This window comes from Maribacter sp. Asnod1-A12 (genome assembly GCF_045063735.1).
GTDB lineage: Bacteria > Bacteroidota > Bacteroidia > Flavobacteriales > Flavobacteriaceae > Maribacter.
In genome coordinates this window covers 2,445,687-3,368,432 of record NZ_JBEFNZ010000006.1, presented here as the reverse complement: position 1 = coordinate 3,368,432, position 922,746 = coordinate 2,445,687, and the positions used below count along the sequence as shown (strand labels likewise).

Sequence of the window (922,746 nt, the reverse complement as noted above, 5' to 3'; positions counted from 1 at the left end):
GACTTTTTATTTCGTTTATAGGTTTTCAAAATGCTGGTTTTATTATTGATGATAAAGCTACCTTGGTTGGCCTAGGTTCGCTTAAAGATCCTATGTGTCTTACTTTTTTAGTCGGGCTACTCATTACTGCCATATTAATAGCTAAAAGGGTTACGGGAGCTATGATTATAGGTATACTATTAACTACTATTCTTGCCTGGCCCATTGGCAGATGGTGGGGAGATGCCTCTCTTGTAAATTATGGTATTTCAACTATAGTTAATTACTCAGGAATTTTCTCGATGCCAGACTTCAGCTTATTATTTAAAGCAGACTTATTAGGATCTATTAAATACGCATTTTTACCAGTAATCTTTGTATTTGCTTTTACTGATTTATTCGATAGTCTTTCTACATTCGTAGGTTTATCAGAAGCAGCTGGCTATAAAGACGAAGACGGAAACCCAAAAAACCTTAAAAAATCTTTAATGGTCGACGCGGTGACCACTATATTTTCAGGTTTGATAGGCACGAGTTCGGGTACGGCCTATATAGAATCTGCCGTAGGCATTCGCGAAGGTGGTAAAACGGGACTTACAGCAATTACTGCCGGTATTCTTTTCTTACCATTTCTATTCTTTTCTCCTTTGTTATCCATAGTTCCAAGTATTGCTAGTTCTATTGCATTGGTTTTAGTAGGTTCTTTTATGATGAAACCGTTAACTAAAATTGATTGGAATACAGCAGATGAAGCTATACCGGTTTTCTTTACCATGATTCTAATGCCCTTAACATACAGCATAACCACAGGAATCATTTTTGGTTTTCTAACATATACCTTACTCAAGCTCTTTGTTGGCAAGAAATCGGAAATAAATCCAGTGTTGTTAATTATAAATTTATTATCAATTCTTTACCTATGGCTATAAGACAGTATCTAATTTTTCTGATGCTATTTGCTTTATGCGGAGTAAAAGCCCAGCGTATTGCAATTATGGGTGCTATGGACGCAGAAATGAAACTTCTAAAGGGGCAATTAGAAAACAAAGAAGAAATAGAGAAAAACGGAATTATATTCTATACCGGTAAACTTAAAAATAAGGAAGTTGTTCTATTAAAGGCTGGTATTGGAAAGGTAAATGCGGCATACAGTACTGCAATACTTACTACACACTTTAAACTTAATGCGTTAATTTTTACTGGTGTTGCAGGCGGATTGCACCCAGATATACGACCAGGTGATATTGTTATTGCCGATAGTTTAGTTCAATATGATTTTGGGCAATTAAAAGATGATGAATTTATAACATGGCCAACACGAAATCTTATAGAAAATACTAAAAATCCATTATTTCTCTCTGTAGATAGCACATTGCTTTATAAAAGTAAATTGGTCTCTAACACTATTCAATTAAAAACATTTAAAGGTAGAGCGCCTAAATTCTTTGTAGGGACTATTGCTACTGGCGATACTTTTGTAAGCGACACCATGAAGGCTAAATCATTATACTCTAATTTTAATGCGCTTGCTACTGAAATGGAAGGTGCTGCTGTAGCTCAGGTTTGTACAATGTTAAATTTACCATATATCGTAATTCGCAGTTGTAGCGACAATGCAAATACCGACGCTCATACAGATTACCATAAATTTGTTGAAATCGCCGCTATTAATTCTGCCCAATTAGTTTTGGCTATACTTGAAAATGAACTTTAAAAAACGACTTAAGTTTTCATCTATAAATAAAGCAGGTTAATAGATTTATTAAGCTCATTTGTATATATTTTTTTTAATTACATCTTATTAGGAGTATTTTTGCGCTGAAAATTAAAACACATAACCATGAAAAAAGTAATCGCAGCATTTATTCTTGTAGCAGCTGTAACTAGTTGTAACAGTGTAAAAAATATGAATACCTCAAAGGTTTCTGATGCAGCTACATTATTAGGCTCTTTAAGTTCTAATTCAACTGTACAGCAAGTATCTAGTCTTTTTAGTCTTTTAGATACTAACAATGATGAGGCTATTAGCTCAACTGAAGCTATTGGTGAAGTATCTGAAAATTTTGACGTTTTAGATACTGACAACAGTTCTAATCTCAACCTTACTGAATTGCAAGGCATTCTATCTTTGTTGAAGTAATACACTAAATGATATTTAAAAACGTCGTATTCATTAGAATACGACGTTTTTTTGTTTCTATTCTATACAAAATAAGAACCTCATCGTATATCAAATACCTAAGGATTAAAAGAAGGCAGCTCTACTACATATGACTCTATCGATGTACCATCTTCGCTACCGCTCCAGTCAGAACCAAAAAGTACTCGTGTACCTGTTGGACTAATTACCGCATGTGGTTCACCCCAATAATCGAATTCATCTTCATCTGCTCTATGATGTCCTATTCTGTATACTTGAACATTACCTGGCTCAACACGAGCAATTACCAGTTCTTGATCTAACAATGCCTGACCATCTCCTTCAAAACCAATCATCGATGCAGCAATCCATCCCGGATTTTTATGGGCTACTGCAGAAATATGGGTTCCCGTTTTTGGATAGGCATATCCTAAATCTTCTGATATGACCGGTAAACAATCACCTGTATTTAAATCATAAGCAATAATGTTTCCTTGACAACCGCCATTTGGTCCTGCATTAAAACTGACAGAGAAATCGCTATCGGTACCGTCTACCATTTTTCCTAAACATGAATGTTCTGGTTTACTCTTATTAAGTCTTGCTTTAAAATTACCGTCTGCATCATACGACGATACATTATGATAAAACAAGTTTCCACTAGGTGCGGGCATAGCTGCTGTATAATTAACATCGTCTAAATTAAAGGTTATGAGCTCTTCTGTTGAAAATCTATAGGAGTACGTCATGGTATTATCACATCTAAATCCAATAACATCAGAATCCCAAGACATCATTTGTACATCATTACCCATACTAATGCTTCCGGTACAATTAGTAAGTTCTTTTATATTCACCAGTACTTCCTTATTTCCAGAAGACACTGAGTACCTAATGAACTCATCTGTTACGGAGTCCAAATAATATAAAATATCAGGGTCATTAAAATCCCAAAACAACTGCTCTATATCATCTGGTCTTACATCATCAAGATTTCGAATAAATTCATAACTCATTCCATCTAACAATTGATGTACTCCATTAGTTTGATTATATAAAATCATTCTACTTTCATCGGCGTTCCAAGCTTGTATCGTACTGTACATAGGTTTAATAACTCCACCATTACCAGCATTTGAAATTCTACGAATAATAGTTCCAAAAGACGGATCTACTATAGTCTCTAAATACCCGGGTTTTGCAACATCTTGCATTGGGTGTGATTCTAGATCATTTGCAACAAGTGCTGCAGCTACATCTACCGAAGTTGTATTATCGGTAGTTTCCGATTCTGCTTCTAAGGTCTCTTTTGTAGATTCAGTTTCGCTTTCACTACTTTCTTCTAAATGTATTGCAGCTTCTTCGTTATTACAGGCACTTAGCATACAGCCTAGGCAAAATAACCATAGGAAAGTTTTCATTCTTCGCATGACATTTTAATTTTGGGATTTAAAGATGTACGTTAAGAAATCACGCTTTAGTTGTTAAAACTATGATTTTCTGTAATTTGAGTTTTATTTTACCAACACAAAAGCCTTATAAAGTCAGAATAATATATGTAAGGGGTTTCTTATAAAATTATATTTTATATACTATATTAGTGAACCACGTTTAACAATATTTATATAGTTACAATTTAAAAATCACTATGAAAAAACAAAATCAAGATAACGTCAATAACCAATCAGAATATCTTGAAAGTCTTACTTACGGAGATTTAAATCAGTTAGAGAAAGATAAAATTATTGAAAGGCAATTAAGATTTCAAGAGCTATTAATAAGTATTTCTACTACCTATATAAATTCTGACCTTTCTGATATTGACAAATTAATTAGAACTTCATTACAACAAATCTGCGAATTTGTTGAATCTGATCGAAGCTATATATTTTCTTATGATTTTGTAAACAATACAACATCTAATACTTATGAATGGTGTTCTAATGGTATTGAACCAGAAATAGATAATTTGAAAAATGTACCTATCGACTTTATACCACAATGGGTTGAAGCTCATAAAGATGGTAGAGCATTTTTTGTTGAAGATGTTAGTCAGTTACCTGAAGATGGAGAATTGGGTTTACGTGCTGTTTTAGAACCACAAGGTATTAAAAGTCTAATAACCATACCTAAAATAAAAAACAATGAATTAATTGGATTTATAGGATTTGATTCTGTAAAAAGAATTAACAAATACAACGATCATGAAAAAGATATTCTATTTGTATTCGCAAACATGCTTGTTAATGTTATTCAAAGAAAAGAGAATGAAGAACGTATAAAAGAACAGGAAGCAAAAAAGGAAGAGTTACTACAGTTCTTATCTCGACAAAATGAAGAATTAAATGAATATGCTCATGTTGTATCGCACGATTTAAAGGCTCCATTAATTAATATAAGTACATTAACCGGCTGGTTTATGGATGATAATAAAGACATCTTAGATGAAAATGCATTTTCTCCTTTACAACAAGTCATGTTCAATGTTGAAAAGATGGATTTTTTGATTAAAGGTATTTTAGATTATTCTACAATAGATAAATTAGAAACAGAAGACAAACACATCGACCTCAACCATTTGGTTGACGAAGTTTTACAAACACTGCATGTACCCGATCACATAAAAATAACAATACAAGATAACTTGCCTACTTTATACGGAAATGCATGGAGGTTTAAGCAAGTATTTCAAAACCTTATACAAAATGCCATATTATATAATGACAAAACAATGGGTCTTGTAGAGATTGGTTATTCCGAAAAAAGTAAATACCACGAGTTTTTTATAAAAGATAATGGCATCGGAATTAAAACAGATTACTTTGATAGAATTTTTAAGGTCTTCACCAAATTAGAAAGTACTGGGTCATCATCAGGTATCGGGCTCTCTATTGTAAAGAAGATTATCTCCTATTATAATGGTTCTATTTGGTTAGAAAGTACAATAGGAGAGGGAAGTACATTTTATTTTACTTTTTTAAAATAGGTAGTTTTAGCAGAAAGCTCCATACATAAATGAAATTAAAAAAACCTATTAGAATAAGTACTTCAAATAGGTTTTATATTAATTGATAAGCAATTAAACTACCCTACTTTGTAGTTTTATTAAATTTGTAAGTAACGCCAATATTTAGTCCAAATGAAGAATATGGTACTTTCTGTGATAATTCTTGTGTTGTATCGGTATTCGTATTAGAAAGATTATCTACGTATGTGGTATTCTTATTAATATCATCAGGCAAATTATCAATAGTATAAAGACCGCTAACTGCAACCGTACCATCTGGTAATTTTACATCTGTATTAAACTCAGAAATCTCAGAATCTTTACGCTTTAAACTTATACCATAGTACTCTACTTCTGCAAAAATACTAAATTTGGAATCTAGGTCATATTTATACCCAAGTGCACCCACAAAACCTAAAGGGAAATGACCATGGAAATCTTCCTTATAATTTGTTTCTGAATAAGAACCGTTTGGCACACCAAAAGCTTCTGCTTCTGCTTCAGAAAAAACAGATTTTTGATAGACAACAGCTTCTGTTTTGCCTCCTAATTTTAATAAGGCTCCAAAACGACCATATATTTTATTGGTAAACTGATATACCACAGAGGCAGATGCTCCAAATGCGCGTGCTCTAGCAACTGCATTGACTTCTGTACTAGGTAAATCAACTACCGAAACATCTTGATCTGTGCCGTTTAAATAACCCACACTTAAATCTAGACCAAAAGAATCATCAAAAAAGTATGTTCCTCTAATTTGCACATTAGTACCTTCACCATAACTACCATAAGAATTTTCAGTTTCAGAGACATTAACTCTTTCACCTAGTTTCATCGTTGCACTACCTATGGCATATCCAGAACTCGCAGATACTTGCCACTGACCATAAGATACTGATCCAAGTAAAACTGCTGCACAAACTGCGATTACGTGTTTCATAATAAATGATTTATAAGTTATAAATTGATTCTTTTAACAAAAAACAAACAACATTAATTACTGATTAACAGTATATTAAATAAAAAACCAAAAGTGTTAATACGTTTTTAATTGCAACTTTTAGATTAGTATATCAAAGTTACTTTTTTAAGGAAAATTCCTATATCTATAGAAATTTTTTAACACTCAACCAATAATTTACACTTGATTTAACCCTATATTTTATTAATTAATCAATTTACAAGCATGAAAACGAATTTTCATTCAATTAATTGGGAAACAACCCCTCTCATATTTTCAATTAATAGCTATGCAATAATAGTTTCAAACAAAAAAAACACTATCAAATACTGACAATTGTTAATGTGTGATTGATAAGCTATTCTAAAAACGGATCAGCATATTTTTCGTCGGTAATGAAATCATCATCGGTCAAAGTATTTAAAAAGTCAACCAATGCTTGTTTATCATTGTCCGATAAATTTAAACGACGAACATTATTACCTTGGGTAAGTCTGTTATCTAAATTGGGGTTATTCTGTACACCGCTATTATAATGTTCAATTACTTCTTCTAATGTTTCAAACCTACCATCGTGCATATAAGGACCAGTTAATGCGATGTTTCTCAATGAGGGTACTTTAAATTCTCCCAACTCATTATTGTTACCCGTTATACCACCAACGCCTAAATCTGTAAAAGTGGCGTCCAAACCATTATTTCTGGCATCATCACCCACAAATACATTGGTTGCATGACAGTCGAAACACCTGGTCTGATTACTGATAAACAATTGCTTTCCTCTGTTTTCAGAGTTTGTAAAATTGGGGAAATTATCATCTATATCATTTACTTGAGCCAAACCTTCATCAAATTTAGACTCGTATGAAACCATTGATCTAATGAATTGCGACAATGCTAGCGCTACACGTTCACTAGAAACGGTTTCATCTCCAAAAGCATTTGTAAACAAGATGCTGTAATAGTCTAATTCTGTTAACTTGGCTTCTAATTCTGGCAATGTCATGCCCATTTCCACAAGATCTTGAATAGGAATCAATGTTTGTTCTTCAAGACTTGCAGCTCTTTCATCCCAAAAGAATCTTCCATTTTCGTAAAATCTCGCATTTGCAAGTCCCATAGAGTTTCGTGAGGTTAAATCGCCATCAAAACCTGTACTTAAAGCAGATGGATCGGCAAAGCCATGTTCTTGTATATGGCAAGAGGCACAAGAAATAGTATTGTTTATAGAAAGATTATTATCATAAAACAATACCCTACCTAATGTAGCGCCATTATCCGTAATCTGATTATTGGCCGGAGTGTTATCCTCATTTCTTACTTCGTTATCAAAAAAGAAATTGGGCAACAGAATATTGGCATAATTAAAAGGGGAGTCGGGTAAGATTAAAATAGATGAATCAACAGCACTATCATCGTTGGTAACCGTATCAGCATCTGTCTCATTTGTTTCATCATTTATAAACGATTGTTCTTCGCCTTCGGAAATGTCTATATATTCATCTTTACTACATGAGCTTAAAATAATTACCATAAGGCAAATAGGTACAAAATACTTTTTCATATTACATGTTTTTAAAAAGGATTGATAAAAATTAAAAAGTAGTTTTTTGCCATATAGATGTGAAGTGGGGTCAGGAATATTAGAATTGCGAAAGCTTCGCCATTACAGGCGAAACTTCTACAATAAATAGTTAAGTGTTAAAAATTAGGGGAAAGACTAAAGTTGTTAATAGCTGTAGAAATCTCATAGCCCAAACGCGCTCCTTCATCACTATCCGCTTGAATATGCACACCTAAGGGTATTCTGGAGTATCCGTTTTCCGCAGCCATTTCTGTGAAGGAGTTAAAATTTCTTGAGTCGCTTCTAAATTCAGACCTTCCAGCATGTGTTCTATCCGTAAAATTAATAGCATCACCACCGAATATATCCATAAACACACCCGATGCAACTGCAGCAAATGTCGCATGACCTGAAGGATACGCAGGAAAAGCAGGATTAGGACTAGATATAAATCGTGCTAAATTAGTTTGAAAATCATCGTTTATATATTCTAAAATATACCTACTTGGTCTTTCTGTATTATAGGTGTATTTGTCGTCCCAAGCAGAAACTGCTGCATCGTTCAAAGCAAAACCTAAGCGTAACATTAACTCTAAGGTTTGTTCATAGTCTAAATCTTCTTGTACTATAAGCTGATTGGCTATTGAAAACTGTCGCCCAGGGGGGCTCATCATTAAACCTTCTACATCATCTGACCAAAATTCTGAAATCCACAGGTCTTCATTATCTTCGAGTCTAGCAGTCGTGGCAGAAATTTCCACATCATCCATTTGACCGTAATAGCCACTATTTCTGTTACCATTATGAGAAAAGGGTGGGGGCGTGCTAGATGTCTCTTCGGGGGTAATTACAAAAGTTCTAACTCTATTCCAATAAGGAAACCAGGCACTTTCCCCTTCTGATGCCGCCCATAAACCTTGCCCTACAGGAGCTACATATGATGCAGGATTGGGATCAATTTGTTGAGATTCGGCTTCGGTATCTGTCTGGCTGTAAGCGATGACGCTTTCTGCTACCAATGCACCCCATTCCAAAGAATTTTCTATTGCTTCTGGTGATAAATTTTCGCTTAATTCTTCTTCGAATTCTTCTTCGAGAATTTCTATACCTGCTTTAGCATTGTTAGACACACTGAACATAAAATGGTCAAATACCAAGGCGTAACACGTATTTAAAGCTAAAGCCCTGTCTACATTTTCTGCTCTTTCATCTTGGTCTAGGTTAAAACCTTGCAATCGGTTTTGAATAGAACCATATCCATCCATATCCGCCACTGCGGTTTCATAACCTGCCAAATGAATATAGCCCAAAGCCCTTGCTGTTGTATTGGGTCTTAATCCATCCGTATAACGATCTAATACTAACCATAGATTATTCCAATCCACTATTAGTTGAACAGTTTCTTCTGAGGGGCTTAAGTTATTATTACGATTGTTCTGCCTTCTAGCGGTTAATGAGTCTTGTGTTACCGTATTAAAATCATCTGTGTCAGTCTCACTAATTTCAAGAACATCTAATTCATCTTTTGCACAGGCATGTACCAAGAGTACGGATAGGATTATCAATACCCATCTCATATTATAATCTTTCATAATTCTTTGTATTAAGGTTAATGTTTATCTGAAGGCATTTTTTAGCGCCTTTTCCTTAATACGTTTTAGAGATACTTATACCCAACCCCTAAATTGAAAAAAAATAATAAAATGATTTACATAAATAATAATGCATTAGAAGAAATGCACTACTTACTAATATATATTTAATTAAAATTGAAAACTTAGCTGCAGGTTAGGAGCAAAGTCTATACCCTTTCTATACGGGTTAATAACGGAAGGTTCGTTTTGAAATAGATTTACAATATTGTCTTGATCATATAGGTTTACAAATGAAACTCCCACAATACCTTTCCAAGTTTTTCTCTTATTATTAAATGTGTAGGTGGTCGAGACATCTAATTGGTGTTGACCAGGAAAACGATCTTTATACGGAATTTCGAAATCTTCTTCCGTACCTTCTGCTATATCAAAGTCTGGTATTACTACAGGCATACCTGAAAGGTAACTCCATGTAACGGCAACTTCAAAAGCATTCAAATGCCATAAACCAGTGATATTCAATATATGTCGTTGGTCAAAAAAAACGGGGTTTGTATCATCAAACTTGGTATTCACTTTACTCAACGAATAGCCAATCATCGTTTCTAAATTGTTCCATCTTTTCTTAACAAAAAGGTCTGTACCTATACTTTTTAGTTTTCCTGTTTGAAGTGTTTCTGTATTTGTTTGCAGCGTTATGTTATTCGAATTTCTCAAATAAAATTCAAAATCTATCAACCAACCCGATTTGTTGTACAAAGCTCCTATCATACCCTGGTATCCATCAAGTACCGTAGTGGTTTCGTCAGGTAAATACCAAAATTGACTTTTGTTATTGAAATCATCAAAATCTTCACGTAATTTCTTTTGAATAAATTGATGAGAGCGCCCCATAGAAGTCTTAAAATATAAAGCCTCATTGGCTTGTAAGTTTAATGAAATTCGTGGGTCAGCATAAAAAACTCCGGTGGGTTCATAATAGTCGGTATGTAATCCGAATTCCGCGGTCAGCTTATCATTCCAATTTTTGTTGACATTCAAAAAAGCACTATGTGTAATGGCAGTTTGATCTCTTCTATTATTAATACTATTTTCTTCATTACGTTCATCGAAACTTAGTCCATAATCTGTTAACGTATAACCTGTTTCAATAATAGTGTTCGAGTTAAAATCATATTTAAATTCAGTTATGAAGCGAGTATCTTCTATTGTATTAGCATACTTTTCAAAACTAGACCGCTCAGAAGCCGTAAAACCTTCACTTATATTATCAATATATAATGTAGATCTACTAAATCTTGCTAGTGCTCTTAATTTATCAGATAATTTACCATCCCATTTAAGGGTTAACCCCCAATTATCAAGATTTAAATTCCTGAAATCTTTATTATCCTCATCACCTGCATCCTTCAAAGTAGCCGATAAATCATTCTGAATATTTATAAAGCTTAACGTTGCTTTATGATTCTCATTTATATCATAAATCAATTTAGAATTAATATCATAAAAACCTACCTTAAAATTTTCACTATTCACTTCTTCAGCCACGGTTTCTAATCGACTACCTTGAAAATTAAGAATTGAATATGCCTGCATTTTTGGTGAGTTAATTGTAGGGTAGTTTGACCTTGCCGCTAAATATAAGGCCAGTCTGTTTTTTACAATCGGTGCTTTTATAGTTGCCCCACCATAGACTGAATTGACCTGTACTTCATAAGTTGTTGAATCAGGTACTTTGCCGCCAGTTGTCATATCAATTAATCCACCAACACGACCTCCCCATTTTGCAGACAGTGTATTTCTTTGAATATCGATTTTATCAACCATAGAAGGATTGTATGGTGCAAGAACCCCATAGAAATGACCATTATGATATATAGGAATATCATCTATTTGAATAAGTGATTGATCAAAGGTACTTCCTCTAAAATTTAGACTTCCAGGTTTTCCGCTAGGTGTATGTACACCAGGTATATTTTTAATAACGTTATAGATGTCACCATCTGTATCACCAGCAAGTAATCCTAATGAATTCATGTCTATTTGAATCGTATTATTACTTATTTTGGCATTAATACCTTTAGTGAGATAATCGGTTATAAATACCTCATTTAAATGAATCATCGAATGCTCCATTTTTAATGAAGCATTCAAACTTTCTAAATCTTTTGCTTTAATACTTATGGTTTTATAAAATGCCGCACTAATAAAAATAGAGTCTAAAGGAAAAATATCATCTAAGGTAAATATTGATTGTTTTGCTATCAGTAAACGTTGTTCATCATTATTTACTTGCACTCTAATATCTGTAATGGGCTCAGTGGTCTCATTATCTGATATGGAAAAAGAAATATCAGTTCTAATGGGAACAATCATATAAGAGCTATCCGTATCTGCTAAAAATTCTATATGTGCCTCTTGTTGAATGATATTTAAACATTCTGTCAATTTTTCGCATGTAATAGCTGAAGAAAACGTTACCTGATCTAGTAGTGTATGGTTATAGATAAAATCTACACCGTAAGTATTTGTTAGATTTTTTAAAATATCAACCAATTTTACCTCTGGTTGATTTTGTGCGTAAGAATTAAAAAACAAGAAAATTCCAATAAGAGCAAGATAACTTGATAACGTTCTCTTTTTCTTGTAATTATTTTTCATTAATAATATTTAAGTATTCAACACTATTCAAAAATAACGGTATTATCATCTAGAATACTGTATTTAATTTCCATTGTCGTAAAAATGGTTTCTAAAGTCTGCTGTAGGTTTTTATGTTCTATTGTACCTGTAAACTGTAATGTTTCGTATTTTTCGGGAAGATTGATATCTACAATATAATATCGTTTTAAGTCTGCGATTACGTTTTTTAATGATGCCTTCTCATAAGTACTAAAACCTTTCATCCACTCAGGACTTTGAAAATTATGATCAGACTTTCGAAGTTTGCCATTCTGCAATAGTATACTTTGCCCTTTAGAAATAATTTCTGATGCACCATTGTACGATACATCTATTTTACCTTCGTAACAAAATACTATAAATTGGTCATTTTGGCTTCTGATATTGAACTCAGTTCCTAATACCGAAACTATCGCAGTATTTGTGCTCACCCTAAATGGTACACCGCTAGAAACATTAAAATAAGCCTGTCCAGAAAGGGTAACGAACCTGTTGTTTTTCCAATCATTTTTATCGTAGGTAATGCTTGATGCCGCATCTAATTTTACGAAAGAGCCTGTTGGTAAATCAATAGTTTTGTTTTCGGCAATTTTTGTAGTTATAGTAGTACTACCGGTCGATGACAAATACCAAACCAAGCCGCATGAAAGTAAAATTGCTACACTCGCTGCTATACGCACCCAACTACTATTTTTAGTTTTATTTATTGGTAAAATATATTCATTTTCTTTTTTCAATTTTGCCAGACCTCCCTCAGCATCAAAGGGCTTCATCTTCCAAGTATCAATATCTTCAATGACATTTTTAAGTGCATCTAATTCACCAGAATTCTTTAGCGCTTCTTTTTCTTCGTCACTCAAACTATCATCCATCCAACGGGCAATTAAATTGTTATGCTCCAAATGCTTGCTCATACTTGTATTACGTTTAAAAAACTATTTAACCAACCTGCTAAATAGAAAAATCTTTTATTTCTGTAATCGAATTCAATTTCAGCAATGCTTTAGAAATACGTTTTTCAATAGCTGTTTCACTAACCTCTAATCTTAGAGCTATTTCTTTATATGTAAGTTTGTCTATTCGATTCATTAAAAAAGCCTCTCGCTGCTTTTCTGGTAAATTAGAAATGACAGACTCAAGCTTTATTCGAAATTCTTTTGTTCTTAATTTAAAATAAGGGTCTTCATTATCTTGTTCCTTAACCAATCCTTTTTCAAATTTCAGAGACACTTTTTTAGTTCGCAATGTATCGATCATTAGGTTTCGAGATACACTATAAAGAAATCCGACTACTTTGTTATAAATGACCGTACTACATTTAGACCATAGTTTAACGAATGAATCATGTACAATATCTTCTGCCCGCTGCATATCACCAAACTTGTAGTAAAGGTAATTTCGCAAACCTTCTGCATGGGTTCGATAAATGTTATTATAAACGCTCTCTTCGCAAACCGATGGTTCTTGACCCATTCTTTAATATTAAATTCTAAAAGACCTATTGTAAAGTCATTATCCCAAAAGTAGCTATTACCCCTTTAACTGCAAGATACTCTAAAATAAAAAACCTATAGTTTCCTATAGGTTGTATGAGATTTAATATGCTAGACTAATTTATTTGCTACAGTTTTGATTGTAAAAAAGAACAATCGCAGCTAATTCTGCACCTTTACCATATTCATCATCCTTAAAGTCACTGCCGTTCATTTTTTGAATTAGTTCTTTGCAATCACCTAATTGCTTTTTTACTTTTTTCTTGTATCCTATCCAATCCACATCGCCAACAATTAATCGGTATACTTGTTCAATAGTTTTAGACCCTGGCTTTTTAATATAATACTTAATAATAGTACCTCTACTACTAGGTCCTCTAACAACTCTTCTTGAAACCTGCGAGCTTTGACTTGCTGTTAAATTGCCACTTTGAGCATATGAAATGTCATTTTCAACCTTCATACTACCGTAGTTGGTTTGAATATTACGTGCAACTAGCATTGTTTCGCCAGAAATAATCACCTGAAATTCTTCTAATTTCTTAGATTTTGGAGAGGTTCTAAAATATTCAATATCTCCAGTTTTAATATGTTCGATTTCATCATGTTCAATTTTATTAGGTTCTGCTCCTTCACTTTTATAAAAAAGAATTTTGCTTCCTTTATTTTCAATAATTCCTTCTTTAATATCTCCGTTTTTAAAAGTTACTACACCTTTGTTTTGAGCAAATACATTTGAAATAAAAAGAAACAATACGGCAAATGGTAACATCTTGAAATTCATAGGTAATGGTTTTAAAATTTATGAGATGCTAGAACGGACTTTTATCAGAAAAATTACTTTTTAAAAGTTGCTGCGTTATACTAAAAGTTACTTCACATGTTTTGGCTTTAGACCAATAAACAGTAAAGTATAGATAAGTAAAAGCAGTAAATACCAGGTATTACTTACTAAATCTAAATAATCGATTTTCCCTTTTGAGAAGCTTAAAATCATTAAAACCTGAGCGCCATAGGGTAGTAGTCCTTGAAATATACAAGCAAATATATCTAATATTGAAGCTGTCTTTTTATTATCTAAGTGGTACTCGTCATTTATCGTTTTAGCAATGGGACCGGCAATAATGATTGACACGGTATTATTTGCAATCGCCATATTAATGGTACTTACCAAAGTGGCAATACCAAACTGTGCAGACTTCTTATTTTTAATCAGTTTTTTAATATTGACCAATATGAATTCGATACCACCATTTCTCTCTACCAAAGCGGCTAAACCACCAGTCAATAATGACAATAGAAATATTTCGGTCATATTGGTAAATCCGTTATATGCGATTTTAGTTGATTCTATGAGGTTAAAGTCTCCATAAACAATTCCTAATGCACTTGCTGCAATTGTACCTAATAACAAGGTTACAAATACATTGACTCCCACAATCGAAAGAATAATCACCAATACATATGGCATTATTTTAATAATAGAATAATTGTAAACTGTGCTTTCAGTTACGACGGACTCCAACCCGAATCCCTGAAATACTAAAATAACAATGGTGAATAATGCTGCAGGTACCGCTATTTTGATGTTCTGTTTAAATTTGTCGCTCATTTTACAACCCAAAGATTGGGTTGCCGCAATAGTCGTATCTGAAATTACAGATAAATTATCGCCGAACATACTGCCGCCTAATAGCGCACCACATAGTATTGCTAAATCTGCGTTGCTTTCATTAGAAAAACCCACTACAATGGGTGCCAATGCTACAATAGCACCAACCGACGTTCCTGTAGACACTGATAAAAAACCCGCAATAACAAAGATACCAACGTAAATATATTGAATGGCTATAACATCTAAACCAAGGTTTACAATAGCATTTACACTACCTGTTTCGTTTGTAATTGCGGCAAAAGCACCTGCTAACAAATAAATGAGGCACATGGTCAATATTTTATCATCGCCGCAACCTTTTAATAAGGTGCTTATTTTTGTTGTTATTGTTTGTCTAAACAGTAAAAATGCAACAATAATTCCCCCTATTACAGCAATAGGAGCTGGTAAAGCATAGAAATCATTTTGATAAATACCGACTCCTAAAAACGTAAATACAAATACGAACAAGGGTATTAAAGCTGAAAATTTTGGGATATTCTTTTTAGTACTTTCCATTTCTCTTTCTTCATAATCAAAAAAGGAAATAGCTATAAATTAGAAGAATCATGAGTTAACATTTGTTCCAATTGATTGGCTTATCTATTTAGCACCTTGCTTGTTATTGCAGGTTGCTATCTCCTTGTTTGAGATTCTTGATAATTATTTAAGGCGGCAAATGTAGTGTATTACTAATATTACCAAATCTTAAAAAAAGGTTAAATTATTTAAATAGAATTCCTACACATTTACTTGTGCATAATTACCTTGAACTTGACTTCAATTATTATTTCATTAACAACCTTGCGTATTTAAATGGTCGAAGTTCGGCATCATAATACTAACTAATTCAATTATTTACGCATGAAGAATCATTACTTAAAAGCTATTGCTGTAACATTTTTATTATTGACAGCCTTTTCTTGTACACCAGAAGTTGACAAATTTGGCGAAGATTTTGACCGAGACAATATGGACTTGTTCTTTTCTAGAATTGAAGATAAAAATTTAGGTATGAGCAGTATTTCTATTTTCAAAAATGGTAAAGAAGACGATTAAATCTCTTTTGCTATTATTGATGTCGAAAATTCGATTTTAACAGTTTCGACTTCTAAATATAGAGTTGGCTTCAGTATTCAAATACCCTGATAAGACATGTTATTTAGACAACGGCACTGTAAAAAATACGGTAGTACCAACATTTACTTCGCTGTTGACCCATAACTCACCACCGTTTCCTTCTGCCATTTCTTTACATAAAAAAAGACCAAGACCCGTTCCTTTTTCATTATCCGTACCAAAGGTAGAATCCATATGGGCATTTTTAAAAAGTAATTCTACCGTTTCTGCAGCCATACCGATTCCATTATCGGCAACTGCAATTTCTAAGAAATTATTTTTTTCATTAGCACTAATAGTTATAACTCCTTTAGTATTAGTAAACTTAATAGCATTACTTATTAAATTTCTTAGAATAATTATCAAATGATCTTTATCACTGAAGCAATTGGTATTCATAACATTATTAACAATAGTTATCTCCTTTTTTAGGGCTAGGGGCGTTAATACTTTTATCGTATTTTCCAGAACACTATTAATTTCTAAATCACGCTGTTCAACAATAATACCTTTCATTTGCGCTTTTGCCCATTCTAAAAGATTATTCAACATTACCGAAATACCTTGTATATTATTTAAAGCTTTGGGGATTAACCTGTTATAATCTTCTTTTGACATATCACCTGTCAAGGATAGCTCTAACAGTCCGTAAAAAGAATTTATAGGACCTTTAAGATCATGTGCTATTATAGAAAATAGTTTGTCTTTAGTTTTATTTGCCTCACTAAGTTCTGCTTCATGCTGCAATAATTGACTCTGCTTTTTTTGTAAGTCTTGAGTGTATTTTTGCTGTAATTTATTGTTTCTATATATTAACACAAAAAATATTAAAAGTAAGAGCAGAGCACCAATAGCAAAATAAACGTACTTCTTTTGCTTGGCTATTTCCTTATTCTGATCTTCAATCAATTGTTGTTTCTGGTTCTCAAATTCAATTTTACTTCTTAGAATTCCAAGTCCCTTTTTGAACTTTTCATCTGCACCTAATTTATAAAGTTCTAAATATGCCGTTTGATAAGTGTATGCCTGGGTATCGTCACCTTTTCTATGATATACTTGAGATAATAGGTCATTTGACTCTTTTATAACGGTTTCTACATTAAGGTTATGACCATATTCCAAAGATTTTTTACCGTATTGTTCTGCCTTTTCTAAATCATTCAATCCTAAATAACATTCTGACAAGGCTGAATAAACTAAAGCATAGCCATAGGCGAAGTTTAATTCATCACACAACTTTTCTGCTTTAATTAAATAATTTAAGGCTTCATCATACTTTTTCTGTTTTAAAGCAATACTACCTTTTTGTTCATAAGAATGTGATAACCAATCTTTAATATTACTTTTCTCGAAGAAGACAATACTTTTGTCTATAAATTCATTCGCACGATCAAAACTACCCATGGTTGAATACTGTGAAGCCATATTAATGAATGTATAAGGTATAATTTCATCATCCATCAATTTCAGGCTTAGATTACGTGCAATCTCTAGAAAGGTTATTGCTGTTTGGTAATCACCATTTTTACTGTAAAGTGCAGCTATACTAACGTTTAAATCAATCCTTTTTCCGTTTTCGTTAATAGTATTCGCTACATCTAAAGCTTCTAGAAACCGGGTTAGTGCAAGTGCATCTTTACCTTGTAGCGAATAATCTAGAGCCATATTATTTAGGGCTTTTAATTTCTCTGAACCTAAATTATATTCATTGGCAATTTTTAAGGCATCTAAATTGAATTCTAAGGCTTTTTCTGGCTCACCTTTTTCAAAATAAAAATAACCGTAGGTAGATAATGCCTTGCTTTCACCTGCTTTATAATTAGTTGTTAGACTTAAATCCAGTCCTTCTTTTAATAAAATTGCAGTAGTGTCTGGATTTTCACGAATTTGATCTTTTGCTAAATCAAGTATTAAATCAATGTATTTTGGATTTTTCGCACTAAAGTTTGAAGCTGAACGTAATTCTTTTATTTGAGTGCGTGTATTTTTTTCTGTTTGCCCCAAAAGATTCATGGAGCAAATAAGCATTAATGCTACAAAGTAGAAATCTCTCTTCGATAATAAGGTTCGTGGCATTTTTATTTTTATTTCTGAAAAAGTACAACCAGAAATTTACAATTCAGCTTTTTTGTTGTGAAACAATAAATTTTGTAGGTTATTTCGTACATTTTTGATTTATATAATTAAATTTTCATGATTATCGTTCAATTAATCGGTTTCAATATTAATAACTATTTGATCTAAGAAGCAAAATTATTTTTTCAACAGAAAGTTTCACAAACGTAATAAAATCGACAATTACGATATCATTACCAATTTATAAAACTAACATATACAATAATAATCTTAGTCAAATTTCTTATTTAGAAAGCTCCTTTTCTAGAATTCTATATTAATGTAGCAGAATTTCATATTGCTGTTAAATGTATCGATTAATCAAACCCTAAAAGTTTGCATATTCCTTGCGAAGCATAATTAATTATGTTTAAGAAGTCGTTAGGTAATAGAAAAAAACCAAATCGTTACATATTTCACTGAAGTGGTTCTCAATATAGGTAAATAACATGTTATAATTGTAGTAGCTTTTCGAGAAGTATTTGCATAAATTATATTCATTAATATTGTAATGTATGCAAGAACAGCCGCAGTACATAAAGCTCATTTAATTAGCACATAATATTTTATTCCTTAAATAATAAACGGTGATAGGTATATTTATATACCTATCACCGTTTATTTGAATTTCCTGAGAAACCTAAATTTTGCACTAGATTTTAAACTTATTCTCAATCAAAATAAGATTGCAATTCTTTCTTTAAATTTTTCCATTGGCTTTCATCACCACTTATTATTTGACCTACTTCTTTTATTTTAGAGGTTCCAAAACCTATAGCTTCTTTAATTCCAATATGTGGAGGTAAAGAGAGTGCTCCACTGCTTACTACTGCATCTATTATAAAAGGTTTCTTACTGTTCTTGGCTTTCACGATAGCAGTATCTATATCATTTGTTTTTTCTATTCTAACACCATCGCCTCCACATAATTTCGCATACTCTGCAAAATTAACATTGGTTTCGTGTAATGCGTCTAGACTAGGTGCGAGCCCGACTTGTTCCATTTCCAATTTAACAAAACTAAGCTCAGAGTTATTAAATATTAAAATCTTAATTGGCAACTCATACCTAACAGCTGTAATAAAATCTTGCATTGCCATATTAAATGCACCGTCACCACTTAAACACCAAATCTCTTTCTTAGGATTTGCAAATTGTGCACCAATGGCAGAAGGTAAACCTACAGCCATAGAACCATGATTGAACGAACCTATTAAACGTCTTTGACTATGAAAAGAAATATGGTGTGCTGCCCAAATAGCCGAGGTTCCAGTTTCTACAGTAAAAATTGCATCATTAGAGGCATGTTGATCGACCAGGTCTGCAAATATCTGTGGATTTAAGGGTTCATTATCTCGACTAGGTGAAGCTTCTTTTTTCATATTTTTTCTCCAACCTTTGAAATTTTCCCTTAATTTATCAAGAAACTTAGAATCGTCTTTCTGTTCTATTTTTGGATTTAACATCTCCAAGAAAGAAGAAATATCACTCCAAATGCCAAGAGAAACAGCTGTTCTATTTCCAATATTTTCTTGCCTTATATCTACCTGTATCGTTTGTGTATCATGAGGTAAAAAATCAATATATGGAAAATCGGTTCCTAACATTAACAATAAATCACACTTCATTACCGCATTATAGCCAGACGGATTACCAATCAACCCCGTTAAACCAACTACATTTTCAGCGTCATGGTCAAAAATATCACTAGCTCGTAAACTATGTGTTATGGGAGCATTCAATTTTTTTGATAAATCGATTACATACGAGCGACACTCTCTACAGCCATCACCAGCCAAAATACCGACATTTTTTGCTTTATTCAATAAATTAGCAGCCTGTATTACAACTGCCTCATCAGGTACTAAAGAAGAAAAATATTTTTTAATTGGATGTATAAATTGCTGGTTTTCTGCATCCATCTCCGCCACATTTGCCGGCAGTTCAATTCTACATACAGAATTATTTGCTATTGCAATTTTTATAGCTCTTTGAATTACCATAGGCGCTTGTTCTGGAGTTTCTATAATTGCCTGATAATCACATACGTCATCGTATACTTTTTTCAGATCTACTTCTTGAAAATAGCTTGTGCCTTGTTGTTTTTGGTTTATTTGACCCGTTATTGCAATAACCGGAGTACGAGCTTTTTTAGCGTTATACAAACCATTGATTAAATGAAGAGCTCCAGGTCCAACTGTACCTGCACAAACCGCTAAATTTTGCGTGGTCTGGCTATGACCAAATGCCGCAAAAGAAGCATTGCCTTCATGTTTCATACCTATCCAACTTACATCTTCTCGTTCTTCAATTGCTTTTACAAAAAAGTTTAACGCATCGCCGGTAACTCCATAAACTTTTTGTACGCCAACGTTAACAAGAATATCTAATAACTGCTCTGATACATTTTTGCTCATAATAATTCTATTTATTTTACTTAATAATACTAAGACGACTTCTTCCTCTATCTATATTCAGGGTTCTCAAAATTCCATCTGGTTCCATCATCCCAGTCTTTTCTAGAATTTCCATAAGAAGGGTAACCATTATTAGCTTTTAACATTTTCGCTAAATGCATTAAATTATATGACATAAAAGTGGTATTTCGATTTGTAAATTCAGAGTCATATCCCACTGGTGGATCCATAGACTCTCCATTCCACTCTTTATCTCCATAACTTGGACCCGGACCAACTTTACCGATCCAACCGGCATCAGCTTGTGGCGGAATACTGTATCCTAAATGTTGTAAAGCATAAAGAATACCCATAGAACAATGTTTTACACCGTCTTCATTTCCTGTTATAATACATCCACCGGCTTTACCATAGTATATATATTGCCCCTTATCATTTTGTAGACCACTCATAGCATATAAGCGTTCGATAAGTTTTGTCGCTACAGAAGAACGTTCTCCCAACCAAATCGGTGTTCCGATAACTAGAATATCAGCTTCAATTATTTTCTTATAAATACTCGGCCAGTCATCTTTTTCATAACCTTCTTTGGTCATATCTGGTTGTACGCCCACAGGAATGTCGAAATCCGTGAAACGTAATACCTCTACATCTACACCCTCAGATTTCATAATATTAATTGACAAATCCATCAAATTGCGAGTATGACTTTTTGATGGTGATTTTTTTAGGGTACAGTTAATAAAAACTGCCTTTAAATTCTTGAAGTCCATTTTATAAATTTCTAAATATTTGTATTGTATTTATCATCAATACATTTTCTTTAGAAAAAATAGAACATTATAACATCACGATTTAAACTGCTAAAAAACAATCATTTAAATAAGTTGCATTGTATTTTGTGTTTTAAAGAAAATGTATAGAATAATGAATAACTTAATTCTATATACGGCAAGCTATGTATAGTATTAGGTAACTATTGGTTTAATCTAGTTTATTATTGCCTTTATAAAAAAGGTTGAAGCTAAGGGAGATTAAAAAATGAAAAATATCAAATAGATTGAGATTCCATAACTTTACCAACACCGATAAAAATTGTTATCATATTTCAATTTGTGCTGAACAAAAAGTAATACAGAATTTAAAATGATTTAGACCCAGCTATTTCGACGTATTAGCTTCTTAACTTTTGACACGAGTGAAGTTACTGACCAAACGGCAAGGCCCATTAAAACACAATTATAGGAATAACGGACTTATTCATTTTTAGTATATGAAGTTTTTAAGATCACATAAATCAAAAATTAATTTCCTCATATTTTTTTTGTAATAATAAATATGACAAGTTTATATTAAAAAATTGAAGTTTGCCCATAAAATCAAGCATTTAGAACCCAAGATTTTGCTAAATGCAACAACTCTTTCTTTTCTTCTAATGTACGACTTAAAGGTATTTGGGCCAGCCCAATTAAACGTCTTATAACTTCAACACCTGCAAACTCTTGCATTAATTTTACATTTATTGGTGCAGTGTAACTTTCTACGATCTCTTCTAAAATTTTCGTGTTTCCGGTGGCCATAAAAAGATGTGCAGCCATTACACCGAGGTCAAACTCGGCTACTCCCAAAAAACTAAATTCAGGATCTAAAACAAATACTTGATCTTTTAACCCCATCCAACTACCCGGATAGTAATCACCATGCAGTAATACCCCGCCAGTAGACAAGTATAATTCGCCAAGAGCAGAAATTTTTTCTTTAAGTAAAATATCTTGTTTTAATGGAAGAGACAAAGCTTGTAAACCAACTTGTACTTGATCTAATGAAAAACCGTTTTCTTCTAAAAATGGTAGTACAAAAATGTGTTGATGATTTAATTTACGTAATTCTAGATTTTCGGGGTAAGCACTTGAAACAGCACTTTCATGAATTCCCATGGCTATAGTTGTCAATTGTTCTAAATGACTTTTTGAAATGTTCCTTTTTTCGTAAACAAAAGAAAAATCTTCACTTTCCCCTAAATCTTCTAGAAATAACAAATGATCCTTAGGAAGAAAACCAAGAACTTTCGGTAGGTGTTGGTCTATTGCCTTTTTTTCAATAGTCTCATAAAATTGATGCTCTACCGCTATACGATTTATAGGAGCAGGTATATCTTGATATTTTTGGACAAAAGGTCTAGACTGCTTTGCAATAAACGTTCGCATATTAGTACGTATACGTAATACTACATTCATGTTTCCTTCCCCTGGTTTTTCTGTTGCTTTTACTTTTTCTTCGGCGCTCAGAATACCTTCTTTTCTCAAAAAAGCGCTTAAAAGCTCAATATTAATATCGGTTGTTAATTGCATTATCGTTAATTAAGTAGTGTATTTACATGTTCCCAAAAGTCACTTTCCATTTGATTTACATCTATTTTCGTATAAATCTCAATATCTCTTTGTGTGTTTTCCTTCGGTGTCTTAAAAGTTTCTATTGTTGCCCATTCAGGGTGTATTAAGGCCTCTATGATAGCTACGTCCCACATCGTCCATTTTGTCTTTTCAATATCCTTTTGAGTCCACCATCTAATATAGGTTTCCCAACGGTCAACCAAATAATCGGGCATACCACCTTTTCCTTTTAAATTATTATCTACCCTATTTTTATAAAATATAAGGTGCTGACTTGTAGTTGCGGACATGACACGTACGTTAAGTTTAGGATAATTCATTAGTACATTAACCGCAATACTGTCATTTCTAGAATTAAATTCATTTTTATCATAACTATTAGCCTCTGGATCATGCCAAAATCCTAAATAATTTACCTGTATTTTAGGAACAATTGTGGAATCCAACAAAATAGCGGAAGCTACATTGGTGCAAGACCCTAAGATGACCAACTGTAATTTCTTTCCTTCTTTTAATTCATGGGCTTTCTTAATAATAAATTGTGCAGCATCAGAATCTTGAGGCACATCACTAGCAGTTAAAGCATCATTACTACCCACAGGTAAAGGAATATCTGTACGGTCTAATAGTTCAACCAACCGTTTATTAATTATTTGGCTTTCTACTACAGTACTGTCACTTGCATAAGGTGAGGTGTGAAACTGTGCAGACGTAATTGCCAATAAATCTAGTTTTGGCTCTCCTATAGCTCGAACAAGGGCAAAAAGATCGTCTACCTCATTTGCCGTATCTGCATCTATTATGATAGGTATTCTGTCAGTATTCTGACGCTCCTGACCTTTACATGCATTTATGGTTATAACCATCAGCAACATAAATAAAACGCAATTTTTAATTTTCAACATATACCTTCTGCTTTAAAATTTATAATAGTTCTATTAGAATAAGTACCTCGCACTAAACTGAAACTGCCTTGGTGGCGCTGCGTTTCTTCCAATAATACCACTACCGGCAGGACCTTCTTGTATTTGGTTACTTTGGGTGGCATTATTGCTAAAACCACTTAAGTTTACTGTATTGAAGAGGTTAAAAACATCGGCTCTTAATTCTATTTTATTTCCTTTAGATAGTGCAAATTGATATTGTGCAGCCAAATCGAACGTATACGACCATGGTAGTCGATCACTATTTCTGCTTTCACCAGGCGAGCGATCACTGTTTCCTGTATAATTTTCACCAAAACCAGTACCATCACCATTTAAATCTCGGGTAAGAAATTGCTCAAAATCGGCAGATACAATTGTGGTATTCGGAATTCTATTAATTGGCTGACCACTTTGTAGTAAACCTGCAAGCGTTAAAGAGAGTCCCTTTACCGGGTACAAACTACCAATCGCATTAATAAGGTGAGTACGGTCATTGATAGAAGGTCCAAATTCTAGGTCATAATTATTACCATCCATAGCTCTAAAATTGATTCCTTCAGTATCATTTTTAGATGAGGATAAAGTGTAATTGAAACGGTAACCAAAAATGCCTTCGCCACGGTCCTTTTGATAATTAAGACTTAAAGCAGAGTATCGTGATCGACCTTCACTTTCTGTTATAATAACACTCCTCGCTATACCGGTTACTCGTTGCCCATTAATTGTAGCACCTCCATTCTCTATAGGTATTGGTCTTGACAAATCAGCTTCTGCCGCTGTACGTACATCATCTTGAGTAAAATCTGAATCAATAGTTAATTCTTCGGCAGCGTTTAAATTACGTAGTCTAAACAAATCGCGTGCTACATTATGTACCAAGTCTACATAGAATAAACTACTTTGATCAATTTGCCACTGATAACCCAAGGTAAATTGATGCGTGTACGGATTTTTGTAACCATTTGGGTTTAGAATACGACGCTCATTGCTAAATACACTTTCTCTATTGGCCTGTAACGTTTCTCCAGACGGACCGCTTAAATAACCTATATTATCTGCTTCTACAAAAGAGGCCGTTAAATTACCTTCAAAAGTAACTCTATCAATATCTGTATCTGCCGGTAGTATACCTAAATCAATAAATTCTTGTAGTTGTAAACGATAATCGGCACCATTGGTATTTTGTTGCAGTGCATCACTATAAAGCGCATAATTAATTTTATCATAAAAAATACCATACCCACCACGTATGCTGGCATTATCACCAAGCTCGTAATTAAAATTAAAGCGAGGTGCTATATTATTAACGTCACCTTTTGTACTGCCACCTTTTGAAAGGTTATCATAATCATAACGTAAACCATAAGTAATCTTAAGTTGATTGGTTGCACTCCATTCATCTTCTACGTATATCGAATAAATATTCTGAGTAGCTCCAAAAGACTGAGGTCGTAGCTCTACATCATAAGAAGTAACCGTAGCGTTCGATGGAATGTCATCAATACTCAAACCACTGCCTAAGTTAGCGGTATTCAAAACATCTAGTTGATTTTGGGTTAATCTTACTGAGTAATTACCACTGGGATTACCACCACCAGTAAGACTATGGTTACCAGATATTAAACCTAAACCAGCCTTTAAAGTATGGCTATTAAGGTAAAATTTACCTTTTTGCTGAAATTGAAAAGTATTCTCTAATTCATCAAAATCAAAACCCGGTCGACCAATTATTGCAATTGCTGATGAACCAGGATCTAGTATAGTTACCCGTGGGCTATCCGCATCAATAGGTCTGCCATAATCCCATCTAAAACGTGAATATTGAAAATTACTTTGAAAGCTATATGTGTCACCGATAAAATCATTTTTGAAAGCGATATTTAACGAATTACGATCTTGAAAATTTCCCGCAGAAGGAAAAAGTACACCGCCATCAAGGCCACCACCTTGTCTCTCAATAGTTACTAAACCAACATTGGCACGTAGTGAACTTCGGAAATTTTTAGACCAATTTTGATCAATTTTGGCAGAAATATATGCAAAATCATTATTTCCCCTAACGGTCTCATTTACACCCAACTGTTCAGAATTTAGAAGGTTATCCTTAAGATCTCTTGTATATTCTGCATTAACAAAAAAGAAAGTTTTATCTTTTACAATTGGTCCCCCAACAGCAAAACCTTGCTGATATCTTTGAAACCCATCTTGAACTTGGTTTCCAGAGAGATCGCGTTGTGCAAATGCAGAACTTGCATCAACTGCCGCCCCTGGTCTAGTTACAAAGAACACTTCGCCTTCTATTTCATTGCCACCAGATTTGGTGGTAACATTTATCACGCCGTTATTAGATAATCCAAATTCAGCTGAATAGTTATTTGTCAATACCGTAATATCTTTGGTAAAACCAACGGGAATAGCAAATTTTTGTCCCCCTAAAAAACGTTCGTTATTATCAAGACCATCAATAAGATAGGATGTGTATAAACCGTTACCTCCGTTTATACTTACATTTGGTGCCTCAGGAAAAAAACCTGTAGCCTGAGATACGTTTGGTAATCTGAACAATGCCCTAGTAATATCTCTACCTTCAACAGGTAACTCTTTAAGTTCTGCCTCTTTAAGTTCAAAAGATACCTCTGCAGATTTTCGATTTATACGAGCCCCAGCGATTGAAGAAACTACTACTTCATCTAAACTCTCGGTAATTGTCGAAGACGGAATTAATAAAAATTGCAAGCTAAGCTCTTGGTTAGAGCGAACATCTATAAGCTCTGAAACTTGAGCGGCATATGTGTCATTACCATCGAATACCACTTGGTAACCATTTATAACAGGTACAGAGTTGAAGTATACCTTACCTGAAACGTTAGTATTTTTATTGACCTCGTAGGCCATGTTCTTATTTAATAATGATATGTTGATTCCTTCCATTGGTTGATTTGTGTCAAAATCAATAATGGTTACCACTATATCTTCTTGTGCAGATAGCACGGCACAGCATAGCATAAGAGCTATTCCTAAATATTTTCTCATAAGAATTTTTGAAAGCACCCGTAGAGTGCAATTGATACATTAAATTAAAGCCCGATGGAAAGTTGAGTGTTGGGCGAGCCTTTATTGAAAAAACAGGCTAAAAAATATGTGGAATTAAAATTTTGACTGTATCGGCCAATAAAACTTAAAACTTCTAGTAATTTTTGTAGGCAAGAACCTATAACCTTAAAAGACACACCCAATTGGGCTAGTACTTTTTTTATTTCCTTTACTTCATCTAAATCATAAAAAGCTGGTAGATGATGAATTGTATTCTGTGCATGTGTTACACCTAGAGTTGTAGTAAGATATTGATGAACCTGATTGAAAATTTTATCGGTCTGCCAATCAAAAGACTCAAACGTTTTTGCATTAAAATGATTCTTTGAAAGTGCCAATAAATAAAAACCGCCATCTAAACTAGGACCAATAGTAGGCTGATTCTGTTGTAATCTAAGATACGCCTCTTTAATATGATTAGATTTTAACTGAGGTGTATCATTACCTATAGCGATAACATTTTCATAACCCAAGTCAAAAACAGATGTCATGGCATGAGTAAAACGTTGTGCAAAGGTATTTCCTTTCTGTTCTTTTTCGGTAAAAAGAATACAATCTAAATCTGTAGTCTTGGCTTTTTTTAGACTACTTGCGGTAAGCTTTTCAGAAAGTTCACCAGAAACCATAAAATGCTTATGCTTTCTCTCTTCTTCTGAAGAAAGTGCAAAAACAAGAATTGCTGTTTTGTTTAAATTAGCGATGTTTCTAGGTTTTAAAACTCTTTGGTCGTAAAGTTATCTAAAACAAAACAATAAAAATGATAAATTTTGAAGGATGTAGAATTCCAACAATTCGGAAACCCAAAAAAATATTCGAATAAATCAATGTAAATCAATGTAAATCAATATATTATACTGAAAATTACATCGTTAAAATATCGTTATGTAGTACAATAAAATGGTATAAAAATTAATAATTCCTGTATTCTTATTTAATGGATTTGGATAATTAATTTATGCTATAACTTTAAGTTTAAAAAACAAAAAAGGGAAATGCCTGGTCTGCTAAGGTTGACTGCTAAAATTAGCTGTTACGGCGTTATTACTTTTCTATCATAAATTTGATCGTAAACTAAATCGATAGATTTGTGAAGTTCACTTTTTGTAAATGGCTTGCTTACAAAATCTACACAGCCGAGTTCTCTGGCAACAATTTCAAACTCTTGTTTAGTAGAACTCGATATGAACGGAAGTCGGTCTGCAAACATTTCTAGAAATGAAAGTCCGTGCATACCGGGCATTTCAATATCTGCCATCACAACTTGTGGCTTGGCTATTTGTATGTGTACCCAAGCATCATAAGAATCTTCAAAAGTAAGCACACTACGCACTAAAGGATGTGCTTTGGCAAGCTTTTCTGCTAACGATAACCATAGATGAGAATCATCTACAATAACTAGTTCGAGTTTCATACTATTCGAGTTTAGAGGCGAAAAGTACCCCATTGTCTCAAAATGAAAAATTAATTCAGATAAAAGGCTTGAAAGTGTCTTTAAATGTTAAAATAGAGGTCAATTGTCCCGATAATCAGCACATTTAGATACTTAAAACTTCATATAATATATTAGTTAATCAAAAAAGAGATAATAAAATAAATAATACATAGGCTAGAATTTCCTCTAGCCTATGTTTATCTTATAACTTTCTTAGGTTAACTATAGCTGAAATAGCAATAAGTACTGTTATTAATATTGTAGGTAGCAATAGTTTTAACCAACTAAAACCATGGTCTACTTCGTGAAATTTAATTTCATGATTTTTCCAATCTACTGAACTCGCTGTTTTATGATTGAATATTTTATCATAAAAGCCCAGTCTCAAATTTTCATGAAACTTAGTCAATGCATTTAAAAAATCTAAATGACTTATCATATCTGTACCTGAAAGATTATTTAAAGTTAATTGTGCATGCATGGTAGGTACAAACAGAGCTACGTTTTCACTTACAGAATTTCGTAACTTAATCTTTTCAGTCATTTCTTCACTTGTTTCTTTGGCCGCTATATCTCCCATATGTTGCATTCCATAATACCAAATCCAGCTGAATTTATCTTGCGGCACTTTATATTTTACATACTGTGGATAAGCTCCAATAAAACCATTCATGGTAACATCCTTTTCTAGATCCCATTTTTCATGATAGCCATCTCTTTGCTCTACCATGGCATCTAACGCTTCTGGCACCTGATATTTGTTGATTACATAATTGTTTATTAAAGCAGGAAACAAAATGGTCAATACTACCCAAATAGAAATCAATGCCAAGGCATTAAAACTGGAGTTTTTTAGTAAGGTAACTATCCAAAAGCATAAGGCACTCCAAAACAATACATACAATATACTTTGTAGAAAAATAGCCCAGAAATTCTGCTTCATTGGTATCTGAAGTAGTGCACTTGCTAGAAACATCAAAAAAATCAATACCCCGAATACAAAGAGTATTCTAACGATTAGTTTTTTGAATAAAAACTGTGCTTTCCCAGAGGTTTGTGCCGCTAAGATCCGCCAAGTCCCCAATTCTTTTTCTTCGGAATACAGGTTGAAGGTCATGGCTATTAATACCAACGGAAATAAGTAAATAATAACAAAGCCTAGGTCTAAATTACCCGACATGAGCAATGACGGATTCTCAAAATCGGTATCATATTTTTGCCCTTCCAAACCGCGAATGGTTACGGCTTGTAATAACGGATTTACATCGCTCTGTCCTATAGAAATAGCACTAATGTTTACCGGTTTCTTAACCAAGGTAAATCGTAAGTAATACAACAACAACCCCAGATCATCATGATGGTATTCTAAATTCTTCTTTATACTCTCTTCTTGAAACACCTGAGCTGCAGCAATCGTCTTTTCTTGTTTGACCAAATACTGCTTGCCAATTAAGATGCTGATGACACCAACGGTCAATAACAATACTAAACTAACTAAGAAGATTTTTGTCCTAAAAAATGATTTAAATAATAAACTGTACATCTATATTGCTTTTAGGTTGGTTGATAATCTTAATAGTCCGAAAATGGCTAATACACCCCATAAAAGTAATGCAAACAAAGAGGTCAACTCATTTTTGAATACATCTGAAATAGTCAAAAATTGGTATTCGAACGGCGGAAATTCTTTCCAGTAGTCATTTGAAATCGTATCGGGTCCTGCTTTACCCTTATTCGGAATTAGATCCATCTGTAAACGATTCATTTCTTGGGCTAAATTGAAACGATACGTCTCTGCCTTATCTTTAAAGTGAAGGAAAGATTGAAAATCAGTACCAGAGAACGCCATAGACAAGTTCTTAATTGCAGTATATGGGTTTATAAAGGCAGAATAGCGTTCTAGATTATTTTGCTTGCCATAAACTTTATATAGCTCTGCTTGATGTTCTAGATATACACCTGCACTCAAAGCTTCACCTTTAGACATAACAAAACCACCATAATTAAAGGGTAAATCTGCAACATCGGTTACATTGTTTGCCAGTAGTACAGAATCTTTTAATGCTTTAAAATGTGGATCGTCTGGATTATGGCTATCTCCCAATTGCATTAGGTCATGCTCAACCGCTGTTTCCATTTCTATTTTAGAAGGAGTAGGGTATAGGTAAAAACCAATTGCCTGTAGTGATTTAGGAACTATGATAACGAATAGCAACCATATACCCAACAACTTTACCAAAGCGCCTTTAGCGGTTGCGCTAAAAGCTGAAACCAAAATAGTGATGGCGCTTAAAATTCCGAAAAATAACACGTATGATATCAGCAATACTAAATATCTAGATACACTATCGAAATGTATGCTGTCGTGTGATTCTACCAAAACAAAAAATAACAACACTAAAAATATAGCGCTTAGAAAAATCAATGAAAGACTCCATAAGCCCAACCATTTTCCAAGCACGATTTCCTTTCTTGTAATTCCTTGTCCTATTAAGAGTTTTAAAGTACCATTTTCTCGTTCTTTTGCTATAGTTGCAAAACCTAAATAGAAAATTAGTAATGGTACGATCACCTTTAATAACATAGCCAAACTTACCTCACCAAATCGCAGTAAACCTGTAGACATACTGGCTTCAGAAAAGTTTACGGTGTTCTGTTTGTGTGCTTCCAAGAAAACGGCATTACCGACAAAATTTTCCATTCCCAAATCAAAAACACTGAGAACGTGTTTCAGTCTAAAGGCAAAAGAACCATAGTGCGCCATACGGTGTGGGTGCTTATCCGGATTGTTTTCCCAGCTTTCTTGAACTTCATGTTGAATTTCATCTCGCGCAAAATTCTGGTCATGGTAATTTTCCCATCCGCTGTAAGCAGAGAAAATAAGTAAGAACAGCATCAAAATTGACGAGATTAACATCACCTTAGACCTAAAGGCATCTTGCCAAAATTGCCATGCCAGTAATTTTATAACTTTTTTTCTCATACTTAGAAGTTATACGTTGCATTTAATAAAACATTTCGAGGTGCACCAGGTCCTAATCTTGAAGGGTTAAGACCACCTAACCAATAGGTTTCATCAAATAAGTTATTCAACTTAAGTGTTAATTGTATTCCAGTGTTATTTGGCTTATAATAAAGCGCGGCATCAAAAACCGTATAAGACGGTAATAACAAACGATCGGTATCATAAGTAGGGTTATACCAAGTAAATCTTTCGTCCACATATTGCGCACCAAAACCGATTCCGATACCTTTTAGAGTTTGATTCACAAAGTCATATCGACCCCAAAAATTTGCATTATGCTTTGGTGCACCTCCAATAGGTTCGCCAATAAACTCTTCTATAGCATCTTCTACAATTTCAGCATCTGCAAAACCATAAGACGCCGTAAGGTTAAAATTCGGAGTAACGTAACCAGAAATATCCATTTCAAAACCTCTGCTTCTTTGTTCTCCTCTTGTGGTTAAATTATCTAGATCATAGGTGTCGCCCAATAAAATATTTTTTTGGGTAATATTAAAAATAGCGAGGTTAGCAAATATTTTACCGTTCATAAACTCTCCCTTTACACCAACTTCTGTTAAACTGCTTTCTAAAGGATCAAACCTGCTTGGTGATGTTGACCAAAAGAAACCTTCGGCAGTTGGTGATAAAGAAACCGTATTTGTATGTGGTTGAAATCCTTCTAAATAAGTAGCATAGGCACTAACTGTATTAGTCACTTCGTATGTTAACCCTAGTCTTGGAACAATAGCATCGTTCTTGAACTCTTGCTCATCTCCCTTATAATCAAAAATGTCTTTGAACGTCTCATACCGTAAATTAACTAGTGCCGAGAATTTACCGACTTTGAATTGGTTTTGAATATAGAAACCATTTGAAGTATTTAAATTTGCAGGTATCGATAATTGGGCAAGGTTGTAACTATCTGTATTTCTGGCTCCATTAAATGGATCTTCCAAATTAAAATGAGGCACAGCTGGTACGGGCATAGTAACACCGTCTACAACCATTTGTTGAAAATTATCTGGATTACTAGGGTCATAATTCGACTGACCACCATCAACGGTTAAATATCTTCTAGCACGAAGAAATCCGGCTCCAATTTTTCTTTCCCATCGTGTAGCATCATAACCAACTAATAGTTTGTTGGTAATATTTCCTTTATTAATATCGTAGGTAAAATAAGTGCTAAAATTATCTGTCTCCCAAAATTGCTGTCTTTCATCGTAGCGTAACCTTGCAAGCGTAGTAATTACATTACCATCAATATCTACCGCTGTACCATCAACTCTATGCTCTGCTAAATCTTCGTCCCAAGTTTGTTTCATAAACTGGGCATTGAAACCTAAATTCTCAGTAAACTTATGATTGAGATTAGCCATAAAGATAACCTCTTTAGTTTTGTAATGGTCGCTTGATGCACCTACATTCATCGTAATAGGTGTACTATTTAAATCGTACTCACCATTAATAGACCCAAATATCGGTTGACCTCTATCCAAATTTCCAACGGCATCGTTATAAATCATTTCTACGTTAACCGATGTGTTTTCGTTTGGGATATAACTAAAAGATGGCGAAATTAATATTGCATTATTATTTACAACATCTCTAAAAGAATCCGCTTCTTGAAATGCTGCATTAAAACGATATAACAAGGTTTTAGATTCATTTAATGGCCCTGTAAAATCTGCTGTTGCTCTTAATGTACCATAACTACCCGTGGTAAAACCTACAGAACTTCTTTTCTCTGTCAATGGTTTTTTGGTTACCATATTTACCGTACCACCCGGGTCGGCACTTGAAAAGGTAACAGAAGAAGGACCTTTGATAACTTCTACACGCTCTAAATGAGAGGTAATCGGTTGTAAAAAGTAGTATTGACGTGTACGCATACCGTTTAACATCTGTCCATCATCTGCTTGGGTAATACCGCGAATGTTGTAATGATTATATAAACCTGTAACTGTTATATTACTAACGGTTTTAACAGCATCTGGCAATTGAAAAGCTAGTCGGTCGGCTATTAATTCTTTGGTAACACTAGTGATGGCTTGTGGTAATTCTTTATTCTTAATGGCTACCTTGGTTGCTGAAAAAGAATAATCGCTATTGTAATCTGTTCTAAGTCTGCCTGTAACTTCTACAGATTGTAATTGTTCTACATTCTCTTGAAGGTTGATGGTACCCAAATCATAATCGGTAAATTGGTTGAATGATTTTTTAAAACTTTGGCTTTTCATACCTATATAGCTTATCGAAATCTGATAGTTTCCCGTTTCGGAAAGCGCAAAATCAAATTGACCATCGTCTCCAGTTACAGTACCTCTTTTTTTAGAAGTATTCTCAAGGTTATAGGAAATAGTCGATCCAAAAATGGGAGCTCCTTCATTATCCAAAATTTTTCCACTTACAGTAATTTGCGCCAAGGCAATGTTACCAACAAGTAACGCTAGTATGGTTATATAGTGTCTCATGTTTTAATTATATAGTTTCTAGGTAAAGTTGATTTAATTCATTTGCGTTAATCTCACTGGCTTTTAGCTGTTGTGCTAAAACACCTTCTTTCATGATACCAATTGTTGTACCCAATTCTACGGCATTGAAAATATCATGTGTAGCCATAAAAATGACTTTGCCCATTTGAGCTAGCTCTTTACAGATTATGGTGAATTCGGCGGTCGCTTTTGGATCAAGCCCAGAAGTAGGCTCATCCATAAATATTACTTCTGCATTTTTGGCAAGTGCAACGGCAATTCCCACTTTTTGACGCATTCCTTTAGAATATTCAGATAACCTTTTGTGTTGGGCATCTGCCTGTAACCCGGTCTTACTCAAGAAAGCTTCTAATTCTGATGTAGAATAGGAGAAGCCAGCCAATTTGCTAAAGAAATCAAGGTTCTCTATACCTGTAAGGTTACCGTATAATTGAACCGTTTCGGGTATATATGCTGTAAGCTTATTGGTGTCATCCTTGCCCACTTCTTTATCAGCAACGAACGCTTGTCCGCCATCTTTTTTAATGAAACCTAAAAAGATATTTATAGTAGTAGTTTTTCCCGCACCGTTTTGTCCTAACAAACAAAATATTTCTCCTTTTGAAACCTCAAAGGAAACATCTTTCAATGCCTTTTTTCCATTATAGGACTTGCTTATATTTATTGCTTTTAGCATATAACTATTATGTATTAAAATTGATAGTACTTGTAACAACACATCATTAAACCTTAATTAAAAGGTACATGAGCATTTTAAAATTATTGAAGATTACCTTAGAAGAAAGGCGTTGTCTATTTGGTTATTAAAGAATGATTAGCTTGAAAAAATATAGGCTTGCAAAATTTTAATAACAATGAAAAATGTTGAAACACCTTGAATTAAGGCATCTAAAACATTTCATACGGACTAAATAAATTGTGGAGGAGGCCTAGTAAAGAGATAACTAGATAAATACCTTTGGTTTAAGGCTAAAACTGGAGCAGCAATGGTAATCTTTGGCTCACCATTATAAATTTCTATTTGCGGAAAAACATGCGGTTCTGCTTCTAAGAGCGGAACAAAATTAACAGCAGTGGTAATATGACAAACCTCGCAATGTTGAATGTCGGTATCGTTTTCATGATGAGAAAGCGAGTGCAAGCCGGCTACCTTGAATAATAAAATCAAGGAAACATAAAACATGACAATAAGATGCTTTTTGTTTTTCATCTACAGATTGTAAAAATAAATATTGTTATGATTTAATTAAGAATTAATATTTAAAAACCTCTTTTTATGAAAGACTAGCCTTTTGTTTCAGTAACAATTATATTAAAACTCTAGACATTTATTTTATATTAATTATAGAAAATGTTATACGAAACACTCTTCGCACTTGCCTTGAATCAATAATTGTGAGACTTCAATTTTTCTGTTCGGTATTTGTGGCAGTGGTACAGTAAATGACAAACAATCAACCCTGCCGCAACTAAGACATTGAAAATGGGGATGAACATCTTTATGTTCGGAGGAAGTACAATCATTACATCTTGCATACCACTTCAAGCCTTCTTTCCCTAAAAAAGAATGTAGAATACCATCATCTTCTAGCTTGTCTAATACACGATAAATAGTGGTTTTATTAAATGTTGTTCCTAGCTTACTTATGAGTTTTTTTGCAGAAATAGCTACAGAGCTATTATCAAACTCCTCTAGTAATACTGCCACAGCCTTTGTTTTTCTAATTACTCCCATACAACAAATATAACGCAACCTTGTTGCATTAACAAATATTATATCTACATTTGCAACTCAGTTGTATTAACATAAATTTAAATGATTTTAATAAAACAAAAATCTGACATTTTAGGAACTTTTGCTAGTTCATTATGTCTTGTTCATTGCATTGCCACTCCATTTTTATTTCTTGCCCAAGCTGGTGCAGCAAACTGTTGTGACGGTCCGCCAACTTGGTGGAAATTTATGGATTACTTGTTCTTGGCAATTTCATTTATTGCCATTTTCTGGTCTACCAAAAACACTAATCTTAAATGGACCAAACCAATGCTTTGGTTTAGTTGGTCTGTATTGGCGGCAATAATACTAAATGAAAAACTAGAATTATTTTCTATTCCAGAAGCCGCCGTGTACGTTCCTACAATTACATTGGTCTTACTTCACCTATATAATAGAAAACACTGTAAGTGTAACACTGATAAATGCTGTGTAAATGAATCATAAAGAACAAATAGAAGCTACTGGCGACAATCATTTTTCAAAAAGTATTAAAACCCCGTTACGTGCCGATGCATTTGACAAGACAGATGATGAAAAAATCACTAAAATTCAACATCATTTTAAAATGATCATGGAAGAAATGGGACTAGACCTAACTGATGATAGTTTATCTGGTACCCCATACCGCGTTGCAAAAATGTATGTAAAAGAATTGTTCTACGGATTAAACCCTGTGAACAAACCAAAGCTTTCTACATTTGAAAATAAATATGGTTACAAAAAAATGCTCGTAGAACAATATATAAATATTGATTCTGCCTGTGAACACCATTTTCTACCTATAGTTGGACATGCTCATATTGCCTACATTCCTAAAGATAAAGTAATCGGGTTATCTAAAATTAACCGTTTAGTAGATTATTATGCTCGTCGTCCACAAGTTCAAGAACGATTGGTACTTCAAATATTGAAAGACCTGCAAAATGTTTTAGACACCGAAGATGTTATTGTCTCTGTTACCGCAAAACACCTTTGTGTTTCTTCTAGAGGTATAAAAGACCAAAGTAGTTTTACTACCACCCTTGAATATGGAGGGTGTTTTACCGAATCTAAAACGCGAAACGAGTTTTTAAAAATTATAATGCAAGAGAAGGTATAGCTTACAAATCAAAGCAAAATTGGAATTACATTTTTCTAAATAAATTATGATGGAGTATAATAGAAGAAAATTTATTTCCTTCATGGGAAAAGCGGGTTTAAGTACTGTTGTTATGCCTCAATTTTTAATAGGTTGTGGTAGTACGGCAACACCAATAAAAGGCTTTATAATTACACCCAAAGAAAGACTAAACGTGTTAAAATCATTAGTTTTAGAAGGTTTAGTAGCTTCTGATAAAGATGACCTTTTATTAGCTAACGGATTAGATTATCATACCATTATTAAATGGGGAGATAAAATTAACGATACAGACTCTTTTGGTTTCAACAACGACTTTACTTGTTTTATTCCTTTGGATGATAGCGAACCAAAAGATGGTTTACTTTGGGTAAATCATGAGTACGTAAATCCTCTTTTTGTTTCTGACTTTGATGCTAATGCATATGAAAACCCTTCTCAACATAGAACTAAAGAACATGTTGATAAAGAAATGTACAATGTAGGAGGAAGTATCATACGAATCAAAGAAGAAAATGGTATTTGGAAAATGGTTCAAAACGATCCTCATAATAGAAGAATAACTGCTAAAACACCTATTCAACTAAATTGGGACACCCCAATTAAAGAAAAGACTACCGTAATTGGCACTCATAGTAATTGCTCAGGTGGTATTACACCATGGAAAACATTTCTTACCTGCGAAGAAAACTATGATGGTTTTTTTGGAGAAACAGAATACGACACAAATAATGTAGCTACGCATAGACCTAGTTCTTACGGTTGGGAAAAATTTTATAATTACCCACCAGAACATTATGGTTGGGTTGTCGAAGTAAACCCAAAAGACGGGTATGCACAAAAACATATAGCCTTAGGTAGGTTTGCCCATGAATGTTGTACACTTTTTGAATTAGAAGATAAGCGCGTAGTGGCTTATACTGCTGATGATAGAAATGACGAGCATTTATATAAGTTCATTTCTTCTAAACCAGGTTCTTTAAAGGAAGGAACATTATATGTAGCAGATACGATCAACGGAAAATGGTTAGCTCTAGATTGGGCAAGCCAACCTATTTTAAAAAATAAGTTTAAAAACCAGACTGAAGTCTTGATCAGAGCAAGAGAGGCTGCAAAATTACTTGGTGCGACAAAATTGAACAGACCCGAGGACATTGAAATAGATCCCATTACTGGTCATATTTTTATTTCATTGACCAATAATAAGCCTCAAGGAGATTTTCATGGTTCTATTTTAAAAATAGAAGAAAACAAGGGTAATTTTGATGCGCTAAATTTTAAAGCTTCTACCTATTTGGCAGGAGGAGAAGAAAACGGTTTTTCTTGTCCAGATAACTTAGCATTTGATTTATCGGGCAATCTTTGGATGACCTCAGACATCTCTGGAAGTTCTATGAACAGAACAGACAAACCTTATATGCCTTTTAAAAACAATAGTCTTTTTGTTATTCCACGATATGGTGGTGATGCAGGAAAGGTAATCAGGGTAGTTTCAGCTCCAAATGATGCAGAGCTTACCGGACCTTGGTTTTCTCCGGATGGAAAAACGCTATTTCTGAGCGTACAACACCCAGGTGAACAAACTACAGATTTAAACAAGCCTACCAGTACCTGGCCTTTTGATGCCGATAATATACCAAAACCTGCCGTAGTTGCCATTACCGGAGATTTAATCGAAAAAATGAATAAACTAAATCAAATTGAAGGCAGTATCTAAATAGTCAACTAAAACAATATTATTCACATGGAAGCTATAATAACCGTCGTCGGTTTTTTGGGGTCGGGAAAAACAACTTTGTTAAAATACCTGATCAATAGCTATTTTGACAAAGGGTGGAGTCCATTTGTTATTCTTAATGATTATGAAAATGCCTATCTAGATGCGCAACAGCTCACGAATAAATTAGATGTTAAATCTATAAAAGCACTAAGCGGTAGCTGTATTTGTTGTAGCGGTATCATGGAACTTAGAAATACCGTAAATAGAATACCAAAAAGAGAAAACGGAATAACCTTAATTGAAGCAAATGGAACCTCTGATGCCTGCTCGCTTATGGAATTTCTGGGCGTGGGGCTCCATGATCGTTTTTTACCTCCAGTTCAAATATCTGTCGTAGATGTAAAAAATTGGCAAAATAGGAGAGAACATAATGAACTAGAATCCAATCAAATTCAGGTTTCCTCTCTTCTTGTATTAACTCATCTTGAACACACGACAAAAGATAGACAAACCTTAGTTATCAAAGCATTAAAAGCACTCAACCCAACTGCTAAAATTATTACTATAGACGACTTAGATGTTTCTCTTCTTCCGCTGTTATTGCCCACAAATAATACTGCTACAAAATTCGACCATCAAAAAGCACATTGGTCATCTTGCTCTGTTGATTTACCTGATCTACCTAGTAATATTTGTATTGAAAGCATATGCAAACAATTGCCCAATAGCATACTACGTGTAAAAGGCTGTGCAAAAATTGAAGGAGAAGACAAGTATACCTATTTTGAAAGAACACCAGATGGCAAGGTGTTCATTAGACCGTTTAACGGCATACCTACAATAGGATCTAAACTCTTGACCATAGGGCCAGGAAGTGAACCTACTATTTTAGAAGAAGCAATAAAGACTAGTTTAATTTTAAAAGAATCGAACACATGAAAAAATTACCTGTTACCGTGTTAAGCGGTTTTTTAGGAGCTGGAAAAACTACATTGTTGAACCATGTACTTCATAATAAAAAAGGTTTAAAAGTAGCGGTCATAGTTAATGATATGAGCGAGGTTAATATTGATGCTCAATTTATTGAAAATGAAAATACACTATCTAGAACCGAAGAGAAATTGGTGGAAATGTCTAACGGTTGCATCTGTTGTACCTTAAGAGAAGATCTTATGGTCGAGGTAGAAAAGTTAGCTTCTCAAAATAGGTTTGACTATTTACTGATTGAAAGTACAGGCATAAGTGAACCGATACCAGTAGCTCAAACATTTACTTTTGAAAGTGAAGACGGCGCCATTGATTTAAGTCGTTTTAGCTATATAGACAACATGCTTACCGTGGTCGATGCCTATAATTTTTTAAAGGATTTTTCTAGTTCAGATTATCTAACGACAAGAGACCTCACCAATATTGAGGGTGATGATAGAACCATCGTTAATTTATTGACCGACCAAATTGAATTTGCCAATGTCATCGTCATCAATAAAATTGACCTGGTATCCACAAAAGAGTTAGAAGAGCTTATTGCTATTATTCAAAAATTAAATCCTGAAGCCCGTATAATTACAGCCAATGAATCTAAAGTCGAACTAGAAAACGTACTTAATACGGGGTTATTCGATTATGAAAAAGCAGAAGCCTCTGCTGGTTGGTTAAAAGAATTAGAGAACGAACATATACCTGAAACCGAAGAATATGGCATTAGTTCATTTGTTTTCAGAAGTAAAGAACCTTTTCATCCAGACCGTTTTTTAAACTATTTAAACCAACGTTTTCCTCAGAATATAATAAGGAGCAAAGGTTTGTTTTGGTTGGCATCAAGATCTGACCAAGCATTACTATGGAGCTCTGCAGGAGGCTCTTGTAAAGCAGATTCGGCTGGTGTTTGGTGGGCATCAATGCCCTTAGCTGAACGCGTAGGCTACGGTGCTTTTGCTGAAAATCAAAATCAAATTGAATCAGATTGGAATGTTCTTTTTGGTGATAGAAAAATTGAATTGGTATTTATAGGGCAGCATATAGACAAAGAAGAAATGATTTCTGAATTAGAGAAATGTATTCTTACGGAGCCAGAGATAGACTTATGGAAAGAACAACTATTTCCACAACAAGATCGTTGGCCTATAGCTTAAAAATGCCAGGAAATTATATGGTACACACAGATCAACTTAAATTTCAATATAAAAATAAGGAACAGCTTTTTCGCTTTCCCAATATTACACTCAATGAGCAAGAAAACTTACTCATTCTTGGAAAATCCGGTATTGGTAAAACAACTCTTCTACATCTTTTGGCAGGTTTACAAAAACCCACCGAGGGTTCTATTGTAATAGATGATGTACAGATCAATTCATTATCACATGCTCAAATAGATAAATTTAGAGGACAACACATTGGACTCGTTTTTCAAAAAAGTCATGCTATTACGTCTTTAAATGTATATGATAATTTAAAGGCACGTCTATTTTTTAGCAAAAAAGCCGTCAACCCTAAGGCTATAGATTTTTTATTAGAACAATTAGATTTAACAGAGACTAAAAAAAATAAAGCAAACCAGTTAAGTGAAGGGCAATTACAACGTTTAGGTATTGCACTAGCTGTAGTACACGAACCAAAAATCATATTAGCCGATGAACCTACTTCTAATTTAGATGATGAAAACTGTAATAATGTTTTGAAATTGTTACTGAAACAAGCTTCGATCAATAAGGCTAATCTAATAGTCATTACGCACGATGCGCGTATTAAATCTGCTTTTAATAATGTAATTACGTTATGAACAATTGGACCTTAAGCCTTAAAAACCTTCTACATAAACCGCTCTATGCTTTTCTAAGTATTTTCGCCTTATCGATAAGTGTTGGTTTATTATTAGGTATTCAGCAATTAGACATCTCTATACAAAATCAATTTGAAAATGGATTAGGTGATATAGAAATGGTTGTAGGTGCAAAGGGAAGTCCATTGCAATTAGTACTTTCTTCAGTTTTACATATCGATAATCCAACGGGAAACATTCCGTTTTCTGAAGTCGAAAAGATGTCTAAGAACCCGATGGTAAAAAAAGCGGTACCTATATCTTATGGAGATAATTATAAAGGTTATCGCATTGTTGGATCCACTTTTGATTTTGGAGATATTTACAAAGCAAAACTTTTAAAGGGCAGGGAGATAGAGAATTCTATGGAGGCGGTTTTGGGTAACGATGTAGCACAACGTTCTGGTTTGAAAATAGGTGATAAGTTTGTAAGTTCTCACGGATTGACCCAAAATTCAATTGAAGAGCACGACCAATCTTTTAAGGTCGTCGGTATTTATAAAACCACGCATAAAGTAATTGACAGACTTATTGTAACCAACCTAGAAAGTATTTGGAACGTACATGAACATGGCGAAGAACATATAGAAGAAGAAAATGATGAAGTTGATCATCGTCATGAACATGAAAAAGAACACGATAATCATAAAGAGGATACTAAAGAAATAACATCAATATTGGTTTCTTTTAAAAATCCTATGGGGTATATGACTTTTCCAAGGCGAATTAATACAACAACGAATATGCAAGCTGCCTTGCCTAAATATGAATTGCAAAGACTTTTTCGTTTTACCGGTGTTGGGGTTAAAGCCATATCTTGGATTGCGTATATCATTTTACTTATTTCTTGTATCACTATTTTCATTAGCATATATAAAATGGTCAAAGAACGTGCATTTGATCTCGCATTAATGCGAACTTACGGCGCGAGTAATTTTCAAATCATCTACATAGTTGCACTTGAAGGTTTTGTAATGGTATTAGCTTCTTTATTATTCGGCTTTCTATTTTCTCAATTGGGTCTACTTTTTATTGTCAACATGTTCAAATCACAGTTTCAGCAAGATGTTGTATTGACATTCTCTAGAAATCAAATGATAGAAACCTTACTTATCGTTACGGTGATATCTATACTTTCGATTTTACTTGCTATTCTGCCGCTATTAAAAATGAATATCTCAAAAATTATAAGTGATGAAAAATAATTTCTTCTATCTATTCGTATTTCTATTATCTACAAACGCAATAGGTCAAGTAGATCTTACCTGGAAAGATTTAGCCGATATAGAATACACCGAAAAATATTTTAGAGATTATGACGCTAATTTTCTTTACCCAAAGTTTAGCAAAGAGATGTCTGATCTTGTTGGCAAACAAGTTTCATTATCTGGTTATTTTTTAGATATTTCTCCAAACGGCGATTTAATTGTCTTATCTAAAAACCCTTTATCTTCTTGTTTCTTTTGTGGAAATGGCGGACCTGAGACTGCAGTAGAAATCGTTTTTAAGTCTGATCAAGACTTTAAAACTGACGATATTGTTCTCATTACAGGTATCTTAAAACTAAATAAAGACGACATAGAACACTTTAATTACATACTTACTGACTGCTATGGTATACTATTGAAATAATTAATCGGTTTTTTAGAAAAGTTAAATTAAATATCTATTACAACTTAGTTGCGTTAATTTGAAAAAGGTAATATCTTTGGTAAATATTGTTTGCAAAAACTGACCAATTCGAATAACCACGTTTTAATAGTAATGAAGCTAAGTCGTACAAAACAAAATATCACTTATTTTTTGCTTGTTCTTTTTCTATCCATGAAAATGACAGGGCTTCATTCGTTTTCGCATACAACTGATGATACCGAGCACGACACTTGTGCTATATGTAGCCATGCGGTTACGCATAGTTTAACCGCAACCATTTCTCCTTCTGTTGATAATTTTCATATTATAAACAATCTGTTTGTTACTGAAGCTAAACAAACTAGCGACTACAGTTCTATAGTTGCCAATACTTTGGTTACAAGCGAACTTTTTTCTAGACCTCCACCACCTTTACTATAAGTTTTCTATACATTTTATCTTTTTACAAATTGAATTTTCCACAAACCACTTTTTTATAAAAGTGATTGGAAATCAAATGTTATGTAATCTTTTATTATATAAATGTATAGGCTTTGACATGTTTTTTTTCAGAGAATAACAATTCAAATCTTATAGTATATCATTATGTTTTATAAAATACTGGGTGTATGGCTATTTTCTAGCCTGTGCTCAATAGCTACTGCACAAGAAACTTTTCAAGTAAAAGGAATTGTGTTGCACGCTAAAGACTTAACACCAGCACAAGGCGCATCAATTGTCGGGAATAATCTTTTTGCAGTTTCAACTACTACTGGTGCTTTTTCTATTAACAATGTTTCTAAAGGTACCTACACTTTTACAGCATCTCATATTGGTTGCGAGCCTACAACCATTAGTGTTGATGTGGGGCCGAATATGAAAGAAATTAAGATATTCTTAGTTGAATCCACTACAGTTTTAGATGAGGTAAAAGTCAACGGAAAAACAAAAAATAGGGAAATTCAAGAAATCGCAATTGTTTCTCAAACAGTATCTAAAGAGTTTTTAAATAGCAATAGAGAAAATAGTTTAATGCAAACTTTGAGTAAAATACCCGGGGTAAGCACTATCAATATCGGATCAGGACAATCTAAACCAGTCATAAGAGGCTTAGGGTTTAATCGTATTGCAGTCGTACAGAATGGCATAAAACACGAAGCACAACAATGGGGAAATGACCACGGTCTAGAAATAGACCAGTATGGTATTGAGAACATACAGATTATTAAGGGCCCAGCTTCATTATTATACGGGTCAGATGCTATTGCTGGCGTTGTAGATATACAACCCAATAAAACTCCGTTACCAAATTCTTTTGGTGGTGAAGTTAATATTCTTGGCGAGAGCAATAATGACTTGCTAGGTGTTTCTGCGGGTATTGTTTCTAGAAAAGATAAATGGTTTTATCGCAGCAGAATTACTTATAGAGATTATGGTGACTATAAAGTACCGGCAGATAGAATCAATTATGAAAATTACATATTTGAATTACATGAAAATAATTTAAGGAATACAGCGGGTAACGAAGCAGATGCCAGTTTAGGTATTGGATATGTAACTGAGGGATTCAAATCTGAAACCGTATTTAGTAATGTTAATGCCAAAAATGGATTCTTTGCCAACGCTCACGGTCTTGAAGTACGTACATCTAGTATAGATTATGATAGCTCAAACAGAGATATTGACCTTCCATATCATAAAGTCAATCACTTTAAAATAACTAACAACACCACTGTAAATACTGGTAACCATGAATTATTCTTTGACTTTGGCTACCAGAATAATAATAGAGAAGAGCATTCAGAACCTGTTCCTCATGGTTATATGCCACAACCACCAAATACTAAAGAGCGCTTGTTTATTAAAAACACGTATTCCTTAAATTTTAGAGATGCGTTTAAACCTACCGACCAACATGACATGGTTCTAGGGTTGAACATGGAATACCAAAACAATAATATCGGTGGGTGGGGATTTCTAATACCAGAATACAATCGTTTTACGGCGGGTATTTTTGCTTATGATCAATTTGAAATCAATACCGACCTTCATGTCTTAGGAGGATTGCGTTATGACGTTGGTAGGGTAGACACCAAGGCATATTTTGATTGGTATCCATCAACAGTAAACAACGAAGATGGCTCTACATCATATATATATTTACAACGATCTAAAAACAAAACTATAGATTTTGGCAGCCTCAGTGCTTCTTTGGGGCTTAGCTATATTCAGAACAAAACCAGTTACAAAATAAATGTTGGTCGAAGTTTTAGAATGCCTTTGGCTAACGAGTTGGCTTCGGATGGAGTTAACTATCACATGTATCGCTACGAAAGAGGTGACCTAAATTTAGACCCAGAAGTTTCGTATCAGTTAGACTTATCCTTTGAACACACTGAAAACTCTTTTAGTGTTGGTGTGAGTCCATTTGTAAATATTTTTCAAAATTATATTTACCTAAATCCAACTTCAAGTTATTATGAAACCATACAAATTTATGAGTACACGCAGGCTGAAGTATTTAGAATAGGTGGTGAATTCAATGCAAGCGCTACTATTACTAAAAACTTGCAGTTGGATGCATCTGTTGAATATGTGTATTCCAGACAACAAAGTGGTCCAAAAGAAGGATTTACTTTGCCGTTTTCTCCGCCTTTATCGGGATTATTATCTGCCCGATATCAATTTGAAAAACTTTTGTTTTTTAACCAACCTCAATTGATAACAGATTTTAGAATTACCGCAGCTCAGGAACAAATTGTACCACCAGAAGAAAAAACAGACGGCTATCAAGTATTGAACATGTCTTTCTTATCAGAATTGGATGTGTTTAAAAATAGCTTACCACTAGAAATGCGCGTAAAACTGAATAACGTATTCGACACCAAATATTTTAATCATACTAGTTTTTATAGGCTCATAGATGTGCCAGAAGCCGGTAGAAATATATCAATATCGCTAACCATTCCTTTTTAATATTCAATAATCAATAATCTAATTAAAATTAAGTATCATGAAAACAACTATTTTGAAACCAAACTTTAAATTTTTAGCAATTATCGCTTCATTCGCACTCTTTCTGCAATCTTGTAGTAGTGATGATGACAGCAGCATCGAACTGAGTGCTCCTGAAATTACCAATTTTGAATATGGCGAAGGTCATCATGACGAGGACGAAGACGAAGAGGAAGACCATGACCATGAAACTGAAGAAGCATATGCTTATATAGGTTCAGATATTCATTTAGCCGCAGATATTACTGCAGAAGCTACCGTTAGTAGTATTACTCTTTCTATTCACGCGCATGACCTAGAACTTGAAGAAGGCGAAGTAGAATGGGAATTTGAACAAGTATTTACAGATGCAGACTACTTGGTTATAAATCCAAGTTTTCATGAACATATCGATATACCTACAGATATTCCTTCTGGAGAATACCATATTGAATTATTGGTAACCGACGAATTAGGAAATAGTACAGAAGTAGAGGGGTATGTTCAAATTTTAGATGTCATTACCTTAAGTGATTTTTCTATTGACAGTTCAGTAGCTAGAGGAGAGGATTTTCATGCAGAATTTATGATTAATGCAGTTAACGGTATACATAGCATAACTGTTGATATTCATGCACACGGACTTACAGTTGCAGAAGGAGAAGAAGAGTGGGATTTCGAAGCTGAGTACTTAGAAGGTTACCATGAAGAAACCGAGGTTGAATTCCACCAACATATCGATGTGCCGGCTACAGCACCTGCCGGAGAATATCATATGGTTTTTACTGTTGAAGATGAAGATGGTAATACCGAAGAATATGATACTCATATAGATATTACAGCATAATTCAAAATTTAATACCGCATAGTATTTTAATATACTATGCGGTTTATAAACATATCATATGAAGTCTACTTTCAAATATTTTCTTTTTTTACCCTTATTGCTGTTAATTGCCGCATGTTCGAACATCGATAGTGATACTATCGATGAAGAAAAACCAACAATCAGCATTGATTATACAGAAGGTTTTCCTCAAGGTTGCGAATTACTAACTAGAGGAGAAACCTATAATTTTAGAGCTATGGTAACCGATAATGATGAACTAGCTGCATACAGTATCGATATTCATCATAATTTTGACCATCATACTCATGATGACCAAGTTGGCGACTGCTCTCTAGAGGATTTAAAAACTGCCATAAACCCACTAATTTATATAGAGAACTATTCTATCGAAGAGGGGCTAACTAGTTATGAATTCAATGTATCTATAACTATACCAAACGATATAGATACGGGCGATTATCACTGTGCATATTCTGTTACAGATGCTACAGGTTGGCAATCTAGAACATCCATAGATATAAAAATAATAGAGTAAAAATTATATACACATTTTTTAAATACTGATTGCGGTATCAACAGTTATGTACCATGGCAATCATCACAAGGTTTTGAAAACATGAAATTAATATTAGAATGAATCTTAACTTAAAAAACAAATTACAATTTTCACTACTTTCTATATTTTCAACAATATTATTTCTAACTTCTTGTAATAATAATGAGGAGGTTGAGGAAATCATCTTAATAGCGCCTACCGTGTCAGAAGTTGAAGTAGGATTATTTAACAATGAACTTGGAGTCGTAGGAGAAGATTTTCACTTTAATGCAGAGTTTTTAGCAGGTGATTTATTAAATCTAGTTACTATAAATATTGAGCAAAGAGAAGGAGAAACGTATTCAACAGATTGGTCTTTTGAAATGGTTTGGGATAAATATCAAGGTTTAAAAAATGCTACTATGCATCAGCATTTTGATATACCTGCAGAAGCTCCAAAAGGGATTTATGATTTTATAATAACTGTTACAGACCAAAACGGAACATCTTCAGAAGAAGTCAGAAACATTGAATTGATTGATGCCGCTGATTTTCCAGAAGTGAATCCGCATGTAGAAGTATTTGGAGTAGACAAAATAAATGTAGAAGGCACAGGAGGATTTAATAATTTTTACAATAACGGTGAATTCAGAAACCCTGAAGAAACCTTTTTCGGTGTAGATGAATCTATCTGGTCATCTCTACAAATTGGAGAGATTAAAGGAGATGGTATTTTGTATGGTCTATTAATTAAAAAGAGTCTTAATCACAAACCTGAAACTTTAGAAGCTATCGATTTTTCTAAGGTAATTGTTACGGAAGTTAAAGAACACACAGGGTTTGAAGAAGTAAGAACTTTCTCCAATAGTTTTAATACCAACTTTAATAACCATTATATGTACGGTGTTCCTCTTAAAATTGGTGCGACAGAAGATAATAATTTTCCAGAGACTACAACTATTACCGGAGATTTAGCATGGGAAAACGGCACTTACTACTATGGCGTAGTATATTATAATTTTACATACTTAAAAAGTGCATTTCAATATATCGAATTCGATATTATTATAGAATAATATAATTAGCAGTGTCTGGACTGATATCTTACACTGCTTTTTAATTTTTACTATGATTCATTTCTAAAATGATATAAATCAAAACTTTAATTGCAGTTAGGGTAATTTAACAATTAGAAATGAATAAATTTATAAATATCAAACCTGTTATAGGTTTTGGCACTGTAGCAAAAGCTTGGTGCTTTTGTAAAATCAGAAATTATAAACAGACCAACCACCATACAGGAAGTTCTAAATCAATTAGACAGTATCATTGATAATGCTATAGTAAACAATGACCGCATAGGATATTTTGCTTTTTTATATAGAAGGGTTACTGCTGAAATTCTGAATGAGGTACAATTAGGGAATTTTGAGGATAATGCCCGAATGGAAACTTTTGATGTTGCCTTTGCCAACTACTATATAGATGCATACAACGGTTATAAAACAAACCAACCAATCAGTACATCTTGGCAGTTTGCATTTGATACCAAAAACGACCCACTAACCATTCTACAACATATCATGTTAGGCATCAATACCCACATTAATCTGGATTTGGGTTTAGCAGCAAGCACTGTAATGCAAGGCAAAGAAATAATTGATATTGAAAATGATTTTAATGCAGTAAATACCATTCTTGGCAATATTGTCAATGAAATGCAAGACAGATTAAGTAGGGTTTCTCCCTTACTTTTTCTATTGGACATTGCAGGAAAAAATACCGATGAAGAAATTATCAACTTTAGCTTAGGTAAAGCCAGAGCATTATCATGGTTAAATGCAAATCTACTTTGGGGATTAGGAGATGGTAACCAAGATGCCGCTATTCATCAAATGGACAATACCGTGTTAAGACTTGGCGAATTTATAAAAGCTCCAAAATCTAAAATTGTTACTTACGCCCTAAAGTTTTTAGGCAAGTTTGAAGAAAAGAATGTAGGTCTGGTAATTTCCAAGTTGAGAGAGGATTAGTTTTAATTGCCAATGAAAAACCAATTTTTCCTTTAACATTTTTAATTGCATTTCATTAATAAACATTATTGTTTTGTGTTCAATTATGAAATATTCTCTTTGCAATTATCAAATTTGTAATTGTACGTTAAAACCATATTAAATACTGCCAAAAAACTATCTCATTTCGCTAAATTCAAGCATATAAAATGAATGGATTCTGGTCATATATCTAAAGGATATCCCCCCTTAGTATCGCACTAATATTTTACCTTCCAATCTATTGTTTTATAGTTATTTATAAATTAACATTATCTCAAACCAATCTAACTATGAAGACTATTATCAAGTCCTTTCTACTATTGCTATGCATTAGTAGTTTAGGCCACACTTTGCGTGCGCAAGAAAAAAGCAAAAACCCCTTTGCTGGGCTAGAATTCAGGAATATTGGTCCGGCAATGACCTCTGGTCGTATTGCCGATATTGCCATTCACCCAGAAAATGAAAACATCTGGTATGTTGCCGTAGGATCTGGCGGTATGTGGAAAACTATGAATTCTGGTACTACCTGGAAACCTATTTTTGAGAAACAAGATGTATACTCCATGGGCTGTGTAACCATAGACCCTAGTAACCCACATACTATTTGGGTAGGTACAGGTGAAAATGTAGGTGGTCGCCATGCTGCTTTTGGTGACGGAATTTACGTTAGCCATGACGATGGTAAGACTTGGAAAAATATGGGTTTAGAAAATTCTGAACACCTATCAAAAATCATTGTACACCCTACAGATTCCAATACGCTATGGGTAGCTTCACAAGGTCCATTGTGGAGCAAAGGCGGTGATCGTGGTGTTTATAAAACTACAGATGGCGGTAAAACTTGGAAACGTACCTTGGGCGATGCCGAATGGGTTGGTGCAACAGATATGTTAATAGACCCAACAAATCCTGATATTTTATACGCTGCTACATGGCAAAGACACCGTACGGTTGCTGGTTATCTTGGTGGTGGTCCTGGATCAGGACTTCATAAAAGTACAGATGGCGGAGAGACTTGGAAACCTTTGAAAAACGGTATACCAAAATCTAATCTTGGTAAAACGGGCTTAGCCATGTCGCCTTTTAATTCTGAAGTTATTTATGCAGCGCTAGAGCTTGATAGAACTAAAGGTGGTTTTTATATGTCCAGCAATGGTGGTGAGTCTTGGGTAAAACAATCCGATGCCGTTTCTGGTGGTACCGGTCCGCATTATTACCAAGAAATTATTGCTTCGCCACATGAAGAAGGCACCGTTTATTTTATGAATAATAGTGCCTTGGTTACCAAAGACCACGGTAAGACATTTACGCAAATGAGCAGGTCTAACCAGCATAGTGATAGTCATGCATTGGTATTTAAAAAATCCGATCCTAATTATTTGCTTATTGGTACAGACGGTGGTTTATATGAAAGTTTTGATAATACCGAAAGCTGGAAATATGTAAGAAACCTACCTATTACCCAATATTTTAAAATTGCCGTTGACGATGCCAAACCTTTTTATAATGTGTATGGCGGCACTCAAGATAATGGCTCACATGGCGGACCTTCAAGAACAAGAAGTTCAGATGGTATTGCCAGTGCAGATTGGTGGAAAACTTTAGGTGCAGATGGTGCACAAACAGCAACAGAACCTGGTAATCCTGATATTACCTATGGCGAATTTCAACAAGGGGCTTTATGGCGAATTGATAGTAAAACATTAGAAAGTGTTTTTATACAACCTCAAGCTAGGGAAGGTGACCCGTTTGAACGTTTTAACTGGGATGCTCCAATTCTTGTGAGTCCACATAACCCTACAAGGCTTTATTTTGCTTCGCAACGTGTATGGAAATCAGAAAACAGGGGAGATGCTTGGAATCCTATTTCAGAAGACCTTACCTTGAACCAAGAACGAATGGATTTTCCGTATTATGGAACATCGCAAAGCTGGGATAATGCTTGGGATATCAAAGCAATGTCTAACTACAATACTATTACCTCTTTAGCAGAGTCTCCTAAACAAGAAGGCTTGATTTATGCAGGTACTGATGACGGACTTATTCAGGTTACTGAAGATGGCGGAACAACATGGAGGAAGTTTAGTTTGAACACAATAAAAGGTATACCTAATACTCCGTTTGTAAATGATGTTAGAGCAGACCTTTTCGATGCTAATGTAGTATATGCAGCATTAGACAATCATAAATACGGAGATTATAAACCGTACATTCTTAAAAGTAGCGATAAAGGAAAATCTTGGTCTATTATCAATGGAAACTTACCTAACAAGCTATTGATTTGGAGATTGGTACAAGATCATGTAAAAAAAGATTTACTATTTGCCGCAACAGAATTTGGCGTGTACGCAACGCTTGATGGAGGTGGAAAATGGACAAAGCTTGAAGCTGGTATGCCAACCATTCCGATAAGAGACATTACTATTCAACGTCGTGAGAATGATTTGGTAGCTGGATCTTTTGCTAGAGGTATTTACATCTTAGATGATATTTCACCATTACGTGAATATGATGTTACAGCTACGGCTAAACTTTTCCCTGTTAAAACAGTGCCATGGTATAAACCATCAAGTAGAGTAGGTAGCCAAGGTGATGCGGAATGGATAGGTGAAAACCCACCTTTTGGTGCCACATTTACATACTTCATGTCAGATAAGTTAAAGTCGAAAAAAGACATTAGAAAAACTGCAGAGAAGAAAGGAACAGGCAAATTTCCTGGTTGGGATGCTCTTGAAGCTGAAAACTTACAAGACGGTCCGTCAATCGTATTGGTTATTAAGGATGCTCGCGGTAATGTTATAAATACCGTAAAAGGTACCAACAAAGAAGGATTTAATCGCGTTAGCTGGAATTTAAGTTATCCTAATAAAAATGGAGAGCGCTTAGAAGAACCTAAAGGTAGAAGAGGTCGCCGTAGAGGTGGTATAATGGTTACACCGGGAGAATATTCAGTAACACTAATGAAGCGTGTAGATGGTGTAAATACTGTATTACAAGGTCCGGAATCGTTCAATGTAGAACCTGTTTTTGAAAGCGCATTACCTAGAAAATCAAATGAAGTAGTAGATAGTTTTAGAGAAGCTACTTTTGCTTTTCAACAAGATTTAACAGCCACGGAAATTGCTTTATCTACTAGTCAAAAAACTGTTGATGCCATGTTACGTGCTTTAAATAAGGCATCTAATCCTTCAGATGATTTATATAAAAGAGTATACGCTACTAAAAACACACTGCAGGCTATTGATAAAGAGCTGAATGGTAATAAAATCAAAGAAGAAGTTGGTGAGCGTTCTAACCCTACGGCAAGTGAAGGAAATTCAATAGGTTGGAGAGCCCTTGGAAATACTTACGGACCAACAGATGAACACCAAGCTTTTCTAAGTCGTGTTCAAAGTCAACTTAAGAAAGTAAAAGCTAAACTTCAACCGGTATTAGAAACCGAATTACCAGCACTTGAAAGCGAATTGAAAAAATCTGGCGCACCATGGATTGAAGGACAGGGGCTTATTAAAAATTAATTGTTATTTTAAGTTACACATTAATAGTAACTTTAGACAAGACCTTGAGGATACCGCTTAAAGTTATATTCGTAAAATTTATACGATTAACTTTGAGCGGTATTTTTTTATATAAAATTTTAATTTAATGTAAATTTTAAAAGAAGTTTATGACTCTCTGATAGTTAGTGTAACGAACATTAATTAATTTGTAATAGTATTTTACTAGCATGCTAATTAGTGCAAAACATATTTCGACACCTAAATATGAAGACACCAAAAAAATTCTATTACCTAGTTCTTTTTGCCTTAATATCATTTGCTTTTTCATTCCCTATAAATCATATGCAAGAATTTTTCTACAAGAAGGTTGAATCTAATAATTTTCACAATTTATACAGAATAAACGAAAGTGTATACAGATCAGAACAACCCTCTAAAAAAGGTATGAAAGAACTAAAAGCTTTGGGCATAAAATCCATCTTAAATCTAAGAAGACAACAAACAGATGTAAAGAAAATTAAAGGTCTCGACTTACAATTAGACCGTATACCTTTAAAAGCAGCCACGTTAGATTTTGAGGCCATTTACAAAACTTTAAATAGTTTACAACAAGCAGAAAAACCAGTTCTGGTGCATTGCTGGCATGGTTCAGATAGAACAGGTACCATTATTGCCGCTTATAGAATGGTATTTGAAAATTGGGGCAAGGAAAAAGCCATTAACGAATTTATAGATAAACCCTTTGGGTATCACAAAACAAGGTTTCCTAATTTGGTGACTTTATTAGATACTTTGAATGTTGATTTGCTAAAAAAGAAGTTAAAGCTAGAAAACATGCCCAATCTCAATAGTAATTGAACTCCAAGTCTTTTAACTTACCTTAAACTTATTATAGCTAAAATAGAGAAGTGTACCTTTAGAGTTTTCAGAGGTATATATTTCAACCAATTTTATATTATATTAGCGTAAAATATACGCATAGTATGCAACAATCCATCAAGCTTTCTGTAGACGCTGTCGTTTTTGGTTATGAATCTGAAACGATATCTGTTTTACTTATCAAACGAAAATATGAGCCATTTAAAGGAAAATGGGCTATTCCTGGCGGATTCGTTTTAGACTCAGAATCTTTAGAAGAAGCAGTAGAGCGGGAGTTGAAGGAGGAAACGGGAATTAAAATTAACTACTTAGAACAACTATATACTTTTGGGAATCCAAATAGAGACCCTAGAAATAGAGTGGTTTCCGTTGCGTATTTTGGATTAATAAAACCGAGCGCTTTCAAATTATTGGCTTCCACAGATGCTGAAGAGGCACAGTGGTTTCACATCAACAACTTGCCCGAACTATCTTTTGATCATGCCGAAATTTTAAAACTTGCCATTACAAGGTTACAGGCAAAGATTACCTATGAACCTATCGGCTTTGAATTGTTGGACACCAAATTTCCGTTTTCAGACTTAGAAAAATTGTATACTACGTTATTGGGTAGGGACGTAGATAGACGTAATTTTAGAAAGAAAATTCTAAGCTTAAATGTTTTAGACGAGTTAGACGAAAAAGTTTCTAAAGGTTCTGGCAGACCTGCAAACCTCTTTATGTTCAATAAAAACAGGTACTTCAAGCTTAAAAAAGAAGGAATCATCTTCGAAATATAAACAACTAATTTGCAGTTTGCGTAAAATAAACACAAATAATACTTTGTAAACTTAATTTATATTTTATATTTGCGTTATAAATACGCAAATTGATTTAAATGATGTATACATCTAACGACATACTACCAATAAATAAACGTAACCAACGTTCTATTTTTCTAGCAGGTAGCATGGATCACAAACAGGAGGTGAGTTGGAGAGATGAAATAAGTGCCGAATTTGGTACGTATTCCATTTTTGACCCAACAAATAATAATCATGACCACCTTAATGTAAAAGAAATGAAGCGGCATATCAATTGGGAATTAAATGCGTTACAGCTATCAGATATGATCTTACTTAATTTTCTACCCAATGCACTATCGCCAATTTCTTTAATAGAACTAGGGCTTTACGTAAACTCAGAAAAACTGATTGTAATTTGTCCGAAAGAATTCTACAAAAGCAATTATGTGCATACCCTTTGCGATAAGTACAACACACCAATTTTTAACAACATCACAGAAGCGAAAACACTGTTGAAAAACAGTATTTAAATATATAATTATGAACGGATTACTACTAACAGACGGATACAAAACAGGACACCACCAACAATACCCAAAGGGAACAGAAGAAGTATATTCTAACTGGACACCCAGAAGTAATAAATACGCTCCTAAAGGTTGCGACAAAGTGGTTTCATTTGGACAACAATATGTTTTTCAATGGTTACATGATTATTTTCAGGACAACTTTTTTTCTAAACCAAAAGCACAGGTCTGTAATGAATTGAAAAAAGAGTTATCGCTTTATTTAGGTACAGACTATGACGTAACTCATTATGAAGAACTACATGATTTACAGTATTTACCTATTAAAGTAAAATCGATTGTAGAAGGGGTAGAGGTTCCTATTAGAGTACCTATGGTAACCGTTGTAAACACTGATAAAAAGTTCTACTGGATTACTAATTTCCTAGAAACCATATTATCTACCATGCTATGGCAACCTATGACTTCGGCTTCTATCGCTTTATGTTACAAACGAATTTTCAAAAAATGGACACTTCAAACCGATAAGGACAATTTGGCTTTTATCGATTTTCAAGGACACGATTTCTCTATGAGAGGTATGGGCGGCTTGCAAAGTGCAATATCATCTGGTATGGGTCATGCATCTGTATTTTTAGGATCAGATACCCTTCCGGTAATTAGTAGTTTGCGTCACTATTACAATGCAAAAGGTTTTGTTGTAGGTTCTGTAAATGCTACCGAACACTCTGTAATGTGTGCAGGTACAAAAGATGATGAAATAGGTACATTTAGAGCTTTAATGAACACTTACCCAACAGGAATTTTATCTGTTGTCAGCGATACTTGGGATCTATGGAAAGTACTTACAGAGTATCTTCCACAACTAAAAGAAGAAGTACTTTCTAGAGATGGTAAACTTGTCATAAGACCAGATAGCGGCGATCCTGTGGATATTATTTGTGGTGAATTTAGCACACTTGGAAGTAACACATCTAAAGATAAAGGGGTAGTGGAGCTACTTTGGGATATTTTTGGCGGAACTGTCAACGAACAAGGTTTTAAAGTATTAGATAGCCACATTGGTGCTATTTATGGCGATAGTATTACTACAGAAAGAGCAGAGGCTATCTGCCAACGCTTAAGTGATAAAGGCTTTGCTACTACTAACGTGGTGCTTGGCATTGGTTCTTTTACCTATCAGTTCAATACAAGAGATACTTTTGGTTTTGCTATGAAAGCGACTTCTGTTGTGGTAAATGGTGAACGTAGAGAAATCTTCAAAGATCCTATTACCGATGACGGAGTTAAAAAATCTGCTAAAGGATTGGTAAAAGTGGAGTTACAAAACGGTGAATATGTATTGATAGATCAAGTGACTCCTGAAGAGGAAAACACGGGAGAGCTTCAAGTTATCTATGAGGATGGAAAATTTGTGAACCAAACGGACATACAAGAAATAAGAGATCGTATTAATACCAATCTTTAAAACAAAAACTATGTGGTTCGAAGAATTGACAGGATTTAAAGAAATATCACCTGAATATGTACGTGATAATATCAATATTGACGGACAGAATTTAATTTCTAAAATCAATAATAAATCCTATCAATTCGGGTCTTTAGAAGTTGTTTCCTTAGAACAATTAAAGAAACAACAAACTTTTAATAACAGTATTAGCAAAATAAAGGTCTCTGAAGTTGTTGCCGACATACAAGAATTACATGCCAACCCTAGAAATGAGCACGCGCTATTTCAAGCGGCATCCCAGTTTAATTTACTGGAAATGGTTGGTCCAGAAGTTTCTCCTAAAGCGGGAGTAGGTATTTATGAAAATGACTTTACCCAAGGTCCGGCATGCGCCATAGCTTGTGGTGCAGGCACCATATATAGAAATTACTTTGTGCCGGTTAATGATCAGATCGGGCAAACAGGTACATATCAGATCGATTGTTTAGATTGGATTGGTAAAGAGCTTAATAATGAGGAACTCCAATTGTGGAAAATGACTAATGGTTATGCTGTTTTAAGTCTAGAAGGCTTGCTCAGTATTAATAAGCAGTTAGGAAGCTTTACAGATGCCCAAAGAGAGTTTCTAAAGGGTAAACTAAAGGTTGGTACGCAATGGAATACAGAAGTAACATTGACAGATAAAAAACAAATTGTATCTCAAATATATTGTTCTGCATTGCCCGTTGCATATTCTTTTATTGAATCTTATTATTGGGAGAATTTTGCCAGAATAATTTTAGAAGCTACCTATGAAGCTACTTTACACACGGCATTGGTGAATCTTAAAAACAACAATTCTAATAAAGTATTTTTGACCTTAGTAGGGGGTGGGGCTTTTGGTAATGATCTAGATTGGATATTGGATTCATTATTCAAAACACTAAAGAAATTTAAGAATTCGCCGTTAGATGTGAGTATAGTAAGTTACGGTAGCTCAAACCATATATTAAAACAAGAGATAGAGAATTTCAACAGAAAGAATTAGCATATGAAATACGAAATAAAAAAGTTTAACGACGGACAAGTAACGGCTAAAATCATTGAAGGCGGAGATATTCACATTAAGATTAGAGGTAACAGTTATGAAGATTTGTTCAGAGCTGCTGCCATAAAAGAAGCCTGGAATGCAGAAAATTCTACGAATAAAACTATTGTAGCAACACTTACCATCTTTTGCCTTATCGGGCAACGCTCAGATAGGCGTTTTAATAAAGGGGAATCGTTCGATCTAAAAATCATTTCTAAGTTCATTAATGATATGAAGTTTGATAAAGTATCTATCTTACATCCACACAGTCCTATTTCATTGGCATTAATTGATAATTCGGAGAAAATATCTCATTTCGATTTTGTTGAAAAAGCATATAACCAAATAGGTAACCCAGTATTGGTGAGTCCCGATGCTGGTGCGTATAAAACGACTCATGAAATTGCCGAAAAACTAAATGCCGATTTAGTACCCTCCAATAAAGTAAGAGTAGATGGTGCTCCGGTTATTAGTATACAAGGTGATGTAAAAGGCAAACAATGCTTAATTGTTGACGATTTAGCCGATGGAGGCAGAACATTCAAATTCTTGGCAGAAGCTTTAAAAAAACAAGGAGCTGCCAAAGTATTTTTATATGTTACCCATGCGCAATTTAATTATGGCTTTGAAGAACTAAAGGAAACTATAGACCATGTGTATTGCACTAATAGCTACAAGGATATTGATGATGATTTTGTAACCCAATTTAAGTTAAAAGGATTGTAAAGTTTAAAATATTAACAAAATGAAAATAGCGCATAACTGCGCTATTTTTTTTATATCATTTTAAGATTATTAACGTCAAATAATATGGTTGTAACATAGCTATAATAAGAACTTCTTTTAAAATCTTTTGTTTAATTATTTAAATAAATAGTTAAACATTTTGTATTTTTGTCATGAACCTTGTAAGGTTACATACATTAGAAATAGATAAAGCTATGTTCGGAATATTTAAAAAGAAATCAGAGAAAGACAAGTTGCGTAATCAATATGAAAAACTACTTAAAGAAGCTCATGGTCTATCGACTACAAATAGAAAAATGAGTGACCAAAAAGCTTTTGAAGCCGATGAAATAATGAAAAAAATTGAAAAGCTTTCTTAGTTTCACCTTTTCAAATTAGGAATACTAAAAAAGTGTAAGTAATTCATATGGATAATCAGGATTATAAAATACATATTATAGGTGGTGGTGTCAGCGGGTTAATAGCTGCAACCGTTCTTGAACAAAAAGGATTTTCCCCTGTAATTATCGAAGCCACTGGTAGAGTAGGCGGTAGAGTTAAAACGGATGTATTAGATGGTTACCAACTAGATAGAGGGTTTCAAGTGTTACTTACCGCATATCCTGCAGCTCAAAAATACCTTGATTTCAATTCTTTAGAATTGCAAAATTTCTTGCCCGGTGCATCAATTTTTAAAAATGGAAGACAGCATATTATAGGTGACCCTCTTAGAGATGTAACCCTTTTATTTTCAACAATCTTTGCCAACGTAGGTACAGTAAAAGATAAACTTAAAATTCTCAAATTAAATAAGAAGCTTAAAAATAAAACGTTGTCCGAAATATTTGCTACCAAAGAACAAACCACAAATTCTTATTTGGTGAATTTTGGCTTCTCTACTGAAATTATAAGAGACTTTTTTAAACCCTTTTTCGGCGGAATCTTTCTAGAAGACAAATTAGAAACTTCTAGTAGAATGTTTGAATTTGTGTACAAAATGTTTGGTAAAGGTGATGCTGCATTACCAAAGGGAGGTATTGAAGAAATTCCTAAACAGCTGCTAAAGCAACTGCATAAAACTACTATTAATTACAATTGGTCTGTAGAGTCAATTAGCGAGAAAGAAATATTGCTTTCGAACGGTAAAAAAATAGCAAGTGATTTTATAATTATCGCTACGGAGCCTAGCCATTTCATTAAAAACTTAAAGAACCAAGCAATAGAATGGCAAAGCTGCGACACCCTTTATTTTGAAACCGAGAATAGAGTAATTAAGAAAAATATGATAGGATTGATTTCTGAAAAAAATGCTTTAATCAATAATGTCTTTTACCATACAAGTATTGAAACAACAAAAGGTACTAATAAAGAATTACTTTCGGTTACGGTAGTCAATAATCAAGATATCAATGGTAAGCAACTTATCTCAAGGGTACAAAAAGAATTAAATGATTATTGCGGCATCTCTTCTAGTACATTTATAAAACACTACAACATTCCTATGTCGTTACCTAAACTAAGCGATTTACAATATGAAGTTTCCCCTTCAGAAACTCGCTTAACCGAGACTATTTATTTAGCCGGAGATATACAATTGAATGGCTCTTTAAACGCTGCAATAATAGCAGGTGAACGTGCAGCTTTAGGCGTACTCGAAAATGTAGAAGGGCTGGTCGTATAGTAAACTTATAAAGTAATCGCGACAGAAAACAGTTTGGTCATATTCATCAGCATTACTCAGAACTTGACTCTGTGTTATTCCCAATTATTAGCCCAATCTTTCCAAACCACATCTAGACCTTGGCTTTTTAACATGGCGGTGATGACTTCTGTTGGTCTTTCATCTGATATTTCAAATTGTTCTAAAGATTCTGGTGCTACGTCATAGCCACCAGGGTTGGTTTTAGACTCCGCGCTTATGGAGGTTATGCCCAGATTCACAATATTATTCCTAAACACCTCACTTTCACGCGTAGACATGGAGAGCTCTACATCTTCATCTAATAACCTAAAGGCACAGATGAGTTGTACCAAATCTGGGTCGGTCATTTCAACCTTTGGTTCTAAGCCTCCTGAATGGGGCCGTAATCTAGGAAAGGAGATGGAGTATTTGGTCCTCCAATATGTCTTCTGTAAATACTTTAAATGCAAAGCCGTAAAAAAGCTATCTGCACGCCAATCTTCTAAGCCAAATAAAGCGCCCAGTCCTATTTTGTGAATTCCGGCTTTGCCTAATCGGTCCGGAGTATCTAGTCGAAAATCGAAATTAGATTTCTTGCCTTTTGGGTGGTGCTTTTTATATTCTTCCCTATGGTAGGTTTCTTGATATACCAAAACGGCATACAGTCCATTTTCAATTAACAGCTCATATTCATCTTGCAGCAAGGGTTGTACCTCTATGGTGATATTTGAAAATTGAGAACGAATCAATTTCAGTGCATTATCGATATAATCTACACCAACAATTTTATTGGCTTCGCCCGTAACCAATAAAATATGGTCATAGCCTTTAGATTTTATATATGCTACTTCTTTTAAAATTTCAGCATCGGTCAAGGTTCTACGCGGAATTTTATTGGTCATGCTAAAGCCACAGTACGTACAAATGTTCTGGCATTCGTTACTTAAATACATGGGCGAATACATTTGTATGGTATTCCCAAAGCGTTTCTTGGTGAGTTGGCGACTCAACTGCGCCATTTGCTCTAAATAGGGTTTTGCCGCTGGCGATATTAATGCTTTAAAATCTTCTAAATCTCGCTTTGTGTTACTTAATGCGCGTAATACATCGTGCTCTGTTTTAGAAAAAATACTGGCTAGGGTATCGTCCCAATTATAAGTATCGAATAGGTCTTTGAAACTGCTCATACTTCTAATTCAAAAAACTGGTTAAGGGACTACTTGCTTCGGCTTTTTTATGCACTATGGGTGCCAGTTTCGCTTCAAAAGCCATTCTGCCCGCTGCTACCGCCATTTTAAATGCTTTACCCATTGCTACAGGGTTTTGAGAAACGGCTATCGCAGTATTCACCAAAACGGCATCTGCACCAAGCTCCATTGCAAAGGCTGCATGTGAAGGGGCACCAATACCGGCGTCAACAATTACGGGAACATTGCTTTGGTCAATGATAATCTCCAAAAACTCTTGTGTTTTTAATCCTTTGTTACTTCCTATGGGTGCGCCTAAAGGCATTACACACTGCACACCAACTTCCTCTAAACGTTTACATAGTACAGGATCAGCATGTATATAGGGCATAACTACAAATCCTAATTTAACAAGCTCTTCCGCAGCCTTTAAAGTTTCTATGGGATCGGGAAGCAAATATTTTGGATCGGGATGTATTTCTAATTTCACCCAATTGGTCTCTAGGGCTTCACGAGATAATTGAGCAGCAAATACAGCTTCTTTTGCATTACGTACTCCCGATGTATTCGGTAATAAATTAATGCGATTATGGTTTAAATGGCTTAATATATCATCTTGAGCATCACCAATATCTACCCGTTTTAAAGCCACGGTCACCAATTCACTTTCTGAAACCAGTATGGCTTCTTTCATGAGTTGCGACGAGCTAAATTTTCCCGTTCCCGTAAACAACCTTGAGCTAAACTTCTTATCTGCTATCTGTAACATCTTATTTTCTTTTTTCTTCGGATATCCAACGTTGTTCTACTATTTCGCCACCATTAATGCGTTTCTTAAAATCTGGAATGCTATTAAAATTGCGCGTTATTTCAACGGAAACAGCGATACCATGAATACCCGTTTTCATTAGTTCTAAAACATCATCTATAACAATACCACCTATGGCAATTACAGGAATAGCCGTTTTGAGTTCATCGAGTATGGTCAAGTAACCGTTAATGCCCAAAACGGGACTCAAATTCTTTTTGGTCTCTGTAAACCTAAAAGGTCCCAGACCTATATAATCTACTTTTTTATGGATCAGTGTTTCACAATCTTCGAGCGTATTGGCGGTACCACCAATGACTTGCCAAGAAGCCAGCTCTTTTCTTGCTTTAGTAGGGCAGGCGTCTAATTTACCTAAATGCACACCGTCTGCTTTTACCGCAGCAGCAATTTTATAGTAATCGTTGATAATTAAGCGGGTCTGAAACTTTGCCGTTATTTCTCGTGCCTGTTGTGCGGTTTCAAGTACTACTTTTTCAGGCTGTTTTTTTAAACGTAATTGTACCAATTCTACACCAGAAGAACACGCTTTCTGAATGTTTTCTAAGTGTTCTTTTGGGGTACTGCCTTGTGATATATAATGTAATGTTGGTATCATATAAATGTTTACTTCATGCTATTTCTACTAGCTATTTTCTTCTGTTCAATCCACGCCGCTTCATAATGCTTTTTTAAGGCTACAAAACTTTCAATAGGGTTTTCCATATTCCACACTCCGCCTAAAACGCCAATTCCCTTAAAACCAAGCCTTAGTGTTTGTTGTACTGTTTTATCGGTGATACCGCCCATGCCCACGATTAACTTTTCACTTTGGTTGACGTTGAATCCTTTGCCTTCGTAGCCTTGCTTAGATATAGAAGAAAACACGGGACTCAGTAAATGATAATCAAATTCAAATTCACAATCTTCTAAAACCTTTGGATCGTGAAAAGAAGAGCTTATGGTCTTACCGTACATATCTAAGCTTTTGAAATACTGCCCAGGATTGTCAATATGGTCTATTCTTTTTTGCTCTTGAAAATGAACTCCTTTTAAGTCATATTCATTGATCAATTCATGAAAAAAGTGTACTACAATTCTATTATGATACTTGGTATCGATCGCATTTAAATAATCGCAATGTTCTTGATAGTCCTTCAAAGGTTTTCTTAAATGGTAATATGCCAAACCTTGTTGAAACAACTGATGTAGCAATTCAATTTCATTCGGGATATCTTTTTCTGGAGCTATTAATACGATCATTTATGTGGTTTAAATATTGTAATGGAAATTCTCCTGCTTAATGTGGGTAATACGGGAATAGAAAGCCTGGTTTTCAACCCCCTTGGGTAGCTCTAATGACCAATACTTCATCTTTCTCGTTCAGTGTTTTGGTATGCCACTCTGTTTTGGTAATAATGTTCTCATTTACCGCCACGGCTATTCCGTTGACAGAAATATCCAAACCTTTAATGATTTCATCTAGTGTAACGTTCGGCTTAAATAGGTGAGTGGTGTTGTTTACTTTAATGTGTATCATCTGTTTCACTAGTTAATTGAAGCGTATTCGCCACTATATTTTTTGGTGTAAACAGTAAGAATAGAAAATGATAAAAGGAAAGTACAGGTTGTTGATCCTGATAACTTTTCCCTACGTTGATATTAATCAAATCAGGTTCTAAGGATATTTCTCAAACTATGAAATAGCTACTCCTAAAGTTTACATGGCTAATTTAAGGATTTGAAGGCAGACTTGGGCTTAAGAAAGTAGAATTGTTTTTAGATGAAAATTTTTACTTAAGTCACTGATTTCTTATTCTAAACCTTTCGCTACCATAACAATAAAAATAATCGTACAGTACCAAGGTTATATCGTGTATAACGAATTTATATATTTGCTTTAAAAATTATTGAAATTTAAATAATCATAGATTGGATATTAATAAAATTAAACTAATTGTTTTAAGTGTATTATTTGTAGCATCTTGTAAAAAAGATGATCCAATAGCAATTGAAGTCAATAATTTGAGCTGTTCCGATGAATTAACCATTGAGATACAAACAGCTCTAAACCCTACAGGGTATGCCCCATTATCGGCATTAATATCTTTAACAACAGATATACCTGTTAGCATTACCATGCGTGTTATAGGTAAAAATGGCGATGATTCTAATGTCACTAAAAATTTTCCCGAAATTGAAAATAATATTGAAATTCCAGTTCACGGGCTGTATCCTGATTATGAAAATGAAATAGAATTAACTTTTCATGATAGTGATAATGTTCAATTATGCTCTAGAACACTTTCCATTGACACGCCCCCTCAAATATCCGCCTTGCCCGAAATTATAATTAATGCTGCCAATAGAGAGCAAATGGCAGAAGGCATGACCTTGGTGAACTATTATGGCTATGATACAGAGATACATCCTTTTAGACCATTCATATTTGATTCATACGGTGATATTAGATGGTACTTAAATTTCGAAGAACATCCTGTTTTAAATAATCTACACTATGATAACGGTCCACACCGTCTACAAAACGGTAATTTTTATTTTGGTAATAATGAACCAGACGCTATCTATGAAATAGACCATTTTGGAACTATAATAAATACCTGGAACATGCCTGGTTTTAGTTTTCATCATGAAGTATTAGAGAAACCTAATGGTAATTTTATTGTTTTAGCAGATAAACATGATGCTAATACTATTGAAGATTATATCATTGAAATAGACAGGTCTGCAAACGAAATTGTAAACATCTGGAATCTAAATGAATCTTTAGATAATACGAGAACCACATTAACTACCGATGCCGAAGATTGGATTCATGTAAACGGTGTTAGTTATGACGCTACCGATGACACTATTGTCATTTCAGGAAGAACACAAGGCGTTATAAAGCTTAATACAGCTAATGAAGTTATTTGGATAATGGCACCACATGCCGACTGGGAAACATCTGGAAACGGAAATAATCTTAATCCGTATTTATTACAACCTTTAGATGCTTCTGGTTTAGCAATTACAGACGAATCTATACTTAATGGTTCTCAAAACCATACTGATTTTGAATGGAACTGGTACCAACATGCTGTTAAGGTATTAGAAGATGGTTCTATTATCCTTTTCGACAATGGCGATAATAGAAATTATATTGGTTTTGGTCCATATAGTAGGGCGGTAAGATATGATATTGACGAAACAAATGGCACCATTCAACAAGTATGGCAATATGGTAAAGAACGTGGTGAAGAAACCTATTCTAGAATTGTATCTGATGTAGATTATTTAGAAACGAGTAACCATATTCTATTCTCACCTGGCGCTATTATTTCGGGTACCCAGCCTTTTGGAAAAAGTATAGAAATTGATGTAGAATCGAAGGTCATTATTTTTGAAGCAACCATTATACCGCCAACTTCTTTCGCCAATCAAATTACTTTTCATAGAACAGAACGCTTAACACTGTACTCTGATTTTTGAGTACTTGCATATTACAAAACACAGAACTCTTCAATAAAATTCTTAATAACCCTAAATATTTTACAGCAATTGCTTTCTTAAAAACTGATCATCATACTTTCTTTTAAAAGGTATTATTTGTTGTTTTTCTCTATATTTTTCTGTCTCTAGCGTACTATTAAATCCGCAGCCCGTAAATATTTTTGAAGCATTATCTAATATGTGGCTGTCTATTCCATTTCCACTTATAATTTTAGTATTTTCAAGGATTAGCGCCTTATCTATAACACAAAATGAATAGATATAAATATGTTCATCGGTGCGGTACAATAACGCTTGTTTGTACAATAGCAAAACCTCATCTATAGGAGAGGAGTGCATGACCACAAAATAAGGTTTCTTAAGTATTACTTCTTGCGAACGTTCTCTCGGTTTTTGTTGCAGAGTAAACGGAATCATCTTTTTATATTGATAATTCGCTAATGCAATTCCGTTTTCAAGTGTGTAGATAATATCATAAACCGGACTCCCATATTTTTTAAAGTAGTCTTTGCTTACTATGCGAGCCAGTAATATGGTCTGTACGGAATTAATGTCTGTGATGCTTTTTTCGAGTTCTCCGTAAAATCCCGCAGGAAAAACATCAACAACCAATGTATCTATCTCGTACTCTTTAATGCAGTTTTGTAGAAAGAGGCTGAACCGATCTTGATTCTTAAAAAATACATCTTCTTTATATAGCGTTTTTATATCTTTTGGTACCTGGTCGTGATAGATAGAATTCGTTAATAGCACACAATTCTTTAGCGGAATTTTTTGTGTGTATATATAATTAAGAACCCTATTTATATGCCCAAAACCAGCACCATAGACATAAAACAAATACACTATATCTTATTTAATAATTCTGCTATAATGAACATTTTATGCTCATTAGGTATCTCATCTATTGCCAAAATAGCATACACATAACTTTCTTGGTTTGATGAAAGTGTAAAAGCTTCGGTATCGTTAACCTTTACGATGTTTCCTTCTAAATTCACTCTGTATAATTCTTCACCATCACGTTTCACCTTAATCTTATCATCATAAGGACGGACTTCAAAAGCATTTTCATTCTCTTCGTTATCTGAGATTTTTATCTTGTCTGGGTATATTTTCACTTTCCATAACAAATCAGAATCTTCATCGCGTAATTTTAAACTTCCTTCTTTGAATTTTACTTCATACTTCATTTTTCCGTTAGCATAAAACTTATGCTTATCAGGCTTACTTTTAAAAGTATACGTCGTATTGTTCGCAACGATTTTTATTGGCGATACGTCAAAACCACCTATTAACGCTCCGTCGACGTTTGCAATGGTAACATCGAGGCTATTTGTAGTTGCACTAGCAGTTGTAGTGGTTTCTGCAGGGCTAGACGAGTTCTTATTTTCTGTTTTACAGCTTCCTAACAGAAGTAATGATAGTACAAAAAGTAGGTGTAATTTTCTCATGGTTTTAAAATATTTAGGTAATTTGATATTTCTATTTGTTCTGTATAATTCGTTTTAATTTTCTGATACAATGCCTCACCCATAGCTTCCTTTTCTACAGGTGTCATTTTATGTATTTGCAACAGAATATCTAACAGTTCATTCGCCTGCAAGGGGTGGTATAAAAATCCATCTACTTTAGTTCTAATAACGTCCTTTATTCCTCCAACATTCGCACCGATTACAATCTTTTTTGTTGCTGCTGCTTCTAACAGTACATTTGGCATACCGTCATAAAAAGAAGGTATGGCAACGATACTAATGGCATTGTAAAACGATACAAGTTCATTTTGGTTCGCAAAATCAAAAAACTGAACATTGACCTCTAAATTTAGAATGTATGTTTTTGTTTCTTCGCTTACATCACCTATTAAACACAATACAAAATCATTCTTGTGTGGAAATTTCGCAAAGGTTTCTACAAAGTTTACAACCCCTTTTTTAGCTTTTAATTGCCCAACAAAGGCTATAGGTATTTTAGAATTGAACGACTTCTTTAAATCATCTATTCGTTTATGATGACTTTTGGACGGTTTCCATAACGCGGTATCAATTCCGTTTTGCGTAAAATAAGTATTGTTATGTGTTACTAGGCGGTCAATTTTTTCTCTTTTCTCCTTCGTGACGGTAAATACATAGCTAGAGTTCTCTAGTGCGTATAATAACTGATTTCGCTTCTTTGAAAAGATACCCTCGTCAAAATCATTTCCTCTTATAAAGGTAATAAGTGGTTTTTGTATCCATTTAGATAAAATAGGACCTATGTTAAGCGGTAGGTTGCCTCCAAATACTCCAACATGGGTCAATGTATCTAAATAGGGGAGTTGCTGTATAAATTCTGACGCTAGCGATAATGTAAACTCCTCAGAGTTTTCTAAAGGCACAGTGGAATAGGTTCCTTTTACAACGGTATCTGTTTTGAACTTTTTCTTTCTATTCGTAAAATGAATGATATGTACCGTAATTCCGTTTCTCTTAAAATTACGCACCAAGCGATCACAAGAAACAGCCATACCGCCTTTATTAGGCGGATAATTTTGAGTGATTAACAGTATATTCATTAACTATCAAAATAAGATCCATCATCAGAATCATCATGAAGGAAAACCGTAGAGCTACTATCGAATAAACTACCGTAATCATCTGCCATAAATACCATGTACGGATATTCCGCATGGAATCTATTGATCATTTTTCTTCGCCATACTGATCTATCTTTAGAATAGAGTTCAATATCATTGGTAAGTCGCGCATCAAACTCTACAAAACAACTAATGCATAATATGGCGTTCTTTTTTTTATAAACCTGATGACCACTATTTTGACTTATAATTTTGTTGGCTTTAAACGCATGTATATTACACACATTTTTCTTGCATTTCTCACAAACTACAGTTGCCTTATTTTCGCAATTTCGAACCACAAAAAGCCCTGTATATTCTTCGCAATGTTTTATTGTATCTTCCATAAAATTAAGCACTAGGCGTTACACAACTGTAGCAGGTGTTGATCAGGTTAATAACTTCTAAAGAGAAATAATCTACAGCAAATGAAGAAATACTACTTACTTCATACGGATTGTATTGATCCGGATTTTCTTTTTTAACATCGAATTTTCGGTATACCTTAAAAACGTAATACTCATCATCTTCAGCAAAACTTATTTGTGATGTATCAACGCTTGGGTTTAATTGGTATTTGTGCTTAGGTATTTTCATTTTAATAGTAAATGGGTATGCAGCCCTATACTTGTGTTTTGTTTTTCTTTTACCACTACTACCTCTTTTTTTAATAATACGTTTTCTTGTTCTTTCGCTAAACTGAAAGTAGATTAACGATTCATCATTAAAAAAACAGGAACCTTTACTAATGACTCGTTCATAGTTTTTTTCTATGCCTGATATAAAGCCTCTAGATTCACCGGTGTACGATTCATTTTTTATAAGGTTTTCTTCTGTTACCGTGTCTTTTACATTTGCCTCTAATGTTATTTTAGAATCTAACTGCAAATCTTCTTCAATCAAAGTAAACAAGGCAGAAAAATAATCGGCAAAAAAATCAAATCCTGCGGTAAAATTCTTTTTAAATTTTTTATTCGTTCTATAGGTTATTATAATCGCAATAATTATGGCAGGAAAAACCAGTACCCCTAATGCACCAGGTATTATAGCCAAAACAGGAGAAATATAAGTTAATGGAATTGTCACAAAAGACCCTAAAAATATGCCAAGAAAGATGTACCATGTATTCTTTATTCTTTTGTTTTTAAATTCTTCGGCTATTTCTCGTTGCAAGACACAGGCCCTAAAAAAACGAATCCATTTTACAGGTGTTTTCTTAGAATTAAACCCACGGTGTAAATGAGCTCTTTCTATAGGGGCTCCTATATATTGTTCTTTATTTAATACGTTGCCTTGTCTTTCCATTTTAGGGCATTAAATCTTGGTATATGTTTTTCAATTTCTCTTTTTGATCACTCCATAAAAAAGTACTTTTCACCTTTTTAAAAGCCTTGCCCGTAAAAGTTTTCTTTCGTTCTGGCTCATCTAATATAAACCGAATACAACGTGCCAGATCTTGTTCTCTATCGGGCTCAAAAAGTAAAGCTTCTTGTTCGGTTACCAATTCGGTAACCACAGGTAATTCAGATGCGATTACAGCCGTCTCACAAGCCATACTCTCTAATATCTTTAACGGACAACAACCTTGTGTAATATTTCTGTCGCATGCCTTTAAAGGTGCTATAGAAGCTTCTGCATAGTGCACATAGTTGTACAACTCGTTTTTAGATAATCTAGACTTTAGAATAATACGATCTTGTATACCTAATTTCTCTAAAAGCTTTCTATAGGGCTTAAAAGCTTTTTCTTTTACAGCTAAACAAATGACCAGTTTTAGATCTTCAAAATCTTCTAAATATGTCATGGCTTTAAGCAACACATCTACACCTTGCCAAGGTTGTACGGCACCAAAATAGATAATGTATTGTGCAGGTGCATCAATGGGTCTTTCGTAAGTACTTGGTATATGTGCCCCATTCGGTATCACTTTTATCTTCGCGGTATCAATAGCATAATTAGTTTCTAAAAATGCCTTGGTAACTTCTGAAGGCGTAATAATTACATTCGCTTTTTGTAAACATTGCGATTCTATCTCTTTTAATTTATCTAAAAAAGTAGGCGTTAAATTGGGGTATCTGTAGGGTAGCTCTATAGATGTTAGGGCATTTACCTCAAAAATCGTTTTTATACTAGGTTCGGCAGTCAAGCCCATGCCACTCCAAACATCTCTAAAATGACCTATTTGAATGGATTCTTTATTTTTTTGAATATCAATAAATAGCTGTTGAGAAAAAAGAGATGCTTTTTCTAAATAATTCATCTCTTCTTCGTTGTAATAACGCTTTATAACAATATTACCCTCAGTTTGTACGGCAGGGTAAGCGCTATTACCTCGTAAGCAGAATAATTGCAATTCATCACATTGCTGCGACGATACATTGATCATCTCTTTAATATGTGTTGAAGCTCCTTTTGCGCTCGGGAACACATCATATGTAGCGTATACATTTCTGTTCATCGAAATTAGAAAGAAAATTTAACCGGTTCTTTCTCTTTCGAATTTTCAATTTCAAAAAACTCGCCCTTGTTGAAATTGAACATATTGGCAAAAATATTAGACGGAAAGCTTTCGATAGCGATATTGTTTTCTTTTACCGTAGCGTTATAATACCTACGTGTCATTTCAATATCATCTTCTAATGAAGACAGCTCATTTTGCAATTCACTAAAATTATGATTGGCTTTTAGATCCGGGTAATTTTCGGCAACTGCAAAAAGGTTAACCATAGAATTTTTTAAGGCACTTTCGGCTTTTCCTTGCTCATCAACAGAAGAAGCGTTTTGCGCTAAATTTCTGGCTTTGGTGATATTTTCAAAGGTTTCTTTTTCGTGCGTCGCATAGCCTTTAACAGTTTCTATTAAACCAGGAATCAAATCATATCGTTTTTTTAAGAATACATCGATGCTGCTCCAGCCCTCTGCCATTTCTGTTTTCTTTCTTACCAAACCATTATATACAGAAACGGCATATAAAAACAGAATTACAACAATACCAATGATAACAACAGATACAAGCATAAGGATAGTTTTACGCTAAAATAACAGAATTAATTGACTATTATTATATTAACTAGAAGGATATTGTAAAGTAAAATCCTACATTAAAATAACTCCTACATACATATAATAAAGGGGAACGGTCATAAAGAAATCAAAAATTACGATAAACAGCAGTAAGTCAGTAAAGCATGTTATAATTAACTAATAAATATTACAATTTATATTAAACATTAATTTTCAATAAGGTCAGCAATAATCAACACATATTTAATTTAAAAACGCTAAAAGAATTAAACAGTTACAGTAATTTTGTATTTCACGACCCGCAAAAAGACACCAAAGCTTGCTAGAAAAAAGACGACAATTACCCCAAGAACTATTTACAGATGATGACCATTTCATTTACTGTTTAGAAGGGGTTGATGATATAGAAATAGAAAAAGTTACCGAGGCACAACAAAGCCTAGAACAACTAGCAATGAAATATGGCATTGCAAGCATTTACAAAACTTGCGACACTATTGAAGGATTAGAAGATAGTCTAAACGCATTGGTATTAGACGACCATAATTTTAAGGATTATGAAATCATCTATTTGGTTATGACTGGTGAGGCAAATAGTATTTGCTTAAATGATTACTATTATAGTTTACAAGAAATTGCTGAAATTTTCGAAGGACGACTGAAAGGTAAAATCTTGCACTTTTCAAATGCAAAAATTCTTGATTTAGATGAAGAGGAATCTCAATATTTTTTAGACATTACCAACGCGAAAGCTATTTCCGGCTACGGAAATGAATATAACGGAGTAAGCAGTGCAAATCTCGACAAAGCATTTTTCAACCTATTTAAAGAAGATGATAATATGTTCGATGTGGTAGAAGAACTACACCAAAGACATTACAATGTCTGTAAAATGTTGGATTTTAGATTGTATTATTAAACATAAATTTATTTACAGAAAATTTACTTTTTTAAAGACTCAGAGTTTCTTGACTTTGCAAAATATCCCTCAAGTACGTTATTTCCAAATTAAGAGCTATCGTTCTATACTGTTCCGAATCATATTACTTCAGCTTTAATGATTGATTGAGAATCTTTATTATTAAATACAATATACCTGATGAATGTTGCCAGCATATTTATCGATATTTTTCTAAAAATTCATTAGAATATGCTTTATCCAAACTAACCTAATAGCGAAGTGAGAAAGTGTATGGCATAGGGGTTTAATACAAACATACGCACATCTTTAGTATACCTTTATATTTTTACTTGTAACCTAATTTCAAAAGTTTTGTAACACCATTGTTTTTTCATTGTCCAAGTTATAGATACAATTATAATATGTTCAATTTATTTAAAAAAACAAAAATAATGGGAAAGTTAGAAGGTAAAGTAGCAGTAATAACGGGTGGTGCAAGTGGTATTGGTTTTGCTACAGCTCAAGAGTTCATTGATAACGGCGCTAAGGTCGTTATCTTTAGTAGAGGTCAAAAAGCTTTAGACGCAGCAGTAAAACAATTAGGATCTAATAGTCACGCTGTAAAAGGTGACGTTACAAACCATGCCGATTTAGAACGTTTGTTTTCAGAAACCAAATCTAAATTTGGTGGTGTCGATACATTGTTTATCAATGTAGGAAAAGGAAAACTATCTCCTGTAGCTGATACAGATGAAGCATTCTTTGATGATATGATGGATGTGAATTTTAAAGGATCTTTCTTCACATTACAAAAAGGAATCCAATACTTAAATGATAAAGCTTCTGTAGTTGTTACTACATCATATTTAAATGAAGTTGGTTTTGGCGGTAGTAGCTTATTAAGTGCAAGTAAAGCAGCTTTACGTTCTCTAGTTCGTGTTTCTTCTGCTGAACTTGCAGATAGAGGAATACGTGTAAATGCCGTAAGCCCTGGTCCAATTGGTACGCCTTTCTGGGGTAAAATCGGTTTACCTGATGACGTACTTTCTGGTGCCGCTGAAGCAATTACTGCACAGACGGCATTAAAGCGCTTTGGAGATCCTGATGAAGTAGCAAAAGCAGTATTGTTTTTAGCTTCTGATGATTCATCTTATATCATCGGTGAAGAAATTGCCGTACAAGGCGGAATTAACTCTATATAATTATAATTAAAATCCTCATTTATAGTTCTATAAATGAGGATTTTAAATTTTGTATTATGACAAACTTTTTTCCAGATAACTATACGGATAGTAGTGACACAGAGTTAGTACAGCTATCAGTGGATGGTGACAAAAAAGCACTTCAAACGCTTATTGTTCGTCACCAGCTTTTTGTTTACAATTTAGCTTTAAAAATGGTGGGCAATGTAGCTGACGCTGAAGATGTTACTCAAGAAGTTTTTATAAAAGTAATAACTGCTTTAGCCAAATTTAAGAGTGAGAGTAAATTTAGAACCTGGTTATATCGTATAACGGTAAACCATTTTTTAAATGATAAAAAGAAAAAGGGGCAGTTGCGGGTCGTAAATTTCGAAAGCTATTTTAATGAAATCGATAATGTTCCTAGTTTTGAATTAAATGACCAAGAAGAAAAAGAGTTTAGAGATACTATAGAAGAAATCAGAATAAATTGTACAACAGGCATGTTACTTTGCTTATCTAAAGAACAACGCATGATTTATATTTTAGGCGAAATGTTTGATATAGATCATAATCTTGGTGGAGAAATTTTAGGAATTACACCTGGTAATTTTAGAATCAAATTAATGCGCTCTCGCAAAGAGCTGTATAACTGGATGAATAAAAGATGTGGATTGGTAAATACAAACAACCCATGTAGATGTTCTAAAAAAACTAGAGGTTACATAACAGAAGGTAAGGTTGACCCTGCCAACCTAAAATTTAACACGAGATATACTTCAGAAATTAGCGAGCTTTCTAAGAATAAAGCCACTCAATTTACAAATACGGTAGATGAATTAAATAAAAAAGTGTTTCAAAGTCATCCTGCACAAACACCTATACAAGCATCAAAAATAGTTGATGAAATCTTGAATAACGATCTCATAAAATCAATTTTAGATTTATAAGAATAGTAATAACTTTCGTTATTTAATAGTTTCTTTTTTTAAGAATTTCAGAATAAGCTTGGCAATGTCCCGTGTTTTTTCTTCAGCGGCAAAATGACCTGCATCCAATAAATGTAATTCTGCATTTGGCAAATCTCTTAAATAGGCTTTTGCTCCGTTGGCATTGAATTTTAAATCTTTGGAACCCCAAACAATAAGTGTTTTAGGTTGTGTTTCTTTCAACATTTTTTGCCAACTAGGATAAGCCAATAGGTTATTATAATAATCTTGAAATAATTGTACCTGTATATTTCTATCAGACGGTTTTTGTAAAAAAGCCAAATCATGGGTCCACGCATCGGGGCTTTGAATTTTGTAGTTAAGTGAATCAATATCAAACAAATATTGCTTGTTGATAGTCACCTCTCTACTTGTTATAGAGTACAAAAAATCAACCTGTACTTGAGATGTATCTTGTTGTGCATTTTTAAAAAAATCTTGTCGCTTTGGTGTCAATCCATCTAAATAGGCATTAGCATTTTGAACAATTAAAGCGTTTATTCTTTTCGGGTTTTTCATCATCATTCGATACCCTACCGGAGCTCCAAAATCTTGCATATACATAATGTAATTATCAATATTAAGTTTTGTTAATAATGCTTCGGTATAATCGGCAAGTAGGTCAAACGTATAGGTTGTAGTATCTGGCTTTGGATGATCACTATATCCAGACCCCAAATTATCGGGTGCAATAATATGATAATGATTAGCTAACATCGGAATCAAATTTCTATAACTATGCGAGGAAGATGGATAACCATGTAATAAAACGATAGTTGGTTTATTGGGGTCACCAGCTTCTCTATAAAATAATTTTACATCGTTAACCTCTATATAATTATAGGTGGTAGGTGGGGGAAGGAAAAACGATTCCTCTTCAGCAGTATGTGCTTTAGGGTTGCTACAACCTATTATCACTAAAAATACAGTGCCTAAAATAATATGGTTATTTTTCATTTTTTTGTTACTTGTCTAAGCTCATAATAAGCTAGGTATTGAAAGCTATTCTATAAAATATTAATGGGCACTGGGTAAATTAAACGGAGAAAAATCTATAAATTCTGTATGCACCGCATGATGATTTATGGTTCTAATCCATTGTTTGGTTTCAAAGGTCCAAAATCTGCCCGTTTCACCAGAGGTATGAAAATCTTCATTAGAGTTTTGGTTAAATTGTAACTCAGCAGTACCTGAGAGCTGTAATGTTTCTCCTTTTTTATAATCCACAAAAAGCAAAGCTGCTTTTGGATTTTCATAAATGTTACCTAAAGTGCTAAACATGCTATTCCCTAAATAGTCAGGTACACGTAAATGTCCATTTTCTTGAATTTCAATAAAACCTGGGTTTCCGCCTCTATGTGATGATTCTATATCCCCTTTTTTTGTTTGTGTAGCTATGAAAAAAGTGTGGGCATGACTTATCCACTCTTTCTCCAATTCACCTAAAATGGTTCCTTTTTCATAAGTGGAAACTTCATTTTTTGAATCCTTAGGAATTTCAATGACTTCACGTTGTATGTGCTTGGGGCAACTAGGATAGCCCAATTTTATATCAAAAGAAAGTTGATTTCCTTCTTTGCGCGCCGTTCCCCAAGCCCTATATCGCGCTCTTCTTGCTGCTTCATGAAATAACAAACCAACAGTAGGCTTAGTTGCTATGTTTTTAAAAAAAATATCATCTAGATTACTAGTAACCTTAGATAGGTCTAATTTAATTTCTTGCTCAGAGGGTACCTGTATAAACCCTCTTTCACCAACCAATAAAGACAGCCAGATATGTCCATTGTAATCTTCACTACCAGGAAAAGCCAAAACTTGGTGTTCAATAAACCCAATGGACCTTGGGTGCAGAGAATTCTTAACCATAGGAATTCTACTTTTGGCAATTTCTTCTTCACCTGCTATTTTTTGCACAGCTAATTGTCCCTCATGGAAAATAATACTCATAGTTTTATTCAATGTTTGCAACGTCTTTATTAAAGGCAACCACATTGCTTTCAGGAAAAAAGACATCATTTGTACCCCTAACGGTTCATAACTTAGGCTGCTTGTCCTTTAACTAGTTTTTGACATTTTGGGTTTTGCTAAACGTTATTTTGATAGTCGTAAAACAAGGCTAAACTAACAGCTTGTATCAGTTTTATTTGATGTTTATGACCTTATCTAAAATCAATTTCAAAAAGCAGTAGGAGAGAGGCAAATAAACAAAGCCCTGAGCCATTTTCTTGAAGATTGAAATACCACCAACGGAACACTCAAAACAACCACAAACCGATATGCCACCAGCGAAGATCTAATAGGTTATTTTAGAAAAGTTACGCCAGATTCGTTACAGTATTTGGTAACTGATTTATTTGAAAGTGTTGAGCCAGCGTCTGTCAAATAATAACTTCATTTTAGAAATTTGCTTTAATGCTAGCATCAGAACAATTCATCCCTATTATTTAAAAGTTCAGTAATTCGTGTTTAATATTTACCCAAAGCTAATAGACATTTGCAGTATGAAACTCTATATCATTATAGATATTCATTAAAAAAGAAATCATCAATCACATCAATCATTAATCAAAAAACGAACAATCATGAAAAAAATTAAAATGTTATCAATCAAAAATCAAATCGTATCAAAAATAGCTTGTGTAGCCTTTATATTAATAGCTAGCAATACATACGCGCAAAACACAAATACCGAAACAACACAAAGGGAGGGTTTTATCTTTGAATTTGCAGTAGGAGGAGGTATTATCAGTTTAGAAGATAGTGCCGGTTTACAAACTTTCGACAAATCTCAAGGAACTTTCGTATTTCCAGATTTAAAGTTTGGCTATATGTTAAATGAAAATCTTGCCATAACCGCCGCTATGCCAGGAAACATATATGAGTTTCAGGATAATGATAGGCATTTTGGAGCTTTTGTTCCATCGCTACAATACTGGGTAAAAGATCGTTGGTGGATACATTGAGGAATTGGTATAGCAGTAGATTCGCCAGCACTATACGATATTAAAGACAATGTAAATGACGATTGGAACTTTGGTTGTGCTGTAATGGCAAGTACAGGTTACGAAATTTACAAAAAGAAAAACTTTGCACTTAATCTGCAGTCTAAATTAGTTCTTGGTCGTAATTGATTCTCAGAGATTGATGGCTATTTTATATAATATAGAATTATAGCTTACGAATTTCAATAAACATTCCAGTAAAACGGCTTTGACATAATATCTGATATTATATCAAATGCAAGCATGCGTCGTTTTACACAACTAGCTGTTTTGCACTATAATGTTCTGCGTTATGTAACTTTGCTTGGGTAAAGCAAAGTACTTGGCACTTCACTTCTTTAAATTTTTCTTCTAAGAGCTTCTTATACAGGGTAATGGAACACTTGTTAACTGATCGATGATAGGAGGGAAGGCAATTTGTGTGGAATGACATATTTATCTGAATATTGAATTTTTATTAATTTCTCAGCGATACCTTGAAAGCTTGACTTATCTGTCTAGCTTAGGTACTGTAATTTCCCTTCTTTCATCTATGTTTTTATTGCCATTGAATAGTATCATTACAATGCAATTATCTAAATAATTTAAGCCGTAAACAGCTTGATTATGATTAAAAAAATATGATTAAAAAATATTATTCTTATTAATTCTAAATAAGAATAATAATATATATTTGTCAAAAAATAACCACCAATGAAGAAATTTTATATTCTTTTAGGGCTATTCATAGCCTTAATTGCTTGTTCAGATTATGATGAACAAGAATTTACAGTACTACTACCTAATGCAGGTGAGGATCAAATAATTTTTACAGAAGAGACAGGTACAACTATCCAATTAAACGGAGAAGGTTCTACAGATGTCAACAACTTAGGTTTTACATATCAATGGGAAGTAACAAATGCTCCCGATGGTTTTGAATATACCATTGAAAATAGCGATAGCGCCCTACCTATTTTAACTGTTGCAAACAATGCTTCTGGTCGATACAACTTAACATTAACCATAACGAAAGGCAATCAACAAGCGCAAGATTTTGTCAATATCGATATTAACCCGGTTATAGCTCAGGTGTTATTGGTAAATACCATAGATGCTGACATTGATGCAATATTATCAGTACCTGAACTAGACATTACGGGTAACGCTGTCGCAAAACATTCAGCAGATGATACGTATTATAACATTGATTTGAATGTAGCTCAAAACAGTGATGGAAATGTTGTGTTAAATGTAAATTACAATGGTACTACGCTATCTATTGAAGAAAGCCTAGGAGCATTAAAAAACTATACAATTTATCTGATAGGTACTGAAATAGCACCAGAGTTATTACTTGTTGAAAAAACTAAAAATGCCAATACAATTCCTATTGGTATCGTTGGTTTAGACGCAATCAATCTTTCTCCCGGTTTAGAAAACGTAGAACTTTATATAGATGCGACTAGTTTTAATTTTGGTATCGTTCCTGTTGACCTTCTATTTGGTCAGTTAGGTGTGGTTGAGTCTTTCGGGTTATTATCCTATAAAGATAATTCTGAAATATTCTATAGTGCTACTTCAATTTTTCCATTAGCTATTTGGGGTGCCGTAAATCAAGAAAGAGTTACAAACGACACCTTCATATCTCTCACAAACGGAGAATCAGGAAAGTTTGGAACTTTCGTCATTGTAAAAGACGCTTCTTCAACTGAAGGAAACAAAATAATTTTCATCAACAACAGTAGTTTACTGCCAGAATAACCAACCACAAATGAAATATTTATATTTAATACTCTTATTTACCCTATCGATACCCCAAGCTTGGGCTCAACAATCAAATGTATCTGGTACAATTACTAATCGAACTACCGGAGAACCAATTACCGGAGCTTCAATCTATATAGAAAAACTAAAAAAGGGAGCAACTTCTGATTTTGATGGTGCTTACAAACTAGAAAATCTTCAACATGGATCTTACACTATTAGTATTTCTTATATCGGTTTTGAAACTATTACAGAAAATATTGATATCACAAGAAATCTAGAAAAAAACTACTCGCTAGAAGAGGGCATTTTTCAATTACAAGATGTAGAGATTGTAGGTCGTAAACGTACTAGTTATAAACCAGATGTAACATATGCAGGTACTAAAACCGGTGCTCTAGTTAAAGATGTGCCACAGAGTATTACACTTTTAAACAAAGAACTACTAAAAGACCAGCAAATTTATAGAATTACGGATGTCGTAGATAATGTTGCCGGATTAACAAAAACGCGTACCGGTAATAATTTTACCTCTAGAGGGTTTAGAATTCAACAAAACTATGTTAATGGTAACAGAGCAGTTGTATCACCTGAATTCTCATCATCTTCTATTACGTCACACTTAGAACGTGTAGAGGTCATCAAAGGACCTGCTGCTGCTTTGTTTGGTAATGGTGCACCTGGCGGAGTTATAAATTTGGTCACCAAAAAACCTTTGAAAGAAAATAGGGCTTCGGCATCATATACCATTGGTAGTTTTCAAACTCAAAGAGCCACTATGGATATTACAGGACCTTTAAATGAAAACAAAGAATTACTTTATAGACTAAATGTTGGTTGGGAAAATGCTGAAAGTTATAGAGATTTTATAAAAAATAGAAACTTATTATTGGCACCTTCTATCTCATATATACCAAATGACAAAACAAGTATAAATGTAGATATCGTTAGTAGCCAGGTGAATGATGATGCAGGTATAGATAGAGGAATGCCTATTTTACAAGGCGATTTATTTGCTTTACCTATTAGCTTTAGTGCTGCAGAACCTTATGATTTTAGACAGAGTACCAGTGTGCTTTTTACTGTTTCTGCCAACCATAAATTAAGCGAAAAACTATCGATAAATGCTTCTTATACCAAAACAGATTTTAATCAAACTTTTATAGAAACGAGATCTAACAATGTATTTACCGATGATGGTACCGAATTAATACGACAAATCAACAATAGGGTTACCGATGTAAATGCCGATTTCTTGACTGCTTATTTTGTAGCGAAATTCAATACCGGGGCACTTAAACATGAAATGGTTCTTGGTTTCGACTATTTTGATAATCTTCTAGATAATGAAAGTATAACGGCAATAGGGGAAAGTAATGGTGTGCCTAATCTATCTTTTGATAACAGAAGAATATATAATTCCATTCAAGAATTACAAATAAATTATGGTGAAATACCTGTAGGGTTTGACTCTAGATCAACCTATAGAGGTTACTATATTCAAGATTTAATAACTTACAAAAAGCTGAAAATTATGTTAGGTCTTCGTTATGAAGATTTAACTCAAGATGATTTTTCTGAAGTAGGTTTAAATGAAAATGTAGATAATACAATATTATTACCTCGCTTAGGCTTAACGTATACCGTAAACGATAATGTTAATATTTTCGCAAGTTATTCTGAGTCTTTTGAAGAACAAATTGCACCTTTTGGCACCAATATACTAAACCCAGGAGAACCATTTAATCCATTAGCAGCAAATCAGATTGAATTGGGTGTTAAAGCTGACTTATTAAAGGACAGACTAGCAGCTAACTTATCTTTTTATTCTATTAATAGAAGTGGTCGTTTAATAGATAACCCCGAAGGAGGAGCTCTAACGACTATATTACAATTAGGCGATGAAAAGAGTAGGGGTGTGGAGTTTGAAATAACAGGGAAAATAAACAGTAATTTAAGTATCACAGCTAATGCTTCTTTTAATGATGTTGAAATTTTAGATGACATCGCAGGGTTAGAGCAATTAGAATTAGAGAACAATAACCCTAAAGAGGCTTTTGGTTTTTGGGGTAAATATGATTTTAGAAATGGTCTTCTAAAAAACTTGGGCATTGGTCTTGGCGGTAACTTTGTTGGTAAAAGTCAAATTATAGACTCTTCTGAGAATCTTATTGAAAACACCATAGTTTTTGATAGCTATTTTACCGCAAAAGCTGGCTTGTATTATGCTTATAAAAAGGTCAATGTTTCATTTAATGTAAATAACATCTTTGATAAACGTTATTTTATTGGTGGTCTTAACTCGGGTAGAGTTTTTCCTGGTGCACCAAGAAATTATTTGTTAACTGTGGGGTATTCATTTTGATTAGTATGGCTATAGCAATAACAATAATAGCGGTTATTTTAGGATATAGTACTTCTATGTACTTTCCTAATGATGTTCCATTTATTAAAAACATAGAAGGATCTATTGTAATAAAAAAATGGATCAGTATTATGCTATATATCATTGCCTTAGTACTTTTTATTCTTGAATATGGTAACGGTACCGGAAGCCTCATTTTTCTATTTACCGCTATTCTCAGTTTATGTCTATCTATACTAGCTTTATCCTTCAAACCGAAACTTATATATCCTTTTGGGGTAGTGGCTCTTGTTTATTTAATTATTGATATCGTACACTATGCCAGCTAATAAAAAACACCTTTCAAGTACCGGGCAACGATGGTTAAAAGTTACAGCTGCAATAATCGGGGGGTACTTGGTTACAATGCTGGTTCACAATGCTATTGGTATTCATTTAACCAACAAAGGCGGCATTGCCCTTACCAGTGCGTTTAGTGCTTTTTTTATGTGGGTAGGTTTAATGGTATTGGCTTTTCTAAGTAAAAATGGTTGGAAGGTATGGGGAATATATCTATTAATAATTGCCCTATGTGCAATCATAATCTATTTAGGTAAATGAAATTAAAAGCGTTAAAACCAAGATTGCACAATGTCATGTTCCATACGCATACCGTAGCGGGAATAGTGATTAGTTTTGCTCTATTCATTATTTTCTATGCAGGGGCTTTTGCTCTTTTTAGGGATGAACTGTATCAATGGGAGAACCATCAAGCAAGAGCGGTAGAAATTAAGAACGTAGATAGTGACGAAATTATAAGTCAGGTTGCGGCACAATATCCTAATTTCAAAAAAGAAGGGGAGACCAGTATAGTCTATAACAGCGAGAACCAACCTTATATTCAGTTCTATGCCGATTTAAATACAGATGATATTCGCAATAACCGAATTCGAGCACTTATAAATCCTGAAACTTGGGAAATTACCGATAATTTTAATCCAAAAACCAGTGTTGGTGAAACGCTGTATCATTTACACTATTTTGAGCAAATACCAGAATTCGGCATCTGGCTCTCAGGCTTTGTATCCCTCTTTTTTCTATTTGCGATCGTTACCGGTGTTTTAATTCATTGGAAGAATATGATGCGTAAATTTTATGCGTTCTCCATCAAAAAAAAAATGAAGAATATTTGGACCGATGCCCATACCATGTTAAGTATTATAGGGCTACCCTTTCAGATAATCTATGCCGTAACGGGTTGTTTATTTGGTCTATTGACCTTGTTGTTGGCACCTTCGGTAATTTTAATGTTCAATGGTAATACCGAGCCTATTTATGAAAACATTCGCCCCATTGTAAATGTAAGTCCTAATGAGAATGCCAAAACAGCAAAAATGCATTCTATTACGGCTATTTATGATGAACTGCAGGCTGAGTTTCCTCAACATCGCGTTCTTAGTACCATAACAAAGCATTATGGTTATGAAGACGCCGTAATTGCCTTTCGAGTTGATGATGGTATAGGGATCATGAGTGACGGTAACCTTGTATACAATCTAGTTACGGGAGAACGTACAGCCGAAATTTTGCCCAATGATAAATCTTATACGCAAACCGTTTATAACCTGATGACCAAATTGCATTTTGCAACCTTTGGTGGTATACTGCTCAAAGTACTTTATTTTTTCCTTTCTATGATTACCTGCTTTTCATTGATAAGCGGTATTCTTATTTGGAAAACTTCAAGAGAAAAAAAAGGATATACCGAGAAGCAACAATGCTTTCATCATCAGGTTACAAAAGTATTTCTGGCTATATGCCTAGGCTTGTTTCCTGCAACGGCATTATTGTTTATCGCTAATAAAACCATACCGTTTTCTATTGAAAATAGGGCTTTTTATGAAAATACCGTCTTCTTTGGTGGTTGGGCAATACTCATCATGGCCGGGTTATTTTGGAACAATTTAAAACAGTTGAATAATAGATATCTTATCATTGGTGGGCTGTTGTCTTTAGCTGTCCCATTTTTAAATGGTATCGTTACGGGTGATTGGTTTTTTACCGCTTTTGTAAAAGCTAAATACATCATCGCTTCTGTAGACATATTTTGGTTTCTAACCGGAGTAAGTGCATTGCTAATTGCTCAATTAAGTAAGAAAACAGCTAAAAACATATAATTCGACCGACTAATATTATTTTCTTTTATTGAAATGTCATATTTGCACTATAATGTTCTGCGTTATGTAACATTGCTTTGGTAAAAGCGAAGTATTTTTTAATTCACTTTCTTCTAAAAGTTTATTCTTCATTGGTAATGGAACACTTATTATGCGAGCTGACGGCAGGAGGGGAGTGTAATGTGTGTGGACTGAAAATGTAAATTTTAATGACTATGTAAAGTAAATTTGTACTCTTTAACTGGTTTTGCACCCAATATAAAATGCAACAATAAATAATATTTTAAATAAAGAAAAGTATTTTTACGATATGGAAGTAAAGCTTTATTTACTAAGACAACATTTTGAAGAAATCGTTTCTTTAACTGATGAGGAGTGGAACTTTGTACAATCGCACTTTGAATTTAAAAGTCTTAAAAAACACCAATTTTTAATACAAGTGGGGCAGCCTGTAGACTTTGAATATTGGATAATTAAAGGCTTAGTAAAAGCGTATTACATAGATGATAAAGGCAAAGAACATATTCTTCAATTTGCTATGGAAAACTATTGGGTGAGTGACCATTGCGCTTTTCAACATCAAGAACCAGGGACTATTTTTGTAGATTGTCTTGAAGATTCTGAATTCTTCTGTTTGTCTTTAGAGAACAGGGAAAAGATTTGTTTTGAAGTCCCTGCCGTTGCCAACTTTTTCAGAATTAAATCAAATCACGGTTACATCAATCTGCAACAAAGAATCTTGTCTTTACTTACAATGACCGCAGAAAGTAGGTATGAGTATCTATTAAATAAGCTTCCAACATTAATACAACGCGTTCCTAAAAAATTAATCGCTTCCTATTTAGGCGTTTCCAGAGAGACTTTAAGTCGGTTTAATAGCTAAAAGTGACCTAAATCACTTTTCCATATTGATATACATCACCAAAAATACGTGATGTATGTCCTCGCACACATCTTGGTTTTCATAGAATTTTGTATCGAACAATTAAATACAATGTACTATGAAAACTACAACAATACAGGGCTCCCAAACGGTAGCCAAAAAGAAGAGTCTACCAGCAGCATTATGGGCATTGACCATAAGTGCATTTGCCATAGGAACAACGGAATTTGTAATTGTAGGTTTATTATCTACCGTTGCAAGTGACCTAAGCACATCATTAACCTCAGCAGGATTATTAGTAAGTCTGTACGCTATTGGTGTTGCCATTGGTGCACCAATATTAACTGCCTTAACAGGTAAAATTCCTAGAAAACAATTATTAATGGGTATTATGTTATTATTCATAATAGGTAACGGATTAGCAGCTATCTCACCAAGTTTTGAGTTGTTGCTGTTATCGAGAGTGGTAACAGGTTTTGCTCACGGTGTATTCTTTTCTATCGGGTCTACCATTGCAGCTAGTTTGGTGCCAAAAGATAAACGAGCAACAGCTATTTCTATAATGTTTGCAGGTCTTACTGTGGCTATTGTAACCGGTGTGCCTTTAGGAACATATATCGGTCAGAATTTTGGATGGAGAGCAACCTTTATTGGTGTTGCCCTTTTAGGATTAGTAGGTGCAATAGCTAGTTTGGCTTTGGTTCCTAAAAATATCAAACAATCGGCTCCATTACGTCTTATAGACCAATTAAAAGTGATTAAGAATCCGTCTATTTTATTGGTGTTAGCCATTACCGCATTTGGTTATGGTGGTACGTTTGTCACTTTTACCTACTTGACACCTTTGTTGGAAGAAGTAACCGGTTTCTCTTCGGGTATGACTAGTGTATTTCTTTTAATTTATGGTATCGCCATCGCGATTGGGAATATCATTGGTGGTAAGGTCTCTAACAACCAACCAGGAAAAGCATTATTGGTCATGTTTGCTTTACAAGCCATCGTATTGTTTGTGTTATACTTCACCGCTTCTAGTCAGATTTTTGCCATAGTAACCTTGTTTTTTATGGGAATATTAGCCTTTTCAAACGTACCTGCATTGCAATTATACGTGGTGAAGATGGCTGAAAAATACTTGCCAGGAACCGAAGATGTAGCATCTGCCTTAAACATTGCAGCTTTTAACGTTGGTATTGCCATTGGTGCTTATGTAGGCGGAATGGTTGTAGAATCGAGCTTAGGTATTGAGTCAACACCTTGGGTAGGAGGTATTCTAGTCATCGTAGGATTCCTGTTGACCTTAGTTTTATTGAAAAAAGAAAAAATATTAATATCAAAAACTACATAACTAATAGAAAGCTTCTCTTAATGCTAAATAATTCATATGGTGTCTTAACGGATACCTGATGAATTTAATAAAAAACACATTATGAATCCATTTGATAAACTATACAAACCAGGTAAAATGACACTTGGTATAGAGTTTCCTTTAGATAACGATTGGTCAACCGAAGGCAATCGTAAACGTTTGGAAGACAACAGATCTTTTGGCGTGCCAGACATTTCTAACCATTTAGCATTGGCACAACAAATTGACGAAGCAGGCTTCCCCGCTTTATGGATGCGAGATGTTCCTGTATACGAACCTAATTTTGGTGATGGTGCGCAATTATTTGACACCCTACCGTACTTGGGCTATTTAGCTGCTGCTACCAAAAACATTTTGTTGGGTACGGCTGCCATAGTATTGCCATTACAACAACCTATAAAATTAGCCAAAGCTGCTGCCACCATAGAAAATTTAAGTGGTGGTAGACTATTGTTAGGCTTGGGTTTAGGAGACAGACCTATGGAGTTCCCAATGTATAATATCGACTATATAAAAAGACCTGAAATATTTAGAAGCAATCTTGATATCATCAAAGAAGCTTGGAAAACAAACAGTAATTTAAAATCTAAATACGATTTTTTAACTAACGGTATAGAAGTGTATCCAAAACCGAAAAATGACATTCCACTTGTAATTGCTGGTCATTCCGGACAAAGTATTAATTGGATCGCAAAAAACGCACAAGCTTGGTTTAATTACCCAAGACCTGTTGCCGAAACTTTGGAAAACCGAAAATACTGGTGTAATGCTTTGTATTTTGAAGACCAAGCAGCAAAACCTTATATCTCTGCTATACATTTAAACCTGTCTAAAGACGATAATGCGACTTTTAAACCACAGCGTTTTGGTGGTACGGTAGGCATCAATCATCTTACCGACTATTTAAAGTCCTATGAAAATGTAGGAGTCAACCATATGGCAATCAACCTAAGAAAGTCTGAAACTTCCGTAAGTCAGGCTATTGCTAAAATTGAAGAGGTTGTATTGCCTGAGTTTTAGTCTGTATTAATATATTATTAGATAATATATTAAGTTATTTTAAATTACCGTCTACATTTGCATAATTACTATGTTATAATTCTCCTGCAGGATTTATAACATAACTATGTAAAAAAGCGCGGAAATGAGCTATACACGAAACTATTAAAATTGTACTATAATGTTTCGCGTTATGTAACTTGAGCTTTGATTAAAAGCGAAAGTTGTTGCAATCTTCATTGATTATTTTTCTTTCTGAAAATTTTCTTCTCAAAAAGGTAATGGAACACTTATTATGCGAGCCGACGGTAGGAGGAGAGTGTAATGTGTGTGCAATGGCAACTAAAACGATTATATTATTAAAATAAAAATGTTGAAAGTTTTGTTTATACATAAATCACAACTTCTTCAATTTTACAGATAAACTTCTTAATTTGCATAAAGTTATAGAACACTAAATATACATGGAGCTCAAAGAGAAAATCACACTTGAAGATATAAACGGCAAAAGGTTTAAAATAAGATTGGTAGAGCCTGAAAGTCCAAAAAAAGCTGCATTTACCCATTATTTGCACAATCACAAGAATGGTGTTTCTAAGTTTTACAAAAGTGATGCAATTGAATATGTAAAAGATATTCTAAATCGTAAGAACCCTGAGGAAGAAATTACTAGCAAAGTTGCAGAAGAAGCATTACAATATTATCTTTTTGATTTCAAAAATAATGTTCCGTTTCCTGAACCTAAAAAACCAAAATTTAAGTTCATTGATTTATTTGCGGGTATTGGGGGATTTAGATTAGCGCTTCAAAATTTAGGAGGTAAATGTGTTTTTACAAGCGAATGGGATAAGTATTCGAAACTTACCTATGAGGCTAACTTTGGTGAAATTCCTTTTGGAGATATAACTAAAGAAGAAACCAAAAGTTATATACCTGATAACTTTGATGTGCTCTGTGCTGGATTTCCATGTCAGGCTTTTTCGATTGCTGGCAAAAAGGGAGGGTTTGAAGATACGAGGGGAACATTATTTTTCGATGTGGCAGAAATAATTAAAAGGAAAAGGCCTAAGGCTATTTTTCTTGAAAATGTAAAGGGTCTTAGAAGTCATGACAAGGGTAAAACTTTAGCCACAATACTCAATGTACTTAGAAATGAGTTAGATTATTTCGTCCCTGAGCCAGAGGTAATAAATGCTAAAAATTATGGAGTCCCTCAGAACAGGGAACGAATATTCATTGTAGGATTTAGAAAAGACTTAGGGGTTACAAATTTTAATTATCCAAAACCAACAGATAAAACTAAAGTTTTAGAAGATATTCTTGAGCCAGAAGAGGTTTCTGTAAAATACTACTTATCTAATACATATGTGAATACTCTTCGTGCTCATAGAGCACGTCACGAGAGTAAAGGCAATGGATTTGGTTATGAAATTATTTCGAATGATGGGACGGCCAATGCTGTAGTTTGCGGAGGTATGGGTAGAGAAAGAAATCTTATCCTCGATGACAAATTAACTAATTTTACTCCAGTAACTCATATTAGAGGTGAAGTTAATCGTGAAGGAATTAGGAAGATGACTCCGAGAGAATGGGCAAGATTACAAGGGTTTCCAAATAAATTTAAAATAGTAGTTTCGGATGCTCAAGCATACAAGCAGTTTGGTAATTCAGTTGCAGTACCGGCAATTCAATCGACGGCAAAACAAATTCTAAAAGCTTTACTTTAATGTTAGATGATATTTTAGATTTTAAGAATGGTATTATGAACCGTTCTAATTCAATTATTGACTGGAATACGTTTTATGCTGCTCTACTTCAAGAACAAATTTCAACTAGTTTTTCTTTGAATTCAGATGAACCTCATTGGAATAATTATTTCCATGCAACTTTGGTTTCTGCATATATGCAACTTACAAATTTTGATTTGGTAAATTGGCAGAAGTATATTCTTGAATCTGCAACCTTCAGTTCCTTACTTGGTTGTAGAAATCCAAATGAAGGTGAAGTTTTAGAATTATTTGTAGTCCACTCAATAAATAAGGTTTTTGCCTTCGGTACTAACAATTTAAATATTCATGCCTACCGCGCAAATCATTCATCTAATCCGACCTACCTATCGGATGATGGGCACACTCAAAATGTGCTATCAGCAGAAGATAATTCTAGAATAATAGAAAACTTAAAAGTGGTTATGAAGTTGAGAGGTCAACCGCAAAAGGCAATATGGGGTGATAACGATATTATTGTTACCCTGACTCATAACAGTATTGTTCAGCAATTTTGTATTATTAGCTGTAAAACAAGTTTAAGAGAACGTGTTTATCAATCTATATTTTGGTCTATGCATTCCAGAATGGAAGGAGTTGGAAAGCACGTTTTTGTTACGACAGACAAAGGAGCAAGTGGAAATAGTGAAATAGGTAATAGAGGGGCAAACAATAATGCTAAAAAATCTCGTGATGTCTTAGAGTCAACAATGGATAGGGTTTATGTTTTAAGAAATAGTAGCGAGGTAAATAGGTCTCAAGTTATTAAAGACTTTAGCTTCTTACAACAAGACTTGATTAATTGGGCGAAGGATATTGCAGGCTCATATTAAAATTTGGAAAGTTTTTAATACAAAAAATTATATGAGTGATAATAAGTCTAAATATGAAATGACTATTGACCTAAATGTTTTAAATCATTTGGGCATCAATTTATACAGTAATATTCCATCTGTAATTTCTGAAGTTGTTGCTAATGCTTGGGACGCTGATGCTGAAGAGGTTAATATTCATATAGACGTAGAGAAAGATGAAATTGTGATTACTGATGATGGGCATGGAATGAGCTTATCAGATATAAACGATAAATACTTAACTGTTGGTTATCGAAAAAGGGAAAATAATGAAATAATAACTCCTAAACATAAGAGGAGTGTTATGGGACGCAAAGGAATAGGAAAATTGTCATTGTTTTCTATAGCAGATAAAATTTCAGTTTTTAGTGCTACAAAAAAAGGAGACCGAAATGGTTTGCTTTTAGATTCAAACGAAATAAAAGAGCAAATTTCAACTAAAAGTAAAAACCCTTATCTACCTCAAGACCTTTCTTGTGAAGATTTTCATTTAAAAAAAGGAACTAAGATTGTTTTAAATGAGTTAAAAAAAAATATTGGACAAACATCCAGGCATCTAAAAAAAAGACTTGCTAGACGATTTAGTATAATGGGAAGTAAGAACAGTTTTTTAGTTAAAATTGATGGTAGTGAAATTAAAGTTGAAGACAGGGATTATTTCCATAAAATCCAATATTTATGGTATTATGGAGAGGAATCTAAAGAATATTTGACTTTAGCTAAAAATGCCGAACAAATAGAAAAAAGAGAGAACGTAATAAATAGTGAATCAAAAATAACTGGATGGATTGGACTAGTGAAAGAGTCGAATCAACTACAAGATGAATATGATAATTTAAATAAAATTCCAATCTTAATTAGAGGGAAAGTTTCACAGGAAAATATATTAGAAGAGTATCGTGAGGGAAGTTTGTATATTAAATACATATTTGGTGAAATTAGAGCTGACTTTCTTGATGATGATGATTTACCTGATATAGCAACTTCTAGTAGACAAGGTGTGATTGAACATGATAAGCGATATTCAAATTTAAAGAAATTCATAAATGATGAATTAAAACATATTCAAAAAAAGAGAATAAAGTTTAAAGGTAAAGAAGCAGAGAAGGAAGCATTAAAAAATGTGGATATAGAAATTTGGTATAAAAAGCTTGGAAAAGATTCTAAAAAGAAAGCTAAGGCATTATTTGCTAAAATAAATCAAATAACTGTAGATGATAATAATAGAAACACCTTGTTTTCCCATGCTGTAATTGCTTTTGAAAGTTTAAGATATAAGGATGCGTTAGATGCTTTGGAGAACGTTTCTGTTGAAAATATTGGAGAATTTGTTTCTGTATTTAAAAATTTTGATGACATTGAAGCTTCTTTATATTATCAAATAACTAAACAAAGAATCGAAGTTTTAGAGAAATTTCAGGTGCATGTGCATGACGATAATGCTTTAGAAAAAATACTTCAAGAATTTCTTTTTAACCATTTATGGTTATTAGACCCATCATGGGATAGAGCGACGGAACATCCCTATATGGAAAAACAAATTTCGTCTGAATTTGAAAAAATTGATGCAGGATTAACTGAAGAAGAGGCTAAAGGGCGAGTTGATATTAAGTATAAAAAAGCTTCTGGAAAACATATTATTATTGAGCTTAAAAGAGCAAGTGTAGTCACAAATGTATATGCTTTACAAGAACAAGTTGATAAATATAAATCTGGATTAAGAAAACTGTTGGAAGAAAAAAATGAAAATAATCCAGTAATTGAATGTGTTTGCATAGTTGGAAAACCACTAAAAGGTTGGAGTGATTCAAGAACTAAAGAAAGTGATATCCAAATGATGGCTACTAAAAATACTAGATTAGTCACTTACCAAGAACTGATAAAGGATAGCTATAACCAATATGAAGAATATATGAGTAGTAATACCAATGAAAGTGATACATTGGAATTAATAAAAAAACTATCAGAAGATGAGTGAATTTGGCCTAAGAGAATTTTGGTAAAACAATAGGCGAGGGGAGCGACCATATTCTAGAGGGCTGGTAATACATCATATTGACTAACATAATGTTACAAATAGTACAAAGCAGTCTTAAGAGTTAGAATACTTTCTAGAATATAGCGACTGAGCCGTACATTGTTTCCAAAATTATCTGTAAGCCTTGATTTTTTTGTTTCTTTTTTTATCAAGAAAAAAAGATAAATAAAAATGTTACTGGTTAAAGTGTTGAAATCCTATTTGACATAATGTTACAAGTACATAAAGAAAAACTTCATACATGACGAGGGGTTAGCAAGGGCTAAGAATTTTGCTCGCAGAGAAAATTTTAGCTGTTGCGGCAAGCTGACGAGAATGCTGTAGAAAAAAATCTTGCACACATTTCCTCGAATACTAGAATTTTGAATGAATCTAAAAGGCTAGCTTTTAAATGGCGTTGGCAAGCGGCTGGAAATTGTGTTTAAATGTAAAATGCGTTTTTCAGCATTTTAGAATTTAAAAAGCAATCGAGCGTTTGGCAGCGGCTATTTTACATAACGGCAAATTATGGAACAAATGAAAATATGCGTCGCAGACACCGCTTAAAAGAAGTTGATGACCCTATTGTGAGTTTTAATCAATTCTCAGATCTTCAGGGATATTTTACATAATATCATTATAGCTAACAAACGGGATTTCACCTATAAGTAACAATGTGTTAGTTTTGTTCTATAATTTATATTATGTAAAATAGAATATTTAAAATCGTATAACTCACCTACAGCTTATCTCCTGCATAAAAAAAATATAAAAACATTAAAAAAAAACCGTCTACAATGGACGGTTACAATAATAAATCCGATTTTTTTATCTATTTAAAAAATACTTTGCTACTTCTAGTTCTAGGGCGTAGCATTCCTCTATTTGGCGTTCTACATCAGTCATGCTTTCCATAATAGATATATTATTCATTTTTAAAATAGTTAATAGTGAATCTGTCTTCGTAGCCGTAAGGTTGATGCTTGTTTTTAAGCTTTCTTTTTTCTCAAAACCTCTATGGGTTTGCGGTTCAAACAAATAAGATTCCAATTTCAAAAGTAATTGTGTTACCGACTTTCTTTTATGTTCTAACTCGGTCAGCACCACTACATTTTTATTTCTTTTTGAAACCTTCATAAACCAATTTGTTTTTATATAAAACGGTCCATAATTGAAATGATTGTATTCATAAAAGCTAAACTTGTCTTAAGATTTTAAAATAAAAAAAACCGCTCATTAATGAACGGTTCTATATTTAAAAAACTAGCTTCTATTAGAATAGACCCTTAGCCTTGTTAAGTATACTACCGGCATCACCGCCAACTAATCCACTAAGACTTTCTAAACTAAAAGCGGAATCTGAAGCTTCATTTGATAAAAACTTTTCTTTAAGGCTATTTACCAAATTTGGTGCAACATTACTTGCCTCTGCCTGTGCCTCTTCAGTATTCATCCCTTTATTTTCCAGAATTTCAGCTAGTTTGCCTTTCAAATTTTGAACGATACCACTGTCTTCAGTTGCATTTCCATCATTTGAGAACAGGCTAGTTACCGCGCTTAAATCTCCAGAGCTTACTTTTTCCATAAGTAAGTTAATAAGAGAAGAAGCACCTTCTTCTGCAGCTCCGCTAGTTGTTTCAGAATTTAAAGAATTTGCGCTCATTGTTTCTTGCAATTTTTCAATTGCCATTTGCTTTAATTGATCTAACATTGTGTTTATAATATATATAGTTAATAATGGTATTACTTGTGGTTAACAAGGCGTTACAAGATTGCACTTACCTTGAGATATCTATAAAGATAGTAGACATTTAATGGAAACGGCTGCCTAGCACCGCATTTGGGTTGTGTACCAAATAAAAAGTCCGTCATTGCTGACGGACTTTTTAAAGTTTATTCTATAACTCTAACGTTAACTGCGTTTAAACCTTTTTTTCCTTGGGTTAGTTCGAATTCTACTTCATCGCCTTCGCGAATCTCGTCAACTAATCCTGAAATGTGAACGAAATGATCGTTCGTTGAACCTTCTTCTGTAATAAAGCCGTAGCCTTTTTCATCATTGAAGAATTTAACTGTTCCTGTACTCATAAATGTAGTATAATTTGATATTAATAATTACTAGAATAGAAGCAACTATGATGCCAAAATTAATAATCTAATTTAATTTTACTTTTTAGTATGACCTTCAGATGTGGTAACTTATACAACGGTCAACATAGAAAACTTAAGGTTAGAACCCTTATGGAATAGCCTTTTGTCAAGGAATTTAAAAAAAATTAGGATCAATTAAATAAATACTTTATTTTAGTATCGTAAAATAATAAACGTGACGACCAAACCAAATTTTGTTCTACTTTCTGAAAACAACACCTACTACGTAGAATACCTTATTGGGCATCTTGTTTTAGCGAACAGCATTACAGAAGCCGTTATTTTTGAATCGCAATCTCACGCCATTAAATTTCAAAAATATCTGTATAAGAATTGTAGTGTTCGGTTTTCTGTAAACACATTCATTGCCTAGTTTATTTACTACATAACATCTTAATGGTTAAATGCTTCTTAAGATGTATCAACAGTATTACTTCAAGCACTATCTTCCCTCAAAAATTTATATAATGAAATATCTAGTTCTATTTATTCTTGCGACCACTATGGTTTCATGCTTGTCATCAGATGATAAAACGCCTACGGTTGTTGAACCTATTGATTATACCGCTATTAATGAAGAAGAAATCAATGCATATTTAGTTGCAAACGAACTAGAATCGCAAATCACGTCATCTGGCTTGCATTATATTATTGAAAATCAAGGTGACGGAGCGCAACCATCTGCCACATCAAATGTTACGGTTGCGTACAGAGGATATTTTTTAGATGGTACTGTTTTTGATCAAAGTACTGACGGATTATCAATTGGCCTTGATCAAGTAATCGCCGGGTGGACAGAAGGTATTCCCCTTTTCAATGAAGGCGGTAATGGCGTATTACTTATTCCTTCTCACTTAGCTTATGGTAGTTTTGATTTTAATGGTATACCTGGTGGTTCTGTATTAGTTTTTGATATCGAATTGATTTCGGTTAATTAAACGAAAACGCATCAATAGACATCTTTGCTGTACGTACTTGTGTAACTGAGCCCACTTGCTCTGTCCACGCAAAATAGAGGGTTTCTTCCACTATTTCCATTTGAGGAAATCCGGATTTACGGGAATCTGCCATTTCAGTAATTAATTGTTTCTTGGAAGTTGTGCCATCTTTATGTACAATCATAGCTTTGAATAATGCGGTTTTGTCACTGGCTTCCATCCAACTTACAACAGCTTGATCTTCATCCATCCATAACACATCTACCCGACCCATAATAGCGCCTTCCGCAACTATAATCGGTTTTGTAAATTCCGCGCCACCATCCGAAGAAAAAGCGATTTGTACTTTTTGTTTTTTTGATGCTCCGGTAAACCAAGCTACTACCAAACTATTACCAAGTGCATCTACTTTAGGTCCGTTGACCGGGCAGCCTTTTATCTGCCAATCATCTTCATGAATTACCTTGGGTGCACTCCACTCCCCTTCCACTTGACGAACAATACTAATATCTCGAATTTCATTATCTGAGCGATCTCTATAGATTACAACAGGACCATTATCGGTTATTGCGGAAGTTGTCTGGCAGCAATCGCAGGTTCGTGCATCCAACTCATATTCCTGCAATAGTTCTCCCGTTACAGAAACGACACCTGCTCTAAGTGTCATTGCTCCTCGCTCCCCTACTTCATTTTCTTCGGTATTTCTACCATCTAGCCAATTCACAAAAAAGTTATTGTTATATGGCACTATACTTACAAAACCATGCTCCGTAGGTGTACCATCTGTATGTAAAGGCATGTCTGTTTTCCAAACAGTTGCACCTTTAGGCTTCACGTTTATCTTTATAACATATGAATAGGTGCCTTCAGTAGATTTTTTTAATATATGAGACCATAAACTACCATTGTTTTCGGTAATCATAGGGTAATCTGCCCAATTTACGAACCAATCTGTACCACTCAGTACATTTTGTGCTTCTTGCCACTCGCCATCAATCAATTCTGAAAATCGCATGGTAGAAATAGTATCATTGGAAGTTTCTACCCATGAAAGCAGTGCTACATCTTTATTGGACATTAGGTGTGGTAATGCACTTGATGCTGCAGCGGGAGATTTTATTTCTTGCACCACAGCTACTGGCACTTCTGCCTTTGGTGTTTTTGATTCTTCCTTGCAACCCATAAGCAAGCTAGCTACTACAAAAAGAACTACGGAACTACTATTTAATCGCATTACTGTACTGCTCTAAGTTTTTCAATCATTTCTGGACTATCCCATTTCAATCCGCCATCAAAACGCAATACCTTCTCTCCTGCCTCATTATATATAAATGTTGCCGGAAGCGCACTTACATTTTCTTCTGCATACACACCATTAAATTTTATAAATTCTAACTGAAATCCACGTGCCTCTTTAAACTTAACGATCTTTTCCATGGACTGATCAGATGCAAATAGAAAAACATAATTTTCATTAGCTAAAATGGTTTGGGCTTTCTCCATATCCGGCATTTCTTCTATACATGGTCTACACCAGGTTGCCCAATAATTTAATAATACGCGCTTTCCCTTGTAATCGCTTAATTCTATAGGGTTACCCTCTACATCTTCATAAGTAGAAGTAGCCACTTTTTCTGAAACGGTTTCCTTTTTTTCAGGTTGGGGTTTCGTGGTTTTTTTCTCTTTACAACCTATAATCACAATCGCGGTAGTAAGGAATATCAGTGTTCTTAAATGCATATTCAAATATACTATTTAGCACTATGAAACCTATAGGCTTAGAAACAAAAAAACCGCCTACAAGGCGGTTTTTTCAATAATAATCAATACGTTTTATTGAACTTCAACCAATTCTAATTCAAAGGTTAAATCTTCACCTGCTAATGGGTGATTTGCATCTACAACGATATCATTATCGTTTACTTCCGCAACACGTAATTGTCTTTCGCTACCATCTGCATTTGTTGCCATAAGTGCCATATCTACTTTTGGCTCCATATCTGCTGGTAAATCTGATTTTTGAACTGTTTGAAAAAGCTCTTTTTGCTTTTCACCGTATGCATCTTCTTTAGCGATAACGATAGTTTTCTTATCATTAACCTCCATATCAAGCAATCCTTTTTCAAAACCTGGTATTAAGCTACCTTGTCCTAATTTTACATCTAATGGCTCTCTACCTACTGAACTGTCAAATGTTTGACCATTACTTAGTTTACCTGTGTAATGTACTTTTACTTGACTATCTGCTTTTACTTTACTCATACTATTAAATTCTACTATTTAACTTAATTGAGGTGCAAAGGTATTGTTCTTAATAGGGAATAACGAAGATTATAGTAAAACCTTCCGTTTTTGGGCTCTTCTTAACATAAAACTGCTAAAAAACATTACATAACCGGTTGCAAGCTATGTAATTATAGATCATTGAAATATTTAACTACTCCTCAACTTGCAAAGGTTTGATGTGCCCATTGAACTGTATTGCATTTCTATTTACCATGGTTACAAAGACACTACCCGACTGATCAGGAAAAATATCCATATATACGGTATACCTATCGGACTTATCTGTTATTTGAAAATTAATTGTATATTTTTGTTTATCCGTGCTGAACTCTTGCTTGTAGTTTTCTGGCAAACCTTTGAACTCAATTCCTGTAGCTGAACCATAACCCCCACCAAACTGACGTTCGCCATAATAGGATAAATTTGCAGAAACACTATCTCCAAATATCTTTAAATAATTACCTGTACCCGTTAAATCGATACGAGAAATGCTACTACCAGGGGCTATCAAACCACTATTTGCAACTGCATTTAAATTTTGAGTAACCGTTGGGTTAGCAGACTTTGCAATAAATACAATTTGATCAGATGACATTAAACCATGAATAGCATGTGATTCACTGATTATATTTTTTGACGATGAGCAGCCTAATATAGCACTAAATACGAATGTGCAAAATATTGATGTTCTCATAGATGATATTTTATACCTCTAATAGGCTATGAAATCTATACCAAAAAACGAAGTTTAATTTTCATACGCTTCTTCTTCAAATTCGGTATTTACCAAAACTGACTTTTTAAAATTAATTGTCCGAGATTCTTTGTATAATGCCTTAATTAAACGCTGACGTTTTCTATCTGAAATATTCAAAGTATCCAAAGCTTTAATTTTTTGCTTTAAAGCTTCTCTTTGCAGCATTGCCGTCGTTTCGTAATTTGGTTCAAAATGAAACATTACCGGACCTTCATCTTCTGTATTTGGTTTTAAGGATGTAGAATCGTTTTTTTGGGAATATAACATACCCGTAAATAGGAATGCACAGCCTATAGCAAGCCTCATAAAGATTTTCATATCAATATTATAAGTGTTCTACGTCTAAATTAGTGACATTTTTTTAAAATTTCTTTTAAACACAACACTTAATGGTAAATAAAATACATTTTAACCAATAAACTAGAAAATCGGCATTTAAACGGATTGTCTGAATTTTGTAGTATACTCCATAAAATCAAACTCTAACTCGAAAGTTTCACGAATATGATAATCAACTAATTTATATTGCTCAGGTAATAAATCTTTTGTAGCCTTCATAAATTCTAAAAGCTTTTTATTAGACTCTGAAAGCTTAGTGATTTTATTTTTTAGATATGATTTAGTTTCAAAAAGTGTAATAGTGGTAGGTTCATACATATAAGAATCTACCCTTGTTTTAAACTGTTGAATAGTATTATAGCATCGCTCTAATTTACCTAAACACATCGTTTTATCCTGTTCATTTTCCATAGGAATAGATTTAAAAGTAAATTTGTGGGAATTTTACTTCAATTTAATATAAGCAATTCATTTTTAAACTATGTTTGTACAAGTTTAACTTATTTTTAATTTAGCACCGATTTTGCTAATGTTATAGAAACAAAAGGATTAGCTAATCTTAACCCATATCATGAAAATTATTAAGATTTTTTTAATTGTAATGATTGAATGAAATGAGTACCTTAAACTAAACTTTTAGCCTATGAATATTAATTTTGAATACGACGACGTTAAAGCCAGTAATAGATTAGAGATTATGGCCGCACAGAAATTAGAAAAATTATTGGATAAATTTGATTTTATAGTTAGGTCCGATGTTTTCTTTAAAAAAGAGAATACCTCTTCCCCAGATTCTGGTATGGTATGTAATATACGTTTAAGTGCACCAGGACCTCGTCTATTTGCTCAATCTTCGTCAAGTAGTTTTGAAGCAGCTATCGCTTCATCAATAGAAGATTTACAAAGACAATTAGAAAAAAGAAAAGCAAAAATGCAGTCTCATTAGACTGCATTTTTTTATTGTTCTATAGTATCTTTTGACTTTGTATGGTTAGCAATAACCTCCTTAATTTTTTCTGAGAAAGGATTTCGCTTTAACTCTTGTAATAATCTATTCCGTCTTGCCTCAGAAATATCAAGAGTATCTAAAATACTTTTTGTTTTGTGCTGATGCGCTAAACGACTCTGCTTTAAAGCTACACGTTCAGAAGCGGTAAGTACCATATCCGATTCAAATTGATTTAATAATAATCGCTTTTTTTCCCTAGCATCTGTCTGTAGAGAATCTTGTGCGTATGTGATGTTAGAGCTCAGATAAAAGCACAACAAAACAACACATAAAATGGTTATTCTTTTCATTTACATACATTGTTCTACTCTAAAATTAAGGTAAAAATTCTGAAAAAATATCGATTCCGAAATAAATGTGTTCTTCATCGATAAAAAAAGGGTTCTTTATCCATTAAGCCAAATAAATCAAAAGGCACTCCTTTAAAATATTCTGATTTTCAATAAGTTGTAAAAACGTATAGAAATATTTTCTTTTTCTAATTATGTAGTAACATGATATTGTACAATAAAACAAGCATATTCACTTTCTTTTTTCTGCGACTTTAACTTGCAACGTTAACACAATAACTGTAGTGTAAAATCTACACCAATTTTACAACCTTATTTATCTTGAACATTTGGAAGAATTAAGACACTTCAATTCAAATTTTAATACCTTTGCAGCTTCAAAATTTCTCTATGATAGTCTGGATCGTATTTATTTCCTTCGTTCTTATATTCCTTGCTTTAGATTTAGGTGTTTTTCATAAAGATGAACATGTAATTAAATCTAAAGAAGCCGGAATCTGGACTGCTATTTTTGTAACTGTTGCATTTGCTTTTAGTGGAGTTATCTATTGGTTATTTAATTCAGAAATTATTGCCAACCCAACCGGGTTGACCCCTAATGATGCCGTATTAAAATATATTACGGGCTATCTCATTGAACTTTCTTTAAGTGTAGACAACGTTTTTGTTATTGCGGTGATATTCTCTTCTTTTAAGATTCCACCTTTATACCAACACCGTGTTTTGTTTTGGGGTATTCTTGGGGCGATTGTATTTAGAGCATTAATGATATTTTTCGGGGTTGCCTTGATTACTAAATTTGAATGGATTATATATGTATTTGGAGTATTCTTGCTATACACGGCATTCAATATGCTGAAAGGCGATGATGAGAACTTTGACCCAAAGAACTCTTTCGTATTTAAACAGATAAAAAAGATTTACCCAGTAACCTCCACCATGCACGGTCATGATTTCTTTGTAAAAAGAATGGGAATTAATGCTGCTACCCCCCTATTTGTAGCACTTATTGTTATTGAGCTTACCGATATTCTTTTCGCTTTAGATAGCATACCTGCGATTCTAGCAATTACAGCTGATCCATTTATCGTATTTACTTCGAATATCTTAGCTATTTTAGGTTTGCGTTCTATGTACTTTCTAATTTCTAGAATGTTAGAGAAATTTAAGTATATCAATTATAGCTTGGTAGTAATTCTTGCTTTTGTAGGATTGAAGATGTTGTTCTCCCATTATATTCATTTACCTGAATGGGTTTCATTGACCGTAATCTCAATTTCATTAGTTGCAGGAATACTAGCGTCAGTACTTATTAAGGACAAAGAATAGATTTACATTATAGAGATAACAAGTCTTATTTCTCCGCTAGCTTGGCATCGATAATGACCATGGCATCATTTACTGTTTGCATTTTTTCCATGTCTTCATTTTCTAGACGGATGTCGAAAGCATCTTCTACATCGAGCACAATATCGACAAGATTTGCAGAGTTAATGTTTAAATCGTTCATGAAGTGACTTTCCTGTTCAATATCAGTAACCGCCACGTCTTCGGGAAGATAGATTTTAATAATCTCTTTCAGTTTTTGGTATTTTTCTTCTTTAAGCATATATAAGTTCAATTAAAAATACTATTTGGTATAATTATAGTTTTTATTATTCTTTGGTAAATGCTTTAAATATAACACAAGCATTTACATCCCCGAATCCGAAACTTGCTTTTGCAATTACATTAGGGGCATGTTTTTTTGTTTCCCTTGGGATACAAGATTCCGATATCAACTTTGAAATCTCCGGATGAATATCTTCACAGTTCACATTCTTAAATACAACCTGCTCTTTAAACTGTAATATGGAAGCAACACTTTCAATACTACCAGCTGCAGCCAAACAATGACCCACAGAACCTTTAAATGAATTGATGTACGGAAAATCTTCATGCTCTCTGCCTAACGCTTTACTCCAATTTTCTATTTCTAGTACGTCTTTAGATGTTGCGGTCAAATGGCCGTTAATAACATCTATATCAGATGCTTCAATTCCTGAATGGATTATGGCATTTCTAATACAACGTTGCACCGCCACACTATTTGGTGCAGTCATGGACCCTTGCCCAATTTGTCCGCCACTATTGATTTCTCCTCCCAATACTTCTGCATATATATGGGCACCGCGCTTTTCTGCGCTTTCCAAGGACTCTAATACCAATGCTCCTGCTCCACTACCAGGTATAAATCCGCCAGCTGTTGCACTCATGGGCCTACTTGCTTTTGTAGGGTTATCATTATAGCCTCTAGGCAGAATACGCATAGCATCAAAACCACCCCATACATACGGTCCACTATCACTACAACTACCTGTCAAGATAATTTCGGCTTTCCCTTGACTAATTCGGTCATAAGCCATTAGTATACCCTCGGTACCCGTGGTACATGCTGCGGAGTTTGTGGTAACTTGATTTCCGCAACCTAATAAACCACCTAAATAGGCACTTATACCGCTTGCCATAGTCTGTATTACCGAAGTACTTCCAAGTCTACGGACATTGCCCTCATCAATTAAATGAATGGCTTCCCTAAATTTATCTACCCCTAAAATACCGGTACCAAAAATGATTCCGCGGTCCCAACTTGGCTCATCTGTTGTATTTTTCTCTAAACCGGCATCTTTCCAAGCATCCATTCCAGCGATTACACCGTACACGATTCCTGTTGCATTCAGCCCTCTGCGCTCTAAAGGCGTAAAGTAATTATCAATGAGCTTATCTTTTACCAAAGGTTCTCCCGCTACTTGACAACCAAAACCAAGCTTCTCTAAATTTGGTTGATGCCGTAATCCGCTTTTACCATCTAGCAAAGCATTTGTAAAATCAGTAAGTCCCACACCGTTTGGTGCACATACTCCCAACCCCGTAATTACAACGCGTCTATTCATTTGCTGTACCTATCATGCCTGCTAAAACTCCTTTACAGACCAGTTTATCGTCTTCATTATACATTTTTACTTCACATTTTATTTTCTGAAATCTAAAGTAGACCAACTCCGAAACCACCCTAACACGTTCTCCAGGAAAAACAGGTTGCAAAAATTCCATTTGTGAGCTGCTCATACCTATAGCCATATTCCCTATTTCAGACTCTTTCCCTAATAGATACATACCCAAACATACCAAACCGATTTGTGCACAACATTCAGTCAAAATTACTCCCGGTGAAACAGGATTGTTTTTGAAATGACCTTTATAAAAATCTGCATCGGGCGAAAACCTATAAGTACCCTCAACACCTTTAGCATCTACATGCCTAATCTCATTTACAAAAAGAAATGGTTCCGTATAGGGCAAACGATTCAATATCCAATTATAAGATTCTTTCATCAGCTATAAAAATTACATCAAACTTTCGCCGCCATCAACTTTTATGACGGTTCCCGTAATCCATTTTGCTTCATCCATAGTCAACAAATACACTGCATTTGCAACGTCTTCGGGCATAGTTAGTCTGTTCTGAGGATTTCTTTTTAATGCATTTTCTTTTATTCTCTCGTATCCGGGAATCATAGATAAAGACTTTGTCATGGTAATACCTGCTTGTATGCAGTTTGCCTTTATACCCATTGGCGCAAACTCCAAAGCAATACTTCTGGTCAACGCCTCTAAGGCTACTTTAGCCACTGAAACTGCACTATAATTTGGTAATGCTTTTGTATTCCCCTCACTTGTAAATGATATAATGCGAGCATCATCAGCAAACAAACCAGCCATTGCCAGTGCTTTGGTCCAATCGTACAAACTCAACGCCATAGCATCAAAAGTTATCCTAAAATCGGTATCGACCAAAGTTGGTCTATTTTCTGAATACATGGGCTTCAACGTTCCTTTTGCAACGCTATGTATCATCACTTTTATCTGATGCCCTTCCGGTAACTGTTGCTGCATATCTGAAATGATACCTGCGCGTTTATCGGCATTCAATACATCTACGTTCATTGCTATCAACTCATTACCGTAGGAGCGAATTTCATCAAAATCTTTTTCTATCTCATCCATTACCGCACGGCGATCACGATGCATGATTATAATATGATAGCCATGACTTGCCAATTTCATTGCCGTAGCTAGACCAAGTCCACTACTTCCTCCTAATATTAAAGCCCAATAGGTATTTTTCATAATTGCTCTTTGATTATACTACCATTCTATCAATACCCGTTGTGCCGAGAAACCGGGACCAAAACTCAATATCAATCCCTGCTCACCTGTTGCTATATCTTTTTCTAAAAAACGCTCTAAGACGTATAAAACAGTAGCACTGCTCATATTACCATAAAGACGTAATACCTCACGGGTATCATCAATATTTTTACCTAGAGCACCAAATAGCGATTCTACCGTTTGTACTATTTTCTTTCCTCCGGGATGAAAAATTAAATGGTCCACTTTTTTGATATCACTTCCATACTTTTCTAAAAACGGATGTACAATATCACCAAAGTGATTAGAAATGGTTTCTGGTACAGCCGGATCAAGAATCATCTTTAATCCATGATTGGTTAAATCAAACCCCATCATTTGTGTAGCATCCTTAAAATGATACATTTCTTCTCCTATTATCTTAGGACCTACAGCATCTTCTTCGGATGACAACAACACACAAGCTGCACCGTCTCCAAAAATAGCGGCACTTACCATATTTGCCATTGAATAGTCCTGTAACTGAAATGTTGCTGTGGGACTCTCAACAGAAACCAATGCGATTCGCTTACCAGGATTTGATTTTAAGAAGTTATGAGCATAAATAAGTCCCGATACTCCAGCTGCGCAACCCATTTCTGTTACAGGAAGCCTTACCACATCTTGCCGCATTCCCAATTCGTTTATTAAATAGGCATCCAAGGACGGAATCATAATACCCGTACAACTGACCGTAATAATATAATCAATGGAAGAAGCATCCCAATCACTTTTCTTTAATGCGTTCCTGAGTACATTGGCACCCATGCGCTTAGCTTCCTTACTGTAAATTTTGTTTTTATCTTCAAAAGAAGTCGTTACGAATACGTCTTCAGGTGGCATAATAGAATACCGCTTATCTACAGCAGCACCCTCAAAAATCTTTACGACCTTTCTAGAAAAACGCTCCTCTTGTCCGCTTAGCCAGAAATCTACAAGTGGAATAATATCCTTGGTATCTCTAGAATACGGTGGCAGTTCTTTGGTAACACTAACAATTCTTGTATGATTCATAGTTATTCTTAATCTTCAATCTACCTATTTCTTTTTTAAAATCCACACATATCTAAAAGCCCATTTCCATTTAATGATATGAGATGCATTGATAACCTGGGTAGCAAAATGCTGTAATTCCTTTTTTTTAAATGCCCTACGGATGGATAACAGTCCGTCTTTCTTTGCAATCTTCGTTTTAATGAAAAAGAAACTGAATGCCTTAAATAAATAATAGGCAATAGGACTACGCTCTAAATCATTTATGACCACCCCTAATTTTGCGATATTTACAAACCGATTCACAAACTTAATTACGCCTTCATCCGAAAAATGATGCAAGGTCAAAGTCGTCATTACCACATCAACATCCCATCCAGAAAAATCAGCACTTAAGATGTCGGTATTCATGTAACTAATCTCAGGGTAATCAGCCGAATATTGCTTTGCTAATTGTAAACCCTGTTCATTAAAATCTACACCAATCAACTTAAGGCTCACATTCCGCTTTCTTGCTTCTTCAGCTAGCTTTCTAAGCATAGTTCCTTCCGCACAACCCATATCTAAAATCGTATACGATTCTTTGTTTTCTTTTTCAAGTAATTCAAAAACAGCATCTAAGGTAATACCATAGCCCCCAAGCAACCTATTTACCCTATTAATGTCTTGTAGTATCGTTTCCAACTCATCAGTGGTACCTGAAAAGGTATCCATAATCTCCACTTCACTACTTCTTTGCGTAAAATCTACCATTATGATATTAGTTCTCCATGGGTTTTAGATATAATAAATTTCAATAATGATTTTGATTTTCCAACGGATTTAATTCCCATGGAAACTAATCTTTTATTCATTAAAATGCTCTGTAATTTTCTACCGAACCACAAACGCTTACCTAAAGCTTTTGACCAAGCCTTTTTATAATCCATTTCCAAATCATTGCGATTATAATCAGATTCGATAACATATTTTAAAATTAACTCTGAAGCTATTTTTGCACTATGAATAGCCATTGCCATACCATTACCACAAAGTGGATGTATAAGTCCAGCAGTATCGCCACACATTAGCATGTGATCTACCACATTATCTTTTTCATCAAATGCTATTTGAGCAATGGTCATATGTTTCTCAAAAACAGGAACTGCATTTGTCAGAAATTCTTGTAAATATGGGTTTTCCGCAACCACAGCGGTATTGAAACTTTGAATATCCTTGTATTCTTTAAAACTTTCATAATTAACTAGATAACAAAAATTGACCACTCCGGATTCCGTTTTTGAGAGTCCGCCATAACCACCATTAAAATTGTGTAAAGCCACTACATCTTCCTGAAAATCTTCAAGTTCATAATGTGCCTTAACCGCTAACCAAGATTGCTTTTTCTTACTGAAGTCTCTATTTAAAGTTTTATCAATAACAGAACGTTTACCATAGGCACCTATGGCTATTTTAGAAGAATAGCATCCGGACTTAGTTTTGATTGTAAAAACGTCTTCTTTGAAAACTGTTTCAATCACTTTTTCAAAATAAAACTGTACGCCAAGTTCCTGTCCTCTTATGTACAACAACTGATCAAGCGCATATCTACTTATACCAAATCCGCCCAAGGGTAAATCCGTCTCAGCGATATATCCGTCTACAGTACTTATTTGAAACTGTGAAATATCTTTAGCCCCTTTAGCCTTTAGATCTACACCTAATCGTTTTAAATACGGGTCAATTTCTTTAGATACATATTCACCGCAAACCTTATGATGTGGATATTGTTGCATTTCAATCACAGCGACATCCAATCCTTCCAAAGCCAAATGAATAGCAGCAGTCAACCCTGCCAATCCACCTCCAATAATTAGTATGCCATGCTCTTTCACTGCATGGAAGTTACACCAAAAACAAAAAAGCCCTGCAAATGCAGGGCTTTAATTTTAACTCAATACTAAAATTTATAGCTATTAGTTGGTTTGTGTTTGTGCTTCTTGTTTTAAAGACTCACTAGCAACAATAGCCAACTCAACACGTCTGTTCTTTGCTTTACCGGCTGTAGTAGTATTATCACCTACTGGTTGTGTTTCACCATACCATTTAGTATCAAAACGACTAGCATCTATACCTTGACTGATTAAATAGTTAGTTACAGATTCTGCTCTTTGCTTAGACAAGTTTAAATTATACTCATCTGCACCGGCACTATCGGTATGGCCTTCAACTAAAATATTAGATTGAGGATATTCCTTAAATATACTAACCAATTTATCTAAAGTTACTGCAGATGTACCTTGCACATTACTTTTGTTGGTATCAAAATACACACCGGCATCTTCATTAAAGGTAACGTTAATACCTTCACCCACACGTTTTACTTCTGCACCAGGAATTTCTTCTTCAATACGTTCTGCTTGACGGTCCATTCTATTACCAATATAACCACCAGCGGCACCACCAATAGCTGCTCCTAAAATTGCACCTAAAGCTGTATTGTTACCACTACCAACATTGTTTCCTAAAACACCACCGATAACAGCCCCACCAGTAGCACCTATTGCGGCTCCTTTTTGTGTTTTATTTGCATTTTTTATAGTGCTACAGCTCATTACCAAGGCAAGAGCAAGAACGTAACTAGTTCTACGTAATATCATTGTTTTCATATGCTTATATTAAATTTTTTAGTAGATTTTATTTTTTACTGAATTCGTAAACGACATTTACCAGAGCACCTTCTACCATGACATTAGATTTTAAGGTCATAGCCGACTCTGTAAGATTTTCAATGTTTAAACGGTAACCAGCACCTCCAGAAATATCCTGATTTTTTTCGTTAATAAATTTAAACTGTAACTGGCTAGTGTAGTTCTCTTCCCGTTCCACTACCGACCATCGAATATAACGATCGCCACCAGTACAAAAAGTAGATGGACTTATAGTGTATCTACCTGTACTGTTATTATCACGAAAGAACCACTCACTACCTTCTAAGCATATATCTTCAACATCATTAAATAAAACCGCTTTAACATTACCAGTATTACCTTCAAAAGCAACATCGTTTAATGTCCATGTGCCGCTTAATAAATTTCTTTTGGCTCTTGCATCTTTAGATACTGAACATGAAGATATTAGAAGGACGATACTGAAAAGCAAAATTATTTTTTTCATAAGTAAAATTTTTAAAATTTATCTATTTACGGCGATTATTGTTTTTTGGATGAATTAATTACATATTCGACCAAATAGCAACACAAAGGTGCCGCTAAATATTAATATCTTTTACCTCTTTTAACAATTTTGTTGACGGGTTCACTAATAAGCGATAAGTTCTTTTAATTCAGATTCAAATCTTGATTTCGCAAGATATTGTTGTTCTAAATTTATATTAAATGGTATAGGTGTGTCTAAACTACCTACCCTTTTAATTGGTCCGTCTAAATATTCAAAACAATTTTCCATGACCAAAGCAGAGATATCGCTAGCTATACCACCGAACAAACTATCTTCTTGTAGAATAATTAGCTTACTTGTTCTTACCACAGAGTCGTATATAGCCTTAGTATCTAAAGGCTGTAAGGTCCGTAAATCAAGTAAATCCGCCCTTATGTCGGCATTCTTTTCTAAAACCTCCAAAGCCCAATGTACACCGGCCCCATAAGTAACTATGGTTATCTGATCTCCCTGCTTTAAAAGACCTGCCTTACCAAGTGGCAATGTATAATAATCTACAGGTACTTCTTGATAAATACTTCTATATAAAGCTTTATGTTCGAAAAACAATACTGGGTTTGGATCTTCAATCGAGGTAGCCAATAACCCTTTCGCATCATATGGAAAAGCTGGATATACAACCTTTAAACCTGGCGTTTTGGTAAACCAAGCTTCATTAGTCTGGGAATGAAAAGGTCCAGCAGCAACACCGCCACCGCATGGCATTCTAATTACAACATCTGCATTTTCACCCCATCTATAATAGCTCTTAGCCAAATAATTGACAATTGGATTAAAGCCACTACTAGCAAAATCGGCAAATTGCATCTCCATTACCGCTTTCATGCCATTTATTGATAACCCCATCGCGGTAGAAACTATTGCAGATTCGCAAATTGGTGTATTTCGAACCCGATCTTTACCAAAATCATTGACAAAACCTTCGGTAATCTTGAAAACACCGCCATACTCTGCAATATCTTGCCCCATGATAACCAGGTTGTCGAATTTTTTCATTGACTGTCGCAAACCTTCTGAAATGGCATCTATAAGCCTGATTTTAGTGACAAATCGACTTGGTCTAATTTCTTTTAAATCAAATTTTTGATACACTTCATTTAATTCTTTACTTTTATTAGGAGTAATTGAATCTTCGCTAAAGGCAATTCTTAGATGTTCGTCGATTTCAGCTTGAATATCTGCTTTGTAATTAGCAATACTTTCTTTGGTAAGAAGATTCTCTTCTATTAAATATTTCGTGTAATTTTCTAATGGATCTTTTTCTGCCCAAGTATCTAAAAGTTCTTTAGGTACGTATTTCGTTCCACTTGCTTCTTCATGCCCGCGCATGCGAAAAGTCTTAAATTCCAATAACACTGGTCTGGGATTTATTCTCATATCCCTAACCAAATGAGATACTTTAAAAAAGACCTCTAAAATATTATTACCATCGATAATATGAGATTCCATACCATAGCCGATGCCTTTGTCGGCAATATGCTTGCATTTAAATTGTTCGTTGGTAGGTGTTGAAAGACCATAACCATTGTTTTCAACACAAAAAAGAACCGGTAAATCCCAAACAGAAGCGACATTAAGTGCTTCATGAAAATCACCTTCGCTGGTTGCTCCTTCTCCAGTAAATACTGCAGTCACTTTATTCTCATGCCTCAACTTATGTGCTAATGCTATGCCATCCGCAACACCTAATTGAGGCCCTAAATGAGAAATCATTCCTACAATATTAAAGTCTTGCGTGCCAAAATGAAAACTGCGATCACGCCCTTGAGTAAAACCGCTTGCCTTACCTTGCCATTGGGCAAATAACCTATATAGAGGTAAATCTCGTGCTGTAAAGACACCTAAGTTTCTATGCATCGGCAGTATATACTCATCACTATCTAAAACTGCTGTTACCCCAATAGATATTGCTTCTTGACCAATACCGCTGAACCATTTAGAAATTTTTCCTTGTCTCAAAAGTATCAACATCTTTTCCTCTATCATACGAGGCTTAAGCATCGCTTTATAAAGTTTTAGCTTAACGTCTTGAGTTACTTTAAAATCAGTATAATTCATTGATATAATCAATTTTGGCTATTAAAATATAAATGTAACTAAAATGCATAAAGCAAGTATAGATTATAACAACGCTTGTAAATCCACAATAATTATTAATTTTACGTAAAATCTTTAAAATATGAGCTTAGTACCTAGTGTTGATTTGTCGGATTTTCTTTCTGAGGATCCAAAAAGAAAACAAAAGTTTATTGATGAAATTGGAAAAGCCTTTGAAGAAATTGGATTTGTAGCCTTGAGCGGACATTTTTTGTCAGAAGAATTAGTCGATACGCTCTACGGTGAAATTAAAGAATTCTTTGATTTACCTGGTGATGTGAAAGATGGATACCAAATTGAAGGTATTGGCGGTCAACGTGGTTATACTTCATTCGGCAAAGAACATGCAAAAGGAAGAAAAGAAGGCGATCTAAAGGAGTTTTGGCATTTTGGACAATATGTTGAGGATAATGATGAATTAGAAAAGGAATATCCTGCCAATGTAATAGTAGAAGAACTATCCGAATTCAACAAAGTAGGAAAGGAAACCTATAAAATGCTTGAAAAAACTGCACGATATGTATTACGTGCTTTAGCCTTACATTTAAATTTAGATGAATTTTATTTTGACAACCATATAAAAAATGGAAATTCTATTTTACGTCCTATACATTACCCACCTATTACCTCTGAACCAAAAAACGCAGTAAGAGCAGCAGCTCATGGTGACATTAACTTGATAACCTTATTAATGGGAGCACATGGTAAAGGGCTTCAGGTTCAAAACCATGATGGCGAATGGGTAGATGCTATTGCTAGACCCGACCAATTGATGATTAATGTTGGTGATATGCTGTCTCGCTTAACTAACAACAGATTATTATCTACAATTCATCAAGTGGTAAATCCACCAAGAGAATTATGGGGCACTTCTAGATATTCTGTTCCATTTTTTATGCACCCGGTAAGTGAAATGTCTTTAAATTGTTTAGATAACTGCATCGATGAAAACCATCCTAAATTGTATGAAGATATTACTGCTGGCGAATTTTTACATGAAAGATTAATCGATTTAGGATTAATTAAAAAATAGTCTATATGGATCTTAAAGATCAGTTAAAAAATCTATTTCCGGAGCACGACACAGAAGAAACTCCTGTTGAAAAAACAACGAGTAATTCTATTTGGCTTCAAGATGACCCAATTATTTGCAAGTACGAAAAGCGAAAAGGAAAACCTATAACCATACTAGAAGGTTATACCGGTGCCGATGAAGATTTTAAGAAGTTAGCCAAAGAATTAAAGACAAAATTGAGCGTCGGTGGAAGTTTTAAGGATAATAAAATTATTATTCAAGGAGATTATAGAGACAAAATCATGTCCATATTGAAGGATAAAGGCTTCTCTGTTAAACGAGTAGGTGGTTAACTCTATCAAAGACCAATCATTTTACCTTCTATTTGTTTTCTGTTAAATAATTTTTTAACGTTGTTATTAGTATTATTTTTAATCTAATCAAACTAAATCAAAACTGGTATGAGTTCTCTCTTACACATTACCAATGGAGATGTTTTTACCGAACGTCTTCAAAAATTAAATTTAGGTGGCGATGTCATCACATGGCGCGAAATGTTATGTGAAGGTCAGACATTACCTAATGTAGGCACTGAAACATTTTGGAAAGCTCGATTCGAGTTTCTTCATAAAAACTATAAAGTTTCAAAATCTTGGTTCATAGAAAAGACCCTAAAAGAATACAGGTCTTTATGTAGCCACAAACAACAAGATCATATCGTGCTTTGGTTCGAGTATGATCTTTTTTGTCAGGTAAATATGCTAGCGGTAATAAGCTGGTTGTTAACGCATAGAAAATACGCTCAAATATCATTGGTCTGTAGCGGCAAAGAAGATGAAACCGATAAAATGTACAGCCTAAATGAATTGACAGACGACCAATTACTAGAGCTTTATAAACATAAAAAGGTATTGAACCAAGATGATACCGAGTATGCAGATTATGTATGGCAATTATATTGCAGTAATAATCCTATACGATTAGAAAACTTAACTGACTTCAATAATTATCAGTTTGATTATTTAGGTGATGCCGTTGAATCGCATCTAAAACGATTTCCTAGTATCAATAACGGCTTAAATGAAATGGAAAATACCATTTTACAACTTGCCATAGATCGGAAACCAAAATCTAAAACAGAATACATAGATGTTCTACTTAAAAATCAAGGCAACTTAGGTTTCTCTAATACCCAGTATGATCGTGCATTAACGAGATTAAAACCGTTAATCACTAGTTTAAACCCTGTCCGTATTTCAAAAAAAGGTAAAGAAATTTTAGATGGTCAAACAAGTTATTATTCTTGCATACAAGACAATGATGTGTATTTAGGAGGTGCTTTAAAGTACAATTTCCTATATAATACTACTACTAACCGAATTTTAAAATTATAGCATGCAACTAAAGCCTGCTGAGCTAATCATAAATGAAGATGGTAGTATTTATCATCTCAATTTATTACCAGAAGATATTGCAAACACTGTAATAACCGTGGGCGATCCAGATCGGGTTAGTCAGATTTCTCGTCATTTTGATACGATTGAGGTAAAGAAAGGAAAGCGAGAATTTCATACCCATACAGGTCATCTAAAAGGTAAACGTATTTCCGTTATTTCTACCGGAATTGGTACGGACAACATCGATATCGTTTTGAACGAACTAGATGCCTTGGTAAATATCGATTTCAAGACAAGAACACTTAAAGAACATCACACTTCGTTAGATATTATTAGAATTGGAACTACAGGAGCCATACAACCGGATATTCCTATTGATACTTTCTTGATTAGTGAATACTCTATCGGTTTCGACGGACTTCTACATTTCTACGAGCATGAAGAAATCAACTACCCTAAAATAGAAGATGAATTCATTGCCCATACCTCTTGGCATACCGACAAAGCAAGGCCATACGTACTATGCTACTCTGAAAAACTTGGAAACCTGTTCAAAGATAATCGTATACGATTAGGTTTTACCGCAACAAACACAGGGTTTTACGGACCACAACAGCGTCAGTTGAGAATTAAGCCTAGTCAAATGGAATTGATGGACAAACTCTCTACCTTCAATTACAATGACTTAAGATTAACCAATCTTGAAATGGAAACTTCAGGTATTTACGCCCTAGCCCAATTATTAGGTCACGAAGCAGTTTCTCTGAATTGTATTTTAGCTAATAGGTCAACAGGAGAGTTTTCAGTAACTCCGGCAAAGTCAGTAAATAGCTTGATAGAATTTTGCTTGAGTCGATTGGCTTAACATATTTTTAAAATATTTTGCTATTGTACTTCTTATTTTTACGCAAATCTTACCATGAAAAAAGACAATCTAAAACATAGAGATATTAATTGGCTTTATTTTAACGAACGTGTATTATTAGAAGCTAAAAGCATTGATACGCCTCTTTTAGAACGTTTAAAATTCTTAGCCATCTTTTCCTCTAATTTAGATGAGTATTTTAAGGTACGCGTTTCTCAACTTCGTCAAATTAAACATTTAGACAAAAAGTTTCGAAAGAAGCTAATGTTCAAAGCGAATACCACATTACAACATATATTAAAAATAATCAACGAACAACAAGTTGAGTTCGGAAATATTATAAAAACCACCCTTTCAGAACTGGAAAACCATGATATTTATGTTCGCAATACTTCTAACTTTACGAGCGAGCAAATACGATTCTTAAAAAGGTTGTTCGATGAAAACATTAAGGAATTTTGCGATGTTCACAAAGAGTATCTGGAGTTAACCGATGGTGCGCTTTATTTGGCAGTTACACATACGGATCAAGAGTATAGTATTGTTGAAATACCTATAAAAAATCAACAACGATTTATTAGTTTACCTGGTGAAGGTCATCAATTTTGTTTTTTGGATGACGCCATTAGACTGAATATTCAAAAACTATTACCCAACAAAGAAATCGTTGCTTGTTATTCTATTAAACTTTCTAGAGATGCCGAATTGTATTTAGAAGATGACTATTCTGATATTGAGTTGGTAGAAAAAATTTATAATTCTTTAGATAAACGTTTATCAGGGCAGGCAACCCGTTTACTTTATGATGAAACTATGCCTAGTTGGTTAATAGAATCGCTGAAAGCAGATTTTAAGTTAGGTTCGGTAGACCTATCACCTGGAGGAACATATCATAATTTATCCGATTTCTTTTCTTTTCCTCTTCCAAAGGGAACGGAATACTTGCAATATCAAGAAAAACCGGCGTTAGCGCATAAAGAGTTATCTTATACTGATAATATTTTTGAAAGCATTTACATAAAAGACCAATTGGTACATTTTCCGTATCAAGATTTCAAAGTCGTAGAAGATTTTTTAACTAAGGCAGCTACAGACCCTCAAGTATCTGCCATAAAGATGACTATTTACCGTATTGCCAAGTCCTCTTCTCTTGCAGATGCCATTTTAACAGCATTAAACAATAATAAAGAAGTAACACTATTTGTTGAGGCTCAAGCTCGGTTTGATGAGGCTAATAATATTAAATGGGGACGTATTTTTGAGGAAAAAGGAGCAAAAGTAATTTTTAGTATCCCACAAGTAAAGGTGCACTCTAAAATAGCAATGGTATATAGAAATGAAGATGACAAAGTAAAACGATACGCCTACATAGGTACCGGTAATTTCAATGCTAAAACTTCCAAAATATATTGTGACCACGGACTATTTACCGCCAATAAGAAAATAACAAAAGATTTAGGACAGGTTTTTCAGGTTTTGGAGCGAAAAATAATAGTTCCAAAGCTAAAACGCTTATTGGTTTCTCCGTTTACCACCAGAATTACATTTTTAAATCTTATTCAAAACGAAATCAATGCTGCACTAGAAGGTAAAAAAGCGGCCATTACCGCAAAAATGAACAGTCTTGAGGATTCTGATATGATCAGGGCATTGTACAGGGCCGTTAATGCTGGTGTAGAAGTAAGACTCATTGTTAGGGGGTTCTGTTGCTATCTAACTGCCAATGATGACCCTAGCGAGGGAATGAAGGATAATGTTTTCATCACCAGTATCGTAGATCGTTATTTAGAGCATGGTAGAATTTACCTCTTTGAAAATGGAGGAGACGAATTAATGTACATTGGCTCGGCCGATTGGATGACCCGTAACTTAGACCGACGAATAGAAGTGTTAACCCCAATTCTTGACCCAGATATTTTTAAAGAGTTAAAACACATTTTTTCCCTTCAGCTAAATGATAATCAAAAAGCTCGTATTCTAGATTTAGAAAACTCAAATAGAAAAGTTGGCAAAACTTCTGATGAACCGATCATTCGCTCTCAATATGCCATCTACGATTACCTAAAAAAGAAATTAGATGAAAACCGTTAAGATTATTGGTGTACCCGAACATTTTAACCTTCCGTGGCACTTAGCTATTGAAGAAGGCGCATTTCAAGAAAGAGGCATAAACTTAGAATGGACGGAAGTGCCCGAGGGCACCGGTAGAATGAGCAAAATGCTAAAAAATAAAGAAACTGACCTTGCCATCATTCTAACCGAAGGAATCGTAAAAAGCATAACCGAAGGTAATGAGGTGAAGATTATTCAAGAATATATTTCCTCTCCCCTTCTTTGGGGTATTCATGTAGATGCCGATAGCACTTATACCTCTCTAAGTGATTTAAAGGACACTACAGCAGCAATTAGCCGTTACGGCAGTGGAAGCCATCTAATGTCATACGTTCACGCCACAGAGATGGGCTGGAGCACCGAAAATTTAAAATTTAATTTGATAAATAATTTAGATGGAGCTGTAAAAGGCTTGTCTTCTGGAACTGCAGACTATTTTATGTGGGAGCGTTTCACTACTAAACCTCTTGTAGACAATGGTGTTTTCAAACACCTAGGAAACTGCCCTACACCTTGGCCATGTTTCGTATTAGTAGGCACTAATAATTTTTTAAGGGAGAATAACGGAATTCTTGAGCATATACTTGAGATTATTAACATGTATACAGTCGAGTTTAAACAGATACCTAGAATCGACACTACTCTGGCAAATCGATATCATCAAAAATTAGAAGACATACAAGAGTGGTTGCAAATTACCGAATGGAGCCAAAAACAATTACCAAACGATACCCTGATCAAGGTGCAAAACACTCTTATGGAATTAAACTTAATAGAAAAAAAGATTCCTCTTTCTGAAATATTAAAATAACCTAAACCTAGATAGCGGCTAGACTATAATGTTTTTGAATCAAGGCTTTAAAAGTCTCATCTGAAAGTGGCTTTTGTGCAAAATCCGCGATATACTTATTTGCAACCGCACGTTCCTTATCTTCCTTATTATCACTTATCGTTACTAAAACTATAGTAATTTGGTCTTTAAGTTTTTTAGGAACTAATGACTCGTAAGCATCCATAAACTGCCATCCATCCATTACCGGCATTCTTAAGTCTAACATTACCATACATGGTAGTTCTAACTGCTCTTGACCTTTACCAAGAATAAAATCGATAGCTTCTTGACCATTAAGGGCTGAATTGATATTTACATCCATATCCAGTTTATTGATAAAAATGGAATGTAAAAAGTTGCTTGCGTCATCATCGTCTACCAATAAAATGGTGTTTAACCTATCTAAATTATTCATTATGAAATGTTATTTAAGTTTCTTATTCCGATTAGTACTTTTATCAGTACAATCTAAATTTAAAACATTTATTATTATCTAACTTACCACGTTATAAATTTATTGTTTAAATCTTCCAATATTTTGTTACATGTAGAAAAATGTTTGTTGCCAAACCAATATCCACGATTAGCACTCAAAGGTGAAGGGTGACCCGTAGTTAGTATATGATGCTTACTTGAATCTATTAGTTTAACCTTTTTTTTGGCAAAACCTCCCCAAAGCATGAATATAACATTCCTTTTTTCTTCTGATATCTTTGAAATAACAGAATCGGTAAACAACTCCCATCCTTTTTTTTGATGACTGCCTGCTTCATGTGCTCTAACGGTAAGCGTAGCATTTAATAGTAATACACCTTGTTTTGCCCAACGTTCAAGATTGCCACTAGCAGGGTAATCAATACCAATATCATTCTCAATTTCCTTAAAAATATTTATTAAAGAAGGAGGATGTTTTATTCCTTCCTTTACAGAAAAACACAATCCATTAGCCTGATTTTGGCCATGGTAAGGATCTTGACCAATTATTACAACTTGTACATCTTCAAATGCACAATGGTTAAATGCCGAAAATATATCTGAGACATCTGGATAACATATTTGTTTTTCATATTCTTTCACCACAAATTGTTCAAGTTGCTCAAAATAAGGTTTACAGAACTCTTCTTGCAATCTATTTTTCCAACTATTGTGCAAATGGATGTTCTCAATCATGATTTCAAAATTCCTATTTCTTCAAAGTTAATATTTACCTCAATACTTGACAAAGGCCTTTTCGTCATTATTATGCCAAGTTCATTAATTTTTTATTTAATCGGTATACAATTTCAAGATACACGCCAATAATTTAAATTCATTGTCAATGCGTACCTTTGCGACTTATTATATCATAACGTGGCCAACATACACTCAAAAACTCTACAAGACCTAGAATTTCCATCTGTTTTAAAACAAATAGCAGCTCGTTGTAACACAGAGTTAGGTAAGCAAACAGCACTAGAAATTGCACCTTTTATAACAGAAGAAGTTATAAAAGTCGAACTAGGCAAAACAGCAGAATACCTATCATCGCTTATTAGTGAAAATCGTATTCCAAATCATGGTTTCGATAGCATAACTGCAGATCTTAGATTATTGAAAATAGAGAATACAATTTTAGAATTACAAGGATTCAAAAGAATTGCTAGTATTTGTACCACAGTGGTTCTACACCAGAAATTCTTTAAAAAATTTAAGGTTTACTATCCGTTGTTTTACGATTTTGCATTGAAACTAGAGCCAAATACAGAAATACCAATTTTAATCAACAATGTAATTGATCGATTTGGTGAAGTCAAAGACAATGCTTCAGAACAGCTTTTTACCATAAGACGGCAAATGAACGCAGTACGCGGCAAAATTAGTCAAAGTTTCGGCTCTGCTTTAAACCTGTACCAGGCGTCAGACTATTTAGATGAAATTAGAGAATCTGTCGTTGAAAATAGACGCGTTCTAGCAGTTAAAGCAATGTACCGTAAAAAAATAAAAGGTGCTGTTATGGGTACTTCTAAAACAGGTAGTATTGTTTACATAGAACCAGAAGCAGCTTTAAAATTTAGTAGAGAGCTCAGCAATTTGGAATTTGAGGAAAAAGAGGAAGTTCAGCGAATTCTCAAGCAATTGACCGCTCAAATACGACCATTTAGAACACTTTTAAGCGACTATCAAGAATTTTTAACACAAGTTGACGTAATTGCCGCCAAAGCGAAGCACGCAGATGATATCAATGCACTACTACCCAATATTAATTCGGACAATAGACTTTATTTAAAAGATGCCTACCACCCGCTTTTATTTCTAAATAATAAATTAAAGGGAGAAAAAACATTTCCGCAAACTATTGAACTTCATCAAGAAAATAGAATTATCGTTATTTCTGGACCTAATGCCGGAGGTAAAAGTATAACGTTAAAAACCATTGGCTTACTTCAAGTAATGCTTCAAAGTGGTATGTTGATTCCTGTCCATGAAAGAAGCGAAATATGTTTTTTTAAAAAGATTTTAACTGATATTGGAGACAATCAAAGTATTGAAAATCATTTAAGTACATACAGTTACCGTCTCAAAAACATGAACCAATTTTTAAAACGTTGCGACAGCAACACGTTGTTCTTAATTGACGAATTCGGAACGGGTAGTGACCCAGAATTAGGTGGCGCACTTGCCGAAGCCTTTTTAGAGGTGTTTTATGAAAGAGGATCGTATGGAGTCATCACCACGCATTATGCAAATTTGAAAGCTCTAGCCAATGAGCTACCTCATGTAACTAATGCCAATATGCTTTTTGACGGAAGAACACTTGAACCAACGTTTCAATTAATACTTGGTCAAGCTGGTAGTTCATTCACTTTTGAGGTTGCTCAAAAAAATGGCATCCCCTATTCATTAATCAATAAAGCTAAAAAGAAAATAGAGCGCGGCAAAGTCCGTTTTGATGCTACCATTGCTAAACTGCAAAAAGAACGTAGTAAAATGGCACAAACAGGCTCTAGGTTGAAAGAGGAAGAAGATAAGGCTAGAGAGGAGAACGAAAGATTAGAAAAGCTAAATGCAAAAATAAAATCTAAACTAGAAAACTACCAAGAACTCTACGATCATGATCAGCGCATGATTCAACTAGGCAATAAGGTAAATGTTGCTGCCGACAAGTATTTTCAAGATAATAAAAAACGACCTTTAGTTTCAGAACTTCTTAGAATAGTTGAAACAGAAAACAGTAAGCGAAAGAAGAAAACGGCAAATCAAGCTAAAGCCGAGCGTGTTAAAAAAGCACAAGTAGCCCAAGAAGTTCAAAAAGAAGTAAAGGTTATTCGAGAAAAAAAGAAAGTAGAAAAGAAGAAAGCTATTTTTAAAGAGAAGAATAAACCAAGACCGGTTTTTAAAATTGGTGACCGTGTGCGAATGTTAGATGGCAAGGCTGTTGGAAGCATAGATTCACTTGAAAAAGGAAAGGCAATTGTTAATTACGGTATTTTCACCACAAATGTTAGCGTTGATCAATTAGAAATGGTCCAAAAAAATAAATAACTACTCCTAAATTTATAAGTATTTACTATTTTTTCCGTTATTTTATTGATATTATATCGCTTTTATCAGGTAAAAATTAAATATTATGAAAAATCCCCTGTTTTGTCTTTTGACAATTAGTCTTGTTTTTATCAATTTTTCATGTTCATCTACAGATAGTAATCCAGAAGTTCCTGAAGATGAAATTGAAATTATAGAAGAGGAAGAAACTATAGCCGAAGAAGAAGAAACTGAAGAACCCCAGGAAGAAATTACTCAAAGTATTATTAATTGGGAAAACTGGTATTTATCGGTACCTATAAACAACGGAGACAATAAGGCAACATCTATATTTTATGAAGATATTATAAATGAACAACTTACAAATGAAGAGTCTGAATATTTTTATAAAAATGAAGATGGTACTTATACCATGTTTACGCGTTTTACAGGCTTTACAACTTCAGGGTATTCAGAACTAGGTAATAAGTATTGCAGAACTGAGCTTAGAGAATTTTGGCAAGGTAATCAAAGTACTGATGACAATTGGTACATGGATGAGGGCACACACATATTAGAAACCACTATGAACGTCGACTTTGTACAAGGTAACGGTCGAACAATTGTTGCTCAGATTCATGGTAAAGAAACAGAAGGTATAGAAGGTTCACCGGCCACAGTAAAAATTCGCTGGAACAGTGGAACAATACAATTAGATTATTACCTAAAACCAAATGAAGGCGAACCATGGACAAGCGCCTACGATACTAAAGAAGATATCGCAGATGTCGAAAATGAAATTTTCACTTTTAAATTGAAAATAGAAGATGGTAAATGTTATTATGCGTTACAATGCGAAGCAAAAAACATTGATATAGATTACACCCTTATGTATGATTACGTTGGTAATGGTTATGCTTATCAAAATTATTTCAAAACTGGAAATTACTTTGGTTGGCATGATGATTATGATAAAACTGCCCAGATTACTTTAAGAGAAGTAATAACAGATCATTATTAATACATTTTACAACTCAAATATTCCGTTTATAATTGATTTACAATTATTTACAGTAAATCGTATATGATTTTGTTATAGGTATATGTTTGTTTTCGAATAAGAATTATACCATCAATAAGATAAATAAGAGAACTCATAATTGATTCTTAAATTCTATAGATAATTTTAGAAACTCTGTAGCCTATTGTATCTTTAAATTATGAGAATGGATAAAAAAATAATTTTGTTTGACGGTATTTGTAATCTCTGTAATAGCACAGTGCAATACGTAATCAAAAGAGATGAAAACGATACCTTTCGCTATGCAGCTTTACAAAGTAAAACTGGCAAAAGCTTATTAGCAGAACGAAATATTGATATTAATGATATTGATTCAATTATTCTAATCGAACTAAATATTGCCTATTACATTAAATCAACGGCAGCGCTTGAAATTGGCAAAAACTTAAAAGGTCTCAATACTGTATCGACGATTTTATTATGGCTCCCAGAGTCTTTCAGAAATATCGTATACGATTTTATAGCAAAGAATCGGTATAAATGGTATGGCAAAAAAGAGGAATGCATGATTCCTACCAATGAATTGAAAAGCAAGTTCATTTAATAATATGAAAATATTTCCTGATCAACTTAAGTTTTAATCCTAAAGCTTTTTCTTTTGCCCCAATTCCGTTTTAATTCAATTCCTTTTATCTCTATAACTTATCTTTTCGAAGTTTGATTTAAATAAGGTATTATTATGGATGTAAATAAAAGAAAAAGTTATAAGAAAAAAAGATATGTAGTACCTGTTATACTTATTACACTTTTAATTTTAATTAGATTAGCTCTCCCCTACTTTGTCAAGAATTATGTTAATAAGGTTCTTGCCGATATTCCTGGTTATTACGGCCAGGTTGAAGATATAGACCTTTCAATTATTAGAGGTGCTTATACCATAAATGGTATGTATTTAAATATGGTTGAAGCTAATACTGAAATACCTTTCTTAGATTTTAAAAAAACAGATATATCTATAGAATGGAATGCACTTTTTCATGGTAGAATAGTTAGTGAAATTGAAATGACAGAACCTACTATTATCTACGTTTTTGAAGATCAACAACAAGATACAACAGATCAAGCAGATGTTGAAGATTGGACAAAAGCCCTTACCGACTTAGTACCTATAGATATTAACCGATTAACTATTGAAAAAGGCAAATTTGCATTTTTACAATTACAAGCAGACCCAAATATAGATTTAAATTTATATGATGTTCAGCTTTCGGCAACCAACCTTAGAAATGTTGTTGAAAAAACAAGAACATTACCATCAAACATACATGCTACCGCTACATCTATTGGAAACGGTAATGTGCTATTAGATGGAAATATGAATTTAGTTAAAGAGATTCCCGATATGGACATCAATTTCAGTCTAGAAGATGCTAATGCCAAGGCACTAAATGACTTTACAAACTATTACGCTGGTATCGATTTTGATGAAGGTTCTTTTGACCTATTCGGCGAACTAGCAATTGCAGATGGATATATGAAAGGTTCATTTAAACCCATTTTAAAGAACGCCAAACTTATTGGAAAGGATGACGGCTTTATAAAAACCTTATGGGAAGGTTTTGTAGGTTTCTTTAAATTCATTCTTAAAAATCACAAAGAAGACACACTAGCCACCAAAATACCGGTTGAAGGAGACTTAAACAATGTAAAAACAAAGATTTGGCCTACTGTAACGCGAATATTCAGAAATGCTTGGGTTCAAGCATACAAAGAAATTACAGATGATGATCTGAATTATAAGGATGCTACCGAAGGCGCAGACAAACTTAAAAACAAAAAGTCTAAAAAGAATTAATTCTTTTTAGACTTTTAATAAAACAGTATTTCATTTTTTGTAAATACCCCAAAGGCTAGCAATTAGGTCGTTTATTATGATTTTTTATAATTATCGTCCCAATTTTTAACTTTAGGTTTATTTAGTTTTCCAACAGATTTCGCTACCATCATTGAAACAGTAGCATCACCTGAAACATTTATAACAGTTCTACACATGTCCAACGGTCTATCAACAGCGAAAATTAAAGCTAGACCCGCTTCTGGTATACCTGCTTGAGCAAGAACTATAACAAGCATAACCATACCCGCACCTGGCACTGCAGCACTACCAATAGATGCTAATGTAGCAGTTACTATTATACCTAGTTGGGCAGATAAACTCAAATCCATTCCAAAAGCTTGGGCTATAAAAACCGCTGCAATTGCTTGATACAAGCTAGTTCCGTCCATGTTAATTGTTGCTCCGATTGGCAGTACAAAGCTAGTTACCTCTTCATCTACACCTAAATGTTCTTCAACCCTCTCCATTGTTACTGGTAATGTAGCTGCACTTGAACTTGTAGAAAAAGCTAGAAGTTGAGCTGGCGACATACCTTTCATAAAGGTACTTGGAGGTGTTTTTGTAAATACCCAAACCATTAATATATACACGGCTAACATTAACGATAGTCCAAACAAGACGCAAAAGGCATACCAAGCCAAAGCTTTAAATAAATCTAAACTTGGTGACTCTACAACCAATGCTGCCAATAATGCAAATACTCCGTATGGTGCAGCTAACATTATTAAATCTATCATCTTCAAAATGACTTCGTTAAATCCGTCGAAAAACTTTTTTACAGGATTAGCCTGCTCTTCCGGTATTAAAATTAAGCCTATACCAAAAAATATCGCGAAAAATATGACCTGTAACATATTCCCATTATCGGAAGCGGCACTAAAGATATTATTAGGAACTAAATCTTCTAAAGCCTGTAATGGTCCAGCTTCTTTCTGTTTATCCGCCTTATTTTTAATAGCATCTGCATCACCTTTGTAATTCTCTACTAATTCTACTCTAGTTTCTTCGGTAATAGAAGCTCCTGGTTTCACGACATTTACTACGACCAAACCTATTAGCACAGCTATAACGGTGGTAGCTATATATATTCCTATGGTACGACCACCCATTTGAGAAAGCTTTGAAATATCTTTTAAGTCTGAAACTCCTTTTATTAAAGAACCTAATATAAGCGGAACTGCAATAAGCTTTAGTGAATTAATAAAGATATTACCAAAAGGTTTGATCCAATCGGATATAAATTTCGGACCCCATTCTAATTGGACCATTGCTAATGCAACTAGTACCCCCGCCAACATTCCTAATAGAATTTGCCAATGCAACTCAAGCTTCCTCATAAATATATTAGTTTAGGGAAGTAAGATAGTATTTTGCAAGGAAAAGTACTAAAAACGAAACCTATAATTTAATAGTCCTGTTCAATAGGGTGTAATCTGCTAAAACCAATGCGGTCATAGCCTCTACGATAGGTACAGCTCTTGGAACAACACAAGGATCATGCCTACCCTTACCTTGTGTTTGAATGGTATTACCTTCTTTGTCAATAGTTTCGTAGCCTTGTATAACAGTTGCAACCGGCTTAAATGCCACATTAAAATAGATATCCATCCCGTTACTTATTCCGCCTTGGATACCACCACTATAGTTGGTTTTAGTAGAACCATCATTATTAAATTGATCGTTGTGTTCGCTACCTTTCATCTTAACACCTTCGAAACCACTACCATATTCAAAACCTTTGACAGCGTTAATAGATAGCATTGCTTTACCCAATTCAGCATGGAGCTTATCGAAAACAGGTTCGCCTAAACCAATCGGTACATTTTTAGCCACGCAGGTAATTATACCGCCAATGGTATCTCCGTCTTTTTTAATAGACTTGATATATTCTTCCATCTTTGATGCCATTTCTGGATCAGGGCAACGCACGTCATTAGTTTCCGTTAACGATAAATCTAATTCAGTATAATGCTTACCTAAATGCATGTCTCCTACTTGAGATACAAAAGCTTGAATTTCTACACCTTTCAAAAACTGCTTTGCAATAGCACCTGCCACTACCCTACTTGCCGTTTCACGAGCAGAACTTCTACCACCACCACGGTAATCTCTAAATCCGTATTTTTTATCGTACACATAATCTGCATGCGATGGTCTATATGAATCTTTTATGTGTCCGTAATCTTTAGATTTCTGATTCGTATTATGAATTGCGAAACCTATAGGAGTTCCCGTAGTCTTACCTTCAAATATTCCAGAATAAAACTCAACTTCATCCGGCTCCTTTCTTTGGGTAACTATGGCTGATTGACCTGGTTTTCGACGATTTAAGTCATTTTGTATTGCGTCGAAATCTAATTCTATTTCTGAAGGACAACCATCGATAACTCCACCAATCGCTTTTCCATGTGATTCTCCAAAAGTGCTTACCCTAAATATATTTCCAAAGGTATTTCCGGCCATAATAAATACGTTCTAAATAATGTAATATAAACTGTAAAATTTACAGTTTAACTAATCTCAAAGGTAAATGTTAAATGCTGGAAAGAAAAATTTATAAAGCGCTTAATATTAGCTTAACCTTAGTCATTTGTGATAATGATTATTTAACCTTATGATTAAAGATTATTGACCATACAAGTAGTTGTTGCATATACCATTAGGTTTAATTTTGCTTATAAAATTAGCGACTTGAAAAAACGCCGTCTTGAAATAGCTGTTCTTTCTGATATACATTTAGGTTCATATGCATGCCATGCGGAGGAATTACTTACATACCTCTCTAGTATAGATCCAAAAATTTTAATCCTCAACGGTGATATTTTGGATGCAAAAAAAATGCAGAACAACTACTTCCCTCCTTCTCACCTAAAAGTGGTCAAGAAAATATTTTCTTTAGCCTCTAAAGGAACAATTGTTCATTTTATTACCGGTAATCGCGATGAGCCTTTTCGAAAGATTGATGAAATTTATATGGGAGCCATACAAGTCTCTAATAGACTTATATTAAAACTTAATGGAAAAAACACCTTATTCTTTCATGGTGATATTTTTGACTTTTCATTTCGACATTCTCATTGGTTGTTGAATTTTGGCGGTATTGGTTTTGATACTTTACTAAAACTTGCTAAACTAAAAACAAAAACATTAGAACTCTTCGGCAAAAAAAACAAACCATTCTCCAATTCTGAATTGGAATACGGAGAACGAGACCCAAAACAAATTGCATCGTTTGAAAACAACGTTGCCAAAATGGCAATTAACCAACATTACGATCATGTCGTATGCGGTCATAGCCATTTTCCAAACAAGCAGCTTTTTGAAAATAGAAAAGGGGAATGTTTATACTTAAACTCTGGAGATTGGGTTAAACACATGACCGCACTAGAGTATTCTTTTAAACGTTGGAAACTATACAGATATGAAAATGACAAGCTGGCTTCATTTTATATGGACGAAGAGCTTAAGTCTATGAATATAAACGAGCTTATAGCTACAATCACACAACGAAAAGAAAGAAAACTTAAAAATCAAAAAGAAAAAGACGGTCTAAACGATCTTTAAACAATTAAAGCTTCTTTTAAAATACTAACAGGGTGCTTAGCAATCCTTTTTGTTCCATCAAATATTTGATGCCTACAACTAGTGCCATTGGCAGCAATAATTGTTTCCGTAGATGATTTATTAACGGCAGGAAACAATTTTAACGAGCCAATTTTCATACTGGTTTCGTAATGCTCTTCTTCATAACCAAAAGAACCAGCCATACCACAACAACCAGATGCAATTATGGTAACCTTGTAGTTTGTCGGCAGATTCAATACATCAAAAGTTACTTTTTGATTACTCAATGCTTTTTGATGACAATGATTGTGAATTTTTATATCTCTAGCTTCTTCTGTAAAATCAGAAGAATTCAAATTGCCTTCTGCTATTTCCCTTGCCAAAAACTCTTCTATTAAAAATGAGTTATCGGCTATTTTCTGTGCTGTTTCTTTATCCGAGGTCATACGTTTGTATTCATCTCTAAAAGATAGGATCGCCGAAGGCTCTAAACCTAAAATCGGTAAACCTGCATCTGCGAATTTTTTTAATTCTTGCGTATTCTTAATCGCTAGTTTTTGAGCTTGCTTTAAAAAGCCTTTTGATAGAAATGTTCTTCCACTTTCTGCGTAGTACAATTCAATTTCGTAGCCAAGTTTAGATAATAGTTCAATAGCATCTTTACCTACCTCAATATCTAAAAATTTAGTGAATTCATCTATGAATAAAACTACTTTACTATTTAACTTAATAGACTGATTATCATATTTTTTAAGATGTTTATTAAAATTAAAACTATAAACTTTGGGTAAAGTACGTTCTTTAGCCACTCCGCTAGTCTTTTTCAACAAACCGCCTAGAAATTTGGAATCATAAACGGCATTTGTTAAACCAGAAACCTTACTCCCCAATCCATTTAACTTGGTATTATACGCAAACAATTTACCTCTTAAAGAGTACCCGTTAGCCTCTTGATATTGATATAAAAACTCTGCCTTTAAAGTGGATACATCTACATTACTTGGACACTCAATTGCACAAGCCTTACAACTTAAACATAGATCAAAAGCCTCCTTAATTTCAGGACTATCAAAACTATTCTTTGCCAAACTACTTGAGTTCGTCAAAAACTCCCTCAAAGTATTTGCCCTACCCCTAGTAGTATCTTTTTCATTTTTGGTTGCGTGGTAACTTGGACACATACCACCGTTCATGTGGTGGGTCTTTCTACAATCACCACTTCCATTACATTTTTCAGCTGCTTTCAGTATTCCCTCACTATCCGAAAAATCCATCAATGTCTCTATCTCTGGTTCTTTACGGTCAACTTCGTATCTAAACGACTTATCCATAGGATAGGCGTCTACAATTTTACCTGGGTTAAAAATACCTTTAGGATCAAAATAAGATTTAATCCTTTTTAGAAGTTCATAGTTCTTATTACCTATCATTATTGGGATAAACTCCGCACGGACAATACCATCACCATGCTCCCCGCTAAATGAACCTTTATATTTTTTAGTCAATTTGGCAACATCTGTGGTTATGTTTCTAAACAAACTTACATCTGTTGATTTTTTAAGATTTAGAATAGGCCTTAAGTGCAGTTCACCAGCACCTGCATGAGCATAGTATACCGCGCTCTGACCATAACCTTTCATAATTACCGAAAACTCCGCAATAAAATCCTTTAAATCCGGCAAGGCTACCGCAGTATCTTCTATACAGGCAACGGCTTTCATGTCCCCAACTATATTACCTAACAGACCCAACCCTGCTTTTCTTAGCTCAATCGCTTTTGGTATCTGATCTCCATATAACACAGGATTGGAATAACTGAGTCCAGATTTGGCTATGGTTTTTTGTAACGACGCTACCGCTTCTTTCAATTCAGTTTCTGTATGTGCAGAAACTTGTAGCATTAATAATGCTGCCGGATCACCTTCTACAAAAAAACGATTTGCCAATTGCGCCCGGTTATTTTTTGTACAATCTAAAATGACTTTATCCATCATTTCACATAGTTGCAACGGATGTTCCATTACAGGAACTACATCCATTAAGCAATCTTCCAAAGAGGTATAATGCGTAACAACCATTGCAGATAATGCCGGCGGAAGGTCGTCTAATTGAACGGTGATTTCTGTTGTAAAAGCTAAGGTACCTTCACTGCCGCACAGCAATTCTGCCATATTAAAATACGGTAATTCCCCTCCTAGAACATCTGATTTCAATAATTCATCTACGGCATAGCCAGTGCTTCTTCTGTGAATTTCAGGCTTGGGAAAATGTTCTTTTATTTCAGATGCTATGTCTTTATTATCTAGTTCTTTAAAAATATTATTATAAAGTGATGCTTCAAGTGATTTACCAAGTTGTTTTTGCTTGAAATCTGCTGCTGTTATTCTTCCAAATTCAGCTTCACTACCGTCTGAAAGTATGGTTTTCATTGAAATAACCTTATCTCTAGTTACCCCATATTGTATAGATGTAGTACCAGAAGAATTATTACCCACCATACCACCGATCATACATCTATTTGATGTTGATGTATTAGGTCCAAAAAACAATCCATATGGTTTTAGAAATTGATTCAGCTCATCTCTAATAACTCCTGGTTGAACAGTTACTTGTTTCTTATCCTTATCTAGACTTATGATTTCCGTAAAATGCTTTGACACATCAACCACCAAACCATCACCTACACATTGTCCAGCTAGAGAAGTTCCTGCAGTTCTTGGTATAAGTGCTACGTTTTCATCGTTGGCAAAGCGTATGATTTTTTTAATATCATCAACACTCTTTGGAAAAGCTGCCCCTAGAGGTATTTTTCGGTAAACTGATGCATCTGTAGCGTAAATAGTCTTCGTAAGATTATCAAATCGTACATCTCCCTCTATATCTTGTCGTAACTTTAACAGCGAATTATTATCCAACGTAACACAATTTTGATTGCTAAATTAAGTTTTATTGTGTGAGTCACATTACAAATCGGCTCATTTTTCATCACAAAAAGGAATAACTATATGAAGATTTTAAAAGGTATTACCGTATTCATTTTTATGGCAACCTGTTCGCTTTCCGCACAAGAAATATCTAATCATGCATTAGGATTACGATTAGGCGACAGTGACGGATTTGGAGCCGAAATCAGTTATCAAAAGTCTCTTACACGAGATACCAGACTTGAATTTGATCTAGGATGGAGAGATAGTAGGAATTTTAATGCGTTTAAAATTGCAGGACTTTACCAATGGGTTCGTCCAATAGAAGGAGATTTTCAATGGTATTACGGCGTTGGAGGCGGACTAGGAAGTGTTGATTTCCCTGGAGATGACGGTGGATTATTTGTGTTTGCCGCTGGCGACGTAGGTATAGAATATAACTTTGATATTCCTTTAATTATATCATTGGATTTTAGACCAGAGCTTGGAGTAGTAGGTTACGACGGTTTTTCGGATAATTTTGATTTTGATATCGGACTCGGTATACGCTACCAGTTTTAATCTCAATTATAACAATATTAAAAAGACCTTTAACCATTGCGTTAAGGGTCTTTTTTTATATCCTATATATAAGTACATTTGTAACTTAACCTAAGTGAAATTTATGAAAAATAGTATTTTAATACTGCTTGCAGGCGTTTTATTGTTCAGCTGCAACTCAAAGCCAGAAGGCTTTACCCTAAATGGTAAGTTGAGAGGAGAAATGACAGATGGAACTCGTATTTTCTTGAAGAAAATCGGCGAGAACAATCAACCAATGGAAGTAGATACCGCTACCACTACGAATGGTGAGTTTACCTTTACGGGAAAATCCGATATTCCTGAGCTTCATTATATCTTTGTTGAACAACTACCTGGATATACCGCGGTAATCCTTGAAAATGGCGAAATACAGTTTAGTGCACAAAAAGATAGTATGGGCTTCGCTGAAATTAGCGGCACATTCCAGAACGATTCTTTTTCTGATTATATGGAGCAATCAAGGGAGATATCTTTACAAGCACAATCTATTCAACAAGATATGAAAACTGCTTCTGGTGAGGCTGCATTAGCTTTACAAGATGAAATGAAAGAGCTTCAGGAAGAGTATAAGACCTTTGAATTAGATTATGTTAAAAGCCACCCAAAGGCATTGATTTCAGCATTAGTTCTTGATAGAGCAATTGCTACAAAAGCCATTGGCTTAGAAGAGGTTGAAGGTATTTATAAAACTTTATCTGAAGAGATTAAAAATTCAAAACCTGGAAAACAAATTCTAGATGGTATTGAAAAACTAAAAGCTTCTGAAGCAGCCGGCAAGAACTCAAGTATCGGTGCAATAGCTCCAGATTTTTCAGGCCCTAGTCTAGACGGTACAGAATTAGCCTTAAAGGATGTTATGGGGAAAGTTACGCTTATCGATTTTTGGGCTGGATGGTGCAGACCTTGTAGGGCTGAAAACCCGAATATTGTTGCTGTTTACAATAAATACCATAACAAAGGCTTAAACGTATTAGGAGTGTCTTTAGACAGAACGGAAGAAGCATGGAGAAAGGCAATATCAGAAGATGGTCTAGAATGGAACCACATTTCTAACATAGCTTATTTTGACGATAAAATTGCACAACTATATAATGTTGACGCCATACCTGCCGCATTCTTATTAGATGAAAACGGAGTTATTATCGCTAAAAACTTAAGAGGACCAGCGTTAGAAGCCAAAGTAGCAGAGTTACTAAATTAGATTACAGTTATAAATAAAAAATCCCGAACAAATTGTTCGGGCTTTTTTTATGCGTTGCCATATAACATATGAATTAAAATGCTCCTCTAACGTCTCTAAAAACACCTTCAACCGTAGCATTAGACCCTTTAGTAACACTACCAAAAATATTAACCACCGAATCATCACCTATAAACTCTATAGTAGCTCCTTCATTTAATATTAAATCACCATAAATCGTTAAATTCCCTTCAACTCTCAAGGTTGCCCCTGAATTTATTGCGACATTTCTTCTACTGTAATTTCTACCCACGACCATGGTACCATTCATTTCGAACAAACCATTACTGTTAATATTCACTCCATCACTCACACTCCAAGAACCACATAACAGCAAATTACCACCGACGTTGATATTATAAAATCTTTTATATCCATTATATGCCAAATCATCTCCGTCATTTACATTCAAATATGATGTACCAGAGTACGATATCAAATCTTCACAACGTGTAACCAAACTATCGTCAGGTCTGTTCAATTTAATAATTTGAAAACCAGATTCACCCGATGCCGCAAAAATATAATCATCTTGAGAAGCCACATAGTTTATAGAACCTGTCAATTCTATAACACCGACACCTACTGTCCCATCATCTTTGTTTTCAGACAGACTTAATCCGCCAGCACCGTTAGCCATTAACAAAACCTTCTCATTAACCGCAACGCCATTGGTTACTATTTCGCCTGGCTCTGCATTTTCAGGATTTGTTATAATAGGTAAGTATTCTACAAAACTGCCAGAAGTTGCATTATAAACACCTGCACCCTTTGTTCCTTCAGAAACAATTATATTTTCACTAAAAAAATCTAATGTTCTTTTGGCATCAACACCAAAATCAGAATTAATACTTATAATTCTTAATGTGTTCAAATTTTGATCTAAAAAAGCAACTCCTTGATGAGCATCTAATACTGCCAATTCACTACCACTATAAGCTACTGAGCGTAAATCCGAAAAAGCAGCTTCACCAACAGCACTTAAATCATTTTTATTATACACCACAACGAAGCCGTCTTGTCCACTGGTTACAATAACATTGTTATCTAAAACACGAACATCGGTAGCATTAAAGCCTTCTTGAAAACCATATGTAATGTCTGAAGTATTCATTCTACCACCACTCACTGCTATTTTTGCTATTAATGAATTAGCGGTTGCGGTAACAGATTGCTCTGAATCCACCCCTCCTGCAACATAAATATATCCATCATCGTAAGCTATGGAGTTTAAATCTGCATTCGTGTAATATACTCTTGAGGTCACTCTTGGATCCGTTGGATCACTGATATCAATAACATCAATTGCACCAACATAATCTTGACCAACCGTATTATAAGATACAAAGCCATAATCACCATCTAAAGCAACATGTGTTGCTGCCAAATTTTCGCCATTAACAAAAGATGGAGGAGCAATTTGCGCTACCAATGAAAGCGGATAATCACCTGCTTCTTCAGTTTTACCGGTCAAATTGAATCGTTTTGCCGTTGTCGATGGGTCTTCATAAATATCTAAAACACCTGCACGCTCAAAACTTACACTATTATCAAGTTTTGATTGATCTGTTTCGTTTACTAGATTATCTTCGGAGTTTTCAAAAACTGTTGTTTCATCACTACAACTAGACACAAAAAATGCCGCACTGATAGCCATAAAACATGCTTTTCTTACTGATAGGTTTGATTTCATGTTTGATTCGGGTTTTTGCAATAACGACCCGAATTATTGTAATGTTGTTTACGTACAGGGAATTACGATGAAATGCATAAATTTTTAGAGAAACCCTACATTTTATTCGACAAACAACACAAAGAGGTCTAAATCTTACCCATCTTTTCCAAAACAATCAATAATACTATTGGAAGAGCAAGTAAGCCCACCATCAAAGTTTCTGTTTGTAATAAACTTGGCATAAACAATAAAGTACAGGCGTACCCACCTATCGCACCACCAAAATGTGCCGTATGCCCAATATTACCTATCCTTTTTTTCATACCATATATAGAATACAATAAATAACCTATACCTACTACATAGGCAGGAACAGGTATCGGTATAAACATGATACCTAATTGCATAGTTGGCTGTAGAAGAATTGCCGAATACAAAATACCCGTTACTGCACCACTAGCACCAACTGCCGAGTAATAGGGTTCATCTTTATGGAAACTTAATGCCAACAAGCTACCTCCTAAAAGACTTACGGCATAAATAATCAGAAATTTTGTAGTATCAAACCAATTAATTACAACGCCCGCAAAGAAATAAAGGGTTAGCATATTAAAAAGCAAATGGGAAATATCTACATGCAAAAATCCCGAAGTTGCCATACGATCTTTTTGCCCCGCCTTTATAGCACCAATACTGAATTTATATCGTTCAAAAAAAGTAGTATCATTGAATCCCTTCATTGACACTAATACATTTGCCGCTATTATTGCTATGGTCGGTATATCAATGTTGTACATTATCTGCCCTTTATTTGGCGTCAAATATAACTATATTTGTCCATAATTTTTTTGAGAATGCAACTATTGGCCTTTGTTTTAATTTATCCGTTTTTATGGGTAGTTTCCATTTTGCCACATCGTCTATTTTACGGTTTATCTGATATTGCCTGTTTCTTGATATACCGTGTATTTGGTTATAGAAGAAAAGTGGTACAAGAAAACTTAAACTTAGTTTTCCCTGACAAGTCTAAAGAAGAAATACATCGTATTGAAAAAGATTTCTACAAACACCTCTGTGATATGTTTTTAGAAATGGTAAAAACCATGAATTTAAGCAAGGAGGCCGTTGCAAAAAAATACCACCTTGTTAATCCAGAAGTTTTACTGGAGATAGAAAAAGAACGAAGCATTATTATTTTATGCGCACATTATGCCAATTGGGAATGGAATGTAAGCATTAACAATTACGTTAACTCTAAAGGATATGCGGTTTATCAAAAAATAAACAACTCTTATTTTGATAAATTTATTAGAAAAGTAAGGGCCCGCTGGAATACCACTTTAATTACCCAGGCACAAACTGCAAAAACGGTTATTCATAATTTTAGAAATAATGTCCGTGCTACCTACGGTATGGTCAGTGACCAATCTCCGCAAGCACACAGAGCTCATTATTGGACAGATTTTATGGGTATCACCGTACCAATTTTTAACGGCGGAGAAGCATTGGCACGTAAAACAGGATTGGCTACTGTTTTCCTTAAAGTTAGTAAGGTAAAGCGCGGACACTACAAAGCAGAGTTTACCCCTATTGCTATAAATAGTAAAGAAACCGAAGAACATGAAATCACGGACAAATTCCTAAGACTCACCGAAGAGCAAATTCGAGAAAAACCAGAATATTACCTATGGACCCACAAACGATGGAAACATAGAGGTAAAAAACCTGCAGCATTTGCCGATGTAAACTAAAAGGATAAAAAGAAAAAACCGGAAGTAGTTGAACTACTTCCGGTTTCTTATTTTCACAACTGGTTCTATGATTATAAACCGGCTATAGATTTAATTTCTCCAATAATTCTATCTGCAAGACCATCTGCTTCGGTCTGACTTTTAGCTTCCGTATAAATTCTAATAATAGGCTCCGTATTAGATTTTCTAAGATGCACCCAGTTTTCAGCAAAGTCAACCTTTACACCATCAATCGTAGAAATTTCCTCTGCGGCATATTTTTCTGCCATAGACTTTAATATACCATCAACATCTAATCCAGGTGTTAACTGAATTTTCTTTTTACTCATAAAGTAGCTTGGGTAGCTAGCTCTAAGCTCCGCCACTGTACCACCTTTTTTAGCCATTAACATTAAAAATAACGCAGTACCTACTAATGAATCTCTACCGTAGTGACTTTCAGGATAAATGATACCTCCATTACCTTCACCACCAATAACGGCATTATTTGCTTTCATTTTAGTAACTACATTAACTTCACCAACTGCCGCAGCCTCATAAGTACCACCATGCTTTTGTGTAATATCTCTTAAAGCACGTGAAGATGATAGGTTAGAAACCGTATTACCTTTGGTTTTACCCAAAACATAATCTGCACAAGCCACCAAGGTGTATTCTTCACCAAACATTTCACCATCGTTACTTATAAATGCCAAACGGTCAACGTCTGGATCTACAACGATACCGAAATCAGCTTTTTCTTTAACTACTAAATCGCAAATATCCTTTAAGTGTTCTTTTAATGGTTCTGGATTATGTGGAAAATGACCGGTTGGCTCACAATACAACTCAACGACTTCAACGCCAAATTCCTTTAAAAGTTTTGGTATCGCAATTCCTCCTGTAGAATTCACTCCATCAACCACAACTTTAAATTTCGCTTTTTTTACCACTTCGGCATCTACCAAAGACAGGTTTAAAACTTCATCTATATGTATATCTATATAACTGTCATTCTTATTTATAACCCCTAAATCATCTACATCTGAAAAATCGAAATCTTCTTTTTCTGCGATTTCTAGAATTTTAGCGCCTTGGGCAGCATCTAAAAATTCTCCTTTTTCATTTAATAGTTTAAGTGCATTCCATTGTTTTGGATTATGACTAGCAGTTAAGATGATACCTCCATCCGCCTTCTCCATTGGTACCGCTATTTCAACAGTTGGTGTTGTAGATAAATCTAAATCTACTACATCTATACCTAAACCAACTAAAGTAGAAACTACAAGATTTTGAATCATCTCGCCAGACAAACGTGCATCACGACCAATAACTACTTTCAACTTCTCCTTTTTAGAATAGTCTTTTAACCAAATTCCGTAAGAAGCGGCAAACTTTACTGCATCAATAGGTGTAAGATTGTCACCGGGCTTACCTCCAATGGTTCCACGTATTCCTGAAATAGATTTTATTAGTGTCATATAATCTTAATAAGTTTTTTTTGCAAATATAAACGTATCATACTTATCACTATTGCCCTTCTTTGTAAATTAGACTTTAGAAGCGTAATTTAATCCAATGAATTTTTTAGCACACATATTTCTTTCTTTCAACGACAAAGAAATTACCATAGGAAACTTTATAGCCGATAGCATACGTGCCAATAAATTTGATCACTTACCTAATAAGGTACAAAAGGGAATAAAATTACATCGACATATAGATACCTATACCGACTCTCATCCAATCCCTAAAATAAGCAGTAAACGACTTCATGCAAATTATAGCCATTACAGTAGGGTTATCGTTGACATCTATTACGATCACTTTTTAGCCAAAAATTGGTCTACATATTCAGATATCCCATTGGATGTTTTTGTAGATAATTTTTATGACCTCTTGGAAGACAATTACGAAATATTACCTATTGGGGTTAAAAAGATGATGCCTTATATGATTACCGATAATTGGATTTTCAACTATTCTAAAATGGACGGAATTGCTCGTGTACTGAACGGTATGAACCGTAGAACGAATAATAAATCTAAAATGAATTTTGCCATCATTGACCTTGAAGAACACTATGATGCTTTTGAAGCAGAGTTTACCGAATTCTTTGAAGAGCTAATTACTTTTTCAAAACAAAAATACACTTCACTTATAAATAATAAAAAACCATAAAATACTTATATCCAATATTTAAAAATAAAATAATTAAATAATAAATTTAACCATCTATGAACCAAACAAAATTTGTTTTAATGCTAGCTGTATTGGTTATTTTAGCCAGTTGCAAAGAGAATCCTGCGACACCAACAGGCACAGTTACCGAAAAAGCAATGGTAGTATCTGCTCGCGAAGAAGCCTCTAAAATAGGAAGTGATATTATGCTAAAAGGCGGTAATGCTTTTGATGCCATGGTAGCCACAGAAATGGCTTTGGTAGTCGCATATCCATTTGCAGGAAATCTTGGCGGCGGCGGCTTTATGGTGTATAGAAAAGCAGATGGTGAAGTCGGTGCTTTAGATTATAGGGAGAAAGCTCCTTTATCTGCTCACAAAGAAATGTATTTAGATTCATTGGGTAACGTAATTCCCGATAAAAGTACTTTAGGCGCCACTGCTGTTGGTGTACCTGGTACAGTTGCGGGTATCATTGAAGTGCATAAAAAGTTTGGATCACTTCCTTTAGAGGAAATTATGGCTCCGGTGATTGCTCTAGCGGAACGTGGTGTTGTAGTTACCGCTAATCAAGAAAAACGTCTGGCTAGTCAACGAGATAAATTTATAGAAGTAAACAGCGACAGTACTAAGTTTGCTACTGCATTCAAAACTAATGACACCATTAAATATCCTGCATTGGCAAACACATTTAGGACTATTGCAAAGCATGGTAGAGACGGATTCTATAAAGGTGAAGTAGCCCAGAAACTAGCCGCTTTCATTCAAGAAAAAGGGGGTTATATTACTGAAGAGGATTTAGAAAAATACCAGGCGGTATGGAGAGATCCAATTACCTTCAACTACAAAGATTTACATGTCATTTCTATGAGCCCGCCTAGTAGTGGCGGTGTAACCATCAATCAAATATTCAAAATGATGGAAAAACATGACGTTGCAAAACTCGGTCATAATTCTCCAAAAATGGTTCAATTATTCACAGAAGCTTCTAGAAGAGCTTATGCTGATAGAAATTACTTTTTAGGTGATCCTGCCTTTGTTGAAATTCCTTATGATAAATTATTGAGTGACGATTACCTAACCGAAAGAATGGCTAATTTTTCTTTTGATAAGGCTACTAAATCTTCTGAAGTTGAACATGGAAATATAGAGATCGTAGAGAGTATGGAAACCACCCACTACTCTATTGTAGATCAAGAAGGGAATGCCATATCGGTGACCACAACACTTAACGGCGCTTATGGCTCTAAATTATATTCAGATGAGCTTGGTTTCTTTTTAAACAATGAAATGGACGATTTCAGCTCTAAGGCAGGCGTACCCAACATGTTTGGTCTTGTAGGTGCCGAGGCAAATAGTATTGCTGCGGAAAAAAGAATGTTAAGCAGTATGACCCCAACTATTGTTGAACGTAACGGTAAATTATGGATGGTTGTTGGAACTCCAGGTGGATCTACAATAATTACCGCTGTGGCACAAACTATTTTAAATGGATATGAATTTAAAATGAGTATGCAAGATGCCGTTAACGCTCCTCGTTTTCATCATCAATGGTTACCAGATATGGTCATTTTTGAACCGGACGGATTTTCCGTTGATTTAAAAGAAGAAATGAAATCTAAAGGATATATCATTAATGAAGAAAGAACACCTATTATAGGCAAAGTTGATGCTATTCGCGTTTTAGCAAATGGCAAACTTGAAGGGGGTGCTGATAAACGTGGAGATGATGCCGCTGTTGGTTTCTAATCAACTCTAAATTAAATTTAATAAGGTTCTAAACTTTATACAACAATTTATTATTGAAATATTTAAATACATTATGCTAAAGAAATTATTTAAATTATTATGTATTCTGATTTTACTAGCCATAATAGGCTATGGAGTCTTATATTACCTCTATAACGAACCTTTACCTACAGGAGAATCTGGACCAGAAGCAGATGCTTTAGCATACAGAATGTTCGATGCACTTAATTATAAAAATTATAACAATACAAAGGTATTGGAATGGTCTTTTAGAGGCGATCACCATTACATCTGGAATAAAGAGAAAGAGATTGTTACCGTTTCTTGGGACGACATTGTAGTTCAATTAGATTTAATAACCCCTTCTTCCAGTAAAGCAACTATTAACAATGCACCTGTTGACTATGAAAAAACACAAGACTTAATTGAAAAAGCACAAAGCTATTTTAATAATGATTCTTTCTGGCTTGTAGCTCCTTTTAAAGCTTTTGACCGAGGTACCGAACGATATTTAGTAGATATGAAAGATGGCTCAGAAGCATTATTGGTTACATATACCCAAGGCGGAGATACCCCGGGAGATTCTTATATGTGGATTATTGAACCCAGCGGAAGACCTAAGAGTTTTAAACTTTGGACAAAAATTATACCTATTGGCGGTGTAGAAGCTACATGGGAAAAATGGGTTAAAACAGAAAGCGGCGTCTTTTTACCTACACAACATAAACTTGGTCCACTCTCTATTTCTATGGGCGAAGTTAGTGGGCGCTAACATCTATTTTATTTGTTAAAACATAATATAATATGGCTAACTGAGTTAGTTTAGAACACCAACATAAAATCAATTTCATGCAAGATTATAAATTTCCTCTAGATTTTACTTTCCACATTGGCACTTTATCAAATGATTTCTCAGCCGTAGACGCCAATGGAAAAATGGTTGCTTATGTAAAGCAAAAGCTTTTTAAATTCAAAGAGAATGTTGGTGTTTATGAAAATGACAGTAAAACCAATTTACTATACAATATTAAAGCAGATAGGTGGATTGACTTCTCTGCATGCTATTCTTTTTCTGACCCTACTGGTAAAGAATTTGGAAAAATAGGTCGTAAAGGATGGGCTTCTTTATGGAAAGCGCATTATGAGGTTTTTGATCAAAATAAACAATTAAAGTATACCATTAGAGAAGAGAATGCTTGGGTAAAAGTAATGGACGGTTTGGTTGGTCAAATTCCTATTATCAACCTATTTACAGGTTTATTTCTTAATCCTGCTTACTTGGTCATCAATGGAAACAATGAGACAGTGGTGCGTTTATCTAAAGAAAAATCATTAGTTGGTCGCCGTTTTAAGGTTAGTGAAGTAAAAAAACTGAACGGTAATGATGATGATACTATCATATTGAGCTTAATGATGATGGTATTACTAGAACGTCGTAAAGGTTAAAGTTCACCATTCCAAATTTATTAACCCCTTAAATATTTCAATCTATAATTAACTATAAACGATAGAATAAAGTAACTTTAGGTAGAAATAGAGTACACTATGAATATTAAACTTATTTCTTTTAATGAAGTTACAACAGACCTTCAGTCTCAACTTACCGAGCTTTATAAACAACTCAACTCAGAACTTACCCAATTAGATTTAGCTACCGCACTATCTGATTACAACACCACAGATGTTGTAATATGTATGGACGACAATAGATTAGTGGGTATTGCCATGATGGCAAAGTACAAAGTAGTTTCTGGGCACAAAGGTATGATTGAAGATGTAATAGTTTCTTCTGACTACAGAGGTCAAGGTATAGGCAGAAAGATTATGGAGAAATTATTAAAGCAAGCAGAAAAAGAAAAACTGGATGATGTATTATTATTTAGCGGTCACCACAGAACCGCTGCAATCTCTCTTTATAAAAGTCTTGGTTTTAAGCTGAAAGAAAGCGGAATATATATTAAGAAATATTAAAGTAAAACTTTAATTAACCTTTTTAACATGCTGTAATTGATCTTTTAACTCTTTCATAGACTCTTGTAATTGTCGTAGTAGTCCGCTATCGGTAGTAGCATCTACATTAAACGTTATTTTACTACTTACTTCCCAAATTTCTTGAATTTGAAAAGGCTTAATATCATAAGGTGGATATGTTTCGTTCAAAGAAATTAACGTTACATTATTTGAATTTGGTCGCTTCTCAACCTTTTTAACCATTATAGAATCTTGTAAAACTACCACGTACATTTTGTTTGCGCTTACATAATCTATATGTTCAATTGCCCTAGCTAAAACCCACTCACCCGGATGTAAATTGGGCAACATACTATCACCGTCTACCTGAAACCCGCGATAGGTTGCATTTCTAAATTCTGGAATAGGCAAATCAAAAGCTGGTAATTGTTGATACCAACTGGTATCGGAAATATTTTGTGGATATCCTGCCGCCGCTTTTGCATTCACCAAAACCATGTTATCCCTATTGGCAGAATCTACCGTTACTACCTTAGGTATTACACTTGTCTTAGAAGTCTCTAAGTACTGTTCCTCACTCTCGCCAAATAGCCACAACGGATTAATCTTGAATTGTTTTAATAATTCTGAAACCACTTTACCGGAAAGTTTGGTTCTACCTCGTTCTATATCTGCAGTTGTACTAGAGACCCCGATCAAGGCAGCAAAATCCGCCTGTGTATAACCCAGTTCCCGTCGTAAATCCGTAAATCGTTTTAATGTCAATTCATTTTCCATAATATAGCTTGGTATCAATCAAGTATTTAGCATTCCCGATACTTCAAATATAGTGATTATGGATTATATCCAAAATACTATTTGGATTATTTCCATAACTAGGAATTATTCCATAATTTTGGATTAATTACAAATTGCTATGGATTTTAATAGGATAAAGGAAAAATTAAATATACTGGCGGATGCCGCTAAATATGATGTGTCTTGTTCAAGTAGCGGCAGTAACCGTAAGAATAAAGATAATGGCTTAGGAGATACAGGAAACGGAATTTGCCACACATATACCGAGGACGGCCGTTGTGTCTCTTTATTAAAGATCTTACTGACCAATCATTGCATTTTTGATTGCGCCTATTGTGTAACGCGTAAAAGTAATGACATACAAAGAGCTGCTTTTAAAATTCAGGAGGTGGTGGATTTAACCATTAATTTCTATAGAAGAAACTATATAGAAGGTCTGTTCTTAAGTTCTGGCATATTTAAAAGTGCAGACCATACGATGGAAAGACTTATTTCTGTAGCTCAAAAATTGCGTGAAGAAGAAAATTTTAACGGATACATTCACTTAAAGTCTATACCAGGCGCCAGTGATGAACTTATGTACGAGGCCGGTTTATATGCTGATCGTTTGTCGGTCAACATTGAAATCCCCACTATCTCCGGCCTTAAACTATTGGCTCCAGACAAAAAACATGAAGATTTCATTAAACCTATGCAAAAGGTAAAAGATGAAATTATTCGTTATAAAGAAGAGCGAAAAATCATTAAAAGCACTGCCAAATATGCCCCTGCAGGACAAAGTACCCAAATGATAGTAGGTGCTACAGGCGAAAGTGACAAGGACATCATGTACTCTGCAACTCATTTTTACAAGAATTATAAAATGAAACGCGTGTATTACTCTGGTTACGTACCCATCTCTACAGATAGCAGATTACCTTCTTTAGGTTCCGAAGTTCCAATGCTTCGTGAAAACCGACTATATCAGACAGATTGGCTACTTCGTTTTTATGGTTTTAGCGTGAACGAAATATTAGATGCGGACAATCCTAATTTAGATATGGACATAGATCCCAAACTAATGTGGGCTCTTAGAAACTTAAATTATTTTCCTGTAGATATTAATAAAGCTGAACCACGAATGTTGGCAAGAATTCCTGGTATAGGAATGGGCTCTGTTCATAAAATTATAAATGGTAGAAAGTACCGTAGTTTAAACTGGGAACACCTTAAAAAAATGGGAATTGCGCTTAACCGAGCTAAGTATTTTATCATATGTAATTCCAATGATTGGGAACGTAGAGATTTAGATGCTTCCACGATAAAAGGGATGATTTTACAATCTCAAAATGGAAAATTTAAAAATCAATATAACAATCAATTATCATTATTTAATTAAAGTATAATTTAAATATTATTTTCGACTATGGAAAACCTAAATAACACCCTTAATTCACAGAATTTATCAATTTTTAGTACTGTAGTTGACCGTAGTCAAAGTCAAATTTTAGCCCTAGGATACCAAATGGTATTATTAAAAACTAAAATTAAGAAAAGGCTAAAAATTGTATCTCGAATCTTTTTCTTCAACTTCTAAAACTGTTTATATGAATACTTCAAAAACTTTAGTTTACGATGGTAGTTTTAATGGTTTTTTGACCGCTGTTTTTGTCGGCTTTGAACAAAAATTATCTCATGCCGATATTCAAAAAAATAGTCAATTTCAAAGTGGACTGTTTGCTGATACCGAAACTATATTCACCAATATTGATAAAGCACAACGCGTTTGGAACGGAGTGCGAAAAAAAAGTAATTCGGCAATAAAGAAAATATACTTTGCCTTTTTAAGTGAGCAGAATAATATTGAGGCCCTACTCTACCATTATATTCAAAAGTTAATGGGAGGCAGGTATCTAGGCGCTACAGATTTTAGCGATGCGGGTGTTTTAAAGATTAACCAATTAGCACATAAAGTAGGAAGAGAAAAGCATAGAATGGAGGCTTTTGTACGGTTTCAATTGACCAAGGATGATGTTTATTTTGCCAATATAGAACCAGATTTTGACGTGTTGCCATTAGTATCCAAACACTTTAGAAATAGATATGCCGATCAACAATGGATTATCTATGATTTAAAAAGGAAATACGGTCTTTTCTACGATTTGAACACTGTAGAAATAATATCGCTTGACTTGACAGACATTCATGCCAATAGCACGGAAATGAAATCTGTATTTACGGAAACTGAATATGAATACCAAAACCTTTGGAATAACTACTTTAAAAGCACGACTATTAAATCTCGTATCAATAATAAATTACATGTACAACATGTGCCTAAGCGTTATTGGAAATTTTTATCTGAGAAAAAAGAAGCGGTTTAAATCAATTTCATTATGGTTGACATATATCAGAATTTAAGAAAAATTATAATTTTATTTTTAGCAATAATTTTTAAATAAGTTTTACACTCTATATTTAATAGAGCATTAGTATAGTAGGGAGATTTTCTTAAGATGTAAAGCAATTGTTTTGATTTCTTATTCTTCAGGTCATTTCTTTATTTAATTGATTCTACTGTATTACTTTAATTTTCAACTTAATTTATATTCAATTATGAATTATAGAATAAAGGCATCTTCTGACTATAATATTGACGGTAAAATACATATAAAGCAATCTCATATTGTTTTTGGCACTACCGGTAAAACTGCAAAGACACTACCAAATCCTGCTGAGATTTTTTTAGGTTCGTTAGCTTCGTGTATACTTAAAAACGTAGAGCGCTTTTCATTGTTGATGAAATTTCAATACAACTATACTACATTAGAAATAAGAGCTAAAAGATTAGACAATCCGCCAAGAATGGACAGCATCAATTATCACTTAAACATTTTCAGCGAGGATACTAATCTTAACGTAGATTTACTTAAAAAAAATATTGAAAAGCACGGTACTATTTACAATACTTTAAAACAGGTATGCACTATAAATGGGAATATTACAAGAATTTAAAGTGACTAGTTAAATATATTATTCCAACAACTTTTCGAGTAATATGCTACTCTCAAACAATACACATCTTCGTATTGAATTCTTCCTGTAAGATTATTAATTAGATTTTAAGGAGCTATTAAACATTTAAATTATTGAGAATAAATTATGTTTTGAATAGTTGATTTAAAAGTAAATTATAAACTTTGTATACGAGCTTAGAAACATTTTACCATAACAGTAAAATATAAATTGCCTGATGAAGAGAGATAAAGCTATTCGTACGTTTACATTAGCTGCCGTATTAATTGTACAAATCGTATTTCTGTTTTTAATTTTAAAAAATAATTACGATTCTAGTAATTATGTTGCAATAACAATATTATTTTTTATTTCTGCTACGGTACTGTTTGGTCATGGTTATTTAGACCTACATCATAATAAATATGATTATGAAAAGCTATCTGTTGTTATTTGGGTACCAATTGGTGCAATTGCTTGTCATTTACTGAATGTTAATTATCAATTAGGCAGTGTTTTATCGGCAGGTATTGTCGGTACATTAGGTTCATTTATACCTAATTTAAATAAACAATCCGACTATTTCAAAAAACTTCCTACGGCAATTTATTGTGGCGTATTTGTTGGTATGTCAAGTAATACCATTACCCCAACACTCGGATTTGTAATTGCAGCAGGAACAATCGCCGGATTATTCTTCCTATTATCTAAAAATCTTTTTATTGGTATTGGCGGAAAACTAGGTACCATGGCTTTTCTTGGTGTATTTATTGTATATCTAATCAACTTAATTGCATGATAAATATTTTAATCATAATTATTACCGGTATTTTAGGCGCAATAATGACTTTTTATGTTAGCCATTATTATAAACAAGGTCCAGTACGAGCATCTGCATTGCTTTCATTATTAGTGGGGTTGTTCTTTTATTTTTTCCCAGAAATGTTAAATAATTATCTTACAAAAAATATCCCTGTAGTATTTATAGGTACTTCTTTTATAGGTATGATTTCAACAACAACTAAAAGAAGCTATGTACACTTAGCAATTGCCGGCTTTCTGTTTAGTATAATCTATATAAATAAGAACAATTTATTTCAAGGATTTGGAGGCGCACTTGGCGCTCTCGCTTTTATTGCATTGCTAACCACCTTTGCCTTTTCGTTTGCTTTTTCAAAAAGCGTACATAAATTAAAAGCAGTACTTAGATTGCGAAGGCGTAAATCATCTTAAATATGTTTTTAACGTACTAATCTACCTGTTATATTCCCGGCAATAATATTGTTGACTTCAGTAACCGTGGCAAAATTCACATCACCTTCATAAGTATGTTTTAAAGCGCATGCCGCACTTGCAAATTCCATTGCTTTATAATCATCATATTTCTGCAAACCATAAATCAAACCGGCTGCAAAGGCATCACCAGTACCTATACGGTCAACTACATGTGTAATATCAATATCTTCAGTTTCTCTAAACTCTATACCGTTCCACATTCTCGCTCTAATTTTATGCCATGAAGAATTCAATGAAGTTCTAATTTTATCAAATACTTTTTCTATAGACGGAAACTCTGCTATTAATTGTTTACTAGCTTCAATAAAATCTTCATTGCTATAACTAAAGTCCGTATCTAATACTTCATTAATTTCATTCACGCCGCCAATAAAAATTGTAGAATAATTCAAAAGCTCAATTAGCGCTTCTTTTGGATCTTGACCGTATTTCCATAAACCACTTCGGTAAGTAGGATCTGCAGAAACAGCAAGTCCTTTTTTTCTTGCTAATTTTAGTCCTTCTCTAAGAACATCATACGCTCCTTGAGACAAGGCTGGTGTTATCCCTGTCCAATGCATCCATTCCCCATCCTCCAAAGCATTTTCCCAATTTACTTTTGAAGGTTCAATTTCAGAAAATGCTGAATGTGATCGATTGTAAGAGATCATGCTTGGTCTAATAACAGCACCTACCTCTAAAAAATAAACACCTAAAGGTCTTTTAGATTTTACGATAGATGATGTATCGACCCCAAATTTCTGAATATAGGTCATTGCGGTATCTCCTATAAAATCATCAGAAATCGCACTTATATGTTTTACATTCCCTCCAAAATTAGAAATAGAGATGCCCACATTTAATTCTGTACCACCAAAATAAAATTCTACAATATTAGATTGTACAAACTTCTTGTTACCTCTTGGCGAAATACGCATTAAAACTTCACCGAATGTTATAATCTTACCCATATTATAATTTTAAACCTAAAATAACCATTGTGCAATAAACAAACTCAGGTTATTAAAAATATATCAAAACAGGTATGAAATGAAATATTCCCCTTTATCTTTTTTACTAAAAACATTCTTTCAACATTTTTACTTTCTTTGTAACTATGAATCGAATGTTGAAGCATGAGTGGAGGAAAAAGGAAAAAAAAATTTACCTGCCTCAAGTAAAACCTGAATTGATCACCCTTCCTAAGTTTCAATTTATTTCAATTAAAGGTAGTGGCAATCCAAACAGTAAATTCTTTACCGAGCACATTAAAGCTTTATACAGCGTTGCGTATACTATAAAAATGTCGCTCAAAAAAATGACTCTATTACCAGAAAATTATTTTGATTGGACCGTTTACCCTTTAGAAGGTATTTGGGATATATCGGACAAAGCAAAAAAGCATTTCGATGGACAAATAGACAAAAACGAATTGGTTTTTGAATTAATGATTCGACAACCAAACTTTATAAATAGCATTTTATTTGATCAAATGCTTGATATTGTAAAAGAAAAGAAACCTCACAATCTATTAGAAAAAATACAGTTTAAACAAATAGTAGAAGGTCCATGCATTCAAATGCTTCACATTGGTAGTTTTAATAAAGAAAATGAAACCTTTCAATTAATGGAAGATTATACCAAAAACAAGGGACTTAAGAGAAAGTCAAAAATACATAGAGAAATTTATTTATCCGATTTTAGAAAAGTACCTGAAGAAAAGTTAAAAACCGTACTACGGTTTCAATTGGATGAATAAAATTCTTTTCTAACTTATTTATAAAATTTAATACCTTTTAAAATTACTTTCCTGATTTCTCTCCAATAAAATGATCACTCTTAGCTTTAAAAAGTACATTGAAGGTTGTTAGACTACCATAAATACGTGTTATATACTGCTGTAAATCAACTTTTTCTTGGTCATCTAAATTTTTACTTGAATTGATTTTTTGTTCCATTACACGAATACGATCTCTTACCATAACAATTTTATGGAAGAAAGTATTGATAGGTATTTCTTTATTACTCATACCTACTTCACCAGGTTTTAAAATCAAATTTCCACCTTTCCATTTATCAGCAATAGCCACACGTTGAGTTGCATCGCTCCACTTTTGAAGAATTGCTACCAAAGAACTTTCAACATCGAAAAAACTAACAGTATCAACTTCATTTTCTACAGCCTCTATCACCTCATACTCTGAGTCTATACCTATGGTTTCTAAACCATTATCCATAAATGTAACCCAATACATTGTACTAGATACATTTGTAATTACACCTTTACCGAACTCATTATGTAAAATCCTAGACCCTATTCCTAATAATTTCATTGTATGCTACATTTATTTAGTGCTAATTTAATAGCAGTTTTATTTATGCGCAACAAGAAATACAATTTTTGCACCTAAGTTATTTAAATTTGACTTTTGCCATTTTACTTAGTTCGTGTACATTTAAAGTCAATAACCATATGAAAACATCAGCATGAAATATTTACTGACTGTTATATTATTAAGTTTAGTTTTTACTATGGTAAGGGGCGTGTTTTTCATTCAACACTAGGTCATTTCGACTATTAAATGGAATGTGTTGGTTTTATTACGACTTTATAACGTGGAACTGAATGGGCAGCAACAGGAAAGGTTACTCAAGAAGTTCCTAAAGATTTCCCTTCAGCCGATGTATCAAACTCAAGATCTTGGAAATAGTTTATAATCATTTACCCTGAAACCGGATTACAATCTTCTTTTCTTCTAGAATCAACTAAGTATATAATTTTCCAAACATCTTCATCCTTAAACAACTGAAATGAATTGACCCCACAATGACTGAATTCACCATTGTACCAAAATTCATATGGCGCCCAAACGTGTGCCATACCACCATCAATTTGTATTTTATAATCCAGTATCTTTTCATGAAAACTTATGGAATCGGGTGTGGTAATCATGAAGTTTATAACATCATTTAAATTTGTATCACGAACAATCATTTTGCCAAGCACATTTAAATTTATCGTTTGCATTTTAATATCAGCATCCACAACACGCTTCAACGCAAATTCATTTTTACCGTTGAAGGCATAAAAAAAAGTCTCTACAGCATACTTAACCTTCACTTCTTCTATTTGGGCATTTACAGAACAATATGTTAAAATTACTAATACGATATAGATATTTTTCATGTTTTAGCTTCAATTAAATAAGAACTACAAAATTAGCTAAATATTAATTGTGCTCTTTTAAATGGATTCCATATCCTAAATGTTTAATCTCAGTAAAACTCCTTACTTTTATGCTTGTTAATCAATATTAGTATATGTCTGTAGCTAAAAAAGAATATAAAAGAGTCACGGTAAAATCATTAGTTGATATGAAGAAGAATGGAGAAAAAATCTCTATGTTAACTGCATACGACTATTCAATGGCCAAAATTGTAGACGCCGCTAAGGTCGATGTCATATTGGTGGGCGATTCTGCCAGTAATGTAATGGCCGGTCACGAGACTACCTTACCAATAACTTTAGATCAAATGATATATCATGCATCTTCTGTTATTAGGGCTATAGAAAGATCTTTGGTTGTTGTTGATTTACCTTTTGGAAGCTACCAAAGCGATCCCAAAGAAGCTTTACGTTCTGCTATAAGAATCATGAAAGAAAGTGGTGCACATGCCGTTAAATTAGAAGGTGGTGCGGAAATAAAAGAATCGGTCAAAAGAATTCTTGCAGCAGGTATCCCTGTCATGGGTCACTTAGGCTTAACCCCACAATCTATATATAAATTCGGCACATATACTGTTCGTGCAAAAGAAGAGGAAGAGGCTGAAAAATTGATGGAAGATGCCAAACTATTGGAAAAATTAGGATGCTTCGGTATCGTTTTAGAAAAAATACCTGCAGAACTTACCAAAAAGGTTTCTGAAAGTCTTACTATACCAACTATTGGCATAGGTGGTGGAAAGCATGCCGATGGTCAAGTTTTAGTAGTTCATGACCTTTTAGGAATGACCCATGAATTTAATCCTCGTTTTTTACGTAGATACATGAATTTGTACGAAGAAATGGGCAATGCAATTTCTAACTATGTTAGCGATGTAAAAAGCCAAGATTTCCCTAATGATGACGAGCAATATTAATTCATATTTATTATTTGAAGCGTTCTACATATTTTAACAAGTTCATTATACTAATCATCGTTCTAATGACAGTTGGTTGTGATCAAGCGTCTAAAGAACTGATACGCCAAAAGGTAGAACCTGCTGCATTTATACCTGTAATTAAAAATCACCTGATTCTTACTAATGTTGAGAATACAGGTGCAATGCTAGGATTTGGACAAGACTTTTCTCCTATATTGAAAATATTTCTTTTGCAGGCATTGCCAATGTTGCTATTATTAATAATGCTTTACAGAACAATAAGCAAAACCAATTCAAACCTATTACTTATTTCTGCCTTTTCTTTGGTTATTGGTGGCGGACTAGGAAATTTAATAGATAGAATCGCCTATGGCTCAGTAACAGATTTCTTTCAAATTAGATTGGGGTTTTTACGAACAGGAATTTTTAATATTGCAGATGTTGCGGTTACTGTGGGTGTATTAATGTTCGTTCTTTTAATTGTAAAAGGTAATAGGTTCACTATTTAAATAATAAAATTAAGTTTTGTCAAAAAAAGAACATTCTACCGTAGACAACCTTCAAATATTATTTGAAGACAATCACTTAATTGTTGTTAATAAGCGCCCTGGTGATATTGTACAAGGTGATAAAACCGGTGACCAGCCATTAAGCGAAACGGTTAAAGCGTTTATAAAGAAAAAATATAACAAGCCAGGTAATGTTTACTTGGGTGTCGTGCATCGTTTGGATCGACCCACATCTGGTATCGTAGTATTTGCAAAGACCTCTAAAGCATTACCCAGGTTAAATAAAATGTTTGCTGAGAAAGATGCTAAAAAAACATACTGGGCAGTGGTAAAAAACAGCCCGAACGAAGCTGAGAAAAGATTGGTTCACTGGATGAAGCGAAATACCAAACAAAACAAATCTTACGCAAACATTAAAGAAGTTCCAGATAGTAAAAAAGCAATTCTAACGTATCGAATTCTAAAGAAACTAGACCGTTATTTTTTATTAGAGGTTGATTTGGAGACGGGTCGTCATCATCAAATACGCTCACAGCTAACCTCAATTGGAAGCCCCATAAAAGGAGATTTAAAATACGGTTTCAATAGAAGCAACCCAGATGGCAGCATACATTTACATGCAAGAAAACTGCGATTTACGCATCCCGTAAAAAAAGAACCATTAACAATTATTGCTCCCCCACCAAATGATCCTATTTGGAATGCGTGTCTTTAATTTTATAATCAAAAAAGGTCTGAGTTTACATTATTATCAAACCAAACCTTTTTTTGCTATACTTTAAATAATAGAGCTAATTTCTTATTTCTTAATTTAAAAACTATTGTTACCAATATTAGAATAAAAAGCATTACAGAAACGCCTATCATGAGGTAAGAATAATCTGCGTGATTTTCGTAGACAATGCTATTTTTAAAATCATTTGAACTATTCAAAACCATCTTCTCTTTTATAACGTTGTCTTTATTAAAGCAAAAAATGGTCTGGTGATGGTCATTCTCTTTAAAAGCCGTAACCTCCAAATCAATATTTTCTATTTTATTAGGTATTGTTGAAGTAATGAAAGTTAAATCTGTTTGATGATTACCATACCTTATCCCTCCTTTTTCCAGATTAATTCGGGTTTCATTTATATTGATAAAAATGTTTTCCTTAATGTAACCAACAATTAGCTCTTTAAACTCTTTCCCCGAAAGAGCATTTATATAGTCCGCACCATAAATATCTTTTAAAGATTTATTTAAAGCAGCCTGAGTTAAATATATTTTCAATATTCCACCGTCGTTTTTAGCGTCTAAACGATAAACTGCAGATAAAGGATTATGAGCCATTAAAAAAATAGGACTCATGATAATAAGAAAACTAATTACAATTCTTTTTTTCATAATCTTTTAGTTTGCTACATAAGAATTTAAAGCAGCTACCCCTACTAAACATTTTGGAATATTCGATGCTGTAGTTGTGCTAGCTACATAATGATAAATACCATCTGGATATTCGCTTGTAACAGCTGTAATTCCACCACAATCATCTAAGCCGTCTGGCTCTGTGGCATACGCATAAATCGGGAAACCATCTTTTGCAAAACCTGACAAAACCATATCTGTAGTCTGCTCAACATTGGTACATTCTATTTGATCGATATCGTTAGCCACCAAAACCTGATTAATAACTTCTGGAATCATATGCCAGTGATAATAGCCTGCCGGGTCATTATGACCACCACAAGGGTCTAAAGAAGGAATATTCACAACAGTTATTGTACCTGAATTCCCATTATTAAACATAGCCGGACCGTTAATAGCAGATGGTGGATCTCCATTAATTGGAATACCATCAACCGAAAGCCCAACTAGTTCTATTTCTCCTATATCATTTACCTGATCGGCAATTACCGGATTCACCGGTATTAAGAATGTAATTTCTATACTATCATCATCTAGACCATCTAAACAATATGAATACGTATCGGGATTGCCACTTGTAGAACCACTAAAATCATCTACATGAACAGTACCATCATCATCGACAATATCATAGCCATCATTCTCAATATCATCTAACAATGCTTTCTCCCAAACCCTTAGACCAGGGTCTGTAGCTCCATCATAAAAACTCATTCCGGCTATATCATCTGCTGTTTCTGGACAAAAAGGACCTTTTGCTATATTATCTGGATTACTAGAAAAAACAATTTTATAGCAATCTGCAGTAGTACCGTTTTCTAATTGCGATGTTACAATTTCGAAAGAAATCAATGAAGCTGAGTTCAACAGAGATTCTTGAATAATATAATCTGTTGATTCACTAGAATCATCATCTGTTGAAGATGTATCATCAGTCGTATCTATTGTGTCCATATCATCCGTACTGTCTGTTATATCAGTATCATCTGAACTACATGATATTAATAGACCTGTAAATAATAATACCACCAAATATTTTAGGTTTATCATAACTCTTCTCATTTAGTTGATAAAAAATTCAATATTGCATAAACTTAATTATTTTATAAAAACGTATAATTGGTATTAAGTAAAACCATAAATTCCTTAAGTAAAAACCATTAATCGATAGGTTTTCTTTAAATGAAGATGATGTATTAACATTACTACATATATGTATTGTCATTAAGCCGTTCAGAAAAAAGCTTATATTATATTTTCTTTTACCCTGCTGCAATCGAAATTTTTATAAATAAATAGCAGTCTTATTTTTTTAGTTACTTTTAACTAAAACGTTATGACCATGCTAAAGAAAATTTGCGCTCTAAGTTTATTCTTAATAATTACTTCGTGCGGTAGTTATAACTCTATCGAAACTTTTTATAATGCCCATAAAAATGATAACCAAGTTACCGCTGTGCATGTTCCACAATTTATGTTATCTATGATTAGCGAGATTTCTCCTGAAATGAAAGCTATGGTAGGAAATGCTAAAGATTTAAGATATATGCAATTTCCAAGTGTAACAGCTAAAAGAACTCAATTTTTAAATCAACAAATGAATGGCATAACAGGTAATTCTTTTATTGAAGTATTTAGAAAAAACGATGAATTAAAGAGAAATGTAGTTTCTGTACGTGAGAAAAAGAATTCGGTAAAAGAAATATTAATTTACAATAACAACAACCAAACTGGTTCTTTTTTATATTTCAATGGTAATTTTGACCCGGCAAAAGTTAGGGAGATGGCAAAAAATGAACAGTTCACCAGATTAGGAAATAACATTATCAATCAATTTGGATCAAGTGCGCCTGGTATAAATTCACAGAACTAAAAAATCTCTTCAAATCGATTTTTTAGAACGGATACTTTCTATTACCACTGAACTTAGAATAAGTACACCACCTAATATTGTAGTACCTTTTGGTATTTCAGATAAAAATATTGCACCAATTAAAATACCATAAACAGGTTGAACACTACTTAAAATACTTACTGTAGTAATATTAAAATGTTTAAAAGTCATTAAAAATAAAGTATGACCAATGGCTGTTGTTAAAACCGCGAGCGCTACAAGTATTTCCCATTGACTAAATAAAGTATCTACTGAAACCGTAAATAAAAACGGAGATAGCAAAATACCAACTATGGCGGTTTGATAGGTCATTATCAAAGACCCATTGTATTTTGCCACTTTTTTCTTTAGAAGAATATTACGCAAAGCATAAGCAAACGCAGAAAAAACACCGAAAACTATGGCTATGGTATAGGTGTTTTCAAAATCTAAGGTGGGACTAAGAAAATACATTCCCGTTAATACCAATATGGCTAAAAACAAATGTACCAATTGAAATTTGGTCTTTAAAAGTACTGGTTCTAAAAATGAAGTAATTACGGGATATGTGAAAATAGACAACATACCTATAGCTACATTAGATAACTTTAGAGCATAAAAGTAAGCTACCCAATGCACTCCCATTAAAATACCACTTAAAAATATAACCGGCATATCCTTTTTATCGACTCTTAAACTGAAACCTTTCCATTTACAATATATAAACAATGCTATAAAAGCTAATATTGCACGCGCACCTATGGTAATAGGAACCGACAATTGAACATAACGCCCTAGGGCACCAGAAGTAGCTATGAAGAGCATAGCTATGTTAATTTCCAATAAATGTCGAATATGATTACTTTTCATTAATCAGCTCTTTCTTTAGCGTGTTTTTGCTAAAGCCTTCTCTCTCATTATCTGAGAAACCGGTTTGTTCTGTAAATGACTTTCTAACCAAGAAAGAATATCTAGATATAAGAATGCCCTTTTTTCATAAGGGTGATTCTCATACTTTTTTAATTCATTATATAGCTTTTGAAATTCAGCTTTCAATTGATTAGGATAAATGCCCCCAAGACTTCTTAAAAATTTAATCATCTCTTTTTGAACAGCATGCATGTCGTTCATTTTTAAAAGAAACTTATATGTACTTTTCAATTGAACCTCTAAATGATAATCCATACCAGCTTCATAATGAGCAACTAAACTTAAAACACGTGCAAAACACATTAAGTCTTCACGCATTTTTAAATTTTTATTATCGATGATTTTTTTTAAATATTGAATACATGTTTTATTATCTCCTATACCAAAATAAAGGCACGCAATTTTATAATATAGTACCATGACATGGTGTACATCTATTCTGTCTTTATGCTTATTTATTCCGTATTCAACAATCTTTACCAAGTAAAGACCTTTTTCAAAGGTTCCTTCAAGAAAATGCAAATTCAATTTATTTGCATTTAAATACATAAAAGCTAAAGAGTTGATATTGTCATTATCAGGAAAATTCTTTTCCTTAATAGTAACTTCTAATCGCTCCAAAACTTCTTTAAACTGAGAACTATATTGTACATAAAAAAGAGATTCTAACAAATAATGATTACCCTTTAAGAAAAACACAGGATTCAAATAAATCATGTCTTTATGATCATAAAACAGATCTACCCATTTACTGGCATACTTAAAACATGACAAGAAATCTTGAGTTAAAAAGCTATACCACAAGTAAGCTTTATATAACCAAAGTTTTTCTCTAAAACCAAGGTCTTCTATATTATATAAAGGAAGATGATCATTAAAATAAGTTTTCACCTTTTGATAATCTTCATCGCTACGTACATAACCTACTTTTAACATCATGCCATATAATTGCAAAGAAAGATTTGACAACTTACTTGTCATTACATTATGACCCGATAATTTTTTTGCTTGAATAGCAAGTTCATCGGCACGATCAGGTATACTTCTTGTTATATATTGGGTTTCAATTATCTTCTCAAGTTCAACAATTTCGTAAGCTATATTCTTTTCTTCATTTTCAATAGCTATCCCCTTTACTTTATCTAAAATTTTTAAACTCTGTTTATAAAGACCTTTCTGATATAAAATGGTTGCAAAATCTAACTGTTCCCGAATTTGAACCCTTATATTTTGGTTAACAGGATTTAGTCTAAGGCTAACTAAAATTTGTTTGTAAAGGTGTGCCTTAAGGTTTGAAAGCTGTGCTTTTTTAACAATACCACTTTCTAGTATGGTTTTCTCATCATATTGTTTAATTTTATCCAATAGATTAAAAAGAGCCAAAAATTTGGCATCAGTATTCACCCCTAATCTACCTACGTAAAGCTTAAATTGACGCTTTTCAGATTTAGAAAGTGATTTAACCAAAACGAACAAAGCATCTTTATGCGCATTTGTCATCGTAATAATAAGAGTTTAAATAATTGTAATTCAATGTTTTATATACCTAAAAAACTGACTTAACGTTGTAAACAAGTTAGCGAAATTCGCGTATATTGTGTTTTAGGTTATATATTCGTTTGACGAGTAAAACTACGTAAATATAATGAGTAAAGAGATAGTACAAATATTTGACACTACTTTAAGAGATGGAGAGCAAGTACCGGGCTGCAAATTAGACCGGGAACAAAAATTGGTCATCGCTGAACGCCTAGATTTACTGGGTGTTAATGTGATTGAAGCTGGTTTTCCCGTTTCTAGTCCAGGAGATTTTCAATCTGTCGAAGCCATAGCTAAGCTCGTTAAAAATGCTACAGTCTGTGGATTGACCCGTGCGGTCAAAAATGATATTGAAGTTGCGGCAGAAGCTCTCAAATATGCTAAAATGCCAAGAATTCATACTGGCATTGGCACATCTGACTCTCATATAAAATATAAATTCAATTCTAACAGAGATGCTATTATAGAACGTGCAGTTGCTGCAGTCTCTTATGCTAAGACTTTTGTAGAAGATGTGGAATTTTACGCTGAAGATGCCGGTCGTACTGATAATGAGTTTTTAGCTCGTGTTTGTGAAGCGGTAGTAAAAGCAGGAGCTACTGTATTAAACATTCCAGATACTACCGGGTATTGTTTACCCGATGAATATGGTGCGAAAATTAAATATTTACAAGAAAATGTTAAAGGAATAGACAAAGCCATTCTTTCATGTCATTGTCACAATGATTTAGGTTTGGCAACGGCAAATTCTATTGCCGGGGTAATTAATGGAGCAAGACAAATAGAATGTACCATAAATGGAATTGGTGAGCGCGCCGGTAATACTTCTTTAGAGGAAGTGGTAATGATATTACGTCAACATCCTAACTTAAATTTCGACACAACCATAAACAGTAAATTACTTTATGATACAAGCTTAATGGTATCTAGTAAAATGGGTATGATGGTGCAACCTAACAAAGCAATAGTAGGTGCAAACGCATTTGCTCATAGCTCTGGCATTCACCAAGATGGCGTAATTAAGAATAGAGAAACTTATGAAATCATTGACCCTGCAGATGTAGGTGTAACTGAATCTTCTATTGTTTTAACTGCAAGAAGTGGTAGAGCTGCACTAGCCTACAGAGCAAAAATTGTAGGTTATGAATTGACCAAAACTCAATTAGACGATGTATATCAAGAGTTTTTAAAATACGCAGACACTAGAAAAGAAGTAAAAGATGATGATATTCACCAAATTATCGAAACTTCAAATATAGATTTACAAAGTATTAGCTAATTATGCATTTAGATATTGCTGTTTTAGAGGGAGATGGAATAGGTCCAGAGGTAGTTGCACAATCAATAAAGTGTCTACGTTCAGTGGAAGAAACTTTTGGTCATAGTTTTACTTTTAAGAAAGGGCTAATTGGGGCTTCTGCTATCAAACAAACAGGTAGTCCGTTACCAAAAGAAACTCTAAAATTATGCAAAAGTACAGATGCCACCTTATTTGGTGCGCTAGGTTTACCTGAATTTGACGATAACCCTAAAGCAAAGGTTTGGCCTGAGCAAGGATTATTGAAATTACGTAAAAAATTAGGGCTTTTCGCAAATATTAGACCGGTAAAGGTATTTCCATCTTTAGTAAAACAATCGCCTCTGTCGAAAGAACAAGTTCAAAATACGGATTTGGTTATTTTCAGAGAGCTTTCTGGAGGAATTTACTATGGAGAAAAATCGATAGATGTAGATAAAAATTCAGCAACCGACACCTGCACTTATACAGAATCTGAAATTAGTAGAATTGCACATTTAGCTTTCAAATCTGCTCGTTCAAGAAAAAAGAAGGTGACATTGGTAGATAAAGCTAATGTACTTGAAACATCTCGTTTATGGAGACGAGTGGTTAGATCTATATCTGAGAGTTATCCAGATGTTAAGTTAAATTGTCTCTTTATTGATAATGCTGCCGTACAAATGATTTTGAACCCATCTCAATTTGATGTGATTCTAACTGATAACATGTTCGGCGATATTCTTTCTGACCAAGGTAGTGTTATTGCTGGATCAATAGGGCTTTTACCATCGGCCTCTGTTGGAGTAGAATATGCCATGTTCGAACCAATACATGGTTCTTATCCTGATGCTGCAAGAAAAAATATTGCCAACCCTGTCGCTTCTATTTTAAGCACAGCCATGTTATTACAACATTTTAAAATGGATGAAGAATCTGACGCTGTTATTGCTGCAGTTTTAAAATCTTTTTCTAAAAAAATAGTTACAGCAGATATTTTAGGTAGTTCTAAATATGGTACTGATTATGTAGGAGATTTTATTGCAGATAATATTATGGAATTAGATGGAAGCTTTAATATAAATGACGAAAATATTGGGTTAGGAAAATCTACTATCATTTAAGCTACTCGTTACTCAAACTTGTTACAAATTTGTCAAAATCTTTTTTGAACTCAATAAATTTATTTCCTGTTGCAGGTCCGTTAAAGCCCGTATGAATTTTACGAACTTCACCTTTTTTATCTATAAATATAGTGGTTGGGTAAGAAAGTACATGATTTAACATCGGTAATTTCTCTTGCGCCTTTAACTTGTCATATGTACCATACTGTGCTAATAGAATTGGGTACTTCACCCCTATTCTATTTTTCAACCTTTCAATACTCTTAAAAGCTAATTGCTCGGTTTTAGCAGATTCAAATGCCAAACCAATTACTTCAACATTTTCATTTTCTTTCAAATATTCAACTAAAAACTTAGTTTCATCTAAACAATTAGGACACCATGTACCCATTAATTGTACAACGACTACTTTATCTCGATACTGTTCGTCTGCCAATGCAATCATATTTCCGTCTGTTTCAGGAAAAGTAAAAGCAAGTTCATCATATCCTTCTTTTAAAAATGTAAGCGACTCTGGGTCAGAAAGCTCAAAATTATCATTTCTATTTGCAATGAATGGTTCTTTAAAATGATTACCAGAGTAAAAAAAACCAGTCATGCTCGAATCTGTAACTTTTGCCTTAAATAAAAATGCATGAGCGCCATCAAAAGCTGATAATTTCAATGAATCGCCGTCTAATATTCCGTCTAAATATCTATAATCACCAGTATTAGTTCTGAATGTACCGGTAATTTTTTCATCCTCTTGTAGAAATATACCTTTTCCTACGTATTCCGTATCTAAATTTGGACTAAAATGAGTTTCCCAAATGCCTGTTACATTTCTATCTGTATATTTTTTATTGGAAAAAAATCTATTTTCAATACCATGGGTAGCTATAAATGGTACATTTCTATTTAAACTTTCTTGCACAAACTGCCCTTCAATTTTATCCTTGGTAAATCTGCCAGATAAATAACCTTCAAAAACAGGAGTTTTAATAGTTATAGAATCGCCTTTAACTTCTATTTCATCAACTTTTATAACTTCCTCTGCATTATAAATTTGCATACCATAACTCCCATTATCCTTTTTACTAACCTTAAGATTAAAAGGTAAAACCTGGTTATCCATAACGTTCATTTCTACTAGCCAAAAACCCTCTAAAAGATTGTCATTGCTCTTATCTTCTTTACAACCAACTAATAATAATAAAATGGTTAGTACTGCAATACTGAATCTCATACTCATCTATAATTTAATATGTAATAAACAATTAAAATGGCAGAATTAAAAATTAAAATAAAGACTTCATAGCTTATTGAATGTATAAGGGCATTGTTTTATCTTTGCAACCTATAAATTTTTTGAATGAAAATATCATATAACTGGCTTAAACAGTTCATACAAATAGATTGGGAATCACAGAAAACCGGAGAACTTTTAACCGATTTAGGTTTAGAAGTCGAAGGTGTTGAAAAATTTGAATCTGTTAAAGGCGGATTAAAAGGTATTGTTGTTGGTCACGTTTTAAGTTGTGAAAAGCACACTAATGCAGATAAGTTGAATGTCACAATGGTAGACATAGGGCTAGAAGCACCTGTGCAAATAGTCTGTGGAGCTAAGAATGTTGCTGCTGGTCAAAAAGTACCGGTAGCCACAATTGGCACTACACTATACACTGTAGAAGGTGAAGCATGGACCATTAAAAAAGGTAAAATAAGAGGAGAAGAAAGTTTTGGTATGATTTGCGCTGAGGACGAATTAGGACTAGGCACTAGTCATGATGGTATCATGGTTTTAGACAAGGATTTAATACCAGGTCAACCATGTTCTGAAGTGTTTGATATTGAAGAGGATGAAATTTTTGAAATTGGTCTTACTCCAAACCGTGCGGATGCAATGAGTCATTTTGGTGTGGCTAGAGATCTAAAAGCTGGACTCAAGCAAAAAGAAATTACCAAAGAACTAATAACCCCTTCTACAAGTCATTTTAATATTAACGATCGATCTTTAAAAATTGATGTTGACATTATTCAACCAGAATTAGCCCCACGTTATTGTGGTATTACTTTAAGTAACTTAATAGTTCAACCATCCCCAACATGGCTTCAAAACAGGCTAAAAGCCATTGGCCTCACCCCAAAAAACAATGTTGTCGATGCCACAAATTATGTATTACATGAATTAGGTCAACCGCTACACGCATTTGATGCAGCGAAAATTAAAGGAAACAAAATTATTGTTCAAACATTACCCAAAGGCACAAAATTTACTACGCTAGACGGTGTTGAGAGAACTTTACATGAAGATGATTTAATGATTTGCGACACCGAGAAACCTTTATGTTTGGCCGGTGTGTTCGGGGGATCAGGTTCTGGTGTAACCAATGAAACTACCTCTATATTCTTAGAAAGTGCTTATTTTAATCCGGTATCAATTAGAAAATCGGCTAAAAGACATTCATTAAATACAGACGCTTCTTTTAGGTTTGAGAGAGGTATCGATATAGAGAACGTAGAATATAGCTTAAAACGAGCCGCTTTATTAATCAAAGAAATTGCTGGTGGTGAAATAACTTCCGATCTATATGATCTGTACCCTAAAAAGCATCCGAATTTTGAAGTATTTCTTGCTTTTGAAAAAATCAATAAATTAATAGGTCAAACCATACCCCAAGACACTATTAAATCTATTCTTGCATCATTAGATATTAAAGTTAAAAATGTAACTGAAGCAGGTATGGGGCTTGAAGTACCCTCTTATCGCGTCGACGTACAAAGACAAGTCGATGTTATTGAAGAAATTTTAAGGGTGTACGGTTATAACAATGTTGCATTTAGTCAAAAATTAAATGCTTCAATTGCCACAACAGAATCTACTGCAGACCACACTATTCAAAATATAATCGGTAATTCTTTAGCTTCAAAAGGTTATTTTGAGATTTTAACCAATAGTTTAACAAACCCAGATTACACACAACTGTTAAATGGAGAAAATGATGAACAAAGGTCTATAGAAATAATAAACCCATTAAGTGGAGATTTATCTATATTAAGAAGGTCATCATTGTTCTCGGCCCTCGAAACAGCCAGCTATAATATAAATAGAAGAAGAGCTAATCTTAAATTGTTTGAATTTGGTAAAACGTATTATGCTAAAGGTGATAAGCGAATAGAACCAAAATATTTAAGCATATTGTTAACAGGTGATTCTATTCAAGAAAATTGGACCAATAAAGCTGTTTCCTCTAGCTTTTTTGAATTAAAATCTATTGTTAAGTCTATTTTATTAAGACTTGGAATTAGCGATTTAAAAAGTGAACCGGCAACTTCCTCTATCCTTTCTGAGGGATTGACCTTTACTTATAAGAAAAAACAATTGGTTTCTTTCGGACTGATTAAAAAGTCTATACTTAAGAATTTTGACATTAAACAAGAGGTATTATTTGCAGATTTTGACTGGGATGCTGTTTTGAAGTATATAGATACTGAACCTATACTATTTAAAGAAATCCCTAAGCATCCCGAGGTGAAGAGAGATTTTGCTCTTCTAGTGGACAATAATGCCACTTATCGTGAACTGTACGAGCTTGCTTTTGGTGCCGAACGTAAATATTTAAAAGATATGACTCTTTTTGATGTTTACGAAGGTAAGAATTTGCCCAATGGTAAAAAGTCATACGCAGTTAGCTTTACATTACAAGATGATAAAAGCACATTAACTGATAAGCAAATAGAAAAAATTATGTCTAAGCTTCAAAATACTTACGAACGTAATTTAGGAGCAACCCTTCGTTAATTATAACATTTTTTCAGGAACAAAAACGGCGTCAATTTCATGAATGATGCCGTTTGACTGAATTGAATCTGCAGCGATAATTGTAGCACTGTTGCCAGACTTATCGGTTAATACTATATCAATGCCGTGCATAGTTGCAGTAATTTCCTCCCCTTGTATTGTAGTAAACTTAGCTATTCCATTACCCCTACACATAGCTTTTAAAATACTAGATGCAGATAATTTATCTGCAACGATATGATAAGAGAGCATAGCCGTTAATATCCTTTTATTTTCAGGGTTATATAATTTATCAATTGTAGTTTGCGATAGTTTTTGGAATGCACGATTAGAAGGTGCAAAAACAGTGAACTCTCCATTATAATTCAATACTTTATCTAAGTTAGTAGCTCTAAGCGCATTTAGCAACAAAGAATGATTCGCAAAAGTTTCTGTACGTTCTAAAATAGACTTTTCATCGGTTATACTAGAAATAATTTCCTCAAATTCAAATTCTTCAATAGCGTCCTGTGCATAGGTTTCAAGCCCTAAAAATAAGGCACACAGGACAACGAGGGATGTCCATTTTTTCATAAAAGCAAGTTCTTTAGGGGCAATATTCTAAAAATCGATAAACGGTTCGATTTCTCCGTTAATATACAATTAGATGTCATCGACACCTAAGTAAAATCGCCTAATAAAATACATTTAACATTTTATTAACTTTTATTTAAGTTAAACAAGATTTTGCTGAAATCACTAAATGTTTAACTTTGAGTGTATTGCTAAAAATAGAAGATGTTTTTACCTAAAACTAATATCGAACAAAAGCTTTCTAAGGTTAGAAGTAAGCAGATTTTGCCCGAAGAAGAAAGAATGAAACAAGTCTATACAATTCTTTCAAATTTAGATAATGAATTAGATAGAATTGAACAAAACATTTTTACAAGTAAAGGTGCTTTCAATAATAATTTTAATGCAAATCTATTAGATAGTGCTAAAATTTATCATATTGAAGAAATTAAACAAATTTGCATCGATTATCGTTTACGTTTTTTAGACACTAAATACTTCAAAGGAACCATACCGCCTGAAGCTTTATCAAAAATTAAAAGTTTAGAGAAAGAACATGATTTCGAAATTATTGGTTTTAAAATAATAGCCCCATCGAAACTTTTTAAGCTTGAAGATAAAGATGACCCATTACTGTTTGCTCCAATTGGTAACGGCTATCATTATTTAATACATCAATGGGGAAATGACCTTCATCCATTGCGAAAGTTATTGATGTGGCCTTTTAAAAGTATCTTAAATCTAGCTTTGCTAATCTTAGTTATAAGTTTTATTACGACCATGATGATACCAGATGGACTATTTTCAAAGACGAGTTCAAATGCTCAATTTTGGATTTTGTATTTTTTCATGTTTAAGTGTATTGCCTCTGTAGTAATTTTCTATGGTTTTGCAATGGGTAAAAACTTCAATCCTGCAATATGGAATAGCAAATACTATAATAGCTAGCCGAACAAAAAATCAGTTCGCAAAAATTGTTTGTGGAACCCCTGTCAAATTAATATTATCTATAAATTTAAAATCAGGAGCAGGCGTAATTCTTAAAATACCACCTTCATTTGATTGACCTTTCTTTTTATATCCTATTAAGATATAATTATTTGCCTCATCGTAACTTATAGCTGTATTTGCTTCAATATTATATTTGACCGTAAGTTCAGTTTCGGTTAAAAAATTTTCGAATAGGTATACAACCGTACTATTACTTTCAAAATCATATACAGCAGGAACTTCATTTATTATTGCCGTAGGAACTTTCTTTTGAAAATAAAACCTACCTACAGTATCTGAATAAAAATCCTCTGTAGTTATGAATCCTGGTTCTGTGTTTTCACCATAAGTGGTATATGTTTCATCTAAGGAAATTGGATCAATGGTAGTGTGCAATTTAGGATAGCTGACAAGAATTTGTCCAGAATTATTTTTAAACAATCTTGAAGCATCATAACCTAGATCTAACTCACTCAATATGGTATTGTCATTTAAATCTATTACCGACAAATGATATTCGTTCGACACATATTCATTTAAGGTCAATACAAATAACCTATTAGTCGAAACAACTAGTTCTAAAGGTTTTTTATCTAAAATAATTTCACTAAAATTTTCTGAAGGTTCAGTCAATGAATTTATTCTTACTAAGAACTGCTTGTCTTTACCCAACAGCTCTCTTTCATAAGCTATAAAAGCAGATGAATCGATATGCGCGGTAGCCGTAACCTCTATTGAACATGGATCTAAATCACTAAAAACAGTAATTGATTTAGTAGTCATATTTTCCAAGTTCAACCACTTTAAATTAGCTTCACAATTACTAGTGAAATAAAAACTTATATCTTTTGAAGTTTTAAATTTTTTAGAGCTAGAAGGAATGTCTCCAAAAGAATCGACCATGTTTTTAACTGTCATTTGCTCCTCTACAGACTCAACAATAACTACATTGATTAAATCGTCATTCTTAACAAAGACAGTATAATTTGCTTCTATACTAGTTTTATTTTCTTCAGAAACTTCATCACTAGATTTTTCGCATGCAACGAGAATAAGGACCAACGTAAAGCAGGCCACAAGATTGTAGGTTTTCATAAAACATCGATTTGGGTTAATCTATTCTATGCTTATTCAGCGTACATTTTATTACGCTGGTCTTTTAATGCCTTGTCAGACATGTACTCATCAAACGTAGAATACCTATCAATGTTGCCTTTTGGTGTTAATTCTATAATTCTATTTGCCACAGTTTGAGCAAACTCATGATCATGTGTTGTTAACATTACGGTACCTTTAAAATTCTTTAAAGAATTATTGAACGCCGTAATACTTTCAAGATCCAAATGGTTTGTTGGCTCATCTAACATCAATACATTCGCACGCATCAACATCATTCTACTCAACATACAACGTACCTTTTCACCTCCAGAAAGAACAGTACACTTTTTAAGAGCTTCTTCACCACTAAATAACATTTTACCCAAGAACCCTCGAATATACACCTCTTCTCTCTCCTCTTCGGTCTTTGCATATTGCCTTAACCAATCTACCAAGTTGATATTATCGGTAAAAAAATCAGCGTTATCTGCAGGTAGGTAAGATTGCGTAGTAGTTATTCCCCATTGAAAACTGCCTTTATCCGCTTTCTTATTGCCATTAATAATTTCATAGAAAGCAGATGTAGCCCTAGAGTCTCTTGAGATTACAGCTATCTTGTCACCTTTAGCTAGGTTGATATTTATGTTATCGAACAACAACTCCCCTTCGTCAGTAGTAGCCGAAAGCCCTTCGACATTTAAAATTTGATCACCAGCTTCACGCTCCCTATCGAATATTATAGCAGGATATCTACGGCTAGATGGCTTTATATCATCAACTTTTAACTTAGAAAGCATTTTTTTACGCGAGGTTGCTTGCTTACTTTTTGCAACATTTGCACTGAACCTAGCAATGAATTCTTGTAATTCCTTAGCCTTCTCCTCCGCTTTTTTGTTCTGTTGCGCACGCTGACGTGCAGCCAATTGACTACTCTCATACCAGAAAGTATAATTACCAGAATATAAATTTAATTTACCAAAATCAATATCACCTATATCTGTACAAACCGTATCTAAGAAATGACGGTCATGACTCACAACTATTACCGTATTTTCATAATCTGCCAAAAAATTCTCTAACCAACTAATTGTTTCATAATCTAAGTCGTTGGTAGGCTCATCCATTATTAAAACATCTGGATTACCGAAAAGAGCCTGTGCCAAAAGTACACGTACCTTTAATTTTGAATCCAACTCAGACATTAAGGTGAAATGCAAATCGGCAGTAATACCTAAATTAGAAAGTAAAGCCGCTGCATTGCTGTCTGCGTTCCAACCGTTCATTTCTTCAAATTTCACCTGTAGCTCCCCTATTCTATCTGCATTTTTATCATCATAATCAGCATAAAGGGCATCAATTTCTTTTTTGATTTCGTAAAGAGGCTTGTTACCCATAACAACAGCTTCTAAAACTGTAAAATCATCTGCAGAGTTATGATTTTGTTCTAATATCGACATTCTCTTACCTGGCTCTAAATGGACATGACCAGAAGTTGGATCCATTTGCCCAGCAAGAATTTTCAAAAAGGTAGATTTACCAGCACCATTGGCACCAATAATACCATAACAATTGCCTTGAGTAAAAGCAACATTTACTTCATCAAACAATACTCTTTTTCCAAATTGAACAGAAAGATTAGAAACAGATAACATAGAAACAAAATTTTAAAAATCCGTGCAAAAATACAGAATTTATAGCCGTACGCTACCTAGATTGCCATCAAATTCAACAAAAGATTCTTAAGGTAGCAACATATAACATTTAACTAGCTATTAACAACATCTAGTGATTAGGTTTATTATTTTTGGCTAACACCAGTCCCATTTACTATATGATAAGAATTTTACTCTCTACATGCGTAGCTCTATTAGTGGGTTGTTCCTCCACTAAAAAAGATTCAGAAACAGTTCTATTTGCTGGTGAAATCGTAAACCCAACAAGTAATCAAGTAGTTTTAATGAAAGGTGGGTTAAAAATAGATTCTGCCAAACTTGATGATAAAAATAGGTTTAAGTTTAAATTACCTTCAATAGAAAATGGCTTATACCATTTCAATTTGGCACCAGAACACCAGTATGTATATTTAGAAAAAGGTGATAGTCTTATGGTTAGACTAAACACCATATACTTTGATGAGTCATTAGTTTTTTCTGGCAGTAATGAAGAAACAAATAATTTTCTTTTAGAACTCTTTCTTGCTACCGAAGAAGAAGATTCTGACATGTACTCTAAATATTATGAATTAGAGCCAGAAGATTTTTTAGATAAGATAGAATCTTTAAAACAAGATAAAATTGACAAATTAGCTGAATTGAAAACCGAGAGCCTTATTTCGGAAGAAGCTGTTCAACTATTAAAGGGTAGCATTGATTATACCTACAGTAGATATAAAGAAATATACCCATTTAGACATAAAAGAAAAACTGCTGAAGAAAATTTTCACGATTTGCCAAAAGATTTTTATAACTATAGAAATCATGTCAACTATGGAGACCATAGATTAACGTACTTGAGACCTTACTACGATTTTATGAAAGCTCATTTGGGCAACTTATCATATATGAGCTGTAAAAGCAATTGTAAGAATGCGCATCAAGATGAGAGTAAACAACTACACTACAATAAACATAAATTACATTTAATCGATAGCCTTGTTGTAGAAAAAGAATTAAGAGACAACTTGTTTAGAAATGTTGCTTTTGATTATCTTTTAAGGAAAAAAGATGCTCCAGAGAATACAGAGGTATTCTTGAATGAATTTAAGAACGTATCAAAAAATAATATGCATATTGAAGAGATAGAAAATCTTTACCGAGGTATCTCAAACCTTCAACCTTCAAGAATCATCCCCGATTTAAACGTCATTACCTTTAATAATGAAAGAAAGACATTAACTGAAATTTCAGCAAATAAGAAAGTGCTATTTTATTTTTGGTCTGGAACAAATAAAAAGCAATATGTAGATATTTTCAAAAGAGTTGCTATTCTTAAAGATAAAAAACCTGACCACGAACTAATCGGTATAAATATCAAAACCGAATATGATCAATGGAAAAATATACTCAACTCACTTGGTATTGATTCAACTTCACAATATCATAGTAACGATTTTAGAGAGCTTACTGAAAAATTAGTTTTATACCCCATGAACAAGGCCATAATAACGGATAACACTGTAATAGTTGATGGTTTTTCTAATATCTACAAAAACTAAGTTCTAAAATTTAAAAAACTATATTATTTAGAGTTATGACTTTCTAATAACTTTTCAAACCAACTACTTGGTAAAATACCTTTTAAAGTCAATGAAATTTTTTGAATAAACGAGCCTACTCTGTAATGAGGTTTGGGATTTCGGGTTTCTATAATTTTTGCAATCTTTTTACCTACCTCTGCAGGATTACCACCACTATCTACATCTGCATCTATTGCCTCTAATGTACTCTTATACGAATCTTTATAGGGCGAATTATCGTATACAGGTGTATGATACCTTCCAGTAGCTATGTTGGTTGCAAAATCACCCGGCGCCAAAGTAGTTAGTTTAATTCCAAAAGATTTGGTTTCCATTCTATAACTTTCGGTAACTATTTCTAAAGCCCCCTTAGATGCTGAATATATTCCACGATATGGTAACCCCATGTATCCGGCAATTGATGTAATGTTAATTACTAACCCACTTTTCTGAATTCTCATTACCGGTAATACCTTATTCATCACATTTAACGGACCATTAAAATTTGTTGCAAAAGCTTTTAAGACTTCTTCATGAGGTGTTTCTTCCATTGGCCCCGTAATGCCAACACCAGCGTTATTGATTAAAACATCTATTCTTTTTTCTTTTTCAATAAGTGTTTCAATACAGCTTTTTATAGTATCCACATTTCTAACATCCATCTCTAACAGAGGAAATTCTGAAAATGCCGGATATTTTCTTTTATCACGGGTAGTACCGTAAACTTTGTACCCTAATTTTTTTAAATGTACACCTATTGCTTTACCAATACCTGAAGATCCACCTGTAATTAGAATTACCTTTGTTTTCATTTTATAGAAAAATAAGCGACGCTAAACATTATATAGAATTGGTTTTGAACACGTTACCTTATAACAAAATATTTCACTTTAAGGCACAAAAAAAGGCAAGCTACCTACATCGCACCGCTACGACCGTATACCCTTGCTGCGTTCCCACCCTGGGGGATTCTACAGGAGCTGGTCGTGTAGGACTTGCCGGGTGCAAATATACAATCTTTTAAAACTTTGACAATCCTTTAGTTTCTTATTTTTATGAATTAAATTGCCTATTAATAACAAGAAAGCATTCTTGCACTTTTAAACTAGATTAATTTTAACACCCATTTTCTTAATGAAAATTATCAATTATTTCTGTATCGTTCTTATTACCAGCTTATTTACTGCTTGCGGTAGCGGTAATCAAAAAGCATCTTCCCTATTTGAAATTAGCCTTGAAAAGAATGTTAATCAAGTAAATCAAAACCAAGAAATTGGAATTAGTATTAAAAATAAAAAAGAAAAAGAGATAGAGAATGTTCAATATAGTATCGATGGAACCATAATTCCTTTAAAAAATGATAAAATTCTTATTAATATACCAACTCTAGGTAACAAAGTATTAACCGCAAAAATTACTTTTGACGACCAAACAGTTTCGATTAACAAGAATTTAAAAGTACTTTCTGAGAAAGCTCCAGAAATATACACTTACACTATAATTAATGAATACCCTCACGACACCAAAGCCTATACACAAGGTTTGGAATTCTATAATGACACCCTATATGAATCTACAGGTAAAAACGGACAATCTTTCTTAAGGAAATTAGATTTCAAAACAGGTAAGGTATTTGAGCAAATAGATTTAGACGAAACTTATTTTGGAGAAGGCATCACTATCTTAAAAAATAAAATCTATCAGCTTACATGGAAAAGTGGATTAGGCTTTATTTATGACTTAAAATCTTTTAAAAAGTTAGACAATTTTCAGTACGGAAAAAGTCGCGAAGGCTGGGGTTTAACCAACGACGGTTCCAAAATTTTCAAGAGTGACGGAACTGAAAAAATTTGGTTTATAAACCCTGAAACCATGACCGAAGAAGGTTATATCGAAACCGTTACCAATTCTTCAATTTTTAACTCTGCAAATGAGTTGGAATATGTTGCGGATAAAATATATGCGAACGTTTATCAAAAACCAAGCGTAATGATCATTGATAGTAAAACTGGAGCTATTGAAGGCGTAATCAATTTTAGCGGATTAAGCGACATCATAACTGAAACCGAAAATTGGGATAAAGCCAATAATGTGCTCAATGGGATTGCCTATCACCCAGAGCGTAAAACATTTTTTGTTACTGGAAAATTCTGGAATAAATTGTTTGAAGTGCAAATACAGAAAAAATAATGAATGCATTTCAAAAAAATATCGTTGTTTCAAGTGACGATATTGACGATTTAAATCACGTAAACAATGTGCGATATGTACAATGGATCCAAGATATATCTAAAGAACATTGGCAGGTAACAGCTACTTCAAAAATGCAGCAAGAAGTAATCTGGGTGGTACTTAGTCATCACATAGAATACAAAAGAGCTGCACTTTTAAATGACCCTATCATAATATCTACAAACATTGAATCTAGCTCTGGGGCTAAATGTATAAGAATTGTAGAAATGATACATGGTAAGAGCAAAAAACTATTGGTCAAATCAAGTACAGAATGGTGTTTATTAAATAGTAAAACTTATAGACCTGTTAGAATACCCGAAGAAATTAAAGAAATTTTCCTCTAACTTAGGTACCATAAAAGATTGGCAAACGTGCGTAATAGAATCTTAATTACCTTTTCTATTTTAATTTTTATTCTATGGGGTACTTCTTGTAGAAAGAATTTTGAATATACGCCTAGCAACGGTAATCTATCTTTCTCTAAAGACACAGTATACCTAGATACCGTATTCGCAAATATAGGCAGTAGCACTTACACTTTAAAAGTCTATAATAACACCAAAGATGATATAACCATACCCAATATTTCTTTAAGAAATGGTTTAGAAAGTTTTTATAGATTGAATGTTGACGGAGTGGCAGGTAAGGAATTTAACAATATTCCTATGTACGCAAAAGACAGCCTATTCATTTTGATCGAAACAACTATTGATATTACAAACAACTCTTTAAACGAGCTTTTATATACCGATGCCATTCAATTTGATACCGAAGCCAATAAGCAGACTGTAGAATTGGTAACATTAGCAAAAGATGCTATTTTTCTTTTCCCTGAAGGCAATGATGAGAACTCAACCGAAAATATCATTCTATATAATGATGAGTCTGGTTTACCCATCACAGTTGAAGGATTTGAACTAAATGAAGAACAGCTTAACTTTACAAATGACAAACCTATTGTCGTTTACGGTTATGCCATAGTTCCAACAGATAGCGAGCTTATAATAAATGCAGGTTCTCGACTACATTTTCACCAAAATTCTGGTATGATTATACAAGATGGAGCCACCCTTACTGTAAATGGCGAACTAAGCGAAAACAAAGAACTATTAGAAAGCGAAGTTATATTTGAAGGAGATAGGTTAGAACCAGAATTTGAAGAAATACCTGGTCAATGGGGGGCTTTATGGATAAGTGCCGGAAGTAAAAACAATACGATAAACCACTTAACACTTACCAATGCTGAAATAGGCTTATATGTAGAAGGTAAAATAAATGAACCTGAAAACACCCTCAATATCTCAAATAGCAGAATTTATAATAATTTACGGCATAACCTTTGGACTAATAATGCCAGAATCGAAGCTTCCAACATTATATTAGGCGGATCAAGCAATTCATCATTATTTATTGAAAATGGTGGTAATTACTCATTCATACACGCAACCATAACCAATTACTGGAATAACGGATTTAGATTTTACCCTGCAATCACTATGAGCAATTCATCTACAACCTCAAATGAAATCGGATTTGATTTGATTAAAGCTGATTTTAAAAATTCCATAATCGACGGTAACAGTTCTAATGAATTAAGTCTTCTTTCTAACAACCTAAACACCTTCAATTTTAGTTTTCAGAATTGCTTTATTAAATATAATGCAGTTGCATCTTCTGCAAATGACAATTCGCTTTATAATTTTGAAAATTTAGACCATTACTCCAACATTCTTACAAATGGAGTTTTAGATTATTATTTTCCTTTTCAAAATGATTTTAGAATCGGATTAGATTCAGAAGTTGTTAATAAAGGTGATGTGAATACAGCAAATTCATCACCTTTAGATATTATAGGAGAGTACCGAATACCATTACCAGATCTAGGGGCTTTTCAAGCCAAAGGGAGAGAATTTTAAAAATTTAGTCTATTTTCATTGACAGATTTTTCGTTCACAAGCCTGATAAACACGCATTTTGTAAATATATCCTCGGTTTTTATAAGGAGATTCTAGGTCTACTTTTTCAAACCTATGTTTAATTTCGTAGTATACATTAAATTATTTGAATTATACCTACACCATAATAGACCCTGATGCTGTGTCAAATTTGCAGTTACATGCTTTTTTGGATGAATATGGTGACTTTGAATGTATAAACACTACAAGTAATCCTTCTGATGGATTAAATGATATACTCAAGTATTCACCAGATATTGTCTTTATCAACCTAAACAACGATTATTCATCGGTATTTTTAATGGTAACCGAGATTCATCAGTACATGAATCAATTACCTATTTTAATTGGTGTAGCATCTACAAAAAATTATGCTTACGATGCCATTAAAAATGGGTTCTTTGATTATTGGCTACAACCTTTTAATGAATTTGATATACGTAAATCATTATTGAAGCTACAAAAAAGAATGCCAAAGGAAAAAGCACCTGCTACATTATGCTTAAAGTCTTATAATGACTTTCAATATCTTAATACAAATGACATTCTTTATTTAAAAGCAGACAATAATACCACCGAATTTTTCATGCAAGATGGTACAATTATAAATGCATTTAAAACGTTAAAGACCTTTGAAAGCTCCCTGCCTAAGAACTTTATGCGCATTCATCAAAGCTATATAGTTAACACAAGTTATGTTTCTCGAATAAACTTTGGCAAATCTATTTGTGCATTGAAGACAATTAATGAGAACATTCCTTTCTCAAAATCGTACCGTGAAAATATGAACAACCTAAAAATCATACTTTCAAAAAATACCATTTCAAATCTAAATTAAAGAATTCTTTCAAAACTAGGTCATATACTCACAGAACTCGGCTATTGACTTATCTAATAAGATTCATTACTTGTTTGTTTTAAATGAATATTACTTTGGTAATATAATAAACCAAAAACCCCTAAAAACACACAGTATGAAAAAAATTACAAGTATTTTAGCAGTTGCGATAATGACTATAGGTATGGCAACATCAATTATTCAGAACACAGCTAGTGAATTTGACTTCATGAACGACATTTCAAAAGCTTTAACTTGTAATGATTGTGCTTTACCACCAGAAGATAGAAAACCGCCAAAAGGGATTGCATAAATAAAATTTACAAATACAAAAAAGCCTTTAACATGATTGTTAAAGGCTTTTTTTATACCTTGGTTTTTTCATCATCATAAAATCATTTTTTTTGAACAAGTCCTATTTTTATATATTCACAATCTTTCTACTTTGCCTAGCTTGTTCAAAAACAAAACCTGTAAAAGCACTTCAAGAAACATATAACACAAACGACAGTATCTCTGCTTGGATTTCTGAAAGTAATAAACTTGAGACTTCTAAAGAACAAAAATTAGTGTTACAATTAAAAGCTTTTAACCTAGCGAAAAATACAGATAGTGATTCTTTAAAAGCATTATATTTCTCTAAACTATCGTATAACCCAAATTTCATTACCGACAGTTTACTGTATCGTAAAATAAATAAAAACGCTATTTCCTTCAATACAAGAATTAATGATTCCATAGGTGTAGCAAACACATACTGGGATTTAGCTACCTACTTCAACAATAGAATTGTTAAGGATAGTGCATTTTTTTACTATGGAGAAGCACTAGATATTTTTGAAACTTCTGAAGACAAATTCAGTGCAGGGCAATTGCGGTTGAATATGGCAGTTATTCAAATGCAAATTAAAGACTATACAGGCAGTGAAGTAAATGCCGTAAAAGCTATAAAACATTTTAAATCGATTATAAATAACAAAAAACTATCTGATTGCTATAACCTTTTAGGTATTATTTTAAACGATTTAGAAGAATATGATAAATCACTTTCGTATTACAAAGAATCATTATTTTATCTAAAAAAGTCTTCTAAATCTAATATTGAAGAAGCCATTCTCATTAATAATATTGGAGTATTCTATAGGAACAATGAACAGTACCTGCAAGCGATTGAAAATTTTGAAGAAGTTCTAAGAATCAATAACTTATTCGTAAAAGACCCCACACTATATGCTAAGGCATTAAGCAATCTTGCCACTTCTAAATTATACAATAAAGACACCATTGATGTTGAAAGCCTTTTCATCAAAGCAATTGAAATTAAGCAGAAAGAAAATGACCTAGGTAGCTTATCCTCAAGTTATTATAATTACGCAGAATACAAGGCTTTCGCTAAAGACACTTTAAATGCTATATTCAAAGCCAAAGAATCCGAAAGGTTGGCCAATGCTGGAAATTCAAATGAACAGCTTTTAAAAACATGGCAATATTTAGCGGTTTTAGAAAAGGAAAATGCTACAAAATATTTCAAAAAATTTACTGCACTTAACGATAGTCTACAAAAAGAAGACCGTAAGCAGCAAAATAAATTTGCTCGTATACGGTTTGAAACCGATGAGTTTATTGCCGAAAATATAGAGCTTGAAAGTGAGAAAGAAATACTTTCGAAACAAAAACAAATTTGGATCGGTATTGCGACAGGTTTCTTTTTATTAGGCTTGTCTATTTACATCATTATCAATCAACGTGCAAAAAACCAAAAACTTAGATTCGACCAACAACAGCAAGCAAATAATCAAGAAATATTCAACTTAATGCTGACTCAAAAACAAAAAGTTGATGAGGTAAAAAGAATGGAACAGAAACGAATATCTGAGGAACTACATGATGGCATTTTAGGCAAAATGCTAGGTGCAAGAATGATATTAACTGGCTTAAATAAACGTTCTACCGACGAGGCAATAAAAGAAAAATCTAGAGCAATAGGTTCACTTCAAGAAATTGAAAATGAAATAAGGTCAATTTCTCACGAACTTAGCCATAGTGCATATCAAAAAATCAACAATTTCACAGATTCAATAGAAACTTTACTCTCTAACAACAAGAATAACAATCTTAAAACAATTTTCAATTTTAATGAAGATGAAAATTGGGATAGTTTAGACGGGGATATTAAAATTAACGCATATAGAATAATTCAGGAAACTTTTCAGAATGCACTAAAACACTCAAAGTGTACATGTTTCGAAATCACCTTTTATAGAAATGATGAAATGTTTAATGTTATCATGATAGATAATGGCAGAGGTTTTAACCTGAATAAAGGGAAAAAAGGAATAGGAATTAGAAATATAGCTTCAAGAATACACAAGCTAAATGGAACATTTCATATAGACTCTACAGAAGGAAAAGGTACTACCACCTCCTTAAACATTCCTGTTAAAATGAAACTAAAAAAATAACAAATAATAATAGCTAGTATTAAAACGTTTAGTAAATTACAATACAAGCGCAACTTATGAACACGGTACGAATTTTAGCGGTAGATGATCACGAAATGACAGCTCTAGGTTATAAATACATTCTTGAAGACTCTGATTTTTCAGATATTAATGTAAAAGTTGAAATTGCTACAAGCTTTGAGAAAGGAAAAAATAAAATAGAAATATCTAAACGTGCCATACCTTATGACATAGTCCTATTAGATATTCAATTATTCTCTCCAGAATCAAAAGACCCCAGAACAGGTATTGATTTGGGCGTTGTTGCAAGAAATGAAGTACCCGACACTAAGGTTGTATTCATGTCATCTTACAGTGACAACTATAGAATAAATAATATTTTTAAAACTGTAAATCCTGATGGATATATGGTTAAATCTGAAATTGATGAAATGTCATTAAAAGCAATGGTAGAAACTATTGTTAACGACTCTCCATATTATACCGCAAGTGCTTTATCTGCAATTCGTCGTAGAATGTCAACAGATATTGTAATTGACGACCAAGACGAAAAAATACTATATCATCTTTCTCAAGGAATACACACTAGAGACATCGCACCACTAATTGGCTCAGCCAACACGACCGTTGAAGCAAGAAAAAGACAACTTAAAGCTCTTTTCGATGTTAAGAACGGAAACGACTTAGCTTTGATCAATGAAGCCAAAACCAGAGGATTCTTATAAAATCCACACAAACATAAATAGCTACAAAACAACTAGTTAAAATCCTATTTTTAATTTTATAATAATATCCTCAGAAATTCAGAGGTTATCCTAGGCGAAAATATCGAGTGTTAAAAGTATCTTTATAATAAGGAATGCTATAAATTTTCACTTGTATGCCATTTAATTACGAAAATTTCATTAATAATTCGAAATTAGAATATACCAAAGAAATTATTGGTATTGATGAGTTTCTAAGGTCACTCGGTTTTCATTACTTTTCAAGTGTTAAACTTAATAACAAGCATATTACATTTAACTCTATTAGTTTAGTACTAGAAGTTACTTGTAATTTAGAGCTATTAGAATTGTTATCTCATTTTAATACTGGTAGATGGGGTGATAATGGTAAGAAAGATTCTCCTTTACAAGAGGCATTAGAAATTCTAAACATCAAGAATCGTTATACTATCGATATTGAAGAACTTACGTTTTTCTTAAATGATACAAGTATTGTCATAAAACGTATTTATAATAAAAGTATACCTTCTCAATTAAATGATATTTTAAAGCAAATCGCATTTAATTATGTGTTTTTAACAAGAGGGCTCAATCAAAAACCATATGAGATTTTCGTTCCTATATTTGAAGATATAATTGATAATATAGACGCAAACGAAAATCAAATAAATACAGCTCCTAAATCATATTCAGAATTTTGGGGAATTTACCTCGACAAAGACGACGAAGCATCTATTTATGATGTACACAAAAACACTTACGTAAGTGGAGATTTAGAGTTTTTATCTGAATAAAAACTCTAAATCTATTTTCACTTTTTTAATTATGCATTAAAGATTGGTCTTGTTTTCATCATTGCATTAACTTGACTTCTTACCTCTTTTATTATAGCTTCATTTTCAGGATTTGTAATCACCTGATCAATAAAATCTACTACTTTTTCCATATCACTTTCAACCAATCCCCTGGTCGTAATTGCAGCGGTACCAAAACGGATACCTGAAGTTACAAATGGCGATTTATCATCAAATGGTACCATATTCTTGTTCGCAGTTATATCTGCTAAAACCAACGCTTTCTCTGCATCTTTTCCTGAAATATCTTTATTTCTAAGATCAATTAGCATCATATGGTTATCAGTACCATCTGAAATGATATTATATCCACGTTCAACAAAAGATTTTGCCATTGCATCAGCATTTTTCTTTACCTGAGCTATATATGAAGCATAAGAATCTGTCAACGCCTCTCCAAAAGCAATTGCTTTACCAGCAATAACATGTTCTAAAGGACCACCTTGATTTCCTGGAAAAACAGCCAAGTCCAATAAAGCGGACATTTTTCTTAAGTTTCCATTTTTCAACTTAATCCCAAATGGATTTTCAAAATCAGTACCCATCAATATTAAACCTCCTCTAGGACCCCTTAATGTTTTATGAGTAGTTGTAGTTACAATATGACAATGAGGAATTGGGTTATTTAAAAGTCCCTTCGCAATCAATCCTGCTGGGTGAGAGATATCTGCAAGAAGTATTGCATTTACACTATCAGCAATCTTACGAAAACGCTCAAAATCCATATCTCTAGAATATGCAGATGCACCGGCGATTATTAATTTTGGCTGCTCTTTTGTAGCTACTTCTTGAATTTTGTCATAATCCAATCTTCCTGTTTCTTTATCAACACCATAAAATACCGGAGTATACAATCTACCTGAAAAGTTTACAGGAGAACCATGTGTTAGGTGGCCACCATGAGATAAATCAAAACCTAAAATTTTATCTCCTGGTTTTAAACATGCATGATACACAGCTGCATTTGCCTGAGAACCTGAATGCGGTTGCACATTAGCATATGCTGCACCAAAAAGTTCCTTAGCCCTATCTATTGCTAATTGCTCTACTTTATCTACTACTTCACACCCACCGTAATATCTTTTTCCTGGATATCCTTCGGCATACTTGTTTGTAAGTACAGAGCCTTGAGCCTCCATTACTTGCGGACTAGTAAAATTTTCAGAGGCAATCAATTCAATTCCGTTGATTTGACGTTGCTTCTCTTCTTCAATTAGATTAAAAATTGTGGTATCGCGTTGCATGGTACTTTATCTTTTAAATAAGTGGCAAAAATACAAATAGCACACCTAATGAAATATAAAAAAGAACATAAACACATAACTTTTTTATTAAAATAAGTTAATAACTATATCCTTTTTAGATGCTTATAATTTTCTGCTTTTATGCAGGTCATCGAAAATATACTATTCCTTATCCCTTTACGTTTAATTAAAACCCTTTTATGGCACGGCTGTTGAATAGCTATTATAAATTCTAAAAAATAATAGATATGAAAAAATTTCTACTATTTAGTTTTATCGGACTACTACTTGCATGTAGTGGTGTTAAAAAAACACAGGAAGCTCTTAATTCTGGTAATTATGAAACCGCAATCAATAAAGCGGTAATGAATATTGCAGAAAATAAGACCAAAAAAAGTAATCAGCAATATATAGTTCTTCTTGAAGAAGGGTATAAAAAAAATACCGAAAGAGAATTGCAACACATTAAATTTCTTAAAAAAGATGGCAATGCTGCAAACTATGAGGAAATCTATAATAGCTATGGCACGTTAAAATCTATTCAAGAGCGTATTCGTCCTTTACTACCATTATACATTGAAGATGAAGGTAGAAAAGCTGATTTTACTTTTGAAAATTACGATGATGATATACTTAACGCTAAAGCTGAGTTATCAGAATTCCTTTACTCCAATGCCATTGCGCAATTGAAGGATGGAAATTTTAAAACCGACTTTAGAAAATCTTATAACGATCTTAATTATTTAAATGAAATCAATCCCAATTATAAAGACGTTGTTGCTAAAATCAACGAAGCTTATGAAAAAGGGCTAGATTATGTAATTGTGGATATGATCAATAATACAGATCAGATTATACCAAAAAGATTAGAGGACGAACTATTAAATTTAAATACTTACGGATTAAATTCTAATTGGACAGAATACCATACCAATAGAATACAAAATCAATTGTATGACTACCAAATGGAGGTTTCCTTTCAAGATATCAATATTTCTCCAGAACAAATTAGAGAGAAACAAATTAGCAAGGAAAGACAAATTAAAGATGGTTACACCTTTGTTGAGGACCAAAATGGCAATGTGGTATCTGACAGTCTTGGTAACAGTATAAAGGTTGATAAGTTTAAAACCGTTAGATGTGATTTCTATCAATTTACTCAATTTAAAAGCGCTCAAGTAACAGGAGTGGTAAGCTTCATAGATTTAAAAAAGCAACAGAAGATAAACCAATACCCATTATCAAGTCAATTCGAATTTGAGCATATATATGCAAATTATGATGGAGATAAAAGAGCGCTAGATAATGACCTAGTATCTCTTTTACAACTTGCAAGGGTGCCATTCCCCAGCAACGAACAAATGGTCTATGATGCAGGAGAAGATTTAAAGAATAATCTTAAGACCATATTGAATACACAACGTTTCAACTAATAAAAAGCCCCGTAAATACGGGGCTTTTTTTATACATATTGTTCTAGCTTAATATCTGATATTGCACCATGCGAATCATGAATGACCACTACCCCATTCTTAACTATTAATAGCTGAGGAGATTGATGCATTACCCCAAATTCTGACGCTACTGCATTAGAAACATCCCTATTCGCTAACAAATCTAAAAAATACAGATCCATTTGGCCATCTTCAAGACCATAACTACTTTTAAACATATTTAGCACCATTCTGCTGATCCCGCAAGATGTGGAGTGTTTAAATATAACTTGGGGTCTAGCTTTAGACGCTTCTTTAATACTATTTAGTTGATCCACAGAATTTAGAGGAATCCAAGGAATTCCTGAAGAACTACCTTCATCTTCACTTTTAGAACCAAATAAACTACCAAATATTCCCATATAATTCTTAATTTAATATTGTCATTTCAACAACACACAACTGACTTATTGTCATTCAAATTTTCTAATTTACAGCCATTTTGTCTTGTAAATTCAATTGGTAAGATTGTTGACTATTACATATCAAAAGTATTACAATTAACTAAAACCGAAAGAAAATGAATATAAACAATTTTACTATAAAATCACAGGAGGCTATTCAACAAGCCCAGCTGATTGCCCAAAATCACGGGCATCAGCAAATTGAGAACGAACATTTATTTAAAGCCCTTACCGAGGTTGAAGAAAACGTAATGCCCTTTTTAATTAAAAAATTGGGAATTAACTTTTCTTTGGTTCAACAAATTATTGAAAAAGAGTTAGCTAGCTTTCCTAAAGTGGAAGGTGGCGATATTCAATTTTCAAGAGAAGCAGGTAAAACTTTAAACGAAGCAAGTATCATCGCCAAAAATATGGAAGATGAATATGTTTCTATAGAACACCTCTTTCTAGCTATTTTAAAATCTAAAAGTAAAATAGCCCAAATTTTGAAAGATCAAGGAGCAACAGAGAAGCATCTTATGGCTGCTATTAGCGAATTGCGTAACGGAGATAAAGTTACTTCTCAAAGTGCCGAAGATAGCTACAACTCGCTTAAAAAGTACGCAAAGAACTTAAATGAACTTGCGGATAGCGGCAAACTAGACCCGGTTATTGGTCGTGATGAGGAAATTCGTAGAATCCTTCAGATTCTATCGAGACGTACAAAAAACAATCCTATTCTTGTTGGTGAGCCAGGTGTTGGTAAAACCGCTATTGTAGAAGGTTTAGCACATAGAATAATTCAAGGCGATATTCCTGAAAATCTAAAGGATAAAGTAATTTATTCCCTAGATATGGGCGCCTTAATTGCAGGTGCCAAATACAAAGGAGAATTTGAGGAACGTTTAAAAGCCGTAATTAAAGAGGTTGTAAGTGCAGATGGTAATATTATCTTATTTATTGACGAGATACATACCCTAGTTGGCGCAGGTGGCGGTCAAGGAGCCATGGATGCTGCAAATATTCTTAAACCAGCCCTTGCAAGAGGTGAATTAAGATCAATAGGTGCAACGACATTAGATGAATACCAAAAGTATTTTGAGAAAGATAAAGCCTTAGAAAGAAGGTTTCAAAAAGTTGTCGTAGACCAGCCAGATACTGAAAGTGCCATCTCTATTCTTAGAGGTATTAAAGAGAAATATGAAGCGCACCATAAGGTTCGCATCAAAGATGAGGCGGTTATTTCTGCAGTAGAACTATCGCAACGTTATATTACCAATAGATTTTTGCCGGATAAGGCTATTGATCTTATGGACGAAGCGGCTTCTAAACTTAGAATGGAAATTAATTCTAAACCTGAAGAGCTAGATGTTCTTGATCGTAAGATTATGCAGATTGAAATTGAAATTGAAGCGATTAAACGCGAAAACGACAAGCAGAAGTTAAAGGTCTTAAATCTAGATTTAGCCAATATTAAGGAGGAGCGAAACGAAATTTTCGCCCAATGGGAGAGTGAGAAATCTGTTGTTGACAATATTCAGCAGACAAAATTGGATATTGAGAATTTTAAAGCCGAAGCCGAACGTGCCGAAAGAAATGGTGATTATGGTAAAGTAGCGGAAATCAGGTACGGTAAAATTAAAGAAGCGCAGGAAAACCTGACTAAATTGCAAGATGATCTTGCCGAGCAGCAACATGCAGGAACTCTAATTAAAGAAGAAGTTACTAGTGATGATATTGCTGAAGTAGTCGCAAAATGGACAGGCATACCAGTTACTAAAATGTTGCAAAGCGAACGCGAAAAACTATTAAAGCTTGAAGAAGTGCTCCATAAACGTGTAGTTGGTCAAGAAGAAGCTATTGAAGCGGTTTCTGATGCTATACGAAGAAGTAGAGCCGGTTTACAAGACTCTAAAAAACCTATTGGTTCGTTTCTTTTCCTAGGAACAACAGGTGTTGGTAAAACCGAGTTGGCAAAAACATTGGCATCTTATTTATTTGATGATGAGAATGCCATGACCAGGATAGACATGAGCGAATATCAAGAAAGACATTCGGTAAGCAGACTTGTTGGTGCACCTCCAGGATATGTAGGTTATGATGAAGGCGGACAATTAACCGAAGCGGTTCGTAGAAGACCATATTCTGTGGTGTTGTTAGATGAAATAGAAAAAGCACATCCAGATACTTTCAATATCTTATTACAAGTATTGGATGAAGGTAGACTTACAGATAATAAAGGTCGTGTTGCAGATTTTAAAAATACGATTATCATCATGACCAGTAATATGGGTAGTGATATCATTCAAGATACCTTTGAAAATGCAGTAGACGTTTATAGCGCAACTGAAGCTGCTAGAGTTGAAGTACTAGGTCTATTAAAGAAAACTGTAAGACCTGAGTTTATAAATAGAATTGATGACATTGTCATGTTTACCCCTCTAACAAAAGACAACATCAAAGAAATTGTAAGACTTCAACTAGATAGTTTAAAGAAAATGTTAGACCATCAACAAATTACTTTAGATGCTACAGAAGAAGCTATAGATTATTTGGCAGAGAAAGGTTACGACCCGCAATTTGGCGCAAGACCTGTAAAAAGGACTATCCAAAAAGAGGTTCTGAACAATATGTCCAAGGCTTTGCTAAGCGGAGAAATTAAAGCCGATAGCGTTGTATTACTTGACGCCTTTGACAATGGTCTAGTTTTTAGGAATCAAGAGGAAATTACAGTCTAAATTTTAAAAATTTGTTAGAAAAGCGTTCATATGAAATATATGAGCGCTTTTTTTTATGAACAATTTATACCATACAGTATAGATTATTTATCTTTACATAAAACAGTCTATTATGTCAACCAAAGCCGAAAGAACTACCGCATTCATTATTGAGACTGTCGCACCTGTATTTAACAAACATGGGTATGTAGGCACTAGTATGAGCGATTTAACCGACGCCACCAATTTAACTAAAGGTGCACTTTACGGTAACTTCGAAAATAAAGAGGCTCTTGCCTTAGCTGCTTTTGAATACAACAGAAGTTTATTGCTTACTGCTATTGATGAGCACTTATCAATTGAAGATAATACCATGGCTAAAATTGAAAATCTTCTTGACTTTTATAAAAAGTATGACATTTTTACAATGAAAATGGGTGGTTGCCCTATTTTAAATGTTGGTATAGACGCTCAACACAATAACAAACTACTTGCTGCCGCAGCAAAAGAATCCATTAAGGAAATTGAGGGCAAAATAGCCTTGGTCTTCGAAAACGGTATTAATAACGGAGAGTTTAAACTACCAGTTTCTCCACTACAGTTCTCAAAACAACTATTTACTATTATTCAAGGAGCAATTTCAATGGCTACCATTACAAAGGATCGTAAATACTTATTGAACACGGTTACGTATTTAGATATGCTAATCAAAAGAGAACTAAAGTAAATTTCAATACTATTCTTGATTCTTGGGTTTCTACTAATAATATGATAACGGATAAGTTTTCTACTCACCCGTTACTCTGAAGATCCATATTTTATCAGTGTATTTTCCTCCAAGTTTGGAATCTCTAGCTTCTCTTGCATCTTTTATGAAATTGTATTTAGCCAGGTACACATAATTATATTTATTCTTTTGTCTAAAGAAAGATTTAGCATCAATCCCTTTCTTATGCATATCCGCTAAGAAAGCATCCAAGTACTTTTTAGTACCAAATACATTTGCTATTAGGTAATATCCAGGCTCTAAAGAACCCTCTTTAGTTACTTCTTCATATTTCTCGCCTGCTCTTACCTTTACAACTTCATTTCTCATTGCCAGGGCTTCACTTTGTGCAATTGAATCTTGTCTCTGCTTTTGGGCTAGTGCAACAGCAGCAGCCTCCTTCTTCATTACTGCTGCTATTGAATCTTGCTGCTTCTGCTGTTTTAAAGCATTAGCAGCTGCTATTGCTTGTTCTTTTCTTGCACTTTCTATAGAATCTCTTTTTCTTCTAATATCTCTCCTAGATTCCTTAACAACCAATTTAGAAGTATTCGTGGCATTTTGAATGGAATCTTTAATTCTATTACTTTCTATAAGAGCTAAACGCTCCTGCTTTTTTGATTCTCTTTTAAGAGCTAACTTTTCTGCCTTAGTTAGTTCATTAGACACTATAACGTTTTCTTCTTGCTTAATAAGCGCTTGCTCTTTTTGCTTTTTCTCCTCTGCAATTAATTGTTCTTCAAGTTTTTCTTTCGGAGTTTGTAGTGTTCCTAATTTATAAGATGTTACCAATTCAAATGAAGGGTCTTGACCTTTTAAATCTGTACTTGTACCCACTTCTACTAAGGCACCAAAAGAGAAACGTTTGAAGAAACGACCTCCTACACCACCAGAAAAGCCGTAAAAACTATTATAACCTGCTTGCGCCCAATATTTGTTTGTTGTTAACAATGCCATCATTCCCACTTGATTGTCCAGTCCCGGAATAGTCTTATAGTACAGCATAGGTCTTAAAACAGAACTATTATCCGTACTCAATACACTAACAGGAACATCATAACTTACCAAAGCTTGAAACATTCTATCTTCAGGACTTGTATTTCGTTCATTAGAAGAGAAATTATAGTCAAATAAATTCTCAGATACTAAGCCAATGTTAAATCTATCAATACTCAAATTAACTCCTGGCGCCATCTGTAAAATAAAATCGTTTTCTGCAGAAGTCTGTATTGGGTTAGGCACAAAAAAACGATCATCCGCCAGCTTCTGCTGAAAAGCAAATACGTTTAGACCGACCCCTAATACAACTCCTTCACTTAATTCTATCGCATGAGCATAATTGAGTGCTGCACCTGTATTTAGAAAAATTCCTGTATTGTGCTGAAAAAAACCTACACCAGCAGCAGAAACATCATTAAGTCTTGCTGTATAATTTAAAAATAATGAAGTTGGATCTCCGTCATAAGTTTGCCATTGCCATCTAGCCCACAAAGCCACTGAAGAAGGATTATTACGATCTAAACTATATGCCGGATTAATTAAACTCCCGTTATACTCGGTTAAATTTTGTTGTCTAAAATCTGTAGGAAGTACGACTTCTTGAGCCTTTAGACCTAGAACTACAAAACCAATAAGAAGCGCCCCACAAAATTTTTTCATATGCAAAAAAACAAAAAATAGACTATTTATAGTACTATTTTGAAGTAATTTTAGTTATTAAATTAATACACCAAACAAAATTTCATGAAAGCATTAAAAATTGTTCTTTTAATTTTTCTGGCAATCAATCTTTCTTGCAAAGATGAGCCGGTTATCGATACATCGCAAGAAGAAACTTCAATTTCGACATTTTATCTTATAAGACATGCCGAAAAGAATAGAAATAATCCTGATGATTCCGACCCTGAACTCAACCAAAAAGGCTTAGGTAGGGCTATGCATTGGGCAGAAATTCTTGCCGACACGGAGTTGAATGCTATTTATTCTACAGACTATAACAGAACCGCAATGACAGCAGCACCTACTTCTGTTAAGCAAAATATTGATGTGCAGTATTACGACCCTAGCACTATTGACATTGCTCAATTTAAAGCCGACAATTTAAATAGTAATGTTTTAATCGTTGGTCACAGTAACACTACTCCTGAATTTGTAAATAAATTAATTGACGAACAAAAATATTATGACATTGATGATAATGAAAACGGAACTTTGTTTATCGTTAAAATCATTAATGGCTTATCTTCAGTAGAAAAACTAATTTTCAACTGTAACTGTCCAGATTAAAATAATATCGTTAGCAATAACTTTTAAAAGGCTAAGACATTCATTCAAATGTTCTTACTTTTGCCTGTGATGCATAATACAATAAACATTAAGAACAAAAGAGCTCGTTTTGAATACGAGCTTTTAGATAAATATACGGCAGGTATCGTTTTAGCGGGTACCGAAATCAAAGCTATCAGAGAAGGTCGCGCGTCTATTTCAGAGAGTTTTTGTGAATTCAATGATAGAGATGAGCTATTTGTTATTAACATGCAGATAGACGAATATTCTCATGCATCTCACTTTAACCACAAACCAAAAGCTGCGCGTAAATTACTATTACAGAGAAGAGAACTTAAAAAACTCAGTAAAGAAGTAAATACCTCTGGTTTAACCATTGTACCACTTCGTGTATTTGTAAACGAAAGAGGCTTTGCTAAAATGCAAATTGCATTAGCAAAAGGTAAAAAACTTTATGATAAAAGAGAGTCTATAAAAGACCGCGACAATAGGAGAGATCTTGATCGTATAAAGAAGAATTTTAACGGCTAGTTTTTATTCTCTAACAATGGTACAAATCTAAATGAACCGTATTCTGTCTTAGAGAATTCCTTTTCTGTAGTTCTCACGAACAATGTCATTATCTGTTCTTCAAAACCTATTGGTATTACCAACCTACCTCCTACTTTTAATTGTGATAATAATGCCTTAGGTACTGAAGGTGCGCCTGCAGTCACAACAATCCTATCAAACGGTGCTTCTTTAGGCAAACCCTTATACCCATCTCCAAAGATGACCTGCTTAGGGCGGTAACCCATTTTCTTGAAGAAAATATTAGTCTTTTTAAATAATTCCAACTGTCTTTCAATAGTGTAGACTTTTACCTTTAATTTTAAAAGTACTGCTGTCTGATAACCACTACCTGTACCAATTTCCAAAACTTTTTGCCCTTGCTCAAGTTCTAATAATTCAGTTTGAAAAGCAACGGTATACGGGTGAGATATTGTTTGGTTCGCAGCAATAGGAAAAGCTTTGTTTTGATAGGCATGCCCCTCAAAACTACTATCTATAAATAAGTGTCTAGGTATTTCTCTAACAGCATCCAGAACACTTTTATCAGCTATTCCTTTGTCTATCAATACTTGCGCTAAATGGTTGCGCATTCCCCTGTGTTTTAAGGTATCTTTCAATGGTAGTCGGTTTGTCCTTCAAAGTTAATAAAGTTCTTTAAACGACGGAAGAACCAACGAAAACTTATATTTATTTTTTCTAAAATTGAAATCTTGCATAGGATAAAAGTACCTAAGTATGCGTATTTTTGAGGAAAACGAAACAAATGTTAAAAGTTGGTGTTTTAGGAGCTGGGCATCTAGGTAAAATCCACCTTAGACTTCTAAATGAATCTAAAAAATATGAACTCGTTGGTTTTTACGATGCCGATAGTTCTAATGGAGATAAGGTTAGCTCGGAATTTGGATATACTTATTTCAAAAGTCTTGATGATTTAATTAGTGCCGTTGATGTCGTTGATATTGTAACCCCTACCCTTTCGCATTACGATTGTGCAAAAAAAGCCATCGAAAAAAGTAAGCATATTTTTATTGAAAAACCTATTACACACACCCTAGAAGAAGCTAATTCACTACTTGAACTAGAAGAGGAATATGGAGTAAAGGGACAAGTGGGACATGTGGAGCGTTTTAACCCTGCATTTACTTCTGTAAAGCACGCTATAAAAGATCCCATGTTCATTGAAGCCCATAGATTGGCTGAATTTAACCCTAGAGGTACTGATGTGCCGGTTGTTCTAGATTTAATGATTCATGATATTGACGCTATTCTAAGTGTTGTAAATTCTGAAGTAATACAGGTAAACGCTAGCGGAGTTTCGGTTATTAGTCAATCTCCAGATATTGCTAATGCCAGATTAGAGTTTGCTAACGGATGTGTAGCGAATTTAACGGCTAGTAGAATCTCTTTAAAGAACATGAGAAAATCTCGTTTCTTTCAAAAAGACGCTTATATATCGGTAGATTTTCTTGAGAAGAAAGTGGAAGTCGTAAAAATGAAAAATGCTCCTAAAGAACCGGGAGATTTTGATATGATTCTACAAAACGCCGAAGGTATCAAAAAACAAATTTATTTTGAAAACCCATCTATTGAGGCCAATAACGCTATTCTAGATGAGCTAGAATCTTTCGCAGACGCTATAAATAACAATACAACTCCTGTTGTAAGTTTAAAACAAGGTACACAAGCGCTAAAAGTTGCTCTACAAATTATTGCAGCATTTAATCCAAATAAAATATGAAGACAATTGCAGTTATAGGTGCAGGAACAATGGGCAACGGAATTGCCCATGTATTTGCCCAAAACAAATTTCAAGTTCACCTAATTGATGTTTCTAGAGAAGCTTTAGATAAAGGTCTTGCCACCATAGCCAAGAATTTGGACAGAATGGTAGCTAAAGAAAAAATAACGATATCCGACAAAGAAAATACACTAGCAAATATCAAATCTTTTACAGAATTGAAAGCAGGTGTATCAAAGGTAGATCTTGCTATTGAAGCTGCCACGGAAAATGTAACCATCAAATTAAAAATTTTTAAAGAGCTTGATAATTTCTGTGATGCAAATACTATTTTAGCATCAAACACTTCTTCTATTTCCATAACTCAGATTGCCGCAGCTACCAATAGACCTGAAAAAGTTATTGGAATGCATTTTATGAATCCGGTTCCCATAATGAAATTAGTGGAGATTATTAGAGGCTATAGCACTTCTAACGAGACCACAACCTCAATTATGGAGCTTTCTAAAGAATTAGGAAAGATACCGACAGAAGTGAACGACTACCCTGGTTTTGTTGCTAACAGAATTTTAATGCCTATGATCAATGAAGCTATTGAAACATTGCATCATGGCGTTGCAGGTGTTGAAGAAATAGATACGGTGATGAAATTAGGTATGGCGCACCCTATGGGTCCGTTACAATTAGCGGATTTTATAGGATTAGATGTTTGTCTTTCTATTTTAAACGTGATGCATGACGGTTTCAAAAACCCTAAATATGCACCATCCCCATTACTTGTAAATATGGTAATGGCAGGAAAAAAGGGAATAAAATCTGGCGAAGGATTTTACGATTATTCCGCAAACAGAAAAGCTGAAGTTGTATCAAATCAGTTCACTAAATAAAGCATTCTAGAATTGAAGTTCATATGTCTATAAAAGAAAACCTATTAGCCATTAAAGAAACCATTCCTGATACCGTAACCTTAGTTGCCGTATCTAAAACAAAACCAATGTCATTTATTCAGGAAGCTTATGATGAGGGACAACGTGTTTTTGGAGAGAACAGGGTTCAAGAAATGACAGAAAAGTGGGAGAACCTACCAAAAGATATTGAATGGCATATGATCGGTCATTTGCAGCGCAATAAAGTCAAATACATGGCTGAGTACGTTTCTTTGGTTCATGGGGTTGACAGCCCTAGATTGTTGGCGGAAATTAATAAACAAGCAGAAAAACATAACCGTACCATCTCATGTTTACTTCAGGTACATATTGCCGAAGAGGACACAAAATTTGGGTTTAATGAAGAAGAATTACTTGAATTGGTAGCCAACGAAGAATTTAAGGCTTACAAAAATGTAAAGATTGTAGGTCTAATGGGCATGGCAACCTTTACTGATAATGACGATCAGGTTCGCAAGGAGTTCAGCGGTTTAAAATCACTTTACACAAAACTTAGTAATAACTATACCGATTTTACTACCCTCTCTATGGGTATGAGTGGTGATTATAAAATCGCAATTGAAGAAGGCAGTAACATGGTACGTATAGGAAGTAGTATCTTTGGGTCTAGAAATTAATATCTAAAACATTACTACCCCACAAATTATATTATAATACATGTACGCAATTTTAGATATTGAAACTACCGGAGGAAAATTTAATGAAGAGGGAATCACCGAAATTGCTATTCACAAATTTGATGGACAAAAAGTAGTTGACAAATTCATTAGCTTAGTAAATCCGGAAAGGGATATACAACCTTTTGTGGTTAAACTAACAGGCATCAATAGTAAAATGCTTAGAACGGCACCTAAATTTTATGAGGTTGCCAAACGTATTATTGAGATTACGGAAGATACCGTAATTGTAGCCCATAATGCCCAGTTCGATTATAGAATTCTAAGAACCGAATTTAGACGTTTAGGCTATAATTTTGAACGCAAAACCCTTTGTACCGTAGACCTATCTAAGCTTTTATTACCAGATGCGGAATCATACAGTTTAGGTAAATTGGTACGATCCCTAGGTATACCGGTAAGTGATAGACACCGCGCTAATGGTGATGCTTTGGCAACCATAAAATTGTTTAAACTGTTACTTGCCAAAGATTCTGAAAAAATAATCATTAAAGACACTATAAGAAAAGAAACCCAAGGTGAACTTTCTGAAAAACAATTGGATATTGTGCGAGACCTACCGAACAAAACCGGAGTCTTTTATATGCATAATAAAGATGGAGACATTATTCACCTTAGTAAAACAAGCGATATAAAAAAGAGGGTCAATCAGATATTTACCAAGACCAATGATAAATCTAGAAAGCTAACCAAGGAAACCAAGAAAGTTACTTTTGAACTTACGGGTAATGAACTTGTAGCTATTTTAAAGGAACATGAAGAACTTTTAAAACTAAGACCTAAATACAGTAGCATTCCTAAAAAAAGAATGTATAGCCACGCTATTTGCAAAAGCGTAAACGAAAATGGTTATTTTTCTTTAGACATTAAACCTTATAGAGAATGTAAAGAGCCATTAGGGCTTTTTAACGGTGTATTCAGTGCTAAGAATTATTTGTATAAAATTACCAAAGAATTTGGTCTGTGCGAAAAAGTAAACGGTATCAGTGAAGCTCGAAACAATTGTTCCGGCTATGATGATGGTAATTGTAAAGGCGCATGTATAGACAAAGAAGACATTGAAGAATATAATAAACGAGTTATAGCTGCAACTACACAAAACAGCATTAAGGCTAATAAAGTTGTTGTGGTTGACAAGGGTAGAGAAATTGGGGAACAAAGTGCTATTTTGCTTAAAAATGGTTCTTTAGTAGGCTTCGGATTCTATGATTTGAACTATCAAATAAATAATATTCATATCTTAGAAAGTATAATTACACCAATGAACGGTACTCGTGATGCTAATTATCTTATTGAATCTTATTTGAGAAAGAAGCGGGTACTTAAAATAATTGAAATAAACGATTAGTTTGAAGGAAGACGAAAAACTATCACCTTGGAAACATAAAATTCATGAAATAATTTATGAAGCAGATACCCCTATGGGTAAATTGTTCGATATTATTCTCTTCATAATTATTATTTTCAGTGTTATTCTTATCATGCTAGAAAGTGTAAAAGCTATTGACGCAGAATACCATGAAATTCTATTTGTACTTGAATGGATCGTTACCATTTTCTTTACCATTGAATACATAGCACGAATTATTTCTATAAGAAAACCTAGTGCCTATATATTTAGTTTTTATGGTATTATAGATTTCTTATCTACTATACCGCTATACATTTCCTATATTTTTGCGGGATCACAAGTACTTTTAGCCGTTCGGGCATTTAGATTACTTCGCGTGTTTCGAATATTAAAATTAGCACGTTTTCTTGGCGAAGCCTCACAATTAAAAAGAGCACTTAGAGCAAGTAGAGCTAAAATTACCGTGTTTTTATTTGCCGTATTAATCGCGTCTGTAATGATGGGTACCTTAATGTATTTAATAGAGGGTGATGAAGCTGGTTTCACTAGTATACCGACTAGTATTTACTGGACAATAGTTACACTAACCACCGTTGGTTATGGAGATATTGCACCTATAACGCCACAAGGTCAAGCGATTGCAACAATTATTATGCTATTAGGTTACGGCATTATCGCTGTACCCACCGGTATGGTTACCGCCGAGTTTTCGAAACAAAACAAGGATACTCCCGACTTGAAGACCTCTGGTAGTTATGTTCATATTAATACGCAATCTTGCCCAACCTGTAGCAAAGAAGGTCATAGAGACGATGCTACCCATTGTTACAACTGTGGATCTATATTAAATGAATAAAATTCTAATCTCTATAGTTGGTCCAACGGCCATCGGTAAGACCAAGTTGGCTATAATTTTAGCCCAACACTATGAAACCGAAATCATATCAGCCGATTCCAGACAGTTTTTCAAAGAAATGAATATAGGTACTGCTGTACCAAATTTAGAAGAGCTATCTCAAGCAAAACATCATTTTATTCAACATAAGAGTATTACCGAACAATACACCGTGGGTGATTTTGAAAGAGAAGCCATTCAAAAACTATCCGATCTTTTCAAAATTCATGATGTCGTAATTATGGTTGGTGGTAGTGGACTGTATGTAAATGCCGTTACAGACGGATTAAACAACTTCCCTACTGTAGACCCATCGATTCGTGAAGATTTGAATACCGAATTGGCAGAAAAAGGTATTGAAGCTCTACAAAAGAAGTTAAAACAATTAGACCCAACATATTTTGAAAAGGTAGATATTTATAATCCCCAAAGAGTAATCAGGGCGTTAGAAGTTACCATTGGTAGCGGTACTCCCTATTCATCGTTCTTGAACAAACCAAAAGCAAAAAGAGCATTTAAAGTTCTTTCTGTTGGTCTGAAAGCTGAGCGACCTTTGATCTATGAACGCATAAATCAACGTGTAGACCTTATGGTTGAAGCCGGACTTTTAGAAGAAGCTAAAAACTTAGTTAATTACAAGGACTATAATGCTTTGCAAACTGTGGGCTACAAAGAACTTTTTAATTATTTCGATGATGAATGGATCTTAGAGTTCGCTATATCTGAAATAAAGAAAAATACACGAAGATTTGCTAAAAGACAACTCACTTGGTTTTTAAGAAACAAGGACACCAAATGGATTGAGTATAATTATACACCTAAAAGTCTTTTACAAGAAATTGATAATGAAATTGTAAATTTAAAACATGGTTAAAAAGCAAATCTTATTCTTAATGGGTGTTTCCGGTAGTGGCAAATCTACCATTGGTCAATTGTTAGCAGAGAAATTACAATTTCCTTTTTTTGATGGTGATAGTTTTCATCCAGAAGCGAACGTGAAAAAAATGAGAGAAGGTCATCCATTAAACGATGATGATCGCCAGGGTTGGTTAGAGAAACTTAATGAGGTAGGTATTGAAAATTTAGAGACTGGCGCTGTAATAGTTTGCTCTTCCCTCAAAGAAAAATACAGAACTATACTTGGCAAAAAATTAGAGAACAAACATCAATTTGTTTTTTTAGATGGTAGTTTTGAACTCATAGAAGCCCGACTAAACAAACGAGAAAACCATTACATGCCAAAAGGCTTGTTGCAATCTCAATTTGATGATCTTGAAACTCCAAAAGATGCACTTACAGTTTCTATAGATCAAACTCCCAATGAAATTGTAAAGGATATTATAGAAAAGTTATAAAACAAAAAAGCATCCCAGTAGGATGCTTTTTTATAATAGTTCTTAGTAAGATTACTCTCCTTCAGTCTTTACAACCAAACGGAAACCTTCACCATGTATGTTCAATATTTCAACTGTATCATCAACCTTAAGATACTTACGTAGTTTAGCAATATAAACATCCATACTACGAGATGTAAAGTAGTTATCATCTCTCCATATCTTAGTCAGCGCAAGCTCTCTTGGCATTAAATCATTTTCATGTAAAGCCAACAAACGCAATAACTCATTCTCTTTTGGAGAAAGCTTAATTGATTCTTCATCTTTATATTTCAAGAATCTTAATTTAGAATTCAAGTGAAAACCACCAATTGTAAATTCAAATTTCTTGCTATCCGCCAATCCGTTAGAAGCTTTTCTTTGAAGAATCGCTTTTAATTTCATAAGTAGAACTTCAGAATCAAAAGGCTTGTTCAAATAATCATCTGCACCAGCTTTATATCCTTTAAGAACATCTTCCTTCATTGTTTTTGCCGTCAAAAAAACAATTGGAACATTCTCATTCTTTTCACGAATTTCTTTCGCTAACGTGAAACCGTCCTTATAAGGCATCATCACATCTAAAATACAGATATCATAATTATCTTTTTTGAACTTCTCAAATCCTTCCATTCCATTCTTGGCCAAAGTGACATCAAAGTCATTCATTGACAAATAATCCTTCAATACAATCCCAAAATTTGGGTCATCCTCTACTAAAAGTATTTTCTTGTTTATTGTTTCCATATATTTTTATATTAACGGCAGTTTTATGTAAAATGTACTTCCTTTTCCTTTTTCACTTTCGGCATATACTTCGCCTTGGTGGTCTTCTACTATTTTTTTAACGTAAGACAATCCTAATCCATGTCCTTTAACGTTGTGCAAATCTCCTGTGTGCTCTCTATAGAATTTTTCAAATACTTTCTTGACCACAGCCTTGCTCATACCAGCACCCTGATCTTGCACTTTTATTATAATATAATTTTTAGCTCTTTCTGTAAATACATCAATTTTTGGTGCTTCTTCAGAATACTTGATCGCATTATCCAACATATTTACAATAACATTGGTAAAATGCATTTCATTAGCTAACACTTCACATCGTTCAGCATCTAAATGTGTGTGTATATATCCGCCCCTATCATCAACTATTAATTGAACGTGAGTAATAGCGTCTTCTATAATGTCGTGAACGTTAACCCTATCCTTACTAATATCAAGCTGATTTTTTTCAAGTTTAGAGATTCTTAATACATTTTCTACTTGAGCATGCATTCTTTTATTCTCATCTCTAATCATCTGTAAATAGCGCAAAACCTTTTCTTGATCGGTAATTATCTTAGGGTTTCTAATCGCTTCAACCGCAAGATTAATAGTCGCAATGGGAGTTTTAAACTCATGCGTCATATTATTAATGAAATCTGTTTTTATTTCAGATATCTGCTTTTGACGTATCAACTGATAAATTGCCCCTGCATAAGCTACCACTATGATAATGGTAAATAACAGTGAAAGAAGCGCCAGACCTAAAATAGACTGTACCAAGAATCGTTTTTTCTTTGGAAAGGAAACTAACAAATCAAAATTTGAGACTCCTTCAAAATCTACAAACATGGGAGATTTATAAATGTTTGATTCTGCATATTTAAATTTGGAAGATTTCACCTTGGTCGGTAGACCATTGCTATACACTCCATACTCAAAAGCAATATCAACACCTCTGTTCTCCAATTCTCGTTGCAGCAACAATTCAATTTCTTGCTTGGAAACACGCTTGTGAATAGGTACACGCTTGGCATGAACCATAAACATTTCATCCATGGCAGCCTTTTCCATTTTGTTAAGACCCCCAATTTTTTCAATCCTTTGAATAGGATTAAAACGTGGCGTATTACTTTCTATATCAAAATCTGCCCTAAAAATAGAGGTAGTTCGTTTACTGGTAAAATTTTTAATGATAGTGGTATCCGCACCATCACTACTATCAAAGAACGTAGACGAAATACCATAATCTTCTTCTAATATACCGTGTTCATACAGTAATATTTCATTAGAATTGATATCCCTATCAATAAAGAAAAAATTAGTCAGCTGAGCACCTTTTAGCTCTCCTCCAATACTATCCTTTGCATGTAAATACCTATCAAAGTAGTTTTTAGATTCTCTTTCGGTAATTTTATTGGTGACGCTGTTCAATGCTTCTGAAACACTGCTAGAGAATTGTTCTTCTCCACTATCTATGGATTTGCTAATCCAGAAACTTTGAACGAAAATCAGACCAATAAGTGAAAGGCTCATTAAAACCACTAAGAGCACAAATAACTTTTTGTTCATTGGGTGTTAAAATTAAAGATTTAACAGTTAGAGGGTAGTACGTTTAACCTAACCTTAACAAAAATGTTAAAATTGCTAAATTACTAACAGTCAGAGAGGATAGATGCGTGAACTTGTAGCACTTTTGACCTAGTTCTTTCTAAGTCAGTATTTTCAATTACATAATTGGCTAATTCTAATTTTGTTTCATCATCAAGTTGATTGTTCATACGTGCTTCAACCTGCTCTCTTGTAGTGTTATCCCTATCTAACACACGATTGATACGGACTTCTTTGGGAGCGGTTACCAATATGACTTCATCATAGAGTTCTTGAGCCTTATTTTCAAACAACAAAGCTGTTTCTTGAATTACATAGTTTGCATCTTGATCATTAGACCAATCTATAAAATCTTGCCTCACCACAGGATGCACTATATTATTGAGTTTTGCCAATAACTCTGCATCATTAAAAACTTTACCAGCTATATATGATCTGTTTAACGCACCATCCTTAAAAGCCTCTTTACCTAATAAAGCAACTAATTGGTCATGAATAACTTTGGAAGTATTCATTAAGAATTTTGCCCGTTGATCCGAATCATAAACCGGAACACCTAACTCTTTAAACATAGTAGCTACCGTAGATTTTCCGCTACCTATTCCACCTGTTAAACCTATTATCATCATTCTCTTCGAAGTATAAATTCAACTTCATTTGTGCTGATTACAGCATTATTTAAACTTCTTGGATATTTTACCAATTTTACGGACAAGGTATTCTCATTCTCTTTTGAGAGCGTAGCATAATCTGCCTCTACAGAAAAATCTCCTACTTCCAATTCCTTTAAATGCTCTAAAGTACCCTGACACCGGACTTCAACTATTTCTGGAAAAGTACGAACCTTAACATTTTCTGGTAGGTTGATTACCTGAACAGGAACTTCTATTACTTGTTCAGAAAATTTAACCACCTTACCAGAGAGCCTAACTTTTTTATTTGAAAAAGTTGTTCCTTTTAATTGTTCCGGTAATTGTAAGGCGATTTCATTTGAGAATGCAGTATTTATATAATCAGACTTAAACAATGTCGTTCTTATTTGTTTTATAGTATCAATTTGACTTTTAGGACCTGAAATTTGAATTGAATCCGGCACTACTTCAATCTCCCCTTCCAGAATGTGGTTTGATGCAAAGGTCATATCTACCATTACTTTTACTGGTACCTTCTTGGTTTCTAAAGATGTAAAATCAAAATATATAGCATCACTATCAAAATCTGTTAGTATGCTATAATTATTAAGCTGAGATTCTAACTGAATTCTAATTTGATCTGATGTTAAATAGTAGGCACCGTCTTTATGCATCACCTTACTAACATCTAACTTTACCTGCTTGGGTTTTAATTCATATCCTAAAAATTGAAATCCAGCTGCTTGAAGACGTACTTCAATTTCATCTTTTGGAGTATTTGCCAATAAGAATTCGTCCGGAACATTTACATATTCCACTTGAAAAGTGGTGTTATTTGTATAGGTAAGCGATAACTTATTAATTAACCAAGCAAGTGAAGCACACAACAAGAACACAAGAAAGACTTTTACCTTTCTTTTCTTTAGTCCTGTTTTTATCCACTCTACTAAACGTTCCATCAATTCACTCTAAAAAATAATTTCGGAAAAATTTCCTCTGGCTTTTTATTTGAAGAATTAATATACAAGGTTGATTTTAAAAATCCGTATCCATATCCAAAAAATTGTATCGCTGTTGCCACCAGTGATAAAAATGCCACTTTTAAATTACGAGTTTTGAAAAGCGCATCTATAAACAAAACTAAAAAGTATGTTGAATATATAAACCACGGAATCTTGAAACCTACAAATGCCAATAATACCGAAATCACAAATCCTAAACAAAATACAGTTGGAAACCAATAGGTAATCTTCTTGGTCTCCGGATGCCACTTATTCAATATAGGGCGTACCATACCAAATTTATTCACCTGAATATAAAATTTGTTCCAGTCTATTCGCCTTTTATGATACACAAATGCTTCTGAAATCAATTTAGTTCTATACCCTTTATTCCAAATGCGTATGGTTAGATCTGGATCTTCACCGGGGTGAATATTTCCATAACCGCCCACTGTACTAAAAGCTTCTTTAGAAATACCCATATTAAAGCTTCTGGGCTGAAATTTATCTACTGATTTCTTACCACCACGAATTCCTCCTGTTGTCAAAAAAGAAGTCATAGCATAGTTAATTGCTTTTTGAACGGTAGAAAAAGATTCATGTGCCGCATCCGGTCCGCCGTAGCAATGCACATAATCTTCTTGTAAACTCTTTTCTGCTTCCACAAGGTACTGCCGTGGTAAAATACAATCAGAATCCAATACTATAAAGTAATTACCCTTTGCCCTAGCCATACCATAATTCCGAGAATCTCCAGGACCAGAATTTGGCTTCTTGTAATATGAAATAGCTAGATCATCTACATACTCACCTATGACTTCTTCAGATGAAATAGTAGAACCGTCTTCGACGATAACCACCTCAAAAGTTTTGTCATAGGTTTGTAAACGTAGACTACTCAACAGTTCCTTAATTTCGTTGGGCCTATTATATACTGGAATGATAAAAGAAAACGATAAGTCCATTTTTACGCTCCTTAAATGAATAGGCTCCAATGAAATTGGAATATTAAAATCTTGATTAAAACTTCTCTATAACTTCTTGACTAACTCCTGTATTAGAGAAACCACCGTCATGAAACAAGTTCTGCATGGTTACCTTTCTGGTAAGGTCAGAGAATAAGGTAATAGTATAATCAGCACAATCTTGAGCTGAAGCATTACCTAACGGAGACATTTTTTCCGCATAACTGATAAAGCCGTCAAAACCTTTTACCCCTTGTCCGGCAGTTGTTGCAGTTGGTGATTGAGAAATAGTATTTACACGTACGTTTTTCTCTTTACCAAAGAAATAGCCAAAGCTACGGGCAACAGATTCTAAATACGCTTTGTTATCTGCCATGTCGTTATAATCCGGAAATGTTCTTTGCGCAGCCATGTAAGTCAAAGCAACAACACTTCCCCACTCGTTCATAGCATCCGCTTTATAAAGTGATTGCAATACTTTATGAAAAGAAAGCGCAGAAACATCCCATCCTTTAGCCGTAAAATCATATTTTTCATCTGTGTAAGCACGACCTTTACGTACGTTAACAGACATACCTATTGAATGTAATACGAAATCTATTTTTCCTCCTAAAATTTCAACTGCCTTTGCAACTAAATTATCCAAGTCTTCAACACTTGTAGCATCTGCAGGTATAATTTCTGAACCTGTTTCTTTTGCCAATTGGTCTATCTGACCCATTCTCATAGCAATTGGGGCATTTGTTAAAACAAAAGTACCGCCTTCTGCGTGTACCGTTTGAGCTGTTTTCCACGCAATAGAATTTTCGTCTAATGCTCCAAAAATAATTCCTCTTTTACCTTTTAATAAGTTATATCCCATGATGGTTGATTCTATAGTTAGATTTAAAATTCAAAGATATCCAAAATATGTTAATAGAGAATTGAAGTACTACTTAAAAACCCTAAAACAACAGTCTTAATGTAGTAGCATAAAATCTCAATCAGCACAAGACCAATCACATTTTTCAAAAATGTAATGTTTTATATACTTGAAGATGCACTTAAAAGTTCTTTTGCATGTGCCAATGCAGAATCAGAAAGATCTTTACCACTTAGCATATGAGCCAACTCTACCACTCTTTCATCATTGGTCAATTGCTTTAAATTGGTCATCGTACGTTCTTTACCTTCTGTTTTAAAGACTTTGAAATGGTTGTTTCCTTTTGATGCTACTTGTGGTAAATGCGTAATCGAAAACACCTGTAAATCCGTACTCATATCTTTCATAATATCTGCCATGCGGTCAGATATTTCCCCTGACACACCTGTGTCTATTTCATCGAACATAATCGTTGGCAACTTTTCATACTTGGCAAGTATGGATTTGATCACCAACATTATTCTAGACAATTCCCCACCAGATGCTACTTTCTTTAATTCGCCATAACTACCACCTCTATTGGCGGTAAATAAAAATGAAAGCTCATCTTTACCGGTAACCGTAAACGCCTCCGCAGCGCTTAATTTTATTTCGAACAATGCACTTGGCATACCTAACAGCCCCAAATCGGACTCCAATTTTTTCTTAAGTTGTGGAATTACCGAGTTTCTTTTTTCGCGTAACAGAACAGCCTTTGATTCCAAGACAACTTCCATCTCTTCTATTTCCTTTGTTCTAGCTGCAATTTTATCATCTAAATTGGCTGTTTCAAAAACTTTATCAGCAAGGTCGTTCTTAATGTTAATCAACTCAGCTATATCGCTGACATTATGCTTTTTCTGTAAATTATACAGCAGCTGTAATTTATTATTCACCTGTTCTAGCTGATCAGGGTTCGCCTCTACCCCTTCTTGAAGACGCTGCAATTCTGTACTCACATCATCTAGTTCTATCATTACAGATTTTACACGCTCAAACAAATCTTTGTAGCTAGACCCAAAATCTATCAGTTTTGAAAGTGATTGGCGCATTTCTGTTACTAAAGGTAAAACCCCTATTTGCTCATCATTGAACAATTGGTCTCCTTTAGATAACTGCTCCATAATCAACTCCACATTGTTCAGCTGTTCATATTCTTCTTCCAGCTCTTCAATAACCCCTACTTTTAACGGTGCTTTTTCTAACTCTTCCAGCAAAAACGTGTTGTAATCCTGTTCTTTGTTCGCTGTGCTTTGAAGTTCAATAAGTTTCTCTAATTCCTTCTGCGCTTTACGATAAGTTTTTAAATCTTTTCTATATGCCGTTAATCTTTTTTGATTGTTTGCCAGCGCATCTACTAATTTTAACTGAAAGTCATTTTCAGTAAGTTGCATAGTCTGATGCTGAGAATGAATATCTATTAGGTTTTCACCCAATGTAGATAAGACCCCTAAAGTTACTGGAGTATCGTTTACAAATGCTCTAGACTTACCACTTGGTAAAATCTCTCGCCTAATGACCGTACTGTCATCATAATCCAAATCATTTTCTTCAAAAAAACTCTGGAGTCCGTACGTATCTATCTTAAAAGTACCCTCAATAATACATTTCTGATCTTTAACCCGTAAAGAACTTAAATCTGCACGTTTACCTAACACCAAAGATAGTCCACCAAGTAAAATAGATTTACCGGCGCCAGTTTCACCGGTAATAACCGTGAAACCTCTATTGAAGTCTACTTCTAGACGATCAATTAATGCGTAATTAGAAATGGAAAGGGTTGAAAGCACACGTTAGAATTTTAGATTCACAAAGGTAATCTATAATTCCGTTTTGTAAAATGGTTCAATATTTAATATCGTTCCAAGTTGTAGCGTATAAAGGAGCTATTTTATTAAGGGTTTCTTTCAGCTTTACGATATCAACTTTTGGTCCGTCAGAGAAAATATTCTTTATCTCTTCTGATTTTGCATCAAAAAAAGTTGAAATTAAAAAGGCATTTGGCCTTCTATTGATCATGGTCTGAAAAAGATTCATTGTACCTGCGATTACTTGCTTACCAGTGCTGTTATTATCAGGCAATATATCTAGCCCTTTTCTGTGGTAGTTATACATAGCAATACGGTACTCTCTATAGGTATTCGATAAAAGATTATCAATTAATTCAAATCTACTTCTGTTAGAATCGGCTGACTGGCTCCATCCCGCAGAGTTACTACCTTGTGCCTGTGTAACAATATTCTGTGCTTTTCTATAAAACTCAGTTCCGCCTTCTAAAGAAAACGTATCGGCATCTAACCCTAATATTACATACACGTAATACGCCATGACACTAACCAAATTAGACTCGAACTGATTCTCATTGAAAATCATCGGCTGAAATTCTATGTATTGAAAATTGAACGCATTGTCCTTGTAATTAAAAACTGGTGTAGAATACGAAGTATTATAGACAGGTCTTGAAGACTGAATTTGAATATTACCACTAAAGCTATTGGATTCGTAAGAGGTGATAGTAATGAACATTTGCGCATTTACCCTTTCATTCTCTTTATACACTCTATTTGTCCATTTGGTCTTATTGACAAAATCATTCAGCGAACGCTCTAAAGTTTTAAAAACCTGCTGGTCTCCTTGAGTAAGCTGATCAGAATTGACCGTTACCGCACAAGTCAATTCTTGAGCATTTGATAAAAAACCAATAAAGATAAAAAGTAATAGAAATACCGCTTTACGCATATCGTCTTTTAATAATTTCATTGAAGATGTCCAATGCAACTTCTGCCTTGGTCTTTAATTCAAACGTAGTAATACTAGAATTGGTATCTATAAATGAAATTTTATTGGTAACGCCGCCAAAACCAGCGCCTTTATCTCGCATAGAATTCAACACGATGGCATCTAGGTTTTTACACTTTAGTTTACCTTTTGCATTTTCAATTTCGTTTTCGGTTTCTAGGGCGAAACCAACCAAGAACTGATGCTTTTTATGATCACCGAAGGTTTTTAAGATATCTTTATTCTTTACCAATTCAATAGTAAAGTTTTCTTCGGATTTTTTAATTTTCTGTTCTGCAATGGTTTTAGGTCTATAATCTGCAACCGCTGCTGCACAAATAACAATATCAGATGTTTCATAATGCATTTGAGCACTATGATACATATCGTCAGCGGATACCACATTGACTACGTGAATAAGATCATGAGTAACAGATAAGTTTGTTGGTCCGGTAATCAAATACACTTCGGCGCCAAGGTTTGCAGCTGTTTTAGCGAGCTCAAATCCCATTAATCCAGAAGAATGATTTCCTATAAAACGTACAGGATCAATAGCTTCGTAGGTTGGACCTGCAGTAATCAAAACTTTCTTTCCTGACAATGGTAATCCTTCCGAAAGCTGTTTCTTAATAAAACTTATGATATCCTCTGGTTCTGCCATTCTACCTTCACCATGTAAACCACTAGCAAGCTCGCCACTGGTTGCAGGTATTATTTTATTACCAAAAGAAGCAAGCGAATCTAAAGAACTTTTCGTACTTGGATGTTTATACATATCTAAATCCATAGCCGGAGCAACGAAAACCGGACATTTAGCCGATAAATAGGTAGCCATTAAAATATTGTCGCAATTACCTGTTGCCATTTTAGACATGGTATTTGCAGTAGCTGGCGCAATCAACATCAAGTCTGCCCAAAGTCCCATTTCTACATGATGATTCCAATCTACCGTATTCTCGTCTGTCTTAACAAAATCAAGGACTACGGGATTTTTAGCCAAAGTAGCAAGGGTAAGCGGGGTAACAAAAGAGCTGGCGCTATCGGTAAGTATGACCTTAACGTTAGCGCCAGCTTTTATAAATAAACGAACTAAGAATGTTGTTTTATAAGCAGCAATTCCTCCGGTAATTCCTAAAAGAACATTTTTGCCGTTCAACATATTTCTTAAGCGTCTTTTTCTGTATTTCTATGGTAGATTTTATCCATTAACCACTCTTCTACCGCCATTGCGTGTGGCTTCGGTAATTTTTCGTAAAATTTTGAAACTTCAATTTGTTCTTTATTTTCAAAGACTTCTTCTAAACTATCGCTATAAGTAGCAAACTCTTCTAACTTTTCTAAAAGCTCTTTTTTTATTTCAGAATTAATCTGAACAGCACGCTTTGCAGCAATTGAAATAGCCTCGTATATATTTTCTGTTGGCTCATCAAACTCATTACGGTTAATAGTTACCGTAGATACCGATGCCTTAGAGTTTTTTAAATCGTTCATATTCATTATTAAATTATTTATTTTGATTCAACGACCTGCGCTTGCATACGTTGTAATTCTTTATCAATTTTTTCAATTAAATCAGTAGCTTCCTTATCGAATTTGGATTCCGGAAACTGCTTTTTCATTGCAGCATGAGCAGACTTGGCTTTTTTCAAACGCTCCTCTTTTAGTTGCTCGAAACTATTTACAGCCATATGTGTAAGGGCTTCAACCTTAACAAACATTGCCTCTTCTCTAAACGGAGAACCAGGATTATCCGAAACAAAATTATCACTAGCAGCTACTGCAGATTTAAGCATATCATAATTGAACTCACCCAATTTGTTATACTGCTTTAATATCTCAAACGCTTTTTCCTCTTTTTTTGTTGTAAGCTCCTGCGCCATAGCATTGGCTTCCGCAAAATATTCTGAATCCGAATATGTGTTAATGAAATTTTGCAATTTCAACAACGCTTTCTCAGTATCGGTTTGATCTAAAGAATAATCTGGAGAAAGCTCATAATAACTCTTAGCGCTTAAAAAAGTAGCTTCAACCACTTTATCACTTTTAGGATATGATTTTACAAATCGCTCAAACTGATAGCCGGCCATGTTAAAATCTCCTCGCTGAAAATAACTATTTGACAAAAAGTACATTACACGTTCTCCTTGCGGTTTACCTACATATTTAGGAGCAATTTGCTCAAGCAACCTATTCGCTCTTCTAAAATCACCTTCTTCATAGAAAGCTTCAGCCATGTCGTATTTAGCTTTTATATCATCATGCTTAAGTACTTTTTGGTACTCACTACAAGATTGTAAAGCTATGGCAATCAATAGTATTGAAAAAACTCTCCTCATTTTAAAAAACATTTTGCAAAATTAGTGATTATCAATGGATTTAAAAAACATTTTAAACCAATAAAAATACAGGCTTTATATCATAAGAATGTCCTACCTAGTGAAGATTTAACGAATATTTATGCTGGAATGCGAATCAAAGATTCCATAAAAGAAACAATTCGATGCTTTAAAGTATCACTTGCTGAGATTAACGGTAGCCTTACAAATGGCTTAGCTAAACCTAAATACTCAAATATAACCTTAATACCTGCAGGGTTTCCCTCTTCAAATATCAACTTCATTCCTTCTTGCATTTGATAATGATGACTGTAGGCTACTTCGGTATTACCCTCTAAGCCTTCATTGACCATTTTCGAAAATTCTTTAGGTAGACCTTGACCAATAACAGAAATTACTCCATCTCCCCCGGCTACAATAGTGGGCAATGCCGTAATATCATCTCCCGATAGCACTAAAAATCCATCTGGTCTTTTAGATATCAATTCTTGTACTTGGGTCATATCGCCACATGCCTCTTTTACCGCTACAATATTTTCGAATTTCTTAGCTAAACGCACAACGGTTTCCGGCAACATATTACTACCCGTACGCCCCGGTACGTTATAAAGTATTATCGGTAACGGCGAAGCTTGGGATAGTGCTGCAAAATGCTGATAAATTCCTTCTTGTGTCGGTCTATTATAGTAAGGGGAAACGGATAAAATCGCGTCATATGCAGAAAGATCTGCCGATTTCAATTCTTCTACCAAAGCCATGGTATTATTACCACCTACACCAATTACCAAAGGCAATACACCTGCATTGACCTCTTCAACTGTGCGCATAACCAAAAGTTTCTCTGTCTTTGATAGTGTAACAGATTCTGCGGTAGTGCCTAAAACCACCAAGTAATCTATATTACCTGCAATATTAAAAGCCACAACTTTTTTAAGAGCCTCTACATCTACTGATCCATCTTCTTTAAAAGGCGTAATCAGCGCTACTCCTGCTCCCCGTAATTCTTTCATAATTAAATCTCTTTAAAAATGCCCAGGTACTTTTTCAATTCTTTCTTAAAAATCTGAAAGTCCTTTAAAGGCGTATCTAACATTAAATCATTGTATGTTGTTCCAATTTCTTTAAAACCTACTCTTATACGAGCCTTAGTTTTTAGAGACATTAAATTTAACAACAGACTATCTTCATCGTAATAATTAATTAATAGGTCATATTCTCGTCCTAAGAACTCAAGAGCATAACTGTTTTCTATTTCACCGTTCCAACCCAAATCTTTATCCGAAAAAACCGGAGTGGCATAAGGCGAGTTTTTATCATAAAAACGCTTATAACCAATTATTTTTACCGCATTAGGATGTAGCGACAACTCATCTTGAAACTGAAAAAATACTTCAGATTTCTCAAATTTATCTAAATCTACAATACAGCCTACAGAACGTATACCCTTACTCTCACGTGCCACAGCAACTGGCGATGCCACCAATTGTTTTAAAATTTTACGACCAGATTTCCGTTTAAACTTGTCCTTAATTCCTTTTAAAAACATGTATTTTTACATTTTGACAAATGTAAAAAATATCCCTGCAACTCTATGGCGAAGTTAAAACACTTTGGTAATTTAAAAATAAAACATTATGTTATATTTATAACAATGATAAATTTAACATCTTGCAAGAGCAAACCAGAACAATTAAAAGAACTGACTGGCAAGCAGATAGCCATTGATACTAGTTATACTTCTGTTGACAGTATCCAAAAATTTATTCAGCCATATCATGATCGAGTTGAAAATATTTTAGATAGTACTTTGGCATATGCACCCTATATCATTTCAAAAACTGACGGCACTCTAAATACTACAGCCGGCAATTTGATGGCTGATATTGTATTAAGCGAAACTAACCCTATCTATAAAAAACGTACTGGAAACCATATCGATATGGTACTTTTAAACCATGGCGGCATACGCTCTCTAATATCTCAAGGAGCAGTAACTTCTAGAACAGCTTATGAGGTTATGCCATTTGAAAATTCAGTTGTTGTTGTAGAATTAAAAGGGGAAACCATATTCAAAATGGTCGATTATCTTATAAAATCTAAACGTGCACACCCTATTGCCGGTGCACAATTGATTTTAAACAAAGATAACTCTATTAAGAAATTTACTATTGGGGGCAATTCTATAAAGGTCGATAAATCGTATTATGTAGCCACATCAGATTATTTAGTAACCGGTGGCGATAATATGAACTTTTTTAAAGAAGCCGTATCTAAAACGGAAACGGATTACAAAATACGAAATGCTATGATAGACTTCTTTTCTAAAGTTGACACACTAGCACCTAAGGTAGATTTAAGATATTATCAATTACAGTAATATGGAAAGAAGAAAATTTATAAAAAATACCGCAGCCTCCTCTAGTTTACTATCCATTGGTGGTCTATGTTTAAATTCATGTGCTTTACATACAAAAAAGCATATTACCATTTTACACACCAACGATGTGCACAGCCATGTAGATGCTTTCCCAAATGATCATGCAGATTTTCCCGGATTGGGTGGTTTGGCTCGCAGGGCTGGTTTGGTAGACAGTATCAGAAAAGAGAACCCGAATACTTTTTTATTCGATGCAGGAGACATTTTTCAAGGTACTCCTTATTTCAATTTCTATGGTGGTGAGTTAGAATTTAAATTGATGAGCATGCTAAATTATGATGCTACCACTATCGGAAATCATGATTTTGACAATGGTATAGGTGGTCTGCTAGCACAAATGCCAAATGCCAAATTTAATTTCATTAGTGCCAACTATGATTTTACCAATACTGTTCTAGACGGGTTTACCGAACCGTATAAAATATATGAGAAAGATGGAGTTAAAATTGGTGTATACGGATTAGGAATTCAACTAGCTGGTTTGGTTACCAAGCAATTATATAAAGAAACAGTTTTTCTTGACCCATACGAATTAGCAACAGATATAGAGATAAAACTCAAGGAAATAGAAAAATGTGATTTGGTCATTTGCCTATCTCATCTTGGATATGAATACAATAGCCAAAAACCAGATGATTTAAAGCTCGCGAGAAAAACAAAATATACGGATTTAATTATCGGCGGACACACACATACGTTTTTAGACAGACCAACTGTTGTCAACAATGCGGCAGAGCGAGATGTTCTAGTGAATCAAGTAGGCTGTTTCGGTATCAATCTTGGTCGTATCGATTTCTATTTTGATAACATGGGTACCACAGCAAATGGATACACAATTAAAGTCTAAAATATAGACCATATTATGCTATACTTTAAACGTTATTCAAACGATAATCAAGATTTCAAAGAATTAGTAGCTTTACTTGATGCCGATTTGGCATTGCGAGATGGTAGTGAAAATACTTTCTACGCACAATTTAACGGTATTGAGCAGTTAAAAAATTGTGTTGTCTTTTATGCTAATGAAATCTGTGTTGCTTGTGGGGCTTTCAAAGAGTTCAACAAAGATTCAGTTGAAATAAAACGCATGTATGTACAACCAGATTACCGCGGAAAAGGAATTGCTTCTAAAGTATTAGTAGTATTAGAAGAATGGGCAAAAGAATTGAATTATAGCCATACCGTTTTAGAAACCGGATTACGCCAACCAGAAGCCATAGCACTCTATAAAAAGAACAACTATCAAGTTACAGAAAACTACCCTCCGTACGAGAAGATGGAAAATAGTGTTTGTTTTCGGAAGGAGTTGTAGATTTTAAAAATAATTATACAATATCATAATCTAGATTCTACCCTACAACCCTATTTTAACCTATACCTTTATGTTATTGAAATTCCATTATATAGTTTTACTTATTTTATATATTAGTTCATGCAAAGAACAACATAAGAGACACATTGACAAACAACAAAATACTATTAACAATAAAATAGTAAAGCCAAAATTTCAAATTATAATCAATTCTGCGAATGTTAAGGGTGCTATACTTATATATGATTTAAAGAATGATATTTACTACTCTAATGATTTTGAATGGGCAAACGAAGGAAAATTACCAGCATCTACTTTTAAAATTGCAAACTCCATTATAGGACTTGAAACGGGAGTCATTGAAAGTGACAGCACCATTTTTAAATGGAACGGTGAAGACAGATGGTTAGATATATGGGAACAGGATCTACCTTTAAAAGATGCCTTTCAATACTCATGCGTGCCATGTTATCAAGAGGTAGCCTCAAAAATAAACCCTGAAAGAATGAACGCCTATGTAGAAAAACTACATTATGGTGACTTACATATAGACGCGTTAAACATTCAAAACTTTTGGTTGGAAGGTACATCGCGTATCAACCAAATGCAACAGATCGATTTCTTAAAAAGGTTCTATGGCAACAAACTTCCTATTTCAAAAAGAACAAAAGATATTGTTCAAAAAATCATGATTATCGATACGGAAAAGAACTATACACTCAACGGTAAAACCGGATTATCCATCCGTAGCGAAAAATACAATGGTTGGTTTGTAGGCTATGTTGAAGCAACAGACAATACCTACTTCTTCGCTACTAATATAGAGCCTTTATCTTCTGATATTAATATGAATGAATTTAGTAAAAAAAGAAAATCCGTTACCTTATCAGCCCTTAAAACGATGGATTTATTAAAATAAAGTAAAACAATACCTCAGCTTAATCCTAAAACAAAACACAGGGATAATGTGATTTCAATACATTCACTATAGCAGGGTTGTAATAATCATTAATTTAGTACCACAAATAATTTCACATTAAGATTATAAGCAATGAAAATAATAGGTATAGGAAAGAATTATGTAGTCGATAAATCTGAAATAGACGGATTAAAAAATGATGTTCAACTTATTTTTACAAAACCAGATTCATCTTTGGTTACCGATAGCAAAGATGTCGTTTTCCCATCAATTACCGGTCAGTTAATTTATGAAGTAGAACTAGTGGTTAAGATTGGAAAAACCGCAAAGAATGTTTCTATTGAAGAGGCAAATTCATACATTTCTGAAATAGGTATTGGTATTGATTATACCGCAAAAGATGTACTTACTGCTAGTAGAGAGAAAAAAGGACCTTGGGCTTTGGCAAAAGGTTTTGATGGCGCCTCTCCTATTGCTGGTTTTAAGCCTGTTGCCGATTTTCCAGAATTAGACAACATTAATTTTGACTTAGTTATTAACGGTGAAAAGAAACAGGTTGGTAATACTGGATATATCATCTATAACTTTGCTGAAATCATCAGCTTTGTTTCTACATTTATGACATTGAATCCTGGTGATATGATATTCACAGGAACCCCTGCTATAGGTGCAGGTGAAACATTTAAAGGAGATCACTTACAAGCTTCTATAGAAGGAGAGTTATTATTGGATTTCAAAATGATTTAATACGCTATACACATCATCTAAAAGAATCGAGGTTTGATTAATCTCGATTCTTTTTTGTTTTTACCCTTTTACCCTTAAGACGCTTCTTGAGATTTAAATACCGTTGGGCTAACACCTACATTTTTCTTAAAAAAACGGGAAAAGCTACTGATGGATTCAAATCCTAATTCAAACGCCAATTCCTTTGTAGTAATTTCACTTTTTATAAGCTTTCGTTTTGCCTCGGTAACTTGTCGCTGCTGGATAATCTGCTTAGCGGTCAAGTTCAATTTTTCTTGTAAAATTTGGTTTAAGCGTTTTGTACTAATTCCCAATTCATTGGCATAATAATCTGAATTTGTTTCTTTTAAAAAGTTAACTTCCATTAATTCCAAAAACTGAAATACTCTTTTCTGGTGAATATCTTGAGGTAATAACTCATCGTTCTGAAATCTTATTAAATGTAATAATAGCACCTTTAACAAAGTTTTCAGCATTATGTAAGATACTGTATCGCTATAGTATTCATCTTTCAGTAATTCAATAATCTTACTTATTTGATTTACTTCTTTTGCATCTTGAATATGATACTGCGGAAACTTGTTGAATAACGACATTACATCTAAAGCATACTCTATATCATCTTCGTCAATTAAATCACGTTCAAAATTGATTAATACACCCTGAGTGCTAAAAAGAGTACTCTCTGAAAACACCTCGTTCAATGGTTTAAAATGAACAACCAAGGTTTCATCTGAATCATATTCAAAATATATACCCATGGAATTATCAGATAGCAATTCTGTATTCGATTCAAAATTTACAGTGATCTTTATTTTGGTCTTCCAGCTATTCAAATTCTTTTGCTTTCATAGTAGACTATAAAAGTAAAAAGAATTCAAGCAATATTAGTCGCTGCTTGCTTTTTGAAATTGATAATACATTACTATCGCAATTACTAGTGCCAAAGCAGCTGCCACTCCGTAGATCGCCATATAATTTTTAGAAATATATTCTATAAAGGTTGACAAGAATTGTCCGCCAAAGACCGCCATTGAAAACAACCCTAAATTTTTTCCCTGGTTTTGACTATTACTCACTTCTATGGTCATATGGTTTAGCAGTGGAATGGTAAACCCAAATCCTATTCCAATACAAATAGCTGTCAATATTAGGAAAGGCACACTTGTAGCCAAAGCGAGAACGATATAGCCTAACATAAAAAAAACAAACCCCAAAGTAACCGTCTTTCCATCTCCTAATAATTTAACCATTCTAGGCATTTGACTAGCCGTAACAATAGCAATAACAGAAATGAACGCCATAAGGTATCCTGTTTCAGATTCGCTAAAACCAAAATTTGTTGGCAGATATAATGGTAGGGTTACAAAACCAATGAAAAATAGCATCATAGCCAGTAAGGACGAGGATACAATTATTCGTGTTTTAAGTTTTTCACTTGTAGTAACCTCAGCAAAAGTTTCTTCTTCTCTAACGGATTCTTCAATTTTCGGTAAGGTTTTAAAAACCAATAAAAGACATACTAACGCTATGAGATAGATATAAAAGGGATATTGCCAGAACATCTCACCTAAAATCCCTCCTATTGCCAAAAAAACTACGCCACCTAACTCTATAGCCATTCCTTGCCAAGCAATCATTTTCATACGCGCTTCACCTTCATATTGTGCTGCTATGTATGCGGTGACCGAAACTTGAATCGCAACCGTTGCCGCACCTAGTAGAAAACGATCTAAAATTAAAAGGTATTGATTGTCTATAAAAGCGCCTATTAACCCCAAAACGGCATATGGAACTAGTCCAAGAGCGAGCAATTTAAGCGGACTCATCTTATTCAACAACCAACCTATTAAAGGAGCAAAAACCACAACACCTAATGACGGTAACGTAATTAACCAACTAGGCGAAAAACCCAAATCTTTATGTTGTATAATTCCTGATAATGATGGCGCAATTACGGTACCTACCATTATCGTTAAACTGCTCACTAACAGTAGTGTAAATATTCCGAAGTTTGATATTTTTTTCATACTGCAAAGTTCAAGTTAATTCACTTGAAGTACTTTGCCAATTCTCTAAAATGGTAGTCCAAAATGGAAATTTTCAACTACAACTACAACTACAACTGAATTTTAACATTAAAAAAGGTTAAACAGATAACTTTATGTACTATTTTTCCTATTTTAGAGTTGTTATTTCTTATTACAAACCTATTTAAACTCCCACCAATGAAAAAATCAATTAACCTGTTACTCTTAATTGTTATTGCTACTTTTCAATTTTCATGTTCTAGTGATGATGATAACGAGTCAAGCTTAAACCCAAAAAGTTTTACCTCTTGTGATTTAGGGGATTTTTCTACTACAAGCACTAAAGTTTGTTTCAATGGTACAGACTTTGCATTACCTAATGAAACAATTACATTCGCTACGGAGTTTAATGCTCGTGTTGCAACTATCACATGGACTATTGAATCTGGAAGTATAGAAATTATTAATATTGAAGAAAGTGCAACTGATTCTACTTTAAAATCTATTGCTACCATTAAATTTAATTCAGATTTTAATGGAGATGCTGCTTTTAAAGTGAAAGCTAAAGACTCTAAAGGAAGCGCGGAGTTTACTCACATAGTATCATTGGAAGAAACAAATTAGTAACTCAATTTAATTTTGAATAATATATTCCACAATTACCTTAAGCTCTTCGTCTAAGGTAATTGTGGGGTATTCTTTTTTTGCCAACCTGTACCAATATCCTGCATTAAAACGGTCGCCTTCTTTTCTGTGCAAATAGGCATGTAACCAACTACCTAAAGTATTATGCATATCCTGTGCTATGTTATGAGAAGCTTCCCAATCTCCCTTAGCATCATACCAAGCCGCTTTTAATCCGTCTGACCATTCTTTTGGAACAGTGGACAGTTCTAAACTTCTTTCAAATTCAACATAGGTCTTCGGTATCATTTTACAACTCTTTTAATAAGCTTCTCTACTGTTAAACCTTGTCCAATAATAGAGAATACAACAACTATATATGTGATTACTAGAAATGCATCTCTATGCATTTCATCAGATAAGCCTAATGCCAATGCTATGGAAATACCTCCACGCAAACCGCCCCAGGTCATCACCAAATTAGTTTTCGGTATAAAATCTAGTTTCTTCTCAAAGAATTTAATAGGAATTAATAGCGACAAGTATCTACAAACCAATACTAACGGAATTGCTAACAACCCAGCAATTACATATTCTGTTTTAAAAGATAGTACAAGCATTTCCATCCCTATTAAAACAAACAGTAAAGTGTTCAATAAAATATCTAACAGCTCCCAAAATTTGTCTACGTAGGTTTCTGTAGTTTCTGACATGGCTGAATTACGTACCGTGTCATTACCAACCACCAAACCTGCAGCAACCATTGCCAAAGGGGCAGACAAATGGAATTTCTGCGCTATCAATGTACCTACCATTACCGTTGCCAAGGTGATGATAACCTCTATATCATAATCATCTATAGATTTCATAAGCTTCCATGTTCCCCAACCTAACGCTAGACCTAATGCTAAACCACCTATGACCTCAACTCCAAAAAGTTCTAAAATGTCTAACGGACTAACAGCGACTTCAGTTGCAGATGCAAGCTGAAATATGGTTAAGAAAACAACTACTCCTACCCCGTCATTAAACAAAGATTCGCCCACAATTTTAGTTTCTAATTGTTTTGGCGCTCCTGCCTTCTTCAATATACCCAATACTGCAATTGGATCTGTAGGTGAGATTAAGGAACCGAACAATAGACAATAGATAAAAGAAATATCCATTCCTATCAATTGTAATAAATAATACATGCTAGTACCAACTAAAAAAGTAGACACCAGCACACCTAAGGTAGAGAACACCAATATAGGCCAACGCTGTACTTTTAATTGTTCAAAATTTGTATGAAGTGCTCCTGCGAACAATAGGAAACTTAACATAATATCTAGCAGTACAGCTTTAAAATCTATCTGGGTTATAATATATCGCTCTGCATTAATTAAAGTGTCATCAATATAACCTATTAAAAAAACTGCCAATGTAAACAGAATTGTAATCAGCATTAAGCCAATACTGTTAGGTAGTTTTAGAAAACGAGCATTTATATAGCCAAAAATTGCCGATAGAAATACTAGTACTGAAATTATTGTAAAAACGTCCATAGTTGTTTATGCTAACATGTTTATAAAATCTTGCTCACTGATAATCGGTATTTCCAACTTCTCTGCCTTGGTACGCTTACTTGGTCCCATTTTATCCCCTGCAACCAAAAAACTAGTCTTTGATGATATGGAAGAACCTACCTTACCTCCATTATCTTCTATTTTCTTCTTAAGCTCATCTCTACTTAATATCTCAAAAACACCTGATACTACAAAGGTTTTACCCGCTAAAGTATCGGTCTGGTTTTGCAATTTCTCTGCAGATATTTCTAATTGCACTCCGTAACTACGTAATCTTTCTATGGCATCTATATTTTTTTCATTTGCAAAAAAGTCTATCACACTTTGTGCTATACGATCACCTATTTCATCTACCGAAGTCAAGTGCTCTAGAGTTGCTTCTTTCAGCGCATCTATATTCTTATATGCTTTTGCCAATTTCTTTGCCACGGTCTCCCCTACAAAACGAATACCTAAAGCGAACAAAACACGCTCAAAAGGCACTTTTACCGATTCTGATACTCCTTTGACTAAATTTTCGGCGGACTTCTCTGCCATTCGCTCCAGAGGTAAAATATCTTCTTTGGTGAGTTTATACAAATCGGCATAATCGTCTATTAAACCTTCTTTAAATAGCAACTCTACAGTCTCAGCACCTAAGCCTTCAATATCCATTGCCTTTCTTGAAATAAAATGCTGAATACGACCTGTTATCTGTGGAGGACAACCATATTCATTAGGACAGTAATGTTTTGCATCGCCTTCTGTTCTAGTCAGCTCTGTTCCACATTCCGGACATTGATGTATATACTCCGTTGGAACTGAATCGGCTGGTCTTTTGGTTAAATCTACCGCTATAATTTTTGGAATAATTTCCCCTCCCTTTTCTACAAATACGGTATCGCCAACACGAATATCTAATTTTGCTATTTGATCTGCATTATGCAATGAAGCTCTTTTGACCGTTGTACCTGCCAATAAAACAGGTTCTAAATTCGCTACAGGTGTAATTGCCCCTGTACGCCCTACTTGATATGTAATTTCATTGAGGGTAGTAGATACTTGTTCCGCCTTAAACTTATATGCCATTGCCCATCTTGGAGCTTTAGAAGTAAAACCCAATTCTTCTTGATTCTGAAGACTATTTACTTTAATCACAACTCCGTCTGTTTCATATGGCAATTCATGTCTTTTCACATCCCATTCCTCTACAAAAGCCATAACTTCATCTGTAGTTTGGCAAAGCTTTGCAACGGTTGGCACTTTAAAACCCCATTCCCGGGCTTTCTCTAACATGTGAAACTGAGAATCTATATTCAAGTTTCTATCAACGATACTATATAGCAGACACTCCAACGGTCTTTCTGCAACAGCACTACTATCTTGAAGCTTTAAACTTCCTGAAGCTGTATTTCTAGGGTTCATATATGGATCTTCGCCATTTGCTACGCGCTCTTCGTTCATTTTCATGAATCCGTCAAAAGGCAAAACGATTTCTCCACGTATATCAAACTTCTCAGGGTAATCCCCCTTTAGTTGCAGTGGAACAGATTTTATCGTTTTAATATTATTGGTGACATCGTCTCCCTGAATTCCGTCTCCGCGGGTAACGGCCTTTATCAGTTTTCCTTTTTCATAGGTTATACTTATAGATGCTCCATCGTACTTTAACTCGCACGTAAAAGCCACAGGCACATCGCCTAGGTTACGCTGAATACGTTTCTCCCAATCTTCTAAATCTTCTTTGGAGTACGAATTATCTAAAGAATACATTCTGTGCTCATGAACTACGGTCGCAAAATTCTTAGTGATCATTCCACCAACCCGAAGTGAAGGTGAACTGGCATCATAGAATTCCGGGTGTTTTGCCTCCAAATCCTGTAATTCTTTCAATTTCATATCAAAATCATAATCAGAAATGGTAGGACTATCCAACACATAGTAATTATGATTATGCTCTCGTAACTCTTTTCTTAGTGCTTCTATTTTTGCTTTCATATTCCTTAAAGCTGCTCTTTATTAATCCACTTTGGTGTTGGTAACGGAATGTAATTTTCCATTTTTTCTAGTAATGAATTTATATCATCGTCCACCAAAATAGTATTTATATGTTCTTGCTTTACAAAACCTTCTTTGACCATGTCATGCATCATCTTTAAAAGGGAATCGTAAAATCCGTTTGTATTTAATATTCCTATCGGATATTGATGTAGCCCTAGCTGAGACCAGGTCAACATTTCAAAAAATTCCTCCAACGTTCCAAATCCGCCAGGTAGCATTATTATTCCGTCAGATAGATCATGCATCTTCAATTTACGTTCATGCATGTTTTGGGTAACTATTAATTCTGTCAAGCCCTCATGAACCACTTCTTTCTTTTTTAGAAATACAGGAATTACTCCTATCACCTTTCCTCCATTGTTTAATACTCCTTCAGCTACTTTACCCATGATGCCTATTTTAGCGCCACCATAAACTAATTGAATATTATTCTTCCCAAAAGTCTCTCCTAATTCTGATGCCTGTAAACCATATGCAGAATCAACACCTTCACTACTACCGCAAAAAACTACAATACTTTTCATTTTCTTATTCCTTTTATCATGCGGTCATTACCAAACATATCTTTCCGTAACTCTATAGTCTTAAAATTAGATTCTTCTAATAAACTCATCGTTTTTTTACCCAAATACTGATTAATCTCTAAATACAAACATCCGTCTTCATTTAGATGGTCAGCTGCAAAATTAACTACTGCGCTATAAAACTTTAAAGGGTCTTCATCAGGAACAAAAAGTGCCAAACCAGGCTCATGTGCTATTACATTATTCTGCATTTCTTCTTTTTCTAATTCTCGCACATATGGCGGATTAGATATAATGATATCAAACTTCTGGTCTAATTCTTTTGTTGCCGTTTCTTTATCCAGAGACAGTATATCCGCTTTGAAAAAATTTACGCTAGCACCAAGTAATCGGTTATTTTCATCTGCTACTTTTAAAGCATCCGAAGAAATATCCAACCCGAATACTTTTGCATTTATCAAATTTTTATCCAAAGAAATTGGAATACAACCACTACCTGTACCCATATCCAGAATAGTCAATGATTGTTTTACATCTTTTACATCATCCAATATCCAACGAACCAATTCTTCAGTTTCAGGTCTTGGTATCAATACATGCTCATTGACCTTAAAATCAAGGTCCATAAAATATGATGTTCCAATAATATGCTGAATAGGCTTTTCTAGTTTTAATTCGGATAAGGCTTGAAACATAATAGTCTCCTGTTCTTTATCTATAATTAACTCTGGCTGCATTGCTAAAACAAAACGTTCTAAATCAAAATAATGCTCAATTAGTAAATAGAAGAAACTATTGACCTCGTCCTTACCATAAATAGCATCTAATTCTAAATGAAATATGTTTTTAATCTCCTTTAATAACACAGTTACAATTTTTTAAGCATGAATACGGGACAAGAATAATGACCCGTATCTCCCATTCTGCCTTCTATATATTCAAAGCCCATTTTCTTGTATAATTTCTGAGCAGCTTCCATATTCGGTAATGTCTCTAGATAACAAGAATCAAAACCATATTCTTTGGCACGATTTAAACAAACGCTTATCATTTTATGCCCTAGACCCTTACCTCTAGCCTCTTTTAAAAAATACATTTTTTGAAGCTCACTTACATTACCCTCATAATTATCTAATTGAGCTATACCTGCACATCCCAAAATAGAACCATTCTCTTCTACAACAAAATAAGTTGCCTTAGGTTTCTCATAGTGTTCAAACATGTTATCTAATGAAGGGTCTTCATATGCTGTTCCCACTTTTGGAACACCCATATCCGCCAAAACTTGTCGTATAACTTTGGCTACTTGTGGGTTATCTCCCTTTCTAATTTCACGGATAATGACATTTTCCATAAGAATAAGGCAATAGGTTTTAAAGTACTATTTTTGAGGTGTGAAGATACGTGATATGCATATAATGTTAAAGTTTGATGTCCATTAATAATCTAGATACCAACAATTCAATGCCGTTAAATAGAGATGCGCTTTCTACCGATGAAACCTATATGCTTCGTTGTATACAGATAGCAAAGAACGGACTAGGCTTAACAGCACCCAACCCTATGGTAGGCGCTGCAATTGTACATGATGATAAAATTATTGGCGAAGGGTTTACTAGCGCATACGGTGGTTCTCACGCTGAGGTAAATGCAATTAACTCCGTTACTGATGTTTCGCTTTTAAAATCATCTACCATTTATGTAACCTTAGAACCTTGTTCTCATTACGGGAAAACTCCGCCTTGTGCAGATTTAATAATAAAAATGGGAATCCCTAAAGTTGTTATAGGTTTAAAGGATCCGCATGAAAAAGTAGCCGGTAAAGGAATTAAAAAATTAGAAGAAGCAGGTTGTATTGTACTAGTTGGTATTCTACAAAAAGAATGCGAGGAACATCACAAACGCTTTCTTACTTTTTTCACTAAAAGACGGCCATACTTAATTTTAAAATGGGCAGAAACCGCTGACGGATTTATTGCTCCTGAACCATTAAAACGTGGAGAAGAGAAGAAACCCTATTGGATTACTAATACCAAATCTCGACAATTAGTGCATAAATGGCGAAGTGAAGAGGCTGGTATTTTGGCAGGCACGAATACGGTCTTAGACGACAATCCGCAATTAAACTTAAGAGATTGGGACGGCAAAGCACCAATACGCATAGTATTAGATAGAAGCAAAAAAATAACAACGGATTATCATGTTTTTGACGGAAAACAAAAGACCATTGTTTGTACCGAAATAAATGACCGCGAAGATGATATTGCCGAAGTAACTTATAAAGTCTTAGATTTTAATTCTAACATACCACAACAACTTTGCAATATAATGCACGAAGATCAAATACAAAGTGTCATAATCGAAGGCGGATTACAAACACTTCAAAGTTTTATTGATGCTGGTCTTTGGGACGAAGCACGAATTTTTAAAGGAACAAACAGATTCTCTAAAGGTATTGCCGCACCGAAAATATCAGGACGCAAACTAAAACAAATTCAAATTTTAACCGACCAACTAACCATAATACGTAATGATTAAAAATATCATATTTGATTTTGGAGATATCTTCATTAATCTAGATAAGCAAGCCCCTTTATTAGAAATGGCAAAATTTGGGTTTACCGAATTGACCCCGGAATTGGATACCATTTTTAAAGAATACGAAATGGGATTAATGGAGTCTGATGAATTTGTTAATCAACTACAGGGTATTTTTACCAATGCTTCTAAAGATCAAATTAAAGACGCATGGAATTCTATTATTTTAGATTTTCCTGAAGAACGCTTAGAATTCATTGAAAAATTAAAAAAAGATAATAAATACCGATTGTTTTTATTAAGTAACACCAATGATTTACACATAGACAAAGTGAAAGAATCCATGGGATTGGAACGCTTCAACAGGTTTAAAAACTGTTTTGAGGTTTTCTACCTATCTCAAGAAATGAAAATGCGCAAACCTAATACAGATATTTATGAATTTGTCTTGAAAGAAAATGAATTAAATGCAAATGAGACGTTCTTTTTAGATGACACTAAAGAAAATACAGATGCCGCTTCTAAGCTAGGTATACATTGCTGGAATCTTCAAGTAGGTAAAGAAGATGTTCTAGAAACTTTAAGCCATCTCTAAATGATGTATTTAGCGCTTAGCATTCTTTTCTCAAGTCTAATCTTCGTTATTTTTAAATTGTATGCCAAATATCAGGTTCAAACGATATATGCCATAATTACCAATTACTTTGTTGCTTGCACTGTAGGTGTCATTTATTATAATGAGACCATACACCTAGCTGAAATACCACAGAAAAGTTGGTTTTGGGGCAGTATCGCTTTAGGTCTTCTTTTCATACTGATATTCAATTTAATGGCAGCCACCTCTCAGAAACTGGGAGTATCCGTTGCTTCGGTTGCTACAAAAATGTCTTTAACCATACCGGTATTATTCGGAGTGTTCTTCTATAAAGAATCACTTGGAGTATTAGAAATTATAGGAATCATATTAGCCTTATTAGCCGTTTACTTTACTTCATTAAAAGAAAAGAAGATCAAAGCGGAGAAATGGGCTTTTACACTACCTGTTTTGGTCTTTCTAGGTTCCGGAACTATCGATACCAGCATAAAGTATTTTCAAGATGCACATATGCCCGAAGAGGAATATGCCTTGTTCTCAGCTACTGTTTTTGCCGCTGCAGGTATATTCGGTTTATTCTTCATAGCATTTAAATCTACAAAGCAACGACTTAAAATTAATTTCAAAAATATACTTGGCGGTATTTGCTTAGGTATACCTAATTATTTTTCCATCTACTTTTTATTAAAAGCGCTACAACATCCTACATGGAACAGTGCTTCGGTTTTTACCATAAACAATGTTGCTATTGTTATGTTCTCAACTTTGCTTGGTATTTTACTTTTCAGAGAGCGCCTAACGATCAAAAATTGGTTTGGAATAGGATTGGCTATCTTTAGTATCATTCTGGTCGCTTTTGGTCAGCAACTAATGACTTTCATTTAAAATATACCGATTACTACAATGGACGCCTATAAAACAATCGCTAAACCATCTGGTCCTATTTTGTTCAAAGAGCGAAAGAGCAAGTTTTATGGCTATTGTTTTCCTGTTTCTGATGAAGAAACGATTAAAGAACATATTGAAGCTCTTAAAAAAGAATATCCCACAGCAAACCACGTATGCTATGCTTGGCAAATGGGTATTGAAAAAAAATCATATCGCGCTAATGACGATGGAGAGCCAAACAATTCTGCAGGTATGCCCATTTATGGTCAATTACAATCTTTTGATGTAACAAATACCCTAGTTGCCGTTGTACGTGTTTTTGGTGGCACAAAATTAGGAGTAGGCGGATTAATAAGTGCATACAAAGAAGCCGCTAAACTAGCGTTGGAAAATGCTAAAATAGTAACTAAGGTTTTACAGCAACAACTATCGGTAACTTTTGAATATTCAGAAATGGATATTGTAATGCGTTTGGTAAAAAAATACCAACTGAATATCGTTTCTCAAGATTTACATTTAAAATGCAAAATGATACTCTCCATCAATAAAAGTGATTTTAAAAAAACAATGAAGCTTTTAAAAGCTCATCACAAATTAGAAATAAAGGAAATTGAATAATTTTCAATACCCCAATTTATCTAAAAGTATTTGCGGACATCTAGTAGGTCTTTTACGCTCCATATCCATAAAAACCAACACGGTATTTGCCGTAGCTAATAATTCTCCTGCCTCATTCGTAATTTCATAATCAAATTCAATTCTTACAGCAGGTTTTTCATTCAAAATAACTTTAACTGTTATTAAATCATCATACAAAGCCGACTTCAAATATTTTATGGACAAACTTATTACCGGAAGCATAATTCCGCCTTCCTCCATGCTTTTGTAAGAAATACCTAACGCCCTTAACCATTCAACTCTTGCCAATTCTAAGTATTGAGCATAGTTACCATGATAGACAACCCCCATCTGGTCAGTTTCTGAGTATCTAATTCGAAAAGAAATTTGGTTTGTTCGCATTTATTTCAAGTAAAAAGTATATATTTAAAAGCTCCCCTATTGAGTAAGCGAACATGAGAAAAAAAAAGGTCAAATTCAATGACAATCGATTTTTTTTTTCAATATTTTGTTCACATATTTGCCCAAGTTGAACGAGAACCTATATTGATTTTTTATAATCACCTATAGCTCAACACTAACCATTAAAAGAGTATAATTTATTATGAGTGTTACTGCAAATTCCGTATGGAAAAACTGTTTGGTGTTTATTAAGGATAATATCCAACCGCAGGCATTCAAAACATGGTTTGAGCCCATTAAACCTATTAAACTTTCAGAAAACGCATTAAGTATTCAAGTGCCAAGTAAATTCTTTTACGAGTGGTTAGAAGAGCATTATGTTAAGCTTTTAAAAGTTGCTTTAACCAAAGAGTTAGGTGAATCTGCAAAGTTGGTTTATATCATTAGAATGGAAAACACCTATGGTAACAAAGAGCCTTTTACAGAAAAGATTCCAAGTTCCAACAGAGGTGCAATGGCCGCTCAAGAAATGGATGTCCCAATTAAATCTAAAAATCCAGAATTACGTAATCCGTTCGTAATTCCAGGTATTAGAAATATTAAAATAGAATCACAGTTAAATCCTAACTATAACTTTGACAACTTCCTAGAAGGTGACTCTAACAGATTAGCAAGATCTGCTGGGATGGCTGTTGCCAATAAACCAGGTGGCACATCTTTTAATCCGTTATTGGTTTTTGGCGGTGTAGGTCTTGGAAAAACTCACTTAGCTCATGCTATTGGTGTTGAAATAAAAGATAAATATCCCGAGCGTACTGTTTTATATATTTCCGCTGAGAAATTTACACAGCAGTATATTGAATCTGTTAAGAAAAATACCAGAAATGACTTTATTCATTTCTATCAGTTAATAGATGTATTGATTATTGATGATGTACAATTCTTATCAGGTAAATCTGGTACGCAAGATGTATTCTTCCATATTTTCAACCATTTACACCAAAATGGAAAACAAGTTATTTTAACTTCAGACAAAGCGCCTGTAGATATGCAGGATATTGAACAACGTTTACTTTCTCGTTTCAAATGGGGATTATCGGCAGAATTGCAGAGTCCTGATTACGAGACAAGAATCTCCATCTTAAAGAATAAGTTATATAGAGATGGTGTTGAAATACCTGAAGACATCATAGAATATGTTGCTAAACATATTAAAACAAATATTAGAGAATTAGAAGGTGCCATTATTTCCCTAATAGCACAGTCTACTCTAAATAAAAGAGAGGTTACTATTGAGCTTGCTCAACAGGTTGTAGAAAAGTTTGTAAAGAACACCAAACGCGAAGTATCTATTGACTACATACAAAAAGTAGTTTCTGATTACTTTGAAATGGACGTTGCCACGTTACAGTCTAAAACAAGAAAAAGACACATTGTACAGGCTAGACAATTAGCAATGTTCTTTGCCAAGAAGTTTACCAAAGCTTCATTAGCAAGTATTGGTTCGCAAATTGGAAAAAGAGATCATGCTACTGTTTTACACGCATGTAAAACTGTAGATAATCTTGCCGAAACGGACAAGCAGTTTCGCAAATACATAGATGACCTTACTAAGAAATTTTCTTAAAACTTACGTTACATGAAAGTGTTGATGGTTTGCCTGGGTAATATATGTAGGTCTCCATTAGCAGAAGGTATTCTAAAAAGTAAAGTTGACGCTACCAAAATTTACGTAGATTCGGCAGGCACCGGAGGTTACCATATTGGTAATGCTCCTGACCCAAGATCGATTAAAGTAGCCCATGAACATGGTTTGGACATAAGCTCCCAAGTTTGTAGAAAATTTACCGTTTCTGATTTTGATGCTTTTGATGTGATATATGCCATGGACAAAAGTAACTACGCCAATATCATAAGTCTAGCAAGAAATATTGATGAGGTAGAAAAAGTGAAGCTTATCTTAAATGAAATAAGTTCTTCTGATAAAGAAGTGCCAGATCCATATTATGATGCTGAAGACGGATTTGAACATGTATTTCAAATGATCGACCAAGCTTGCGATAAGATAGCCGCAAGATTACAAAGTAAATAAATGAGTGTGCAAAACGGAAAAATAGGACAAGTATATTTAATACCTACAACATTAGGCGATATGCCACCTTTAGAGGTTTTACCCATTTCAATAAAACAGACTATTGAAAAATTAGACCACTACGTGGTTGAAAATGAAAAAACCGCTCGTCGTTTTATCAAAAAAATCAACCCTAGAAAATCGCAACCAAGCTTAAAACTCTTTGTTTTAAATAAGTTTACCGAAACTGCTGAGATTCCAAGTTTTTTGAATCCGTGTTTAGAGGGTTTTGACGTTGGCATTCTTTCTGAAGCTGGTTGCCCAGGTATCGCAGATCCAGGTGCTGCAGTTGTTAAAATTGCTCATGAGAAGAATATTCAAGTCATTCCATTAGTAGGCCCTTCTTCTATTTTACTCGCATTAATGGCTAGTGGAATGAATGGTCAAAATTTTGCATTCAACGGTTACTTACCTATAGATGGTTCTGATCGAAAAAAATATATTAAAAGCCTAGAACGTAAATCAAAAGAAGATAATCAGTCACAGATTTTTATCGAAACTCCTTACCGCAACAACAAAATGCTAGAAGAGCTTATCAAAACCTTGGCTCCTAGTACCAGAATTTGTGTCGCTGCAGACATTACTTTGGCAACAGAATACATCAAAACAAAAACGGCTATAAACTGGAAAAGCGAAAATGTAGACTTACACAAAAGACCTGCTATATTTATTATTCAAGCATAAAAAAACCTTGACAAACAAATGCCAAGGTTTCCCATTTTCATATCTACTTAAACTCTTATATTCTAGGGTTTCGTTTTGCCTCAACCATAGAAACATCATAACCCGCAAACTTTTTCATATAGTTAGAAATACTGGTGCCATAACCATCTGAAATTTCCATACGTCCATGAGATCTTAAATACAACTTTACGTTACCAGGACCTGCTAAATGGGCAGCAGCCAAAATACCTGATTCAGTTACTTGAATACCATTCATTCGTACACCAACATAACGCTTAATATCTTTTCTTAAAATCCACTTATTTCGAGACGTGTTCACTTGAAATACTTTTTCTTGCAATACTGGGTTTTTCAAAAACTGATTACCGTCATAAACACCGACTAATTCTAATGTACCTAGACCGAATTGATACTTACCTAAATACCCATAAGTATTTGTAACGAAATAATTGCCTTGTGATTCTTTAAAAGCCAATGCCTCTTTGAAACCTACAAATTGACTACCAAGAAAAGGGGGAGCGATTTGATAATTTGCCAATATAGCCTCTTCTTGAGGAAATGAAACTAAAATAGATTCCTTAACTTTCAACTGCTTAGGCACTTCTACCGTAAAAGGTTTAAATCCGTAACCAGATAAAATAAAAATTGCAATAAGAGGACAACTTGCTAATATCCATCTTCTCATATCATATATTTCTTAAGACTTATAGCGACTACTATTTGCTTGCTTAAATTTCTGCCGCAAAGGTAGACCTGAAATTGTCATAGTTTAAGAAGGTTCTGTTAAAAGAATACAGATTTAGTTAACAAGTTCTAAAATTCAGATGAAAGCTTATCTATTGATTTTCTGAGCGTTAATCCATCGGATATACTGTGCTTTATTTCGGTTGTGTTGCGTTAAGTTCTCTGCAAACATGTGATAACCGAACTTTTCTACATTGGCAACAAAATAATAATAATTGTGCTTTTTCGCATTCAAAACAGCATCTATTGCCGTAATATCAGGCATCGCGATTGGTCCTGGTGGCAAACCGGCATATTTGTAAGTATTATACGGCGAATCCATTTCTAAATCTCTATATAGTACTCTTTTAATTATAGTATCAAAATTTCCCGTTTCTTTCTTAATTGCATAAATAACAGTAGGGTCCGCTTGCAGCAACATTCTTTTTTTCAATCTATTTAGATACACTCCCGCGACTGTTGGCCTCTCATCGACCTTTGCAGTTTCTTTATGCACTATTGACGCTAATGCAATTACCTGATTAGGTTTTAAACCAAGTGCATTTGCTTTCTCCTTACGTGCATCTGTCCAAAAACGATTGTACTCTTTTAACATTCTACCCCTAAATGATTCTGCCGAAGTATTCCAAAAGAACTCATAGCTATTAGGGATATACAATGATATTTTATTGGCGTCGTCAAAACCGTTTGTCTTCAAAAAATCTTTATCATTGAATGCCGCAACCAATGAAACACTATCCGCCTCGATTTGACTTGCAATTCTGCCCGCTAAATCATTGATATTTTCTTGATTGTTAAAAGAAACTTTGACCGGTAAGTTTCCACTTCGTAAGGAATTTACAATCTCATTATTGTTCATCCCCTTACCTACTCTATACCTTCCTGCCTTTATATTATCTAAATATCCTTTTCTATCTGCAGCTGACTCAAATGAATTAAAATCTTCCAATACCGGAGAAAGTCGTTCCCTTAAATCGTCAATGGTAGCATCCGTAGGTATAAAAACTATAGCCTCTTCATTATTAAAATTAGTGTTCGGAGTAAAAAAAGTTCCGTAAACGGTATAAGCAAAAATTCCGCCTCCAATTAAACCTAAGAGCACTACGCCCAGTAAAATACGCTTGATGTACATTAATAATTTATTTTTTGCAATAATACTTCATTCTTATAGGTATCCTTAAATCGTACCCAATCTTTCTTAACTCCAATTTCTTGAAATCCTAGTTTTTTGAATAAATGCAGACTAGGTGAATTCTCCTCTAAAATATTTGCGTAAATCTGCTTTAATCCTAACACATTAAACAAGTAATTACACAATAGGGTTATAGCCTCTGAACCTATTCCCTTATTTCTTTGACCCTCATCTAAAACGATTATTCCAATACCTGCCCGATTATGATTTGGATCAAAATCAAAAACATCAATTAAACCGACAGCTTTATGATCTTTTGAACATATTACCAGTCTTAACTGCTTTACATCATAAATATCTCTGTGAGCACTATCTAGATAAAGTTGCAAAACATCTTTAGAATACGGCGTAACCGTACCGCTAACCTCCCAAACTTCGGTATTATTCTCTAAACTATACAGAAAATCGAGATCACTTTGTTCTAGCGCCCTTAGATATATTTGTTCTCCTTTTAATGTTACCACGTTAGTTCTCCTTTAAACACTTGCTTCGCCTCTCCTTTTAAGAAAATATTACTATAAAAACCGTCCTCTTCTTGAAAGGTCACTTCTAAATGACCGCCTAATGCATTGACCGCAATGGTTTTATCCTTTGTATTACCTAGATGATACATACTTAATGCAACTGCAGTTACCCCTGTACCACATGACAAAGTTTCATCTTCCACTCCACGCTCATAGGTTCTTATATCAAATCCACCTGCGGTATTTGCCTCTACAAAATTGATATTACTACCCTTTTCTCCATAGATACCATATCGAATACGTGCACCTTCTTTTGCAACATCAAACGACTTTAGCTTCTTTACCATTTGTACATGGTGCGGTGAACCTGTATTCATAAAAAGGGCATTTGACTTTTCCTTTATTTCGCTTACATCTGTCATTTTAAGACTTACCACATCACCTACAATAGTTGCCTCATGAAGACCATCTACAGCGATAAAAACGGTATCCTTCTTTATGATTTCTAAAAAATGGGCAAAAGCAACAATACATCTTCCACCATTACCGCACATACTCCCTTCATTTCCATCGGCATTATAATACACCATTCTAAAATCTGTAGTCTCATCATTCTCCAACAAAATAAGTCCATCAGAACCCACACCGAATCTTCTATGGCAAATTTTAGCTATTAATTTATTATCTTCTTTCGGAAAATGACCGTTACGATTATCAATCATCACAAAATCATTACCCGTACCTTGATATTTATAAAATATATTTTCCATGTTATAATAAAGTTTCAAAGATAGCATATAATTACGTTTTGCCTGGTAGTTAAAAAGTAGTTAAACGCTTATGCAATAGTATAAAAACAAGTAATTTTGTGCAGAATACGTTAAATTATTAATGAATATGAAAAGAATTGCAAGTCTCTTATTTGTATCTATTTTTGCCGGTGCAATAACATTAGGCGCTTACAAACTATTTTTCGAAAAAGAAAATTTCACCATTATTAGCCAAGAGAACAATAGTGGTATTGTAAATGCAAGCTACACCCCCACTTCTGCCAGAGGTGCCGGTATTAATGAAGTTGATTTCACCAATGCAGCCGAAAACACGGTAAACGCGGTAGTTCATGTTAAAAATATTACCATTAGTAAAGCACCTACCACTATATTTGATGTGTTTTATGGAAATAGCGGAAAAGCTGTGCCTCAAGTAGGTACAGGATCGGGAGTTATTATTTCATCAGATGGTTATATTGTTACTAACAATCATGTAATTAATAGGGCAACACAATTACAGGTTACCTTAAACAACAACAGAACCTATAATGCCGAATTAATCGGAACCGACCCCAATTCTGATATTGCTTTGATAAAAATTGAATCAGACGAGAAGTTACCTTACTTGGCCTTTGGCGACTCTGATCAAACAAAAATCGGTGAGTGGGTTTTAGCTGTTGGCAATCCTTTCAACCTAACCTCTACTGTTACTGCTGGTATTGTAAGCGCCAAAGCCCGTAACCTTGGAAAAAACCAATCTTTCATACAAACTGATGCAGCAGTAAACCCAGGTAATTCGGGCGGTGCACTAGTAAATACCAATGGAGATTTAGTAGGAATAAATACAGCAATTACATCACAGACGGGCTCTTATGTAGGATACTCATTTGCAGTACCAAGTAATATTGCAAAAAAGGTAGTTCAAGACATTTTAGAATATGGTAATGTTCAGAAAGGGTTTATGGGAATAAGTCCTGCCCCAGTGAACACTAGAGATGCTATTGAAAAAGGAATCAATAATATAGATGGTGTATTTATAGAATTAGTAGAAGAAGAATCTGCAGCACAAGAAGCGGGAATTGTTGTCGGTGATATCATTAAAAAAGTGGACGAAATAGATGTACATAAATATCCAGACTTAACCGGATACCTTTCTTCAAAAAGACCGGGCGATACCTTAGCTTTTGTTATTGATAGGGATAAAGAATTACTGACACTGCCATTAATATTAAAAGAAAGACAGAAATTGGTGGTACCCGAAATGGGCTTAGAAGTTAAAAACCTTACTGAGCACGATAAGAAAGTTTACAAGACAACATCGGGTGTAAAAATCACCGGCGTACCTGAAAGATATAGAGGTTATGGTTTATCTGAAAAAGTAATCATTAAAGTAGACGATCATGAGATAGGAAATATTGACGATGCCTACACTGCCTTTGGTAGTATTTCTAAATATGGAAAAACAGTCATTACCATGGTAGGATCTAATGGAGAAAGAGATCGACTTATTTTTCAATAAAAACCCAAACAATACAGCCTTCGTAAAATCGAAGGCTTTTTTTAAAAAATAATTTATTTAAGGGACTTAATTTCTCTAGTTTTGTGCGAATTCTAAAACCAATCAACTTATTATGGCTCCACAAACCACATTTGAAAAAGAGCTAGCATTTCAAGCCGACCGTAGAAAGGCTACTACGGAATTTATCAAAATCGTAAGTGATTTATGGTATGATAAATCTATTGAAATTGTTCTTTTCAAGAATCAGGTTATTGACAAAAACGTAAGTGATATTATTCATCTACATGAATATGCTGGCGAATTTGTTCAAAAACCGATATCTATTTTTGATTCAGTTGAAATTCTGCGCTCCATAGCTGATTTGTTATTACCACCATCAAAGCTTGATATAGGTAAATTAACTTATGAATATCATTCAGACAGTAATATTTTAAACAATGTTAAATCTTTTGTAATCCAAAAATTACAGTCTGCACAAGATTTTAAAAGTATAGAACCAAAAGATGTTGTGCTATACGGATTTGGAAGAATTGGTAGGTTGGTCGCTAGAGAATTAATGTCTAAAACCGGTAAAGGAAATCAATTACGCTTAAGAGCAATAGTAGTAAGAGGTAAACCTAGTATAGAAAACCTAGAAAAAAGAGCAAGCCTTTTAAGAGTAGACTCAGTACATGGAATTTTTAATGGCACCGTTAAAGTAGACTATAATAATCTTAAACTTATAATTAACGGCACCACGGTACATGTTATTTATGCCAACATGCCCGAAGAAATAGATTATTCTACGTATGGTATTAAAGAAGCATTAGTTATTGACAATACTGGGGCGTTTAGAACCAAAGAACAATTAGAAAGACACCTTCAAGCAACAGGTGCAGGTAGAGTATTATTAACCGCACCAGGGAAAGGTGTTGCAAATATTGTTCATGGCGTAAACCATCTAGAATACGACCCAGATGAAACCGAAATTTTTTCGGCGGCATCTTGCACAACAAATGCAATTACTCCAATTTTAAAAGTTATCGAAGAAACACTTGGTATTGAAAAAGGTCATTTAGAAACTATACATGCCTATACTAACGACCAAAATCTGGTTGACAATATGCACGGTAAATACCGTAGAGGACGTGCTGCGGCACTAAACATGGTCATAACCGAAACAGGAGCCGGTCAAGCTGTCACAAAAGCATTACCTTCACTGAAAGATAAGTTAACATCTAATGCCATTCGCGTACCGGTACCAAATGGCTCTTTGGCTATTTTAAATCTTGACGTAAATCAAAAAACGTCTTTAGATGGGATTAATTCAATGATTAAAAAATATGCACTTGAGGGAGATTTGGTCGAACAAATTAAATATTCATTAGATAAAGAATTGGTGTCCTCAGACATCATGGGCACCTCTGCTCCTTCTATTTACGACAGTATGGCTACAATTGTATCTAAGACAGGTAAAAATATCATACTTTATATCTGGTATGATAATGAATATGGATATTCACATCAAGTAATTCGTTTAGCAAAATACATCGCCAAAGTTCGCCGTTTCACTTATTATTAAAAGTCTGTTTGCAAAACATCTATTTGGCAAAATGCAACGTAATTAAATAAACGCATTTAACCTTTATACTTTTTTTTTATAATTCGATATTTATAAAGTACTTTAGTCAACTCTAAATTATTCAAATTAACCTAAGAATCTATTACATGAAGTTCTATAGAATACTATTATTACTGGCATTTCTTTTAGCGAGTAACCTACAATTTGCACAAGACACTGATGAAGAGGATGATAAATTATCATTGGATGAAGGACCAATTAGTAGTCAATTCGATTATGTTGCTAAACGTTCAGGTAATTATAGAGCAGATGGTATTAGATATGAAGTAGTAAAAGAAACCAATCTTTTTAAAATCAGAAAAAATGTATTGGACTCTATTGCAGCTATGAACAAAAAAACAGGCGAACTTAAATCAACAATAGCCGAGCATGAAACAACTATTACTTCTCTAAATAACAAATTAGAGGAAACCACAACTAATTTAACCAATGTGACCGAAGAAAAAGATAGCATGTCTTTCTTAGGTCTACCTGTCTCAAAAGGAACATATAACTTTGTTCTTTGGACAATTATCGGAGCTTTGTTTCTAACCTTAGGATTATTTATTTATAGGTTTAGAAATAGCAATATATTGACTCAAGAGGCAAAACAAAATCTTTCTGAACTCGAGGTAGAATATGAAGACCATAGAAGAAGGGCTTTAGAAAGAGAGCAAAAAATAAGTAGACAACTACAAGATGAAATAAATAAGCAGAAAAAAACGAAATAACTAAAAGCTCCTTAATGGAGCTTTTTTTTGATATGATACAGATAAAAAGAATTACAATAGCAGAGATTAATGACATCTTACCCCTTTTCGATAGTTATAGGGTATTCTACAAAATGGAATCTGATATTGATGCAGCAACCAAGTTTTTAAAAAGTAGAATTACAAAAGAGGAATCCATCATATTTGCAGCATACGAAAACAATAAAGCCGTAGGTTTTGCACAATTATATTATACTTTCTCTTCTGTAAGTTTACAAGAATCCCTCATTTTAAATGATTTGTTTGTTCATGCGGATTATAGAGGAAAATCTTTTGGTGAACAATTACTTTTAAAAGCGCAAGAATTTTGCAAAGAGAATAGCTATAAAGGACTAGCATTAGAAACAGCTATTGATAATCCTGCGCAAAAATTATATGAGAAATTAGGATGGGAAAAAGATTACCATGCTTTTCATTACTTTTGGCAGGTTAAATGATGATGCAAGTTTAAAAGATGCGAATAGATATTATTACCGTATTACCTGAATTACTTACCAGCCCATTTGAAGCCTCTATTTTAAAAAGAGCCATTGATAAAGGATTGGTTGAAGTCCACTTTCATAATATTAGAGATTACACCTCTACTAAATACCGTAATGTTGATGACTATCAATTTGGCGGCGGCGCAGGTATGGTTTTAATGATAGAACCAATAGACAAGTGTATTACCGAATTGAAGTCGCAACGAGAATATAATGAAGTTATCTACATGACGCCAGATGGCGCTACTTTAAATCAAAAAATGGCAAATACACTTTCCATGGTAGAGAACATTATAATTCTTTGCGGACATTACAAAGGTGTTGACCAACGTGTTAGAGATGCCTTTATCACTAAAGAAATATCCATAGGAGATTATGTACTTTCCGGCGGAGAATTAGGTGCCGCAGTACTTTGCGATTCGATTATAAGGCTACTACCAGGTGTATTGAACGATGAAACTTCTGCGTTAACAGATACTTTTCAAGATAATCTTTTAGCTCCGCCAGTATATACACGACCTGCAGAATACAAAGGTATGAATGTACCAGATATTCTATTGAGTGGCAATTTCGGAAAAATTGAAGAATGGCGTGAAAATAAGGCATACGAGCGTACCGAAAAACTACGACCGGACTTACTTGAGTAGCCAATTTTTAATATTAAAGAAAAACCATATAAATACTTGTGGGTTTTAATTTAAATATTATTTTTGCACCCTGTTAGAACAACCTCTGACGATAATCGTGAATGTTGCTTTAATTTAATTCCAATTAAATAGACAATGGAATCATTAATAAAATTTGTACAAGACGAGTTCGTAGCTAAAAAAGATTTTCCAAAATTCTCTGCTGGTGATACAATCACAGTATACTACGAAATTAAGGAAGGTGAAAAAACAAGAACTCAGTTCTTTAAAGGAGTTGTAATACAACGTAGAGGTTCTGGTTCAACAGAAACTTTTACTATCCGTAAAATGTCAGGTACAGTAGGTGTTGAGCGTATCTTCCCTGTAAACTTACCAGCATTACAAAAAATTGAAGTTAATAAACGTGGTAAAGTACGTAGATCTAGAATTTACTATTTCCGTGAATTAACTGGTAAGAAAGCTAGAATTAAAGAGGTAAGAGGATAAACTTCTCTCCATTATAATATTAAGCACTGTTTCATTTTTTGAGACGGTGCTTTTTTTATGAACAAAAGTGAATAACCCCTGTTCATAAAGTGTTGATTAATAAATATTTATAAATTTTACATTTGAATTGTAATTTTTTTGTAAATTGTAGTGTAATCGAGAAATTGGAGTGACGAAAAAACCAATTTTAAAATTACTACGAAGTTTACGTTCTTACGTATTGCTGTTCTACTTAAACATTTAATTAATATTGAATGGAGTAATTTTTAAGACTATAAGCTGTCGCTTATAGCACTTAAAATGAATTGAATTATAGAAAAACTATATACTAGGTTTCTATTTTACAATAAAGACGGCAAAAAAGAAATGATGTGTAGATGTCAGGTTACGTACCTGAGAATCGAAAAACAGTTCAAACGTTGAATTAGTGAAGCGGATGCAATCAAGGGTTGCCGTTTTAATGAGATATTAAAACAAAATGTTCGTAAGCTATTTCTAAAAAGCCATATCATTGTATGCGTACATTGATATGGCTTTTGTTATTTAACAAATCTTCTTCTTCAGGCTGAAATATTAAGACCACTCCCCGCTTTCAAACTTTTAGAAAATCGTATATTTGTTGCGCTTAAATTAAAACAAACCGCAAATGTCCAAAATTTTTTACACAAAAACAGACGAAGCACCAGCACTGGCAACAGAGTCTTTTTTACCAATAGTAAAAGCTTTCACTAAATCATCAGGAATTGAAATTGAAACTAAAGACATTTCTTTAGCTGGTAGAATAGCTGCTACTTTTCCCGAGTTTTTAACGAAAGAACAACAGGTTTCCAATGATTTGGAAGAATTGGGCAACATGGCTAAACAGCCAGAGGCAAATATTATCAAATTACCGAATATAAGTGCTTCGGTACCACAATTGAACGAAGCAATAAAAGAATTACAATCTAAAGGTTACAAATTACCAAACTACCCAGACGAGCCTAAGAATGATGTCGAAAAAGAAATTAAGGCTAAATACGATAAAATAAAAGGTAGTGCAGTAAACCCTGTATTACGTGAAGGTAACTCTGATCGTAGAGCCCCTAGAGCTGTAAAAAATTACGCAAAACAAAATCCGCACAGTATGGGTGCTTGGAGCTCAAGCTCTAAAACACATGTTGCTACGATGGGAGAAGGCGATTTTCAAGCCAATGAAAAGTCTTTGACATTGAACGACGCTACATCTGTGCAAATAAAATTAGTTTCCGAAGGTTCTGAAACCATCTTAAAAGATGATTTAGCATTACTTAAAGGTGAAATTATCGACGCTACGGTAATGAGTAAAACTGCTTTGTTAGATTTTTTAAAGAAAGAAATTAAAGATGCTAAAGACGAAGGAGTGCTTTTCTCTGTGCACTTGAAAGCAACCATGATGAAAGTTTCTGACCCAATTATTTTCGGGCATGTAGTTGAAACATTTTTAAAAGCTGTTTTTGAGAAATATGAAGATACTTTCGATAAATTAGGTATTAGCCCAAATGATGGTCTAGCTAGTTTGTATCAGAAAATCGAAAAACTTCCTGCAAGTGAAAAAGATGCCATTAAAAAAGATTTAGACGAAGCCTTCACAAACGGTCCAGAGTTGGCAATGGTAAATTCAGACAAGGGAATTACAAACCTTCACGTACCAAGTGATATTATTATCGATGCCTCTATGCCTGCAATGATTAGAAATTCTGGTCAAATGTGGAATGTAGAAGGTAAAGCTCAAGACACGAAAGCTGTTATTCCAGACAGTAGTTACGCTGGTATTTACTCCGCAACTATAGATTTCTGTAAAGAACACGGTGCTTTCGACCCTACGACTATGGGTACTGTACCAAATGTTGGTCTTATGGCTCAAAAAGCTGAAGAATACGGCTCTCATGATAAAACTTTTGAAATAAAGCAAAACGGAACTGTTCAAGTTGTTGATGTTGCTACCGGTAATGTACTAATTGAGCATAGTGTAAACAGTGGCGATATTTGGCGCATGTGTCAAGTAAAGGACGCACCTATTCTTGACTGGGTAAAATTAGCAGTTTCTAGAGCTAAAGCAGCGAATGTTCCTGCTATTTTCTGGTTAGACGAAAATAGAGCCCATGATGCCGAATTAATTAAAAAAGTAAAATCGTATCTAGCAAAAGAAGATACCAAAGGTTTAGATATTCAAATAATGTCGCCAATTAAGGCTACCGAATTCACTTTAAAAAGAATGAAAGCTGGTCAAGATACTATTTCTGTATCTGGTAATGTATTACGTGATTACTTAACGGACCTTTTTCCTATCTTAGAAGTGGGTACGAGTGCTAAAATGTTGTCTATCGTTCCTCTAATGAACGGTGGTGGACTTTTTGAAACAGGTGCCGGTGGTTCTGCACCAAAACACGTAGAACAATTCTTAGAAGAAGGTCACCTTAGATGGGATTCTCTTGGTGAATTCTTGGCATTAGGTGTTTCTTTAGAGTTCTTTGGTGAGAAAAATAATAATGCTGCTGCAAAAGTTTTAGGTGACACCTTAGATAGCGCCACCGAGAAATTCTTATTAAATGATAAATCACCTTCGAGAAAGGTCAAAGAAATAGATACTAGAGGTAGTCATTTCTTTTTGGCTAAATATTGGGCAGAAGCTTTATCTCTGCAAGATGATAATGCTGAATTAAAATCGATATTTTCAAAAGTTAGTTCTGAAATAAACGATAATGAATCTCAAATACTTTCTGAATTAATCGATGCTCAAGGATCTAAACAAGATGTAGGCGGTTATTACAAACCAAATCCTATTTTAGTTGAAAAAGCAATGAGACCAAGTACAACTTTAAATGGAATTTTAAATTCCATTTAAGCTCATAAATTTATTTATTAAATACCCTCAATTTAATTGAGGGTATTTTTTTTGAAAAAAATTACGACAATACAGATTAACAAACTAGATACATTAAATAAAGCCAATTCACTTTTCATTCGGTTTAGATTATCTACTAGTTTTGTTTTAGGAGTATTCTATTTCTAAGTATTTTTACAAAAAAAATTGATGAAGGAATATTTTCTATTTATTCTTATCTCACTACTATTTCTCTCATTTTCATCGTGGGGTCAACAAAAATATACTTTAAGTGGCTCTATTACAGAATTGAGTAGTAACGAAACACTTATAGGAGTTACCGTTGCGATACCAGAATTAAGTACCGGTGTAACCACAAACGAATACGGATTTTACTCTATAACCTTACCCAAAGGCACTTATACTATTTTAATTAGTTATTTAGGTTTTGAAGATATTATTAAAGAAATAAAATTAACCGAAAATAGGCGAATAGATTATTCTCTTAACGAAGAAACAGAACAATTAGAGGAAGTAGTGGTTACCGAAAACGTGGAAAAGATGGATATTAGGAAGCCACAAATGAGCGTTAACACACTTTCTGTGGGCACCATAAAGAAAATACCGGTAATTCTTGGCGAGGCTGATGTCATCAAATCCATATTATTACTGCCCGGTGTTACAAATGCTGGTGAAGGTGCTTCAGGATTTAATGTACGTGGTGGCGCAGCTGATCAAAACCTTATTCTTTTAGATGAAGCTATCATCTTTAACTCATCACACTTGTTTGGCTTCTTTTCAGTTTTTAATCCCGATGCCATTAAAGATGTAAAACTTTACAAAGGTGGTATTCCCGCTCGTTATGGCGGTAGAGTATCTTCGGTTTTAGATATTTTTCAAAAAGAAGGTAATAGTAAAGAGTATAAAATGAACGGTGGTATTGGAGCCGTGGCTAGCAGACTGCTTATTGAAGGTCCAATAAAGAAAGACAAAGCTGCCTTTCTAATTGGCGGTAGAGCATCATACGCCCATCTTTTTTTACCTCTATTCGATGTAGACAATACTGCATATTTCTATGATTTAAATGCCAAATTAAATTATAGATTGAACGAAAAAAATAATGTTTTCCTATCCGGATATTTTGGTCGAGATGTCTTTGGCATCAGTGACAATTTTGTAAATACCTACGGAAATTCTGTTGGCAACTTTAGATGGAACCATCTGTTTTCCGATAAACTATTCTCTAATTTATCATTGATTTATTCCGATTACTATTACGGTTTAAAACTGGATTTTGTAGGATTTAATTGGAATTCCGGTATACAGAACATTAATATTAAATACGACCTAAAACACTATGCTACAGATAGGTTGCAAATGAACTACGGGGTCAATAACGTATACTACGGATTTAATCCTGGTAAAATTGAACCTAGTAATTCTGATTCAGGAATTATAGAAGAGCAATTGATTCAAAAATATGCTAATGAATTTGCTGCCTATGTCGATATAGAACACAGAGTTACAAATAACCTAAGTCTTGGTTATGGACTGCGCTTCAGCAACTTTACTAGGTTAGGACAAGAAGAACTCAATGTATATACCGATAATAACCCAGTTGATTTTGACACCGAATTATTAATTTACACAGAGGCTGAACCAATTGGAGTTACCAACCCAGAAAGAAGTTCTACCATTTCGACTTTTAATAATTTTGAACCAAGGGCATCTTTATCATACACTTTAAATAAAACTAGTTCCATAAAGGCAAGCTATACTAGATTAGCACAATACCTACACTTACTATCAAATACCAGCTCACCTACTCCTTTAGATGTATGGACACCGAGCGGACCTTTTACTAAACCACAACTATTAGATCAATATGCCTTCGGATATTTTAAAAATATAAAAGACGGGGATTACTCGTTTGAAACAGAAATTTTCTATAAAGATGTGCAAAATAGAATTGATTATATCGACGGTGCCAATTTAATTGCCAATAACGCCATCGAACAGGTTATACTAAACGGAGAAGCCCGTGCTTATGGGCTTGAGTTCTTATTGCGTAAAAATGAAGGAAAACTTCAAGGGTGGCTGGCATATACCTTATCGAAATCTGAACAACGTACCCCAGGTCGAACTAATCTAGAAACAGGAATTAATTTTGGCAATTGGTACAATACTCCATATGATAAACCCCATGATATTTCTATATTTATAAGTTATGACCTAAATGAGAAATGGAGTTTTAGCAGTAATTTCACTTATCAAACAGGACAACCGACCAACTACCCAATCGGTCAATTTGAATTTGAAGGTTTGACCGTACCTTATTATGGTCTTCGAAACGCAGAAAGATTACCTGCCTATAATCGATTAGATTTATCCGCAACCTTAACTCCAAAAAAGAATAAAAATAGAAAGTTGAAAGGTGAATGGGTATTTAGCCTTTACAACGCGTATAACAGAAGAAATGCAGCATCTATCAGTTTTAGAAAAAATGATGATACTGGTATAAACGAAGCGGTTAGAACCTCTATTTTTGGAGTTGTACCCGCTGTTACCTACAACTTTAAATTATAAAGCATGAAACATTATATCTTTATAATACTAATAATTACTTCATTAGTTTCATGTGAAGATGTTATTGATGTTGAACTTCCAGAAGGCGATAACAGACTAGTTGTTAATGGAGTCATTAGAGTCGATAAGACTCAAGAGTTTCTACCTGTGGAAATAACAATGACAGAAAGTAGTTCTTTCTTCGAAAACAATAGTGTAGCTTTAGTAGAAAGTGCCATAATATTATACGGTACGCCGAACTCAGATGACCCTTTAATATTAGAAGGTGGCGGAATATCAAATTTGGCGGAAGTTGAATCAGGAAGCGGAAAATGGGTTCCCGACCCCTCATTTGATAGCGACCAAAGAATTAGGGTTGGCAATATCAATGAAGGTGATGTTTTTCAATTGATAATCACAACAGATGATGAGCAATATTTAGCTACGACCACCTATGTAAAATCGGTACCAATAGACTCATTAGAGCAAGGTGACGAAACATTATTTTCAGGTGATGAAACGGAGGTTATCGTAACATTTACAGATCCTGGCGAAAGTAATGACTTTTACCTTTTAGATTTAGATTTTGGTGAATTCTTGGTAACTGAAGATGAATTTTACCAAGGTCAAACTTTTGTGTTTTCATATTTCTATGATAATGAATTGGAGCTAGATACAAGTTCAGTGGTAGATATAAGCCTGTTAGGTGTTGACGAATCTTTCTATAACTACATGAATCAAATAATCGTTCAATCTGGCGGTGACCAAGGCCCTTTTCAGACTCCTGCAGCTACAGTTCGCGGTAATATCATAAATATTACAGATATTGATAATGACGAGGTTGTTGATAATGTAGAACAATCAGACAATTTCGCTTTGGGTTATTTCGCGATAATAGAAGAATATAAAGATAGCATTGTAATTACAAATAATGAGACGAACTGATAAAGACTTACTTGTAACTGGCTTAAAGCGATTGGCAATTACAGTACTGCTAATGTTTACAGCACCGATTGTACTATGGCAAGCATTCAAAAATCAAGAAAACCTTTTTTTCTGGCCAGTATGTATAATAGGAATAATTTTAGCCATATATGCCGTATACATGGGCTTTAAGGGTATCATGACTATAATGGATTCGATGTTCGGCAAGAAACCGAAATCATCTTAATCTTTAGGTATTTTGGTAGTTCTCTTCCACTTATTATACAACTTATCATAGTCGTAATCTAATACAGTTTGTTGTCGCTCTAATTTACCTTTAGAGAAAGCACGTTGTAAAATATCTTCAATTAGATAATCTTCTTCAATCAAATCAGGATGAAATTCTTCTTTAATACTAATACTAAAAAGCTTTGCTGTGGTATTGTACCAAAATGCACGCCATCCGTTTCTTAAATCCTTTACTAAGTCAAAAGCCGTAGTACCTGTTTGTCTATAAATGAGTTTAACTAAAATCTGACCCTCTGTACGCGTTAATTTTTTCAACTCTTCAGAAAACTCCTCTTCAATAAATTTCTGTACTTTTTTAGTATACTTTTTACGTTTACGATTGTTCTTCATATTCGATAAACTATCGTTCAACTCAACCAAACGCTCTGCCGCCATTTTTGCGTACGGATATACTTTTTGTGTTTTTCTACGTAAAATATAATACCGTAATTTTTCGTCGTAAGATGAAAATTTAAGTTTACCAAATACGTAAGCTTCTTGCAAGGCTATTGAACTTTGAACTAATGAATCACCAGCAACAATTATCATCTTTTCTGTAATGGAATCAAGTTCCTGTTCCTCAACCTGGGCATTACATATAAAAATGCCGCTGAATAGTAAAATAAGAAGTGAAAAGTTATATTTCATTACCATAGGCTTAACAAAAGTCCTGCCAAAATTAACGATTATTAAAGAAGGTTATTACTAATACAACGCTAATATTCTTAAGTTTGTATTCTAAACTTATTTTGATGGCAAATAAAAAAATTATTACCAAAAAGTCTGAAGACTTTTTTGAAAAATACCTGAATAATGCTGCCCCAACAGGCTATGAGTGGGAAGGGCAAAAAATATGGATGGACTACCTAAAACCTTATGTAGATACATTTATCACCGATACATATGGCACAGCAGTGGGCGTTATAAACCCTGATGCTAAATATAAAGTAGTTATTGAAGGACATTCTGATGAAATTTCTTGGTATGTAAACTATATCACAGATAACGGTTTAATTCATGTCATTAGAAATGGTGGTAGTGATCATCAAATAGCACCGTCTAAATGGGTAAATATCCATACAACTAAAGGAATTGTAAAGGGTATATTTGGCTGGCCTGCTATCCATACCCGTAAAGGAGATAAGGAAGAAACTCCTAAAATCGAAAATATTACGGTTGATGTTGGCGCCACAAATAAAGAAGAAGTAGAAAAGCTTGGGGTTCATGTAGGTTGTGTTATCACTTACCCAGACGAGTTTCAAATTCTTAACAAAGACAAGTATGTATGCAGGGCAATTGACAACAGAGCTGGCGGATTCATGATTGCCGAAGTTGCTCGTTTATTGCATGAGAATAAAGTTGAGTTGCCATTTGGACTTTATATAACAAATTCTGTACAGGAAGAAATAGGTTTACGTGGTGCAGAAATGATTACACAGACTATTAAGCCAAATGTTGCCATTGTAACAGATGTTTGTCATGATACCACCACACCTATGATTAAAAAAGAGGTACAAGGTCATACAGAAATTGGTGCTGGTCCTGTAATTTCTTATGCGCCTGCAGTTCAAAACAAGTTGCGCGAACATATCATTAAAACAGCTGAAGATAATAAGATACCATTTCAAAGAATGGCCGCTTCTAGATCCACAGGTACAGATACTGATGCTTTTGCCTATAGTAATGGCGGAGTTGCTTCTGCATTGATTTCTTTGCCGCTACGCTACATGCACACAACGGTAGAAACAGTTCATAAAGACGATGTTGAAAATGTAATTCGTTTAATCTACGAAACACTCTTAACAATTAAAGACGGAGAAACTTTTAGCTACTTCGATTAAATTTATATAATCCCTCTTTAACCGGAGGGATTTTTTTATTTCTATGGATGAATTAATAGACATTCTTGATGCTGAAGGTAACATGACCAATACCACCGCCATGAAGTCTGAAGCACACAAAAAAGGCTGGTTTCATCAAACCGTTCATATTTGGTTTTATACTTCGGATGGAAATATTCTAGTGCAGCAACGTGGTAAAGACAAAGATGTATATCCGTTACTGTGGGATGTATCCGTTGCCGGACATATTGGTGCTGGAGAAGACATCATAACATCTGCATTACGCGAAGTACAAGAAGAAATAGGTTTGACAATTTTACCTTCTGATTTGGAAAAAATAGGTGTTTTCAAATCTGTAAAAAAGCATTCTGAAATATTAAAGGACTACGAATTTCATCATACATTTATTACTAAGCTAAAATTACCTTTTAGTGCACTTCAAAAACAGGACAGTGAAGTTGAGGCATTAAAACTAGAGTCGATAAAACAATTTAGCAAAGCAGTGAAGGACACTTCAAAATACAATTATGTTCCTCATGATATTTCTTATTATAAGACTATACTTAAAGAAATATCCAGTAGAAACAACAACGTGTAGCCTTTATATTCTTCTGTAAAATGTTCAATTAAAAACCGGATTCTTCAGCAATTTTTACAACACCAACAGTTAAAATTAAATTAGCGAAACGTCGTTGCTCACCTGTTTGAATAATCAGCGTGGTATTTTCATCTCTAATTTTATCATAAAAAGCCCAACGTTCCATTTCATCCCAAGTCACATCTCCCAACAAATTTTTATAGGCATCATGAATTTCTGCATTGGCTTCCGCAGGCTTTTCCATTACTATAGCACCTTGTACAGGACAAACTTCTAATATACCTTCTAACACAGTAAGTGCATCTAACAATCCAGGGCGAAAGTTTAAATGAACTGTTGTAGAATTAGGACCTGTCATTGCACCAACAGGTAAATTACCATCTGCAATAACCACTTGCGCAAAATGACCTGAGCGCCCAAGCGCTTCCATAATTGTAGGATGAATAACCGGAGTCTTAAGCATAATTATATTTTTATAAGTATGAGAATTAAAAACTAGTCGCCCTAAAGCGACTAGTTTTACAATGATTTTATCGAATATTACATGTTGTAAACTCCGCCATTTATATCAAGCGTAGCTCCAGTAATAAAGCCATCATATTCAGAGGCTAAATACAACACAGCTCTGGCAACATCATCTGCATTACCAGCTCTTTGAATAGGAATACCTTTTGTAGTTTCTGCTGCAGATTCTTTGGTGGTATGTGTATTGTGAAATGAGGTACCTAATATAAGTCCTGGTGCAACTGCATTAACTCTTGTTCCCTGAGGTCCCAATTCTGATGCAAGTGCCCTTGTATAGGTTAAAATAGCTCCTTTACTCGTAGAGTATACCAATGATCCAGGGTGACCGCCTTTACGCCCAGCTAAAGATGCCAAATTGACAATGCTACTATTTTCATTTTTTGCCAAATATGGTGCTGCTGCTCGTGTAACGAACATCATTGAAGTCAAATTAATATCCATCACCTTGTGCCAAAATTCTGTTTCCATTTCGCTTAGCAACTTTCTAGCTACTAAAGACCCGGCATTATTTACAAGAATATTTAAACCGCCTAAAGCTTCAACCGTTTTTTCAACTAAGGCATTTGCATCTTCTTCCTTGGTTAAATCTCCAGATATTGCAATTGCTTTTAAACCCTTATCGGTCGCGTACTTTACCAATTCATTTGCAGTATCTGCACTAGAAAAATAATGAATAGCAACATTGGCACCGCTATCAATAAAATGCTTGGTAATTGCTTCTCCAATTCCTTGAGCACCGGCTGTTATGAGTATATTTTTTCCAGATAATTTGTTACTGTTCGTCATGATGTTGTAATTATAAAACTTGATTTAATTTTGATTTAATCCTATATCAATTATACAATGTAGAATTGCACAACCAAATTGGTTAACCAAATATAATCAAAAATGACTCAGTAAACTTTTATCTGATTTTAAAGTAGTTAGCTCAAGTAATTTACAAAGTCTGCAACTTTGTTTAAACTGTACTTTTCTTGTATACCTTCTTTCATGTTTTTTACAACGAATGAATTCTCATCCAACTCTTGTTCCCCAATTAAAACTACATAAGGTACATTACGATTATTGGCATATTTCATTTGCTTTTGCATCTTGGCACTAGATGGATAGATATCGGCTTTGACACCTTGCTTACGTAATTGACTTACCAGTTTTAAGGCAGCCATAGCTTCTTTATCTCCAAAATTGACACACAATACTTGTAGAGATTGGTCAATTGCCTCTGGGAAGAGTCCTAAATCTTCTAAAACCAAATAAATACGATCTAGACCAAATGATATACCTACCCCACTTACATTCTTTAGTCCAAAAATACCGGTAAGATCATCATAGCGACCGCCACCACCTATAGATCCCATTTTCACACCTGCTGGCGCTGCAACCTCAAAAATAGCTCCTGTGTAATAATTAAGCCCGCGTGCAAGAGTAACATCTATAGATAAATTAGCGGATTGCAAGCCTAAAACAGCTATGGTTTCTAAAATAAAACGAAGTTCTTCCAAACCTTTTTTACCTTCTTCAGAATCTTTCAATAAGGCATCTAAACGCTCTAATTGCTCATCGTTACTTCCTTGAGGTAAAAATAATGGAGATGCCTTTTCAATTGCTTCCTCAGAAATCCCTTTTGCAAGCATTTCTTTTTTAACTCCGTCCTCCCCTATTTTATCCAGCTTATCCAAAGCAACGGTAAAATCTATAAGTAAATCTTTAGCTCCTATAACTTCTGCTATACCTGCTAATATTTTTCTATTGTTCATTTTTATGGTTGCCCCTTCCAATTTTAAATCGGAAAATACGGCATCATACAACTGAATCAATTCCACCTCTTGTAATAAGGAATCTGACCCCACTACATCGGCATCACATTGATAAAATTCTCTAAACCGACCTTTTTGAGGTCTATCCGCTCTCCAAACTGGTTGAATTTGATAACGCTTAAAAGGGAAATCCAACTCGTTTTGGTGCATTACTACGTACCGTGCAAAGGGAACGGTTAAATCATAACGCAAGGCTTTTTCAGTAATCTTTGGAGCAATACTGTTTGAATTTTTATCCGCATAAGTAGCATCATCTACCTTTCTAAGAAAATCTCCAGAATTCAAAATCTTAAAAATCAATCGATCACCTTCTTCTCCATATTTACCCAATAACGTATCTGAATTCTCAAAAGAAGGGGTTTCAATAGGCTGAAAACCATACGTTTGAAAGTTTCTTTTAATGATGTCAAATATATAATTACGTTTTGCAATTTCTGATGGATTAAAATCGCGGGTTCCTTTTGGTATAGATGGTTTCTGTGCCATTAATTTTTTATTGTATTACAAATATAGCCTTCAAATAACTAAGACAATATTTCAATAGTATGAATACTAGATTATTATTGTTTTATTTGGTAACGATTACTTTTTCGAACCATTTATACAATTCTCCTTTTGTTATAACCGCTCCTTGCTGAAGTAACAAAAACTTGTCTACATTTTTATCATCAGTATAAGCTTTTGCAGCGGTCAAATATTCTACGAAATCTGATTGCCAATTTCTCTTGAACCAGTCAAAACCTATTGGCGTAGTTAAGTCAATCTCAGGATTCATCACTTTTACCGATATCAATTTCATTTCTTTTTCGGTTAAATGAAAAAGGTGCATTTGCTTGTCTGAAATATTCTCTAAATAAGAAACTTTAGTCAGCACTCCTTCCCATACCAAATCGCTAAAAACATCTAACTCTTCCTCTGCTACTTCTGGTTTATCTTTTTTTATAGTTTCCCACTCATCGCCAGTTATAGATTGTGTTGCCAGAAAATTAATAAATTCTGGATGCAACTCTTCTAATTGTTCTTTTGTTAGCCTCGTATATTTCATTTTGCAAAAATAAAAAGCCCCAACATATTTGTTGGGGCTTTTACAACTTAATTTTAAAAACTTAGAAGATATATCTCAATCCTACTTGTGCTTGCCATCTAGATAATAAACTAGCATCGTACCCAAAAGTTTCTGTTAAATCAGAACTAAACGTATACGTAGGTACGTTTGTATCCGCATCTACAGATACACCAATAGGTTGTACTGCGTTAGGTTGTTGTACTAGACCCCAATCAGAACTGATCATATTACCAATGTTCAACACATCTACACTAAATTGAATGGTATTGGTTTTACCTTCAGATACAGTGATTTTATAATCTTGTAAGAACTTAACGTCCCAACGACCTCTCCAAGGTGCTAAAGCGCCGTAACGCTCTGCATATTGACCTCTACGACCACTTAAGTAATCGTCTTGAGCAATATAAGCATCAAAAGCTGCTCCTTGACCTGTACCTGAGAATTGCATTTGACCTATTTCTGAAGATGTTGGCACATAAATAAGGTCATTGATACTAGAACCGTCTCCGTTAATATCACCACCATACGTATAGTTGAATCTACCACCTTGTGCATATTCAAAAAAGGTAGATAGCGTTGTTGCCCATTTGCCGTACTCCCAGTTTTTACTGGCTACACCAATAAACCTATGCTTATCTCCATATTTAGAATGTGCTAAAACGTCTGCATTTGCATCATTTATAATAGGATTACCTGCAAAAGCATCTGATGTAATCTCAGCTTCGATTGAATTTACATCTTTAGCATCTAAATAACTATACGCCAACATGGTATACAAGCCTGTATCAAATGTTTTTTGTGCTTTAAAAGACGCATTCCATATTCTACCTTTATCAGAATTTGTAAACACAAAAGGTCCAGCTCCCAATCCTTCAGAATTCAATAAATCGTTCGATGTATAAATTGCTCTATTATCTACCCCTGCCAAGCTAGAAGAAGGCGACGTTAATGCCCAATTCTGCACATGAGGACCATTAATATCTTTAGTATACGATACATCTGCAGTAAGCACCATACCATTATCTAAACGCTTATCTGCACCTAAGTTTGTTCTCCATACTTGTGGAAACTTATAATCTGGATCAACAGCCTGCAAGAAAAATACATCTGGTGATGAGATTTGATTTCCTAGCCATACGAATGGGAAACGACCGGTGAACAGACCTGAACCACCACGTAATTGAAATGATTTATCGCCGTTAACATCATAGTTAAAACCAACTCTTGGAGATATCAACCAATCATTAGATGGCATTTGGGTATTATCTATAAATACGGTTTCACCTGTATTAGGATTTTGATAAGGCTGATCTGCAATAACAAAACCTCTATCTATAACATCTTGCGCTTTCTCTGCAGAGTCAAAGAACAAAGGCTTATCAAAACGGATACCATAAGTTAATTTCAATTTTTCATTGACATTCCACTCATCTTGTACATAAAACGCCAATTGACCTACATTCGTTTCTGCCAACGCCCAACCCTCACCATCAGGTACGGCATTGTTTGCATTAAAAGTTGCTAACGGTCCGGCAAAGTCATATGTAGTTGCATCGAAATCAGCTATATCTACACTTCCGAATTTAGAAAATCCGTAAGCTGTTAGATTAAAAGAATTATCGAACATGAACTTCTCTAATGAGAAACCTACGGTATACGTATGATCACCTTTATAGAAATTAAGATTGTTCGTTATCTGAAATACTTTCTGATCTAATCTATTATGTGCAGAAAATGGTTCATGACCGGCAATAATATAGTTAGAACCATCTTTTGAAATATTTATAGAAGGTGCCGGAGTAGAAAATGGATTTCTATAATCGTCAAAGTGGGTATATCCTACTTGTAACTTGTTCGAAGCCGTTTCCGATAAGGTCGAGTTCAATTCAACTTGAATAGATTTTAGGTCATTATTTATTTCATATCCTGAATTCTGAAATTGTAATGTGTTTGCATTAGGACCTCTAAATTGTATTGCTGTTGGGTGTGCAGGTTTCTCTTTTGAAGATTTCAAAAAGTTATAAATAACAGCCAAACGGTTGTTATCATTAATATTCCAATCTAATTTAAGAAGACCTTTAGTAGATTCAGCATCATGCGTAAAACCTTCATAAGCACCTGGATCATAACCCACCGCCAATAACTGGTTTTGTACATTAATTAAGTCACTTTCCAGTACTCTAGATTCGTTAATTGCACCTGAACCTGTATTTGGCACCCATCCGTTAGTACCTAAATCTGTACGCTCATCTCTTTCGAAATTTGCAAAAAAGAAAAGTTTGTTTTTAACTATTGGTCCACCAATACTTACTCCGTATTGACTTTGGTCCAATTTAGGCTTTACGATGTCCTCTCCCTTAATTTTTCCTCCGGTCATATCTTCATTTCTGAAAAAACCGTATACCGTACCATGAAATTCGTTCGAACCACTTTTAGTAACTGCATTTACAGAAGCTCCCGTAAATCCTGATTGCGTAACGTCATACGGTGCTGTAGAAACTTGTATTTGATCTATTGCATCTAAAGATATTGGTTGAGAATCTGTTTGACCACCTGGTGTAGCTGCATCTAAACCAAAAGGATTATTGAAAATAGCTCCATCTAAAGAGAAATTATTGAATTGGTCATTTCTACCTCCAAATGAATTTCCACTAGCGGTAGGTTCTAAACGTGTAAAATCTTGTGCTGAACGTGAAATAGTCGGTAATCTTGTTAATTCTCTTCTACCTACACTAGTTTCTGCACCTGTTCTATCGCTACTAAAAGTACCTGAACGATCAGAAACAACCGTAACCTCGTCTAATGCCTGACTTTCACTCGCCAACTTAACATCAACATTGAACGTTTGACCTAAAGATAAATTTACATCCGTAAGCAAATAAGGCTTAAAGCCTACATAAGAAATTTCAACCGTGTAAGGACCACCAACACGAAGGTTTAAAAGGTTGAATCTACCATCTTCATTGGTGATTGATCCATACTTTGTACCGGTTGGGGTGTGAACGGCGACAATGTTTGCGCCAAATAATGCTTGATTTTGATCATCTAGTACTAAGCCCCTAATATTAGAGGTAGTAACTTGACCGTAAGCAGTTCCTACTAATAGTAGCAACAATACTTGTAAAAACAAGTTGTTTTTCATGTGAATTGGTTTTGAGTTATTTGTGAGTTCTTTAACAAAAATACCAATAAAAAAAGAGCTATGCAGGCATAGCTCTTTTAATCTTATCAACTTGTGATGTGTTAATTATTTTTGTTCGGCAACAACTTCGAAACCAAAATCAACAATTACCTCACGGTGTAATCTAATTTGTGCATTATAAGGTCCAGTTCTTTTTACTGCACCACCTTGAATACTAATGAATTTTTTGTCAATTGAGTGACCTTCTTTTTCTATAGCATCAGCTAAATCACCGTTAGTAACAGAACCGAACAATTTATCGGCAGCACCTGTCTTAGCAGTAATTTTCAATTCTAAAGCTTTTAATGCCTCTTCTACTTTCTTAGCAGCGTCAACAACTTTTTTATCTTTATGTGCTCTTTGCTTTAAGTTCTCAGCTAAAACTTTTTTAGCAGAAACAGTAGCCATAGTAGCCAAGCCTTGAGGTATAAGGAAATTTCTTCCGTAACCGTTCTTAACATTTACTACGTCGTCTTTAAAACCTAAATTTTGTACGTCTTCTTTTAATATAAGCTCCATGATTCTTTTCTTATTATTTTAATAAATCAGCAACATATGGCATTAACGCCAAATGACGAGCTCTCTTTACGGCTTGTGCCACTTTTCTTTGATACTTCAATGAAGTTCCTGTAAGTCTTCTAGGTAACAATTTACCTTGCTCGTTTACCAACTTCAATAAAAAATCAGCATCTTTATAATCTACGTACTTAATACCAGATTTTTTAAAACGACAATACTTCTTCTTAGTGTTGGTCTCAATGTTTAATGGAGTAAGATATCTGATCTCTCCATCTTTCTTTCCTTTTGCCTGTTGTTGTAATGTTGCCATAATACTTAAGCTTTAGCGGTTTTATTTCTTGTTCTTCTTTTTTCTGCCCATGCAATTGCGTGCTTGTCCAATTTAACGGTCAAGAAACGCATAACACGTTCATCTCTTCTAAACTCTTGTTCGTAAGGTGTAACTACCTCACCAGAGTTAGTAAATTCAAACAAGTGGTAAAATCCACTTTTTTTGTTTTGAATAGGATAAGCTAACTTCTTTAGCCCCCAATTCTCTTTAGCTACCATTTTGGCGCCATTGTTAATTAAGAAATCTTCGAATTTCTTAACTGTTTCCTCTATCTGAACATCAGATAGAACGGGATTCAAAATGAAAACAGTTTCGTAATGGTTCATATTATATTTGTTTTTAAGGAGTGCAAAAATAGATATTTTTTTAAAATAATTATAAGAAATATGAATATTCTTCGTTATTGAATGGTAACAACATATAAAATTAATCCAAATCTTAAACATATCATCATTACCAATTACACGATCAACAGTGCATTGTTCACATCTTTTGTTGCAGTTCAGCTTGTTTTTTCGGTTATTTGTCGATGATTTAACCCCACAAATCAGCCCTTATGAAATTAAGAAGTATCATCGTTGACGACTCATCTATGCAAAGGATGGCCGTTGCCAAGTTGGTAAACAATCATCCTAATTTAACTATGGTAGCAGAATATAGTAATGCTATCGAAGCTAAAAATGGTATCAAGAACCATGAGATAGATCTTATATTTCTTGATGTTGAAATGCCAATTATTACAGGGTTCGACCTACTCGAGTCCCTAGAAAACAGTCCTCAGGTAATTTTGATTACCGGTAAACCAGATTATGCCCTCAAAGCATTTGACTATGATGTAACGGATTATTTACATAAACCGATTACCATGGCACGTTTTGACGCATCTGTTAAAAGAGCTGTAGCAAATTACGAACAACTGCACAGAGTCAATGAAGACGAAGAGCACATTTTTGTAAAGAGCAACCTTAAGAAAAGAAAGGTTATTTTAAATGATATTAAGTGGATTGAAGCACTTGGTGACTACATAAAATTAGTAACTGACGAAGCTAATATCGTAATCTTATCAACAATGAAGTCTTTTGAAAAGCAATTGCCAGAAGATAAGTTTTTAAGAATTCACAAATCATATATCATAAACCTAGAAAAGGTTGAAAAATTCAACAGTAAGAATGTTGAAGTTAGCGGTAGATCAATACCTCTAAGTAGAAATAAAAAGACAGAACTAGCCGAAGCGCTAAGTAACGTATAATATATGGTATAATTTTACTTTCAAAAAAGACCGCTAATTAGCGGTCTTTTTTAGTTTATATATGGTCTACATTATATATGACCCTTACACTTCTATACATTGCCACGGCTTTAAACGATTTTTCTATTCGTCTAATATTCGCTTTTGTTTGCGCAAGAGAATGTGCTTTTCGTACTTTGATAACTATATGTTTTAAGTATTGATTTCTAATTCTTGCAACTGGCGGATATTCTGGTCCTAAAACGGTTCCTCCAAAATTGGAACGCAATGCACCTGCAAACCAATCTGCAGCTTCATTTAGAATATTGTAATTTTTATGTTTAAATGTAACTTTGATAATTCTATTTACCGGAGGATATTTAAACTGCTCCCTTTCATATAATTGTTCTGTATACATACCCTCATAATCACCGGTGGTTACTTGTTTTAATATTTGATGATACGGATTATAGGTCTGAATAATTACACGACCTCTTTTCTTGGTGCGCCCTGCCCTACCCGATACTTGGGTCAACAATTGATAGGTCCTTTCATGAGCACGGTAATCTGGGAAATTCAAAAGTGAATCGGCATTCATTACACCCACCAAATTCACGTTTCTAAAATCTAGCCCTTTAGTTACCATTTGGGTACCTACCAAAATATCCAATTCTTGCTGTTCAAAAGCGGTAATTATCTTTTCGTAACCGTGTTTACCTCGCGTAGTATCTAAATCCATTCTACCTACTTTAGCTTCGGGAAATAATCCAGATACTTCTTTCTCTATTTGTTCGGTACCAAAACCTTTGGTATCCAAATCTGGACTACCACATGCAAAACAAATTTCTGGCAATGCTGTATGATGACCACAGTAGTGGCAGCGTAATTGTTTTCTATATTGATGATAGGTTAAACTAACATCGCAATTTGGGCATTGCGGCGTATGACCACACGTTAAGCATTCCATTAATGGAGCAAAACCCCTTCTATTCTGAAAAAGTATGATTTGTGCACCTTCCCTTAACGTCTCTTCCATTTCCATAAATAGACGTTCAGAGAAATGACCTTTCATCTTTCTTTTTCTAGAAGCTTCTTTAATATCTACCAGTTCCATTTCTGGCATAAGCACATTACCATAACGCCTGGTTATTTCTGCATAGCCATATTTACCTGTCTGCACATTGTAATAACTTTCCACACTTGGTGTTGCCGAACCTAGCAGTATATTTGCCTTATGTAAATGCCCTAAAACAATTGCCGCATCTCTTGCATGATATCTTGGTGCAGGATCAAATTGCTTAAAAGAACTCTCATGCTCTTCATCTACAATGACCAATCCCAATTTATTAAACGGCAAATACATTGCCGATCTAGCTCCAATTACTAATTGGGCCTTAGGTTTTGCTTGCAAAACATTTTGCCAAACTTCTACACGTTCTTGTACATTATACTTAGAATGGTAAATAGCGATTTTTTCACCAAAATACTCTTGCAGTCTACTAATCAACTGTGTGGTCAAAGCAATTTCAGGCAACAGATATAATACCTGCAAACCTTTTTCCAAACATTCTTCTATCAGCTTTACATAAACTTCGGTCTTACCAGAAGATGTTACTCCTTTTAACAAAGTGACTTTTCCAGTTTCAAATGAAGATTTAATATCTACAAGTGCAGTCTTTTGATATTCATTTAATTCTTTGGTTTCAGAATTATCTGCTTCACCATCATAATTGACCCGATCGGTCTTTATGTAATATTCTTCTAAAATACCCTTATCTACCAATGATTTTATCACTGATTTAGAGGTATTGCTAGACGCTTCAAGCTCAGAAATCTTGATTGGATGTTGACTTTTACCCTGTAACTGAAATAAAGAAAGTACAACTTGACTTTGCTTTGGCGCCCTGGTCAATGTTTTTAAAAGTTCTTCTAGTTTTTCGTCGGATGTATGTTCTGCACCTAATTTCACATACCTAACCAACTTTGGCTTGTATTGTTCGTAAACTTCCTCTTTTAATACAATTACTTTTTTCTCTAATAATCGCTTAAGAATTGGCAGCACATTTTTACGCTCTATTATAGCGGAAACTTCTTGAACTTTTAATATAGTTTGATGTTGCAAAGCTTCGAACACCAAAAACTCATCATCTAAAAGTTCGTTTTCATCTATTTCGTTTTCCCTATTCCTTAGAACCAAAGTTTCGCTCTCCAATAGAAAAGCACTAGGAAGTGCACTGCGTACCACTTCTCCTAACGAACACATATAATAAGACGCTATCCATTCCCAATGTTTTAACTGAGTTGGGTTTACAATTGGATAATCGTCTAATAATTGGTGAATTTCCTTTGCCTCGTAGACTTCTGGCGGATTCTGATGAATACTCTGAACTACACCGGTATATATCTTTGATTTACCAAAAGGCACTGCTACACGCATTCCAGGTTGCAGTAATGCCGCCTCTTCAGCAGTTATACTATACGTAAAACTTTTCTCTAACGGAATTGGTAATATTACATTAATAAAGTTCGCCATAATTATCCTTCCACCCGTAGCCATGTTTGGGTTCTATAGATAAATGCTAAATAACCACGGACTTTCAACTCATCTGGATTATCTGGATTCAACCATATCTTAAAACGAAAAGTCATTGCTTGTTCTGGGTCAAATAAACGCTTTCCTTTCCATTCCCCATCATCGTGTAACTCACCACCGGTAATAATTTCCATACCGGTTACAGGTTTATCTTTTAAGTCTCCGTCACATTTATCACAAATTCTATTTTCTTGTCCTTCTTCTAAAATCTTAACAACCTTGCCATACATTAATCCATCTTTTTTATAGATTTCAATAACGCCTTTAGGCAGACCGGTGCGGTCATCAATAGTTTTCCACGTACCAAAAACCGATTGTGCAGAAATGCTCATTGAAATAAATAATGTTAAGAGGATACTTAATTGTACAGTTTTATTTATCATTCTTTTTTAGTGATTTTACGTAATGTGTTGAGAGATGCGTTAAGCTCAAACCCAAGTAGCAATATATTAGAATTTAACCAGATGTAGACCATTAAAATCAATAATCCCCCTAAAGCTCCATATAATTCATTGTACCTAGCAAACTTTTCAACGTAAATACCAAAAAGATACGAGGTCAATAAAAACAAAACCGTTGTCATTAATGCCCCAAAAGAAAAAAACTTCGCTTGCTTACCTTCTCTAGTACCAAAATAATAGAGTATGGCAGTTGTGAAATACGATAGAATTATAAAAAACAACACTTTTGCTATTTGTACACCTACCACTTCGTCTTCACCTAATATATACCCACCTTGCTTAGCAGCAAACTCAGATAAATACCCTAATACGTAAAATTCAAAGTATATGTATGCTACAAAACCCACTATAACTAGAATTCCCAGAATTAAACCTACCATCAATGCATATAAATACTGTCTTAAAAAATGTCTTGTTAGTTTTATATGATACGATGTTTCAAAGCCACCGAATATAGAGTTGACCCCGTTGGCAATTAAGAATATTGACAATAAAAATGCCGATGACAACAAACCACCTCGCTTCTGATCTTTTATCTGTGTAAATACTTCTCCAAAATAATCGCCTGTGGCACTCGGCAAAAAAGACTCTAAAAATAACTGGAATTGTACGTCAAAATCACCATGCTCAATACTAATATATGACACTAAAAATGGCACCAACGTCACCATAAAAATTATTAATGGAAATAAGGCCATAAATAAACTAAAAGCAATAGCACTAGCACGTGTAGACAATGTACCTCTTAATATACCAAGCACATACATCTCAATAAGGTCATAAATAGAAAGCCCCTCAAAACCGGGTAGCCTGATTTGTTTCAAAAACCTGACCAACCAATTTACAACGGGAATTTTTTCTAGCTTTTCTTCGACCTCTAAAGACATTAAACCGCTTTTAAACTCAAATCTAAATTATAAACCGAATGTGTTAATGCACCTGAAGAAATATAATCTACACCACATTCTGCATACTCGCGTATCGTCTTTTCATTGATACCACCAGAAGATTCGGTCAAACAAATATCACCTATTAATTTAACAGCTGTGCGGGTATCCTCGTAATTAAAGTTATCTATTAATATGCGGTATACGCCCTCTGACTCTAAAATTTCTTTGATCTCCTCTAAGTTCCTAGCTTCAACGATTATCTTTAAATCACGACCCGTTTCTTTTAAATAGTTCTTTGTCTTATTGATTGCTTTGGTAATTCCGCCTGCAAAATCAATATGATTATCTTTCAACATGATCATATCATACAACGCAAATCTATGATTTTCGCCACCTCCAATTTTTACCGCCCACTTCTCTAGCGCACGTATACCCGGTGTAGTTTTTCTAGTATCCAAAATTTTGGTACCCGTACCTTTTAAAAGGTTAACGAACATATTGGTCTTAGTAGCTATTGCGCTCATTCTTTGCATAGCGTTCAAGACCAAACGTTCAGCTTTTAATATGCTTTGTGAACTACCTTCTACATAAAACACGATATCACCGTGACTTACCGGCGTACCCTCTTCTATCAATTTCTCTATCTTTAAATTAGGGTCAACAAAATAGAAAACAAGTTCGGCAAAATCTACACCAGCAATTATCCCTTCATCTTTTACCAACAACTTAGCTTTTCCTGTTGCTGTATCTGGAATACATGCCAACGAACTATGATCACCATCACCTACATCTTCTCTAATGGCATTTGCTATGATTAATTTTATTTCTTCTTTAAATTGTTCTTCTGAAATCATATGTAATAAATCTATTGTATCGCTAATTTACAAATCCATTTGCGAAATTGATTTACTTTTGGCATATGACTATAAAACTTTTGGCTATTGGCAAAACCGATAGCAAACAACTACAAGAATTAATTACTGTATATCAAAAGCGATTACAGCATTATGTAAATTTTGAAATAGAATTAATTCCAGATTTAAAGAAGACAAAGAATCTATCTGAAGACCAACAGAAAGACAAAGAAGGTGAGCTTATTCTTAAAAGATTATCTACTACAGATGTTTTAATACTTTTTGATGAAAAAGGAAAACAATATACCTCTGTTGAATTTTCTACCTTTTTACAAAAGAAGATGAACTCTGGCATAAAGCAAGTGGTATTCTTAATTGGCGGTCCTTACGGTTTCAGTAACGAAATATATGCGAAAGCTTCCGGGAAAATAAGTTTATCTAAAATGACCTTTTCCCATCAAATGGTACGTTTATTTATAACCGAACAGGTGTACAGGGCATTTACCATTCTAAAGAATGAACCTTACCATCATCAGTAAACAAAAGGGCTAAGCTTGTTTTTCTAAAGATTTTACCATGTTATTGGAAACGACCTCAAGGTCTGTAAGCTCTTCCATTAGAAAAGAGATAAGCTCTTCTTTATGCTCCACATTCTTTTCGATTTTAAGCACATGATTGTAATTCTTAATATTTTTCATGTGAGAATTAAAGGCATGTGTTTGATGCCAGGCAATTTCTTTTAATTTCTGATTTTGAATGGTTATTTTCTTAATTGATGGATTAATAAAAAAGAATATCTCAAGGATTAAAATCAATAAAGAAAAAACGGCCAGTTCTAATTCTATAATCATCAATGTACTAATATCTTCCTCTGAAGCTTTTTGAAATTGCCCCACTATAGTATCCATAATCACAAGAAATTTATTAGCTTCAGCTGATAGTCTTTCCAAATCAACCAATTCTAATTTATTGAAGTCATTTGTTGATTCTAAAATAAAGTTTAGATGTGGTTGTAACCTATCAAAGTTTTTTTGAATTTCATCATTATTCAATTTTGGGATACCTGTTGCATCATTGCCTTTTTGTAACGCTCTATTCGCATTAGAGAATTTTGTCATCGCTAAACGCAACTGTCCATAATCGCAGGTACTAAATCTACATTCATATACACTCTTAACAATTGACTGTGACAGCATTCTTTGCCTACCCGCTACGTTTATTCTTAATGCGTCTTGCCGTTGTCTAGCCAACGAATACTGTATTATCGATTGTATTAAAATAGTTAATACAATTACTGTAAACACAAGTAAATAGTAGCTTTCAAAACTTTTACCAGGTTTTAATTTCAATAAAATCTTTTTTAACATGATTAAAGATATTTCCTACAAAATAAAATGTGTCATTATCATAACCTTTAAGAATTAAAAATGTTGTAACAACTAACAAAAAATTGAACAAAAAAAAGTGCAAGTTTCTCAACTTGCACTTTAGAAAAAATTTTTTTTTAGATACTAAATCATATTTATAAAAAGAAAACTAGTACAATACTCTGAACTTAATTGTATTCTCCACTTTTCTTAAAGCCTTGATTACATCTTTATTATATTCTTTATCTAAATCCGTAATTACATAACCCACTTCACTATCCGTAGAAAGGTATTGACTTGAGATGTTTAATTCATACTCTGCCAAAACCTTATTTATTTTAGCCATAATACCCGGTACATTCTTATGGATATGTAAGAATCTGTGAGATTTATTTTGTTTTGGCAAACGAATATTCGGGAAATTAACCGCATCTACTGTGTTACCTGAGTTAATGTAATCCATTATTTTATTAGGAACAAAATCAGCAATATCACGCTGTGCTTCTTCTGTGCTACCACCAACATGCGGTGTAAGAATCACATTAGGAAAACCTTGTAATTTTGTTTGAAACTCACCATTACTTCTTGGCTCATCTGGATAAACATCTACCGCTGCACCGCCTATATGACCCTCTTTTAAACCATCTGCCAAGGCATCGATATCTACAACGAAACCTCTTGAAAGATTAATTAACATGGCACCTTTTTTCATTTGCTTTATTTCACGCTTGCCAATGAAATTTTTGTTTGCTTTATTATCATCTATGTGCAGTGTAACCACATCAGATACATTTAATAAATCTTCTAACGAATTACATTTAACGGCATTACCTAAAGCCAACTTATCATCTACATCATAGTAATACACATGCATACCCATAGCTTCTGCTAAAACCGATAATTGCTTACCAATGTTACCATAACCAATAATACCCAAGTTTTTACCACGAACTTCTCTTGACCCTGCCGCAGTTTTTTGCCATTGCCCTTCATGAATTTCCCTACTACGATCAAATACACTACGCATTAACATAATAATTTCACCAATAGCCAATTCTACTACAGATCTGGTATTACTGTATGGAGCATTGAAAACTACTACACCTTTTTTCTTAGCAGTCTCTAAATCTATTTGAGTGGTACCTATACAAAAGGCACCGACTACCAATAATTTATCGGCAGCGTCTAAAACCGTTTGTGTAACCTGTGTTTTAGAACGAATACCAAGAACGTGAACGCCCTTAATTTTTTCTAACAGCTCTTCTTCAGATAAACTATGTTTAATCAATTCAACGGAGAAACCGTCTTCTGATAAATTATCAAATGCAGCGGTGTGCACGTTTTCTAATAATAGAACCTTAATTCTATTCTTTGGGTACGAGATATTTCTTGGCAACTTGTTCACAAATAAAAATTCATCTAAACTTGGTGTAACATAATCCGCATTGTTAGCGGCTTTTTCTCTATGTACGTTTTCGGTATATGCAAAAAACTTATCTGCAATACCTGCTTCGCGCATTACGTAATCACTGTATCCATCTCCTATTACTTGAACTTCACCGTCCAAGTCCATCTGCTTTAGGCAATCAATCTTGCCGTTATGCTGAGATAGTACATTCTTTTCATCGAAACCGATGATATTTCCGTCTTGGTCGAATTTAAAAGTATTTGCATACACTCGATCAGATGGTATATTGTATTCTTTTACAATAGGATCAATAAACTCTTTGAAACCGCAAGATATTACATAGATATCATCCGCGTACTTTTCAAAAAACTCTTTATTAGCGGCGATTGACTTAGAAATTTTATTTCTAAGATTTTCTACCAAACCGTCTAAATCTTCTTTTTTAGCATGTAATAACTTAATTCGACGTTCCAAAGACTCGGTAAACGAAATATCACCGTCTATACCTAAATTGGTAATTTTCTGTATTTCTCTAATAACTTCGTCTTTGTTGGATCTTCCTTCTAAAGTCATTTCGGCAAGGACATCTAATGCCTCTACCCTAGTCAACGTACTGTCAAAATCAAAAACGTATTTTCTACTAACTTCTACCATTATTCTCTTTTGGGTGGATAAGAATTTTTGTTATTAAAATAAGTAACAAAAGTAAAAATTTAATTTATCCTGATAAATGATATCTTGTAAATAAAACAAAAAGGTTATGTTATGATGTAAATTAACAAAATGACAAACTTTTAGTCCAAAAATTGAAGAACCGATAATGAGAATTCTTTTGTTTTATATGTACCATTATGATCACCGGGCACTCTTTTTAAGCTACCGTTTCTAAAGGTATTACTTAATTCATGTGCGTTTCCATTATCATTATCATCATCTCCACAAATAACCAATACATCAATTTCAATTTCATTTAGCTCACTTATTGCTGTTACCGGTTGATACTTTTGCTGTAAGTGCAACGAACGTAAATCTGCATTAATAGATTTTGCATAGTCTACCGCACCTTTGGTTATTTCATTTACGTCACCATTAAAAGCTTTAGAGAACATGATTCTTCTGTCCCAATTTGGGTTGGTGAAATCTATTCCCATTCCACCTAAAACCGCCTTCTCTATGCCATAGTCTTCTGTAAGTAATTTTGCCAAAACAATACTCCCTCTAGAATAACCTACAGCCTTATACTTATCAATATTTAGATGATTTATCAATAACAGCAAATCTTTTACTTCGGCATTGTCTTGATACGCTTTTTCATTTTGAGGTTTATCTGAATCTCCATTACCACGTAAATCAGGAATGATTACTCGGTAACCGGCATCAATTAAATCTTTTTTTAGAGTTGTTTTTTCCCAAGATTTTCTAGAGTTTATAAATCCGTGTAACAATAATACCGTCTCACCTTTACCTTCATCTGTATAAACAATTTGTACACCATCAAATGATTTAAATTTGTTTGATTGAGAGTTAATTGCTTGAGAGAAGATTATCAGTAAAAAACAGAGTAAAAAATATCTTGTGGACATTATTTCTTATTTAAGATATATACAGAAGACCAGCCAAAATAGCCAAACCAAAACTTACTAAAGTTCCTATTAAGATATACTCCGTTAGCTTTCTATTATTGCGTTCTTTTAAGTCATTGAATCTAAAAACCGATTTTGCAGCTATCAATAAACCAATAACTTCCCACCTACCAAGCACTATAAAAATTAAAACAAATAATCTTTCTATTATACCAATATACTTACCGGCATTGGGGAGCGATTTGTGATCTGTTTCGATCTGATTAGACATTCCTTCTAAAATCATACCCATTATAATTGCTGCCGGATAGGTTACAAATACAATTGCCGTTACCAAATACCAATCTAAATTTTCGAATAGCGATAAAGTATGAGCATATAAATCGGTATAAAAAGCACAACAATAAATAACAAGAATATGTAATACTTGATCTATAAAAAACGGAACACTTTTACTCTTGAACCATTCATTGGCATACAGTTTTAGCAAATCTATACCAAAATGTGCTATCGTAACGGTCAATGCTATTTTCCAAAGTGACAAGTCCCATAAAAGAAGCATATATAAAGCAAAATGCAATAGTACATGCAGATATAGAAATTTAGATTTTATCTTATTTGATTGTTTGTGAAGTACCCATCTTGTAGGCTGCAAAACAAAGTCTCCAATTAAATGGGCCAATACTAGTTTTATGAAAATCAACATATTTATTTACCGGTAATTAATTCTTTATAATATGACAATACATCTAAAACTAAATCTAATCTTGCTCTTTTTAAACGCTGACTTACAGCTGACTGTTTAATTCCCAACTGTTGTGCAATTTCTTTTTGTGAATAATGAGGATAGTCTAACGACAATGTTACAATTTCTGCAGAAACAACGCTCCAATCATCCATAAAATCCAAAGCTAATCGTAACATTAAATTTAATGTACGGTCATGTTCCTTTTCTCCGGTTGCAATACTTAGGTTTACTTTACTTTCTTTAAGTGTTTCAAAATTACGCCCAGAACGTTGATATGCAGGTCCGTTAGATTCTGTTACACCAGTGCCAATATAGGTTTCCAAACCTATACCTATGCCCATTCTTACATCTAGGCCTTTAATTGTTTTTAGCATTGCTTTTATACGAATAGCCGTAAACAATGCATTTTTCTCTGTAACCTTTAACTGAAATTCATCACCACGATAAATCTCCCAATTCATTGGCGATGCTCCAAATTGTTTAAAATAATTCTTTAGTAAATCCATCCATTGAGCACTAGGATGATTTTCAGAATTAATAATATCTCCGGTGATTATAGCTATCATGATTATTAGTTAAAACGCTAATATATTAAATTATAAGCAAAATAGATAATATTTGCAATTATAAGCGTAGTCGATAATGTGAACAAATAAAACTTAAATTAAAACCAGCGTCTGGTTAATATACAATAATCTTTGAAGGAACGCCCAAATTTATCTAAGAGAATTCGTTCTTCCGGTATAATCTGAAAACGATTCATATAGCTTACAAACCCCGCAGCTATCAACGTGTTAAAAGCATTACCCAAAAATACTCCTAAAGCTAATAGCAAAAGAAGTAGCGCTAGATACATAGGGTTTCTAGAAAATTTAAAGATGCCGTTCACCACTAAGTTAGAAGCTTTATCTGGTTTGGTTGGATCTATGGTTGTACTTGCTTTTCTAAATTGAACTAAAGCAAAAAGTGCGATTACTATTCCCAAACCAATTAAAATCTTTGTTAGTAATAGCCTACCAAAAAAATCGAAATAACCAATCGGTAAAAATTTTGCCAACAGATACATCATTAATCCAAAACATAAAAAAACTAAAGCAGGTGGTACTTTTAACTCCATTTTATAAAATTACTACTTTTGCTGCTGTAAATTCACAAACCAGATTCCAAATTGTTCCCATGAAGCTAGTTTTTGCTACTCACAATCCCAACAAAATAAAAGAAGTTCAACCTTTGGTCCCTTCCCAGATAGAACTCATAAATTTAGAAACTATAGGTTGTACTACAGATATACCGGAAACAGCAACAACCCTTGAGGACAACGCCAAATTAAAAGCGGATTTTGTAACCAATAACTATGAACTATCTTGTTTTGCAGATGATACAGGACTTATAGTGAAATCGCTTAACGGAGAACCTGGCGTGTACTCTGCACGTTATGCAGGCTCCACCAATGATTCTAATGCCAATATGGACAAGCTGTTGACTAATCTAAATGGTAAAAAAGATAGATCCGCTCATTTCAAAACCGTAATTGCACTAAACCTAAGTGGTAAAACATATATATTTGAGGGTAAAATTGAGGGTATAATAACAGAAACTAAAAAAGGTGAAAACGGTTTTGGGTATGACCCTATATTCCAACCGAACGGGTATAAAGAAACATTTGCCGAATTGCCTTTGTCTATTAAAAATGAAATAAGCCATAGAGCACAAGCATTTAAAAAATTGATTACATATTTAAATAGCATTCATGTTACAGGGTAAAAACAACAAAGAAACAGTAGAAGTATCTGTCGCTTCTGAAAGAGCCGAAGCTATTGGCGGGGTGCTTATTGCAATATTTGCCGCTCTTATGGCTATATCGCAAATGGTCAATGGCGAATTAGAAGAAGAAATGATGATCGCGCACAACAATGTTGTAAGCTATTCTGGCTGGTACCAATCTAAAAGTATCAAAGAAAGTTTAAAAGAAGGTGAACTTGATTATTTAAACGCTCTTATTGAAAGTGGTATAGTGACAGAAGAAAAAATACCGGTAATAGAACTTAAAATAGCAGAGGTAAAAGAAAAAATAACCAAATACGAATCAGAAAAAACAGAAATTTTATTAGGCTCTGCTCATGTAGGTAAAGAAAACTGGGTACAGGATATTGAAGGAGAAATGGGGAAAATTAAGGGTGTTAAAGAATGGGAACAACTAACCCAAACCTATGACTACGCTACAAAAAGATTCGATTACGCCTTATTATTCTTCCAAATATGTATCGTTTTAGGCGCCGTCTGCATCATTATTTATGATAATGCAGTTTTACAAAAAGGATTGATTATACTAATGATTGTCTTTGGTATTACCGGAACTTTCCTCTCTATATACGGTTATTCGCTTGCTCCATAGTATTACTTCTCAATAAATTATTCTGATTCAATTATTCGCAGTACCTTTGCCGCTTAATTAACGCCGCTGGTATAGCATGTGTTGCCCTGAGTCTAAATAGGTTATATACGATAATCGCTCTATGCAACATTCATATTTGCGATTTAGTATAACATATTTATGACAAAGTTTGAAGCACTGGGACTGCAAAAGTCCTTATTAGATGCTATTACTGATATGGGTTTTGAAAGCCCATCAGAAGTACAAGAAAAAGCAATCCCTATTTTATTGGAAAGTGAAACCGACTTAGTTGCCTTAGCGCAAACAGGTACAGGTAAAACTGCCGCATTCGGTTTTCCTTTAATTCAAAAAATAGACGGTAATAGTAGAACCACTCAAGGTTTAATACTTTCGCCAACTCGTGAGCTTTGCTTACAGATTACAAAAGAGATGCAAGCGTATTCAAAATACGAGCGAAATATCAATGTAGTCGCCATTTATGGTGGTGCAAGTATTACGGATCAAGCAAGACAGATTAAACGTGGAGCACAAATTATTGTGGCTACCCCTGGTCGAATGAAAGATATGATCAGTAGACGTCTTGTAGATATCTCTAATATAGATTACTGTGTTCTAGATGAAGCCGATGAGATGCTAAACATGGGTTTTATGGAAGATATCAAAGATATTCTTTCTGGTACTCCCGATGAAAAATCTACATGGTTGTTCTCTGCAACTATGCCTAGAGAAGTAGCTACAATTGCCAAAAAATTCATGCATTCGCCACAAGAAATTACAGTGGGCGCAAAAAACTCTGGCGCATCAACTGTACAACATGAATATTATGTTGTTGGTGGTAGAGATCGTTACCCAGCTTTAAAAAGATTGGCAGATACCAACCCAGATATATTTGCAGTTATTTTCTGCAGAACAAAACGTGATACTCAAAAAGTTGCCGAAAATTTAATTGAAGACGGTTATAACGCAGGAGCATTACATGGAGATTTAAGTCAAAACCAAAGAGATTTGGTAATGAACTCTTTTCGTAAGAGACAAATTCAAATGCTTGTAGCGACCGATGTTGCCGCACGTGGAATTGATGTTGATGATATTACTCACGTAATAAATTATCAATTACCAGATGAAATTGAAACATATACGCACCGTAGCGGTAGAACTGGTAGAGCAGGTAAATCTGGTATTTCGATGGTTCTTGTTACTCGTAGCGAACAACGTAAGATTAGAGCTATAGAGAATAAAATCAATCAAAAATTTGATTTGAAAAAAGTTCCTTCGGGAATGGAAATTTGCGGCATTCAACTACACCATTTAGCCAATAAAATAAAGAATACAGAAACCAATTCTGATGTTGACCCTTACCTACCTGAAATCAATGAAATTTTAGAAGGAATCGATCGTGAAGAACTAATAAAAAAATTAATTTCTGCAGAATTTACAAGATTCTCTAACTATTACAGCAAATCTAAAGATTTGAATTCTTCTGATGGTGGTAGAGAAAGAAGTGATGGCAGAAGAGGTGGAGAAATACCAACTAGTGGTGCTGTTCGTTATTTTATAAACGTTGGTGAAAAAGATGGCTATGATTGGATGTCCCTTAAAGATTTTATTAGAGATACTGTTGGCCTAGGCCAAGAAGACGTTTTTAAAGTTGATGTTAAGGAAAGTTTTTCATTTTTTAATACTGAAAGTGAATCTACCCAACAAATTCTTGAGAAATTTACCGAGTTTAAAGTTGATGGAAGATTTGTAAACGTAGAAGTTTCTAAAAACCCTGGTGGTGGCGGTGGTAACCGACGAAGAAGCGGCAGCAGCGGTGGTTTCAGAGGAAAAAGAAGCGGTGGCAGAAGAGATGATGACCGTGGAGGAAGAGGTAGAAAAGATGGTGATCGCGAGTCTAAAGGCAGAAGACGTGACCGCAGCGAATCTAGCAGTCCAAACTCTGGAAAAAGACGCAGCAACAAAAGAAAAGGAGATTTCTTTTAGTTAATTGTATATTAAAAATACGCTTCGGCGTATTTTTTTTATTTTGTTTGCAACTTAATTATGCTTCAGTACAATGAAATATTTTTTATCGCTTACATTTATTTTTCTTTCAGCAATCGGTTTTTCACAAAATACAGAAGAAAGCCAACGTATTAACGCCGTTGTAATCAATGCACAAACTGACGAACCTCTAGAAAGTGTACATGTTGTTAACTTAAACCAAGTTTTCGGAACAATTACTAATGAAAAAGGGGAATTTTCGCTTACCGCAGCAGTAAATGACACCTTATATTTTTCTTTTCTAGGTTTCAAATCACAGAAAATTAGAGTAACCAATGATATGTTTAAGTTTGAAAACACAGAAATTGCGTTAACAGAACTTGCCTATGCTCTAGAAGAAGTTATTGTTAGACCTTATCAGCTAACTGGGTATCTAGAAATCGATGTTAAGAACCTGCCTATAAACAATGCTTACCAATACAGTATTTCGGGCTTAGGGGTCAGCTATGAAGGCGGTAATAAAAACCCAAGTGCAGTTACAAAGGTTTTGGGCGCCATACTAAATCCAGCGGATTTATTACGGAATCTTTTTGGTAAAAAACCCGCACAAATGCGTAAGTTAAGGCAAATGAGGGAAGATGATGATATTCGCAATTTACTCGCTTCTAAATTTGACAGAGAAACATTGACCGAATTTCTTCAGCTAGAGAAAGTCGATATTCAAGATATTTTAAACAACTGTAACTATTCTAAATCTTTTATAACTACTGCCAATGACCTTCAAATACTTGATGCCATTAGCAGCTGTTACGAGGAATACAAAGTTCTTAATAGAAAGAAATAATATTTTTTAAAACCAAATCCTTGTTATAGCTTTAATGCAAATACCAAGGAAATGAAAAATGTATTCTTACTAGGGCTAATATTTATAGCATTGATTTCTTGCCAACCCAAGAGCAAGGAAAAATCAGAAACTATTGCCGTAGCTAAAGATTCCGTAGAAGTCCCCAAAATAAATCCCAATTTTCAATGGGAAGCTGCTACCGTTTACTTCCTTCTTACCGATCGTTTCAATAATGGAACTACTGATAATGATTTAAATTTTGAACGTGATGAAGAAACCGGAAAACTAAGAGGTTTTTTAGGTGGAGACATTCAAGGGATTACCGATAAAATCAAAGAGGGATACTTCACCGATCTTGGTGTTAATGCTATTTGGTTTACTCCTGTAGTAGAACAAATTCATGGCGCTACTGATGAAGGCACTGGAAACACTTATGGGTATCATGGCTATTGGGCAAAAGATTGGACGGCCCTAGATCCTAATTTTGGAACTAACAAAGATTTAGACACACTAATAAAAACAGCTCACGAAAACGGAATCAGAATTTTATTGGATGTTGTTTTGAATCACACTGGTCCTGTTACTGAAGAAGATCCCGTTTGGCCAGATGAATGGGTACGCACCTCTCCTACTTGTGAATTCACTACTTATGAAAATACTACAGCCTGCACATTGGTAGCAAACTTACCAGATATACGAACAGAATCTGATGCTGCCGTAAATTTACCGGATGCCTTACTTGCCAAATGGAAATCTGAAGGTAGATTAAGCGAAGAGCTAGATGAACTTGAATTATTTTTTGATCGGACTGGTTACCCCAGAGCTCCTCGTTTTTATATTATTAAATGGCTTACCGATTACGTTAACAAATACGGTGTAGACGGTTTTAGAGTAGACACCGTAAAGCACGCTAATGAAAACTCATGGGCAGAGCTGTACAAAGAAGCTTCACTGGCATTTGAACTTTGGAAAAAGAAGAATAAAGACAAGGTTTTGGACAACAACCCTTTTTATATGGTTGGTGAAGTTTATAATTATGGGATTTCTGGTGGACAGGAATTTGACCTTGGCGACAAAAAAGTAAACTACTTTGATAACGGCTTCAAAAGTCTTATAAACTTTGAACTAAAGACCGATGCTAAAAAAGATTATGAAACTATTTTCACAAAATATAGCAAACTACTGCATACTAAGTTTAAAGACAAAAGTGTATTAAATTACCTAACCTCTCATGACGACGGTCAGCCATTTGACCAAGAAAGAACCAACCCAAAAAGGGCTGCTAATGTACTTTTACTTACTCCAGGTGCTTCACAAATCTATTATGGCGATGAAACTGCCCGTAGTTTAATCATTGAAGGCACAGAGGGTGATGCAACCTTACGCTCTTTCATGAATTGGGAAGAATTAGACAGTATACCTAAAGTAAAGGAGACACTTACCCATTGGCAAAAACTTGGAACTTTTAGAAATGATCACCCAGCAATTGGGGCAGGTATTCACAAAAGAATCTCAAAAGCCCCATACGTTTTTGGCAGGTATTTCACTAAAGATCAATATGTTGATAAGGTGGTTATTGGTTTAGACCTTCCAAAAGGGAAAAAGACAATTTCAGTAAAAGGTACTTTTGGTGATGGCACAAAGCTATATGACCGCTACTCTAATACCGAAGTTACAGTAGAAAATTCTAAAGTAATTCTAGATAACGATTCTGAAATTGCCTTACTGGAGCTAAAAAACTAAGGGTCACTTACTAGGAATTTGAATGTACGGCAATTTTATTTCCTTCCGTGTCTTTTAATAGACCCATAAATCCGTGTCCTTCGCCTATTTCGGTTTTGGACTGTAATACTTGTCCGCCTGCCTTTTCAACCTTATCCAGTACTTTTGCAGCATCTTCACATGCCAAATATATCAGCACGCCATCAGTTAAACTAGGCACATACTGCTCATGCTGTACTAAAGCCCCGTTTGCCTGACCAATTGTTTGTTTATCCGGGAACAATCCCATTACAAATTCCCCAAAACTATTTACCGTAATGGAAACATCTAAGATGGATTCATAGAACTTTTGAGCTCTCTCCATATTTGCAACAGGAATTTCAAACCATGCTATCATAATCTATTTATTTAAATTAGTTTTTAGATTTTCCAGTCCCGCTTCAAAATCCTTCCCTACCATTTTATCCATTGACATGAACAACATCATAATACTCATAGGAAACTTATTCTTTCCAGAAAAACCCCATGTAACTTTACTTTTATTTACTTCATACTCTTCAAGCGTCATATAACAATCAGATTGAGACTTATAGGGCTTTAAAAATCGTAAATCTTGTTCAATGCGCTCACCTTCCACTATTCTAGTAATTTCTTGCTCCCCTTCACCTACATCCTTATTACCGTTCCAATGGCTGGTAGCACCTACCTCTCCATCAACTCCAGTAAAACTAAGCTCCATATTTGGGTCTTTTCTAGCCCAAGGCGACCATTCTTGCTGTTTCTTTAAAAACTTTAAATGACCCCATACCTGTTCCGGTGGATGTTCTAATTCTATATTTCTAGAAACTTGATAACTTTTGGGAGCTATTATTGCCAGTAAAGTAATCAATACCACAATTACTCCTATAATAATTAATACAGTATACATTTTTTAGTTAATTAGTTGTTGATGAACAAGTTAAACAAAAATTAATTATCAGACATATATCTTTCCAAAATGTCTTCAATACTTTTGATTGACTTTTTTGTCCAATCCAACCGTCTTTCCAACATCTCTTCTTCTGTTAGTCTCCACGCTACATCCGATGCTTTTAATTGCGAGGTTAAATGTTGTAGAATAATAGCCGCAGAAACAGATATATTAAGACTCTCGGTAAAACCAACCATCGGTATTTTTAAATAAGCATCTGCATTTTCTAGCACATAATCGCTTAAGCCGCTTTTCTCGGTTCCAAAAAACAATGCTGTTTTACCATCTAACTTAAAATCTTGTAATAATGAACTATCTGCATGCGGGCTAGTAGCAACAATTTTATATCCCGTTTCCCGTAACGAATCAATTGTTTGTTTTGAATTTTGATACCGTTTTATATCTACCCATTTCTGAGCTCCCATAGCAATTTCTTCATCTAAATGTTGACCGTTTCTATCTTCTATTAAATGAGCGGTTTGCACACCAAAAGATTCACAGCTCCTTACCACCGCACTGGTATTGTGCATTTGAAACACATCTTCAACAGCAACGGTTAAGTAATTTGTTCGTTCTGCCAATATTTCAATAAACCGTTGTTTTCTGTTTTCAGAAATAAATTCTTCTAAATACCCTAAAAGCTTCACATCAATCATACGCCCAAGATAAGAAAAGTATATTTTTATGCATATTTAGAACTTTGCCATGAAAAACATTGTCATATTAACAGGAGCAGGAATTTCTGCCGAAAGCGGATTAAAAACATTTAGAGATGCCAACGGTTTATGGGAAGGCCATGATGTTATGGAAGTTGCCACACCTGAAGGGTTTCAAAAAAATCCGGAACTAGTTTTAGAATTTTACAATCAAAGAAGAAAACAATTACTTACCGTTGAACCTAATGCCGCACACAAGGCTTTAGTTAAACTAGAAGAAAAATTTAATGTACATATTATCACCCAAAATGTAGATGATCTACATGAACGCGCTGGTAGCTCTCAGGTACTTCATTTACATGGAGAATTGTTGAAAGCTAGAAGTATGAATTCTACCAGTGAAATCTTTGAACAAAAAAAAGATATTTTATTGGGCGACACCTGTAAAAACGGATATCAATTAAGACCACACATTGTCTGGTTTGGTGAAGCCGTACCACTTTTGGAAGACGCAATCTCTATAACAGAAAAAGCAGATTATTTGATTATTATAGGTACTTCTATGCAAGTATATCCCGCAGCAAGTTTAATAGATTTTGTTGACAAAGCAACGCCCATTTATTTTATTGACCCTAAACCTGCCATATCAAAAACCCATAAAGACAATTTGACCATTATAGCCGAAACTGCAGTAGAAGGAACTCCTAATTTGGTTGCTTCCCTAATTGATAAATAATTCTGGTTTGTCTAACCCATTCAACTAACTTGACCTCTTCGTTGGCGGTAAGTTCAGAATCTTTATGGAATAGGGTATATTGAGACAACGGCATATTACCATTGACTACTTCTTCCTCTATCTCTTCCAACAAATGATCTTTCTTATCTATAGAATAATTTTCCCACTCAGAAAAATTCAAGTGTTCTTTACCTTCTTTAACATGATCTGCTAGCAAATATGAAATAGGTGCTATATTGTTGTACCACGGGTATTCTGTATTGTTACTATGACAATTATAGCATGATGTTTCAAAAATTTTTTTTAGTTCTGGGGAAGGATTAGTTTCCTCTATAAAAACTGCAGTATGATTACCTGCCGATATATTTTTAGTAGGACTGAAAAACTGCATCGCTATTAATACTATAATAATACCTAGGCTAATTTTTTTTAGTAATTTCATATTTGGGGGAAAATGAGGAATAAAGATACAATTTTATGACTAAGAAAGAACTTTATGAAGCATTGAATTATATAGGCGCTTCAAGAGACAATCGATATAGAATGGCCATTAAGATTGAAGAAAACCCTAATCAAATTCCTATACTTATTGAAATAATTAAAGATGAAATCGACCCTATTTCTTGTAAGGCAGCTTGGGTTCTAGAATATGTCGCAAAAAATAATCTACAACTTATTTTATTGAACATTAATGCATTTGTTGATGTATTAAAACATATTTCATTAGAGTCTTCTGTGCGCCCTGTATCAAAAATATGTCAACTACTAATATTGAGCGAGTTTTCTAAAAAATCAATTAAATCAATACAAAAATTAACCACAAATCACTTAAATGATATTACCGAAGCTGCTTTTGATTGGTTGATCGGTAATTATAAAGTTGCCCCAAAAGCATATTCCATGACCACCCTTTTACTAATAGGAAGAAGAATAGAATGGATCCATCCAGAATTGCAACAAATACTAAAACAAAACTACGAGAGCGGCAGTGCTGCATACAAGGCAAGAGCCAGAATGACCTTAAAAGTTCTAGAAAAAAGTAGCTCATTTAATAACCTGAGATAATTGTTCATTAAATCATTGTAATTGACCATAACTTAAAGCCATTAAGGTTTTAAACTTTAACACGAATAGGTATATTTGCCCCTTAATAATTTAACCATTGATTATGTCTCTTAATGCATTAAATGCCATTTCACCTATAGACGGTCGTTATAGCTCTAAAACCAAATCTTTGTCTGCTTACTTTTCAGAAGAAGCTTTAATAAAATATAGGGTTAGAGTAGAAATAGAGTACTTTATTGCACTTTGCGAAATTCCGTTACCTCAGCTTTCTTCTTTCGATTCATCGAAGTTTGAGGCATTAAAAAAAATATATACCGATTTCTCTACTGCCGATGCAGAAGAAATCAAAGAAATTGAAAGAACCACTAATCATGATGTTAAGGCTGTTGAGTACTTTATAAAGAAGGCGTTCGATGCCATGGGTATTTCTGAATATAAAGAGTTTATTCATTTCGGATTAACTTCTCAAGACATAAACAACACAGCTATACCCCTTTCAATTAAGGAGGCTATGAACGAGGTTTATGTTCCTCAGTATATAGAAGTTCTAGAAAAATTGGAGGAATTGACCAAAGAATGGTCAGAAATACCTATGCTGGCAAGAACACATGGTCAACCTGCATCCCCTACTCGCTTAGGTAAAGAAGTTATGGTTTTTGTTACGCGTTTAAAAGAGCAATTTAATTTATTGAATGATATTCCTAGTGCTGCTAAATTCGGCGGAGCCACAGGTAACTTTAATGCCCATTTAGTAGCATATCCTTCAATTGATTGGCAAGCCTTTGGTCAAAAATTTGTACAAGAAAAACTAGGTCTTCAACATTCGTTCCCTACAACACAGATTGAACATTATGACCACTTAGCAGCATTATTTGATGGTCTTAAACGTATAAACACTATTATTCTCGACCTTGATCGAGATTTTTGGACATACGTTTCAATGGATTACTTTAAGCAAAAAATTAAGGCAGGTGAAGTTGGATCATCTGCAATGCCACATAAGGTAAACCCTATTGATTTTGAAAACTCTGAAGGTAATCTTGGTATTGCAAATGCAATTTTTGAACATTTATCTGCAAAATTACCGGTTTCACGATTACAAAGAGATTTAACCGATAGTACTGTTCTTAGAAACGTTGGTGTTCCTTTTGGTCATACTATAATTGCTTTTCAATCTACCTTAAAAGGTTTGAATAAACTACTTTTAAATAAGGAGAAATTCGAGCAAGACCTTGAAAACAATTGGGCTGTAGTTGCTGAAGCTATTCAAACTATATTAAGACGTGAAAGCTACCCTAACCCTTACGAAGCTTTAAAAGGTCTTACACGTACTAACGAAAAGATTAACAAAAACTCAATTGCAAACTTCATCGATACTTTAGAGGTTTCTGACGAAATCAAAAACGAGCTGAAACAAATATCTCCCAGTAATTACACTGGTATTTAGGGAGGTTTTAATGCATTAAAACTTTTCTTTTGTTCATATACATCATATCGCCCTAAATGGGCGATATGTATTTTAATTTGTTATTCATAACCTATATATTACTCTTGAAAACAAAATGAAAAATATATGCAAACAAATTTCTCAGTTGAAGAATCAGTTGGAAATCTATGGAATAAATTAGACGGTTGGTTAGAGTCAATCATCTTAAAGTTACCAAATTTAGCAATGGCTGTTTTGGTAATGTTCTTATTTTACTTTCTAGCAAGAGGAGTACGCAAGGTTCTTAAAAAAACTATTCTTAGAAAAATTTCTCAAGTTTCTATCCAGGAAATAATTGCCAAGGTTGTATTTGTGGCAATTATTCTAATCGGATTTTTCATTGCCTTAGGTGTTTTAGATTTAGATAAAGTTTTAACAAGTATATTAGCTGGTGCAGGTGTTGTCGGTCTAGCCATTGGTTTAGCATTACAAGGCACGCTAAGTAACACGTTTGGCGGACTTATTCTTTCTTTTATGCCACAGCTTAAAATAAATGATTTTATTTCTGCTGATGGTGAGTCTGGCTTCGTTACCGAAATTAGCTTAAGAAACATTATTCTTAAAAAACCTGATAATAATGTGGTAGTTATACCTAACTCTAAATTTATTGAAGGTTCTTTCACTAATTATTCTATGCATGATAGAAATAGAATTTTTGTTAATTGTGGAGTTAGTTATGAAAGCGACCTACAAATGGTCGAAGATTTAACGGTTAAAATTATTGCTGATACCTTCAAACAGAATGATAATGAAAATGTAGAATTCTTTTTTACAGAATTTGGTGATAGTTCTATTAATTTTATGGTTCGATTTTGGACAGATTGTGTTAATGTAAAGCAAGAGCATGCTGCAAGACATAAAGCGATTAAAATTATTAAAAAGAATTTCGATGAGCGCGATATCAATATTCCGTTTCCAATTAGGACTTTAGACTTTGGAAAAAACAATCTACAAATTGTTAAGGAGTAAATAGGGTAACTGATTATTATATTTAAAAGACAAAACCAAAAAGCCCGTTGAGCAAGTTCAACGGGCTTTTTATTAACTAACTAGACTAAGTTTATTTATTGATTTGTACCTCATGTGGATAAGGGATTTCTATACCGGCTTTATCTAATGCCTCTTTTGTTCCTTCTATCGTTCCAAAATAAACATCCCAATAATCTTCTGGCTTACAGAAAGGACGTACCGCAAGATTTACAGAACTATCAGCTAATTCAGAAACGTTAACCGATGGCGCTGGATCCTTTAATACCTTAGGGTTTGCTTGTAACATTTCAAGTAAAACTTGTTTAGTTTTCTGAAGATCAGAACCATAATCGACACCTACAGTAGTATCTACTCTCATTTTTCCTTCCGTAGTGTAATTGATTATATTTCCATTTGCCATAGCTCCATTAGGTATAATAGCCAATTTGTTCTGTGGCGTAATCAATTTAGTTGTAAAAATTTCTATTTCTTTTACACTACCAAGCACTCCTTGTGCTTCGACTAAATCACCAATTTTATAAGGTTTAAAAATTATAAGTAATACACCACCTGCAAAATTAGATAGTGAACCTTGCAAAGCTAAACCAATTGCTAAACCAGCTGCTGCAATAACTGCTGCGAAACTTGTAGTCTCTACTCCTAAGGTTGAGATAACAGTGATAATCAAAAATATCGTTAATGCCCATTTTACTAAGCTTAGTAAAAATTTCTGCAACGATTGATCGTACTGTTGTGCGGTCATACCTTTTCTAGTAACACCTACCAACTTCTTAATTACCCAAGAACCTACTATATAAATAACAATGGCCATAAGAACTTTTGGTCCATATTCCATTGCTAAATCAATTCCTTTGTCAATCCATACTTGTGCGTTTTCCATTTTTTAAATGTTTGTTTAGGTTGTTATTTAATTGTTCTCATATATTATGACACTATTATTCTTAAAAGGTCACAATAAAAATAAACTTAAACATTAAATAGCACAAACAAACAAACGGCAATATTAATTCAACTTTCTGATAATAAGCATTCTAAATCAACAAATTTAACCTTTAATTAAATTATCAAATAATTTAATTCCTTTTACATTAAAATCAGATTTTTCCATTTTCTTTACTATTTGCACAAAGCTTGCAGGATTCATATCATCTCCTAATACGCGAACTAATATCAATCCTTTATCATCGTTATCTCCATAAACTATTACTTCATCAATTGTATCACCATCTCCTTTAATCTGTATGGTTGCTTTTCCCATTGAAGTATTCATTTTCATAAGCTCATTATATTCTGAACTTTTTAATATCGAGTTAATAGCACTCTTCTGAATTTCATAATCAGCAATATTTTCGATTTTCTTTTGAAATACCAGAACATTCATTTTTTTGAGCGACGCAGCAACCTCTTTTTCTGAAGCGCTTAAATCTACTTTATCTAAATTTAAAAGACTTGATGGTAAATCAAAAGACATGAAGTTTGGATTCTCTGCATTTGCTATAAAATACTGCTGTAAACTTTGTTCTTTTGAACACGATGAAATGGCTATACCTATTAACAAAACAACACTTATACATAACTTTTTCATATCATATTTTTTAAATTGAAAAAAGGTCTTTTAATTTAAAAAAAGACCTTTTAACTACATTATTTATTTACCTGAAGCTTTATTTAAATCTTTAGGTAAATCCATTTTACTCGTTAGTGTGCCAATTTTATTTAAATCAATATCACCAGAAAGACTTACTAACACAGTTTCAACTTTTCTACCATGATTGCCTACCGTTACATTTTCCAAACCACTAACAAACATTAATAATTCTGAAACATGGTCTTTTTTATCGCCATCTTTTACATAGAACTTAACATTGACGTCTTCATCTTTAACACGCATCAATTCTTCTAACTTAGAAGATTTTAAATACTTTTTTACTGTTGATGCCATATCTGCCGAAACAGCTGTATCTTCAGTCATAAACACTTTAACGTTTTTAAGTCCGCTTGCGATTTCAACAAACTCTTTTGCCTCCTTGTCATCGCTCATTCCTCCAAATTTAGAAACAAGATCTATCATTCCTTTATTAACGATTACGGAACCAACATTGTCCATATTTTCATATTTGTCAAATACAGATTGAGAAAAGCCCAATGCGGGTAAAATTGCCATTAAAAATACTACTGCTACTTTTTTCATGATTGTTGTTTTTAGTGCCATTACCTTATTTGGCTTAGGCGATTGATGAATTGATGATTACTTTTTATTTAACACATTGTAATTACCGGGCAAATGCGTTAATTTCTTAATTACCCTTTTTTGATGCTTTACCCAATTGATCACCACCAGGTAAATCCATTTTATCGGTCAATTTAGATACCGATTGTAAATTAATGTCACCGGTCAATGACAAAAGAACTGTTTCTAATTTTTTACCGTTAATATCAATATCTTTTAAACCCGTAACGAACATTAATAATTCTTTTACATGATTACTGTCCTTACCTTCTTTTACATAAAACTTTACATTAGAATTGCCGTCGCGCACTCTCATTAATTCTTCAAACGAAGAGCTATTAAGGCGATTGGTAACCCAGCTATCAACATCTTTAGAAATGGAAGCATCTTCGGTAGTTATTACTTTAAAACTGGTTATAGAATTTACCAACTCAAAAAACTCTTTAGCCTCTGGATCATCTGAACTTACACTCATTTTGCCCAACATTTGAAACATTTTTGGTTGCATGGCAACAAAAGTCACTTTATCATTATCTTCATATTTCTCAAAAATATCTTGAGCACTAATAATTACCGGGGCTAATACCAAAAGGGCTAATATTAATATCTTTTTCATCTTAATTATTTTTTATTAAAAATTTATTCGTTGTTTTTTCAAATTCTTCTAGATAATACAATTGCTCTGTTCCTTTATTAAAATTCATTGCCAATAAAGCTAATGCCTCTTTTGCTGATTCAATTTCTTCAGCTGTATACTCATCAGCTAAAGTAACTGGTGGCGGTGTTGGTTGATAAAAATAGAAACCAACCATAAATATTGCAATTGCAGCAACAGATACCCATTTCAAATAATTTATTTTAGGTTTTAATTGAATCTGTTTGGTAAAACGCTCTTCTTTTACTTTTGAAAAATACTTGAACAAAGGGGCATATTGCTCTAAATGAGGCGCAATGTCATCTTCTGAAAAATATGATTTTAACATTTCTTCTTCAGCAACCGTTGCAGTCGCTTCAAAATACTTTTCTATTAATTTTTCTATTTTATGCAATTCCATAACTATGCTTTTCCATTAATTTTGTTCTTACTGTTTTTCTTGCCCTAGACAAAGCTACTCGTATAGCAGTAGGTTTCATATCCAACATTTTTTCTATTTCCTCATATTCGTATTGTTCTATATCACGCAACTGTAATACCATTTTTTGTTGCTCTGGTAATTCTTCCATAATTCGTTCAACCCAATTGATGCTATCTTTTGCTTCTAACTGACCTTGAAGAGATGTATTTACATCCGTATAATTTGTATGCACCAATTTCAAATTACCGGCTTGCTTAGATTTTAGTCTATCCAAACAAAAATTCTTGGTCATGGTCATTGCAAACGCCTCCACATTATTATAAGATTCCATTTTATTTTTCTTCGACCATAATTTTATAAGAATTTCTTGGGTAGCATCTTCAGCTTCCTCTGTTGAAACCAATAATCTTTTAGCCATACGAAACAACTTGTCCTTTATTGGTAGTACTATATTTAAAAACTCCTTTTGCTTCATTTTGGTCTGGCAATTTGTAAACCTACTTATCGACCTACATTATGAAGACGATTCGGAACAATTTTTGTTACAATAAATATTTAAATAAATAACATGTAAGTAAATTTAACATCCTTATACTAATTAATTACGTACTTACTTAAATGATTATTTTCTATATTTTAATGAACTTTCTAATTAAAGAATTTTCTAAACATTAATAAAATTAAAAAAAGCTATGAAGAAATTTTTCTTGTCCCTCCTTTGTTTAGGTTTTGTTATTACTTCATGTAATAATGATGATGACCAAATTATTGAAGACGAAATTGAAAATACTGAAGAAGAGGAAATTATTCTTGATATTGAGGTTCAGAATTTTTTCTGGCAAACCTTAAATCTTTATTATTTCTGGCAAGGTGAAGTTCCAGATTTATCAGATGATCTTTTTGATACGCAAACAGCTTATGAAGAATATCTTGCAGAAAATGAAGATCCTGTAGATTTTTTAGAAAATAAATTACTTTTTTCTGAAGATAGATTTACATTTTACAGTGATGATTATACTGAATTAGTGAATAGCTCTGCTGGTATTTCTAAAAGTAACGGACTTCAATTTGGTTTAGGTCGAATTACCGGTACAGATGATTTATTTGGATTTGTTGAATATGTGGTTAAAAATTCTGATGCAGCCGGACAAGACATTGAAAGAGGAGATCTTTTTGTTGGCGTAGATGGACAAACAATTACAATCGATAATTATATTGATTTACTATTTGGCGATGATGATACATATACGTTAAATATGGCAGAAATTGTTGATGGTGGTCTAAGTCCAAATGACAAAGAAATAACCTTAACAAAATCTGAAAATTTAGAGGAAAACCCTATTCATGTAACTAATGTAATTACTTCTGGAGATAAAAAAATAGGTTATTTAATGTACAACCAATTTGTTGCTGGTTCTGAGGATGCATTGAATACGGTTTTCTCTGATTTTATGTCGCAAGGTGTTAACGAATTGGTTCTTGATTTAAGGTACAACCCTGGTGGCAGAGGGTCGACTGCTGCCGTTTTAGCTAGTTTAATTAAAGGGACCAATACATCAGATTTATTATTTAGAACTATTTACAATGCCAAGTTGCAAGCGGAATTCGATAGTAGTCTTACAGACAATTATTTTGTAAGTACAACCGGTACCTCAGATGGAAATTCCAATGCACCTTTGAACACATTAAATTTAAATACCGTATATATTATTGCAACAGAAGCATCTGCCTCTGCTAGTGAGCTGGTCATGGTAGGTCTAGAGCCATATATGAATGTTATACATATCGGTGGTACAACTGTTGGTAAAAATCAGGGTTCGGTTTTATTTGTTGACGACCCAGATGGTGGTAATGTTTATGATGCAGATAGAGTAGATGAAATTAATCCGAATGTACAATGGGGCTTACAACCAATTATTAGTAGTGTTGAGAATAGTGTAGGCTTCTCTGATTATGTAGATGGGTTGCTACCAGATATAGAGCTTTCAGAAGATGTTACCAACTTAGGGGTTTTGGGTAATGCGAATGAGCCTTTATTGGCACGAGCGATACAAGAGATAACTGGAAATGGAGCAAAAAGCAGTTTTGAAGTACTTATACCGGCAAATTTAGTTTCCAGTTCAAAACTTTACAACCCGAGAAATACTGCGTTATTACTAAACAATAGTGTTCCTTTGGCAAAAATTCCTTTAACTGAAACGAAATAAATTCAAAACATTTCAGTTTCCCTAATTATGAAGAAGATATTAATATTACTTATTACTATATTATCGTTCTCTTGTTCTAACGATGATGACTTGACGTTGACCAATACTGTAGACCCAGATGGATCTGCAGATGTAGAAGTGCAAGATTTCATGTGGAAAGCAATGAATTTCTGGTATTTTTGGCAAGAAAATGTTGATGATTTAGCAGACGATAGATTTGAAAACACTACCGACGGAAGTGCTGCCTACACTGCATTTTTGGACTCTGAAGATGACCCTGCCGCTTTTTTTGAAAATAAATTACAGTATATCGAAGATCGATTTAGTTTCTATAATGAAGATTATAGAGAATTAACCAATTCTTTAGCTGGTATTTCTAAAAGTAACGGATTGGAATTTGGTCTGGTTCGTTTTGAAGATAGTGAAGAACTATTTGGTATTGTACGATATATAGTTCCGAATTCAAATGCTTCTACAGTTGAAATACAACGTGGTGATTTCTTTACCGGTGTCGACGGGCAAACTTTAACTCTAAATAATTATATAGATTTATTATTTGGCGATAATGACACCTATATCTTAAATATGGCAAATTTCTCAAATGGCAGCATTGTGCCAAATGAAGAAGAGGTTTCCCTTACTAAAGAAGAAGGTTTAGCAGAAAATCCTGTTTTTATTTCAAAGTCTTTTACCATTGGAGGAGAAAATATTGGTTACATCATGTATAACCAATTTACGAATGAATATGATGATGATCTATATGCCGCTGTAGAAGATTTAAAAGCCGCCGGAATAACAAATCTTATTATGGATTTACGTTATAACCCTGGTGGTTCGGTGAACACAACTCGCTTATTGGCCAGTATGATTTATGGTACGAATACTTCAGATTTATTTCTTAGAAAGCGTTATAACAACAAGCTTCAAGATCAGTTTAATGACAGTCAGTTAGAAGTTTACTTTGCTGATAATGTAAACGGCAGCGCTATAAATTCTTTAGGCTTAACCCAATTATATGTTTTAACATCAGCTAGTTCTGCCTCAGCTAGTGAATTATTGATCAATAGCTTAGAACCATATATGGATGTTATTCAGATTGGCGATGTAACCAGAGGTAAAAATGAATTTTCTACTACACTAGTTGATGATCGTGACAATTCTTATTTATATACACCATCGCGTGTAAACAATATTAATCCAGACAATCAATGGGCAATTCAACCTTTAATAGGAAGAAACGAAAATGCCGATGGTTTCTTTGACTTTACAGATGGTTTACAGCCAGATTATGAGTTACTTGAAGATTATGGCAACCTAGGTATTTTAGGTGAAGAAAATGAACCGCTTTTAGCGAAGGCAATTGAGTTGATTACAGGTGCTACCGGCAAAAAAGATTTTACTGTTACATACCCCATAAACGTTATTAGTAGCTCTAAAGAACATAGCTTAATAAGTGGTAAAATGATCGATGATACTTTTTACGACATGGAATTTTAAGATGCTATTATCATCTATTAAAAAAGGACAGCTATTATGCTGTCCTTTTTTTAATTAAATAATTCGAGTTATAAACTCAGATTAAAGCCTAAGCGAACATTTCTTCCTTTTGTAGTAAACGAAACCAATTCTGTATATTCTTCATTTAAGAGATTATCTACCGCTAAAAAGGCAGATAAATTAGTGCAAAATTGATGCTTCAATTGCAGGTTTGCCAAATTAAAACTATCTAACGTTACATCTGAAAACGTAGCAAAATCTATATCTGTTCTATCTGACACATACTGATAAGATAGGCCTAAAAAGGTATTCTCTTTAATAACATACCCTATTGTTGCATTAATTTTACTTTTTGGAACTCTTAATGCTAAACCTTCTTTAGAATTTGTATATGTATAATTGGCATCAAATGTAAGCCCATTAGCTAACCCTGAATTTAAACCTACTTCTACCCCATCAAAATGTGCTGTTTCAGCAGCGTTTCTATATTGACTCTCAAAAGTAACTGGATCAATCGTTTCAAAAACTATTCTGTCATCTTCTCTTCTATTAAAATACACTGCATTGATGGTAAAGACATCCGAAATTTTATATTCCAATCCCCCCTCTAAAGTGGTATCCTCCTCTGGTTCTAAATCAGGATTCGCTCCAAACGGACCATATAATTGCGATAAATTAGGTGCAATGTAAGAAGTTGCATAACTACCCATAAACTTTAAATAGCCTTCATTAATATCTATTCTGTACGATGGATTGATATTATAAATGAAATTAGAACCGTATTCACTGTGATTGTTTAATCGTACACCCGCATTTACATTTAATCCATGAGAACCAACATAAACCGCATTTAAATAAGGATCTACAGTACTGGCATCATACTCTTCGGTAAATAAAGTTTTATTGTCTATATAATTTAAACCGACAATAGTATGAATGTTACCGGAAAAAGTGTATTTATTGAAGACATCCAGTATATATGATTGAGAATCGAAGCTTGATGGAAAATTAGATTCGAACACTCTATTTATTTGATTAAAAGCGGTATTTATATTAATACTTCCGTTTTCATACCCATATTTAGAACCAAGACCAAATCGAGATTGCTCACTAGTAAAATGAAAATCTGCATCTTCAATCGGGAATCCGTTATCGTAGTCACTATTCAACTTATTATAAAACGCAGAACCATTAATTTCAAAGCGATCAGAGAATTCGTATCCTACTTTTAAGTTTCCATCAATTCTAGATACAACATCTTCGTCGGTACCTATAGCTGCAGATAATCCATCGGTAAATTGATGTCCACCAGATGCCAAAACAGAAAGTTTACCCTTCTTTGCCGTAAGATTAATAGTGTTAGAAATATCTGAAATATTATAATTCTGATCTGCCTCAGTTTGGTTAGTACCATAACTAGATATAACCTCAAGTGCTAGCCCTTCTTTCTTAGCTTTTTTGGTCGTAATATTAATAACTGCAGTAGCTGCAGAATTACCATAAAGCGTACTAGCTGCACCTTTTAATATTTCAATACTTTGAATTTGTGAGGTATTCAACAACCTTAAATCATATTCAGCACTTGTACCCGATGGATCAGAAACCTGAATGCCATCTATGACAACCAAGACCTGGCGATTATTACCACCTCTTACATAGGTAGAAAGATTCTGACCTGCATAACTTCTGGTTCCGTTGATTTCGATACCACTTTTGGTATTGATAATTTCGGCAACAGAGCGCCCTTGATTATGTTCCAGTTCTTTTTGAGATATAGTAATTATGGTCTTACCCGAGTTTTCACGTTTCAGTTCAAAACGCGAATCACTAACGACAACTTCATCAAGTTGTAACGTTTTTGTAGAATCTTGCTCTTGCTGTGCCCCTACTTTTGCACATAATAATACAGTGACCGCCGGCCACATCAAATAATTTTTCATTCGTTTAAATTCATAAACGGGAGCGTAGTATGTCTGTACCCATACGCAAACTTTTATCCCGAAAGTTTCACATTGTTTGTTTGAATAAGGCAGGTCTCCTGACTTGTTTAATACTATTTTGCCTTCCCATAATTTCTGAACCGGTTCAGAAATCAAAGTGGCTTTGAAGAAAATAGCACCTTCTTAAAAGAAGTATCAAAGAATATCTATTCGCCAATAGATATATTTTAAATAAACTTACAGTTGCGGGAACAGCTCTAGATTTTCACTAGATTCCCTTTTAATTTCATGACTAAAAGCAATGAAAACCAAAATTCACGGCGAATGTAAACATTTAGTTTAATCTTTCTAAGTAAACTTTTATAATACTACTTTTGAATAATAGACGAATTTCTACCATGCTCAAACATTTGTATTTTATTAGTTGCCTTGTTTTACTCTTCGCATGCAAGCAAGAGAAAAAAGAAATATTACCAACTAACAGCATCACAAATAGCACAATTATTAAGCATGCCAATGGTTTTACCATTAATACACAAAATAATGGTATCACAATTATCAAGGTTTTAAAACCATGGACAAATGCTGAAACCACACACATTTACGCTTTAGTACCTAAAAAAATGCAGTCAAGCATAACCTTAAATAAAGGTGACTATGATGCCATAATATTTACTCCGGTAGAAAATATTGTAGTAACCTCAACTACTCACATTCCTGCTTTAGAGGAATTAGGAGTTTTAGATCAACTTATTGGATTTCCCGATACTAAATATATTTCATCAAAAGAAGCGAGAAAAAAAATTGATTCTGGAAAAATCAAAGAATTAGGCATTAATGAAAGCCTTAACACAGAAGTTATTTTAGCCTTGCAACCAGACCTAATCTTCGGTTTTGCCATTAATGATGGTAATAGTACATACGAAACTATACAACGTGCCAATATTCCTGTAATATATAATGGCGACTGGGTAGAAGAAACCCCTTTGGGAAAAGCGGAATGGATTAAATTCTTTGCTCCTTTTTTCAACAAGGTCAAAGAGGCGGATGTATTTTTTAATGAAATCGAAGAATCTTATCTAGAAGCCAAATCATTGGCCTCTAAAGCAAGTAAAAAACCAACTGTAATTAGCGGAGCTCTCTATAAAGATGTTTGGTACTTACCCGGCGGAAGAAGTTGGGCCGCTAATTTTTTAAACGATGCCAATGCAAATTACCTATGGAGTACCACCGAAGAAAACGGAAGTCTGTCATTAAGTTGGGAGAGTGTTCTAGATAAAGGGCAACATGCCGAATATTGGATCGGACCGGCCCAGTTTACATCTTACCAAGAAATGAAGTCTTCTAGCCCACACTACAAACAGTTTGATGCTTTTCAGAAAAATAAAATTTTCACTACCGCAAATACAAAAGGGGAAACTGGTGGCACCTTATATTATGAACTAGGTCCGCAAAGGCCTGACCTTGTATTAAAAGATTTAATTCAAATTTTACATCCAGGGTTATTACCTAATTATGAACCCTTCTTTTTTAAACCGCTGCTTTAATTGTCTAAACAGTTTACATATAACTTTCATTTTATAGTACTGATGTTTGTATTGCTTACATGTTTTGTAATCAACATTAGTTTGGGCTCTGTAAGCATTTCTTTTTTTGACACCATTAAAGTGTTGTTTGGGTCAGTTTCTGAAGATTCTTCGAATTCGTATATTATTTGGCAATACCGATTACCTAAAGCTATAACCGCCATACTAGTTGGCGGCGGGCTTTCATTAAGCGGATTGTTGATGCAGACCTTGTTTAGAAACCCTCTGGCAGGACCTTATGTTTTAGGCATAAGTTCTGGGGCAAGTTTAGGTGCTGCAATTATAATTATGGGATCTTCCCTATTTACAGGATTTTTTGCTTTCTCAGCGTTCAATGACATTACTCTAGCTATAACATCTAGTATAGGTAGCTTTTTAGTACTAATTCTCGTTTTAGTAGTTGCCGCAAAAATAAAAGACACTATGTCTCTATTAATTATAGGCCTCATGTTCGGTAGTATAACAGCTGCGATAGTAAGTGTGCTATCGTACTTTACAAAAGCTGAAAAATTACAACAGTATATTTTCTGGTCTTTTGGAAGTTTAGGCAATTTAACTTGGTTACAAATTCTCATTGTTGCCTCATGCACTATCACAGGTATTACACTGAGTATCATCACTATAAAACCTTTAAATGCTTTTTTACTAGGCGAAAACTATGCCAAAAGTTTGGGTATTCAACTTCAAAAATCTAGATACTTAATTATTATAGCAACCGGATTGCTAGCAGGCGGTATAACTGCCTTTGCAGGACTTATTGCATTCGTTGGTATTGCCGTACCACACATCACAAGACAGATGTTTCATACAACCGACCATAAAATTCAAATTCCCGCTGTTCTATGCTGTGGAGCAATCTTAATGCTAATTTGTGACACCATAGCTCAATTGCCAGGATCTGTAAGCGTATTACCTATTAACGCTATTACAAGTATATTAGGTGCACCTGTAGTTATTTGGCTGTTGGTTCGTAAAAGAAAAATGATATTTTAATATAAAACTTTAGTTATCAATAGCACCAATTTAAATAATATTTTACAAGTTGCAAACCTATCTATTGGGTATGGAACAGATGTAGTTGCTTCATCGATATCTTTTGAATTACAAAAAGGAGAACTTGCTGCAATAGTTGGTGTCAACGGAATAGGAAAATCTACATTACTGCGCACTTTAGGAAATTTTCATCCTAAAATTCTTGGTACCATACACATTGAGGAAAAGGCTTTAAGCACCTATAACGAACTGCAATTAGCTTCTAAAATAAGTGTAGTTCTCACAGAATCGATTGCTTCAAAGAATTTATCGGTTTACGAACTATTAGCTTTAGGTAGGCAACCTTATACCAACTGGTTAGGTAAATTGACTGATCACGACATTTCAATTATTGATAATGGCATTGCGCTTTTAGAACTAGAACCGTTCTTAAATAAAAAATGTTTTCAATTGAGTGATGGTCAATTACAACGTACACTTGTTGCCAGAGCTTTAATTCAAGATACCGATATCATACTACTAGATGAACCTACTACACATTTAGACCTATATCATAAGGTTCAAATTTTAAAACTTTTAAAATCAATTGCAAATAAAACAAACAAGACCATTTTGTTTACGAGTCATGAAATTGAGATGGCAATTCAACTATGTGATAAAATGTTAATCTTAGATGGGTTAACAAATCCATTTGATGAACCTTGTAAGCTAATAGAAAACAAAAGTTTTGATACACTTTTCCCTGCTGATACTATTTCTTTTGATGCGCATACTGGCTCTTTCAAAATAAAGAAGTAGCTATTTTACATGTACAAGATATTCAATTAGGTATGTTAATTAAAATACACCGACACATTTAAACTATATTACCCAATCAAGTATCTTTACCACATCACTTTAATTCATAAATGAACGAAATTTATATTTACTTAATAATAGGAATCCTTTGTCTTGCCTTAGGATATTTTTTAGGTAATTATATTCAGTTATTAAAAACAAAATCTCGTCAAAGTACCTTAGAAGAACGGGAACAACAGATGCTTAATAATCTTTCTGTTTTTCAAGATAGATTAAAAGATAGCGAGATACAAAAAGTACAACTACAGTCAGACAAAGAACGGTTAGGCAATCAAATAGTTCGTTATCAATCGGATATAGAAAATTTACAGCTTAAGAATAGAGAGCAGAAAGAGGAGGTAGAAAAGCTTCAAGAGAAATTCACTAAGGAGTTTGAGAATCTTGCAAATAAAATATTGGAAGAAAAGAGTTTAAAATTTACAGAACGAAACGAGAAAAATATCAAAGACATTCTTACTCCGTTAAATGAAAAAATACTCCTTTTTGAAAAGAAAGTTGAAGAAAGTCAGAAAGAAAACATCAGTATTCATTCTGCCTTAAAAGAACAACTGTTAAATCTTCAAACCCAGAATATAAAAATTACGCAAGAAGCCGAGAACTTGACCAAAGCACTAAAAGGTGATAGTAAAATGCAAGGTAACTGGGGCGAGCTTGTACTGGAGCGCGTATTAGAAAAATCAGGATTAGAGAAAGATCGAGAATACAGCGTTCAACAAAGCTTTACGCGTGAAGATGGTAGCCGAGTTTTACCAGATGTTATCATCAACCTACCAAATGGCAAGAAAATGGTGGTAGATTCAAAAGTTTCATTGACTGATTACGAACGTTATGTAAATGCTGAGGATGAATTCAGAGAGAAGTTTTTAAAAGACCATATCAATTCTTTAAGAAGACACGTAGATCAGTTATCTGCAAAAAAATATGAAGATTTATATCAAATGGAGAGTCCAGATTTTGTTTTAATGTTCGTACCTATTGAACCTGCATTTGCAATTGCCATTAACCAAGATAGCTCTTTATACAACAAAGCTTTTGAGCAAAATATTATAATTGTTACACCTTCAACACTTCTTGCTACCTTGCGCACGATCGATAGTATGTGGAATAATGAGAAGCAACAACGAAATGCTATTGAAATAGCACGGCAAGCGGGTGCACTTTATGATAAATTTGAAGGCTTTGTTGGCGACTTATTGAAAGTAGGCAAAAAGATGGACGATGCTAAAGATGGATACCGTGGCGCAATGAACAAATTAGTAGGTGGTCGCGGAAATATCATCACTAGTATTGAAAAGCTAAAAAAAATGGGTGCAAAAGCCAAAAAATCAATTCCAGAATCGCTTTTGAATAAAGCTTTAGAAGATGATGATTTTGAAGAAGAACCTAAACTAAAACTTTAATAACTAACCATTAAATCAATATTTAAACTAAACACATGAAAAAGATAGTATCATTACTTTTATTAAGCGTAGTCGTTATTGTCGCTCTATATTATGCCTTTATTTACTTCGTTACTTTTAGCGAAGGTGTACGATCTGGAGAGCTTATAAAAATTAGTCATAAAGGCGTAATAGCAAAAACTTGGGAAGGCGAAATAAGTCAAGGGATTTCTGGTGCCCAAATATTTTCATTCTCTGTACTGGACAAGGATAAAGAGGTGATTGAAAAATTACAAGAATATCAAGGTCAGTATGTAAAAGTAAGCTACGTAGAACGCTATACAACTTTCTTTTGGTTAGGCGATTCTAAATATTTTGTCACCGAAGTTCAAGCAGAAAAATCACCCCATTTTAGAAATTAAGGAAGAAACAACAAGTCTATGGAAAAGTTTAAAAGTGTAAGAGAGTCTAGAGTTTCTATAACGGAGTTGATGCTACCCTCCCATTCTAATTTTGGAGGAAAAGTTCATGGTGGGCACATATTGAACCTAATGGATCAAATTGCCTTTGCATGCGCTTCTAAGCACTCGCAACAGTATTGCGTAACGGCATCTGTTAATCGTGTAAATTTCTTGAACCCTATTGAAGTAGGTGAATTGGTAACCTTAAAAGCAAGTATTAATTATACAGGGCGTACCTCAATGGTCGTAGGTGTTCGTGTGGAGTCTGAAAATATTACATCGGGCACAAAAAAGCATTGTAATTCATCTTACTTTACCATGGTAGCAAAAGGAACAGATGGCAAAAATGTTTCTGTACCAGGATTAATCATTTCTGACGACCAAGGTATTAGAAGATTCGCACGTAGCAAATATCGCAAATTAGAAGCTCAAGAAAGAGATACTAAATTTGAATCTAAAACCTTTAACTCAGAAGATTATATTAAAGAATTGGAAACTGAAAATATTAAGATTGAAATGAAGTAAGAAGTTTTGCAGCAGCAGCATCTAAAAACCAGACCAAGTCTTTTGTTTTAGGTGCTACATGGCTTGCAGGGTATTCTAAATAACCTTCTTCTCTATCTATAATCATCTTAACCTTTTCAGCCTTGCTTTCACCGGTGACCAAAAAAGCAACAGTTTTAGCATTATTGATTATTCTACCCGTCAGTGAAACCCTTCGTTGACCAGATTCTGGATGAATAGCAACTTCACAATTATCAGGTGAAACCCATAAGTTGATTTCATGTGGAAAAATTGATGCTGTATGCCCATCATCACCCATACCAAGAATAACTAAATCGAATTGAGGTAAACCTAATTCTTTTGGTAATTCTTTATCCAACAAATCACCATAAAGCTTCGCTTCTTCCTTAGGGTCGATTTCTCCTTTTATTCTATGAATATTTTCCTCTGGTATATCAACTTTAGATATTAAATGATCAACAGTCATTTTATAATTACTTTCGGCATCATTGGGCGCTACACATCTTTCATCGCCCCAATATAAATGAATAGCACTCCAATCTACATCATTAGCAAACTCTTCTGCCAAAACATCAAATACGATTTTAGGCGTACTACCACCTGATAATGCTATATGAAAAGACTTCTGAGTACCTGACTTATGAATCAGATACTTAGAAAATTCTTCTGCAACTTTTGTTTTATTTTGATAAACTTTTACTTCCATCTTAATTACAATCTTTAATTATCTTAGCAGGTATCTAGCAAATTACACAATAGCCAGATTCGTCTGCTAAATTCTCGCTAGGGTTTCTCCACTCTCCTACCCCTTCAATAAGCTCATTGGCATTCTCAGGCCCCCAAACTCCTGCTGCGTAGCCATACATTTTTACATCTTTACCATTCTTCCAATATTCAAGAATTGGATCAACAAATGCCCAAGCTGCTTCAACTTCGTCTGCTCTTGCGTACAATGTAGCATCGCCCTGCATAGCATCTAACAATAAACGTTCGTAGGCTTCCATTACATTAGTTTCTGATAAACTAGAATAGTAAAAATCCATATTGGCACGCTCCACCTCAAAACCTTGCCCCGGAACTTTTACTCCAAACTTGATTAAAATTCCTTCATCTGGTTGAATTCGAATAATCAACTTATTATCCTTATTACTAATACCAGATTCCTTAAATATTTGATGGTGTGGCGTTTTAAAATGAATGACCACTTCGGTTACCTTGGTTGGCATATGTTTGGCTGTTCTAACATAAAAAGGAACGTCTGCCCAACGCCAATTATCAACAAAAAACTTAATTGCCGCAAAAGTTTCGGTAGTAGAATTTTCATCTACGCCATCTTCTTCACGATAACCTTTTACTTCTTTACCATCAACTTTAGATGCTACATATTGCGCTCTTATCGTATTTTCGAAAAGTGTTTTCTCATCAGTCATTATTTTAAGTGACTTTAGAGCCTTCAATTTCTCATTACGAATTTCTTCTGCATCCGCACTCAAAGGTGGCTCCATTACAATAAGGGCAACTATTTGCAGCAAATGGCTTTGAAACATATCTCTAAGTGCACCAGATTTATCATAGTAACCACCTCGCTTTTCAACACCTACACGTTCTGCATTAGTAATTTCGACATGGTGAATGTAATTTCTATTCCATAATGGCTCAAAAATGCTATTAGCAAAACGTGTTACTAATAAATTTTGTACTGTTTCTTTTCCTAAATAATGATCGATTCTAAATATTTGAGATTCTTTAAAGTACGTATGCAAACCATCATTCAATTCTTTAGCAGATTCAAGGCTATAACCAAAAGGTTTTTCAACAATTATTCTTCGCCATCCAGATTTTTCATCGTTTAATCCTTGATCAGATAAATTTTTTGCTATTGTCTCATATAAGCTAGGTGGCGTAGATAAATAGAACATATGATTACCATTGGTACCATATTTTTGATCTAAATCTGAAATTCGCTTCTCTAAACGTTCATATGAAATATCATAATCCGACCCTAAGTCTTCATAAAAAAGCTTGTTCGCGAACTTATTTATAAAATCCTCGTCGAATTCTTCTCTTTCTTTCTCTAAATAAGGACTTTCTAGAACTACCTTACTTCTAAATTTTAAATCTCCTAAATCACTTCTGCTTACACCAAGCACAACAAAATTATCAGGAAGATCATTTCCCTTATATAAATTAAATATTGCTGGTATTAATTTTCTTGCTGTTAAGTCTCCAGATGCCCCAAAAATTACGAGCATTTGATTTTCTGTCTTTTTCATTATAGGTAGATGTTCATTATTATTCAAATATCTTAAAAAGTAAGCCATTATCGGTCTTCTTTAAGACGGAATTTGGAATTAAAGTCAATATTTTAAATTATTTTTGATTCTATAAATGTTATCGCTGTATCATTCTAAAATAGTATAACATATTTATATATTTTAATTATAAAACAATCAATTTATGTATGATTTTGGTTTAGTAGGTCTAGGAGTAATGGGACAGAATTTTATCTTAAACGTAGCCGATAATGGTTTTTCTGCTTATGGATATGATTTAGATGATGAAAAGGTAGAAGCTCTGAAGACATTAGGTGGAGATTTAGACAAAGTTAGTGCTTCTAGTAACATTAAAACCTTCGTAAAAAACCTTAAACAACCACGTAAAATAATGCTTTTAGTACCTGCAGGTAAAATTGTAGACGGTGTAATAGAATCATTATTACCACATATTGATAAAGGAGATATTATCATTGACGGAGGAAACTCTTTCTTTACTGATACCGACAGAAGAGAAGCTTATTTGCAAGAAAAAGGAATTAACTTTTTTGGCGCAGGGGTTTCTGGTGGTGCAAAAGGTGCCCGTAAAGGACCTAGTATTATGCCAGGTGGTTCAAAATCTGCATACGAGCATATTAAACCAATTTTTGAAGCTGTATCCGCTAAATATAACGGCGAACCATGTGTTGCTTATTTAGGGCCTAAATCTGCCGGTAACTACGTAAAAATGGTTCACAATGGTATAGAATACGGATTAATGCAGTTGACTTCTGAAATTTATGATGTTCTTAAAAAAGGAGGAGATTATAATAATGATGAATTACACAGCACCTTTGCAAAATGGAATTCTGGAAGACTACAATCTTTCTTAGTTGAAATTACTTCTGAAATTTTCGAACGAAAAGATGATTTAACAGATGGTAGCTTAGTTGATCAGATATTAGATAAAGCCAAACAAAAAGGTACTGGTAAATGGACGAGCCAAAATGCAATGGACCTTGGTATTCCTGTTCCGTCTATAGATGTGGCTGTTAGCATGCGTGAACTATCTGCTTTAAAAGACGAAAGAATTAAGGCCGATGCCCTATATGACAGACCAACTGTAGCGCATATGGATAAGGAGAAGCTAGAAGCTCTAACAGAAAACGCATTGTACTTCTCATTTATAATAACCTATTCTCAAGGTCTGCACCAATTAGCAGATGCCTCTAGAGAGTATGGTTACGACTTAGATATTTCTGAAATCGCTAAAATATGGAGAGCAGGTTGTATTATACGTGCTGGTTTATTAGCAGATATTACAGAGGCATTCAAAGCTGAACCTACATTGCCAAATCTATTACTTTCTCCAAATTTTGTAGATAGCGTAAAAGAAACGGTAGGTGCTGCAAGAGAATTGGTTGCATTTGGGGCTAAAAACGGTATTCCGTTACCTGGCCTATCAAATTCACTTACCTATTTTGATGCGTATACATCAAGCAAATTACCATTAAACCTTATTCAAGCGCAACGAGATTACTTTGGATCCCATACTTATGAGCGTTTGGATCGTGAAGGTATTTTTCATACAGAATGGGAAGATTAAATAATATCATTTGAGAAAATTAAATATATCTTTTAGTAGCATTTGCCTTTTAGTTGTTTTCGTAACTACGATACTATCTTGTAAGCAAAAATCTAAAGAAGAGGTTCCTGTAGAAATACTGGATAATCATACTTTAAACAGAACGGCAAATGCTACTTTAAATGATTCTCTTACCAGGCAAGTATATGTTCCTATATATTCTGATATTTACAATCAGACTAGAGATTCAAGAACCTTGCTTACCGCTACTTTAAGCATTAGAAATACCAGCTTAAAGGATAGTTTGTTCGTTAGTAAAATTGACTACTACAATACGGAAGGCGATTTGGTACGAAGTTATATTGACTCCCCTATTTACCTTACCCCAATGGAATCTATAGATTATGTTATTGAACAACAAGATACTTCTGGTGGTAGTGGCGCTAATTTCTTAATTGATTGGTATTCTAAAAAACGATTAAACCCATTGTTTCAAGCTGTAATGGTTGGCGGTTTAGGTGCTCAAGCCTTTTCTTTTACTACGGAAGGAATTGAGATTATCGAAGAATAGTATTTACTACTAAACAGAACTAAAGTCTTATTATCATACTATCCTACATGTATTCTATTTATGTTATTGAATTGTCTAAAAAAGTGTTCTCCGAAAACAGAAAATTTCGGGAAGCTAATCCGCAATTCAACGGAGTATTAGAATGTTTATATGTTGGTATGACAAGCAAAACACCTAAAGACCGCTTTGCTCAGCATAAAAACGGTACTTTAAGCAAAAAAGGGCACAACATTTCTTCTAAAATTGTACAGAAGTACGGTTTGTATTTACGGGGCAGCCTATTTAATCACCTAGACCCTATAAAATCAAGAGCTGAAGCATTAAAAATGGAAGAGCAGCTGGCGCTTGAGCTTCGCCGCAAAAAATACGCAGTTTGGTTTAATTAGGAATAAATCGGTTATTTTGGCAAAGGTGTTACAGCATCTAAAAGTTCATCTTCCATACCGTAATATTTCAGTGCAAAGCCAAATGCTATAACAGATAAAATTACACCAATTAGAAATACGGTATACGTCCATCTTAACAGTCTATATTTTTGCTGCAAAACCTTACCCAAGTAATATAAATCCATACTCAGAGAATCGTAAATCGACTCTTTACTCTTAATTATATCTCTCAATTTTGATTTGAAATCACTCAACTCCATTGTGTGAAAATTCCCAAAGAATAAAAAATTGGTGTCCTTTTTCATAATATCTTTTTCCATCACCTCTGCATTGCTCACTTTTGGTCTTGTAGCCAAAACTGACATAATCATTGAAGCAATACTAAAAAGAACAAATATTACCGTTGGATATATAAGATATGAATTTGAAGGGGAATCTAATTTAGGTATCAGATTTGCCAATAACAACGAAATGATAATTGCATTTACAGACAATAAAATATTCGCCTTGGTGTCTGCAATATCAATCAATTTAATATGATTTCTAAGTTCTATTCGGTATAAGGATTGAATAGCCCGTTGCGGACTCTCATCTTTTAATTTTGCTTTTAATATTTCTTTCTTTTCTGTTTTTTCAGCTTTCTGTAGTCTAGATATTAACGATAAGATATTTTCTTCTTTCTGCTCTTGCCAATTTTCCTTCGCAAAGTCAGTATAATATCGATGCTCTATTCGAAGTTTTTCTAAATAATTTAATCTCCATGTATCTAAATCAGGATTGTTGTCATTAAAATTTTCCAATTCCAGTCGCAATAATTGAAGCATCTCTTCAAAATCTTCAGATGCGTAAAACCAGGTACATACATCCTTTACAATTGCTTCTGCATCATTGATAGGTTTATCATTTTTCCATGCACTTTCTATTAATTGAACTACAACATCGATATCTTTTTGTTCACAATTGTTTCCTTTTAGAAAACTAGTAGCCAATTGTATACTTTCTTGAATATGATTATCGTAATCTATAGCATAACCTGAGTGAAGAAACCATACAGCCAACAGTACATTATTTGCATTTATACTTTCATCAGTTGAAAATTTCAATACCTTTTTGGCTTCGTTGACGGTTTTATTTGAATACCCTTGACTATGAAATAGAAAGTTCTTATTCATCTGTTCAGACAACAATTTTTTTATATATTTTTCAGCTGCTGCTACGGTAGTTTCATTCATAACTTCAAGTTTGTTGCTTTTTAAAATTTTATGTGAAGACTACTCGCCAATACAATTAAAACATGTCATTTGAGCTTCGGTCATCTTCACATCTTCAGACCCTTTTAAAGCTTTGGTCAATACTTCACTTTCTACTAATTCTTGTTGAAATAAGATGGCATAGTCTATAAGATGGTCTCGTCTGCTTTTAATTTTAGCAATGAGTTCTTTTCCATCCAATTTATAAAGCTCATCTGGCCATACAGAGAAAGATGACGCTATAGCCTCATCAGTTAATAATTGCTGTAATTTTTTAGCCTCTTCTTCAAATACAGATTGTGGAATATCTCGCATAAAATAAATATCAAATGGAGAAATAAGACCGGACAAAAAATCGATTTCTTTTTCAAAAGATTGCACTTTTGGCAGAAATGCATTGTTAGAAATTATAGTTGGTAAAACACCTTCTAAATTAAAAAAGGCATTATCTCGATCACAAGGTAACGGAATTGCATTTATAGATTCCCCAACATGCTCTATTGCCCAACCCCATTGCTTGGCATGACGATCCCAATCACCTATCAACAAATCGAATAAACGTGCTCTAACCAAAGAACTTGTATTAATACTAACTCTGTTCGGATATTTAATTTTCAGCTCTTGTAAGTCATCTGTATCCATTAAGGAATCAACATTTTTAATGCTCAACCAGTTTGCATTTCCCTTGGTTTCATATTCTAAGAGAAAAAGTCGATTCCCATATTTAGTATTATAATCTGATAACTGCTCTTGCTTTGGCACAAATACCAACTTTGGATTTGTGTTTAGAATTTTTGCTTTTTCCGAAAGTTTTGCTACAATCAATGCAGCATAAGGGTGTTGTGCAGAAATACCATCCACCACAATATTTTCTATACCCAATGTCTTAGCTACTTTTGGCACTAAAGGCGAAGGGTCTTTAGAGACACTACGCAATGTCATTAAAGTACCATCATCCTTTTGCAGCTTTAAAGAGTGAGTTTGTTTTCCACCACCTTCTTCCAAAACCTTTACATTACCAGAAATATCGTTTAAGTACAAAATAGGAACGCTCACAGGTGTAGACCATGCCTTTCTATACTGCTCGCCCTGCATTACGTTTTTTAAATTATTTCCCTCATATAAAGTACTTGCCGCAATAATTACAAAGTCATATTTTTTAAAATCAATCTCATTAACATCAGCAGCCGCTATAATTTCACAAGTATCAAATGTTTTATCAGTACTAGATAATGACAAATAAGTCAATCCCAAGAATACCAATATTAAAGCGACTACGATGAATACTACTTTTTTCAATCTCTAGAAATTTAATTTTCTTCGAAACAAGTTTACAGATAAACAGTAGTTATGGATTATCTGATAAAATTATTTTTTAATCTAAAAGAGTATACACCACATTATGAGCGAACTATAATACATTCGCTATTTTTAATGTTAAAATTGTAATGATTTCTCATTTTAAATTCATTAAATTTATTGGTCAAGCAATTATTATAACTTAAAAGCATGCTTTTATGAACGGATTAATAATGGATTACCCACTAACCACCACTACCATATTAAATTATGCAAGGAGTGCTTTTCCTGACAAAAAATTAATCTCTTACCTACCGGATGGAAGCCGGCACGAATATACCTACGGTCAATTATACAAACGCTGCTGTCAGCTTGCCAATGCATTGAGGAATAAACTCGGTATCACTAAAGGCGATATGGTAGGCACTTTTGCTTGGAATCACTATCAGCACGTGGAACTGTATTATGGTATTCCTGGTATTGGAGCGGTCTGTCATACGATTAATATTAGATTATCATCTCAACAAACCGAATTTATTATCAATCATTCTGAAGACAAGGTCATATTTGTAGATGCCACCTTGGTTCCCCTTTTAGAAAAAATTGCACCTAAATTAGAAACTGTTGAAAAGTTCATTATCATCAACGCCCCAAAAGGTTTTACTACAACCCTACCAAATATTATACATTATGAAGATTTAATTGGAGAGCAATTAGAATCTATAGAATGGCCTGAACTAAATGAAAATGATGCCAGCGGTATGTGCTATACCAGTGGTACCACGGGCATGCCTAAAGGCGTGCTATACTCCCACAGGTCTACCTATTTACACGCAATGACCATTCTTACACCTAATGCGGGGAATTATAGCAACAGAGATACTATACTACTCATTGTTCCACAGTTTCATGTCATGGCCTGGGGTTTTCCCTACATGTGTCTTTTAACAGGCTCTGATATGGTCATGCCCTCTTTACACTTAAGACCAGATGCTATTATTAGAATTCTAGAAAGCGAGAATATAAATAAGGCCAACGGCGTACCTTCTATTTGGAGAGGTGTTTATGAGGAAATGAAAAAAAATCCACCAAATAAGAAATTGGCATTAGAAGAATATTTAGTTGGTGGTTCAGCATTGTCGGCAAGTCTTATAGAAAACTTTGAAAAGGATTTTGGTATAAAAGGGGTTCAAGCTTGGGGTATGACAGAAACCTCTCCACTTGGCACCGCCAGTAGACTTCAGAAAAAACATGAAAGCCTAAGTGAAAAAGAGCAAATTAAAATACGAGCCAAGCAGGGAATTGAATTTCCAGGTATAGAAATGCGCATTGTTGGCGATGATGGAAAAGTAGCACTGCGAGATGGTAAAACGATGGGAGAATTACAGGTAAAAGGTGCCTGGGTTATTAAGTCTTACTTTAAGACCAATAGCAGAGACAATTTCACTAAAGACGGTTGGTTTAGAACAGGTGATGTAAGTACTATTGACCCAAATGGCTATATGGAAATAACAGACCGTACTAAAGACCTTATAAAAAGTGGTGGCGAATGGATTTCTAGTGTTGCCCTAGAATTAGCTTTAATGTCTCATTCAAATATTAAAGAAGCTGCAGTAATTGCAATTCCAGATAAAAAATGGTCTGAAAGACCTTTGGCAACATTAGTTTTAGCCGATAAAAATAAACATGTTTCAATTGAAGAATTGAGAGAATATTTAGCCAAAGATTTTGCCAGTTACCAAATACCTGACAGCTATGTTTTCATTAATGAAGTGCCAAAAACCAGTGTTGGTAAATTTGATAAGAAAGAAATTAGAAGATTATATGCAGAAGGGAAACTTTAACATAACCAAAATTTCCCCTCTACTTATATCATAAGTTTATAAATAAAACTATTTGCTCAAGTACATTTTACGTCTTGCATAAAGGTTGTAAAACTCATCATCTTTTAAGCTATCAATAAATAAAATGCTTTCTCCTGTACTTTTCATCTCAGGACCTAAATTCTTATTTACATTAGGAAATTTGTTGAAAGAGAATACCGGCTGTTTTATAGCAAAGCCTTCTAATTGAGGATTGAATTTAAAATCCTTTACCTTCTTCTCCCCTAACATTACCTTAGTCGCATAATTTACATAAGGCTCTTTGTAAGCCTTTGCTATAAAAGGAACCGTACGAGATGCCCTAGGGTTTGCTTCAATAATGTAAACGATATCATCTTTAACAGCGAACTGTATATTGATAAGACCTACGGTATTTAAAGCTAAGGCAATTTTCTTAGTATGATCTTTAATCTGTTGCATTACAAATTCACCTAGATTAAAAGGCGGCAAAGTTGCATTAGAATCTCCGGAGTGAATACCGCAAGGTTCAATATGCTCCATAATACCAATAATATACACATCTTCTCCGTCGCAAATAGCATCAGCTTCCGCTTCAATGGCCCCATCTAAATAATGGTCCAACAATAACTTATTATTTGGTATTTTTCTTAGAAGATCAACAACATGTTCTTCTAATTCTTCTTTATTTATTACAATTTTCATTCCTTGTCCACCCAAAACATATGAAGGTCTAACTAGTAATGGAAAATCTAAAGTATCTGCTAACTCAGAAGCTTCATCTGCAGTTTCTGCAATTCCGTATTTTGGAAAAGGAATATCATTCTCTAATAGCATTTCTGAGAACCTACCTCTATCTTCTGCTAAATCTAAAGCATCAAAACTTGTTCCAATAATTTTTATACCGTACTTAGATAATTTTTCAGCAAGTTTAAGAGCAGTTTGACCACCTAATTGAACAATTACTCCCTCAGGTTTTTCATGACGAATAATGTCATATATATGTTCCCAAAAAACTGGTTCAAAGTAAAGCTTATCTGCTGTATCAAAATCTGTAGAAACCGTTTCTGGGTTACAGTTAATCATAATAGTCTCATAACCACACTCAGCAGCAGCTAAAACTCCATGAACACAACAGTAGTCAAATTCTATACCTTGTCCTATTCTATTAGGTCCAGATCCAAGAACTACAATCTTCTTCTTATCAGTAACTATACTATCGTTTTCTACATAGCGAGTACCATCAGGTTTTTCTATTTCTGCTTCAAAAGTGGAATAATAGTAAGGCGTCATCGCCTTAAACTCTGCCGCACAAGTATCGACAAGTTTATAAACTCTATTAATATTTAGCTCTGTTCGTTTGTTATATACTTCACTTTCATAACAATCTACCATATGGGCAATTTGTCTATCGGCAAAACCTTTTTGTTTCGCTTCTAACAATAAATCTTTTGAAAGTGTGGCAATCGTATACTTAGAAATCTCTTTTTCTAAAAAGTAAAGTTCTTCATATTGCTTTAAGAACCACATATCTATTTTTGTAATCTCATGAATGCGACTTAGTGGTATTCCCAATTGAATTGCATCGTAAATTACGAACACACGATCCCAACTAGGTATGGTCAACTTACTTATTATCTGATCGTAATTTTTATATCCTTTACCATCAGCACCTAATCCATTTCTTTTAATTTCTAATGATTGGGTTGCTTTATGCAATGCCTCCTGAAAAGAACGACCTATACCCATAACTTCTCCTACAGATTTCATCTGCAGACCTAAAGTACGGTCAGAACCTTCAAATTTATCGAAGTTCCAACGTGGTATTTTTACAATTACATAATCTAACGTCGGTTCAAATAATGCCGATGTTGATTTTGTAATTTGATTATCCAACTCGTCGAGCGTATAACCAATAGCCAATTTAGTTGCTACTTTAGCGATAGGATAACCAGTCGCTTTTGAAGCCAATGCCGATGATCTAGATACTCTAGGGTTTATTTCAATTGCTATAATTTCCTCTTCTTCGTCCGGACTAACAGCAAACTGTACATTACATCCTCCTTCAAAATCACCTATACTACGCATCATATGTATGGCCATATCACGCATTTTCTGGTAAGTCCTATCAGAGAGGGTCATTGCTGGGGCAACTGTTATAGAGTCTCCGGTATGAATACCCATAGGATCCATATTCTCAATAGCACATATGATAACAACATTATCATTTTTATCCCTAAGAAGCTCTAACTCATATTCTTTCCACCCCATAAGGGCTTTATCGATCATCACCTCATGAATTGGGGAAATCTCCAAACCATAACTTAACTGCTCGTCAAAATCTTCTGGTTTGTAAACAATTGATGCTCCTGCACCTCCTAATGTATATGAAGCTCGTATTACTAATGGAAAACCAAACTCTTGAGCTATCTCTTTACCTTTTAAGAAAGATGTTGCCGTTGCCTGTGGTGCCATGCCAACACCAATTTTCAACATTAGTTCTCTAAATTGCTCTCTATCTTCAGTAATATTAATAGCATCGATATCAACACCTATTAATTCTACACCAAAATCTTCCCAAATTCCTTTTTTATCCGCTTCAATACAAAGATTCAATGCCGTCTGACCTCCCATAGTTGGTAAAACCGCATCAATCTGAGGGTGCGCTTTCAAAATCTCTAAAATAGATTTTGTAGTCAATGGTTTTAAATACACATGATCCGCCATTGAAGGATCTGTCATAATCGTTGCAGGATTACTATTAATTAAAATAGTCTCTATACCATCTTCACGTAACGAACGTAGAGATTGACTACCTGCATAATCGAATTCACATGCTTGACCGATAACAATAGGACCTGATCCTATTAATAAAATGGAGTTTAAATCTTTTCTTTTTGGCATTTTATAACAATTTAATATGGGAATTGGACAAAAAAAAGGTGCTACTTTCAGAAAAGTAACACCTAAATATTTTTAAAACAATGAAATCATTATTTTTTATGGCTTGGCTCAGAGGAAACAGTTAATTTCTTTCTTCCTTTTGCTCTTCTTCTTGCAAGAACTTTTCTTCCATTAACGGAAGCCATACGCTCACGAAAACCGTGTTTGTTCTTTCTTTTTCTCTTTGATGGTTGAAACGTTCTCTTGCTCATCGCCTATATAATTAAATGCTTTGTATTAATTTTGAAATTTGCCCTTTTCATTGGACGGGTAAAACTGGGCGCAAATATACAAAGAGTTTTTGCTTTAGCAAGGGTTATGAAAAAAATATTTTTATAAATCCGTACGTCACAAAACGAAGCTTTTGATTAATTTTGCCCGAATTGAAATTTAGCGCTGTAATCGCTTTATTTTAATAGGGTTTCAATAAAAACCAAAAAGCTTTTTTAACCATCAACTAGATTAATAAACTTAAAATATGTTCAATAAAAATTTAAAATTAATCATAGCCGGACTCATAATCGCCTATTCTGTGTATCAATTTATAGAGGGTAATATTGGAAATGGCATATTTTTAATCTTGTTATCCTTAATTTTTATCTTTCTTTATTTTAGAAACGAGATTATTCTTTTAGCTTTTTTAAGAATGAGAAAGCAAGATTTAACCGGTACTAAAAATTGGCTAGATAAAATTAAAAATCCTGAAGCGGCATTAACTGTTAAACAACAAGGATACTACAACTACCTACACGGCATCATTTTTTCGCAAACCAATTTAACCCAAGCAGAGAAGTACTTTAAGAAAGCCCTTAAACTTGGATTAACGATGGATTATGATGTGGCTATGGCTAAATTAAGCTTAGCAGGTATATCAATGCAAAAACGCCGTAAGAGAGAAGCAACTATGCTACTAAACGAGGCTAAGAAATTGGATAAAAATAATATGTTGACGGATCAAATTAAAATGATGCAACAACAAATGAAGAAAATCTAATTCTATTTAGTTTCTCTATAATATCCTTTATTAGGAATTTCTATAGTATACTTTTTACGAGAATTATTATTTAAATGCGCCTCTCTCAACCAAGGATTGTGGCGCTTTAAAATTTTATAGTTGATTTCATATTCTTGCGCAAAATCAGCAAAGTCACTAACGGGTTTATCTATTTCAACATTGAATGTCGGTACCGCTTCGTACATATCTTCTTTCTCGATATGAAAACCATACTTTTCTGGATTAGACAAGATTTCTTTGATTGCCATAATTCTAAATACATATCTACCGGTTTCACTACCAAGTAATAAATCCCAGTAATTATCTACTTGCTGAATACCCATGTATTTATTAATAGCTCCAGGACCTGCATTATAAGCTGCCGCGGTTAAAGCCCAACTACCATATTTATTTTTCCACCTATTCAAGTATTTACAAGCCACCTCTGTAGACTTTTCTAAATGGTAACGCTCATCTACGTTTGAGTTCACTTCTAAACCATACTCTCTACCTGTTTCTCGCATTATTTGCCAAAAACCCGTTGCACCTGCTGGCGAAACTACATTTGTTAAACCGCTTTCTGCTACAGCTAAATACTTAAAATCATCAGGAATGCCATTTTTTGCTAAAATTGGCTCAATGATAGGAAAGAATTTATTTGCTCTTTTAATCAATAGAACTGCATTAGATTGCCAATACGTGTTTACCAAAAATTCGCGATCTATACGCTCCAATATTTCAGGATCTGACTGAGGAACAACTTCTCCTGCAAAATTTAAATTCTCTGGTATATCTATAGATGATATTTTATATGCTTTAGCTACATTTTTCTGAACACTATCATTTACAACAACTTTGTCATTACTAGCAATACTATCCGTATTTCCCACAGCAAATATCAATGTACCCGCAACAAATACCACACCCAACAACATCAATATATTTTTAATAGTCTTCATGAATTTTATCTTTATATTTTATTTCTAACAACTTTCTTGTCTTTCAAAGGTATATATAGAACTATTTTATTCCAAAATAATTGTTGCCAAGTTCTCGTTAAACCACTTTGCCCTATGTATGATCATGGTATGAGTACCGTTGGATACAGGAATACAGTTACTAATATTTTCTATAGGAAAAACGGTATCTTTTACGCCATGTATATGCACCAACTTCTCACATGGTACCTCTTGCTTCCAATTTACTAGCTCGTTTATAGACCAATCTATATACCCTTTGTCTCTTACGGATAAATACTTTTCATATAATGAGAGACGCTTTGTTACACTTTCACCAAAAGCATACTTTGCAAGTAATTCTACATTATTGACCAAACCTGTTGGAAGAAGTTTATGTACACTCGTATATCTTGCAAACAACATACGTTTTGGCAGCTCATATCTTGTTTTTACGCTAGAAATAATAATCACCTTTCTAACATCAATGAAATTAGTCATTTCTTGAACTAGGAGCCCTCCCAATGACACCCCTAGCAACACCACATTCTTATGCTGTATTTTACTACACATATGTTTAGCATATTCACTAAACGAAATACCCTTTGTAGGAATATTCCATTCTAACAAATGAAGCGTAAAGCTTTCTTTTGGCAATTTTATAAACTCAAAAATAGCAGGACCTGCTGCCATACCAGGCATACAATACACATGAATCATAATAGCTAGTATAGTTACGAAACGTAGTAAAAACTAGGAAATTAAGTAATTTTTAACTACTTTTGTAGGAGAATGCGAAAAATACATCTATTTCCATGTGTTATATTCCGTACAGCATTTATTAAAGACTAATTACGATATGAGAACATCGTAATTTTTTTGTCTAATAACAACACTAAAATTATCTATATGAACGATGTTATCATTAATGACAATTCTTTTCTGCGTCAATTCGAAACTACCGTAAATGGTCATTTAGCCAGAATTGAATATTCTTCTCAAGAACGCAAGGTATTCCTTACCAAATTAGTTGTTCCAGAAGAAATTACAGATGAAGCTTTCAGAGAAAACTTTATCAAAGCCGTTCTAAGTATTATTCAAGAAAGAAATCTTAGAGTTGTTCCAACAAGTCCTCATATAGCAGGATTTCTTCGTAAGAACAGGAGACAGTACAAAGAGATGTTACCAATTGGTATTCGAATCTAAAAAATTTAAAAGCCTTTCAATTGAAAGGCTTTTTTTACGCTTCTATTTTTTCATTTACAAATTCGAATCTCACTAATCCATCTGCATCAATCTCGGTAAGCTTTACTTCATGCAATGTGTTTACTAATTCTGGATTCCATGGAGATTTCACTTTTACATAATTCTCGGTAAACCCGTGAATATACCCTTCTTTATTTTCCCCTTCAAATAACACCGTTAATTCATTTCCAAGCTGACTCTCATAGAATGCACGTCTTTTCTTTACTGATAGTCCTCGTAACATTTTACTCCTTTTACTCCTTACCTTATTAGGTACTACACCATCCATAGTAGCAGCAGGAGTATTATCTCTTTCTGAATACGTAAAAACATGCAAGTAGGAAATATCCAAATCATTCAAAAAATGATAAGTTTCTAGAAAATGTTCTTCGGTTTCACCAGGAAACCCCACAATTACATCAACACCAATACAGCAATTTGGCATTACCTCCCTGATCTTTTCAACCCTTTCTTTATAAAGATTAGTCATATAGCGACGCTTCATCAACTTTAAAAGATCATCACTTCCACTTTGTAAAGGAATATGAAAATGGGGTACAAAAGCTTTACTTTGAGAAACAAACTCAATTGTCTCATTTTTTAATAGATTTGGCTCTATAGATGAAATACGCAAACGATGAATACCATCTACGTCATCTAATGCTTCAACCAATTCTAAAAAAGTATGTTCATGCTTTTTATTACCAAACTCACCTTTACCGTAGTCACCTATATTTACTCCGGTTAAAACAATTTCTTTAATTCCTTGCTCAGAAATATCCGCAGCATTTTTTAAAACATTTTCTAAAGTATCGCTTCTAGATATACCACGTGCTAACGGAATTGTGCAATAGGTACATTTATAATCGCACCCATCTTGAACTTTCAAGAAAGCTCTTGTTCTATCTCCAATTGCATAACTACCAACGTAAAAATCAGCATCGGCTATTTCACAAGAATGAACCTTGCCGTGATCATTTTTGGTTAAATCATTTATGTAGTCAGTGATTTTAAATTTTTCCGTTGCACCTAAAACCAAATCAACCCCATCAACATCGGCTAATTCTTCTGGCTTTAATTGTGCATAACAACCAACGGCAGCCACAAAAGCATCAGGATTTATCTTTTGTGCTTTTTTTACAATAGTTTTAAATTTCTTATCGGCATTATCGGTTACAGAACATGTATTAATTACATACATATCCGCTTCTTCTGAAAAATCTACCCTATCAAACCCCTCATCTGCAAAACTACGGGCTATGGTAGAAGTTTCTGAAAAATTCAACTTACACCCCAAAGTGTAAAAAGCCACCTTCTTCTTCATCTCATTAATCTATTTGAATGCACAAAAATAATTAAACTAAACTCAGCCATAAAATTCCAATTAGCTGAATTTCAGACTTAACTATTTAATACTTTCTCCATTTCTTTGTTAATTCGAAAACGTGGGTTAGAATATCAGCTTCAACTTCATTAAACTCCACCCCTCTTCTAGCCATCATTACCTTAGCGGCATCAAATGCTTTTGCTGGCTGATATGCTGTAAACCCAGAAGCTCCGCCCCAACTAAAACTTGGAACAAAATTTCTAGGAAATCCTGGAACATATATATTGGAATTCACCCCAATTACCGTTCCCGTATTAAACATGGTATTAATAGCGGTCTTACTATGATCACCCATCATAAGTCCGCAAAACTGTAATCCCGTTTGCTCAAAACGCTCTGTTGCGTAATCCCACAAACGGACTTTAGCGTAATTATTTTTAAGATTGGAATTATTGGAATCCGCCCCAATATTACACCACTCTCCTAGTACGGCATTCCCTAAATAACCTTCATGACCCTTACTAGAATATCCAAAAATTACGGAATTACTTACTTCACCACAAACTTTACTATAAGGTCCAATAGTAGTAGCGCCATAAAGCTTACCTCCCATTTTAATTATAGCATTATCACATAGCGCTAAAGCTCCACGTACAAGACTACCTTCCCAAATTTCAGCATTCTTTCCTAAGTAAATAGGTCCGTCAGTAGCATTTAAAATACTAAATTCCACCTTCGCTCCTTCTTCAAGGAATATACGCTCTGGATGTATTAATTGATTGGTATCTGAAATTGGCTGACTTTTTCTATCTTTTGTAATAAAATCAAAATCAGACTGTAAGATATCTGCATTTTTATCGAAAATATCCCAAGTATTATTGATTTGAATCAAATCATTTTTGAATTCTATAACAGTAAAACTACTTAACTCATCAGAATTTCTAACCGATGCACTAGAATAAGCTACTATTAAATCACCTGACTTTACTACCTCATTCTCTTTTAACGAATGAATTGTTTTTATTAAACTATCGGACGGCAAAATCGATGCATCAATAAATATATTTAAATCTTCTAAATTAACCGGATACTTAACACTCAAATATTCTTCAGTTAAAGAAGTTACGGAGACCTTTAAATAAGCTTCCCATCGTTCTTTCAAAGTCATTATACCCACACGAATTTCAGAAACGGGACGCGTAAATGTAAAAGGTAAAAGATGATTCCTACGAGGACCATCAAAAAGAATAAAGTTCATACAAGATGATTTTTTTCAAAATTAACAAATAACCCTAAAGCATCTATACATTATAGATAACTTCCTTTATTTAAAAGTTAAATGCAAAAGAAACGCCTTCGAAAATTTCGAAGGCGTTATATTTAATAGAAGAAATAAAAATACTATTCTTCTTCTTTTTTCTCTTCTTTAACAAATTTCTTGTACTTGTTCTTGAACTTATCGATACGACCTGCTGTATCCAATAATTTAGATTTACCAGTGTAAAAAGGATGAGAAGTTCTTGAAATTTCCAATTTAACTAATGGATACTCAACTCCGTCAACTTCTAAAGTCTCTTTAGTATTCGCTGTTGATTTTGTTAAAAATACCTCTTCATTAGACATGTCCTTAAAGGCCACGATTCTATAATTTTCTGGGTGTATGTCTTTTTTCATTTTAAAAACTTTAACGCACCCATTCCGACGGGCACTCATTTTAAGGCTGCAAAAATAGTGAAATTCTACAAACAGACAATTACAAAACTAAAAAAATATTAAAATTTAATTTTATCAATTTTGTAACATAATATCTAAATACCATACTAATATACAGAACAACCTATAATCACTATTTATCATGGAAGAAAATCAACCTAAAACAGGAAAATTTGCACTGAATTACGGTTTACTCACCGGACTAGTTGGTGTAGTATTCGGAATAATGCTTTTTGTAATGGGAATGCATTATGAGCAAGGTGCTGCTATACAAATTACCCAAACTTTAATTTTAGCTGTAGGTATTATTTTTGCAATCATTCAATTTAAAAAAGCGGGCGGCGGATTTTTAAATCTTTCCAATGCTTTAAAAGTTGGAGCTGGAGTAGCGTTAATAGCCGCCATAGTAGGTCTTCTATATTTCTTCATACTATCTAATGTTATTGAACCTGGCTATATGGATAAGGTATATGAAATTGGAAAAATAAAAGCAATGACAGATAACCCTAGCCTAACTGAAGAACAAGTTGACCAAGGTATAGAAATGAATAAAAGTTTTGCTTGGATTTCCTATCCTGTTTTAATTATAATAAATGTACTTATAGGATTGATAATTGGTCTAATCACTGGTTTAATCTTGAAAAAAGAAGAAGCTGCTTATTAATGCTAAGTAATTGTAGTATTTTTGGAGACAATACCAGAAGTCGCGCATGCAATTATCAATAGTAATTCCTTTACTTAACGAAGAAGAGTCACTTAAAGAACTTCATGATTGGATTGTATCTGTAATGCAATCCAATCATTTTTCATATGAAATACTGTTCGTTGATGATGGTAGTACAGATAATTCTTGGAATATCATTTCAGAATTGTCCAATCAAAATCCTTCGGTAAAAGGAATCCATTTCTTACGTAACTACGGAAAATCGCAAGCATTACATGCCGGTTTTAAAGCCGTAAGCGGAGATGTTATTATCACTATGGATGCCGATTTACAAGATAACCCTGAGGAAATTCCGGAGTTATATGATATGATAACCAATGAAGGTTATGAATTGGTTTCTGGATGGAAAAAGAAACGGTACGACTCTATCATTTTTAAAAACACGCCTTCAAAATTATTTAATTGGGCAGCTAGACGCACATCTGGCGTACGACTTCATGATTTTAATTGTGGCTTAAAAGCATACGCAAAAGACGTTGTCAAAAACATTGAAGTCTCTGGTGAAATGCATAGATATATACCTGTGCTTGCAAAAAATGCAGGTTTTTCTAAAATTGGAGAAAAGGTCGTAAAACATCAAGCTCGTAAATACGGTAAAACAAAATTTGGAATGGAACGTTTCATTAATGGATTTCTAGATTTATTGACCATTTGGTTCGTATCTAGATTTGGTAAACGACCTATGCACTTATTTGGTGCGTTGGGCGTTTTAATGTTTTTAATCGGGTTTGGATTCGCCATCTATTTAGGTATAGATAAGTTATTCATCAACAAGTTTGGAAGATTGATTACAGACCGCCCACAATTTTATATTTCACTGATAGCCATGGTGATAGGAACTCAGTTGTTCTTAGCAGGGTTTATAGGAGAAATATTAATACGTTCTAAAAAAGAAGAAAAAAGATATATCGTTTCAGAAGAATTAAACACAGCACTTTTAGAATAGTAAAATTCTTACTAACTTAAATGCACATAAAACTATAAACCAAATGGATAACATCCTTGATACCGCTAAAACCTGGTTAACCGATTTTTTCGACCCAGCTGTAAAAAAAGAAATTGAACACCTTATTGCTAACGACAAAGAAGAACTGAACGACCGTTTCTATAAAAATATGGAATTTGGTACCGGTGGTATGAGAGGCGTAATGGGCGTAGGCACCAACCGTATTAATAAATATACATTAGGTAAAAGTACACAGGGTCTTAGCAACTATTTAAACAAAGTCTACAAAGGCGAGGAAATTAAAGTAGTTATCGCTTTTGATTGTCGTCATAATAGTGACATACTTGCAAGAACAGTGGCAGAAGTATTTTCTGCCAACAATATTAAAGTTTACTTATTTTCAGATTTACGTACTACCCCAGAACTTTCGTTCGCAGTAAGACATTTAAATTGTCATGCGGGTATCGTATTAACGGCATCACATAATCCGCCAGAATACAATGGCTACAAAGTGTACTGGACGGACGGAGGACAAATTGTACCACCACAGGATGGAGAAATTATTTCTGAAATCAATTCTCTTGATTTTGAAAATATAAAATTCAGCCCCAACGATAGCCTTATTGAAGTAATAGACAAAGAAGTTGATGAAGCTTTTATTTCTCAATCTGTTGCAGCAGGTAATTTTAATGCCGCTGGAAAAGATAACTTTAAAATTGTCTTCACCTCATTACACGGAACTTCAATTACCGCTATTCCAGAAGTATTGAAACGTGGCGGGTATGAAAATGTAACTATCATTGAGGAACAAGCTAAACCTGACGGAAATTTCCCAACCGTTAAATCTCCCAATCCAGAGGAATCAGAAGCACTTTCTATGGCGGTTAAAAAAGCCGAAGAGATTGGTGCAGATATGGTTGTGGGTACAGATCCAGACAGTGACCGTTTAGGTATTGCCGTTCGTAATCTTGATGGGGAAATGGAAATTGTTAACGGAAACCAAGCTATGGTTTTGATGACAAAATTCCTTCTAGAAAAGAAAAAAGAAAAAGGATTTAAAGGCAATGAATTTATTGCGACTACTATAGTTTCTACCCCAATGATGGAAGCTATGGCCAAGGCATACGGCGTAGAGTTTAAAACTTCTCTTACCGGATTTAAATGGATCGGTAAAATGATCAAAGATTTTCCAGAATCTGAGTTTATTGGTGGTGGCGAAGAGAGCTTTGGTTATATGGTAGGTGATTTTGTACGCGATAAAGATGCGGTTACCTCTACCCTATTGGCATGTGAAATTGCTAGTCAAGCAAAAGCTAACGGTAGTTCTTTTTACAAAGATTTAATTCAATGTTATGTTGATTATGGCTTCTATAAAGAGCATTTAGTTTCTATTACCAAAAAAGGAATTAGCGGTGCTGAAGAAATTAAGCAAATGTTGAAAGATTTCAAGGAAAACCCTGTAGAATCTGTAGCGGGTTCTAAAGTAAAGTGGATTGAAGACTACAACACGTCAATTGCTAAAAACGTTTTAACTGGTGAAGAGAAAACTATTGATATTCCAAAATCTAACGTTTTAATTTACGAAACTGAAGATGGTACGAGAATAGCAGCAAGACCAAGTGGAACAGAGCCTAAGGTAAAATTCTACATCAGTACAAATACCAAATTAGAAAAAACTGAAGATTATAAAAAAGTGGCAGCAGAACTTGACAATAAAGTCAAGAGTATTCTTGCTGAGCTTAATTTAGCTTAATGAACTATTTCAAAAAGATTCTTCGCTTTGCGAAGCCTTACAAGATATATGCAATTTTAAATATTATATCTAACATCTTTTATGCACTGTTTTCAACATTGGCAATGATTTCATTATTTCCAATGTTGACAGTGTTATTTGACAAAACAGAAGAAGTTTACACTAAACCGAAATGGAATGGCATATCTAATATAGAGGACTATGTAACTGATTCTTTAAACTTTTTTATAACAGAACAAGGTCAACACATAGACTCAGGGGAAATACTCATGCTGATGGTTGGTTTGATTATTAGCATGTTCTTATTAAAAAATATTTTCAATTACCTAGCTATGTATTTCATTACATTCTTACGTAATGGCGTACTTAAAGATTTACGTAACGAGCTCTACGACAAGACTGTAGAATTACCTATTTCCTATTATTCTGAAAAGAGAAAAGGCGATACTATAGCCCGTATCACCTCTGATGTGCTAGAAATTCAACATTCATTTTTGTCCATTTTAGAGTTGATTGTTAGAGAACCGTTAACAATAATATTTACGATTTTAGCCATGCTAGCTATAAGTGCTAAATTGACTTTGTTCGTTTTTCTATTTCTTCCGCTTTCGGGTTTTTTGATTTCCTTAATCGGAAAATCGTTAAAACGAAAATCTGACAAAGTTCAAAGTGAGCAAGGTTACTTTCTATCTATTCTTGAAGAAACCTTAGGAGGATTACGAGTTATAAAAGCCTTTAATTCAGAATCTGTATTTGCAAAGAAATTTCAAGCTTCAACTAAACGTTTTTTTAATTTTTCAAATAGCCTGCTAAATCGACAAAATTTGGCATCCCCTACAAGTGAATTTTTTGGTATTGCAGCCATTGGCGTAATTCTATGGTATGGCGGACAAATGGTCTTAGTGGAAAAAACTCTTGAAGGCAGTTTGTTTATTACTTACATGACTTTGTCATATCAAATATTAACTCCTGCTAAAGCTATTAGTAAAGCTTCTTACAGTGTTAAAAAAGGTAACGCAGCAGCAGAACGAGTAATGGAAATTTTAGAAACTAAAAATCCTATTTCTGAAATTGCAAATCCTATAAATCAAGAAACCTTTGATACAGCTGTAAACATTAACAACATCTCTTTTAAATACGAAGATGATTATGTATTAAAAAATTTTAACTTAACAGTTGAAAAAGGGAAAACCGTTGCCCTAGTTGGGCAATCCGGTAGTGGCAAAAGTACCATAGCCAATCTTGTTACTCGTTTCTATGATGTCAATGAGGGTGATATTAGCATTGATGGCAACAACATTAAAAACCTTAGTAAAAAGTCTTTACGTGGTTTACTGGGATTAGTTACACAAGACTCTATCTTATTTAATGACACGGTTAAAAACAACATCGGATTAGGAAAAGAGAATGCCACTGATGAAGAAATTATAGAAGCTGCAAAAATTGCCAATGCCCATGATTTTATAATGGATTTACCCAAGGGATACGATACCAACATTGGTGATAGCGGTAATAAACTAAGTGGCGGACAAAAACAACGCCTATCTATTTCTAGAGCGGTTTTAAAAAATCCTCCAATCATGATTTTAGACGAAGCAACCTCTGCTTTAGATACCGAAAGCGAGCGCTTGGTACAGGATGCTCTTGAAAAGATGATGAAGAACCGAACTTCTATTGTTATTGCACACCGACTTTCTACTATACAAAATGCAGATACTATTGTTGTACTTCAAAAAGGAGAAATTGTTGAGCAAGGCACTCATGCAGAGTTATTAGAACTTAATGGCACCTATAAAAAATTGGTGCAAATGCAATCGCTAACTTCCTAAAGAACTACTTCATTGTTTTTAAATTGATATAAAAATAATTTTAAATTAAACTTTTAGCTAACTTCATTGTCTAACCATAAACTAACCTCATTTCTAAGTGATTGAAGAGGAAACCTTAATATTAGATTTAAAAACAGAAAGCAAGCAAGCGCAGGCTTTTGAAGTATTGGTAAATACCTATAAAGAACGCTTGTATTGGCAAATACGAGGCATTGTTTTGAACCACGACGATGCAGATGATGTTTTACAAAACACTTTTATCAAAGTCTATAAAAACATAGATGGATTTAAAGGGGATAGTAAACTTTTTTCTTGGATGTATAGAATTGCCACCAATGAAGCTTTAAATTTTATAAAAAAAAGAGCGAAGCTACAAGGTGTATCAGATACCGATTATCAAGATAGATTAGTTGAAAATCTCGAGGCAGATGTTTATTTCGAAGGTGATGAAATACAACTTCAACTTCAAAAAGCAATTGCAACACTTCCTGAAAAGCAAAAATTGGTCTTTAACATGAAATATTTTCAGGAGTTGAAGTATGAAGAGATTTCAGAAATATTAAATACTTCTGTAGGTGGTCTAAAAGCATCATACCACCTAGCAGTAAAAAAATTGGAACAGTTTCTTAAAGAAGATTAAACCTTTTATAGAATTGAGTGTCAAACTTATATCATGAACAAAAACAATAAAATTCCGTTTAAAACTCCAGAAGGCTATTTCAATAGCTTTGAGGACAAACTAATGGATAAATTATCTAAGCCAGAAAGCACTACCTCAAAAGATAGTGCCTTTAAAGTGCCTGATAATTATTTTGAGTCTTTCCATGATACCCTTAAAGGAAAACTTGAGAATGAGCCAAAAGTGATTCCACTTTTTCCTATTAAAAAAATAATAGCCGTAGCTGCCTCAATTGCCGCTATTGTGCTTATAGTTTTAAATTATAATTGGAATACTTCAAGTGAATTAACTTTTAGCGATTTGGCAAATGCTGATATTGAAGCCTATTTTGAAAATAATGATTTTGAACTTTCACCATATGAAATTGCAGAAGTATTACCTGTAACGAATACTGAATATTCAGATTTTTTAAGCTCACCTATAGAAAGTGATAACCTTTTAGATTACTTAAATGAAAATGTGAGTGATTTTGATGAACTAAATATTGACTACAATGAATAAATTTATAATTACAATATTGTTATTTGTAACTACTTTTTCTTTTGGACAGAGAAACCAAGATTGGGAGAAAATAAATACCTTAAAAGTAGCTTTCATCACTGAAAAACTTTCTTTAAATACCAAAGAAGCTCAGGAGTTTTGGCCTGTGTACAATGAATATCAAGAGAAAAGAAATGCTTTACGTAAAAAAGGTCTTCAAGAAATTAAAAATAAAATTAAGGATGCCGCTTCTTTGACAGAAAAAGAAGCTCAAAAACTCTTAGCGCTTCATATGCAAATAGAAGAGGAAGAAGAGGTCTTAGATAATAGTTTTCTTAAAAATGTAAGTACAGTAATTTCTGCAAAGAAAACACTGCTATTATTGAGATCAGAAGAAGAATTTAAGCGACAATTAATGAAGCAATATCGCCAAAACAAAGGTGGTAAATAACTACTTAAAAATTAATTTAGATATGCGATTTTTACCTGCGGCATATGCCACAGAATCATTCTGAAAACGAATAGTATAAAAAGATTCTTTTGATAGTTCTTTCCAATTTTTACCCATATCTGATGAGTAAGATATACCTGTAAACCCTATAGCCACAATCCCATTTCCATTTGTACCCGGAACAAATTGAACACAACTTTTATAACCCGGTGCAATTCCATCAGCTACCAAGTTCCAGGTTTTTCCTCCATCTTTGGTAATCGCTTTATTAACCATAGCATTATCTGGATCAGTGTAATCTCCGCCAATGGCAAATCCTAAATTTTCATCATAGAAATCGATGGAATAAATACCCTCTGTTGCTTCCGCATTTCTGATAGGGGTTTGATAAGTTTCCCATGATTCACCCTTATCCGAAGAAAACAGAATTCTTCCAGCTGTTGTCGCCATCCAAATAGTACCCCCTATTGTTTTGATATTAGTATTACTTGCAGCAAAAGCTCCTTCACTTTCAATACCTTCCGGTAATTGAGAACACGGCAATTTTGTCCAAGTAAGTCCACCATCCGAAGTTTTAATAACACTTAAACATCCGTTTACAGAATCTCCTATGGCAATTCCGTCTTTATCGTTCATAAAAGTCATGGCATCATAAAAAACACCTTCTCCCTCCTCTTTATAGACTAGCTCCATTCTACCGTTTTCCCCTGTTTTATAAAGAAGTGCAGGCGACTCAATTGAAAGCATAAAAAAATCGGTATTCGTATGAGCTATCGCCCTAAACGAAGGCACACTAGTGTGGTATTTTTCAATATTCGCACGTACTATACCAGTAGCCAAATCCACAGTACCAAACGTGCCTTTATTTGCAGCGAATGCCAAACTATTACCCATCAATTCTATAGCCCTAATACTTAAAGAATCTGAATATATGGTTTCAATATCTATCGTATTAAACGTAGTTGGATGCTTACTTTCTGAACATGAACACATCAAAATGACTAAAAGAAAAATATAACGCATAGGATTATGGTATAAAGTTGCTCAAAAATAAATGGAATCGCTTCTAAAACAATACCTTTGCAGCCATAAATTTTTGAAGAACATAAGCCTATCTAATCGATAATCAATACAATGACGGCTTCAAACCTTCTGATAAAGTAATAATAGCTACTCTAATGAAATTACACAGAAATTTGGTGTTTGCCGTAATAGACGCCTTAAACCTCATCTTCAACGAAAACGAATATGCCGATAAGGTGGTTCAAAAAGTACTACGATACGATAAGCGATGGGGCTCTAGAGACCGAGGTTTTATTGCCGAGACCACTTATGAAATGGTACGCTATAAACGTTTATATACTGAAATAGCAGAGGTTAAAGCTCCTTTTAGTAGACCAGATCTTTTTCGTATGTGGGCTGTTTGGGCAGTTTTAAAAGGTATTAAATTACCAGATTGGAAACAGATAGAACCTACACCTGAGCGAAGAATTAAAGGAAAATTCGACGAGCTTTCTCAAATTAGAAAATTTAGAGAAGCTGTGCCGGATTGGATTGATGAGTTATGCGAAAAAGCTTTGGGTGAAAAATTATGGACCGAAGAGCTAGCCAAACTAAATCAGCCTGCAGAAGTAATCTTGCGTACCAATACTTTAAGAACAAACAAAGAAGAATTGCGTAAAGCGTTATTGGACGAAAATATTGTTGCCGAGCCTATTAGAGGATATGCCTCTGCCCTAAAATTAGTTGAAAGAGCAAATGTTTTTGTTACCCAAGCTTTTAAAAACGGAATGTTTGAAGTACAAGATGCTTCATCACAATTGGTTGCCGAGTTCTTAGATGTGGAACCTGGGCAACGTGTGGTTGATACTTGTGCTGGTGCCGGTGGAAAATCACTACACTTAGCTGCATTAATGGAAAACAAAGGGCAATTGATTTCTATGGATATTTACGGCAGTAAACTGAAAGAACTTAAAAGACGTGCCAGACGTAATGGCGCACACAATATTGAAGTTCGTGAAATAGATTCTACAAAGGTATACAAGAAGCTTTATGGTAGCGCCGATAGGGTACTTATTGATGCACCCTGTACCGGACTTGGAGTTCTAAGAAGAAACCCGGATTCTAAATGGAAAATGAAGCCTGAATTTCTTGATAAAATTGTAAAAACCCAGCACGAAATTATTAGAAACTATAGCAAAATAGTGAAACCTGGCGGAAAAATGGTTTACGCTACTTGCTCTATTCTTCCTCAAGAAAACAGCCACCAAGTGCAGTCTTTCTTGAAGTCTGAAGAAGGAAAAGATTTTACTTTGGTAAAAGATAAAAAGATATATGCTTCTAAAAGCGGCTATGACGGCTTTTATATGGCCTTGCTAGAAAAAAGCATTTAAACTTTAGAAGAACATAAATTAAAAAAGCCTTTAAATTCTAATGAATTTAAAGGCTTTTTTTTGGCGGATAGTATTTAGTTACCTAATCTTTTAAAGTAGGATATTCAATACCCAATTGCTCCAAATAAGTATCGTACTTTGTTTCGTCGTAATAGTATTTTTCCAATTCTGATCTAAATTGGTCTTGCTTATCCTTGTTCAAATAAATTGGAGGTAAATCGCTTTCAGAAATCATAGGGCGGTACTTTGTCTCTTTTTGCTGCTCGTTATTAAAATAATCCCAAGCACCTTCTAATAAATCTGGCTTCAATAAAAAGTCTATTATAGTCATAGCCTCTACTTTTGCACCTGCTACTACCCCTTTATGGGCAATTGGTGTTGCCATTGTTATGGCGTTACTCCAATGATGCCCTTGCAATCCTGGAATGTTAGATGGATACCTCAACGTCACCGTAGGTACCTTCCAAGAAATATCGCCAATATCATCCGACCCTCCACTAATTGGTTCCAAGACCGGCAGTCCTAATTCTGCCAATTCTAGCGGTAAACCTTCTATCTTTTCAGAATTCACTTCTTTTTGCACTGCCTTAGCCAGTTGTTGATCGGCTTCAGACCAATCTGGCAATCCTACTTCTTTTATATTGGAATACATAGTTTCTGCAATGACCTTATTATAATGTCTTGGCCATGCCGTACCCAAAACCTTAGAAGTCATTGTAGTTCCTGTCATCAATGCTGCGCCCTTAGCCATATCATTAGCCATAGCGTACATTTCCATAATTCCCTCATACTTAATATCTCTAAAATAGAACCATACCGCCGCTTTTGACGGTACCACGTTAGGTTGATCACCAGCATCCGTAAAAATAGAATGTGAACGTTTTAAAGGATGTAAATGCTCTCTTTTATAATTCCAAGCAATATTCATTAACTCTGCAGCATCTAAGGCACTTTTACCTCTCCATGGCGAGCCTGCGGAGTGAGCCGCTTCACCATCAAACGAATATTCTACAGATATTAATCCAGTACCTCTTGTTGGTCCATAAGAAACACCAAGATTATTACCAACATGAGTGAAAATGCACATATCAATATCATCAAAACGCCCATCTCTTACATACCATGCTTTAGCAGCCACTAGCTCTTCTGCAATACCTGGCCATACCAGTAAGGTACCACCTATATTTTCGCGTTCCATTATTTTCTTTACCGCAAGGGCCGAAGTTATATTCATAGGAATACCGGAATTATGACCTTCGCCATGACCCGGTGCACCTTCAACTATCGGCTTGTGATAAGCAACTCCTGGATATTGGGATGCCTTAGGTATACAATCCACATCACTACCCAAAGCAATTGTTGGTCCTTCTCCATTACTCCAAGTGGCGAACCAAGCTGTAGGAATACCAGAAATCGAGTTCTCTATTTCAAATCCGTTTTCCGCTAAAATTCCAGTTAGGTATTTAGAAGATTCCACTTCCTGAAATCCTAGTTCTGAAAAGCTAAAAATCTTATCGACCATAACCTGAGCAAGCTTTTTGTTGTCATCGACCAACGCCGCTACTTCGGTTTTTAACTTTTCAATTTTTTTTTTTGACTTTTTCTGCTTCGCATAGGTAAAGCTTAAGGTGAGTAAGCATACGACTGCTAATAGCTTAGTTCTTTGTTTCATGATGGTTTTTTGAATTAGTTGCTAGAAGTTACATAAATTGATGATTACATATGCATAAACAATCAATTTTTGTCTAATTCAAAACCTAAGTAATCTATTTTAAAATAATACGGATTTTACACGGCATTAAAATCCATATTTGAAAACTTAGAATAATTTTCAAATAACTAAAAAAGTGGTAATTGCTGATTTTTTGGAACTTTTGGAGCTTCCTTTATTTCAGCATCTTTTTTAACCTCCGGAATTTCTTGTGCTTTAGGCGCTTCTTTTACTTCTGGTACCTCTTTTATTTCTGACTCTTCGTTTATTTCTGGCTCTTTGCTCGGTTCTGCTACTTTCTTGACTTCTACAATTTCTGAAATTACTATAGTCTCAGCTATTTGCTTTTGTCCCCATTGAGTTATTGCTTCAACAACCGGAAGTAGTGATTTACCTAACGGTGTCAATGTATATTCTACACGTGGCGGAATTTCACCGTACAAGGTACGATCCAAAATACCTGAACGCTCTAAAGACTTTAATTGCTTGCTTAACATCTGCCGATTAATGCCTTCTATTTCCGAAAAAAGCTTATTAAATCTATTGGTACCTTTATTAACGTGATACAGAATAATTGGCTTCCATTTACCACCTATCATTTCCATACCATAATCAAGTGCCTGAGTCTCAATATTTTGTTTTGCCATACTATTTGCAATTTTCCAACAATTAAATTATGCTGTAAATTAATAAACTTAACTTAAGTCTAATAAACATACTATTGATATGTTTATAGTTAAAATCTAATTTTCAGACTTTAAAGTATTGCTTTACGAACACTTTAAAGCCAGCCAATAAAGATAAAACAAAATCTTACTTATTTCATTAACAATTACTGTTTAAAAGTGTTTCAATTTACCGTAAATAGTAGCTAGTAAAGTCTTAATTTTGTAATTCAAAAATCAATACCAGACACACTACAATGATTCACTTTTTTGGGGAACCTAGCAAAAAGGTTTTTGCGGTACAGACCGCTAAGGAACTATCATCTGAAGATATAAGTAAACTTATATGGTTGTTCGGCAACCAACCTAAAATAAATGCGGCGTCTCTTGACGCCTTTTTTGTTGGTCCTAGAGCCGCAATGATTACTCCTTGGAGTACCAATGCCACTGAGATTACTCAAAATATGGGAATTTCGGGAATTATTCGGATTGAAGAATTTAATGCCAAAGCAGAAGAATTTTCAGGATTCGATCCTATGATTTCTCAGAAATACAGCACATTAAATCAAGAGGTATTCGATATTCATATAGCACCAAAACCTATCTTAAATATTGAAGATATCGCTGCCTTCAACAAACAAGAAGGCTTAGCCCTTAATGATGAAGAAGTTGATTATCTAGAAAACCTGAGCAAGAAATTAGGCAGAAAACTTACCGACTCTGAGGTATTTGGGTTCAGCCAGGTAAATTCTGAACACTGTAGGCACAAAATATTCAATGGCACTTTTGTCATTGACGGTGAAGAAATGCCTTCTTCGCTATTTAAGTTGATAAAGAAAACTTCTCAAGAGTTTCCAAATGATATCGTTTCTGCTTACAAAGACAATGTTGCGTTTGTAAAAGGACCTAGAGTAATGCAATTTGCTCCTAAAACTGCCGATAAACCCGATTTCTATCAAGAGAAAGAGTTTGACTCCGTTATTTCCATAAAAGCGGAAACACACAACTTCCCTACCACGGTAGAGCCTTTTAACGGTGCCGCAACTGGTGCGGGTGGTGAAATAAGAGATAGACTAGCTGGTGGTAAAGGTTCTTTGCCTCTTGCCGGTACGGCTGTTTACATGACAGCATACTCTCGCTTAGAAAAAGAAAGACCCTGGGAAAAGGGGATGCAAGAAAGAGATTGGCTATACCAAACACCAATGGACATTCTTATAAAAGCTTCTAATGGTGCTTCTGACTTTGGAAATAAATTTGGACAGCCTCTAATTTCCGGATCGGTTCTGACGTTCGAATATGATGAAGCTTCTACTCCGTTTGAATCTTCAGAAGACAAGACTTCGGCTTCGCTCAGTCACCGTAAGCTGGGTTACGATAAAGTAATTATGCAAGCTGGTGGAATTGGGTATGGTAAAATTGAACAAGCTATTAAAGATAAGCCAGAAACAGATAATAAAATTGTAATTCTAGGTGGCGACAATTACCGTATAGGTATGGGCGGTGCCGCAGTTTCTAGTGCTGATACGGGCGAATTTAGCTCTGCTATTGAACTTAATGCCGTACAACGTTCCAATCCTGAAATGCAAAAAAGAGCTGCCAATGCCGTTCGTGGTATGGTAGAAAGTGATAAAAATACCATTGTTTCTATCCATGATCACGGAGCTGGAGGGCACCTAAACTGTTTATCTGAACTTGTAGAGGAAACTGGTGGTAAAATAGATTTAGATAAGTTACCTGTTGGTGACCCTACCCTATCTGCTAAAGAAATTATAGGAAACGAATCTCAAGAACGTATGGGTCTTGTAATCGGTAAAAATGATGTAGACCACTTAAAACGTATTGCTGACCGTGAGCGTTCGCCAATGTATGAAGTTGGTGATGTTACTGGTGACGACCGTTTTACTTTTGAATCTAAAACCAACGGTGCTAAGCCTATGGATTTAGCGTTGTCAGATATGTTCGGTAGTTCTCCCAAAACAGTGATGACGGACAGTACCGTAAAGCGCGATTATAAAAATGCAGCTTATTCATTGGAATTTTTCCATGATTACCTGGATGCCGTTCTTCAACTAGAAGCCGTTGCCAGTAAAGATTGGCTTACAAACAAAGTTGACCGTTGTGTTGGTGGTCGTGTTGCAAAACAACAATGTGTTGGTCCGTTACAATTACCGTTGAACAACTGCGGGGTAATGGCTTTGGATTTTAAAGGAAAAGAAGGTATTGCTACAAGTATTGGACACTCCCCTATCTCTGCATTGATTGACCCTGCTGCAGGTAGTAAAAATAGTATTGCGGAATCATTGACCAATTTGGTTTGGGCTCCGCTTAAAGACGGATTAGCTTCTGTATCGCTTTCTGCCAACTGGATGTGGCCTTGCAAAAATGAAGGTGAAGATGCACGATTATACAAAGCCGTACAGGCTGTATCTGATTTTGCTATCGATTTAGGCATTAATGTACCTACGGGAAAGGACTCTCTTTCCATGAAGCAAAAATATAAAGATGGTGATGTTATCTCTCCTGGTACCGTAGTAATTTCAGCTGCTGGTAACTGCAGCGATATAACCAAGGTAGTTGAGCCGGTTTTACAGAAAGATGGTGGTGCTATATATTACATCAACCTAACTAAAGATAATTTTAAATTAGGTGGCTCGTCTTTTGCCCAAACTAGAAATAGTATTGGTAACGAAACTCCTACCATCACTGATTCGGCTTACTTCAAAACTGTTTTTAATACGATTCAATCTTTAATTAAAGAGGATAAAATAGTTGCAGGACATGATGTTGCTTCTGGCGGATTAATTACTACCCTGTTAGAATTATGCTTTGCAGACACCAATTTAGGTGCTCATCTTGACCTTACAGGTTTAGGCGAAGTCGATACCATCAAAGTATTGTTCTCTGAAAATGCAGGTATTGTTTTTCAAGCAAGTGATGATAGCGTTGAAACTATATTGAAGTCTAAGAGTATTGATGCTAAAAAAATAGGAACGGTTACTAATGAAGCAACACTTACCGTTAAAAACAACGGTATGGAAATGGGACTAAACATTGAAACCCTTCGTGACACTTGGTTCAAAACATCGTACTTACTAGATAATCAGCAGACTGCAAAAGGTTTAGCAAAAGATAGATTTGAGAATTATAAAGTTCAACCTTTACAGTACAACTTCTTGAATTCTGCAGCTATCGCTTTACCTAATCGTTCTGAAACAACAAACGGAGCTAGACCAAAAGCTGCGATTCTACGTGAAAAAGGAAGTAATTCTGAGCGTGAAATGGCTAATGCTATGTATTTAGCAGGGTTTGATGTAAAAGATGTTCACATGACGGATTTAATCTCTGGACGTGAGAATTTGGAAGACATTCAATTCTTAGGCGCTGTTGGTGGTTTCTCCAACTCAGATGTATTAGGTAGTGCAAAAGGATGGGCAGGAGCTATCAAATATAACGAGAAAGCAAACACGGTCATTAAAAACTTCTTTGCACGACCTGATACCTTATCCGTTGGTATTTGTAATGGTTGCCAGTTGTTTATGGAATTGGATTTGATTAATCCGGAGCACGAGACTCACGGAAAAATGACATATAACGATTCTCACAAGCACGAGAGTAATTTTACCTCTGTAGAAATACAGAAAAACAACTCTGTTATGCTTTCCTCTTTAGAAGGCAGTAAACTTGGTGTTTGGATTTCTCACGGTGAAGGTAAATTCGATTTACCACAAACAGAGGACAAATATGATATCGTAGCCAAGTACGGTTACGAAGGTTACCCGGCAAACCCAAATGGCAGTGATTTTAACACTGCTATGCTTTGCGATAAAACAGGTCGTCATTTAGTAACCATGCCGCATATTGAACGTTCTATTTTTCCATGGAATTGGGCACACTACCCTACTGATAGAAATGATGAAGTTTCACCTTGGTTAGAAGCTTTTAAAAATGCTAAAGTTTGGATAGATAACCAGAAGTAAATACTTTTAAATATATTAAAAAGCAAAAGCTGTGCACTCCCATGCCTGGGGTACACAGCTTTTTTTTACAACCAAAACGTATTATCTAACTAAAAGCCTTCCGCTCCATATTTTCTCATTGGAGTTTTGCAACTTATAGAGGTATAACCCAGGGGCTAAATCTTTTCTTTCTACAACTATTTCATTTTGTCCGGCTACACTTTCACCTTCCATATGGTGATTTCCTAAAAGTCTACCGCTCAAAGAATAAATATTTAATTGATAAGTATCTGCATTTTCTTCATAAAAATATAAGCTGGCTCTTTCTATCATAGGGTTTGGATAAACAACTGATTTATTTAAATCAGAGTCCACAAATTCTTGACCTGGCTCACGATTATGAAAATCTATATTTTGTAACTCCATAGACTTCTCTTCTGCATATCCATTTTCGGCAACTAGATTAAAGGAAAGTACTTTTATATCAGAGAAATCAGTACCCGCATCTAAGTCATTTTTAAAATCGGTTGCAGATAAGGTATATTCACCCATTTCACTATCTAAGCCAATACTAGTCTTATATATTGAACCATCACCCTTTATCAACTGCACATCTAAATTACCGGTTCCTTTTGCCTCAAAACTTACTTTACCATAATCACTTAAATCAACAGCGGCAAACCTCGGACTCAATGCTCGGTACACTCCTAAATAATTACTAGTGGAACCCTGCAATTTTATATTTCTTTCAATAGGATACCCGTCACCAACGTATGGTCCATCTGCTGGTAACACTTCATAGCTCTCTACAGTTGTCTCTTCTGCAGAATCATCTAAGCCCCATGGAGCATCAGCTACAAAAAGATCATCTGGTGTTGTGCCCAAACCTGCGCTTATTCTAAAACCTAAATCGAACAAGGTTCCTGTTTTTAAAGCTACAGAATCTAAATAACCGTCTATATCTGCGGTTACTCCCAATACTTCAGTATCGCTAGTTTCAGTAAGTTTCAAACCTCCTTCTAGATTAATACTTTCTGAATTGTTATTGTTCACTAAATTCAATAAAACTTCGCCATTTTTATAACTGGCAGACTTTACGAATACTGGCGGAGGAGTTGATCCGTTGTACTGCGTGATATCAGCATTAACCTCAAGTAGATTTAAAATTTCATCTGCTAACAGTAATAAATCATCTACTGAATTTGACCATATCTGAAAATTGTAATAAGCAGTATCGCCTGCATAGGCATCAATGTTCCAATGCGACTCAATAGTAAAATTATCATCTACATTTACTCTAGCTGAGAAAGTCAAAGCAAACTCAAGGCTACCATCCGGTTGTTTAATGATCGACTTAATAAAATCCTTTTCACGTAGTTGAATATTAGAAACCGAAAGTAATTGCGCCCCTAGAAAACGGTCACAGATAAACTTGCTATGCTCATAAACCTTGTTCTCTGTTTTAATAACCATTAAAGACCCTAAATTTTCAGAACCGTTTAAATAATCTACAGAGTAAATATCAGATGCATTCGTTAAATCCAGTAAATCGCTTGGTGAAGATTCTATGGTACTTGTTTCACCAACAACACCCAATGGCACTAAGCTATTTAAAGGAATCTCATTCACTTCTGTTTTAGAGCTTAGACCATAAAAAGTATTCTTTACCACCTTCTTGGCATTTATTTTATCAAAAACATAATTGGTTTTTGCTCTATTGAAGTTTCTTTTACTAATTAAGTTAGCCAGCCTATCATTACTTTCCAATCCACCTTTATTGGCGCTAGACGTAGTAACGATTACAGGGCAAGCGGCAACACCTGAACAAGAGGGGTCATCGCAATCTACCAAGCCATCGCCGTCATCATCTATTCCGTTCATGCAATCTTCTTGCGGAACAGGGGCCGACGGACAACGCGCACCGTCATTACTTGATGCGGCAGGACCAAAAGCAAAAATATTAGATTGAATTACACCTAATGTGATATCTTGAACACTATTAATTTTATACACTGAACCAGTTTGGTTAGCCGATATATAGAAATTACCGTCACCATCAAAATACACCGCACCAAAAGTGTAACTTAAACCCTCTAAAATAGGAACCACCCCAATAGTTTTTACAATACCGGTATCAGGATCTATTCTATATAATGTATTTGTTCGACCTTCTACAGTATATAACATACCGTCTACAGCATTAAAAGCCCAATCGGCAATACTTAAATTTTGACTTAATTCAAAGGCTCCTAAATACTCTAGATAAGTTTCTGAATTTGGATTTATATCCAATTTATAGTATGAAGATCCACCGGCTTTAAAATAATAAACACCATCTGTTGAAATATCACCAACATACTTATTACCTGTTGGTAAATCGGGTATAGTATATTGCTCTACCGAATAATCGCTTCCGATACGTACTATCGTACTTGATGGGGTTGATAAATATCCCCATAAAAAACCATCGGTGGAGTTATACCCGACACCATTAACATTACCCGGCGTAATATTTTCAGCAACTAAATACGAACTTCCAGATGCAAGGTCCAATGCATAAATATCATTATACTGAAAGAGATAAGCATTATAATCGCAGTTGAAAGGATCTGATTGCGCAATTGTATTGTAACTAAATAAAGTTAAGGCTATAACCAGAATTGACTTGGAAAAATTAATTAGCGTGTAGTTTTTTTGCATGTTTTCTACAATTTGGGATTAAAATCTATTCTTCAAACCTAATCAAATAAATTAAAGAATTTTCTTACAAATAAGTAAGATGTATACATAACACGTTCAAATACAATTTATTGTAGACCAATGGTTAAAATAGATGACCTACAAGATTCCGCCCTGCAATTAAGGATATAGTAACAAGATGCCAGTTTATTTAACAATACAATTTTAAAATGTGGAGTTCTTTCACTATTTTGCAATACCTATTAGAAATTAAGTATGCAACAAGTTACCCGTCTCTTTGACTTTCCATATTATCAGCTAGAAAAGCATGCCTTAAAAGAGGCTTTGGTGTCAAAAAAAAATGGAGAGTGGATTAAAACATCTACTCAAGAATATATAGATCAAGCTAATGCTATTAGTCGTGGACTTTTACGTTTAGGCGTGAAACCTAATGACAAAATTGCTGTAATATCACTAACCAATAGAACGGAATGGAATATAATGGATATTGGTATTCTTCAATTGGGAGCACAAAATGTACCAGTTTACCCAACCATATCTGAAGATGATTACGCTTATGTACTCAATCATTCTGAAGCAAAATTCTGTTTTGTTTCTTGTGGAGAGGTTTATGAAAAAGTAACTTTAATTCAAGATCAGGTAAAGAGTTTAGAAAATGTTTACTCTTTCGATGAGCTTTCCAATTGCGAAAATTGGAATAAAGTTTTAGAATTAGGCGCTGATAATAGTAACCAAACGGAAGTTGAAAAATTAAAAGACTCTGTTTTACCGACTGATTTAGCGACATTAATTTATACTTCAGGCACAACTGGTAGACCTAAAGGTGTTATGCTGTCTCATGATAACCTCGTAAGCAATGCTATAGAGAGCTCTAAACGTTTTCCAATAGTTGATGGTAATACTAAAGCACTAAGTTTTTTACCACTATGTCATGTTTATGAGCGCATGCTTATTTATTTATACCAATTTAGAGGCGTAACTATATACTATGCTGAATCACTCGACAAAATAAGCGACAACTTAAAGGAAACTAGTCCACATGTTATGACAGCCGTTCCACGACTGCTAGAAAAAGTTTATGATAAAATATATGCCAAAGGAGCTGAGCTTACAGGAATCAAAAAGAAACTATTTTTTTGGGCTGTTGAACTTGGTCTTAAATATGAACCTTACAGGCAAAATGGTTGGTGGTACGAAACCCAACTATCAATTGCCAGAAAATTAATTTTTAGTAAATGGAAAGAAGGGCTAGGTGGTAATCTAAGCTTAATTGCATCGGGTAGCGCTGCATTACAACCTAGATTATCAAGAATATTCAATGCTGCAGAATTTGGATTAATGGAAGGTTATGGACTATCAGAAACTTCACCCGTTATTTCTGTTAATGACATGCGCGATGGCGGTTTTAAGATTGGAACTGTAGGTAAACCTATAGATCGTACTGATGTTAAAATTGCTTCTGACGGAGAAATTTGCATAAAAGGACCGCAAGTAATGCTTGGCTACTATAAAGATGAAGAAAAAACAAAAGAGGTAATTGTTGATGGCTACTTCTTAACTGGCGATATAGGAGAATTAGACAGTGAGGGATTCTTAAAAATTACTGATCGTAAAAAAGAAATGTTTAAAACTTCTGGTGGTAAATATGTCGCCCCACAATTGCTAGAAAATAGGTTTAAACAGTCAAGATTTATAGAGCAAATTATGGTTGTTGGTGAAGGCGAAAAAATGCCTTCTGCATTAATTCAACCAGATTTTGATTTTTTACAGGCATGGGCATCCAAGCATAATATTGATATTGCTGACAATGCTAATATTATTAAGAATGAAAAAATATTAGCGCGCATTCAACAAGAAATCGATAGTGCCAACGAAAAATTCGCCAAATGGGAAAAGGTTAAGCAATTTAGACTTACGCCAGACTCATGGAGTATAGAGGGTGGGCATCTTACACCAACTATGAAATTGAAAAGAAAAATTATAAAGCAAAAATATATTGATCTTTATAATGATATATATGAGCATTAATAAGTAAGATTAAAGCAAAAAAAGAATTTAGATTACGAGCACCGAAAAATAATCCTAAAAAGTTATTGGTTCGGTGCTTTTTTATTTCTCTCTACTCCTATAATTTTTCAATTAAAAATTGAACCATTACAAGATAATCTACCTAATCAACTTAAAATGATCGATACTTATTAATATTTCTAAAAGGTTTTACTAAAACTTTTCAGCCGCAAATTTTACATTAATTTATTATGCATGCATAATAAATTTTCTTATATTTGAGAACCAACTTACAGAGTATGAAAGAAGCAACTATAGATTATGCGTTGAGAGCTACATGGCAAGCGGTAGCTAGAATGTATAATGAAGAAGCAAAGAATTTTGATTCTACTATGGCTGTTGGCTTTACATTATTAAGCATTGATCCAAAAACGGGTACACCTTCTACTTCATTAGGTCCTAAAATGGGAATGGAGGCTACTAGCCTCTCTAGGATTTTAAAAAGCATGGAGCAAAAAGGTCTTATATTAAGAAAACCAAACCCTAATGATGGTAGAGGCGTTCTTATTTATTTAACCGATTATGGATTAGAAAAAAGAACCGACTCAAAAAATACAGTTCTTAGATTTAATGAAGCAGTTAAAGACGAGGTTTCGGATGAAAAATTATCTCACTTTTTTGAAGTAACGGATACCATTAATAAATTAATTGCAGACAAAAAATTATTTTAATTCAACTTATCAAATTAATACAGCATAAATTACATGAACAAGCACATTAAAAAAGTAGCGGTCATTGGTTCAGGAATAATGGGTAGCGGTATTGCCTGTCATTTTGCAAATATTGGCGTAGAGGTTTTATTGTTAGATATTGTTCCTAGAGAACTGAATGACAAGGAAAAAGCTAAAGGTTTAACCCTACAAGACAAGGTAGTTCGCAATAGAATGGTAAACGATTCTTTGGCGGCAGCACTGAAATCAAAACCTTCACCAATTTATCATCAAAAATTCGCTAGCCGTATTACTACCGGCAATATGGAAGATGATATTGCAAAGGTATCTAAAGTAGATTGGATTATTGAGGTTGTTGTTGAACGTTTGGATATTAAAAAACAAGTGTTCGAGAACCTAGAGAAGTACCGTACACCTGGTACACTTATAACTTCTAATACTTCTGGTATTCCTATCAAATTTATGTCTGAAGGCAGAAGTGATGATTTTCAAAAACATTTCTGTGGAACTCACTTTTTTAACCCTGCACGTTACCTAAAACTATTTGAAATCATTCCTGGTCCAAAAACAGATGCTGATGTATTAAGTTTTTTAAATGGATACGGTGAAAAGTTCTTAGGTAAGACTTCTGTTGTTGCCAAGGATACTCCTGCATTTATAGGTAATAGAATAGGAATATTCAGTATTCAAAGTCTTTTCCATATGGTAAAAAATATGGATATGACCGTTGAAGAAGTTGATAAACTTACCGGTCCTGTAATTGGTAGACCAAAATCTGCTACATTCAGAACTGTTGATGTTGTAGGTCTAGATACCCTGGTACACGTCGCCAACGGCATTTATGGTAATTGTAAAGACGATGAACGTCACGATTTATTTAAACTACCTGGTTTCATTAATACCATGATGGAAAATAAATGGTTAGGTAGTAAAACGGGGCAGGGTTTTTATAAGAAATCGAGAGATGCAAAAGGTAAAACCGAAATATTGACGCTTGATTTAGATACGATGGATTATCGTGCTAAAAAAAGTGCAAAATTCGCTACTTTAGAATTAACAAAAACTATTGATAAAGTAGTTGATCGTTTTGCTGTTCTAGTTGGCGGAAAAGATAAAGCAGGTGAATTCTATCGCAAAAGCTTCGGGCAGTTATTTGCCTACGTATCACATAGAATACCTGAAATTACGGATGAACTATACAAGATAGATGACGCTATGAAAGCTGGTTTTGGTTGGGAACATGGTCCTTTCCAAATTTGGGATGCCGTTGGCCTAGACAAAGGTCTCGAGTTTATTAAAGCAGAAGGTTTAGAAGCTGCCGCCTGGGTTCAAGAGATGAAATCTATTGGTAAAGATTCTTTCTACTCCATAAAAGAAGGAAGTACCTATTTTTATGATGTTCCGAAAAAATCTATGGGAAAAATTCCTGGACAAGATTCGTTTATCATTTTAGATAATATTAGAAAGTCTAAAGAAGTATTTAAAAATAGTGGTGTTGTTGTTGAAGATTTAGGTGATGGAATTTTAAATGTAGAATTTCAATCAAAAATGAATACTATTGGCGGTGACGTTTTAGCAGGACTAAATAAAGCAATCGACATCGCTGAGAAAGATTATCAAGGTTTGGTTGTCGGCAACCAAGCAGCGAATTTCTCTGTTGGTGCAAATATCGGCATGATTTTCATGATGGCTGTTGAACAAGAATATGATGAGCTCAACATGGCAATTAAAATGTTTCAAGATACCATGATGCGCATGCGCTATTCATCAATACCAACGGTATCTGCTCCTCACGGCATGACATTAGGTGGCGGCTGTGAATTATCGTTGCATGCAGATATGGTTGTTGCTGCGGCAGAAACGTATATTGGACTGGTAGAATTTGGTGTTGGGGTTATACCTGGCGGTGGAGGCTCTAAAGAATTTGCTCTTCGTGCTCAAGACACTTTCAAAAAGAACGATGTTGAATTGAATGTTTTACAAGAATATTTCTTGACTATAGGTATGGCAAAAGTTTCTACCTCTGCTTATGAAGCCTTTGATCTAGGAATTTTACAAAAAGGTAAAGATGTTGTAGTCGTTAATAAAGATAGACAAATTGCAACTGCTAAAGCATATGCCAAACTAATGGCTGAACAAGGTTATACGCAACCACCTAAACGTACAGATATTAAGGTTTTAGGTAAGCAAGCCTTAGGTATGTTTTTAGTAGGAACAGATTCAATGGAAGCTAGTCACTATATAAGTGAACACGACAAGAAGATAGCCAATAAACTTGCCTATGTAATGGCTGGTGGTGATTTATCTGAACCAACTAGAGTTAACGAACAATACTTGTTGGATTTAGAAAGAGAAGCTTTCCTTTCACTTTGTACAGAAAGAAAGACTCTAGAGAGAATTCAACACATGTTGAAAACCGGAAAACCGTTACGTAATTAATTTACGAAGCTATTTGCCATTGACCTTTGGTTACATGGTATTCTTAACTTAACAACAATTAAATGCTAGAAGCCAAAAGCTTATAGCCAAAAGCAAGATTAGAAATGAAAACAGCATATATAGTTAAAGCATATAGAACTGCGGTAGGAAAAGCTCCAAAAGGTGTCTTCCGTTTTAAACGTACCGATGAATTAGCAGCGGAAACCATTCAGCACATGATGAAAGAACTGCCTGATTTAGACAAGAAAAGAATCGACGACGTTATTGTTGGTAATGCAATGCCAGAAGGTTCTCAAGGTTTGAACATGGCCCGTCTTATATCTTTGATGGGGCTTGATATTGTAGATGTTCCTGGTGTTACTGTTAACAGATTCTGTTCTTCGGGTATTGAAACTATTGGTATCGCAACGGCAAAAATTCAATCTGGCATGGCCGATTGTATTATTGCAGGTGGTGCCGAAAGTATGAGTTCTGTACCTATGACAGGTTATAAAACTGAGTTAAACTATGACGTCGTTAAAGCTGGTCATGAAGATTACTACTGGGGAATGGGAAATACCGCAGAAGCAGTAGCCAATGAGTTTAAAGTATCTCGTGAAGATCAAGATGAGTTTGCTTATAATTCTCATATGAAAGCTCTTCGCGCTCAGGCAGAAGACCGTTTTCAAGATCAAATAGTTCCTATTGAAGTAGATCAAACTTATATAGATGCTGATGGTAAAAAAGCTACTAAAAAATATACCGTAACTAAAGATGAAGGACCAAGAGCAGGAACTTCAACAGCTGTTTTAAATAAATTAAGACCTGTATTTGCCGCCGGTGGTAGTGTAACTGCAGGTAATTCGTCTCAAATGAGTGATGGTGCAGCTTTTGTAATGATTATGAGCGAAGATATGGTGAAAGAATTAAATCTTGAACCTATCGCACGACTTGTAAATTATGCAGCTGCCGGTGTACCTCCTAGAATTATGGGTATCGGTCCGGTTGCCGCAATTCCGAAAGCATTAAAGCAAGCAGGATTAAAACAAGATGACATCAAACTTATAGAATTAAATGAGGCTTTCGCATCTCAATCATTAGCAGTAATGAGAGAATTAAATCTTAATCAAGATATCGTCAATGTAAATGGAGGTGCCATTGCTTTGGGTCATCCATTGGGTTGTACAGGTGCAAAATTATCAGTTCAACTTTTTGACGAAATGAGAAAGCAAGACATGCAAGGTCAATACGGTATGGTTACCATGTGTGTTGGTACCGGACAAGGTGCCGCAGGGATTTTTGAATTTTTAAAATAACTAATTTATATGTTGGTATTAAGGTATCTACCTAATACTAAATACTTTAGACTAAATACTATTTAACAACATGAGTACAGATACAGCAAATAAAGATATTCTAAGAGGAGGACAGTTCCTTGTCAAAGAAACCAGTTGTGAAGATGTTTTCACATTAGAAGATTTGAATGAAGAGCAACGCATGATGCGTGATAGTACCAAAGAATTCGTAGATAGGGAACTTTGGGCACACTGGGAACGTTTTGAAAATAAAGACTACGCCTATACAGAAGAAACTATGCGTAAAGCAGGTGAACTCGGTCTATTAAGTGTTGCTGTACCAGAATCATATGGTGGTATGGGAATGGGATTTGTTTCTACCATGCTTGTATGTGATTATATTTCTGGTGCTACAGGTTCTTTTAGTACGGCTTTCGGTGCGCATACAGGTATTGGAACTATGCCCATTACCCTATATGGTACCGAAGAACAAAAACAAAAATACGTTCCTAAATTAGCTTCTGGAGAATGGTTTGGTGCTTACTGTTTAACTGAACCAGGAGCTGGTTCTGATGCCAATTCTGGCAAGACTAAAGCTGTTCTTTCAGAAGATGGAAAATCTTACAATATTAGTGGACAGAAAATGTGGATATCAAATGCAGGTTTCTGTAATGTATTCATCGTTTTTGCCCGCATTGAAGATGATAAAAATATAACTGGCTTCATAGTTGAAAACGACCCAAGTAACGGGATTACGCTTGGTGATGAAGAAAAAAAATTGGGTATTCATTCTTCTTCTACACGTCAAGTATTTTTTAACGACACTAAAGTTTCAGTTGAAAACATGTTATCTACTAGAGGTAACGGATTTAAAATTGCAATGAATGCATTGAATGTTGGTCGTATTAAATTAGCGGCCGCCTGTTTAGATGCTCAACGTAGAGTAATTGGTGAGGCTACTAAATATGCTAACGAACGTATTCAGTTTAAAACTCCGATTATGAACTTCGGTGCAATTAAATCTAAGATTGCCGAAATGGCCACTAGCGTTTATGTAGATGAATCTGCAAGTTATCGTGCAGCAAAAAACATCGAAGATCGCATCGCAATTCGTGAAGCAGAAGGTAATACTCACCAAGAAGCAGAATTAAAAGGTGTTGAAGAATATGCTATTGAGTGTTCTATTCTTAAAGTAGCCGTTTCTGAGGATTGTCAAAATACTACAGATGAAGGAATTCAGATTTTCGGTGGTATGGGCTTTAGTGCAGATACCCCTATGGAGTCTGCCTGGAGAGATTCTAGAATTGCACGTATTTATGAAGGTACGAACGAAATCAACAGAATGTTAGCTGTAGGTATGCTTGTAAAAAAAGCTATGAAAGGACATGTTGACCTATTAGGTCCTGCAACTGCTGTTGGCGAAGAGTTAATGGGAATTCCTTCTTTTGATGCTCCAGATTTTTCAGAATTATTTGCTGAAGAAAAAGATATTTTAAAAAGATTAAAAAAGGTGTTTCTAATGGTTGCTGGTTCTGCCGTTCAGAAATACGGACCTGAATTGGAAAACCATCAACAATTAATGTTGGCGGCATCTGATATTCTTATTGAAGTATACATGGCAGAATCCGCTTTATTACGTACAGAGAAAAATGCAAAACGTTTTGGCGAAGAAGCACAAGCTACACAAATAGCTATGTCTAGATTATATTTGTTCAATGCTACTGAAACCATCATTAATAAAGGAAAAGAAGCCATTGTTTCTTTTGCTGAAGGTGATGAACAAAGAATGATGTTAATGGGACTTAAACGTTTTACGAAATATACAAACTACCCTAATATAGTTGCCTTACGCACACAAATTGCCGATAAGGTTGCTGTAGATAACGGTTATACGTTTGACTAATTCAGAGTACCTTTTGTTGTTTGGTAACTTGAATATTAAACCGCCCCAATTTGGGCGGTTTTTTTGTTTGTCTAACATGCTAATAGCAATTACTTTTATACCATGTTTAAAAAATTACTAGAACAAGTTTATTCAACTTCTGATTTTAATTCTAATGGTCATCTTTTAATTGACCAACTGACTTCACATTTAGAGGATAAGCTAAATGTATCTTCCCGTAATGCTATTAATTGGAACAATCCTGAAAAGGAATTAGAATTCTGGAAAGATTTTTTATCTAATGGAGATAGTAATGATTTGTTCAAAGAAATCACCAATAGAACCACACATATACATCACCCTCATTACATTGGTCATCAAGTGAGTCCGCCTGCGCCAATCACAGCATTAACTAGTTTAATAAGTTCCTTAATAAACAACGGAACTGCTGTTTATGAGATGGGAATGAGTTCGAATGCTATTGAACGAATTATTTTAGAGCTTCTTTGCAACAAAATCGGTTTTGATAATTTTTCTGGTGGATTTTTAACCTCGGGGGGAACCTTAGCAAACCTAACTGCATTGTTAAGTGCTAGAAAAGCCATTACAAAGCAAGATATATGGAATGAAGGCAATCAAAATCAATTGGGAATTATGGTGAGCGAAGAAGCCCATTACTGCGTTGATCGTGCCGCTAGAATCATGGGTTTAGGCGAACAAGGTATTATTAAAGTACCTGTTACAAAAGGCTTTAACATGGATACCGATGTTCTAGAAACCAAACTTAAAGAAGCAATTGAAAATGGAATTGAAGTATTTGCCATTGTTGGTAGTGCACCTTCCACTGCAACTGGAATATTCGATAATCTTGAAACAATAGGTGAGTTTGCTAAAAAACATCATATCTGGTTCCATGTGGATGGTGCCCATGGTGGAGCGGGAATTTTTTCTAAAAAATATAAGTATACCCTTAAAGGTATTGAACTAGCAGATTCTGTTGTTATTGATGGGCATAAAATGCTGATGATGCCGGCATTGACCACTGCCCTACTCTTTAAAAACGAGATTAACGCGAAAACTACTTTTAGTCAAAAAGCAGATTACCTATTATCTGACTCTGAACATGAAGATTGGTACAACTCTGGTAAACGCACGTTTGAATGTACCAAAAACATGATGGGTATTCACTGGTTTACACTCATAAAACTATACGGAGAAGAAGTCTTTGACGCCAATGTCACCCATCTTTATGATATGGGTGTACTATTTGCAAATTTAATTGAACAAGAGCCAAATTTTGAATTAGCACTGCGACCAATGTCCAACATAGTATGTTTTAGATACTGCTCGCCAAATTCAGATACAGAAAGCCTAAACTCCTTAAATATAAAAATTCGCCAATTTCTTTTAGAAGATGGCGAATTTTATATTGTACAAACGAAGTTAAAAGGAATACACTATTTACGTATTACCGTTATGAATCCCTTTACGACCGAGCAACATTTTAAAGCCCTAATCAATAAAATCAAGGCTTTTGTAATCAGATGATTATTCCCTCAAAGACTCTAGCATTTGGTCTTCACTTTCTTTTTTAGAAAAGTTAATTGCACACTCTATTAAAGCTAAATGCGAATAGGCTTGAGGAAAGTTTCCTAATAATCTCTTTGTCTTAAAATCAATATCTTCACTAAAGAGACCTAAATGATTACTATAACTCAATAATCGTTCAAAATACTCTTGTGCTTTCTTACGTTCCCCTATTTTAAACAAGCTATTTATATACCAAAACGTACAAACTGTAAATGATGATGATGGCAATCCAAAATCATCTTCATTTTTATATCGATACAACAATCCGTCATTATTTAAATCTTTACCAATAGCATGTACAGTACTAATATAACGTTGATCTTTGGCATTTACACAACCGTAAGATTCCATCAATAAAACTGAGGCATCTAGCTCTTTAGACCCGTAAGATTGAGTGTATGCACCAACTTCTTCGTTCCATGCATTATCATAAATATCTTTCCAAATCTCTGCCCTTATAGGCTCCCATTTTTCAATTTTATGTTTTTTATCTAGCATTTCCGCAACCTTAATGGCCCGGTCTAATGCTGTCCAACAAAGAACTTTTGAAAACGTAAAATGCCTATCTTCTGTTCGAAACTCCCAAATACCTTTATCGGCATCCTTCCAGTTGTTACTTACAATCCAAACAATTCCTTTTGTAATCGCCCAAAGGTCTTCACCATTTTCTATATCGATGCTGAATTTTACCATTTGTTCGTAAATGACATCCATCAATATACCGTAGATATCATTCTGTTTTTGATGATATGCAGCATTACCAATACGAACTGGCTTAGAACCTTTATAACCCGATAAATGTTCTAGGGTTTCTTCAGTCAATTTTTTCTCTTTATTAATACCATACATAATTTGCAGTTTCTCTGCCTTATCTGGTATTAAGTCAATAATGAACTGTAAATAGCGTCTTGCAACATTTTTATGCCCCAATTCAGATACGACTTTAATCACCATAGAAGCATCACGAATCCAACAGAAACGATAATCCCAATTACGCACTTCGCCAATGGTTTCTGGCAAGGATGTCGTTGCAGCTGCTAATACCGCACCCGTTTTATCATAACTTAAAAGCTTCAATGTCAATGCACTTCTAGAAATTTCCTCATTATATTTCTTATAGGTCGGGGTAAGATTAGACCAGTTCAACCAATATACTTTTGTATTCTGTAAATCTAAATAGGCTCTTTCTGTGGTAGGCAATAATAACTTTTCGTTGTAACCCATCAGCATAAACTCATCTTGAGTAAGCTCTACTTCTACACTATTTACAACAGATTCCTTATCAAAAGAGGTATATAAGAATACCGTATCAAATTTTACATCGTGGGTTAAACTAGCTATAAAGTCTTTTTTAATAAAAGTTTCTGTCGTTCCCATTGCATACTCTAACTTTGGATCATACAGTATCGAAAAACATGGTTTACCAGATATATGCTTAAAATATCGAACCAATTCTGGCGGAGAATGATATTTTTTCTCTTCCTTTCGATATCTTGGCATAAAATCATGAATTTCAAAATGATTGCTACCTGACTTAAAAGATGTAATCAAAATACTAGTGTATTGTTCGTATTTCTGAGTGATTTCATAACTATCATCAACATTTATTTCAAAACTACCTCCGATTTTTTCATCTAAAAGTTTAGCAAATACTGACGGGCTATCGAATTCTGGCAAGCAACACCAATCTATTCCTCCTGTCTTTGATATTAATGCTGCGCTTCTGCAATTCCCTATTATTCCGTAGTCTAAATTATCCATTCAATAAATTTCTTGATTCATTTGAGGTTTCAATTGCTATTACCCTCCTTTTTCCCGAAATTTAGAGAAATAATTATCAAGAAGAAGCAAAAAATTCTCTTTTATGGCTAAAACTATCATTATCTCAAATAGACTCCCTGTACAATTACAAATTAGCAATGGAGACATTACAGCAGTGCCAAGTGTAGGTGGGTTGGCTACAGGAATGAAATCTGTACACTCTGGCGGCGACAGTCTTTGGATCGGTTGGAGCGGATTGACAGATGAGGAGATACCAGAAGAATTAATACCAAAAATTGATAATGCACTAGCAGAACATGGTTCGTCTAAAGTAAACCTAACAGAAAAAGAAGTAGATGGTTTTTATTATGGATTCAGCAATAGAACCATATGGCCACTATTTCACTACTTCTTAGAGTATTCTGAATTTGAGCTTGAAAGCTGGGAAATTTATAAAGCAGTGAATCAAAAATTTGCCGATGCCATTCTTGAAAAAGCTAATAATGAGGATACCATATGGATTCATGACTATCAGTTAATGCTAGTACCACAAATGGTTCGTGCCGAGAGACCAGATATTTCTATTGGATTCTTTTTACACATTCCATTTCCATCCTATGAAATATTCAGAACACTGCCATGGAGACGCGAGGTCTTACAAGGCTTGTTAGGTTCAGATTTAATAGGTTTTCATACTTATGATTATGAGCGTCATTTTTTAAGTTCTGTTCGAAGATTATTAGGCTTAGAGGTAAGTTTTAATGATATTTATTTAGAGGATAGAGTAATAAAGGTCGACTCTTTTCCTATGGGAATCGATTATAAAAAATTCAGTGAAGCGGCCAAAGAGCATTCTACACGTACCGAAGACGAAAAATCTGAATTACAAAAAAGACTGGATACCCATAAAAAATCTGCCCCAGATGCAAAGTTCTTTTTATCTATTGATAGATTAGATTACACCAAGGGTATAGCAAAAAGATTAAATGCTTTTGAATATTTCCTTAATAAATACCCCCAGTATAAAGAGAAGGTTAGACTTATTATTCTTGCTGTACCATCGAGATCAAACGTACCGCAATATCAATTACTAAAACGTGAGGTCGATGAGTTGGTTGGTCGTATCAATGGCGAGTTATCTACAGTAAGTTGGACCCCTATTTGGTATTTTTATAGATCAATGCCTTTTGAGAACTTAATAGATCTTTATACTTCATCTGATATTGCTTGGTTAACACCAATACGCGACGGAATGAATTTGGTTGCCAAAGAATATATAGCCACTAGAACAGATAAGACAGGAGTCTTAATTCTTAGTGAAATGGCCGGCTCTGCTAATGAAATGAATGAGTCGCTATTAATCAATCCTAATAATTTTGAGCAAATAGCTGATTCGCTATATGAAGCAATCAATATGCCCAAAGAAGAACAAATTTCAAGAAATACTTTATTACAAAAAAGGTTGGAACGCTATAATGTGGAAAAATGGGCAAATGATTTTATGAATTCACTAGTAGGACAAAAAGAAAAAGACCAAACCTATAAGTCTAAGAAATTATCGATAGATCTTATGAATACGGTAATGGATAAATACAATAAAGCCAATAGAAGATTAGTATTTTTAGATTATGACGGCACATTGGCAGGTTTTCATACCGATCCTCAAAAGGCATCTCCTGACGAAGAATTGTATAAGTTATTAGACGAAATATCATCTCAACCGAATACTGATATGTATTTAATTAGTGGTCGTGATAAAGAAACATTTACCAAATGGTTCTTACCTAAAAAATATAACATGATCGTTGAGCATGGGGTATGGATATCTCAGGGAGGTGAAGAATTTAGAATGTTAGAAACGGTCAAAAAAGACTGGATGGAAAAAATATTACCTGTTCTAGAATCATTTGTAGACCGCACACCAGGTAGTTTTATTGAAGAAAAAAATTACTCTTTAGCATGGCATTACAGAAAAACAGATCCTGACTTTGGCCAAAAGCGTTCAGTTGAACTAAATACTGTACTTACAAGTCTAATTGCCAATGACGACTTGAGCGTTTTAAATGGTAATAAAGTAATGGAAATAAAAAGTAGTAATGTAAATAAAGGTCGAGCCTCTATGCGTGTTTACACCGAAAACGAATATGATTTTGTTTTTGCCATAGGTGATGACTGGACAGATGAATTCATGTTTCAAGAGCTTCCAGAAGATGCTATTACGGTAAAAGTAGGGCGCCAAAAAACACAAGCGAGATACTTTGTTGATAATACAAAAAATGTTCGTGCAATTTTAAAGAGATTTTCCGACAAAAGATAGGTTAACCAACCAGATTCTAATTTTCAATGATTTAGAATCTGGTTTAATCTTGTTTTCTATTGAAGCAAAAATCTCACATTCTTCCAGTTATTATACTCTCCCAATTTGCAAGTACTTCAACTTGGTTTGCCGGTAATGCCATAATAGAATCTCTAACCAAACAATTAGATTTTGGTCCTGATATTGTAAGCTACGTAATTTCTTCAGTTCAATTAGGCTTTATTATTGGCACTCTATTATTTGGAGTTTTGATGATTGCAGATCGGTTTTCTCCTTCAAAAATATTTATGTTATGTGCTTTATTAGCCTCTCTTTCTAATTTGGCTCTGATATACCCTCAATTACAAGAAAGCACTTTACTCATGGCTCGGTTTAGTACAGGTTTCTTTTTAGCTGGTATTTATCCTGTTGGAATGAAAATCGCTGCAGATTATTATAAAAAAGGTTTAGGTAAAGCACTAGGCTACCTTGTAGGAGCCTTAGTTTTAGGTACAGCTTTTCCTTTTTTAATTAAAGGTACTCCATGGGCAAACGATGCAGAAAATGTTATTCTGCTTACTTCTGGAATTACAGCCTTGGGTGGATTAATACTCTTTCTTTTGGTTCCAAACGGTCCACATAGAATTGCTAGCTCCAATTTAAAACTAGGCGCGGGTCCTAAGCTTTTTAAAAACTTTGTATTTAGAAAAGCTGCCTTTGGTTATTTCGGTCACATGTGGGAGTTGTATGCTTTTTGGGCATTTACACCAATTGCCATTCAATGGTTTGCACTAAAGTCAAACAGCGATATTTCAGTATCACTTTGGTCTGGTATCGTAATTGCTCTTGGCGGACTATCGTGTGCATTTGGCGGTATACTTTCTCACCGCATAGGTAGCAAAAAAGTTGCACTAATTGCTTTAATATCATCAGGGCTGCTCTGTTTAATTTCTCCATTATTATTTTCACTTCCCGTATACTTATTCTTAACGGGTTGGTGTCTATGGGGAATTGCTGTTACGGCAGATTCACCTCAATTTTCAAATCTCGTTGCATCGGCTGTAGCCCCCGAATTAAAAGGAACAGCACTTACCTTAGTAAACTGTTTCGGTTTTATTATAACAATAATCAGTATTCAACTTCTAGGATCACTTCAATCGATCATTCCTATAACTCTTTTATTTATCCCTTTAGCTATTGGTCCGGTGTTAGGAGTATACTATTTACTGGCAAAAAAGAATAACTAATGCCTACACACTTTGTTTATGATAATTATGGTCAGCCCTATATATTTTACTTAAATTTAGAAACCGATTACCTATACAAACATTACTCACCAAAAACTTGCAATGAAAAAGTTATTATTACTCACTCTATTAACCTCAGCTATTACGCTTACAGCGCAAACAGATCAACGTATTTATGATATTATCGATGCCGTTTCTGCTGAGCGTATTGAAAACGACGTTACCAAACTTGCCAATTTTGGAACCAGACATACTTTAAGTGACACTGTCTCAACAACCAGGGGAATTGGAGCTGCTAGGCGTTGGATCAAAGGTGAATTCGAAAAAACCTCTACTGAATGTCAAGGTTGCCTAAACGTTTTCTTTCAAAAAGATTTAGTCAAAAAAGGCGCAAACGATCGCATTGTAAAAGATGTGGAAGTAGTGAACGTTCTTGCCATACAAAAGGGAACAAAATACCCTAATCGCTATATTATTATGAGCGGTGATATTGATTCTCGCGTTAGCGACCCTACAAACTATACAGATGATTCGCCCGGCGCCAATGATAACGCCAGCGGTATGGCAGGTACTTTAGAAGCTGCTCGTGTACTGTCTAAATACAAATTTGAAAACAGTATCATTTATATGGGGTTATCTGGTGAAGAGCAAGGTCTCTTTGGTGGTAGCGGTATTGCCCAATACGCTAAAGACAAGGGCTGGGAGGTTATTGGAATATTTAATAATGATATGATCGGTAACATCAAAGGTGTGGATGGTACCATTAGTAATGTGGACTTTAGAATTTTCTCTGAGCCCGTACCACCTACTGAAACAGAAAAACAACGTAAAGCCAGGCGTTTTTACGGTGGCGAAGTCGATGGTGTATCTAGACAATTGGCACGCTATGTTCATAAAAATGTAAAGCAATACATGCCAGAAATGAACCCAATGATGATCTATCGTTTAGATCGCTTTGGTCGTGGTGGTCACCACAGACCCTTCAACGATGCTGGTTTCCCTGGTATTCGTATTATGGAAGCTCATGAAAACTATACACAACAGCACCAAGATATTCGTGTGGAAGATGGTATTGCCTATGGCGATGTTCTTGAACATGTAAATTTTGAGTATGCCGCAAAATTAACGGCTGTTAATGCTATAAACATGGCATCTATAGCTTGGGCCCCTCCTGCCCCTGAAACCGTTAAAATTGGCGGTATTGTTGAACCTGCAGCTAAATTTCAGTGGAGTAAAGTTGATGGTGCAAAAGGATATAAAATATACTGGAGAGATACGACATCCCCAACATGGGATTATAGCAGATATGTGGGCGATGTTTCTGAATTTGTTTTGGAAGGTATCGTTATCGATAACTTCTTCTTTGGAGTTTCTGCGGTTAGTGAAGACGGATTTGAGAGTCCGGTTGTTTTTCCTAACGGAATTTTCAGATAAACCAAAACCACGTAACTCATGAAAAAAATTATAGCTACACTAGCTTTAGGCATATGCTCTTTTTCACAGGCACAAACCTTTACCGAACAAGATACACTTAGAGGCAGTATTACCCCTGAACGTGAATGGTGGGATTTAAATTATTACCATTTGGATATTGACGTGAATCCTAATGATAAATTTATCAGCGGAAGCAATACCATTCGCTATAAGGTATTAGAACCTCATCAAGTATTACAAGTCGATCTACAACCGCCTTTAACTATTGAAAAAGTAACTCAAGATGGTGAAGAACTGGAAGTTGTACATCATATAAATGCTCATTTTATTCAACTTGTAAAACCCCAAAAAGAAGGCGATTTTAATGAAGTTGTTGTTACGTATTCGGGTCACCCAAAAGAAGCGGTGAGAGCCCCTTGGGATGGTGGATTTTCTTGGAAAAAAGATTCAAATGGCAAAGACTTTGTAGCTACCTCTTGCCAAGGTCTGGGCGCTAGTGTATGGTGGCCAAACAAAGACCATATGTATGACGAGGTTGACAGTATGTTAATCAGTGTAAAAGCTCCTAAGGGATTAAAGAACGTATCTAATGGTCGTCTTAGAAGTGTAGATAAAGAAACCAATACTTACAACTGGTTTGTTTCCAACCCTATTAATAATTATGGTGTTAATGTAAATATTGGGGATTACGTTCATTTTGGTGAAATATATCAAGGAGAAAAAGGTGCCCTCGATATGGATTATTATGTTTTAAAGGATAACCTAGAGAAAGCAGAAGAACATTTTAAGGATGCTCCCAAAATGATGAAAGCTTTTGAATATTGGTTTGGCCCCTACCCGTTCTATGAAGATTCTTTTAAGCTAGTTGAAGTACCATATTTAGGTATGGAACACCAAAGTTCGGTTACTTATGGCAATCAGTACAAAAAAGGTTATTTGGGTAGAGATTTATCCAATACGGGTTGGGGCCTAAAGTTCGATTTCATTATTATTCATGAAGCCGGTCATGAATGGTTTGCCAATAACATTACCTATAAAGATGCTGCAGACATGTGGGTCCATGAAGGGTTTACCTGTTATTCCGAAAGTTTATTCTTAGACTATCATTATGGTACTGAAGCTGCAAATGCCTATGTACAAGGTAGTAGAAACAACATCAGAAATGACAAACCGATTATTGGTATTTATAATGTAAACCATGAAGGCAGTGGCGATATGTATTATAAGGGTTCAAACATGCTACACACCTTACGCCAAATTGTAAATGATGATAGAAAATGGAGAACCATTTTACGCGGTCTCAATTCAGAGTTTTACCATAAAACGGTGACTACCGATGAGATTGAAAAGGTCATCGCCTTAGAAATGAAAAGAGATTTAAAACCTTTTTTTGATCAATATTTACGAACCACAAAAATTCCTGTTTTCGAGTATAAAGTGAAAGGCAAAAAGGTATCATATCGTTTTACAAATACTGTCGATGACTTCACTATCCCTTTAAGAATGTTCATCAATGACACTACAGTTTGGATAGAACCAACCACCGAATGGAAAACTGAGAAAGTAAAAGGCGACTTCAAATCATTACAAGTAGATCCAAATTTCTATGTTGAAATTAAAAATTAGATCATTGCATTTAACGTACTGATCTTTAACGTTCATGATATGTCAAATAAGGTCAAACTGAATTGTTAGATTCAATTATTTTAGCGTCGATAGTATAATGCCTTCATGAAAAAAACCCTTGTAAAATATAGAAATAGTGCCTTTAGAAGTTTTATTCGCAGGCATTCTAAATATGCACCTATATTGTTCTTTATTGGCGGATTTATCTTTGACACCCTAACCTTAGGTCGAATTGACCGTACCTATGACTTAACGGTATTATGTCTGCATATGATCTCATTATCGATTACGCTATATCTCTATAACCTAGTAGATGATAAAAAATGGAAAAATACCTTTCTAGAACGATACGAAGAGTACTTTCCGCTTGCCATTCAATTTTTTTTCGGAGGGCTATCTAGTGCCTATGTCATCTATTTTTCAAGAAGTGTTTCTTTATCCAAAACAGCATCGTTCTTTATCATTCTTGTTTTAATACTGATTGCAAATGAGTTTTTAAAAAAACGAATTTCAAACAAATACCTTCAATTTGGGGTTTACTACTTTATTAGCTTCACGTTTTTCACATTTATGATTCCTGTATTTTTAAAGGAACTGAATACTACAATTTTCTTGATTTCAGGAGCAGTCAGTCTAATTAGCACATTAATTCTTCTCACTATTATCTATGGTAAAAGCCCAAGTACCAGAAGGGAGATTAAACTGGGTAAAATGGTTTTTATCATCATTTCCATTTACGGTATTATTAACCTATTCTATTTCCTAAAATTGATTCCGCCCGTACCTTTGGCATTAGATAAAGGAATTGTGGCTCATGAAATCATTCAAAAAAACGGTAACTATGAAGTTACTTATGAGTCTGAGGAATCTTTAATTTTTTGGCGTAAACATAAACTAGAATTTAGTTATTCTCCAGACCAGCGTGTGTATATTTTTTCTTCCATTTTTGCGCCTACGGACTTAAAAAAATCTATTTTCCATAGATGGAGAAGGTATAATGCACAGACCAAAGAATGGGAAAACGTGGATGATATTGGTTACGATATTACTGGCGGCAGAGATGGTGGATTTAGAGGATATACTTATAAAACCAATGTTACACCTGGTGAATGGGAAGTACAAGTGCTTACCGAAGAAGAGCAAGTATTAGGTGTTATAGGCTTTGAAATAAAAACTAGAACCAATCAAAAATCTTTGCGACTAAAAACCTCAAAATTTTAAGACCTACACAGGAATTAATTTATTATTTTTTAGCACATTACCTATAACAACGCGATTTGTTTTTACCGGACACTATTAATAAATTTTTTAATTGTTTGGGGTAAGAAAACATAGACTACCTTCGCGCCACCTTAAACGTATAAGTGACAATATATCAAAAAGTTCAAGCGGTAGATCGTATTTTCAACCAATTGGATAAGGAGTTAGGCTCCTTTCAACAATCTACAGGACTTAGCTGTGTAGCCAATTGCGGTCTATGTTGTTTAAAACCGGACATCAATGCTACTGCATTAGAATTTTTACCACTAGCCTATCACCTTTTATTAAATGGCGAAACGGAAAAATGGTTAGACCTATTGCAAAATAATACTGAAGACAAACTTTGCCCTGTATTAAACAAGGTTATTGCTCCCGAGTCTAAGGGTTACTGCTCAGAATATGCACACCGCGGACTTATTTGTAGACTGTTTGGTTTTTCTGCTATGTTGCACAAAAACAATAAACCAATACTAGTTACTTGCAAACCTATTAAAGAACAAAAGACCGAAGCTTTTAATAATGCTAATGCTCATATTGCAGCTAATAAAAAATATCCACTTATCAGTAATTACTATATGCAGCTGCGCTCTATAGATGAATCTTTAGGAGAAGAATTGTTTCCAATAAGAATTGCAATAGAGAAAGCCATCCATGCCGTTTTAGCATATTACGCCTATAGAGAACTACCCAGCAAAGACAATATAGTTTAATGTAGATTACTTAAAAAAAGATTAAGCGTACCTTTATCAATAGTTTAATAATCGTTTCATAAAAGGTTATTTTGAAAATATACGCTATTAGTGGTTTAGGTGCTGACCAAAGAGTTTTTAATCATTTAACTCTAGATTTTGAATTGATCACTATAGATTGGATTACTCCTCTCCACAACGAATATATTAAAGAATATTCAAAAAGACTTAGCGAAGTTATTGACACCAACGTTGAGTTCTGCTTAATAGGTGTTAGTTTTGGCGGATTAATTGCCACAGAAATAGATAAAATACTTCAGCCGAAAAAAGTAATTCTTATTTCTTCTGTACAAACAAAAGATGAATTAAGACCGATTTATAAATGGGTTGGCAAGTCTAGAATTTTAAAATTTTTACCTAAGTTTCTATTTAACCCACCAAGATTTCTTGCTAAATATATCATGGGAGCTAAAAATTCTAAATTATTTTATGAAATATTGGATGATACGGATTTAAGCTTTGTAAAATGGGCGTTACAAGAATTTACTGCATGGCAAAACACAACACAATCCACAATTGTTCTTAAGATAAACGGTACAAAAGATAAATTGATTCCGCCCAAAGGTACCACCAGAACAAAGCTTATTGAAGGTGGAGAACATTTTATGATCGTAGATAGCGCTAATGAAATCAGCAAAATCATTAATTTTGAACTTAGAAATACTTAGCATAAAACCATATGAACAACTCTAAAGAATTTTTGGCTATTGTTAACGCTGAACTAAAGGAGAATACTCCCAGCTGGGACAATCTTCTAAAATTGATCTTAAAGCATTTTGAATGCGCTACCGGCACGTTACATTTTTTAGATAAAGCGTCTTTGCTACAGCTTCAATCTCAAGTTGGTATTCCTGAGTTTTTAATTCCTAAATTATCTACTATTCCTATCGGTAAAGGTATGGCGGGTATTGCGGCAGAAAGAAGAAAACCTGTTGAAATGTGTAATCTACAAACTGATGATTCTGGTGTTGCTAGACCATCGGCAAAAGATACCAAAGTAGAAGGATCATTAGCTGCACCATTAATGTATAATGACAATTTATACGGAACTATTGGTATTGCTAAACCGGTACCTTATGATTTTACCGAAACCGAGATGGACTTACTCATGCAAATTGGTGAATTGATAAGCAAAAAATTAAGCTAACATTCTCACTTTTATAAATAAAAAAAGCCCGCTGATTAGCGGGTTTTTTTATTTATATTAAATCAATCACTATTTAAAGATAGCGCCTGTTAGAGCTACTTGAGCAAGTTCTGTACCTTCTTCCCCATTAAACGTTACATAATAAGGTCCATCACCTGAAACTGTTCCAGTAATTGGAATAGTTAACATGGTACCTTGGGAACCTTTTGGTTGTGCCGTTAATTGCCCGCTACCAATTACCGGTCCGTCAACCGTATTTTCATGTATTTCAAAATCAAAATACATATTCGGTGCTTCTTGCCATCCAGCTGTAAGCGAAACGGACTTCACACCTTTTAAAGACATGTTCTCCAACATAAACCATCCAATTCTTTTGTTAATTAGCAACAGATCCATACCGCCAAATTGTACAGCTTGCATTCCGTCCAATTTCATTTTATCATTGAACTTAACTGTACTACTTGGTATTACAACAGATTTAGAACCTGTTAGCGGTATAGTACCTTCGGCCCCTGCATCGGTATAACTTGCTGTAATAACCATTACATGATCAGGAGCTGATGCTGCTGCGGTAATGACTCCTTTTGATGGTAATGATTTCACTTTTTTATCATCGCCATTTAATGAAAGAATATACAATCCGATCTGTCTAGTTTCATCAGATGTAATATTTGGGTGCGCAGGCATAGTTACTTCTCCCCAAACACCATTACCACCTGTTTTCATTTTACCTTGCAAGTATTTCAAAGCATCTTTACGCTCTTTATACTTCGCTGCTACATCTTTATAATTTGGACCGATAGAAGCTGCTGCCTCTTTATGACACACTTTACAATCCATTGCTTGGGTCAGTGCTTTACCAGTAACAGCCGCAGAAACTTGTTGATGTCCTAAATTCATAGCTACCTTATCCATTCCTTCTAAATAATCAACGCTTACGAATATATTATTTGCATCGATGTCTGTTCCATCTGGATCAGTTACAGAAACATCATAGGCAATTTTCTGACCCGGTAAGTAGAATGCTGGAGTACTAGCCCCCAATGAAATAGCTACTTCCGGTCTTGAGTTTCCTGCTACAATACTGGTGCTTTCGCTAATTGTCTTTTCCCCTTTATCATCAGATACTGTTACTTTTAAGTTGAAAACCCCTGCATCTGTATAAGTATAATCTACAGAAGGTGTTGTAGTCTCTTTACTTTCACCATTACCAAAATCCCACATGTAAGAAACAGTATCATTATCTCGATCTGCAGCGTCTACACTAGCACTAACTTTCAATGGTGTTTTACCATTGGTTATATCAGTAGTTACAGAACTAACAATAGGTGGTCTGTTACCGCCATTAAATTCTATAAAGCCTAATGAAGAATTTGCGTTTTGTGAGAACCAGCCACTACCGTATTCAAGAAGATAGATTTTACCGTTAGGACCTACTTCCATATCTATTAAGCTATTGACTTTAATATTTGGTGCAAAAGGCTCCATCTTACTAAAATCTCCATTTTCATCTAAATGAACGGCAAACATCCATCCACGCATCCAATCATAGATAATCACCTTTCCGTCATAATAACTCGGTAGTTTTTCGTCACCTTGATACATATCTGAGTAGTAGGTAGGTCCTGCCATTGCATTTCTACCACCAGTTACTGTTTGTGGAAAATCTTGAGAATCGTCATACGGATAATACACATATGCCGGCATTGCTGGTGGTAATTCTGTCAACCCCGTATTATTACGAGAGTTATTTATAGGTTTTTCAGGATCAAATGCTGGACCCGTTTTACCCGTTTCATAGTCGTATGCATTATAGGCAAAATTGTTACCTATAAATAAAGGCCATCCAAAATTACCAGCTTTTTTAGCCTGGTTCATTTCATCATAACCTCTTGGTCCTCTTGTCCCTAAACTATCGACTCTTGCATCAGGCCCAACATCGCCCCAGTACAAATACCCCCTTTTCATATCTACAGATATTCTATAAGGATTTCTATGACCCATCGTGTAAATTTCAGGTCTTGTCTTATCCGTACCTACTGCAAATAAATTACCTTCGGGTATATCATACGTACCATCCTCCTTTACTTTAATTCTAAGTATTTTACCTCGTAAGTCATTCGTATTACCTGAAGAACGACGAGCGTCATATTGCTCATGACCTGGTATATCATTCAAAGGAGCAAATCCGTTATTTACATACTTAACGTCTTTCTCATTAAACGGCGTCGAATTATCACCAGTTGAAAGATATAGTAAGTTATCTGGACCAAAAGCTATGGAACCACCGGTATGACAGCAAATCTCTCTCTGGCTGTCTACATCCATAATTACCTGTTCAGAAGCTACATCAAATTTACCATCCATAAACTTGAATCTTGACAAACGATTTACCCATTCATCACCTGTTGGTGAGTAGTATAAGTAAATCCAATGGTTATTGGCAAAATCAGGGTCTTTTTGTAAACCCATTATTCCCTCTTCTGCATTAACGCCAGGCGTATTCAATGTTTTACTGTAGACATCAAGCTTTAATACTTCACTAAGTTCTTTGGTCTCATTATTATATAACATTACTTCGCCCCTACGTTGTGCTACCAAAACGTCTCCATTTGGCAAAACCGTCATCTCTGTAGGTTCAAAAAACTGACCTTCCTTCAAGGTTACTTTTGAAAAACGATCAGCATCTGGCGGTATTTGAGAAGCTACTTTAGTATAATCTAAATTTAAGTTTTCACCTATAGCATATTGAATTCCTCCTAAAAGATGTTTTAAAAACAAATCTTCAGAAAAACTTTCATCTGCATGTCCGCCTCCTGTATAAAATGCGCGTCCGCCATCAAAATCATGATACCATGATATTGGATGAAAATCTCCGTTTTCACCACCTTCATAGGTAGATTCATCAAGGGTTATCAATACATTCAAATCTGGATTGATGTTTTTGTAGTTATACAATTCATCTTTTCTAGTCCATACAGAGTCGGTAAAAAACTGTGTAGCCTTAAAGTTCTTGTCTTTAATAATAAAATCTGCTGTTGGCATCCCTTTAGGGTGACTCAAAAATTGAGCTCCTGCCAAATCATTATACCACCCCCAATCATATTCCGTATCTGCAGCGGCATGTACACCTACATAACCACCACCGGCTTGTATGTAGCGTTCAAAAGCTGCTGCTTGGTACTGATCCAAAACATTACCTGTTGTACTCAAAAAGATTACCGCAGAATAGTTTTTAAGATTTTCATCTGTAAATAGTGCTGCATTTTTGGTAGTATCCACTGCAAATCCGTTTTCTGTCCCTAACTTTTGAATGGCTGCAACACCTGCCGGTATCGATGCATGCTTATAACCCATAGTTTTTGAGAAAACCAAAACCTTAGGTTCTCCCTCTCGTTTATTGCCACCACATGAGACAATAATAAGCGCAAAGCCCAAAAGCAGCGCATTGAAGATTTTTTTCATACGTTAATTGTTGTTGTTTAGTTGATTTTATAATGTATAAAAATAGGGCGTGTATATTTATTAACCAATACTTTTTATATTAATCATTGTACTTTTATGATAAATTATGAACCATTTAGTACTGTTATGCTAAAAATACCTGAGTTTTATTTTAAAAATGATATTGAATTTAAAGATTGGTTACATAATAACCATTCTGAACATACTGGCATTCATTTAATTTTCTACGCTGTTGCCCATGAAAATGAAAGTATGCGTTGGGAAGAAGCTGTACGGGTGGCATTATGTTATGGCTGGATTGATAGTACCGTAAAAAGTTTGGGCAATGGTAAAAGGCGACAATATTTCTGTCCTAGAAAACCTAAAAGTGTATGGAGCAAAGTTAACAAAGATCATATCAAAGAACTGAAATCTAGCGGACTAATGCATGCAGCAGGACTAGCATCTATAAAGATTGCCAAAGCCAACGGTTCTTGGTCTTCTTTAGATGATGTGGAGAACGGTGTTATTCCCCAAAAGCTACAAATGGCATTTGATAAAAACCCTAAAGCTTTTACCAACTTCAAAAACTTTACACGCAGCCAACGTAAAAGCTACCTTTATTGGTTAAACCAAGCAAAGCGTGAAGAAACCAGAAATAAAAGAATTGAGCGAATCATTCAACACGCCGCTGAAAATATTAAATACCGCGATGGTGGCGGTTGGCAATCTGCTAAAAAGTAAAAATTATAGGTCTTTTACTCTTACATTATAAAAAGACCATACGTTCATTATCAATGCAATAATTCAATTTGGATAATAAGACATATTCCAAAATTTACCACATATTCTTTTTACCTTCCCTTTACTAAACTACCATACTACTATGATATTATCGAATGTGATGAAAGCTCTTACTTTCTCATTACTAATAGCACTTACCAGTTGTAAAGAGAAGCAAACCGTAACATATGATGTTGTAATAAAAAATGGTAATCTTATCGACCTGGATAATGGTTCTATATCTATTTCCAATATTCTGATTAATAACAACAGAATAACCAAAATCAGTACTGATACTAGTTTAACTAATATTGTGGCAAAGACTACTATTGATGCTACAGGTAAATTTATAGTACCAGGCTTTTGGGATAACCACACCCATTTTAGAGGTGGAGATTCTTTAATTGCCGCGAATAAAAATTTTCTAAAGCTATTTATAGCAAATGGCATTACAACAGTTCGTGATGCTGGCGGTGATCTTACCTCATCTGTTTTAGAGTGGCGAAAGGCTATTGCGAACAATGAATTGGTAGGACCCACCATTTTTACATCGGGACCAAAAATTGATGGACCAGGAGGTACTTGGGCTGGCTCGTTAGAAGTAGATACTGATGAAACTATTACTAAAGCTTTAGATTCTTTGCAATCTATACCATCTGATTTCGTAAAGATTTATGATAGTCGTATTTCGGGTAAAGATTATTTAAAGGTAATACGAGAAGCAGAAAAAAGAAACCTAATAACTTCTGGACATATGCCTTTTACCGTGGAGCTTGACGCTACTATTGATGCAGGTATTGATGCTGTTGAACATTTATATTACATCATGAAAGGGTGTTCTAACAATGAAAAAGAAATCACCCAAAAACTAATAGATAAAGAAATAGGGTTTTGGGATGCCATGCCCCTGCTCCAATCTAGTTATGCTTATACTACGGCAAATGCTACGTTTAACAAATTAAAAGCAAACAACGTTTTTGTGGTACCTACATTGCACATTGGTGCTGTACTTAGCTATTTAGATGAAGTTGACCACAGCAAAGACAACTATTTGAAATATATGAGCGACGGTATTCAGCAAACCTATAAAGGCAGGATTGACCGTGTAAAAAATGCAACAGATAAACAAGTTGCCGATAGAAAAGCTTTGGATCAATTCTTTGGTAAACTTGCATTGAAATTAAACGAAAACGGAGTATCTCTTTTAGCAGGTTCCGATAGTGGTGCTTACAATAGTTACACCTATCCTGGTATTTCATTACATGAAGAAATGGAAGCTATGGTAGCTACAGGAATTTCTCCGCTAGATGCGCTTAAATCTTCTGCATATAACGGTGCTATGTTTTTAAAGCAAGATGCTGATTATGGAACTATTTCAGAAGGTAAAATTGCTGATATCGTTTTACTGAACAGTAACCCATTAGAAGATATTAAAAGTACCAAAGACATCTTTATGGTAATTTCTAACGGAAATCAACATTCCAAAACTGACTTAGACAACTTATTAACCTCTGCTATTGCCAACTAAATTCAACTCAATTATGAAATCATTTTTATTTGTTTTTATTTTCTCTTCATATGCTTGTTTTGCTCAAACACTCTTAAAACCAGACCGCATATTCGACGGTACCGAAATGCACAATGATTGGGTGGTTTTAGTGGAAGGAAATGAAATTACGTATGCAGGTAGTGCAAACGGAATTTCCCTGCCGAACAACACCACAGAATTAGATTTGACTGGCAGTACTTTAATGCCTGGAATTATTGAAGGTCACTCCCATGTTTTATTACACCCATACAATGAAACCGATTGGAACGACCAAGTGCTAAAAGAATCGCCTGTTGAACGTGCAGTTAGAGGTACTGTTCATGTAAAGAATTCTTTAATGGCCGGTGTAACCACCATGCGAGATCTGGGTGCTGAAGGTGCCGGTTATACTGATGTTTATTTGAAAAAAACTATTGATAAGGGAATTATAGACGGACCACGTTTATTGGTTGCCGGACCTGCAATTGTTGCTACAGGAGCATACGGACCAAAAGGATTTCATGACGGTGTAACTGTGCCCTTAGGTGCTGAACCCGCAAGCGGAGTTGATCAGTGTATTGAAACCGTTCGTAGACAAATGGGTAACGGTGCCGATTTAATAAAAATATATGCCGATTATCGCTGGACTCCCGGTGCCGATTCTAAAGCCACATTTTTACAGGAAGAAATTAATGCCATGGTTGCAACTGCTACTACAGCAGGTAAATATGTAGTTGCACATGCCGCTACGCCGGAAGGTATGAAAAGAGCTATTCTTGGCGGCGTGGAAACCATTGAACATGGTGATGGTGGTACGCCAGAGATTTTTAAAATGATGAAAGAAAAAGGTATTGGCTTGTGCCCTACTCTAGCCGCAGGCGATGCCATAACGCAATACCGAGGATGGAACAAAGGAACCGACCCAGAGCCCGAACGCATTCAACAGAAACGCAAGTCTTTTAAAATGGCGCTGGATTCTGGTGTACAAATTGTATTTGGTGGTGATGTAGGTGTTTTTACGCACGGAGAAAATTATCGTGAAATGGAATTGATGGTAGATTACGGAATGAAGCCTTTAGCAGTCTTAAAATCTGCTACCTCTGGTAATGCCAGTATGTTTCATTTAGACCAATTAGGAAGCCTTAAAGAAGGGTTTTTAGCCGATATTATTGCAGTAAAAGGGAATCCCTCAAAAGATATCTCTTCTGTGGAAAATGTATCTTTTGTAATGAAAGATGGGATAGTTTATTTGGATTAGTTGTTGGTTGTTGGTTGTTCGAGACATGGTCACTTCGGCTACGCTCAGTGACCTTTAAATTTAATATCTTCAACAGATTACTTTGTACTTTTTACTTTGTATTTTATTCAGTACTAATTACATCTTCACTAATTCTACTCGTCTATTTTTAGCCTTGTTTTCATCACTATCATTTACGACCATTGGTTTTTCGGACCCAAAACCTTCTGCTTTTAATCGTGAAATATCAATTCCTTTACCCGCTAAAGCATACATTACCGTATTTGCTCTTTGTTTGGATAACTCTTTATTTCTTTCATCTGTTCCCGTGTTAACCGTATGTCCTTCTATAGATAATTTTAAATCTGGGTTGGTATCTAGTAGAATAAATATATTATCTATAATTTCTAGAGCATCTGGTTTTAAAGATGCCTTGTCCGTATCAAAATTTATATTTAAAATAGCTTTACCATTTGTATCTATATCCTCTTTCATTTCAGATGCCGTAGGTGCTTTAATTGTTTGCACAAAGTCTTCTAATTCAACAACTCCTACCTCTGCCCCATACTTGTTAGACCAAACCTGAAACATTATTTTACCGCTTTTGTGATTTAATGCGTAATGCCTAATTGGATCACTATTATAGGCACGACCAACAATATAATCGCTCTGTGCCATTGGGTCTATTTTATCAAGTGCATACATTTTTTTTCTAGGTACACTTCCTTTAAATATCAATTCTGCACCTATACTTTCCAAATAACCATCTACACTCTTATCAAATATTAATTTGTTAAAAGCTTTTCCTTTTTCTGCCATTCCATAAAGCATTTTAGCCATTTTTCCTTCGGCATTATAAAACGCAGCACCAGTATACATCATTAACTTTCCAAATTCAGAAAACTTGGTCATTCCGTCTTTTGCCGGCTTCCCTTGTTTTGTTTTTACAAAGAAACCTTTAGGTGGTGATAAGTAAGGAAACTCGCCTATTTGAACAGACGATACAGGTATTACAGTCCAATCAAAATTATCAGTAAACAATTCGACCTTTGGCTTATCAGTATTTGGTTCTTTAGCTTCTTGTCTTATTTCAACATCTTCTGTTGTAGGTGCTATTACCTCCTCAGTCTTTTCTTCAACCTTTTTATCAGGTTTACATGAAATGGAAAATGTAATTAAAGCAAATAATAAGGCTAACTTTTTCATACTCAAATATTATTAATGGTATTCAAAAGTAAAAATTTTAATATGGATGGTACCAATACATAAGAATTAAACCTAATACTACAATTTAACCTCAGCACCGGCTCCAATTCTCAAGGCACTACCAACCATAAATACAATAAAAGAGGTTTCTATTATCCGTTGTAAAATTCCTCTGTAACCTGAATTGGGGTCGGAAAATAGCGAGAATATAAAAATGCCACTTATTATTCCCGTGATTATTGCTATTTGAGATAAACGTTCGTAGTTCTCAAACTTTTTAAAACCTAATCCTATGCCAATTAAACAAATTGGAAAAAAGATATAAGTCAATGAAGCCACGGCATTATGTATAAGTTGTGCAAGACTAGAGTTGATGACATCTGTTGGGCACCCGGCATCACACGGAAATATTCCTACCAAAATAGTTCCTAGTCCGTAGAATAATGCTAACCCGAAAAAACCGGCTACGATGAGTTTTGAACTTGGTAGTTTTCTGGGGGCACTAAAACAGAAAATGGTAATGAGAATTCCGCTAGGTATATATCCGAAGTACTGCAAGTATCGTCCGTACTCAGTGTTTATTGCAAAAGATTCACTTATGTACTGACTTACTACACTGTAGTCTTCTATTAATAATGGACCAACGATGGCGGCTATCGCAAATAAACTTACTCCTAAAATTCCTATGTATGCTACTAGTTTATTGGTCATTCTACTGGTGGTTGGTTTTTTATATGACGCTCAAAATACCTTTATGTTACATAAAAATTATACTTCTGCCTTATTATGCTCTTCCCACTCCCTTCTCAAATCTGTAGAAAGCATATTGGTGCCATCATGTTTCCAGCCTGGTGGTTTTGTCAAATACTTAAAGCGGTTTACAATGGAGGTTTTTGAAGTGAAAAAATCGCCCAGCATCTTGTACCACTCTCCAAAAGCAATTTTTAAAGGATTGTAGGTATCGATATTTGTAACCAGACCGTATACCGGTTTTTCCACCTCTGGTTCAAAAGTGCCAAATAACCTGTCCCATATTATGAAAATTCCAGCATGGTTTCTATCTAAGTACTGCGGATTCGTAGCATGGTGCACCCTATGGTGACTTGGTGTATTGAAAACAGCTTCGAACCACTTGGGCATTTTAGTGATGAACTCGGTATGAATCCAATATTGATAGATGAGACTGACGGACATCTGCACCAAAACCATCACCGGATGAAAACCGATGAGAATTAATGGAATCCAAAAAATGAAGGTATAAAATCCGCCAGACCACGACTGTCGTAATGCCGTGCTTAGATTGTAATTTTTAGAGGAATGATGCACAACGTGACTTGCCCAGAAAAACCGACTTACATGACTAGTTCTATGAAACCAATAATAACAAAGGTCTTCTGCAAAAAGAAGTATTAACCAAGACCACCACGCAAAAGGGATTTCAAATAGATGCCAAAATTATATAACAAGTAGAAAAACCCCAATGCAATACCTTTGGTAATTAAACCTATAGCAACATTACCCAGCCCCATAACAATAGATGTACCGGCATCTTTAAACTCGTAGTCATGTAATTTTATTTTTACCGATAGTATAACTTCCAAGATAACGGTCACCGTAAAAAACGGAATGGCATAGTGTATTAAATTAGGGATTTCAGGAATTTGCATGCTTATATAATGTCATATTAACCTCCCTAATTTACGAATCTAATCTGTGAACTACAATTACTTTAAAAGGCAACAATTATCATTCATAAAATTCAATAATAGTATAAGCAAAACATATAGCTTATGTAACTTTTGTTACCCATAAACATTGACTTTGTGCGTAATTTTACATTATAATTAAAACAACAGAATTATGGAAACTTTAAATAAAAACGTGGGATTAGGTCAAGATTATAAAATAGAAATCAGTGATAAACTAAATGTTCTTTTAGCTAATTATCAAATTCATTATATGAATTTGAGAGGTATGCACTGGAATGTAAAAGGGAGCAATTTTTTTCTATTACATGAGAAGTTTGAAGAGTTATACACTGAAGCTACGGAAACCGTTGATGAGATTGCAGAACGCATTTTAACTTTAGACCAACAGCCTTTACATACGTTTGAAGATTACTTGGACAATAAAACCATTAGAATTATCAAAGAAGTGTCTGACGGTGCTACCGGTATTTCTTTACTTATAGATAACTTGAACGAGTTATTAATTCAGGAAAGAGAAATTTTAGAATTCTCTTCTGATAACAATGATGAAGGTACTGCGACTTTAGTTAGTGATTTAATATCCGGACAAGAAAAATTAATCTGGATGCTTAAATCTACATTAAAATAAGCTACATTTTCAGTTATACAAAAGGGCAAAAATCTTGATAGATTTTTGCCCTTTTTTTATTGTATTAAACTTGGCTAGAATTAGTACCGCTGCCTGTTCGCATTTCTATTTCCAAAGCTCTTTTGTAGAACTCACGGAATTGCTTTTTACTATATTTTGCCCGCATAGCAGATAGTACATCAGATAGACCAAGGCTACACCAATCCCACAGCATGGTATCAAAATTATAGGCGTACATTTGATTTTTCACCTCGGCTCTTATAGTATCTACTTCATTTGCCGTGAATCCATTTTCTAATAATCGTTCTAAAGCGCGTTGCTCGTTTTCTTTGGTAAACTCCGTATCTAGAAAAGGCTCTAGAATCCAGTCCCAATTCCAATTTTGTGGTATAAGTCTAACATTGTTACTTTCAGCAAATTGTTTCAGTTTCTCTTTTTGTTCTGAAGAAATAAATATGATATCGTTTTTTACATGCACTTTGCAAACTGTAAAATCAACCGACATGCATTTTATATCCTTAGCCGAAATTATAGCTGTTGGGTAAGCAATTGATGGCTCAAATGGATATTTAGTAATTACAATTTCCCTTTCCCGTATTTCAGATTCCCCAATACCACATAGTAGTTTTTTAACATTAAAAAACTCTAAAGACCTATTAGAATTCAATACAGATTCTTTTTTCTTAAAATTGAATATGTCTTTTAGAAATTTCCACATAGTAACGAAACTAAAATTCTATTGTTGCTGCTGTTGTTGCTGCATTTCTACTGGTTCTAACAGATCCCACAGGTTGCCATAAAGGTCTTCAAAAACCGCTACCATACCATAAGGCATTTTTTCTGGTGAACGCACAAATTTAATTTTACGTTCCATCATTTTGTAATAGTCCCTCCAAAAGTCATCAGTATACAAAAACAAGAATACGCGACCACCTGTTTGATTTCCAACACTTGCCAGCTGTTTTTCATCATCTGCCTTTGACAGTACCAAAGAACATTCTCTTGATCCTTGTGGTGCCACAATAACCCAACGTTTACCATCGCCCAAGTCGGAATCTTCTATTAGATTAAAATCTAATTTCTTGGTATAAAAATCAATGGCTTTATCGTAGTCATCTACTACTAGTGCTATACGTGCTATGGATTGTTTCAATATTATTTTTGTTTTAGTTGAATGTTTTAATCCGTAATCATATTTATTTTAAAGCCATTCAAATGGTTATTATATTATTGTTTTATAATTCTGATGTCATTTTACCAAGATTTATCATCTCAGCCTTTACAAATATGATATCACGTACATATTCCATCTTACCCCATAGATAGGTGTTTCCTTTTAAGCCTTTAGTCATCCGCATTCTTCTATTCAGCCTTTTTGTTTCTTTTTCGGTCGCTAATCTTCTTTCGCCAAGCTCTCCGTATAATTTTACACCCGGATAGTCTGAAAACTTTTCTTTGAACAATGCACCAAGCCAAAAGAACCGACTACTATTGACCCCAAGTAGACATACATTATTATTCGTTTTTGCGTGTAACGGTAATTTCTTAGGGAACTTTTCAAAATAAAATCCTGTTTGATTATCGTTTAAAAACAAGGACCCGATGGGAGTAACCGTAGGGTTATTCTCTGCGTCTACAGATGCAACAGAAATATGAAAATTAGAACTGAAACTCTTATTGAAATGCGTTCGTATCTTTTTCCAGTCTTGAGTGATGTCCATTCTTAAATTATTTAAGTTGCTATTATAACTGTCTGCTTTAAAATTTTACAAATAATTCATATCAATATACATCCAAGAATACATCAACAATTTCAATAGCACTACTACACCGAAGGATGCCAATAAACTGTACCAATACTTCTTACTATTGTTTTTAAATTTCCGATTTATATAATACACCTGAACAGGAATAAATAATATTAAAGCAACAATTGCCAAACCTATGACTGAATATAAATAGAATACCATTGTCATGCTTTCTAAGACACTAAAAATTGCATTAAAGGCTTCTAAAATATCATCTACAGTCTCAACACCACTTCCGCCGCTGTAGCCAGAAGTATCTCGTCTAAACAATACTTTTAATTCAATTATAAAAAGTACCGCATTGAACAATAGGTAAAGTATGAACCAGAATAGCTTTTTAAGTATTTTAATCAATTTATATTCTTTAAATCTTAATCCTATTTGATACCGACAGTATGCTTCATTGATAATTACTCTTGAATAACCCCCTCAATTTCCTTTTGTAAATCTCTTTCTGAAACCATAATATCTTGCATCATTAATATTACTAGTTCTTTTTTGTCAGTACTGGTGTCTTTTATATTTGGGTAAAGGAAATTCATTAAATATTCCGTTTTTGATGTCAATAACTCCTTTTTTCTTCAATATTCACCAAAGTGGAAACTCTATCGTATTCCAACAATTCAATTTTTGAACTAGAAATAGCTTTCCATGAACTAATTCTAATTTGAGGTATTTGAACTCCATTCACTTTCATCATTACATTGAAAATAGAAATTGTGTTATTCTTTTTGTAAAGTTCTAAGGTGTCGATAAGTGTCTGCTGTTGAAGTATTTTTTTCTTAATGTCTTCATTGGTCTCCTTCAACTCCATATCCATTGATATAAATATCTGATTCATATACTTTGCATCTTTTCGATCTTCATTCCAATTATTGATAAAAAGTGCTATCAAAATACCGACAATAATTGTAAGTATCTCTTTGAAAAATTCTATAATAGTTTTATTCATATTGAAAGTTTAGTTGGTATTAAAATATCATGTAATTACAACGCACTTGTTTCAACTTTCAACTTTCTAAAAAATAACACTGTTAGTACAGCAGAAATTCCAACACCTATCCAATTAGAAATTTCAATATCCATTCCTAAACCAACATTAGGGTCATAAAAAATATAGGAACCAACCACGGACGTAATAAAAAATGCCGGAACTAATGCAATGATATAATGCGTTTTCTTTTGATATAAATATACAGCACCAATCCAAAGAGCAATGGCAGCAGTTACTTGATTTGCCCATGAAAAGTACCTCCATAATAGTTGAAAATCCATATTTGTAAGTATAAATGAAACGATAAAGAGCGGAATAGCAACCATAAATCTATTCTTTAATACTTTCTGGTCTATATTCAAATAATCTGCAATAATCATGCGTGCCGCTCTAAATGAAGTGTCTCCTGATGTAATAGGTAATACGATTACACCCAAAACGGCAACGGTACCACCAATGGTTCCTAAAGAAATGGTAGCTATTTTATTCACCACTGCGGTTGGTCCGCCATTTTGTAAAAGCTCATTTAAAGAATCTCCATCCAAAATACTCATTGATGCCGCTGCCCAAACCATGGCAATAGCGGCTTCAAGTATCATCATACCATAAAACACTTTTCTACCATCTTTTTCATTATTGATGGTACGTGAAATTATGGGAGATTGCGTAGCATGAAAACCTGACAGGGCACCACATGAAATGGTCAAGAAAATTACTGGAAAATAAGGTATGTTCTGCGGATGCATATTTTGAAATGTAAGCTCTGGAATAGGATTGCCTACAACGAACATGCCTATGCAAATACCAATGGCACTTAATATGAGCAACAAACCAAGCACAGGATAAATTTTACCTATGATTTTATCTATTGGTAATAAGGTTGCAACTATGTAATAGAGGAATATGGCAAAAAGTACTATGGTCAAATAGCTTGTTTCTGAACCTATAACATCATTAATCATATTTGCGGGAGCAGTTACAAAAACAGTACCTACTAAAATTAGCAGTAATAGCGCAAAGAAGTTTACAACGTGACTAAAAGATTTTCCTAAAAAACGAGATGCCAATGCCGGTAAATGTGCACCACCAAAACGTAACGAGATCATACCGGTTAGGTAATCATGCACTGCACCTGCAAAGATAGATCCAAGCACAATCCAAATAAATGCGATGGGACCATACAAAGCACCTAATATAGGACCAAAAATGGGACCTACACCTGCAATATTCAAAATTTGAATAAAAGCATTTCTATTACTGTTCATGGGTACAAAGTCCACCCCATCTTCCATGGTATGTGCGGGAGTTTCCTCTGTTTCATTTGGTTGAAATGTTTTATCTACAAATCTGCCGTAGGTGATATAACCCAATACCAATAGGATAATGGATGTAATAAATGTAATCATGTGGTTGTTTTAGACTTGGTATAAAATGAATTGAAAGTTTGCTTTAACTAGTGACCAGTATGGGATTTAGAAGAATTTTCAAACCTAAGGTCAAAGCAAATTTAATCCTATTTTTTAAGCCTATCAATTACAAACATTATAACCACTGACAGAATAGCCACTACAATTGCTTTAACCCAGTCGATTTCATCCTTTGCAAAGGCATCATAAATAATAAAACCGGTAGCGAAACCTAATACGAATTTTAAATTTTGAAGGGTAAATAAGTTTTTCATTTTGTGGTAGATTAGGTAAAGAACTAATGTTAGTCATTCCGAGAAGATTCAAACATTGTCCAATTTGTGTTACTTGCGTTATACGTTATTGGCAATAGTATTTTTTACTATTATCTCATTCAGTTTTTGAGAATCAGCTTCCTTAATTTCATTCAAGTCAAACGTAATTGTAATGCCGCTGTCTTTTGTTATTATTAACTTTTTTTCAACCATTTCAGTCTTTTTGATTTGATTAAAATTCAATGATTTTGAAGCCCAAGAGTTAATTCTTATAATAACTCCTTTTTTGTTCCATTGAACATAATTTTTATACAAAACATTTTACTGAAATAAATCACTTGTAGAAAAAATCCAATAGCACTTATTCTTTTGTTCAGTTTTGGATTTTCAAATTCAAATAATTCAAAAAAACCCACCAAAATAAAAATTAGAGAAAGGAATAGAATGAATATCCAAATCCAACTTTTCATATTGTCAAAATGTATCTTTTTCTTTTCCATTTGTGTTCAAATTCTATTATTGCTAACGTCTCCGTAAGATAAGTAGGGTAATTGTGGGCTTAATGTAAAAGTAAGCAAACCTTTCATTTTCATCTTCAAACAGTTATTTTTTCAATATTTCATTAATATATATTGAACGATATTTTTCTGGATATTCAATCTGCACACCGTGTGTTCCATTTTCAAATAAAAACCATTTTTTAGATGGTGCAACAATGGAATCAAAATAAGTCTTTGCCACAGATGTTTCGGTAAAATGATCATTGTCTCCTTGTAATATATAAACGGGTACTTTAAATTCTGGGATATCACGCATTAAATTAATATCTATTGCGGTAGGTTGTAAAATCTTGGCTGCAGGATAGTAGGATTCAGGACTATTCAGCATGTCGGTAAATTTTTCTTTAAACGTCAAGCCATTATCCATAAACATATCTCTAAGAAATGAATAATCGGTGTCTAATTTAAAAGGTGCATATTTCAGCACAATATTTCGTTCTATTTCAAAGGCCTCTGTTACGGTATTGTTTATATTATTCGAATAAGGTGGACGTCCTATTTGTTTTAATTGAGTAATAGAAAGAGTGTCATTATATTTCTCAGCTTCTGACATTGCAAAATCATAAGATAGTTCTTCAGAAAGCGATTGATTCGCCATGAGACCACTACCAATATAGGCGTAATATAACTCAGGCTGTTTTTGAACCATATAAGCAGCTACAGCAGTTCCCCACGATAAACCTTCAATGTAAATCTTATCCTTTTTAAAAGTCTTTTTTAAATGTTCTGATAATTGCAAACCATCATCCACTATATGGTTTAAGGTAATGGAAGAATCAGGTATACTATCATTATAAGCTAATCCAGATCCTCTTTGATCCCAATAACACACCGTAAATAAATCTTCCAAATCAACCCCTGCCAGTTTATATATGACTGGTAAAATTGGCGCACCTGGTCCGCCGTGTACAATCAAAAGTACAGGATTATTTTTGTCTTTTCCCCTAATTGTAATCCTTTGAGGTATTCCATTTATTGTCATGTCCTCGTGCATGGCAATACTATTTGGTAGTACATCTCCCTTTTCGTCTAAAAAAGGTTCTTCTTCTCCAGAACTATTGATTCTAATTATTAGCAATACAACTAAAACAAACGTAACAATTGCTCCCAGTAAAATCAAAAACCACTTCCCAATTTTCTTTACTATTTTCATATGCTCTTAATTAGTTCTGTGGTTTTCTTATTGCTGCCAACGGTCTCGACTATGGCAAGTATCGCAGGCAAGGAAACTTTTCGTTTCCGTCTGATCTACGAGCCAGAGCTTTTTGCTTTGTTTTTATCTTTTTCATTTTAAAAGCCAAATCCAAAAGATTTGGCGGATTTAGCAAACATGCCTAAGTCAGAAAATTTAGCACTTTATGCCCTATTTGCTATAGCCAATGTTGGCAACTGTATTTTTTAATTTTTTGTTATTAAATAATTTACAAAAGCAGAACAAGCTACTAGCATAAATCTTGCCTCTTCAAGTCCAGGTGGGATTTCTTCATCCAACAATCCGTGTCTAATACCACCACTATCCGATGCATAACCATATATCGCACTAAATCCAGATTTCAGACTTTTCGGAATGGGATTTTCTTGTCCAATATCTTTAATGCTTGTCCTAAAGTAGTATTTTCATTTCCAGTGATTATTTTACATAAAGATTCAACAGCTGAAATAGATTCTTTTATTGAGTTTCTATAATCCGGTTTTCTTTTATCTGTCAATAATTCCAGTGCACTCTGAATATGAACTATTACAGGTCTATATTGAATTCCAGAATTTAGAGCATTTTCAATTTCATTTATTTCTTCACGAGAATCTATTTCTAAAAGGCTTAAACCTACAAATCTAAAACCAGATAATTCTCTTTCTAAATATGGATTACAGACCCTAACAAATTCATCTCCAAATTCTTCTGCGCAGAATTCCAAATATTCATAAACCTCATACCATTTAGCACTAAAAAACCAATTTCGAACAAATTTATAGGAATCTTCGCTATATATTCTGCCCTCCGAAATCATTAAATTGTCTATCGGCTTTTTGAAAAAATCTCGCCACAATTTGCGGAAGAAATCTGCTAAATCTGAAAGTCCACCTCCATATGGTTTATGGTTAGATACCTTACTAAATGTTTCATCACAAACAACTGACCACATTGTATTTCTCAAGTGTTCAGGCATTTGTTCCTTTGGAATTTTAGTTTTGGGCTTTAATATTCCTAATCTTTCAGAAAATTTCAGTTTCATTTGTTAATATTGTTTCCTTCTATTGTACATATCACTAATTATAAAAATATATGTACAATTGTAATTATGTCTTATGTGCTAAATTCAGAGTTACTCCACCTCCTTAATCAATACCTCAATAGATTTGTCCAATTGCTCATCAATGCCTTTTGCAATTACTTCCGGCTGATTTTTAATGATAATTTCTGGGTTGGTTTCATTGTTTTCCATCCACTCGCCTGCTTTGTTTTTAGCGCTTACAGGTACAACGCCCCAAACACCACCGTTTGGTAAACGTTCCCAACCAGCAAAGCTACAGGTACCCGGAACAGGCATACCTACGGTTTTGCCAATCTTTAAATCTACATAGCCGCTTGCAAAACAAGATCCATCACTGTACATAGATTCGTTGAACATTGCCAAGGTTGGCTTTGTCCATCGAGAGGTTGGTTCGCCACCTACTACCCTAGCTTCTGTTTCATACGATAAAAATGGTATACCGGTAAAGAACATAGCCAAATCTGCCACCAAGTCGCCACCGCCATTAAAACGGGTATCTACGATAACTCCTTTTTTATCATTGAATTTACCCAACATTTCTTCATAAATGGTACGGTATGGTCCGTCGCTCATACCTGGTATGTGCACATAACCCAAGGTACCGTTACTTTTTGCCAATACTTCTTTTTCGTTATTTTTTACCCAACGGTCATAAAGCAATCCGTTTTCTACGCGTAAAGAAATAGGTTTAACAGTTAGCTGTTTTCTCTTACCTTTTTCATCGACAATATCTAGCAATGTAAAATTGCCCGCAATACGGTTTAGGTAGAAAGCGGCATCGGTAGATTCGACTATAGTTACTCCGTTAATTTTCTCGATTATAGTACCTGGTTGTATATCAAATCCTGCTTTGTCTAATGGTCCGCCTTTAATGACTTCCGTAATTTTCAATCCATCACCTTTATAATCGTAATCCATGAAAATACCTAAAGAAGCTGTTTGATCTCCGTTTTTGATATTGGCGGAGAAACGACCTCCGGCGTGACTCACATTCAGCTCGCCTAACATTTCTGAAACCATTTCAGAGAATTCAAAACCATTACCAATATGCGGTAAGTACTTTTCGTATTCGATACGCATCGCTTTCCAATCTATACCGTGAAAATTTGAGGTGTAGAAAATACCATTGGTACGCAACCAGATATGATCAAACATATACTTGCGCTCAGCATCGGCATCTAAAACCATTTCTGCCTTTATTTTTACAGGTTCTGTCTTACTAGTCGCTACATCAACTTTAGATATGCTACCGTCGGATAATAAGAACAGATGCTCTTTCTTGGCATCCCATTGTAAACTTCCTGATTTCGCATCTAAGGCTATGAGCATTTTGGTGCTTTTAGTACGTATTTCGGTTTCCCAAAGGTTCAATCCTTTTTCAAACTTGGTCAGGTAATACAGTTTTTCTCCGTCTTTAGAAAGTACGGCATCCGACAGTTTAGAGGAGTGTATGGTTAAACGCGCTTTTCTGCGTTCTACATCTTCCAAATCAAATTTCACCGTTTTTACTTCCTTTTTTTCGTCTTTCTTATCTTTCTTCTTTTTATCATCAGATTTGGCTTCGTCCTTTTTTTCTTCGGCAGCCTCTTCTATCATTTTCAACAAATCGTATTCCTCTTTTGTATTATTGAACTTATCCCAAGACTCTTGGTTTAAGAACATGGTATACACATCTGTTTCAAAAGAACCACTTGTGGCATAACTTTTTAATCCGTCGCGATTCGAGAAATAGATAATTTGACTACCATCGTTCACCCATTTAGGTGAAAAATCATAATAACCGCTTTGGGTCAAGTTTTTACGCTGTTTACCATCTTTAGAAATCAACAGCAACTCGGTATTATTCAACGAAACACTCCAATCTACCAACAGCCACTTACTATCCGGACTCCACTGATAATACTGATCACCGTCTCTCATGTGAATCACATTGTCAGGAGTCATTAAAGTAGTAATTTCTTTCGTTTTCAGGTTCTTCACCTTTATCGTTCTTCTACCTTCTACATAGGCAACATAGGTGCTATCTGGCGAGAATTCGGGCAAATAGATATCTTCTTTTGAAGTGACCAATGTATCTTCTTTGAACAACGTTGCGGCAAAGAAATAAGGTTCTTCTTTTCGGACTTTAGAAGATGTAAAGATGCTCCATTTACCATTGCGTTCACTAGAGTAGGCAATAGATTTACCATCGGGCATAAACTTTACAAATCGCTCTTGTTCTGGGGTATTGGTGATACGTTTAGTCAACGAACCATCTACCGATGTTACAAATACCTCTCCCCTGCTGATAAAAGCGATTTCTTTACCATTAGGTGCAACATCCATTTCTTGAACACCACCGTTTACAGATACATATTTTATAGGATTACTGTCTTCTTGCGTTCTAACTATTATTTCTACCTTCTTAGCACCTTCACCGGCTTTTAGCGTATAAATTTCCCCATCATAACCAAATGCCAAAGTATTGTCACCAATACTTAATGAGCGTACCGGATGTGTCTTAAAACTGGTATGCGCAGCAATTTCAGGTTCTCCCGTCAACGACATGGAAAAGACATTAAAAGTACCTTCTTGCTCGCTTAAATAGTAAACGGCTCTGCCATCTTTTGAAAATACCGGATTACGATCTTCTCCTTTAAAAGTGGTAAGTTGTTTATGTTTTTCGGTGGATGGGTCATACGACCAAATATCTCTAGTTATGGCAGATGTATGATGCTTTCTAAAGGTATCTTCATATCCCTTCTTATCGTGATACACCATCTTGCTACCATCAGTATTTACTTGTACATCTTCCACAGGCACAGTCAATACTTGACCAACTCGCCCACCATTTACAGGAACGCTATATAATTCGGGCTGCGAACCTGTTGGGTATTGGCGATGTTCAGCTATATCTAACCGATTTGCTCCAAATAACACCTCTGAATCATCGGCAGAAAAACTATAGGGAGTTTCGTCATTACTATGATAGGTTAATCGTGTTGCTTCGCCGCCTTGGGCATCCATCACATAAACATCAAAATTGCCATATCTATTAGAGGCAAATGCTATCTTTTTTCCGTCTTTACTCCAAACTGCTTTATAATCATGGGCAGAATGATAGGTTAACTGCTTTGCTACACCACCTTCTGCCGGTACCGTAAATAGATTGCCTTTATAAGTAAATGCTATTGTAGTACCATCGGGAGAAATTGCTGGGTAACGCGCCCATTTAGGATTCGTTTGTGCCGTGCATACATAAGTTAAGCATACCGTTAAGGCGGTCAAAAAAGAATATTTCATATGTTTAGTTAGTTGGTCTATAGTAGTTTCGAAAGATAAGGATTACAATTCTTTGCTACAATCTATGTATGTTCATTGGTATGCTTTTGTACATACTTTGCCAAAACCCAACAAATCTGTATAAATTTACTATCGCAGATAATCATGATACCATAGTGAAAGAAGAAGAAAATTATTGGACACAGCGTTATACCGAAAAACAAACAGGTTGGGATATTGGCTACCCTTCTACCCCTATTAAAGAATACATTGATCAATTAACTGACAAGACTATTCGGATTCTAATACCGGGAGCCGGAAATGCGTATGAAGCAGAATACCTGTGGAAAGCAGGATTTAAAAATGTTCATATTTTAGATATATCTAAAATTCCTTTACAGGAATTCAAAAAAAGGAATCCCGATTTCCCGGACGATAATATGCATCAATCAGATTTTTTCGAGTTCAAAGGGCAGTACGACCTTATACTAGAACAGACTTTTTTCTGCTCTTTTGTGCCCACTGACACCAATAGAAATGCCTATGCCAAACACATGGCTGAACTACTAAAACCAAAAGGAAAATTAGTGGGACTCTGGTTTAATATTCCCTTAACCGACAATATGGAAAAACGTCCATTTGGTGGAAACAAAGATCTGTACACCAATTATTTATCACCCTATTTTAAAACGATCACTTTCGATCACTGTTATAACTCTATAAAGCCTAGGCAAGGGAATGAGTTGTTTGGGATTTTTATGAAAATTTAGTTGTTGGTTGTTGGTTGTTGGTTGTTGGTTGTTGGTTGTCACTTCGGCTTCGCTCAGTGACCTGACTAAAATCGTATCCGATCGAGCGCAGTCGAGAACTATCGGTGTTCCAAATTGACAGATTGCCACGTCGCAAATAGCTCCTCGCAAAGACGAAAAAAAATTGCGAACTGAACACTGAAACTGTCTACTGAAATGCGCTCAGTGACCCATACCACTTTTGTCAGTTCGAGTGAATTTCGAGGAACGAGAAATTAGTATCGAGAACCTTTATGTGTTCCAATGGTTCTCGATACCTGCCCGCCGGCAGGCAGGCAACTTTGTAGTTTCCGCTATGCTACAACTAAAAAGCCACTCCTTTAGATTTGTTATCTAGAATCAGTAAATTAAAAACGGAAAAGATACACTATCAAATCACTCCGAGTTCCAAGCTCATAGTTCGATTCAGATCTTTTCCGTTTATGATAAAACTCAAATTAGAAATTCGGGATATAAAGCCCATTATAAAGGAGTTGAGTACTATCTATTTAATCAAGTAAACCAAATTTATGAAAACAGAATTAAAGTTCATCGGAATTGATGTAAGCAAATCCACTTTGGATATTTGTATTTTATCCGACACAACGGAATCCCTGGTCATTAAAAATACCAAACGATCAATCTTTAAATACTTTGGACATCTGCTAAAAAACACTGCTCACGAATATCATATCTGTGTTGAGAACACAGGAAAGTATTCCTGGGAGCTAATGAGGATACTTCCTAGTATGAAGTGTAGTTTTTATGTCGTAAACCCATTGCATTTGAAGAAAAGTCTAGGACTTGTACGTGGTAAAAACGATGTTATAGATGCCGTTAGGATAGCAAGGTTCATTCGTAAGAACCATGATGAAATGGATTGTTACATAGAAAAAAGAAAAGTACTGGAATCCCTACAGGTACTAATGTCGGAAAGAAAATTCAGGGTCAAACAACGCAAGGAAATCAAGACCAAAAATAAAGAAATACTTGTTTTGGACAACGCAAAGCTTGTCAAATCGATTCTCTCTAAAAACCAAAAGCTGATAAAGGAACTGACCAAGCAGATCGGCACTATAGAATTAGAGTTAAAACAACTTGTCGACTCTTGTCAAAGGATTAAGAATATGGCTTCACAGCTACAGTCCATCCCCGGTGTAGGTCCCATATTGTGCTTAAACCTAATTGTAAAGACCAATGAGTTCAAAACTATAAAAGAAGCGAGAAAATTGGCTTGTTATGCAGGTGTAGCTCCTTTTGCGAACACCTCTGGAATATCGGTATTCGGAAGGAACAAAGTATCTAATCTAGCGGACAAGGGACTTAAAAAACTACTCCATTTAGGTGCTCTGAGCGCAATAAGATTGAATAACGACCTAGCTATATACTATCATCGAAAAGTTAATGAAGGAAAAAACAAAATGAGTGTAATAAACGCTGTGAGGAACAAAATCATTCATCTAGTTTTTGCTCTGATTAACAACCAAACATTTTACAAAAACCGTTTGGCAACGTCATAGAAATCGAACTGACATTCTTGTAAACGAATTGTCATCCTGAGCGCAGTCGAAGGGACTGGAGGACTCTCACTTCGGCTACGCTCAGTGACCTAGACAATGTTGTAACTAATAATCATTGAAACATTAATTAAACAGATTGCCACGTCGCAAATAGCTCCTAGCAAAGACGAATAAAAAAACTGCAATCTGAATACTGACACGGCTCACTGAAAACTGAAACGGACATCAACGAAGAACGAACAACGAAGAACGAAGAACGAACAACAAAGAACGACAACGAACAACGGACAACGAACAACGAACAACGAACAACGAACAACGAAAAACGAACAACGAAAAACGAACAACGAAAAACTGTTAAAGAATTACGGATAATTCAAAACCGCATACTGTTAACATCCTTTTAAGAATACTTCCCTTTCTTTTCCGCTATTTTTAAGCACATAACTAACAAACCACTCAAATGACTTCAAGATTACTCTCCTTGCTGGTGCTTTTTGCATCTTTTTTCGTTTCTGCTCAAGAATTTAAAATGGACATGGTACAAGACATGAAACCCCGTAACATCGGTCCCGGTGGTATGAGCGGTCGTGTTACCAGTATTGATGTCGTGAATTCCAACCCTGATATTATGTATGTAGGTACAGCTTCTGGCGGATTGTGGAAATCTACTTCTGGCGGTATAAAATGGGATCCTATTTTTGACAAAGAAGTAACCGCTTCTATTGGTGCCGTTGCCATTCAGCAAAGTAACCCGTCTGTAATTTGGGCTGGTACAGGTGAAGGTAATCCCAGAAATAGTTTGAATGGTGGCTACGGAGTATATAAATCTCTCGATGGCGGTAAGACCTGGAAATCTATGGGTCTTGAAAAAACGAGACATATTCATAGAATTAAAATTGACCCAATGAACCCGAATACGGTTTATGTTGGTGCCATTGGCTCTCCTTGGGGAGAACACCCAGAACGCGGAGTCTTTAAAACTACTGATGGTGGTGAGACTTGGGAGAAGGTTCTTTTTGTAAATAATAAAACTGGGGTTGCGGATCTTATTATGGATCCAACCAACCCAAACAAGTTAATCGCTGCCATGTGGGAACATAAGCGTGAACCTTGGTTCTTTAATTCTGGTGGTTCTGGTAGTGGTCTATACATTACCCACGATGGTGGTAAGAATTGGAAAAAGCTAAGTCAAGAAGATGGTCTGCCTGCTGGCGATTTAGGTAGAATTGGTGTTGCCATTGCTCCTGGAAAGCCCGATGTTATTTACGCTTTAGTGGAAGCGAAAAAGAATGCGCTGTACAAATCTGAAGATGGCGGTTTTAAATGGAAGAAAATCAATGATAAGAATGATATTGGTAATAGACCTTTCTACTATTCCGAAATATATGTAGATCCTGAAAATGAAAATAGGGTTTTCTCGGTATTTACATACGTGAACGTTTCGCAAGATGGTGGTAAGAACTTTACACAACTAATGCCTGCTTACCGTGCCGATAATGGTGTTCACCCTGATCACCACGCATTTTGGATTCACCCAGAAAACGGACAGTTTATGATGGACGGTAATGATGGCGGATTGAATATTTCAAAAGATGGCGGAAAAACATGGCGTTTTGTGGGTAACCTACCGGTTGCGCAATTTTACCATATTGCTGTAGATAACGAGTACCCTTATAATGTATACGGTGGTATGCAAGATAATGGTAGCTGGAGAGGACCTGCTTATGTTTGGAAAGCTCAAGGAATTCGTAATAGCTACTGGCAAGAAATAAGTTTTGGTGATGGTTTTGATGTGGTACCCGATCCTGTAGATTCTAGATATGGGTATACCATGAGTCAGCAAGGTAACGTACAACGTTTTGATCATGTTACGGGTAATAATTACATTGTACGCCCTACTCCACCAGATGCTGAAACTGAACTTCGCTTTAACTGGAATTCGGCAATTAGCCAAGACCCTTTTGATAATAGCACCCTTTATTTTGGTAGTCAGTTCGTACACAAGAGTACAGACAAGGCATTGACGTGGAAAGTAATTTCTCCGGATTTAACTACCAACGATTCTGAAAAGCAAAAACAAAGCGAAAGTGGCGGATTGTCCATGGATGCAACGGGAGCAGAAAACCACACTACTATTTTGGTAATTGAGCCATCACCTGTTGAAAAAGATATGTTATGGACAGGTTCTGATGATGGTCGTGTACATTACACCCAAAATGGCGGAGAAACTTGGACCGAAGTAACCGCAAATATTAAAGGCTTACCAAAAGGAAGCTGGATTCCGCAAATAAAAGCATCTACCCGTAATAAAGGGGAAGCACTTTTAATCGCTAATGATTATAGAAGATTCAATTACACTCCGTATGCATACCGCACTAAAGATTATGGTAAAAGCTGGACAAGAATTGTTGATGCTTCTGATGTAGAAAGCTATGCGTTATCAATCATAGAAGATCCTGAGAATCCGAATTTGGTATTTTTAGGTACTGATGATGGCTTATATGTTTCTTTCAATGCAGGTGAAAAATGGCAAAAATGGACCGAAGGTTTCCCAACGGTTTCTACAAAAGATTTAGCTATTCACCCAAGAGAGCATGATTTAGTGATCGGTACGTTTGGTAGAGCGGCATGGGTATTAGACGATATTCGTCCGTTACGCGCTTTGGCCGCTGATGCAACCATTCTAAATAAAGATATCGAATTATTTACGCCTCCAACGGCATATCAAGCAGCTTATCAACAACCAACAGGAAGTCGTTTTGGTGGCGACGGACTGTATCAAGGTGAAAACAAAAAGTCTGGCGCTATGATTACTTATTATCTAAAAGAAGGTAAGAAAGCCGCTAAAAAAGGAATTCCAAAGGGAGATAAGAAAGAGAAAGATGCTGAAAAGACATCCGAAGAAAAAACAGAGAAAGTAGAATTAACAGGAGTTCAAAAGAAAGACTCCGTCCAGTTCGATATTTATGATGGCGATAGACTAATTCGTACCTTAAAATACAAAACTCCAGAAAAAGCAGGTTTCCATAGAATTTACTGGAGAATGGATGAAAAAGGTGCGGACAGACCTTCAAGAAAAGTAATTACCAAAAAGAAAGAATCTGGCGGTTTAGATGTAAAACCAGGAACTTACACTATCAAAATGCTTTATGGTGACATGGAAGAAGAAACTAAAATCACAGTAGCTTCTGACCCGCGTTTAAATGTCTCTACCGTAGCTATCAACGAAGCGTATGACAACGGGAAAGTTCTAGAATCATACATGCAAAAAGCTGCGGATGCCGTACAGCAATTAGCAAAAAGTAAAGAAACAGCAGAAAAGTTTCAAAAAGAACTAAAGAAGGAAGATGATAAAAAATACAAAGAGCAGATAGATGCTTCTAAAGATATCATCAAACAAATAGATTCTGTAACTGCAATCTATTTAGGCAAAGTTGATAAGCGACAAGGTATTACCCGTAGCAAAGTGATGACGGTAATGCAGCGTTTACAAATTGCAAGACGTTATGTTGGTTCTAGACAAGCAGGTATGACTGCTACAGAAAAGCAGCTTATGCAATTTGCGAAAGAGGAACTAGAAGGGGCTCTAGAGAAAACGAATTCATTTTTCTCTGCGAACTGGAAAGCTTACAGATCAACTATGGAAAGCTTAGAGCTTTCTCCGTTCAAGGAAGTAGACACCTTTAGTTTAAAATAATTCTCATAATATTAGGCATACTCACTTAAAACCATCAATTATGAAAAAACTATTCGCTTGTTTCGCCATAGCTCTTATTTGGAGTTGTACAGAAAAAAAAGAAGTTCAAAAGGAAGAGCAAAAAGAAGTAGAAATCACCAAAATTCCAGATCAATATTCCATTAAACAAATGATGGATAATGAAGCTATTTCTGGAGGTAGTTTTTATCGTGATAATTCTAAATTATTGGTTTCAAGTAATAGGTCTGGTATATATAATACGTATACCGTGCCTACCACAGGTGGTGAGTTAACACCCATAACACAATCTGACAGTGCTTCTATTTTTGCGATTTCCTATTTTCCTAGAGATGAGCGAATGCTTTTTAGTATGGATGGTAATGGTGATGAAATATACCATATCTACATCCGCAATCTAAATGGTAGCCTTACAGATCTTACGCCTGCCAAAGGTGCTAGGGCTAGTTTTCAAGGATGGGCAGAAGATGACCAAAGTTTCTTTTTTACATCAAACAAGCGAGATGCTAAATACATGGATCTGTATCAAATGGATTTTCTTAATTATTCGCCTAAATTAATTTTTAAGAATGAAGAAGGATATGAAATTGGAAACCTTAGTAAGGATGAAAAATATTTGACATTGGGTAAATCTTTAAATACCAACGATTCAGACTTATACCTATATGACCTATCCACAAAGAAGAAAATTAAGATCAATAAAACGCAAAGTGCGAATAGTAGTCAAGATTTTTCTCCCTCTGGCGATGAACTTTATTATACCACAGATGAAGGCAGTGAGTTTTCATACTTAATGAAGTATAACATTGCATCTGGCGCGACCGAAAAAGTGATTACCCGTGATTGGGATATTTTAGGTAGTTACTTTACAGATAACGGTAGTTATTTAGTTACCTATATCAATGAAGATGCAAAGAACACTATTGAAGTGATGGATGTAGCCACTATGGAGAATATTGATTTACCTGAGTTTGATGCTATGGCAATAACCAATGTAGATTTCTCAAAAGACGAAAAATGGATGCGTTTTTACGCAGGTGGCTCGCATACTCCAAGTAATTTATATGTCTATAATCTAGAAACGAAAGAACAAAAGCAATTAACGGAAGTATTAAATCCTGAAATTGAAGCAGAGGATCTTGTTTCTGCTGAAGTAGTACGTTATAAGTCTTTTGACGGAGTTGAAATACCTGCCATTTACTATAAGCCTCACCAAGCAAATGCCGATGCAAAAGTACCCGCTTTGGTTTGGGTTCATGGAGGACCGGGCGGACAAAGTAGACAAAATTTTAGTTCTTTCATTCAATACCTTACTAATCATGGGTATGCTGTACTTGCTGTAAACAACCGTGGTAGTAGCGGCTATGGAAAAACGTTTTACCAAATGGATGATTTAAACCATGGCGATAAAGATTTAAAAGATTGTGTTGAAGGTAAAAACTGGCTAGCGTCACAACCGGAAATCGATGCCGATAAAATTGGGATCATAGGTGGTTCTTATGGTGGTTATATGACCATGGCAGCATTGACATATACTCCTGAAGAATTTGCAGTTGGTGTTAACTTGTTCGGGGTAACCAATTGGATAAGAACACTAAAAAGCATACCACCATGGTGGGAATCTTTTAAAGATGCTCTTTATTTAGAATTGGGAGACCCCTACAGTGCAGATTCGGTACGTTTAAAAGAAATCTCACCTTTGTTTCATACCGATAAGGTGACCAAACCCTTAATTGTCTTACAAGGTTCACAAGACCCTAGAGTATTACAAGTAGAATCTGACGAAATTGTCGCAGGTGTAAAAAAGAACGGTGTTCCCGTAGAATACGTGCTCTTTGAAGATGAAGGTCATGGTTTTGTAAAAAAAGAAAATCAGATCGAAGCGTATAGTAGGGTTTTAGATTTTTTAGATTTGTATTTGAAGAAGGATAAAGCAACACCCATTGAAGAAGGCGATAAGTAAAGCCAAAATTTTAAGTTTCATATTAAATTAAAGAATGAAGAAAGTTTTTACGTTACTAGTATTATTAGCAACTATTAATCAAATAAATGCTCAAAGTGGTGGTACAGGAGAAGACGATTTTGGTAGTTGGTTCATGTATTTTGGAACCAATAAAATTGCCGATAAATGGAGTATACATACCGAAGCTCAATTTAGATATTATGAAATGGCTTCGAACTTTAACCAGTTGTTGCTGCGTACAGGTATCAACTATCACATTAACCCTGATGCTATTGCCACTTTAGGTTACGGATTTATTGAAACCGACCCAACGTTCAGTGAATTTGACGTTATTGGGGGTGATGCTCTCATTAGTAATAACTCTATTTCTGAACATCGCATTTTTGAGCAGTTCATTCTTAAAAATAAAGTGTGGGAATTTAATTTCGAGCATCGCTATCGTTTAGAACAGCGGTTTGTACAAAACAATTTTACAGGTGAAAGCAACACATTGCACAGAGCCCGTTATAGAATTCAAATGACCTTGCCCCTAACCGATATCTTTTTTCTAAACTTTTACGATGAAATCTTTATCAACCTACAAGACGATGCCTTTGGTCAAAACCGTGCCTATGCTGCCTTGGGAGTTAATATAACCGAAGATTTAAGCATACAATTTGGGTATTTGAAGAATCATTTTAGTGAGACTAATTACGATCGCCTTCAAATTGGTTTATTTTATAACACCGATCTGCGTGGCATTTTTAAAAAGAAGAAGTAAATTTATACTATAATTAAAACACATTATCATGAAAAAAATAGCACTTACATTCGCTAGTGCACTTTTAATCGTTTTTGCAAGTTGTAAAGACGCTAAAAAAAGTGAAGAGTCTAAAAGCGTTGAAGCAACAAGCGAAGCAACTGAAATGTTCAGCTTAGTACAAGATTCAACAAAAGTAAGTTTTACCGCTTACAAGACAACAGATAAAGTACCTGTTGGTGGCATGTTCAAAAAGATAAACTTCACAAAAACAAATAGCGGTGCAACTGCTATGGAAGCCTTAAACGGAACTGAGTTTAGTATTCCTGTTGGTAGCTTATTCACTAACGACCCAACAGGAACAAGAGATCCTAAATTATTAGAGTTTTTCTTTGGCGTATTAAAGGATACCGAATTAATTTCTGGTGTTTTTAAAGTTGATGGAGACCAAGGTTCTATTGATGTTACCTTGAACGGAGAAACACAAAACATTCCGCTTGCATATGAAATGAACGGTGATGATAAAATCACCTTCACGGGTACTATGGATTTGGCAAATTGGAATGCAATGGATGCCGTTGCTTCTATCAATAAAGCTTGTGAAATTTTACATACAGGTAAAGATGGTGTTAGTAAAACATGGAGCGAGGTTGCCGTTAAAGCAGAAGTGCTATTGACAAAATAAAAAGGTTAATTTTTACAATATAAAAGAGGAGCTCATGAGCTCCTCTTTTTTTTGCCCTAAAGACAAAAAGGATTGCTCATATCATGTAAATATTTGATTTTGACTGTTTTAAATTATAATTTTCCTATTCACAATAAAAACTATCAAAATGAAAATATTTAAAATTGAATTGGCACTATTGGCACTACTAGCTGTCTTTAGCTGCAAAGAGGTAAAAAAAGAGGCTTCTGACGCCAAAGAAGAAGTTGAAGATTTAATGGATGAAGCAAAAAATGAAATGGATGAGGATGAAACCGTTGTTAAATTCATGCTAGAACCAAAAAGTGATAGTAATGTAAAAGGCGAAGTAACCTTTACCCAAGATGATGAAGAAGTAGAAATGACAGCCATGTTATCTGGCTTATCTGAAGGCGAACATGCCATTCATATTCACCAAACGGCAGATTGTACCGCAGCTGATGGTTCTTCTGCTGGCGGTCATTGGAACCCAACAAATGAACCACATGGTAAATGGGGAGCTTCTGAAGGTTATCACAAAGGTGATATTGGTAACTTTACCGCAGATGCCGATGGTAATGCAAAAGTTGAATTTGAAACAGAAGAATGGTGTATTGGCTGTGATGATGAAAACAAAAATATTTTAGGCAAAGGGGTCATTGTTCACCAAGGTGTCGATGACTATACCTCGCAACCTAGCGGAGATGCTGGTGCACGTGTAAGTTGTGCCGGTATTATTGAATAGAGTTAATAATAATTATAAAAAAAGCTGTTCTTGGAACAGCTTTTTCTATTTTTAACAGATTTAAAAATTTACATATGCAATTAGACCTGCTGGTTGATCAATTCAAAAAGAAAGACCCCTCCGCTTTCGAAAAGCTATACGGTATGTATAGTGATAACATTTGTGGCGTAATAAATACGATCGTAAAAAATGACGCTCGTTCTCAAGAAATTTGTCAAGATGTCTTTATAAAAATTTGGAACAACTGTGAAAGCTATAATTCTTCAAAAGGAAGGTTCTTTACATGGATTCTTAACATCGCTAGAAATGCGGCTATCGATGAAATACGCAGTAGGTCGTATAAAAATGATAAATTGAACCTTAGCGCTGATTACTTCGTAGGTATTTTACAGAACAAGGAGGAAGAAGAAAGTTCTACAGTAGATACGAAAGGATTGAGAAATCTAATAAAAAATTTAAAGGAAAAATGCGTTCAGATCATTGAACTATTATACTTTAGAGGATATACTCAAAAAGACGCTGCTGAGGAATTAGAAATTCCTGTAGGTACTGTAAAAACAAGAAATAGAAGTTGCATTTCCCAATTAAGGGAGAATATGGAGGTGAAGTAGTATGGATGTAAGAAAATATATAGCATCGGGAATTTTAGAGCTTTATGTAGCCGGTATACTTTCAGAAAAAGAAAATCTGGAAATAGCCAACTATGCTAAAGAGTATTCTGAAATTCAAAAAGAAATAGAGGCAATTGAAAGTTCCATTTTAGCACTTTCAAAGAAAGCTTCTCCAGGGTATAACTATTCATTTAAAGCATTGATGGATAGAATAAACGGTGACGTTAAAGTAGTTTCTATAAATGAAAAACGTAACACACCAATATTATCTTATATCGGTTGGGCTGCATCTATATTATTAGCAGTTGGTTTGTTTTGGATGTATCAACAAAATGAAGATTTGAAATCTAATATTCAAGTAGTTGAAAAACAAAATATTGACTTAGAACAGCAAATTGCAGATACAGATTCTTCTTTAGAACAGACACAAGATTTATTGAATACACTTCGTGATAAAAATATCAGCGTTATTTCATTAGGTGGTCAAGAAGTTTCACCTACTTCATATGCTAAAGCGTATTGGAACAAAGAAAATGAAAAAGTTTATATAGATGCCAAAGGTTTACCTGAACCACCAGATGGTTTTGTATACCAAGTATGGTCTTTAAAACTTTCGCCATTAACCCCAACCAGCATGGGTCTTTTAGAAGATTTTGCTATGGATGAAAACAAAGTATTTGCTCTGAACAACCCGAATGAATCGGAAGCATTTGGTATAACACTAGAGCCTGCAGGCGGTAGTGAATCACCAACGCTAGAGCAACTATATACTCTTGGTGTAGTATCGGCTTCGTAACTAATTAAATTTTAAAGTAAAAAGGGCAGTTTTTAGAAACTGCCCTTTTTTTTATTAATTTTCCACCATGGATTTAAAGAAAATTTTTGGAACCGTTTTAACCCTATTAGGTATTGGCGGACTTGTGTATACTGCAATTTTATTTGGTAATAGTACTGGTACTACCAAACAGTTAATCGTTTTTGGCGTATTAGGCGCTATATTTTTCTTCTCAGGAATAGGATTGATCAGGAATACCAGTAAGGGCTAAAAGCCCAAAATTGATAGAATTTACCTATCTTTTTTTACTCTGTGAAAACTTAGGCTCTTCACCAACCATTTTGGTAAGGTTTTTTGAGGATTTCTTTTTTTGAGATTAAGATATAGTCCTAAAGATTTTAAGATAGGTACCTTATGGGTTTCGACCAACTCAATTAATGTACCATTTGGATCCTCCATATAACTGAAATGACCTGCGGCATCACCCATATCAAAACTATTGGCACTGTCTACGGTAAAAGGATAACCATTGGTTTTTGCTTTTTCTCTAATCGCACTCATACCCGACACGTCAAAACATAAGTGAATATATCCTAAATCTCCCCACAATCTATTTTCAAATATTTTAACCGGTGTTCTATCTAATACCTGAATAAGTTCTAACTGTGTAGGACCTAGAAGGTCTCCGAATCCGCCGACGGACTTTCGTTCCTGAGAAATAATTACTCTTCTATATTTCCCTGTGGTATTATCGTTTTCAAGTGTTTCAATAGTATCATATGCTATCATTGAATACCCTAACATTGAACTATAAAATTTGATCGAACTTTCCATATTACTAACGCCAATTACAGCGCCTAGCACTCCCCCATTTTTCGATGCTTGCTTACAAAAAACATAATGATCTTCAACCATTTGTACCCGGTTACCAAAAGGATCGGTAAAGTAAAAACTAGAACGATAAGACCGATTGATTTCCGAGAGATTAGACACTTCTAAATACCTCAAATACGTATGCATTTCAATCAGATTTTCACATCTAATTTTCATTGCATAAATACCTAAATCTCCTAATTGAATTGTATTAATTGCTGCAGTTGGTGTCCGCTCTTTGAACTGCCAAATTTCTAATCCACCACCACCTGTCATATTTAACGACAAGTAGGCTTCTCGTTTTTCAACCTTATCATTGGTATACTTCGCCATTAAAGATGCAACTGCCTCGTCTTCAAATAGCAAAATATCAAAACCCAAATGCTCTCTATACCAATTGAACACTTTTTTTACATCGAGAACGCCTATCCCAACTTGCTGAATTCCGTTTATTATCTCAACCATTGTATGGGGTGCGTATCAATTTATTATGAAGTGTTTTGAGCTTATTACCTGGGTAACCAAATTTAAAAAGAATTACTAAAAGAAAGTTAGAAAGATTTACCCGTAAATAAGAGTTGGAATCGTATTTGCGTGAAGACACTACCAAATCATTATTAACGATGGTATAAGGTACATTTTGTTTTTTCATTCTACCGAAAAACTCAAAATCTTCCATCAACACTTGCTCTTCATTAAATCCACCGAGCACATCAAAAGTATCCTTTTTAATAAATAGGCATTGATCACCGCCACCGGTAAACAAACCGTCTTTAGCAGTAAACGAAGCATTAATTTTTAAATACCATACATCTTTATCAAATTTATATGAAAAGAAACCTGCATCGTAACCGTTTTTTAAACTGTATACTATATTCTCAATGAACTCTTTAGGTGGCAAAACATCGGCATGTAGAAATACAAGTGACTTACCTAATGCCTTTGCCGAGGCTTCATTCATTTGTGCTGCCCTACCCTTATTTTTACAGTGTAGTATCTTTACTTTATGACTACATTCGAGTAATTCAATGGTATCAGAATTAACGGGAGATACAGCTACAATTATTTCTAAAAGCTCTTCATGTTCTAAAAAACATGCAACGCTAAATAATCGTTGCAAGTTATTAAACTCATTATATACAGGTATTATAATACTGATCATAGTAATAGATAAGACGTATTTAGTAGAAAGTTAAAATACATCCTAAAAAATATTTAGGTTTATGCCTTAGATACGCAAATTGATGAAAAAAGTTTTAAAAACAATATAAAAATTTATAAAAAGGTTAACGTAATCTAATTAAGTTAAGCACGACCAAGTGAACACAAACCTTATGGGTCATTTTACGTAAATAAGGTAAACAAAACATATTTATGAAACTAAAATTATATTTTCTTGCCACACTGTTCGCATTGTCATGCACAGCAAAAACTAATTTACAAGCACAAACTGAAAGCACAGATAAAATAGATTACAACGAGCTATCAGAATTGTTCTTGAAACGCATTATCGCTAAAGAAGATACTCAAGAAATACAAGATATCTTAGCTAATACCACAATTGAAGAACTTGATAAGGCGCTTGACACTAATGATAAAAGATTGGCTTTTTGGTTAAATTTTTACAATGCCAATATACAGGTTATCTTGAGAAAAAATCCGGAATTATACGATGACCGCGGAAGTTTCTTCAAACTTGAACAATTAAAAATTGCGGGCGAAACAGTATCATTTGCCAAAATAGAGCACGGTCTAATTAGAAAATCGCAATGGGAATATGGTCTTGGTTATATACGTAAATGGTTTCCTAATAAATTTGAACGTAAATTAAGAGTGAACAAACCTGTTTATAATGTGCATTTTGCTTTAAACTGCGGCGCTAAAGATTGTCCACCGGTAGCGATCTACGAATGGGAAAGATTACAAGAGCAATTAAAAATCGGAACAAAAAGGCATCTTACTAAAACCAGTGAGTATAATAGCGATACCAACGTAGTTAAAATCACCTCTCTATTCAACTGGTTTAGAGGCGACTTTGGAGGAAAAAGTGGTATCAAGAAAATTTTAAAATCTAATGAGATCATACCTTCTACAAAGAATGTAGAAATTGAATACACCAATTATGATTGGACACTATATCTTGATAATTTTATTGACTTGTAGTCGAATAAACTTTTTTAATAATACATGTTATTAAGGTAAAAATGAATTTAAATTCTCTTAATTTATTTGTTTTTACCTTGGTTACAATGTAGAGTGGTAAATTTGCAACCGAATTAGTTTTTATTCTACACTATGAGGTTTAACCTTGGTTTCCTTAAAAAAATTTTCATCGTCCTGTTTATTCTTTTAGGTGTATTAGCTGCCTCTAAACTAGATGAGCTTAAATTTTCATTCGATTTCAGTCAATTTTTTCCCGAAGAAGATCCCGATTTAGCCTTTTATGATGATTATGTAGAAGAATTCGGTACCGATGATAATTTTCTATTAATTGCTGTAAAGAATGACCCGGATATATTTCAGCAAGAGTTTCTAAATAAATTTAAATCATTTTCTGAAGAAAGTAAACAATTTACTCATGTTTTAGAAAGTAGCTCATTGACATCACTTTCTTATCCTCTTAAAACATCTTTTGGTTATACTACGCTTCCAATTATTCATATTGAAGATCCTTCACAGTATCAAAAAGACTGGAATAAAATACAAGAAGATTCCCTTTTTGTAAATGTGCTTGTAGACCAAAACAAAAGTTCTTTGGTACTCGCACTACAGACCGAAGACAATTTAGATTATAAACAATCTGAATTATTATTGAACGCTATAAGAGCCTCTTTAAAAACGAATGGCTTGTCAGAATACCATATTTTAGGAAGAGCTTTTTTTTATGAAGCCATTGTAGAAATGCAAAAAAGTGAAGTATTAACGACCACTATAGTAGCCTCTATACTAGTTTTTATAATTCTACTATTGGTATATAGAAGCATGCCAGTGGTTTTAATATCGGTTTTATCTATAGCAATGTCATTATTACTTTTTATGGGCTTATTAGGTTGGCTCGGAAAAGAATTGAATGCCATGGCCGCTTTTTATCCTGTACTCATGCTTATTGTAGGTACTTCTGATGTTATACATCTTACCGACAGTTATATACGTAAAATACAAAGTGGTATTTCTAGATATAGTGCAATAACCTCATCCTTAAAAGAAGTCGGCATGACAACTTTACTAACTTCTGTAACAACAGCAGTTGGTTTTGTAACACTTTTGTCGTCGAGATTGGTAAGTATTCAAGAATTTGGTATTAATGCAGCAATAGGCGTTATAGTTGCTTATGTCACCGTAATATTTTTGACTGGCTCATTATTGATAAGTCTACGGGAGAAATCATTGACCGGACGAAAGAGTATTTCTGAAAATTGGGTCACATACCTGTTAAAGGTGAATACGTTTACTAAAAACTATCCTAAATCTATAATCGCCGGCACCTTTATATTCACATCTTTATGCTTCTTGGGCATTTATCTTATACAAACCAATCAAGAGCTAAAAAATACTTTACCTGCCGGGAGTGAGATAGCAACCGATTTCGATTACTTTCAAACAAATTATGCCGGATTTAGACCTTTGGAAATTGCAGTAATGAGTACTGAGGGTACTAAGGTGACCGATTTTGAAACTGCTCAAGAAATTGAAAAGCTTACTACATATCTTAAAACCATCGAGAGTATAGGTAATGTGCAATCTGCCAATTTACCTTATAAAATTTTCAATAAAGCCAATAACCTAAATAGTGCTTCTTATTTTGTTTTGCCTGATGATAAGGCTACATTTTTAAAATATCAAAAAGACACACGTAAATTGGCCCGAAAACAACTTGCTAAATTTATTAATGAAGATGAAACGGTTGCTCGTATTAATGGAAGATTACAAGATATTGGTACGGATAAACTAAAAATTGTATACACCAATATTGATAATTTTTCTAAAACAAAATTAGATACTACACTTGTTAAGATAAAGGTAACAGGTAAAAGTATTCTATTGGATAAGAATTCTGAATATATTAGAAGTAGTTTACTTGAAGGGTTACTTTATGGTTTGCTATTAATAGGCATTATTATGGCCTTTGTCTTTAGAGATATTAAAATATTTCTAATCTCTTTAGTACCTAATGTTCTACCCATTTTATTTGCCGGAGGAATTTTGGGTTTTTTAGGAATACCTCTTGAAGCATCATTATCTGTAGTATTTGCTATTGTCTTCGGGATCGCGGTAGATGACACCATTCACTTTTTAGGAAAATATAAACTTGGTATTAGTCAAGGATTGGATAAAGAAGCCGCTCTCGAAAAAACTTTTGCCCAAACAGGCAGAGCATTGGTTATTACAACCATTATTCTCTTCTTTGGGTTTATGGTTATGTTATTCTCTATTCATCAACCGAGTGTTACTATCGGATTGATAATCAGTGTAACCTTAGTGACAGCATTAATACTCGATTTGCTATTATTACCGGTACTTCTAAGAAAATTGCTCTAGATAGAGCTATTGGTATTTTGAAGGGTTTTCTGTAATGATCTATAGGCAACTATAGTTTTGCCAACTAATAAAATCATTAAACTTATCCATAATGTAAAGAGTAGGTATTCCATAACACTAATTGGTTTACTTGGTTACTATTTAGTTTACTTATTTAAGATGCTGGGGCATTTTTAATGTATTTGGTCGATAAATATATGCATTTCATCTATGCAACTGTTAAAAAAAACTAAATTTTCGACGAAATACACAATAATAACAACGCCACGATTTTAATTCGTGGCGTTGAAAAAAAACAATCCAACCTAAAACAAACCTTGAAATGAAAATAATTGGGCAATCATTTTACAAATCATGAACTTGCTTTTCCATACCGGGACCTAATTCATAAATAGCCCCAATTAATTCTCCTTTTAATTCTTTAACTCTTTCTTCTTTTCCATTCGCTTTATATACTTCAGCAGCTTGGAACAATAATGCAGGCTCAAATGTTTTACCATATACGTAGGTGTTCATAATTTCCATTGCTTTCTCTTTGTCTCCATTCTTTAGAAGACTATACCCCAACCAGCTATAAGATTCTGGTGTTGGTCTATTATCCACTTCTCTCTGTGCTAAAATCAATGCACTATCATACTGTTTTGTTTCGCCTATATACAAGCCTAAGTTATATGCATTGTACATATCACCATATGCTGTATTCTTTACTCTAGTGAAGTACTCATCTAAGTTTTTCGTTCTAACCAAATCATCGCCTATATAATCAGCTATTTCAGCTTTTAACAAGAAATAATCTGGAGCATTGTACGTCTTGGTTACCGAATCTAAAATTCTAATTGCTTCAGTAGCATCTTTATCGTTTGAAAATACGATCCAGGCAATACCTTTTTTAGCATATGCATTGTTATTGTCAATTTCCAGGGCTTTTAAATAATGATTGTAAGAATCTTCAATTCTACCTGCATGACCATAATAATCAGCTAAGTTGGTATAACTCCAAAGCATTAAGTCTTTATTTTTTGAACTTTCCGCTTTTGTTCTTGCCTTTTCCATAAAACTTATGGTCGTATCTAAATCTCCTTTATAATCGTTCCATTTTGCCAGGCGAATCATATAACCAAAGTCTGACATGTTCTTGATACTGTCTAAATAGCTTTCTGCCAGTTGATAATTTCCTAATTCCATATGAATATCAAAGAACATACTTTGTGTCTCACTTATATCACCACCAATTGTTGCTGCTGAATCTACTAACTGTAGTGCTTCTTTAAAGCGATGTTGAGAGATATAATTTCGCGCTAAGGCTCTATAAAAACCAGGCTTTCCTATGTTGGCAATATCGACCGCTTTTTTTAAGCTCTTTTCTGCCTTTTTTAAAAACTCAATATCTCCTGTTTGTTGAAAGTATCTATTGTACTCCCCGCCTACTATACCGAAACTTGTAAGCTGCATGCTATCTGGTCTTATTTTAGAATTCCAGAGATCAAAATATTTCGATGTTGTTTTAATCTCGTTGGGGACTAAAAATTTGTTATAATCTTTTTTATCTGCAATTGCGTCCTGATTTTTGGTACCACATGATGATACCAGTATCATTACTATTAAAAGCTTAATTAATTTCATAAGGTTGTTTTTATTTTGGATTGTTTAAAATAAGGGGAGTTTTTCACTCCCCCATTCCCCTCTTTTTCATAAACTATTAGGGTTTTGCCACGTGTACTTATCTCTAAAATAAATACCGTAATGACAACTTTTATTCAGGTGCTCCCAAGTATGGGAACGAAGTACCTACAGTAGCGGTTAGCCCAACGCCATCTGAAGTTAATCTTGGTAAATCTGCAACACCATCACCATCAGTGTCTTGACCGCTAAATCTAATGCCATCAGCACCACCAAACAATAATATCAAAGAAACATCGATAACATCGTCTTGAGGTGTTCTACCAGTAAGACCAATAACAGCAGGATCATTTAAAACATTCCCGTCCATATCAGCATCTTCTCCGGGTAAAAAATATGTAGTCGTTAAGTTTGGAGCTACTTCTAAAACATCCGCAGCTAAATAACCTGTTAATGTTGGCGCATCTAAACCTAAAATGTTGTTCTCGTAATTTACATCTGCTGGATCAGCCCCTAATATGTTTGCATATACATCATGATATGCTTCTAACCTTGCTTCAAAATCTGCTTGAAAAATAGCGGCCATTTCTGAAGGAATAGACACATTATGTGAATCTTTAATAGTACCATCTGCACTTAAAACAGTATTGATACCAGGTCTACCCATAAAATCAACTTGAGCATATGTTCCTGTAAAATCAGGATCTACCGCTTCTTCACATGGTGTGCAAGTGCCACCACAATCTACACCAGTTTCATCTCCGTTCATAATACCATCATCACATGTTTCTGTAACTACTACTGGTGTATTGTCATCATCATCACTGCAGGAAACCAAAGCTACCACTGCTAAAAGAGACAAAAACGTATATTTTATATTTTTATATTTCATCGTTATATTTTTATAAGGTTATAATTATTGTTTAACGTTCGTTGTTACCCAGGTTTTGTACACTTCTAAACCAAGTGCATTCTGACCTGTTGTACTACCTAAAAGACTATTTGGAAGCTCTACAACTATAGACATCGTATTTGAACCGTCGAAAGTATCAACAGCAGTTTCGTCATCGTCGTCAGTAGCGTTTGGATCACCAGCTGGTTTGAAACCTAATGGAGCCGTACCGCCAATAACTTCATTGAATTGAAAGAAATCAAAGAAAAAAGCATCTTGTCTTGGACCTGCAAATAAAGAAACCCCGGTTGACGTAGTTTCTACAATAGCAGTTCCCTCAGAAATATCTACCGAACCTAATGGTGCATCTACCATAATTGCGCCGTTTAACCCTGTTTCACTTGGTGCTACCGGGCCAAAGAAATACATTTTACCATCTCTTGGTATTGCTTGTATTACCAAATCTTCTACCAAATCATTATCGGTATCGATATTAATTTCCAATAATACATTTTCATCAAATGTGCCGTAAGCCAAATCTGGTAGTACATTAGATTGAAGGTCTACCGCAAAAACGGTATTGTCTGAACCCTTTGTAGGTTCAAAAGCATAAAAATCGGCGATATCTGCCGTGGTTCCCATAGCACCTGGCGCATCGATATGATCTGCCGCTACTAAAAGACCTCCGACTAGAGCTAATGCCCCAAGTCCCATAAATAATTTTGATTTTTTCATTATCTCTTTTTTTAGATTAGAATCACCTCTACTTACGCAGCAAAAAAGAGAAGGTTCATTTTTTTCTTAAAAAAAATAAAATTTATTTTCAATCGTTAAATAGTAACCCTAGAGCAAATCCTTATTATAGCGTAGAAGTAACCAGTTTTAAACAGCTGTAAAGTAATATTTAGCTAACTTTGCAACGTTAAATAATTAAGATATGAACCCGTCTTCCTCTGGTTGGATCGAGAAATATGGTTCGGTTGTTCAAAAACACCAAGACGCTTTCCCAACTTTTGAAGCTCTATATGACACGCTTAAAGAAAGCGGATTCGTATACGGACTAAATTCTAGCATACCTAAGTTTATAGAGTTAGAACATACACTATCTGAAGACGAAAAGGCGAAAATTAATTTACTACACGCACTGTTTTTTACCTATAAAATTAAGGGTGGTAACGACTATACCACTTTTATCGAAGAAGTATTTAAGTTTTATGAAATACTGAATATTAGTCGTGCAGGATTTTTTGACAAGTGGTTTACCGGAAGTAAAACTTCTGCCAAGCTTGAAAAACTAATGACTTCAAGAATTTATATTGAAGACAATATTATCAGTAAAACTTTTAATAGTCTTATTACCAACTCCCTTCTATTTATAGATGTTTTGCTTTTTAAGCATTATTTAAATAAACATTCTGTTTTAAAAGAAAAGGCAGCAGAAATCGAGTATTTAGCAATCAATATTACCTACCACGCCCTTAGCTCAAAAGAAATTGATAGAAACGACAATAAGCTTTCTCAGTTATTGGCATCTTCGTTAACCTATATTAATTGCGCAGAGAGTAGTTTTGATGGTTCTTATCGCGAACGACTTTTATTAAATAAAGAGAATTGGGAGAATCGCTATCTGTTAGATATGGCTTGCCTTACGGTTTGGGAAGATCACTCTTTAGATTACACCGAATCTGATTTTATTTTCGGAATAGGAAAAGACTTAGGATTCGATAGAACTGTTATCTCTACATCAATTACCGATGTTACCGAGTTCTTTAAACTCAATTTTGATGTCATACCCTATTTAAAGGAAAAGAACCTAGCACAACAGTTTTACGACAGTATGGGTAAAATTGTAAAGAAGTTGATTCTACGAAATAGTAAACGCCTGCTTAAGGAGCTTTCGCAAAGTGCAGAGTTAGTTGCCCTGTTATCAAAATCTACGGTTAGGGATTTAAGTAATGAAGAAAAGAAAAAAGTACAGAATCAACTTTTAGATATTTTTAAAAGTATTCCGTCTTTAGCTATATTCATATTACCTGGCGGAGCTATTTTACTGCCGATATTCATTAAACTGATACCTAAGCTATTACCATCGGCATTTGATGAAAATAGAATTGACGAGGAAGAAGATTTGTATCGTAAATAAATTATTATCAGAATATTAATTATTCTACTCTAACCAAAGCTTAAAGTCTTTCACCTTTTCTCTACTCACAATAATTTCATGATCAGGATTGTTCTTTAGCTTGATCTGTAATCTAGAATTGGTGTATGAAACAATGTCCTTTATGTGATCTATATTCACAAAGAACTTTCTACTGACCCTAAAGAACATCTGTGGTTTTAGTTCCTCTTCTAACTGTTCTAATGTAGTATCCAATAAATAATTGCGACCATCTTTAGTAGCCGCATATGTACCTTTGTTTTCACTATAAAAAGACTCAACATCTTCTGCATTTATAATTTTTAAATGCTGACCTACCTTCGCTGTAAATCGCTTTTTATACTCGCGCTCGAGCGGATTGACCAATAATTTTTTGATATCTTCAAAATCTAGAGCAATTTTACTAGGCTCATTGGCAGATTTAAACAGCTTTCTATATTTATTGACCGAATGCTCTAGATCTTCATCATCAATAGGTTTCAATAAATAGTCTATACTATTCAATTTAAATGCTTTAAGGGCATACTCATCAAAAGCGGTAGTGAAGATGATAGCACTGTGAACCTCTATAACATCAAAAATCTCGAATGAGAGTCCGTCCGATAATTGAATATCCAAGAAGATTAAATCTGGGTGTTCATTGGTCTGAAACCAATCTATGGCCTCTTCTACAGAATGTAGCATTGTAGAAACGGTCAAATCTAAACTATCTAACATTCTACCCAACCTGCGTGCTGCCGGTTTTTCATCTTCTATTATAATGGTCTTCATGGTCTGGTTTTATGGTTTACTAGAATTGTATGCTTTAATCGTTATATGAATTTATGTATTTCTGAATCTTACGTTCTTCCCACCTCTTCAAATATCCTGAAATATTGCCATAAACAATAATTCCATGAATAGCCAGTATCATCCCCCAAACAATGGTGGTACCGTAGACATTCCAGTTTATCCAATCTAAAAACTCAGGATTACCGAATGCTTCTTTACTTACCAAAATGAAAACGAACTTATGCCTTAAGAAGTACAACATGATATTTATTATTAGAAAAACCAATACGTGATTATAGAAGCGCTTTATACTTGCCACCTTCTCTTTTGCTCTTTCATACTTAGAAAACGTACTGTCCTCTCCATTAAAAAGATGATCGTTTGCTCGTTCAGTTTCCATATTATCTAAATTTTTCAAATTCACGTTTATCTTCCTCCATATATTTGCTTATTTGGCGAGCTTCCCAGTCTCTACCTAAAAACGGATTGTAATCAAAGACTTTGACTGCGTGAAAAACCAAGCCTATTCCCCAGAAAAAGGGCGTTATAAATGTGCCAAAATTCACCAATGCATCATATAAAGATTCCCCTTCATATATTCTTATCATCACATTCATTGCAACTATAATAATGTTTGCCAAAATGTATAAGGAAAAATGCAAATAAAAACCCTTTAAATCTTTAACCTTCTTTTCTGCATTTGCTAATGCATCTGACTCATCTACCATTGAAATTTCCATATTATCTATATTTTTCAGCATCTCGTTCTTCTTGCTCTACATATTTACTGATCTGGCGTTGCTCCCAATCTTTGCTAAAGAAAGGATTATATCCAAATACTTTAGCGGCATGAAATGCCAAACCTATTCCCCAGAAAAACGGAGTAGTTAAAGTACCGATGTTAAATAAAGCCTCTGAAAATGAAGCTCCACCAGACATTATTCCCATAATAGTAATAGTCATAAGAAATAAATTTACGAGTACGTAAACAAGCAAGTGAATATAAAACCCCTTTATATCTTTGACCTTCTTTTGGGCTCTTAATAATTTATCTGTTTGTTCAAATTCATTTAGCTCCATCTTCTTGTATTTTCTTCTTGTTGTAAAAACTCTTGTAATTTTCTTTCTTCCCAGTCTCTGCCCGTAAACGGATTCAAGTTAAAGATTTTATTTGCTTTAAAAAATAAGCTAATACTTAAACCGAATACTACCCAAAGAAACCAGGCATTCCTCCATTCATTAAAATAATAATTGATTGTCGCTACAATGATAATGGTTACGATAGCCGACCCTACTTTTCTATAAAATTTTCTAATTTCTTCAACTCTTGCTTTTGCTCTTGTATATTTTGTGTTTTCCATGATCTTTAGTCTTTTAGGTTATGATTCTTGCATGAATTTTTTGATCTTTCTTTCTTCCCAATTCTTACCGAATAATGGGTTATGGCCAAAGGCATAAAGCCCGTTCATTAATAGACCGAATCCCCAACCAAGTGCCGGAAAAATAAACCAAAGAAAACTTGTAGTATTATAATTGATATATGCCAAAAATGGTATGACGATACAGTAGGCCAATAAATTACCGTAAAAGCCTTTTATAGCTTGTACTTTTTCTTTTGCCTTTTCATACTTATAATTGCTGTCTGGTGTGAAGTTTGATTCCATCTTTTTAAAGTTTTAGTGATTACTAATTTATTTCTATACTTCAAATTTCGGCAGATCATACAGGTTTTGAAAAAATGAAATACCCAGTTGTACTTTTTTACGACTGAATTGTAGAAAGCATGTTCTTAGACTATTGAGAGACCTTAAAATCCGTAGTTTTTCTTTGCGCTGGCAATCTGGTCCTCTTCTGTAGTTTCGGGGAACAGTATGTATTTAGGAGCAATTATAGGCTTAGCACTGGTAATACTAATCTTCGTTATTGAACTAAAAGGGAATTTACCTTTGGTTAGCACCAACAATACATTTTCCATCTTAAGGTACTCTTTACTAGCTGCTGAAATAATTTCAGCCTCTCCTTTCAATTGAAAGCCTTTCTGCTTTAAAATATCTATAAAGCTGATACAGATGTGTTTATTTTGTTGAATATTTTTTACTGTTTGTGGTGAAGCTATATTTGCTACTATAATCATGTTATCTCCAAAACAACTGAATATTTCTTTGGGAGACACATTAGGTATGTTATCAGCAGAAGATGTTGCCAACCAGCATAATACACTATCGCTTATAGCTGCTTTTATCTTTTTTGTTAGCTTCATAGTGTTTTCCTTTAAAATTCATTCAGAATCTATCATCTTCCATATACTGTTTTATTTTTCTTTCTTCCCAGCCTTTACCAAACAGCGGATTATAACCATATGCTTTTAAACCATGGGCAATTAAACCAATACCCCAACCCATAGCGGGGAAAATAACCCAAACAAAACTGGTCGTCTTAAAATTTATATAGGCAAGAAAAGGTATAACAATACAATAAGAAGTAAGGTTACCATAGAATCCTTTAATGAGTTCTACCCTTTCTTTTGCTTTCTCATAGCGCTTGGCGCTTATATGTGAATCTTGTGTTTCACGAAAAGAAATTGCATTTGTCAGCATAGGTAAACGCACCTTAAACTCTTTAGCGGTCTTAAAAATCTGCATTTCCTTTTTGGTAAGAATGGCATACCGCTGACGAATGTTCTGCAGCCCCACACCACTACTCTTTTTAACTACTTGTTTTTCTTGTAAATTGTTGACCACATATAAGTATCCGTCTTCTTCATATATTCTAATATGTAGTGGTTTTGAAGAGGTTACCACATTATGCTTCACTGCATTCTCTAATAACAACTGTAGGGATAATGGTACTATTTTCGCCTCAGGATCTAGTGCCTCATCAGGAATTTCAAATACGATACTATCTTCAAAACGCATTTTTAGAAGTCGCACATAGGTTCTTGCAAACTTTAGTTCTTCGTCAACAGAAATAAGATTTTTGCTCTTCTGCTCCAACACATATCTATATACTTTTGAAAGCGAAGTCGTAAATTTTTGCGCCTGCATAGGATCTTCTTCTATAAGGCTGGTCAATACATTTAAGCTATTAAAAAGAAAGTGAGGGTCTAACTGATTCTTTAGTGCATCGAACTTTGCAGATGCTGAACCTGCAATAATTTTTTGTTCTTTTACCTTGGTATCTTGTAAGGCTTTATAGAAGTAGAAAGCGTGTAAAAACAATGAAACTACTAGAGTAACTAATAACGCATAGAAGTAATATTGTACCCTTTCTCCGGCTACGTATTGTTCAAAGCTTTTACCAAATATATAGATTTCAGTAAACGCTCTTACAGCGCCAAACCCTAATACCGTAAGTACAATAGAGCCAGCGGCACCGTACCATAACCGTTTTTGCGTTTCATTCTCCCATGTATATTTTTGAGAGATATAGTCACTGAAATACATATTCAACATAGATAGCACAAAAGAGTAAAGAAAGGCTATACCGATAAATTGTAATTCGTTATACGTGGTTATATTTTCCCAATCTGATAAAAGCAGTCGAACCAGTTCCATAACCAAGGTTATGATCAATGCTGTCCTTACTACCTTTAAAAAACTACTCATGTTTGTAAGCTTAAAATTGATTGCTTTCTAATTTTTAAAATTAGGGATTTACTTTTAGAAGTCTATTTATTTCTATACTTGCCCTAATAAAAGCAAACATGAAGCTTTTTCTTCTCAATAAATAAAAATATGTTCTGAATTGTACTATCTAGTAGCTGAACTGTATTTTAAAATAACTGAAACTATTGATATCTAATTGATATAGAATCTTCTTGATCGTTAAAAATTTATAAAAGATATATATAACATATGTTTTATATATTCTATATTGGAGGTATAAATAACATTAATGTTATATATACTATTGTTGTGCGCAATATGACAAAACCAATCTGAAATGACAAAAAGTGAACAACTGGCAAGCCGACTTCGAGAAGTAATCCTAAACGGAACTTGGATTGCAAATACGAATATTAAAGACCAAATAGAAAATTTAGATTGGAAAATTGCTACGAAAAAAGTTGAATCTCTAAATACAATTTCAATTTTAGCTCAACATATTCATTATTTCATAGTCGGAATAAAAAACGTATTTGATAATGGAAAACTTGAAATTAGAGATAAATACAGTTTCGATTTTCCAGCCATTGAATCTCAAACAGAATGGGAAGTGTTTCAAAAAAAGTTTTGGAACGACACGGAAAAACTTGCGGAATTAATAGAAAAAATGCCCGAAGAGCAACTGAATGAGGACTTTGTGGATGAAAAATACGGAGATTATCTACGGAATATTGAAGGAATGATAGAACACAGTTATTATCATTTAGGACAAATTGCATTGATAAGAAAGATTATAAACGCATAAAATACTGCACACAACAATGCATATAAAACATAGCTAATATAGGCTATCCGAAAGGCTTTTGTGTATTTTCGGAGACCGCCAAATTTTTAAATTTGGCTTTTAGTAAAATAATGATAAAAAGAAAAATTTAAAAATTCGGCTCGTGTATAATCCGAAACGATAGCGTCTTTTAACACGCTACGTTTCATATACGGAGACGTTGTGTGTAAGCTAAAAAATAAAAGATGAAAAATTCAATTCTTATTTTAACAATTATTTTTTGTGGCATAATCGGAAAAGCCCAATCTATTGAAAAGATTGTACTTGATGAAAATGATGATCTCAGCGGTTATTATTTAGCAGTAAAACCTCAAACTGAAAAAATAGATGCAGTTTTAGTACTTCTTCCTGGTTTTGGACAAAATGCTGAAAGTATTTTTCCTGAAACAAAATTACACAATGTCGGGTACCTAAATAACATTTTGACAATTGGATTTGCATCTGGGACAAAACTATATGCAGACAAAGAAACGCAAGTGAAAATTTCAATTGTTCTTAAAGATGTACTTGATAGATATGAAATAGAGAATACAAAATTTGTAATAGGTGGTTTTTCGGCAGGTGGTACTGTCGCTCTACGATACGCTGAATTATGTAAGCAGTATCCTGACAAATTCCCAATTAGCCCTAAAGGTGTTTTTGTCGTGGATTCGCCTATAGATATTTTCAAATTTTATGAATTACTAGAAGAAAATATTGAAAATAAGTATAGTCAGATTGCAGTTCAAGAAGCTGAATGGGTAACGAATCTTATAAAAGAGGATCATGGAATACCAAAAGACAATATTGATTATTACAAAGAAATAAATCCATTTTCAATGAAAAAAAAATATGGAGAAAATGAAAAATGGCTCAAAGATATGGCAGTTAGAACATATCATGATGTCGATATTGAATGGAGACTTGTTCAACGAAACCAACCTGTAAGTACACAAAGCTATCTAGTAACTTCAGAATTAATAAATCGTCTTTTATTAATGGGTAATCAAAAAGCGGAATTTATGCAATCTTACAAAACTGGCTACAGAAGTAATGGAACTAGACACCCCCATTCTTGGTCAATTGTGGATGAAGTTGAATGTATTCAGTGGTTGAAAAAGATTGTGGAATAAGCCTACACACAACAATACCTAACGTAATGCGGACTTTAGGGTAAAATCGAAAGGTCTGTGTATATTTATGAAGTCGCTAAATCTTATGGATTTAGCTTTATAACAAAAAAAGAAAAAGCAAAACAGTAAGCTTTAGCTTCGTGCTAAGACGGAAACGAAAGGTTTCCTTACTTCCGCACTACGCTTAGCCGAGAGGTTAGCAATAATTAGAGGATGAAAAGACTTTTTATAATCATACTAACTATTTTATGCTTGAGTTGTTCTGAAACTAATCAAAATATGAAAACTGAAATAGATAAATTAGATACTAATCTAAAAGAGAAAAGACCTGAATATTACAGTAAACTTCAAAATCCGCTTTCTGAACAAAAAATATCAGAATTAGAAGCAAAGTATGACAAAATTCTTCCTCCTGATTTAAAGGAGCTTTACTTATGGAAAAATGGACAAAGTCAAGATTGTTATGAAGCATTTGTTAATAACTCAATGTTTGAACCTTTGGAGCATGTATTATCAGGAAATCAAGAGTTTACAGGAATGATAGGGTATGATTTTGAGATAGAAAACTGGTGGAATGAGAATTGGTTGCCCATTTTTTCTAATGGCGGAGGAAGCTACATCTGTTATGACTTGAAAGGAATTTTTACAGGACAAAGAGGTCAATTGGTTGAATATTGGAACGGTGATAATGACAGAGCTGTAATTGCACCAAATCTTGTTGACTTTTTAAATAGTTTGAATCAATATTATGAAAAAAAATCTGCTGATGATTTTGATGAATATTTTGACATTAGCGAAAGTATAACTAAATGGAAAAAAAGATTTATTGTAGATAAACTAATTGAGAAATAACTATTGCCAACAAAGAACTGAGGTAAAAAACAAACAATTTCTTCTTTAATCTGAGACAATATTATTCTAGGCTCATAGATTCTAAAATTATATTCTTGAGCTTGTTTTATTCAATTTATCTGCTATTTATCTCGACAATACAGACACATAAGTTTCATCATATGGCCTACCGGATTTTGCGATAGCAAATGACTGTTTTAATAGTTTGTTGGCAACGGCTATCAGTGCCAATTTCTTGCTCTTACCCTTGTTCACGATTCGCTCATATACCTCTTTGCACGCCTTGTTGTGTTTACAGGCATTGAAAGAACATAGAAACAGTAGATTACGAAGCTTTCTATTGCCGACCTTACTTATTCGCGCACGACCTCTTACGCTGCTCCCCGACTCTCGTATCGTTGGGGGTTATACCTACATAACTACAAAGCTGTGATGCCGTTTCGAACTTGTTGAAACCATCGGTGACCACTATTAGGAACAATGCGGTCTTTTGACCTATACCAAGTATTGACATCAATAAAGTCAATTGCTCCTGTTGGTCCTCTTTTACCAATGATAGAATCTTTGATTCGATTGCAGCTACCTCTTTATTGAGCTGTTTCTTGTTACGTATCAAGGAACGATAGACAAATTTTGAGGGTATACCTAAAACTGCTTCCCCATGTATCTTGTTCTTGGTTGCCGTTCGTTGTTTTAAATAGGTATCCAATAATCGGAACAATTGTAGACATTCACTCTGGGTATCCGTCAAGGCATTGTAAATAGGAACCTCGTTGATCAGGGCATATTCACATATGGCCTTGGCATCGCTCTTGTCCGTTTTTACCTTGGCAAGTTTCATTTGAATGAAACGTTTGATAGATAATGGGTTTACTACTGAAACCACTACTTCATTCTTGTAAAGAAACTGCGCAAGTCTATAATGATAGTAACCGGTAGCTTCCATAACGACCAATGAACCTTTGGGTAATTCCTTAAGGAATTTCTTAAATCCAATTTCATCGTTCTTATACTGGTCGTGACCTATGTTACTACCATGTACATCAAAGACATCTTTACTGATGTCAACTCCAAAAGTTTCTTTATATTTATTCATAAGAAATGTTTTATGAAAGAACCGGCTACTTCTGCTCACAACAACTTGAAAACGAGATCTAAAGTCTCACAGAACTGAACGTGATTTAAGTAGTAAAAGAGAGAGGATTATCAATGTTGTCGAAGTCTGAAGCTTCACCGTATATAGTAACCTTAACTCTCTCTTTTGTTCTTTCTAGTTATATCAACAATTTAATAAGAATCAAACTTAAGATGTATATAAAAAATAGCGAGAACAGTTATAAACGCAAAGGTTCGAGCACTTTTGCGAAGTCGCCAAATTTTTAAATTTGGCTTATTGAAAAAAAAGATAATAAGAAAAATTTAAAAATTCGGCTTGTGTTTAACCAAATGGTTCGTGCATTTTTTCCGCCCTACTATTCTTATACAATTCCGGTTCCAAGAAAATTATAAAATGGCGGGATTTCTAAGAAACGATATCACCCTAAAGTGTATCTAGCCGAGACCTCTCTGTCCCTTCTAATTTTAGCTATTGTCCAATATCTAAGCTACTACTTTTATAAAAGTAGTAGCTAAAGAAGAATTGTTCATCTATGAAACGACATCATTGAAAATGTATCTAGCTCAACCGCTTAATCAATCTACTTTTATTTATATAATTATAGTATCTTCAAACTAAGAACCAAACATACGAGCCGAGACGTTAGGTAACATTAGGAAAATAAAACCTGACACAAAAAAAATATTAATGCAAAAAACCATTTTATTACTACTAGTAGTGTTTCAATTTCAATCTGTATTAGGGCAAAAAACTTTAGAACAACTAATAAACGAAATACCATTTTCTACCGGCTATTATTCTCCTTTTAGCTATTATGATAGTGCAGGAAAAAAACAAGGATTTTCTGTACAAAAAGAAACTAATGTTTTAAAAAGATTAAAACTAAAACCCCTAAAACATAGTGAATATTATATTACAGGTAAGTATGAAATAAATAACTTAATTGTAATTTTCTTCTCAGAATATTGGGATACAGAAGACACTCATTTTGCTATACTTCTAGACAAATCGCTGCATATCATAGATAGAATAGATGAAACAGCTTATGATAATGCTGAAGGTTTTTATGGTGTAAACTCATCGATTGACTATAATATTTTAACCATCAATACTCATAACATATATAACAAACCAGAAAATGTTATAAAGAAATACTCAATTACAAATAAGGGTTTTAAACCCATAAAAAATCAGGTGATCATAAAAACACCGTCAGGAATTAAAATACGTAATAAACCAACAACTCAAAGTGCTTTAATAGCAAAAGCGGCTAATTTAAAAGTTTTTGATTACTTGTCCATCGACGGGAATATAGATTCTACATCAGTATTTGATAACGGTAAATATCTAAAAAATTACTGGCTGAAAATTGCAACAAAAGATTCATTACAACAATTAGGATATGTTTTTGGTGCTTTTGCAAAAAGACACATTGAAATGATTACTAACGATTACAAAGTGATTATTGATGAAATTTCAAAAGAAGATTTTAATACAGCAGAACACCATAAAAAAAGCAAGCCTTATGCCAAAAAAATAACGGACATTAAAACAATTAAAACAATTTTAAAAAATCAATTGATTGGAGAAACCCATGAAAATGGTTATTACACTATAAAAAAAATACTAACAGATAATGGTACAGAAATTAGTTCTTATCTTGATGAATGTGAAATTACGGCATATTACCCAAAGTACCATTATTTGTTACTAGAATGCGGTCATTCTTCAGATTATTTAATAAAATTAAAAAATGGAGAAGATGATATTAACCGAATAGGGAACCCAGACTACTACACGCCATCTCCACAAAACACGTTTCGGTTTAATGGATATTACAGTGGGCAATCTAATGTTCATTTTTTAGAAAAAAACATTGTAAACGATGAACCGGAGTATATGCTTAGTATGTCAAGTATCTTAGCGCTGGACTATATTGAAAATTATTTCTGGATAGATAACACCACTATGTTCCTGAAAATTGAAAAAATATATTATAAAATGAAACTACAAGAAATTTAAATAATAAGGGTTAAGTGCCAAAAACAAAGTTGGTACATATTTACAAAGTCCGCCAAATTTATAATTTGACGTTTAGTTGAAATTTAAAAGTAAAATTGTAAACTTGGCTAAGTACTAAACTGAAAGGAAGTGCCTTTTTAATTCCTTACTATTCTTATACTAAACGTTAGGTAACATTAGGAAAAAACTTATGAAAAAAGCAATACTCATCATTTTATGTTTACAGTGTATTTCTTGCGATTTTGTAGGAAACTGGCTTGAAGAAAATCATAAACAAAGAGAGGAAAAAAGTAAAATAGATTTAGAAAAAAGAACAATAGATTATTACACATCCAACTTAAAAATTATACCAAATAAACAACATCCAAAATTTGAGGTATTAATTAAAGAGTTTAATGATCAAAACCATCGCTTAGCGTTTAATATTTGCGAATATAAATACAACGATCAAAATTTCTTTTTTGGAGATAGCCCCAGAAAAATAGCTTCTATCTTTGGAGAGCCCGATGAGAAAAGTGAAGTAAGAGTTCGTTATGAATCTGAAGATGGATTTTCTGAATATCTTACTGAAGAAGATAAATTGTCTAAACATGATTTCTCAGATCGCAATACGGGGGAAAGATTTTTCAATTACACTTACACAAAACTAAATATAAAGTTGCATTTTAAATCTTTAAGTAATAAAGATTTTAGGTTAGAATCCTTTACTATTCAACTGTCAGATCGTAATGATGAAACTTATAAATATGAACCCTTAAACACATCATTTAATGTAATTTTATTTAGAGAAATACCCTATAAAACTAATATGACTCTCGATGAATTTAGAAAGTTAACCAATGTAAAAGATAATAGACAATTTAGAAGTATCCTTCAAAAAGAATGCCCTGTAAAAGAGGATTATCGAATACATTCTTCCATATATTCAGAGTATCATTACGAAACTAAAGGCGGAGGTCATTTAACTTTTAGTGGAGATTATAAGCCAAATGAATCAGACCCCATTAAAAGTATATCCTTTTCAGAGAGAAATTTAGAATATTATAAAAAAAATGAACCGTATTATTAACGTTAACTAACAATGGCCATAATTAATACGGGTTTTAGGCTTTGAGCTAAGGTCTGTGTATATTTAGAATGCCCGGCAATTCTTTTGGTTTTGGCTTTTAAATAGAAAAAATAAAAACAAACAAAAAGATTCGGCTAATGGATTAAACGGAAACAAAAGCGCACTTTTATTCCCGTACTAATCATAGACGAGACCGGTAACCGTGACTATAGCCAATTAAACGAAATAAATGAGTCTTTTTAAAAATATTAAAGAAGGAATTCCTAAAAAAATAACTATTCCGGTTGAATTAGAAAAATTATGCGAATGGACTGAAAAAAATGGATACCCAATTAGTGGATGTTTTGAATTGAGAGCAGATGACGGGCAAACAATGAAATATTGGCTTGGGTTTGAAAATATTTCGGATAGGTTTGGACTATTCGGAGTTGGGGCTTCAGGTGATATTTTTGCATTTTGGATAGATGATAATAACAAACAAAAAATAGTTCATTTAGGTTCAGAGGGAGAAGCAGTATATGTTCTCGCTGAGAATTTTGTTGATTTTTTAAGATTATTAGCTATTGGATATGATGAAATAGGATTTGCCGATATGACCAAAACTGTCGAGGATTGGAACTTGGAAGTCGGTAACGATGATAAGAATGGAATTAATATTAAATTCATTGACTGGGTTGAGAACGAATTCAACGTAAAAGTACCTAAAATTGGAAACGAAATCGCTGATTTTAATAACACAGAATTTAATGATTGGGTTGAAAAACAAATTGATAAATACTCATAAATAACTGGCTACAAAAATAAATGCCTATAAGCAATTGCTTGTTCTCTCCTATTTTGGAAAAACCTGACGAATTTCCAACTTGGTGTGTACTTAAAAAGTTAAGTGCTAATCAACGTAACTAATCATAGCCAAAGCCCTTGTAGTGTATTTCAGAAAATCTATTATGAAAATAAATATTTCCGTAAAAAAAAACAGTTATAAACCCTATGAGAAAATTAGAATAGAGGTTTTAGTTGAAAACAATAGTCATGAAAATATACAAATACCTAAATACTTAAAATACTATCCATTTTTTAATGGAGAATCTAAAGAAGGAACTAATGGAAAAGAAAGTTTAGAGAACTACAAATCAGAGAATATTCTTTTGCCACAGGAAACCATATGCTATAATTTTGAACAAGCAATAGAATTAGGTTTTATAACAGAAAAAAGTGAAATAAAGCTTTTTGAATTTAAGCTTACCATAGGAATATTTGAAATTAGTGAAACGTTTTGTGAAAAATTTGAAATTGATTTTAATGAATATCATAGATTAATAGCAATAAACGATGAGCCTTCGAATTATTATAAATCAGATGATGTAATTTTCTATTATAGCCCTTATAGCAGAGCATTTGAGGAAGCAACTGCAATTTTAAAAGGGAAACAAAGCGATTATAAAATTCTAAATGAATATTACGCCATTAACGATCAGAAAGTCTACTACAATGGAAGATTAGTAAGAGGCTTCTCGAGTAAGGGGTTTAAAATTTTTAATAGACTTTTCGCTGGAAACAATAATAAAATATTAACGAGATACGGAAATGCGAAAATTGAAAACCCAAAAGCTTTTAAAGTTATTGATAATGGTTTAATGCCTAGCCTTTTTACATACGAATTAGGTGGTTATAGATGCGGTTATGCTGTAGATAATCAATTTGCATATTACTTTGACGAATCTAATTCAACACAGCATGCTATAAAAGTAAAGGCTTGTAAAAATCCAAAATCTTTAAAAAGCTTAAACTTTGGCTATGCTAAAGATGATATAAATGTATACTTAGAAGGTAAAAAAATCACTAAAGCAAAACCTGAAACTTTCGAAATAATAAATAGAAATTATTCAACAGATGGCAAAAAAATATTCTTTCATCGAGATGCAATCGAAAGCATTGATTTAAAATCTTTTGAAATATTACCTACTATCAGCCATCAAAATAGTCCTGATAAAATCCTCAATTCACTTTGGGCAAAAGATAAAAATAATTACTTCAAATATGGTTATTTAAATACCAAAGAAAAATATGAAAAACATCTGAAATCATATAAAACGGAATAAAAACCAATTACAACACAACCTATAAACAATACGGACTTCGGGTTTAATTGAAAGGTTTGCGTAATTTTCGAGAAGTTTTACCGTTCATTTGCTTTTATAAAAACAAACACCATTTTATTAGTTACTTTACTGCCGTAGTTCTTTTAACCTTTTCGAGGATACCTTTACTACTGAAATGTCTAATGGTAACGGTGTAAACGGAGTATCTGTAGAATCCTTTGGAACATTAACTAATTCATCTACAACATTCATCCCTTTTAAAACATTACCAAACACAGTATAGTCACCATCTAAGCGATGTAGACCATCTTTATTTTGCACGATATAAAACTGACAACGTGCCGATAATTTTTCGGCATTGCCATCTCGTCCTGCCCCTACTGCTCCATAGGTATGTGTTAGTTTAGAATCAAATTCTGGAGCTAACAAATATTCGGGATTATTAAACCCTTCTGGAGTATCTGGGCAACCACCTTGTGCTACAAAATCTGGAATTACCCTATTAAAGGTCAACGAATCCCAATAACCTTCATTTGCTAATGCTATAAAACTTGCTTTATGATTGGGAGTCTCGTCATGCAACCAAATTAATATTTCTCCTTTTGGGGTGTCAATTTTTCCTATTTCATATGATTTACATGCAGTAAATAAGACAAATACTATTACATACTTTAAACACTTCATTTTGCTATAATTTAGTAGTCAGTTAAAGTAGTAAAAATTGATGTAAAAAAATTAGTCCTTAAATTACCGACAGCTAAAAAAAAGTTGAGCCTAGACTTGGCTACTAGTACTATTACAACACTAAAAACGAAATAGATTATAATTTTTAAGAATATGATGATCAAAAATTTAATACACCTTATTGCCTTCTCCATTCTTTTTATGCTTACAAGCTGTACCGACTTAGACAAAAAGACGGTAGATCAAAAAGATAATCAAATGCTAAACAATGCACCCCAACAAAACTCAAATAAAGACAAAACCTTAATGTCAATTTTTGCCCACCCAGATGATGAGATTGTTATATCCCCTATGCTAGCGAAGTATCAAAAAGAAGGGGTAAATATTCACTTGGTGATTGTTACCGATGGCTCAAAAGGAGTTACCCCTCATGCAAATATTCCTGCGGGTGAATTATTGGCAAAAACACGGACAGAAGAGGCATTATGTGTTACAAAAACCTTAGGTATTAATTCACCGATATTTCTTAATTATATAGACGGAGATTTAGCACTAAAAGAGAATATTAATTCTTTAGACGAAAAAATCGATAGTCTTTTTACGAAATACCGACCCAATACTGTAATTAGTTTTGGACCTGGTGGACAATACGGTCACCCAGACCATAGAATTGTTAGTAACGTGGTTACCGAGGTTTTTCAACGAGAAACATCAGAATCTTTGCAGAACCTTTTGTATTACGGGTATCCGAAAGAAATAGGTAACACGAATGTTAGCTTTAATACTGATTTAGTACAATGGTTAAACGATAATTTAAAAAGAACTCAAAAAAGATTTCTTACCTATAGAATACCATTCAATAAGGAAGATTTATTGCTTGGGCATACCGCATCAGATTGTCATGAATCTCAATATACACCAGAAGCTATTGATGATTTAATAAAAATTGTAGGGCAAGCCGATTCGGTGATATATTTTAGATCTTGGAATGGCTCGAATGAAATTAAAAACAATATTTTCGATTAAACCTATTTTCCATGTCATTGAAGTATTCCCTTTATGTACTAGCTTTTGTAATGTTTACTTCATGTCAGCAAAAACAAAATAAATCATCTAACCAACCAGCCGTTTACACTTACGGCGCTAAAAACGATTCTGCTGTTTTTTACTTTAATAAAGGTTGGGAGCATATTCTAGATTATGGTCAATGGACGCTATCTGAAAAAGCATTTAGAAAAGCCGTAGCAGTAGATTCTACTTTTATTGTCGGGCAGGCGTTGGTTGGTAAAAACACGACCAATCTCAAGGAAAGAATTCAAATTTTAAACGACCTAAACAATTCTCAAATTAAGGTTCGTGAAGACGACCAACTGATTTTAGAAGTTACCATGATTACGCTAGAACTATTTAATGCACGTGAACAACAAATAAAACTAGAGAAAGATTTTATATCAAATTTCTTGTCAACAGCTGAGAAAAACTATAGAACTTTTATACATAAATACCCCAACGAATCATATATAAAGGCAGAATACATTGAGCTATTGAATGCTATTTACGGACCTGAATTAGCCTTAGATTCGTTACACATTCTTACCACACCTAAACAAAAGAGAATACCATTTTTTATTAGCTATGCAGCTACCTTGGAATCAGATTTAGGGAATTTCAAAAAAGCTCTCGCTATTGCCGACCAATTTAATACCCAGATCAATGACCCGAATATACCTCAACCTTATGTGTTATACGGTAGTATTTATTTAAAAATGGATAGTTTGTCTTTAGCAACTTCAAACCTTGATAAAGCACTTGAATTAGACCCTAATCATATTTTCGCACAACGATTTAAAAAACAGCTTCAAACTAAATTAAACTCCAATATCAGTAATGAATAAAATAATAGATACTCCAGAACAAAACAACCTTAAAATAGGTATGGCTCAAATCTCACCGGTTTGGCTAAATAAAGAGAAGACTATTGATAAAATCAAGGATTATATCATTAAAGCTGGTGAAGATGATTGTGAGCTTGTAGTTTTTGGTGAAGCTCTATTACCTGGCTATCCTTTTTGGGTTTCCATGACGGATGGTGCTCAGTTTGATTCTAAAGTGCAGAAAGAAATTCACGCTCATTATATTAAAAATTCCATTCAAATAGAAGAGGGTGAATTAGATGAAATTTGCGCTCTTGCAAAGCAACATAAAATTGCCATCTACTTAGGATTAATGGAGCGTGCAAAGAATAGAGGTGGTCACAGTATTTACTGCTCCCTTGTTTATATCAATAGTGATGGTGAAATTAAATCTGTTCATAGAAAATTACAACCAACTTACGAAGAGCGACTTACCTGGGCGCCTGGTGATGGTAATGGTTTACGAGTTCACGAGTTAAAAAACTTCACCGTTGGTGGATTAAATTGTTGGGAAAATTGGATGCCTCTTCCACGCACCGCTTTATATGGTTTGGGAGAAGATTTGCATATTGCCGTATGGCCGGGTTCTGATTACAACACTGCTGATATTACACGATTTATAGCAAGGGAATCTAGATCTTTTGTAGTTTCTGTTTCTAGTTTAATGAGCAAAACCGATTTCCCTAAAGACACACCGCATTTAAATACTATTCTTGAAAACTGCCCAGATACTCTGGCAAACGGAGGTTCTTGTATTGCCGGACCGGATGGAGAATGGATCTTACCACCGGTTATTGACAAAGAAGGTCTAATTACAACGACAATAGATTTTAATAGGGTACTTCAAGAAAGACAGAATTTTGATGCTGTCGGGCATTATTCACGACCAGATGTAACAAAACTCACCGTTAATAGAGAACGACAATCTACCGTTGAAATAAAAGATTAAAACAGAGAGCAGTTATTTCTGCCCTCCATTTAATTCTTTCATAATTTCAGCAAACAATTGGTAAGACTTAATACGGTCTTTGCCATCATAAATATTGGTTACCGCAATGAGTTCATCCACTTGGGTATCTGCAATAAATTGTTGCACTTGCTTCTTAACTGTCTCTTTGCTTCCAATAAAGGAATATTTCAACATTTGCTGTACAGACGGATTCTGACTTAACTCGCGTATATCTTCAGTCATATCTACTGGTGGCTGCATAAATCCTCTATTTCCTGTCAACAAACCAACGATCATTTTGTAAAGCGATGTTGAAATGCGTTCTGCTTCTTCATCGGTATCGGCAACGATAATGTTCACCCCTGCCATGGTATATGGTTTTTCTAACTCACTCGATGGTTGAAATTCTTGATGATAAATTTGCAAGGCATTCATTAAGTGTGTCGTTGCGAAGTGACTGGCAAATGCATAAGGCAATCCTTTTTTAGCTGCTAAGTGAGCACTATCTGTACTTGAGCCTAAAATATATAAGGGTACCTCCACCCCTTCCGCCAAAGTAGCACGTACTTTCGCATTAGCATTTTCAGTAGAAAAGTAACGTTGTATTTTTTCAACTTCTAAAGGAAACGACTGTGCTGCCTGAAAAAAATCTGAACGTATAGCCTGTGCCGTCAACTGATCTGTACCTGGTGCGCGACCTAGACCCAAATCTATTCTGTTAGGATATAGAATTCCTAATGTCCCAAATTGCTCCGCTACAATTAATGGGGAATGATTTGGCAACATAATTCCGCCAGACCCTACATGTATCGTTTTCGTTTCTTCGGCAATTTTACCTATTAATATAGATGTTGCGCTACTACCTATAGCTATGGAATTATGATGCTCTGCCAACCAAAAACGGGTATAACTAGCTTCTTCCGCAACTTGAGCAAGAGCTACGGAATGATCAAAAGTGTCTTTTAGCGTAGTACCCTCAGATACGATGGCTAAATCCAATATAGAATATTTTATATTTTTCATGTAGATAAATTCATTTATATATTCAAAAGTATCTATATATCTATTTAAAAAAATTACAGGTTTTGTAACCTCAACAAGTAATTATCCCACACTTCATGATTCAAGGTATAATTATAATTACGACCTATTTTGTGTTTGTTTATCAAGCCTGCTTCTACAAGCTTTTTTACATGGTGACTTATAGATGGCTGTGCTAAATCAAGTAAATTACAGGCTTTAGTACATTCTACCTTACCTTGATTCTTTTGCATGTATTGTAATATTTTTAGACGATTGACATCACTTAATGCTTTAGATATTTTTTCTATTTGTTTTAGCTCCATGATGAATTTAATATATTGATACATGCAAATGTATTTATATTAAACTATATAAAATGGAGATTAACTCTGCTTTAAGATAATTCTGTATTTGTAAAGATTAAATGTGGAGGTTTATTAATGTTTTAAAAATCATCAAACCTAAAACTCTCACTGATATGGTTGCCATTTCTTATCTTAGAAGTTTGATCAATAAAAAATTGCTGTTGCTCAAAACCTTCAGTGTATAAAACAATATAACTTAAGTTCAAATCATCCATATTTATGTTTGGAAACCTTTCCAATAATTCAATTGGTAAACTTCCTAATTCTTGAGTTTTACTACCAGTTGAATAAATATCCCATGAAGTATTTAAACGCACACCTTCACTTTGCACCTCAGAAACATAATTAGTTTTTTTTGTTAATGGGTTTAAATCTGAGGAAAATTCTAAATGGTAAACATCTTCGTTTATTAAAGTAAAAGCAGGTTTGCTAGGAATACTAATTTCCGAAACTTTATCTCCAATTTGGTAATAAGAATAACTGTAATCTAAAAAAGAAATATTTAATCCGAATTTGTAATTAGCATATCCATCTAAGAAACCAATTTCTGGCACTTGTTCGCCGTAACCGAAAATTTCAACAAAAGGTTGCCCTGATCCCCAATAGCTATTTGACTGATCGGAATCAATTCCTCCCGATTGTAAAAAATAGAATAAGTTTTCTGGTAAATTAATTCCTATATAGTCATCAAATTCTAGAAAGTTGCTAAAATCTTGAATATAAATACCTTCATTTTCTGGATTTATCTTAAAATATTTAGTTCTACCGTTTACTCCCCTAATATTTATAAAATACTCAAGATTTTCATACAATGGAATATTGTATAGGTTTAAGGTTGTTTTCCCATCAATTACTTCTGTACTATAATCACCTGGTCGCAATGTATTATACAATGTAGAAATTGTATACCATTCATATCCATTTATATTTTCAATCTTGAAATCAAATGTTCCAATTAGATTTCCTGTTATAAAAAAATTGTTATCATCCCATACACTTTTAACATCAATGTCTGTATATGTTAACACTCTATGATCCTCAATATTACCTTCTTCAGGATTATTATAAGCAAGTTTTGTTACATTAATTTTTTCAGGAACAGAATCTATATCAATTGAAAACTCCATTGAACCTTCTAATTTTTCTCGTCTATAATCTAATAAATTACCATTGACATCATGAATGATTATCCATCTTTCTTGATCAGACAATTCTGTTGCATTATACGTAAAGTACACAACAGTCTCAGGTTCCTCTATAGTTTCAATTTCTTCATTTCTCTCCTCTTCAATTACTTTTTCCGGATTTACCTCATTTTCTTTAGTACAATTAATTATTATTACTAATGAAAAAACAAGAATAAAATATTTAGTAACTCTCATATATCGATTATTTGGCTATATCAGCATTTTAAACGTAAAAAGATAAACTTAGTACAAATCTTTAATTATTGCTATAGCAAAAACAACTTAATTACAACATAACATTAACATTCTTAAATTAATAAATTAATGTAATAAATTAACTTTGTTACGTTAAAATTAAGATTAATAACCACCAATGAATCTTACCATAGAAAACATACTTTTAGTAGGTTCTATTCTGCTATTTATTAGCATTATAGTAGGTAAGACCTCCTACAAGTTTGGGGTACCTACATTAATCCTTTTCTTGGCTATTGGTATGCTGGCAGGTTCTGATGGTATTGGTGGCATTCAGTTCGACGACCCTAAGCTTGCACAATTCATTGGTATAGTATCTCTTAACTTTATTCTCTTTTCTGGTGGATTGGATACCAACTGGAAAGCTGTAAAACCGATTTTAAAAGAAGGTTTGGTACTTTCTACCTTAGGTGTTTTACTTACAGCACTTACTCTAGGTACTTTTGTGTACTACATTACAGACTTCACCATTTACGAGAGTATGCTTTTGGGATCAATAGTTTCATCTACCGATGCCGCCGCTGTCTTCTCCATATTACGTTCGAAGAACTTAGCGTTAAAAAGCAACCTTAGACCTACATTAGAACTAGAAAGTGGTAGTAACGACCCTATGGCCTATGTACTTACACTTGCTTTTCTAACCTTGGTCATTAATCAAGATTTAAGTGTTCTTTCCATCATACCACTATTTTTGCAACAAATGATACTGGGAGCTATAGGTGGATTTGCTTTTGGTAAATTGAGTGAGATTATCATCAATAAAATTAAACTTGGTTTTGAAGGCCTTTACCCAGTATTGGTAATCGCTCTAATGTTCATCACCTTTTCAGCTACAGATGCCGTTGGTGGTAACGGATTCTTAGCCATTTACATTTGTGCCGTATATTTAGGTAATCAAGATCTAATACATAAATCGACCATTTTAAAGATGTTCGATGGTATGGCTTGGTTAATGCAAATTGTATTGTTCCTAACCTTAGGATTATTAGTTTTTCCGTCACAAATTATTCCATATTTAGGCATCGGATTACTAATTTCAGTATTCCTCATTCTAGTAGCAAGACCAGTTAGTGTATTATTGAGCCTCATGTTCTTTAAAATGAAAATGGGACGTCGGTTTTATATTTCATGGGTAGGTTTACGTGGAGCAGTGCCTATTGTATTTGCTACCTATCCCCTATTGGCAGGTATTGACAAGGCGAATATCATTTTTAGTATCGTATTCTTTATATCGGTTTCATCAGTACTAATTCAAGGTACTACATTGTCTATTTTTGCAAAATGGCTGAATGTTGCTTTGCCTGACGAAGTAAAACCTATTGCAGAAAATGACAGGTATATTCTCAATCTACCGAAATCTGCCATGGAAGAAGTTATAATTTTGCCAAATAGTTTTGCGGTAGATAAACGTATTATAGATTTGCACTTACCAAGGGCTGCATTCATTGTTATGATTAAACGAGATGGCACTTTTGTTAGACCCGGCGGTTCTACCATTATAGAAGCTAATGATACTCTAGTATTGCTGCTAGATAATGATGAAAGTTTAAAAGAAGTAAATGTAATTCTAAACCAAGCGGTTATTGCATAATATGAAAAGTACAAATAACATATTTAGAGTGCTATTACTCGTTACAATTTATTGTTACGGGATATATAGTACTGCAAATACGTTACCCTTTTCTAAAGAGGTTGTAATCAGCCTAAACAGCAGTAAGCAATCCTTATTTAAAGAATCTACAAAGACATTATCTCCGCATGCACAGCAATCTGAAACTTCAATTTCTGATGTTGCCGAAGTTTCATCACCGAATTACAAATTACCGTTCACAAGTTTCAACTCACATTTAAATAATAGTGAGTTACGCTTTGTAGCAAGAATAAAGCAGTACCAACTGTTCGCTAATACGTTATTGATAAGACATAGAAAGTCTGATCTCATCTTCCCTTTCCATAGTTTCTGGTAATCCATTTTTTTAAAGGTTATCGTTTTGGTAATCATATGTAACTATTTGATATGATGTTATTTAAAACATCATACAGAAAACAATATATCATATTTAAAAAATTAAAAAATGGAATTAGGAATAGCCGCTATTGGTTTAGCATCTGTTGCACTTTGTGCAATGCCTTTTGTTGTAACTAGCAGAAGTAGAAAAACGAAAGAAAAACAACTGATGACATCTCTTAACAATGTTGCCAGTAAACATAATTGTAAAATAACGGAACATGAAATTTTTGGTCACTACGCCATAGGTGTTGATGCACAGAAAAAATTCGTATTCTTTATTTCAAAAAATGGTGATGTTTTAAATCAGCTATACGCCGATTTATCTACCATTAAGACCTCTGAAATTGCCAACATCGGCAAATCGTATGCTAGAAAAGAGAAAATAACAGAGCGTTTACTTTTGAATCTTTTTTCTAAAAAGGCAAATGAACCCGATACCGTTTTTGAATTCTATAATGCTGAAGTAAACTATCAATTGAGCGGAGAGTTTCAGTCTATAGAAAAATGGAACAAAGTGATTAAAAACTTGCTTAAAAGCAAATAGTATATATCAACAGAGTTTTCTATAATTATAAAAGCGAGTAGATAATCTTATAAAAAAAGGTTAGCTATTCGCTTTTGTTTTTTAAAGCGTTAAAATTTTATTAGCTTGTAAAAGCACATCTGCAAGAATTAGAAAATGAAATTATTCGATATAAAGGTTGACCATAGTAAAAACTTACTTCCGAAGGGTGGCACAGTTAATTACTACGGAAAAATACTTACCCAACAGGAAGCTGAGAATTACCTAGACAAACTACTCAATAACATTGTTTGGAAGAATGATGAAGCTATCATCTTTGGTAAAAAGATTATTACCAAACGTAAAGTAGCTTGGTATGGCGAAAAACCATTCGAATATACTTACTCTAATACTACAAAACTGGCGTTACCATGGACTACGGAATTACTAGAATTAAAAGATAGAATAGAACAAGAAACGGGAGAAACGTTTAACTCGTGCCTACTAAACTTATATCATGATGGTAGCGAGGGTATGGCTTGGCATAGTGACGGCGAAAAGGACTTAAAAAAGAACGGCGCCATTGCTTCTCTTAGTTTTGGCGATGAACGCAAATTCGCTTTTAAACATAAAGAAACCAAAGAGAAAGTAGAATTGGTCTTAGAACATGGTAGCTTATTGATTATGAAAGATGAAACCCAAACTAATTGGCTACATCGACTGCCGCCAACAACTAAAAGTAAAAACCCTAGGGTAAATTTGACTTTTAGAACCATTGTAGAAAAATAGAACTACAATTCTTCTTAGCATTTTTGATTGGCTAGCGTGCTCATCATAATTTTTACTTTAATTTTGCAGCATGGTCAGAAATGTACAGTTGCGGTTAACATTAAAGGAAGAAGGCACACCTAACGGATTAGAAATTCGTGCGGCAAAGTACTTGGGACTAAAAGATGGCACCTTTAAAATTAAGGTTCTCCGAAAATCTATAGACGCTCGTAAACCTAAAATTTTCTTTAATTACAAACTGGCAATTTATATCAATGAACCCGCCCCTAGCGATACCCTTGATTTTAAATATAAAGATGTCTCGAACGCAAAACCAATTCATATTGTTGGTTTCGGACCTGCTGGTATGTGGGCGGCGCTGCGTTGTTTAGAAATGGGTTATAAACCTATTGTTCTGGAACGAGGTAATAACGTAAAAGATCGTAGACGAGATTTAAAAGCCATTAATCAAGACCATCAGGTAAACCCTGAAAGCAATTACTGTTTTGGAGAAGGTGGTGCCGGCACGTATTCTGACGGAAAATTATATACCCGTAGCCTTAAACGTGGCGATGTTCGTCGCATTTTTGAAAGTTTAGTTTTCCACGGTGCTACAGACCAAATTTTGGTAGATGCTCATCCGCATATTGGGACGAACAAACTTCCTAAAATTGTTCAAAATATTCGTGAAGTAATTCAGCATCACGGTGGTGAAATTCACTTCAATACTAAGGTGACCGATTTCGTTATTAAAGACAATACCTTAAAAGCGATAGTTTTAAACGAAACCGATGAAATGGCTGTGGAACGGGTAATTTTGGCAACGGGACATTCGGCTCGCGATATTTTCGATTTACTTCATAAAAAAGATATTGCTCTTGAAGCAAAATCATTTGCTATGGGTGTTCGTGTAGAGCATCCGCAGCATATTATAGATAGTATTCAGTACCACTGTTCTGGTGACCGTAGCGAATTGCTACCAGCAGCTTCATATAGTCTGGTTGAACAAGTGAAAGACCGTGGCGTGTATTCATTCTGCATGTGCCCTGGCGGATTCATAGTTCCGGCTGCAACATCACCTGGCGAGGTCGTGGTGAACGGAATGTCTCCATCCAAACGAAATAATCTATATGCCAATTCGGGTATCGTGGTTGAAATTAACATAGATAAAGATATTCCTAAATACGAGAAATTTGGAGCGCTTAAAGGACTAGAATATCAAAAAGCTTTAGAGCGATTGGCATTTACTTCCGGCGGAAGAACACAAACCGCTCCCGCCCAACGATTGACAGATTTTGTAGAAGGAAACCTTTCTGTGGACCTCAACCCCACTTCATATCAACCCGGACTCAACTCTGCTCCACTACATTCATTATTACCCAAACTTATAGGTAGTAGATTACGCCAAGGTTTTAAAGCCTTCGGTGATAAAATGCATGGCTATTATACGGCTGAAGCCAATATTGTAGGAGTAGAATCTAGAACCTCATCTCCCGTAAGTATTCCACGAAATGAAAAATTAGAACATCCTGTTATCAAAGGTCTTTTCCCTTGTGGTGAAGGCGGTGGTTATGCTGGTGGAATCGTTTCTGCCGCTATGGACGGAGAACGCTGTGCCGAAGCTGCAATGGCAGGACTGTAAAATACAAGCGCAAACTCAAAAATCAAGTTCAAGTTCAAAATGAGTTGTTGGTTGTTGGTTGTTGGAAATTAAAAGATTTAGCAAAGCTAAATATGTCTAATTAGGCAGTAATCAAAAAAATCTATTCTCTATATTCTATTTTCTAACTTCTTAATACTTCTTACTTTGTACTTAATACTAACTAGTGCAATTATGCCATCTTAGGCTTGTTAGCTTTAGTCAAAAAGTTCAAATCTCTTTTAATTCTTGAGTTTTTGAATTTGTATAGTCTAGCTACTTCTGTATTAGATTCAGCTTTTACTTCATTCACAGTTTCTGTAACAATACTCATTTCAATAGTTTCAACCTTTACTTCTTCAGTATTGTTTTGTGCTTGAGCAGTGAAGCTTAAAAAGATGATAAAGATTGTTGCGATTATTGTTTTCATGACTTGCGTTTGTTACAATAATAGAACGCCGCAGACCTTGTTTTACTAGGTGATGAATCGCTGAAAAACCCCTAAAACTCGTTACTTGACACAAGTTCGGGTAAAGTGTAAAATCGCATCGATAAACGACAACAACCCAAATAACACCTTACCGATAATTGATGTCGTTAACCGACAAATGATGTTTTAAATACAAGTTCAAATACAAACGTAAACTCAAAAATAAAGTTCAGAATGAGTTGTTCGTTGTTGGTTGTTGGTTGTTGGTTGTTGGTTGTTGGTTGTTGGAAATTATAAAATTTAGCTACGCTAAATACGCTTGATCAAGAACTAATGAAAAAAGTCTATTCTCTATATTCTATTTTCTAACATCTTAATACTTCTTACTTTGAACTACCTAGTACTTCTTACTTAATACTTTGTACTTTGTACTTTAATCTCACTTTATATTTCCTTACACATTAAAGCGTACCTTTGCATCTTATTAATATTTTATGACATTTAAAGAACTCGGCCTAGCCGAACCAATCCTAAAAGCATTAGAAGCTGAAGGATATACTCACCCTACTCCAATTCAAGAACAATCCATTCCTATATTACTCCAAGGCAAAGACCTTCTGGGAGTTGCGCAAACAGGTACTGGTAAAACAGCCGCTTTTGGTATTCCTATCTTACATCAGTTATACGAGGGTATTAGCTTACGCCAGACAAAACGAAAAGTAAAAGCACTTATCGTAACCCCTACGCGTGAACTAGCTATTCAAATTAGCGAGAGTCTTACCGCATATGGCAAGCATACAGGATTACGAAATACCGTTATTTTTGGCGGAGTAAAGCAAGGGAAACAAGTAAACGCACTTAGAGGTGGCGTTGATATTTTAGTCGCTACTCCGGGTCGCTTATTAGATTTAATGAACCAGGGTTTTATTTCTTTTAGAGATTTAGAGCACGTAGTACTTGATGAAGCTGACCAAATGTTGGACATGGGCTTTATTCACGACATCAAAAAAATCATTGCAAAATTACCTCCTAAAAGACAATCATTATTCTTTTCGGCTACCATGCCAAAAGATATCGTGGAGCTTTCTAGAAAAATGTTGGGCGATTTTGAACGTGTTACTATTAAGCCAGAACAAGCTACAGCAGAAAAAGTTGAACAGGGAGTTTATTTTGTTAGCAAAGCAAATAAGCCTAAACTTTTAATTCACCTAATAAAGGAGAATCCTGAAAATACATTAATCGTATTCTCAAGAACCAAGCATGGCGCTAATAAGATCGTAAAGAAACTTGACCAAGCCGGTATACGTTCTGCTGCCATACATGGTAACAAATCGCAAACGGCGAGACAAAAGGCATTAAAAGCTTTTAAAGAAGGAGATCTTAAAGTTTTAGTTGCTACCGATATTGCCGCTAGGGGAATAGATGTAGAGGACTTATCTCTAGTAGTAAACTACGATTTACCTAATGTATCTGAAACTTATGTTCACCGTATTGGTAGAACTGGGCGTGCAAATGCTAGTGGTATAGCACTTTCATTTTGCGATAAAGAAGAAAGAGCCTATTTACGTGATATTGAGAAATTGATAAAACAATCTGTACCACGTATGCCAGAACATCAATTTGTAGATGCCGATACGCCTTCTGATGATCAACCGATGCCACCGAAAAAAAAGCAAGGTAATTCGCGAAACAAAAATAGAAACAGAAATAGACCTGGTGGTAACAACTTTAGAGGAAAAAACAATAGAAATACAAGTAGACCCAAAAAACGTAATGACTCTAGCAGAAGCGAATAGCTTCTGTTAGCATTATATTCATACTAATACTTCTCATTATGAAAAAGCAAATGGTTATTTACGGTAGCGGTCGCCATACCGTACCATTCTTAAATTATATTGCTAAAGCTACTGGCAAGGAAAAACCGAATATGTGTTTTATTCCTACAGCTAGTGGGGAAGACGAGCAGTATATTGCTTCTTTCTATGATGTTTGCTCTCAGATAGATGTTACTCCTCATGTTCTTTCCGTTTGGATTAATTCTTACGACCAAAAAGAATCTTTCGAGGAAATCATTTCTCGTATGGATGCTATTATCGTTGGTGGAGGAAATACCTTAAACATGCTAGCCATTTGGAAGGCACAGGGTATAGACGTTGCCCTTAAAAAAGCTTATGATCACGGAGTAGTTATGGGTGGTGGTAGCGCAGGGTCCTTATGTTGGTTCAATGGCGGCACTACAGATTCTAGACCAAAAGAACTAAGTATTGTTGGTGGTATGGCGTTTATAGACAAAAGCCATTGCCCGCATTACAATTCTGAAACTTCACGAAGACCTTTATACTTTGAAAACATAAGAACCGGTAAACTTACCGATGGTTACGCCTGCGACGATCGTTCTGCCATTCATTTTATTGATGGTGAAGTACATACTTCTGTTTCACTCAACGACGAAAACCATTCGTACTACGTGTATTTGAAAGATGGTGAAATTGTTGAGGAATTGATACCGAGTACCGTTATTACATAACTTCAATCTAATACTATATTTTTTGTGCTAATTCCTTATTTAGAATTCTAGTTCATCTCTTGCATCTAAGATTCTCAATAAAACACTTTTAAAGTAAAAGTTATTACGTACTTTAAGGGTGTAAAATTCCCCTTTATTTTTCTGATTCACAATATGTTGCTCATCGCCCCCTGATGTGCAGCCCGATTTGTCTTGTGTTTAATTCAAAACATTAAATGCGAATATGAAGTTGTAATCAGTGCTATTTTTTTTAACCAACCACCAATTGTGCATGAAATTAGCTGTAAAAAGGGAAAAACAAGTCGTAGAAGATTATAACACATGGTTACCAAGTTATTTAAATGACGATGTAAAATCCTATGCTACCATTTTTAATGATGACACTTGTTTTAACGGTACCTCGGTTAAAGAGGTGTTTTTAATTCGTTCTTCTACCTCTAATTTCTTTAGAACCATTTTTGAACTAGGTTCAACTAATAATTTAAAAATCAATGATTAGACAATCCCTACTATTCATCACGCTATTATTCTGTATGCTATATACGGCAAGTGGGCAAGAAAACCCGGTAGATAATAATGGATTGGCACTCGATACCATTATACATTTTACGAAAGCAGATGTAGATCCACTATTTGGTTTAACGTTGAAAAATAGAGAAGGTTGGATTTTTAAATCGGGCAATGAAAAAGATTTATCTCCTGTAGAGATTGATTTAGCTGGCTGGGAACGATTAAGTCCTTCTGAGATAACTAATGATATGGTAGATAATTCTGAAAAATTTGAAGGATGGTTCAGATTGCAGTTTACTATTGATAGTGCTATAGCAAAGCTTCCTCTCTATTTAGATAAAGAAGATCATGCTGCAGAGGATATTTATTTAAATGGAAAGTTGTTCCGCCAATTTGGCAAAAAAGGGAACGATAGAGCCTCATTTAAAGAACACATTCAAGATTTTGAAATAAGAACCCCAATATTTTTAGAACCTGATACAGTACATACATTAACGATACACTATGTTGACTATAGCACTTATGGAAACATAACCAAAGCTCTAGTGGGTTCAACCAGAATTGTATCCAACGCGTATTTTGACTATATGAGTTTATTGAGTTTTAAAGCTTTATTTGACTTGATCAGCTCTTTTATATTCTCAATTCTTTTCTGGCTTCTCTATATTCTAATTAGAGATGAAAAGGAGTTATTAATTATAGCTCTTTTTTGCACTGTAATGTTACTAGAAACCATTGCATCGGCATTCTTTGGTGGAGATAGTTTATTTTTCACCCTACCTTCTAACATCATGATTACATTAGATTATGTAAGTAATATTTTATTTTTCTTCTTCCCTATATTATGTCTTTTATTGGGCTATAGGATGTTATATGGAAACCTTCATAAATTGTTGATTCTATTCTGTATAATAGCATCTTTAGCAATGTATTTCAGTTCTTATTCCTACCTAATTACGGTAATTGGGATTGCCATATTTTTACTCATTTTCGCATTAAAATCCAGAAAAAAAGTAATGTCTGTCAGGGTAGTCATGTTTAGTTTATTTTTATCTTTTACTACTTCTTTTCTAGGACTTATATTTAGATGGCTCGCTTCTGGTGATCATCTTAGTTTAAGATTAGTTTCTGTAAATAGTGACTTAATTGGTAAGGGAATTTTTTATTTTGGAATGCTGGCATTTGTCGCTTATCGCATGAGAGAGAAAAATGAGAATATGCGTAAAAATGCAATGGAACTTGTAAAGGTTGAAGCTGAAAAGAGTGCGCTTACTACTTCTCAAAATGAAAAGTTAGAATTAAAAGTTAAAGAAAGAACATCAGAATTAAATCAATCTTTAGAAGAATTAAAAGCCACCCAATCTCAACTCATCCAATCAGAGAAAATGGCGAGCCTTGGTGAACTTACCGCCGGCATTGCCCATGAGATTCAAAACCCGCTAAACTTCGTCAATAATTTCTCTGAAGTAAGCAATGAACTCATTGATGAAATGAACGAAGAATTGGATAAAGGAGATCTTGAAGAAGTGAAGGCTATTTCGTTGGATATCAAACAAAACCTAGAAAAAATAAACCATCACGGTAAACGTGCGGACAATATTGTAAAGGGTATGTTACAACATTCTAGAAGCAGCAGCGGTACTAAAGAACCAACTGATATCAATGCACTTGCCGATGAGTATTTGCGCTTGGCCTACCATGGTCTAAGGGCAAAGGATAAATCATTTAACGCCGAACTCATAACCGATTTTGACGAGAACATTGGAAAAGTAAATATTGTACCACAAGACATGGGGCGGGTAATTCTCAATTTGATTACCAATGCCTTTTATGCGGTAAACGAGAAAAAACAAAAGAATGTTAATTTCAAGCCCATAGTTACTGTCAGCACTAAAAAGTCTGATGAACATATCACCATTAGTGTTTCTGACAATGGTAACGGTATTCCTGAAAAGGTCAAAGAGAAAATATTCCAACCCTTTTTCACCACCAAACCTACTGGGCAAGGTACCGGCTTGGGCTTAAGCATGAGCTACGATATTATTACTAAGGGGCATGGTGGTGAATTGCTGGTGACAACACATCAAGGTGAAGGAACCACTTTTAAAATCATTTTTCCCATAATTTAAATGATAATGAAACATATATTATACATTATTGGTTTTCTACTACCGTTGACAGTTTTTAGTCAAGAAGACAAAGTGTTAGTCATTACAGATACTACTGTTGCTGATAAATGGATGATTCTTGGTGACAATTGGCGTTATCAAAAAGGAGATAATATGTCATGGGCTAATCCAGAATTTGATGACTCTACCTGGAATGAATTCTCTAGTAGTAACTTAAATCTTATTGATGGTAAAAACGTTATTGCAGATAGAGGTGAGATTGTATGGTTTCGTAAACGTATTATGGCAGACCAGTCGTTAAATGATGCTCTAGTCTTAAATATATATCAAGAAGGAGCTTCAGAAATTTATTTAGATGGCAAACTAATTCACCAATTGGGTAAAGTAAGTTCCAACAAAGATGAAGTTATTTACAATAATCCATTTCGACAAATACTTCATATACCTATAGAGAAAAGCAAAGAACAAATTTTAGCTGTACGTTTTGTCAATGCCCAATTCAAATACCCTATCTATTTCCATTATAACGGACTATTTAGAATTTATTTATCGTCTTTGCGTAATGCCAATTCAACTGACCTTATAAAGAATTACCGTGTAGCTTTTTATCGACAATTTATCAATAATTATAATATCTCACTAGGTCTTGCTATTTTAATGTTTATTATTTTCCTATCGTTTTTTATTTTCTTTCCTAAAGAGAGAATTAACGGTTATTTTGCTGCCTCTTTATTATTCTTAATTCTATTTACTTTAGGAGTACTGTCATTCTATCCTAACACTGGTAATTATTTTTGGCTAACGTTTTATTTTGACACTTGCATTCTTATTTCATGCCTTATTCTTTTATTCTGTTTTTATAAAATTTTAGAACAGCCTATAGACATTGTTTTTAAAGCTATTAGTGTTTTATGTTTTTTAACTATAGGTTGTTATTTTTTATATGACCCTGACGTGTTGGCTCCAATCTGGTCAATTTTATTTTATGCTGCTATAATACGTTTAAGTTTAAAATCTTGGAATAAAAATAAAATTGCCAGCTTTTTATTTTTGAGTTCTAGCTGTATTGAACTTGTCTTTTGGACTTTAATACTATGTTTATATATGGGTTTAGTAGAGCAGCGCATAGAGAAATTTATTCCTTTTGCTTTTATGCTCACCAATGTTGTTTTAGCTATTTATTTAGGTTATGCTTTTGGAAAACGTAGCCAAGATCTAAGGTTAAATTTAGAACGTGTTCAAAAATTATCTAAAGAAAAAGAATCCATTTTATCCCAACAAAAAGATACTTTAGAGCAACTAGTAAAAGAAAGAACATCAGAATTAAATCAATCTTTAGATGAATTAAAAGCCACCCAATCTCAACTCATCCAATCCGAGAAAATGGCTTCACTTGGAGAGTTAACTGCTGGCATTGCCCATGAAATTCAGAATCCGTTAAACTTCGTCAATAATTTCTCTGAAGTAAACAAAGAACTTCTTGAAGAACTAGAGGAAGAAATAGTTAATGGAAATTATGATGAAGTAAAAGCCCTGGCACAAAATGTTTCTGCCAACGAAGACAAAATTATATTTCATGGTAAACGTGCCGATGGTATTGTAAAAGGGATGCTACAACATAGCCGAAGCAGTACCGGTCAAAAAGAAATGACCGATATCAATAGTTTATCAGATGAATACCTTCGCCTAGCCTACCATGGTTTGCGAGCAAAAGATAAAACTTTTAATGCTACGTTGAATACCGACTTTGATCACTCCATCGGTAAATTAAACATTGTGTCCCAAGATATGGGTAGGGTAATTTTAAATCTAATTACCAATGCTTTTTATGTTGTTAAAAAGAAAAAAGAAGAAAACCCAAAAGGCTACAATCCTACCGTTTCTGTAAGTACAGAAAAACAGGATAATATGGTACTCATTAAGGTATCTGACAATGGTAACGGAGTACCTAAAGAGGTATTGGACAAAATTTTTCAACCTTTCTTCACTACCAAACCTTCTGGCGAAGGCACTGGACTTGGACTATCATTAAGTTATGATATTGTAAAAGTTCACGGCGGTGAATTAACTGTTGATACTAAACAAGGAGAAGGTACCACCTTCACTATCGCGTTACCAATGAAATAAATGATTTAATGTTCCCCATTAAAATTATTTGAAAATAACAAAAAGACCAACTTATGAAGATATTAGTTGTAGATGATGAACAAGATGTAAAAGTGCTTTTTCAACAGCGTTTTAGAAAAGAAATAAAAAAAGAGGAACTCGAATTTGTTTTTGCATTCTCAGGAGAGGAAGCCTTAAAACTAATGAAAGCAATGGAACATGAAGCCGTGTTGATATTATCTGATATTAATATGCCCGGTATGAGTGGCTTAGAGTTATTGGATAACATTAAAAAGAATTATGTAAAGCCTCCACCAATGGTTATGATGATTACCGCCTATGGAGATGATGAAAATAGAACAATGGCAAAAAACTTGGGTGCCGATGATTTTCTAACTAAGCCTTTAGATTTTTCACTATTAAAAGATAAGCTGATAACCTTAACCTAAGACTATGGCAAAAATAATGGTAGTAGATGATGAGACGGATTTAGAGATACTCATAAAACAAAAATTTAGAAAGCAAATACGACAAAACGAATATGAATTTGTATTTGCTGTAAACGGACGCGACGCACTAGAAAAGATAGTTGAAAATCCGGGAATTGATATAGTTTTGAGCGATATAAACATGCCTGAGATGGACGGGCTTACCCTACTCTCTGAACTACATGAATCTAGTCCGCTAATTAAAGCGGTCATTGTTTCTGCATACGGAGATATGGAAAATATTCGTGTTGCCATGAATCGTGGTGCTTTCGATTTTATTACCAAACCTATCAATTTTGAAGATCTTACATTGACCATGGAGAAAACCTTGAAACATGCCATGGAAATTCGAAAGACTTTACAGGCAATAAAAGAGAATAATATTCTTAGAATGTATGTTGACGAAAATGTGCTCAATTTTATGGGAGGTCAAGAGTACGAGTCTAAAATAATGGCTAATGAAAGTATTGAGGGTACCGTAATGTTTGTTGATGTATGCGGATTCACAAAAATTAGCGAAACCACGAGTCCCGATGTCGTAGTGACCATGCTCAACACCTATTTCGATGCCATGGTAAAAGAGATCATGGAGCAAGATGGTATCATAGATAAATTTATTGGTGATGCTGTTATGGCCGTTTTTAGAGGAGAATACCATTTGGATCGTGCTATTGATGCCGCATTGGCCATTAGAAATCAAGTCAATAGCCTGCCTAAAGAAGAAGGCAAAGAAACATACCAACCAAAAGTTTCTATCGGTATTAAAAGTGGGGAAATGATTTCAGGAAATATTGGTTCGGCTACTCTTAAGCGTCTAGATTACACCGTTATAGGAGATTCCGTAAATACTGCCGCCAGGTTGCAAGATGCGGCAAAAGAAAATCAAATTATTATCTGTGAAAGTTGTTATGAACAAGTGAAAGAAGCCTTTAAATGTGAAAACTTAGGAAGTATCAACATGAAAAACAAAGCACAACCGCTTACCGTATACAATGTGATAGAATAGCTTGTGATATTAAACGAAAAGCCATGACTAAACCAACAAACAATAAAAAGGAAAAAACTACAAAAGTGGAAGTTCAAAATACCTTAACGGCTTTCGAGAAAGGGCTGTTAGATGAATTAAAATCTAAGGGACATGCAGAAGAATTAGTAGATCATTATTGGGGCACCATTAATTATGTATCGGGACTCATAAAGGCTTCGGAATTGAAGGCGGGACTTATACTCTCTTTCTACGGTATTATTCTAAACTTCATTTACCAAAGTGCTGCTCCAGTAATGCATTCTGTTTCAAATGCCATATTGTTCTATATACTAATTGGGCTGTGGTTTGTAGCTACCGTAGTTTCCATTTTTTATAGTGTACGCTGCTTTATTCCGAAACTTGAAGGGAACTACAGTGACAACGTCTTTTATTTCGGAGATGTTATTACCAAGTTTGGCACCATTAAAGAATTCTCCAAAAAATTCTATGATGTAAGTATCAATGAAAAAGAAGTTTTTGAGCAATTAGGGGCACAAATCTATATCAATTCTAAAATCTCTGCATGGAAGTTTAGAAATGTGCAACGATCCATACGGTTTTTAGCTATTAGCCTTATACTACTGTTATTAACAGCAGTTTATTATGGGGTGCTTAGAATTTTATGACATACTTTTAAATCGATAAATTCACTTATTAGAAGTTTGATGCTATAAAACACCCACCCCTAGCCCCTCCCAAGAGAGGAAAAGCTAGTGCTTATATTATAGAATATTTACAGAATTAACATCGTAACCCTAGATTTAAAAGGCACTACTTATTCGCAATTAAATACGAAAAACTTCCCTCTCGGGAGGGGAATAGTTTGAGCATGAATTTTATCTTTATCCAAAAAATTTCTCTAGGCGATTTTAAATTACTTTTTAATCAGATACCCCAATCAAAAAAGTGAATCACCCCTCCCAAGAGGGGAATAATATATACATCCACTAAACCCTTAGTGAAAATTTCATTAGGCTACATCAAATTACATTTTAATCAAATACCCTAATCAAAAACGTAAGTCTCCCCTCTTGGGAGGGGATTAAGGGTTGGGTATTACCGATGATGCATTAGTTTTAGATAGGACTCTAAAAGAATATCGATACCTAAGATTGGAAAATAAAAAAATCATCAAAGTAATTTTGATAGCACTAAAATGATTTATGTTCATAATTTGGTACGCTAAATTAGCGAACCCTTAAATAGCCTATAAAAATTTACCTGACCATACTAATCCAATTGATTTACGATTATATTTAAATATAAGAAATGCAAAAGAGATTACTTTAAAATATAGAATATGAGAAAAATATCCATAAGCCTTTTTATTCTAACTAGTTTAATTTTTTTAGAATGTAAAGATTCTGGAATAATTTTTAAAGACGGATTGATTATTGAGAACATTTCTATAATTGATCCCGAAATAGGTTTACAAGAAAATCAAACCATAGTCATCCAAAACGGCAAAATCATTCAGGTATCCCCTTCAAATGATTTTCGTTTATCTGAGGTAAATACAATTATAGACGGAACTGGAAAGTATCTCATACCCGGTCTATGGGATACGCATATACATTTCTCCTATATAAAAGAACTAGCTCCCAATATGTTCGATCTTTTTTTAGCTAACGGTATAACAAGTGTAAGGGATACCGGAGGCGACATTGATTTTGTAAGGAAATGGAAAGAAAAGTCATTGTCCGACCCTAAAAATTCACCTAGAGTTATGATTGCTGGACCACTATTGGACGGAACGCCAAATGTGTATGATGGCAGCGACCCAGGACATCCGCCTTTATCTGTTGGACTTCAATCCCAAGAGGATTTAATTAATGAAGTCAATGAACTAGACAGTTTAGGTGTAGATTTCCTTAAAGCCTATGAAATGCTTACTTCTGAGCAGTTTAAAACAATTGCAAGACTAGGAAAAGAAAAAGGACTTAAAGTTACCGGTCATGTTCCATTAAGCATGGATGTTATTAGCGCTAGTAATGCAGGGCTGAACAGTATGGAACATCTTCGTAACCTAGAATTGTCATGTGCATCTAATTCAGACGAACTATTAAAGCAACGTAGGGATTTACTTTTATTGGGAAGAGATGACAAAGGTGCTGCCCTACGCTCCAGCATCCATAATAAACAACGAGAAACAGCCATTAAAAACTATGATAAAAATAAAGCTAAAGAGGTACTTAGCGTTCTGGCAAAAAATGACACGTGGCAAATACCAACTTTGGCATTAAGCACAGGTTTTGTGAAAAGACATTTCAATAAAGCTGAATGGCAAGAAAGTTTCAATTATATTCCAAAAGAGATCGCAAAAAATTGGTTGGAAAGTATTGACAAAATCAATCAAATGGAGATTACCCCATTTCGACAGGAATATTCAGATTGGCTTATAGCTATGACAGGGAATATTCACAATACCGGTATCGAAATCATGGCCGGAACCGACACTCCTATTTTCTTTCTAACTCCTGGCAGAAGTCTACATCAAGAATTAGTAATGCTAGTAGAGGCAGGGTTAACACCTTTGGAGGCCATAAAAACGGCAACTGTTAATCCCGCCAAATATTTCAACTTAGAGAAAGAACTTGGTAATATTAAAAAAAACCATTGGGCAGATTTGATCATTCTTGATGCTAACCCTCTAGAAGATATTAACAACACTAGGAGTATCAATGCAGTCATCAAACAAGGAAACTATTTTGATAAGGCGGCATTAGATGAAATGATGAAGCAATTAAAAGAAAAGTAATTTATAGCCCAATTTTACTCGAACTTAAGCTAATAATAATGATGATGTTAAAGGTTAGATGCCATATTTATAATTACATCGTTAATTAGACAACAATTTATAAGCCTTCAACACATTCTCAATCTTAGCCTCTGTTTCGGTATCAATATTCTGATGCTCAGGATTCTCTTTTAGCCACTTTACGGTTCTCTTTATTCCTTCTGAGAACGGAATGGTTGCTTTAAAACCAGGTACAAAGGTTTTAATCTTAGTATTATCAAACAAAACACTTTCTGCTTTATCAGCCAATAACGTTCCTGTAAATGATGGTTCTACTTTACATATAAAATCTGATGCTATATGTACTACTTTTGCTTCTTTTCCTAAGGCATCCGCAAGAATTTTATAAATCATATTCCAACTTAAAACCTCATCTGAAGTAATGTGAAAAGCATGACCAATTGCTGGCTGTAATCCTAATAAACCAACAAATCCTTTTGCAAAATCATCAGAATGGGTAACCGTCCAAAGTGAGGTTCCATCCCCATGTATAATAATTTCTTTTCCTTCTAAAATTCGCTTTGCTGTGTTGTATTTATTGAATCCGCCAATGGCAATAGGTATTACAGTATCATATGTTAAGGAAGGACGAACTATGGTAATGGGAAAACCTTCTTCACGATATGCTTTTTGCAAACGATCTTCACACTGAATTTTACCTTGAGAGTAATCCCACAAATTATTGCAAAGCGGTGTGGATTCCGTTATCACCGGATAACTTAACGGAGTCTGATAACAAGATGCCGAGCTAATAAAAATATATTGCTTGGTCTTCCCTTTGAATAATTCAATATCGCGCTCAATATCATCGGGTGTGAAAGCGATCCAGTTAACGACAACATCCCACTCATGCTTTTTTAGTTCTGTAAGTTCTTCTGGCTTATTGATGTCTCCAATAATGGAATGTGCTCCTTCAATCTCAACTTTGGCTTTCCCCCTATTCAGCACATATAAATCTATTCCCTTAGCAACTGCAAGCTTACTACTTGGCGTACTTATATTTCCTGTTCCTCCTATAAATAATACTTTCATTTTTATATTTTATTTACTGAATATCAACTGATTAAAACTATTCACTTTACATATCTGTATAAAATTATAATACGTTTTTAAACAGTTTATAAAAATTAAACATGTCAATAAAATCCCATTAAAAAAAACAGAATTAGTTTAATGCATGCAGCCTTAATCTTCTATAGTGTGAAAATACGAAAAGCAATAAAAAATCGAATGTTAATACTTGTTCATTTCTCTATTTAAGCCGTTCTTTCTTTATTCATAATTGCTATCTTCATAGCATCATTTCAAACCAAATTCAACACTATGAAAATTTTTATTAAAACACTGTTTCTCTTATTGTTTACAGTATCTGCAACTGCACAGGTTTCTTCAAATCTTGAGCTGACCGACATTTTTAATATGGAATATGTTTCTGACCCTCAGATATCACCAGATGGCAGTAAAATTATCTACGTTCGTAATTTTAAAGATATTATGACCGACAGAAATTTATCTAACCTTTGGATGGTAAATTACGACGGTTCGCAAAACAGACCTTTAACTACTGGCAACCAAAATGACTATTACCCACGTTGGTCGCACGACGGTAAAAAAATCATCTATAAATCGAATCAAACCGATGATAAGATGAAGTTGTATGTTATGTGGATGGACACCAAAGAAATTGCGCCACTTACGAATACACCAAAAGCACCCGGTGCCGTTAGTTGGTCTAATGATGACCGCTACTTGGCATTTACCATGTTTGTACCAGAAGCTGAAGAATCTATTGTAAAACTACCTGCAAAGCCTGAAGGTGCAAAATGGAACACGCCGCCAACATATATTGATAAATTGAACTATAGAGGTGACGGTCAAGGTTATATAAAAGGTGGTCATACTCAAATTTTCACCTTATCTATTGATGGTGGTACTCCAAAACAATTAACGACAACATCGTTTGACCATGGTGCCCCTGTTTGGAGCAAAGATGATAAATCGCTTTATTTCTCGGCAAACTTTAACCCCGATGAGGCTTTTGAGCCTGCAAATAGTGAGGTTTATACCTTAAAAATAGCATCTGCCAAAGTTTCGGCTTTAACATCTAGATATGGTCCTGATAGTTCTCCAAAAGTATCCCCTGATGGAAAAATGATTGCCTACACTGGTACCGATGATAAATTGCAAGGGTACCAGATTACAAACCTTTATGTAATGAATACCGATGGTAGCAACTCAAAATTACTTTCTGGAAGTTTTGATAGAGATATTGCCAATGCGCAATGGGCTAACGATGGCAAGGGGCTATACTTTCAATATGATACGGAAGGGGCTACGAAAATAGGACATATTACATTAGAAGGTAAAGTAACTACCCTTGTTGAAGGGCTCGGCGGATTGTCTTTGGGCAGACCTTATAATGCAGGTGATTTTACGGTTTCTAAAAATTCAAGATTCGCCTATACTTTAGGTAATACCGAACACCCATCTGACCTTGGAGCTGCCAATAAAAAAGGGTCTAAACGACTGACTTTTGTAAACGATGATCTTTTTTCATTTAGAGATTTAGGCAAAACCGAAGAAATTTGGTGGGAATCATCTTTTGACCAGAAGAAAATTCAAGGTTGGGTGGTAACGCCGCCAAACTTTGACCCAAATAAGAAATACCCATTTATTCTTGAAATTCATGGCGGACCTTTTACTAGCTACGGTTCTGTGTATAGTGCAGAAATACAGGCATACGCTGCGGCAGGCTATGTAGTTCTTTATAGTAACCCACGTGGTAGTACCAGCTATGGAGCGGAATTTGGTAATCTTATTCACCACGACTACCCTAATCATGATTATGAAGATCTTATGAGCGGTGTTGATGCCGTTATTGAAAAAGGGTATGTAGATACCGAAAATTTATATGTCACCGGTGGTAGTGGAGGCGGAGTTTTAACTGCTTGGATCGTTGGTAAAACAGACCGATTTAAAGCTGCCGTAGTTGCAAAACCTGTTATCAACTGGACAAGTTTTGTACTATATGCCGATGGTGCCGCATTTTTCTCAAAATACTGGTTCGGTAAAAAACCTTGGGAAGACCCAGAAAACTATTTTAGACGCTCTCCATTAATGTACGTTGCCAATGTTACCACACCAACAATGCTGTTAACGGGTGAAGAAGATTACAGAACACCTATAGCAGAATCTGAACAATTTTATACCGCATTAAAGTTAGAAGGTGTTGAAACCGCTATGGTACGTATACCTGGTGCGGGACACGGTATTGCCAACAGACCAAGTAATTTAATTGCTAAAATTGCAAGTGTACTAGCTTGGTTTAAGAAATATAAGGATGCCGAGTAATAGCTTGAAGACACTAGTATTAATATTGGGATTATTTGTCTCGATGTCTACTATATATGGTCAAGAAGTTGATGTATTGTCATATAACATAAAATATGATAATGTAAACGATTCTGTAAACAATTGGAACGACCGTAAAGGTGCTATGGTAGACTTATTGAACCATTATAACCCTGGTATTATTGGCTTTCAAGAGGTTTTACATCATCAGTTGAGTTATTTAAATGAACAACTTTCTGATTATTCATACATCGGAATTGGGCGTGATGACGGGAAGGGAAAGGGCGAATACTCCCCTATTCTTTTCAACACCAAAAAATATAAGCTTTTACAGAGTGAAACCTTTTGGCTGTCTGAAACTCCCCATGAAATTTCTGTAGGTTGGGATGCTGCTATGGAGCGTATTTGTACATATGGTTTATTTGAGGATTTAAATACAGGAAAACACTTTTTGGTTTTTAATACCCACTTTGATCATATAGGTACTGAAGCACGTAAAAAGTCTGCAGAATTAATAGTTTCCAAAATCCATGAAATAAATGAGAATAAACTTCCTGTAGTTTTAATGGGCGATTTGAATTTGAGTCCCCATGAAGGGCCTATTCAATATTTACAAAAAGCCCTGTCAGATGGTTTAGCAATTACTCAAAAACAATTCTACGGACCAACAGGAACGTTTAGTGGATTTGACCACGCTAAAGTTTTAAACGAACGCATCGATTATATTTTTGTGGAGAATTTCAAAGTTTTAGAATACATGCATATTGATGACAGAATGGAAAATAACAAACATATATCTGACCATTTGCCGGTGTTAACACGATTGGTTATGGAAAAATAGAAACTTATTCATATTCATTGAAATCATAAAAAAATCCCGATTGTTAAATACAATCGGGATTTTTTATTCTATACAACTCTTACTTATTTCTTTAAAAATGAAATCAATATTTCATTCAACTCATCTGGGTGCGTAACATTGAGTCCGTGCGGGGCACCTTTAATAACCTCTAACGTACTATATTTAATACCATCATGTGCCTGTTTTGCAGAAGTCTCAATAGGTACGGTAGCATCAGCATCTCCATGCACTATTAATGTCGGTACAGTTACATTTTTCAACTCTGGTCTAAAATCGGTATGCATCCAAGCTAACGCTGCTTGTATGGTTGCTCTAGGCGATGCGAATGAAGCTATGGTAAAGTCATAATCTAATTGTGCCTGACTTATTCTTTTACCTTCGTTTTCTTCAAAATTGTAAAAACCTTTACTGAATTCTTTTAAGAACCCTACCCTATCTTTTTGAAGTGCATCTATAATTCCTTCCAGAGCATCTTCCGGCACCCCATCCGGATTATCAGATTTCTTTTTAACCAATGGTATTATTGAACTTATCAATGCTGCTTTAGCTATTCTACTAGAACCGTAATCAGTTAAATATCGGACCACTTCTCCTCCACCCATTGAAAAACCAACGATAACAGCATCCTTTAAACCCAATTCTTCAATGATTGCATTTAAATCACTCGCTAAAGCTGAATAATCGTAAGCATCCCATGGTGAAGACGATGTTCCAAATCCTCTACGATCATATGAAATACAGCGATAGCCTTCTTCTACTATCTTCCATACTTGTTGTTCCCAAGACTTACGACTTAATGGCCACCCATGAATTAAAATCACCGGTTGTCCACTTCCGTAATCTTCATAAAATATATCTACTTGTTCTTTTGCTTTTGTATTTGTATTTGTATTTGTATTTGTTATAAAAGGCATATTCTGGTTTTAAAATTCACATACAAGATAATTAGTATCTCGTTAATTATGTAACACGAAAGATTAAATAATTGGTTCTAAAACCATTTGCTCAAAACAGTTATATTTACGCAGAAAACCAGACCAAATGTTTATACCTGAGCACTATAAAAATACGGACATTAAGGAGATTCATGATTTTCTGAAAAAAAATAGTTTCGGTATACTTATCAATACTATAGAAGGAAAACCTTGGGGTACGCACATTCCTTTAGAACTATCAAAGAATTCAGCAGATAAAGATATCTTGGTAGGTCATATTGCAAAAGCCAATTTGCAAAGTAAAAACTTGGTAGATGGTGACGAAGTACTCTGCATTTTCAATGGTCCGCACAGCTACATATCTTCCTCATGGTATAAAGAAGAAGAAGTTCCTACTTGGAACTACATAGCCGTTCATGTCTACGGTACCATAAAAATTCAGACATCAGAAGAACTATTAAAATCATTATATGCTTTGGTAGATAAGTATGAACAACAGTCCGAACATCCTATCTCGTTAAATGACATGTCCAAAAAAACAATGAGACAGGTAACAGGGATCATTGGTTTTGAAATTGAAATCAATGACATACAGGCTGTCAACAAACTATCTCAAGGAAGAGAGCATGATCACCCAAAAATCATAAATGAACTTGATAAACAAGGTGCCTCAGAAAAAGCTGTCGCGGATGAAATGAAAAAACGAACGCTTTAAACTCATTTAAACCAGTTAATATAAAATGGTTTAGAGTGTTTATGCTATCCTCATTTCTTCTACTTTTAATTAAAGTAATTATCTCTTTAAACCTATAATAATGAGCGAAGTGAAACCCATTTATAAATTCGATAAAAATTCTAACCGTAAAGAATGGCGAATTGTCAATGATGGTGTAATGGGTGGTTTATCTATGGGGCTCATTCAAGTGAATCTTGAAGGTAACGGTGTTTTCAGCGGACATGTAACTCTTGAGAACAATGGTGGTTTTTGTTTAGTTAGACACGATTTAGTTCGTATACCAGTAGATGCCTTTTCTAAATTTGCTGTCAAAATTAAGGGTGATGGAAAAAAATATGCTTTCCGCTGCAAATCTGGAGAACACCAAAGACATACCTATAGCTTTGATTTTAAATCTAGCAAAGAATGGCAAACTATTGAGATTCCGTTTGCTGAAATGGAAGCGGTTTTTAGAGGTGAAGAATTAAAATTACCCAACTACCACGGCGACTATCTAGCTCAGATCGCTTTCATTATAAAAAATGGTATTGAAGAAGATTTTAAGCTTGAAATAGATAGTATTGCATTGAAATAATGCGAACCTCATATTTAAATTAATCATTTTAAAAAAATTAAACATTGATTTTTATCATCTGTAAATTCCCTAAATTTTTATAAGTTTAAGTAACCAATACTTAAACCTATGTACCACCAGCTACAACCTATTAAAAAATTAATTATTCCATTTAAGGTAGATGCATTATTGCCTAATGTTCTAATATTGATACCTAGGGCAATCACTGGCTATCTTCTTTCTTTTGTTTTTGCAATAAATAAATTTGGAACTCCATGGACTCCTGCTTCTGTGGATTTAGCGTATTTTGAGGTTTCTGATTGGTTTGTTGCATTAGTGACACAATTTGGAATTCCATTCTCCTTGATGCCAGAACTGTTTGCTTGGTCTGCAGGATTAACTGAGGCTCTTGGTGGTATTCTATTAATATTAGGGTTAAACACAAGAATGACCGCCTTCTTTATTACCGTAACTATGTTCACTACTATAGTGTGCAGGCCATGGGACGGTTCTTGGAATATAATGCCCACATTTATCTTTTTCTGCTTAGGCTTATTTTTTATGGGTTTCGGCTCTGGAAAATTTGGACTTGATTATTTGATTACCAAAAAGATATAGAAATTTAGTCTTTTTAATAATCATAGTTTTTTATACTAGCACTCCCTTTTTACAGTTCAGTAACACATTTCTACAATTGGGTTCATCGCTTTTTTAATAAATGCATTTATAAGGCATCTTTGAAGTATCAATTAATCTTTAAAACCTTATAAAATGAAAAAGTTATTATTTACAATTACCGTATTTGCAATGAGTTTTACAATGAATGCCCAAGAAGAAACAGGCATAACTTTAACTGTAGTTATCCAAAATGTATTGAACGACGAAGGTCACATATTAAGTGGATTGCATAATGAAACTACTTTTATGAAAGCGGAAGGTATTAAAACCAGTAAAGATAAAGCTGAAGCAGGAGAATTAATTTTAACTTTTGAGAACATACAACCGGGAGATTATGCATTTTCCGTATTACACGATGCAAACGAAAATAACCGTATGGATTTTGCAACCAATGGCATGCCTACAGAAGATTATGCTATGAGCGGTGAATCTTTACCAATGGGTCCGCCAACCTTCAGTGATACAAAGTTTACCATTGAAGATGAGGATAAAGAATTAACGCTTCGTTTTTAGTGTACAATTCACGTCTGATTACCTCTCGTCAATAGGTTATAATAATGGTTTTTAGTAATTTTATAACCTTATACTATATACATGACCATTACTCAATTACAATACGTGCTTGCCGTTGCTGAATACAAAAATTTTACACTCGCTGCCGAGAAGAGTTTTGTAACGCAACCAACTTTAAGCATGCAAGTACAAAAGCTTGAAGATGAATTAGATATACTTCTTTTTGATCGGAGCAAAAAACCAATTACCATTACCGAAGTCGGTAAAAAAATTGTAGCGCAAGCAAAAAATATTGTAAACGAGGCGGCACGTATTAAAGATATTGTAGAGCAAGAAAAAGGTTATATAGGTGGGGATTATGTATTGGGCATTATCCCAACAGTAATGCCTACTTTATTACCTATGTTCCTTAAAAATTTTATACAAAAATATCCAAAAGTAAATCTAATAATCAAAGAGCAAAATACAGAAAATCTAATTCAAAATATTGAAGATGGACATATAGATGCTGCCATAGCGGCTACACCTTTGAAAATTGATTTTATTAACGAAAGACCGTTATATTATGAACCGTTCGTAGGGTATGTCCCTAATGAACACCGCTTAGGAAAAAATTCACAAATTACTCCTGATGATTTAGATATTGAAGATATTTTACTTCTACAGGATGGACATTGTTTTAGAGAAGGTGTTCTAAATCTTTGTAAAACTCCGAAAATTGGTGGAGATCATTTTAGCTTACAAAGTGGAAGTTTTGAAACCCTAATTAACCTTTCTAACGAAGGATTGGGAATGACCCTTCTACCCTATTTAAATACGTTGGAACTAGATGATGTAAAAAAGAAAAACCTGAAGTACTTTAAAGAACCTTCGCCTGCACGTGAGGTAAGTCTTATTTACCACAAAAAAGAATTAAAGGTACAGATTACAGAAGCTTTAAGAGATGTTATCACAGGCATTGTTCGTGGTGCAATCGCTTTTCAAGATGTTAAAATCATAAGTCCGATACATAAATAAGACCTATTGCTTTTTAAATCTATACAAGCAACCTTCAACACAAATACCTGGGTAAGATGGCGATAGCGTTAATCTTGTTTTACCCTCGTTGAAATCTGCGCTATACCCTAAAGTATCTTTTTCACCTTCAATGCTAAAATATAGATAAAGCTCTTCATCTGTAATTTCATAATCACCAGAATTAAGTACCTCTTTATTAAAATCGGTTCTTTCATAATTACCGAATTCATCGAAGAAATAGCGATACCCTTCTTCAACATCTTTCCATTCCGTAGCACCACCTGGACTAACATAAGATGCTGTCAAAAGCCACTCGCCTAATAAACTAGGGTTGTCAATTGGTGTGTCATCAAAAGCATCATCACTTTCACAAGCAATACATAATAGTGTACAAAATAGAACAGTAAACTTTAGTTTCATCGTTTCCTTTTAATATTAGATACCAAAATAGGTAAAAGGTTGTCTCAAAAAAAAGAGCCACTTTATGTGGCTCTATATTATGCTTTTAAATAAACTAAACTTTGTTTTAACTCTGGTTTATCAGTTATAAAACTTTCTAACCAAACTTTTAATTCCTCCACCTCTTCAGGTAGTAACGTCTTTAAGGCTTTCCTTAATTCTTTACAAAAAAGTAAGGTATCAAAACTAACCTTCTTAAGTACTGTTTTACTATACTCGAGCATTGACTTAGACATGTTGTTGTTAGATTAATTAATTTGTTGTTGTATAAAGGTAAACAGAAATGCAGGTGCAATATTGCATACAAAAAGTTAAAGTAATTACCTACATGTTAATTTTTTATCGCATTCATAAGTAGTCAATTTTGTAATTTCGAATTCATGAAGAATTTACTTTTTATTATAGTTATTTTAATACTTGTTTCCGCTTGTACTTCTACAAAATCTATTATACGAAAAGATTTTAACCAACAGTTGTCATCTTCATTTTATCAAAATCAGTTTACCGGTGTTTTGGTAATAGATGCAGAAACGAAAGACACTATATATACCAATAACAGTCATAAGTATTTTATTCCTGCCAGTAACACCAAGATTTTTACACTTTTCGCAGCGCTTAAAACCTTGCCTGTTCAGATACCGACTTTAAAATATATTGAAGCAAATGACACTTTATATTTTGAAGGTACTGGAGACCCTTCGTTTTTGCATCCTTTTATAAAAGATTCCACAACTTTAAAATTTCTTCAGATACATACTAACCTCGTATTTGTTGCTAACAACTTTCAAGATGAGAAATACGGACCAGGTTGGGCATGGGACGATTACCAGTGGTATTATTCTACAGAGAAAAGTGCGTTACCTATTAATGGTAATGTAGTGATGACGTATAGGAATCCGGAGGTTATGGTTTCTCCTGCTTATTTTAAGGACAGTGTTTTAGAATTGACACATAAGAATAATAGAAACGAAACTTCAAATTTATTTTATTATCCACCGACAAAAAAGGATACCTTAGAAACTCCCTTTATCACAAGTGATCAGACTACAAAATCAATTTTAGAGAATTTGCTTTCCAAAAAAGTTGGTATTGCTACAACAATGCCTGTAGGCGAAAAACAAACACTGTACGGTAGTAATACCGATTCGCTTTACGCGCGTATGATGCACGAAAGCGATAATTTTATTGCAGAACAGCTTTTACTTGTATCTGCAGGTGTTCTCACAGACACCTTAAATGGAAAACTAACTAGAAGTTATATTTTAGAAAATGAACTAAAAAATTTAAAACAAGAACCTAGGTGGGTAGATGGATCGGGACTCTCGCGATACAATCTGTTTACTCCGCAAAACATGGTCTCGGTTCTAGACCAATTATATAATATGGTTCCTCAAGAGCGTTTATTTTCTATCTTCCCAGCTGGGGGATTATCAGGTACTTTAAAAAATAGATTCGCAGGAGATGAGCAACCTTATATCTATGCAAAATCTGGAAGTCTCAGTAATAACTACTGTCTTAGCGGATACTTGGTTGCAAACTCAGGAAAAGTATTGATTTTCAGTTTTATGAACAATCACTTTAGAGCATCTACATCGGAAGAACGAAATAGGCTTGAACAAATGCTTCAAACACTTAGAGATACCTACTAACTATTGAACTTTTGCTGAAATATGTTTGGCATATTTCTCTTTCAACAACTTAATTTTAGGAGAAATATGTGTTCTACAAAAAGGCTTCTCGGTATCGTTAAAATAGTAATTATGGAAACGTTCTTCAGAGGATTTAAATGCCCCAAATGGAATAACTGCGGTAATCAACGGAGTTTCAAAATCTTGTTGTAACTCTTCCATAATACCCACTAAAGTCTTTTCATCATACTTATTAAAATAATAAATACCTGAACGGTACTTTTTTCGCATAGAATGATTTTCGGTGCTTTTATGGGTGTCTAAATGAATAGCTACCAAATCTTTCAATTCTATAACCGCAGCATTATAATGAATGATTACAGCCTCGGAAAAATCTGTTGGGTTCTCCTTCGGAGCAATGAAGCCTTGTTCCACTTTTTCAACACCGTTGAGTGCCATAAACACAGCTTCGGTACACCAATGACAACCACCACCAAAACCGACTTTAAAGACTTTATGCATATTAGAAGAGTCGCATATAAAACTTTAAACTAACGAAGTCAACTTTGCATGTTGTAACAGCATAATGGTTTTGGCATCTTTAATCTCTCCACTAGCCACCATCTTCATAGCATCATTAAAATCTAATTCCAAAACCTCAATATTTTCAGTTTCATCATCAGCACCACCACCATCACTGACTTTCATACTTTCATCATACTCCCCTACAAAAAGATACACTATCTCGGTCACCGAACCAGGGGACATATAGGTTTGAAATACCTTCTGTACATTACTAATTTTATAACCCGTTTCTTCTTCGGTTTCTTTACGAACACAATCTGCTGGGTTATCGCCATCTAAAAGTCCCGCACATACCTCTATCATCATTCCGTCTTCATTACCATTCACATATGTAGGCATTCTAAATTGTCTGGTAAGCACAACAGTCTTCTTTTTAGAGTTATACAATAAAATAGCTGCACCATTACCTCTATCGTAGGCTTCACGTTCTTGTGTCTCCCAAGTACCATCTGGTCGTTGATATTTGAATGTATATTTATGTAGCGTATACCAATTATCAGAAAGTAGTTTTTTTTCTACTTCTTTTATGCTTCCGTTTTTCAACTCAATTGAATTTATAATTCGATTATAAAGATATAACTAGTACGTTCCAATTCATAAATAAAAAGGGTATTGTCTTCTAGCATAGAACCGTAATAGCCTGAAAATTGTTATCCAGCAAAAACTCTTGCTATTTAAATCTCTTTTTCTTTATCTTTTCAATGCTAACATAAACTTCCACTACCTTGAAACAATTCTACATCTACGCCATTTTACTTTTAGTATGTACCACCTCTTGTAAAGACGATAAGTCATCTGAAGAAATCAAAGAACTACCAAAAATTGCTATTGCTGGTTTAGGCATTGAAAGCAGTACCTTCTCTCCTGCTCTTTCCACTGAAGAGGCTTTTCATGCAAAAGTGGGCGATTCTGTTTTCTCTAGATACCCATTTTTACAACCAGACTCCATAAATAGAAAAAGAGCGGAATGGGTGCCTACACTTGTGGGTAAGTCTTTACCTGGCGGAACAGTAACCCGCGAAGCTTACGAATCTCTAGTTACGAAAAGTTTGAAGCTATTGGAGGAAAACAAACCCTATGACGGACTCTTTTTTGACATCCACGGTGCAATGAGCGTTGTTGGTCTAGATGACCCTGAAGGTGATTTTATAGCTCGTATTCGCGAAGTTCTCGGTAACGATGTATTGATATCTACATCAATGGATTTACACGGTAATGTATCTGAACGACTAGCTCAACATACCGATTTAATTACTTGCTATCGTATGGCTCCGCATGAAGATGCTATTGAATCTAAAAAGAGAGCGGTTACCAATTTAATAGATAGATTAGAAAGCGGCAAAGGAAAACCTATTTATAAAGCATGGGTTCCTGTACCTATACTTTTACCAGGAGAAAAAACAAGTACGCGTATTGAACCTGGTAAAAGTCTTTATGCCAAAGTACCTACGGTTGCCGACCAAGACGGAGTTATAGATGCCGCTATTTGGATTGGTTATGCTTGGGCAGATGAGCCACGTAACCATGCCGTGGTAATGGTTACTGGCGATGATAAGGAAAAGGTTGAAAAAGGTGCCGAGAAATTAGCTCAAAGTTTTTGGAATGTACGTAATGAATTTGAATTTGTAGCGCCAACCACAACCCTGGATGAAAGCTTAAAACTTGCTTTGGCAAGTGATAAAAAACCCTATATGATAAGCGATATGGGCGATAACCCTACCGCTGGTGGTGCCGGTGATGTTACATGGACTTTAAAACAGCTTTTGGCAAGACCTGAGTTTGCATCCAAAAACGGAAAGTCTTTAATCTATGCTTCTATACCCGGACCAGAATTCGTAGAAAAAGCACTAGAAATTGGTGTTGGCGGGAAAATTAAAGCGGAAGCTGGTGCCGCCGTAGATCATAGATTTGCCGGACCTTTATTGTTAGACGGAACGATTACGGCCATTGAAGAAGGTGATGTAAATGCGGAAGTTGAAGTGGTCGTTAAGGTTGGAAATATTGATGTTATCGTAACTAAAAAGAGAAAGCCATACCACCACATGAGCGATTTTACAAATTTAGAATTAGACCCTAAAAATACTGATCTTGTTGTCGTAAAAATTGGCTATCTAGTTCCTGAGTTGTACGATATGCGTGGCGATTGGACCATGGCGCTTACTCCCGGAGGAGTGGACCAAGATCTTAACCGTTTAGGGTATAAAAGAATTAAAAGACCGATGTTTCCTTTAGATAGTTTAATGACACAGCCAGATTTAAAAGTAAGATGGATTCCTGCAGCTGATGCTAAATAACTAAACCGTAATCGCTTTATTTAAATAACGCCTAAACGGAAGCATTTCTTTATAGGCGTTTATTAATTCATCATCAAAAGAAGCCTTGTTGGTTTCCTTTGTGGAAAACTCTTGGAATACGGCAAAAGTCTTATTTTTGAGTAATTCTATATGTTTATGATCTTTATCAAAACCTTTAGGTGCGTTGGTTAATTTGGCATCTTCGAAAAGTCCGCCAAAGCGAGTTTTGAAAGATTTTTTATTCAATATTTTGACAAAGTCCTCTCCATCATAATCAATAGCATCACGAACACTGCGCAATACTTTAGACTCAGGTCGCCATAATCCGCCTGCGAAAATGCAACGTTCAATACCTAGTTCAAAATAGAAATCTGCCGTCTTAGGTTTTTTGTCAAATCCGGCTCCAAAATGGTCTTTGTACACCGGTTTGTTTGGATGAAACATCAGATTATTATTAATACGATTAATGCCCTTTTTACCGGGTGTATCATAGTATTCGTCATCAATATCAGATAGTCTTGTATTCATACTATTTAACCAATCGATATATTCATCACGAACTTGGTGGTACCATTTACGGTTGGCATCCATCCATTCTTTAGAATTATTTTTCTGTAATTCTTTGAGGAATTCTATTTGATTTTTGAAACTCATTCGTTGGTTGTTGGAAAATTAAAATTCAAACTCAAGTTCAAGTTCAAAAATCAAACTCAAAATCAAACTCAAACTCAAACTCAAAAAATAAATTCAAATGTTTTTAAACTTTGTACTTAGTACCTTCTGCTACTGGATTTTGGCTTTTGGGTTTTACTTAAATTTAGCTTCGCAAAATACTATTAAAAAGTCTATTCTCTTTGCTCTATATTCTTTCTACTCTTCTCAAAATATAAACATACTTTTTAATAATCTGTACTTTGTGCTTTTCACCATGTACCTTTTATCTAAGCTTTCATTCTAATACAAAAAAGCAAAATTTTAAACTCCTTATCTCTTTCTTCGATTTTTTTTCTTCCACCAAAGATGCATCCAATAGAAGCTCCAAAAAAAACTATCCTATACCCCTTCTGTAACTTAGCATTTCACTCTTATTCAGATTTAGAATTTATCTCATATTATAGTTCAAATGAAAATTTCTACTAGAGTTATCTTCAGTGAAATCTGATTAACTCTATTTAGCTTGTAGCAACTAATACCACCACTAATGAAAGGTGGATATCGGTATAGGTATCGTTAAAAATGAAGTCTAAATAAGGAATTTGGCTTGCAAAAAGAGAATAACCCATGAAAATTGAAATGTCACCATAAACATCTATATCAATTTAAATTAGATTTATTACATACGATTTCGTTCTTCTTGAGAACCGATTTTACGGTTTCTCTTTTCTTTTAGTTTTCGATTTCCAAAAGGAAAAGAATATGTTGCTTGAAAAACTCTTTCTGAAAAGTTATTATCGCCGTAGGTTTTTATACCAAGTTCTGGTTGATGGTATTCCCAATCTATAATACCGCTTGTAGCTGTAATATCTTGTATGCTAAATGTGAATGAACTCTCGTTTCTGAATTTTTTGCTTATTCCAAAGTTTATGAAGTGTCGCATGACTTGAACTTGGTCTCCCGATATGAACGGACTCATATATCGACCATCAATATTAGCCGTCCATGATTTTCCTAATTCAAAAACATTAGTAAGTTGAGCAGTAATCGTAAAAAGGTCTTTCTCAAAAGGAAGCGGACGATTAGAAACATCTTTTACATTCTTGTAGGCACCATCAAGATTCCAGTTCATTTTCCATAGTTTATTTATTTTGATTGGGAAACTCATACTTAGTAAAAGTCCATCCATACTATCGAAATTAATAGGAATACTAGTTTGTAAATTCTGTTCCTTGTTTACGGTGTTGTAAAAAGATATTGCACCTTTTGTTCTGTTAACTTCAAATGCAACGAGAAAAGAACCTTGGTTGAATGCCAATCTTGCAGCGTTCGTAAACGAAGGCCTAATTCGTGTATTCGATGTCACAAATAAACTCGGGTCAATTAATAAATAGAAACCAGCTAAATTCCAAAAAGCAGGGCGTTCTATACGTCTATTAAGAGAAAGCGTTAAGGTCTTAGTAGAATCTATGGTGTAACTTGTTCTAACAACGGGGAATAAATTGGTGTATGAGATACTAAAGTCATTTTCTCCAGAGGTATCATCCAGTTCGTAGTTATACTGCTCTAAACGAACTCCTAAGTTACTTTCCCATTTTTCATTCCATTTTTTTTGAACCGAACCATGTGCCGCTAAAATAATCTCGCTAATGTCATCATTCATTCCAAAGGAATCATCTTCACTCCAAACACCAGAGTCTCTATTCTTAATACTAGAGATGGTATTCGAATTATTGATGGTGCCTTTAAGACCGGTTTGTATTGTAGTTCCTTTTTCGTTTTTCCATTCAAAATCTCCCTTTACTGTATATATTTCGAATGAAGTATCACGATTAGAATTTGTAGCATCAATATTATCTTGAACCTCTAAATATGAAAGTTGTGAAGAATTTACGACATCTAGCGAAACTCTATCCAGATCCAGATTTAAAGAACTTGCAGGAGTCAACTGCCAAAAATAGTTGAGATTGACAAAGGTATTTGTATTCGGATTATTGCTATTGAGCAGGTAATTTAAATCAGTATTTATAATATTGTTAATTGTACCTATTGAGTTACTGGTATAATCACGACCGGAAGTATTGCTTTTTGTGTACCCAAAAATAGCACCAACGATTTTGTTTTTATCTATTTCAAAATCCGCACCTATAGTAAAACCAACTGAATTGTTATTAGGATTAGTAAATCTTAATTTGTTTTCGTAATAATATTGATCACCTAAATATTCATATTCTCGATAATGATTTACTTGTGACAATGGCGATTTACTCTGAGAACCAGTAAGTGTGCCATATAAATTAAATTTTTTATTTCTATAGTTTAAGTCAATACTACCATTTCCTTTTTTCCTTTTCCCTATTCCAAGTGTTAGACTTGCATTACCATTTAAACCAAATAAATTGTTCTCTTTCATTACAATATGAATAATACCGGCAGCGTTGTTAGCGTCGTATTTTGCAGAAGGCTGATGAATAAGTTCAATTCGATCTATGTTTTCGGCCTGCATGGCTTTTAGTTGTTGAATTAAGACTCCAATAGGAACGCGAGAAATTCTATCATTTATCATGATTAGAACTGCACCTTTATTATTCAAACTTATGCTGTTGGAGTTTTCCTGCACAATTACTCCTGGTGCTTTTTGAAGTACTTGTAGTACGTTGTTCCCACTAAATGTTGGTAAGGAGCCTACATTTAAAATCAATCGATCACTTTTTTGTTCATAGAGTAGTTTTTTACCAACCACTGCTACACCCTCTAATTCTTGGTTTTGGGCAGCTAATTGAATAGTTCCTATTACAATTTCTTTAATAGTCTGGATTTCTACAACCCTAATATTGGGTTCGAACCCAAGTAGAGAAACATTTAGTGTATAGTTTCCTAGGCCGATATCCTCCAGAAAAAATTCACCTTTATCGTTACTAGTAGCACCTTTGACCAAGGCAGAATCAAGTGTGCTTAATAAAAGGACATGGGCAAAGGCCAAAGCTTCTTTATTCTCATCTAAAACGGTTCCTTTAATAGAACAGTTTTGTGCAGATAACACTTGTGCAATTCCAGAAAACAATAAAGTCAATACAAGGCTCTTGTAATATGCGTATTTCATCGTAGTTTTAATTTATGATGAGGAAGTCATCCGTATTTCTACATAATGCTAGTTGCAAAACTATTTTTAGTAAACTACCCCAATGCAAGCCCCCGAGGCATTAAAAGGAATACACTTTGATTTCAAGGCAAGCCTCGAGGCATTTAATCTCGAATATCGAGTGAATAGTAGAAGTTGTTCAAATCTTCTTTTATCCTTTTTTAAATTTGGTAAACGGAAAGATCATCGGCACTCTCTTTTGGTAATTCTCATAATCTTTTCCTAGAAGGTTTCTCAAATCCTTTTCTTCTAAGTATTTCACAGCAATTAGCATATAAGCTGTCGTTACTACGGCAAATAGCAGTCGGCCATAGGTCATGGTAGGTGCTGCCCAAAACGCTATAATAAAACCTAGCATTAATGGATGTCTCACCAATTTGTAAAACCAATTGACTTGAAATTCTGGGTAGGTCAGGGACTGGTCCTTAAAGTTTTGATATATCTGCGTCAGACCGAAAAGCTCAAAATGACTTATCATAAAGGTAGAGAGGAATACAATTGTCCAACCCAAAAAGAATATTGCCATTACAATAAGAGAAACTATATTTTCGGTCTCCCAAACAATTGTAGTCATTGGCTGCCATTTCCAATACATAAAAAGAAGAATCAAACTCGATAATAAAATATAAGTACTGCGTTCCATAGCAGGGTCAATTATCTTAGTAAACCATTTTTTAAAAGCAGGGCGTGCCATAATACTATGTTGAAGGGCGAAAAGACTTAATAAACCAAGGTTGATGAGAACTGCAGGTACCAGGGAAATTTCTTCTCCGGTATCTATTGATTTGGGTACGAAAAGGTTTCCGACAAAGCCGATAGCGTAAAGAAAGGCTACTAAAAAAATAAGGTAAGCAATGATTCCGTAAATTACAATGAGTACTTTTTTCATGATTTTTGTTTTATGGTTATTTAAAAGTTGTTAAACGTGATAATTGAAATGCTAACTATACCTAATAATTACAAGTCAATCATTTTGGAGGATATTAATGATAGAACTTTAACCTATTATTTCAATTAACTCTGGGGCAAAACCAGATATTATTTTTTCAGTGGAGAATGATGCTCAGCAACTATTTTCCATCCTTCATTAGTTTTAAGAAAAAGCAAACTTATTTGATCATTTACCATCACTAAATCTTCACCAAACTTGAGTTCAAAATCTGAGTGAAAAGTCACATTGGCTACATCGCCATAAACTGCAACCTTTAAATCATTCGCATCAAATTTCACTACTTCGGTAACGCCTCCAAAAACAGTCCGTTCATATTCTTCATTGGTTACATCGCCATTACGTCGTTCCCCATTTTTAAATTCTGTAAATTTTGGACCATAGGCATGAAATGAAATCAGCTTGTCCATATCACCATCTTTAAGGCTTTGGGCAATAGTACCGAAGGTTTCCATTATTTGTTGTTGTGCCTCGGGAAATTCATCGTCTAGTAAGTCTACTTTTAAAGATTGACCGTTGCAACAGGTAATAGTTAGCAGTAAAAAAGTGATTACTTTAAGTTTTAAAATTGTTCTCATGATAATGATTTTAACTGGTTGAAAAACTGTTCTTTTTTATGTAGAACTTATGAATATCAAAGATGAAAAGAAAGCATATACAGTGTGTAACAAGCATGTTTCAGTCTTGTTAAGCTTTTATTCAGGTCTTTAAATTATGTTGCAGAACCTTTAACTAATGTTGAAGTTGAAACTTATAAGGTTAATTTGAAGAAGGAGTTTTTATTGGTAAGTTAATACTTGAAAACCCTACCTTTTCGTATATATTTTTATATCTCAGATCATTGCGTATTGGTGCTAATAAAGGTTCTGCGCGTAACCACAACAATTCTACTTCATGCCTGTCGTAGGACTTTTGAAGCCATTCAAACGCTCTTTCGTAGTCTTTTACATGTCCATAATATAGTGCTATAAACCAAGCAGGGCTTCCTGAGGAACCTTTGTCATATTCGTTTTGTAGCTCCGCCAAATATTGAAACGTTACTTTTGAATTACCATCCATTTGTGCATATACAGCGTTCAACCACATTAGAATTGGCGGATAATCTGGAAATTGGGTTGTTATCTTTTCCAGTTGGATTTTTGATTTTTCGTATTCTCCCAGATAGAAATATAGCTTGGTTGATTCTCGCAAATAGAACCAGTTATCATTATACAAAGGATCTGATTGAGTTAGTATTTCATTGGCTTTATCAGTAGCCCCTAAATAGAACATGGCCTCTGCTTTAAAAAATGGGTAAAACACATTTGACGGGTCATTTAGTGTGTAATATTCAATTGCCTTAAGGGTTTCTTCAGGCCTTCCCGTTTTAATGGGATAATCAAGCGAAATAACAGATGGTTTGTTCTGTTTGGAATTGCTGATTTTTTTTTGATAAAACTTCTCTACAACTTCAAAATTCCAGTCATAAAAAAATCTTCCTGTATTTAGTTCTTCCTTAGTTCGTTCATTGTTCGGTTCTATTTTCAGCGCTTTTTCTAATAATACTTTAGCGTTACCCCACGCTATTTGCTCATTGTAAAAACCCCAAACAGAACCGCCCATATGCCAAACATTTGCCATATCTACATAGGCTTCTACAAAATTCGAATCTGCTGCAATAGCATTTCCGTAAAGGTTTATAGCATTAGAATATGATAGTTCGTTCCCTTTGTTTCTTTGAAATTCTCCTTGAAGATAATACGAATAGGCGTCTTTACTTTGAGTTGGATTTTTTTTAATTTCAGCCAATTCATCTTGTGCAATAACCGCATTCATATTAGCGGCAATACCTTCTACTACTTCAGTTTGTAATTGAAAAATTTCATCACTTTTCCATTCCTTTGTATATTCTTCAGACCAAAGGTGAACATTAGAACTACCATGAATTAATTGAAGATTAATCTTAATTTGATTACCTGACATTTGAAGATTACCCTGTAAAATGTTTGATACTTCTAGTTCTTGAGTGATTTCCTTTAAACTTTTATCAGACTTTTTATAAGATTGGACAGAAGTAAACGGAATTACTTTTTTAATGGTCTTTATTTTAGTGAGTCTAGATATGATTGCGTCCGTCATACCATCTGAAATATATTCCAAATCTGGGTTTCCTGTAAGGTTTTTTAAAGGCAAAACAGCAATAGATTTGTCATCGAGCACCTGTATGCCACCAATGTTTACTTTGTCTTTCTTAGCAAAGGGTTTATAAACAAAGTAAGTAGAGCATAATGCCAAAACAATAATCGATGCCCAGATTATTGTTTTGGTATTGGAATTTTTAGTATCAACTGACAGGATTTCTGTCGATGTTCCTAACGATTGATTGTCAACATCTGCGATAATTCCAGATTTTGCCTCCCCAGGTGTATATCCAAAGTAATTATGAAAACAGGTGCTAAAATAGGTAGGACTGCTAAAACCAACACGATATGCAGTTTCTGAAGCTGTAATATCTTCGCTAGTAAGAATTTCTAAACTTCTTTTGAGTCGATATTCTCTAATAAATTGACTCGTAGAAATACCTAAGGTCTTATTTAATTTTCGATGTAAACTCGATCGACTCATCCCAACAGCTTGTGCAAGACTATCGACCCCAAATTGGTCATTGTTTAAATTAGATTCAATTTCAATCAATAATTTGTCTACAAGTGTTTCTTTAGTTGAATTACTTTGCTTCCCCATGGGTAGACTTCGGCTTTAATCAATTGAAATATAATATACTAGAGGGAATTACAAGTTAAACAAAATTGAAGCAGAATAATAAGATTTCTTTGGGTTTTTAATAATTAGATTTTTAAACCTTAATTAATGTATGTCCCACTAAATAGAAGTAAACCACTTTAATAAACTAAAAAAACAAAAAAAAATTTATAGCTTAAGGTCAAATATAGACTAAGGTCTATTTAGCAACACGTTCTTTTATACTTACCGACAAATAATATCCATCTCTAATGTCAGCATTGAAACGTAAACCAAGTTTACTATTAAATGAGTTATGGATACTATTAAAATAAATTACCTAAAAAACAGTGGTGAATTACTAAAATCGATTATCTCCACCAACAATATCACCAAGTGTACCTAGAATACTACCTTCTCCTTTATCTTTTCCTCCTCTTGGTATAGATGCTAGAACTCTACCTGCCAAACGACTAAATGGTAAAGACTGAATGTAGACAGTACCTGGTCCGCGAAGAGTTGCGAAGAATAAACCTTCACCACCGAAAACGGTATTCCGTATTCCGCCAACGAATTCAATATCGTAATCTACTTCTTTGGTAAAACCAACGATACAACCGGTATCTACTTTTAATACTTCACCAGGACCTAATGTCTTTTTAGCTAAAGTTCCACCAGCATGTATGAAAGACATTCCGTCACCTTCTAATTTTTGCATAATGAATCCTTCTCCACCAAAAAGACCACGACCTAGTTTCTTTGAAAACTCAATGCCTACAGATACTCCCTGAGCTGCACATAAAAAGGCATCTTTTTGGCAAATGAAACGACCACCCATTTCAGATAAGTCAATAGGTAGAATTTTACCAGGATACGGAGAAGCAAAACTTACTTGCTTTTTACCCTGACCTATATTTAAAAATGCCGTCATGAACAGACTCTCACCTGTCAACATTCTTTTTCCTGCTGAAAAAATCTTTCCTAAAACACTATTGTCTTGATTGCTACCATCACCAAAAATGGTACTCATTTTAATATCTGTATCCATCATCATAAAGCTCCCAGCCTCGGCAACAACTGCCTCTTGTGGGTCAAGCTCTATTTCAACGTATTGCATTTCTTCCCCAAAAATCTCGTAATCTATCTCGTGTGCGTTCATTTGTGTTTTATATTTGATTGATGCTTATAAGTAGCAAAAGTGGCAACTTTGTTACAAATTACCACTTTACTTTTTTAAACCTAGCTAACTCAAATACTATTGAAAAAGCACTATTCTGCTTTCCTTTTAAATTTTACATGGAGAATATTCTAATAAACCTCCCTATCATTTGTCTTATTCGTGAAGGTATATTTTACCCCTACATTGAAGTAAAAGCTATTAGACATATCAAAATCGTAAATTTCATTATTACTATAATCTTGTATCTGCATACGGTTATATGCAGTGTATCCTCCTTGTGCTGTTGCACTAAATTTTTCCCAAAAATGGACATTATAACCAAGACCTAGTACTACACTTGTTTGCCTAAGTGTACCGCTATAGTCTTCTTTATAGACCTCAACTTCATCATTAATATTACCGGTAAAACCGTTTAAGGTAGCAAAACCTTCAAAATCATGATTATTTGCCAAGGTATACTTAACTCGACTATCTGGCACACCAACCTTATAAGCCCAATTGTCATTCAGTCTTCTAGCATATGTTATTACAGGTATTGGATAGTATAAACCATATTTAATATCATAGGCCGCACCAAAAGTTAACATACTGTTGTTTCTACCGTTATATTTACTTAGGGTAAGCATAGCGTTAAAAAACAAATCTTCAGATGCTATGTTATCATCTCGAAAATTAGAAGATATTTTAGATTCTTGCATTGCAAATATGCTCCAATCGTTTCTTAAATTTCTTTCGTAAGTAAAACGCAAACCAAACGAATTAAAGGTTTCTATTTCTCCAGTTTCAAAAGGTACATCTTCATCTATGTAGTTTAATGTTGTGTTTTGCAAATTACCTCCTACGGTAAATTTTTCTGTATTATTATTAATAATAGGTAAAGCTATGCCCGCTTGCAATCTATAAATGTTAGTAACTTCATCACTTGGCAAAAACTCTGATTGTATATATAAATCATCTGTTTCTTGAGCGTAAGACCAACTTACCATTACCAACATTAAAAAAATCGATACTTTCTTCATATTCTAAACACTAAAAATTATGATTATCAGAATGGACTACCCCACTCTTAAAAGCATAAAAGTGAACATTATCTAAAATATTATCAATCTTAATATATATGTAGAAATAGTATATAGAGCAATGGGTAAATTTAATCTACCAAACAAAATATTTTAGTAAATCTTAAGAAACACCTGAAAACTGGAAGTTTTGGACTTTTTTAAATTCGGAATTATAAAAAGAAAATCAATCAAAATATTGAAAATCATTACATTGTAAAATAAAAATTAATCAATTGCTGATTGCCGTGAGAAGCTCCGCTGGCTTTTGCGACCCAATAAGATATTTTTTACCATTAGTCAGTGTTATTGCGACTACTTCTTTACCCTTTACATTATAAACAGTACCGTACTTCTTAGTTTTTCTGATACCATAACCTACAAAATCATAATTGGTTATTTGATGATTTATTATATGATTTAAACCAATCTCCTTTTTAAAAATAATAAATGACGAATTTTTATTTCCTCATCTATAACCTTAACTGAAAGTTTAGAAAGTAGCATAAATATAACAGTCAAGATATATACTAAAATACCTAGTAAAATATGTAATCGCATTTTTATGGCAAACCAATAAAATGCTGAATCTGATGTCAATTGAGCATAAGTATCAAGTCCGTATTTCAATAATGTTAGGATAATAGGAGCAAGTATAATGAGCCACAACCACCATTATGTAAATTTTTGAGTTTCCTTAAACCGTACGCCTTCTCTCATTTCAACTATTTTTTCACCTTCAATCGAACCGTCCATTCAAAATTAAACGTACTAACCACTACTCCATCTTCATTAACACCAACAGATTTCATCCAAATAGTTTGTCCTTCTCCGGTAGCAATCGTTTTTTCTAAAGCTTCCTTTATTAAATGTCCATCTTCACATTTAAATGTGATTTTACCCGTTGCTTTCTTCGAAAAATTAGCATTATTATTGGCCACCAACATAGATATTTTTTTTCCAGTTGCTTCAATTTGATCGATCATCATAGCTCCAGTAGACAGTTCTGCAGCCATACCCTGTACCGCCCAAAACATTGAATTAAAAGGGTTTTGATTGACCCATCTATGGCGTACGGTGACTATTGCCTTCTTTTTATCTATTTCTCTTAAACGAACCCCGCACCACCATGCAGCTGGTAGTTTTAAAAATGAAAATATGTTGAATTTACTAGCAGTGACCGCCATATTGTATATTTATTTTGATAAAAATAGCCATTATTTACACCATTCTAAAATGTTAAAATATTGTTAAATATTAGTACTATGCGTTACATAGTACCTTTTTTTAGACATATATTTGCATAGGAAGTTAATAGGTAATCAAAGTAATTGGCTTTCGCATAGTATTAAAATCAATCATCATCAGTAACGAATCAATCATGACAGAATCACTAACAAAGCACGAAAGAAACCTCTCTGCATTAATACATGCAAGTACGTTTTCTAAATTCTTTATTCCGTTTGGGAACTTCATCATTCCCTTAGTATTATGGACAGCGAACAAGAAAGAATATGAGTTTGTAGATTATAATGGTAAACAAGCTTTAAACTTTCAAATAAGTATACTACTCTACTCTATTCTTGTAGGTATGGTTAGTATTCCATTTTTCTTAGGCGGATTTTTACCTAACATTTTCGACTTTGATAATTTCGGTTTAGTAAATGTTCACAGTTTCAACAGTATCAACTTCAATTTTGACACCGATGATCTATTTGGTCCGTGGATGGTTCCTGTTGCACTACTAGGTCTTGCACAATCGGCATTATTCATTATCAACATCGTGTATACCATACTGGCTACCATAAAAACAAATGAAGGGGAAGTTTTTGAATATCCTTTCACTATAAAATTTATTAAATAGCATCATCAGCTTACATTATATATTGGGTATTCATCACACCCATAAGAGTTTATTAATCAATCAAAAATCAATCAGGATGTTTATTCATCGAACAAAAAACGAACAGTTAACCTATGCAGACAACAGAGACAATGGAGCAATCCCCCGGGAAAGCGGGACTGCATAAAAAGCAAAAAGAGATTATGAATGTAGAAAATACAAAAGCACAAATGCGTAAAGGGGTTTTGGAGTATTGCATCCTGTCCATTTTAAATGGGCATGATAAATATGCTTCTGAAATCTTAGCTACGCTAAAAGATGCTAAAATGCTTGTAGTGGAAGGTACTATTTATCCGCTACTGACCAGATTAAAGAATGCAGGACTTCTGAACTACCGTTGGGAAGAATCTACTTCTGGACCGCCTAGAAAATACTATACATTAACCGAGACTGGTAAAATATTCCTTAAAGAATTAGATACCACTTGGGACGAATTAAGAAAAGCCACCAACCTGGTAACCAACTCAAAAAACAGCTAATCATGAACAAAACAGTAAATATAAATTTAGCAAACATGCTCTTCCATATAGACGAAGAGGCATACAATATAATGCGTAGGTATTTAGAATCTGTAAAACGTTCTTTTGCCAACACACCGGGCAGCGATGAAATCATTGCCGATATAGAAGCTCGTATTGCCGAACTTTTTCATGACAAATTAGAGAATGAAAGACAGGTTATCACTCAAAAAGAAGTAGATGAAGTTATTGCCATAATGGGGCAACCAGAAGATTATATGGTAGATGAGGACATCTTTGAAGATGAACCTAAAACCAAGTCTGCTTATACTAAAGAAAGAGTAAAAAAATTATATAGAGATACAGAAAAGAAATACGTTGCGGGTGTATCTGCAGGCTTAGCACATTACTTTGGTATTGATCCATTGTGGATTAGATTACTTTGGATTTTCTTGACCATTTTCACATGGGGCGGATTTATCTTCATTTACGGATTACTTTGGATTCTTATTCCTGAAGCTAAAACTACTGCTCAAAAATTAGATATGAGCGGTGAAACGGTCAATATCAGTAATATTGAGCGTAAAGTTAAAGAGGGTTTTGATGACGTAGCGGATCGTGTAAAAAGTGTGGACTATGAAAAAGTAGGCGACACCGTCAAAAAAGGAGGTAAAACAATTTTTGACACCTTTGGTGATATTGTAATGTTCCTATTCAAAATCTTCGGTAAATTCATTGGTATACTTTTGGTTATCATTGGTGCCGCAACATTGATCGGTCTTTTTGTTGGCATGTTCACCGTTGGTATTTTAGATATCATTCATGTACCTGGTATTGACTTTTACAATGTCGTAAACTCTACCAACCTACCTATTTGGGTAGTATCGTTATTGGCATTTTTTGCCATTGGTATTCCGTTTTTCTTCTTAATGTATTTAGGATTAAAGATATTGGTAAACAACTTAAAGTCTATTGGTACGGTTGCTAAATTCTCTTTATTGGGTTTATGGTTGATATCAATTATATGTTTGGTCATATTCGGCATTAGAGAAGCTGCAGCACACGCATATACCGGTAGCACATCTGTAGAAGAGGAGATTACAACAGTAATACCAACTGATACTTTGAACATTAGATTGGTTTCTACAGACGAGTATGACCACGAAAATGATATGAACTTGGGTGATACTTACCTTTCTTACGATGAAGCGGGAAATAAAATTTTAGTTTCTGATGATGTAAGATTTCGTATTCGTAAATCTAAAGATACCCTGGTTCGTGTTCAAGTTAGAAAAGAAGCGGACGGCCCATCTAATAGAGAAGCAAAGGATATCGCCAATCAAATCGTTTATGAATATGAAGTAAGCGGCAATACGATTTCTTTTGATGACTTTTTAACCACACAGGTTCCTAAGTTTAAAGATCAAGAAGTTCGTGTAAACATATTTTTACCTGTAGGTACTATTCTAACTTATGACCAGACAAATTCTAGAGATTGGATTACGACCGTTAATACCGATAGAGATGTTGAAGGTCTAGAAGGCTATATCTGGAAAATGACCGAAAGCGGAGAGCTTGAATGTCTAGACTGCCCTGAATTCATTGAAATGGAAGATGAAGATGACGACAGCTCTAATCGCATCAACATCAACGAAAATGGTATAGACATCAATATTAACGATAATGGTGATAAAGGAAAAATCATCATCAACGAAAATGGAATAGACATTGACGTTAACGATAATGGAGAATCATTTAAAATGAAGTTAGACGAGAACGGTGTAAAGGTTGACACAAATGATAGTATCAATTAATTACAGTTCAGACATCTAAAACAACAATTCAGTATTTAATAGTAGTAAGAGTATAGAAAAACAATCATTTTTACATCATCATAATATATTAATCAATCAAAAAACGAACAATCATGACAACTTTAGTAAGAATAACAGTAGCACTCGTATTAGCCCTATTACTTTCATCTTGTGGCTTTGACATTAACTTCGGCGATTTTGGATCTGGCGAAAAAGGCAACGGTGTAATCGTTGAAGAAACCAGGGAAATTACCGGTGAGTTCACAGAAGTTTCCAGTTCTGAAGGTTTAGAAGTATTTGTTACCCAAGGATCTGATTTTGATATTGCAGTTGAAGCAGATGAAAATATCATTGACTTAATCGGTACCGATATTAAAAACGGAAAATTAAAAATTCACTGTATCGAGAACATTGGTCGTTCTACTAAAAAGATATATGTAACCATGCCAGACGTGACTGGACTTTATGCTTCAAGCGGTTCTCATTTAACTACTGAAAATAAAATTCAGTCAGATAAATTAGAGGTAGATGCAAGTAGCGGTGCCATTATCAATGCAACCGTGCTTGTTACCAATATGGATATAGATGCCAGTAGTGGTGCAAATATCTCTTTAGAAGGTACAGCAAAAGAAGTTTATGTAGACGCAAGTAGCGGAGCAAATATTAGAGCTAAAGACTTAACAACTTTAGTAGCTAATGCAGATGCTAGTAGTGGTGCAAATATTAGCATTGATGTTACGGACAATTTAACAGCTGAAGCTTCTAGTGGCGCTAACATATCATACAAAGGTGACCCTTCTGTTCAAAAGAACAAATCGGTTTCTGGTAGCGTGCACAAATACTAATAATCACATCAATCAATTCAACTTTAAAACCCGCTGAAATATCAGCGGGTTTTCATTTTTTTGTCAATGAACTCATCTTGACTTTTTCTTTTACCTACGAATTATACATTTTGCACCCTAATTTTGTCATTTTTAAGTTCCGTAGCTATGGCTATGCAAATAAAAAAGAACTTCATTAAAGCACAAAAGCCATAATTCTCGGTTCCAAAGAAAAAATCAAGATGAGTTCAATACCTAATCTGTATATTAGTAGTATGCAAGTACACTTAAAGAAATATACATTACCATTAAAACACACCTTCAGTATTTCAAGAGAATCTCATGATTTTCAAGATACTATGATTGCTTCTTTAACTTTAGACGAAAAAACGGGTTATGGTGAGGCAACCTCTAATCCGTATTATAAAATAACTACACAGAGCATGATGGATGAAATCAATGCCATATCCTCTGAAATCGAAGCATTTGAATTCACAAAGCCTGAAGTTTTTCACGCGTTTTTAGTGGGTAAAGGGTTATCTAATTTCGCTATCTGCGCTTTAGACTTGGCTGCTCATGACCTGTATGGAAAATTACTAGGTAAGCCGCTATATGAAATTTGGGGTACCAGTATTGAAAAATACCCTACTACAAATTACACTATTGGTATTGCATCAATTGACGTTATGTTAGCCAAAATGCAGGAGATGCCCTGGCCAATCTATAAAATAAAATTAGGCACTAGCGATGATGTTGCTATTGTTCGCGAATTACGAAAACATACAGATGCTATTTTTAGAATAGATGCTAATTGTGCTTGGACGGCAGAAGAAACTATTTTTAACGCTCCGCTTTTAAAAGATTTGGGAGTGGAATTTTTAGAACAGCCATTAAAAGCAGATGATTGGTCTGGTATGGAAGAGGTTATGCACCATAGTGTATTGCCCGTAATTGCCGATGAAAGTTGTATTGTAGAAAGCGATGTAGAAAAATGTGCGCTTCACTATAGTGGTATTAATATTAAATTGACCAAGTGTGGCGGACTCACCCCTGCCCTACGTATGATAAAAAAGGCTAAGGAATTAGGTATTAGTGTTATGGTTGGTTGCATGACAGAATCTACCGTAGGCATTTCAGCTATAGCGCAGTTGATTCCGCAATTGGTTTATGTAGATATGGACGGTGCTTTGTTATTGAAAAGTGATATTGCAAAGGGAGTTCATATTGAACCTAACGGTAAAGTTATTTTCCCAAAACTTGCCGGTAGCGGTCTACAATTGTTAGATTGATGTTTACGATTGATGAATTTCCTGATAGAACTATTGTCATAAACGGTAAAGAATACCTATACTTTGGTGGTACCTCCTATTTAGGATTACAGACCGATGCTAATTTCCTGTCCATATTCATCAAGAACATTAAAAAATATGGCACAGCCTACAGTGCTTCCCGTAAATCTAATATTAGAATTTCCATCTTCGATGAAGTTGATGCCCACCTAGCAGAAATATCGGGCAGTGAAGGTTGTGTAACCATGTCCTCTGGGTATTTAGCAGGACAATTGGTGTGCAACTACTTCAGTCATCCCGATTACCAATTATACTATGCGCCAAACACGCATTCTGCCTTATACAGAAATCAGCAAGAAATATTTCAAAGTTGGAACGAGCTTGAAAATGCCATTGAAACAAATTCAAACAAAACACCTGTACTCTTTTTAGATAGTATCGATTTTCAAGGGAATAACTATCCGCAGTATAACTTCCTTAAAAACTTAGTATTAAAAAATATAATTCTAGTCGTAGATGATTCTCACGGGATAGGAATTACTGGAGAAAATGGTGGAGGTAGTTTTAAATTTCTACAATCTCTGGCACCGAAAGAACTTTTGGTTTCTTGCTCTTTAGGTAAAGGTTTTGGTATTCAAGCCGGAGCAATATTTGGCAGTAATAATATGATTAATGCGCTAAAAAATACACAGTTTTTTGGTGGTGCAAGTCCGGCAACACCTGCTTCTTTAGCAACATTAAGAGATGCTAGTTCGCTTATAGCAACTAAAAGAATTCAATTGGCGAATAATACGGATCTATTCTTGAAAAACGTATCAAATAGGTCTCTATTTGTCTACGCCGAGGGGCATCCGACCTTTAATTTTCAAAATGAAATCCTTGTCAATTATTTAGAAGATAACGGTATTATAGTGACCAACTTTAGATATCCAACAGAAAATGATTCCCTCATGAGTCGTATAGTTTTAAGCGCTTCTCACACCAATGAAGACATCTTTAAGCTTTGCACTATTCTTAATTTACACTCTTCAAATCCGTATTAATTACTATAATTTATTAATTATCGTTATATTATTCGTAATTATAGTCTGTATTTTTTGTTAAATTCTAATATTTAATTCGTATCTTTTTACTACTCATTCAACTCTTTTATTAACTAACACCTTATCACTATGAAAAAAATTATAGGTTTGGTATTGTTGATGCTTTTATTGGTTTCAGCAGCCTCTACAAATTCTATCAATGAAAACTACATGCACACCATACAAGGAACTTGGGAGCTAGAAAGTTTTTATAATTACGACGGACAAAAAGTTATTGATACCGTACCAACTGCCGATGGATACAGACAGGTTAAAATGTATTATAATGGTAAAATTATGTGGAGCAGATATGTACCTGTTGACAAAATTGGACGATTTGGATATGGAACCTACAATATTACCGACGACAAATTAATAGAAACTCTTGAGTACGGCGACAATGAAATGATACAAGCTATGGATACTATGCGAATTTTCACTTTCGAACTACAGCTAAGCGATGATAGATTCAGTCAAATAAGTTTAGATGAGGAAGGCAACAGAACATTCTCTGAAAACTACGTAAGAATAGATTAATTTAATACTTTAAACAAAAAAATAGCCCATTCTAAAGAATGGGCTATTTTGTATTTTATGCTATACTGATTACTAGTACTTATCTGCAACTGCTTCTTCAACAGAACCAATAGACGCCAAATAGCGTTCTGCATCTAAAGCTGCCATACAACCTGATCCAGCTGCCGTAACCGCTTGTCTGTACTCTTTATCTTGTGCATCTCCACTTGCGAAAACACCTGGTAAATTAGTTTTTGTAGACTTACCTTGTGTAATAAGGTACCCTGTTTCATCCATATCTAATTGACCTTTAAAAATATCGGTATTCGGTTTATGACCAATTGCGATAAATATACCCGTAATAGCTATTTCTTCTTTTTCGCCTGTTTGATTGTTTACCATACGTAAACCTTCAACAACTTGGTCTCCTAAAACTTCGTCTACTTCTGTATTGTAACGTACATCTATATTCTTAATGCTATGCACTCTATGTTGCATTGCTTTGGAAGCTCTCATTTCATCTCTACGTACCAACATTGTTACTTTGTTACAAATGTTAGCCAAGTAAGATGCTTCTTCTGCCGCAGTATCACCCGCACCAACAATAGCTACATCTTGTCCTTTATAGAAAAAGCCGTCACAAACTGCACAAGCAGATACTCCACCGCCACGTAAACGCTGTTCACTAGGTATATTTAAATATTTAGCGGATGCACCTGTAGAAATAATGATAGTTTCAGCTTCTATTTGCTTGTCATTATCTGCAACTACCTTATGTATACCTCCTTTTTCCTTTGAAAACTCTACCGAAGTAATCATACCAATTCTTACTTCCGTACCAAAACGTTCAGCTTGTTGTTGCAATTGTACCATCATCGTAGGTCCGTCAATACCCTCTGGATATCCTGGAAAATTATCTACTTCAGTTGTGGTGGTCAATTGACCCCCTGGCTCCATACCTGTATACATAACAGGTTTTAAATCTGCACGGGCAGCATAAATAGCTGCTGTATAACCTGCAGGACCAGATCCTATAATTAATGTTTTTACACGTTCTATTTTATCAGACATAATATCAAGTGGTTCTATTAAATTCTCTACTACAAAAGTAGGTTTTTGAGCTAAAAACTTACAATATAGTTATCAAAAGTTTTTATACGAATATTAGCTATGAAGATAACTATTTACTATTTTTCGCCTGTTTTTCTAACTTTAAGATAGTATTAAATTAAGAAAAAATGAACTTTCCCCCATTCTTTACGTATGTATAGTAGAACTTATATGAATATTGAATGAAAACCTTTAAATGCGCTATTGTAGAAGACTCTATCACTCAAAGGAAGATTCTAGAACAAATTATCGAGAAAAATAAAAATTTAAATCTAATACACTCCTTTAGTAGTAGTGCCGAAGGCTTAAAAGAGATAAATAGTTCAAAAATCGATTTATTATTTCTGGATATTCAAATGCCAGTGATGAACGGATTTGAATTTTTAGCAGGTTTAACGTATGAACCACAGGTAATTATAACTAGTCACCACCAAGAATATGCCTTAGAAGCATTTGACTATAATGTAACCGATTTTCTACTAAAACCATATACCACAGCACGATTTGATGCTGCCATTACCAAAGCTATCGACAAGGTAAAATCTATAAAAATGAAACAACCAGAAACTAAACTGGTTGTTAAGCATAATCTGAAACAGGTAGAACTAAACGTTCACGGTATTTTATATGTCGAAGCTCTTGGTGATTATGTAAAAGTTGTTACAGATGAACGAAATTATGTAATATTATCTACGATGAATGCCTTTAATAAACGGCTCGGATTAGATAATTTTATAAGAATTCATAAATCTTATATTGTTAATTTGAAAATGGTCGAACGCTACAATCATGAGTTTATAGAAATAAAAAATAAAAAAATTCCTATTAGTCGTGCGCGAATAGTTGAGTTAGATAAGCTACTTAACTACTTTGATTAAACTTAGAATTTACTTATCGCCTACCATATCAATAGTTGCAACTGTTCTAAACCCGGTGTGCTCTAATGAAGAGTCCATACTAGACCCCATTCTGGCAGACACTCGATAACTTGCGCAATATGATTCACTACATAAAAAAGACCCTCCTTTTATCACCCTTTCTTTAGCTAGTTGGTTGGTTGGTGTAAACGGATGTCCCGCTCCCGTAGGGTTGATCAGAACCATATTTTTAGACTTCGTTTCTTTATAGTAATTGGTATTATACCAATCACTCGTCCATTCCCAAACGTTACCCGCCATATCGTACAGTCCGTATGCATTTGGCGGATATGATTTCACCGGCGCACGCAACTCAAAACCATCTGCTATAGTATTTTTCACAGGAAACTCCCCTTCCCAAGTATTTGCTTTTTCCTTTAAAACAGATTCGTCATCTCCCCAGTTATAAATAGTGCCATATGAACCTGCTCTAGATGCCAGCTCCCACTCTGCCTCTGTCGGCAAACGTCTATTTGCCCATTCGCAATATGCCAAAGCATCTTCATAAGATACTTGCACTACGGGGTAATTATCTTTGCCCTTAATACTACTTTTAGGTCCGTTTGGGTGTTTCCAATCCGCACCAATGGTCCAGTTCCACCATTGAGAAAAATCATATAAGTTTGGTACCGACGATTTTGCTTTTTTGAACGTTAACGACCCTGGTTTGAGAATGGAATCGTGAGGTTTTTCGGTACCTGCCGGTACTTGCTTTTTCAACTCTTCCCAATCTATTCCTTTTTCTGCAATCGTAACATAACCCGTTGCTTTTACAAATGCCGCAAATTGTGCGTTTGTTACTTCTGTGGCATCCATAAAAAATCCGTCGACCATAACATCTATGGCCGGTTTTTCATGGTTCATAGCCATTTTATCTGAATTTACGCCCCCTTGTTTAAAAGTTGCCCCAGCAACCCAAACCATACCTTCTGGAGCGGAAACTCCTTCTGGTTGTTCGGTTAATACTATATGCTTAACCGTAGAAGTAGGCTTTTCCACTTTCGCTTTTACTCCTTCTTTTACTACGTTTTTCTTAATTTCTGGCTTACAGTTTACCAAACTTAATAACAGCAAACTCAAGCCTAAAAACTGCACATTTTTATTCATACCCTAAATATACTTTCTACGGTTTAAAATTCTAATCAATAATGCGATTTTAACGTATCGGACTCATTACATAGTCAAATGATAGATTTCAATTTAGAATACTAAATATAGCATTGTAAAAATTTGTATCGCCTAAAGAAATTATGTCCTAATCAATTAACAACCCGTTTTCTAGCAGTGGAATTTGAAAACGTTCGGTCTTTGGCTTGGTATGTTCCCGCTCAAAAATTGTAGCTGCCCTTTTCAAAACTTCAGGATGTTCTTTTGCAATATTGTTCTTTTCGGTAGGATCATTTTTTAAATTGTAGAGTTCTAAGGTTGGTTCCTCGCCATCTTTTAAATGTTGGCGAACCACTTTCCAATCGCCCATTCTTATAGCTATTTGCCCGCCATACTGGGGAAATTCCCAGTATAAGAATTCATGCTCCGCCTGACCTTCTTCCCCCAATAATGTGGGCAAAAAACTAATTCCGTCAGTTGTAGGTTTTTCAAATTCTAACATATCGGTAAAAGTTGCCAACATATCATAATGTGCAGAGGCATGATCACTTGTAGTACCCGGCTTTATTTTGCCTGGCCAGGTAAAAAATGTGGGGACTCTTATTCCGCCTTCATATACAAATCCTTTTCCCTTTCCATATTCAGCATCATAAGGTTTCGCGCTTTCAAAAAATGTTGGATCTGCACCACCGGCATAACTTGGTCCGTTATCTGAAGTAAAAACAATTAAGGTGTTCTCATATATCCCCTCGTCTTTTAATTGCCGCACCAACTTACCAACATTCTCATCAAAATATGAAACCATGGCAGCATAGGCAGCATGCGGAGTCTGGTGTGAAAAATAACCATTACCCTCACCAGACAAATACGGTTCTTCTGGTCCAAATTTCTCTTTGTAATAATCTACCCAGCGTTGTGGTGCTTGTAATGCTACATGCGGAATAGGAGTTGCCCAATACAAGAAAAACGGATTCTCTTTACTATCTGCTACAAAACCGGTAAGCTCTTTAAACATTAAGTCTGGAGCGTAATCTGTAAGCGTATAGTCTTTATAACTATCAGGATTCTTTGGGTCCAAACCTTCTGGGAAAGGTGAACTTGGTGCCACGGTATCATTCTTTAAATGCACGCGATTTCTATTTTTATACAAATGCAACGGATAATAAGTATGTGCTTGTCGTTGGCAATTGAAGCCGTAGAAAAAATCGAACCCCATTTCATTGGGGATGGAATGTGTATGCGGAGCGCCTAGTCCCCATTTTCCAACCAAAGCCGTTTTATAGCCTTCGGCTTTTAAATAATTGGCAATGGTCTTTGTACCTTTTGGAACAGGGCGCTGCCCTTCTAAAGTAGAATCTTTAGCCATAGCTTCATAGCTCCAAACATCACCACGATCGTTCCATTCATCATTACCACGAATAAACGCTTTGCCCGAATGTTTACCTGTAAGAAACATATACCTGGCAGGTGCGCATACGGGTGCACTTGAATAATGCTGGGTAAAAACCATACCCTGTTTTGCCAATGCATCTATATGGGGAGTTTCTATTTTTCCTTGACCAAAAGCACCTATTTCAGCATAACCCAAATCATCAGCCAAAATGTAAATGATATTAGGTTTTTGTGGTTTTGCTTGCTCTAATTTCTTCTCATCATTACAGGATAAAAACGAAACAGCACTAAGAAATAGTAGAAATAGATTTTTCATTTTTTTGATAGGATAGGCTGGTTGTCTTAAAGATACCTATTTTCCTAAAATACCAGAAATCAAACCTTTAAACATTAAGAGTCCCGTATCTATTAACTCATCGGGGAAATCGTAATCGGAATGATGCAAGGCTGATTGATGCTCCCCTGCTCCTATGCCAAAAATGGCACTTTTGTATTTAGATGAAAACCATCCAAAATCTTCTCCAAATTTTAATGACCTCGGATGTTTAACTAACCTAATATGTTGTTGATTCGCTACTTTCCTAATTAATGTTACACACTCGGTGTTATTATCGGAAGCCGGAAAAAATTCAAACCAACCCATTTCCGCTTTTAATTCGTGTTTGCTAGATATAGTACTTACAAGCTGCTTTATTTTTTCTTCTAAAGTTGTCATTACAGCACGGCTCCAAGTGCGTATGGTGTAATGTAGTTCTGCATTTTCAGGAGATATACCATAATTCTTTTCTCCTAAATCAATACAAATGGGAGTTAACAGCGCAAAGTTTTCACTGTTTACATTCGTATCTGCTAAAGCATGTATTTCCTGAACTAATTCAGCTACTGCAATTGCAGGATTCACTCCATTTTCTGGCTCAGAAGCATGGGATTTCTTTCCGGTTAATTGAATGCTGAAGCTTTGTACCGTTGCGGTAAAGTAACCTGATTTTACAATGACAGAATGCATCTTTTCTCCAGGAAGGTTGTGCAGTGCAAAAACATAATCTGGATCGAGGTTTAAAAATCGATCATCTTCTAAAACCTTAGCAGCACCTTTTCCTGTTTCTTCGGCAGGTTGAAAAAGTAATACCACTTTTCCTTTTTTAAACTCAGCCACCGACAACCACTCAGCTAACCCAGCTACTATAGTCATATGACCGTCATGACCACATTTATGCGACACTCCGTAATTATCAGATTTATACTCAAATGTATTCTCTTCAATTATCGGTAAGGCATCTAACTCGCAACGTATAGCAACGATTGGTCCATTTTCTTCAAATTCATAAACAACAGCGACCCCTGCCCCACCAATAGCGCTAATAATTTCCGTAGGGTTATATTCTTTTACAAATTCAATAATACGTTTTGCCGTGTTATGCTCTTTACCTGAAAGCTCAGGGTTTTGGTGTAGTTGTTTTCGAAGCTGAACCAAGGTTTTATTCATAGATTTAAATATACTTATTATAACCAAAAACAAAGGCTGTCAGAGGCTAGTATATTCAATATGAGAAAATTGATTTTTTGAAATTTTTATCTAAACCGGAAAATTAGATTTTCACTGTTCCTATAATTCAAAAAGATCATTAATTCGCCCTATTTTAAAACCTTTATCAAGTACCTTTTGGGTTTCTTCACTATTAGGGTCCAACAACGGATTTGTATGATTGAAATGAATAAAAACTATCTTACTTTTCTCCTTATCATTCAACCCTTTAAACTTCTCTAAACTTTCAACAACAAAGGGATGCGGAATTTCACTGATATCTCTATTATTAATTTCCTTTCCACTATAAAAAGTAGCATCCAAAAATGCATAGTCTACCTTTTGTATTTCTTCAACGATATCTTTTTCCCACTTATCCCATTTATCGATATCAGGAATAAGTAGGGCACTTTTATTCGGACCTTGAATACGATACCCTACCGTTTCTGAATACTCATCTCTGTGCGGTACTAAAAATGGTGTTATCATAATTTCTTGCGACAGTTCAACCGCATTTTGATCAACCATTGCATTAAGAACAACATTTTCTCTTTTTACAAGCTGATCCCATGGTCCATTGTTTAGAAGGAATTCTTCCATTTTAGGCATTACATAAATTGGAGTCGCGCTAGCGTCCATTGCCTCTTTGCCCAAATACATTAAACCGGTATAATGCCCAATGTGGGCATGAGTTAGAAAAATACCATCTACTACTTCATTATCGCTTTTTGATTCATATTGGGTAAGCATTTTCATTTGCTGGGCAATATCTGGAGTAGCATCAAAAAGATAGGTTTTTTGATTGTCGGTATCTATTACACCTAATGAAACTACTCGTCTCTCGGTATCCGGATTTTCAAAAAGTGCTGCACAACACTCTTTTTTGCAACCAATTTGAGGAGAACCAGCATCTTGAACGTTACCTAGAATTACAATGGAGGTATTTTCAACACCACTACTTTCTTCCTGAACAACAGTTTGTTTAGGTGTTGATTTATTAGAACAAGAGAGGAATATCAATAGGATAAAAACTAGAGTGTACTTATTCATTTTTTTATTAAAATCTACCAGCTAGTTAAAGCTTTTGTTGCAATATTTTTTGAAATCAGCTTAGGCTATAAAAGTAATGTATAAGTTAGCATATACTGATAGAATAATTATAAAATCAAAAACTTCTTTAAGCTCATATTTGAGAACATAACACCTATTTAATACTCTTCTAATGCTTGTAAATAAAGCCTATTGAAACTACTACTAGAAAATGGATTCTGACTGGTTACTAAATTTCTATCCTTTACCGCAAAATTTGCTTTCGGTAGACCGCTTTTATATTTAAGACCTAGTTTCTTCAATTGTTTGGCTATTTTTCTATTTGTAGGTTTACCTTTCATTATAAATTTTTCAATAACAAATTCTTCTATGGGAGAAACGGAATTGACCTTGTAGCCTATATACGGGTTTTCGTCCATCGGTATAGCAATTAGTAAGCTTGGAGCGTGACAAATGAGTCCCGTAGGTCTATTATCTTTTGCAAATTGCTTTAGCAAAATCGGTATATATGCATCATACATCAAATCCATCATTAATCCTTGGCCACCAGGTATGAGCAAACCAAAATATTCACTCTCATTTTCAATTGCCTTTTCAAGAGTTATAGGGTTGTTATACGCACTGTCCTTTTTGACAAACGTTAAAGCTTCATTCTTGACTTCTATCTGGTTCTTCCAGTATTTGTCGTTTATACTTTCTTCATCAATTGTAGAAATGAGTCCGTTAGGCGTTGCAAACTCTACCCTATATCCATGCGCAACTACAGATTTGTAAGCCAAGTAAAACTCATTTAAAAAAACACCTGTTTGCCTTTTTTTCTGTCCACTATTAAGCTCTAAAGTATCAGCTGCGCTAAGAACAAACAATACTTTTTTGTTTTGTGAAGCAATTGAAATACTAGCCATAAAAGTCGTTATTAATATTAGTATTTTCATAAAACTATTTGGCTGCAATGATTTCTATTTCTATTAAACAATTAGGTGCTGTAGTCAGAAGTGGTACCGGTACTATAGTACTAGCCGGAAAATTTTTAACTCTCCATTCTTTAGCTGCTACATCAACTAATATTTCTTTTTTATCTGGTGTAAAATCTACAATATAAACCGTCTGCTTTACTACGTCATTTAATGATAATCCCGCAGCATTAAGAGCTGCTTTAACATTAACTACGGCTTTACTTACTTGCTCTTTAAAGTCTTTGGAGATTAATTTGCCGTCACTATCTGAAGCCCATTGACCAGAAAAACAATAGTGTTCTTTTCCTTGTGGTATCTTTACAATATGTGAAAATCCGTTTTGCTGCGGATTAAACAATTCACTAGGATTGATAAAACTGATTTCTTCCTTTTCCATCGTATTCGCTTTTTTAGAGGTTGCATTTTCTGATGCTGTACACGCCAACAAAACGGTTAGCATTAGAATAGAAACTATTCTTTGTGTCATATTTATTATTTAAATGATGAAACAAAGTAAGTACACCCTGTATTGGAATACATTTACATATGTAAAGAAAACTTGCCCAACTTATTTCTGACTTCTAATACGGCTAAGTTGTGTTGGAGTAATACCAAGGTAAGATGCTATTTGGTATTGAGGAATTAGTTGTTCTAATAGTGGATATTCTTTTTGAAATATCGCATATCTTTTATTCGCATCAAGCAGTACTATTTCTACTTCACGTTTTTCTTTGTCTACAAAATAGCCTTCTGCTATCTTTCTCAAAAGCCTTTCCAAATCTTGATGTTGATTTAATAGTGCAGTTATTTTTTTATAGTCACCAATGAGCAATTCACAATCTGTTAGAGCTTGTTGATTTATTTTGTTTGGTTGTTGACTTACCAATGAGGAATACCCTCCAACCATATTATTTTGAACAAAGAAATGTTTGTTATATTCAGAACCTTCATTATTTCTATAAAAGGCTCTAATGACACCCCTTTTAAGAAATCCCACTTTTGTAGCGGTATCACCACTCTTAACAAAATAGTCTCCTTTTTTCAAAGAGTACTCCCTAAAAACACTTTTCACCGCAAGCCAAGTAGACTCTTCAATTGGTGAAATGGTATTAAAAAAGTTGTGTAATTCTTCCAAATTTTGATGTTTTCAAAAATTGTTATCAACGTTTAATGTACGAAACGTAGGACATGTTATAAGCGATACGTTTCGGTTTGGTACTAAGCCAAATATAATATTTTGCTTTTATCTTTTTTTGTTGAGAATGCCAAGTTTTATATTTGGCGACTTTTATAAATAAACACAGACCTTTCGAAAAGCCTAAACCGCCCTATGTTTTTTTATACATTGCTAGTGGTAGTTTTTTTGTTATCACATGCTTTCTCGCTAAGTTGCCAATTTGTTTTAGTGCACCATCTATTTTTTCATTATATGGCTTAGAATAGCTTATTCTAATAAAATTTTTATAATATCCATTTGCTGAAAAAATTTCGCCTGGAGTAATTAGAATTTTTTCTTTCAACACTTTTCTATAAAATTCGTAACCATCAAAAGACGCTGAAAATTCTATCCAAAAAACATATCCACCCTTCGGAATTTCAATATTAATTTCAGAAGGAAAGTAATTTAAAATTGCATTTCCATATTTTAACATATTCAAATGCAGCTGTTTTCTAAGATTTTTTAAATTCAAGTCAAAACGACCTGTTTTCATAAAATCTACTAAAGCTGCTTGTGTAATACTATTTGTGCTTAAAGATAATAGGCGTTTTTGCTTAGCAAATTCTTGTGATTTTCGTCCAGTTATACAATACCCAATTCTAAATCCGGGAGCTAGAGTTTTTGAAAAGGAAGAACAATAATAGACAATACCTTCTGTATCAAACTGCTTTAAAGTAGTTGGCTTATTCTTTTCAAAATATAGATCGCCATAAACATCATCTTCTATAATATTAATGTTATTTTGTGTTGCTATAGATACAATTTTTTGTTTGGCAGAAGTATCTAAGGTTGCCCCGGTAGGGTTGTGGAAATTAGAAGTGATTAAACATAAAGAAATTTTCTTCTCAATTAATACCTGTTCAAAAGCTTTACTGTCAAAATTCAATGATTGGTTAAAGTCATATGTATGTATATTAACATTCTTGTTTTTTAATAATGAAATGATATTATAATAACTAGAGTCTGCTATTAGAATATTATCTCCGTTTTCAGTTAAAATATTTATACATATTCCAATCGCTTCTAAACAACCAGCTGTAATTACTACATCATCAACTGGGTTGACTTTACTTCCTCTAATGGTTTGCAATATTATTTGCTTGCGCAATTCAATAGAACCAATGGGATTTTCATATGGAATTAAATTATACTTTTCGTGTAAAATAGAAGTTTGTAGCGATTTATATAATTTCTTTATGGGTAGCATTTCTACTGAGGGAGTTGCGGAGCTAAAATCGACCTTAATATCACCTAATTTTGAGCGTTCCATTTCCTCTATCATTTCATCTACATTTTTTGCCTTTGTAGCTGAATTTTTAGTGCTAGTGACTTTTTCATTTAAGTGTTTTACTTTTTTTAATTGCGTTGCACTTAAACTTACATAGTAACCCGATTTATTTCTGGCTTCTATTAAACCTTTAGCTTCAAGTTCGTAGTAGGCTTTGAATACAGTAGATGGACTCACCGCAAATTCATTACAGGCTGCTCTTACAGAGGGTAATTTATGACCAACTTCAAATATTCCACGATGAATTTTTTCTTCAATGGATTGTGCTATTTTTTCAAACTTAAAATTATTCATAACAGTAAATCTGATATGGTGTAAATATAAAAATCTGAATCTGTTTTTTTCTATTTAAAAGTTAGAATTTTGGCACTTAATTTAAACTTTAATACACATGAATAGAATAGCTTTTATAACAGGTGCATCATCAGGTATTGGTATGGCGACTGCCAATATTTTTGCAAAGAATAATATAGACTTAATTATTTGTGGTCGAAGCAGAGAAAAACTAGAACAATTAGCATCGACACTTAGCGAGCATGTAAAAGTACATGTCTTATGTTTTGATGTTCAAAATTTTGAAGAAACAAAAGATAACATCGATAGCTTACCTGAATATTTTAAGAATGTAGACATTTTAGTAAATAATGCAGGTGGAGCTCATGGTTTGTGTAGCTTTATTAATAGTGAAATAATTGATTTAGAAAAAACAATTGATTCCAATGTAAAAGGACTACTCTATATTTCAAAATTGATAATTCCGTATATGATTTCCAATAATAAAGGTCAAATAATTAATATGAGTTCGATTGCAGGAAAACAAGCATATCAGAACGGAATGGTTTATTGTGCTTCCAAAGCTGCTGTAGAATCAATTAGTAATAGCATGCGTTTAGAACTTGTTCCATTTGGGATAAAAGTTACAAATATAGCTCCAGGAGCGGTGAATACAGAATTTTCATTAACCCGTTTTAAAGGAGATAAAAAAAGGGCGGTTGCTGTTTATAAAAATTACCAACCCTTAGTTGCCGAAGATATAGCAAAATCTATTTTTTATTGTATTGATTTACCGAAACATGTTCAAATTGCCGATATGACCATTTTTCCTTCAGCGCAAAGCGCTGCAACAACAATTTATAAAAGTTAGATATGTACGAATTTAGTTTTGAGTCGTTTGCTAACAGTATTGTTGGCACTTGGAAAGGTGAAGGTTCAGGAATATTTCCAACAATTAAAAATTTTGAGTTTATAGAGCATTTAGTGTTTAAGAAGGATGAGGAAAGGGCTGTTATTCATTATGAACAAAGAACTTGGCTTAAACCAAGTTCATCACAAAAAAGAAGAAGCTCTCATTGGGAATCTGGGTTTATTTCATTCGAAAATGATGAACAACTTTTTATGAACAATGTACATGAAAACGGTAGAATGGAGTGTATGAATTTGAATGAAATTAAGGTATCAAAAGATTCTTATCAGCTTTTATTCGAATCAAGATTAATTATTAATGATGAAAGGATGCAAACTTCTAAAAGAGAATGGATTTTTAATGATGGAAAATTGAACTATGAAATGTTTATGGGAACTAAAACAGTAAAACAACAACTATTACATCTTAGTGCCTTATTAATTAAAGAAATGTAGTCATTTTGGGACTTATTTGCGAAAGTCAATTTCTAAGTAATGGTCTATATTTTTCTTAAATTACCACCGGTCTAGTATAAGAATAGTAGCGAATTTTGAAATGCTACCTTTTCGGATTAAGCCAAACCATAAATATAAAAAAGCGATTTCGATTAAGCACTGAAACCGCTATTACTTATACAATGTGCCTGTTGCACAACTATAAAATAAGCTTAAAAACCTATTTTTTAAGTTTATCAAAATCATAAACAGCTGGTTTTTTGATGTTTAATTCTATTAAACCGTCTGAATATCATCTATTTATTTTATAAAAGAAGTTGTGCAACGGTTACTTTTGTTGTAAAACGTTATTTTTTTAGATATTCATCTATCCATTCGATACTCGTCAATTTATAAACGATATTTTTTCCATCTTTTAGCTTTAACAAATATCCTCTATCTTCTAAGTCCGTTAAATCTCTACTGGCCGTTTGTCTTACAATATCATGTTTAGAAGAATAAGCTTGAATTGTTATTTCCGAGGTAGGTTTGATAGATAAATATGAAAGAACGTCTGCTTGTCTTTTATTAAAATTCCTTTTTACTAATTCGTACATTAGTTCAGAAGCTCTTTGTCTTTCTGCTCTTTTTTTGTCTCTATAATTTACTAAGTTTTGAAAAGCTACTCTTAAACTTTTCATCGAGTACATTATAAAATATGTTAAGTCGTTTTCATCATTTTCAGTTCTCAAAAAAGCCTTATCATAACTTGTTCTCGAATTAAGTATGGCTTTGGATATTGAAATATGTTTAAGTAATGTGTAACCTTTTTTTATCAAGTACCAATAAAATAAAGCTCTTGCGGTTCTTCCGTTTCCATCTCCGAAGGGGTGGATATAACCAATCATAAAGTGTAATACTGATGCCTTGATTATTGGGTGAATAAAATCTTCCTCATTATTTATGAAATAGATTATACTTTCTATCAAATTATTTACTTCCTCATGTTTAGGGGCTGTAAAAGCAATTTCCCCGTCTATATGGTCTTTTACATAAACAGGATGATCTCTGAACTTTCCTGCATATTTACTTGCTTCAGTTTTAGTTGTCATCAACTCATGAATTTCTAAAATGAACTGAATTGATAAATCTTCTTCTAATCTATTTTCAATTTCTCTAATTGCTCGAAAATTGTTGATTATCATTTGTTCCGACTCATTTCTTGGATTTCGGCCAGATTTTAACATATCACGGGCAACATCTGTTGTTGTAGCTGCTCCTTCAATTTGAGAGGATGCAATCGCCTCTTCTACTAGAGAATTTTTGAAATATTCTTGTTGGTCTTGTGGTGTAATAGAGTTTTTATAGAGACCTCCAATTAATTTTAAATCAAAAAGGTGTAAATCTTTTTGTATAAACGAAGTTAGATTATAAGTGAATTGATGGTTATAAAAATAAAGATTTTTTCCTGAAATTTTTCTATGTGTTTTAACCATTTTCCAAGCGCTTTCTGGGCTATCGAATGGCATATTAGGCCTATGTTTAATTTCTGACCAATAGAAATATCTTTTATCTGCTTCATGTAGAAAAGGTAGAATATTATCATTTCCAATAGAGTCAATATAATCAGTATAATCTATTTCAAATTGAGGAGGTATTTCTATTTTCATGTCACAACGTGTTAAATACAAGGTCTAATTTAACATGTTGTAACAAATATTTGATGTTTTTTACTTATTTTTTTCTAAAATGTTTGATTTTATTAATGTTTTACAACGGTTTAGCTATGAACAGTACGGGAGCAAACTAGCGTTTGCTTTCCGCCACGCGCATAGCGAAATCTTTTGGTTTTGTTTTTTTTTTTTGTCAAAGCGAAATCCCAAAGATTTCGCGACCTCATAAAAATACGCAAACCCTTCTAGTGAGCCCGAAGCCCGTATTGTTTATAGGTTTTATTGTAATGCGTTTTATTCCGCTGCTTGGTTTACTAATCTAACTTTATTTTATCAATATGTTGGAAGTCATTTTTATTTTTAAAGTTGTTCAATTCATTTAATGTGAATGGTCCCTTAGTTTCATTTCCACATCCACAACAAAGTCCATTTGAATTAGCTTCGATAATAAAATGTCCATTAGTTGTTGTAGCAATTATTACTGAGTCATTCCATTCAACATATTTCAAATCCTTTACAAATGGATCGTTTTTAAAAGCAGGATTACACATCAAAACGTTTTTACCATCGATTCGGTTTCTATTATTATCAAAATCAACATAATCAAAGATGTAATAATAATCAACGATTTTTGTTTTTCCATTACCACACCCTAAAACTAAAAGGAGTATGATGCTCACAACCAAATGTCTCTTATATTTCATTTTTTGTTAAATGCATTACAACAATCGTATATGTACACAATTGCACATATATCTTTTATATCCCAACTAAGATAAAACAAAAAAACCATCACTTTTCAGTGATGGTTTTTAATAATAAATTGATTAAATCTTACGATTTAGTTTCCTTTTTGGTAATCTGCCAAGAACTTTGCCAAACCACTATCAGTTAATGGGTGCTTTAATAGTCCAGTAATTGAACTTAAACCACCTGTCATAACATCAGCACCAATTTTAGCACAGTCTATAATATGCATTACGTGACGTACAGATGCTGCTAATATTTCAGTTTGGTAACCGTAGTTATCATAGATCATACGTATATCAGCAATCAATCCTAATCCGTCTGTTGAGATATCATCTAAGCGACCAATGAAAGGAGATACGTATGTAGCACCTGCTTTTGCAGCCAATAATGCTTGACCAGAAGAGAATACCAACGTACAGTTTGTTCTATACCCTTTATCTGAGAAATATTTAATTGCTTTTACACCTTCTTTGATCATAGGTACTTTAATTACGATCTGTGGGCTTATTTTAACCAACTTCTCGCCTTCTGCGATCATACCATCGTAATCTGTAGAAATAACCTCAGCACTTACATCACCGTCAACTACATCACATATTTTCTTGTAATGTGCTAAAATGTTGTCTGCACCTGTAATACCTTCTTTAGCCATTAAAGATGGGTTTGTTGTAACACCATCTAAAATACCCATATCTTGAGCTTCTTTGATCTCGTCTAAATTCGCTGTATCTATAAAAAATTTCATTTTGTCTTATTTTAAATTTATTATGAATGTCTTTTGGGCACCCCCTAAAGATTGTTTACTTTAAAAAATCTACTACTTGTTGATATACTTGATCACCGGTGAATCCGAATTTCTCATCAAGTACCGTTGCCGGTGCAGAATAACCGAAATGCTCTAAACCGAATACTTTTCCGTTTGGTCCCGCTAATCCTTCCAAGTTTACAGGTAGACCTGCCGTAAGACCGAATACTGGTTTGTTTGGCGGAATCACTGCTTCTTGGTATGCTTCTGACTGTTGTCTAAATATACCTTCTGATGGTATAGAAGCGATATTCACTTTTAAACCTTCTTTCTCTTCCAATAATTTTGTTGCAGCTACCAATGTTGCAACCTCAGAACCGTTAGCAATCAATATTACATCTGGATCGGCTACTTCTTGTACCAAGTAACCTCCTTTTTCTGCTCCTAATGCTTCCTCATAACGGTTACCGCTCTTTGCTGGAAGATCTTTTATCCCTTGACGAGATAAAATAAGTCCGGTAGGAGTTTTTTGGTTTTCCATTGCCATTTTCCAAGCTACGTTGGTTTCTTGAGAATCTGCAGGACGCAATGCTACGAAACTTTGCTCGTGGCTATGGTTCTTTAATTTCTCTAACAAACGTATTTGAGCTTCTTGCTCAATTGGTTGGTGTGTTGGTCCGTCCTCTCCTACTCTAAAGGCATCATGCGTCCAAACAAACTTCACCGGTAATTCTTGAATACAGCTTAAACGAATGGCTGGCTTCATATAATCAGAGAATACAAAGAATGTTGCTACTACTGCCATTACCCCGCCGTGAAGCGCAATACCGTTTGCCATAGTCGCCATGGTCAATTCAGCAACCCCAGCCTGTAAGAATGCTCCAGAGAAATCACCTTTCTTTAAAACACTGGTTTTCTTTAAGAAACCGTCTGTTTTATCACTGTTGGATAAATCTGCAGACGATACGATCATATTCTCTACGTTCTGCGCTAAGTAAGCCAAAACGTTTGATGAAGCTGCACGTGTTGCCTGACCTTCTTTCTGTGCTACAGAACTGAAGTCTAATTCTGGTAATTTACCTTCTAAGAAACCATCTAATTTTGCAGATAGCTCAGCATTTTCTGAACGCCAAGCATCTATTTCTCTTTTCTTAGCCTGTGCTTCGTCTTTCTTCTTGTTGATGATGCCTTCGTAGTACTCCTCTACTTTTGAATAGATATCAAAAGGGTTATCTACATCTGCACCCAAATTCACTAAAGTTTTCTCATAATCTGCACCTGTATCGCCAATTGGCTTACCGTGTAGTTCTGTATACCCTTCGTACGGAGTACCTTCTGCAGTTACACAACCTTTACCCATAATCGTTTCACCGATTATTAAAGTTGGCTTTTCTGTTTCTGCATTGGCATCTGTAAGTGCTTTTCTTATTTGATCATGATCATGACCGTCAATAGTTACTACCTTCCATCCCCATGCTTCATATTTCTTGGCAGTATCTTCTGAAGTTACCTCATCTGTTTTAGATGATAATTGAACATCGTTAGAATCGTAGAACATGATAAAGTTGCTTAAGCCTAAGTGACCTGCAATTCTACCTGCACCTTGAGAGATTTCTTCTTGTACACCACCATCAGAAATAAAACCATATATCTTATGGTTCATCCAATCTCCAAAACGTGCTTTCAAGAAATTAGCAGCTACTGCTGCACCAACACCCATGGTATGACCTTGACCTAAAGGACCGGATGTATTTTCAATACCTCTTGCAACATCAACTTCTGGGTGACCAGGAGTTACCGATCCCCATTGTCTAAAATTAGACACATCGTCTTTAGAGTAATTACCCAAAAGATAATACTGAGCGTACATTAAAGTAGATAAGTGCCCTGCATCCATGAAAAAACGGTCACGGAAAGGCCATTTCATATCAGAAGGATCGTAGTTGAAAAATTCAGAATATAAAATGTGCATGTAGTCTGCTCCTCCCATTGGCCCACCTGGGTGTCCAGAATTTGCCTTTTCTACCATCGCTACAGCTAATGCCCTTATATTGTCGGCTGCTAATTGATCTAGTTCCTTGTTCATTATATTATTAGATTATTTTTCAGGTTCGTGTTTATTTTACTATCTACAAAATTCTCCCCCAAAGATACTTTATAATAGGCGCTAATTAAAATATTTCAACTAACATAATTCTATAGTATTCAAGTATTAAACCGCTGATTACTTCTTAATTAACACAATACCTCTCTCGAAAGGGTTTTCGGAAACATTGTTTTAAATCAAAACGACCTTATTGTATCATTAAATACTAAAAGTAAGCTACTTACGACCTACATTTGCACGCTAAGTTTATTTTATTCTCAAATTGATATTAATATGCCAATCTTTTAATTCGTTAACAAACAGCTGCTTCAACTTTTAATTTGTAACGTTTTAGAGGTTTTCTGTTTACTTCGGATACTTAAAAACACACAATTGTAGCTATGATTTTAAAATTTCCATCGCGTTTCACATACAACCCGCTCATAATTATCACTTTCTTGCTTTACTTGAACCCTATTTTTGGTCAAGATGCTCAACAGTTACCTGATGCCGTTCAAATGAAAACCTATAATTATGCCGATACTTTACAACTAGATTTTTATAGTATTCCATCTAATAGCATCGAACCAAAACCTACGGTAGTTTTAGTACACGGCGGCGGATTTACAGCGGGTCAACGGAATGGTGGTGATGAAAAAGGGCTTAGTACTTATCTAGCTACTAAAGGGTTTAATGTAGCTTCTATAAACTATAGACTATCTAGAAAAGGAAAATCTTTTGGGTGCGATTGCCCAGCATCTATAAAAATCGACACTTACGTCGAGGCAGTTGCCGATCTCTCTAAGGCTATTAATTACTTAACTAAAGATTCTTTGCCGTTTAAAGCCGATCCTTCTAAAATATTTTTAATTGGTAGTAGTGCGGGTGCCGAAACTGTATTGAATTTTCAGTTCATGCGATACGATTATCGTTTTAAAAGACTGCCTTACCCCAATGCCACAATTGCAGGTATAGTAAGTATATCGGGCGCCTTATTAGAAGACAATTATATTGATACCACTAATAAAACACCGTTATTATTTTTTCACGGAGTTAAAGATGCCGTGGTGCCTTATGACACGAATCCACATCGATTTTGCAAGCCAACAGATGTTGGCTACTTACAAATAAATGGACCCAAAGCTATTGCCGAAAGATTATCTAAAGTAAATGGAAGCTATAAAGTGTATTTCAATACTGAAGGCGGACACGAATGGGCATCTAAAGGGTTTAAATTTCCTGAATTCATTTTTGAATTTTTAGAAGATGTATTACGCGATAATGCTAATATGAAAGAATTTGAGTCGCTTTCTATTCCACTGAAAAATAAAGAATAAAGCTAAGCTACATTTACACCGAATAAATGACCTATCGCCGCGGTTACGACCATTGCGACAGTACCCCAAAAACTTATTCTTATCATTGCTTTCCAAATATTGGAACCACCTGCTTTTGCGGCGATAGCCCCTAAAATTGCTAAAAAAATGACTGCAAAGGCATATTGCACATATTCCATATGTTCTAATGGTCCAAAATAAGCGACTAACACCGGTAAAAAACCACCGAAAATAAACGATGCCCCAGATGATAATGCCGCTAATAAAGGCTGTGCCTGGGTAACCTCGTTAATACCCAGCTCATCTCTCGCATGAGCTTCTAATGCATTATGAGCCGTTAATTGTCTTGCTACTTGCAAAGCCAAATTTGCATCTAGCCCCCTCTCTTTATATATTAAAGTGAGTTCTTTTAATTCTTCTTCTGGCATTTCTTCTAACTCTATACTCTCCCTTGCCAAATCTGCCTTCTCTAAATCTTCTTGTGAACTTACCGAGACATACTCGCCAGCTGCCATTGACAAGGCACCTGCAACCAAACCTGCAACACCAGCTAATATTACGGGCTCTCTTGTAGTGCTTGCAGCAGCCACACCAATAACCAAACTAGCTGTAGACAGAATACCATCATTCGCACCAAGTACAGCAGCTCTTAGCCAGCCACTGCGTGTTCCATAATGATTTTCGTTTTGCATACCCATTTCATTTTACAGGCGGTTAGCACTACCTTTTTTTAACAATAGCATTTTCACCATTACCAATAATAACCAAATTGGTGGTAGTTAAGAATAAACCTGTTTCGACAATACCCGGTATTGTTTTTAATTGTTGCTCAAGATCGGTCAATTTTATTTCAGTATTCCAAATATCGATATCAATAATATCATTGTTCTCGTCTGTTTTATAATCTTCAGTGCCCCTCATTCGCTGCACGGGACTCAAACCCATACCATCCAATTCTGCGGTAATCAATTGCGTAGCAAACGGAATTGTTTCTATTGGTAATTTAAACTTACCCAGTTTAGTAACATTCTTGGAAGAATCAGCAATTATAATATTTAAATCAGAATTATGGGCAACGATTTTTTCACGTAGCAATGCTCCGCCTCCGCCTTTAATCAATTTAAAATTTTCGTCTACCTCATCGGCACCATCTATAGTTACATCTAACCTTTTTGCCTCAGCAAGTGTAATTACGTTAATACCCAATTTAGTTGCTAGTTTTTCCGTTTCGTTAGAAGTAGCTACTGCTTTGAGTTCCATTCCATTTTGTACCATTGCACCGATTGCCTCTATCATATAAAATGCTGTAGAACCCGTACCCAGACCAATTGTCATTCCTGATTTTATATACTTTACCGCTTCTAATGCTGCTACTTTTTTCTCGTTTACCGCGCTCACTTTTATTTGTGTTAAGTTTATTTAGGCTAAAGATATTTAGAATAACCAATAGCATTGTTAATAGCGTAAACTAAATTTTAGAATTTATATACTGAAAACAACATTATATAAGATTGATTTTATTGACTAACACTTATATTATTTTCAATTAATTGTAATGATAGAATAGGTAAATGACAGCAAAATTTAGACTTACCAACTATAAAATCATTACATAAGTTTCTTAAGTAACTATTTGTATTATTTGAAAGAACAAGTAATTGACAATTAGTCTGATCAACGTACTTTTTTAAAGTTGATGTTAAAGAACTGTTAGTTTCTAATTTAAAGAAATTATGATATATAGAACCTAATTTTTTACTTATGAGCTCGTGATTTAAGTGTTGTAATTCGGTAATATAAGAAGTGGTATTCTGTACACTCCCAATCTGTACAGTACTATTAAAATATCGCGCTAACTCCACTATTGGATTTAATTCAATACCATTAAATAAGTGACTGTACTCTGATACGATTGAAATAGTACTTAAATTTTCAAATTCAACCCTTGATGGAATTACTAATACAGGGCATTTATTTACATTGTTTAAAATTCTTACCGTATTTCTGCCCAAGAATATAGTTTCATCATCTGCCCCTCCACTAGCACTCATAATTATTAGATCTATATGTTGTGATGTTACAACTTCTTTGACCTCATCTACCAACATAGAAAAACTAGAAATACATTCGTAATTATGTAAGGGATTATTATATTCTTTCTTTATTCTAGAAATTGTTTTTTTTAACCCTTTTTCAGATGCTATTTGTGCTGAACAATTATTCAATGTATCTGAAATTCTTCCAGCCATCAAACGATTGCTGTTCAATTCTGGAGTGTATGCATTTATAAAATGAAACTTGCATTCAGATTCAGAAAATAGATTTAGAGCGTACCTAATGGCATTCCAAGCTGCCATTGAAAAATCGGTTGGTATCAATAAGTTTTTCATAAATGGTGCATAGCATTTAATGATAAATGTAGTCTGCTTACAACACTGAAACTATGACATTTATCAGAGTAAAATATAATTTAAAAACCATCGGCTAATTCTTGCAACATACATTCTTCTATAATGCCAATTTTTTTACCTTCGGTCTTTATCAATCTTTTTTTCTTAAACTCTGAAATCATACGAATTAAAGATTCAGTGGCAGCCCCTATAATATTTGCATAGTCATCTCTACTTAATGTTAGTAACAGAAAGCCATTTTCATCTTCCCCGTAATTTTTCTTTAAATAGATAAAAGCTTCTGCTAAACGTTGTTTAACTGTTTTTTGAGACATGTTTACAATAACATCATCAGCTTCTTTTAAGTCATGAGCCATATGCCGTAAAACTTCCAATGAAAAATATGGATTTGTATTAAGTGTGTTAGAAATTACCTCTTTAGGTATAAAACACACCTCCATATCATTAATTGCAGTGGCACTTAAATTGGTAAAGTCTTCTGCAATTACAGAACGTTGACCCATAATCTCTCCTTTATTGGTCAGTTTTACAATTTGTTCTTTACCGTTACTGCTTAACTTAGATAATTTAGAAACACCATCTCTTACACAAAAAACGCCATCAAGTTTTTGCCCTTCTACAAAAAGAGCATCTCCTTTTTTAATTCTTTTAGAAATCTTTGCATCAGAGACTTTTTTTAATTCCTCTTTATTTAACGCACGGAGTGAATTAAACTGCCTGATAATACAATTCTCACATCTACTTTCCATGGTTAACTCATTTAATATTCAACAAAAATAAACAAGCTTGTAAAGATAAAAACTGACAATTATCATGTTTTAGAAACGGTTTGATTTTGACCTTTGCATACTTAGAATAGTTTATAAATATGCAGACAAAAGATTGTTTTCATTGCGGAGATCCTTGTGATAGACAACTTATAACATTTGATGAAAAATCATTTTGTTGTACAGGTTGCAAGACCGTCTATGAAATTTTTTCATCAAACGATTTGTCGCATTATTATGAACTACAAGCTGCAGCAGGTACAACCCCCAAGGCAATTGAAGGAAAATATGATTTTCTTGATAATGAAGAAATTATAGCTAAACTAACAGAATTCAATGATGGTAACATTCAAATCATCAATTTATATATACCCACTATTCATTGTAGCTCTTGTATTTGGATTTTAGAAAATTTGAACAAACTCAACAAACATGTAACGAACTCTCAAGTTGATTTTCCGAAAAAAACAATTCGGGTTACCTACAAACAAGATGGTTTCAGCTTAAAGAGTCTAGTATTGTTATTAGCTAAAATTGGATATGAACCCTACATTTCACTTGAAGATTTTGATGGTAAAAAGAAAGTATCTGACAGAAGCCTAATTTATAAGCTTGGTGTTGCCGGTTTTGCTTTCGGTAATGTTATGTTTCTTTCTTTTCCTGATTATTTTGATTTGGGATCGAGTGCCGCTTCTGGTGGAGAATATTGGCTGAACAAATACCAAGACTTATTTCGGTGGATGATGTTCATTTTTTCGCTACCCGTAATTTTCTATGCTGGGTGGGATTATTTTGTATCAGCATACAAAGGACTACGAGCTAAGCTTTTAAATATAGATGTACCCATAGCTCTTGGTATTTTAGTACTATTCCTAAGAAGTACGTATGACATCGCCTTTAACTTGGGGAGCGGTTTTTTTGATTCCCTCACGGGACTCGTATTCTTTCTATTACTAGGTAAATTCTTTCAACAAAGAACCTACAGCTTTTTATCTTTTGAGCGCGATTACAAGTCGTATTTCCCTATTGCAATTACCAGACTAAATTTAAAAGGTAAAGAAGAAACCGTACCTGTTCAAGAAATTAAAAAGGGCGATAGAATATTGATCAGAAACGAAGAGATGATTCCCGTTGACGGAACATTGGTTTACGGAAACGCACAAATTGACTATAGTTTTGTTTCTGGGGAGTCTGAACCTGTTTCTAAAGTTATTGGAGAACAGGTCTTTGCTGGTGGAAAACAATTAAACGGTGTAATTGAAATGATTGCCTTAAAATCGGTCTCTCAAAGTTACTTGACCCAGTTATGGGGCAATGCCGTTTTTAAAACAGATAAAGTCACTGCTTTTCAAAACCTGACCGATAGTATTGGCAAACGTTTTACTATTGCTGTACTTTCCATTGCCTTTATCGCTACTACCTTTTGGTTATTCTATGACCCGTCTAAAGCGATGAATGTTTTTACAGCGGTATTGATTATCGCCTGCCCATGCGCCATAGCATTGGCCTCACCTTTCACTTTAGGGAATATGTTGCGCATTTTTGGAAAGAAGAAATTCTATATAAAAGACACTCAAACTATTGAGCGTTTGTCAAAAATTGATACTGCCATTTTTGATAAAACAGGTACCATTACCACTTCTCAAAAAAGCACGGCACATTATGAAGGTATGCCTTTGACCCCTGAAGAAGAGTCAATTTTAAAGAACACCATCAGAGCCTCTAACCACCCTTTAAGCAGATCTTTATATGATTTACTTAAAGAACAGAATATCATTACTTTAGATGAGTATGAAGAGCATGTCGGCAAGGGTCTAGAAAGCTCTAAAGACCATATCAATATGAAAATCGGTTCTGCCAATTTTGTAGGGAAAGGTAAGACTAATAATCTTTTGGATACATCTATTTACATTAGCGCTAACAATACATATAAAGGTAGATACGTTTTTCAGAACCAATATCGTGACGGCTTGTCTTCTGTGTTTCAAAATATGTCTGAGACTTTGAATTTGGCGATACTTTCAGGTGATAATGAAGGAGAAAAAGAACGTTTAGAAGCATTGTTACCAAAACTGACGCCGCTCTATTTTAACCAAAAACCAGAAACAAAACTAGACTTCATAAAATCGTTACAAGAACAAGGTAAAAAAGTTTTAATGGTAGGCGACGGATTAAATGATGCCGGAGCTTTGGCACAAAGTAACGTAGGCATTGCCATATCTGAAAATATCAATGTCTTCTCCCCTGCTTGCGATGCCATCTTAGATGCTTCTAAATTTAAGGAACTATACGCTTATATACTTGCTTCTAAAAAAGCTATGCGTATTATAAAAATGAGCTTTGTTTTATCGTTACTTTATAACTGTATAGGGCTTTATTTTGCCATTACCGGACAGTTAGAACCAGTAATAGCCGCCATTTTAATGCCTTTGAGCTCTATTAGCATCGTTATTTTTACTACGCTAATGACAAATCTCATTGGTAAAAGACTTCCTTAAAACGGTTTTAAGTAACATTGTTTTTTTAATTACTTATAGAACGAAATGCTCTGGTAATAATGTAGTAATTTCGATAATCTTTTTTTGATCTTTTTAACATCTATTCAGTCATACCATTCTTCTCAACACATTCGTAAAGCTAACAAAAACAGTACTTTATAGGTGATAAATAAATTTACAACCAACTCATCTTTTTACCTTTTTTAAGAAATTTTTTAAAGTATGACAATTGTCATTTTCTAAGGTTTACATCCCACTTATTTTTACATCATAATTCAGGTAGGTATGGGTGTTATTTATGTTTTACTAGGTATAAGTTTAGTAGTGGCCATTATATTTTTTGTCGCTTTTATAGTATCGGTCAAACAAGGGCAATATGATGATTCTTACACACCTTCTGTACGTATGCTTTTTGAAGATGAACTGGTAAAAACCAAAAAAACCGGTACCAAAGAGTTTAAACAAGAGAAAATCCAACTAAATAAACAAGTATAATTATGGAAGTACAGCAGTTTTATTACGATAACAAAATCGTAAAAAATTTCCTTTATGCCACTATGTTTTGGGGTATTGTGGGTATGTCTGTAGGCTTATTGTTAGCCTTTATGTTCATTTTCCCCAATGTAACCGATGGTATATCGTGGTTAAGTTTTGGTCGTTTACGTCCATTACATACCAATGCCGTAATTTTTGCATTTGTAGGAAATGCAATTTTTGCAGGAGTCTACTACTCCACCCAACGTTTGCTAAAGGCGCGTATGTTCAGCGATTTTCTTAGTAAACTTAATTTTTGGGGATGGCAAGCCATCATTGTCTCTGCGGCCATTACCCTACCACTAGGTTATACTAGCTCAAAAGAATATGCCGAGCTTGAATGGCCTATCGATATTGCTATCGCCGTAATTTGGGTTGCTTTTGGTGTTAACCTTATCGGTACTATGATAAAACGAAGACAACGTCACCTTTATGTGGCTATCTGGTTTTACCTGGCAACTTTTGTGACTGTAGCGGTACTGCATATTTTCAACAATTTAGAATTACCTGTTAGCGCATTAAAAAGTTACTCGGTATACGCTGGTGTACAAGATGCACTAGTACAGTGGTGGTACGGTCATAATGCGGTTGCGTTTTTCTTGACTACACCTTTCTTAGGTCTTATGTACTACTTTGTACCTAAAGCGGCAAACAGACCTGTATATTCATATAGGCTCTCTATAGTTCACTTTTGGTCATTGATTTTTATATATATCTGGGCGGGTCCACACCACTTATTATATTCTGCTTTACCAGATTGGGCACAGAATTTAGGGGTAGCCTTTTCAATTATGTTACTGGCTCCATCTTGGGGTGGTATGATCAACGGTCTACTAACTTTAAGAGGTGCTTGGGATAAAGTACGTACAGATCCTGTTCTTAAATTTATGGTGGTTGCAATTACCGGTTATGGTATGGCAACTTTTGAAGGACCTATGCTTTCCCTTAAAAACGTAAACGCAATTGCACACTTTAGTGATTGGATTATTGCTCACGTTCACGTAGGTGCCTTAGCTTGGAACGGTTTCTTGACCTTTGGGATGATTTACTGGTTAGTACCTAAAATGACGAAGAATAAATTATTCTCTATTGGGTTGGCTAATTTCCACTTCTGGATCGGTACACTAGGTATTATTCTATATACACTACCAATGTACGTTGCCGGATTTACGCAAGCTTTAATGTGGAAAGATTTTAACCCAGATGGTACTTTAGTTTACGGTAACTTTCTAGAAACTGTACACGAAATTATGCCTATGTATTGGATGCGTGCCATTGGTGGTAGCCTTTACATTGTTGGTGCATGTGTTATGATTTACAATGTTGTTCGTACTATTAAATCTGGTAGTATTATAGAAGATGAATTAGCAGAAGCAGCAGCACTTACTACAGTTTCTAAACGAAGAACTGCAGGTGAAACTTTTCATACTTGGTTAGAGCGTAAGCCTATTCAGTTAACCATTTTGGCTACTGTAGCTATCTTAATTGGTGGTCTTATACAAATTGTACCTACCATTTTGGTGAAATCCAACATACCAACGATTACGAGTGTAAAACCATATACACCTTTAGAACTAGAGGGTCGTGACTTATACATTCGTGAAGGTTGCGTTAGTTGTCACTCACAAATGGTTCGTCCTTTTAGAAGTGAGGTAGAACGTTATGGCGAATATGCCAAGGCTGGTGAATTCGTTTATGACCACCCATTCCTTTGGGGTAGTAAACGTACCGGTCCAGATTTATTAAGAGTTGGGGGTAAATACTCAGACAACTGGCACTTAAACCATATGTACGACCCACAAAGTACTTCATCTGGTTCTATAATGCCTGCCTATGCCTGGTTGGTTCGCGACGAGCATGACCGTAGCAATATAAAAACCAAAATGGAAGCGATGGTAACTTTAGGGGTTCCATATACTGAAGAAGAAATTGCAAATGCCGATGCCCTTATGGATGCACAAGCAGAGAAAATCGAGAAGAACTTATATAGTGATCCCGATTTTGCAAAATCTTACGAAGCAGATAAAAAATATGCTGCAGAAAATGGTGAAGAATTTATAGAAATGAGAGACCGTGAAATTGTATCATTAATTGCTTACCTACAACGATTAGGTACAGATATCAAGATCAAAGAAACCGGTGAATTATTATCTGATAACTAAAACGAAAAAATCATGTTCAAATTTGTAAAAGGTTACATGGAAACTATAGAGGGCGTAGCAACCTACCCCATGATATCATTACTTATCTTCTTTGTGTTTTTCACATTGTTATTTTGGTGGGTAATTACAGCCTCAAAATCATACATTAAAGAAGTAAGCGAAATGCCTTTAGAAGAAGATAACCAACAAAACAACCAATTATGAAAAACAATACAGCCTGGTGGTTAAGAATAACAGTGGCCTTTTTCTTGGTCGTTGTACTTATGGAAGTTTACATCGATAGCGGCGATCAACCAGCCTTTTTGGTCTACCCTACAATGATGTTTGGCTTTATGGCACTCATTTTATTGCTTTTGATAGCAATTGCCTTTATAGTACAAGCTATCGAAAATGTACTCTATAATACGCTTGATGAAGAAGCGAAATTACGTTATTTAGAAGCCAAAGAAGAAAAATGGGAATGGACCTGGGGTAAAAAAATGTACAACAAAATGTTGGGCAGTAAACCTATGGAGGCAGAAGGTGAAATTATTCTTGACCATAACTATGACGGTATTCGTGAACTTGACAACAATTTACCACCATGGTGGGTATACTTGTTCTACGCATCTATTGTATTTGGTGTAGTTTACTTGCTTCGTTTTCATGTATTTAATGACTACGACCAAAAACTAGAGTACGAACAAGAAGTTGCTGCCGCACAGTTAGAAATCGAAGCCTATAAAAAAACAGCAAAAGGTCTTGTTGATGCCAATACGGTAGAATTATTGACCGATGCATCTGATATTAGTGCCGGTAAAGGCATTTTTGAAAGTAATTGTGTTGCTTGCCATATGGCAGATGGTGGCGGTGGTATTGGTCCTAACCTAACAGATCAAAACTGGATTCTCGGTGGTGGTATCAAAAACGTATTTCATACCATTTCTGAAGGTGGTCGTGACGGTAAAGGTATGATCGCTTGGAAACAGAACTTAAAACCTGCCGAGATTGCTCAGGTGGCTAGTTATGTTCTAAGTTTTCAAGGTACTACGCCGGCAAACCCTAAAGCTGCCGAAGGTGATATTTGGGTAGACCCTAATGCGCCTGCAGAAGAAGCTCCGGTTGAAGTAGAAGCAAAAGAGGTAGTTATTGATTCTGCAGCGGTTACAATGAACTGAGTACAGTGAGAGAGTAATACCTCTCAAAGCCTATAAAGAGAGAAACAATGTCACAAGATCAAGATAATTTTAGAGATTCAATCGGTACCATTAAAGAAGATGGAAAACGAGCTTGGGTATTTCCAAAAAAACCAAGTGGTAAACTTTACAACTATCGCAAGTATGTAAGTTACGCACTGCTTACTTTCTTGATCGCATCTCCTTTTATTAAAATAAATGGTAATCAGTTTTTGATGTTCAATGTGTTGGAAAGACGTTTCAATATATTCGGATTTCCTTTTTACCCTCAAGATTTTCACCTCTTTGTTATTTCAATGATCATTGGGGTGGTATTCATTGCCCTTTTTACTGTCGCCTTCGGACGTATTTTCTGCGGATGGATGTGTCCGCAAACCATCTTTATGGAAATGGTTTTTCGTAGGATAGAATATTGGATAGATGGAGACCGAGGTTCTCAAATAAAACTGGACAGACAAGAATGGAATGCCGAAAAAATTCGTAAACGTGTACTAAAATGGTTTATCTTTTTTATCATATCGTTTATAATAGCCAATGTCTTTCTTACTTATCTTATTGGTAGTGACCGTTTAATTCAATATGTAACCGACGGCCCTACGCAGCATATAAGCACTATGGTTTCGCTCTTGATTTTTACGGGTGTATTCTATTTTGTATTCGCATGGTTTAGAGAACAGGTATGCATTATAGCTTGCCCTTATGGGCGTATGCAAGGGGTTTTATTAGATAATAAATCTATTGTAGTTGCTTATGATTATGAAAGAGGCGAGGCTGAAAACGGTAGAAAAAAATGGCGTAAAAACGAAGATCGTGAAGCCTTAGGTAATGGCGATTGTATTGATTGTAATCAATGTGTAAACGTTTGCCCTACAGGAATTGATATTAGAAACGGAACGCAACTAGAATGTGTAAACTGTACCGCTTGTATTGATGAGTGCGACACTATTATGGAAAAAGTGAATCTACCTAAAGGCTTGATTCGTTATGCAAGTGAAGATGAGATTACCAAAAAAGAGAAATTTAAATTTACGCCTCGTTTAAAAGGGTATACTGCAGTACTGGTAATATTAACGGGCGTTCTTGTTGGTATGATGTTCTTGAGAAATGATTTAGAGGCTAATATTTTACGATTACCTGGTCAGCTTTACGAACACAAAGAAGGTAATATCATTAGTAATGTATACACCTATAAATTACTGAACAAAACCACTAAACCGGTAGTAGATGTTCATTTTGAATTGATGTCACCAAAAGGTGAAATTAAGTTGGTACGTACTGACAATTTTGATGTTGCCCCAGAAGCACTAGCAGAAGGTACACTTTTTATTGAAATTAATGCATCTGCGTTAAGTGGCGATAAAAACAATCTAAAAATTGGGGTTTACAGTAACGATAAGTTAATAGAGACCACTACCGCTCGCTTTTTAGCACCGCGTAGTTATAAATAATGCTTAAATAGAAATATTATGAAGATTAATTGGGGTACCGGTATTGTAATTGCCATAGTAGCATTCATTAGCTTTATTATGTTTTTTGTAATTACAATGACAACCAGTCATGATGCTAACCATGATTTGGTTACTGAAGAATATTATAAAGCCGAACTTGGCTACCAGAAAGAAATAGATGCTGAAAGAAATGCCAGTATTGCTGCTTCACAAATAGATATTAAAAAATCTCCAGAGGGTTTACTTGTAATTTTTCCCGCTGGTTATGATGATACCAATGTAGAAGGTATCGTATCCCTATATAGACCATCCAACAAGAATTTGGACTTTAATTTGCCCATTAATTTATCAAATTCACAATTGCTCATACCTGACAATCAATTGTTGGATGGTCGCTGGGATATAAAAATTTTCTGGGAATACGCTGGAAAAGAATATCTACATAAAGAAAGTATAACCTTTTAACTTATGTTATTATCTGCACTCATATTAGGTCTCATGGGTAGTTTGCACTGCGTTGGTATGTGCGGACCCATTGCTTTTATGCTTCCGGTAAATAGAACCAATAATTATAAAAAATTCGGTCAGATATTTATCTATCACTTTGGGCGTTTATTAGCCTATGGTATCATTGGTCTTATATTTGGTCTATTAGGAAAAGGATTGGCCATCTTTGGAATACAACAGAAACTTTCTATCGCTATTGGTATTATAATGATTCTGGTTGTTTTGATTCCGTATAACACCTTCAATAAATACAATCTTTCAAAACCTATTTATAAAATCATATCTAAAGTTAAGAATCAATTAGGCAAAGAGCTTAAAAAAAAATCTCCTGACACATTCTTAACCATAGGTTTCTTAAACGGATTTTTACCCTGCGGTCTTGTATACATGGCTCTTTTTGGATCTATTGCAATGGGTGATGCTTTGCAAGGTAGTTTATACATGATGCTATTTGGGGTAGGCACTTTACCACTAATGACGGCCGCCATATATTTTAGTAATCTAATAAAAGGAGGCATCCGACAAAAAGTACAAAAAGCCATTCCTGTTTTTGTCATTATTATTGGTTCACTTTTTATTCTTAGAGGTCTTGGCTTGGGTATTCCTTATGTATCCCCTGCCCCAGTTACACAATTGGTAACTAGTGCTATAGAGTGCCATGACTAATGACGCTGTTCAAATAAATTAATTCATATGAAACCGTTACCGAACGAGATAGTACTTCGACCAAGGTTTCAAATGAATGTACCAAATTCTAAGAAAATAGTACTTTCTAAATTTGAACACACCAAAGAAATTCCTTTCTTAATTAAGCGTTTAGATGAACATTTATTCATTAAATACAATCAAAACCACCATCATTTTTGGTCTCCACAACTACATTTAGAAATTGACGAAATAGATAACGAAAACTGTCGCATTTATGGTGTTTTTGGCCCCAACCCTACCCTTTGGACCTTTTTTATGTTTCTACACTTTATAATAGCAACGTTATTTATCATTATTGGCATTTGGGCATATTCTAGCGCTTCTTTAGGTAAAAACAACCACATTCAATTAGGAGTAATGGTTATGCTAATAGCCTTTTGGTTCGTACTTTATTTTGCAGGTAGAAGTGGTAAGAAAAAGGGAAAACCGCAAATGCATGAACTTTATGACTTTATGATGAAACTTCTTACGGTTTAAATTTTATTTTATGTGTCTAGGTCATTATATTTGGTAAGTAACCATTAGATAACAGCCCACTATATGAAAAGTATTTTATTAGGTACACTTATATTCTGTTTTATAAGTGTAAAAATTACATTTGCTCAACAAGAAACAAAAAATCCCATAGGTGTAGATAATGTAGCCTATAAATGGGGGAAAATGGCGCTAGATGCTACAGCCTCTGACACAGAAAAATTTAAACCAAGACCTACTATTACATCTCGTTATTTAGGTTTGATTTTTATTTCCATTTTTGATGCCTGGTCTAGGTACGACCAAAATGCAATACCTGTTTATTTAAAGGCTACTGATAGAAGACCACCAGGCGAACTAACACTATCTAATAAAGAAATTGCTATTAGCTATGCCGCTTTTGGTGCTATGAAAGAATACTATTATTCTGATACAGAAATGTTTAGATCCTTTATGGTGGAATTAGGTCTAGATCCTGATAATACATCACTGGATGCTACCACTCCCGAGGGTATAGGAAACTTAGCTGCGAAGGCAACTATTGAAGCTAGAAAAAATGACGGAAGCAATCAATATGGTGAAGTAGAAGGTTCTAAAGGAATGCCATATTTTGATTATAGCAATTATTCCCCGGTAAATTCGGCAGATGAAAATACCGACATTAACCGTTGGCAACCTAAATACTTCTCTGATGGAAATGGTGGACAATATGCACCCGGATGCCTTACGCCCTACTGGCAAAAAGTAAAACCGATTACAATGACATCTGCCGACCAGTTTAGACCAGGACCACCACCAATGTATGGTTCCGAACAACTAAAACAAGAAGTAAAGGAAGTTGTTGAATTACAAGCTAATCTTTCTGATGAGGATAAAGCATTAGTAGAGTTTATGCGTGATGGACCACAATCTGTTCAACAAGCCGGACATTGGCTAAAGTTTGCACAGGACGTTTCTCGTCGTGATAATCACAATCTTGATCAAGATGTAAAAATGTATTTCTTAACTGAAATTACCGCTATGGATGCCTTTATAGCTTCCTGGGATTCTAAAATGTTTTACGACTATGCTCGCCCTTATGCTTTGGTTCACGAATATTATAAAGATCAAACTATAAAAGCTTGGGGCGGACCCGGAGTTGGAGTTATAGAAATGAAAGGACAAGAATGGAGACCATACTCTCCAGATATATTTCTTTGCCCACCTTTCCCTAGTTACACTTCTGGGCATAGTACCATAAGTGGTGGTTGCGCAGAAGTACTACGTCTATTTACCGGAGATGAGTACTTTGGTGAATCTGTAGAATTAACACCTGGAACTTTAACTGAAATTGATTCTGCTTTTTTCGGAAAACCAGTAACCATAACTTTTCCCACATTTACAGAAGCAGCAAACATGGCTGGTATGTCTAGAGTTATGGGCGGTTACCACATTCAAGCTGATAATATTGCAGGCTTAGAATTAGGCCGAGATGTGGCTCAACAAGCATGGAAATTTTATAATGAGCATTTGGGTAACAAATAAGTGTTTCCAAAAAACGCCTTAAAATAAATAAACCCAAAGCTTTCGCTTTGGGTTTATTCTTGTTTACAGATTAGGTTAGTATCTATATTTTAAAAGTGATAACTGGTATTCTAGCATGGTTTACTACATCTTCGCCAATACTGCCGTTGAATAAGTGAGAAATACCCTTACGACCGTGAGTAGGCATTGCTATGGCATCCGCTAAAATGGTATTACCATAATTGAGAATACCTTGTTCTACGCTATAATCGTTGTAAATTTCTACTTGTTGTGCCGAGTTGGCCTTGGTTAAAAACTTATTTATTTTTTGATAGGCATCTCTATCGCTCAAGAACTCATCGTTTGGCGTATTAATGAAAACAACCTCCATACTAGCTCCTAACATTTCTGCAAATTCTTTTGCTTTTTGAAAGGCAGGTAAATTATCATCATTAAAATCGCATGCAAATACAAAACGATCTAAACTTAAATTTGTAATCTCTCCTTTAATTACTAAAACCGGTACGGTAGCGTTACGAACTACTTTTTCAGCATTAGAACCAATAAACATCTCTTCCAGTCCGCTAGCGCCATTAGATCCCATTACTATTAAGTCTGCATCATGTTCTTTTGCAATGCTATCCAACTCACTAAATACTTTATAATGTTTAATTACCGGAGTTACAGATAAGCCTTCTAAATATGGCTTTTCTAAAAATTCTTTTAAATTCTTTTCTGCCAATTTCACTAGAAAAACGGTCTGCTCTATATATATACCATCTGGTGATGATAAAATAGCCTGATTTAGTTCTAGCATATGAACTACCAATAGTTCAACGTTATGCTTTTTAGCCAAATCTGCAGCTGCCTTAAGCGCTTGCTCTGACTGTTCTGAAAAATCTGTAAGTACAATTATTTTTTTCATGATAATTTTATTTAGCAATTATTACGATTGGGAATTTCTATATTTTAAATTAAACGGTCATAGAAAACAACTTGGTATCTGGTTTTTTCTTTTGCAATGGCAAATCGAAAGCCATACAAACATTTCTAACAAATGGTCTTCCCTCTTCAGTTATCTGAAGATTACCTTCGGTAATGGCTACTAAACCATCTTGTGCCATTTCCTTTAATCTGACAAGAATACCATTCATTTGCGGCAGATGTAATTTATATTCGCTCCAAGAGGTTTCAAACTGACACATTAAATTTAAGATATGCCTTCTTATAATTTGGTCTTCATCCGATAAAATATGACCTCTATATAATGGAATAATATCGTTTTCCACTAAATTTTGGTATTCTTCAACATTCTTTACATTTTGTGCAAAACCGTACCAACTATCGCTTATACTCGATGCCCCTAAACCTACCATTAAATGGGTATTAGAACTGGTATAACCCATAAAATTTCTATGTAAATCACCATTTTCCATAGCCTTGTAAAGTCCGTCAGTAGGTAAGGCAAAGTGATCCATTCCTATTTCATGATAACCAAATTTCAACAACAGCTCTTTACCTACTTCATATTGTCTTCTTTTCTCATCTCCTGCCGGCAAATCCGCATCGTTATATCCACGTTGACCATTACCTGCTAACCAAGGCACATGCGCATAACTGTAAAAAGCAATACGGTCTGGTTTTAATTCTTTAGTCTTTTCTATTGTATTAATTACATGTTCTAATTTCTGGTGCGGAAGACCAAATATGATATCGTGACTTATGGAAGTATATCCTATTTCACGAGCCCACTCGGTTACATTTTTTACATTTTCAAAAGGTTGAATTCTATTGATTGCCTTTTGTACCGTTTCATTATAATCTTGCACACCAAAGCTTACTCTTCTAAAGCCAACATTATACAATGCTAACAAATGTTCTTTAGTGGTATTGTTTGGGTGACCTTCAAAACTAAACTCGGCATCATTTGCCTTATCGGCTATTCGTAGAATACCATCAATTAAATACTTCAAGTTGTCTGGAGTAAAAAATGTTGGTGTACCACCGCCTAAGTGTAGCTCTTTTATAATCGGTTTTTCATCGAACAACTCTCTATATAATCGCCATTCTTTTAATACAGCTTTTATATAGGGCATTTCTAAATCATGTCGTTTTGTAATTCGCTTATGACATCCGCAGAACGTACACATACTTTCACAAAATGGTAAATGTATATAAAGACTAATACCAGATACAGAGTTACTAACGTGAAAACTCTTTTTTACCGATGCTTCCCATTTTTTTCCTGAAAAGGTATTAATATCCCAAAAAGGAACTGTAGGGTAACTAGTATATCTAGGTCCTGGTACATTATACTTTTGAACAAGCGAACACATAAACTTCTAATTTAGTCACAAACTTACATGTCTAAGTCAGTATAGAATATGATTTATATCAGTTCATAGCACAATGAAAAAAAATAACTTTCCCAGAAATTACAATACTAATAGTTGTTTTATGTAACCTATGTTACCTAAAAAATTATTCAGATCCAATAATTTTGATTTAAAATTTATACCTATGTTACCAGAAGGTTCCAAATTATACAGTATTATATTTCTAAAATGTCCTAGATGTCATAAAGGCGAATTTTTTGAGGCAAATCCTTATAAATTAAGTAACTTCAATAAAGTAAAGGAGCGTTGCCCAAAATGCGATTTAAAATATAGCATTGAACCTAGTTTTTACACGGGTTCTATGTACGTGTCCTATGGAGTTGGTATTGCTGTAGCTGTTGCAGCATATGTTTTAACCTTGATTTTTGGTTTAGAGCTTTCTATAGGCGCATTATTTGTAGTGATAGTTACCGCTTTGGTATTGGCAATGCCTTGGATCGCTGCAGTTTCTAAATCTATTTGGGCGAATATATTTTTTAAATTTGATAAAGAAATAGCAAAGAACATTAATTAACCAAGAATGATTCAAGACCTAAAGGAAGAATACGGAGATATCTTTGAAGAAGAGCTGATCAATGAAATTGTACAGGTAGGTACTTTTAAAGAAGTTCCGGAAGGTTATAAATTCATGGAAATAGGTGACTACATTAGAGGTATGCCTTTATTGATATCTGGAGTCATTAAAATTTTAAGAGAAGATGAAGATGGCGATGAACTATTGCTTTACTATCTAGAAAAAGGCGATACCTGTTCTATGACCATGGCTTGTTGTATGGGCGACAAAAAAAGTGAAATAAGAGCTATAGCCGAAACAGATGCCAAATTGATTATGGTACCTATTCAGAAAATGGAAGAATGGACAGGCAAATATAAATCTTGGAGAAACTTCGTATTCAATAGTTATCATGTTAGATTAAATGAACTTTTAAGCACTTTAGATAATATCGCTTTCCAAAAGATGGATGAACGCCTAATTGGCTATCTAAAAGAAAAAGCCAGAGTAACAAAAGACAATATAATTCATAGTACCCATCAAGATATCGCCTACGATCTACACAGTTCTAGAGTCGTAATTTCCAGGCTTTTAAAGAAGCTTGAAGAAATGGGCAAAATTAAACTTCACCGTAACTATTTAGAAATATTAGATTTATAATGCCACTGTAACCAATGTTACTGCGAAGGTTTCCGCACCGTTCTACTTTTGTGATATCAAATACATCACATGGAAATTTTGCAAATTCTTGGTTATATCAGTGCCTTAATTATAGGTATTTCATTAGGCTTAATTGGTGGTGGCGGTTCCATTTTGGCGGTTCCCGTTTTAGCTTATCTATTTTCAATTAATGAAAAAGCTGCAACCGCTTACTCTCTGTTTATTGTTGGTGCAAGTGCATTGGTTGGTGGTTGGCAACAACATTTAAAAGGTTATGTAGATTGGCGTACAGCTATCGTATTTGGTATTCCCGCTATTATTGGTGTTACTCTGGTAAGATACTATGTAGTCCCTGCAATGCCCGATGTTTTATTTCAAACTGAACACTTTCAATTTACACGTAGAATGGCGATGTTCGGACTCTTCGCCATTTTAATGATTCCTGCTGCTTACTCTATGCTTAAAACTGAAAAGAATACGACCAAAGTTGGAAATGTCTCTTATAACTATCCATTAATCTTATTAGAGGGACTCATAGTAGGTAGCATAACCGGATTAATTGGCGCTGGTGGCGGATTCTTAATTATTCCCGCATTGGTGATATTGGCGAATGTTGAAATGAAAGTTGCCGTAGGTACTTCTTTAATTATAATTGCCATTAAATCTTTAATGGGTTTCTTTTTAGGCGATGCAATGAACATGCTTATCAATTGGAAGTTTCTTGCCATTTTCACATCGCTATCTTTTGTTGGTATTTTTATTGGCAGTTACCTCAGTAACTTCATAGATGGTAAAAAATTGAAGAAAGGTTTCGGCTATTTTATTCTTGTTATGGCGGTCTTTATTTTCTACATGGAATTCTTTAAATAAAATTTCGCTTATGTGACTAATGTCACTGTACACGTTTTAAAGAAAGGGTAATTTTATGTTGTAAATCAAAATATAAAACAACATGAAAGTAGAACAAATTTATACAGGATGTTTGGCACACGCTGCCTATTATATAGAAAGTAATGGTGAAGCTGCAGTATTTGATCCGTTAAGAGAAGTACAGCCATACCTTGACCGTGCAAAAAAAGACAATGCGAAAATCAAATACGTTTTTGAAACCCATTTTCATGCAGATTTTGTGAGTGGACATTTAGATTTACAAAAAAAGGTAGGTGCAGAAATTGTATTTGGTCCTGGTGCAAAACCTAATTATAAAGCTACTACGGCAAAGGACAATCAAATCTTTGAAGTGGGTGATTACAAGGTAAAAGTGATTCATACGCCTGGTCATACAATGGAAAGTACCACTTACTTATTAATAGATGAAAGAGGAAAAGAGCATGGTATTATCACTGGCGACACCTTGTTTATCGGTGATGTTGGTAGACCAGATTTAGCACAACACGTAGTAGCCGATCTAACCGAAGAAAAGCTCGCTGGTTACCTATACGATTCTCTACGCAATAGAATTATGCCACTGAGCGATGATTTAATTGTGTACCCTAATCACGGTGCAGGTTCTGCTTGTGGTAAAATGATGAGTAAAGAAACTACCGATACGTTAGGGCATCAAAAGAAAGTAAACTATGCCTTAAGACCAGATATGACCAAAGATGAGTTTATCAAAGAACTTTTAACAGGACTCACAACTCCTCCTGGGTATTTTCCTAAAAATGTTTTAATGAACATTCAAGGGTACGAGAGTTTAGATAAAATTATGGACCGTGCCACTACCCCATACAGTCCCGAAGCTTTTGAGGCTGTTGCAAATGAAACTGGCGCCTTGGTTTTGGATACCAGAAATGCAGAAGATTTTGCTAAAGGTTTTATTCCTAATAGTATCAATATTGGACTCGAAGGTAGTTTTGCGCAATGGGTAGGTGAAATGATACCAGATATTAAACAAGAAATTTTATTGGTCACTTACAAAGACAAACAAGAAGAAGCCATTACCCGTTTAGCAAGAGTTGGCTATGATCATACCGTTGGCTTTTTAGATGGTGGTTTTGATACATGGAAAAACTCAGGAAAAGGTTTTGAGGTAAGCAAAAGAATTAATGCCGATGAATTAGAAGCTGAATATAAAACAGATAAACCTTTAATCATTGATGTTAGAAAAAAGAGCGAATTTGATTCTGAACATGTGGTTGGGGCAATCAACGTGCCATTAAATGAAATTAACCAGCATCTATCTCAGTTTCCAAAAGACAAGCCCTTTGTTTTACATTGTGCCGGTGGGTATAGGAGTATGATCGCAGCTTCAATTTTAAAACAAAGAGGATGGCAAGATTTTACTGATGTTAGAGGTGGTTTTGAAGCTATTTCAAAAACAACACTATCTAAAACCGCATATGTTTGCCCATCAACACTTTTGTAAAATTCAAGACTAAAACAGCGCTGTTTTTTCAGCGCTGTTTTACTTCTAAATACCTATGTAACCTAAGTTACTGTGTAGTCCTTTTTACCAATGTAGTTTTGTATCAATAATAAATATGAACTTATGAAAGTAGAACAAATATATACTGGTTGTCTTGCGCAAGGTGCTTATTACATTGAAAGCAATGGCGAAGTCGCCATTATTGATCCTCTACGAGAAGTACAGCCTTACATTAAAAAAGCTGCTGCAGACAATGCTAAAATCAAATATATATTTGAAACTCATTTTCATGCAGATTTTGTAAGTGGTCATGTAACCTTGGCCAAAGAAACTGGTGCAGAAATTATATATGGTCCAAAAGCGAATCCGTCTTTTGAAGCTATTATCGCAAGAGATAATCAAGAATTTAAATTAGGAGATATTAGTATTACCGCTTTGCATACACCTGGTCATACAATGGAAAGTACTACGTATTTATTAAAAGATGCATCAGGTAAGGACTATGCTATTTTTAGCGGAGATACCTTGTTTTTAGGTGACGTTGGCAGACCAGATCTTGCTCAGAAAATGGGCGAACTAACTGAGCGTGACCTTGCCGGATTCTTATTTGACAGTCTACGTGAAAAAATTATGCCTTTAGCAGATGACGTAATTGTTTACCCTGCCCATGGTGCCGGTTCTGCATGTGGTAAGAATATGATGAAAGAAACAGTAGATACCTTGGGCAACCAAAAGAAAATGAATTATGCCCTACGTGCAGATATGACGAAAGAAGAATTTATTGATGAAGTCATAGACGGCTTACTGCCACCACCTCAATATTTTCCTTTAAATGTAAAATTGAACAAAGAAGGGTATGAAGATATAAAAGAAGTCTTGGTACGTGGTACAAGAGCTCTTTCTCCAAAAGCCTTTGAAGCTGCGGCAAATGAAACCGGAGCCATAGTTTTAGATGTTCGTCATCAAGATGATTTTGCCAAGGGCCATATTCCACGTTCCATATTTATAGGCTTGGATGGTAGTTTTGCCCCATGGGTAGGTGCATTGATTGCAGATGTAAAACAACCTATTGTACTGGTAACTCCTGTTGGTATGGAAGAAGAAGCGGTTACTAGATTATCAAGAGTTGGTTTTGACGGTACCCTAGGGTATTTAGAAGGCGGCTTCGATGCTTGGAAAAAAGCTGCAATGGAATATGACACTGTAAGTCAGATAGATGCAGGTGAACTTAAGAAAGCTATTGAAACCGATCACGTACCGGTATTCGATGTTCGTAAAGAATCTGAATTCCTTTCTGAACATATTATCGATGCTAAAAATACACCGCTAGATTTTTTAAATGATCATTTAGCCGAGTTCCCAAGCAAAACTTCATTTTATGTGCATTGTGCAGGTGGTTACAGAAGTATGATTGCATCATCTATTTTAAAAAGTAGAGGAATTCATAATCTTATAGATGTAAAAGGAGGATTTAAAGAAATTAAGGAAGCTGGTATACCAGTAACGGAATTTGTTTGTCCTACTACATTATAATTTTTAATGGTTGGTTAAAGAAAGGAACGGTCATATACCAAGACCGTTTCTTTCTATTGTTGAATATTAATTTTAAATAAAATACTATGTCATTTTTAAGTACACTCTTTGGTAAAAAGGAAGAAACCGCAGGTAATATTACTATACTGAACAAGAACGAATATGCTACGCAAATTATAGCTAATAATATCAAACCTATTGACGTAAGAACACCGTCTGAATATAATGGCGGTCATATTAAAAACGCTATAAACGTTGATTTTTTCAACGGTGGTAATTTTAACGCTTACTTTGAAAAAGTAAATAAAGAAAAACCAGTATACGTATATTGTAGATCAGGTGCAAGAAGCCAAAAAGCAGCTCGTAAACTATTAAAAATGGGCTTTACACAAGTATATGATCTTAAAGGAGGTTATACTTCATGGAATTAAAATCAAAAGCTATCTTTAATAGGTAGCTTTTGGCAGTTTTATCTACTGAGGATCATAAAATTCAAAGGCAATCAACATAGTTTAAATGTCATACTTATGAAAAATATCTTTTTAATGTTAGCGATTATTTTTGCAAATGGCTGTAAAGATTCCCCAAAGGTTAAGCAAGAAGTTCTAGAAAATACCGACAATACCTCTTTGACTGAAATAGATACTAAAATAAACGATAGCCTACTTTTAGAAAAATGTAAAATGTATGCCCAAACTACCCAGAAAGTTTTAGGTAAGAATCTTATGCTCAACATTCAAAAAAATGGCCCATTAGGTGCTGTAGCGTTTTGTAATGAAAAGGCATATCCTCTAACAGATAGTATGGCAACTGTTCATCATGCTAAAATTAAAAGGGTAAGCGATAAACCTAGAAATCAAAATAATAAAGCCAATAAAAAAGAGCTTGAGTATATTGAGTTTTTTAAATCAAAAATTAATAACAACGAGTCTTACGAACCTATACTAACAAATGAGAATGGAACAACTAATTTCTATTCCCCTATTGTTACTAATACCATGTGCCTAAATTGCCATGGTGTACCAGAAACAAATATCGACCCAAAGGTTACACAACTTTTGAACGATAAATACCCATATGACGAAGCTGTAGGCTATAAAGAAAATGAGGTTAGAGGCATTTGGAGTATAAGTTTTAAAGACTAACAAAATAAATAAGATATGACATCAGTAATTCCTATTCAAAATTTAAAATGTGGTGGCTGTGCCAAAACAATTATTTCTAAATTAGAAGAGATCCCTACAATAACCAATGTATCCGTATCAGTAGAATCATCATCGGTTTCTTTTGATGCTTTAAAACAGGAAGATATTGCTACTGCAAAAACTAAATTAAAGGCTATTGGCTATCCAAGTCTAGACCAAGATAATTCGGTACTATCAAAAGCGAAGTCCTTTGTAAGCTGCGCAACAGGTAAACTATCTGACTGATTTTGAAAATATAAAGAAGAAGTAATTACGTATTACTTCTTCTTTATTTTAAACCCATGAGTCATCTGCCCTAAAAAGTCTTGCGGTAAATTCTCATCTCCTGGGTAACCTAATTTAACATCTCCGCTATCTTCCGGTATGTAATCGGTTCTAAATATATAATCCCACAGGCTTAAGCTAATTCCAAAATTTACACCGTAAGTACCCTCTGGCAAATCATATGCGTGATGGTACAAGTGCATAACCGGGTTATTTAAAATATACTTCAAAGGCCCCCATGTAATTTTAATATTAGAATGGTTAAAATGACCAATTGCTATAGCGGCAAAATGGACGATATAGGCTTGTTCTGGCTCAAAACCGCCAAGAATCATTACACCAAAAGTCTTCAGCGGTTTGTATAGAATATTCTCCATCCAATGGTAACGCAAATGAGCTGCAAAGCCCATTTCTTTTACACTATGGTGTACTTGATGAAATTTCCATAGAAAGGCGTACCTGTGTAATAATGTATGTGTAAACCATTGCACAAAATCTAATACGATAAAGAACAATAACAACTGCCCCCACATTGGCCAACCAGAAATATCTATTAATGCCAAACTATTTGCTTTTACACCTATATCACTAAAAAACACTTGTAATAATTTATAAATTCCACTTATGGCTATAGCAAATAGAAAGAAGTTGAAGAACATATAAAAACCGTCTAACCAAAAGTCTTTTCTAAACACCCCTTGCTGTTTTCTCCAAGGAAAAACAATTTCTAACAGCCAAACTATAAGCGATATAGATATTAAACCCCAAAAGTAATTAAGATACCAGGGCACTTGAAAAATGATTGATTTCCATGTCCAACTTAAAGTTCCTGTTATCGCATTTAAAAACGCATCTATATATGCTTCCATTCCTCTAAAGCTTTTTGCAAAAATAATGTAATAATTATGGCATTGCTGTAACTAAAGTTACTTTAAAAACCACGGTCAGCCATTAGTTTTGAGCTGACCAATGTCATATGTCAATTTCTTAGTTTATAGTACTTTGGTAAAGTATAAGATGTATCAAGTACATAACTATTGAGTATGTCTACTATACAGTGTCAACATTACAAATAACATTTAAAAACTAGTATCATGAAAAAGAATATGGGAACCACAGACAAATTCATAAGATTTATTATTGCAGCGATACTTTTGATTGCATTTTTCACAGAATCCATAACAGGCGTTTTGGGTTATGTGGCATTAGCAATAGCAGCTATTTTCATTTTAACTTCTTTTGTTAGTTTTTGCCCTCTGTATACACTGTTTGGCGGTAGCACTTGTAAAGTGAAAAAATAGGATTATTACGTAATGAAATTTTTAGCGTCCAACTTTTAGGGCGCTAAAAATTATAATTAAGAATGACATCTAGGTGAAACATATCTACCTTATTAAAATAGAGATTGGCATTGTCCGGTATATCACCATTACCTATTTTAGAAGTCAACAACAGTTCTGGTCTTAAACGCTTTAACTTTTTAATATCGAAGAAAATATCAAGATTAATATGCGTATAATTTGGCATAGCATACTTATTTAAAGTTGCATCGGTTGGATCTGGTTTCCAATGCTTACCGATACTTAAGATCGACATAAGATTTAGATCTTTAAAAAGGGTAAAATCTTTTTTATAATTGAATACTAATGCATGATTGTCTGCTGAACCTTCGCTACGTTCCCTCTTTTGAAAACTGAATAAATCTTCTCTACCCCATTCTCTTGGCGATATAAATTGACCGTGCGGTAATATTCTATTATATGCCAAAGAAACCAGTCCTACTTTATTTTTATACCCAATTTTCAACCCTAAGACATCTGCAGTTCTCTGATTATAATAGCGAAGTGAGTCTACACTGCTACCACCATCACCCACCTTATTTTGATGTAACCACTCCCCTTCTAACGTCAACGATTTAGATATTTTATAAGCAGATTTTATATAGAACGAATTGAATATATTGTCTACATATTGGTTCCATATTTTTACATTAAAATCGTCAGTTACTTCAAAATCGACATTTGCCAATGAAATATAATCAGATACCGTGTTGTCTGTATATTGAGATGCGCTACCAAGTTTATTTCTACCAACTGGGTATGTACCTATACTTTCACCAATACCATAAAACTCTCCTGTGGAGCGTGGTGCTATTTCATTTAATATTCCAAACTGAAACGATGTCTTTTGTTTATTGTATTTATACCAAAACCCTTGTACCAAAGTGGGTATCATTCTACCATCTTCAGGATTAATTAAGGGCGTATTTATTTTCATCCGCCCAAGCGTAAATGAATGATAAGCTAGGTGATATTTTGCATACAGTTCTCCTAATAAAAAAACAGCATCATTTTCTAAATCTATCCTATCAAAAAGTCCTTCCTCGTATCTACTAATTCTTCCGGTTGTTGCATCTGGTATGGTTAAATCTTGTAATCCTAAATTGGTAGCATTATATAATGCAGCACCTATTTCTAAGTTTTCTAGTAGATTATACTGGTACTTTAATTTACCTCCTGTCGCTAAAGCATTAAAGTCTTTTAATTCCCCTTTATTTGACGTCATCATGTAATACGTTCGCCATTGCCCAGATAGGGTTCCTTTTTTCTTTACCGCAACAGTATCTTGTGCCATAGAAAAAATAGGCAAACAAATAATGAACAGATATATTAATCGCATGGGGTTACTTTGTTTTGGTAATTCCGTATTCCTTTTTGTAAAAGTCCATTATCGGTAAAAAAGGTCCGTATTTGTGCTGCTCTGGAGAAAAATCGTCTACCCACGGACCATAAGGCGTAGAAACCGGTTTTAACTTCTTATCAGGATAATCGTTTTCTGTATTTAATTTGTGCGGTCTAGAAAAACTATTGATATATCCTGCTACATGATACGCTTCTTCATCAGTTAGTTTGGGGTTATCCCAAGTGGCTTGTAAATATGGCATGTTACTTTTAATAAATTCCGCGGATGTAATCACCCTATTCATACCTGCACCATCGTTAAAACTATCTGGACCCCAAAGTGGCGGATAGGTGTAGCTTTTACCATCGACCGCATTTAGAACTCCCGCTCCATTTTCACCATGACAGATGATACACTCTTTTTGATACACCTGACTTCCCTTTTCTAGATCTACCGCTACAGCAGGTATCTTTATTTTTGGATATCCTTTAAACTCTGCCTTTCTATTGTCGGGTACATCTTCGCTCAACCAATTCATATAGACCACAATCGCTTTCATTTGGTCAGAATCTACAGGAAGCATTTTGCCGTTCATACTACGCTCCATACACCCATTTATTCTATCTTCAATAGTACCTACTTTATTACCTCGGCCACCAAACTGTGGAAATCGTTCAATAATACCAACCCAAGAACCAGAGCCCGCCTGTGCCCCTTTTTGTAAATGACAGTTGGCACAAGCCAAATTATTTCCACTATATCTATCTTCTGCACGCGCTGCATTCGGTCCCATATACTTTGAGGATTCAGCAATAAGGTAATACCCCTGTTTCACTGTCGCAGACATAGTAGGCAATTCTGCCATGGCATCTTTAGGTTGCCAATCATCGTTAGCTACTATTTCTTCAGCTTCAATAATTACATCATTTTCAGTGCTTGGTTCATAGGTTAACAACCATATAAAGACAAGACCGACTAAAACGAAGATTATAATAAATAGCTTAAAAAGTAATTTCGCAAATACACGTAAATCTTTCATAGATCTGTAATCTTAAGCTAATTTAAATAACGAAACTATAATTTACACATGATTATTACTGTAACCCTAGTTACAGTAACGTTAAATACTTTAACTTACTTTTATTCCAATCAAAAATAGAGGACATTAGTAGTAATCAACATTTTATTTTAACCAAATTATATTCTTTTTAAAATTGACGAACACATGAAAAAAGCACTTCTAATTGCAATAGTACTTATGGCAACACAAATGACAACCGCACAAGATTGGACCACACCCATTATTGATGGTTATGGGAAGATAAAAGAATTTAAGGATGTTGCCGTTCAGGCAGACCCTAACAAAGAATATAATCTTGTATTTGATCTTAAAGATGAACGTGAGTTAGATGGCATTAATGTTGGTTATTTTAAAATTGCTAGAATGATAAATATGCTAGGTGCAGGTGGTGTTCCTGCCGATAAAGTAAATATAATCGCTGCTGTACATGGTGGAGCTACTTTCACTGCCCTAAACGAGACTAAATACAAGGCTAAATACGAAAAGGAAAATCCAAATGAAGCGGTAATAAAATTATTAAAGGATTACGGGGTGGAATTTTATGTGTGCGCACAAGCTACGGCTGCTAGAAATATTACCGCTGCAGATTTAAACCCGAATACAGAACTAGGGCTTTCTGCAATGATGGTACTTGCCAATTACCAAATAGCTGGATATATTTTGATACCGTGAAAATCATATGAACAATATTACTTCAAGTCTAATCCAAACTCTTGGTTGCAAGATATTTTTCATGTTAAAATATGTTAAAAATAGACCTATGTAACTTAGGTTGCGGGAAATTTTACGACAATAGATTAAATTTATTAAATAATTATGTACTCATAATTACAGTCTATTATCAATTCTATATTTTAAAGACAAAAAATCATGCCAAATTCAAATTTATCAAACATCGGTCTAGATAAAAAAGATTCTAACGATATCGCAAATCATTTAAATGATTTATTATCTAATTATCAAATGTTCTACATGAACCTAAGAGGTTTTCATTGGAATATTAAAGGGAAGAAGTTTTTTGAACTTCACCTTAAATTCGAAGAGTTGTATAATGACGCTTTAATCAAAGTAGATGAAATTGCAGAGCGTGTGTTAACGCTAAGCAATACCCCTATTCATACGTTCACAAAGTATATTGATAATTCTGAAATTAAAGCCAGTGAAAATGTGGTGGATGGCGATAAGGCGGTAGACAATATTTTAGATAGCTTAAGTATCTTATTGAAAAAAGAAAGAGCTACCCTTAAAATTGCTGCCGATGCAGAAGATGAAGGTACCGTTTCTTTAATGAGCGATTATATTACGCAACAAGAAAAATTAGTTTGGATGCTTTCTGCATATAAAGACTAAGTCCAACGCTGATATCTATGAATCCCTAGAATTTGTTCATTCAATTTCTAGGGATTTTTCTTTGCCCCCAATTTTGTGAGTGGAGAATTCTGCCCATAAATACATAGCATCAAATAAGAATTTAAATGCATTATTCTATATGCTCTTATATTTTGATTTAAATTCTTATTTATTTTGGTTTTTCTTCAAATATGTAACATTGGTTACCTTTAAAAATCAGGTGTTGGTTACTTTTGTCATCATACTACATATTATAAAATATATAGACTATGGAAGACATGATTTTTTATGATAGATTGCAATTTGCTTTTACTATCACATTCCATTATATATTTCCACAATTAACAATGGGTCTATCTTTATTGATAGTCTATTTTAAATGGAAATACCTTAGAAATAAGATTGAAAAATATAATGATTCGGCTAAATTTTTCATGAAAATTTTTGCTATCAATTTTACCATGGGTGTCGTAACCGGCATACCTATGGAATTTCAATTTGGTACCAACTGGGCAAAATTCTCTGAACTTACAGGTGGCATAATTGGTCAGACCTTAGCTATGGAAGGCATGTTTTCTTTCTTTCTAGAATCTTCCTTTTTAGCACTATTTATTTTTGGTGAAAAATTAATGGGGCAAAAACTCCATCTCTTAACAGGCTTTCTGGTATTCTTAGGGTCTTGGGCAAGTGGTTGGTTTATTTTAGCGACCAATGCTTGGATGCAACACCCCGTTGGTTACGAAATATTAGAAAACGGTAAATTCGTTTTAGAAAACTTCTCTGCACTGTTTAGCAACCCGTGGCTCTTACCTGCGTTCTTACATAATCAACTAGCTTCTGTTGTTACTTCTTCGTTTGTTGTAGCGAGTATAGGTGCCTTTTATATTCTAAGAAATAAGCAAATTGAACATGGTAAGCTGTTTTTAAAAACTGGAGTCATTTTTGGTTTAATTTCTAGTATTTTGGTTGCTTTCCCTACGGGAGACTGGAATTCTAAAAATGTTGCTAAACATCAACCTGCGGCTTTTGCGGCAATGGAAGGTATTTTTGAAACTGAAGAGGCTGGTGCCGAAATAGTGCTTATAGGACAACCTAATATGGTTGAAAAAAAATTGGACAACAAAATTGCCGTACCAAACATATTAAGCTTTTTAACCTATCAAGATTGGGATAAACAGATTGATGGAATGGATAAATTTGAAAAAGAGGAATTACCAGACAACGTACCTGCCCTATATTATTCGTATCATATTATGGTTGGTTTGGGTACCGTGTTTATGGGCATCATGGCATTAGCTGCTTTTCTACTGTGGCGTAAAAAATTATACAATATAAAACCACTACTTTGGACAATTATGTTTCTAGTTCCGTTCCCTTATATCGCAAACCTAACAGGTTGGTACACTGCTGAATTAGGAAGACAGCCATATTTGGTTTATGGCTTATTAAGAACTAGCGATGGTATTTCACCAACCGTTTCTTCTGGTAATACCTTGTTTACATTACTAGGTTTTGTTGCTTTATATATGCTACTTGGACTACTATTTTTAGTCTTAGTCGGTAAAACTATTAACGAAGGTCCTAAATCTAAATTACATTAATTATGGAAATATTCTGGTACATTTCAATAGCCGTTGTTTTAGCTGTATTTTTTATTTTAGATGGTTATGATTTCGGAACAGGAATCATTCATTTATTCTTCGCTAAAACCGAAAAAGACAAAGAAGTAATTGCAAAATCTGCTGGCTTATTCTGGGATTCTAATGAGGTTTGGTTAGTCGCTGCCGGTGGTATGCTTTTTATGGCTTTCCCCACATTTTACGCTTCTGTTTTTAGCGGATTCTATTTGCCGTTAATACTCGTTTTATGGCTCATAATCTTTAGAGCTATCGGACTTGAATTAAGGAGTCAGTTTAAATTTCAAATGTGGAAAGATATCTGGGATACATCTTTTGGAGTTTCTAGTTTACTATTAGCCTTATTCTTTGGTATTGCTTTAGGCAATATTGTAAGAGGTGTTAACCTAGGTGGTGTCGATAATGGAATATCTGTTCACGAAGGACATTATTTCTTTTTACCGTTATGGGATGGTAGCTTTAGCCCTTTGACCGACCACCCTGGAGTTATAGATTGGTTTACAATTATTATAGGATTAATAGCTGTGGTAACCCTAGCTATACATGGTGCAAACTGGATTATCTTAAAAACTAATTCCTCTATAAATACGAAGCTTAAAGGGGTCATTTTTAAGCTAAATATTGTTTTAGCTACTCTTACCGTTTTTTCATTAGTTGTATGGCAAGTAGTGAATCCGAATTCATTAGATAAGTTTGGTGACAAACCATATTTACTCATATTTCCATTAATTTACTTAAGTGGATTGGTAGGATTGTTTTTTATCAAAAAAATAAAAAAAGACAGTCACGCATTTATACTATCGTCTTTATTGATTGTTGGTGGCATTACATCGTCGTTGGCTTCTTTGTTCCCTGTAATATTACCTTCAGTGAACGATACTCATGAACCGTTAACTATTTATAATACTGCAGCATCAGAATACGGGTTGTCTGTGGGCATTTATTGGGGTATTTTAGGGTTCCTCCTTATATTAATTTACATGATCATTCAAAAAAGACTGATGAAGGGTAAAGTCGACAATATGGATTATGGGCATTAGTATAAAGAGACCATCATGACAGGTACGTTAATATCATTGATCAGTATTCTTATAGGTATTATTGCCGCTAACGTTTTTGGTAATTTTAAAAAGAAGTATTCTTTTGGCTTTACCGGCAATACTGTAATTGGTGTTTTTGGAAGTATCTTATTTATAAAAACCTTTGGTCGTTTAGGCTTTAACCCGTGGTCTATAATGAACAATGGAGATTTTGATGGTTTTCGCCTAACCATAAATTTAGCAGTATCTGCTATTGGCGGTGTTTTAGGTCTTATAATTGCAAAAAAGGTCTATCAGAAATTCAATAAATCTTAAACGTCACAACCTATTTATTGTAGAACCAACTTTTCAGTTTAGGTCAGATTTATTCTTTCTCTTCTTTTTTCTTGTTGAATTTATAAATAAGCCAAATAAAACCTACAACAAAGTGAAGTAAGATGATACCTGCAATAACATAAATCAGTGTATTTGAACTTCCTCTCATAGCTACCATATTTTAAGCACATTCTTAAAATTAAGTCTCTTTCCAGCAAAGAAATATGACATTAGTCAATATAATTAAGACTGTCTTTTGATATTTTTATTTGATAACATTTTCCGTACGTAGCTATTAATAATACGGCTGTTCGTTCATGTCATAAAATCATATACCTCAATTCCACTTTTATATAATTAGCATCTGTAACAATAGTTACATTAGAAGTACTTAAAATTCCATTACTTTGTTCTTTCAACAAAATACTATGAATTTACTATATGATCCATGGCCATGGTATGTGGCCGGACCTTTAATTGCCCTCACGATGTTTGTTTTGCTTTTTATCGGCAAAAAATTCGGAATGTCATCTAACCTTAGAACCATGTGTTCTATTGGCGGTGCAGGTAAATACTCTGATTTCTTTAAGTTCGATTGGAAGTCACAAAGGTGGAATTTGATTGTTGTAATCGGTGCTATAATCGGCGGCTTTATCGCTTCTCAATTTATGTCTAATAACAAGGTTATTATAAACCCTGATGTTGCGCAACAACTTTCAACTGATTACGGAATTGAAAGTGCCGACGAAGCATATTTACCAACTGAACTTTTTGCAACAGAAAACCTCAGCGACCCTTTTGTATTGGCTGTTTTAATTATTGGAGGATTCTTAGTTGGCTTTGGTGCTCGTTATGCTGGGGGTTGTACCAGTGGGCATGCCATATCTGGATTAAGTAATTTACAGTTGCCTTCCCTAATTGCCGTTATCGGTTTCTTTATTGGTGGTCTAGTCATGATTCACTTGTTATTCCCTCTAATATTCAGTTAATATGAAATATATAAGTTATTTGACCATAGGTATCTTTTTCGGTATCATCATGTATAAATCTGAAGCTGCATCGTGGTTTCGTATTTATGAAATGTTTCAGTTTGGGTCTTTCCATATGTATGGGATTATAGGCTCTGCCCTTGTTATCGGAGTAATCGGTGTGCAAATCATCAAAAAATATAAGATAAAAGCGATTGGTGGTAATGAAATGAATTTACACCCTAAGACCAAAAGTGTTGCCCGTTATTTAATTGGTGGTATTATTTTCGGATTAGGTTGGGCATTGGCTGGTGCTTGCCCAGGACCAATGTATGTACTTGTAGGTGCTGGCTACTACTCTATTCTGGTTGTTATTGGCGGAGCTCTTTTAGGTACTTTCGTTTACGGATTGGTGAAAAATAAATTACCTCATTAAATTAATAAAGTAGTTTAGCCTTCAGTGGATAATTTTGGCGAAAGCCATAACCACCCTACCCCTAATAAAAAGAGGATATAAAATACTAGTAGAGAAACAGGACGGTCCACAACAACCGTCCTGTTTTTTAGAGTTTCTTTTTTGAATTGATTTTTATTGGCTGCTATGTTTGTAGTACTAGTTAAAGCGTTCCAATCTTTATGTTCAAAAACATAGTATGAGAAGTTCGTACTATCATTTTCAACTTGCATTGAATTCCAACCTGTTTTCTTCGGATAAATAGTACCTGAATAGTGACTAGGCAGCAATGCATTTTGAACAAGCGATATCGAAATACTATCTTCATTTATAATACCGAACTCCTCTAAATTTGTTCGAATCTCAAAATGAAAAGGCTCGTCTATTCTAGGAAATTTCGTATTGGATTGCCAAGAAACTGCCTGCCCTTTCTTCTTTGCTATCTTATCTAAAATAGTGGTCCAAATACCATGATATACTTCACTTTTACCATTCAACAAAAGCTGATAACTATTTAATAATGTGGTAATTGCAATTTTACCTTTTCCTATTTGTCTATACGCTGCCAAGTTTGATGTTCCACCTAAATGAATTGGCTCTACTAATAATTGATCACTGAAATGATACGGGTACTTTTCTGTTTCTGCGGCATAAACTGGTAATTTCACAGTGTTCACCCTATCACGTTTAAATTTAAAATAAGCATTGTTACTTCGGCTTTTAAACAGAAAATCACTTGGCTGAATAAATAGTCCTAAACCTTGTTCTTCAATACTTGTTTCAAACCTTTTTCTAATCAAATTTCCAAGACCCGTATAAGTTTCAGCATCAACAATTACAATATCAAAATTTTTAAGGGTCTCTTTGGTAAACTTATATATTGGTCGCGTAGGCGTATTGAAATATTCAAACTTGTATTTCCCTTTTGTCAACTGACTTCTAACAATAACTTCATGACCAGATTCCGCCAAGAAATTCTTTAGGTATTTGGTCTCAAACGTGGGGAAGGTATTTAAAATCAAAACCCGTAACGGTTCTTTTCTCATTACCTCTATAGGTATCGAATTCGTTTCTAAAACAAAGCCTGCGCTATCTTTAACAGCTAATTGATATACATAAACTCCAGCTAGTTTTGGGCGAGTCTTTAGGTTAAAATCTGCATTCTTATCTTCAGTAATCTGAATAGAGTCTAACCCGTTTTTCCTTGAATCTTGTAGTACTAAAAATGACTTTTCAATTGGTTGAGAATAACTGCCAGAAACCATTAATTCTTCACCTATTACAAGCTGTTCCGTATAGTTCAATTGTGTTACTCCCATTGGAGCAGCATTAGGAATGTAGGTAGTTGGTAGACTATCAAACAAATAAAAATCATACGGTTCTATGCCATCACCTAGTACAATAACACTAGTAAGTGAATCGAGCTCTTTACGAATCGATTTTTTAGGATTATAATCTAAAAACTTTAATCCCTCATAACGGTTTAAAAGACTGTCTTTTAGTATCTCATCAAAATTATTGGTCAACACTACTGCCTGACTATCATTAATTTCTACCTCTTTTGTAGGCTCTAGAATTAACACAACCAAAGCCAAGACGGTTATTAAAGCAACAATAGTATTTACTACAAACCGACCACTACGCTTGGTCTTCCATTCTTTCCAAACATAGCTATTAAAAACTACTAATCCGCCAAGTAAGATGGGGATCATGAGCTCTTTTTGTATAAATGAGAATCCATCAATCATACACCTGTAATTGTTTTAGAAATAATGAATTGATTTCATCTGTATACTCTTTTTTAGCCCCAGGTATTTGTGGTGTTTTGGGTAAAGCTGCTAATAATCCCTTTTGTACGAATTTATAATTAGCCATTGTTCGCTCCGTATTATTCTCAATTCCTTTTAAACCCTGTAACACTCGTAAATACTTACTTGGGTTAACTATAGCCAATTGAGCCAATTCATTGCCTGCGGCTGTAAAAAGGGCATTATCAGCCTCATTAAAAGTGCTTTCTTGCTGAATGAACTGTTCTAAGCGAGCAACTGCATTCTCAAGTGCTTTAAAAGGATTTTCTACCTCTTTAGTTTCGTTCTTTCGATAATTCTCTATATCCTTTATTTTACCGGTAAGTCTACTGTCTTCCTTTATTGGTGGTGGATCAAAACCTATTCTGTGTACATAAATACGGGCACTATTCTTTATTTCTTGAATGTATTTTAAAGCTTCATATTGAAATGGCAATGACTTTTCTGGCTCGTTTAATCGTAGGTGTAATTCGGCATCCCACATAATGCTTAATGCCTTTCGCAATTTTGTTTTCAAAGATTCTTCAAACAGAGTAGACTCCTCAGGATCATCATGATTATGAAGATAGTCGTGTAATGGATCTTCTGCTTCTTCGGTATCATTTTCTTCATGATGTTCATGCTTTTCTACCAGATTATGCTCATTATCACCATCATGGTCATGCATGAATTCTTTTATTACATTTTCTTGATCTTCAGCATGATCATGGTCCTCACCTTCTTCTTCACTTTCAATCTCTTCTGGAGCTTCTTCCATTTCAGATTCATCGCCCATAAACTGACCATATTTTAAGCGCAACGCTTTTTGGTCAAACCCCAGTTCATTACTTCTCGAATTAAATTCGGTAATCGTAATCCTCGGTTTATCTTTTATCAACTTCTCGGTATCGATAATCAACTGTCGCTGACTTCTAAAATAATCGGGCATTTGATCTACGCCCAAGGTTCCTTCCACACCATATTGCTCACCAACCGTATCTTTAATTACAGCGAAGTAGGTTTCGCTACGCGACACATTTCGTTTAGGTCGTTTTTCGTCAAAGGCTTCAATATAAAAATAAAGCTCATCGCCTACTTCCATTTTTAAGGTATTTAAATCCAGCGTTTTAGTTGCTCGTATAGATTTCACACCTTTTGTAATAGCTTGCTTAAAATTCAATTTTTCTTCCCTAAACTTGACCGATTCTCCCGATCCTTTACTTACGGTTGCTATGATATAGGCTTCGTCAATTCCGTAATCATCGGTAATTGTACTTTGTAGTTCGACAACTTTTTTATCTGAAAAATCAAAATACGTGTACTGCTCCAATCCTAAAATCTCTATTTCTGGCGGATTATCGGGTATTGCTTCCAACGAGAATAAATCTGATGTAAATTCAATACCGTCTTCATTCTTGAATTTGAAACTATAGAATCCCGATTCTAACAATACTTGTTTAATACGATACCCGTTTTCGCCTTTTTGCAACGGAATTAGTTCCCCCATGCGGTCTAAGTAAACCTCAGTAACAGAGTTATCAAAGACCAATAGCCACTGAACCGTAGCACCAGCAATTGTCTTTATGTTTGGGTCACTTACAGCAATTGTACCTTTTCGGGTATAGGAAGGATAAGTAACACTAATATCTTGACTAGAAATTTTTGGAATGATGGACTTCTCACTAATACTATCTGTTGCTATAAACTGAATTTGTGTTTCGTTAGTAGCATTCCCTAAAATGCTTTCTACGCTTTTAAACAAGTCTAATTTCTGAACAACAATACCAAGTAATACCAACCCTAGCGTAACCAATACCGCTTGTTTTAATTTGTTTGGCGGATGAATAGCACCTAGCCTTTTGCTAAGCTCTTCTGATACTTTATAGCGTTGTAATTTGGCGAGATTTGATAATGAATCTTCTGGCTGCAACAATAGTCCTGTACTAAACGATGCTTCATCTACATGTGCATCCACATAAGTGCCTGTGGTAGCTAAATTATGTTTCCAAGGCTTCTGTATAAAAAGCACTGCGACTACCGCAACTACAAAGCTTAAAACGCCAAGCCATAGATTTTTAGATGCTAAATAAAAAAGAATGGCAATACCAACAGCATACAAGACAGCTTCTGCGTATGACAAGATTTGCCATCGCCTGTGAAATTTCATCAAGTGTAGTTTACCTGATTCCATTACTGTTTTCGTTTATATGCTACAAAGCGTTCTACAATCAATAATACTAGCAGAACAATCCACAAATACGGATTCAGACTCCAGCTGGCTTGGTGTGTTTTCGATTCTTTATTATCAATGAAATTTGTTTTTAAATCTGTTTCTGTAACCGAGCGAATATCAGCATTAGCTTGTAGTTCACGTAGCTCTTCATCGACATCTAAAATGCTTAGTAGGTTCTCTGTTAATCGCCCGGAGACTGCATTTTCTGTCGTGATTCTTTTTGTTATATAAAAGGTGTCATCATCTTCTCCTTTTATTATCAGCGTATTAGAAATGGAATCGTTTTTAAATATAAGTGTCTTTCCAACCGAAACAGGAATAGGTTTAGTACTCAACCAAATCATTAAATCCGCTTCTTTATTCTCCAATAATTCGCTATCTAAAAAACTTTCGACTTTTATTTCTCTATTTAAGTAAGTCGATAAAGCTGCCAATGCTGCTTCAATATAACTTTTATCTGTACTTAGACTATCGGTATACACCAAAGAAACTTCTAAAGCAGATTGTTGAATTAAAGGAATTTTTACTGAACTTAAACTTGAACTTGAAACCTGTAAACTATCACCATTTGATGTTAGTTGGTATGCATCACCTAGCTCAATAGTCTTCGTTGCTATTTTTGAAACTACCGGACTGTTATTGGCTGTAAATAAAGCTATATTTTTTTCTTTCTGATATGCTAATAAAGGCTTCTCAACAGTTTGAGCCGAATCCAAAACTATCCAATTGATATCATGATTGGTTTCGGGTCTAGCGCCTTTTAGTCCTTTTGCATATCCGTGGGTAAAAACAATAATACTATCTGTTTTTAAGGTATTCATTTCTGATGCTAATGACCAGTAATCGACACTTCTGAAATCTTGTGAATTGACATATTCAATATCGTTTTCAGGCAAACCTGATTGTAATAGTCTTATTTCTTGATCTGCCTGTAAATCAATAAAACGAGCCATGAAATTTTCATTCCGGGCTAATTCAGGTTCAATAACATAGGTCAGTTTACAGTTGTTCACCTTTGATTGCCATTGCGGTTTTGCCATGACCAAAGTAATCAGGGAAATAATTGCCATACGCAGTAGCAACAACCACCATTCGTTTAATTGAATACTACTAGATTGTCTTGATTTTGATTCTGATAGCAGTTGAACACTACCAATTTTTATAGTTTTCGCTTCCTTTTTACTCCATAAATGGATTGCTATCGGAACTAAAAGTCCCAATAAAGCCCATAAATATGAAGGTTGTGCGAATGACATATTAACCGAGTCTTTTACGTTGTTTTAAAAATAATTGTAATGCTTCACCCAAGTGTGCATCCATACGAAAGACATAGTGATCAATGCCGTTTGAAAGTAATTCTTCTTTAACCTTTTTCAATCTACTTTCTAGAGCAGCCAAATATTCTGTTTTAGCTTTTTCGGTATCTACTTTTACTCGCGCCCCTGTTTCCCAATCTTCAAAAGTGATGTTTGGACCGTAATTAAAATCCATTTCAGCTGATCCCATCACCTGTAGTACCACAACTTCATTTCTGGCAGATTTTAATCCTTTGATAAACTTTGAAATCTCCTCGCTGGTTTCATACATATCGGTTAGAAAGAAAATCAATTCTTTTCCTCCTCTATTCGGTATGCGCTTATTAGAAATATGGGTTTCTGGCCATTTACCAGAGTTAGAAAGATTAATTAATTCTAGCAGCAATCTGTTGTAATGCTTTTTATCTGCCTTGGGGTTAATACTGAACACATCATTTTCATTGAGTGCGATAAGACCAACAGAATCTCCTTGCTTATGAGCCATATATGCTAGTGTAGCCACCAAGACACGTACAAAATCAACTTTAGTTAAGTCCTTTTCTTTATGCAGCATTGAAGCACTGGCATCTACAATAAACTTAATAGTCACCTGACTTTCTATCTCAGATTGCTTAATGTAGTACCTGCCCGAACGTGCCAGCATTTTCCAGTCCAACAAGCGTAAATCGTCACCAGGTTCGTAACCTCTGTACTGACTAAACTCCATACCAGGCCCCACACTGGCACTTCTATTTAAACCAGACGTAAAGCCCTCGACCACAATTCTGGATATCAAGGAGAGTCCCTCAACCGTATTGATGACCTCTGGTTTTAATAAATCGTGATAGTCCTGTTTTGCCATGTACTCGATAATGGAGCGTTGTTTATTTGCCTTTTATTTCAATAGCATTTAATAAATGTGATGCTACTTTATCTGAAGTGATGCCTTCTGCCTCTGCCCTGAAATTAACCAACACCCTATGACGAAGCACTGGCAACGCCACACTTTTAATATCGTCTAGCGTAACCGCTAACCGACCTTCTAACAATGTATTAGCCTTTGCCGTTAAGATCATTGCTTGACCTGCACGCGGACCTGCACCCCAGTCTACCCAGTCTTTTACATAAGCATCTGTTGTGGTTTCCGGTCTTGTAGCACGAATCATATCACTCACAAAACTGATTAAAGCATCGCTTATAGAAACTTCGCGAACTAACTGTTGTAACCGTACGATATCATCACCAGAAATTACCTTGTTTAATTTCTTCTTTATACCTCCAGTAGTTGCCTTTAAAATGGTTTCCTCATCTTTCTGAGTAGGATATCCAATTTTTATATATAGTAAAAAACGATCTTGCTGTGCTTCTGGCAAAACAAAGGTTCCCGATTGTTCTATAGGGTTTTGTGTTGCTAGAATGAAGAATGGTTTATCTAAAGGATATGTTTTATCTCCGTAAGTAACCTCAAATTCTTGCATCGCTTCTAACAATGCCGCCTGTGTTTTTGGCGGTGTACGGTTTATTTCATCCGCTAGTATAATATTAGAAAATATAGGTCCTTTATTGAACTTAAAGAACTTTTTACCTGTGGTATGGTCTTCTTCTAATATCTCTGTACCTATAATATCCGAGGGCATTAAATCGGGTGTAAACTGAATACGTTTAAACTTTAAATCGATTGCATTTGCCAAAGTTCTGATCATTAAGGTTTTTGCCAAACCGGGTACTCCCTCTAACAAAGCATGACCACCGGCTAAAAACGTAATCAATAATTGCGATACGGTTTCTTCTTGACCGATAATCACCTTTCCTATTTCTTGCTTTAAAGCATTCAATTTACCGGAAAGCATTTCTACCTCATCTGCAATACGTTGTAATTCTTTATCCATTCAAAAATGTGTTTATGAGGTTAAGGCGTACATGACGATGTTTACCCCAAACCGTGTATTGTCTATTTTATACCAACGTTTATTTCTAAAATCATAATCCCATTCGCAGCCGTAATCTTTATTACTGTACAACACCCCTATTCTTCCATTGATGACAATTGCCTTTAAATAATCATGCACCAAATCATCTCCCCAGCCGTTCAGCTCTTGTGATGTGGTTGGTGGTCCATCTTCAAAGTCAAAGAATATGGTATAGATTTCGTGGTCGTTGGGTATTTTTTTTAATGCGGACGGACCAAATATTTCTTCCATTTGCCTTTCAAAAGATTTAGCGAACAATCCGTCAATGTCATGATTGCAATCATCTGCGAAAACGAAACCTCCGTTGCGCACATATTTCTCAAAATTATCTTGTTCCTTTTTAGTAAACTCTACCAATTTATGTCCTGAGATATAGCAAAACGGACTCTTAAAAATATCATCGCTCGCTAGTGTGATTATCTTTTCTTGGGTGTCTACTTTCAAGGTGGTGTACTCTACCAATGAATTCAACAAATTAGAAGGCATACGTTGATCCACATCCCAATCGCCGGACTCATACTGTAATCTCGTGAAGAAAAATTCGTTGCTCAAGGGCAATTGATTTGTGTTTTTATTCCGATAGAAAAAAGAAAAAACTGGTTGTCGTGACGTGTCACAAACAACCAGTTTAGATATTCATAATGTCATTTATACGGCATCTGAAAGACTGGTGAACGTAAAGTCACGAACCTTCATATACGGTATTAGATTACCATTGATACGTACTTGCTGCCCAAGGGTTTCCAAATTGTTTAACATGATGATCGGACTCTCATTAAACCTGAAGTTTTTTACAGGGTATTTAATTTCTCCGTTCTCGATGTAAAACGTTCCGTCCCTTGTTAGTCCCGTATATAATAAGGTCTGCGGGTCAACGCTACGTATGTACCATAAACGTGTTACCAGAATTCCCTTTTTGGTACTCTTTATCAATTCTTCTAAACTGGCATCCCCACCAGTCATAATCGCATTCGACGGAAAAGGAACTGGCTCAACACCTTTCTCCTTTGCCCAAAAACGATCATACGCCAAGTTTTTAACGACTCCGTTTTCAATCCAGCTTGTCTTTTTAATTGGTTGCCCTTCGCCGTTCCAAGTTGCTGTAGGCACTTCCGGATTCAATGGATCTGAATAAATATTAACGCGTTCGTCAACTATTTTCTCCCCAATTTTATTTTTACCATCTGGTGCAGACATAAAGCTTCTACCTTCATCTGCAGAACGTGCATTTAATGATCTAAACATATTACGCAATAAATCTGCCGATGCAGCCGGTTCTAATATCACTGTATATTTACCTGGCTCTATAGCTTTTGCTTCTCTAGATAATACTGCCTTGTCGATTGCGGTTTTTGCAGCTTCATCAGCATCGAACTTATCTACATCGTTAAAATCTCTTTTAACCCAACCAGAACCGGTACCGTCATTGGTACGCATGGTTACCGTAAAATCAACATCCGTAGATTGGTTGTAAGCGAACAATCCTTTAGAATTGATCATTGCGTTGAAACCCGCGGAATCATTTAAAAAACCTGCTGCTGTAACATCTTTTGCATCTGCAGGAACAATACTGCTGCTCGCTACTTCTGCTCTATATTCTGGAGTTACATTTGCAGTTGATTCACTATACGTAATTGCTTCATCATACATCTGCGGACCTAAAGGTTCCATAAACTCAGGGTTTTCAGGAGATAATTGCGCCAATTCCTCGGCTCTTCTTACTACCTTTTCTAATGATGCATCATCAAATTCATCAATAGTTGCCGTACCTGATTTTTTACCAAAACTAGATTGTACCGCCAAACTTTGATTAGAACTGTACCCAGATGTAGATACCGTATTTCGTGCATATCTTATATTACCGCTGTTATAACCGCTTAAATTTATCTCGCAGGTATCGGCTTTGGAAAAGCTCAATGCTTTCTCCAATATTTTTCTTGCTTCTTCTTTTGTATAAATTGCCATTGTTGTTCTTTTTTGAGTGAAACAATTAAATGTTTCTACCGGTGTTAATTACGTTTACATCATTGAACCTGGCAGTAGAACTACCATGAGATACTGCGCTCACCTGTGAAGGCTGCCCTTTACCATCGAAGAATGTACCGAACAAACGGTAATCATCTTTATCGCAAATCTTAACACATGAATTCCAAAACTCCTGGGTATTTGATTGGTATGCTACATCTTCTAACATGCCCACGATTTCACCATTTTTAATTTCGTAAAAAACAGTACCACCAAATTGGAAATTGTAACGTTGCTGATCTATTGAATATGATCCACGACCCGCTATATAAATACCTTTCTCTACATCTTTGATCATTTCAGAAATAGAATATTTCTCTTTGCCCGGCACTAAAGAAACATTAGGCATACGTTGAAACTGAACATCGTCCCAGCTTTGTGCGTAGCAACAACCGTGAGATTCCTCTTCACCAATCATATGTGCTTGGTCACGTATGGCTTGGAAATTTGTCAATACTCCGTTACGTACCAAATCCCACTTCTTGGCTTTCACTCCTTCATCATCATAACCAACAGCGCCTAAAGAACCAACTTGGGTCTTATCTGCAACAAGGTTTACAATATCGCTACCGTATTTAAAATTGCCTGATTTCAATTTATCCAAAGAGGCGAAACTAGTACCGGCATAATTTGCTTCGTAGCCTAATACACGATCTAATTCTAATGGGTGACCTACAGATTCGTGAATAGTCAACCCTAGGTGATTAGGTTCTAAAACCAAATCATATTTACCGGGATCAACTGACTTTGCCGTTAGTTTTTCTTTAGCTTGTTTCGCTGCCATAGTAGCATCTTCTACCATGTCATAACTATTTCTGTATAAACGTAACCCTGCAGGACCTTCAAGTTTTTCAGATTCTAATCCGTCTAAATACTCATACCCCATACCTACAGGTGCACTCATATTCTCTCTAGTCTTAAAAGTACCCGCAGCCTTATCAACAGCAGTTACCCTTAATGTTGGCCACAAGCGGTGTATATCTTGATCTATATAAGAACCATCGGTAGATGCAAAGTATTTTTGCTCGTTAACCATGAATAAGGCGGAATTCACAAAGTTTGCTCCGTTATCCAAAGCGGCTGCATTTGCGCTTAATAAAAGGTCTACCTTTTCTGAAACAGGTACTTCTTTAAAATCTTTCTTGATCGGTGTTTTCCAAGAAACTTCTCCGTAAGCATTTACGGGAGCCAGTTTTACCGGCTCTTTTTGAATTTTAGAATTTGCTTTGGCGATTGCAACAGCTTGTTCTGTTGCTTTTTTAATACCGTCTTCGGTAACGCTATTGGTTGAGGCAAAACCCCAAGTTCCATTAGCAATAACACGAATACCGATACCGAAAGATTCTGTATTTACTACATTCTGTACTTTATCTTCCCTAGTGAATACATATTGGTTCAAGTACCTACCAATTCTGGTATCTGCATATGTTGCCCCTAAAGATTTGGCTGTGTTCAATGCCACATCTGCCATTCTCTTTTTTACCAAGGTATCCATACCAGGTTCTAGCAAAGCCTCCGTGGGGATGTCATTTCCTAGCAATAATGATGGCATCATTAGTGCTCCGGCACCCAACCCGGCGTACTGTACAAAATCTCTTCTTTTCATGTGTTAGTTTTATAGTGTTTCAATGTTGTTAGCGTTGTTCTTTAAGAAAACAACTATTTCTAAGCTTACCATATGTAATAAGGACAACTCGTGAATATCCCTTTTTACGGTTAGTTTGAAATATGTAACTGAATTCGTGCCCTCTAAAAATAGTTAGGCTTTTGAAACTATTATGTTAACCTTAACATAAATTATAACATTCAATACCGCTTTTGAGAATAATATAAAAATGGGGCATTGATTTTTTGTTCTTCGGAAGGGTAGGAAAGGAAATTGAAAATTGGATGTAAGGATAATTATTTTACTAAACTGATTCGACAAGGAAAGCCATAATGACCTGAAATCGGTTTATTATTATTGTCAACCAATGAAAAATCTGGTAACAAAGGAGAAATCAGTGATATAGTGAATAAAAAAAATGCTTCTCATAGTGATTTAAATAATGGTTTGATATCACCCTACTTTTCAGTACATATTGAATAAAAAATCAATAATATCGAATCTATAGAATAACAATGCCTTTTTTATTCTTCAACTATAAATATTACTTTCCTTTTTTTTGATGTATTATAAAAATCTTTTGATTTTAATTTATTCTTTTTGAAAGATAAATTTCGTTTGAAATTTGATTCAAAATGATATATCGTATTAATATCAATACCTGTGATCTTTACAAAATTTAATTCTGAAATTTCAGTCAATTCTATAGCTATGGGTGAACCTTGAAGTGAAGTCTTTATAATCGGATTTTCTATATCTTTAAATTTACTTTTTGGAATTTTTACTAATCCGTTATCTAAATCACCATAAAAATACTCTTCGTTGTATTTAATATGCACAAATGCAACTTCTTGCTTATCAATAATCTGAACAATCAAAGTGTCAGTTTTATTTACGCGATCATAAATTTTAGCAATTTGATTTTTACTTTTAATTGCCTTTTCAGAATCTCTAAAACTTAAAAACAATTTATTTCTTTTTATTTCATAATTTCCTTTCCCATACCAAAGTTGTCCGTCATCAGTGTTATATCTATGTTCGAAGACTTTTGACTCAGGAAATAAATAATATTTATTACTAAACATTGAAGAATTTTTCTGAGAAAAGACCAAAGTATCTTGCGCAAATAGTTGCTTAGAAATCAATATTAAAGTTAAAATCAGAAACTGTTTTTTCATTTTTTAAGAACAATTTTATTATTAACCTCAACCTACCTATGTATCTTAAACAAAATCTAAATAATTTCGGTTTTCTCCAGACAATTATATATTATCTATTCAAGTCTAATATTATACATAAACTTCATAAGTAGCCCATTTGAACTCTGTAATTCCACTATATCCATTAACTCCATAAAATAACCACAAATCCTTTCTCTATCTTCTGTGTCAATATCTAGATATACATCAGAAAATCGTTTGGTTCCTATTGCAATTTTTTCAAGATATATAGAATCGGTTGGTTTTTCCATTTGGGAAACAAAAAGAAAATCTTTTGCAGCTAGATTTATTTTATCTGTTAAAATTGGCTTTAGTTTTTCAATACCAATACCTGGATAATGATTTTCTTTCACAAATTTTTCTTTTGCTATGAATTTCTCAAAATTTTCTTTCGCATCTTTTGGAGTATGCATATTTGTTGATTTTTGTGCGTTACTAACAAACGTGCAAAAAGTCAATATAATTACAAATAATTTCATTTTTCTATAATTGTGATTAATAATGATAGCTATTGCCTACCTATGCATCTTATCTAAAATCTCAATAATCTCGGTTTTCTTACGCACAGATACCGGTACATTCTCTCCATTCTTCAACATTAAATAACCTCCATCGGTTTTTATATATGCACTAATGCATTGCAGGTTGACCAGGTGACTTTGGTGTACACGAACAAAATCGTGACTGCTTAATAAATCGGCAAAGTACTTTAAAGTCTTTGTTACGAATATCTTGCGTTTATCTTGTAGATGAAAAATGGTATTATTACTATCAGATTCGCACCGTATAATGTCATCTAAGCTGACAATGATAATTTGATCTAGCGTGTGCAACGATATCTTATTGGGCTTTTTCTCCGGCGCTGCAATGGTTTCCTTTAAAATCTGTAAGCGTTCTTTATTTGGCTGTAATTGCTCTTTTGCTCTAGATAACGCTAAACTCAAATCTTCATTCGAATATGGTTTTAATACGTAGTCTATTGCGGCAAACTTAAAAGCGCGTATCGCAAATTCATCACTGGCAGTTACAAATATGATTTTCGACTTCAGGTCTGGAAAAATCTCTAAAATATCAAAGCCCGTACCATCACCCAACATAATATCCAAGAACAGAATGTCTGGCTGATTCTTGCGCAGTACCTTAGCGGCTTCCACTACACTCTGTGCCGTTGCGATAATTTCAATTTCTGGGTGTTGCGTCTCAATATCCTTTTTTAAAAGGGTCATGGCATCGATCATGTCTTCTACTATTATCGCTGTATGCATAGGTCTCTAATAATCTGTTAGTAAAGGTATTTTAAAGGTAATCTTGGTACCATCAATACTACCTTCTTCTTTTTTGATTTCACTGATATGCAGGGTATTGGTACCTGCAATAGATTCTAGCCTTTCTTTGGTAACGGTCAATGCCATAGATTGATGGTCTGTTTTTGGCTTTTCGCTTTGCGATTTAAAAATACCTAATCCGTTATCAATAATACTACATTGTAAATGGGTCTCGCTAGTACTAAAACCTATCTCAAGCTTGCCCGGTTTATTGCCTTTTAAAATGCCGTGTCTAATGGCATTTTCCACAAATGGCTGAATTAACATTGGCGGAATCAATATCTCTTCGGCATCAGGGTTAGTTTCTACCCTGATAGTATACTCAAAAGGTTTCTGTGCCATTAATTGCTCTACTTCTACATAATGCCGCAACGCCTTAATTTCTTGGTCTAAACTAATATGTTCTTTCCTTGAATTCTGAAGTGTTTCTCTCAATAATATGGCAAAGCTATTAATGGTGGCATCCATCTTTTCTGGCTTGTTGCCTGCCATTGCTTTTATCCCATTTAAAACATTGAATATAAAATGCGGATTCATTTGTAATTGCAATGCTTTCTGCTCTAAGGTTAGCAGGTAATTCTGTGTTTTCAATCGTTCTTGCTCCGCTTTGTTCTTTGCTTTTATCTTACGAATGTAAAACCACCCAACACTTAACAATACAACAATTGCCAATGCTAAAACGGACCATTGAAACCAGTCTTTTTTGTACAGCGGACTATCAATAAAAAAACCGAAATTTATAGGTTCACTTTCTTGCCATCTGTAATTTCTAGATTGCACTTGAAAAGTATGAGACCCATAAGCCAGACCCGCAAAATTTTGCTTGTTCTCTTTTACCCACGGACTCCAATCCGTTTCATCTAATCGTGTTCTGTACTCAATTTCATTTGGGTGATCCACATCTACCGTTCTGAATGAAAAACCTAGTTGTGTCTGCTCTGGAGTTAGTTGTAGTACCTTGTTACTATTTGTCCAGTCTTTTAGAATTAAGGAATCAATATTCCTGTACCGCTCCTCTACTCCCGTAAAATAAACTGTTGGTGGTAACGATGCCTTTTTGCTTTCACTAGGCACATGTTTGGTCAATCCGTAAATGGCACCAAACCATAGATTTCCAGAGTCATCTTTATCTACGGCATTTAAGCAGGTTTCTATGCCTAAAAATCCGTCATTTCTACCAAAGTGATAGACGTCTACAATTTCGTTATCAGTATTTAATTCTATTTTATCCACTCCCCTTTCGGAACCTGCCCACATGTACCCTTGGTCATCGAAAATGAGCTGATAGATGTTATTAGAAGATAAATTCTTGCTTCCTTTTAATTGCTGAAAATTTACAGGATTAGTGCTGTTCGCATACCAAATACCCTTACCTGATGTACCTAAGAAAATAGTATCATCATGAAACAAAATAGTATTAACTGCAGTTTGTTGTTCTAAACCGGTTTCAATATTGGTAACCTTGTTATTTTCTATATACCCTAAATGACCATTTTGCGTGGAGTACCACAGCTTACCATCTGGTGCTTTTACCATGCCTTTTATTAGCATATCGGTAATACCATTGCGCTTAGAAAAGGTTTTTCTAACCACAAGGCTGTCATTATATGAATAGTAATTGAATTTCACAATACCATGGGCATACGTAGCTGCCCAGATATAATCATCTTCGGCAATTACGGTACGCACCCAATCTGAAGGAAAGCCTTTGCTCTCATCAATGATATGATTGGTGGTTCTTTCAACGGAAACGGTATCTATCTGAATTAAAAAAGTTTCGCTTGATGAGAACACTAAACTATCAACCATTTTAGTTTCTCGAAATAAAAGCCCTCTATTGTCTGATCCTGCCCAAATATTGCCTTTTGAATCGCTATCGATTGTCTTGATTTTGACATCGAAAAATGTACCCTTACTTGGTAGTGCGTGAATTCCCATGGAATCGATTTTTGCCAAACCAGCTTCTGATGTGGAAAACCACAATCCGTCTGCTGCATTATGCACGGCATAAACCCGATTTCCCTTTAGACCTGATCTTTGATTATAGTGCTTAAAGTTATTCTGAAAGTACTTGTAAAATCCTCCACCAGATGTAGCAATCCATAAATTGCCATTGTCATCTTTTACTACTTTTCTAATATGCGGAGTTGCTAAACCACTAGCTGTATTCAATTGCTTGACCTCAGCAAAGGTATTCGTCTCTACAATTGCTATACCCTCATTGTCAGTAGCTATCCATAGCTCATCTGTATTTTGAATTGACATGGAGTTTATACGCGATGGTTCTGGCATTAAAAACCTGTCATCGTTATTATATTGGTCTAATATAATAACACCATCATCAAAAGTAGCCGCAAGAATTTTGTTTTGATGTGCAATAACGGACTTAAAATTATTGACTTCTAATTTTGTTTTTTCTGTTGCTATATCTCTTAATTCATTCAGTTTCCATAAGCCATTATTGGTTGCTAACCAATAGTAATTTCCATCAAAAAGAATGGAATTGATTTCGCTAGAATCTATTTCAGGATTAATAGTAACCTTACTTAATTCTTTATTTTTAGAATAGATATAGAGTCCCTTTTTAGTACCTACATACAGCACATTTTCAGCATTGTAGAATTCAAGTATTTGTGGGGAATTAAAATTTAGGAAGTTGTTCTTTACTTTTATAGAAAGTCCTTTTCTAGTTCCCACAAAAAGCGAGTCATTTGCCGTATATAAGGCATCAATATAATTAGAGAGTAAATCGTCACTTTCATTCCATACTTCAAAGGTTTCGCCATCAAAATTTGCCAATCCGCCACCTTGGGTTCCTAACCATAGATAACCCATTTCATCTTGTACAATATCATATACTTGAGACTGTGGTAAACCATCTGCAATGGTATATGCTCGTAGCTGGCTATTTTGCGCAGCAATGTACATTGTTCCAAAGAAACAAAATACCAATAAGACGTATGTTCTAAGCAGATTCAAATATGTGTGCTATTTTAAGTAATTATCTAACGTTGTTATGCCTATAATATTTGATATAATATAGGGTCTTGTATGTTTGTGTTTTGGTACTCACTGGTATCATTAGCCTGCAAAATAGGTGCCAATACGCAGAGTACGGTTGTTTTTCCTTTTATTATTAATTTATTTCCTTGTACCCTACTTCTCCAACGGAATTTTTCTATCGGAATGTTCAATTTAAATAGTACCTCAGCCATTTCTGGAGATTCTGAAATCCAATCCATAATTGCTTCTTTGTCTTCTAAAGTAGGAATATCGGTAACAGTATCAAAAGTAAACTCCCAATCTATCGGAATATTAAACTTGAAACTATAGGCTTTACCAAATGAAGACTCTTGCCTTGTCTTTAACGCAGTAAACCAATCGATAGCTACATCAGGATATGCTTGTTTAAACTCCTTTGCAAGATGCGCAGGTCCTTTAGATTCTGCTGTTGGGTAATAGCCGTAGTAGGGCTTTGCCAAATAGTGATTTGCATATTTACCACCGAATACATTAAAATATGAGGACGCCACTACTTGCTCTGCTTTAAACGTATTTTTCAATTCTTGAAGTAAGGGTTGATTTTCTCCTAATCCGCACGAATGAAATATGATTTTAGAACTACTAGCAATGTTCTCACAAATCGTTTCTATACTATAATCTTGTATTGCATTTTGTAAAGTGGAAACGGTAATTCGCTCTCCTGTTTTTGTAGTCTTTAAAGACATACCCAACCAGGCATTACTATGACTTACAATGTGTATTTCTTTAAAACGTACTTGATTTTCTCCTGCACTATTTAGATAACTTACAATCTCATCAATAGCATATAAGCTATCTACAATTTGCATTCCTTGTTTTACAAAATACTGCTTGGCATTGCTATAATAGGTATTATCACCTTCATCAAAACCAGCAATAAATACTATAGCTCCTTGTACCATTTCTTTTTTGTTAGGTGAAGCAAGTGCCGCCTCCGACTGTTGCGAAAACGGCTTCTTACTACCTAGCATCAGCACACTAACCAATACTATAATTAAACACTTATTCATAATTATTTTTTAAAAGTCTATACTAACTACAGCATCATCCTTAACCTCACGAACTTGTTCTTTTTCTGTCAACTTAGAGCCGTTCCACACATAAGAAGTGGTAATGAATTCTACGTTGTTTTGAGCCAATGCATCATCAAGTGTTTTGATGTTTTTTGTAATGGTCGTTTTCAGTAAAATAGTACTCTTAACGCCTTGCATATCCGACGGAAAAACAAAAGACTCGGTCTTTAAGTAATTGGTGTCTGCATAATCTATTAAATCTGCCACTTTCTTGAATCTACCATTATTCCAAAACAGGTAGCTCTTACCTACTTGGTAACCTGTGTCTTTATCAGCTAAATCTACTGTAATCACATCTTCTACATTGAATAGACCTAAACTACCGTGGTTTTCAATATGAACCGGAATCGCAGCCAAACTATCTAACACCATTTTGTCTAATTGTTGTCCGTTTTTAAAGGCACGTAATTGGTATTTTACTTCTGTAATACCTGATTCGTTTTTGGCACTACTTTCATAACCGTACACAAACTTCACTTGGTTGTCTGCAATACTCCCGAAGGATTTCTGAGCGATCATGCCTCCCCAAACCCATCCGGTTTCATTGCCTGTGGTTACTCGGTACCAGTGGCTATTGATGCCATCTATTTCTTTAGAGTACATGCTTTTTTCCCACAGTACCATTTTAGTTCCAATATCTAGAAGTGTTACTTTTTTACTTCTAACAGATGGCTTTTCACGAAGAAATACTTTGTGAGCCAATAAATACTCATACGTTAGTTCTTCTGCAGGAATATCTTTATCCATCACTTCAAATTCTACTTGTTCTATACTTTGGGCGAACATGTTTACAAATGCAAATAAGCATAGGAATAAGGCACTTTTCTTTAAATTTTTCATAATTCTAAATTTTAAGGGTTATTAATAATTAATTGCTGTTATAGCGTCTTCAGTATCAAAATCATCGTCGTTCCAGGCAATGCTTCTAAGTACTTTAATATCTTTAATAGTAGCTGTTTCTGTGTATTCTAATGCTGCTCTTAGTATGGTTCCTTCTTTACCGAATAATTGGTTAGGAAAAATGTAGTGTATGTCTAAAATAGGTTCGTAGGCATACTCATTTTTTATACTTGGCAACGCGATAAAATCATTGTCATTACTTACCAAATAATAGAATTCTTCTGTGCTTGAACAGCAAGCGTTATATTCTAGGGTTACTTTTAAGATTTCATTGATATCTTCTAAATCCGGATTGCTTAAAACCGAGATGCGTATTTCATCTAATAAACCAAAATCGGCAATTGACAATGTTGCCACAAGACGCTCTGGATTGTTTGATTCGATTACGTCTACCAACCAGGTGTCTTCCTCTTCTTGACCACTACTTCTTTGGTTCGTGATATCGTAGGTATCCGTTAATTGAAACTCCTGTGCATTGGTGATACAAATGCTGAATAAAAAGGCGAATAGGATTAAATTTTTCATACTGTTATTTTTAGTTGTTTTCTTTCTACACTACTAAATTACAGCAGAGACAGCGCTTTTATGAGGGTGTTCTAGTATTCGTAGCACCTCATCTAGAATTCGTTGAATATGCTGTAATTATTTATTCTGTACCTGTTCTTTATTGAGTTTATTACAAAAGAAAAACCTGCAAGATTTTACAAATCTCACAGGTCTTCTTCTCCCTTCGGAGAACCAACTAACTAAAACTAACTACCTATTTTTTAAGAGTTATGGTCATTTCTTTTTTAAAGGATTGTAAACTGATTTTCTCCAATTCTAATTGTATGGTTTTATCTATCGTCCAGCTACCATTTTCAAGTTTCTCCACACGTATAACCTTGCCTTGTGCATTGAATTTTATGCGCAAGCTTTCATACTTTTTTAGGTACTCAGTTATTAGTTTGGTATACATCACTTTGAACTCCATCGTCAATTGTCTTTTTACATTCTTCTCTATTTCGTTTTCAAAATCTATGGTAAAGGTGCGTTTGAATTTGCTACTCTCTTTTACCTCAGCTTCTGCACCAACGGCTGAATTATTTACATTATTAGGCATTGGCAACGGTTGCTTCACTTTGGTCAATGTGCCATCTTCATTTACTATGGCTTCATCTACCGCTACAAAAGAAGTGTAGTTGGTAAGTAGGTTGTATTTCAATCCCAATTCAATTACTTCTGCTTTTACGTCTTCATTAAATAAGTTGCTGTAATCACCTAACTCCCCTATTTTCTTTCTTGCCCATAAGTAACGTAATGCTTTATTCGATTTACTTAATTGTCCGTCAGATACATTATATACTTCTCTAAATCGCTTCTTGCCTTGGTAACCGGTTACTATAATTTTCCCTTCTGCCTTGCCCCTATATTTTCCATGGATAACAACTGGTCTTGCCGCAAAAACATCTGGTATACTCTTTTGGGCTAGGTCATACATTTCAAAGCCTTTTGCCTCTACTTTTACTCTCGTCAATAATGGTGTAGCAATATATTTAGCAAAGTCTTTGGCTACTTCTGCCGCTTCTTCAGATGTCGTTGCAATAAAGGATTCACTATTAGAAACCTTTGCCATACCTTCTATTAAATACCTATTGACGCTAGAACCGATACCGAAGGTGAATACATTGGCTTTATCTAGATTAGTACTGATCAGCTCAAAAGCGTCTTTTTCTACACTTACGTAGCCATCTGTAATAATGACCATAGAACGGGCACTACCCATATCTTTTCTTGGTAGTTTATATGCTTCGTGTAGTGCACTTAGTAACTGAGTGCCTCCACCGCCTTGACCATCGGATAAAAAACGAATGGCTGCTTCAATATTCTGCTCGGTCGATTCTACCGGTGTGGGGCTGAAAACAGTTGAACTAGATGCGAATAACTGAACATTGAAGGTATCGCTCATTCGTAAATTGCAAAGTAGGTTTCGCATTAATTGTCTTGATACTTCTAAAGGGTATCCGTTCATAGAACCTGATACGTCTACAATAAATAAGTACTCACGTGCCGGAATATCTTCTAACTCCACATTTTTACTTGGCTCCATTTGATAGGTAAAGAAGTTCTCATCTTCCCCTTCATACATCAATAACCCCGTTTGTATTTGGTTTCCTCGTAAGTTATAATTCAATATAAAATCTCTGTTCGACGGATTCTTATTCCCTTCGGATAAAAAGACTTCAGCTGTTTTTGCATCAGGATGCTTTACGGTTACTTTATGACTTGTACTGTATATATTCTGTATGATCATACCCGCATTTAAGGTTACCGTCATATCAAAATCAAAACTATCTGCAATACCCTTTGTCGTGTATGGCATATTAAGGCTCTCTTCATTTTGAGTGCTCTCACCAGTAAACCTTGGACCCACAACACCTGGTGCTACAAATTGATATTCCCCATTTACAGGTACCAATATTTCTGTGTAATAGATATCTATGGCAATTTCATCGCCAGGCATAATATTACCCACATTCATTTTAAACACGTTGGGTCTGTCTTGGTCTAACTTCGCTGCTCGCTTGCCTTCGCTCAAAGCGGTTTCATATACTTTTTGGGCTTCTTGCTTTTCAAATATTTTGGCATTTACAATACGGTTACCAATAGTCATCTGCATTTTATGCACCGCTGCTTGTGTAGAAAGCGGAAATACATATTTTGCTTCTACTGCCCCTGCTCCTTTATTTTGATATACCTGTGTTACCCTAACATGAGCAATAGTACCAGATATTTCAACTTCTGTTTTTGAAGACTTTAAAGGTATTACGGCATCTTCTGTAGATACCAATAAATACGGACTGTCATTATCTTGAGAAAAGCCTGTGAAGATGGTGCAACACAGTAAAAAGGTGTAAAGTAGTTTCATGATCGTAGTTTTAGATTATTATTATTTGAAGTCAAATCTAACTGCGAACTACTCGTAAAATGGGTGCCTTTTAGTATTCGTTGGGTATGAACTAGAATTCGTAGTTCACTATAGCTTTTCAACTACTGACGAATATCATGTATCACTAATTCAATGATTTATACATTTATCGTATCAACAAACAACAATAAGGTCATGAGAAGAAATTTAGATGAAAAGGAAAGTGCAGCATTACTAAAGCAAAACTACATTGGTAGACTAGCCTATATTTCTGGTGGATGCCCACATATTGTACCTATCACCTATTTCTATGATGCAGATACCAACACCCTAACAAGCTATTCATCTGAAGGTCATAAGATTCAAGAAATGAGAAAAAACCCATCTGTGTGTTTATCTATAGATAATATTACCTCTATTTCTAATTGGAAATCTGTGTTGGTTCAAGGCACTTTTGAAGAACTTTCGCGTATTGACGCCAAGCATATGCTACATGAATTCTCTGAGGGCGTTAAAGAAGTAATATCAGAGAATTACGGTAAAAACCCTAAATGTATAAGTGAGTTTTCTGCAAAAATAGATACTGAAGTTGCTCCTATAATTTTTAGAATCAACATCAACCAGTTAATCGGAAAACTAAGAAACAAAAACTGATTTCATATTTACATTTTAGATCCATATGCCAAATCACCGGCATCTCCTATGCCCGGTATAATGTAGCCACGTGCATTCAATTCTGGATCTACAGCAGCAATCCATAAATGTGTACTTTCCGGGAAAATGTTTTTTATATAATCTATACCTGCCTTAGACCCAATTACCGATACAATATGAATTTGTTTTGGTGCGCCATGATCTTTTAAACCCTTTAATACATTTTCTAGGGTTCTGCCTGTTGCTAACATAGGATCTGTAAGTACAAGAACCTTACCTTCTAAAGAAGGTGCAGCAAAATAATCGACTACGACTTCAAAATCATCTTCGTTGTTTTCATGTTTACGATAGGCAGATATAAATGCATTTTCAGCCGCATCAAAATAATTTAAAAGTCCTTGATGTAATGGCAAACCCGCTCTTAAGATAGAGCATATAACTACTTGATCTTTACTTAAATACATAGATTTATTACCTAACGGAGTTTCTATATTTTTAGGATTATAAGATAGTTCTTTACTAAACTCATAACCTAGCACCTCTCCTATTCTTTCTATATTTCTACGAAATCTCATAGGGTCTTTTTGAACCTGTATATCGCGTATTTCTGAAATAAACTGATTAAGAACTGAATTTTGGTCTCCTAAATTATGAATGGTCATGAATGCAGATATTTATTCTAAAGTTATGTTTTGAAACTTAATCTTCAATTAAAGCACATAAAAATACACATTGTTGAACACAGATTTGACAAAATTTGATCATGATATTTATCATAGGATTTTTTTGTGTCCTCTTTTACTTTTAGGTGGTCAACAAATGAAAACTCATGAAACAAATATTATTACCTACCGATTTTTCTGAAAATGCCGATCATGCCATTTCGTATGCCTTAAATATATTCAAATGTGAACGTACCCATTTTTACTTCATTCATGCTTATGCAGATGAAGTATATGGACCTTATCATAATGTAGATAAGGATACATTCGTCAAACAAAAAAATAGTATTGCCGAGGAATCTGAGAATAAATTACAAAAGCTTGTTGCGGATACGCAAACAAAAACACATAACCCATTGCATAAATATGAGGCAATTTCTTCTTTTGAATCTTTGGTGGATGCTGTAAACAACTTCACCGATAAAAAGAACATAGACTTGGTAATTATGGGAACCAAGGGTAAAACTGCCAACTCTAAAATCTCCTTTGGCAGTAATACCGTGCAAGTATTTAAGTATGTGAAATGTCCGGTTTTGGCTGTACCTGATCAATATAGTTACAACCAACCTAAGAAAATACTGTTTCCAAGTAACTATATGCTTCCTTATAAACGTCGAGAATTAAAACTGTTGGATATTATGGCAGGAGAATTCAAAGCAGAAGTTATTAGTTTATACATCTCTGACTTTGAAGATTTAAGTCTTAGACAACTAGATAACAAAAAATTCTTAGAAGAATCTTTACCCCATGCTAGATTATCATTTACAAGAACGGGTGTCAAGAACAGGGCAAATGCGATTACCGAATATATAAAAGAGCATGATATAGATTTACTGGTAATGGTAAACTCAAGACATTCTTTTTTAGAAGATTTACTCTACCAATCCACAATTGATGAAATTGGTCTTTCCTCTACTACTCCGTTTATGGTAATGCAAAATCTACCTCGTTAATTAAAATTCTTCGTCCATGATTAAAATCCTAATTCCTACAGATTTCTCTAAAAATTCTTTAACGGCTATACGTTATGCCCTTAAATTATATAAAGACATAAATTGTACTTTTTATCTTTTAAATAGTTACATGCCTCCAGTATACCATACCGAATATTTAATGGGTAGCCCAGCGCAAATAGGTCTTGGAGATATCGTACAACAAAACTCGCAGGATAATCTTGAGAACCTGAAAGAAAAATTACAAAAAGAGTTTAAAAATCCTTTACATACTTTCATTACTCATTCTGCGCTAAACGTGCTTTCTAGTGAAGTTACCAGAACGGTGGAAGCTGAGGGTATAGATATTGTTGTAATGGGAACTCAGGGCGCTACAGGTGCCAAAGAAATTTTGTTAGGTACCAATACGGTGCACGTTATCAAAAATTCTAAATGTCCAGTTTTGGTCATTCCATCAAAATATGAATACGAAGCACCTACGCAAATACTTTTCCCAAATGATTTTGAAGTGTCATTAGATAAAAAAAGTTTGGCACAATTATTAAAGATCACCAATTCTCACGTATCGCAGGTAAATGTAATGCATGTTGATACTGGGGATGTTCTTACTCCTTCCCAGGAAAATAATAAAAAACAATTGAGTAAAGTATTATCTGAAAGCGGTTTTTTCCATGAAGTTAAATGTAATGAGATTATTGCGGCTATAAATGAATTTCAGATAAAGCAAAAAATAAACTTATTAGTCATGGTACAAAACAAGCATACCTTTTTAGAACGTTTGTTTATTGAGCCCGTAATCAAGAAAATAGGCTTTCATGTAACAGTGCCATTTTTAGTAATTCCACAATAATAACTATGAAAACCAAAAACATACTTGTAGCAACAGATTTTTCTAATGAAGCCTATAACGCGCTTTTTTATGCTACCCAGATTTTTGCGTCAACAGCATGCACATTTCATATAGTTCATGCCTATGATGATATAATTTTGAGTGCAAAAAACGCGCTATTTACAGGTAAGAAAGAGATGGAGCATTTACAAAACCAATCTCAAGAAAACTTGACGAAAACAGCACATAAAATTGTACTTGACACTGGTAATGAAATATACAAATTCAATACCATTTCTAGTAATGGTAGTCTTGCCAGTGTAATATCCAAAACGATAGATACTCATGATATTGATTTGGTAGTTATGGGTAACAAAGGTAAAACGGGCGCCAAAGAATTATTTATGGGCAGCAATACCATTCAAATTGCCAATACTATTACTACATGTCCCATTCTCGCCATACCTAGAGAAATTGCATTTAAACCTATTGAAGAAATCGCTTTTGTTACCGATTATAAAAAAGGATGTACTAAAAATTCTATTTCTATGCTGTTAGATATCGCGTCAATTTCAGATGCTTCAGTTGCGGTTCTGCATATTAATGAAGAGGAATTAATGACTTCTAAACAGGTATCCAATCAAAAACTATTAGATACCTGCTTATTAAATACACCGCACAGCTATGATGAGATTTGGAACTATGCCGATAAGGCAAATGTTATTCAAGATTTCATAGCTGAAAGAGAGATCAATATGTTGACAATGGCGTATCATAGAAGAAAATTCTTTGAACGTTTTTTACATGAGCCCGTAATTATGGATTTAAGTATCTATGCCACTATTCCGTTTCTAATTCTACCGGTACAAGACTGATATTTATCATATTGAATTAAAAACTGGAACACTATTTTTAGTACATATTTGAATTCAAAATAATGAAAAAAATAATCGTAATTATTTCTCTAATGCTAACAAGTTGCTCTTCTATTAATTTAGTTGAAAATTGGAAAAACCCAGATATCGTTTTATTCAATGCGAATAAAGTTCTTATCGTCGGCATGACACAAAATGATAATACACGAGAAAACTTTGAGACTAAACTACGAAAAGAGTTTACCAGTAGAAATATAGAAGCATGGCGCAGTTTAGATATTTTCGACCTGTCCCTGACTGATTCCCGTAAAACCGAAAAAGAACTAGACTATGTAGAACAAAGTCTTTTAGATAAAGATTTTGATGCCATTTTACTTACAAAAATCATAGGGTCTGAGAGTCGCGAAAATTTTATAAAATCTATCTCTAGATGGGATGACCACCAGTCTAGATTCAACGATGATTATTTAGAACACCAAGGTATTTATTACGATGACAACTACTACGACCAATATACTATTTACCATGCAGAGACTACATTATATTGCATTTGTGAAGGTAAAGAAAGAGCTATGATATGGAGGGGAATCATCGAAATCACTGAGCCTAACAATATTGATAAGGCAATTAAAGATTACGTTAAAATGATTATTGTTGCGATGGAAGATCAAGATTTGGTATTTACTTCTCAAGTTAATTAGTAAACCTAGAACAACGGACTCAGTACTTTACCTACACCTTCTTTGAGCTTTTTGCTCCAAGGTCTTTTGATATATTCATCATAGATTAATTCATTACTGATAAGACAATCCTTTAGAAAATCTTCTTTCAATTGTTTGGCAATTTGTTTGTGATACATAATTGCATTTACCTCATAATTTTGCTCAAAGCTTCGGTCATCTAAATTTGCCGTACCTATAGAAGATATGGCATCGTCACTCACCATTATTTTACTATGTAGAAAGCCGTCGGGGAAAAGATATATCTTAATACCTGCTTTTAAAAACAACTCAAAATAAGAATGTACAGACCAACTTACCACCTGGTTATCTGCCTTTTCAGAAACTAGCAGCCTAACATCTACCCCACTTAATGCCGCAGTTTGCAATGCCCTGACCAATGCCTGCCCTGGTATAATATATGGGTTGGTAATATAAATATAGTTCTTGGCCATATTTATCATAGAAAAATAAGTCTGCTCTAACACAGGAAAATCATCATCCGGTCCACCGGCAACAATTTGTACCAATTCAATAGAATTAGCATCTGGTTCAGCAGGCAGAGGTAGATTTATAGGTTCTAATAATTTTGTACTTACCAAATACCAGTCTGTCATAAATACTTGATCTAACTGCATGGCTGATAGTCCTATAAGTCTTAAATGCATATCATGCCATTTACCAAGACCAACCTGACCTTTTAAATATTTATCGGAAACATTAATACCACCGGTAAATGCAATTTCACCATCTACAACGATTATTTTTCGATGGTTTCTAAAATTCAATGAATAAAAGTACCTGCCAAATTTAAACGGTAAAAAAGAATATACTTCTACACCAATTTCTATAAGTTTCTTTAGGTATTTTTTACTTAAAGAGAAACTGCCAATGCCATCATAAATCATTCTTACCGATACACCTTGAGCTATCTTTTCTTCAAATAATGCCAAAAGTCTATTAGCTAGATCTCCGTCTTCATAAATGTAATATTGAATATGTATTCTGACTTTTGCTCCTTCTAATGCATCAAATATTGTTTCAAAAGTTGTTCTGCCGTCTTTCAATATTTTTAAATCATTACCTGAAGTTGGCGGAAAATGAGAATTCTTATAACTAAGTGTCATCAATTTACCATACTTACGCTCAAATACATTTTTCTGTTCCGGATTTGGCTTAGGTAATCTTTTGAACAAGTCTTTTTTATTCTGAATAAGCTTATACCTTCTTCTATTTCGACCCAATAATAAATAAAGGAAAATACCACCCACAGGTAGTGCAAAAATGGTTAAAAGCCAAGCTAGACTTTTTGTAGGCTTTGCACCATACAACAATATCGAAAATACAATAGACAATGCTACTACAATATAAATACCAATAAAAATTGAAGTCCACATGAGGTGCTTGTATTTTTAAGAAGTTTACAATTACTTCAAATCTCGTTAAACGGCAATGTAGCTGTCAATTTCTGAAAAAAACATGATAAATATTAGCCATTTAAAAATAGCATTTGTTCATAAATAATATTCTAAGTTTTTCATATAAATTTGAAGAGAATAAACTAGAATAAACATTGTTCCAAGTCTTAAATTATAGCATAAAAAAACCGAGATTTTCATCTCGGTCTTTTCTAAACTATTTTAAAGCCTTTCTAAGTTTTGCTTTTTTGTTTTCAAGTCTTTTGACCGAAGTGCTCAACTTGCTTTTTACTTTTTTGATTTCACTTTTCTTAGCATTTTTCTTTTTTGCTTTTTTCAATTCGCTTTTAAGACTTTCTACTTTTTTAGCTGATTTGGTAACTTGTTTAATCTCTGCTTTCATTCCTTTAGTTAATTTATATAGTGTTTAATTTAAAAAACTTCTTTAGAAAGTTATAGTCTTCAAAGTATCCTCTTCTCTAAAATTAAGTTGTGGTACTCATCTTATATTTTTAATCGCTATAACCTTATCACTGTTATATTATTTTATTTACACAAAATTAACATTAAATTTACATTGAAGCAAAACTTTATCTAACTGATTTCTTCAAATTAAACTAAAATCCTACAAGTCTATTAAATCAATTTACTTTACACGAAGATGACTTTGGTCTTAATTTTTCAACATAATTACCCAGGGCTATATCGAATTATAGACGAAACCCCATGACCTCACCTGTAAGTAAACGTACACACATGATTATGACCATCATGATAGTATGCATAAAGTTCTTAGTTACAGCCGTAATGAGTAATATGCTTGTTAAATTAGGAATTGCCCTATTTAAAGGTTCTAAAATAACTGGTAAATTAGTGGGCTATACTTTTACAGGTATTATTGTAGTTGGCTTTTTATATGCTGTGATTGCTAAATGAAATTATGCTTCTAAATTTCAGAATTATACTATATAATTTGTAATTGTCGCCTGTAGTAACTTCTCAAAAATCCTTAGTAACATTCCCATATAATTAATACTACTTTCAAAATCGTATTAAAAGTTTTGAGTTCGTTTTACGACTTAAAGCTCATCTGAATATAATTATGGAATGAATTTTATTAAAAAAACTTGGAATAAGTTCAAAGAACTTTTTAAACAAGGGCTTACTCCTAAGCAATTGTCATTAAGTATTACTGTTGCAATAGTTGTTTCTCTGTTTCCTATTTTTGGTATTTCAACAATAGTTCTTACTGCACTTGCTGTCAGGTACAAATTAAATCTACCCATAATGATTGCATTGAGCTATGTTGTGGAGCCTATTAAGGCACTTCTTTTTATTCCTTTTATCAATATTGGCGAAACACTTTTTGGAACGGCACATACCCTATTAACTTTTGAGGCTATAAAAGCAAGTTATGACCTTAGTTTTTGGAATACGCTAAGCTCGCTTTCATATGAATTACTCTGTGGTTTTGTAGGTTGGGGCTTAACTATTTTACCAGCTTCAATATTTTTTTACTTTTTATTGAAAGAAATGTTAAAATTTTTCGTCAAAGATTCTAAATCAACCAAATGAGTACAAACAAAACCATTCAATTTCTAGGATATCTAGGATTAATCGGATCAATTCTAGTAGGTATGGGAGAATATTTACTCCACTACTCTACTAATATTTTAGGACATTCAGAGAATTATGAATTCTTTGCCTTTGTAGACCTAGAGCATATGACTTTAGGTCACTTTTTAGCGGTCATTGGTCTACCTTTTTATTTTGCTGGGTACATTCATATATATCTAATGTTAAGATCAGGTAATGAAACATTAGCTAGATTGGTACTCGCCATTGGCTTTATTGCCTTTGCCGTTGGAGGCATATGGATTGGGTCTCGCTCTTCTATAGGTAACATTGTTCATCTTAAAGATTCCATGAACCCAGAAGTTTATAAAGATCTACTAGCGCATTATACAAATCATATGGAAGTATTAGTGCAAGCACTAAGGGTTATAGTTGCACTGCTATCTGTTGTTTTCATTGTTGCCATACTTAAAGGCGGTACGTACTATAAAAAATGGATGGCATTTTTCAGTCCAATTGTTATCTTAATTGCTGTGGCACTTGTTGGTTTAGCAATCCCGTCTATTGGTCAGCATACCTTACCAATTCTTATGAACATTACTCATTTTATACTTTTCAGCTTATCGCTATACCAACTACATATTCTTATAAAACCTTTACATAATGATTAAAAAGCTACTTAAAATAATAGGTACACTCCTATTGATGATGATAATCTTAGTCTTTTTCAGATTCTGGAGAGATTCTGTTTCTGATAAATACGATGTTAGTATTGAATCGGAGAAAATACCTGAATTTTCAAATGTACCCCTAGACTTTGTTCATAAATACACTAGTGAAAAATCACTTCCATTAGCTCCGTCAGCACTTATTGATATTGATAATGACAACATCGATGAAGTATTTTTTGGTGGAGGAATGAGCCAAGAAGATGCCATTTACGCATATCGAAATAATGAATTCGTACTAGTTTCAGAAGAAGTTGGTTTACCAAAAAAAGGCAACACCACAACTTCATTAGGAGTTGTTTCTGGAGATATGGACAATAATGGCTTTACTGACCTTATTATTGCTCGCGAAGATGGTCTTTGTATTTACTATAATGATGGAAAAAAGTTTACAGAAACAATCATTAATACACCTGTAAATAAAAAATCATCTCCTGCAGGAATTACCCTTGGTGATATTGATAAGGACGGAGATTTAGATATTTTCTTAGCTACCTACCTGCACAAAGAACTGATGGAGGGGCAAAACATTTTTGAACGCTATGATTATGGCTCTACAAGTGAGTTATTATTAAACAACGGTGATAATACTTTTAAGAGTATTACGAAAGCTGCTGGCTTAGACTACATACATAATACTTTTCAAGGGGTTTTAGTAGATATTGACAATGACTCTTGGTTAGATCTTGTTGTAGTTCATGATACCGGCGAAGCTAGAACATATAAAAATAACGGTGATTTGACTTTTACTATGCAATCGAATCCGTTAACTGGTAAGTTCGCTTACCCTATGGGGCTTGCAGTTGGTGATTATAATAATGACGGCTTGGTAGATTTTATGTTCTCTAATGTTGGTACTACCGCCCCAAATTTTATGGCAAGCGGTGACATTAAGGATAAATCCCTTTTTAATGATAAATGGATTCTGTTTAAAAATGAGGGCAATTTTGAATTTACCGATGCCGCAGAAGAGGCTAAAATTGCTGATTATGAGTTTTCATGGGGATGCACTTTTGCCGACATGAATAATGACGGACTACAAGATTTGATAGTTGCAGAAAATTATGTCGATTTTCCTTTCAGTAAAATATTTAAACTACCTGGGCGATTATTGATTCAAAAAGAAGACCACACTTTTGTACCAACAGAAACAGATAGTGGTGTTGAGAATCCTTTGTATGGTATAACCGCACTTGTAAGTGATTTTAATGCTGATGGACATTTAGACCTTATTTGGGCCAATATAGACGGTCCTTCAAATGCTTTTATCAATAAAGGAAATGCTAACAATTTTGTACAAGTAGATTTAGCAGATGCTGCAGAAGCTATGGGAGCTAAAGTTACCGTTGTTACACCAGATGAAACTTATACAGATTGGCTGGTAACCGGTGAAGGATTAGCGAGTGATCAAACTGCATTACTGCACTTTGGATTAGGCAAAACTCAGCATATCGATAAAATAACGGTAGCCTATTCAAATGGTAATAAAGACGAGATTATTTCGCCTAAAATTAATTCGGTTGTAGATGTTATCAAAGAACGTAATCAACAAATGCCAAATGATACTGTAGTAACAAACTTGAAAACAAAAAAATGATAGAATCTCTAAAAAGAATGTTCAATAAAAGATCTGACGAATTCGATAAAGTTCCTGAAGGTGTTTGTCCTAATTGTTGGGGTGACCAAGAATACGGAAACGTAGTTCGTAAAAAATATAAAGATCTACAGATTGAAGTTAATAATCACAGTAGTAAACATGCCTTTATTCAAAATTTTGTGGTTACCCATTTAACAGGTATACAGCTAAAAAGTAAGGTTAGCGGTCTAGAGTGCCCAACTTGTCATATAACCCCTAAAAATGAAAGCTAGTACTACTTTATTCTGGGTTATAAATATACTATTCCTCATCGGTCTTTTTGGTGCGGGTAGTCTAGTTATTACAGAATTTACAACAGGTGATGGCTGCCCCAAATTTGGGGCTGTGCCTGCTTGTTTAATCATCTTAATATGTTTTATACTTCCCTTTATTTCGCATTTGCTTAAAAAATGGAATCTCATTTATTTCTTATTTACCGGTATTGCAGCACTAATTGCTTTAGTGGCATCGGTAATGCAGTTTATAGGTAATGCAGAATGCCCTAAAACTGATTCAGGAATACCTATGTGCTATATATCGTTACTGATTTTCACATCACTTATCATCCTCAAAAAAATTCAACTTAATTACCTTAATAACAAGTAACTAAGTAACATAATTTACATTCTCCCTTTTTGTATTTAACGCTTATCTAAATTTAGCGAGACTCCAAAATCATACCACGTAGTAAAGAGTATTTTCCTTCACCACTATTTATACTTTATTAAACTATATTCAGTACCTGATTAGGTAGATTACTTCTAACTGGTTATTACTGTACTGTTTTTCTCTTTCGCAAAAACGTAACCTAAATACTACGTTCCACAAACTATTTTCAAATAGAATCAATTATATTTGAGTACACTCGGCGTAGTTGTAATTGTCTTTTATTTGAAATATTAAACAACTGATATCGTTCAATTAAAAAGCTTTTATACAGCTTCATAAATTTCAAGTCAAACATATATGAAAGATACCAAAGTAAGATGGCTACAAGACCTTAGAAGATTTGTTACACTTAAGAGCCAATTTATACTTTCTGGAAACACCAAAGACTTACAACTTATTGACAATGGTTTTGGCGGTTTCAACTGGCATCGGCTAGAAAATGCAATAGATATTGAACTTAAAAGTTTAGGGTACGCCCAAGTATTATACTACAATCCGTTAGACGGATTTGATATTCCTTTTTTTACCGGGAATGCCAATGAGAAAAAAGCCCTGTTCAACAAGCTGAACATACCGCTAAGCAGTCCCGCTAGTTTTAATAATCTAGATACTTTTAATAAAGTACTTCAATCTATAGTCAACTTTAAAGAAAGTCCTATTGCATTGATTGTAGATTTTGCATCGCAACTGCTTATGAATCCTGAAAGTTTGGTAAAAGCGGAGCACGATACTTTTAGTCTTGCAAACGTACTTTCACAAACCACAAATACAAGACCCCACGGTACTCCTCCCAGTCCATTTTACAATTCGGTAATTTGGATCGTAGATAAAGAAGGTGATCTACCTGATTGGATGGTGGTAAACAATCCTAAGATACGTCACATTCCCATTGAAAAACCAGACCACATTGTACGTAGAAGACTTGTAGATACATTGATACAGGGTTTTGGAAAACAGGATGAAGATGTAGATAAAATAGTGACCGATTTTGTAAATGAAACTGAAGGTCTATTACTTTTAGACCTTGTAGCAATAATTGAGCTTACAAGGGCAGAATCTATACCTATCACCCATATTGCCGATGCAGTACGTAGATACAAAGTTGGGGTTACAGAAGATCCTTGGATCAACATTGACCGAGAGAAAATTGTACAAGGAGAAACCTTTATTAAGACCCGTGTAAAAGGGCAAGATCATTCCGTGCAACATATTATGGATATTGTAAAAAGGGCTATTACCGGTGTTGGTTCTTCTAAACGAAATAGTCGACCTAGAGGTGTAGTATTCTTAGCAGGACCAACGGGTGTTGGTAAAACGGAATTGGCAAAAACACTGACCAGTTTACTTTTTGGAGACGAGAATGCATACATACGCTTTGATATGTCTGAGTTCAGCGCAGAGCATTCTGATCAGCGACTTTTAGGCGCACCTCCTGGGTATGTGGGTTATGATGTTGGCGGTGAATTAACCAATGCAGTACGCGAAAAACCCTTTAGCGTACTTCTATTTGATGAAATTGAAAAAGCGCATCCACGTATATTAGATAAGTTTCTACAGATACTTGACGATGGGGTTTTAACCAGCGGTCGTGGTGATAAGGTTTATTTCTCTGAAACCCTTATTATCTTCACATCTAATCTAGGTATTTACAAAAAAACAGCTACCGGCGGTCGTATAGCGCATACTTCTTATGAAGATCCTTTTGAAACCATTCAAGAAAAAATTAAATATGAAATAGAGAACTATTTCAAGTTTGAACTGAACAGACCTGAACTTCTAAATCGTATTGGTGATAATATTATCGTTTTTGACTACATAAGACCACATGTTGGCGAGATGATTTTTGATATGATGCTTGATAATCATTTAAAGGCCATTCAAAAGCAACTAAATATCACCCTGAATCTAGACGAATCTGTAAAAAAGGTTCTCAAAGAATTAGCCTTAAAAGACTTAAGTAATGGTGGTAGAGGTATTCGAAATAAAATAGAATATCACTTCATTACCCCTATTTCCCGCTCTCTTTTTAGTCTTGACCCTTCACCAAATGATGTTTTGAAAGCTACTGCTATTACTGTGGATAACACTGGCACAACTATCACCCTGCAAAAACAATAACCTTTATGGATATTCATATATCTAGAGTGCACTATCCCGTTACAACACTAGGACCTGGAAAACGGATAGGTATTTGGCTGCAAGGCTGTTCAATTCATTGCGAAGGTTGTATTTCTATGGATACTTGGCAATTTAACATCAACAAAGTAGCTATTAATGATTTAAAGCAAGTTTTAAAAGCTTGGTTACCGCAGTGCGACGGAATTACCATCACTGGTGGCGAACCTTTTGACCAAGAAATTGCACTAATAGAACTACTTGTATTCTTAAATTCTTTCAACAAGAATATCTTAGTGTATAGCGGCTATCCATTTGATGTGTTAAAGGAAAAAGAGCTGGTGCAAAATGGATTGATAGATGTTCTAATTTCTGAACCTTATGATCATAGTGAAAGTCAGACCAAACGACTTCTAGGTAGCGATAATCAAAAGGTTCATTTTTTAACAGCGTTAGGCAAAAGTGAATTTACTACGTACTTAGAACAACCCATAGAGAAAAAACTAGATATTCATATAACCCCAGAGACTATATGGATGGCAGGCATACCCATTGACGGAATGAATGAGATAACTCAAGTAAGTAAAGAAAATAATGTAACCCTATCTCACAGTCAAGCAGTGATTAAAAATTAATAATTATGAAATTTGTAAGACACTGCCCCGCTTGTAATAGTGAACGCCCCGTTCAAGAAATGTACTGCCAAAATACGGTGAATGATGCCACATGTAGTTGGTTGTTAATGAACGTTACCCAAACACCAAAGGGCGGCAAGGTAGAAATTGAAAATATCCCTGAGGTTGTTAATGCACGCCACTGTACTAACGGACACGAAGTACAGCCAAACGATTTTATGTGTATGGAATGTGGCGCAGATATTGAAACGCTTTCCGTACCACAAGAAAATGATAATGTTAAGCAAATAGACGAATATCAAGTTGTAAAAACAGTACAGGCAGAACGCACTACCAAAGAATGTTTTATTGTTAAAGACGCAGCCGATAAAAAATACTTTCTCACCTTATATTTTGAAAATAGCGAGCCAGACAAAAGTATTTATAAGGTATTGGATAAAATGGATAGCGACCATATTGCCACACTTATAAAAACTGGCGAATGGAACGGTCGCTTTTTTGAAGTTTCCGAATGTATAGATGGTGGATCTTTAGATAAACTTGGTTACCTAGAGCTTAATAAAATAGAGAAATTAGTAGATGAAGTTGGTAGAGCAATACATGATTTTTCTGAGGCTGGTATTCGCCATCGCGATATCTGTCCTAAAAATCTACTGCTTAGAGATTCTGAAAATTTTGATGTTGTAATTATAGATTACAGTTCTGCACGTTTGTCTGATTATGACCTAGATACCGACACCCCTATTGAACTCACAAGATATACCGCACCAGAAGCTATTATTGGTGGCATTAGTCCTGCTTCAGATTGGTGGAGTTTAGGTATGATCGTTCTTGAGCACATCACCAAAGGGGCTTTCTTTGACAATATCAATGACAAAGCCTTTATGATACATTTAATCACTAGGGGTGTGGATATTCCGCCTTCTATTGATGAGCGCATTTTACTTTTACTTAAGGGATTACTTTACAGAGACCCAGTTAAACGTTGGAATTGGGAACAGGTTGATAAATGGCTCAAAAATGAAGAGGTCTTAGCTCCTGTAGAACAGCATACAACAACTACAAAAAAAGAAAAGAAGATTACGTTAGGTTCTGAAAGCTACACCAATGTTGCTTTTTTTGCACTGGCCGCTGCCGAAGAAGAACATTGGGAAGAGGGTTTATCGCTTTTTAATTCTGGTTCTCTTGCAAGTTGGGTAAGTGAAGTACTTGGTAATGACCAAAAATCTGCTGCCGTACGTAATCTTAGAAACAAAGAAGACATTGCGCTAGAATGGCGCTACCCCCTAGCCTTAATGGTTCTAAACGAGTCATTACCGTTAACTTGGCGTGGACAGATCGTAATCCCGGTATGGCTAATGGGGAATACAAAAGAAGCTATTAAACTTGTGGAAAGTCAAGTGCCCGATTATCTGGCAAGTATTCAGCGAGAAAAGTGGCTTACACAACTTAAAGAAAGAAAAGCTAACATTGCGCGTAAAGCCAAAAATCAGGCAATTCAATTAGACAACGATAAGTTTTTAATCTATAGCCTTAGTTCTTCTCGAGTTAAACTTAAATCTGAATTAGATTTCTTACGCCGACTCTACCCGGATGCTCATAATGGCGGACTCTCAGATGTCATGAGTAATCTACGTGTGCGGGAAGAAGATATGATACTTGTTTTAAGTGCCAACCGTGATCAGTTTATTACACTTGAAGAACTTTTAAACAAGACGAAAAAACTTGCAAAAAAGCATGATCTAGAACTCAATATTCCTTTTTATGAAGCATGCCTTGTAAAGTATAGATTAGAGATTTTTGAAATGCTCAACAACCATTTAGAAGGTTTCTCTCGCTGTAATAATGAAGCGCTAGATAGATGGGCAGATCGTTTTAGAATTGAAAAGCGATTGCCCATTATACCTTCCGTTTTGTGTCTTTCTGTACCCAAGAATCAATGGATTGCCCCACCAAAACATGAATACGGCTCTAGCTTGTTACGTCATTTTGAGAAAAAGGTTGTTTATGCCTCCTCTAGAGGACCGTTGGTTAGGTTAATCATATCAAAACACTCTGCTCGTATAGATTTAAATGAACTGGGTACAAGTTTAAAAACTACGGAGAAACTTGTACAAAACATTCTTAAAAGGTCTACAGGTACTGAAAATGTAGACCCCTTGGCTTTCAACAAGAATGCACTATTAGCAAGACGCACTAGAAGAATGCTGCTTAAAGCTGCCAATTTTAAAAGAGATACGGGTCTAGATTCCCTGTTTATGGGTTTTCCTTTTTTGATCGCACAACAGAAAATGACCCACAGACCGCGCATAATGCCTATTTTATTATGGCCCGTTCATCTAGACTTTAGCTCACGGGCAACTACATCTTTGAAAATCAGTTTTGATTATGCTCAAGGTGAAATAAGACTGAATCCTGCTCTTGCTAATACATTAGATCCTGATAGCTACAAAAAAATAGAAAAAATAAGCCGTGAGATTCTTGGGAGGCAATCGTTGCATAGTTCTAAAATTATAGATGCTTTTAGCACATGTTTTCCTGCCAAGAGCAACGAGCTTGCCGCCCACCCTAGCGTTAATTTTAAAAGAGATGAAGTTGGAACGGAGCTTCATGCATCTGCAGTATTCTTTAATGCAAATTTCACAGGTCAGGCTATTAGTGAAGACTTAAGACTATTACAAAAATTACCGCATACAGGTTCGTCAATGGAGCCTATCTTAAAAATTTCTGAACCTGAAATTATAGAACAGGTTGCCGATAGTACAGAAAACGACCGCTACACTACAATGGCAATTGACCCATCTCAAGATAATGCCGTACTAAAAAGTAGAACAGCTCCAGGTATTGTAATAGAAGGTCCACCAGGTACGGGAAAAAGTCAGACCATTGTAAATATTATTTCAGATTGTATTGGTCGTAAAGAAAAAGTATTGGTCATTTCTCAAAAGAGAGCTGCAATACAAGTTATTCTAAAAAGATTACAGGCTGTAGGTCTAGAAAAGAGAGCTTTGTTGATTACAGACTTAGCAAGAGACCGCCAACCCATAATACAAGGTATTAGAGAACAAGTAGCGCATTATTATTCTCAACCTTACAATCAAAATACATTAGATAACCTAGCTCAGAAACGCGAAAATTTAGGTAAAAAAATAGATCGAATAGAGGCTAATCTTGATGTACTATCGCATCAAATTCATCTTGTAGACGAAACTTCTGGTTTAAGCTATCGCAATGTACTTTCAGAATTAATTGATATTACCTCTAAAGAATACATTGAAGTTCCAGAGCTGAGAATGCTTTTTGAAAACAGTACTAGAAATAAGCTTAACATCCATATTGAAGAAATAAGTAGTTTAATAACAGACTGGGTTCCGTCTAAATATGAAAACAACCATCTTCAAAACCTACAAGTCACTTCTTTTGACAGCACTACAGAAAATGTATTGAACAATGACTTAAAGACCTTTTACGAAGCAGAGAAAGAGCGTGTACAATTCATTAAAGAAACCTCTGGAAAGTTAGACACCCCAAACGCTGCCCATTATAGTGAATGGTTAGCTGAACATAAAGAGGTATTACTTAATGTATCAAAACCCCAGGCTTCTCAAAGTCAACTCTGGCTAGACCTTCTTTATGATGAATTTGACAATCGTTCCATAGGAGATGATATTCATAATAAACTTCTCAATTTATTAGCGCAAGTAGAACAGCTCATCTCTAATTATCAAGACGACCGATTCGCTCAATATTTTGATTCTTTAGATGATGAAAAAGTATTGAAATTAAATAAAGCTTGTGCTACCTACTTGAGTACTTCCGGTTTAAAAGTGCTCAATCCTTTCTATTGGCTATCTAAATCACAACTTAAAAAAGTAGCAAATAAGCACAATCTTCAATTATCCGAAAAAACCGTTAGAGAATTACAAACTACCGTAAGCTATGAGAATAATTTTAGAACTTATCGTAATGAATATGCCCAACATCTGGTAAAGTTAAAAACCAATTCGCTCGTTATAGAAGAACCAAGACGACTAGCGGTAGACATAAAATCAACTGCGCGTGAACTTGAACAAGCCAGTTCGTTAGTACGTATTTTAACAACCTGCCCTGCGAAAGAAGAAGCAAGAACAGTTTTAGAAACCGGAGATGAAAATGGGTATACAGAATTCTCAGTTGCTTTAGAAAGTGCCAGCAAACGTTATAAAAACAGGCAACAATCTATTGAAAAATTACAGGTACTAGAAAAATGGTTAACACCAGAATCCGTCTCCACATTTAACGGTGCAATAGTGCAAAACGACACCGACCTAGACCTAATGGAGAATATCATTGCTGATATGACTGCTTTTGTTCCCTATCAAAAATTCAGAATACGCTTCAATGACAGTCCGTCTAAAAATAAGCTCATAGAAATATTCGCTGTTCTCAGAAACTACGAAAAAGAAATATCTAGTTTTTCTCAGGAAAAATGGTCAACTATCATTGCCACTTCACTACATCGTGAAGGTTTATTGGCTTGGAAGCAGCGTATAGAAAAGTCATACCCATCCATGCTTATGGCCGAGAGCGAGGTACTTAATAAAATTAGTGATCTAGAAGATAATCTAGAGGCAATGAAAGCGCTTAATCGGAATATTTTAGCCCTTAACTATAATTTTGATGATATAGAATCGCAAACCGCATGGAACAGTATTACCAGATTAAGAGGTAAGAATTACAAAAAACTCCGTGAATTTATTTCGGAAGGTGAGCCTTTAGGTCTATTAGAATTAAGACCTGTTTGGCTTATGAATCCAGAAGTGGTTTCTCAGGCATTACCGCTACAAGCCGGTATGTTTGATGTTGTTATTTTCGACGAGGCATCGCAAATGCTAGTGGATCATGCCATACCTGCACTTTATAGAGGAAAACGGGTGATAATAAGTGGTGATGAAAAACAAATGCCCCCTACAGGATTTTTCACTAAAAAATTAGAAGAGAATGATGATGAACTAGATCAGGCAGAACTTGACGAAGACCATTCTGAAGAGGAGCTTGAAAATTATGAAGATGCGTGGAATAAGAAAGAAGTGAAAGACAGTCCGGATCTTTTATCACTGGCTAAAACCGTTCTGCCTACCACTACCCTACAAATTCATTATCGATCAAAATACAAGGCGCTCATCAACTTTTCCAATTATGCATTCTATGATGCCATGCTTCATATTCCTGCATATCACCCTAAAGAAGAAATTGCCGTGGTAAAGCCTATTGAAGTTCTTCGTGTTAACGGAATCTATGACGAACAAACCAATGTTGCAGAAGCAAATACCCTAATTGAATATTTAGCCGAACATTGGGCGCTACCCGAAGCCGAGAGACTAAGTACTGGTATTGTTACCTTCAATAAAAAACAAGCGGAGCTTATCGAAGATACTATTGAAGAATACGCTGCAGAAAATGCCACTTTTGGTCGTGCGCTTACCATAGCAAGAAATAAGCAGCAAGATGGAGAAGACATGGGCTTCTTTGTTAAAAATGTAGAAAATGTTCAAGGAGACGAAAGAGATATGATTTTGTTCAGTACCACTTTTGGTATCAATCCGTTAGGTGCTTTCCGTCGTAATTTTGGTGCATTAGGTCATCGCGGTGGTGAACGCCGTCTTAATGTGGCAATTACCAGAGCAAGAAACAAAGTGGTAATTGCCACCTCTATGCCTACCCAAGCAATATCAGATATTTTGTCTACGGGTAGACTAGCCTCTAAACCACGGGACTATATACAAACCTATCTTAACTACGCGGAAATACATTCTAACGAGCAAATAGATATTGCTACTAAAACTTTACGTCTTTTATCCACTGGTGATCATCAGCAAATAACAAAGGTTAGAAATGACGGATTTAAAAATATCGTTAAAGCATTCGTTGAAAGCTTAGGGTATGAAACCGTAGAAGACAATGAGAACTCCGTATTCTATATGGACCTTGCCATTAGAGACAAAAAACGTGGTCATTTTATATTGGGTATAGAATGTGACGCCCCGTATGACAGTCTTTTAAAGCAGGCTCGTTATAGAGAATTGTGGCGACCTAAAGTTTTAAAAAGGTCCATTCCACATATTCACAGAACCACCTCTTATCAGTGGCTTGAGAATACACAAGAGGAGCAATTAAAATTAAAAAACGCCATTGAATTGGCACTTATACAAAATACATGAGCGGACCTAAAGTAGTACGTATTGTTACACCTCAAGAACGTCAAATTATAAAAGATCGATGGCTCACCAAACTCGCACATGCCTTAAAACGAACTGAAGATTATGCTCAAAAAAATAATCTATTAGATAATGATTTGAAGAAAGGGCTTCTAGAAACCCATGAACATTATGCCAATTTAACCATAGATGATTACCGACAAATTGAGCTAGAAGTACCGCAGCAGATAGCTTACTTAAATGCAGAACTTAAGAAACTTAAACATAAAGTCGCCAGTGAAAGAACTTCAGATTGGGATAGATTTAGGCAACTTAAAAGCACCCATAATGAGTTGAAAGCGCTTTCGAAAGAAAAAAAAATTGTTTTTGCCCCTTTTGATGCTCCTAGTATCCTAACAAAAAGTCATTTACAAACATATAAGTCACAAGTAGATAACTTATATGAACTGCTACAAAAATCAATTTCTAAGGCTGACGCGTTATCTAATGAACAACTGGAATTGCAAGAGCGTTTGTCTGAAGGCGAAAGTATGTTATTGGTTACTGACTGGAAAGCCAAACTACCAAGAACCAAATCTCGCCTTAAAAAACTAGAAGACACGCTCAAAGAAATGTACGTGCATGAAATGTCTCAAGTAAAAATACAAACCTTAATAGATCGCTGTGGACAACTTGATGCCAACGATTTTAATTATGAGGTGCAATTAGATTCCCTTATTATAGATGCTGCGGACTTTACTAAAAATGAACTTGCACTTCGTGAAGCTCGTGAAGACCTCAGCAATAGTTTACTCCTAATAAAAACACTTGGCGAAGATTTTAAATTTGTACCAAAATGGACAGAAATACTTCAATCTATAGAACTTGACCTTGTATTAGAAACAGCAGAAAAGGCTCGAACATTTTATGAAAATACCTCTGAAAGCAAAATTGTAGAAGCAAGAAGAATTGCCATTACATCTGCCCTAGAGAAAGCTGGATATACTATAAATGACAATATGCAAACTGCTTGGGTTGAAGACGGGCGCCTAGTTGTTAAAAAGGAATCAAATTCACTTTACGGAGTTGAAATTATGAGTCCTACCAACCTCAGCCGAATACAAGCACGTGTGGTAGCTGATGAAAACCGAAGTAACGAAAGATCGCCGAGTCTCGATAAAAATGAAGAAGAGACATGGTGCGATAATATTGACCAAATAAGAACCTTATTGGCTGATGAAGATCTTGAAATTATTATTGATAAAATGGAAGAGCCTGGGTCAATTCCTCTTAAAGAAGTGCCTTTACATAGCGGGTATGAAAGCCGTAAGCAAGGTGTTGAGAAGAAACGAAGGAGTTAGAATATTTGTTGGTATATGTTCTTGCTCCATTTAAAAAAAGGCTTAAGCTTTACATATAACATTTAAATGTCAAAATCTTTTTCAGATTATACCATCACCTCGTAGCGTTGATTATAGCATCTGCAATTTCTGGGTAAACCCATTCTAATGTGTTCCTATTAAAAAGACCAAATTCATCGGCATTACCATTGTCCCACCAAATAGGACAAATACCGCGCTCAGCACATAACTCAGCATAATATTCTGCATGTGCTAAACGATCTGCCACATTATTTACAAATGTAGAGCCCCATTCTCCCATTACTACTGCCCTACCTTCGTTATCGAACTTATTTTGAATGGTATTAAATTCTTGTGTTAACTGTGCCTTATCTGTATCTGTACCCCAAGTTGGATCAGTTCCTGCTAGACTGAACAAATAAGGAGAATAACTATGAATAGATACAATTATATTTTCATCGCTAGTTGGAATTTGGTAATCTTCTAATACATTTTCGCCAGTACTTGCGGCATATGTAGAAACCATTATTTTACGAACAGCATTATTGCCACCTGTTGCACGAATTGCATCAACACCTACTTGGTGATATTGATTTACAACATCTCGACCTTCGGTAGTACCACCCTCCCATTCTTCTGGAGACCCTTCGTGGCGTGGCTCATTTAAAGTTTCAAATATTACATAGTCTCCATAAGGTTTAAATCTGTTGGCTATCTGTGTCCATGTTTTTGTTAATCGATCTTTTACAGCTGGTGCATTTTCATATGTGGGTATAATCCATTCGTCATCATGATGAATATTGATGATGACATACATTTCATTACTTAAAGCAAAGTTTGCAATGTTTTCTACCCTATCTAACCAGTCAGATTCTAAAATATAATCTGGCGCATCGCCTGAATGAAACCGCCAAGTAACAGGTAATCGTAAGGTTTTAAATCCTTTTTCAGCAACTGCATCAATCATTGCCTTTGTGGTTATAGGATTTCCCCATGCGGTTACATCTATATCTTCTGTATCTAAAGTATTACCCAAATTCCAACCAGAACCCATGTCCAGCACAAATTCTTTGGGCGATATAGCTCGCATATCACCATTGATAACTTCACCAGGTATAACATCGTTTTCAGTCGTTTCAATACCGTCGGCACCTTCTGAAGGACTATTTTTTACTTGATTTTCTGTGTTAGAGCATCCGAATAAAACAGTGATACCAAGTAGAATTAAAAACGGGGAAATATTATTCATTTACGCTTATTTTTCTAAAGAACAAATCTTGTGTAATTATTACTACACCTGCGACTTGTTTTCATATTAATGAAATATAAGCAATTAGGAAATAAAATACTATTCAAGACAAATACGCCCTTTATAAAGGTTTTATTGATTAAAGCGAGATTTAGATAATCCTAATAAACCCTCGTTGCAAATGACAAAGTGAAGGCTAACGCCTTCTCACTTTTTTGATTCCAATCGTTTACATAAGCAGGACATAAAAGGATTTAGATAATCCTAATAAACCCTTCTTGCAAATGACAAAATGAAGGCTATCGCCTTTTCATTTTTTGTTCCAAACCGCTTTCATAAAAAAGACAAAAAAGGATTTGGATAATCCTAATAAACCCTCGGTGCAAATAACAAAATGAAGGCTATCGCCTTTTCATTTTTTGTTCCAAACCGCTTTCATAAACTATGTTTATGACGCTTTTGGAAACAAAAAATGAACTGTTCTCACAGTTCATTTTCTTATTCAGTCGGGATGACAGGATTTGAACCTGCGACCACTCGACCCCCAGCCGAGTGCGCTACCGGACTGCGCTACATCCCGAAATATTAATGGAAGAAAATCTCCCTTATTTTGTATAGTTTTTCAACTGCCTAAGATCCACTGTAGTGCAGTTTATCCTGAGCGGAGTCGAAGGGCTACATCCCGAAAATTCCGATTGCAAAAATAGAGAAGTTCTGTAAATTAAAATCACTCTTTTCCTAAAACTTAAATTAGTTATCTCAACGAAACTATCCAGTCTATCATTCTATCTCCCCAGTCTTTTAAATGCTCATCATGCAAACCTAGTCCAAATCCGTGACCACCTTTTGGGTAAATATGCATTGTTGCAGAAACCCCTTTATCCTTTACCGCTTTATAGAATAACAAACTATTTTCTACAGGTACTGCGGTATCATCTGAGGCATGGAGTAAAAAAGTTGGTGGCGTTTGTTTGGTAACTTGTTTTTCATTCGAAAAATACTCGACCATATCAATCGTTGGGTTCTCGCCAATTAAATTATTCTTCGAACCTAGGTGTGTCACTTCACCAAATGATATTACAGGATACCCTAACGCCATAAAATCTGGTCGAGCACTTTCATCATCTATACCATCAATTGGCTCATAAACCTTTTCATTAAAATGTGTTCCTAAGGTAGATGCTAAATGTCCGCCAGCTGAAAACCCAATTATTCCAATCTTATCAGAGTCTACATTAAATTGTTCTGCGTTAGCACGAACAAGCCTTACCGCTCTTTGAGCATCTATAAGTGGCACGTACTTTTTGTCGGTCTGTGATACATCTGACGGCAAACGATATTTTACCACTATACCTGCTATACCGTTGCTATTCAAAAATTTTGCAATATCTGTACCTTCCCAATCATAGGCTAAAATTCCATATCCGCCACCAGGAAAAATTAAAAATGCTTCTCCTGTTGCATCTCGTTTTGATGGTAAATACACCTCAATAGTAGGAACTTGAACTTTACTAATTCGCAAAATTTCATTTTGTTCATGTACTTCCTTTTCTAAGCTCTTTAAATGGTTAGGAATTTTATCTTTTGGCCATAATTGCATAATGGTATCTTGGGCAGCGGCATTACCCATAACAACCAGCATTAATAATAATAGCATGTTTTTCATATGTAGTCTATTAGGTTATTCGCAATCCCATTTAAAGTTGGCTATAGGGTCATGCGATGCTCCTTGTAAATTATAGTGCCACCACTCTGTTCTAGTGGACCAAAACCCATGTTTTTCCATGGTTTCCTTGAGCAACTTTCTGTTATCTAAAATTTCCTGAGGTAAGTCAAAATTATCATGATACGCGCGTTTACCAAAAAAATCAAAATCCGACGGCATTTTCACTTCATCACCATCTAGTGTAACCAAAGTAATATCTACTGCTCCACCCTTATTATGAATAGAACCTTTAACAGGGTTTGCTACGTACTGCGGATTAGGTACTATTTTCCACATTTTATATTGTACAGAATTAGGTCTGTAGCAATCATAGAACTTTATTTTTACTCCGTGCTTTTTAAATTCTTCATTTGCTTTTAGCAAAGCCTTTACCGTTTTTGCCCTGGTATAGCATTCACCACAATCGTATACTTGCTCTTTCAAGAAATTATTATCTGTAGCATATCTTAAGTCATACGCAAAGCCATCGCTATAGTCTGCTAATCGAACAAATGTAGTATCTGCAACCCCTTCTAAGCTTTTAAATACAGATTTCTCCACTTTAGGTTCTATTATTGAATCAACAACAATCTGACCTATGGGCTCTTTTTCTGTTGTAGTCTCTTTTTTGGAAGTTTCAGTTTTACAGCCAATAAGTATGATTATATTTAAAAATATAATAGAAATTGTCGTTTTAGGAATTAATGTCTTTTTCATTTATAATTAATTATAAGTAAGAAACTTATATTTTTTGTAAAACCGTTTCATGATAAAGAAAGTAAAAATAACACTCTAAAATTTTATAATATACAATTACATAAGAAACCCTATGATCATCAGATCTGGAGCCACAAAAAAACCTCCTATTTAATTAAAAATAGAAGGTTGCATTGCACTTTTGGTTGTTGGTTTACTTCAAGGTTTTTAAATACGTCAAGCTTTTTGGAACTTGGGTCACCACATTTTTAGATTCGTCTTCTATAAACATGTATTCAATACCTAATTTTTTAGCCTCTGCAACTATGCCAGAAATATCTATTTGTCCTGTTCCTAAGACAACATTGGTATCATCTTCTTCATGACCGGTATTATTACCTTCAATACCTTTTTCCATATCCTTTAAATGTAACAGAGTAATTTTCTTAGGGTATTTCTTCATCAACGCCAACGGATCTGCACCACCATGTTGTGCCCAGAACACATCTAGTTCAAATGTAAAGTCTTTAGCATTCTGTGCCATATAGTCAAACAATGTTCCATTTTTATATGGTCTAAATTCATACCCATGCGGATGATACGCCAATACGAGTCCGTTCTGTTTTAGAATTTTACCCGCTGTATTGAAGACTTCTGTGGCGTGTTTAGTTTCTTCTAAACCCCATTTGTTATCATCATGAGGAACCCATGCACACATTACGTATGTAGCCCCGAAATCTTCAGCATTCTGAACAACTTTTTCAACATTATTTTCCAAATCGCCAAAGCTAGCACCTACGCTTACCATCTCTAAATCATTTTCAACTAACAAGGCTTTAAAATCCTCTAATGGCATGTCATAGGTCTCCCCTCCTTCAATTTTGGTGATGCCCCATTCATTTATCAACCCTAAGGTGTTAGAAACATCCATTTTGAATTGATTTCTAAGACTGTATAGTTGCAAACCTACTTCTTGACCCTGAGTTGAAAAACTACTAATTAAAAAGATAACGGCAATTATTACTTTTTTTATCATCATTATATCAATTACGTAAGTAAATTCCCTTCGTCATCCCATTCGGCCATTACGTTACGTTGACTTTGGTCTACACATTTAGCAATCCATTCTGGGTCGTAGGCAACACCATGCTGATCAAGAACATCTTGCGGTACACCGTCCCAAACATTTGGTGAATTTCCTTTATATCCTAAATCTGCAATACCTACTTTAGAAGTATAATAACCTGTAACGGTCAAGCCACGCATGGTATAGAAAAACTGTATTTCCAATGGTTGCTCGCTTAAAGGCTTCTCTGTATCATGCCAGCAAATTTCATCGCAAATCTGTTTCTTTTGCTCTAAGGTCGCGGACTTAAATTCGGTACCGAACTCCGTATTACTTTTATGGTTCAACCACATTAAACCACCTAATAATATAGGAGCCATTTCTGGAATATCTTTACCCATAAATTCTACAAGTGCAGGTACTTCTGCCTCTATAGGACCACCATGTGGCTCTTTTGGAGGTAATATCACTACGCTTAAAGCCGCAATAGTTTCCATCTCATGCTCGTTGAACAATTGTTCTGCATTTAATTTTTCTATACGTTCTAATTCTGCTGGTGTTCTACCAAAAAACTTCTCACTGCTGGTTGAAATTACTTCATCTACAGATTCGCCATTCTCAGTCTTACATGAATTGAAGACTAGCCCAGAGGTTGCAGCAGCACCACCGAGTATTAAAGTTTGTAAACTCTTTCTTCTATCCATGATTTAAATATTTTGTGCCTTTAATTGTTCTATGATATAATCTGATGCTCTCCAAGAAAGCGCCATTATCGTCCAAGTACAGTTCTTATCTGCTTGAGAAACAAAAACTCCTGCATCTACTATAAATACATTGTCCGCATCATGCAATTGTTGAAACTTATTGGTAACCGATGTTTTAGGATCATCTCCCATTCTGGTGGTACCTACCTCATGAATAATTTCTCCTGGCTTATGAAGTCCGTAATCTTGATCTTTACCAGGTTTTTCTCCTAAATAATGACCGCCCATGTTATGAATGATTTCTTCAAACGTATCTTGCATATGCTTTGCCTGATTCTTTTCATACTGAGACCATTTATAGTTGAACTTTAATACAGGTATTCCGTATTCATCTACCGTAGTAGGGTCAATTTCGCAATAATTATCGATGTTGGCCAAACCTTCTCCACGACCTCCAAAACCAATTACTGAACCGTAATATTTCTTTACATCGTCACGTAGGCTTTCTCCATAACCTCCAGATTTTAATCCGAAGTACTTGTTCATGGCATTTGGATCAAAACCGAAACCGTAGTTTGGCTGACTCATACCGCCCCAAACTTCTATATGATATCCTCTTGGAAAATCTAGTTTTGAATTATCTCCCCACCATGGTGAGTAAACATGCATACCGCCTACACCATCTTCGTTATAAGAGGTTTTTCTATTCATTAAACCAGGAATTACACCCGCAGCACTTGCCCCAGTTGAATCGTGTAGATACCTACCTACCAAATTACTGCTATTACCCAAGCCATTAGGATGTTGCTTACTTTTAGAGTTTAAAAGTATACGTGCAGAACTACATGCAGATGCAGCCAATACCACTACCTTACCTCTAAGGGTATATTCTTTTCTATCTTCTTTGTTGATGTACGATACACCAGTTGCCTTACCTTCTTCATTTGTAAGAACTTCGCGTACCATTGAATTTACAAACAATTTCACTTGGCCACCGCTTTTTTGAGCTGGAAAAATCAAGCAGCTACCTGCCGAGAAATCTGCATATATTTGACAGGATCTACCACATTGTCCGCAGTAAAAGCAAACTCCGCGATCTTCGTTGATTCTTTTGGTCAACATTGAAAGTCTACCGGGAATCACCGGTATGTTCGACTTCTTTGCACCATTGATATAAAACAACTCGTGCAATCTTGGTTTCGGGGGAGGAAGAAAAAATCCGTCAGGATCGTTTTCTCTACCTTCATTGGTGCCAAAAACACCAATTAACTTATCTAATTTATCATAATATGGTTTAACATCTTCGTACCCTATCGGCCAATCATCTCCATGACCGTCACGGGTTTTTCCTTTAAAATCTTTAGGCCCAAATCTTAATGAAATACGACCCCAGTGATTTGTACGTCCTCCGAGCATTCTTGCTCGCCACCACTTAAATTCAGTGCCTTCTGCATGCGTATATGGCTCTCCTTCTACTTCCCAATCTCCCCAAGACATATCCCATTCACCAAAAGCACGGGTTGTTCCCGCTCCTCTTCTTGGCGAATCATATGGTTGTTTTAGTTGGGTCATGGTTTTTGGATCGGCAGGATCAAAAAATGGACCGGCTTCTACAACAGCTACATTTAAACCTGCATCTGCCAATTGTTTGGTAGCCATACCACCACCAGCTCCTGAACCTACGATGATAACATCAAAGATTTCTGAGGATTCTTTTATTTGCATAATTTGAGATTAGTTGATGATTACAATTTAATTCTTTATTAAAATAAGAGCCTTGTTTTTAGCTGAATAACATGCGTTACTGGACGGACGGATATTTTTTAAGCACCATAGTCCGTTTTTTAGCAATTTGATTATTCACTTACAAAGGTTGAAGCAGGCAATCCAGCAGCATTGAACAAAGTTCCTATGTCGGTACTTTTAAAAGCATATCGTACACCTGTCGGATTTTTCACTTCTTTTGAGCTTAATATCACTTCTTCGTTTTTCAATTTTGCCTTTGCAGGAAACCATTCTCCGGCTGCATTTGAAACTTCAAAAAGTGTTATTTTCTTTCCTTTATTATATAATCCGCCCGCGTTGCTGAAGCTCACTTTTAACTGATTACCGTCTACTTCAAATGATTTGTAAAGCGGACCATAAACTTCTTGATCTTGTAATAATCCGTAGTGATTTTTCAATGCGATATTCGCCAATCGTAAGCCTACATCTTGCTTGTTCAATGGATGAATATCTTCTGTGGTACAAATATCACTCGTCATAGCCATGCCCGTATTTTTTAACATCAGAGTTCTTCGTTGCTGGTCTCTCACCATACCACCAGCATATTCTTGGTCATATTTAAATGGAGCTATTTGAGCATAGAAAAATGGAAAATTATCGTTCCATTCTTTTCGCCAAGATGTTATCATACTTGAAAAAAGCTCCTGATAATGTTCTGCGTTTACTGTATTCGCTTCTCCTTGATACCAAAGAACACCCGAAATTTTAAATTTGGTCAAAGGTGCTATCATACCATTAAATAATGTAGACTTCTTTACTGTTACCCATTTATTGGGCTCTATCTTTTTGTGGGCCTCTGCCAAATTCGAGCGTATATCAAATACAGATTCAGGTGTCCAAACTTCTGCACATGAGGCTCCCCATGCATTATCTATTAATCCGATTGGAATATTTAACTCTTTTTGAACCTTTCTCGCGAAGAAATAGGCGACAGCACTAAAATCTTGCATCGTCTCAGGAGAACATGAAACCCAGTTACCCACCACATTTTCCTGTGGATATTCTGAAGTTCTTTTCGCTACGGTAAATAACCTAATATTAGAATAGTTTGCATTTTCGACCTCATAATCTCTATTGTCTATTTTACTATTTGCACTCCACTCCATATTACTCTGCCCTGAACAAAGCCAAACCTCTCCAATCAAAATATCTTTTAATACTATCTCGTTATTTTTTCCCTTAATTATTATTTGATAAGGTCCTCCTGCTTCTAATGTTTTTACATTTATCTCCCATTTTGCATCGTTACCGGTCTTAACCTTCAACGTCTCATCGTTCCAACTTGTATAAATCTCAAACACTTCATTAGGATCTGCCCAACCATAAACCAATACATCTGCATTACGCTGTAAGACCATTTCACTAGAGAATATATTATGAAGTGTAATTTCTGCCTTCGCAAAAGTGGTCACTAGTAGGCAAAGCAAAATTAGGTTATAGCGCAAATTCATAGTTATTGATAAAATTTTGATTTAAATATACCTAAATATGATTAATATTAGCAAATTCATAATATTACGATGATATTTTTATAATATTTCACTCAGAAGTACTTTTTAAAATATATCATAGCGCATTAATAATCAACTTATAAGAGTTGGAATTTGTCATAATAGAAAAATATCACCTTTTATAAATGACAATACCAATAGTATGATAATCAAAAAAGTTTAACCCATATAAAGTATAGCTGTTTTAAAATTCAACAATACACTAGTTAGATTACGGTCAAAAATGATGTAGAAAATTGTGAATATATATGTTTAAGAAAAGTAGTTTATTGTAGTTTTTTAGTAGAATCTCGAACCAACAAACTAGTTTTTACGATTTTAGTCTCATAAGGTAAACTAGGATCTTTTATTCTGTTAATTAACAATTTAGCTGTTTGTTCCCCAATATATTTACCATGCTGACTAACCATAGTCAAAGACGGAGTCACGTATTTAGATAACTGTCCGTTGGTAAAACCAATTATGGAAATATCATTGGGTACGTTATATCCTCTTGCTTTTACTACCTCTAATACTTGAACAGCTATTAGTTCATCAATTCCAATAATTCCATCTATGGTTTTATAATTCAGTAAAAAGGACATCAATAAATCTAAATCATCTTTAACGGTAAGGTTGATAATTAATTTAGGATCGAACGGAATCTCAAATTCCTCTAATGCTTTTTTATAACCTAGTAATCTTAATTTACCGACACTTGAGCTAGAAATAGGGTTTACAACTGCTATATTTTCACAACCAATATTTATTAAATACTTAGTAATTTTATAACCTGCTTCCAAATCATCGACCACTACTTTATCACATTGCACATTATCTGAAACCCTATCAAAAAGTACTACAGGTATATCATTGTTTATAACATCTATAAGTGCTTCATGTTTATCTTCGTTTTGACTTTCTTCGGCTAAAGACATAATAACACCATCTACAGTACCTGCATCAAAAAATTCTAGCGTTTTTGTTTCTTTTGCCTTCGACTCATTACTAATACAACTAATAATATTATACCCGCTTTCATTAGCTACCTTTTCTATACCATATAATACTTGTACGAAGAAATAATTTAAAATATTTGGAACCATTACTCCAATGGTTTTGGTACTCTTATTCAACAAATTAAGTGCAAGTCTGTTAGGTTTATAATGCTTCTCTTTAGCGTATGCCTGAATCTTTAATTTTAGGTCATTACTGATTTCGTGACTATCATTTATCGCTTTTGAAACGGTAGAGATAGAAACGCCAAAATGCCCGGCAATGTCTTTTAGAGTTACTTTTTTCATAATTTGTAACTACAAAAGAACAGATTTAAATTGACATTTAAATTATTCGTAAAAGCAAACTGTCCCTAAGGGTTAAACCTAGGGACAGTTCGTTTTATTGTTCATACATATCATCACCCAAAAACACTAGTGATTATATTTTGGGGTACACGATTTATATGTATTGATTGATTATATTCTCAAACAATTCTTGCTTACCACTCTGCAATTGCAACTCACCATTTTCTTTAGCGATGTTGTAAAGATCTTTCATATCTAATTTACCGTTTTCAAAATCTTTTCCTTTACCAGAATCGAAAGAACTATATCTCTTTTCACGTAATTTATTATATGAAGATGATTCGATAATTTTATCTGCAGTGATCAAAGCTCTTGCAAAAGTATCTGCACCACCAATATGTGCGTGGAATACATCTTCCAAATCCGTACTATTTCTTCTTATTTTGGCATCGAAGTTTACTCCGCCACCTTGTAATCCACCAGCTGCCAAGAATACCAACATGGCTTCTGTAGTTTCTTGAATGTTATTTGGAAACTGATCCGTATCCCAACCATTTTGGTAATCTCCACGGTTAGCATCCATACTACCTAACATACCCGCTTTAGCAGCTACAGCGATTTCATGCTGAAAAGTATGCTGCGCCAATGTTGCATGGTTTACTTCAATGTTCATTTTAAAATCATTCTCCAAACCATATTCTTTCAAGAACCCAATTGCTGTTGCACAATCAAAATCATACTGATGTTTCATTGGCTCCATAGGTTTTGGCTCAATAAAGAAGTTTCCTTTAAAACCTTGGCTACGGGCATAATCTCTTGCCATAGTCAAAAACTGACCCATATGATCGACTTCGCGACCTAAATCTGTGTTCAATAAAGACATATAGCCTTCTCTACCTCCCCAGAAAACATAATTCTCACCACCTAAAGCAATTGTCGCATCTAAAGCCAATTTAATTTGACCACCTGCTCTTGCCAAGACATTAAAATCAGGATTGGTAGATGCACCGTTCATATATCTCGGGTTTGAGAAACAGTTCGCCGTACCCCAAAGTAATTTCTTACCAGATTCTTTTTGCTTCTCTTTTAAGTAATCAGTTATCGTTGCCAATCTTTTTTCAGATTCTGCAAACGTTGACCCTTCTTGTATTAAATCGAAATCATGAAAACAGTAGTAATCAAATCCTATTTTATCAAAAAATTCAAAAGCTGCATCTGCCTTATCTTTAGCTGCTTGTACGGCATCAGAAGATTTATCCCACTCAAAACTCTGTGTACCTGGACCAAATGGATCTGAACCTTGACCGCAGAACGTATGCCAGTAGGCCGTTGAAAACTTAAAGTGATCACGCATGGTTTTACCAGCCACTACTTGATCCGGATTATAGTATTTAAAGGCTAACGGATTGTCAGATTCCTTTCCTTCAAATTTAATTTTGTCTATTCCTTTAAAATATTCCTTGTTTGCCATTATGTTGATTTTATAAGTTGTTCAATATTAAATTCAATTCTTTTTTCCAAGTTGCATAAGCTTCTTGGTATGCCGATTTATCTTTCTTCGGACTAAATGTCATTACGTAATCATTATCTAAAATTGCCTTACCGAATGCCTCAAAATCACCTTTATAAAGATTAGCAGCTCTTGCCGCACCAATTGCCCCAGTAGTATCATAAATTTCAATGTCATACCCTATTAAGGTTGCCACAGTATTCGAAAATATTTCTGACCGAAAAAGATTGTCGTTACCGGCACGCATCACATTCACTTTTATACCGTCTGACTCCATGATCTCCATACCGTAGACAAACGAAAAAGCAATGCCTTCTAATGCAGAACGACACAAATGACCTTTACCGTGATTATTTAAATTTAGGTTAAGAATTCTTGTACCTACATCTTTGTTTTTCAACATTCTTTCGGCTCCGTTACCAAACGGAATCATTGTGACACCATCTGAACCAATTGGTACTTCATTTGCCAATGTATTCATCTCTTCGTAAGATTCAACATTAAGATTATTCAATAACCATCTATATTGAATACCCGCTCCGTTAATACAAAGTAGTTTTCCAATTCTGGATGGTTTACCTGGTGAATAATTTACGTGTGCAAAGTTGTTTACACGAGAACTTTCTTTTACTGAAAGATTATCTGTTACGGCATATACGACACCAGATGTACCACCAGTAGCCGCCACTTCACCAGGGTTAAAAACATTTAATGTCAATGCGTTATTTGGCTGATCGCCTGCTCTATATAATATGGGTGTACCCGTTGATAATCCACTTTCGGTTGCCCCTTTTTCATTTACTATGGATTGTACGGAAAAAGTATCTACGATATCGGGAATCATTTCTTTATATAATCCATATTCATCTAATACCAAATCAGCAATTGCATCTTTCTTGAAATCCCAAAAAATACCTTCTGATAAACCAGATACAGTTGTATTTGCAACACCTGATAATTTATAAGCGATGTAATCTCCTGGGAGCATCATTTTATAAATCTTCGCGTAAATTTCGGGCTCATTTTCTTTGACCCATTTTAATTTAGAAGCTGTAAAGTTTGAAGGGGAATTTAAAAGATGTGTATCGCAAGTTTCTGCACCTATTTCTTCATAGGCTGTTTGACCAATACCTACCGCCCTACTATCACACCAAATTATAGATTTTCTTAAGGCATTTCCTTCTTTATCAATAAGCACTAGACCGTGCATTTGATATGATATTCCGATACCTGAAATATCAGATTTGCTAATATTTTCTTGTACACATAATTTCTCGATACCACTACAAACGTAGCGCCACCAATCTTCTGGACTTTGCTCTGCCCAGCCATTTTTTACAGCTTCCATAGACATTTCTGTCTCTGGCTCTGAAACTACTCCAACACTTTTTCCTGTTGAAGCATTTACCAAAGCAATCTTAATAGATGAACTTCCGATATCTAATCCTAAATGGTACATAAATAATATAAATTGGTTTGCTGTAATAAGTTAAACCAAAAATAGTTACTATACCGACCATTCGATATTTGCATCACGAAATATTATCGTAATTAGATTAATCAAAAATCTAAAAGTGTAATTTAATAAATATAAAAAACTGATTATCATCTAATTACATTCTTAATTAAAAACTTACTATTTTCGAAAGGGTTTTCGTACTACCCTTAATATCAGTACATAAGAATTCGTATTTTTAATACTGTTCTAGCTGATTTTGTAATTGTTCTAACTTTGAAAGTGCCTCTGATTTAGAATTTACATCTAACTTTAAATAGATATTCTGAATATGAAAATTCACTGCACTGGGCGTTACAAATAACTTTTGCGCAATCATTTTATAAGTAGCTCCTTGACATAAAAAATCTACAATTTGGTTCTCTCTTTCAGAGAAAAATGCAAAGGTCTTTCTATGAAAATTACTAATGATTTTCTTTACGATATCATTGCTCATAGCAGCACCTTCTTTTTCCATACTACGTAATGCATGTTCTAATTTATCCAAGGTCAATGGTTTTGTCAAATAACCGTTTGCTCCTTTCTTAAATGCATTTTTAATAATATCAAAATCATTTATTTCACTAAACATGATGATTTTTACTTCCCAGTCTTTTTTCTTGAAAAGTTTAATGGCATTTACTCCATTCATATCATCTAATTCAATTTCTGAAAGTACAATATGAGGTTTGGTAAACTTATAATCCTTAATAGCATCTTTGGCAGATGTATAGCTGCCTACCACTTCATAACCATCAATTTCTTCGAAGTGATTTTTATAAACAGAATGTAATGAGGTTTCTTTTTCCAGTACAATTATTCTAATGCTTGAATTTTTCATAATCTCCATAGTTTTTGAAGCTATCATTCTTGAAAAGAACAATAACTAAAGTTAGTTTTAAGTAATTTCAATCAGTTTATTTAAGGATTGAATAACTAAACAATAGCAATGTATTATGAACAAATAGTATTTGCTATAAGTTCACTTTTACATATATAATGACAAAAAATGCCCTGAAGAACAATCAAAATAGTTGGATTGTTCTTCGCAATCGTTCAGCAAAAATTAAATCAAAAACGGATTACCGCTAGTGAATCAATTCAAAAAACTTAGGCGTTTGCCATACTTTGGATTAATGAGATTTCGGAGTTCTAAAATGATAGAAATCTTGCGAAGAAAAAAATGTGTTTTGAAACCGGAATTTAGTAGGTAAAATTCATTCATGGTTGTGGGGGGATTTGGGGTTATACAATTGGGTTTGAATCTTATTGGTGATCGAAATATATATATTAATACAATATACCCGTTGAAAACATAAGAATTTTCGTTCAAATACCAACTTTTTATAAAAAATAAGGTAATTCGTCGATAGTTAACATAAAGTTAAAACCGAGAATCACCACCAATGTAAACCAAAAAATAAAAAAATAAAGGAGGGAACCCAGTTATCCCCCCGGACAACACCCCTCCTTTTATTGACAATTCAAATCAACCATATAACCATTAAGGTTTATAGATTTTTAATATGTTACTCTATACTTATATCATCATCTTCAAAAGTATTAGATGCAGTCGCCGTTGTTTCGCTTACTTGCATGATCCATTTCTCTTGATTATATTTTCCGTTTAAATCTGTACTTGCTGCCATTTGTGCATCGTTCTTATAATCGTAATCTGCCAAGTACACATAATACAGACCGTTTTCCTTATTGTAGAATTGCTTTGGATCTAATCCTTTTTCTCGCAAATCTTTCATAAACGCATTCATATACTTTGTTTGGCTGTATACATTTGCTATTACATAATAACCAGAGTTCATATCTATAACATCAGCATCTACCATCATCTTTACGGGCATCTGTTTAAAGTTATCTCTTGTGGATGGTAATTCTTTAAAATTCGCTCTTCTTGATGCTTTTTCAGCCGCCGCTGTTGTAGTTGTTACCGAAGTTGCTTTTGATGCTGATGCCGTTGCAAATGCATCTGCAGGTTCCGTTATAAAGTCCATTGCATCATCTTTAAGATCATTAGAAGCATAAGATGTGTTTTCCTCTACACTAAAGTCTTGTAAAGAGCTCTTGATCGTCGTATCAATATCATTACGTAACATTCTAACAATTAACTCGAATCGTTCTTCAAATGCTGCTATTCTCTCGACTTCTATAGAATCTTGACGTAGGATCAACTCATCTAAAATAATTTTATTCTCATAGGCCAAGCTGCTTTCTGAAGCCGTAGAAGTAGCTTTAGAAGATGCATCTTGTCTCTTACGACCCGATTTTCTAGCACTATCTCTCTCTTCTATTAAATGAGCTATCTGCTCTTCATAATTACGTACTATATTATCTATTTGATTGTCTGATGAATTATCCGCTACCGATATCGCCAAATCATCATCTTTGAATTTGTAAGCTAAAGTTATTTCATGATTCCAACCTAAATTGGCATCTTCACTTGATAAATCTTTCTCCATTAAATACCCTAAAGACATTTTCTCACTTAGGTTAAAACCAACACCTGCAGCTACTCCATATTCTTCATCTACCGTTGTTTGTAACCAACCGTATTTTGGCATATCTAATAATAACGATCCAAAGTAATATAAACTTCCGTCATAATTCTGACCCACTTGTGCCATTGGCATTAAACGAGCATCTGTAAAAAGACCTCTTGAATGTTCGAATGAGTGTGTATACTGTACCGATGCTTTTACACTTTTAGTAGATAGTTCGGTTAAGAATTCGTTCGTTGTTTGATTGTATTTTAAAAGATCTTCTGCATAAAACCCAAAATCGAACTTTCCTAATGATAAGTTTATACCCGGTTGTATGGCAATTTTACTTTCTTTACGTGCATCTGCCAATTCTGGATCAGCTTCGCTGACAACTATTCTGTTCTGGTCAAGACCTTGATTAAAATAGGTGACATTAGTACCAAATGTCAATACTGATTTATCTCCTAAACGAACTGCCGTTGCGTAGTTGGCATTGAATCCGAATTCTTGAACTACACCAGACCATTGACTATAGACGCCTATACCTACAGCAGTATTTTCGTTTAATTTATTACTGAAACCTAGAAAATAGTTTTGACTATTATCATCAAAGGTTGCATATTGATTTCTATGTAGAATGTTTAAATATGATTTATTCTCACGTACCAAAGAGAACGTTGGGTTTATAAAGAACCTATTGAAGAATAATTGGTTGTGGTACGTACTACTTGATCCTAAATTTGCATTGGTTTCTTGACCTTTTACTGTTTGGACAAGAGCCAATAAGAATAAAGCAATAAATAAACTATTGATTTTATAAGGACTTTCCATAACGATTGATTTTGTGATTAGAATTGAATTTGTCAAATGAATTGGGGGAAATGAATAATGGGTGGTTATTCATCCTCGAAAACAGAACTTGAATACTGCGTTCGTCTATCTGAATTAAAGGCTTCTAAGAAGCGATCGTCTCTATCTTTATCATTTATAGGCTTATCACTTAAATTGAAAGCTACATTTTGGGTATGCTTACCTTGTGCCATTCTGTTAGATACTACAAATCCAGAACCATCACTTTGTAAAAGATTTACCGAATACTCGTCATAAGAACTGTTGATGGTATTACCCATGTTCACAGCAAGACCTACACTACGTTGCCCTACTTCTACCATATAGACATCTAAACCACCGTAACCATCCCTACCGTCTGATGCAAATACCAAACTACCGTTTGAAACAGGGTTTGGAAGTACGTCATTTTTAGCTGTGTTTACTTTCGAGCCCAAGTTTTTAGCTTGACCTAACATTCCGTTTTTTTGAATTGTTGCTACATAAATATCATACTCGCCAAAAGTACCCGGCATGTTAGACGCGAAGAACAAACGGCTACCATCTGGTGATATCGCCGGATGCTTTGCCGAATAATCACCTGGGCATACAGCTACTTCGGTAATTTTTTTCCACTCACCACCAACTTTATCAGCTTTGTAAATTTTGTGTATTTCTTTCTTTTTTGAGAACATACCCGTTGTAGGTTTACGGTATGTTGTTTTACTGTAGTAGGCAGTGTTACCACCATTTGTTAACGCTACTGGTGGGGCATATTCACCAGTAGTTTTTACAGGAACTGACTGGTTTGAAGCAAACTCCTTGGTAGTGCCTTGATTATCCCAAGGTAAAAAATTCCTTCTATTATTAGAGGTAAGACGAGATGGCACAACAGTTCGTGTCATTTTGTAATCGTCTTTAACTAACTCTGTCCAGTTTTCATCTGCTAACTCATTCTGAACTTCTTTACCTAATTGAGAAACTGCGTGGTCAAATCTTTTTTGATAGCTTCTTTTTAAAGTACCATCTTCAGAGATTTCCATTAATCTACCGTACCAGTATAAAGCATTTGCATATTTTTTGGTCAGGAAATTGGCATTGCCTAAATCTTCAAAAATTTCCGCATCAGAAAAACCAAGTGTCTTTAACTTGTTGTAATTTTCTGTACGGTTAGTTACTTCTTCAACCTTTCTTTGTTGAAAACTTGTACTGTTGTCATTGTAGGCCAAATCTTGGCCATAGCCCATGGTTGCCATACAAGCAAACAAAAGGCTAATTTTAATTGAATTGTTCATGTTACTAGATTTTGGGGATTAATACTCCAAAGGTCTTGTAACTCATTCAATTGATTATTAATAAAAATTCATAGGTTTTTGAATATTTTATGAACTATTGAATCGAAATTCAAACACATTCTTCTTAAAATCAATTAGTTGAATAAAATTTATGCTTATTTTCTAACCTGTGTATTTTTTCTTTTATCTGAGATATAAGTATACCCTAAATATGCCAATTGTAAGCCTACCGCTGCCATTTTCAATTTTCTACTTCTTACTAATAATTTTGCTACTCCAAATAGTGGTGATAATCCCATAATCTTTTTTTTATTGTTCCCGACCAAAATAATAGTAAGTGCCTTTTTAGCTTAACTCAATCCCCAAAAATGATATACCAATACACTTATACAATCCCAATGTTTACGGTATTTGGCAGTTTATCGTATAGAGCAAAAGCGATATTTTTTATAGCTAAGTATTACCGTTCTATGCACGTACCTTAGTAGTAGAAATTTTGTTTAACCATAGACCATGAGGTCTAGTAAAATTTAATATATGAACACCGATATAAAAAAAATTGAAGATCATTTAAAAGATTTAATCAGTAAAAATGAAGATGCAATCAAAGGATTTGAAAAGGCATCAGAAAATTCAAAGGATGTAGGAATCAAAAGTTACTTCGAGAAAAAAATTATAGATCGTATGCAATTCTTAAAAGAATTAAGAGCATCGGTACCAGAGTTAGAATTAGGTAGTGTACACATTGAAGGAAGTGCTGCCGGAACATTACATAGAACTTGGATGGACGTTAAAGCATTCTTTGCAGAAGATAATGATGAAGCAATGTTAGAAGAAGCTATTAGAGGTGATAAAGCCGCTATTAATGATTATGACAATGCATTGGCAGATGTTATGATGCCTCATAGATTAAAGGAAATTATTAGAGTACAGAAAGAACAATTGCAAAATGATTTGGAGACTACTGAAGTATTAGAAGATTACAGATAAGAAATCTCTAATCATTTAAAAAAAGCCCTTGCAAATTGCAAGGGCTTTTTTTGTGTGCCATCAAAACCTATTATTTCTTTGTTCTATTAGATTGCTCAGCACGTTTCTTTTTTAACCAGTTTTTATAAAACTTTTCTCCAAAAAAAAGTATTAATGCTTTTTTCATAATAGTGTATTAATAAGTTTTCATTTTATCTTTTCTCTTCTTCAGTTGTCTTTCTAATTCACTCACTGATTCTATAACCGATTCTTCAAAGTTTTCATTACTAGCTTCAGCAAAAATTCTTGGACCAGGTAAGCTTAATCTAATATTGCAAATCATACCTGTTTCATCTGACGATGTATTTTCTTGTTTTAGAAAAACATCTGCTCTAATAATATCGTCGAATTTTGTGTGTAGTTTATTCAACTTCTCTTCTGCAAAACTTTCTAATCTTTGACTAGCGGTTACGCCGTCATATTCATATATAATATCTTTTATTTTAATCTAAAATCGAGGCGTAACTGAAAGGAGTTTTGCCTCGATATTTTCATATTTTTAATTCTAAAATCTTAATTACTTAATTAAGTGTGGTCTATTTATCTACGTTGACCATCCACCCAATACCGTAGCGATCGGTACATCTACCAAAATGTCCCCATTCTCGTTCTCTAAACTCGTGATGAATTTGTCCTCCACTAGACAAATCTTCAAATAACTGTTTCCCTTCATCCAAGCTATTGGTATCAACACTCATATTAATCTGATTTCCATTATTCAATGGTGTATCCGGTGCAGCATCGTATGCCATAAAATGCACACCTTTTCCTTTTAATTCTGCGTGTTGTAATTTTTGACGAAAAGATGACGGTACATCTATTTTCTTATCCTCGTATGTTTGTTTGTTTTTAATATCTGCATCGAATAGGTTTCCGTAGAAGTTCAATGCTTCTTGACAATTGCCGTTGAAGGCTAAATATGCTTGTGTTTTCATGATAATTTGTTTTTATACAATTTACCTAATACCCAATATTCGCTTTGTCTTTAAACGCTTAGTTATTGATGCTATTAATAATACTATTCTAGCACAATCTTATTATCATCTATAAACTGAAAGAACGATAATTTTTCATTGGACCCGGTAAAAATTAAATTGGTAGTCAATTCAAAAAGATGTGCTTCCGTTTCAAAAAAGTGCATCATATAACCTGCCGTATTTACAAAGGCTACATACTCCCCTATTGCCGGCAATCTTGGTAGGGTTATTTTTCGTTTCAACAATACGTCTCTTTCCAAACAATAAGCTCCTGTAAAATATACATCTACATGTTCATTTTCTTCAATTTCAGAATTATAGAGCATAAATGGATCTAATAGAAAATCTGCGCTAGAGCTCATCATCTGACTCATATTCATTTCTAGACCTACCAACCATTGTCCTCTTGCATCTTTTTTTCTGTGGATGACTTTAGCTATCGTCATACCTACTTGATCCAATAAAGAACGACCAGGTTCAATGCGTATTTCTATATCATTTTTGAGCAATAAAGATGCTACCGATAATCTGGATACATCATCCGTAAAATCCAGTACTTCTCTTATAAAGGAACCTTTATTTATTTTATTGAAGTACGGGTAGGTATTGAGCTTTCCGTTTAACTGACCATCTTCCAATCTAAAGCCTAATCCGTTATGATTGAACGTAATATCATTGTTCTGATTTAATACTACGTCCTTTAATTTTTCATTGAAATTGGTCCACTCTTCCTCATCCTCTAAATAATTCATTAAAATACCGCCACCTATATCAATAAAGGAAATAGGATATCCTTTTTCCTTTAAAGCTGATACAATATGAATGCTAACAATTAAACTGAGACTTCGTTGATGTGTAGAATAACTATCTAAATGAAAATGCAGTCCGGTTACTTCTAATAAATCAAAAGTTTTACCGTCACCTACGTAAGAAGCAATAAAACCTACCACCTCATCTACATCAAATCCAAAACGACTATAAAGTTTCTCACCGTCTACTTCAAATCCGCTAATTCTAAAGCCAACATTTGCCTTTTTATTCAATTTAGCGGCTACAGTTTGGGTCAATCTACATTCATCTTCATTATCTAAAATAATAGGTACTCCATTATTTATTGCCAGTTCTATCTGTGCTTCGGTTTTTATGGCTGCAGTCAGCACTAAATTTTCAGCATTTCCGCCCAATGCCAGAGACTGTTCCAATTCTTTAAAACTAGCGGTATCTACACCTATACCAGATACAAATGCCTGTTTTACCAAACCTTTGGATTTATTCGCTTTTCTGGCATAAAAAATTCTATATTTCAATCCGTAAGATTGAAAAACCTGCTGATAGTTTTCACAATTTTTATTGAAAGATGGTAAGTGATGTATATTTATCGGAGAACCATATCTTTCCACCAAACCTCTAACAACCGCTTGGTCATTAAATAGTTCATGCATCCAGTCAGAAGTTTTTGGGGTTAATTGATATTCAGGTTTTCCCTTAAAATACATGTTCTTGTCTTTTATAATTTTCAATTCTTTCATCTTTCTCTTTAATTGCTCCACAAACATATTTTGCCCAAACCGATGCAAAATCGTTTCGGGTTCTTGACAGGGTATCATTGTCAAAGGTTATGCCTTCTGTAGGTGTTCCATAAAATGAAATATCATGGTTGACATGACCATTAACGTCTATAGCATTTCCGGCTTTATTAATTTCTATACAACCTGGTTTATAACTAGTCTTTGATTTATTTTCGAATTCACGAATTAGTCCATTTTTCAATAAATTCTGATAAAGTTCATTTTTAAACCCGCCTTCCTTTGCCCTAGAAATCGTAGCATTTACAAAATAATTTATCTCCGTTCTCTGTCCGTTTTCCATATATAGACTAAAATTACTATCGCAATCGTCTATTGAAATAGTTGCGGATTTAGCATAAGTAAAATCTAAAACCCCAGCTTTACACAGGGCTAACATTTTTTGCACGTTCTTTACTGGCGGACCGTAAAATAGGCGGTTGAACAAGCCGAAATAATGCGAATCAAACTCCCTGTGCGAAACCGCATCTAAACCTCCGAAACTGTAGAGTTCATTGAAAATAGGACTGATTTTACGCCATGTGGCAACAGCTGACATAAGTGGACTTTCTTCTTCTCCATTTTTAACCTCATCAATCAAATACTGCATGTAATTTTGTACTTCATCAGTTGATAAGGCAGACTTCTCTTTAAACGGATTTACTATAGTTTCCCAATTGAAAACAGGAGCGTTTGGATAGTCCTCATGAAAATATTTCACCTGTTTCTCAATTACCGTAAAATCTTCATCAAAATAGAATTGATGACCGTAATTCTTAAAAAGTACATTGTAGTAGGCAAAATAAAATTCGTTTTTGATTAAAGGCAGCAGCGAACAATTGAAACTAATAGACCTATCTTGTTTTAATTCTGCTATAATCTCTTCAGTAAAAAAATGTAATTCAGTTTCTGACATAGGTGAACCATTTCTGGGCACCATGGGCAAGCCTGTTCTTGAGAACGGGTATATTTTACGAGGCTCTCTCCCTGACGAAATATATTTTAAATCGCCGGTATCATTTTTTTTAAAATTACCTCCCCTGCCTTCTGTCAATGCTAAAATGGCATCGATGGCTGTTAGACCGAAACCCTTTATAGCTACTAAAGATGCTGCGTTAACCGATTTTAATTTTTCATTGGTAGGATAAATAAAATTAATCTTACTATCTAAAATATCACTTTGGTTTTTTTGAGTCTTAAAAGAATGGTGACCTGTTGTAAATAGGACTTTATTACAAACAACAGCTTCTTGCGCGCCCCTTTTCCCCTCCGTATAAAATACCTGATATTTATGATTCTTTTTTATCATATTGGTTACCGTACCAATATGCGTAATCACCTTTATATTCTTTGGTAACTGCTCTAATAGCAATCTATAACAATCCACTAAATAACTTCCTACCACTGCTCTTGGAGCATATTTCCCTGGAGCCGCATTGGTGTGGCCCTTTGCCGTCAACCATGTTATAAAGTCTGGTGTAGCACTAGCAATTGAAAAAGGTTCCTGCAATACCCAACTGTTGATATTACGGTTGGCGTAATTCATTATTAAATATTCCGGCTGATCTGTTCTATATACATCACCAGATGCCACAAATTCGGTAGTATTGAAAATATGAATTTGTATATCGTTTAAAATATCAGCTTCATTTAAATAAGCTAACAATCTTTCAAAACCATAAAATCCCTTAGGTCCAAAACCTATAATACCAACTTTATATAAGTTATTATCATTCATAAATTATGCTACCTACCACCCTCCTAACGGAGTAAATGCGTTTTTACTTTCTGGCAATTCTTTCAACAACCAATCTCTATTGTAAATAGTATCTAAATAACGCTCACCGCGATCACATAAAAACAAGGCACAATTACTACCTGCTTCTATTTTTTTGCTATACTTTTTAACGGCACTGATCATACCGCCAGATGAACCTCCACATAAAATAGATTCGGTTTCTAACAACGACCAACACCCTCTTGCGCAGTCAACATCATCTACATAAACATGATCATGAATCTTATTAGTATCTAAAAATTGGGAAGGTACGCCTGCCCCATGCCCCGGAATTAATCGCTTTAATGGTGGACCACCAAATAAAACACTACCAACGGCATCTACTGCAATTATCTTAGTGTTTAGGTTGTTTTCTTTAATATAATCTGCACAGCCCATCAATGTTCCACAGGTACTTGTAGCCACAAATAAGTAATCTAATTCTCCTTCCAAAGAATCCATGATCTCTGTCATGGTTTTATGATGTGTTAACGGGTTGTCTTTATTGCCATACTGGTTAGACCAAAAGCTATTAGGAATACTTATCAATAAATATTGAACTCGCTCTAATCTTGCCGCTAGAAAACCACCATCCTCTTTTGGCTCTGTAACTTTTTCTATACGGGCACCATATGTTCTTAGAATTTTCTCTGTGTGTAAATTTAATTTTGGATCCACAACTACAATCAATTTAAGACCATAGTATAAACATGCCTGAGCCAAACCTACCGCCATATTTCCTGAACTTGATTCTATAACCGTATCTCCCTTTTTTATTCTACCATCTGCAAGTGCTTGTTGTAATATAAAAAGGGAAGTTCTGTCTTTAATACTTCCGGCCGGGTTAGCCGCTTCAAGCTTACCAAAAAGGTTGAATGTACTTTGCTTGAATATTTTATTTAATTGTACCAAAGGAGTATTACCTACGGTGCTTATAATAGATTCAGAAACCGTGTCCGAAATATTTTGAGTTATCATATATAATCAATTAATATCCAAGCAGAAAACAAGGATTATCCATATTGATAAAAATACTTTCACGAGTAATCTTAGAATAGCACAATTCAAAAATTAAATAACTCTTTCGGTTTTAAGTCAAAAATGTAAATCGAAAGCGACATTTTTAAATGAACATACATCAAAATATAGCGTGTATTAGTTTTCTGAATGTTACAGACCTCTTTATATTTCGATAATATTCACATTTAAAATAGAACTTAAAGATTATTTGTTCTTAAATTATCCACTTTTATCTAAAAAATACCTAATTTCAAAGAACTCAAACAAATAGGAAAAACGAATGGCAAATTTCAGTTTAAAAGTTAATGGAGAAACCAAAGAAGTAGATGTAGATCCCACTACACCAATGCTTTGGGTATTACGAGATCATTTAAAATTGGTAGGCACAAAATTTGGTTGTGGTATTGCCCAATGTGGAGCATGTACCGTTCATTTAGGTGATAATGCCGTTCGCTCTTGTCAGCTTCCGGTTTCTGCAGTGGGGGAACAATCAATCACTACTATCGAGGGACTTTCTGAAAACGGAGATCATCCGGTTCAAAAGGCTTGGTTAGAAGAAGATGTGTACCAATGCGGTTATTGCCAGGCAGGTCAAATTATGAATGCCAGTGCGTTTTTAAAGCGAAATCCTAATCCTACAGATACTGAAATTGAAGATGCTATGAACGGTAATATCTGTCGTTGTGGTACGTATACGCGAATTAAGAAAGCAATTAAAAATGCTTCAAGTATTTCTAACGCGTAATTATAACCCCACAATGTTGGGATTTTAACCTTCAAAAAACAAACAGATGACACTCATTAAAACAACATATAATAGACGTTCTTTCTTAAAAAGCGGTACGCTTGCCGGTGGTGGTATGATTTTAGGATTCAGTTGGCTAGCATCTTGTAAGCCTACCCCAGAACAAGTTAGTAATATACCAAAAGAATGGTTTGATATTAATAGCTTTCTTAAAATTGGCGATAACGGTATGGTAACTATTATGTCGCCTAACCCAGAAATAGGACAAAATGTAAAGACCTCAATGCCCATGATCGTGGCAGATGAACTTGGTGTGGATTGGAAAAATGTAATTGTAGAGCAAGCGCCTTTGAACACTGATATTTTTCAAAGACAATTGGCAGGTGGTAGTCAGTCTATCCGCGTAGGATGGTCTGGACTAAGAATGGCCGGTGCTACTGCTAGACATATGCTAGTTGCCGCAGCTGCAGACGCATGGCAGGTTGATGCTTCTGAAATTACAGTTGATGCAGGTGTTATCAGTCATACCGTATCAAACAACTCAGCCGGATTTGGTGATATGGCTTCTAAAGCAGCTACGATGACCGTACCTGAAAAGGTGAAACTTAAAGAAACAAATGATTTTGATATCATAGGTACCGATAGACGAAATGTTGATGGTCCAAATATTGTTACCGGGAAACCTTTATTCGGTATTGATATTCAAGAAGAAGGAATGATGATTGCCATGATCGTTCACCCGCCTGCGTTTGGCATGACCTATAAATCAATGAATGCCGATGCTGTAAAATCTATGCCAGGTATTAAAGATGTTTTCCCAATTGATGCGTATAAAGATGATACGGAGAAACAATGGTCTGATGCTGGAGCCATAAATAAGCTTGTAGCTATTGTTGGTGAATCTACTTGGCAATGTATGCAGGCAAAAAAGGCATTGAATGTGGAATGGGAAGAATCTTCGGCTTTAGAAAGTACAGAAGGACATGATGAAGCATTGACTAAATTATTGAATACTTCTTCTAAACAGCCAGCTCGTAAAGATGGTAATGTAGCTAGTGCATTTAAAAAAGCGGATAAGGTTATAGAGCGCACCTATAGTGCTCCTTTTTTAGCACACAATACCATGGAGCCAATGAACTTTTATGCAGACGTTACTGCTGAAAGAGCTTTATTCAACGGACCAATACAAACTCCTGAGTTTTTAGAAAAGACCCTGGCTTCTAGACTAGGAATGCCAGTTGAAAAAATTGATATTAAAATGAGCCGTATGGGTGGCGGATTTGGTCGTCGATTATATGGAACTTTCGGTGTGGAAGCTGCGGTAATTTCCCAACACATGCAAGCACCTATTAAATTGATGTATACGCGTGAAGATGATATGACCCAAGGTACATATCGCCCAACATATAAAGTAAAATATAAAGCAGGTTTAGATAAAGAGGGTAATTTAATTGCATGGCACGTAAAAGGTGCGGGATCTAATGACGATTTACTTTTTGAAAATAGATTTCCGGCAGGTGCAGTAGATAATTACTTAGCTGAAAAATTCAGTTTAGAAACCAATGTAACGACAGGTGCTTGGCGTGCGCCACGTTCTAACTTTGTTGCCGGTGCAGAACAAGCATTTTTAGATGAAGTTGCCGAAGCAGCCGGTAAAGACCCTATTGATTTTAGATTAGAGTTATTTGACAGAGCTATCAAAAATCCTGTTGGAGAACCCGAAAAGAACGATTACGATCCAGTACGTTATGCAGGTGTTCTTAAATTAGTGAGAGATAAAGCTGGTTGGGATGGAAGTCAAAAGAACGGTACCGCAAGAGGAGTTTCAGCTTACTACTGCCATAACTCTTATGTTGCTCAAGTTTTAGACCTAGCAACAGATACAAAATCACCAAAGGTTACTAAAGTATGGTGTGCCGTAGATTGCGGAATTGTCATTAATCCTATGGCTGCAAAAAATCAAATTGAAGGAGGAATCATTGATGGCATCGGTCATGCTACATACAGCGAAATGACTTTTGAAGATGGAAAACCTCAACACCAAAATTTTGACACTTATCGCTTAATAAGACACAAAGAAGCACCTAAAGAAATTGAAAGCTATTTTGTAGATAATGGAATAGACCCAACCGGATTAGGAGAGCCTTCTTTGCCGCCTATAATTGGAGCTTTGGCAAATGCCTTATATAAGGCAACAGGTCAAAGACATTACAATCAACCATTTATTACTGAAAAATCGGTAATTGGCTAACGCCCTTATGCTATTGCAAACGAAAACGCCGAAATCTTAGATTTCGGCGTTTTATTTTTTATTAATTAATTTATATCTTGAACCTCAGCACTGCTCTTAAATAACTTCTAGAGTCATTGTCTATAGTAAGTAAAGTATTATTACTACCGTCTTTTAGCTTATTATTAATACTAAAATTATAGGCAGCACGTAAATCTAATTGCAAATGATTGGTAAAATGATACTCGTATTGCAGACCTCCATTAATTAAAGACATGTTTATAATCTCAGCCGTATCAGTTCCATTTACCAATGCACCGTTTTGTATGTTAGATGTAAAACCATCTAACTGCCCAAATAATTTAAACCTATGTTTGTCAGTTAAGTGATACTGTAAATTGGTTCTTGGAATACCAATATTAAAAGACCAATCCGGTCTAAACTTTTTATAATAGCTTATAAAAGGTAATGGAAAAACATATCCCCTATTTTGTGAATAAGATAAACCTACAATTAATCGAGATGGCCTATCTATATTATTTTCAAATTTTTTAATAAAAACAACATCTCCGGAAAAAACCAAATCATTTGTATTTAGATTTTTAGCAGTTAGATTAGTGCTTATACCGGGCTGAAATCGTAGCCCTAAACGCCATCCATTTTTTAATGGTTTTGTATATCCAATAGTAAAATCTAAAATTTTAAAATCGTTCAATAACTCGCGATCAAAAGGTAGCTCATCATCTTTAAAGCGAAGATGTACATTACTATAATCTATACCTAAGAGAAGGTATTCACCTTCCTTTTTAAGTTTTACTGGAAAATTTACAAGAAATCGTGACCGCGTATATTCTACATCTGACCCCTTATTAGGAATGAAGGTAAAATCTAAACGTGCCAAATCACTTAATTGCGCTTGTGAAGTAAAGCTAATTATGAAAAGAAAAAAAAATATAAATTTAAGCCGCATTTTCTATTTGTGGTATCTGCACTAAATAATGATAATGCAAGTACCTTCTTTTTATTGTATTGATTTAGTGCTATTAAGCATAAAACTATCTTAAATAGAATAAAGTATTTATAATTCTAAAACCTGAGTTACGCGTTCAAGCTGAGCATTAAACAATTCTTTGGTAACCTCTTTTTTATAAAAAGGCACCATTTTATTCAATTGTTCTTTTATTTTTTCAGATGATGTTAATTCTGGAAATGCCTTTTCTAATACGTCTAACATAATCTTTACCGATGTAGATGCACCTGGCGATGCACCCAACAAACAAGTAATTCTACCATCTTTACTACTTACTAGCTGTGTGCCAAATTCTAACGAGCCACCTTCAAACTCATCTTTCTTTATGGTCTGCACACGTTGCCCGGCAACCATAATTTCCCAATCTTCGCTTTTGGCATCTTTAAGAAATACTCTTAACGAATCCATTCTATCTTCAAAGCTCATAGCTACTTGTTCTACCAAATATTTTGTTAGCGGTAAATTGTGCCAAAACACACCCCACATTGATGGTATATTATCAAAATTTATTGATTTCAATAAATCTAAGTACGAGCCTTCCTTTAAAAACTTGGGACTAAAACCTGCAAACGGACCAAATAACAATTCTCTTTTACCATTTATAAACCGTGTATCTAAATGAGGAACCGACATTGGTGGATCTCCAATACCTGCTTTGCTATATACTTTGGCATTATGCTGATTAATTATATCTGGATTTTTACATACCAACCACTCCCCGCTTACCGGAAAACCACCATAACCATCCTTTTCATCAATCTCTACTTTTTGTAATAATAACAAACTACCGCCGCCAGCACCTATAAAAACATGCTCGGCATCTACCGTATTCTTGGCACCTGTATTCAGATTTTCCATTTTCACCAACCAGTCTACATCATCATCGGGATCAATATCTTCTACTTCGGTATTGAACAATACTTTAGTATCATATTTTTTTCTAGAATATCGAATAATTGCTCTGTTAACGAACCATAATTCATTTCTGTTCCTCTTTCAATTCTAGAAGCTGCCATAACCTCAGCTTCGGTTCTATTGTGCATCATCAACGGAAACCACTGCTGCATCTTTTCAACTTCTCTTGTAAACTCTATGGTATCGAACATGAAATGCTCTTTAAAAGCTTTAAATCGATTTTCAAGGTAGTCGGCATTATCTTTCCCTTTTACCCAGCTGTGATGTGGCACCGGACTAATAAATGATTTTGAATCTTTAATAAGTCCTTCAGCTACCAAAAAAGACCAATATTGTTTAGAGGTTTCAAATTGCGTACAAATATCTATTGCCTTTTTAATATTTACATGACCATCTTTATCTTCTGGTGTATAATTCAGTTCACATAAGGCAGAATGACCTGTGCCGGCATTGTTCCAAGCTGCAGAACTTTCTTGTGCTACTTTATCTAATCGTTCAACGATCAGTACATTAAGATCTGGCTTTAACTGTTTTACCAATAATGCCAGTGTAGCACTCATGATACCTGCACCTACACAAATAAGATCATATTCTTTTCTCAACTCCATCAAAATCAAATTTTATTACTCCTTTATACGCTTGAAAAGTTAACTATTTCTTTTGGTTAATTCTTGAATGAACCAGAAATTAAAACCATATCATAAAAACAAAAAGCCGGTCTATAGACCAGCTTTTTATATATCAATCATCATAAATTTTAATCCATTACAAACTTAAACCCTGCGGTGATGATACTAGAACTAAAGGTTGTATCCCTATCATATTTATAGAACTTCAAATCAATACTTTTAAGTCCCAGTTTCCAGATATGCAGCTTGGTAAAAATATCGGTATAGGAAACGCCCATACCAAATTGGTTTGCCGAATATTTTGACAAATCATAATCTGAGGTATAAAACGTATCTGTAGAAAGTGCTTCTTCATAACCAAAGAAATAATCTGCCGCCGTTTGTTGGTAATATCGATACGACGGATAAACCGTAAACTTATCTGAAAGCTTAATAGGCACCTCTACACTAGCAGTGTGGGAGTTTATGCCCCAATCATCGTAGTAATACCTATAGAAGCTTCTTACAACCATGGTTTCATTAATATACCAGTTTAAACGACCGCCTGCAGCAACCTTAAATCTGGTATCTGGTAATTGCTCTATGGCATCTGCCAATTGAAAATTATCTATAAAAGAATCTGCGACATCGCTGAAATAAACCCTTTGAAAAGGTGTGGACAACAAACCTTCTTGCTGAATAAAATCTAATGCTAATGAACCTTGTAGATTCTTGCTTAAAATTTGAGAAAAACCGAATCCCACAGAATAAGAATTTCTTGATTCATCAGAAAATTCATTGAATATGGGGCTGTAATTGGTATTGCCCGTAATTGTATTATTACTAAATAGTCCGTTCGCCAAACCATTTGCTCCACTTGCAAAAGGTCTCAATTCAGTAGGATAAATTGCCGTCCAGCTATCTAAATAGACATTAGCATTTACACTAACCTCCGTATTCTTTTCATTAAACAACTTTGTTAATCCACCACCGAAACCTAATGAGAAATAATCGTATTCTGATGATACGGATAGTTTACCAGAAATTATCGTATTTCTATCATCAGAGCTATGACTATACGAACCTGTCAGATTTGTCCAAATATCTGAGCTAGAAGCACCAGAACTTGCTACGAAAGGATCTGCTGGTTGACTGCCATCAAAAGGACCAACATTACTCGAAGACGCAGATGTATAAGCAGAAACACCTGCATCTATGGTAAGAACATCGTCATCGTTTAAAGGAATAGACACTATGAAAGTACCTGTGAAATCTGTCAACTCTTCGGTACCCAAACCACCACTTACAGCAGCATTGTCACCGTCTTGTGAATAATAACTTGTTAAGAAATCCACTTCAGTAGTTTCTAAAACACGCTTTTTGTATGTTTTTACAGAATCTTGAGTTTGCTGGGCATAACTCATCGTGAACATGAATAAAGCCGCTAAAGAAACTGTTATTTTGAATATCTTCATTTTACAAAAATTATATGCTATTCTAATTACAGCCGCAGCCTCCACCAGTTTTACCTCCGTTTGCACCTGCTGCAGCTTCTCTGTAAGAATGAGCAGTAGTTAAATTCCGCTCCACCTTTTTATCTTGCAAAACCATATCGGGATCGTTAATATTAATTTTTTCGTACTCCTTCAACACGGTACAGCTACTAAAAGAAGTTGCTATCAGGGCAAAAATTAAAAACTTCTTCATCATGATTTTTCTATTTCTATATTTTTTGATGTGATAATATTTCCTTTTTCATCTATAATAATACACTCTACTTGTGGTAATTGTTTTATTCTATTTAGACCGACTTCTATACCCATAACAAATACCGATGTTGCCAAGGCATCTGCTAATTCTGCTTTGGGTGCAAATACGGTAACGCTAATAATACCCGTTGCAGGATAACCACTTCGAGGATCAATTATATGAGTATATCTTACATCATTAAAACTCACAAACTTCTCATAATTACCCGATGTTACCACTGCCCCATTTTGTATTGGCAATAATGCAAAAACCTTATTCTTATTCATAGGGTTGGTTATGCCAACCTTCCACTCTTTACCATTGGGCTGTTTTCCCCAAGTATTCATATCGCCAGATGCATTTATGATACCTGCAACAACGCCTTTAGATTTCAACAGTTCTTTTGCTTTATCTGCGGCAAAACCTTTACCAATGGCTCCGAAACCAATTTTCATTCCTGCTAACTTCAGAAAAACTGTGTGGTTCTCTTTATCTAAAATGATATTATGATAACCCACTTTAGCAACAGATGCCTTAATCGAATCTTCTGATGGCATAACGGTCATGCTACCATCAAACTTCCAAATTTTATCCATAGAGGCATAACTAATATCAAAAGCCCCATCTGTCAGCTTAGAAATACCTATACCCCGTTGTATTAAATTGAATAATTCTATATCAACTTGCACTGGCTTATTACCAGCATTTCTATTAATTTTTGATGTCTGCGAGTTCGAATCCCAAGAAGAAATCAGCTTTTCTATTCTTGTTATTTCACTGATAGCCATATCAATATACACATCCCCTTCAACAGGATCTTTAGCCACAACCGTAATATCAAAACGGCTACCCATTAATTTAACGGTGCGCTTATAAGGCTCTTGGGCATACAGTAGACCAACAGAAAAAAGTAATACTATGAGAGTTAGTTTCTTCAATCTATTTTATGAATGAATTCAATTCTTCTATGTACTCTTTGGGTGTCAGTTTCTTGTAACTGGTTTCACCATAAACTTCACCATTGGCATTCAAAACCACAACAAAGGGAAAAATCCCCTGTCTGTTATAATTTTCAGCCAATACCTTGTTTTTATTCAATTGCTCCTCTGGCAGCGCATTCTTTTTTCTACGAGGAAAATCTGCTTGCAACATTATATAATGCTCTTTTGCATATTCCTTAAACTCATTTGTAGACCATATTGCCCTATCTAATTTAATACAAGGTGCACACCAATCTGAACCTTGAAAAACTAGTATTATTGGCTGATTATTAGTTTCGGCAAGTTTTTTAGCTGTTGTAAAATCTGTATTCCAGTCTTGCGCTGTTATTGAACTAACACTAATCACTGCAAATAACAGAAACAATATATATTTCTTCATCTAATGTATTATTTGACCGTTAACTTACTTTCTTAAAATACCCTTTATTCCAGATATACCACTATGAATTTAACCGAACCTTTTATTAAAAATTGTGCATTTCACTTAAAATTTAGTTATTATCTATGAGCTAAATTTGTAATAATCTTTAAAGTTTTATATCTCAACTTATATAGACCTTTTCATTAATACCATATACCTATCTTAAGAAAGATATGAGCATTGTCATATTTAACCATAATTTCAGCTGCTATTTTTGCCTAAAATTTATGAATAAATCGTAATTATATGATTCAAACTACAAAATGTCTATATTAAATTTTAAACATTTATTATTCATTTTGGTTAATAATCTCATATACTCCAAGAATCCCATAAATTTGTTAAACACTAATACCTTTTACACGTGAGTAAAGCTATATATATTGTAACTACAGAACCTAATAGTGGAAAATCAATTGTTTCACTTGGCCTTATGCAAATTCTATTAGGCAAAACTGCCAAAGTAGGATATTTTAGACCTATTATCGATGATGTCCCCAATGGCAAAACCGATAACCACATCGATACTGTATTAAGCTACTTTAATGTAGATATGAAACCAGAAGAGGCTTATGCATACACGCGTAGCCAAGTCGTACAATTAAAAAATCAAGACAAAGACGATGAGATTGTAGGACACATTATTCATAAGTATAAAACCATTGAAAACAAGTTCGATTTTGTTTTAGTAGAAGGAACTGATTTTTCTGGAGAAGGTGCGATTATAGAATGGGATATAAACGTACTTATTGCCAAAAATCTAGGAATACCCTCAGTAATTCTTGCCAGTGGAAAAAATAAAACTTTAGATGAATTGGTAGGTAATCTCTATATGGCGTATGACTCTTTCAGAGAAAAAGGTGTTGAGGTATTATTGATTGTTGCAAATAAAGTACAGCCTGAAAATGTAAGTATTGTAAATAAAGGATTAAAAGAAAAGCTACCAAATGATGTTTTGGTGGGTACTATACCGGTAAACAATATTTTAGGTAGCCCCACATTAAAAGAAATTGCACAAGAGTTAGATGCAAAGGTTCTTTTCGGCGAAGATTACATTAACAATCAAGTAGGTAGTTTTAGCGTTGGCGCCATGCAATTACGTAATTATATAACCCATTTAAAAAGTGATAGTCTGGTCATTACCCCAGGTGATCGTGCAGATATTATTTTGGGTGCTTTACAGGCTAACATTTCGACAAATTACCCTAATCTTTCAGGTATTGTATTAACAGGCGGGTTATTGCCCGAAGAGTCTATTATTAAACTTATAGAAGGGCTTTCTGATATTATTCCTATACTGTCGGTTGCTAGAGGTACGTTCTTCGTTACCAATAAAATCGGTACTATTAGACCTCGTATTTATGCAGAGAACAAAGAAAAGATCCTTACCTCTATTCAAGAATTTGAAAAACATATTCCTACTAAAGAATTAGCTGAGCGATTAATTACTTTTAAGGCAAAAGGTATAACTCCCAGAATGTTTCAATATAACCTTCTACAAAAGGCTAAATCTTCTAAAAAGCATATAGTTTTACCAGAAGGTTTAGATGAGCGTATTCTGTTAGCTACGAAAAAGCTAATCGATACCGATGCTGTCTCCATCACCCTTTTGGGAAATAGAGAACTAATTATCGCTAAAATTGTTGAATTAGATATCGATTTAAACGTTAACGATATAGAAATTATTGACCCCACTGCATCTGATCGATTTTTAGATTATGCTACTACCTTGTTTGAATTGCGTAAGCATAAAAACGTAAACTTGGCAATGGCACAAGATTTAATGGAAGATGTTTCATATTATGGAACAATGATGGTACATAAAGGTCATGCAGACGGTATGGTTTCTGGAGCAATACACACCACACAACATACCATACGCCCTGCCCTTCAGTTTATCAAAACTAAACCAGGTGTATCTATAGTTTCGTCTATCTTTTTCATGTGTTTACCAAACAGGGTTACCGTTTTTGGAGATTGTGCAATTAATCCAAACCCTAATTCTGAGCAATTATCTGAAATTGCCATTTCATCGGCTGCTACAAGTGCTGCCTTTGGTATTGAACCAAAAATTGCCATGCTCTCTTATTCTTCTGGTGCATCTGGTGTTGGTGAAGATGTAGATAGGGTTAGAAAAGCAACTAATATTATAAAAGAAAAAAGACCCGATTTAAAAGTTGAAGGTCCTATTCAATATGATGCAGCGGTTGATGCTAAAGTCGGATTAAGCAAACTGCCCGATTCTGAGGTTGCCGGGCAAGCTAGTGTATTTATCTTTCCTGATTTAAATACCGGAAACAACACTTATAAAGCAGTACAACGAGAAACGGGTGCCTTAGCTATCGGACCAATGTTACAAGGACTGAACAAACCTGTAAATGACTTAAGCCGTGGCTGTACCGTAGATGATATTTTTAATACCGTAATAATAACTGCTATTCAAGCACAAGGATTTTAAACAAATTTCATGAATATATTAATTATAAATTCGGGTAGTTCTTCCATTAAGTATCAACTTTTAGAAATGCCTTCTGCTAAAATTATTTGCCTGGGTTCCATAGAACGTATTGGTAGTACCGACGCTATCTCTACTTATAAGACCGACTCCCATAAGGTTGAGAAAATATATGAAATTAAAAATCACAAAGCTGGGCTAGAAAGAATAACTTCACTCTTACTCGACCCAGAAATGGGTGTTATTAATACTACCGATGATATTGATGCCATTGGACACCGAGTAGTACATGGTGGTAGTGATTATACTAAGACGACTTTGGTAACCGAAGAGGTAAAAAAGAAAATAAAAAAGCTCTCTCCATTAGCTCCATTGCACAATCCTGCAAATTTAGAAGGTATTCTGATGTCTGAAGAAATATTCGTTAGAGCCAAACAGATGGTAGTTTTTGATACTGCTTTTCATGGTACCATGCCCACAAAAGCTAAAAAATACGCTATACCTAACGAACTTTACGAACAAAAAGGTATACAAGCGTATGGATTTCATGGTACCAGTCATAAATATGTGTCCGAAAAAGCAAATGAGTATCTAAATAAAGAAAATACAAAACTTATTTCTATTCACTTAGGAAACGGGTGTAGTATTACCGCTATTCAAGATGGTAAAAGTATAGATCACAGTATGGGTTTTGCTCCCTCAAACGGTCTTGTTATGGGTACTAGAAGCGGTGATATAGATCACTCTTTGATTTTTTACATGGTAGATACATTAGGGTACACTTTAGATGAAGTCAAAGAACATCTTAACAAGAAAAGCGGTATGCTGGGTCTTACCAAATTTAATGATTTACGAGATATTGAAGCAGAGGCAAGTAAAGGCAATACAGAATGTATTTTGGCTTTAGAAATGAATGCGTACCGTATCAAAAAATACATAGGTGCATATACAGCTGTAATGAATGGGATAGATGCTATTATCTTTACCGCCGGCATTGGCGAAAATTCAAGTTTAATGCGTCAATTGGTTTGTGCTGAAATGGACTATTTCAATATTAAATTAGATGATTCTAAAAATGATTTAAGGTCATCAACTATTCGTGAAATAAATACAAATAACTCTAAAGTTAAAATTCTGGTCATACCAACTAATGAAGAATTAGAGATTGCAAAGCAAGTATACGATTTATTAAAATAGCTATCTTACAATAACTTGTTTGTTATTATAAAACCTTTTTATTTAATATACGCCTAAGTCGATTTTAATTAGGTCAATCAAATTTCTAAATCACCCGAAAGTTGTCTTAGAATTATCTCAGATAATTTTGCTTGAAATTTGGCATTACTGAATCGAACTTTTGCATTAATGTAATTTAATTGAGCTGTTCTAAACTCAATGGTAGGTATTGTACCTATTCTAAATTTTTCAACGGTAATATCTAAATTCTCTTTGGCAATCGCCTCGTTATTCCCCTCAAGTTCTATTAGGCTTATATTGGTTAAATAGGTCTGATAAGTAGACCCTAGCAATGACAACAATTGTTGTTCTTGTTCTTCAATAGCTATAGTTGCATTTTGTAATTCCAACTTTCCAATCTTTTCATTTCTATTTTGATTAAAACCATCGAACAGGTTTAAGGTTGCCCCAAAACCATAACTAAAACCATTAGATTCTGAACTAGTTGTAAAACCTAGACTAGATTCTGAACTACCAAAATTATAACCTGTAGTTGCATAAATAGTTGGATACCTAGCTGCTTTTATTTGTTTTAACTCTAACTCACTTATCCTTTTACTTATTCTTTGAGCATTCAATTGCGGATTGTTCGAAATCACTAATGATTCTAGATCGGGTAATAATAAAGCTTGATTTACAAATATTTCTGGCACAGCCTTAAATTCAGATTTTAAATCTCTTGCCAATTGTTCATTAAGTGAAATCTTTGTATTGACATATAACTCCTTTTGACGTTGCATTAGCGTTTGATCGGTATTCAAATCTACTTGAGCGTTCAAAACCTCTAATTTTGAAGCTTTACCAATACTAAATCGATTTTGAGCCAATTCAACCCGTTGCTTTGATATGATGATAGTACTGTCTAATGCTGATAATTGCTGTTGTTGCTGTACTAAGTCATAATAGGTAATCATAACCTCGCCAACTTTAGTAAGAATCACTTGTTTTAATTCTTCTTCTCCTAAATTCTGATTTTGTTTTAATTGCTCAAAGTTGGCGAACATACTTAAACCATCAAATAACGTCCAATCTAAAGCTACACCATAATCTAAACTGTTGTTCTTCGCATTATCCTGTTCTACCTGAGAACCGTCTGAACGCGTTTGTGATAAACTTTGAATACTATTATCATCTTCAATAACAGCCTCAATAGTTGGTAACATACCTGCAAAACCCGGACTCACAGATAGCGAGTCAATTTTTAAATTGTTGCCTGCCGTAATTATTTGGTAATTATTTTCTACTGCTATTTTAACAGCGTCTTGTATAGTCAAAACCTCTTGTCCAAAACAATTAAAGACAATAAGACATAAAACTAATGTGCTATATTTAAACTTAGTCATTTTATAATGTTTCAAGCTCTTTAAATTCTGGTCTTTCTTCTTTCTCCCTAGACCATAACATATAAAGAGCAGGTATTACAAATAAGGTTAACATCAATGAAAACATAGTGCCACCGATAATAACAACTCCCATTCCTATTCTACTTGTAGATGCTGCACCTAGTGATAATGCAATCGGTAATGCCCCAAGAGCAATGGTTAAACTTGTCATTAAAATTGGTCGTAATCTTGATTCTGAAGCCTGTAAAATAGCTTCTCTTTTCTCAAGACCTTGTTCTCGTAATTGGTTCGCGAATTCTACAATCAAAATTCCATTCTTTGTTACCAGACCAATTAACATGATAGTACCGATCTGACTGAAAATATTCCATGACTGACCAAATAACCAAAGTGAAAATAAGGCTCCTGCTACCGCCATTGGCACGGTTAAAATAATAATAAATGGATCCATGAAACTTTCAAACTGTGCTGCTAGTATTAAGAAAATCAATAGTAACGCTAAACCAAATGCAAATAAGGTATTTGAACTACTTTCGACAAAATCTCTACTTTCGCCGCCTAGATCGGTGGTAAAAGATTCATCTAAAACTTTATCTTTTATACGCTCCATTGCCTCAATACCATCACTAATAGTTTTACCAGGCGCCAAATTAGCCGAAACCGTAGCAGACATATATCTATTGTTATGGTAAAGTTGCGGCGGACTACTATGTTCTGAAGTTTGTACCAAATTATCTAATTGAATTAGCAAACCATCTTTATTTTTAACGAAAATGGAAGTTAAATCTACAGGTGCATTTCTATCTTCTTTGTCAAACTGTCCAATAACTTGGTACTGTTTACCATTCATTAAAAAATATCCAAATCTTTGACCACTTAAAGACAGTTGTAAAGTTTCTGCAACATCAATTACAGAAACCCCTAAAGTTTCTGCTTTTTCACGATCTATAGTTACATAGATTTCTGGTTTATCAAACTTTAAATTTACATCTACAAACGAAAAAGTATCGTCATTTTCCGCTTCCGCCATAAATGCAGGAATATTCTCTTCTAATTTTTTAAAATTTTGAGCTTGAATGATAAATTGAATTGGTGGTCCCCCTCTTCTATTTACCGAAATGGTTGGTCTTTCCGATACGTTAGACTTTCCTCCCACATAAGCTTTCGCCCACTCACCCAAATCTTCTGCTATTTCATGTTGAGAACGATTTCTTTCACTAGGATCAACTAAAGCTATATTGGCTCTACCACTATTTACTGAAGAAGATCCAAACCCAGGAGATGTAAGTACCAAGCTAACTTTTTTTTCAGGTACCGAATCATTGATCAACTCTGTTATATCAGTCATTAATCGGTCCATATATTCATAAGAAGATCCTTCAGGTGCATTTACATTTAATCGTATAAAACTACGATCATCGTAAGGTGCAGTTTCTTTTGGTATTAAAATATAAAAGAATGCTATAAGCCCTAAACAGCCAAAAAGAATTGGAAAGCTCAACCATTTTCTTTTCATAAACACTCTTAAAGATTCACCATAAGAGTGATTCATTTTTAGAAAATACTTCTCTGTTACATGATAAAATTTTGATTGCTTTTGCTTACCAGGCTTAATTAAATATGCATTTAACATTGGTGTTAGCGATAATGAAACAAAAGCCGATATCAATACCGCAGCACCCAATACCACCCCGAATTCACGAAATAATCTACCTACAAACCCTTCTAAAAATATTACGGGTAAGAATACCGCTGCCAAAGTTATCGATATCGATATTACGGCAAAAAATATTTCATTAGAACCCTTTATAGCCGCTTCAATTGGGTTCATTCCCTCTTCTACTTTTTTATATATGTTTTCGGTAACAACAATTCCATCGTCTACCACTAAACCTGTAGCCAACACAATTGCCAATAGCGTTAATACATTTATAGAATAACCAAAAAGCCACATAATAAAAAAGGTGGCGATTAAAGAAACTGGTATATCAATTAATGGTCGCATAGCCATAGACCAGTTTCTAAAGAACAAGAAAATCACCAGTATTACCAATATTACCGATATAAGTAAGGTTTCGGCAACTTCGGTAACCGCCCTTCTCACAAATACGGTATCATCAATTACAATATTAAGCTTGAAGCCTTCTGGCAGGTCTTTTTTAAGCTTTTCATATTCCTCATAAAATGCATCTGCAATTTCAAGATAATTTGTACCTGGTTGTGGTATAACTGCAGTGGCGACCATAGGCTGACCCGAATCACTCATTTTGGTCTCCATATTTTCACCTTCCAATGAAGCTTTACCTATATCGCTTAATCGTACTAATCTTTCATTATCCGCCAGGATGATAATGTTGTTGAACTGTTCTTCGGTATTCAGGTTACCTATAGTTTTTACGGTCAATTCAGTATTATCCCCAGTTAATTTACCGGATGGCAGTTCTATGTTCTGAGCTAATAATGCATTTTGAACATCTGCAACGGTAAGACCGTAAGAAGAAAGTTTTAATGGATCGATCCATAATCTCATGGCATATCTACGTTGCCCCCAAATTTGAACGCTACTAACACCAGGTATTGTCTCTATTCTTTGGGCAATTACATTTTCTGCATAATCGGACAATTCTAGAATATTCTTTCCATCGCTCTGTACGGTCATGGATAGAATACGTTGGGCGTCGGCATCAGATTTTGAAACAACAGGTGGTGCGTCTAAATCATCGGGAAGACTCCTAACTGCTTGCGAAACTTTATCCCTAACATCATTAGCCGCATCTTCTAGATTTTTGTCCAAATTAAACTCTATATTTATTGAACTTGATCCTTGAACACTTGATGAGGTTATGTTTCTTATACCATCAATTGAATTAATCGCTTTCTCTAGTGGTTCTGTAATCTGGGACTCAACGATGTCCGCATTTGCTCCAGAATAAGTTGTACGTACTGAAACTTGAGCTGGATCTATCGATGGAAATTCACGAATTCCTAAATAGGTATATCCAATGATACCAAATAATACTATGGTAAGATTCATTACAATAGTAAGTACCGGTCTTTTTATACTTAAGGTAGACAAATTCATTATTCGGCAATATTTTTATGAGATTGATCCAAATCTATACTCACAGGTGTGCCATTTTTTAAAGCCATAACACCATAAGTCAAAATTGTATCACCTACTTTTAAACCTGTAAGAACACGAACTTCATTACCTGTTCTGGCTCCAATTTCAACATCTATTTCTTTAGCCTTCCCATTTTCTGAAATAAAAATGCGTTTACCGTTTTGTACTGGAATCAATGATTCTGAAGGTACCATTAATGCATCATCAATACTTTCTAATGGCAACATTACATTAGCATAAGTACCAGGGTATAATCTTCCCTCTTCATTTTCTGCAATAGCTCGCATTTTTAATGTTCTTGTAGCAATTTCCACCTCTGGCTCTATAGCATAAACTTTAGCTTCATATGCTGCTTTAGAACCTGATGTTGTAAAAGTCAAATGAGAACCTATGGTTACTTGTGAAGCATATTTCTCTGGAACCGAAAATGTGATTTTTAATTTACTTGTATTAACCAATTTAGCTATTGGCGTTACAGGGGTTACATATGTTCCTTTAGATATAGACCTTAACCCAATAGTTCCTGTAAATGGCGCCCTAACGATTGTTTTAGAAAGTTGTGCCTGCATTAATTGCGACTCGGCACTGGCAGATTGAAAATCTGCGCTAACAATATCATATTCTTCTTGGCTTATAGCTTGTTTTTCTAATAATAGCTTAGCTCGACGTTCGTTTTCAGAAGCTAATTTTTGTGCAGTTTGTACTTTTGATAGTTGTGCTTGTAATTCAATGTCATTTACTTTGAACAAGACTTGACCCTGGTTTACTTTTGTACCTTCTCGAAAATTAATACTTTCTACGACTCCAGACACCTCACTTCTAATTTCAATTTGTTCATTGGCCTCAATTGTACCAGAAAGTGAAATATTGTCATTAAATTTCTGAGGATGCAAAACCAATCCTTTTACAGTAGTCGCCGTATTTGTTTGTTCAGAAGATTTAGGTGCTCCTATTTCGCTATTTGCATTAACGCGATAAACAATCAACGCGATAATACCTATTAGCAAAATACTATAAACAATGTATTTTGTTTTCATAGGTGGTAAAGGATAGAATTTAGTTAGTTTGGTTACTAACAAATCTAAACCTAATCACCAATTTTGGGTATATATTAAGCTATATTTAACAAGGTTTTAGCAACTAACTCTATGGTTATTTAAAAAAGTAAAAATAGACTATGTCATATGACAACAAAAAAATAAAAAGGATTAATACAATTTTTAATTTAACAAATTATTTGCATTCTATAACCTTATGATTGTCAAATTATATTTTGATTACTATTTATCATCTAAAAAAATTCGGTGTTTTAAGTAGACATAATGAATATACTAAAATTACCGGATTTATTAGTTTTGTAACTGTAATTGTATGCTATATAATACATTTATGAAACGCTTATATTGAATACTATTCCACTACTATAAACTCCGATCTTCTGTTGAGCTGATGCTTCTCTTTGCTACATGGTACACCATTGCTACAGCCGTTTGTAAGTTCGGTCTCTCCATAGCCTTCATATGAGATCCTGTCGCTCGGGATACCTGCTTCTATCAAATATTCCGCGGTAGCCTTTGCCCNTACTGCGTGTACTGCGCGTCTTGCTGGGAATACCCTGTCAGAAGACCCGCTATACTGATCAATATGAATAGAAAATATTTGTTCATCTTATCTTTTTTAAAGAGATTTTTTTATCTGTTTATGTATAGGTAACCCGACTTGTCCAAGTTATCCCCGTTGTTATTATACTTGATCACATAGAAATACACGCCAACCGGTAACTCGGAATCTTGGTTTATCGTAGCTCTGCCATTAGATGACCCAACGAATACATTAGTGTTGTTGTCATAACCCGACATTTCGTATACTATAACACCCCAACGGTTATAGATCTGTACCGTGTTGTTAGGGAAAGACTCGATATTCTCTATCCTGAAAAAATCGTTCGTACCGTCACCATCAGGTGTAATTACCTCATTGGCAACAGCAATACCAGAATCGACTACCTCAGCGTTACAACCTGCATCTAGACTTGGAACACCTCCAATAGAATCACATGGGTCTAATGGATCTGTACCATCCTCAATCTCTTGTCCGTCTGGTATCGTGTCTCCATCCGAATCTGCATTGTAAGAATCGGTTCCAATAGCATCCTCTTGAGATGTCGTTAATCCATCGCCATCACAATCACTATCAGGTAAAGCTGTTCCATTTATATGATCACAATCGTCTAAAGGATTTGTTGCATCCAATATTTCCTGTCCATCTGAAATACCATCATCATCTGAATCAGGATCATTCGGGTCTGTACCTAAAGATGCTTCTTCATCGGTTGTCAAACCATCTTCATCACAATCCGAAGTTCCTAATGGAGCTCCTCCATTTGAATCACAATCGTTCAATGGATCGGTACCATCAGAAATTTCTTGACTATCTGAAATACCATCTCCATCGGTATCTTCATTGTAAGGATCGGTGCCATTGGCAACTTCAGTACCATTAGTAACTCCATCTCCATCACAATCTGCCGAAGCCCAAATGGTGTTACTTGCAAAATAGCCTGTGTAACCAATTGCTTGTTGTGGATCACATGGATCTAATAAATCGGTACCATTAGCTGATTCTAAATCATCTGAAACACCATCTCCATCAGTATCATTATTGTAAGGATCTGTACCATTGGTTACTTCAGTACCATTATCGATACCATCACCATCACAGTCTGCGGCAGCCCAAATTGCATTCGAGCTATCATAACCGTCATAACCTGCTACTTGAACCGGGTCACAAGGATTTAAAGGATCCGTTCCATTCGAATCTTCCAACCCATCATTTATGCCATCTCCATCTGTATCTATATTATAAGCATCAGTTCCGTTTGTAAACTCAGTTCCATTATCAATTCCATCACCATCACAATCTGCAGTTGCCCAAATAGCATTAGTAGCATCGTAACCGGTATAACCTGCTGACTGAACTGGATCACATGGATCTAAAGCATCTGCATCTGTATTATCGGGAACACCGTCACCATCTGTATCATTATTGTATGGGTCTGTACCGTTAGTTACTTCTACTCCATTGGTAATTCCATCTCCGTCACAATCAGCCGCCGCCCAAATAGCATTACCGGCATCATAACCCATATAACCTGCTAATTGAACTGGGTCACAAGGATTCAATAGATCTGAACCATTGACTGTTTCTAAATTATCCGAAACGCCATCTCCATCTGTATCATTATTGTAAGGATCTGTACCATTTGTATCTTCCACTCCATTGGTTATTCCATCTCCGTCACAATCAGCCGCTGCCCAGATAGCATTACTTGCATCGTAACCTGTATAACCTGCTGCCTGAACTGGATCACAAGGATTTAACCCATCAGCATCAATATCGTCGGGAACACCATCACCATCGGTATCAGTATTATAAGGATCGGTACCATTGGTATCTTCTGTACCATTTGTTACTCCATCCGAATCACAATCAGCTGCTGCCCAAATTGCATTACTTGCATCATAACCTGTATAACCTGCTACCTGAATTGGATCACAAGGATTTAACCCATCAGCATCAATATCGTCGGGAACGCCATCACCATCTGTATCTGTATTGTAAGGGTCTGTACCATTGGTAACTTCAGTTCCATTAGTAACTCCGTCTCCGTCACAATCAGCCGCCGCCCAAATAGCGTTGCTGACATCGTAACCCGTATAACCTGCTGTCTGGTTCGGATCACAAGGATCTAAAGCATCATCATCTGTATTATCTGGTACCCCGTCACCGTCTGTATCGGTATTATATGGATCTGTTCCATTTGTAACTTCTGTTCCATTTGCAACTGCATCGCCGTCACAATCTGCTGCTGCCCAAATTGCATTGGTAGCATCATAACCGGTATAACCTGCTGACTGAACTGGGTCACAAGGATTTAAAGCATTAGCATCTGTATTATCGGGAACGCCGTCACCGTCTGTATCTGTATTATATGGATCTGTGCCATTCGTATCTTCATCACCGTTTGTTACACCATCACCGTCACAATCCGCTGCTGCCCAAATTGCATTGGTAGCATCATAATTAGAATACCCTGAGGTTTGAATAGGATTACATGGGTTATTACCTTCTGGGTCTCCATTGTCAGGAACACCATCACCATCCGTATCTGTATTATATGGATCCGTGCCATTATCAAATTCAATTCCATTACTAACGCTATCGCCATCACAATCTGCTGCTGCCCAAATTGCATTGGTAGCATCATAACCCGTATAACTTGCTACTTGATTTGGATCACAAGGGTCAAATGCGTTTGCATCGGTATTATCGGGTACTCCATCACCATCCGTATCGGTATTATATGGATCCGTTCCGTTAATAGCTTCTGTACCATTAGTAATAGTATCACCATCACAATCTGCTGCTTGCCAAATTACATTGGTAGCATCATAACCAGTATATAATGGTGATTGTGAAGGATTACAAGGGTCTAGTGGACTAGAATCTGTATCATCAGGAACACCATCGCCGTCGGTATCATTATTATATGGATCCGTACCATCGGTATCTTCCGTGCCATTCGTTACTCCATCACTATCACAATCTGCAGCTGCCCATATAGCATTGCTTGCATCGTAACCTGTATAACCTGCCGCCTGAACTGGGTCACAAGGATCTAAAGCATCTGTATCTGTATTATCAGGAACGCCGTCACCATCGGTATCCGTATTATAAGGGTCAGTACCATTTGTGTCTTCTGTGCCATTATCAATTCCGTCTCCATCACAATCAGCAGCTGCCCAAATCGTGTTACTTGCATCGTAACCAGTATAACCTGCCGCTTGAACTGGGTCACACGGATTTAAAGCATATGCATCTGTATTATCAGGAATTCCGTCACCATCTGTATCATTGTTATAAGGATCGGTTCCATTGGTGTCTTCTGTTCCATTGGTGACGCCATCACTATCACAATCGGCTGCTGCCCAAATGGCATTACTTGCGTCGTAACCTGTATAACCTGCTGCTTGAATTGGATCACATGGATCTAAAGCATCAGCATCAATATCATCGGGAACGCCGTCGCCATCTGTATCGGTATTATATGGGTCTGTACCATTAGTAACTTCAGTACCATTGATTACCCCATCCCCATCACAATCTGCTGCTTGCCATATGGTATTAGTAGCATCATAACCTGTGTAACCTGCCGCCTGAACTGGGTCACAAGGATCTAAAGCATCAGCATCTGTATTATCAGGAACGCCATCACCATCGGTATCGGTATTATATGGATCTGTACCATTAGTAACTTCAGTACCATTTGCAATTCCATCGCCGTCACAATCTGCAGCTGCCCAAATAGTATTACTAGCATCATAACCTGTATAGCCTGCTAATTGAACCGGATCACATGGATCCAAAGCATCAGCATCTGTATCATCGAGAACGCCGTCACCATCTGTATCGTTATTATATGGGTCTGTTCCATTTGTAACTTCTATTCCATTTGTAACTTCTGTTCCATTTGCAACTCCATCGCTGTCACAATCTGCAGCTGCCCAAATAGCATTGCTTGCATCATAACCGGTATAACCTGCCGCCTGAACTGGGTCACAAGGATCTAAAGCATCTGTATCAGTATTATCAGGAACTCCATCTCCATCGGTATCTGTATTATATGGATCTGTACCATTCGTATCTTCATCACCGTTTGTTACGCCATCGCCGTCGCAGTCTGCAGCCGCCCAAAGAGCATTGCCTGCATCATAACCTATATAACCTGCCACTTGAGCCGGATTACAAGGGTCAAGGGAATCTGTGTTATTACTAAGCTCGGTTTGATTATCGACTCCATCACCATCGCAGTCAGCAGTATTCCATGCCGCTGAAGGCGCTACTGTAGCACTGCCGATAACATAGCTACATAAGTCTAAAGGATCTGTACCATTTATATTAATTTCAGTTCCATCTAACACACCATCGCCATCAGAATCTGAATTTGTAGGATCTGTACCAGCAGTAGTTTCTTCATCTGTTGTTAAACCATCATTGTCACAGTCGCTTGTTCCTAATGGATTTCCACCATTTGATTCACAATCATCCAACGGATCCGTAAGATCTATATTCACTTCTGTTCCATCTAAAATACCATCGCCATCACTATCTGCATTCGCAGGATCCGTTCCCGCTGCGGTTTCCGCATCATTGTTAAGACCATCACCATCACAATCATTAGTGCCCTGTGGACGCCAATCTGGATGACCATTATCTACACATGGATCATCATCATCAATATCTACTACATCACAAATATTATCATTATCCAAATCTTGACATTCAGGAGTTTCTATAGAAAAAATAGCATCTGCACAGATGGTACCATTACAAACTCTGTAATCTATAGTTACTATCGAATTATTTTCCGAATTATCAGGTGTATAAGAAATTTCACCTGTAGTTTGACTAATACCTATGGTACCTATCGCACTACCTGTGCCTAGATCCGTAATTATACTACCCGGTAAAAAGTCGTCATTGAATAAAACATTTACTGTTTTCTCTTCCGATACTGTTGCGGTGGTATAATCATCTGTTGCTGTTGGAGCAAAAGGATTAGGATCTGTACCATTATTGTTTCCATCATCATCACAATCAGCAGCTGCCCAAATGGCATTGTTAGCATCATAACCGGTATAACCAGGAGATTGTGCTGGTAAACATGGATCTAAAGGATCTGAATCTGTATTATCGGGAACGCCGTCTCCATCAGTATCTGTGTTATATGGATCAGTTCCATTGGTAGCTTCTGTTCCATTCGTTACTCCATCACTATCACAATCCGCAGCTGCCCAAATAGCATTGCTAGAATCATAACCTGTATAACCTGCTGCTTGAACTGGGTCACATGGATTTAAAGGGTCTGAATCGGTATTATCGGGAACGCCGTCTCCATCGGTATCTGTATTATAAGGGTCTGTTCCATTCGTATCTTCAGTACCGTTAGTTACTCCGTCTCCATCACAATCGGCTGCTGCCCAAATGGCATTGCTTGCATCGAAACCTGTATAACCTGCTGCTTGAACTGGGTCACAAGGATTTAAAGCATCAGCATCTGTATTATCGGGAACGCCATCACCATCGGTATCTGTACTATAAGGATCAGTACCATTGCTATCTTCTGTTCCGTTAGTTATTCCGTCACCGTCACAATCGGCTGCTGCCCATATAGCATTGCTAGAATCATAACCTGTATAACCTGCAGCTTGAACTGGGTCACATGGATTAAGTGCATCTGAATCGGTATTGTCGGGAACACCGTCTCCATCGGTATCTGTATTGTAAGGATCAGTTCCGTTTGTAAATTCTGTTCCGTTGGTTACTCCGTCGCCGTCACAATCGGCAGCAGCCCAAATGGCATTACTAGAATCGTAACCTGTATAACCTGCCACTTGAGCCGGATCACAAGGATTCAATGCATCAGCATCTGTATTATCAGGAACACCGTCTCCATCAGTATCTGTATTGTATGGATCTGTACCATTTGTAACTTCAGAACCATTGGTAACACCGTCTCCATCACAATCGGCTGCTGCCCAAATGGCATTGCTCGAATCGTAACCTGTATAACCTGCGGCTTGAACTGGATCACAAGGATCGAGTGAATTAGCATCTGTATTATCAGGAACACCGTCTCCATCGGTATCGTCACTATATGGGTCAGTACCATTGGTATCTTCTGCGCCGTTCGTTACTCCGTCCGCATCACAATCCGCAGCTGCCCAAATAGCATTGCTAGAATCATAACCTATATAACCTGCAGCTTGAACTGGGTCACATGGATTAAGTGCATCTGAATCGGTATTGTCGGGAACACCGTCTCCATCGGTATCTGTATTGTAAGGATCAGTTCCGTTTGTAAATTCTGTTCCGTTTGTTACTCCGTCGCCGTCACAATCGGCAGCAGCCCAAATGGCATTACTAGAATCGTAACCTGTATAACCCGCAGCTTGAACTGGATCACAAGGATCGAGCGAATTAGCATCTGTATTATCAGGAACACCGTCTCCATCGGTATCGTCACTATATGGATCAGTACCATTGGTATCTTCTGCGCCGTTCGTTACTCCATCTGCGTCACAATCGGCAGCTGCCCAAATGGCATTGCTAGAATCGTAACCTGTATAACCTGCAGCCTGGACTGGGTCACATGGATTTAAAGCATCAGCATCTGTATTATCGGGAACGCCGTCTCCATCGGTATCTGTGTTATATGGATCCGTTCCATTGGTATTCTCTGTTCCGTTTGTTACTCCGTCGCCGTCGCAATCGGCTGCTGCCCAAATAGCGTTGCTAGCATCATAACCTGTATAACCTACAGCCTGGACCGGATCACATGGATTTAATGCGTCAGTGTCCGTGTTATCTGGAACGCCGTCACCATCCGTATCTACATTATAAGGATCGGTTCCATTCGTATCTTCTGTACCATTGGTAATTCCATCGCCATCACAATCGGCAGCTGCCCAAATGACATTACTGGAATCATAACCTGTGTTTCCCGCTGCTTGAACAGGATCACATGGGTCAAGTGGAGCTGCATCCATATTATCAGGAACACCGTCTCCATCGGTGTCCGCACTATAGGGGTCCGTTCCATCTGTAAATTCCGTACCATTGGTAACACCATCACCGTCACAATCTGCTGCTGCCCAAATAGCGTTAGTAGAATCATAACCTGTATAACCTGCTGTTTGAACCGGATCACAAGGATCTAAAGCATCTGCATCTGTATTATCGGGAACACCATCACCGTCCGTATCCGTATTGTATGGATCTGTACCATTAGTATCTTCCGTTCCATTTGTTACTCCGTCACCGTCACAATCAGCTGCTGCCCAAATGGCATTGCTTGCATCGAAACCTGTGTACCCTGCTACTTGAGACGGATCACAAGGATCAAGGGAATCTGTGTTATTGGTAACTTCTGTTTGATTATCTACACCGTCACCATCGCAGTCAGCAGTATTCCATGCCGCTGAAGGTGTTTCTGTTGCACTCGCAATTTCATAACTACATAGGTTTAAAGGATCTGTACCATCTACAGTTATTTCTGTACCATCTAAAACTCCGTCTCCATCAGAATCAGGGTTTGTTGGATCGGTACCAGCCGTTGCCTCTTCGGCTTCCGTAAGCCCGTCGTTATCGCAATCACTTGTGCTTAAAGGTGTACCACCGTTAGAGTCACAGTCATTTGTAGGATCTGTATTATCCGTATTTACTTCTGTACCATCATCAATACCATCACCATCACTGTCTGCATTATAAGGGTCTGTACCTGCAGTAGCTTCTTCATCATTTGTTAGTCCGTCGCCATCACAATCGTTGGTACCTTGTGGTTGCCAATATTGGTCGCTTTGCGGCGCACAAGGGTCATTTATTGTGGATGGGTCTTCCTCTACATCACAAACATTATCCCCATCAGTATCTGCACATGCAGGAATAGTAATGAAGTAGGTAGCTGTATCACATACAGTACCGTTACAAACACGGTAATCTATGGTAACCGTACTAGGGTTCTCACTTACTAATGCCGTGTATGTTATTTCACCAGTTGCCTGATTAATAGCTATAATACCCGATGCATTACCTGTTCCCAAATCGGTTATAGTACTACCTGCTAAAAAATCATCATTATTTAAAACATTGAATACTTTGGCTACCCCTACATCTGCAGTAGTGAAATCATCGTTTGCGGTTGGTGTAAAAGGATTAGGATCATTTCCATTAATATTACCATCATTATCACAATCTGCCGCTGCCCAAATAGCATAGTTTTCAACTGCATTAGATCTTGAGGTTGGCGTTGTTACCGAACAAGGGTCAGAAGGATCTGTACCATTTGCTACTTCGGTTCCATTGTTCTCACCATCACCATCACAATCAATAGCATTCCAGCTAGCATCTGCATTTGCAGTATTTTGACTTGTACTAAAAGTACAAGCGTCATTTGGATCTGGATCAGAAATATCTGGATCTCCGTCGCCATCATCATCGTTATTTTCAATAATTATAGTTTCTTCTAGATCATCTAATGTCTCATTTGAATCTACTTGATCCTGTGAATTAGAAACTGTATTTATAATTGTAATTTCTTTTATTGGTGCTTCTATGGCGTCTGGTGTAGCTACAATAGTTAACGTTTGCTTTTCACCACCTGTCATAGTGCCAATAGTCCAATTAGGACTAGACCATGAACCTGAAGATGGAGTTGCGCTAGTTAAAGTTAAGCCCGTTGGTAAAACGTCATTTATAACAACATTGGTTACATCATTAATTCCTAAGCTTTCTACTGTAATAGTAAAAGTTACCGACTCATCCTCTGAATATATTGCTTTGTCCGCTGTTTTTGTGACGGCTATATCTGGATTACAGTAATATATATTGATTACGTTGGAATCGTAAAAACAGCCTCCTGATGAAACCTTTACGTAATAATCCCCGATAGCTGTAGGGGTAAAAGAAGCAGTATTTGCTCCTGGAACCAGAGAATTATCTCTATACCATTGATAGGTATCAAAATTGTTAGTCAATGTTATTTCGCCGCCTAAACATCCTCCTCCAGATATCGTATAATCAACTACTGGTACCGTATCAAAACCGGAAAAATACCCCCCAAAACCGAGTGCTCCACTTAAACCAACTACACCTACAGCTATAGGACCTGTAGATTCTACAGAAACATTTCCATTCAAATTCGGTAAATAAAAACTTTTCCAAGGTAAACCAGAAGCAATTTGAGCTGCAGGCAGGGTAACCGTACCGTCACCATCCGTTACTATAATATTTTCATCTAGAGTTGTTGTAGATGCCAGAATAGTTAAGCCTCCTGAAATATCAACCCCTACCAAATCTTCAATATCAACAATATTACTTAAGGTATTAGGTAATAAACAGTTTACCGGAGCTATAAAGTTTAATCCTGTTGTGGCAACACTGGTATTACCTGCTAAACTTTGATAGGCATATACGTTATTAGAAGTAATGACCGTTAGATTACTACCTGCTGTTGAACCCGAATAGTTAGAACCTGGAATTAAATAATATTCTCCTTCGTTAATTGTAGCAATAGGAGTTGAAGATCCATTTACAAATATGTCGGTTCCATTTACCGTACCTATTATTATTGGAAATTCTAACCTATCTGATCCACCACCTCTTACAAAAACATATTCTCTACCAACACTCTCTATTGGAACAGGTTGATCAATACCCGCATCTTGGGCATTAGATGTTTCAACTACACCTACTAAAATATTACCATTACTAATAACAATATCTTTATCGGAAAGAATATCTGCACCAAGCCAACCATCTTTATTGGCATCTACACCTGCGCCCCTACTTTCAACTACATAACTTTGACCTTTATTCAATGTTACCGTGATAATATCATCAGTTAGCCCAAAAACATCGTTTTGTAATCTAAATTCACAATTTGGATCATAGTCGGAAATAGTAACCGTTGTATTGTCTTCTGTTGCCATAATACCCAGAGTGGCATTATGAATATTTCTATTTCGAATTAGAGGAACACCGCCCCACTTAAAATGCGTGCCAAATGCCGCTCTACCTTTTGCGGTTAGAGAAGCGCCCTGAGCGCCATTTCGCCCTCTATAGTTAACATAAAACTTTTCACCCCCTGGTGCTTCAAAACGAAGTCCGCTAGCACTTAAAACAACACCAACATTAGTAGCTTCTACCATTGTAATATTGTTGTTACCATCTGTTAAAGCATAAACGAAAGGATTAGCATTAGATACACTTACAATATCTGGTGTATTAGATGTTCCTTCATAAATATATACATCAAATGGCGTTGTCTCTGGTGTAGACAAATAAACCGCTTGAAAGTTCATATCTGTAGCTCTTTGCCTTAAAGGCGGTAAATAATGTATGTCACTTAGTTGTGCAAAAGTGCCAGTAATCGTAAAAAATAAAAAAAGTATTGTAATACAGTTTTTAATATTTAAAGTCTTTGAATTCATAGCAATTTATTGGAGACCCAAACAAGATTCTTAAATCGTATCGGTAATTAGTAATTTTTTTTTGTACTTAGTTTTCTTTTCTTTAAAACTTGATATTCAAACAGCCTCTTCGTTTATTATAAGCCCTGAACAGGTTAAATAAAATCCAAAATAATTTATAAGGGATATAATTGAAATTGAAAATGCAGTTTTGTATAGACCAATAGACATAAAATGTCTAGTAATGGAAAATGAAAATAATGATGAATGATAACCGACAAAATTCATAACTGAGGGATTTTTTTATATAAGTAGACATTGAACAATTTGCCCTATGGACTACAAAAAACATGTTATTATCTTAAAGGTAGTTATCAGCACATCTAGTGGAGAATTAAATGTTGTGTGATAAGAGACATGTGTATGTAAAAATGCCTATTTTGTATATATACCAAATAAATTATTTATGCATTACACCGATTAACCCTTTAAATTCAAGACCTTACATTCATTTTTTTAGTTTAAGCTAAACCTAGGTAATTATACTGTTTTTAACAGCAAAAGCGATTCTATTTGATATCCTCAATTATTTTATTTTTAAATATAGCAAAGAAAAGGACTACAAAAATATAACATAAATATCTACTTTACTATGTAAGTAATTTTCGTTAAAAAATTTGTCGCATTGAACACTTTTATCTTATTTACTTTTCTTTTGCAACTTTTTATTAATAGATAAAAAAATCTGGTGTATCAACAAGGTTATTTTCCTTTGTCAACACACCAGATTTTAATATTGTAAATCTATTAATAGCTTTAAGAACTAAGCTTCACAACTAGCACAATCTTTCTTTTGTTTGAATTTTTGCGCTGCATTCATACTATGCTGATAGTACAATGACTTCAGACCTAATTTCCATGCAGTTACGTGAATCTTATTGATTTCTTTAACTGGCATATCTGGATGAACAATAATATTCACCGATTGACCTTGATCAATATGATTTTGTCTATTTGCTGCTTGATAGATGATATCCATTTGATCGATTTCCGAATAGGTCTTGAATACATCTTTCTCTAAGTCTGATAGAAAATCTAAATGCTGAACAGAACCGTCATAATCACGAATACTATGCCATACTTCTGTGGTGTTCATTCCCTTATCTTCTAAAAGTTCTACCAAAAAAGGATTTCTAATCGTAGTCTTTACTTTGGCTATATCTTTTACATAAGTGTTAGACCATATTGGCTCAATACCCTGAGATACCTGACCCAAGATGAATGCAGAAGATGTTGTTGGTGCAATAGCATTCAACGTTGTATTTCTTCTACCATATCCTTTTAATACTTCTGGCTCACCAAATTTAACAGCTAACTGCTCAGACGCACTGTATGATTTTTCTTTTATAGTTTTGAATATCTCGCTATTCAAATTATAAGCCTCTTGACTATTAAATGGCAACATTTTTGATTGCAATAATGAATGCCATCCTAAAACACCTAAACCTAAAGCACGGTTATCTTTAGCAAAATTATACGCACGTTCCATAAACATAAACGTTTGTCTATCTTCACGGCTTTCTGAATCTCTATAAACTTCTAACTTTTCACAGAACTCAGTAATAACAGCATCTAAAAAGAATACCATTGTTTCAACTGCATCGGTATCTTTCCACTTATCGTAATGAAGTACGTTTACAGAAGATAATACGCAAACAAAAGACCATTCGTCACTAGATGGCAACATGATTTCCGTGCAAAGATTACTTGCATAAATCTTATGTCCTTTTTCTTTATACACATCTGAAGCTCCGTTATTGGCATTGTCTTTAAAGAAAATATATGGGTAACCCATTTCACCTCTTCTCTGTAACACCTTTGCCCAGATAGAACGTTTTTCGTTATCTCCATCTACCATTTCTTGCATCCACTCATTGGTAACGGTAACACCGTGCGTAAGCTCTTGTATAGGGTTTCCCTCTGTACCTATTTCCAAAAATTCTTTTATATCTGCATGCTCTACAGGTAAGTAAGGTGAAAAACGACCACGACGAACAGAACCTTGGCTTACTACATCTACCATAGATTCAAAAAGCTGCATAATATGTACAGCTCCAGAAGCTTTGCCGTTATTTTTAACGTCTGCTCCTCTATGTCGAATATTACCAAAATAACCAGATGTACCACCACCCAATTTAGACATCATACCGACCTCTGACTGTGTATATAAAATATTACCCATGTCATCGGCTATGTTAGAACCAAAACAGCTAATTGGCAGCCCTCTTTCTTTTCCGAAATTCGACCATACCGGTGATGCCAAAGAGTAAAAGCCTTCGCTCATATAGCCATAGAACTTATCTGAAAAACCGGGCATACCCAATATTTTCTCTGCTCTGTCAGCTATTTCACGAATACGAGCTTCTGCTGTAACACCCGGAGTCAAGTAACCAGAACCTAAAAAATTACGGCTATCTTCATTTAACCACTTGAAACCTTCTTCTTTATCTTTCTTTAGGCTTTCAAGTGCTTCTTTTCTAGCTTGTACCAGTTCATTTGAACCATTCAATTTAACTTCTTCTTGTAGGCTAGTCTCTAATTTAATTTTTGAATCGTTCATTTAAAATAAGTCGTCACTGGTTATACTTTGTGTTCTTTTGCTATAGTTGATAGAGCGTTTTACGAAGAAATCGCCATGTTTGGTTCCAATAATTTCATCATCGAACCATTCTGTTTGTGATAGTAATTCTTCGTCTACGTCAAATACTTTTTCGATTCCAATACTTTCGATAGAATCGTTAAATCTTTTTTTAATGAATTCTTTTACTAATTTCTTAGGTAAGAAATCAATTTCACCGGCTTCAAAAATCCAATCTATAATATCACTTTCTGATAAAAATGCCTCTTTACACATTTCTTGTACAGTGCCGTGAAATTCTTTGTTGAACCATGTAGGATTTTCATCTTTAATGATATTGATAATATCAATACCAAAATCACCATGAATTTGCTCTTCTTTTGAAGTAGCCTCTACAACATTAGATATGCCCTTAAACATATTCTTATGTTTATTAAAAGCCATAATAATCAAGAATTGAGAAAATAAAGATACATGCTCTATAAATAATGAGAACAATAAAACCGACTCGGCATATTCTTGGTTATTCTCACTCTTTGAATTCTTAAGAGCTGTTTCTAAATAATGAACTCTCTTCATTATTACAGGTTTTTTCTTCAAGTTTTTAAACTCTTCGTTTAAACCTAATATCTCTAACAAGTGTGAGTAAGCATCATGATGTCTTACTTCACTCTCTGCAAATGTGGCACCAACCGAACCAATTTCCGGTTTAGGCATTTTGTGATAGATATCTCCCCAAAAACTTTTGACCGCAACCTCTATTTGAGAAATGGCCAACATAGTATTCTTTATTGCGTTTCTTTCAATATCTGTTAAACCAGTTTTGAAATCTTGAATATCACTTGTAAAATTGAACTCAGTATGTATCCAATATGAATGTCTTATTGCAGATACATATTCATACAATGCAGGGTATTCATATGGCTTAAGATTTACACGCTTTTCAAAGATATTAGACTTTCTTCTCTGTGCTTGCTCATTTCGATAAAGAATATATCCCTTAGCTACATCGAAATAACCACCTTCCATCAATTTATTTTCAACGAAATCTTGAACCTCCTCTACTGTAGGAATATAATTAACATCAGCTTGCTTTCTTTCTAATAATGCTAAATGAACATTATTGGATATAATTTCAGCTTCACCCGGTCCACCATGTTCAACAGCTGTCATAGCCTTCAAAATGGCATTTGTGATTTTGTGTAAATGAAAGGGTTTAGTTGAAAAATCCCTTTTTATGACTTCTGTGATTTTCATGTTAATATAAAGTTAATGTTGTAGTTAATAAGCGAGGTGTAAAGTTCGAAAATTAATCACCTTAATTTTACATTTACCTATTTAAGCTTTTAACAGGGTTATCAACAATTTGATTTTTCACGTAAAATGGCTTACCATATTCCTAATCACAAACAAAACATAAAATACTTATAATCAATTGTTTATATTTAAAAATATAAACATAGAAGTGATATACTATTAAAGAATTACTTTAGCTAAAACTTTTTTAAATTATTTTTTACGGTGTTTCTCATAGGTTATTTTTTAAAATAATCAACTATGAAACTCGACGTAAGTTTTCGAATTACATTAACATTGCCTTAAGTGGTTTCCGTTCAATAATATAACTAAAACCATATCAACCTAAGCATTATATTTTTCACTTAAATCACTACTTTAGCTAGTTCATTAAATTCACCATTTTACCGATAATTTTGCCCTTTGCACCTCCAAAACTTTCTGATTGTACTTCTAAATTAATAATTCCTTTTTTTGTAGGAATATCGGAAATATAGAAATCTTGAGCAGGAGTTTTCCCCAACCATACTTTTTCATTTTTTGCGTTTACATAGTACAAATTATGATATACATTTTCTAAAATAGAAGTAAAATGAACATATAATTCGGTACCATTTTCGTGAGAAAAAGCTTGAACTTTAAATGTAGATGTTGATGGCTTAGTTTCTTTTTTAGATATCAGCGATAATTCACCCACGTAACCACTACCTTTTCCCTTTGTGCGTACTCCTATTTTTGACAATATAAGATTCCTATTTGCTGGTATGGTAAAACTATTATTTTTCCATGCTAGTGATTTTTTTATCGGGTATGTCAAAATATCACCATTAGATAACTGACAATATATTTCTAACGAAATGGGTCCTATTGTTTTTGTGACTACTTTAAATTTTACATTTTTATCTAAATTAATTTTGGTTTTATATAAAGGAATATCAGCATCTTCATTTCCTTCAAATAATAAACTACTACCACCAGTATAACTATCATTAAAATTAATTGAGGCTTTTACTTTGATAGTGTCTACTTGAAATTGCCATGTTGGTAGTATATCTTGAATACTCAAATTATGCCATTCGTTACTTGAAACGGTTTTACCCTGTTCATTATAAAAATAGCCAAGACCATAATTAAAGTTCGTTTTAAAGGGTAATTCATTGATGACACTACGTGGTTCAAAATAATCTGCAAAACCTAACCAGGTTTTTTTACCAAATCGTGTTTCTATTGACTGACCACCGTTCCAAAACTGTTGTTCGTTGGCATACACATCATCGGGTAATTTTGTTTCTGACATATCGAACGTGGAATTTGACCAATATATACCTATAGAAGTATTGTTTGGTTTTCCATCTTTATATAAGGCATCCCATTTTATGGGAGTTTTAAAACTTTTAGATTGTACATCTATACCAGCAAACAAATCCCATTCGCTTCTTCCTAATTCTCGGGCCAAAACCTTACTATCTTCTAAATTGACTTCATTATATCTAAAGTTTATAAAAAAGACATCAGACATACTTCTATCCTCTTTTTGAAAGAATATTTGATTATGGTTATTTAACTCATCTTGCCATATCACTCTAGAGTCATCTATCATAGCATCATACCAAACTAATTTTAAGTTTGAACGTTCTCTGTAATATGATATGAACTGCTGCATCAATTCACCCATTTCACCTACCAAGTCATACGTTTCTTGATTAATGAACCATCCATCAAAATTATAAGTTGTAGCTACTTCTATCAATTTATCGGCAACAGGAAAGCTACCGTCTTCCCTCTGTACAAGAAATTCGTACACCCATTCTTCTTTTCCTCCATATACATTAGGTGGAAAAAATACGGTACCAATACTTTTAACTCCGTTTTTATGTGCGACATCTGTCCAGAAAGCAGTGGGTGATACTATGATTCCCTCATTTGCAGATCCACCCCATTGCACAAAATAATCTATGTACTGCCAAAACGGGAACACATACTGTTTTACCGTAGAAAATCCTTGCGATGGATGAAAGTTGGTTGTATATGGAGCCATCAAGGCTATGATACCAGGAATTTTCTGGGCATCATCATTCAATTTAGTTGAATCATTTAAAAAACGACTTGCCAATGCTACCTGACTAATATTGAATTTAGCGTCTTTTTCACTTTCTGCCGACCATTGCAATAATTCATCAACGAACCAATACGAAGAGTAGGGCTGATTATCTCCGTACTGTTCTTTTTGGGTATGACCTTTAGTTGCAAAACCTATTATCACTAGACATATTAAAATTGCTTTCTTCATATTCATTCTCAATTAAAGTTAAAGATTGCTATTTTCAAATGATTCTACAAAAAGTTTGACGCTAACCTTTTATTTTATCACTTAATTCATGCGCTAAATTTTCAATACTTTCGTCATTCATAAAACAATATATGACCATTGAAGATTTAGTTGGAGAATATAATATCTTAGGAAGCAACCAAGATGCCGAACAGCATTCTTACAAAGGAAAATTGATTTTGTCTTTGGATTCAAATAGCCGAATAAATGCCATATGGACTATTGGTACTAATCAACAGCAGACAGGTACTGGATTTTTTAAAAACAATATTCTAGTTATAAACTTTAGATACAATGGAGAAGACCATAATATTTATAAAGGTGTTGCTGTTTATCAATGTATCAGCAAAGATATTTTAGACGGATTTTGGTCTGAAAAACATGGTAATCCACTTTATTTAGGCGAAGAGCGTTGCTTTAGAATTAAAACAGACGCAACATTAATTAAGATTACATAGCAAACATGATATGGCAAGATATAAAGCCTACCACTGCTAAAATAATACCTACTAAGAAAACATGAAAAGAAGTTCTAAGTAGTTTAAACTTTCTATCAATTGTCTTCCCTAAGTGAAATGTATCTCTTGCAATGGTCTTATAAAGTTCATCTCCTTTGTACATTAAACCTGTAAGTTCTTCTGTGTACTTTTCCTCATTCATAGTATTAAAATTACCATAGAACAAAAGGTTATTGGTACTCTTATCTCCATGCGTAAGTTCTGGTCTAGTGGCAAATACTGCATATGCTATAGATATGAGATTAGTTCCCAACATTATAATTGCCGGATATATAAGATGCGGATCTTTATCTAACTGACTTAATACAGTTCCCAGAATTATAGACAGAATAAGCGCGTTGATAGAAATAAGAATATTCGATTTTCTATCGATCATCGCGTTCAAAGTATACTGGTTTTTAGATACCAAACGAAACAAAGTTTCTGCACCACGTTCTGAACGAGGCTCAACTTTTGCTAATTTTTTCTTCAGTTCTTTTAGCTTCTCTTTATCAATACCCAATTCTTTTCGCAATTGTTTATCAATCTCTTTAGCTTCTTCTTTATCGTTTATCATATAATGTTTATAAAGCTATCAATTGATTTTCTTTAAAGTTAGGCACCTCTATATTAAAATGCTCATAAACCGATTTTGGAATTCCTAAATCAGCCATAAATACTTCTACTCCGCTCGGTAATTTTTCTAAAAGAATTTTAGGAGCTGCCAAGGTCATTACCTGGTGTGCTTTAAACCCTGATAATTCACCATCTTTAGAAATACCAACGGGAATGTCCAATGATATTTTAAATGCCGATGATGCGTTTGCTAATTCAATACTTTTTACAAATGCATCTGACAACGGCAATCTTTGAGAAAATCCTAAATAAGCATCTACCCAAATATCCGTTGTTTCTGGAATACCTTCTTTAGCTCCAAATAACAACGCTCTTTCTAACTGTGCTTTTGGCAGGTCTTTGGTAATAGGAACCACCAAGTCTAAATTCACGTTAAACCCCCAAGCAGCAAGTCTGCGAGCAGCTACTAAACCGCCGCCGCCATTGTTTCCATTACCAACGCCAATAGTGATTACAGAGGTCTCAGTTGCCTTTTTGGCGATTAATCTTGCTAGTTGAAGCCCGGCATTTTCCATCATCAATTCAATGGACAGGTTGTATTTTTCAACCGCCCAATAATCCATCTCTTTAAAGGCTTCTAACGAAAGACTGGTTACTTGCATATTTACTTTTTATAGGTATTGATAGCTTCCGTGAAAAACTGTACCACTTGTTCTTTGTCAATTTTTGTAGCTGGTAAAACTGCTCCTTTAAATCCGTCGTTTTTCCATTCACCTAATGAAAGAGAATCAAACTTAGAAGTATCTAAACCGCTATGCCCTTTGTATCCGCTGATATAAAAATAGTGTTCATTGATCATCGTATCAGGTACAGCTAAACCAAAGCCTATAGACAAATCATTAGAAATAATAACATAAGCACCTGAATCAAAATGATGGGGCCAAATACGAATGTCTGATGACAAACCATTTACCTCAAGTGTTCTTTCTAGACCAGATTGCGTCAAACTTCTTAAATCGGCGAGTTCCTTTAATTTAGATGCTTCTAGTATAAAGGTGAAAGAATCATCAATTGAATATGGTAGCTCGTAATGAAAACCATAGGTGTATTTCTTACCCAAAAATGTATCCGTAGAATTCGTCAACCACTCCAATACCTGCTGATGGGTTTTACCATCTAAAGCAAAAGAAGCATTGTTCTTAGGGGAATTCCACTCTAACGAAAAGGTATTATAGTTTAATGAAAGAACATCTCCTTCTTTTGATAATGGGTGTGTTTCTAAACGTTGTTTTTCAGTTGACCAGCCAAGATTGGTATGACTATCATCTGCTTTCTTCCCTACAAAACTTATTCCTGCAGCAGCTAAATACTGTGCTGCTAAATGCATCATTTTATCCATCTTATATTGTTTTTAAGCGTTAACACCGCCGTAATTAATTCCTGTTAAACGATGCATGTCATGATTAAAAGTAGATAGGTCATCAAAATTGAATTTTGAAATATCATCATGCCCACAAGCTCTTGCTATAACCTTGATAAGGTTATTTGTAGCATCAAAATAGTTATGTAATTGTTTTGCCGAAGATTCTATTATCAATCTACTGCGTAATGATTCTTTTTGGGTTGCAATACCCACAGGGCAGTTGTTACTACCGCAAGCACGCATACCCAAACAGCCAATTGCCTGTAAAGCCGAATTAGATACGGCAATAGCATCTGCACCTAACATAAGGGCTTTACCAAAATCTTCAGCTACTCGTAAACCTCCGGTAATAACCAAGGTTACATCTGTGGCACCTACTTTATCTAAATATTTTCTTGCTCTGGCCAAAGCAGGAATTGTAGGTACATTGATATTATCTCTTAATATGGTTGGTGCAGAACCTGTTCCCCCACCTCTACCATCTAAAATGATATAATCGACACCCACATCTAATGCAAATTGAATATCTTTTTCTATATGACTTGCTGCAATTTTGAATCCGATCGGTATACCACCTGTACGTTCTCTTACCTGAGCTGCGAAAGATTTGAAGTCATCTACACCATGAAAATCTGGGAAAGTGGCTGGTGAAATTGCCGTTTCACCTTCTTTTAAACCTCTTACCTCAGCAATTTCCTTACTTACTTTAGCACCTGGTAAATGACCACCCGTCCCTGTTTTTGCTCCTTGTCCGCCTTTAAAATGAAATGCCTGTACATTATCTAACTTATCCCAAGTAAAGCCGAATTTTGCCGAAGCCAATTCGTAAAAATACTTGCTATTATTTTCTTGCTCTTGAGGCAACATACCACCTTCTCCTGAACAAATACCCGTACCTGCCAGTTCTGCACCTTTAGACAACGCTATTTTTGCTTCGCGTGACAAAGCACCAAAACTCATATCACTCACAAACAGGGGAATATCTAAATGTAAAGGCTTTTTAGCCTTTGGTCCTATAACCACCTTTGTAGCCACCTCATCTTCATCTAGCAACGGTCTACTTGCCAATTGGGCAGGCAAAAATTGAATATCACTCCATTTTGGTAACGTATTTCTATCTACACCCATGGAAGCCGAAAAACCGTGATGCCCTAAATTTTTAAGTCCGTTGGTAGCTAATTCTTTTATATACCCGGTGTATGGTTCTGTCTCTTCAGGGTGTGTATCTGCGTAAGCGCCCAAATAAGCATCTCTATTAAAAGGTTGCGGACTGTCTACTAAATAAGCATCTATCTCTTCTTCATCTACAAAAAGACTACCACCCTCTATTTTAGTAGTAAACTTATGTAATACCTCAGCGTTATTGTATTCTGAAACTCCGGTATCTACTCTATAATCCCAACCGTGAACACCACAAATAAGGTTATGACCATCTACATGACCGTCTGACATTAATGCCCCTCTATGCAGACATCTACCATACAATACAGAAATATCATCATCAAATTTTACGATTACTAAATCCAAACCATTGACTAATGCGTGTTCTGGTTTTTTGTTTTCTAAAGTGTCTACTTGGGCAATTGCAATTGGTTTTTTCATTGGTAGTAATTTTTTAATTAAAAAGAAAAGCCTAGTGCGAAGACAACACGCCCACCATCTAAACTATTAAAATATCCTATGTTAGCCGTAAAAGCTTCAGCTCCTATAAGCCAAGCCAATGCACCTACTGAATTATGCCATTTATTTGAAGTGTCATCTTCAACCCAAACCCTACCATAATCGAAACTACCGGTAAGTCCGAATCTAAAAGGTACAAGGCTGGTTCTTAACCCTCCTAAAGGAAACCTTAAATCTGTATTCTGATAAAAAGATTGTTTTCCAGTAAATCTTTCATTTCTAAATCCTCTTAAGCTCTTGATACCGCCAATAGTTGCTGCATGGTAAAATTCAAAATCATCACCGATCAATGCTTCACCTGCAATCTTGGTTGCAAAAACGATACTACCGCTTTTAGTTAATTTGTGATCTATGATAAATTGTGGTTGTATGTACGCAAAACTATTATCTGCTTCGGTATTATCTATATTCGTTTTATAACCTATGGTCAGCCCTGCATCTAGCCCCAAGGTAGGAAAAGCGGCACTATTTTTATTTTTGAAATTATAAGCAGTTTCTACACCTGCATAGGTTTGCCTATCAAAAATTGTATTAGTCTGTGGTAGTTGTGCTACAAAACGATCGGCTGTATTATCAACCTCAAAAGATTCTATTAAAGGTTTAAAATAGAAAGAACCTCCGTTAATACCTTCCCATTGCAATGACACTGCTGCTTTAAATTTACTAATTCTAATTCTATTAAAATCTAAATCGACCTCATCAGCGTCATAAAGCGTTTCATTACCAAAGCCAAAGAAATTTTCTGAAAAACTAGGACTTGTGTATAAACCTTCTAAACCAAAATTCCAGTTATGAAAAATATTCGAAAACTCCCCTTTATACGACAAATCAAAACCTGATGTGCTGGTATAATATGCAGCATTAATACTATGCTTATATGTAAATGGATTACGTTGTAAACTATATGAAGTATGATTACTAATCACTCCTAATTTCACTCCGTCATCTGGATTGAATGCTATTATAGGTAACAACTGATTAAAATTATATTTTACTTTTTTATGATCGTAATTATTTAATTCATAATCATTTACCAACCATTTTTTAGATCTTTTATTTACAATGGTATTCTCCTTATCCTTGTAATCATAAAGTTTTACCTTTCGTGTGTTTTTAAAGTCGTATGTGTCATTTTTCTTTCCACCTACTATTTTAATTTTTATAGGATGGTCTCCCTCACCTTCTACCGTGAACGTATCTTTTCCATCCAACCCAAATAGCCAAATTTCTTTGGTAATGTCATTCGAAAATGTATGATTTAAAAGACCTAAATCTTTACGGTCTATTTTTACCGTAGTCTTACCATCTGCTAATCTAGTTATGGTAAAATCATCTGCTTTCTGTGTTCCTGTAACAACTTGAAACTTGTTCAAATAGAGATAATATGCTTTAGTTATTTTTTTAAGATTATCTCTTCTACCTTTTAATTTCTGTTTAATATCATCTATGATTGGTCCTTTTATCTCATCAGGAATTGCTTCAAAAGCATTTTCAATATCAGCATCTGATAACTGGATTTGAATATGATTGGTTTGCTTCTCCCACTCTTCCCAACCAGAAGCATGAATAAAAGTTAAATCTAAATGATAAGGAGATGATGCAAACCATTTTACACTTCTAAGGTCCTCATCATAAGTTTGCATTTTACGTAGCCCTGGTATTACTCTTGTCAGAAAACTGATTAAAGTACCGTCGTACTTTGAAAATGCTTGGTCACGATCTCTTGGTATTGGACTACAATACTCCGTTCCGTCTTCATTCTTATAAAGCGCCCAACGCCATTGGTCTTCATGTCTGTCCCAATCTCCCAGAAGCATATCGAATATTCTTGCACGGATATAAGAAGACTCATCTACTACAGATTTTCCCGATCTGTTTATTTCTTGTAAAACATCTGCAGTACTTAATATTTTTAACGGTTTTCCAAAACTTTCAGCTTCTACTTGAGAATCGCCTACATGCTCTTCAATCATATACAATTCATCACCAAACTCATCATTATAAACACCTAATGTTTCTTGTTTAGGAATATAGTATAAAATAGGATTGGTATGATTGACACCAACGGCATTAGATAACCCACCTACAACAAAAGGAGTATATGGATTTGAAGTCGTATAAAAATCGGCTAAAAATTTATCTACGGTTGTACCGTCTAAAACATCTCCAATGTAAGTTTCTTGAAAAGCATTGGCTTGTAAAAACTTTATAGTACTCTTTTTTAAGGCACGCATAACATACTGCTTACCTTCTTTATCTTCTAACCTAAGTGATTTTGATTGTTGTCCGCCTCCTCGTTTCAACGGGGTTAAACCTCCCATTAAAGTATCTAAGAAAACTACTGGTGCGTTTACTTCTTTACCATAGAATTCTCTGTAATGTTCACCCCATAGCGCTTTATAGAATCCGCTTTTTGTTGCAGCTTCTTTCGTATAAATAGCCGCTGATTTTTTAGCTCCTAGATTTTTATCGAAGTTGTATACTTGTAAATCTTCAGTTTCGCTTTTTAGTACAGTAGTCTTAAAAACTTCATTAAAAGAACCATTATCTAAAGCGTAATAATTTGCCTTTACACTACCGTCAGTTGTAATATCTAGGCGAACATAACCTTTTTTGGCTATAGAAAAATCATCTGGTTCACCATGTTTAACGGATTCGATTTTACCAGCAGCACCACTTGTAATTTGAGGAACACTTCCATTAATATATTGCAAATTTTTACCTTGACCCGACAAGAAAATAACGTTGTCTGCACCTCTAGCTATTGTTTTCAACCTGTTTCTAAGCGTTCTGTACTGCTTGTTTTGAAATTCTTGAGTAGAGAAGCCACCGATACTACTAAAAAAACCCTGCCTACTATTTGTTTTTATGGGGTGATATAATGCAACAAATACGATTTTACCTTGTACTTTTTTAATTCGATTTTCAAATTCTAAAAAGAACAAGTTCCTATTTTGAATTTCAGAATCTTCATTGATATAAATATGATTGTCCCAGTTTTCTAAGAACCATTGAGAATCTACAGTAATCAATTCTACGTTTACTCCTAAATCTTGATGCTTAATAGGTTTAGCGTCATCAGGAGAAAATTTTGCTTTACTATTTTTCTGTATATAGTTTTCAATATCAGAAACACCTTTATGACCTTTTAACCATTCTTTATTACCAGATACAAAAATGACATCATTACCCAGTTCAGACATAATTGACAACTGCTTGTCTAATGACTTTTCTATTTCAGTCTTAGGTGCTGCATTTCCCAGTATCAAAACTGTAGGTTTCTTAGCTAACTGCGATTCTTTTGAAATCTCAGAAAGAACCTCTGTATTTGTAGTATCCCAAGTGTTACCAGTAATAAAAATAGACTTCTCTATTTCTTGAGAAAAAACGGTACTTGTAAATAATCCTAATGAAGATATTAGGAGAAAACAGGAAAACTTTTTCATTATAGTTGGTTTATTTAAACGTGCCTTTAATTAGTTATATGAATTTCTTTGAATATGATATACATTTAGAATCGTAGTTAATGACCTTATCTTTTCGCATTATGCTTAATACATTATTTACTGTCTGCCTAGAAGTATTAGTCAAGTTAGCTATGTCTTTATGAGAGAGTAGGTTTTTTGCCACTACCCTATCATTTTCTATTTCGCCAAACTCTTCTATAAAAGCTTTTATAAATTCAGAGATTCTCGTTTTACTGTCCTTATATAAAAGGTCTTGTAGTCTTGTTTCTAATTTTCTGATACGAAGACCATATATTTTTAACAGACCATTTTTTAAAGACTTATACTCTTCCATTAAGCCTTCCATCATATCAGATTCTATATAACAGATTACTACATCTTCTAAAGCAAGAGCTACTTCTTTAGACGAGTTATCCTTATCATAAATAGATAGCTCACCAAAAATATTACCCTTTTTAACGACGTACTTTACAATGTCATTATCAGAGTCCATGATTTTAACAGATCCATTTTTTAAAAAGAAAATGCATTTTTTATCTCTTGCTCCTATCTCAATGATGCTGCCTTTGTCTACATGATCCATCTCTAGAAGATCACAAAGTTTCATCATAGAAGGCATTCCTAATTTTTGAAAAAGGCTAAATCCTTCTAAGAACCAATATTTCGTAATTGCTTTCAATATCTATTTTTAATAAAAACCAATATTACTGATTATCAACAGTATGCAAAAACTATAAAACTCACAGAGTTACTTCAGACGACAGTTGAGTAGATTTTAGTAGTTATAAATGCAAAAAATGCTTTGATAAATAGTTTTTCTATTTTTTTTTACAATTGGTTGGTTCTAGATTAAGTCGGGTAAAAATCAAAATCTTTCATAATTTTTTTAACAATTATCTAAAAAGGGCATTTTCTTTCAAAAAAAGATATACCTAGAATTCTATATAAAAGACGTAATTTGCACCCCCAAATAATGGAATACATACTATTTGAATTTTATAAATATGATGAAAGATCACGCGTTTTTTATGAGAAGAGCCATTGATATGGCAGCAAAGGGAATGAACTCGAACGCAGGAGGACCTTTTGGTGCCGTTGTTGTTAAAGATGGAGAAATTATAGCTGAAGGCCATAATAAAGTAACCTCTACCAATGACCCAACAGCACATGCAGAAATGGTGGTGATTAGAGATGCCTGTAACAAACTGAATACTTTTCAGCTAACCGATTGTATTATTTATACTTCTTGCGAGCCATGCCCTATGTGCTTTGGCGCTATATACTGGGCTAGACCTAAAGCTGTGTATTATGGTTGCGACAAAGCAGATGCAAAAGCTATTGATTTTGATGATCAATTTATTTATGATGAACTAGAAGTTGAAATGCAAGACAGACAAATTCATTTCAAACAAATGTTGCAAGAAGAAGCTGTAGGAGTTTTCAATAATTGGGCTTCTAAACATGATAAAACGAAGTATTAAGTTCAAACTACTTTTACAATTAATGTTAATGTAGGTCTACAAAGTAAAGCGTATAGTTGCTAAATTTAGAAACTATACGCTTTACTTTATAAATTATATCGTTAACGATGTTTAGCCTAATTCATTTTTTAATCTTGTAATATAAAATTAGACTCAAGAACAGTATTTGAGCTTCCTCCTATATATACTTTAAAATCACCTTCTTCAGCTTCCCATTTATTATTAGCTGAGTAAAATTCTAAGGTTTTAGAATCAATGGTAAAACTTATTTTTTTAGTTTCCCCAGGTTTTAATGAAATCATTTGAAAATCTTTCAACTCCTTCACTGGTCTTGCTCTACTTGCAAATAGATCTTGAATATATAACTGTGCAACTTCTTTCCCTTCATATTTACCGGTATTCGTTAAATTGAAAGTAACCTTCAATTCTCCTGTTTTACTTATAGATTTAGAATTCAATTTTAAATCACTGTATTTAAAATCAGTATAACTTAATCCGTAACCAAACTCATATAATGGGGTATTCACCTCATCAGTATAATGTGTCCAAAATACAAGGTCATTTCCAGGATCAGTGGGTCTACCTGTACTTAAATAGTTGTAATATAAGGGAACTTGACCTACATTTCTCGGAAACGTCATTGGTAATTTTCCACTTGGGTTATAATCCCCATAAATTACTTTGGCAATAGCATCACCACTGGTAGTACCTAATTGCCAAGCTTCTACAATGGCAGGTATATTTTTATTTGCCCAGTTTATAGCTAACGGTCTACCGTTCATTAAAACTAAAACTACGTTCTTATTCACGGCATATACCGCCTCCAGTAACTCTTGTTGTAAACCTGGTAAATCTAAACTAGCTCTGCTTCTGCCTTCTCCCGATTGAAAACCATGTTCGCCCAAGACCATTACTACCACATCTTTGCCCTTGGCTACTTCCACAGCCTCTGCAATTCCAGTTCTATCTGTAGTATTAATATTGATCTCAAAAACAAAAGCTTCTTTACCCTTTACCAACGCTACTCCCTTTTCATGAGATAGTCTATTACCCTTATATTTCTTTAATCCTTCCATAACAGATATTGCCGAATCATCTTCTGCAGCAAGTCTCCAACCACCTAATGGACTATTTTTATCAGCAGCCAACGGACCAATAACCGCAATGTTCATACCCTTCTTTTTTAAAGGCAATAATTGGTTATCGTTCTTTAAAAGTACAATAGACTTTTCAGCCATATCAAGCGCTATCGCTTTGTTCTTATCACTTCCTATTACAGTTTTCTCCCGTTCTTCGTTACAATACTTATAAGGATCTTCAAAAAGACCTAGTTCATATTTCACCCTTAATATTCTACGAACTGCATCATCTATTTTATTTACTGACACTTTCCCTTCATCAACCAAGTTTTTTAAATGCTTTACATATAAATAAGATTCCATGTCCATATCGCTACCTGCATTTGCAGCACTTTCAGCAGCAGCTTTTCCATCTTTAGAATACCCATGAGCAATCATTTCCGCCATAGAACCCCAATCTGAAACTACAAAGCCTTGATAGTCCCACTCTCCTTTTAAAATATCTCGCTGTAAATAAGAATTTGCTGTAGCAGGAATTCCGTTAAGCACGTTAAAGGAATTCATAAATGTTTTTACATCTGCTTCTATAGCTGCCATAAACGGAGGAAAAATAGTATTGTACAAGGTTGATGTACCAACATCTACTGTATTATAATCTCTACCCGCCTCAGAAAAACCATAGCCAGCAAAATGCTTAGCTGTAGCCGCAATTGTGTTTGAAGCAGAAAGGTCTTCGCCTTGAAAACCAATAATTCTAGCCCTTGCTATTTGACTGCCCAAATATGGATCTTCTCCGGCTCCTTCCATGACCCTACCCCATCTCGCATCTCTCGATATATCTATCATTGGAGCAAAAGTCCAATTTATACCACTTGCCGAAGCTTCGTCAGCGGCCATGGCCGCTGAAGCCTTTATCGTTTCCATATCCCAACTTGCAGATTCTGCTAAAGGTATTGGACTTTGTGTTCTATAACCATGTATTACATCATAACCTATAATTAAAGGGATACCTAGTCTTGATTCTTCAACCACTATTTTTTGTACTTTTCGTACTTCTTCTACGCCAGTAACATTAAGCATAGAACCCACCCATCCGTTTTTAAGGTGTTCAAACTTATTAGACGCATCACCTTCTTCTGGCACAGGACCTGTTACATTCCAAAATCCGTTATACTGATTCATTTGACCAACCTTTTCCTCTAAAGTCATTATGGACAAAAGAGAATCTATTTTACCTTCAAAATTTTGATCAACACTTGATTGTGCTAAGGTACTTTGGCAAAATGCCAATATACCGAAGCTATAAACTAAAAAATTCCTCATATTAACTTATACTAATACTATTATTGAAATAATGAAACCTTATTCCTTTTTTAAATTTTACGTAACTACTTGTTAATAAACTTTATGCAAATAATATCGACCAATTTTAGTCAATAATATTTAAATTCAATACATGATTTTAATTTTCATTACTCGGTTTTCCTATGGTCGCCAAGATACCTCCGTCTACATAAAGAATATGACCGTTTACAAAATCGCTGGCTTTAGATGATAAAAATATAGCTGCACCGCACAAATCATCTGGATCTCCCCATTTAGCTGACGGTGTTCTATTTAAAATAAAATCATTAAATGGGTGACCTTCTTCACGAATAGGAGCCGTTTGGCTAGTAGCAAAATAACCTGGTCCTATACCATTTACCTGAATATTATGCTTAGCCCATTCCGTTGCCATATTCTGGGTCAACATTTTCAATCCCCCCTTTGCTGCTGCATAGGCCCCAACTGTATTTCTACCCAACTCACTCATCATAGAGCAAATATTTATAATTTTACCCTCTTTTTTTTCTATCATGGCTTTTACCACATGTTTGGATACTATGAACGGACTAACTAAATCAACATTGATAACTTCTTTAAAGTCCTCAACGTCCATATCTTCTAAAGGGGTTCTTTTAATGATACCTGCATTATTTACGAGAATATCAATAGGACCCACAGCAACTTGAATGTCATTTATCGCTTTAATTACTTGATCTTCTTCAGTAACATTAAATTTAAAGCCATAAGCTTCTATGCCAAGTGACTCATAAAATTTAACCGCATCATCAATTTTGGTTTGCGATGAATTACCGTTGACAACTAACTTTGCGCCGGCAAGCCCCAAACCTTTTGCCATAGCCATACCAAGACCATGTGTACTACCTGTTACTAAAGCAACTTTACCTTTTAAATTAAATAATTCTGTAGACATATATTTTTTTTAAACTATTACAGCGAAAAAATCCATACTAGTTATAAATAAAATCTTCTCAACAATGCCAACCATAAAGTAAGTATTGATAATTTTTAATTTAAAATATAAAAATCATGGACAAGAAGTTAAATATAAAAAGTTTTGATCAACCAAACCCAATATAGAGAAACAAAAAAAGCCACTGATTTCTCAGTGGCTTTTTGTCGGGGTGGCAGGATTCGAACCTGCGACCTCCGCGTCCCAAACGCGGCGCGATAACCGGGCTACGCTACACCCCGAATTGGTTATCAAAAAATATGTCTCTCAACACATTGTTGCGGAGAGACAGGGATTCGAACCCTGGGTAAATGTTTCCACCTACGACGATTTAGCAAACCGCTCCTTTCGGCCACTCAGGCACCTCTCCAGTAATTCTTCAATGAACTGTTGCTCTAAATAGCGGATGCAAATGTAGTAAGTATTACTGATTATACACAACTATTTTTGATGTTTTTTTTCAATAAAAAAATACCTCCCTGTTACTCAGGATATTCCACACGCAAATGATAAATATTTATAAGCTTCTGTTTGAATATTTTCTTAATTGTTTCTATTTCTTTGAAGGTAATGTCTGCATTTAAAAATTGATTTGCCTTCATTTGACCCGAAATTATTTTGTCAACAAACTCATCAATAATCAAAAATGTAGGGTTTTTTAAGCTTTTCGATGCAGCCTCTACAGAATCGGCCATCATTAAAATTGCCGTTTCTCTAGAAAATGGCAAAGGACCAGGGTACCTGAAATCTTCTTCATTGACATCTTCTTCTAACTCTTTTTGTTTCTTATAGAAATAAAATACCAAAGTAGTACCATGATGCGAACGTATAAAATCTATAACACGGTCAGGAATATTATTCTTTCTAGCTATCTCAATACCTTTTATTACATGATTTATAATTATACCTGCACTGTCTTTAGGACTTAGTTCGTCATGTGGATTTACATTAGTTACCTGGTTTTCCGTAAAAAAAGTTGGGTCATTCATTTTACCAATATCATGGTACAAAGCCCCTACCCTAACCAACATTGCATTTGCTCCAATTTCATTAGCGGCTGCCTCGGCTAAATTAGCGACTTGTAGCGAATGATGAAACGTGCCCGGTGCCTTGTTAGACAATTCTTTTAAAAGTTTAGAGTTCGTGTCCGAAAGCTCTAATAATGAAACGTCTGATACTAACCCAAAAACTTTTTCATAAATATAAATTAATGGCTGAACAAATAGCGTAATCATACCATTTAAAAGAAAAAGACCTAAAGTATACCATTCAATATCACTTAAATCTCCTTCGTGTATCGTATGAAATGCCAAATAACCAATAATATATATAAGTGTTATCTGACCTACACTTACAAATAAATTAGCCCTTTTGTACAACTCAGAGACGGTAAGTATTGTAACGATACCAGTTATAATTTGTAAAAAGATGTATTCAAAACTATTAGGTACAACAAAGCCTAAAATTAATATTGTAAGAACATGTACAAAAAGCCCTAATCTAGCATCAAAAAATGTTTTCAGTATCAATGGTAATATACAAAGCGGCACAACAAATACTAGTTGATCATTATACTTTATAACCATAGTAGTTATAAAAACCATCAAAAGAATATTGAAGAAAATAAACGTAACCTTAACGTTATTTTCATAAACCGTTCTTCTATATTTTTTTAAAAACAAAAAAAGCATAACAAGTACAAGCGCTACTAAAACGGTATACCCTATTAATATATAATAATAATTACTTGCAGTCCAAAGTTCAGATTCGTATTCTGATTTTAAAGACTCTAATATCTTTAGGTTTTCAGCCTCAACAACTTCGCCTTTAGCAATAATCAATCGACCTTGATCAACCGTACCACGAGTATACGAAAGTTTAGATAGCGCCTCGTCTCTAGCCTTTTGAGTAAGATTGTTATCAAAACTTACATTAGGAGATATAATGTCAAAAAACAAGGCTTGAGTTTCTTTTTCGAAAACAGACAAATTGTTTTCAGCAAGAACTTTACTTATCAAATTATTAATCTCGTTTAATCTAAAAAAATCCGAGACCCTAACTTTACTAGCTTCATTATTTTTGACTAAATAAATAAAACTTCGCTTAACCTGTTTACCGTTGTTTTGCAGAATACCTTTTGCATAAACCGTATCCAATACAATTTTAGAAAAATATTTTAAACGTTTTTTCTGAGTATCGTTTAAAGTAGTTCTATCCCATTTATCTTCAAACTTTCTCTCAAATTCTTCTACAACACTATCTACTTCTGCTTGATTATATCGATAATATGGTAATTGAGAACTTTCAATACCTTGTTTTTCTTTTGTAATTTCAGTATCGGTCTTTTGAATAGAAAAATCAAAAGGTGCATAGAGATTTTCAAATTGCCAAGGTTTACCTTTTTGAAATTCATACTTAAATTTCCCTCCCTTAGGCAAAAAGAAAACAATGAATGCAACAGCCACAACATAAAGTATGTATTTAAAAATTAGCGATTGTTGTTTGTAAAGATTATCCAAAAGAAAAATATATTAAGTTTCTCAAAAATAGAAAATATATACTGATAACTAGTAATTGAAATGATATCCCTTGGGTTGGTATAGAATTTAGTAATTTCGTGCTATCAAATAATGAAAAACATGAAAGAGGTCGTTATCGTATCAGCCGTAAGAACACCAATAGGTAGTTTTATGGGCGGATTATCAACAGTTCCTGCTCCTAAATTAGGAGCAATTGCTATTGAAGGTGCATTAAAAAAAATTAACCTAACCCCTACTCTAGTTGATGAAGTTATTATGGGCAATGTAGTGCAAGCTGGCACAGGTCAAGCACCTGCAAGACAAGCTGCTATATTTGCCGGTATTCCAAACACTGTACCTTGTACAACTATAAATAAAGTTTGCGCCTCAGGTATGAAAGCTGTAATACAAGGTGCACAAGCTATTGCATTAGGTGATGCAGATGTTGTTGTTGCCGGCGGTATGGAAAACATGAGTTTAATACCTCATTATGTGCACATGAGAACAGGTACAAAATTCGGACCTACCACTTTCGTTGATGGAATGCAAAAAGATGGTTTAGTCGATGCATATGATGAAAACGCCATGGGTGTTTGTGCTGATGCATGTGCTACTGAATATGAATTTAGCAGAGAAGATCAAGATGCCTATGCTATTCAGTCTTACAAGAGATCTGCCGATGCTTGGGAAAATGGAAAATTTGACAACGAGGTTATTCCTGTAGCAGTACCTCAAAGACGTGGGGAACCTAAAATGGTTACCAAAGATGAAGAATTTAGTAATGTCTTTATTGATAAGATTCCAAATTTAAGACCTGCATTTTCAAAAGACGGAACAGTTACCGCCGCAAATGCTTCAACTATTAACGATGGTGCTGCGGCATTAGTTTTAATGAGTAGAGAAAAGGCAGAAGAGCTAAACTTAAAACCATTAGCTATAATAAAAAGTTATGCTGATGCAGCTCATGAACCTGAATGGTTCACCACTGCACCAGCAAAGGCTTTACCGAAGGCTTTAGCAAAATCTAATTTAAAGCTAGAAGAAATCGACTTCTTCGAATTTAATGAAGCATTTTCTGTAGTCGGTCTTGCAAATATGAAAATATTAGGTTTAGGTGACAAAAATGTTAATGTAAATGGTGGCGCAGTTTCTTTAGGACATCCATTAGGGTGTTCTGGTGCACGTATTTTAATCACACTACTAAATGTATTAGAACAAAATAATGCGAAACTAGGCGCAGCTGCAATCTGTAATGGTGGCGGTGGTGCTTCGGCAATAATTATCGAAAAGATTTAAGTGTATAAAAATTATTTATGCAATACGGTATTTGCCAATTAAGCATTATTCCTGTTAGAAGTACGCCAGACGAAGTCGCCGAGCTAACTACGCAACTTTTATTCGGAGAACACTTTAAAATATTAGAGTGCCGAAAAAATTGGTCTAGAATAAAAACCATATTCGATAAATGTGAAGGTTGGATAATGAACAACCAATTGTTTTTTATACCTGAAGAGGAGTTCAATTCCATTCAGTCAAACAAAGAAATAAAACATGTCGCCGAGTTAATATCTTTTGTCGAAGACTCTAATCAAATTTTAACACCAATATTAATTGGATCTTGCATACCCGATACTCCATCATTGCCTATTAATTTCAATGGTAACGTTATCAAAAAAGCGCAGTCAAAAGCGAACTTAATAAAAACAGCCTTACTTTATTTAAATTCTCCGGAATTGAAAGGAGGAAAATCCCCTTTTGGTATTGATAGTGCTGGTTTTACTCAAATGGTGTATAGAATTAATGGATACCACCTTTTAAGAACCGCGAAAAACCAATCAGCACAAGGGTCTGCCTTAAGTTTTGTAGAAGAAAGTGAGGCTGGAGATTTAGCCTTTTTTGATAATGTTAGCGGAGACATTGACCATGTAGGCATTATTATGGAAAACAACTATGTTATTCACGTAAACGGAAAGGTCAGAATAGACCGTTTAGACCATACTGGCATATTCAACAATAACCTTAGAACGTATACTCATCAACTAAGAGTCATTAAAAAAATAGTATAAAAAAAAGCCCTTGTTAGGGCCTTTTTTTATTTCATAAATAAGTTATTAGAATTACTCTCCTAACATCTTCTTCATTTTAGTGAAATTCTCAGTATCACCCATTGCTCCATATATATTCTTAAGCTGAGTCATAATATTTTCACTTTCAGGATTATTTTTCAATGCATCTTCTAAAACATCCGCTCCTTGCTTAAATAAGCTATCCTTTTTCTCCTTAAGGTCATCATACTTTGCAATATCAGCTCTAGAATTACCTAAAGAATTCATCTCATCAATCAACGTATTACCTTCATTAACATAAGTAGTCGAAAGGTTCAAATAGGCATTTGTATAATTAGGATCGATTTCGATTGCTTTTTTATAAGACACACGTGCATCTTCATAATTATCTTGTTCCATGCTAATTACACCAACATTGTAATGAAGGTCTGGATTATCTGGAGCTAAAGAAATTGCCTGAGCCATTAATTCTTTGAACTTATCTTTATCCCCTTGATTAAAATATAAATTAGCCTCGTTCAAAATTAAATTTACATCTTCTGGGTCGTTTTTTCTAGCCTCTTGATAAGCTTCTAAAGCCTTTTCATCTTGCCCTAATTGTGTATAAATTAATGCCGTGTTCTTAACAATCTCAGCTTTTTTAGATGGAGTTTTTTCGTCTATCGGGTTAGAGTATGTACCTGATTTCACCATCAAATCACGTTGTACTTTATCCATTTCTTCAACTTCACCAGAAGCTGCATTAGTAGCTTTATAAACTACTGCACTACCATCATAACCTACTTCTTGCAATTTATTATAATACTCTAAAGCCATTTCATAATGACCTCCATTTACAGCGCTACCTGCTGCATAATACAAATAAGAAGTGTCTTTTGGACTAAGCGTATAACTCATATACAATTTTTCTGCAGCTTCTTTGAATTTACTATTACCGTTATCGCTAACAGCAGAATTCACAAGATCAGCAGTTAAAGAAGTCATATACTGATTAGTTTCACCTGTATATTTTTGCTTACCTGAAGCTTCTTCTATTTCAACAACCTTTTTAAAAGAAGTTACCGCTTTCTCAAAGGCATCATCATTTCCTTTCTTAGCTAAATCATTATAGATTTTACCTCTAGTAAAATAATATTGAGCTTGTGTTTTTTCATCTGCAGCGGCAATTGTACCTGAAGCAGCTTCTAAAGCTGTTTGAGCAGTAGCTGAATCACCAGCTTTCAATGCCTTTTCAGCAGCTTTTATTTCATTCTTCTGAGCAAAACCGACCATTGTAAATGTCAGTGCTGCTACAAGTAATAATCTATTCTTCATTTTTAATATATTAATTATTAGTGTTTACTTTTAAATGATGTTACTCTTCAGTTTCAGGATTATCCGGGTCTGTACTTTCTTCGGAATCAGAATTATCAATCTCCGTGCCATCTTCTGCATTTACCTCAATATCAAGTATTTCAGCTTCTTCCAAATCATCCTCATCTTTCATAACCTTCGCTACTGCAGCAATAGAGTCGTTACCTTTAATATTAATTAATCTAACGCCCTGTGTTGCTCTACCCATTACACGTAAATTTTCAACGCTCATACGTATTGCAATTCCAGATTTATTGATAATCATTAAATCATCAGAATCGGTAACATTTTTAATTGCTACTAATCCGCCCGTTTTATCGGTCACACTAATAGTCTTAACTCCTTTACCTCCTCTATTGGTAACTCTATAATCATCAATACTTGATCGCTTACCATAACCTTTTTCCGAAACAACTAATATTTCATCTTCAAAATTATGAACAGAAACCATTCCTATTACTTCATCGTCGTCATTTGCCAAAGTAATACCACGAACACCCGAGGCATTTCTACCCATTGGTCGTGTTTTACTTTCTTCAAAACGAATTGCCTTACCAGATTTAAGCCCTAAGAAAATCTCACTAGAACCTGTAGTTAATTTAGCCTCTAACAGTTCATCACCTTCACGAACGGTAATGGCATTAATACCATTTTGACGTGGTCTTGAATATTGCTCTAAAGATGTTTTCTTAACAACACCTTTCTTAGTAGCCATAATAACATAATGTGCATTGATATACTCCTCATCTTTTAAATCTTGTGTACAAATGAAAGCTTTTACACTATCATCTTGCTCAATATTTATGAGATTCTGAATTGCACGTCCTTTTGATGTTCTACTTCCTTCCGGAATTTCAAACACACGCATCCAGAAACATTTACCTTTCTGGGTAAAGAATAACATATATTGGTGATTGGTACCTACAAACAAATGCTCTAAGAAATCTTCATTTCTTGTAGAAGATGCTTTTTGACCGACCCCGCCTCTATTCTGTGTTTTGTATTCACTTAACGGAGTTCTTTTAATATAACCTGCATGAGAAATAGTAATTACCACTTGCTCATCTGGTATCATATCTTCCATACTAAGATCACCACCTGCAATATTAATTACAGATCGTCTTTCATCACCGTATTTATCTTTAATCTCAAGAAGCTCATCTTTGATAATAGACATTCTACGATCTTTCTTATCAAGAATATCTTTAAGATCTGCAATTAAAAGCATTATTTCATCATACTCGGTTCTTAGTTTATCTTGCTCCAGACCAGTAAGTTGACGAAGTCTCATCTCTACAATTGCCTTTGCCTGAATTTCACTTAACTTGAATCGTTCAATTAAGTTTGTTCTTGCTTCATCAGCGTTCTTAGAGGCTCTTATTATAGCAATTACTTCATCAATATTATCTGATGCAATAATTAAACCTTCTAAGATATGAGCACGATCTTCAGCCTTCTTTAATTCGAATTGTGTACGCCTAACTACCACTTCATGTCTATGCTCAACGAAATAATGAATCATTTCCTTCACATTCAACAACTGTGGCCTTCCATTTACCAAAGCAATGTTGTTTACACTAAAAGATGTTTGTAATGCCGTATACTTGAACAGCATGTTCAACACAATATTAGGAATAGCATCCCTCTTTAAAATGTAAACGATACGCATACCGTTTCTATCGGATTCATCTCTAATATTGGCTATACCTTCCAATTTTTTATCATTGACAAGATCGGCAGTTTTCTTAATCATGTCTGCCTTATTGACCTGATAAGGAATTTCGGTAACAACAATACATTCGCGACCTTGAACTTCTTCAAAAGTTGCTTTTGCACGCATTTTTACACGTCCTCTTCCTGTATGAAAAGCTTCTTTTACACCATCGTAACCGTAAATAGTTCCTCCAGTAGGAAAATCTGGTGCTTTAATATGTGTTATAAGCTCATCTATCTCAATGTCATTATTATCTATATATGCAACCGTACCATCTATTACCTCAGATAAGTTATGTGGCGGCATATTGGTTGCCATACCTACAGCAATACCAGATGCACCGTTCACCAACAAACTTGGAACCCTAGTAGGCAGAACCGTTGGTTCTTTTAAAGAGTCATCAAAATTCAATTGATAATCTACAGTTTCCTTTTCTATGTCAATTAGCATATCGTCTGCAATCTTACGCATACGAGCTTCCGTATAACGCATTGCCGCAGGGCTATCACCATCAACAGAACCAAAGTTACCTTGACCATCTACCAACATGTAACGCAAACTCCACTCTTGAGCCATACGAACCATGGCATCATATACTGAAGTATCACCATGTGGGTGATACTTACCTAAAACTTCACCAACAATACGTGCAGATTTTTTATGTGAGCTATTACTTCTAACTCCTAATTCATGCATTCCGAAAAGAACTCTTCTGTGTACGGGTTTCAATCCATCCCTGACATCCGGCAGGGCTCGTGACACAATGACCGACATTGAGTAATCAATGTAGGCAGATTTCATTTCCTCTTCAATATTAATGGGAATCAATTTTTCACCGTCAGCCATTTTAAAATCTTCTGTTTTTTAATTAGTAAAAAAGCATGCCAATATACTTAAATCCTGAGCGTTTCAAGAATAAGTGTATTTAATAATATTATTTTTTATTAACACTTGGCATAGTTATGTTAATTTTTACTTTAAATGAGTATTTGAGCACTATTAAAGCCGTATTTAATGGGTTTTACAATAACTTTAACGATTATAGGTACGGTATTTGCCATTGATTGAATCATATTTAGTAATTTTATAGTAGATAATATAGTATATGGATGATAATTTTTCCCCAAGAGTAAAGGATGTAATTGCTTATAGCAAGGAGGAAGCATTGCGACTTGGTCACGATTTTATCGGTACCGAGCACCTCATGCTAGGGCTTCTTAGAGATGGAAACGGGAAGGCTATAAGCATTTTAGATGCTTTGGAAGTTGATCTGGAACACCTACGTAGAAAAGTAGAAATACTTAGTCCTTCTAACCCTAACGCCAGTGGCGTACAAAAAGATAAAAAGAATTTACACTTAACAAGGCAGGCAGAGCGTGCATTGAAAACCACATTTCTAGAAGCTAAACTTTTTCAAAGTTCTTCTATAAATACAGCGCACCTTTTACTTTGTATTCTTAGAAATGAAAATGACCCTACTACGAAACTTTTACATAAACTAAAGGTGGATTATGACGGAGTAAAGGAACAGTTTAAATTTATGATTACAAGCGATGACGATATGGTAGACGGCCCAACGGCCGAGTCTTTCCCTAGTGATTCTGAAGATACGAACGAAGGTAAAGAAAGTACTTTTGGTGCTTCTTCTAGTCAAAAAGGCACCAAAAAATCTAAAACTCCGGTATTAGATAATTTTGGTAGAGACCTTACCCAAATGGCTGAGGAAAATAAATTGGACCCAGTTGTTGGTAGAGAAAAAGAAATAGAAAGGGTTTCTCAAATTCTTAGTAGAAGAAAAAAGAACAACCCATTACTTATAGGTGAACCAGGTGTTGGTAAAAGTGCCATTGCAGAAGGTCTTGCATTAAGAATTATAGATAAAAAAGTTTCTAGAATTCTTTATAACAAAAGAGTTGTTACACTTGACCTTGCTTCTTTAGTTGCTGGCACAAAATACCGCGGACAGTTTGAAGAGCGAATGAAAGCTGTAATGAACGAATTAGAAAAGAATGACGATGTTATTTTATTCATTGATGAAATTCATACTATTGTAGGTGCAGGTGGAGCTACCGGAAGTTTGGATGCTTCCAATATGTTTAAACCAGCATTAGCTAGAGGTGAAATTCAATGTATTGGTGCCACTACCCTAGATGAATACAGGCAGTATATCGAAAAGGACGGTGCTTTAGAAAGACGTTTTCAAAAAGTTATTGTTGAACCGACTTCTGTTGATGAGACAATTGAAATTCTTCATAATATAAAAGGTAAATACGAAGATCACCATAATGTAACCTACACTGATGAAGCTATTGAAGCTTGTGTTAAGTTGACTAATAGATACATGACGGATCGTTTTTTACCGGACAAAGCTATTGATGCTTTAGATGAAGCCGGTTCTCGTGTGCACATTGTAAATATGGATGTTCCAAAACAAATTCTTGAATTGGAAAAGAAATTAGAAGATGTGCGTGAGCTTAAGAACAGTGTTGTTAAAAAGCAGAAATATGAAGAAGCTGCAAAGCTTCGTGATGATGAAAAAAGTCTAGAAAAGGAACTTGCTATTGCTCAAGAGCGCTGGGAAGATGACAGTAAGCTTAACAAAGAGACCGTTAGTGAAGACAATGTTGCAGATGTTGTTTCTATGATGAGTGGAATTCCTGTAAATAGAATTGCACAAACTGAAAGTAATAAGTTGGCAGGTTTACCTGAGCTTATTAAATCTAACGTAATTGGTCAAGATGATGCAGTTGCTAAGGTTTCTAAAGCTATACAACGTAATAGAGCCGGACTTAAAGACCCAAACAAGCCAATTGGTTCGTTTATCTTTTTAGGTCAAACAGGTGTTGGTAAAACACAATTGGCAAAAGTATTGGCTAAAGAACTTTTTGATTCTGAAGACGCACTTATTCGTATAGATATGAGTGAGTATATGGAGAAATTCGCCATCTCTAGATTAGTTGGAGCACCTCCAGGATATGTTGGTTATGAGGAAGGTGGTCAATTAACTGAAAAAGTTAGAAGAAAACCTTACTCTGTTATTCTTTTAGATGAAGTTGAAAAAGCACATCCAGATGTATTCAATATGTTGTTACAAGTATTGGATGATGGTTTCTTAACAGATAGTCTTGGTCGTAAAATCGATTTTAGAAATACCATTATTATAATGACTTCTAATATTGGCGCTAGACAATTAAAAGACTTTGGTCAAGGTGTAGGTTTCGGTACGGCTGCCAAAAAGTCACAAGAAGATGCTCATCAAAAAGGAGTAATAGAAAATGCGTTGAAAAAAGCATTCGCTCCTGAATTCTTAAATAGAATTGATGATGTAATTGTTTTCAATGCCTTAGAAAGAGAGGATATTCATAAGATAATAGATATTGAATTAGCGAAGTTATTCAAGAGAATCAAAGACATTGGTTACCACTTGAACCTTACTGACGAGGCCAAAGACTATATCGCTGAAAAAGGCTTTGACAAACAATATGGAGCTAGACCGCTTAAAAGAGCTATTCAAAAATACATTGAAGATGCCCTTGCGGAAGAAATCGTAAATTCTAAACTTAAAGAGGGAGATAGTATTTATATCGATCTTGATAAGAAAAGTGAAGAATTGACTATTAAAATTGAAAAAGCAGAGGAAGAATCACCTAAAACATAGGTATTTGTACTTTACTAGAATATATTAAAGGAGCCCTGAAGAGGGCTCCTTTTTCGTACAATATAATTTTATATGTAAGAATAAAAATACACCAGTTAGTAAGCATACGCAGTATGAACGATATTTTCGCGTTTAAACTAAAAATTTACCTAGAGAATGTAGTTCCTTATACTTTCGCTATAGACACACTATATTAATACGAATAGAATGAAAGTTGGACCTACCAAGAAGAAGGTGATTGTGCGAGAGTACGAATTAGAGACAGGAAAAATTCAAGTATATGAAAATTACATGGTATCGATTTTCGATGAAGGAGCTACTTTAACTTTAGAAAGAGCATATCAGATTATCGGTATATCAGAGATTCATTTTAGAGATAAAAACTTTGGTTTTATCAGTCTTCGTAAAAATTCGTTTGCCATAGACCCTACCATTTACAATTATCTTAAACAACTCGACAATCTTAAAGCTTTTGCTATTGTCTCAGTAAAAGAGATTGACATGCATAACTTTAAGATTGAAAAGCTGTTTTATAAAAAACCTATGAAGTTTTTCATTGAATTTGACAATGCATTAAAATGGGTCAAAAGAAGAGTTAATTCTTAATGAAAATCAACTTTGTTGATTTTCTTCCTCCACTACAGGTTGTTCAGGCATTTTAAATAAATCTAAATACGCACCAGCAATATTATCAATAAGATGAGAAGCTGTTAACGATTGAAAACCTGTAGAATCTACAGCAATATCACCGGCTCTACCATGCAAGTAAACTCCAAATATTGCAGCATCTAAAGCAGGATAACCCTGAGCCCTTAGACCTGTAATTACACCAGTTAAGACATCACCACTTCCCGCAGTAGCCATACCGGGGTTTCCGGTTGTATTTACATAACCTTTGTCATTCTGAACTATAATAGTATGTGCACCTTTAATAACTATTATGCACTTATATTTTTTTGAAAACTTTTTGACCTTGGTTAATTTTTCAAAGTCGTCTTTCCATTTTCCAATTAGTCGTTCCAACTCTTTTGGATGCGGAGTTAAAATAGAATCTTCAGGTAAATCTTTTAATAACTCTTTATTCTGAGAAAGAATATTTAGCGCATCCGCATCTATTACTAATGACACTTTATTACCTTTTAAAAAATTAGATAAGGCTTTCACTGTAGGTTCACTTGTCCCAATACCAATACCTACTCCAACAACTGACGGCTCTAAATCAAACTTAATATCCGTAAGTTCATTTTCATCCGTATCTGTTAAAACCATAATTTCAGGTAATGAGGTCTGCAAAATGTTATATCCTATTCTTGGAACATAAGACGTTACAAGACCGCTACCGGAATACAATGCCGCTTTAGATGAAAGACATACGGAACCCATTTTACCATAACTACCACCAATTAGTAATGAATGTCCATAAGTTCCTTTATGACCATATTTCTCTCTAGGTTTATATAAAGTTAGAACTTCATTTTTACCTATTAATTCATAATCGGTTTCCGTAACTCTTAGATATTCTGGATCCAAACCTATATCCAAAACCTCCCATTGTTCAATATACCTACCTGTTTCCGGTAAAAAGAACACCAATTTCGGAGTTTGAAAACTCAACACAAAATTAGATTTGATAATAGCTTCAAAATCTTTTGGACCTTCATCCGTAAATAAACCTGAAGGAATATCAATTGATAGAATAAACGCTTGAGAATTATTTAAATATTGAATTACTTTTACTACCCATTCATCTGGAGTTCTATTTAGTCCTATACCGAAAATTCCATCTACAATAATATCTTCCCTTCCAATTTCAGGCAATTCATCATCACAATTCATAAAATGAGGCCATACCTTACGATCTTTCAATCTATCTAAATTTATCAGAAAATCTTTTGATCGCTTTTCACTGTAATTTATAACGTATACTTCTACATTATAACCATGGTCCACTAGATGCCTAGCAAGGGCTATACCATCACCCCCATTATTGCCAATTCCACAAAATAAATGTATTTTAACGGGAGCTCCTTGCATACGTAAATGCATCCAATTGAAGAGTTGTAAAGCAGCACGTTCCATTAACTCATTACTTTCTATCTCCTCTTTTTTTATAGAAATCTGATCTGCTTTATAAATCTGTTTTGCACTATATAATTTCATTCTTTATTGTATTTATATCTAAAAAATAACTATTCCGTAAAAAATTGTGGAATGATTTGTTTAAGTTATCAAATGTACTACTTTTGATTTTCAACCATTAGTATTTATGGACTGCTATAAAACAGACATAACATTCGATTTCACTTCAGCTACTATTACTTATGGTACTACTACGGCATGTTTCACCCTTAGGGGTTAAAAACTATATTTCTCCGTACCTGTGTTTAATTACACCATATCTTAAATTACAAAGTCAATATTTCATATCATGAAAGTTCTAAAATTTGGTGGTTCATCTGTAGCCAAACCTGAAAATATAATTAAAATTAAAAATATCATCTCTAAGTACAACGACCCTATAATTCTGGTTGTTTCTGCATTAGGCGGTGTAACGGATCTTTTATTAGAAGCTGGATCCTTAGCTTCTGTCCAAGATGAATCTTATAAAAAAATTCTAAGCACATTAGAAGAAAGACATCTTTCTACCATTAAAGAGCTTATGCCGGTTACCGCACAAAGCAAGGTACTTAGCAAAGTAAAAAGCGAGTTCAATGTATTGGAAACTCTTTTAGAAGGTGCCTTTTTTATCGGAGAAATTACTCCGAAATTATCTGACAAGATAGTTAGCTACGGCGAACTTCTATCTTCATATATTATTAGCGAATATCTAATAAGTGAAAAACTGGATGCTGAGTTTAAAGATAGTAGAGAGCTTATAATAACGCATAAGCTTAACGGTAAAAATGTGGTTAATTTCGCAAAAACCAATGCTAACTGCGTAGATTATTTTAAAGTTTCAAATAAAAAAATAACTGTTTGTCCTGGATTTATAGCTACTTCTGAAGAAGGAATTTCTACTACATTAGGCAGAGGTGGATCTGACTATACCGCTGCAATTTATGCCGCCGCCATTGATGCGGATGTTCTCGAAATCTGGACCGATGTAAGCGGAATGTACACTGCCAATCCAAAAATGGTGAAACAAGCCAAAGCTATACCACATATTTCTTATGAGGAAGCCATGGAACTTTCTCATTTTGGCGCTAAAGTGCTTTACCCACCAACAATACAGCCAGTGTTAGCTAAAGGCATATCCATTGTTATTAAGAACACCTTTAGTCCTGATGAAGCAGGAACATTAATTACAAAATCTAAAAACGAAAAAGGAAAGACCGTTCGTGGAATAAGCCATATTGGCAATATTGCTTTGCTATCCTTAGAAGGACCAGGAATGGTAGGAATTCCAGGAATTTCTAAACGTTTTTTCGAAGTACTTTCACAAGCGGATATTAGTGTCGTATTAATTACACAGGCTTCTTCTGAACATTCCATTTGTGTAGCCATATCTGCGGACGATGTTGAAAATGCAGTACACATAGTAAATGAAGCCTTTGAATATGAAATTGAAAGAGGTCGCATAAAAGAAGTAATTCCTGAAAAAGATTTAGCCATTGTTGCGCTAGTTGGTGATAACATGAAAAGCCATCAAGGATTGAGCGGTAAAATGTTCAGCACTCTTGGTAAAAACAATGTAAATATTAGAGTCATTGCGCAGGGTGCATCTGAAAGAAACATTTCTTGTATAATAGATGAAAAGGATGTAAAAAAAGCACTAAATGCATTGCACGAAGAGTTTTTTGAAGAAAACATTAAGCAATTAAACCTATTTGTAATGGGTGTTGGTAATGTTGGGGCTAAATTTTTAGAGCAAATTAAAGAGCAACGTAAATTCTTGAAAGAGAATTTAAAATTGAATATTCGAGTAATTGGTATGTCTAATTCTAGAACTATGCTCTTTGATGAAAAAGGAATAGACTTAAATGATTGGTCAGCAAAACTTGCCGAAGGTGAAAAAGCCGATAAGGTCAAGTTTTTAGAATTAGTAAATAGCTTAAATTATAGAAATAGCATCTTCGTTGATAACACAGCAAGTGAAGAGGTTTCCAAAACATATAGCGAATATTTAGGTAATAGCATATCAGTAGTTACTTGTAATAAAATTGCATGTTCTTCTGCCTACGAGAACTATTCAAATCTTAAATCATTGGCAAGAACTTATAATGCGCCCTTCTTATTCGAAACTAATGTTGGCGCCGGGTTACCAATTATTGATACGTTAAAACATCTGATTGCATCAGGAGATAAAATATTGAAAATTCAAGCTGTATTATCCGGTAGCTTGAACTTTGTTTTCAATAACTTCAATGACAAAACTACCTTTCATGATGTGGTAAAACAAGCTCAGGAAGAGGGGTATACGGAGCCTGATCCAAAAATTGATTTAAGTGGAGTTGACGTAATGCGTAAAATATTAATTTTAGCTCGTGAGAGTGGAAATCAATTAGAAATCAGCGACATTACCAACAATCCATTCTTACCTGAAGAAAGTTTAAACACAGCTAATAATGATGAGTTCTTTGCTTCTTTAATACAAAACGAAGCTCATTTTCAATCTCTATTTACTAGCGCAAAAAATGCAGATAGCAAATTGAAATATGTTGCTCAGTTTGATAATGGCAAGGCTAGTGTTGGTTTACAGGAAATACCTAGGGGACACGATTTTTACAACCTAGAGGGTAGCGATAATATTGTTTTATTCTATACTGAAAGATACCCAGACCAGCCAATGATCATTAAAGGTGCCGGTGCTGGTGCAGCTGTAACGGCTTCAGGTATATTTGCGGATATCATACGAATTGGTAATTTCTAAATTTCATAAATAATATATTCATTATGAACCAGAATGAAATTAAAGTTTTTTGCCCTGCAACGGTTGCAAATGTTTCGTGCGGATTTGATGTTCTAGGTGTTGCCCTAGACTCGGTCGGTGATGACATGGTCGTTAGAAAGGTATCTAAAAAAGGTATTTATATTACCAAACTTACCGGGCAAGATCTACCAAAAGAAACTTTAAACAACGTAGCTGGTGTAGCCGGAAACGCTTTTTTATTGGCTTCTGATTATGATGGGGGATTTGAAATTGAAATAGATAAAAAAATAAAACCAGGCAGTGGTATTGGCAGTAGTGCCGCTAGTTCTGCAGGTGCCGTATGGGCAATGAACCATTTATTGGGAAATCCATTTAGTAAGACCCAATTGGTTAAATTTGCCATGGAAGGCGAACGTTTGGCAAGTGATGTTGCTCATGCAGATAATGTAGCCCCTGCCCTATTCGGTGGTTTTACACTTGTACGTAGCTATAGTCCGCTAGACGTTATAGACATTCCCGCACCATCAGAATTATATGTAACCATAATCCATCCGCAAATAGAAATAAAAACTTCAGATTCTAGAAAGATTTTAAAAACTACTATTTCTATGGAAACCGGAATTAAACAATGGGGTAATGTAGGTGGCTTGGTTGCAGGGTTATTCAAAGAAGATTACGACTTAATTGGTCGTTCTTTAGAAGACCATATTGTAGAACCCATCCGTTCTATCTTAATTCCCGGTTTTGATGAAGTTAAAAAAGTTTCTTTAGAAGCCGGTGCTTTAGGCTCTGGCATCTCTGGATCTGGACCATCAATTTTTGCATTTAGCAAAGGAAACGAAACAGCTATAAAAGTTGGTGATGCAATGAAAACCGTTTACGATAAAATCGGTATTGCTTACGAAATACACGTATCAAAAATCAATATGGAAGGTGTTAAACTATTATAAGTTGGACATCACTACAATAATAACAATTAAAAATATTCAGCTTGAAATTCTATAGTTTAAATAATTCAGCGCCCCAGGTTTCTTTTGATACCGCCGTAATTAATGGTATTGCACCTGATAAAGGTTTGTACTTTCCTGAAAAAATCAGTCCGCTACCAAGTTCTTTTTTCGAGAACATAGAAAGCTTCTCTAACGAAGAAATTGCATATAAGGCAATACAACAATTTGTAGAAGGTATAGTGCCTGACGATGTATTGAAAGACATTTTAAAAGAAGTATTGGACTTTGATTTTCCGGTAGTTGAAATCACACAGAATATTGCCACATTAGAACTATTTCACGGTCCTACGATGGCTTTTAAAGATGTTGGTGCTCGGTTTATGGCCCAGTGTTTAGGTTATTTTTCCAGGTCTACAAAAAATGAGGTTACCGTACTTGTAGCTACTTCTGGTGACACTGGTGGCGCAGTAGCTAATGGATTTTTAGGTGTTGAAGGTGTTAATGTTGTTATACTCTACCCTAGCGGAAAAGTGAGCGATATTCAAGAAAGACAACTAACCACTTTGGGTAAAAATATTACTGCTTTAGAAGTAGATGGTACTTTTGATGACTGCCAAGCTATGGTAAAGAATGCTTTTTTAGATAAAGAACTTCTGGACAATATGAAGCTGACTTCTGCGAATTCCATTAATGTTGCCCGTTGGTTACCACAATTATTCTATTTCCTTTTTGCTTTTAAGCAAGCGAAATCAAAAGGTAAAGAAATAGTGTTTTCTGTTCCTTCAGGTAACTTTGGTAATATTTGCGCAGGATTAGTAGCTCAACGTCTAGGAATGCCTGTAAAACATTTTGTAGCCTCTACGAATGTTAACGATACCGTACCTCAGTTTATGCTAACAAAAGAGTACACTCCTAAACCATCAACAGCTACAATTTCCAATGCTATGGATGTAGGCGACCCTAGTAATTTTATAAGAATCAGGCATTTGTTTCAGGATAATTTTGAAGCATTAAAAGAGAACCTTTCTTCCTATCCTTTTGATGACAATCAAACAAAAGAAGCCTTAAAGGAAATTTATAATATCAACGGATACATTGCCGATCCTCATGGTGCTGTAGGTTACTTGGGATTAAAGAAATATCAGGAAACACACCCTGACACTTATGGTATTTTCTTAGAAACTGCACACCCCGTAAAATTCTTGGATATTGTAGAAGAAACGCTAGATGTAAAATTAGAAATACCTGCACAGATTGAAAAAGTAATGGGAAAAGACAAAAAATCTATTCGCATTGCAAACTATGGTGATTTGAAATCTTTCCTAATAAATTAAATAATATCAAACCAAAATCTGATGTGCTAAAAAAAGTCGAACTATATAGTTCGACTTTTTTTATTAATTCCATTTTAGTTCATCTAAAATGAACCTATAAGATTTTCACTAACAAAATTAATTTGCATCGTGGGTATTATTTAGGCGATAAAAAGTAATGATATCAGAATCATCTTCATCACCTGTGTTGTTTTGGGTGTATGCTCCAGCCTTAAAATACATCCATTCGTCAGCTAAATCATAGCCGCTGCTTAAATCATTCATATCTACCGTAGTCTCTGCAATCATAGGGCCGTCAACATCACCTCTATAAATACGAACGATAATATCTTCATTATCATTTATAATCTCATAAGAAAAAAGTTCATCTAATTTTATACCGTCTTCAGGACCATTTCCACTACAATCTTCATCACCGATCAATTCAAAAGTTACGTCATCACTATCTCTTATTTCATGTTTCAAATAGATACAACCATATTCGGCATTTGGTAATTTTTTATAATAAAGCCTTGCCGGTTCATCATTATCCGCATGTATTTGACCTACAATAGTTCTTCCTTGATGCGAATTACTACCTGTTGTAGTTACCTTATTGACCATTAAAGTAGCGGCTAATGTACCATTTCTACCTCCGTGATCAGTTCCTTCTGGTTGATACCCAAGAGCCCAATTATTTGCGTTTGCTCCTTGAGTAGAAATACTTGTATTACCTCTACGCAACATCTCACGAAGCTCACTACGCGGGTATGAAGTATTCTGACTAGTTCTTGCCCCGCCAACAGTAGAAACAAATCTCATACCACCATCACTGTGCGTAAAAAAGAATGGTCGTGAATCACTTGTTGCAAGCTCATCCCAACTCAATTCACCGTAACGTTCAGAAAAACCATCTTCTTCATCTACAGCCGGCGTATCTATTGCCCAATCAGACAAATCAAAATTTTCCCATGGTTCTAAATTAGCACTTAAGCCAAAGATTTCATCTCCAGTTTCTTCACCTACCTCTGGGTCTTCATCTGTATTCTCTTCTTCGACAGGTACTTCTGGGTCATCAATAGTTTCTTCTGGAGTCTGTTCTGGCTCATTGTCATTCGAACTCGAACAACTAACAGTAAGCTGGGTAAAACAGAGTGCCGCTATAATTAATAATTGCAATTTGAAAATACTTTTTAAATGCTTCATAGATAAAACTTGATTAAATACTTTACATATTAGTTGTATGGCATAATTATACCTTACAAAAATAATTTTCAAATAAGGTAAGGTTAAAATTATTAAAAGCAATAAGTTACCCTATTTAACACAAGTATTTTCGATAAATTTGTTCCTCATAAATTAAAAAGATGAAAAATACTGCGCTTACCACAACACATGAATCTCTTGGTGCCAAAATGGTTCCATTTGCAGGTTACAATATGCCTGTTTCTTACGAAGGTGTAAATGCCGAACATGAAACAGTACGAAATGCTGTTGGAGTTTTTGATGTATCTCACATGGGTGAGTTTTTAATTTCTGGACCTACTGCTTTAGATCTAATTCAAAAAGTATCATCTAATGACGCCTCTAAATTGACCATTGGTAGAGCTCAGTATAGCTGCTTACCTAATGAGACAGGTGGTATCGTAGATGACCTTATCATTTATAAAATTAAAGAAGAGCAATATTTACTAGTAGTAAATGCTTCTAATATTGAAAAAGACTGGAATCATATTTCATCTTACAATACAGATTTAAAAGCAGATATGCGAGATATCTCTGAAGGATATTCGCTTTTAGCTATTCAAGGTCCTAAGGCTGTTGAAGCAATGCAATCTTTGACTTCTGTTAATTTAGCCGATATAAAATTTTATCATTTTGAAGTTTCCGATTTTGCAGGTATAGACAATGTAATCATCTCTGCAACTGGATATACCGGTTCTGGAGGATTTGAAATTTACTGTAAGAATGACGAGGTAAAAAAAATATGGGATAACGTTTTTAGAGCTGGAGCAGCTTTTGGAATTAAACCAATAGGACTAGCAGCTAGAGACACCCTTCGTTTAGAAATGGGATACTGCCTTTACGGAAATGATATTGACGATAACACATCGCCTTTTGAAGCTGGATTAGGATGGGTAACAAAATTGAACAAAGAGTTTGTTAACTCTGAAGCTTTAGCAAAAGAAAAACAACATGGACCAGAACGCAAATTGGTAGCGTTTGAATTAGATGAACGCGGTATACCAAGACACAATTACGATATTGTTGACAATAATGGAAAAACCATTGGTGTAGTTACATCTGGCACTATGTCTCCTTCTATGGGTACAGGTATTGGCTTAGGTTATGTTCCTCCTGTTTTTTCAGCTATTGGCAGTAAAATACATATTCAAATTAGAAAGAATGCAGTGCCAGCTACTGTAGTTAAATTACCATTTTACAAAAAGTAAATGATAAATTTTCAAAGTATTCTTGCCTCGATAAATGAAGCTGCTTCGACTGAGAACGATAGGGGTAAGATTGCAGACTATATACCTGAATTAGCTAAGGTTAATGTAAATAACTTTGGAATTCACCTCCAAGATATTCATCAAAATAGTTTTTCTGCCGGTAATGCTGATGAACGCTTTTCAATACAAAGTATCTCTAAGGTTTTAAGTCTTTCAATGGCATTAGGTCAAATTGGTGAAAAAGTATGGAAACGTGTAGATGTTGAACCATCGGGCGATCCATTTAATCATCTGTCATTATTAGAACTAGAAAATGGAATTCCGAGAAATCCGTTAATAAATCCTGGTGCAATAGTGATAGCCGATATTCTAGTTTCTCAATTGGAATATCCGAAAAAAGATTTTTTAACATTCGTAAGAAATATTGCGAATGATGACACTATAGATTATGATATAGATGTAGCGGAGTCTGAAAAACGAACAGGATTTCGAAATTTTGCGGCAGCCAACCTCTTAAAATCTTACGGTAATTTAGATAATGAGGTAGAAGTAGTATTAGACTTTTATTTTCATCAATGTTCACTCGCTATGAGTTGTGCGCAGCTAACGAGCACTTTTTTTATGTTCATGAATAATGGAAAGTGCAGAAGAGAGAATATCTTCTTGACCATATCGCAAGTTAAACGCATAAACGCTATTATGCTTACATGCGGCTTTTACGATGAAGCTGGCGAGTTCGCCTTTGAAGTTGGCCTACCTGGTAAAAGTGGTGTAGGCGGTGGTATTGTTGCATTATTACCAAATAAATTCTGTGTAGCTACATGGTCTCCAGGTCTTAATCCAAAAGGAAATTCTAAATTAGGTATGCTTGCCTTAGAAAAATTAACTACAGAAACTGAACTCTCTATTTTTTGAAATTAGACACAAAAAAAATATTGATTCTTGGCGGAAGCGGATTCATAGGTAATGCTATTTACAAAGAACTTTGTAAATATTTTAATACTTATGGCACCTATTGCCATGCCTCAAATTCATTCTCTTCAAATAAGCAGTTTGTACATTATAATCTTGAAGAAGATGATATTATTGAGGTTTTAGAAGCTGTTAAGCCACAAGTAATTGTTTCTGCTTTAAGAGGGAATTTTGCTGCCCTGATTATTGCCCATAATCATATTGCAGAATACCTTTTAAAAGAAGACTGCAAAATCTATTTTATATCATCTGCCAATGTTTTCGATACCTATAGTAAATATCCATCATACGAAATGGACAAAACCTTATCTGAAAGTGTATATGGTAGACTAAAAATAAAGATTGAAAATATGTTGCTTAGGTTACCAAAAAATAAAATGGCTATACTAAGGGTACCAATGGTTTTTGGAAATAGTTCTCCTAGAGTAAAGGATATGAAAAAAGCTATAATCGAAAATGAACCTATTGAAGTATTTCCTAATTTGATATTAAATGTGACCAATGATGATAAACTTACTCAACAAATTCATTATCTTATCAATAGGAACAAAACAGGTATCTATCACTTGGGAAGTAATGATTTAACGCATCACGAAGATTTTATTAAGGAAATTCTAGAACGTGTTGGCAATTTTAACCCAATTATAAAAAGAGTATACACTACCAATGAAGACAGATACTTGGCAGTTTTACCAAAGTCCAATACACTACCTAAAAATTTACAGTTTACTTTTCAAGATATTATTGACCATCATGTTTTAAATTAGTAGCAATTATGAAAGAAATGGAAAAATTTACCGACCAGCAAATAGCGGATTATTTGGGTCAACTTGACGGGTGGGAATATGTGGATGGTGCCATAGAAACCACATTTGAGTTTAAGAATTTTAAAGAAGCCTTTTCTGTGATGACACGAATTGCCTTTGAGTGTGAATCTCAAGGTCATCACCCTGATTGGAGTAATGTATATAACACTTTGAATATTCGGCTAAATACACATGACGCAAATGGTGTTACAGAAAAAGATTTCGTTCTAGCAAGAACCATAGAAGATATAATAGAAAGTGAATTTTAATAACCGATACCAATTACAGAATAACTATATGTTTTCAGAATTTCATTTTTATGATTTCTGAACATAGCCCGTTTTTGTACATTTGTTTAAAATAATTTACCATGGGAAGAGCTTTTGAATTTAGAAAAGCACGTAAAATGAAAAGATGGTCAGCAATGTCCAAAGCCTTTACACGTATTGGCAAAGATATTGTCATGGCCGTAAAAGAAGGAGGACCTGATCCAGATTCCAATTCTCGATTAAGAGCCGTAATACAAAATGCCAAGTCGGTAAACATGCCGAAAGACAATGTTGAGCGTGCTATTAAAAGGGCTAGTGACAAAAGCCTTGGTGACTATAAAGAAGTTCTTTTTGAAGGTTATGCCCCTCATGGAATTGCCGTTTTAGTAGAAACGGCAACTGATAACAATACAAGAACTGTTGCCAATGTTAGAAGTTACTTCAATAAATGCAATGGTAACTTAGGTACATCAGGTTCCGTAGAATTTATGTTCGACCACACCTGTAACTTTAGAATACCTGCAGATGGCTTAGACGCCGAGGAAATTGAATTAGAATTAATCGATTTTGGTGCAGAAGAAGTTTTCGTAGATGACGATGGAATTCTAATATACGGACCTTTTGAAAGTTTTGGTGCACTTCAAAAAGAATTGGAGAACCGTGAAATTGAAATTTTATCATCAGGCTTTGAGCGCATACCACAAGTAACAAAAAAGCTAAATGAAGAGGAAGCTGCAGATGTAGAAAAGCTTCTTGAAAAGTTAGAAGAAGATGATGATGTGCAGAATGTTTACCATTCTATGGAAGAATAGATATTGAAAGTATTTCATAATAAAAAGGAGACCTTATCGGGTCTCCTTTTTACTTTTACTTGATTGGTCTTAAAATTAATCAATGATTGATGTAATCATCCATTTTAAAATCCACTTGGCTCCTCTCCCAAAACATTAAAATTAGTTACCAATAGAGAAAAGTCTTCTAAGCTTATAGACCCATCACCATTGAAATCAGCTTGAGTATTATAATCTGAATTACTAGCATCAAGATTAAAAGTTGTTACTAATAATGAGTAATCTTCTAAACCTATTGTATTATCATTGTTAGCATCCCCTACTCTAAGTTCGCCAATATCCAAACCATTATCTCCTGCTTCTAAAGTTAGAGTCGAAACCTTTTGCAGATGCATTCCAGATTTAATAGCTACTTCGTAAGTACCTAATGGAATACCTGTTATAACCGCTTCACCATCTGAATTTCCTGTCGGATTAAATTCTAATAATGCTGTAACAGATCCTACTTCATATATACTTACGACCAAATCAATACTATTATTCGTTCGCCCTTGTAAACTATAGGAAATAGTCAAATCAGATTCTGCAGCTGACGGGTCATATTCAAGAATTATAATATTAGAAGCGATGCTATTTATACCATTTGCACCCGTGACTACTGCTACAAAATGGTTTATGCCTCCATTAGGAGTTCCTATTTCACCAATGGTTTCTGTAAGGGTTACTGGAATGTTTGCAAATCCAGATGCATCAAGCTGAGTTATGTACAACTCTTTTGTCAAAGCTTCATTAGCCTCAAATGGATCAATGTCGTAACCAATTGAAGGGTTTCCGGCATCTATATGTAAACGCCCATCGACACGCAATAAACTAACAGTTGCATTTGGCTGACCTGTTATCTGTATTACCTGATTTGCTTGACTAACCAATCTTGGAGTAGATGAACCATCAACCAATATCGATGGTGCCACCAAACTATTACTATCACCATTAATAACAGCATCTGAACCCCCAACAGAACCTTCATCGTATAAACTAGTTGTATAAACTACTCCACTTGCAAACTCAATACTTACTGTTGCTCCAATCAATTCAAATCCTGAGATTGAACCTGCATCACCAGAAGACAAATCTCCTTTTATTGTTGTAGGGTCGATATCCACTCCAAATGCAAAGGATTCACCAGGATTGAAATCGGTAAAATCCAAAGACAAAACATCATACCCTTCAGCGTTATTGATACCGTTATGTGATTGTTCAAAAACACTTACACAATCGGCATTATCTGATCCTCCATTACCGGGTACGGTTAATCCAACCGTATCAGGAGTATTGCCTGCACTACCTGCCGATAAACATTTTGCTACACTATCACCTGCAGTACCTACTGGATCAAAAACTACATCCATCATAAAACTAGATACGGTGTTAATTGTAATTTTTAAAATATCATCATCACCTGTATTATTTATAATGAACGAATTATCGCCATAAGTTGACGCACCTAATTCATCGCCTGGGGTAACTTGAACGATAGCTTCTGGGTTTCCTACTGGCTGTGCAGTAATATTCCAATTAAAATCTACTGTGGCACTTGAAGAAGGCTCACATGCATCATTAACCGTTATTACAATATTATATGGACTATTTTCTGAAGCACCGAGCGTTGCCCCTACATTCTGCTCAGAAAGTGTACCGTTCAAAATAGAATTATTAACTCCGGTGCCTGCACTACCATCAATAAGTGTCAAGGCAAGTCGATCTATCATATGCCCATCTGAACGCTCACTCATGGTTATTCCATATGTACCAGGGCTTTCAAAATAAGCATATATCGGCCAACCATTATTATCAATAGTCTTAGCTGTCCATGAATTAGATACTGTATTTGTATATACCTTAAAAAAACCATTATTCCCAGGGTTCTCATCACCGTGATCAGGTCTACCTTGAGCATTTCCCTTTGGCCAGTATAAAGTTTTAGAAGTACTTGCTGAATCATTTAATTCGTTAAGAAATTGTGCTGTACCCGTAAGACTACCGCCTTGTACCGTAAAGAAATGTACGTTAGGTGTATTCTCTATTTTGAACCAAGTATCATTCTGATCAGTAGAAGAGGAACCGGAAATTGCCGATTTCATATGAAAACGATAAACACCTGGCGTTGTAATTTCTACATTATATATTACATCTTGACCGTTAAGGTTTGAAAAATGATCTGTGCTTGCTACCATAAACGTGGTACCTGATTCTGTTTCAAGGTTCCACCCTCCAGAAGTGTCCTCAAAATCTGTTTCTGCCTCAAAAATCACTATTCCATTATTTTCTATAAAAGCACCTGCAGTACCGCTACCAGAACCTCCTACTATAGTACCTGAAATAAGACCTGTAGTAGAATCGATTGTTAGATTTGGCGGTAAATTAGTTGCCGAATAATTTAAAGGACCACATATGTTGGTATTTTCGTCGTTTGCGATAATTTGTAGATTTACAATATCCCCATCCACATTCATTTGCGCACCAGGGTTTGTAACAACAGGCGGTAAACCAGAAGTTGGATTGCCACTTACCTCAATAATTTCTATTGCCTTAAGAGAAGGATTCTCTTCTCCATGAATGAATTCTAAATCTAAAATACCATCAGTAACAGTAACCTTGTATGATTTCATAAACGCCCCTAAGGCACCTGCTTCAGCAAATGGATCAATGTCATTAAAAGCAGTTGGTACTAATCCCTCTACAGCGACATCAAAAACTCTTTGACCAGATGTTGTTACCTGATTATACAATTCTGCAAAATAAAGCCGTATTTCCACTTCAGTATCATCATCAATAGGGAATTGCCATAACATCTCTGGTTCTCCTGGTCCATCAAATCTTTCTGTTTCGAATATACTACTAGGAGTTCCTATAGGAATGGAAGAATGACTCATATTGATAGATCCAGAATGTGCCGAACCTGACGACGTATCAAACAAACCACCTGGTGAGGTTGCTGCCGAAAGATATTGTGAATTGGCAACCGCACCAAAAGCACCTTGATCTACACTCCAATCTATATCTGCCGTATCTGCCGCTGCAACTAATGAACCGCCAGCATTGATACGATATAAAACAGTTGATACTTCTTCTCCACTTGAGACACTAATGTTTGTAGAGCTACCACTGCCATAAGCCAAAACTAATGTTGCAGCCTCACCAGATAATGAGCCAGTATGTTCAATTTCTATTGTCTTTGTATTACCTGCTTCTATTAAAAAACCCGTTGATTCTGAAATATTAAAGCTAGAAGCGTTTACACCTGTTAATGAAATAGATTTAATATAAATACCTTGATTACCACCTGATATATCTATCATTAGACTTTCCACTTCACCTTGAGGGATTGTTACCGAGCTCGGTGCTGACAAAATACTAGGCAAAACAGTTGTACCAGTTGGATTATCCACTCCATAAACCTCCATATTATTTTGGTTGCCTCCACCTTGATTTGGAGAACCAGAAGAAATCCATATACCATCACCAGAAACAATACCTTGAGTTCCATGACGAGGATTATTAAGATCACTTAGAGACGACCAAGTATTATTATTTACATCCAATACATCGGTGTTAACATAAGCTTGTCCATTTCCCTCTCCCCCGATGACAACTACTTGTCCATTAAATGTTACAGTAGCAGATGCAGCACGTGGAACAGGTAAATTAGCAGATGCTGGTAATGTTGACCAACTACCCGTAGTAAAATCATAAACATCGACTTCTGAAATTACAGGTGCAAAAGTACCTCCTTCTCCACCGGTAAGCCTTCCTCCTACTACATATAATTTATTGTTTACAACTGTTGCATGAAAGTGATCACGAGAATTTGGCGCATCTTCCAACACAGTCCACTTTCCTGTTGCCGGATCAAATTCATCAAACCAAGGTATATACCCCCCATTGTGACCAATTGTATTACCCGCAACTACATAGAATTTATTATTATACATAACTAACCCTGCCGAGCCTCTCTTTCGACTATTAGGAATCTCAGGACCTTCTATCCAAGTATCAGAAATGGGATCATACATAAATATATTATCTGCAGGTGTTTCATTTGGATAGCCATTATCTTTAAAGGATCCAATTACCCAAATTAACCCTTCATATGCAACTGCCTGAAAATGGTTAAACTCAAATGGTGCTGTAGATGCTGCCTGTGACCATGTATTTGTGTTGTAGTCATAAATATCCATTTTATCCGCACTCTCCCGTCCACCAAACAAGTAGAATTTATCACCCAATTGTACAAATGAATTTTCGTGTCTTGGAGTGTGCTCTGTTACATTACTAATATTAGTCCAATTACTATTTATACTACCATCACTAGAAATAATTTCAATTCCTTTAATATTTGGGTTCTCAATTCCTTGTATAAAATCAATATCTAAATTACCATCATTGACCTCTGTTGTAAAACTTTCTACTCCGGCTGTAGCGAAACCAAATGTAGCTGTTTGATCAAAATCATCTAAAACTATCTGTTCTTCAATTGCCACATCAAAAACTCTAGAACCTATTGTATTCGCACCTGCATATATCTCTGCAAATAATAAATTAACGGTATAAGTACCTTGAGAAAGAGGAATATCCCATTGCAAATTTTCTGGAACAGCCAACGTATTATATCTTTCTGTAGAAAATAAGCTATCAGGGTAACCTGTATTATTCTGGAAGCTTCCTGGTAATGTAGCTCCATAAGTTTTATCGTCATCAGCAATATTTACATATGAAGAAGGTGTTCCATTTTCAGCATTTCCATTTGCACCTGTCATAGCTTGATCCTCTGTCCAATTTAATGGCGACGAATCATTAGAGGCAACCATATTACCTCCTGCATTAATACGATACAATACCGTATTGGGTGTATTAGGATTGTTGACCGTCCAAGCAAAATTTAAATTAGAAGGTGTAGAAGATGGCTTACTTACGGTAACCGTAACATCATATTGGCCAGCGTCGGTTTCGTAAGAAGAAATCGTTCCTAAAATTGCACCTTGTGTAGGCTCTATACTTAACCCGGGAGGTAGACCTGTTACTGAAAATGTAAAGTTCTCATTTGGATCACCACCACTTGCTGTTACATTCAGAATAGGCGTTTCTCCAGGATTGTTGAATTGATTTACGATCGGATCAATCATTATAGGTGAATTTACAATACTACCGGCACCTAGAATTTCTATAGCGTTAATCAAAGGATTTTCGGTCTGGCGTATAAACTCAATATTTAAAATACCATCATTCACAGTAACTTGGTAACTTTCCATAGCACCGATCTTATTCCCATATTGAGCAGATAAATCTTTGTCATTAATGACCAAAGCTCCTTCCATATTAACATCAAAAACACGCTGCCCAGGAGACCCAGTGCCCGCATATCCATTTGCCATATAAAGATTTACCGTAAAAGTTCCATCACCAGTATTAAAAGCCCATTCCATCTCTGGCAAACCCGTTGGATCCCATCGTTCTCCATCAAATATTGCCTGAGGTGCGTAGTCAGGAACGGAAGAATGCAAAGTAGTACCTGTATATGTAGAAATATTTCCTGAATTAACACTGAAATTAGTACCTCCAGAGGTACCTACAATATCATTACCTATCCAATCAGGATTTGGTAAATCAGTAGCGGTTAAAGTTGCACCACCAGCATTTACCCTAAATAAAACAGCTGGTTGTTCGGTTACATTAACAGTAAAAATTTGTTCTACGAATAACGAATCGGAATCTGTTGCCCTAATCGTTATAGTTGAACTTGCTTCTGAATCAGGAAAACTTATGGTCAATAAATTTCCTGAAATATTATTTCCGATAGCATTATTAGAACTATTTTCAACTGTAAAATTTAAGTTCCCTACACCTTGATCATCATCGAAATATTGAGATAGATCAATCTCTAGATTTGGAGAATCAATTAGCTTATCTAAATCGGCTAAAGTTTGAGACACTATTGGTTTACTACCTGTAACATTGAGGAAATCCCAAGTACCTTCAACCTCTTGACCTACTTCATTTGATGTACCAATAAATCCGACCGCCAAAATTTCTGAAGATTCTTGTATGGCTGTTTTAATTGTGCCCAAAGCAGCAATTGTACCTAATGAAATAGATGAATTACCATCAATGCTATATAGTATCTCAACATCTGCAGTAATCGCATCAATATTAAATGAAAAGACCACATTATTTGAAGGTCTATTTGGTGTAGTAAAGGTTACATTCAAAGGAGTTTGGGGTACGTCGTTAATTTCTTGTAGCGCCAAAATCCCATTCTTTGTTAATACTACTTTTATATAATTACTTTGTGTACCATCACCAATAAAAATGCCCAATTCGCTATTAGCTGGCGAAAGATCTCCATAAATCTGTGTAGGATCCATAAAGCCAAATATTCTACTTGCAACTGTAAATGAACCAGATGATTGATCTACATTGACACCATATTGAAAAGCCTTTTCTTGATTATTAGCAAACCCCAGTGCCGAACCAGAAGTCATTTGCATGGTCATGGCCCCAACAGCTCCTCCTAAAATATCATTAGGGTTTGGACCTGCTTCTTTGACGTCTAACCAATTTATCCAATTTGGATTAGCAGCTCCATTATTCATAAGCCCTGTAAACCCAAGTCCTAAATAGCCTCCCAATTCTAGGTTGTCAGAAAATAAATCGTTTAAAACAGGTAAGTCAAATCCGTCGCTACCAGTGTCTAAAGGGTCACCCATTTGAAATGGATCGTTTGCATCCAAAATTCCGTCATTGTCATCATCATTATCGTTTAAATCCGAAACCAATACACCACCTGCAGATTTATCAAAATCACTAGGCTGAGAACCACCATTACAATAATCGGTACTATTCTGAACTTCATCTTGATTTGTGTAACCATCTTGATCTGTATCTCCTGTACTAGAATATAATGGGTCTGTTGGGTCATAACAAACTACTGTAGGTTGTGGTTCTAAAATTTTAATAGTACCATTAAATGTGGCTATCCAAATCGTTCCTGGAAACGGGTCATTATCTGAATTACAAGTAATACCTAATGCATTACCCCCAAGACCCGAAGCGAACGGATCGGTTAAATCATTTAAACTTCCATCCGGATTTAATTTAACTCTTTTTAAAATTCCTCCATTATTTTCTCCAGCAATAAGGTCACCCTCCATACTTTCAGAACCAGTAAATATTGTAGAAGTATATTCATCTATACCATTAGTATTATTGTCCCAAATAGTAACTATTGCATCATTTGGTCCATCGGGATTTGATACGGTAGGTCCCCTCCAGTCGCCTTGGTCAGCATCTGCCAAACTCAAAGGAACTGGTGGCCAATCAACTGGTAATGCTAAATCTTTATCATCGGTATAACCCACACCCTTAGCACCTGTAGGATCATATATTAACGTTCTATATACTGCATTATTAGTATTATTTACCGAAGGGTTAGTATAAAGTCCTGCTGATAAAGGATTAGCACGAATTGGGGCAGGATGACCTCCATAAAATGTTCCATTTGCATATCCATGAATGTTGTCTGTAATTAAAGTCAAATGATCATAGTTATCAACTTGTTCTCCTCCAACAGATGAACTGCTACCTGGTTCACTTGGATTATACTCATTGGTAACATTTCCTGTTCCTTCATTATTGGGAAATCCTCCCCAGCCACCATTGGCTCCATTATCTGTAACATAAACTGCACCAGAATTAGTGATAACTAAATCATAGGCATTTCTATAACCAGGAGAAAATATTTGCACAGGTCCTCCAATTACAATTTTACCTTGATTTAAACCATCATTTCCTCCCCAAGGATCATTTTCATCTATTCCATCATAACCTAGGGCTTCCGGATCCTCTATCCCGTTGATATTATCACGAGTTGGGTCGTCTAAAGTAGGTATGTCATAAATATAGTTTCTACCATCATTTTTAATCCCCAAACTTTCTATTAAGTCTAAATTTATTGAAAGAATTGAAGCAGATAATGCATATTCAGTTGTCCAAGCAAAATTATCAGAAGGCGATCCGGCATTTGTATGTCCGCCTTGAGCTACTATTAGAAAATCTACACCACCAATTGTGATAAACTCTAATCCATTGGTTGCATGGTTTTCTTCCGACCTCGGTAAACCTCTTACAATATCAACAACGTCCCATGATCCTCCTGTCCAAGTAAATCTTGTAATTACACCTGAATTTGTATCTAAATTAAGGTCTCCACTGGGTCCACCAACACGAGAATCACTCGATGTAACATAAATTATTGGGTTTAGAGCTGTTCCTGCAACTGCCAAACCTGTAGCTTCCCTGTTATCTCCACTATTAAAACTTCCGTCGTCATTATGATTAGGTATATTTTTAACATCTAATAACTTCTCAGAGGCTGTTACTACATAATCATTAGTCCCGTTTTTTTGAACAGTAAAAATATCTATAGTACCATTTAAATTTAACACATATAATCTACCATCTGGTCCGTACATTAAGGATGTACCTTGACTAACTGCACCATTACCATTGAAATCAAGATTACTTTGACCAAAACTTTGTGCACTTAATTCATTTACAACAGCCATAAATAAAATAGCAATTATAATAATAGGTCTAATTTTATTCATCAAAGTTAAATTGATATCCCTAAATGATTTTAAATATCTCATAACCTTAGGAATTATATTTTGTCTAAAATTGAAATTTTTCATCTTTTGATTTTTTTTGGGGACTAGATTATCGCTTAATTGCTAACTGCTGTTGTGATTCTTTACCTTCTGAATCTATGGTTCTAATAAAATAAGAACCAGCAGGCAGATCTTGAACTCCAATAAGGTAATTTCCAACATCTTGACTTGCATCTATACTTAAAGTCTTTATCAATCTACCGGTTATATCATATATGTATATCAATGTTAGATTTGTAGGTTCATCAAATGAAAGCGTAATACTTTCAGAAGCTGGATTAGGATAAACATTCATTGATTTTTCAATAGTCTTTGCTGTAGAAATAGCTTGTACAACATTAAATTTAACCGTCAACGATTGCCCTGTTTCACCAGAGGCACCAGCATTTGTGTAAGGTGTAGCCTTTAGTGTATAAGATCCAATTGGAAAATTAGCAGGTATGAACTGTCCATCGAAATCACCATACAGAGCATAAGGTGCATTTGTTTCTACCCATGTTCTTGATAATGCTCCCGACAACTCGAATTTTACGCTACCAACAATACTAGGGTATGTATTAGCCCTAATATTAACATCATTGGCATCACTAATATTCATATTATTCTCAATATTGAATATCTCAAGTTGGTTTACCGCATTTATTAAGGTAAAACTGACCACTTTATCTACTTCTGTTATATCAATTGCCGTAACCGTTATACCGTTTACCGCCGTGGCACCGTCGTCATCGATCAAGGTAAGGGTTACATTATAACTGCCTCCCGTTACATAGGTATGCGAAGGGTCTTGCTCGTTGGACGTATCGCCATCGCCAAAGTTCCATGAATAATCCACTATGCTACCATCATTATCAGAAGAACCGGCACTGGAAAAATTCAATTTAAAAGGTTCGGTACCGTCAACATCGCCCGTTAATGAAACTAACGGTGCTACATTGGCAGGTGGTCCGCTTACTACAGAGAAATTCACCGTTTCACTCATACCAGAAGAGGTCGTCGTAACCAAGGTATAGTTACCAACAGGGAACACTTTGCCCTGAATATCGACCCCGATATCACCGAACAACGAATACGGTGCGGATGGACCTTCTGATTTAGTCTGGTTCAAAGGACCGCTCAACCTGAACGAAACATTGCCTGGGTTGAGATCTGCATTATAGATGATGCCCAATGGCGTATTACCGATATCCGACTTGGTTATCTGTAGACCATCGGTCAACGCATACAACTCACTGTCATCGTCGGCATTCAATATAAACAAGGTTGAATTATCGACCGGCGCACTTACTGTAATATTTACACTATCCATATCTTCAGCCCCATCATTATCTGTTACCGTAAGGGTTATTATAAAGTTGCCTACAGTGGCGTAAGTATGTGAAGGATTCATCTCGGTAGAGGTTGATCCATCACCAAAATCCCATTCGTACAAGCTTATAAAACCATCATCATCATTGGAACCTGAACTTGAAAATTCAACTATCAATGGTGCCGTACCACTACTAGGCGATGCACTTGCCATCGCACTAGGCAATTGGTTGACCGTAGGGTCTATTGCCGTAACCGTTATACCGTTTACCGCCGTGGCACCGTCGTCATCGGTCAAGGTAAGGGTTACATTATAGCTCCCTCCCGTTACATAGGTATGCGAAGGGTCTTGCTCGTTGGACGTATCGCCATCGCCAAAGTTCCATGAATAATCCACTATGCTACCATCATTATCAGAAGAACCGGCACTGGAAAAATTCAATTTAAAAGGTTCGGTACCGTCAACATCGCCCGTTAATGAAACTAACGGTGCTACATTGGCAGGTGGTCCGCTTACTACAGAGAAATTCACCGTTTCACTCATACCAGAAGAGGTCGTCGTAACCAAGGTATAGTTACCAACAGGGAACACTTTGCCCTGAATATCGACCCCGATATCACCGAACAACGAATACGGTGCGGATGGACCTTCTGATTTAGTCTGGTTCAAAGGACCGCTCAACCTGAACGAAACATTGCCTGGGTTGAGATCTGCATTATAGATGATGCCCAATGGCGTATTACCGATATCCGACTTGGTTATCTGTAGACCATCGGTCAACGCATACAACTCACTGTCATCGTCGGCATTCAATATATATAGTGTTGCATCGGTAATCGGTGTATTGCCAACGGTAATGGAATTGATCGAGCTATTAGAACAACCATTCTCATCTGTATAAGTATATGTTATTATGTATTCACCAACTCCAATAGAAGGATCAAAAGTATTGGAATTTACTCCGTCAACAGTATACTCTCCACCTAGCGGACTTCCTCCGGTTAAAATAAATGGACTATCGGATAAAAGAACATTACTAAAAGGCTCTAACGTTACAATTGGGAGTTCAGGCTCATTTAAAGTTATAGACAAGTTTTCGGAACAGCCGTTAGAATCAGTTATAGTAACATTATAAGTATCAGCCCCAAGGCCAATTGCCGTTGCTGTATTTAAATTATTATCGTGGCTCCAATTATATGTAATAGAACCTTCAAAACCTACCGTATTTATGGTAATAGAACCATCGTTATCACTACAACTACTTGGATTAATAGCTTCGCTTACATTTACCTCGAAATTAACACATAAAGGATTTTCATCGATAAACTGAAAATCTATGGTCTTTGTTGTACCCAAATCACCACTCAAACCAGTATTTGAATATGGTGTAGCTGTGAGACTATAGCTTCCAACAGGGAATAATTCACCAACATAGTCACCGGTTGAAGCATTATCTCCAAACAATGAAAAAGGTGTTACACTTTCTGATTGATTTTTGCTTTTACTACCGCTCAGTAATAACTGAACACTACCAACGTCTATTGTAGCATTTACCCGAATGGCTAAATTTATATTTTCATATGAAGTTGAATTTATTAACAAACCATCCGTCAAAGTCATGATATCTTGATCTGTGTCTGCATTTACCAAAGTAAAATCGACAATAGATAATACATCAGCATAATTATTCTCAATAACTACATTAAAACTACATGTCTGTTTATTTCCGTCTTCATCAGTTGCTTCAAAAGTATTTACTGTTGTTCCTACAGGAAATAAAGAGCCACTTGTAAATCCAGAAATCTGATGCAAAATGACACTCGAACAATTATCTTCCGCAAAAGGAGAAGCATATTCAACTACTGCATTAACTATACCCTCGTCTACCTGAACAATTATATCTTCTGGGCAATTTATCAATGGGCTTTCTGTATCTAAGACAACAATATCAAAACTGCAAGAAGTACTATTACCTGATAAATCTGTTACTGTATAGACTTCTGTGCTCGTACCTATTGGAAAAAACGCTCCATTACCTAACCCTTCTGTAAGTACAGTTATGGCGCCAGGTACATTATCAGTCCCTACCGGTAAGGTATAATTGACTACAGCTCCACATTGACCAGCTTCATTGGATATACTAATGTCATTTGGACATGAAATTTCTGGATTTTCATTATCATCTTGCACGGTTACTATAACCGTCCATATCTTTTCGGTACCATCCTGAGCCGTTACCGTATAATTTAATGGATTAGTAAAATCTCTTTCTACTCCAGAATTTGGGTTTATACTTGCTTCTGCCGAAACACCAATAACCGGTGTAAGAGTAGATACATCTGTTCCTGCAACTACAGTTAGTAATACAGCATTAGCTGAGTCATCAATAATACCTGATCCCTCTTGACCTATAACCGAAAAAGATGTTATATCATTCTGAACAGACGCCGTAAAATTAACCGTTATTGACTGTATGCAAGAAGTAAAGTTTCCTACCTCGTCAAAGGCTTTCCATTCAATTTGAGTTGTTCCAACAGGGAAAGCATCTTCAATATCAAGACCATCGTTTCGAGTACTAGTTAAAACTACATTTTGGCCTGAGCAAGAATCGAATACTATTGAAGAAATAATGTCTATTACAATAGGGTTTCCATTTAAGCTGGTAGTACTAATATTAATTGGACAATCTAAATTTGGTCCAACCTCATCGTTTACCGTAATGGTTTGTATACAAGGTTGGGATATATTGCCCGATTCATCTGTTGCTGTCCAAACAATAGTAGTTTCACCTAGAGAAAATGGTTCTGTTAGAGGCAAAGAATCACTTCTTAAACCTTCATAAGTAATTGTATTACTTATATCCATTGCCGATGGATCACTTATGCTTAAAATCGCCCCACATAGGTCTACATCTGTTGATACTACGGCATCAATAGGGCACGTAATTATTGGAGCTACACTATCTGCTACAGTTACTATTTGCGTTACCTCGACAGCCATATTGCCTGCTGCATCCGAAACATTATATGTAATTAAGTAATCGCCAATTGTATTAACGTCTACAAAATCACCACCAACCATTATTTCACCTGTCAAATCTTGATCTACTTCATCAAAAGCACTAGCCCCTAAATTATTGTATGGAGAACCCAGTTCTACCAAAAGAGGATCATCATCCAATAAGGTAATTATTGGTGAAGTATTATCTTGTAAGGTGATGTTAAAATTAACTATATCCTTAGCTTCTGTATTTATAAACTCTGCATGCGTAGGGTCTGCTACAACCACAACAATAGTATTATCTCCTTCTACTATCCCATCCAATTCAGTTAAGTCCCAAAATTCTTGTCCAATCTGTGAAGCTGTTGATATTCTCGTAGCAGAATCGATATTATTAATATCTAAAGGATTAACAAACAAATGATAATGCTCAGTAAGTTCATATAAAACATCGGTTCCAGTCCATTCTAATCGAACGTTCGTTGAATTTAGTTCTGAAGATTGTAGTGGTAAATCTATTGCAACTTCGGGACCAGATACATTAACTATAATTTCATCATTTCCTGTTTCAGAATCGCTATCAATTGCTGTTGCAGTTAAAGTTTGTACCCCTGGAGTAACGAACTGCGCTGTTATATTAGAACCAATCCCATTTAATGGTGTAGTTGTAAATCTTGTGTCATTAGAGTTCCAGTTAATTAGATTCGAAATATCGCCATCTTCTATATCTATTGCAGTACCTAACAAGTCTACATCCATACCTCTTATTACCGAAAGTTCGTTTGATGGCGAAACAATACTAACTAATGGAGGGGTATTGACAGCCTCTGAAACTAAACAAATACTAAAACCTTTTATTGAAGGATTTTGAGTTCCTTGAATAAAATCAATATTCATGATACCATCTAAAACTTCAACTGTAAAAGTTTCAACTTTGGCAATATTAACACCACCTGAAGCTACAGAAGGTCTATAATCGTCTAATACCAAACCGCCTTCTATTTCAACATCAAAAACTCTAGGGTTATTAGCTTCGCCTGTCCAGTTTTCATTAAATAATAAATTAACTTCATAAATTCCATTTGCAGGAAACTCCCAATTCATTAAACTTCCTCCCTCAATATGTCTTTCTGTTTGAAAAATAGCATCAGGGTAACCTGTAACATTAGAAACCAAAGCTGCATTTGATCCAAAAGTTTTATCTATTGCTCCTTTGTAATATGGAGATGGAGTTCCAACAACAGCTGTACCACCGACGTCTGCATTAGATTGATCTGCTTCAAATTCCCTTCCTGTTTGCCCAATAATAGGACCTCCAGCGTTTATACGAAAAGCCACGTTACAGGAAGCAATCTGCGATTGAGAAATTATAAAATTTTTGAGATTTGCACCAGAGTTAAACTCTAATCTAATAGTCTGTAAACCAGATTTAGTAAATTCAACAGATGTTGAATATGATGTATAAGTTTGCCATGCGGTCTTCAAAATATCAAACGAACCAATAGCTGAAAAATCTATACCGTTCTCCTCTAATATGGTTACTGTGGTTACGCCATTACTTCCTTTCGCTGCTAAAAATTCAATATCATAAATTCCAGAAGATGGCACGTTGATTAAATAATCTACAAAATCATCTGCATCAATATAGCCTACATTTTGTGCTGAATTATCCTCGATAGCAACTGTGAATGGCGCTATTGGAGCACTATCTGACGCCCCTTTGTACCATGGCAATGGATTAGTAAATGTCTTAGCCAGAATATTTCCTGGAACAGGTTGAGCTATATCAATATTAAATGATTGAGAGATAGATTGATTAACCCCATCATCTGTAACAACTTCTGCCAAATATGAACGACCATCACCAGAAACAGTATTCCAATTTAATGTATAATTACCATTTCCATTATCTGTCAAGGAGTATTTACTTTCAGGTACAATGGTGGTTGGTAAAAAAGGATTATTGGTTCCTCCATTACTTTTATCATATATAATTATACTCGTATTATACACCTCATTATCATCATTTATGATGATATTAGTTTGTGCCAGCAACCCTTCTGAAACCTTTATATCTTCGATAGTTTCAATACTAGGCGGTAAATCTATACCCGACGGAAACACAGTTATTGTAAATTCTGCAGTTACAGGAGAACTAACTCCATCTGTAATAATCGCATTTACTTGGTATTCTCCTAACTCTGTTGCCAAAATTGTACCTTCCAATTGATTATTAGAGGGATTATAAATTAAAGATGAGGGTAGATTATTAAATATTATACTAAGCTCATCATTATCTTGAACGCTAAGAAGTTCTGTAACTTCCTCGCCTACTTCAAACTGAAGGTTGTTCAAGTTCGCAATAGGATGTACATTGGTTTGTGACGTTGCAGTTACACAAAGTCCTGATATTTTTCCATTATCAACAGACGCTGGGCCAACCTGCACATTTAAACTACCATCAGTAACCTCTACATAATAAGTTCTTACAATAGCTGTTTGATTAGTAAGAATACCATCTTTTATTGGATCCACTAAATCATATTCGTCTAGTATGTTATTATTCTCAAGAAATACATCAAAAACTCTTCCCCCAGGAGTAGCATGATATACCTCTGCAAAATAAAGATCAACTTGATAATAACCATTCGGAACAGGAATCTCATAATCGAGAGGGGGATTTAAATTATCCTTTCCTCCATAAATTTCTTTTTGAAACAAACTCTTCTCTTCTGTAGATGTAGTTCCGTTAATTTCTCCATTATATCCTAAATACGTTTTACCATTAGTACGCATAAATGCTTCGCCTATTGGTGACTCTACAACCGGGTCTCCAATAAAATCACGCCCAAATGCAGTTAAATTTTCGTTACCGCTAGCAATGCATAATTGAAATATAGAATTTTCAATAAAAGTCGCACTAATTGAAGAAGTAGCCTGAACATCAATAAATTCATATGAAGTTACAGCACCAACTGACTCTCCATTAACCACTACATCTTCTATTTCAAACCCAGGGTCGGGAGTTATCGTAAATACAATATTATCGCCTTGATTTATAGTAGTACTAGAAGGAGAAATAGTTCCATTGAGGCCAGAATTAGTTGTTACGGCATAGGTGTTAATAATCTCATTAGATATTACAACAATACGTTCTAATGTTACTGCCTGATTGTTAGAACTATCGACAACTTTATAAGTAATGACATACTCACCTTCAATAGTTGTATCCACGACATCACCACCAATAATAATATTCTCACTAATATCACCATCGACATTATCGACCGCGCTAGCCCCTTGCTCGATATAAATATCGCCAGTTAATAAATTGATAATCTGATCACCTAATAAAGTAATTACCGGAGGTGTAACATCTATAACACCAACGGTAACTGTAGATCCGGTAACACCTGAAAGTATATTAACGCCACCAAATGTGACCTTTGACGGAAGACCTGTAAATTCTATATTTGTTGACCCTACCGCAATAGCAATAAATTCTATTTCAAGGAAGTCAAAATCTGAATCAGGAAAAGATGAAAAAGTACCTGCAACATAATCTATTACACCTATACTATTATCAAAACCAGCACCTACAAGCGGAACTGGTAGAGGATTTGATTCTGGTACATTAACACTTGACACCTGTAATATGCTTGGATCAAAACTCATATGAATTTCCGTTCCATCTACATTTTGATCGGTCTGTACAGCTACAGTTATTACAAATGTATCATCAGCTGTAACCGAAAGAGCTGAAGGGTCTGTAGAAATCTGTACTTGACCTTGCAATGATAAATTAAAGCAAAATAGGAAAAACAAAAAAGCTAATAATCTATTTTCCAATTGAACGGAACGAACTAATTGCAATGGATTAAGACTTCCAATACGTTTGTTTAAAAATCTATGCATAACGTGGAGAATTAAAAGTGAATAAAGAACTACTTATTAAAAATATTAGGGAGTCTTTTTTTTCTGCGGAGAGATAAATTGCGCCAGCATAATATGTATGCTTCAAATAAAAAAGAAATAAAATGAGAGTGCGCTTAGAATTTTCCAAAGAACTAAGAAATAGCCCAGGAATTCTCAATTGGTAATTTTTGGTCATTTGAAATAGGTTTGGTTAAATAACAACCAAAGCACTATACAGGTTAATTTATTATCGTAAGTGGGGTACGAAATAAATAACTTTTCTGAAGGGGGAAATTAAGGCTTAGAAAACCAAAATCTCAAAAAATATATTCTAAGCAAGAATATGTATTTATGTTAAGACTCAAACATTATCAAATACTATTAACGATAAACGTATAATTTATTCGATATAATACACAACATAGAAAATTAACTTAAAACATATAAACGGCTGCATTAGATTCAATTACATCAGTTTTAATGAAAAATAAATTCTTAGAAGTGAATAAAAAAGGTCCGCTTCCCAAAAGCGGACCTTTAAAAAAGTACAAACAACCTAATTAACCTATGCGTTAATTTTTGAATCAGTTTTTTTTGATTCATCCATATTTACGGAAAAACTTAGGTTGGGTTCAGTTGTAAGTGTTAAAAAAACAAGCCGTTTATCGTATTATATTTCTAAAATTATTCATTAATTGAAAAAACATCTTAATTAATTTTTCCCCTCTACCCCATCAAAAAAAGCATGATATTTTTTAAAATCGGCTTCTTTATCTTCTGTTGGGATAAGAGGTTCTGATAATTTAATTTCTTTTTTGCCATAGTCAAACGCAACTAGTACAATAGGTACATTAGCAGTTTTAGCTATATAGTAGAATCCTGTTTTCCATTTTTCTACTTTCTTTCGTGTGCCTTCAGGAGAAAGTGCCAGCCTAAACTTTTTTCTTTCACTGAATATGGCTGCTGTAGCTTTTACAGTATCATTGGTTTTGGTACGATCTATAGGTGCTCCACCTGTCCAACGAAAAAACCAACCAAAAGGAGGCTTGAACAAACTCTTTTTGCCAATAAAGTTTATTTCTTCTTGCCATACGGCACGAATTAACAATCCTAAAAGAAAATCCCACCAACTGGTATGTGGCACTACAATAGCTACAAACTTATCTAGATGTGAAGGGAATTCACCATTAAGTTTCCACCCTAGCATTTTAAAATATATAAATTTTGCTATTTGCTGCATAAGACTAAGATGTAGGCTATGATAATAATTAACCTACTGATTAAATAAATGAAATAAACTATATTTTTTGATAAATAGCCTTAAGCTTTTCAGAAGTAATGATTGATTTCCATTCTTCCCCTAACGCATTTTCCCATAAAGGTTCCATACCCATAGCAACAGAAATCATAGTATCCATTTCTGCTTTTGTCAATTTTGAGCATACCTGTTTTGGTAATACTATATTATGCTTCTCAAGCATTTTGTTGAACACCTCCACTCCTTCTGGATAAAACTCTTCTAAGTATTGAAAAACAAGACAATTACCTATTCCGTGCTTTACACCTAAAACGTAACCCAAACCATAACTCATAGCATGTGCTACGCCAACTTGTGAATATGCAATACTCATACCACCATGCCAAGATGCCATCATCAGCTTCTCTCTACTTTCCGATTCTTCTATATCTTCTAAAAATACTTCTTTACAAAGTTCTAATGATTTCTCGCCATAACTTTGACTAAAAGCATTTAGAAATGTTCCGTTCAAAGATTCTACACAATGTATATAACAATCCATACCTGTATAAAACCATTGTTCTTTTGATACACCCTTAGTTAACTCTGGATCTAATAAAACCTGATCAAAAGTGGTATAATCTGAATTTATACCCAGTTTCTTTTCTGGACCCATTAACACCGTAGTTCTAGATACTTCTGCACCGGTTCCACTTATTGTGGGTATACCTACATGGTAAATTGATTGCTTATTCACCAAATCCCACCCTTGATATTCTGATGCACTACCTTTATTGGTTAGCATAATAGCCACTGCTTTTGCTAAATCTAATAACGTACCACCACCAATACCTATAATACCCGATGGCAATTCTGTAAACTTTTCCTGTATCATTTTAACAAGAGCATCCACTTGTTCTGTTTTGGGCTCTTCTTCTGCAGAAATCAATATAATTTGATCACAAAAAATGCTTGGCACCCTACTTATAAGTTCAGTATTCTCAAAAACATCATCTACCAAATAAATCATTGGTGCTTCTGAATGCTTTCTTTTAGGCATTAAAATATCGCCTAGGGTATTAAAACTTCCTTTTCCATAAACTACTCTTGGCACCATTGGAAAATTTCTAAACTCCTCCGATGCTTTTGTTGGTATTTTCTTCAATGTCAATTGTTTATTCACGTCCATCTCCATTACACATATTCCAAAATATCCGTTAGTGTAGAAATTGTCATATATCCCTTATTCTCTATTGGTCCTTTTACCTCTTCGTGTTCCCATGTAGTATGAAAGGGTACATGTATGGCACGCGCACCTAATTCTACCAATGGTAAAACGTCTGATTTCAGAGAATTACCTATCATTAAAAACTCACTTGGTGCTATTTGCAAATGCTCTAAAAGATCGCTGTAATTCTTTTCCTTTTTATCGCTCAATACTTCTACATGATGAAAATATTCCGATAATCCCGATCGTTCCAGTTTTCGTTCTTGATCTAAAAGATCTCCTTTTGTCAGGACAATTAATCGATATTTATCTTTTAAGCTTTTTAAAACATCTTCTACTCCATCCAATAATTCTACGGGCTGGGTAATCATATCTTTTCCCAAATCTAATAGTGCACTTATGGTTTTGGATGAAACTTGATTATTAGAAAGTTCTAAAGCACATTCTACCATAGAAAGCACAAAGCCCTTTATACCGTATCCGTATAAATCTAAATTCTTTATTTCCGTTCTAAAAAGTTCTTGATCTATCTTATTCTTGGTTTCATACTTCTCCAATAAATTAGCGAACTTATCTTCTGTATCTCTAAAGTAAGTCTCATTTACCCACAGGGTATCATCAGCATCAAAACCTATTACATTAATTCCGTCAAAATTTATTTCCATGCTGCTTGAGCTTTCTTTAAGTCTTCAGGAGTATCAATTTCTATGCCCTGAACATTCGTTTCTACCATTTTAATTTTTTTGCCATATTCCAAATAACGAATGGCTTCGATTTTCTCCGTTGCTTCCAATTGCAACATTGGTAACCTTTGAAAATCCATTAAAGCGCTTTTTCTAAAAGCATATATACCTTTATGCTTATAATATATGGTGCTTTCACTTTTTGCTCTAGGATAAGGTATAGGTGACCTTGAAAAATACAGTGCAAAATCTCTGTTATCCACTATTACCTTTACCGTATTCGGATTATTGATTTCTTCCTCATCTGTAATTTTCACCATTAGAGAAGCTAAATCAATTTCTTTATGAATATCATCTTCAAAAACCTTCATCACCCCTTCTAAACTTTCCCTATCAGTAAAGGGCTCATCGCCTTGCACATTTACGATAATATCGACATCCATCTGCATAACGGCCTCAGCAATACGATCACTACCACAATCGTGCTCTTTTTTACTCATAATCGCCAAACCACCTGCTTTAACGATAGTTTCATAGATTAACTCACTATCTGTAACCACGTATACTTCATCAAACAATTTGGTATGTACCGCAGCTTGATATGTTCTTAAAATGACCGGTTTACCAGCTAAATCTTGCATTAGCTTCGCAGGAAATCTTGATGCCGCATAACGGGCAGGTATCATTGCTATTTTCTTCAACTACTTTTATTTTATGTTTTTGCCTTTGGCCTTAAGCTTCTGTATATCCTAAAAATGACAACCAAAATGATTATGACCAAAACCGCTGCTAAGATAGGTGCAAATATCGACGCGACCGATACTACAGCTGCAGTACCTGTTTCTACTGTGGTAATCAGCGGATTCGCCAAACCACCTGTTGTGGCAGTAGATGCCAATCTTCCTGTTGCCCCTGCTCCTTTAATCGCCGTAGCTGTACCGCCACCAGCTATAATAGCCAATGACCACGTTATTACTGGATCTAAATCTGCAACTGTTGAAACCATAACCGCTGTACCTGCAATTGCCGCCAAGGGTACTGCAATACTATCTAACAAATTATCGAACCAAGGGATGAAATAGGCGAATATCTCTAATAATGTAGCTACACCTAAAGTTAGCACAGCTACCAAACTTCCTATCCATTGCCAATTATCATTTAATTCCCATACTCCAAAATAGGAAGCCAAACTCAAAGCAAATAAGGGTAGAAATACCCTAAAACCCACAGATGCGGCTAATCCTATTCCTAAAAAAATACTTAAAACCGTATCTGTTGTCATATCCTATATACTATTTGCGAAATTTTTTGTTGTATCAATAAATACTAAAATAACCTTTTCTTAATCAAGAAAAAAATCATCTTTAAAACCAATAAGATACAACTTGCTCTTTGCTCTGGTTACCGCGGTATACAACCAACGCAAGTATTCTTTATCTATCCCATTAGGCAAATATGGTTGCTCAACAAAAACGGTATTCCATTGTCCCCCTTGAGATTTATGACAGGTTATGGCGTACGAGAACTTTACTTGCAACCCATTGAAGTACTTGTTATTCTTAACCCCTAAAAATTTCTTGTACTTAGAACTCTCATGGGCAAAGTCTTTCATGACTTCTTGATACAACCTATTACCATCTTCATAAGACAACGACGGAGATTCTGCCGTTATGGTATCTAACAATAATACGGTTTCAAATGGAGGCATATTAGGGTAATCTACCATCTTCACTTTAACCTCGGCAAACTTAAACGTAAAAATCTCCTTGATATCGAATATTTCTAGAATCTCTATAATATCTCCGTTTGCAATAAAACCAGCTTCTGTGCTTGGCTTTAACCAATAATAGTTATTCTTAACCACCATCATAAAATCGCCTACGGCAATATCATTCTCTAAAAATAATATGCGTTCTCGAATATTCTGATTGTAAAGATTTGCACGTTTATTAGAGCGTACAATAAATGCCGTTTCCTCTTTTCCGTTTTCAGAGTATGAACTGTCAATGGCTTCTTGAATTTCATTACCATCTATTAAGCGTACTATATCAGTGAACGGATCTACATCAAATTTAAAATCTTCAAAGAATTCACTTTGTAATTGTTCCCTTAATAAGGTAGCATTTGCTAAAATTCCTGAATCGCCTGCTTGCCTAACTACTTCATTCAATTCTAAACGAACCACTTCTTTATTATAATTAAGTGAAAGTTTATCGCCATCCAAAGCTGGACTCAATACTAAATGAACCGGTGGTAATTGCGCAGTGTCTCCTATTAGCAACAACTTACATTTGTGACCAGAGTATACGAACATCATTAGGTCATCTAATAACGAACCGTTTTCAAATAATTTAGAATCTGCAGCCGTATCTGGTATCATAGAAGCTTCATCAACTATAAATAAAGTATCCCTATGTTTATTAGGTGCCAAAACAAACTGTACTCCACCTCCACTTTGTTTCTTCGGAAAATATATTTTTCTATGGATGGTAAATGCCTGTGTTTTTGAATAATTTGACATCACTTTTGCCGCTCTCCCAGTAGGTGCCATGAGCACAGCTTTCTTTTGAACCTTCCATAAACTGTTAACTAAAGTGCCTATTAAAGTAGTTTTACCGGTACCTGCGTAACCTTTTAACAAAAAAACTTCATCCTTAACCGTTGAAAGTGTAAACTCAGCCAATTTTTGCAAAGCCACTGATTGTGTGGCAGTTGGTGTGTGAGGAAATTTGGTTTCTAGTATACTATAGAATGATGCGGGTGTAGTTGGTTTCATGTGCCTTCAAAGATAAAGATGATTTTTAGCCTAAAAACTTTTACGATTAAAAAAAAATTGTAGATTTGTGAAGACCACTAAATAAAAATAACAATTACGAAATGAAGACCATAATACAAATTGTACTTTGGATTGGATGTATCGCTTTAGGATACTTTATTTACAACTCCATTACTGGACCAATCAAATTTAAAGAAGTAAAAATAGAGCGTTATTCGCAGGTTATCGCCAAATTGAAAGACATTAAAAACTCTCAAGAGGCTTACAAAACAGTGAATGGCAAATACGCAAACGACTTCAATAGTCTTATTCGTTTTATCGACACTGGTAAATATGTTATTACCCAGCAGAGAGATTCTTCTTTCATGGAGTTTGACAAAGCATACGGTATTGATATGTTGAAAGAAATGAAAATCATTGATACATTAGGAACTGTTTCTGTAAAAGATTCACTTTTTAAATCTGATGGTAGATACAAAAGCTTGATGGATGTACCTACAGCAGCAAATGGTGAAAAGTTTACAATGAAAGCTGGATTTGTAGAAAAAAGTGGATATAAAGCCCCTGTTTTTGAGGCAAAAGTTGATAAAGAAGTTGTTCTTTACGATCAGCCAAAAGATTTATTATCTCGTGAAAAAGCAGCCTTAAGTGTAGAAGAAGTAAATGGACCAACTATTTATGTAGGTTCTTTAGATGAAGTTAGCACAAGCGGTAACTGGCCTTCCATATATGACAAAAAAGTTAAAAAATAGTAGCTTAAATATAGCGGATAAAAATTTTAAAAAATTGTCCATTCAGGTTAGCTTGAATGGACTTTCTTTTTGTGTAGCAGATACTGTTTCGCAAAAATTGTTGATTTCTGACAGAATCGATTTTTCTGATGAAAAAAACCCGATGACCGCTAAAGATGAATTGGAAAAGCTTTTTCAGAAGCATGATATAGAAAACATGCAGTTTGATGAAGTAGTTGCTGTTCATAGAAATACACTTTTTGGTCTGGTGCCAAAATCATTATTCAACCCTAATCATTTAAATGAATACCTTAAATTCAATACCAAGGTATTAGCAAATGATGTTTTAGCTTATGACGAGGTAGAAAATCATGATTTGGTAAATGTGTATGTACCCTATGTGAACATTAACAATTACATCTACGATCTTTTTGGCGAGTTCGATTTTATGCATAATGGCACGGTGTTATTACAATCTTTGCTAAACAACCAAACACAGAATCAAGAAATTACATGTTTTGTACATGTAAACAAAGAGCAACTAGATATTACCGTTCTAAACCAACGTAAACTTCTTCTGTACAACAGCTTTAAATATCAAACAAAAGAAGACTTTGTCTACTACCTATTATTCGTAATCGAGCAATTAGAATTAGACCCAAAGACCGTAGTTGTAAAACTATTTGGAGATATTGAAGAAGATGACGAAACTTTTCAACTTTGCTATACGTATATTCAACATATCAGTATTTTTGAACCATCAGCAGCTCAACTATTAAAACTTGGAGAACCTTCAACAGGCTCAATAGATTTCACCCTCATTAATACTATATAATGCGCATCATATCAGGAAAACATAAAGGTCGTCATTTAATCGCCCCTAAAAAACTACCTGTTAGACCTACAAAAGATATGGCTAAAGAAAGCTTGTTCAATATTTTGAACAATAGCTACTATTTTCCAGACCTTAAAGTTCTTGACCTTTTTGCAGGTACCGGTAATATTAGCTACGAATTCTCTTCTAGAGGTGTTGATGATGTACTTGCCATTGATGCACACTCTGGCTGCATACAATTTATTGACAAAACAGTTGAATTGCTAGACATGAATATTCGCACTTTAAAAAGTGATGTGTTTAGTTTTCTTCAAAGAAATACAGAGAAATTCGATATCATATTCGCTGATCCCTTCTACGATATGGAATTAGCTGATTTTGAAAAATTGCCCAAACTCGTTTTTGAAAATGACCTTCTCTTGGAAGATGGTGTATTAATCATTGAACATTCTAACCGTACCAGTTTAGCAGAATTTCCACACTATAAAAATTCTAGAAAATACGGCGGAAGTGTTTTTAGCTTTTTTGAGAATTAATTTTTTAAAAGAACGTTTTTAATTCTTAAAAAGTAAAGAATCTTAACTACACTCAAGGTTGTTTCCATTAGGTAAATTTTACACTTACCATTTCAATAAAAAAGCAGGCCATAAGCCGGATTCTGTATTCTGAAAAAAATCAGAATTCCTTATCATTTATCTAGGCAATGAGTTACCCCAGAGCTCTAACCGCCTACCCTTCGGCTTGAGCGTGCAGCCCTCAAACACCGATTTACATGACGTTTCACCGTATAGAGTTTACCTGGTTTCACTACAGCCGAACTGTACTTGCTTTCTGTTGCACTTGTCCTCACATCTCTGCGGACGGGCGTTACCCGCTATACTGCACTATGGTGTCCAGACTTTCCTCTCCCAATTACTTGGCAGCGATAAGGTGGCCTGCTGAGCGCAAATGTACTGCAATTGTTGATAACTAAGGATGATCTCTTTTCTTTATTCTCGTTAGAATTAATGGCTATAATTATATTTGTATAAGTTTAATTAGAGATAGAATTTTGGAACCATTTATTGTATCGGCTAGAAAGTATAGACCCCAGACATTTAAAGATGTTGTGGGCCAACAGTCTATAACCAATACACTACAAAATGCAATAGACCAAAATCACCTAGCACAAGCTTTATTATTCTGTGGACCCAGAGGTGTTGGTAAAACTACTTGCGCACGTATTTTGGCAAAACAGATAAATTCTGATGGTACCGAAAAGGAAAATGAAGATTTTGCCTTCAATATTTTTGAACTTGATGCTGCCTCTAACAACTCTGTAGACGATATTCGTAATCTTATCGATCAAGTACGTATACCACCGCAAGTAGGTAAATACAAGGTTTATATCATTGATGAGGTGCACATGTTGTCCCAATCTGCTTTCAACGCATTTCTAAAAACTTTAGAAGAGCCACCAAAGCATGCTATTTTTATTTTGGCAACAACAGAAAAGCACAAAATCATACCTACTATTCTTTCTAGATGTCAAATTTTCGATTTCAAAAGAATTACCGTTAAAGATGCTGCCGAGTATTTAAAATATATTGCTGAAAACCAAGGTGTAAATGCTGAGGATGATGCACTACATATCATTGCCCAAAAGGCAGATGGTGCTATGCGTGATGCCTTATCTATATTTGATAGAGTAGTCAGTTTTTCCGGTTCAGAGCTTACTCGTAAAGCAGTTACCGAAAATTTAAATGTCTTAGATTACGATACTTATTTTGAAGCTACAGATTTAATCTTAGAGCATAATATACCTGGTTTACTTATATTATTCAATAAGACATTATCCCTTGGTTTTGACGGACACCACTTCATATCTGGACTAGCATCTCATTTCAGGGATTTAATGGTATGCCAGCATCCTGATACCATTAACTTACTTGAAGTTGGCGAAGCAGCACAACAATTATATAGAGATCAAAGTAAAAAGACTGCTCCCTCATTTTTATTACAAGGTTTAGAAATTTCAAACGACTGTGATTTAAAGTATAAAACAAGTAAAAATCAACGCTTACTTGTTGAGCTTACCCTTATGAAACTTGCCTCTATCAATTTTGATGGAGAAAAAAAAAATCCTGAATCCGTAGCTCTTAACAATAAGACTATTGATTTCATTGCCCCTTCCGCATTTTACAACCAAGCTCCAAAAACACCTAACAAAGAATCTGAGGTTAAGCCTGTAAGCGGTAATCAACCGGCAGTTACCCAAACCAATATTCCTAAAGAAACAAATGTTGTCAACAAGACTTCTGAAACTACGATAGAAGATAAAAAACCTGTAGCAGCTGTTGAGACACAAGTAGCACCGATAAAAACTAAAGAACCTCAACAAAATACTGAAAAATCAACGTCAGCGGAAACCAGTACTGATGTTAAAAAACCAATTATTAATCGGCCTACCAAAAGGGTTTCTGGACTTTCAATTTCTAGCTTAAACGCCAAAAAACAACACGAACTGAACAAGATTGAGGTTGTTATTGACGAAAACAACTTACCTAAAGAACCTTTTACTGAAGAAGAACTTCGTAAACATTGGGCAGATTTTATAGAGATCATCGATAAGAAAGGTCAAAAAATCCTTGCTTCTAACTTACATTCAGATATTCCTAAACTAAAAGAGGGCTTCGCTATTCATTTAGAGCTTCCAAACAGTACAATGAAAAAGGAAATAGAACGTGAACAGTTCGAATTGATGGAGTATTTACGTGCTAAACTAAATAACCATTTCGTTCATTTAGTCATTGAAGTCAATGAAACTACAGCAACTAAATTTGCTTTTACACCCGAAGAGAAATACGAGAAACTAAGAGAGAAAAATCCAGTGATTGATTTATTGAGACAAGAATTCGATTTGTTCTTATAGCTTTCTCTTAATTCTAAAAGCAAAGACTAAAAGAACTATTGAAATTATCAGAAGTCCAAAAGCCTCTCGCCCTAATTCTACAGTAACGATATCTCCATCATTTAAATCGAATCCTTGAAAATCTGAAGGATAAAGGTAAACGAAGCCAATAAAAGCAAATATTCCTAATATCAACGGTACTGTATAGCCTATTTTATTTAATGCGAACAACAAAGACATTAAAGCCGCAATGCCATATATGATAATCCAATGTAACGAGTCTGGATCATTGTATTGTAAAATAGCGCCAACAGAAAATAACATGGCAAAAACGTAGCCTAAGATCTTAAATAATAGATTCATTTGAGTTTAGTTTAATAAGTGATCTTCAATAAGATCACGCACTTGTACTGCACTAATTCTCTGATCGTTATCGCCAGTTAAATGGTTACTAATGAAGATAGGAAAATCTTCTTCTTCTTCAGTTAAACGACCGTGTGACCCTTTAATTAGAGTTGCATCAATTGGGATGATATCCATGACGGTTCTAAAACCCATCTTCTTTTTTAGTAGCTTGCCAACTACTTTGGCCATTACCAATTTATCTTTTGGGTCTGTCATCATTTCTACCGGATCGTAGCCTGGTTTTTTATGAATATCTACCATTCTTGCATAGTCCGGTGCCTTTGCATCATTTAGCCAGAAGTAATAGGTGAACCAAGAATCTTTATCAGCTACCACCACTATATCGCCACAGCGTTCATGATCTATGTGATATGTTTTTAAATCTTCTCCGTAAAGTACTTTTTCTACACCTTCGACAGCTTTAATCAATGCAACTACCCGTTCAATATCTTGGATATTCTTGCAATACACATGTGCAATTTGATGGTCTGCAACGGCAAATACATCACTTGCCCCTGCATCTAAAAGTTCCAATCCTCTTTCTTCACGTACAGCTATCAAACCTTCTTTACGTAATACGCGATTAAGATGAATGGGTCTGTTTACATTTGTAATTCCGTATTCAGAAAGCAGTATCACTCTGGTATCAAATGCTTCATAATGTTGCACTAATTGTTTTACTACAGCGTCTATTTCATTTAAATCTTTGGATATGATATTAAAATCAAGTCCATATCGTTGTAAATTATAATCTAAATGCGGTAGATAAATAAAGGTTAGATCTGGATTATGCTCTTTATCCGTCAATAAAGCAGCATCTGCAATCCACTTTGATGAATTGATAGTTGTTTTAGGTCCCCAAAACTCAAACAATGGAAAAGTACCTAATGCTTTTTGCATATCGTCACGCAACTGTGCGGGATGAGAATACACATCTGGAATTTTTCTGCCATCTGCCAAATAATTTGGTCTTGGCGTTAGGCTATAGTCAACATTACTATACATATTGTACCACCAAAAATGATTGGCACAAGTAAAATCAGGATGTTGCTCTTTAATATCATCCCAAATTTTTGGCTGCTCCACCAATTTGTTAGATTGTCGCCAGAATTTGACTTCGCATTCATCTTTAAAATACCAGCCATTACCAACAATACCATGTTCTGATGGCCATTTACCGGTAACATAGGTAGATTGTACGGCACAGGTAACACCTGGCAGTACAGGTTCTATATATGATGATTGACCTTTTTCTAAAAATGATTTTATAAACGGAGTGTGTTCACCTATCAATCGCTTCGTTAATCCTACTACATTTATGACTACCGTTTTCTTCATATTACATATGTGATTTAAACCACTCTATTTCGCGAATTATGGATACTGATAAATCTTGTTTTAAATCTGTAGGAAGCATATCCCAAGTATAAGTTTCTATTTCTAAATGTTCAGATATAGGATCAATCCTTAGATACTCCATCGTTTTTAGAATATGGTCTTGTGTTGAAAACAACTCGCCGTATTTTTCCAAGAAAATAGGAACGTGATAATGCGCACGTAGTTCTTTATGATTTCTCTCCCCTTCTAAAACTAAAGGCAAATCACTATACGTTTTTACTTTGCCATCGATTTTCTCTGTTACTTGATGTAAATAAGTTGGCTCATTAAATTGGGATAATTCTTCCCAAATACGTTCATCATTGGTTCCATTAAAAAGAATTTTCAATGCGGCACTTACTTGAATTTTTCCTACCCTAATATTGTTTGCCTTGAGCTTTGCAAATGTATCCGTTGGCTCTTCATAAGCTAGTGAGAAATGGCAAACGTCATAACAAACCGTGATGTACTTTTTAATTAATGCTTCTGCTGCATCGGGATTTAATCCTAATTCCTGCTTAAAATATGCAATCCCCAAAGGCACTAGATAATCGGAATAAAACATCAATACCTCATCACTATTTTCCAGTAATCCGTCTGGTTCTGGTTCAATATCTAGATGTAAATAGGTTTCTGTAGTTTGTTCAATTTCAAATAATTGTTTGGCAACTTCGAGCATGTTTTTAGCACCAACTTGAAATGTGTTTTGTGTTTCGCTTTCTGTTTTATGCCAATATTTATAGGTAATGGGTGAAGTTGAAATTCCGCCATTCATTCCTTCAGGGATTAACACCGACAATTGACGGAACAATCTCTTTGTATACTTTAAACGGTCACTAGTAGTCCAATCTGGAGCATGCACCATATCTTTTACACGTTCATCGTGAAAATTCCCATAAGGAAATCCGTTCATGGTAAATACATAAAGATTATTGTCGTGTAACCAACTTTTAAAATGAGACATGTTATCACCTAAATCAAGCTCCTCACTCGCTTTATTAGATAAGCGCAGCCCCAAACCAAAAGGTTGTTCTTTTGAAACTTCTTGCTTTATACCCGGTACATGGCTTTTAATACTCTCAAAAGTACTTTTCCAATCTTGCCCAGGGTGAATGTTAGTACAGTAGGTTAAATGAAAGTTATCTCGTAGCTGCATTGAACTTAATTTAATGCGAATTGATGATTCAATTTTGTAATCGCCTGTGCCATTAGCATCATATCAATGGTATGAACATCATGCTTGACTCCCAAGTCAGAAATTAGAGTAATTGTTAACTGCCCACCCAAATGCTCTCTAAACTCTTCTATACCATCTAATAAAGACTGAATTTCTTCTTCACTTTCAACAGGAAGCGATAGATCAAAACCTATAGCAATCATTACATCTAATATGTACTGTAAATCTTCTTCGGAAATTAAACCTATTAATTGTGCGTAGGTGACGTCTAATGCAATACCTTTTGCTACAGCTTCTCCATGTCTCAATTCATAATTGGTCATGAATTCCATCTTGTGAGCAGCCCAATGTCCAAAATCTAACGGTCTTGATGATCCTGATTCAAATGGGTCACCACCTTGGGCAATATGGTGCATGTGCATTTCTGCACACTTATAAATGACATATTGCATAGGTTCCATTTCCCTATTTTTCAAAGCCGTGGCATTATCCGCTATATATTTAAAGAAGGTCTTATCCTTAATTAATGCTACTTTTATAGCTTCGGATATACCGGAAATCCAATCTCGTTGTTCTAGAGTTTCCAAAAAATTGCTATCGTTAATAATGGCAAATGGCGGAGCAAATGTCCCTAAGAAATTCTTCTTCTTAAATGCATTTACACTGTTCTTTACACCAACGGCAGAATCGTTCTGAGATAAAACCGTAGTAGGTATTCTGATCAACTTTACTCCCCTATGTGCAATAGCTGCAGCATAGCCAACCATATCTATCACCGCACCACCTCCGATAACTACAACGAATGAATGGCGACAAATTTTATTTTGGTTGACTCCTTTTAAAACGGATTCAATGGCATCATCACTGTTCTTTACCTGCTCGCCACCCGGTAAAACTAAAGTATTAGTATACTTTATAGTTTGCTGATGCTTTTCGCAATATTTTTCAATCTGATTTATTAATGTAGGATGATGGTTTTCAACTCCGTCATCCAATACAAAAAGAAGCTTAACAGGCTCAAAATCTTTATAGTCTGCAATTAAGTTTGCGAACAAAAGGTTTTCTAAATCAAAGAGTCCCGAAGTAAAATACAATTGATAATCATATTGTACTTGAAAAGACTGTTTTATAGGTTGTAATTGCATACGAATTTTATGTTACTGCAAATAATTTAGACAAAAGCATTGAAATCGGTAATAGTAATAAAACCGCTAATGCCAAATACCAATTAGAAAAACCGGCTACCCAACAAGCATTCATTACGACTAACGACAAAACACCTCCCATAACCGCTTTCTTAATATTCTTAGGGGAATTCTCCTTGTATGCTTGTAATAATGGCTTATAAATCAAATACCCGAATAAAAATAAGAACGGCAATAAGACCATGATACTGTCTTTCTGTTGCATTACAATTAACGTAATAGATAGTATAACTATTGCATACAAAATACCAGCCCAAACTATATGCTTTTTATTGTTACCATGTACTTCTCCTCTACTTATTAATGTAATGGCAAAAATATAAACTACCGGCACCATTGTTATATACCAATTTGAGAGAGTTCCTAAGATTGACATTCCCATTAAAAGGTTCAATCCTCGGCATATACCCATATTCAAAGGCCCGGCGAAACCGAATTGCTTGAAATACCCGTCATAGGTTAAAATTGCAATGGTCAAGGCAACTGAAATGAGTCCGGATAACATAGTACATTTAAATGCCAAAGTAATACCAATCAACATTAGTATAGTTCCAAAATAAATAGCTTCACGTTTAGGTACCAGTCCGCTAGGTATAGCCCTTTCCGGTCTTTCAACAGCATCTAACGCTGCATCGAAAACATCATTAAAAACAACTCCGCCAGCATACAATGCTACCGAAGAAAAGACCAATAAAAGTACGTCACCACTTTGCTCGGTTAGAAAACCGAGTACGTCTATGGTACTTAAATATAATGCAATGGCAATACCTGCCAATATATCCGCTGCTGCAGTTGGCAAATTTGCAGGTCTTGCTAAACGAGCAAAACCCATTAATTTATCTTTCATTTTAGGTAATTTGGTCTTCGTCTATTCTTGGTTTCTGACCTCTTAAAACACTATTATCATTAAATAGTTGGGATTGGTTAATGCTATCTGGCTGTAACCAATGTGCTTCTTTCATTTTACCGTTTTTACTAAACGCATCTAAAGCATTTTGGTAACAAGTCTTTCTTACATCTTCCATAGAAATACCTCTTTTCAGCATTAAATTAGCTGTTTTTGGTACTGCAAGAGGGTCACTAACGCCCCAATCTGCAGAGCTATCTACGATAATGTTAGAACTTCCAAATTTTCTAACTACTTCTACCATACGTTCATTACCCATTTTTGTTTTTGGATAAATTGTAAATGCAGCAATAAATCCGCGGTCAAGAACTTCTTTTACCGTTTCTTCATTATTATGGTCAATAATTACATTGGCAGGATCTAAACCATGCTCCAAACATACTTCCATACTTTTTATGGTTCCTGCTTTTTTATCTCGGTGCGGTGTATGTACTTGTACAGTCATATCCAATTCTTTAGCCATATCAAGTTGCATTCTAAAGAACTTATCTTCTGCAGGAGTTTGATCATCGTAACCTATTTCACCAATAGCAACTACATTCTCTTTATGTAGGTATAAAGGCAATAATTCAATTACCTGCTCTGCCAAGGCTTCATTGTTGGCTTCCTTAGAATTTAAACCAATAGTACAGTAATGTTTAATTCCGAATTGGCTAGCCCTAAAAGGCTCCCAACCTACCAGGCTACTAAAGTAATCTTGAAAAGAACCAACTTGAGTTCTTGGCTGACCAAGCCAAAATGAAGGTTCTATTACCGCCACAACACCCGCAGCCGCCATTGCTTCATAATCATCTGTTGTTCTTGACGTCATGTGAACATGTGGGTCAATAATCATCATTTTATCTTCCATTCTAATGTTGTTTAATCGTATTCCAAGTTATTTGCCCGTCCGCTATTTTGTGTTTTAGCTCTGGTTTACTATTTAAAAGTGCCATTGCTTTATCATTCTCTGATAGATAACAACAAAGCGCTCCGGCATTATTTTCTATTACATCTTCACTATTAAGTAGCTTCTTCATATCATTTAAAAGTTCTTCATTCAAAAACTTTGAAACTGGCCTCCAAAATAATGGGTCTATTTTTCTACCCGCAGCCCATCTTTCATGTGCATAATCCGATATTATTCTTGTTAAATCTTCATTTGCTCTTTCGTCAACAGCTTCTATTTGAGAAAGGTCACGTTCCATAAATGCCGCTTTCAAAAACATTTGGTTCCACTGTTGGTCATTGAAAAACCTTGCAGGGTAAGGATTGTTCAATGATATGGCATCAAAAATAGTAGCAATATTTGTTCTTAAAGCTTCTACCGCTGTTTGTTTGTAGGCCTCAGGATTTGGTAATAAAATCAAGTATTTGAGAAATGTTTCTAACTCACTTGTATCAGCCACTTGTATAATATTCGCCACTTTAGGAGTATAAAACTCCAAATCTTGAACAAGAACCTCTGACAACAAATAGATACGTGCTATTTGTAAAATATTTGCTTTATGCTCGCTAAAATAACGGGCACTTTCAGAATCTTGAAATTCAAATGAAATTGGTTTTACCCCTTCAAACTTTATATTCAAAAGGCTGTAAGTCATAAATAAGTCTTTTGAAGACTTATCATCTGCCAAAGTTTCAATTTTACCCTTTAACCAAGCAACACTTTCTGCATTTCCATATTTTATTAATATATTCTGAATATCTTCTTGATTGTGCATTTTAAAATATAGGATTGATCTTACTTCAAAAATAATTATTATTCAGCAGTAAGTCGTCTAGGTTTTTGATTAAAATTGGTGAGGTCTTCAAAATCTTTCTAATTTTGGAAAAAAGTAAATTATGCTGGGCTTAAAACTACCTACCGACCCAAGATGGGTTAATATTGTCGAAAAAAATATTGACGAAATATTGACCGATCATGCGTACTGCGAGCAAAAAGCGGCTAGTACTGCAATCTCGTTAATAGTATCTTTTCCTGAATATACTGAGCTAGTTACAGAAATGGTAGCTTTATCCAGGGAAGAAATGGGCCATTTTAAAATGGTACACGATCTTATTTTACAACGTGGCAATACTTTAGGTAGAGACCGTAAGGATGATTATGTAATCGAACTCATTAAGTTTTTTCCAAAGGGAGGGAGCAGAACTACCCAACTGGTTCATAGATTGCTTTATGCCGGACTAATTGAAGCCCGTAGTTGTGAGCGTTTTAGGTTGCTTTCTGAAGAATTGGAAGATAAAAAACTTGCCGATTTCTATCACAAATTAATGATCAGTGAAGCTGGACACTATACCATGTTCTTAAAATTTGCTCGCAAATATGGTGAACTAGAAGAAGTGAATAAAAAATGGGACAGCCTTTTGGAATATGAAGCTCAAATCATGAAAAACCTAGGAAATAAAGAAAGTATTCACGGTTAAAGATTATTTTTTTTGAATTTCTGAATAATATAAATTCTTAATAATACCATCTGAAAGTCCAATTTTAGGAACGTGAATTTTCTTTGCTCCGCTCCATTTTGCCGCTGAAAGAAATATTTTAGTTGCCGGAATAATAACGTCCGCCCTATCTGGATTTAAGCCTAGTTCTGAAATTCTATCATCATAACTTAAGCTATCTAAGAAATGGTATTGGGCATTTAGCCATATATAAGATAATGGTTCGCCTTCTTTTCTACCTGATAACTTATGTAACTTATTGATATTACCACCTGAGCCTATGATCGATAATTTAGGCTTGTCCTTTAAATTCTTCTTTATCCATTCTTCTAATTTTTTCCAAGTTTCTGGTTTGACCATATCGTTCAAAAGTCTTACCGTACCTAATTTAAAAGATTTGGAAACTTTGATATTGCCATTTGAAAATAAGGTAAATTCCGTGCTACCTCCACCAACGTCTATATATAAATAACATTGATCATCTTTAATTAAATTCTTTAAATCTGTTGAGGCAATAATGGCAGCTTCTTGCTTACCATCTATTAAATCTATTTTGACTCCAGATTCTTGAACGACCTTCTCAATTATTTCATTCCCATTATTCGCTTCTCTCATTGCAGACGTCGCACACGCTCTATACTTTTCAACACCTGCAACTTCCATTAAAAGTTTAAAAGCCTTCATGGTCTTAATGAGTCGCGCTTCATTAACTTCAGATATTTCACCTACGGTAAACGAATCTTCGCCTAAACGTACAGGGACTCTAACCAATGCACTTTTTCTAAATTGAGTCTTTTTATCCTTATCCTCAATAACATTGTGCGTTAGCAATCTAATAGCATTGGAGCCTATATCAATTGCTGCAAATTTTCTTACTTTCAAAAAATGTCTTTTTTAAGATTCTTGCTTATTTGCATAATATTCATATGTAGCAAATTGTGATCTTATTTTAGGTACCGTTGTCTTTTTATATATATTATCTTGTTGTTCATTAAAAACACGAGCCTTCATATTATCATTCCAACAGATATCGAAAGTTTCCATTAATTCCTTTTTAATATCTTCATCATAAATAGGGCAACCTACTTCTACTCGATAGTCAAGATTTCTTGTCATCCAATCTGCAGATGATATATATATTTTGGTATCTCCCCCATTTGCAAATGCAAAAGTACGTGTATGCTCTAAAAATTTATCAATGACACTAATCGCTTCTATGTTTTCACTCATACCCTCAACCCCTGGTATTAAGCAACATATACCCCTTATAATCAACTGGATCTTTACCCCTGCCCTACTTGCTTCATATAATTTATCTACCATCTTATAAGAAGTAAAACTATTCATCTTGATTTTAATAAAAGCTACTTTACCTTCCTTTGCATTTGTAATCTCATTATCAATTAATTTCATAAATGCATTTTTGGTATAATGCGGTGAAACAATTAAGTGTTTATATTTATTTATCTTATAGGTAGTTTCAAAAAAGTCAAAAACTTTATTTAGTTCCTTTAATATAGAATCATCTGCCGTAAAAAGGGTGAAATCTGTATAAATTCTAGCTGTAGATTCGTTAAAATTACCTGTACTTACAAATCCGTATCTTTTAATTGCATCGTTCTCTTCTCGCTCTATTAAACAAATCTTACTATGAACTTTTAAACCAGGTACACCGAAAATTAGTTTTACGCCTTCAGCTTGCAACTGTTCAGCATATTCAATATTCGCTTGCTCATCAAAACGAGCTTGAAGTTCAATCTGAACAGTAACTTGCTTTCCGTTTTTAACGGCATTGATTAATGAGGCCGCTATTTGCGAATTGCTTGCCAACCTGTATACTGTAATTTTTATGCTACGAACTTTAGGATCAAGTGCGGCTTCTCTTAAAAACTTAAGCACATATGTAAATGTATGATATGGCGTATATTGCAAATAATCTTTTTGAGCGATACTCTCTAAAATACTACCTTCAACACTTAAACCTTTTACCGGTAAAGGCGTAATTTTATCATATAATAAGTCTTTTCTACCTAAACTTGGAAAACCCATATAATCTCTACGGTTATGGTATCTACCACCTGGTATAACACTATCCGTGTCCTCTATATTCATTTTTTCTTTCAAAAAGGTCAAGGTATCCCTACCAATACTTTTATCATATACAAAACGAACAGGGTCACCTATTTTTCTATGTTCTACACTAGATGAAATCTTCTCTATAAAACTTTTACTTAAGTCATTATCTATATCTAGTTCTGCATCTCTGGTTATTTTAATCATATGAGCAGAAATAGATTCGTACTCAAACATGGTAAAAATATTATCCAAACAATATCTAATCAAATCATCGAGAATAATTATAAAACTTTTTTCTCCTTCATCTGGCAATACAACAAAACGATCTATCCCCTTCGGAATTTCAATTAACGCGTAGCGCTTCTCTTTCTTACTTTCTTCACTCTTAATAACCATTTTCACTGCTAAATAGGCTGCAGTATCTTTTAAGGTAGGAAAACGAGTAAGATCATTGAGAATAATGGTCATTAATTGCGGACTCACCTCTTTCAAGAAATAGGCTTTTACAAACTCCTTTTGATTTTCGTTTAATTCCGTTTCCTGAATGATAAATATATTCTTACCCTCAAGCTCATGCTCAATTCTTCTTAGAATAGTCAAACTCTTGGTTTGCTGCTCAATTACAATATTTGTAATCTCCTCTAAAAGGTCTTTTGCTTTTTCACCTCCTAAAACACTTTTACCTGTTTTACCGGCTTCAACTATTCGCTTTACAGTTGCGTAACGAACTTTAAAAAACTCATCTAAGTTATTTGAGAAAATTCCTAAAAAACGAAGTCTTTCAATTAATGGAACATTCTTATCCGCGCTTTCTTGTAATACACGCTCGTTGAACCATAACCAACTTATTTCTCTATTTACGTACTGGTTGTTATTTTTTATCATGCTTTTAGTTGCTTCGGAAAAATGGTTTGTATTGTTGAGCCTTTATTAACATTAGCCCAGGTATTTTCATTGAATTGCAAATGAACAAATCCGCTAGTAGGCACATTATCAACATGCTTATCTCCCATAGAATTTGTTAAATGGGTAAAGGTATGGTTGTGTCCAAAAAGAAGGACATTATCTAAATTATCATCTAAATCTTTAATAAACTGGAAAACTTGATTCCCTGAAAAATCATACAGATGAGCATCTACACTACAACTCTCTAACGGATAATTCAGAATTCGCAAACAAATCATACAGGTATGAAACGCCCTGTTTGCCGGACTGGTATACACATGATCTATTTTTAAATTTAGTTTGGAAATTTCTTCGCCTACCAAACGGGCGTCAGAAATTCCTCTTTGCAATAATGCCCTGTCTTCATCGCCAACATTTAGCTCCCAAGAAGATTTACCATGGCGCATTAAAAATAGATTTTTCATCATACTTATTTAAGGAGCTAATCGCTCAATTTTCCAATCATATTCATTTGTAAGGGTGTACCTAATACGATCGTGCAATCTATTAGGTCTTCCTTGCCAAAACTCCATAGAAACCGGTCTTACCAAATAACCGCCCCAATAGTTTGGTCTTTCAATTTCCTTACCTTCATATTCCTTCTCCAACTTGGTAAGTTTATCCTCTAAAACAGCTCTAGAGTCTATTACCGTACTTTGATCGGAAACCATCGCTCCTAACTTGCTTCCGTCTGGTCTTGAATCAAAATACCCGTCAGATAGATTTTTTGGCAGTTTTTCCGCAATTCCTTTTATAATCACTTGGCGTTCTAAATTTGCCCAGAAAAAAGAAATACAGATATTTGGGTTTGCACTAATGGCACGACCTTTCTCACTATTGTAATTCGTATAAAAGATAAAACCTTCGTGAGTATATTTTTTTAGAAGTACTACCCTACTTTTAGGAAAACCATCTAAACCAACTGTAGATACCGTCATGGCATTTGGTTCATCTACTCCATCAGATTTTTCAACCTCATAGAACCATGTTTGAAAAAGTTGAATTGGATTGTCAGATATACTGTCTTCCATCAACGCACTTTTCTCGTAAGATTTCCTGTAATCGCCTAAATCTTTTTGCATCATTTTCGTGTTAAAAACAAGATAAACAAAGTTCTAAAAAGAAAGGAAAATAAACGTTATAAAAATGTATTTAATAGCTTAAAAATCAAAAGTCTTACCATCATCGGCAAGAAGTACATTAGGAAAAATTGTTGAAGCTTCTTCTTTAAATAGTGCTATAGATTTATATCGAGTAGAATAATGACCTAATACCAAGGTTCTTACATTAGCATCTCTTGCTACTTTTGCCGCCTGCATAGCTGTAGCGTGCTTAGTTTTTGTTGCCAATTCTGCCTCTGACTCTAAAAAAGTAGATTCATGATACAAAACATCAACATCTTTAATCTTCTCAGCTAAGCTATCATCATAAATAGTATCACTACAAAAAGCGTATGATTTTGGCTTTGGTGGATTAAAAGTTAATGTACTATTGGCTATCACTTCTCCATTATCTAAAGTAATATCCTTACCATTTTTTATGTTTTGATAATATGCCTTATCAATACCATATTCCTCAGCAGCTTCAATATTCAGTTTTCGCTTTCCAATTTTTTCCTGAAACAAGTAACCATTTGTATAAATTCTATGATCTAGCGGTATTGTAGTAACACTAATTTTACTATCCTCAAAAATAAGTTCAGATTCTTTACTTGATAGTTCATGAAACAATAGAGGGTAGTTGGTCCAAGAATCTCCCAACTTTAAAAGTAAAGTTATCGCCTCTTTTATTCCTTTAGGACCATAAACATGCAACTCTTTCTCTCTTCCCAACAATCTCATTGTAGAAATAAAACCTGGCAACCCAAAAAAGTGGTCTCCGTGCAAATGAGAAATGAAAATATGATTGATTCTAGAGAACTTTATTTTATGCCTTCTCAGCTCCACTTGGGTACCTTCTCCACAATCAATTAACACCACTTGATTATTGATCTCTAGAACTTGAGATGTAGGGTTCGTAAGTGTTCTTGGTGTTGCCGCATAGCAACCCAATACAGTAAGATGCATAAAAAAGTACTTAAGTATTCCTATTTGCAATTCAGGGTTGTTTTAAATACCCAAATCACGTTCTATTTCTTCCATTTCAACAATGTCCCTAGCTTCTTGAAGTGTAGGCACTAAATTGATTTCTTCTGGCACTTCATCGTATGAAACCTTATCAGATACCAAAACAAAAGACTGTTTGTTCTCTTTATGTTTTCTAGCTATTTCTAAAAATGAAATAACATTATATGGCGTAAGCTCAGAGAATCTCAATAAATCTAACACTAAATTATCATTCTTTAATTTGGTATATTCCTTATCCAAATTTTCCAAAAAACGCTCAATAGAAATTTCTTCCTGAGAGACGATTATCAACGATCCTTCTTTAGTAAAAATCATATCATTTAATTTTAGATGCTAACAAATAAATCGCTGCCATACGTATGGCTACTCCGTTTTCAACCTGATTCAGAATTATTGATTGTTTTGAATCTGCAACGTCACTTGTAATTTCTACACCTCTGTTTATAGGACCAGGGTGCATGATTACAATTTCTTTATCCAAACTATCAAGTAATTTTTTATTGACTCCGAATTGTTGGGTGTATTCTCGTGTTGTCGGAAAATAAGATATATCTAATCTTTCGTTCTGTATACGTAACATATTAGCTACATCGCACCACTCCAAAGCTTTTCTTAAATTGGTTTCCACACCTACACCTAAAGATTCTATATGTTTAGGTAACAAAGTTTTAGGTCCACATACCTTAACATTTGCTCCTTGTAATCTGAGAGCAAATATATTTGAGAGCGCCACCCTTGAGTGAAGAATATCACCTACAATAACTACATTTTTACCAGCAACATCACCAAGTCTTTCTCGTATAGAATAAGAATCCAGTAATGCCTGTGTAGGATGCTCATGCGCACCATCTCCAGCATTGACAATAGATGCATTTACATGCTTGGATAAAAATATACCCGCACCAGGATTAGGATGCCGCATAACTACCATATCTACTTTCATAGATAAAATGTTATTTACGGTATCGATTAAGGTTTCTCCTTTTTTTACAGAAGACTGACTGGCAGAGAAATTAAGAACATCTGCAGACAATCGTTTTTCTGCAAGCTCAAAAGACAATTTTGTTCTGGTACTATTCTCAAAAAATATATTGGCAATTGTAATATCTCTAAGCGAAGGCACTTTTTTAATCGATCGGTTGATCACTTCCTTAAAATGATCGGCAGTTTCAAAAATAAGCTGAATATCGGTTTCCTTTAGGTATTTAATTCCCAGTAAGTGTTTAACACTCAGTTCGCTCATTTTCTTATCTATTTACTAAATATATAATATCTTCCCCGTCATTTTCTTCCCACATCACCTTTACTTTCTCATCATTGATCGCATCTACCTGACGACCTCTATAATTAGGCTGTATGGGCAAATGCCTGCTAAATCTTCGGTCTATCAAACACAAAAGTTCTACATCTTTTGGTCTACCAAAAGATTGTAAAGCAGTTAACGCCGCATTTATACTTCTACCTGTATAAAGAACATCATCTATTAAGACTACGTTCTTATCCTCTATTAAGAAATCGATTTTTGTTTTTGTAGCTTCTAAAGTCTTATCACCCCTTCTAAAATCATCACGATAAAAAGTGATATCTAAGAAACCTAAATCTATCTGTTTTACTTTGTATTCATCTTTCAGAATTTTTGTCAAGCGTTGAGCAAGAAATTTCCCTCTAGGTTGAATACCTATTAAAACCGTATTTTCAAAAGTTAAATGGTTTTCGAGAAGCTGACAAGCCAATCGATGCAGGATGATATTTATTTCTTTAGAAGAGAGTAAAACTTTTTGACTCATAATAGGCACCCGTGCTTTTAGCTAAACAAAAATAGATAATTCTATCTAAACTTTAATAGCTTAATTAAGGAAGTAAAAATGAAACTGTAAACTAAACCCTTTTAAAAGACGAGTCTACAAACCTAGGATAGAGAAAAAAGCCTCTTTATGACTCTCACCAATTGGAATACGCATGTCATTAATTACAATTCTGTTACGCTGTACCGTTTTAATATAATTTACGTTAACCACATAAGATTTATGAACTCTAAGAAATTGGTTAGCAGGTAATTTATTCATTATTTCTTTAAAACTCATTAATGTTAAAATCGTCTTATTCGTATTAGCAATATGAATTTTCAAATAATCTTTTAAACCTTGTACATATTCAATTTGGTCAAGATCAATTTTTATGCTTTCATACTCAGCCTTAACAAAAATGAATTTTTTTTCTATTGTACTATCACCGGTTGAAGAGAAAACATTTGCTTCCATAATAGGTTTTTCTTTTTTTGAGATTAAATCTTGTACTCTAGATACTGATTTTATAAAACGATGATATGGAATTGGTTTCACCAAATAATCTACAGCATTCAACTCAAAGCCATCTACGGCATATTGAGAATAGGCTGTGGTAAAAATAAACAAAGGCTTATTGTCTAATGTCCCCATAAAATCAATTCCATTTATTTGAGGCATTTCTATGTCACAAAAAATCAAATCAATTTTCTTTTCATTGATTTCCGTAATGGAATCTAAAGGATTGGTATATGTATTTACCAATTCAATAAAATCTAGCTTTTCACAATAGCTAGAAAGAATTTCAATTGCTAGTGGTTCGTCATCAATTATTATACATTTCATAAGCTAGGTTGTTTTTGGTAAATAGTTAGTGAAACTTCATAATCCTTTCCATCATTCTCTACAACAAGATCATGTAAACCTGGGTATATCAATTCTAATTGATTTCTAATATTTTCTAAACCAATACCTGAATTTTTAGTGGGTTCTCTAAAAACCCCAATTTTATTTTTAACATTTAAATAAACAGAAGCACCTGTAATTGTCAACGTAATTTTTACGTAAGTTTTACCTTTATAATCTGTACCATACTTAAAGGCATTTTCTATAAAAGAAATAAATAATAAAGGTGGTACTGCCCTACCCCTATCTTCTCCTGTTATTTTTAAAGATACATTTTCACTATCAGATAATCTTAAACGCTGTAATTTAATATAACTCTTAATATAGTCTAATTCTTTATTCAACGGAACTAAATCTTTATCTGCCTCATAAATCATATACCTCATCAATTCAGACAAATCAACTATAGCTTCAGAAGTATCTGGAGATTTTTTTACAGAAAGGGCATAAATAGTATTGAGTGAATTAAATAAAAAATGTGGATTTAATTGTGCTTTTAAAAATTGTAATTCAGACTTTATGTTCTCTTTCTCGACAGACAATCTTAAATTCTCATTTCGTTTCCATTCAACATACATTCTTAAGATAGCGCTGATAACATAAGGGATTCCAAGATTTACAACAGATCTGTAGACAGGCATAAATGCCAATCCTCTGGGAGGTTGATGGTCCATAAATATGTTTTCAGGAAATTTTGGCTCATAAAAGTGATCAATTAACAAAACTGAAACGATTAATAGACCAGCGGAAACCAAAAGGTAAACAAGAACACTTTTTTTTAATAGATACGACGGTACTAAATAGAAATAATTGAAATAAAAAAGTATAAGAATAACGATCAGCTTAGGAAAAACATCTGAAGGAATTGGTCTCGCATCATTTAATACCGGATAAAAAGCAAGCCCACATAACAATATCCATATACTAATATGAACAAGTATTTGAACTCTATTTTTTATTATTATTTCCATAAAGGTTAATGACCCACCAAGGTAGCAATATCCAGTTTCTCCATTTCTGATGGTGACAAGACAGGTGACTTACCTTCTTTTAATTTAGATAAAACCAAATTTGCTGTTTTAAGAGCCTCTTCTTCAGAAGCAAATTTTTGTTTCCCAGGAAAACCAGGAATATATTCTTGTAATATTACAATTTTATTTCCAACCTTAATTTGATAACCATAACCATCATTTAAATCGATCACTTCACTATGAAGAGTCTTACTTTTATTGGTAACTGTTTGATTATAAATTAGAAAACCTAACCCTAACATCAAAAATAAAACAATTGCAATCGAATATTTTAGAGTGGAACTCATAAATAAATATTTAAAAATGGGCCAACCCACACAGATTGGCCCATAAAATTAAAAAATGCACTCACTATGAAAAACTAATCTTCCTCTTCATACTCATCAAGAGGAAAAAACTCATCTAAATCGTCTAAATATAAAGTACCTGTTCTACCCATACCAATAAAAGCACGTGTACCATTCGAAAAAGCAATGGCGTCTTGGCGAGATGTTCCCTCAAAATTGGTTTTCTGCTCCCATTCATCAGTTGATGCATCATATTCCCAAACAGTGCTAACAGTTCCTCCATATTCTCCACAAGCTATATACCCGTAACCGTTTAAAGTAAAACCTACAGCATTACTTCTTGTAATAACATATTCATCTTCTTCATCAAGATCCAATTTACTTGTCCAAACCTCTGTTGAAGGGTCAAATACCCAAAAATCATCTAAATAAGCTCCATTGGAAACACCTGTTCCCAAATACACCAAACCATCTATAACAAAGGTAGTTGCAGCTCTTCGTTTATCTCCACCAAAACCTACTAGTTCGGTCCAGGTATCGGTTCCTGGACTATATTTCCAGAAATCTTTTCTATCATTCTCTCCGTCATAACCGGTACCAACATAACCAGAACCATTAACGCCAAAACCTACTGCACTTCTTCTTGCAGTTGGTAATGATGCAATTTCTGTCCAAGTATTAGATGCCGTATTATAACTATAAAAATCAGTTAATTCATTAACACCATCATAACCAGAACCTATATAACCAGTTCCATCAACTTCAAAACCTACCGCAGCATTTCTGGCAACACCAGGGAAATCTGCTTTCTGCGACCAATAATCTCCATCAATCTCATATGCCCAAAATGATGACAGATAGTCATCACCATCATAACCGACACCCATATAACCAACATTGTCTATTGTAAATCCAGACACACTACTTCTAGCACTACCATCAAAAACAGATTTATCTATCCAGTTTCCTAAATCGTCATCATCATCACTTGAACAGCTTGAAATTACCATAGCCATAAATGCCATTCCAGTAATCTTGTATACATACGATTTTCTTTTATTCATTATTTTTTGTTTTAAAGTTCTTCTTTTCAAGATCAAATCTACTAGAGACCATAGTGTCTAAAAAAACACAATAGATTAAGAATGATATTTAACATACCAAACCCTAATTTTTATCTACGAACACAAACATTTCATTAATAGTTCAAATAACAGTGTTCATCCCTTAACATTACCGATTCGTCTATTCAGGTTTTTACAACCATACTTGGTATTTAGTTTTGATAAAAATCTAATTCTAAATGAAGGTGTTATTAAACAAAATGCGTACGCTATACATTATAATGTTCGGCGGTTTCTTATCGATTGCCGCCATCTCTTGCAGTAATGATATATATAATGATTCAGATTTTGTTGCCGGAGATACATTTACCGATAGCAACATTCGTCTCATATTGATTGACACATTAACAGTCAGTACTTCTACTATGAAGTTTGATAGTATTACCACCTCTGAATCTTCTAGAATTCTTAATGGTAAATACACCGACACAGTTTTTGGCACTATAACAGCATCAAGTTACATGCAATTTTTGCCAGAAACCTATACTATAGATATTGAAGCTGAATTTGACAGCCTTGTAATGGTTTTAGGGTATGACAGTTATTATTATAACGATACACTGCAAACAAATACAGTTCATATTAAAAAAATTAATGAAAATCTAAAACCAGTAAGCGACGATTATTTTTATAATACAAGTAATATTGGGTATGATGAAGATGATCTTGGATTTTTAGAATATAGACCAAGACCTTTAGCCGGCGACTCTTTAACTATTAAATTAATAGATGAATTTGGAACCGATGTTTTTGATCAGCTTCAGGAAAAAAATATTGTTAATTCTGACGAATACAGAGACTACTTTAAAGGGATTGCGATACTACCGGATGAAACTGATAATGGGTCTATAATAGGATTTTCTAAATCTTCGGAAAACACATATATGCGTCTATATTACAGTACAGACACTGCAGATGAGTCTGTTCAAGAGTACATTGATATTCAAATTGATGCTACCACTACCCCAATTCCATTCTTTAATCGAATTACGGCAGATGACCCCATAACGCCACTACAATCCTTAACAGACAGCAAAGTAAATTTACCTAGTGAAGATTCTTACAATCAAAGCTATATAGAGTCTGGTGTTGGCGTAGCTATGCGAGTACAATTCCCAAGTATAACCAGTCTTTATGATATACCTGGTAGTGGAACCATACTAGATGGTGTTTTAAAAATAAAACCGGTTGCGGGTACCTATGACGATCATTTAAAACTAAGAGATACGCTTGCCGTTTATGTCGTTGACCAAAACAATGACTTAATCGAGACACTGTCCTCTTCCTCTTATGCTATACTCAACAGGGAGGATCAAGAATTTAATGAAATCTATTATGAGATATCATTGTCCTATTATTTAGAAGAACTTCAATTAAAAGACAGAGATATAGATGACGCTCTAATTTTACTTCCCGTTGATTACAATTCTTCTGTTGATAGATTTATTATGAGCGGTAATGGAAATGGTGAAAATGAAACAATTTTAGAATTAACATACGGTATATACGATGAAGATTAACCAAATTATATTTATTACCATAGGAATATTATTCGCTTTTAATCAAGTCTCTGCACAGTCAGAAGCGCTAACTAGTTCACCATATTCACTATATGGTTTAGGCGTAATAAACCAAACTAGTATCGGTAAATTCAATAGCTTAGGATATAGCGGTATTGGAATAAAATCTCCATACGAACTCAATAACTTGAACCCTGCTAACTATGCCTTAATTCCACAAAACTCCTTTTTATATGATATAGGGGTAACAGGAGAATTCAATAACTATAGTAACACATCTGCTTCTGAAGAAAAATCTAATGTAAACTTCTCTAATATCGCATTTGGTTTTAGAATTATGGAGAATCTTGGCGCAGGTATTACAATGGTTCCATACAGTGATGTTGGATATTCCCTACTTGGTGTAAGCAGTAACATTGAAGGTTCAACAGAAGTCTTCGAAAGCAACATTACAGGTCTAGGAGGGCTAAACGACATCAAACTAAATGTTGGTTATTCTCTTAACCCAAAATTAAGATTAGGATTAAGTGCTTCTTTCTTATTCGGAAACATTGAAGAAACCGAATCTTTTATTTATAACTCCACATCATTTGAATCAATAGAAAAAACGAATTATAGCGGTGCAAGGTTAGGTTTTGGACTTCAATATGACGTTAATGATAAGATCACTATTGGTAGCACCGTCCAATTACCTACTAATTTGAATGGAAACCTTAAAAGATCTGTAGACAAATCATTATCCGGTATTGAAATTTCAGTAGAAGACGAAAGCTCTGATTCTGTTTCCGACTTTAAACTGCCATTAGAGCTTGGATTTGGAATGAGTATAAAACCTATTGAAGAATTAACTTTTAGTGCTGATTACAAGAAAAACTTTTGGACGGATACCGATCAATCTGAAAATATAGGGTCATATCAAGACCAAGATATTTATGCCTTCGGATTAGAATTTATTCAAGACCCTACTAGCTACAAATATGGTCAAAGGCTTGCCTATAGATTAGGGTACAATTATGATAATGGTTACTTAGCAATAGGCGACAACAAAGTAGAAGGTTACAACTTTACCGCAGGTATAGGTATACCTACAAGTAGAGGTACACATTCTATGATAAACCTTTCGTATAGTTATGGTTCTAAAGGCTTATTGCAGAATGTTCTCATAAAAGAAAACTACCATTTAGTTACATTAAACCTAAGCTTAGAAGACTTATGGTTTGTTAAGAAAAAAGTCTATTAGTAATTGGTGCAAACTATAAGCATTAGTTCCATTTCAGCAACATCAGCACATACCTAATTATATTAAGATCTCCATTAGTAATTCATTTTTTTAGAACCCTAATAGGAACTGAAATTGTGGATATTAAAAAAAGCCCAGATGAATAATCTGGGCTTTTGTATTTAAGCTTGTTAAGCGCACATTAGTTAAGTTTGGCACATATCAAACCCAACAATCTATAACGTTGGAAGCTTTTAGAATTTTATTTACATCTACTTATAGGAGCCTAAATACATTAGTTATTTCCTAATTATAAATTGCAACTAACTTATTGTTCCAAGCTTTTTATCTTCACCTTATCTGGCAATATAAATGGTTTTGTTAGGTATAATAGCGCTATCAAACTCCATAATCTTGAAAAACAAAAAGCCCGGATATGAATCCGGGCTTTTACTTATTATCCTTTTTCAAGGATATATACTAATGAAATTACTTCTTCTTAGAATCAGCTTCCATTTTGTCTTTCAACGCTTGTAGTGCATCGTTAGCATCACCTAAAGTAGGCTTAGCTTCATCTGCGCTAGCTGCTTGTCTTTTGACAGCTGCTTTTACATTACGTTGCTCTTCTTCACGGAAAATAGCAGTATGACTAGCTACTACACGTTTGAAGTCTTTATTGAACTCAATAATCTTGAATTCAGCTTCATCGCCTTTACCTAGTTTCTTACCATCTTCTTTCTCTAAATGACGTTGAGGAATGAATGCAGTAATATCTTCGTTAAATTCAATTGTTGCACCTTTATCAACTACATCAGAAATGGTTGCTGTATGAACTGTACCCAAAGCGAATTCAGTTTCATATTTATCCCATGGGTTTTCTGTAGTCTGCTTATGACCTAAGCTTAATTTACGACCATCAACATCTAATTCCAATACTTCAACTTCTAAAGTATCACCTACGTTAGTAAACTCAGATGGATGCTTGATTTTCTTAGTCCAAGAAAGATCAGAGATGTAAATTAAACCGTCAATACCTTCTTCTAGTTCAACGAAAACACCAAAGTTTGTAAAGTTTCTTACAATACCTTTATGCTTAGAACCTACAGGGTATTTAGTAGTAATATCAGTCCAAGGATCTGGAGTCAATTGCTTGATACCAAGAGACATTTTACGATCTTCACGATCTAATGTCAATACAACTGCTTCAACCTCATCACCAACTTTTACGAAATCTTGTGCAGAACGCAAGTGCGTAGACCAAGACATTTCAGAAACGTGGATAAGACCTTCAACACCTTCAACAACTTCAATGAATGCGCCGTAATCAGCTATAACAACTACTTTACCTTTTACTTTATCACCAATCTTAATTTCATCAGATAAAGCTTCCCAAGGGTGCTTCTCTAATTGCTTAAGACCTAATTGAATTCTAGATTTGTTTTCATCAAAATCAAGAATTACAACATTTAATTTCTGATCAAGCTCAACAACCTCGTTCGGGTGGTTGATTCTGCTCCAAGAAAGGTCAGTAATGTGAACTAAACCATCAACACCACCAAGATCAATAAACACACCGTAAGAAGTAATGTTTTTAACAACACCTTCTAATACTTGTCCTTTTTCTAATTGGCTAATGATTTCTTTCTTCTGTTCTTCAATATCAGCTTCAATAAGCGCTTTATGAGAAACAACAACGTTCTTAAATTCATGATTGATTTTCACAACCTTGAATTCCATTGTTTTGTTTACATACTGATCGTAATCACGAATAGGCTTAACATCTATTTGAGAACCTGGTAAGAAAGCTTCAATACCAAATACGTCAACAATCATACCACCTTTAGTTCTGCACTTAACAAAACCACTAACGATTTCTTCTTTGTCATGAGCCGCGTTAACACGGTCCCAAGCCATAATAGTTCTCGCCTTTCTGTGAGATAATACTAATTGACCACTTTTATCCTCACGAATATCGATCAATACCTCTACTTTGTCTCCAACTTTTAAACCTGGGTTGTAACGAAATTCGTTTAACGAAATTACACCTTCAGATTTTGCGTTAATATCAATGATAGCTTCTCTATCAGTAATATAAACAACCTTACCTTCTACTACTTCCTCATCGGCAGTATCTACGAAGTTTTCGGCAACTAATTCTTCAAATTCCTTTAATTTAGAATCATCAACACGCTCAATACCTTGCTCGTATTTTTCCCAGTTAAAGTTTTCTAAGAACTCTTTTGGATCTTGCTGTGGAGTTTCAACAGCTTGTTGTGTTGCTTCAGTAGTAGCTTCTACCTCTGCGTTTGTTTTTTCTTCAGCCATTTGCTGATTAATAATTTGTATTCCATAACCTCATCAAGACTTAGGCAACAACTATGAAAGTAGTTATATTTATTTGTTTATCTAATCCCTTTTTCTCTTGACTTCCTTGCAAAAAAGGTGTGCAAAAATAATCATTTTATTTAAATTAGACAACAGAACTACTTATTACACGTTCATTTATGGATTATGGCATGATTTTAGAGTTATACATCTTAAATATGCTTATCTTAGAAGTATTATAATAACCATTAAAAAAGTAAATTTATGAGTGTTAAGGCAAAATATCAAGGTGTATTGGATCTTGGTGAGCAATTAGGTATAAAAGACGGTAATGTAACTGTTGAAGGTGATGTTCTTAAAGTAAAAGGACAAGCAAAAACGCCTTATGAAAAAGACCTAATGTGGGATAAAATTAAGCAACTAGGTGGTGAAAGTCCTTCTGACATTAAAGCTAATATCTCTGTTGAAGATGATTCTGTTTATCATAGACACGTAGTTAAAGGTGGTGAGTCTTTGAGTAAAATAGCAAAGCACTATTATGGTGATGCAATGAAATACAAAGATATTTTTGAAGCAAATACGGGTATCTTGAAAAATCCGGATGTAATTCATCCAGATCAAGTATTGGTTATACCAAACAAATAATATTCAATTGAATATAAATAAAAAGAGGTTAGCATTGCAAACCTCTTTTTTATGCTTGCTTCTCAATAACCCGAAGCGAATGTTCATAGATTCTTTGAAACTGGTCTTCTAACCCTAAATCACTATTATCAAACTCAATAGCATCTTCTGCCCTTTTCAAGGGTGAAATTGCACGGTTACTATCTATATAATCTCTTTTTTGAACATTTTCAAGAATATCTGAATACTCCACATCTTCTCCCCTATCCAGCAATTCTTTATATCTTCTTACCGCTCTCTTTTCTGGTGAAGCCGTCATGAAAATTTTAAGTTCCGCATCAGGGAAAACAACGGTACCAATATCCCTACCATCCATAACTATACCTTTATCTACACCCATTGCCTGTTGCATGGCAACCAACTTCTCGCGTACAGCTTTTATAACAGAAACCGGACTTACATTCTTGGAGACCGGCATGGTTCTAATTTCTTTCTCTACATTTTCACCATTCAAATACATTTCGGCAAAACCTAAATCCGAATTAAAAATAAAATTCAGTTCAATATCACCTAAGGATTTTACCAATGCATCTTCATCTACTCTACCTGCATCTATAAAACCTGACTTCATAGCAAATAATGCAACCGCACGGTACATTGCACCTGTATCTACGTATACGTATTCTAACTTTTTAGCTAATTGTTTAGCCAAAGTGCTCTTTCCCGTAGAAGAGAATCCGTCTATTGCAATGGTGATTTTTTTCATTGTATTAAAAATATAAAGAAAAGCTAGATTATAATTCCTTTGCGTTCTTAACTTTGACATCTGTGATAGCGATATCAATCACTTCAGACATTTCTTTTACGTAATGAAAAGTTAGTCCTTTCAAGTAAGATTCTTTAATTTCCTTAATATCACGCTCATTATCCGCACACAAAATAATCTCTTTAATCTTTGCTCTTTTGGCTGCAAGAATTTTTTCTTTTATTCCGCCTACAGGCAACACCTTACCACGTAAGGTAATTTCACCTGTCATTGCCAAACTCTTTTTAATTCGTTTTTGAGTAAACAAAGAAACTAAAGAAGTTAACATGGTAATACCAGCACTTGGTCCATCTTTTGGTGTAGCGCCTTCTGGCACGTGAATATGTACATTGTACTTTTCAAATACAGACGGATCTATACCAAAACGTTCTGCATTAGATTTTATGTATTCCATGGCAATGGTAGCAGACTCTTTCATGACTTTACCTAAGTTACCAGTAATACTCATAGAACCTTTACCTTTTGACAGTATAGATTCAATAAACAAAATATCACCCCCAACACTAGTCCAAGCTAAACCTGTAACCACACCTGCAACTTCATTATTTTCATATTTGTTACGCTCCATTTTTGGCGCGCCCAATACTTCTATAATATCTTCATTGCTCACCTTAATATCATACTCTTCTTCTGTAGCAATAGATTTAGCGGCATAACGAACCATTTTGGCTATTTGCTTTTCTAAAGAACGCACTCCAGATTCGCGCGTGTACCCTTCAACAATTTTTTCAAGTTGTGGCTTTCCTATTTTTAAGTTACTAGCATCTAAACCATGCTCTGTCAATTGCTTTGGCAATAAATGCTTTTTAGCAATCTCCACTTTTTCTTCAATGGTATATCCACTAACATTTATAATCTCCATACGGTCTCTAAGTGCCGGTTGAATACTTCCTAAATTATTGGCGGTAGCAACGAACATAACCTTAGATAAATCATAGCCCAACTCTAAAAAATTATCATGGAAATCACTATTCTGCTCAGGATCCAATACCTCTAACATTGCAGATGATGGATCACCTTGATTGCTGTTGGATAGTTTATCTATCTCATCTAAAATGAATACTGGATTTGAAGTACCTGCCTTTTTAAGACTTTGAATAATTCTACCTGGCATTGCACCTATGTAAGTTTTACGATGACCTCTAATCTCAGCTTCATCTCTTAATCCACCAAGTGACATACGTACATATTCTCTACCCAATGCCTCCGCAACAGATTTACCTAAAGATGTTTTACCAACTCCTGGAGGTCCGTAAAGACATAAAATTGGAGATTTCATATCATTTCGCAGTTTTAATACTGCTAAATATTCAATGATTCTTTTCTTAACATCTTCTAAACCATAATGATCACGGTCTAATATTCGTTGTGCTCTTTTTAAATCGAACTTATCTTTCGAATATTCTTTCCAAGGTAATTCCAACAAAAGATCTAAATAGTTTCTTTGAATAGAATACTCCGCAACTTGCGGATTCATTCGCTTCATTTTAGCTAATTCTTTATCGAAATGCTCTTTTACCTTTTTACCCCATTTCTTCTTTTTAGATTTGATTTTCATCTCCTCTAATTCCTCATCATAAGAAACACCACCCAATTCTTCTTGAATGGTTTTCATCTGCTGGTGCAAGAAGTATTCTCTTTGCTGTTGATCTAAGTCATTTCTAACTTTAGACTGTATATCGTTCTTAAGCTCCAGCTTTTGCATTTCAACATTCATATACTTCAATGTTGCCAATGCTCTTTCCTGTAAGCTACCTATTTCTAATAAATCCTGTTTTGCCTTTACATCTAAATTCAAATTAGAGGACACAAAATTTATCAAGAATGAATTACTTTGAATATTCTTTATAGCAAAAGATGCTTCACTAGGAATGTTTGGATTATCCCTAATGATCTTTAAGGCTAATTCTTTGATAGACTCTATTATCGCCAAGAATTCCTTATCGTTCTTTTCCGGTCTTACTTCTTCCGTCTCCCTTACCGTTGCTGTAAAATATGGCTTTTTGGTCAATACCTCAGCTATCTCAAAACGCTTTTTACCTTGTATGATTACTGTAGTATTACCATCGGGCATTTGTAGCACACGTAGTATTCTTGCAACCGTACCCAAGGTATTGATATCCTGCACATCTGGATTTTCAGTTTCCTCATCTTTCTGTGAAACCACGCCAATAACCTTAGAGCCATTATTAGCATCTTTTATCAATTGTATACTTTTATCTCTACCTGCAGTAATAGGAATTACCACACCCGGAAAAAGTACTGTATTTCTTAAAGGTAAAATAGGTAATGTTTCTGGCAAAGTCTCACTATTCATCTGCTCCTCATCTTCTGGGGTCAAAAGTGGTATTAGCTCAGAATCTTGATCTATTCCTTGTAAAGACATATTGTCAAAATTTGAAAATTTAGAATCTTCCATACTCATATATCGGTCATTCTGTCATTAAAAGAACAGAACTTTATTTTTATAAATTATACATAAATACTGTAATAGCAATGAAAACTAAGCGAATACAGCTTTTTACACCTTCAATTGCACATATGTATTTCAATTCCTGTGCCAACTGATTTATTTCATTTTAAAAATTGAACTTTATAAAAAGAAAGAATTTTTGATAATAATTCTAACAAACTGTAACAAACCGTAAATTGAATCATCTTTCAATAAACCAATCACTTTTTGAGCCAACAAAAGGAACATATTGATGAGCTAGTGCAATTGTGCTTAGCCGGTAAACAGAGTGCACAGCTAGAAGTGTACAACAGGTATTACAAGGCTATGTTCAATACATCTCTAAGAATCGTAAAAGACACTGCCCAAGCAGAAGACATTATGCAAGAATCGTTTTTAAGCGCATTTACGAAACTGCATACTTTTAAAGGGGAAGTAACTTTTGGATCTTGGTTAAAACGTATTGTTATCAACAACAGCATTCATCATTATAGAAAGCAACAAAAAAAGAATGAAGTTGCTTTAGATGAAGTATTGTACAAGGTCGAAGATAATGACGGAATTGCATCTGACCATGTGTTTACAGAACTAAAGGCTCAAAAAGTGATGGAAACCATGAAAGATTTAAAAGACAATTACAGAATTTCTTTGACCTTACATCTAATTGAAGGGTTTGATTATGATGAAATTTGCGAAATCATGAACATTAGCTATGCCAATTGCAGAACTACTGTTTCAAGAGCTAAAGAAAGTCTTAGAAAAAAATTAATACTCGCTGTCTAATGAAGAAAGATACTATTGACGAGCTTTTTATTGAGCTACAAGACAAAATGGATTATGCGGAACCCACCAGTGGGCACCAACTACGTTTTTTAGAAAAACTAAATGAATCTAAAGGTGTGGCAACGCTTGCTCCTAAGAAAAAGAATCCTTGGGTGCTATTTTTATCCGTTGCCGCTTCTTTTGCTATTCTATTATCTGTTGGAATATTTCAACTTAATACGGCTAGTAGCATTGAAGATCAGGTTGCAGAGATTTCACCTGAAGCTTCTAAGACCCAATTTTATTTTGCAAACCTAATCGAAGAGCAGATCAACGAACTGAATTCTGAAAAATCACCAGAAACAGAAAAAATTATTAATGATACTATGGCGCAATTGAAAAAACTTCAATTGAACTATACAAAAATGGAACAAGACCTTTTAAACGGTGGTAATAGTAAATTAATACTAAGCGCTATGATTACCAATTTCCAAACTAGAATAGACCTTTTAAACGAGGTAATGATACAGATTGAAAATATTAAATCAATTAAAAAATCGAATGATGAAAACTTTACTATATAAATATACTTGGCTATTAATGCTAGCCTTCACAACAGTCGCTACTGCCAATAACACCTCTTTTGACGGTAAGCATACAAGAGAGAAAACCATAAAAAAAGAGTTCAACGTTAATGCCAACGCTTTACTCAAAATAGATAACTCTTATGGAAATTTAAATATTACTTCATGGAACGAGAATAGGGTCGTTATTGAAGTTCATATTAAGACCAACGGAAACAACGAAGATAAAGTTCAGAAAAAATTGGATGAAATATCTGTTGACTTTGAAGCTAGTAGCGAACGCGTATCTGCAGAAACTATTTTCAACAAAAGTAGTAATGGCTGGGGATGGAGCTGGGGAAATAACAACAATGTTAATATGCAGATCAACTACACCATTAAAGTGCCGGTTAAAAACAATGTAGACCTTAGTAATGACTATGGTAATATTATATTAGATAGAATAGATGGTCATGCCAGAATTAGTTGTGACTACGGTAGATTAGAATTAGGAGAGCTTAGAGGGCGCAACAATAAATTAAATTTCGATTATACTTCTAAATCTACAATAGGCTATATCAACAGTGCCGAAATTAGAGCTGACTACTCTGGTTTTACTATTGACAAAGCCGGAGACCTTGCTATAAATGCCGATTATACAAACGCCAGCATTGGTACTATGGATAATTTGGAATACACCAGTAATTATGGAAATATGGATGTTTCTGAATTAAAAGATATAGATGGTAACGGCGACTATATAACCGTAAAACTAGGTGTTGTTCATGGTGATGTGTCCATCCGTGCAGACTATGGTTCTGTACGTATCAACGAACTAGCTGCGGATGCCGGTAATGTAGAAATAAGAACAGACTATACGGGAATAAAAATTGGGTACAACAGCGAATACCATTTTGATTTTGACATATCTACTAGTTATTCTGGAGTTAGCGGAAAAGACGATTTTACTATTAACATCAGTACTGAAAAATCTTCCGATAAACATTACGAAGGTTTTTACGGCTCTAAAGGAAGTGGGAATAGAATGACATTGTCTAGTGATTATGGTGGAATAAGTTTTACAAAAAAATAAATATCAATCAATCAATTAAAAATGAAAATCATGAAAAAATTAAGTTTATTACTATGTGCGGGATTCATATCCCTTTCCTGTTCAGCACAATGGGGAAAGACCATTAAAGGAAATGGAAACAATGTTACTATTGAAAGAAACACCGGTGATTATGATGGGGTAGCCGTATCTGGCTGGTTCGATGTTGACTTGGTTTCTGGCAACGAAGGAGAAATTACCTTAAAAGGAGAAGAAAATCTATTGGAATATATTATTACCGAAGTAAAGGACGGCAAATTGGTCATTAAAACAGAAAAAGGCGTTAACTTAAAATCAAGTAATTGGAAATCTGGAATTCATATTACAATACCAGTAGAATCAATTAGCCACGTTGCCATGTCTGGTTCTGGTGATATCGTTGGTAAGACAAAAATCAAAGCCGATAAATTCAGTACCGCAATGTCAGGATCAGGAGATATTACTTTAGATATAGATTCTAATTTAATTTCAGCCTCAATGTCTGGATCTGGAGATATTTCTTTAAGTGGTAAAACCACAGACTTTGAAGCTACTATTTCTGGCAGTGGCGATATTGAGGCATACGATCTTGAAGCTGACAATGTAGACGCTACGGTATCTGGCTCTGCAGATATACAGGTTACCGCAAACAAATCTTTAAAAGCGAGGGTTTCTGGTTCCGGTGATATTTCTTACAAAGGAAATCCGGAAAAAGTAAACACTAAAACTTCTGGTTCAGGTGACATTTCTAAAGGATAATATATAAAATAAAAATAGCGAACAATCAATTCAATTAAGCCTCTTTTAAAGGGGCTTTTTTTGATTCATCTACCTTAAATAACAATATTATACCACCTAAAAAGAATATAAATAAAAACAAAATGGCATAACGCATATTACTTACTTGGTCAATTATTGCAAAGAGTGCCATACCGATAACAATACCGATTTTTTCGGCGACATCATAAAAACTAAAGTATGAAGTGGTGTCTTCTGTTTCTGGTAAAAATTTCGAATAGGTAGATCTTCCTAAAGATTGAACACCTCCCATTACCAAACCTACAAAACCCGCTGCAATATAAAATTGGGTGGGTGTAATCATAAAATAAGCATAAATACATAATAACATCCAAATTGCATTTACAGCTATCAAGGTTTTTATATTACCGAATCTTTCAGATGCCTTAGAGGTGATTACAGCACCAACAATTGCCACCAATTGTATGACCAATACACTAATAATCAAACCTGTGGTTTTTTCGCTTTCCGTACCCCAAGCAATTTCTTTTTCTCCAAAATATACCGCAACCAACATAATTGTTTGAACAGCCATACTAAATACAAAAAAAGCATATAGATAACGTTTTAACCTTTCATTTTCTTTTAATTGACCCCAAACCACTTTAAGTTCTTTAAGACCATTAAACAAAACATCACGCGTTATTTTATGCCCCTTACCTACTCCTTTTGGTAGTACCCAAAATGTATACTGACTAAAAAGCAACCACCATACCCCTACGGTTATGAACGATATTCTCATCGCTTCTACTTTAGCGAGATTCAGCGTGTCTTCCGTATCACCAATATCAAATCCGAACCACTCTGGTTTCATCACCATGGCTAAATTCAACAATAATAAAAGAACACTACCAAAATATCCTAAAGAAAATCCTTTTGCACTTATACTATCTTGCTGATCTTCAAAAGCTATATCTGGTAAATATGAGTTATAAAAAACTAGACTGCCCCAATACCCTATTAATCCCATAAAATAGAAAAGAAGACTTACATGAACATTTTCTAAATCGAACCAATACAAACCCATACAACCTATACTACCCGCATAGCAGAAAAACTTCATGAACATTTTCTTATTACCCACATAATCTGCAATACCCGATAATACGGGTGATAAAAAGGCTACAACAAGAAAGGTAAAAGCAGTAACAATTGAAATGAGCACGGTCTGTTTCATATCGAAACCAAAAGCCGATACCAACTCATCTTTAGACGTAAATAGTGTAGAATAATATATAGGAAAAATTGAAGAAGCTATAGTTAGCGTATACACTGAATTTGCCCAGTCATAAAATGCCCAAGCGTTCAATAATTTTTTACTTCCTTTTACAACTTGTGTCTTCCCCATATATAAAAATAAAAGCCGTTCATTTCTGAACGGCTTCAATATACAATATTCCTTAACGTTTTATTGAAATTTAGTTACTCCAAATTTCGCAGCTTCAGATTCAGCATCTGGTGCCCAAGCTGTTAGATTATTTATTCTTGTATCGTTAGAAGGGTGTGTACTCATGAATTCTGGCGGTGCCTCTCCACCGCTGTTGGCCTTCATTCTTTTCCACAATTCTGCAGCTTCATAAGGATCATAACCTGCAATAGCCATAATCTGTAAGCCTATTCTATCAGCTTCTGTTTCGTGACTTCTACTAAACGGCAACATACCCAAATACTGAGTACCTACACCGTAAGCTTGATTAAACAAACCTAATGTTTGTTCATTTTTGATTGCAACATTACCAGCGACAGCACCTACTTGTTGTAATGTACCTGCGCTCATACGTTGTGCACCATGATCAGCCAGAGCATGTGCCACTTCATGACCCATAACCACAGCTACCCCTGTTTCTGTTTGAGTAATTGGCAATATACCTGTATAGAACACAATTTTACCACCTGGCATACACCATGCATTTACAGTTTCATCTTTTACCAAGTTATACTCCCAAGCATAATCTTGTAAATAACCTGGATGACCATTTGCAGTTAACCAACGTTCGGCAGCAGAAGAAATACGTTGACCCACCCTAGTAATCATTTGGGCATCTGTTGTACCGGCAACAACATTATTCTCAGTTAAAAAAGTATCATATTGTGCAAATGCAGATGGAAAAACTTGACTATTAGGATAAAAATTTAAAGTTTTTTGCCCTGTAAACGGGTTGACCTTACAGGCAGAAACAACTAAAAATACAGCTATAATTAATATTATTTTTTTCATTTTTTATCATTTAAAGTTAATGGCAGAAAGCTACGAAGTTATTGTTTTCCTAATAAATGCAATAAGGTAAAGTTTTTGTCTATTCGCAAATCATTATTTTTATTTACGGAGACACTCTCTAAAGCTATTTCTTCATTATCGACCATTACGCTCATAATTTCAAATGGCAATCCATGAAAGTTAAGTTTAATCTTATCATACTCTGTTTCAAAAGTTCCGTCTTTAAATAATTGAATGGTCAATGAGTTCTCTTTTCCCGTCAACTTATAATTACTTAGTGCATATCTTCCTTTTTTGTAATCATAACCATTAGTTGCATCTTCATAAACTTCAGAAGCCTCAGTACCTTCTTTAAAATATACTTCTAAAACTAATTCATCAATTTTCTTTTCACCTACATATTGTTGAATAGGATATTTAGGAATTACAGCACCCGCCTTGACAAAAATTGGCAACATATCTAATTCCGCAGCCACCCATTTTTCTTTACCCCCTGTTACATATTCATTGGTCCAAAAGTCATACCACTCTCCGCGAGGTATGTACATTCTTCGACCTTGTGCATTGGGTTCCTGAATAGGACAAACCAATATTTTTTCTCCGAAAATAAATTCATCTGTTCTAAAATGTGTCTGATTATCTTCTTGATCAAAAAACGCCAAAGATTGCACCATAGGTATATTTTCTTTAGTGTATTTATAAAACATTGTATATAAATATGGTAATAATTGGTACCTCAACTCAACAAATTTTCTAACAATATCGGTTATCTCCGAACCAAACGACCATGGTTCTTGATCTCCATGATCTCCACTTGAATGCACTCTACAAAAAGGATGAAAAATACCTAATTGTACCCATCTTGCAAAAAGCTCACCATCGGGTTGCTCGGCAAATCCGCCAATATCCGAACCTACAAACGAATACCCACTTAAACACATGCGCTGTACCTGTACATTGGCTATCCACAAGTGTTCCCAGGTGGCAACATTATCGCCTGTCCATGTAGAAGAATATCGCTGTGTACCTGCAAATGCAGCCCTTGTTATTACAAAAGGACGTTTAGGATAGACGTATTTCTTAACTCCCTCGTATGTGGCTCTCACCATTTGCATACCATACACATTATGCGCTTTTCGATGCGTACATGGGTGACCATCATAATCGTGGCGAGTATCTAAAGGTGCTGTTTTGGTCGGCACTTCCATAACTGCAGGCTCGTTCATATCGTTCCATACAGCATGAACACCTAACTCAGACATAAATTCTTTATATAGTTCTGCCCACCATTCACGAACTACAGGATTCGTAAAATCTGGAAAATTACACTCACCAGGCCATACCTTACCATGCATTAAGGGTCCATCTCCCCTTTTACAAAAATAATTATTCTCTAAAGCCTCATTATAAATCCAATAATCTCGATCTACTTTTATACCCGGATCAATCATAACAACAGTTTTAAAACCGTCTTCCTCAAGTTCTTGAATCATTCTTTTTGGATCGGGAAAATGATTTTTATCCCAAGTAAAACACCTAAATCCGTCCATGTAATCTATATCTAAATAGATAGCATCACAAGGAATCTGGTGTCTTCTAAATTCTGCAGCAATGTCTTTAACATTACTTTCAGGATAATAACTCCACTTAGATTGATGAAAACCTAATGCCCACATTGGTGGTAATTCTGGCGTACCGGTAAGACTCGAAAATGAACCTACAACTTTTGCCATATCCGGACCAAAAATGAAATAATAGTTCATTTCGCCACCATCTGCCCAGAAACTAGTGATGTTTCTTCTTTCTTGAGAAAAATCAAATCCTGTTTTAAAACTATTATCAAAATATATACCATAAGCTTTACCCTTATTCAAGCCTATGTAAAAAGGTATTGCCTTATATAAAGGATCCTGTTCTTTGGCAAATGCGAACTGGTCCATAACCCAATTTTCGACCCTTTTACCTTTTAAGTTACTGTGCATGGCCTTGTCGCCCATACCATAGAAGCTTTCACCAGATTGGGTTATTTTACTTAGCTTTACTGTATTGCCACCGTACTCATAATTCTCTTCCCAATGAAAACCCAATTCATCTTCGTTGATGATATTACCTTCTAAATCGGATATTTGAGTACGTAAAGTTTTCTTATCAACCAATATACTCAACCTAGCTGTTGCAATAATATATTCCGTATCGTTCTCTATTACCTCTAATTTGCTATACCCCATTGTTGCATCGGGGTCGATAGCATAAGAAAAATCTGGTTCGAAATTATAATTGGTTGCATACCTAAAGCGAAAAATACTACCTCTTAAAATGGTTATTTGTAAAATAACACCATTTTCTGAGGTAAAGTATAGCTTATCTGAGTCTTGTGAAAATTCAACGATATGGTTTGGATATAAATTACCTTTATATTCAAGCTCTGTATTTGTAATCATGAATCTATAAATTAAAAAAAATCATATTAATACTGATACTGATATTCTTTAAAGTAATCTAATGAAATACAATTACCTCAAGTTATTTCAGTATCACAATTCCTAAAGGCGGAATAGTTATCTCAAAAGATTTCTTATAACCATGAGATGGTTTAGTAGAAGCCTTTATCTTACTATTCAAATTACCGCCACCGCCATATTTGGTGTCATCACTATTTAAAACCTCTTTTAGCTTTCCTTTTTTAGGATTACCAATTCTATAGTTTTCACGTGGTACCGGTGTAAAATTACAAGCAATAATTAAATCATTCTCTTCATCATGTCCTTTACGAACGTAAGTTAACACCGAATTTTCGTGGTCACCATAATCTATCCATTGAAAACCATCTGGACTAAATTGCTTTTCATATAATGCCGGTGAACTTTTATATAGATGGTTTAAATCTTTTACAAAATCTTGAATTCCTTTGTGACCATCGTACTGTAATAAATGCCAATCTAAACTTTGCTCAAAATTCCACTCTGCCGTTTGACCGAATTCACCACCCATAAACATTAATTTAGTACCTGGATGTGTGAACATGTACCCGAACAATAGTCTTAAATTAGCAAATCTTTGCCATTCATCTCCAGGCATTCTGTAAACTAATGACTGCTTACCATAAACAACCTCATCATGTGAAAATGGTAACATGAAATGCTCAGTAAAAGCATAAGTCATGCTAAATGTCAAATCGTTCTGATGGTGCTTTCTATATATCGGTTCTTTCTGAAAAAACTGCAATGTATCATGCATCCACCCCATCATCCATTTCATACCAAAACCTAATCCACCATGCTCCACAGGTTTTGAAACACCAGAAAACGCTGTAGATTCTTCAGCAATAGTCTGTACGCCATCAAAGCTAGAATAAACGGCTTCATTCAATTCACGAATAAATGACATTGCTTCTAAATTTTCGTTATTGCCATACATATTGGGCTCCCACTCTCCATCTTCCCTAGAATAATCTAAATACAACATAGATGCCACTGCATCTACACGAAGACCATCGACATGAAATTGGTCTAACCAAAATATAGCGTTACTTATAAGGAAAGCCCTTACTTCATTTCTTCCATAATTGAAAATCAAACTTTTCCAATCGGTATGGTATCCTTTTCTTCTATCTGGATGCTCATACAAATTAGAACCATCAAAAAAACCTAGACCATGTGCATCTTCTGGAAAATGCGATGGTACCCAATCTAAAATTACACCAATATCATTTTGATGAAAAGTATCTACTAATAATTTAAATTCTTCTGGCGAACCAAACCTTGATGTTGGAGCAAAATATCCAGTTAACTGATACCCCCAAGAAGGGTCATAGGGGTATTCCATAATAGGCATAAACTCTACATGAGTATACCCCATTTCGTTAACATAACTTACAAGATCGGTCGCATATTCCTTATAAGTTAAAAACTTACCTTCAGCATTTTTTTTCCAAGAACCCAAGTGCACCTCGTAAACAGAATATGGCTTATCCAGACCATTTTTATCTTTTCTATAGCCCATCCAAGCATCATCTTTCCAATCATGCTCTGCAGTCCATATTATCGATGCTGTGTTTGGCGGATGTTCACAGTACCTAGCAAATGGATCAGCTTTTTCTGTCCAAATATCATTATTATTTGATTGTATTTTATACTTATAGATTTCTCCTTTACCAATACTAGGTATAAAACCTTCCCAAATTCCGCTAGAATCCCAACGAACATTTAGTTGATGTTGCTCAACATCCCAAGAATTAAAATTACCAACAACTGAAACGGTTTTTGCAGACGGTGCCCATACGGCAAAGTATGTACCCTGTACACCATCAACTTCTACTAGATGAGATCCTAATTTCTCATATAGTCTATAATGCTTCCCTCCTTTAAAAAGATTAATATCAAAATCTGTAAATAATGAGTGAACTTTTACGTTAGGCATACAAAAGGTTTATTTTGGCAAAGCTAATCATCTTTTAAAGACGATCAACTTTAATTATTTTTTGTTGAAAATATAGCAGTTAATATCCGATTTAAATATCTAAATACCAAAAATGGAACGCTTTTTGAAACAACAATTCAATATTTAAACATAAATCGATTAATTATAACATTATGAAAAAACTGAATTTATTTTTTGGAGCATTGGTAACCATATTTTTTATATCGTGCGAAGGACCACAAGGACCTGCCGGTTTTGATGGTGTAGATGGCGAAAGCGGACTTATAGGCCAAGTGGTAGATATAGAAGGGTCATTTACTTTAGATAACGACTATTCAATCTTTTACGAATTTCCGCAAACTATAGAAGTTTTTGATACTGATGTTGTACTTGTTTATATGCTTTGGGAAACAACTGAAGATAGCAATGGTGATTTGGTTGATATCTGGAGATTAATGCCACAAACTAGAATTTTAGATCAAGGTCTTCTACAATATAATTTCGATTATACTTTTTTTGATGTGAGCATATTTTTAGAATCAGATTTTGACCTAGCTACATTACAAGCAGGTGATACTGATAATCAAGTTTTTAGAATAGCCATTTTACCTGCAGATTCTGCTACTGGTAAACTAGACACTTCTAACATTATTTCCGTAATGGCACATTTAGGTGTAACAGAAGATAGTATTCAAAAAGTTACATTAGATTAACACCCCTAAGAAAGTAACCTATTTTAAGCCAAAGCCTTTAGGAACCTTCAAAGGCTTTTTTAATACAATTTTTAAAACCCTAACTTGAAAAATTCCGTAAATAAGATACATTGAAAGGAATACCTAAACTTATCGACAGAAATAAAAAATTGATAAAATGAAAATAAATATCCTAATTGCACTTATAGTACTTTTTGTAAGTTGCAAAGGCACTTCTCAGAAAAAAGAAATGGCCGTTGTTAAAAATGATACGAAGAAAAAAGAATTCGCTATTCAAAAATCGAATAGTGAATGGAAAAAAGAGCTTACTGATGATCAATACTATGTACTACGTGAAGCCGCTACCGAAAACCCCTTTACCAGTGAAATATTAAACAATAAAGAAAAAGGAACTTACGTTTGTGCCGCCTGTGCTACTCCCCTTTTTAAAAGTTATACAAAATTTGATTCCGGTACGGGATGGCCAAGTTTCTATGAAGAGATTGAAGGCAACGTAGCCTATGATGTAGATTATAAAATTGGTTACAAAAGAACCGAAGAACATTGCGCCACTTGTGGAGGTCATTTAGGTCATGTTTTTGAGGACGGACCAAATCCTACAGGTTTACGTCATTGCATAAATGGTGTAGCTTTAAATTTTGTTCCCGCAGAATAATTTTCCACTAAATATATTAGATACAAGAGGCCTTTAAAGGCCTCTTGTTCGTTTCTATAACATTCATAGCAAACTAAATAGACCTATTTCAAAATATCACAATTTCATATTAAAGGTCATATTTTAAAATCCTACAATCAATCTCAATAAGGTTTTGTATTTTTGCTCTTCAATTAAAACTACAAAAAATCAAAATATGAGCACTTTCGATATTATTGTTTTAGGTAGTGGTCCTGGTGGATATGTTACCGCTATTAGGGCTGCACAATTAGGCTTTAAGACTGCCGTTATTGAAAAAGAGAGTTTAGGCGGTGTTTGCTTAAATTGGGGTTGTATACCTACCAAAGCCCTATTAAAATCTGCACAAGTATTTGAATATTTGAAACATGCAGAAGATTATGGTTTAAAAATCAAAGGTGCCGATAAAGATTTTGATGCTGTAGTAAAAAGAAGCCGTGGCGTTGCCGAAGGTATGAGCAAAGGTGTTCAGTTCTTAATGAAGAAGAATAAAATTGAGGTTATCAAAGGTTACGGAACCTTAAAAGCAGGAAAGAAAGTTTCGGTAAAAGCCGAAGATGGCTCTACCACTGAATACAGTGCTAATAATATTATCGTTGCTACAGGAGCAAGAAGTCGTGAATTACCGAGCTTACCACAAGATGGCAAAAAAATCATTGGATACAGAGAGGCTATGACTTTAGGTAAACAACCTAAAAAAATGATTGTTGTTGGTAGTGGTGCAATTGGTATTGAGTTCGCTTATTTCTATAACTCTATGGGAACCGAGGTTACCGTAGTTGAATATTTACCCAATATTGTACCTGTTGAAGACGAAGATGTTTCTAAACAATTGGAAAGAAGCTTCAAAAAAGCGGGAGTCAAAATAATGACTTCGGCAGAAGTAACTTCTGTCGACACTTCTGGCGATGGAGTAAAAGCTACCGTAAAAACAGCAAAAGGAGAAAAGGTTTTAGAGGCCGATATCGTATTATCTGCAGTTGGTATTAAAACCAATATAGAAAATATTGGACTAGAAGATGTAGGTATCGCTACAGACCGTGATAAAATTCTGGTTAATGATTATTATCAAACCAACATACCTGGGTACTATGCCATTGGTGATGTAACACCAGGACCAGCTCTTGCCCACGTTGCATCTGCCGAAGGTATTTTATGCGTTGAAAAATTAGCAGAAATGCATGTAGAGCCACTAGATTATGGCAACATACCAGGTTGTACATACTGTTCTCCTGAAATTGCTTCTGTTGGTTTAACCGAAAAACAAGCTAAAGAAAAAGGTATCGATATTAAAGTTGGTAAATTTCCTTTCTCCGCAAGTGGTAAAGCAAAAGCTTCTGGTGCTTCTGACGGATTCGTAAAAGTAATTTTCGATGCCAAATATGGCGAATGGTTAGGTTGCCATATGATCGGTGCAGGCGTTACAGACATGATAGCCGAAGCTGTTCTTGGTCGTAAACTAGAAACTACCGGGCATGAAGTTTTAAAAGCTATTCACCCTCACCCAACCATGAGTGAAGCTGTTATGGAAGCTGTTGCTGCAGCATATGATGAGGTTATTCACTTATAATTAATTAAAAAAATCATAGCATGTTAAAATTATTTCGAGCAACGGCAATTTTAGAAGGAATCTCCTATTTGGCGTTGTTCGGAGTAACTATGCCTTTAAAATATTGGGCAGAAATACCAGAACCTAATAAATTGGTAGGTTACGCCCACGGCGTACTTTTCATTGTCTTTATCGCCCTAACCCTAATTGTTGGGTTTACCCATAAATGGAGCTTTAAAAAAGTATTTATTTTCGGTATCGCATCACTACTACCTTTTGCTACTTTCTATGTAGAAGAGAAATATTTAAGACCTGAAGACAACGCTTAAAACTCATTTACCATTTAGTCAAGACTCACCTATATGAGTAACCATCAAAAATGGTACTGATAGTTCATTTTAGAAGTAAGTACTAAAAGTGCTTTTAAAATTACACTACTTAAAATAAAAAGCTCTCAATAGCCAAATCATAGCTTTTTAAACCAAAGCCAAGTATAACACCACTTGCTGCTGGCGATATATAAGATATATGCCTAAACTCTTCGCGCTGGTGTGTATTAGATATGTGAACTTCTATCACAGGTGCTTCAACTGCTTTTACGGCATCGCCAATACCCACCGATGTATGTGTGTACGCTGCGGCATTCAACACGATACCATCATATGAAAAACCGGTTTCCTGTATTTTAGAAATCAACTCCCCTTCAATATTTGATTGAAAATATTCCAATTCAACATCTTTAAATTTGAATTGCAGTTTTGAAAAGTAATCTTCAAAAGTTTCTGAACCGTATACTTCTGGCTCCCTTTTTCCTAATAAATTTAAGTTGGGACCATTTATAATGATAATCTTCATACATCAAAAATAACGAATGTTACCTTATAATGAATTAGAAATATTAGAAGTAAATTAAAGTATTTCTCTAGCGACGAGTTCTATATTTAGGCTCGAAATTGTAAACGATTCCCAAGGTCACTGTAGACCATGTAGTTTCTTCAATATCAATACCTGTATAAGAAAAATTGACCTCAACACTTGAACTCATTAAATAAGCTATTGTTGGTCTGTAATACAAACCACCCTCATTACCTTCATTAATGCCCATTGCATAGCCTACATTGCCTCCAAATGAGAAATAATTTGATGTCCAAAAACGAACCCCTGCAGACAGTGGCAAAAACTGAACAGCCTCTTGCTCTTCTCTAATAATCGTTGTTTGAAAGGTTTCCGCAAAACCATGTATATAACCTACTGCGGGTCCTATATCCACTACTTCACCAAGCGGATACATGTATGAGAAATCTGCCCCTAACACAATACTTACCGCTTCATTATAATCATCTAGCGGAATACCTCCTTGAATACCGAATTTGAAGCCTTCTTGAGCAAAAACTCCGGTTGAAAGACTTAAGGCAAATAATAAAATGAAAAACTTATTCATGGTATGGTTGGTTTATTTTCTTCAAAAATAAAGGTAAGACTAAGCTTATAGGCATCTTTGTTGTGAATATGTCAAAAGTAGTTGTACAGCTTGCATTTAAATAGGTGTCATGTTATACTAATTAGAAAATTTACACCAAATAATTCCGCGTTTATTTCTAAGCGCTATAATTTATGCCTTACAGAATTAACGTATTCTCTATCTTTAAACCATGAATTGGAAACACGCGCTAAAAGATTACACCACCTATTTAAAGCTTGAGCGTGGTCTATCAAAAAACTCTATTCAGAGCTATACTATGGATATTGAGAAATTGATGTCTTTTCTTGAAACCCATGATGTGAATACTACCCCAATTCTTATAGATAAAAGCACTGTTCAACAGTTCATTTATGAAATTGCCAAAGTGGTTAACCCAAGGTCACAGGCACGTATAATATCCGGACTCAAAAGTTTCTTCAACTATCTCATTTTTGAAGATTACAGAAAAGACAACCCATTAGATTTAATAGAATCGCCAAAAATTGGACGCAAATTACCAGATACACTTTCTGAAAATGAAATAGATAAATTGATAGGCGCTATAGATTTAAGTTCCGCTGAAGGAGAACGCAACAGGGCAATGTTAGAAACTTTATATGGCTGCGGACTTAGAGTTTCTGAACTTATAGGATTGAAAATATCAGATTTGTTTTTTGAGGAAGATTTTATTAAAGTTACCGGCAAAGGAGACAAACAACGCTTTGTACCTATTAGTGCAGTGAACAAAAAATATATTGATATTTATAGAAATGAAATTAGAGTTCACTTAAAAATACAGGAAGGATTTCAAGATATTCTATTTCTTAACCGACGTGGCAGGCAACTTACCAGAGCAATGATATTTACCATTGTAAAAAACTTAGCCATAACAATTGATTTAAAGAAAAGCATTAGTCCCCATACCTTCAGACATTCTTTTGCTACTCACTTACTGGAAAACGGAGCCGATTTACGCTCTATACAACAAATGCTAGGTCATGAGAGTATTACTACTACAGAAATTTACATGCATGTAGACCGTTCGCATTTAGCAGAGGTCATGAATACCTATCACCCTAGAACAAATCATTAAAAAGACATGCTCCGGAACGTAGTCCGCATCATTATAATTACAGAAAATTAGTTGAAAACAACCTAATCTTTAAACTGACTGTAATCTCTTTTAAATGGACGGATAATTAATCGTGCTTCACGATCAAATCGTATGTAATTATATACCCAATTGATAAATACTACCATTCTGTTTCTAAATCCGATCAAGAAAAAAAGGTGTACGAACATCCAAACAAACCAAGCAAAAATACCTTGGAACCTTAATTTCTTAATATCGCAAACCGCTTTGTTTCTTCCAATAGTAGCCATACTACCTTTATCAAAATAGACAAATGGCTTCATAGGCTTGTTCTCTATTAGGTTCACTAAGTTTTTACCCAATAAATTTCCTTGTTGAATTGCCGATTGCGCTACCATTGGGTGCCCACGAGGATTGTCTTCTGTTGCCATGCAAGCAATATCACCTATAGCAAATATATCTGGATGACCTATTACCTGATTATATTCGTTTACATTTATTCTATTTCCTCCAGCAATTACACCTTCTGCATCTAAACCTTTTATACCGGCTCCTTTTACCCCTGCAGCCCAAACTACAGTAGCTGCATCGAATTTAAGATCTGTTTTTGTGGTTACTGTTTTACCATTATACCCGGTAACCCGAACTCCTTTCCAAACTTGTACTCCTAATTTTTCTAAGAAGTCCTCTGCTTTTTTTGATGCTTGCGCACTAAAACCCGGCAATAAGCAATCTCCTCCTTGCACTAAATTTATCTGTGCCCTTCTAGTATCTAAATCCGGATAGTCTTTTGGTAAAATACCTTTCTTTATTTCTGCCAAGGCACCAGACAACTCTACCCCTGTTGGTCCACCACCTACAATTACGAAATTCATTAACGCGTCTCTTTCATGATAATCATCTGTAAGAAGCGCTTGTTCAAAATTCTCTAATATTAAACTACGAAGATTCAATGATTGTGGAATAGACTTCATGGACATCGCATTCTTTTCAATCTCCTTATTCCCAAAGAAGTTGGTTACAGAACCTGTTGCTACAACCAAATAGTCAAAACTAATTTCTCCAATATTAGTATTCAACTTTTTGGCAGCCGTGTCTATATTATCTACTTCAGCTAAGCGGAAATAAAAATTATCATAACCTATTAAAACTTTACGCAAAGGGTATGCTATCGAATCTGGCTCAAGACCGCCTGTAGATACTTGATACAATAATGGTTGAAAAGTATGGTAATTATTCTTATCGATAAGAACGACCTGTACTTCTTGTTTACTTAATTTTTTAGCTAGAGAGACTCCGCCAAAACCACCACCTATTATGACAATTCTAGGATAGCTCGAAAGTGGTATGTTCATAGTATGAATACTTAAATGCGAAATTAAACAAATGGACTTCTACTTTAAAATAATTATGTGTTTTTAGTATCTTTAAGGTCTAACTCAAACAATCACCAAAATGCGCAAAACCCTTATTTTATTGGCAGTACTCGGTACTTCCTTTTATTCGATGAATGCTCAAAAGAGCGAAAAAGATATTATTAAAAATTTAGAGCGAAAAAGTGACGAATACGGAATTATAGCTCAAAATATTTGGGAATTCGCAGAAATGGGATACCAAGAAGAACAAAGTTCCGGTCTTCTTCAAAAGACGTTACAAGATGCTGGTTTTACTATCAAAAAAGGTGTTGCCGGTATACCAACTGCTTTTATAGCCGAATACGGTAGTGGCAGTCCGGTAATTGCCATTATGGGTGAATTCGATGCCTTACCTGGTCTTTCTCAAAAAGCGGTCTCTGAAAAGGAATCTGCTGGTGCGGCGGCAGGTCATGCATGTGGGCACCATTTATTTGGTACGGCTTCTACAGCTGCTGCTATCTCAACTAAAGAATGGTTAGAGGCGAACAAATCTAAGGGTACTATTCGTTTTTACGGTACACCAGCGGAAGAAGGTGGATCAGGAAAAGTATATATGGTTCGCGAAGGACTTTTTAATGATGTAGATATCGCTTTACATTGGCACCCTGGAGCACAAAATGCTGCAAGTGCCGGCGCAGCTTTGGCTAACAAATCGGCTAAATTTAGATTTCACGGTATTTCTGCTCATGCCGCAGCATCACCAGACAAAGGTCGTTCTGCATTAGATGGCGTTGAAGCTATGGATATGATGATAAATATGATGCGTGAGCATATACCACAAGAAGCTAGAATTCATTATGTAATTACAGATGGTGGTAAAGCACCTAACGTTATTCCTGATTTTGCAGAAGTGTACTACTATGCCCGCCATAATAGACGTGACGTAGTTATAGAAATTTTTGATCGCATGGTAAAAGCTGCAGAAGGTGCTGCATTGGGTACCGGTACAACTATGGATTATGAAATGATCGGTGGTACGCATGAGCTATTAGCCAACTTAACATTACAAAAAGTGATGCATGAAAACTTATCTGAAGTAGGCGGAATGGAATATACAGTCGAGGAAAAAGAATTTGCAGATAAAATTGCAAAAACTTTGGGTCAAGAAGAGGCTGATCTTACTACGGCAAAAAATGTACAACCATATAAAACCGAAGCTAAAGCATTTGGTTCTACAGATGTTGGCGATGTTAGTTTCACCGTACCAACTGTTGGTTTTAGTACTGCTACTTGGGTACCAGGTACACCGGCGCATAGCTGGCAAGCAGTTGCCGCTGGCGGGACATCTATAGGTAACAAAGGCATGATGATCGCTGCAAAAACATTGACCATGACAGCAATTGATTTATTCAAGGATAAAAAATTGGTAGCAGCTGCCAAAGCTGAGTTCTTAGAAAAAAGAGGTGCAGATTTCAATTATATTCCGCTTTTGGGGGATAGAGCTCCAGCACTAGATTACAGAAAATAATTTTAGAAGTATATACGATAAAAAGTGCCAAAGTCAATTTTGGCACTTTTTTTATTTTATTAAAGAATTCTTGTAACAAATGAAACTTTTATTAGACTAACATGCTAACAACAACCAACCAATAGTGAAGAAAGATCTTGAACACAAATTTGTGACCGAGCTACAGGACAATCAAAATATTGTCCATAAAGTCTGTACCCTGTATACAAATGACCGCGACTCTCACAATGATCTGTTTCAAGAAATCACTATTCAATTATGGAAAGCATACCCTAAATTTAGGGGTGATGCAAAGTTTAGTACATGGATGTATCGTGTGGCATTGAATACCGCCATCACTTTATACCGAAAAAATAAAAGAAGAATTGATACCGCTGATTATGAGTCTATAATTTTTAAAATCAAGGCAGATGAGTATGATGAAACCGAAGAATTGCAATTAAAGCTGATGTACAAAGCGGTAAAGCAGTTGAACGATGTTGACAAAGCATTGGTTTTTTTATATCTGGAGGATAAAAATTATACTGAAATCTCAGAAACTTTGGGTATTACCGAAGTAAATGCACGAGTGAAGATGAATCGTATCAAAACAAAATTAAGAACCATTTTGAACCCATAAGAGTATGACGGACGAACTGGAATTATTGAAAAAAGACTGGCAGAAAAAGGAATTTAACGTTCCTAAATTGAGCTATGATGAAATACATAAAATGATATGGAAGAAATCTTCCTCTATCGTTAAATGGATACTTATAATAAGTATACTAGAATTTACACTACCACAACTTCTGTATCTTTTACCTTCTTATAAAGAGGGTATGGAAATCTATGAAAGTTTTGGTATTGCCAAATACTTAAAAGTATTATCTGGTTTAACCTATTTGGTAGCATTTTACTTCATCTTCCAATTCTACAAAAGGTTTAAGGAAATTTCGGTTTTAGATAATTCTAAAAATTTGATGAAGAAAATAATTAAGACCAGAAAGACCGTAAAGCACTATGTTATCTTTTCTTTATCTATGATTATGGTCACTATAATCATAATGGTCATTGGAGTTTATTTAAACGATGATATAACCTCAGCCTTCCCTGAATTAAAAGATAGTCTAGAAAACATATCTGCAGAAAAATTAAAGATTACCGTTATGCTATCCATAGGTATTTTTGGTGTAATATTAACTTTAATTATGGGCGGTATTTACTTTCTACTTTATGGCCTATTACTTAGAAAATTAAAGAATAATTATAGTGAATTGAAACATTTGGCGGTTTAAGGCTGTTTCCACTTTCGCTGCTTGTTCTCTTCTTCAAATGCTAATAAATCTTTTTTAGAAATCACCTTTAAAAATGAAGGATGCTGCTCTATGGCATATTCTAATTTTTCAATTATAGACTCAGAAGTTTCATTATCATAGTCTATTTGTAATGGCTCTTTTATGACCATTGATTGAAGAATTCCTTTTTTCTTCACACGAAGTCCTTTCTTATCAAAAGAACGTCTAAATCCATCGATAACCACTGGAACTACAACCGGCTTGTATTTTTTAATTATATGCGCAGTTCCTTTTCTCAAAGGTTTCCACGGTGTCGTTGTACCTTGAGGAAAAGTAATTACCCAACCATCGTTCAAAGCTTTACCTATACTAGAGATATCGCTCATTTTAACCTGTCGTTTTACATCTTTACCTTCTGAACGCCATGTTCTTTCAACACTTACCGAACCGGCATAAGCCATTATTTTTGTCAATAAACTTTTTCTCATGGTCTCAGCTGCTGCAACATAATACATGTTCAATTTTGGCTGCCAGATATAACCTAAATTTTTTATGGAATCTTCCCTTCCACTTAAACTAGCATTGAAGACATGAAACATAGCTACCACATCAGCAAAGTAAGTTTGGTGGTTGCTTACAAAAAGTACATTTCTATCTGGTAGGTTTCTAATAATCTCAGAACCTTCTATTTCTAACGTATTAAATCGCTTATAGCGCTGATGCGATAGAAGGGCTAAAATACGTATTAGCCATTTTTTTATAAATAAATTATGCCCAAAAGGGTTTTTATCAAATAATCCCATAGAATGCTAAAATAAATAAATATGCCTTATAACACCTGTTTTAATAACTCTTTAATCTCATTTAACACCATAGCCGTTGCTCCCCAAACAATGTAACCGTTTAATTTAAAGGCAGGTACTTCGACATCTACGGCGTAAGATGTTGTCATTTTTTTAAGCACGACTCTTGCTTCATCAAGAAAATCTACAACGGGTACTTCTAGTATTAATTCTACTTCGGTATCTTGTTTTATAAATGGTTTTGGATTTTTATAAAGCCCAATATATGGTTGTACTATAAAATTACTTGGCGGAATAAAAATCTCAGAAATTTCCTTTACCAAAGTAACATCCTTTGGCGAAACACCAACTTCTTCATATGTCTCCCTTAATGCAGTTGTAAGCAATCCATCATCAGATTTTTCAGATTTTCCACCGGGAAAACCTACTTGATTTGAATGTACACCCTTATAGGTTTTACGTAATATTAACAGCAGATTGGTAGACTTCACTTCTGTAGGATAAAACAATGCCATGACAGCCGCCTTTCTTGGATTCTTCTTTGAAAGGTTAATTCGCTGCAAATCTTCAATACGACTTTCTGGTGCCATTTTGTACTGTGAAGCTTCTCCCGGTAGCGGTAGATCCTTTATTTTTGATATTCGTTGTTCAAAAAAATTGAAATCCATGCGTTCACTTAAATTCAATATATTCCTTTTCGTTGCTATTGTAGCTTTTGCTAGCTGCAAAGATACCCCTAAGAAGGTTGACAATACAACTTCTAAGTCACCGACTGCGTTAGACTCTACTAAAATTACAGAAAAAGAAGTTATAATAGACGAGCAAGAAGAAGCTTTTGAACTTACCGAAGACAATGCTATAGATTTCTTTTTCAACTACGAAAAAACATTAACATCGAATAAAGTTAAAATCACTACAAACCTAGGTAGCTTTACCATAGAATTATTTGAGAACGTACCATACCATAGGGCTAATTTCATTTATCTGACTGAAAAAGGTTATTTTGATTATACCCAATTTCATAGAGTTGTGAAAAATTTCATTATTCAGGGTGGCAACTCCGATGATGAACGAACCGGAAAGAAAAGAAATGATTTAGGTAGATATTTATTACCACCTGACACCCGAAAAGGTCATAAACACCATAGAGGTACTGTTTCTATGCCAAGTAGTGAAATGGACAACCCTCATATGTTAGCTAGCCCTTTTGAATTTTTTATAGTGGTAACCGATCCTGGATCTTATCATTTAGATGAAGAGTACACTCCATTTGGGAGAGTTATAGAAGGTATGGACGTGGTTGATAAAATTAATAATGTACCGGTTGAAAAAGGTGATTGGCCTTTACAGAACATTTACATTGAAAAAGCCGAAATTTTAGAGTAGTTGTTGGTTGTTGGTTGTTGGTTGTTGGTTGAAATACAATTATTTGGCTTCGTCAAATATTCCAAAAAAAAATAAAAAAAACTTACACTCCTTTTCGATAAATATTGGGCAGTGAAATCTTGAAGCGAACTGCCAATATCCTCATAATGATGATGGTTACAATAGCCATAGAATAGGCTATGGTATTTTGTATTGGAAATTGAATTAAAAGAAAATAAACCAATCCACCCAAAATACATACCGTTGCATAAATTTCCTTTCTAAATATTACCGGTATTTCATTACATAGAATATCTCTAATTACTCCACCAAAACAAGCTGTGATCGTACCTAAAGCAATACACATAACAGTTGGTAAATCTGCGGCTAAACCTTTTTCAATACCCACCATTGTGTACAAACCTATACCTATAGTATCAAAAAGAAATAGTGACTTTCTAATATATTTCAATTGCTTAACAAAAATGATTGCAAGTAATACCGTAATTACGATTATAAGCAAATGCATAGGTGCGTTCAGCCAACCTACAGGTCTAATACCAATTAATAGATCGCGCAAAGTACCACCACCAACGGCTGTTACAAATGCTATTATAAAGACACCAAATGCATCTAGCTTTTTATCCATAGCAACCAAAACTCCTGAAATGGCAAATGCGATAGTTCCTAAAATATCAATGATAGAATAAAACATTGATTATATCTTTTGGGTAAAGTAATTATAATCTTTTAGCACGGTATCCAAATATGGAATATCATACAATTCTGAATTGGTCTGCAATATACTATCTACTTTATCTCTAAGTGCTTTCAGTGTTTTAAAATCATTACTTTTTTTAGCTATACCAAAGGTTTCTTTGATCAGTCTTACATCTTTATCGGTCAACATGGTAACGTTTACAAATGTGGGCACATACGTATCCTCTACTTCTTCTAAAATGGTATGAGAAACTTTTGTTTTGTTCTTAGCACTTATCACCACAGTACCAGCTGCGGCATCACCCAAGCGTTGTCTTTTTTCTGAAAATAAAATAGAAAGTATACCTATAGAGCCTACAAAAATCCAAATATCAACCAAACGAAGCATCCAACGAATTAAGTAATTGCTCCAGTTTACCGGCGAGCCATCAACTGACACTACCCGCATCTTCATAATCATTTTCCCAACAGTTCTTCCATTAAATATAATATGCATCAATAAACTGTAAAACATTGCTGGTAAAGAAATTAAGCCCACAATACCTCTCTGTGTCCATCCATCATTATAAACATAACCCACTGCATCGCCAATTAAATCGACCAGAATATAATAGAGATATAATATAAATGCATCTATAAAAAATGCCACAATTCGCTCACCAATACCAACAATAGTATAATTAAGGTTAACATTTTGCGTTGTATTGATTTGAAGGTTATTCATTAAGTCTTAAATTTAACAAGGTAAATATAGTTTATGCGCGAAGCTGCTTTTGTAAAGCAAAATAAGGAAAAATGGATAGCATTTGAAAATGCTATAAACCTTGGTGCTACCTCAAACCCAGATGAACTTGCCAATGGCTACATTCAACTTACTAATGATTTAGCCTACGCGCAAACGTATTACGCAGAAAGTAAGACTTTATTGTATTTAAACGAATTAGCTTCTCAGGCTCACCAAAAAATATATAAGAATAAAAAAGAAAACAAAAACCGAATTCTTAGCTTTTGGCTTTATGAATTCCCACTTTTTTTCAAGCAATATCATTACACATTAGGTATCGCTTTTTTAATATTTATAATAGCTTCTGCCATTGGTTCATTATCTGCTTTGAACGACGCTAGCTTTGTTCGTTTAATTTTAGGTGATGCATACGTAAACGAAACCCTAAATAATATTGCCAACGGCGATCCTGCAGCTATCTATAAAGGAGGTAGTGAAATTGGCTCATTTTTAGGTATTACTATCAACAATCTAAGAGTTGCATTTCTTGCCTTTGCTTTTGGTGTAATTACTAGTATTGGTACTGGCTATATTCTTTTCAGTAACGGCGTAATGCTTGGTGCATTCATCACCTTCTTTTATACAAAAGGGGTTTTCTTTGAAGCTAATAAACAAATATGGCTACATGGTACCATAGAAATTTCAGTTATTATCATTGCGGGGTGCGCTGGCTTAATAATGGGCAATAGCATACTATTTCCTAAAACGTATTCTAGACGTGTTTCCTTTATGAAAGGTGCAAAAGATGGACTAAAAGTTGTTGTCAGCACTATTCCGTTTTTTATCATTGCCGGCTTTATAGAAGGTTTTATTACACGATATACTGGTATGCCAAATTGGTTGGCATTTTTTATTATAGGCGCGTCTTTATTTTTAATCATATTTTATTATATAGCATACCCGATCATACTCAACAACCAACATGAAAGACAATTACATACCGTTACGGGTAAACCGTGATTTTGGCGGAATCGTATCCGTTTATTTCGACTTTTTCAAACAAAATATTAAAAACTTTACAAATGTTTTTATAAGCTACAATGGTGTTTTTTTAATAGGTCTTTTAATTACAAGTTACCTATTGGTATCTGGCTTTTTAGGGATGATCGCACAAGAATCTAGCAGTAATTCTTTTGCCAACGGTACGGAGTTTGAACAAGACTATTTTATCTACTTAGGTATTGGCGGCTTTTTATTCGTAATCATTTTTTTAGGTGTCGCTTTCTTGAATTATTCGTTATCTACTAGTTACATGATTAAATACGTTGAGACTAGGGATAAAAACGTTGATAAAAAAGTGGTTTGGCAATTGGCAAAAAGTCAATTTGGAAATATCTTTTTATTCGTATTATTACTTATTCCTATTTATTTTGTGTTTCTCATTGCCGCCATTATTTTGGCTATAATCCCAATTGTGGGGTTTATTGGGCAATATATAGTTCAATTCTTTTTAACCGCCTGGGTAGGTGTTTCTTTTTTTGACATGCTACAAAAGAAAAAAGGAGTAACAGAAGCTTTAGGTGAAGGTTGGAAATTAGTAACCACTAACTTCTGGAAATCTGTAGGTGTCAACTTTATCTTAGGTCTCTTATTAGGTATTTTACTAATGATCGCTTTAATAGTACCTGGCATTATCATAGGTATTTATACCTTTCATGTTGTTGAAAATAACGTAGACTATTCACATTCCATAGTTTCTACAATTGTATACACCTTAGGCACGTGTATTGTACTAATAATTGCGGTGTACGGTCAATGCCTTAGTCAATTTGTAAATGGTGTTTTATATTATGCCCTTTATGAAAAAACATACAATGAAAATACTAGAGCTACTATAGAACAAATAGGTCAAAACGATTAAATTGAAGTATATTTTTCTAATCACATTCTTCCAATTAACCATTCTCTGCACATTTGCACAGGGTTCAAATGATAGTATCATAAAAATTGATTCTTCGTCAATATTGAACATTAGGACCAATAAAGAAGATTTGTCAAAAAAATATACTGGTGATGAGTTTAACTATACATTTAAAACAGGAGAATCTCAAAACCTGCTGGCGCGATTCATAAATTGGGTGGGACAAGGATTGAGTAATATTTTCGGTATTAACATTTCCCCGCAAGTATTACAAATCATTGAATATCTCATTTACTTTTTACTGGTAATTCTTGCTATTTACCTTATCGTTAAGGTGCTGATTAACGAAAATTTTAATTCACTTTTTCAGAAAAAAGCAAAGACCATTAACGACATCAACTTAACAGAAGAGCATATAGAGGGTATTGACATTAATAAGTTACTGAACACAGCTATTGAGAACAAGGATTATAGACTGGCTATACGCTACCAGTTCCTACTTACATTACAAAAGTTATCTAAAAGTGATATTATAGAATGGCATTTTGACAAAACAAACTCTGACTACCTTTCTGAAATAGAACAGCCAGAAATACAAAAGGGGTTTAAGCAAATAGCATACCTATACGATTACATATGGTATGGTGAGCAAACTATAGATAATAATAAATACACGAAATCGGTTTTGGATTTTGAATCGATCAACAAACAAATTCAAACATAACTTGGGTAAGCGTTCTAAAATAATACTTGGGCTTTTGATTGTGGTGCTAATTGGTATCATCGTGACAGAAATTGTGCGTCCTAGACCCATAAATTGGAGACCGTCTTACACATCGGTTTCTAAAATTCCGTTTGGCTGTTTTGTTCTGTTTAACGAACTACCGAACATATTTTCGAACAACGAAATTGAATCTGTCGAAAATAGCATGTACGATATTCTAATTCAACGAGATAGCTCCATACGCTCCAATTATTTAATCATCAACGATTTTGTCTATTTAGATGAGCAAGAGACTAATCAAGTTTTAAAATATGTAGCTGACGGCAATCAAGTTTTTATAGCTAGCAACAATCTTACAGGTCAATTAGCTGATACATTAAATATTGAAATCAGACAACAATATGACATTCAAGAAGATTCTGTAAAAGCTTCGTTTACCAATCAAAATTTTGAACAAGAACATTTCTATTTTACAAGAGGTGTTGACCCTAGTTATTTTGCAAGTGTAGATACCTTAAAAACAGAAATTCTAGGACACCTACAGTTCAAGTCTTCTACCTTTTTAGAAAATAATGAAGATGAAATTAAAGTTAAACCCAACTTTATTAAAACAACTTTTGGTAAGGGAAATTTCTTGATAAACACCTTACCAGTTGCCTATACCAATTATTACGTTTTGGGTGATAATAGTAACTACAGTGTTCAAAGTTTTTCCTACCTAAACGACCAACTTTTGTATTGGGACGATTACAAAAAATCTGGCAGAAAAGTTATTACTTCACCTATGCGGTTTATATTAAACCAGCCTGCCTTAAAATGGAGTTATTACTTACTCGTTATAGGTCTGCTGCTTTTTGTAATCTTTAAAGCAAAAAGAGAACAGCGAATCATACCTATTATTAAACCTTTAGAAAACTCTTCTGTAGAATTTGCAAAAACCGTTGGGTCACTATATTATCAACATAGGGATTATACTAATTTGAACAATAAAAAGATAACTTATTTTTTAACGCACATTAGAAATAAGTACTACCTAAACACTTCAGTTTTAGATGAGAATCTAATAACCCAATTAAGTGCTAAAGCAGGTAAACCTAAAGAAGAAACAAAAGCTTTAATTGAACTCATACTTAGTCTAAAAAACAAAACGGTACATTCTGAACAGGATTCTTTAACCCTAGTTCAGAAAATAAATATATTTAAACAATCTTATGGAAGATAATACACAGGATGAAAACAACGTAGAATTTAATTCGCGCATTGATCTCTCTAAATTACAAGAATCTGTAGCCAAGGTTAAATCTGAATTAGGAAAAGTAATTATAGGTCAACAAGACATGATCGAGTTACTGATTGTTTCTATTTTGGCAAATGGGCATTCACTTATTGAAGGTGTACCTGGTGTTGCCAAAACAGTGACCGCAAAGCTTTTGGCAAAAACAATGAACGTAGATTTTAGTAGAATTCAATTTACGCCAGATTTAATGCCAAGTGATATTTTAGGTACTTCCATTTTTAATGTAAAAACCTCTGAATTTGAATTTAAAAAAGGTCCTATATTCTCTAATATTATTCTGATTGATGAGATAAACCGAGCACCTGCCAAAACCCAAGCCGCTCTTTTTGAAGCTATGGCGGAACGACAGATTACTATTGATGGAAATGAATTTGAAATGCAGCCTCCATTTTTAGTCTTTGCTACACAAAACCCTGTTGAGCAGGAAGGCACATATAGACTGCCGGAAGCTCAATTAGACCGTTTTCTATTTAAAATTAATGTACACTACCCAACTTTAGAAGAAGAAATACAGATACTTGAAAACAAACATCAACAGAAAAATACGAACGTTGAAGCACTAATAGATTCCGTTCTTTCAGCCGAACAGATTGCAGCTTATCAATTAGTGATAAAAGATATTATCGTTGAAGACAACTTACTAAAGTATATTGCCGCTATTGTCAACAATACTAGAACAAATGCTAATTTATATTTAGGTGCATCGCCAAGAGCTTCAATAGCTATTTTAGATGCTTCTAAAGCCGTTGCAGCCATTAACGGAAGAGATTTTATTACTCCCGATGATATTAAAAAAGTAGTAGGTCCTATTCTAGGTCATAGAATTATCTTGACCCCTGAAAGGGAAATGGATGGCTATACTGCTGAGAAGATGATTAGCGACCTTATTCAAACTATAGAAATTCCAAGATAATTATCGTGAAAAAGGTTTTCAAAAATATATTTCTTCAAAAAAGATTCTTTCTGGCTTTAACAGGAATCATCTTGTGCTTTTTAATATCCTATATTTTTGAAAATGTATCTTTTGTAGCCAAGCTTCTCTTTTATCTATTTTTAGCCCTTACAATTGTAGACATTATCCTTTTATTTTTATCTAAAGGAACCATAATTGCCGATAGAATTGTACCTGACAAACTTTCTAATGGTGATGAAAATAAAATCAAAATCAAGGTCACTAATCAATACCTATTTACAAGCCATGTAAACATCATAGATGAACTTCCTTTCCAATTTCAAAAACGCGATTTTAATTTTCATAGCGTATTAAAATCAGGAGAACAAAAGTTTTATAATTACAATGTAAGACCTGTTGAACGTGGAGTCTATAGTTTTGGAAATTTAAACGTATTCGCTACATCCTCCATTGGTTTGTTGGCCAAGAAATATACATTTGACCAAGATAAAGAAGTACCTGTTTATCCATCCTTTTTACAACTTCGTAAATATGACCTTTTAGCTTTTAGCAATCGCTTATTTGAATTCGGAATTAAAAAAATTCGACGTATTGGCCATACGATGGAGTTTGAACAAATTAAAGATTACATACAAGGCGATGATATTCGTAATATAAATTGGAAGGCAACGGCAAAAAGAGGTCAGTTAATGGTCAACCAATTTCAAGACGAAAAATCGCAACCTATTTATTCTATTATAGACAAAGGTAGAGTAATGAAAATACCTTTTAAGTCCCTTAGCTTATTAGATTATGCCATCAACGCCACTTTGGTCATAAGCAATATTGCACTTAAAAAGAATGATAAAGCGGGTATGTTTTCTTTTAGCAATAAAATTGAAAACAGGGTCGTTGCCGAACGTAGAAGTTCTCAAATGAACCTTATTTTAGAAACACTATATAATCTGGAGACTAATTTTGTTGAGAGTGATTATAGTAGATTGTACATTGACACAAAAAGGCATTTACCTCAAAGAAGCCTGCTATTATTATACACTAATTTTGAAACCCTTGATGCTTTACATCGTCAATTACCTTATTTACAAGCAATAGCCAAACAGCATTTATTGGTGGTCATTTTCTTTGAGAATACAGAGTTATTTTCTTTTGCACAAGAGAAACCAAATAGTACTCTTGAAGTTTACGAACAGGCTATTGCAGAGAAATTTATCTACGAAAAACAATTAGTAGTAAATGAACTAAGGAAGTATGGTATACAGACTATTTTAACTAAACCTGAAGATTTAACCATTAATACAATTAATAAATACTTAGAAATAAAAGCGAAGGGACTTTTATAGTCTACCTAAGAAGGTAAGCCGCCTGTAATTCTGAAGAAATATCACCAGTTCCGTTTTCTACGAATACGGGTAACTGAATTTGATTAGTATGGTCTATTTGTGCCACCAGGCAACCACAGCTTTTGCCTCTTCTATTACCTCCTCTACCATTGCTTCCACTCCCAGTAAAAACTTCCAAAGCCAAAGCAGATATTACTCCGCCTAACGTGGTAAATACAACATCTCTTGTTTCCCAATCTGCTCCTCTTGAAGAATCATAGATAGCCTCTTTTGCCAGACCTGCTGCAAAAGCACTGCCAACCGCACCGGTCCAGGTCCAAGCTCTATTACCATTAGATAATTTATTGGCAGCATAGCCGCCAACGCCGCCAATTACGACACCCGCTCCTAAATGTTTGGCAGCATCTGCACTTGTACCATTTTGTCCATAAAAATTAAAAAATGTAAAAAACAGAAATAGAAAAATAATATATTTCATTTCACAGGGGGATTTTTCTGAATAACGCTATTTTCAAAATAAAAGTATATCTACACTTAAATGAATAGCTTGGTAAACTTAGGTTTTAAAAGGTAATTTTTATAGTCTAATAAAATTTAAAATAGACTGTATAACTTCGCTTAATATAAGATGATAAAATAGGCACTTAAAAATCAATTTTAAATAAACACAACATTAAACTAACGTCATTTATTCGCAAGTTCGAGTCTCTTTTAAATTGAATATCATCACAATAATATTAAAAGGTAACTGACTATTTAAATAAGATTTAGTCGATGTAACTTTAATTGATCCTAATAACTTTTTATTTATTATTAATACTAAAACGTATGTGCATATCAATTATAATATAGATGTTCAAATCTATAAAGATTTACAATTGCGTTTTTTTAAAATAAAATTATAAACAAGGATAGTTTTTCTTTTAATATAAATAAGGAAGTCGAAAATAAACGACTAAAATTTCATTACGAATTCTAAATATAAGTATCAAATAAATTTAACTTCATAACAAGTAAAAAAACATAAATTTAGTTTTGGTAGTTACTAGCACATTAATATAATTCTTTACATAAATGTTAAAAACACACTAAAAATTAGAAGCCTTTTTCTTTTTATAACTTACTCTTTCTTATATTTAAGTAATATATTGATTTCGTTAAGCACTCAACGTATTCTGCATATTTCCCGAAATTAGAAATTAAAGATAAGGCAATAATTCATTATCTAATGAATTTTTTACATGTGAACAATACGATAAATCGAATTGGTTTTTAAAAATTATAAAATTTGTCTAAACAGAATTCTTCATACAGCGATTCAAAAAGTATAAACTTTTTAGATGAATTTGGCTTAATAACCGTTATCTCTTCTATTTTCACCTTTGCAGTTTATATCTATACGTTATTATTCTGCTCTTTCATTGAACAGATTCTAGCACTTGTAGTTGCTATAGGTTTTGCTTTGGGGTTTCTTTTAAATCGATTAAAACTTCATAAGACTACTCGAATATATATGACCCTATTTCCACCGGTCATTTTCATGACTCTTATATTTTTAATTGGAGGTTTTTTCGGTCAGGCAGTTGCTTTTGCTACCATGGGTTTTTTAGCATTTATAGGCTATCGTAAAAACCCTAGACTAAGAAATATAATAATCGTTTTTGACATTCTAGCATTTATAATACCCACAATTTACATTTCGATCAATGAACCTATTTTAGGTACTATAGATGTACCTTTTGACGAAGTTTTTGCTTTTCTAGCATGTTTAGCATGGCTTTCCTTAACATTTAGAATGTATGACCAAAACAAAACTAGAACTTATACAAATGATCTAGAAAACCATATTACTGCATTAAAAAAAAGTGAGTTAAATCTTAAAAATGCCCAAAACGATTTAAAAAACCAGAATAATCAACTTGCTATTCTAAATAATGAATTAAGATTAAAAAACACTCATATCGAGGAATTTACATTTATTGTTACCCACGATTTAAAAGGTCCTCTTAATAATATAAATGTCATTGCAACAGAAATAGAGAAAAAGCATCAATCAAGTGATTATACTAATTTAAGCAGTTATTTAAAACACTTACAGGGTAGTTCAAAAAGATTATCAAATTTAGTAGAAGGACTTTTAAAGTATGCTGAAATTGGCAATTCAAGCGGTATGGAAACTGTCATCGTAGCTGATATTTTACAATTAGTTTGTGATGATTTATCTGAAATTATCAAAGAAACTAATGCAAAAATAAAAATTAGTGAGATGCCTATATTGATTGCTAGACCTAGCGACATAAGAATGCTTTTTCAAAATTTGATTCACAATGCTTTAAAATTCAAGGCTCAGAACGTTCAACCTGTAATAACCATTTCATCCGAAAATAAAAATGGCGAGTACTTATTCAGTGTTGCCGATAATGGAATTGGAATACCTAAAGAGCATTTAGGAAATGTTTTCAATGCTTTTCACAAGTTACATAACCAAACAAAATATGAGGGCTCAGGCATAGGTCTTTACGGAAGCAAAAAAATAATTGACCATCATTTAGGTAAAATTTGGGTAGAGTCTGAAGTAAATATGGGCAGTACCTTTTATTTTACTATCAACACGAAATCATTCAATAACAACTTTAATCAAGAACAACTAGAAAGTGTAAATTAAAACACGAAGCAACAGAATAATATTAAATTGAAAACAATGAATGTAAATTATATAAAAGTTTTTGGAGGCAATAAGTATAGAAGCACTTCGAATAAAGAGTAAGTTAAAAGAAAATGATATAATACCGATTCTTAAAGATGAGACAGAATCAGCACGGCTTGCCGGTTTCGGTTCTCCCCAGCCTGAGCTAGTAGAAATTTTCGTTAATAAAGACGAAGAAGAAAAAGCATTGACACTAATGACCCAACTTAATAAATCATAAAAAATAAAAAAGCCTCTATAGAAGAGGCTTTTTTATGATTTAAAACTAATTTTTAGTCAAAGGTGTAATCTCTAACTTTCTAAATTCGACTGGACCATGATCTCCTTGAATCATTATTGGTCCTGCTTCAGCTTCATTATTGTCTAAAGCGCCACCTGTCATCGCCTCAATATTCTGATTTGAAATTACAGTTTTTCCATTTGCGACAATGGTAACTCTCCTTCCGATTAAAGTAATGTCATACGTTTGCCATTCACCTGCTTTCTTAGCCGCATTTTCGTTAGGTGTTAGCAAACCATAAATCCCTCCAAAATAAATTGAAGAAGGCTCTAATCCTATATTATCTGCTATTTGAACTTCGTAGCGACCACGTAAATACAAACCGCTGTTACTACCTTCTGGGTATCTAAATTCTACATGTAATTTAAAATCCTTGAATTTTTCTTCTGACACTAAGTTTACTCCGGGTTTAGAGCTAGTCAATATACCATCTAAAACCGCCCATTGATTTCCTGGTTTCATCTCCCATCCTTTTAAGTTTTTACCATTAAAAAGCTTCACGGTCTTGCCCTCTTTCGCATTGTCATAATACGGTAGTTTTGGGGATTTTGTAGCCGTCCAATTATACGTTTTTCCATCTACATAAATCATGGTTCCTGTTAAACCTTCTCCTTCTTTTTTACCTTCAAATTCCATATTGGCAGCTCCTGGCTCCCACTGTGGCGGAATTTCAAATGAAAATAATTCTCCGTGCTTTTCAATCTCAGCAACTGGTCTTGCACTACCAAATGCATACGTAAATCTACCAATCAAAGTATTGGTACCAGAATGTCTAATTTCTAACCATGATGGTAATTTTTTGCCTTCTTGATCAATTGTCAAATTCCATTTTCCTTCTAACGGATGACCTTCTTGAGCCTGTAGTAGGTTTAAATTGAAAGCCATCAAAAAAATGAAAGCAGCTGTTTTTATAGTATTCATATAATTATTGGTTTGATAAGTAATCAAATATAAAAGAAGTTTCAATTATTGATTCTAAACAACTTGTAAAATATTGAAAAAATAAAATCTAATTTTACTAATATTAAATTAGGATTATCTACAAAGAGGAAAGTTCTGCTTTCCTCTTTTCAAATTCTCTCATCAACTGTTTTACAATTTCACCTGCAGGTTTAATTTCGTGTATTAAAGCTGATGCTTGACCAATTTCTAGTTCGCCATCTTCTAAGTCGCCTAAGAACATACCTTTTTTAGCACGACCTCTACCTAAGAGTGATTTCAACTCATCGGTAGTTGCTCCGTGAGCATATGCTTTTTGCACTTCGTTATAGAATTTGTTTTTAACTAAACGAACAGGAGCTAATTCTTTTAATGTCAACTGCGTATCCCCTTCTTTGGAATTGACTACTACCTCTTTGAAATTCATATGATTCGATGCTTCTTCACTAGCTACAAATCGACTACCCACTTGCACTCCGTCTGCACCTAAAACCATGGCTGCTAACATGGCCCTACCAGTGGCAATACCTCCTGCTGCAATTAAAGGAATAGTTATTTTTTCTTTCACTGCAGGAATCAAAACCAATGTTGTTGTTTCATCTCTACCATTATGACCGCCTGCTTCAAATCCTTCCGCTACAATTGCATCTACCCCGGCATCCTGTGCTTTTAATGCAAATTTCAAGCTACTGACCACATGCACAACCGTAATTCCTTTTTCTTTTAGAAAGGAGGTCCAAGTCTTAGGATTTCCTGCTGTTGTAAACACAATTTTTACACCCTCGGCAACGATAATATCCATCAACTTATCAATATCAGGATACAACATAGGGATATTTACTCCAAAAGGTTTTGAGGTGGCTTTCTTGCATTTTTTAATATGCTCTCGTAAAACATCAGGGTACATGCTCCCGGCACCAATAACTCCCAATCCTCCAGCATTGGATACAGCACTGGCTAGTCTCCATCCGCTGGTCCAAATCATTCCTCCTTGAATAATTGGAAATTCTATATTGAAAAGTTCAGTAATTCTATTATGCATGTATTTGATATATTATAAAATCTCGATTATCGCGTAAAAGCTTTCATTTTAAAGATATAATTATAACTCTTAAAATGTAAACTCTTATTTAAGATATAACACCAGATCCTATTAGATCATCATCTAAATACCAAGCCACGAACTGACCCTCAGTAATTGCAGATTGCATTTCTTTGAAATCTACGTACATACCTCCTTCCACTCTATAAATAGTAGCTTCTTGAAGTTCTTGACGATACCTAATACGTGCTTTTACTTCTAATTTCTCATCAATATTTAAGGATAAATCCGTACGTACCCAATGTATTTCTTCATCCTTTACAAATAAAGTTCTTCTATACAGCCCTGGGTGTGCCTTACCTTGACCAGTATAAATGATATTCTCGTTAACATCGGTATCTATTACAAATAAAGGCTCTTTTGTTCCACCCACGTGCAGCCCTTTTCGTTGCCCTTTGGTAAAATAGTGCGCACCTTGATGCTCACCAACAACTTTACCGTCAGTTAAATGGTATACAGGTTTCTCCGCGTAAAACTCTAATTCCGAGTTTTTATCATTGAAATTAGGTGTTGCACGTTCGTAAGCTTCGAACCCAGCAGGAACTTCAACAATTTTACCTGTTTTTGGTTTTAACTGTTGTTGTAAAAACTCCGGCAATCTAACCTTACCTATAAAGCATAAACCTTGTGAATCTTTTTTATCTGCAGTTATCAAATTCATCTTTGCGGCAATTTCCCTAACCTGCGGCTTGGTCAACTCCCCTATTGGAAATAATGTTTTTGATAATTGCTCTTGCGATAATTGACATAAAAAATAGGACTGATCTTTATTACCATCTTTCCCAGCTAACAACTGGTAGGTTTCGGTACCGTCTGTATTTTTGATAGTGCCCTTTCTACAGTAATGACCGGTAGCTACATAATCTGCTCCAAGCTGCATAGCTATTTTCATAAAGACATCAAACTTGATTTCTCTATTACAAAGCACATCAGGATTTGGAGTACGTCCCATCTCGTACTCCTTAAACATATAATCAACTATACGCTCTTTATACTCAGTACTTAAATCAACTGTTTGAAACGGAATACCCAATTTTTCAGCGACAATTAATGCATCGTTGCTATCTTCTAACCACGGACATTCTTCTGATATCGTTACCGAATCATCATGCCAATTCTTCATAAACAAACCAATGACATCATAACCTTGTTCCTTTAAAAGGTATGCCGCCACGCTTGAATCTACTCCTCCAGAAAGTCCTATTACTACTTTTTTCATCTCTTCTTCTTGGTCGATACAAAATTACGAAATTTCATTTCAAAGTCTATTTTTTTCAAACACTGCTTTTCCCATAAACCTTTAACGATAAGCATAGTAAAATTCGATGCTCAGCCAATTTCCTTTTTACCTACATATTTTTTTGAGTTAAAAATATTTTGTTAAACTTTTTTAAAAATTAGTTAAACAATAGGTAACTATCGTATTTTTAGCATTGTAGATGATTTATTACCATAAATGTATTTTATTACATTTAATGTTAAACATCTTTTACACTTAATTAAACAATCTTTAAAAACACAGTTATGAAAAAAATGTTGAGATTACGAAACTTTTTACTGCTACTCACCATTGCAATGATTACATGGTCTTGTAGTGACGATGATGATGTGGAACCTATGACAGCTGACGAATTGACCATTGTTGAAACTGCCCAGGCAGAAGACGCTCTTTCTTCATTGGTTTCCGCACTTACTACCGCAGATAATTCTGAAGGAACAGATTTTGTTGGTACATTGAGTTCTGACGGACCTTTTACCGTTTTCGCCCCAACAAATGATGCCTTTACGGCCTTATTAAATCAACTAGATGATTTTGAATCATTATCCGATTTTGATACGGATGAAGAACGAGCAATTTTAACCTCTATTCTAACCTATCATGTAGTATCGGGTGTTGCTGCAAGTTCTTCTGACCTTAGTAACGGAATGACAGTTACTACTGTTCAAGGTGAAGATTTGACCATTAATATAGATGGTGACGTTTTTATTGATGATGCTACTGAAGTAGATGCAAAGGTTGTTATTGCAGATGTTGAAGCTAGTAACGGAGTGGTACATGTTATCGATAAAGTAATGTTGCCACAAGCAATTATCGACGCTTTAAATGGCGAAGAAATGCCTGAGGAAAACGGAACTTTAGTTGATATAGTAGTAGCTACCGAACCATTATCACTATTAGAAGCTGCAGTAATCAAAGCTGATTTGGTTGCAACTCTTAGTTCAGACGGTCCTTTTACCGTTTTTGCACCTACCGATGATGCTTTTGTTGCTTTATTGGAGGTTCTAGGTGATGATTACAATAGTCTTGATGATTTTGATACCGATGAAGAAATTGCTCTATTAAAGAATATTTTATTATTTCATGTGGTTGCTGCAGAAGTAAAATCAACTGATTTGGCTGCGGGGCAAGTTGCTACGGCGTTGGAAAATAATAGCGTTGAAATTATAGCTTCGGGCGACACGTTTGTTATAGGCGATGCTTCTGATACTGACGCAAATATTACAGGTGTAGACATTATGGCATCTAACGGTATTGCACATACAATAGATAAAGTCTTATTACCACAAGCGGCTATAGATTTCGTTACCAGTCTACAATTAAAAACCATTGTTGATACTGCTGTTGCAACAGATGATTTAAATTTATTGGTAGACGCTCTTGGCCAAGCAGATGCTGGTTTGGTAGAAACATTAAGTAGTGACGGACCATTTACTGTATTCGCCCCAACAAACGATGCTTTTGTTGCTTTATTAGATTCTTTAGGTGAAGATTACAATAGCTTGGCGGATTTTGACACAGAAGCTGAAAAGGATTTATTGGCGACCATTCTTACCTATCACGTAGTTTCTGGTAGTGCCGCTTTCTCAACTGATTTAAGTGACGGACAGACAATTACTACTTTTCAAGGTGAAAACGTAGGTATCAATATTAAGGAAGATGGTACTGTACATGTTGAAGATGCAAGTGCAGATAACGCTACTGTAGTTATAGCAGATGTAGAAGCAAGTAACGGCGTAGTTCATGTAATTAACAAGGTACTTTTACCACAGGCAGCACTTGATGCGCTTTAATAAATACCATTCAATTCAACACAAAAGAAAACCTTCCTACAAATAGGAAGGTTTTTTTATGCCTTAAAATGGCTAACATCATTATACACTCTTTTAACATACAATAACCCAACCTTGACAACTAACTTTTTATAGAACCTTAAATTAATTACATCTTTGACATCCCAAATCTTACCAAACCAAGCCTTAACCAATGGCAAAAGCCCTTTCAAAATTGAAAGGGCTTTTATTTTTATATGAGTATATGAAGTTTTTTTAATTCTTCTTCTGCGCTTCTGCTTGCTCCATCATTTCACGCATTTTCTTTTGAAACTTGTTCTCCTTTTTAGGTTTCTTCTTATTCTCTTGTATTTGAGCATGTATCTTATCATTATCTATGATAACATTCTTAATGACCAACATAATACCTATGGTAATTAAGTTAGACACAAAATAATACAAACTTAAACCACTCGCATAGTTGTTAAAGAAAAACAACATCATAAATGGCATTAGATACATGATGAACTTCATGTTAGGCATACCAGGTTGTGTTGGCATGTTCTGACCCGTAGTCATATTCATGTAAAAGAAAATCGCTATGGAAGCCAATATTGGAAACAAACTTACGTGGTCTCCATAGAAAGGAATTGAGAACCCTTCTGGGAATTGATAAATAGTATCAAAAGACGAAAGGTCATCTGCCCATAAGAATGATTTCTGACGTAATGCGAAGGATGTTGGGAAAAACATGAAAAGCGCATAGAAAATAGGCATTTGTATGACCGCGGGTATACAACCACTCATGGGGCTGACCCCAGCCTTACCATACAATTTCATGGTTTCTTGTTGCTTCTTCATCGCATTGTCCTTGTACTTCTCCCCTAACTCCGTGATTTCAGGTTTCAACACCTTCATCTTCGCTTGAGATAAATACGACTTATAGGTTACCGGCGACATTGCCAAACGAACTAAGATCGTCATGATAACAATCGCAATACCGTAAGGGAAATACGTACTGATCAAGCCATAGAAAGGTGTAAACACATAACGGTTGATCCACCCGAAAATACCCCAACCAAAAGGAATAGAATCTACTAAACCTAAATCTTCGTACTGAGATAAGGTATCAACATCGGTAGGACCAAAATACCAATGTAAATCTTTAGATATTTCTCCGCCTTCCAATTCCACAGGTAAAGCAGATGCATATTCTTTAGTAAAACCAAAAGTTCTACTTTCTTCTTCCACTAAATTAACAGAAGTAAGATCTCCACCTTTAAAAGGCTCATCAGCTGCTAGAATACTACTAAAAAAATGCTGTCTGTATGAAATCCACTTTATATCTTCTTCAGTTTCCTCGTCATCACTTCCTTCAGAAAGTTTACTTATCTTACCATCTTCATGGTTATAGGTTAAACGTGTATACCTGTTTTCATATTGAATACTTTTTGAGTGGCGTATCCCTTTTAATTTCCAATCTAAGATTACCGGCTTACTTGTGCTAATAACATTGTCCAAACCTTTAGACTTGATCGTAAAGTCCACTAAATAATCGTTCGGCTTAATAACATATCTATACTCTAAATATTGATTACCAGATGTCTTAGCTTTTAATGATAATACCTTATTACCATTGTCATTTGACATTGTTGGCTCAAAATATAAATCTTGGGTATTCAATGTTCTATTATCAGAAGTGGCAAAATCCAATCCGAAAGAAGCATTACCATCCTTTATTAAATATACAGGTACAGAATCATAGGTAACGAATTGTTTCATTTTCGCTTCTACAATTTGTCCACCTTTATTACTAATCTTTAATAAAAGTACTTCATTCTCAAAAGTAGTAATGTCATTAGAAGGTTTTGTAAAACCAAATGCGCCAAGTTTACCTTGGTAATTGGCAACTGCAGTAGAATCTTGTAAATCTAATTGCGGTACATCATTGATAACAGTTTCTGTTCCTGAATTTTCTGATGCCTTTGCAGCCTCTACTTGTTCTTGCTTTGCCTTTTCTGCCTCTAACTCTTCTGGAGTTGGTTGATTTTGGTAAAACATGAAGATGAGTATTCCAAAAATAAGCACGAAGCCAATTATGGATTGTACATCAAATTTCTTTTCTTCCATGTGGTATTTCTAATTAATTGGGAATATTTTGAGTTTTTAAGAAAGCAAATATATGTCCAAATATGATGTTTATGCCAATGTGGCATTAGTTTGTGCATTTTTATGCTCTAAAGCAGCCTTAACCAAGCCAACAAACAATGGATGTGGATTAGCTACCGTACTCTTATATTCAGGGTGATACTGCACGCCAATAAACCAAGGATGATCTTCTAACTCTACAATTTCAACCAAATTGGTTTCTTTGTTAAAACCTGTAGCCTTTAGACCTGCATTCTCTAATTGCTCTAAATATGCATTGTTAAACTCATACCTATGACGATGACGCTCAGAAATTTGAGACTCACCATTATACATTTCTTTAACAAGGCTACCTTCCTTCAATTCACAATCCCACGCTCCTAAACGCATGGTACCACCTTTATCGGTAATACTTTTTTGTTCTTCCATAATACTAATTACCGGATCAGGAGTGTTTTCATCCATCTCTGTAGAATTTGCATTTGCAAGACCTAACACATTACGTGCATATTCAATAACTGCCATCTGCATACCTAAGCATATACCCAAAAATGGAATATTCATTACACGTGCATATTCAACAGCCTTCACTTTACCTTCTATACCACGCTCACCAAAGCCTGGTGCTACCAAAATAGCATCCAATCCTTTTAGCTTGTTCTCATAGTTGGCAGCTGTAATGTATTCTGAATGAACAGATTTTACTTTTACTTTTACCTCGTTAGCAGCTCCCGCATGTATAAAAGCTTCTAGAATAGATTTATATGAATCTTGTAACTCTACATACTTACCCACTAAACCTATAGTAACCTCATCTTTTGGGTTCTTATGTCTCGCCAAGAACTCGTTCCAACGACCTAAATCTGGAGCTACTTCATTAGGCAATGCCAATTTCTGTAAGGTTACGGTATCTAAACCTTCTTCTTGCATTAATAACGGCACATCATAAATTGTAGATGCATCAATACTCTGTATGACCGCTTCACGCTTTACATTACAGAAAAGCGCTAGTTTATCTTTAATATCATTAGAAATCTCATGCTCTGTTCTGCACACCAAAATATCGGCTTTTATACCGCTTTCCATAAGTGTTTTTACAGAGTGTTGTGTAGGTTTGGTCTTTAATTCACCTGCAGCTGATAAATAAGGTACAAGAGTTAAATGAATTACAATAGCATTGTTATCTCCAAGTTCCCAAAGAAGTTGACGAACCGCTTCAATATATGGCAAAGATTCAATATCCCCTACCGTACCACCAATTTCAGTAATCACAATATCATATTCACCGCTTTTACCTAAAACCTGAACACGTTCTTTAATTTCATTTGTAATGTGGGGAACCACTTGTACGGTCTTACCTAAAAATTCCCCTCTACGTTCTTTTTCAATAACGCTTTGGTAAATTCTACCTGTAGTAACATTGTTCGCTTGAGAGGTACGAACATTTAAAAAACGCTCATAATGACCTAAATCTAGATCTGTTTCCGCACCATCATCAGTTACATAACATTCGCCATGCTCATAAGGGTTTAAAGTTCCTGGATCTACATTAATGTAAGGATCTAGTTTTTGAATGGTAGTTTTGTAGCCGCGAGATTGCAGTAATTTCGCTAAAGATGCAGCAATGATGCCTTTTCCTAACGAAGAAGTAACGCCTCCCGTAACGAAGATGTATTTGGTTTGTGCCATGTATCAATTTCTATGTTACGGGACACAAAGTTACAAATTGAGGTGAGAACTTAACGGGTTTCCTTAGGAAAATGTTTTTGTATTTTTCGAATTATCGATTCTAAGCCATTTGTTTTGATTTCTAACATAGATTGCAACAAATCTCCCAATTTACCATCAGGAAATCCTTTTTGTTTAAACCAAACTAAATAAGGTTCTGGCAAATCTATTAGATACCTCCCCTTAAACTTACCAAATGGCATTCTGTAATGTGCCAATTCTATTAATTTTTCCTTATCAGGATTTATTTCCATCTTTTAATCTAAAAAAATTATCTTTAAAAAAATCAACAACTCACAACAACATGAAACGTAGAAATTTTATTGGAACCTCGGCGGCTGCTTCTGTCGGATTCTTAACCACCTCAGCTGCAGTAGCAAACAACAATAAAAACGAAGCTACCGCCAAACTAAAGTACAATATTAACCATAGTGTTTGTTATTGGTGCTATGGTAGCATCCCTTTTGAAGATTTTCTTAAAAATTTAGTAGAGCTAGATATACGTTCTGTAGATCTAGTGGGACCAGATGAATTTCCGCTTTTAAAAAAATATAATATCCACGCTGCCATGTGTTGGGGTGCTGGCATGGGTATTGAAAAAGGTTTTAACGACCTCTCTTTACATGATGAATTAATTGCAGACTACGAACGCGTAATTCCGTTAGTAGCTGAAGTAGGCTACACCAACCTTATATGTTTTAGTGGTAATAGAAACGGAATGAACGATCTAGTTGGTTTACGTAACTGTGCCATTGGATTAAAAAAATTAATGCCTTTGGCTGAAAAGCACGGTGTTGTTTTACAGATGGAACTTTTAAACAGTAAGGTGGACCATAAAGACTATATGTGCGATACTTCTGAGTGGGGCGTTTCTCTTTGTGAAGCTATAGGATCCGAACATTTTAAACTGCTATATGATATTTACCATATGCAAATTATGGAGGGCGACATTATAAGAAATATCGAAAATTACCACCAATACTACGGACACTACCATACTGGCGGAAACCCTGGCAGACACGAAATCGATGAAACACAGGAAATTTTCTACCCTGCCGTAATGAAGGCTATTTTAAAAACGGGTTATACCGGTCACGTAGCACAAGAATTTGTACCTAGTTGGGAAAACAAAATAGATGCTTTAAAACAAGGCGTTACTATTTGTGATGTGTAGTTTTAATAATAACTTTTCTTAATTCTAAAATATCAATTAGGGTGTAGTCTAAATACTCGAATGAATAAAAAAGCACTTCTCTAAGAAGTGCTTTTTTTATACCTAAAAATCTTAAATCTTATTGATTTAAAGCCTCTTCTATCTCTTTTACCCAACGTTCTTGTACAGGTAGATTTCTAGAATAGTTGGTTTCTGAATCGTATTTATTTTGAAAATCATTTAGTTGGCGAATGGTAGCCTTGTAGATTTTACGAATCTCTTCTTTTACGTTCTTGGAAAATTTTGTCTCTGCCAATTTCTTTCGCAATTTGCGTGCATAGAGTTCGGTAATATCAAAATGCAATTGTTCGTGTAGCAAGGTTATGTCATTACAGAGCGCAGGTTTATACCATGACTTTGTTGGATAAAAATAGGCAAATACCTTATAATCTACCTGTAATTCATTATTCTCGTAAAAAGTGGAAAAGCGATAGGTTATACCACTTGCCGTGGTTGCTGCTGCTCTAGAATTTATGGGAGCAGCTCCTTTAAAATCGTTCCAAGTAAATCTAAAATCAGGTTCCCAAGACACTACCTCTTGACTCTGAACATTAGAGATGCTCAGTAGCGCTAAAAGAAATATAATAAAATGCACCTTTTTTATAAGTCCCAATTATAAGTGATTACTTTCTCAATATCTGGATGTAAACTATAATGCACAGGGCAAGTGTTTGCCGTGTGCACCAAAATTTTTCTGTTCTTATCTGATATTTCTTTTGGCAAATGAACCTCAACTTCTATTTTAGAAATTCTTCTTGGTGAAGCTGCCATATGTTTGGTGACAGATGCCGTAGTGCCTTTTAGGTCTACTTCCAATCCGTTTGCCTTAATACCCATCATTGTCAACATACAACTTGCCAAACCTGTAGCCACGGTATCGGTAGGTGAAAATGCCTGTCCTAATCCGTTATTGTCTACCGGTGCATCCGTAACAAAAGAATCGTTCGATTGTAAATGAATACATTCTGTTCTTAACTCGCCGTTGTAAGTAACCTTTGATGTCATTCTACTCTATTGTTTTTATTCTTAAATCATCCATCATCATAATATAAGACGACTGATTATAATAACCAGCTACTCCTTTTCTCTGGTAATTGAATTTATTACCACTGTATTCCGTTTCACCAATAAATCTTGAAACATCTATTAGGCTATTATTATATGCTAGTTTCAACAAAAGATCATAGGTAAGATCAAATCCTCTTACCGCATATTTATCTGGGTCATCGCCAAAACGTTTTCTATATCGCTCAACAAATGAATTATTGGCTACCTGACGATTTACAGAAGGATACGTAAATTTTAAGTTGGATAAATGCGTATTTGAAATCACATCTTTTTCAAATGCTGAATTCATATCTGTAGTAAACATCCGTACACTCACCTTATCCTTACCTAATAATGGATCAAAAGCGGTATTATTAAATGAATTTAATATAGATACCACACTGGCAATCAATTTATAATTATCAGATTCTACAAAGACCCAGTTAGGTACTTGATCAGATAATAAGGTTTGCAATTTATCTCTGTTAATACCAATATTTTTCTCTTCTTCTTTTACAACAACTACTTTAGCTGTCGGAAATCTTTTAAGAATAGCATCTTTCTCTTTTTTGTTATCCTCATCCGCTATAATCAAAAGTGTTTCTTCCGTATGGTTCGCTTCTACATAATCTAGCATATGTTTCCACAATACCTCTTCATCGGTATATGAAAAGAAAACATTATCTAAACTTAACTCGCTTTTAGCAGGTACTGGCGCTACAACAGGAACATTAAATTTAGATGCCTGTACCGCGGTTTCTTTCAAAGATGGCATATCTAAAGGACCAAAAACAGCACTATAACCACCTAATTGCTCGCCTTGTAAAACCTGCTTTGTCCTAGTTAAATCCAATTGATTATCAAAAGTTTTAACATCTATAGAAACCCCTAATGATTTCATAGAATCAATTGCTACCAATGCTCCAGAATAAAGCCCCAAACTATATTTTAAGCTATTTCTATTATCAATGATTTTTTCAGTTGCCGCTTTATTACTTAGATCAAGTTTATCTAATCTAAAAGGTAATAAGAACAATACTTTTGGTTTTACAGTAACATTTATACTATCCAATAAATTTACCTTATCCAATACTAACGCATTTCTAACTTCAAAATCACCAACCTTGTCTTTTGGTAATTTTAAAACCATTCCTGCTTTTAGACCGTCTTTTAAATCAGGATTCAAAGCAACCAACTCCGCCCAAGTCATTCCGAATTTTCTAGTTAATCGAAATTCATTTTGCTTTGGCTTCACCTCATAAAAAATGTAGTTATCCGTATTAATTTCCCCGGTCTCTACTTTTTGCTCAGGAATACGAATAATCATACCTTCTTTCAATCCGCCTCTCTCAGTAATCTCAGGATTTAGACGAACTATCTCGTCTGATTTAACTCCGAATTCCTTTTCCAAACGATAGAAATTCATTTTGGCAGGCACTGTATATGAAGTATATAATTGAGTTACCTGATTTTTTACGGTACTACCCGCAATTTTAGGCATCATTAATTCGTAGCCTTCTGATAAATAATTATTCGCCGTAGACAACCCAGGGTTTAGCTCTAGCATTCGCTCTATGGTTATACCATATTTATGAGCTATACTCCACCTTGTTTCTTTTGCCGCAACAATGTATTTTTCCAAATCATCAGTATTACCTGTAACCTCTTCCACCTTAGGAGTGCGGTATTTAGGAATACGTAAATCCATCTTCTTTTGAAGTGGTGAAGCATACAACTTTGGATTATATTTTTTCAGCTCATCTTCTGTTATATTATACATTTGAGTGATGCCAAAAATGGTTTCTTTTTTCTTGACACGATGCTCCGCATAACCTATAGGTTCTCTTGCCTTAACAGAGTCCTGAACAACCGTAGTATTCGTAGTCGTCGTTACTGTAGTAGAAGTTGGCGTATTAGATATAGGTGCACTTGTCTGCTCCACAATCTTTTTACCAGGCACTACCAATATGGTATTGGATCTTAACTTCTGACCTTCCTTAATCTCTTTATTATACTGTAATATACTTGATGTTGAAACTCCGTACATTTTAGAAATGCTTTCTAAAGTTTCTCCTGATTTTACTTGATGGGTATCAAATTTTTGCGCCATTGCCGTGCAAGACACTAAAAAACAAAACGACCCTATTAAGTAAATTTGATTAAACATGTATTTCATACTATTCCCATTCTATTGTTGCTGGCGGCTTTGAACTTATATCATATACGACACGATTGACCCCAGGGACTTTATTAATAATATCATTTGATGTTTTTTGCAGAAACTCATACGGCAAATTCACCCAATCGGCAGTCATACCATCTGTACTTTCTACTGCTCTAAGTGCAACACATTTTTCATATGTACGCTCATCGCCCATTACACCAACACTATTTACAGGTAATAACATGGCACCTGCCTGCCATACTTTATCGTATAGATCCCATTTTTTTAATCCGTCTATAAAAATGGCATCTACTTCTTGCAAAATAGCCACTTTTTCTGGCGTTATATCTCCAAGGATACGAATTGCCAAACCAGGACCTGGAAAAGGATGCCTTCCCAACAATGCCTTGTCAATCCCTAAGCTAGCCCCTACTCTTCTTACCTCATCTTTAAATAACATCTTTAAAGGCTCTACCACCTTCAATTTCATATAATCCGGCAAACCACCAACATTATGGTGACTCTTTATAGTTTGTGATGGACCACCAGTTGCAGACACAGATTCAATAACATCTGGATAAATAGTACCCTGTGCCAACCATTTTGCGTTCTCAACTAAATGTGACTCATCATCAAAAACTTCTACAAATACACGACCAATTGTTTTTCGTTTGGTTTCTGGATCACTCTCACCAGCCAAATCATCCAAAAAACGTGCCGAAGCATCTACACCTTTTACATTTAAGCCCATACCCTCGTATTGCTTCAATACATCGGTAAACTCATTTTTTCTTAAAAGACCGTTGTTTACAAAAATACAATGCAGGTTTTTCCCTATCGCCTTATGTAATAATACCGCTGCTACAGATGAATCTACACCACCAGATAAGCCTAAAATCACCTTTTCATCGCCGATCTTTTCTTTTAACTCCGCTACGGTTTTGTCAACAAAGGCATCTGGAGTCCAAGTTTGTTCCATTCCGGCAATATGCACCAAAAAGTTCTCCAAAACCTGTTTTCCATCCTTAGAATGATAAACTTCTGGATGAAACTGAATTGCATATGTTTCTTCTCCCTGAAACTTAAAAGCTGCATTTTCTACATCATGGGTACTTGCCAACAAGGTTGTATTTTCTGGCAAATGCTTAATAGTATCTGCATGGCTCATCCACACTTGGCTGCCTGTATCTACTTTATCAAAAAATGGTTCATTTTCCTTTATAAAACTAAGGTTGGCACGACCATATTCCCTTGTATTGGATTTTTCTACACTACCACCGTGAAAATGTGCCAAATACTGTGCGCCATAACAAACGCCCAATAATGGTTTTTTACCACGTATTTCAGACAGATCCGGGTGAACCGCATCGTCACCTCTTACCGATAAAGGAGATCCTGAAAGAATCACCGCTTTATAGTCAGAAAGGTCTTTTGGTAGTTTATTATAAGGTTTAATTTCAGAGAAAATATTCAGCTCACGTACGCGTCTTCCAATCAATTGGGTGTATTGTGAACCAAAATCTAGTATCAGGACTTTATTTTGCATGGGCAAAAATAGCAAATTGGCGGTTCTTGAAAAGGATCTTTTGTTATATTTAAACTCTATTTTAAATATTTTTCATGAAACACGTTAGTGCATTAATTTTTGGAGTGGCAATTGTTATTGCTGCCTATTTTTTGGGTAACGCATATATACAAAGGGCGAACCCGCCACAAATGATATCTGTTACAGGTTTGGGCAATGAAAATTTCACTTCTGATCTTATTGTTTGGGAAGGTCAATTTTCTACAAATAGTACCGTATTAAAGACAGCTTTTGATCAATTAAACCGCGATAAAGAAGTTGTTCGCCAATATTTAACCTCAAAAGGTATTGATGTGAACAGTATAATTTTCAATAGTGTACAAACTACCGAAATGCGAGATAACCAATATGAAAATGGAAATTATGTTGGTAGTATTTTTAGAGGATATCAATTAATTCAAACTCTAAAAATAGAATCTGAAGATGTTGCCTTGATTGAAGGTGTATCAAGAGAAATTACCGAATTATTAAATAAAGGAGTGCAATTCAACTCATCGCCACCAAGATATTACTACACCAAATTAGCCGATCTTAAAATTGAAATGATTTCGAAAGCTACCGAAGATGCTAGAATACGTGCTGAAAAAATAGCTGAAAATGCAGGTAGTAATTTAGGTGATTTGGTTTCTGCCAATATGGGTGTTTTTCAAATTACAGGGCAAAATTCTGGTGAAGATTATAGCTGGGGCGGTGCATACAACACCTCATCTAAAAATAAAACAGCATCTATTACCATGCGCCTAGAATACAAGGTGAAGTAATAGTGTTACTTTGATCAATGTCATTTACTGATCTGGTAAAGAATATATTAAATATAAAAGCCCGGTAATCACCCGGGCTTTTCAATCAACCAATTATCAAATCGAATACTTAAAAAATCTTTTTCATAACAATCTGTATTCAAACACTAGGTCGTTACTTATCTTTTCACCTTACAATTTTTTTATAAAAAAAAGAAAGCTCAGGAACCACCCCGAGCTTTCACATAAATCAAAAACCAAATTCAAACCAAAGCTTAAAAATTGAACCTAATCAATTCTTTTTTCACAGCTATTACTTATATAACAACCAGCTCATCATTTACCCTACTATAAAATTCATTTATTTTTACCTTTAGATAAATTAACTGTATGATCCATTCATTTTTTGAAGAATTAAGTACTGAATTACAAAACGGAGTAAATGAAAAAGGGCATCCGTTCAGATTCATTACCATGGCAACAGTTGGCAATGAAACTATCGCTCGTTTGCGTACTGTAGTGTTACGTGAGATTACCGAAGATTTGCGAATTACGGTATATACCGATAGCCGTACGCAAAAGATGAAACATATTGCCCAAAACAATCAGGTTAGCTTTCTACTTTATCATCCTGAAAAAATGCTACAGTTAAAAGTTGAAGGTACCGCACAAATAGTAACTAATACAGAAAGATTAAAAACAACTTGGCAAACTATACAGCCTAATAGTAGAAAAGACTACATTACCCAAACTACACCTGGAAGCCTTATTAAAAACCCAGATAATGTTGAATATATTGAAGAGAAGAATTATTTCAGCATCATTGATATTACACCCACAAAGATCGAATACCTAAAGCTTAAACGTCCTAATCATATTAGAGCGTTATTCAAAAATGTGGATAATTCTTGGAACGGGGAATTTCTTGTTCCTTAATTGATATAGAAATAAAGATTTTCCTTTTCTTTCCCAAATCCTATAAGACTATCAACTGCTGTAGTTTGTTTTTCTTCGGACTGATTAATAGTTATTTCAACTTCTCTTTCATGTTTCAATTCTATAAGGGGTAACGAATAGTCATCTGCCGAAAATACTGTTCGTTCAGGATGCAGTAATCGCACATTACCTGCATAGGTTACATTAGGAAGCACCCATTGATAATGAGCATAATTTTCGCTTAACTTATTGGCAATAGGATCAAAACCAAAATGAACAGACGAAGGTATGTTCAGCACTTTCTCTATTGGCGTTCTAATTGTTTGGATAAAAATTACAGCTACAAAAACCCAAAATCCAACAGTAACAAACTTCTTTTCATTTTTAAAACTAACTGACTCTAATAATAAAACTACAAAAGGAATAAAAAGGGGTAATAGCCATCTTGTTTCTACTTTCTGACTTTGAAAAACAAGAAAGAACAAGCCAACCACAACTAACTGCGCCAAGAACATTTTAGAAAACCAGTTTAAATTTTGCCTATTAAAATTGATCAATTTTGAAAAGTAACCAATACCTATTACCAATAACAAAGGGAATGACAAAGCAAATAATCCTTTTACATAAATTAGAATAGGCATCAATGAAAACCCTGATTCAACTTCTTCTATTCCTATTTTCTCTTCAATACTAGAAGCCAAAAAAGTTTGAAATCCGTCAGGACCCAATAACCAATATACATGTGGCGCAACTAACAGGCAAGAAAGCAGCATAGTTATCAGTATTTTGGGATTGAAAACTATAGCCCGCAATTTTGAGTCCCATAAAGAAACCAAAGCAAACGCTACCAGAAAAAATGCATAGTTGTATTTAGACATGAAACCTACACCCACAACAAAACCTAGTAATAGATAATTTAATATGGTTTTTCGTTGCATCAATAACTGTATGCAATAGTAAGACGCAACTACGCTTAAACACAATAGACTGGTATGTGAAAGCCTTCTAAAAGTAAAATCTACGAATACTGGTATGAAGACCAATGCCAATACAGGAAGTTTTGATTTATACTTATCAGGTATTCTAAGTATTGAAAATTGATACAATAGCAGTATTATACCAGCAAATAATAATCCCCTTAGTATGGAGAATAAAATTTTACTAACACCAAATATGGTATTGAAGCCATACTGCAACCATGTATAAAGTGGTGGCTGATCATCATACCCCCAACGAAACCATTGCGAGTAATATGCCTGTTCAGCGTCTTCTAATTCTAAGGCACTTTTAAAAAATGTAATTAAGGTTATAGCTGAAAATGATAAAAAAGCAAGGACGGTTATCTTATTTAGAGATGCGTTCTTGCCCATCGCTTATTTTTGGGTAATAACCGTGAAACTTAAATCTAGCGGATTCAATGCTTCAAATAACATAGGCACTAAGTCTTCGCCATAAGCCAAATAAAACTCAGAAAAATTAGATTGTCGTTCTTGAAGCGACTGATTTGGGAATATTTCATTTTGCAATTCTGTCATACGAACTACGTGATCTTTCAACTTTCTTTTTTGCGCTTGCAACAAGCGTTTTTCTAAAGCATCCAGTCCTTTTTTCTGCTTTACTTCTTGTGCTTTTACAGCTCCTAGAAAAGATTTATCGGTCTTTTCGGCAAGTACGTACATATCTTTAAACTGTTCTTCCAGTAATTTTTTCTGTGGTGAAAAATCGATATCGATATTTGAAATTTCTCTAATCTTTTTATTGATAAGACTGTTTTGCTTCAAGAAAATGTCTGATTTGGAAATATTCATTTTCTCTAACTTTTCGGCTTGCTTCTCGGTAATGATCAGCGCCGAATTTCTAACCAGCAAAATTGGAAAAGGAACATCCATAGCCTCAAATACCGCTTTTAATTCAAACCAATAGGCAATCTCACCACCACCACCTATGTAACATAGATTCGGCAAAATTACTTCTTGGTATAACGGTCTAGCTATTACATTGGGAGAAAAATGCTCTGGGTGAGCATTCATCTCTGCAACCAATTTCTCTTTTGTAAATGATATATTCGTTTCATTTACTAGGTAGTTGCCCTTACTTTCTATAATTCTTTCGCGAACACCCTCTGCTAAATAGAAATAATTGATTTCACGCGGATTAACCTGTATAGGATAATCCGATGATATATTTTCAATCTTAGTTATACTTTCAGACACTTTCATGAACGCCGTTTGTTCAAAAATATCTTTCTTCATGTAAGGCACTAATGTCCTTTTCAAATCTATATCATCACCATCAACAATGACTAGCCCGTAATCCTTAAAAATTTCATTTGCCAAAAATCGGGTTGCATCCGTTAAGTTATCATGCTTTAAATAGGCGTTTTCAAATAGGTCTTTCAGCACCTTGGCATTCTTACTATCACCAATGGTTCTTGAATACAATGAAAAAACCTCCTCTAGCCCATCCGTAGGTAAATGCCCTACTGCGCCAGATGCTTCTTTATTCCACTGAAATTTTAATCCTTTGAAATTAAAATAATTGATTTCGTCAAAATCATGATCTTCCGTAGCCATCCAATAGATAGGTACAAAATTACTATTTGGAAATTCCTTTTTTAATTGCTTGGTCAAGTTGATCGTAGAGATGATCTTGTATAAAAAATATAACGGACCCGTAAAGAGATTTAATTGATGACCGGTAACAATCGTAAACGTATTCTTTTCTTTTAACAACGCTATATTAGCAGCCGTATCCTTAGAAGTATCCGTATTTTTATATTGATTTTGCATTGAAGAATGCAACACATCTCTTTGGGCTTGGGTAAAATGCTCACCTTTTTCTTCTATCTGCTCTTTAAAACCTTCAATATCGGGAAACCGATTATATAATGGTTTAAGCTTAGTATCCGCTGCAGTGTAATCGCAAATTAATTTCGAAAAATAACCCGTTTTTGCTAAGGGCAAACAATCAATATCCATATAAAAAGTAAATACTTGGTAAATATAAAACCCTTTCGTCTTACATTTCCTAAATATAAGTTAATTACCGTTAGTATTAAATACTCGAATTCTCGTCAAAATACGCTGCAAATGGAGATTATTTTGCATTTATTTTAATAGATTTGGCTGACTCTGAATACAAACAACGCTATATGAAACTAATTCTACGCTACACCTTATTTTTAATTCCCTTTCTTGGTTTATCCCAATTAAAATCCCCATCAGAATTTTTAGGTTATGAACTAGGAACTCAATTTACCAGACATCATGAGGTTGTTGATTACTACCAATATTTAGCCGAAGCGGAACCTCAGCGCATGAACCTTATGGAATACGGTAAAACCAATGAAAGAAGACCTTTATTATTGGCTACTATTTCTACCAAGGAAAATATGCAAAACCTTGATAAAATTAAGGAAGAGCACATGAAAGGTATTAATGGCGAAGGATCACCAGATAAAGCAATTGTTTGGCTTAGCTATAATGTTCATGGTAATGAAAGCGTAAGTACAGAAGCGTCAATGCAGACTATATATGACCTTTTCACTACTAAGAGCAGTTACCTAGATAATATAGTAGTATTGATCGATCCGTGTATTAATCCAGATGGTAGAGATCGTTATGTAAATTGGTACAACCAATTTAAAAATTCACCCAACCAGGTAGATCCTAATAGTAAGGAGCATCATGAGAATTGGTGGAGTGGTCGCAGTAACCATTATATGTTCGATCTTAATAGAGATTGGGCTTGGTTAACACAAGTAGAAAGTCAGCAACGTTTAAAGCAGTTTAATAAATGGTTGCCTCATGTACACGTAGATTTTCATGAGCAAGGAGTTGACAACCCATATTTTTTTGCCCCAGCAGCAGAGCCTTTTCATGAAGTAATTACGGATTTCCAAAGAGAGTTTCAAGAAACCATAGGTAGAAACCACGCTAAATATTTTGACGAAAATGGATGGTTCTATTTTACAAAAGAGGTGTTCGATTTACTTTACCCTAGTTATGGTGATACCTACCCTACCTACAATGGTGGTATTGGCATGACTTATGAACAAGGTGGTAGCGGTCGTGCTGGCTTAGCCATTACAACTAGCATTGGAGACACCCTTTCTTTAAAAGATAGAATAGTGCATCATCTTACAACAGGTTTATCTACCGTAGAAGTAGCATCCAAAAATATTTCTAAATTAAATGATGAATTCAAGAAATTCTATCTTAACAAAAACTTCAAATACAAAAGTTATGTATTGAACGGTAATCCAGATAAAATTGAAGCTCTAGCAGATTTATTAAGCAAACATGAAATTGAATACCAAGCAGGTCCAAACGCTACAGTCAAAGGCTACAACTATGCTACAGGCAAATCTGGCTCATTAAAAAGTACTGACAAGAGTTTAGTAATTTCTTCAAATCAGCCAAAAAGCACTTTGGTTAAAGTACTCTTTGAGCCAATGGCGAAATTAAGTGATTCTGTCACCTATGATATTACCGCATGGTCTTTACCTTATGCTTACGGATTAGATGCTATTGCAAGTGAAAGCCTTATAAGTAAAACCTACCCGCCACATAACGGTACTGAATATGGAGTTTTAAAACCAGACAGTTACGCTTACTTGGCAGACTGGAATAGTATGAAAGACGCTAGGTTCTTGGCTGAATTATTACGCAACAAGGTACGTGTGCGTTATGCCCACAAACCATTTACATTAGATGGTATTTCTCATGATCGTGGTACATTGATCATCACAAAAGGAGATAACAAGCATCTAAAGAATTTCAACGAAGTTCTTAGAACTGCATCTACCAACCACTCTAAAAATTTAACTTCTACCAACACAGGTTTTGTAGAAAGCGGTAAAGATTTTGGTTCTGGTTATGTTGATGTGTTACAAGATTTAAAAATTGCCGTACTATCTGGAGAGCCTACCTCTACCCTACGTTTTGGAGAAATCTGGAACTTTTTTGAACAACAACTAGACTACCCTATTTCTGTGTTGGACGAGGCTTATTTTAGTCGTGTTGACCTTGCGAAATATGATATTTTAATATTACCTGACGGTCGTGGCTACAACAGTTTCTTAAGCACATATAATAAAGAGAAAATCATGGACTGGGTTAAACGTGGCGGAAAATTAATTGCCATGGGTGGCGCAATTGATGGTATTACTGCTTCTGATAAGGATTTTGAACTATCTGAAAAAGAAGTGCTAAAAGATACTTCTACTACTATTGAATCCTTTGAGGTTTCTGAAAGAGAACAGATTAAATCAGCAATTACAGGAGCTATTTTTAAAGCAACGGTTGATAATACAAATCCGTTGGCTTATGGGTATGGCGACACTTATTTCACGCTTAAACTAGGATCTCGTGCTTATAATTACTTAGAAAACGGAAGTGCTGTTTATTTAAGTGAAGGTGCCAATGAACCCGTATCTGGATTTGCAGGTAGTGAAGCAAAGAAGAAGATTGCCGAAACCTTGATCTTCGGGACAGAAGATATGGGTCGCGGACAAGTAATATACATGGTAGACAACCCTTTATTTAGAGGTTTTTGGGAAAATGGAAAATTATTTTTCGCCAATGCGTTATTTATGGTTAAATAAAAAACAATATGAAAGAATATAAAGTTGAAACACTCATTTTCTACTCGAAATTTACTTTTGACAAAAACCATTTAGCGAAGTCATCAAATAAAGCAATTCAAGATAAACTAAACGAATATGCTAAAAATGGATGGCGTTTGGTATCTACAGATACTACCGAATTTGGCATGGCTATGTATATTTATCTGTATTTTGAAAAGTAAAAGAACACAAATAAACGTCTAGTTTAGATATCCCTGAAACAGCTAAAATTGTTTCAGGGATATTTTATTTTATGGCTTCATGGCACTGCTCCCAACAAATACGCATCTTTTGCGTTTAAAATAGAAGACACTAACCTGTTAGTGCAAAAACCACCACCAATGCCAAACAACCAAGAGCAAATAAATGCATTAATGCAAAAGTTAGAACTGCTTTTAAAAAAGCAGCAAGACTTTAATATTGAGGTAAATGAAATTCGTAGGGATATTCAAATTCTTAGAAACACCCAGGCAATAAAATTCAACGAGGAGCCTACTGAACAAACAACTAAACCTGAAGCGGTAAGTATTGAAAAAGAGGCTGCAGTAACTGATAAAGCAGTAGAAATTGAAACTCCCGCTCCTGTTCAAGCTGCAATAGAAGTTGCTTCTTTAAAAGAAGAACCTAAAAAAATTCCTGAAAAGAAAATAAAACTTCCAAAAGGCAAATCTAATCTTGAGAAATTTATTGGGGAAAACCTTATCAATAAAATTGGGATACTTATTACCGTAATCGGTGTTGGTATTGGTGCAAAATATTCTATCGAAAATAACTTAATTAGTCCGCTAACCAGAATTATACTTGGGTATTTAGTAGGCATAGGCTTATTAGGATTCGGATTTAAGTTAAAAGCAAAATACGTAAGCTACAGCGCTGTTTTAGTAAGTGGTGCTTTGGCTATCCTTTATTTCTTAACCTATATAGCCTACGACCTTTATGGGCTATTCCCACAGATGATAGCGTTTGGTATTATGCTATTATTTACCATTTTTGGGGTTGTAGCCGCACTGAGTTACAATAAGCAGATTATTGCTCATATAGGTCTAGTAGGGGCTTACGCCGTACCTTTTCTTTTAAGTAATGATTCTGGCAATGTTACTGCACTATTTAGTTATATCGCCTTAATTAATATCGGACTCTTAGTTATATCTTTTAAAAAATATTGGAAAGCACTTTACTACGTTGCATTTGCGTTCACCTGGCTTATTTATGGATCTTGGTATGCATTCTCTAGCTACGATGAAGATTTCTATATTGGTTTTGGGTTTTTAGCGCTATTCTTCACATTGTTCTACGCTACGTTTTTAGCGTTTAAATTAATAAAATCCGAAAAATTCCAAGTTGCTGATATTATTCTAATCATGCTGAATTCGTTCATATTTTACGGATTTGGTATTGCCTGGCTCTATGATTATGAAGGTGGAGAATTTTATTTAGGTTTATTTACCCTATTGAATGCACTTATTCATTTTGTGATAACGGTAATTATCTTCAAAAGAAAATTAGCCGATCGAAAGCTATTCTTCTTAACCTCTGGGTTTGTACTTACGTTTATTACCATAGCGGTACCTGTTCAATTAGATGGCAATTGGGTAACATTATTTTGGGCTTTTGAAGCCGCATTATTATTTTGGATCGGGCGCACCAAAAAAGTCAAATTCTATGAATACCTTTCCTATATTTTGGTTGCTCTAGCATTCTTAAGTTTAACAATGGATTGGGCAGCAAGGTATTCATATATGAATACCACAGATGAATGGAGCCTATTATTAAACACTACGTTTTTGACTTCGATACTTTGCGTTGCTGTCTTCGGATTCATGAATTGGATTCAAACTAAATTCAGCACTGAAAAACCTTCAATAATTCAACAGATAATGACATTTGTTATTCCTGCTTTGTTTATAGGAACCCTCTACTTTGCCTTCTATCTTGAAATTGAACAATATTGGAACAATGCCTTTCAGTTATCTAAAATAGAGATATCAAGTACCTCTGGCGAATACCCGGAATACAACTACAATCTCATAGATTTTGAAGCTATTTGGTTGATTCTATATACTATGTTTTTCATTGGCGTTTTAAGTTTCGTAAATATTTTAAAAATCAAAAACAAGATATTAGGAATTGTAGCCTTAGGCTCCGCGCTTTTAATAACTTTAATATTTCTTACTAACGGACTTTATACCTTAAGTGAGCTTCGTGAAAATTACCTTTCACAGCAACTTACAGAATTTTACAATGTAGGAGCATATAACATATACATACGCTATATTTCATTTGCATTTCTTACACTTCTTCTATTCTCCATTTATAAATTAGCACAGCGAGAGTATTTAAAATTCAATTATAAAATTCCGTTTGAAATTCTAATGCATACCACAATTATATGGGTGGCAAGTAGCGAATTATTAAACTGGATGGATATATCTGGATCTGAACAATCTTATAAGCTAGGCCTTAGTATTCTTTGGGGCGTATATGCCCTACTTCTAATCGCATTAGGTATTTGGAAAAAGAAAAAATACTTGCGAATTGGTGCTATTATACTATTTTCTATTACGTTAATTAAGTTGTTCTTCTATGATATTTCATCTTTAAATACTATTTCTAAGACAATAGTATTTGTATCATTGGGTGTCTTATTATTGATTATATCATTTCTTTACAACAAATACAAATACATTATTTCAGATGAGACTGAACAATAGCGTTTTAACAATACTTGCCTTTTTATCTATTTCAGTTTGTTTCGGACAGATGGATTCCTATTCCAAAAAGATAGCGTTAAAGGGTGTCGAAAATCAATGGCATACTATTGAAGTACCTAACCAAGTATTTGAAAATGTAAATGCCAACATGAGCGATATTCGCGTTTATGGGGTTACCGCTACCGATACTATTGAAGCACCGTACCTACACAAAGTTTCCAAAGCTGAAGTTTCCAATTCAGAGATTTCTTTCAATCTAATAAATAGCGTTAATAATTCTAAAGGTTACTTTTATACTTATGAGCTACCTCAGAAGGAAACTATTAATGAGATACGACTAAACATAGAAGATCTTAATTTTAATTGGGAAATTTTACTAGAAGGTAGTCAACATCAGAAACAATGGTTTACTATTCTAGAAGATTATCGTATTTTATCTATTAACAATGACCAGACAAACTATTCGTTTACCACATTAAAGTTTCCAGATGCTAGCTTTAGATATTATAGAGTATTGATAAAGAGTAAAGAAAAGCCAAATCTAACATCTGTACATATTACCAAAAAGGCTAAAAAGGCGGCCACTTATCGCGATTATGAGGTTAGTGATTTTAAAATTTCTAAAGAAGACAAAAAAACGATTATAGACATTGATTTAAAAAACCGTGTACCCCTCAACCTACTAGAGTTTACGGTCGATGATAAAATTGATTACTACCGATCAATTTCTATTCAGTATTTGGTTGATAGCGTTAAGACTGAAAAAGGATATTACCACAATTACAGACCTTTAGCTACAAAGACGCTTTCTTCAATGGAAGATAACAGCTTTCAATTACCTGGTACTTTAACACAAAAACTACGTGTTATCATCTTAAACAATGATAATCAACCTTTAAAAATTTCTGATGTGAAACTTAAAGGATACCTACACACGTTAACCACACGTTTTACAGAACCGGCTACTTACTATCTGGTTTACGGTAAACCTAATGGCAACTTTCCCAATTATGATATATCAAAAACCACGGTTACTTTACCAGATAATATTACAAAACTAGATTTTGGTAGCGTGTTAGAAATACCTAAACCAGAAACTGCAACAACCAATCCTTTATTTGAAAACAAATGGTGGTTGTGGGTTATTATTGGTGTTGTAATCGCTTTGCTAGGGTATTTCACTATTGGGATGATAAAGAAGGAGCTTTAGTTGTTTTTATCAAATGATTTACTATATAAAGTGGACACAACTAATTTTTAAAATCAAATATTAACTAGTTACGTAACTAAGTTCAAACAAATCTCTCTGATCTGGGAATCAATAATTAAACCATGGTTATATATATTATAATCTCATGTAAAAGTGGTTGATATAATTTAACTTACTAATAGGTAAAACCTTCACAATATTTCATCGTAAGTAGTGTGATGAAATATTACATTCTATTACTGCTTCTACTTCCAACGGTTCTTTTAAGTCAAAAAATAGACCATCTTGCCTCTTTCAGAGATATGGGTAGTGAAAGCTATTTCCGATTTAATTATGACAATGATTTCTTCGCGGCTTCAGATAAAAATTACACGCAAGGATATAGTTTTGAGTATGCAAATCCAAGCTTAAAGAAAAATCCAGTAAACCATATTTTCATCAAGCCAAAAGGTAATCACTTCACTTACGGATTATCAGTAGAACATATCGGTTATACACCTAGTGATTATGTTAGTCCAGATATACAAATTGATGATAGACCCTTTGCTGCTGCTATATACCTTAAGAGTTTTGCTGTTGCAACAGATACCATCAAAAAATCAAGATTATCTAAATCGCTAAGTTTAGGACTAATTGGTCCAGGGGCATTTGGTAGAGAAATGCAAACAGCAATTCATAAACTTATTGAAAACAAAACTCCCGGCGGTTGGGACAATCAAATTCAGAACGATTTAGTATTGAACTATAAAATTGGCTACGAGAAACAAATATTCAATTATAAAAACATAGTAAATACACAAGCAATAACTTCGCTACAACTAGGAACTTTATTTACAAATGCATCGTTGGGATTTAATTCTACTATCGGACTATTAGATTATCCGTTCTCTAGAAACAGTACACCGCCAAAGTTTAAATTTTATGCTTTTGTACAGCCAACAGTACATGTCGTTGGTTTTGATGCCACCTTGCAAGGCGGCATTTTTACCAATGACAACCCCTATACCATTTCTTCAAAAAATATAGAAAGGTTAACCGCACAAGTAGATTATGGACTCATACTCAAATACAGAAAATTATATCTAGAATATAGCCGAACATCAATTACCAAAGAGTTCACGTTTGGTAATTCTGCCAATTGGGGCGGTTTTAAAGCAGGTTTTTTATTTGATTAATTACACAACAGGTTCACCATAAAGGTCAAAGTCAGCTGCTTCTGTAATCTTAATATTTACAAACTCACCTTGCTTCACATAATGCTTTGCTGCATCTATTAATACCTCGTTATCAACATCTGGAGAATCGAATTCTGTTCTTCCCACAAAGTAGTTACCTTCTTTACGATCTATAATGCAACGAAACGTCTCCCCTACTTTCTTTTGGTTCAATTCCCAAGAAATTTGAGATTGAATTTCCATGATAATATTGGCGCGCTCTTGTTTTACTTCTTCTGGGACATCGTCTACCAAAGTATAGGCATGAGTATTTTCTTCATGGCTATAGGTAAAACAACCTAAACGCTCAAAACGCATGGCAATTACCCAATTTTTAAGAATCTCGAAATCTTCTTCAGTTTCACCAGGGTAACCTACAATCAAAGTAGTTCTAATGGTCATTTCCGGTACAGCAGCTCTAAACTCCTTTAACAACTTGGTTGTTTTCGCTTCTGTGGTACCGCGACGCATACTTTTAAGAATACGGTCAGATATGTGTTGTAATGGAATATCTAAATAGTTGCAAACCTTTGGTTCTCTATTCATTACATCTAACACATCCATCGGAAAACCTGCAGGAAAAGCGTAATGTAAACGTATCCATTCTATACCTTCTACCTTTACCAAAGCTTCTAAAAGCTCGGCAAGGTTTCTTTTCTTATATAAATCTAACCCGTAGTAGGTTAAATCTTGGGCAATTAAAATAAGCTCTTTGACACCTTTTGCCGCAAGTTTTTCAGCTTCGGTCACCAACTCTTCAATTGGAGTACTCTTATGCTTACCACGCATTAAAGGAATTGCACAGAAAGAACAAGGTCTATCACAACCTTCTGCAATTTTCAAATACGCATAATTCTTAGGTGTCGTCGTCAAACGCTCACCAATCAACTCATGTTTATAATCTGCACCCAGTGCTTTTAACAAACCTGGTAACTCACTGGTACCAAAGTATTCGTCAACATTAGGAATCTCTTTTTGTAAGTCTGGTTTGTAACGCTCACTCAAGCAACCAGTAACAAAAACTTTATCTACCGCACCTACTTCTTTCTTTTGAACATATTCTAAAATGGTATTAACACTTTGCTCTTTAGCATTGGCAATAAAGCCACAGGTGTTAATTACAACTATGTTTCCTTCTTCTTCATGTACAACTTCTTTGTCGTTTGCCTTCAATTGGCCCATGAGTACTTCAGAATCATATACATTCTTTGAACAACCTAGAGTTACTACGTTGATTTTGTTCTTCTTAAGGGTTTTTGTCCTCATAATTTAAATTGGGGTGCAAAAATACGATTTGGGTACTTAAAAACGTTAGATATGGACAAATTTACTTGTAATCTTTATTTGATTACAGTTCATCAAGACCCAAATCTTAAATTAACCATGAAATTCTCCCAATATTTCAGGCTATTTGCCCTATCATTAATTGTAGCTTCATGCTCCAAAGATTCTGAACCTACATCAGAAACTGGTAAAAGTGGCGTACCTCCCGAGGTATCACCTATACCTACAGAAACTTATTTCCCTCCAATTTCAAGAGCTAACGAATGGGAAACCATATCTATGGAAACCTTAGGTTGGAACGAAGATGAAGTAAGTAATCTATATTTCTTCCTAGAAAACAATAATACCGATGCTTTTATTATCCTAAAGGATGGCAGAATAGTAATAGAAAAATACTTTGGCGATTTTAAGTCTGATGACAATCATGCATGGAACTCTGCCGGGAAAAATTTAACGGCAATGCTTACAGGTATTGCACAAGAAGAGGAGTTTCTCAAAATTACAGATACCACATCTACTTATTTAGGTGAGGGCTGGTCAAGCATGCCTTTAGAACAAGAACTGAACATTACCATAAAAAATCAATTGACGATGACCACTGGTCTAGATTATACAGGTGATGATATTTTCTGTACCGAACCAGAATGTCTGTCTTACTTAAATGATCCTGGCACATTTTGGTATTATCATAATGCACCATATACATTATTAGATGATGTCATTGCCAATGCTACCGAAACCGATTTTAATTCCTATTTCTCAGAAAAAATCAAAGAACCAATTGGCATGCAAGGTCTGTTCTTTAAAGTAGGATACAATAATGTATTCTTTAGTTCTGCACGAAGTATGGCTCGTTTTGGAATTTTAAATTTGAATCAAGGTAACTGGGATGGAACACCCATTCTATCTGACCAAAGTTACTTTAACACCATGATCAATAGTTCTCAAGATTTAAATCCTTCTTACGGATATTTGTATTGGTTAAACGGTAAAAGTAGTTTTAGACTACCAAGTACTGTAGAAGAATTTACAGGTAGCTTAATACCTAATGCCCCTGCTGATATGTATGCCGGACTTGGATTAAATGACCAAAAACTATATATGGTGCCAAGCCTAGATTTAGTAGTCGTACGTATGGGCGGTGCTAGTAATGAAGAACTTTTAGGACCTTCTAGTTTCGATAATGAAATATGGGAGCTGATCAATGCTATCATCGATTAGTTTTTCTTTCTATTTAAACACATCTTATATTCGTAGTCTACACTTAGCAAATAAGTATGCTTACTTTTGTATAAAATTGTAAAATGGATTTTAGAAGTATTGCAGAAAAAAGATACACTACACAGAAATATAATGTTTCTAGAAAAATCTCAAATTCAGATATTGAAGATTTAAAACACATTCTAAAATTAAGTCCGTCTTCTATTAATAGTCAACCCTGGTTATTCACATTCGTTTCTAATGAACAGGTGAAAAATGCCTTAGCTGAAGCTTCATATTCTAATGCCCCTAAAATAAAAAATGCTAGTCATTTGGTCGTTTTTAGTGTAATGGATAACCTTGAAGAGTTTGAAAAACGTGTTGAAGAAAATTTACTTGAAAACTCTATTAAGTTTTATAAGCAATACATAAAAACGCAATCAAAAGAGAAAACGGTTAATTGGTTATCTCATCAAGTGTATATTACGTTAGGATTCTTTTTGGCCGCATGTGCATCTATGGAAATAGATTCCACTCCTATGGAAGGTATAGACGCTACTAAATACAAGGACATACTTAGTATTGAAGATCACAAGGTTTTATTTTCAGTGGCAATTGGCTACCGAGATGAAAATGATACTACACAACCCAATTTAATAGGTAAATCTAGATTGGCTGCAGATACCGTGATTCAATCAATTGATTAGTCTAAGATTTTAAACTTCTTTAGCCAATTCAAATACCGTAATTTCTGGTCTTACATTAAAACGCACTTGACGCAAACAACCTAATGCGCTATTAATATACAGTGTTCTTCCGTCTTTTAAATCTTTAATACCGGCATCGTAATTTTTGTTTTTAACGGGTAAAATAAGTGGCGGCAAAAAAGGTGGTTTAACTTGTCCGCCATGAGTATGACCAGAGAGTATCCAACCCTCAAAATTATTCCAAACGGGAAGATCACATACATCCGGATTGTGACATAGGGTAATATTTGCTTTCTCAGGATTGTATTTTGCAATAGCTTTTTCAGGATAAAAATTACTTCCCCAAAAATCATCCATACCCATAAAATTGAGTCCGTTAATTTCCACGGCATCATTTCGCAGCATCGTTACCCCTACATTTTCTAAACTCTTCGTGATTTTTTGCGCGACATCATCTTCTACAAAATCGATTCCATAATCGTGATTACCTAATATACCAATGGTACCCAAAGTGCCTTTAACCACAAATTTTAATACCTCTTGCAACTGGTTTAGTTGTTCATTATCTTCATAGGTAACATAGTCACCGGTATACACCACAAAATCAGGATTCAATTCTTGGGCTTCCCTAAATGAATCTATGATGTATTGATAATCAAAAGAATTGCCAATATGCACATCACTTATTTGCATTACCGTTTTACCAACCAGTGAATCCGGTAAGTTCTTCAAAGGCATATTTACATACACAAACTGCATCCAAAAAGGCTCTATTTGCCAACTGTACAATCCTGTTAACAAACCTAGCCCCGCTACCCACTGAAAAGTCTTTTTGACAAAGTTTCTTCTTTTCATTTTAAGTAATCAAATTTAGTTTTGATATGCTTCAGGTGTCACACGCTTTTGAAATTTGTCTTCATATGATTTTCCCAGCCTTAACAGTTGCGCCTCTGAAAACTGTTTTCCTATAAAAGTTAAGCTTATCGGCTCGCCCGATATTTTATACCCCATAGGTATTGTCAAAGCAGGGTATTTGGCAACTGCAGCATAACCTGCGTGGTAATTATTAATAGATAAAACAGCATCCAGCTTGTACTTATCCATCGCTGTATCGAAGAAAGATCGTCCATTTGTTTCAAGATTAGATTTTATCTCCTCTAATTCGGTCGTTGTAGTAGAATCTGAAAGTATTCCATTGAACAATGCTTGACCATATGGTATTCTAACCAATGAATCCGTATTATTAAATGCCACCGCATCTGTAATTGAAGAAATTTTTACTAATTCAGGGTTGGTATACTCCTTTAGATACGACTTTAAATCATTTCGCATATCAATATTTAAAATACTTAGAAAGCCATCCATGGCAACTTCTGGCGGTGTAAACGTTACAATTGTTGCACCAGCTTCTTTTAAATCTTCAATGGTTTGTTTATAAATACTATCAGTCTCCACCAGTTCTTTGATAGCACCCAATCTCATTTCTGAAAAAGGTATGGGATGTAATCCTGCAGATAAAACACCCGGAAAATTATCTTCTACAGAAGCGGCATCCAATTTATCATAACCCAACATAGCAGACAATAAAATGGCATTATCCTTAACGCTCTTTGTCATAGGACCGGGAGTATCTAATGTGCTAGAAATAGGAACTATGCCTGACCTACTCAATAAGCCTATAGTTGGTTTTAAGCCTACTACAGAATTTTGACTACTTGGTGATAAAATAGAACCCGAGGTTTCCGTACCTACTGCTGCAACTGCATAATTTGCCGCAACGGCCGTACCACTTCCAGAACTTGAACCACCTGTTTCAAAGACTCTTCTCCCGTAAGGATTTAGTGTTTGACCACCATAAGCACTATACCCTACTGGACAACCTGAGCATAAAAAATACGCCCATTCACTTAAATTTACCTTTCCTAAAATTAAAGCACCGTTCTTTTTTAATTGTTGAACGATAAACGAATCATCAACTTCATTATCCATTAAGGCAATTGAACCCGCTGTCGTTTTCATACCCAATGTATTAATATTGTCTTTCAGCAAAATAGGCATACCATAAACTGGGTGCTGAACTTGAGCCGCTATTCCTTTTTCATTCTGCCTATCTAATTCTCGGGCTTGGTTTACTACATCTTTATTAAGAGCGATGACAGTATTTAAAGTTGTCGTATTATCCAGTTCATACTTATAAATACGATGTAAATAAAACAACACTAGATTTTCATAAGTAAGCCTACCCTCTTTTATATGATTTCTAATAACAAAAATATCTTGTTCCAAAATCATGGGAAGTAACTCTTTATATTGAGCCTTAGTAAACTTAGAAACCTCTTCATTCAAAGGCATAAAAACCTCATTCTTATCTAATACCTTAGATTGAATCAGCTTGTACTGCATACGTCCATTCTCGTGATCAGCATTGTCAGCAACTTCAGTAGAATCATTATAGGGAGTCCAAAGAACTACTTCCTCTTTTTTCGTTTCTTGCTTGTTCTTACATGCACTTATAACAATGATTAATAATAATAATAATACAAGTTTTTTCATACTGTTATTTATTTGTTTGAATAGTTTTCCATTTCATGATATCATTCTTGTTCAATCGAACAAATTCATCTTTACCTTCTTTTTCGGCTAGACTTATGGAAATGTTAGATGCATTGATGGCAGCTTCATATTTTTTTAAATCTCCCAATATTAAAGATCTCACCCTATAAAAGTAGTATGTATCACCTCCCAATTCAATTGCTTTATCAACATAATCAAGTGCCTCTTTGGGGTGCAAATCCTGCTCTTGATAATATCGTGCAATTTCGTAATAAGTTTGTGCAGTGGGTTCTTTTAATAATAATTCATCTATCTGTTCTTGCATCATAGATGTTGTATCAAACATTATAGGAATTACTACTTGAGTAGTTCCCCAATTTAAATAAATTGATGCTTGGTTGTGATCAATATTATCGAACGAAATTAAAAATGTCTCCTGAAAATCGTTTTTATGTGTGGGCGTAACCGTAAACCGTAATGCATCTTCTTCAGCATTGTAATTCGCCCTGCCATCTCCCCAATGTGTAGTATTGTTATGAAAAACTATTTGCCATTCTTCTTCCTCAGGAAAAGCATATAGGGCATAAGTACCTTTAGCAAGTTTATTTCCATCTATTAAAACATCAGTACTAAAAGTAATTTTGGTAGATTCATTGGCTCCTACCCTCCAAATACGACCGTTAGGTACTAGACCAGGTTCACCGTTAGGTTGATTGCCAAATAAAGTGCGACCTTTAGCAGATGGTCTTGAATATGCTATAGTAATTTTTGAAAGCCCGACTTCTTGTTCAATCTTAGCAAACGGACTAGCTTTAGGGTGGTTCATTTGCCCCCAACTCAGATTACATATTAAAAGAGGAAGTATGAACCAGCCGTATCTCAATTTTAAATTTTAAAGAATGAATCTACAAACTCGTGCTTATTGAAAGCCTGTAAATCTTCGATACCTTCACCTACACCAATATACTTTACCGGAATTTTGAATTGATCAGAAATACCGATAACAACACCACCTTTTGCCGTACCATCTAATTTGGTGATGGCTAAGGCAGTTACTTCCGTAGCCTTTGTAAACTGTTTTGCTTGTTCAAATGCATTTTGACCTGTAGAACCATCTAATACCAATAATACTTCATGCGGCGTATCTTCAACTACCTTCTGCATTACACGTTTAACCTTGGTCAACTCATTCATTAAGTTCACCTTATTATGCAAACGCCCAGCCGTATCTATGATAACTACATCTGCATCTTGGGTAACGGCAGAACTCAACGTATCAAAAGCAACGGATGCAGGATCACTTCCCATTTGTTGTTTTACAATGGGTACATCTACACGATCAGCCCAAACTTGTAACTGATCAATTGCAGCTGCTCTAAATGTATCTGCAGCACCCAACACTACTTTTAAACCCTGGTTTTTAAATCTATGTGCCAACTTACCAATAGTGGTTGTTTTACCAACACCATTTACACCAACGACCATTATTACATAGGGCTTTTTATCTTTTGGTATCTGAATATCGCCAGTTTCACTGTCATTAGTTTCAGAAAGTAGACCAGCAATTTCAGCTCTTAAAATAGAGTTAAGCTCATCTGTACCTACATACTTATCTCGAGCTACCCTTGCTTCTATTCTTTCAATAATTTTCAATGTAGTATCTACACCAACATCTGAAGAAACCAGTACTTCTTCAAGATTATCTAGAACATCATCATCAACTTTAGACTTACCGGCAACTGCTTTTCCTAATTTAGAAAAAAAGCTTGTTTTTGTTTTCTCCAAACCTTTATCTAAGGTTTCCTTTTTCTGAGAAGAAAATATTTTTTTAAATAAACTCATTTTTGATTGTATGGTTAGTCAAATATAAAAAATTAAAAAGCCCCTTTCGTAGGAAAGGGGCTCAATAACTACTAAAAGTTATATTTCTTATTTCTTGGCAATCCAAGCATCTACCAATTCTGGTGGCATTACTTGTTCTACAAAAACGTAAGCACCTGATTTTGGTGACTTAACCATTTTTATAGCTTTTGTCAATCTTTTAGAACTTGTCTGTAAACTTGCTACGGTTTTCTTAGCCATGACTTATATTTTTTGTGATTCTCTAAAGTGAAAATCTATTTAATTTCTTTGTGAAGGGTCATTCTCTTAAGAATAGGATTGAATTTTTTAATTTCCAATCTCTCAGGAGTATTCTTCTTATTCTTGGTAGTGATATATCTTGAAGTACCTGGTTGACCAGATTCTTTATGCTCAGTGCATTCTAATATAACTTGTATTCTATTACCTTTCTTTGCCATCTTATCGCTCTATTTTCCAGATTACTTAATAACGAATCCTTTTGCTTTTGCTTCTTTTAAAACAGCAGATATACCTTTCTTATTGATACTTTTTAAAGCTCTTGTAGATACTTTAAGAGTTATCCAACGGTCTTCCTCTGGAATGTAAAAACGTTTTTTAGATAGATTTACATCAAATCTTCTTCTAGTTTTATTAATGGAAAACGAAACATTGTTTCCAAACATCGCCTTCTTACCCGTAATTTCACAAACTTTTGACATCGTGCTGACTTTTTCTTTTAAACAGGGTGCAAATTTATATCTTTTTTATCGTTCCAACAACAATAAAGATCACATTTTTAAAATTTCTTTTTGAAGAAGCTCAAATGCCTTATTCACAGACTTTTCCACAACTCTCTCACGGGTGCTTCCCATTTGAAATTTTTGTACATATTTTGACTTCGGACCATCGATCGCAATAAATACCGTTCCAACCTCTGCATTTGAATCTCCTTTTGTAGGTCCTGCATTACCAGTTGTTGCTATTGCATAATCGGTTTTTAGCAATTCTTTTGCCCCTTTTGCCATTGCCGTAGCAACTTCTGCACTAACTACAGAATATTGATCTACAATTTCTTTAGGTACATTCAATACATTTATTTTTGCTTCTGTAGCATAACTGACCACACTTCCTTTAAAATAATTGGACGCACCAGGTATTGAAGTAATCTTCTCGGCAATTTTACCACCTGTAAAACTCTCTGCAGTGGATAAGGTTAAATTTTTGCTAGTCAATAATTTCGCTACAATCTCTTCTATACTTTCGTCATCTTCAAGACCGAATATAATATCATCGATTAAAGGGTGTAATTTTTCAATTTCAGCGTTCATCGCCGTTTCCAACTCATCAAGACTAGGTCCTTTACCCGATAAACGCAACCTCACTTTACCTAGATTAGGTAAATAAGCTAATTTTATATTAACCGGCAATGCACCTTCCCAAACCTCTAAACGTTTGGCAATTGCACTTTCTCCCAAACCATAAGTAACTACAGTTCTATGGATAATATGTGGTCTTTTATAATAAGATGCCAATTTAGGAATCACAGATTCCGTCATTAGGTGCTTCATTTCAAAAGGCACACCCGGCATAGAAATAAACGTAACTTCATTTTCCCTTATCAACATACCAGGAGCGGTACCATTGGCATTATGTAAGACTTCTGCCTTACTAGGTACTAGAGCCTGCATCCTATTGATATCGGATATTGGGGTATTACTTATATATTTTGCGAACAGCTCTTCTACATGCGCCAATACCTCTGCGTTCTCAATAAGGGTATCATTAAAGAACTCACATAAAGTATGTTTGGTAATGTCATCTTTTGTAGGACCCAGACCACCTGTGATGATGACTACATCTACGCGTTCTGATGCATCTTTAAAAGCATTTAATAAATGTTCGCGTTCATCTTGAATAGAAGTTATTTGATAAACCGAGATACCAATCTTATTTAACTCCTTACCTATAAATGCAGAGTTGGTATCAATAACTTGACCGATGAGAATTTCATCGCCAATAGTAATAATTTCTGCAAGCATTATAACTGGAAGTCATTTTTTAATTCTGCCACAACCTGATTGATATCGGTCTTTAGCATTGGAAATCTTTTCTCGATCTCCGCCATATTAGCCTCTTGCTTACCTAAAGTTTCTAACTCCAAGGCTATGGCACGTGTTTGTTCCATTCCTAGCAGATCAACATTTGGCTTTATTTTATGAGCAAGTTTATATACTTGATCATGGTCTTTTTCTTGAAGGGCTTTTTCTAGAGCCTCTAAATCTTCAGGTACTTCTTCCAAAAAAACAGATATAACAGAATTTATAAAATCCTGATCCCCCTCTGCCATCTCATTAATCTTATCCAGGCTATAAATCATTACTTAATTTTTAAGTTAAAAAGCTCTTTGTCTTCCAAACTACCCGTAAGATAGTCATTTGGACTTATTTTCCCAACACCCGCAGGTGTTCCGGTAAAAATAATATCTCCTTTTTTTAACATAAAGAACGTTGAAACATAAGCAATTATTTCATCTATCTTCCAAAGCATTAAACTGGTATTGCCATCTTGAACGACTTCACCATTCTTTAACAACTTAAAATTTAGGTTATTAATATCCTCAAAATCAGTTTTAGGAAGCCATTCCCCTATCACAGCAGCACCATCAAAACCTTTCGATTTTTCCCATGGCAACCCCTTATCTTTTAATTTCGATTGCAAATCTCTTGCAGTAAAATCTATACCCAATCCTATTTCATCATAGTAAGTAGGTGCAAATTCCTTAGCTATATGCTTACCTACTTTTTTAATTTTCACCAAGACCTCAACCTCATAATGCACATTATCCGTAAATTCTGGAATATAAAAATCTTGCTGTTTAGGCAAAACAGATGAATCTGGCTTTATAAAAACCACCGGTTCTTCCGGTCTCTCATTCTTCAGTTCATCAATATGTGCTGTATAATTTCTACCTATGCATATAATTTTCATCCGGACTTATTTTTTCTTAGATAATTTTAAACTGATGGCAGGTATTAAGTTTTCATTATTACCAGGTGCCTTTATCCCAAATTCATTCCACTCGCCCATACCGTAAACCATAGTTTTAAAATTTTGATTCTTCTGATATACCGCAGCAAATGTAGGAGCAAAACGATCTTCCACTACATTCTTATTTGTAATGGCGTGTTTGTACGTATTTGTATACCAATTATAAGGAAGGAAAATCCACTCTAGTCCAATATACACACCTTCGTCTGGCATTCTTATACCCATGCTTGAAAGATCTATGGAAACATAATCTTCTTTTGTAGAGCTCTCTAATATGATGCTTTTGCGAATTAAATCGTGATTTGGTTTACGTGTCTTTATATCTACATCATAAACACGAAGTCTAAATTTAGACGAAGCTCTTTTAAACTTGCTATTCTGTTGTACATGAATAGTTATTTTCTGCAGATACTTTTTGGCAGCACCTATATTTGGAAAATATAAAGCCAATACCCAAGGGGTCTCTGCAGAGGAGAATCCACTTTTAATACTATACGAGCTCACAGGATTTAACACTTGTGAATCACCCAAACTTTGAGAAACCACCACTTCTTCAAGCTCAAAGGTTTCTTCTTTCATGTAAATTTTCTTCTGTTCAGAAATTACCTTTGCAGGCATTATGGTGTCTTTAAATCCTAATGCTGAAATATGCACCTCCCGCTCTAAATATGATTCAGGAACATCTATATAAAAATATCCTTTTTCATCACTAGAAGTTCCTTTGAGCGTTTTTAAAAAACTTATGTTGGCATACGGCACTGCGGTTTTGGTTTTATCATCATATACATGACCTTCAACCAAAACTTCTTGGGCGTGACCAACACCCATTATCAATAAAAATAATACTAAACAAATTCTCATTTTAACCTAATTTATTATTGAGTTTGCTCAGTTTAATTTGAGTAAGAATCTTTTTAGTATATAATGGGAAATCTGCATTTAGCATCCACCCAAAATAACCTGGTTCATTTTCTAAAACCGCATGTACTTTTTTGCCTTTATGCTTACCAAAAGAGAAAACTTCTTCTCCTTCTTCATCCATTGCTATAAAACCTGCGAAATCTACAGATTGCTTTCTTCTTGAGAATTCTGATAGTTTTTTAATATTGTTTTCCAAGTCAGGATACCTATCTAACTGAGAAAGCAACACCTCATAAGTAGCATTAGTATCTGCCGCAGCACTGTGGGCATCGGTAAGGTCTTTATCGCAATAAAATTTATAAGCAGCTTCTAGGGTACGTTTTTCCATTTTATGAAAAATGGTCTGTACATCTACAGATACCGTATTTTTCATATCAAAATCTATATCTGCACGCAATAATTCTTCTGCCAACAAAGGAATATCGAATCGGTCAGAATTGAATCCACCTAAATCACTATCCTTTATAATCTTATAAATTTCTTTAGAAAGTTCTTTGAAGGTTGGCTCGTTAGCCACCTTTTCATTGGTAATACCATGAACGGCAATTACCTCTTCCGGTATCACCATTTCAGGATTCACCAGCCATGTTTTACTTTCTTTATTACCGTTAGGGTATACTTTTAAAATCGCTATTTCTACAATACGATCTTTTGCCACATTGATCCCAGTTGTCTCTAAATCAAAGAAACAAATAGGTCTGGTAAGCTTTAATTCCATAAGTGTTCAACTTTTAACAAAAATACACTTTCGTTTTTTAGACACATAAAATTACTAGGGATTAATTTTATTTCAAATCAAAAAGCTGAAGAAAATACGGATTTGCCTAAATAGTAAATCCATTTTACTTTAACCAAATCAACATGTATAATGAATTAAAAACTATACAATTAGAAAAAAAATACCCCATTATACATTTTGTATAATGGGGTACTATAATTATAATATCTCTTTAGGTTTACACCTCTCTATTAACATCCCAACCTTCCAGATAGTCTGCAACAGCTTTGGCGAACATACTACCTAAAGCGCCATTAACCACTCTGTGATCATAGCTATGAGATAAATACATTTTACTACGTACTGCAATTACATCACCTTCCGAAGTTTCAATAACCGAAGGAATTTTTCTTATAGCTCCTAATGCCATAATACCAACCTGTGGCTGATTGATTATAGGAGTTCCAAACACACTACCAAACGTACCAACATTGGTTACCGTATAAGTACCACCCTGCACCTCATCTGGCTTAAGCGCATTGTTTCTAGAACGGTCTGCCAAATCATTTACAACTTTAGCTATACCTAATAGATTTAATTGATCCGCATTTTTTATTACCGGCACTATCAAATTACCATCTGGCAGAGCTGCCGCCATACCTATATTAATATTCTTCTTTTTTATAACCGTATCACCATCAACTGAAATATTCATCATAGGATATTTCTTTAATGCCACGGCAACAGCTTCCATAAAAATTGGTGTGAACGTAAACTTCTCACCTTCTCTTTTAAAGAATGCATCTTTAATTTTATTACGCCATGTAACAATATTGGTTACATCTACCTCTATAAAACTCTGTACATGTGCAGATGTAGTAACACTATCCGTCATATGTTTGGCAATTAACTTGCCCATTCTAGTCATAGGTATTACCTCATCGCCACGAGAAACCTGCATTTTTGGTTTTTCTGGAGCAGGGGCATTAGCTGGCGTTGGTGCTGGAGCACTTGCCGGAGCGGCCGGTGCCGCCTTAGCCGTCACTGCAGGCGCTGCAACTTTTTCCTGTGTTGGAGCGGGGGCAGCTACCTTAACCGGTGCCTCAACCCTATCTTGTACAACAACTCTTTCTGGAGTTGCTACCTTTGCAACCGGCTTACTTTCTCCGGTTTTAACGTAGTTTAATATATCATCTTTGGTTACTCTGCCGTCCTTGCCTGTTCCTGAAATTGTTTCAAGAACTTCAAAAGAAATACCTTCTTCTTTTGCTATGTTCTTAACTAAAGGAGAGTAAAAACGATCAGAAGTTCCATTTAATTGCGCCGTAGATGTCTCTGCTCTTGCATGCATCACCGCTGATTCTGCCGCTGCAACCATTTCTTGAAGAACCGGCTCTGGTTCTGCTATATCTTGAACGGTATCTGTAGAATCACTTACATCAACATCACCACCTACTTGAATTATTGCTACTGTTTGACCTACCTCTACCACATCATCAACATTAAAGCATTTTTCAATTAAAACACCATCAACCTCACTTGGCACTTCACTATCAACCTTATCCGTAGCAATTTCAAAAATGGCTTCGTCCATCTCAATCGTATCACCTACCTCTTTCAACCATGACGTCAATGTTGCTTCTGCAACACTCTCTCCCATACGTGGTAGTTTCAATTCAAATTTTGACATATCGATAATTTAAAGCTTGTTTTGTTTATGTTTTTTGCAAAAATAATAAAATAAATACCTTTTTATTGATATTTAAACGAAAATCAAGTACTAATCTTGTCTTAACGACCCTTCAAATGGCACCCTATTTAAGATACTACGACCCAAAGTGACCTCATCTGCATACTCCAATTCATCGCCAACCGCTATTCCTCTTGCTATGGTAGACGTTTTTACATCCAATCCTTCTATCTGTCTAAAAATATAAAAATTGGTGGTATCGCCCTCCATGGTAGAACTCAACGCAAAAATCAACTCCTTTATTACGCCTTTTCTCACTTTATCCACCAAAGTTCCTATTTTCAAATTTTGTGGACCAATGCCTTCCATAGGGGATATTTTACCACCAAGAACATGGTACTTACCCCTAAATTGACCTGTATTTTCAATTGCCATGACATCTCTAATATCTTCAACGACACAAACCAATGCGCCATCTCTTTTAGGATTGGCACATATTTCGCACATGGTCGTATCTGAAATATTATGGCAATTTTCACAAAATTGTATTCTACCTCTTAAATCTACTAAAGACGTAGAAAGATTTTCTGTACGCTGTTCTGGCTGTTTTAATAAATGCAATACCAAACGTAATGCAGTACGCTTACCAATACCTGGTAATTGCGAAACTTCATACACTGCGTTTTCCAATAATTTAGATGAGAAATCCATAAGTTTTTGTCGGGATAAATTTACAACTAAACTTGAAAATCAACTCTTACGGTTTTCATAAAATTATTTAACATTTAAAAATTATCGAAAAAATCTTACCAACAACCGCTATTTTACGTAACCAGCTTCAATAGCAGTAAGCAACATTGCCAATTTAATAGCTTCTGCACCATTTTCATTTAACCACCATTCATGAAGTGAATGTGCTCCACCGCCAATACCTCCTCTACCAATGGTAATTGCCGGTATGCCCATTGAAATAGGAATATTACTATTTGTAGAACCCCTAGTAAGACTTGGCTTATAACCAAATAAATTAGTAGCACTAATGGCACGTTGCACTAAAGGAGTGTCTAATGAAAGCTCGCCCGATGGTCTATCGCCAATTTTTATAAGCTCTAATGATATTTCATCATCAATACCTGTTTTATTATATGCCTTTAAAGCAGTTTCCATAGATTCTTTAAAAATAGCTTCTACTTCTTTTAATCGACCACTATCAACAGACCGCATATCAACTTCCATCCAAGATTCAAAAGGAATAGAATTAACCGAAGTACCTCCTCCTATTCTACCAATATTAAAACTTGTTTTAGCTCCTTCATCGGTAAATGCTTTAGCATTTTCAGTAAACTCCTTAATAGCAAAACCAAGTGCATGATGTGGATTTGCCAATCCGAATGCACCCCATGAATGCCCTCCTTTTCCTTTAAACAGCGCCTTATACCTTACAGAACCTAATCCCGCATTATTAACTCTGCCAACCGTACCACCATCTATAGATATCCATGAATCTATTTTTGTAGCCCCATCTCTGAACAAATGCTTTACCCCACGTAAATCTCCTAATCCTTCTTCACCTACAGAACCAACAAACCAAACATCTGCCTCAGTACTTACATCAGCTTTCTTCATAGCTTTAAAAATAGCTAGTAACATTGCTAACCCTCTGGTATCATCTCCAACGCCTGGTGCAACTAAAGTATCTCCTTTTTTAACCACTTTTACATTTGTCCCTTCTGGGAATACGGTATCTAAATGAGCATCTAAAACAACTATTTTACCGCCCATTGTTCCTTTTTTTATTGCTATAACATTACCGACTTCATCTATTGAAACTTCATCTAAACCTGCTTCCATAAACATTTCCTTAAATGCTTCTGCCCTCTCAGCTTCCATAAAAGGTGGAGCAGGAATTTCTGTTAACGTAATTAAATCACGTTCTGTTTCATCCTCGATAGCATCTATAATCTCAAAAGCATTTTTTATTTTTTTATCTTTTAGAAGCTTACCGACTGCCTTATCAATTTTCTTATCCGCAACTACACTCTCTTGACCCTTTAATACATTACTTAATAGCAAGCCGAAAATCAGTAAACCTAAAAAGCTTTTATTTTTCAAAAGATGCCCCTTATTCATAATTATTTTTATTTAGAATTTGATATTCGATAAGGTATCAAAATTAAATCGGTAATAAAATGTAAACCAACTTTATCAGTTCTTAATTAAAGTATTCTCAAATTAAGCTCCAAGATTTTAAGTTATCTCACAAGCTCCTTTAACTTTTTGTAATTTGCCGCAAATTTTACACCATGAACGCCTCTCATATTTTACTTTTAATTTCTGGCTACTTTGTTTTACTGTTGATTATTTCATATTTCACTGGTAAAAACGATTCTAACGAAGATTTTTTTAAAGCAGGTAAACAGTCGCCATGGTATTTGGTAGCATTTGGTATGGTGGGCGCCTCTTTATCTGGTGTTACCTTTATTTCTGTACCAGGTTGGGTAAAGGCTTCTGAATTCAGCTATATGCAAGTTGTTTTTGGGTATTTTTTAGGCTACATGGTTACCGCGTTTGTACTGCTTCCTATTTATTACAAGCAGAATGTAACCTCTATTTATCAGTATTTAGATGATAGATTTGGTTTTGTAAGTTATAAAGTGGGTGCTATTTCATTTTTTATCTCTAGAGTGCTTGGCGCTGCTTTTCGTTTATTTCTGGTAGCTATTGTTCTTCAGCAATTCGTGTTCGATGCTTGGAACGTTCCTTTTGAAATTACTGTTATTCTATCCATACTACTAATTTGGATCTATACTTTTAAAGGCGGAATTAAAACAATTGTTTGGACCGATACCTTGCAAACTTTGTTTATGTTGATATCAGTGGGGTTATCCATTTATTTTATACTCGAAAAAATGGATTGGACTTTTATGGAGTTTCTAAACTCTCCTGAATTAGGTCAGTATAGCAAAACCTTTTTTATTGACGATCTTTCTTCTAAAAACCATCTGGTAAAATCGTTTTTAGGTGGAATGTTCATTACCATATGCATGACGGGACTTGATCAAGATATGATGCAAAAAAACCTAACATGTAGAAACTTAGGTGAGGCTCAAAAAAATATGGTTAGCTTCAGTATTGTATTGGTGGTAGTTACATTTGTTTTTATGCTTCTTGGTGCTCTGTTATTTATTTATGCAGATGCACACAACATTGCATTACCCCTTATGGACGGCTCACCGAAGTCTGATCTTTTATTTCCAGAAATAGCACTAAATAGTGGTTTAGGCATAACGGTTGCCGTAACGTTTATGTTAGGTTTAATTGCAGCTGCTTACAGTAGCGCAGACAGTGCACTTACCTCTTTGACCACATCATTTTGTATAGATTTTCTTGGAACAGAGAAAAAATCTGAACAAATAGCAAAAAAGACCCGTAGAATGACCCATGTAGGCATGAGCATTTTGTTAATTCTAGTGGTTATATCTTTTAAATATATATTGGATAAAAATGTAATTGACGGGCTGCTCACTGTTGCCTCATACACCTACGGACCGTTACTAGGATTATTCTCTTTCGGAATTTTCACCAAACATCAAGTAAAAGATAAATATGTATGGATTGTAGCTCTGGTTTGCGTCTCCATAATTCTCATTATAGCGAAGCTACCTAGTGACTATTTTGGTGGTTATGTCTTCGGATATGAACTTTTACCGTTGAATGGTCTGCTAACCTTTGTAGGATTATGGCTCATTCGTAAAAAAAGGCTGTAGCCAGTATTAGCGATATTACTTAATATTGACCAGTTCCTAAAAGTACCAAGGTACAAGCTACATCCACCTCTATACCGCTATTTTCCAATAGCTTATAAAACTCGTAATTTTCCGTTCCGGGATTAAAAATCACTCGTTTTGGTGCCAAAGAAATAATACTATTATAATATTCTTCTTGTCTTTTTGGATTAATATATAGGGTAATTGTATGAATATCACTAATTTTGTCTAAAGTGTTATTGATACTGACACCAGAAACCTCACCTTCACTTAATCCAAAAGCTAAGGTTTCAACCCCCGAATCAACAAGTCTATGTATCGCTAAATTGCTATATCGATTTGGTTTTAAGGAGGCTCCGAACACTAGGGTCTTTTTCATGATAAAAAAATGTTAAAAGAGGACTAATATGTAACTAATAAGACAATATTTCGTCTATTAGTAAAGTTAGATACTCTTACGAGTTTAAAAATATTGTTGGTAACGCTATATGTTTATAGTTAATGGTTAGTGTTTAGTATAGCCTATCAGCATTTGAAGCCCGGCTTCCAATTTATTTTGGAATGTTCGGGTTTCTTCTTTTTTACACTTGACAAAAGCTTACCATATTAAGTGCACTTCATTTTTTCGATATATCGAATGAAGAAGTAACATTTAGAACATAATTACGTCTATTACTTTATATAGGGATGTTTAATAAAGAAGATTGGTTGGTTTTTTCTTATTAAGTAAAACTATATAGCACCCATAGCCAAAACTATGGGTGCTTTATTTTTACCATCTAATAATTACACTGCCCCAGGTAAAACCACTACCAAATGCAGCTAAAACAACTAAGTCTCCACTTTTCACCTTACCTTCTTCCCATGCTTCTGTAAGTGCAATAGGGATAGATGCAGCTGTAGTGTTACCATATTTCATAATGTTATTGAAAACCTGGTCATCACTTAACTGAAATTTCTTTTGAATAAATTGAGATATTCTCAAGTTAGCTTGATGCGGAACCAACAAATCAATATCGGTCGCATTCAATTTATTTTTCTCCAAACCTTCTACAATAACCTCACTGAAACGAACAACTGCATTTTTAAATACAAATTGACCATTCATATGCGGATAATAAGATTCGTCATTAGGATCGTTATCTTCAATGATATCGGTTACCCATCTATTACCCATACCAGGTGCAATTAAAGAAAGCTCTTCTGCATGCTGACCTTCTGAATGTAGATGTGTTGACAATATACCTTTGGTAGTATCTTCTTCTCTAGTTAATACTGCCGCACCGGCACCATCACCGAAAATTACTGAAACTCCCCTACCTCTTGTGGTCATATCCAAACCATGAGAATGTAATTCAGAACCAATAACTAGTACATTTTTATACATACCCGTTTTTATATACTGATCTGCAATAGAAACAGCATACACAAAACCAGAACATTGATTTCTAACGTCTAATGCACCAACAGTTTTAATACCTAAATCTCGTTGTACCAATACACCAGGACCAGGGAAATAATAATCAGGACTCAAAGTTGCAAAAATGATAAAATCAATATCATCCTTATCTATACCAGCTCTTTCAATGGCAACTTTAGCGGCTTTCACACCCATAGTCGTGGTGGTGTCTCCATCACCTCTAACTACATGTCTTCTTTCTTTAATACCGGTTCTTTCTTGAATCCAAGCATCATTAGTATCCATCACTTTTGACAAATCATCGTTTGTCACTACGTTTTCAGGTACATAATGACCTAAGCCGATTATTTTTGAATTATACATAGTAATTTTTTAATCCTGATAAAACTCAGGTTGAATTAGTGTTGCAATATAAACAACTATTAAGAAATTTTTTTGAAAATATAACAATCATCTATTATTAAAATAAGCGAGAAATTACAAACTCAAATATTTCTGGTAGTCGTTTACTTTAATATTTGATTTTAAATCATGAAGAAGATTATAAAGACCAAAGAAGGTACGGTTCATGTACAAGAAATGCTTGGAACCTCTATTTCCATTCATTTTCCGTATTTGCTTATCTGAAGAGAATTGTTCTCCTAACGCCGCTATTTCACTCCAAAAAACCTCATCGCCAAAATCAAAATCTTCATTGTGAAATGGTGATGTAAATAAACTTAGCAATTGATGAAATATCGATTTAAAAAATAATATTTCTTCTGGAGTATCATTAGGCATCAATATTTCAAGCTCGTATAACTTTTCTGTAAACTTTTTATCATTTGATATCACCTCTGGTTTTGCCAGTTCAAAATACGGCACATAGAAAGAATCTGGCACTTCCTTAATGCAACCAAAATCAATTGCAATAAGCTCTTCATTATCATTCACCAAAAAATTACCAGGGTGAGGATCGGCATGTACTTTTCTTAATCCGTGAATTTGAAACATGTAGAAATCCCACAATGCCTGACCTAACTTATCTCCTGTTGCCTGAGAAAAATCTGTTTTTGTAAATTCACTCAAGTGTTTACCGGTCATCCAATCCATTGTAATTATACGTGAACTAGATAATTCTGTATAATATTTTGGGAAATTGATATTAGGTATTACTGAACATGCTTCGGTAATCTCTTTACTTTGTGAAACTTCTAAAATATAGTCTGTCTCTTCTACCAGTTTATTTTCAACTTCCTTAAAATATTTATCTGAATCTTTACCTTGAAGATTGAACATACGAATAGCAATAGGCTTTACAATCGCCAAATCGCTACTTATACTTTGTGCTACACCTGGATACTGAATTTTTACCGCTAAATTTTTACCGTCTTTGGTGGCTTTATGCACCTGACCTATACTAGCGGCATTTATTGAATCTTTATCGAATGTATCAAAAACTTCCTCTGGATACTTATCTAAATACTTTTTAAAAGTCTTTCTAACTAATGGTGCCGATAAAGGGGGAACTGAAAATTGTGAAAGTGAAAACTTCTCTACATAAGCATTAGGCAGTAAATTTTTCTCCATGCTCAACATCTGTGCAACCTTAAGCGCACTACCCTTCAACGATTTTAATCCGTCATAAATATCTGCGGCATTATCTTCGTTTAATTCGTCTTTAGTCGTGTCTGGATTTATGATTTTCTTGCCCAAATACTTGGCATAATTACCACCAATTTTAGCTCCGGTTTTCACCAGCTTGCTTGCACGCTCTATTTTTCCGGTAGGTATTTTATCAAGTGTTTTCAAATCGTATGATTTAGATTAGGCAAAGGTTTCCTTGTAAAGAAATTTCCCGAAGTCTAGAATATTCTCTAGTGGTGTGTTATCAAACACATCGAAAATGGTGTTTACAGATTTTTCAATAGCTACATCTGTTTTCTCAAATGCGGCAGAATCATCCGATTTCCAAAAATTCATTAAAAATATGGTCTGTAACCATGCCCCTTCTGAAAACAATTGCGGATTGTGTTTCGTAATTTTTAAATTCTTGTCTGCATTGCCATCTGCAATCAAGCCCTTAGAAAACTCCTTAATGTTTTTTCTAAGCCCTTTTAACTGCTCCATATTTTTGAACGGACCAGAAGCACTATCCATTATATATAAGATATAACTTCTATTCAATGTCAGTACTTCAAAAAAGGTATAGAAAAACGTAAGCATCTTTTCTCTATTGGTAAAATCTTGATACTCTTTATTTTTCTCTATTACACTAACTGTATTGAAATAAAATGTATTCCAAATACCTTTCTTAATGGCATCTATTGATCCAAAATGAAGATAAAAATCTGATTCTTCAATAGCATTTACTTTACAAAATTTATAGACCGTTTTAGGTAACTTCTCGTTTTCTAAAACGTAGTCCATAAACATTGTTATAATCGTCTCTTTTGTTACTTTTTTGGCTTTTGCAGGCATATCAAATTATTTTTATATGAGGTACGATGCAGATTTCATAGTTAGAAGATTTCATAAAACGTTAGTCTTTATTTAGCAAAAACGTGCTATTTTTAAATAGCACGTTTTCAAAACAACCTAACCAATAAATAATCAACATGTGATTATGCTTAAAATTCTTTTTCATAGCACTTTTTCATAACCACAAAACAAATATACATTATGTTTAACGTTTTTTAATATTTAATAAACAAAAATATATGTTAAACTTTTAAAGGCAGTAAACTGTCAGTTTGTCACAATATGCTATTGTGGTATTTTTTTTGATCAATAGCAACGAACAATCATTATTAATTATGGCCGCACTAACTGTGGCATAAAAAATATAAAAAATGGCAACAGGTAAAATTAATGTGTCCGTAGACAACATTTTTCCACTGATCAAGAAGTTCTTGTACAGTGATCACGAAATTTTTCTAAGAGAGTTAATTTCGAATGCAACCGATGCAACCTTAAAAATGAAGCACTTGACCACAATTGGCGAGGCAAAGGTTGAATATGGTAACCCTATTATAGAGGTTAAAGCAGACAAAGAAGGCAAAAAACTACATATCATTGACCAAGGTCTTGGTATGACAGAAGAAGAAGTAAAGAAATATATTAACGAGGTAGCTTTCTCTGGTGCTGAAGAGTTCTTGAACAAGTATGAGGACTCTGCTAAAGATTCAGGAATTATTGGTCATTTTGGACTTGGATTCTATTCTGCGTTTATGGTTGCCCATAAAGTAGAGATTATCACCAAGAGTTTTAAAGATGAGCCAGCGGTTCATTGGTCATGTGACGGTTCTCCAGAATTTATCATGGAACCAGCAGAAAAAGAAACGCGTGGTACGGAAATCATTCTTCATATCGCAGATGATTCTACCGAGTTTTTAGAAGATGGTAAAATAAACGAGCTTTTAAGTAAGTATAACAAGTTCATGCCTATTCCGATCAAATTTGGAATGAAAACTGAAACCTTACCAAAACCTGAAGGTGCAAAAGAAGAAGATCCTGCACCTACGAAAGAGGTTGATAATATCATTAACAACCCTAACCCAGCATGGACAAAGCAACCTGCAGATTTAAAGCCAGAAGACTATAAGAGTTTTTACAGAGAGCTTTACCCAATGCAGTTCGAAGAGCCTTTATTTCATATTCATTTAAATGTAGATTATCCTTTTAACCTTACTGGTATTCTATATTTCCCAAAACTTTCTAACGATTTAAATCAGCAGAAAGATAGAATTCAACTATACCAAAATCAAGTATTCGTTACTGATAACGTTGAAGGTATCGTTCCTGAATTCTTGACCATGTTACGTGGTGTTATAGATTCTCCAGATATTCCGCTAAACGTATCTCGTTCGTATTTACAGGCTGATGGTGCGGTAAAGAAAATATCTTCTTACATCACTAGAAAGGTGGCTGATAAAATGAACTCGCTGTTCAAAAATGATCGTGCCGAGTTTGAAGCGAAGTGGAACGATATTAAAATCGTTATTGAATACGGAATGCTTTCTGAAGATAAGTTCTTTGATAAAGCAGATAAGTTTGCACTTTACCCAACCGTAGATGGTTCTTACTTTACGTTTGAAGAATTGCAAGAGAAAATAAAAGATACACAGACAGACAAAGACGGAAAAACAGTTATTCTTTACGCATCTGACAAAGAAGCACAACACAGTTACATTGAAACTGCCAAGGCTAAAGGTTATGAAGTGCTGTTATTAGATTCGCCTATCATCGGTCACTTAATGCAGAAGCTAGAAAGCTCTAAAGAGAATATTTCTTTTGCACGTGTAGATGCCGATCATATTGACAAATTGATCCAAAAGGAAGAAACTCAAATCTCTAAATTATCTGAAGAAGAAAAAGAGACCTTGAAGAAAGAATTGGAAGAAGCTATTACTGATAAAAGCTTTACAGTTCAATTAGAAGCTATGGATAGCGATTCTTCTCCGTTCACTATTACAGAGCCTGAGTTTATGCGTCGTATGAAAGAAATGCAACAGACTGGCGGTGGCGGTGGTATGTTCGGTATGGGTTCTATGCCAGACATGTACAACCTGATCGTTAATACGAATCACCCATTGGTTAGCGAGTTTCTAAACACAAAGACAGCGAAGAAAAAAGAGCGATTGATCAATCAATCACTAGACTTGGCGAAGTTATCTAAAGGGTTACTTAAAGGTAAAGCTTTAACAGATTTCATTAAGCGTAGCTACGAGATGGTAAAGTAATTTCCATTTCCTATAATCTTAAGAAAAGCCACTACATTTTTTGTAGTGGCTTTTTTGTTAAATGTTGTTATCTTTCAATCAAAGGAATAATCGATGGAATACAATTCGCCTAAGTTTAAAAAGTGGTTAGATACATTACAGCAAGAAAGCTGGCAGTTAGAATTGATTATTTCGGGTTTTGCAATTTATGGACTTTTAGCTGCGTACGAATCTATAGAATTAAAAAGCGCAACAAGTGCAGTAACAGGAATACTAGAATTAGGTGCGCTTTGGGCTATTGCCCTAATTTGTTGTCAAATATTTATTTTCAATCTACTATTCCATGTCTTACTTAGAGGTTTATGGATTGGAGCTATAGGTCTTAGATATGTTTCCGGTGATATAGATTATTCAGTTCTTATTTAAAGAAAAAAGTTGGTTCATTTGACCAATATATTGCTAATCTAGAAACATATTGTAGTATCATTTTTGCAGTATCATTTTTAATGATATTTTATGTAATTGGTTTTTTTGGTGTAATGTTTTCGTTAGTGGTTTTAGACGAATCATTGCGATTATTAACATTTATTCCAAAAGAAATTATGGAAATAATTGCGGTAATACTCACATTTATATTTCTAATCTCCGCATTAATTATTTTTATTGATTTTTTAAGTCAGGGATTTTTAAAAAGGAAAAAATGGACTTCGAAAATTTATTTTCCTATTTATTGGATATTCAGTAAACTGACCTTATCTTTTCTATACCGCCCTTTAGCTTATAATTTTTTAGATAATAAATTAGGAAAACGTATAAGTTATATTCTATTACCGATATATATTCTTATTGTTTTTATTGCATCAATAGAGTATAAAAGCTCCAATTATTTAAGTTTAAAAAATGATTCTTCAGAATTTCAATTATTTAGAGCTCACTATGATAATCTTTCAACTGAAAAAGATATGTTTATAGATATAACATCAATCCCGTCAAAAATAATTAGCACCCAATATCTTCCGGTTTTTCTTTTATATAATAGAAATATGGAAGACTTTTTATTCAATAAAAACAAATCACTTAAACCCAAGATTGATAAAAGAGGTTTTCAATCGTCTATAACAATTAACTTTAATGCTGGCGAAATTAATTCTTACAATATTAAAGATTCAATTAATCTAAAAGATTATCTCGAGACAATTAATTCAACTTATATCATCGAAATTGATTCTAACAAATATCCAAGTGATTTTATAATTAGCTCGAATGCCAAAGAAAGGCTGGGTTTTGAAACTTACTTAAATATCAAAAACTTAAATGAAGGTAAACACATTTTGACCATAACAGGTCCTATTAAAGAGAATCAAAGCGATGAAGAATCCAAGACCATAGATAAAGTTTTAGTAACCATCCCTTTTTGGTATTTCCCAGAAAACAGAGAATCATCAAATCATCAGAATACTAACATATTAAAAGACACTTTGACCATCAATTAATACAAATAGTCTAATTTCTAAATTTAGAAATTAGCAAATATGAAGCATAAAAATCTTTAGTTAATCATTTACATTAGCTGTTTTCAACCAATTTAATAACAGTTTGGTCAACTTTAGGTAAACCTTTTATCATAAATACTAGTGCTTTTTTTATCTTCACCACATGAAGGTGATTTCAACGAACATAGGAGATGCAGTAACTTTTGAATGGAACGGTGCTACAGAGCAAACCGGTATCTTCAAATACCCAACTTCTAAAAGTTTATTTCTAACTAAAAATGACGTTAAAGATGACATTGTAATAGACCGTGTTCACCATGGTGGCACCAACAAAGCGTGCTATCTTTTCTCTGCCGACTATTATGATTATTGGAAGAATCTTTACCCAGATTTAGAATGGGATTGGGGCATGTTCGGTGAAAACCTAACCGTAGAAGGTCTTGATGAATCCAAAATTCGAGTGGGCGATATTTACAAAATCGGTAAAGCGCTCGTACAAGTTTCTCAGCCACGTGAGCCTTGCTATAAACTAGGCATCCGTTTTGGCACACAAAAAATCCTTAAAGAATTTATTACCCATAATCACCCAGGCACCTACGTAAAAATACTAGAAGAAGGTCTTGTATCCGCTGGTAATGAAATGATATTAGTGGAACAATCTGAAAATACTTTTACCTCTCAACAATTTTATGAATTGATGTTCGCTAAAGAAAAATCAAAAGATTTGCTAGAACTGTTCATGAACAACGAAGCTGTACCGCAATACAAAAAGGACAGGTTCAAGAAATACCTATAATATTTTAATATTTAATTCAATGAAAAAGTTAATTATACTTTTTGCTCTAACTATTGGGCTACATACGCAAGCTCAACTAAAAACGAATGCCGAGATTTCAACAAACCCAACCATTCATAATATTGGTTTTATTACATTGTTGGCTCACTATTATGATGACGGATTAAAATTGAATCCGTTAGCAGCTACTTTTCAAGGTAACGAAAAATATAACGACACCTTACCAAATTTTCTTTCAGAATCTTACAAAAAAGAACTGGTAAACTATTATACAACATATTTAGAAAGAGCTGAAAATTTTGACAATACCAAACTTTCTGAAAGCGAAATTATGTCAAAAAACATTTTAATATGGGAATGCGAAGTTAACCTAGAGGGTCTTTCTTTTGAACAATATACTCCCGTAGATCAAATGTGGTCCATGAATTTAATGATGGGGCAATTAGCTGGTGGCACAAGTGCTCAACCTTTTAAAACTACCGAAGATTATGTAAACTGGAGCAAACGTTTAGAAGATTATGAAGTTTGGTTACACTCAGCCAAATCTAAAATGCAAAAAGGTATAAAGGCTAAAAACGTATTACCTAAATCGCTTATCAAAAAAGTATTACCGCAACTTGCAAGTGTTGCTAATACTGAACTTGTAGACAACTTATTCTACAGTCCGATTAAAAACTTCCCTGCAGATTTTTCCGACTCAGATAAACAAAGGTTAACTGAAGTTTATACAGCCGTGATTACGAATAAAATAATTCCGGCTTATAAAGAATTACATGATTTTATGGCTGCCGAATATTTAAATGCCGGTAGAGAAACTAGTGGTATACAAGGAATACCAGATGGTGATGGGTATTACGAACATCAAATAAAGCTATATACTACAACTAATATGACCGCTTCAGAAATCCATGAAATTGGTTTGAAAGAAGTAGCTAGAATTAGTGCTGAAATGGAAGCTGTTAAAAAACAAGTTGGTTTTAAAGGGGACCTAAAAGCATTCTTTAATGAAGTGCGTAACAAGAAGGAGCTGATACCCTTTAAAGACCCACAAGAGGTTACCGATAATTTTAATAACATCCACAAAAGAATGATGCCTAAGGTAAATGCCTTATTTAGCAAACAACCTAAAACTCCTTTTGAGGTAAGACGTACAGAGGCTTTTAGAGAAGCTTCTGCAAGTGCAGAATATAACCCGGGTTCATTAGACGGTACTAGACCTGGAATATTTTATGTACCCATACCTGATGTTACCTCTTACAACACCTACTCTGATGAAGATTTGTTCTTGCATGAGGCTATACCGGGCCACCACTTTCAAATTTCACTGACACAAGAAAATGAAAATTTACCCGAGTTCAGAAAAACACTTTGGTATAGCGCATATGGTGAAGGTTGGGCTTTGTACACAGAATCTTTAGGTAAAGAGCTAGGTTTGTACACTGACCCATACCAATATTTTGGAATGCTAGGGGCAGAAATGCACCGTGCTGTTCGTTTGGTCGTTGATACTGGTTTGCATTCTAAAGGATGGTCTAGAGAAAAAGCAATTCAATATTCTTTAGATAACGAAGCAGAATCAGAGGCTAGTATTACCGCAGAAATAGAAAGGTATATGGCAAACCCAGGTCAAGCCTTGTCTTATAAAATTGGGCAATTAAAAATTATGGAGCTTCGTGCAAAGGCTGAAACTAGTCTAGGTAAAGATTTTGACATTAAGATTTTTCACGAAAAAGTGCTTGAAGTCGGGTGTGTACCGTTAGCGTTACTTGAAGAAAAAATCATGAATTGGATTTCCGCTAACACCAAAGCTTAAAATATTAAACTTTAAAATACGTATGACTTATCCGTGGCACTTATATGTAATGGGCGCAATCTATATTTTTGCGGGTGTAATGCATTTTATAAAACCTAAGATATATCTTAGAATTATGCCACGCTACTTGCCTGCTCACAAAGCTTTGGTTCTACTAAGCGGTTTAGCTGAGATTGTTCTGGGTATTGGTCTATTTTTTAAAGAGACCAAAAACTTTTCCATTTATGGCATTATTGCAATGCTTGCCGTATTCTTACTAGTACATTTTTATATGTTATCTAGCGAAAAAGCAAGTGCTGGTTTCCCAAAATGGATTCTCTTACTTAGATTACCATTACAATTTGCTCTTATGTATTGGGCGTTCATGTATTTGAAATTATAGAAAATAAAAAAGGGGACGCTCCCGTCCCCTTTTTAAAATCAACTTAAATCAACTTAATTAACAACAAACTCTTCAGTATATGTTTTACCTGCAGACTTAACTATTACGGTGTAAGTTCCAGGAAAAGCATCTGCAAAATTGAATGCCTTTTCAACAATCATTTCTTCTGCTACTTCTTGTGTAAATACTGTTCTACTTTCTGTATCGTATATCTTAATAGACATCTTAGACTTATCTAAGTTTAAATAGTTCATAAAGATCATATCATTTGTCTTTCTAAAGAAAGGCTTAATCTCTTCATCAGATTCTACGATTTTCACATCATTGTTATCTAAAACAATCGTATATGAATATTCTGTCATATTATCATCTGCAGATAAGAAGTAAACTCCATCTGTCAAATCTTTAAGGTTTAATTTTTTGCTAAACTGACCACCGGCCATTTTTTCTGAATAAATAACATTTAAATCAGAATCCATTAACTTTACCTGTACACCATTAATAGATGCATCCATTGTCAAAACCACACTCTTGGCTTTACCTGCAGATAAAAGGTTTAATTTCGGCTCTCTTGCCATGCCTGCTACTGTAGCTAACATAAAGGCAACAACTGTTGTGAATTTTACTAGGTTTTTCATAATATAAATTATTTAAGGGTTAATGATAATTTACACTACAAACATACAGCCGTTATAAAGCTCTCACTACATCATATTTTCCCAATTTATGTGCTATTTTAACCACTACATCTATACATTATTACCCTTTGGTTAAGATTACACATATTTTGGTTAATTTTGCAGAGAACACTCAAAATAGGATGTTTAATTTTATAGTATAAACCCTAAATATCATGGTAAAACAAAAACCTACATTTGAAGCCATAAAGCCAGATTTCGGTAAATCTTTTACATATCAAAAATTTGATGAACATAGATTAAACAAAAACAATCTTTGGCACTATCATCCAGAACTTGAATTGGTATATGTAAACGGAGGCTCTGGCAAAAGACAAATTGGTAGTCATGTATCTTACTACACCAACGGAGACCTTATATTAATAGGTAGTAATCTACCACATTGCGGTTTTACAGATGCCCTAACGGGTAATACAAGTGAAACCGTTGTACAAATGAAGTTAGATTTCTTAGGTCCAGATTTCTTTAAGCTTCCAGAAATGAAGAAAATAGAAAGCTTGTTCAGTAGTGCAAGCGGCGGAATAGCTTTTTCTGGTAAGACAAAATTAAAAATAGGAGATAAAATGGAGGTTTTAGAATATCAGACCGATTTTCAAAGATTACTTTCCATCCTTAATATATTGAATGAGCTCGGTAATTCCGATGATATGCGGTTATTGAATGCGGAAGGATTCTCATTTACCACAGATGTTAAAGATAATGATCGTATTAACATTGTATTCAATCATGTAAAAAATAATTTTAAAGAAGAACTGACTCTAGAAGAAATATCATCTATGGTAAGTATGACCATACCCTCTTTCTGTAGATACTTTAAAAAAATTACAAATAAGACTTTTGTACAGTTTGTTAATGAATACCGTTTAGTACATGCCTCTAAGCTTTTGGCAGAAAAACCAATGAGTATTACCGAGGTATGTTTTGAATGCGGCTTTAATAATTTTTCTCACTTCAACAAATCGTTTAAAGCATTTACTGGTCAAAATCCATCTGACTATAGAAATGAATTAAAGAATGTTTTAGTCTAAAGTCTATACCTTATATATAGTACTAAAAATTTAAAGCTTCTATATGGTATATTCTACTCTCATTTAGAAGCTTTCTTTTTTTGTTCTATTCGTTTTGAGTTAAAAAAAACGGATACGTATTCTTATCTATTTATAATCATGTATTATCTTTATACTGCTATGATAAAAGAATTTACAGAAAGAGAATTAGATCGTATAATTGAGATGGCATGGGAAGACCGTACGCCATTTGAAGCCATTACTTTTCAATTTGGTATTAGCGAACAAGAGACTATTGAAGTCATGCGTCGCGAAATGAAGCCCAGTAGTTTTAGATTGTGGCGAAAGCGTGTTCAAGGTCGTGCTACCAAGCATGCCAAATTAAGATCCGATGAAATGGACCGATTTAGATGTTCTAGACAACGTAACATTACTGGCAACAAAATATCTAAACGATAATTATTTAAACGCCTCGTTCAATATCGCTGCTAGTCTTACTCCGCCCTTTTGCAATTGATCTTCAACGGTGTTCCACCAATCATAACTATATCGGTAACTTAATTTTTCGCCAGTCTCTACAGATGCATACACTTTTTCTGCTAACACATGAGATTCTTCTACCCAGTCAAGTAAGGTTCCACTTTGTAGAAATTTAATTTGTTGTTTAGTCATTTCAGTATACTCTGTTGCTAGTTCGCTAAAGCTCATTCCATTATCATCAATAAGGTTTGAGTCCCACACTCTATGAAGGTTGGTCCCTTTACCGAACCATTGCAATTGAATATCATTACCTCCTTTGTCTTCTGCCCTACCTACATGCATAGGTTGATGTAAATCTCCAATTAAGTGCACCAAAAATTTTAGATAAAAAGCTTTGTCCTCTTTACTACTATTTTCATCTTTTATAATTTCTAAACAAGTATTAACCCCTTGTACTAAATCTCCATACTTATTCTTCTCAATTTCTGCATAGGTTTTACCAAATGGAATATTTACATAATGCCAAGCACTGAATTTACTATATGCACGGTCAGATTTTATTTCATCGGCAAAATTGGCAACGGCAGCTAAACTTTCTCCACCCAATAAATTCTTGATAGCCCTTTTTGCTTTTTTACTCAAATGGTGTTCTGCAACCTCACCAACCACTCTATGACCGGTTTTTGACCAATACATATCATTTGCAAAAGTGAAATTAGTTACTAAAAGCAATAAAACAATACAATTCTTCATCAGTAAAATTTTGCCCAAAAATAGTACAACAAATTTTAAGGCATTGTTAAAACTTGGTAAGATTAAATTTATATCTGAACTTGCATACATGAAGAAGAAGACGATAAAATCATCTAAACTCAAATTTAGTATTCGTAAAATAATCGGATTAGGTATTCTAGGTCTTTTTGCCCTGTTTATTCTATTCATTTTTAGTGTTAATGTTGGTTTGTGGGGTAACATTCCATCTAAAAAAGAACTTTCGAACTTTCAATATCAAATGGCATCTGAAGTTTATACTTCTGACAGTGTATTGATTGGTAAATATTACCTATACGATAGACAACCTATTGTTTTTAATGATTTTCCAAAGCATTTAATTCAAGCATTAATCGCTATAGAAGATGAGCGTTTTTATGACCACTCTGGCGTTGATATCAGAAGTCTACTTCGGGTTGGTTTCAAAACTGTGCTTTTGGGTGACAACTCTTCTGGCGGCGGTAGTACACTTACTCAACAATTAGCAAAAAACCTTTATCCTCGAAAAGACCGAAATAAGACAAACATAGTCGTCAATAAAGTGAAGGAAATGATTATCGCCAAAAGGTTAGAAAAAATTTACACGAAAGAGGAAATTCTAACTAACTATCTAAATACGGTTTCTTTTGGAGATAATACTTTTGGAATCGAGAGTGCCGCACTGAAATTCTTTAATACCAGAACCAAAGAAATAACTGCTACACAAGCCGCCACTTTAGTAGGTATGCTAAAAGCTACTTACGGCTACAACCCAAGAATATTTCCTGATAAAAGTTTAGGCAGACGTAATTTGGTATTACGTGCTATGTATAATAATGATTTTATATCAGAAGAAGAAGTAACACAATTTTCTAAAGAAAGTCTTCGCCTTGACTATAGGGAATTTGATTATAATGCCGGAATCGCACCGTATTTTAGAGAAGAAGTTCGTAAAGTTATGTTACGCTGGATTGCTGACAAAAACGATGGTGATGCCGATTACAACATCTATACCTCGGGATTAAAAATTTACACTACTCTAAACTATCAAATGCAAAAACTAGCTGAAGAATCTATGGTAGAACATATGACGAAACTGCAGAATAGCTTTGAAAAAAGCTACGGTTCCAATGCGCCTTGGTTAAAGGATCAAAATTTAATAGAAAAAATTGCTAAGCGAACGCCTACCTACAAAAGATTAAAAAATATAGGATTGTCGCACAAACAGATTATTGATAGCTTATCTAAAGACAAACAAAAAAGAACTTTCAAATCTTGGAAAGAAGATGAAGAACTAACTGCCAGTACCATAGATAGTATTCAGCATTATACCAAATTCTTAAATACAGGTTCTTTAGCTCTTGATCCTACTAATGGAGATATATTGGTATGGATCGGCGGTATTAATTTTGAGCAGTATAAGTACGACCATATTTCTCAAAGTAAACGTCAAGTTGGTTCTACATTCAAGCCTATTGTATATACTACTGCAATAGAAAAAGGCGTAGCACCATGTACTTATTTCTCAGCAGAAGAAATTGAATATGATAATTTGAAAGGTTGGTCACCTTCCAATGCTGGAGACAAAGATGAAGCATACCTCAATTATTCGATGGAAGAAGGTTTAAGCAATTCTATTAATACAATTGCCGTAAAAGTATTAGAACAAGCTGGTATCGACAATGTTTTAACCATGGCTAAAAACATGGGCATTGAGGACAAATTACCTAAAGAAGCTTCAATTGCCTTAGGTACGGGAGAAATAAAAATCACCGATTTAGCACAAGCATATACCAGTTTTACAAACAATGGCAAGCACATAAAACCAAATTTGATAAAGAGTATTTCTAATCATAAAGACTCCGTTTTGGTTGAATTTAAAAATGAATTAAATAAAAAAACCGCTTTTTCTAAAGAGACTAGTCAGATTATGATTGAAATGATGAAATCTACTGTCAATTCTGGAACGGCCGCTAGACTTCGAAATACATACGGACTCCAAAATGACATTGCCGGTAAAACAGGTACTACCCAAAATAATAAAGATGCTTGGTTTGTTGCCTTGACTCCGAAACTTGTACATATAACCTGGGTAGGTCTTGACCAACACGAAATCGGTTTTAGTAATACAAGTATTGGGCAAGGTGCTAATGCCGCTCTACCCCTATTTGCACTATGGATGCAGAAATTAAACAAAAACAAAGATTTTGATGGTTACACTAAGGTTAATTTTCAAAAACCATCACCTTCAGTTTTAGAAGCATTGAATTGTGACCCTGTAAAACGTGACGGATTTTTTAAACGCCTTTTTAAAAATCCAAATAAAAAGAAGAACAAAAAATTTAATGGTTAATGAAAACCAAAACCCATATCATATAAGTTATCTGCTATTTTTAAAAATTATACGAATAGCATATGTGTCGTAAAAAATTGATTGATTAGCTATGAAATAGATGTTACCTTTAGCAAAACTAGGTTTCAATAAAATTAATTAACTAGAATTACTTTATGTTTTTATGGCGTTTATATTTTTTGAATAAAATCAATTCGTTTTAGTTAAAATAGTATTCGCCAACCTTAAAATAAACCTAACCAGCAATTAATCAAATGAAGTATAAAATTTTATGTTCAGATTTAGACGGTACTTTACTTTCCTCTAAAAGTGATGTTTCTGAATATGCTATTGAACAAATCGATAAAATTAAAAACGATACCAAAATCATTCTAGTCTCTGCAAGAATGCCTAGCGGTATGCACTACATTCAAGAGAACCTTGGCATTACCAATCAACCAATTATTTGCTACAATGGTGCTTTGGTATTAGCTGATAATACAGCACTAGCATCAGTATGTATTCCTATACATATTTTAAATAAAATCAATAATCTATGTGAAGGGTTAGAGGCTGATTTAGGATTATATTATAATAATGAATGGTATGTACCAAAAACCACTTTACGTGTAGAGAAGGAAACTAAATACACAAAATCCATACCTACACTTCAAGATACCCAAAGCACGTTAAATAATTGGGAAAAACGAAATATAGGTGCACATAAAATTATGCTTATGTGTTCGAAAAGTAGTGCAGATTTTTTGATGCCTAGTCTTCAAGAAAAACTAGGCGATGTACTCAATTTATACCGTTCTAATGATACCCTAATTGAAATCGCCCCGAAATCGGTATCGAAACTTTCTGCTATTAAACTTCTAATGAAAGATAATGAATCGTTAACAGACATTATTGCCTTTGGAGATAACTACAACGATATCGATATGCTCAAAAATGTAGGTTGTGGTGTTGCCGTTGCCAATGCTAGAGAAGAAGTAAAAGCGGTTTCAAATGATATAACATTAGAAAATACAGCTGACGGTGTAGCACATTACATTGCTAAAAACTTGGTTAATTAACTATATTTGAAAATACCAACTTACGAATAGTTTATGCCATACCTTTTTTCTCAACCCCTAATTACAAATGATACCGTAGTATTCGGACTATTGGCACTTTGCCTAGGTTTTATTTTTTACACTTCAAATTTAAAAACCGGATTTTGGAATAAGTTCTACTCTGTTGTACCAGCCGTACTCATGTGCTATTTACTACCTGCAATACTTCCAAGTACAGGTATTGTTTCAGATGAAATTTCAAATTTATATTTTATGGCAAGTAGGTATTTATTACCTGCAGCCTTAGTGCTCATGACGCTAAGTATAGATATGAAGGCGATTTCTAACTTAGGTTCAAAAGCCATTATTATGTTTTTAACCGGTAGCGCAGGTATTATCATTGGCGGGCCTATTGCTATACTTATTGTTTCTATTTTCTCACCCGATACTGTTGGTGGAAATGATTTTGATGCTATTTGGCGAGGATTATCAACCATTGCGGGTAGTTGGATCGGTGGTGGTGCCAACCAAGCTGCCATGCTAGAAATTTTTCAATATAATCCTGAAAAATATGGAGGTATGGTATTAATCGATATCGTAGTTGCCAATGTTTGGATGGCTATTGTTCTTTTAGGAGTCGGTAAAACAAAGCAGATAGATACATGGCTTAAAGCAGATACATCGGCTATAGAAACTTTAAAGATAAAAGTAACCGAATTTACTGAAAAAATTACAAGAGTACCAACCCTAAACGATTACATGATTATGCTATCGTTAGCCTTTACCGCAGTGGGTTTAGCACATTTTTTTGGAGATCATATAAGTACTTTTCTTACGAGTAGTTTTGAATCTGTTAGTGATCAAAAAAGTTTTCTTTCATTCTTAGGTTCTGCCTTCTTTTGGATGGTTGTTATAGCTACCGGTTTGGGAATTGCTCTTTCTTTTACTAAAGCCAAAAATTATGAAGGTGCAGGTGCAAGTAAAATTGGAGGTATATTCATTTATATTCTAGTAGCTACAATTGGTATGAAAATGGATTTAGGAAAAGTACTTGAAAACCCAGGATTGATTGCTGTTGGTTTCATTTGGATCACCATTCATGCCGGATTGATGATAGTGGTCGCCAAACTTATAAAAGCTCCTTATTTCTTTTTAGCGGTAGGTAGTCAAGCCAACGTTGGTGGTGCCGCATCTGCACCTGTAGTAGCTGCCGAATTTCATCCGTCATTAACATCCGTAGGCGTTCTTTTAGCTGTTTTAGGCTACGTGGTCGGAACAGGCGGTGCTTTACTTTGTGCTTATTTAATGGAAGTTGCCTCTAGCCTATAGCTATCATAATTACTAACAAATTAAATCTTGGCGTTCTTAATTATTTAATTTTATAGATATTTGCGCCCTAAATAAAAAGAATGAAAAAAATATTAATTGTTATTACCGCTTTATTGGCTTTAGGTTCGTGTGGAGATAACCCCGAGGAAACTTTGATTGTAAACGGTAAAATAAAAGGTCTTAAAAAAGGAACATTATACTTACAACATGTACCTGACTCTGTTTTAATTACGGTTGATTCTGTAGCTATAAATGGAGATGGAAACTTTTCTTTCAAAACCAAATTAATGAGTCCTGAGGTATTCTATCTATATTTAGATAAAAGGGATAATAACGATATAAACGACCGAATCACCTTCTTTGCAGAACCCGGGACTATGACTATCAATTCTGACTGGAATACTTTTGACACCACTGCTGAAATCACAGGTTCTGAAACTCAAAAGAAGCTTGAAGAGTATAAGCAGCATATGAGTAGCATCAATAAAAAAAACATGCAAATTATGATGCAGGCCGCAAAACCCGAAAATCAAGTTGATCCTATAAGCATTGATTCTTTAGAAAATATCGGCAAAAGAAATTTACAACGAGGATATGCATTCGCAATTAATTTCGCACTTAATAATAAAACATCATATATAGCACCTTACGTGGCATTGAAGGAAATACCAGATGCTAATGTCAAATATTTAGATTCCATTTATAGCGTATTACCTGTAGAAGTTGCTGAATCTAAATATGGAAAGGAGTTAGCTGCCCTTTTAAGAAAATAATAATATAAAAGGAAAGTATTAACTTGATTAAATAAAAAAGCATCCTAAAAACTAGGATGCTTTTTTATTTAAAAGAAGACTTAATTTAAACTAAATTATTAAGATCCTCAACTAATTTAGTTGCTTTAGTTTCCAAGTCGGTTCTTACTTCTTTGAAATGAGCTTTCTTATTCTCAACATCATTTTTGTTGATTTTGGCAACCAATTCGTCAAAAGTGGTAAATGCTTCGTTTATAATTGCATTACCCTCTTTAGAATAAGTAGTATGACCTTTAGTAGCCTCAACTATATCAACTCCCTCTATAATGTCTCCAAGAACATTATTAATGTCTTTTTTTAAATTTTTAATGCTTGCCATCTCTAATTATTTTTTTTGCAAAAATACAATTTTTGAACTGCCGTATAGTTAATTAGTCCTTAAATAGTAACTTCTAACAGTTTAGCCCCTGTTGACTGTAGATTAATTTTATCGGTAGATGCTGGTAATAATGCCGTTTCGCCACTTTTAATAGAAACTTCTCCTTCAGAAGTATTTATTACAGCTTCACCACCAACACACATATATATTGTAAATGAATCTCTTTGAGTTGTGTCTAAATCTAAATTCTCTGTAAGTTCAATGAAGTTGGTTTTAAAATAAGGACAATCTACCATGGTATTCACCTCATTCTTTTCATGACTATAAGAAACCTTAAAATCGTCTTTCTTTTCATAATCAACAGCATCTAGTGCTAATTCTGTATGTAATTCACGAAGGTTTCCTTCTTTATCCTTTCTATTAAAATCAAAAACACGGTACGTAACATCAGATGTTTGTTGAATTTCCGCTAACATTACCCCTGCTCCAATAGCATGAATTTTACCTGTATTAATGAAGAAAGTATCCCCTTCTTTAACTTCCTCATAATTAAGAAGATCAAGTAAGGTATCATTATCAATACTTTCAGCATATTCTTCTTTAGTAACATCCTTATTAAAGCCAACAATTAGTTCTGCTTTTGGATCTGCATCCATAATATACCACATTTCGGTCTTACCAAAAGAATCATGGCGTTCTTTCGCCAAAGCATCATTTGGGTGTAATTGAATTGATAAATCTTGCTTGGCATCAATAAACTTTATTAAAATAGGAAATTCTGTTCCAAAACGTGCTACAACACTTTTACCCAAAAGTTCTTCTGCATTTGAGTCTATTAATTCTTGCAGTGATTTGCCTGCTAAGCTACCATTGGCAACCACAGAAACATCACCCTTAACCGTAGACAACTCCCAACTCTCTCCGGTAATATCACTTTCTATAGGTTTACCAAAAACTTCTTTAAGTTTGGTGCCGCCCCAAAGTCTTTCTTTTAAAATTGGTCTAAATTTCAAGGGATGTATCATTGTATATCTTATTTGTTGGTCAATTAATCAGTTAAATAACGAATTTTTAGGAATTTTCTTACATTTATAAGCTTGAATTATCCAGAGAATGTTACATAATTTCTGGGCGTTTCATAGAGTATCACTTCTAAATCGTGTGATTTTAAAATGTGCGGTCGTAATTTTTTCCAAATTACTACTGATATATTTTCAGCTGTTGGATTTAAAGTTTTAAACTCAGCTACTTCTAAATTTAAATTTTTATGATCTAAATAATCTTCAACTTCTACTTTGATTAGATCTTTTAAAACCTTCATATCCATTACAAAACCTGTTTCTGGGTCAATTTCACCTGTAACACTTACCACCATTTCATAATTATGACCGTGAAAATTAGGATTGTTACATTTTCCAAAGATTTCAGTGTTTTTACTATCGTCCCAATCTTTTCTATACAAACGGTGGGCAGCATTAAAATGTGCTTTCCTACTAACTTTTACTTTCATTATTTCGCTGGTATATTAAATAAGTGTTCGTAAAATTTCTCAAAGATAATCTTAAACCAAGCAGTGTATTCACTAGGATTTTTAGAAATATCTTCTTTCACAGCTTTTGGAGACATCCATTTCCAAGCTTCAACTTCATCTAAATTTATATTAGGTTCAGAATTAAAACTACCCAACATTACGTGATCAAATTCATGTTCGGTCAAACCATTATCAAACGGAGCTTTATAAATGAAGGAAAACAATTCTTTTAATTCCGCTTGAAACCCCATTTCTTCTTGAAGCCGTCTTTTACCAGCTTCGATATTAGACTCCCCTACGCGTTGATGACTACAACAAGTGTTTGTCCATAATAATGGAGAATGATATTTTGATGCTGCACGTTGTTGCAACATAATATCACCTTTGTCATTGGTGATAAATACTGAAAACGCCCTGTGTAAAACAGCCTTTTCATGGGCTTCCATTTTAGGCATAGTACCTATTTGTTCGTTATCTTGATTTACAAGAATTACCTGTTCTTCCTTCATTAGGTAAAAATAAGGCGTTTAACTTATTTTATGAAAAGTAGAACATATAATAATACGTTAATAGAAAAATCTAGAAGAACCTTGGTGATTTCAAGTTATTCTTAGTAGTGATAAAGTCATATCTGAAGATGACCTCAAATGAACCATCATTAAAGGCGGCATTGCCAAGCTCTGTAGTTTCCTTGTCGTAAGCTATGCCTATTAGAAATTTATTCGACACATTAAATCCTGCCATACCACTAAATGCAGCATCCCATCTGTAGGCCGCTCCCAATATAAATTTATCGTTGAACATGAAATTCGCAGATAAATCCACCTGTAAAGGGGCTCCATCAACAACTTTGGTCAATAATGTAGGCTTGAACTTAACGGATTCATTTAAATCCCATACATAACCTGTGATCAGGTAAAGGTTCATTTGCTCCTTTGCCGTAGACAAAGTTGTTTCTTGAAAATGAGACGTCTCCAAAATTCTTGGTACCGATAAACCAGCATAAAATTTATTGGTATGATAATAAACACCGGCTCCTATATTTGGTGACAGTCTATTATCTATATCTTGTTGTAAAGTAGGATCGGTCGTAAATTGGTTCAGTTCCGAGAACCTCACATCCAATAAGTTGGCACTCGCCTTTAAACCAAAACTTAATCTACCCTCACTCGATGTCCATACCGTATACGAGAAATCTATATCAAAATTAGTCTCGGATGTCGGTCCTATTGCATCATTTACTATCGACAAACCTAAACCGACTCCACGATACCCTATCGGAGAATGTACATTAAGGGTCTGGGTTGTTGGTGCGCCATCTAAACCTACCCATTGAGAACGATGCAAGGCGGCAATGCTGATATGCCCTCTAGATCCCGCATATGCAGGGTTCACGCTTACAGTGTTGTACATGTACTGCGTGTATTGTGCATCTTGTTGACCATAAGAGAATAAGCTAAAACAAATTGCCATCATAGCGACAACTTGCTTTAGGTTACTTTTATGTAGTATGTGTAGTATGTTTATATAGGTATTTAACATTCTTATTATCTATTTATATATATGTAACCAGAAAGTGTTTTTGTTTCCCCATTTTGTAATTCGTAATCTAGAATATAGAAATACGTACCAACTGGTAATTTATTATCCACATTTACAGTTACTCTTCCTTCTGATGTACCATCAAAAACATTTCCTTCCGTATTATATGCTTTGGTCATATATACTGATACACCCCATCTATTATAGATTTTCAATGTATTGTTAGGATAATTTTCTAATCCGTTTATTCTTAGAACATCATGAATTCCGTCACCGTTAGGTGTAATAACGTTGAAAACTTCAATTTCTTCTTCTAGCTGACCTAAATCTGAATCAAGGTAATTAGGTATACCATCGTCATCAGAATCATCATCTACGTAATCGCCATTTAAATTGATATCTTCATCGCGGGTTTCTATACCATCATCATCATCATCGGTATCTCTATAATCTGACTCTTCATCACTATCTGTATTTGGCAATTGTACGTAAGGATCATCGATTTCATCATTTACATCTGTATCAACAGAAATTGCACCTTCATACCCATCATCTAGCCCGTCATTATCCTTATCTGAACCAATACTGACAACATCTGCTATACCATCGTGATCATAATCATGAGCTTCAATAGCATCTAATACATTATCGTTATCACTATCCTCATCTAAATAATCAGGTAAGTTATCATCATCGGTATCTACAGGGAATAAACCTGTTAAACCATTAGCTTCATACGCATCATCTAAACCATTGGTATTCGCATCGATCCCTGAAGGTGGAATGTATTCTGCCGTCGCTTGAGCTTCAACATTATCCGGTATACCATCGCCATCGGCGTCTATATCCAAATAATCTGGGAAACCGTCACCATCTGTATCTGTTGGATCTGTAGAAGGGTCATTATCTCCATCTAAATTCAAGTCTTCAAAACTATCAACGATGCCATCATCATCACTATCCATATCAACACCCAATGGGTTAATAAGAATTGTTATGGTCGATGTGCTACAATTACCTACTGTATCACAAACCGTATAATCAAATGCATCTGTTCCTAAATAATTATTATTCGGGAAATATGTCGGAATATCATCTGATGGATTATTCGGTGTACCATTATCATCAACAGTTACCGAACCATTGGTTGGTTGCGTTACGCTAAATGTACCGTCTGTAGGTAAATCGTTATCATTTAATTGCCATGTATCTATTGCCATGATTGCATTGATATCAATTGCTATAGAATCATCATTAGTGTCTAAAATTGGTAATACTTCTATTGTTACAGTTGCCGTACTACAATCTCCATAAGCATTACAAATGGTATAATCGAAAGTGTCTGTACCATTGAAATCTACATCTGGAGTATACGTAACAATATCATCCATCGGATTGTTCGGGGTACCTCCATCATCAATAGTTACCGTACCATTTGCCGGTTCAGTTGTTGTTAAGGCTCCTACATCCGGTAAATCGGCATCATTTCCATAAATATCAATAGTAACCGGAATTTCTTCGTCTGTTGTTACTAAATCATCTTCTAAATCTGCAGCTTCAGGCAAACACACGACCGTAAAATTTGGTAGACTAAACGTGTTACCGGCTTTGGTTACTAGAGCTGTATATTTTACCACGGCATCTGTAGCAATAACCATTGGACTTAGTTGATCTCCCGGTAATGGCGGACTCCAACTTACCGAAGCAGTACTAGGTACGTTAGACGTAATATCCATCGTTACTTCATTATCTGGATTATTACAATCTGTTACGATAAAGTAACCTGTTGCATTTGATCCGCATAAGGTACCGTCATATGTTGCAAAGTAAATGCCTGGTCGGGTTACTTCGTAAAAAGAATCTGTACCCAGTACCGTTGCCGTATCTGAAGCTTCATACCAACGAAAGTTATTTTGATCACTATCGGTAGGTGCCTGTAGTAAAAACTGGGCGTTAGATACCAATACCCCTAGTATCGTAGTTACGATACTGAGAAATATGGTTTTATATATATGCGTTTTTTTCAAGTCGATTTGGGATCTAAGCTTTATTAAGCTAATTATTTGGCTACGAATACTACATTAATCAATGTATTATAATCCGTTGGTGCAGCAATAACATCATAGGCCATTACACCACTTGCATTAACACTTACATTAGCAAAAACAGTATCATCATAATGCGTTACGTAATAGTATAGCTCTGTATTAGCATATGTTGGTATTGCTGCTGGAGCTCCTGCACTTACAACATCTGGTGTACCATACTGATCAATATACTCTGCATATAAATCTATAGTTCTACCTGTACCAGTTGTTGCTACATCTACTTCAATAGAAGGTGGATAAAAAATATCTGGTCTTGTATTGGCTATCAAATATGGATCAGCCGATGTACCTGTACCAGTAACACTAATATCTGTATCTGGGGCAGCTTCTACAATCGTTTCTGCACCATTTGCTGTTGGTACCGATAAGTTATAATTGATACCACTAGGAGTAACAGTTACAGAACCATCTGTTGATGTAATTGTTTGAATTTCATTAAATTCATCTGAATCGGCATCGTCTACATTTAGAGTAATAGCATTACCTCCAGTAATTGATATTTGACCAGCAGCACCTGTTGTTGCCAATGTTTGGTCATCAGTATTTGCTAAACTAGATAAATTAACCGTCTCCGAACTACCATCTTCAATTCCAATAGTTAATGTTGTTCCAGATAAGTTAGAACCTTGTATACTTTGATTGTCTGCCAAAGCTGCCAAACTTACCGTATCAGAGCTACCCCTATCTATACCTACAGTTAAAGTCGTTCCTGAAAAAGTTAAATTCCTAATACTTTGATTATCCGTTCCTGAATCATCTAAATGTGATAAATTAACCGTTTGGCTATTTCCATCTTCTATACCAACCGTAAGCACATTAGAACTTGTATTTATAGCAAGATTTTCAATGTTTTGATTATCACTACTCGTCGGGAAATTAACTTCTAAGTCGTAGTCATTTCCTGCAGGTGTCAAAGTAACAGAACCATCATTAGAAGTTAAAGTCTGAATCTCGTTCGATGCATTTGAATCGGCATCATCGACATTTAATATAATTGCATTACCTCCTGTAATTGATATTTGACCTGCAGCACCTGTTGTTGCCAATGTTTGATCATCGGTTGCCGGATCACCTGCTGGACCTGTTGCTCCTGGAGCACCCGTTGGACCCGTTAAGTCTGATGTCGTAAATGTAGAACCGTCATCGTAAGTCAACGTAAATGTCCCGTTTCCATTATCGGTTGTTGAGGCTATTCCGTTTCCGTCCGCACCGTCTGCTCCATCGTTTCCATCTGCTCCGTCCGCTCCATCGTTTCCATCAGCGCCATTAGCTCCTGTTGGACCCGTTAAGTCTGATGTCGTAAATGTAGAACCGTCATCATAAGTCAATGTAAATGTCCCGTTTCCATTATCGGTTGTTGAGGCTATTCCATTTCCGTCCGCTCCGTCTGCTCCATCGTTTCCGTCCGCTCCGTCTGCTCCATCGTTTCCATCAGCGCCATTTGCTCCTGTTGGACCCGTTAAGTCTGATGTCGTAAATGTAGAACCATCATCGTAAGTCAACGTAAATGTCCCGTTTCCATTATCGGTTGTTGAGGCTATTCCGTTTCCGTCTGCTCCATCGTTTCCGTCCGCACCGTCTGCTCCATCGTTTCCATCAGCGCCATTAGCTCCTGTTGGACCCGTTAAATCCGATGTCGTAAATGTAGAACCGTCATCGTAAGTCAACGTAAATGTCCCGTTTCCATTATCGGTTGTTGAAGCTATTCCGTTTCCGTCCGCTCCATCGTTTCCGTCTGCTCCATTGTTTCCGTCCGCACCGTCTGCTCCATCGTTTCCATCTGCTCCGTCCAATCCATCGTTTCCATCAGCGCCATTAGCTCCTGTCGGACCCGTTAAGTCTGATGTCGTAAATGTAGAACCGTCATCGTAAGTCAACGTAAATGTCCCGTTTCCATTATCGGTTGATGAGGCTATTCCGTTTCCGTCTGCTCCATCGTTTCCATCAACGCCATTAGCTCCTGTTGGACCCGTTAAATCTGATGTCGTAAATGTAGAACCGTCATCGTAAGTCAACGTAAATGTCCCGTTTCCATTATCGGTTGTTGAGGCTATTCCGTTTCCGTCCGCTCCATCGTTTCCGTCTGCTCCATTGTTTCCGTCCGCACCGTCTGCTCCATCGTTTCCATCTGCTCCGTCCAATCCATCGTTTCCATCAGCGCCATTAGCTCCTGTCGGACCCGTTAAGTCTGATGTCGTAAATGTAGAACCGTCATCGTAAGTCAACGTAAATGTCCCGTTTCCATTATCGGTTGTTGAGGCTATTCCGTTTCCGTCCGCTCCATCGTTTCCGTCTGCTCCATTGTTTCCGTCCGCTCCATCGTTTCCATCAGCGCCATTAGCTCCTGTTGGACCCGTTAAATCTGATGTCGTAAATGTAGAACCATCATCGTAAGTCAACGTAAATGTCCCGTTTCCATTATCGGTTGTTGAGGCTATTCCGTTTCCGTCCGCTCCATCGTTTCCGTCTGCTCCATCGTTTCCGTCCGCACCGTCTGCTCCATCGTTTCCATCTGCTCCGTCCGATCCATCGTTTCCATCAGCGCCATTAGCTCCTGTCGGACCCGTTAAATCTGATGTCGTAAATGAGGAACCGTCATCGTAAGTCAACGTAAATGTCCCGTTTCCATTATCGGTTGATGAGGCTATTCCGTTTCCGTCTGCTCCATTGTTTCCGTCTGCTCCATCGTTTCCATCTGCTCCGTCTGCTCCATCGTTTCCATCAGCGCCATTAGCTCCTGTTGGACCCGTTAAGTCTGATGTCGTAAATGTAGAACCATCATCGTAAGTCAATGTAAATGTCCCGTTTCCATTATCGGTTGTTGAGGCTATTCCGTTTCCGTCCGCTCCATCGTTTCCATCTGCTCCGTCCGCTCCATCGTTTCCATCAGCGCCATTTGCTCCTGTTGGACCCGTTAAGTCTGATGTCGTAAATGTAGAACCGTCATCGTAAGTCAACGTAAATGTCCCGTTTCCATTATCGGTTGTTGAGGCTATTCCGTTTCCGTCCGCTCCATCGTTTCCGTCTGCTCCATTGTTTCCGTCCGCACCGTCTGCTCCATCGTTTCCATCTGCTCCTGTTGGACCCGTTAAGTCTGATGTCGTAAATGTAGAACCATCATCGTAAGTCAACGTAAATGTCCCGTTTCCATTATCGGTTGTTGAGGCTATTCCGTTTCCGTCCGCTCCATCGTTTCCATCTGCTCCGTCCGCTCCATCGTTTCCATCAGCGCCATTTGCTCCTGTTGGACCCGTTAAGTCTGATGTCGTAAATGTAGAACCGTCATCGTAAGTCAACGTAAATGTCCCGTTTCCATTATCGGTTGTTGAGGCTATTCCGTTTCCGTCCGCTCCATCGTTTCCATCTACTCCGTCCGATCCATCGTTTCCATCAGCGCCATTAGCTCCTGTTGGACCCGTTAAATCTGATGTCGTAAATGTAGAACCATCATCGTAAGTCAACGTAAATGTCCCGTTTCCATTATCGGTTGTTGAGGCTATTCCGTTTCCGTCTGCACCATCAGCACCTGCTGGACCAGAATCTGCGTCAACCCATGTATATGTCCCTGAACCATCAGTAGAAAGTACTTGACCATTATTTCCACCTGTAGGTAATTCTATTTCGTTTTGATCATCATTATCTCCATCAACGTAATGAACAGTATAATTTCCACTTCCATCATCAATAACTGAAATATCTCCTGTACCAATTACAGTTTCTCTATAATCTGATAAATCTATCGCCGCACTGGTTGGATCATTTGATAATGTAAGGTTGTCTCCCGTTAAAGAAAGATCTTGAATTTCATTGGTATCATTATTTACGAAAGAACTTAAATCTACAGCATTTGAGGCTTCACCATTTACAGTACTTACAAGTTCGTTACTTCCATTTAAGCTAAGAGCATTACTATTAACTATTGGAACTCCTACTCCTGTAACTCCATCAACTGTTGTAGTCAATGTGTTTACTGTACTTGTGTTGGAAACTGTTGTTGCTGGGATTAAAGAACTTGGAGCTATATACTCCCAATCCGTACCGTTCCATTGGATCAATTCACCGGCATTGTTACCATCTGCCAGATCAGCAGTTCCTACCGCACCATCGGTAATGTTTTCTGTGTTTATGGAGTTGTCCGCTATTTCAGCATTGGTAATACCATCTGCTGCAACATCTAATGTAAAAGGACTTACGGTAGTACCCGCTCCTGAACGTACTAAAGTACCATCTGTGCTGTTTACAACTTCGTTTCCTATTACTCCGTCATTTTCTGTTACTGTTACCGAACCTAAGTCAACCAATGTCCAATCGGTTCCGTTCCATTGCATTACTTGACCATTTGCCGTACCGTTTGCAAGTTTTTCCAAAGCAACGGCATCATCTGAAATATCAGAAGTCTCTACAGCTCCCGCTGCAATCTTATCGGTTGTTATTGCATCATCCGCTACATCTAAGGTTACATCCTTGAATAATGAATCGTCTCCACCTGTAATATCTATTGTACTATCGGTTGATGAAATTGTTCCATCTGCGATTGCAGATTCGTCAACCTCCAATGCACCCGTTGTTGCATTCTGGGCTAATCCTGCTCCGGCTACATCACCGTTTATCGTTGCTGCATTTACTGCATCTGCCGCAATATCTGCGCTTGCAATCGTACCATCTAATATTTCAGTAGTGGTGATAGCATTATCTGCCATCTTTGCATTTGTTATTGCATCATCCGCTACATCCAAGGTTACATCTTTGAATATCGAATCATCACCTCCAGTAATATCTATTGTGCTGTTCGTTGATGAAATTGTTCCATCTGCGATTGCCGATTCATCAACTTCCAATGCTCCTGTTGATGCATTTTGCGTTAGTCCTGCTCCGGCTACATCACCGTTTATTGTTGCTGCATTTACTGCATCTGCCGCGATATCCGAAGATTCCACTGCACCTGCCGCTATTTTATCTGTAGTTATTGCATTATCCGATACATCCAAGGTTACATCCTTAAACAATGAATCGTCTCCACCTGTAATATCTATTGTACTATCGGTTGATAAAATTGTTCCATCTGCGATTGCAGATTCGTCAACTTCCAATGCTCCTGTTGATGCATTTTGCGTTAGTCCTGCTCCGGCTACATCACCGTTTATCGTTGCTGCATTTACTGCATCTGCTGCGATATCTGCGCTTGCAATCGTACCATCTAATATTTCAGTAGAGGTGATAGCATCATCTGCCATCTTTGCATTTGTTATTGCATCATCCGCTACATCAAAACCTACATTTTCTAATAATGAATTTGATGGAGTTCCTGTTAATATTATGGTTCCATCTGGTGAACTTATACTACCATCACCAACAATATCTGTTGGATCTACAGTAACCGTATATTCTGTATTGTTTCCAGAAACCGATGACGTTACATCTATTCCCGTACCTTCAACCACTGTTGTGGTTGTTTGATTTGCTTGTATTGCCGGAGTTAAATCTAAAGCTGTTGAAGCTTCTCCATTTACGGTACTTAGTAAGTCATTATTAGTATCTAAACTAAGGTCGTTACTATTGATTATTGGAACTCCTGCTCCTGTTACTCCATCTACTGTTGTTGATATAGTGTTACCAGTACTTGTATTAGACACAGTAGTTGCTGGTATTAAACTACTTGGTGCTATATATTCCCAATCTGTACCATTCCATTGGATTAAATCTCCTGCATTACTACCATCTGCTAATTTCCCTAAAGTTACTGCTTCATCTGTTATATTTTCCGTGTTTATGGCATTGTCAGCTATTTCTGCATTAGTAATACCGTCTGCCGCAACATCCAATGTAAAAGGACTTACCGTAGTACCGGCTCCTGAACGTACCAAAGTACCATCCGTGCCATCCACAACTTCGTTTCCTATAACTCCGTCATTTTCCGTAACTGTAACGGAACCTAAATCTATTAAAACCCATGAAGATGTCGCGTCATCCCATTGCATGACTTGACCATCTGCCGTTCCATCCGCTAATTTTTCTAAGGTTACTGCATCATTTACTAATTCTGCTGTATTTATAGCATTATCAGCCATCTTTGCATTTGTTATTGCATTATCTGATACATCTAAAGTAACATCCTTAAACAATGAATCGTCTCCGCCTGTAACATCTATTGTACTATCGGTTGATGAAATTGTTCCATCTGCAATTGCCGCTTCATCAACTTCCAATGCACCCGTTGTTGCATTTTGCGTTAGTCCGGCTCCGGCTACATCACTGTTTATTGTTGCCGCATCAACCGCATCTGCCGCGATATCCGCACTTGCTATTGTACCATCTAAAATTTCTGTAGTGGTGATAGCATCATCTGCCATCTTTGCATTGGTAATAGCATCATCCGATACATCTAAAGTAACATCCTTAAATACTGAATCGTCTCCGCCTGTAACATCTATAGTGCTGTCTGTAGAAGAAATTGTTCCATCTGCGATTGCCGCTTCATCAACTTCCAATGCTCCCGTTGTTGCATTTTGCGTTAGTCCGGCTCCGGCTACATCACTGTTTATTGTCGCCGCATCAACCGCATCTGCCGCGATATCCGCACTTGCAATTGTACCATCTAATATTTCAGTAGTGGTGATAGCATCATCTGCCATCTTTGCATTTGCTATGGCATCATCCGCTACATCAAAACCTACATTTTCTAATAATGAATTTGATGGAGTTCCTGTCAATGTTATGGTTCCATCTGGTGAGCTTATACTACCATCACCAACAATATCTGTTGGATCTACAGTAACCGTATATTCTGTATTGTTTCCAGAAACCGATGATGTTACATCTATTCCCGTACCTTCAATAACTGTTGTTGTAAGTTCGCTTGAGGTTATGATACCATCTAATTCTTGTAAAGCAGATTGCACATCGGTTGTAGTAATATTACCTGCAGGAGTCACCTCAACCTCGCCAGCGTTTTGATTATCGGTAACCATAGTCCAGTTAGTGCCATCGTAAACATATAATTCATTGGTATCAGTATCTAAATATGTAACACCTGCATTATCATTTGCCGGAGCTGCCGTAGGTGCACCTGCACCACTTGTTGTAAGTTCGTTGGTTGAGTCGATATCCAAATCCAAAGCATTGGCTGCAGCTATATCAGCTATTGCCTCTTCCACCGTTGTTTCGTTTACACTATCGCCATCAACATCAAAAGGATTGGTCAATAATACTTCTGTACCTTCTTGATTATCGGTAACCATGGTCCAGTTGGTGCCATCGTAAACATATAATTCATTGGTAACAGTATCTAAATATGTAACACCTGCATTATCATTTGCCGGAGCTGCCGTAGGTGCACCTGTACCACTTGTTGTAAGTTCGTTGGTTGGGTCGATATCCAAATCCAAAGCATTGGCTGCAGCTATATCAGCTATTGCCTCTTCCACCGTTGTTTCGTTTACACTATCGCCATCAACATCAAAAGGATTGGTCAATAATACTTCTGTACCTTCTTGCTCATCTGTATTTACCAATGCCGCAATATCAGCCAACGGAACGGCAACCGTATTATTATCAGAATCAATTATATCTAGCGTACCGTTTGTTGCATTTACCGTAAAAGTTACATTAGTGGTATTTGTATCAACAACCGCTGCAATATCCGCTAATGGAATAGAAACTGTATTTAAATCACTATCTGTTAAAATAAGATTAATGCCGTCTTCAGTTAAAGAGGCATTTGTAGTATTTGCGTCCGTAGCGGTATACTCCCATGAATCTCCATCCCAGAAATATATCGTACCTGTATCCGTATTCACATACAAATCCCCCAAATCGGCACCTGCTGGAGTTACGACACCTGGTGCGGAGACATCTGTACCTTGCAGTACTTCACAGTTACATTGGTCTTCTAATGTAACTGTAGTTTGTGCTATAGAAATGCCGGACAACAGTAAAGTAAATATTACCATTAAGCCTTTAATGGTTTTACCTAGGGTTGCTGTAGTTTGACTCTTCATACTTTTAATATTCAATTCCACCTTCAAAAATTCGTTGATCATATAGGTTTTTAAAATGTTCTTACCAAAATCTTCTTATTCATTTTCTTGACAAGATGGATCTATGGTTATCACAATACACAAATATTCATTATAACCAGTGCTCCCTAAAATAAATGTTGTGTAGACCAATATTTTCGCTACATACCTCAATAAAAGTGAGGTTTGAAAATATTAACAACTATTAATTTGACATGGTTATTCGTCGAAGACATGCCGTTATTCGGGAAGTTTTATCGCATATTAAATACCTGAAAAATATGCATTCTACGTATAGAAACTCCATCTAAAAAACCAATAACTTTAGATGAAAAAATCATTTTTAGATATAATTTAATCAGCTAAGCGATTTTTTTTAGTTGGGTTTTATACGATATGTTATACGTTTATTTGTAATTACCGTTCTAACTTGAACAAATAACAACGCGGCGTTAGATGCAAACGGACTACATGCAGTATTTGAATTTGAAGTCAACACCCTATACGAATAACCATCTTTTAATTTAGGAACATTGACAACGGTCAAAGTTGACGATTGTGCTCCCGTATGCCCTGCATCATTGACTATATCGGTATAACTTACACCATCTACACTTACCTGCCATTGATATGTATCTGCATTTAAACCTGAAGACGAGAACGTAGCATTTTCACCTGTCAATACTGTTATATTTTGTGGTTGATCTACAATAGAAACTACCGGAACCGTATTGATTGCATAATCGCCCAAATCAACTGGACAATTACTATTACCCCATCTTACCCATAATGCATATGTACCAGATGGAAGATCAGAAAATGTATAACTGCCACTAGAATCTGCTATCGTAGAAGTATAATTAGCTTGATCATCTATACTAAATTGTATTCCGCTTCTATTAGGATGATTTGCAAAGCTAAAAGTAATTGACCCATTATCTACCCCACAAGTGGCATCCGTTGTAGTAACTGTTGCTGTTGGGGCTGAATAAATAATTACGTTAACTGTATCATCATCACTACAACCGTTAGAATCTGTTACTGTTACTGTATAGGTTACCGTTGTATTTATATCAGGGTCTCCTGACGGACTTACTGTAATAGATGGCGTAGTCTCTCCATTGCTCCATGCATATGTATACCCTGCCCTACTACCACCAGAAGCAGATGCTGTTAAGGTTGCCGATTCACCATCACATATCGTTTTATTTGCTCCTGCATTCGCAAGTGGTGCCGCATTCTCTGTTACCGTTACCGCTGTTCTTGAACTACTTACACAACCTGTTGATGTGTTTTTTGCTTCGGCATAATAGGTTCCTTCAGCTGTTGGTTGATACGTAAGACTATTACTTTGCAATACATTTCCTCCAGACGCAGCATCATACCAATCTATAGTTACTGTTCCTCCACTTGTACTTGCTGAAATTTCAGGAATAGTAGCTCCTTGACAATATTCTTCATCTCCATCATTTACTGGAGGGTCTACAACTGGACAAACACAATTTGGCGCTGTAACTGGTAAATCTCTACTACAATTACCTTCTTTAATTGTTACAGTAACATCTGTACCGTCTGACACATCAGCAATTTCCCAAACATTTCCAGATAAATTAGTAACAGTACCTTCTGTAGCTGTAACTGTACCTCCACTTACCGTAACCTCAAAAGTGTAGGTTGTAGGTTGAAAGAGTGCAAAATTACAGCTTGGTGAACTCGTAACCGTTATGGTAGGCGTTGGTTCTACTGTAACACTAACCCCATCGGTATCCGTACATCCATTGCTATCGGTTACCTGAACCTGGTAATCTACGACTACATTTCCGCTGGTATTTCCAGGTGGTGATACGGTAATTGTTGGAGTGTTTTCGCCCGTACTCCAAAAATATGTATATCCACTTCCACTACCTCCCGAGGCTGTTGCTGTTAGGGTAGCCGAATCGCCATCACATATAGTTTGGTCTTCTCCGGCGTCTAAATTAGGTACCTCTATATTTAATACCGCTTCATCAGATATGGTATCTTCACATACATAAGCAGCATTGGAGACAATTGCTCTATATCTACTATTGTCATCTGATAGCGATGGATTTGTTATCGTTAAAATTGCTGTATCGGAACCAGAATAAATTCCTCCGTCAGAAATACTCGTCCAGGTTCCGCTAATTAATTGTTGCCATTGATAACCATCTCCGTCTGATGTTATACTAAAATTTGTTGTGCCATCTGGGCAAGCATTTGAATCTGTAGGTTGTTGTGTTATTGTTGGAGCTGTTGCAACTTGTAAAAAATCATAATCACCATTACTATCACCATCCGCTGGTGTATTGTAATTCGCTGCTATTACAGAACCGTCCGAATTAACTGCTGGTGTTCCCGAACCATACATGCCATTATTATCTGAATCTGCCGTAACATCGGCATAGGCTTCATCTGTGTCATTACAGCTATCACCATCACTATCATTATCTAAATGATTAGGATTTGCATCACCATCTAAATTACCAGTTCTACAGGCTGTAATACCAAATGCAATATCATCAAAAATTGAATAGGTTTGTGATGAGTCATTTATTTGCCCATAGACATAAAACCTAAATACATATTCAGTATTTGCATCTAAATAAATAGGGGCGCTACCCAAATGTTGGAAAGAGGCATAAGTTGCCCCATTATCTGTATGTAATACGTCTGTTGAAAGAGTTGTCCAAGCATTAGAACCTTCTTTGGTAAAAGCAGTTGCCGAATAATATGAATCACCTTGATTTGGCTGATACCAACCAGATCTAACTTCGTTTAAAATTATTGAGGATATTTCTGAAGTCGTTGTAAATGCAACCTCTATATAATCATTATTTTGAACAGCTTCTTCTTTTGTTAAAGAAGTAAATGGCTCTATTCTAACATTACTACCTGATATAGAAAATTTTGACCCATTCAATACCATTGTTTCTGTATCGCTCAGCACCCAATCTTCAATTTTCGAGTCATAATCTGTATCCATCTCCAAATTACCTGCAGGGGTATTCAATGTCCATGCAAATTCATTGGTAACACTATCTATAGATTCTTCGCAATCAGATATTCCATCATTATCATCATCTGCATCACAGCCATCTGGTACACCGTCATTATCGCTATCTATAGCATCATCAAAATATGGGCATTTATCGTTCGCATTATTGACTCCGTCACCATCATCATCACACAACTCTGAAGTAACCGTGTAATCAGCAGCACTTCCTTTTCCTTGCCCTCCACTTACCGTAGTTGGCACACCATTGAAATCAACAGCTCCTGCAATACTTCCATCTCCGTTTAAATCAGAAAAATCTAAATTATCTGCTCCTTCCAATGCGTCGAAGCAACCATCACCATCACTATCCAAATCATAAATATCCGCTATACCATCGCCGTCTGAATCTGAACAACCCGTATCTAACATTACATTATCAACAAACATCTTATCATGATTCGTTTGTGTTGCTACACCATCGAACTGCAATGTAACCGTATTTCCGGTAGGTGTAAAAGAAAAGTTACGTGTTTGCATATTGGTTGTCTCATTCCCATTTTGAGACCGACCTCCATTATTGGTTACTATTTGATTGGATGTTTCGGTAAATTGAACAGCACCATCAATTAATACATTTAAGGTTACAACTTTTCCATTACTATTGTCTGACCCTAAATCAAAAGTTATTGTATTTACAACACCAGCACTAACACTAATTTCTTGAAAAAAGCTAGCAATTCCTGTACCATTCCAATCTGGATAATATGCTCGATTAGCATCTTTATTCCACTGTTGACCATTGGCTGTCCAGCCTGTATTAAATATCCAGTCCGTGAAATTTCCATTTTCTACTAAAGACGATGATGTTGTACATTCATCTGAATCCAAAATTCCATCATTATCATTATCAAGGTCACAAATATCGTTTATGCCATCACCATCTGTATCAATACCCGTTGGATCCGTACATGGTTCAAAAATTCTAACTGTAGCAGTATCGTTTTTGCCTAAAGAAGGGCAGAGAGAATCAGTTGAATCTGTTATGGTATAATCAAAAGTAGTTTCACCAGGAAAAGGTGTTGTGTCACTATAAGTATAGGTAACTAATCCGTTTTCGGCATCGTCAATAACTACAGAACCTACAGAAGGCTGGGTGACACTTTCTATTGAAAAATTTTCTCCATCTGGTTCAGAATCATTTGTAAATAATTGAATTTGTACAGAAACGGAATTTCCGTATGTGACTTCAACTTCATCATCTTCTGCAATTGGAGCGTTAGGATTTTCTATAAGCTCAGCATCTGTAGTAGTTAAAGTATAATGATTTGTACCTGCTATAGTACTAGGTTGTGCTATGGCTGTTGCTATTAACCTAGAATATCCACTAGACTCAGAAGAGTCGTAGAAATTTGGATAATGAACTTCTATAATATAAGTTTCACCCTCACCTAAAGGAAGTCCAAAATGAACTTCTTCGGGTTGCTGTGTACCATGGCCATAAACACCATTAACCTGCCTTAGGCCACTTACGATATTACCTTCACAATCACGTATCAATACATTTGTACCTATAGCGACCCTACCTAAAAAACCGCCTGTAGAACCATTTGCACCTCTATCTTCAGTAACATCTATAAGTAAATGATTATTACGGTTAGCCGCTGATAAATTATTAATATATAATTGATTACTATTATTATTGATGCTGATATAAATATCTAAATCTCCATCGTCATCGACATCGACCATTGTAGTACCTTCACCGTCTGTACCCGAATTAAACTGTTGAGAATCTAGCGAAAAATTCATTGCCGAACCACTGCCTATAATACCTGGCGCCGGTGTTGGACTATTTAATTGGTTAATATATAAGTAACTTCTGCTGTTACCTACTAAAATAATATCAATATCGCCATCATTATCTATATCACCACCGGCCAAAGCATCTATTCTTGCCCCAGAACTACCAATATCAATATTGCCTGGCTGAGGCAAACCTGGAAAAGAACCAGCTCCTAACGCTGTAAATACTCCACCACCATCATTTCTATGTATTTGCGTTTGACCATTTTCTGTCCAAACCGCATCCAAATCACCATCGTTATCTAAATCCCATAAACCATTGGCTCCTTTATTATTATTCGATGCTTGACCTAAATCTGCTCCATTAGAAAAATTACCCCCTTGATTAAGGAAAAAATCGTTCTCGTCGCGCTTACGCATAAAAATATCTACCCAACCATCGTCATTAACATCGGCTGCAGTACCATAATCCCCATCTGTTGCAAATTGATTTAAACCATACTCTGTAACACCGCTACCGTTACCGGTCGTAATATGTGTAAATAATACATTTGGAGCAGGGTTTGATACGGTATGAGTAGTATGGTCAATAAAATTATTTCTTAATAATTCTATTCCCAAATCATGATTGTCGAAGAAAATATCTAAATCACCATCTCCTTCAAAATCGAAAAAACCGATTCCTTCGGAATTTACATTTGGAATGACAATTGTAGCACCTGACCTACCTATAGTTATAGGTGCCGACCCACCAATACCATCACCAAATGTACCATCTGTGTTTTGAATGAAAATTTGAATTGCTTTTCTAGCATTATTATTACCTGAAGAGTTTATTAAAAAATCTGGTCTACCATCATTGTTAATGTCACCCCATGCAGCTTGTCTTTCCGCCCAGTCTCCCAACATGCCCGGTACTAGGGTAGCCTGAACATTGGTAAAAGTATTGTTACCATTGTTACGCATTAAAAAACTTTTAACGCCTGAACTATTATTATTTTCTAGAACAAGAACATCTAAATCGCCATCATTGTCAAAATCGGACCATGCATGACCCCCATCTTTTGGCTGACCTAAATCTAAGCCATAAGAAGCCGCACTTTCTGTGAAAGTAGTTTGTGATTTTACCCCTATGGTAAATAATACGAGTATTAGTAAACAACCCTTACTATTTAGTCTTATCCCTTTAATAAGAGAAATCTTCATTCGATAACATTTATTCAGTAAAAGCGGAGGAAATATTTCACTTTATTATACAAAGTAAAAATGGGCTAATTTAGTTTAGTCATAAAATAAATGTTGTCAAAGCACTTCTGACACCGGTTAACAATATAAAAGTTGATGAATGACTATTTTCGGTATTTGAATTTATGAGATTTAATTACCCTTTATCCTGTAGGTAATACGCCTATTCGTTATTACCGTATAAGCCGTTATAACAACCTCTGGGGAAAACTCAGAAGTTGAGTTAGCTCTAGTACCTGTAGTGGTCACTAAATCACCAACAACAGTACCTGAAGGCAAAGGAAACACGAACTTATATTTATTGGTATTATCAGTATTACCATCTTCATCATTATATGAAGATGTGGTGCCGTCTTGATCATCTCCGCTACCTTCTATCGCTGTTCCAATATATACTTGCCCTTCTCCGTAATCTTGAGATAAGCCTAATTGGTTATCACCTAAAGTTGCCGTACCTTCATTTACATCGGTAAAAAACACTTCTACCGTTGTACCTGATGACGCCCAACCTGAAACAACCAAATTATTTCCTGACACAAAAGCTGAATTTATTACAGGAAAATTCTCAAGGTTATTCGATCCTGAATCAGAGTCAGAATTATCGTTTAATGTTACACCGTCCCTATCCAAATCTATACCTAGGCTTGGTATAACCGTACCATTAGCATATATAGAATTTTGACTGATTGTATTAGAAGTTCCAGAAAGTACTACTATACCTTCACTACCGTTAGAATATATTCTATTTTGTTGTATAACCGACCCACTACCGGCAACCTTAATGGCCATACCGTCGTAATTTCCACTACAATTACCACCGTTTTGCCCAGATAATAAAATATTGTTGTTCAACACTGTAACATTATCAACATCATCAATATCAATACCAGAGGCTGCCGCAGTTTCTATTAGATTTTCTTGAACAATTATAGTACTACCATTTTCTATTATAATATTGTCTGCGCAAGCAGAAGCCCCATTTGCATTCAAATGATTTGATTGAATATTACTTCTTGTACCGCCATTTACAAATATTCCCGCATCGGTATTAGAAGATATATAGTTGGAATAAATTTCTACATCTCCACCAGTTTGCTCTACACCATAATCTATATTTCCTGATGCTGCACCAATGGCATTAACTCCCAGTAAATTATTGGAAATAGTAGCTGAACCACCTTGTACCCGAATACCGGTATTATTATTTGCATAGACAGAAACACCTCTTACAGAAACATTAGTACCATTCAAATCTAAAACATCACCACCGTTCCTATGAATTTGAATTTCTGGTCTATCATAGTTTGGAAGAGCAGTATTCGATATACCTATACCAGTACCTCCAGACCCAATTGTACCAGTATTGGTATCACCAGAATAAGCTGTTTGTGTTCTACCATCTATAATGGTATTAGTACCCGTAATTGTAGTTAATGTGTTAGCATTATCTATGGTCAAGTCAAAATAACCACTTGCATTATAATTTGCGTCTGCAGTTCTACCAAAACTATCACCATTTGGTGGCATCATAAATATCGATACATCATCTTCTGCTGCTGGGTCGAAAATAGAATTAGCATCTATATCTAAAATTGCTTCACCTAACGTATTACTATTAATAATAAATTGTTCTAGCGAACCTTGACCAAATTGATTCGTATTAACAATAGTATTAAAGTTATAGCCAAAATCAATGTTAGCTACACCACTACTTTCAATATGTACTGCTGATAAACTTTGTGAGTCTGAAAATACACCTAATGCCGAATCGGTAAATGCTGCAGGATCGGTACCACCTATCTCTGTCAATACCTCAATATTATTATCAACATCGCCATAAGTTCTAAAAGTTTGTACAGGTACGCATGTTGTACAATTTATACCACTAGCTCTATTAGAGCGTACCGTTGAGTTTACTAATTTTACGTAGTAATCACCATCTGCCATACCACCAAAACTATAATCCCCATTAACGTTGGAATTTGTTCTTCTAACAAAAGTTCCGTCATCTTCGTATAATTCTACGATAGCACTAGAAATACCAACACCGTTAGCGTCAATCATATTTCTGCCCTCACCACCGCCATAATTAACATCTTCAAAAACGGTACCTGCAATTAAATTAGAAGGTACTTTTAAAACCACAGCTGCGGAAATAACAAAATCTTGACCAACATCTACATTTGCGGTTACTTCTGAATCTCCTGGAGAAACAAATGTGGAAATATCATAGGTATCCAAATCGACGCCATATGCTGTAGTGACATTATAATCTGGAGTTACCGTATTATCATATAAAGTTGAATTGTACGCATTATTCCCTGTTTGTCCACCGTCTCCAGTTAATCCAAAAGCTTGATTGTTCTGATTCGTAATAGATAGTCTTTCTCCATTCGGATTCGTTGTTCCCGAACTACTCCCATCTAAAGTAGAGTCTCCTTCCCATGATAAAAATGATGCTTTTGCGCCTGCACCGGCAATGGCATAAAAACTATCTAGTGTAAATGATGTTCCCTCATTACTTAAACCATCAAAACCTTGATAAAGGTTAATGTTTACTGCAGGCAAACTTGGGTCTTCATAAAATACAAAGAGTGTCCAACCACCTAAAACAGTAGCTGAAGAACAATAAGTATTCGAATTATCTACAGATAAACCAGAAAAATCGAACACATTGTTTGATGGATCAGCAATACCCTCAACGATATCGGTGACATCACTTACATATCCATAAAAATTTCGATTTGTTAAGGTAGTTTGATATTGAAAATTAGCATTTACGGTTTGCCCTTCAAAAGTTACTTCTCCATCTACCACTGTACTAGAATGTGCCCAATATAAATATGCCTTTTTAATCGTACCCGTATTAGGTATTGGAGCAATTAAAGTATTAGAGGATGATGTAGTTACAGAACATGCATTTGTATTATTATCATTTGTTCTTAGTGAACCACCTGTTGTAGAATAATCAAAATACCCATCAAACTCTTGAAACAAGGTTAACGGATCATTTGCCAATATTTGTGAATTAATAAAACCACTTGCCGTATCACTATAATCTACTGTAGCATATTGTGCTGTAGCATCTGAAAAACCAACAGTAAAAAACTCCACTAATTCTGGTACTCCATCATCTATAATAGGAACCGAGAATGTTTGCACATTACCTACTTCTCCACTAAACGTTAATGTTCCATTTACCGTAACGTAATCACTACCATTGGTAGCAGTACCATCGCTAACCATATACTCTACCGTAAACGGTGTTTCTATTAAACCAAAGAAAAAGGATTGATAACCATGCGCATCACGTACGTGAGTTACCGTAAAAATAGCGCTACCAGAATCTTCATCAATGTAAACGTCGTCAACCACTATTTTGGGACCGGGAGGTGAACAACTTACAGTAGCTTGCCAACCATTACCAGTAGTGTTATTATTAGAAGTAAACCTAAAGGTTAAACAACCATCATCATTAGATGCAAAAATTTGCGATGGCACATTATCATTATCGTATTGCCCTAATAATGTTGCACCAGTAGAATCACCGTCATAGACATACAAGATATCTCCTGATATTACATCAAACTGTTCAAAATCTACTTGTATATAATTGTCTGCAGTATCTGGACAAATAGTATACACAATATCTTCATTATCTGAATAATTACTAATACCACCAGAATCTAAAAAAGTGTCATCGCATGTGGTTGCCGAACCACCATCTGTAATAATTAAAGCATCATTTGCTAAAATTGTTCCTATAGCTGTATCTGCAATATCTACATCAGGATCAGATGTATTTGTAAATGCAAATTGAAAGGTTTCATCTCCTTCAAAAATGGTGTCATCAGTGATAAAAATCGTAATCGTTTCTGTATCATAAATGGAACCATCAAAATTTAAGGTGCCGCTAGATGTTGTATAATCTTGCCCTGCAATTGCAGATATATCAGTAGTAGTATAGTCAACAGTATATGGACCACTAGCCGCGCTACCTCCATGCCTTACCGTAAATGTTGCAACACCTGCACTTTCATCAACGGTAACATCATCTACTAAAACTTCTGAACCAAATGTGGCTGTAAATTGTACATTATCTATAAATATTATTGAATTATTAGTCCAATTCGTATCTGCAGGAAAGAATATAATAGCAGGGTTAGATGCAATTTCAGCAGCAGTTAAATCATATGACAAAGAACCTGCACCACTATCTAATCTCTGAACAAAATTCCAATTATTTGTATCTGAGTTATAAATAAAGACATCAATTGCCTCACCCCTTGCGGAATTGGCGTCGTAATCTAATGTTAAAGTTGCTGAAGAAGCACCTGACAATGGTACGAATCTATAAATCCAACCATCATCACTTTGTCTAAATCTAAGTCGACCGCCAGTTATTCTAATACTACCACCAGAAGCTCCATTATTATCATTTTGTTCAATCCAGTCTGAGCTAAAATTTTGAGTACCGTTATTTATAGCATAAGATGTGCTAGTAAAGGTATCTAAGTATGTTTCTTGTGCATAGAAACTTACTGTAAACAATATAAATATTAAATAAACGATATGTTTTAAACTCATAATCAACCTAATGGGGAAACATACAGCAGAGTATTACTGCAGTCGATATCACCCACAAAATTAACTAGAAGAAGAGGTGACGACTAATATATGTTGTGAATTGGTAGTTTTACCACATGAAGAAGGTTAATAGTGCTGTTTAAAAATAAAAAACACCATTATAATTTTACTGTAATTCATCGATTACAGCCTATTTTAGTTAGTCTTCACTCAATTTTTTTATGTCAAAATAAGTATTAAAACTAAAAAAGCAACCAATGAATTGGTTGCTTTTTTAGTTTTAATAAATAGCTTATTATTCTAATATAATAAATTCCGATCTTCTATTGACATCATGTTTGGATGCAGAACATTTAACACCATCTGAACATTCGTTCAATAGCTTAGTTTCACCGAAACCTTCGCTTATAAGCCTATCTTTAGATATACCTTTTTTAATCATATAATTAACTGTTGATTCTGCCCTTTTATTAGATAACCATAAGTTATATGTGTCGGTTCCCCTACTATCAGTGTGTGCATTCACTTTTATTCTTAAACTAGGATACTTTTCCATAGCTGCTATGACCTTCTCTATTTCTACCTCAGAATCCTCTCTAATATTATATTTATCAAAATCGAAATATATTGTACTCAACTGAAGTAATTTTGCCAAATCATCTCCAAATCCAGCTGTAATATTGTCTCTTTCAAGATAGAAATCGATGATTTTTGGTTTCCCATCAGAAACACCTATATATTCTTCAAAAGGCACGTAACCTTCCATTAAAGCTCTAACAAAATTACCTTTATTACAATCTAGTTCTAAATTATAACTACCATCAGAATCTGTAATAACTGATAATAGCTCTTCATTATTTTCATCTATAACTTTTACCGTTGCACCTACTAAAACTTCATTAGAAATTTTATCCCTAACCGTTCCTGAAACTTTTTGTAAACAGTCAAAAACTAGAGGTCGTGTTTCTGTAAAACTGTATATATCATCATAGCCCATTCCTTCTTCGCGGTTAGAGGCAACATAACCTGTTCTTAACTCTTCATTGAAAATAAAAGTGAAATCATCACTATTACTATTAATGGGCTTACCAACATTTAAAATTTTACCGGTAAAGTCTTGTCTTTTAATTTTTGTTGCAAAAACATCTAAGCCCCCTAACCCAGGGTGCCCGTCAGAGGAAAAATACAAAATTTCTTCAGAAGTTATATATGGAAAAGTCTCTCTAGCTTCTGTATTAATATTCGGTCCTAAATTTTGAGGTGTACCGAAAGAACGGTCTTCATTGACAGTAACCATATACAAATCTGATTCACCCAATGAACCTGGCATATCTGATACAAAATACAATGTTTTCTCATCAGGACTCAAGGCTGGATTAGCTACAGAATACGAATCGCTATTAAAAGGTAATTCTTCTACTTCTCCCCAAATACCTTCTTCAGTTAATACAGCTCTTAACACTTTTAATCTAACAATACCTTTGTCATCTTTTACAGTTCTTTTCTTTTCAGAATTGTTTCGTGTAAAATACATTGTTTTTCCATCATTGGTAATTACTGATGTAGATTCATGGTAACGAGTATTTACATTTTCACCCAGTTTCTTAACTTTCTCTAAAGAAGAACTATCTACATTTACTTCATACAAATCTAAAAAGTCTTTAGCATTCCAAGTGTGACGATATTTTGCAAAATTTCCTGTATCCCTATCTGAAGAAAAAATTAATCCTTCTTTGTAAAATGACGGTGCAAAATCTGAATATGGTGAATTATACTCGAAAGGACCTAAATTGTATCTACCTGAATTTTCCTCGATTTCAGCCATAAAATTTCGATCTTCATCAAAAACGTTAGCACGACCATCTCCTTTAGTAATTTCAATGAATTTATCCATTATAAGATTAGAGTTATCATACTCACCGATAGTTTTAAGTGACTGTGCATACTTAAAATAATCTTCTGCTGTTACTTCGACTGAATAGTCCGCAACCATTTGCCCATAGATGTCTGCAGCATCTTTATAATCCGCATTGTAATAGTATGAATTACCTAATTTTCTTAATAAGTCTGCAGAAACATAGCCTTTATCCAATACCTTCTTATAAATATCTATAGCAGGACTAAAGGAATAAGATTCAAATTTTTCATTTCCTTTCTGAATTAGACGTTCTTGAGCGTTAGTCAATCCATTAAAGAACAGTAATAATACTATTATAAACTTTACTTTATGCTTCATATATAAATTTGCCATTTAGAAAAAACGAGGTGAAACCAATTTTTGAAATGATTTTACCAATTCATATCTTAAAAGTACTTCAAAAGACCCGTCATTAAATTGAGTACCGCCTAAATCTGTAGTTTCTCTATCATATGCTAGTCCAATCAAAAATTGGTCTGAAATTTGAAAACCAGCCATAGCACTAACTGCTGCATCCCACCTGTATGCCGCTCCAAAAGTAAATTTCTCATTAAACATAAAATTAGCAGAAAAATCAACCTGTAAAGGAGCTCCTCCAACAACTTTTGTCAGTAATGCTGGTTTAAATTTCAAGTTGCCATTTAAATCAAAAACGTACCCTGTAATTAAATAGAAATTTATTCTGTCCTTAGATAAGAACTGTGTACTGTTAGCATCTTGTTGTGAATTATCAAAATGTTCTGTTTCAAATAAATTAGGAGCAGAAAGACCTGCATAAAATCTGTTTGAATGGTAATATAAACCAACACCTACATTCGGAGAAAATCTATTCTCAATATTATCAGAATCTACTACCTCATTGTCAAAATTACGAAGTTGATTAAAATCTAAATTCAATAAATTACCTCCTGCTTTTATCCCAAAAGATAACTTACCCTCTGCAGAAACATCAATAGTATAAGATAAAACTGCATCAAAATAAGTTTCTTGAACAGCTCCATTACCTATTTGATCATTAACTATTGAAACTCCATAACCTAGTTTACTATTTCTTATTGGAGATTGTATGTTCAATGTTTGTGTTTCAGGAGCCCCTTCAAGACCTACCCACTGAGACCTGTACAAACCTGTTATACTTAATTGTCCCCTAGAACCTGCATATGCAGGGTTGACACTCATTGTATTAAACATGTATTGAGTATACTGAGCATCTTGTTGTGCTACAACATTACCACAAATGAGCAGTAAGCCACCTAACAGAATTAAAAACTTGTTTTTAATATTCATATTTTATAAACTATTATCTACTAATATACAGATATTCACTATCAACATTGTTTACCCCCTCAAAGGTAGTATAATCAAATATATAGAAATATATTCCTGCTGGAAGATATTCATCTACACCCAATGTAGACCTACCTCTAGACCTACCATCAAATACATTATTTTGATTATTGTAATTTTCACCTTCATAAACAGCAACACCCCATCTATTAAAAATTTTCAAAGTGCTATGACTAATTTTATCAACACCTCTAATAAATAGAAACTCATTTTTACCATCACCATTCGGTGTTACCATTTGATTTACCTCTATTACCGTATCATCAGGATCAACAGGGTTATCATTGATAACTGATATTTCTACCGTAGCAGTATCACAGTTGCCTTCTGCATCACAAACGGTATATTCAATAATATCGGTTCCTTCAAAACCACCATTTGGAGTATATATTATTGTATCATCTGAAATATCATCTGGTGTTCCACCATCGTTAATCTCTACTGTACCATTTGATGGGTCTGTTACCGTTAGAGTACCATCCGTCGGAATTCCAAAATCATTATCTAGTATAGTTATTTCTATTGGAGTATCTACTGGTGTTGAAACAGAATCATCTACAACATCAAGAGCAACAGGCTCCCCTACAGTAATAGTAACAGTAGCCGTATCACAATTACCTTCCGCATCACAAACAGTGTATTCGATAGTCTCAGTTCCTTCGAATCCATCATTTGGAGTATATGTTATTGTATCGTCTGATATATCATCAGGTGTACCTCCGTCGTTGATTTCCACAGTTCCGTTTGATGGATCGGTTACCGTTAACGTACCATCCGAAGGAATCCCAAAATCATTGTCAAGAATATCGATTTCTATTGGAGTGTTTATTGGTGTTGAAACTATATCATCAATAGCATCTAAATCTTGCATAGGTACAGTATCAGGATCTAAATAGTCCGGAGTGCCATCATTGTCACTGTCATCGTTGGTAGGGTCGCCATCATTGTCGACATCTTCGTCGGGAGTGTCAACGCCATCCCCGTCATCATCCAAATCACGGTAATTCACATCTTCGGTACCATCCGTATCAGGTAAGTCGTTCGCCGGATCATCGATCTCGTCGTTTACATCGAAACCATCATTGACGTCAGAACCTTCGTAACCATCGTCCAAGCCGTCACCATCGGTATCCACTCCCGTATAGGTCTGATCGGGAACACCGTCAAAGTCAAAATCGTTACCCTCGTTACTGTCCGGAACCAAGTCGTTGTCGCTATCGTCGTCCAAATAATCGTCTTCATCAGTGCCGTCAGTATTCACAGGACTTAAACCTTCAAAATCACCATTATCATAGGCATTATCAAGACCATCGCCATCATCATCAAGACCGGTAGGACTAATATAACCATCAGTTACCTGAGCCTCTACATTGTCCGGAATACCATCATTATCAGAATCAATATCCACTCTGTCTGGATAACCGTCGCCATCCGAATCTATGTCCTTACTAAAAGAAACTGTTTGAGGAGAAATAAAATTATCCAAACAAGAAAACTGAATTCCTGATTGCCTTGGTACCGCTGTTGTGAAATTATCCGAAGTTTCTGTTTCTATACCAAATCGAAAGACAAATGTACTAATATTAACAAACTCAACAGCCACATTTACCGATGGATTGGCATTTGAAATTCCGTCATACTCCCTCATACCACCATTAATCAAAAGCCCTCCAGCCGTGAAGACAACACCTACATCACTAGGAGTATCAAAGGTATAGCTTGCCGGGGTATCAAATCTATTAAATTCTTGATATTGGGTATTACCATCGACATCAATAAAATTAGCAATTAACTCATCAACAAACGTAATATCATTAGTTCCGGTATTAACCATTGAAATACGTAAATCAACAAAAGGTCTTCTAACTTCATCTGATGTAGTAAATTCAATTTCAGGTTTAAAAAAATCGGGGTCTACAGAATTTTGGTCTAACGTACTTATACGACCATTCACAATCTGTTCTATAGTTACTAAAGCATCAAGATTATCCGTAACATTAGAAAACCTATACACCGCACCTTCATTAAAGCCACTACCCGATTCTAAGGTTGGCACATTGTTAAAACTTAATGTTGGCGCTACATCACAATTAAAGTCATTACCAATCTCACTTGACTCATTACTATCTAATATACCATCGTTATCGGAATCAAAGTCCAAGTAATCAAAAACATTATCGCCATCAGTATCAATGGCAATTAGACCTTCTCCTGAACCTGGAGATAATTCATACACATCATCCAAACCATTACCATCAACATCCATACCTGATGGAGAAAGAATAAGCATAGCCTTTTGAGCCTCGATATTATCTAAGATTCCATCATTATCAGAATCCAAATCCAAATAATCAGGAAAACCATCACCATCCGTGTCATTGGAATTCGTAGAAGGATCATTGTCTCCGTCTAAATTCTTATCTTCATTAGAATCTATTATACCATCCCCGTCATCATCAATATCATCTGAATCATAAATTCCGTCACCATCAGTGTCTACAGCATAGAAATCAAATAATTCAGCTTCTAGCTTATCAGAAGTTGAAAAAGAAAATGTTAAAAGCAATGTTGCTAAAAAGATGCAGCTTTTAAATGAAAAAAAGTTGCGCAATATCAAAGTAATTTTACCCATAAGTGTTAGTGTTTACTAATCACCATGGCATAATGGTAGTGTTTTTTTAATGTTCTGTATAAGAAAGTGGGGCAGTCTTATTTAAACGGTGCTAAGATATATTATAATTGAATCAACTCAAATTCTTTTTCGATTAACCATCAAATTCAATAGTTTATCTGCTAAAAAATCAGTCCAAACCATAAAAAAAATTAACATTTCTTTTTATATACGAGAACAACTAAATAAAAGATCATATTTTATTAAAAAAATACAATTTACCATGAAAAGCCATTATTCGAAAGATTAAATAATAGCCAAAATAATATTCAATTTCACCAATACTTTAAGTAACAATGTTAAGAATTGAATTTATATTACTTTTGCACAAATTTTGTACATGACCTTTAAGCAAGAAATAGAACGCAGAAGAACCTTTGGAATTATTTCTCATCCAGATGCAGGTAAAACCACACTAACTGAAAAATTATTGCTTTTTGGTGGTGCGATTCAGGAAGCGGGAGCTGTTAAAAACAATAAAATCAAAAAAACTGCTACCAGTGATTTCATGGAAATCGAAAGACAAAGAGGTATTTCTGTCGCTACCTCTGTTCTTGCTTTTAATTATAAGGACAAGAAAATCAACATTCTCGACACCCCAGGTCACAAAGACTTCGCTGAGGATACTTTTAGAACCTTAACTGCAGTTGATAGTGTAATTGTTGTTATTGATGTTGCAAAGGGCGTTGAAGAGCAAACCGTAAAACTGGTTGAAGTTTGTAGGATGAGAAAAATACCAATGCTGGTATTCATCAATAAGTTGGATAGAGAAGGGCAAGATGCCTTTGACCTATTAGATGAATTGGAACAAAAATTAGGACTTTCAGTTACTCCTCTGAGTTTTCCAATTGGCATGGGTTACGATTTTAAAGGTATATATAACATCTTTGAAAAAAATATAAACCTTTTTAGTGGCGATAGTAAAAAGAACATTGAAGAGACTATTGCTTTTGACGATGTTGCAAATCCGGAGTTAGATAAAATTATAGGAAGTAAAGCAGCATCTGAATTAAGAGACAATTTGGAATTGGTTTGGGGTGTTTACCCAAGTTTTGACAAAGAACTATATCTTAAAGGTGACCAACAACCCGTATTCTTTGGTTCTGCATTAAACAATTTTGGTGTTAGAGAGCTACTAGATTGTTTTGTTCAAATAGCACCTACCCCACGTTCAAAAAATGCAGAAGAGCGCCTTGTTGAAGCAAATGAAAAGGAAATGACCGGATTTGTTTTTAAAATCCATGCAAATATGGACCCCAAGCATAGAGATAGGTTAGCTTTCATTAAAATCGTGTCCGGTACTTTTGAGAGAAACAAACCATACTTACATGTAAGAAATGGGAAAAATCTAAAATTCTCTAGCCCTAATGCATTCTTTGCCGAAAAAAAAGAAATTGTCGATATCTCTTACCCTGGTGATATTGTCGGATTACACGATACCGGTAATTTTAAAATTGGAGACACTTTAACAGAAGGAGAAAGTTTACACTATAAAGGTATTCCCAGTTTCTCTCCTGAGCATTTTAGATATATCAACAATGCTGACCCCATGAAGTCTAAACAACTTAATAAAGGCATTGACCAGTTGATGGATGAAGGTGTCGCACAATTATTTACCTTAGAACTAAACGGAAGAAAAATTATTGGAACTGTAGGCGCTTTACAGTTTGAAGTTATACAGTATAGGCTTGAGCATGAATATGGTGCAAAATGTAGTTACGAAAACTTTAATGTACATAAAGCCTGTTGGGTGGGCATAGAGAATAGAAAAACTGATGAATTCAAAGAATTTGAACGCGTAAAGCAAAAGTTCTTAGCAAAAGACAAAAAAGGACAACTGGTTTTTCTGGCTGACTCTCAGTTTTCATTGCAAATGACACAGCAAAAATATCCATCAGTGAAATTTCATTTTACTTCTGAATTTGAATAAAAAAAAGCCCAACTTTTAAAGTTGGGCTTTTTTTTATGCTTCACCGGTCGGACCAAAATTCATTGGTATCGAAGGTTGTTCATAATCCTTTATTGTACCATTAGCTTTTTCAAATCGCTGTACATTATCATTCAATGCTTTTAAAAACTTCTTAGCATGTTGCGGAGTAAGTATAATTCTACTCTTCACCTTTGCCTTTGGGGCTCCAGGCATCATACTAATAAAATCAACTACAAATTCAGATACCGAATGATTAATAATAGCTAGATTAGAATAAATTCCTTCTGCCATCTTCTCATCCAATTCAATATTAATTTGTTTTTGACTCGGATTCTTATTGTCACTCATATTATAGTTTTATTAAAAAAATAACCCCCAAATAAAATTTGAGGGTTAGTATATAATTAGAATCTTAATGCCTCTTTTCTGGCCATTATTTCATCATATTCTTCTTTCGACCCAACAATAATGCTATCATAGTCTCTCATACCCGTACCAGCCGGAATCTTATGACCAACAATAACATTCTCCTTAAGACCTTCCAATGTATCAATCTTACCACTTACAGCAGCTTCATTTAACACCTTAGTCGTTTCTTGGAACGATGCAGCAGAAATAAATGATTTCGTCTGTAACGAAGCCCTTGTAATACCTTGTAATATTGGAGTTGCAGTTGCTGAAACAGCATCTCTAGCTTCAACCAATGCCTTATCCCCACGTCTCAATAAAGAATTTTCATCCCTTAACTCTCTTGGAGTAACAATTTGACCTGGTTTAAGGTTATCAGAATCACCTGCTTCCATTACCACTTTCTTACCAAAGATTTCATCATTCTCCCTAATGAAATCATCTTTATGAATCAATTGATTCTCTAAGAAGATTGTATCACCTGGATCTTGAATTCTTACTTTACGCATCATTTGTCTAACAACGACCTCAAAGTGTTTGTCATTAATCTTCACACCTTGTAATCTATAAACTTCCTGAACTTCGTTTACCAAGTACTGTTGAACAGCAGATGGTCCTTTAATTGCCAAGATATCTTCTGGAGTAATAGAACCATCAGACAATGGCATACCAGCTCTAACATAATCGTTTTCTTGTACTAAGATTTGATTAGAAAGTTTCACTAGATATTTCTTAACCTCGCCTAATTTAGATTCAATGATAATTTCTCTATTACCTCTTTTAATCTTACCAAAAGAAACTACACCATCAATTTCAGATACTACAGCTGGGTTTGAAGGGTTTCTTGCTTCGAATAATTCAGTAACTCTTGGAAGACCACCCGTAATATCACCTGCCTTAGCAGATTTACGCGGAATCTTAACCAACGTCTTACCTTCCTTAATCTTATCTCCATCATCTACCATAATGTGAGAACCTACAGGTAGGTTGTACGAACGTAAAGTTTCACCTTTAGCATCTTGAATCAATAATGTTGGTATCAACTTCTTGTTTCTAGATTCAGAAATTACTTTTTCCTGGAAACCGGTTTGCTCATCAATTTCAACTTGATAAGTTACACCTTGTTCAATATTCTCATAAGCTATTTTACCTGGAAACTCCGAAACGATAACACCGTTATATGGATCCCAAGAACAAATAACATCACCCTTAGTAACCTTAGCTCCGTTCTCAACAAATAATTGAGAACCGTAAGGAATATTACTTGTACTTAAAGTAATACCAGTTTTGGCATCAACAACTTTTATCTCACTAGTTCTAGAGATTACAATTTCAGCTGGCTTACCATCCGAACCTTCACCAGTAACTGTTCTTAAATCTTCAATTTCAGCAACACCGGAGAATCTCACTTCTAATTTGTTATCTTCAGAAATGTTACCTGCAATACCACCTACGTGGAATGTTCTAAGTGTAAGCTGTGTACCAGGCTCACCAATTGACTGAGCAGCAACAACACCTACAGCTTCACCTCTTTGTACCATTTTATTGGTTGAAAGGTTTCTTCCGTAACATTTAGCACAAATTCCTTTTTCAGCTTCACAAGTAAGAGCAGAACGTACTTCGATTTTCTCAATCGGAGATGCTTCAACTCTCTTCACATCAGCTTCCATTATTTGCTGACCAGCTTGAAGGACTAATTCTTCGGTCATTGGATTATATACATCATGTAATGATACACGACCTAAAATTCTTTCACCTAAGCTTTCAACGATTTCTTCATTCTTCTTAAGCGCCTGAACTTCTACACCTCTTAATGTTCCACAATCTTCAGTGTTAATAATAACATCTTGAGAAACATCTACCAATCTTCTTGTCAAGTAACCAGCATCTGCCGTTTTCAAAGCGGTATCCGCAAGACCTTTACGAGCACCGTGAGTAGAAATAAAGTACTCAAGAATTGAAAGACCTTCTTTAAAGTTAGAAAGAATCGGGTTTTCAATAATCTCCCCACCACCGGCAGTAGATTTTTTAGGCTTAGCCATCAAACCACGCATACCTGTTAACTGGCGAATTTGTTCTTTAGAACCCCTTGCACCAGAATCAAGCATCATATAAACCGAGTTGAAACCTTGCTGATCCTCACGGATACGTTTCATAGCCAACTCTGTTAATTGAGCGTTAGTAGATGTCCAAACATCAATTACCTGATTATATCTTTCATTGTTAGTAATAAGACCCATATTATAATTAGCCATAATACCATCAACCTGAACATTGGCTTCACCGATCATGTCCATTTTTTCAGCAGGAATAATAATATCCCCTAAACTAAAGGACAATCCACCTTTGAAAGCGAATTCATATCCCATAGTCTTAATTTTATCCAAGAATGCAGCTGTAACAGGAACACTAGTTACCGCTAAAATATCACCAATAATATTTCTTAAAGCTTTCTTGTTTAATACCTGATTTATAAATCCTGCTTCCTCTGGTACGTGATTGTTAAACAATACACGACCAACGGTTGTAGGTATAATTTTATAAACCAACTCACCTTCTTCATTAAAATCCTTCGCTCTAACTTTTATACCTGCATTAAGATTTACCATGCCTTCATTAAAAGCAATCTCCACCTCTTCTGCTGAATAAAATGTTAAACCTTCACCAATAATTGGTACTTCTGGTGTTGATTTACGCTCTTTGGTCATATAATACAGACCCAAGACCATATCCTGTGATGGTACCGTAATAGGTGAACCATTCGCAGGGTTTAATATGTTTTGAGAAGCAAGCATCAATAGTTGTGCTTCTAAAATTGCTTCTGGTCCTAATGGTAAGTGAACCGCCATTTGATCCCCATCAAAATCCGCATTAAATGCAGTACATGCTAATGGGTGAAGACGAATTGCTTTACCTTCTATTAATTTAGGTTGAAAAGCTTGAATACCTAAACGGTGTAATGTAGGAGCCCTGTTCAATAAAACTGGATGACCTTTCAATACATTCTCTAAAATATCCCAAACTACAGGCTCTTTTTTGTCTATAATTTTCTTAGCGGACTTTACTGTTTTTACAATACCTCTTTCTATCAGTTTTCTGATTACAAAAGGCTTATATAATTCAGCAGCCATATCTTTTGGAAGACCACATTCGTATAAGTTCAATTCCGGTCCAACAACAATTACCGAACGTGCAGAATAATCAACACGCTTACCAAGTAAGTTTTGACGGAAACGACCTTGCTTACCTTTTAATGAATCTGAAAGTGACTTTAACGGTCTGTTAGATTCAGTTTTTACAGCAGATGCCTTTCTTGTATTATCAAACAAAGAATCGACAGCTTCCTGAAGCATACGTTTCTCATTTCTAAGAATAACTTCTGGTGCTTTTATTTCAACTAATCTCTTCAAACGGTTGTTACGGATAATAACCCTTCTATAAAGATCATTTAAATCTGAAGTTGCAAAACGACCACCATCTAATGGCACTAATGGACGTAATTCTGGTGGTATAACCGGAATTACTTTCATAATCATCCATTCTGGCTCATTTTCTCTATTCTCCTGAGATTCTCTTAAAGCTTCTACAACTTGTAAACGTTTTAAAGCTTCCGTTTTACGTTGCTTAGAAGTTTCTGTGTTTGCTTTATGTCTTAGCTCAAAAGAAAGCTCTTTAAGATTTATTCTACCTAACAAATCAATTAGACACTCTGCTCCCATTTTAGCGATAAACTTATTTGGGTCAGAATCTTCTAAGTATTGATTTTCTTGAGGAATAGTATCAATAATATTTAAATACTCTTCTTCTGTCAAGAAATCCATTTTTTGGATTTCCTCTCCTTCAGGACCTTTAGCTATACCTGGCTGAATAACTACGTAACGTTCGTAGTAAATTATCATATCCAGTTTCTTGGAAGGTAAACCTAATAAGTATCCTATTTTATTTGGTAAAGAACGGAAATACCAGATATGAGCAACCGGTACTACCAAGTTAATATGACCTACACGATCTCTACGAACTTTTTTCTCTGTAACTTCTACACCACAACGGTCACATACGATCCCACGGTAACGAATACGCTTGTATTTACCACAAGCACATTCATAATCCTTAACAGGACCAAAAATACGCTCACAGAATAAACCATCACGTTCTGGTTTGTGAGTTCTATAGTTAATTGTTTCAGGCTTTAAAACTTCACCTCTAGATTCTGCCAAAATAGATTCTGGCGAAGCTAATCCTATTGAAATTTTATCGAACCTTTTTACTGGGTTATTATCTTTTATTCTTGCCATAATAGCGTGCTGATAATGTTTTAATTTGTTTTACTTAATAGTTCTTCAATATAAAATATTGAACTATTCCTCAAGTCTAATATCCAAACCTAATCCCTTAAGTTCGTGCATTAAAACGTTGAAAGATTCTGGTAAACCAGGTTCTGGCATTGTCTCACCTTTAACGATAGATTCATAAGTTTTAGCTCTTCCGATTACATCATCAGATTTAACCGTTAAAATCTCACGTAAAGTTGCAGATGCACCATATGCCTCAAGTGCCCAAACTTCCATTTCTCCAAAACGCTGACCACCAAATTGAGCTTTACCACCCAATGGTTGTTGTGTAATTAAAGAGTATGGTCCTATTGAACGAGCATGCATCTTATCATCTACCATGTGTCCAAGTTTCAACATATAGATCACACCTACCGTTGCAGGTTGATCAAAACGTTGTCCAGTTCCACCATCATATAAGTATGTATGACCAAATCTTGGAATACCTGCTTCGTCAGTATAAGCATTAATTTGATCTAAAGTAGCACCATCAAAAATTGGAGTCGCGTACTTTCTACCAAGTTTAAGCCCAGCCCAACCTAATACAGTTTCATAAATCTGTCCAATGTTCATACGAGAAGGTACACCTAGTGGATTAAGAACGATATCTACAGGAGTTCCATCTTCCAAGAACGGCATATCTTCATGACGCACTATTCTAGATACAATACCTTTGTTACCGTGTCTACCTGCCATTTTATCACCAACTTTAAGCTTACGCTTTTTAGCAATATAGACTTTAGCCAACTTCATAATACCAGCTGGTAACTCATCACCAACAGATATTGTAAACTTATCTCTTCTCAAGTTACCTTGTAAATCGTTAAGTTTAATTTTATAGTTATGAAGCAAATCAGCTACTAATGAATTAGTATCACTATCCGTTGTCCAGCTTCCACCAACTAAGTGAGCGAAATCATCAACAGAGTTCAACATTTTCATCGTATACTTTTTACCCTTAGGTAATACTTCTTCACCTAAATCATTTAAAACACCTTGAGAAGTTTTACCATTAACTATAGTAAATAATTTCTCAACAAGAACATCTTTCAATTCTTGGAATTTTACTTCGTATTCTAATTCCAGTTTAGATAACTCTTCTTTATCTTCAGAACGTTTTCTCTTGTCTTTAACTGACCTAGAGAATAATTTCTTATCGATTACAACACCTCTTAACGAAGGTGAAGCTTTTAATGAAGCATCTTTTACATCACCAGCCTTGTCACCAAAAATAGCACGCAATAATTTTTCTTCTGGAGTTGGATCGGACTCTCCTTTAGGAGTAATCTTACCAATTAGAATATCACCAGGCTTAACCTCTGCTCCAATTCTAATCATACCATTTTCATCAAGGTCTTTTGTAGCCTCTTCTGAAACGTTAGGTATGTCATGCGTAAGCTCTTCTGCTCCTAATTTAGTATCTCTAACATCTAAAGAATACTCATCAACGTGAATAGACGTGAAAATATCATCACGAACAACTTTTTCAGAAATTACAATTGCATCCTCAAAGTTATATCCTTTCCATGGCATAAACGCCACTGTTAAGTTTCTACCTAATGCTAATTCACCTTTTTCAGTTGCATAACCTTCACAAAGAACTTGACCTTTTTTAACTCTATCACCAACTTGTACAATTGGTTTCAGGTTAATGTTTGTTCCTTGGTTGGTCTTTCTAAACTTCACCAAGAAATAAGTCTTACTATCATCTTCGAAACTGATTAATCTTTCTTCATCAGTTCTATCATACTTAATAGTAACTTTTTGAGCATCTACATATTCAATAACACCATCACCTTCTGCATTGATCAGTACTCTTGAATCTGAAGCTACTTGACGCTCCAAACCTGTACCAACAATTGGCGATTGTGGTTTTAACAACGGAACTGCCTGACGCATCATGTTAGATCCCATCAAAGCCCTGTTCGCATCATCATGTTCCAAGAAAGGAATTAAAGATGCAGAAATAGATGCAATTTGATTAGGAGCAACATCCGTATATTGAATTTCTGATGGATCTACAACAGGGAAATCACCTTCTTCTCTTGCAATAACCTTTTCAGCATCAATTGTACCGTCTTCTTTCATAGGAATATTCGCTTGCGCGATTTTCATTCCCTCTTCTTCTTCAGCACTTAGATATGTAAAATTTTTATAATCTACTACAGAATCTGTAACCTTTCTATATGGTGTCTCTAAGAAGCCCATCGGATTTACTTTCGCAAATACAGATAAAGAAGATATCAAACCAATGTTTGGACCTTCTGGAGTTTCAATAGGACATAAACGACCATAGTGTGTATAGTGAACATCACGTACTTCGAAACCTGCGCGCTCTCTAGATAAACCACCTGGACCTAATGCAGATAATCTTCTTTTGTGCGTAATCTCTGCTAACGGATTTGTTTGATCCATAAACTGAGATAGCTGGTTTGTACCAAAGAAAGAATTAATAACTGAAGACAATGTTTTCGCATTAATTAAATCTATAGGTGTAAATACCTCATTATCACGAACGTTCATACGCTCACGGATTGTTCTTGCCATACGCGCAAGACCAACACCGAATTGAGAAGACAATTGCTCACCTACTGTTCTAACACGACGGTTAGACAAGTGATCAATATCATCAATCTCTGCTTTTGAGTTAATTAACTCAATTAAATATTTGATAATAGTTATGATATCTTCCTTAGTCAAGACTTGCTTGTCCATTCCAATATCCAACTGTAATTTTTTGTTCATTCTATAACGACCAACTTCACCTAAGTTGTAACGTTGATCAGAGAAGAATAATTTATCTATAATACCACGTGCTGTTTCCTCATCTGGCGGCTCAGCATTACGTAATTGACGATAGATATGCTCAACTGCTTCTTTTTCAGAGTTCGTTGGATCTTTCTGTAATGTATTATGTATAATAGCATAATCAGATTGCGCATTATTCTCTTTATGTAAAAGAATAGTTTTTACATCTGCATCAATAATTTCTGCTATATGCTCTTTTTCAAGAATGGTATCTCTATCAAGTACAATCTCATTACGCTCGATCGATACAACCTCACCAGTATCCTCATCAACAAAATCCTCGTGCCAAGTGTTCAAAACTCTTGCCGCTAATTTACGACCAAGTACTTTTTTAAGTCCGGCATTAGAAACCTTAACTTCTTCCGATAGGTCGAAAATCTCTAATATATCCTTATCACGCTCAAAACCAATAGCCCTGAACAATGTAGTAACCGGTAATTTTTTCTTTCTATCGATATAAGCATACATAACGCCATTAATATCGGTAGCGAATTCTATCCAAGAACCTTTAAAAGGAATTACCCTAGCAGAATATAATTTTGTTCCATTTGCATGGAAAGACTGTCCAAAGAATACACCAGGAGAACGGTGTAACTGAGAAACAACAACCCTTTCAGCACCATTGATAACAAAGGTACCACTTGGAGTCATGTAAGGAATCGTACCTAAATAAACATCCTGTACAATTGTTTCGAAATCCTCATGCTCAGGATCCGTACAATATAATTTAAGACGTGCTTTTAAAGGAACGCTGTAAGTAAGACCACGTTCGATACATTCTTGAATAGAATATCTTGGTGGATCTATGAAATAATCTAAAAATTCCAATACGAACTGATTTCTTGTATCAGTAATTGGAAAATTTTCCATGAAGGTATTATAAAGACCTTCGTTACCTCTTTCATCCGATTTAGTCTCTAGTTGAAAAAAGTCTTGGAAAGATTTAATCTGAATATCTAAGAAATCCGGGTAATCCGGTGTGTTTCTTGCGGAAGCGAAGCTTATTCTTTCAGTATTATTTGTGAACATCTACGGACAGTGTTTTGATCGTGAGTACTAAATGAGTAGTATACCTCTTAATATACCTAATTCTATAAAATGGCTTAGGTCTAAACGCAAAAAGCGCAAAGACCTAAACCAAAAGTAATATGGTTGTTGCTATTATTTAAGCTCAACTTCTGCTCCAGCTTCTTCCAATGATTTTTTGATACCTTCAGCCTCATCTTTAGTAACTGCTTCTTTAACAGCTTTTGGCGCGCTATCAACGATATCTTTCGCATCTTTCAAACCTAAACCAGTTAATTCCTTAACCAATTTAACTACTGCTAATTTAGAAGCACCTGCTGCTTTCAATATTACATCGAATTCAGTTTTTTCCTCTGCTGCTTCACCAGCTTCACCACCACCACCGGCAGCTACTGCTACTGCTGCTGCTGCAGGCTCAATACCGTACTCATCTTTTAATATATCAGCTAACTCGTTTACTTCTTTAACTGTTAAGTTAACTAATTGTTCTGCGAAATCTTTTAAATCTGCCATTTTCTATCGTTTAATAAAATTTTTAAAATATACTTAGTTTATTGTGCGTACTTATCTTTCAGATAATGTTTTAAGGATACCAGCGATTTTTCCACCACCAGATTTAAGTCCAGAAATAACATTCTTAGCTGGAGATTGTAATAATCCAATGATTTCTCCAATCATTTCTTCCTTAGACTTAATGCTAACTAAAGCATCCAAGTTTTCATCACCTATGTAAATTGCTTCTTCTACAAAAGCTCCTTTCAATAAAGGCTTATCAGATTTCTTTCTGAAATTCTTTATTAATTTTGCCGGAGCATTGGCAACCTCAGAAAACATAAGAGAAGTATTCCCTTTTAATATTTCCGGTAATTCACCAAATTCTTTATCAGAAGCTTCCATTGCCTTTGCAAGCAATGTATTTTTAACTACAGCTAGTCTAATATCAGCTTTAAAACAAGCTCTTCTTAAATCAGAAGTTGTTCCTGCATCTAAACCTGAGATATCAGCTACATATATAGTGCTGCTATCTGCCAACTGCGTAGTCAAATCTTTTATAACCGTTGCTTTTTCTTCTCTTGTCATACTATTAATTTTTAACTACCAGTTGTTAAACTGACTTTGGATCTAATTGCAAACTAGGACTCATTGTGCTAGACATGAAAATTGATTTCATATAAACACCCTTTGCCGCAGTTGGCTTCATCTTATTCAAAGTATCCAACAACTCCTTAGCATTATCTGCCAATTTATCAGCAGTAAAAGAAGCCTTACCTATCGCAGCGTGTACGATACCGGTTTTATCAACTTTAAAATCTATTTTACCTGCCTTAACCTCAGATACAGCTTTCGCTACATCCATAGTAACAGTTCCAGTTTTTGGATTAGGCATTAAACCTCTTGGTCCTAATACACGACCTAAAGGTCCTAATTTACCCATTACACTTGGCATAGTGATGATTACATCAACATCTGTCCAACCGCTTTTAATTTTCTCCAAATACTCATCTAAACCAACATAGTCTGCACCTGCTTCTTGAGCCTCTGCTTCTTTGTCTGGTGTTACCAAAGCCAAAACCTTAACATCTTTACCAGTTCCATGAGGTAATGTTACCACACCACGAACCATTTGATTTGCTTTTCTTGGATCCACACCCAAACGAACAGCTAAATCTACAGATGCATCGAATTTTGTATTGGTTATCTCTTTAATTAAAGCTGAAGCTTCCGTAACAGAGTATAATTTATCTTTCTCTATTTTGGAGTGCGCTTCCTTTTGCTTCTTAGTTAACTTTGCCATTTAATTACTTTTAAGATTTTAAAAAGGTTTTTTTCCTGCTACCTTCATACCCATAGAACGCGCAGTACCAGCTATCATACTCATAGCAGATTCTACCGTAAATGCATTAAGGTCAACCATTTTATCTTCGGCTATTGCCTTGATTTGGTCCCAGGTAACACTACCTAATTTTACTCTGTTAGGTTCGCCAGATCCTTTTTTAATCTTAGCCGCTTCCAATAGCTGAATTGCCGCCGGTGGAGTTTTTACAACGAAGTCGAAAGACTTATCCTTGTAAACGGTGATAACAACTGGTAATATCTTACCTGGTTTATCCTGCGTACGAGCATTAAACTGCTTACAGAATTCCATTATGTTAACACCAGCAGCTCCTAAGGCAGGTCCAACCGGTGGCGATGGATTCGCTGCACCTCCCTTAACTTGTAGTTTAACTACTTTACCTATTTCTTTTGCCATTGTTTAAAATTAAATTGAAAGTGTGTTTACGGAAGCAACACTACTTTAATTATATGTATGTAACACTTATTCTAATACTTATACTTTCTCTACCTGCATGTAACTTAACTCTAATGGTGTTTTTCTTCCGAAAATCTTAACCATAACCTCAAGCTTACGTTTTTCCTCATTTATTTTCTCAACAGTACCATTGAAGCCATTGAAAGGACCATCAATTACTTTTACCGTTTCACCAAATACAAATGGAATTGCAACGCTATCTGTATTTACAGCTAGCTCATCTACTTTACCAAGCATTCTGTTCACTTCATTCTTTCTTAAAGGAACAGGATCCCCCCCTTTAGTTTCACCTAAGAAACCTATTACATTCGTAATAGACCTTATAATATGAACCATTTCACCACCAAGGTTTGCTTTAATCATGATATAACCAGGAAAATAAACTCTTTCTTTGTTTATTTTCTTTCCGTTTCTGATCTGAACAACTTTTTCGGTAGGAACAAGAACATCTTCTAAATAGTCAGAGAAACCATGACGCTCTACTTCACTCTCAATGTATCCTTTGATTTTATTCTCTTGACCACTAACAGCTCTTACAACGTACCACTTTTTATCCAATACTTCTGACATAGTCCTATTAGTTTAATACGAAGTTGAAATAAGATTTAATCACTTTACTAAAGACCGTATCCACTCCCCAAGTTGCCAAAGCAAAAAGGATAGAAAACACAGCTACAATAACCATCAAGTTAGATGATTCTGCACGTGATGGAAGAGTAACATTATTCCTCAACTCTTCAACGGATTCTTTTATATATGTGAACATTTAAATGCTTTTTACAATTTCAACAAATAGGATACCTATATTCCAAATTCTATTGTGGCACGGGAGGAGAGACTCGAACTCCCGACACCTGGTTTTGGAGACCAGTGCTCTACCAACTGAGCTACACCCGTATGAATAGCGATAATTAAATCACGTATTCTATTATTTGCATGTAAAGGTGTCCCGCTTGAGCAGGACACCCTTATACACAATACTTATTTTAGATTAAAATTAATCTATAATCTTAGTTACTTGACCAGCACCTACTGTTCTACCACCTTCACGGATAGCGAAACGAAGACCTACGCTCAATGCGATTGGCTGAATCAATTCAACTGTAATTGTTAAGTTATCACCAGGCATAACCATTTCAACTCCTGAAGGAAGTGCAATGTTACCTGTTACATCCGTTGTTCTTACGTAGAACTGAGGACGATAGTTATTATGGAATGGCGTATGACGACCACCTTCTTCTTTTTTCAATACGTAAACCTCAGCTTCAAATTTAGCATGTGGCTTAACAGAACCTGGCTTACAGATTACCATTCCACGGCTAATTTGAGATTTTTCAACACCTCTTAACAAGATACCTACGTTATCACCAGCCTCACCTCTATCTAATATCTTACGGAACATTTCAACCCCAGTAATAGTAGAGTTCAATTTCTCAGCACCCATACCAATAATCTCAACAGGATCACCAGTGTTAGCAATACCAGTTTCTATACGACCAGTTGCAACAGTACCACGACCAGTAATAGTAAATACATCTTCAACAGGCATTAAGAAATCCTTATCAACATCTCTTTTAGGAAGCTCGATCCAATCATCAACAGCAGCCATCAACTCCATTACAGTATCAACCCACTTTTGCTCACCGTTCAATGCACCTAATGCAGAACCAGCGATTACAGGTCCATTATCACCATCATACTCATAGAAAGAAAGCAATTCTCTTACTTCCATTTCAACAAGCTCGATCAACTCCTCATCATCAACCATATCCACTTTGTTCATGAATACAACGATTCTTGGAATACCAACCTGACGACCCAATAAGATATGCTCACGTGTTTGTGGCATAGGACCATCTGTAGCAGCAACAACTAATATAGCACCGTCCATTTGAGCAGCACCAGTAACCATGTTCTTTACATAATCCGCGTGACCAGGACAGTCAACGTGCGCATAGTGACGGTTAGCTGTAGAATACTCTACGTGTGAAGTGTTAATTGTAATACCTCTTTCTTTTTCCTCAGGAGCGTTATCGATAGAATCGAAACTTCTCAATTCAGAAAGACCTGCATTTGCCAAAACAGTAGTAATAGCAGCAGTCAATGTAGTTTTACCGTGATCCACGTGTCCAATAGTACCTATATTTAAGTGCGGTTTGGAACGATCGAAAGTTTCCTTTGCCATGTTTAATGTATTTTATTCTTAGTTTATATTAGTGTACAAATTTATACCTTAATTGAGCCAATGACGAGAATTGAACTCGTGACCTCTTCCTTACCAAGGAAACGCTCTACCCCTGAGCTACACCGGCGTAAAGTGTTGAACCCACCCAAAAGATAGATTCCTGCCTTCGCAGGGATGACATTACTGTCAAATTTATAGAGCGGGAGACCGGGTTCGAACCGGCGACATTCAGCTTGGAAGGCTGACGCTCTACCAACTGAGCTACTCCCGCTTATAATATTACAATATTTCAATAAAATTCCTTAGAAAATAGTTTAGTGGGGAGAGCAGGATTCGAACCTGCGAAGACGTAGTCAGCAGATTTACAGTCTGCCCTCGTTGGCCGCTTGAGTATCTCCCCTCAAACTAATATTTTAAAGAACTTAAGAGCCGATGGAGGGACTCGAACCCACGACCTGCTGATTACAAATCAGCTGCTCTAGCCAGCTGAGCTACATCGGCTTATTTCACGACTTTTTCTGTCATAAAAAAGCCCGCTATTTCTAACGGACTGCAAATGTATAGTATTTTTTGTTTATTCAAAACAAATTTTGAAAAATTTTTATCAAGCATGTAATCTTATTTTTTCTTTTTGCTTTATCAGCCTACGTTCCAGCGAACTACAAGCAGAGTCTACAGCCTCTTCAAATGATTTACATTGTTTTTTTACCACAAATTTATCTTTAGGAACAGAAATTTTAATCTCTACTATTTTATTCTCTTTGGCACTTGTGTTCTCCACTTTCATATAAACATCTGAGCTAATTACCTTAGAATAAAAGGTTTCCACTTTGTCAAGTCTATTTTGAAGGAAATTAATCAACTTATCGTCTGCATTAAAATTTACCGATTGCGTATTTACTTTCATAGTCAGAAAATTTATGGCTTTAAGAATTTAGCCTGATTTAACAATAATTATTTGTTTCCCCTAGGATGAGCTTTTGCATGAACTTTTTTCAACTCTGCAATGCTATTATGTGTGTAAACCTGAGTAGAAGCCAAACTAGAATGACCTAACAACTCTTTAACAGCATTTAAATCCGCGCCTTTATTTAAAAGATGCGTAGCAAAGGTATGCCTTAGAATATGCGGACTCGTCTTCACCTTTGAAGAAACCTCTCTAAAGTACTTTTTTATTAACCTATAAACAAGTGTTTCATACAATTTATTGCCTGACTTCGTTAAGAACATGGTTTCTTCGTCAACCACATCACTTAAGCTTTCACGCCCCTTTAAATAATCTATAAATTTCTCTTTGGTCTCTAAAAGCATAGGTATAATTCTCTCCTTATTACGTTTACCCAAGACCTTAATTGTCATTGCTTCAAAATTAACATCTAATACTTTTAGAGCAATAACCTCTGCCCTACGCATACCTGTCACATACAATACATGTATTAATAACTCATCTCTTTTACCCTCAAAATCTTCTTTATACTCTATTTGCGATAACACCTTCTCCATCTCTAATTCAGAAAAAGGAATCTCAACTTTCTTAGCGGTCTTTAATGCCTTATGCCTGTTCAAAGGATTAACATCTGTCACTTCTATTTTTTGAAGAAACTTAAAATAAGCTTTTAGCGATGCTATTTTCCTATTGATCGACCTATTATTGATTTTACTTTCAGACAGTTCAACTATCCAAAACCGAACAATATTATATTCTATAATATCAATATCATGGATTTCATAACTTGATAAGCAAAAATCACCAAATTCAAGCAAATCATTCTCATACGCCTTAATCGTATGTTTAGAATAATTTTTCTCCAAAGAGAGGTAAGAAATAAATTCACTTAAAAACATTACCTAAAGGTATTAAAGTTTTGAGTTTGGTAAAATTTGAGCAAAAAAAATCCCGCAAATTGCGGGATTTTATATCTTATACGACAAAGTCTAAACTTCTTCCTGATCTCTTAGACCTTGAATATATTCTGCTTTTTGTATCTGTGCTCTACGAACTACTGACGGCTTATTGAACTGTTGACGCTTACGTAACTGTCTCATTGTACCTGTCTTATCGAACTTACGCTTGAAACGCTTTAAAGCTCTATCGATGTTTTCTCCTTCTTTTACTGGTATTATTAACATGGGCTAAACCTCCTCTCTTTTGTGATTAAGGCTGCAAATATAGTAACTATATTTAAACCAACAACCTTTAAACTAATATTTAAAAATTTAATTTGACCAACTATACCGTAGCTGGTTTGTATTCTTTCTTATCAATAATGATTTTAGAAATAATTTCTCGCAATATTTCTGATGTACCACCGCCTATTGGCCCTAGCCTACTATCTCTAAAGTTACGTGCCATTGGGTAATCTTCAATATATCCGTAACCTCCTAAAAACTGCAAACATTCATAAGCTACTTCATCAGAGACTTTTGTAGATTTTAATTTAGATATGGTCGCCTCTTTAACAACATACTGTCCTTTATCTAAACGATACGCTACGGAATAATTATACTCTTTACACATATCTATATCCGCATGCAAATCAACTACACGATGTCTAAGTGCCTGAAATTTATTTATAGACCTACCAAAAGCTTCCCTTTCTGACATATAGTTTAAAGCGTAGTCTAAAACATGCTCTGCTCTCGCATGCGCATTAACCCCCATTATCAATCTTTCTAAAGAGAAATGCTCCATTATATATGAAAAGCCCATGTTTTCTTCACCCATTAGGTTTTCTACAGGAATCTTAACATTGTCGAAAGCCAATTCTGCAGTATCAGACGCTCGCCAACCTAATTTATTTAATTTGTTAGCTGTAACCCCTTCACTATTTCTATCAACAGCAAAAATGCTAATTCCCTTATTACCCAGCTCAGGACTTGTTTTTGCCGCCACGATCATGTAATCGGCATATACCCCATTTGTGATAAAAGTTTTGGAACCATTTAATATATAATGATCACCTTGCTTTACAGCACTGGTCCTCATTGCAGCAACATCGCTACCGCCAAAAGGCTCTGAAATACAAAGACAGCCAATTTTATCACCATTTACACTTGGTCGCAAATACTTTTCCTTTAAAAAAGAATCTGCTTCCTTATTCAAATGGGTCATTGCCAAATACGCATGCGCCCAAATAGCCGCCGCAAATCCTCCAGAATTTATCTTTTGCAACTCTTCTAACAAAATAATAGTATAGAAAAGATCAAGACCCAAACCACCATCTTCTTCAGGCGTTGCCAGACCAAAATAGCCCATATCTCCAAATTTCTTCCAAATGAACCTTTCTATAGTTCCTGTTTCTTCCCATTTATCTATATGAGGGACCACTTCTTTCTGTAAAAAATCTTTTAGGCTGTTCCTAAATAACTGATGTTCTTCTGTGAAGTACATACTTTGCATAGCGTTTTTTTTATAATGACAAATATAAAGCAATTCTATTAATACGCTCTGACGGAAATTCCTCAATTTTTACTAATTCGTTCAAAGAATTGATACTTCCGTTGAGATTACGATAATTTACAATGCTCTTAGCGACGTGTTTTTGCAGATATATCAATTTAGACAATTCTTCAGCAGTCGCAGTATTTACATTTATTTTTAAAATATCAGGCTTCGTAACTACCTTAAACTCCTTTAAAGCCCTTTCAACTACATCTGCCTCTAGACCATATACATCTTGTAACTGTTCCTCAACTAAAAATCCGCCGAGACGATCTCTAAACTTAATTATTCTAGCAGACAATTTTTCTCCTATTCCACTTACTTGCCTCAAGTCTTCTGCCGTTGCAGTATTCAAATCTTTCCACACTATTTTCTTTACCTTATTATTTTGAGTAAATGTGTTTGATTTGAATGTAGATTTCGTTTTTCTATTTTGAGTCCATTCAGGAAATTTAAAAAATGGAGAAATGGTATTTAGTAATGAATCTGAAACTTTTGTTACATTTTGAAATTCTTTAGCTGAGTTCATAAAACTTTCCTTACTTCTAAATTCATGCAACCTATCTATTTCTGCAACAGACATACCTAATGTATATCCTTTAAAATCAGTAATAAAATTTGGATTAAAAGGAAATATGCGAACAGTATCTTTTCCTAACGCCACAATTTTCAAAGAATCAATTTCAGATTGAAGCACACTATCAATTTGTAGGGGCGTAGATTGACCTATTGTCTTTGCTTTGTACAGATAATAACCACATTGTAAACTAATCAGAAAAAACAGCAAAAAGAAAATCCCACTTCGTTCTTGTTTATTGAACTTAAAGTGGGATTTAAATGAATTCATGATAATTCTTAATCTTCTATAGCGTCATACTTTAGTTTGATCGCATCTAAATATCTGTTTAATTGCTTTTTCACAACTGGAAACAAGAAGAACAGACCTACCATATTCGGGAATACCATCGCAAATATCATTGCATCTGAAAAAGCCCAAATAGATTTCATACTTGCTGCAGCTCCTATTACTATAAACGTACAGAATAACAATTTATAAACCATATCAGCTATTTTGCCTCTACCGAATAAATATTTCCAAGATTGTAGTCCGTAATAAGACCAAGATATCATGGTAGAAACCGCAAATAATACTACCGCTATAGTCAAGAATATATCAGAATAAGGAATATACTCCGCAAACGCTACAGCAGTTATACCTGCACCTTCATAAGCCATACCATCTATTAATACAGACCCTGTACCGTCACCACCATAGGTGAAAGCACCTCCAAAATTAAAAATAATAATTACAATAGCCGTCATTGTACATATTACAACAGTATCAATAAAAGGTTCTAACAAAGCTACCAAGCCCTCAGAAGCTGAATATTTTGTTCTTACCGCAGAATGTGCAATAGATGCTGAACCAGCACCGGCTTCATTTGAAAATGCCGCTCTTTTAAAACCAACCAACAGCACACCAATAAGACTACCCACACCAATTGCCGTAGGCTTAAATGCCTCTGCAACTATTAAAGAAATAGCATCATCTACAAGCGTAAAGTTGCTAAGGATAATATACAAGCAAGCAACAATATACATTACCGCCATAAATGGAACTACTTTTTCAGTTACTTGAGCAATACGCTTGATACCTCCAATAATTATAACTCCTACAAGTATAGCCAAAACAAGACCAACAATTGCCCCAGCAGCTGTGCTTTGCCAATCAAAAAGCTCTTTAATTACAATAGTAGCCTGATTTGACTGAGCTGCATTACCACCACCAAAAGAGCCACCAATACAAAATATTGCAAAAATGACTGCAGCAACTTTTCCTATAGTTTCAAATCCTCTTTCTTTAAGACCTTTACTTATATAGTACATTGGCCCGCCGTAGACGGTACCATCTTCACCTACATCTCTATATTGTACGCCAAGTGTGCATTCCACAAATTTTGACGACATACCTAAAAGTCCACATACAATCATCCAAAAGGTAGCTCCAGGTCCACCCAAAGCAATAGCTAAAGCTACACCTGCAATATTACCGTTACCAACAGTACCGGAAACTGCAGTTGCCAATGCCTGAAAATGGCTAACTTCTCCTTCAGAACTTTCATCTCTAATTGTATCTACAATGTCACCATCTACAGCGAGGTCATTTTCCATATTAACCAAATGCTCTTCTATATCTACATTGGTTAAATCTTGACCTTGAGCAATACCATCTTCACCATAAAGATTTTGCGCTCCATGTTTTTCAATATCCTCATACTTACCACGAACAGTATTAATGGCTTTACCAAAGAATCTAATGTTAGGAAATCCAAAATAGATAGTAAAAAATAATGCACTACCTACCAATAGCACTAATACAAATGGAATGTCTGGATCATGCCAAACATTAAAGAAAATTACCGCTGAAAAGAAGTCGGAAATAGGTTGAAAAGCTTGATCAATTTGTTGATCCAATCCTTGTTCTTGAGAAAATATTAAAAAGGGAAATAAAAAGGTAAACAGGTTTAGAAGTTTATACTTCATAAGTTTAGAATTTATTTTTGAGTTAGTTTGTCTAGCAATATCCTAAAAATAATGGATGCAATCAAATATATATGGTAGAAAGATGATTATTCTATATTAAACATTTCGTTCAATTTCTTAATTTGTTCTGGTCTGCCCAATACTATAACCTTACTTTTTGGCTGTAATTCCATATCCGCTTCTGGATTTATAGTATACTCACCATCAGGTGAAATATAACCTATAATGGTACATCCTGTTTTTCTTCGTAAATCTAAATCCCGTAAAGAATTACATTCAATCTGATCCGCAAAATCCTCTATAGCAACCTCTTCTAAATTAGTAGTATGTTCACCTTCTATAGAGAGCTTGTCCATAAATGTAATAAGATCTGGCATTACCACTAGAGATGCCATATGGTCTCCACCTATTTTATCTGGCATAATTACCTTATTAGCTCCTGCCAAGAATAATTTCTTTTGTGAATTAACCAAAGAGGCCCTACTGATAATAAAAAGATTTTTTTTCATTTGCCTTGCGGACAATACTACAAAAAGATTGGCGGCATCATCTGGCAAAGTAGCTATTAAATACTGAGCTCTTTCTATACCCGCCTCTAACAATATGTCATCATCGTTGGCATCGCCTTCAATAAATAAAACGTCATCTTCATAACGTTCTATCACCTCTTTATCTTTCTCTATAACCACAAAAGGTCTTTTGTATGCTTTTAGCCTTTCAGCAGCTTGCATACCATTTCTACCAAAACCACATACGATAACATGCTGATTTAAATTTGCTATAGCATTTTTCATTTTTTTCTTTTTAAGCAGTTCTACAGAATTTCTAGAGAGGAGGTAGTCGGTAACTATCGTAATAGCAAAACCAACTATAAATACACTTGTAACTATAAGAATTATGGTAAAAATTTTTCCTTCGGGACCCATTGGCCTAACCTCTGAAAAACCAACAGTGGTTACCGTTATTATGGTCATATAAAATGCATCGACCCAAGAATAGTCTGCCACAAAACGATACCCTAAAACCCCAAAAGCCAAAACCATCAGCATTAAAGTCAATGCTAAATATATTTTAGACTTAAATAATTTCATCATATGCTAAAGATCAAAAACCGAATTTCGTTTTGTATAAATCAAATCTTTTATTCTTAGCCAAAAAGCCAAGAACAGATAAAGTGCAAACCCAAAGCCTACGGTAACAAAGGTGAGATAAATGAATGATGTTCTTACCACTCTAGCCCTTATACCTAATCTTTCCGCGATTCTACCGCATACCTCATACCCCCGTTTTTGAAAATAATGTAGTAACTTATAAAATACGTTCATGGGCTATAAAATTAGACTTTTATATTCATTAATGAAGCCCCTACCGCACAATCTAAACATTTGTCTTTTACACAATAGTTAGTATATAACTGAAGGTATGCCTGAGAATCCTTAGCGTTTTCAAGCCTTTCGCCTACCTTACCAAAGTTAGTTATAATACTGTTTTCTTCCTTTTTAATTTCTGACATCATTTTTAGAAACCTCTCATTATCTAAACCACCTTTATACCTACTAAAAGCAAACTTTAAAGGAATTATAGTATTTATAAGCAGTAAATTCAAAAACGAAGTTGAAATTCTTTTTTTACTTTTTTTCGATACCTTACCAAAGTTAAAATGGGTTTCCCAATATTCAGATGTTCCTATATTTAAGATTTCAGAAAAGTCAGGCTGAGCACTTTCTATCAATAAATGAAATAGGTTATTATTCTCGGAATATAGGGCGCTCAATTGAGCTAGTCTAATAGTTGGGAAATTTGATGGCCTTAAACGAAAAAACTCTGGAGACTTAAAAACAGGGCTTAAACCGAACTTGTGTTTTAAGAATTCATACTCCTTTTTTAATTCCGCCAAATAGGTGTCATTGCTATTTTTTCTATCCAATAAATTTGCTTGCCCAAAAAACAAGCTTTCCATTTGTATGGGTTTGTCATACAACTTACGGATAATTGAAAAATCAATTGACTTTCCAATCTCAATAAACGATTCTCTATTGATTTTAGACCCAAAGGTTTTCAAAAGCATTAAAAACAACACTTGCTCCCAGTCATTGTTTGTTTCCTTTAATAGTTGATTAATAAAAACAGATTTCTGTTCTAATCGCTCCACAAATAAACGATTAAGCCAATTGCTCTTTAAAAACTCATCAACATCTTTAAACTCGTTTTCACAATTAATGAATTTATAATTTTTACTATTAAAAAGTCCTTGATAGGTATGCAGTAACTTTAAGGGTATGATTTCTTTTAAAGACAAAGTGGGTATTTCCGTTCCATCCTTTCTAAAAACAGCTACATCATCTTCCCATACCACATGCAAAATAACATTATTGTAGTTATCATCTTCTTGATGATTATGTGCATACCAATCTGATGATTTTATATGAATTTCAACATTTCCTGCCCATAATTGACCGTTTAATTCTATTTGAGCATTAAAAAAATCTGGACCACTCAAATGATTGTGCAGACCTGCAGATACTACATGTACTACTTCGCCAGACGTAGTCACAAGTCCCTTTAAGGGGTACTTCTTGTACTTCCAAATAAAATGAAGCAAGTCTTCCTTCATTCTATAAAAATAAAAAACCCGCCGTTAAGCGGGTCATTTTTTTAAAAGAAATAAAACTAAGCTGTTTCGCCTTCCCAATTCATAAACCCTCCTTGAAGGTTAAATGTCTTGTCAAAACCTAAGTTATTCATAATTGCACATGCTTGACCACTTCTTGCGCCAGACCTACAATACACATAATAATTTTTAGTTTTATCTAGCTTCTCTATTTCCGCTACAAACTCTGGTCCTTTATAAATATCAATGTTTATTGCATTAGGTATAATCCCATCCTCTATTTCTTCTTCTGTTCTAACATCTAGTATTACTGCATTAGAATCTTTCTCTAATTGCTCTTCCCAATCTTGTTGTGATAAATCTGCCATAGTATATATTATAAGTAGTAAAAATAATCGATTTTTATTTATTAGAATACTACACACGAATTTAACAAATTTTTAATCTACACCTAAACTGGAATACTAAATATAATTATACATTTGTATATACAATTATTGTATCAACATGAATGTAGAGGAAATCATTAAAACCAACCAACAGATGCCGTTAGAGAAACGGACGCTTATTCATATAGCTTTGGTTGCCAATAAAATTGACGAAGAAATAGCAACGGTACTTAAACCTTTTGATGTCTCTATTCAACAATTTAATGTTTTAAGAATTCTTAGAGGTCAAAATGGCAAACCAGCTAATCTTTCTACCATCAACGAAAGAATGGTTACAAAGATGAGCAACACCACTCGCCTAGTAGATAAATTAATCTTAAAAGGTTTAGTCAATAGAACTATCTGCCTAAAAAACAGGCGCAAGGTAGAAATTGTAATCACAGAAAGTGGCTTACAAATGCTAAGCAATATTGATGGAATACTTTTTGAAGCCGAGAAGAGAATGCTTGAAAATTTTGACGAGACAGAATTACACGAACTCAATGAACTATTAAATAAATTTTAAGAACTATAATGGACACATTACTAGATAAATTAAACTGGCGCTATGCCACTAAAAAATTCGATAACTCGAAAAAAGTAAGCAGCGAAAATTTAAATACATTATTAGAAGCAGCAAGATTAACAGCTTCATCATATGGTCTTCAGCCTTACCACATATACGTTATTGAAAATACGGACATAAGAACTCAACTAAGAAAATCTTCTTATGACCAACCTCAAATAACAGATGCATCTTACATCATTGTTTTAGCCAACAAACCTACTTTTGATAGCACTATGATAGATGAATATATTGCTAATATTATGGCAACTAGAGGTCTTTCCAAAGAAGATCTTGAAGGTTTTTCACAGACAATGAAATCAACTTTATTAGATTTACCAAATGCCCAAAAAAGCTCTTGGACATCAAACCAAGCATACATTGTATTAGGTAATTTAATGACGGTAGCGGCAGAAATGGAAATAGACACTTGCCCTATGGAAGGTTTTGAAAATGCAAAGTACAACGAAATTTTAGGTCTTAACGATAAAGGTTTAAATGCTGCGGTAGTTTTAGCTGTTGGCTATAAATCTTCTGAAGACGAGACCCAAAACTACCCTAAAGTGAGATATTCTAAAGAACAAATTATTACACATATATAAATTAAACACAATCATTTTAAAATTAGACACATGAAAAAATCATTATTAAGTTTAGTATTCGTTGCCGTTTTTGGATTTACAGCAACAGCTTCTGATCCTATCGACTCAGAGAAAAAAGAAGTAAAAGTTAGCGAAAGTTCAGTGACTTGGAAAGGTTATAAGGTTACTGGTTCTCATGAAGGAACCATCAATCTAAAATCTGGTCATTTAGAAATGAAAGGCAAAAAATTAATAGGTGGAGAATTTGTTGTTGATATGACTTCAATTTCCAATACTGACTTAGAAGCCGGTAAAGGAAAAGAAAAGCTTGAAGGTCACTTAAAATCCGCTGATTTCTTTGGTATAGAAAGTAACCCAACTGCAAAAATGGTATTTACTACTGTTAAAGCCATGAACGACAATTCATACACCGTAACTGGCGACTTAACCATTAAAGGTATTACAAAGCCTGTAACTCTTGTGGTTTCCATGTTTGAAAATAAAGCTACTGCAACTCTTAAGGTAGACAGAACAAAATATGACATCAAGTATGGTTCTGGAAGCTTTTTCGATAACCTAGGTGATAAAGCTATTTATGATGATTTTGATTTGGTTGTAGACTTAGCACTATAATCGTTTTAATACAATCAAATTACAACAATTTAAAATCCCTTTGATAAATTTCAAAGGGATTTTTATTTTTGACAAGCTAAAGTTTGATAGTTTAAATTTCCTTTTTATATTTGATGCTCAATGAAAAATTTAATCGCAAATACTTGGTGGTGGAACAACTTACGAAAAACATCGTGAGCAAAGCATCATTGTAGTAAAACTATATAAAGGCTTGTCATCACGACAAGCCTTCTTTATTTTATAAAAGTACCTATGACCTATCAATTTAAGACATATCACAAAAAAATTCTTGCCGACACCATGACGCCGGTTAGCGTTTACCTAAAAATAAGAGACCGTTTTCCTAATAGTATTTTATTAGAAAGTAGCGATTATCATGCTAACAATAATAGTTTCTCCTATATATGTTGCAACCCAATCGCTTCTATTAAAGTGGAGAATGAAATCATTGTCAAACAATTTCCTGATGGGGCCACTGAAGAAATTCAGATTACAGCAGATACTAATGTTGTAGAGATTATAGATACTTTCAGTAAAACTTTCAAAGCAGATAACAACGACTATAAATTCATTAATAACGGCTTGTTTGGTTATATGGCTTACGACGCCGTTCGGTATTTTGAAGATGTAGATATATCGGTTAAAGATGACTCTGTTCATATACCAGATATTTACTATGCCGTGTATCAAAATATCATTGCTATAAATCATTATAAGAATGAAGCTTACTTATTTGCCCACTGTTATAACACAGAGAATAATATTCCAGAATTGGAACAGCTTTTAAGTATTAGAAACTTTGCCACGTATAATTTTAAAATAGAAGGCAAAAGAGAATCTAATCTAGAAGATGCAGAATATAGAGAACATGTAGATTTAGCAAAAAAGCATTGTCAACGTGGCGATGTATTTCAGCTAGTTTTAAGCCGTCGTTTTTCTCAAGGTTTTAAAGGTGATGAGTTTAATGTGTATAGAGCTTTACGTTCTGTAAATCCGTCTCCATATTTGTTCTATTTTGATTATGGTGATTTTAAAATATTTGGCAGTTCACCAGAAGCACAACTTATCGTTAGCGAGGGAAAGGCTGAAATACACCCTATTGCAGGTACTTTTAAAAGAACCGGAAACGATGAACAAGATGCGCAACTTGCCAAACAACTAAAGACCGACGATAAAGAAAACAGTGAGCATGTTATGTTAGTAGATCTTGCCCGTAACGACCTTAGTAGAAACGGTAGTGTTGTGAAGGTAGAAAACTATAGAGAGGTGCAATTCTTCTCCCATGTAATTCACTTAGTTTCTAAGGTTACAGGAATGAAGAAAAGTGACATTCCTACCATGAAAGTGGTAGCTGACACTTTTCCTGCCGGTACATTAAGTGGCGCTCCAAAACACATGGCCATGCAACTTATAGAAAAATATGAAAAAACCAGTCGTGGGTATTATGGTGGCGCTATAGGTTTTATGGATTTTTATGGAAATTTCAACCATGCCATCATGATTAGAACTTTTTTAAGTAAAAATCATAAACTACATTATCAGGCTGGTGCCGGATTGGTCGCTGCATCAAACCCAGAAAGCGAACTACAAGAAACATATAACAAACTAGGCGCTTTGACCAAGGCATTAGAAATAGCTGAAGACATTTAAGATGAAGAAAATATTAGTTATAGATAATTACGATAGTTTCACTTATAACCTAGTGCATTATTTAGAGGAATTAGGTTGCGAGGTTATTGTAAAACGTAATGACCAACTTACCCTAGAAGAGGTTGATGCTTTTGATAAAATTGTACTTTCTCCAGGTCCAGGTATTCCTGATGAAGCTGGATTATTAAAACAAATCATCAAAAAATATGCACCTACCAAAAGTATATTCGGTGTTTGTTTGGGGCAACAGGCAATCGCTGAAGTATTTGGTAGTTCCCTAATAAATTTGGATGAAGTGTATCACGGTATTGCAACTAAAATAAAAATCACAAAAGATGATATTATTTTTGAAGGGCTTCCAAAAGAAATCGAAGTTGGCAGATACCATTCTTGGGTGGTAAATCCTGATTTGCCAGAAGTTTTAGAAGCTACTTCTTTAGATGAAAACGGACAAATTATGTCGCTACGTCATAAAACTTATAATGTTTGCGCGGTACAATTTCACCCAGAATCCGTGCTTACTCCAGAAGGAAAAAAGATGTTAGAAAATTGGTTGAAGGCTTAAGCTTAATTACCATATAATAAGCATTAAGATTTTACTTAATACAACTAAGAGAATGAAAGAGACACTTAATAAACTTATAAATCACGAAATACTTTCCAAAGAAGATGCGAAACGCATTTTGGTAAATATTGCGAAAGGTGATTACAACACAAGTCAGATTGCTGCTTTTTTAACAGTATATATGATGCGTAGTATTACTATTGAAGAACTTGAAGGATTTAGAGATGCATTGTTAGATTTATGTTTGGCAGTAGATTTATCTGCCTATAACCCTATTGATCTTTGCGGTACTGGTGGTGATGGAAAAGATACTTTTAATATTTCTACTCTTGCCTCTTTTGTTACAGCAGGCGCAGGAGTAAAAGTTACTAAGCATGGTAATTACGGAGTATCTTCTAAATGTGGTAGTAGTAATGTGATGGAATTTCTAGGGATAAAATTCAGTAACGACGCTGGCTTCCTAGAAAAATGTATAGATGAAGCTGGTATTTGTGTTTTACACGCTCCCCTATTTCACCCTGCCATGAAAAATGTGGCTCCTATTCGTAAAGATTTAGGCGTAAAAACGTTCTTCAATATGCTCGGCCCAATGGTGAATCCTGCTTTTCCTAAAAATCAAATGGTAGGTGTTTTCAACTTAGAGCTTGCCCGTATGTACGGATATTTATATCAGAAAACCGATAAGAATTTCACCGTTCTGCATGCTTTAGATGGGTATGATGAAATTTCTTTAACGGGAAGTACTAAAACCATTTCTAACCATACAGAAAGCATGCTAAAACCATCTGATTTCGGTGTAAAACAAATTAAACAAAGTGATATTGTAGGCGGAGATTCCATTGATACTTCTGCTCAGATTTTCTTGAATGTTTTACAAGGCAGAGGTACAGAGCCGCAAAACAATGTTGTGTGTGCTAATGCTGGTATTGCAATAGCTACAGTAAATAACCTTACACCTTTAGAAAGTTTTGAAAAAGCTAAAGAATCTTTATTGGGAGGACACGGACTAGCGGCTTTGAAGAAAATACAAGAACTAAGCAGAAATTAAGCATATTACTTCATACCTTGAAATGACGAGGTAATAAAGAACATATATTTCATGAATATTCTAGATAAAATAGTAGCCGATAAACGCAAAGAGGTTGAATTGAAAAAATCGATCATTCCGGTGTCGCAATATGAAGCATCTGTACTTTTTAATCGAAAAACTAACTCTTTAGCTCAAGCACTTAAAAATAGTGATACGGGTATTATTGCTGAATTTAAACGCAGATCGCCATCTAAAGAAAGTATTAACCAGAACGCAAATGTTGGTCAGGTAGCAATGGGTTATGAAAAAGCAGGAGTTTGCGGAATGAGCGTACTAACAGATATTAAATATTTTGGTGGTGCTATCGAAGATTTAATTTTAGCACGTGCATCGGCTCAACTTCCATTATTGCGGAAAGAGTTTATTATTAGCGAATATCAAATAATTGAAGCTAAATCATATGGCGCAGATGTTATTTTACTTATCGCAGCAATTCTAACAAAGCAAGAAATTAAGAACTATTCTGAACTAGCTAAAAGCTTAGGCTTAGATGTTTTATTAGAGGTACATAATGAAGAAGAACTTCATAAATCTATAATGCCAAGCTTAGATATGTTAGGAGTTAACAACAGAAACCTAAAAACTTTCGAGGTTAGTTTAGATACTAGCAAATCTTTATCGAAATTGATACCAGATGATTTCGTCAAAGTCTCTGAAAGCGGTATTAGTTCTATTGATGCCATCAAAGAATTAAAACCCTATGGTTATGAAGGTTTTTTAATTGGTGAGAATTTTATGAAGACAGAGAACCCAGGCAAAAGCGCCATTGAATTCATCAAAAACTTGAAAAACTAATGAAACTGAAAATTTGTGGAATGAAACTGAATATGACTGAAGTTGCTCAATTGCGACCAGACTATTTGGGCTTTATTTTCTGGGAACCTTCTTCTAGATTTTTTGAAGGTAAAATCCCCGAACTTTCACATACGATTAATAAAGTGGGCGTTTTTGTTGATGCTGAGTTAGATTATATCATTAATACAGTTCAGAAATATCAATTACAAGGACTGCAATTGCACGGTCATGAAACTCCAGATTATTGTACTAAAATTGCAGCTGAATTAAAGAAATTGAATCATAAAGTCGACATTATAAAAGTATTCTCTATTAAAGAGGAATTCGACTTTGATGTACTTACACCTTATGAAAATGTATGCGACTATTATCTTTTTGACACTAAAGGAAAGTTACCAGGTGGTAATGGTTACACATTTAATTGGTCTGTCTTAAAAGATTACCCTTCTACCAAACCTTTCTTTTTAAGCGGCGGTATTGGTCTAAATAATCTTGATAAGATTAATGAATTTATAAAAAGCCCGGAGTCTAAGTATTGCTATGCCATTGATGTAAATAGCAGATTTGAAATAGAACCGGGTTTAAAAAATATTGAAGAATTACAAAAGTTTAAAGAAGCGCTATGAATTATAATGCTGACGAAAAAGGATACTACGGTGAATTTGGCGGTGCCTTTATACCCGAAATGTTGTACCCAAACGTTGAAGAACTACGACAAAATTATTTAAAACTGATGTATGAAGATTCTTTTCAAAAAGAATTCAATCAGCTTTTAAAAGACTATGTTGGTAGACCTTCTCCCCTATATTTTGCTAAACGTCTTTCTGAAAAGCACGGCTGTAAAATATATTTAAAAAGAGAGGATTTAAACCACACTGGTGCGCACAAAGTAAATAATACCATTGGTCAGATTCTAATGGCTCAAAAGCTAGGTAAGACCAGAATTATCGCTGAAACTGGTGCTGGGCAACATGGTGTTGCCACCGCTACCGTTTGTGCCCTAATGGGCATGGAATGTATTGTGTATATGGGCGAAATTGACATTGCCCGTCAAGCTCCTAATGTTGCTCGTATGAAAATGTTAGGCGCAGAAGTTAGACCTGCAAAATCTGGTAGTAGAACCCTAAAAGATGCCACGAACGAAGCTATTAGAGATTGGATCAACAATCCGGTAGACACCCATTATATTATTGGGTCAGCTATTGGTCCACATCCATACCCAGATATGGTGACACGTTTTCAATCTGTAATTTCAGAGGAAATAAAGTGGCAATTAAAAGAAAAAGAAGGTCGTGAAAATCCTGATTATGTAGTGGCATGTATTGGTGGTGGTAGTAACGCAGCTGGTACGTACTATCATTTCTTACATGAACCTGAGGTTGGTATTATTGCGGTAGAAGCTGCAGGAAAAGGTGTAAATTCTGGTGAAAGTGCAGCAACTTCCGCACTTGGTAAAGTAGGTATTATTCATGGTTGTAAAACCATGTTGATGCAAACAACAGATGGTCAAATTACGGAGCCCTATTCTATTTCCGCAGGATTAGATTATCCTGGCGTTGGTCCAATGCATTCGCATCTTTACAAATCTGGTCGCGCAGAATTTTATTCGGCAACAGATGATGAAGCTATGGCTGCCGGATTGGAACTTTCACAATTAGAAGGTATTATTCCGGCTATTGAAACGGGACATGCGTTTGCAATTTTTGAACATAAAAAATTCAAAAAAGATGATGTTGTCGTTATCAGCCTTTCTGGTCGTGGAGACAAAGATTTGAATACATATATAGATTATTTTAAGTTAGCATAATACTATTATGAACAATAGAATTACAACAAAATTACAAGAAGACAAAAAGCTTCTTTCCATATATTTTACGGCTGGGTACCCTGCACTCAACGATACCGTTAAAATCATTGAAGATTTGGAAAAGAACGGGGTTGATATGATTGAAATAGGATTACCATTTAGTGATCCTTTAGCAGACGGACCAACAATTCAAGAAAGCTCTACTGCAGCATTGAAAAACGGAATGACTACCGAAGTACTTTTCAATCAATTGAAAGATATTCGCAAAACGGTCTCAATCCCATTAATTATAATGGGGTATTTTAACCCCATGCTACAATATGGTGTGGAGGCATTCTGTAAAAAATGCCAAGAAATCGGTATCGACGGACTCATTTTACCTGACCTTCCTCTTGATGTGTATCAGGATGAGTATGAGGCTATTTTCAAGAAATACGGGCTCATCAATGTTTTTCTAATTACACCACAAACTAGTGATGCTCGTATTCGTCAAATTGACGATGCTTCTGACGGATTTATCTATATGGTGAGTTCTGCAAGTGTTACAGGTTCAAAATCGGGCTTTGGTCAAGAGCAAGAAAATTATTTTGATCGTATAGCTTCCATGAATTTAAAGAATCCACGAATAGTTGGTTTCGGTATTAAGGACGAAGAAACTTTTAAGCAGGCAACTAAAACCGCCAAAGGTGCTATTATAGGATCTGCTTTTATTAAGCATTTGACTGCTAATGGAATTGAAAAAACCGCTGAGTTCACTAATTTAATACGCTAATTTGAAAGAGTTTTTAAATAATTGGAAATTAATTATTCTACTATGCCTTACCCTAGGCTTAGCACCGTTTTTTCCTGAGCCACATATTGTAGGCAAATTAAAATGGATTTTTGGTGGCGATAAAGGAATGGTCTTCATGGATTGGTTTGATGTTGTATTACATGGATTTCCGTTTATACTTTTAATTCGTTTAATTATTATGAAGATAATCAGCTCAAAAACCATCGATTAAATTGACCAATTTTTAGTCATTTAAATAATTGTAAGCACATTCTATATTTAGAAAATGAAAAAGGTTGTCTTAATTGGGCAACCTTTTTCATTTTCTACCCTACTTCTAAAACAGCCTTAACAAGTTTATTCATTTCTTATGTAGAAAACCTTAACAAATGCTACCATATAATTAGAGTACAGTTCCCTCCATTTTGCTTACATTTAAAGAATATATCCACGAGAACGAACATGAAAAAATTACTTACCCTTCTATTAATTATCACTCTTTATTCCGGTTACTCACAAGACTCTATTCTTATAAAATCTAAAGTTGCCAATGCAATTGTAGAATTAAGAGAATTTGTTGCCTTACCTAATGATGCCTTAAACACAGATGATATAGATACAAACCTTTATTGGCTTAGAAAAAAGTTTACCGAACGCGGCTTCAATAGTACCATTTTAGAGACAGAAGGCTTACCTCTTTTCTTTGCTGCCCTACCAATGGATGATACTAAACCTACCATCTTATTTTACATGCATTTAGATGGGCAATCTGTTGATGCTACTAAATGGGATCAGCCTGACCCTTACGCAGTAGTGCTAAAATCTAAAACTGATGATGGTTGGAAAAAAGAATCATTTTCAGATTTAGAAGATGACATTAATTATGACTGGCGACTTTTCGGAAGATCTACTTCTGACGATAAAGGACCTATTGTTATGTTTTTAAACGCCATTGATGCACTAAAAAAAGACGGTATTGAAATACCTTATAACGTAAAGGTCATTTTAGATAGTGAAGAAGAGAAAAGTAGTGCACCATTACCGCAAGCTGTGCGCACATATAAAGATTTACTTAAAGCTGACTTCTTAGTCATTAATGATGGTCCGGTTCATGTTTCTGGTAAACCTACCGTAATTTATGGTTGCAGAGGTATCACTACATTATCTATCACCACTCACGGACCTATTAAACCTCAGCATAGTGGCCATTACGGAAATTACGCTCCAAATCCCGGTTTTCAATTAGCGCAACTTCTAGCGACTATGAAAGATGTTGATGGAAAGGTTTTGATAAAAGGTTATTATGACGGAATAACCTTAGATGAAACAACATTAGAAGTTTTAAAGAGTGTGCCAGATAATATTGAAGAAATCAATAAAAACCTAGCAATTTTAACTCCTGAAAAAGTAGGTAGTTTTTATCAAGAAGCATTACAATACCCTTCTTTAAACATAAGAGGTTTGGGCTCTGGTTGGATCGGTGATCAGGCAAGAACAATTTTACCAGCTACAGCAACTGCAGAATTAGACTTAAGATTAGTTCCAGAATCTGATGGCAACAGACTTAAAAAATTAGTAAAAGAGCATATTAAAAACCAAGGCTTTCATGTTATGAGTACAGAACCAACTATGGAAGACCGTCTTAAATATGATAAGATTGTTACTATTAAAGAAGGTACGGTTACAGATGCCTTTCGTACAGATTTGAATAATCCGTTTGGGAATAGTATTGTAAAAACTATGGAAGCAAAATTTGGAGAAAAGCCTATTCAAATAAGAATAATGGGTGGTACTGTTCCTATTTCCCCTTTCATAAACGAACTGAAGATTCCGGCGTTTATAGTACCTATGGTCAACGCAGATAACAATCAACACAGTCCTAACGAGAATTTAAAAATAGGTCAGTTAGCTTATGGAATCGAAACATTTTACACCCTCCTAAGTACTAAAATGTAATATTCTATCATTATATGAGCTATAAATGCTCAGAAACCTATGGCAATAAATTATCAAAAATCAATAATGGCACCTGCAGTTAAACAGTTATAAAAATCTTCTTGTTTTTTTGTAATAACAAAAGAGCCACCTAATATTAGGTGGCTCTTTTGTTAATTAAAGGTAGTATTATGCTGAGTTTCTACTAGCATTAATATTTCCGTAAAGAGATCTAGTTACAATTTTTTCATATAAATCTTTAAATTCTGTTCCTTCTCCTATTCTTTGAAGCGCATATTGTTGTATTACTAATAATGGTAATACAATATTCTCTCTAATTTTTATAGACTCTCTAGAGATAGCTTCTTTCTTCATTAATATTTCCATTCCTGAAAGTTTTAGAAGCATTGCTTTAGAAAGCTCATATTCTGCATGAAGAATTTCCCAAAAAGCACCAAACTCTTTATTCTCTTTCATGTAACTAGTCAGTTCAAAATAACACTTTGTAAGACTCATCATACTGTTCATCATCAAAGCTTGAAAAAATGGAACCTCATTATACAATCTTTTAGCCTCTTCAAACCTACCATCTCGCTCTAACTTTTCTAAAGCCGTGCCAATACCATAATAACCTGGCACATTCTGTTTTAATTGACTCCAAGACCCAACAAATGAGATAGCTCTTAAATCAGATAACTCCAATTTAGCCTTATTGCCTCTTTTACCTGGTCTGCTGCCTATATTGGCTTTTGTATAATATTTAAGCGTACTCATATTTTCTAAATATGGCATAAACTTATCGTGGTGTTTTAAATCGTCATATTTTTTAAAACTTGACTCTGACAATTCTTCTATTAGCTCTCTATCTGCATCAGAAATAACAATCTCTTTACCGAGAATAGTATTGGAAAGCCCTGCAGTTAACAACTGCTCACTATTATAAATAAATTGTTCTTTAGTACCATAAGTACTTGTAATAGTTTGTCCTTGTATCGTTAATTGAATTTCGTTATTTGCTACTTTATTAGTCTGTGCAGCATAAAAACGATGTGTTTTCCCTCCTCCTCTTGCCGGTGGTCCTCCTCTACCATCAAAGAATATAGCAGCTATTTCGTGTTCGTCACAAACTTCAGAAAGTTCTTCTTTAGTTTTTAATATAGACCAATTTGCTTTTAAATAACCACCATCTTTTGTACCATCAGAAAAGCCAAGCATAATGGTCTGTTTCTTATTTCTGTTCTCTAAATGAGCTTTATATTCCGGTAAATTAAATAAGAATTGCATGGTAGCTTGTGCATTATCCATACCATTCATGGTTTCAAACAATGGCACTATATCAAACGTAATATCCTTATCTGCCCAGCCACACCATCTAAACAGTGCATACACGAAAAGTATCGAGAAAACATCTTCAGAATTACTGATTATATATCTATTACAACCTTCTTCGCCATTCTTATCTTGTATCGTTTGAAGTTGAAGAATATTTTTAATAGTATCCTTTACAATTTCTTCCTCGTAGTCATTCGCTGTTAATTGTAAGTTTTCGTGTAAAAGAATATCAATTAATCGCTCTTCAGATAATTCGTTAAGATTTTCTTTAATCAAACCGTTTTTCTTCAAAACCTCAACCATTACTTTTGTATGCATGCTGTGATCTTGGCGAATATCTATAGTTGCAAAATGAACTTTAAATATTTTTACTTTATCAATAAAAAGCTCCAAATCTTTTAGGTATAGACTCTGATACTTTTCTATAAGAATAGACTTTATTTCTTCTAATGGTAAAATTAAATCATCATAACCTATAACTTTTGAACTATCGAACATAGCAGTATATAGGTTTGACCTTAATTTCTGTAAAGGATTTTGAACATCTTTAAAAGTAAGTTTATGAACTAATCCTTTTAAGTCATTGTAATAACATTTCATTAATGTTAAACGAAGCTCGTTCATTACATCTTTAGTAATGTCTGCAGTAACAAAAGGGTTACCATCGCGATCACCACCAGGCCAGAAACCTAGTTTTACAATATCGTGGTTTTCGAATTGCTTTGAACCTACACTACCTTTTATATAAGCATACATATCACCAATAGCATCATAATATACGTGCCTTAGTGTATAAATGATATTTTTCGCCTCATCTAAAGGTGTTGGTTTTTTCGCATTGATTAATGATGTAAGTCCCAATTGTTGTAACCCTACATCAATTTCATCTATTTTATCTTCTAAAATTAAAGTCCGTAGATTAGTTATAATATCAAGAACTGCTGGAGTATAGAACTGTGTTGGGTGTGCCGTTAATACTATTCTTGCACTAAAATTGCTTAGTTTATCCCAAATAGTATCCCAAGAATTATTCTTTTCAACTAATTGAAAATAATCTTTCAACGATAATGAACTTGAATGCTTGTGCAGTTTAGGAAATGCGGCGTCTTCTACACTATCATAAAGTACCACTTGGCGCTCTACATACTGTATTATACGGAACATAAAATCTATTTGCTCTTTTTCGGATTTGATTTCGACAAAATTCTCAAAAAAGTTTTCTAATATTTCCTTCGGATTAAGACCATCGCTCAACCCCTTTTCTGATTGATTCAATAACAATGGAATCAACATACCAACATTCTCTATGTTCTTATATGGTAGGTTAAGGAAAAGACTATTATAGACATTAAATTTATTCTGGACAGACTTCTTAAATTCTGCCAACCTTTCTTGTTGTTGCATATATTAAAACTTTTGGCCATACCGTTATGGCAATCTTTCTAAAATTCGAACATAAATATCACTATTCCAAAAGAATTTAGAGAATGATTTTTGTGAAATATCATATTCCTAGAGCTATACCACAAAATACTGCGAATTGACAACAAATATTCCAAAAAACACTTAAAGCTATATACCTTTATAATGTTAATAAGTAATAAATTTTTTCATTTTCATATAGTGTTCTCGTAAAAGAGTCTTGTTTTATAACAAGACTCTTTTTAGTTCTAAGAAGATATTCTTGAATAGTATAAATATTTTAGCTAGTAAACGCTATCGTAAAATAGAAAATAAGGTATTTATTTATTCTGTATAACTATTTAAATTATCAGGTAGGCTATTTACCTTGGAAAATCTTTTGCATTAGTGTTTTATTCTCTAGCGTCTATTAAATAGACATCTATTTACTAACTTTAAAATAAAAACAGAATATGGGCAAAGGAGATAAAAAGTCTAAAAAAGGAAAAATTTCGAATAACTCGTATGGCGCACGAAGACCACGCAAAATAAAAAAAAGATTAACAGTTGAAGAAAAGATAAAAATCAATAAGAAAAAATAATCTTATCCATCTATTTTAAAAGTTAAGTCAATTTGGTTTTCCTCATCTAAAATCACCTCATAGGTATAAAAACCTACAGGTAAAGAATCTGTAGAAATTTCAGTCGGAACATAATTTAACGTAATTGAGTCTGTCTGTATCGATATCGCCGCATTTTCATAAGCAGTTTCGAACTCTAGATATTTAGAAATTTTACCAGCTTCAACATTCTCATAAACCGTATCGATTTCTGCTATGCGTACTTCGTTGAAAAATAATTCTGTACTATTTTGTATACGAATGTTCACCAAGTTTACATTGTCATCTCTATCTGTACAAGAGAATAGCAAAACAACACAAATAACAGAAAGAAATATAAACCTTTTCATAGACGTATTTTATATATCTAAAGAACGAAAAAGAGTAGATTATATTTTATCTAATAAAGACCGGCTGATTCTCCTTTAATGTATGCTCTTGACTAAATTGATAATCACCTAAATTAAAACCTTTTATATCCATCAAGTTTTTTGCATTTGAATCTATAATATACCTAACCATAGCCCCTCTTGCTTTTTTAGCAAAAAAACTTATGATCTTCAGTTTATCATTTTTCCAGTCTTTAAATATTGGCGTAATAATTTCTGCCTTTATATTTTTAGGTTGTAGCGCACTATAATATTCATTACTTGCCAAGTTAACCAGTAATTCTCCTTCGGTCATTTCATCATTTAAATGATCAGTTAGCCTAGTACCCCAGTATTCATATAAATTTTTATTTCTGCCAATTTTTAACGAAGTTCCCATCTCTAAACGGTACGGCTGCATTAAATCTAATGGTTTTAGAATTCCATATTGTCCAGATAATATTCTAAGTCTTTGTTGTAACTGATTTATTTTTTCTTCAGATAAAGTATAAGCATCTAAGCCTGTATACACATCACCACTAAAGGCATAAATTGCAGGTCTAGAATTCTCTGAAGTAAATGGTGTTGTAAAATCATGATTACGCTGCCAGTTCAATTGCGCCAAATTATCCGAAATAGACATCAATTCAGAAAGTGCTTTTGGCTTCTTTTTCTTTAGAATTTTATTTAGCTTTTCAGCATCTTCTATAAATTCTGGAGAAGTAAATTTTGCCATCGGAAGTTCACTTTCGTAATTCAATGACTTAGCCGGAGAAATAACAATTTTCATAGTGCAATTTTAGATGCCCAAAAATAAACAGGATAAATAGGAAGACCTACAAAAGATAAAAAAGAGTTTAAATAGCGGTATCAAAGAAACTTATTCTGTACTGTTTTTAGTGTAACCACGCCATTTCTCTATAGCACTGGTCATATCTTCTGGCACTTCTGAATCAAAACTCATATGCTCACCGGTTACAGGGTGTACAAAGCCCAAAGTTTTAGCATGTAGCGCTTGTCTTGGCAGTAACTTAAAAGTATTCTCTACAAACTGTTTATATTTAGTGAAAGTCGTACCTTTTAATATTTTCTCTCCACCGTAACGTTCATCATTAAATAAAGTATGCCCAATATACTTCATGTGAACACGAATTTGATGCGTTCTACCTGTCTCTAATTTACACGAAACAAGAGTTACGTAACCCAATCTCTCTAACACCTTAAAATGAGTAACAGCTGCTTTACCTTCTTCCCCTTCTGGAAAAACATGCATCTGTAAGCGATTTTTAGGATTTCTACCAACATTACCTACCACAGTACCTTCATCCTCTTCAATATTACCCCAAACCAAAGCAACATACTCACGCTCAGAAGTCTTTTCAAAAAATTGTTTTGCCAAATGCGTCATAGCAGCTTCAGTCTTCGCTACTACCAACAAACCAGAAGTATCTTTATCTATACGATGTACCAAGCCCGGTCTTTCATTACTGTTTGAAGGTAAATTATCGGTATGAAAAATCAGGGCATTGATAAGGGTACCAGAATAATTTCCATGCCCAGGGTGCACTACCATGCCTGCTGGTTTATTGACTACCATTAAAACATCATCTTCATAAACAATGTTTAAAGGAATATCTTCTGGCACCAATAAAAATTCATGCGGTGGATGTTCAAACAACACCTTTACCTCATCACCTGCTTTCACCTTGTAATTAGACTTTACGATTTGATCATTGACCCAAACGTGACCATCTTTAGCTGATTGCTGTATTTTATTTCGTGTAGCATTTTCAATGAAATTCATTAAAAATTTATCTACACGCAAAGGAACTTGACCTTTTGAGGCTAAAACTCTATGATGCTCAAAAAGTTCTCCATCCTCATTTTCTGGTTGTTCGATATTCTCCACCATCTAATCTTCAGATTCCGATTTAATAACTGCTCTTTCGGTAATACTTCCATTACCGCAGATTAATTCTATTTTAGATGTTTTAGGTAGTTTCTCTCCAGGACTAATATATTTACCTTTATACTTGATTTGATAAACCATATCCTTACCAAGTTCATCTATATAGGTTACTCGTTGTACATCTAAGCCAACTGCCTTCAACATAGAAGATGCATTTCTTTTGGTAACTTGAATAATTTTAGGAACAGTAACCTTTTTATACCCTGAAGGGTTAACCGTAAAATAAATCTTTCTATTTTCTTTCACCTTTGAACCCGCCGTAGGATTTTGTTCAATTATTGAAAATCTTGGATAATCTGGATTGTAATTGGCAGAATCCAATACTTCATATCGTAAGCCGGCCTCTTCAATTGATTTTCTCATATCCATAACCGATTTCTTAGAAAAGTCTGGTACTTCAACAAACTCGCCATGATTAGTGGTACTGTTCAAGTATCTCAACACTAAAAAAACAGTTATAATCAATACCAATATGGCTAGACCAAGCTGAATTAAAAAAGTCTTACTTTTTAAAAAATTGAAAAAATTCTTCATACTTATTATTTGACCCGACAAATATAGTAAATGCCCCCATACCATTTTGCTGCTTTAATTTATTGTTACACCCTACCAGAAAATTTATTCTATTATAATATTGCTATATGTTTCTTTTATATATTATTTCAATACTTCATCTTTGTTCTTACAATTTTAATAGGCCATACAGATGAAAAAGAATATTGCAATTATAATGGGCGGTTATTCCAGTGAATATAAAATATCGCTTAAAAGTGGAAATGTGGTCTACGATTATTTGAACAAAGATAAATTCAATCTTTACCGAATACATATTTTTAAAAACAAATGGGTCTATGTAGATGATAAGGGCAATGAAACACCTGTAGACAGAAATGACTTCTCTATCCCTTTAAACGGCACATCAATAACATTTGATTGTGTTTTTAACGCCATACATGGTTCGCCTGGTGAAGACGGACTCATGCAGGCATATTTTGAACTATTGGGAATTAGACACACCTCTTGCGACTTCTATCAAGCTGCTCTAACGTTCAATAAAAGAGATTTGTTAAGCGTTTTAAAACCTTACGGGATTAAAGCAGCACCATCTTACTATCTAAATTTAGGCGATGAAATAAATGAAACAGACATAATAAATAAGGTAAAGCTACCTTGTTTTGTAAAGGCAAATAAGTCTGGTAGCAGTTTCGGTATTACTAAAGTCTACAAAGCCGAAGAGCTTAAAGGAGCCATAGAAACTGCCTATAGAGAAGACAATGAAATTATTATTGAAGGTTTTCTTAACGGTACCGAGGTTTCGGTGGGCGTATTAAAACTTAATGGTAAAACCACTGTTTTTCCTATCACAGAAATAGTATCTGAAAATGATTTCTTTGACTACCAAGCAAAATACGAAGGTAAATCGCAGGAAATAACACCGGCAAGAATAAACCCAGAGCAACTAAAGAAAGTGACAATCGCCGCAAAAAAGATTTACGAGGTTCTAAAAATGACAGGCTTTTCAAGAAGTGAATTTATATTCATAGATAATGAACCGTTCTTATTAGAAATGAACACTACACCAGGTTTAACTACTGAAAGCATTTTACCTCAACAAGCAAAAGAAGCTGGTATTGAACTAGGTATGTTATTTGAGTACGCCATTAATGAGGCATTGTCATAAATTGCCTATATTTAAGATGTAAATAACCTCCAAGCAAGCCCGCGAGGTATTGAACTAAAAACACAACTAATATTTCGACATAAATGTTGGATTATTTAATTCTCGATTATCGAGTAAAATATACTTATGAGACGCGCAATTTTTCCCGGTTCTTTTGATCCTTTAACTTTAGGACACCATGATATAATTATGCGTGGTATCACTTTATTTGATGAAGTCATAATCGCTATCGGAAAAAATGCAGATAAAAAGTATATGTTCAGCCTAGAACAACGTATACAATTTATAGAAGAAGCTTTTAAAGATGTACCTTCTATATCTGTAAAATCATATGTAGGACTAACAGTGGATTTTTGTAAGAAAGTCGATGCAAATTTTATATTGAGAGGATTACGCAATCCTGGTGATTTTGAATTTGAGAAAGCAATTGCTCATACTAACAGAAAATTATCTGAGATAGAAACCGTGTTTTTATTGACTTCATCGGGTAAATCATACATAAGTTCATCTATTGTTAGAGACGTTATTCGTAACGGTGGTGACTATACAGGCTTAGTACCTGATTCTGTAAGAAAATAGTATGTAGTTCATCGAGCATACAACAGAAAAAGGTATTTCAACCACAGTTTTTTACAAAAACACAACATTTACTTACATGATTTTAGAATAACTCTATAAATTAGTAGGAAAATTCTTTCTACTTATGTTTAAATCACAAAGTAATTCATCATTTTCTATAGATTGGGTCAATCAAATTCAATCATCTATCGCCATTATAGATACTAATTTTAAGATTATTAGCGCCTCGCCCAGATGGCAGGTTAATTTTAAATTGGAACTAGATGACATAAAGGGTAAGAACATTATGGATATATTTCCTGAATTATCCTCTGACCTAAAAACGAGATTTAGATATAGTTTAGATGGATTAAGAGACATAAAATTTAAGTATCAAGCCAAAGACAACAGCAGCTCTCTTAAAAATGCTATATGGCATCTAAACCCTTGGAAAGACGGTTACGGTAATATTATCGGTGTTGTAATTAAGGTAGAACCTATTTCTAAAACCCAAGAACTCGAAATTGAACTGAATAAGACCAAACTGATTCTAAACCAAAAAAGCGATGTTGCGAAAATTGGTAGTTGGGAATATGATGTTCTAAACAAAGAATTACACTGGACCCCTGTGGTAAATAAAATTTATGGCTTACCAGCCGAGTTTGAACCCAATTTACAATCTACAATTAGCTATTACACTGAAGATTCGAGAGGAGTAATCAAAAAAGCAATTTACGATGCTATAAATTCTGGTAAACCTTGGAACGAAAAAGCTAAATTACGTAGAGAAGATGGCAAAGTTATTTGCGTTAACACAATTGGAAGACCTAAATTTAAAGAAGGTAAGTGCACAAGAATCATTGGTACAATTCAACATATTGAAGATATAACTAACCAAAATCTACAAACACCTAAGAACATACAAAGAGAATACCCTTTATTTGAAAAAATTCCATTGGGTTTAGCAATCATAGACGTGAAAACAGGTGATTTTATCGACGTAAATCAACAAATGCTAAATCTATCTGGTTTTGAAAAAGAGTATTTTTTAAGTAAAAATTTTAAAGAGATTGTAAATTCGAGTTTCACTGCCAAAAGTAAAATTTTAAAAAAGCAACTAAGCGAAAAAGGATCTTTTGACCCTGTTAAATTTACATTCGCAACCAAACAAAAACTTAATTTAAACCTAAAGATAACTGGCAATTTAGTTGAACGCGAAGTGGGACCTAATAGATTATTATGTACCATTGAAAACATAACAACTCAAACTAAAATAGAAAAAAATCTAAAAAAGACAATCTTATCATCTAAAGAAAAAAATGAGCAATTATTGAATTTTGCCCATATGGTTTCTCATAATTTAAAAACTCATGCGACCAACTTTTCGTTATTACTTAATTTTTTAAACGATGAAACTGGCAAAGTTCAACGTAATAAATATATGAACATGTTATTTAGTGCCTCTGATAATTTATCTGAAACTATAAAGGGTTTAAGAGAAATTGTGGCAGTAAAATCTAATATAAACAATGAAAAGAAAGAACTTATATTAAATGAAAGTGTATTTGTTGTTGAACAAAATGTTGCAGGTCACTTAAAACAAAGTAGCGGGAAAATTATTAATGAAATATCAGATGAAATAAAGGTTAAGGCCTTACCTGCATATTTAAATAGTATTCTTACCAATTGTATAACCAATTCAATTAAATACAGCAGTACAGACAAGAAGCCCATTATAATATTGAGCGCAGAAGAGGATAAAAATTATACAATTTTAAGTATTGAAGATAATGGTCTAGGTATTGATTTGGAAAAATATGGAGATCAATTATTCGGTCTTTATAAAACTTTTCACAGAAACAAAGAATCTCGTGGAATTGGCCTGTACATAACCAAAAATCAAATGGATGCAATGAATGGAAAAATTACCGTTGACAGTTCTCCTGGGCATGGCACTACTTTTAATTTTTATTTCAATAAAAAGTAAAAAGTCATTGATAATATAGTAAATTAAACCATTTACAACGATAATGATAATATTCACAACAAATATGTAGCAGAATACAGCATTCCTATTACATTCGTAAGAAATTACACCGGTATGATAAAAGTTCCCCTAAAATCAGATACCTCTTACATTATTAGACAATTGCCCACACCCACGGCTTTTGTAGATTCTAATTATGATATTGTTCAAACTTCTGATACTTGGTCAAGTATTTTTGACGAAAACGACGACTATGTAAGTTCAAAAAACTTGTTTAATGTATTTCCTAATCTAAACCACAAATGGAAACTAGTCTTAGATAATTGTCTAAACGGTAATCCTCAGCCAATGGGCATTCACCAAATTACAGATTCCAAGGGTAAAGAACTTTGTTTTGAATGGACCAACGCACCTTGGTACGATACTCATGAAAATATAATTGGAATTATTATACAATTAAGTAATATTACCGATGCTGTAAACAATGAAATAGAACTTAATAAAAAAGATTTATTATTACAACAACAGGCAGAGATCACCAAAATTGGGAGGTGGGAGTATAATATATTTGATAATCAACTTTTATGGTGTTCTACAACAAAAGATATACATGGCGTACCCTCAGATTTCACCCCTAGTGTTGAAAATGCACTTTTATATTATAAAGAAGGTCATAGTAGAAATACCATATCGATGGCTCTTTTTGAAGCACAAAACAAAGGTAAATCTTGGAGTAATCTAAAATTACAAATTACCACTGCTAATAATCAAGAAAAATGGGTAATGACAAGTGGAAAACCTATTTACAATAAAGGTAAAATAGCAGGTTTAATTGGAACATTTCAAGATATTGACGATCAAGTAGAGGCTAATAACAAAACAATTAACAACGAAAAACTTCTGAGAACATTAATTGACAACCTACCTGTAAATGTCTATATAAAAGATACGGAATCAAGAAAAGTTTTAATTAATAAAGCAGAATGTGAATATATAGGAGCTAATGACCCCAATGAAATTATTGGTAAAAATGATTTTGACCTTTACTCATTTGATGACGCCCTTAAATCTAGAGAGGAAGACTTAAGGGTAATGAAGACGTTAAGACCTGTAATTGGAAAGGAAACCATTAAAACCAATTTTAATGGCAAAGAAACTTCTTTTTTGAGCTCTAAAATACCATTACTAAACAACAAAGGTGTTGCTTATGGCATAGTTGGTATAAGTTTAGATATTACCGCATTAAAAGAAAAAGAAAAAGAGCTTAGAAATATTATTAACATTGCATCTGTTCAAAACAAAAAATTACTAAATTTCGCCCATATAGTTTCCCATAATTTACGCTCTCACTCAGCCAACTTTTCAATGCTTTTAAACTTTCTTGAAAGTGAGAAAGACGAAGATGAAAAATCAAAAATTATGGAAATGCTAACTACTGCATCAAATAGTTTATTGGAAACTTTAGATAATTTAAATGAAGTTGTTTCTATAAATACGAATACAAACATAGAAATTAAAGAGATTAATTTAAACGAGAAAGCAACGATAGCGAATAACAATCTATCTGCGTTTCTTTCTAACCATAATACTATTTTAGAAAATAATATTCCGAAAAATTTCAATGTAAAATCCGTACCTACATATTTAGAAAATATTTTAACGAATTTTATAACCAATGCCGTAAAATATAGAGATTCGAAAAAAGATTCACATGTTATTTTGAGTGCTGAAAAAAAAGGTGACTATTCAATTTTAACTATTGCAGACAATGGTCTAGGTATCGATTTAAAAAAATATGGAAAAAAATTGTTTGGCATGTACAAAACTTTTCATGACCATAAAGATGCTAGAGGTATTGGTCTATACCTTACCAAAAATCAAATTGACGCAATGAACGGTAAGGTTGAGGTTAAGAGTAAAGTAGGAAAAGGAACTGAATTTAAAATTTTCTTTAATGAGAAAAATTAGTGATATCACTATAATTGATGACGATGCCATTACGGTTTTCGGTTTACGTAAATTAATATCGTCAAGTGTTGAATGTACTTCAATTCTATCTTACCCAAATGGAAAAATAGCTATTGACACAATCAGCGATTTATTTAATAACGACCATAAAATACCTCAAATCATATTTTTAGATATTAATATGCCTATTATGGATGGATGGGAATTTCTCGAAGCATTTCTGCAACTTCAAATAACAAAAAAGATTAGAATTAACATTGTTACTTCCTCTATTGACCCTATAGACTATAAACAATGGGAATATTTTAAAAATAAAAGCCATCATTTAATAACTTTTAATCAAAAACCTTTAGATAGGAATAAAGTTACAGAAATTACACAATTAGCGTAAGCCAATGAACTAATTGCTATTTTTACAATCAATTATGTTTTTTTATAAACACTACAATTGCTTGTACATGAAAACGATATTTCTTTTTTTATTGATAACCTTAATGTTCTCGTGCGAGAATAAGGTTGAAAATACTAAAATAGATTTCCCAACCCCTTATGAAACTTCATATAAGACGGAAACCGCTACCTATGAACAGGTAATTGATTTCTACATAAAACTTTCTAAAGAATTTTCAACTATTAATATTCAAACTATTGGTGATACTGATAGTGGTAAACCACTACACATAGTTACCTATAGTGAAAAAGGCGATTTTGATTTTAAAAAACTGAACAAAAGTAACACCATGATGTTAATTAACAATGGTATACATCCTGGAGAAAGTGATGGCATTGACGCTACGATGATACTATTTCGAGACTTGGCAAGTAAAGAGATAAACTCTCCAAAAGAAACGATTATATCCACTATCCCAATTTATAATATCGGTGGAGCTTTAAACAGAAATAGTACCTCTAGAGCGAACCAGAACGGACCTCTAGAATATGGTTTTAGAGGTAATGCCAAAAACTACGATTTAAATAGAGATTTCATTAAATCAGATACCAAAAATGCTGAGACTTTTGCAGAAATTTTTCACCTAATAAATCCTGATGTTTTTATTGATAATCATGTAAGTAATGGTGCAGATTACCAATATACCCTTACACATTTATTTACACAACACAATAAATTGGGCGGTGAATTAGGTGAATATATTCATGGTTCATTAATGCCCCAATTACATGATTCTTTATCCAAATCTAATTGGGATATTACACCTTATGTAAATGTCTTCAATAGTCCGCCAGAAAAAGGCTTTAAACAGTTCATGGATTACCCTAGATATTCTACCGGCTACACTACATTATTTAATACTGTTGGCATGATGGTAGAAACTCATATGCTAAAGCCATACAACATGCGTGTAGAAGGCACTTACGAACTTATGCGAAAAATGATTGCCATTGCCGAAAAAGACGGAAGTAAAATAAAATCTTTAAGAGATGCCGCATTCTTAAAAAACAACACAAAAGAATATTACCCCATTGCCTGGGAAGTTGACACTACTAATGTTAGCAAGTATATATTTAAGGGCTATAAGGCAGATACCATAATTAGTGAAGTTACAGGTTTAAAAAGATTAAAATACAACCGAGAAGTACCAATAGAAACCGAAGTAGCCTATCAAGATTATTTCATTGCCTCAGATTCTATTAAAATTCCTAAAGCATACGTGATAGAAAGACAGTGGGATAATATCATTGAAAAATTACATTTAAATAAGATAACATATACCACTCTTCAAAAAGATTCAACCATATCTGTAGAATCTTATAAAATAAATGAATACCAAACATATTCATCACCTTATGAAGGCCATTACCCACACTATAATACTACTGTGACTACATCATATGAAACAAAAGAATTTCATGCAGGCGACATCATAATACCTACAAATCAGCCAGGTTTTAGATATATTTTAGAAACATTGGAGCCATCTGCAGTAGATTCATTTTTCAATTGGAATTTCTTTGATACCATTCTTCAACAAAAAGAGGGCTTCTCCCCTTATGTGTTTGAAGATACCGCCCTTAATATGTTAGAAAACGACACTATTCTTAAAGCAAAATTTGAGGATAAAAAAATGCTTGATTCAGATTTCAACGAAAACTGGCACAAGCAATTAGATTGGCTTTTTAAGCAAAGTGATCTTTACGAAAAAGCACATTTACAATACCCGGTGTATAAGATAAAAAAATAGCTTTTAATCTTCTCCGAATAGTATTTTGATGTTTACGTATGAATTTTCTAAGGCCTTTTTAATTTTCTCTGGTCCTTTCCAGCGTACTTTAAAAATGCCTTCTTTTTTCTCTGGCTTTAATTTGCCATCAAAATCGGTACTCATATCATACCAATAAACCTGTTTAAGTTTATTGATTCCGTTACGCTTAAAGATATGATACGTTGTTCTAATATAATTATCTATAACAAGACCTCTAACACCAGTTTCTTCTTCTACCTCACGAATGGCACATTCCTCTATGGACTCACCCTTGTCCAATTTACCTTTAGGTAAATCCCATTTATCGTTTCTGTAGATAAAAAGTACTTTTCCCTCTTTATTTCTTACTACACCGCCACCGGCAATTACTAAGGGAATAACTTGAGTAAACTTTTTTAAAATTTCATCGTAATTAGGATGATAAATAAACGCTTCCCTCAACTTCCCCTTCCTCAATGAACTTATTGCCTCTTCTATTGATTCTTGATTTAATGAAAAATACTCCCCATTTGTTGTATCAGAGAGTTTATTTGTCAAAATCAAAGGCAATTCATTAACAAAAACTTTATACATTTGCGTCATGGTTTTAGACAAAAACACTGCAAAAAAAACAGCAGAGCTTCTCTTGCAAATTAATGCAATAAAATTGACACCGGAAAATCCTTTTACATGGGCTTCAGGTTGGAAATCTCCAATATACTGCGATAATAGAATTTTACTATCCTATCCTATCATCAGAAACTATATTCGCGATGAAATGGCAAAGCAAGTAGAACAACTTTATGGCAAGCCGGATTGTATCGTAGGTGTAGCTACAGGAGCAATAGGAATTGGGGCTTTAGTTGCTGACAAACTAAATTTACCTTTCGTATATGTAAGGCCTGAGCCTAAATCTCACGGACGCCAAAATCAGATAGAAGGTCATTTAGAAGCGCACCAAACGGTTGTTGTTATAGAAGATTTAATTAGCACAGGAAAGAGTAGCTTAAATGCTGTAGACGCCCTAAGAGCTATTGAAGCGAACGTAAAGGGAATGTTGGCAATCTTTACTTACGGATTTGAAACTGCTACCAAAAATTTTGAAGAAAAAAATACAGAGCTACACACTTTAAGTAGCTACGAATATTTAATTGAACAAGCATCTGAAACGGGATACGTAAAAGAAGAGCAGTTGATTACATTAATGGAATGGAGGAAAGACCCTTCTAAATGGACAAATAAATAATTATGTTTATAGAAACACCTAAGGCAGAAATATCTAAAAATACAGAAGATACTTTTAACTTCTTAAATGACCTGCCTAATTTTAGATTGTTAATGCCCGAAAATATTGACAAATTTGAAGTTTTAAATGAGAATAGATTTCTTTTTGCTTTAAAAGGAATGCCAGAAATTGTTTTGGAGAAAAAAGAACAAACACCTTTCAGTCAAATTGTTTTGGGTGCCGCTAGTGAAAAATTACCTTTTACTTTAACAGCAGATATTATAGAAATAGATACTAATAAAAGTGAAGTTGTTTTAAGTTTTAAAGGTGAATTCAATGCTATGATGGCAATGATGATCAAAAAACCTATTACAAATTTCATCAATACATTATCAACGAATTTGGCAAAAGTCTAATACATTAGCTGTATTTCTTTTAACCCATATTCTTGAAAATCACCATCTTCATGTCTCACAATAAGTTTACCGCCAATAGTAACTTTTTCTATTGTGCCGGTAAATAGTGAACCGTCTTGATTTTTAAAACTACTCCTATCTCCTAGTTTAAATAAGTAAGAATGATATTGTGCGTACAATTCTTGCTCTAAAGAATCTATTGGTTTGTTTAAATACAAACGCAACTGTTCTATTAAGGAATAAAAAACCGAATCAAGATCAAAATCTACATCCATAATATTTTTCAATGAAGATGCATTTGGTGCGTTTTTGAACACTTCTTGATTCACATTTAAGCCAAATCCTATAATAGTTCGTTTAATTTTAGATCCAGACAAAATATTTTCTATCAATATGCCCCCTATTTTAGAATTACCTGACAGAATGTCGTTAGGCCATTTAATGCTTAAATCAGGTATTCCCAAACGGTTTAAAGCATCTACAATGGCTAGAGATACACAAACACTTATCAAAAAAACACGCTGTATAGGTATGTTAATATAATTTTTCAACATACTGAATGCTAAGTTTTTACCTGGTTCAGACTCCCATTTAGCACTCATTTGCCCCCTACCTAAAGTCTGATTCCTTGTAGTAATCACAGTAAAATCATCAAGTTCTTTTTTAAATGACAAGTCTTTTAAATAGGTGTTTGTAGATTGCGTGGCATCAAGTTTGATTATTTGCATTTACTGTTCTTATTGTGAATCTTTAATGTATTGTTAAAAACTAGTCCTAAAAGAACAAAAAAATAATAACTTTGTAAAAACTAAAATTTTTGAATGCAGGAAAGTAAAACTAGCAAAGATGAGTTAATTGCATTAATAATTCAGGGAATTGACGAAGTAAAAGGTCACAATATCAACCTATTAGATTTAAGAGAAATTGAGAATACCGTTTGTGATTACTTCATAGTTTGTAACGGTACTTCAAATACGCACGTAAATGCTATAGTAGGTTCTATCCAAAAAACAGTAAGTAAAGCGATTCAAGATAAACCTTGGCACGTAGAAGGCGAGGACAATGCAGAATGGGTACTAATGGACTACGTAAATGTAGTTGTTCATATATTCCAGAAGCAAGTTCGAGAGTTTTATGACATAGAAGGTTTATGGGGAGATGCAAAATTCACAACCATAGAAAGTAGCGTAAACTAATAAAAAATTAAAATGGCAAAAGAAAACAAAACAAATCCGAAAAAACCAAAATTTAGTTCTTGGTGGATTTATGGATTAGTAGCAGTATTACTAATTGGATTTCAATTATTCAATAGTGATGATTTAGCTAGTACCCAAAAAACGACTACTTCAGAATTACAGCAGTATTTGCGAAATGGTGATGTTAAGAAGATTTTAATTATAACGAACACCAATCAGGCTAAAGTATTTTTAACCGATGAGGCTATTGCTAAAGAGGTACATAAAGATGTGAACGAGAAATCATTTCTACCATCTTCTGGTAATGTTCCTCAGTATACCTTAGACTACGGTGATCTTCAAATATTTCAGAATGAAATAACTGAAATCAAAAAAGAAAATAATTTAGATACTATTATTGAATTTGGCAAAGAGTCTACAGCCATTTTAGATTTCTTGTTATCTCTATTACCTTTTGTATTGATTATTGGTATTTGGATTTACTTAATGCGTAGAATGTCCGGCGGTGGCGGCGGTGGCGCAGGTGGTCAAATTTTCAATATTGGTAAGTCTAAAGCAAAATTATTTGACGAAAAGACAGATACCAGAACTTCCTTTAAAGATGTTGCCGGTCTAGAAGGTGCTAAAGAAGAGGTTGAAGAAATTGTTGAGTTTTTAAGAAACCCTGATAAGTATACTTCATTAGGTGGTAAAATACCTAAAGGAGCATTGCTAGTAGGACCTCCAGGAACGGGTAAGACTCTTTTAGCTAAAGCCGTTGCCGGTGAAGCTAAAGTGCCTTTCTTCTCATTATCCGGTTCAGATTTCGTAGAAATGTTCGTAGGTGTTGGTGCATCTAGAGTACGTGACTTGTTCAAGCAAGCAAAAGACAAATCTCCAGCCATTATTTTTATTGATGAAATTGATGCCATTGGTAGAGCTAGAGGTAAAAATAACTTTACAGGTTCTAATGACGAACGTGAAAATACATTGAACCAATTATTAACTGAAATGGACGGTTTTGGCACAAATACAAATGTTATTGTACTTGCAGCAACCAACCGTGCAGATGTATTGGACAAAGCATTAATGCGTGCAGGTAGATTTGATAGACAAATTTATGTGGACCTACCGGATATTCGCGAGCGTAAAGAAATTTTTGAAGTTCACTTAAGACCTATTAAAACGGCAGAAACTCTTGATCTTGATTTCTTGGCTAGACAAACTCCTGGTTTCTCTGGTGCAGATATTGCAAATGTTTGTAACGAAGCGGCATTAATTGCAGCAAGAAACGAGAAAAAAGCGGTAACCAAGCAAGATTTCTTAGATGCTGTAGATAGAATCGTAGGTGGTCTTGAAAAGAAAAATAAAATTATTACTCCGGGTGAGAAAGAAACTATCGCCTATCACGAAGCTGGTCACGCAACCACTAGTTGGATGTTAGAACACGCGGCTCCTTTAGTTAAAGTTACTATTGTACCAAGAGGACAATCTTTAGGTGCTGCATGGTATTTACCTGAAGAACGTTTAATCGTTAGACCAGAACAAATGTTGGACGAAATGTGTGCAACAATGGGCGGTAGAGCTGCAGAGAAAGTTATTTTCAATAAAATTTCTACCGGTGCATTAAGTGATTTAGAGAAGGTAACGAAACAAGCTAGAGCTATGGTTACAATTTATGGACTTAATGATGAAATAGGAAATATCACCTATTACGATTCATCTGGTCAAGACTCATATGGTTTCTCTAAACCTTACAGTGAAGACACTGCTCGCAAAATTGATGCTGAAATTTCTAAGATAATTGAAGAGCAATATCAACGTGCAATCAAAGTATTAACTGATAATAAGGATAAACTTACAACCTTAGCTGAAAGATTATTGGAGAAAGAGGTTATCTTTAAAGAAGATTTAGAGAAAATATTCGGGAAGCGAAATTTTGAAAAGGACATTTTAGCCTTGGAAAATGAAAAAAAGCTGAAAGAAGAGAATGAAAAAAAATCAACGGAAGAGCAAGAAACTATAGAGGATAAGTAAAATTGCGTACCTTAGATTAGCAACTATTTCAACAACATAAATGGGGTTTTTAGATATTTTATTTGGTGGTGGCAAGAAGAAAGTTTCGAAAGAAACAGCGGAAACTCGAGGCGATCATATGCCAGATTTAAATATACCCGTTGATGAAAAATTCACCATTCACTTTAAGCAAAATGGTGGTAAATTCATTTATTGTGATTCTGATGTAGAGATTTCAAGTGCAGTACAGAATATCATAATAGAAAATAATTGGCAAAATGAGCCTTTCTTCGTTTTAGATGAAAGGCTAGCCCAAAAATTTTCGAAAGAGTCTATTACTTTTACAAATAACGCAAGACAGAGTGAAGTATTTTTTACAACTTGCGAGCACTTGATTGCCCAAAACGGTAGTATTCTAGTATGTTCCAATCAATTATTAGAGAAAAAAGTGAATGAACTACCAAGTAATGTAGTTGTTTTTGCTACAACCAGTCAACTAGTAGAGTCGATTGGAGAAGGTTTAAAAACTATTAAGAAAAAATACGGTCAAAAAATTCCGGCCAATATAACAACCCTAAAACACTTTAAAGCTACCGAAGAAAACTCAGATGATTTTCTAACCTATGGTAGTAGTACTAAAAATCTTTATCTTTTACTACTGGAAGATTTATAGTATGAAAGAAATTTTACGAAGGTCATTAACAGGGGCTGTATATATTATCCTATTATTAGGCGCGGTATTTTTAAGCTCAGATGCTTTTGACTTTCTATTCATGACATTTGGTCTCGCTTGTCTATATGAGTATAAAAAACTTGTACGACTTAAAGGATACCACATTTTTGCCGCTTATTTGTCTATTTGGTGGGCATTCATTTATCTTGTAAAAGACCAGCAAGTAATTAATATCTTAATGCTTATCACTATAGTTGTAGATATCTACCTTTTAATAAATCTATTTACAAAAAAACCTATCAAATTTAATACAGCACAAAAATTTATCGTAGGCCTATTTTATATTGGTGGTGGCTGTATTTTTCTAACAATGATCCCGTATAAAAATGATGCTTTTGCCAAATTATTGATTATGGGAATATTCATACTAATTTGGGTTAATGATTCATTTGCCTATCTAGTAGGTAAAAGTATAGGAAGAACTAAACTTTTTTCTTCAGTTTCTCCCAAGAAAACTATTGAAGGTACTTTAGGAGGTTTTATCTTTGCTTTGGCAGCAGCTTATTTAATGGCTACTTTTGAAGCGCTTATTAGTCCAATTCAATGGATGATTCTTGCAACTGTAATTGTTGTAGCTGGCAGTTTAGGAGATTTAATAGAGTCTAAATTAAAACGAACTGCCGGTGTAAAAGATAGCGGTGCAATTTTACCTGGACATGGAGGTATGTTAGACCGATTAGATAGTTTGGTATTTGCAGCACCATTTGCTTATTTAACTTTAAATATATTCAGCTATGTTTCATAGAGAGGGACAAAAAATAATATTGTTTTCTTTTTTAATTATTGGTGCCAGTATTCTTTTGGCCCACTTTTTCATTGACATTGCTTGGCTTAAATTAGTAGTACAAATAATAGGCTTAGTAATTTTGATCATTATTCTACAATTTTTTAGAAACCCAAAGAGAATTGCTAGAAAAGATTTTAATGAAATTTTGTCTCCTGTCGATGGTAAGGTAGTTGTAATTGAAGAAGTTTTCGAGAAAGAATTCTTTAAAGAAAAAAGAAAACAAGTATCTATATTTATGTCACCTGTGAATGTACATGTTACTAGATACCCTGCAAGTGGAAGTATTACTTTTTCGAAATACCATCCAGGTAAATTTTTAGTTGCCTGGCACCCAAAATCAAGTGAAGAAAACGAAAGAACCACAGTTGTGATAAAAACACCGAAATTTGGTGAAATTCTTTACAGGCAAATTGCCGGTGCTTTGGCAAGACGTATTGTAAATTATGCTGAAAAAGGAGAAAGTGTTCAGCAAGGTGATGATGCAGGTTTTATTAAATTTGGCTCAAGAGTAGACCTGTTCTTACCTTTAGATTGTCAAATAAATGTAAAACTGAACCAAAAAGTTAAAGGTGCAAATACATGCATAGCTACTTTCGTTGACCCAAATGAAAAAGAAGAACCTACATATTGAATTTGAGGAAACCGTTGCTTTGGTAAATAATTTTACAGAACCAATACCTGCGGATGTACTCTTAAAATTATATGCTTATTATAAAATAGCAAACTCCAATTTTGATAATCCTGGTAGTAAGACACCTTTAATTAATGCCTTTAAAGCAAATGCCTTATTTCAAGCCAAGAACATGAGCAAAAAGCAAGCCATGAAATCATATATTGAATTAGCCATAAAAGAATTAAAATGATAATTATCGATTATCTAAACATTAGTTGACGTCGTGTCTATATGGTTTAAAATAATTAGCAAGCAATTGACCAACATTCGATGAAAAAATTAGAAAAGATAAAGACCAATATTCTTCGTATTTCTATCGGTGCTGTGTATCTAATTTTTGGGTTTATAAAATTTATACCACACCTGAGTCCGGCAGAAGATTTAGCCACTGATACAATTAGTATTTTAACCTTAGGGATTTTACCCTCACAGATAGGCTTGATTACGTTAGCAATAGGAGAAACTTTAATTGGTATCTTTCTTATAGCAAATTGGAAACCTAGATTATTTATTGGTATCGCTATAATTCATATACTATTTACATTTAGCCCACTATTCTTATTACCTGAAGAAATTTTTGGCAAAGGCGAATTAGTATTCACCCTAGCTGGGCAGTACATTTTTAAAAACATCATTATTTTAAGTGCTTTGATATCATTAAAAATTGATTTAGATATTAATCTAAGAAGAAAAGCCACTCTAGCATCATCTTCAAATAAATTAGTTGCTATTAAAAATTAATGATATAAATCTTTTAAGTCGGCGTCGCAAAGGGAACAAAACAAATCATTTAATTTTTGGCAAACGTCATTAAAAAAACGTTCTCCTTTTTCTGTAGTAGCAAACTCCGGATTACCAATACCTGTATCGCTACTTACCTTAGACCACTGTCTTTCTGCCCAAGCCCAACCTTCATTAAATGCTTCTATTTTGAATGACTTAGCACTACCACTACCCCATTTCTCTTTTGGTTGAACTAAATCAGGTCTCAAATAAAGCATCAAGCTCGTTTCCATTTCATCGGCATGATCACCCGCTTCTTGAAAATATTTAGATTTATCTAACATTGGCGGAAAAAAGCAAAAGCTTATAAACATGTCTGGAAACATCAAGCCCAACTCTCTTACAAGAGGCTTGAAATTATTACCACCATGACCATTAAAAAGCAGCAATTTTTTAATGCCTTGTCTATTTAACACCGTCACCAAATCTTTTAGAATAGCCAATTGCGTTGACGGATTTAGATTCATATCTAAATAAATGTCACTTTGACCTGTATTTACACCATAAGGAATCGTTGGCAATACTATCAGCTTCTTACCTTTGTCCCAAGCGATTTTAGCAGCTGATTCAACCATACTTTGCGCTTGATAGTTATCTGTACCATATGGTAAATGATAATTATGTGCCTCTGTAGCACCCCAAGGCAAAACTGCCAATTCTATTTGTTCATCTTTTAAATGTTCCCAGTTCGTTTCGGCAAGTACATAAGGTCTAATCATAGTATTAAAGATACTATTAAAGCATAAAAAAACCCTTGAAATTAATCAAGGGCTCAAATATTTTTTGATAAATATGGTTTATTAAATCTGATTTACAAGACTTTCTTACCAGATATGATATTGTAAAGAATAACAATAACTGCAATTACCAATAGAATATGCACTAAACTACCAGTTGCAAGTCCAGGAACAACTCCTAACATTCCCAATAACCATATAATTATACAAATAACTGCTACTAACCATAATAGACTTCTCATAATGTGTTTTTTTTTAGATTGTTTATATGACAAAAATAAAAGGATCACCTCTTTATACTTAACTCAAATAAATTGATTACTAGCTCAAAATCAGAACAATAATCAACATATACACAATCAAAAACACTTATAATCTATAATTTACACCAGCTTTTCTTTAAAAAAATCAATGGTACGTGACCAAGCCAGTTCTGCCGCAGGCTCATCATATCTTGGTGTAGATGTATTATGAAAACCATGGTTTACCTCTGGGTAGAAATAGGCAACATTCTCTTTACCAAGTTCATTCAGCGCCTTTTCATAAGCTGGCCATCCGGCGTTTACACGTTCGTCTAAACCCGCATACTGCAACATTAAAGGTGCACTAATATTTTCTATGCCCTCTGTTGGCTGACCGCCATAAAACGGTACTGCAGCTGCCAAATCTGGTACTTTTACTGCCATCATATTAGAAATCCATCCACCGAAACAAAAACCTACAACTCCTATCTTACCATTACAATCTTCATGATTTTTCAAATAATCAAATGCCGCTATGAAATCTTCTAACATTTCATCTCTATCTCGGGTTTTCTGCATTGCACGACCTTCATCATCATTACCTGGGTAACCACCTAGCGGACTCAAAGCATCTGGTGCAATAGTTATAAAACCAGCCAAAGCTGCTCTTCTTGCCGTATCTTCTACATACGGATTCAATCCTCTATTTTCATGAACCACTACGATACCTGGCAATTTGCCGTCTGGCGATTTTGGCTTGGATAGTAATGCATTGATTTCACCGCCGCCTTTAGAAGAATCATAAGTAATAAAACCGGAATCTAAATCTGGATTATTTTTATCTACCAAGAAGGTATTCTTATAATCGGGCATCAAAAAACTCATTAACGAAGGCACTGTGAGACCGCCTACAGCGTACATTGACAATTTCTGTACAAAGTCTCGGCGTTCTAATTTATTATGGGCATAGGCATCATAGAGATCAAATACCTCTTGCTTGATATCTTCTTTTTTCAGTGGTTTCATTTTCTTAGCTTTTTTGTTCTATTTAAAAGTACGAAAACATCATGATTACCTAAACACTTTTAACAATTGAAAAAGCCTCATTCCCAAATAAATAGGAATGAGGCTTTTTTTATCTAAGCTATTAAAGTATTACCCTAAACTCGCTAAACTTTTTTCTAAAGTTTCTATTTTAGCTTCTGCATCTGCCAATTTTTGACGCTCTATAGCAATTACTTTTTCGGGTGCATTGTTTACGAAGCGCTCATTAGAAAGTTTTTTCTGAACCGATACGAGGAATCCTTTGGTATATTTCAGCTCTTCATTGATTTTAACGATTTCAGCCTCGATATCAATAGCACCTTCCATTGGCACAAAGTATTCGTTACTCTTTACACGAAAAGTCAATGCGCTTTCTAATTGGTCGTTTATATAACTAATTTCTGAAACATTGGTCAGTTTAGAAATCACAACATCCCAACGTTTACTTGCTTCTTCAGAATTCAGAACTGACAACTCCAATGCTTCCTTCATTGGAATGTTTTTGTTCTTACGAATGGTTCTCACACCTGCAATCACCTCTGTAGCAAAATCAAACTGCGTAATTAATTCTTCGTCAATTTTACCAATTTTTGGCCATTTGGCTATCACCAACGCTTCACTCTCACTTCTCTCAGAAATATGTTGCCAAACTTCTTCCGTCAAAAATGGCATGAACGGATGCAACAATTTCAAGTTTTGTTCAAACAACTGAATTACTTTATCAAATGTTGTTTTATCTATTGGCTGTTGGTAGGCAGGTTTAATAATCTCTAGTAAAGATGAACTATAATCGTCCCAAACTAATTTGTAGATAGACATTAAAGCATCTGAAATACGAAACTTACTAAAATGATCTTCTATCTCTAATAGCGTCTTATTCAATTTAGACTCATACCACTCTAAACCAAGCTTTGAAGCTTCTGGTTGTGGAATATCTGCAATTTCCCAACCTTGTACTAGCCTAAATCCGTTCCAGATCTTATTGGCAAAGTTTTTTCCCTGCTGACAGAGATCTTCATCGAACATTAAATCGTTACCTGCAGCTGCAGACATCAACATTCCTACACGAACTCCGTCTGCACCGTAATCTTCGATTAACTTTAAAGCATCAGGCGAATTGCCTAACGACTTTGACATTTTTCTACGTTGCTTGTCTCTCACCAATCCGGTGAAGTAAACATTTTCAAAAGGTTTCTCGCCTCTAAATTCATATCCGGCAACAATCATTCTTGCTACCCAAAAAAATAAAATGTCTGGACCAGTTACTAAATCATTAGTTGGGTAGTAATAGTTTATCTCTTCATTATCTGGTTCTAAAATACCGCCGAATACACTCATTGGCCACAACCACGATGAAAACCAAGTATCTAAAACATCGGCATCTTGTCGCAAGTCACTTTCTTGTAAATCTGACTTACCAGATTTTTCTTTTGCAAGTTTCAATGCATCTGCAACGTTTGCAGCCACAACGAAATCTTCTTGACCATCACCAAAGTAGAAAGCTGGTATTTGCTGACCCCACCATAATTGTCGAGAAATATTCCAATCGCGAACATTCTCCATCCAATGACGGTATGTGTTTTCAAATTTCTTCGGATGCAGTTTTACATCTCCACTACCCGTAACCGCTTCTAAAGCCGGTTTTGCCAAATCTTCCATTTTCAGGAACCACTGATCCGACAATTTAGGTTCAATAACAGCCTTAGTTCTTTCTGAAGTACCTACTTTATTAATGTGAGTCTCGGTCTTAACCAAAATACCTAAATCATCTAATTCTTTAGAAATCTCTTTTCTTGCAACAAAACGATCTTTACCCTCATAATGCAAACCAAAACTATTTAAGGTCGCGTTGTCATTGAAAATATCGATAGTTTCTAGGTTATGTTTTTCTCCTAATGCTTTATCGTTGATATCATGTGCAGGCGTTACTTTTAAACACCCTGTACCAAATTCAATATCAACATACTCATCTTCAATTATTGGTATTACCCTATTACAAATAGGAACAATTACTTTTTTGCCTTTTAGATGTGTGAATCTTTCATCATTCGGGTTAATACAAATAGCAGTATCACCTAATATTGTTTCTGGTCTTGTGGTCGCAATCGTTACTTTTTCGTCAGAACCCTCAATAACATAAGAGAGATAATACAACAATCCTTGTTTTTCTTCATAGATAACTTCTTCATCAGACAAGGTTGTTTGTGCTTCAGGGTCCCAATTCACCATTCTATAACCACGGTATATCAACCCTTTGTTATAGAGATCAATAAACACCTTAATAACACTATCATAACGCTCTTGATCCATGGTGAACGCAGTACGGTCCCAATCACAAGAACAACCCAGTTTTTTCAACTGCTCTAAAATGATTCCACCATATTCATTTGTCCAATCCCACGCATGTTTTAAAAACTCATCTCTTGTAAGATCGTTTTTATTGATGCCTTGCTCTTTTAATTTCGCAACTACCTTTGCCTCGGTTGCAATAGAGGCATGATCCGTACCCGGTACCCAACATGCATTTTTTCCTAAAAGACGGGCTCTTCTTATGAGTACATCTTGTATTGTATTGTTCAACATATGCCCCATATGCAAAATACCAGTTACGTTTGGTGGTGGTATAACGATACTATATGGTTCTCTTTCATCTGGTTCTGAGTGAAAGTAGCCGTTTTTCATCCAGTAATCATACCATTGTGATTCTGTGGCTTGCGGATTATATTTTGAAGGAATTTCCATTTTTTGGAACAGTTTTTGAATAATAATAAACTGGGTTATTAAAAATTAAAGCCGAACTGACATTCTAACGGTCATTTCAGCTAAATTTCACCCAAAGATAAATACGAAACAAAAATAAGTAACGTTAGAGTATAACAAAAGGATTTTGAGGTTGATCTGAAAAGATTTAATTTTGACATCCACCCAAAATTATAAATGATGAAAAAAATAGTACTTGTATTATTTGTTGGCTTACTAGGTTTTAGTTTAACTGCACAGGACGCAGCTGCCAAAATAGAGTTTAAATCTGAAACAGTGGATTACGGCGAAATCGCTAAAGGATCTGACGGAGTAAGAGTTTTTGAATTTACAAACACAGGAACTGCACCACTTATAGTGAGTAAAGTTAGTTCTAGTTGTGGTTGTACCATTCCAAAAAAACCAGAAGATCCAATTTTACCAGGTAAAACAGGTGAAATTCAAGTGAAATATGATACCAATAGAGTTGGTCCTATCCGTAAAGCAATTACGGTTATTTCTAACGCGGACACTCCTACTAAGGTTTTAAAAATCAAAGGAGAAGTTCAAGCTACTACTGGCACCAAATAAAAGAACTTTTTAAAAATTAAAAGCCCAACTGAAAAGTTGGGCTTTTTTTATGCTTTACTGTTCGTCAAATAAAGGTTTTAGAACAAAACTAAAAAGTAAATCGCTGTCATACCTTTCTACCAAAACCTTAATTTTTTTGTCCTTTTTAAAATTAAGCATATGCATAATCTCTTGTAATTTATATCGGTGGATTCGCTTACCGTTCACTGCCAGAATGACATCGCCTTCTCGTAAGCCCGCCGAATGTGCCGGACTTCCTTGACGTATGCCCGAAACTATAATCTCTGGCACCAAACTTAACCTTGTAGCACCCTGAAGTATAATTTGTACATTTCCATAGGTTTTGGCACTGCTATTTAGCACACCGTTTGAATCGGTAATTCGTTCTGACACATAACGCATACCTGCGTGCTGCAAATCAATTCCGCTAATATTATACTGAAACAGCTTACCGAAATTAGCATTTTTGGTCATAATTAATTTTTCGTTCTTATAATCGAAAACTAGATTAAAACGTTTTATTACTTCGCCGCCCAAACTTCCGTTTCTACCTCCAAAATCTGAAATAGTTGTAAAAGTCTCCATATCTGGAAAAGCCGCTTTGGCATCACTCAATACAAAATCTGCTATCTTTAAATGACTGATTTTTGTTCGCTTGCCAAAAATATTACCAGCAAGACCTTTTCCTAAAAAATCTTGATAATGCTTTTCCGGTAATTGAATTTTTTCATCCTCAAATAGCCAAACTGCATCGCTACTACCAGTATCCAATAACATTTTTACAGGTATTTCTTCATTTTTGCCAATCATTACAAAAGCATCTAAATAAGCCTTCTTTCTTATGACCGACATATCTACCACTCTGGTGTTTTTAGATTTTTTATACTTATAAAGCTCAGGATCGTAAAGTTTTATGGTTTGTTTTATATAGTTCACATCAACAACAAAATCTCTAAACAAGTCATAACCTATTATACCATGAACAGGCACACCTAAACTAGGTGAGAAATTTATACCGGCATCCATGACGACATAAATGTTTTGAGAAGTGTTTTTAACGCTACCAAGTTGAACAAAATTTCCAGTTGATTTTAATGCATTGATAGGGTCGCCATCCCCAAGTCCATTAATTATAATTTCAGTAACGTTATTTAACTGAATAGAATCTTGATCAGCCAAATTGAACAATATGGGTACACCAACACCAGAATCCAAAACGAAAGACAACTTTGTTCCATTAACATTAATAGCTATTATCATTAAATTGTTAATTAACTCAAACTTGACTTTATGAAATTTCTTTCCGGTAGGTAATTGATAATTTTGAGCTATAAGCGAAAGTGAAAAAGAACTCAAAAAAAGAAATAGAAGAACGGTATATTTTCGTAACATAATCTTTATGAATTAGTTAACCCTTTTTAATATACACATTAATATAACATAAACCCCAATTTTAACACGGACGGCAAAACCAAATAAAAGCCAAATTACTTTGTAAGAACCATAATCATTTATCACTTTTGTGTAAAATTCAATTTATATGCCATCTGTTTCAAATAAGGGGCTTATCATGCCTCAATCACCTATAAGAAAGTTAGTTCCGTTCGCTGAAAATGCAAAAAAACGAGGGATTAAAGTAATACATTTAAACATTGGGCAACCAGATATCAAAACTCCCCAACAAGCTTTAGACGCTGTAAAAAACAATAACATTAATGTATTGGAATACAGCCGTACCGAGGGTTCAGAGGGATTTAGGTCAAAGATCGCAAAGTATTACGTAAAAAACGATATACATGTAAATGCTAAAGATATTATAGTAACTACCGGTGGATCTGAAGCTTTGTCTTTTGCAATGAACACTATTGCAGATACCGATGATGAAATTATTATTCCAGAACCTTTTTATGCGAATTATAATGGATTTGCTACAGCTTGTGGTGTTACTGTTGTGCCAGTTGTTTCTAAGCTTGAAGAGAATTTTGCTCTACCCCCTATAGAGGATTTTGAAAAATTAATTACATCTAGAACCAAAGCTATTTTAATTTGTAACCCTGGCAACCCTACTGGGTATTTATATAGTAAAGAAGAAATTCAAAAATTAGCAACACTAGTTAAAAAACACAATATATATTTAGTTGCCGACGAAGTTTATAGAGAATTTACATATGATAATAAAACCCACGCTTCGATATTAAAAGAAGAAGGTTTAGATGAGTACGCTATCGTAATCGACTCAGTATCCAAAAGATATAGCATGTGTGGTGCCCGAATTGGTTACTTGGTATCTAAAAATAAAGAATTTATCGCTACAGCTATGAAGTTCGCGCAAGCAAGATTATCGCCACCTACATATGCACAAATTGCAAGTGAGGCAGCATTAGATACTCCAGACAGCTATTTTTCCGAAGTAAAAACAGAATATGTTGCCAGAAGAAATATTCTTATAGCTGAGTTAGAGAAAATTAAAGATATTAAAATAGCAAGACCTCAAGGTGCATTCTATTGTATAGCCGAATTACCTATTAAAGATGCAGATCATTTTGCACAATGGCTATTAGAAGATTTTAATATAGATAATGAAACTGTAATGGTTGCGCCTGCAGCAGGATTTTATGCCACTGAAGGCTTGGGTAAAAATCAAATAAGAATTGCCTATGTTCTTGATCAAGAAAGTTTAAAAAGGGCTGTTCAAATATTAAACGAAGCGCTTAAAAGCTACAAGGGCTAATGATTGTACATGAACACTTTTCTTTAAAAAACTACAATACTTTTGGTATTGATGCTACAGCAAGGTTCTTTGTTGAAGTAGACTCTGTTGAAGAATTACAAGATGTATTAGGCAACCAAGATTATGACAGGAAAATAATAATTGGTGGTGGCAGCAATATGTTACTTTCTGATCGTATTGAGGCATTGTTTATTCATGTGGCGTTAAAAGGAAAGAAAATTTTATCAGAATCTACCGATAGCGTACAAGTGAAGATAATGGCAGGCGAGAATTGGCATGAGATGGTCATGTGGACTCTTGACAATAATTTTGGCGGATTAGAGAACATGTCTTTAATACCTGGCAACACAGGTACTGCACCTATACAAAACATTGGTGCATATGGCGTTGAATTAAAAGATTGCTTCATTAGCTGTGAAGCTATAAGAATTGAAGACCAGCAATCGGTAACGTTGAATAAAAAAGAATGTAACTTCGGTTATCGAGATTCGTTTTTCAAGAATGAAGGTAAAGATCAATTCGTTATAACATCGGTCACTTTTTCATTTACCAAAACAGATCATAAAATAAATTCTGGTTACGGTGCAATCGAACAACAATTAGAAAAAGAATCGATTGTTAACCCAACTATTAAAGATATCTCTAATGCGGTAATTGCAATACGACAAAGCAAATTACCAGACCCAAAAGTATTGGGTAATAGTGGTAGCTTTTTCAAAAACCCGGTAGTTGAAAAAGAAATATTCGAAGATTTTGCTTTAAAAAATCCTGATGCTCCTTTTTATAAAGTTTCAGGTGAATATTATAAAATTCCTGCAGGCTGGCTCATAGAACAATGCGGATTTAAGGGAAAACGTTTTGGTGATGCAGGGGTTCATAAGAATCAAGCTTTGGTGCTTGTTAATTATGACAAAGCAACAGGAAAAGATATTCTGGACTTAGCTGAAATAATTATTGATGCCGTGAAAACAAAATTCAATATTAAGATAAGTCCCGAAGTTAATTTAATAAAATAACCCCTGTAAAAACTACAGGGGTTATTACCAAACCAAACCAACCAAAAACAAAGTGGGCAGTTACCAGCCGACCACTTATTCAATATATATTTTTAGAAAACGCATCGTTAACAATCAATTTTATAATTTAGCGTTTAAGCATATACGGTTGAATCCTATCGTTTGGATGTCCATTAAAAAAAATTGTACATCATTTTTTAAATTATGAGCACTTTATTAGAAAATCATATTGTTGAATTACTGCAGGAAAGAAACGAAAAGGCGATTTCACTTTTGTACGATAATTATGCCGATACCCTGTTGGGTGTTGCCAATAAAGTTGTACGTGACCCAGACCTTGCCCAAGATGTTGTTCAAGAATCATTCGTTAAAATTTGGAAAAAAGCTGACTCTTACGATCCTAAAAAAGCAAAACTTTTTACTTGGCTTTTTAGAATCACAAGAAATACGGCGATTGACAAACTAAGAAGCGTCAACACAAAATCTGACAAAGAAATCCAAATAGATGTTTCTGACGTATATACTTTAGGCGTAGAAAGTACGAGACCAGAGTTAATGGACGTTAGAGAACATCTAGACAAAATTGAAGACAAATATCAAATTGTTTTAGAAGCTCTATTCTTTCAAGGTATGACCCAACAAGAAGCTAGTGATGAGTTGGATATTCCTTTAGGAACTATTAAGTCTAGACTAAAAATTGGATTACGTGAATTAGGCAAAATCTATGGCCCAGCCTTAATTGCGATGTTATTAAATATTGTATTATGAAAGACAAAATAAAAATTTTCCTTGATTCCGATTTATTGGAACAGTATCTTTTAGGAACCACCTCTGAATTAGAAAGTCTGCAGGTAGAGCGTTATATTGCTATGTACCCTGAAGTGAGAGAAACCTATTCAGAATTACAAGATAATCTTGAAATTTATGCAAAATTACATGCAATCGAAGCACCACAAGGTTTAAAAGATAAAATTAACTTAAGAATTAAAGCAGAACGTAGTGGTAGAAAAAGATTCTTTAGTTACGCTATAGCCGCTAGTATAACGGCTATATTATTTATTGGTATATCAACTTTCTTCTGGAATCAAAATCAAAATTTACAAGAAGAAAATAGCGTTGTAAGTAATAAGATAAAATTACTTGAAGAAAACATGAAAGAACAATTAGAAGATGTTCGTAATCAATTCATTGTTCTTAATAATCCACAAACCAAGAAATATAACGTAAAGGGAAACCAAAAAGCAAAAGACCTTAAAGCTGTTGCTTATATAAACCCTGTTAAAAAATTATCTTATATAAATGTGAGCAAACTGCCTCATATTCCAGAAAGTCAATGTTTTCAAATGTGGGCAGAAGTTAATGGTAAAATGATTAATTTAGGCATTATTGAAGAGGCCGGTGATCAGCAAAAACTTATGGCTTTACCATATGCGGAAAATGCCGTTGGGTACATTACTATAGAGCAAAAAGGTGGAAATCACGCACCTAGCGTTGAAAATATAGTTGCGAATATAGCATACTAAGCTTTCTCCCATAAAGTATTCTTAAAGCCCCTATTTTGGGGCTTTATTTTTTTATCTTTGTTTAAAATTCAGCATATGAAACTAGTATTATTAACCATTGGGTTGTTAGCATTGGCATTTGCAGGTATTGCCATAAAAATTTGGTCTAAAAAAGATGGTGAGTTTGCAGGAACCTGTGCAAGCCAAAGTCCATTTTTAAATCAAGACGGACAAGCTTGTGGTATGTGCGGAAAACTACCTAGCGAACAGGATTGCAAAAAAGATATCATATCAGAATAAGCAAAGTTCATTTCAATGGGCCTGCGTTTACCAAAATCTATAATTGAACAACATAGACACTTTAGAAGAAACTATCCTTAAAGCGAAACAAGGCAACCAAATTGCCTTTAGTCGTTTGTTAGATATGTTTTGGAACGATGTTTACGGATTTCAATTAAAGCGCACCGAAAATGAAAATGATTCTGAAGACATTACCATTCAAACTTTTTCCAAAGCTTTCGATAAGATAAATACTTATAACGATTCTTATGTTTTTAAGACTTGGCTTATTGCCATTTCTAAAAACATACATATCGATTTAGTTAGAAAGCGAAAAAAAAATTTACTAGATTCACGTAGTAATTCTGAGGCAATAATTAGTGCATTAGATGCTTCACCTTCTATGGAAGACCTATTGATTCAAGAACAGAATTTAGCCAATCTACTTAGAGATATTAAAAAATTAAAACCTCATTATCAATCCGTTATCAATCTTAGATATTTTAATGAGTTAAGTTATGCTGATATTGCCACTCAGTTAAACGAACCAATCAACAGTGTCAAAGTAAAAATTTTAAGGGCTAAAAAATTACTTTCAGAAATTATTAAAGATCGAAAGTAAGGCATAATTCAATTATAAATTTCTCATAATTTAGAACTCATTTGTGTAGCACGTAATTCTACTTTATCCACACTTTATTAGTTCGTATATTTGTATTAAAATTTAAAGCATGTCTACAGTTTTAAAAGAAAATGTTGCTCCACCAAAAGGAAAGCCGAAATGGCTTAGGGTAAAATTACCTACAGGTAAGAAATATACTCAGCTAAGAGGTTTGGTCGATAAGTATGATTTACATACAATATGCACCAGTGGCAGTTGCCCTAATATGGGCGAATGTTGGGGAGAAGGCACTGCAACCTTTATGATATTAGGTAACGTTTGTACCAGATCATGCGGTTTTTGCGGTGTAAAAACTGGCAGACCAGAGAATGTTGACTGGGCAGAACCCGAAAAAGTAGCTAGGTCTATAAAAATTATGGGCATTCAACATGCTGTAATTACATCTGTCGATAGAGATGACCTTAAAGACATGGGTTCTATTATATGGGCGGAAACGGTAAAGGCTATTCGTAGAATGAACCCTAACACTACCTTAGAAACTTTAATACCTGACTTTCAAGGTATAGAAAAACATCTAGATAGAATTGTAGCCGTTTCTCCAGAAGTTGTTTCGCACAATATGGAAACAGTTAAAAGACTTACTAGAGAAGTACGTATTCAAGCAAAATACGAACGTAGCCTTGAAGCGCTGAACTACTTAAAAAAGCAAGGTATCAATAGAACAAAATCTGGCATTATGCTAGGTCTTGGCGAGCACGAAGATGAAGTTATTACCACATTGGCAGATTTGCGTAATGCAGATGTCGATGTTGTAACTATCGGTCAATACTTACAACCATCTAAAAAACATCTTCCAGTTAAGGAATTTATTACTCCTGAGCAGTTTAAGAAATATGAAGATATAGGTCTTGAAATGGGCTTTAGACATGTTGAAAGTGGTGCTTTAGTTCGATCTTCTTACAAAGCACACAAACATATTCTTTAAATCATAAAGAACGTACTTTTCATTAGTAAGAAACTACACTAAGCTAAATTGATAGTTCTAAATGAATCGGAACTATGATTATTAACAAAACACACCCATCGTTAACCAATGCGTAAAATTAACATAGGTATTAATGGTTTTGGAAGAATAGGCAGAACCCTATTTCGCCTTATTCAAGCGCATGAAAATTTAAATGTGGTTGCCATTAACGATCTTGCAGATACCCAAACCCTTTCACATCTTTTAAAATATGATAGTATTCACGGTATCTCACCTCTTAACATCTCACATGATGAAAAGCATATTGTAGTTAATGGTTATTCTATTGTATTACACAACGAATCTCATCCTTCAAAAATTTGTTGGTCATCTTCTGATGTTGATGTAGTAGTTGAATGTACCGGTAAATTTAAAGACAGAGAAACTTTGGATTTTCATATTAACAATGGTGCCAAGAAAGTTATTCTGTCAGTTCCACCAACTGAAGATGACATTAAAATGATTGTCTTTGGCATTAATGAAAATACATTAACAAAATCTGACCATATTATATCGAATGCATCTTGTACTACCAACAACGCTGCTCCGATGATAAAAATCGTGAATGATCTTTGTGGTATTGAACAGGCATATATTACAACTATACATTCCTATACTACTGATCAAAGTTTGCATGACCAACCTCATAGAGATTTAAGAAGAGCTCGTGCAGCATCGCAATCTATTGTACCCACCACAACTGGTGCGGCAAAAGCGCTGACCAAAATATTTCCAGAATTAGCAGATACTATTGGCGGATGTGGAATTAGAGTACCTGTACCAAATGGCTCTTTAACAGACATTACCCTAAATGTAAAAAGAGCTACAAGTATTGATGAAATAAACTCTACTTTTGAAAAAGCGGCAAAATATCAATTTAAAAATATAGTACACTACACTAGTGATCCAATAGTTTCTATAGATATAAACAATAGTTGTTACTCTTGTACGTTTGATTCTTTAATGACCTCGGTCATAGGAAAAATGGTTAAGATTATTGGCTGGTACGATAACGAGACCGGCTACAGCAGTAGAATCATTGATTTGATTAATTTTATAAGTACTAAAAATTATATTTGAAGATTTTATTTTTAAATAAAACACTTAAATTTTTACTAGTCCCCATTGTAATTTTGGCGACTACAGCCACGCTATATTCACAAAACCAAACTGAACGAATAGACATACAACCTTATTTTGATCAAGCAAGAAAATTCAAAAATCAAGATAAAATAGACCTTGCACTAGAGACCCTAAATACCGCTGCTAATGAAGCTGAAAAAGGTGAAGACATTAAAGGGCTTATAGATAGCTTACACGAACTTGCCCTACTCTATTTAAAGATTGATAAAGAAGGTGATACAGAATTTTATTGGGATCGCGCCAGTGTTTTAATTAAAGACGTTGAATACCCTTACGGCGACGGCATGCATAAATATATCGAAGCTATTCTTTTACATAGAAGTAATAGAAATTTTCAAGCCTTGTTTATGCTAAATGAAGCAAAACAACTTAATAACGATCGTAATTTTTACAATAACCTATTATTAACCGAAGCTAAAGTATATGTTAGTTTAGAGAAATACGACAGCGCAACTAAAAATTTAAACTCACTAATCGTCAACACAGATCTTTACGAAAAAGAATATCTTACTACTCAAGCTTACCTTACACTTGCCGAACTCAACTTAAAAATTGACAATCTTACCGAAGCTGCTAAGAATGGAGAAAATGCATTAAGTCTTGCTATTAATCATGGATTTTTAGAAGATATCAAAAATGCCAACATGTTATTATCCTCTGTTTATGAAAGATTAGGGTTATATCAAAAATCACTTGTCAACACCCAAAACCTTGTTCAATTAAAAGATTCAATATTCAATATAGACAAAAATATAATTGAAGCTAAGACAGCAGATAAAATTAGAGATGATTACAAAACAGAAGAAATAGCAAGACAAGAGAAAAAAATCGAAGAACTTACTGAGTCTCAAAACAGGTCTGAACTTACTGCAATTTTAACTTCTGCATTTTTAATTATTATTTCTTTACTAGCAGTTACACTTTATAGAAATAACCAAATAAAATTAAAGACCAACGATCTTTTACAGACCAAGAACAAAGAGCTACAAATTGCTCGTGATGGTGCAGTACAAGCAATGGAAGCAAAAACAAACTTTCTATCTACAGTGAGTCATGAACTTAGAACACCCCTCTATGCGGTCACCGGACTTACCCATCTCTTGTTAGAGGAAAACCCAGAAGAACACCAAAAAGAACATTTAAAAGCATTAAAATTCTCAGGCGACTATTTACTTAATTTTATAAACGACATACTGCATATCAATAAAATTGATGCAAATAAGTTAGAACCTCTAAACATGGAGTTTAATCTTAATAAAGTCATCAATGAAGTTATTAATTCTCTTGGACAAAGTGCTAAGTCTAATGAAACCAAACTTGTTTTAGAATACGATTCAGATATTCCTAGTCATTTATTAAGTGACCCTTTAAAACTATCTCAAATTTTCATGAACCTAATTGGTAATTCTATCAAGTTTACAAAAGGTGGTGAGGTTAAGGTAATTGCTAAACTTTTAAACAAAGTAGAAGATGATGCAACTATTTATTTCGAAGTCAAAGATAATGGTATCGGAATTTCTAAAGAAAAGCAGAAAAGTATTTTTGAAGGTTTTGAACAAGGTTCTATTCAAATTAATAGAGAATATGGTGGTACCGGCTTAGGTTTAACAATTGTCAAAAGTCTTTTAGGTCTTTTTAATAGCAAAATTGAACTTGAAAGTTATTTGGGAGAAGGAAGCTCTTTCTTTTTTGAAATTAACATGAAATACCTTGACAATCTTGCTGAAGATATTACCAAAACAATATCACTAGAAAACACTCCTAAAGATTATGATTTCAAAGGGCTACACCTTTTAATCGTAGAAGACAATAAAATTAACCAAGTCATAACCAAAAAAATGTTATCTAAAAGAGATATGACGAGTGATATTGCCAACAATGGTCATGAAGCAGTCACAGCCGCTCAAGAGAATGTCTACGATGCAATTCTAATGGATATTCATATGCCTGGCATAAGTGGCGAAGAAGCTACAATTGAAATTCGAAAATTCAATCAAGACACACCGATTATCGCATTAACCGCTATTTCACTAGATGATAGTTTAGAAAGTTTTTATGCTGCAGGTTGTAATGACGTTGTCACAAAACCTTTCAAACCAGAAGTATTCTATCAAAAAATTGGCGAGAATATCTTTGATAAAAATACTAAGAATGCTCTATCATAAACTTGTTTAATGCTGAATTAAACAGCTCATCACCATTATCTAAAAATTGATGCTGCACTTCAATATAGTGTAGGTTAGCTATACTAGACTTCAAGCGAACATAATCTTTTTCCGTAGTAAGAACACATTCTTTTCCCTTTAAAAGTTCAATTTCTTTATTGCTAAAAAAATGATGATCATTATACTTTAAATGTTCAAAGGAGAATCCTTCTGAACGCAAAAAATCTACTAAAGGAGCAGGATTAGCGATACCGGTCACCAAAGTAAGCTTTTTCCCTTTTAATGACTTTAATGGAACTGCTATTCCCTTAAGCTCTTTATTATAAGACAAATAACTGAACAATACTTTTTGATGTACCTCAGGGTTAATATTTTTCTTAATTGTTTCCTTTTCTGTTGATAATAAGTTTTTCGAACATTTAGTTACCACTATTACGTTCGCTCTACGTGCTTCTCTTTTAGAATCTCTTAAATTGCCTGTCGGCAAATACCAATCTTTAGTATATAAGTTATCATAAGTGGTCAAAAGAATAGAAAAACCCGATTTCACCTTTCTATGCTGAAAAGCATCATCGAGCAAAATTACATCTGGACTAATCAATTTCTCCAGCTGACTAATTCCGTTTCTTCTATCGGCATCAACGGCAACAGTAATTTTAGGGAATTTACTTTTTATCTGAAATGGTTCATCACCCAATTCTTCAACAGTGGTTTGCTCATTAGAAAGCAAAAAACCTTCTGACTTCCTTTTATAGCCCCTACTCAAAATGGCTAAATTATAATTCTCAGAAAGCTCTCGTACCAATAGTTCGATCATTGGTGTCTTACCTGTACCACCAACACTTAGGTTACCTACACAAATAGTTTTTACCGCAAATGATCGAGAAGAAAAAATACCCACATCATACAAGCGATTTCTAAGAAAGACAATCAGTCCGTAAATTAATGAAATAGGAAAAAGAAGTTTTCGTAACACCTGCATTAGAACGAAATTATAATAATTTATCTTTGAATATCTTATTTTCTTATAAAATGACCGTAAAAGACATTACCCTAATATTAGAAGAATTTGCCCCATTAACTTATGCCGAAGATTTTGACAACGTAGGTTTACTAGTTGGAAACGCTTCTAATGAAGTAAGCGGAGTATTAGTTACATTAGACACTTTAGAAAATGTGGTAGAAGAAGCGATTGCTAAAAAGTGTAACATGATCGTTAGCTTTCACCCAATTATTTTTGGTGGATTGAAGAAAATAACGGGGAAAAATTACGTGGAGCGTGTAGTTATCAAAGCAATCAAAAACGATATTGCCATCTATTCTAACCACACGGCACTTGACAATGCAAAAGAAGGCGTAAACGCAAAAATTTGCGAAGTACTTGGACTATCTAATACCAAAATACTACTTCCTCAAAAAAATACGATTAAAAAATTGACCACCTATATCCCTAAAGATAGTTTAGAAGTGGTAAAAAATGCCATGTTCAAAGCTGGTGCTGGTAACATAGGAAACTATTCTGACTGTAGTTTCACTATTGAAGGTAATGGTACTTATAAAGCAAATGAAGATACCAACCCTACAAAAGGAAGCATTGGTACCACGCATACTGAAAGGGAAATAATGTTTACGTGTGTTTTTGGCAAGAATGAAGAATCTGCCGTAATCAAAGCATTATTGTCTTCTCACCCATACGAAGAGGTGGCTTATGACATACAAACTATAGAAAATACCAACCAACATATTGGTATGGGCATGATAGGTGAATTGAACAAAGAGGTTACCGAAACCGAATTTCTAAATCATTTAAAGCTTAAAATGAACGCCAAATTGGTACGTCATTCCATTTTTTTAAATAAACCGATTAAAAAAATAGCAGTACTGGGAGGAAGTGGTTCTTTTGCCATTGGTGCTGCAAAAGCGGCCGGAGCAGACGTATTTGTTACCGCAGATCTTAAATATCATCAATTTTACGAGGCTGAAAACCAAATAGTTTTGGCAGATATAGGACACTTTGAAACTGAGCAGTTTACAAAAAACCTTTTAGTTGATTATCTTACGAAAAAAATTCCTAATTTTGCAATCCATTTATCGGAAAGTATAACAAATCCCATCAATTATTTTTAATATGGCAAAAAAAGAAGATTCATCTGTAGAAGCAAAGTTAAGAGCATTATATGATTTGCAATTAATTGATTCTAGGGTTGATGAAATAAGGAATGTTCGAGGAGAACTTCCTTTAGAAGTAGAAGATTTGGAAGATGAAGTCCTTGGCCTAAAAACGAGAATGGATAAACTTAAATCTGATTTAGAAAATATTAATTTTGAAATCGGTGCTAAGAAAAACCTTATTGAGGAAGCAAAGACTTTAATTAAAAAATACGGCGAGCAACAAAAAAATGTTCGTAACAGTAGAGAATTTAATTCTATCAGTAAAGAATTGGAGTTTCAAGAATTGGAAATTCAATTAGCTGAGAAGAACATTAAAGAATTCAAAGCTCAAATTGACCAGAAGAAAGCGGTTATTTCTGAAACTAAAGAACGTTTATCTGAACGTGAGGCTCACCTTAAGCACAAGAAAAGCGAATTGAACGCCATTCTTGCTGAAACTGAGAAAGAAGAAAAAGCTTTGTTAGAAGAGTCTATTAAATTTCAAGATAAAATTGAAGAGCGTTTGGTAAAGGCATATGCACGTATTCGTAACAATGTTAAGAATGGTTTAGCTGTTGTGCCAATTGAAAGAGGTGCTTCTGGTGGTTCTTTCTTTACTATTCCACCTCAGGTTCAAGTTGAAATTGCTTCAAGAAAGAAGATTATTACCGATGAGCATAGTGGTCGTATTTTAGTTGACCCTACCCTTGCTGAAGAGGAAAGTGAAAAAATGCAAAAAATGTTCGCTAAATTATAATAGCAAACATCTTACATATATTAAAAAAGCCATCTTTTAAAGATGGCTTTTTTTTGTTTACATTCATGACTATGAAATCTTTAAAAATCCTTTTAATTTTTATAATGATGTCTAGTCTTAATATAGAAGCTCAAGATTTATCGGAATATAAATGGAAGAACAGAATAGTAGTTCTTTACGAAACTGAAATTAATATTGCCGAAGTAAAATCTGCCTTAGAAACTATTGAAAGTAATGCTTCAAAAATTAATGAAAGGGATATTATTGTTTTCACCTATATAGACAATGTATTATATACTACGGAAGGTAAAGCGACAGCTATTAAAAAATCTAGCACATTACCAAAATCCTATAATGGTTATATATTAATTGGAAAAGATGGTGGCATTAAAGCCAAAAGCCCCTACCCTTTTAAAATACAACAGCTTATTGACTTAATTGACAGTATGCCCATGCGTAGAAGTGAAATGAAGTCCAATAAATAATTACCCCAGTAATTTGAGCATTAGCTCTTCTACTTCTTTACTATCCCATTTTTCTGCTATATCTGGTGTGCTCATGACTTTTTTCATAATCTCTTCCTGCGCATCTCCTTCTGCAAGTGCTTCTGCATAAGGTCTATTTGAAAATGTTACCCTACTATAAGCAGGAATCCATTTCTCTGGATGTTTTGCCGCAAAGTGTTTTTCAATTTTCTTTTGTAACAAGAAATTGACATCTGCAGTTTTACTGCTCATTTCAACAAAGTTGCGATAGCTTAACTCGGCAATAGCATCGGCGTTTGGCTTGCGCCTTTCTTGATAGATTTCAAAAATACGCTGCCAGTCATCACCTAACTCCTGTATAATCTGATCTAAGACATAAATATCCTCAAAACCAGCATTCATGCCTTGGCCATAAAAAGGCACTACAGCATGCGCAGAATCGCCCACAAGGGCTACTTTATCCCAATAGGTCCAAGGGTAGCACTTCATAGTTACCATGGCACTGGTAGGGTTCTTAAAAAAATCTCCCGTTAAATTTTCTATATCATCCATTACGTTAGGGAAGTACGTATTGAAAAAATGTACCGCATCCTTTTTTGTCTTCAGACTTTCAAAAGAAACATCACCTTCAAATGGCATAAATAAAGTACAGGTAAAACTGCCATCTAAATTTGGCATTGCTATGAACATAAACTTACCACGTGGCCAAATATGAAATGAGTGCTTATCTAATTTATGTGAACCATCCGCATTTGCAGGTATAGTTAATTCTTTATATCCTACGTCAATAAAATCTTGCGAATAGTCAAATCTACTTCGCCTTTGCATTTTATGACGTACTCTTGAAAAAGCACCGTCGCATCCAAATACCAAATCAAAAGGGTATTCTATCCACTCCCCTTTTTCGCTTTCTCCCGTATAAACTTTTGCTTCGGGCAAATTAATATCCCAGACCTTTTCCTCAAAACGAAATTCTACTCCGTTCTTTTCGGCAAGATCGATCATGCGTCTATTAAGCACACCACGCGATATAGACCAAATAGCCTCACCGTCTTTACCATACTTTTGAAAATACTGCTCTTTTCCAATAACATGCATCGCCCTTTTATCTAAGGGTATGGCTATTTCTTTAATCTCTTCTTCTATGCCAACTGCCTTCAAGGCGTTCCAACCTCTATTACTCATTGCAAGGTTGATGGATCGACCAGAAAATTCAACATTTCTAATATCTGGTCTGCGATCAAAAACGGTAATTTGATGTCCGTACCTCTTAAGGTAAATGGCTAGCAAGGATCCTACTAAGCCTGAGCCAATAATGGCAATATTCTTTTTTTCTTGCGTCATGTATATGGCTTTAAGCCAACATTAATTCAATGTTAAAAATAGGAAATTATACCCTCATTTCTTGTATAAACAGATAAACTAAGCAAATCATTTACCTTATTGAGTCCATATCTGTTTAATTTTTAATTATTTTTGTTAAACAAAATTTACAATTTGAAACATTTTAGTAAAGAAGAACTAGGCAAAATGCCTAGTAGATACAGAGCTCATTTAATCAATAGTTGTACAGGTTATAAATCTGCCAACTTATTAGGTTCTAAATCTGAAACGGGTATAAGTAATTTGGCTATTTTCAATTCGGTGGTTCATATTGGTAGTACACCACCTATGCTAGGGTTTATTCTTAGACCTTTAACCGTTAAAAGAAATACCTATGCTAACTTTAAAGAAAGTGGATTCTTCACAGTAAACCAGGTAAACGAATCTATCATAAAAGATGCGCATCATACTGCGGCCAGTTATGATGAAGATATTTCAGAGTTTTCAAAAACCAACTTAACCGAAACTTATTTAGATAATTTTCAGGCTCCGTACGTAAAAGAGAGTGCAATAAAATTGGGTTGCAGCTATGTAAACGAATATGAAATTAAAGAGAATGGTTGCCTACTGATAATCGGTGCTATTGAGCATGTCTATTTACCAGACGATATTTTACAAAATGACGGTTGGTTGCAATTAGATAAGGCGCAGACTGTCGCTATTAATGGATTGGATGCTTATGCCTTACCTCAGCTTTTAGCAAGATTCGCATATGCAAAACCAGATGAACCCAGTAAACCTACACAATAGTGGCTCATAAAAAAGTAAACCTGCAAACAAAAATTTGCGCAACGTGTAATAAACCATTTTCATGGCGTAAAAAGTGGGAACGCAATTGGGACGATGTAAAGTACTGCGGAGAAAAATGTAGACGAAATAAATTGAAAACAATAATTCATGAATAATCTAATTTGGTTTAGAAACGACTTACGGGTGCAAGACAACTCTTCATTAACTGAAGCAATGAAAGGGTCTAATGTTATTGGCTTTTACTGTTTTGAATCTAAATTTTTTGAAACCGATGAATTCGGATTTAAAAGAACTGAAAAGTATAGGGCAAAATTTTTAATTGAGACTGTTCAGCAATTAAAACAGGAACTTGAAAAAATCAATATACCACTATTTATTTTTCACGGTAATTCAGCAGATTACTTACCAGATTTAATTCGAAATCATTGCATCAATTCTATTTTCTTACAAAAAGAATGGACTAGAGATGAACAGGTTATACTAAACAATGTAAAGAAGAGGTTAGATCCCAATATAAATATTCAAGAAGTATATGATCAATTTTTATTTCATCCAGATTATATTCCTTATGATGATTTTAGTTTAATTCCTAATGTCTTTACCATCTTTAGAAAAAAGTGTGAAGCAAACTCCAAAGTAAGACCAATTAACACCTTACCTAATCAAATGCCTAGTGAAAATTTAATTGACACTAAAACCAAAACCCCTACTTTAAATGATTTAGGTTTAGACAATTATCCTAACCATATTAATACCGCATTCCCCTTCAAAGGCGGAGAATTAGAGGCATTAAAACGAATACAGAACTACTTTTGGGAAACGAAAAAATTGAGCTTTTACAAGAAAACCAGAAACGGATTAATTGGTACGGATTACAGTTCAAAACTATCTGCTTGGCTGGCTAACGGTAGTATATCTCCAAGAACCATATACTGGGAAATAAAGAATTACGAAAAAGAAATTGTAAAAAACCAGGATACCTATTGGTTAATTTTTGAATTGATTTGGAGGGATTTTTTTAAATATATTTCTCTTAAACATCACGATGCTATATTTAAGTCGGGTGGTATATTAAATAATACTTACGATCCTAAAACCAACAAAAAAGCCAAACATACTTGGATCAATGGTTTAACCAAAGAACCTTTTGTAAATGCCAATATGAAAGAACTATTAGAAACCGGATGGATGAGTAATAGAGGGCGACAAAACGTAGCTAGTTTTTGGTCTAAAGAATTAGAACAAGATTGGCGAATTGGTGCAGCCTATTTTGAAAGTATGTTAATTGATTATGATGTGCATAGTAATTGGGGAAATTGGATGTACAACAGCGGAGTAGGAAATGACCCTAGAAACCGAAAATTCAATATTAAAAGCCAAGCAGAACGGTATGATGCTGCCGGTAAATATCAACTGTTGTGGTTACAAGAAACATTGTTCTAATCATAACTTCCAAAAAGACAAGAAATAATGAAAATAGTACGCTTAATATTAGGTGATCAATTAAATCAAAATCACTCTTGGTTCTCAAACGTAAATGACGATATCACCTATGTAATAGCTGAAATGAGACAAGAAACCGATTATGTTAAACATCATATTCAAAAAGTGGTCGCTTTCTTTTTAGCTATGCGAAGTTTTAGAGATGACCTTTCTGAAAAAGGGCATCAATTTATCTATTATAAATTAAACGATAAAAACAACCCTCAAGATTTAGCGCAGATAATATCCAATACTATCAAAGAAACAAATGCTGAAAAATTTGAATATCAGTTACCAGACGAATATAGACTAGACCAACAATTACAAAAAATTTGTAGTTCGCTAGCCATAGCTACCGATAGTTTTGATACCGAACATTTTTACACTACCAGATATGAGTTAAAAGATTTCTATACCGGCAAAAAGCAAATGGTTATGGAAAGTTTTTATAGAATGATGCGAAAAAAACATGGTATTATGGTAACTAATGACCAGCCAGAAGGTGGTAAGTGGAACTATGACCAGAGCAACAGAAATAAATGGAAGGGCAAAACACCTATTCCTAAAGAAAAAGAGTTTTCTAAAAATGTAGATGAAATAGTTCAAATGTTGAACGTTAAAAATGTTCAAACATTTGGCAATATAGATTCCACAGAATTTCCATGGCCGGTGACAAGAGAAGAATGCTTAAATACATTAGATTATTTCTGCAACGAACTACTACCGCATTTTGGTGATTACCAAGATGCCATGCATACTGATGAGAAGTTTCTTTTTCACTCGCGCCTATCATTTGCAATGAATGCTAAGATATTGGCACCAAATGAAGTTATCAATACTGTCTTAGACCATTTTTTCGATAAATCCAACGATGTAAACATATCTCAAGTTGAAGGTTTTGTACGACAAATTTTAGGTTGGAGAGAGTATATGAGGGGTATTTATTGGAAGGAAATGCCCAAATACAAAGAACTGAACACATTAAACAATACCAATAAATTACCTAAGTTTTTTTGGACAGGTGACACGAAAATGAATTGTTTAAAAAAAGCTATTGGTCAAAGTTTAGATGCTTCTTATGCTCATCATATACAGCGCCTTATGGTTATCGGTAATTTTTCTTTATTGACCCAAATAGACCCCGATGAAGTTGATAAGTGGTATTTAGGTGTTTACATAGATGCCATTGAATGGGTAGAAATTACCAATACTAGAGGTATGAGCCAGTTTGCCGATGGCGGCATTGTTGCTACTAAACCATATGTTAGTAGCGCTAATTACATTAACAAAATGAGTAATTACTGCAGTGGTTGCCATTATAACCACACCAAAAAAATTGGTAAAAAAGCATGTCCTTTTAACTCGTTATATTGGAATTTTCTATCTGAGAAAAAGGAACATTTCAAAGACAATCAACGTATGAATATGATGATGGCTCTTTTAAATAAAATGGAAGGAAACAAACTAGCTGAAATTCAAGAAAGAGCTGCCGAAATAATTAAAAATCCCGATGCATTTTAATGGTTATTTAAACTAAAATTAACATCATAAAACGTTCTAATTCATACTTTTGAAGCGTAAATCAATAGAACATTCCGCGAGAGCGCCTATATAAAGAAAACACCTTTTCATTTAACTGAAAAGGTGTTTTTATTTTAACGGTATTCTTAGATATAATTACTCTATTTGTATTTAATTCTTACTTTACAAATTAACTCGTATAGGTTGAATATACTGATTTCATCGATAAAATGCACAACACTATATACATCGTTGGTTAACCACCTCTTTAACAACAATTTTAACAGTCGACAACAATTTTAAAAAACTGATAAAGTCTTCTTATTTTAAACCCGCACATATATCAAATCTTCATTATCCTATGTAAATAATTGATTATCAATAATTTACATTAATTTAATTATTACTTCTAATTGAAGAATCTAAAATTGAGCAGAAAAGGACTACAAAGCCACTACCACATGTTTATTGCACTTCACAACAACAATTAAATATCCGAAACATATCACCGTTATTTTGCCAACGTATGTTCATCGACGAATAACATCGCATAAGCTATTAAATTAAGATTTTAGACAGGTTGCTACTACATTTGCAAAAGAATGGTAACCCAAACCTGTTCTAAAAAATATCTTAACCTGCTTAACAATAATGTGTTGCACTAAAAAGGCAAAACGTTATTGCCATATAGGTTAAGTAAAAATAAAAGATTTTAAACTTAACCTATATGGAGTCAAATTACACTTCTAACAACATGCTCTCACCCAACAGATGTTTTTCATCTGCATTCCTAATATTAGAAACTATACAAGCATCATCATTTTTTTCCAATCTAGACTTCAGTAAAAATAATGATCAGAGCAAACTAAAAGATAAGCATACAACTATAGTTTACTCTAAACTTTTTGGCTCGTTTCAATCTATACATATGGAAACAGTAAGCATACAACCAACCTACTTAGCTAATTCATTTTCAACTAAACAAAAGAATTCATAGTGAAAAACTCTATACACATAAAATCGGCCTTATTGCTATTCATAATGTGGTTCTTCTTTGGTTCTGCAGATGTAATAGCGCAAACATTCTCAGTTTCTGATGCTAGTGCAGAAGAAGGTGATGCTATGGAATTTACCGTAACTTCCGATAGCTTTTTATTTACAAGTATTACTTTCGATTTGGCCTATACTCCGGGATCAGCAATTGCGGCAGATTATTCTGGCGCTGATTCTATTACTATTTTCTTTTTCGGAACTACCTCTACATTTTCCGTTAACGCATTAAATGATGATTGGGTAGAAGCCACACAACAACAATTTACGTTGACCTTAAGTGACCCTTCTGGTACATATTCATTTTCTGACCCTGAAGGTACAGGTACTGTTATAGATACCGATGTTGCCTATGTCACCGGTGGTAATTATGATATTACCGAAGGTGGTGAAATACAATATAGTTTATCATTATCTACTGATACAAATACTGACGGTGATACATATGTAGGTATTGAAGATGCTTATAAAGTTGATTTTTCTGTTGAAACAAACCCAACCTCAGCAAGTCCTGCTAGTGATGGTACCGACTTTAATTCTTTTGCCACAACTGTTGAATTTCCTGCGGGGTCTATTGCTGGTACAGAAGTTATAATTACTATACCAACAATTGATAATACTATTGTTGAACCATCGGAAGAGTTTAATGGTGTTAAATCTCAAAATTCAGACGAGGCTACAAAATATGGCTCTGCCCCATCTAGGGTGAGTATAAATACAGAACGTTCGGCATTACGTATTCACGATAATGACGTTGCTACCATTAACTTAAGCAACATTAACGTATTAGAAGCTGCTGGTAATGCAATCATCGAGTTTACACTTAACCAAGAAGTTCAAAATGCATTTGAAATCGACTACGCTACATTAGATAATTCTGCTACAGAACCATCTGATTACTCTAGTAACTCTGGTACGTTCAATTTCAGCGGTCAAGTAACCGATGTTTTTCAAGAAAACTTTAGCATAATAGATGACACTACTATAGAAGCTACGGAATTGTTTAATGTTGTTCCTTCTTACAATCCAACTACGGGTCTAATTACTAATTATGCACCTCAAAATATTGTTTTTGTAGCTAATGAAGGGGAAATAACAATAACTGATGACGACTTAGATACCGATAATGATGGTGTAAATGATCTAACCGATGAAGATGATGATAACGATGGTATTACAGATAGTAACGAAGGTACCGTTGACACCGATGGAGATGGTATTATTGACAGCCTAGATTCTGATTCGGATAATGATGGTTGCCCAGATGCTATTGAAGCAGGACATACTGACCCAGATAATGATGGTTATTTAGGCACTTCTCCTGTTAGTGTAAATAATGCAACAGGTTTGGTAATTGGTCAAGGTGGCTATACAGGTACAGATAGTAAAGTTACCAGCGCATTCCAAACTGTTACTATTGCTACACAGCCTACCGATAAAGTGGCTAACTTGGGTGATACCGTTGCGTATACAACTTCTGTAAATGGTACGGGACTTACCTACCAATGGGATATTAGTACAGATAACGGTAGTACCTGGTCTACAATTTCAGATAGTGGTGTTTATTCTGGTGCTACAACAACTACGTTAACTTTAACCAATATTACAAGTACAGAAAGTGGAAACCAATTTCGTTTTTCTGCTTTTGATAGTGAAAACTTATGTACACCCTATACCTATACAAATGTTGTAGACCTTTTCATTAGACCAAATGTAGCTATTGCAGATGCAGCAGTTGCAGAAGGAAACGATTTAGATTTTGCAGTAACCCTTTCACATGCAGTTGATGAGACTGTTTCTTTCGATTTATCTTATGCAGATGTTACTACTACTAGTACAGACTATACTGCATTATCAAATTTTTCTATTCCTAGCAACACTTTAAATACAAATATTCTTATACCAGCCCTAGACGATTCGCTAATTGAAGATGATGAGACATTCACTTTAAGCATGGCAAATGGCTCTAGTAATACTGGTGATATTAGCGATACTGCTACTGGTACAATAACCAATGTTAATTTTCCAACCACTGGTGATGGTGTATCTATTGCAGGCTTTTCAGTAGCTGAAGATGTTGGTACCGTAGATTTTGTATTGACCTATACTGGTCCAGATGTTCAAAATTCTTTTACGGTAGATTATGAAATTTTCGATGCTACTACTACCGCTGGTTCAGATTACAGTGTTAACATTACAGGACAAGTTGTTTTTCCTGCAGGTACTAGCAATAATGACACCGTTTCATTACTAGTGGCCATTACAGATGATACCGTTATTGAAGGTGAAGAAAGTTTAAGAATAGAAATATCCAATATTTCTAATAGTTTATTAACCATTAATAATGCTGAAGCAACAGGTATGATTACCGATAACGATACCACACCAACATCTGGTTTAAGTGTTGCTGATTTTACTATAGATGAATCTACTGCCGATGCTAAATTCATAGTTACTTATAATGGTGGTAATGTTAAAACCGGATTTACGGCAGATTATACTATTTCAAATGGTACCGCTATTAAGGGTACAGATTACGAAGCGACTTTGACAGGTACGGTAACTTTCCCGGATAATACCACTAATGGTGCTTTCCAAGAAATTGAATTAACCATTTCAGATGACCTTATTATAGAAGGTGACGAGACTATAAATATTGAGTTATCAAATCTTTCTACAACCTTAATTAATTTAGTTAGGCCAAATGCTTTTGGTACAATTACAGATAATGATAGTGATTTAGCCACAACGGGTCTTTCGGTTGAAGATATTTCTATTGACGAAGCAGATGGAACAACAAATTTTGTAGTAACCTATAAAGGTAATGAGGTACAAAATGCATTTACTGTAGATTTTGAAATTACTGATGGTTCTGCATATTTATCATCAGATTATAGTGGTGACCCTTCTTTAACTGGTCAATTAATATTCCCAGCTGGTACCGATGATGGAGACGAACAAAATGTAAGTGTTCGTATTCTTGATGATACGTTAATTGAAGATGATGAAACCATTTACTTTCAACTATCTAATCTATCAACTACATTGCTAAGTTTAATTGACCCTAATGCTACAGGTACAATTGCAGATAATGATATTAAAACGGCAACTACAGGTGTTAGTATATCAGATTTCTCTGTTAATGAATCTGCAGGTAGTGCCGATTTTATAGTAACTTATAATGGTGATGATATACAAGATAGTTTTACTGTTGACTACAGTATAACAGAAGGTACAGCTACCGTAGACGAAGATTATAGTACTACATCTGCAACAGGGCTGTTTACTTTTCCAGCGGGTACTGAAAATGGTGATTTCCAAACAATGACTATTACAATTCTAGAAGATTCATTTATTGAAGCTAGTGAAGATTTAAATATTCAATTATCCAATCTGTCAACTACATTAATTAATATTGTAGACCCAACAGGTACAGGTACGATAAACGATAATGATAATACAGCAAATAAAGGTGTTGATTTTCAAAACTTAACGGTAAGTGTAACAGAAGGTGACCCTAGTGATACTATAGAAGCTACCTTTGTTATCGAATTTATAGGTGATATTGACACTGTTGAGACTATAGAGGTAGACTACTTTGTAAACAATGGTTCTGCAGCAAATGCAACCGATTTTACTCCTAGTCCTACCATTGAAACAATTACCCTTACAAATGCTAATAAAACTGGTAATATAGTTGTTCCCATTATTAGTGATGACACTATTGAAGATGAAGAAAATTTCTTTGTTGATTTGGTTGCCATACGTTCTAATGTTGGTATCAACTTATTAAACAACCAAGCAGAAGGTATTATTGCCGATGATGACGGAGGCATTGTTTCTGTAAATGGTTTTAACGTGGTAGAGCAAAACAATGCTTTTAATTTTGACGTAACGTATAGTGGCGATAGAGTTACTGGTGGTTTTACTTTAGACTATACGGTTACTGATGTTTCTACAACTATTGACGATGATTATACGGTAGATCCACAATCAGGACAATTAACCTTTACTGGTGTTGATACCGAAGTCCGTTCAGTTCAAATCAACGTTATTGGTGATGATTTAATTGAGAGTGATGAAGATTTAAGAATTACCATTTCTAACCCATCTTCTACCAAAATTAGTATTACCACTGCTGATGCCATAGGTACTATTACCAATGATGATAACGGTAGTTTAACTGTTGATGGTTTTAGCGAAGATGAATTTAATGTTACCACAAATTTTGATGTAACTTATACTGGCCAACCAATTACAGGCGGGTTTACGGTCAACTATGAAATAGTTGATATTAGCACTACTAATGGAACTGATTATACTGCTTCGCAAACAGGAAGCTTAAATTTCTCTGGTTCAACAGATCAAGAAATTCAGGTTCCTGTAGATATTATACAAGATGCAATTATTGAAGGTGATGAGACTTTACAATTTAATATAACCTCAACCTCATCTAGTTCTATTACTGCTACAACGACAAACGCAACGGGTACTATTATAGATATAGACCACCAACCAACTGCTACAGATGATTCATTTGTGGTTTTCCAAAATCAAGCTTCTGCAGATATTGAAGTTCTAGATAATGATGATTATGGTTTTGATGGTCCTGCATCTTCAAATCCATTACAAGTTACAGACGCACCGATAAATGGAACAGTAACGTTAAGAGACAATGGTACACCAAGTGATTATTCTGATGATTACTTTGAGTATGAACCAAGTCCTTCTTTTAATGGAAATGATTCTTTTAGATATAAAATTGTAGATTCTAACGGTTCTGAAGATGAAGCTGTTGTTAACATTTTCGTTAATGACACCAACCTTAAAAAAGATTTTGAAATACGTTATTCTGGTAGTATAAACGGTGATTTTACAATGATTGCCAACAATGTACTTTCTAGAACACAAACTGGTAATTACAATGGTGAAAACGGTAACCATGATTTTGATGATAACGTCTTTGTAGATATCGATTCTGACAACACCACATTTAACTCTACCAATGCTAACTTATCTAACCCAGAACCATCGTTAAGTTGTTTAAACGTTAAAAAAGCATATCTATATTGGGCTGCTGCAGATAAGGAATATGATAACAATACGGGTAATGGAGGCTCTGAACCTAATTGGAACTACAATGAGGTAAAGTTAATGTTACCCGGCCAAACCAACTATACAACTGTTGAAGCAGACGAGGTAATTTATAGAGGTCGTGATGACCACTTCCAAAATGACCCTTATGTTTGTATTAAGGATATTACCGATGATGTTAATGCTCTTTCTACTCCTTTTGGAACGTACCAAGTTGGTAACGTAAAAGCAACAGAAGGTGAACTTAGATCTCACGGTGTTGCCAATATTACCGGTACTTCTGGTGGATGGCAAATTGTATTCGTTTATGAAAATGTATCCTTAGACCCAAAAAACATTACACTATACGATGGCTATGTTCACACTTTCGCCTCTGACGGTGCTGGTGAAACTGAATTTAACTTTAGTGGTTTTGAAACTATCCCTAACGGGAATATTAATGCCAATGTAATGCTAGGTGCCTTAGAGGGTGACCGTGACCTTTCTGGTGACCAATTATTAATTTTTGATACTAGCAACGACTGGGCAAAATTATCAACGACATTAAGAGACGAAGACAACTTCTTTAATAGCCGTATTACTATTGACGGATTAAATTATGTAGACAGAAATGCTGCCAGTACAAACACACTAGGTTTCGATGCAACCGTTTTTCCTCTAGATAATGTAGGTAATCGCTATATTGAAAACGACCAAACATTCGCTCGTTTTAAAATTACAACAGATCAAGAATCGTACGGACTTTACCTAATGGGTATGAGTGTAGATGTGTATCAACCAAGTTTAGGTGCTTTAAATTTAAGTGCCAATGCAACTGGTCCTTTTGATGCCGGCGAGGTTATACCCTTAACTTTAAATGTAACAAACACAGGTAATGACGATATTCAAGATTTAGAAATCACTACTGTTTTACCTGTAGAGGCAGAATTCTCGGGTGTTGGTTCTTTACCAACTGGTGTTACACATTCGTATGACCCAACAACAAGAACATTAACTTTCACTGTTCAAAATGGTATTACCGACATGGGTGATGCATATGACATTGATTTTGACATCGAATTAAGGGAGCAATGTTATTTCTTAGAAACTGCTTGTACGGCGAGTTTTGAATTGCAAGCTGTTGCAACATATAGCGGTGTTACCAATGGTGATCCGATTACTACAAATAGTTCTTCTTCTACAGACTCTTGTGGTATTGGTACTCATGACCCTACTATTATAGATGTTCAACAACCAGATGAGGTTACGTGGTCTACTGCTCCAAACGCTTTAGACAGAACTATTGAATGTGATAATATTGCTGCATACAACAATGCAAATTCTTTAGAGCCTTCTACCGCTTCTTGTGATTTTACTTTGAGTAAAACAGCTGGCAGCTTTGTTCAATCTGGATCATGCCCTACTGAAGGTACATATACTAACACATGGACATTTACAGATGCTTGTGGCAGAGTAAGTTCTACGTTTACACAGGTAATTACAATTCAAGATAATGAGGCTCCTACATTTAATGAGTCTTTACCACAAGATTCTTTTGCTGCTCATGACAATATTCCTGTCGCTCCTGTTCTTTCAGCAAATGATAATTGTGATTCTAACGCTGACGTAATTTTTGACGAAACTTATGACGGTGACAATACAAGTACTTCATATACTATTATCAGAGAATGGACAACAAGTGATTGTGCTGGTAACCAAACTAGCCATACACAATTTATTTACGTAAGTGAAAATGGTGATCCAATCGGTATTAGTATTAATGATGTTACCGTTAACGAAGATGCGGGTACTGCAGTTCTTGAAATAAGACATACAGGTACAGTTTCTGGAGGGTTTACGGTTAATTACAATACCAATGATGATAATGCAACCCAACCAGGCGATTACTTTTCATCTACGAATTTAGTTTCGTTTTCAGGTACTAACAATGAAGTTAAACTTGTTACTGTAACTATTAATGATGATTCGCTAATTGAAAGCACAGAGCAGTTCTTTGTTCAACTTACTAGTGGTAGTAACACACCAACTATTAATGATAACGAAGGTATTATCACTATAACAGACAATGATAATGTTGCAGGAGCTACGGGTGTTGCGTTTTCAGATGATAATGTAACAGTTACAGAAGGTACTGACACCTACGCTAGATTTACAGCTACTTTTACTGGGAATATTGCTCCTGGAGAAACTGTCACTGTTGACTATGCTACGGCTAACGGTACTGCATTAGAACCAGATGATTACACTTCTCTTACAGGAACAGTTACTTTTAATAGCACAACCAACGCTGTTAATATAGATGTACCTATCATTGATGATAATATAATTGAACCAAGTGAAGATTTTACAGTTATACTTTCTAACATTCAGTCTAACATAAACATAGGCTTCTTAGATGGGCAACCTACAAATACTGCAACAGGTACAATAAACGACAATGATAATATTCCTGGAACTACAGGTATTTCATTCCAAAACGATACTGTTGTTGTAGATGAAGCTGCTGGTACGGCAACTATTAATGTATTATTAACAGGTAACGTTCAAGGCGGATTCACTTTAGATTACACAACTAATAACAATACAGCCATTCAACCTGGTGATTATACGTTTACTTCTGGCGAATTAACTTTTGCGGGTACAGACGGTGAAATACAACCAATTACAGTGCCTATTATTGATGATAGTATCATTGAAGTTACAGAAGGTTTATTTATAGACTTATCTAATTTATCTACTACGTTGATTGCTATTAACGATAATCAAGGTAATATCAATATTACAGATAATGATAGTGTTGCGGGTACGGGTATCTCATTCGAAAACGATGATATCACCGTAAATGAAGCTGATGGTACTGCCACAATTAATGTACTGTTAACTGGTAATGTTCAAGGCGGATTTACTATAGACTATACCACTAATAATGATTCTGCTGTTGAACCTGGTGATTATATTGCAGCTTCTGGATCATTAACCTTTGCAGGTAATGATGGTGAAACGCAACCTATTACTGTTACTATAAATGACGATACTAGTATTGAAGCTACAGAACGTTTGTTCGTAGATTTATCTAATCTATCAACAGTATTGATTACCATTAACGACAGCCAAGGTAACATCAATATTACCGACAATGATAACATACCCGGCACAACCGGCATTTCGTTCGAAAATGATGATATCACCGTAAATGAAGCTGATGGTACTGCCACAATTAATGTACTGTTAACGGGTAATGTTCAAGGCGGATTTACTTTAGACTATACTACAAATAATGATTCTGCTGAACAACCCGAAGATTATACAACCAATGCCGGTACATTAACATTTGTTGGTAATGATGGAGAAATACAGCCAGTAACGGTGAGTATCATAGATGATAATATTATTGAAGCAACAGAAAGCTTATTTGTAGACCTATCTAATTTGTCTACTACATTGATTGCTATTAATGATAATCAAGGTACTATCAACATTACAGATAATGATAATGATGCAGGTACAGGTATCACTTTCCAAAATGATGATATCACTGTAGATGAAGGTGCAGGTACGGTAACCGTAAATGTATTATTAACTGGTAACGTTCAAGGCGGATTTACTTTAGATTACACTACTGCAGATGATTCTGCTATTCAATCTGAAGATTACACATCAAGTATCGGCGAATTAACCTTTGTAGGTACCGATGGTGAACTACAACCTATTACCGTAACAATTATTGATGATAATGTAATTGAAACTGTAGAAAGTCTATTGGTTAACCTATCTAATTTATCTACTACATTGATTACGATCAATGATAGTCAGGCTACTGTAAATATTACTGATAATGATAATATACCAGGTACAACAGGTATTGCGTTTGAAAACGATAATATTACGGTAGACGAAGCAGCGGGTACGGCAACTATTAATGTTCAGTTAACGGGTAATGTTCCTGGTGGCTTTACTTTAGACTATACTACCAACGATAATTCTGCAATACAACCTGGCGATTATACTCGTGTAAATGGTCAATTAACTTTTGCAGGTACAGACGGTGAAATTCAACCTGTAACTGTCGCCATCATTGATGACAATATTATTGAAGCAACAGAGAATTTATTTGTTGATCTTTCTAACTTATCTACATCATTAATCGTAATTAATGATAACCAAGGTACTATCAATATCACAGATAATGATAACACCCCTGGCACTACTGGTATCGCATTCCAAAATGATGATATTACGGTAGATGAAGCTGCTGGTACGGCAACTATTAATGTATTATTAACAGGTAATGTTCAAGGTAGCTTTACTTTAGACTATACTACAAATAATAATACTGCTGAAGAACCTGGTGATTATACTACTAGTGCCGGAGAATTAACTTTTGTTGGTACAGATGGTGAAATTCAACCTATTACGGTTAGTATAATCGACGATACTATTGTTGAAGCAACAGAAAACTTGTTTGTAGACTTGTCTAACTTGTCTACTACATTGATTGCTATCAACGATAACCAAGGCACTATCAGCATTACAGATAATGATAACATTGCCGGTACAGGTATTTCATTCGAAAATGATAATATTATTGTTAACGAAGCTGCTGGTACAGCAACTTTAAATGTAGTATTAACGGGTAATGTTCAAGGTGGATTCACTTTAGATTATACTACTAATGATGATTCTGCTGAACAACCTGAAGATTATACCACAAGTGCAGGCGAGTTAACTTTTGCTGGTAAAGACGGAGAATCGCACCCAATAACAGTTCGTATTATTGATGATAATTTAATTGAAACGACAGAAGGGTTGTTTGTTGATTTATCTAACTTGTCGACTACATTAATTGCTATTAATGATGACCAAGGTACTATTAGAATAACAGACAATGATAATATACCAGGAACAACGGGTATTGCATTTGAAAATGATGATATCACGGTTGATGAAGGTACAGGTACAGCAATTATTAATGTTCAATTAACGGGTAATGTACCTGGTGGATTTACAGTAGACTATGCTACAACAAATGCCACAGCAGTTGAACCTGGTGATTATACTACCGCTGTAGGTCAATTAACATTTGCTGGTACAGATGGCGAATTGCAACCGATAACAGTAACAATCATTGATGACAATATCATTGAGACCACTGAAACATTACTTGTAAACTTATCTAATTTATCTACAAGCTTAATTGGCATTAATGATAACCAAGGTAATATCAACATAACAGATAATGATAACATACCAGGGGTAACAGGTATCTCATTCGAAAATGATGATATTACGGTAGATGAAGCTGCTGGTACGGCAACTATCAATGTATTGTTGACAGGTAATGTTCAAGGCGGATTTACCTTGGATTATACGACCAATGACGATTCTGCAGAACAACCAAGTGATTATACCACTAATGCCGGTCAATTAACATTCGCTGGTACAGATGGTGAAATTCAACCAATTACGGTAAGTATTATAGATGATAATGTAATTGAAGCTACAGAAAGATTATTTGTAGACCTTTCTAATCTGTCTACAACATTGATTTCCATTAATGACAACCAAGGTAATATCAATATCACCGATAATGATAACATACCTGGCGTAACAGGCATCTCATTCGAAAATGATGATATCACGGTAGATGAAGCCGCTGGTACGGCAACTATCAATGTATTGTTGACGGGCAACGTTCAAGACGGATTTACTTTAGATTACACAACAAATAACGACTCGGCAGAAGAGCCTGGTGATTATATTACTAATTCTGGTCAATTGACTTTTGCTGGTACTGACGGAGAAATACACCCTATTACAGTTAGTATTATTGATGATTCATTAATTGAATTTACTGAAAGTTTATTCGTTGATCTTTCTAACTTGTCTACAACCTTAATCACAGTTATCGATAATCAAGGGGTTATTAATATAACCGATAATGATGCTGATCCATCTCTGTATGGTGTTGAATTCGATATTACATCAATCGATGTTAACGAAGATGCAGGTACGGTTTCTCTTGATGTGGTTCTAAATGCAAATGTTCAAGATGAGTTTACGGTTGAGTACTATACTGTAGATGTTACCACTATTGATGGTAGTGACTATACAGGTGTTCCTCAAGATACACAGACATTGACATTCGGTGGTACGAATTCAAATACGCAAACCATCATAATTCCGATAATCGATGATACACTTATCGAATTTACAGAAAACTTCAATGTTATACTTGAAGATATCTCGTCGCCTATCGTAGGTATTCTTGCCAATGATACGGCTACGGTAAACATTATTGATAACGATGCTGATCCTTCGCTATACGGAGTACAGTTCGATGTTACTTCTATTGATGTGAACGAAGATGCAGGTACGGTTTCTCTTGATGTAGTTCTGAATGCAGATGTTCAAGATGAGTTTACGGTTGAATACTATACTGTAGATGTTACCACTATTGATGGTAGTGACTACACGGGTGTCCCTCAAGATACACAAACATTGACGTTTGGCGGTACAAATGACAATACGCAGACTATAGTAATCCCGATCATCGATGATACATTAATCGAATTTACCGAAAACTTCAATGTGATTCTTGAAGATATTTCTTCGCCTATCGTGGGTATTCTTGCCAATGATACTTCTAAGGTAAATATCATTGATAATGACGCTGATCCTTCTATATACGGAGTTCAATTTGATATAACATCAATAGACGTGAACGAAGATGCAGGTACGGTCTCTCTTGACGTGGTGCTTAATGCCGATGTACAAGATGAGTTTACGGTTGAGTACTATACGGCAGACGTTACTACTATTGATGGTAGCGATTATACCGGTGTACCTCAAGATACACAGACACTGACATTTGGTGGTACAAATAGCAATACACAGACTATAGTAATTCCGATCATTGATGATACATTGATTGAATTTACCGAAAACTTTAATGTGATTCTTGAAGATATTTCTTCGCCTATCGTGGGTATTCTTGCCAATGATACGGCTACGGTAAACATTATAGATAACGATGCAGACCCATCATTATACGGCGTTCAATTTGATACTACTTCTGTTGAGGTAAATGAAGATGCAGGTACGGTTACTTTAAATGTAGTTCTAAATGCGGATGTACAAGATGAGTTCACGGTTGAATTCTACACTGTTGATGGTTCTGCCAATGATAGTATGGATTATACAGGTGTTTCTCGTAATTCGCAGACATTGACATTTGGTGGTACCAATTCAAATACACAGACCATCGTTATCCCGATTATTGATGATATCGTCATTGAAGACCCAGAAACATTCAATGTAATTCTTGAAAACATATCGAGCCCCATCGTAGGTATTCTATCGGATAATACTGCTACGGTAACCATTATCGATAATGATGGTGATGAAGGTTGGCCAACCGATGAGACTATCGAGGCATGTGATGCCATTCCTGATGCTTTTGTGATCACTTCAGATAGCTCTTGTGCCATTACTGTCGATTATAACGAACTGGTCGAAGGCCAAGGTGACGAATGCGCTACGGAATATACGATTACCAGAACATGGACGATCACTGATTGTGTGGGTAATGTACGTACTCATACGCAAGTTATTACCATTGAAGATACGGTGGCACCAACATTTAATGAAACGCTACCACAAGATATGACGGTAGAATGTAACATGGTGCCAGAAGCATCTATATTGACAGCTACGGATTCTTGTGACCCTAACATTGATGTGGTCTTTGAAGAAACGATCACAAATGATGAGAACTGTGCCCTAGGGTATACCGTTACAAGAACTTGGACAGCTACCGATTGTGCCGGTAATGAAACAGAACATACACAAGTAATAACGATCGAACCTACAGGACCTATTATGAGCCAACCTTACGAGGAAGAAATTACCATTATTTGTGGTGATGAAATTCCCGAGGCACCTGAAATGGTTTTCACGGGTGGCTGTGATAATTTCCAGGTCGTATTCAATGAGGAAATACAACAAACAGAAGGTTCCGACGACTACTTGATCATTAGAACTTGGAACGTGACCGATTCTTGTGGAAACACTGCTTCTTTTGAACAGATCATATTTGTGCTACAACCACAATTGCAAGAGATTACAATCAACATCTGTATCGAAGAGGAGCCTATCGACTTGTTGAACTATTTACCGGCAGATTTTGACCGAAACGGTACATTCATGGTTTTAGAAGGTGATGTAGTTCTAGAAGAAAACTATTTCGACCCAATGAACCACGAGCCAGGAGAATACAAAATTGCTTACAGTTCTACTGAAGGCACTTGTAAATACTTTGTTGACTTTACTGTTATAGTTGATACGGAATGTGTACCATGTGGCAGAGGCGATATTGAAATTTCTAAAGCGGTTACCGCAAACGGTGACGGTGTAAACGACTTCTTTGAAATTAGAGGTGTAGAGTATTGTGCATTCAGTTTTGATGTTGTGATATTCAACCGTTGGGGTACTAAAATTGCAGAGGTCAAGGATTATCAGAATGACTGGGGCGGTGAATCTCCAGATGGTTCTTTCGGACAATCCGGAATGTTACCTACAGGTACATACTATTACATTATTACCGCTACAGATAAAAATACGGGTACTATTTTAGAACCATTCAATGGCTATATCTATCTAGGTACTAATTAAAATTAACTTGCATAAATCAAAATGCCTCATCATAAATATGATGAGGCATTTTATATAAACACCAAATTACAACATATCGTCAAGGTACCGACTTATACGGTAGTTAACAGTTAAAATATCAGGACAAAAAATGGTATTCCCATTAATACCAATTTTTTAATAGTCAGGAATAAATTTCTGATTACCGTTTCACCACCATCGTTATTGTTAGGTATAACATAATAACTTTTTTTAAAAAACGATATACCTCTCAAAACACCTAATACAACTTTCGAAAAAGCAAAATCATAAGAGGCATCATTACCTCTAAATTTAGATACTAAGCTTGACCCATAAATCTTTACTAACTCTATTCTTTACTAAACAAACACCTCATCCAAAGTATCGATAAAAAGCTAATAAAAGTATATGTCATAATTACCAAGCATTTTACACATCAAAACGAAACGCTTTC

At 34.6% G+C, this 922,746-nt stretch carries 807 protein-coding genes, 8 tRNA genes, 2 other RNA genes, 3 pseudogenes and 3 riboswitches (1 of these 823 cut by a window edge); of the genes and pseudogenes, 396 read left to right on the top strand and 424 right to left on the bottom strand.

The window, feature by feature from the left end; translation table 11 throughout:
- The 3 genes from ACJJVP_RS14515 to ACJJVP_RS14505 form a co-directional block, all read left to right on the top strand.
- A protein-coding gene (locus ACJJVP_RS14515; RefSeq protein WP_405414606.1) for an NCS2 family permease crosses the window boundary here: on the top strand, positions 1-908 show its 3' portion. Its footprint begins 397 nt before the window's first position; 908 of the gene's 1,305 nt are visible here — the last part of the coding sequence; its start codon lies off the left edge, out of view; its stop codon occupies positions 906-908.
- On the top strand, positions 899-1,693 hold the full coding sequence (locus ACJJVP_RS14510) for a 5'-methylthioadenosine/adenosylhomocysteine nucleosidase (RefSeq protein ID WP_405414605.1): 795 nt from the start codon (positions 899-901) through the stop codon (positions 1,691-1,693). Before ACJJVP_RS14515 ends, ACJJVP_RS14510 begins: the two co-directional genes overlap by 10 nt.
- A 126-nt stretch (positions 1,694-1,819) precedes the next feature.
- Positions 1,820-2,119, top strand: a complete 300-nt coding sequence (locus tag ACJJVP_RS14505; RefSeq protein ID WP_405414604.1) for a hypothetical protein — start codon at positions 1,820-1,822, stop codon at positions 2,117-2,119.
- 98 nt (positions 2,120-2,217) lie between these two features.
- Here ACJJVP_RS14505 and ACJJVP_RS14500 read toward each other — a convergent pair whose 3' ends face one another.
- On the bottom strand, positions 2,218-3,540 hold the full coding sequence (locus ACJJVP_RS14500; RefSeq protein ID WP_405414603.1) for a hypothetical protein: 1,323 nt from the start codon (positions 3,538-3,540) through the stop codon (positions 2,218-2,220).
- Positions 3,541-3,767: 227 nt separating this feature from the next.
- Between ACJJVP_RS14500 and ACJJVP_RS14495 the strand changes: the two genes are divergently transcribed.
- Positions 3,768-5,105, top strand: coding sequence for an ATP-binding protein (locus tag ACJJVP_RS14495; protein WP_405414602.1), 1,338 nt, complete (start codon positions 3,768-3,770; stop codon positions 5,103-5,105).
- A gap of 103 nt (positions 5,106-5,208) precedes the next feature.
- On the opposite strand, the gene ACJJVP_RS14490 is transcribed toward ACJJVP_RS14495, so the two are convergent.
- The 8 genes from ACJJVP_RS14490 to ACJJVP_RS14455 form a co-directional block, all read right to left on the bottom strand.
- Positions 5,209-6,066 (bottom strand): outer membrane beta-barrel protein, encoded by an 858-nt coding sequence (locus tag ACJJVP_RS14490; protein WP_405414601.1) that lies wholly within the window; start codon positions 6,064-6,066, stop codon positions 5,209-5,211.
- 379 nt (positions 6,067-6,445) lie between these two features.
- Positions 6,446-7,651, bottom strand: a complete 1,206-nt coding sequence (locus ACJJVP_RS14485; protein WP_405414600.1) for a cytochrome-c peroxidase — start codon at positions 7,649-7,651, stop codon at positions 6,446-6,448.
- A gap of 137 nt (positions 7,652-7,788) precedes the next feature.
- Complete coding sequence (locus tag ACJJVP_RS14480) at positions 7,789-9,243, bottom strand: vanadium-dependent haloperoxidase (protein WP_405414599.1); 1,455 nt, start codon at positions 9,241-9,243, stop codon at positions 7,789-7,791.
- Between the two features lie 171 nt (positions 9,244-9,414).
- Positions 9,415-11,907, bottom strand: a complete 2,493-nt coding sequence (locus ACJJVP_RS14475; protein WP_405414598.1) for a TonB-dependent receptor plug domain-containing protein — start codon at positions 11,905-11,907, stop codon at positions 9,415-9,417.
- Positions 11,908-11,930: 23 nt separating this feature from the next.
- On the bottom strand, positions 11,931-12,842 hold the full coding sequence (locus ACJJVP_RS14470) for a FecR family protein (protein ID WP_405414597.1): 912 nt from the start codon (positions 12,840-12,842) through the stop codon (positions 11,931-11,933).
- A 37-nt stretch (positions 12,843-12,879) separates the two neighbouring features.
- Positions 12,880-13,401 (bottom strand): RNA polymerase sigma factor, encoded by a 522-nt coding sequence (locus tag ACJJVP_RS14465; RefSeq protein ID WP_405414595.1) that lies wholly within the window; start codon positions 13,399-13,401, stop codon positions 12,880-12,882.
- A gap of 141 nt (positions 13,402-13,542) precedes the next feature.
- Entirely contained in the window at positions 13,543-14,205 is a 663-nt protein-coding gene (locus ACJJVP_RS14460) for a hypothetical protein (protein ID WP_405414594.1), read from the bottom strand.
- A gap of 87 nt (positions 14,206-14,292) precedes the next feature.
- Positions 14,293-15,594: a Na+/H+ antiporter NhaC family protein gene (locus ACJJVP_RS14455; RefSeq protein WP_405414593.1), complete on the bottom strand. Its 1,302-nt coding sequence runs from the start codon at positions 15,592-15,594 to the stop codon at positions 14,293-14,295.
- Positions 15,595-15,645: 51 nt separating this feature from the next.
- A riboswitch (SAM-I-IV-variant riboswitch) is annotated at positions 15,646-15,743 on the bottom strand.
- A 196-nt stretch (positions 15,744-15,939) separates the two neighbouring features.
- Between ACJJVP_RS14455 and ACJJVP_RS14450 the strand changes: the two genes are divergently transcribed.
- Positions 15,940-16,134: a hypothetical protein gene (locus ACJJVP_RS14450; RefSeq protein ID WP_405414591.1), complete on the top strand. Its 195-nt coding sequence runs from the start codon at positions 15,940-15,942 to the stop codon at positions 16,132-16,134.
- A 99-nt stretch (positions 16,135-16,233) separates the two neighbouring features.
- On the opposite strand, the gene ACJJVP_RS14445 is transcribed toward ACJJVP_RS14450, so the two are convergent.
- From ACJJVP_RS14445 to ACJJVP_RS14380, 14 genes are all read right to left on the bottom strand, one after another.
- The gene (locus ACJJVP_RS14445) at positions 16,234-18,270 is read right to left on the bottom strand and encodes a tetratricopeptide repeat protein (protein ID WP_405414590.1); all 2,037 of its coding nucleotides are present in this window, start codon (positions 18,268-18,270) and stop codon (positions 16,234-16,236) included.
- 710 nt (positions 18,271-18,980) lie between these two features.
- Positions 18,981-20,726: a thiamine pyrophosphate-dependent enzyme gene (locus tag ACJJVP_RS14440; RefSeq protein ID WP_405414589.1), complete on the bottom strand. Its 1,746-nt coding sequence runs from the start codon at positions 20,724-20,726 to the stop codon at positions 18,981-18,983.
- Between the two features lie 47 nt (positions 20,727-20,773).
- Positions 20,774-21,499, bottom strand: coding sequence for a flavodoxin family protein (locus ACJJVP_RS14435; RefSeq protein ID WP_405414588.1), 726 nt, complete (start codon positions 21,497-21,499; stop codon positions 20,774-20,776).
- A 606-nt stretch (positions 21,500-22,105) separates the two neighbouring features.
- On the bottom strand, positions 22,106-23,077 hold the full coding sequence (locus ACJJVP_RS14430) for a phosphotransferase (protein ID WP_405414586.1): 972 nt from the start codon (positions 23,075-23,077) through the stop codon (positions 22,106-22,108).
- 5 nt (positions 23,078-23,082) lie between these two features.
- Positions 23,083-24,024, bottom strand: a complete 942-nt coding sequence (locus tag ACJJVP_RS14425) for a nucleoside hydrolase (RefSeq protein ID WP_405414585.1) — start codon at positions 24,022-24,024, stop codon at positions 23,083-23,085.
- Between the two features lie 33 nt (positions 24,025-24,057).
- Complete coding sequence (locus ACJJVP_RS14420) at positions 24,058-27,078, bottom strand: TonB-dependent receptor domain-containing protein (protein WP_405414583.1); 3,021 nt, start codon at positions 27,076-27,078, stop codon at positions 24,058-24,060.
- Positions 27,079-27,122: 44 nt separating this feature from the next.
- Positions 27,123-27,764 carry a DUF2064 domain-containing protein gene (locus ACJJVP_RS14415; protein WP_405414582.1) on the bottom strand — a complete coding sequence of 214 codons (642 nt, stop codon included), beginning with the start codon at positions 27,762-27,764 and terminating at the stop codon, positions 27,123-27,125.
- A gap of 404 nt (positions 27,765-28,168) precedes the next feature.
- Entirely contained in the window at positions 28,169-28,549 is a 381-nt protein-coding gene (locus ACJJVP_RS14410; protein WP_405414580.1) for a PleD family two-component system response regulator, read from the bottom strand.
- Positions 28,550-28,772: 223 nt separating this feature from the next.
- A complete protein-coding gene (locus ACJJVP_RS14405) occupies positions 28,773-30,113 on the bottom strand; it encodes a DUF3526 domain-containing protein (protein ID WP_405414578.1) in 1,341 nt (446 codons plus the stop codon).
- Positions 30,114-31,553, bottom strand: a complete 1,440-nt coding sequence (locus tag ACJJVP_RS14400; RefSeq protein WP_405414577.1) for an ABC transporter permease — start codon at positions 31,551-31,553, stop codon at positions 30,114-30,116.
- Positions 31,554-31,555: 2 nt separating this feature from the next.
- The gene (locus tag ACJJVP_RS14395; protein WP_405414576.1) at positions 31,556-34,051 is read right to left on the bottom strand and encodes a TonB-dependent siderophore receptor; all 2,496 of its coding nucleotides are present in this window, start codon (positions 34,049-34,051) and stop codon (positions 31,556-31,558) included.
- A 7-nt stretch (positions 34,052-34,058) separates the two neighbouring features.
- Complete coding sequence (locus ACJJVP_RS14390) at positions 34,059-34,748, bottom strand: ABC transporter ATP-binding protein (protein ID WP_405414575.1); 690 nt, start codon at positions 34,746-34,748, stop codon at positions 34,059-34,061.
- A 231-nt stretch (positions 34,749-34,979) separates the two neighbouring features.
- Positions 34,980-35,255, bottom strand: coding sequence for a hypothetical protein (locus ACJJVP_RS14385; protein ID WP_405414573.1), 276 nt, complete (start codon positions 35,253-35,255; stop codon positions 34,980-34,982).
- Between the two features lie 171 nt (positions 35,256-35,426).
- Positions 35,427-35,807, bottom strand: a complete 381-nt coding sequence (locus ACJJVP_RS14380) for a Fur family transcriptional regulator (protein WP_405414572.1) — start codon at positions 35,805-35,807, stop codon at positions 35,427-35,429.
- 81 nt (positions 35,808-35,888) lie between these two features.
- Between ACJJVP_RS14380 and ACJJVP_RS14375 the strand changes: the two genes are divergently transcribed.
- The 23 genes from ACJJVP_RS14375 (at position 35,889) to ACJJVP_RS14265 (ending at position 60,186) form a co-directional block, all read left to right on the top strand.
- Positions 35,889-36,293 (top strand): MerC domain-containing protein, encoded by a 405-nt coding sequence (locus tag ACJJVP_RS14375; protein WP_405414571.1) that lies wholly within the window; start codon positions 35,889-35,891, stop codon positions 36,291-36,293.
- Positions 36,283-36,948 (top strand): GTP cyclohydrolase I FolE, encoded by a 666-nt coding sequence (gene folE, locus ACJJVP_RS14370; RefSeq protein WP_405414570.1) that lies wholly within the window; start codon positions 36,283-36,285, stop codon positions 36,946-36,948. Before ACJJVP_RS14375 ends, folE begins: the two co-directional genes overlap by 11 nt.
- Positions 36,949-36,997: 49 nt before the next feature.
- Complete coding sequence (locus ACJJVP_RS14365) at positions 36,998-38,683, top strand: PhoX family protein (protein ID WP_405414569.1); 1,686 nt, start codon at positions 36,998-37,000, stop codon at positions 38,681-38,683.
- 27 nt (positions 38,684-38,710) lie between these two features.
- Positions 38,711-39,625 (top strand): GTP-binding protein, encoded by a 915-nt coding sequence (locus tag ACJJVP_RS14360; protein ID WP_405414568.1) that lies wholly within the window; start codon positions 38,711-38,713, stop codon positions 39,623-39,625.
- Positions 39,622-40,818, top strand: coding sequence for a GTP-binding protein (locus tag ACJJVP_RS14355; RefSeq protein ID WP_405414567.1), 1,197 nt, complete (start codon positions 39,622-39,624; stop codon positions 40,816-40,818). The genes ACJJVP_RS14360 and ACJJVP_RS14355 overlap by 4 nt, the downstream gene beginning before the upstream one ends.
- Positions 40,770-41,465, top strand: coding sequence for an ABC transporter ATP-binding protein (locus tag ACJJVP_RS14350; RefSeq protein ID WP_405414566.1), 696 nt, complete (start codon positions 40,770-40,772; stop codon positions 41,463-41,465). The genes ACJJVP_RS14355 and ACJJVP_RS14350 overlap by 49 nt, the downstream gene beginning before the upstream one ends.
- Positions 41,462-42,709: an ABC transporter permease gene (locus ACJJVP_RS14345; protein WP_405414564.1), complete on the top strand. Its 1,248-nt coding sequence runs from the start codon at positions 41,462-41,464 to the stop codon at positions 42,707-42,709. Before ACJJVP_RS14350 ends, ACJJVP_RS14345 begins: the two co-directional genes overlap by 4 nt.
- Positions 42,699-43,136 carry a hypothetical protein gene (locus tag ACJJVP_RS14340; protein ID WP_405414562.1) on the top strand — a complete coding sequence of 146 codons (438 nt, stop codon included), beginning with the start codon at positions 42,699-42,701 and terminating at the stop codon, positions 43,134-43,136. The genes ACJJVP_RS14345 and ACJJVP_RS14340 overlap by 11 nt, the downstream gene beginning before the upstream one ends.
- A gap of 192 nt (positions 43,137-43,328) precedes the next feature.
- A complete protein-coding gene (locus ACJJVP_RS14335; protein WP_405414561.1) occupies positions 43,329-43,577 on the top strand; it encodes a hypothetical protein in 249 nt (82 codons plus the stop codon).
- Between the two features lie 165 nt (positions 43,578-43,742).
- Positions 43,743-46,112 (top strand): TonB-dependent receptor domain-containing protein, encoded by a 2,370-nt coding sequence (locus tag ACJJVP_RS14330; protein ID WP_405414560.1) that lies wholly within the window; start codon positions 43,743-43,745, stop codon positions 46,110-46,112.
- Between the two features lie 37 nt (positions 46,113-46,149).
- Positions 46,150-46,977: a DUF4625 domain-containing protein gene (locus ACJJVP_RS14325; protein ID WP_405414558.1), complete on the top strand. Its 828-nt coding sequence runs from the start codon at positions 46,150-46,152 to the stop codon at positions 46,975-46,977.
- Between the two features lie 58 nt (positions 46,978-47,035).
- Positions 47,036-47,515, top strand: coding sequence for a DUF4625 domain-containing protein (locus ACJJVP_RS14320; RefSeq protein ID WP_405414556.1), 480 nt, complete (start codon positions 47,036-47,038; stop codon positions 47,513-47,515).
- Positions 47,516-47,613: 98 nt separating this feature from the next.
- Positions 47,614-48,591: a DUF4625 domain-containing protein gene (locus ACJJVP_RS14315; protein WP_405414555.1), complete on the top strand. Its 978-nt coding sequence runs from the start codon at positions 47,614-47,616 to the stop codon at positions 48,589-48,591.
- 198 nt (positions 48,592-48,789) lie between these two features.
- Complete coding sequence (locus tag ACJJVP_RS14310) at positions 48,790-49,548, top strand: DUF5995 family protein (RefSeq protein WP_405416207.1); 759 nt, start codon at positions 48,790-48,792, stop codon at positions 49,546-49,548.
- Positions 49,549-49,859: 311 nt separating this feature from the next.
- Entirely contained in the window at positions 49,860-53,087 is a 3,228-nt protein-coding gene (locus tag ACJJVP_RS14305; RefSeq protein ID WP_405414553.1) for a WD40/YVTN/BNR-like repeat-containing protein, read from the top strand.
- 246 nt (positions 53,088-53,333) lie between these two features.
- Positions 53,334-53,927, top strand: a complete 594-nt coding sequence (locus tag ACJJVP_RS14300) for a dual specificity protein phosphatase family protein (protein ID WP_405414552.1) — start codon at positions 53,334-53,336, stop codon at positions 53,925-53,927.
- Positions 53,928-54,052: 125 nt separating this feature from the next.
- The gene (locus tag ACJJVP_RS14295) at positions 54,053-54,727 is read left to right on the top strand and encodes an NUDIX hydrolase (RefSeq protein ID WP_405414550.1); all 675 of its coding nucleotides are present in this window, start codon (positions 54,053-54,055) and stop codon (positions 54,725-54,727) included.
- Between the two features lie 98 nt (positions 54,728-54,825).
- Positions 54,826-55,263, top strand: a complete 438-nt coding sequence (locus ACJJVP_RS14290) for a nucleoside 2-deoxyribosyltransferase domain-containing protein (RefSeq protein ID WP_405414549.1) — start codon at positions 54,826-54,828, stop codon at positions 55,261-55,263.
- A 10-nt stretch (positions 55,264-55,273) separates the two neighbouring features.
- Positions 55,274-56,728: a nicotinate phosphoribosyltransferase gene (locus tag ACJJVP_RS14285; protein ID WP_405414547.1), complete on the top strand. Its 1,455-nt coding sequence runs from the start codon at positions 55,274-55,276 to the stop codon at positions 56,726-56,728.
- A 10-nt stretch (positions 56,729-56,738) separates the two neighbouring features.
- Positions 56,739-57,737, top strand: coding sequence for a hypothetical protein (locus ACJJVP_RS14280; protein ID WP_405414546.1), 999 nt, complete (start codon positions 56,739-56,741; stop codon positions 57,735-57,737).
- A 3-nt stretch (positions 57,738-57,740) separates the two neighbouring features.
- The gene (locus ACJJVP_RS14275; protein WP_405414544.1) at positions 57,741-58,505 is read left to right on the top strand and encodes a phosphoribosyltransferase family protein; all 765 of its coding nucleotides are present in this window, start codon (positions 57,741-57,743) and stop codon (positions 58,503-58,505) included.
- Between the two features lie 173 nt (positions 58,506-58,678).
- Entirely contained in the window at positions 58,679-58,885 is a 207-nt protein-coding gene (locus ACJJVP_RS14270; RefSeq protein ID WP_405414542.1) for a Lacal_2735 family protein, read from the top strand.
- A 47-nt stretch (positions 58,886-58,932) separates the two neighbouring features.
- Positions 58,933-60,186, top strand: a complete 1,254-nt coding sequence (locus tag ACJJVP_RS14265) for an NAD(P)/FAD-dependent oxidoreductase (RefSeq protein WP_405414540.1) — start codon at positions 58,933-58,935, stop codon at positions 60,184-60,186.
- 74 nt (positions 60,187-60,260) lie between these two features.
- Here ACJJVP_RS14265 and thiH read toward each other — a convergent pair whose 3' ends face one another.
- The 5 genes from thiH to thiS form a co-directional block, all read right to left on the bottom strand.
- Positions 60,261-61,373, bottom strand: coding sequence for a 2-iminoacetate synthase ThiH (thiH, locus tag ACJJVP_RS14260; RefSeq protein WP_405414538.1), 1,113 nt, complete (start codon positions 61,371-61,373; stop codon positions 60,261-60,263).
- A gap of 4 nt (positions 61,374-61,377) precedes the next feature.
- Entirely contained in the window at positions 61,378-62,142 is a 765-nt protein-coding gene (locus ACJJVP_RS14255) for a thiazole synthase (protein ID WP_405414536.1), read from the bottom strand.
- A gap of 1 nt (position 62,143) precedes the next feature.
- Positions 62,144-62,797 (bottom strand): thiamine phosphate synthase, encoded by a 654-nt coding sequence (thiE, locus tag ACJJVP_RS14250; RefSeq protein ID WP_405414534.1) that lies wholly within the window; start codon positions 62,795-62,797, stop codon positions 62,144-62,146.
- 8 nt (positions 62,798-62,805) lie between these two features.
- A complete protein-coding gene (locus ACJJVP_RS14245) occupies positions 62,806-63,441 on the bottom strand; it encodes a thiamine phosphate synthase (protein ID WP_405414533.1) in 636 nt (211 codons plus the stop codon).
- Positions 63,442-63,514: 73 nt separating this feature from the next.
- Positions 63,515-63,718, bottom strand: coding sequence for a sulfur carrier protein ThiS (thiS, locus tag ACJJVP_RS14240; RefSeq protein ID WP_405414532.1), 204 nt, complete (start codon positions 63,716-63,718; stop codon positions 63,515-63,517).
- Between the two features lie 91 nt (positions 63,719-63,809).
- Positions 63,810-63,903, bottom strand: a riboswitch (TPP riboswitch).
- 207 nt (positions 63,904-64,110) lie between these two features.
- Between thiS and ACJJVP_RS14235 the strand changes: the two genes are divergently transcribed.
- Positions 64,111-65,670, top strand: a complete 1,560-nt coding sequence (locus ACJJVP_RS14235) for an aryl-sulfate sulfotransferase (protein WP_405414530.1) — start codon at positions 64,111-64,113, stop codon at positions 65,668-65,670.
- A gap of 60 nt (positions 65,671-65,730) precedes the next feature.
- On the opposite strand, the gene ACJJVP_RS14230 is transcribed toward ACJJVP_RS14235, so the two are convergent.
- The 7 genes from ACJJVP_RS14230 to ACJJVP_RS14200 form a co-directional block, all read right to left on the bottom strand.
- Positions 65,731-66,444: a hypothetical protein gene (locus ACJJVP_RS14230; protein ID WP_405414529.1), complete on the bottom strand. Its 714-nt coding sequence runs from the start codon at positions 66,442-66,444 to the stop codon at positions 65,731-65,733.
- A 92-nt stretch (positions 66,445-66,536) separates the two neighbouring features.
- Complete coding sequence (locus tag ACJJVP_RS14225) at positions 66,537-67,145, bottom strand: hypothetical protein (protein ID WP_405414528.1); 609 nt, start codon at positions 67,143-67,145, stop codon at positions 66,537-66,539.
- Positions 67,142-68,245, bottom strand: a complete 1,104-nt coding sequence (locus tag ACJJVP_RS14220) for a glycosyltransferase family 4 protein (RefSeq protein ID WP_405414527.1) — start codon at positions 68,243-68,245, stop codon at positions 67,142-67,144. The genes ACJJVP_RS14225 and ACJJVP_RS14220 overlap by 4 nt, the downstream gene beginning before the upstream one ends.
- Positions 68,245-68,652 (bottom strand): hypothetical protein, encoded by a 408-nt coding sequence (locus tag ACJJVP_RS14215; protein WP_405414525.1) that lies wholly within the window; start codon positions 68,650-68,652, stop codon positions 68,245-68,247. The genes ACJJVP_RS14220 and ACJJVP_RS14215 overlap by 1 nt, the downstream gene beginning before the upstream one ends.
- Positions 68,653-68,656: 4 nt before the next feature.
- Positions 68,657-69,610: a hypothetical protein gene (locus ACJJVP_RS14210; protein ID WP_405414524.1), complete on the bottom strand. Its 954-nt coding sequence runs from the start codon at positions 69,608-69,610 to the stop codon at positions 68,657-68,659.
- A 1-nt stretch (position 69,611) separates the two neighbouring features.
- Positions 69,612-70,763 carry a glycosyltransferase family 4 protein gene (locus ACJJVP_RS14205; protein ID WP_405414522.1) on the bottom strand — a complete coding sequence of 384 codons (1,152 nt, stop codon included), beginning with the start codon at positions 70,761-70,763 and terminating at the stop codon, positions 69,612-69,614.
- Positions 70,764-70,768: 5 nt separating this feature from the next.
- Positions 70,769-71,323, bottom strand: a complete 555-nt coding sequence (locus tag ACJJVP_RS14200) for a LemA family protein (protein WP_405414520.1) — start codon at positions 71,321-71,323, stop codon at positions 70,769-70,771.
- Positions 71,324-71,648: 325 nt separating this feature from the next.
- Here ACJJVP_RS14200 and ACJJVP_RS14195 point away from each other — a divergent pair, with 325 nt between their 5' ends.
- The 3 genes from ACJJVP_RS14195 (at position 71,649) to ACJJVP_RS14185 (ending at position 74,361) form a co-directional block, all read left to right on the top strand.
- Positions 71,649-72,248: a DUF6642 family protein gene (locus ACJJVP_RS14195; protein WP_405414518.1), complete on the top strand. Its 600-nt coding sequence runs from the start codon at positions 71,649-71,651 to the stop codon at positions 72,246-72,248.
- A 434-nt stretch (positions 72,249-72,682) separates the two neighbouring features.
- The gene (locus ACJJVP_RS14190; protein WP_405414517.1) at positions 72,683-73,432 is read left to right on the top strand and encodes an SDR family oxidoreductase; all 750 of its coding nucleotides are present in this window, start codon (positions 72,683-72,685) and stop codon (positions 73,430-73,432) included.
- A 56-nt stretch (positions 73,433-73,488) separates the two neighbouring features.
- The gene (locus tag ACJJVP_RS14185) at positions 73,489-74,361 is read left to right on the top strand and encodes an RNA polymerase sigma factor (protein WP_405414516.1); all 873 of its coding nucleotides are present in this window, start codon (positions 73,489-73,491) and stop codon (positions 74,359-74,361) included.
- An 18-nt stretch (positions 74,362-74,379) separates the two neighbouring features.
- On the opposite strand, the gene ACJJVP_RS14180 is transcribed toward ACJJVP_RS14185, so the two are convergent.
- On the bottom strand, positions 74,380-75,357 hold the full coding sequence (locus ACJJVP_RS14180) for an alpha/beta fold hydrolase (protein ID WP_405414515.1): 978 nt from the start codon (positions 75,355-75,357) through the stop codon (positions 74,380-74,382).
- A 60-nt stretch (positions 75,358-75,417) separates the two neighbouring features.
- Positions 75,418-76,347, bottom strand: a complete 930-nt coding sequence (locus ACJJVP_RS14175; RefSeq protein ID WP_405414513.1) for a pyridoxamine 5'-phosphate oxidase family protein — start codon at positions 76,345-76,347, stop codon at positions 75,418-75,420.
- A gap of 650 nt (positions 76,348-76,997) precedes the next feature.
- Between ACJJVP_RS14175 and ACJJVP_RS14170 the strand changes: the two genes are divergently transcribed.
- From ACJJVP_RS14170 to ACJJVP_RS14115, 12 genes are all read left to right on the top strand, one after another.
- Positions 76,998-77,363 carry a hypothetical protein gene (locus ACJJVP_RS14170; protein ID WP_405414512.1) on the top strand — a complete coding sequence of 122 codons (366 nt, stop codon included), beginning with the start codon at positions 76,998-77,000 and terminating at the stop codon, positions 77,361-77,363.
- A gap of 732 nt (positions 77,364-78,095) precedes the next feature.
- Positions 78,096-79,145, top strand: coding sequence for a PKD domain-containing protein (locus ACJJVP_RS14165; protein WP_405414511.1), 1,050 nt, complete (start codon positions 78,096-78,098; stop codon positions 79,143-79,145).
- A 10-nt stretch (positions 79,146-79,155) separates the two neighbouring features.
- The gene (locus ACJJVP_RS14160) at positions 79,156-81,513 is read left to right on the top strand and encodes a TonB-dependent siderophore receptor (protein WP_405414510.1); all 2,358 of its coding nucleotides are present in this window, start codon (positions 79,156-79,158) and stop codon (positions 81,511-81,513) included.
- A 5-nt stretch (positions 81,514-81,518) separates the two neighbouring features.
- Positions 81,519-81,842 (top strand): hypothetical protein, encoded by a 324-nt coding sequence (locus ACJJVP_RS14155; RefSeq protein ID WP_405414509.1) that lies wholly within the window; start codon positions 81,519-81,521, stop codon positions 81,840-81,842.
- Positions 81,832-82,113, top strand: a complete 282-nt coding sequence (locus ACJJVP_RS14150; protein ID WP_405414508.1) for a hypothetical protein — start codon at positions 81,832-81,834, stop codon at positions 82,111-82,113. Before ACJJVP_RS14155 ends, ACJJVP_RS14150 begins: the two co-directional genes overlap by 11 nt.
- Positions 82,110-83,669, top strand: a complete 1,560-nt coding sequence (locus ACJJVP_RS14145; protein WP_405414507.1) for a PepSY-associated TM helix domain-containing protein — start codon at positions 82,110-82,112, stop codon at positions 83,667-83,669. The genes ACJJVP_RS14150 and ACJJVP_RS14145 overlap by 4 nt, the downstream gene beginning before the upstream one ends.
- A 310-nt stretch (positions 83,670-83,979) precedes the next feature.
- Positions 83,980-84,552, top strand: coding sequence for a Crp/Fnr family transcriptional regulator (locus ACJJVP_RS14140; protein WP_405414506.1), 573 nt, complete (start codon positions 83,980-83,982; stop codon positions 84,550-84,552).
- 118 nt (positions 84,553-84,670) lie between these two features.
- Positions 84,671-85,897, top strand: a complete 1,227-nt coding sequence (locus tag ACJJVP_RS14135) for an MFS transporter (RefSeq protein WP_405414504.1) — start codon at positions 84,671-84,673, stop codon at positions 85,895-85,897.
- 81 nt (positions 85,898-85,978) lie between these two features.
- Positions 85,979-86,938, top strand: a complete 960-nt coding sequence (locus tag ACJJVP_RS14130; protein WP_405414502.1) for a TIGR03571 family LLM class oxidoreductase — start codon at positions 85,979-85,981, stop codon at positions 86,936-86,938.
- A gap of 443 nt (positions 86,939-87,381) precedes the next feature.
- A complete protein-coding gene (locus ACJJVP_RS14125) occupies positions 87,382-88,644 on the top strand; it encodes a DNA cytosine methyltransferase (RefSeq protein ID WP_405414501.1) in 1,263 nt (420 codons plus the stop codon).
- Positions 88,644-89,516, top strand: coding sequence for a BsaWI family type II restriction enzyme (locus ACJJVP_RS14120; protein WP_405414500.1), 873 nt, complete (start codon positions 88,644-88,646; stop codon positions 89,514-89,516). The genes ACJJVP_RS14125 and ACJJVP_RS14120 overlap by 1 nt, the downstream gene beginning before the upstream one ends.
- A 31-nt stretch (positions 89,517-89,547) precedes the next feature.
- Positions 89,548-91,515, top strand: coding sequence for an ATP-binding protein (locus tag ACJJVP_RS14115; RefSeq protein ID WP_405414498.1), 1,968 nt, complete (start codon positions 89,548-89,550; stop codon positions 91,513-91,515).
- A gap of 867 nt (positions 91,516-92,382) precedes the next feature.
- Here the strand turns inward: ACJJVP_RS14115 and ACJJVP_RS14110 are convergent.
- The 3 genes from ACJJVP_RS14110 to ACJJVP_RS14100 form a co-directional block, all read right to left on the bottom strand.
- Positions 92,383-92,691, bottom strand: coding sequence for a hypothetical protein (locus ACJJVP_RS14110; protein ID WP_405414497.1), 309 nt, complete (start codon positions 92,689-92,691; stop codon positions 92,383-92,385).
- 136 nt (positions 92,692-92,827) lie between these two features.
- A complete protein-coding gene (locus ACJJVP_RS14105; protein ID WP_405414496.1) occupies positions 92,828-93,265 on the bottom strand; it encodes a hypothetical protein in 438 nt (145 codons plus the stop codon).
- Between the two features lie 182 nt (positions 93,266-93,447).
- Positions 93,448-93,642: a cold-shock protein gene (locus ACJJVP_RS14100; RefSeq protein ID WP_396634374.1), complete on the bottom strand. Its 195-nt coding sequence runs from the start codon at positions 93,640-93,642 to the stop codon at positions 93,448-93,450.
- Between the two features lie 238 nt (positions 93,643-93,880).
- Here ACJJVP_RS14100 and ACJJVP_RS14095 point away from each other — a divergent pair, with 238 nt between their 5' ends.
- The gene (locus tag ACJJVP_RS14095) at positions 93,881-94,078 is read left to right on the top strand and encodes a hypothetical protein (RefSeq protein ID WP_084684675.1); all 198 of its coding nucleotides are present in this window, start codon (positions 93,881-93,883) and stop codon (positions 94,076-94,078) included.
- Between the two features lie 94 nt (positions 94,079-94,172).
- The gene (locus ACJJVP_RS14090) at positions 94,173-94,643 is read left to right on the top strand and encodes an FKBP-type peptidyl-prolyl cis-trans isomerase (protein WP_405414494.1); all 471 of its coding nucleotides are present in this window, start codon (positions 94,173-94,175) and stop codon (positions 94,641-94,643) included.
- Here the strand turns inward: ACJJVP_RS14090 and ACJJVP_RS14085 are convergent.
- The 6 genes from ACJJVP_RS14085 to ACJJVP_RS14060 all read right to left on the bottom strand — a co-directional run bounded on the left by ACJJVP_RS14085 (position 94,636) and on the right by ACJJVP_RS14060 (position 98,436).
- Positions 94,636-95,877: a hypothetical protein gene (locus tag ACJJVP_RS14085; protein WP_405414493.1), complete on the bottom strand. Its 1,242-nt coding sequence runs from the start codon at positions 95,875-95,877 to the stop codon at positions 94,636-94,638. The two genes, ACJJVP_RS14090 and ACJJVP_RS14085, sit on opposite strands and share 8 nt — an antisense overlap.
- On the bottom strand, positions 95,877-96,383 hold the full coding sequence (locus tag ACJJVP_RS14080; protein WP_405414492.1) for a TlpA family protein disulfide reductase: 507 nt from the start codon (positions 96,381-96,383) through the stop codon (positions 95,877-95,879). Before ACJJVP_RS14080 ends, ACJJVP_RS14085 begins: the two co-directional genes overlap by 1 nt.
- A 93-nt stretch (positions 96,384-96,476) precedes the next feature.
- Positions 96,477-96,905 carry a peptidylprolyl isomerase gene (locus tag ACJJVP_RS14075; RefSeq protein ID WP_405414490.1) on the bottom strand — a complete coding sequence of 143 codons (429 nt, stop codon included), beginning with the start codon at positions 96,903-96,905 and terminating at the stop codon, positions 96,477-96,479.
- A gap of 175 nt (positions 96,906-97,080) precedes the next feature.
- Positions 97,081-97,623, bottom strand: coding sequence for a DUF4251 domain-containing protein (locus tag ACJJVP_RS14070; protein ID WP_405414489.1), 543 nt, complete (start codon positions 97,621-97,623; stop codon positions 97,081-97,083).
- A 54-nt stretch (positions 97,624-97,677) separates the two neighbouring features.
- Entirely contained in the window at positions 97,678-98,004 is a 327-nt protein-coding gene (locus tag ACJJVP_RS14065; protein ID WP_405414487.1) for a hypothetical protein, read from the bottom strand.
- A gap of 117 nt (positions 98,005-98,121) precedes the next feature.
- Complete coding sequence (locus ACJJVP_RS14060; protein ID WP_405414486.1) at positions 98,122-98,436, bottom strand: hypothetical protein; 315 nt, start codon at positions 98,434-98,436, stop codon at positions 98,122-98,124.
- Between the two features lie 232 nt (positions 98,437-98,668).
- Here ACJJVP_RS14060 and hpf (ACJJVP_RS14055) point away from each other — a divergent pair, with 232 nt between their 5' ends.
- On the top strand, positions 98,669-98,971 hold the full coding sequence (hpf, locus tag ACJJVP_RS14055; protein WP_405414485.1) for a ribosome hibernation-promoting factor, HPF/YfiA family: 303 nt from the start codon (positions 98,669-98,671) through the stop codon (positions 98,969-98,971).
- An 11-nt stretch (positions 98,972-98,982) separates the two neighbouring features.
- Here the strand turns inward: hpf (ACJJVP_RS14055) and ACJJVP_RS14050 are convergent, their stop codons facing one another.
- Positions 98,983-99,324: a hypothetical protein gene (locus ACJJVP_RS14050; RefSeq protein WP_405414484.1), complete on the bottom strand. Its 342-nt coding sequence runs from the start codon at positions 99,322-99,324 to the stop codon at positions 98,983-98,985.
- 390 nt (positions 99,325-99,714) lie between these two features.
- Here ACJJVP_RS14050 and ACJJVP_RS14045 point away from each other — a divergent pair, with 390 nt between their 5' ends.
- Positions 99,715-100,653: a TerC family protein gene (locus ACJJVP_RS14045; protein WP_405414483.1), complete on the top strand. Its 939-nt coding sequence runs from the start codon at positions 99,715-99,717 to the stop codon at positions 100,651-100,653.
- Between the two features lie 25 nt (positions 100,654-100,678).
- On the opposite strand, the gene ACJJVP_RS14040 is transcribed toward ACJJVP_RS14045, so the two are convergent.
- From ACJJVP_RS14040 to ACJJVP_RS13995, 10 genes are all read right to left on the bottom strand, one after another.
- Positions 100,679-100,933 (bottom strand): acyl carrier protein, encoded by a 255-nt coding sequence (locus ACJJVP_RS14040; RefSeq protein ID WP_405416204.1) that lies wholly within the window; start codon positions 100,931-100,933, stop codon positions 100,679-100,681.
- 46 nt (positions 100,934-100,979) lie between these two features.
- On the bottom strand, positions 100,980-102,257 hold the full coding sequence (locus ACJJVP_RS14035) for a beta-ketoacyl-[acyl-carrier-protein] synthase family protein (protein ID WP_405414481.1): 1,278 nt from the start codon (positions 102,255-102,257) through the stop codon (positions 100,980-100,982).
- Positions 102,250-102,699, bottom strand: coding sequence for a 3-hydroxyacyl-ACP dehydratase FabZ family protein (locus tag ACJJVP_RS14030; protein WP_405414480.1), 450 nt, complete (start codon positions 102,697-102,699; stop codon positions 102,250-102,252). The genes ACJJVP_RS14035 and ACJJVP_RS14030 overlap by 8 nt, the downstream gene beginning before the upstream one ends.
- A 12-nt stretch (positions 102,700-102,711) precedes the next feature.
- Positions 102,712-103,494, bottom strand: a complete 783-nt coding sequence (locus ACJJVP_RS14025; RefSeq protein ID WP_405414478.1) for an SDR family oxidoreductase — start codon at positions 103,492-103,494, stop codon at positions 102,712-102,714.
- 18 nt (positions 103,495-103,512) lie between these two features.
- Complete coding sequence (locus ACJJVP_RS14020; protein ID WP_405414476.1) at positions 103,513-104,568, bottom strand: type III polyketide synthase; 1,056 nt, start codon at positions 104,566-104,568, stop codon at positions 103,513-103,515.
- A gap of 24 nt (positions 104,569-104,592) precedes the next feature.
- Complete coding sequence (locus ACJJVP_RS14015; RefSeq protein WP_405414474.1) at positions 104,593-105,300, bottom strand: methyltransferase domain-containing protein; 708 nt, start codon at positions 105,298-105,300, stop codon at positions 104,593-104,595.
- The gene (locus tag ACJJVP_RS14010) at positions 105,300-106,421 is read right to left on the bottom strand and encodes an NAD(P)/FAD-dependent oxidoreductase (protein ID WP_405414473.1); all 1,122 of its coding nucleotides are present in this window, start codon (positions 106,419-106,421) and stop codon (positions 105,300-105,302) included. Before ACJJVP_RS14010 ends, ACJJVP_RS14015 begins: the two co-directional genes overlap by 1 nt.
- A gap of 81 nt (positions 106,422-106,502) precedes the next feature.
- On the bottom strand, positions 106,503-107,195 hold the full coding sequence (locus tag ACJJVP_RS14005) for an OmpA family protein (RefSeq protein ID WP_405414472.1): 693 nt from the start codon (positions 107,193-107,195) through the stop codon (positions 106,503-106,505).
- 28 nt (positions 107,196-107,223) lie between these two features.
- Complete coding sequence (locus ACJJVP_RS14000; protein ID WP_405414470.1) at positions 107,224-107,703, bottom strand: lipocalin family protein; 480 nt, start codon at positions 107,701-107,703, stop codon at positions 107,224-107,226.
- 144 nt (positions 107,704-107,847) lie between these two features.
- A complete protein-coding gene (locus ACJJVP_RS13995; protein WP_405414469.1) occupies positions 107,848-109,824 on the bottom strand; it encodes a thiamine pyrophosphate-dependent enzyme in 1,977 nt (658 codons plus the stop codon).
- A gap of 121 nt (positions 109,825-109,945) precedes the next feature.
- On the opposite strand from ACJJVP_RS13995, the gene ACJJVP_RS13990 reads away from it, so the two are divergent.
- The 6 genes from ACJJVP_RS13990 to ACJJVP_RS13965 all read left to right on the top strand — a co-directional run bounded on the left by ACJJVP_RS13990 (position 109,946) and on the right by ACJJVP_RS13965 (position 116,063).
- Positions 109,946-110,896 (top strand): isopenicillin N synthase family dioxygenase, encoded by a 951-nt coding sequence (locus ACJJVP_RS13990; protein WP_405414467.1) that lies wholly within the window; start codon positions 109,946-109,948, stop codon positions 110,894-110,896.
- Positions 110,897-110,901: 5 nt separating this feature from the next.
- On the top strand, positions 110,902-111,231 hold the full coding sequence (locus ACJJVP_RS13985) for a translation initiation factor (RefSeq protein ID WP_405414465.1): 330 nt from the start codon (positions 110,902-110,904) through the stop codon (positions 111,229-111,231).
- Positions 111,232-111,339: 108 nt separating this feature from the next.
- On the top strand, positions 111,340-112,272 hold the full coding sequence (locus ACJJVP_RS13980; RefSeq protein ID WP_405414463.1) for a DUF1835 domain-containing protein: 933 nt from the start codon (positions 111,340-111,342) through the stop codon (positions 112,270-112,272).
- Position 112,273: 1 nt separating this feature from the next.
- Complete coding sequence (locus ACJJVP_RS13975) at positions 112,274-113,140, top strand: nucleoside phosphorylase (RefSeq protein ID WP_405414461.1); 867 nt, start codon at positions 112,274-112,276, stop codon at positions 113,138-113,140.
- Positions 113,141-113,194: 54 nt separating this feature from the next.
- Positions 113,195-115,231, top strand: a complete 2,037-nt coding sequence (gene ppk1, locus ACJJVP_RS13970; protein WP_405414459.1) for a polyphosphate kinase 1 — start codon at positions 113,195-113,197, stop codon at positions 115,229-115,231.
- Complete coding sequence (locus ACJJVP_RS13965; protein WP_405414457.1) at positions 115,218-116,063, top strand: substrate-binding domain-containing protein; 846 nt, start codon at positions 115,218-115,220, stop codon at positions 116,061-116,063. Before ppk1 (ACJJVP_RS13970) ends, ACJJVP_RS13965 begins: the two co-directional genes overlap by 14 nt.
- A gap of 7 nt (positions 116,064-116,070) precedes the next feature.
- On the opposite strand, the gene ACJJVP_RS13960 is transcribed toward ACJJVP_RS13965, so the two are convergent.
- A complete protein-coding gene (locus ACJJVP_RS13960; RefSeq protein WP_405414455.1) occupies positions 116,071-116,499 on the bottom strand; it encodes a response regulator in 429 nt (142 codons plus the stop codon).
- Positions 116,500-116,582: 83 nt separating this feature from the next.
- The gene (ung, locus tag ACJJVP_RS13955; RefSeq protein WP_405414454.1) at positions 116,583-117,254 is read right to left on the bottom strand and encodes a uracil-DNA glycosylase; all 672 of its coding nucleotides are present in this window, start codon (positions 117,252-117,254) and stop codon (positions 116,583-116,585) included.
- Between the two features lie 180 nt (positions 117,255-117,434).
- On the opposite strand from ung, the gene ACJJVP_RS13950 reads away from it, so the two are divergent.
- The 4 genes from ACJJVP_RS13950 to ACJJVP_RS13935 all read left to right on the top strand — a co-directional run bounded on the left by ACJJVP_RS13950 (position 117,435) and on the right by ACJJVP_RS13935 (position 122,461).
- Positions 117,435-119,606, top strand: a complete 2,172-nt coding sequence (locus tag ACJJVP_RS13950) for an endonuclease MutS2 (RefSeq protein ID WP_405414452.1) — start codon at positions 117,435-117,437, stop codon at positions 119,604-119,606.
- A gap of 85 nt (positions 119,607-119,691) precedes the next feature.
- Complete coding sequence (locus ACJJVP_RS13945; RefSeq protein WP_405414450.1) at positions 119,692-120,606, top strand: polysaccharide lyase family 7 protein; 915 nt, start codon at positions 119,692-119,694, stop codon at positions 120,604-120,606.
- A gap of 199 nt (positions 120,607-120,805) precedes the next feature.
- A complete protein-coding gene (locus ACJJVP_RS13940; protein ID WP_405414449.1) occupies positions 120,806-121,210 on the top strand; it encodes a thiol-disulfide oxidoreductase DCC family protein in 405 nt (134 codons plus the stop codon).
- A 135-nt stretch (positions 121,211-121,345) separates the two neighbouring features.
- The gene (locus ACJJVP_RS13935; protein ID WP_405414448.1) at positions 121,346-122,461 is read left to right on the top strand and encodes a DUF748 domain-containing protein; all 1,116 of its coding nucleotides are present in this window, start codon (positions 121,346-121,348) and stop codon (positions 122,459-122,461) included.
- A 74-nt stretch (positions 122,462-122,535) separates the two neighbouring features.
- Here ACJJVP_RS13935 and ACJJVP_RS13930 read toward each other — a convergent pair whose 3' ends face one another.
- Together ACJJVP_RS13930 and aroC are read right to left on the bottom strand one after the other, a co-directional pair.
- On the bottom strand, positions 122,536-123,840 hold the full coding sequence (locus ACJJVP_RS13930; protein ID WP_405414446.1) for a dicarboxylate/amino acid:cation symporter: 1,305 nt from the start codon (positions 123,838-123,840) through the stop codon (positions 122,536-122,538).
- 61 nt (positions 123,841-123,901) lie between these two features.
- Positions 123,902-124,966, bottom strand: coding sequence for a chorismate synthase (aroC, locus tag ACJJVP_RS13925; protein WP_405414445.1), 1,065 nt, complete (start codon positions 124,964-124,966; stop codon positions 123,902-123,904).
- Between the two features lie 228 nt (positions 124,967-125,194).
- Here aroC and ACJJVP_RS13920 point away from each other — a divergent pair, with 228 nt between their 5' ends.
- The gene (locus tag ACJJVP_RS13920) at positions 125,195-126,067 is read left to right on the top strand and encodes a UDP-2,3-diacylglucosamine diphosphatase (protein ID WP_405414443.1); all 873 of its coding nucleotides are present in this window, start codon (positions 125,195-125,197) and stop codon (positions 126,065-126,067) included.
- Here ACJJVP_RS13920 and ACJJVP_RS13915 read toward each other — a convergent pair.
- Positions 126,064-128,982, bottom strand: coding sequence for an FAD-binding and (Fe-S)-binding domain-containing protein (locus tag ACJJVP_RS13915; protein WP_405414442.1), 2,919 nt, complete (start codon positions 128,980-128,982; stop codon positions 126,064-126,066). The two genes, ACJJVP_RS13920 and ACJJVP_RS13915, sit on opposite strands and share 4 nt — an antisense overlap.
- 90 nt (positions 128,983-129,072) lie before the next feature.
- On the opposite strand from ACJJVP_RS13915, the gene ACJJVP_RS13910 reads away from it, so the two are divergent.
- Together ACJJVP_RS13910 and ACJJVP_RS13905 are read left to right on the top strand one after the other, a co-directional pair.
- A complete protein-coding gene (locus ACJJVP_RS13910; protein WP_405414441.1) occupies positions 129,073-129,552 on the top strand; it encodes a hypothetical protein in 480 nt (159 codons plus the stop codon).
- Between the two features lie 103 nt (positions 129,553-129,655).
- Entirely contained in the window at positions 129,656-130,774 is a 1,119-nt protein-coding gene (locus ACJJVP_RS13905; RefSeq protein ID WP_405414439.1) for a redoxin domain-containing protein, read from the top strand.
- Positions 130,775-130,847: 73 nt separating this feature from the next.
- On the opposite strand, the gene ACJJVP_RS13900 is transcribed toward ACJJVP_RS13905, so the two are convergent.
- Together ACJJVP_RS13900 and ACJJVP_RS13895 are read right to left on the bottom strand one after the other, a co-directional pair.
- On the bottom strand, positions 130,848-132,506 hold the full coding sequence (locus ACJJVP_RS13900; protein WP_405414437.1) for a hypothetical protein: 1,659 nt from the start codon (positions 132,504-132,506) through the stop codon (positions 130,848-130,850).
- A 128-nt stretch (positions 132,507-132,634) separates the two neighbouring features.
- Positions 132,635-133,285 carry a rhomboid family intramembrane serine protease gene (locus ACJJVP_RS13895; protein ID WP_405414435.1) on the bottom strand — a complete coding sequence of 217 codons (651 nt, stop codon included), beginning with the start codon at positions 133,283-133,285 and terminating at the stop codon, positions 132,635-132,637.
- A 57-nt stretch (positions 133,286-133,342) separates the two neighbouring features.
- Between ACJJVP_RS13895 and ACJJVP_RS13890 the strand changes: the two genes are divergently transcribed.
- A complete protein-coding gene (locus ACJJVP_RS13890) occupies positions 133,343-134,239 on the top strand; it encodes a lysophospholipid acyltransferase family protein (RefSeq protein ID WP_405414434.1) in 897 nt (298 codons plus the stop codon).
- Between the two features lie 71 nt (positions 134,240-134,310).
- Here the strand turns inward: ACJJVP_RS13890 and glmM are convergent, their stop codons facing one another.
- Complete coding sequence (glmM, locus tag ACJJVP_RS13885; RefSeq protein WP_405414432.1) at positions 134,311-135,699, bottom strand: phosphoglucosamine mutase; 1,389 nt, start codon at positions 135,697-135,699, stop codon at positions 134,311-134,313.
- Positions 135,700-135,796: 97 nt separating this feature from the next.
- Between glmM and ACJJVP_RS13880 the strand changes: the two genes are divergently transcribed.
- From ACJJVP_RS13880 to ACJJVP_RS13860, 5 genes are all read left to right on the top strand, one after another.
- Positions 135,797-136,399 carry an ACP phosphodiesterase gene (locus ACJJVP_RS13880; protein WP_405414430.1) on the top strand — a complete coding sequence of 201 codons (603 nt, stop codon included), beginning with the start codon at positions 135,797-135,799 and terminating at the stop codon, positions 136,397-136,399.
- A 56-nt stretch (positions 136,400-136,455) separates the two neighbouring features.
- The gene (ggt, locus tag ACJJVP_RS13875) at positions 136,456-138,147 is read left to right on the top strand and encodes a gamma-glutamyltransferase (protein WP_405414429.1); all 1,692 of its coding nucleotides are present in this window, start codon (positions 136,456-136,458) and stop codon (positions 138,145-138,147) included.
- 73 nt (positions 138,148-138,220) lie between these two features.
- Complete coding sequence (locus ACJJVP_RS13870) at positions 138,221-138,919, top strand: hypothetical protein (protein WP_405414428.1); 699 nt, start codon at positions 138,221-138,223, stop codon at positions 138,917-138,919.
- Between the two features lie 77 nt (positions 138,920-138,996).
- Positions 138,997-139,593: a hypothetical protein gene (locus ACJJVP_RS13865; protein WP_405414427.1), complete on the top strand. Its 597-nt coding sequence runs from the start codon at positions 138,997-138,999 to the stop codon at positions 139,591-139,593.
- Between the two features lie 99 nt (positions 139,594-139,692).
- Positions 139,693-140,118, top strand: a complete 426-nt coding sequence (locus ACJJVP_RS13860; protein ID WP_405414425.1) for a GNAT family N-acetyltransferase — start codon at positions 139,693-139,695, stop codon at positions 140,116-140,118.
- A gap of 9 nt (positions 140,119-140,127) precedes the next feature.
- Here ACJJVP_RS13860 and ACJJVP_RS13855 read toward each other — a convergent pair whose 3' ends face one another.
- Complete coding sequence (locus ACJJVP_RS13855; RefSeq protein ID WP_405414424.1) at positions 140,128-140,895, bottom strand: XRE family transcriptional regulator; 768 nt, start codon at positions 140,893-140,895, stop codon at positions 140,128-140,130.
- 139 nt (positions 140,896-141,034) lie between these two features.
- On the opposite strand from ACJJVP_RS13855, the gene ACJJVP_RS13850 reads away from it, so the two are divergent.
- From ACJJVP_RS13850 to ACJJVP_RS13830, 5 genes are all read left to right on the top strand, one after another.
- On the top strand, positions 141,035-142,294 hold the full coding sequence (locus ACJJVP_RS13850; RefSeq protein ID WP_405414422.1) for a putative DNA modification/repair radical SAM protein: 1,260 nt from the start codon (positions 141,035-141,037) through the stop codon (positions 142,292-142,294).
- A 208-nt stretch (positions 142,295-142,502) separates the two neighbouring features.
- Positions 142,503-143,279: a TIGR03915 family putative DNA repair protein gene (locus ACJJVP_RS13845; RefSeq protein WP_405414421.1), complete on the top strand. Its 777-nt coding sequence runs from the start codon at positions 142,503-142,505 to the stop codon at positions 143,277-143,279.
- A gap of 232 nt (positions 143,280-143,511) precedes the next feature.
- A complete protein-coding gene (locus ACJJVP_RS13840) occupies positions 143,512-143,910 on the top strand; it encodes an OsmC family protein (protein ID WP_405414419.1) in 399 nt (132 codons plus the stop codon).
- 238 nt (positions 143,911-144,148) lie between these two features.
- Positions 144,149-144,709, top strand: coding sequence for a hypothetical protein (locus ACJJVP_RS13835; protein WP_405414418.1), 561 nt, complete (start codon positions 144,149-144,151; stop codon positions 144,707-144,709).
- Positions 144,706-145,143 (top strand): hypothetical protein, encoded by a 438-nt coding sequence (locus tag ACJJVP_RS13830; RefSeq protein ID WP_405414416.1) that lies wholly within the window; start codon positions 144,706-144,708, stop codon positions 145,141-145,143. Before ACJJVP_RS13835 ends, ACJJVP_RS13830 begins: the two co-directional genes overlap by 4 nt.
- 8 nt (positions 145,144-145,151) lie before the next feature.
- On the opposite strand, the gene ACJJVP_RS13825 is transcribed toward ACJJVP_RS13830, so the two are convergent.
- On the bottom strand, positions 145,152-146,156 hold the full coding sequence (locus ACJJVP_RS13825; protein ID WP_405414414.1) for a sugar kinase: 1,005 nt from the start codon (positions 146,154-146,156) through the stop codon (positions 145,152-145,154).
- Between the two features lie 155 nt (positions 146,157-146,311).
- Between ACJJVP_RS13825 and ACJJVP_RS13820 the strand changes: the two genes are divergently transcribed.
- Complete coding sequence (locus ACJJVP_RS13820) at positions 146,312-146,944, top strand: GyrI-like domain-containing protein (protein ID WP_405414412.1); 633 nt, start codon at positions 146,312-146,314, stop codon at positions 146,942-146,944.
- Positions 146,945-146,987: 43 nt separating this feature from the next.
- Here ACJJVP_RS13820 and ACJJVP_RS13815 read toward each other — a convergent pair whose 3' ends face one another.
- Positions 146,988-147,518 carry a hypothetical protein gene (locus tag ACJJVP_RS13815; protein WP_405414411.1) on the bottom strand — a complete coding sequence of 177 codons (531 nt, stop codon included), beginning with the start codon at positions 147,516-147,518 and terminating at the stop codon, positions 146,988-146,990.
- Between the two features lie 389 nt (positions 147,519-147,907).
- Entirely contained in the window at positions 147,908-148,372 is a 465-nt protein-coding gene (locus tag ACJJVP_RS13810) for a nuclear transport factor 2 family protein (protein ID WP_405414409.1), read from the bottom strand.
- 134 nt (positions 148,373-148,506) lie between these two features.
- Here ACJJVP_RS13810 and panB point away from each other — a divergent pair, with 134 nt between their 5' ends.
- Genes panB through ACJJVP_RS13795 form a run of 3 tightly spaced genes read left to right on the top strand, consistent with a single transcriptional unit; the run spans position 148,507 to position 150,552 of the window.
- Entirely contained in the window at positions 148,507-149,325 is an 819-nt protein-coding gene (gene panB, locus ACJJVP_RS13805) for a 3-methyl-2-oxobutanoate hydroxymethyltransferase (protein WP_405414407.1), read from the top strand.
- Positions 149,326-149,339: 14 nt separating this feature from the next.
- A complete protein-coding gene (lspA, locus tag ACJJVP_RS13800; RefSeq protein ID WP_405414406.1) occupies positions 149,340-149,837 on the top strand; it encodes a signal peptidase II in 498 nt (165 codons plus the stop codon).
- 16 nt (positions 149,838-149,853) lie between these two features.
- Positions 149,854-150,552: an RluA family pseudouridine synthase gene (locus tag ACJJVP_RS13795; RefSeq protein ID WP_405414404.1), complete on the top strand. Its 699-nt coding sequence runs from the start codon at positions 149,854-149,856 to the stop codon at positions 150,550-150,552.
- A 56-nt stretch (positions 150,553-150,608) separates the two neighbouring features.
- On the opposite strand, the gene ACJJVP_RS13790 is transcribed toward ACJJVP_RS13795, so the two are convergent.
- On the bottom strand, positions 150,609-151,220 hold the full coding sequence (locus ACJJVP_RS13790) for a hypothetical protein (RefSeq protein ID WP_405414403.1): 612 nt from the start codon (positions 151,218-151,220) through the stop codon (positions 150,609-150,611).
- A 6-nt stretch (positions 151,221-151,226) separates the two neighbouring features.
- Entirely contained in the window at positions 151,227-152,291 is a 1,065-nt protein-coding gene (locus ACJJVP_RS13785; RefSeq protein WP_405414402.1) for a YHYH protein, read from the bottom strand.
- A gap of 292 nt (positions 152,292-152,583) precedes the next feature.
- Here ACJJVP_RS13785 and ACJJVP_RS13780 point away from each other — a divergent pair, with 292 nt between their 5' ends.
- A complete protein-coding gene (locus ACJJVP_RS13780) occupies positions 152,584-153,114 on the top strand; it encodes a DUF4252 domain-containing protein (protein WP_405414401.1) in 531 nt (176 codons plus the stop codon).
- A gap of 9 nt (positions 153,115-153,123) precedes the next feature.
- On the opposite strand, the gene ACJJVP_RS13775 is transcribed toward ACJJVP_RS13780, so the two are convergent.
- The gene (locus tag ACJJVP_RS13775; protein WP_405414400.1) at positions 153,124-153,984 is read right to left on the bottom strand and encodes a DMT family transporter; all 861 of its coding nucleotides are present in this window, start codon (positions 153,982-153,984) and stop codon (positions 153,124-153,126) included.
- Between the two features lie 15 nt (positions 153,985-153,999).
- Positions 154,000-155,544: a hypothetical protein gene (locus tag ACJJVP_RS13770; RefSeq protein ID WP_405414399.1), complete on the bottom strand. Its 1,545-nt coding sequence runs from the start codon at positions 155,542-155,544 to the stop codon at positions 154,000-154,002.
- A gap of 145 nt (positions 155,545-155,689) precedes the next feature.
- Here ACJJVP_RS13770 and ACJJVP_RS13765 point away from each other — a divergent pair, with 145 nt between their 5' ends.
- Both ACJJVP_RS13765 and leuB read left to right on the top strand, forming a co-directional pair.
- On the top strand, positions 155,690-156,862 hold the full coding sequence (locus ACJJVP_RS13765) for a 2-isopropylmalate synthase (protein ID WP_405414397.1): 1,173 nt from the start codon (positions 155,690-155,692) through the stop codon (positions 156,860-156,862).
- A 2-nt stretch (positions 156,863-156,864) separates the two neighbouring features.
- The gene (leuB, locus tag ACJJVP_RS13760) at positions 156,865-157,983 is read left to right on the top strand and encodes a 3-isopropylmalate dehydrogenase (protein ID WP_405414396.1); all 1,119 of its coding nucleotides are present in this window, start codon (positions 156,865-156,867) and stop codon (positions 157,981-157,983) included.
- 1 nt (position 157,984) lies between these two features.
- On the opposite strand, the gene ACJJVP_RS13755 is transcribed toward leuB, so the two are convergent.
- On the bottom strand, positions 157,985-159,208 hold the full coding sequence (locus tag ACJJVP_RS13755; RefSeq protein WP_405414394.1) for a TlpA family protein disulfide reductase: 1,224 nt from the start codon (positions 159,206-159,208) through the stop codon (positions 157,985-157,987).
- A gap of 126 nt (positions 159,209-159,334) precedes the next feature.
- Between ACJJVP_RS13755 and pheT the strand changes: the two genes are divergently transcribed.
- On the top strand, positions 159,335-161,764 hold the full coding sequence (gene pheT, locus ACJJVP_RS13750; protein ID WP_405414393.1) for a phenylalanine--tRNA ligase subunit beta: 2,430 nt from the start codon (positions 159,335-159,337) through the stop codon (positions 161,762-161,764).
- On the opposite strand, the gene ACJJVP_RS13745 is transcribed toward pheT, so the two are convergent.
- Positions 161,765-162,337 (bottom strand): fasciclin domain-containing protein, encoded by a 573-nt coding sequence (locus ACJJVP_RS13745; protein ID WP_405414392.1) that lies wholly within the window; start codon positions 162,335-162,337, stop codon positions 161,765-161,767. It abuts the gene before it with no gap.
- 204 nt (positions 162,338-162,541) lie between these two features.
- Between ACJJVP_RS13745 and ACJJVP_RS13740 the strand changes: the two genes are divergently transcribed.
- Positions 162,542-163,264, top strand: coding sequence for a hypothetical protein (locus ACJJVP_RS13740; RefSeq protein WP_405414391.1), 723 nt, complete (start codon positions 162,542-162,544; stop codon positions 163,262-163,264).
- A gap of 12 nt (positions 163,265-163,276) precedes the next feature.
- Here ACJJVP_RS13740 and ACJJVP_RS13735 read toward each other — a convergent pair whose 3' ends face one another.
- Complete coding sequence (locus tag ACJJVP_RS13735) at positions 163,277-164,401, bottom strand: hypothetical protein (RefSeq protein ID WP_405414389.1); 1,125 nt, start codon at positions 164,399-164,401, stop codon at positions 163,277-163,279.
- 32 nt (positions 164,402-164,433) lie between these two features.
- Positions 164,434-166,056 carry an ABC-F family ATP-binding cassette domain-containing protein gene (locus ACJJVP_RS13730; protein ID WP_405414388.1) on the bottom strand — a complete coding sequence of 541 codons (1,623 nt, stop codon included), beginning with the start codon at positions 166,054-166,056 and terminating at the stop codon, positions 164,434-164,436.
- A 179-nt stretch (positions 166,057-166,235) separates the two neighbouring features.
- On the opposite strand from ACJJVP_RS13730, the gene ACJJVP_RS13725 reads away from it, so the two are divergent.
- Positions 166,236-167,618, top strand: a complete 1,383-nt coding sequence (locus tag ACJJVP_RS13725) for a transaldolase (RefSeq protein ID WP_405414387.1) — start codon at positions 166,236-166,238, stop codon at positions 167,616-167,618.
- Between the two features lie 23 nt (positions 167,619-167,641).
- On the opposite strand, the gene ACJJVP_RS13720 is transcribed toward ACJJVP_RS13725, so the two are convergent.
- Positions 167,642-168,451 carry an SDR family oxidoreductase gene (locus tag ACJJVP_RS13720; protein WP_405414386.1) on the bottom strand — a complete coding sequence of 270 codons (810 nt, stop codon included), beginning with the start codon at positions 168,449-168,451 and terminating at the stop codon, positions 167,642-167,644.
- Between the two features lie 90 nt (positions 168,452-168,541).
- An RNA gene (gene ffs, locus ACJJVP_RS13715) (signal recognition particle sRNA small type) lies at positions 168,542-168,640 on the bottom strand.
- A gap of 133 nt (positions 168,641-168,773) precedes the next feature.
- Here ffs and ACJJVP_RS13710 point away from each other — a divergent pair.
- From ACJJVP_RS13710 to ACJJVP_RS13675, 8 genes are all read left to right on the top strand, one after another.
- Complete coding sequence (locus tag ACJJVP_RS13710; RefSeq protein WP_405414385.1) at positions 168,774-169,829, top strand: glutaminyl-peptide cyclotransferase; 1,056 nt, start codon at positions 168,774-168,776, stop codon at positions 169,827-169,829.
- Positions 169,829-170,218: an acyl-CoA thioesterase gene (locus ACJJVP_RS13705; RefSeq protein ID WP_405414384.1), complete on the top strand. Its 390-nt coding sequence runs from the start codon at positions 169,829-169,831 to the stop codon at positions 170,216-170,218. Before ACJJVP_RS13710 ends, ACJJVP_RS13705 begins: the two co-directional genes overlap by 1 nt.
- Before the next feature lie 27 nt (positions 170,219-170,245).
- Positions 170,246-171,790 (top strand): hypothetical protein, encoded by a 1,545-nt coding sequence (locus tag ACJJVP_RS13700; RefSeq protein WP_405414383.1) that lies wholly within the window; start codon positions 170,246-170,248, stop codon positions 171,788-171,790.
- A gap of 145 nt (positions 171,791-171,935) precedes the next feature.
- Positions 171,936-172,667, top strand: a complete 732-nt coding sequence (locus tag ACJJVP_RS13695; RefSeq protein ID WP_405414381.1) for a LytR/AlgR family response regulator transcription factor — start codon at positions 171,936-171,938, stop codon at positions 172,665-172,667.
- Positions 172,668-172,803: 136 nt separating this feature from the next.
- Positions 172,804-172,980 carry a hypothetical protein gene (locus ACJJVP_RS13690; RefSeq protein ID WP_405414380.1) on the top strand — a complete coding sequence of 59 codons (177 nt, stop codon included), beginning with the start codon at positions 172,804-172,806 and terminating at the stop codon, positions 172,978-172,980.
- A 91-nt stretch (positions 172,981-173,071) separates the two neighbouring features.
- On the top strand, positions 173,072-175,129 hold the full coding sequence (locus ACJJVP_RS13685) for an ATP-binding protein (protein ID WP_405414379.1): 2,058 nt from the start codon (positions 173,072-173,074) through the stop codon (positions 175,127-175,129).
- 56 nt (positions 175,130-175,185) lie between these two features.
- Complete coding sequence (locus ACJJVP_RS13680) at positions 175,186-175,854, top strand: histidine kinase (protein WP_405414378.1); 669 nt, start codon at positions 175,186-175,188, stop codon at positions 175,852-175,854.
- Between the two features lie 155 nt (positions 175,855-176,009).
- On the top strand, positions 176,010-176,648 hold the full coding sequence (locus ACJJVP_RS13675) for a hypothetical protein (protein WP_405414377.1): 639 nt from the start codon (positions 176,010-176,012) through the stop codon (positions 176,646-176,648).
- 29 nt (positions 176,649-176,677) lie between these two features.
- Here the strand turns inward: ACJJVP_RS13675 and glyA are convergent, their stop codons facing one another.
- Positions 176,678-177,952, bottom strand: coding sequence for a serine hydroxymethyltransferase (gene glyA / locus ACJJVP_RS13670; RefSeq protein WP_405414376.1), 1,275 nt, complete (start codon positions 177,950-177,952; stop codon positions 176,678-176,680).
- Positions 177,953-178,200: 248 nt separating this feature from the next.
- Here glyA and ACJJVP_RS13665 point away from each other — a divergent pair, with 248 nt between their 5' ends.
- Positions 178,201-179,385 (top strand): hypothetical protein, encoded by a 1,185-nt coding sequence (locus tag ACJJVP_RS13665; protein ID WP_405414375.1) that lies wholly within the window; start codon positions 178,201-178,203, stop codon positions 179,383-179,385.
- A gap of 29 nt (positions 179,386-179,414) precedes the next feature.
- Here the strand turns inward: ACJJVP_RS13665 and ytxJ are convergent, their stop codons facing one another.
- Positions 179,415-179,807, bottom strand: a complete 393-nt coding sequence (ytxJ, locus tag ACJJVP_RS13660) for a bacillithiol system redox-active protein YtxJ (protein ID WP_405414374.1) — start codon at positions 179,805-179,807, stop codon at positions 179,415-179,417.
- 158 nt (positions 179,808-179,965) lie between these two features.
- On the opposite strand from ytxJ, the gene clpB reads away from it, so the two are divergent.
- On the top strand, positions 179,966-182,566 hold the full coding sequence (gene clpB / locus ACJJVP_RS13655) for an ATP-dependent chaperone ClpB (RefSeq protein WP_405414373.1): 2,601 nt from the start codon (positions 179,966-179,968) through the stop codon (positions 182,564-182,566).
- Between the two features lie 112 nt (positions 182,567-182,678).
- Positions 182,679-183,272: a TetR family transcriptional regulator C-terminal domain-containing protein gene (locus tag ACJJVP_RS13650; RefSeq protein ID WP_405414372.1), complete on the top strand. Its 594-nt coding sequence runs from the start codon at positions 182,679-182,681 to the stop codon at positions 183,270-183,272.
- A 60-nt stretch (positions 183,273-183,332) separates the two neighbouring features.
- On the opposite strand, the gene ACJJVP_RS13645 is transcribed toward ACJJVP_RS13650, so the two are convergent.
- Positions 183,333-184,970 carry a PorP/SprF family type IX secretion system membrane protein gene (locus ACJJVP_RS13645; protein WP_405414371.1) on the bottom strand — a complete coding sequence of 546 codons (1,638 nt, stop codon included), beginning with the start codon at positions 184,968-184,970 and terminating at the stop codon, positions 183,333-183,335.
- An 84-nt stretch (positions 184,971-185,054) separates the two neighbouring features.
- Here ACJJVP_RS13645 and ACJJVP_RS13640 point away from each other — a divergent pair, with 84 nt between their 5' ends.
- Positions 185,055-185,597, top strand: a complete 543-nt coding sequence (locus ACJJVP_RS13640) for a SixA phosphatase family protein (protein WP_405414370.1) — start codon at positions 185,055-185,057, stop codon at positions 185,595-185,597.
- A gap of 69 nt (positions 185,598-185,666) precedes the next feature.
- Positions 185,667-186,128 carry an SsrA-binding protein SmpB gene (smpB, locus tag ACJJVP_RS13635; protein WP_405414369.1) on the top strand — a complete coding sequence of 154 codons (462 nt, stop codon included), beginning with the start codon at positions 185,667-185,669 and terminating at the stop codon, positions 186,126-186,128.
- Here the strand turns inward: smpB and ACJJVP_RS13630 are convergent.
- Entirely contained in the window at positions 186,125-186,766 is a 642-nt protein-coding gene (locus ACJJVP_RS13630) for a protein-L-isoaspartate(D-aspartate) O-methyltransferase (RefSeq protein ID WP_405414368.1), read from the bottom strand. The two genes, smpB and ACJJVP_RS13630, sit on opposite strands and share 4 nt — an antisense overlap.
- Before the next feature lie 146 nt (positions 186,767-186,912).
- Between ACJJVP_RS13630 and ACJJVP_RS13625 the strand changes: the two genes are divergently transcribed.
- From ACJJVP_RS13625 to ACJJVP_RS13595, 7 genes are read left to right on the top strand one after another with little or no spacing between them, the layout of a single operon-like run.
- Positions 186,913-187,887, top strand: coding sequence for a Gfo/Idh/MocA family protein (locus tag ACJJVP_RS13625; protein ID WP_405416201.1), 975 nt, complete (start codon positions 186,913-186,915; stop codon positions 187,885-187,887).
- Positions 187,884-188,774, top strand: coding sequence for a 3-hydroxybutyryl-CoA dehydrogenase (locus ACJJVP_RS13620; protein ID WP_405414367.1), 891 nt, complete (start codon positions 187,884-187,886; stop codon positions 188,772-188,774). The genes ACJJVP_RS13625 and ACJJVP_RS13620 overlap by 4 nt, the downstream gene beginning before the upstream one ends.
- 23 nt (positions 188,775-188,797) lie before the next feature.
- Entirely contained in the window at positions 188,798-189,451 is a 654-nt protein-coding gene (locus tag ACJJVP_RS13615) for a YggS family pyridoxal phosphate-dependent enzyme (RefSeq protein WP_405414366.1), read from the top strand.
- A 40-nt stretch (positions 189,452-189,491) separates the two neighbouring features.
- Positions 189,492-190,859: an exonuclease domain-containing protein gene (locus ACJJVP_RS13610; RefSeq protein ID WP_405414365.1), complete on the top strand. Its 1,368-nt coding sequence runs from the start codon at positions 189,492-189,494 to the stop codon at positions 190,857-190,859.
- 1 nt (position 190,860) lies between these two features.
- The gene (locus tag ACJJVP_RS13605; protein ID WP_405414364.1) at positions 190,861-191,718 is read left to right on the top strand and encodes an ion transporter; all 858 of its coding nucleotides are present in this window, start codon (positions 190,861-190,863) and stop codon (positions 191,716-191,718) included.
- Complete coding sequence (gene miaA / locus ACJJVP_RS13600) at positions 191,711-192,631, top strand: tRNA (adenosine(37)-N6)-dimethylallyltransferase MiaA (RefSeq protein ID WP_405414363.1); 921 nt, start codon at positions 191,711-191,713, stop codon at positions 192,629-192,631. The genes ACJJVP_RS13605 and miaA overlap by 8 nt, the downstream gene beginning before the upstream one ends.
- Positions 192,624-193,112, top strand: a complete 489-nt coding sequence (locus ACJJVP_RS13595) for a gluconokinase (RefSeq protein ID WP_405414362.1) — start codon at positions 192,624-192,626, stop codon at positions 193,110-193,112. The genes miaA and ACJJVP_RS13595 overlap by 8 nt, the downstream gene beginning before the upstream one ends.
- A 51-nt stretch (positions 193,113-193,163) precedes the next feature.
- Here ACJJVP_RS13595 and ACJJVP_RS13590 read toward each other — a convergent pair whose 3' ends face one another.
- The 13 genes from ACJJVP_RS13590 to ACJJVP_RS13530 form a co-directional block, all read right to left on the bottom strand.
- Complete coding sequence (locus ACJJVP_RS13590) at positions 193,164-193,877, bottom strand: response regulator transcription factor (protein ID WP_027067244.1); 714 nt, start codon at positions 193,875-193,877, stop codon at positions 193,164-193,166.
- A gap of 6 nt (positions 193,878-193,883) precedes the next feature.
- Positions 193,884-195,467 (bottom strand): sensor histidine kinase, encoded by a 1,584-nt coding sequence (locus ACJJVP_RS13585; protein ID WP_405414360.1) that lies wholly within the window; start codon positions 195,465-195,467, stop codon positions 193,884-193,886.
- An 83-nt stretch (positions 195,468-195,550) separates the two neighbouring features.
- On the bottom strand, positions 195,551-196,135 hold the full coding sequence (gene coaE, locus ACJJVP_RS13580) for a dephospho-CoA kinase (RefSeq protein WP_405414359.1): 585 nt from the start codon (positions 196,133-196,135) through the stop codon (positions 195,551-195,553).
- A complete protein-coding gene (locus ACJJVP_RS13575; protein WP_405414358.1) occupies positions 196,132-197,097 on the bottom strand; it encodes a hypothetical protein in 966 nt (321 codons plus the stop codon). The genes coaE and ACJJVP_RS13575 overlap by 4 nt, the downstream gene beginning before the upstream one ends.
- On the bottom strand, positions 197,097-198,104 hold the full coding sequence (locus ACJJVP_RS13570) for a glycosyltransferase (RefSeq protein WP_405414357.1): 1,008 nt from the start codon (positions 198,102-198,104) through the stop codon (positions 197,097-197,099). Before ACJJVP_RS13570 ends, ACJJVP_RS13575 begins: the two co-directional genes overlap by 1 nt.
- A gap of 55 nt (positions 198,105-198,159) precedes the next feature.
- Positions 198,160-198,966 (bottom strand): enoyl-ACP reductase, encoded by an 807-nt coding sequence (locus ACJJVP_RS13565; RefSeq protein ID WP_133672896.1) that lies wholly within the window; start codon positions 198,964-198,966, stop codon positions 198,160-198,162.
- Positions 198,967-199,127: 161 nt separating this feature from the next.
- Positions 199,128-200,795: a DNA repair protein RecN gene (gene recN / locus ACJJVP_RS13560; RefSeq protein WP_405414355.1), complete on the bottom strand. Its 1,668-nt coding sequence runs from the start codon at positions 200,793-200,795 to the stop codon at positions 199,128-199,130.
- Positions 200,796-200,850: 55 nt separating this feature from the next.
- The gene (locus ACJJVP_RS13555) at positions 200,851-201,744 is read right to left on the bottom strand and encodes a DUF4835 family protein (protein WP_405416200.1); all 894 of its coding nucleotides are present in this window, start codon (positions 201,742-201,744) and stop codon (positions 200,851-200,853) included.
- Complete coding sequence (gene coaBC, locus ACJJVP_RS13550; protein WP_405414354.1) at positions 201,737-202,942, bottom strand: bifunctional phosphopantothenoylcysteine decarboxylase/phosphopantothenate--cysteine ligase CoaBC; 1,206 nt, start codon at positions 202,940-202,942, stop codon at positions 201,737-201,739. The genes ACJJVP_RS13555 and coaBC overlap by 8 nt, the downstream gene beginning before the upstream one ends.
- Before the next feature lie 5 nt (positions 202,943-202,947).
- Entirely contained in the window at positions 202,948-203,274 is a 327-nt protein-coding gene (locus ACJJVP_RS13545) for a DNA-directed RNA polymerase subunit omega (protein WP_036158283.1), read from the bottom strand.
- 17 nt (positions 203,275-203,291) lie between these two features.
- Entirely contained in the window at positions 203,292-204,119 is an 828-nt protein-coding gene (locus ACJJVP_RS13540) for an outer membrane protein assembly factor BamD (RefSeq protein WP_405414353.1), read from the bottom strand.
- A gap of 119 nt (positions 204,120-204,238) precedes the next feature.
- Entirely contained in the window at positions 204,239-205,129 is an 891-nt protein-coding gene (dapA, locus tag ACJJVP_RS13535) for a 4-hydroxy-tetrahydrodipicolinate synthase (RefSeq protein WP_405414352.1), read from the bottom strand.
- 2 nt (positions 205,130-205,131) lie between these two features.
- Complete coding sequence (locus tag ACJJVP_RS13530) at positions 205,132-205,665, bottom strand: DUF6913 domain-containing protein (RefSeq protein ID WP_405414351.1); 534 nt, start codon at positions 205,663-205,665, stop codon at positions 205,132-205,134.
- 105 nt (positions 205,666-205,770) lie between these two features.
- On the opposite strand from ACJJVP_RS13530, the gene ACJJVP_RS13525 reads away from it, so the two are divergent.
- From ACJJVP_RS13525 to ACJJVP_RS13505, 5 genes are all read left to right on the top strand, one after another.
- Positions 205,771-206,496, top strand: a complete 726-nt coding sequence (locus tag ACJJVP_RS13525) for a 5'-nucleotidase C-terminal domain-containing protein (RefSeq protein ID WP_405414349.1) — start codon at positions 205,771-205,773, stop codon at positions 206,494-206,496.
- A 1-nt stretch (position 206,497) separates the two neighbouring features.
- Positions 206,498-207,403 (top strand): bifunctional metallophosphatase/5'-nucleotidase, encoded by a 906-nt coding sequence (locus tag ACJJVP_RS13520; protein ID WP_405414347.1) that lies wholly within the window; start codon positions 206,498-206,500, stop codon positions 207,401-207,403.
- A 15-nt stretch (positions 207,404-207,418) separates the two neighbouring features.
- Positions 207,419-207,868 (top strand): GNAT family N-acetyltransferase, encoded by a 450-nt coding sequence (locus ACJJVP_RS13515; protein ID WP_405414345.1) that lies wholly within the window; start codon positions 207,419-207,421, stop codon positions 207,866-207,868.
- Between the two features lie 70 nt (positions 207,869-207,938).
- Positions 207,939-208,787, top strand: a complete 849-nt coding sequence (gene blaOXA, locus ACJJVP_RS13510; protein ID WP_405414344.1) for a class D beta-lactamase — start codon at positions 207,939-207,941, stop codon at positions 208,785-208,787.
- A gap of 132 nt (positions 208,788-208,919) precedes the next feature.
- Positions 208,920-209,534 carry a fumarylacetoacetate hydrolase family protein gene (locus ACJJVP_RS13505; RefSeq protein ID WP_405414342.1) on the top strand — a complete coding sequence of 205 codons (615 nt, stop codon included), beginning with the start codon at positions 208,920-208,922 and terminating at the stop codon, positions 209,532-209,534.
- 74 nt (positions 209,535-209,608) lie between these two features.
- Here the strand turns inward: ACJJVP_RS13505 and ACJJVP_RS13500 are convergent, their stop codons facing one another.
- Positions 209,609-210,370 (bottom strand): helix-turn-helix domain-containing protein, encoded by a 762-nt coding sequence (locus ACJJVP_RS13500; RefSeq protein WP_405414341.1) that lies wholly within the window; start codon positions 210,368-210,370, stop codon positions 209,609-209,611.
- 51 nt (positions 210,371-210,421) lie between these two features.
- Complete coding sequence (locus ACJJVP_RS13495; protein ID WP_405414340.1) at positions 210,422-211,564, bottom strand: MFS transporter; 1,143 nt, start codon at positions 211,562-211,564, stop codon at positions 210,422-210,424.
- A 198-nt stretch (positions 211,565-211,762) separates the two neighbouring features.
- On the opposite strand from ACJJVP_RS13495, the gene ACJJVP_RS13490 reads away from it, so the two are divergent.
- Positions 211,763-212,188: a hypothetical protein gene (locus ACJJVP_RS13490; protein ID WP_405414338.1), complete on the top strand. Its 426-nt coding sequence runs from the start codon at positions 211,763-211,765 to the stop codon at positions 212,186-212,188.
- Between the two features lie 9 nt (positions 212,189-212,197).
- On the opposite strand, the gene ACJJVP_RS13485 is transcribed toward ACJJVP_RS13490, so the two are convergent.
- Genes ACJJVP_RS13485 through ACJJVP_RS13460 form a run of 6 tightly spaced genes read right to left on the bottom strand, consistent with a single transcriptional unit; the run spans position 212,198 to position 217,671 of the window.
- Positions 212,198-212,497 carry a hypothetical protein gene (locus tag ACJJVP_RS13485; RefSeq protein ID WP_405414337.1) on the bottom strand — a complete coding sequence of 100 codons (300 nt, stop codon included), beginning with the start codon at positions 212,495-212,497 and terminating at the stop codon, positions 212,198-212,200.
- Complete coding sequence (locus ACJJVP_RS13480) at positions 212,494-213,732, bottom strand: cation:proton antiporter (protein ID WP_405414336.1); 1,239 nt, start codon at positions 213,730-213,732, stop codon at positions 212,494-212,496. The genes ACJJVP_RS13485 and ACJJVP_RS13480 overlap by 4 nt, the downstream gene beginning before the upstream one ends.
- Before the next feature lie 6 nt (positions 213,733-213,738).
- Positions 213,739-215,730 (bottom strand): NAD-dependent DNA ligase LigA, encoded by a 1,992-nt coding sequence (gene ligA / locus ACJJVP_RS13475; RefSeq protein ID WP_405414335.1) that lies wholly within the window; start codon positions 215,728-215,730, stop codon positions 213,739-213,741.
- Between the two features lie 5 nt (positions 215,731-215,735).
- Positions 215,736-216,317, bottom strand: a complete 582-nt coding sequence (locus tag ACJJVP_RS13470) for a TIGR00730 family Rossman fold protein (protein WP_405414334.1) — start codon at positions 216,315-216,317, stop codon at positions 215,736-215,738.
- On the bottom strand, positions 216,314-217,183 hold the full coding sequence (prmC, locus tag ACJJVP_RS13465) for a peptide chain release factor N(5)-glutamine methyltransferase (protein WP_405414333.1): 870 nt from the start codon (positions 217,181-217,183) through the stop codon (positions 216,314-216,316). Before prmC ends, ACJJVP_RS13470 begins: the two co-directional genes overlap by 4 nt.
- Positions 217,184-217,185: 2 nt before the next feature.
- Positions 217,186-217,671, bottom strand: coding sequence for a GNAT family N-acetyltransferase (locus ACJJVP_RS13460; RefSeq protein WP_405414331.1), 486 nt, complete (start codon positions 217,669-217,671; stop codon positions 217,186-217,188).
- Positions 217,672-217,748: 77 nt separating this feature from the next.
- On the opposite strand from ACJJVP_RS13460, the gene ribD reads away from it, so the two are divergent.
- The 4 genes from ribD to ACJJVP_RS13440 are packed head-to-tail and all read left to right on the top strand — an operon-like array spanning position 217,749 to position 220,956.
- Entirely contained in the window at positions 217,749-218,855 is a 1,107-nt protein-coding gene (gene ribD / locus ACJJVP_RS13455; RefSeq protein WP_405414330.1) for a bifunctional diaminohydroxyphosphoribosylaminopyrimidine deaminase/5-amino-6-(5-phosphoribosylamino)uracil reductase RibD, read from the top strand.
- Positions 218,848-219,450: an HAD family hydrolase gene (locus ACJJVP_RS13450; protein ID WP_405414329.1), complete on the top strand. Its 603-nt coding sequence runs from the start codon at positions 218,848-218,850 to the stop codon at positions 219,448-219,450. The genes ribD and ACJJVP_RS13450 overlap by 8 nt, the downstream gene beginning before the upstream one ends.
- Complete coding sequence (locus ACJJVP_RS13445) at positions 219,451-220,335, top strand: EamA family transporter (protein ID WP_405414328.1); 885 nt, start codon at positions 219,451-219,453, stop codon at positions 220,333-220,335.
- Positions 220,336-220,353: 18 nt separating this feature from the next.
- Positions 220,354-220,956 (top strand): IMPACT family protein, encoded by a 603-nt coding sequence (locus tag ACJJVP_RS13440; protein WP_405414327.1) that lies wholly within the window; start codon positions 220,354-220,356, stop codon positions 220,954-220,956.
- 3 nt (positions 220,957-220,959) lie between these two features.
- Here the strand turns inward: ACJJVP_RS13440 and ACJJVP_RS13435 are convergent, their stop codons facing one another.
- The gene (locus ACJJVP_RS13435; RefSeq protein ID WP_405414325.1) at positions 220,960-221,358 is read right to left on the bottom strand and encodes an acyl-CoA thioesterase; all 399 of its coding nucleotides are present in this window, start codon (positions 221,356-221,358) and stop codon (positions 220,960-220,962) included.
- Positions 221,359-221,560: 202 nt separating this feature from the next.
- On the opposite strand from ACJJVP_RS13435, the gene dnaA reads away from it, so the two are divergent.
- From dnaA to ACJJVP_RS13420, 3 genes are read left to right on the top strand one after another with little or no spacing between them, the layout of a single operon-like run.
- On the top strand, positions 221,561-222,985 hold the full coding sequence (gene dnaA, locus ACJJVP_RS13430; protein WP_036154940.1) for a chromosomal replication initiator protein DnaA: 1,425 nt from the start codon (positions 221,561-221,563) through the stop codon (positions 222,983-222,985).
- A gap of 12 nt (positions 222,986-222,997) precedes the next feature.
- The gene (locus ACJJVP_RS13425) at positions 222,998-223,450 is read left to right on the top strand and encodes a low molecular weight protein-tyrosine-phosphatase (RefSeq protein WP_405414324.1); all 453 of its coding nucleotides are present in this window, start codon (positions 222,998-223,000) and stop codon (positions 223,448-223,450) included.
- Positions 223,451-224,173 carry an SAM-dependent methyltransferase gene (locus ACJJVP_RS13420; protein WP_405414323.1) on the top strand — a complete coding sequence of 241 codons (723 nt, stop codon included), beginning with the start codon at positions 223,451-223,453 and terminating at the stop codon, positions 224,171-224,173.
- Between the two features lie 55 nt (positions 224,174-224,228).
- Here the strand turns inward: ACJJVP_RS13420 and ACJJVP_RS13415 are convergent, their stop codons facing one another.
- From ACJJVP_RS13415 to dapF, 4 genes are all read right to left on the bottom strand, one after another.
- Positions 224,229-224,858 carry a hypothetical protein gene (locus ACJJVP_RS13415; protein ID WP_405414322.1) on the bottom strand — a complete coding sequence of 210 codons (630 nt, stop codon included), beginning with the start codon at positions 224,856-224,858 and terminating at the stop codon, positions 224,229-224,231.
- Between the two features lie 147 nt (positions 224,859-225,005).
- Positions 225,006-226,049, bottom strand: coding sequence for an endolytic transglycosylase MltG (mltG, locus tag ACJJVP_RS13410; RefSeq protein ID WP_405414320.1), 1,044 nt, complete (start codon positions 226,047-226,049; stop codon positions 225,006-225,008).
- Positions 226,049-226,573: a GNAT family N-acetyltransferase gene (locus tag ACJJVP_RS13405; protein ID WP_405414319.1), complete on the bottom strand. Its 525-nt coding sequence runs from the start codon at positions 226,571-226,573 to the stop codon at positions 226,049-226,051. Before ACJJVP_RS13405 ends, mltG begins: the two co-directional genes overlap by 1 nt.
- Positions 226,567-227,343, bottom strand: coding sequence for a diaminopimelate epimerase (dapF, locus tag ACJJVP_RS13400; protein WP_405414317.1), 777 nt, complete (start codon positions 227,341-227,343; stop codon positions 226,567-226,569). Before dapF ends, ACJJVP_RS13405 begins: the two co-directional genes overlap by 7 nt.
- A gap of 127 nt (positions 227,344-227,470) precedes the next feature.
- On the opposite strand from dapF, the gene ACJJVP_RS13395 reads away from it, so the two are divergent.
- The 10 genes from ACJJVP_RS13395 to ACJJVP_RS13350 all read left to right on the top strand — a co-directional run bounded on the left by ACJJVP_RS13395 (position 227,471) and on the right by ACJJVP_RS13350 (position 239,425).
- Complete coding sequence (locus tag ACJJVP_RS13395) at positions 227,471-228,862, top strand: S1C family serine protease (RefSeq protein ID WP_405414316.1); 1,392 nt, start codon at positions 227,471-227,473, stop codon at positions 228,860-228,862.
- 112 nt (positions 228,863-228,974) lie between these two features.
- Positions 228,975-230,423 (top strand): glyceraldehyde-3-phosphate dehydrogenase, encoded by a 1,449-nt coding sequence (locus ACJJVP_RS13390; RefSeq protein WP_405414315.1) that lies wholly within the window; start codon positions 228,975-228,977, stop codon positions 230,421-230,423.
- A gap of 146 nt (positions 230,424-230,569) precedes the next feature.
- Positions 230,570-231,193 carry a tRNA (guanine-N1)-methyltransferase gene (locus ACJJVP_RS13385; protein WP_405414314.1) on the top strand — a complete coding sequence of 208 codons (624 nt, stop codon included), beginning with the start codon at positions 230,570-230,572 and terminating at the stop codon, positions 231,191-231,193.
- Positions 231,194-231,207: 14 nt separating this feature from the next.
- Positions 231,208-231,669, top strand: coding sequence for a GNAT family N-acetyltransferase (locus tag ACJJVP_RS13380; protein WP_405414312.1), 462 nt, complete (start codon positions 231,208-231,210; stop codon positions 231,667-231,669).
- Positions 231,670-231,686: 17 nt separating this feature from the next.
- Positions 231,687-232,361: a tRNA (guanosine(37)-N1)-methyltransferase TrmD gene (gene trmD / locus ACJJVP_RS13375; RefSeq protein ID WP_405414310.1), complete on the top strand. Its 675-nt coding sequence runs from the start codon at positions 231,687-231,689 to the stop codon at positions 232,359-232,361.
- Between the two features lie 135 nt (positions 232,362-232,496).
- Positions 232,497-232,847 (top strand): 50S ribosomal protein L19, encoded by a 351-nt coding sequence (gene rplS / locus ACJJVP_RS13370; RefSeq protein WP_036154956.1) that lies wholly within the window; start codon positions 232,497-232,499, stop codon positions 232,845-232,847.
- Positions 232,848-233,493: 646 nt separating this feature from the next.
- Entirely contained in the window at positions 233,494-235,710 is a 2,217-nt protein-coding gene (locus tag ACJJVP_RS13365) for an NADP-dependent isocitrate dehydrogenase (RefSeq protein WP_405414308.1), read from the top strand.
- Positions 235,711-235,899: 189 nt separating this feature from the next.
- The gene (locus ACJJVP_RS13360) at positions 235,900-238,275 is read left to right on the top strand and encodes a TonB-dependent receptor (protein ID WP_405414307.1); all 2,376 of its coding nucleotides are present in this window, start codon (positions 235,900-235,902) and stop codon (positions 238,273-238,275) included.
- A 3-nt stretch (positions 238,276-238,278) separates the two neighbouring features.
- Entirely contained in the window at positions 238,279-239,199 is a 921-nt protein-coding gene (locus ACJJVP_RS13355) for a DUF4249 domain-containing protein (protein WP_405414305.1), read from the top strand.
- Complete coding sequence (locus tag ACJJVP_RS13350; protein ID WP_405414304.1) at positions 239,186-239,425, top strand: DUF6095 family protein; 240 nt, start codon at positions 239,186-239,188, stop codon at positions 239,423-239,425. The genes ACJJVP_RS13355 and ACJJVP_RS13350 overlap by 14 nt, the downstream gene beginning before the upstream one ends.
- Here ACJJVP_RS13350 and ACJJVP_RS13345 read toward each other — a convergent pair.
- Positions 239,422-240,114, bottom strand: coding sequence for a DUF4294 domain-containing protein (locus ACJJVP_RS13345; protein ID WP_405414303.1), 693 nt, complete (start codon positions 240,112-240,114; stop codon positions 239,422-239,424). The genes ACJJVP_RS13350 and ACJJVP_RS13345 overlap by 4 nt on opposite strands.
- A gap of 104 nt (positions 240,115-240,218) precedes the next feature.
- Between ACJJVP_RS13345 and ACJJVP_RS13340 the strand changes: the two genes are divergently transcribed.
- Together ACJJVP_RS13340 and ACJJVP_RS13335 are read left to right on the top strand one after the other, a co-directional pair.
- Positions 240,219-241,307 (top strand): M42 family metallopeptidase, encoded by a 1,089-nt coding sequence (locus tag ACJJVP_RS13340; RefSeq protein ID WP_405414301.1) that lies wholly within the window; start codon positions 240,219-240,221, stop codon positions 241,305-241,307.
- A gap of 43 nt (positions 241,308-241,350) precedes the next feature.
- Positions 241,351-241,905 carry an NUDIX domain-containing protein gene (locus ACJJVP_RS13335; RefSeq protein WP_405414300.1) on the top strand — a complete coding sequence of 185 codons (555 nt, stop codon included), beginning with the start codon at positions 241,351-241,353 and terminating at the stop codon, positions 241,903-241,905.
- Between the two features lie 28 nt (positions 241,906-241,933).
- On the opposite strand, the gene ACJJVP_RS13330 is transcribed toward ACJJVP_RS13335, so the two are convergent.
- From ACJJVP_RS13330 to rpsF, 8 genes are all read right to left on the bottom strand, one after another.
- Entirely contained in the window at positions 241,934-242,368 is a 435-nt protein-coding gene (locus ACJJVP_RS13330; RefSeq protein WP_405414299.1) for an RbsD/FucU domain-containing protein, read from the bottom strand.
- A gap of 77 nt (positions 242,369-242,445) precedes the next feature.
- Positions 242,446-243,216, bottom strand: a complete 771-nt coding sequence (locus tag ACJJVP_RS13325) for an SDR family NAD(P)-dependent oxidoreductase (RefSeq protein WP_405414298.1) — start codon at positions 243,214-243,216, stop codon at positions 242,446-242,448.
- Positions 243,217-243,353: 137 nt separating this feature from the next.
- A complete protein-coding gene (gene hisS / locus ACJJVP_RS13320) occupies positions 243,354-244,733 on the bottom strand; it encodes a histidine--tRNA ligase (protein WP_405414296.1) in 1,380 nt (459 codons plus the stop codon).
- 82 nt (positions 244,734-244,815) lie between these two features.
- Positions 244,816-245,292 carry a DUF6495 family protein gene (locus tag ACJJVP_RS13315; RefSeq protein ID WP_405414295.1) on the bottom strand — a complete coding sequence of 159 codons (477 nt, stop codon included), beginning with the start codon at positions 245,290-245,292 and terminating at the stop codon, positions 244,816-244,818.
- Positions 245,293-245,353: 61 nt separating this feature from the next.
- Positions 245,354-248,455, bottom strand: a complete 3,102-nt coding sequence (locus ACJJVP_RS13310) for a carboxypeptidase regulatory-like domain-containing protein (protein WP_405414294.1) — start codon at positions 248,453-248,455, stop codon at positions 245,354-245,356.
- A gap of 105 nt (positions 248,456-248,560) precedes the next feature.
- The gene (rplI, locus tag ACJJVP_RS13305) at positions 248,561-249,013 is read right to left on the bottom strand and encodes a 50S ribosomal protein L9 (protein ID WP_036154978.1); all 453 of its coding nucleotides are present in this window, start codon (positions 249,011-249,013) and stop codon (positions 248,561-248,563) included.
- 13 nt (positions 249,014-249,026) lie between these two features.
- Positions 249,027-249,323 carry a 30S ribosomal protein S18 gene (gene rpsR / locus ACJJVP_RS13300; RefSeq protein ID WP_027067300.1) on the bottom strand — a complete coding sequence of 99 codons (297 nt, stop codon included), beginning with the start codon at positions 249,321-249,323 and terminating at the stop codon, positions 249,027-249,029.
- A 5-nt stretch (positions 249,324-249,328) separates the two neighbouring features.
- Positions 249,329-249,670, bottom strand: a complete 342-nt coding sequence (gene rpsF / locus ACJJVP_RS13295; protein WP_036154980.1) for a 30S ribosomal protein S6 — start codon at positions 249,668-249,670, stop codon at positions 249,329-249,331.
- Between the two features lie 230 nt (positions 249,671-249,900).
- On the opposite strand from rpsF, the gene ACJJVP_RS13290 reads away from it, so the two are divergent.
- On the top strand, positions 249,901-250,593 hold the full coding sequence (locus ACJJVP_RS13290) for a LytTR family DNA-binding domain-containing protein (protein WP_027067302.1): 693 nt from the start codon (positions 249,901-249,903) through the stop codon (positions 250,591-250,593).
- A gap of 55 nt (positions 250,594-250,648) precedes the next feature.
- Here ACJJVP_RS13290 and priA read toward each other — a convergent pair whose 3' ends face one another.
- The 4 genes from priA to nadC are packed head-to-tail and all read right to left on the bottom strand — an operon-like array spanning position 250,649 to position 255,370.
- Positions 250,649-253,105 (bottom strand): primosomal protein N', encoded by a 2,457-nt coding sequence (gene priA / locus ACJJVP_RS13285; RefSeq protein WP_405414292.1) that lies wholly within the window; start codon positions 253,103-253,105, stop codon positions 250,649-250,651.
- 2 nt (positions 253,106-253,107) lie between these two features.
- On the bottom strand, positions 253,108-253,548 hold the full coding sequence (locus ACJJVP_RS13280; protein WP_036154984.1) for a DUF2147 domain-containing protein: 441 nt from the start codon (positions 253,546-253,548) through the stop codon (positions 253,108-253,110).
- Positions 253,545-254,513 (bottom strand): YihY/virulence factor BrkB family protein, encoded by a 969-nt coding sequence (locus ACJJVP_RS13275; RefSeq protein WP_405414290.1) that lies wholly within the window; start codon positions 254,511-254,513, stop codon positions 253,545-253,547. Before ACJJVP_RS13275 ends, ACJJVP_RS13280 begins: the two co-directional genes overlap by 4 nt.
- A complete protein-coding gene (gene nadC, locus ACJJVP_RS13270; protein WP_405414289.1) occupies positions 254,513-255,370 on the bottom strand; it encodes a carboxylating nicotinate-nucleotide diphosphorylase in 858 nt (285 codons plus the stop codon). Before nadC ends, ACJJVP_RS13275 begins: the two co-directional genes overlap by 1 nt.
- A 65-nt stretch (positions 255,371-255,435) precedes the next feature.
- Between nadC and rlmH the strand changes: the two genes are divergently transcribed.
- A complete protein-coding gene (gene rlmH / locus ACJJVP_RS13265) occupies positions 255,436-255,909 on the top strand; it encodes a 23S rRNA (pseudouridine(1915)-N(3))-methyltransferase RlmH (protein WP_405414288.1) in 474 nt (157 codons plus the stop codon).
- 9 nt (positions 255,910-255,918) lie between these two features.
- Here rlmH and ACJJVP_RS13260 read toward each other — a convergent pair whose 3' ends face one another.
- The 6 genes from ACJJVP_RS13260 to ACJJVP_RS13235 form a co-directional block, all read right to left on the bottom strand.
- Entirely contained in the window at positions 255,919-256,737 is an 819-nt protein-coding gene (locus ACJJVP_RS13260; RefSeq protein WP_405414287.1) for a type IV pili methyl-accepting chemotaxis transducer N-terminal domain-containing protein, read from the bottom strand.
- Between the two features lie 169 nt (positions 256,738-256,906).
- On the bottom strand, positions 256,907-258,799 hold the full coding sequence (gene serA / locus ACJJVP_RS13255) for a phosphoglycerate dehydrogenase (protein ID WP_405414286.1): 1,893 nt from the start codon (positions 258,797-258,799) through the stop codon (positions 256,907-256,909).
- Between the two features lie 140 nt (positions 258,800-258,939).
- The gene (locus ACJJVP_RS13250; RefSeq protein WP_405414285.1) at positions 258,940-259,728 is read right to left on the bottom strand and encodes an alpha/beta fold hydrolase; all 789 of its coding nucleotides are present in this window, start codon (positions 259,726-259,728) and stop codon (positions 258,940-258,942) included.
- Positions 259,729-259,738: 10 nt separating this feature from the next.
- On the bottom strand, positions 259,739-260,434 hold the full coding sequence (locus tag ACJJVP_RS13245; RefSeq protein ID WP_405414284.1) for a DUF3307 domain-containing protein: 696 nt from the start codon (positions 260,432-260,434) through the stop codon (positions 259,739-259,741).
- A 2-nt stretch (positions 260,435-260,436) separates the two neighbouring features.
- Positions 260,437-261,042 carry a SatD family protein gene (locus tag ACJJVP_RS13240; RefSeq protein WP_405414283.1) on the bottom strand — a complete coding sequence of 202 codons (606 nt, stop codon included), beginning with the start codon at positions 261,040-261,042 and terminating at the stop codon, positions 260,437-260,439.
- A gap of 98 nt (positions 261,043-261,140) precedes the next feature.
- A complete protein-coding gene (locus tag ACJJVP_RS13235) occupies positions 261,141-261,593 on the bottom strand; it encodes a methyltransferase family protein (protein WP_405414282.1) in 453 nt (150 codons plus the stop codon).
- Positions 261,594-261,652: 59 nt separating this feature from the next.
- Here ACJJVP_RS13235 and ACJJVP_RS13230 point away from each other — a divergent pair, with 59 nt between their 5' ends.
- The 5 genes from ACJJVP_RS13230 to ACJJVP_RS13210 all read left to right on the top strand — a co-directional run bounded on the left by ACJJVP_RS13230 (position 261,653) and on the right by ACJJVP_RS13210 (position 267,441).
- The gene (locus tag ACJJVP_RS13230) at positions 261,653-262,240 is read left to right on the top strand and encodes a non-canonical purine NTP diphosphatase (RefSeq protein ID WP_405414280.1); all 588 of its coding nucleotides are present in this window, start codon (positions 261,653-261,655) and stop codon (positions 262,238-262,240) included.
- On the top strand, positions 262,227-262,871 hold the full coding sequence (locus ACJJVP_RS13225) for a DUF4337 domain-containing protein (RefSeq protein WP_405414279.1): 645 nt from the start codon (positions 262,227-262,229) through the stop codon (positions 262,869-262,871). The genes ACJJVP_RS13230 and ACJJVP_RS13225 overlap by 14 nt, the downstream gene beginning before the upstream one ends.
- Positions 262,872-263,030: 159 nt before the next feature.
- Positions 263,031-264,854 (top strand): DEAD/DEAH box helicase, encoded by a 1,824-nt coding sequence (locus ACJJVP_RS13220; RefSeq protein ID WP_405414278.1) that lies wholly within the window; start codon positions 263,031-263,033, stop codon positions 264,852-264,854.
- Between the two features lie 73 nt (positions 264,855-264,927).
- Positions 264,928-265,698 carry a carboxypeptidase-like regulatory domain-containing protein gene (locus ACJJVP_RS13215; RefSeq protein WP_405414277.1) on the top strand — a complete coding sequence of 257 codons (771 nt, stop codon included), beginning with the start codon at positions 264,928-264,930 and terminating at the stop codon, positions 265,696-265,698.
- Between the two features lie 51 nt (positions 265,699-265,749).
- The gene (locus ACJJVP_RS13210) at positions 265,750-267,441 is read left to right on the top strand and encodes an alpha-amylase family glycosyl hydrolase (RefSeq protein ID WP_405414276.1); all 1,692 of its coding nucleotides are present in this window, start codon (positions 265,750-265,752) and stop codon (positions 267,439-267,441) included.
- Between the two features lie 10 nt (positions 267,442-267,451).
- Here the strand turns inward: ACJJVP_RS13210 and ACJJVP_RS13205 are convergent, their stop codons facing one another.
- Genes ACJJVP_RS13205 through ACJJVP_RS13195 form a run of 3 tightly spaced genes read right to left on the bottom strand, consistent with a single transcriptional unit; the run spans position 267,452 to position 269,046 of the window.
- Positions 267,452-267,817, bottom strand: coding sequence for a VOC family protein (locus tag ACJJVP_RS13205; protein ID WP_405414275.1), 366 nt, complete (start codon positions 267,815-267,817; stop codon positions 267,452-267,454).
- A 3-nt stretch (positions 267,818-267,820) separates the two neighbouring features.
- On the bottom strand, positions 267,821-268,348 hold the full coding sequence (locus tag ACJJVP_RS13200; protein ID WP_405414274.1) for an SRPBCC family protein: 528 nt from the start codon (positions 268,346-268,348) through the stop codon (positions 267,821-267,823).
- A gap of 41 nt (positions 268,349-268,389) precedes the next feature.
- Complete coding sequence (locus ACJJVP_RS13195; protein WP_405414272.1) at positions 268,390-269,046, bottom strand: TrmH family RNA methyltransferase; 657 nt, start codon at positions 269,044-269,046, stop codon at positions 268,390-268,392.
- A gap of 49 nt (positions 269,047-269,095) precedes the next feature.
- On the opposite strand from ACJJVP_RS13195, the gene ACJJVP_RS13190 reads away from it, so the two are divergent.
- Positions 269,096-269,782, top strand: coding sequence for an NAD-dependent deacylase (locus ACJJVP_RS13190; protein WP_036155019.1), 687 nt, complete (start codon positions 269,096-269,098; stop codon positions 269,780-269,782).
- Here ACJJVP_RS13190 and ACJJVP_RS13185 read toward each other — a convergent pair.
- Positions 269,751-270,224, bottom strand: a complete 474-nt coding sequence (locus ACJJVP_RS13185) for a heme-binding domain-containing protein (protein ID WP_405414270.1) — start codon at positions 270,222-270,224, stop codon at positions 269,751-269,753. The genes ACJJVP_RS13190 and ACJJVP_RS13185 overlap by 32 nt on opposite strands.
- A 35-nt stretch (positions 270,225-270,259) precedes the next feature.
- Here ACJJVP_RS13185 and ACJJVP_RS13180 point away from each other — a divergent pair, with 35 nt between their 5' ends.
- The 3 genes from ACJJVP_RS13180 to ACJJVP_RS13170 all read left to right on the top strand — a co-directional run bounded on the left by ACJJVP_RS13180 (position 270,260) and on the right by ACJJVP_RS13170 (position 273,302).
- Positions 270,260-270,847 (top strand): adenylosuccinate lyase, encoded by a 588-nt coding sequence (locus ACJJVP_RS13180; RefSeq protein ID WP_405414269.1) that lies wholly within the window; start codon positions 270,260-270,262, stop codon positions 270,845-270,847.
- A 103-nt stretch (positions 270,848-270,950) separates the two neighbouring features.
- Positions 270,951-272,294: an adenylosuccinate lyase gene (gene purB / locus ACJJVP_RS13175; protein WP_405414267.1), complete on the top strand. Its 1,344-nt coding sequence runs from the start codon at positions 270,951-270,953 to the stop codon at positions 272,292-272,294.
- Positions 272,295-272,420: 126 nt separating this feature from the next.
- The gene (locus ACJJVP_RS13170) at positions 272,421-273,302 is read left to right on the top strand and encodes a mechanosensitive ion channel family protein (RefSeq protein ID WP_405414266.1); all 882 of its coding nucleotides are present in this window, start codon (positions 272,421-272,423) and stop codon (positions 273,300-273,302) included.
- Positions 273,303-273,393: 91 nt separating this feature from the next.
- Here ACJJVP_RS13170 and ACJJVP_RS13165 read toward each other — a convergent pair whose 3' ends face one another.
- The 6 genes from ACJJVP_RS13165 to ACJJVP_RS13140 all read right to left on the bottom strand — a co-directional run bounded on the left by ACJJVP_RS13165 (position 273,394) and on the right by ACJJVP_RS13140 (position 277,104).
- Entirely contained in the window at positions 273,394-274,203 is an 810-nt protein-coding gene (locus tag ACJJVP_RS13165; protein WP_405414265.1) for a mechanosensitive ion channel family protein, read from the bottom strand.
- Between the two features lie 165 nt (positions 274,204-274,368).
- Entirely contained in the window at positions 274,369-274,908 is a 540-nt protein-coding gene (locus tag ACJJVP_RS13160; RefSeq protein ID WP_405414264.1) for a DUF4252 domain-containing protein, read from the bottom strand.
- Positions 274,909-274,971: 63 nt separating this feature from the next.
- On the bottom strand, positions 274,972-275,514 hold the full coding sequence (locus ACJJVP_RS13155) for a DUF4252 domain-containing protein (protein WP_405414262.1): 543 nt from the start codon (positions 275,512-275,514) through the stop codon (positions 274,972-274,974).
- Between the two features lie 106 nt (positions 275,515-275,620).
- Positions 275,621-276,169, bottom strand: coding sequence for a DUF4252 domain-containing protein (locus tag ACJJVP_RS13150; RefSeq protein WP_405414261.1), 549 nt, complete (start codon positions 276,167-276,169; stop codon positions 275,621-275,623).
- Position 276,170: 1 nt separating this feature from the next.
- Entirely contained in the window at positions 276,171-276,608 is a 438-nt protein-coding gene (locus ACJJVP_RS13145; protein WP_405414259.1) for a hypothetical protein, read from the bottom strand.
- Entirely contained in the window at positions 276,595-277,104 is a 510-nt protein-coding gene (locus ACJJVP_RS13140) for an RNA polymerase sigma factor (protein WP_405414258.1), read from the bottom strand. Before ACJJVP_RS13140 ends, ACJJVP_RS13145 begins: the two co-directional genes overlap by 14 nt.
- Before the next feature lie 217 nt (positions 277,105-277,321).
- On the opposite strand from ACJJVP_RS13140, the gene ACJJVP_RS13135 reads away from it, so the two are divergent.
- Together ACJJVP_RS13135 and ACJJVP_RS13130 are read left to right on the top strand one after the other, a co-directional pair.
- Positions 277,322-278,836 carry a S41 family peptidase gene (locus tag ACJJVP_RS13135; RefSeq protein WP_405414257.1) on the top strand — a complete coding sequence of 505 codons (1,515 nt, stop codon included), beginning with the start codon at positions 277,322-277,324 and terminating at the stop codon, positions 278,834-278,836.
- Positions 278,837-278,863: 27 nt separating this feature from the next.
- Positions 278,864-280,333 carry a S41 family peptidase gene (locus ACJJVP_RS13130; protein ID WP_405414255.1) on the top strand — a complete coding sequence of 490 codons (1,470 nt, stop codon included), beginning with the start codon at positions 278,864-278,866 and terminating at the stop codon, positions 280,331-280,333.
- A gap of 68 nt (positions 280,334-280,401) precedes the next feature.
- Here ACJJVP_RS13130 and ACJJVP_RS13125 read toward each other — a convergent pair whose 3' ends face one another.
- Positions 280,402-282,273 carry a TonB-dependent receptor plug domain-containing protein gene (locus ACJJVP_RS13125; protein WP_405414253.1) on the bottom strand — a complete coding sequence of 624 codons (1,872 nt, stop codon included), beginning with the start codon at positions 282,271-282,273 and terminating at the stop codon, positions 280,402-280,404.
- 70 nt (positions 282,274-282,343) lie between these two features.
- Positions 282,344-282,601, bottom strand: a riboswitch (cobalamin riboswitch).
- Positions 282,602-282,647: 46 nt separating this feature from the next.
- Here ACJJVP_RS13125 and ACJJVP_RS13120 point away from each other — a divergent pair.
- Together ACJJVP_RS13120 and ACJJVP_RS13115 are read left to right on the top strand one after the other, a co-directional pair.
- Positions 282,648-283,820, top strand: a complete 1,173-nt coding sequence (locus ACJJVP_RS13120) for an ABC transporter substrate-binding protein (protein ID WP_405414251.1) — start codon at positions 282,648-282,650, stop codon at positions 283,818-283,820.
- Between the two features lie 42 nt (positions 283,821-283,862).
- Positions 283,863-284,852, top strand: coding sequence for a FecCD family ABC transporter permease (locus tag ACJJVP_RS13115; RefSeq protein ID WP_405416198.1), 990 nt, complete (start codon positions 283,863-283,865; stop codon positions 284,850-284,852).
- Here ACJJVP_RS13115 and ACJJVP_RS13110 read toward each other — a convergent pair.
- Positions 284,849-285,028: a hypothetical protein gene (locus ACJJVP_RS13110; RefSeq protein WP_405414250.1), complete on the bottom strand. Its 180-nt coding sequence runs from the start codon at positions 285,026-285,028 to the stop codon at positions 284,849-284,851. The two genes, ACJJVP_RS13115 and ACJJVP_RS13110, sit on opposite strands and share 4 nt — an antisense overlap.
- On the opposite strand from ACJJVP_RS13110, the gene ACJJVP_RS13105 reads away from it, so the two are divergent.
- The 4 genes from ACJJVP_RS13105 (at position 284,949) to ACJJVP_RS13090 (ending at position 288,075) form a co-directional block, all read left to right on the top strand.
- Positions 284,949-285,650, top strand: a complete 702-nt coding sequence (locus tag ACJJVP_RS13105) for an ABC transporter ATP-binding protein (RefSeq protein WP_405416196.1) — start codon at positions 284,949-284,951, stop codon at positions 285,648-285,650. The two genes, ACJJVP_RS13110 and ACJJVP_RS13105, sit on opposite strands and share 80 nt — an antisense overlap.
- Before the next feature lie 110 nt (positions 285,651-285,760).
- The gene (gene rmuC / locus ACJJVP_RS13100) at positions 285,761-287,110 is read left to right on the top strand and encodes a DNA recombination protein RmuC (protein WP_405414249.1); all 1,350 of its coding nucleotides are present in this window, start codon (positions 285,761-285,763) and stop codon (positions 287,108-287,110) included.
- A gap of 35 nt (positions 287,111-287,145) precedes the next feature.
- Positions 287,146-287,511, top strand: a complete 366-nt coding sequence (locus ACJJVP_RS13095; protein ID WP_405414247.1) for a 6-phosphogluconate dehydrogenase — start codon at positions 287,146-287,148, stop codon at positions 287,509-287,511.
- Positions 287,512-287,529: 18 nt separating this feature from the next.
- The gene (locus tag ACJJVP_RS13090) at positions 287,530-288,075 is read left to right on the top strand and encodes an acyl-CoA thioesterase (RefSeq protein ID WP_405414245.1); all 546 of its coding nucleotides are present in this window, start codon (positions 287,530-287,532) and stop codon (positions 288,073-288,075) included.
- Here the strand turns inward: ACJJVP_RS13090 and pgl are convergent.
- Complete coding sequence (gene pgl / locus ACJJVP_RS13085; protein WP_405414244.1) at positions 288,056-288,781, bottom strand: 6-phosphogluconolactonase; 726 nt, start codon at positions 288,779-288,781, stop codon at positions 288,056-288,058. The two genes, ACJJVP_RS13090 and pgl, sit on opposite strands and share 20 nt — an antisense overlap.
- A gap of 34 nt (positions 288,782-288,815) precedes the next feature.
- A complete protein-coding gene (gene zwf, locus ACJJVP_RS13080; RefSeq protein ID WP_405414242.1) occupies positions 288,816-290,348 on the bottom strand; it encodes a glucose-6-phosphate dehydrogenase in 1,533 nt (510 codons plus the stop codon).
- A 184-nt stretch (positions 290,349-290,532) separates the two neighbouring features.
- Between zwf and gndA the strand changes: the two genes are divergently transcribed.
- The 3 genes from gndA to ACJJVP_RS13065 are packed head-to-tail and all read left to right on the top strand — an operon-like array spanning position 290,533 to position 292,869.
- Positions 290,533-291,933 (top strand): NADP-dependent phosphogluconate dehydrogenase, encoded by a 1,401-nt coding sequence (gene gndA / locus ACJJVP_RS13075; protein WP_405414241.1) that lies wholly within the window; start codon positions 290,533-290,535, stop codon positions 291,931-291,933.
- A 10-nt stretch (positions 291,934-291,943) separates the two neighbouring features.
- Positions 291,944-292,483, top strand: coding sequence for a DUF3124 domain-containing protein (locus ACJJVP_RS13070; protein WP_405414240.1), 540 nt, complete (start codon positions 291,944-291,946; stop codon positions 292,481-292,483).
- Positions 292,484-292,530: 47 nt separating this feature from the next.
- Positions 292,531-292,869, top strand: a complete 339-nt coding sequence (locus tag ACJJVP_RS13065) for a ribose-5-phosphate isomerase (RefSeq protein WP_405414239.1) — start codon at positions 292,531-292,533, stop codon at positions 292,867-292,869.
- 11 nt (positions 292,870-292,880) lie between these two features.
- On the opposite strand, the gene ACJJVP_RS13060 is transcribed toward ACJJVP_RS13065, so the two are convergent.
- Positions 292,881-294,101, bottom strand: coding sequence for a Pycsar system effector family protein (locus tag ACJJVP_RS13060; RefSeq protein ID WP_405414237.1), 1,221 nt, complete (start codon positions 294,099-294,101; stop codon positions 292,881-292,883).
- A 39-nt stretch (positions 294,102-294,140) separates the two neighbouring features.
- Positions 294,141-295,418, bottom strand: a complete 1,278-nt coding sequence (locus ACJJVP_RS13055) for a hypothetical protein (RefSeq protein ID WP_405414236.1) — start codon at positions 295,416-295,418, stop codon at positions 294,141-294,143.
- 218 nt (positions 295,419-295,636) lie between these two features.
- On the opposite strand from ACJJVP_RS13055, the gene ACJJVP_RS13050 reads away from it, so the two are divergent.
- Positions 295,637-297,262: a long-chain fatty acid--CoA ligase gene (locus ACJJVP_RS13050; RefSeq protein ID WP_405414234.1), complete on the top strand. Its 1,626-nt coding sequence runs from the start codon at positions 295,637-295,639 to the stop codon at positions 297,260-297,262.
- Between the two features lie 48 nt (positions 297,263-297,310).
- Here the strand turns inward: ACJJVP_RS13050 and carB are convergent, their stop codons facing one another.
- Together carB and rpmH are read right to left on the bottom strand one after the other, a co-directional pair.
- Positions 297,311-300,163: a carbamoyl-phosphate synthase large subunit gene (gene carB, locus ACJJVP_RS13045; RefSeq protein ID WP_405414233.1), complete on the bottom strand. Its 2,853-nt coding sequence runs from the start codon at positions 300,161-300,163 to the stop codon at positions 297,311-297,313.
- Between the two features lie 89 nt (positions 300,164-300,252).
- On the bottom strand, positions 300,253-300,414 hold the full coding sequence (rpmH, locus tag ACJJVP_RS13040; protein WP_036155072.1) for a 50S ribosomal protein L34: 162 nt from the start codon (positions 300,412-300,414) through the stop codon (positions 300,253-300,255).
- 266 nt (positions 300,415-300,680) lie between these two features.
- On the opposite strand from rpmH, the gene ACJJVP_RS13035 reads away from it, so the two are divergent.
- On the top strand, positions 300,681-301,196 hold the full coding sequence (locus ACJJVP_RS13035; RefSeq protein WP_036155074.1) for a hypothetical protein: 516 nt from the start codon (positions 300,681-300,683) through the stop codon (positions 301,194-301,196).
- Between the two features lie 2 nt (positions 301,197-301,198).
- Here ACJJVP_RS13035 and ACJJVP_RS13030 read toward each other — a convergent pair whose 3' ends face one another.
- Both ACJJVP_RS13030 and ACJJVP_RS13025 read right to left on the bottom strand, forming a co-directional pair.
- On the bottom strand, positions 301,199-302,155 hold the full coding sequence (locus ACJJVP_RS13030) for a lytic transglycosylase domain-containing protein (RefSeq protein WP_036155077.1): 957 nt from the start codon (positions 302,153-302,155) through the stop codon (positions 301,199-301,201).
- Positions 302,156-302,221: 66 nt separating this feature from the next.
- The gene (locus ACJJVP_RS13025; protein ID WP_405414230.1) at positions 302,222-302,872 is read right to left on the bottom strand and encodes an alpha/beta hydrolase; all 651 of its coding nucleotides are present in this window, start codon (positions 302,870-302,872) and stop codon (positions 302,222-302,224) included.
- Positions 302,873-303,061: 189 nt separating this feature from the next.
- Here ACJJVP_RS13025 and ACJJVP_RS13020 point away from each other — a divergent pair, with 189 nt between their 5' ends.
- Positions 303,062-303,358 (top strand): GNAT family N-acetyltransferase, encoded by a 297-nt coding sequence (locus ACJJVP_RS13020; protein ID WP_036155081.1) that lies wholly within the window; start codon positions 303,062-303,064, stop codon positions 303,356-303,358.
- Between the two features lie 34 nt (positions 303,359-303,392).
- Here the strand turns inward: ACJJVP_RS13020 and mtaB are convergent, their stop codons facing one another.
- The 3 genes from mtaB to ACJJVP_RS13005 all read right to left on the bottom strand — a co-directional run bounded on the left by mtaB (position 303,393) and on the right by ACJJVP_RS13005 (position 306,398).
- Positions 303,393-304,721, bottom strand: coding sequence for a tRNA (N(6)-L-threonylcarbamoyladenosine(37)-C(2))-methylthiotransferase MtaB (gene mtaB, locus ACJJVP_RS13015; protein WP_405414228.1), 1,329 nt, complete (start codon positions 304,719-304,721; stop codon positions 303,393-303,395).
- 85 nt (positions 304,722-304,806) lie between these two features.
- Positions 304,807-305,982, bottom strand: coding sequence for a GlmU family protein (locus ACJJVP_RS13010; protein ID WP_405414227.1), 1,176 nt, complete (start codon positions 305,980-305,982; stop codon positions 304,807-304,809).
- 143 nt (positions 305,983-306,125) lie between these two features.
- Positions 306,126-306,398, bottom strand: a complete 273-nt coding sequence (locus ACJJVP_RS13005; protein WP_036155087.1) for a type B 50S ribosomal protein L31 — start codon at positions 306,396-306,398, stop codon at positions 306,126-306,128.
- A gap of 181 nt (positions 306,399-306,579) precedes the next feature.
- On the opposite strand from ACJJVP_RS13005, the gene ACJJVP_RS13000 reads away from it, so the two are divergent.
- The 7 genes from ACJJVP_RS13000 to ACJJVP_RS12970 all read left to right on the top strand — a co-directional run bounded on the left by ACJJVP_RS13000 (position 306,580) and on the right by ACJJVP_RS12970 (position 313,299).
- Positions 306,580-307,101 carry a DUF4199 domain-containing protein gene (locus tag ACJJVP_RS13000; protein WP_405414226.1) on the top strand — a complete coding sequence of 174 codons (522 nt, stop codon included), beginning with the start codon at positions 306,580-306,582 and terminating at the stop codon, positions 307,099-307,101.
- A 46-nt stretch (positions 307,102-307,147) separates the two neighbouring features.
- A complete protein-coding gene (locus ACJJVP_RS12995; RefSeq protein WP_405414224.1) occupies positions 307,148-308,107 on the top strand; it encodes a glycosyltransferase family 2 protein in 960 nt (319 codons plus the stop codon).
- A gap of 43 nt (positions 308,108-308,150) precedes the next feature.
- A complete protein-coding gene (locus ACJJVP_RS12990; RefSeq protein WP_405414222.1) occupies positions 308,151-309,860 on the top strand; it encodes a phospho-sugar mutase in 1,710 nt (569 codons plus the stop codon).
- Positions 309,860-311,689: an ABC transporter ATP-binding protein gene (locus ACJJVP_RS12985; protein ID WP_405414220.1), complete on the top strand. Its 1,830-nt coding sequence runs from the start codon at positions 309,860-309,862 to the stop codon at positions 311,687-311,689. Before ACJJVP_RS12990 ends, ACJJVP_RS12985 begins: the two co-directional genes overlap by 1 nt.
- 97 nt (positions 311,690-311,786) lie before the next feature.
- The gene (locus ACJJVP_RS12980) at positions 311,787-312,329 is read left to right on the top strand and encodes an RNA polymerase sigma factor (protein WP_405414218.1); all 543 of its coding nucleotides are present in this window, start codon (positions 311,787-311,789) and stop codon (positions 312,327-312,329) included.
- Positions 312,330-312,362: 33 nt separating this feature from the next.
- A complete protein-coding gene (locus tag ACJJVP_RS12975; RefSeq protein WP_405414216.1) occupies positions 312,363-312,869 on the top strand; it encodes a hypothetical protein in 507 nt (168 codons plus the stop codon).
- Positions 312,862-313,299, top strand: coding sequence for a hypothetical protein (locus ACJJVP_RS12970; RefSeq protein ID WP_405414214.1), 438 nt, complete (start codon positions 312,862-312,864; stop codon positions 313,297-313,299). Before ACJJVP_RS12975 ends, ACJJVP_RS12970 begins: the two co-directional genes overlap by 8 nt.
- Here ACJJVP_RS12970 and ACJJVP_RS12965 read toward each other — a convergent pair whose 3' ends face one another.
- Positions 313,300-314,322, bottom strand: a complete 1,023-nt coding sequence (locus ACJJVP_RS12965) for a WD40/YVTN/BNR-like repeat-containing protein (protein ID WP_405414212.1) — start codon at positions 314,320-314,322, stop codon at positions 313,300-313,302.
- A gap of 155 nt (positions 314,323-314,477) precedes the next feature.
- Between ACJJVP_RS12965 and ACJJVP_RS12960 the strand changes: the two genes are divergently transcribed.
- Positions 314,478-315,692: an RsmB/NOP family class I SAM-dependent RNA methyltransferase gene (locus tag ACJJVP_RS12960; protein ID WP_405414210.1), complete on the top strand. Its 1,215-nt coding sequence runs from the start codon at positions 314,478-314,480 to the stop codon at positions 315,690-315,692.
- A gap of 82 nt (positions 315,693-315,774) precedes the next feature.
- On the opposite strand, the gene ACJJVP_RS12955 is transcribed toward ACJJVP_RS12960, so the two are convergent.
- The gene (locus ACJJVP_RS12955) at positions 315,775-317,364 is read right to left on the bottom strand and encodes an amidohydrolase (protein WP_405414209.1); all 1,590 of its coding nucleotides are present in this window, start codon (positions 317,362-317,364) and stop codon (positions 315,775-315,777) included.
- A gap of 167 nt (positions 317,365-317,531) precedes the next feature.
- Positions 317,532-318,050, bottom strand: coding sequence for a winged helix-turn-helix transcriptional regulator (locus ACJJVP_RS12950; protein ID WP_405414208.1), 519 nt, complete (start codon positions 318,048-318,050; stop codon positions 317,532-317,534).
- Between the two features lie 275 nt (positions 318,051-318,325).
- Here ACJJVP_RS12950 and purL point away from each other — a divergent pair, with 275 nt between their 5' ends.
- Positions 318,326-322,045, top strand: coding sequence for a phosphoribosylformylglycinamidine synthase (gene purL / locus ACJJVP_RS12945; protein ID WP_405414206.1), 3,720 nt, complete (start codon positions 318,326-318,328; stop codon positions 322,043-322,045).
- A gap of 81 nt (positions 322,046-322,126) precedes the next feature.
- Here purL and ACJJVP_RS12940 read toward each other — a convergent pair whose 3' ends face one another.
- Positions 322,127-324,724 carry a DUF6923 family protein gene (locus tag ACJJVP_RS12940; RefSeq protein WP_405414205.1) on the bottom strand — a complete coding sequence of 866 codons (2,598 nt, stop codon included), beginning with the start codon at positions 324,722-324,724 and terminating at the stop codon, positions 322,127-322,129.
- A gap of 255 nt (positions 324,725-324,979) precedes the next feature.
- Here ACJJVP_RS12940 and ACJJVP_RS12935 point away from each other — a divergent pair, with 255 nt between their 5' ends.
- The 6 genes from ACJJVP_RS12935 (at position 324,980) to ACJJVP_RS12910 (ending at position 334,605) form a co-directional block, all read left to right on the top strand.
- Positions 324,980-326,752, top strand: a complete 1,773-nt coding sequence (locus ACJJVP_RS12935) for an AMP-dependent synthetase/ligase (protein ID WP_405414204.1) — start codon at positions 324,980-324,982, stop codon at positions 326,750-326,752.
- Positions 326,753-327,030: 278 nt separating this feature from the next.
- A complete protein-coding gene (locus tag ACJJVP_RS12930; protein ID WP_405414203.1) occupies positions 327,031-327,462 on the top strand; it encodes a MarR family winged helix-turn-helix transcriptional regulator in 432 nt (143 codons plus the stop codon).
- Positions 327,463-327,495: 33 nt separating this feature from the next.
- On the top strand, positions 327,496-329,901 hold the full coding sequence (locus ACJJVP_RS12925; RefSeq protein WP_405414202.1) for a 3-hydroxyacyl-CoA dehydrogenase NAD-binding domain-containing protein: 2,406 nt from the start codon (positions 327,496-327,498) through the stop codon (positions 329,899-329,901).
- Positions 329,902-330,005: 104 nt separating this feature from the next.
- On the top strand, positions 330,006-331,196 hold the full coding sequence (locus ACJJVP_RS12920) for an acetyl-CoA C-acyltransferase (protein ID WP_405414200.1): 1,191 nt from the start codon (positions 330,006-330,008) through the stop codon (positions 331,194-331,196).
- A gap of 70 nt (positions 331,197-331,266) precedes the next feature.
- On the top strand, positions 331,267-333,078 hold the full coding sequence (locus ACJJVP_RS12915) for an acyl-CoA dehydrogenase family protein (RefSeq protein ID WP_405414199.1): 1,812 nt from the start codon (positions 331,267-331,269) through the stop codon (positions 333,076-333,078).
- Between the two features lie 102 nt (positions 333,079-333,180).
- On the top strand, positions 333,181-334,605 hold the full coding sequence (locus ACJJVP_RS12910; protein WP_405414198.1) for a pyridoxal phosphate-dependent decarboxylase family protein: 1,425 nt from the start codon (positions 333,181-333,183) through the stop codon (positions 334,603-334,605).
- Here ACJJVP_RS12910 and ACJJVP_RS12905 read toward each other — a convergent pair whose 3' ends face one another.
- Entirely contained in the window at positions 334,606-336,408 is a 1,803-nt protein-coding gene (locus ACJJVP_RS12905; protein ID WP_405414197.1) for a glycoside hydrolase family 15 protein, read from the bottom strand. It abuts the gene before it with no gap.
- Positions 336,409-336,511: 103 nt separating this feature from the next.
- On the opposite strand from ACJJVP_RS12905, the gene ACJJVP_RS12900 reads away from it, so the two are divergent.
- The 8 genes from ACJJVP_RS12900 (at position 336,512) to ACJJVP_RS12865 (ending at position 346,167) form a co-directional block, all read left to right on the top strand.
- Entirely contained in the window at positions 336,512-338,725 is a 2,214-nt protein-coding gene (locus ACJJVP_RS12900) for a bifunctional alpha,alpha-trehalose-phosphate synthase (UDP-forming)/trehalose-phosphatase (RefSeq protein ID WP_405414196.1), read from the top strand.
- Positions 338,726-338,784: 59 nt separating this feature from the next.
- Positions 338,785-339,951: a nitrate/nitrite transporter gene (locus ACJJVP_RS12895; protein WP_405414194.1), complete on the top strand. Its 1,167-nt coding sequence runs from the start codon at positions 338,785-338,787 to the stop codon at positions 339,949-339,951.
- Between the two features lie 102 nt (positions 339,952-340,053).
- Complete coding sequence (locus ACJJVP_RS12890) at positions 340,054-341,385, top strand: M28 family metallopeptidase (protein ID WP_405414193.1); 1,332 nt, start codon at positions 340,054-340,056, stop codon at positions 341,383-341,385.
- Positions 341,386-341,403: 18 nt separating this feature from the next.
- On the top strand, positions 341,404-343,011 hold the full coding sequence (locus tag ACJJVP_RS12885; protein ID WP_405414191.1) for a M1 family metallopeptidase: 1,608 nt from the start codon (positions 341,404-341,406) through the stop codon (positions 343,009-343,011).
- Positions 343,012-343,116: 105 nt separating this feature from the next.
- On the top strand, positions 343,117-344,232 hold the full coding sequence (locus ACJJVP_RS12880; RefSeq protein WP_405414189.1) for a DUF2914 domain-containing protein: 1,116 nt from the start codon (positions 343,117-343,119) through the stop codon (positions 344,230-344,232).
- Between the two features lie 143 nt (positions 344,233-344,375).
- Entirely contained in the window at positions 344,376-344,981 is a 606-nt protein-coding gene (locus tag ACJJVP_RS12875; RefSeq protein ID WP_405414188.1) for a YkgJ family cysteine cluster protein, read from the top strand.
- A gap of 71 nt (positions 344,982-345,052) precedes the next feature.
- The gene (locus ACJJVP_RS12870; protein WP_405414187.1) at positions 345,053-345,688 is read left to right on the top strand and encodes an alpha/beta hydrolase; all 636 of its coding nucleotides are present in this window, start codon (positions 345,053-345,055) and stop codon (positions 345,686-345,688) included.
- An 11-nt stretch (positions 345,689-345,699) separates the two neighbouring features.
- On the top strand, positions 345,700-346,167 hold the full coding sequence (locus ACJJVP_RS12865) for a GAF domain-containing protein (RefSeq protein WP_405414185.1): 468 nt from the start codon (positions 345,700-345,702) through the stop codon (positions 346,165-346,167).
- A gap of 69 nt (positions 346,168-346,236) precedes the next feature.
- Here the strand turns inward: ACJJVP_RS12865 and ACJJVP_RS12860 are convergent, their stop codons facing one another.
- On the bottom strand, positions 346,237-349,632 hold the full coding sequence (locus tag ACJJVP_RS12860; protein ID WP_405414184.1) for a ThuA domain-containing protein: 3,396 nt from the start codon (positions 349,630-349,632) through the stop codon (positions 346,237-346,239).
- Positions 349,633-349,728: 96 nt separating this feature from the next.
- On the opposite strand from ACJJVP_RS12860, the gene ACJJVP_RS12855 reads away from it, so the two are divergent.
- The 3 genes from ACJJVP_RS12855 to ACJJVP_RS12845 all read left to right on the top strand — a co-directional run bounded on the left by ACJJVP_RS12855 (position 349,729) and on the right by ACJJVP_RS12845 (position 353,180).
- Positions 349,729-350,355 (top strand): YdeI family protein, encoded by a 627-nt coding sequence (locus ACJJVP_RS12855; RefSeq protein WP_405414183.1) that lies wholly within the window; start codon positions 349,729-349,731, stop codon positions 350,353-350,355.
- Between the two features lie 142 nt (positions 350,356-350,497).
- Positions 350,498-351,922 carry an amidohydrolase family protein gene (locus ACJJVP_RS12850; protein ID WP_405414182.1) on the top strand — a complete coding sequence of 475 codons (1,425 nt, stop codon included), beginning with the start codon at positions 350,498-350,500 and terminating at the stop codon, positions 351,920-351,922.
- Between the two features lie 13 nt (positions 351,923-351,935).
- Positions 351,936-353,180, top strand: a complete 1,245-nt coding sequence (locus ACJJVP_RS12845) for an amidohydrolase family protein (protein WP_405414181.1) — start codon at positions 351,936-351,938, stop codon at positions 353,178-353,180.
- Positions 353,181-353,297: 117 nt separating this feature from the next.
- On the opposite strand, the gene ACJJVP_RS12840 is transcribed toward ACJJVP_RS12845, so the two are convergent.
- The 4 genes from ACJJVP_RS12840 to ACJJVP_RS12825 form a co-directional block, all read right to left on the bottom strand.
- Positions 353,298-354,365, bottom strand: coding sequence for an OmpA family protein (locus ACJJVP_RS12840; protein ID WP_405414179.1), 1,068 nt, complete (start codon positions 354,363-354,365; stop codon positions 353,298-353,300).
- A 78-nt stretch (positions 354,366-354,443) separates the two neighbouring features.
- Positions 354,444-355,076, bottom strand: coding sequence for a DUF998 domain-containing protein (locus ACJJVP_RS12835; protein ID WP_405414178.1), 633 nt, complete (start codon positions 355,074-355,076; stop codon positions 354,444-354,446).
- A gap of 57 nt (positions 355,077-355,133) precedes the next feature.
- On the bottom strand, positions 355,134-355,775 hold the full coding sequence (locus ACJJVP_RS12830) for a sterol desaturase family protein (RefSeq protein ID WP_405416193.1): 642 nt from the start codon (positions 355,773-355,775) through the stop codon (positions 355,134-355,136).
- Positions 355,775-356,032, bottom strand: coding sequence for a hypothetical protein (locus ACJJVP_RS12825; protein WP_405414176.1), 258 nt, complete (start codon positions 356,030-356,032; stop codon positions 355,775-355,777). Before ACJJVP_RS12825 ends, ACJJVP_RS12830 begins: the two co-directional genes overlap by 1 nt.
- A 193-nt stretch (positions 356,033-356,225) precedes the next feature.
- Here ACJJVP_RS12825 and ACJJVP_RS12820 point away from each other — a divergent pair, with 193 nt between their 5' ends.
- Entirely contained in the window at positions 356,226-356,702 is a 477-nt protein-coding gene (locus ACJJVP_RS12820; protein ID WP_405414174.1) for a Dps family protein, read from the top strand.
- A gap of 64 nt (positions 356,703-356,766) precedes the next feature.
- Here the strand turns inward: ACJJVP_RS12820 and ACJJVP_RS12815 are convergent, their stop codons facing one another.
- The 12 genes from ACJJVP_RS12815 to ACJJVP_RS12760 all read right to left on the bottom strand — a co-directional run bounded on the left by ACJJVP_RS12815 (position 356,767) and on the right by ACJJVP_RS12760 (position 367,300).
- Complete coding sequence (locus tag ACJJVP_RS12815) at positions 356,767-357,420, bottom strand: hypothetical protein (protein ID WP_405414172.1); 654 nt, start codon at positions 357,418-357,420, stop codon at positions 356,767-356,769.
- Positions 357,421-357,438: 18 nt separating this feature from the next.
- On the bottom strand, positions 357,439-357,855 hold the full coding sequence (locus ACJJVP_RS12810; protein WP_405414170.1) for a VOC family protein: 417 nt from the start codon (positions 357,853-357,855) through the stop codon (positions 357,439-357,441).
- A gap of 82 nt (positions 357,856-357,937) precedes the next feature.
- A complete protein-coding gene (locus tag ACJJVP_RS12805) occupies positions 357,938-358,423 on the bottom strand; it encodes a hypothetical protein (RefSeq protein ID WP_405414169.1) in 486 nt (161 codons plus the stop codon).
- A 45-nt stretch (positions 358,424-358,468) separates the two neighbouring features.
- The gene (locus ACJJVP_RS12800) at positions 358,469-358,864 is read right to left on the bottom strand and encodes a hypothetical protein (RefSeq protein WP_405414168.1); all 396 of its coding nucleotides are present in this window, start codon (positions 358,862-358,864) and stop codon (positions 358,469-358,471) included.
- A 56-nt stretch (positions 358,865-358,920) separates the two neighbouring features.
- Positions 358,921-359,052 (bottom strand): hypothetical protein, encoded by a 132-nt coding sequence (locus tag ACJJVP_RS12795; protein WP_405414167.1) that lies wholly within the window; start codon positions 359,050-359,052, stop codon positions 358,921-358,923.
- Positions 359,053-359,072: 20 nt separating this feature from the next.
- Positions 359,073-359,462 carry a hypothetical protein gene (locus ACJJVP_RS12790; protein WP_405414166.1) on the bottom strand — a complete coding sequence of 130 codons (390 nt, stop codon included), beginning with the start codon at positions 359,460-359,462 and terminating at the stop codon, positions 359,073-359,075.
- A gap of 35 nt (positions 359,463-359,497) precedes the next feature.
- Complete coding sequence (locus ACJJVP_RS12785; protein ID WP_405414165.1) at positions 359,498-360,910, bottom strand: carbon starvation protein A; 1,413 nt, start codon at positions 360,908-360,910, stop codon at positions 359,498-359,500.
- Between the two features lie 107 nt (positions 360,911-361,017).
- A complete protein-coding gene (locus ACJJVP_RS12780; RefSeq protein WP_157486553.1) occupies positions 361,018-361,185 on the bottom strand; it encodes a hypothetical protein in 168 nt (55 codons plus the stop codon).
- A 78-nt stretch (positions 361,186-361,263) separates the two neighbouring features.
- The gene (locus ACJJVP_RS12775; RefSeq protein ID WP_405414163.1) at positions 361,264-361,500 is read right to left on the bottom strand and encodes a hypothetical protein; all 237 of its coding nucleotides are present in this window, start codon (positions 361,498-361,500) and stop codon (positions 361,264-361,266) included.
- Positions 361,501-361,788: 288 nt separating this feature from the next.
- On the bottom strand, positions 361,789-362,898 hold the full coding sequence (locus ACJJVP_RS12770) for an alpha/beta fold hydrolase (RefSeq protein WP_405414162.1): 1,110 nt from the start codon (positions 362,896-362,898) through the stop codon (positions 361,789-361,791).
- 400 nt (positions 362,899-363,298) lie between these two features.
- A complete protein-coding gene (locus ACJJVP_RS12765) occupies positions 363,299-363,979 on the bottom strand; it encodes an AbiJ-NTD4 domain-containing protein (protein ID WP_405414160.1) in 681 nt (226 codons plus the stop codon).
- 90 nt (positions 363,980-364,069) lie between these two features.
- Positions 364,070-367,300 carry a S41 family peptidase gene (locus ACJJVP_RS12760; protein WP_405414159.1) on the bottom strand — a complete coding sequence of 1,077 codons (3,231 nt, stop codon included), beginning with the start codon at positions 367,298-367,300 and terminating at the stop codon, positions 364,070-364,072.
- 68 nt (positions 367,301-367,368) lie between these two features.
- Here ACJJVP_RS12760 and ACJJVP_RS12755 point away from each other — a divergent pair, with 68 nt between their 5' ends.
- From ACJJVP_RS12755 to ACJJVP_RS12710, 10 genes are all read left to right on the top strand, one after another.
- Positions 367,369-368,049 carry a methyltransferase domain-containing protein gene (locus ACJJVP_RS12755; protein WP_405414158.1) on the top strand — a complete coding sequence of 227 codons (681 nt, stop codon included), beginning with the start codon at positions 367,369-367,371 and terminating at the stop codon, positions 368,047-368,049.
- A 548-nt stretch (positions 368,050-368,597) separates the two neighbouring features.
- Positions 368,598-369,587, top strand: a complete 990-nt coding sequence (locus ACJJVP_RS12750) for an IS110 family transposase (protein ID WP_405409753.1) — start codon at positions 368,598-368,600, stop codon at positions 369,585-369,587.
- Positions 369,588-370,050: 463 nt separating this feature from the next.
- The gene (locus ACJJVP_RS12745) at positions 370,051-373,287 is read left to right on the top strand and encodes a hypothetical protein (protein ID WP_405414157.1); all 3,237 of its coding nucleotides are present in this window, start codon (positions 370,051-370,053) and stop codon (positions 373,285-373,287) included.
- A gap of 40 nt (positions 373,288-373,327) precedes the next feature.
- Complete coding sequence (locus ACJJVP_RS12740; RefSeq protein ID WP_405414156.1) at positions 373,328-375,268, top strand: S9 family peptidase; 1,941 nt, start codon at positions 373,328-373,330, stop codon at positions 375,266-375,268.
- 34 nt (positions 375,269-375,302) lie between these two features.
- The gene (locus tag ACJJVP_RS12735) at positions 375,303-376,028 is read left to right on the top strand and encodes a DUF2490 domain-containing protein (RefSeq protein ID WP_405414155.1); all 726 of its coding nucleotides are present in this window, start codon (positions 375,303-375,305) and stop codon (positions 376,026-376,028) included.
- A 28-nt stretch (positions 376,029-376,056) separates the two neighbouring features.
- Positions 376,057-376,692: a hypothetical protein gene (locus ACJJVP_RS12730; RefSeq protein WP_405414154.1), complete on the top strand. Its 636-nt coding sequence runs from the start codon at positions 376,057-376,059 to the stop codon at positions 376,690-376,692.
- A gap of 148 nt (positions 376,693-376,840) precedes the next feature.
- Entirely contained in the window at positions 376,841-377,434 is a 594-nt protein-coding gene (locus tag ACJJVP_RS12725; protein ID WP_405414153.1) for a superoxide dismutase family protein, read from the top strand.
- A gap of 74 nt (positions 377,435-377,508) precedes the next feature.
- Positions 377,509-378,045, top strand: a complete 537-nt coding sequence (locus tag ACJJVP_RS12720) for an RNA polymerase sigma factor (RefSeq protein ID WP_405414152.1) — start codon at positions 377,509-377,511, stop codon at positions 378,043-378,045.
- 1 nt (position 378,046) lies between these two features.
- The gene (locus ACJJVP_RS12715; protein ID WP_405414151.1) at positions 378,047-378,841 is read left to right on the top strand and encodes an anti-sigma factor domain-containing protein; all 795 of its coding nucleotides are present in this window, start codon (positions 378,047-378,049) and stop codon (positions 378,839-378,841) included.
- Positions 378,842-378,908: 67 nt separating this feature from the next.
- Positions 378,909-379,091, top strand: coding sequence for a hypothetical protein (locus ACJJVP_RS12710; RefSeq protein WP_405414150.1), 183 nt, complete (start codon positions 378,909-378,911; stop codon positions 379,089-379,091).
- Between the two features lie 20 nt (positions 379,092-379,111).
- On the opposite strand, the gene ACJJVP_RS12705 is transcribed toward ACJJVP_RS12710, so the two are convergent.
- Positions 379,112-380,158 (bottom strand): VOC family protein, encoded by a 1,047-nt coding sequence (locus ACJJVP_RS12705; RefSeq protein ID WP_405414148.1) that lies wholly within the window; start codon positions 380,156-380,158, stop codon positions 379,112-379,114.
- A complete protein-coding gene (locus ACJJVP_RS12700; protein WP_405414147.1) occupies positions 380,151-380,855 on the bottom strand; it encodes a glycosyltransferase in 705 nt (234 codons plus the stop codon). Before ACJJVP_RS12700 ends, ACJJVP_RS12705 begins: the two co-directional genes overlap by 8 nt.
- A gap of 212 nt (positions 380,856-381,067) precedes the next feature.
- On the opposite strand from ACJJVP_RS12700, the gene ACJJVP_RS12695 reads away from it, so the two are divergent.
- Positions 381,068-381,856 carry a DUF547 domain-containing protein gene (locus ACJJVP_RS12695; RefSeq protein WP_405414146.1) on the top strand — a complete coding sequence of 263 codons (789 nt, stop codon included), beginning with the start codon at positions 381,068-381,070 and terminating at the stop codon, positions 381,854-381,856.
- Positions 381,857-381,988: 132 nt separating this feature from the next.
- Entirely contained in the window at positions 381,989-384,232 is a 2,244-nt protein-coding gene (locus ACJJVP_RS12690) for an RND family transporter (RefSeq protein WP_405414145.1), read from the top strand.
- A 345-nt stretch (positions 384,233-384,577) separates the two neighbouring features.
- On the opposite strand, the gene ACJJVP_RS12685 is transcribed toward ACJJVP_RS12690, so the two are convergent.
- The 3 genes from ACJJVP_RS12685 to ACJJVP_RS12675 form a co-directional block, all read right to left on the bottom strand.
- Positions 384,578-385,855 carry a tetratricopeptide repeat protein gene (locus tag ACJJVP_RS12685; RefSeq protein WP_405414143.1) on the bottom strand — a complete coding sequence of 426 codons (1,278 nt, stop codon included), beginning with the start codon at positions 385,853-385,855 and terminating at the stop codon, positions 384,578-384,580.
- Positions 385,856-385,985: 130 nt separating this feature from the next.
- Positions 385,986-386,744 carry a DUF4331 family protein gene (locus ACJJVP_RS12680; RefSeq protein ID WP_405414141.1) on the bottom strand — a complete coding sequence of 253 codons (759 nt, stop codon included), beginning with the start codon at positions 386,742-386,744 and terminating at the stop codon, positions 385,986-385,988.
- A 24-nt stretch (positions 386,745-386,768) separates the two neighbouring features.
- On the bottom strand, positions 386,769-387,479 hold the full coding sequence (locus ACJJVP_RS12675) for a DUF4331 family protein (protein WP_405414139.1): 711 nt from the start codon (positions 387,477-387,479) through the stop codon (positions 386,769-386,771).
- A gap of 202 nt (positions 387,480-387,681) precedes the next feature.
- Here ACJJVP_RS12675 and ACJJVP_RS12670 point away from each other — a divergent pair, with 202 nt between their 5' ends.
- Complete coding sequence (locus ACJJVP_RS12670) at positions 387,682-388,887, top strand: LETM1-related biofilm-associated protein (protein ID WP_405414138.1); 1,206 nt, start codon at positions 387,682-387,684, stop codon at positions 388,885-388,887.
- A gap of 24 nt (positions 388,888-388,911) precedes the next feature.
- Here ACJJVP_RS12670 and ACJJVP_RS12665 read toward each other — a convergent pair whose 3' ends face one another.
- The 8 genes from ACJJVP_RS12665 to ACJJVP_RS12630 all read right to left on the bottom strand — a co-directional run bounded on the left by ACJJVP_RS12665 (position 388,912) and on the right by ACJJVP_RS12630 (position 393,281).
- Positions 388,912-389,676: a LytR/AlgR family response regulator transcription factor gene (locus tag ACJJVP_RS12665; RefSeq protein ID WP_405414136.1), complete on the bottom strand. Its 765-nt coding sequence runs from the start codon at positions 389,674-389,676 to the stop codon at positions 388,912-388,914.
- Between the two features lie 34 nt (positions 389,677-389,710).
- Positions 389,711-390,076: a 2TM domain-containing protein gene (locus tag ACJJVP_RS12660; protein WP_405414135.1), complete on the bottom strand. Its 366-nt coding sequence runs from the start codon at positions 390,074-390,076 to the stop codon at positions 389,711-389,713.
- Between the two features lies 1 nt (position 390,077).
- Positions 390,078-390,437 carry a 2TM domain-containing protein gene (locus tag ACJJVP_RS12655; RefSeq protein ID WP_405414133.1) on the bottom strand — a complete coding sequence of 120 codons (360 nt, stop codon included), beginning with the start codon at positions 390,435-390,437 and terminating at the stop codon, positions 390,078-390,080.
- The gene (locus ACJJVP_RS12650; protein WP_405414132.1) at positions 390,418-390,756 is read right to left on the bottom strand and encodes a 2TM domain-containing protein; all 339 of its coding nucleotides are present in this window, start codon (positions 390,754-390,756) and stop codon (positions 390,418-390,420) included. Before ACJJVP_RS12650 ends, ACJJVP_RS12655 begins: the two co-directional genes overlap by 20 nt.
- A complete protein-coding gene (locus ACJJVP_RS12645) occupies positions 390,747-391,037 on the bottom strand; it encodes a 2TM domain-containing protein (RefSeq protein WP_036155215.1) in 291 nt (96 codons plus the stop codon). The genes ACJJVP_RS12650 and ACJJVP_RS12645 overlap by 10 nt, the downstream gene beginning before the upstream one ends.
- Before the next feature lie 18 nt (positions 391,038-391,055).
- Positions 391,056-391,340: a 2TM domain-containing protein gene (locus tag ACJJVP_RS12640; protein ID WP_405414130.1), complete on the bottom strand. Its 285-nt coding sequence runs from the start codon at positions 391,338-391,340 to the stop codon at positions 391,056-391,058.
- 143 nt (positions 391,341-391,483) lie between these two features.
- Positions 391,484-391,936: a pyridoxamine 5'-phosphate oxidase family protein gene (locus tag ACJJVP_RS12635; protein ID WP_405414128.1), complete on the bottom strand. Its 453-nt coding sequence runs from the start codon at positions 391,934-391,936 to the stop codon at positions 391,484-391,486.
- 22 nt (positions 391,937-391,958) lie between these two features.
- Positions 391,959-393,281 (bottom strand): 2TM domain-containing protein, encoded by a 1,323-nt coding sequence (locus ACJJVP_RS12630; RefSeq protein WP_405414127.1) that lies wholly within the window; start codon positions 393,279-393,281, stop codon positions 391,959-391,961.
- Between the two features lie 337 nt (positions 393,282-393,618).
- Here ACJJVP_RS12630 and ACJJVP_RS12625 point away from each other — a divergent pair, with 337 nt between their 5' ends.
- From ACJJVP_RS12625 to ACJJVP_RS12615, 3 genes are all read left to right on the top strand, one after another.
- A complete protein-coding gene (locus ACJJVP_RS12625) occupies positions 393,619-394,086 on the top strand; it encodes a DUF1572 domain-containing protein (protein WP_405414125.1) in 468 nt (155 codons plus the stop codon).
- 224 nt (positions 394,087-394,310) lie between these two features.
- Positions 394,311-395,237 carry an alpha/beta fold hydrolase gene (locus tag ACJJVP_RS12620; RefSeq protein ID WP_405414124.1) on the top strand — a complete coding sequence of 309 codons (927 nt, stop codon included), beginning with the start codon at positions 394,311-394,313 and terminating at the stop codon, positions 395,235-395,237.
- A gap of 279 nt (positions 395,238-395,516) precedes the next feature.
- Entirely contained in the window at positions 395,517-396,089 is a 573-nt protein-coding gene (locus tag ACJJVP_RS12615) for an SMI1/KNR4 family protein (protein WP_405414122.1), read from the top strand.
- A gap of 126 nt (positions 396,090-396,215) precedes the next feature.
- On the opposite strand, the pseudogene ACJJVP_RS12610 reads toward ACJJVP_RS12615, so the two are convergent.
- Positions 396,216-397,185: pseudogene (locus tag ACJJVP_RS12610) on the bottom strand (IS110 family transposase).
- A gap of 708 nt (positions 397,186-397,893) precedes the next feature.
- Between ACJJVP_RS12610 and ACJJVP_RS12605 the strand changes: the two are divergent.
- The 4 genes from ACJJVP_RS12605 to ACJJVP_RS12590 all read left to right on the top strand — a co-directional run bounded on the left by ACJJVP_RS12605 (position 397,894) and on the right by ACJJVP_RS12590 (position 402,399).
- Positions 397,894-399,228: a hypothetical protein gene (locus ACJJVP_RS12605; RefSeq protein ID WP_405414121.1), complete on the top strand. Its 1,335-nt coding sequence runs from the start codon at positions 397,894-397,896 to the stop codon at positions 399,226-399,228.
- A 190-nt stretch (positions 399,229-399,418) separates the two neighbouring features.
- On the top strand, positions 399,419-400,297 hold the full coding sequence (locus ACJJVP_RS12600; RefSeq protein WP_405414120.1) for a hypothetical protein: 879 nt from the start codon (positions 399,419-399,421) through the stop codon (positions 400,295-400,297).
- Positions 400,298-400,526: 229 nt separating this feature from the next.
- Positions 400,527-401,081, top strand: a complete 555-nt coding sequence (locus ACJJVP_RS12595; RefSeq protein WP_051941824.1) for a hypothetical protein — start codon at positions 400,527-400,529, stop codon at positions 401,079-401,081.
- Positions 401,082-401,244: 163 nt separating this feature from the next.
- Positions 401,245-402,399 carry a DKNYY domain-containing protein gene (locus ACJJVP_RS12590; RefSeq protein WP_405414119.1) on the top strand — a complete coding sequence of 385 codons (1,155 nt, stop codon included), beginning with the start codon at positions 401,245-401,247 and terminating at the stop codon, positions 402,397-402,399.
- Positions 402,400-402,525: 126 nt separating this feature from the next.
- On the opposite strand, the gene ACJJVP_RS12585 is transcribed toward ACJJVP_RS12590, so the two are convergent.
- Positions 402,526-403,083 (bottom strand): peptidylprolyl isomerase, encoded by a 558-nt coding sequence (locus tag ACJJVP_RS12585; protein WP_405414117.1) that lies wholly within the window; start codon positions 403,081-403,083, stop codon positions 402,526-402,528.
- Between the two features lie 153 nt (positions 403,084-403,236).
- On the opposite strand from ACJJVP_RS12585, the gene ACJJVP_RS12580 reads away from it, so the two are divergent.
- From ACJJVP_RS12580 to ACJJVP_RS12570, 3 genes are read left to right on the top strand one after another with little or no spacing between them, the layout of a single operon-like run.
- The gene (locus ACJJVP_RS12580) at positions 403,237-404,109 is read left to right on the top strand and encodes a PIG-L family deacetylase (RefSeq protein ID WP_405414116.1); all 873 of its coding nucleotides are present in this window, start codon (positions 403,237-403,239) and stop codon (positions 404,107-404,109) included.
- Positions 404,110-404,120: 11 nt separating this feature from the next.
- Complete coding sequence (locus tag ACJJVP_RS12575) at positions 404,121-404,978, top strand: hypothetical protein (protein ID WP_405414114.1); 858 nt, start codon at positions 404,121-404,123, stop codon at positions 404,976-404,978.
- Complete coding sequence (locus tag ACJJVP_RS12570; protein ID WP_405414113.1) at positions 404,971-405,945, top strand: carbon-nitrogen hydrolase family protein; 975 nt, start codon at positions 404,971-404,973, stop codon at positions 405,943-405,945. Before ACJJVP_RS12575 ends, ACJJVP_RS12570 begins: the two co-directional genes overlap by 8 nt.
- Before the next feature lie 12 nt (positions 405,946-405,957).
- Here ACJJVP_RS12570 and ACJJVP_RS12565 read toward each other — a convergent pair whose 3' ends face one another.
- The 3 genes from ACJJVP_RS12565 to ACJJVP_RS12555 form a co-directional block, all read right to left on the bottom strand.
- A complete protein-coding gene (locus tag ACJJVP_RS12565) occupies positions 405,958-406,974 on the bottom strand; it encodes an LLM class flavin-dependent oxidoreductase (protein WP_405416191.1) in 1,017 nt (338 codons plus the stop codon).
- A gap of 47 nt (positions 406,975-407,021) precedes the next feature.
- Positions 407,022-407,291 carry an ArsR/SmtB family transcription factor gene (locus ACJJVP_RS12560; protein WP_405414112.1) on the bottom strand — a complete coding sequence of 90 codons (270 nt, stop codon included), beginning with the start codon at positions 407,289-407,291 and terminating at the stop codon, positions 407,022-407,024.
- Positions 407,292-407,413: 122 nt separating this feature from the next.
- On the bottom strand, positions 407,414-408,715 hold the full coding sequence (locus ACJJVP_RS12555; RefSeq protein ID WP_405414111.1) for a hypothetical protein: 1,302 nt from the start codon (positions 408,713-408,715) through the stop codon (positions 407,414-407,416).
- A gap of 178 nt (positions 408,716-408,893) precedes the next feature.
- Here ACJJVP_RS12555 and ACJJVP_RS12550 point away from each other — a divergent pair, with 178 nt between their 5' ends.
- The 5 genes from ACJJVP_RS12550 (at position 408,894) to ACJJVP_RS12530 (ending at position 413,698) form a co-directional block, all read left to right on the top strand.
- The gene (locus ACJJVP_RS12550) at positions 408,894-410,366 is read left to right on the top strand and encodes a potassium/proton antiporter (RefSeq protein ID WP_405414110.1); all 1,473 of its coding nucleotides are present in this window, start codon (positions 408,894-408,896) and stop codon (positions 410,364-410,366) included.
- Between the two features lies 1 nt (position 410,367).
- Positions 410,368-410,742, top strand: coding sequence for a hypothetical protein (locus ACJJVP_RS12545; RefSeq protein WP_405414109.1), 375 nt, complete (start codon positions 410,368-410,370; stop codon positions 410,740-410,742).
- 108 nt (positions 410,743-410,850) lie between these two features.
- Positions 410,851-411,330, top strand: coding sequence for a hypothetical protein (locus ACJJVP_RS12540; RefSeq protein WP_405414107.1), 480 nt, complete (start codon positions 410,851-410,853; stop codon positions 411,328-411,330).
- Positions 411,331-411,465: 135 nt separating this feature from the next.
- Entirely contained in the window at positions 411,466-412,077 is a 612-nt protein-coding gene (locus ACJJVP_RS12535; protein WP_405414105.1) for an alpha-ketoglutarate-dependent dioxygenase AlkB family protein, read from the top strand.
- Between the two features lie 70 nt (positions 412,078-412,147).
- On the top strand, positions 412,148-413,698 hold the full coding sequence (locus tag ACJJVP_RS12530; RefSeq protein WP_405414104.1) for an NAD(P)/FAD-dependent oxidoreductase: 1,551 nt from the start codon (positions 412,148-412,150) through the stop codon (positions 413,696-413,698).
- 190 nt (positions 413,699-413,888) lie between these two features.
- Here the strand turns inward: ACJJVP_RS12530 and ACJJVP_RS12525 are convergent, their stop codons facing one another.
- Positions 413,889-414,125, bottom strand: coding sequence for a hypothetical protein (locus ACJJVP_RS12525; protein WP_405396523.1), 237 nt, complete (start codon positions 414,123-414,125; stop codon positions 413,889-413,891).
- Positions 414,126-414,619: 494 nt separating this feature from the next.
- Here ACJJVP_RS12525 and ACJJVP_RS12520 point away from each other — a divergent pair, with 494 nt between their 5' ends.
- The 9 genes from ACJJVP_RS12520 to ACJJVP_RS12480 all read left to right on the top strand — a co-directional run bounded on the left by ACJJVP_RS12520 (position 414,620) and on the right by ACJJVP_RS12480 (position 425,670).
- On the top strand, positions 414,620-415,921 hold the full coding sequence (locus tag ACJJVP_RS12520; protein WP_405414103.1) for a DEAD/DEAH box helicase: 1,302 nt from the start codon (positions 414,620-414,622) through the stop codon (positions 415,919-415,921).
- 38 nt (positions 415,922-415,959) lie between these two features.
- A complete protein-coding gene (locus ACJJVP_RS12515) occupies positions 415,960-416,652 on the top strand; it encodes a Type 1 glutamine amidotransferase-like domain-containing protein (RefSeq protein WP_405414102.1) in 693 nt (230 codons plus the stop codon).
- A 271-nt stretch (positions 416,653-416,923) separates the two neighbouring features.
- A complete protein-coding gene (locus tag ACJJVP_RS12510; protein ID WP_036155270.1) occupies positions 416,924-417,151 on the top strand; it encodes a hypothetical protein in 228 nt (75 codons plus the stop codon).
- On the top strand, positions 417,144-419,291 hold the full coding sequence (locus ACJJVP_RS12505; protein ID WP_405414100.1) for an ATP-binding protein: 2,148 nt from the start codon (positions 417,144-417,146) through the stop codon (positions 419,289-419,291). Before ACJJVP_RS12510 ends, ACJJVP_RS12505 begins: the two co-directional genes overlap by 8 nt.
- Positions 419,292-419,297: 6 nt before the next feature.
- A complete protein-coding gene (locus ACJJVP_RS12500) occupies positions 419,298-421,418 on the top strand; it encodes an ATP-binding protein (protein WP_405414099.1) in 2,121 nt (706 codons plus the stop codon).
- Positions 421,419-421,471: 53 nt separating this feature from the next.
- Entirely contained in the window at positions 421,472-421,846 is a 375-nt protein-coding gene (locus ACJJVP_RS12495) for a response regulator (RefSeq protein ID WP_282050169.1), read from the top strand.
- Positions 421,847-421,850: 4 nt separating this feature from the next.
- Positions 421,851-422,891, top strand: a complete 1,041-nt coding sequence (locus ACJJVP_RS12490; RefSeq protein ID WP_405414097.1) for an adenylate/guanylate cyclase domain-containing protein — start codon at positions 421,851-421,853, stop codon at positions 422,889-422,891.
- A 23-nt stretch (positions 422,892-422,914) separates the two neighbouring features.
- Positions 422,915-423,538: a Pycsar system effector family protein gene (locus tag ACJJVP_RS12485; protein WP_405414095.1), complete on the top strand. Its 624-nt coding sequence runs from the start codon at positions 422,915-422,917 to the stop codon at positions 423,536-423,538.
- 674 nt (positions 423,539-424,212) lie between these two features.
- Positions 424,213-425,670, top strand: coding sequence for an amidohydrolase family protein (locus ACJJVP_RS12480; protein ID WP_405414094.1), 1,458 nt, complete (start codon positions 424,213-424,215; stop codon positions 425,668-425,670).
- An 81-nt stretch (positions 425,671-425,751) separates the two neighbouring features.
- Here ACJJVP_RS12480 and ACJJVP_RS12475 read toward each other — a convergent pair whose 3' ends face one another.
- Positions 425,752-426,741 carry an SDR family oxidoreductase gene (locus tag ACJJVP_RS12475; RefSeq protein ID WP_405414092.1) on the bottom strand — a complete coding sequence of 330 codons (990 nt, stop codon included), beginning with the start codon at positions 426,739-426,741 and terminating at the stop codon, positions 425,752-425,754.
- Positions 426,742-427,032: 291 nt separating this feature from the next.
- Here ACJJVP_RS12475 and ACJJVP_RS12470 point away from each other — a divergent pair, with 291 nt between their 5' ends.
- On the top strand, positions 427,033-429,060 hold the full coding sequence (locus tag ACJJVP_RS12470) for a prolyl oligopeptidase family serine peptidase (protein ID WP_405414090.1): 2,028 nt from the start codon (positions 427,033-427,035) through the stop codon (positions 429,058-429,060).
- Positions 429,061-429,103: 43 nt separating this feature from the next.
- Positions 429,104-429,901, top strand: coding sequence for an endonuclease/exonuclease/phosphatase family protein (locus ACJJVP_RS12465; protein WP_405414088.1), 798 nt, complete (start codon positions 429,104-429,106; stop codon positions 429,899-429,901).
- Between the two features lie 83 nt (positions 429,902-429,984).
- Here ACJJVP_RS12465 and ACJJVP_RS12460 read toward each other — a convergent pair whose 3' ends face one another.
- Complete coding sequence (locus ACJJVP_RS12460; RefSeq protein ID WP_405414087.1) at positions 429,985-430,836, bottom strand: alpha/beta fold hydrolase; 852 nt, start codon at positions 430,834-430,836, stop codon at positions 429,985-429,987.
- 127 nt (positions 430,837-430,963) lie between these two features.
- Between ACJJVP_RS12460 and ACJJVP_RS12455 the strand changes: the two genes are divergently transcribed.
- The 5 genes from ACJJVP_RS12455 to ACJJVP_RS12435 all read left to right on the top strand — a co-directional run bounded on the left by ACJJVP_RS12455 (position 430,964) and on the right by ACJJVP_RS12435 (position 434,354).
- Positions 430,964-431,572, top strand: coding sequence for an FMN-binding negative transcriptional regulator (locus ACJJVP_RS12455; protein WP_405414085.1), 609 nt, complete (start codon positions 430,964-430,966; stop codon positions 431,570-431,572).
- Positions 431,573-431,672: 100 nt separating this feature from the next.
- The gene (locus tag ACJJVP_RS12450) at positions 431,673-432,167 is read left to right on the top strand and encodes a CIA30 family protein (protein ID WP_405414084.1); all 495 of its coding nucleotides are present in this window, start codon (positions 431,673-431,675) and stop codon (positions 432,165-432,167) included.
- A gap of 108 nt (positions 432,168-432,275) precedes the next feature.
- Complete coding sequence (locus tag ACJJVP_RS12445; protein WP_405414083.1) at positions 432,276-432,764, top strand: DoxX family membrane protein; 489 nt, start codon at positions 432,276-432,278, stop codon at positions 432,762-432,764.
- A gap of 153 nt (positions 432,765-432,917) precedes the next feature.
- The gene (locus tag ACJJVP_RS12440; protein WP_405414082.1) at positions 432,918-433,337 is read left to right on the top strand and encodes a DUF2141 domain-containing protein; all 420 of its coding nucleotides are present in this window, start codon (positions 432,918-432,920) and stop codon (positions 433,335-433,337) included.
- 81 nt (positions 433,338-433,418) lie between these two features.
- Positions 433,419-434,354: a LysR substrate-binding domain-containing protein gene (locus tag ACJJVP_RS12435; protein WP_405414081.1), complete on the top strand. Its 936-nt coding sequence runs from the start codon at positions 433,419-433,421 to the stop codon at positions 434,352-434,354.
- A 3-nt stretch (positions 434,355-434,357) separates the two neighbouring features.
- Here ACJJVP_RS12435 and ACJJVP_RS12430 read toward each other — a convergent pair whose 3' ends face one another.
- Complete coding sequence (locus tag ACJJVP_RS12430) at positions 434,358-434,774, bottom strand: hypothetical protein (protein ID WP_405414080.1); 417 nt, start codon at positions 434,772-434,774, stop codon at positions 434,358-434,360.
- Between the two features lie 77 nt (positions 434,775-434,851).
- On the bottom strand, positions 434,852-435,049 hold the full coding sequence (locus tag ACJJVP_RS12425) for a hypothetical protein (protein ID WP_405414079.1): 198 nt from the start codon (positions 435,047-435,049) through the stop codon (positions 434,852-434,854).
- Positions 435,050-435,193: 144 nt separating this feature from the next.
- Between ACJJVP_RS12425 and ACJJVP_RS12420 the strand changes: the two genes are divergently transcribed.
- Positions 435,194-436,462 carry a D-alanyl-D-alanine carboxypeptidase/D-alanyl-D-alanine-endopeptidase gene (locus ACJJVP_RS12420; RefSeq protein ID WP_405414078.1) on the top strand — a complete coding sequence of 423 codons (1,269 nt, stop codon included), beginning with the start codon at positions 435,194-435,196 and terminating at the stop codon, positions 436,460-436,462.
- Here ACJJVP_RS12420 and ACJJVP_RS12415 read toward each other — a convergent pair whose 3' ends face one another.
- Entirely contained in the window at positions 436,463-436,963 is a 501-nt protein-coding gene (locus tag ACJJVP_RS12415) for a peptide-methionine (S)-S-oxide reductase (protein WP_405414077.1), read from the bottom strand.
- Positions 436,964-436,987: 24 nt separating this feature from the next.
- Complete coding sequence (gene nudK, locus ACJJVP_RS12410; RefSeq protein WP_036155308.1) at positions 436,988-437,569, bottom strand: GDP-mannose pyrophosphatase NudK; 582 nt, start codon at positions 437,567-437,569, stop codon at positions 436,988-436,990.
- A gap of 182 nt (positions 437,570-437,751) precedes the next feature.
- Here nudK and ACJJVP_RS12405 point away from each other — a divergent pair, with 182 nt between their 5' ends.
- Positions 437,752-439,320, top strand: coding sequence for a M81 family metallopeptidase (locus ACJJVP_RS12405; RefSeq protein ID WP_405414075.1), 1,569 nt, complete (start codon positions 437,752-437,754; stop codon positions 439,318-439,320).
- Here the strand turns inward: ACJJVP_RS12405 and ACJJVP_RS12400 are convergent, their stop codons facing one another.
- The 8 genes from ACJJVP_RS12400 to ACJJVP_RS12365 form a co-directional block, all read right to left on the bottom strand.
- A complete protein-coding gene (locus ACJJVP_RS12400; protein ID WP_405414074.1) occupies positions 439,321-439,974 on the bottom strand; it encodes a DUF2461 domain-containing protein in 654 nt (217 codons plus the stop codon).
- Between the two features lie 679 nt (positions 439,975-440,653).
- A complete protein-coding gene (locus tag ACJJVP_RS12395) occupies positions 440,654-443,077 on the bottom strand; it encodes an outer membrane beta-barrel protein (RefSeq protein WP_405414072.1) in 2,424 nt (807 codons plus the stop codon).
- A gap of 190 nt (positions 443,078-443,267) precedes the next feature.
- Positions 443,268-444,005, bottom strand: a complete 738-nt coding sequence (gene mddA, locus ACJJVP_RS12390; RefSeq protein ID WP_405414071.1) for a methanethiol S-methyltransferase — start codon at positions 444,003-444,005, stop codon at positions 443,268-443,270.
- A gap of 149 nt (positions 444,006-444,154) precedes the next feature.
- Positions 444,155-444,643, bottom strand: a complete 489-nt coding sequence (locus ACJJVP_RS12385; protein ID WP_405414069.1) for a nuclear transport factor 2 family protein — start codon at positions 444,641-444,643, stop codon at positions 444,155-444,157.
- Positions 444,644-444,824: 181 nt separating this feature from the next.
- Positions 444,825-446,786 carry a helix-turn-helix domain-containing protein gene (locus ACJJVP_RS12380; protein ID WP_405414067.1) on the bottom strand — a complete coding sequence of 654 codons (1,962 nt, stop codon included), beginning with the start codon at positions 446,784-446,786 and terminating at the stop codon, positions 444,825-444,827.
- Positions 446,787-447,144: 358 nt separating this feature from the next.
- Positions 447,145-447,942: a TIGR00266 family protein gene (locus ACJJVP_RS12375; protein WP_405414066.1), complete on the bottom strand. Its 798-nt coding sequence runs from the start codon at positions 447,940-447,942 to the stop codon at positions 447,145-447,147.
- A 149-nt stretch (positions 447,943-448,091) separates the two neighbouring features.
- Positions 448,092-448,982: a DUF6268 family outer membrane beta-barrel protein gene (locus tag ACJJVP_RS12370; RefSeq protein ID WP_405414065.1), complete on the bottom strand. Its 891-nt coding sequence runs from the start codon at positions 448,980-448,982 to the stop codon at positions 448,092-448,094.
- Positions 448,983-449,746: 764 nt separating this feature from the next.
- A complete protein-coding gene (locus tag ACJJVP_RS12365; RefSeq protein ID WP_405414063.1) occupies positions 449,747-450,208 on the bottom strand; it encodes a DUF4442 domain-containing protein in 462 nt (153 codons plus the stop codon).
- A gap of 194 nt (positions 450,209-450,402) precedes the next feature.
- Between ACJJVP_RS12365 and ACJJVP_RS12360 the strand changes: the two genes are divergently transcribed.
- From ACJJVP_RS12360 to ACJJVP_RS12330, 7 genes are all read left to right on the top strand, one after another.
- On the top strand, positions 450,403-450,885 hold the full coding sequence (locus ACJJVP_RS12360; RefSeq protein ID WP_405414062.1) for a DUF4870 domain-containing protein: 483 nt from the start codon (positions 450,403-450,405) through the stop codon (positions 450,883-450,885).
- Between the two features lie 182 nt (positions 450,886-451,067).
- Positions 451,068-451,403 (top strand): PadR family transcriptional regulator, encoded by a 336-nt coding sequence (locus tag ACJJVP_RS12355; RefSeq protein WP_036158368.1) that lies wholly within the window; start codon positions 451,068-451,070, stop codon positions 451,401-451,403.
- A gap of 2 nt (positions 451,404-451,405) precedes the next feature.
- Complete coding sequence (locus ACJJVP_RS12350; protein WP_405414060.1) at positions 451,406-453,196, top strand: PspC domain-containing protein; 1,791 nt, start codon at positions 451,406-451,408, stop codon at positions 453,194-453,196.
- A 113-nt stretch (positions 453,197-453,309) separates the two neighbouring features.
- Positions 453,310-454,041, top strand: coding sequence for a head GIN domain-containing protein (locus tag ACJJVP_RS12345; protein WP_405414058.1), 732 nt, complete (start codon positions 453,310-453,312; stop codon positions 454,039-454,041).
- A 254-nt stretch (positions 454,042-454,295) separates the two neighbouring features.
- Entirely contained in the window at positions 454,296-455,309 is a 1,014-nt protein-coding gene (locus tag ACJJVP_RS12340; RefSeq protein ID WP_405416189.1) for a dipeptide epimerase, read from the top strand.
- Entirely contained in the window at positions 455,309-456,352 is a 1,044-nt protein-coding gene (locus ACJJVP_RS12335; protein WP_405414056.1) for an aminotransferase class I/II-fold pyridoxal phosphate-dependent enzyme, read from the top strand. The genes ACJJVP_RS12340 and ACJJVP_RS12335 overlap by 1 nt, the downstream gene beginning before the upstream one ends.
- A gap of 129 nt (positions 456,353-456,481) precedes the next feature.
- Positions 456,482-456,928, top strand: coding sequence for a hypothetical protein (locus tag ACJJVP_RS12330; RefSeq protein WP_405414055.1), 447 nt, complete (start codon positions 456,482-456,484; stop codon positions 456,926-456,928).
- A gap of 72 nt (positions 456,929-457,000) precedes the next feature.
- On the opposite strand, the gene trxB is transcribed toward ACJJVP_RS12330, so the two are convergent.
- Positions 457,001-457,978 (bottom strand): thioredoxin-disulfide reductase, encoded by a 978-nt coding sequence (trxB, locus tag ACJJVP_RS12325; protein ID WP_405414053.1) that lies wholly within the window; start codon positions 457,976-457,978, stop codon positions 457,001-457,003.
- A 221-nt stretch (positions 457,979-458,199) separates the two neighbouring features.
- Between trxB and ACJJVP_RS12320 the strand changes: the two genes are divergently transcribed.
- The gene (locus ACJJVP_RS12320) at positions 458,200-458,895 is read left to right on the top strand and encodes a LytR/AlgR family response regulator transcription factor (RefSeq protein ID WP_405414051.1); all 696 of its coding nucleotides are present in this window, start codon (positions 458,200-458,202) and stop codon (positions 458,893-458,895) included.
- 9 nt (positions 458,896-458,904) lie between these two features.
- On the opposite strand, the gene ACJJVP_RS12315 is transcribed toward ACJJVP_RS12320, so the two are convergent.
- The 8 genes from ACJJVP_RS12315 to ACJJVP_RS12280 form a co-directional block, all read right to left on the bottom strand.
- Positions 458,905-460,041, bottom strand: coding sequence for a formylglycine-generating enzyme family protein (locus tag ACJJVP_RS12315; protein ID WP_405414050.1), 1,137 nt, complete (start codon positions 460,039-460,041; stop codon positions 458,905-458,907).
- 148 nt (positions 460,042-460,189) lie between these two features.
- Entirely contained in the window at positions 460,190-461,749 is a 1,560-nt protein-coding gene (locus ACJJVP_RS12310) for an arylsulfatase (protein ID WP_405414048.1), read from the bottom strand.
- A 36-nt stretch (positions 461,750-461,785) separates the two neighbouring features.
- A complete protein-coding gene (locus tag ACJJVP_RS12305; protein ID WP_405414046.1) occupies positions 461,786-462,919 on the bottom strand; it encodes an amidohydrolase in 1,134 nt (377 codons plus the stop codon).
- A gap of 120 nt (positions 462,920-463,039) precedes the next feature.
- A complete protein-coding gene (locus tag ACJJVP_RS12300) occupies positions 463,040-464,008 on the bottom strand; it encodes an MBL fold metallo-hydrolase (protein WP_405414045.1) in 969 nt (322 codons plus the stop codon).
- Positions 464,009-464,166: 158 nt separating this feature from the next.
- Positions 464,167-464,943, bottom strand: coding sequence for a DJ-1/PfpI family protein (locus ACJJVP_RS12295; RefSeq protein WP_405414044.1), 777 nt, complete (start codon positions 464,941-464,943; stop codon positions 464,167-464,169).
- Positions 464,944-464,947: 4 nt separating this feature from the next.
- Complete coding sequence (locus ACJJVP_RS12290; RefSeq protein WP_405414043.1) at positions 464,948-465,451, bottom strand: RidA family protein; 504 nt, start codon at positions 465,449-465,451, stop codon at positions 464,948-464,950.
- A gap of 81 nt (positions 465,452-465,532) precedes the next feature.
- The gene (locus ACJJVP_RS12285) at positions 465,533-466,099 is read right to left on the bottom strand and encodes a Crp/Fnr family transcriptional regulator (RefSeq protein ID WP_405414042.1); all 567 of its coding nucleotides are present in this window, start codon (positions 466,097-466,099) and stop codon (positions 465,533-465,535) included.
- A 193-nt stretch (positions 466,100-466,292) separates the two neighbouring features.
- Positions 466,293-467,765: a PLP-dependent aminotransferase family protein gene (locus tag ACJJVP_RS12280; protein ID WP_405414040.1), complete on the bottom strand. Its 1,473-nt coding sequence runs from the start codon at positions 467,763-467,765 to the stop codon at positions 466,293-466,295.
- 97 nt (positions 467,766-467,862) lie between these two features.
- Here ACJJVP_RS12280 and ACJJVP_RS12275 point away from each other — a divergent pair, with 97 nt between their 5' ends.
- Together ACJJVP_RS12275 and ACJJVP_RS12270 are read left to right on the top strand one after the other, a co-directional pair.
- Positions 467,863-468,615, top strand: coding sequence for an SDR family NAD(P)-dependent oxidoreductase (locus ACJJVP_RS12275; RefSeq protein ID WP_405414038.1), 753 nt, complete (start codon positions 467,863-467,865; stop codon positions 468,613-468,615).
- A gap of 2 nt (positions 468,616-468,617) precedes the next feature.
- A complete protein-coding gene (locus tag ACJJVP_RS12270) occupies positions 468,618-469,109 on the top strand; it encodes an FABP family protein (RefSeq protein ID WP_405414037.1) in 492 nt (163 codons plus the stop codon).
- A gap of 347 nt (positions 469,110-469,456) precedes the next feature.
- Here the strand turns inward: ACJJVP_RS12270 and ACJJVP_RS12265 are convergent, their stop codons facing one another.
- From ACJJVP_RS12265 to ACJJVP_RS12250, 4 genes are all read right to left on the bottom strand, one after another.
- Positions 469,457-470,758, bottom strand: coding sequence for a Fic family protein (locus ACJJVP_RS12265; RefSeq protein WP_405414036.1), 1,302 nt, complete (start codon positions 470,756-470,758; stop codon positions 469,457-469,459).
- Between the two features lie 317 nt (positions 470,759-471,075).
- Entirely contained in the window at positions 471,076-471,465 is a 390-nt protein-coding gene (locus ACJJVP_RS12260; protein WP_405414035.1) for a hypothetical protein, read from the bottom strand.
- A 137-nt stretch (positions 471,466-471,602) separates the two neighbouring features.
- A complete protein-coding gene (fsa, locus tag ACJJVP_RS12255; RefSeq protein WP_405414034.1) occupies positions 471,603-472,256 on the bottom strand; it encodes a fructose-6-phosphate aldolase in 654 nt (217 codons plus the stop codon).
- 55 nt (positions 472,257-472,311) lie between these two features.
- Entirely contained in the window at positions 472,312-474,342 is a 2,031-nt protein-coding gene (locus ACJJVP_RS12250) for a transketolase family protein (RefSeq protein ID WP_405414032.1), read from the bottom strand.
- 401 nt (positions 474,343-474,743) lie between these two features.
- On the opposite strand from ACJJVP_RS12250, the gene ACJJVP_RS12245 reads away from it, so the two are divergent.
- Complete coding sequence (locus ACJJVP_RS12245; RefSeq protein ID WP_405414030.1) at positions 474,744-475,679, top strand: alpha/beta hydrolase family protein; 936 nt, start codon at positions 474,744-474,746, stop codon at positions 475,677-475,679.
- 2 nt (positions 475,680-475,681) lie between these two features.
- On the opposite strand, the gene ACJJVP_RS12240 is transcribed toward ACJJVP_RS12245, so the two are convergent.
- The 4 genes from ACJJVP_RS12240 to ACJJVP_RS12225 form a co-directional block, all read right to left on the bottom strand.
- Complete coding sequence (locus ACJJVP_RS12240; protein ID WP_405414028.1) at positions 475,682-476,377, bottom strand: VIT family protein; 696 nt, start codon at positions 476,375-476,377, stop codon at positions 475,682-475,684.
- Positions 476,378-476,399: 22 nt separating this feature from the next.
- The gene (rpiA, locus tag ACJJVP_RS12235) at positions 476,400-477,077 is read right to left on the bottom strand and encodes a ribose-5-phosphate isomerase RpiA (RefSeq protein WP_405414027.1); all 678 of its coding nucleotides are present in this window, start codon (positions 477,075-477,077) and stop codon (positions 476,400-476,402) included.
- 119 nt (positions 477,078-477,196) lie between these two features.
- The gene (locus ACJJVP_RS12230) at positions 477,197-478,069 is read right to left on the bottom strand and encodes a universal stress protein (RefSeq protein ID WP_405414025.1); all 873 of its coding nucleotides are present in this window, start codon (positions 478,067-478,069) and stop codon (positions 477,197-477,199) included.
- A gap of 80 nt (positions 478,070-478,149) precedes the next feature.
- Positions 478,150-478,839, bottom strand: coding sequence for a Crp/Fnr family transcriptional regulator (locus ACJJVP_RS12225; RefSeq protein WP_405414024.1), 690 nt, complete (start codon positions 478,837-478,839; stop codon positions 478,150-478,152).
- A 119-nt stretch (positions 478,840-478,958) separates the two neighbouring features.
- Between ACJJVP_RS12225 and ACJJVP_RS12220 the strand changes: the two genes are divergently transcribed.
- From ACJJVP_RS12220 to ACJJVP_RS12175, 10 genes are all read left to right on the top strand, one after another.
- Positions 478,959-481,355 carry a heavy metal translocating P-type ATPase gene (locus ACJJVP_RS12220; protein WP_405414022.1) on the top strand — a complete coding sequence of 799 codons (2,397 nt, stop codon included), beginning with the start codon at positions 478,959-478,961 and terminating at the stop codon, positions 481,353-481,355.
- Between the two features lie 285 nt (positions 481,356-481,640).
- Positions 481,641-481,850 carry a cbb3-type cytochrome oxidase assembly protein CcoS gene (gene ccoS / locus ACJJVP_RS12215; RefSeq protein WP_405414021.1) on the top strand — a complete coding sequence of 70 codons (210 nt, stop codon included), beginning with the start codon at positions 481,641-481,643 and terminating at the stop codon, positions 481,848-481,850.
- Positions 481,851-481,852: 2 nt separating this feature from the next.
- Positions 481,853-484,051, top strand: a complete 2,199-nt coding sequence (gene ccoN / locus ACJJVP_RS12210; RefSeq protein ID WP_405414019.1) for a cytochrome-c oxidase, cbb3-type subunit I — start codon at positions 481,853-481,855, stop codon at positions 484,049-484,051.
- 12 nt (positions 484,052-484,063) lie between these two features.
- Positions 484,064-484,255 (top strand): CcoQ/FixQ family Cbb3-type cytochrome c oxidase assembly chaperone, encoded by a 192-nt coding sequence (locus ACJJVP_RS12205; protein ID WP_405414018.1) that lies wholly within the window; start codon positions 484,064-484,066, stop codon positions 484,253-484,255.
- Complete coding sequence (locus ACJJVP_RS12200) at positions 484,252-485,208, top strand: cbb3-type cytochrome c oxidase N-terminal domain-containing protein (RefSeq protein WP_405414016.1); 957 nt, start codon at positions 484,252-484,254, stop codon at positions 485,206-485,208. The genes ACJJVP_RS12205 and ACJJVP_RS12200 overlap by 4 nt, the downstream gene beginning before the upstream one ends.
- 47 nt (positions 485,209-485,255) lie before the next feature.
- Positions 485,256-486,674, top strand: coding sequence for a cytochrome c oxidase accessory protein CcoG (ccoG, locus tag ACJJVP_RS12195; protein WP_405414015.1), 1,419 nt, complete (start codon positions 485,256-485,258; stop codon positions 486,672-486,674).
- Between the two features lie 18 nt (positions 486,675-486,692).
- Entirely contained in the window at positions 486,693-487,139 is a 447-nt protein-coding gene (locus tag ACJJVP_RS12190; protein ID WP_405414013.1) for a FixH family protein, read from the top strand.
- A gap of 3 nt (positions 487,140-487,142) precedes the next feature.
- Positions 487,143-487,847 carry a sulfite exporter TauE/SafE family protein gene (locus tag ACJJVP_RS12185; protein ID WP_405414012.1) on the top strand — a complete coding sequence of 235 codons (705 nt, stop codon included), beginning with the start codon at positions 487,143-487,145 and terminating at the stop codon, positions 487,845-487,847.
- A 27-nt stretch (positions 487,848-487,874) separates the two neighbouring features.
- Positions 487,875-488,366, top strand: a complete 492-nt coding sequence (locus ACJJVP_RS12180; RefSeq protein ID WP_405414011.1) for a GTP-binding protein — start codon at positions 487,875-487,877, stop codon at positions 488,364-488,366.
- A gap of 63 nt (positions 488,367-488,429) precedes the next feature.
- Positions 488,430-489,887, top strand: coding sequence for a vanadium-dependent haloperoxidase (locus ACJJVP_RS12175; protein WP_405414010.1), 1,458 nt, complete (start codon positions 488,430-488,432; stop codon positions 489,885-489,887).
- An 82-nt stretch (positions 489,888-489,969) separates the two neighbouring features.
- On the opposite strand, the gene ACJJVP_RS12170 is transcribed toward ACJJVP_RS12175, so the two are convergent.
- Together ACJJVP_RS12170 and hemN are read right to left on the bottom strand one after the other, a co-directional pair.
- Complete coding sequence (locus ACJJVP_RS12170; RefSeq protein ID WP_405414008.1) at positions 489,970-490,791, bottom strand: universal stress protein; 822 nt, start codon at positions 490,789-490,791, stop codon at positions 489,970-489,972.
- A 49-nt stretch (positions 490,792-490,840) separates the two neighbouring features.
- Positions 490,841-492,202 carry an oxygen-independent coproporphyrinogen III oxidase gene (gene hemN, locus ACJJVP_RS12165; RefSeq protein WP_405414006.1) on the bottom strand — a complete coding sequence of 454 codons (1,362 nt, stop codon included), beginning with the start codon at positions 492,200-492,202 and terminating at the stop codon, positions 490,841-490,843.
- A 184-nt stretch (positions 492,203-492,386) separates the two neighbouring features.
- On the opposite strand from hemN, the gene ACJJVP_RS12160 reads away from it, so the two are divergent.
- The 8 genes from ACJJVP_RS12160 (at position 492,387) to ACJJVP_RS12125 (ending at position 498,746) form a co-directional block, all read left to right on the top strand.
- Positions 492,387-492,776 carry a DUF983 domain-containing protein gene (locus tag ACJJVP_RS12160; protein ID WP_405414005.1) on the top strand — a complete coding sequence of 130 codons (390 nt, stop codon included), beginning with the start codon at positions 492,387-492,389 and terminating at the stop codon, positions 492,774-492,776.
- Positions 492,777-492,782: 6 nt separating this feature from the next.
- Complete coding sequence (locus ACJJVP_RS12155) at positions 492,783-493,415, top strand: Crp/Fnr family transcriptional regulator (RefSeq protein WP_073245282.1); 633 nt, start codon at positions 492,783-492,785, stop codon at positions 493,413-493,415.
- Positions 493,416-493,484: 69 nt separating this feature from the next.
- Positions 493,485-494,285, top strand: coding sequence for a sulfite exporter TauE/SafE family protein (locus tag ACJJVP_RS12150; RefSeq protein WP_405414004.1), 801 nt, complete (start codon positions 493,485-493,487; stop codon positions 494,283-494,285).
- An 82-nt stretch (positions 494,286-494,367) separates the two neighbouring features.
- A complete protein-coding gene (locus ACJJVP_RS12145) occupies positions 494,368-495,783 on the top strand; it encodes a rhodanese-like domain-containing protein (RefSeq protein ID WP_405414003.1) in 1,416 nt (471 codons plus the stop codon).
- A 123-nt stretch (positions 495,784-495,906) separates the two neighbouring features.
- A complete protein-coding gene (locus ACJJVP_RS12140; RefSeq protein WP_405414001.1) occupies positions 495,907-497,316 on the top strand; it encodes a rhodanese-like domain-containing protein in 1,410 nt (469 codons plus the stop codon).
- Between the two features lie 86 nt (positions 497,317-497,402).
- Positions 497,403-497,747, top strand: coding sequence for a rhodanese-like domain-containing protein (locus ACJJVP_RS12135; RefSeq protein ID WP_405414000.1), 345 nt, complete (start codon positions 497,403-497,405; stop codon positions 497,745-497,747).
- Between the two features lie 96 nt (positions 497,748-497,843).
- On the top strand, positions 497,844-498,461 hold the full coding sequence (locus tag ACJJVP_RS12130) for a DUF3365 domain-containing protein (RefSeq protein WP_405413999.1): 618 nt from the start codon (positions 497,844-497,846) through the stop codon (positions 498,459-498,461).
- Between the two features lie 15 nt (positions 498,462-498,476).
- On the top strand, positions 498,477-498,746 hold the full coding sequence (locus ACJJVP_RS12125) for a cation transporter (protein ID WP_405413997.1): 270 nt from the start codon (positions 498,477-498,479) through the stop codon (positions 498,744-498,746).
- A gap of 32 nt (positions 498,747-498,778) precedes the next feature.
- Here the strand turns inward: ACJJVP_RS12125 and ACJJVP_RS12120 are convergent, their stop codons facing one another.
- A complete protein-coding gene (locus ACJJVP_RS12120; RefSeq protein ID WP_405413996.1) occupies positions 498,779-499,654 on the bottom strand; it encodes a sterol desaturase family protein in 876 nt (291 codons plus the stop codon).
- Positions 499,655-499,879: 225 nt separating this feature from the next.
- Between ACJJVP_RS12120 and ACJJVP_RS12115 the strand changes: the two genes are divergently transcribed.
- Positions 499,880-500,086: a DUF2892 domain-containing protein gene (locus ACJJVP_RS12115; protein WP_405413994.1), complete on the top strand. Its 207-nt coding sequence runs from the start codon at positions 499,880-499,882 to the stop codon at positions 500,084-500,086.
- A gap of 43 nt (positions 500,087-500,129) precedes the next feature.
- Here the strand turns inward: ACJJVP_RS12115 and ACJJVP_RS12110 are convergent, their stop codons facing one another.
- The gene (locus ACJJVP_RS12110; RefSeq protein ID WP_405413993.1) at positions 500,130-501,464 is read right to left on the bottom strand and encodes an OprD family outer membrane porin; all 1,335 of its coding nucleotides are present in this window, start codon (positions 501,462-501,464) and stop codon (positions 500,130-500,132) included.
- Between the two features lie 4 nt (positions 501,465-501,468).
- On the bottom strand, positions 501,469-502,506 hold the full coding sequence (locus tag ACJJVP_RS12105) for a c-type cytochrome (RefSeq protein WP_405413991.1): 1,038 nt from the start codon (positions 502,504-502,506) through the stop codon (positions 501,469-501,471).
- A gap of 186 nt (positions 502,507-502,692) precedes the next feature.
- Here ACJJVP_RS12105 and ACJJVP_RS12100 point away from each other — a divergent pair, with 186 nt between their 5' ends.
- The 7 genes from ACJJVP_RS12100 to ACJJVP_RS12070 all read left to right on the top strand — a co-directional run bounded on the left by ACJJVP_RS12100 (position 502,693) and on the right by ACJJVP_RS12070 (position 508,294).
- A complete protein-coding gene (locus ACJJVP_RS12100) occupies positions 502,693-503,220 on the top strand; it encodes a DsrE family protein (RefSeq protein ID WP_051941832.1) in 528 nt (175 codons plus the stop codon).
- A 198-nt stretch (positions 503,221-503,418) separates the two neighbouring features.
- Positions 503,419-503,898 (top strand): Dps family protein, encoded by a 480-nt coding sequence (locus ACJJVP_RS12095; RefSeq protein ID WP_036155416.1) that lies wholly within the window; start codon positions 503,419-503,421, stop codon positions 503,896-503,898.
- 269 nt (positions 503,899-504,167) lie between these two features.
- Positions 504,168-505,499: a cytochrome ubiquinol oxidase subunit I gene (locus ACJJVP_RS12090; protein WP_405413989.1), complete on the top strand. Its 1,332-nt coding sequence runs from the start codon at positions 504,168-504,170 to the stop codon at positions 505,497-505,499.
- 2 nt (positions 505,500-505,501) lie between these two features.
- Complete coding sequence (gene cydB / locus ACJJVP_RS12085; RefSeq protein ID WP_405413988.1) at positions 505,502-506,575, top strand: cytochrome d ubiquinol oxidase subunit II; 1,074 nt, start codon at positions 505,502-505,504, stop codon at positions 506,573-506,575.
- Between the two features lie 15 nt (positions 506,576-506,590).
- A complete protein-coding gene (locus ACJJVP_RS12080) occupies positions 506,591-506,890 on the top strand; it encodes a hypothetical protein (protein WP_405413986.1) in 300 nt (99 codons plus the stop codon).
- A 428-nt stretch (positions 506,891-507,318) separates the two neighbouring features.
- Positions 507,319-507,879 (top strand): YeeE/YedE family protein, encoded by a 561-nt coding sequence (locus ACJJVP_RS12075; RefSeq protein ID WP_405413985.1) that lies wholly within the window; start codon positions 507,319-507,321, stop codon positions 507,877-507,879.
- Position 507,880: 1 nt separating this feature from the next.
- The gene (locus ACJJVP_RS12070; RefSeq protein ID WP_299800204.1) at positions 507,881-508,294 is read left to right on the top strand and encodes a DUF6691 family protein; all 414 of its coding nucleotides are present in this window, start codon (positions 507,881-507,883) and stop codon (positions 508,292-508,294) included.
- A gap of 14 nt (positions 508,295-508,308) precedes the next feature.
- Here the strand turns inward: ACJJVP_RS12070 and ACJJVP_RS12065 are convergent, their stop codons facing one another.
- The 16 genes from ACJJVP_RS12065 to ACJJVP_RS11990 all read right to left on the bottom strand — a co-directional run bounded on the left by ACJJVP_RS12065 (position 508,309) and on the right by ACJJVP_RS11990 (position 529,696).
- On the bottom strand, positions 508,309-510,060 hold the full coding sequence (locus tag ACJJVP_RS12065; RefSeq protein ID WP_405413983.1) for a hypothetical protein: 1,752 nt from the start codon (positions 510,058-510,060) through the stop codon (positions 508,309-508,311).
- The gene (locus ACJJVP_RS12060; RefSeq protein WP_405413981.1) at positions 510,053-512,266 is read right to left on the bottom strand and encodes a tryptophan-rich sensory protein; all 2,214 of its coding nucleotides are present in this window, start codon (positions 512,264-512,266) and stop codon (positions 510,053-510,055) included. The genes ACJJVP_RS12065 and ACJJVP_RS12060 overlap by 8 nt, the downstream gene beginning before the upstream one ends.
- Before the next feature lie 23 nt (positions 512,267-512,289).
- On the bottom strand, positions 512,290-513,588 hold the full coding sequence (locus ACJJVP_RS12055) for a BatA domain-containing protein (protein ID WP_405413980.1): 1,299 nt from the start codon (positions 513,586-513,588) through the stop codon (positions 512,290-512,292).
- A gap of 1 nt (position 513,589) precedes the next feature.
- Positions 513,590-514,489 (bottom strand): DUF58 domain-containing protein, encoded by a 900-nt coding sequence (locus ACJJVP_RS12050; RefSeq protein WP_405413979.1) that lies wholly within the window; start codon positions 514,487-514,489, stop codon positions 513,590-513,592.
- A gap of 22 nt (positions 514,490-514,511) precedes the next feature.
- On the bottom strand, positions 514,512-515,516 hold the full coding sequence (locus ACJJVP_RS12045) for an AAA family ATPase (RefSeq protein WP_405413977.1): 1,005 nt from the start codon (positions 515,514-515,516) through the stop codon (positions 514,512-514,514).
- Between the two features lie 12 nt (positions 515,517-515,528).
- Entirely contained in the window at positions 515,529-516,149 is a 621-nt protein-coding gene (locus tag ACJJVP_RS12040) for a DUF4159 domain-containing protein (RefSeq protein WP_405396345.1), read from the bottom strand.
- A gap of 96 nt (positions 516,150-516,245) precedes the next feature.
- On the bottom strand, positions 516,246-517,562 hold the full coding sequence (locus ACJJVP_RS12035; protein ID WP_405413975.1) for a TldD/PmbA family protein: 1,317 nt from the start codon (positions 517,560-517,562) through the stop codon (positions 516,246-516,248).
- A gap of 25 nt (positions 517,563-517,587) precedes the next feature.
- A complete protein-coding gene (locus ACJJVP_RS12030) occupies positions 517,588-519,228 on the bottom strand; it encodes a TldD/PmbA family protein (RefSeq protein WP_405413974.1) in 1,641 nt (546 codons plus the stop codon).
- A 524-nt stretch (positions 519,229-519,752) separates the two neighbouring features.
- Positions 519,753-520,406 carry a hypothetical protein gene (locus ACJJVP_RS12025; protein WP_405413972.1) on the bottom strand — a complete coding sequence of 218 codons (654 nt, stop codon included), beginning with the start codon at positions 520,404-520,406 and terminating at the stop codon, positions 519,753-519,755.
- A gap of 95 nt (positions 520,407-520,501) precedes the next feature.
- The gene (locus ACJJVP_RS12020; RefSeq protein ID WP_405413970.1) at positions 520,502-520,861 is read right to left on the bottom strand and encodes a DUF4844 domain-containing protein; all 360 of its coding nucleotides are present in this window, start codon (positions 520,859-520,861) and stop codon (positions 520,502-520,504) included.
- Between the two features lie 102 nt (positions 520,862-520,963).
- Entirely contained in the window at positions 520,964-521,713 is a 750-nt protein-coding gene (locus ACJJVP_RS12015; protein ID WP_405413968.1) for a LytR/AlgR family response regulator transcription factor, read from the bottom strand.
- A 6-nt stretch (positions 521,714-521,719) separates the two neighbouring features.
- On the bottom strand, positions 521,720-524,701 hold the full coding sequence (locus ACJJVP_RS12010; protein WP_405413966.1) for a two-component regulator propeller domain-containing protein: 2,982 nt from the start codon (positions 524,699-524,701) through the stop codon (positions 521,720-521,722).
- A gap of 92 nt (positions 524,702-524,793) precedes the next feature.
- Entirely contained in the window at positions 524,794-525,825 is a 1,032-nt protein-coding gene (locus ACJJVP_RS12005; protein WP_405413964.1) for a hypothetical protein, read from the bottom strand.
- A gap of 9 nt (positions 525,826-525,834) precedes the next feature.
- A complete protein-coding gene (locus tag ACJJVP_RS12000) occupies positions 525,835-526,728 on the bottom strand; it encodes an SH3 domain-containing protein (RefSeq protein ID WP_405413962.1) in 894 nt (297 codons plus the stop codon).
- Positions 526,729-526,749: 21 nt separating this feature from the next.
- Positions 526,750-527,313 (bottom strand): hypothetical protein, encoded by a 564-nt coding sequence (locus tag ACJJVP_RS11995; RefSeq protein WP_405413960.1) that lies wholly within the window; start codon positions 527,311-527,313, stop codon positions 526,750-526,752.
- A 235-nt stretch (positions 527,314-527,548) separates the two neighbouring features.
- Complete coding sequence (locus ACJJVP_RS11990; RefSeq protein ID WP_405413958.1) at positions 527,549-529,696, bottom strand: VIT and vWA domain-containing protein; 2,148 nt, start codon at positions 529,694-529,696, stop codon at positions 527,549-527,551.
- A gap of 195 nt (positions 529,697-529,891) precedes the next feature.
- Here ACJJVP_RS11990 and ACJJVP_RS11985 point away from each other — a divergent pair, with 195 nt between their 5' ends.
- Positions 529,892-530,350, top strand: coding sequence for a pyridoxamine 5'-phosphate oxidase family protein (locus tag ACJJVP_RS11985; RefSeq protein WP_405413956.1), 459 nt, complete (start codon positions 529,892-529,894; stop codon positions 530,348-530,350).
- An 8-nt stretch (positions 530,351-530,358) separates the two neighbouring features.
- Here ACJJVP_RS11985 and upp read toward each other — a convergent pair whose 3' ends face one another.
- A complete protein-coding gene (upp, locus tag ACJJVP_RS11980; RefSeq protein WP_405413954.1) occupies positions 530,359-531,012 on the bottom strand; it encodes a uracil phosphoribosyltransferase in 654 nt (217 codons plus the stop codon).
- A gap of 167 nt (positions 531,013-531,179) precedes the next feature.
- On the opposite strand from upp, the gene ACJJVP_RS11975 reads away from it, so the two are divergent.
- From ACJJVP_RS11975 to ACJJVP_RS11960, 4 genes are all read left to right on the top strand, one after another.
- Positions 531,180-532,025, top strand: a complete 846-nt coding sequence (locus ACJJVP_RS11975; RefSeq protein ID WP_036155464.1) for a universal stress protein — start codon at positions 531,180-531,182, stop codon at positions 532,023-532,025.
- Positions 532,026-532,041: 16 nt separating this feature from the next.
- Complete coding sequence (locus ACJJVP_RS11970; protein ID WP_405413952.1) at positions 532,042-532,875, top strand: universal stress protein; 834 nt, start codon at positions 532,042-532,044, stop codon at positions 532,873-532,875.
- Positions 532,876-532,880: 5 nt separating this feature from the next.
- Entirely contained in the window at positions 532,881-533,729 is an 849-nt protein-coding gene (locus tag ACJJVP_RS11965) for a universal stress protein (protein WP_405413950.1), read from the top strand.
- 62 nt (positions 533,730-533,791) lie between these two features.
- A complete protein-coding gene (locus ACJJVP_RS11960) occupies positions 533,792-534,430 on the top strand; it encodes a hypothetical protein (protein WP_405413948.1) in 639 nt (212 codons plus the stop codon).
- Positions 534,431-534,435: 5 nt separating this feature from the next.
- Here the strand turns inward: ACJJVP_RS11960 and cls are convergent, their stop codons facing one another.
- Complete coding sequence (gene cls / locus ACJJVP_RS11955) at positions 534,436-535,845, bottom strand: cardiolipin synthase (protein ID WP_405413946.1); 1,410 nt, start codon at positions 535,843-535,845, stop codon at positions 534,436-534,438.
- 238 nt (positions 535,846-536,083) lie between these two features.
- Positions 536,084-536,269 (bottom strand): hypothetical protein, encoded by a 186-nt coding sequence (locus tag ACJJVP_RS11950; protein WP_396633989.1) that lies wholly within the window; start codon positions 536,267-536,269, stop codon positions 536,084-536,086.
- Positions 536,270-536,592: 323 nt separating this feature from the next.
- Here ACJJVP_RS11950 and ACJJVP_RS11945 point away from each other — a divergent pair, with 323 nt between their 5' ends.
- The 10 genes from ACJJVP_RS11945 to ACJJVP_RS11900 all read left to right on the top strand — a co-directional run bounded on the left by ACJJVP_RS11945 (position 536,593) and on the right by ACJJVP_RS11900 (position 550,761).
- The gene (locus tag ACJJVP_RS11945; protein WP_405413944.1) at positions 536,593-536,802 is read left to right on the top strand and encodes a hypothetical protein; all 210 of its coding nucleotides are present in this window, start codon (positions 536,593-536,595) and stop codon (positions 536,800-536,802) included.
- 171 nt (positions 536,803-536,973) lie between these two features.
- On the top strand, positions 536,974-537,441 hold the full coding sequence (locus tag ACJJVP_RS11940; protein ID WP_405413942.1) for a DUF2062 domain-containing protein: 468 nt from the start codon (positions 536,974-536,976) through the stop codon (positions 537,439-537,441).
- Positions 537,438-538,112 carry a DUF6796 family protein gene (locus tag ACJJVP_RS11935; protein WP_405413940.1) on the top strand — a complete coding sequence of 225 codons (675 nt, stop codon included), beginning with the start codon at positions 537,438-537,440 and terminating at the stop codon, positions 538,110-538,112. Before ACJJVP_RS11940 ends, ACJJVP_RS11935 begins: the two co-directional genes overlap by 4 nt.
- Positions 538,105-539,766 carry a CRTAC1 family protein gene (locus tag ACJJVP_RS11930; protein ID WP_405413938.1) on the top strand — a complete coding sequence of 554 codons (1,662 nt, stop codon included), beginning with the start codon at positions 538,105-538,107 and terminating at the stop codon, positions 539,764-539,766. The genes ACJJVP_RS11935 and ACJJVP_RS11930 overlap by 8 nt, the downstream gene beginning before the upstream one ends.
- A complete protein-coding gene (locus ACJJVP_RS11925; RefSeq protein WP_405413936.1) occupies positions 539,763-540,038 on the top strand; it encodes a hypothetical protein in 276 nt (91 codons plus the stop codon). The genes ACJJVP_RS11930 and ACJJVP_RS11925 overlap by 4 nt, the downstream gene beginning before the upstream one ends.
- Complete coding sequence (locus ACJJVP_RS11920) at positions 540,028-540,411, top strand: hypothetical protein (protein WP_405413934.1); 384 nt, start codon at positions 540,028-540,030, stop codon at positions 540,409-540,411. The genes ACJJVP_RS11925 and ACJJVP_RS11920 overlap by 11 nt, the downstream gene beginning before the upstream one ends.
- Before the next feature lie 360 nt (positions 540,412-540,771).
- Positions 540,772-542,592 (top strand): AAA family ATPase, encoded by a 1,821-nt coding sequence (locus tag ACJJVP_RS11915; protein ID WP_405413932.1) that lies wholly within the window; start codon positions 540,772-540,774, stop codon positions 542,590-542,592.
- A 5-nt stretch (positions 542,593-542,597) separates the two neighbouring features.
- Entirely contained in the window at positions 542,598-543,224 is a 627-nt protein-coding gene (locus ACJJVP_RS11910; RefSeq protein ID WP_405413930.1) for a 4Fe-4S single cluster domain-containing protein, read from the top strand.
- A 5-nt stretch (positions 543,225-543,229) separates the two neighbouring features.
- The gene (locus tag ACJJVP_RS11905; RefSeq protein WP_405413928.1) at positions 543,230-549,424 is read left to right on the top strand and encodes a protein kinase domain-containing protein; all 6,195 of its coding nucleotides are present in this window, start codon (positions 543,230-543,232) and stop codon (positions 549,422-549,424) included.
- Positions 549,421-550,761 (top strand): hypothetical protein, encoded by a 1,341-nt coding sequence (locus tag ACJJVP_RS11900; RefSeq protein WP_405413926.1) that lies wholly within the window; start codon positions 549,421-549,423, stop codon positions 550,759-550,761. The genes ACJJVP_RS11905 and ACJJVP_RS11900 overlap by 4 nt, the downstream gene beginning before the upstream one ends.
- 94 nt (positions 550,762-550,855) lie before the next feature.
- Here ACJJVP_RS11900 and ACJJVP_RS11895 read toward each other — a convergent pair whose 3' ends face one another.
- From ACJJVP_RS11895 to ACJJVP_RS11825, 15 genes are all read right to left on the bottom strand, one after another.
- Positions 550,856-552,010: a glycoside hydrolase family 5 protein gene (locus tag ACJJVP_RS11895; RefSeq protein ID WP_405413924.1), complete on the bottom strand. Its 1,155-nt coding sequence runs from the start codon at positions 552,008-552,010 to the stop codon at positions 550,856-550,858.
- A gap of 506 nt (positions 552,011-552,516) precedes the next feature.
- A tRNA-Pro gene (locus ACJJVP_RS11890) sits at positions 552,517-552,590 on the bottom strand.
- A gap of 174 nt (positions 552,591-552,764) precedes the next feature.
- Positions 552,765-553,676 (bottom strand): alpha/beta hydrolase, encoded by a 912-nt coding sequence (locus ACJJVP_RS11885; protein ID WP_405413922.1) that lies wholly within the window; start codon positions 553,674-553,676, stop codon positions 552,765-552,767.
- Positions 553,677-553,691: 15 nt separating this feature from the next.
- Positions 553,692-554,432, bottom strand: a complete 741-nt coding sequence (locus tag ACJJVP_RS11880; protein ID WP_405413920.1) for a M15 family metallopeptidase — start codon at positions 554,430-554,432, stop codon at positions 553,692-553,694.
- Positions 554,433-554,625: 193 nt separating this feature from the next.
- Entirely contained in the window at positions 554,626-555,450 is an 825-nt protein-coding gene (locus tag ACJJVP_RS11875; protein ID WP_405413918.1) for a sugar phosphate isomerase/epimerase family protein, read from the bottom strand.
- An 8-nt stretch (positions 555,451-555,458) separates the two neighbouring features.
- Positions 555,459-556,181, bottom strand: coding sequence for a gluconate 2-dehydrogenase subunit 3 family protein (locus tag ACJJVP_RS11870; RefSeq protein WP_405413916.1), 723 nt, complete (start codon positions 556,179-556,181; stop codon positions 555,459-555,461).
- A gap of 3 nt (positions 556,182-556,184) precedes the next feature.
- Positions 556,185-557,906, bottom strand: a complete 1,722-nt coding sequence (locus ACJJVP_RS11865) for a GMC family oxidoreductase (RefSeq protein WP_405413914.1) — start codon at positions 557,904-557,906, stop codon at positions 556,185-556,187.
- A gap of 131 nt (positions 557,907-558,037) precedes the next feature.
- On the bottom strand, positions 558,038-559,417 hold the full coding sequence (locus tag ACJJVP_RS11860) for a sialate O-acetylesterase (RefSeq protein ID WP_405413912.1): 1,380 nt from the start codon (positions 559,415-559,417) through the stop codon (positions 558,038-558,040).
- 326 nt (positions 559,418-559,743) lie between these two features.
- A complete protein-coding gene (locus ACJJVP_RS11855; protein ID WP_405413910.1) occupies positions 559,744-560,760 on the bottom strand; it encodes a LacI family DNA-binding transcriptional regulator in 1,017 nt (338 codons plus the stop codon).
- A 154-nt stretch (positions 560,761-560,914) separates the two neighbouring features.
- Positions 560,915-562,231: a xylose isomerase gene (gene xylA / locus ACJJVP_RS11850; protein ID WP_405413908.1), complete on the bottom strand. Its 1,317-nt coding sequence runs from the start codon at positions 562,229-562,231 to the stop codon at positions 560,915-560,917.
- Positions 562,232-562,241: 10 nt separating this feature from the next.
- Complete coding sequence (locus ACJJVP_RS11845; RefSeq protein ID WP_405413906.1) at positions 562,242-563,729, bottom strand: xylulokinase; 1,488 nt, start codon at positions 563,727-563,729, stop codon at positions 562,242-562,244.
- 235 nt (positions 563,730-563,964) lie between these two features.
- Positions 563,965-564,606, bottom strand: a complete 642-nt coding sequence (locus ACJJVP_RS11840) for a response regulator (RefSeq protein WP_405413904.1) — start codon at positions 564,604-564,606, stop codon at positions 563,965-563,967.
- A 688-nt stretch (positions 564,607-565,294) separates the two neighbouring features.
- Complete coding sequence (locus ACJJVP_RS11835; RefSeq protein ID WP_405413902.1) at positions 565,295-567,091, bottom strand: type IX secretion system membrane protein PorP/SprF; 1,797 nt, start codon at positions 567,089-567,091, stop codon at positions 565,295-565,297.
- 65 nt (positions 567,092-567,156) lie between these two features.
- Complete coding sequence (locus ACJJVP_RS11830) at positions 567,157-568,383, bottom strand: TolB family protein (protein WP_405413900.1); 1,227 nt, start codon at positions 568,381-568,383, stop codon at positions 567,157-567,159.
- Between the two features lie 155 nt (positions 568,384-568,538).
- The gene (locus tag ACJJVP_RS11825) at positions 568,539-568,682 is read right to left on the bottom strand and encodes a hypothetical protein (RefSeq protein WP_405413898.1); all 144 of its coding nucleotides are present in this window, start codon (positions 568,680-568,682) and stop codon (positions 568,539-568,541) included.
- 238 nt (positions 568,683-568,920) lie between these two features.
- On the opposite strand from ACJJVP_RS11825, the gene ACJJVP_RS11820 reads away from it, so the two are divergent.
- On the top strand, positions 568,921-569,373 hold the full coding sequence (locus tag ACJJVP_RS11820; RefSeq protein ID WP_405413896.1) for a PA2169 family four-helix-bundle protein: 453 nt from the start codon (positions 568,921-568,923) through the stop codon (positions 569,371-569,373).
- Between the two features lie 175 nt (positions 569,374-569,548).
- Here ACJJVP_RS11820 and hpf (ACJJVP_RS11815) read toward each other — a convergent pair whose 3' ends face one another.
- From hpf (ACJJVP_RS11815) to sbnA, 5 genes are all read right to left on the bottom strand, one after another.
- Positions 569,549-569,842 (bottom strand): ribosome hibernation-promoting factor, HPF/YfiA family, encoded by a 294-nt coding sequence (gene hpf, locus ACJJVP_RS11815; protein ID WP_405416187.1) that lies wholly within the window; start codon positions 569,840-569,842, stop codon positions 569,549-569,551.
- Positions 569,843-569,948: 106 nt separating this feature from the next.
- Positions 569,949-570,347, bottom strand: a complete 399-nt coding sequence (locus ACJJVP_RS11810; RefSeq protein ID WP_036155525.1) for a VOC family protein — start codon at positions 570,345-570,347, stop codon at positions 569,949-569,951.
- A gap of 83 nt (positions 570,348-570,430) precedes the next feature.
- Positions 570,431-571,918 carry a Y4yA family PLP-dependent enzyme gene (locus tag ACJJVP_RS11805; protein WP_405413893.1) on the bottom strand — a complete coding sequence of 496 codons (1,488 nt, stop codon included), beginning with the start codon at positions 571,916-571,918 and terminating at the stop codon, positions 570,431-570,433.
- The gene (locus ACJJVP_RS11800; RefSeq protein WP_405413891.1) at positions 571,875-573,692 is read right to left on the bottom strand and encodes an FAD/NAD(P)-binding protein; all 1,818 of its coding nucleotides are present in this window, start codon (positions 573,690-573,692) and stop codon (positions 571,875-571,877) included. The genes ACJJVP_RS11805 and ACJJVP_RS11800 overlap by 44 nt, the downstream gene beginning before the upstream one ends.
- Before the next feature lie 12 nt (positions 573,693-573,704).
- On the bottom strand, positions 573,705-574,709 hold the full coding sequence (gene sbnA, locus ACJJVP_RS11795; protein ID WP_405413889.1) for a 2,3-diaminopropionate biosynthesis protein SbnA: 1,005 nt from the start codon (positions 574,707-574,709) through the stop codon (positions 573,705-573,707).
- A gap of 322 nt (positions 574,710-575,031) precedes the next feature.
- On the opposite strand from sbnA, the gene ACJJVP_RS11790 reads away from it, so the two are divergent.
- Positions 575,032-575,496: a (2Fe-2S)-binding protein gene (locus ACJJVP_RS11790; RefSeq protein ID WP_405396212.1), complete on the top strand. Its 465-nt coding sequence runs from the start codon at positions 575,032-575,034 to the stop codon at positions 575,494-575,496.
- Positions 575,497-575,542: 46 nt separating this feature from the next.
- On the top strand, positions 575,543-577,747 hold the full coding sequence (locus ACJJVP_RS11785) for a molybdopterin cofactor-binding domain-containing protein (RefSeq protein WP_405413887.1): 2,205 nt from the start codon (positions 575,543-575,545) through the stop codon (positions 577,745-577,747).
- Positions 577,748-577,817: 70 nt separating this feature from the next.
- Here ACJJVP_RS11785 and ACJJVP_RS11780 read toward each other — a convergent pair whose 3' ends face one another.
- The 6 genes and pseudogenes from ACJJVP_RS11780 to ACJJVP_RS11755 form a co-directional block, all read right to left on the bottom strand.
- Positions 577,818-578,696, bottom strand: coding sequence for a DUF6268 family outer membrane beta-barrel protein (locus ACJJVP_RS11780; protein WP_405413885.1), 879 nt, complete (start codon positions 578,694-578,696; stop codon positions 577,818-577,820).
- Between the two features lie 108 nt (positions 578,697-578,804).
- A pseudogene (mqo, locus tag ACJJVP_RS11775) lies at positions 578,805-580,231 on the bottom strand (malate dehydrogenase (quinone)).
- 197 nt (positions 580,232-580,428) lie between these two features.
- Positions 580,429-581,712 carry a DUF3570 domain-containing protein gene (locus tag ACJJVP_RS11770; RefSeq protein ID WP_405416184.1) on the bottom strand — a complete coding sequence of 428 codons (1,284 nt, stop codon included), beginning with the start codon at positions 581,710-581,712 and terminating at the stop codon, positions 580,429-580,431.
- A gap of 64 nt (positions 581,713-581,776) precedes the next feature.
- Entirely contained in the window at positions 581,777-581,989 is a 213-nt protein-coding gene (locus ACJJVP_RS11765; protein WP_405413883.1) for a DUF4266 domain-containing protein, read from the bottom strand.
- Complete coding sequence (locus ACJJVP_RS11760; protein WP_405413881.1) at positions 581,986-582,966, bottom strand: FAD:protein FMN transferase; 981 nt, start codon at positions 582,964-582,966, stop codon at positions 581,986-581,988. The genes ACJJVP_RS11765 and ACJJVP_RS11760 overlap by 4 nt, the downstream gene beginning before the upstream one ends.
- 1 nt (position 582,967) lies before the next feature.
- Positions 582,968-583,408 (bottom strand): thioredoxin family protein, encoded by a 441-nt coding sequence (locus ACJJVP_RS11755; RefSeq protein WP_405413879.1) that lies wholly within the window; start codon positions 583,406-583,408, stop codon positions 582,968-582,970.
- A 406-nt stretch (positions 583,409-583,814) separates the two neighbouring features.
- Here ACJJVP_RS11755 and pta point away from each other — a divergent pair, with 406 nt between their 5' ends.
- Entirely contained in the window at positions 583,815-585,908 is a 2,094-nt protein-coding gene (pta, locus tag ACJJVP_RS11750) for a phosphate acetyltransferase (protein ID WP_405413877.1), read from the top strand.
- A gap of 9 nt (positions 585,909-585,917) precedes the next feature.
- A complete protein-coding gene (locus tag ACJJVP_RS11745) occupies positions 585,918-587,102 on the top strand; it encodes an acetate/propionate family kinase (protein ID WP_405413875.1) in 1,185 nt (394 codons plus the stop codon).
- A 77-nt stretch (positions 587,103-587,179) separates the two neighbouring features.
- Here ACJJVP_RS11745 and ACJJVP_RS11740 read toward each other — a convergent pair whose 3' ends face one another.
- The 8 genes and pseudogenes from ACJJVP_RS11740 to ACJJVP_RS11705 form a co-directional block, all read right to left on the bottom strand.
- The gene (locus ACJJVP_RS11740) at positions 587,180-588,484 is read right to left on the bottom strand and encodes a TolC family protein (RefSeq protein ID WP_405413873.1); all 1,305 of its coding nucleotides are present in this window, start codon (positions 588,482-588,484) and stop codon (positions 587,180-587,182) included.
- A 1-nt stretch (position 588,485) separates the two neighbouring features.
- Entirely contained in the window at positions 588,486-591,566 is a 3,081-nt protein-coding gene (locus ACJJVP_RS11735) for an efflux RND transporter permease subunit (RefSeq protein WP_405413871.1), read from the bottom strand.
- Entirely contained in the window at positions 591,566-592,645 is a 1,080-nt protein-coding gene (locus ACJJVP_RS11730; RefSeq protein ID WP_405413869.1) for an efflux RND transporter periplasmic adaptor subunit, read from the bottom strand. The genes ACJJVP_RS11735 and ACJJVP_RS11730 overlap by 1 nt, the downstream gene beginning before the upstream one ends.
- Before the next feature lie 373 nt (positions 592,646-593,018).
- A pseudogene (locus tag ACJJVP_RS11725) lies at positions 593,019-593,186 on the bottom strand (OmpA family protein); the annotation flags it as partial.
- A gap of 113 nt (positions 593,187-593,299) precedes the next feature.
- Complete coding sequence (locus ACJJVP_RS11720) at positions 593,300-603,658, bottom strand: gliding motility-associated C-terminal domain-containing protein (RefSeq protein WP_405413867.1); 10,359 nt, start codon at positions 603,656-603,658, stop codon at positions 593,300-593,302.
- 802 nt (positions 603,659-604,460) lie between these two features.
- The gene (locus ACJJVP_RS11715; protein ID WP_405413865.1) at positions 604,461-606,257 is read right to left on the bottom strand and encodes a ribonucleoside-diphosphate reductase subunit alpha; all 1,797 of its coding nucleotides are present in this window, start codon (positions 606,255-606,257) and stop codon (positions 604,461-604,463) included.
- Entirely contained in the window at positions 606,258-607,532 is a 1,275-nt protein-coding gene (locus ACJJVP_RS11710) for a ribonucleotide-diphosphate reductase subunit beta (protein ID WP_405413863.1), read from the bottom strand.
- A 421-nt stretch (positions 607,533-607,953) separates the two neighbouring features.
- Entirely contained in the window at positions 607,954-609,861 is a 1,908-nt protein-coding gene (locus ACJJVP_RS11705; RefSeq protein ID WP_405413861.1) for an endo-beta-N-acetylglucosaminidase, read from the bottom strand.
- A 131-nt stretch (positions 609,862-609,992) separates the two neighbouring features.
- Between ACJJVP_RS11705 and ACJJVP_RS11700 the strand changes: the two genes are divergently transcribed.
- Complete coding sequence (locus ACJJVP_RS11700; RefSeq protein WP_405413859.1) at positions 609,993-610,358, top strand: hypothetical protein; 366 nt, start codon at positions 609,993-609,995, stop codon at positions 610,356-610,358.
- On the opposite strand, the gene ACJJVP_RS11695 is transcribed toward ACJJVP_RS11700, so the two are convergent.
- From ACJJVP_RS11695 to ACJJVP_RS11670, 6 genes are read right to left on the bottom strand one after another with little or no spacing between them, the layout of a single operon-like run.
- Positions 610,351-610,974 carry a Pycsar system effector family protein gene (locus ACJJVP_RS11695; RefSeq protein WP_405413857.1) on the bottom strand — a complete coding sequence of 208 codons (624 nt, stop codon included), beginning with the start codon at positions 610,972-610,974 and terminating at the stop codon, positions 610,351-610,353. The genes ACJJVP_RS11700 and ACJJVP_RS11695 overlap by 8 nt on opposite strands.
- Positions 610,975-610,981: 7 nt before the next feature.
- Positions 610,982-611,635 (bottom strand): NAD(P)H-hydrate epimerase, encoded by a 654-nt coding sequence (locus tag ACJJVP_RS11690; RefSeq protein ID WP_405413856.1) that lies wholly within the window; start codon positions 611,633-611,635, stop codon positions 610,982-610,984.
- A gap of 2 nt (positions 611,636-611,637) precedes the next feature.
- Positions 611,638-612,372 carry a hypothetical protein gene (locus ACJJVP_RS11685; protein WP_405413854.1) on the bottom strand — a complete coding sequence of 245 codons (735 nt, stop codon included), beginning with the start codon at positions 612,370-612,372 and terminating at the stop codon, positions 611,638-611,640.
- A gap of 12 nt (positions 612,373-612,384) precedes the next feature.
- On the bottom strand, positions 612,385-613,998 hold the full coding sequence (locus tag ACJJVP_RS11680; protein ID WP_405413853.1) for a glutamate synthase-related protein: 1,614 nt from the start codon (positions 613,996-613,998) through the stop codon (positions 612,385-612,387).
- A 17-nt stretch (positions 613,999-614,015) separates the two neighbouring features.
- Positions 614,016-617,522 (bottom strand): metallophosphatase, encoded by a 3,507-nt coding sequence (locus ACJJVP_RS11675; protein ID WP_405413852.1) that lies wholly within the window; start codon positions 617,520-617,522, stop codon positions 614,016-614,018.
- Between the two features lie 34 nt (positions 617,523-617,556).
- On the bottom strand, positions 617,557-618,222 hold the full coding sequence (locus tag ACJJVP_RS11670) for a Crp/Fnr family transcriptional regulator (RefSeq protein WP_405413850.1): 666 nt from the start codon (positions 618,220-618,222) through the stop codon (positions 617,557-617,559).
- A gap of 328 nt (positions 618,223-618,550) precedes the next feature.
- On the opposite strand from ACJJVP_RS11670, the gene ACJJVP_RS11665 reads away from it, so the two are divergent.
- Positions 618,551-619,024 carry a nucleoside deaminase gene (locus ACJJVP_RS11665; RefSeq protein ID WP_405416182.1) on the top strand — a complete coding sequence of 158 codons (474 nt, stop codon included), beginning with the start codon at positions 618,551-618,553 and terminating at the stop codon, positions 619,022-619,024.
- Positions 619,025-619,152: 128 nt separating this feature from the next.
- Here the strand turns inward: ACJJVP_RS11665 and bglX are convergent, their stop codons facing one another.
- From bglX to ACJJVP_RS11640, 5 genes are all read right to left on the bottom strand, one after another.
- Positions 619,153-621,426 carry a beta-glucosidase BglX gene (bglX, locus tag ACJJVP_RS11660; RefSeq protein WP_405413848.1) on the bottom strand — a complete coding sequence of 758 codons (2,274 nt, stop codon included), beginning with the start codon at positions 621,424-621,426 and terminating at the stop codon, positions 619,153-619,155.
- A 139-nt stretch (positions 621,427-621,565) separates the two neighbouring features.
- Complete coding sequence (locus ACJJVP_RS11655) at positions 621,566-622,360, bottom strand: gluconate 5-dehydrogenase (RefSeq protein ID WP_405413847.1); 795 nt, start codon at positions 622,358-622,360, stop codon at positions 621,566-621,568.
- A gap of 206 nt (positions 622,361-622,566) precedes the next feature.
- Positions 622,567-622,641 (bottom strand) — tRNA-Pro (locus tag ACJJVP_RS11650).
- A gap of 39 nt (positions 622,642-622,680) precedes the next feature.
- A tRNA-Ser gene (locus ACJJVP_RS11645) sits at positions 622,681-622,769 on the bottom strand.
- A gap of 112 nt (positions 622,770-622,881) precedes the next feature.
- Entirely contained in the window at positions 622,882-624,918 is a 2,037-nt protein-coding gene (locus tag ACJJVP_RS11640) for an HD family phosphohydrolase (RefSeq protein WP_405413845.1), read from the bottom strand.
- Positions 624,919-625,038: 120 nt separating this feature from the next.
- Between ACJJVP_RS11640 and ACJJVP_RS11635 the strand changes: the two genes are divergently transcribed.
- Together ACJJVP_RS11635 and ACJJVP_RS11630 are read left to right on the top strand one after the other, a co-directional pair.
- Complete coding sequence (locus tag ACJJVP_RS11635) at positions 625,039-626,214, top strand: acetyl-CoA C-acyltransferase (protein WP_405416180.1); 1,176 nt, start codon at positions 625,039-625,041, stop codon at positions 626,212-626,214.
- A 17-nt stretch (positions 626,215-626,231) separates the two neighbouring features.
- The gene (locus ACJJVP_RS11630; RefSeq protein ID WP_405413844.1) at positions 626,232-626,984 is read left to right on the top strand and encodes an NlpC/P60 family protein; all 753 of its coding nucleotides are present in this window, start codon (positions 626,232-626,234) and stop codon (positions 626,982-626,984) included.
- A gap of 51 nt (positions 626,985-627,035) precedes the next feature.
- Here ACJJVP_RS11630 and ACJJVP_RS11625 read toward each other — a convergent pair whose 3' ends face one another.
- Both ACJJVP_RS11625 and gyrA read right to left on the bottom strand, forming a co-directional pair.
- On the bottom strand, positions 627,036-628,298 hold the full coding sequence (locus tag ACJJVP_RS11625) for a tetratricopeptide repeat protein (RefSeq protein ID WP_405413842.1): 1,263 nt from the start codon (positions 628,296-628,298) through the stop codon (positions 627,036-627,038).
- 40 nt (positions 628,299-628,338) lie between these two features.
- The gene (gyrA, locus tag ACJJVP_RS11620; RefSeq protein WP_405413840.1) at positions 628,339-630,897 is read right to left on the bottom strand and encodes a DNA gyrase subunit A; all 2,559 of its coding nucleotides are present in this window, start codon (positions 630,895-630,897) and stop codon (positions 628,339-628,341) included.
- 259 nt (positions 630,898-631,156) lie between these two features.
- Here gyrA and ACJJVP_RS11615 point away from each other — a divergent pair, with 259 nt between their 5' ends.
- Both ACJJVP_RS11615 and ACJJVP_RS11610 read left to right on the top strand, forming a co-directional pair.
- Positions 631,157-633,709, top strand: a complete 2,553-nt coding sequence (locus ACJJVP_RS11615) for an ATP-dependent Clp protease ATP-binding subunit (RefSeq protein WP_405413838.1) — start codon at positions 631,157-631,159, stop codon at positions 633,707-633,709.
- Between the two features lie 207 nt (positions 633,710-633,916).
- Positions 633,917-634,315, top strand: coding sequence for an STAS/SEC14 domain-containing protein (locus ACJJVP_RS11610; RefSeq protein ID WP_405413836.1), 399 nt, complete (start codon positions 633,917-633,919; stop codon positions 634,313-634,315).
- A 6-nt stretch (positions 634,316-634,321) separates the two neighbouring features.
- Here ACJJVP_RS11610 and ACJJVP_RS11605 read toward each other — a convergent pair whose 3' ends face one another.
- Complete coding sequence (locus ACJJVP_RS11605) at positions 634,322-635,869, bottom strand: NAD(P)H-hydrate dehydratase (RefSeq protein ID WP_405413834.1); 1,548 nt, start codon at positions 635,867-635,869, stop codon at positions 634,322-634,324.
- A gap of 268 nt (positions 635,870-636,137) precedes the next feature.
- Between ACJJVP_RS11605 and thrA the strand changes: the two genes are divergently transcribed.
- The 3 genes from thrA to thrC are packed head-to-tail and all read left to right on the top strand — an operon-like array spanning position 636,138 to position 640,863.
- Positions 636,138-638,579 carry a bifunctional aspartate kinase/homoserine dehydrogenase I gene (thrA, locus tag ACJJVP_RS11600; RefSeq protein ID WP_405413832.1) on the top strand — a complete coding sequence of 814 codons (2,442 nt, stop codon included), beginning with the start codon at positions 636,138-636,140 and terminating at the stop codon, positions 638,577-638,579.
- 23 nt (positions 638,580-638,602) lie between these two features.
- The gene (locus ACJJVP_RS11595; RefSeq protein ID WP_405413830.1) at positions 638,603-639,529 is read left to right on the top strand and encodes a homoserine kinase; all 927 of its coding nucleotides are present in this window, start codon (positions 638,603-638,605) and stop codon (positions 639,527-639,529) included.
- A 41-nt stretch (positions 639,530-639,570) separates the two neighbouring features.
- On the top strand, positions 639,571-640,863 hold the full coding sequence (thrC, locus tag ACJJVP_RS11590; RefSeq protein WP_405413828.1) for a threonine synthase: 1,293 nt from the start codon (positions 639,571-639,573) through the stop codon (positions 640,861-640,863).
- A gap of 117 nt (positions 640,864-640,980) precedes the next feature.
- Here the strand turns inward: thrC and ACJJVP_RS11585 are convergent, their stop codons facing one another.
- On the bottom strand, positions 640,981-642,048 hold the full coding sequence (locus ACJJVP_RS11585) for a polysaccharide lyase family 7 protein (RefSeq protein WP_405413826.1): 1,068 nt from the start codon (positions 642,046-642,048) through the stop codon (positions 640,981-640,983).
- Positions 642,049-642,209: 161 nt separating this feature from the next.
- On the opposite strand from ACJJVP_RS11585, the gene gcvT reads away from it, so the two are divergent.
- The 5 genes from gcvT to ACJJVP_RS11560 all read left to right on the top strand — a co-directional run bounded on the left by gcvT (position 642,210) and on the right by ACJJVP_RS11560 (position 646,154).
- The gene (gcvT, locus tag ACJJVP_RS11580; RefSeq protein ID WP_405413824.1) at positions 642,210-643,295 is read left to right on the top strand and encodes a glycine cleavage system aminomethyltransferase GcvT; all 1,086 of its coding nucleotides are present in this window, start codon (positions 642,210-642,212) and stop codon (positions 643,293-643,295) included.
- Positions 643,296-644,210 carry a glutaminase gene (locus ACJJVP_RS11575; protein ID WP_405413822.1) on the top strand — a complete coding sequence of 305 codons (915 nt, stop codon included), beginning with the start codon at positions 643,296-643,298 and terminating at the stop codon, positions 644,208-644,210.
- Positions 644,207-645,034, top strand: coding sequence for a sugar nucleotide-binding protein (locus ACJJVP_RS11570; RefSeq protein ID WP_405413820.1), 828 nt, complete (start codon positions 644,207-644,209; stop codon positions 645,032-645,034). The genes ACJJVP_RS11575 and ACJJVP_RS11570 overlap by 4 nt, the downstream gene beginning before the upstream one ends.
- Positions 645,035-645,051: 17 nt before the next feature.
- Positions 645,052-645,342, top strand: coding sequence for a 4a-hydroxytetrahydrobiopterin dehydratase (locus tag ACJJVP_RS11565; RefSeq protein WP_291967919.1), 291 nt, complete (start codon positions 645,052-645,054; stop codon positions 645,340-645,342).
- 101 nt (positions 645,343-645,443) lie between these two features.
- Positions 645,444-646,154, top strand: coding sequence for a YebC/PmpR family DNA-binding transcriptional regulator (locus ACJJVP_RS11560; RefSeq protein ID WP_405413818.1), 711 nt, complete (start codon positions 645,444-645,446; stop codon positions 646,152-646,154).
- A gap of 104 nt (positions 646,155-646,258) precedes the next feature.
- On the opposite strand, the gene ACJJVP_RS11555 is transcribed toward ACJJVP_RS11560, so the two are convergent.
- The 8 genes from ACJJVP_RS11555 to ACJJVP_RS11520 all read right to left on the bottom strand — a co-directional run bounded on the left by ACJJVP_RS11555 (position 646,259) and on the right by ACJJVP_RS11520 (position 669,004).
- Positions 646,259-654,880 carry a malectin domain-containing carbohydrate-binding protein gene (locus ACJJVP_RS11555; RefSeq protein WP_405413816.1) on the bottom strand — a complete coding sequence of 2,874 codons (8,622 nt, stop codon included), beginning with the start codon at positions 654,878-654,880 and terminating at the stop codon, positions 646,259-646,261.
- 25 nt (positions 654,881-654,905) lie between these two features.
- Positions 654,906-663,080 (bottom strand): PKD domain-containing protein, encoded by an 8,175-nt coding sequence (locus tag ACJJVP_RS11550; protein WP_405413814.1) that lies wholly within the window; start codon positions 663,078-663,080, stop codon positions 654,906-654,908.
- Positions 663,081-663,792: 712 nt separating this feature from the next.
- Positions 663,793-664,320 carry a 1-acyl-sn-glycerol-3-phosphate acyltransferase gene (locus ACJJVP_RS11545; protein WP_405413812.1) on the bottom strand — a complete coding sequence of 176 codons (528 nt, stop codon included), beginning with the start codon at positions 664,318-664,320 and terminating at the stop codon, positions 663,793-663,795.
- 58 nt (positions 664,321-664,378) lie between these two features.
- Complete coding sequence (locus tag ACJJVP_RS11540; RefSeq protein WP_405413810.1) at positions 664,379-665,506, bottom strand: iron-containing alcohol dehydrogenase family protein; 1,128 nt, start codon at positions 665,504-665,506, stop codon at positions 664,379-664,381.
- Between the two features lie 5 nt (positions 665,507-665,511).
- On the bottom strand, positions 665,512-666,210 hold the full coding sequence (locus ACJJVP_RS11535; protein WP_405413808.1) for an HAD family hydrolase: 699 nt from the start codon (positions 666,208-666,210) through the stop codon (positions 665,512-665,514).
- On the bottom strand, positions 666,201-666,914 hold the full coding sequence (kdsB, locus tag ACJJVP_RS11530; RefSeq protein WP_405416179.1) for a 3-deoxy-manno-octulosonate cytidylyltransferase: 714 nt from the start codon (positions 666,912-666,914) through the stop codon (positions 666,201-666,203). Before kdsB ends, ACJJVP_RS11535 begins: the two co-directional genes overlap by 10 nt.
- A 26-nt stretch (positions 666,915-666,940) precedes the next feature.
- Positions 666,941-667,510 (bottom strand): DUF4126 domain-containing protein, encoded by a 570-nt coding sequence (locus ACJJVP_RS11525; RefSeq protein ID WP_036155695.1) that lies wholly within the window; start codon positions 667,508-667,510, stop codon positions 666,941-666,943.
- A 60-nt stretch (positions 667,511-667,570) separates the two neighbouring features.
- A complete protein-coding gene (locus ACJJVP_RS11520; RefSeq protein ID WP_405413806.1) occupies positions 667,571-669,004 on the bottom strand; it encodes an ATP-dependent RecD-like DNA helicase in 1,434 nt (477 codons plus the stop codon).
- A gap of 101 nt (positions 669,005-669,105) precedes the next feature.
- Here ACJJVP_RS11520 and ACJJVP_RS11515 point away from each other — a divergent pair, with 101 nt between their 5' ends.
- From ACJJVP_RS11515 to ACJJVP_RS11505, 3 genes are read left to right on the top strand one after another with little or no spacing between them, the layout of a single operon-like run.
- Positions 669,106-669,756: a hypothetical protein gene (locus tag ACJJVP_RS11515; RefSeq protein ID WP_405413805.1), complete on the top strand. Its 651-nt coding sequence runs from the start codon at positions 669,106-669,108 to the stop codon at positions 669,754-669,756.
- Positions 669,734-670,570: a DUF3822 family protein gene (locus ACJJVP_RS11510; RefSeq protein WP_405413804.1), complete on the top strand. Its 837-nt coding sequence runs from the start codon at positions 669,734-669,736 to the stop codon at positions 670,568-670,570. The genes ACJJVP_RS11515 and ACJJVP_RS11510 overlap by 23 nt, the downstream gene beginning before the upstream one ends.
- Positions 670,570-671,106, top strand: coding sequence for an RsmD family RNA methyltransferase (locus ACJJVP_RS11505; RefSeq protein WP_405413803.1), 537 nt, complete (start codon positions 670,570-670,572; stop codon positions 671,104-671,106). Before ACJJVP_RS11510 ends, ACJJVP_RS11505 begins: the two co-directional genes overlap by 1 nt.
- A 96-nt stretch (positions 671,107-671,202) precedes the next feature.
- On the opposite strand, the gene rnpB is transcribed toward ACJJVP_RS11505, so the two are convergent.
- Positions 671,203-671,512, bottom strand: an RNA gene (gene rnpB / locus ACJJVP_RS11500) — RNase P RNA component class A.
- 109 nt (positions 671,513-671,621) lie between these two features.
- Here rnpB and ACJJVP_RS11495 point away from each other — a divergent pair.
- Entirely contained in the window at positions 671,622-673,481 is a 1,860-nt protein-coding gene (locus tag ACJJVP_RS11495; RefSeq protein WP_405413802.1) for a DNA polymerase III subunit gamma/tau, read from the top strand.
- Here the strand turns inward: ACJJVP_RS11495 and ACJJVP_RS11490 are convergent.
- From ACJJVP_RS11490 to ACJJVP_RS11460, 7 genes are read right to left on the bottom strand one after another with little or no spacing between them, the layout of a single operon-like run.
- Positions 673,476-673,823 carry a transmembrane 220 family protein gene (locus ACJJVP_RS11490; RefSeq protein WP_405413800.1) on the bottom strand — a complete coding sequence of 116 codons (348 nt, stop codon included), beginning with the start codon at positions 673,821-673,823 and terminating at the stop codon, positions 673,476-673,478. The genes ACJJVP_RS11495 and ACJJVP_RS11490 overlap by 6 nt on opposite strands.
- 6 nt (positions 673,824-673,829) lie before the next feature.
- Positions 673,830-675,203, bottom strand: coding sequence for an alkaline phosphatase family protein (locus tag ACJJVP_RS11485; RefSeq protein ID WP_405413799.1), 1,374 nt, complete (start codon positions 675,201-675,203; stop codon positions 673,830-673,832).
- Position 675,204: 1 nt separating this feature from the next.
- Entirely contained in the window at positions 675,205-676,398 is a 1,194-nt protein-coding gene (gene eboE / locus ACJJVP_RS11480) for a metabolite traffic protein EboE (RefSeq protein WP_405413798.1), read from the bottom strand.
- A 5-nt stretch (positions 676,399-676,403) separates the two neighbouring features.
- Complete coding sequence (locus ACJJVP_RS11475) at positions 676,404-677,564, bottom strand: 3-dehydroquinate synthase (RefSeq protein ID WP_036155713.1); 1,161 nt, start codon at positions 677,562-677,564, stop codon at positions 676,404-676,406.
- A 7-nt stretch (positions 677,565-677,571) separates the two neighbouring features.
- Entirely contained in the window at positions 677,572-678,471 is a 900-nt protein-coding gene (gene eboC / locus ACJJVP_RS11470; protein WP_405413797.1) for a UbiA-like protein EboC, read from the bottom strand.
- 1 nt (position 678,472) lies between these two features.
- A complete protein-coding gene (locus ACJJVP_RS11465) occupies positions 678,473-679,381 on the bottom strand; it encodes a TatD family hydrolase (protein ID WP_084684702.1) in 909 nt (302 codons plus the stop codon).
- A gap of 1 nt (position 679,382) precedes the next feature.
- Positions 679,383-680,234, bottom strand: coding sequence for an EboA domain-containing protein (locus ACJJVP_RS11460; protein ID WP_405413795.1), 852 nt, complete (start codon positions 680,232-680,234; stop codon positions 679,383-679,385).
- Between the two features lie 121 nt (positions 680,235-680,355).
- On the opposite strand from ACJJVP_RS11460, the gene ACJJVP_RS11455 reads away from it, so the two are divergent.
- The gene (locus ACJJVP_RS11455; RefSeq protein ID WP_405413794.1) at positions 680,356-680,937 is read left to right on the top strand and encodes a tRNA-(ms[2]io[6]A)-hydroxylase; all 582 of its coding nucleotides are present in this window, start codon (positions 680,356-680,358) and stop codon (positions 680,935-680,937) included.
- A 3-nt stretch (positions 680,938-680,940) separates the two neighbouring features.
- Here the strand turns inward: ACJJVP_RS11455 and ACJJVP_RS11450 are convergent, their stop codons facing one another.
- The 12 genes from ACJJVP_RS11450 to ACJJVP_RS11395 all read right to left on the bottom strand — a co-directional run bounded on the left by ACJJVP_RS11450 (position 680,941) and on the right by ACJJVP_RS11395 (position 691,174).
- The gene (locus ACJJVP_RS11450) at positions 680,941-681,837 is read right to left on the bottom strand and encodes a Ppx/GppA phosphatase family protein (RefSeq protein WP_405413793.1); all 897 of its coding nucleotides are present in this window, start codon (positions 681,835-681,837) and stop codon (positions 680,941-680,943) included.
- 12 nt (positions 681,838-681,849) lie between these two features.
- Positions 681,850-683,916 carry a polyphosphate kinase 1 gene (gene ppk1, locus ACJJVP_RS11445; RefSeq protein WP_405413791.1) on the bottom strand — a complete coding sequence of 689 codons (2,067 nt, stop codon included), beginning with the start codon at positions 683,914-683,916 and terminating at the stop codon, positions 681,850-681,852.
- Positions 683,913-684,401: a SixA phosphatase family protein gene (locus tag ACJJVP_RS11440; protein WP_405413790.1), complete on the bottom strand. Its 489-nt coding sequence runs from the start codon at positions 684,399-684,401 to the stop codon at positions 683,913-683,915. Before ACJJVP_RS11440 ends, ppk1 (ACJJVP_RS11445) begins: the two co-directional genes overlap by 4 nt.
- Before the next feature lie 9 nt (positions 684,402-684,410).
- The gene (gene pdxH / locus ACJJVP_RS11435; RefSeq protein ID WP_405413789.1) at positions 684,411-685,058 is read right to left on the bottom strand and encodes a pyridoxamine 5'-phosphate oxidase; all 648 of its coding nucleotides are present in this window, start codon (positions 685,056-685,058) and stop codon (positions 684,411-684,413) included.
- 78 nt (positions 685,059-685,136) lie between these two features.
- The gene (locus ACJJVP_RS11430) at positions 685,137-686,042 is read right to left on the bottom strand and encodes a ribonuclease Z (RefSeq protein ID WP_405413788.1); all 906 of its coding nucleotides are present in this window, start codon (positions 686,040-686,042) and stop codon (positions 685,137-685,139) included.
- A gap of 42 nt (positions 686,043-686,084) precedes the next feature.
- Complete coding sequence (locus ACJJVP_RS11425; protein ID WP_405413787.1) at positions 686,085-686,417, bottom strand: ribonuclease Z; 333 nt, start codon at positions 686,415-686,417, stop codon at positions 686,085-686,087.
- Position 686,418: 1 nt separating this feature from the next.
- Positions 686,419-687,345: an aspartate carbamoyltransferase catalytic subunit gene (locus tag ACJJVP_RS11420; RefSeq protein WP_405413785.1), complete on the bottom strand. Its 927-nt coding sequence runs from the start codon at positions 687,343-687,345 to the stop codon at positions 686,419-686,421.
- A 4-nt stretch (positions 687,346-687,349) separates the two neighbouring features.
- The gene (gene pyrR / locus ACJJVP_RS11415; RefSeq protein ID WP_405413784.1) at positions 687,350-687,889 is read right to left on the bottom strand and encodes a bifunctional pyr operon transcriptional regulator/uracil phosphoribosyltransferase PyrR; all 540 of its coding nucleotides are present in this window, start codon (positions 687,887-687,889) and stop codon (positions 687,350-687,352) included.
- Positions 687,890-688,003: 114 nt separating this feature from the next.
- Positions 688,004-688,732: a LytR/AlgR family response regulator transcription factor gene (locus ACJJVP_RS11410; RefSeq protein WP_405413782.1), complete on the bottom strand. Its 729-nt coding sequence runs from the start codon at positions 688,730-688,732 to the stop codon at positions 688,004-688,006.
- Complete coding sequence (locus ACJJVP_RS11405) at positions 688,729-689,763, bottom strand: sensor histidine kinase (protein ID WP_405413781.1); 1,035 nt, start codon at positions 689,761-689,763, stop codon at positions 688,729-688,731. The genes ACJJVP_RS11410 and ACJJVP_RS11405 overlap by 4 nt, the downstream gene beginning before the upstream one ends.
- Before the next feature lie 5 nt (positions 689,764-689,768).
- The gene (locus ACJJVP_RS11400; protein WP_405413780.1) at positions 689,769-690,110 is read right to left on the bottom strand and encodes a DUF4907 domain-containing protein; all 342 of its coding nucleotides are present in this window, start codon (positions 690,108-690,110) and stop codon (positions 689,769-689,771) included.
- A gap of 74 nt (positions 690,111-690,184) precedes the next feature.
- Complete coding sequence (locus tag ACJJVP_RS11395; protein ID WP_405413779.1) at positions 690,185-691,174, bottom strand: Kelch repeat-containing protein; 990 nt, start codon at positions 691,172-691,174, stop codon at positions 690,185-690,187.
- 239 nt (positions 691,175-691,413) lie between these two features.
- Between ACJJVP_RS11395 and ACJJVP_RS11390 the strand changes: the two genes are divergently transcribed.
- Both ACJJVP_RS11390 and ACJJVP_RS11385 read left to right on the top strand, forming a co-directional pair.
- Positions 691,414-692,754, top strand: coding sequence for a DUF4270 family protein (locus ACJJVP_RS11390; RefSeq protein ID WP_405413778.1), 1,341 nt, complete (start codon positions 691,414-691,416; stop codon positions 692,752-692,754).
- The gene (locus ACJJVP_RS11385) at positions 692,744-693,994 is read left to right on the top strand and encodes an OmpP1/FadL family transporter (protein WP_405413776.1); all 1,251 of its coding nucleotides are present in this window, start codon (positions 692,744-692,746) and stop codon (positions 693,992-693,994) included. Before ACJJVP_RS11390 ends, ACJJVP_RS11385 begins: the two co-directional genes overlap by 11 nt.
- 468 nt (positions 693,995-694,462) lie before the next feature.
- Here ACJJVP_RS11385 and rpsA read toward each other — a convergent pair whose 3' ends face one another.
- On the bottom strand, positions 694,463-696,298 hold the full coding sequence (rpsA, locus tag ACJJVP_RS11380) for a 30S ribosomal protein S1 (protein WP_036155742.1): 1,836 nt from the start codon (positions 696,296-696,298) through the stop codon (positions 694,463-694,465).
- A 264-nt stretch (positions 696,299-696,562) separates the two neighbouring features.
- Between rpsA and ACJJVP_RS11375 the strand changes: the two genes are divergently transcribed.
- Positions 696,563-696,943, top strand: a complete 381-nt coding sequence (locus tag ACJJVP_RS11375) for a LysM peptidoglycan-binding domain-containing protein (RefSeq protein WP_405413775.1) — start codon at positions 696,563-696,565, stop codon at positions 696,941-696,943.
- Between the two features lie 49 nt (positions 696,944-696,992).
- Here ACJJVP_RS11375 and cmk read toward each other — a convergent pair whose 3' ends face one another.
- Positions 696,993-697,688: a (d)CMP kinase gene (gene cmk, locus ACJJVP_RS11370; RefSeq protein WP_405413774.1), complete on the bottom strand. Its 696-nt coding sequence runs from the start codon at positions 697,686-697,688 to the stop codon at positions 696,993-696,995.
- A gap of 28 nt (positions 697,689-697,716) precedes the next feature.
- Positions 697,717-700,167 (bottom strand): endopeptidase La, encoded by a 2,451-nt coding sequence (gene lon / locus ACJJVP_RS11365; protein WP_405416177.1) that lies wholly within the window; start codon positions 700,165-700,167, stop codon positions 697,717-697,719.
- 261 nt (positions 700,168-700,428) lie between these two features.
- On the opposite strand from lon, the gene ACJJVP_RS11360 reads away from it, so the two are divergent.
- Genes ACJJVP_RS11360 through ACJJVP_RS11345 form a run of 4 tightly spaced genes read left to right on the top strand, consistent with a single transcriptional unit; the run spans position 700,429 to position 703,374 of the window.
- On the top strand, positions 700,429-700,983 hold the full coding sequence (locus tag ACJJVP_RS11360) for an RNA polymerase sigma factor (protein ID WP_396633835.1): 555 nt from the start codon (positions 700,429-700,431) through the stop codon (positions 700,981-700,983).
- Positions 700,983-701,546, top strand: a complete 564-nt coding sequence (locus ACJJVP_RS11355; RefSeq protein WP_036155746.1) for a hypothetical protein — start codon at positions 700,983-700,985, stop codon at positions 701,544-701,546. The genes ACJJVP_RS11360 and ACJJVP_RS11355 overlap by 1 nt, the downstream gene beginning before the upstream one ends.
- Positions 701,527-702,618 (top strand): hypothetical protein, encoded by a 1,092-nt coding sequence (locus ACJJVP_RS11350; protein WP_405413773.1) that lies wholly within the window; start codon positions 701,527-701,529, stop codon positions 702,616-702,618. Before ACJJVP_RS11355 ends, ACJJVP_RS11350 begins: the two co-directional genes overlap by 20 nt.
- 30 nt (positions 702,619-702,648) lie before the next feature.
- The gene (locus ACJJVP_RS11345) at positions 702,649-703,374 is read left to right on the top strand and encodes a head GIN domain-containing protein (protein ID WP_405413771.1); all 726 of its coding nucleotides are present in this window, start codon (positions 702,649-702,651) and stop codon (positions 703,372-703,374) included.
- 34 nt (positions 703,375-703,408) lie between these two features.
- Here the strand turns inward: ACJJVP_RS11345 and ACJJVP_RS11340 are convergent, their stop codons facing one another.
- The 4 genes from ACJJVP_RS11340 to glgB form a co-directional block, all read right to left on the bottom strand.
- Positions 703,409-704,761, bottom strand: coding sequence for an MFS transporter (locus ACJJVP_RS11340; protein WP_405413770.1), 1,353 nt, complete (start codon positions 704,759-704,761; stop codon positions 703,409-703,411).
- Positions 704,762-704,821: 60 nt separating this feature from the next.
- Positions 704,822-705,631: a M48 family metallopeptidase gene (locus ACJJVP_RS11335; protein ID WP_405413768.1), complete on the bottom strand. Its 810-nt coding sequence runs from the start codon at positions 705,629-705,631 to the stop codon at positions 704,822-704,824.
- Positions 705,632-705,669: 38 nt separating this feature from the next.
- Positions 705,670-708,072 (bottom strand): glycoside hydrolase family 31 protein, encoded by a 2,403-nt coding sequence (locus tag ACJJVP_RS11330; protein WP_405413766.1) that lies wholly within the window; start codon positions 708,070-708,072, stop codon positions 705,670-705,672.
- A gap of 82 nt (positions 708,073-708,154) precedes the next feature.
- Positions 708,155-710,050 carry a 1,4-alpha-glucan branching protein GlgB gene (gene glgB / locus ACJJVP_RS11325; RefSeq protein WP_405413765.1) on the bottom strand — a complete coding sequence of 632 codons (1,896 nt, stop codon included), beginning with the start codon at positions 710,048-710,050 and terminating at the stop codon, positions 708,155-708,157.
- Positions 710,051-710,223: 173 nt separating this feature from the next.
- Between glgB and ACJJVP_RS11320 the strand changes: the two genes are divergently transcribed.
- From ACJJVP_RS11320 to ACJJVP_RS11305, 4 genes are all read left to right on the top strand, one after another.
- The gene (locus tag ACJJVP_RS11320) at positions 710,224-710,763 is read left to right on the top strand and encodes a collagen-like protein (RefSeq protein ID WP_405413764.1); all 540 of its coding nucleotides are present in this window, start codon (positions 710,224-710,226) and stop codon (positions 710,761-710,763) included.
- 157 nt (positions 710,764-710,920) lie between these two features.
- Positions 710,921-711,418, top strand: a complete 498-nt coding sequence (msrB, locus tag ACJJVP_RS11315; RefSeq protein WP_405413762.1) for a peptide-methionine (R)-S-oxide reductase MsrB — start codon at positions 710,921-710,923, stop codon at positions 711,416-711,418.
- Positions 711,419-711,614: 196 nt separating this feature from the next.
- Complete coding sequence (gene lpdA / locus ACJJVP_RS11310; RefSeq protein ID WP_405413760.1) at positions 711,615-713,006, top strand: dihydrolipoyl dehydrogenase; 1,392 nt, start codon at positions 711,615-711,617, stop codon at positions 713,004-713,006.
- Between the two features lie 20 nt (positions 713,007-713,026).
- The gene (locus ACJJVP_RS11305) at positions 713,027-713,314 is read left to right on the top strand and encodes a DUF3817 domain-containing protein (RefSeq protein ID WP_405413759.1); all 288 of its coding nucleotides are present in this window, start codon (positions 713,027-713,029) and stop codon (positions 713,312-713,314) included.
- A 109-nt stretch (positions 713,315-713,423) separates the two neighbouring features.
- Here the strand turns inward: ACJJVP_RS11305 and aroQ are convergent, their stop codons facing one another.
- Both aroQ and ACJJVP_RS11295 read right to left on the bottom strand, forming a co-directional pair.
- Positions 713,424-713,840 carry a type II 3-dehydroquinate dehydratase gene (gene aroQ, locus ACJJVP_RS11300; RefSeq protein ID WP_405413758.1) on the bottom strand — a complete coding sequence of 139 codons (417 nt, stop codon included), beginning with the start codon at positions 713,838-713,840 and terminating at the stop codon, positions 713,424-713,426.
- A 67-nt stretch (positions 713,841-713,907) separates the two neighbouring features.
- Positions 713,908-714,426 (bottom strand): outer membrane beta-barrel protein, encoded by a 519-nt coding sequence (locus ACJJVP_RS11295; RefSeq protein ID WP_405413757.1) that lies wholly within the window; start codon positions 714,424-714,426, stop codon positions 713,908-713,910.
- Positions 714,427-714,637: 211 nt separating this feature from the next.
- On the opposite strand from ACJJVP_RS11295, the gene xerD reads away from it, so the two are divergent.
- A complete protein-coding gene (gene xerD, locus ACJJVP_RS11290; RefSeq protein ID WP_405413756.1) occupies positions 714,638-715,540 on the top strand; it encodes a site-specific tyrosine recombinase XerD in 903 nt (300 codons plus the stop codon).
- Positions 715,541-715,602: 62 nt separating this feature from the next.
- On the opposite strand, the gene ACJJVP_RS11285 is transcribed toward xerD, so the two are convergent.
- Complete coding sequence (locus ACJJVP_RS11285; protein ID WP_405413755.1) at positions 715,603-716,895, bottom strand: NAD(P)/FAD-dependent oxidoreductase; 1,293 nt, start codon at positions 716,893-716,895, stop codon at positions 715,603-715,605.
- Positions 716,896-716,995: 100 nt separating this feature from the next.
- Between ACJJVP_RS11285 and ACJJVP_RS11280 the strand changes: the two genes are divergently transcribed.
- The 3 genes from ACJJVP_RS11280 (at position 716,996) to ACJJVP_RS11270 (ending at position 719,697) form a co-directional block, all read left to right on the top strand.
- Positions 716,996-718,423 carry an amidohydrolase gene (locus ACJJVP_RS11280; RefSeq protein WP_405413754.1) on the top strand — a complete coding sequence of 476 codons (1,428 nt, stop codon included), beginning with the start codon at positions 716,996-716,998 and terminating at the stop codon, positions 718,421-718,423.
- A gap of 124 nt (positions 718,424-718,547) precedes the next feature.
- Positions 718,548-719,042 carry an RNA polymerase sigma factor gene (locus tag ACJJVP_RS11275; RefSeq protein WP_036155776.1) on the top strand — a complete coding sequence of 165 codons (495 nt, stop codon included), beginning with the start codon at positions 718,548-718,550 and terminating at the stop codon, positions 719,040-719,042.
- A gap of 4 nt (positions 719,043-719,046) precedes the next feature.
- Positions 719,047-719,697 (top strand): hypothetical protein, encoded by a 651-nt coding sequence (locus ACJJVP_RS11270; protein WP_405413752.1) that lies wholly within the window; start codon positions 719,047-719,049, stop codon positions 719,695-719,697.
- Here ACJJVP_RS11270 and ACJJVP_RS11265 read toward each other — a convergent pair.
- Together ACJJVP_RS11265 and ACJJVP_RS11260 are read right to left on the bottom strand one after the other, a co-directional pair.
- On the bottom strand, positions 719,694-720,500 hold the full coding sequence (locus ACJJVP_RS11265) for a lysophospholipid acyltransferase family protein (protein ID WP_405413750.1): 807 nt from the start codon (positions 720,498-720,500) through the stop codon (positions 719,694-719,696). The genes ACJJVP_RS11270 and ACJJVP_RS11265 overlap by 4 nt on opposite strands.
- A 26-nt stretch (positions 720,501-720,526) precedes the next feature.
- On the bottom strand, positions 720,527-721,168 hold the full coding sequence (locus tag ACJJVP_RS11260; protein WP_405413748.1) for an NUDIX hydrolase: 642 nt from the start codon (positions 721,166-721,168) through the stop codon (positions 720,527-720,529).
- Here ACJJVP_RS11260 and ACJJVP_RS11255 point away from each other — a divergent pair.
- Entirely contained in the window at positions 721,167-721,886 is a 720-nt protein-coding gene (locus tag ACJJVP_RS11255) for a peptidylprolyl isomerase (protein ID WP_405413747.1), read from the top strand. The genes ACJJVP_RS11260 and ACJJVP_RS11255 overlap by 2 nt on opposite strands.
- 82 nt (positions 721,887-721,968) lie before the next feature.
- Here ACJJVP_RS11255 and ACJJVP_RS11250 read toward each other — a convergent pair whose 3' ends face one another.
- A complete protein-coding gene (locus ACJJVP_RS11250; protein ID WP_405413746.1) occupies positions 721,969-722,580 on the bottom strand; it encodes a trimeric intracellular cation channel family protein in 612 nt (203 codons plus the stop codon).
- Between the two features lie 3 nt (positions 722,581-722,583).
- Positions 722,584-723,309: an RDD family protein gene (locus ACJJVP_RS11245; protein ID WP_405413745.1), complete on the bottom strand. Its 726-nt coding sequence runs from the start codon at positions 723,307-723,309 to the stop codon at positions 722,584-722,586.
- A gap of 33 nt (positions 723,310-723,342) precedes the next feature.
- Here ACJJVP_RS11245 and ACJJVP_RS11240 point away from each other — a divergent pair, with 33 nt between their 5' ends.
- From ACJJVP_RS11240 to ACJJVP_RS11215, 6 genes are all read left to right on the top strand, one after another.
- The gene (locus ACJJVP_RS11240) at positions 723,343-724,329 is read left to right on the top strand and encodes a stage II sporulation protein M (RefSeq protein WP_405413744.1); all 987 of its coding nucleotides are present in this window, start codon (positions 723,343-723,345) and stop codon (positions 724,327-724,329) included.
- Entirely contained in the window at positions 724,292-725,230 is a 939-nt protein-coding gene (locus tag ACJJVP_RS11235; protein ID WP_405413743.1) for a hypothetical protein, read from the top strand. Before ACJJVP_RS11240 ends, ACJJVP_RS11235 begins: the two co-directional genes overlap by 38 nt.
- Before the next feature lies 1 nt (position 725,231).
- Positions 725,232-725,954 carry a DUF4129 domain-containing protein gene (locus ACJJVP_RS11230; RefSeq protein ID WP_157486576.1) on the top strand — a complete coding sequence of 241 codons (723 nt, stop codon included), beginning with the start codon at positions 725,232-725,234 and terminating at the stop codon, positions 725,952-725,954.
- 61 nt (positions 725,955-726,015) lie between these two features.
- On the top strand, positions 726,016-727,176 hold the full coding sequence (locus ACJJVP_RS11225; RefSeq protein ID WP_405413741.1) for a DUF4350 domain-containing protein: 1,161 nt from the start codon (positions 726,016-726,018) through the stop codon (positions 727,174-727,176).
- Positions 727,166-728,164 carry an AAA family ATPase gene (locus ACJJVP_RS11220; protein WP_405413740.1) on the top strand — a complete coding sequence of 333 codons (999 nt, stop codon included), beginning with the start codon at positions 727,166-727,168 and terminating at the stop codon, positions 728,162-728,164. Before ACJJVP_RS11225 ends, ACJJVP_RS11220 begins: the two co-directional genes overlap by 11 nt.
- A 5-nt stretch (positions 728,165-728,169) precedes the next feature.
- The gene (locus ACJJVP_RS11215) at positions 728,170-729,504 is read left to right on the top strand and encodes a DUF58 domain-containing protein (protein WP_405413738.1); all 1,335 of its coding nucleotides are present in this window, start codon (positions 728,170-728,172) and stop codon (positions 729,502-729,504) included.
- Position 729,505: 1 nt separating this feature from the next.
- On the opposite strand, the gene ACJJVP_RS11210 is transcribed toward ACJJVP_RS11215, so the two are convergent.
- Positions 729,506-729,982, bottom strand: a complete 477-nt coding sequence (locus ACJJVP_RS11210) for a hypothetical protein (RefSeq protein ID WP_405413736.1) — start codon at positions 729,980-729,982, stop codon at positions 729,506-729,508.
- 810 nt (positions 729,983-730,792) lie between these two features.
- Between ACJJVP_RS11210 and ACJJVP_RS11205 the strand changes: the two genes are divergently transcribed.
- Together ACJJVP_RS11205 and ACJJVP_RS11200 are read left to right on the top strand one after the other, a co-directional pair.
- On the top strand, positions 730,793-732,169 hold the full coding sequence (locus ACJJVP_RS11205; RefSeq protein ID WP_405413735.1) for an ATP-binding protein: 1,377 nt from the start codon (positions 730,793-730,795) through the stop codon (positions 732,167-732,169).
- A gap of 61 nt (positions 732,170-732,230) precedes the next feature.
- Complete coding sequence (locus tag ACJJVP_RS11200) at positions 732,231-732,431, top strand: putative signal transducing protein (RefSeq protein WP_405413734.1); 201 nt, start codon at positions 732,231-732,233, stop codon at positions 732,429-732,431.
- A gap of 45 nt (positions 732,432-732,476) precedes the next feature.
- Here ACJJVP_RS11200 and ACJJVP_RS11195 read toward each other — a convergent pair whose 3' ends face one another.
- From ACJJVP_RS11195 to mnmA, 3 genes are all read right to left on the bottom strand, one after another.
- Entirely contained in the window at positions 732,477-733,412 is a 936-nt protein-coding gene (locus tag ACJJVP_RS11195; RefSeq protein ID WP_405413731.1) for a DUF1080 domain-containing protein, read from the bottom strand.
- 118 nt (positions 733,413-733,530) lie between these two features.
- A complete protein-coding gene (locus ACJJVP_RS11190; protein WP_405413729.1) occupies positions 733,531-734,472 on the bottom strand; it encodes an NAD(P)H-dependent flavin oxidoreductase in 942 nt (313 codons plus the stop codon).
- Between the two features lie 88 nt (positions 734,473-734,560).
- Positions 734,561-735,751: a tRNA 2-thiouridine(34) synthase MnmA gene (mnmA, locus tag ACJJVP_RS11185; protein WP_405413726.1), complete on the bottom strand. Its 1,191-nt coding sequence runs from the start codon at positions 735,749-735,751 to the stop codon at positions 734,561-734,563.
- Between the two features lie 305 nt (positions 735,752-736,056).
- Between mnmA and ACJJVP_RS11180 the strand changes: the two genes are divergently transcribed.
- On the top strand, positions 736,057-737,604 hold the full coding sequence (locus tag ACJJVP_RS11180; protein WP_405413724.1) for a fasciclin domain-containing protein: 1,548 nt from the start codon (positions 736,057-736,059) through the stop codon (positions 737,602-737,604).
- 255 nt (positions 737,605-737,859) lie between these two features.
- Here the strand turns inward: ACJJVP_RS11180 and yidC are convergent, their stop codons facing one another.
- From yidC to ACJJVP_RS11165, 3 genes are all read right to left on the bottom strand, one after another.
- A complete protein-coding gene (gene yidC / locus ACJJVP_RS11175; RefSeq protein WP_405413722.1) occupies positions 737,860-739,713 on the bottom strand; it encodes a membrane protein insertase YidC in 1,854 nt (617 codons plus the stop codon).
- A 69-nt stretch (positions 739,714-739,782) separates the two neighbouring features.
- A complete protein-coding gene (locus tag ACJJVP_RS11170) occupies positions 739,783-741,420 on the bottom strand; it encodes a CTP synthase (protein ID WP_405413719.1) in 1,638 nt (545 codons plus the stop codon).
- Between the two features lie 50 nt (positions 741,421-741,470).
- Positions 741,471-741,713, bottom strand: a complete 243-nt coding sequence (locus tag ACJJVP_RS11165; protein WP_036155820.1) for a DUF3820 family protein — start codon at positions 741,711-741,713, stop codon at positions 741,471-741,473.
- Positions 741,714-741,763: 50 nt separating this feature from the next.
- Here ACJJVP_RS11165 and ACJJVP_RS11160 point away from each other — a divergent pair, with 50 nt between their 5' ends.
- Positions 741,764-742,633: a hydroxypyruvate isomerase family protein gene (locus ACJJVP_RS11160; RefSeq protein WP_405413717.1), complete on the top strand. Its 870-nt coding sequence runs from the start codon at positions 741,764-741,766 to the stop codon at positions 742,631-742,633.
- 118 nt (positions 742,634-742,751) lie between these two features.
- On the opposite strand, the gene ACJJVP_RS11155 is transcribed toward ACJJVP_RS11160, so the two are convergent.
- From ACJJVP_RS11155 to guaA, 4 genes are read right to left on the bottom strand one after another with little or no spacing between them, the layout of a single operon-like run.
- Positions 742,752-743,285, bottom strand: a complete 534-nt coding sequence (locus ACJJVP_RS11155) for a DUF922 domain-containing protein (RefSeq protein ID WP_405413715.1) — start codon at positions 743,283-743,285, stop codon at positions 742,752-742,754.
- Positions 743,273-743,677, bottom strand: coding sequence for an OsmC family protein (locus ACJJVP_RS11150; protein ID WP_405413712.1), 405 nt, complete (start codon positions 743,675-743,677; stop codon positions 743,273-743,275). The genes ACJJVP_RS11155 and ACJJVP_RS11150 overlap by 13 nt, the downstream gene beginning before the upstream one ends.
- A gap of 1 nt (position 743,678) precedes the next feature.
- Positions 743,679-745,895, bottom strand: a complete 2,217-nt coding sequence (locus ACJJVP_RS11145) for a LysM peptidoglycan-binding domain-containing protein (protein ID WP_405413710.1) — start codon at positions 745,893-745,895, stop codon at positions 743,679-743,681.
- Position 745,896: 1 nt separating this feature from the next.
- A complete protein-coding gene (guaA, locus tag ACJJVP_RS11140; RefSeq protein WP_405413708.1) occupies positions 745,897-747,429 on the bottom strand; it encodes a glutamine-hydrolyzing GMP synthase in 1,533 nt (510 codons plus the stop codon).
- Between the two features lie 74 nt (positions 747,430-747,503).
- Between guaA and ACJJVP_RS11135 the strand changes: the two genes are divergently transcribed.
- Both ACJJVP_RS11135 and ACJJVP_RS11130 read left to right on the top strand, forming a co-directional pair.
- Positions 747,504-748,229, top strand: coding sequence for an SIMPL domain-containing protein (locus ACJJVP_RS11135; RefSeq protein WP_405413705.1), 726 nt, complete (start codon positions 747,504-747,506; stop codon positions 748,227-748,229).
- Between the two features lie 369 nt (positions 748,230-748,598).
- Positions 748,599-749,144: a pyridoxamine 5'-phosphate oxidase family protein gene (locus ACJJVP_RS11130; RefSeq protein ID WP_405413702.1), complete on the top strand. Its 546-nt coding sequence runs from the start codon at positions 748,599-748,601 to the stop codon at positions 749,142-749,144.
- Here the strand turns inward: ACJJVP_RS11130 and ACJJVP_RS11125 are convergent.
- Positions 749,141-750,514, bottom strand: a complete 1,374-nt coding sequence (locus tag ACJJVP_RS11125; RefSeq protein WP_405413701.1) for an ArnT family glycosyltransferase — start codon at positions 750,512-750,514, stop codon at positions 749,141-749,143. The two genes, ACJJVP_RS11130 and ACJJVP_RS11125, sit on opposite strands and share 4 nt — an antisense overlap.
- A 3-nt stretch (positions 750,515-750,517) precedes the next feature.
- On the bottom strand, positions 750,518-752,122 hold the full coding sequence (gene bshC / locus ACJJVP_RS11120; RefSeq protein WP_405413698.1) for a bacillithiol biosynthesis cysteine-adding enzyme BshC: 1,605 nt from the start codon (positions 752,120-752,122) through the stop codon (positions 750,518-750,520).
- A gap of 173 nt (positions 752,123-752,295) precedes the next feature.
- Between bshC and ACJJVP_RS11115 the strand changes: the two genes are divergently transcribed.
- The 5 genes from ACJJVP_RS11115 to ACJJVP_RS11095 all read left to right on the top strand — a co-directional run bounded on the left by ACJJVP_RS11115 (position 752,296) and on the right by ACJJVP_RS11095 (position 759,866).
- Positions 752,296-754,749, top strand: coding sequence for a M14 metallopeptidase family protein (locus ACJJVP_RS11115; protein ID WP_405413696.1), 2,454 nt, complete (start codon positions 752,296-752,298; stop codon positions 754,747-754,749).
- Positions 754,750-754,757: 8 nt separating this feature from the next.
- A complete protein-coding gene (locus ACJJVP_RS11110) occupies positions 754,758-754,952 on the top strand; it encodes a DUF4177 domain-containing protein (RefSeq protein WP_396633781.1) in 195 nt (64 codons plus the stop codon).
- Positions 754,953-755,000: 48 nt separating this feature from the next.
- Positions 755,001-757,481, top strand: a complete 2,481-nt coding sequence (locus tag ACJJVP_RS11105; protein WP_405413693.1) for a DUF2339 domain-containing protein — start codon at positions 755,001-755,003, stop codon at positions 757,479-757,481.
- Positions 757,465-758,691, top strand: coding sequence for a DUF3999 family protein (locus ACJJVP_RS11100; RefSeq protein WP_405413691.1), 1,227 nt, complete (start codon positions 757,465-757,467; stop codon positions 758,689-758,691). The genes ACJJVP_RS11105 and ACJJVP_RS11100 overlap by 17 nt, the downstream gene beginning before the upstream one ends.
- Before the next feature lie 218 nt (positions 758,692-758,909).
- On the top strand, positions 758,910-759,866 hold the full coding sequence (locus ACJJVP_RS11095) for a lipid A deacylase LpxR family protein (RefSeq protein WP_405413688.1): 957 nt from the start codon (positions 758,910-758,912) through the stop codon (positions 759,864-759,866).
- Here the strand turns inward: ACJJVP_RS11095 and rimO are convergent, their stop codons facing one another.
- Entirely contained in the window at positions 759,867-761,171 is a 1,305-nt protein-coding gene (gene rimO / locus ACJJVP_RS11090; RefSeq protein ID WP_405413686.1) for a 30S ribosomal protein S12 methylthiotransferase RimO, read from the bottom strand. It abuts the gene before it with no gap.
- 51 nt (positions 761,172-761,222) lie between these two features.
- Here rimO and ACJJVP_RS11085 point away from each other — a divergent pair, with 51 nt between their 5' ends.
- On the top strand, positions 761,223-762,410 hold the full coding sequence (locus tag ACJJVP_RS11085; RefSeq protein ID WP_405413683.1) for a serine hydrolase domain-containing protein: 1,188 nt from the start codon (positions 761,223-761,225) through the stop codon (positions 762,408-762,410).
- Between the two features lie 83 nt (positions 762,411-762,493).
- Positions 762,494-763,096 (top strand): nitroreductase family protein, encoded by a 603-nt coding sequence (locus ACJJVP_RS11080; protein ID WP_405413681.1) that lies wholly within the window; start codon positions 762,494-762,496, stop codon positions 763,094-763,096.
- A 9-nt stretch (positions 763,097-763,105) separates the two neighbouring features.
- On the opposite strand, the gene ACJJVP_RS11075 is transcribed toward ACJJVP_RS11080, so the two are convergent.
- The 15 genes from ACJJVP_RS11075 to ACJJVP_RS11005 all read right to left on the bottom strand — a co-directional run bounded on the left by ACJJVP_RS11075 (position 763,106) and on the right by ACJJVP_RS11005 (position 775,998).
- Positions 763,106-763,951 carry a metallophosphoesterase gene (locus tag ACJJVP_RS11075; protein WP_405413678.1) on the bottom strand — a complete coding sequence of 282 codons (846 nt, stop codon included), beginning with the start codon at positions 763,949-763,951 and terminating at the stop codon, positions 763,106-763,108.
- A 15-nt stretch (positions 763,952-763,966) separates the two neighbouring features.
- Complete coding sequence (locus ACJJVP_RS11070; protein WP_405413677.1) at positions 763,967-765,649, bottom strand: amidase family protein; 1,683 nt, start codon at positions 765,647-765,649, stop codon at positions 763,967-763,969.
- A 4-nt stretch (positions 765,650-765,653) separates the two neighbouring features.
- A complete protein-coding gene (locus tag ACJJVP_RS11065) occupies positions 765,654-766,475 on the bottom strand; it encodes a DUF2911 domain-containing protein (RefSeq protein ID WP_405413674.1) in 822 nt (273 codons plus the stop codon).
- Positions 766,476-766,534: 59 nt separating this feature from the next.
- A complete protein-coding gene (gene ftsY / locus ACJJVP_RS11060; protein ID WP_036155858.1) occupies positions 766,535-767,491 on the bottom strand; it encodes a signal recognition particle-docking protein FtsY in 957 nt (318 codons plus the stop codon).
- A gap of 87 nt (positions 767,492-767,578) precedes the next feature.
- Positions 767,579-767,731, bottom strand: coding sequence for a DUF4295 domain-containing protein (locus tag ACJJVP_RS11055; RefSeq protein ID WP_071340023.1), 153 nt, complete (start codon positions 767,729-767,731; stop codon positions 767,579-767,581).
- 35 nt (positions 767,732-767,766) lie between these two features.
- Positions 767,767-767,949, bottom strand: a complete 183-nt coding sequence (gene rpmG / locus ACJJVP_RS11050; protein ID WP_027067805.1) for a 50S ribosomal protein L33 — start codon at positions 767,947-767,949, stop codon at positions 767,767-767,769.
- A 21-nt stretch (positions 767,950-767,970) separates the two neighbouring features.
- Positions 767,971-768,210, bottom strand: coding sequence for a 50S ribosomal protein L28 (gene rpmB / locus ACJJVP_RS11045; RefSeq protein ID WP_036155860.1), 240 nt, complete (start codon positions 768,208-768,210; stop codon positions 767,971-767,973).
- 69 nt (positions 768,211-768,279) lie between these two features.
- Positions 768,280-769,530 (bottom strand): competence/damage-inducible protein A, encoded by a 1,251-nt coding sequence (locus ACJJVP_RS11040; RefSeq protein ID WP_405413670.1) that lies wholly within the window; start codon positions 769,528-769,530, stop codon positions 768,280-768,282.
- Positions 769,530-769,868, bottom strand: coding sequence for an Hpt domain-containing protein (locus ACJJVP_RS11035; RefSeq protein ID WP_036155865.1), 339 nt, complete (start codon positions 769,866-769,868; stop codon positions 769,530-769,532). Before ACJJVP_RS11035 ends, ACJJVP_RS11040 begins: the two co-directional genes overlap by 1 nt.
- The gene (locus ACJJVP_RS11030) at positions 769,868-770,479 is read right to left on the bottom strand and encodes a fumarylacetoacetate hydrolase family protein (protein WP_405413666.1); all 612 of its coding nucleotides are present in this window, start codon (positions 770,477-770,479) and stop codon (positions 769,868-769,870) included. The genes ACJJVP_RS11035 and ACJJVP_RS11030 overlap by 1 nt, the downstream gene beginning before the upstream one ends.
- Before the next feature lie 6 nt (positions 770,480-770,485).
- The gene (locus ACJJVP_RS11025) at positions 770,486-771,400 is read right to left on the bottom strand and encodes a carboxypeptidase-like regulatory domain-containing protein (protein WP_405413664.1); all 915 of its coding nucleotides are present in this window, start codon (positions 771,398-771,400) and stop codon (positions 770,486-770,488) included.
- Between the two features lies 1 nt (position 771,401).
- Positions 771,402-772,178 (bottom strand): exonuclease domain-containing protein, encoded by a 777-nt coding sequence (locus tag ACJJVP_RS11020; RefSeq protein WP_405413661.1) that lies wholly within the window; start codon positions 772,176-772,178, stop codon positions 771,402-771,404.
- Between the two features lie 238 nt (positions 772,179-772,416).
- Entirely contained in the window at positions 772,417-773,868 is a 1,452-nt protein-coding gene (locus ACJJVP_RS11015) for a dihydrolipoamide acetyltransferase family protein (RefSeq protein WP_405413658.1), read from the bottom strand.
- A 90-nt stretch (positions 773,869-773,958) separates the two neighbouring features.
- Entirely contained in the window at positions 773,959-774,579 is a 621-nt protein-coding gene (gene recR, locus ACJJVP_RS11010; RefSeq protein WP_405413656.1) for a recombination mediator RecR, read from the bottom strand.
- Positions 774,580-774,687: 108 nt separating this feature from the next.
- Positions 774,688-775,998: a M20/M25/M40 family metallo-hydrolase gene (locus ACJJVP_RS11005; protein ID WP_405413653.1), complete on the bottom strand. Its 1,311-nt coding sequence runs from the start codon at positions 775,996-775,998 to the stop codon at positions 774,688-774,690.
- Positions 775,999-776,171: 173 nt separating this feature from the next.
- Here ACJJVP_RS11005 and ACJJVP_RS11000 point away from each other — a divergent pair, with 173 nt between their 5' ends.
- On the top strand, positions 776,172-777,635 hold the full coding sequence (locus ACJJVP_RS11000; RefSeq protein WP_405413651.1) for a sodium:solute symporter: 1,464 nt from the start codon (positions 776,172-776,174) through the stop codon (positions 777,633-777,635).
- A gap of 19 nt (positions 777,636-777,654) precedes the next feature.
- On the opposite strand, the gene ACJJVP_RS10995 is transcribed toward ACJJVP_RS11000, so the two are convergent.
- The 4 genes from ACJJVP_RS10995 to ACJJVP_RS10980 form a co-directional block, all read right to left on the bottom strand.
- Positions 777,655-778,014, bottom strand: coding sequence for a CoA-binding protein (locus ACJJVP_RS10995; RefSeq protein ID WP_405413649.1), 360 nt, complete (start codon positions 778,012-778,014; stop codon positions 777,655-777,657).
- 393 nt (positions 778,015-778,407) lie between these two features.
- Positions 778,408-779,418, bottom strand: a complete 1,011-nt coding sequence (locus tag ACJJVP_RS10990) for a 3-oxoacyl-ACP synthase III family protein (protein WP_405413647.1) — start codon at positions 779,416-779,418, stop codon at positions 778,408-778,410.
- A 114-nt stretch (positions 779,419-779,532) separates the two neighbouring features.
- Positions 779,533-780,846, bottom strand: a complete 1,314-nt coding sequence (locus ACJJVP_RS10985) for an ABC1 kinase family protein (protein WP_405413644.1) — start codon at positions 780,844-780,846, stop codon at positions 779,533-779,535.
- Positions 780,847-780,861: 15 nt separating this feature from the next.
- Complete coding sequence (locus ACJJVP_RS10980; protein WP_405413641.1) at positions 780,862-781,515, bottom strand: TetR family transcriptional regulator C-terminal domain-containing protein; 654 nt, start codon at positions 781,513-781,515, stop codon at positions 780,862-780,864.
- A 371-nt stretch (positions 781,516-781,886) separates the two neighbouring features.
- On the opposite strand from ACJJVP_RS10980, the gene htpG reads away from it, so the two are divergent.
- From htpG to ACJJVP_RS10950, 6 genes are all read left to right on the top strand, one after another.
- Positions 781,887-783,776 (top strand): molecular chaperone HtpG, encoded by a 1,890-nt coding sequence (htpG, locus tag ACJJVP_RS10975; RefSeq protein WP_405413638.1) that lies wholly within the window; start codon positions 781,887-781,889, stop codon positions 783,774-783,776.
- A 93-nt stretch (positions 783,777-783,869) separates the two neighbouring features.
- A complete protein-coding gene (locus ACJJVP_RS10970; RefSeq protein ID WP_405413635.1) occupies positions 783,870-784,181 on the top strand; it encodes a hypothetical protein in 312 nt (103 codons plus the stop codon).
- A gap of 80 nt (positions 784,182-784,261) precedes the next feature.
- Positions 784,262-785,248 (top strand): hypothetical protein, encoded by a 987-nt coding sequence (locus ACJJVP_RS10965; protein ID WP_405413632.1) that lies wholly within the window; start codon positions 784,262-784,264, stop codon positions 785,246-785,248.
- Positions 785,249-785,411: 163 nt separating this feature from the next.
- The gene (locus tag ACJJVP_RS10960) at positions 785,412-786,044 is read left to right on the top strand and encodes an MOSC domain-containing protein (protein WP_405413630.1); all 633 of its coding nucleotides are present in this window, start codon (positions 785,412-785,414) and stop codon (positions 786,042-786,044) included.
- 19 nt (positions 786,045-786,063) lie between these two features.
- A complete protein-coding gene (locus ACJJVP_RS10955; RefSeq protein ID WP_405413628.1) occupies positions 786,064-787,857 on the top strand; it encodes a DUF885 domain-containing protein in 1,794 nt (597 codons plus the stop codon).
- Between the two features lie 22 nt (positions 787,858-787,879).
- A complete protein-coding gene (locus ACJJVP_RS10950) occupies positions 787,880-788,239 on the top strand; it encodes a MauE/DoxX family redox-associated membrane protein (protein WP_405413625.1) in 360 nt (119 codons plus the stop codon).
- Positions 788,240-788,292: 53 nt separating this feature from the next.
- Here the strand turns inward: ACJJVP_RS10950 and ACJJVP_RS10945 are convergent, their stop codons facing one another.
- Positions 788,293-788,877, bottom strand: coding sequence for a hypothetical protein (locus ACJJVP_RS10945; protein ID WP_405413624.1), 585 nt, complete (start codon positions 788,875-788,877; stop codon positions 788,293-788,295).
- A gap of 215 nt (positions 788,878-789,092) precedes the next feature.
- Between ACJJVP_RS10945 and ACJJVP_RS10940 the strand changes: the two genes are divergently transcribed.
- Together ACJJVP_RS10940 and ACJJVP_RS10935 are read left to right on the top strand one after the other, a co-directional pair.
- The gene (locus tag ACJJVP_RS10940; RefSeq protein WP_405413622.1) at positions 789,093-789,965 is read left to right on the top strand and encodes an AraC family transcriptional regulator; all 873 of its coding nucleotides are present in this window, start codon (positions 789,093-789,095) and stop codon (positions 789,963-789,965) included.
- A gap of 159 nt (positions 789,966-790,124) precedes the next feature.
- Positions 790,125-790,403: a TIGR03643 family protein gene (locus ACJJVP_RS10935; protein WP_405413621.1), complete on the top strand. Its 279-nt coding sequence runs from the start codon at positions 790,125-790,127 to the stop codon at positions 790,401-790,403.
- Here the strand turns inward: ACJJVP_RS10935 and ACJJVP_RS10930 are convergent, their stop codons facing one another.
- Positions 790,404-791,177: a S1/P1 nuclease gene (locus ACJJVP_RS10930; RefSeq protein ID WP_405413618.1), complete on the bottom strand. Its 774-nt coding sequence runs from the start codon at positions 791,175-791,177 to the stop codon at positions 790,404-790,406.
- A gap of 88 nt (positions 791,178-791,265) precedes the next feature.
- Here ACJJVP_RS10930 and ACJJVP_RS10925 point away from each other — a divergent pair, with 88 nt between their 5' ends.
- The 4 genes from ACJJVP_RS10925 to ACJJVP_RS10910 all read left to right on the top strand — a co-directional run bounded on the left by ACJJVP_RS10925 (position 791,266) and on the right by ACJJVP_RS10910 (position 796,666).
- The gene (locus ACJJVP_RS10925) at positions 791,266-793,527 is read left to right on the top strand and encodes a transglycosylase domain-containing protein (RefSeq protein WP_405413616.1); all 2,262 of its coding nucleotides are present in this window, start codon (positions 791,266-791,268) and stop codon (positions 793,525-793,527) included.
- Positions 793,528-793,781: 254 nt separating this feature from the next.
- A complete protein-coding gene (locus tag ACJJVP_RS10920) occupies positions 793,782-794,585 on the top strand; it encodes a Cof-type HAD-IIB family hydrolase (RefSeq protein ID WP_405413614.1) in 804 nt (267 codons plus the stop codon).
- A gap of 33 nt (positions 794,586-794,618) precedes the next feature.
- Positions 794,619-795,893, top strand: a complete 1,275-nt coding sequence (locus ACJJVP_RS10915) for a DUF819 domain-containing protein (RefSeq protein WP_405413612.1) — start codon at positions 794,619-794,621, stop codon at positions 795,891-795,893.
- A gap of 80 nt (positions 795,894-795,973) precedes the next feature.
- Positions 795,974-796,666 carry a DUF4369 domain-containing protein gene (locus ACJJVP_RS10910; RefSeq protein WP_405413610.1) on the top strand — a complete coding sequence of 231 codons (693 nt, stop codon included), beginning with the start codon at positions 795,974-795,976 and terminating at the stop codon, positions 796,664-796,666.
- An 85-nt stretch (positions 796,667-796,751) separates the two neighbouring features.
- Here the strand turns inward: ACJJVP_RS10910 and ACJJVP_RS10905 are convergent, their stop codons facing one another.
- From ACJJVP_RS10905 to ACJJVP_RS10850, 12 genes are all read right to left on the bottom strand, one after another.
- Positions 796,752-797,024, bottom strand: coding sequence for a hypothetical protein (locus ACJJVP_RS10905; RefSeq protein ID WP_405413608.1), 273 nt, complete (start codon positions 797,022-797,024; stop codon positions 796,752-796,754).
- A 59-nt stretch (positions 797,025-797,083) separates the two neighbouring features.
- Entirely contained in the window at positions 797,084-798,046 is a 963-nt protein-coding gene (locus ACJJVP_RS10900) for a type I phosphomannose isomerase catalytic subunit (protein ID WP_405416174.1), read from the bottom strand.
- Between the two features lie 80 nt (positions 798,047-798,126).
- A complete protein-coding gene (locus ACJJVP_RS10895; RefSeq protein ID WP_405413606.1) occupies positions 798,127-798,534 on the bottom strand; it encodes a 6-pyruvoyl trahydropterin synthase family protein in 408 nt (135 codons plus the stop codon).
- Positions 798,534-799,064, bottom strand: a complete 531-nt coding sequence (gene idi / locus ACJJVP_RS10890) for an isopentenyl-diphosphate Delta-isomerase (RefSeq protein ID WP_405413604.1) — start codon at positions 799,062-799,064, stop codon at positions 798,534-798,536. Before idi ends, ACJJVP_RS10895 begins: the two co-directional genes overlap by 1 nt.
- Positions 799,065-799,134: 70 nt before the next feature.
- A complete protein-coding gene (locus ACJJVP_RS10885; protein ID WP_405416172.1) occupies positions 799,135-800,031 on the bottom strand; it encodes a type IX secretion system membrane protein PorP/SprF in 897 nt (298 codons plus the stop codon).
- Positions 800,032-800,102: 71 nt separating this feature from the next.
- On the bottom strand, positions 800,103-802,124 hold the full coding sequence (locus ACJJVP_RS10880; RefSeq protein WP_405413602.1) for a gliding motility-associated C-terminal domain-containing protein: 2,022 nt from the start codon (positions 802,122-802,124) through the stop codon (positions 800,103-800,105).
- Positions 802,125-802,156: 32 nt separating this feature from the next.
- Entirely contained in the window at positions 802,157-810,202 is an 8,046-nt protein-coding gene (locus ACJJVP_RS10875) for a beta strand repeat-containing protein (protein WP_405413599.1), read from the bottom strand.
- Between the two features lie 394 nt (positions 810,203-810,596).
- The gene (locus ACJJVP_RS10870) at positions 810,597-816,242 is read right to left on the bottom strand and encodes an FG-GAP-like repeat-containing protein (protein WP_405413597.1); all 5,646 of its coding nucleotides are present in this window, start codon (positions 816,240-816,242) and stop codon (positions 810,597-810,599) included.
- Between the two features lie 171 nt (positions 816,243-816,413).
- On the bottom strand, positions 816,414-820,868 hold the full coding sequence (locus ACJJVP_RS10865) for a Calx-beta domain-containing protein (RefSeq protein ID WP_405413595.1): 4,455 nt from the start codon (positions 820,866-820,868) through the stop codon (positions 816,414-816,416).
- 295 nt (positions 820,869-821,163) lie between these two features.
- Positions 821,164-823,104: an OmpA family protein gene (locus ACJJVP_RS10860; protein ID WP_405413594.1), complete on the bottom strand. Its 1,941-nt coding sequence runs from the start codon at positions 823,102-823,104 to the stop codon at positions 821,164-821,166.
- A 15-nt stretch (positions 823,105-823,119) separates the two neighbouring features.
- Entirely contained in the window at positions 823,120-824,073 is a 954-nt protein-coding gene (locus ACJJVP_RS10855) for a type IX secretion system membrane protein PorP/SprF (RefSeq protein WP_405413592.1), read from the bottom strand.
- 13 nt (positions 824,074-824,086) lie between these two features.
- A complete protein-coding gene (locus ACJJVP_RS10850) occupies positions 824,087-826,765 on the bottom strand; it encodes an Ig-like domain-containing protein (RefSeq protein ID WP_405413590.1) in 2,679 nt (892 codons plus the stop codon).
- A 379-nt stretch (positions 826,766-827,144) separates the two neighbouring features.
- Here ACJJVP_RS10850 and ACJJVP_RS10845 point away from each other — a divergent pair, with 379 nt between their 5' ends.
- Positions 827,145-828,734 (top strand): peptide chain release factor 3, encoded by a 1,590-nt coding sequence (locus ACJJVP_RS10845; protein WP_405413587.1) that lies wholly within the window; start codon positions 827,145-827,147, stop codon positions 828,732-828,734.
- 33 nt (positions 828,735-828,767) lie between these two features.
- Here the strand turns inward: ACJJVP_RS10845 and ACJJVP_RS10840 are convergent, their stop codons facing one another.
- The 25 genes from ACJJVP_RS10840 to ACJJVP_RS10720 form a co-directional block, all read right to left on the bottom strand.
- On the bottom strand, positions 828,768-829,082 hold the full coding sequence (locus ACJJVP_RS10840; RefSeq protein ID WP_036155930.1) for a DUF3467 domain-containing protein: 315 nt from the start codon (positions 829,080-829,082) through the stop codon (positions 828,768-828,770).
- A 56-nt stretch (positions 829,083-829,138) separates the two neighbouring features.
- Complete coding sequence (gene rpoC / locus ACJJVP_RS10835) at positions 829,139-833,437, bottom strand: DNA-directed RNA polymerase subunit beta' (protein ID WP_405413585.1); 4,299 nt, start codon at positions 833,435-833,437, stop codon at positions 829,139-829,141.
- 63 nt (positions 833,438-833,500) lie between these two features.
- The gene (gene rpoB, locus ACJJVP_RS10830) at positions 833,501-837,310 is read right to left on the bottom strand and encodes a DNA-directed RNA polymerase subunit beta (protein ID WP_405413583.1); all 3,810 of its coding nucleotides are present in this window, start codon (positions 837,308-837,310) and stop codon (positions 833,501-833,503) included.
- A gap of 132 nt (positions 837,311-837,442) precedes the next feature.
- Positions 837,443-837,820: a 50S ribosomal protein L7/L12 gene (rplL, locus tag ACJJVP_RS10825; protein ID WP_036155937.1), complete on the bottom strand. Its 378-nt coding sequence runs from the start codon at positions 837,818-837,820 to the stop codon at positions 837,443-837,445.
- A gap of 51 nt (positions 837,821-837,871) precedes the next feature.
- Positions 837,872-838,387, bottom strand: coding sequence for a 50S ribosomal protein L10 (gene rplJ, locus ACJJVP_RS10820; RefSeq protein ID WP_036155939.1), 516 nt, complete (start codon positions 838,385-838,387; stop codon positions 837,872-837,874).
- A 25-nt stretch (positions 838,388-838,412) separates the two neighbouring features.
- Positions 838,413-839,102: a 50S ribosomal protein L1 gene (gene rplA / locus ACJJVP_RS10815; protein ID WP_036155941.1), complete on the bottom strand. Its 690-nt coding sequence runs from the start codon at positions 839,100-839,102 to the stop codon at positions 838,413-838,415.
- An 18-nt stretch (positions 839,103-839,120) separates the two neighbouring features.
- The gene (rplK, locus tag ACJJVP_RS10810; RefSeq protein WP_027067854.1) at positions 839,121-839,558 is read right to left on the bottom strand and encodes a 50S ribosomal protein L11; all 438 of its coding nucleotides are present in this window, start codon (positions 839,556-839,558) and stop codon (positions 839,121-839,123) included.
- A gap of 78 nt (positions 839,559-839,636) precedes the next feature.
- On the bottom strand, positions 839,637-840,188 hold the full coding sequence (gene nusG, locus ACJJVP_RS10805; RefSeq protein ID WP_036155943.1) for a transcription termination/antitermination protein NusG: 552 nt from the start codon (positions 840,186-840,188) through the stop codon (positions 839,637-839,639).
- A 7-nt stretch (positions 840,189-840,195) separates the two neighbouring features.
- Complete coding sequence (secE, locus tag ACJJVP_RS10800; protein WP_036155945.1) at positions 840,196-840,384, bottom strand: preprotein translocase subunit SecE; 189 nt, start codon at positions 840,382-840,384, stop codon at positions 840,196-840,198.
- A gap of 55 nt (positions 840,385-840,439) precedes the next feature.
- Positions 840,440-840,515: transfer RNA gene (locus tag ACJJVP_RS10795), tRNA-Trp, on the bottom strand.
- 100 nt (positions 840,516-840,615) lie between these two features.
- Positions 840,616-841,803 (bottom strand): elongation factor Tu, encoded by a 1,188-nt coding sequence (gene tuf, locus ACJJVP_RS10790; RefSeq protein ID WP_036155947.1) that lies wholly within the window; start codon positions 841,801-841,803, stop codon positions 840,616-840,618.
- Between the two features lie 55 nt (positions 841,804-841,858).
- Positions 841,859-841,930, bottom strand: a tRNA-Thr gene (locus tag ACJJVP_RS10785).
- Between the two features lie 71 nt (positions 841,931-842,001).
- Positions 842,002-842,074: transfer RNA gene (locus ACJJVP_RS10780), tRNA-Gly, on the bottom strand.
- A gap of 47 nt (positions 842,075-842,121) precedes the next feature.
- Positions 842,122-842,203, bottom strand: a tRNA-Tyr gene (locus ACJJVP_RS10775).
- A 27-nt stretch (positions 842,204-842,230) separates the two neighbouring features.
- Positions 842,231-842,304 (bottom strand) — tRNA-Thr (locus ACJJVP_RS10770).
- A 103-nt stretch (positions 842,305-842,407) separates the two neighbouring features.
- Complete coding sequence (gene hpf, locus ACJJVP_RS10765) at positions 842,408-842,710, bottom strand: ribosome hibernation-promoting factor, HPF/YfiA family (RefSeq protein ID WP_036155949.1); 303 nt, start codon at positions 842,708-842,710, stop codon at positions 842,408-842,410.
- A gap of 47 nt (positions 842,711-842,757) precedes the next feature.
- Complete coding sequence (locus tag ACJJVP_RS10760) at positions 842,758-843,648, bottom strand: tyrosine-type recombinase/integrase (protein WP_405413579.1); 891 nt, start codon at positions 843,646-843,648, stop codon at positions 842,758-842,760.
- 90 nt (positions 843,649-843,738) lie between these two features.
- A complete protein-coding gene (rpsU, locus tag ACJJVP_RS10755) occupies positions 843,739-843,933 on the bottom strand; it encodes a 30S ribosomal protein S21 (RefSeq protein WP_036155953.1) in 195 nt (64 codons plus the stop codon).
- A gap of 100 nt (positions 843,934-844,033) precedes the next feature.
- A complete protein-coding gene (locus ACJJVP_RS10750; protein ID WP_405413576.1) occupies positions 844,034-845,203 on the bottom strand; it encodes an acyl-CoA dehydrogenase family protein in 1,170 nt (389 codons plus the stop codon).
- 10 nt (positions 845,204-845,213) lie between these two features.
- Positions 845,214-846,092, bottom strand: a complete 879-nt coding sequence (locus ACJJVP_RS10745; RefSeq protein ID WP_405413574.1) for a ComEA family DNA-binding protein — start codon at positions 846,090-846,092, stop codon at positions 845,214-845,216.
- 8 nt (positions 846,093-846,100) lie between these two features.
- On the bottom strand, positions 846,101-847,789 hold the full coding sequence (locus tag ACJJVP_RS10740) for an alanine/glycine:cation symporter family protein (protein ID WP_405413572.1): 1,689 nt from the start codon (positions 847,787-847,789) through the stop codon (positions 846,101-846,103).
- 86 nt (positions 847,790-847,875) lie between these two features.
- Entirely contained in the window at positions 847,876-848,883 is a 1,008-nt protein-coding gene (locus tag ACJJVP_RS10735) for a potassium channel family protein (protein ID WP_405413570.1), read from the bottom strand.
- Between the two features lie 3 nt (positions 848,884-848,886).
- Positions 848,887-849,114, bottom strand: a complete 228-nt coding sequence (locus ACJJVP_RS10730; protein WP_073247339.1) for a PspC domain-containing protein — start codon at positions 849,112-849,114, stop codon at positions 848,887-848,889.
- An 11-nt stretch (positions 849,115-849,125) separates the two neighbouring features.
- Positions 849,126-850,403, bottom strand: coding sequence for a DUF2851 family protein (locus ACJJVP_RS10725; protein ID WP_405413569.1), 1,278 nt, complete (start codon positions 850,401-850,403; stop codon positions 849,126-849,128).
- Between the two features lie 56 nt (positions 850,404-850,459).
- Positions 850,460-850,768 carry a rhodanese-like domain-containing protein gene (locus ACJJVP_RS10720; protein WP_396633720.1) on the bottom strand — a complete coding sequence of 103 codons (309 nt, stop codon included), beginning with the start codon at positions 850,766-850,768 and terminating at the stop codon, positions 850,460-850,462.
- A 139-nt stretch (positions 850,769-850,907) separates the two neighbouring features.
- On the opposite strand from ACJJVP_RS10720, the gene ACJJVP_RS10715 reads away from it, so the two are divergent.
- The 12 genes from ACJJVP_RS10715 (at position 850,908) to ACJJVP_RS10660 (ending at position 861,242) form a co-directional block, all read left to right on the top strand.
- Complete coding sequence (locus ACJJVP_RS10715; RefSeq protein WP_405413566.1) at positions 850,908-851,354, top strand: MarR family winged helix-turn-helix transcriptional regulator; 447 nt, start codon at positions 850,908-850,910, stop codon at positions 851,352-851,354.
- An 8-nt stretch (positions 851,355-851,362) separates the two neighbouring features.
- On the top strand, positions 851,363-851,995 hold the full coding sequence (locus tag ACJJVP_RS10710; protein ID WP_405413564.1) for an NAD(P)H-dependent oxidoreductase: 633 nt from the start codon (positions 851,363-851,365) through the stop codon (positions 851,993-851,995).
- Positions 851,996-852,025: 30 nt separating this feature from the next.
- Positions 852,026-852,607 (top strand): YceI family protein, encoded by a 582-nt coding sequence (locus ACJJVP_RS10705; RefSeq protein WP_405413560.1) that lies wholly within the window; start codon positions 852,026-852,028, stop codon positions 852,605-852,607.
- Between the two features lie 252 nt (positions 852,608-852,859).
- Positions 852,860-854,257 carry an anthranilate synthase component I family protein gene (locus tag ACJJVP_RS10700; RefSeq protein ID WP_405413550.1) on the top strand — a complete coding sequence of 466 codons (1,398 nt, stop codon included), beginning with the start codon at positions 852,860-852,862 and terminating at the stop codon, positions 854,255-854,257.
- 1 nt (position 854,258) lies between these two features.
- Positions 854,259-854,822, top strand: coding sequence for an anthranilate synthase component II (locus ACJJVP_RS10695; RefSeq protein WP_405413549.1), 564 nt, complete (start codon positions 854,259-854,261; stop codon positions 854,820-854,822).
- Between the two features lie 52 nt (positions 854,823-854,874).
- Entirely contained in the window at positions 854,875-855,870 is a 996-nt protein-coding gene (gene trpD / locus ACJJVP_RS10690) for an anthranilate phosphoribosyltransferase (RefSeq protein WP_405413547.1), read from the top strand.
- A gap of 51 nt (positions 855,871-855,921) precedes the next feature.
- On the top strand, positions 855,922-856,707 hold the full coding sequence (gene trpC / locus ACJJVP_RS10685; RefSeq protein WP_405413544.1) for an indole-3-glycerol phosphate synthase TrpC: 786 nt from the start codon (positions 855,922-855,924) through the stop codon (positions 856,705-856,707).
- Entirely contained in the window at positions 856,707-857,333 is a 627-nt protein-coding gene (locus ACJJVP_RS10680; protein ID WP_405413542.1) for a phosphoribosylanthranilate isomerase, read from the top strand. Before trpC ends, ACJJVP_RS10680 begins: the two co-directional genes overlap by 1 nt.
- Complete coding sequence (trpB, locus tag ACJJVP_RS10675; RefSeq protein WP_036155979.1) at positions 857,330-858,514, top strand: tryptophan synthase subunit beta; 1,185 nt, start codon at positions 857,330-857,332, stop codon at positions 858,512-858,514. Before ACJJVP_RS10680 ends, trpB begins: the two co-directional genes overlap by 4 nt.
- A gap of 7 nt (positions 858,515-858,521) precedes the next feature.
- On the top strand, positions 858,522-859,286 hold the full coding sequence (gene trpA, locus ACJJVP_RS10670) for a tryptophan synthase subunit alpha (RefSeq protein WP_405413538.1): 765 nt from the start codon (positions 858,522-858,524) through the stop codon (positions 859,284-859,286).
- 1 nt (position 859,287) lies between these two features.
- Positions 859,288-859,518: a hypothetical protein gene (locus tag ACJJVP_RS10665; protein WP_405413535.1), complete on the top strand. Its 231-nt coding sequence runs from the start codon at positions 859,288-859,290 to the stop codon at positions 859,516-859,518.
- A 230-nt stretch (positions 859,519-859,748) separates the two neighbouring features.
- Positions 859,749-861,242, top strand: coding sequence for a M20/M25/M40 family metallo-hydrolase (locus ACJJVP_RS10660; protein WP_405413534.1), 1,494 nt, complete (start codon positions 859,749-859,751; stop codon positions 861,240-861,242).
- Between the two features lie 168 nt (positions 861,243-861,410).
- On the opposite strand, the gene ACJJVP_RS10655 is transcribed toward ACJJVP_RS10660, so the two are convergent.
- Positions 861,411-863,957: a phosphoenolpyruvate carboxylase gene (locus ACJJVP_RS10655; protein ID WP_405413532.1), complete on the bottom strand. Its 2,547-nt coding sequence runs from the start codon at positions 863,955-863,957 to the stop codon at positions 861,411-861,413.
- A 470-nt stretch (positions 863,958-864,427) separates the two neighbouring features.
- On the opposite strand from ACJJVP_RS10655, the gene ACJJVP_RS10650 reads away from it, so the two are divergent.
- Positions 864,428-864,556, top strand: a complete 129-nt coding sequence (locus ACJJVP_RS10650) for a 30S ribosomal protein THX (protein WP_405413529.1) — start codon at positions 864,428-864,430, stop codon at positions 864,554-864,556.
- 2 nt (positions 864,557-864,558) lie between these two features.
- On the opposite strand, the gene ACJJVP_RS10645 is transcribed toward ACJJVP_RS10650, so the two are convergent.
- The 4 genes from ACJJVP_RS10645 to ACJJVP_RS10630 all read right to left on the bottom strand — a co-directional run bounded on the left by ACJJVP_RS10645 (position 864,559) and on the right by ACJJVP_RS10630 (position 867,445).
- Positions 864,559-864,924 (bottom strand): hypothetical protein, encoded by a 366-nt coding sequence (locus ACJJVP_RS10645; RefSeq protein WP_405413528.1) that lies wholly within the window; start codon positions 864,922-864,924, stop codon positions 864,559-864,561.
- Between the two features lie 46 nt (positions 864,925-864,970).
- Positions 864,971-865,732, bottom strand: a complete 762-nt coding sequence (yaaA, locus tag ACJJVP_RS10640) for a peroxide stress protein YaaA (protein WP_405413526.1) — start codon at positions 865,730-865,732, stop codon at positions 864,971-864,973.
- 90 nt (positions 865,733-865,822) lie between these two features.
- Positions 865,823-866,854 carry an RluA family pseudouridine synthase gene (locus ACJJVP_RS10635; protein ID WP_405413524.1) on the bottom strand — a complete coding sequence of 344 codons (1,032 nt, stop codon included), beginning with the start codon at positions 866,852-866,854 and terminating at the stop codon, positions 865,823-865,825.
- Positions 866,855-867,445, bottom strand: a complete 591-nt coding sequence (locus ACJJVP_RS10630) for a PASTA domain-containing protein (protein ID WP_405413522.1) — start codon at positions 867,443-867,445, stop codon at positions 866,855-866,857.
- Positions 867,446-867,617: 172 nt separating this feature from the next.
- Between ACJJVP_RS10630 and ACJJVP_RS10625 the strand changes: the two genes are divergently transcribed.
- From ACJJVP_RS10625 to ACJJVP_RS10600, 6 genes are all read left to right on the top strand, one after another.
- Positions 867,618-868,592 carry a D-alanine--D-alanine ligase gene (locus tag ACJJVP_RS10625; RefSeq protein WP_405413520.1) on the top strand — a complete coding sequence of 325 codons (975 nt, stop codon included), beginning with the start codon at positions 867,618-867,620 and terminating at the stop codon, positions 868,590-868,592.
- Positions 868,593-868,718: 126 nt separating this feature from the next.
- Positions 868,719-869,171, top strand: a complete 453-nt coding sequence (gene coaD / locus ACJJVP_RS10620; protein ID WP_405413517.1) for a pantetheine-phosphate adenylyltransferase — start codon at positions 868,719-868,721, stop codon at positions 869,169-869,171.
- Positions 869,172-869,295: 124 nt separating this feature from the next.
- Positions 869,296-871,137 (top strand): PAS domain S-box protein, encoded by a 1,842-nt coding sequence (locus tag ACJJVP_RS10615; protein WP_405413515.1) that lies wholly within the window; start codon positions 869,296-869,298, stop codon positions 871,135-871,137.
- Between the two features lie 114 nt (positions 871,138-871,251).
- The gene (locus ACJJVP_RS10610) at positions 871,252-873,105 is read left to right on the top strand and encodes a PAS domain-containing protein (RefSeq protein ID WP_405413512.1); all 1,854 of its coding nucleotides are present in this window, start codon (positions 871,252-871,254) and stop codon (positions 873,103-873,105) included.
- Positions 873,092-873,496 (top strand): response regulator, encoded by a 405-nt coding sequence (locus tag ACJJVP_RS10605; RefSeq protein WP_405413510.1) that lies wholly within the window; start codon positions 873,092-873,094, stop codon positions 873,494-873,496. Before ACJJVP_RS10610 ends, ACJJVP_RS10605 begins: the two co-directional genes overlap by 14 nt.
- Positions 873,497-873,563: 67 nt before the next feature.
- Positions 873,564-875,306 (top strand): M14 family metallopeptidase, encoded by a 1,743-nt coding sequence (locus ACJJVP_RS10600; RefSeq protein WP_405413508.1) that lies wholly within the window; start codon positions 873,564-873,566, stop codon positions 875,304-875,306.
- Between the two features lie 3 nt (positions 875,307-875,309).
- On the opposite strand, the gene ACJJVP_RS10595 is transcribed toward ACJJVP_RS10600, so the two are convergent.
- The gene (locus ACJJVP_RS10595; RefSeq protein ID WP_405413506.1) at positions 875,310-875,900 is read right to left on the bottom strand and encodes an NUDIX hydrolase; all 591 of its coding nucleotides are present in this window, start codon (positions 875,898-875,900) and stop codon (positions 875,310-875,312) included.
- Positions 875,901-875,907: 7 nt separating this feature from the next.
- Between ACJJVP_RS10595 and pyrE the strand changes: the two genes are divergently transcribed.
- Together pyrE and ACJJVP_RS10585 are read left to right on the top strand one after the other, a co-directional pair.
- The gene (gene pyrE / locus ACJJVP_RS10590; RefSeq protein ID WP_405413504.1) at positions 875,908-876,552 is read left to right on the top strand and encodes an orotate phosphoribosyltransferase; all 645 of its coding nucleotides are present in this window, start codon (positions 875,908-875,910) and stop codon (positions 876,550-876,552) included.
- Between the two features lie 2 nt (positions 876,553-876,554).
- Positions 876,555-876,947 carry an SRPBCC family protein gene (locus ACJJVP_RS10585; protein ID WP_405413503.1) on the top strand — a complete coding sequence of 131 codons (393 nt, stop codon included), beginning with the start codon at positions 876,555-876,557 and terminating at the stop codon, positions 876,945-876,947.
- Here the strand turns inward: ACJJVP_RS10585 and ACJJVP_RS10580 are convergent.
- Positions 876,944-877,675, bottom strand: coding sequence for a biotin--[acetyl-CoA-carboxylase] ligase (locus ACJJVP_RS10580; protein ID WP_405413500.1), 732 nt, complete (start codon positions 877,673-877,675; stop codon positions 876,944-876,946). The genes ACJJVP_RS10585 and ACJJVP_RS10580 overlap by 4 nt on opposite strands.
- A gap of 93 nt (positions 877,676-877,768) precedes the next feature.
- Between ACJJVP_RS10580 and rsfS the strand changes: the two genes are divergently transcribed.
- The 7 genes from rsfS to ACJJVP_RS10545 all read left to right on the top strand — a co-directional run bounded on the left by rsfS (position 877,769) and on the right by ACJJVP_RS10545 (position 883,072).
- Positions 877,769-878,143: a ribosome silencing factor gene (rsfS, locus tag ACJJVP_RS10575; protein WP_036156009.1), complete on the top strand. Its 375-nt coding sequence runs from the start codon at positions 877,769-877,771 to the stop codon at positions 878,141-878,143.
- 12 nt (positions 878,144-878,155) lie between these two features.
- Positions 878,156-880,159: an ATP-dependent zinc metalloprotease FtsH gene (gene ftsH, locus ACJJVP_RS10570; RefSeq protein WP_405413497.1), complete on the top strand. Its 2,004-nt coding sequence runs from the start codon at positions 878,156-878,158 to the stop codon at positions 880,157-880,159.
- A 40-nt stretch (positions 880,160-880,199) separates the two neighbouring features.
- Positions 880,200-880,811, top strand: a complete 612-nt coding sequence (locus tag ACJJVP_RS10565; RefSeq protein ID WP_405413496.1) for an LUD domain-containing protein — start codon at positions 880,200-880,202, stop codon at positions 880,809-880,811.
- Position 880,812: 1 nt separating this feature from the next.
- Positions 880,813-881,616, top strand: a complete 804-nt coding sequence (locus ACJJVP_RS10560) for a phosphatidate cytidylyltransferase (RefSeq protein WP_405413493.1) — start codon at positions 880,813-880,815, stop codon at positions 881,614-881,616.
- Positions 881,606-882,289 (top strand): phosphatidylserine decarboxylase family protein, encoded by a 684-nt coding sequence (locus ACJJVP_RS10555; protein WP_405413491.1) that lies wholly within the window; start codon positions 881,606-881,608, stop codon positions 882,287-882,289. The genes ACJJVP_RS10560 and ACJJVP_RS10555 overlap by 11 nt, the downstream gene beginning before the upstream one ends.
- Positions 882,264-882,521 carry an acyl-CoA-binding protein gene (locus tag ACJJVP_RS10550; RefSeq protein ID WP_405413489.1) on the top strand — a complete coding sequence of 86 codons (258 nt, stop codon included), beginning with the start codon at positions 882,264-882,266 and terminating at the stop codon, positions 882,519-882,521. Before ACJJVP_RS10555 ends, ACJJVP_RS10550 begins: the two co-directional genes overlap by 26 nt.
- An 80-nt stretch (positions 882,522-882,601) precedes the next feature.
- Positions 882,602-883,072, top strand: coding sequence for a doxx family protein (locus tag ACJJVP_RS10545; protein WP_405413487.1), 471 nt, complete (start codon positions 882,602-882,604; stop codon positions 883,070-883,072).
- On the opposite strand, the gene ACJJVP_RS10540 is transcribed toward ACJJVP_RS10545, so the two are convergent.
- The 4 genes from ACJJVP_RS10540 to ACJJVP_RS10525 all read right to left on the bottom strand — a co-directional run bounded on the left by ACJJVP_RS10540 (position 883,069) and on the right by ACJJVP_RS10525 (position 887,879).
- Positions 883,069-883,833, bottom strand: a complete 765-nt coding sequence (locus tag ACJJVP_RS10540; RefSeq protein WP_405413484.1) for a creatininase family protein — start codon at positions 883,831-883,833, stop codon at positions 883,069-883,071. The two genes, ACJJVP_RS10545 and ACJJVP_RS10540, sit on opposite strands and share 4 nt — an antisense overlap.
- 92 nt (positions 883,834-883,925) lie before the next feature.
- Entirely contained in the window at positions 883,926-884,093 is a 168-nt protein-coding gene (locus ACJJVP_RS10535) for a lmo0937 family membrane protein (protein ID WP_405413482.1), read from the bottom strand.
- A 141-nt stretch (positions 884,094-884,234) separates the two neighbouring features.
- On the bottom strand, positions 884,235-885,119 hold the full coding sequence (locus ACJJVP_RS10530; protein ID WP_405413480.1) for a dienelactone hydrolase family protein: 885 nt from the start codon (positions 885,117-885,119) through the stop codon (positions 884,235-884,237).
- A gap of 129 nt (positions 885,120-885,248) precedes the next feature.
- Positions 885,249-887,879 carry a valine--tRNA ligase gene (locus ACJJVP_RS10525; protein WP_405413478.1) on the bottom strand — a complete coding sequence of 877 codons (2,631 nt, stop codon included), beginning with the start codon at positions 887,877-887,879 and terminating at the stop codon, positions 885,249-885,251.
- Between the two features lie 195 nt (positions 887,880-888,074).
- Between ACJJVP_RS10525 and ACJJVP_RS10520 the strand changes: the two genes are divergently transcribed.
- The gene (locus ACJJVP_RS10520; RefSeq protein ID WP_084135100.1) at positions 888,075-888,467 is read left to right on the top strand and encodes a DUF1573 domain-containing protein; all 393 of its coding nucleotides are present in this window, start codon (positions 888,075-888,077) and stop codon (positions 888,465-888,467) included.
- A gap of 54 nt (positions 888,468-888,521) precedes the next feature.
- Here ACJJVP_RS10520 and ACJJVP_RS10515 read toward each other — a convergent pair whose 3' ends face one another.
- Complete coding sequence (locus ACJJVP_RS10515; RefSeq protein ID WP_405413475.1) at positions 888,522-889,727, bottom strand: PDZ domain-containing protein; 1,206 nt, start codon at positions 889,725-889,727, stop codon at positions 888,522-888,524.
- Positions 889,728-890,007: 280 nt separating this feature from the next.
- On the opposite strand from ACJJVP_RS10515, the gene ACJJVP_RS10510 reads away from it, so the two are divergent.
- From ACJJVP_RS10510 to ACJJVP_RS10470, 9 genes are all read left to right on the top strand, one after another.
- Positions 890,008-891,198 carry a pyridoxal phosphate-dependent aminotransferase gene (locus tag ACJJVP_RS10510; RefSeq protein WP_405413473.1) on the top strand — a complete coding sequence of 397 codons (1,191 nt, stop codon included), beginning with the start codon at positions 890,008-890,010 and terminating at the stop codon, positions 891,196-891,198.
- Positions 891,198-892,214 (top strand): UDP-N-acetylmuramate dehydrogenase, encoded by a 1,017-nt coding sequence (gene murB, locus ACJJVP_RS10505; protein ID WP_405413472.1) that lies wholly within the window; start codon positions 891,198-891,200, stop codon positions 892,212-892,214. The genes ACJJVP_RS10510 and murB overlap by 1 nt, the downstream gene beginning before the upstream one ends.
- A gap of 204 nt (positions 892,215-892,418) precedes the next feature.
- Complete coding sequence (locus ACJJVP_RS10500) at positions 892,419-892,982, top strand: RNA polymerase sigma factor (RefSeq protein ID WP_405413470.1); 564 nt, start codon at positions 892,419-892,421, stop codon at positions 892,980-892,982.
- The gene (locus ACJJVP_RS10495) at positions 892,979-893,737 is read left to right on the top strand and encodes an anti-sigma factor domain-containing protein (protein WP_405413469.1); all 759 of its coding nucleotides are present in this window, start codon (positions 892,979-892,981) and stop codon (positions 893,735-893,737) included. The genes ACJJVP_RS10500 and ACJJVP_RS10495 overlap by 4 nt, the downstream gene beginning before the upstream one ends.
- A gap of 75 nt (positions 893,738-893,812) precedes the next feature.
- Positions 893,813-894,016, top strand: coding sequence for a membrane or secreted protein (locus ACJJVP_RS10490; protein WP_405413467.1), 204 nt, complete (start codon positions 893,813-893,815; stop codon positions 894,014-894,016).
- 43 nt (positions 894,017-894,059) lie between these two features.
- The gene (locus tag ACJJVP_RS10485) at positions 894,060-894,617 is read left to right on the top strand and encodes an RNA polymerase sigma factor (RefSeq protein WP_405413465.1); all 558 of its coding nucleotides are present in this window, start codon (positions 894,060-894,062) and stop codon (positions 894,615-894,617) included.
- Between the two features lie 109 nt (positions 894,618-894,726).
- On the top strand, positions 894,727-895,602 hold the full coding sequence (gene lipA, locus ACJJVP_RS10480; RefSeq protein ID WP_405413463.1) for a lipoyl synthase: 876 nt from the start codon (positions 894,727-894,729) through the stop codon (positions 895,600-895,602).
- 108 nt (positions 895,603-895,710) lie between these two features.
- The gene (gene gap, locus ACJJVP_RS10475) at positions 895,711-896,721 is read left to right on the top strand and encodes a type I glyceraldehyde-3-phosphate dehydrogenase (protein ID WP_405413460.1); all 1,011 of its coding nucleotides are present in this window, start codon (positions 895,711-895,713) and stop codon (positions 896,719-896,721) included.
- Positions 896,718-898,949 carry a response regulator gene (locus tag ACJJVP_RS10470; protein ID WP_405413459.1) on the top strand — a complete coding sequence of 744 codons (2,232 nt, stop codon included), beginning with the start codon at positions 896,718-896,720 and terminating at the stop codon, positions 898,947-898,949. Before gap ends, ACJJVP_RS10470 begins: the two co-directional genes overlap by 4 nt.
- On the opposite strand, the gene lpxK is transcribed toward ACJJVP_RS10470, so the two are convergent.
- Positions 898,930-899,931 carry a tetraacyldisaccharide 4'-kinase gene (gene lpxK / locus ACJJVP_RS10465; RefSeq protein ID WP_405413457.1) on the bottom strand — a complete coding sequence of 334 codons (1,002 nt, stop codon included), beginning with the start codon at positions 899,929-899,931 and terminating at the stop codon, positions 898,930-898,932. The genes ACJJVP_RS10470 and lpxK overlap by 20 nt on opposite strands.
- 50 nt (positions 899,932-899,981) lie before the next feature.
- On the opposite strand from lpxK, the gene ACJJVP_RS10460 reads away from it, so the two are divergent.
- The 3 genes from ACJJVP_RS10460 to ACJJVP_RS10450 all read left to right on the top strand — a co-directional run bounded on the left by ACJJVP_RS10460 (position 899,982) and on the right by ACJJVP_RS10450 (position 902,342).
- The gene (locus tag ACJJVP_RS10460; RefSeq protein WP_405416169.1) at positions 899,982-901,076 is read left to right on the top strand and encodes a Nif3-like dinuclear metal center hexameric protein; all 1,095 of its coding nucleotides are present in this window, start codon (positions 899,982-899,984) and stop codon (positions 901,074-901,076) included.
- A 1-nt stretch (position 901,077) separates the two neighbouring features.
- Positions 901,078-901,857 (top strand): zinc ribbon domain-containing protein, encoded by a 780-nt coding sequence (locus tag ACJJVP_RS10455; RefSeq protein ID WP_073247240.1) that lies wholly within the window; start codon positions 901,078-901,080, stop codon positions 901,855-901,857.
- 71 nt (positions 901,858-901,928) lie between these two features.
- Positions 901,929-902,342, top strand: coding sequence for a DUF4174 domain-containing protein (locus tag ACJJVP_RS10450; RefSeq protein WP_405413454.1), 414 nt, complete (start codon positions 901,929-901,931; stop codon positions 902,340-902,342).
- On the opposite strand, the gene ACJJVP_RS10445 is transcribed toward ACJJVP_RS10450, so the two are convergent.
- Positions 902,343-903,686, bottom strand: a complete 1,344-nt coding sequence (locus tag ACJJVP_RS10445; protein WP_405413452.1) for an FAD-dependent oxidoreductase — start codon at positions 903,684-903,686, stop codon at positions 902,343-902,345. It lies immediately after the preceding gene.
- 153 nt (positions 903,687-903,839) lie between these two features.
- On the opposite strand from ACJJVP_RS10445, the gene ACJJVP_RS10440 reads away from it, so the two are divergent.
- From ACJJVP_RS10440 to ACJJVP_RS10420, 5 genes are all read left to right on the top strand, one after another.
- Positions 903,840-904,475, top strand: a complete 636-nt coding sequence (locus ACJJVP_RS10440; RefSeq protein ID WP_405413449.1) for a flavin reductase family protein — start codon at positions 903,840-903,842, stop codon at positions 904,473-904,475.
- Positions 904,475-904,630 (top strand): DUF2256 domain-containing protein, encoded by a 156-nt coding sequence (locus ACJJVP_RS10435; protein ID WP_405413447.1) that lies wholly within the window; start codon positions 904,475-904,477, stop codon positions 904,628-904,630. Before ACJJVP_RS10440 ends, ACJJVP_RS10435 begins: the two co-directional genes overlap by 1 nt.
- Entirely contained in the window at positions 904,623-905,918 is a 1,296-nt protein-coding gene (locus ACJJVP_RS10430; RefSeq protein ID WP_405413445.1) for a DASH family cryptochrome, read from the top strand. The genes ACJJVP_RS10435 and ACJJVP_RS10430 overlap by 8 nt, the downstream gene beginning before the upstream one ends.
- A gap of 27 nt (positions 905,919-905,945) precedes the next feature.
- Complete coding sequence (locus ACJJVP_RS10425) at positions 905,946-907,478, top strand: cryptochrome/photolyase family protein (RefSeq protein WP_405413443.1); 1,533 nt, start codon at positions 905,946-905,948, stop codon at positions 907,476-907,478.
- Between the two features lie 996 nt (positions 907,479-908,474).
- Positions 908,475-922,292 carry a Calx-beta domain-containing protein gene (locus tag ACJJVP_RS10420; RefSeq protein ID WP_405413441.1) on the top strand — a complete coding sequence of 4,606 codons (13,818 nt, stop codon included), beginning with the start codon at positions 908,475-908,477 and terminating at the stop codon, positions 922,290-922,292.
- Positions 922,293-922,746: the final 454 nt, after the last annotated feature.

Bases quoted from the DNA above. Each gene is read 5' to 3' on its own strand.
- ACJJVP_RS14425 (WP_405414585.1), bottom strand. From the start codon at position 24,024: ATGTTGAAAATTAAAAATTGCGTTTTATTTATGTTGCTGATGGTTATA.
- ACJJVP_RS10915 (WP_405413612.1), top strand. From the start codon at position 794,619: ATGCCATACCTTTTTTCTCAACCCCTAATTACAAATGATACCGTAGTA.
- ACJJVP_RS12720 (WP_405414152.1), top strand. From the start codon at position 377,509: ATGCAATTAGACCTGCTGGTTGATCAATTCAAAAAGAAAGACCCCTCC.
- tuf (WP_036155947.1), bottom strand. From the start codon at position 841,803: ATGGCAAAGGAAACTTTCGATCGTTCCAAACCGCACTTAAATATAGGT.
- ACJJVP_RS13215 (WP_405414277.1), top strand. From the start codon at position 264,928: ATGAAATATTTTTTATCGCTTACATTTATTTTTCTTTCAGCAATCGGT.
- ACJJVP_RS13845 (WP_405414421.1), top strand. From the start codon at position 142,503: ATGAATACTTCAAAAACTTTAGTTTACGATGGTAGTTTTAATGGTTTT.
- mnmA (WP_405413726.1), bottom strand. From the start codon at position 735,751: ATGAAAAAAGTAGTAATAGGACTTTCTGGAGGAGTAGATTCAAGCGTG.
- ACJJVP_RS11385 (WP_405413776.1), top strand. From the start codon at position 692,744: ATGAAGATTAACCAAATTATATTTATTACCATAGGAATATTATTCGCT.
- ACJJVP_RS10950 (WP_405413625.1), top strand. From the start codon at position 787,880: ATGACTTATCCGTGGCACTTATATGTAATGGGCGCAATCTATATTTTT.
- ACJJVP_RS13725 (WP_405414387.1), top strand. From the start codon at position 166,236: ATGATAAGAATTTTACTCTCTACATGCGTAGCTCTATTAGTGGGTTGT.
- ACJJVP_RS11835 (WP_405413902.1), bottom strand. From the start codon at position 567,091: ATGGAAAGTCCTTATAAAATCAATAGTTTATTTATTGCTTTATTCTTA.
- ACJJVP_RS11220 (WP_405413740.1), top strand. From the start codon at position 727,166: ATGGAAGATAATACACAGGATGAAAACAACGTAGAATTTAATTCGCGC.
- ACJJVP_RS11675 (WP_405413852.1), bottom strand. From the start codon at position 617,522: ATGAAAAAGTTTTCCTGTTTTCTCCTAATATCTTCATTAGGATTATTT.
- ACJJVP_RS11865 (WP_405413914.1), bottom strand. From the start codon at position 557,906: ATGCAAATAAAAGAATCCTCAGAAATCTTTGATGTTATCATCGTAGGT.
- ACJJVP_RS13710 (WP_405414385.1), top strand. From the start codon at position 168,774: ATGAAAATTATCAATTATTTCTGTATCGTTCTTATTACCAGCTTATTT.
- ACJJVP_RS11320 (WP_405413764.1), top strand. From the start codon at position 710,224: ATGAAAAAACTGAATTTATTTTTTGGAGCATTGGTAACCATATTTTTT.
- ACJJVP_RS13140 (WP_405414258.1), bottom strand. From the start codon at position 277,104: ATGAAGCAAAAGGAGTTTTTAAATATAGTACTACCAATAAAGGACAAG.
- ACJJVP_RS11130 (WP_405413702.1), top strand. From the start codon at position 748,599: ATGATCCATTCATTTTTTGAAGAATTAAGTACTGAATTACAAAACGGA.
- ACJJVP_RS11875 (WP_405413918.1), bottom strand. From the start codon at position 555,450: ATGATGATAAAAAAAGTAATAATTGCCGTTATCTTTTTAATTAGTAGT.
- ACJJVP_RS12430 (WP_405414080.1), bottom strand. From the start codon at position 434,774: ATGAAACTAAAGTTTACTGTTCTATTTTGTACACTATTATGTATTGCT.
- ACJJVP_RS13965 (WP_405414457.1), top strand. From the start codon at position 115,218: ATGAAAACCGTTAAGATTATTGGTGTACCCGAACATTTTAACCTTCCG.
- ACJJVP_RS13355 (WP_405414305.1), top strand. From the start codon at position 238,279: ATGAAACATTATATCTTTATAATACTAATAATTACTTCATTAGTTTCA.
- ACJJVP_RS12175 (WP_405414010.1), top strand. From the start codon at position 488,430: ATGAAAAGTATTTTATTAGGTACACTTATATTCTGTTTTATAAGTGTA.
- ACJJVP_RS10695 (WP_405413549.1), top strand. From the start codon at position 854,259: ATGAAGAAAATATTAGTTATAGATAATTACGATAGTTTCACTTATAAC.
- ACJJVP_RS12860 (WP_405414184.1), bottom strand. From the start codon at position 349,632: ATGAAAAAAATCTTCAATGCGCTGCTTTTGGGCTTTGCGCTTATTATT.
- ACJJVP_RS11960 (WP_405413948.1), top strand. From the start codon at position 533,792: ATGAAAAAAATAATCGTAATTATTTCTCTAATGCTAACAAGTTGCTCT.
- ACJJVP_RS13275 (WP_405414290.1), bottom strand. From the start codon at position 254,513: ATGTCTTTAGAGGTCGAAGAAAAGCTAGAAAAAATTCCCGTTGTAAAT.
- ACJJVP_RS14450 (WP_405414591.1), top strand. From the start codon at position 15,940: ATGAAGAATCATTACTTAAAAGCTATTGCTGTAACATTTTTATTATTG.
- ACJJVP_RS13570 (WP_405414357.1), bottom strand. From the start codon at position 198,104: ATGGACTTATCGTTTTCTTTTATCATTCCAGTATATAATAGGCCCAAC.
- ACJJVP_RS13985 (WP_405414465.1), top strand. From the start codon at position 110,902: ATGGATCTTAAAGATCAGTTAAAAAATCTATTTCCGGAGCACGACACA.
- ACJJVP_RS14025 (WP_405414478.1), bottom strand. From the start codon at position 103,494: ATGAAAAATACCTATTGGGCTTTAATATTAGGAGGAAGTAGTGGACTT.
- ACJJVP_RS14170 (WP_405414512.1), top strand. From the start codon at position 76,998: ATGTTATCAATCAAAAATCAAATCGTATCAAAAATAGCTTGTGTAGCC.
- ACJJVP_RS13645 (WP_405414371.1), bottom strand. From the start codon at position 184,970: ATGAAAAAATTTTGTGGGGCGCTTCTTATTGGTTTTGTAGTTCTAGGT.
- ACJJVP_RS12525 (WP_405396523.1), bottom strand. From the start codon at position 414,125: ATGAAAACAATAATCGCAACAATCTTTATCATCTTTTTAAGCTTCACT.
- ACJJVP_RS14255 (WP_405414536.1), bottom strand. From the start codon at position 62,142: ATGTTACAGATAGCAGATAAGAAGTTTAGCTCAAGGTTGTTTACGGGA.
- ACJJVP_RS10540 (WP_405413484.1), bottom strand. From the start codon at position 883,833: ATGATTAGACCTTATGTACTTGCCGAAACGAACTGGGAACATTTAAAA.
- ACJJVP_RS11975 (WP_036155464.1), top strand. From the start codon at position 531,180: ATGAAACAAATATTATTACCTACCGATTTTTCTGAAAATGCCGATCAT.
- ACJJVP_RS11755 (WP_405413879.1), bottom strand. From the start codon at position 583,408: ATGAAGAAATATATATTGTTTCTGTTATTTGCAGTGATTAGTGTTAGT.
- ACJJVP_RS13000 (WP_405414226.1), top strand. From the start codon at position 306,580: ATGGAAGAAAATCAACCTAAAACAGGAAAATTTGCACTGAATTACGGT.
- ACJJVP_RS13565 (WP_133672896.1), bottom strand. From the start codon at position 198,966: ATGGGATATAACTTATTAAAAGGTAAAAGAGGAATTATTTTTGGAGCA.
- ACJJVP_RS13365 (WP_405414308.1), top strand. From the start codon at position 233,494: ATGTCCAAAATTTTTTACACAAAAACAGACGAAGCACCAGCACTGGCA.
- ACJJVP_RS11545 (WP_405413812.1), bottom strand. From the start codon at position 664,320: ATGCAGCAAATAGCAAAATTTATATATTTTAAAATGCTAGGGTGGAAA.
- ACJJVP_RS11840 (WP_405413904.1), bottom strand. From the start codon at position 564,606: ATGAAAAATTCAAGCATTAGAATAATTGTACTGGAAAAAGAAACCTCA.
- idi (WP_405413604.1), bottom strand. From the start codon at position 799,064: ATGAAGGAAGAACAGGTAATTCTTGTAAATCAAGATAACGAACAAATA.
- ACJJVP_RS11135 (WP_405413705.1), top strand. From the start codon at position 747,504: ATGAAACACGTTAGTGCATTAATTTTTGGAGTGGCAATTGTTATTGCT.
- ACJJVP_RS12585 (WP_405414117.1), bottom strand. From the start codon at position 403,083: ATGAAGTGTTTAAAGTATGTAATAGTATTTGTCTTATTTACTGCATGT.
- ACJJVP_RS14020 (WP_405414476.1), bottom strand. From the start codon at position 104,568: ATGAATCATACAAGAATTGTTAGTGTTACCAAAGAACTGCCACCGTAT.
- ACJJVP_RS13415 (WP_405414322.1), bottom strand. From the start codon at position 224,858: ATGAGAAGATGGATATTAGCAAGTTGTCCTCTTATTGCAATTTTTATT.
- ACJJVP_RS11715 (WP_405413865.1), bottom strand. From the start codon at position 606,257: ATGAACGATTCAAAAATTAAATTAGAGACTAGCCTACAAGAAGAAGTT.
- ACJJVP_RS14110 (WP_405414497.1), bottom strand. From the start codon at position 92,691: ATGAAGGTTTCAAAAAGAAATAAAAATGTAGTGGTGCTGACCGAGTTA.
- ACJJVP_RS13495 (WP_405414340.1), bottom strand. From the start codon at position 211,564: ATGAAAAAAATATCAAACTTCGGAATATTTACACTACTGTTAGTGAGC.
- ACJJVP_RS12400 (WP_405414074.1), bottom strand. From the start codon at position 439,974: ATGAGTTTCAAAAATCAAATAGAATTCCTCAAAGAATTACAGAAAAAT.
- ACJJVP_RS14140 (WP_405414506.1), top strand. From the start codon at position 83,980: ATGGAAGTAAAGCTTTATTTACTAAGACAACATTTTGAAGAAATCGTT.
- ACJJVP_RS10565 (WP_405413496.1), top strand. From the start codon at position 880,200: ATGGGGTTTTTAGATATTTTATTTGGTGGTGGCAAGAAGAAAGTTTCG.
- ACJJVP_RS11395 (WP_405413779.1), bottom strand. From the start codon at position 691,174: ATGAATAAAAGAAAATCGTATGTATACAAGATTACTGGAATGGCATTT.
- ACJJVP_RS11880 (WP_405413920.1), bottom strand. From the start codon at position 554,432: ATGAAAAAGACATTAATTCCTAAAACGACAATTTCTATTATATTTTTA.
- ACJJVP_RS12135 (WP_405414000.1), top strand. From the start codon at position 497,403: ATGTCATTTTTAAGTACACTCTTTGGTAAAAAGGAAGAAACCGCAGGT.
- ACJJVP_RS14355 (WP_405414567.1), top strand. From the start codon at position 39,622: ATGAAAAAATTACCTGTTACCGTGTTAAGCGGTTTTTTAGGAGCTGGA.
- ACJJVP_RS10495 (WP_405413469.1), top strand. From the start codon at position 892,979: ATGAAAGACAAAATAAAAATTTTCCTTGATTCCGATTTATTGGAACAG.
- ACJJVP_RS13755 (WP_405414394.1), bottom strand. From the start codon at position 159,208: ATGAGATTCAGTATTGCAGTACTAACCATTTTATTATTATTAGTTGGT.
- ACJJVP_RS12865 (WP_405414185.1), top strand. From the start codon at position 345,700: ATGAACAACTCTAAAGAATTTTTGGCTATTGTTAACGCTGAACTAAAG.
- ACJJVP_RS12605 (WP_405414121.1), top strand. From the start codon at position 397,894: ATGCAAAAAACCATTTTATTACTACTAGTAGTGTTTCAATTTCAATCT.
- dnaA (WP_036154940.1), top strand. From the start codon at position 221,561: ATGAGTGTTACTGCAAATTCCGTATGGAAAAACTGTTTGGTGTTTATT.
- ACJJVP_RS13445 (WP_405414328.1), top strand. From the start codon at position 219,451: ATGATGTATTTAGCGCTTAGCATTCTTTTCTCAAGTCTAATCTTCGTT.
- ACJJVP_RS13855 (WP_405414424.1), bottom strand. From the start codon at position 140,895: ATGGAAAATGAATTGACATTAAAACGATTTACGGATTTACGACGGGAA.
- ACJJVP_RS11160 (WP_405413717.1), top strand. From the start codon at position 741,764: ATGAAACGTAGAAATTTTATTGGAACCTCGGCGGCTGCTTCTGTCGGA.
- ACJJVP_RS12805 (WP_405414169.1), bottom strand. From the start codon at position 358,423: ATGGACATCACTCAAGACTGGAAAAAGATACGAACGCATTTCAATAAG.
- ACJJVP_RS11055 (WP_071340023.1), bottom strand. From the start codon at position 767,731: ATGGCTAAGAAAACCGTAGCAAGTTTACAGACAAGTTCTAAAAGATTG.
- ACJJVP_RS13135 (WP_405414257.1), top strand. From the start codon at position 277,322: ATGAAGAAATTTTTCTTGTCCCTCCTTTGTTTAGGTTTTGTTATTACT.
- ACJJVP_RS11350 (WP_405413773.1), top strand. From the start codon at position 701,527: ATGAAAACTTTACTATATAAATATACTTGGCTATTAATGCTAGCCTTC.
- ACJJVP_RS11305 (WP_405413759.1), top strand. From the start codon at position 713,027: ATGTTAAAATTATTTCGAGCAACGGCAATTTTAGAAGGAATCTCCTAT.
- ACJJVP_RS14455 (WP_405414593.1), bottom strand. From the start codon at position 15,594: ATGGAAAGTACTAAAAAGAATATCCCAAAATTTTCAGCTTTAATACCC.
- ACJJVP_RS11425 (WP_405413787.1), bottom strand. From the start codon at position 686,417: ATGATTTTTACTAAAGAAGGATCGTTGATAATCGTCTCTCAGGAAGAA.
- ACJJVP_RS10530 (WP_405413480.1), bottom strand. From the start codon at position 885,119: ATGAAACCACTGAAAAAAGAAGATATCAAGCAAGAGGTATTTGATCTC.
- ACJJVP_RS12785 (WP_405414165.1), bottom strand. From the start codon at position 360,910: ATGATTACATTTATTACATCCATTATCCTATTGGTATTGGGTTATATC.
- ACJJVP_RS10525 (WP_405413478.1), bottom strand. From the start codon at position 887,879: ATGGAAATTCCTTCAAAATATAATCCGCAAGCCACAGAATCACAATGG.
- ACJJVP_RS13895 (WP_405414435.1), bottom strand. From the start codon at position 133,285: ATGTACAACATTGATATACCGACCATAGCAATAATAGCGGCAAATGTA.
- ACJJVP_RS14130 (WP_405414502.1), top strand. From the start codon at position 85,979: ATGAATCCATTTGATAAACTATACAAACCAGGTAAAATGACACTTGGT.
- ACJJVP_RS12760 (WP_405414159.1), bottom strand. From the start codon at position 367,300: ATGAAATATTCTTTTTTGACCGCCTTAACGGTATGCTTAACTTATGTA.
- ACJJVP_RS11615 (WP_405413838.1), top strand. From the start codon at position 631,157: ATGGATGATAATTTTTCCCCAAGAGTAAAGGATGTAATTGCTTATAGC.
- ACJJVP_RS14085 (WP_405414493.1), bottom strand. From the start codon at position 95,877: ATGCGATTAAATAGTAGTTCCGTAGTTCTTTTTGTAGTAGCTAGCTTG.
- upp (WP_405413954.1), bottom strand. From the start codon at position 531,012: ATGACCATTCATAATTTAGGAGACCAAAATTCAGTTCTTAATCAGTTT.
- ACJJVP_RS11605 (WP_405413834.1), bottom strand. From the start codon at position 635,869: ATGAAATTATATAGTGCAAAACAGATTTATAAAGCAGATCAGATTTCT.
- ACJJVP_RS11895 (WP_405413924.1), bottom strand. From the start codon at position 552,010: ATGAATAATATTTCCCCGTTTTTAATTCTACTTGGTATCACTGTTTTA.
- ACJJVP_RS10645 (WP_405413528.1), bottom strand. From the start codon at position 864,924: ATGAAAAGGTTTATATTTCTTTCTGTTATTTGTGTTGTTTTGCTATTC.
- ACJJVP_RS12140 (WP_405414001.1), top strand. From the start codon at position 495,907: ATGAAAGTAGAACAAATATATACTGGTTGTCTTGCGCAAGGTGCTTAT.
- ACJJVP_RS12150 (WP_405414004.1), top strand. From the start codon at position 493,485: ATGGAAATTTTGCAAATTCTTGGTTATATCAGTGCCTTAATTATAGGT.
- ACJJVP_RS14005 (WP_405414472.1), bottom strand. From the start codon at position 107,195: ATGAAAACAATGATATTACGTAGAACTAGTTACGTTCTTGCTCTTGCC.
- ACJJVP_RS12115 (WP_405413994.1), top strand. From the start codon at position 499,880: ATGAAAAAGAATATGGGAACCACAGACAAATTCATAAGATTTATTATT.
- ACJJVP_RS10720 (WP_396633720.1), bottom strand. From the start codon at position 850,768: ATGGCAGATTTATCACAACAAGATTGGGAAGAGCAATTAGAGAAAGAT.
- ACJJVP_RS13425 (WP_405414324.1), top strand. From the start codon at position 222,998: ATGAAAGTGTTGATGGTTTGCCTGGGTAATATATGTAGGTCTCCATTA.
- ACJJVP_RS13540 (WP_405414353.1), bottom strand. From the start codon at position 204,119: ATGAGGAGAGTTTTTTCAATACTATTGATTGCCATAGCTTTACAATCT.
- ACJJVP_RS12795 (WP_405414167.1), bottom strand. From the start codon at position 359,052: ATGAATTTCCTTTACCCAAATATAAAAGACACCAGTACTGACAAAAAA.
- sbnA (WP_405413889.1), bottom strand. From the start codon at position 574,709: ATGATAACTCAAAATATTTCGGACACGGTTTCTGAATCTATTATAAGC.
- ACJJVP_RS13910 (WP_405414441.1), top strand. From the start codon at position 129,073: ATGAAGATTTTAAAAGGTATTACCGTATTCATTTTTATGGCAACCTGT.
- ACJJVP_RS14350 (WP_405414566.1), top strand. From the start codon at position 40,770: ATGGAAAGAACAACTATTTCCACAACAAGATCGTTGGCCTATAGCTTA.
- ACJJVP_RS14415 (WP_405414582.1), bottom strand. From the start codon at position 27,764: ATGGTTTCTGGTGAACTTTCTGAAAAGCTTACCGCAAGTAGTCTAAAA.
- ACJJVP_RS13220 (WP_405414278.1), top strand. From the start codon at position 263,031: ATGACAAAGTTTGAAGCACTGGGACTGCAAAAGTCCTTATTAGATGCT.
- ACJJVP_RS14065 (WP_405414487.1), bottom strand. From the start codon at position 98,004: ATGAAAATCTTTATGAGGCTTGCTATAGGCTGTGCATTCCTATTTACG.
- ACJJVP_RS13740 (WP_405414391.1), top strand. From the start codon at position 162,542: ATGTTTTTACCTAAAACTAATATCGAACAAAAGCTTTCTAAGGTTAGA.
- ACJJVP_RS12790 (WP_405414166.1), bottom strand. From the start codon at position 359,462: ATGAATAAAACTATTATAGAATTTTTCAAAGAGATACTTACAATTATT.
- ACJJVP_RS10850 (WP_405413590.1), bottom strand. From the start codon at position 826,765: ATGGGTAAAATTACTTTGATATTGCGCAACTTTTTTTCATTTAAAAGC.
- ACJJVP_RS12670 (WP_405414138.1), top strand. From the start codon at position 387,682: ATGAACCCGTCTTCCTCTGGTTGGATCGAGAAATATGGTTCGGTTGTT.
- ytxJ (WP_405414374.1), bottom strand. From the start codon at position 179,807: ATGGGAATATTTGGTAGTTTATTTGGTTCTAAAAGTGAAGATGAAGGT.
- ACJJVP_RS11460 (WP_405413795.1), bottom strand. From the start codon at position 680,234: ATGCACAATCAAGAAGATATTCAGAATATATTAATAAAATATGGAAAT.
- ACJJVP_RS10845 (WP_405413587.1), top strand. From the start codon at position 827,145: ATGACCTTTAAGCAAGAAATAGAACGCAGAAGAACCTTTGGAATTATT.
- ACJJVP_RS14345 (WP_405414564.1), top strand. From the start codon at position 41,462: ATGAACAATTGGACCTTAAGCCTTAAAAACCTTCTACATAAACCGCTC.
- ACJJVP_RS13765 (WP_405414397.1), top strand. From the start codon at position 155,690: ATGAGTAAAGAGATAGTACAAATATTTGACACTACTTTAAGAGATGGA.
- ACJJVP_RS10990 (WP_405413647.1), bottom strand. From the start codon at position 779,418: ATGTATAATTCAAAAATAATCGGCTTAGGTCATTATGTACCTGAAAAC.
- ACJJVP_RS12320 (WP_405414051.1), top strand. From the start codon at position 458,200: ATGAAAACCTTTAAATGCGCTATTGTAGAAGACTCTATCACTCAAAGG.
- ACJJVP_RS14015 (WP_405414474.1), bottom strand. From the start codon at position 105,300: ATGGTAGATTTTACGCAAAGAAGTAGTGAAGTGGAGATTATGGATACC.
- hisS (WP_405414296.1), bottom strand. From the start codon at position 244,733: ATGGCACAGAAACCATCTATACCAAAAGGAACCCGCGATTTTAATCCA.
- ACJJVP_RS12590 (WP_405414119.1), top strand. From the start codon at position 401,245: ATGAAAATAAATATTTCCGTAAAAAAAAACAGTTATAAACCCTATGAG.
- ACJJVP_RS10910 (WP_405413610.1), top strand. From the start codon at position 795,974: ATGAAAAAAATATTAATTGTTATTACCGCTTTATTGGCTTTAGGTTCG.
- ACJJVP_RS11735 (WP_405413871.1), bottom strand. From the start codon at position 591,566: ATGAATTTGTCTACCTTAAGTATAAAAAGACCGGTACTTACTATTGTA.
- ACJJVP_RS13995 (WP_405414469.1), bottom strand. From the start codon at position 109,824: ATGAATTATACTGATTTTAAAGTAACTCAAGACGTTAAGCTAAAACTT.
- ACJJVP_RS13620 (WP_405414367.1), top strand. From the start codon at position 187,884: ATGAAGACAATTGCAGTTATAGGTGCAGGAACAATGGGCAACGGAATT.
- ACJJVP_RS14030 (WP_405414480.1), bottom strand. From the start codon at position 102,699: ATGAAAGAATCTTATAATTGGATATTGAATCGTTTGCCCTATACGGAA.
- ACJJVP_RS12315 (WP_405414050.1), bottom strand. From the start codon at position 460,041: ATGAATAAAAATGTGCAGTTTTTAGGCTTGAGTTTGCTGTTATTAAGT.
- ACJJVP_RS13490 (WP_405414338.1), top strand. From the start codon at position 211,763: ATGAAAAAATCAATTAACCTGTTACTCTTAATTGTTATTGCTACTTTT.
- ACJJVP_RS13340 (WP_405414301.1), top strand. From the start codon at position 240,219: ATGGCAAATAAAAAAATTATTACCAAAAAGTCTGAAGACTTTTTTGAA.
- aroC (WP_405414445.1), bottom strand. From the start codon at position 124,966: ATGGCCGGAAATACCTTTGGAAATATATTTAGGGTAAGCACTTTTGGA.
- ACJJVP_RS11700 (WP_405413859.1), top strand. From the start codon at position 609,993: ATGACCATTGAAGATTTAGTTGGAGAATATAATATCTTAGGAAGCAAC.
- ACJJVP_RS10745 (WP_405413574.1), bottom strand. From the start codon at position 846,092: ATGAATTCATTTAAATCCCACTTTAAGTTCAATAAACAAGAACGAAGT.
- ACJJVP_RS10855 (WP_405413592.1), bottom strand. From the start codon at position 824,073: ATGAATATTAAAAACAAGTTTTTAATTCTGTTAGGTGGCTTACTGCTC.
- ACJJVP_RS10660 (WP_405413534.1), top strand. From the start codon at position 859,749: ATGAAAAAATTACTTACCCTTCTATTAATTATCACTCTTTATTCCGGT.
- ACJJVP_RS12955 (WP_405414209.1), bottom strand. From the start codon at position 317,364: ATGAAACAAAGAACTAAGCTATTAGCAGTCGTATGCTTACTCACCTTA.
- ACJJVP_RS12930 (WP_405414203.1), top strand. From the start codon at position 327,031: ATGAAAGAAGCAACTATAGATTATGCGTTGAGAGCTACATGGCAAGCG.
- rlmH (WP_405414288.1), top strand. From the start codon at position 255,436: ATGACTATAAAACTTTTGGCTATTGGCAAAACCGATAGCAAACAACTA.
- ACJJVP_RS12010 (WP_405413966.1), bottom strand. From the start codon at position 524,701: ATGTACATTGCTGCGCAAAATAGCCAGCTACGAGCATATACCATTGCA.
- ACJJVP_RS13720 (WP_405414386.1), bottom strand. From the start codon at position 168,451: ATGAAAACAAAGGTAATTCTAATTACAGGTGGATCTTCAGGTATTGGT.
- coaBC (WP_405414354.1), bottom strand. From the start codon at position 202,942: ATGTTGAACGGCAAAAATGTTCTTTTAGGAATTACCGGAGGAATTGCT.
- ACJJVP_RS12630 (WP_405414127.1), bottom strand. From the start codon at position 393,281: ATGAGTAGTTTTTTAAAGGTAGTAAGGACAGCATTGATCATAACCTTG.
- ACJJVP_RS13250 (WP_405414285.1), bottom strand. From the start codon at position 259,728: ATGTCCACAAGATATTTTTTACTCTGTTTTTTACTGATAATCTTCTCT.
- zwf (WP_405414242.1), bottom strand. From the start codon at position 290,348: ATGAAAAAGACAGAAAATCAAATGCTCGTAATTTTTGGGGCATCTGGA.
- ACJJVP_RS12205 (WP_405414018.1), top strand. From the start codon at position 484,064: ATGTTCAAATTTGTAAAAGGTTACATGGAAACTATAGAGGGCGTAGCA.
- ACJJVP_RS10430 (WP_405413445.1), top strand. From the start codon at position 904,623: ATGAATAATCTAATTTGGTTTAGAAACGACTTACGGGTGCAAGACAAC.
- ACJJVP_RS14440 (WP_405414589.1), bottom strand. From the start codon at position 20,726: ATGAGCAAAAATGTATCAGAGCAGTTATTAGATATTCTTGTTAACGTT.
- ACJJVP_RS14200 (WP_405414520.1), bottom strand. From the start codon at position 71,323: ATGCTTGTATCTGTTGTTATCATTGGTATTGTTGTAATTCTGTTTTTA.
- ACJJVP_RS12300 (WP_405414045.1), bottom strand. From the start codon at position 464,008: ATGAATAAGTACACTCTAGTTTTTATCCTATTGATATTCCTCTCTTGT.
- ACJJVP_RS11145 (WP_405413710.1), bottom strand. From the start codon at position 745,895: ATGAAATACATGTTTAATCAAATTTACTTAATAGGGTCGTTTTGTTTT.
- ACJJVP_RS12950 (WP_405414208.1), bottom strand. From the start codon at position 318,050: ATGGCAAAACAAAATATTGAGACTCAGGCACTTGATTATGGTATGGAA.
- ACJJVP_RS12550 (WP_405414110.1), top strand. From the start codon at position 408,894: ATGAATCTTACCATAGAAAACATACTTTTAGTAGGTTCTATTCTGCTA.
- pyrE (WP_405413504.1), top strand. From the start codon at position 875,908: ATGGTTTTAGACAAAAACACTGCAAAAAAAACAGCAGAGCTTCTCTTG.
- ACJJVP_RS12990 (WP_405414222.1), top strand. From the start codon at position 308,151: ATGGATAACATCCTTGATACCGCTAAAACCTGGTTAACCGATTTTTTC.
- ACJJVP_RS14305 (WP_405414553.1), top strand. From the start codon at position 49,860: ATGAAGACTATTATCAAGTCCTTTCTACTATTGCTATGCATTAGTAGT.
- trpB (WP_036155979.1), top strand. From the start codon at position 857,330: ATGAATTATAATGCTGACGAAAAAGGATACTACGGTGAATTTGGCGGT.
- ACJJVP_RS10965 (WP_405413632.1), top strand. From the start codon at position 784,262: ATGATATTTTATGTAATTGGTTTTTTTGGTGTAATGTTTTCGTTAGTG.
- ACJJVP_RS11785 (WP_405413887.1), top strand. From the start codon at position 575,543: ATGACACTCATTAAAACAACATATAATAGACGTTCTTTCTTAAAAAGC.
- ACJJVP_RS12055 (WP_405413980.1), bottom strand. From the start codon at position 513,588: ATGTCATTCGCACAACCTTCATATTTATGGGCTTTATTGGGACTTTTA.
- ACJJVP_RS13065 (WP_405414239.1), top strand. From the start codon at position 292,531: ATGTATTCTATTTATGTTATTGAATTGTCTAAAAAAGTGTTCTCCGAA.
- ACJJVP_RS11550 (WP_405413814.1), bottom strand. From the start codon at position 663,080: ATGCATAGATTTTTAAACAAACGTATTGGAAGTCTTAATCCATTGCAA.
- carB (WP_405414233.1), bottom strand. From the start codon at position 300,163: ATGCCAAAAAGAAAAGATTTAAACTCCATTTTATTAATAGGATCAGGT.
- cls (WP_405413946.1), bottom strand. From the start codon at position 535,845: ATGTGGACTTCAATTTTTATTGGTATTTATATTGTAGTAGCATTGTCT.
- ACJJVP_RS12425 (WP_405414079.1), bottom strand. From the start codon at position 435,049: ATGTCTAAGTCAATGCTCGAGTATAGTAAAACAGTACTTAAGAAGGTT.
- ACJJVP_RS12225 (WP_405414024.1), bottom strand. From the start codon at position 478,839: ATGGAAAGTAGATGTGAGAATTGTATTATCAGGCAGTTTAATTCACTC.
- priA (WP_405414292.1), bottom strand. From the start codon at position 253,105: ATGGCGAACTTTATTAATGTAATATTACCAATTCCGTTAGAGAAAAGT.
- ACJJVP_RS12705 (WP_405414148.1), bottom strand. From the start codon at position 380,158: ATGGTTGAGATAATAAACGGAATTCAGCAAGTTGGGATAGGCGTTCTC.
- ACJJVP_RS11115 (WP_405413696.1), top strand. From the start codon at position 752,296: ATGAAACTAATTCTACGCTACACCTTATTTTTAATTCCCTTTCTTGGT.
- thiS (WP_405414532.1), bottom strand. From the start codon at position 63,718: ATGATACACATTAAAGTAAACAACACCACTCACCTATTTAAGCCGAAC.
- ACJJVP_RS14180 (WP_405414515.1), bottom strand. From the start codon at position 75,357: ATGAAAAATAACCATATTATTTTAGGCACTGTATTTTTAGTGATAATA.
- gyrA (WP_405413840.1), bottom strand. From the start codon at position 630,897: ATGGCTGACGGTGAAAAATTGATTCCCATTAATATTGAAGAGGAAATG.
- ACJJVP_RS12090 (WP_405413989.1), top strand. From the start codon at position 504,168: ATGGAAGACATGATTTTTTATGATAGATTGCAATTTGCTTTTACTATC.
- ACJJVP_RS10680 (WP_405413542.1), top strand. From the start codon at position 856,707: ATGAAACTGAAAATTTGTGGAATGAAACTGAATATGACTGAAGTTGCT.
- ACJJVP_RS11195 (WP_405413731.1), bottom strand. From the start codon at position 733,412: ATGAATACTATAAAAACAGCTGCTTTCATTTTTTTGATGGCTTTCAAT.
- ACJJVP_RS13945 (WP_405414450.1), top strand. From the start codon at position 119,692: ATGAAAAATCCCCTGTTTTGTCTTTTGACAATTAGTCTTGTTTTTATC.
- rmuC (WP_405414249.1), top strand. From the start codon at position 285,761: ATGAACGAAATTTATATTTACTTAATAATAGGAATCCTTTGTCTTGCC.
- ACJJVP_RS12970 (WP_405414214.1), top strand. From the start codon at position 312,862: ATGAATAAATTTATAATTACAATATTGTTATTTGTAACTACTTTTTCT.
- ftsY (WP_036155858.1), bottom strand. From the start codon at position 767,491: ATGAGTTTATTTAAAAAAATATTTTCTTCTCAGAAAAAGGAAACCTTA.
- ACJJVP_RS12035 (WP_405413975.1), bottom strand. From the start codon at position 517,562: ATGGCAATTTATACAAAAGAAGAAGCAAGAAAAATATTGGAGAAAGCA.
- ACJJVP_RS11210 (WP_405413736.1), bottom strand. From the start codon at position 729,982: ATGAAATATATTATTTTTCTATTTCTGTTTTTTACATTTTTTAATTTT.
- ACJJVP_RS12690 (WP_405414145.1), top strand. From the start codon at position 381,989: ATGAGGTTTAACCTTGGTTTCCTTAAAAAAATTTTCATCGTCCTGTTT.
- ACJJVP_RS12510 (WP_036155270.1), top strand. From the start codon at position 416,924: ATGAAATTAGCTGTAAAAAGGGAAAAACAAGTCGTAGAAGATTATAAC.
- htpG (WP_405413638.1), top strand. From the start codon at position 781,887: ATGGCAACAGGTAAAATTAATGTGTCCGTAGACAACATTTTTCCACTG.
- ACJJVP_RS10605 (WP_405413510.1), top strand. From the start codon at position 873,092: ATGAGAAAAATTAGTGATATCACTATAATTGATGACGATGCCATTACG.
- ACJJVP_RS12355 (WP_036158368.1), top strand. From the start codon at position 451,068: ATGAATGTAGAAAATACAAAAGCACAAATGCGTAAAGGGGTTTTGGAG.
- dapF (WP_405414317.1), bottom strand. From the start codon at position 227,343: ATGGAAAATATATTTTATAAATATCAAGGTACGGGTAATGATTTTGTG.
- ACJJVP_RS11390 (WP_405413778.1), top strand. From the start codon at position 691,414: ATGAAGGTGTTATTAAACAAAATGCGTACGCTATACATTATAATGTTC.
- ACJJVP_RS14495 (WP_405414602.1), top strand. From the start codon at position 3,768: ATGAAAAAACAAAATCAAGATAACGTCAATAACCAATCAGAATATCTT.
- yidC (WP_405413722.1), bottom strand. From the start codon at position 739,713: ATGGAAGAAAAGAAATTTGATGTACAATCCATAATTGGCTTCGTGCTT.
- ACJJVP_RS11020 (WP_405413661.1), bottom strand. From the start codon at position 772,178: ATGGAATTAAAGCTTACCAGACCTATTTGTTTCTTTGATTTAGAGACA.
- ACJJVP_RS10725 (WP_405413569.1), bottom strand. From the start codon at position 850,403: ATGAAGGAAGACTTGCTTCATTTTATTTGGAAGTACAAGAAGTACCCC.
- ACJJVP_RS13810 (WP_405414409.1), bottom strand. From the start codon at position 148,372: ATGAAAAATATCTATATCGTATTAGTAATTTTAACATATTGTTCTGTA.
- ACJJVP_RS11080 (WP_405413681.1), top strand. From the start codon at position 762,494: ATGGATTTTAGAAGTATTGCAGAAAAAAGATACACTACACAGAAATAT.
- ACJJVP_RS13130 (WP_405414255.1), top strand. From the start codon at position 278,864: ATGAAGAAGATATTAATATTACTTATTACTATATTATCGTTCTCTTGT.
- ACJJVP_RS14470 (WP_405414597.1), bottom strand. From the start codon at position 12,842: ATGAGCAAGCATTTGGAGCATAACAATTTAATTGCCCGTTGGATGGAT.
- ACJJVP_RS13160 (WP_405414264.1), bottom strand. From the start codon at position 274,908: ATGAAAAAGTTATGTATAAGTGTTGTTTTGTTAATAGGTATAGCCATT.
- ACJJVP_RS11945 (WP_405413944.1), top strand. From the start codon at position 536,593: ATGACCTCACCTGTAAGTAAACGTACACACATGATTATGACCATCATG.
- ACJJVP_RS11265 (WP_405413750.1), bottom strand. From the start codon at position 720,500: ATGGGATTATTTGATAAAAACCCTTTTGGGCATAATTTATTTATAAAA.
- ACJJVP_RS10970 (WP_405413635.1), top strand. From the start codon at position 783,870: ATGGAATACAATTCGCCTAAGTTTAAAAAGTGGTTAGATACATTACAG.
- purL (WP_405414206.1), top strand. From the start codon at position 318,326: ATGATTCACTTTTTTGGGGAACCTAGCAAAAAGGTTTTTGCGGTACAG.
- ACJJVP_RS10955 (WP_405413628.1), top strand. From the start codon at position 786,064: ATGAAAAAGTTAATTATACTTTTTGCTCTAACTATTGGGCTACATACG.
- ACJJVP_RS11180 (WP_405413724.1), top strand. From the start codon at position 736,057: ATGAAAAAAATGTTGAGATTACGAAACTTTTTACTGCTACTCACCATT.
- ACJJVP_RS14380 (WP_405414572.1), bottom strand. From the start codon at position 35,807: ATGGGAGTAATTAGAAAAACAAAGGCTGTGGCAGTATTACTAGAGGAG.
- ACJJVP_RS14315 (WP_405414555.1), top strand. From the start codon at position 47,614: ATGAATCTTAACTTAAAAAACAAATTACAATTTTCACTACTTTCTATA.
- ACJJVP_RS10535 (WP_405413482.1), bottom strand. From the start codon at position 884,093: ATGAGAAGTCTATTATGGTTAGTAGCAGTTATTTGTATAATTATATGG.
- ACJJVP_RS12330 (WP_405414055.1), top strand. From the start codon at position 456,482: ATGAAAAAAATTATAGGTTTGGTATTGTTGATGCTTTTATTGGTTTCA.
- ACJJVP_RS12855 (WP_405414183.1), top strand. From the start codon at position 349,729: ATGATAAATTATGAACCATTTAGTACTGTTATGCTAAAAATACCTGAG.
- ACJJVP_RS10490 (WP_405413467.1), top strand. From the start codon at position 893,813: ATGAAACTAGTATTATTAACCATTGGGTTGTTAGCATTGGCATTTGCA.
- ACJJVP_RS13990 (WP_405414467.1), top strand. From the start codon at position 109,946: ATGAGCTTAGTACCTAGTGTTGATTTGTCGGATTTTCTTTCTGAGGAT.
- ACJJVP_RS13060 (WP_405414237.1), bottom strand. From the start codon at position 294,101: ATGAATGAAACTACCGTAGCAGCAGCTGAAAAATATATAAAAAAATTG.
- ACJJVP_RS12360 (WP_405414062.1), top strand. From the start codon at position 450,403: ATGACAGAATCACTAACAAAGCACGAAAGAAACCTCTCTGCATTAATA.
- hpf (WP_405414485.1), top strand. From the start codon at position 98,669: ATGAATATTAATTTTGAATACGACGACGTTAAAGCCAGTAATAGATTA.
- ACJJVP_RS14475 (WP_405414598.1), bottom strand. From the start codon at position 11,907: ATGAAAAATAATTACAAGAAAAAGAGAACGTTATCAAGTTATCTTGCT.
- ACJJVP_RS10595 (WP_405413506.1), bottom strand. From the start codon at position 875,900: ATGTATAAAGTTTTTGTTAATGAATTGCCTTTGATTTTGACAAATAAA.
- ACJJVP_RS11830 (WP_405413900.1), bottom strand. From the start codon at position 568,383: ATGAACAATTCAATTAAAATTAGCCTTTTGTTTGCTTGTATGGCAACC.
- ACJJVP_RS11165 (WP_036155820.1), bottom strand. From the start codon at position 741,713: ATGGAAATAAATCCTGATAAGGAAAAATTAATAGAATTGGCACATTAC.
- ACJJVP_RS14295 (WP_405414550.1), top strand. From the start codon at position 54,053: ATGCAACAATCCATCAAGCTTTCTGTAGACGCTGTCGTTTTTGGTTAT.
- ACJJVP_RS13195 (WP_405414272.1), bottom strand. From the start codon at position 269,046: ATGATTGATGTGAAGCTTTTAGGGTATTTAGAAGAATTTATTTCTGAA.
- ACJJVP_RS13575 (WP_405414358.1), bottom strand. From the start codon at position 197,097: ATGGAACGTTTAGTAGAGTGGATAAAAACAGGACTAAAGAAAAGAAAG.
- rplJ (WP_036155939.1), bottom strand. From the start codon at position 838,387: ATGACAAGAGAAGAAAAAGCAACGGTTATAAAAGATTTGACTACGCAG.
- ACJJVP_RS12745 (WP_405414157.1), top strand. From the start codon at position 370,051: ATGACTTCAAGATTACTCTCCTTGCTGGTGCTTTTTGCATCTTTTTTC.
- ACJJVP_RS10860 (WP_405413594.1), bottom strand. From the start codon at position 823,104: ATGAAGCATAAAGTAAAGTTTATAATAGTATTATTACTGTTCTTTAAT.
- ACJJVP_RS10840 (WP_036155930.1), bottom strand. From the start codon at position 829,082: ATGAGTGACAATAAGAATCCGAGTCAAAAACAAATTAATATTGAATTG.
- ACJJVP_RS12730 (WP_405414154.1), top strand. From the start codon at position 376,057: ATGAAAAAAATAGCACTTACATTCGCTAGTGCACTTTTAATCGTTTTT.
- ACJJVP_RS10610 (WP_405413512.1), top strand. From the start codon at position 871,252: ATGATAAAAGTTCCCCTAAAATCAGATACCTCTTACATTATTAGACAA.
- ACJJVP_RS11575 (WP_405413822.1), top strand. From the start codon at position 643,296: ATGATAAATTTTCAAAGTATTCTTGCCTCGATAAATGAAGCTGCTTCG.
- ACJJVP_RS14385 (WP_405414573.1), bottom strand. From the start codon at position 35,255: ATGTTTTATGTTTCCTTGATTTTATTATTCAAGGTAGCCGGCTTGCAC.
- eboC (WP_405413797.1), bottom strand. From the start codon at position 678,471: ATGAAAGATAAATTAATGGGTTTTGCTCGTTTAGCAAGACCTGCAAAT.
- mltG (WP_405414320.1), bottom strand. From the start codon at position 226,049: ATGTACATCAAGCGTATTTTACTGGGCGTAGTGCTCTTAGGTTTAATT.
- ACJJVP_RS10870 (WP_405413597.1), bottom strand. From the start codon at position 816,242: ATGAAGATTTCTCTTATTAAAGGGATAAGACTAAATAGTAAGGGTTGT.
- rplS (WP_036154956.1), top strand. From the start codon at position 232,497: ATGGAATCATTAATAAAATTTGTACAAGACGAGTTCGTAGCTAAAAAA.
- ACJJVP_RS12185 (WP_405414012.1), top strand. From the start codon at position 487,143: ATGTTATTATCTGCACTCATATTAGGTCTCATGGGTAGTTTGCACTGC.
- ACJJVP_RS13850 (WP_405414422.1), top strand. From the start codon at position 141,035: ATGGATTTTAATAGGATAAAGGAAAAATTAAATATACTGGCGGATGCC.
- ACJJVP_RS10445 (WP_405413452.1), bottom strand. From the start codon at position 903,686: ATGACGCAAGAAAAAAAGAATATTGCCATTATTGGCTCAGGCTTAGTA.
- ACJJVP_RS13205 (WP_405414275.1), bottom strand. From the start codon at position 267,817: ATGATAGCATGGTTTGAAATTCCTGTTGCAAATATGGAGAGAGCTCAA.
- ACJJVP_RS12715 (WP_405414151.1), top strand. From the start codon at position 378,047: ATGGATGTAAGAAAATATATAGCATCGGGAATTTTAGAGCTTTATGTA.
- ACJJVP_RS14150 (WP_405414508.1), top strand. From the start codon at position 81,832: ATGCCAGCTAATAAAAAACACCTTTCAAGTACCGGGCAACGATGGTTA.
- ACJJVP_RS11800 (WP_405413891.1), bottom strand. From the start codon at position 573,692: ATGAATGATAATAACTTATATAAAGTTGGTATTATAGGTTTTGGACCT.
- ACJJVP_RS11420 (WP_405413785.1), bottom strand. From the start codon at position 687,345: ATGAGCGAACTGAGTGTTAAACACTTACTGGGAATTAAATACCTAAAG.
- ACJJVP_RS11730 (WP_405413869.1), bottom strand. From the start codon at position 592,645: ATGAAAACAAAATACATTGTTTATAGTATTTTGCTAATAGGTATTATC.
- ACJJVP_RS11095 (WP_405413688.1), top strand. From the start codon at position 758,910: ATGAAATATTACATTCTATTACTGCTTCTACTTCCAACGGTTCTTTTA.
- rsfS (WP_036156009.1), top strand. From the start codon at position 877,769: ATGCAGGAAAGTAAAACTAGCAAAGATGAGTTAATTGCATTAATAATT.
- ACJJVP_RS11985 (WP_405413956.1), top strand. From the start codon at position 529,892: ATGAGAAGAAATTTAGATGAAAAGGAAAGTGCAGCATTACTAAAGCAA.
- ACJJVP_RS11465 (WP_084684702.1), bottom strand. From the start codon at position 679,381: ATGGAAGATAAAATGATGATTATTGACCCACATGTTCACATGACGTCA.
- ACJJVP_RS10905 (WP_405413608.1), bottom strand. From the start codon at position 797,024: ATGGCAAGCATTAAAAATTTAAAAAAAGACATTAATAATGTTCTTGGA.
- ACJJVP_RS11490 (WP_405413800.1), bottom strand. From the start codon at position 673,823: ATGAATCTATTATTTAAGATCTTAGGCTACGTTTTTGCCATGTTATTT.
- ACJJVP_RS12665 (WP_405414136.1), bottom strand. From the start codon at position 389,676: ATGAAGACCATTATAATAGAAGATGAAAAACCGGCAGCACGCAGGTTG.
- dapA (WP_405414352.1), bottom strand. From the start codon at position 205,129: ATGAAAGAATTACGGGGAGCAGGAGTAGCGCTGATTACGCCTTTTAAA.
- ACJJVP_RS13165 (WP_405414265.1), bottom strand. From the start codon at position 274,203: ATGGAAAACGCACAAGTATGGATTGACAAAGGAATTGATTTAGCAATG.
- ACJJVP_RS12155 (WP_073245282.1), top strand. From the start codon at position 492,783: ATGATTCAAGACCTAAAGGAAGAATACGGAGATATCTTTGAAGAAGAG.
- lon (WP_405416177.1), bottom strand. From the start codon at position 700,167: ATGGAAGATTCTAAATTTTCAAATTTTGACAATATGTCTTTACAAGGA.
- ACJJVP_RS10460 (WP_405416169.1), top strand. From the start codon at position 899,982: ATGACCGTAAAAGACATTACCCTAATATTAGAAGAATTTGCCCCATTA.
- trmD (WP_405414310.1), top strand. From the start codon at position 231,687: ATGCGAATAGATATTATTACCGTATTACCTGAATTACTTACCAGCCCA.
- ACJJVP_RS12675 (WP_405414139.1), bottom strand. From the start codon at position 387,479: ATGAAAAAATCAAAATTATTTATGGGACTTGGGGCATTAGCTCTAGTC.
- ACJJVP_RS11525 (WP_036155695.1), bottom strand. From the start codon at position 667,510: ATGACAACAGATACGGTTTTAAGTATTTTTTTAGGAATAGGATTAGCC.
- ACJJVP_RS11685 (WP_405413854.1), bottom strand. From the start codon at position 612,372: ATGGATAAAATGATGCATTTAGCAGCACAGTATTTAGCTGCTGCAGGA.
- ACJJVP_RS13665 (WP_405414375.1), top strand. From the start codon at position 178,201: ATGAAAAAATTTCTACTATTTAGTTTTATCGGACTACTACTTGCATGT.
- ACJJVP_RS11485 (WP_405413799.1), bottom strand. From the start codon at position 675,203: ATGAAGAAAACGGTAGTCATAAATGTAGTAGGATTAACGAAGCGATTG.
- rplK (WP_027067854.1), bottom strand. From the start codon at position 839,558: ATGGCAAAAGAAATAGGTAAAGTAGTTAAACTACAAGTTAAGGGAGGT.
- rplL (WP_036155937.1), bottom strand. From the start codon at position 837,820: ATGGCAGATTTAAAAGATTTCGCAGAACAATTAGTTAACTTAACAGTT.
- ACJJVP_RS14410 (WP_405414580.1), bottom strand. From the start codon at position 28,549: ATGAAACTCGAACTAGTTATTGTAGATGATTCTCATCTATGGTTATCG.
- ACJJVP_RS10735 (WP_405413570.1), bottom strand. From the start codon at position 848,883: ATGATGAAATTATTTAAGTCTAAAATATATTTAGCATTGACTTTAATG.
- ACJJVP_RS12910 (WP_405414198.1), top strand. From the start codon at position 333,181: ATGTTTAAAAAATTACTAGAACAAGTTTATTCAACTTCTGATTTTAAT.
- ACJJVP_RS10450 (WP_405413454.1), top strand. From the start codon at position 901,929: ATGAAATCTTTAAAAATCCTTTTAATTTTTATAATGATGTCTAGTCTT.
- pyrR (WP_405413784.1), bottom strand. From the start codon at position 687,889: ATGAGTCAAAAAGTTTTACTCTCTTCTAAAGAAATAAATATCATCCTG.
- ACJJVP_RS12280 (WP_405414040.1), bottom strand. From the start codon at position 467,765: ATGAATAATTTTAAGTTTGAAAAAATAGCACAATCCATTGAAGAAAAA.
- hpf (WP_036155949.1), bottom strand. From the start codon at position 842,710: ATGAAAGTAAATACGCAATCGGTAAATTTTAATGCAGACGATAAGTTG.
- ACJJVP_RS13330 (WP_405414299.1), bottom strand. From the start codon at position 242,368: ATGCTTAAGACTCCGGTTATTCATCCTACAATTATGGAAGCGCTTGGG.
- mddA (WP_405414071.1), bottom strand. From the start codon at position 444,005: ATGAAAAAAGTACTCATTGTAATTTACGGAATCATTGCTTACCTTATT.
- ACJJVP_RS10925 (WP_405413616.1), top strand. From the start codon at position 791,266: ATGAAGAAGAAGACGATAAAATCATCTAAACTCAAATTTAGTATTCGT.
- ACJJVP_RS11065 (WP_405413674.1), bottom strand. From the start codon at position 766,475: ATGAACCACCCTAAAGCTAGTCCGTTTGCTAAGATTGAACAAGAAGTC.
- smpB (WP_405414369.1), top strand. From the start codon at position 185,667: ATGCATAATACAATAAACATTAAGAACAAAAGAGCTCGTTTTGAATAC.
- ACJJVP_RS11915 (WP_405413932.1), top strand. From the start codon at position 540,772: ATGAAAGATACCAAAGTAAGATGGCTACAAGACCTTAGAAGATTTGTT.
- ACJJVP_RS11190 (WP_405413729.1), bottom strand. From the start codon at position 734,472: ATGCATAATAGAATTACTGAACTTTTCAATATAGAATTTCCAATTATT.
- ACJJVP_RS14050 (WP_405414484.1), bottom strand. From the start codon at position 99,324: ATGAAAAGAATAACCATTTTATGTGTTGTTTTGTTGTGCTTTTATCTG.
- ACJJVP_RS14280 (WP_405414546.1), top strand. From the start codon at position 56,739: ATGTGGTTCGAAGAATTGACAGGATTTAAAGAAATATCACCTGAATAT.
- coaE (WP_405414359.1), bottom strand. From the start codon at position 196,135: ATGATGATAATAGGTTTAACAGGTGGAATAGGTAGCGGAAAATCTACG.
- bshC (WP_405413698.1), bottom strand. From the start codon at position 752,122: ATGGATATTGATTGTTTGCCCTTAGCAAAAACGGGTTATTTTTCGAAA.
- ACJJVP_RS10980 (WP_405413641.1), bottom strand. From the start codon at position 781,515: ATGCCTGCAAAAGCCAAAAAAGTAACAAAAGAGACGATTATAACAATG.
- ACJJVP_RS11285 (WP_405413755.1), bottom strand. From the start codon at position 716,895: ATGAACATACCACTTTCGAGCTATCCTAGAATTGTCATAATAGGTGGT.
- ACJJVP_RS11505 (WP_405413803.1), top strand. From the start codon at position 670,570: ATGCGCATCATATCAGGAAAACATAAAGGTCGTCATTTAATCGCCCCT.
- rpsA (WP_036155742.1), bottom strand. From the start codon at position 696,298: ATGGCTGAAGAAAAAACAAACGCAGAGGTAGAAGCTACTACTGAAGCA.
- ACJJVP_RS11665 (WP_405416182.1), top strand. From the start codon at position 618,551: ATGAAAGATCACGCGTTTTTTATGAGAAGAGCCATTGATATGGCAGCA.
- ACJJVP_RS13590 (WP_027067244.1), bottom strand. From the start codon at position 193,877: ATGGAAACAATAAACAAGAAAATACTTTTAGTAGAGGATGACCCAAAT.
- ACJJVP_RS14000 (WP_405414470.1), bottom strand. From the start codon at position 107,703: ATGAAAAAAATAATTTTGCTTTTCAGTATCGTCCTTCTAATATCTTCA.
- ACJJVP_RS11610 (WP_405413836.1), top strand. From the start codon at position 633,917: ATGAAAGTTGGACCTACCAAGAAGAAGGTGATTGTGCGAGAGTACGAA.
- lipA (WP_405413463.1), top strand. From the start codon at position 894,727: ATGTCTACAGTTTTAAAAGAAAATGTTGCTCCACCAAAAGGAAAGCCG.
- ACJJVP_RS12250 (WP_405414032.1), bottom strand. From the start codon at position 474,342: ATGAACAAGGAACTAGATCAATTAGCAGCCGACAATATAAGGGCATTA.
- ACJJVP_RS12660 (WP_405414135.1), bottom strand. From the start codon at position 390,076: ATGGAAACTGAACGAGCAAACGATCATCTTTTTAATGGAGAGGACAGT.
- ACJJVP_RS10895 (WP_405413606.1), bottom strand. From the start codon at position 798,534: ATGAAAGTAAAAGTTAGTAGGAAAGCACATTTTAATGCTGCCCACCGT.
- ACJJVP_RS11280 (WP_405413754.1), top strand. From the start codon at position 716,996: ATGCGCAAAACCCTTATTTTATTGGCAGTACTCGGTACTTCCTTTTAT.
- ACJJVP_RS14060 (WP_405414486.1), bottom strand. From the start codon at position 98,436: ATGGAAAATGAACAGGATAAAACGATGTGTTTAGGTAAATTAGAGCGA.
- ACJJVP_RS14480 (WP_405414599.1), bottom strand. From the start codon at position 9,243: ATGAAAGATTATAATATGAGATGGGTATTGATAATCCTATCCGTACTC.
- ACJJVP_RS13240 (WP_405414283.1), bottom strand. From the start codon at position 261,042: ATGATAGCTATAATCACCGGAGATATTATTAATTCTGAAAATCATCCT.
- ACJJVP_RS12900 (WP_405414196.1), top strand. From the start codon at position 336,512: ATGGCTAAAACTATCATTATCTCAAATAGACTCCCTGTACAATTACAA.
- ACJJVP_RS14105 (WP_405414496.1), bottom strand. From the start codon at position 93,265: ATGTTAGATCAATTAAAGCAAATGGCAATTGAAAAATTGCAAGAAACA.
- ACJJVP_RS13830 (WP_405414416.1), top strand. From the start codon at position 144,706: ATGATAAATATTTTAATCATAATTATTACCGGTATTTTAGGCGCAATA.
- ACJJVP_RS11935 (WP_405413940.1), top strand. From the start codon at position 537,438: ATGAGTACAAACAAAACCATTCAATTTCTAGGATATCTAGGATTAATC.
- ACJJVP_RS11005 (WP_405413653.1), bottom strand. From the start codon at position 775,998: ATGAATAAGGGGCATCTTTTGAAAAATAAAAGCTTTTTAGGTTTACTG.
- ACJJVP_RS13235 (WP_405414282.1), bottom strand. From the start codon at position 261,593: ATGGAGTTAAAAGTACCACCTGCTTTAGTTTTTTTATGTTTTGGATTA.
- ACJJVP_RS12515 (WP_405414102.1), top strand. From the start codon at position 415,960: ATGAAAAAGCAAATGGTTATTTACGGTAGCGGTCGCCATACCGTACCA.
- rplA (WP_036155941.1), bottom strand. From the start codon at position 839,102: ATGGCAAAGTTAACTAAGAAGCAAAAGGAAGCGCACTCCAAAATAGAG.
- blaOXA (WP_405414344.1), top strand. From the start codon at position 207,939: ATGTTATTGAAATTCCATTATATAGTTTTACTTATTTTATATATTAGT.
- thrA (WP_405413832.1), top strand. From the start codon at position 636,138: ATGAAAGTTCTAAAATTTGGTGGTTCATCTGTAGCCAAACCTGAAAAT.
- ACJJVP_RS10875 (WP_405413599.1), bottom strand. From the start codon at position 810,202: ATGAAGAGTCAAACTACAGCAACCCTAGGTAAAACCATTAAAGGCTTA.
- ACJJVP_RS12060 (WP_405413981.1), bottom strand. From the start codon at position 512,266: ATGAAATTTCACAGGCGATGGCAAATCTTGTCATACGCAGAAGCTGTC.
- ACJJVP_RS13735 (WP_405414389.1), bottom strand. From the start codon at position 164,401: ATGAAAACCTACAATCTTGTGGCCTGCTTTACGTTGGTCCTTATTCTC.
- ACJJVP_RS12890 (WP_405414193.1), top strand. From the start codon at position 340,054: ATGAAAAAGTTATTATTACTCACTCTATTAACCTCAGCTATTACGCTT.
- ACJJVP_RS12340 (WP_405416189.1), top strand. From the start codon at position 454,296: ATGCAAGTACACTTAAAGAAATATACATTACCATTAAAACACACCTTC.
- ACJJVP_RS11430 (WP_405413788.1), bottom strand. From the start codon at position 686,042: ATGCATCTTACTGTATTGGGTTGCTATGCGGCAACACCAAGAACACTT.
- ACJJVP_RS14045 (WP_405414483.1), top strand. From the start codon at position 99,715: ATGATAGTCTGGATCGTATTTATTTCCTTCGTTCTTATATTCCTTGCT.
- purB (WP_405414267.1), top strand. From the start codon at position 270,951: ATGTCTCTTAATGCATTAAATGCCATTTCACCTATAGACGGTCGTTAT.
- ACJJVP_RS13180 (WP_405414269.1), top strand. From the start codon at position 270,260: ATGACTAAGAAAGAACTTTATGAAGCATTGAATTATATAGGCGCTTCA.
- ACJJVP_RS12680 (WP_405414141.1), bottom strand. From the start codon at position 386,744: ATGAAATATAAAAATATAAAATATACGTTTTTGTCTCTTTTAGCAGTG.
- ACJJVP_RS14090 (WP_405414494.1), top strand. From the start codon at position 94,173: ATGAAATATCTAGTTCTATTTATTCTTGCGACCACTATGGTTTCATGC.
- ACJJVP_RS12200 (WP_405414016.1), top strand. From the start codon at position 484,252: ATGAAAAACAATACAGCCTGGTGGTTAAGAATAACAGTGGCCTTTTTC.
- ACJJVP_RS12005 (WP_405413964.1), bottom strand. From the start codon at position 525,825: ATGAATAAGTGTTTAATTATAGTATTGGTTAGTGTGCTGATGCTAGGT.
- ACJJVP_RS12450 (WP_405414084.1), top strand. From the start codon at position 431,673: ATGAGCGAAGTGAAACCCATTTATAAATTCGATAAAAATTCTAACCGT.
- ACJJVP_RS13050 (WP_405414234.1), top strand. From the start codon at position 295,637: ATGAACGGATTAATAATGGATTACCCACTAACCACCACTACCATATTA.
- ACJJVP_RS12445 (WP_405414083.1), top strand. From the start codon at position 432,276: ATGTACCACCAGCTACAACCTATTAAAAAATTAATTATTCCATTTAAG.
- lpxK (WP_405413457.1), bottom strand. From the start codon at position 899,931: ATGCAGGTGTTACGAAAACTTCTTTTTCCTATTTCATTAATTTACGGA.
- ACJJVP_RS10520 (WP_084135100.1), top strand. From the start codon at position 888,075: ATGATGAAAAAAATAGTACTTGTATTATTTGTTGGCTTACTAGGTTTT.
- ACJJVP_RS13025 (WP_405414230.1), bottom strand. From the start codon at position 302,872: ATGATTCATGTGTATTGTATGCCTGGTATGGCAGCAGGTCCTGCTATT.
- serA (WP_405414286.1), bottom strand. From the start codon at position 258,799: ATGGTAGAAGTTAGTAGAAAATACGTTTTTGATTTTGACAGTACGTTG.
- ACJJVP_RS13200 (WP_405414274.1), bottom strand. From the start codon at position 268,348: ATGTATACTGTATTAATTATTATAGGAGTAATTGTGGTATTGATTACT.
- ACJJVP_RS11720 (WP_405413867.1), bottom strand. From the start codon at position 603,658: ATGAATTCAAAGACTTTAAATATTAAAAACTGTATTACAATACTTTTT.
- ACJJVP_RS12765 (WP_405414160.1), bottom strand. From the start codon at position 363,979: ATGAAACTGAAATTTTCTGAAAGATTAGGAATATTAAAGCCCAAAACT.
- ACJJVP_RS12460 (WP_405414087.1), bottom strand. From the start codon at position 430,836: ATGCCTTTTATAACAAATACAAATACAAATACAAATACAAAAGCAAAA.
- ACJJVP_RS12075 (WP_405413985.1), top strand. From the start codon at position 507,319: ATGAATTTACTATATGATCCATGGCCATGGTATGTGGCCGGACCTTTA.
- ACJJVP_RS14160 (WP_405414510.1), top strand. From the start codon at position 79,156: ATGAAATATTTATATTTAATACTCTTATTTACCCTATCGATACCCCAA.
- ACJJVP_RS12755 (WP_405414158.1), top strand. From the start codon at position 367,369: ATGTTCATTGGTATGCTTTTGTACATACTTTGCCAAAACCCAACAAAT.
- ACJJVP_RS14135 (WP_405414504.1), top strand. From the start codon at position 84,671: ATGAAAACTACAACAATACAGGGCTCCCAAACGGTAGCCAAAAAGAAG.
- ACJJVP_RS13095 (WP_405414247.1), top strand. From the start codon at position 287,146: ATGAAAAAGATAGTATCATTACTTTTATTAAGCGTAGTCGTTATTGTC.
- ACJJVP_RS13245 (WP_405414284.1), bottom strand. From the start codon at position 260,434: ATGTTGATTTTCATAAAACTAGTATTGGCCCATTTAATTGGAGACTTT.
- ACJJVP_RS11535 (WP_405413808.1), bottom strand. From the start codon at position 666,210: ATGGAAATAAATTTTGACGGAATTAATGTAATAGGTTTTGATGCTGAT.
- rimO (WP_405413686.1), bottom strand. From the start codon at position 761,171: ATGAGGACAAAAACCCTTAAGAAGAACAAAATCAACGTAGTAACTCTA.
- ACJJVP_RS12840 (WP_405414179.1), bottom strand. From the start codon at position 354,365: ATGAAAAAGTTAGCCTTATTATTTGCTTTAATTACATTTTCCATTTCA.
- nusG (WP_036155943.1), bottom strand. From the start codon at position 840,188: ATGTCAGAAGTATTGGATAAAAAGTGGTACGTTGTAAGAGCTGTTAGT.
- ACJJVP_RS12545 (WP_405414109.1), top strand. From the start codon at position 410,368: ATGAAAAGTACAAATAACATATTTAGAGTGCTATTACTCGTTACAATT.
- ACJJVP_RS12725 (WP_405414153.1), top strand. From the start codon at position 376,841: ATGAAAATATTTAAAATTGAATTGGCACTATTGGCACTACTAGCTGTC.
- ACJJVP_RS14365 (WP_405414569.1), top strand. From the start codon at position 36,998: ATGGAGTATAATAGAAGAAAATTTATTTCCTTCATGGGAAAAGCGGGT.
- glyA (WP_405414376.1), bottom strand. From the start codon at position 177,952: ATGCAACGCGATACCACAATTTTTAATCTAATTGAAGAAGAGAAGCAA.
- ACJJVP_RS13785 (WP_405414402.1), bottom strand. From the start codon at position 152,291: ATGATAAACCTAAAATATTTGGTGGTATTATTATTTACAGGTCTATTA.
- ACJJVP_RS10865 (WP_405413595.1), bottom strand. From the start codon at position 820,868: ATGAGTTTAAAACATATCGTTTATTTAATATTTATATTGTTTACAGTA.
- gndA (WP_405414241.1), top strand. From the start codon at position 290,533: ATGTATGATTTTGGTTTAGTAGGTCTAGGAGTAATGGGACAGAATTTT.
- ACJJVP_RS12540 (WP_405414107.1), top strand. From the start codon at position 410,851: ATGGAATTAGGAATAGCCGCTATTGGTTTAGCATCTGTTGCACTTTGT.
- ACJJVP_RS12395 (WP_405414072.1), bottom strand. From the start codon at position 443,077: ATGAAATACGCATATTACAAGAGCCTTGTATTGACTTTATTGTTTTCT.
- leuB (WP_405414396.1), top strand. From the start codon at position 156,865: ATGCATTTAGATATTGCTGTTTTAGAGGGAGATGGAATAGGTCCAGAG.
- ACJJVP_RS14340 (WP_405414562.1), top strand. From the start codon at position 42,699: ATGAAAAATAATTTCTTCTATCTATTCGTATTTCTATTATCTACAAAC.
- ACJJVP_RS11565 (WP_291967919.1), top strand. From the start codon at position 645,052: ATGGAAAAATTTACCGACCAGCAAATAGCGGATTATTTGGGTCAACTT.
- ACJJVP_RS11235 (WP_405413743.1), top strand. From the start codon at position 724,292: ATGAAAGACAATTACATACCGTTACGGGTAAACCGTGATTTTGGCGGA.
- ACJJVP_RS12385 (WP_405414069.1), bottom strand. From the start codon at position 444,643: ATGAGAACAATTTTAAAACTTAAAGTAATCACTTTTTTACTGCTAACT.
- ACJJVP_RS11940 (WP_405413942.1), top strand. From the start codon at position 536,974: ATGAATTTTATTAAAAAAACTTGGAATAAGTTCAAAGAACTTTTTAAA.
- ACJJVP_RS12025 (WP_405413972.1), bottom strand. From the start codon at position 520,406: ATGAAAAAACAGTTTCTGATTTTAACTTTAATATTGATTTCTAAGCAA.
- ACJJVP_RS11790 (WP_405396212.1), top strand. From the start codon at position 575,032: ATGGCAAATTTCAGTTTAAAAGTTAATGGAGAAACCAAAGAAGTAGAT.
- ACJJVP_RS14190 (WP_405414517.1), top strand. From the start codon at position 72,683: ATGGGAAAGTTAGAAGGTAAAGTAGCAGTAATAACGGGTGGTGCAAGT.
- ACJJVP_RS12500 (WP_405414099.1), top strand. From the start codon at position 419,298: ATGAAACATATATTATACATTATTGGTTTTCTACTACCGTTGACAGTT.
- ACJJVP_RS13840 (WP_405414419.1), top strand. From the start codon at position 143,512: ATGAATTATAGAATAAAGGCATCTTCTGACTATAATATTGACGGTAAA.
- ACJJVP_RS12365 (WP_405414063.1), bottom strand. From the start codon at position 450,208: ATGGCGGTCACTGCTAGTAAATTCAACATATTTTCATTTTTAAAACTA.
- ACJJVP_RS13730 (WP_405414388.1), bottom strand. From the start codon at position 166,056: ATGTTATCTGTTTCTAATCTTTCTGTTCAATTTGGAAAAAGAGTATTG.
- ACJJVP_RS13835 (WP_405414418.1), top strand. From the start codon at position 144,149: ATGAAGAGAGATAAAGCTATTCGTACGTTTACATTAGCTGCCGTATTA.
- ACJJVP_RS13360 (WP_405414307.1), top strand. From the start codon at position 235,900: ATGAAGGAATATTTTCTATTTATTCTTATCTCACTACTATTTCTCTCA.
- ACJJVP_RS12030 (WP_405413974.1), bottom strand. From the start codon at position 519,228: ATGAAAAGAAGAGATTTTGTACAGTACGCCGGGTTGGGTGCCGGAGCA.
- ACJJVP_RS11335 (WP_405413768.1), bottom strand. From the start codon at position 705,631: ATGAAAAAAATAATATTAATTATAGCTGTATTTTTAGTTGTTTCTGCC.
- ACJJVP_RS12780 (WP_157486553.1), bottom strand. From the start codon at position 361,185: ATGAAAAACTTATTTACCCTTCAAAATTTAAAATTCGTATTAGGTTTC.
- rpmG (WP_027067805.1), bottom strand. From the start codon at position 767,949: ATGGCAAAGAAAGGTAATAGAATACAAGTTATATTAGAATGCACTGAG.
- ACJJVP_RS14285 (WP_405414547.1), top strand. From the start codon at position 55,274: ATGAACGGATTACTACTAACAGACGGATACAAAACAGGACACCACCAA.
- ACJJVP_RS13960 (WP_405414455.1), bottom strand. From the start codon at position 116,499: ATGAATAATTTAGATAGGTTAAACACCATTTTATTGGTAGACGATGAT.
- kdsB (WP_405416179.1), bottom strand. From the start codon at position 666,914: ATGATACCTGCCCGTTATGCGGCATCAAGATTTCCTGCGAAGCTAATG.
- ACJJVP_RS11030 (WP_405413666.1), bottom strand. From the start codon at position 770,479: ATGAAAATTATATGCATAGGTAGAAATTATACAGCACATATTGATGAA.
- ACJJVP_RS11695 (WP_405413857.1), bottom strand. From the start codon at position 610,974: ATGATAAACGATAAAGAAGAAGCTAAAGAGATTGATAAACAATTGCGA.
- ACJJVP_RS12440 (WP_405414082.1), top strand. From the start codon at position 432,918: ATGAAAAAGTTATTATTTACAATTACCGTATTTGCAATGAGTTTTACA.
- lpdA (WP_405413760.1), top strand. From the start codon at position 711,615: ATGAGCACTTTCGATATTATTGTTTTAGGTAGTGGTCCTGGTGGATAT.
- ACJJVP_RS12655 (WP_405414133.1), bottom strand. From the start codon at position 390,437: ATGCTGAAAAATATAGATAATATGGAAATTTCAATGGTAGATGAGTCA.
- ACJJVP_RS13820 (WP_405414412.1), top strand. From the start codon at position 146,312: ATGTTGAAGCATGAGTGGAGGAAAAAGGAAAAAAAAATTTACCTGCCT.
- ligA (WP_405414335.1), bottom strand. From the start codon at position 215,730: ATGAAAGCAAAAATAGAAGCACTAAGAAAAGAGTTACGAGAGCATAAT.
- ACJJVP_RS11240 (WP_405413744.1), top strand. From the start codon at position 723,343: ATGCGCGAAGCTGCTTTTGTAAAGCAAAATAAGGAAAAATGGATAGCA.
- ACJJVP_RS11845 (WP_405413906.1), bottom strand. From the start codon at position 563,729: ATGTACCATTTAGGATTAGATATCGGAAGTTCATCTATTAAGATTGCT.
- ACJJVP_RS10945 (WP_405413624.1), bottom strand. From the start codon at position 788,877: ATGAAAAACCTAGTAAAATTCACAACAGTTGTTGCCTTTATGTTAGCT.
- ACJJVP_RS13185 (WP_405414270.1), bottom strand. From the start codon at position 270,224: ATGAAATTACTAAAAAAAATTAGCCTAGGTATTATTATAGTATTAATA.
- ACJJVP_RS11405 (WP_405413781.1), bottom strand. From the start codon at position 689,763: ATGGAAATAATAATAAAAAATAGAGTTCAAATACTTGTTCATATTAGT.
- yaaA (WP_405413526.1), bottom strand. From the start codon at position 865,732: ATGAAAATTGTTATTTCTCCGGCTAAGTCATTGAATTACGAAAGTGAA.
- ACJJVP_RS10635 (WP_405413524.1), bottom strand. From the start codon at position 866,854: ATGGTGGAGAATATCGAACAACCAGAAAATGAGGATGGAGAACTTTTT.
- ACJJVP_RS12825 (WP_405414176.1), bottom strand. From the start codon at position 356,032: ATGCAAATTCCTGAAATCCCTAATTTAATACACTATGCCATTCCGTTT.
- ACJJVP_RS13615 (WP_405414366.1), top strand. From the start codon at position 188,798: ATGTCTATAAAAGAAAACCTATTAGCCATTAAAGAAACCATTCCTGAT.
- ACJJVP_RS14125 (WP_405414501.1), top strand. From the start codon at position 87,382: ATGGAGCTCAAAGAGAAAATCACACTTGAAGATATAAACGGCAAAAGG.
- ACJJVP_RS13125 (WP_405414253.1), bottom strand. From the start codon at position 282,273: ATGAAAAATTATTTGATGTGGCCGGCGGTCACTGTATTATTATGTGCA.
- ACJJVP_RS12995 (WP_405414224.1), top strand. From the start codon at position 307,148: ATGCAATTATCAATAGTAATTCCTTTACTTAACGAAGAAGAGTCACTT.
- ACJJVP_RS10625 (WP_405413520.1), top strand. From the start codon at position 867,618: ATGAAAAAGAATATTGCAATTATAATGGGCGGTTATTCCAGTGAATAT.
- ACJJVP_RS12265 (WP_405414036.1), bottom strand. From the start codon at position 470,758: ATGAAAATAGAAATACCTCCTCAATTTGAAATAGATTATACTGATTAT.
- ACJJVP_RS12880 (WP_405414189.1), top strand. From the start codon at position 343,117: ATGAAAAAAACCCTTGTAAAATATAGAAATAGTGCCTTTAGAAGTTTT.
- rpsR (WP_027067300.1), bottom strand. From the start codon at position 249,323: ATGGCAACATTACAACAACAGGCAAAAGGAAAGAAAGATGGAGAGATC.
- ACJJVP_RS12885 (WP_405414191.1), top strand. From the start codon at position 341,404: ATGAAAAAAATTATAGCTACACTAGCTTTAGGCATATGCTCTTTTTCA.
- ACJJVP_RS14040 (WP_405416204.1), bottom strand. From the start codon at position 100,933: ATGCTTAAAGAAGAAAAATACCAAAAACTGAAAGAGATTATTAAAATC.
- ACJJVP_RS11245 (WP_405413745.1), bottom strand. From the start codon at position 723,309: ATGAATAACCTTCAAATCAATACAACGCAAAATGTTAACCTTAATTAT.
- ACJJVP_RS11455 (WP_405413794.1), top strand. From the start codon at position 680,356: ATGCTGGGCTTAAAACTACCTACCGACCCAAGATGGGTTAATATTGTC.
- ACJJVP_RS11540 (WP_405413810.1), bottom strand. From the start codon at position 665,506: ATGGACGTGAATAAACAATTGACATTGAAGAAAATACCAACAAAAGCA.
- ACJJVP_RS12620 (WP_405414124.1), top strand. From the start codon at position 394,311: ATGAAAAATTCAATTCTTATTTTAACAATTATTTTTTGTGGCATAATC.
- ACJJVP_RS12100 (WP_051941832.1), top strand. From the start codon at position 502,693: ATGAAAAAAGCACTTCTAATTGCAATAGTACTTATGGCAACACAAATG.
- ACJJVP_RS12050 (WP_405413979.1), bottom strand. From the start codon at position 514,489: ATGGCAAAACAGGACTATCACGATTTATTAAAACCAGAGGTCATCAAT.
- ACJJVP_RS11860 (WP_405413912.1), bottom strand. From the start codon at position 559,417: ATGAATTTGCGCTATAACCTAATTTTGCTTTGCCTACTAGTGACCACT.
- ACJJVP_RS12160 (WP_405414005.1), top strand. From the start codon at position 492,387: ATGTTACCAGAAGGTTCCAAATTATACAGTATTATATTTCTAAAATGT.
- ACJJVP_RS13680 (WP_405414378.1), top strand. From the start codon at position 175,186: ATGAACACGGTACGAATTTTAGCGGTAGATGATCACGAAATGACAGCT.
- mtaB (WP_405414228.1), bottom strand. From the start codon at position 304,721: ATGAAGAAGAAGGTGGCTTTTTACACTTTGGGGTGTAAGTTGAATTTT.
- ACJJVP_RS13935 (WP_405414448.1), top strand. From the start codon at position 121,346: ATGGATGTAAATAAAAGAAAAAGTTATAAGAAAAAAAGATATGTAGTA.
- ACJJVP_RS14265 (WP_405414540.1), top strand. From the start codon at position 58,933: ATGGATAATCAGGATTATAAAATACATATTATAGGTGGTGGTGTCAGC.
- ACJJVP_RS12270 (WP_405414037.1), top strand. From the start codon at position 468,618: ATGTACGAATTTAGTTTTGAGTCGTTTGCTAACAGTATTGTTGGCACT.
- ACJJVP_RS14485 (WP_405414600.1), bottom strand. From the start codon at position 7,651: ATGAAAAAGTATTTTGTACCTATTTGCCTTATGGTAATTATTTTAAGC.
- ACJJVP_RS13525 (WP_405414349.1), top strand. From the start codon at position 205,771: ATGATAAATTTAACATCTTGCAAGAGCAAACCAGAACAATTAAAAGAA.
- pdxH (WP_405413789.1), bottom strand. From the start codon at position 685,058: ATGCAAAAAGATTTAGGCGATTACAGGAAATCTTACGAGAAAAGTGCG.
- ACJJVP_RS13940 (WP_405414449.1), top strand. From the start codon at position 120,806: ATGAGAATGGATAAAAAAATAATTTTGTTTGACGGTATTTGTAATCTC.
- ccoN (WP_405414019.1), top strand. From the start codon at position 481,853: ATGGAAGTACAGCAGTTTTATTACGATAACAAAATCGTAAAAAATTTC.
- ACJJVP_RS13310 (WP_405414294.1), bottom strand. From the start codon at position 248,455: ATGAAAAACAACTTGTTTTTACAAGTATTGTTGCTACTATTAGTAGGA.
- ACJJVP_RS13860 (WP_405414425.1), top strand. From the start codon at position 139,693: ATGAATATTAAACTTATTTCTTTTAATGAAGTTACAACAGACCTTCAG.
- ACJJVP_RS13705 (WP_405414384.1), top strand. From the start codon at position 169,829: ATGAATGCATTTCAAAAAAATATCGTTGTTTCAAGTGACGATATTGAC.
- ACJJVP_RS13435 (WP_405414325.1), bottom strand. From the start codon at position 221,358: ATGCGAACAAACCAAATTTCTTTTCGAATTAGATACTCAGAAACTGAC.
- ACJJVP_RS14225 (WP_405414528.1), bottom strand. From the start codon at position 67,145: ATGAGAAAATTACACCTACTTTTTGTACTATCATTACTTCTGTTAGGA.
- ACJJVP_RS11705 (WP_405413861.1), bottom strand. From the start codon at position 609,861: ATGAAGAAAGCAATTTTAATATGTCTAGTGATAATAGGTTTTGCAACT.
- ACJJVP_RS14205 (WP_405414522.1), bottom strand. From the start codon at position 70,763: ATGAACAGAAATGTATACGCTACATATGATGTGTTCCCGAGCGCAAAA.
- rplI (WP_036154978.1), bottom strand. From the start codon at position 249,013: ATGGAGCTTATATTAAAAGAAGACGTACAAAATTTAGGTTTTAAAGAC.
- ACJJVP_RS10580 (WP_405413500.1), bottom strand. From the start codon at position 877,675: ATGCAAATAATCAAACTTGATGCCACGCAATCTACAAACACCTATTTA.
- ACJJVP_RS10545 (WP_405413487.1), top strand. From the start codon at position 882,602: ATGAAAAAATTAGAAAAGATAAAGACCAATATTCTTCGTATTTCTATC.
- ACJJVP_RS13115 (WP_405416198.1), top strand. From the start codon at position 283,863: ATGTTTGTATTGCTTACATGTTTTGTAATCAACATTAGTTTGGGCTCT.
- ACJJVP_RS11270 (WP_405413752.1), top strand. From the start codon at position 719,047: ATGACGGACGAACTGGAATTATTGAAAAAAGACTGGCAGAAAAAGGAA.
- ACJJVP_RS14070 (WP_405414489.1), bottom strand. From the start codon at position 97,623: ATGAGAACATCAATATTTTGCACATTCGTATTTAGTGCTATATTAGGC.
- ACJJVP_RS14275 (WP_405414544.1), top strand. From the start codon at position 57,741: ATGAAATACGAAATAAAAAAGTTTAACGACGGACAAGTAACGGCTAAA.
- ACJJVP_RS13555 (WP_405416200.1), bottom strand. From the start codon at position 201,744: ATGCGTAAAGCGGTATTTCTATTACTTTTTATCTTTATTGGTTTTTTA.
- ACJJVP_RS12520 (WP_405414103.1), top strand. From the start codon at position 414,620: ATGACATTTAAAGAACTCGGCCTAGCCGAACCAATCCTAAAAGCATTA.
- ACJJVP_RS14490 (WP_405414601.1), bottom strand. From the start codon at position 6,066: ATGAAACACGTAATCGCAGTTTGTGCAGCAGTTTTACTTGGATCAGTA.
- ACJJVP_RS11820 (WP_405413896.1), top strand. From the start codon at position 568,921: ATGAACACCGATATAAAAAAAATTGAAGATCATTTAAAAGATTTAATC.
- ACJJVP_RS13770 (WP_405414399.1), bottom strand. From the start codon at position 155,544: ATGACAAATGCGCATAAAGATGCTTTGTTCGTTTTGGTTAAATCACTT.
- ACJJVP_RS12475 (WP_405414092.1), bottom strand. From the start codon at position 426,741: ATGAAAGTATTATTTATAGGAGGAACAGGAAATATAAGTACGCCAAGT.
- ACJJVP_RS10715 (WP_405413566.1), top strand. From the start codon at position 850,908: ATGAATGTAGAGGAAATCATTAAAACCAACCAACAGATGCCGTTAGAG.
- ACJJVP_RS14185 (WP_405414516.1), top strand. From the start codon at position 73,489: ATGACAAACTTTTTTCCAGATAACTATACGGATAGTAGTGACACAGAG.
- ACJJVP_RS13325 (WP_405414298.1), bottom strand. From the start codon at position 243,216: ATGACGAACAGTAACAAATTATCTGGAAAAAATATACTCATAACAGCC.
- ACJJVP_RS13260 (WP_405414287.1), bottom strand. From the start codon at position 256,737: ATGTTAAAAAAGATTTTATTGAAATTAAAACCTGGTAAAAGTTTTGAA.
- ACJJVP_RS13745 (WP_405414392.1), bottom strand. From the start codon at position 162,337: ATGAAAAAATGGACATCCCTCGTTGTCCTGTGTGCCTTATTTTTAGGG.
- ACJJVP_RS11560 (WP_405413818.1), top strand. From the start codon at position 645,444: ATGGGAAGAGCTTTTGAATTTAGAAAAGCACGTAAAATGAAAAGATGG.
- miaA (WP_405414363.1), top strand. From the start codon at position 191,711: ATGAATAAAATTCTAATCTCTATAGTTGGTCCAACGGCCATCGGTAAG.
- ACJJVP_RS12290 (WP_405414043.1), bottom strand. From the start codon at position 465,451: ATGACACAAAGAATAGTTTCTATTCTAATGCTAACCGTTTTGTTGGCG.
- ACJJVP_RS12535 (WP_405414105.1), top strand. From the start codon at position 411,466: ATGAAATTATTCGATATAAAGGTTGACCATAGTAAAAACTTACTTCCG.
- ACJJVP_RS12130 (WP_405413999.1), top strand. From the start codon at position 497,844: ATGAAAAATATCTTTTTAATGTTAGCGATTATTTTTGCAAATGGCTGT.
- aroQ (WP_405413758.1), bottom strand. From the start codon at position 713,840: ATGAAGATTATCATTATAAATGGTCCCAACTTAAATTTATTAGGAAAA.
- ACJJVP_RS12180 (WP_405414011.1), top strand. From the start codon at position 487,875: ATGAAACCGTTACCGAACGAGATAGTACTTCGACCAAGGTTTCAAATG.
- ACJJVP_RS14175 (WP_405414513.1), bottom strand. From the start codon at position 76,347: ATGAGTATTATTTTCCATGAGGGACAATTAGCTGTGCAAAAAATAGCA.
- ACJJVP_RS10600 (WP_405413508.1), top strand. From the start codon at position 873,564: ATGAAAACGATATTTCTTTTTTTATTGATAACCTTAATGTTCTCGTGC.
- rpoC (WP_405413585.1), bottom strand. From the start codon at position 833,437: ATGGCAAGAATAAAAGATAATAACCCAGTAAAAAGGTTCGATAAAATT.
- ACJJVP_RS11440 (WP_405413790.1), bottom strand. From the start codon at position 684,401: ATGAAAAATCTATTTTTAATGCGCCATGGTAAATCTTCTTGGGAGCTA.
- ACJJVP_RS10760 (WP_405413579.1), bottom strand. From the start codon at position 843,648: ATGTTTTTAAGTGAATTTATTTCTTACCTCTCTTTGGAGAAAAATTAT.
- ACJJVP_RS13610 (WP_405414365.1), top strand. From the start codon at position 189,492: ATGTACGCAATTTTAGATATTGAAACTACCGGAGGAAAATTTAATGAA.
- ACJJVP_RS11910 (WP_405413930.1), top strand. From the start codon at position 542,598: ATGGATATTCATATATCTAGAGTGCACTATCCCGTTACAACACTAGGA.
- rpoB (WP_405413583.1), bottom strand. From the start codon at position 837,310: ATGTTCACAAATAATACTGAAAGAATAAGCTTCGCTTCCGCAAGAAAC.
- recR (WP_405413656.1), bottom strand. From the start codon at position 774,579: ATGGATTTCTCATCTAAATTATTGGAAAACGCAGTGTATGAAGTTTCG.
- ACJJVP_RS12685 (WP_405414143.1), bottom strand. From the start codon at position 385,855: ATGAAATTAATTAAGCTTTTAATAGTAATGATACTGGTATCATCATGT.
- hemN (WP_405414006.1), bottom strand. From the start codon at position 492,202: ATGTGTTCGCTTGTTCAAAAGTATAATGTACCAGGACCTAGATATACT.
- ribD (WP_405414330.1), top strand. From the start codon at position 217,749: ATGTCCATTAATAATCTAGATACCAACAATTCAATGCCGTTAAATAGA.
- ACJJVP_RS11070 (WP_405413677.1), bottom strand. From the start codon at position 765,649: ATGAAAAAACTTGTATTATTATTATTATTAATCATTGTTATAAGTGCA.
- ACJJVP_RS13420 (WP_405414323.1), top strand. From the start codon at position 223,451: ATGAGTGTGCAAAACGGAAAAATAGGACAAGTATATTTAATACCTACA.
- ACJJVP_RS13290 (WP_027067302.1), top strand. From the start codon at position 249,901: ATGAAATTAAGAAGTATCATCGTTGACGACTCATCTATGCAAAGGATG.
- ACJJVP_RS14375 (WP_405414571.1), top strand. From the start codon at position 35,889: ATGATTTTAATAAAACAAAAATCTGACATTTTAGGAACTTTTGCTAGT.
- ACJJVP_RS13020 (WP_036155081.1), top strand. From the start codon at position 303,062: ATGAACGATGTTATCATTAATGACAATTCTTTTCTGCGTCAATTCGAA.
- ACJJVP_RS13790 (WP_405414403.1), bottom strand. From the start codon at position 151,220: ATGAAAAAAAGAATTGTAATTAGTTTTCTTATTATCATGAGTCCTATT.
- ACJJVP_RS12380 (WP_405414067.1), bottom strand. From the start codon at position 446,786: ATGGGGAAGCAAAGTAATTCAACTAAAGAAACACTTGTAGACAAATTA.
- ACJJVP_RS11810 (WP_036155525.1), bottom strand. From the start codon at position 570,347: ATGAAAACACAAGCATATTTAGCCTTCAACGGCAATTGTCAAGAAGCA.
- ACJJVP_RS12455 (WP_405414085.1), top strand. From the start codon at position 430,964: ATGTTTATACCTGAGCACTATAAAAATACGGACATTAAGGAGATTCAT.
- glmM (WP_405414432.1), bottom strand. From the start codon at position 135,699: ATGACACTAATAAAATCTATTTCAGGAATACGTGGAACCATTGGAGGT.
- gcvT (WP_405413824.1), top strand. From the start codon at position 642,210: ATGAAAAATACTGCGCTTACCACAACACATGAATCTCTTGGTGCCAAA.
- ACJJVP_RS11100 (WP_405413691.1), top strand. From the start codon at position 757,465: ATGAGACTGAACAATAGCGTTTTAACAATACTTGCCTTTTTATCTATT.
- ACJJVP_RS14245 (WP_405414533.1), bottom strand. From the start codon at position 63,441: ATGATCGTATTAATAGCTCCAGAAAAAGATATCCCGAATGAAATTGAA.
- ACJJVP_RS14360 (WP_405414568.1), top strand. From the start codon at position 38,711: ATGGAAGCTATAATAACCGTCGTCGGTTTTTTGGGGTCGGGAAAAACA.
- ACJJVP_RS12700 (WP_405414147.1), bottom strand. From the start codon at position 380,855: ATGATCAGTATTATAATACCTGTATATAATGAGTTTAATAACTTGCAA.
- ACJJVP_RS12415 (WP_405414077.1), bottom strand. From the start codon at position 436,963: ATGCATAAAGTCTTTAAAGTCGGTTTTGGTGGTGGTTGTCATTGGTGT.
- eboE (WP_405413798.1), bottom strand. From the start codon at position 676,398: ATGCAGCTACGAGATAACTTTCATTTAACCTACTGTACTAACATTCAC.
- cmk (WP_405413774.1), bottom strand. From the start codon at position 697,688: ATGAAAAAAATCACCATTGCAATAGACGGATTCTCTTCTACGGGAAAG.
- ACJJVP_RS11340 (WP_405413770.1), bottom strand. From the start codon at position 704,761: ATGGGGAAGACACAAGTTGTAAAAGGAAGTAAAAAATTATTGAACGCT.
- ACJJVP_RS13865 (WP_405414427.1), top strand. From the start codon at position 138,997: ATGCAAGATTATAAATTTCCTCTAGATTTTACTTTCCACATTGGCACT.
- ACJJVP_RS10500 (WP_405413470.1), top strand. From the start codon at position 892,419: ATGAGCACTTTATTAGAAAATCATATTGTTGAATTACTGCAGGAAAGA.
- ACJJVP_RS13530 (WP_405414351.1), bottom strand. From the start codon at position 205,665: ATGTTTTTAAAAGGAATTAAGGACAAGTTTAAACGGAAATCTGGTCGT.
- ACJJVP_RS12295 (WP_405414044.1), bottom strand. From the start codon at position 464,943: ATGAAAATACTAATATTAATAACGACTTTTATGGCTAGTATTTCAATT.
- ACJJVP_RS13345 (WP_405414303.1), bottom strand. From the start codon at position 240,114: ATGAAATATAACTTTTCACTTCTTATTTTACTATTCAGCGGCATTTTT.
- ACJJVP_RS11515 (WP_405413805.1), top strand. From the start codon at position 669,106: ATGAAGACCATAATACAAATTGTACTTTGGATTGGATGTATCGCTTTA.
- ACJJVP_RS13690 (WP_405414380.1), top strand. From the start codon at position 172,804: ATGAAAAAAATTACAAGTATTTTAGCAGTTGCGATAATGACTATAGGT.
- ACJJVP_RS13825 (WP_405414414.1), bottom strand. From the start codon at position 146,156: ATGGGTAAGATTATAACATTCGGTGAAGTTTTAATGCGTATTTCGCCA.
- ACJJVP_RS11780 (WP_405413885.1), bottom strand. From the start codon at position 578,696: ATGCGGCTTAAATTTATATTTTTTTTTCTTTTCATAATTAGCTTTACT.
- ACJJVP_RS11990 (WP_405413958.1), bottom strand. From the start codon at position 529,696: ATGAAACTACTTTACACCTTTTTACTGTGTTGCACCATCTTCACAGGC.
- pgl (WP_405414244.1), bottom strand. From the start codon at position 288,781: ATGGAAGTAAAAGTTTATCAAAATAAAACAAAAGTTGCAGAAGAATTT.
- ACJJVP_RS13595 (WP_405414362.1), top strand. From the start codon at position 192,624: ATGGTTAAAAAGCAAATCTTATTCTTAATGGGTGTTTCCGGTAGTGGC.
- ACJJVP_RS14335 (WP_405414561.1), top strand. From the start codon at position 43,329: ATGAAAATGACAGGGCTTCATTCGTTTTCGCATACAACTGATGATACC.
- ACJJVP_RS14405 (WP_405414578.1), bottom strand. From the start codon at position 30,113: ATGTACAGTTTATTATTTAAATCATTTTTTAGGACAAAAATCTTCTTA.
- ACJJVP_RS11075 (WP_405413678.1), bottom strand. From the start codon at position 763,951: ATGAAAAGAAGAAACTTTGTCAAAAAGACTTTTCAGTGGGTAGCGGGG.
- ACJJVP_RS12230 (WP_405414025.1), bottom strand. From the start codon at position 478,069: ATGAAAAACTTATTGATACCAACCGATTTTTCAATGGCAGCTTGGAAT.
- ACJJVP_RS11710 (WP_405413863.1), bottom strand. From the start codon at position 607,532: ATGAAAATCACAGAAGTCATAAAAAGGGATTTTTCAACTAAACCCTTT.
- ACJJVP_RS11885 (WP_405413922.1), bottom strand. From the start codon at position 553,676: ATGAAAAACATGCTATTATTATTAATGCTGGTTGTTATGGGTAATGCC.
- ACJJVP_RS13485 (WP_405414337.1), bottom strand. From the start codon at position 212,497: ATGATACCGAAGACCTATGTTGAATTTGAAAGAAGTTTAGAACTGTCC.
- ACJJVP_RS10560 (WP_405413493.1), top strand. From the start codon at position 880,813: ATGAAAGAAATTTTACGAAGGTCATTAACAGGGGCTGTATATATTATC.
- ACJJVP_RS12435 (WP_405414081.1), top strand. From the start codon at position 433,419: ATGACCATTACTCAATTACAATACGTGCTTGCCGTTGCTGAATACAAA.
- ACJJVP_RS13450 (WP_405414329.1), top strand. From the start codon at position 218,848: ATGATTAAAAATATCATATTTGATTTTGGAGATATCTTCATTAATCTA.
- ACJJVP_RS14165 (WP_405414511.1), top strand. From the start codon at position 78,096: ATGAAGAAATTTTATATTCTTTTAGGGCTATTCATAGCCTTAATTGCT.
- ACJJVP_RS11900 (WP_405413926.1), top strand. From the start codon at position 549,421: ATGAGCGGACCTAAAGTAGTACGTATTGTTACACCTCAAGAACGTCAA.
- nadC (WP_405414289.1), bottom strand. From the start codon at position 255,370: ATGATTTCAGAAGAACAATTTAAAGAAGAAATAAAATTAATCATAGCA.
- ACJJVP_RS10750 (WP_405413576.1), bottom strand. From the start codon at position 845,203: ATGCAAAGTATGTACTTCACAGAAGAACATCAGTTATTTAGGAACAGC.
- ACJJVP_RS12770 (WP_405414162.1), bottom strand. From the start codon at position 362,898: ATGAAAATAGTAAAGAAAATTGGGAAGTGGTTTTTGATTTTACTGGGA.
- ACJJVP_RS12015 (WP_405413968.1), bottom strand. From the start codon at position 521,713: ATGCATACAGCGATAATAGTAGAAGACATGATCGATGCCATGACCCTT.
- ACJJVP_RS12245 (WP_405414030.1), top strand. From the start codon at position 474,744: ATGATTTTAAAATTTCCATCGCGTTTCACATACAACCCGCTCATAATT.
- ACJJVP_RS11680 (WP_405413853.1), bottom strand. From the start codon at position 613,998: ATGAAAAAACCAATTGCAATTGCCCAAGTAGACACTTTAGAAAACAAA.
- ACJJVP_RS14435 (WP_405414588.1), bottom strand. From the start codon at position 21,499: ATGGACTTCAAGAATTTAAAGGCAGTTTTTATTAACTGTACCCTAAAA.
- ACJJVP_RS14290 (WP_405414549.1), top strand. From the start codon at position 54,826: ATGATGTATACATCTAACGACATACTACCAATAAATAAACGTAACCAA.
- ACJJVP_RS14505 (WP_405414604.1), top strand. From the start codon at position 1,820: ATGAAAAAAGTAATCGCAGCATTTATTCTTGTAGCAGCTGTAACTAGT.
- ACJJVP_RS13470 (WP_405414334.1), bottom strand. From the start codon at position 216,317: ATGAAAAGTATTGTAGTTTTTTGCGGTAGTAGTGAAGGTGTTGATTCT.
- ACJJVP_RS12555 (WP_405414111.1), bottom strand. From the start codon at position 408,715: ATGAGAGTTACTAAATATTTTATTCTTGTTTTTTCATTAGTAATAATA.
- bglX (WP_405413848.1), bottom strand. From the start codon at position 621,426: ATGAGGAATTTTTTAGTTTATAGCTTCGGTATATTGGCATTTTGCCAA.
- ACJJVP_RS12505 (WP_405414100.1), top strand. From the start codon at position 417,144: ATGATTAGACAATCCCTACTATTCATCACGCTATTATTCTGTATGCTA.
- ACJJVP_RS10740 (WP_405413572.1), bottom strand. From the start codon at position 847,789: ATGAAGTATAAACTTCTAAACCTGTTTACCTTTTTATTTCCCTTTTTA.
- ACJJVP_RS14210 (WP_405414524.1), bottom strand. From the start codon at position 69,610: ATGGAAAGACAAGGCAACGTATTAAATAAAGAACAATATATAGGAGCC.
- ACJJVP_RS14300 (WP_405414552.1), top strand. From the start codon at position 53,334: ATGAAGACACCAAAAAAATTCTATTACCTAGTTCTTTTTGCCTTAATA.
- trxB (WP_405414053.1), bottom strand. From the start codon at position 457,978: ATGTCTGATAAAATAGAACGTGTAAAAACATTAATTATAGGATCTGGT.
- ACJJVP_RS14390 (WP_405414575.1), bottom strand. From the start codon at position 34,748: ATGCTAAAAGCAATAAATATAAGCAAGTCCTATAATGGAAAAAAGGCA.
- ACJJVP_RS13625 (WP_405416201.1), top strand. From the start codon at position 186,913: ATGTTAAAAGTTGGTGTTTTAGGAGCTGGGCATCTAGGTAAAATCCAC.
- ACJJVP_RS12335 (WP_405414056.1), top strand. From the start codon at position 455,309: ATGTTTACGATTGATGAATTTCCTGATAGAACTATTGTCATAAACGGT.
- ACJJVP_RS12965 (WP_405414212.1), bottom strand. From the start codon at position 314,322: ATGCGTTATATTTTTCTTTTAGTCATTTTGATGTGTTCATGTTCAGAA.
- ACJJVP_RS10710 (WP_405413564.1), top strand. From the start codon at position 851,363: ATGGACACATTACTAGATAAATTAAACTGGCGCTATGCCACTAAAAAA.
- glgB (WP_405413765.1), bottom strand. From the start codon at position 710,050: ATGCCTAACGTAAAAGTTCACTCATTATTTACAGATTTTGATATTAAT.
- ACJJVP_RS12000 (WP_405413962.1), bottom strand. From the start codon at position 526,728: ATGAAAAATTTAAAGAAAAGTGCCTTATTCCTATGCTTATTTGCATTT.
- ACJJVP_RS11520 (WP_405413806.1), bottom strand. From the start codon at position 669,004: ATGAAACCAACTACACCCGCATCATTCTATAGTATACTAGAAACCAAA.
- ACJJVP_RS11170 (WP_405413719.1), bottom strand. From the start codon at position 741,420: ATGGCACAAACCAAATACATCTTCGTTACGGGAGGCGTTACTTCTTCG.
- ACJJVP_RS12615 (WP_405414122.1), top strand. From the start codon at position 395,517: ATGAAAACTGAAATAGATAAATTAGATACTAATCTAAAAGAGAAAAGA.
- ACJJVP_RS13505 (WP_405414342.1), top strand. From the start codon at position 208,920: ATGAAAATAATAGGTATAGGAAAGAATTATGTAGTCGATAAATCTGAA.
- ACJJVP_RS13145 (WP_405414259.1), bottom strand. From the start codon at position 276,608: ATGGAATTGCATAAAATAGAAAAATTAATAGAAAAGTATTTTGAAGCG.
- ACJJVP_RS11690 (WP_405413856.1), bottom strand. From the start codon at position 611,635: ATGCAAGTAACCAGTCTTTCGTTAGAAGCCTTTAAAGAGATGGATTAT.
- ACJJVP_RS10425 (WP_405413443.1), top strand. From the start codon at position 905,946: ATGAAAATAGTACGCTTAATATTAGGTGATCAATTAAATCAAAATCAC.
- ACJJVP_RS13930 (WP_405414446.1), bottom strand. From the start codon at position 123,840: ATGAGGAAGCTTGAGTTGCATTGGCAAATTCTATTAGGAATGTTGGCG.
- ACJJVP_RS12575 (WP_405414114.1), top strand. From the start codon at position 404,121: ATGTCATTGAAGTATTCCCTTTATGTACTAGCTTTTGTAATGTTTACT.
- ACJJVP_RS14510 (WP_405414605.1), top strand. From the start codon at position 899: ATGGCTATAAGACAGTATCTAATTTTTCTGATGCTATTTGCTTTATGC.
- ACJJVP_RS10885 (WP_405416172.1), bottom strand. From the start codon at position 800,031: ATGATGGCAATTTGTTTTAGCTTATTCTCTTATGGTCAACAAGATGCA.
- trpC (WP_405413544.1), top strand. From the start codon at position 855,922: ATGAATATTCTAGATAAAATAGTAGCCGATAAACGCAAAGAGGTTGAA.
- ACJJVP_RS11805 (WP_405413893.1), bottom strand. From the start codon at position 571,918: ATGAAAGAATTGAAAATTATAAAAGACAAGAACATGTATTTTAAGGGA.
- thiE (WP_405414534.1), bottom strand. From the start codon at position 62,797: ATGATACCAACATTACATTATATATCACAAGGCAGTACCCCAAAAGAA.
- ACJJVP_RS12740 (WP_405414156.1), top strand. From the start codon at position 373,328: ATGAAAAAACTATTCGCTTGTTTCGCCATAGCTCTTATTTGGAGTTGT.
- ACJJVP_RS10930 (WP_405413618.1), bottom strand. From the start codon at position 791,177: ATGAAGAATTGTATTGTTTTATTGCTTTTAGTAACTAATTTCACTTTT.
- fsa (WP_405414034.1), bottom strand. From the start codon at position 472,256: ATGAAATTTTTTATAGATACAGCGAATTTAGACGAGATCAAAGAAGCT.
- ACJJVP_RS12490 (WP_405414097.1), top strand. From the start codon at position 421,851: ATGGCAAAAATAATGGTAGTAGATGATGAGACGGATTTAGAGATACTC.
- ACJJVP_RS12020 (WP_405413970.1), bottom strand. From the start codon at position 520,861: ATGCATACTCCAAAAGATGCGAAAGAAAATTTTGAGAAATTCATAGCA.
- ACJJVP_RS13350 (WP_405414304.1), top strand. From the start codon at position 239,186: ATGAGACGAACTGATAAAGACTTACTTGTAACTGGCTTAAAGCGATTG.
- ACJJVP_RS12560 (WP_405414112.1), bottom strand. From the start codon at position 407,291: ATGGAGCTAAAACAAATAGAAAAAATATCTAAAGCATTAAGTGATGTC.
- ACJJVP_RS13585 (WP_405414360.1), bottom strand. From the start codon at position 195,467: ATGAACAAAAAGTTATTTGTGCTCTTAGTGGTTTTAATGAGCCTTTCA.
- ccoS (WP_405414021.1), top strand. From the start codon at position 481,641: ATGGGTGTTATTTATGTTTTACTAGGTATAAGTTTAGTAGTGGCCATT.
- ggt (WP_405414429.1), top strand. From the start codon at position 136,456: ATGAACCAAACAAAATTTGTTTTAATGCTAGCTGTATTGGTTATTTTA.
- ACJJVP_RS12925 (WP_405414202.1), top strand. From the start codon at position 327,496: ATGAACAAGCACATTAAAAAAGTAGCGGTCATTGGTTCAGGAATAATG.
- ACJJVP_RS14325 (WP_405414558.1), top strand. From the start codon at position 46,150: ATGAAAACAACTATTTTGAAACCAAACTTTAAATTTTTAGCAATTATC.
- ACJJVP_RS12915 (WP_405414199.1), top strand. From the start codon at position 331,267: ATGAGTACAGATACAGCAAATAAAGATATTCTAAGAGGAGGACAGTTC.
- ACJJVP_RS10510 (WP_405413473.1), top strand. From the start codon at position 890,008: ATGCCATCTGTTTCAAATAAGGGGCTTATCATGCCTCAATCACCTATA.
- ACJJVP_RS13870 (WP_405414428.1), top strand. From the start codon at position 138,221: ATGCTAAAGAAATTATTTAAATTATTATGTATTCTGATTTTACTAGCC.
- ACJJVP_RS14100 (WP_396634374.1), bottom strand. From the start codon at position 93,642: ATGAGTACAGGAACAGTTAAATTCTTCAATGATGAAAAAGGCTACGGC.
- ACJJVP_RS13480 (WP_405414336.1), bottom strand. From the start codon at position 213,732: ATGGACGTTTTTACAATAATTTCAGTACTAGTATTTCTATCGGCAATT.
- ACJJVP_RS11025 (WP_405413664.1), bottom strand. From the start codon at position 771,400: ATGAGAATTTGTTTAGTATTATTTTTATTGATAATGGGTGTTGGTCAC.
- ACJJVP_RS12920 (WP_405414200.1), top strand. From the start codon at position 330,006: ATGAAAACAGCATATATAGTTAAAGCATATAGAACTGCGGTAGGAAAA.
- ACJJVP_RS11765 (WP_405413883.1), bottom strand. From the start codon at position 581,989: ATGATGAAGAAGTTTTTAATTTTTGCCCTGATAGCAACTTCTTTTAGT.
- ACJJVP_RS12650 (WP_405414132.1), bottom strand. From the start codon at position 390,756: ATGGAGCTAAATGAATTTGAACAAACAGATAAATTATTAAGAGCCCAA.
- xylA (WP_405413908.1), bottom strand. From the start codon at position 562,231: ATGGCAAACAAGGAATATTTTAAAGGAATAGACAAAATTAAATTTGAA.
- ACJJVP_RS11475 (WP_036155713.1), bottom strand. From the start codon at position 677,564: ATGCAATTACAACCTATAAAACAGTCTTTTCAAGTACAATATGATTAT.
- ACJJVP_RS13155 (WP_405414262.1), bottom strand. From the start codon at position 275,514: ATGAAAAAAGTAGCAGTAGTATTTTTAATGGCAATTTTACCCGCATTG.
- ACJJVP_RS11375 (WP_405413775.1), top strand. From the start codon at position 696,563: ATGAGTGTTAAGGCAAAATATCAAGGTGTATTGGATCTTGGTGAGCAA.
- ACJJVP_RS12220 (WP_405414022.1), top strand. From the start codon at position 478,959: ATGCAGACAAAAGATTGTTTTCATTGCGGAGATCCTTGTGATAGACAA.
- ACJJVP_RS11345 (WP_405413771.1), top strand. From the start codon at position 702,649: ATGAAAAAATTAAGTTTATTACTATGTGCGGGATTCATATCCCTTTCC.
- ACJJVP_RS14035 (WP_405414481.1), bottom strand. From the start codon at position 102,257: ATGAATAGACGCGTTGTAATTACGGGGTTGGGAGTATGTGCACCAAAC.
- ACJJVP_RS12190 (WP_405414013.1), top strand. From the start codon at position 486,693: ATGAAGATTAATTGGGGTACCGGTATTGTAATTGCCATAGTAGCATTC.
- msrB (WP_405413762.1), top strand. From the start codon at position 710,921: ATGAAAATAAATATCCTAATTGCACTTATAGTACTTTTTGTAAGTTGC.
- ACJJVP_RS10550 (WP_405413489.1), top strand. From the start codon at position 882,264: ATGAAAAAGAAGAACCTACATATTGAATTTGAGGAAACCGTTGCTTTG.
- ACJJVP_RS12580 (WP_405414116.1), top strand. From the start codon at position 403,237: ATGATGATCAAAAATTTAATACACCTTATTGCCTTCTCCATTCTTTTT.
- ACJJVP_RS13900 (WP_405414437.1), bottom strand. From the start codon at position 132,506: ATGAAATCAAACCTATCAGTAAGAAAAGCATGTTTTATGGCTATCAGT.
- ACJJVP_RS12595 (WP_051941824.1), top strand. From the start codon at position 400,527: ATGAGTCTTTTTAAAAATATTAAAGAAGGAATTCCTAAAAAAATAACT.
- ACJJVP_RS13980 (WP_405414463.1), top strand. From the start codon at position 111,340: ATGAGTTCTCTCTTACACATTACCAATGGAGATGTTTTTACCGAACGT.
- ACJJVP_RS12275 (WP_405414038.1), top strand. From the start codon at position 467,863: ATGAATAGAATAGCTTTTATAACAGGTGCATCATCAGGTATTGGTATG.
- ACJJVP_RS11085 (WP_405413683.1), top strand. From the start codon at position 761,223: ATGGACAAATTTACTTGTAATCTTTATTTGATTACAGTTCATCAAGAC.
- ACJJVP_RS10555 (WP_405413491.1), top strand. From the start codon at position 881,606: ATGTTTCATAGAGAGGGACAAAAAATAATATTGTTTTCTTTTTTAATT.
- ACJJVP_RS14080 (WP_405414492.1), bottom strand. From the start codon at position 96,383: ATGCATTTAAGAACACTGATATTCCTTACTACCGCGATTGTGATTATA.
- ACJJVP_RS12045 (WP_405413977.1), bottom strand. From the start codon at position 515,516: ATGGATAAAGAATTACAACGTATTGCAGATGAGGTAGAAATGCTTTCC.
- ACJJVP_RS10630 (WP_405413522.1), bottom strand. From the start codon at position 867,445: ATGAAGAATTTTTTCAATTTTTTAAAAAGTAAGACTTTTTTAATTCAG.
- ACJJVP_RS11585 (WP_405413826.1), bottom strand. From the start codon at position 642,048: ATGAAGCATTTAAAAAGTATTTTCAAATTGCAATTATTAATTATAGCG.
- ACJJVP_RS11905 (WP_405413928.1), top strand. From the start codon at position 543,230: ATGAAATTTGTAAGACACTGCCCCGCTTGTAATAGTGAACGCCCCGTT.
- ACJJVP_RS12145 (WP_405414003.1), top strand. From the start codon at position 494,368: ATGAAAGTAGAACAAATTTATACAGGATGTTTGGCACACGCTGCCTAT.
- ACJJVP_RS14270 (WP_405414542.1), top strand. From the start codon at position 58,679: ATGAACCTTGTAAGGTTACATACATTAGAAATAGATAAAGCTATGTTC.
- ACJJVP_RS12260 (WP_405414035.1), bottom strand. From the start codon at position 471,465: ATGAAATATAAGAGACATTTGGTTGTGAGCATCATACTCCTTTTAGTT.
- thiH (WP_405414538.1), bottom strand. From the start codon at position 61,373: ATGAGCAGTTTCAAAGACCTATTCGATACTTATAATTGGGACGATACC.
- ACJJVP_RS13880 (WP_405414430.1), top strand. From the start codon at position 135,797: ATGAATTTTTTAGCACACATATTTCTTTCTTTCAACGACAAAGAAATT.
- ACJJVP_RS14145 (WP_405414507.1), top strand. From the start codon at position 82,110: ATGAAATTAAAAGCGTTAAAACCAAGATTGCACAATGTCATGTTCCAT.
- ACJJVP_RS11655 (WP_405413847.1), bottom strand. From the start codon at position 622,360: ATGTCTACAGAATTATTTAATTTAAAAGGTAAAGTTGCTTTAGTAACA.
- ACJJVP_RS11595 (WP_405413830.1), top strand. From the start codon at position 638,603: ATGAACCAGAATGAAATTAAAGTTTTTTGCCCTGCAACGGTTGCAAAT.
- ACJJVP_RS14465 (WP_405414595.1), bottom strand. From the start codon at position 13,401: ATGGGTCAAGAACCATCGGTTTGCGAAGAGAGCGTTTATAATAACATT.
- ACJJVP_RS11555 (WP_405413816.1), bottom strand. From the start codon at position 654,880: ATGAAAAATTTCAATTTTAGACAAAATATAATTCCTAAGGTTATGAGA.
- ACJJVP_RS12095 (WP_036155416.1), top strand. From the start codon at position 503,419: ATGCCAAATTCAAATTTATCAAACATCGGTCTAGATAAAAAAGATTCT.
- panB (WP_405414407.1), top strand. From the start codon at position 148,507: ATGTCTGTAGCTAAAAAAGAATATAAAAGAGTCACGGTAAAATCATTA.
- ACJJVP_RS12640 (WP_405414130.1), bottom strand. From the start codon at position 391,340: ATGGAATCAAACTTCACACCAGACAGCAATTATAAGTATGAAAAGGCA.
- ACJJVP_RS14075 (WP_405414490.1), bottom strand. From the start codon at position 96,905: ATGAGTAAAGTAAAAGCAGATAGTCAAGTAAAAGTACATTACACAGGT.
- rpmH (WP_036155072.1), bottom strand. From the start codon at position 300,414: ATGAGCAAGAGAACGTTTCAACCATCAAAGAGAAAAAGAAAGAACAAA.
- murB (WP_405413472.1), top strand. From the start codon at position 891,198: ATGATTGTACATGAACACTTTTCTTTAAAAAACTACAATACTTTTGGT.
- ACJJVP_RS13090 (WP_405414245.1), top strand. From the start codon at position 287,530: ATGGAAAAGTTTAAAAGTGTAAGAGAGTCTAGAGTTTCTATAACGGAG.
- clpB (WP_405414373.1), top strand. From the start codon at position 179,966: ATGAATATAAACAATTTTACTATAAAATCACAGGAGGCTATTCAACAA.
- ACJJVP_RS11745 (WP_405413875.1), top strand. From the start codon at position 585,918: ATGAATATATTAATTATAAATTCGGGTAGTTCTTCCATTAAGTATCAA.
- ppk1 (WP_405413791.1), bottom strand. From the start codon at position 683,916: ATGATAAAAAATAACAACCAGTACGTAAATAGAGAAATAAGTTGGTTA.
- ACJJVP_RS13675 (WP_405414377.1), top strand. From the start codon at position 176,010: ATGCCATTTAATTACGAAAATTTCATTAATAATTCGAAATTAGAATAT.
- ACJJVP_RS11355 (WP_036155746.1), top strand. From the start codon at position 700,983: ATGAAGAAAGATACTATTGACGAGCTTTTTATTGAGCTACAAGACAAA.
- secE (WP_036155945.1), bottom strand. From the start codon at position 840,384: ATGTTCACATATATAAAAGAATCCGTTGAAGAGTTGAGGAATAATGTT.
- ACJJVP_RS12310 (WP_405414048.1), bottom strand. From the start codon at position 461,749: ATGAAAAATCTATTTCTACTATTTCTTAGTGCTGTTTCGTTTTTATCC.
- ACJJVP_RS12815 (WP_405414172.1), bottom strand. From the start codon at position 357,420: ATGTGGAAATTTCTAAAAGACATATTCAATTTTAAGAAAAAAGAATCT.
- ACJJVP_RS11630 (WP_405413844.1), top strand. From the start codon at position 626,232: ATGCAATACGGTATTTGCCAATTAAGCATTATTCCTGTTAGAAGTACG.
- ACJJVP_RS13640 (WP_405414370.1), top strand. From the start codon at position 185,055: ATGAAAGCATTAAAAATTGTTCTTTTAATTTTTCTGGCAATCAATCTT.
- ACJJVP_RS12080 (WP_405413986.1), top strand. From the start codon at position 506,591: ATGACAGGTACGTTAATATCATTGATCAGTATTCTTATAGGTATTATT.
- ACJJVP_RS10650 (WP_405413529.1), top strand. From the start codon at position 864,428: ATGGGCAAAGGAGATAAAAAGTCTAAAAAAGGAAAAATTTCGAATAAC.
- ACJJVP_RS14445 (WP_405414590.1), bottom strand. From the start codon at position 18,270: ATGCCACGAACCTTATTATCGAAGAGAGATTTCTACTTTGTAGCATTA.
- ACJJVP_RS11635 (WP_405416180.1), top strand. From the start codon at position 625,039: ATGAAAGAGGTCGTTATCGTATCAGCCGTAAGAACACCAATAGGTAGT.
- ACJJVP_RS10730 (WP_073247339.1), bottom strand. From the start codon at position 849,114: ATGAACGTATTTTATAAGTTACTACATTATTTTCAAAAACGGGGGTAT.
- ACJJVP_RS11015 (WP_405413658.1), bottom strand. From the start codon at position 773,868: ATGTCAAAATTTGAATTGAAACTACCACGTATGGGAGAGAGTGTTGCA.
- ACJJVP_RS12110 (WP_405413993.1), bottom strand. From the start codon at position 501,464: ATGCGATTAATATATCTGTTCATTATTTGTTTGCCTATTTTTTCTATG.
- ACJJVP_RS13150 (WP_405414261.1), bottom strand. From the start codon at position 276,169: ATGAAAAAGATATTAATATTAGCCCTTTTGGTATTAGCCCCGGTAATT.
- gap (WP_405413460.1), top strand. From the start codon at position 895,711: ATGCGTAAAATTAACATAGGTATTAATGGTTTTGGAAGAATAGGCAGA.
- ACJJVP_RS12070 (WP_299800204.1), top strand. From the start codon at position 507,881: ATGAAATATATAAGTTATTTGACCATAGGTATCTTTTTCGGTATCATC.
- ftsH (WP_405413497.1), top strand. From the start codon at position 878,156: ATGGCAAAAGAAAACAAAACAAATCCGAAAAAACCAAAATTTAGTTCT.
- ACJJVP_RS14120 (WP_405414500.1), top strand. From the start codon at position 88,644: ATGTTAGATGATATTTTAGATTTTAAGAATGGTATTATGAACCGTTCT.
- ACJJVP_RS13380 (WP_405414312.1), top strand. From the start codon at position 231,208: ATGGAGCTTTTTTTTGATATGATACAGATAAAAAGAATTACAATAGCA.
- ACJJVP_RS12695 (WP_405414146.1), top strand. From the start codon at position 381,068: ATGAAACTAAAATTATATTTTCTTGCCACACTGTTCGCATTGTCATGC.
- ACJJVP_RS11150 (WP_405413712.1), bottom strand. From the start codon at position 743,677: ATGACATCAAAGGTTACTTACAACGGCGAGTTAAGAACAGAATGTATT.
- ACJJVP_RS11870 (WP_405413916.1), bottom strand. From the start codon at position 556,181: ATGGATAGAAGAAAGAGTTTACAAACTTTAATACTCGGTGGTGCTGCT.
- ACJJVP_RS11510 (WP_405413804.1), top strand. From the start codon at position 669,734: ATGACAAAAAAGTTAAAAAATAGTAGCTTAAATATAGCGGATAAAAAT.
- folE (WP_405414570.1), top strand. From the start codon at position 36,283: ATGAATCATAAAGAACAAATAGAAGCTACTGGCGACAATCATTTTTCA.
- ACJJVP_RS12635 (WP_405414128.1), bottom strand. From the start codon at position 391,936: ATGAAGCTAACAAAAAAGATAAAAGCAGCTATAAGCGATAGTGTATTA.
- ACJJVP_RS13005 (WP_036155087.1), bottom strand. From the start codon at position 306,398: ATGAAAAAAGACATACACCCAGAAAATTATAGAATCGTGGCCTTTAAG.
- ACJJVP_RS13440 (WP_405414327.1), top strand. From the start codon at position 220,354: ATGGACGCCTATAAAACAATCGCTAAACCATCTGGTCCTATTTTGTTC.
- ACJJVP_RS12625 (WP_405414125.1), top strand. From the start codon at position 393,619: ATGACAAAAAGTGAACAACTGGCAAGCCGACTTCGAGAAGTAATCCTA.
- ACJJVP_RS10700 (WP_405413550.1), top strand. From the start codon at position 852,860: ATGACCTATCAATTTAAGACATATCACAAAAAAATTCTTGCCGACACC.
- ACJJVP_RS12470 (WP_405414090.1), top strand. From the start codon at position 427,033: ATGAAAATTTTTATTAAAACACTGTTTCTCTTATTGTTTACAGTATCT.
- ung (WP_405414454.1), bottom strand. From the start codon at position 117,254: ATGATTGAGAACATCCATTTGCACAATAGTTGGAAAAATAGATTGCAA.
- trpD (WP_405413547.1), top strand. From the start codon at position 854,875: ATGAAAGAGACACTTAATAAACTTATAAATCACGAAATACTTTCCAAA.
- ACJJVP_RS10455 (WP_073247240.1), top strand. From the start codon at position 901,078: ATGGCAAAAAAAGAAGATTCATCTGTAGAAGCAAAGTTAAGAGCATTA.
- ACJJVP_RS11040 (WP_405413670.1), bottom strand. From the start codon at position 769,530: ATGCTTGCAGAAATTATTACTATTGGCGATGAAATTCTCATCGGTCAA.
- ACJJVP_RS12065 (WP_405413983.1), bottom strand. From the start codon at position 510,060: ATGATTGATGGATTCTCATTTATACAAAAAGAGCTCATGATCCCCATC.
- ACJJVP_RS12850 (WP_405414182.1), top strand. From the start codon at position 350,498: ATGATATTATCGAATGTGATGAAAGCTCTTACTTTCTCATTACTAATA.
- cydB (WP_405413988.1), top strand. From the start codon at position 505,502: ATGGAAATATTCTGGTACATTTCAATAGCCGTTGTTTTAGCTGTATTT.
- ACJJVP_RS13515 (WP_405414345.1), top strand. From the start codon at position 207,419: ATGCTATACTTTAAACGTTATTCAAACGATAATCAAGATTTCAAAGAA.
- ACJJVP_RS11825 (WP_405413898.1), bottom strand. From the start codon at position 568,682: ATGGGATTATCACCACTATTTGGAGTAGCAAAATTATTAGTAAGAAGT.
- ACJJVP_RS14430 (WP_405414586.1), bottom strand. From the start codon at position 23,077: ATGCAATTAACAACCGATATTAATATTGAGCTTTTAAGCGCTTTTTTG.
- ACJJVP_RS10920 (WP_405413614.1), top strand. From the start codon at position 793,782: ATGAAGTATAAAATTTTATGTTCAGATTTAGACGGTACTTTACTTTCC.
- ACJJVP_RS12985 (WP_405414220.1), top strand. From the start codon at position 309,860: ATGAACTATTTCAAAAAGATTCTTCGCTTTGCGAAGCCTTACAAGATA.
- rpsF (WP_036154980.1), bottom strand. From the start codon at position 249,670: ATGAACCATTACGAAACTGTTTTCATTTTGAATCCCGTTCTATCTGAT.
- trpA (WP_405413538.1), top strand. From the start codon at position 858,522: ATGAACAATAGAATTACAACAAAATTACAAGAAGACAAAAAGCTTCTT.
- ACJJVP_RS12570 (WP_405414113.1), top strand. From the start codon at position 404,971: ATGAATAAAATAATAGATACTCCAGAACAAAACAACCTTAAAATAGGT.
- ACJJVP_RS11855 (WP_405413910.1), bottom strand. From the start codon at position 560,760: ATGAAAAAAGTAACTCTAAAAGACATTGCCGGGCATTTTGGCGTTTCT.
- ACJJVP_RS11110 (WP_396633781.1), top strand. From the start codon at position 754,758: ATGAAAGAATATAAAGTTGAAACACTCATTTTCTACTCGAAATTTACT.
- ACJJVP_RS12600 (WP_405414120.1), top strand. From the start codon at position 399,419: ATGAAAAAAGCAATACTCATCATTTTATGTTTACAGTGTATTTCTTGC.
- guaA (WP_405413708.1), bottom strand. From the start codon at position 747,429: ATGCAAAATAAAGTCCTGATACTAGATTTTGGTTCACAATACACCCAA.
- ACJJVP_RS12240 (WP_405414028.1), bottom strand. From the start codon at position 476,377: ATGGGTATGCAAAACGAAAATCATTATGGAACACGCAGTGGCTGGCTA.
- ACJJVP_RS13010 (WP_405414227.1), bottom strand. From the start codon at position 305,982: ATGAACTTTATTCTTTTTGATGGTCCTCGTAGGAATCATCTTTTACCT.
- ACJJVP_RS12375 (WP_405414066.1), bottom strand. From the start codon at position 447,942: ATGAACGCACACGAGATAGATTACGAGATTTTTGGGGAAGAAATGCAA.
- ACJJVP_RS10995 (WP_405413649.1), bottom strand. From the start codon at position 778,014: ATGAAAAAGACCCTAGTGTTCGGAGCCTCCTTAAAACCAAATCGATAT.
- ACJJVP_RS13545 (WP_036158283.1), bottom strand. From the start codon at position 203,274: ATGAACGATTTAAAAAACTCTAAGGCATCGGTATCTACGGTAACTATT.
- ACJJVP_RS14500 (WP_405414603.1), bottom strand. From the start codon at position 3,540: ATGAAAACTTTCCTATGGTTATTTTGCCTAGGCTGTATGCTAAGTGCC.
- ACJJVP_RS12905 (WP_405414197.1), bottom strand. From the start codon at position 336,408: ATGGATAATTTAGACTACGGAATAATAGGGAATTGCAGAAGCGCAGCA.
- ACJJVP_RS12975 (WP_405414216.1), top strand. From the start codon at position 312,363: ATGAACAAAAACAATAAAATTCCGTTTAAAACTCCAGAAGGCTATTTC.
- ACJJVP_RS11920 (WP_405413934.1), top strand. From the start codon at position 540,028: ATGAAAGCTAGTACTACTTTATTCTGGGTTATAAATATACTATTCCTC.
- ACJJVP_RS13335 (WP_405414300.1), top strand. From the start codon at position 241,351: ATGGATGAATTAATAGACATTCTTGATGCTGAAGGTAACATGACCAAT.
- pheT (WP_405414393.1), top strand. From the start codon at position 159,335: ATGAAAATATCATATAACTGGCTTAAACAGTTCATACAAATAGATTGG.
- ACJJVP_RS13315 (WP_405414295.1), bottom strand. From the start codon at position 245,292: ATGAAATATACGAGGCTAACAAAAGAACAATTAGAAGAGTTGCATCCA.
- ACJJVP_RS12495 (WP_282050169.1), top strand. From the start codon at position 421,472: ATGAAGATATTAGTTGTAGATGATGAACAAGATGTAAAAGTGCTTTTT.
- ACJJVP_RS13225 (WP_405414279.1), top strand. From the start codon at position 262,227: ATGTTACAGGGTAAAAACAACAAAGAAACAGTAGAAGTATCTGTCGCT.
- ACJJVP_RS12125 (WP_405413997.1), top strand. From the start codon at position 498,477: ATGACATCAGTAATTCCTATTCAAAATTTAAAATGTGGTGGCTGTGCC.
- xerD (WP_405413756.1), top strand. From the start codon at position 714,638: ATGAATTGGAAACACGCGCTAAAAGATTACACCACCTATTTAAAGCTT.
- ACJJVP_RS13210 (WP_405414276.1), top strand. From the start codon at position 265,750: ATGAAAAATGTATTCTTACTAGGGCTAATATTTATAGCATTGATTTCT.
- ACJJVP_RS11330 (WP_405413766.1), bottom strand. From the start codon at position 708,072: ATGATTACAAATACAGAGCTTGAATATAAAGGTAATTTATATCCAAAC.
- ACJJVP_RS13280 (WP_036154984.1), bottom strand. From the start codon at position 253,548: ATGATAAATAAAACTGTACAATTAAGTATCCTCTTAACATTATTTATT.
- ACJJVP_RS12750 (WP_405409753.1), top strand. From the start codon at position 368,598: ATGAAAACAGAATTAAAGTTCATCGGAATTGATGTAAGCAAATCCACT.
- ACJJVP_RS11255 (WP_405413747.1), top strand. From the start codon at position 721,167: ATGCGTTCACTTAAATTCAATATATTCCTTTTCGTTGCTATTGTAGCT.
- ACJJVP_RS12370 (WP_405414065.1), bottom strand. From the start codon at position 448,982: ATGAAGAAAGTATCGATTTTTTTAATGTTGGTAATGGTAAGTTGGTCT.
- ACJJVP_RS14460 (WP_405414594.1), bottom strand. From the start codon at position 14,205: ATGAATTTCAAGATGTTACCATTTGCCGTATTGTTTCTTTTTATTTCA.
- ACJJVP_RS12645 (WP_036155215.1), bottom strand. From the start codon at position 391,037: ATGGAAAACACAAAATATACAAGAGCAAAAGCAAGAGTTGAAGAAATT.
- ACJJVP_RS13035 (WP_036155074.1), top strand. From the start codon at position 300,681: ATGTTCAATAAAAATTTAAAATTAATCATAGCCGGACTCATAATCGCC.
- ACJJVP_RS13775 (WP_405414400.1), bottom strand. From the start codon at position 153,984: ATGAAAAGTAATCATATTCGACATTTATTGGAAATTAACATAGCTATG.
- ACJJVP_RS10585 (WP_405413503.1), top strand. From the start codon at position 876,555: ATGTTTATAGAAACACCTAAGGCAGAAATATCTAAAAATACAGAAGAT.
- ACJJVP_RS12420 (WP_405414078.1), top strand. From the start codon at position 435,194: ATGAAGAATTTACTTTTTATTATAGTTATTTTAATACTTGTTTCCGCT.
- ACJJVP_RS11250 (WP_405413746.1), bottom strand. From the start codon at position 722,580: ATGTTTTATTCTATCATTGATATTTTAGGAACTATCGCATTTGCCATT.
- ACJJVP_RS13030 (WP_036155077.1), bottom strand. From the start codon at position 302,155: ATGAAGACTATTAAAAATATATTGATGTTGTTGGGTGTGGTATTTGTT.
- ACJJVP_RS13520 (WP_405414347.1), top strand. From the start codon at position 206,498: ATGGAAAGAAGAAAATTTATAAAAAATACCGCAGCCTCCTCTAGTTTA.
- ACJJVP_RS12820 (WP_405414174.1), top strand. From the start codon at position 356,226: ATGGAAACTTTAAATAAAAACGTGGGATTAGGTCAAGATTATAAAATA.
- ACJJVP_RS10960 (WP_405413630.1), top strand. From the start codon at position 785,412: ATGAAGGTGATTTCAACGAACATAGGAGATGCAGTAACTTTTGAATGG.
- ACJJVP_RS10935 (WP_405413621.1), top strand. From the start codon at position 790,125: ATGATAAAAGAATTTACAGAAAGAGAATTAGATCGTATAATTGAGATG.
- ACJJVP_RS14115 (WP_405414498.1), top strand. From the start codon at position 89,548: ATGAGTGATAATAAGTCTAAATATGAAATGACTATTGACCTAAATGTT.
- ACJJVP_RS14420 (WP_405414583.1), bottom strand. From the start codon at position 27,078: ATGAGAAAATATTTAGGAATAGCTCTTATGCTATGCTGTGCCGTGCTA.
- ACJJVP_RS11000 (WP_405413651.1), top strand. From the start codon at position 776,172: ATGAACGCCTCTCATATTTTACTTTTAATTTCTGGCTACTTTGTTTTA.
- rpsU (WP_036155953.1), bottom strand. From the start codon at position 843,933: ATGTTAATAATACCAGTAAAAGAAGGAGAAAACATCGATAGAGCTTTA.
- ACJJVP_RS10615 (WP_405413515.1), top strand. From the start codon at position 869,296: ATGTTTAAATCACAAAGTAATTCATCATTTTCTATAGATTGGGTCAAT.
- ACJJVP_RS14320 (WP_405414556.1), top strand. From the start codon at position 47,036: ATGAAGTCTACTTTCAAATATTTTCTTTTTTTACCCTTATTGCTGTTA.
- ACJJVP_RS11295 (WP_405413757.1), bottom strand. From the start codon at position 714,426: ATGAATAAGTTTTTCATTTTATTATTTGCCTTAAGTCTTTCAACCGGA.
- ACJJVP_RS12480 (WP_405414094.1), top strand. From the start codon at position 424,213: ATGAGAAAAATATCCATAAGCCTTTTTATTCTAACTAGTTTAATTTTT.
- ACJJVP_RS12350 (WP_405414060.1), top strand. From the start codon at position 451,406: ATGAACAAAACAGTAAATATAAATTTAGCAAACATGCTCTTCCATATA.
- ACJJVP_RS12845 (WP_405414181.1), top strand. From the start codon at position 351,936: ATGAAATCATTTTTATTTGTTTTTATTTTCTCTTCATATGCTTGTTTT.
- ACJJVP_RS12120 (WP_405413996.1), bottom strand. From the start codon at position 499,654: ATGGAAGCATATATAGATGCGTTTTTAAATGCGATAACAGGAACTTTA.
- ACJJVP_RS10515 (WP_405413475.1), bottom strand. From the start codon at position 889,727: ATGATAATAGCTATTAATGTTAATGGAACAAAGTTGTCTTTCGTTTTG.
- coaD (WP_405413517.1), top strand. From the start codon at position 868,719: ATGAGACGCGCAATTTTTCCCGGTTCTTTTGATCCTTTAACTTTAGGA.
- ACJJVP_RS12305 (WP_405414046.1), bottom strand. From the start codon at position 462,919: ATGAATAAAACCTTGGTTCAGCTTCGAAAACAACTACACCAAAACCCT.
- ACJJVP_RS11970 (WP_405413952.1), top strand. From the start codon at position 532,042: ATGATTAAAATCCTAATTCCTACAGATTTCTCTAAAAATTCTTTAACG.
- ACJJVP_RS13815 (WP_405414411.1), bottom strand. From the start codon at position 147,518: ATGAAATTATTAGGAATAGGGTCTAGGATTTTACATAATGAGTTCGGT.
- ACJJVP_RS10705 (WP_405413560.1), top strand. From the start codon at position 852,026: ATGAAAAAATCATTATTAAGTTTAGTATTCGTTGCCGTTTTTGGATTT.
- ccoG (WP_405414015.1), top strand. From the start codon at position 485,256: ATGTCACAAGATCAAGATAATTTTAGAGATTCAATCGGTACCATTAAA.
- ACJJVP_RS12960 (WP_405414210.1), top strand. From the start codon at position 314,478: ATGAAATTACACAGAAATTTGGTGTTTGCCGTAATAGACGCCTTAAAC.
- ACJJVP_RS12935 (WP_405414204.1), top strand. From the start codon at position 324,980: ATGCAACAAGTTACCCGTCTCTTTGACTTTCCATATTATCAGCTAGAA.
- ACJJVP_RS11260 (WP_405413748.1), bottom strand. From the start codon at position 721,168: ATGGATTTCAATTTTTTTGAACAACGAATATCAAAAATAAAGGATCTA.
- ACJJVP_RS14400 (WP_405414577.1), bottom strand. From the start codon at position 31,553: ATGAGAAAAAAAGTTATAAAATTACTGGCATGGCAATTTTGGCAAGAT.
- ACJJVP_RS13890 (WP_405414434.1), top strand. From the start codon at position 133,343: ATGCAACTATTGGCCTTTGTTTTAATTTATCCGTTTTTATGGGTAGTT.
- ACJJVP_RS11965 (WP_405413950.1), top strand. From the start codon at position 532,881: ATGAAAACCAAAAACATACTTGTAGCAACAGATTTTTCTAATGAAGCC.
- ACJJVP_RS13460 (WP_405414331.1), bottom strand. From the start codon at position 217,671: ATGGAAAATGTCATTATCCGTGAAATTAGAAAGGGAGATAACCCACAA.
- ACJJVP_RS12485 (WP_405414095.1), top strand. From the start codon at position 422,915: ATGACTAAACCAACAAACAATAAAAAGGAAAAAACTACAAAAGTGGAA.
- ACJJVP_RS13190 (WP_036155019.1), top strand. From the start codon at position 269,096: ATGAAAAACATTGTCATATTAACAGGAGCAGGAATTTCTGCCGAAAGC.
- ACJJVP_RS10940 (WP_405413622.1), top strand. From the start codon at position 789,093: ATGGTAAAACAAAAACCTACATTTGAAGCCATAAAGCCAGATTTCGGT.
- ACJJVP_RS13230 (WP_405414280.1), top strand. From the start codon at position 261,653: ATGAAGCTAGTTTTTGCTACTCACAATCCCAACAAAATAAAAGAAGTT.
- ACJJVP_RS13170 (WP_405414266.1), top strand. From the start codon at position 272,421: ATGCAAACAAATTTCTCAGTTGAAGAATCAGTTGGAAATCTATGGAAT.
- ACJJVP_RS14220 (WP_405414527.1), bottom strand. From the start codon at position 68,245: ATGAATATACTGTTAATCACTCAAAATTATCCGCCTAATAAAGGCGGT.
- ACJJVP_RS12170 (WP_405414008.1), bottom strand. From the start codon at position 490,791: ATGAAAAAAATAATTGTACTTACAGATTTTTCAGAACAGTCAGAGCAA.
- ACJJVP_RS12105 (WP_405413991.1), bottom strand. From the start codon at position 502,506: ATGAAAGATTTACGTGTATTTGCGAAATTACTTTTTAAGCTATTTATT.
- ACJJVP_RS13780 (WP_405414401.1), top strand. From the start codon at position 152,584: ATGCTAAAGAAAATTTGCGCTCTAAGTTTATTCTTAATAATTACTTCG.
- ACJJVP_RS12530 (WP_405414104.1), top strand. From the start codon at position 412,148: ATGGTCAGAAATGTACAGTTGCGGTTAACATTAAAGGAAGAAGGCACA.
- ACJJVP_RS11950 (WP_396633989.1), bottom strand. From the start codon at position 536,269: ATGAAAGCAGAGATTAAACAAGTTACCAAATCAGCTAAAAAAGTAGAA.
- ACJJVP_RS12940 (WP_405414205.1), bottom strand. From the start codon at position 324,724: ATGCAAAAAAACTACACGCTAATTAATTTTTCCAAGTCAATTCTGGTT.
- ACJJVP_RS13395 (WP_405414316.1), top strand. From the start codon at position 227,471: ATGAAAAGAATTGCAAGTCTCTTATTTGTATCTATTTTTGCCGGTGCA.
- ACJJVP_RS11740 (WP_405413873.1), bottom strand. From the start codon at position 588,484: ATGACTAAGTTTAAATATAGCACATTAGTTTTATGTCTTATTGTCTTT.
- ACJJVP_RS11925 (WP_405413936.1), top strand. From the start codon at position 539,763: ATGATAGAATCTCTAAAAAGAATGTTCAATAAAAGATCTGACGAATTC.
- ACJJVP_RS11125 (WP_405413701.1), bottom strand. From the start codon at position 750,514: ATGGGCAAGAACGCATCTCTAAATAAGATAACCGTCCTTGCTTTTTTA.
- ACJJVP_RS11625 (WP_405413842.1), bottom strand. From the start codon at position 628,298: ATGAAGAATAGATTATTACTTGTAGCAGCACTGACATTTACAATGGTC.
- ACJJVP_RS14155 (WP_405414509.1), top strand. From the start codon at position 81,519: ATGGCTATAGCAATAACAATAATAGCGGTTATTTTAGGATATAGTACT.
- ACJJVP_RS11930 (WP_405413938.1), top strand. From the start codon at position 538,105: ATGATTAAAAAGCTACTTAAAATAATAGGTACACTCCTATTGATGATG.
- ACJJVP_RS13975 (WP_405414461.1), top strand. From the start codon at position 112,274: ATGCAACTAAAGCCTGCTGAGCTAATCATAAATGAAGATGGTAGTATT.
- ACJJVP_RS11035 (WP_036155865.1), bottom strand. From the start codon at position 769,868: ATGATTTATAGCCTGGATAAGATTAATGAGATGGCAGAGGGGGATCAG.
- ppk1 (WP_405414459.1), top strand. From the start codon at position 113,195: ATGAAAAAAGACAATCTAAAACATAGAGATATTAATTGGCTTTATTTT.
- ACJJVP_RS14330 (WP_405414560.1), top strand. From the start codon at position 43,743: ATGTTTTATAAAATACTGGGTGTATGGCTATTTTCTAGCCTGTGCTCA.
- ACJJVP_RS12735 (WP_405414155.1), top strand. From the start codon at position 375,303: ATGAAGAAAGTTTTTACGTTACTAGTATTATTAGCAACTATTAATCAA.
- ACJJVP_RS14395 (WP_405414576.1), bottom strand. From the start codon at position 34,051: ATGAGACACTATATAACCATACTAGCGTTACTTGTTGGTAACATTGCC.
- ACJJVP_RS11995 (WP_405413960.1), bottom strand. From the start codon at position 527,313: ATGAAAAATTTAATCCTATTCGCCTTTTTATTCAGCATTTGTATCACC.
- ACJJVP_RS13385 (WP_405414314.1), top strand. From the start codon at position 230,570: ATGAAGTTCTATAGAATACTATTATTACTGGCATTTCTTTTAGCGAGT.
- ACJJVP_RS12710 (WP_405414150.1), top strand. From the start codon at position 378,909: ATGGATTTAAAGAAAATTTTTGGAACCGTTTTAACCCTATTAGGTATT.
- ACJJVP_RS13390 (WP_405414315.1), top strand. From the start codon at position 228,975: ATGGCTCCACAAACCACATTTGAAAAAGAGCTAGCATTTCAAGCCGAC.
- ACJJVP_RS12835 (WP_405414178.1), bottom strand. From the start codon at position 355,076: ATGACCAATAAACTAGTAGCATACATAGGAATTTTAGGAGTAAGTTTA.
- ACJJVP_RS13905 (WP_405414439.1), top strand. From the start codon at position 129,656: ATGAAAAATAGTATTTTAATACTGCTTGCAGGCGTTTTATTGTTCAGC.
- ACJJVP_RS11770 (WP_405416184.1), bottom strand. From the start codon at position 581,712: ATGTTCACGATGAGTTATGCCCAGCAAACTCAAGATTCTGTAAAAACA.
- ACJJVP_RS12345 (WP_405414058.1), top strand. From the start codon at position 453,310: ATGACAACTTTAGTAAGAATAACAGTAGCACTCGTATTAGCCCTATTA.
- ACJJVP_RS11410 (WP_405413782.1), bottom strand. From the start codon at position 688,732: ATGAAATGTATAATAATTGATGACGAACCACTAGCAATTGAAATTCTT.
- ACJJVP_RS10655 (WP_405413532.1), bottom strand. From the start codon at position 863,957: ATGCAACAACAAGAAAGGTTGGCAGAATTTAAGAAGTCTGTCCAGAAT.
- rpmB (WP_036155860.1), bottom strand. From the start codon at position 768,210: ATGTCAAAAGTTTGTGAAATTACGGGTAAGAAGGCGATGTTTGGAAAC.
- ACJJVP_RS14215 (WP_405414525.1), bottom strand. From the start codon at position 68,652: ATGGAAGATACAATAAAACATTGCGAAGAATATACAGGGCTTTTTGTG.
- ACJJVP_RS12465 (WP_405414088.1), top strand. From the start codon at position 429,104: ATGTCTACTATATATGGTCAAGAAGTTGATGTATTGTCATATAACATA.
- ACJJVP_RS13650 (WP_405414372.1), top strand. From the start codon at position 182,679: ATGTCAACCAAAGCCGAAAGAACTACCGCATTCATTATTGAGACTGTC.
- ACJJVP_RS11400 (WP_405413780.1), bottom strand. From the start codon at position 690,110: ATGAGTTCCACTCTAAAATATTCGATTGCAATTGTTTTATTTTTGATG.